Source organism: Bernardetia sp. Wsw4-3y2, assembly GCF_037126295.1.
GTDB lineage: Bacteria > Bacteroidota > Bacteroidia > Cytophagales > Bernardetiaceae > Bernardetia.
Genome location: NZ_CP147017.1, coordinates 3,397,102 through 4,319,847, shown reverse-complemented (window position 1 = coordinate 4,319,847; position 922,746 = coordinate 3,397,102). Strand labels below are relative to the sequence as shown.

The 922,746-nt window shown below is 31.5% G+C and carries 811 protein-coding genes, 20 tRNA genes, 3 other RNA genes, 1 pseudogene, 2 CRISPR repeat arrays and 1 riboswitch (2 of these 838 cut by a window edge); of the genes and pseudogenes, 386 read left to right on the top strand and 449 right to left on the bottom strand.

Annotated features, from left to right (window positions below; translation table 11 throughout):
* From V9L05_RS17945 to V9L05_RS17900, 10 genes are all read right to left on the bottom strand, one after another.
* A protein-coding gene (locus V9L05_RS17945) for a baseplate J/gp47 family protein (RefSeq protein WP_338813219.1) crosses the window boundary here: on the bottom strand, positions 1 to 1,566 show its 5' portion. The gene continues 93 nt to the left of window position 1, outside the view; 1,566 of the gene's 1,659 nt are visible here — the first part of the coding sequence; it begins with the start codon at positions 1,564 to 1,566; its stop codon lies beyond the left edge, outside the window.
* Positions 1,567 to 1,641: 75 nt separating this feature from the next.
* Positions 1,642 to 1,866: a hypothetical protein gene (locus tag V9L05_RS17940; protein ID WP_338813218.1), complete on the bottom strand. Its 225-nt coding sequence runs from the start codon at positions 1,864 to 1,866 to the stop codon at positions 1,642 to 1,644.
* Between the two features lie 7 nt (positions 1,867 to 1,873).
* Positions 1,874 to 2,269, bottom strand: a complete 396-nt coding sequence (locus V9L05_RS17935; RefSeq protein ID WP_338813217.1) for a GPW/gp25 family protein — start codon at positions 2,267 to 2,269, stop codon at positions 1,874 to 1,876.
* Positions 2,270 to 2,278: 9 nt separating this feature from the next.
* On the bottom strand, positions 2,279 to 2,944 hold the full coding sequence (locus V9L05_RS17930) for a phage baseplate assembly protein V (RefSeq protein ID WP_338813216.1): 666 nt from the start codon (positions 2,942 to 2,944) through the stop codon (positions 2,279 to 2,281).
* Between the two features lie 3 nt (positions 2,945 to 2,947).
* Complete coding sequence (locus tag V9L05_RS17925) at positions 2,948 to 4,171, bottom strand: contractile injection system protein, VgrG/Pvc8 family (RefSeq protein ID WP_338813215.1); 1,224 nt, start codon at positions 4,169 to 4,171, stop codon at positions 2,948 to 2,950.
* Position 4,172: 1 nt separating this feature from the next.
* Positions 4,173 to 4,349, bottom strand: a complete 177-nt coding sequence (locus V9L05_RS17920; RefSeq protein ID WP_338813214.1) for a hypothetical protein — start codon at positions 4,347 to 4,349, stop codon at positions 4,173 to 4,175.
* Positions 4,350 to 4,642: 293 nt separating this feature from the next.
* A CRISPR array of direct repeats spans positions 4,643 to 5,268; the repeat unit is 30 nt; unit sequence GTTTCAATACCACAATGGCTACGATTAATT.
* Positions 5,269 to 5,488: 220 nt separating this feature from the next.
* Positions 5,489 to 5,812: a hypothetical protein gene (locus V9L05_RS17915; protein WP_338813213.1), complete on the bottom strand. Its 324-nt coding sequence runs from the start codon at positions 5,810 to 5,812 to the stop codon at positions 5,489 to 5,491.
* Positions 5,813 to 5,823: 11 nt separating this feature from the next.
* Positions 5,824 to 6,306, bottom strand: coding sequence for a hypothetical protein (locus V9L05_RS17910; RefSeq protein WP_338813212.1), 483 nt, complete (start codon positions 6,304 to 6,306; stop codon positions 5,824 to 5,826).
* Positions 6,306 to 6,566: a hypothetical protein gene (locus V9L05_RS17905; protein ID WP_338813211.1), complete on the bottom strand. Its 261-nt coding sequence runs from the start codon at positions 6,564 to 6,566 to the stop codon at positions 6,306 to 6,308. Before V9L05_RS17905 ends, V9L05_RS17910 begins: the two co-directional genes overlap by 1 nt.
* A gap of 212 nt (positions 6,567 to 6,778) precedes the next feature.
* Positions 6,779 to 7,111 (bottom strand): hypothetical protein, encoded by a 333-nt coding sequence (locus V9L05_RS17900; RefSeq protein ID WP_338813210.1) that lies wholly within the window; start codon positions 7,109 to 7,111, stop codon positions 6,779 to 6,781.
* Positions 7,112 to 7,268: 157 nt separating this feature from the next.
* Here V9L05_RS17900 and V9L05_RS17895 point away from each other — a divergent pair, with 157 nt between their 5' ends.
* Both V9L05_RS17895 and V9L05_RS17890 read left to right on the top strand, forming a co-directional pair.
* A complete protein-coding gene (locus V9L05_RS17895; RefSeq protein ID WP_338813209.1) occupies positions 7,269 to 7,655 on the top strand; it encodes a hypothetical protein in 387 nt (128 codons plus the stop codon).
* A gap of 528 nt (positions 7,656 to 8,183) precedes the next feature.
* Entirely contained in the window at positions 8,184 to 11,279 is a 3,096-nt protein-coding gene (locus tag V9L05_RS17890) for an ATP-binding protein (protein ID WP_338813208.1), read from the top strand.
* Between the two features lie 9 nt (positions 11,280 to 11,288).
* On the opposite strand, the gene V9L05_RS17885 is transcribed toward V9L05_RS17890, so the two are convergent.
* The 18 genes from V9L05_RS17885 to V9L05_RS17800 all read right to left on the bottom strand — a co-directional run bounded on the left by V9L05_RS17885 (position 11,289) and on the right by V9L05_RS17800 (position 26,701).
* Positions 11,289 to 11,510, bottom strand: coding sequence for a hypothetical protein (locus tag V9L05_RS17885; protein WP_338813207.1), 222 nt, complete (start codon positions 11,508 to 11,510; stop codon positions 11,289 to 11,291).
* Between the two features lie 166 nt (positions 11,511 to 11,676).
* On the bottom strand, positions 11,677 to 14,139 hold the full coding sequence (locus V9L05_RS17880; protein WP_338813206.1) for a phage tail tape measure protein: 2,463 nt from the start codon (positions 14,137 to 14,139) through the stop codon (positions 11,677 to 11,679).
* A 180-nt stretch (positions 14,140 to 14,319) separates the two neighbouring features.
* Positions 14,320 to 14,457, bottom strand: a complete 138-nt coding sequence (locus tag V9L05_RS17875; protein WP_338813204.1) for a hypothetical protein — start codon at positions 14,455 to 14,457, stop codon at positions 14,320 to 14,322.
* A 14-nt stretch (positions 14,458 to 14,471) separates the two neighbouring features.
* On the bottom strand, positions 14,472 to 15,224 hold the full coding sequence (locus V9L05_RS17870; protein ID WP_338813202.1) for a hypothetical protein: 753 nt from the start codon (positions 15,222 to 15,224) through the stop codon (positions 14,472 to 14,474).
* 72 nt (positions 15,225 to 15,296) lie between these two features.
* Positions 15,297 to 15,746, bottom strand: a complete 450-nt coding sequence (locus tag V9L05_RS17865) for a phage tail protein (RefSeq protein WP_338813201.1) — start codon at positions 15,744 to 15,746, stop codon at positions 15,297 to 15,299.
* Positions 15,747 to 15,813: 67 nt separating this feature from the next.
* Positions 15,814 to 17,304 carry a hypothetical protein gene (locus V9L05_RS17860; protein WP_338813200.1) on the bottom strand — a complete coding sequence of 497 codons (1,491 nt, stop codon included), beginning with the start codon at positions 17,302 to 17,304 and terminating at the stop codon, positions 15,814 to 15,816.
* 52 nt (positions 17,305 to 17,356) lie between these two features.
* Positions 17,357 to 18,001, bottom strand: coding sequence for a hypothetical protein (locus tag V9L05_RS17855; RefSeq protein ID WP_338813199.1), 645 nt, complete (start codon positions 17,999 to 18,001; stop codon positions 17,357 to 17,359).
* A 2-nt stretch (positions 18,002 to 18,003) separates the two neighbouring features.
* Complete coding sequence (locus V9L05_RS17850; RefSeq protein ID WP_338813198.1) at positions 18,004 to 18,306, bottom strand: hypothetical protein; 303 nt, start codon at positions 18,304 to 18,306, stop codon at positions 18,004 to 18,006.
* Positions 18,307 to 18,341: 35 nt separating this feature from the next.
* Complete coding sequence (locus V9L05_RS17845; protein WP_338813196.1) at positions 18,342 to 18,875, bottom strand: hypothetical protein; 534 nt, start codon at positions 18,873 to 18,875, stop codon at positions 18,342 to 18,344.
* Positions 18,876 to 18,881: 6 nt separating this feature from the next.
* Positions 18,882 to 19,337 (bottom strand): hypothetical protein, encoded by a 456-nt coding sequence (locus V9L05_RS17840; protein ID WP_338813195.1) that lies wholly within the window; start codon positions 19,335 to 19,337, stop codon positions 18,882 to 18,884.
* Positions 19,338 to 19,355: 18 nt separating this feature from the next.
* A complete protein-coding gene (locus tag V9L05_RS17835) occupies positions 19,356 to 19,847 on the bottom strand; it encodes a hypothetical protein (RefSeq protein WP_338813194.1) in 492 nt (163 codons plus the stop codon).
* 6 nt (positions 19,848 to 19,853) lie between these two features.
* Positions 19,854 to 20,171 carry a hypothetical protein gene (locus V9L05_RS17830; protein WP_338813193.1) on the bottom strand — a complete coding sequence of 106 codons (318 nt, stop codon included), beginning with the start codon at positions 20,169 to 20,171 and terminating at the stop codon, positions 19,854 to 19,856.
* A 58-nt stretch (positions 20,172 to 20,229) separates the two neighbouring features.
* Positions 20,230 to 21,507: a hypothetical protein gene (locus V9L05_RS17825; RefSeq protein WP_338813191.1), complete on the bottom strand. Its 1,278-nt coding sequence runs from the start codon at positions 21,505 to 21,507 to the stop codon at positions 20,230 to 20,232.
* Positions 21,508 to 21,617: 110 nt separating this feature from the next.
* Positions 21,618 to 22,055 carry a hypothetical protein gene (locus tag V9L05_RS17820; protein ID WP_338813189.1) on the bottom strand — a complete coding sequence of 146 codons (438 nt, stop codon included), beginning with the start codon at positions 22,053 to 22,055 and terminating at the stop codon, positions 21,618 to 21,620.
* Between the two features lies 1 nt (position 22,056).
* Positions 22,057 to 23,421: a hypothetical protein gene (locus V9L05_RS17815; protein WP_338813187.1), complete on the bottom strand. Its 1,365-nt coding sequence runs from the start codon at positions 23,419 to 23,421 to the stop codon at positions 22,057 to 22,059.
* A 51-nt stretch (positions 23,422 to 23,472) separates the two neighbouring features.
* Positions 23,473 to 23,910 (bottom strand): hypothetical protein, encoded by a 438-nt coding sequence (locus tag V9L05_RS17810; protein ID WP_338813186.1) that lies wholly within the window; start codon positions 23,908 to 23,910, stop codon positions 23,473 to 23,475.
* 25 nt (positions 23,911 to 23,935) lie between these two features.
* Positions 23,936 to 26,290 (bottom strand): hypothetical protein, encoded by a 2,355-nt coding sequence (locus tag V9L05_RS17805; protein ID WP_338813185.1) that lies wholly within the window; start codon positions 26,288 to 26,290, stop codon positions 23,936 to 23,938.
* 39 nt (positions 26,291 to 26,329) lie between these two features.
* Positions 26,330 to 26,701 carry a hypothetical protein gene (locus V9L05_RS17800; protein WP_338813184.1) on the bottom strand — a complete coding sequence of 124 codons (372 nt, stop codon included), beginning with the start codon at positions 26,699 to 26,701 and terminating at the stop codon, positions 26,330 to 26,332.
* Between the two features lie 217 nt (positions 26,702 to 26,918).
* Between V9L05_RS17800 and V9L05_RS17795 the strand changes: the two genes are divergently transcribed.
* The 14 genes from V9L05_RS17795 to V9L05_RS17730 all read left to right on the top strand — a co-directional run bounded on the left by V9L05_RS17795 (position 26,919) and on the right by V9L05_RS17730 (position 29,346).
* A complete protein-coding gene (locus V9L05_RS17795; RefSeq protein WP_338813183.1) occupies positions 26,919 to 27,803 on the top strand; it encodes an N-acetylmuramoyl-L-alanine amidase in 885 nt (294 codons plus the stop codon).
* 1 nt (position 27,804) lies between these two features.
* Entirely contained in the window at positions 27,805 to 28,008 is a 204-nt protein-coding gene (locus V9L05_RS17790; protein ID WP_338813182.1) for a hypothetical protein, read from the top strand.
* 4 nt (positions 28,009 to 28,012) lie between these two features.
* Positions 28,013 to 28,237, top strand: a complete 225-nt coding sequence (locus tag V9L05_RS17785; RefSeq protein WP_338813180.1) for a hypothetical protein — start codon at positions 28,013 to 28,015, stop codon at positions 28,235 to 28,237.
* A 40-nt stretch (positions 28,238 to 28,277) separates the two neighbouring features.
* A tRNA-Ile gene (locus V9L05_RS17780) sits at positions 28,278 to 28,351 on the top strand.
* A gap of 5 nt (positions 28,352 to 28,356) precedes the next feature.
* Positions 28,357 to 28,438, top strand: a tRNA-Tyr gene (locus tag V9L05_RS17775).
* A gap of 9 nt (positions 28,439 to 28,447) precedes the next feature.
* A tRNA-Asn gene (locus V9L05_RS17770) sits at positions 28,448 to 28,540 on the top strand.
* Between the two features lie 92 nt (positions 28,541 to 28,632).
* A tRNA-Phe gene (locus V9L05_RS17765) sits at positions 28,633 to 28,726 on the top strand.
* Between the two features lie 10 nt (positions 28,727 to 28,736).
* Positions 28,737 to 28,818 (top strand) — tRNA-Met (locus V9L05_RS17760).
* A gap of 13 nt (positions 28,819 to 28,831) precedes the next feature.
* Positions 28,832 to 28,903: transfer RNA gene (locus V9L05_RS17755), tRNA-Gly, on the top strand.
* Between the two features lie 5 nt (positions 28,904 to 28,908).
* Positions 28,909 to 28,980: transfer RNA gene (locus V9L05_RS17750), tRNA-Pro, on the top strand.
* 10 nt (positions 28,981 to 28,990) lie between these two features.
* A tRNA-Ser gene (locus V9L05_RS17745) sits at positions 28,991 to 29,075 on the top strand.
* 10 nt (positions 29,076 to 29,085) lie between these two features.
* Positions 29,086 to 29,172 (top strand) — tRNA-Ser (locus V9L05_RS17740).
* Positions 29,173 to 29,180: 8 nt separating this feature from the next.
* Positions 29,181 to 29,254 (top strand) — tRNA-Leu (locus V9L05_RS17735).
* Between the two features lie 6 nt (positions 29,255 to 29,260).
* A tRNA-Leu gene (locus V9L05_RS17730) sits at positions 29,261 to 29,346 on the top strand.
* Between the two features lie 46 nt (positions 29,347 to 29,392).
* On the opposite strand, the gene V9L05_RS17725 is transcribed toward V9L05_RS17730, so the two are convergent.
* Positions 29,393 to 29,680 (bottom strand): hypothetical protein, encoded by a 288-nt coding sequence (locus tag V9L05_RS17725; protein WP_338813179.1) that lies wholly within the window; start codon positions 29,678 to 29,680, stop codon positions 29,393 to 29,395.
* Positions 29,681 to 29,871: 191 nt separating this feature from the next.
* Here V9L05_RS17725 and V9L05_RS17720 point away from each other — a divergent pair, with 191 nt between their 5' ends.
* Entirely contained in the window at positions 29,872 to 30,786 is a 915-nt protein-coding gene (locus tag V9L05_RS17720) for an amidoligase family protein (protein WP_338813177.1), read from the top strand.
* Between the two features lie 112 nt (positions 30,787 to 30,898).
* On the top strand, positions 30,899 to 31,144 hold the full coding sequence (locus tag V9L05_RS17715; RefSeq protein WP_338813176.1) for a hypothetical protein: 246 nt from the start codon (positions 30,899 to 30,901) through the stop codon (positions 31,142 to 31,144).
* Here V9L05_RS17715 and V9L05_RS17710 read toward each other — a convergent pair.
* The 6 genes from V9L05_RS17710 to V9L05_RS17685 are packed head-to-tail and all read right to left on the bottom strand — an operon-like array spanning position 31,125 to position 34,260.
* Entirely contained in the window at positions 31,125 to 32,390 is a 1,266-nt protein-coding gene (locus tag V9L05_RS17710) for a terminase large subunit (protein ID WP_338813174.1), read from the bottom strand. The genes V9L05_RS17715 and V9L05_RS17710 overlap by 20 nt on opposite strands.
* Positions 32,308 to 32,832 carry a hypothetical protein gene (locus V9L05_RS17705; protein ID WP_338813173.1) on the bottom strand — a complete coding sequence of 175 codons (525 nt, stop codon included), beginning with the start codon at positions 32,830 to 32,832 and terminating at the stop codon, positions 32,308 to 32,310. Before V9L05_RS17705 ends, V9L05_RS17710 begins: the two co-directional genes overlap by 83 nt.
* Before the next feature lie 27 nt (positions 32,833 to 32,859).
* Entirely contained in the window at positions 32,860 to 33,075 is a 216-nt protein-coding gene (locus V9L05_RS17700) for a hypothetical protein (RefSeq protein WP_338813172.1), read from the bottom strand.
* A 3-nt stretch (positions 33,076 to 33,078) separates the two neighbouring features.
* Positions 33,079 to 33,399 carry a hypothetical protein gene (locus tag V9L05_RS17695; RefSeq protein WP_338813171.1) on the bottom strand — a complete coding sequence of 107 codons (321 nt, stop codon included), beginning with the start codon at positions 33,397 to 33,399 and terminating at the stop codon, positions 33,079 to 33,081.
* 17 nt (positions 33,400 to 33,416) lie between these two features.
* The gene (locus tag V9L05_RS17690) at positions 33,417 to 33,761 is read right to left on the bottom strand and encodes a hypothetical protein (protein WP_338813169.1); all 345 of its coding nucleotides are present in this window, start codon (positions 33,759 to 33,761) and stop codon (positions 33,417 to 33,419) included.
* A 34-nt stretch (positions 33,762 to 33,795) separates the two neighbouring features.
* Complete coding sequence (locus V9L05_RS17685; RefSeq protein ID WP_338813168.1) at positions 33,796 to 34,260, bottom strand: hypothetical protein; 465 nt, start codon at positions 34,258 to 34,260, stop codon at positions 33,796 to 33,798.
* A 56-nt stretch (positions 34,261 to 34,316) separates the two neighbouring features.
* Here V9L05_RS17685 and V9L05_RS17680 point away from each other — a divergent pair, with 56 nt between their 5' ends.
* Positions 34,317 to 35,708, top strand: a complete 1,392-nt coding sequence (locus V9L05_RS17680) for a site-specific DNA-methyltransferase (protein WP_338813167.1) — start codon at positions 34,317 to 34,319, stop codon at positions 35,706 to 35,708.
* Here the strand turns inward: V9L05_RS17680 and V9L05_RS17675 are convergent.
* The 4 genes from V9L05_RS17675 to V9L05_RS17660 form a co-directional block, all read right to left on the bottom strand.
* Positions 35,705 to 35,908 (bottom strand): hypothetical protein, encoded by a 204-nt coding sequence (locus tag V9L05_RS17675; protein ID WP_338813166.1) that lies wholly within the window; start codon positions 35,906 to 35,908, stop codon positions 35,705 to 35,707. The two genes, V9L05_RS17680 and V9L05_RS17675, sit on opposite strands and share 4 nt — an antisense overlap.
* A 111-nt stretch (positions 35,909 to 36,019) precedes the next feature.
* Positions 36,020 to 37,537: a site-specific integrase gene (locus V9L05_RS17670; protein ID WP_338813165.1), complete on the bottom strand. Its 1,518-nt coding sequence runs from the start codon at positions 37,535 to 37,537 to the stop codon at positions 36,020 to 36,022.
* 150 nt (positions 37,538 to 37,687) lie between these two features.
* Positions 37,688 to 38,085: a transfer-messenger RNA gene (gene ssrA, locus V9L05_RS17665) on the bottom strand.
* A 166-nt stretch (positions 38,086 to 38,251) separates the two neighbouring features.
* Positions 38,252 to 38,605 carry a hypothetical protein gene (locus tag V9L05_RS17660; protein WP_338791916.1) on the bottom strand — a complete coding sequence of 118 codons (354 nt, stop codon included), beginning with the start codon at positions 38,603 to 38,605 and terminating at the stop codon, positions 38,252 to 38,254.
* A 185-nt stretch (positions 38,606 to 38,790) separates the two neighbouring features.
* On the opposite strand from V9L05_RS17660, the gene V9L05_RS17655 reads away from it, so the two are divergent.
* Positions 38,791 to 39,981, top strand: a complete 1,191-nt coding sequence (locus V9L05_RS17655; RefSeq protein WP_338791917.1) for a HAMP domain-containing sensor histidine kinase — start codon at positions 38,791 to 38,793, stop codon at positions 39,979 to 39,981.
* Between the two features lie 430 nt (positions 39,982 to 40,411).
* Here V9L05_RS17655 and hemL read toward each other — a convergent pair whose 3' ends face one another.
* Positions 40,412 to 41,713, bottom strand: coding sequence for a glutamate-1-semialdehyde 2,1-aminomutase (gene hemL, locus V9L05_RS17650; RefSeq protein WP_338815426.1), 1,302 nt, complete (start codon positions 41,711 to 41,713; stop codon positions 40,412 to 40,414).
* A 333-nt stretch (positions 41,714 to 42,046) separates the two neighbouring features.
* On the opposite strand from hemL, the gene V9L05_RS17645 reads away from it, so the two are divergent.
* Positions 42,047 to 42,265, top strand: a complete 219-nt coding sequence (locus V9L05_RS17645) for a PspC domain-containing protein (protein WP_338813164.1) — start codon at positions 42,047 to 42,049, stop codon at positions 42,263 to 42,265.
* Positions 42,266 to 42,888: 623 nt separating this feature from the next.
* On the top strand, positions 42,889 to 44,157 hold the full coding sequence (locus tag V9L05_RS17640; protein WP_338791919.1) for a S8 family serine peptidase: 1,269 nt from the start codon (positions 42,889 to 42,891) through the stop codon (positions 44,155 to 44,157).
* Between the two features lie 107 nt (positions 44,158 to 44,264).
* On the opposite strand, the gene V9L05_RS17635 is transcribed toward V9L05_RS17640, so the two are convergent.
* The 7 genes from V9L05_RS17635 to V9L05_RS17605 all read right to left on the bottom strand — a co-directional run bounded on the left by V9L05_RS17635 (position 44,265) and on the right by V9L05_RS17605 (position 54,120).
* Positions 44,265 to 45,227: a hypothetical protein gene (locus V9L05_RS17635; RefSeq protein WP_338813163.1), complete on the bottom strand. Its 963-nt coding sequence runs from the start codon at positions 45,225 to 45,227 to the stop codon at positions 44,265 to 44,267.
* 77 nt (positions 45,228 to 45,304) lie between these two features.
* Complete coding sequence (gene proS / locus V9L05_RS17630; RefSeq protein ID WP_338813161.1) at positions 45,305 to 46,780, bottom strand: proline--tRNA ligase; 1,476 nt, start codon at positions 46,778 to 46,780, stop codon at positions 45,305 to 45,307.
* A 446-nt stretch (positions 46,781 to 47,226) separates the two neighbouring features.
* A complete protein-coding gene (locus V9L05_RS17625) occupies positions 47,227 to 48,132 on the bottom strand; it encodes a hypothetical protein (RefSeq protein WP_338791922.1) in 906 nt (301 codons plus the stop codon).
* Between the two features lie 9 nt (positions 48,133 to 48,141).
* Entirely contained in the window at positions 48,142 to 49,038 is an 897-nt protein-coding gene (locus tag V9L05_RS17620; protein WP_338813160.1) for a hypothetical protein, read from the bottom strand.
* A gap of 146 nt (positions 49,039 to 49,184) precedes the next feature.
* Positions 49,185 to 50,360: an acetyl-CoA C-acyltransferase gene (locus V9L05_RS17615; RefSeq protein ID WP_338813158.1), complete on the bottom strand. Its 1,176-nt coding sequence runs from the start codon at positions 50,358 to 50,360 to the stop codon at positions 49,185 to 49,187.
* A gap of 204 nt (positions 50,361 to 50,564) precedes the next feature.
* On the bottom strand, positions 50,565 to 52,994 hold the full coding sequence (locus V9L05_RS17610; protein WP_338813157.1) for a 3-hydroxyacyl-CoA dehydrogenase/enoyl-CoA hydratase family protein: 2,430 nt from the start codon (positions 52,992 to 52,994) through the stop codon (positions 50,565 to 50,567).
* A gap of 571 nt (positions 52,995 to 53,565) precedes the next feature.
* Entirely contained in the window at positions 53,566 to 54,120 is a 555-nt protein-coding gene (locus V9L05_RS17605) for a hypothetical protein (protein ID WP_338791926.1), read from the bottom strand.
* A 122-nt stretch (positions 54,121 to 54,242) separates the two neighbouring features.
* Here V9L05_RS17605 and V9L05_RS17600 point away from each other — a divergent pair, with 122 nt between their 5' ends.
* The 3 genes from V9L05_RS17600 to V9L05_RS17590 are packed head-to-tail and all read left to right on the top strand — an operon-like array spanning position 54,243 to position 56,666.
* Entirely contained in the window at positions 54,243 to 55,343 is a 1,101-nt protein-coding gene (locus V9L05_RS17600; protein ID WP_338813156.1) for an endonuclease/exonuclease/phosphatase family protein, read from the top strand.
* Positions 55,344 to 55,386: 43 nt separating this feature from the next.
* A complete protein-coding gene (locus tag V9L05_RS17595; RefSeq protein ID WP_338813154.1) occupies positions 55,387 to 55,770 on the top strand; it encodes a transposase in 384 nt (127 codons plus the stop codon).
* Positions 55,771 to 55,820: 50 nt separating this feature from the next.
* Positions 55,821 to 56,666 (top strand): IS3 family transposase, encoded by an 846-nt coding sequence (locus V9L05_RS17590; protein ID WP_338811879.1) that lies wholly within the window; start codon positions 55,821 to 55,823, stop codon positions 56,664 to 56,666.
* Positions 56,667 to 56,725: 59 nt separating this feature from the next.
* Here V9L05_RS17590 and V9L05_RS17585 read toward each other — a convergent pair whose 3' ends face one another.
* Positions 56,726 to 57,685: an SUMF1/EgtB/PvdO family nonheme iron enzyme gene (locus tag V9L05_RS17585; RefSeq protein ID WP_338813153.1), complete on the bottom strand. Its 960-nt coding sequence runs from the start codon at positions 57,683 to 57,685 to the stop codon at positions 56,726 to 56,728.
* 21 nt (positions 57,686 to 57,706) lie between these two features.
* Entirely contained in the window at positions 57,707 to 58,345 is a 639-nt protein-coding gene (locus V9L05_RS17580) for a hypothetical protein (protein WP_338791929.1), read from the bottom strand.
* A gap of 224 nt (positions 58,346 to 58,569) precedes the next feature.
* On the opposite strand from V9L05_RS17580, the gene V9L05_RS17575 reads away from it, so the two are divergent.
* Together V9L05_RS17575 and V9L05_RS17570 are read left to right on the top strand one after the other, a co-directional pair.
* Entirely contained in the window at positions 58,570 to 61,152 is a 2,583-nt protein-coding gene (locus V9L05_RS17575) for a PIG-L family deacetylase (RefSeq protein ID WP_338813151.1), read from the top strand.
* Between the two features lie 149 nt (positions 61,153 to 61,301).
* Positions 61,302 to 61,934, top strand: a complete 633-nt coding sequence (locus tag V9L05_RS17570; protein WP_338813148.1) for a hypothetical protein — start codon at positions 61,302 to 61,304, stop codon at positions 61,932 to 61,934.
* A 52-nt stretch (positions 61,935 to 61,986) separates the two neighbouring features.
* Here V9L05_RS17570 and V9L05_RS17565 read toward each other — a convergent pair whose 3' ends face one another.
* From V9L05_RS17565 to V9L05_RS17555, 3 genes are all read right to left on the bottom strand, one after another.
* Complete coding sequence (locus V9L05_RS17565) at positions 61,987 to 62,490, bottom strand: dihydrofolate reductase (RefSeq protein WP_338813146.1); 504 nt, start codon at positions 62,488 to 62,490, stop codon at positions 61,987 to 61,989.
* A 155-nt stretch (positions 62,491 to 62,645) separates the two neighbouring features.
* Positions 62,646 to 63,395, bottom strand: coding sequence for a DUF1573 domain-containing protein (locus V9L05_RS17560; RefSeq protein ID WP_338791933.1), 750 nt, complete (start codon positions 63,393 to 63,395; stop codon positions 62,646 to 62,648).
* A gap of 201 nt (positions 63,396 to 63,596) precedes the next feature.
* Positions 63,597 to 64,559, bottom strand: coding sequence for a hypothetical protein (locus V9L05_RS17555; protein WP_338791934.1), 963 nt, complete (start codon positions 64,557 to 64,559; stop codon positions 63,597 to 63,599).
* A gap of 53 nt (positions 64,560 to 64,612) precedes the next feature.
* On the opposite strand from V9L05_RS17555, the gene V9L05_RS17550 reads away from it, so the two are divergent.
* The 3 genes from V9L05_RS17550 (at position 64,613) to V9L05_RS17540 (ending at position 67,958) form a co-directional block, all read left to right on the top strand.
* Complete coding sequence (locus tag V9L05_RS17550; RefSeq protein WP_338813144.1) at positions 64,613 to 66,241, top strand: SUMF1/EgtB/PvdO family nonheme iron enzyme; 1,629 nt, start codon at positions 64,613 to 64,615, stop codon at positions 66,239 to 66,241.
* Positions 66,242 to 66,439: 198 nt separating this feature from the next.
* On the top strand, positions 66,440 to 66,754 hold the full coding sequence (locus tag V9L05_RS17545) for a DUF6495 family protein (RefSeq protein ID WP_338813143.1): 315 nt from the start codon (positions 66,440 to 66,442) through the stop codon (positions 66,752 to 66,754).
* A gap of 142 nt (positions 66,755 to 66,896) precedes the next feature.
* Positions 66,897 to 67,958: a glycosyltransferase family 2 protein gene (locus tag V9L05_RS17540; protein WP_338813142.1), complete on the top strand. Its 1,062-nt coding sequence runs from the start codon at positions 66,897 to 66,899 to the stop codon at positions 67,956 to 67,958.
* On the opposite strand, the gene V9L05_RS17535 is transcribed toward V9L05_RS17540, so the two are convergent.
* The 4 genes from V9L05_RS17535 to V9L05_RS17520 all read right to left on the bottom strand — a co-directional run bounded on the left by V9L05_RS17535 (position 67,959) and on the right by V9L05_RS17520 (position 72,931).
* A complete protein-coding gene (locus V9L05_RS17535) occupies positions 67,959 to 68,900 on the bottom strand; it encodes a tetratricopeptide repeat protein (RefSeq protein WP_338813141.1) in 942 nt (313 codons plus the stop codon).
* A gap of 20 nt (positions 68,901 to 68,920) precedes the next feature.
* The gene (locus V9L05_RS17530) at positions 68,921 to 69,721 is read right to left on the bottom strand and encodes an IS5 family transposase (protein ID WP_338811837.1); all 801 of its coding nucleotides are present in this window, start codon (positions 69,719 to 69,721) and stop codon (positions 68,921 to 68,923) included.
* Positions 69,722 to 69,815: 94 nt separating this feature from the next.
* A complete protein-coding gene (locus V9L05_RS17525) occupies positions 69,816 to 70,484 on the bottom strand; it encodes a CocE/NonD family hydrolase (protein WP_338813140.1) in 669 nt (222 codons plus the stop codon).
* A 149-nt stretch (positions 70,485 to 70,633) separates the two neighbouring features.
* Positions 70,634 to 72,931: a serine hydrolase gene (locus tag V9L05_RS17520; protein ID WP_338813139.1), complete on the bottom strand. Its 2,298-nt coding sequence runs from the start codon at positions 72,929 to 72,931 to the stop codon at positions 70,634 to 70,636.
* Positions 72,932 to 73,094: 163 nt separating this feature from the next.
* Here V9L05_RS17520 and V9L05_RS17515 point away from each other — a divergent pair, with 163 nt between their 5' ends.
* A complete protein-coding gene (locus V9L05_RS17515) occupies positions 73,095 to 74,012 on the top strand; it encodes a hypothetical protein (protein ID WP_338813138.1) in 918 nt (305 codons plus the stop codon).
* A 144-nt stretch (positions 74,013 to 74,156) separates the two neighbouring features.
* Complete coding sequence (locus V9L05_RS17510; protein WP_338813137.1) at positions 74,157 to 74,399, top strand: hypothetical protein; 243 nt, start codon at positions 74,157 to 74,159, stop codon at positions 74,397 to 74,399.
* Positions 74,400 to 74,470: 71 nt separating this feature from the next.
* On the opposite strand, the gene V9L05_RS17505 is transcribed toward V9L05_RS17510, so the two are convergent.
* Both V9L05_RS17505 and V9L05_RS17500 read right to left on the bottom strand, forming a co-directional pair.
* Positions 74,471 to 75,949: an HD domain-containing protein gene (locus tag V9L05_RS17505; RefSeq protein ID WP_338813136.1), complete on the bottom strand. Its 1,479-nt coding sequence runs from the start codon at positions 75,947 to 75,949 to the stop codon at positions 74,471 to 74,473.
* Between the two features lie 225 nt (positions 75,950 to 76,174).
* Positions 76,175 to 77,335 (bottom strand): aminotransferase class V-fold PLP-dependent enzyme, encoded by a 1,161-nt coding sequence (locus V9L05_RS17500; RefSeq protein WP_338813135.1) that lies wholly within the window; start codon positions 77,333 to 77,335, stop codon positions 76,175 to 76,177.
* Between the two features lie 249 nt (positions 77,336 to 77,584).
* On the opposite strand from V9L05_RS17500, the gene metK reads away from it, so the two are divergent.
* Positions 77,585 to 78,874 carry a methionine adenosyltransferase gene (metK, locus tag V9L05_RS17495; protein WP_338791941.1) on the top strand — a complete coding sequence of 430 codons (1,290 nt, stop codon included), beginning with the start codon at positions 77,585 to 77,587 and terminating at the stop codon, positions 78,872 to 78,874.
* Between the two features lie 94 nt (positions 78,875 to 78,968).
* On the opposite strand, the gene V9L05_RS17490 is transcribed toward metK, so the two are convergent.
* The 6 genes from V9L05_RS17490 to purH form a co-directional block, all read right to left on the bottom strand.
* The gene (locus V9L05_RS17490) at positions 78,969 to 82,415 is read right to left on the bottom strand and encodes a tail fiber domain-containing protein (protein ID WP_338813134.1); all 3,447 of its coding nucleotides are present in this window, start codon (positions 82,413 to 82,415) and stop codon (positions 78,969 to 78,971) included.
* 318 nt (positions 82,416 to 82,733) lie between these two features.
* Positions 82,734 to 84,152, bottom strand: coding sequence for a tRNA lysidine(34) synthetase TilS (tilS, locus tag V9L05_RS17485; protein WP_338813133.1), 1,419 nt, complete (start codon positions 84,150 to 84,152; stop codon positions 82,734 to 82,736).
* Positions 84,153 to 84,257: 105 nt separating this feature from the next.
* A complete protein-coding gene (locus V9L05_RS17480) occupies positions 84,258 to 85,172 on the bottom strand; it encodes a hypothetical protein (RefSeq protein ID WP_338813132.1) in 915 nt (304 codons plus the stop codon).
* Between the two features lie 96 nt (positions 85,173 to 85,268).
* Positions 85,269 to 85,703, bottom strand: coding sequence for an IS200/IS605 family transposase (tnpA, locus tag V9L05_RS17475; RefSeq protein WP_338813131.1), 435 nt, complete (start codon positions 85,701 to 85,703; stop codon positions 85,269 to 85,271).
* Positions 85,704 to 85,845: 142 nt separating this feature from the next.
* Entirely contained in the window at positions 85,846 to 86,745 is a 900-nt protein-coding gene (gene rfbD, locus V9L05_RS17470) for a dTDP-4-dehydrorhamnose reductase (RefSeq protein WP_338813130.1), read from the bottom strand.
* A 69-nt stretch (positions 86,746 to 86,814) separates the two neighbouring features.
* Positions 86,815 to 88,365, bottom strand: a complete 1,551-nt coding sequence (purH, locus tag V9L05_RS17465) for a bifunctional phosphoribosylaminoimidazolecarboxamide formyltransferase/IMP cyclohydrolase (RefSeq protein ID WP_338791948.1) — start codon at positions 88,363 to 88,365, stop codon at positions 86,815 to 86,817.
* 524 nt (positions 88,366 to 88,889) lie between these two features.
* Between purH and V9L05_RS17460 the strand changes: the two genes are divergently transcribed.
* The gene (locus tag V9L05_RS17460) at positions 88,890 to 90,413 is read left to right on the top strand and encodes an AAA family ATPase (RefSeq protein WP_338813127.1); all 1,524 of its coding nucleotides are present in this window, start codon (positions 88,890 to 88,892) and stop codon (positions 90,411 to 90,413) included.
* 146 nt (positions 90,414 to 90,559) lie between these two features.
* On the opposite strand, the gene V9L05_RS17455 is transcribed toward V9L05_RS17460, so the two are convergent.
* The 13 genes from V9L05_RS17455 to V9L05_RS17395 all read right to left on the bottom strand — a co-directional run bounded on the left by V9L05_RS17455 (position 90,560) and on the right by V9L05_RS17395 (position 103,627).
* Positions 90,560 to 91,270 carry an isoprenylcysteine carboxylmethyltransferase family protein gene (locus V9L05_RS17455; RefSeq protein WP_338813126.1) on the bottom strand — a complete coding sequence of 237 codons (711 nt, stop codon included), beginning with the start codon at positions 91,268 to 91,270 and terminating at the stop codon, positions 90,560 to 90,562.
* A 7-nt stretch (positions 91,271 to 91,277) separates the two neighbouring features.
* Positions 91,278 to 91,610: a hypothetical protein gene (locus tag V9L05_RS17450; protein ID WP_338813125.1), complete on the bottom strand. Its 333-nt coding sequence runs from the start codon at positions 91,608 to 91,610 to the stop codon at positions 91,278 to 91,280.
* Between the two features lie 72 nt (positions 91,611 to 91,682).
* The gene (locus tag V9L05_RS17445; RefSeq protein WP_338812774.1) at positions 91,683 to 92,960 is read right to left on the bottom strand and encodes a hypothetical protein; all 1,278 of its coding nucleotides are present in this window, start codon (positions 92,958 to 92,960) and stop codon (positions 91,683 to 91,685) included.
* Between the two features lie 145 nt (positions 92,961 to 93,105).
* Complete coding sequence (locus tag V9L05_RS17440) at positions 93,106 to 93,483, bottom strand: methyltransferase domain-containing protein (protein ID WP_338813124.1); 378 nt, start codon at positions 93,481 to 93,483, stop codon at positions 93,106 to 93,108.
* Positions 93,484 to 93,539: 56 nt separating this feature from the next.
* On the bottom strand, positions 93,540 to 94,172 hold the full coding sequence (locus V9L05_RS17435) for a hypothetical protein (RefSeq protein WP_338813123.1): 633 nt from the start codon (positions 94,170 to 94,172) through the stop codon (positions 93,540 to 93,542).
* Positions 94,173 to 94,191: 19 nt separating this feature from the next.
* A complete protein-coding gene (locus V9L05_RS17430) occupies positions 94,192 to 94,479 on the bottom strand; it encodes an acyl carrier protein (RefSeq protein ID WP_338813122.1) in 288 nt (95 codons plus the stop codon).
* A 36-nt stretch (positions 94,480 to 94,515) separates the two neighbouring features.
* Positions 94,516 to 97,647 (bottom strand): efflux RND transporter permease subunit, encoded by a 3,132-nt coding sequence (locus V9L05_RS17425; protein WP_338813121.1) that lies wholly within the window; start codon positions 97,645 to 97,647, stop codon positions 94,516 to 94,518.
* Positions 97,648 to 97,751: 104 nt separating this feature from the next.
* Positions 97,752 to 98,891 carry an efflux RND transporter periplasmic adaptor subunit gene (locus V9L05_RS17420; RefSeq protein ID WP_338813120.1) on the bottom strand — a complete coding sequence of 380 codons (1,140 nt, stop codon included), beginning with the start codon at positions 98,889 to 98,891 and terminating at the stop codon, positions 97,752 to 97,754.
* A 128-nt stretch (positions 98,892 to 99,019) separates the two neighbouring features.
* Positions 99,020 to 100,381 carry a TolC family protein gene (locus V9L05_RS17415; protein WP_338813119.1) on the bottom strand — a complete coding sequence of 454 codons (1,362 nt, stop codon included), beginning with the start codon at positions 100,379 to 100,381 and terminating at the stop codon, positions 99,020 to 99,022.
* A gap of 39 nt (positions 100,382 to 100,420) precedes the next feature.
* Positions 100,421 to 100,837: a hypothetical protein gene (locus V9L05_RS17410; RefSeq protein WP_338813118.1), complete on the bottom strand. Its 417-nt coding sequence runs from the start codon at positions 100,835 to 100,837 to the stop codon at positions 100,421 to 100,423.
* Between the two features lie 117 nt (positions 100,838 to 100,954).
* A complete protein-coding gene (locus V9L05_RS17405; RefSeq protein WP_338813117.1) occupies positions 100,955 to 101,758 on the bottom strand; it encodes a LytTR family DNA-binding domain-containing protein in 804 nt (267 codons plus the stop codon).
* Between the two features lie 13 nt (positions 101,759 to 101,771).
* Positions 101,772 to 102,776 carry a histidine kinase gene (locus V9L05_RS17400; RefSeq protein ID WP_338813116.1) on the bottom strand — a complete coding sequence of 335 codons (1,005 nt, stop codon included), beginning with the start codon at positions 102,774 to 102,776 and terminating at the stop codon, positions 101,772 to 101,774.
* Between the two features lie 455 nt (positions 102,777 to 103,231).
* Positions 103,232 to 103,627, bottom strand: coding sequence for a DUF2721 domain-containing protein (locus V9L05_RS17395; protein ID WP_338791950.1), 396 nt, complete (start codon positions 103,625 to 103,627; stop codon positions 103,232 to 103,234).
* A gap of 168 nt (positions 103,628 to 103,795) precedes the next feature.
* Between V9L05_RS17395 and V9L05_RS17390 the strand changes: the two genes are divergently transcribed.
* The 3 genes from V9L05_RS17390 (at position 103,796) to V9L05_RS17380 (ending at position 110,118) form a co-directional block, all read left to right on the top strand.
* The gene (locus tag V9L05_RS17390; protein WP_338813113.1) at positions 103,796 to 105,082 is read left to right on the top strand and encodes a WG repeat-containing protein; all 1,287 of its coding nucleotides are present in this window, start codon (positions 103,796 to 103,798) and stop codon (positions 105,080 to 105,082) included.
* A 94-nt stretch (positions 105,083 to 105,176) separates the two neighbouring features.
* Complete coding sequence (locus V9L05_RS17385; RefSeq protein ID WP_338813112.1) at positions 105,177 to 105,893, top strand: hypothetical protein; 717 nt, start codon at positions 105,177 to 105,179, stop codon at positions 105,891 to 105,893.
* Between the two features lie 205 nt (positions 105,894 to 106,098).
* On the top strand, positions 106,099 to 110,118 hold the full coding sequence (locus V9L05_RS17380) for a PAS domain-containing protein (RefSeq protein ID WP_338813111.1): 4,020 nt from the start codon (positions 106,099 to 106,101) through the stop codon (positions 110,116 to 110,118).
* A gap of 131 nt (positions 110,119 to 110,249) precedes the next feature.
* Here V9L05_RS17380 and V9L05_RS17375 read toward each other — a convergent pair whose 3' ends face one another.
* The 7 genes from V9L05_RS17375 to V9L05_RS17345 form a co-directional block, all read right to left on the bottom strand.
* Positions 110,250 to 112,883 carry a M14 family metallopeptidase gene (locus V9L05_RS17375; protein WP_338813109.1) on the bottom strand — a complete coding sequence of 878 codons (2,634 nt, stop codon included), beginning with the start codon at positions 112,881 to 112,883 and terminating at the stop codon, positions 110,250 to 110,252.
* Between the two features lie 270 nt (positions 112,884 to 113,153).
* Positions 113,154 to 113,360: a transposase gene (locus tag V9L05_RS17370; RefSeq protein WP_338813108.1), complete on the bottom strand. Its 207-nt coding sequence runs from the start codon at positions 113,358 to 113,360 to the stop codon at positions 113,154 to 113,156.
* Between the two features lie 117 nt (positions 113,361 to 113,477).
* The gene (locus V9L05_RS17365) at positions 113,478 to 114,080 is read right to left on the bottom strand and encodes an ISAs1 family transposase (RefSeq protein ID WP_338813107.1); all 603 of its coding nucleotides are present in this window, start codon (positions 114,078 to 114,080) and stop codon (positions 113,478 to 113,480) included.
* 32 nt (positions 114,081 to 114,112) lie between these two features.
* The gene (locus V9L05_RS17360) at positions 114,113 to 114,577 is read right to left on the bottom strand and encodes a hypothetical protein (protein ID WP_338813106.1); all 465 of its coding nucleotides are present in this window, start codon (positions 114,575 to 114,577) and stop codon (positions 114,113 to 114,115) included.
* 225 nt (positions 114,578 to 114,802) lie between these two features.
* Complete coding sequence (locus V9L05_RS17355) at positions 114,803 to 115,426, bottom strand: RHS repeat-associated core domain-containing protein (protein WP_338813105.1); 624 nt, start codon at positions 115,424 to 115,426, stop codon at positions 114,803 to 114,805.
* Between the two features lie 8 nt (positions 115,427 to 115,434).
* Positions 115,435 to 115,827 (bottom strand): hypothetical protein, encoded by a 393-nt coding sequence (locus tag V9L05_RS17350; RefSeq protein WP_338813104.1) that lies wholly within the window; start codon positions 115,825 to 115,827, stop codon positions 115,435 to 115,437.
* A 113-nt stretch (positions 115,828 to 115,940) separates the two neighbouring features.
* The gene (locus V9L05_RS17345; protein ID WP_338791961.1) at positions 115,941 to 116,585 is read right to left on the bottom strand and encodes a MarC family protein; all 645 of its coding nucleotides are present in this window, start codon (positions 116,583 to 116,585) and stop codon (positions 115,941 to 115,943) included.
* 565 nt (positions 116,586 to 117,150) lie between these two features.
* Between V9L05_RS17345 and V9L05_RS17340 the strand changes: the two genes are divergently transcribed.
* Together V9L05_RS17340 and V9L05_RS17335 are read left to right on the top strand one after the other, a co-directional pair.
* Complete coding sequence (locus V9L05_RS17340) at positions 117,151 to 117,744, top strand: SiaB family protein kinase (protein WP_338791962.1); 594 nt, start codon at positions 117,151 to 117,153, stop codon at positions 117,742 to 117,744.
* Between the two features lie 96 nt (positions 117,745 to 117,840).
* On the top strand, positions 117,841 to 118,233 hold the full coding sequence (locus V9L05_RS17335) for a DUF1987 domain-containing protein (RefSeq protein ID WP_338791963.1): 393 nt from the start codon (positions 117,841 to 117,843) through the stop codon (positions 118,231 to 118,233).
* Between the two features lie 87 nt (positions 118,234 to 118,320).
* Here the strand turns inward: V9L05_RS17335 and V9L05_RS17330 are convergent, their stop codons facing one another.
* The 3 genes from V9L05_RS17330 to V9L05_RS17320 form a co-directional block, all read right to left on the bottom strand.
* Complete coding sequence (locus V9L05_RS17330; protein ID WP_338813103.1) at positions 118,321 to 119,355, bottom strand: lytic transglycosylase domain-containing protein; 1,035 nt, start codon at positions 119,353 to 119,355, stop codon at positions 118,321 to 118,323.
* Positions 119,356 to 119,737: 382 nt separating this feature from the next.
* Positions 119,738 to 121,165 (bottom strand): RtcB family protein, encoded by a 1,428-nt coding sequence (locus V9L05_RS17325; protein WP_338813102.1) that lies wholly within the window; start codon positions 121,163 to 121,165, stop codon positions 119,738 to 119,740.
* A 164-nt stretch (positions 121,166 to 121,329) separates the two neighbouring features.
* Positions 121,330 to 121,731 (bottom strand): phosphoribosylpyrophosphate synthetase, encoded by a 402-nt coding sequence (locus tag V9L05_RS17320; RefSeq protein ID WP_338791966.1) that lies wholly within the window; start codon positions 121,729 to 121,731, stop codon positions 121,330 to 121,332.
* A 238-nt stretch (positions 121,732 to 121,969) separates the two neighbouring features.
* Here V9L05_RS17320 and V9L05_RS17315 point away from each other — a divergent pair, with 238 nt between their 5' ends.
* From V9L05_RS17315 to V9L05_RS17260, 12 genes are all read left to right on the top strand, one after another.
* The gene (locus V9L05_RS17315) at positions 121,970 to 122,506 is read left to right on the top strand and encodes an RNA methyltransferase (protein WP_338791967.1); all 537 of its coding nucleotides are present in this window, start codon (positions 121,970 to 121,972) and stop codon (positions 122,504 to 122,506) included.
* Between the two features lie 63 nt (positions 122,507 to 122,569).
* Positions 122,570 to 124,636, top strand: coding sequence for a response regulator (locus V9L05_RS17310; protein ID WP_338791968.1), 2,067 nt, complete (start codon positions 122,570 to 122,572; stop codon positions 124,634 to 124,636).
* A 1,012-nt stretch (positions 124,637 to 125,648) separates the two neighbouring features.
* Positions 125,649 to 130,451: a hypothetical protein gene (locus V9L05_RS17305; RefSeq protein ID WP_338813101.1), complete on the top strand. Its 4,803-nt coding sequence runs from the start codon at positions 125,649 to 125,651 to the stop codon at positions 130,449 to 130,451.
* A gap of 58 nt (positions 130,452 to 130,509) precedes the next feature.
* Entirely contained in the window at positions 130,510 to 135,162 is a 4,653-nt protein-coding gene (locus V9L05_RS17300) for a DUF6443 domain-containing protein (RefSeq protein WP_338813100.1), read from the top strand.
* A 3-nt stretch (positions 135,163 to 135,165) separates the two neighbouring features.
* Complete coding sequence (locus V9L05_RS17295; protein WP_338813099.1) at positions 135,166 to 136,302, top strand: hypothetical protein; 1,137 nt, start codon at positions 135,166 to 135,168, stop codon at positions 136,300 to 136,302.
* Positions 136,303 to 136,866: 564 nt separating this feature from the next.
* A complete protein-coding gene (locus V9L05_RS17290) occupies positions 136,867 to 138,867 on the top strand; it encodes an RHS repeat-associated core domain-containing protein (protein ID WP_338813098.1) in 2,001 nt (666 codons plus the stop codon).
* 2 nt (positions 138,868 to 138,869) lie between these two features.
* Positions 138,870 to 139,220: a hypothetical protein gene (locus tag V9L05_RS17285; protein WP_338813096.1), complete on the top strand. Its 351-nt coding sequence runs from the start codon at positions 138,870 to 138,872 to the stop codon at positions 139,218 to 139,220.
* Between the two features lie 55 nt (positions 139,221 to 139,275).
* Positions 139,276 to 139,623, top strand: a complete 348-nt coding sequence (locus V9L05_RS17280; RefSeq protein ID WP_338813095.1) for a hypothetical protein — start codon at positions 139,276 to 139,278, stop codon at positions 139,621 to 139,623.
* Between the two features lie 313 nt (positions 139,624 to 139,936).
* On the top strand, positions 139,937 to 140,410 hold the full coding sequence (locus V9L05_RS17275; RefSeq protein WP_338813092.1) for a hypothetical protein: 474 nt from the start codon (positions 139,937 to 139,939) through the stop codon (positions 140,408 to 140,410).
* On the top strand, positions 140,385 to 141,983 hold the full coding sequence (locus V9L05_RS17270) for an RHS repeat-associated core domain-containing protein (protein WP_338813090.1): 1,599 nt from the start codon (positions 140,385 to 140,387) through the stop codon (positions 141,981 to 141,983). The genes V9L05_RS17275 and V9L05_RS17270 overlap by 26 nt, the downstream gene beginning before the upstream one ends.
* A gap of 10 nt (positions 141,984 to 141,993) precedes the next feature.
* Positions 141,994 to 142,551, top strand: a complete 558-nt coding sequence (locus tag V9L05_RS17265) for a hypothetical protein (RefSeq protein WP_338813089.1) — start codon at positions 141,994 to 141,996, stop codon at positions 142,549 to 142,551.
* A 7-nt stretch (positions 142,552 to 142,558) separates the two neighbouring features.
* Positions 142,559 to 142,765: a hypothetical protein gene (locus V9L05_RS17260; protein ID WP_338813087.1), complete on the top strand. Its 207-nt coding sequence runs from the start codon at positions 142,559 to 142,561 to the stop codon at positions 142,763 to 142,765.
* Positions 142,766 to 143,069: 304 nt separating this feature from the next.
* Here V9L05_RS17260 and V9L05_RS17255 read toward each other — a convergent pair whose 3' ends face one another.
* Positions 143,070 to 143,870, bottom strand: coding sequence for an IS5 family transposase (locus V9L05_RS17255; RefSeq protein ID WP_338811837.1), 801 nt, complete (start codon positions 143,868 to 143,870; stop codon positions 143,070 to 143,072).
* Between the two features lie 455 nt (positions 143,871 to 144,325).
* On the opposite strand from V9L05_RS17255, the gene V9L05_RS17250 reads away from it, so the two are divergent.
* Positions 144,326 to 144,919 carry a DUF6695 family protein gene (locus V9L05_RS17250; RefSeq protein WP_338813086.1) on the top strand — a complete coding sequence of 198 codons (594 nt, stop codon included), beginning with the start codon at positions 144,326 to 144,328 and terminating at the stop codon, positions 144,917 to 144,919.
* Here the strand turns inward: V9L05_RS17250 and V9L05_RS17245 are convergent.
* Positions 144,878 to 145,678 (bottom strand): IS5 family transposase, encoded by an 801-nt coding sequence (locus V9L05_RS17245; protein WP_338811837.1) that lies wholly within the window; start codon positions 145,676 to 145,678, stop codon positions 144,878 to 144,880. The two genes, V9L05_RS17250 and V9L05_RS17245, sit on opposite strands and share 42 nt — an antisense overlap.
* A 146-nt stretch (positions 145,679 to 145,824) precedes the next feature.
* Between V9L05_RS17245 and V9L05_RS17240 the strand changes: the two genes are divergently transcribed.
* The 3 genes from V9L05_RS17240 to V9L05_RS17230 all read left to right on the top strand — a co-directional run bounded on the left by V9L05_RS17240 (position 145,825) and on the right by V9L05_RS17230 (position 147,526).
* Positions 145,825 to 146,106: a hypothetical protein gene (locus V9L05_RS17240; RefSeq protein ID WP_338813085.1), complete on the top strand. Its 282-nt coding sequence runs from the start codon at positions 145,825 to 145,827 to the stop codon at positions 146,104 to 146,106.
* Between the two features lie 6 nt (positions 146,107 to 146,112).
* Positions 146,113 to 146,568 carry a hypothetical protein gene (locus tag V9L05_RS17235; RefSeq protein ID WP_338813083.1) on the top strand — a complete coding sequence of 152 codons (456 nt, stop codon included), beginning with the start codon at positions 146,113 to 146,115 and terminating at the stop codon, positions 146,566 to 146,568.
* A gap of 403 nt (positions 146,569 to 146,971) precedes the next feature.
* Positions 146,972 to 147,526: a hypothetical protein gene (locus V9L05_RS17230; RefSeq protein WP_338813082.1), complete on the top strand. Its 555-nt coding sequence runs from the start codon at positions 146,972 to 146,974 to the stop codon at positions 147,524 to 147,526.
* Here the strand turns inward: V9L05_RS17230 and V9L05_RS17225 are convergent.
* Positions 147,484 to 148,266: pseudogene (locus V9L05_RS17225) on the bottom strand (ISAs1 family transposase); the annotation flags it as partial. The gene V9L05_RS17230 and the pseudogene V9L05_RS17225 overlap by 43 nt on opposite strands.
* A 24-nt stretch (positions 148,267 to 148,290) precedes the next feature.
* On the bottom strand, positions 148,291 to 148,614 hold the full coding sequence (locus tag V9L05_RS17220) for a hypothetical protein (protein ID WP_338813081.1): 324 nt from the start codon (positions 148,612 to 148,614) through the stop codon (positions 148,291 to 148,293).
* Positions 148,615 to 148,977: 363 nt separating this feature from the next.
* Here V9L05_RS17220 and thiM point away from each other — a divergent pair, with 363 nt between their 5' ends.
* The 5 genes from thiM (at position 148,978) to V9L05_RS17195 (ending at position 152,693) form a co-directional block, all read left to right on the top strand.
* Positions 148,978 to 149,790: a hydroxyethylthiazole kinase gene (thiM, locus tag V9L05_RS17215; RefSeq protein ID WP_338813080.1), complete on the top strand. Its 813-nt coding sequence runs from the start codon at positions 148,978 to 148,980 to the stop codon at positions 149,788 to 149,790.
* Positions 149,790 to 150,428 (top strand): thiamine phosphate synthase, encoded by a 639-nt coding sequence (thiE, locus tag V9L05_RS17210; RefSeq protein WP_338813079.1) that lies wholly within the window; start codon positions 149,790 to 149,792, stop codon positions 150,426 to 150,428. The genes thiM and thiE overlap by 1 nt, the downstream gene beginning before the upstream one ends.
* Positions 150,404 to 151,057, top strand: a complete 654-nt coding sequence (gene tenA, locus V9L05_RS17205; protein WP_338813078.1) for a thiaminase II — start codon at positions 150,404 to 150,406, stop codon at positions 151,055 to 151,057. The genes thiE and tenA overlap by 25 nt, the downstream gene beginning before the upstream one ends.
* Entirely contained in the window at positions 151,045 to 151,860 is an 816-nt protein-coding gene (gene thiD / locus V9L05_RS17200; RefSeq protein ID WP_338813077.1) for a bifunctional hydroxymethylpyrimidine kinase/phosphomethylpyrimidine kinase, read from the top strand. Before tenA ends, thiD begins: the two co-directional genes overlap by 13 nt.
* A 434-nt stretch (positions 151,861 to 152,294) precedes the next feature.
* The gene (locus tag V9L05_RS17195; protein WP_338791982.1) at positions 152,295 to 152,693 is read left to right on the top strand and encodes a hypothetical protein; all 399 of its coding nucleotides are present in this window, start codon (positions 152,295 to 152,297) and stop codon (positions 152,691 to 152,693) included.
* 16 nt (positions 152,694 to 152,709) lie between these two features.
* Here the strand turns inward: V9L05_RS17195 and V9L05_RS17190 are convergent, their stop codons facing one another.
* On the bottom strand, positions 152,710 to 154,821 hold the full coding sequence (locus V9L05_RS17190) for a BatA domain-containing protein (RefSeq protein WP_338813075.1): 2,112 nt from the start codon (positions 154,819 to 154,821) through the stop codon (positions 152,710 to 152,712).
* A gap of 438 nt (positions 154,822 to 155,259) precedes the next feature.
* On the opposite strand from V9L05_RS17190, the gene V9L05_RS17185 reads away from it, so the two are divergent.
* From V9L05_RS17185 to V9L05_RS17165, 5 genes are all read left to right on the top strand, one after another.
* A complete protein-coding gene (locus tag V9L05_RS17185) occupies positions 155,260 to 155,946 on the top strand; it encodes a hypothetical protein (RefSeq protein ID WP_338813074.1) in 687 nt (228 codons plus the stop codon).
* Positions 155,947 to 156,255: 309 nt separating this feature from the next.
* Positions 156,256 to 156,945, top strand: coding sequence for a hypothetical protein (locus V9L05_RS17180; RefSeq protein ID WP_338813073.1), 690 nt, complete (start codon positions 156,256 to 156,258; stop codon positions 156,943 to 156,945).
* 64 nt (positions 156,946 to 157,009) lie between these two features.
* Positions 157,010 to 157,675: a hypothetical protein gene (locus tag V9L05_RS17175; protein ID WP_338813071.1), complete on the top strand. Its 666-nt coding sequence runs from the start codon at positions 157,010 to 157,012 to the stop codon at positions 157,673 to 157,675.
* A gap of 89 nt (positions 157,676 to 157,764) precedes the next feature.
* On the top strand, positions 157,765 to 158,790 hold the full coding sequence (locus V9L05_RS17170) for a hypothetical protein (protein WP_338791989.1): 1,026 nt from the start codon (positions 157,765 to 157,767) through the stop codon (positions 158,788 to 158,790).
* Positions 158,791 to 158,972: 182 nt separating this feature from the next.
* The gene (locus V9L05_RS17165) at positions 158,973 to 159,197 is read left to right on the top strand and encodes a hypothetical protein (RefSeq protein WP_338813069.1); all 225 of its coding nucleotides are present in this window, start codon (positions 158,973 to 158,975) and stop codon (positions 159,195 to 159,197) included.
* Between the two features lie 49 nt (positions 159,198 to 159,246).
* Here the strand turns inward: V9L05_RS17165 and V9L05_RS17160 are convergent, their stop codons facing one another.
* The 8 genes from V9L05_RS17160 to V9L05_RS17125 form a co-directional block, all read right to left on the bottom strand.
* Positions 159,247 to 159,927 (bottom strand): response regulator transcription factor, encoded by a 681-nt coding sequence (locus V9L05_RS17160; RefSeq protein WP_338813068.1) that lies wholly within the window; start codon positions 159,925 to 159,927, stop codon positions 159,247 to 159,249.
* Positions 159,920 to 160,672 (bottom strand): ATP-binding protein, encoded by a 753-nt coding sequence (locus V9L05_RS17155; RefSeq protein WP_338791992.1) that lies wholly within the window; start codon positions 160,670 to 160,672, stop codon positions 159,920 to 159,922. The genes V9L05_RS17160 and V9L05_RS17155 overlap by 8 nt, the downstream gene beginning before the upstream one ends.
* Positions 160,632 to 160,985, bottom strand: coding sequence for a hypothetical protein (locus tag V9L05_RS17150; protein ID WP_338791993.1), 354 nt, complete (start codon positions 160,983 to 160,985; stop codon positions 160,632 to 160,634). Before V9L05_RS17150 ends, V9L05_RS17155 begins: the two co-directional genes overlap by 41 nt.
* Positions 160,986 to 161,367: 382 nt before the next feature.
* Positions 161,368 to 162,072 carry a hypothetical protein gene (locus V9L05_RS17145; protein WP_338813067.1) on the bottom strand — a complete coding sequence of 235 codons (705 nt, stop codon included), beginning with the start codon at positions 162,070 to 162,072 and terminating at the stop codon, positions 161,368 to 161,370.
* Positions 162,073 to 162,318: 246 nt separating this feature from the next.
* A complete protein-coding gene (locus tag V9L05_RS17140; protein WP_338813066.1) occupies positions 162,319 to 162,618 on the bottom strand; it encodes a hypothetical protein in 300 nt (99 codons plus the stop codon).
* Positions 162,619 to 163,044: 426 nt separating this feature from the next.
* Positions 163,045 to 163,139: signal recognition particle sRNA small type (gene ffs / locus V9L05_RS17135), an RNA gene on the bottom strand.
* 230 nt (positions 163,140 to 163,369) lie between these two features.
* Positions 163,370 to 163,464: signal recognition particle sRNA small type (gene ffs, locus V9L05_RS17130), an RNA gene on the bottom strand.
* 164 nt (positions 163,465 to 163,628) lie between these two features.
* Complete coding sequence (locus tag V9L05_RS17125) at positions 163,629 to 164,981, bottom strand: metallophosphoesterase (RefSeq protein WP_338813064.1); 1,353 nt, start codon at positions 164,979 to 164,981, stop codon at positions 163,629 to 163,631.
* Between the two features lie 465 nt (positions 164,982 to 165,446).
* Here V9L05_RS17125 and V9L05_RS17120 point away from each other — a divergent pair, with 465 nt between their 5' ends.
* Positions 165,447 to 167,663, top strand: a complete 2,217-nt coding sequence (locus V9L05_RS17120) for a tetratricopeptide repeat protein (protein WP_338813063.1) — start codon at positions 165,447 to 165,449, stop codon at positions 167,661 to 167,663.
* A 240-nt stretch (positions 167,664 to 167,903) separates the two neighbouring features.
* On the opposite strand, the gene V9L05_RS17115 is transcribed toward V9L05_RS17120, so the two are convergent.
* From V9L05_RS17115 to V9L05_RS17100, 4 genes are all read right to left on the bottom strand, one after another.
* Positions 167,904 to 168,923 carry an aldo/keto reductase gene (locus V9L05_RS17115; protein ID WP_338813062.1) on the bottom strand — a complete coding sequence of 340 codons (1,020 nt, stop codon included), beginning with the start codon at positions 168,921 to 168,923 and terminating at the stop codon, positions 167,904 to 167,906.
* 56 nt (positions 168,924 to 168,979) lie between these two features.
* The gene (locus tag V9L05_RS17110) at positions 168,980 to 170,500 is read right to left on the bottom strand and encodes an AAA family ATPase (RefSeq protein ID WP_338813061.1); all 1,521 of its coding nucleotides are present in this window, start codon (positions 170,498 to 170,500) and stop codon (positions 168,980 to 168,982) included.
* Positions 170,501 to 170,703: 203 nt separating this feature from the next.
* Positions 170,704 to 171,552 carry a hypothetical protein gene (locus V9L05_RS17105; protein ID WP_338813060.1) on the bottom strand — a complete coding sequence of 283 codons (849 nt, stop codon included), beginning with the start codon at positions 171,550 to 171,552 and terminating at the stop codon, positions 170,704 to 170,706.
* A gap of 520 nt (positions 171,553 to 172,072) precedes the next feature.
* Positions 172,073 to 174,112: a SpoIIE family protein phosphatase gene (locus V9L05_RS17100; protein ID WP_338792001.1), complete on the bottom strand. Its 2,040-nt coding sequence runs from the start codon at positions 174,110 to 174,112 to the stop codon at positions 172,073 to 172,075.
* Between the two features lie 399 nt (positions 174,113 to 174,511).
* Between V9L05_RS17100 and V9L05_RS17095 the strand changes: the two genes are divergently transcribed.
* On the top strand, positions 174,512 to 175,234 hold the full coding sequence (locus V9L05_RS17095) for a M24 family metallopeptidase (RefSeq protein WP_338813058.1): 723 nt from the start codon (positions 174,512 to 174,514) through the stop codon (positions 175,232 to 175,234).
* 192 nt (positions 175,235 to 175,426) lie between these two features.
* Here V9L05_RS17095 and V9L05_RS17090 read toward each other — a convergent pair whose 3' ends face one another.
* The 5 genes from V9L05_RS17090 to V9L05_RS17070 form a co-directional block, all read right to left on the bottom strand.
* Positions 175,427 to 175,576, bottom strand: coding sequence for a hypothetical protein (locus V9L05_RS17090; protein ID WP_338792003.1), 150 nt, complete (start codon positions 175,574 to 175,576; stop codon positions 175,427 to 175,429).
* Positions 175,577 to 175,633: 57 nt separating this feature from the next.
* Positions 175,634 to 176,704 carry a glycosyltransferase family protein gene (locus V9L05_RS17085; protein WP_338813056.1) on the bottom strand — a complete coding sequence of 357 codons (1,071 nt, stop codon included), beginning with the start codon at positions 176,702 to 176,704 and terminating at the stop codon, positions 175,634 to 175,636.
* Positions 176,705 to 176,761: 57 nt separating this feature from the next.
* A complete protein-coding gene (locus V9L05_RS17080; RefSeq protein WP_338813054.1) occupies positions 176,762 to 177,592 on the bottom strand; it encodes a UDP-2,3-diacylglucosamine diphosphatase in 831 nt (276 codons plus the stop codon).
* Between the two features lie 235 nt (positions 177,593 to 177,827).
* Entirely contained in the window at positions 177,828 to 178,358 is a 531-nt protein-coding gene (locus V9L05_RS17075) for a hypothetical protein (protein WP_338792006.1), read from the bottom strand.
* An 86-nt stretch (positions 178,359 to 178,444) separates the two neighbouring features.
* Positions 178,445 to 179,617 (bottom strand): aspartyl protease family protein, encoded by a 1,173-nt coding sequence (locus V9L05_RS17070; protein ID WP_338792007.1) that lies wholly within the window; start codon positions 179,615 to 179,617, stop codon positions 178,445 to 178,447.
* A gap of 574 nt (positions 179,618 to 180,191) precedes the next feature.
* Between V9L05_RS17070 and V9L05_RS17065 the strand changes: the two genes are divergently transcribed.
* The gene (locus V9L05_RS17065) at positions 180,192 to 181,013 is read left to right on the top strand and encodes a hypothetical protein (RefSeq protein WP_338813053.1); all 822 of its coding nucleotides are present in this window, start codon (positions 180,192 to 180,194) and stop codon (positions 181,011 to 181,013) included.
* A 69-nt stretch (positions 181,014 to 181,082) separates the two neighbouring features.
* On the opposite strand, the gene V9L05_RS17060 is transcribed toward V9L05_RS17065, so the two are convergent.
* Entirely contained in the window at positions 181,083 to 181,949 is an 867-nt protein-coding gene (locus V9L05_RS17060; RefSeq protein ID WP_338813052.1) for a DUF3108 domain-containing protein, read from the bottom strand.
* Positions 181,950 to 182,130: 181 nt separating this feature from the next.
* The gene (locus V9L05_RS17055; RefSeq protein ID WP_338792010.1) at positions 182,131 to 182,832 is read right to left on the bottom strand and encodes a hypothetical protein; all 702 of its coding nucleotides are present in this window, start codon (positions 182,830 to 182,832) and stop codon (positions 182,131 to 182,133) included.
* A 330-nt stretch (positions 182,833 to 183,162) separates the two neighbouring features.
* Here V9L05_RS17055 and murG point away from each other — a divergent pair, with 330 nt between their 5' ends.
* The 6 genes from murG (at position 183,163) to V9L05_RS17025 (ending at position 188,884) form a co-directional block, all read left to right on the top strand.
* A complete protein-coding gene (gene murG / locus V9L05_RS17050; RefSeq protein WP_338813051.1) occupies positions 183,163 to 184,281 on the top strand; it encodes an undecaprenyldiphospho-muramoylpentapeptide beta-N-acetylglucosaminyltransferase in 1,119 nt (372 codons plus the stop codon).
* Positions 184,282 to 184,285: 4 nt separating this feature from the next.
* Entirely contained in the window at positions 184,286 to 184,519 is a 234-nt protein-coding gene (locus V9L05_RS17045; RefSeq protein ID WP_338813050.1) for a hypothetical protein, read from the top strand.
* Positions 184,520 to 184,637: 118 nt separating this feature from the next.
* Positions 184,638 to 185,312 carry a response regulator transcription factor gene (locus V9L05_RS17040; RefSeq protein ID WP_338792015.1) on the top strand — a complete coding sequence of 225 codons (675 nt, stop codon included), beginning with the start codon at positions 184,638 to 184,640 and terminating at the stop codon, positions 185,310 to 185,312.
* Positions 185,309 to 186,598, top strand: coding sequence for a HAMP domain-containing sensor histidine kinase (locus V9L05_RS17035; RefSeq protein WP_338813049.1), 1,290 nt, complete (start codon positions 185,309 to 185,311; stop codon positions 186,596 to 186,598). Before V9L05_RS17040 ends, V9L05_RS17035 begins: the two co-directional genes overlap by 4 nt.
* Before the next feature lie 86 nt (positions 186,599 to 186,684).
* Positions 186,685 to 188,124 (top strand): DUF5982 domain-containing protein, encoded by a 1,440-nt coding sequence (locus V9L05_RS17030; protein WP_338813047.1) that lies wholly within the window; start codon positions 186,685 to 186,687, stop codon positions 188,122 to 188,124.
* Between the two features lie 31 nt (positions 188,125 to 188,155).
* Positions 188,156 to 188,884, top strand: coding sequence for a phosphatase PAP2 family protein (locus tag V9L05_RS17025; RefSeq protein WP_338813045.1), 729 nt, complete (start codon positions 188,156 to 188,158; stop codon positions 188,882 to 188,884).
* A gap of 186 nt (positions 188,885 to 189,070) precedes the next feature.
* Here the strand turns inward: V9L05_RS17025 and V9L05_RS17020 are convergent, their stop codons facing one another.
* Entirely contained in the window at positions 189,071 to 189,529 is a 459-nt protein-coding gene (locus tag V9L05_RS17020; RefSeq protein WP_338792019.1) for a peroxiredoxin, read from the bottom strand.
* Between the two features lie 420 nt (positions 189,530 to 189,949).
* Here V9L05_RS17020 and V9L05_RS17015 point away from each other — a divergent pair, with 420 nt between their 5' ends.
* Positions 189,950 to 190,579: a peroxiredoxin gene (locus tag V9L05_RS17015; protein ID WP_338792020.1), complete on the top strand. Its 630-nt coding sequence runs from the start codon at positions 189,950 to 189,952 to the stop codon at positions 190,577 to 190,579.
* 165 nt (positions 190,580 to 190,744) lie between these two features.
* Here the strand turns inward: V9L05_RS17015 and V9L05_RS17010 are convergent, their stop codons facing one another.
* Together V9L05_RS17010 and V9L05_RS17005 are read right to left on the bottom strand one after the other, a co-directional pair.
* The gene (locus tag V9L05_RS17010) at positions 190,745 to 191,041 is read right to left on the bottom strand and encodes a hypothetical protein (protein ID WP_338792021.1); all 297 of its coding nucleotides are present in this window, start codon (positions 191,039 to 191,041) and stop codon (positions 190,745 to 190,747) included.
* A gap of 99 nt (positions 191,042 to 191,140) precedes the next feature.
* Positions 191,141 to 191,863 (bottom strand): sigma-70 family RNA polymerase sigma factor, encoded by a 723-nt coding sequence (locus V9L05_RS17005; protein WP_338813043.1) that lies wholly within the window; start codon positions 191,861 to 191,863, stop codon positions 191,141 to 191,143.
* A 336-nt stretch (positions 191,864 to 192,199) separates the two neighbouring features.
* Between V9L05_RS17005 and V9L05_RS17000 the strand changes: the two genes are divergently transcribed.
* Entirely contained in the window at positions 192,200 to 192,658 is a 459-nt protein-coding gene (locus V9L05_RS17000; protein ID WP_338813042.1) for a nucleoside deaminase, read from the top strand.
* 307 nt (positions 192,659 to 192,965) lie between these two features.
* Here V9L05_RS17000 and V9L05_RS16995 read toward each other — a convergent pair whose 3' ends face one another.
* Together V9L05_RS16995 and V9L05_RS16990 are read right to left on the bottom strand one after the other, a co-directional pair.
* Positions 192,966 to 193,850, bottom strand: a complete 885-nt coding sequence (locus tag V9L05_RS16995) for an alpha/beta hydrolase-fold protein (RefSeq protein WP_338813040.1) — start codon at positions 193,848 to 193,850, stop codon at positions 192,966 to 192,968.
* Between the two features lie 40 nt (positions 193,851 to 193,890).
* The gene (locus V9L05_RS16990) at positions 193,891 to 195,258 is read right to left on the bottom strand and encodes a hypothetical protein (protein WP_338813038.1); all 1,368 of its coding nucleotides are present in this window, start codon (positions 195,256 to 195,258) and stop codon (positions 193,891 to 193,893) included.
* A gap of 377 nt (positions 195,259 to 195,635) precedes the next feature.
* On the opposite strand from V9L05_RS16990, the gene V9L05_RS16985 reads away from it, so the two are divergent.
* From V9L05_RS16985 to V9L05_RS16975, 3 genes are all read left to right on the top strand, one after another.
* Positions 195,636 to 197,114, top strand: a complete 1,479-nt coding sequence (locus V9L05_RS16985; protein WP_338813036.1) for a hypothetical protein — start codon at positions 195,636 to 195,638, stop codon at positions 197,112 to 197,114.
* A 94-nt stretch (positions 197,115 to 197,208) separates the two neighbouring features.
* Positions 197,209 to 197,730: a 2-amino-4-hydroxy-6-hydroxymethyldihydropteridine diphosphokinase gene (gene folK, locus V9L05_RS16980; protein WP_338792027.1), complete on the top strand. Its 522-nt coding sequence runs from the start codon at positions 197,209 to 197,211 to the stop codon at positions 197,728 to 197,730.
* A gap of 313 nt (positions 197,731 to 198,043) precedes the next feature.
* On the top strand, positions 198,044 to 201,988 hold the full coding sequence (locus V9L05_RS16975) for a tail fiber domain-containing protein (RefSeq protein WP_338813034.1): 3,945 nt from the start codon (positions 198,044 to 198,046) through the stop codon (positions 201,986 to 201,988).
* A gap of 108 nt (positions 201,989 to 202,096) precedes the next feature.
* Here V9L05_RS16975 and V9L05_RS16970 read toward each other — a convergent pair whose 3' ends face one another.
* Positions 202,097 to 205,501, bottom strand: coding sequence for a two-component regulator propeller domain-containing protein (locus V9L05_RS16970; protein WP_338813033.1), 3,405 nt, complete (start codon positions 205,499 to 205,501; stop codon positions 202,097 to 202,099).
* 294 nt (positions 205,502 to 205,795) lie between these two features.
* Between V9L05_RS16970 and V9L05_RS16965 the strand changes: the two genes are divergently transcribed.
* The 6 genes from V9L05_RS16965 to V9L05_RS16940 all read left to right on the top strand — a co-directional run bounded on the left by V9L05_RS16965 (position 205,796) and on the right by V9L05_RS16940 (position 212,414).
* A complete protein-coding gene (locus V9L05_RS16965) occupies positions 205,796 to 206,425 on the top strand; it encodes a LysE family translocator (protein WP_338813031.1) in 630 nt (209 codons plus the stop codon).
* A gap of 91 nt (positions 206,426 to 206,516) precedes the next feature.
* Positions 206,517 to 208,058, top strand: coding sequence for a hypothetical protein (locus V9L05_RS16960; protein ID WP_338792031.1), 1,542 nt, complete (start codon positions 206,517 to 206,519; stop codon positions 208,056 to 208,058).
* 83 nt (positions 208,059 to 208,141) lie between these two features.
* Positions 208,142 to 210,202 carry a tetratricopeptide repeat protein gene (locus V9L05_RS16955; RefSeq protein WP_338813030.1) on the top strand — a complete coding sequence of 687 codons (2,061 nt, stop codon included), beginning with the start codon at positions 208,142 to 208,144 and terminating at the stop codon, positions 210,200 to 210,202.
* Between the two features lie 157 nt (positions 210,203 to 210,359).
* Positions 210,360 to 211,055, top strand: coding sequence for a guanitoxin biosynthesis heme-dependent pre-guanitoxin N-hydroxylase GntA (gene gntA / locus V9L05_RS16950; RefSeq protein WP_338813029.1), 696 nt, complete (start codon positions 210,360 to 210,362; stop codon positions 211,053 to 211,055).
* A gap of 128 nt (positions 211,056 to 211,183) precedes the next feature.
* Positions 211,184 to 211,765, top strand: coding sequence for an urea carboxylase-associated family protein (locus tag V9L05_RS16945; RefSeq protein WP_338813028.1), 582 nt, complete (start codon positions 211,184 to 211,186; stop codon positions 211,763 to 211,765).
* 124 nt (positions 211,766 to 211,889) lie between these two features.
* Complete coding sequence (locus V9L05_RS16940) at positions 211,890 to 212,414, top strand: YetF domain-containing protein (RefSeq protein WP_338813026.1); 525 nt, start codon at positions 211,890 to 211,892, stop codon at positions 212,412 to 212,414.
* A 24-nt stretch (positions 212,415 to 212,438) separates the two neighbouring features.
* Here V9L05_RS16940 and V9L05_RS16935 read toward each other — a convergent pair whose 3' ends face one another.
* The 7 genes from V9L05_RS16935 to V9L05_RS16905 all read right to left on the bottom strand — a co-directional run bounded on the left by V9L05_RS16935 (position 212,439) and on the right by V9L05_RS16905 (position 220,891).
* The gene (locus V9L05_RS16935; RefSeq protein WP_338813025.1) at positions 212,439 to 214,373 is read right to left on the bottom strand and encodes a TonB-dependent receptor plug domain-containing protein; all 1,935 of its coding nucleotides are present in this window, start codon (positions 214,371 to 214,373) and stop codon (positions 212,439 to 212,441) included.
* 141 nt (positions 214,374 to 214,514) lie between these two features.
* Positions 214,515 to 215,318, bottom strand: coding sequence for an indole-3-glycerol phosphate synthase TrpC (gene trpC, locus V9L05_RS16930; protein WP_338813024.1), 804 nt, complete (start codon positions 215,316 to 215,318; stop codon positions 214,515 to 214,517).
* 129 nt (positions 215,319 to 215,447) lie between these two features.
* Positions 215,448 to 216,467, bottom strand: a complete 1,020-nt coding sequence (trpD, locus tag V9L05_RS16925; RefSeq protein ID WP_338813022.1) for an anthranilate phosphoribosyltransferase — start codon at positions 216,465 to 216,467, stop codon at positions 215,448 to 215,450.
* Positions 216,468 to 216,574: 107 nt separating this feature from the next.
* Complete coding sequence (locus tag V9L05_RS16920) at positions 216,575 to 217,201, bottom strand: aminodeoxychorismate/anthranilate synthase component II (RefSeq protein WP_338813021.1); 627 nt, start codon at positions 217,199 to 217,201, stop codon at positions 216,575 to 216,577.
* Positions 217,202 to 217,323: 122 nt separating this feature from the next.
* Complete coding sequence (locus tag V9L05_RS16915) at positions 217,324 to 218,736, bottom strand: chorismate-binding protein (protein WP_338813020.1); 1,413 nt, start codon at positions 218,734 to 218,736, stop codon at positions 217,324 to 217,326.
* A gap of 466 nt (positions 218,737 to 219,202) precedes the next feature.
* Entirely contained in the window at positions 219,203 to 220,240 is a 1,038-nt protein-coding gene (locus tag V9L05_RS16910; RefSeq protein ID WP_338813019.1) for a bestrophin family ion channel, read from the bottom strand.
* Positions 220,241 to 220,249: 9 nt separating this feature from the next.
* Positions 220,250 to 220,891, bottom strand: a complete 642-nt coding sequence (locus V9L05_RS16905) for a carbonic anhydrase (protein ID WP_338813018.1) — start codon at positions 220,889 to 220,891, stop codon at positions 220,250 to 220,252.
* A 271-nt stretch (positions 220,892 to 221,162) separates the two neighbouring features.
* Between V9L05_RS16905 and V9L05_RS16900 the strand changes: the two genes are divergently transcribed.
* Positions 221,163 to 222,599, top strand: coding sequence for an alpha/beta fold hydrolase (locus V9L05_RS16900; RefSeq protein WP_338813016.1), 1,437 nt, complete (start codon positions 221,163 to 221,165; stop codon positions 222,597 to 222,599).
* Between the two features lie 67 nt (positions 222,600 to 222,666).
* Here the strand turns inward: V9L05_RS16900 and hemH are convergent, their stop codons facing one another.
* The 5 genes from hemH to V9L05_RS16875 all read right to left on the bottom strand — a co-directional run bounded on the left by hemH (position 222,667) and on the right by V9L05_RS16875 (position 227,345).
* Positions 222,667 to 223,761: a ferrochelatase gene (gene hemH, locus V9L05_RS16895; protein WP_338813015.1), complete on the bottom strand. Its 1,095-nt coding sequence runs from the start codon at positions 223,759 to 223,761 to the stop codon at positions 222,667 to 222,669.
* A gap of 121 nt (positions 223,762 to 223,882) precedes the next feature.
* Positions 223,883 to 224,578, bottom strand: a complete 696-nt coding sequence (gene deoC / locus V9L05_RS16890) for a deoxyribose-phosphate aldolase (protein WP_338813014.1) — start codon at positions 224,576 to 224,578, stop codon at positions 223,883 to 223,885.
* A 171-nt stretch (positions 224,579 to 224,749) separates the two neighbouring features.
* Complete coding sequence (locus V9L05_RS16885; RefSeq protein ID WP_338813013.1) at positions 224,750 to 225,175, bottom strand: 6-carboxytetrahydropterin synthase; 426 nt, start codon at positions 225,173 to 225,175, stop codon at positions 224,750 to 224,752.
* A 116-nt stretch (positions 225,176 to 225,291) separates the two neighbouring features.
* The gene (locus tag V9L05_RS16880) at positions 225,292 to 226,065 is read right to left on the bottom strand and encodes a lysophospholipid acyltransferase family protein (RefSeq protein ID WP_338813011.1); all 774 of its coding nucleotides are present in this window, start codon (positions 226,063 to 226,065) and stop codon (positions 225,292 to 225,294) included.
* Positions 226,066 to 226,241: 176 nt separating this feature from the next.
* Positions 226,242 to 227,345, bottom strand: coding sequence for an imelysin family protein (locus tag V9L05_RS16875; RefSeq protein WP_338813010.1), 1,104 nt, complete (start codon positions 227,343 to 227,345; stop codon positions 226,242 to 226,244).
* A gap of 235 nt (positions 227,346 to 227,580) precedes the next feature.
* On the opposite strand from V9L05_RS16875, the gene V9L05_RS16870 reads away from it, so the two are divergent.
* The 15 genes from V9L05_RS16870 (at position 227,581) to V9L05_RS16800 (ending at position 241,165) form a co-directional block, all read left to right on the top strand.
* Entirely contained in the window at positions 227,581 to 228,408 is an 828-nt protein-coding gene (locus V9L05_RS16870; protein WP_338813009.1) for a hypothetical protein, read from the top strand.
* A gap of 35 nt (positions 228,409 to 228,443) precedes the next feature.
* Positions 228,444 to 229,241 carry a hypothetical protein gene (locus V9L05_RS16865; RefSeq protein WP_338813007.1) on the top strand — a complete coding sequence of 266 codons (798 nt, stop codon included), beginning with the start codon at positions 228,444 to 228,446 and terminating at the stop codon, positions 229,239 to 229,241.
* Positions 229,242 to 229,271: 30 nt separating this feature from the next.
* The gene (locus V9L05_RS16860) at positions 229,272 to 230,156 is read left to right on the top strand and encodes a hypothetical protein (protein ID WP_338813005.1); all 885 of its coding nucleotides are present in this window, start codon (positions 229,272 to 229,274) and stop codon (positions 230,154 to 230,156) included.
* 27 nt (positions 230,157 to 230,183) lie between these two features.
* On the top strand, positions 230,184 to 230,996 hold the full coding sequence (locus tag V9L05_RS16855; protein WP_338813004.1) for a hypothetical protein: 813 nt from the start codon (positions 230,184 to 230,186) through the stop codon (positions 230,994 to 230,996).
* Positions 230,997 to 231,037: 41 nt separating this feature from the next.
* Positions 231,038 to 231,874, top strand: coding sequence for a hypothetical protein (locus tag V9L05_RS16850; RefSeq protein WP_338813003.1), 837 nt, complete (start codon positions 231,038 to 231,040; stop codon positions 231,872 to 231,874).
* Between the two features lie 28 nt (positions 231,875 to 231,902).
* Positions 231,903 to 232,697 carry a hypothetical protein gene (locus tag V9L05_RS16845; protein ID WP_338813000.1) on the top strand — a complete coding sequence of 265 codons (795 nt, stop codon included), beginning with the start codon at positions 231,903 to 231,905 and terminating at the stop codon, positions 232,695 to 232,697.
* A gap of 242 nt (positions 232,698 to 232,939) precedes the next feature.
* Positions 232,940 to 234,157, top strand: coding sequence for an ABC transporter permease (locus V9L05_RS16840; protein ID WP_338812998.1), 1,218 nt, complete (start codon positions 232,940 to 232,942; stop codon positions 234,155 to 234,157).
* 392 nt (positions 234,158 to 234,549) lie between these two features.
* Positions 234,550 to 234,957 (top strand): hypothetical protein, encoded by a 408-nt coding sequence (locus V9L05_RS16835; protein WP_338812997.1) that lies wholly within the window; start codon positions 234,550 to 234,552, stop codon positions 234,955 to 234,957.
* Complete coding sequence (locus V9L05_RS16830) at positions 234,947 to 235,363, top strand: HNH endonuclease (protein ID WP_338812995.1); 417 nt, start codon at positions 234,947 to 234,949, stop codon at positions 235,361 to 235,363. The genes V9L05_RS16835 and V9L05_RS16830 overlap by 11 nt, the downstream gene beginning before the upstream one ends.
* 30 nt (positions 235,364 to 235,393) lie before the next feature.
* On the top strand, positions 235,394 to 239,026 hold the full coding sequence (locus V9L05_RS16825; RefSeq protein WP_338812994.1) for a helicase-related protein: 3,633 nt from the start codon (positions 235,394 to 235,396) through the stop codon (positions 239,024 to 239,026).
* A 33-nt stretch (positions 239,027 to 239,059) separates the two neighbouring features.
* A complete protein-coding gene (locus V9L05_RS16820; protein ID WP_338812993.1) occupies positions 239,060 to 239,479 on the top strand; it encodes a hypothetical protein in 420 nt (139 codons plus the stop codon).
* Between the two features lie 3 nt (positions 239,480 to 239,482).
* A complete protein-coding gene (locus V9L05_RS16815) occupies positions 239,483 to 239,893 on the top strand; it encodes a hypothetical protein (RefSeq protein WP_338812992.1) in 411 nt (136 codons plus the stop codon).
* A gap of 3 nt (positions 239,894 to 239,896) precedes the next feature.
* Entirely contained in the window at positions 239,897 to 240,313 is a 417-nt protein-coding gene (locus tag V9L05_RS16810; protein ID WP_338812991.1) for a hypothetical protein, read from the top strand.
* Between the two features lies 1 nt (position 240,314).
* A complete protein-coding gene (locus V9L05_RS16805) occupies positions 240,315 to 240,722 on the top strand; it encodes a hypothetical protein (protein WP_338812990.1) in 408 nt (135 codons plus the stop codon).
* A gap of 11 nt (positions 240,723 to 240,733) precedes the next feature.
* Entirely contained in the window at positions 240,734 to 241,165 is a 432-nt protein-coding gene (locus V9L05_RS16800; RefSeq protein WP_338812988.1) for a cyclic nucleotide-binding domain-containing protein, read from the top strand.
* Here V9L05_RS16800 and V9L05_RS16795 read toward each other — a convergent pair.
* Positions 241,162 to 241,986: an IS5 family transposase gene (locus V9L05_RS16795; protein WP_338812825.1), complete on the bottom strand. Its 825-nt coding sequence runs from the start codon at positions 241,984 to 241,986 to the stop codon at positions 241,162 to 241,164. The genes V9L05_RS16800 and V9L05_RS16795 overlap by 4 nt on opposite strands.
* 338 nt (positions 241,987 to 242,324) lie before the next feature.
* Between V9L05_RS16795 and V9L05_RS16790 the strand changes: the two genes are divergently transcribed.
* A complete protein-coding gene (locus V9L05_RS16790; protein WP_338812987.1) occupies positions 242,325 to 243,092 on the top strand; it encodes an MBL fold metallo-hydrolase in 768 nt (255 codons plus the stop codon).
* Between the two features lie 52 nt (positions 243,093 to 243,144).
* Here V9L05_RS16790 and V9L05_RS16785 read toward each other — a convergent pair whose 3' ends face one another.
* The 4 genes from V9L05_RS16785 to V9L05_RS16770 all read right to left on the bottom strand — a co-directional run bounded on the left by V9L05_RS16785 (position 243,145) and on the right by V9L05_RS16770 (position 247,042).
* Entirely contained in the window at positions 243,145 to 243,558 is a 414-nt protein-coding gene (locus V9L05_RS16785) for a hypothetical protein (RefSeq protein ID WP_338812985.1), read from the bottom strand.
* Positions 243,559 to 243,610: 52 nt separating this feature from the next.
* On the bottom strand, positions 243,611 to 243,877 hold the full coding sequence (locus V9L05_RS16780) for a tetratricopeptide repeat protein (protein WP_338812984.1): 267 nt from the start codon (positions 243,875 to 243,877) through the stop codon (positions 243,611 to 243,613).
* Between the two features lie 13 nt (positions 243,878 to 243,890).
* Complete coding sequence (locus V9L05_RS16775; RefSeq protein ID WP_338792066.1) at positions 243,891 to 244,391, bottom strand: hypothetical protein; 501 nt, start codon at positions 244,389 to 244,391, stop codon at positions 243,891 to 243,893.
* 284 nt (positions 244,392 to 244,675) lie between these two features.
* A complete protein-coding gene (locus tag V9L05_RS16770; RefSeq protein WP_338812983.1) occupies positions 244,676 to 247,042 on the bottom strand; it encodes a TonB-dependent receptor in 2,367 nt (788 codons plus the stop codon).
* Between the two features lie 170 nt (positions 247,043 to 247,212).
* On the opposite strand from V9L05_RS16770, the gene V9L05_RS16765 reads away from it, so the two are divergent.
* The 4 genes from V9L05_RS16765 to V9L05_RS16750 all read left to right on the top strand — a co-directional run bounded on the left by V9L05_RS16765 (position 247,213) and on the right by V9L05_RS16750 (position 250,967).
* Positions 247,213 to 247,647, top strand: a complete 435-nt coding sequence (locus tag V9L05_RS16765) for a MarR family transcriptional regulator (RefSeq protein WP_338812981.1) — start codon at positions 247,213 to 247,215, stop codon at positions 247,645 to 247,647.
* A gap of 24 nt (positions 247,648 to 247,671) precedes the next feature.
* Complete coding sequence (locus tag V9L05_RS16760) at positions 247,672 to 248,679, top strand: S41 family peptidase (RefSeq protein ID WP_338812980.1); 1,008 nt, start codon at positions 247,672 to 247,674, stop codon at positions 248,677 to 248,679.
* A gap of 156 nt (positions 248,680 to 248,835) precedes the next feature.
* On the top strand, positions 248,836 to 249,174 hold the full coding sequence (locus V9L05_RS16755; RefSeq protein ID WP_338812979.1) for a hypothetical protein: 339 nt from the start codon (positions 248,836 to 248,838) through the stop codon (positions 249,172 to 249,174).
* Positions 249,175 to 249,443: 269 nt separating this feature from the next.
* The gene (locus V9L05_RS16750; protein ID WP_338812978.1) at positions 249,444 to 250,967 is read left to right on the top strand and encodes a hypothetical protein; all 1,524 of its coding nucleotides are present in this window, start codon (positions 249,444 to 249,446) and stop codon (positions 250,965 to 250,967) included.
* A 397-nt stretch (positions 250,968 to 251,364) separates the two neighbouring features.
* On the opposite strand, the gene V9L05_RS16745 is transcribed toward V9L05_RS16750, so the two are convergent.
* A complete protein-coding gene (locus tag V9L05_RS16745) occupies positions 251,365 to 252,315 on the bottom strand; it encodes a hypothetical protein (protein ID WP_338812976.1) in 951 nt (316 codons plus the stop codon).
* A 673-nt stretch (positions 252,316 to 252,988) separates the two neighbouring features.
* On the opposite strand from V9L05_RS16745, the gene V9L05_RS16740 reads away from it, so the two are divergent.
* Positions 252,989 to 254,257 carry an ABC transporter permease gene (locus V9L05_RS16740; RefSeq protein WP_338792073.1) on the top strand — a complete coding sequence of 423 codons (1,269 nt, stop codon included), beginning with the start codon at positions 252,989 to 252,991 and terminating at the stop codon, positions 254,255 to 254,257.
* A 62-nt stretch (positions 254,258 to 254,319) separates the two neighbouring features.
* Here the strand turns inward: V9L05_RS16740 and obgE are convergent, their stop codons facing one another.
* From obgE to V9L05_RS16725, 3 genes are all read right to left on the bottom strand, one after another.
* Positions 254,320 to 255,312 carry a GTPase ObgE gene (gene obgE / locus V9L05_RS16735; protein WP_338792074.1) on the bottom strand — a complete coding sequence of 331 codons (993 nt, stop codon included), beginning with the start codon at positions 255,310 to 255,312 and terminating at the stop codon, positions 254,320 to 254,322.
* Between the two features lie 203 nt (positions 255,313 to 255,515).
* On the bottom strand, positions 255,516 to 256,178 hold the full coding sequence (locus V9L05_RS16730) for a response regulator transcription factor (RefSeq protein WP_338812974.1): 663 nt from the start codon (positions 256,176 to 256,178) through the stop codon (positions 255,516 to 255,518).
* Between the two features lie 78 nt (positions 256,179 to 256,256).
* Complete coding sequence (locus V9L05_RS16725) at positions 256,257 to 258,122, bottom strand: tetratricopeptide repeat protein (protein ID WP_338812973.1); 1,866 nt, start codon at positions 258,120 to 258,122, stop codon at positions 256,257 to 256,259.
* 248 nt (positions 258,123 to 258,370) lie between these two features.
* On the opposite strand from V9L05_RS16725, the gene V9L05_RS16720 reads away from it, so the two are divergent.
* The gene (locus V9L05_RS16720; protein WP_338812972.1) at positions 258,371 to 262,471 is read left to right on the top strand and encodes a SpoIIE family protein phosphatase; all 4,101 of its coding nucleotides are present in this window, start codon (positions 258,371 to 258,373) and stop codon (positions 262,469 to 262,471) included.
* A gap of 91 nt (positions 262,472 to 262,562) precedes the next feature.
* Here the strand turns inward: V9L05_RS16720 and V9L05_RS16715 are convergent, their stop codons facing one another.
* Genes V9L05_RS16715 through V9L05_RS16705 form a run of 3 tightly spaced genes read right to left on the bottom strand, consistent with a single transcriptional unit; the run spans position 262,563 to position 264,573 of the window.
* Complete coding sequence (locus tag V9L05_RS16715) at positions 262,563 to 262,868, bottom strand: hypothetical protein (protein WP_338812971.1); 306 nt, start codon at positions 262,866 to 262,868, stop codon at positions 262,563 to 262,565.
* 33 nt (positions 262,869 to 262,901) lie between these two features.
* Positions 262,902 to 264,200 (bottom strand): hypothetical protein, encoded by a 1,299-nt coding sequence (locus V9L05_RS16710; RefSeq protein ID WP_338812970.1) that lies wholly within the window; start codon positions 264,198 to 264,200, stop codon positions 262,902 to 262,904.
* 37 nt (positions 264,201 to 264,237) lie between these two features.
* Complete coding sequence (locus V9L05_RS16705; protein ID WP_338792080.1) at positions 264,238 to 264,573, bottom strand: hypothetical protein; 336 nt, start codon at positions 264,571 to 264,573, stop codon at positions 264,238 to 264,240.
* 319 nt (positions 264,574 to 264,892) lie between these two features.
* Here V9L05_RS16705 and murA point away from each other — a divergent pair, with 319 nt between their 5' ends.
* Both murA and V9L05_RS16695 read left to right on the top strand, forming a co-directional pair.
* Positions 264,893 to 266,221: a UDP-N-acetylglucosamine 1-carboxyvinyltransferase gene (gene murA, locus V9L05_RS16700; RefSeq protein WP_338792081.1), complete on the top strand. Its 1,329-nt coding sequence runs from the start codon at positions 264,893 to 264,895 to the stop codon at positions 266,219 to 266,221.
* 37 nt (positions 266,222 to 266,258) lie between these two features.
* Positions 266,259 to 267,692, top strand: coding sequence for a DUF6056 family protein (locus V9L05_RS16695; RefSeq protein ID WP_338812968.1), 1,434 nt, complete (start codon positions 266,259 to 266,261; stop codon positions 267,690 to 267,692).
* A 45-nt stretch (positions 267,693 to 267,737) separates the two neighbouring features.
* Here V9L05_RS16695 and V9L05_RS16690 read toward each other — a convergent pair whose 3' ends face one another.
* The 3 genes from V9L05_RS16690 to V9L05_RS16680 form a co-directional block, all read right to left on the bottom strand.
* Positions 267,738 to 268,490 carry a tRNA(His) guanylyltransferase Thg1 family protein gene (locus V9L05_RS16690; protein ID WP_338812967.1) on the bottom strand — a complete coding sequence of 251 codons (753 nt, stop codon included), beginning with the start codon at positions 268,488 to 268,490 and terminating at the stop codon, positions 267,738 to 267,740.
* Positions 268,480 to 268,926 carry an AAA family ATPase gene (locus V9L05_RS16685; protein ID WP_338812966.1) on the bottom strand — a complete coding sequence of 149 codons (447 nt, stop codon included), beginning with the start codon at positions 268,924 to 268,926 and terminating at the stop codon, positions 268,480 to 268,482. Before V9L05_RS16685 ends, V9L05_RS16690 begins: the two co-directional genes overlap by 11 nt.
* A gap of 64 nt (positions 268,927 to 268,990) precedes the next feature.
* A complete protein-coding gene (locus V9L05_RS16680; protein ID WP_338812965.1) occupies positions 268,991 to 269,338 on the bottom strand; it encodes a 4Fe-4S dicluster domain-containing protein in 348 nt (115 codons plus the stop codon).
* A gap of 389 nt (positions 269,339 to 269,727) precedes the next feature.
* Here V9L05_RS16680 and V9L05_RS16675 point away from each other — a divergent pair, with 389 nt between their 5' ends.
* Positions 269,728 to 270,273 (top strand): GNAT family N-acetyltransferase, encoded by a 546-nt coding sequence (locus tag V9L05_RS16675; protein WP_338812964.1) that lies wholly within the window; start codon positions 269,728 to 269,730, stop codon positions 270,271 to 270,273.
* Between the two features lie 56 nt (positions 270,274 to 270,329).
* On the opposite strand, the gene V9L05_RS16670 is transcribed toward V9L05_RS16675, so the two are convergent.
* Together V9L05_RS16670 and V9L05_RS16665 are read right to left on the bottom strand one after the other, a co-directional pair.
* Complete coding sequence (locus V9L05_RS16670) at positions 270,330 to 270,749, bottom strand: copper-binding protein (protein ID WP_338792086.1); 420 nt, start codon at positions 270,747 to 270,749, stop codon at positions 270,330 to 270,332.
* Between the two features lie 92 nt (positions 270,750 to 270,841).
* A complete protein-coding gene (locus V9L05_RS16665; protein ID WP_338812963.1) occupies positions 270,842 to 271,720 on the bottom strand; it encodes a 5'-methylthioadenosine/adenosylhomocysteine nucleosidase in 879 nt (292 codons plus the stop codon).
* 557 nt (positions 271,721 to 272,277) lie between these two features.
* Between V9L05_RS16665 and V9L05_RS16660 the strand changes: the two genes are divergently transcribed.
* From V9L05_RS16660 to V9L05_RS16645, 4 genes are all read left to right on the top strand, one after another.
* Positions 272,278 to 274,680 carry a TonB-dependent receptor gene (locus V9L05_RS16660; protein ID WP_338812962.1) on the top strand — a complete coding sequence of 801 codons (2,403 nt, stop codon included), beginning with the start codon at positions 272,278 to 272,280 and terminating at the stop codon, positions 274,678 to 274,680.
* A 53-nt stretch (positions 274,681 to 274,733) separates the two neighbouring features.
* Positions 274,734 to 275,573 carry a DUF4249 domain-containing protein gene (locus tag V9L05_RS16655; protein WP_338792089.1) on the top strand — a complete coding sequence of 280 codons (840 nt, stop codon included), beginning with the start codon at positions 274,734 to 274,736 and terminating at the stop codon, positions 275,571 to 275,573.
* A gap of 354 nt (positions 275,574 to 275,927) precedes the next feature.
* Positions 275,928 to 276,581 (top strand): polysaccharide deacetylase family protein, encoded by a 654-nt coding sequence (locus V9L05_RS16650; protein WP_338792090.1) that lies wholly within the window; start codon positions 275,928 to 275,930, stop codon positions 276,579 to 276,581.
* Positions 276,582 to 276,724: 143 nt separating this feature from the next.
* Positions 276,725 to 277,303: a hypothetical protein gene (locus V9L05_RS16645; protein WP_338812961.1), complete on the top strand. Its 579-nt coding sequence runs from the start codon at positions 276,725 to 276,727 to the stop codon at positions 277,301 to 277,303.
* A gap of 114 nt (positions 277,304 to 277,417) precedes the next feature.
* On the opposite strand, the gene rpsC is transcribed toward V9L05_RS16645, so the two are convergent.
* The 7 genes from rpsC to rplC all read right to left on the bottom strand — a co-directional run bounded on the left by rpsC (position 277,418) and on the right by rplC (position 282,324).
* Positions 277,418 to 278,305 carry a 30S ribosomal protein S3 gene (rpsC, locus tag V9L05_RS16640; protein WP_338812960.1) on the bottom strand — a complete coding sequence of 296 codons (888 nt, stop codon included), beginning with the start codon at positions 278,303 to 278,305 and terminating at the stop codon, positions 277,418 to 277,420.
* An 11-nt stretch (positions 278,306 to 278,316) separates the two neighbouring features.
* Positions 278,317 to 278,763, bottom strand: a complete 447-nt coding sequence (rplV, locus tag V9L05_RS16635) for a 50S ribosomal protein L22 (RefSeq protein WP_338792093.1) — start codon at positions 278,761 to 278,763, stop codon at positions 278,317 to 278,319.
* A 47-nt stretch (positions 278,764 to 278,810) separates the two neighbouring features.
* On the bottom strand, positions 278,811 to 279,092 hold the full coding sequence (rpsS, locus tag V9L05_RS16630) for a 30S ribosomal protein S19 (protein ID WP_338764302.1): 282 nt from the start codon (positions 279,090 to 279,092) through the stop codon (positions 278,811 to 278,813).
* A 2-nt stretch (positions 279,093 to 279,094) separates the two neighbouring features.
* Complete coding sequence (gene rplB / locus V9L05_RS16625) at positions 279,095 to 279,928, bottom strand: 50S ribosomal protein L2 (RefSeq protein WP_338812959.1); 834 nt, start codon at positions 279,926 to 279,928, stop codon at positions 279,095 to 279,097.
* Positions 279,929 to 280,373: 445 nt separating this feature from the next.
* Positions 280,374 to 280,679 (bottom strand): 50S ribosomal protein L23, encoded by a 306-nt coding sequence (rplW, locus tag V9L05_RS16620; protein WP_338812958.1) that lies wholly within the window; start codon positions 280,677 to 280,679, stop codon positions 280,374 to 280,376.
* A 229-nt stretch (positions 280,680 to 280,908) separates the two neighbouring features.
* Positions 280,909 to 281,535, bottom strand: a complete 627-nt coding sequence (rplD, locus tag V9L05_RS16615) for a 50S ribosomal protein L4 (protein WP_338812957.1) — start codon at positions 281,533 to 281,535, stop codon at positions 280,909 to 280,911.
* Between the two features lie 153 nt (positions 281,536 to 281,688).
* Positions 281,689 to 282,324, bottom strand: coding sequence for a 50S ribosomal protein L3 (gene rplC / locus V9L05_RS16610; RefSeq protein ID WP_338792097.1), 636 nt, complete (start codon positions 282,322 to 282,324; stop codon positions 281,689 to 281,691).
* Between the two features lie 906 nt (positions 282,325 to 283,230).
* Here rplC and V9L05_RS16605 point away from each other — a divergent pair.
* A complete protein-coding gene (locus tag V9L05_RS16605) occupies positions 283,231 to 287,370 on the top strand; it encodes a LamG-like jellyroll fold domain-containing protein (RefSeq protein WP_338812956.1) in 4,140 nt (1,379 codons plus the stop codon).
* A gap of 56 nt (positions 287,371 to 287,426) precedes the next feature.
* Here the strand turns inward: V9L05_RS16605 and V9L05_RS16600 are convergent, their stop codons facing one another.
* From V9L05_RS16600 to V9L05_RS16590, 3 genes are all read right to left on the bottom strand, one after another.
* Positions 287,427 to 289,097, bottom strand: a complete 1,671-nt coding sequence (locus tag V9L05_RS16600) for an IS1182 family transposase (protein WP_338812234.1) — start codon at positions 289,095 to 289,097, stop codon at positions 287,427 to 287,429.
* A gap of 123 nt (positions 289,098 to 289,220) precedes the next feature.
* Entirely contained in the window at positions 289,221 to 289,895 is a 675-nt protein-coding gene (locus V9L05_RS16595) for a metal-dependent transcriptional regulator (RefSeq protein ID WP_338792099.1), read from the bottom strand.
* Between the two features lie 51 nt (positions 289,896 to 289,946).
* Positions 289,947 to 290,870: an alpha/beta fold hydrolase gene (locus V9L05_RS16590; protein ID WP_338812955.1), complete on the bottom strand. Its 924-nt coding sequence runs from the start codon at positions 290,868 to 290,870 to the stop codon at positions 289,947 to 289,949.
* 198 nt (positions 290,871 to 291,068) lie between these two features.
* Between V9L05_RS16590 and V9L05_RS16585 the strand changes: the two genes are divergently transcribed.
* Positions 291,069 to 291,887: a M48 family metallopeptidase gene (locus V9L05_RS16585; RefSeq protein WP_338812954.1), complete on the top strand. Its 819-nt coding sequence runs from the start codon at positions 291,069 to 291,071 to the stop codon at positions 291,885 to 291,887.
* A 92-nt stretch (positions 291,888 to 291,979) separates the two neighbouring features.
* Here V9L05_RS16585 and V9L05_RS16580 read toward each other — a convergent pair whose 3' ends face one another.
* The 4 genes from V9L05_RS16580 to V9L05_RS16565 form a co-directional block, all read right to left on the bottom strand.
* Positions 291,980 to 293,221, bottom strand: coding sequence for an ABC transporter permease (locus V9L05_RS16580; protein WP_338792102.1), 1,242 nt, complete (start codon positions 293,219 to 293,221; stop codon positions 291,980 to 291,982).
* 186 nt (positions 293,222 to 293,407) lie between these two features.
* Complete coding sequence (locus V9L05_RS16575; RefSeq protein WP_338812952.1) at positions 293,408 to 294,598, bottom strand: glycosyltransferase; 1,191 nt, start codon at positions 294,596 to 294,598, stop codon at positions 293,408 to 293,410.
* 109 nt (positions 294,599 to 294,707) lie between these two features.
* Positions 294,708 to 294,911, bottom strand: a complete 204-nt coding sequence (locus V9L05_RS16570; RefSeq protein ID WP_338812951.1) for a hypothetical protein — start codon at positions 294,909 to 294,911, stop codon at positions 294,708 to 294,710.
* Positions 294,912 to 294,998: 87 nt separating this feature from the next.
* Positions 294,999 to 296,543: an MBOAT family O-acyltransferase gene (locus V9L05_RS16565; RefSeq protein ID WP_338812950.1), complete on the bottom strand. Its 1,545-nt coding sequence runs from the start codon at positions 296,541 to 296,543 to the stop codon at positions 294,999 to 295,001.
* Between the two features lie 249 nt (positions 296,544 to 296,792).
* Between V9L05_RS16565 and V9L05_RS16560 the strand changes: the two genes are divergently transcribed.
* The 4 genes from V9L05_RS16560 to V9L05_RS16545 all read left to right on the top strand — a co-directional run bounded on the left by V9L05_RS16560 (position 296,793) and on the right by V9L05_RS16545 (position 299,756).
* Entirely contained in the window at positions 296,793 to 297,221 is a 429-nt protein-coding gene (locus tag V9L05_RS16560; protein ID WP_338792106.1) for an STAS/SEC14 domain-containing protein, read from the top strand.
* Positions 297,222 to 297,422: 201 nt separating this feature from the next.
* Positions 297,423 to 298,247, top strand: a complete 825-nt coding sequence (locus V9L05_RS16555; RefSeq protein WP_338812949.1) for a hypothetical protein — start codon at positions 297,423 to 297,425, stop codon at positions 298,245 to 298,247.
* A 554-nt stretch (positions 298,248 to 298,801) separates the two neighbouring features.
* Positions 298,802 to 299,284 carry a polymer-forming cytoskeletal protein gene (locus tag V9L05_RS16550; protein ID WP_338792108.1) on the top strand — a complete coding sequence of 161 codons (483 nt, stop codon included), beginning with the start codon at positions 298,802 to 298,804 and terminating at the stop codon, positions 299,282 to 299,284.
* Positions 299,232 to 299,756, top strand: coding sequence for an AtpZ/AtpI family protein (locus tag V9L05_RS16545; RefSeq protein WP_338812948.1), 525 nt, complete (start codon positions 299,232 to 299,234; stop codon positions 299,754 to 299,756). Before V9L05_RS16550 ends, V9L05_RS16545 begins: the two co-directional genes overlap by 53 nt.
* A gap of 49 nt (positions 299,757 to 299,805) precedes the next feature.
* Here the strand turns inward: V9L05_RS16545 and V9L05_RS16540 are convergent, their stop codons facing one another.
* Both V9L05_RS16540 and V9L05_RS16535 read right to left on the bottom strand, forming a co-directional pair.
* The gene (locus V9L05_RS16540; protein WP_338792110.1) at positions 299,806 to 300,366 is read right to left on the bottom strand and encodes a redoxin domain-containing protein; all 561 of its coding nucleotides are present in this window, start codon (positions 300,364 to 300,366) and stop codon (positions 299,806 to 299,808) included.
* A 102-nt stretch (positions 300,367 to 300,468) separates the two neighbouring features.
* Positions 300,469 to 301,011, bottom strand: coding sequence for a redoxin domain-containing protein (locus tag V9L05_RS16535; protein WP_338812947.1), 543 nt, complete (start codon positions 301,009 to 301,011; stop codon positions 300,469 to 300,471).
* Between the two features lie 278 nt (positions 301,012 to 301,289).
* On the opposite strand from V9L05_RS16535, the gene V9L05_RS16530 reads away from it, so the two are divergent.
* Both V9L05_RS16530 and V9L05_RS16525 read left to right on the top strand, forming a co-directional pair.
* Positions 301,290 to 301,661 carry a hypothetical protein gene (locus V9L05_RS16530; RefSeq protein WP_338812946.1) on the top strand — a complete coding sequence of 124 codons (372 nt, stop codon included), beginning with the start codon at positions 301,290 to 301,292 and terminating at the stop codon, positions 301,659 to 301,661.
* A 113-nt stretch (positions 301,662 to 301,774) separates the two neighbouring features.
* Positions 301,775 to 303,595, top strand: coding sequence for a caspase family protein (locus V9L05_RS16525; RefSeq protein ID WP_338812945.1), 1,821 nt, complete (start codon positions 301,775 to 301,777; stop codon positions 303,593 to 303,595).
* Between the two features lie 79 nt (positions 303,596 to 303,674).
* Here V9L05_RS16525 and V9L05_RS16520 read toward each other — a convergent pair whose 3' ends face one another.
* The 4 genes from V9L05_RS16520 to V9L05_RS16505 all read right to left on the bottom strand — a co-directional run bounded on the left by V9L05_RS16520 (position 303,675) and on the right by V9L05_RS16505 (position 307,244).
* Complete coding sequence (locus V9L05_RS16520; RefSeq protein ID WP_338812944.1) at positions 303,675 to 304,661, bottom strand: hypothetical protein; 987 nt, start codon at positions 304,659 to 304,661, stop codon at positions 303,675 to 303,677.
* Between the two features lie 170 nt (positions 304,662 to 304,831).
* Positions 304,832 to 305,500: a hypothetical protein gene (locus V9L05_RS16515; RefSeq protein WP_338812943.1), complete on the bottom strand. Its 669-nt coding sequence runs from the start codon at positions 305,498 to 305,500 to the stop codon at positions 304,832 to 304,834.
* Between the two features lie 181 nt (positions 305,501 to 305,681).
* Complete coding sequence (locus V9L05_RS16510; protein WP_338812942.1) at positions 305,682 to 306,338, bottom strand: hypothetical protein; 657 nt, start codon at positions 306,336 to 306,338, stop codon at positions 305,682 to 305,684.
* Positions 306,339 to 306,470: 132 nt separating this feature from the next.
* The gene (locus V9L05_RS16505; protein WP_338794224.1) at positions 306,471 to 307,244 is read right to left on the bottom strand and encodes an AMP nucleosidase; all 774 of its coding nucleotides are present in this window, start codon (positions 307,242 to 307,244) and stop codon (positions 306,471 to 306,473) included.
* Between the two features lie 206 nt (positions 307,245 to 307,450).
* Between V9L05_RS16505 and V9L05_RS16500 the strand changes: the two genes are divergently transcribed.
* The 3 genes from V9L05_RS16500 to V9L05_RS16490 all read left to right on the top strand — a co-directional run bounded on the left by V9L05_RS16500 (position 307,451) and on the right by V9L05_RS16490 (position 309,660).
* Complete coding sequence (locus V9L05_RS16500; protein WP_338812940.1) at positions 307,451 to 307,924, top strand: type I restriction enzyme HsdR N-terminal domain-containing protein; 474 nt, start codon at positions 307,451 to 307,453, stop codon at positions 307,922 to 307,924.
* A 36-nt stretch (positions 307,925 to 307,960) separates the two neighbouring features.
* Complete coding sequence (locus tag V9L05_RS16495; protein WP_338812939.1) at positions 307,961 to 308,716, top strand: hypothetical protein; 756 nt, start codon at positions 307,961 to 307,963, stop codon at positions 308,714 to 308,716.
* A gap of 98 nt (positions 308,717 to 308,814) precedes the next feature.
* Complete coding sequence (locus tag V9L05_RS16490) at positions 308,815 to 309,660, top strand: class I SAM-dependent methyltransferase (protein ID WP_338792119.1); 846 nt, start codon at positions 308,815 to 308,817, stop codon at positions 309,658 to 309,660.
* Positions 309,661 to 309,739: 79 nt separating this feature from the next.
* On the opposite strand, the gene V9L05_RS16485 is transcribed toward V9L05_RS16490, so the two are convergent.
* Complete coding sequence (locus tag V9L05_RS16485; protein ID WP_338812938.1) at positions 309,740 to 310,516, bottom strand: OmpA family protein; 777 nt, start codon at positions 310,514 to 310,516, stop codon at positions 309,740 to 309,742.
* A gap of 230 nt (positions 310,517 to 310,746) precedes the next feature.
* Between V9L05_RS16485 and sdaAA the strand changes: the two genes are divergently transcribed.
* The 5 genes from sdaAA (at position 310,747) to V9L05_RS16460 (ending at position 314,023) form a co-directional block, all read left to right on the top strand.
* Complete coding sequence (gene sdaAA, locus V9L05_RS16480; protein WP_338812937.1) at positions 310,747 to 311,655, top strand: L-serine ammonia-lyase, iron-sulfur-dependent, subunit alpha; 909 nt, start codon at positions 310,747 to 310,749, stop codon at positions 311,653 to 311,655.
* Between the two features lie 101 nt (positions 311,656 to 311,756).
* A complete protein-coding gene (locus V9L05_RS16475; RefSeq protein ID WP_338812936.1) occupies positions 311,757 to 312,332 on the top strand; it encodes a DUF6702 family protein in 576 nt (191 codons plus the stop codon).
* 141 nt (positions 312,333 to 312,473) lie between these two features.
* Positions 312,474 to 313,082, top strand: coding sequence for a DUF4231 domain-containing protein (locus V9L05_RS16470; protein WP_338812935.1), 609 nt, complete (start codon positions 312,474 to 312,476; stop codon positions 313,080 to 313,082).
* A gap of 36 nt (positions 313,083 to 313,118) precedes the next feature.
* On the top strand, positions 313,119 to 313,544 hold the full coding sequence (locus tag V9L05_RS16465) for a nucleoside 2-deoxyribosyltransferase domain-containing protein (RefSeq protein WP_338812934.1): 426 nt from the start codon (positions 313,119 to 313,121) through the stop codon (positions 313,542 to 313,544).
* An 8-nt stretch (positions 313,545 to 313,552) separates the two neighbouring features.
* Positions 313,553 to 314,023 (top strand): DUF5362 family protein, encoded by a 471-nt coding sequence (locus V9L05_RS16460; RefSeq protein ID WP_338792126.1) that lies wholly within the window; start codon positions 313,553 to 313,555, stop codon positions 314,021 to 314,023.
* 8 nt (positions 314,024 to 314,031) lie between these two features.
* On the opposite strand, the gene V9L05_RS16455 is transcribed toward V9L05_RS16460, so the two are convergent.
* The 6 genes from V9L05_RS16455 to V9L05_RS16430 form a co-directional block, all read right to left on the bottom strand.
* Positions 314,032 to 314,721 carry a hypothetical protein gene (locus V9L05_RS16455; protein WP_338812933.1) on the bottom strand — a complete coding sequence of 230 codons (690 nt, stop codon included), beginning with the start codon at positions 314,719 to 314,721 and terminating at the stop codon, positions 314,032 to 314,034.
* A 66-nt stretch (positions 314,722 to 314,787) separates the two neighbouring features.
* On the bottom strand, positions 314,788 to 315,852 hold the full coding sequence (locus V9L05_RS16450) for an AI-2E family transporter (protein ID WP_338812932.1): 1,065 nt from the start codon (positions 315,850 to 315,852) through the stop codon (positions 314,788 to 314,790).
* A 141-nt stretch (positions 315,853 to 315,993) separates the two neighbouring features.
* The gene (locus V9L05_RS16445) at positions 315,994 to 316,809 is read right to left on the bottom strand and encodes a patatin-like phospholipase family protein (RefSeq protein ID WP_338792129.1); all 816 of its coding nucleotides are present in this window, start codon (positions 316,807 to 316,809) and stop codon (positions 315,994 to 315,996) included.
* Between the two features lie 159 nt (positions 316,810 to 316,968).
* The gene (locus tag V9L05_RS16440) at positions 316,969 to 317,838 is read right to left on the bottom strand and encodes a universal stress protein (protein ID WP_338812931.1); all 870 of its coding nucleotides are present in this window, start codon (positions 317,836 to 317,838) and stop codon (positions 316,969 to 316,971) included.
* A gap of 315 nt (positions 317,839 to 318,153) precedes the next feature.
* Positions 318,154 to 319,569, bottom strand: coding sequence for a dihydrolipoyl dehydrogenase (gene lpdA / locus V9L05_RS16435; RefSeq protein ID WP_338812929.1), 1,416 nt, complete (start codon positions 319,567 to 319,569; stop codon positions 318,154 to 318,156).
* Between the two features lie 185 nt (positions 319,570 to 319,754).
* Entirely contained in the window at positions 319,755 to 319,949 is a 195-nt protein-coding gene (locus V9L05_RS16430) for a hypothetical protein (RefSeq protein WP_338812928.1), read from the bottom strand.
* 479 nt (positions 319,950 to 320,428) lie between these two features.
* Here V9L05_RS16430 and V9L05_RS16425 point away from each other — a divergent pair, with 479 nt between their 5' ends.
* From V9L05_RS16425 to V9L05_RS16400, 6 genes are all read left to right on the top strand, one after another.
* Positions 320,429 to 321,718 (top strand): aspartate kinase, encoded by a 1,290-nt coding sequence (locus V9L05_RS16425; RefSeq protein ID WP_338812927.1) that lies wholly within the window; start codon positions 320,429 to 320,431, stop codon positions 321,716 to 321,718.
* A gap of 128 nt (positions 321,719 to 321,846) precedes the next feature.
* Positions 321,847 to 322,581 carry a tetratricopeptide repeat protein gene (locus V9L05_RS16420; protein ID WP_338792136.1) on the top strand — a complete coding sequence of 245 codons (735 nt, stop codon included), beginning with the start codon at positions 321,847 to 321,849 and terminating at the stop codon, positions 322,579 to 322,581.
* A gap of 170 nt (positions 322,582 to 322,751) precedes the next feature.
* The gene (locus tag V9L05_RS16415; RefSeq protein ID WP_338792137.1) at positions 322,752 to 323,087 is read left to right on the top strand and encodes a hypothetical protein; all 336 of its coding nucleotides are present in this window, start codon (positions 322,752 to 322,754) and stop codon (positions 323,085 to 323,087) included.
* 502 nt (positions 323,088 to 323,589) lie between these two features.
* Positions 323,590 to 324,735 (top strand): DUF6089 family protein, encoded by a 1,146-nt coding sequence (locus tag V9L05_RS16410; protein ID WP_338792139.1) that lies wholly within the window; start codon positions 323,590 to 323,592, stop codon positions 324,733 to 324,735.
* Between the two features lie 184 nt (positions 324,736 to 324,919).
* Positions 324,920 to 325,630, top strand: coding sequence for a DUF6089 family protein (locus V9L05_RS16405; RefSeq protein WP_338812926.1), 711 nt, complete (start codon positions 324,920 to 324,922; stop codon positions 325,628 to 325,630).
* Positions 325,631 to 325,861: 231 nt separating this feature from the next.
* Complete coding sequence (locus V9L05_RS16400; protein WP_338792141.1) at positions 325,862 to 326,788, top strand: ribose-phosphate pyrophosphokinase; 927 nt, start codon at positions 325,862 to 325,864, stop codon at positions 326,786 to 326,788.
* A gap of 61 nt (positions 326,789 to 326,849) precedes the next feature.
* On the opposite strand, the gene V9L05_RS16395 is transcribed toward V9L05_RS16400, so the two are convergent.
* Both V9L05_RS16395 and V9L05_RS16390 read right to left on the bottom strand, forming a co-directional pair.
* Positions 326,850 to 327,377: a hypothetical protein gene (locus V9L05_RS16395; protein WP_338792142.1), complete on the bottom strand. Its 528-nt coding sequence runs from the start codon at positions 327,375 to 327,377 to the stop codon at positions 326,850 to 326,852.
* 63 nt (positions 327,378 to 327,440) lie between these two features.
* Positions 327,441 to 328,064: a hypothetical protein gene (locus V9L05_RS16390; protein ID WP_338812925.1), complete on the bottom strand. Its 624-nt coding sequence runs from the start codon at positions 328,062 to 328,064 to the stop codon at positions 327,441 to 327,443.
* A gap of 318 nt (positions 328,065 to 328,382) precedes the next feature.
* Between V9L05_RS16390 and V9L05_RS16385 the strand changes: the two genes are divergently transcribed.
* From V9L05_RS16385 to mltG, 5 genes are all read left to right on the top strand, one after another.
* Complete coding sequence (locus tag V9L05_RS16385; protein ID WP_338812924.1) at positions 328,383 to 328,970, top strand: RNA polymerase sigma factor; 588 nt, start codon at positions 328,383 to 328,385, stop codon at positions 328,968 to 328,970.
* 65 nt (positions 328,971 to 329,035) lie between these two features.
* On the top strand, positions 329,036 to 329,557 hold the full coding sequence (locus V9L05_RS16380) for a hypothetical protein (RefSeq protein ID WP_338812923.1): 522 nt from the start codon (positions 329,036 to 329,038) through the stop codon (positions 329,555 to 329,557).
* 53 nt (positions 329,558 to 329,610) lie between these two features.
* Positions 329,611 to 330,090, top strand: a complete 480-nt coding sequence (locus V9L05_RS16375; protein WP_338792146.1) for a hypothetical protein — start codon at positions 329,611 to 329,613, stop codon at positions 330,088 to 330,090.
* A 379-nt stretch (positions 330,091 to 330,469) separates the two neighbouring features.
* Positions 330,470 to 330,961, top strand: coding sequence for a YcxB family protein (locus tag V9L05_RS16370; RefSeq protein WP_338812922.1), 492 nt, complete (start codon positions 330,470 to 330,472; stop codon positions 330,959 to 330,961).
* A 60-nt stretch (positions 330,962 to 331,021) separates the two neighbouring features.
* Complete coding sequence (gene mltG / locus V9L05_RS16365) at positions 331,022 to 332,101, top strand: endolytic transglycosylase MltG (protein WP_338812921.1); 1,080 nt, start codon at positions 331,022 to 331,024, stop codon at positions 332,099 to 332,101.
* Positions 332,102 to 332,209: 108 nt separating this feature from the next.
* On the opposite strand, the gene V9L05_RS16360 is transcribed toward mltG, so the two are convergent.
* The 3 genes from V9L05_RS16360 to pruA form a co-directional block, all read right to left on the bottom strand.
* Positions 332,210 to 333,076 (bottom strand): hypothetical protein, encoded by an 867-nt coding sequence (locus V9L05_RS16360; protein WP_338792149.1) that lies wholly within the window; start codon positions 333,074 to 333,076, stop codon positions 332,210 to 332,212.
* A gap of 282 nt (positions 333,077 to 333,358) precedes the next feature.
* The gene (gene bamD / locus V9L05_RS16355) at positions 333,359 to 335,635 is read right to left on the bottom strand and encodes an outer membrane protein assembly factor BamD (protein ID WP_338812920.1); all 2,277 of its coding nucleotides are present in this window, start codon (positions 335,633 to 335,635) and stop codon (positions 333,359 to 333,361) included.
* Positions 335,636 to 336,052: 417 nt separating this feature from the next.
* Positions 336,053 to 337,756, bottom strand: coding sequence for an L-glutamate gamma-semialdehyde dehydrogenase (pruA, locus tag V9L05_RS16350; RefSeq protein WP_338812919.1), 1,704 nt, complete (start codon positions 337,754 to 337,756; stop codon positions 336,053 to 336,055).
* Positions 337,757 to 338,332: 576 nt separating this feature from the next.
* On the opposite strand from pruA, the gene V9L05_RS16345 reads away from it, so the two are divergent.
* Positions 338,333 to 347,779, top strand: coding sequence for a BspA family leucine-rich repeat surface protein (locus tag V9L05_RS16345; protein WP_338812918.1), 9,447 nt, complete (start codon positions 338,333 to 338,335; stop codon positions 347,777 to 347,779).
* 69 nt (positions 347,780 to 347,848) lie between these two features.
* On the opposite strand, the gene V9L05_RS16340 is transcribed toward V9L05_RS16345, so the two are convergent.
* From V9L05_RS16340 to V9L05_RS16300, 9 genes are all read right to left on the bottom strand, one after another.
* Positions 347,849 to 348,694 (bottom strand): IS3 family transposase, encoded by an 846-nt coding sequence (locus V9L05_RS16340; RefSeq protein ID WP_338811879.1) that lies wholly within the window; start codon positions 348,692 to 348,694, stop codon positions 347,849 to 347,851.
* A 50-nt stretch (positions 348,695 to 348,744) separates the two neighbouring features.
* On the bottom strand, positions 348,745 to 349,128 hold the full coding sequence (locus V9L05_RS16335) for a transposase (RefSeq protein ID WP_338811880.1): 384 nt from the start codon (positions 349,126 to 349,128) through the stop codon (positions 348,745 to 348,747).
* 115 nt (positions 349,129 to 349,243) lie between these two features.
* Positions 349,244 to 349,924 carry an RNA-binding domain-containing protein gene (locus tag V9L05_RS16330; RefSeq protein WP_338792153.1) on the bottom strand — a complete coding sequence of 227 codons (681 nt, stop codon included), beginning with the start codon at positions 349,922 to 349,924 and terminating at the stop codon, positions 349,244 to 349,246.
* 210 nt (positions 349,925 to 350,134) lie between these two features.
* Entirely contained in the window at positions 350,135 to 350,695 is a 561-nt protein-coding gene (gene hpt / locus V9L05_RS16325; protein ID WP_338792154.1) for a hypoxanthine phosphoribosyltransferase, read from the bottom strand.
* A 193-nt stretch (positions 350,696 to 350,888) separates the two neighbouring features.
* Positions 350,889 to 351,326, bottom strand: coding sequence for a hypothetical protein (locus V9L05_RS16320; RefSeq protein ID WP_338792155.1), 438 nt, complete (start codon positions 351,324 to 351,326; stop codon positions 350,889 to 350,891).
* A gap of 533 nt (positions 351,327 to 351,859) precedes the next feature.
* A complete protein-coding gene (gene cysQ, locus V9L05_RS16315) occupies positions 351,860 to 352,687 on the bottom strand; it encodes a 3'(2'),5'-bisphosphate nucleotidase CysQ (protein ID WP_338792156.1) in 828 nt (275 codons plus the stop codon).
* Between the two features lie 109 nt (positions 352,688 to 352,796).
* Entirely contained in the window at positions 352,797 to 353,504 is a 708-nt protein-coding gene (gene pcm, locus V9L05_RS16310; RefSeq protein ID WP_338812917.1) for a protein-L-isoaspartate O-methyltransferase, read from the bottom strand.
* A 135-nt stretch (positions 353,505 to 353,639) separates the two neighbouring features.
* Positions 353,640 to 354,575 (bottom strand): ATP-binding cassette domain-containing protein, encoded by a 936-nt coding sequence (locus V9L05_RS16305; RefSeq protein ID WP_338812916.1) that lies wholly within the window; start codon positions 354,573 to 354,575, stop codon positions 353,640 to 353,642.
* A gap of 283 nt (positions 354,576 to 354,858) precedes the next feature.
* Positions 354,859 to 355,461, bottom strand: coding sequence for a nitroreductase (locus tag V9L05_RS16300; RefSeq protein ID WP_338812915.1), 603 nt, complete (start codon positions 355,459 to 355,461; stop codon positions 354,859 to 354,861).
* A gap of 406 nt (positions 355,462 to 355,867) precedes the next feature.
* Here V9L05_RS16300 and trxA point away from each other — a divergent pair, with 406 nt between their 5' ends.
* Positions 355,868 to 356,185: a thioredoxin gene (gene trxA, locus V9L05_RS16295; RefSeq protein WP_338792160.1), complete on the top strand. Its 318-nt coding sequence runs from the start codon at positions 355,868 to 355,870 to the stop codon at positions 356,183 to 356,185.
* A gap of 114 nt (positions 356,186 to 356,299) precedes the next feature.
* Here the strand turns inward: trxA and V9L05_RS16290 are convergent, their stop codons facing one another.
* The gene (locus V9L05_RS16290) at positions 356,300 to 356,551 is read right to left on the bottom strand and encodes a VF530 family protein (RefSeq protein WP_338792161.1); all 252 of its coding nucleotides are present in this window, start codon (positions 356,549 to 356,551) and stop codon (positions 356,300 to 356,302) included.
* A gap of 322 nt (positions 356,552 to 356,873) precedes the next feature.
* On the bottom strand, positions 356,874 to 359,330 hold the full coding sequence (locus V9L05_RS16285; protein WP_338812914.1) for a glycosyl hydrolase family 8: 2,457 nt from the start codon (positions 359,328 to 359,330) through the stop codon (positions 356,874 to 356,876).
* A gap of 620 nt (positions 359,331 to 359,950) precedes the next feature.
* On the opposite strand from V9L05_RS16285, the gene V9L05_RS16280 reads away from it, so the two are divergent.
* The 3 genes from V9L05_RS16280 to V9L05_RS16270 all read left to right on the top strand — a co-directional run bounded on the left by V9L05_RS16280 (position 359,951) and on the right by V9L05_RS16270 (position 363,778).
* Complete coding sequence (locus V9L05_RS16280; protein WP_338792163.1) at positions 359,951 to 360,268, top strand: YtxH domain-containing protein; 318 nt, start codon at positions 359,951 to 359,953, stop codon at positions 360,266 to 360,268.
* A gap of 186 nt (positions 360,269 to 360,454) precedes the next feature.
* Positions 360,455 to 362,380 (top strand): M1 family metallopeptidase, encoded by a 1,926-nt coding sequence (locus V9L05_RS16275; protein WP_338812913.1) that lies wholly within the window; start codon positions 360,455 to 360,457, stop codon positions 362,378 to 362,380.
* 66 nt (positions 362,381 to 362,446) lie between these two features.
* Complete coding sequence (locus V9L05_RS16270) at positions 362,447 to 363,778, top strand: leucine-rich repeat domain-containing protein (RefSeq protein ID WP_338812912.1); 1,332 nt, start codon at positions 362,447 to 362,449, stop codon at positions 363,776 to 363,778.
* Between the two features lie 15 nt (positions 363,779 to 363,793).
* On the opposite strand, the gene V9L05_RS16265 is transcribed toward V9L05_RS16270, so the two are convergent.
* The 4 genes from V9L05_RS16265 to V9L05_RS16250 form a co-directional block, all read right to left on the bottom strand.
* Positions 363,794 to 364,141 carry a metalloregulator ArsR/SmtB family transcription factor gene (locus tag V9L05_RS16265; protein ID WP_338812911.1) on the bottom strand — a complete coding sequence of 116 codons (348 nt, stop codon included), beginning with the start codon at positions 364,139 to 364,141 and terminating at the stop codon, positions 363,794 to 363,796.
* A 155-nt stretch (positions 364,142 to 364,296) separates the two neighbouring features.
* Positions 364,297 to 364,716 carry a hypothetical protein gene (locus V9L05_RS16260; RefSeq protein ID WP_338792166.1) on the bottom strand — a complete coding sequence of 140 codons (420 nt, stop codon included), beginning with the start codon at positions 364,714 to 364,716 and terminating at the stop codon, positions 364,297 to 364,299.
* A 12-nt stretch (positions 364,717 to 364,728) separates the two neighbouring features.
* Positions 364,729 to 365,148, bottom strand: coding sequence for a hypothetical protein (locus V9L05_RS16255; protein ID WP_338792167.1), 420 nt, complete (start codon positions 365,146 to 365,148; stop codon positions 364,729 to 364,731).
* 45 nt (positions 365,149 to 365,193) lie between these two features.
* Entirely contained in the window at positions 365,194 to 365,463 is a 270-nt protein-coding gene (locus tag V9L05_RS16250; protein ID WP_338792168.1) for a hypothetical protein, read from the bottom strand.
* 369 nt (positions 365,464 to 365,832) lie between these two features.
* Here V9L05_RS16250 and V9L05_RS16245 point away from each other — a divergent pair, with 369 nt between their 5' ends.
* On the top strand, positions 365,833 to 371,829 hold the full coding sequence (locus tag V9L05_RS16245; protein ID WP_338812910.1) for a gliding motility-associated C-terminal domain-containing protein: 5,997 nt from the start codon (positions 365,833 to 365,835) through the stop codon (positions 371,827 to 371,829).
* A gap of 210 nt (positions 371,830 to 372,039) precedes the next feature.
* On the opposite strand, the gene V9L05_RS16240 is transcribed toward V9L05_RS16245, so the two are convergent.
* From V9L05_RS16240 to V9L05_RS16225, 4 genes are all read right to left on the bottom strand, one after another.
* Positions 372,040 to 372,252 carry a hypothetical protein gene (locus V9L05_RS16240; protein WP_338792170.1) on the bottom strand — a complete coding sequence of 71 codons (213 nt, stop codon included), beginning with the start codon at positions 372,250 to 372,252 and terminating at the stop codon, positions 372,040 to 372,042.
* Positions 372,253 to 372,389: 137 nt separating this feature from the next.
* Complete coding sequence (locus V9L05_RS16235) at positions 372,390 to 373,064, bottom strand: DUF4159 domain-containing protein (protein WP_338812908.1); 675 nt, start codon at positions 373,062 to 373,064, stop codon at positions 372,390 to 372,392.
* Positions 373,065 to 373,189: 125 nt separating this feature from the next.
* A complete protein-coding gene (locus tag V9L05_RS16230; RefSeq protein WP_338792172.1) occupies positions 373,190 to 373,939 on the bottom strand; it encodes an RsmE family RNA methyltransferase in 750 nt (249 codons plus the stop codon).
* Between the two features lie 127 nt (positions 373,940 to 374,066).
* Positions 374,067 to 374,657 (bottom strand): hypothetical protein, encoded by a 591-nt coding sequence (locus V9L05_RS16225; protein WP_338812907.1) that lies wholly within the window; start codon positions 374,655 to 374,657, stop codon positions 374,067 to 374,069.
* 405 nt (positions 374,658 to 375,062) lie between these two features.
* On the opposite strand from V9L05_RS16225, the gene V9L05_RS16220 reads away from it, so the two are divergent.
* The 4 genes from V9L05_RS16220 (at position 375,063) to V9L05_RS16205 (ending at position 377,089) form a co-directional block, all read left to right on the top strand.
* A complete protein-coding gene (locus tag V9L05_RS16220; RefSeq protein WP_338812906.1) occupies positions 375,063 to 375,341 on the top strand; it encodes a hypothetical protein in 279 nt (92 codons plus the stop codon).
* On the top strand, positions 375,311 to 375,469 hold the full coding sequence (locus V9L05_RS16215) for a hypothetical protein (protein ID WP_338812904.1): 159 nt from the start codon (positions 375,311 to 375,313) through the stop codon (positions 375,467 to 375,469). The genes V9L05_RS16220 and V9L05_RS16215 overlap by 31 nt, the downstream gene beginning before the upstream one ends.
* A 123-nt stretch (positions 375,470 to 375,592) precedes the next feature.
* Positions 375,593 to 376,198: a hypothetical protein gene (locus V9L05_RS16210; RefSeq protein ID WP_338812902.1), complete on the top strand. Its 606-nt coding sequence runs from the start codon at positions 375,593 to 375,595 to the stop codon at positions 376,196 to 376,198.
* Positions 376,199 to 376,456: 258 nt separating this feature from the next.
* Positions 376,457 to 377,089 (top strand): OmpH family outer membrane protein, encoded by a 633-nt coding sequence (locus tag V9L05_RS16205; protein WP_338812900.1) that lies wholly within the window; start codon positions 376,457 to 376,459, stop codon positions 377,087 to 377,089.
* A gap of 83 nt (positions 377,090 to 377,172) precedes the next feature.
* Here V9L05_RS16205 and V9L05_RS16200 read toward each other — a convergent pair whose 3' ends face one another.
* The 4 genes from V9L05_RS16200 to V9L05_RS16185 all read right to left on the bottom strand — a co-directional run bounded on the left by V9L05_RS16200 (position 377,173) and on the right by V9L05_RS16185 (position 383,068).
* A complete protein-coding gene (locus V9L05_RS16200) occupies positions 377,173 to 377,793 on the bottom strand; it encodes a hypothetical protein (RefSeq protein ID WP_338812898.1) in 621 nt (206 codons plus the stop codon).
* Between the two features lie 126 nt (positions 377,794 to 377,919).
* On the bottom strand, positions 377,920 to 380,115 hold the full coding sequence (locus V9L05_RS16195; RefSeq protein ID WP_338792178.1) for a DUF349 domain-containing protein: 2,196 nt from the start codon (positions 380,113 to 380,115) through the stop codon (positions 377,920 to 377,922).
* A gap of 254 nt (positions 380,116 to 380,369) precedes the next feature.
* On the bottom strand, positions 380,370 to 380,927 hold the full coding sequence (locus V9L05_RS16190; protein ID WP_338792179.1) for an NUDIX hydrolase: 558 nt from the start codon (positions 380,925 to 380,927) through the stop codon (positions 380,370 to 380,372).
* 275 nt (positions 380,928 to 381,202) lie between these two features.
* Entirely contained in the window at positions 381,203 to 383,068 is a 1,866-nt protein-coding gene (locus V9L05_RS16185; protein ID WP_338812895.1) for an LptF/LptG family permease, read from the bottom strand.
* 201 nt (positions 383,069 to 383,269) lie between these two features.
* On the opposite strand from V9L05_RS16185, the gene V9L05_RS16180 reads away from it, so the two are divergent.
* From V9L05_RS16180 to V9L05_RS16160, 5 genes are all read left to right on the top strand, one after another.
* Positions 383,270 to 384,355: a methyltransferase domain-containing protein gene (locus V9L05_RS16180; RefSeq protein WP_338812893.1), complete on the top strand. Its 1,086-nt coding sequence runs from the start codon at positions 383,270 to 383,272 to the stop codon at positions 384,353 to 384,355.
* A 20-nt stretch (positions 384,356 to 384,375) separates the two neighbouring features.
* On the top strand, positions 384,376 to 384,726 hold the full coding sequence (locus V9L05_RS16175; protein WP_338812891.1) for a hypothetical protein: 351 nt from the start codon (positions 384,376 to 384,378) through the stop codon (positions 384,724 to 384,726).
* Between the two features lie 43 nt (positions 384,727 to 384,769).
* Positions 384,770 to 385,579 carry a universal stress protein gene (locus tag V9L05_RS16170; RefSeq protein WP_338792183.1) on the top strand — a complete coding sequence of 270 codons (810 nt, stop codon included), beginning with the start codon at positions 384,770 to 384,772 and terminating at the stop codon, positions 385,577 to 385,579.
* Positions 385,580 to 385,718: 139 nt separating this feature from the next.
* Positions 385,719 to 388,184 (top strand): tetratricopeptide repeat protein, encoded by a 2,466-nt coding sequence (locus tag V9L05_RS16165; RefSeq protein ID WP_338812890.1) that lies wholly within the window; start codon positions 385,719 to 385,721, stop codon positions 388,182 to 388,184.
* Between the two features lie 228 nt (positions 388,185 to 388,412).
* Entirely contained in the window at positions 388,413 to 389,381 is a 969-nt protein-coding gene (locus V9L05_RS16160; protein ID WP_338792185.1) for a KpsF/GutQ family sugar-phosphate isomerase, read from the top strand.
* Positions 389,382 to 389,419: 38 nt separating this feature from the next.
* Here V9L05_RS16160 and V9L05_RS16155 read toward each other — a convergent pair whose 3' ends face one another.
* The 3 genes from V9L05_RS16155 to V9L05_RS16145 all read right to left on the bottom strand — a co-directional run bounded on the left by V9L05_RS16155 (position 389,420) and on the right by V9L05_RS16145 (position 391,017).
* Positions 389,420 to 389,674, bottom strand: a complete 255-nt coding sequence (locus V9L05_RS16155; protein WP_338792186.1) for a Rho termination factor N-terminal domain-containing protein — start codon at positions 389,672 to 389,674, stop codon at positions 389,420 to 389,422.
* A 36-nt stretch (positions 389,675 to 389,710) separates the two neighbouring features.
* A complete protein-coding gene (locus tag V9L05_RS16150) occupies positions 389,711 to 390,106 on the bottom strand; it encodes a Rho termination factor N-terminal domain-containing protein (protein WP_338812888.1) in 396 nt (131 codons plus the stop codon).
* 224 nt (positions 390,107 to 390,330) lie between these two features.
* The gene (locus V9L05_RS16145) at positions 390,331 to 391,017 is read right to left on the bottom strand and encodes an N-acetylmuramoyl-L-alanine amidase (protein ID WP_338792188.1); all 687 of its coding nucleotides are present in this window, start codon (positions 391,015 to 391,017) and stop codon (positions 390,331 to 390,333) included.
* A 524-nt stretch (positions 391,018 to 391,541) separates the two neighbouring features.
* On the opposite strand from V9L05_RS16145, the gene V9L05_RS16140 reads away from it, so the two are divergent.
* The 4 genes from V9L05_RS16140 to V9L05_RS16125 all read left to right on the top strand — a co-directional run bounded on the left by V9L05_RS16140 (position 391,542) and on the right by V9L05_RS16125 (position 396,720).
* The gene (locus tag V9L05_RS16140) at positions 391,542 to 392,144 is read left to right on the top strand and encodes a nucleotide exchange factor GrpE (protein WP_338792189.1); all 603 of its coding nucleotides are present in this window, start codon (positions 391,542 to 391,544) and stop codon (positions 392,142 to 392,144) included.
* A 120-nt stretch (positions 392,145 to 392,264) separates the two neighbouring features.
* Entirely contained in the window at positions 392,265 to 393,416 is a 1,152-nt protein-coding gene (dnaJ, locus tag V9L05_RS16135) for a molecular chaperone DnaJ (protein ID WP_338812887.1), read from the top strand.
* 484 nt (positions 393,417 to 393,900) lie between these two features.
* Positions 393,901 to 396,030: an amino acid carrier protein gene (locus V9L05_RS16130; RefSeq protein WP_338812886.1), complete on the top strand. Its 2,130-nt coding sequence runs from the start codon at positions 393,901 to 393,903 to the stop codon at positions 396,028 to 396,030.
* A 225-nt stretch (positions 396,031 to 396,255) separates the two neighbouring features.
* Entirely contained in the window at positions 396,256 to 396,720 is a 465-nt protein-coding gene (locus tag V9L05_RS16125; RefSeq protein ID WP_338812885.1) for a lipocalin family protein, read from the top strand.
* Positions 396,721 to 396,865: 145 nt separating this feature from the next.
* On the opposite strand, the gene V9L05_RS16120 is transcribed toward V9L05_RS16125, so the two are convergent.
* The 3 genes from V9L05_RS16120 to V9L05_RS16110 form a co-directional block, all read right to left on the bottom strand.
* The gene (locus tag V9L05_RS16120; protein ID WP_338812884.1) at positions 396,866 to 397,732 is read right to left on the bottom strand and encodes a lysophospholipid acyltransferase family protein; all 867 of its coding nucleotides are present in this window, start codon (positions 397,730 to 397,732) and stop codon (positions 396,866 to 396,868) included.
* 366 nt (positions 397,733 to 398,098) lie between these two features.
* Positions 398,099 to 398,647: a 30S ribosomal protein S16 gene (locus V9L05_RS16115; RefSeq protein ID WP_338792193.1), complete on the bottom strand. Its 549-nt coding sequence runs from the start codon at positions 398,645 to 398,647 to the stop codon at positions 398,099 to 398,101.
* A gap of 135 nt (positions 398,648 to 398,782) precedes the next feature.
* On the bottom strand, positions 398,783 to 399,415 hold the full coding sequence (locus V9L05_RS16110; protein WP_338812883.1) for a hypothetical protein: 633 nt from the start codon (positions 399,413 to 399,415) through the stop codon (positions 398,783 to 398,785).
* A gap of 216 nt (positions 399,416 to 399,631) precedes the next feature.
* Between V9L05_RS16110 and V9L05_RS16105 the strand changes: the two genes are divergently transcribed.
* Positions 399,632 to 400,987 (top strand): hypothetical protein, encoded by a 1,356-nt coding sequence (locus V9L05_RS16105; protein ID WP_338812882.1) that lies wholly within the window; start codon positions 399,632 to 399,634, stop codon positions 400,985 to 400,987.
* A gap of 59 nt (positions 400,988 to 401,046) precedes the next feature.
* Here V9L05_RS16105 and purE read toward each other — a convergent pair whose 3' ends face one another.
* Together purE and V9L05_RS16095 are read right to left on the bottom strand one after the other, a co-directional pair.
* Positions 401,047 to 401,547, bottom strand: a complete 501-nt coding sequence (gene purE / locus V9L05_RS16100; protein WP_338812880.1) for a 5-(carboxyamino)imidazole ribonucleotide mutase — start codon at positions 401,545 to 401,547, stop codon at positions 401,047 to 401,049.
* A gap of 175 nt (positions 401,548 to 401,722) precedes the next feature.
* Positions 401,723 to 402,247 carry a thioredoxin family protein gene (locus tag V9L05_RS16095; protein ID WP_338812879.1) on the bottom strand — a complete coding sequence of 175 codons (525 nt, stop codon included), beginning with the start codon at positions 402,245 to 402,247 and terminating at the stop codon, positions 401,723 to 401,725.
* Between the two features lie 538 nt (positions 402,248 to 402,785).
* Here V9L05_RS16095 and V9L05_RS16090 point away from each other — a divergent pair.
* Positions 402,786 to 403,562, top strand: a complete 777-nt coding sequence (locus tag V9L05_RS16090) for a phosphosulfolactate synthase (RefSeq protein WP_338812878.1) — start codon at positions 402,786 to 402,788, stop codon at positions 403,560 to 403,562.
* Positions 403,563 to 403,641: 79 nt separating this feature from the next.
* Here the strand turns inward: V9L05_RS16090 and V9L05_RS16085 are convergent, their stop codons facing one another.
* From V9L05_RS16085 to V9L05_RS16065, 5 genes are all read right to left on the bottom strand, one after another.
* Complete coding sequence (locus tag V9L05_RS16085; protein WP_338812877.1) at positions 403,642 to 405,624, bottom strand: OmpA family protein; 1,983 nt, start codon at positions 405,622 to 405,624, stop codon at positions 403,642 to 403,644.
* 364 nt (positions 405,625 to 405,988) lie between these two features.
* Complete coding sequence (locus V9L05_RS16080) at positions 405,989 to 407,218, bottom strand: glycosyltransferase (RefSeq protein WP_338812876.1); 1,230 nt, start codon at positions 407,216 to 407,218, stop codon at positions 405,989 to 405,991.
* A gap of 43 nt (positions 407,219 to 407,261) precedes the next feature.
* Positions 407,262 to 408,674 carry a hypothetical protein gene (locus tag V9L05_RS16075; protein ID WP_338812874.1) on the bottom strand — a complete coding sequence of 471 codons (1,413 nt, stop codon included), beginning with the start codon at positions 408,672 to 408,674 and terminating at the stop codon, positions 407,262 to 407,264.
* A gap of 50 nt (positions 408,675 to 408,724) precedes the next feature.
* A complete protein-coding gene (mrdA, locus tag V9L05_RS16070) occupies positions 408,725 to 410,728 on the bottom strand; it encodes a penicillin-binding protein 2 (RefSeq protein ID WP_338792202.1) in 2,004 nt (667 codons plus the stop codon).
* Between the two features lie 322 nt (positions 410,729 to 411,050).
* Complete coding sequence (locus V9L05_RS16065) at positions 411,051 to 411,611, bottom strand: Crp/Fnr family transcriptional regulator (RefSeq protein WP_338812872.1); 561 nt, start codon at positions 411,609 to 411,611, stop codon at positions 411,051 to 411,053.
* A 99-nt stretch (positions 411,612 to 411,710) separates the two neighbouring features.
* Here V9L05_RS16065 and V9L05_RS16060 point away from each other — a divergent pair, with 99 nt between their 5' ends.
* Both V9L05_RS16060 and V9L05_RS16055 read left to right on the top strand, forming a co-directional pair.
* Positions 411,711 to 412,301 (top strand): HD domain-containing protein, encoded by a 591-nt coding sequence (locus V9L05_RS16060; protein WP_338812870.1) that lies wholly within the window; start codon positions 411,711 to 411,713, stop codon positions 412,299 to 412,301.
* Positions 412,294 to 413,454 carry an MFS transporter gene (locus tag V9L05_RS16055; protein WP_338812869.1) on the top strand — a complete coding sequence of 387 codons (1,161 nt, stop codon included), beginning with the start codon at positions 412,294 to 412,296 and terminating at the stop codon, positions 413,452 to 413,454. The genes V9L05_RS16060 and V9L05_RS16055 overlap by 8 nt, the downstream gene beginning before the upstream one ends.
* 50 nt (positions 413,455 to 413,504) lie before the next feature.
* Here the strand turns inward: V9L05_RS16055 and V9L05_RS16050 are convergent, their stop codons facing one another.
* From V9L05_RS16050 to V9L05_RS16030, 5 genes are all read right to left on the bottom strand, one after another.
* Entirely contained in the window at positions 413,505 to 414,368 is an 864-nt protein-coding gene (locus tag V9L05_RS16050; protein ID WP_338812868.1) for a nucleotidyl transferase AbiEii/AbiGii toxin family protein, read from the bottom strand.
* 3 nt (positions 414,369 to 414,371) lie between these two features.
* Positions 414,372 to 415,889, bottom strand: a complete 1,518-nt coding sequence (locus V9L05_RS16045; protein WP_338812867.1) for a retron St85 family RNA-directed DNA polymerase — start codon at positions 415,887 to 415,889, stop codon at positions 414,372 to 414,374.
* A 173-nt stretch (positions 415,890 to 416,062) separates the two neighbouring features.
* Positions 416,063 to 416,338 carry a hypothetical protein gene (locus tag V9L05_RS16040; RefSeq protein WP_338812865.1) on the bottom strand — a complete coding sequence of 92 codons (276 nt, stop codon included), beginning with the start codon at positions 416,336 to 416,338 and terminating at the stop codon, positions 416,063 to 416,065.
* An 82-nt stretch (positions 416,339 to 416,420) separates the two neighbouring features.
* On the bottom strand, positions 416,421 to 416,810 hold the full coding sequence (locus tag V9L05_RS16035; RefSeq protein WP_338812864.1) for a hypothetical protein: 390 nt from the start codon (positions 416,808 to 416,810) through the stop codon (positions 416,421 to 416,423).
* A gap of 24 nt (positions 416,811 to 416,834) precedes the next feature.
* Positions 416,835 to 417,473, bottom strand: a complete 639-nt coding sequence (locus tag V9L05_RS16030; RefSeq protein WP_338812862.1) for an MBL fold metallo-hydrolase — start codon at positions 417,471 to 417,473, stop codon at positions 416,835 to 416,837.
* A gap of 247 nt (positions 417,474 to 417,720) precedes the next feature.
* On the opposite strand from V9L05_RS16030, the gene V9L05_RS16025 reads away from it, so the two are divergent.
* Positions 417,721 to 418,257: a lipocalin-like domain-containing protein gene (locus V9L05_RS16025; protein ID WP_338812860.1), complete on the top strand. Its 537-nt coding sequence runs from the start codon at positions 417,721 to 417,723 to the stop codon at positions 418,255 to 418,257.
* 83 nt (positions 418,258 to 418,340) lie between these two features.
* On the opposite strand, the gene bcp is transcribed toward V9L05_RS16025, so the two are convergent.
* Positions 418,341 to 418,790, bottom strand: a complete 450-nt coding sequence (gene bcp, locus V9L05_RS16020) for a thioredoxin-dependent thiol peroxidase (protein WP_338792210.1) — start codon at positions 418,788 to 418,790, stop codon at positions 418,341 to 418,343.
* Positions 418,791 to 419,044: 254 nt separating this feature from the next.
* Between bcp and V9L05_RS16015 the strand changes: the two genes are divergently transcribed.
* From V9L05_RS16015 to secDF, 4 genes are all read left to right on the top strand, one after another.
* Positions 419,045 to 419,118: transfer RNA gene (locus tag V9L05_RS16015), tRNA-Met, on the top strand.
* 130 nt (positions 419,119 to 419,248) lie between these two features.
* The gene (locus tag V9L05_RS16010) at positions 419,249 to 420,295 is read left to right on the top strand and encodes an acyltransferase (protein ID WP_338792211.1); all 1,047 of its coding nucleotides are present in this window, start codon (positions 419,249 to 419,251) and stop codon (positions 420,293 to 420,295) included.
* A gap of 99 nt (positions 420,296 to 420,394) precedes the next feature.
* A complete protein-coding gene (locus V9L05_RS16005; RefSeq protein WP_338792212.1) occupies positions 420,395 to 420,850 on the top strand; it encodes a hypothetical protein in 456 nt (151 codons plus the stop codon).
* Positions 420,851 to 421,059: 209 nt separating this feature from the next.
* Positions 421,060 to 424,197, top strand: a complete 3,138-nt coding sequence (gene secDF / locus V9L05_RS16000) for a protein translocase subunit SecDF (RefSeq protein ID WP_338812859.1) — start codon at positions 421,060 to 421,062, stop codon at positions 424,195 to 424,197.
* A gap of 114 nt (positions 424,198 to 424,311) precedes the next feature.
* Here secDF and V9L05_RS15995 read toward each other — a convergent pair whose 3' ends face one another.
* The 3 genes from V9L05_RS15995 to V9L05_RS15985 form a co-directional block, all read right to left on the bottom strand.
* Positions 424,312 to 424,971, bottom strand: a complete 660-nt coding sequence (locus V9L05_RS15995; protein ID WP_338792214.1) for a hypothetical protein — start codon at positions 424,969 to 424,971, stop codon at positions 424,312 to 424,314.
* A 285-nt stretch (positions 424,972 to 425,256) separates the two neighbouring features.
* On the bottom strand, positions 425,257 to 426,057 hold the full coding sequence (locus V9L05_RS15990) for a hypothetical protein (protein WP_338812858.1): 801 nt from the start codon (positions 426,055 to 426,057) through the stop codon (positions 425,257 to 425,259).
* 25 nt (positions 426,058 to 426,082) lie between these two features.
* Positions 426,083 to 426,925 (bottom strand): DUF3050 domain-containing protein, encoded by an 843-nt coding sequence (locus V9L05_RS15985; RefSeq protein ID WP_338812857.1) that lies wholly within the window; start codon positions 426,923 to 426,925, stop codon positions 426,083 to 426,085.
* A 271-nt stretch (positions 426,926 to 427,196) separates the two neighbouring features.
* Here V9L05_RS15985 and V9L05_RS15980 point away from each other — a divergent pair, with 271 nt between their 5' ends.
* On the top strand, positions 427,197 to 428,609 hold the full coding sequence (locus tag V9L05_RS15980; RefSeq protein ID WP_338812855.1) for a VWA domain-containing protein: 1,413 nt from the start codon (positions 427,197 to 427,199) through the stop codon (positions 428,607 to 428,609).
* A 57-nt stretch (positions 428,610 to 428,666) separates the two neighbouring features.
* Here V9L05_RS15980 and V9L05_RS15975 read toward each other — a convergent pair whose 3' ends face one another.
* The gene (locus tag V9L05_RS15975) at positions 428,667 to 430,481 is read right to left on the bottom strand and encodes an OmpA family protein (RefSeq protein ID WP_338812853.1); all 1,815 of its coding nucleotides are present in this window, start codon (positions 430,479 to 430,481) and stop codon (positions 428,667 to 428,669) included.
* Between the two features lie 19 nt (positions 430,482 to 430,500).
* Positions 430,501 to 431,088, bottom strand: coding sequence for a sigma-70 family RNA polymerase sigma factor (locus tag V9L05_RS15970; RefSeq protein ID WP_338812852.1), 588 nt, complete (start codon positions 431,086 to 431,088; stop codon positions 430,501 to 430,503).
* 231 nt (positions 431,089 to 431,319) lie between these two features.
* On the opposite strand from V9L05_RS15970, the gene V9L05_RS15965 reads away from it, so the two are divergent.
* On the top strand, positions 431,320 to 432,228 hold the full coding sequence (locus V9L05_RS15965) for a hypothetical protein (protein WP_338812851.1): 909 nt from the start codon (positions 431,320 to 431,322) through the stop codon (positions 432,226 to 432,228).
* 29 nt (positions 432,229 to 432,257) lie between these two features.
* Here the strand turns inward: V9L05_RS15965 and V9L05_RS15960 are convergent, their stop codons facing one another.
* Both V9L05_RS15960 and V9L05_RS15955 read right to left on the bottom strand, forming a co-directional pair.
* Positions 432,258 to 434,093: an ABC transporter substrate-binding protein gene (locus V9L05_RS15960; protein ID WP_338812850.1), complete on the bottom strand. Its 1,836-nt coding sequence runs from the start codon at positions 434,091 to 434,093 to the stop codon at positions 432,258 to 432,260.
* A gap of 210 nt (positions 434,094 to 434,303) precedes the next feature.
* On the bottom strand, positions 434,304 to 434,963 hold the full coding sequence (locus V9L05_RS15955) for a CoA pyrophosphatase (protein ID WP_338812848.1): 660 nt from the start codon (positions 434,961 to 434,963) through the stop codon (positions 434,304 to 434,306).
* A 445-nt stretch (positions 434,964 to 435,408) separates the two neighbouring features.
* Between V9L05_RS15955 and V9L05_RS15950 the strand changes: the two genes are divergently transcribed.
* The 4 genes from V9L05_RS15950 (at position 435,409) to V9L05_RS15935 (ending at position 438,410) form a co-directional block, all read left to right on the top strand.
* On the top strand, positions 435,409 to 436,323 hold the full coding sequence (locus V9L05_RS15950) for a carbon-nitrogen hydrolase (RefSeq protein ID WP_338812847.1): 915 nt from the start codon (positions 435,409 to 435,411) through the stop codon (positions 436,321 to 436,323).
* Between the two features lie 145 nt (positions 436,324 to 436,468).
* A complete protein-coding gene (locus tag V9L05_RS15945) occupies positions 436,469 to 437,536 on the top strand; it encodes a sodium-dependent bicarbonate transport family permease (protein WP_338812846.1) in 1,068 nt (355 codons plus the stop codon).
* Positions 437,537 to 437,606: 70 nt separating this feature from the next.
* Entirely contained in the window at positions 437,607 to 437,924 is a 318-nt protein-coding gene (locus V9L05_RS15940; RefSeq protein ID WP_338812845.1) for a hypothetical protein, read from the top strand.
* A 3-nt stretch (positions 437,925 to 437,927) separates the two neighbouring features.
* Positions 437,928 to 438,410 (top strand): hypothetical protein, encoded by a 483-nt coding sequence (locus tag V9L05_RS15935; protein ID WP_338812844.1) that lies wholly within the window; start codon positions 437,928 to 437,930, stop codon positions 438,408 to 438,410.
* Positions 438,411 to 438,503: 93 nt separating this feature from the next.
* Here the strand turns inward: V9L05_RS15935 and V9L05_RS15930 are convergent, their stop codons facing one another.
* On the bottom strand, positions 438,504 to 439,058 hold the full coding sequence (locus V9L05_RS15930) for an HAD hydrolase family protein (RefSeq protein ID WP_338812843.1): 555 nt from the start codon (positions 439,056 to 439,058) through the stop codon (positions 438,504 to 438,506).
* Positions 439,059 to 439,142: 84 nt separating this feature from the next.
* The gene (locus V9L05_RS15925) at positions 439,143 to 439,340 is read right to left on the bottom strand and encodes a hypothetical protein (protein WP_338792225.1); all 198 of its coding nucleotides are present in this window, start codon (positions 439,338 to 439,340) and stop codon (positions 439,143 to 439,145) included.
* A 393-nt stretch (positions 439,341 to 439,733) separates the two neighbouring features.
* On the opposite strand from V9L05_RS15925, the gene V9L05_RS15920 reads away from it, so the two are divergent.
* On the top strand, positions 439,734 to 441,851 hold the full coding sequence (locus V9L05_RS15920) for a SurA N-terminal domain-containing protein (protein WP_338812842.1): 2,118 nt from the start codon (positions 439,734 to 439,736) through the stop codon (positions 441,849 to 441,851).
* A 447-nt stretch (positions 441,852 to 442,298) separates the two neighbouring features.
* Here the strand turns inward: V9L05_RS15920 and V9L05_RS15915 are convergent, their stop codons facing one another.
* Positions 442,299 to 443,852, bottom strand: coding sequence for a hydroxymethylglutaryl-CoA reductase (locus V9L05_RS15915; protein ID WP_338792227.1), 1,554 nt, complete (start codon positions 443,850 to 443,852; stop codon positions 442,299 to 442,301).
* A 346-nt stretch (positions 443,853 to 444,198) separates the two neighbouring features.
* Here V9L05_RS15915 and V9L05_RS15910 point away from each other — a divergent pair, with 346 nt between their 5' ends.
* From V9L05_RS15910 to rplQ, 11 genes are all read left to right on the top strand, one after another.
* Complete coding sequence (locus V9L05_RS15910; RefSeq protein WP_338792228.1) at positions 444,199 to 444,747, top strand: hypothetical protein; 549 nt, start codon at positions 444,199 to 444,201, stop codon at positions 444,745 to 444,747.
* A gap of 12 nt (positions 444,748 to 444,759) precedes the next feature.
* Positions 444,760 to 445,587 carry an AraC family transcriptional regulator gene (locus V9L05_RS15905; protein WP_338812841.1) on the top strand — a complete coding sequence of 276 codons (828 nt, stop codon included), beginning with the start codon at positions 444,760 to 444,762 and terminating at the stop codon, positions 445,585 to 445,587.
* Between the two features lie 79 nt (positions 445,588 to 445,666).
* Positions 445,667 to 446,893: a serine hydrolase domain-containing protein gene (locus V9L05_RS15900; RefSeq protein WP_338812839.1), complete on the top strand. Its 1,227-nt coding sequence runs from the start codon at positions 445,667 to 445,669 to the stop codon at positions 446,891 to 446,893.
* A 95-nt stretch (positions 446,894 to 446,988) separates the two neighbouring features.
* Positions 446,989 to 447,906, top strand: a complete 918-nt coding sequence (locus V9L05_RS15895; RefSeq protein ID WP_338812837.1) for a hypothetical protein — start codon at positions 446,989 to 446,991, stop codon at positions 447,904 to 447,906.
* A 617-nt stretch (positions 447,907 to 448,523) separates the two neighbouring features.
* Positions 448,524 to 448,742 (top strand): translation initiation factor IF-1, encoded by a 219-nt coding sequence (gene infA, locus V9L05_RS15890; protein ID WP_014798808.1) that lies wholly within the window; start codon positions 448,524 to 448,526, stop codon positions 448,740 to 448,742.
* 115 nt (positions 448,743 to 448,857) lie between these two features.
* Positions 448,858 to 448,974 (top strand): type B 50S ribosomal protein L36, encoded by a 117-nt coding sequence (ykgO, locus tag V9L05_RS15885; RefSeq protein WP_014798809.1) that lies wholly within the window; start codon positions 448,858 to 448,860, stop codon positions 448,972 to 448,974.
* A gap of 174 nt (positions 448,975 to 449,148) precedes the next feature.
* Complete coding sequence (gene rpsM, locus V9L05_RS15880; protein ID WP_338792233.1) at positions 449,149 to 449,517, top strand: 30S ribosomal protein S13; 369 nt, start codon at positions 449,149 to 449,151, stop codon at positions 449,515 to 449,517.
* Positions 449,518 to 449,632: 115 nt separating this feature from the next.
* Positions 449,633 to 450,025, top strand: coding sequence for a 30S ribosomal protein S11 (gene rpsK, locus V9L05_RS15875; RefSeq protein WP_338792234.1), 393 nt, complete (start codon positions 449,633 to 449,635; stop codon positions 450,023 to 450,025).
* 576 nt (positions 450,026 to 450,601) lie between these two features.
* Entirely contained in the window at positions 450,602 to 451,207 is a 606-nt protein-coding gene (gene rpsD, locus V9L05_RS15870) for a 30S ribosomal protein S4 (protein WP_338792235.1), read from the top strand.
* Positions 451,208 to 451,324: 117 nt separating this feature from the next.
* Positions 451,325 to 452,317: a DNA-directed RNA polymerase subunit alpha gene (locus tag V9L05_RS15865; RefSeq protein ID WP_338792236.1), complete on the top strand. Its 993-nt coding sequence runs from the start codon at positions 451,325 to 451,327 to the stop codon at positions 452,315 to 452,317.
* A 251-nt stretch (positions 452,318 to 452,568) separates the two neighbouring features.
* On the top strand, positions 452,569 to 453,087 hold the full coding sequence (gene rplQ / locus V9L05_RS15860; protein WP_338792237.1) for a 50S ribosomal protein L17: 519 nt from the start codon (positions 452,569 to 452,571) through the stop codon (positions 453,085 to 453,087).
* Between the two features lie 84 nt (positions 453,088 to 453,171).
* Here the strand turns inward: rplQ and V9L05_RS15855 are convergent, their stop codons facing one another.
* Complete coding sequence (locus tag V9L05_RS15855; RefSeq protein ID WP_338812834.1) at positions 453,172 to 453,786, bottom strand: hypothetical protein; 615 nt, start codon at positions 453,784 to 453,786, stop codon at positions 453,172 to 453,174.
* A 250-nt stretch (positions 453,787 to 454,036) separates the two neighbouring features.
* Between V9L05_RS15855 and V9L05_RS15850 the strand changes: the two genes are divergently transcribed.
* The 9 genes from V9L05_RS15850 (at position 454,037) to V9L05_RS15810 (ending at position 461,886) form a co-directional block, all read left to right on the top strand.
* The gene (locus V9L05_RS15850; RefSeq protein ID WP_338812833.1) at positions 454,037 to 454,645 is read left to right on the top strand and encodes a hypothetical protein; all 609 of its coding nucleotides are present in this window, start codon (positions 454,037 to 454,039) and stop codon (positions 454,643 to 454,645) included.
* Between the two features lie 181 nt (positions 454,646 to 454,826).
* Positions 454,827 to 456,992: a M3 family metallopeptidase gene (locus tag V9L05_RS15845; protein ID WP_338812832.1), complete on the top strand. Its 2,166-nt coding sequence runs from the start codon at positions 454,827 to 454,829 to the stop codon at positions 456,990 to 456,992.
* 126 nt (positions 456,993 to 457,118) lie between these two features.
* A complete protein-coding gene (locus tag V9L05_RS15840; protein WP_338812830.1) occupies positions 457,119 to 457,499 on the top strand; it encodes a hypothetical protein in 381 nt (126 codons plus the stop codon).
* Positions 457,483 to 457,728, top strand: a complete 246-nt coding sequence (locus V9L05_RS15835; RefSeq protein ID WP_338812828.1) for a hypothetical protein — start codon at positions 457,483 to 457,485, stop codon at positions 457,726 to 457,728. Before V9L05_RS15840 ends, V9L05_RS15835 begins: the two co-directional genes overlap by 17 nt.
* A 101-nt stretch (positions 457,729 to 457,829) precedes the next feature.
* A complete protein-coding gene (locus V9L05_RS15830; protein ID WP_338812827.1) occupies positions 457,830 to 458,306 on the top strand; it encodes a hypothetical protein in 477 nt (158 codons plus the stop codon).
* An 85-nt stretch (positions 458,307 to 458,391) separates the two neighbouring features.
* The gene (locus V9L05_RS15825; RefSeq protein ID WP_338812825.1) at positions 458,392 to 459,216 is read left to right on the top strand and encodes an IS5 family transposase; all 825 of its coding nucleotides are present in this window, start codon (positions 458,392 to 458,394) and stop codon (positions 459,214 to 459,216) included.
* Between the two features lie 191 nt (positions 459,217 to 459,407).
* On the top strand, positions 459,408 to 459,596 hold the full coding sequence (locus V9L05_RS15820) for a hypothetical protein (protein WP_338812823.1): 189 nt from the start codon (positions 459,408 to 459,410) through the stop codon (positions 459,594 to 459,596).
* Between the two features lie 77 nt (positions 459,597 to 459,673).
* Positions 459,674 to 460,123, top strand: coding sequence for a hypothetical protein (locus tag V9L05_RS15815; protein ID WP_338812821.1), 450 nt, complete (start codon positions 459,674 to 459,676; stop codon positions 460,121 to 460,123).
* A 92-nt stretch (positions 460,124 to 460,215) separates the two neighbouring features.
* Complete coding sequence (locus V9L05_RS15810; RefSeq protein ID WP_338812820.1) at positions 460,216 to 461,886, top strand: IS1182 family transposase; 1,671 nt, start codon at positions 460,216 to 460,218, stop codon at positions 461,884 to 461,886.
* A 217-nt stretch (positions 461,887 to 462,103) separates the two neighbouring features.
* Here V9L05_RS15810 and V9L05_RS15805 read toward each other — a convergent pair whose 3' ends face one another.
* Positions 462,104 to 463,333, bottom strand: a complete 1,230-nt coding sequence (locus tag V9L05_RS15805) for a nucleoside recognition domain-containing protein (protein ID WP_338812819.1) — start codon at positions 463,331 to 463,333, stop codon at positions 462,104 to 462,106.
* 492 nt (positions 463,334 to 463,825) lie between these two features.
* Between V9L05_RS15805 and V9L05_RS15800 the strand changes: the two genes are divergently transcribed.
* Positions 463,826 to 465,787, top strand: coding sequence for a M3 family metallopeptidase (locus V9L05_RS15800; RefSeq protein ID WP_338812818.1), 1,962 nt, complete (start codon positions 463,826 to 463,828; stop codon positions 465,785 to 465,787).
* Positions 465,788 to 466,739: 952 nt separating this feature from the next.
* Here V9L05_RS15800 and V9L05_RS15795 read toward each other — a convergent pair.
* From V9L05_RS15795 to V9L05_RS15785, 3 genes are all read right to left on the bottom strand, one after another.
* A complete protein-coding gene (locus V9L05_RS15795) occupies positions 466,740 to 467,504 on the bottom strand; it encodes a class I SAM-dependent methyltransferase (protein ID WP_338812816.1) in 765 nt (254 codons plus the stop codon).
* Positions 467,505 to 467,590: 86 nt separating this feature from the next.
* Positions 467,591 to 469,474, bottom strand: coding sequence for a serine hydrolase (locus V9L05_RS15790; RefSeq protein ID WP_338812815.1), 1,884 nt, complete (start codon positions 469,472 to 469,474; stop codon positions 467,591 to 467,593).
* Positions 469,475 to 469,763: 289 nt separating this feature from the next.
* A complete protein-coding gene (locus V9L05_RS15785) occupies positions 469,764 to 470,231 on the bottom strand; it encodes a peptidylprolyl isomerase (RefSeq protein WP_338812814.1) in 468 nt (155 codons plus the stop codon).
* Between the two features lie 210 nt (positions 470,232 to 470,441).
* Here V9L05_RS15785 and V9L05_RS15780 point away from each other — a divergent pair, with 210 nt between their 5' ends.
* Both V9L05_RS15780 and V9L05_RS15775 read left to right on the top strand, forming a co-directional pair.
* On the top strand, positions 470,442 to 470,729 hold the full coding sequence (locus tag V9L05_RS15780) for a hypothetical protein (protein ID WP_338792255.1): 288 nt from the start codon (positions 470,442 to 470,444) through the stop codon (positions 470,727 to 470,729).
* A gap of 32 nt (positions 470,730 to 470,761) precedes the next feature.
* Positions 470,762 to 471,094 carry a tRNA-binding protein gene (locus V9L05_RS15775; RefSeq protein ID WP_338812812.1) on the top strand — a complete coding sequence of 111 codons (333 nt, stop codon included), beginning with the start codon at positions 470,762 to 470,764 and terminating at the stop codon, positions 471,092 to 471,094.
* A 180-nt stretch (positions 471,095 to 471,274) separates the two neighbouring features.
* Here the strand turns inward: V9L05_RS15775 and V9L05_RS15770 are convergent, their stop codons facing one another.
* On the bottom strand, positions 471,275 to 473,644 hold the full coding sequence (locus V9L05_RS15770; protein ID WP_338812811.1) for a reverse transcriptase domain-containing protein: 2,370 nt from the start codon (positions 473,642 to 473,644) through the stop codon (positions 471,275 to 471,277).
* A gap of 147 nt (positions 473,645 to 473,791) precedes the next feature.
* Here V9L05_RS15770 and V9L05_RS15765 point away from each other — a divergent pair, with 147 nt between their 5' ends.
* Positions 473,792 to 475,027, top strand: coding sequence for a hypothetical protein (locus V9L05_RS15765; RefSeq protein ID WP_338812810.1), 1,236 nt, complete (start codon positions 473,792 to 473,794; stop codon positions 475,025 to 475,027).
* Between the two features lie 91 nt (positions 475,028 to 475,118).
* Here the strand turns inward: V9L05_RS15765 and V9L05_RS15760 are convergent, their stop codons facing one another.
* Together V9L05_RS15760 and pafA are read right to left on the bottom strand one after the other, a co-directional pair.
* Positions 475,119 to 480,560, bottom strand: coding sequence for a choice-of-anchor J domain-containing protein (locus tag V9L05_RS15760; protein WP_338812809.1), 5,442 nt, complete (start codon positions 480,558 to 480,560; stop codon positions 475,119 to 475,121).
* 260 nt (positions 480,561 to 480,820) lie between these two features.
* Positions 480,821 to 482,530 carry an alkaline phosphatase PafA gene (gene pafA, locus V9L05_RS15755; RefSeq protein WP_338812807.1) on the bottom strand — a complete coding sequence of 570 codons (1,710 nt, stop codon included), beginning with the start codon at positions 482,528 to 482,530 and terminating at the stop codon, positions 480,821 to 480,823.
* 283 nt (positions 482,531 to 482,813) lie between these two features.
* On the opposite strand from pafA, the gene V9L05_RS15750 reads away from it, so the two are divergent.
* The 3 genes from V9L05_RS15750 (at position 482,814) to V9L05_RS15740 (ending at position 486,515) form a co-directional block, all read left to right on the top strand.
* On the top strand, positions 482,814 to 483,191 hold the full coding sequence (locus V9L05_RS15750; RefSeq protein ID WP_338812806.1) for a hypothetical protein: 378 nt from the start codon (positions 482,814 to 482,816) through the stop codon (positions 483,189 to 483,191).
* A 179-nt stretch (positions 483,192 to 483,370) separates the two neighbouring features.
* Positions 483,371 to 484,327, top strand: coding sequence for a hypothetical protein (locus tag V9L05_RS15745; protein WP_338812805.1), 957 nt, complete (start codon positions 483,371 to 483,373; stop codon positions 484,325 to 484,327).
* 220 nt (positions 484,328 to 484,547) lie between these two features.
* Positions 484,548 to 486,515, top strand: coding sequence for a hypothetical protein (locus V9L05_RS15740; RefSeq protein WP_338812803.1), 1,968 nt, complete (start codon positions 484,548 to 484,550; stop codon positions 486,513 to 486,515).
* Positions 486,516 to 486,603: 88 nt separating this feature from the next.
* Here the strand turns inward: V9L05_RS15740 and V9L05_RS15735 are convergent, their stop codons facing one another.
* The 5 genes from V9L05_RS15735 to V9L05_RS15715 all read right to left on the bottom strand — a co-directional run bounded on the left by V9L05_RS15735 (position 486,604) and on the right by V9L05_RS15715 (position 491,021).
* Complete coding sequence (locus V9L05_RS15735; protein ID WP_338812801.1) at positions 486,604 to 489,006, bottom strand: hypothetical protein; 2,403 nt, start codon at positions 489,004 to 489,006, stop codon at positions 486,604 to 486,606.
* A gap of 245 nt (positions 489,007 to 489,251) precedes the next feature.
* A tRNA-OTHER gene (locus tag V9L05_RS15730) sits at positions 489,252 to 489,376 on the bottom strand.
* 222 nt (positions 489,377 to 489,598) lie between these two features.
* Positions 489,599 to 489,727, bottom strand: a tRNA-OTHER gene (locus tag V9L05_RS15725).
* A 144-nt stretch (positions 489,728 to 489,871) separates the two neighbouring features.
* Positions 489,872 to 489,979, bottom strand: a tRNA-OTHER gene (locus V9L05_RS15720).
* Positions 489,980 to 490,106: 127 nt separating this feature from the next.
* Complete coding sequence (locus V9L05_RS15715) at positions 490,107 to 491,021, bottom strand: DMT family transporter (RefSeq protein WP_338812799.1); 915 nt, start codon at positions 491,019 to 491,021, stop codon at positions 490,107 to 490,109.
* A gap of 278 nt (positions 491,022 to 491,299) precedes the next feature.
* Here V9L05_RS15715 and rpoN point away from each other — a divergent pair, with 278 nt between their 5' ends.
* A complete protein-coding gene (rpoN, locus tag V9L05_RS15710) occupies positions 491,300 to 492,814 on the top strand; it encodes an RNA polymerase factor sigma-54 (protein ID WP_338812797.1) in 1,515 nt (504 codons plus the stop codon).
* A gap of 182 nt (positions 492,815 to 492,996) precedes the next feature.
* Here the strand turns inward: rpoN and V9L05_RS15705 are convergent, their stop codons facing one another.
* The 8 genes from V9L05_RS15705 to V9L05_RS15670 form a co-directional block, all read right to left on the bottom strand.
* Entirely contained in the window at positions 492,997 to 496,113 is a 3,117-nt protein-coding gene (locus V9L05_RS15705; RefSeq protein ID WP_338812796.1) for a lantibiotic dehydratase, read from the bottom strand.
* 94 nt (positions 496,114 to 496,207) lie between these two features.
* On the bottom strand, positions 496,208 to 497,359 hold the full coding sequence (locus V9L05_RS15700; RefSeq protein WP_338812795.1) for a lanthionine synthetase LanC family protein: 1,152 nt from the start codon (positions 497,357 to 497,359) through the stop codon (positions 496,208 to 496,210).
* The gene (locus V9L05_RS15695) at positions 497,343 to 498,236 is read right to left on the bottom strand and encodes an LLM class flavin-dependent oxidoreductase (RefSeq protein WP_338812794.1); all 894 of its coding nucleotides are present in this window, start codon (positions 498,234 to 498,236) and stop codon (positions 497,343 to 497,345) included. Before V9L05_RS15695 ends, V9L05_RS15700 begins: the two co-directional genes overlap by 17 nt.
* Position 498,237: 1 nt before the next feature.
* The gene (locus V9L05_RS15690) at positions 498,238 to 499,395 is read right to left on the bottom strand and encodes an erythromycin esterase family protein (protein WP_338812793.1); all 1,158 of its coding nucleotides are present in this window, start codon (positions 499,393 to 499,395) and stop codon (positions 498,238 to 498,240) included.
* 517 nt (positions 499,396 to 499,912) lie between these two features.
* Positions 499,913 to 500,089: a class I lanthipeptide gene (locus tag V9L05_RS15685; RefSeq protein WP_338792333.1), complete on the bottom strand. Its 177-nt coding sequence runs from the start codon at positions 500,087 to 500,089 to the stop codon at positions 499,913 to 499,915.
* A 493-nt stretch (positions 500,090 to 500,582) separates the two neighbouring features.
* A complete protein-coding gene (locus V9L05_RS15680; protein ID WP_338812792.1) occupies positions 500,583 to 500,945 on the bottom strand; it encodes a hypothetical protein in 363 nt (120 codons plus the stop codon).
* 10 nt (positions 500,946 to 500,955) lie between these two features.
* Positions 500,956 to 501,105, bottom strand: coding sequence for a DUF5989 family protein (locus V9L05_RS15675; protein ID WP_338767018.1), 150 nt, complete (start codon positions 501,103 to 501,105; stop codon positions 500,956 to 500,958).
* Positions 501,106 to 501,194: 89 nt separating this feature from the next.
* Positions 501,195 to 503,057 carry a carbamoyltransferase gene (locus tag V9L05_RS15670; protein WP_338812791.1) on the bottom strand — a complete coding sequence of 621 codons (1,863 nt, stop codon included), beginning with the start codon at positions 503,055 to 503,057 and terminating at the stop codon, positions 501,195 to 501,197.
* A 123-nt stretch (positions 503,058 to 503,180) separates the two neighbouring features.
* Here V9L05_RS15670 and V9L05_RS15665 point away from each other — a divergent pair, with 123 nt between their 5' ends.
* The 5 genes from V9L05_RS15665 to guaA all read left to right on the top strand — a co-directional run bounded on the left by V9L05_RS15665 (position 503,181) and on the right by guaA (position 510,684).
* The gene (locus V9L05_RS15665) at positions 503,181 to 504,554 is read left to right on the top strand and encodes a hypothetical protein (protein WP_338812790.1); all 1,374 of its coding nucleotides are present in this window, start codon (positions 503,181 to 503,183) and stop codon (positions 504,552 to 504,554) included.
* A 332-nt stretch (positions 504,555 to 504,886) separates the two neighbouring features.
* Entirely contained in the window at positions 504,887 to 506,008 is a 1,122-nt protein-coding gene (locus tag V9L05_RS15660) for a helix-turn-helix domain-containing protein (protein ID WP_338812789.1), read from the top strand.
* 140 nt (positions 506,009 to 506,148) lie between these two features.
* Entirely contained in the window at positions 506,149 to 507,285 is a 1,137-nt protein-coding gene (locus tag V9L05_RS15655; RefSeq protein WP_338812788.1) for a nuclear transport factor 2 family protein, read from the top strand.
* A gap of 54 nt (positions 507,286 to 507,339) precedes the next feature.
* Positions 507,340 to 509,109, top strand: coding sequence for a serine hydrolase (locus V9L05_RS15650; protein ID WP_338812786.1), 1,770 nt, complete (start codon positions 507,340 to 507,342; stop codon positions 509,107 to 509,109).
* A gap of 36 nt (positions 509,110 to 509,145) precedes the next feature.
* On the top strand, positions 509,146 to 510,684 hold the full coding sequence (gene guaA / locus V9L05_RS15645; protein ID WP_338812785.1) for a glutamine-hydrolyzing GMP synthase: 1,539 nt from the start codon (positions 509,146 to 509,148) through the stop codon (positions 510,682 to 510,684).
* 232 nt (positions 510,685 to 510,916) lie between these two features.
* Here guaA and V9L05_RS15640 read toward each other — a convergent pair whose 3' ends face one another.
* Together V9L05_RS15640 and purB are read right to left on the bottom strand one after the other, a co-directional pair.
* Complete coding sequence (locus V9L05_RS15640; RefSeq protein ID WP_338792341.1) at positions 510,917 to 512,182, bottom strand: DnaJ domain-containing protein; 1,266 nt, start codon at positions 512,180 to 512,182, stop codon at positions 510,917 to 510,919.
* A gap of 252 nt (positions 512,183 to 512,434) precedes the next feature.
* Positions 512,435 to 513,469: a CRISPR direct-repeat array (repeat unit 31 nt; unit sequence GTTTCAATCCCACTTGGGTTCGATTAATTTC).
* Between the two features lie 470 nt (positions 513,470 to 513,939).
* Positions 513,940 to 515,283, bottom strand: coding sequence for an adenylosuccinate lyase (gene purB, locus V9L05_RS15635; RefSeq protein WP_338812783.1), 1,344 nt, complete (start codon positions 515,281 to 515,283; stop codon positions 513,940 to 513,942).
* A 653-nt stretch (positions 515,284 to 515,936) separates the two neighbouring features.
* Here purB and V9L05_RS15630 point away from each other — a divergent pair.
* The 5 genes from V9L05_RS15630 to V9L05_RS15610 all read left to right on the top strand — a co-directional run bounded on the left by V9L05_RS15630 (position 515,937) and on the right by V9L05_RS15610 (position 520,587).
* On the top strand, positions 515,937 to 516,539 hold the full coding sequence (locus V9L05_RS15630; protein ID WP_338812782.1) for a DUF502 domain-containing protein: 603 nt from the start codon (positions 515,937 to 515,939) through the stop codon (positions 516,537 to 516,539).
* A gap of 93 nt (positions 516,540 to 516,632) precedes the next feature.
* Complete coding sequence (locus V9L05_RS15625) at positions 516,633 to 517,208, top strand: MarC family protein (RefSeq protein ID WP_338812781.1); 576 nt, start codon at positions 516,633 to 516,635, stop codon at positions 517,206 to 517,208.
* Between the two features lie 21 nt (positions 517,209 to 517,229).
* The gene (locus V9L05_RS15620; RefSeq protein ID WP_338812780.1) at positions 517,230 to 517,844 is read left to right on the top strand and encodes a DUF3575 domain-containing protein; all 615 of its coding nucleotides are present in this window, start codon (positions 517,230 to 517,232) and stop codon (positions 517,842 to 517,844) included.
* A gap of 351 nt (positions 517,845 to 518,195) precedes the next feature.
* Positions 518,196 to 518,819, top strand: coding sequence for a hypothetical protein (locus V9L05_RS15615; RefSeq protein WP_338812779.1), 624 nt, complete (start codon positions 518,196 to 518,198; stop codon positions 518,817 to 518,819).
* 115 nt (positions 518,820 to 518,934) lie between these two features.
* On the top strand, positions 518,935 to 520,587 hold the full coding sequence (locus V9L05_RS15610; protein WP_338812778.1) for a hypothetical protein: 1,653 nt from the start codon (positions 518,935 to 518,937) through the stop codon (positions 520,585 to 520,587).
* A gap of 51 nt (positions 520,588 to 520,638) precedes the next feature.
* Here V9L05_RS15610 and V9L05_RS15605 read toward each other — a convergent pair whose 3' ends face one another.
* From V9L05_RS15605 to V9L05_RS15595, 3 genes are all read right to left on the bottom strand, one after another.
* Entirely contained in the window at positions 520,639 to 522,309 is a 1,671-nt protein-coding gene (locus tag V9L05_RS15605) for an IS1182 family transposase (RefSeq protein WP_338812234.1), read from the bottom strand.
* A 120-nt stretch (positions 522,310 to 522,429) separates the two neighbouring features.
* The gene (locus tag V9L05_RS15600) at positions 522,430 to 522,831 is read right to left on the bottom strand and encodes a thioredoxin family protein (RefSeq protein WP_338792348.1); all 402 of its coding nucleotides are present in this window, start codon (positions 522,829 to 522,831) and stop codon (positions 522,430 to 522,432) included.
* 131 nt (positions 522,832 to 522,962) lie between these two features.
* Positions 522,963 to 523,616, bottom strand: coding sequence for a phosphoribosylanthranilate isomerase (locus V9L05_RS15595; protein ID WP_338792349.1), 654 nt, complete (start codon positions 523,614 to 523,616; stop codon positions 522,963 to 522,965).
* Positions 523,617 to 523,856: 240 nt separating this feature from the next.
* A riboswitch (TPP riboswitch) is annotated at positions 523,857 to 523,985 on the top strand.
* A gap of 111 nt (positions 523,986 to 524,096) precedes the next feature.
* Between V9L05_RS15595 and V9L05_RS15590 the strand changes: the two genes are divergently transcribed.
* The 5 genes from V9L05_RS15590 (at position 524,097) to V9L05_RS15570 (ending at position 529,990) form a co-directional block, all read left to right on the top strand.
* Positions 524,097 to 526,526, top strand: coding sequence for a TonB-dependent receptor (locus V9L05_RS15590; protein WP_338812777.1), 2,430 nt, complete (start codon positions 524,097 to 524,099; stop codon positions 526,524 to 526,526).
* Between the two features lie 247 nt (positions 526,527 to 526,773).
* Positions 526,774 to 527,298 (top strand): hypothetical protein, encoded by a 525-nt coding sequence (locus tag V9L05_RS15585; protein ID WP_338812776.1) that lies wholly within the window; start codon positions 526,774 to 526,776, stop codon positions 527,296 to 527,298.
* 15 nt (positions 527,299 to 527,313) lie between these two features.
* Positions 527,314 to 528,051 (top strand): metallophosphoesterase family protein, encoded by a 738-nt coding sequence (locus tag V9L05_RS15580; RefSeq protein ID WP_338812775.1) that lies wholly within the window; start codon positions 527,314 to 527,316, stop codon positions 528,049 to 528,051.
* Between the two features lie 159 nt (positions 528,052 to 528,210).
* On the top strand, positions 528,211 to 529,488 hold the full coding sequence (locus tag V9L05_RS15575) for a hypothetical protein (RefSeq protein ID WP_338812774.1): 1,278 nt from the start codon (positions 528,211 to 528,213) through the stop codon (positions 529,486 to 529,488).
* Positions 529,489 to 529,534: 46 nt separating this feature from the next.
* A complete protein-coding gene (locus V9L05_RS15570) occupies positions 529,535 to 529,990 on the top strand; it encodes a GNAT family N-acetyltransferase (protein WP_338812773.1) in 456 nt (151 codons plus the stop codon).
* 2 nt (positions 529,991 to 529,992) lie between these two features.
* Here V9L05_RS15570 and V9L05_RS15565 read toward each other — a convergent pair whose 3' ends face one another.
* The gene (locus V9L05_RS15565; protein WP_338812772.1) at positions 529,993 to 531,051 is read right to left on the bottom strand and encodes a glycosyltransferase family 2 protein; all 1,059 of its coding nucleotides are present in this window, start codon (positions 531,049 to 531,051) and stop codon (positions 529,993 to 529,995) included.
* A gap of 175 nt (positions 531,052 to 531,226) precedes the next feature.
* Between V9L05_RS15565 and V9L05_RS15560 the strand changes: the two genes are divergently transcribed.
* The 3 genes from V9L05_RS15560 to V9L05_RS15550 all read left to right on the top strand — a co-directional run bounded on the left by V9L05_RS15560 (position 531,227) and on the right by V9L05_RS15550 (position 536,191).
* Positions 531,227 to 533,125, top strand: coding sequence for a tetratricopeptide repeat protein (locus V9L05_RS15560; RefSeq protein WP_338812771.1), 1,899 nt, complete (start codon positions 531,227 to 531,229; stop codon positions 533,123 to 533,125).
* Between the two features lie 73 nt (positions 533,126 to 533,198).
* On the top strand, positions 533,199 to 534,533 hold the full coding sequence (locus V9L05_RS15555) for a DUF58 domain-containing protein (protein WP_338812770.1): 1,335 nt from the start codon (positions 533,199 to 533,201) through the stop codon (positions 534,531 to 534,533).
* 203 nt (positions 534,534 to 534,736) lie between these two features.
* Positions 534,737 to 536,191 carry a sodium:solute symporter family protein gene (locus V9L05_RS15550; RefSeq protein WP_338812769.1) on the top strand — a complete coding sequence of 485 codons (1,455 nt, stop codon included), beginning with the start codon at positions 534,737 to 534,739 and terminating at the stop codon, positions 536,189 to 536,191.
* A gap of 65 nt (positions 536,192 to 536,256) precedes the next feature.
* On the opposite strand, the gene V9L05_RS15545 is transcribed toward V9L05_RS15550, so the two are convergent.
* The 8 genes from V9L05_RS15545 to V9L05_RS15510 form a co-directional block, all read right to left on the bottom strand.
* Entirely contained in the window at positions 536,257 to 536,673 is a 417-nt protein-coding gene (locus V9L05_RS15545; protein WP_338792358.1) for a hypothetical protein, read from the bottom strand.
* Between the two features lie 29 nt (positions 536,674 to 536,702).
* Entirely contained in the window at positions 536,703 to 537,221 is a 519-nt protein-coding gene (locus tag V9L05_RS15540; protein ID WP_338812768.1) for a hypothetical protein, read from the bottom strand.
* Between the two features lie 12 nt (positions 537,222 to 537,233).
* Entirely contained in the window at positions 537,234 to 537,731 is a 498-nt protein-coding gene (locus V9L05_RS15535) for a hypothetical protein (protein ID WP_338812767.1), read from the bottom strand.
* 156 nt (positions 537,732 to 537,887) lie between these two features.
* Positions 537,888 to 540,347 (bottom strand): thiamine pyrophosphate-dependent enzyme, encoded by a 2,460-nt coding sequence (locus V9L05_RS15530; protein WP_338812766.1) that lies wholly within the window; start codon positions 540,345 to 540,347, stop codon positions 537,888 to 537,890.
* Positions 540,348 to 540,980: 633 nt separating this feature from the next.
* On the bottom strand, positions 540,981 to 543,002 hold the full coding sequence (locus V9L05_RS15525; RefSeq protein ID WP_338812765.1) for a DUF3857 domain-containing protein: 2,022 nt from the start codon (positions 543,000 to 543,002) through the stop codon (positions 540,981 to 540,983).
* Between the two features lie 155 nt (positions 543,003 to 543,157).
* Positions 543,158 to 543,856: a CBS domain-containing protein gene (locus tag V9L05_RS15520; protein WP_338812764.1), complete on the bottom strand. Its 699-nt coding sequence runs from the start codon at positions 543,854 to 543,856 to the stop codon at positions 543,158 to 543,160.
* 310 nt (positions 543,857 to 544,166) lie between these two features.
* On the bottom strand, positions 544,167 to 544,949 hold the full coding sequence (locus V9L05_RS15515; RefSeq protein ID WP_338794181.1) for an alpha/beta hydrolase: 783 nt from the start codon (positions 544,947 to 544,949) through the stop codon (positions 544,167 to 544,169).
* Positions 544,950 to 545,163: 214 nt separating this feature from the next.
* Entirely contained in the window at positions 545,164 to 545,850 is a 687-nt protein-coding gene (locus V9L05_RS15510) for a zinc metallopeptidase (RefSeq protein ID WP_338792364.1), read from the bottom strand.
* 314 nt (positions 545,851 to 546,164) lie between these two features.
* On the opposite strand from V9L05_RS15510, the gene kbl reads away from it, so the two are divergent.
* From kbl to V9L05_RS15450, 12 genes are all read left to right on the top strand, one after another.
* Positions 546,165 to 547,361: a glycine C-acetyltransferase gene (gene kbl / locus V9L05_RS15505; RefSeq protein ID WP_338812763.1), complete on the top strand. Its 1,197-nt coding sequence runs from the start codon at positions 546,165 to 546,167 to the stop codon at positions 547,359 to 547,361.
* Positions 547,362 to 547,847: 486 nt separating this feature from the next.
* The gene (locus V9L05_RS15500) at positions 547,848 to 550,721 is read left to right on the top strand and encodes a COR domain-containing protein (protein ID WP_338812762.1); all 2,874 of its coding nucleotides are present in this window, start codon (positions 547,848 to 547,850) and stop codon (positions 550,719 to 550,721) included.
* Between the two features lie 568 nt (positions 550,722 to 551,289).
* Positions 551,290 to 553,143 (top strand): fasciclin domain-containing protein, encoded by a 1,854-nt coding sequence (locus V9L05_RS15495; protein ID WP_338812761.1) that lies wholly within the window; start codon positions 551,290 to 551,292, stop codon positions 553,141 to 553,143.
* A 195-nt stretch (positions 553,144 to 553,338) separates the two neighbouring features.
* Positions 553,339 to 554,370: a DNA cytosine methyltransferase gene (locus tag V9L05_RS15490; protein WP_338812760.1), complete on the top strand. Its 1,032-nt coding sequence runs from the start codon at positions 553,339 to 553,341 to the stop codon at positions 554,368 to 554,370.
* Positions 554,367 to 554,570 (top strand): NgoPII family restriction endonuclease, encoded by a 204-nt coding sequence (locus tag V9L05_RS15485; RefSeq protein WP_338812759.1) that lies wholly within the window; start codon positions 554,367 to 554,369, stop codon positions 554,568 to 554,570. Before V9L05_RS15490 ends, V9L05_RS15485 begins: the two co-directional genes overlap by 4 nt.
* 104 nt (positions 554,571 to 554,674) lie before the next feature.
* The gene (locus V9L05_RS15480; protein WP_338812758.1) at positions 554,675 to 555,583 is read left to right on the top strand and encodes an IS982 family transposase; all 909 of its coding nucleotides are present in this window, start codon (positions 554,675 to 554,677) and stop codon (positions 555,581 to 555,583) included.
* Between the two features lie 67 nt (positions 555,584 to 555,650).
* Positions 555,651 to 556,265, top strand: a complete 615-nt coding sequence (locus tag V9L05_RS15475) for an NgoPII family restriction endonuclease (RefSeq protein WP_338812757.1) — start codon at positions 555,651 to 555,653, stop codon at positions 556,263 to 556,265.
* 237 nt (positions 556,266 to 556,502) lie between these two features.
* Positions 556,503 to 557,618 carry a DUF4837 family protein gene (locus V9L05_RS15470; RefSeq protein WP_338792370.1) on the top strand — a complete coding sequence of 372 codons (1,116 nt, stop codon included), beginning with the start codon at positions 556,503 to 556,505 and terminating at the stop codon, positions 557,616 to 557,618.
* Positions 557,619 to 558,140: 522 nt separating this feature from the next.
* Complete coding sequence (locus V9L05_RS15465; protein ID WP_338812756.1) at positions 558,141 to 558,893, top strand: DUF434 domain-containing protein; 753 nt, start codon at positions 558,141 to 558,143, stop codon at positions 558,891 to 558,893.
* Positions 558,894 to 559,147: 254 nt separating this feature from the next.
* Positions 559,148 to 560,431 (top strand): GlmU family protein, encoded by a 1,284-nt coding sequence (locus V9L05_RS15460; protein WP_338792372.1) that lies wholly within the window; start codon positions 559,148 to 559,150, stop codon positions 560,429 to 560,431.
* A gap of 103 nt (positions 560,432 to 560,534) precedes the next feature.
* Positions 560,535 to 561,845 (top strand): DEAD/DEAH box helicase, encoded by a 1,311-nt coding sequence (locus V9L05_RS15455; RefSeq protein WP_338812755.1) that lies wholly within the window; start codon positions 560,535 to 560,537, stop codon positions 561,843 to 561,845.
* 372 nt (positions 561,846 to 562,217) lie between these two features.
* The gene (locus tag V9L05_RS15450) at positions 562,218 to 563,792 is read left to right on the top strand and encodes a PglZ domain-containing protein (protein WP_338792374.1); all 1,575 of its coding nucleotides are present in this window, start codon (positions 562,218 to 562,220) and stop codon (positions 563,790 to 563,792) included.
* Between the two features lie 266 nt (positions 563,793 to 564,058).
* On the opposite strand, the gene V9L05_RS15445 is transcribed toward V9L05_RS15450, so the two are convergent.
* Positions 564,059 to 564,131 (bottom strand) — tRNA-Gly (locus tag V9L05_RS15445).
* 225 nt (positions 564,132 to 564,356) lie between these two features.
* On the opposite strand from V9L05_RS15445, the gene V9L05_RS15440 reads away from it, so the two are divergent.
* Positions 564,357 to 564,977 carry a hypothetical protein gene (locus V9L05_RS15440; protein ID WP_338792375.1) on the top strand — a complete coding sequence of 207 codons (621 nt, stop codon included), beginning with the start codon at positions 564,357 to 564,359 and terminating at the stop codon, positions 564,975 to 564,977.
* Positions 564,978 to 564,987: 10 nt separating this feature from the next.
* On the opposite strand, the gene V9L05_RS15435 is transcribed toward V9L05_RS15440, so the two are convergent.
* The 6 genes from V9L05_RS15435 to pyrH all read right to left on the bottom strand — a co-directional run bounded on the left by V9L05_RS15435 (position 564,988) and on the right by pyrH (position 569,076).
* Positions 564,988 to 565,494, bottom strand: coding sequence for a GNAT family N-acetyltransferase (locus V9L05_RS15435; protein WP_338812754.1), 507 nt, complete (start codon positions 565,492 to 565,494; stop codon positions 564,988 to 564,990).
* Between the two features lie 100 nt (positions 565,495 to 565,594).
* Positions 565,595 to 566,335 (bottom strand): protein-tyrosine-phosphatase, encoded by a 741-nt coding sequence (locus V9L05_RS15430; RefSeq protein WP_338812753.1) that lies wholly within the window; start codon positions 566,333 to 566,335, stop codon positions 565,595 to 565,597.
* A gap of 88 nt (positions 566,336 to 566,423) precedes the next feature.
* Positions 566,424 to 567,335, bottom strand: coding sequence for an arsenite methyltransferase (locus V9L05_RS15425; protein WP_338812752.1), 912 nt, complete (start codon positions 567,333 to 567,335; stop codon positions 566,424 to 566,426).
* Between the two features lie 101 nt (positions 567,336 to 567,436).
* Positions 567,437 to 567,775 (bottom strand): metalloregulator ArsR/SmtB family transcription factor, encoded by a 339-nt coding sequence (locus tag V9L05_RS15420; RefSeq protein WP_338792379.1) that lies wholly within the window; start codon positions 567,773 to 567,775, stop codon positions 567,437 to 567,439.
* A gap of 104 nt (positions 567,776 to 567,879) precedes the next feature.
* Positions 567,880 to 568,236, bottom strand: a complete 357-nt coding sequence (locus V9L05_RS15415) for a hypothetical protein (protein ID WP_338812751.1) — start codon at positions 568,234 to 568,236, stop codon at positions 567,880 to 567,882.
* A 102-nt stretch (positions 568,237 to 568,338) separates the two neighbouring features.
* The gene (gene pyrH / locus V9L05_RS15410) at positions 568,339 to 569,076 is read right to left on the bottom strand and encodes a UMP kinase (protein WP_338812750.1); all 738 of its coding nucleotides are present in this window, start codon (positions 569,074 to 569,076) and stop codon (positions 568,339 to 568,341) included.
* Positions 569,077 to 569,518: 442 nt separating this feature from the next.
* Here pyrH and V9L05_RS15405 point away from each other — a divergent pair, with 442 nt between their 5' ends.
* Together V9L05_RS15405 and V9L05_RS15400 are read left to right on the top strand one after the other, a co-directional pair.
* Entirely contained in the window at positions 569,519 to 570,154 is a 636-nt protein-coding gene (locus tag V9L05_RS15405) for a methyltransferase domain-containing protein (RefSeq protein ID WP_338792382.1), read from the top strand.
* Positions 570,155 to 570,284: 130 nt separating this feature from the next.
* Complete coding sequence (locus V9L05_RS15400) at positions 570,285 to 570,446, top strand: hypothetical protein (RefSeq protein ID WP_338812749.1); 162 nt, start codon at positions 570,285 to 570,287, stop codon at positions 570,444 to 570,446.
* 239 nt (positions 570,447 to 570,685) lie between these two features.
* On the opposite strand, the gene V9L05_RS15395 is transcribed toward V9L05_RS15400, so the two are convergent.
* Both V9L05_RS15395 and V9L05_RS15390 read right to left on the bottom strand, forming a co-directional pair.
* A complete protein-coding gene (locus tag V9L05_RS15395) occupies positions 570,686 to 571,627 on the bottom strand; it encodes a DUF368 domain-containing protein (protein ID WP_338812748.1) in 942 nt (313 codons plus the stop codon).
* Between the two features lie 217 nt (positions 571,628 to 571,844).
* Positions 571,845 to 573,041, bottom strand: coding sequence for a peptidoglycan DD-metalloendopeptidase family protein (locus V9L05_RS15390; protein ID WP_338792386.1), 1,197 nt, complete (start codon positions 573,039 to 573,041; stop codon positions 571,845 to 571,847).
* A gap of 691 nt (positions 573,042 to 573,732) precedes the next feature.
* On the opposite strand from V9L05_RS15390, the gene V9L05_RS15385 reads away from it, so the two are divergent.
* Positions 573,733 to 575,109, top strand: a complete 1,377-nt coding sequence (locus V9L05_RS15385) for a tetratricopeptide repeat protein (protein WP_338812747.1) — start codon at positions 573,733 to 573,735, stop codon at positions 575,107 to 575,109.
* Between the two features lie 112 nt (positions 575,110 to 575,221).
* On the opposite strand, the gene V9L05_RS15380 is transcribed toward V9L05_RS15385, so the two are convergent.
* Together V9L05_RS15380 and V9L05_RS15375 are read right to left on the bottom strand one after the other, a co-directional pair.
* A complete protein-coding gene (locus V9L05_RS15380; protein ID WP_338812746.1) occupies positions 575,222 to 575,830 on the bottom strand; it encodes a GNAT family N-acetyltransferase in 609 nt (202 codons plus the stop codon).
* 131 nt (positions 575,831 to 575,961) lie between these two features.
* The gene (locus tag V9L05_RS15375; protein WP_338792389.1) at positions 575,962 to 576,378 is read right to left on the bottom strand and encodes a response regulator; all 417 of its coding nucleotides are present in this window, start codon (positions 576,376 to 576,378) and stop codon (positions 575,962 to 575,964) included.
* 459 nt (positions 576,379 to 576,837) lie between these two features.
* Here V9L05_RS15375 and V9L05_RS15370 point away from each other — a divergent pair.
* A tRNA-Ile gene (locus tag V9L05_RS15370) sits at positions 576,838 to 576,911 on the top strand.
* Between the two features lie 220 nt (positions 576,912 to 577,131).
* Positions 577,132 to 578,307, top strand: a complete 1,176-nt coding sequence (locus V9L05_RS15365; RefSeq protein WP_338812745.1) for a site-specific integrase — start codon at positions 577,132 to 577,134, stop codon at positions 578,305 to 578,307.
* A 265-nt stretch (positions 578,308 to 578,572) separates the two neighbouring features.
* On the opposite strand, the gene V9L05_RS15360 is transcribed toward V9L05_RS15365, so the two are convergent.
* The 32 genes from V9L05_RS15360 to V9L05_RS15205 all read right to left on the bottom strand — a co-directional run bounded on the left by V9L05_RS15360 (position 578,573) and on the right by V9L05_RS15205 (position 606,076).
* Complete coding sequence (locus V9L05_RS15360) at positions 578,573 to 578,998, bottom strand: hypothetical protein (RefSeq protein ID WP_338812744.1); 426 nt, start codon at positions 578,996 to 578,998, stop codon at positions 578,573 to 578,575.
* A gap of 2 nt (positions 578,999 to 579,000) precedes the next feature.
* Positions 579,001 to 580,833 (bottom strand): hypothetical protein, encoded by a 1,833-nt coding sequence (locus V9L05_RS15355; RefSeq protein WP_338812743.1) that lies wholly within the window; start codon positions 580,831 to 580,833, stop codon positions 579,001 to 579,003.
* Positions 580,834 to 580,839: 6 nt separating this feature from the next.
* Positions 580,840 to 581,304, bottom strand: a complete 465-nt coding sequence (locus V9L05_RS15350; RefSeq protein ID WP_338812742.1) for a hypothetical protein — start codon at positions 581,302 to 581,304, stop codon at positions 580,840 to 580,842.
* Complete coding sequence (locus tag V9L05_RS15345) at positions 581,301 to 583,610, bottom strand: hypothetical protein (RefSeq protein ID WP_338812741.1); 2,310 nt, start codon at positions 583,608 to 583,610, stop codon at positions 581,301 to 581,303. The genes V9L05_RS15350 and V9L05_RS15345 overlap by 4 nt, the downstream gene beginning before the upstream one ends.
* A gap of 1 nt (position 583,611) precedes the next feature.
* Complete coding sequence (locus tag V9L05_RS15340; RefSeq protein WP_338812740.1) at positions 583,612 to 587,382, bottom strand: phage tail tape measure protein; 3,771 nt, start codon at positions 587,380 to 587,382, stop codon at positions 583,612 to 583,614.
* Complete coding sequence (locus tag V9L05_RS15335) at positions 587,382 to 587,762, bottom strand: hypothetical protein (RefSeq protein ID WP_338812739.1); 381 nt, start codon at positions 587,760 to 587,762, stop codon at positions 587,382 to 587,384. The genes V9L05_RS15340 and V9L05_RS15335 overlap by 1 nt, the downstream gene beginning before the upstream one ends.
* 11 nt (positions 587,763 to 587,773) lie before the next feature.
* Positions 587,774 to 588,625 carry a hypothetical protein gene (locus tag V9L05_RS15330; RefSeq protein WP_338812738.1) on the bottom strand — a complete coding sequence of 284 codons (852 nt, stop codon included), beginning with the start codon at positions 588,623 to 588,625 and terminating at the stop codon, positions 587,774 to 587,776.
* Positions 588,616 to 589,134, bottom strand: a complete 519-nt coding sequence (locus V9L05_RS15325) for a hypothetical protein (protein WP_338812737.1) — start codon at positions 589,132 to 589,134, stop codon at positions 588,616 to 588,618. The genes V9L05_RS15330 and V9L05_RS15325 overlap by 10 nt, the downstream gene beginning before the upstream one ends.
* Positions 589,135 to 589,929 (bottom strand): hypothetical protein, encoded by a 795-nt coding sequence (locus tag V9L05_RS15320; RefSeq protein ID WP_338812736.1) that lies wholly within the window; start codon positions 589,927 to 589,929, stop codon positions 589,135 to 589,137. It abuts the gene before it with no gap.
* A 2-nt stretch (positions 589,930 to 589,931) separates the two neighbouring features.
* Positions 589,932 to 590,306 (bottom strand): hypothetical protein, encoded by a 375-nt coding sequence (locus V9L05_RS15315; protein ID WP_338812735.1) that lies wholly within the window; start codon positions 590,304 to 590,306, stop codon positions 589,932 to 589,934.
* A 131-nt stretch (positions 590,307 to 590,437) separates the two neighbouring features.
* The gene (locus V9L05_RS15310; protein ID WP_338812734.1) at positions 590,438 to 590,638 is read right to left on the bottom strand and encodes a hypothetical protein; all 201 of its coding nucleotides are present in this window, start codon (positions 590,636 to 590,638) and stop codon (positions 590,438 to 590,440) included.
* A gap of 98 nt (positions 590,639 to 590,736) precedes the next feature.
* The gene (locus V9L05_RS15305) at positions 590,737 to 590,949 is read right to left on the bottom strand and encodes a hypothetical protein (protein ID WP_338812733.1); all 213 of its coding nucleotides are present in this window, start codon (positions 590,947 to 590,949) and stop codon (positions 590,737 to 590,739) included.
* 21 nt (positions 590,950 to 590,970) lie between these two features.
* Complete coding sequence (locus tag V9L05_RS15300) at positions 590,971 to 591,981, bottom strand: DUF6712 family protein (RefSeq protein WP_338812732.1); 1,011 nt, start codon at positions 591,979 to 591,981, stop codon at positions 590,971 to 590,973.
* On the bottom strand, positions 591,978 to 592,868 hold the full coding sequence (locus tag V9L05_RS15295) for an N-acetylmuramoyl-L-alanine amidase (protein ID WP_338812731.1): 891 nt from the start codon (positions 592,866 to 592,868) through the stop codon (positions 591,978 to 591,980). The genes V9L05_RS15300 and V9L05_RS15295 overlap by 4 nt, the downstream gene beginning before the upstream one ends.
* Positions 592,869 to 592,920: 52 nt before the next feature.
* The gene (locus tag V9L05_RS15290) at positions 592,921 to 594,285 is read right to left on the bottom strand and encodes a hypothetical protein (RefSeq protein WP_338812730.1); all 1,365 of its coding nucleotides are present in this window, start codon (positions 594,283 to 594,285) and stop codon (positions 592,921 to 592,923) included.
* The gene (locus V9L05_RS15285; RefSeq protein WP_338812729.1) at positions 594,285 to 594,602 is read right to left on the bottom strand and encodes a hypothetical protein; all 318 of its coding nucleotides are present in this window, start codon (positions 594,600 to 594,602) and stop codon (positions 594,285 to 594,287) included. The genes V9L05_RS15290 and V9L05_RS15285 overlap by 1 nt, the downstream gene beginning before the upstream one ends.
* Positions 594,599 to 594,928, bottom strand: coding sequence for a hypothetical protein (locus V9L05_RS15280; RefSeq protein WP_338812728.1), 330 nt, complete (start codon positions 594,926 to 594,928; stop codon positions 594,599 to 594,601). The genes V9L05_RS15285 and V9L05_RS15280 overlap by 4 nt, the downstream gene beginning before the upstream one ends.
* 327 nt (positions 594,929 to 595,255) lie before the next feature.
* Positions 595,256 to 595,456, bottom strand: a complete 201-nt coding sequence (locus V9L05_RS15275) for a hypothetical protein (protein ID WP_338812727.1) — start codon at positions 595,454 to 595,456, stop codon at positions 595,256 to 595,258.
* Entirely contained in the window at positions 595,453 to 595,869 is a 417-nt protein-coding gene (locus V9L05_RS15270; protein WP_338812726.1) for an ArdC-like ssDNA-binding domain-containing protein, read from the bottom strand. The genes V9L05_RS15275 and V9L05_RS15270 overlap by 4 nt, the downstream gene beginning before the upstream one ends.
* A gap of 77 nt (positions 595,870 to 595,946) precedes the next feature.
* The gene (locus tag V9L05_RS15265; RefSeq protein ID WP_338812725.1) at positions 595,947 to 596,942 is read right to left on the bottom strand and encodes a hypothetical protein; all 996 of its coding nucleotides are present in this window, start codon (positions 596,940 to 596,942) and stop codon (positions 595,947 to 595,949) included.
* A gap of 98 nt (positions 596,943 to 597,040) precedes the next feature.
* The gene (locus V9L05_RS15260) at positions 597,041 to 597,733 is read right to left on the bottom strand and encodes a hypothetical protein (protein ID WP_338812724.1); all 693 of its coding nucleotides are present in this window, start codon (positions 597,731 to 597,733) and stop codon (positions 597,041 to 597,043) included.
* Between the two features lie 570 nt (positions 597,734 to 598,303).
* Entirely contained in the window at positions 598,304 to 599,941 is a 1,638-nt protein-coding gene (locus V9L05_RS15255) for a hypothetical protein (RefSeq protein ID WP_338812723.1), read from the bottom strand.
* Positions 599,934 to 600,497, bottom strand: coding sequence for a hypothetical protein (locus V9L05_RS15250; RefSeq protein WP_338812722.1), 564 nt, complete (start codon positions 600,495 to 600,497; stop codon positions 599,934 to 599,936). The genes V9L05_RS15255 and V9L05_RS15250 overlap by 8 nt, the downstream gene beginning before the upstream one ends.
* Position 600,498: 1 nt before the next feature.
* Positions 600,499 to 600,774 (bottom strand): hypothetical protein, encoded by a 276-nt coding sequence (locus V9L05_RS15245; RefSeq protein WP_338812721.1) that lies wholly within the window; start codon positions 600,772 to 600,774, stop codon positions 600,499 to 600,501.
* 6 nt (positions 600,775 to 600,780) lie between these two features.
* Entirely contained in the window at positions 600,781 to 601,341 is a 561-nt protein-coding gene (locus tag V9L05_RS15240) for a hypothetical protein (RefSeq protein WP_338812720.1), read from the bottom strand.
* Positions 601,331 to 601,957, bottom strand: a complete 627-nt coding sequence (locus V9L05_RS15235) for a hypothetical protein (RefSeq protein ID WP_338812719.1) — start codon at positions 601,955 to 601,957, stop codon at positions 601,331 to 601,333. Before V9L05_RS15235 ends, V9L05_RS15240 begins: the two co-directional genes overlap by 11 nt.
* Complete coding sequence (locus tag V9L05_RS15230) at positions 601,957 to 602,214, bottom strand: hypothetical protein (RefSeq protein WP_338812718.1); 258 nt, start codon at positions 602,212 to 602,214, stop codon at positions 601,957 to 601,959. Before V9L05_RS15230 ends, V9L05_RS15235 begins: the two co-directional genes overlap by 1 nt.
* A 33-nt stretch (positions 602,215 to 602,247) precedes the next feature.
* Entirely contained in the window at positions 602,248 to 602,781 is a 534-nt protein-coding gene (locus V9L05_RS15225) for a hypothetical protein (protein ID WP_338812717.1), read from the bottom strand.
* A 68-nt stretch (positions 602,782 to 602,849) separates the two neighbouring features.
* On the bottom strand, positions 602,850 to 603,179 hold the full coding sequence (locus tag V9L05_RS15220; protein ID WP_338812716.1) for a hypothetical protein: 330 nt from the start codon (positions 603,177 to 603,179) through the stop codon (positions 602,850 to 602,852).
* A 59-nt stretch (positions 603,180 to 603,238) separates the two neighbouring features.
* Entirely contained in the window at positions 603,239 to 604,204 is a 966-nt protein-coding gene (locus tag V9L05_RS15215; protein ID WP_338812715.1) for a hypothetical protein, read from the bottom strand.
* 63 nt (positions 604,205 to 604,267) lie between these two features.
* Entirely contained in the window at positions 604,268 to 605,506 is a 1,239-nt protein-coding gene (locus tag V9L05_RS15210; RefSeq protein ID WP_338812714.1) for a S49 family peptidase, read from the bottom strand.
* Positions 605,507 to 605,575: 69 nt separating this feature from the next.
* The gene (locus V9L05_RS15205; protein WP_338812713.1) at positions 605,576 to 606,076 is read right to left on the bottom strand and encodes a hypothetical protein; all 501 of its coding nucleotides are present in this window, start codon (positions 606,074 to 606,076) and stop codon (positions 605,576 to 605,578) included.
* A 258-nt stretch (positions 606,077 to 606,334) separates the two neighbouring features.
* Between V9L05_RS15205 and V9L05_RS15200 the strand changes: the two genes are divergently transcribed.
* The 3 genes from V9L05_RS15200 to V9L05_RS15190 are packed head-to-tail and all read left to right on the top strand — an operon-like array spanning position 606,335 to position 611,329.
* Complete coding sequence (locus V9L05_RS15200) at positions 606,335 to 607,648, top strand: hypothetical protein (RefSeq protein WP_338812712.1); 1,314 nt, start codon at positions 606,335 to 606,337, stop codon at positions 607,646 to 607,648.
* Position 607,649: 1 nt separating this feature from the next.
* Positions 607,650 to 610,514, top strand: coding sequence for an ATP-dependent DNA helicase (locus V9L05_RS15195; RefSeq protein ID WP_338812711.1), 2,865 nt, complete (start codon positions 607,650 to 607,652; stop codon positions 610,512 to 610,514).
* Complete coding sequence (locus V9L05_RS15190) at positions 610,514 to 611,329, top strand: hypothetical protein (protein ID WP_338812709.1); 816 nt, start codon at positions 610,514 to 610,516, stop codon at positions 611,327 to 611,329. Before V9L05_RS15195 ends, V9L05_RS15190 begins: the two co-directional genes overlap by 1 nt.
* A gap of 205 nt (positions 611,330 to 611,534) precedes the next feature.
* On the opposite strand, the gene V9L05_RS15185 is transcribed toward V9L05_RS15190, so the two are convergent.
* From V9L05_RS15185 to V9L05_RS15130, 12 genes are all read right to left on the bottom strand, one after another.
* Entirely contained in the window at positions 611,535 to 611,792 is a 258-nt protein-coding gene (locus tag V9L05_RS15185) for a hypothetical protein (RefSeq protein WP_338812708.1), read from the bottom strand.
* Positions 611,793 to 611,818: 26 nt separating this feature from the next.
* Positions 611,819 to 613,135 carry a hypothetical protein gene (locus V9L05_RS15180; protein WP_338812707.1) on the bottom strand — a complete coding sequence of 439 codons (1,317 nt, stop codon included), beginning with the start codon at positions 613,133 to 613,135 and terminating at the stop codon, positions 611,819 to 611,821.
* Positions 613,136 to 613,586: 451 nt separating this feature from the next.
* The gene (locus V9L05_RS15175; protein WP_338812706.1) at positions 613,587 to 614,090 is read right to left on the bottom strand and encodes a hypothetical protein; all 504 of its coding nucleotides are present in this window, start codon (positions 614,088 to 614,090) and stop codon (positions 613,587 to 613,589) included.
* Positions 614,083 to 614,721, bottom strand: a complete 639-nt coding sequence (locus tag V9L05_RS15170; RefSeq protein ID WP_338812705.1) for a hypothetical protein — start codon at positions 614,719 to 614,721, stop codon at positions 614,083 to 614,085. Before V9L05_RS15170 ends, V9L05_RS15175 begins: the two co-directional genes overlap by 8 nt.
* The gene (locus tag V9L05_RS15165) at positions 614,711 to 614,971 is read right to left on the bottom strand and encodes a hypothetical protein (RefSeq protein WP_338812704.1); all 261 of its coding nucleotides are present in this window, start codon (positions 614,969 to 614,971) and stop codon (positions 614,711 to 614,713) included. The genes V9L05_RS15170 and V9L05_RS15165 overlap by 11 nt, the downstream gene beginning before the upstream one ends.
* 16 nt (positions 614,972 to 614,987) lie before the next feature.
* Positions 614,988 to 615,938: a hypothetical protein gene (locus V9L05_RS15160; protein ID WP_338812703.1), complete on the bottom strand. Its 951-nt coding sequence runs from the start codon at positions 615,936 to 615,938 to the stop codon at positions 614,988 to 614,990.
* Positions 615,938 to 616,168 carry a hypothetical protein gene (locus V9L05_RS15155; RefSeq protein ID WP_338812702.1) on the bottom strand — a complete coding sequence of 77 codons (231 nt, stop codon included), beginning with the start codon at positions 616,166 to 616,168 and terminating at the stop codon, positions 615,938 to 615,940. The genes V9L05_RS15160 and V9L05_RS15155 overlap by 1 nt, the downstream gene beginning before the upstream one ends.
* An 88-nt stretch (positions 616,169 to 616,256) precedes the next feature.
* Positions 616,257 to 616,421 (bottom strand): hypothetical protein, encoded by a 165-nt coding sequence (locus tag V9L05_RS15150; protein ID WP_338812701.1) that lies wholly within the window; start codon positions 616,419 to 616,421, stop codon positions 616,257 to 616,259.
* Positions 616,418 to 616,819, bottom strand: a complete 402-nt coding sequence (locus tag V9L05_RS15145) for a hypothetical protein (RefSeq protein ID WP_338812700.1) — start codon at positions 616,817 to 616,819, stop codon at positions 616,418 to 616,420. Before V9L05_RS15145 ends, V9L05_RS15150 begins: the two co-directional genes overlap by 4 nt.
* A 76-nt stretch (positions 616,820 to 616,895) precedes the next feature.
* Positions 616,896 to 616,969 (bottom strand) — tRNA-OTHER (locus tag V9L05_RS15140).
* Positions 616,970 to 617,340: 371 nt separating this feature from the next.
* Complete coding sequence (locus V9L05_RS15135) at positions 617,341 to 617,496, bottom strand: hypothetical protein (protein ID WP_338812699.1); 156 nt, start codon at positions 617,494 to 617,496, stop codon at positions 617,341 to 617,343.
* Positions 617,497 to 617,643: 147 nt separating this feature from the next.
* Positions 617,644 to 617,979 (bottom strand): hypothetical protein, encoded by a 336-nt coding sequence (locus V9L05_RS15130; RefSeq protein ID WP_338812698.1) that lies wholly within the window; start codon positions 617,977 to 617,979, stop codon positions 617,644 to 617,646.
* A gap of 118 nt (positions 617,980 to 618,097) precedes the next feature.
* On the opposite strand from V9L05_RS15130, the gene V9L05_RS15125 reads away from it, so the two are divergent.
* Positions 618,098 to 618,553 (top strand): helix-turn-helix domain-containing protein, encoded by a 456-nt coding sequence (locus V9L05_RS15125; RefSeq protein ID WP_338812697.1) that lies wholly within the window; start codon positions 618,098 to 618,100, stop codon positions 618,551 to 618,553.
* Positions 618,554 to 618,762: 209 nt separating this feature from the next.
* Here V9L05_RS15125 and V9L05_RS15120 read toward each other — a convergent pair whose 3' ends face one another.
* Positions 618,763 to 619,725 (bottom strand): hypothetical protein, encoded by a 963-nt coding sequence (locus V9L05_RS15120; RefSeq protein WP_338812696.1) that lies wholly within the window; start codon positions 619,723 to 619,725, stop codon positions 618,763 to 618,765.
* A 163-nt stretch (positions 619,726 to 619,888) separates the two neighbouring features.
* Positions 619,889 to 621,214, bottom strand: a complete 1,326-nt coding sequence (gene aroA, locus V9L05_RS15115) for a 3-phosphoshikimate 1-carboxyvinyltransferase (protein ID WP_338792391.1) — start codon at positions 621,212 to 621,214, stop codon at positions 619,889 to 619,891.
* A gap of 454 nt (positions 621,215 to 621,668) precedes the next feature.
* Here aroA and V9L05_RS15110 point away from each other — a divergent pair, with 454 nt between their 5' ends.
* The 4 genes from V9L05_RS15110 (at position 621,669) to V9L05_RS15095 (ending at position 626,994) form a co-directional block, all read left to right on the top strand.
* Positions 621,669 to 622,358 (top strand): OmpA family protein, encoded by a 690-nt coding sequence (locus V9L05_RS15110; RefSeq protein WP_338812695.1) that lies wholly within the window; start codon positions 621,669 to 621,671, stop codon positions 622,356 to 622,358.
* A gap of 258 nt (positions 622,359 to 622,616) precedes the next feature.
* Positions 622,617 to 623,165, top strand: coding sequence for a hypothetical protein (locus tag V9L05_RS15105; RefSeq protein WP_338812694.1), 549 nt, complete (start codon positions 622,617 to 622,619; stop codon positions 623,163 to 623,165).
* 344 nt (positions 623,166 to 623,509) lie between these two features.
* Complete coding sequence (locus V9L05_RS15100; RefSeq protein ID WP_338812693.1) at positions 623,510 to 625,936, top strand: TonB-dependent receptor; 2,427 nt, start codon at positions 623,510 to 623,512, stop codon at positions 625,934 to 625,936.
* 278 nt (positions 625,937 to 626,214) lie between these two features.
* Positions 626,215 to 626,994, top strand: a complete 780-nt coding sequence (locus V9L05_RS15095; protein ID WP_338812692.1) for a thymidylate synthase — start codon at positions 626,215 to 626,217, stop codon at positions 626,992 to 626,994.
* Between the two features lie 74 nt (positions 626,995 to 627,068).
* Here V9L05_RS15095 and V9L05_RS15090 read toward each other — a convergent pair whose 3' ends face one another.
* Both V9L05_RS15090 and V9L05_RS15085 read right to left on the bottom strand, forming a co-directional pair.
* On the bottom strand, positions 627,069 to 629,207 hold the full coding sequence (locus tag V9L05_RS15090; protein WP_338812690.1) for a P-loop NTPase fold protein: 2,139 nt from the start codon (positions 629,205 to 629,207) through the stop codon (positions 627,069 to 627,071).
* Positions 629,208 to 629,323: 116 nt separating this feature from the next.
* On the bottom strand, positions 629,324 to 630,718 hold the full coding sequence (locus V9L05_RS15085) for a saccharopine dehydrogenase C-terminal domain-containing protein (RefSeq protein ID WP_338812689.1): 1,395 nt from the start codon (positions 630,716 to 630,718) through the stop codon (positions 629,324 to 629,326).
* A gap of 223 nt (positions 630,719 to 630,941) precedes the next feature.
* On the opposite strand from V9L05_RS15085, the gene gldG reads away from it, so the two are divergent.
* A complete protein-coding gene (gldG, locus tag V9L05_RS15080) occupies positions 630,942 to 632,705 on the top strand; it encodes a gliding motility-associated ABC transporter substrate-binding protein GldG (protein ID WP_338812687.1) in 1,764 nt (587 codons plus the stop codon).
* Positions 632,706 to 632,728: 23 nt separating this feature from the next.
* Here gldG and V9L05_RS15075 read toward each other — a convergent pair whose 3' ends face one another.
* From V9L05_RS15075 to V9L05_RS15055, 5 genes are all read right to left on the bottom strand, one after another.
* A complete protein-coding gene (locus V9L05_RS15075) occupies positions 632,729 to 633,172 on the bottom strand; it encodes a hypothetical protein (RefSeq protein WP_338812686.1) in 444 nt (147 codons plus the stop codon).
* Positions 633,173 to 633,192: 20 nt separating this feature from the next.
* The gene (locus V9L05_RS15070; RefSeq protein ID WP_338812685.1) at positions 633,193 to 633,618 is read right to left on the bottom strand and encodes a hypothetical protein; all 426 of its coding nucleotides are present in this window, start codon (positions 633,616 to 633,618) and stop codon (positions 633,193 to 633,195) included.
* A 10-nt stretch (positions 633,619 to 633,628) separates the two neighbouring features.
* Positions 633,629 to 633,925 (bottom strand): hypothetical protein, encoded by a 297-nt coding sequence (locus V9L05_RS15065; RefSeq protein ID WP_338812684.1) that lies wholly within the window; start codon positions 633,923 to 633,925, stop codon positions 633,629 to 633,631.
* Between the two features lie 249 nt (positions 633,926 to 634,174).
* A complete protein-coding gene (locus V9L05_RS15060) occupies positions 634,175 to 635,482 on the bottom strand; it encodes a glycerol acyltransferase (protein ID WP_338812683.1) in 1,308 nt (435 codons plus the stop codon).
* A gap of 126 nt (positions 635,483 to 635,608) precedes the next feature.
* Positions 635,609 to 636,322 carry a hypothetical protein gene (locus V9L05_RS15055; protein ID WP_338812682.1) on the bottom strand — a complete coding sequence of 238 codons (714 nt, stop codon included), beginning with the start codon at positions 636,320 to 636,322 and terminating at the stop codon, positions 635,609 to 635,611.
* Positions 636,323 to 636,716: 394 nt separating this feature from the next.
* On the opposite strand from V9L05_RS15055, the gene V9L05_RS15050 reads away from it, so the two are divergent.
* From V9L05_RS15050 to V9L05_RS15025, 6 genes are all read left to right on the top strand, one after another.
* Entirely contained in the window at positions 636,717 to 637,058 is a 342-nt protein-coding gene (locus tag V9L05_RS15050; RefSeq protein ID WP_338812681.1) for a hypothetical protein, read from the top strand.
* A gap of 68 nt (positions 637,059 to 637,126) precedes the next feature.
* A complete protein-coding gene (locus V9L05_RS15045) occupies positions 637,127 to 637,600 on the top strand; it encodes a hypothetical protein (protein WP_338812680.1) in 474 nt (157 codons plus the stop codon).
* Between the two features lie 153 nt (positions 637,601 to 637,753).
* Positions 637,754 to 639,028, top strand: coding sequence for a serine--tRNA ligase (gene serS / locus V9L05_RS15040; RefSeq protein WP_338812679.1), 1,275 nt, complete (start codon positions 637,754 to 637,756; stop codon positions 639,026 to 639,028).
* A gap of 399 nt (positions 639,029 to 639,427) precedes the next feature.
* Positions 639,428 to 640,207, top strand: coding sequence for a DUF4292 domain-containing protein (locus tag V9L05_RS15035; RefSeq protein ID WP_338792410.1), 780 nt, complete (start codon positions 639,428 to 639,430; stop codon positions 640,205 to 640,207).
* A 151-nt stretch (positions 640,208 to 640,358) separates the two neighbouring features.
* A complete protein-coding gene (gene ribH / locus V9L05_RS15030; RefSeq protein WP_338792411.1) occupies positions 640,359 to 640,877 on the top strand; it encodes a 6,7-dimethyl-8-ribityllumazine synthase in 519 nt (172 codons plus the stop codon).
* A gap of 189 nt (positions 640,878 to 641,066) precedes the next feature.
* Positions 641,067 to 643,373: an MMPL family transporter gene (locus tag V9L05_RS15025; protein WP_338812678.1), complete on the top strand. Its 2,307-nt coding sequence runs from the start codon at positions 641,067 to 641,069 to the stop codon at positions 643,371 to 643,373.
* A 118-nt stretch (positions 643,374 to 643,491) separates the two neighbouring features.
* Here the strand turns inward: V9L05_RS15025 and V9L05_RS15020 are convergent, their stop codons facing one another.
* Positions 643,492 to 643,872: a hypothetical protein gene (locus V9L05_RS15020; RefSeq protein ID WP_338812677.1), complete on the bottom strand. Its 381-nt coding sequence runs from the start codon at positions 643,870 to 643,872 to the stop codon at positions 643,492 to 643,494.
* A 20-nt stretch (positions 643,873 to 643,892) separates the two neighbouring features.
* Positions 643,893 to 644,240: a hypothetical protein gene (locus tag V9L05_RS15015; protein WP_338812676.1), complete on the bottom strand. Its 348-nt coding sequence runs from the start codon at positions 644,238 to 644,240 to the stop codon at positions 643,893 to 643,895.
* A gap of 542 nt (positions 644,241 to 644,782) precedes the next feature.
* Here V9L05_RS15015 and V9L05_RS15010 point away from each other — a divergent pair.
* A complete protein-coding gene (locus tag V9L05_RS15010; protein ID WP_338812675.1) occupies positions 644,783 to 650,128 on the top strand; it encodes an AAA family ATPase in 5,346 nt (1,781 codons plus the stop codon).
* Between the two features lie 87 nt (positions 650,129 to 650,215).
* Here V9L05_RS15010 and V9L05_RS15005 read toward each other — a convergent pair whose 3' ends face one another.
* Complete coding sequence (locus V9L05_RS15005) at positions 650,216 to 651,040, bottom strand: IS5 family transposase (protein ID WP_338812611.1); 825 nt, start codon at positions 651,038 to 651,040, stop codon at positions 650,216 to 650,218.
* 256 nt (positions 651,041 to 651,296) lie between these two features.
* On the opposite strand from V9L05_RS15005, the gene V9L05_RS15000 reads away from it, so the two are divergent.
* The gene (locus V9L05_RS15000; RefSeq protein WP_338792416.1) at positions 651,297 to 653,135 is read left to right on the top strand and encodes a sodium:proton antiporter; all 1,839 of its coding nucleotides are present in this window, start codon (positions 651,297 to 651,299) and stop codon (positions 653,133 to 653,135) included.
* Positions 653,136 to 653,526: 391 nt separating this feature from the next.
* Here the strand turns inward: V9L05_RS15000 and V9L05_RS14995 are convergent, their stop codons facing one another.
* On the bottom strand, positions 653,527 to 654,984 hold the full coding sequence (locus V9L05_RS14995) for a leucyl aminopeptidase family protein (protein WP_338812674.1): 1,458 nt from the start codon (positions 654,982 to 654,984) through the stop codon (positions 653,527 to 653,529).
* A 111-nt stretch (positions 654,985 to 655,095) separates the two neighbouring features.
* Positions 655,096 to 655,524 (bottom strand): ribose 5-phosphate isomerase B, encoded by a 429-nt coding sequence (gene rpiB, locus V9L05_RS14990; RefSeq protein WP_338812673.1) that lies wholly within the window; start codon positions 655,522 to 655,524, stop codon positions 655,096 to 655,098.
* A 220-nt stretch (positions 655,525 to 655,744) separates the two neighbouring features.
* On the opposite strand from rpiB, the gene V9L05_RS14985 reads away from it, so the two are divergent.
* The 3 genes from V9L05_RS14985 (at position 655,745) to V9L05_RS14975 (ending at position 658,814) form a co-directional block, all read left to right on the top strand.
* Entirely contained in the window at positions 655,745 to 656,977 is a 1,233-nt protein-coding gene (locus V9L05_RS14985; protein WP_338812672.1) for a M48 family metallopeptidase, read from the top strand.
* Positions 656,978 to 657,329: 352 nt separating this feature from the next.
* Entirely contained in the window at positions 657,330 to 657,875 is a 546-nt protein-coding gene (locus tag V9L05_RS14980) for a hypothetical protein (protein ID WP_338812671.1), read from the top strand.
* Positions 657,876 to 658,037: 162 nt separating this feature from the next.
* Positions 658,038 to 658,814, top strand: coding sequence for an enoyl-CoA hydratase-related protein (locus tag V9L05_RS14975; RefSeq protein ID WP_338792423.1), 777 nt, complete (start codon positions 658,038 to 658,040; stop codon positions 658,812 to 658,814).
* 85 nt (positions 658,815 to 658,899) lie between these two features.
* Here V9L05_RS14975 and V9L05_RS14970 read toward each other — a convergent pair whose 3' ends face one another.
* Positions 658,900 to 659,532 (bottom strand): thioredoxin family protein, encoded by a 633-nt coding sequence (locus V9L05_RS14970; RefSeq protein WP_338792424.1) that lies wholly within the window; start codon positions 659,530 to 659,532, stop codon positions 658,900 to 658,902.
* A gap of 171 nt (positions 659,533 to 659,703) precedes the next feature.
* Between V9L05_RS14970 and V9L05_RS14965 the strand changes: the two genes are divergently transcribed.
* The 4 genes from V9L05_RS14965 (at position 659,704) to V9L05_RS14950 (ending at position 665,350) form a co-directional block, all read left to right on the top strand.
* Positions 659,704 to 660,177, top strand: coding sequence for a winged helix-turn-helix domain-containing protein (locus tag V9L05_RS14965; protein ID WP_338812670.1), 474 nt, complete (start codon positions 659,704 to 659,706; stop codon positions 660,175 to 660,177).
* Between the two features lie 57 nt (positions 660,178 to 660,234).
* Positions 660,235 to 660,774, top strand: coding sequence for a WG repeat-containing protein (locus V9L05_RS14960; RefSeq protein ID WP_338812669.1), 540 nt, complete (start codon positions 660,235 to 660,237; stop codon positions 660,772 to 660,774).
* Positions 660,775 to 661,060: 286 nt separating this feature from the next.
* Positions 661,061 to 664,486, top strand: a complete 3,426-nt coding sequence (porU, locus tag V9L05_RS14955) for a type IX secretion system sortase PorU (RefSeq protein WP_338812668.1) — start codon at positions 661,061 to 661,063, stop codon at positions 664,484 to 664,486.
* A gap of 117 nt (positions 664,487 to 664,603) precedes the next feature.
* The gene (locus V9L05_RS14950) at positions 664,604 to 665,350 is read left to right on the top strand and encodes a hypothetical protein (RefSeq protein WP_338792429.1); all 747 of its coding nucleotides are present in this window, start codon (positions 664,604 to 664,606) and stop codon (positions 665,348 to 665,350) included.
* Positions 665,351 to 665,492: 142 nt separating this feature from the next.
* Here the strand turns inward: V9L05_RS14950 and V9L05_RS14945 are convergent, their stop codons facing one another.
* The 5 genes from V9L05_RS14945 to ruvB all read right to left on the bottom strand — a co-directional run bounded on the left by V9L05_RS14945 (position 665,493) and on the right by ruvB (position 669,505).
* Positions 665,493 to 666,815: a replication-associated recombination protein A gene (locus tag V9L05_RS14945; RefSeq protein ID WP_338812667.1), complete on the bottom strand. Its 1,323-nt coding sequence runs from the start codon at positions 666,813 to 666,815 to the stop codon at positions 665,493 to 665,495.
* Positions 666,816 to 666,923: 108 nt separating this feature from the next.
* Positions 666,924 to 667,259: a n-acetylglutamate synthase gene (locus tag V9L05_RS14940; RefSeq protein ID WP_338792433.1), complete on the bottom strand. Its 336-nt coding sequence runs from the start codon at positions 667,257 to 667,259 to the stop codon at positions 666,924 to 666,926.
* Between the two features lie 5 nt (positions 667,260 to 667,264).
* Positions 667,265 to 667,546, bottom strand: a complete 282-nt coding sequence (locus V9L05_RS14935; protein ID WP_338812666.1) for a hypothetical protein — start codon at positions 667,544 to 667,546, stop codon at positions 667,265 to 667,267.
* Between the two features lie 3 nt (positions 667,547 to 667,549).
* Positions 667,550 to 668,455 carry an Rpn family recombination-promoting nuclease/putative transposase gene (locus tag V9L05_RS14930; RefSeq protein WP_338812665.1) on the bottom strand — a complete coding sequence of 302 codons (906 nt, stop codon included), beginning with the start codon at positions 668,453 to 668,455 and terminating at the stop codon, positions 667,550 to 667,552.
* Positions 668,456 to 668,476: 21 nt separating this feature from the next.
* A complete protein-coding gene (gene ruvB / locus V9L05_RS14925; RefSeq protein WP_338812664.1) occupies positions 668,477 to 669,505 on the bottom strand; it encodes a Holliday junction branch migration DNA helicase RuvB in 1,029 nt (342 codons plus the stop codon).
* Between the two features lie 352 nt (positions 669,506 to 669,857).
* Between ruvB and V9L05_RS14920 the strand changes: the two genes are divergently transcribed.
* A complete protein-coding gene (locus tag V9L05_RS14920) occupies positions 669,858 to 670,772 on the top strand; it encodes a universal stress protein (protein WP_338812662.1) in 915 nt (304 codons plus the stop codon).
* An 11-nt stretch (positions 670,773 to 670,783) separates the two neighbouring features.
* On the opposite strand, the gene V9L05_RS14915 is transcribed toward V9L05_RS14920, so the two are convergent.
* Complete coding sequence (locus V9L05_RS14915; RefSeq protein WP_338812661.1) at positions 670,784 to 671,620, bottom strand: energy transducer TonB; 837 nt, start codon at positions 671,618 to 671,620, stop codon at positions 670,784 to 670,786.
* Between the two features lie 101 nt (positions 671,621 to 671,721).
* Positions 671,722 to 672,375: an energy transducer TonB gene (locus tag V9L05_RS14910; protein ID WP_338812659.1), complete on the bottom strand. Its 654-nt coding sequence runs from the start codon at positions 672,373 to 672,375 to the stop codon at positions 671,722 to 671,724.
* A gap of 210 nt (positions 672,376 to 672,585) precedes the next feature.
* On the opposite strand from V9L05_RS14910, the gene V9L05_RS14905 reads away from it, so the two are divergent.
* Entirely contained in the window at positions 672,586 to 673,386 is an 801-nt protein-coding gene (locus V9L05_RS14905; protein ID WP_338811837.1) for an IS5 family transposase, read from the top strand.
* Positions 673,387 to 673,592: 206 nt separating this feature from the next.
* On the opposite strand, the gene V9L05_RS14900 is transcribed toward V9L05_RS14905, so the two are convergent.
* Positions 673,593 to 674,411 (bottom strand): TonB family protein, encoded by an 819-nt coding sequence (locus V9L05_RS14900; protein WP_338812658.1) that lies wholly within the window; start codon positions 674,409 to 674,411, stop codon positions 673,593 to 673,595.
* A 337-nt stretch (positions 674,412 to 674,748) separates the two neighbouring features.
* On the opposite strand from V9L05_RS14900, the gene tgt reads away from it, so the two are divergent.
* On the top strand, positions 674,749 to 675,879 hold the full coding sequence (gene tgt, locus V9L05_RS14895; protein WP_338812657.1) for a tRNA guanosine(34) transglycosylase Tgt: 1,131 nt from the start codon (positions 674,749 to 674,751) through the stop codon (positions 675,877 to 675,879).
* Between the two features lie 87 nt (positions 675,880 to 675,966).
* On the opposite strand, the gene V9L05_RS14890 is transcribed toward tgt, so the two are convergent.
* Positions 675,967 to 676,479, bottom strand: coding sequence for a DUF5362 family protein (locus tag V9L05_RS14890; protein WP_338812655.1), 513 nt, complete (start codon positions 676,477 to 676,479; stop codon positions 675,967 to 675,969).
* 165 nt (positions 676,480 to 676,644) lie between these two features.
* On the bottom strand, positions 676,645 to 677,109 hold the full coding sequence (locus V9L05_RS14885; protein WP_338812653.1) for a DUF4440 domain-containing protein: 465 nt from the start codon (positions 677,107 to 677,109) through the stop codon (positions 676,645 to 676,647).
* Positions 677,110 to 677,265: 156 nt separating this feature from the next.
* Here V9L05_RS14885 and V9L05_RS14880 point away from each other — a divergent pair, with 156 nt between their 5' ends.
* The 3 genes from V9L05_RS14880 to V9L05_RS14870 all read left to right on the top strand — a co-directional run bounded on the left by V9L05_RS14880 (position 677,266) and on the right by V9L05_RS14870 (position 682,042).
* Positions 677,266 to 677,655 carry a hypothetical protein gene (locus V9L05_RS14880; protein WP_338812651.1) on the top strand — a complete coding sequence of 130 codons (390 nt, stop codon included), beginning with the start codon at positions 677,266 to 677,268 and terminating at the stop codon, positions 677,653 to 677,655.
* Between the two features lie 22 nt (positions 677,656 to 677,677).
* Positions 677,678 to 678,511: a hypothetical protein gene (locus V9L05_RS14875; protein WP_338812650.1), complete on the top strand. Its 834-nt coding sequence runs from the start codon at positions 677,678 to 677,680 to the stop codon at positions 678,509 to 678,511.
* A gap of 144 nt (positions 678,512 to 678,655) precedes the next feature.
* Positions 678,656 to 682,042 (top strand): AAA domain-containing protein, encoded by a 3,387-nt coding sequence (locus V9L05_RS14870; protein ID WP_338812649.1) that lies wholly within the window; start codon positions 678,656 to 678,658, stop codon positions 682,040 to 682,042.
* A gap of 49 nt (positions 682,043 to 682,091) precedes the next feature.
* Here the strand turns inward: V9L05_RS14870 and V9L05_RS14865 are convergent, their stop codons facing one another.
* Together V9L05_RS14865 and V9L05_RS14860 are read right to left on the bottom strand one after the other, a co-directional pair.
* Positions 682,092 to 682,532 (bottom strand): hypothetical protein, encoded by a 441-nt coding sequence (locus V9L05_RS14865; protein ID WP_338812648.1) that lies wholly within the window; start codon positions 682,530 to 682,532, stop codon positions 682,092 to 682,094.
* Between the two features lie 23 nt (positions 682,533 to 682,555).
* Complete coding sequence (locus V9L05_RS14860; protein WP_338812611.1) at positions 682,556 to 683,380, bottom strand: IS5 family transposase; 825 nt, start codon at positions 683,378 to 683,380, stop codon at positions 682,556 to 682,558.
* Positions 683,381 to 683,551: 171 nt separating this feature from the next.
* Here V9L05_RS14860 and V9L05_RS14855 point away from each other — a divergent pair, with 171 nt between their 5' ends.
* Positions 683,552 to 684,007: a DUF4348 domain-containing protein gene (locus V9L05_RS14855; RefSeq protein ID WP_338812646.1), complete on the top strand. Its 456-nt coding sequence runs from the start codon at positions 683,552 to 683,554 to the stop codon at positions 684,005 to 684,007.
* A gap of 71 nt (positions 684,008 to 684,078) precedes the next feature.
* On the opposite strand, the gene V9L05_RS14850 is transcribed toward V9L05_RS14855, so the two are convergent.
* Together V9L05_RS14850 and V9L05_RS14845 are read right to left on the bottom strand one after the other, a co-directional pair.
* Positions 684,079 to 686,148: a T9SS type A sorting domain-containing protein gene (locus tag V9L05_RS14850; RefSeq protein ID WP_338812644.1), complete on the bottom strand. Its 2,070-nt coding sequence runs from the start codon at positions 686,146 to 686,148 to the stop codon at positions 684,079 to 684,081.
* Positions 686,149 to 686,487: 339 nt separating this feature from the next.
* A complete protein-coding gene (locus V9L05_RS14845; protein WP_338812643.1) occupies positions 686,488 to 687,369 on the bottom strand; it encodes a DUF2167 domain-containing protein in 882 nt (293 codons plus the stop codon).
* A 303-nt stretch (positions 687,370 to 687,672) separates the two neighbouring features.
* Between V9L05_RS14845 and V9L05_RS14840 the strand changes: the two genes are divergently transcribed.
* Both V9L05_RS14840 and V9L05_RS14835 read left to right on the top strand, forming a co-directional pair.
* Positions 687,673 to 688,311 (top strand): vWA domain-containing protein, encoded by a 639-nt coding sequence (locus tag V9L05_RS14840; RefSeq protein WP_338792448.1) that lies wholly within the window; start codon positions 687,673 to 687,675, stop codon positions 688,309 to 688,311.
* Between the two features lie 318 nt (positions 688,312 to 688,629).
* A complete protein-coding gene (locus V9L05_RS14835) occupies positions 688,630 to 689,640 on the top strand; it encodes an IS110 family transposase (protein ID WP_338789949.1) in 1,011 nt (336 codons plus the stop codon).
* A 146-nt stretch (positions 689,641 to 689,786) separates the two neighbouring features.
* Here the strand turns inward: V9L05_RS14835 and kynU are convergent, their stop codons facing one another.
* The 4 genes from kynU to pckA all read right to left on the bottom strand — a co-directional run bounded on the left by kynU (position 689,787) and on the right by pckA (position 695,128).
* Positions 689,787 to 691,088, bottom strand: coding sequence for a kynureninase (kynU, locus tag V9L05_RS14830; RefSeq protein ID WP_338792449.1), 1,302 nt, complete (start codon positions 691,086 to 691,088; stop codon positions 689,787 to 689,789).
* Positions 691,089 to 691,127: 39 nt separating this feature from the next.
* Positions 691,128 to 691,943: a polysaccharide biosynthesis/export family protein gene (locus tag V9L05_RS14825; RefSeq protein WP_338792450.1), complete on the bottom strand. Its 816-nt coding sequence runs from the start codon at positions 691,941 to 691,943 to the stop codon at positions 691,128 to 691,130.
* A gap of 93 nt (positions 691,944 to 692,036) precedes the next feature.
* Positions 692,037 to 692,855, bottom strand: coding sequence for a glycosyltransferase family 2 protein (locus tag V9L05_RS14820; protein WP_338792451.1), 819 nt, complete (start codon positions 692,853 to 692,855; stop codon positions 692,037 to 692,039).
* A gap of 659 nt (positions 692,856 to 693,514) precedes the next feature.
* Positions 693,515 to 695,128: a phosphoenolpyruvate carboxykinase (ATP) gene (gene pckA, locus V9L05_RS14815; RefSeq protein WP_338812639.1), complete on the bottom strand. Its 1,614-nt coding sequence runs from the start codon at positions 695,126 to 695,128 to the stop codon at positions 693,515 to 693,517.
* A gap of 663 nt (positions 695,129 to 695,791) precedes the next feature.
* Here pckA and V9L05_RS14810 point away from each other — a divergent pair.
* The 10 genes from V9L05_RS14810 (at position 695,792) to V9L05_RS14765 (ending at position 706,032) form a co-directional block, all read left to right on the top strand.
* Positions 695,792 to 696,280 carry a YHS domain-containing (seleno)protein gene (locus tag V9L05_RS14810; protein WP_338812638.1) on the top strand — a complete coding sequence of 163 codons (489 nt, stop codon included), beginning with the start codon at positions 695,792 to 695,794 and terminating at the stop codon, positions 696,278 to 696,280.
* A 34-nt stretch (positions 696,281 to 696,314) separates the two neighbouring features.
* The gene (locus V9L05_RS14805) at positions 696,315 to 697,283 is read left to right on the top strand and encodes a LytTR family transcriptional regulator DNA-binding domain-containing protein (RefSeq protein ID WP_338812637.1); all 969 of its coding nucleotides are present in this window, start codon (positions 696,315 to 696,317) and stop codon (positions 697,281 to 697,283) included.
* A 180-nt stretch (positions 697,284 to 697,463) separates the two neighbouring features.
* Positions 697,464 to 698,213, top strand: a complete 750-nt coding sequence (locus tag V9L05_RS14800) for an AraC family transcriptional regulator (protein ID WP_338812636.1) — start codon at positions 697,464 to 697,466, stop codon at positions 698,211 to 698,213.
* 76 nt (positions 698,214 to 698,289) lie between these two features.
* Entirely contained in the window at positions 698,290 to 699,795 is a 1,506-nt protein-coding gene (locus V9L05_RS14795) for a serine hydrolase (RefSeq protein WP_338812635.1), read from the top strand.
* A 218-nt stretch (positions 699,796 to 700,013) separates the two neighbouring features.
* Positions 700,014 to 701,330, top strand: a complete 1,317-nt coding sequence (locus V9L05_RS14790; protein WP_338812634.1) for a hypothetical protein — start codon at positions 700,014 to 700,016, stop codon at positions 701,328 to 701,330.
* A gap of 33 nt (positions 701,331 to 701,363) precedes the next feature.
* The gene (locus tag V9L05_RS14785; protein WP_338812633.1) at positions 701,364 to 702,041 is read left to right on the top strand and encodes a hypothetical protein; all 678 of its coding nucleotides are present in this window, start codon (positions 701,364 to 701,366) and stop codon (positions 702,039 to 702,041) included.
* A gap of 70 nt (positions 702,042 to 702,111) precedes the next feature.
* Positions 702,112 to 702,852: a hypothetical protein gene (locus tag V9L05_RS14780; protein ID WP_338812632.1), complete on the top strand. Its 741-nt coding sequence runs from the start codon at positions 702,112 to 702,114 to the stop codon at positions 702,850 to 702,852.
* Between the two features lie 21 nt (positions 702,853 to 702,873).
* On the top strand, positions 702,874 to 704,028 hold the full coding sequence (locus V9L05_RS14775) for a pepsin/retropepsin-like aspartic protease family protein (protein ID WP_338812631.1): 1,155 nt from the start codon (positions 702,874 to 702,876) through the stop codon (positions 704,026 to 704,028).
* Between the two features lie 17 nt (positions 704,029 to 704,045).
* On the top strand, positions 704,046 to 705,275 hold the full coding sequence (locus V9L05_RS14770) for a serine hydrolase domain-containing protein (RefSeq protein WP_338812630.1): 1,230 nt from the start codon (positions 704,046 to 704,048) through the stop codon (positions 705,273 to 705,275).
* Positions 705,276 to 705,354: 79 nt separating this feature from the next.
* Positions 705,355 to 706,032: a DUF1684 domain-containing protein gene (locus V9L05_RS14765; protein WP_338812629.1), complete on the top strand. Its 678-nt coding sequence runs from the start codon at positions 705,355 to 705,357 to the stop codon at positions 706,030 to 706,032.
* A gap of 143 nt (positions 706,033 to 706,175) precedes the next feature.
* On the opposite strand, the gene V9L05_RS14760 is transcribed toward V9L05_RS14765, so the two are convergent.
* Positions 706,176 to 707,459, bottom strand: a complete 1,284-nt coding sequence (locus V9L05_RS14760) for a CAP domain-containing protein (RefSeq protein WP_338812627.1) — start codon at positions 707,457 to 707,459, stop codon at positions 706,176 to 706,178.
* 246 nt (positions 707,460 to 707,705) lie between these two features.
* On the opposite strand from V9L05_RS14760, the gene tyrS reads away from it, so the two are divergent.
* On the top strand, positions 707,706 to 709,031 hold the full coding sequence (gene tyrS / locus V9L05_RS14755) for a tyrosine--tRNA ligase (protein WP_338812626.1): 1,326 nt from the start codon (positions 707,706 to 707,708) through the stop codon (positions 709,029 to 709,031).
* A gap of 159 nt (positions 709,032 to 709,190) precedes the next feature.
* Positions 709,191 to 710,291, top strand: coding sequence for a TIR domain-containing protein (locus V9L05_RS14750; RefSeq protein WP_338812625.1), 1,101 nt, complete (start codon positions 709,191 to 709,193; stop codon positions 710,289 to 710,291).
* 184 nt (positions 710,292 to 710,475) lie between these two features.
* Here the strand turns inward: V9L05_RS14750 and V9L05_RS14745 are convergent, their stop codons facing one another.
* From V9L05_RS14745 to V9L05_RS14730, 4 genes are all read right to left on the bottom strand, one after another.
* Complete coding sequence (locus V9L05_RS14745; RefSeq protein ID WP_338812624.1) at positions 710,476 to 711,828, bottom strand: peptidylprolyl isomerase; 1,353 nt, start codon at positions 711,826 to 711,828, stop codon at positions 710,476 to 710,478.
* A 180-nt stretch (positions 711,829 to 712,008) separates the two neighbouring features.
* A complete protein-coding gene (locus V9L05_RS14740) occupies positions 712,009 to 712,917 on the bottom strand; it encodes a peptidyl-prolyl cis-trans isomerase (RefSeq protein ID WP_338812623.1) in 909 nt (302 codons plus the stop codon).
* A 143-nt stretch (positions 712,918 to 713,060) separates the two neighbouring features.
* The gene (locus tag V9L05_RS14735) at positions 713,061 to 713,831 is read right to left on the bottom strand and encodes a VWA domain-containing protein (RefSeq protein WP_338812622.1); all 771 of its coding nucleotides are present in this window, start codon (positions 713,829 to 713,831) and stop codon (positions 713,061 to 713,063) included.
* Between the two features lie 188 nt (positions 713,832 to 714,019).
* A complete protein-coding gene (locus tag V9L05_RS14730) occupies positions 714,020 to 714,178 on the bottom strand; it encodes a hypothetical protein (protein WP_338792470.1) in 159 nt (52 codons plus the stop codon).
* 166 nt (positions 714,179 to 714,344) lie between these two features.
* Between V9L05_RS14730 and V9L05_RS14725 the strand changes: the two genes are divergently transcribed.
* Both V9L05_RS14725 and V9L05_RS14720 read left to right on the top strand, forming a co-directional pair.
* Positions 714,345 to 715,445 (top strand): AI-2E family transporter, encoded by a 1,101-nt coding sequence (locus V9L05_RS14725; RefSeq protein WP_338792471.1) that lies wholly within the window; start codon positions 714,345 to 714,347, stop codon positions 715,443 to 715,445.
* A 268-nt stretch (positions 715,446 to 715,713) separates the two neighbouring features.
* Positions 715,714 to 716,967 (top strand): proline dehydrogenase family protein, encoded by a 1,254-nt coding sequence (locus V9L05_RS14720; protein WP_338812621.1) that lies wholly within the window; start codon positions 715,714 to 715,716, stop codon positions 716,965 to 716,967.
* A 100-nt stretch (positions 716,968 to 717,067) separates the two neighbouring features.
* On the opposite strand, the gene V9L05_RS14715 is transcribed toward V9L05_RS14720, so the two are convergent.
* Together V9L05_RS14715 and V9L05_RS14710 are read right to left on the bottom strand one after the other, a co-directional pair.
* Entirely contained in the window at positions 717,068 to 717,934 is an 867-nt protein-coding gene (locus V9L05_RS14715) for a hypothetical protein (RefSeq protein WP_338812620.1), read from the bottom strand.
* 228 nt (positions 717,935 to 718,162) lie between these two features.
* Positions 718,163 to 718,363 carry a KTSC domain-containing protein gene (locus V9L05_RS14710; RefSeq protein ID WP_338792474.1) on the bottom strand — a complete coding sequence of 67 codons (201 nt, stop codon included), beginning with the start codon at positions 718,361 to 718,363 and terminating at the stop codon, positions 718,163 to 718,165.
* A 293-nt stretch (positions 718,364 to 718,656) separates the two neighbouring features.
* On the opposite strand from V9L05_RS14710, the gene V9L05_RS14705 reads away from it, so the two are divergent.
* Positions 718,657 to 720,882, top strand: a complete 2,226-nt coding sequence (locus tag V9L05_RS14705; protein WP_338792475.1) for a S9 family peptidase — start codon at positions 718,657 to 718,659, stop codon at positions 720,880 to 720,882.
* A 69-nt stretch (positions 720,883 to 720,951) separates the two neighbouring features.
* Here V9L05_RS14705 and ruvX read toward each other — a convergent pair whose 3' ends face one another.
* Positions 720,952 to 721,371, bottom strand: a complete 420-nt coding sequence (gene ruvX, locus V9L05_RS14700; RefSeq protein WP_338812619.1) for a Holliday junction resolvase RuvX — start codon at positions 721,369 to 721,371, stop codon at positions 720,952 to 720,954.
* A gap of 133 nt (positions 721,372 to 721,504) precedes the next feature.
* Here ruvX and V9L05_RS14695 point away from each other — a divergent pair, with 133 nt between their 5' ends.
* Positions 721,505 to 722,044 carry a hypothetical protein gene (locus V9L05_RS14695; protein WP_338812618.1) on the top strand — a complete coding sequence of 180 codons (540 nt, stop codon included), beginning with the start codon at positions 721,505 to 721,507 and terminating at the stop codon, positions 722,042 to 722,044.
* 54 nt (positions 722,045 to 722,098) lie between these two features.
* Here the strand turns inward: V9L05_RS14695 and V9L05_RS14690 are convergent, their stop codons facing one another.
* A complete protein-coding gene (locus tag V9L05_RS14690) occupies positions 722,099 to 722,665 on the bottom strand; it encodes a biopolymer transporter ExbD (RefSeq protein WP_338812617.1) in 567 nt (188 codons plus the stop codon).
* A 311-nt stretch (positions 722,666 to 722,976) separates the two neighbouring features.
* On the opposite strand from V9L05_RS14690, the gene V9L05_RS14685 reads away from it, so the two are divergent.
* The 3 genes from V9L05_RS14685 to V9L05_RS14675 all read left to right on the top strand — a co-directional run bounded on the left by V9L05_RS14685 (position 722,977) and on the right by V9L05_RS14675 (position 725,845).
* Positions 722,977 to 724,065 carry a hypothetical protein gene (locus V9L05_RS14685; RefSeq protein ID WP_338812616.1) on the top strand — a complete coding sequence of 363 codons (1,089 nt, stop codon included), beginning with the start codon at positions 722,977 to 722,979 and terminating at the stop codon, positions 724,063 to 724,065.
* A 186-nt stretch (positions 724,066 to 724,251) separates the two neighbouring features.
* On the top strand, positions 724,252 to 725,154 hold the full coding sequence (locus V9L05_RS14680) for a hypothetical protein (RefSeq protein WP_338812615.1): 903 nt from the start codon (positions 724,252 to 724,254) through the stop codon (positions 725,152 to 725,154).
* 52 nt (positions 725,155 to 725,206) lie between these two features.
* Positions 725,207 to 725,845 (top strand): hypothetical protein, encoded by a 639-nt coding sequence (locus V9L05_RS14675; RefSeq protein WP_338812614.1) that lies wholly within the window; start codon positions 725,207 to 725,209, stop codon positions 725,843 to 725,845.
* Here V9L05_RS14675 and V9L05_RS14670 read toward each other — a convergent pair.
* A complete protein-coding gene (locus V9L05_RS14670; protein ID WP_338812613.1) occupies positions 725,785 to 726,654 on the bottom strand; it encodes a glycosyltransferase in 870 nt (289 codons plus the stop codon). The genes V9L05_RS14675 and V9L05_RS14670 overlap by 61 nt on opposite strands.
* Before the next feature lie 94 nt (positions 726,655 to 726,748).
* Positions 726,749 to 728,701, bottom strand: a complete 1,953-nt coding sequence (locus V9L05_RS14665; RefSeq protein WP_338812612.1) for a T9SS type A sorting domain-containing protein — start codon at positions 728,699 to 728,701, stop codon at positions 726,749 to 726,751.
* Positions 728,702 to 729,438: 737 nt separating this feature from the next.
* Here V9L05_RS14665 and V9L05_RS14660 point away from each other — a divergent pair.
* Positions 729,439 to 730,263, top strand: coding sequence for an IS5 family transposase (locus tag V9L05_RS14660; RefSeq protein ID WP_338812611.1), 825 nt, complete (start codon positions 729,439 to 729,441; stop codon positions 730,261 to 730,263).
* 10 nt (positions 730,264 to 730,273) lie between these two features.
* Here the strand turns inward: V9L05_RS14660 and V9L05_RS14655 are convergent, their stop codons facing one another.
* Positions 730,274 to 731,401: an AI-2E family transporter gene (locus V9L05_RS14655; RefSeq protein ID WP_338812610.1), complete on the bottom strand. Its 1,128-nt coding sequence runs from the start codon at positions 731,399 to 731,401 to the stop codon at positions 730,274 to 730,276.
* Positions 731,402 to 731,551: 150 nt separating this feature from the next.
* Positions 731,552 to 732,187, bottom strand: a complete 636-nt coding sequence (locus V9L05_RS14650; RefSeq protein WP_338792485.1) for a rhomboid family intramembrane serine protease — start codon at positions 732,185 to 732,187, stop codon at positions 731,552 to 731,554.
* Positions 732,188 to 732,525: 338 nt separating this feature from the next.
* Between V9L05_RS14650 and V9L05_RS14645 the strand changes: the two genes are divergently transcribed.
* A complete protein-coding gene (locus tag V9L05_RS14645) occupies positions 732,526 to 732,978 on the top strand; it encodes a DUF2061 domain-containing protein (protein ID WP_338812609.1) in 453 nt (150 codons plus the stop codon).
* A gap of 151 nt (positions 732,979 to 733,129) precedes the next feature.
* Here V9L05_RS14645 and gpmI read toward each other — a convergent pair whose 3' ends face one another.
* Both gpmI and V9L05_RS14635 read right to left on the bottom strand, forming a co-directional pair.
* Positions 733,130 to 734,695 (bottom strand): 2,3-bisphosphoglycerate-independent phosphoglycerate mutase, encoded by a 1,566-nt coding sequence (gene gpmI, locus V9L05_RS14640; RefSeq protein WP_338812608.1) that lies wholly within the window; start codon positions 734,693 to 734,695, stop codon positions 733,130 to 733,132.
* A gap of 116 nt (positions 734,696 to 734,811) precedes the next feature.
* A complete protein-coding gene (locus V9L05_RS14635) occupies positions 734,812 to 735,390 on the bottom strand; it encodes a DUF1569 domain-containing protein (RefSeq protein ID WP_338792488.1) in 579 nt (192 codons plus the stop codon).
* Between the two features lie 126 nt (positions 735,391 to 735,516).
* Here V9L05_RS14635 and V9L05_RS14630 point away from each other — a divergent pair, with 126 nt between their 5' ends.
* The 7 genes from V9L05_RS14630 (at position 735,517) to V9L05_RS14600 (ending at position 742,668) form a co-directional block, all read left to right on the top strand.
* Positions 735,517 to 736,422 carry a hypothetical protein gene (locus tag V9L05_RS14630; RefSeq protein ID WP_338812607.1) on the top strand — a complete coding sequence of 302 codons (906 nt, stop codon included), beginning with the start codon at positions 735,517 to 735,519 and terminating at the stop codon, positions 736,420 to 736,422.
* Between the two features lie 435 nt (positions 736,423 to 736,857).
* Positions 736,858 to 738,312 (top strand): UDP-N-acetylmuramate--L-alanine ligase, encoded by a 1,455-nt coding sequence (gene murC, locus V9L05_RS14625; protein ID WP_338812606.1) that lies wholly within the window; start codon positions 736,858 to 736,860, stop codon positions 738,310 to 738,312.
* Between the two features lie 111 nt (positions 738,313 to 738,423).
* A complete protein-coding gene (locus V9L05_RS14620) occupies positions 738,424 to 738,975 on the top strand; it encodes a YtxH domain-containing protein (RefSeq protein ID WP_338792493.1) in 552 nt (183 codons plus the stop codon).
* 256 nt (positions 738,976 to 739,231) lie between these two features.
* The gene (locus V9L05_RS14615; protein ID WP_338792494.1) at positions 739,232 to 739,735 is read left to right on the top strand and encodes a hypothetical protein; all 504 of its coding nucleotides are present in this window, start codon (positions 739,232 to 739,234) and stop codon (positions 739,733 to 739,735) included.
* Positions 739,736 to 739,805: 70 nt separating this feature from the next.
* Positions 739,806 to 741,335: a BCCT family transporter gene (locus V9L05_RS14610; protein ID WP_338812605.1), complete on the top strand. Its 1,530-nt coding sequence runs from the start codon at positions 739,806 to 739,808 to the stop codon at positions 741,333 to 741,335.
* Positions 741,336 to 741,652: 317 nt separating this feature from the next.
* The gene (locus V9L05_RS14605; RefSeq protein ID WP_338812604.1) at positions 741,653 to 742,153 is read left to right on the top strand and encodes a hypothetical protein; all 501 of its coding nucleotides are present in this window, start codon (positions 741,653 to 741,655) and stop codon (positions 742,151 to 742,153) included.
* On the top strand, positions 742,150 to 742,668 hold the full coding sequence (locus V9L05_RS14600; protein ID WP_338812603.1) for a hypothetical protein: 519 nt from the start codon (positions 742,150 to 742,152) through the stop codon (positions 742,666 to 742,668). The genes V9L05_RS14605 and V9L05_RS14600 overlap by 4 nt, the downstream gene beginning before the upstream one ends.
* A 44-nt stretch (positions 742,669 to 742,712) precedes the next feature.
* Here V9L05_RS14600 and V9L05_RS14595 read toward each other — a convergent pair whose 3' ends face one another.
* Positions 742,713 to 743,969, bottom strand: coding sequence for a pitrilysin family protein (locus V9L05_RS14595; RefSeq protein ID WP_338812602.1), 1,257 nt, complete (start codon positions 743,967 to 743,969; stop codon positions 742,713 to 742,715).
* Between the two features lie 60 nt (positions 743,970 to 744,029).
* Entirely contained in the window at positions 744,030 to 744,305 is a 276-nt protein-coding gene (locus V9L05_RS14590; RefSeq protein ID WP_338792499.1) for a hypothetical protein, read from the bottom strand.
* Between the two features lie 246 nt (positions 744,306 to 744,551).
* On the opposite strand from V9L05_RS14590, the gene V9L05_RS14585 reads away from it, so the two are divergent.
* From V9L05_RS14585 to V9L05_RS14575, 3 genes are all read left to right on the top strand, one after another.
* On the top strand, positions 744,552 to 745,436 hold the full coding sequence (locus V9L05_RS14585) for an alpha/beta hydrolase (RefSeq protein WP_338812600.1): 885 nt from the start codon (positions 744,552 to 744,554) through the stop codon (positions 745,434 to 745,436).
* A 23-nt stretch (positions 745,437 to 745,459) separates the two neighbouring features.
* Positions 745,460 to 746,032, top strand: coding sequence for a Crp/Fnr family transcriptional regulator (locus V9L05_RS14580; protein WP_338812599.1), 573 nt, complete (start codon positions 745,460 to 745,462; stop codon positions 746,030 to 746,032).
* Between the two features lie 96 nt (positions 746,033 to 746,128).
* Entirely contained in the window at positions 746,129 to 746,953 is an 825-nt protein-coding gene (locus tag V9L05_RS14575; protein WP_338792502.1) for a DJ-1/PfpI family protein, read from the top strand.
* 45 nt (positions 746,954 to 746,998) lie between these two features.
* Here the strand turns inward: V9L05_RS14575 and thrC are convergent, their stop codons facing one another.
* Positions 746,999 to 748,306 (bottom strand): threonine synthase, encoded by a 1,308-nt coding sequence (gene thrC, locus V9L05_RS14570; RefSeq protein WP_338812598.1) that lies wholly within the window; start codon positions 748,304 to 748,306, stop codon positions 746,999 to 747,001.
* Positions 748,307 to 748,385: 79 nt separating this feature from the next.
* Between thrC and V9L05_RS14565 the strand changes: the two genes are divergently transcribed.
* Positions 748,386 to 748,847, top strand: a complete 462-nt coding sequence (locus V9L05_RS14565; RefSeq protein ID WP_338812597.1) for a hypothetical protein — start codon at positions 748,386 to 748,388, stop codon at positions 748,845 to 748,847.
* 14 nt (positions 748,848 to 748,861) lie between these two features.
* The gene (locus tag V9L05_RS14560; RefSeq protein ID WP_338812596.1) at positions 748,862 to 749,347 is read left to right on the top strand and encodes a GNAT family protein; all 486 of its coding nucleotides are present in this window, start codon (positions 748,862 to 748,864) and stop codon (positions 749,345 to 749,347) included.
* Positions 749,348 to 749,398: 51 nt separating this feature from the next.
* Here V9L05_RS14560 and V9L05_RS14555 read toward each other — a convergent pair whose 3' ends face one another.
* Complete coding sequence (locus tag V9L05_RS14555) at positions 749,399 to 749,713, bottom strand: YbjQ family protein (protein ID WP_338792506.1); 315 nt, start codon at positions 749,711 to 749,713, stop codon at positions 749,399 to 749,401.
* Between the two features lie 149 nt (positions 749,714 to 749,862).
* Between V9L05_RS14555 and V9L05_RS14550 the strand changes: the two genes are divergently transcribed.
* Together V9L05_RS14550 and V9L05_RS14545 are read left to right on the top strand one after the other, a co-directional pair.
* Positions 749,863 to 750,708 (top strand): hypothetical protein, encoded by an 846-nt coding sequence (locus V9L05_RS14550; protein ID WP_338812595.1) that lies wholly within the window; start codon positions 749,863 to 749,865, stop codon positions 750,706 to 750,708.
* Entirely contained in the window at positions 750,698 to 751,465 is a 768-nt protein-coding gene (locus V9L05_RS14545; RefSeq protein ID WP_338812594.1) for a hypothetical protein, read from the top strand. The genes V9L05_RS14550 and V9L05_RS14545 overlap by 11 nt, the downstream gene beginning before the upstream one ends.
* A 32-nt stretch (positions 751,466 to 751,497) precedes the next feature.
* Here the strand turns inward: V9L05_RS14545 and V9L05_RS14540 are convergent, their stop codons facing one another.
* The 3 genes from V9L05_RS14540 to bshB1 all read right to left on the bottom strand — a co-directional run bounded on the left by V9L05_RS14540 (position 751,498) and on the right by bshB1 (position 757,108).
* Complete coding sequence (locus V9L05_RS14540; protein WP_338812593.1) at positions 751,498 to 753,921, bottom strand: carboxypeptidase-like regulatory domain-containing protein; 2,424 nt, start codon at positions 753,919 to 753,921, stop codon at positions 751,498 to 751,500.
* A 115-nt stretch (positions 753,922 to 754,036) separates the two neighbouring features.
* Positions 754,037 to 756,067 carry an excinuclease ABC subunit UvrB gene (uvrB, locus tag V9L05_RS14535; RefSeq protein ID WP_338812592.1) on the bottom strand — a complete coding sequence of 677 codons (2,031 nt, stop codon included), beginning with the start codon at positions 756,065 to 756,067 and terminating at the stop codon, positions 754,037 to 754,039.
* A gap of 279 nt (positions 756,068 to 756,346) precedes the next feature.
* Positions 756,347 to 757,108, bottom strand: coding sequence for a bacillithiol biosynthesis deacetylase BshB1 (gene bshB1 / locus V9L05_RS14530; RefSeq protein ID WP_338812591.1), 762 nt, complete (start codon positions 757,106 to 757,108; stop codon positions 756,347 to 756,349).
* Positions 757,109 to 757,462: 354 nt separating this feature from the next.
* Here bshB1 and V9L05_RS14525 point away from each other — a divergent pair, with 354 nt between their 5' ends.
* The 7 genes from V9L05_RS14525 (at position 757,463) to V9L05_RS14495 (ending at position 766,289) form a co-directional block, all read left to right on the top strand.
* A complete protein-coding gene (locus V9L05_RS14525) occupies positions 757,463 to 758,626 on the top strand; it encodes a hypothetical protein (RefSeq protein WP_338812590.1) in 1,164 nt (387 codons plus the stop codon).
* Between the two features lie 584 nt (positions 758,627 to 759,210).
* Positions 759,211 to 760,065, top strand: a complete 855-nt coding sequence (locus V9L05_RS14520) for a glycogen/starch synthase (protein ID WP_338812589.1) — start codon at positions 759,211 to 759,213, stop codon at positions 760,063 to 760,065.
* A 247-nt stretch (positions 760,066 to 760,312) separates the two neighbouring features.
* Positions 760,313 to 761,680 (top strand): hypothetical protein, encoded by a 1,368-nt coding sequence (locus tag V9L05_RS14515; protein ID WP_338812588.1) that lies wholly within the window; start codon positions 760,313 to 760,315, stop codon positions 761,678 to 761,680.
* A 154-nt stretch (positions 761,681 to 761,834) separates the two neighbouring features.
* Positions 761,835 to 763,676 (top strand): glutamine--fructose-6-phosphate transaminase (isomerizing), encoded by a 1,842-nt coding sequence (gene glmS / locus V9L05_RS14510; protein WP_338792514.1) that lies wholly within the window; start codon positions 761,835 to 761,837, stop codon positions 763,674 to 763,676.
* Positions 763,677 to 763,999: 323 nt separating this feature from the next.
* On the top strand, positions 764,000 to 764,779 hold the full coding sequence (locus tag V9L05_RS14505) for an arylamine N-acetyltransferase (protein WP_338792515.1): 780 nt from the start codon (positions 764,000 to 764,002) through the stop codon (positions 764,777 to 764,779).
* A 140-nt stretch (positions 764,780 to 764,919) separates the two neighbouring features.
* Entirely contained in the window at positions 764,920 to 765,480 is a 561-nt protein-coding gene (locus V9L05_RS14500; RefSeq protein WP_338812587.1) for a Crp/Fnr family transcriptional regulator, read from the top strand.
* Between the two features lie 116 nt (positions 765,481 to 765,596).
* Entirely contained in the window at positions 765,597 to 766,289 is a 693-nt protein-coding gene (locus V9L05_RS14495) for a type 1 glutamine amidotransferase domain-containing protein (protein ID WP_338812586.1), read from the top strand.
* 63 nt (positions 766,290 to 766,352) lie between these two features.
* Here the strand turns inward: V9L05_RS14495 and V9L05_RS14490 are convergent, their stop codons facing one another.
* Together V9L05_RS14490 and rsmI are read right to left on the bottom strand one after the other, a co-directional pair.
* The gene (locus V9L05_RS14490) at positions 766,353 to 767,240 is read right to left on the bottom strand and encodes an alpha/beta hydrolase-fold protein (protein ID WP_338812585.1); all 888 of its coding nucleotides are present in this window, start codon (positions 767,238 to 767,240) and stop codon (positions 766,353 to 766,355) included.
* A gap of 45 nt (positions 767,241 to 767,285) precedes the next feature.
* Entirely contained in the window at positions 767,286 to 768,020 is a 735-nt protein-coding gene (gene rsmI, locus V9L05_RS14485) for a 16S rRNA (cytidine(1402)-2'-O)-methyltransferase (protein WP_338792519.1), read from the bottom strand.
* A 254-nt stretch (positions 768,021 to 768,274) separates the two neighbouring features.
* Between rsmI and V9L05_RS14480 the strand changes: the two genes are divergently transcribed.
* Positions 768,275 to 770,008, top strand: a complete 1,734-nt coding sequence (locus tag V9L05_RS14480) for an amidohydrolase (RefSeq protein ID WP_338812584.1) — start codon at positions 768,275 to 768,277, stop codon at positions 770,006 to 770,008.
* 164 nt (positions 770,009 to 770,172) lie between these two features.
* Here the strand turns inward: V9L05_RS14480 and V9L05_RS14475 are convergent, their stop codons facing one another.
* Complete coding sequence (locus V9L05_RS14475; RefSeq protein WP_338812583.1) at positions 770,173 to 771,066, bottom strand: N-acetylglucosamine kinase; 894 nt, start codon at positions 771,064 to 771,066, stop codon at positions 770,173 to 770,175.
* Positions 771,067 to 771,202: 136 nt separating this feature from the next.
* On the opposite strand from V9L05_RS14475, the gene V9L05_RS14470 reads away from it, so the two are divergent.
* The 4 genes from V9L05_RS14470 (at position 771,203) to V9L05_RS14455 (ending at position 776,451) form a co-directional block, all read left to right on the top strand.
* Complete coding sequence (locus V9L05_RS14470) at positions 771,203 to 773,785, top strand: AAA family ATPase (protein ID WP_338812582.1); 2,583 nt, start codon at positions 771,203 to 771,205, stop codon at positions 773,783 to 773,785.
* A gap of 71 nt (positions 773,786 to 773,856) precedes the next feature.
* Positions 773,857 to 774,918, top strand: a complete 1,062-nt coding sequence (gene mcrC, locus V9L05_RS14465; RefSeq protein WP_338812581.1) for a 5-methylcytosine-specific restriction endonuclease system specificity protein McrC — start codon at positions 773,857 to 773,859, stop codon at positions 774,916 to 774,918.
* 19 nt (positions 774,919 to 774,937) lie between these two features.
* Entirely contained in the window at positions 774,938 to 775,696 is a 759-nt protein-coding gene (locus tag V9L05_RS14460) for a hypothetical protein (protein WP_338812580.1), read from the top strand.
* A 17-nt stretch (positions 775,697 to 775,713) separates the two neighbouring features.
* A complete protein-coding gene (locus V9L05_RS14455; RefSeq protein WP_338812579.1) occupies positions 775,714 to 776,451 on the top strand; it encodes a protein phosphatase 2C domain-containing protein in 738 nt (245 codons plus the stop codon).
* Positions 776,452 to 776,460: 9 nt separating this feature from the next.
* On the opposite strand, the gene V9L05_RS14450 is transcribed toward V9L05_RS14455, so the two are convergent.
* Positions 776,461 to 776,829, bottom strand: a complete 369-nt coding sequence (locus tag V9L05_RS14450; protein ID WP_338812578.1) for a hypothetical protein — start codon at positions 776,827 to 776,829, stop codon at positions 776,461 to 776,463.
* Between the two features lie 237 nt (positions 776,830 to 777,066).
* Here V9L05_RS14450 and V9L05_RS14445 point away from each other — a divergent pair, with 237 nt between their 5' ends.
* Together V9L05_RS14445 and V9L05_RS14440 are read left to right on the top strand one after the other, a co-directional pair.
* Positions 777,067 to 777,558 carry a hypothetical protein gene (locus V9L05_RS14445; RefSeq protein WP_338812577.1) on the top strand — a complete coding sequence of 164 codons (492 nt, stop codon included), beginning with the start codon at positions 777,067 to 777,069 and terminating at the stop codon, positions 777,556 to 777,558.
* A gap of 36 nt (positions 777,559 to 777,594) precedes the next feature.
* A complete protein-coding gene (locus V9L05_RS14440; protein WP_338812576.1) occupies positions 777,595 to 778,002 on the top strand; it encodes a hypothetical protein in 408 nt (135 codons plus the stop codon).
* A 1-nt stretch (position 778,003) separates the two neighbouring features.
* Here V9L05_RS14440 and V9L05_RS14435 read toward each other — a convergent pair whose 3' ends face one another.
* From V9L05_RS14435 to V9L05_RS14420, 4 genes are all read right to left on the bottom strand, one after another.
* A complete protein-coding gene (locus V9L05_RS14435; protein WP_338812575.1) occupies positions 778,004 to 778,426 on the bottom strand; it encodes a hypothetical protein in 423 nt (140 codons plus the stop codon).
* Between the two features lie 5 nt (positions 778,427 to 778,431).
* Positions 778,432 to 779,076, bottom strand: coding sequence for a hypothetical protein (locus V9L05_RS14430; protein ID WP_338812574.1), 645 nt, complete (start codon positions 779,074 to 779,076; stop codon positions 778,432 to 778,434).
* Between the two features lie 19 nt (positions 779,077 to 779,095).
* The gene (locus V9L05_RS14425; RefSeq protein WP_338812573.1) at positions 779,096 to 780,133 is read right to left on the bottom strand and encodes a quinone-dependent dihydroorotate dehydrogenase; all 1,038 of its coding nucleotides are present in this window, start codon (positions 780,131 to 780,133) and stop codon (positions 779,096 to 779,098) included.
* 189 nt (positions 780,134 to 780,322) lie between these two features.
* Positions 780,323 to 780,937 carry a hypothetical protein gene (locus V9L05_RS14420; protein WP_338812572.1) on the bottom strand — a complete coding sequence of 205 codons (615 nt, stop codon included), beginning with the start codon at positions 780,935 to 780,937 and terminating at the stop codon, positions 780,323 to 780,325.
* 343 nt (positions 780,938 to 781,280) lie between these two features.
* Between V9L05_RS14420 and V9L05_RS14415 the strand changes: the two genes are divergently transcribed.
* Together V9L05_RS14415 and folE are read left to right on the top strand one after the other, a co-directional pair.
* Complete coding sequence (locus V9L05_RS14415; RefSeq protein WP_338792534.1) at positions 781,281 to 781,688, top strand: 6-carboxytetrahydropterin synthase; 408 nt, start codon at positions 781,281 to 781,283, stop codon at positions 781,686 to 781,688.
* The gene (gene folE / locus V9L05_RS14410; protein ID WP_338812571.1) at positions 781,651 to 782,451 is read left to right on the top strand and encodes a GTP cyclohydrolase I FolE; all 801 of its coding nucleotides are present in this window, start codon (positions 781,651 to 781,653) and stop codon (positions 782,449 to 782,451) included. The genes V9L05_RS14415 and folE overlap by 38 nt, the downstream gene beginning before the upstream one ends.
* A gap of 119 nt (positions 782,452 to 782,570) precedes the next feature.
* Here the strand turns inward: folE and V9L05_RS14405 are convergent, their stop codons facing one another.
* Positions 782,571 to 783,155 carry a T9SS type A sorting domain-containing protein gene (locus V9L05_RS14405; RefSeq protein WP_338812570.1) on the bottom strand — a complete coding sequence of 195 codons (585 nt, stop codon included), beginning with the start codon at positions 783,153 to 783,155 and terminating at the stop codon, positions 782,571 to 782,573.
* 497 nt (positions 783,156 to 783,652) lie between these two features.
* A complete protein-coding gene (gene crcB, locus V9L05_RS14400) occupies positions 783,653 to 784,042 on the bottom strand; it encodes a fluoride efflux transporter CrcB (RefSeq protein ID WP_338792537.1) in 390 nt (129 codons plus the stop codon).
* Between the two features lie 139 nt (positions 784,043 to 784,181).
* Here crcB and V9L05_RS14395 point away from each other — a divergent pair, with 139 nt between their 5' ends.
* Complete coding sequence (locus tag V9L05_RS14395) at positions 784,182 to 784,757, top strand: hypothetical protein (RefSeq protein ID WP_338792538.1); 576 nt, start codon at positions 784,182 to 784,184, stop codon at positions 784,755 to 784,757.
* Positions 784,758 to 784,854: 97 nt separating this feature from the next.
* Here V9L05_RS14395 and atpG read toward each other — a convergent pair whose 3' ends face one another.
* From atpG to V9L05_RS14360, 7 genes are all read right to left on the bottom strand, one after another.
* On the bottom strand, positions 784,855 to 785,790 hold the full coding sequence (gene atpG / locus V9L05_RS14390) for an ATP synthase F1 subunit gamma (protein ID WP_338812569.1): 936 nt from the start codon (positions 785,788 to 785,790) through the stop codon (positions 784,855 to 784,857).
* Positions 785,791 to 785,937: 147 nt separating this feature from the next.
* Positions 785,938 to 787,533, bottom strand: coding sequence for a F0F1 ATP synthase subunit alpha (gene atpA / locus V9L05_RS14385; protein ID WP_338812568.1), 1,596 nt, complete (start codon positions 787,531 to 787,533; stop codon positions 785,938 to 785,940).
* Positions 787,534 to 787,667: 134 nt separating this feature from the next.
* Positions 787,668 to 788,204 (bottom strand): ATP synthase F1 subunit delta, encoded by a 537-nt coding sequence (gene atpH, locus V9L05_RS14380; RefSeq protein ID WP_338792541.1) that lies wholly within the window; start codon positions 788,202 to 788,204, stop codon positions 787,668 to 787,670.
* Positions 788,205 to 788,329: 125 nt separating this feature from the next.
* A complete protein-coding gene (gene atpF, locus V9L05_RS14375) occupies positions 788,330 to 788,839 on the bottom strand; it encodes a F0F1 ATP synthase subunit B (protein WP_338812567.1) in 510 nt (169 codons plus the stop codon).
* 214 nt (positions 788,840 to 789,053) lie between these two features.
* A complete protein-coding gene (gene atpE / locus V9L05_RS14370) occupies positions 789,054 to 789,320 on the bottom strand; it encodes an ATP synthase F0 subunit C (protein WP_291725959.1) in 267 nt (88 codons plus the stop codon).
* Positions 789,321 to 789,611: 291 nt separating this feature from the next.
* Positions 789,612 to 790,799 (bottom strand): F0F1 ATP synthase subunit A, encoded by a 1,188-nt coding sequence (gene atpB, locus V9L05_RS14365; protein WP_338812566.1) that lies wholly within the window; start codon positions 790,797 to 790,799, stop codon positions 789,612 to 789,614.
* Positions 790,800 to 790,899: 100 nt separating this feature from the next.
* Positions 790,900 to 791,328: a hypothetical protein gene (locus tag V9L05_RS14360; RefSeq protein WP_338792544.1), complete on the bottom strand. Its 429-nt coding sequence runs from the start codon at positions 791,326 to 791,328 to the stop codon at positions 790,900 to 790,902.
* 241 nt (positions 791,329 to 791,569) lie between these two features.
* Between V9L05_RS14360 and V9L05_RS14355 the strand changes: the two genes are divergently transcribed.
* The 6 genes from V9L05_RS14355 to V9L05_RS14330 all read left to right on the top strand — a co-directional run bounded on the left by V9L05_RS14355 (position 791,570) and on the right by V9L05_RS14330 (position 797,423).
* Positions 791,570 to 792,481 carry a TIGR01777 family oxidoreductase gene (locus V9L05_RS14355; RefSeq protein WP_338812565.1) on the top strand — a complete coding sequence of 304 codons (912 nt, stop codon included), beginning with the start codon at positions 791,570 to 791,572 and terminating at the stop codon, positions 792,479 to 792,481.
* Positions 792,482 to 792,611: 130 nt separating this feature from the next.
* A complete protein-coding gene (locus V9L05_RS14350) occupies positions 792,612 to 793,583 on the top strand; it encodes a hypothetical protein (protein ID WP_338812564.1) in 972 nt (323 codons plus the stop codon).
* A gap of 18 nt (positions 793,584 to 793,601) precedes the next feature.
* Positions 793,602 to 794,456: a hypothetical protein gene (locus V9L05_RS14345; protein WP_338812563.1), complete on the top strand. Its 855-nt coding sequence runs from the start codon at positions 793,602 to 793,604 to the stop codon at positions 794,454 to 794,456.
* 15 nt (positions 794,457 to 794,471) lie between these two features.
* Positions 794,472 to 795,359 carry a hypothetical protein gene (locus V9L05_RS14340; RefSeq protein WP_338812562.1) on the top strand — a complete coding sequence of 296 codons (888 nt, stop codon included), beginning with the start codon at positions 794,472 to 794,474 and terminating at the stop codon, positions 795,357 to 795,359.
* Positions 795,349 to 796,230 (top strand): hypothetical protein, encoded by an 882-nt coding sequence (locus V9L05_RS14335; protein WP_338812561.1) that lies wholly within the window; start codon positions 795,349 to 795,351, stop codon positions 796,228 to 796,230. The genes V9L05_RS14340 and V9L05_RS14335 overlap by 11 nt, the downstream gene beginning before the upstream one ends.
* Before the next feature lie 128 nt (positions 796,231 to 796,358).
* Entirely contained in the window at positions 796,359 to 797,423 is a 1,065-nt protein-coding gene (locus V9L05_RS14330; RefSeq protein WP_338812560.1) for a DUF5074 domain-containing protein, read from the top strand.
* 1 nt (position 797,424) lies between these two features.
* On the opposite strand, the gene V9L05_RS14325 is transcribed toward V9L05_RS14330, so the two are convergent.
* From V9L05_RS14325 to V9L05_RS14295, 7 genes are all read right to left on the bottom strand, one after another.
* Entirely contained in the window at positions 797,425 to 797,883 is a 459-nt protein-coding gene (locus tag V9L05_RS14325) for a hypothetical protein (protein ID WP_338812559.1), read from the bottom strand.
* Between the two features lie 112 nt (positions 797,884 to 797,995).
* On the bottom strand, positions 797,996 to 798,283 hold the full coding sequence (locus V9L05_RS14320; RefSeq protein ID WP_338812558.1) for a hypothetical protein: 288 nt from the start codon (positions 798,281 to 798,283) through the stop codon (positions 797,996 to 797,998).
* A 145-nt stretch (positions 798,284 to 798,428) separates the two neighbouring features.
* Positions 798,429 to 798,764, bottom strand: a complete 336-nt coding sequence (locus V9L05_RS14315; protein WP_338812557.1) for a hypothetical protein — start codon at positions 798,762 to 798,764, stop codon at positions 798,429 to 798,431.
* Positions 798,765 to 799,050: 286 nt separating this feature from the next.
* Entirely contained in the window at positions 799,051 to 799,914 is an 864-nt protein-coding gene (locus V9L05_RS14310; RefSeq protein WP_338815411.1) for an IS3 family transposase, read from the bottom strand.
* Between the two features lie 32 nt (positions 799,915 to 799,946).
* Positions 799,947 to 800,330, bottom strand: coding sequence for a transposase (locus V9L05_RS14305; RefSeq protein WP_338811880.1), 384 nt, complete (start codon positions 800,328 to 800,330; stop codon positions 799,947 to 799,949).
* 110 nt (positions 800,331 to 800,440) lie between these two features.
* A tRNA-Gln gene (locus tag V9L05_RS14300) sits at positions 800,441 to 800,512 on the bottom strand.
* A 98-nt stretch (positions 800,513 to 800,610) separates the two neighbouring features.
* Positions 800,611 to 800,682: transfer RNA gene (locus tag V9L05_RS14295), tRNA-Gln, on the bottom strand.
* A gap of 279 nt (positions 800,683 to 800,961) precedes the next feature.
* Between V9L05_RS14295 and V9L05_RS14290 the strand changes: the two genes are divergently transcribed.
* From V9L05_RS14290 to V9L05_RS14270, 5 genes are all read left to right on the top strand, one after another.
* Positions 800,962 to 801,399, top strand: coding sequence for an STAS/SEC14 domain-containing protein (locus V9L05_RS14290; protein WP_338812556.1), 438 nt, complete (start codon positions 800,962 to 800,964; stop codon positions 801,397 to 801,399).
* Positions 801,400 to 801,452: 53 nt separating this feature from the next.
* Positions 801,453 to 802,448 carry a porphobilinogen synthase gene (gene hemB, locus V9L05_RS14285; RefSeq protein WP_338812555.1) on the top strand — a complete coding sequence of 332 codons (996 nt, stop codon included), beginning with the start codon at positions 801,453 to 801,455 and terminating at the stop codon, positions 802,446 to 802,448.
* Between the two features lie 53 nt (positions 802,449 to 802,501).
* Complete coding sequence (locus V9L05_RS14280; protein WP_338812554.1) at positions 802,502 to 803,122, top strand: sigma-70 family RNA polymerase sigma factor; 621 nt, start codon at positions 802,502 to 802,504, stop codon at positions 803,120 to 803,122.
* Positions 803,123 to 803,318: 196 nt separating this feature from the next.
* Positions 803,319 to 807,125, top strand: coding sequence for a SpoIIE family protein phosphatase (locus V9L05_RS14275; RefSeq protein WP_338812553.1), 3,807 nt, complete (start codon positions 803,319 to 803,321; stop codon positions 807,123 to 807,125).
* 222 nt (positions 807,126 to 807,347) lie between these two features.
* Positions 807,348 to 809,312: a PAS domain-containing protein gene (locus V9L05_RS14270; protein WP_338812552.1), complete on the top strand. Its 1,965-nt coding sequence runs from the start codon at positions 807,348 to 807,350 to the stop codon at positions 809,310 to 809,312.
* Positions 809,313 to 809,385: 73 nt separating this feature from the next.
* On the opposite strand, the gene V9L05_RS14265 is transcribed toward V9L05_RS14270, so the two are convergent.
* The 3 genes from V9L05_RS14265 to ftsZ form a co-directional block, all read right to left on the bottom strand.
* Positions 809,386 to 810,096 (bottom strand): response regulator transcription factor, encoded by a 711-nt coding sequence (locus V9L05_RS14265; protein ID WP_338792560.1) that lies wholly within the window; start codon positions 810,094 to 810,096, stop codon positions 809,386 to 809,388.
* Positions 810,097 to 810,288: 192 nt separating this feature from the next.
* Complete coding sequence (locus V9L05_RS14260) at positions 810,289 to 811,089, bottom strand: hypothetical protein (protein WP_338812551.1); 801 nt, start codon at positions 811,087 to 811,089, stop codon at positions 810,289 to 810,291.
* 85 nt (positions 811,090 to 811,174) lie between these two features.
* On the bottom strand, positions 811,175 to 812,830 hold the full coding sequence (ftsZ, locus tag V9L05_RS14255) for a cell division protein FtsZ (protein ID WP_338812550.1): 1,656 nt from the start codon (positions 812,828 to 812,830) through the stop codon (positions 811,175 to 811,177).
* Positions 812,831 to 813,360: 530 nt separating this feature from the next.
* Here ftsZ and V9L05_RS14250 point away from each other — a divergent pair.
* The gene (locus V9L05_RS14250; RefSeq protein ID WP_338812549.1) at positions 813,361 to 814,218 is read left to right on the top strand and encodes a hypothetical protein; all 858 of its coding nucleotides are present in this window, start codon (positions 813,361 to 813,363) and stop codon (positions 814,216 to 814,218) included.
* 90 nt (positions 814,219 to 814,308) lie between these two features.
* Positions 814,309 to 814,779, top strand: a complete 471-nt coding sequence (locus V9L05_RS14245) for a hypothetical protein (protein WP_338812548.1) — start codon at positions 814,309 to 814,311, stop codon at positions 814,777 to 814,779.
* Between the two features lie 243 nt (positions 814,780 to 815,022).
* Here the strand turns inward: V9L05_RS14245 and V9L05_RS14240 are convergent, their stop codons facing one another.
* Positions 815,023 to 816,855, bottom strand: coding sequence for a DEAD/DEAH box helicase (locus V9L05_RS14240; protein ID WP_338812547.1), 1,833 nt, complete (start codon positions 816,853 to 816,855; stop codon positions 815,023 to 815,025).
* Positions 816,856 to 817,749: 894 nt separating this feature from the next.
* Between V9L05_RS14240 and rlmD the strand changes: the two genes are divergently transcribed.
* Complete coding sequence (rlmD, locus tag V9L05_RS14235; protein ID WP_338812546.1) at positions 817,750 to 819,165, top strand: 23S rRNA (uracil(1939)-C(5))-methyltransferase RlmD; 1,416 nt, start codon at positions 817,750 to 817,752, stop codon at positions 819,163 to 819,165.
* A 194-nt stretch (positions 819,166 to 819,359) separates the two neighbouring features.
* Here rlmD and V9L05_RS14230 read toward each other — a convergent pair whose 3' ends face one another.
* The 4 genes from V9L05_RS14230 to V9L05_RS14215 are packed head-to-tail and all read right to left on the bottom strand — an operon-like array spanning position 819,360 to position 822,337.
* Positions 819,360 to 819,956 carry a GNAT family N-acetyltransferase gene (locus V9L05_RS14230; RefSeq protein ID WP_338812545.1) on the bottom strand — a complete coding sequence of 199 codons (597 nt, stop codon included), beginning with the start codon at positions 819,954 to 819,956 and terminating at the stop codon, positions 819,360 to 819,362.
* Positions 819,957 to 819,995: 39 nt separating this feature from the next.
* Entirely contained in the window at positions 819,996 to 820,502 is a 507-nt protein-coding gene (locus tag V9L05_RS14225; RefSeq protein ID WP_338812544.1) for a hypothetical protein, read from the bottom strand.
* Between the two features lie 30 nt (positions 820,503 to 820,532).
* Positions 820,533 to 821,726: an ISL3 family transposase gene (locus V9L05_RS14220; RefSeq protein ID WP_338812543.1), complete on the bottom strand. Its 1,194-nt coding sequence runs from the start codon at positions 821,724 to 821,726 to the stop codon at positions 820,533 to 820,535.
* Positions 821,727 to 821,728: 2 nt separating this feature from the next.
* Positions 821,729 to 822,337, bottom strand: coding sequence for a hypothetical protein (locus V9L05_RS14215; protein WP_338812542.1), 609 nt, complete (start codon positions 822,335 to 822,337; stop codon positions 821,729 to 821,731).
* 84 nt (positions 822,338 to 822,421) lie between these two features.
* Between V9L05_RS14215 and V9L05_RS14210 the strand changes: the two genes are divergently transcribed.
* Entirely contained in the window at positions 822,422 to 823,108 is a 687-nt protein-coding gene (locus tag V9L05_RS14210) for an ABC transporter ATP-binding protein (RefSeq protein ID WP_338792569.1), read from the top strand.
* 54 nt (positions 823,109 to 823,162) lie between these two features.
* Here V9L05_RS14210 and V9L05_RS14205 read toward each other — a convergent pair whose 3' ends face one another.
* Entirely contained in the window at positions 823,163 to 823,717 is a 555-nt protein-coding gene (locus V9L05_RS14205; protein ID WP_338812541.1) for a DUF4199 domain-containing protein, read from the bottom strand.
* Positions 823,718 to 823,890: 173 nt separating this feature from the next.
* On the opposite strand from V9L05_RS14205, the gene V9L05_RS14200 reads away from it, so the two are divergent.
* The 4 genes from V9L05_RS14200 to V9L05_RS14185 all read left to right on the top strand — a co-directional run bounded on the left by V9L05_RS14200 (position 823,891) and on the right by V9L05_RS14185 (position 827,351).
* Complete coding sequence (locus V9L05_RS14200) at positions 823,891 to 824,874, top strand: 2-oxoglutarate and iron-dependent oxygenase domain-containing protein (RefSeq protein WP_338812540.1); 984 nt, start codon at positions 823,891 to 823,893, stop codon at positions 824,872 to 824,874.
* Positions 824,875 to 825,064: 190 nt separating this feature from the next.
* The gene (locus tag V9L05_RS14195) at positions 825,065 to 825,610 is read left to right on the top strand and encodes a hypothetical protein (RefSeq protein WP_338812539.1); all 546 of its coding nucleotides are present in this window, start codon (positions 825,065 to 825,067) and stop codon (positions 825,608 to 825,610) included.
* 133 nt (positions 825,611 to 825,743) lie between these two features.
* Positions 825,744 to 826,262, top strand: a complete 519-nt coding sequence (locus V9L05_RS14190; protein WP_338812538.1) for a DUF2947 family protein — start codon at positions 825,744 to 825,746, stop codon at positions 826,260 to 826,262.
* 240 nt (positions 826,263 to 826,502) lie between these two features.
* Positions 826,503 to 827,351, top strand: coding sequence for an Rpn family recombination-promoting nuclease/putative transposase (locus V9L05_RS14185; protein WP_338812536.1), 849 nt, complete (start codon positions 826,503 to 826,505; stop codon positions 827,349 to 827,351).
* Between the two features lie 285 nt (positions 827,352 to 827,636).
* Here the strand turns inward: V9L05_RS14185 and V9L05_RS14180 are convergent, their stop codons facing one another.
* Both V9L05_RS14180 and V9L05_RS14175 read right to left on the bottom strand, forming a co-directional pair.
* On the bottom strand, positions 827,637 to 828,275 hold the full coding sequence (locus V9L05_RS14180; protein ID WP_338812535.1) for a TetR family transcriptional regulator C-terminal domain-containing protein: 639 nt from the start codon (positions 828,273 to 828,275) through the stop codon (positions 827,637 to 827,639).
* A gap of 101 nt (positions 828,276 to 828,376) precedes the next feature.
* Entirely contained in the window at positions 828,377 to 829,378 is a 1,002-nt protein-coding gene (locus V9L05_RS14175) for a hypothetical protein (RefSeq protein ID WP_338812534.1), read from the bottom strand.
* A 347-nt stretch (positions 829,379 to 829,725) separates the two neighbouring features.
* On the opposite strand from V9L05_RS14175, the gene V9L05_RS14170 reads away from it, so the two are divergent.
* Positions 829,726 to 830,664 carry an FkbM family methyltransferase gene (locus tag V9L05_RS14170; RefSeq protein WP_338812533.1) on the top strand — a complete coding sequence of 313 codons (939 nt, stop codon included), beginning with the start codon at positions 829,726 to 829,728 and terminating at the stop codon, positions 830,662 to 830,664.
* Between the two features lie 8 nt (positions 830,665 to 830,672).
* Here V9L05_RS14170 and V9L05_RS14165 read toward each other — a convergent pair whose 3' ends face one another.
* Positions 830,673 to 831,839 (bottom strand): glycosyltransferase, encoded by a 1,167-nt coding sequence (locus V9L05_RS14165; protein ID WP_338812532.1) that lies wholly within the window; start codon positions 831,837 to 831,839, stop codon positions 830,673 to 830,675.
* Between the two features lie 289 nt (positions 831,840 to 832,128).
* Here V9L05_RS14165 and V9L05_RS14160 point away from each other — a divergent pair, with 289 nt between their 5' ends.
* The 14 genes from V9L05_RS14160 to V9L05_RS14095 all read left to right on the top strand — a co-directional run bounded on the left by V9L05_RS14160 (position 832,129) and on the right by V9L05_RS14095 (position 849,652).
* Positions 832,129 to 832,509, top strand: a complete 381-nt coding sequence (locus tag V9L05_RS14160) for a hypothetical protein (RefSeq protein ID WP_338812531.1) — start codon at positions 832,129 to 832,131, stop codon at positions 832,507 to 832,509.
* A gap of 72 nt (positions 832,510 to 832,581) precedes the next feature.
* Positions 832,582 to 833,511 (top strand): ion transporter, encoded by a 930-nt coding sequence (locus tag V9L05_RS14155; RefSeq protein WP_338812530.1) that lies wholly within the window; start codon positions 832,582 to 832,584, stop codon positions 833,509 to 833,511.
* Between the two features lie 439 nt (positions 833,512 to 833,950).
* Positions 833,951 to 834,787, top strand: a complete 837-nt coding sequence (locus tag V9L05_RS14150) for a protein-glutamate O-methyltransferase CheR (RefSeq protein WP_338792593.1) — start codon at positions 833,951 to 833,953, stop codon at positions 834,785 to 834,787.
* A gap of 108 nt (positions 834,788 to 834,895) precedes the next feature.
* Positions 834,896 to 835,495: a chemotaxis protein CheB gene (locus V9L05_RS14145; RefSeq protein WP_338792594.1), complete on the top strand. Its 600-nt coding sequence runs from the start codon at positions 834,896 to 834,898 to the stop codon at positions 835,493 to 835,495.
* A gap of 60 nt (positions 835,496 to 835,555) precedes the next feature.
* On the top strand, positions 835,556 to 836,344 hold the full coding sequence (locus tag V9L05_RS14140) for a GAF domain-containing protein (RefSeq protein ID WP_338812528.1): 789 nt from the start codon (positions 835,556 to 835,558) through the stop codon (positions 836,342 to 836,344).
* Positions 836,345 to 836,425: 81 nt separating this feature from the next.
* A complete protein-coding gene (locus V9L05_RS14135; RefSeq protein WP_338812527.1) occupies positions 836,426 to 839,893 on the top strand; it encodes a PAS domain S-box protein in 3,468 nt (1,155 codons plus the stop codon).
* A gap of 364 nt (positions 839,894 to 840,257) precedes the next feature.
* Complete coding sequence (locus V9L05_RS14130; protein WP_338792597.1) at positions 840,258 to 840,839, top strand: SiaB family protein kinase; 582 nt, start codon at positions 840,258 to 840,260, stop codon at positions 840,837 to 840,839.
* 115 nt (positions 840,840 to 840,954) lie between these two features.
* A complete protein-coding gene (locus V9L05_RS14125) occupies positions 840,955 to 841,317 on the top strand; it encodes a DUF1987 domain-containing protein (RefSeq protein ID WP_014798847.1) in 363 nt (120 codons plus the stop codon).
* 385 nt (positions 841,318 to 841,702) lie between these two features.
* Positions 841,703 to 845,011, top strand: coding sequence for an ATP-binding cassette domain-containing protein (locus V9L05_RS14120; RefSeq protein WP_338792598.1), 3,309 nt, complete (start codon positions 841,703 to 841,705; stop codon positions 845,009 to 845,011).
* Positions 845,012 to 845,178: 167 nt separating this feature from the next.
* A complete protein-coding gene (locus tag V9L05_RS14115; RefSeq protein WP_338792599.1) occupies positions 845,179 to 846,162 on the top strand; it encodes a hypothetical protein in 984 nt (327 codons plus the stop codon).
* 413 nt (positions 846,163 to 846,575) lie between these two features.
* Positions 846,576 to 847,007 carry a hypothetical protein gene (locus V9L05_RS14110; protein ID WP_338768239.1) on the top strand — a complete coding sequence of 144 codons (432 nt, stop codon included), beginning with the start codon at positions 846,576 to 846,578 and terminating at the stop codon, positions 847,005 to 847,007.
* Between the two features lie 110 nt (positions 847,008 to 847,117).
* Complete coding sequence (locus V9L05_RS14105; RefSeq protein ID WP_338812526.1) at positions 847,118 to 847,789, top strand: alpha/beta hydrolase; 672 nt, start codon at positions 847,118 to 847,120, stop codon at positions 847,787 to 847,789.
* Positions 847,790 to 847,848: 59 nt separating this feature from the next.
* Positions 847,849 to 848,367 (top strand): YkvA family protein, encoded by a 519-nt coding sequence (locus tag V9L05_RS14100; protein WP_338792601.1) that lies wholly within the window; start codon positions 847,849 to 847,851, stop codon positions 848,365 to 848,367.
* Between the two features lie 469 nt (positions 848,368 to 848,836).
* Positions 848,837 to 849,652, top strand: coding sequence for a leucine-rich repeat domain-containing protein (locus V9L05_RS14095; RefSeq protein WP_338792602.1), 816 nt, complete (start codon positions 848,837 to 848,839; stop codon positions 849,650 to 849,652).
* A gap of 116 nt (positions 849,653 to 849,768) precedes the next feature.
* Here the strand turns inward: V9L05_RS14095 and V9L05_RS14090 are convergent, their stop codons facing one another.
* Together V9L05_RS14090 and V9L05_RS14085 are read right to left on the bottom strand one after the other, a co-directional pair.
* Positions 849,769 to 850,029 (bottom strand): thiamine-binding protein, encoded by a 261-nt coding sequence (locus V9L05_RS14090; RefSeq protein ID WP_338812525.1) that lies wholly within the window; start codon positions 850,027 to 850,029, stop codon positions 849,769 to 849,771.
* A 51-nt stretch (positions 850,030 to 850,080) separates the two neighbouring features.
* On the bottom strand, positions 850,081 to 850,368 hold the full coding sequence (locus V9L05_RS14085) for a hypothetical protein (RefSeq protein ID WP_338812524.1): 288 nt from the start codon (positions 850,366 to 850,368) through the stop codon (positions 850,081 to 850,083).
* Positions 850,369 to 851,046: 678 nt separating this feature from the next.
* On the opposite strand from V9L05_RS14085, the gene V9L05_RS14080 reads away from it, so the two are divergent.
* Both V9L05_RS14080 and V9L05_RS14075 read left to right on the top strand, forming a co-directional pair.
* Positions 851,047 to 851,847, top strand: a complete 801-nt coding sequence (locus V9L05_RS14080) for an IS5 family transposase (protein ID WP_338811837.1) — start codon at positions 851,047 to 851,049, stop codon at positions 851,845 to 851,847.
* 142 nt (positions 851,848 to 851,989) lie between these two features.
* The gene (locus tag V9L05_RS14075; protein ID WP_338812523.1) at positions 851,990 to 853,336 is read left to right on the top strand and encodes a serine hydrolase; all 1,347 of its coding nucleotides are present in this window, start codon (positions 851,990 to 851,992) and stop codon (positions 853,334 to 853,336) included.
* 98 nt (positions 853,337 to 853,434) lie between these two features.
* Here V9L05_RS14075 and V9L05_RS14070 read toward each other — a convergent pair whose 3' ends face one another.
* From V9L05_RS14070 to V9L05_RS14035, 8 genes are all read right to left on the bottom strand, one after another.
* Positions 853,435 to 853,896, bottom strand: a complete 462-nt coding sequence (locus V9L05_RS14070; protein ID WP_338812522.1) for a PA2169 family four-helix-bundle protein — start codon at positions 853,894 to 853,896, stop codon at positions 853,435 to 853,437.
* A 222-nt stretch (positions 853,897 to 854,118) separates the two neighbouring features.
* Positions 854,119 to 854,568 carry a CHRD domain-containing protein gene (locus tag V9L05_RS14065; protein ID WP_338812521.1) on the bottom strand — a complete coding sequence of 150 codons (450 nt, stop codon included), beginning with the start codon at positions 854,566 to 854,568 and terminating at the stop codon, positions 854,119 to 854,121.
* Positions 854,569 to 854,957: 389 nt separating this feature from the next.
* Positions 854,958 to 856,415, bottom strand: coding sequence for a Fe-S cluster assembly protein SufB (sufB, locus tag V9L05_RS14060; protein WP_338812520.1), 1,458 nt, complete (start codon positions 856,413 to 856,415; stop codon positions 854,958 to 854,960).
* Positions 856,416 to 856,943: 528 nt separating this feature from the next.
* Positions 856,944 to 857,294 (bottom strand): DUF721 domain-containing protein, encoded by a 351-nt coding sequence (locus tag V9L05_RS14055; protein WP_338792609.1) that lies wholly within the window; start codon positions 857,292 to 857,294, stop codon positions 856,944 to 856,946.
* 114 nt (positions 857,295 to 857,408) lie between these two features.
* Entirely contained in the window at positions 857,409 to 858,581 is a 1,173-nt protein-coding gene (locus V9L05_RS14050; protein ID WP_338812519.1) for a formimidoylglutamase, read from the bottom strand.
* A 91-nt stretch (positions 858,582 to 858,672) separates the two neighbouring features.
* Positions 858,673 to 859,581 (bottom strand): pirin family protein, encoded by a 909-nt coding sequence (locus V9L05_RS14045; RefSeq protein WP_338812518.1) that lies wholly within the window; start codon positions 859,579 to 859,581, stop codon positions 858,673 to 858,675.
* Between the two features lie 7 nt (positions 859,582 to 859,588).
* Positions 859,589 to 859,762, bottom strand: a complete 174-nt coding sequence (locus V9L05_RS14040) for a (4Fe-4S)-binding protein (RefSeq protein WP_338815425.1) — start codon at positions 859,760 to 859,762, stop codon at positions 859,589 to 859,591.
* 144 nt (positions 859,763 to 859,906) lie between these two features.
* The gene (locus V9L05_RS14035; RefSeq protein ID WP_338792613.1) at positions 859,907 to 860,374 is read right to left on the bottom strand and encodes a CBS domain-containing protein; all 468 of its coding nucleotides are present in this window, start codon (positions 860,372 to 860,374) and stop codon (positions 859,907 to 859,909) included.
* A 471-nt stretch (positions 860,375 to 860,845) separates the two neighbouring features.
* Between V9L05_RS14035 and V9L05_RS14030 the strand changes: the two genes are divergently transcribed.
* Both V9L05_RS14030 and V9L05_RS14025 read left to right on the top strand, forming a co-directional pair.
* Positions 860,846 to 862,240, top strand: coding sequence for an HlyD family efflux transporter periplasmic adaptor subunit (locus tag V9L05_RS14030; RefSeq protein WP_338792614.1), 1,395 nt, complete (start codon positions 860,846 to 860,848; stop codon positions 862,238 to 862,240).
* Between the two features lie 301 nt (positions 862,241 to 862,541).
* Complete coding sequence (locus tag V9L05_RS14025) at positions 862,542 to 863,699, top strand: acyl-CoA dehydrogenase family protein (RefSeq protein ID WP_338812517.1); 1,158 nt, start codon at positions 862,542 to 862,544, stop codon at positions 863,697 to 863,699.
* A 160-nt stretch (positions 863,700 to 863,859) separates the two neighbouring features.
* On the opposite strand, the gene V9L05_RS14020 is transcribed toward V9L05_RS14025, so the two are convergent.
* A complete protein-coding gene (locus V9L05_RS14020; protein WP_338812516.1) occupies positions 863,860 to 865,608 on the bottom strand; it encodes a CocE/NonD family hydrolase in 1,749 nt (582 codons plus the stop codon).
* Between the two features lie 153 nt (positions 865,609 to 865,761).
* On the opposite strand from V9L05_RS14020, the gene V9L05_RS14015 reads away from it, so the two are divergent.
* Both V9L05_RS14015 and V9L05_RS14010 read left to right on the top strand, forming a co-directional pair.
* Positions 865,762 to 866,850 (top strand): IS4 family transposase, encoded by a 1,089-nt coding sequence (locus tag V9L05_RS14015; RefSeq protein WP_338812515.1) that lies wholly within the window; start codon positions 865,762 to 865,764, stop codon positions 866,848 to 866,850.
* 181 nt (positions 866,851 to 867,031) lie between these two features.
* The gene (locus V9L05_RS14010) at positions 867,032 to 867,880 is read left to right on the top strand and encodes a DUF5694 domain-containing protein (RefSeq protein WP_338812514.1); all 849 of its coding nucleotides are present in this window, start codon (positions 867,032 to 867,034) and stop codon (positions 867,878 to 867,880) included.
* A 71-nt stretch (positions 867,881 to 867,951) separates the two neighbouring features.
* Here the strand turns inward: V9L05_RS14010 and V9L05_RS14005 are convergent, their stop codons facing one another.
* Positions 867,952 to 868,860, bottom strand: a complete 909-nt coding sequence (locus tag V9L05_RS14005) for an NAD(P)/FAD-dependent oxidoreductase (protein WP_338812513.1) — start codon at positions 868,858 to 868,860, stop codon at positions 867,952 to 867,954.
* A gap of 244 nt (positions 868,861 to 869,104) precedes the next feature.
* On the opposite strand from V9L05_RS14005, the gene ruvA reads away from it, so the two are divergent.
* The 4 genes from ruvA to V9L05_RS13985 all read left to right on the top strand — a co-directional run bounded on the left by ruvA (position 869,105) and on the right by V9L05_RS13985 (position 874,537).
* Positions 869,105 to 869,689 carry a Holliday junction branch migration protein RuvA gene (gene ruvA, locus V9L05_RS14000; RefSeq protein ID WP_338792620.1) on the top strand — a complete coding sequence of 195 codons (585 nt, stop codon included), beginning with the start codon at positions 869,105 to 869,107 and terminating at the stop codon, positions 869,687 to 869,689.
* A 159-nt stretch (positions 869,690 to 869,848) separates the two neighbouring features.
* Entirely contained in the window at positions 869,849 to 870,838 is a 990-nt protein-coding gene (locus tag V9L05_RS13995) for a LysM peptidoglycan-binding domain-containing protein (protein WP_338812512.1), read from the top strand.
* Between the two features lie 139 nt (positions 870,839 to 870,977).
* Positions 870,978 to 872,318, top strand: a complete 1,341-nt coding sequence (locus V9L05_RS13990) for a pitrilysin family protein (protein WP_338812511.1) — start codon at positions 870,978 to 870,980, stop codon at positions 872,316 to 872,318.
* Positions 872,319 to 872,464: 146 nt separating this feature from the next.
* Entirely contained in the window at positions 872,465 to 874,537 is a 2,073-nt protein-coding gene (locus tag V9L05_RS13985; RefSeq protein WP_338812510.1) for an insulinase family protein, read from the top strand.
* A gap of 84 nt (positions 874,538 to 874,621) precedes the next feature.
* On the opposite strand, the gene V9L05_RS13980 is transcribed toward V9L05_RS13985, so the two are convergent.
* Both V9L05_RS13980 and V9L05_RS13975 read right to left on the bottom strand, forming a co-directional pair.
* The gene (locus V9L05_RS13980; RefSeq protein ID WP_338812509.1) at positions 874,622 to 875,728 is read right to left on the bottom strand and encodes a chorismate mutase; all 1,107 of its coding nucleotides are present in this window, start codon (positions 875,726 to 875,728) and stop codon (positions 874,622 to 874,624) included.
* A gap of 130 nt (positions 875,729 to 875,858) precedes the next feature.
* Positions 875,859 to 876,221, bottom strand: a complete 363-nt coding sequence (locus tag V9L05_RS13975; protein WP_338812508.1) for a hypothetical protein — start codon at positions 876,219 to 876,221, stop codon at positions 875,859 to 875,861.
* Positions 876,222 to 876,362: 141 nt separating this feature from the next.
* Between V9L05_RS13975 and V9L05_RS13970 the strand changes: the two genes are divergently transcribed.
* On the top strand, positions 876,363 to 876,545 hold the full coding sequence (locus V9L05_RS13970; protein ID WP_338792626.1) for a hypothetical protein: 183 nt from the start codon (positions 876,363 to 876,365) through the stop codon (positions 876,543 to 876,545).
* Between the two features lie 208 nt (positions 876,546 to 876,753).
* Positions 876,754 to 877,563 carry an SGNH/GDSL hydrolase family protein gene (locus V9L05_RS13965; RefSeq protein ID WP_338812507.1) on the top strand — a complete coding sequence of 270 codons (810 nt, stop codon included), beginning with the start codon at positions 876,754 to 876,756 and terminating at the stop codon, positions 877,561 to 877,563.
* Between the two features lies 1 nt (position 877,564).
* On the opposite strand, the gene V9L05_RS13960 is transcribed toward V9L05_RS13965, so the two are convergent.
* From V9L05_RS13960 to V9L05_RS13935, 6 genes are all read right to left on the bottom strand, one after another.
* Positions 877,565 to 877,939 (bottom strand): hypothetical protein, encoded by a 375-nt coding sequence (locus V9L05_RS13960; protein WP_338812506.1) that lies wholly within the window; start codon positions 877,937 to 877,939, stop codon positions 877,565 to 877,567.
* A 2-nt stretch (positions 877,940 to 877,941) separates the two neighbouring features.
* The gene (locus V9L05_RS13955; protein WP_338812505.1) at positions 877,942 to 878,562 is read right to left on the bottom strand and encodes a hypothetical protein; all 621 of its coding nucleotides are present in this window, start codon (positions 878,560 to 878,562) and stop codon (positions 877,942 to 877,944) included.
* 39 nt (positions 878,563 to 878,601) lie between these two features.
* The gene (locus V9L05_RS13950) at positions 878,602 to 879,183 is read right to left on the bottom strand and encodes a tRNA-(ms[2]io[6]A)-hydroxylase (RefSeq protein ID WP_338812504.1); all 582 of its coding nucleotides are present in this window, start codon (positions 879,181 to 879,183) and stop codon (positions 878,602 to 878,604) included.
* A 98-nt stretch (positions 879,184 to 879,281) separates the two neighbouring features.
* On the bottom strand, positions 879,282 to 879,734 hold the full coding sequence (locus V9L05_RS13945; RefSeq protein WP_338812503.1) for a hypothetical protein: 453 nt from the start codon (positions 879,732 to 879,734) through the stop codon (positions 879,282 to 879,284).
* 81 nt (positions 879,735 to 879,815) lie between these two features.
* The gene (locus tag V9L05_RS13940; RefSeq protein WP_338792634.1) at positions 879,816 to 880,382 is read right to left on the bottom strand and encodes a Crp/Fnr family transcriptional regulator; all 567 of its coding nucleotides are present in this window, start codon (positions 880,380 to 880,382) and stop codon (positions 879,816 to 879,818) included.
* Between the two features lie 12 nt (positions 880,383 to 880,394).
* Positions 880,395 to 882,224: a tetratricopeptide repeat protein gene (locus tag V9L05_RS13935; protein WP_338812502.1), complete on the bottom strand. Its 1,830-nt coding sequence runs from the start codon at positions 882,222 to 882,224 to the stop codon at positions 880,395 to 880,397.
* 308 nt (positions 882,225 to 882,532) lie between these two features.
* Between V9L05_RS13935 and V9L05_RS13930 the strand changes: the two genes are divergently transcribed.
* Positions 882,533 to 883,081: an acyl-CoA thioesterase gene (locus V9L05_RS13930; RefSeq protein ID WP_338812501.1), complete on the top strand. Its 549-nt coding sequence runs from the start codon at positions 882,533 to 882,535 to the stop codon at positions 883,079 to 883,081.
* 107 nt (positions 883,082 to 883,188) lie between these two features.
* On the opposite strand, the gene V9L05_RS13925 is transcribed toward V9L05_RS13930, so the two are convergent.
* From V9L05_RS13925 to V9L05_RS13910, 4 genes are all read right to left on the bottom strand, one after another.
* The gene (locus V9L05_RS13925; RefSeq protein WP_338792638.1) at positions 883,189 to 883,959 is read right to left on the bottom strand and encodes a succinate dehydrogenase/fumarate reductase iron-sulfur subunit; all 771 of its coding nucleotides are present in this window, start codon (positions 883,957 to 883,959) and stop codon (positions 883,189 to 883,191) included.
* 86 nt (positions 883,960 to 884,045) lie between these two features.
* Entirely contained in the window at positions 884,046 to 885,980 is a 1,935-nt protein-coding gene (locus V9L05_RS13920; RefSeq protein WP_338812500.1) for a fumarate reductase/succinate dehydrogenase flavoprotein subunit, read from the bottom strand.
* A 212-nt stretch (positions 885,981 to 886,192) separates the two neighbouring features.
* Positions 886,193 to 887,026: a succinate dehydrogenase cytochrome b subunit gene (locus V9L05_RS13915; protein WP_338812499.1), complete on the bottom strand. Its 834-nt coding sequence runs from the start codon at positions 887,024 to 887,026 to the stop codon at positions 886,193 to 886,195.
* Between the two features lie 368 nt (positions 887,027 to 887,394).
* Complete coding sequence (locus tag V9L05_RS13910; RefSeq protein ID WP_338812498.1) at positions 887,395 to 887,979, bottom strand: GNAT family N-acetyltransferase; 585 nt, start codon at positions 887,977 to 887,979, stop codon at positions 887,395 to 887,397.
* Between the two features lie 257 nt (positions 887,980 to 888,236).
* On the opposite strand from V9L05_RS13910, the gene V9L05_RS13905 reads away from it, so the two are divergent.
* Positions 888,237 to 888,560, top strand: coding sequence for a hypothetical protein (locus V9L05_RS13905; protein WP_338792642.1), 324 nt, complete (start codon positions 888,237 to 888,239; stop codon positions 888,558 to 888,560).
* 79 nt (positions 888,561 to 888,639) lie between these two features.
* Here V9L05_RS13905 and V9L05_RS13900 read toward each other — a convergent pair whose 3' ends face one another.
* Together V9L05_RS13900 and V9L05_RS13895 are read right to left on the bottom strand one after the other, a co-directional pair.
* Positions 888,640 to 890,382 carry a sodium:solute symporter gene (locus V9L05_RS13900; protein WP_338812497.1) on the bottom strand — a complete coding sequence of 581 codons (1,743 nt, stop codon included), beginning with the start codon at positions 890,380 to 890,382 and terminating at the stop codon, positions 888,640 to 888,642.
* A 167-nt stretch (positions 890,383 to 890,549) separates the two neighbouring features.
* Entirely contained in the window at positions 890,550 to 890,711 is a 162-nt protein-coding gene (locus V9L05_RS13895) for a hypothetical protein (RefSeq protein ID WP_338812496.1), read from the bottom strand.
* A 198-nt stretch (positions 890,712 to 890,909) separates the two neighbouring features.
* On the opposite strand from V9L05_RS13895, the gene V9L05_RS13890 reads away from it, so the two are divergent.
* The 6 genes from V9L05_RS13890 (at position 890,910) to V9L05_RS13865 (ending at position 896,789) form a co-directional block, all read left to right on the top strand.
* On the top strand, positions 890,910 to 891,365 hold the full coding sequence (locus tag V9L05_RS13890) for a hypothetical protein (RefSeq protein ID WP_338812495.1): 456 nt from the start codon (positions 890,910 to 890,912) through the stop codon (positions 891,363 to 891,365).
* Positions 891,366 to 891,496: 131 nt separating this feature from the next.
* Positions 891,497 to 891,979, top strand: coding sequence for a hypothetical protein (locus tag V9L05_RS13885; protein WP_338792649.1), 483 nt, complete (start codon positions 891,497 to 891,499; stop codon positions 891,977 to 891,979).
* 79 nt (positions 891,980 to 892,058) lie between these two features.
* Positions 892,059 to 892,364 carry a hypothetical protein gene (locus V9L05_RS13880; RefSeq protein ID WP_338792650.1) on the top strand — a complete coding sequence of 102 codons (306 nt, stop codon included), beginning with the start codon at positions 892,059 to 892,061 and terminating at the stop codon, positions 892,362 to 892,364.
* Between the two features lie 561 nt (positions 892,365 to 892,925).
* Positions 892,926 to 894,887 carry a transcription termination factor Rho gene (rho, locus tag V9L05_RS13875; RefSeq protein ID WP_338792651.1) on the top strand — a complete coding sequence of 654 codons (1,962 nt, stop codon included), beginning with the start codon at positions 892,926 to 892,928 and terminating at the stop codon, positions 894,885 to 894,887.
* 284 nt (positions 894,888 to 895,171) lie between these two features.
* Positions 895,172 to 895,807, top strand: coding sequence for a TetR/AcrR family transcriptional regulator (locus V9L05_RS13870; protein ID WP_338792652.1), 636 nt, complete (start codon positions 895,172 to 895,174; stop codon positions 895,805 to 895,807).
* A 109-nt stretch (positions 895,808 to 895,916) separates the two neighbouring features.
* The gene (locus V9L05_RS13865) at positions 895,917 to 896,789 is read left to right on the top strand and encodes an alpha/beta fold hydrolase (protein ID WP_338792653.1); all 873 of its coding nucleotides are present in this window, start codon (positions 895,917 to 895,919) and stop codon (positions 896,787 to 896,789) included.
* Positions 896,790 to 896,902: 113 nt separating this feature from the next.
* Here V9L05_RS13865 and V9L05_RS13860 read toward each other — a convergent pair whose 3' ends face one another.
* Positions 896,903 to 899,365, bottom strand: coding sequence for a Tex family protein (locus tag V9L05_RS13860; protein WP_338812494.1), 2,463 nt, complete (start codon positions 899,363 to 899,365; stop codon positions 896,903 to 896,905).
* Positions 899,366 to 899,638: 273 nt separating this feature from the next.
* Here V9L05_RS13860 and V9L05_RS13855 point away from each other — a divergent pair, with 273 nt between their 5' ends.
* From V9L05_RS13855 to V9L05_RS13840, 4 genes are all read left to right on the top strand, one after another.
* Complete coding sequence (locus V9L05_RS13855) at positions 899,639 to 900,148, top strand: hypothetical protein (protein ID WP_338812493.1); 510 nt, start codon at positions 899,639 to 899,641, stop codon at positions 900,146 to 900,148.
* An 87-nt stretch (positions 900,149 to 900,235) separates the two neighbouring features.
* Positions 900,236 to 901,276: a DUF262 domain-containing protein gene (locus tag V9L05_RS13850; protein ID WP_338812492.1), complete on the top strand. Its 1,041-nt coding sequence runs from the start codon at positions 900,236 to 900,238 to the stop codon at positions 901,274 to 901,276.
* A 3-nt stretch (positions 901,277 to 901,279) separates the two neighbouring features.
* Complete coding sequence (locus tag V9L05_RS13845) at positions 901,280 to 902,065, top strand: MAE_28990/MAE_18760 family HEPN-like nuclease (protein ID WP_338812491.1); 786 nt, start codon at positions 901,280 to 901,282, stop codon at positions 902,063 to 902,065.
* Positions 902,066 to 902,191: 126 nt separating this feature from the next.
* Entirely contained in the window at positions 902,192 to 904,807 is a 2,616-nt protein-coding gene (locus tag V9L05_RS13840; RefSeq protein ID WP_338812490.1) for a TonB-dependent receptor, read from the top strand.
* 53 nt (positions 904,808 to 904,860) lie between these two features.
* On the opposite strand, the gene V9L05_RS13835 is transcribed toward V9L05_RS13840, so the two are convergent.
* From V9L05_RS13835 to V9L05_RS13825, 3 genes are all read right to left on the bottom strand, one after another.
* A complete protein-coding gene (locus tag V9L05_RS13835) occupies positions 904,861 to 905,100 on the bottom strand; it encodes a hypothetical protein (protein WP_338812488.1) in 240 nt (79 codons plus the stop codon).
* A 176-nt stretch (positions 905,101 to 905,276) separates the two neighbouring features.
* Positions 905,277 to 905,726 carry a hypothetical protein gene (locus V9L05_RS13830; protein ID WP_338812487.1) on the bottom strand — a complete coding sequence of 150 codons (450 nt, stop codon included), beginning with the start codon at positions 905,724 to 905,726 and terminating at the stop codon, positions 905,277 to 905,279.
* 122 nt (positions 905,727 to 905,848) lie between these two features.
* Positions 905,849 to 906,424 (bottom strand): hypothetical protein, encoded by a 576-nt coding sequence (locus tag V9L05_RS13825; RefSeq protein ID WP_338812485.1) that lies wholly within the window; start codon positions 906,422 to 906,424, stop codon positions 905,849 to 905,851.
* 163 nt (positions 906,425 to 906,587) lie between these two features.
* Between V9L05_RS13825 and V9L05_RS13820 the strand changes: the two genes are divergently transcribed.
* Entirely contained in the window at positions 906,588 to 907,193 is a 606-nt protein-coding gene (locus V9L05_RS13820) for a hypothetical protein (protein WP_338792664.1), read from the top strand.
* A 75-nt stretch (positions 907,194 to 907,268) separates the two neighbouring features.
* On the opposite strand, the gene V9L05_RS13815 is transcribed toward V9L05_RS13820, so the two are convergent.
* From V9L05_RS13815 to V9L05_RS13780, 8 genes are all read right to left on the bottom strand, one after another.
* The gene (locus V9L05_RS13815; RefSeq protein ID WP_338790439.1) at positions 907,269 to 907,487 is read right to left on the bottom strand and encodes a hypothetical protein; all 219 of its coding nucleotides are present in this window, start codon (positions 907,485 to 907,487) and stop codon (positions 907,269 to 907,271) included.
* A gap of 89 nt (positions 907,488 to 907,576) precedes the next feature.
* On the bottom strand, positions 907,577 to 914,770 hold the full coding sequence (locus tag V9L05_RS13810; RefSeq protein ID WP_338812484.1) for a choice-of-anchor D domain-containing protein: 7,194 nt from the start codon (positions 914,768 to 914,770) through the stop codon (positions 907,577 to 907,579).
* 294 nt (positions 914,771 to 915,064) lie between these two features.
* Complete coding sequence (locus tag V9L05_RS13805) at positions 915,065 to 916,279, bottom strand: pyridoxal phosphate-dependent aminotransferase (RefSeq protein WP_338812483.1); 1,215 nt, start codon at positions 916,277 to 916,279, stop codon at positions 915,065 to 915,067.
* A 118-nt stretch (positions 916,280 to 916,397) separates the two neighbouring features.
* The gene (locus V9L05_RS13800; RefSeq protein ID WP_338812482.1) at positions 916,398 to 917,222 is read right to left on the bottom strand and encodes an IS5 family transposase; all 825 of its coding nucleotides are present in this window, start codon (positions 917,220 to 917,222) and stop codon (positions 916,398 to 916,400) included.
* An 88-nt stretch (positions 917,223 to 917,310) separates the two neighbouring features.
* Positions 917,311 to 918,399 carry an IS4 family transposase gene (locus V9L05_RS13795; protein WP_338812481.1) on the bottom strand — a complete coding sequence of 363 codons (1,089 nt, stop codon included), beginning with the start codon at positions 918,397 to 918,399 and terminating at the stop codon, positions 917,311 to 917,313.
* A 141-nt stretch (positions 918,400 to 918,540) separates the two neighbouring features.
* Positions 918,541 to 919,347 carry a DUF1963 domain-containing protein gene (locus V9L05_RS13790; protein WP_338812480.1) on the bottom strand — a complete coding sequence of 269 codons (807 nt, stop codon included), beginning with the start codon at positions 919,345 to 919,347 and terminating at the stop codon, positions 918,541 to 918,543.
* A gap of 93 nt (positions 919,348 to 919,440) precedes the next feature.
* Positions 919,441 to 921,126 (bottom strand): Zn-dependent hydrolase, encoded by a 1,686-nt coding sequence (locus V9L05_RS13785; protein ID WP_338812479.1) that lies wholly within the window; start codon positions 921,124 to 921,126, stop codon positions 919,441 to 919,443.
* A gap of 129 nt (positions 921,127 to 921,255) precedes the next feature.
* Positions 921,256 to 922,206: an FKBP-type peptidyl-prolyl cis-trans isomerase gene (locus tag V9L05_RS13780; RefSeq protein ID WP_338812478.1), complete on the bottom strand. Its 951-nt coding sequence runs from the start codon at positions 922,204 to 922,206 to the stop codon at positions 921,256 to 921,258.
* 428 nt (positions 922,207 to 922,634) lie between these two features.
* Between V9L05_RS13780 and V9L05_RS13775 the strand changes: the two genes are divergently transcribed.
* A protein-coding gene (locus tag V9L05_RS13775) for an OmpA family protein (RefSeq protein ID WP_338792672.1) crosses the window boundary here: on the top strand, positions 922,635 to 922,746 show its beginning. 581 nt of this gene lie beyond the right edge of the window; only the first 112 of its 693 coding nucleotides appear in the window; its start codon is at positions 922,635 to 922,637; its stop codon lies off the right edge, out of view.

Genomic DNA, 922,746 nt, shown 5'->3' with positions numbered 1-922,746 from the left:
GGTATAGAATTCCCAAGTTTTGCCAAGGGCGTAATCGACACTTGGTAAAAGGGTAAAGTTAATCTCTGGTTGTGAAATAAGCTGACCTACAGTAGCAGTTCCCAACGAAACGCCATTTTTTGATACCCTAAAGGAAGTAGCCGAAACAAAGGTAATTTTCCATTTTATAGTAGTTGTGGAAGCAGGAAGTAGAGATTTACTCCAAACTAACTCCGTCGTATTTTCAAGCACAGGGCGAGCAAACGGTTCAATGTAAAAGTAGATTGTATCCGAACTGTCCACGCCTTCTGTTGTTTCTACCACTTCTACCAAGTCATTGATTTTCACTTTTCCTCCAATCGTTTGATTTTCAGCAGAAAGGAAATTCAAAATGTTTTGTTTTACAGCAGCAACCACAGCAGCACGAACAAAATTGGAACGCACTTGAATAGCAAATTTTACTTTTGCTTGTAAAACTCCTGCACTTCGAACAGTGATATTTGTTGTTATCATTCTTCTGCTTTCCAAAAAAGAAGTGACATTATCCAATAGTGTTTGTGTAGCCGTTCCACCACCCAAAGGAGAAACATAAATATCTACATATTTCCCACAATCAAAAAAATGTCCTGCGCTTCCCACTCCAGCAGCCAACAAAGGAACATCACTATAATCACTTGGCGTTACCATGTTGTCTTGGGTGCGAATGAAAATAGGAATTTTGCGCTGCAAATCCTCTAAGGTTTCAATATCTGCGCCTCCTGAAGCTCTATCAGGATTCGTTACTTTCAAAACAAACCCACTCGGAACAGTTACCGAACTAATAAGGTCTGTGATAGAGTTTTCAGAAACATTACCTCTACTTCCTTCAGATACAGCATAGTTGGCAGTAATGTCAGTTCCAACTTGTGGAATTTCTCCTTTTATTCCATCGCCAAAAACAATTTCCATTTTACGAGTTTGTCCAACTCCTGCCACAAAATCTCTATTGAGTTGAAACGATTTTAAGAAAGAATCTTTTGAGTTCCAACCGACATTATTAACCAAAACAGAAACCGAATTATCTACAATTTCTTCTATGAGTTCAAAAGTTTGTGAAGCCGAGCCGTTAGAAGTTCCGACAGAAATATTGGTAAATGAAATTTGCTGAACGGCATCGACAAAACCTTCTGTTTGTCCTGCTAAAATAGTTAGATTGTCAGAAGTGGTGTAGATAATTTCGTCAGCTGTTTGAGCTTCTGTTCCGATGGGAATCAAAACATCAGAAGGTAACGGACTTTCAAAATAAAAACGAAGTTCTACCGAAGCAGGTACAACGCCTTTGACTCGGTAGCCTACCATTTTAGCAAACTTGACAGCATTTTTATAGCGAGTAGTTGTTACTAAAAAACTCTCTCGTGCCTGTTCATCAATATAATACCCAAGCATTTCGGCAATGCCTCCCCAAACAAAAAGCAACATATAAAGAGGCTCTGTTGGAGAGTGATCGGTGTGTCTCGGTAATTTTGTTGGCAGCTTAGGCAAAACAGAATTTAGTATCTGTTCTTGACTTCGGTCTGCGTAGCCTATCCATTCGTTTTCTGAACTCATCTTATTATTATTCTATCGTTTTATCGTATCAAAAATTCTTGTTTTCTAATTCCATCGAATTCGATGGAATTAGAATTACTCTTTTATTTTATCAATGCCTTCTTTTTCCTTTCTCTCAACTAAACCTTTTATTTGATATTCACTGTTCTTTTTTAGCGTATTTATTAAAGCTGCATCTATTTCAAGGTAGGTAATTTTATGATTATTCTTTTCGCAAAACTCGCCTATTACTTTAATAAATAAACCTTCTAATTGTAGAATATTGTTTTCTACTTCGATGACTTCGGTTGATATTGACATAGCTTTATTAAATATTTAATTCTCTATAAAATGGAAAAACATAAGTCCCCTCTGTGCTACTTCCTACGATTTGATAGCTAATTATGCACTTAATCGCATTCTCTGGCAGCTCTTCAGTTTCAAAGGTTACATTTTTTACTTTTATTCTTTTCTCCCAAACTTCAATCGCTTCTACAATAAATTCATATAAAAGAGATTGTAAAATAGCATCGTTTGGCTCGTATCTGAAACGCTCTATCTGCACTCCAAATTCAGGCGCAAAAGGACGTTCTTTTGTCGGCTGCAAAAGAATAATAGCCAAAGATTGATTAATGAGTTCTTGATCAGAGGCATAGATGGAACGCCCTGCCGAATCTACTCGCAAGGGAAATGCTAATCCAATACCTGTAATTTTACTACTCATTTTGATTGTTTATTTTAATAATTGCCCAACTTTAACAAACCAAGTATTTACTTTTAAAATCGTATCAGGAGTTAAAGTATTACTAATTGGAGTTCCATTTAATGCTACTTTTAAGGTCAATAAAATTGTTTTCAATTCACTAAATAATCCATTCAGATTTTGAGAAGTGTTTTTCAAATCTATTTTCCCACTTTGTGCATTTACTGTAATATCAGCATTTGCAGTAATATCAATTTTTTCATTTGCAATAATTTCTATATTTCCATCTTCGAAAAACTCAATGCTTGCTTTTTTTGATTGTATAAAAATTCTATCGTTTTTCAATGTAATTCCATCTAAATAACGCTCTTTGAACTCCTTTGGAATTTCTTTATCTGAAAACCATCCCATTTCCCAAATTGGCATCGTTGGATCGCCATTGATAAACGTTATCCAAACACCACTACCCACAGAAGGAATTGCCCAAATGCCAATAGTATTGCCATTAAAAATAGATTTTCCATAAATCCATTTTTCAAAAACTTGATTTGCCAAAACAGAAGGAATTTTAACCTTCAGACGACCACGCTTTTCGGGGTCCTCATTTTCAATGACAATACCTTGGTACAAACCGTAAAATCGTCCTGTCTGCTCTAAGCCTTGCTCTTGAATGGCATTTTTGAACTTTCTATCCATCACTTATTTACTTTTTATTCTCTTTCCATTTTGGTCAAACATAACTACTTCACTTTGCGCTGCATTGATTTGTGTGCTTCCTTGACTATCGTTTACAGGCTGGCTTTTCGTACTTGCTTTATCAGGCTGCGTATTGGTAACCGACTTGTTTGTTGCATTTCGTTTCAATTCGCAAGTTGTTTTGTAATACGAACCTGCTGTAACATCACTTTTGACAGTTATAATTTTCCAATTTCCTTCGTGTTTTTTTGCCACTCCTGCAATCGTCAAGACCTGACCAGCTTTCAAAATTGGATTACCAACTACTACCAAAGTAGCTGTAATATTTGAAAGCGATTTATCTTCTTGAATTTTGTTTACAAGTCCGTCATTTTCTGTTTTATCGACAGAGCCTTGCACCAACTTTCCATCTTCTGACTTTTCGGTTTCTGCTCTTTTGGTAGGAAATACTTTTGTGCCATTTTCAGAATTTATGTCAAATTTTATATCATACTCGCCTAGCTTTTCTTTGTCTTTATCATCACTCTTAGCTTCACTTTTTTGGATAGCATTGGTTTGAGGATTGACTGAAAGAGCCGTAACTTTTTGAGAAGAACTATCTTGTTTTGAATACTTAATTTTTGGGTGGAACGAAATAATATCTTTTCCCCACGTATAAGTTTTGATAGATTCTTTTAGTAAATCTCGTTTCTCTAAAATGAGAGTTTCGCCAGTTACTCTAAAAACTAAATTTTCTCTTTTCGCCAGTTGAGTAAGAAAATCAAAATCACTTTTTTGAGCTTGTGGCAAGTACGAATACTTTTTTTTCGTTTCAATACGCTCTGCTTTTAGAGAGTATTTATCGGCTATTTCTTCTACCAGTTCTGAAAGCGTTTTTTCATTATGAATTTTATTAGAAAACTCTTCTTTCATAAATTGCCCTATATCGGTAGCATCAATTTTCAATTTAATGACATCTCCATAAAGCGTATCGACATCTGAAATTTTGGCTACTTTTATTTCTGTTTGAAGCCCTCCGATATAGCCAAAAAAGAAGTTTAACTTTTCGCCAATGGCTACCCAGTCCTCATCAATTTCAAAAACATTTTTTAGCGTTACCGAAATGCGAATTAAATCATCTTTTTCTAGCGTATCTTCATAGCTAAAACTATCCACAAAAGTAGTGATGTCCTGACTTGTGGAAGCTATAAAGACTTTGTAAAAAGGAGAACCTACTTGAAATTCCATTTTAATCTAATGCTTTTGATAGTTCTTTTAAAAAATCTGTAATTGCATCAGCAATTTTTAGAGATGAAGTATGAGTTATTTCAAGCATTGAGTTATTCAATTCTTCCCTTTTCAAACTCCCGTCATTGTGAATCCAAACGCAAGTGATAGTTTTACCATCTGTTTTTTCGATGGTCATAGCACGTTCTGGATTACTTTTTAGACACACTAAATCACCAATATTCATCTAGTTGATTATTAATTACTTAAAATAGTTATATTTATTTTACTAATTTAGCAAAATTAGAGCTATTTTATTGCAATATTTATAATTTAATTATTTTTTTTGCTAAATTTGAAGTGTTGATGATTACAACGCTTAGATGTTTGGTGCGTTTAACGTTTGTTTTTTCGTTTTTTGTTTGTAAGTAGTTACAGGAATTTGGTAAAAAAAAAGCTCTCATACTTTGAGAGTTTTTTTTGTGTTTGCTTTTTTCAATACCACAATGGCTACGATTAATTTTCTAATAGCACGCTGCCACAAGAAAACGACCCTCTGTTTCAATACCACAATGCCTACGATTAATTTGAATGTACACCTAAGTTACACCCTACTTTGTTAGTGTTTCAATACCACAATGGCTACGATTAATTTGGATTGGTTCGTAATTATGCAAATGTACTTGATTAGTTTCAATACCACAATGGCTACGATTAATTTTTGTAGGTCTTAAATTCAAAACTTACGACGACGAGTTTCAATACCACAATGGCTACGATTAATTAACAACGCTAAATAGTTTACTTGTTTTTACTTCTCTTTGTTTCAATACCACAATGGCTACGATTAATTAGCAATGTAATTGAGTGCGTTTAAATCCTTAATTCCAGTTTCAATACCACAATGGCTACGATTAATTTTTCAATCTTTGCAGTATCACTAACAAACGTTTCAAGTTTCAATACCACAATGGCTACGATTAATTCATAGTTTCCACTTCACTTGTATTAAGTTCGTTATAGTTTCAATACCACAATGGCTACGATTAATTTACACCTGTTTCGTAAGGCAATGGCATGTTTCTTGTGTTTCAATACCACAATGGCTACGATTAATTCCGTTACAAATTCAGAAAAAAAATGGATTTCTGCAACAAAAATGGACTTTTTATTTTAAAAAAATGACAGTTTTGTCGTCGTAGTCCAGTAGTAAGAAAACCCCTAGGGTACGACGACAACCTTAAATACCTGATAATAAATAGTTTATGATTTATTTTTGATTTCTTTACTGTTTGAGAAATAGATTTTAGAGACTTGGACGACATTAGGCATTAAAGTTTAACCCAACTTCCACTGCAAAACATCAGGAATAATAATTTCAATTCCAATATATTCACTAAGCAGCCAAGGCTTTTCGATATTATTTGCATCAGCGATAACGTGCCAATAGTTTTTTGCTTTCGGAACTAAAGAGCCATAATGCCTATGCGCCAAAACAGTCAAATCATCTCCTGCGACTACTAAGTGCATTTGAAAATTTAGATTTTTTGTAGGCTTTCTTTCCTTGACTTCTAAAATTCGTCTGCCATCATCGAAGATAGTCAGACTTCCTCCTGCGTAAAGATTGGATTCGTGTAATCGGATGGGTTTTTCTGTTGCCATTATTCTGCTGATTAAAACTGTCTTATATCTGAAATACTTCTATTGTTATCCATATCTAAGGCAAAGGAAATAGTTACTTCGGCTCTTCTGCTGCTCCAACCTTTATCGTTTATGAAATCAGTCAGTTTTGAACTTACACTCTTTACGATATAGGACTTGTTATTAAAAATCTTCCCAAAAATGACTTTTACTCGTCGTGTAGGCGCATTGTAAGAATCATTGCCCATCAATCCTTCTAACCAATTTACATCTCTATTGACTGTATCTACTCCACTTCCATCGTAAAGAAATTGACAAGACATAGAAAAAGTATCGCTACCTCCTGTGTAATGGTGTAGTGGATTATTTCGTCCAGGCACGTTGATTTCGGCATAGTTTCCTGTGCGCTGTTTAGTGATTTCTTTTGGAGCTTCTTGTAATTCTAATCGCCCGAAAGGTTCTGCTAATTCCAAGATGTAGATTGAGCCGTCTATGGCTGAGAGTTGATGCTGCATTATTTTTTTTGTTTCCTATATAAGAGATAAACCAAAGAAGCTATCATCATAAAAATCATAGCATACTGATAAACATTGAGAGACTGTATCAAAGGAATTTTCACAAGCCCCAAAACAACAATCACAGTCAAGTGAATATCTGAAGCAGTATCACTTATTAATTCTACTTTTTTTATCTGATAATAAATCAAGTTGAAGAAGTATAATGCTGATAAAATTCCACTTATCCAGTTGATTGCGTTTATGCTAAATTCTATCATCTCGTTTTATTTTAATAATTAATCTTTACTCATTACTTGTATAACAATCCACACACACGCTAGAAATAACATCACAATCAACTTCGAAAAGAAAATAGCTAACATATAATTCTTCTCATAGAAACAAGAGATTACCGAGCTAACCAACATTTGAATAACTATAATAATTAGAGTTATAAGAGTAAATCCTACTGCTTTGAAAAACATTTTATTCATTTGCTGATTCCAACTTTTTTTGGCTTATTTTCTAATTTCTCAAGTGTTTCGTCAAGTCCACCAACTTCAATGATTTTTAGAATTACATTTTTGAAATTCTCCCACCCTCCAAGAGCTTGAATAAAAGTAATCAAACCGACAATTTTATTAGCAATTTCTAAAATACGCTTTACTTTTTTCCCTGCGAAGAATTTTAACCATTTTACAGTTTTGCTTTCTAAAATTTCTTGTAAATCCTCATACCAAAGATTCGCTTCATTTTCTTTTATAACTTCTACTTTTTCTAAGCTATCAACTAATCTCTCTTTTTCAATTTTTGCAAGTGCCATCTTATTGTAATTTTATAGTTATCAATGACTTATTTTGTCAAATTTACAAAAATATTAGCTTTTTATTGAAAATTTCATAAATAAACCAATCAATATTTTTATATTTGATTTTAGTTAATGATAGATAGTTTTAATACAAACCCCAAATTTACTGAGTATGAAAAGTTATAGATTTTTGCTCTTTGCGATGCTTATTATTTTTATTATTCCTGCCTTTGCAGCGACAGTTTTTGACGATGATTTGCCTGATGATGATTCACCGAAAATTGTCTTTGTAGTTGAGCAAGAGAAAACTCAAAATGAATATTTTACGAATATTTCGGAGTATCTTTCTCCTATTTCCTACTCGTATGTAGAGAGGAATGAACCAAAGATTTACAATGATGCTGTGGACTTGAATAGTCAATATCATCTAGCAAACCCTACAAAAGCAATCACCGTCAAGGATATGTCACGAATAAAAAATCCATTTCGGTTTTCACTTAAATCTAATAAGAAATTACTCGCTTCGAACTTGCAGCCCGATAGCAGGGATAAAGCATAGTAATTTTGCTAAACTTCTTCTATGGCTAGATGGACTCTAAATCCAGTAAGTTTTCGAAGTGATAATAAGAAATATGGCTAAATAGCCTCTAAAACAAAAACGCATCTAACTTCTACAGCTAGATGCGTTTTTTTTTGCAGGACTATTTATTTTAAAGTCATCTATTTAGTATAAAAACAATTCACTATCTAAATCACTTATTTTAACCAAAAATATTAATTGAAGAACTATTTTAATTTCGTTAACAAAAATCAATTCTTAGACCATTTTTCTACAGAAAAAAATGAAGCTCTTTACATAGCATAATTAGTTAATAAAATATAAATACTGGTTAAACAAAGAATTTGTTTTTCTAAACTACCAAATGCTAATTATACAGAAGTCTATTTTATTTATAATGGTATTGTTTTAGATGTGTAAATACTTAAGCTCAATACAATTAAAAAAAATGGCACCTTTTTATAAAATACAAATTGTGTTATATGACTCTATGCTGTCTAATTTATCATCTGATTATTTTTTAAATTTATGCACTTTATAAAAAAACTCCTCAATTTAGGGTTACAATACGCCAATACTTCTCAGCAAAAAAGAACTGTTAAGATTGTAAATATCATTAGTTTATTGATGCTTTGTGTTTGCATTCTTTATATTGTTTTGTTAACAACTTCTATTCTTTCTATCGAAACAAGCAAAACCTTTTTTATCCTAGGATTTGTAGTTCTACAAGCACTAACTTCTCTCTTTGCTAATTATTATGGAAAGTTACTTTTTGCTAAGCTATTTTTCTTTTTGGTTATAAATAGTATTATTTTCTATAGGGTAAATTCATCAGACGTAGCTGCATTCAACGCTTTAAGTTTTGTAATGGGAATACCTATTGCAGGACTTTTCTTCACTAATAAAGAAAAAATATGGAAAACAATATTTTTTATTTTGCCTTTTATACTCTATATCATTTCAGAAAGTTCAGACTATAGTATTTTTGAAACAATTAATGTTAATTCAGAAGAGCTTAAAATTGGAAGAATAGTTTATATTTTATTCAATATGGTTATTTTATGGGCGATTATTCATTCTTTTACAGCTGATATGGAAAAAAATGAAACTCAACTGCACCATACTATAGAAGAACTCAAGATAACTAGAGCAAGTTTAGAGGTGCAAGAAGAACTTGTTGAATCTCAAAAAGAAATAAAGACTAAAAATGAAGAGTTACAAGCAACAGAAGAAGAGCTTCGCCAAAATTTAGAAGAACTTAATGCTACACAGGAACAACTCCAAGAAGTTTTTCTAATAAATCAATATCAATTAGAAGCAATTAATACTAACTTTGGGTATGTAGAATTCAAATTAGATCGAACAATTACTAATGTAAATAGTAGATTTGCTGCTTGGACAGAATTTAAACCAACAGAGTTAATTGGACTTTCTCACAAGCAACTTCTTCATCAAGATGAAAATACTGAATATTATTTTGAAAATTTATGGAAAGATTTAGAAACAGGAAAAACTGTAAGTGGTATTTTTAAAAGAAAAACCAAATCCAATAAAAATTTATGGGTTTTTGGAGCATATTGTCCAGTAAAGAATCAAAAAGGAGAAATCATCCGTATAATCAAAATAGTTAGTAATTACAATACACAAAAAGAAACCGAATTAGAAGTTCAGAGCCAAAAAGAAGAACTTTTGGCAACAGAAGAAGAACTCCGTCAAAATTTAGAAGAACTCAATGCTACACAAGAACACTTATTAGATGCAAAACAAGAACAAGATAAATTTGTCGATTTAGTAGAACAGGCTGATGCTGCAATTGCTATTGCAACTTTGGATGGAAAGGTAGTTTATCTTAATAAAAAAGGACAAGATATTTCGGGGTTTGGAAAGCAAGAATATCAAAAAACTATCACCACAGATTATTATCCAGAATATGAAAAGCCTAAATCAAAACAAGAGGTATTACCTGCCATCGAAACACAAGGATATTGGAGAGGTGAAAGAGATCTAATAAATCATAAAACAGGACAGATTTACCATACAGATGCAAATGCTTTTTTACTCAAAGATAAATCTACTGAAGAAGTCATTGGTTTGGCTACTGTTCAGATTGATATCACATCTCAAAAAAATCTACAAAAGGAGCTTAAAAATAAACAAAACGTATTAGATGAGGCAGAGAAAATAGCCAAACTAGGAAGTTTTGAAATAGATTTAGCTACACAAAATGTAATACACTCTAAAAATTTATTAGCACTCTACCAATTAGACAAGTTAGAATCAATGGCTGAGCTTATTCCACTAATGCATTCTCAAGATCAAAATCTTATCATTGAAACGCTCACGAGTGCTGCTCAAGGTCAGTTAGATGAATTTGATGTAGCTTATCGTTTAAAAACTAAAAATTTTACAGAGTATCGCTATTATAGAGCTATTGGAAAAGTTCTCAAAAAGGATGATATTCCTAGCACTGTGATTGGATCAGTGCAAGATATACACGAACAAAAACTTAGAGAGATTGAAATTTCTGAAGCCTATAAAAAAGTTCAAGTCTCTGAAGAAGAATTACGTCAAAACTTAGAAGAACTTCAAACTACTCAAGAACTTTTAGAGGAACAAAAAAATGAAATAGAAACAGCTTATCAGGAACTTCAGTCTACTCAAAAGCAACTTATTCAATCTGAAAAAATGGCAAGTTTAGGGCAATTAGTAGCTAATATTGCTCACGAGATCAATACACCTTTAGGAGCTATTCGCTCTTCTAATGAAAATATATCTGATAATCTAGAAAACAACCTATTACAATTAGCTTTAATTTCAAAAGACTGTACACAAGAAGAACTAGAGAATTTTATGGTTTTTTTAAGAAAATCTATTTCCAAACCTGATACACTTACCACTAGAGAAAAAAGAAAGATACGTCGTGTCTTACTAGAAAAACTAGAACAGAATGAAATAGAAGATGCAGAAACATATTCAGAAATACTAGTGGATATGAATATGCAAACGGAGGAGGAATTATTTAGTTTATTAGTTAATAATAAAAATGGTGAAGGACTTATCAATATAGCTTATCAGTTATCAAATATTATAAAAAGTAATCAAACCATCCAAATGGCAACTGATAGAGTTTCTAAAATCGTATTAGCTCTTAAAACGTTTGCACGTCAAGACCAAACAGAAGAGAAATCTGCTGTAAATATTAATGAGAGTCTTAACACAACCCTAACGCTCTATCATAATAAAATTAAACATGGTATTGATGTGAGTCGTGATTTTACAGAAATTCCAATATTTATGGGTTATCCAGATGAATTAATACAAGTTTGGACAAATATTCTTCATAATGCTATCCAAGCTATGAATGGAAAAGGTAGACTAGAAATTAAGACTAAAGTAAAGGATCAAAAAGCTATAATTTCTATCCAAGATACAGGTGGAGGTATTCCTAAAGAAATAAAAGATAAAGTTTTTGATCCTTTTTTTACCACCAAACAGGCAGGAGAAGGAAGTGGTTTAGGGTTAGATATTACAAAAAAAATAATTGAAAAACACAATGGGGAAATTTGGTTTGAAATTGAAGAAGGAGTTGGAACTATTTTTTTTGTAGGAATACCTATTAATTAATACCTAATGTTAGCAATAGATAAAAATTTTGAGTAATCCATACTGAGTTTGCTTCATAAAATCTTTCCCAAGTGGGCAGTTTGGAAGCTCATATTCCCTTGCAGCTTCGTTATATTTTTTGCTCATTTCTTCTGTTTTGATAAGTAAAAAATGAGCTTTATTTGGATTAGAAATGATGATTTCAAAAATTTCTTCTTTTGTCATTGTGGTGGTATCAAGTCTTTGTAGCATAGTTTTTATCTTAGTTTAATTAGTTAGTATTTAAATTACACTACTCTACACGATAACGTGCCTTAATGGTTATCAATTTGGGAAAGAAAAAGCCATCTAAACCTATCTTTTTTCAGAAAATTTAGACGGCTTTTAGACTATATTTAGACCGACTTTAGAGCAACAATTAGCTTCTTGCATCATCTAATTCATTTATTTCACGTATTACAGCAGCTACATCACGATCTCCAATCTGAACATTAAATTTAGGTTGTAAATTGACTTGTGTGTTTTGTTGTCCTGTATTAGCAATTCCTGCACTGCTTAATTCCTTCATTGCTACTGATGTTTCCCTAGTTTGTTGTGCTTTAGTTACCGAAGCATTATTAATGTTATCCACTTTTTTAGAAAAAGAAGAACTCGCTTGTGATGGCGCAATTTCAGTGTCTGAAACGCCACTTCCTGCTAATCCTGTTTGATTTACAGCAGCTTGTTTTGCTTGACCTTCTGCTGTGTCTCCACCAATTCCAAAATAGGAAGCGACAGCCTCGCCCCCTGGTAACGCCTTCAAAGAATTGACTAAGAAACTGGTTATAGATGACCAACCTGCTTGAATTCCTTCTAGTAGATTTCTAGTTATAGCCATTCCTATTTTACCGAAAAGCTCAGGAAGGGAAATAAAACCTTCTTTAAAATCCGTAATATGAGCATTGATTTCATTAAAGGTATTTGTAACGAAGTTATAGAATATCATAAACCCTTCTAAAGCAAGAGTTACATAGTTGGCTGTAATTTCTAAAGCAACAGCAATTCCACGAATACCCAAAGTAAGAGCGTCAAAAGCATACCCTCCAAGCTGTGAAAATATACTTACATCTCCTCCTAACTTATCAATCGTAAAACCTGCTTTTGCCAATAAATCTATAATTGGACTGAATGCTGTGCCTATTCTACCAAAGGCTTCCCAAACTGAACCGAATACGTTTTTAAGGTTTTCAAAACGCTCTACAGCTCCTCCAAAGAATGCTTTTATACGAACAATCCAAGTTCCAATGTTTAGAGCAAACTCTCCCAAACCAATTGAATTAAGAGCCTCATATAATTTTCCACTAAGCGTAAACCCTTCATTTGTGGCAGATTTCCAAATGGCTATAACTGCGTGGATAGCTCCTCCAATTTTTTGCATAAATCCTAAAAAACCATTGGCAGGAGCAGCATTCCCATTCAAGACATCTGTAAAGCTTTGGTAGGCTTTTATCATTCCATAAATTGCACCTGCAACAGCTACACCAACAGCAATATAAGGAAGCAAAGGAACTAATGTAGATGCAAACGCTCCTTTTAGCATTACCAAAACAGGTTGTATTGCCATCATAGCAAACTTTACAGTATGAAAAGCTGATACAAAACCTCCTAAAGCCACTAAACCAACTCCAATACTAGCAGCTAATTTTATAACGAACTGTCCAAATCCTGTATCTGAAAACGCAGCAAGAGATTGTACAACAGATGTGACTCTTTCAGCAAAAGATTTTAAAATAGGCAAGAAGTTACTACCTATTTTTATCATAAATGTTTCAAGATTGGATTTTAGAATAGTTACTGCTCCATTAAAGTTATTTAGCTTTTCTTCTGCTACTTTCGCAGCAGTAAAAGTAGCCATTTGAGCTTTCATTTTTTCTATTCCTTGTGCGCCCTCTTTTGCTAATGCTAAGGCTGCACGGACACCATCAGAACCAAATAAACGACGAAATATTTCAGAACTTTGTTCTTCGGTTTTGCCTTTAACAGCATCTTGTAGTTGTTGTGCTATTTGGTCTATTCCCTTTATTTTACCATCTTTAAAGAATTGATTTTGACCATTTATAGTAAGCTTTAATTTTTCAAATTCTGCTTGAGCAGCTTTGGTTTGAGGTTGTAAACTAGCTAACATTGTCTTGAAAGAAGTACCAGCATCTCCACCAACTAAAAAATTGTTTGCCATTACAGATAATGCTGAAATAGTATCATTAAACCCTAAACCTGCTGCTGAAGCTATACCACCTGACTGTGTTAATGCTTGACCTAACTGAGCAACACTCGTAGCAGCCGAGTTCGCTCCTCCAACTAAAGTATCAGCTACAATAGTTACATTTAGAGTTTCTTTACTAAATGCATTAATAGCTCCTCCTGCTAAAATTGCAGAATCAGCAACACTTATATTTCCTGCTGTGGCTAAGTTCAAGGCACTTGTAAGACCTCCAGTCATTATTAAATTTGCTTTTACACCTGCTTTTGCTAGTTCTTCATATCCTTGGGCAGCTTCCAAGGCAGAGAATTTTGTTTCTTGCCCTGCTTTCATAATAACTTCTTTAATATCCACCATTTGGTTGGCAGAAGAAGCTGTGGCAGCTTTCACACTTGACATCTGTTCTTCAAACTTAGCTGCTGTATTTACAGCAACTGCAAAAGGAGTTAAGATGGCAGCCCCTGCACCCATCAACTTAAAACCAGACCCAATACCTTTGAGTGAAGATTCCATTTTTGCAGCCGTTTCTGAAGACACATAGTCTAATTGCTTAAACTTTTGTGTCATAGCACTTGCTGCATTTGAAACCTCGTCTTTTAATGTAAAGACTAAACCTATTCCTAAAACTGAAGCTGCATTCATTATTGTATCATTTTATCGTATCAAAATTATTCTATCGCTATTCACTATGTTGCCGACATTGGTGTCGCTACCATCTTTTTTATTCTATCACATCACCACTATCACATAAAAAATGGCTATGCGATGCTACAAACGAATATTTTATTAAATTTATCGTCATACAATCACATAGCCCTCACATTAACTTTTTGAATCTGCTAACTCTTTTGCTTTTTGATTATTGAGCCAAGCCAAAATACGTGTCATTCGCTTGAACTCTAGACTATAAAATTCTGTAAAAGTGATACCAAGACCTGCATAGTGTATAGTACACCACATCTCATCCAATTCTTCTACAGAGAAGGGAACAAAAAACCAATAGAATTTACAATATCGACAGTTTGTTTTGGCAGGAAAGAAAGCTCTTCAATTGGATGCGTAAACTCATGGGATGTATTTATCTTTCCTTCTTTGAGATTGACTTGTTTTTGTAGGAAAGACAAATCTCTTGCGATGAGTTTTTTGAGGTCACACTTCATTTCTCTATCCACTTCTTTACCATCAGCATTGGTATCTTTTGTGATGATGACAGGTTTTCTCCATTCCAAAAGAGTGTTCAAATGAACATCTTGAAGGTTTACTGTTCCTCCCAATTTATCCAAATCGCCTTGTGTCAAAATTCTCAAACGCACTTTTTGCTTAGAAACTGGAAGCTCAATATCATACTTATATTCTAGCTCATCATAAGAAGCTACTTGTTTTTCAGGAGCTTGTTTCTCAAAAAAGTCTTCTGTAAGCTCAATAGAATGTTCGTGTTTGAATTTGTTTTTTTGTTGATTTTCCCATTCTAACACAAACCCAATTTCTGGGTCATAACAATCTTGGCGAAGCTGAATCATCAAATCCGTTACGTCATTGATAGGCATCTTTTCAATATCTGCGAGTTTGACATTCGTATTGTCGCCTATTCGTTTTACAAGGGCAAGTAACATTTTTGTTTTGTTGTTCTTTGTGCCTTGCTTAGAGAAAATCTCCAAATGATTTCCTGTGATAAACTCTGATTCTACTTCTACACCTGACTGGAGTTTATATACTTTTGTGTTCATTGTTTTTATGAATTATAATTTCTATTCTATCAATTATTTTAAATGAGTAATTAGAGTAATTCCAATAATTATTTACGCTGACAATACCTTCAAACGACTTACCGACCACTCTATCGTTTCATAGAATAATTCAGAAGCATTACGAACAAGACCATCAGGCGAAATTTTGACTGGAAAAATCTCTCCTAAATCATACGTTTTCACAGGTGTTTTTCCATCAGGAGCTAACTGTACAAGCACAGCAAAACGAGCGTATTCTTGTCTTGGTAGCGTCAAAACATCATCATGCCATTTGTCAATATAATTATCAGGTAGTGCAATAGGAACGAGTTTTTTGGTAGTCATTCTACCGATTTTCTTTTTTGTCGGTATTTCCATTTCGTACCCATTTATTGAACCTTGTATTTTTACTGCTTCGATCTCTCGCTCTGGTAGTTGTACTTCTTGAATTAAAAACTCATCTACACCTGTTATTTCAAGTCTGAATTTTGCTTTGTTTAAAACATTTCCATTTGATTCCATGATACTTTTATTTTATAGTTATCGTATTTTTATTCTATCAAAAATTAAAACTTTCAAAAACTTCTTTTTACAAAAGAACAGCAGAGGCAGCACTTGCGCCTTGGGTATTGACTGTTTCGATACCAATTTGCTCTAAAGAACCGATTGGCGTTACATAAAACTCAATTTTGTATTCTCCTAACTGAACTTTTACTTTATCATTCAATACCAAATCATCAAGCGTAGTTGCTTCTTGGTCACCTACCCAAACATAGTCTTCTGTAATGGCTCTACGTGCAATCAAATCATTGATGGTTTCCAAGGCTTCTCTATAGATTTCTCTAAAGGTTGGAATGTCAGAAGGTTTGCTAATATATTTATTACCAAGCCTTTCTGTCCAACGAAGATTGTAAATTGTCAAATCGCCAATATTTCTTTTACTAGCGAGTTGAGACTTATCTCTCCAAAGGGAATTGTTTCCATTCAATTTTACACCCAGCCCAGAAACACGAGATACAAAATTGATTCCTGCATCATAGAGTTGATCCAGTTCAGAATTGGTAAACTTACGAGCATTCAATACATCGCCATCCAACCTACCAAACTCAGCAGTCGATGCGCTGAGCCACTGACCGATAGCATCTTTTTTAGTAATGGCAGCCATAACCTCAGCCATTGGATGTAAATCCATGATTTGAGTTGGGTCCTGAATACTTCTCACTTCAATCTGACCCATCCAATATTCTGCAAACATTGAATTAATTGGTTGATGCATAAAAGAGCCTGTTCCCTCTCGTTGTGCAATGGCATCGACAGCCGAAACATTTAAAGGTAAAGGCAAATGAGCAGAGAGTTTGTTGGCTTCTGCCAAGGCAACAAAAGCAGCATCTACTTCAACATCAGCATAGAAAAGGTTGACGATATGGAAAATATCTCCAAAATCAAAGTCTTCAAAAGCTGCATTGAGAGCTGCAATAATATCAGCAGGAAGTAATGTACTAGCATCTTTTGCACCTGATGCAAGTGTGCCTGTAAGTGTATTTGCAAGAGTAAGCGTGTCTGAAATAGACAAAGAAACATTGAGTAGTTTCTTATTGATGGCAATAACTACTGAAGCTGTAAAAGAAACAGGAATGTCATAGACAGTTTCTGAAAACTCACTTCCTTTTGAAATAGTCAAATCTACAACATCAGCTTTTCGGCTTCTTGGAGATGAAGTTTTTACAATAATTCCGTTGTATCCTTCGCCAACTTCGTTTGCTGTAACAGTCAACGTTTCTGCGCCAACTGTAATTTCTACACTTGCTTTTGTTCCTGTAGTTGAGCCAGTAGTAAACTTATGCAAAGGATTGACAATAAGAATTGCTCCTTTTCGCAAGGCACGAACGGCTTCTTCGGCTGTGGGATGTGTAATTTTTCCAAAATATTGGATAAATTCTCTTTCCGTTCTGACTTCTTTAGGTTGGTTTGCAACACCACGCTCAGTTACGACTTGCACAGCAAATTTTGCAACACCTAAACTAAAGGTGGATTGGGTATCTTCTCTAAAAGAAACGGTGGTTTGTGGTCTTCCTGCCATTTTATTGTATCGTTTAAAATTATCAAATCAATTTTTATTCTATCAAAAATCTTTATTCGTTGTCTTGAATGTTTTTTGCTTCTATGGTTATCTCGTTCAAAATTCCTATCTCATCACTTATCAATGTGTCTGGTGTTATGAATACATTTTGAACGCTGTATCTAAATATTCTCTCAAAATAATCTCCGTCCGAGTTGTCTTTGAAATCTACTTGCTTATAATCAAAGTAGTTTTCTGTTTTTGAAAAGTCTTCTTTGATACCATTTTTGCAGCCCATTGTACCGAAAACCCATAAAACCATATTCAAAAGTCTTCTATCTTCTACCGTGCTATCGGTAACATATCCAATTTGATAGATCAGATTATATGTTCCTGCTGGACGCTGATACTTATTGTACGCTGTTTCAGCTTCGTTTTTTTGATAATGAACAGTTGCCCAAGCTCCAATATCAGCAGGGCTTATGTCAATTCTATCAATAGTAATTTTATTTACTTCGACAGCTCCTCTATCCTTTACATTTCCAACTCCAAAAATCTCAACTACTTTTGAATTTGGACTGTCAATCATTGCCTTAAGTTGAAGTAAAAAATCAGCTTTTGAAAGAATAGAAATATCAGGTAATAGATTATTTCTAACTAATTCCCTTCGCAAATAATCGTAAAAGGCTCGGTCTATTTCTTGGAGTTCGAAGTGCATTATTAATTAGAGTTATTTAGATTCTCCTCGTCAACTAATTCTTCTCGCCAACTAATTTTCGTAAGATTTAATGTATGAGTCTTTCCATTTTCATCTTTACAGGTTTGATTTTTAAGAAAAACTACTTTATATTTTTGTCTTTTAAGAAGCTCTTCTGTATCATCTTGTAGTTGAAAAGGAACATGTGTATAACAAGCAGATTCTTCAGAAACAGCTTTTTGTATATATTTTTTTATTTTATCTACTTGATGTTTGAAAGTCTCTTCTCTAGTTTTTTTTGCGCTTTGTATTAAATCTCCGTCCATATTTTCTTTACTTTTAAAATTTTGAATAAATAATTTTACATTCCTCTCAACAAAGCTCCTTTCATTTCCTTTGGAATTTCAGGCGAAGTAAGAATATAGTTTTCCATTTGATTCTTCACCACCATCCAAACAGGACGAGCAGGAATATTTTTTTTGGTAGAACCGTATTCATGAACAGTTGCTATTTTAGCTACGCTTTCGCCATTGTCATATCTTGCATTTTTAGGAACTCCTGCATAAGCAACTAATGAAGAGCTTACATTGGATGTAATAGAGTTGATATAGGTAGAAGAAGCTATCAAAATCTTTTCAGACTTATTTTTAAATCTTCTATCCTTTTTACCATCTTTTCTAAGCCTTCCACCAGCAATTCCTAGCTTACGTTTTAGATAAGCAGGACTGAGTCTTTTCCATTCTGAAGGTTGCGACTTTATCCTATCAACAGCTAATTGTTCGGCTTTCAAGGCTACTTTAGCTAGAATATTCTTTTCTGCTTTCGTTACATTTTCAACAAAGTTGCTCAATAGTTTATTTGCTTTTCCAAAATCTCCAGTTCGTTTGACAGGCATAGTTTTTTATCTTTTTGGTCTTATATTGTCTCTATAAACGACTTTTACATACGTTTTTAGCGTTGCTAAATCAGGTACTTGAGTAACTGAGGTAACTTCATATCGCTCTCCACGCAACGTCATATAATCGGCATTTGCTTGTAGTAAAATTTCTCTATTTGCATCTACCAAGCCGTTTGCTTCTAATTGTGCAAAATTGATAAGCACGTAATGTTCTGACATATCTGTTCTTCCCATTTGAGAAAATTTGACTGCTGCATCTTGTTTTGAATCACTATCTACAATCAATCCTTTAAGAGGAATATCTCTAAATGCTTGATCGTCATTACTTTCCATAAAACGGTCATAAATCTGACCTGCTTGGTGGTAGATAATATCATTTTTCAAAAAGGTATCTGGAATATCTTCTTGAAAAGCTTTATTGATTTGATTCAAATCGCTTGTGCTGAATAAATTAGCCATATCACTTTCAAGTTTTGGTTACCATTTATTGACACGAAAAGCAAAAGGTGGATTCTTACTACAAGTATCACAAATCACTAGAGAAATACCCAAAAGTGCAGCCGTATCACAGATTTCATCTTTTAGTAAATCAAGCAATGTTCCTGTATCTAATTGAATAGAAGAGCCATCGCTTGCTTTACTAGTATGAAATTCAGCTTCTACCACATCAGCTTTTGCCTTTTTCAAGGTTTTGGTAGACGCTTCTTCAGAAGTTTCAGCATCTCCTGCCAGTGTTGTAATTACCTTTCTAAAAAGAGCTAAGTATGCCGAATAAACACCAATCAATATTATTTCTTGTTGGTTATAATTTAATTCAATTTCTACATCGGCATCTTCCTTTTTTAAAGGCTTTTGCAATGTCCATTGAACTTCCATTATAATTTTATCCAAACGAGAAGCAATTGCCGTATTTGTAAAATCTACAAATGGTAATCTATTCTGAATAATATCTGCGATGGTTAATGGCATACTATTTTACTTTTTAGCGGTACTTGTTTTGGTAGCAGGTTTTTTATCCTCTGCTTTTGGTGTTTCAGGAGTTTTATCAACTTCCTCTTTTGGAATTTCCTCTTCTGAAGTTTGCTCACTCAGCTTGTCTATTTTAGCAGCTTCTTGTCTATCAAATTCTCCTTTTGAAGACTTTGATAAAGCACCACTGGCAATTCCTTGTTGAATAGCTGCTGTATGTTGAACTTCAAAAATTCCTTTGCCAACAAGCATTTTTTGTTTCTTGTTGCTTGGGTCCCAAAACTGATTGCCTTGAGGCGAAATGGTGACGAATATAGTTTCCATACTGAATAATTAGTTTTGTGTGATTATAAAAAAGAAAATAGCACCAACTAGACAAAGTCTAGTCAGTGTAAAATTCTGATAAAAGAGCATCCACATCCATGTAAGACGGAAATTTATCATCTGCAAAAGGAATCGTTTTATCCAAAACAACCCTTCCATTACGACGAGCAATGGCAAAACCAAGATTCATAGATACCATTCCCATTACTGTTTGATTGACAATGTTTTTATCTTGTTCAATCATAATTCCTGTTTCCTCTAATTTTATCATCGTTTTACGAGGATCAAGTAAAAGAACTTGATTATCAGAAGGCATCGTGAAAATCTCACGAGTAAAATCTTGAGGAACACCCAATGGAGGTAAACGGAATTGTTTCGTTTCACCACTATATCCTTTGAATTCAGGTAAATCATCGATGTCCATTCCTGTGTCTAGACCTGTAATCATTCGGCTTGATGAATAAGAAAGACGAGCCATTTGAGCAATTACTCGTTTGATGTCTTTTGATTTAAACTCTCCTGTTGTACCTACTCCAACAATAGGTGCAGATTCGCTATTATCAGCCATATCTCCACTAATCAAGACTTTCATTGCCATCGCATCGGCTTTCATTGCCATTTGCTCTCCGATATACGATAAAGCATCAGCCAAATTGATAAGGGTGGTACTTCTCAATACCTCGTAGGTCATCTTAATTCCACCCATCAATTTGGTAGTTTTTGGACGCTTCTGACCTACTTCGATGTCTGTAAATTTAGCATCTGCACCCTCTGCTGTTTTGCCAACAGCTCCATTTCCCATAATAATATAAGGGAAGGTTGCACGGTCTTGACCATTGGTACTTTGAGTCCTGATAATCCAATTGAGGTGCATTCCTGAAGTGGTATATCCCAAATAAATGGCATCCAAAATAACTTGAGGTAGCAAAAAGGAAAACTCAGGACTGTAATCCCCTCGTTGTACTCCATACATCGTATGAAAACTTTGTGCTGTCAGCATATCCATCACTTGAGATGGATTTAGCGTAAAACTCTCTTTATCTGTCAGTTTGCGAGCCATTCCTTCCAACGTATCCGTTTCAGGATTTACACCAAAGAGTTTTAAGAATTCATAAGTAGATTCAGCACCATAAAAAGCTTTTAAAGCAGCATCAGTAGAAAGGTTAACAGGAGGGTATTTCTCATTTTTATCATTTGTCCAGCCACTACGAATCTTATAGACAAAGTCTGCAAACTCGGAGAAGCTTTTACGAGCAGCATCTCCTGCTTCAGCTACAGCCTCTTTAGAGAGTTCGCCTTTGTTTTCTCGCTTTTTAGCGAAGAATTGATGGGTCATTTCACACCCAATTACTTTTTTCTTATTCTTATCCATATCCAATTAAAATTATCTTGAACTTTTTTATAAATTATTTTTAATACTATTACGAGCTATAAAATCTGCTTGAACTAAGCGTAAGTAGAAATTCTAGGCGTGTATAAAATACCCAAACGAGTATTTGCTCCATCAGAATTATCTAGTATGACAGCCAAATAATCTTCTGTGCCATTAGCAATCGTATATACAGGATTCTTATTAAAGACATCTCCTGTTGGGCGAACACCAATACCATTTCCTCCTAGCGTACCTGTTCCATCAGCTGTAGTGCCATACGTTTCACAGAGAAAAATAGTACGAATGCCAATTTTTCCCTCTTTAGGAAGTGAGTCTACAATGCCTACAAAATTGTCAGCATTTGCTGCGCTCCGAGCTGCTACCGTATTAGCAGCACTTAAAACGACTTCTTGCCCTTTCACTAAAGTAGAGTCAATAGCACAATTAAAAGTCATTACTATACCTACACCTGCGTAGGTTGGTTTTTTGGTTGGTTGAATATCTCCTGTCATCTTATTTTAGATTTTGGGTTAAATAAAAATTATCTAGCGCATCATTTGAATTTGCCTTTTCAGCTTTATGCTCATCAGGCAAATCACTATGCTGAGAGTTGCGAATGGTAAAGTCTTTTCCTCCACACGCTGAACATTTAGGTTCTCCATAAATTGTCATGGCTTTGCCACCGAATGTTGTAATCAAATCATCAAGCGTATCAAAATCAGCTTTCATGATTATGTTTTCAATATTCGCAGAAAGTTCTTTTCCTTGTTTTGCATATACCTCTTTGGTGTAATTGCGTTTTTTCTCTAACAGACTCTTTGAAAGAGTGGCAAACTCTTCACTTGCTTTTAGCTTTTTATTGGCTACTTCAAGCTGAGTTGTGAGTTTAACGACTTCATTTTTCTCTTCTTCTAGTGATATTTGAAGTTGAAGGATTTTTGATTCTTTCGCCTTCAATTCTTCTTGGAATTTTTCTTGGCTAGTATCTGATTTTTCTTCCTCTTGAGGTTCTGTTTTAGTTTCTTCTTTTTTAGATTTACCAATAACATTTTTCAGTTCTTTCTCGTGATCATCAAATGTTTTACCTAGTCCTTCACCGAAAGTATCGTCTAAAGGTTTGTTTGGATTACCAAAAGTTAACTTCGCAAGCTTAGCGACTCCTTTAGGATACTCTTTTTTGAATTCCGTTTTGAATTGAGATTTATTTTCTGTTTTGGTTTTGAGTTCATCCATACGAGCTTCATTCAAGATTCTATTCTCTTTGAGGTACTTGAAAACAACATCATCTCCCTCCATTCCAAGCATCACAGCACAAGGATCTGCACCATCCCAAACGGCAGACTGTTCAATCACTTCTGTAATTTTTGTTACTATGAAATGACAAAACTCTCCATTGATTATATTGCCGATGTTATACCAAGATTCCCATTCTTCATCAAACTCATGAGAATACTTAAATTCAAACTGAACCCCTGCGCTAGTTGCACGAATACCAGCAGGGTCAGAAGTGAGTAGCTCCACTTCTTTGGAAAACTCTTCACGACTTACTCTAAAGAAACCATTCACTCCAGCAGGAATAGTCACTCCATCTTGAATAAAGCCCTCATCAAACCAAACTTCAACGATGTTTCCGATGATGTTCTTGGTAGATAGACTGTGATCAACTCGTAAAACTTGTCCTTCCCACATCTGAGCTGCTTCTTGCAGCACTTTTTTAGGAAAAAAGGAACAGTTCCAACCTCCTGCGCCAATAATAGAATCAGCAGAAAGCAATCTAAAAGGAATATAAGCGTACTTGGTATCAAAGTTTTTGATTTGTGGAATCCCATTACCGATGATTTGTATCGCATAAGGGCGGGTCGTTTTATTCTTATCCATATCGTTTTATAAAATTAAAATTATCATTTTAGCGTATCTATTTTGTAAAATTTACTTGCCTACTTGTCCTCGTATATCACGAATATCCAACTGAATACCTTCTATGTGTCCATTAATATGCTTCATAGTTGTATTGAGTTCTGTAGCAATAGATTGAAATTTTTGTGTTGTTTCAATAAATTTATCATACATCTCATTTTGCTTACTGACTAAAGAATTAGAGTCTTTCTCAACTTGTGTCACACGAGCTTCATATTTTATTCTTTGCTCTCTTTCAGCAGTAAGTTTGTCGCTTAGAGCCTGCTTTTCAACACCAAGTTGCTTTTCAACAAGGAGAATATCTTCTCCGTTTTTTAAAACAATCTTGTCAAGCTCTACTACTCTTTCAGAGCTTTTCATAATGCGATAAATCCAAATTCCTATTCCTGTATTGGCAAGAAAAAGTAATACGATTACTATTGCACCTACTATTTTTAATTCTGCATCCATTCTATTATTCTATCAAATATTAAAACTATATATCTGCGACAATTCTTCCACGGCATTTCGGATGCACAGCTTGCGCTCCAAATCCTTCTGCTTGTCTTTCTGCTGCACTCATATTTTTAAAGCTATCCAAATCCATTGCTGTAGCGAAAGGCGAAATACTTACAATATCTTCAGGACTTGAAGAAACGAATGTTTCGGCTTTTCTTATTTCAGTTGCTACTTCGTAAATATCTCCGTCCATTGCCTGGCAATATGCACAAGTCAATCTATCTCCTATTTCTACCCTTCTAAATCTTTTTATTTCTGCTTGATGTAAATACTTTATGTTGGCAAAATTACGTGCGTTGGTCATTGTTGTTTCTATAATCCGACGGATTTGAAACAATTCTATATCCATTTGCACTTCCATTAATTCAGCAAACTCACCCAGTGTTTGGCTATTACCTATTTCACCATCATTTGCTACATAAAAATCAAGTAACATTTGAGTAATACGACGTTTTGCAGCTTCATCGGTAACGAATTTACCTAAATAAAAGCTATCAGTTTCTGCCAAATACTCAATCAAACGAGTATCTAAAAAGTCTTCTATTACTTCTGGAGGAGAAACAAAACGGGTTGTTATAGCTTTCGAATTTTCTGTTTTTGTTTCCTCTTCTTTGGGGAAAATAGATTTGTCTTTACGATACTTTTTATACACCTTTTGTGTATAGTTTTCAATGTTTTGTTGGATATTTTCTACAAAGAGAGTATCCCAATTTTGCTCAATGACTAGAAAAAAAATAGTTACTAAATCATTTTCATTTTCTAATCCGAAATCTTTTATCGTATCAGCTACTAATTCAATTACTTTTTTACAAGCTGATTTATATTTTTTACTTACAATTTTGTAATAATTATCTGTATTTTTAGTCAGATAATCATCTTTGAAGTCGGTTTCTTCAAAATTTCTTTTTGCACTCAATCCCACATTTGTTTCTTTGTCAGGATTGGTAGTATTATCAGGCTCAACTGCCACTTTTGTAGTAGCTGCTGGATTTTCTTTTTTGATTCCAGATGCTTTTTCATAACCTAATTCTTGTGCTGCCATATCATTATCAATATAACCTGCATCTTCTTTTGCTTTTGCATTGGCGATATTAACAGATTCAGTTTGCGCTTCTTTGAGAGAATCTCCAATCAATGGCTTTTCAAAAACAACATTGATCCAATCTAATTTGGTAAAACCTTGTAATCTCAAATGAAGTAGAAAAACTCCACTCAAAACAGAAGCAACTGTTTTCTGAACACTATCAATGTTACCAATCAAAACCTGCAAAAGAACTCGTGCAAAAGTTTCAGAGGTATTATTATTTTGATTCATAAATACACCATCGGTATTCAATCCATTATTCAAAAGGCGATTGATAATTTCAAAGGCTTTTTCTGCTCCTCCGAAATTTATATTGGTCGCATTCATTTTGAAACTTGCCGATCCTTCATAACCTATTGCATAGCCATTCGATAGTCCTTTTTCAATTTCATTGCTATATTCAACGATATGAGTTTCGCATCTACTGTAGAAAGCCTCATCACTCTCTCCTCTATTTTGTTTGGGTATAGTAACGAGAACTTCCAAGAAGCCCATCATTCCCAATTTTTTAATGATAATTTTAAAATTATCTAGCATCTCCTTTTGAGTGGCTATATCTTCCATGGCTGCCAAGAGCGCAGGAACTGGATACGGATTTTCTTCTAACTGATTGACACATTCGTAAAAGAAAGTTTCTTTGCGAAGAATAATTTCAGATTTACCGACTACGTTTACATTGACCTGCTTGGCAATAAACTCGTCTTTTTCTGAATTGTAATTGAAACGAATATTTGCAAGATCCATAATCGCTAAACGCTTAACAGCACTTGGATACGGATTGAGAAATAAAATCGCATCAACAGCCAGTCCACCTGAATAGGTTACTGTACGAAGAGCATTTCTTGTAAAGGAGTCTATCTTTGAATCCTTCTCAAAAATGCGAATCGTTTCCATGATTCTTTTTCTATCTCTTTTAGATAGATTATCAGGAAGTTCAATCTCATAAGACGTTTGAGCTAAAGCAACACTATTATTTACAGCTCGCCCTACATTTCTATCAAAAACAGAATAGTGGCGTAAAATACTAATCCACTCTAAAGAAAACTCTGGAAAGATTTCTCTTTCTTTATCTTTTCCTATCAATGAATTTTTAGCAGAAACAGAAGAGCCTCTAGCACCGCCACTTATTGGATACTTGTAAGAAGTTATTTTATTTTCGTCTGATTTCGGCTCGTGTTTATACTCGTCATTGCCTTTTGCTTTAACTCCTTTTGCCCAAGAAAATAGTTTATCCAGTCCTAGAAACATCTTCTGTTTTTACTTAAAATTATCTTTTACTTTTTTTGATTATGCTGCTTTCTTCTTTCTCAAATTCACTCCCTTCTGACCAACACTAACTAGTTTGTCAAGGGCTTCTAAGGCTTCTTCTACAAATTCTTCTACTTCGTCATTTTCGATGTCAAAATCTTTTTTGAAGAAATCCACAAGCTCTTGACGTTTTGCAGGGTTTGTTAAAAGTTTTCGCTGCTCAATCGCTTGTGGAACACCGACTAACTTTGTGGATTTCATAAGAAGACCAAAACCTTCTTTGGTTACTTCTTCTTTTTCTGTCTTGCCATCTTCTCGAATTCTAGCCACAGCTTCACCTGTGTCGCACAAGAAAGAAACTACATCTTTCAATTCTTCTATACTTTCGTTGTGTACTTTTTGCTCTGCCATTTTTGTAACAAATTAAATGATTGATTATGAAATTATTAACGTTTTTACTATGTAATTGTAAAAATGATAAAAATATTTGAATTATTTTGCAAATTTCATAATAAAAAGCGTTTATTTTTTTAATTTTATCAAAAATAGTGCTTATAAATTGTGATTTTTGTAAAAAACAACTGATTTGTTATAAATTGTTTAAAAGGAGAGTATAAATTTTACGAATATGATTTGGAGAAGTATAAAGTCGATTTTATTTTGGTTGGGAATTTTGGAGAATAAAAATAAAGATGTAATAATTGATGATGAGATAATTATCGAAGTTCCTATTGTTATTGAGGAAGATAAGCCTAAAGAGAAAGAACCGATTGAGGTTTTGATTGAGGAAATAGAAAAAGAGCAGAACGATGAGAAAGAAATTGTAAAAAACAATCCTAATAAAAACAATCTTGTCATTTTCAGAATTGGACATGGTCTTAATACATCTGGCAAAGAAACTCCTATGCAAGATGATGGAACGATTATCAAAGAATACCAACTGAATAAATGGATTGTTGAAAAAGCAATACCAATGTTAGAGAGTTTGGGTTACGAATGTATAATCGCCAATCCTTACGATTATGAAAACGCAGATGCAAAAAAAGCATTAAATATAGTAGTTGGTCATGTAAACAGAATTACTAAAGAAGCTTGGGGACAACATAAAAACGTAATTTGTCTTGATGTTCATTGTAATGCTCATCAAATTGATGAAAATAAAATAGAATTCACAAGTGCGAGTGGTACAGCTTCATTTTATTGGGAAGTGAAAAATAAAGAAGGAGAGGTAATTAAATATAGCAAAAAAGGTAAAAAACTGGCTATCGCTATACACGAACAAATGGTAAAACGAACAGGGCTACCAGACCGAGTTTGGAGTTTTAATAGAGGAAAAGCTATTGGTTGGAATTATCAAATGGTTAGAGATACAATTTGTCCGACTGTAACGATTGAGTGTGCATTTATGACAAATCGTGGTGATTTGGAGTACTTAAAAAGTGAAGAAGGACAAAAAACTATTGCAACAGCTATTGCGATAGGAGTGGATAATTATTTTAATAAAAATAAATAAAATGACATACACACTATTTACTCTTTCAGAACGAGAGGCTTTAGGATATTTAATCGCATATTTATTAAGAGAAGACCATCCTATTTTGGAAATCAAAAAAGAGAATGGTCTTTTTAAGGTAAAAGCTGAGGGCTGTATCTATGATGTTTATCCTACTTTTATTGAACAAAGTGAAAATTATGATTATGAAATAATTGAAAGTTAATTTCATGAATGATATAGCAAAATGTGCAGGATTAGACTGCGCAATCAAAGAAACTTGTAAACGTTTTACTATTTCTGTAGGTGAAAATGAAGGTTATTTTGATGTAGAAGATAGTGCGTATTGGGTTTATCCTGATAATAAAGTTTCTGTTGTAGAAAAGAATAGAGATTGCGATTTTTTTTATCCAAATCCTCCTGTTCCTCCCAAACCTAGAAAAGAAAGATGGTAGATGGAACTTTCTAAATTTAATAAGGGTTGATACTGAAAATTAGGCTATAGCTCAGTTGGTTAGAGTATTTCACTGATACTGAAAAAGTCATAGGTTCGATTCCTATTAGCCTAACAAAAGGGAAGTTTGTAGATATGGCAATCTGCACCAGACTGTAAATCTGGAGCTTCGGCTTTCTAGGTTCGAATCCTAGCCTTCCCACTAAAAAACGAGAGTGTAGCTCAGTGGTAGAGCAATCGGCTGTTAACCGATAGGTCGTAGGTTCGAAATAAGTATTCAGCGAAGCTAAACCTACCTTTCTCGCAAAAAATAAATCTTGCCTTGTGGTGTAATGGGTAACACATCAGATTTTGAGTCTGATTCTTCAAGTTCGAATCTTGACGAGGTAGCAAAATGGAAAAGTAACTCAGTTGGTAGAGTGTCGGTTTGAAGAACCGATGGTCATTGGTTCGAAATAAGTATTCAGCGAAGCTAATCCAATCTTTTCCACAAATTATAATGCGAGTTCGAGAAGTGGTTTCTCACCAGTCTCATAAGCTGGGGTCATGCGACATACGTTGGTTCGAATCCAACACTCGCATCTATTTCAAAAAAGCGAAATTAGCTCAAAGGCAGAGCATCAGTTTTCCAAACTGAGGGTTGAGATTTCGAAATTCTCATTTCGCTCATATATAGCAGGATAACGGTGGTAGTTTACTTCATTTGGAATGAAGAGGTCGCAAGTTCGAATCTTGCCTGTTATACAAATAAAAAAGAGAGTTGGCAGAGAGGCTTATTGCGTTTGTCTTGAAAACAAAATATCGTAACAGATACAAGGGTTCGAATCCCTTACTCTCTTCAAGAAATATAGATAGTTGGTAGAGTGGTTTATTACGATGGGTTGCTAACTCATTTTACGTTCATTCGTAACACAGGTTCGAATCCTGTACTATCTGCGAAAAATAGCGATATGACGGAACTGGCATACGTATTAGTTTTAGAAACTAAGTTTTGAGAGTTCGAATCTCTCTATCGCTACAAAATGCTGAATTGACGAAATTGGCAGACGTGACAGGTTTAAGCCCTGTTTTGCAGAAATGTAAGTGTGGGTTCGAGTCCCTCATTCAGCACAAAAAAGCCTTTCAAATTAGTTTTTGAAAGGCTTTTTCATTCGATTTAGTATAAAGTAAACTCTAAATCAAATGCGAATTCAGTCTTATTATCTGCCACATCAAATAATTCACTTGCTTGGTATTCGCTTTCGTTAAAAAATAAATCCTTATCTGCTATGCTGTAATTGTTTTGGTATAAAAACATAACTACATCTACTAAAGTCGGTGCTTTATTTTTATCTAAATTACAATGTAGATTCATCATAAGCTCATCATAAGACTCTGTATGTTCTACTAAAATAGATTCGTATTGTAAGTCTTCGTGTATAAAAGTGATGGCAGTTGTGTTCATTTTTTATAATGGTCAGTTCGTGTTTTAATTACACTTACAATAACGACAACATTAAACAATGGTTACAATAATATACATATATTTTAATTATTTTATTTATAGTAAATACTATTTATTTTATTATTTTTTTTCGTAACCATTACCCAAACGTGTCGTGTACAGTGTGTAATTAAACCACTAAAAACGACAGTATGACAACTCAAATTTTAGCTTCCAACACGACCAAGACAAACAAAATAAAACAACTCTTAGAGTTAGGATTCACAAGAAAACAGGTAGCCGAGCTGATGGGAGTAGGCTACGGATTTGTACAAAACGTCTACGCTAAACATTTCTCCACCCAAACAAATGCTAGAGGGAATGCTAAATTTAAACCCACAATTTTCAATAGACAATTTGGAGTAGAAATAGAAGCCTACAACGTAACGAAAGCAAAGTTGAAAAAAGAACTGGTAAAATTAGGAATTAGAGTTGAGATTGAGAGATACAATCACACCACCAAAACGCATTGGAAAATAATAACAGATTCTAGCATCAGAGGATCAAACGGATTTGAAATTGTCAGTCCAATTTTGAAAGGGCAAAATGGATTAGAACAACTTGAAAAAGTATGCAAGGCTTTAAAAAATTGCAATGCCTATATCAATAAAAGCTGTGGTTTGCATATCCATTTTGATGCAAGCAAATTCAAACTAAAACAATTCAAAAACTTGATTTTAAATTATGCTGATATGGAAAGCGTAATTGATACATTTTTACCCAACAGCAGGAGAGCAAGTAATAATACCTACTGCAAATCCATAATCAATCACAAGTCAGCCATAAAAAATGCCTCAACAATCAATGAATTAACAGATTCTGTTCCTTATCGCCACAGCAAACTAAATACAAAATCGTATGTAAAATATAAAACGATAGAATTTAGACACCACTCAGGAACAGTAGAATTTGATAAAATTCAGAACTGGATTTTATTTTTACATAACTTAGTGGAATACTCAAGTGATAAAAGAGTAAGTCAAGTAAATTTTGAAACCCTCAAAACATTTAATCAGCCAAAAGTGTATGCTTACCTAAACAATCGCAAAGAAGAATTGGCAGCTTAAAAGCTAAGTCATAGCTAGGTATGACCTAGCTTAACCTTGCTGCGACCTAGCTCTAACCAAGTTAAGACCTATCTAAACCAACTTTATACCTAGCTCAAACTAACCAAAAACTATGAAAACCTACAAAACTAGCGACGAACAAATCATAAAAGCCTCTTCTAATTTAGAAATTGTAAATCAACTCAAAAATGGAGGTAGATTTACAGCCGACGAAACTCCAAAACAATATATAAAAGGGTTTGCACAGCGATTCAAAGAATACGAAGGAACACAAATCCGTTTTGATTCGGTAGATAATTTTGTTGAGGATTTATTAAAAATTGAATACTTGACTGAAATTAGCGACCCCCAAAAATAGGCATTGCCTTTGTTTTCGGCATCCTTCCTAATTCTTCAAACTTTCTATACGCAAGAGCAAGCGCACAAACGGTATCATCGTGCAACCCAGTAGGAGCAGAGTAGCGAGTAGCTGTCCGAGTATGTTCGTATTCAAAACTATCCAATTCATCTTTTAATATATTGTCAATGAAAGCGATAGCTTGCTGTTGGATAGCTACAGCCAAGCCCTCCATAAGTTGTTGCTTGCTCCGACTTGAAAAGTGGAAGCCTTCAGCAAGGTCCTGCGTTTCTTGAACTAGCTCCACGATAGGGTCGCCTACTCCTGTGCTATCTAAGAGCATAGGTAAATTTTCAAGACCTTGCAAAATCCTTACTGTTTCCAACCACGAACTTTGCCATCTTTTGAAGTAAGCAAGGTGTCCATCTTCGTCTAATCCGATGACTACGGTGTAATCTTGGGACTTGGCAAGGTCAATTCCGTAGCATACGACAGGTTTTTGAGAAATATGAGGCACAAGACAGGCAGCAATGTGAGCAAGCCCAAAAGGGTTTCCACCATCGTCAGGAGGTTCTACCAAATACAAAGCTCTAAATTCATTTTCAGGTAAAAACTGTTTTGCTTGTTCTACTTCTGCTAAATCCAATATACCAGCGTTCACAGCATCATAAGCTGTAATTTTGAAATATTCATACTCAGGATTTTCAAGGTTTTTATCTTTATTTTCCTTCGTGTAAACTTTTGCTTTTGTAATTAATTTTCCGTGCCAAGACTTAGTTCCGACACAGTTTCCAATAAATTTAATTTTTCCTTTTGTCTTGGTTACAACGGAACGAATAGCTATAAAAGAAGCCTCCTTGGCTCTCGTAAACTCATCAAAGACAACAGCTTGCACATCATCACCATATAGCGAATCAGGATTATCAGCAGACTTAAACCAGATATGTGTACCATTGGGTAAGGTAAGTTTGAGTTTGGAGATATTGACTTTGAAAAAATTAGGCAAAGAAACTTGGTTCTTCATCCGATTAAAAGCAATCTCAGCTTGAGAAAACACAGGTGCAACCCACCAAAAGTTATCTCCTTTCTTGCCTTTTAATGCTTGTTCGAAAAGCCAAATAATATGCGAGGCTGTTTTACCTGCCTTGGTAGAAGCTTCTGTTACCGTATAACGAGCAGGAGAATCAAGAATCGCCTTCTGATAACTCGTTATCGGAGGACGGTAGTAGTTGAATTGTACGTTCTTTGATTTGTTCTTGCTGCTCACTATCTCCTAAGTTTAGCGTAAAATTATAACTTTCAGTATGCTCACTTTCTATTTTTATTGTTTCTTTATACATTCCTTCTAATCTAGCTACATCTTGCAAAATGGTTAAGGCTGTTGAATACCTATCCTTTGCTTTTAATGCTTTATCTTCTAGAACATCTTTATACATCTTCATTCTTGCTGCAATATGTACAGCTCTGCGTTGTTCTATTTTTTCTTGGATAGACTTTTCGAACCACTCCAATGCCCAATTTATATACGTATAAGGTTGGCGTGAGCTTAGATTCCACATTGATTGGATTTGATAAATAATATCTTGGCTATTATGTCCATCCATCATCCACTCACAAACTTGGCGAATACGAGTTATCTTTTGGACTTTATCTAATCTCCTTTTTTCTTGATCCTGTCGCTTTTCTTCTTCGGTCTTTTTCTTTGCCATCTTTTATTCATTCTATTTTTATCATTTCTAATCATCCAACAAAATGGTTTCATTACTTATTTCTATAATTTCACTGAGCAGAAGAATTTGACTTTGAATCATATCTCTTTTCCGTACATAATAAATTAGTTCTTCTTCTGGAATGGAAGGACGCATAGGGTATTTAGCCAACTCATTTTCTAAACCTTTCAATTTGGTTTGCATTAAATTCATAATGCGTTTACCTTTCTTTGACTGGCTCATAGTTTAGTTAGTTATTAAATACAAAAACTCAAAACTATCTCTTGGTAAATCCCTTTTTGCTTCTTCTAATTCTTTTTTATTTATAATATTTTCCTTAACTGCATCGTAAGCCGTAATTTTAAAATATTCATACTCAGGATTTTCAATATTTTTATCTTTATTTTCCTTCGTGTAAATTTTAGCTTTTGTAATCAGTTTACCTTGCCAAGACAATTTATCCATAACATTTCCTATGAATTTTGCTTTACAATTTTGATTACTTATAATTTCATTTATTGCTTTTTTAATGCCATCAGCGTAAAATCTACCAAACTCATCAAACACAACTGCTCGTACATCATCTATGTATAAAGCGTTTGGCTCATCAGCTGATTTAAACCAAATATGAGTACCATTCGGTAAGGTAAGTCTAAGTTTGGAAAGAGATTCATTAAAAAAAGTTGAGGATAAGACACTTGCGCTTTCATACGACTGAACGCAATATTAGCTAGTGGAAAATTAGGAGTTACAAACAAAAAATTATCTCCCTTCTTGCCTTTTAATGCTTGCTCAAATAGCCAAATAATATGCGAGGTTGTTTTTCCTACTTTTACACTAGATTCACTTACAGTGCAACATGCTAGAGAATCTACAATTGCTTTTTGGTAATTTGTTATTGGAGGACGTGTATAATTAAAATTATTCATTATCAAATATTTATTTATGTTATTATTTTTAATTTCATCTAATATCTACAATACAACTCTCAGTTACTTTCAATATCCTTTCTAATAGATTGCATTGCGCTTCTAACAATTCTCTTCTGCTCAAGTAATCTTCTTTCTCTTGTGGGCTATACATACTTGGTACTGGCAATGGCAAATTACGCCAAGATGTTTCTACAGTTTCAAATTCTATTTTTAGATAGCCAATAACTTGCTTATGACTTCCTTCTTTCATAGAATGCTTGATGGTCTTCTTTATCCTAGAAAGCAAATCAAACTGAACGAACCAAAACTTTGATTTTCTTATCAACATTTGCCTTTCTTCCTTTTTATAAAGCGTTGGTATTTCAACAGGATAGTTTCTACAGTTGTCCTCAAGTATGTTCAGCTCTATTCCCAAATAAGCCTCTAATCTTCGGTCTTGCTCTGGAATTATTTTCAAATCATTAGACATCTTTATATTATTATGTATAATTTTCAATAAATTAGCGTTTTATTTACAAATTTATTAAAATATAAGCAATTTATTTAAAAATTATGCAAAAAGGATTGAATAAAACGAAAGGGATAACGAATAGAGTTTTGGGATTAGAAAATATTAACTGGCAAGAATTAGAATTTGTACAGCAGGAAGAGTTTAAAGAATTGCCCAAAATAGAAAGGCAAAAACTAAAGGCTAGTTTTGTGGAAAATAATTTTGCAGACCCTTTTAAAGTATGGGAGGACGAAAAGGGCAAACGATTTTGTTTGGATGGAAAACATAGAACATTATTATTGAAAGAATTAATTGAAGAGGGTGTAGATGTTCCTTTGTTACTTCCTGCGATTTTTATGGAGTGTAAGGACAAAAAAGAGGCTGCTCGTTTAGTTCTGGTGTATTCTTCTTCGTATGCGAGTATTACGCAAGAAGGAATGGGTATATTCATCAAAAATTATGACTTACCATTAAATGAAATTAAAGATTATATTAATTTGCCAAAATTTTCTTTTGATAAATTAGAGCAAAAAATTGACTTCCATAATCTGAAAGGCATCAATGATGAAGAAACAGATAAGAAAGATTCAGAATTAGCACAAAAAGTAGAAGCTCTATCAGATTTAGATATTTGGGTGAAGGCTGGCGATATATATCAACTTGGAAAGCATAGAATCTATTGTGGGTCTTTTAAGGATAGAGAACAAGTGGCTATTTTAATGAATGGCAAAAAAGCTAGAACTACCTTTACTGACCCTCCTTATAATCTGCCTTCTAATTTTTTTAGTGGAAAAGGAAAAAGCACGCATGCAAATTTTGCTGAAGGAGCAGGAGAAATGAGTGACGAGCAATTTGCTTTATTTATTCAACAAATTTTTGAAGTTGCCTCTGAAAACTCTGTCGATGGTGCTATCATTTATTTATGTATGGATTTTAGACACGTTTGGCATGTCTGTGAGGGGGCAAAAGCAGTCTTTGGAACAGTTAAGCCAAAGCAAGTCTGTGTTTGGAATAAATCACAAGCTGGAAATGGTAGTTTTTATAGAGCCAAGCATGAATTTATTTTAATCTTCAAAAAAGGAGAAGCAAAACATACCTCTCATTTAGCATTAGCAGATCGTTACCGTTCTAATATTTGGGAATATGCCACAGCAAGTAGTTTTTCTAATCCAGACCGTGATATACTTTCGCATCATCCAACACCAAAACCAGTCGATATGGTAGCCGATGTCTGTCTTGACGTTTCTGACGATCAGGATATTATTATTGATTTATTTATGGGCAGTGGAACGACTATTATGGGAGCTGAAGCAACAGGGCGAATTGCCTACGGAACGGAGATTGAACCCAAATATGTACAACTTATTCTGAATCGTTACCATAAAAAATACCCTGAACAAGAAATTAAATGCTTGAACAGGGCAAATGTAAAAATGGAATGGATGACGCTTTAAGAAGGTTGGTTTTTAATTTGTTCTTTTAGTTGAGCTACTTCTGTTTTTAATTCTTCAATTAATCTAAAGGCTTCAAATAAGCTAAAATGATTTTCTTTATTTTCTTTTTTAGAATAGTTATTTTGAACTTGATGAATATTTCGATTGCCATTTGATTTTGTAATGACATTAGTATTATTGTTATATGTTTTCTTTCCCATTGGGTATTAATAAATAAAGGCTATAAAATTATTTTTTCATTGGCAAAGATAAATAAAAAAAAGGCTTAGAAATTCGTTTCTAAGCCTTTTTTGCAGTTGATTGTGGTGATTTTACCACGATATGATGTGGTATAAATTTTCTAATTTTTGTATTGGAGTAGTATTTTTAATTTTAAAACCCATTTTTTCTAGTTTACCTAACGTAGAAGATTGTAATTCTTCAAAGACGTGTAATTCAGTTTTTTGTACCTCAACAGCACTTTTGATATCAGATTTGAGTCTTTCAAATTGATCATTATTTTGAATCACTGTTTCTTTAGTTTTTTCGATAACAATCTCTTCTTTTTCTTCCTGCTTCTCCTCTGTATTCCAAGCTTTTAGAAGTTGATCATGTTGAAAAGATTCTACTACTTTAGCATATATCATTGTTTCTTCAAGTCTTCTGTGACCTAATATTTTTTGAAGTACAGTTATTGGCATACCTCGTTGTAAACTTAGAGTAGCAAAAGTATGTCTTGCTTTGTGAAAAGTGAGAAGTTCATACTTAGGAACAATGACTTTTGTAGCTTCTCCTTTTTGATATACTAATTTTTCTACTGGAATATCAATTTCTGCTAATCGTCCTAATTCCTTCAAGTATAAGTTAAGTTTTTGATTTGTAATGATAGGTAAAAAATACTTATTACGTTGAGACATTATTACGTTATTCTTATACTTGTTCATAATTTCTACAGCCTTATCTGAAAGAGCTACTGACACCTTTTTATCTGTTTTTTCCTGTATGATTTCTAATATATAATTATCCTCAATTAGGTGTATATGATCTAAAGTAAGTTTTTCTATATCTGAATATCGCAATCCTGTGTAACAGGAAAAAAGAAAGCAATCTTTTGTTTTCTCTAAATAAGAATCTACTTGAGCTTCTTCTATTTTATTAAGCTCTTTTTCAGTAAGAAAAATCATCTCTGTATCTACCTTTCTTATTTTTATGGCTTTATAAAAAGGGTGTACAGTTGCTCCATTTCGCTCACAGAAAGAAAAAAATGCTTTTATAAATCCATTTCTTTTACTGACAGTACTAGGAACATTATCTAATTCATAGATACACCAGTTGGTAAATTTAGCATGGTCAATTTCATCAAATGAATCTAACCTTATTTTTATTTTTTTCTGTTTTTCATACCGACTAAACATGCGTTGCAATGTTCTGTATTTGTACTTTGTAGAACGTGAGCGTCTCTGCGAAATTAAATGTCTTTCAAACAGATCAAAGTAATCAGCCATTGAATGACTGTTTTTTTCTATTTCATCTTTTGCTTTTGGCTTTACTATTTCTCGGAGTTCTTTAGTAGAAGGTAAAACTCCTTTTGCAATACTCTTCTTATAAGCTAACACAACTTCAGTACAAAACCTATCAAGTATCATATTTATCTCTACATGAAAAGGTTGTTTTCTATTCACTCTTTGCCGTGCTTTATCAAAATGCTCTGGTAATACACGTTCTCCTGTATCTAACCTAAGTCGCTTCCCTTTATAAAAGAAAGACATAACAAGTTTACACCTTCCATCTTTCAATGGTTGGCTTTCAAGAATATTGATTTTTGCCTCATTAACATTAATATTTGCCATAGGTGTCGGTGCGCTATAATAAGTGTCGGAATAAGTGTCGAAATCTAAGGTTTTATACCCTTTTTTATACCTTTAGATTATAGACAAATATAACAAAAACCTCATTTAAAGCCAAAAAAAAGGCATATACTGTTGTATATGCCTTTAGTCTTGTGGAGCTGGTGGGAGTCGAACCCACGTCCAGATACGGCGTTCGTCGTGGTTTCTACATGTTTAGTTATCCTATTAATTGTCGGGAAAGAACTAGGCGATAACGTCCAAGGTTTTTCCTTATCAACTAAGTTTTCGTCGCAGATGCCGTTGCACTCATCATTGCTTAACTCTTACGGGGGTTGATGTCTATGTGTTTACGTGGTAAACGGATGTTAGTGTCGGAAGAGTAAAGACACTAAGCAAAGACAATGGTTACTTAACTCCTAGAGTTAGGCAGCCATGGCGTAATTAGATTCGCCGATTGTTGTTTTGAGAAATCGATATAAGGCTAGTTTTCTCATTAGCCTACATGCTTATACACGCAAAGACTCGTCCTGTCGAAACCAGTCAGCCCCATATAGTTTGTTTTAACTAATTCATCGTCACTTTTGAAAATGAATTGGGATGCAAATATACAACTACAACTGAGAAGAACAAAGAAAAGTTCAAAATAAAAAAAGTTTGATGTTGTTGGTGTAGTTATATAAAAACACCAACAACGATTTATAACTTTACAATTATTTAGTCATTCTTATCTATCATGCTTTTATAGAGCTTATCTTCAATATCTTTGAGTTCATTTCTAACTTTTCCAATGACTGTAAGAAGTTGTTTTCTTTCTTTTACTTTTTCATCCCATTCTGGCATATCTAAAAAGTCTTTTAATTTATCTTCATTGAAAAACATGGCACAAAGATGTAAAAATGACATTTTATTCTGAATTTTTGGATGTGAAATGGTTTCGTGAGTAGCATTTCTCATCAAATCATTTACTCGCATTCCCAAAAAATCAAATTCATAATCTAACTTTTTGTCTATTTTTTTAGCCAATTTTTCACGTTTTTTCTCTAGTTTTTTTTGCTTATTTTTTTTCATCGTATTTTTGGGGTAAAAAGTGGATTCAATAATGACAAATTAATTCCAAGCAATTAGGTCTTGCTTAAACTCTATTTTTGCTAAATAAGTTCGTTTTATATGTTATCATAAAATAAATAACCAATCTTTATGGTGTATTTTTTATAAATTTGACTGCAAAATTACTCAAAAATTAGTCATAAACTATGCTTTCTCTCAATCAATCTCCTTCCAAACTCAAATGGATTGTTATTCTTTTTGCCTCTCTTATTGGTTTGGCTTCTCTTTATTATACTAATGAACTTGTAGATAGTTTGGCTCAGCGTGAACAAGAACAGATTGATTTGGTAGCAAAAGCACAGGAGCTAGTAGTGCAAGTGGAAGACAGTCTAATGCTTAACTTTCTAGTAACCAGTATTTTACAAGGCAATCAATCTATTCCTATGATTATTGCAGATGGGGAAGGCAATCCAAGTGAATCAAGAAATATTGATTTTAAGAAAAATGCTACAGAAGAAGAAAAAAATAAAATTTTAAGACTACATTTGACTTCCATGAAAGAATCTCATCCCCCTATCGAAGTAAAAGTTTCGGAAGAGTGGAAATATTATATCTTCTATGAAAATTCAACCCTTCTGACTCAGCTCAAATATTTTCCATACGCTCAACTTTCCCTTATTACAGCTTTTTTGATTTTTGCCTATTTTTTATTTAGCTCTTCTAGACGAGCTGAGCAAAATCGGGTTTGGGTAGGTCTTGCCAAAGAAACTGCACACCAGCTTGGTACTCCACTTTCTGCACTCATGGCGTGGGTAGAATATTTTAGAGCAGACCAAAGTGTAGAAGAAGATATTTTACAGGAAATAGAAAAAGATATTGCAAGACTTACTATGATAACAGGGCGTTTTTCAAGCATTGGTTCTATACCAGATTTAAGCTCTGAAAATGTATTAGAAGTAGTTGAAGGAGTGACTGAATATCTCAAAAAAAGAATATCTAACAAAGTAAAGCTAACAATCAGAGCCAACAAAGATGCAAAACTATACGCTCAAATCAATAAACCTCTTTTTGAATGGGTCATTGAAAATATTTGTAAAAATGCTGTGGATGCTATGACTGAAAAAGGAGGAAAAGGAAGCATCACTTTATTTTTCTCTTCAAACAGAAGCCAAAAGCAACTTATTTTAGATATAACAGATACAGGAAAAGGAATTCCACAAAGCCAAATCAAAACAGTTTTTAGACCTGGATTTACTACCAAAAAAAGAGGTTGGGGCTTAGGACTCACATTAGCACGAAGAATTGTAGAACAATATCATAACGGAAAAATAAGCGTCTTAAAGTCAGAAGTGGGGAAAGGAACAACTTTCAGGATTATTTTAAGAACAAGTGATTAAATATACCTTCAAAAATTTGCAATTTGCTAATAAAATGGTAAATTACAGACGTTTGTCAAAAATAGACAAAAAAAATAAGTCAGCAATAAATTTGCTGACTTATTTCAATCAATCCTATCCTAAAAACTAAGCATCTTTTTAAGAAATTTTGAACTAAAAAACTGATTTCTGAAAAGGTGCTTTTGTGATTTACATCTTAAAAGTCTTTTCTTATCAATTTAGTTTCAATGTCTTTCTTAGAATTTCCTCAAAGTTTTTATAATTAAGTCAAATCTTTCAAATCAAATTTGGTTTCTTTGTCTTAATCGTTACGCTAATATACGGTAAGAATTGATACAAGATTTGTTTCTTCGATATAAACAAATAAGAGGTCGGTTAAAAGCTAAATTTGTTCGGTAAAAAATAAAGTCTGATTTTAAGCTATTTCAATTTAGGCGTGAATCTCTCTCAAAGCATCTTCATTTGCTTCAATAATTCTATTTACATCTTCATCAGAAAGAGCATTTGATAAAAACCAACTCTCAAACTGAGCAGGCGCAATATAAACCCCACGATTGAGCATAGCATGAAAGTATTTTCCAAAAAGAGCTGTGTCACAAGTAAGCGCATCTTCAAAATTTTCTACTTTTTTATCTGTAAAGAAAATATTTGTCATTGAGCCAATTTGATTTACTGTATAATTGAAACCTTGCTCTTTGATAGATTTACGCATTGCCTGAGCTATTTTTGTTGTCTTCTGCTCCAAATTCTGATAAATTTGAGGATTATTGTTTAAGATATTTAGAAGTGCCAAACCTGCTGCCATTGCCACAGGATTTCCAGAAAGCGTTCCTGCTTGATAGACTTTACCAAGAGGTGAAACACAATCCATAATTTCTTTTTTTCCTCCATATGCTCCCACAGGCATTCCACCACCAATAATTTTTCCTAAAGTAGTCATATCAGGTGTAACTCCATATACTTCTTGCGCTCCACCTTTTGCAAGCCTAAAACCTGTCATTACTTCGTCAAAAATGAGTACAATTCCATTTTTATCACAGATTTTTCGTAGCCCTTGCAAGTAACCTTCTTTTGGCAACACACAACCCATATTTCCAGCTACAGGTTCAATAATAATAGCTGCAATTTCATTTGGATTTGCATCTACTAAATATTGAATAGCATCTAAGTCATTGTGAGGAGCTAATAATGTATCTTTTGCAGTTCCCTTTGTTACCCCAGGGCTGTTTGGCGTTCCCATTGTTGCTGCTCCACTTCCTGCTGCAATCAAAAATGAATCGCCATGACCGTGATAACAACCAATTGTTTTTATGAATTTTTCTCTCCCTGTATAACCACGAGCCACACGAACAGCAGACATAGTGGCTTCTGTTCCAGAGTTTACCATTCTTACTTTTTCTATCGATGGAACCATCTGACAAATTAGTTCTGCAATTGTTACTTCTCTACGTGTTGGTGCGCCAAAAGAAGATGAGCCATGAACAGCCTCAATAATTGCTTGTGTAACTTCTTCATGTCCATGTCCTAAAATCATTGGTCCCCAAGAGCCAATTAAATCAATGTATTTATTGCTATCTTCATCAAAAAGATAAGCTCCTTTTGCCGATTTCATAAAAACAGGAGTTCCCCCAACAGCTTGAAAGGCACGAACAGGAGAATTTACACCACCTGGTATATGATGTTGAGCCTCTGAAAAAAGAGATTGACTATTTGTTAGTGTTACTGGATGCATCATTTTTTAGTATTGAATGAATTAAGGTAATTTTTGATAATTACAAAAATAGGAATTTAATTGTTTTCATGTTAATTATGTATCGTTGGTGAGACACTGACAACAGCAAAAAAGAATCTTTTAATACTGAGTTTACAATTAAAATGCTCTCTTTTAATCAAATAGAAGTTGAACCCATTGATAGATTCTTAAACAACTTCATAACAAACTTTAGGTAGTAAGAATAATAAAACAATTTTTGTTAAATTACACTTATGATTTTGATAATCTCTATAAATTGTTCTGAGTCAGAATATAAATCTAGAATAACTTTACTTAAAACTTAATATAATAATGAAAAAAATACTTTATTTCTTTGAAAAAAATGCTTTTGGCGTTTGTGCCAAAATAGGTGAACGTTTAGGAATTTCTTCTGAAAGTATTCGTCTCTCTTTTATATATGTTTCATTTATTACTTTTGGCTCTCCCATTTTTATTTATTTAGTGCTTGCTTTTTGGATGAAAATGAAAGCCCATTTAAGAAGATACAGACAAATTATTAGAGGATTATAAAATATAACAATTATTTTTTTGCCTTTAATTTTAAATCAAAAATGTTGTGAACCCAGTGTTTTTGATGTTAATTATGAAAAGCACAAAAATGCAAGTTGTTTTAACAAGTTGGACAGTATTAACATTTTTTACTGAAAATAGGATTTTTTAAAGGATTAAAAAGAGCGTATTGCAGGAAAAAATATTTTATTTTTTTTGATTAAAAATAAAAAACAGTGTTTAAATCTTTTTTAAGCACTATTTTTTTGATTAAAACCAAAAGTAGTTAACCAAGTTAACAAAAAAAGTGTTTCATTTTTCTAATTTTAAATCTATTATAAAAAAAATTTTATTTTTTTTTAGCATTAATTATCAAATCTTTAAATTCTTATATTCATAATTTTTTTTATTTAAAATTCTGCAATTAAACAATAATTCAGAATAAAAAACTGAAATAAATCAATAATTCAGAATTTTATATTATAAAGACATAACTTCTAATTGTATTTTTTATTGTTAGAATAATGCAATAGTTAGAAAAACATTATGTAATATTTGGAATTGTCCAACAGAATTATCTACTTGCAAATGTTTTAGACGCAAAACATAACACAAGTCTAATCCCCTTTACAACTAATATTATTATGTCAAAATTTAATTTGTCAAGCAAATTTATCCTCGGCTTAGGCCTTGCAGGTTCATTAACGTTTTTTGGATGTGAAACAGCCGAAAAACAAGCGATTGTAGAATTAGAACAAACAACAGATAAAGTAAGCTCAGAAGAGTTTATTAAACATCAGTTTATTGTAGTTCTTAAAGACGGTACTTTCGGACAAAAGTTAGGAAAAGTAGCTGTTGCTCCAGTATCAAGTAGAGAAACAAATCTCAAAAACTTTGAAGCAAAACAAGAAGCTCTTACAGCATCTGTAAACGAAATGGTAGCTCAATTTGGTGTAGAGCCAGAAGCTATTGAGTTTGTGTATGGTGACGCTCTTTTAGGCTTCGCTGGTACATTTACAGATGATCAAATTAAAGCTATTGGAAATGATTCTCGTGTAGAATATGTAGAACAAGATCAAGTAATGCGTATTTCAGACGGATTTGCAGATGATGGCAAAAGTGGAACAAATACAGTTTCAAGAACAGAAGCACAATCTACTCCTTGGGGAATCTCTCGTGTAGGATACGGAAACTATGCAGGTGGTGCTCGTTGGGCGTGGGTTATCGATTCTGGAATTGATGGTTCTCACCCTGATTTGACAGTTGATACACAGTTCAGTCGTTCTTTTGTAAGTGGATACTCTGGTACTCAAGATGGAAATGGACACGGAACACACGTAGGTGGTACAATTGCAGCTAAGAATAATTCTATCGGAGTTGTTGGTGTAGCAGCAGGTGCAACACTTGTTTCTTGTCGTGTATTTGCTGGAAATAGTGGATCTAACTCAGCAGTTATTTCAGCAGTAAATTATGTAAAAGCAAATGCTTATGCTGATGATGTTGCAAATATGAGTCTTGGTGGTGGTCGTTCTACTACATTAGATAACGCTATATCAAGTGCAGCTAATGCAGGTGTTTATTTTGCTTTAGCAGCAGGTAACGAAGCTCAAAATGCTAATAACGTTTCTCCTGCTCGTGTTAATGGTAATCGTATCTTAACTGTTTCTGCAATGGACATTAATAGTCGTTATGCTAGTTTCTCTAACTATGCTAATCCTCCAATTGATGTTTGTGCTCCAGGTGTAAGTATCAACTCTACTTGGACTGGTGGAGGATACCGTTCAATCAGTGGTACTTCAATGGCAACTCCTCACGTAGCTGGTATCTTACTTATCAATGGTGGTACAGTTAATACACAAGGAAATGTTCAGAATGACCCAGACGGAAATGCTGATCCAATTGCTAAAAAGTAATTAAAAAGCAAAAGAAGTCAAGTAAAATATCTTGATTGAATAGATAGAAGATTAAAAAACCTATTTCTTAATTGAAATAGGTTTTTTTTGTACTACTATTTTTTTTTCTATAAAAATAAAAAACCTCTTCCACGAATACCAACTAGCCAAACTGATGAGGAAATAGGTCTTGGACTAGATAAGTCATCAAAGAAATATTCTCTTGCTACAAAAAACTCAGCCTTTCCTTTAAGTCCTCTAAAATCAAATCCTGATTCTATTCTATAATTAAATTTGAAGTTTTCTCCTCCTTTTTCTTTTACTTTGTTAGAGAAAATGGCTGTATTGACCCAAGAACGATTATAAAAACCCCAAGCATTTTTTTGTTTTTTACTGAGCTTAATATCAATTCTGCCACCCAATAGAACCATTCCACTCATATAATCCCAACTTTGTTGTTCTGTAAAACGAGGAAACCGAGAATCTTCTGAAACAGTGTAATATTCTGCTCGTCCCCAAATATTTGTTGTGATTTTAGGAGAAAGGTTTATTTTATCGCTTGTAGCTTCTACGTGTAAGCCATTCAAAATAGCTACCCTTGAGGTAGGTTGATAACCAATTCTTGAAGTAGTATCATTGGGAGGCGAGTCACTATCTATTTCGTGTCTTGATTTGTGAGTAAAGCCAATATTCCAAGTAAAATTTTTCTTTTTATTGAAATAAGCAAAACTTTCTTGTAAAATAATTCCACGAGGGTTAAAAGCAATATTATTGTAAATATTTGCATTTACTTCAATGGAGGATAAAAAAACAATTGAATGCAAACCAACATCATTCTTTTTAGATTTCCAACGCACAATATCCAACAGTCCACAAACCTGAGCATTCCAACCTTGAGAGTTTTCAGTAGAACTAAAACCCCGAGAATTATGTCCTGCAAAATTAGTAACTGCAAAATATGTTTTTTCAGTAGAATGAGTTGCTGTTGTATCTAGAAAGGGTAAAGCCTGAAAGTTTCGCATTACATGGGCTTGTGAAAATGCGAAAAATGGCAACAGAATAAAATAGAAAAGGAAAAGATATTTTTTCATAGTTGTTGAAATAGAAAACCCTAAGAATCTTAAAGACTCTTAGGATTTAGACTAAAGTTTGAATAAAAATCAAATTATTAATAAGCTCTAGCAAACAAAACACGTTCTTTTGAAGGTTTTCCAGTCAAAATACATGTTCCATCTTCTTGTGGATTGTTTAAAGGAATGCAACGAATGGTTGCCTTTGTTTTGTCTTTAATTTGTTCTTCTGTTTCAGCAGTTCCGTCCCAGTGTGCAGAAACAAAACCACCAGCATCAAGAGCTTTTTCAAATTCTTCCCAAGTATTTACATAGGTTGTATTTGAAGTTCTGAACATTAAAGCTTTGTCATGAATATTTTGCTGAATATCTTTCAAAAGTTGCTCTATTTTTTCGCCTACATTTTCTAGCTCCCAAGACATTTTTTCTTTTGTATCTCTACGAGCAACTTCTATTGTACCATTTTCTACATCACGCATTCCAATCGCCAAACGAACAGGCACACCTTTCAATTCCCATTCTGCAAACTTAAATCCTGGACGGAAAGAATCTCTATCATCCAACTTTAAAGAAATATTTGCAGCTTTTAGGTCGTGCATAAGAGGAATTAAAGATCTTTTTATTTCCTTTAAATCATCTTCATTTTTATAAATAGGAACAATAACAACCTGAATAGGAGCTAATTTTGGAGGTAGAACCAAACCTTCATCATCGGAGTGAGCCATAATAAGCGCACCCATAAGACGAGTAGAAACTCCCCAAGAAGTTCCCCAAACATAATCTAATTTATTGTCTTTTGCAGCAAATTTCACATCAAATGCTTTTGCAAAATTTTGTCCCAAAAAGTGAGACGTTCCTGCTTGAAGTGCCTTTCCATCTTGCATCAAGGCTTCAATACAATAAGTTTCTTCTGCACCTGCAAAACGTTCTGATTCTGTTTTTAAACCTTTAACAACAGGCATTGCCATATAATTCTCTGCAAAGTCAGCATATACATTTACCATTTGCTCTGTTTCTTCGATAGCTTCTTGACGGGTAGCATGTGCCGTGTGTCCTTCTTGCCACAAAAATTCGGCAGTACGCAAAAACAAGCGAGTACGCATTTCCCAACGTACAACATTTGCCCATTGATTAATCAAAAGAGGTAAATCTCTATAAGACTGAATCCATCCTTTATAAGTATTCCAAATAACAGCTTCACTTGTCGGACGAACGATGAGTTCTTCTTCTAACTTTGCATCTGGGTCTACCATTAATTTTCCTGCTTTGTCAGGGTCATTTTTTAGACGATAATGCGTAACGATAGCACATTCTTTGGCAAAACCTTCAGCATTTTTTTCTTCGGCTTCAAACAAACTTTTGGGAACAAAAAGAGGAAAGTATGCATTGCTATGTCCTGTTTCTTTAAATTTATCATCTAAAATACGTTGCATTTTTTCCCAAATAGCAAAACCATAGGGTTTGATAACCATACAACCACGAACGGCTGAATGTTCTGCTAAATCTGCTTGTTTTACGAGTTCGTTGTACCACGCTGAATAATCTTCTTTACGTGTAGGAAGTCCTTTTGCCATAAGAAAAAGTAATAAATAGTTATCTTAATTTGTTTAATTTCTGTTTAATTCACAAAGGTAAAATTTTTGAGCATAAAATAATACTTGAATAGCTATTCATAAGAATATAAATCCTTTTTTTAATAAAAAATATAAATCTTATTATTTTTTTTGAGACAAAATTGACACTCTATTAATGTGATTCTAGAAAATTAAAATTATTAATATAATAAACCTTATCACAATTTGTATTAAAGTAGTTTATACTTCTAGTTTGAACATCAAAAACAGTATTTTATTAAATTCAACAGTCTGGAAGACTGTTATACAAAAATAAACGTGATAATCTTTAATATATACTCAGATATATCTTCAGTAAAATATCGACAACGATAAAAACGATAAAAGAAATAGAGAATAATAGTAAAAATAGGGTCAGATAAAAACAACTTCATTTTTGATAAAAATTATACCCTTTCAATTTCCAATTTTTCAAGATGAAAATTCCTGTTTCCTTCAACGATAAGTCTTTGAATATGTGATGTCATACTTCTAGATTTACTTTTGACATGGATAGGAAGCTGAGTCGAACCAGTTGCTAATTTTAATGAATCAACAAGTGAAGTCAGATTTTGAAAAATTTCTTGTGGAAAACTAAAGTGTAGTTTTCTTTCTTTTTCTTCTACTTTATAATAAATTGAGCAGGATATAAATTCCATATTCCCCCATTCATTTAAGTCAATTCTATTTATATTTTCTAGTGGTAATGTATAATAATTTGTTCCATAGCTTTCCGAAAAGCCAACTGACTTATTAGTAATATAAAATGTATTACTTTTAAAATATTTATAAACAGATTTTGAACGTTTTCCAAAATACCAATTATGCAGCATTTCAAAAATTTGTAAAACGAAAGTAAATAAAAACGCAAAAATTACTAGAGGAGATTGATACATAAAAAAGAAAATTATTCCGATTGTCCAAGCCATTACTTTAAGAGAAGTAACCAAAGGATGATGAAAGAAATTTTGAATCTTTGATATTTCATTTTGCTTATGAACCCAAGGCTTTTCCTTTACATATTTAGGAATTCTGGACTGACTTTCAGGAGAATGTGGAAGAGCCTGATAAAACAAAATATGCTCTTCTGCTTTCAAATTCATAACAGATGAAGAAGGAAATTTTTCTAACGTTTCAGACTGTTCACAATGTTTACCCTCTAAATAAAGCCATGTATCAACTAAGAAAACAGATTTACAACTTACACAAAAAACAACCTCATCATTTTCTCTAATCAAATCTCCTGTAATTGGGTCTTTTCTATTTTGAGATAAAAACTCTTTGTGTTTATCTTCTATTTTATGAATGTGCATACCGTGCTTTTAGGATATAAGTATAAAATTTGCTTTTCGTTTCTCTATCATTTCTTTTGCTTGATTTATATGTTTTTGTTTGTATAATTTTAATTCTATTGGTTTGGAAAGATGAAAAGCTAAATATTGAAAAGCATTAAGAAAATTTAATCTATTATCAAAAACAGATGATAGAGCTACAGATATTACTTGTTTTTGATTTTCTTTTGAATAAAAAATAGAGATAGAATCTTTTGCTAAGAAGTGAGGAGCTTCTCTAAAAATAATTTTATCTATATTTTTGTAAGGAAAAGTATATTCTACTGTACCATATTTTTCACTAAAACCGATTGTTTGATGAGTAATAAAAAAAGTTTCTCTTTTGAAAAATTTATGAGCTGTTTTTAATCTTTTTCCATAATAATTGTCACGTAAATAAGGCATCGAAACACTCAAAAAAACACTCAAAAGACTTATAAGTGCAATAATGATATAACCATTAAAAGCAGAAGCTACCATCAAACCGAAAAAAAACAGTTGTAAAATTAATATGACTAAACTAAACTTTTCTGAATGAAAAGAAGATAATTTTCTTGATTTATACTTCCATTGTAAAGTTACTTGTAGAGGGATTTTTGGAGTAGGATTTGATTTTATTAATGAATCAGAATTTTCTAAGAAATTATAAAACAAAATCTCATCTCTTAAAATTAGAGTAGATGAAGAAGGAAATTTTTCTAATGTTTCAAACTGCTCACAATGTTTACCCTCTAAATAAAGCCATGTATCAACTAAGAAAACAGATTTACAACTTACACAAAAAACAACCTCATCGTTTTCTCTAATCAAATCTCCTGTAATTGGGTCTTTTCTTTCTTCTGATAAAAACTCTTTGTGTTTATTGCTTTCTATTTTATGAATGTGCATAGGATATTTTTATTGATTTTTCATAATTAGAACGAAAAATAGTAACAAAGAGTTAAAAAAAATTCCCTATCCAAAATTAATTGAATAGGGAACTTTTGAAATACTATATTTTACAAATACAACGAAGGCTAAAGCCTGCACTACATTTAGTTTACACGCTCAAAAATACCTGCAATACCTTGACCACCACCAATACAAGCAGTAACCATTCCGTATTTTTTGTCTTGTGCTTCCATCTCGTTCATAAGTTGGATAGTAAGTTTTGCGCCAGTACAACCGAGTGGGTGTCCTAATGCAATTGCTCCACCATTTGGATTTACTTTAGACTCATCTAGCTTCAAATCACGAATTACAGCTAAAGATTGTGCTGCAAATGCTTCATTAAGTTCGATTACATCAATATCTTCCAATTTCAAACCTGCTTGTTTTAATGCTTTTGGCACAGCAGCTACAGGACCAATTCCCATAATACGTGGATCGACACCAGCAGAAGTATAAGCCAACATTTTCAAACGAGGTTTCAAGCCTAATTCTTCAACCATTTTCTCAGACATAACGATTACAAAAGCTGCACCGTCTGAAGTTTGAGAAGAATTACCAGCCGTAACCGTTCCATCGCTTGCAAAAGCAGGACGAAGACCACCCAAACCTTCCATAGAAGTGTCTGCACGAGGTCCTTCATCTGTATCAACTGTATATTTACGAGTTTTTTTCTGTCCGTCTTCGTAATAATTTTCTTCTACTTCAACAGGAACAATTTGACTTTTGAATTTTCCTTCTGCAATTGCTTTCAATGCTTTTTTGTGAGAATTTACAGAAAAAGCATCTTGGTCTTCACGAGTAATTTTGTAATCACGAACAATTTCCTCTGCTGTAAGTCCCATAGAAAGCATGTATTCTGGGTGTTCGCTTACGATATTCCAGTTTAGAGCTGGTTTGTAACCCATCATTGGAAGAGCAGACATAGATTCTGTTCCACCTGCAATGATACAATCTGCTGTTCCTGCCTGAATACGTGCAGAAGCGAGTCCAATTGCTTCCAAACCTGAACCACAATAACGGTTCAGTACCATTCCTGGCACATTAATCGGTAAAGAAAGAAGAGAAATAAGTCTTCCCATTTGCATTCCTTGCTCTCCCTCTGGGATTGCATTACCAACAATAACATCATCGATGCGTGTTGGGTCAAGATTAGGAATAGATTTTACAAGATGTTTAATTACATCAGCTGCCAAATCATCTGAACGATAGTTTTTAAAACCACCTTTTTTAGCTTTGCCTACTGCGCTGCGAAAGCCTGTTACTATATATGCTGTATTCATGTCAGTTATCAGTAAATAGTTACCAGTAATCAGTTAAAACCAAATAGCTAACAGTTTTCAACTGTTAAAATAAATTACTGGTAACTTATGTTATTTTATATTTTATTAAAAAAAATGTCAATGATTGAAATATAAAATTAGAGTTATAAAAAAAATAGTATTTCATAATTCGTAATTTTTAATTCGTAATTCGTAATTGAATTATTAGTTTCTAAGTGGTTTACCTTTGAATAAAATGCTATTGATTCTATCCAATGTTTTTTGCTCACCACAAAGAGATAAAAATGCTTCTCTTTCTAAGTCTAAAAGATACTGTTCAGAAACTTGTGCTGCACCTGAAAGATCACCACCAGCAATCACATACGCTAATTTTTTAGCAATTTTGATGTCGTGAGGAGTTGCATAATGTCCGTAAAGCATACCAACTGCACCAGCTGTAAAGGTTGCTAAAGCAGTTTTTCCTTCTACATCAATATTTTGTTGTTGAACAGGTTGAGTATATCCAGAAGCTACCATTTCCATTGCTTTGCGTTTTGCATCAGCTAATAAACGAGAACGATTTAATGTATAATCATCATGTCCACGTAAGAATCCCATTTCTAATGCTTCTTGTGCTGAAGTAGCCACTTTTGCAGTCGCAATATTTAAGAATACATCTTGTAAACGGTTTACTCTAGGGTCGCCAGTTGTGAATGTATTTGCAGTACGACGAATCATTTCTTTCGTTCCTCCCCCAGCAGGGATAAGACCAACACCTACTTCTACAAGTCCCATATAGGTTTCTGTATGTGCCTGAACGTGGTCAGCGTGTAAACAAAGTTCGCAACCACCACCTAAAGCTAATCCAGAAGTTGCAGCAACAACAGGAATAGCCGAATATTTAACACGCATCATTGTGTTTTGGAACTGACGAATCATCATTTCTACTTCGTCAAATTCTTGCTCTAATGAATACATATAAAGCATTGCTAAGTTTGCACCTGCAGAGAAGTTTGGCGCATCATTACCAATTACTAAACTTGTATATTCTTTTTCTGCCAAAGAAATAGCTGTATTGATTCCTTCAATGATTTCGCTACCAATAGCATTCATTTTAGTATGGAATTCTAAACCTAAAACGCCATTTCCTAAATCAAAAATTGTTGTTCCATCATTACCCCAAACTTTGTTTGTTCCACGAATAGCATCTAAAACAATAAATTCTTCCGTTCCTGGAATTACTTTATATGATTTTGATTCGATATCAAAATACATTTTTTTACCGTTTTCAGTTTTGAAGAATGAATCTACATTTTTAACCCAGTCAGCTACTTTGTAGCCAGCTTCTTCCATTTTAGCAATAGTTTCTTTTACACCAAGGGCATCCCAAGTAGCAAAAGGACCCATTTCCCAACCAAAACCAGCAGAAACAGCATTATCGATTTGGTAAGTATGGTCTGCAATTTCAGGAATACGGTTAGAAACATAAGCGAATACATCATAGAATGTAGTACGGAAAAATTCGCCATATTTAGAATCATCATTTAAGAAGATAGCAAAACGTTTGCTCAAATCATCTTCGTCTTTTGCTTTTCCATAGACTTTGATGTTTGGTTTTTCAGTTTCTTTATATTCGTAATCATTTAAGTCTAATTCAAGAATCACAGTTTTTCCTTTTTCGTCTTTAGTTTTCTTGAAATATCCTTGTTTGGTTTTGTCTCCGTACCATTTGCGTTTATCCAATTCTTTTACAATGTTTGGCAATTCAAACATTTCTTTACGCTCATCATTTGGTACGTTTTGAGCTACACCATTTGCTACTTTGATAGTTGTATCTAATCCAACTACATCAAGAGTACGGAAAGTTGCTGATTTTGCACGTCCGATGATTGGACCTGTAAGTCTATCTACTTCACCAACAGTAAGACCATATTTTTCTACTGCGTGAAGTCCTGACATAATTGCAAAAACACCCACACGGTTAGCAATAAATGCAGGAGTATCTTTACAAAGAACTGTTTCTTTACCTAAATAAAGGTCGCCATATTGTAAAAGAAAATCTACAATTTCTTGTTTTGTGTCTTTACAAGGAATGATTTCCAAAAGACGCATATAACGTGGAGGATTGAAAAAGTGCATTCCACAGAAATTTTCTTTAAAACCTTGGCTTCTTCCTTCAATAAGCATGTGCATTGGAATACCTGATGTATTTGATGCAATAATTGCATCTTCTCTACGGTATTTTTCTACTCTTTCAAAAAGTTGTTGCTTAATATCAAGTCTTTCAATAACAGCTTCTAAAATCAAGTCACAATCAGCAATCCAATCAAGGTTATCAGTAAGGTTTCCTGTTTTGATACGGCTTGCAAAACTATTGCTATAAAAAGGAGCTGGTTTTGATTTAGTAGCTTCTACTAAAAATTTATTTACCAAACTATTTCTCCAAAGAAGACTCTTTTCTTGTTTTTCGTCTTTTGGAGCTTCTAAAGGAACGATGTCTAATAAGACAACTTCACAACCGATATTAGCAAAATGGGCAGCAATACGAGAACCCATTACACCAGAACCTAAAATTGCCACTTTGCGAATGTGGCGTTCTGCTGTTTTTTTTGCGCTTTTGCTTTGTTGAGCAGGAGCTTGAGCAACTTGAGTCATAAAATATATAGTTTTGGAGTTAATATAAAATCAATTTCTCTGTTTAAGCAAGTTATACAATTATTTATTGACTAAAAATTTATTATCAAAAAAATAATCTTTTGCATAGCTTACCAAAAACCAAAGATAATAAAAAAAGGTATGCGTGCATAATTTTTTTAAAAAAATTAACTAGCTATTTTATTCTTGTCCTGTCCTCTTTAAACTCTCTATAACTTTGAGAAACAAAACTCTAAAGAGTATTTTTATTTTCTAAGGAATGATAATAAAAGAAAACTGTTAAAAGTAGGCTAAAAGACAATTGAAAAAGGGATTCGTAAATTGAAAGACCTTGAGTTTTATGCTCAAATCCCTATTTTCTGATTATAAACTTGTAAAAGAACTTATAAAAAAAACATCTACCGATTCTGGACTAGAAGTAATGGTCAGATTAAATCTATAAAGAATATCAAACAGGAATTTGTAGTGATAAAAACAAATTGACCAAAAAGGTATTCTAAAACCTCGTAGCATTCCTGAATTATCTTATAGAATGAGAGCAGAAAAAATAGTAGCTTATTTTAAAAATTTATCATTCAAAAGGAATCAAATCTACTTCGATGTTGACACCCTTAAATTTTTTTTGACCAAGTAAATTATACGAATACTCTGGAACAGCTTTATAAATAATTTCACTTTTGGCTACTACAGTAAGAAAATGGTCGTAGGCTTGAATGTCAAAAGAATCTCCTAAAATATTATTAAAAACATTCGAACTGCTCAAAACACCAGCTTCAATATGATTTTCTTGTGAATAATCATACAAATCCATTGAAGTAAGAATAGATTCTTTTTCATTGGCGTAATATTTTGCGTGTAATTTGGATTCAATCCGAAGTTCAATGTTAGTAAACTGCTTAAAAAACTCTACATCTTTTACAGCAATATTTTTTATAGGATTTGCTCCACTTTTGGCAAAAAGAACAATTATTTCAAGATTTGGATTGATTAGTTTTACTTGCAAAAGTTTTTTGTAATAAGAATGCAAACGAATATAAGGCGAAATTAGAATTAATCTCTTTTCAGCTTTTTCGATAATTTCTCCTACCTTATGATTGAGGGCATTCCCTGTTAAGAATTTTGGCATACTTCAAAAGTACAAATTTTTATAAACTATGAACCGTTTTTTTAGTTGAATAAGTATAGAAATTTTGCCTAAACATAAACTTTAAATTTCTTTATTTTTTAACCTTCTTTTTTCTTCATTATATGACTGATTTCTTACTCTCATTATTAAAATGGTTTCTGATTACTCCTGCACTTTTCTGTATAGTTGGAACGGTTTGTAGTTTTATTAAATATGAGGCTTGGTGGGTACGTGGTTTTGACTTTCCTCGTATTCAAATGCTTGTTCTCATCCTCTTTTCAGCTTGCTTAGTATATTTTTTTAATGAATATCCAATTGTTCGTTACGTTTTGTGGGCAAGTCTTTTTATTGCTCTTTGTTTTCATTGCTGGGTAATATTTCCTTATTCTCCAATAGCTTCAAAAAACGTAAAAAATGCAGAAAATGTAACAGAAAAAACACTCAAAGTAAGTATTTTGGTTTCCAATGTATTGATGTATAATAGAGAAACAAACAAACTAAAAGTTCTTATAGAAAGAGAAAATCCAGATATTGTTTTTATGGTAGAAACTGACCATTGGTGGGCAGACCAAATGGAATATTTGAAAAAAGAATATCCTTATCATCTCTTAAAACCTATTGATAATACCTATGGACTTTTATTTTATTCTAAAAAAGAACCTACCAAATTAAATTTTAATTATTATGTTCAAGATGATGTCCCTTCTATTGTGGCGACTTTTAAATTAGATAAGAACAGCGAAGAAACTTTTGATTTTTATGGAATTCATCCACGTCCTCCAGCACCAAAAGAAGCAAAGACATCTATTCCTCGTGATGCAGAACTAGTTATGGTAGGAAAAGAAATTGAGAAAAAAGACAACCCTACCATTGTAGCAGGAGATTTTAATGATGTAGCTTGGTCGCATACCTCACGTCTTTTTAGAAGATTAGGAAATTTACTTGACCCACGAATTGGAAGAGGAATGTATAGCACTTTTCATGCTGATTACGCTATCTTGCGTTGGCCTCTTGACCATGTTTTTCATTCTGATGAGTTTCAAATTATTGAAATAAAAAAACTAGAACATGTTGGTTCTGATCATTTTCCTATTTTTATAAATCTAGCCTACATTCCACAAGAAAAACATACCCAAGAAGAACCAGAAGTAGAAAAAGACGATGAAGAAGAAGCAAAAAAAAAGCTCGAAAAGGCGCATTTAGATGATACAAGTTCTTTATAAACTTTGTCTCGTCCTAACATAGTGTTACACAACCAATTTTATTATGGAACGTACCTATGTAAAACGTACACAGAAAGACTATACCATGCAGTTCAAACTTCAAGTAGTTAAGGAAATAGAACAAGGTCTTTTTACAATAACTCAAGCACAACGGAATTATGGTATTCAATGTCGTCATACTGTTGTGAACTGGTTAAAAAAATACGGTAATTTTGATCATTCTTATAAAGTAATTCGTCCTATGAAAACAGCAGAACAACGTTTAATGGAACAAGAGCAGGAAATTCGTCTTCTTAAAAAACAAAATGCCACTCTACAAGAAGAATTATCTATCTTAGATAAGAAAGCCATTTTGTTTGACATGATGATTGACTTAGCCGAAAAAGAATATAAAATTTCTATACGAAAAAACTCCAACCCCAAGTAGTTAGTTCATTTAGTGAACAGCATGCAACCAGTATTGAAAAGACCTGTAAATTGCTTGGGATATCTAGACGGGTATATTATTATTCTTTATTTCGGACAGATAAATACAAAGAATTAGCTCAAAAAGTAGTTGATTTAGTCAAAGAAGTTAGACATCGAATGCCACGAGTGGGTACTCGTAAACTTTACCACATTTTAAAAATTCCTTTAAAGGCTTTAAAAGTGGGACGAGATAAACTATTTCGTATTTTGGAAGCTAATCATCTTCTTATTTTACCTAAACGGAGGTATCATGTTACTACAGACTCCTTTCATCGTTTCAAAAAGCATAAAAATTTAATTGCAAACTTGAAGGTAGATGGAGCAGAACAAGTTTGGGTAAGTGATATTACCTATATTGGAACACGAGAAAATCCGATGTATTTGGCATTGGTTACTGATGCGTATTCAAAGAAAATAGTTGGTTTTGATGTTTCTAATAGCTTAGAGACTGTTGGTTGTTCAAATGCTTTAAAAATGGCATTGAAAAACAGAAATTATCCGTTACGAGAATTGATTCATCATTCAGATAGAGGTGTCCAATATTGTAGTGATGAATATCAGACGATTTTAACTAAAAATCGTATTCGTTGTAGTATGACAGAATGTTATGACCCTTACGAAAATGCAGTAGCAGAACGTGTCAATGGTATTCTCAAACAAGAGTTTTTACTAGAAACTCAACAATCGTATTTGACTTGGATGAAACAATTAGTACAACAAAGTGTACAAATATATAATCAAGAAAGACCTCATTTTTCTTTATATATGCAAACACCAGAGCAAACACATCAAAAGGAAAATATTGAAATAAGAACCTATAAAAAAGAAAAATCAGACAATCTTAAGACTGCCTGATATATATTTAATCTATCTAAAAAACTGTAACACTATTTCAGGACTAGACACTTAATTATTTAATTCTCAATTTCTTTTACTTCACAAATACATCTAAAACCTAACCAAGAAGTAGGATAACGATAACGAATGCGCTCATTAATTGTACTTTGAAGAGGCACATGAATCCAAGAACCACCTTTTGCAATACCTTCTTCTTCTATCATTTCAGCTACATTTCCAATCGTGTGATGAAGCCCTAGAAGTGTCGTAGGTTCTGCATAAGCATAAGCAGTTGGAGGAATTTGAGTAGAATCTCCTCTTTTTTTATTGAGAACTTGACTCAAATTGAAGATAGAAGGAGAAATAATGGAAGTATCAAATCCATATTTCAAATTTTCTTGATTCAATGTATCAATAAAAGATAAAGCAGATTTTTCCCATTCTTTTTCAGTAGGCAAACGGTATTCAAAACGATATTTTTTTTCTCTTGTACTCACAAAATTCTGTGTTGCTATTTCACTTCTCCACTTACAATAATTTTTAGCTTGCTGATGCGAAACTCCCACAACAGGCAAAAAACGATACCCTTCATATTCAAGATAACCCAGTGAAAGCGAAAGTTTGACAGAGTCTAAAAAAGGAACTTCTTTATCCATCCAAACGCCATTAGTAGGAATCTGGTTTTGATAATATTGATAGGAAGAATCCTCTCCCATATAATGCAAGTATTCCAAATAAGACAGATTTACAACTTCCGTTTTGTCCATAAACAAATTATCAATTATCCAAACTGTGTTGGGAGGAGTGGGAAGACTTGGCTTTTCAGCAAGATGACTTTTGACTTTTTGATTCACTTGCTTTTGCCAAGCTCTATAAGGAGAAGAACAAGCAAAAACAGAAAACAGAAAAATGAATAAAGCTAGTTTTTTGATAGACATGAATCGTTTTTTATAATTTTTATAAGCTAATAAGAAATAAGAACGAAATAAAGCGTTTATAATTATCTTATTCTTGCTGTAACCAATTAAATTTTTCATCTTTCCAAAAAATCAATTCTGTCAAATTATCACAGTAGGTGTTTCTGCATTAATTATTTCTCCATTACTCAATTCTAGCTCTATGCGAAACTTGACTCCTCTGTACCACTTTTGTAAAGTAAATTTTATGTTAAACTCTAACTCCAAAGGAAAATTATTATCGATAAACCTTTCTCTAGTAACTTCTGATTGCACAAACTCTGTTTTATCCTCATCTTGAGTACGAAAAGGTAAGTCAAAATATGAATTAACTAAACTACCTGCTTCAGTATCTCTATGTAGATCATATACAGTATATATTTTAATTGATTTTGGATAAACCTCTCTTAAATATAAAGTAGACTCACTACAATCTAAAGCGTATCCATATGAGAAAAGTGAAAATGATTTATTTCTGTTTTGATAATAAGCTATTTTACGAGTTTGAAATTTTATAGTAAAACCTTTGTACTTTGTAGTTTCAATTCTAATACTATCCATAAGTTCTTTATCAAATGGAGCTTCGCTATTTCTTGCTATATGTTTTACCTCTAAAACATCAACAATAGCTACTGGACTATTTGTAGTTGGCTCACAAGTACCATAACTTATAGAACAGCTATATAAACTGAATAAAATTCCGATAAAAAAAAGCAAAAGCACTTTTGTAAAGATTCTCATTTTTTAGGTCTAATAAATTCAAAGAAAAATATAATTTTTCATAATACGGAGAAAGATTAACAAATGCGACATGTTTTTTATGATTTTTTCAAAAAAAGTAATTTTAATCTAAAAAATAATTCTTTAAACAATCTTAAAATAAAGCTCTTACTCAATCGTCTTTCTTCAAAACTCGCTTTATTTGTATAATTGTCTAAAAATAAAATTCAACTTTTTTTAAACGTATGTCAAAAATTACTTTTTATACAGCTTTTATAGCTCTGTTTTTTATATTCCACTTTTCCAATTCTATTTTTGCTCAAATAAATCCTCTTTCAGCAGGCGAAGCACTTCAAAAAATAGAACACCTTCAAACAACTGGTAGCATTCTCTATATTGCAGCCCATCCAGATGATGAAAATACACGACTTATAACTCATTTTGCACAGGAAAAAGGCTATCGAACAGCTTATCTTTCCCTCACTCGTGGTGATGGTGGACAAAATTTGATTGGCGAACAAGTAAGAGAAGGACTTGGAATTATTCGTACAAACGAGCTTTTAGCAGCCCGAAATACAGATGGAGGAACACAATTTTTTTCTCGTGCAAATGATTTTGGTTATTCCAAAACACCTGAAGAAACGTTCAATATTTGGGACAAAAAACAAGTGTTAGCAGATGCTGTTTGGGCAATTCGAAAGTTTAGACCTGATATTCTCATTACTCGTTTTTCGCCTACTTTAGGAGGAACACACGGACATCATACAGCTTCGGCACAGATTGCAATGGAGGCTTATGATGCAGCAGCAGACCCAAAACAATTTCCAGAACAGTTGAAATATGTAGAGGTTTGGCAAGCAAAACGCATTTTTTGGAATACTTCTTCTTGGTTTTTTAGTAGAAATGGAATGGAAATGAGTAAAGATAGCACAATGACTATCGAAATTGGTGGCTATGATGCTGTTTTAGGAAAATCATACAATGAAATTGCAGCGCAGAGTCGTTCACAACACAAAAGTCAAGGTTTTGGAAGTGCTGGTTTTAGAGGTCAGCAAACTGAATATTTACAGATTTTGAAGGGTGATTTACCAGAAAAAAATGCTTTTAAAGGAGTTACAACAGATTGGAGTAGAATCAAAGGAAGTGAGAAATTTGTGACTTTAATTCAAAAGTTAAAAAAAGAATACAATCCAGCAAAACCACAAAATTCATTCAATTTGGTTATCGAAGCCTATAAAGAAGTAAATAAATTAGAAAAAAATCCGATTACAGAAAATGCAAAGAAAATTCTTACAGAGCTTATTTTCACAACAGGGGGACTTTTTGCAGAAGCTATTACAGATAATTCGCAAGTAGCAAATGGAGATTCTTTGAAAATGGAATTGAATTTTATTAAACGTTTTGATGTCCCTATCGAAGTTACGACAGTAATGTTACTTACTGAAAATCTACAAGGAAAAACTGATTTACAGCCATTTCATTTTAATGCCTATAATACGTCTATCAAAACGAATGAACTCAATACTTTTTCTAAAACAATTCAAGTAGAAAATATAAAAAATTCGAATCCATATTGGCTCAATGAAAATCAAACAACAGGAATGTATTCAGTTGATAATCAAGAGTTAAGAGGTTTACCAAGCAACCCTGCAAATCTTAAATTAAGTGTTACTTTAAAAGTAGAAAATCAAGAATTGAGTTTTGATTTGCCTATTCAACATAAATATACTGACCCAGTAAAAGGAGAAAAATATGCACCTTTGTTAGTTGTACCAAAAGTTACAGCTCGTTTTTTAGATGATGTGATAATTTTTGCAGACAATAAACCTAAAAAAGTGAAGCTAGAATTACTTTCAAATACTGATAACTCTGTTTTTGGAAAAATAAATATCGTTTCAGAAAAACAAAGTCCACAAGCAGTAGAAGCAAAGCAAATTTATTTTACGCCTTCCCCTTCAAATGCAGATTTTTCTTTTACCAAAAAAGGAGAAACTAAAATCATAGAAATTGAAATTACTCCTCCTACAACAAATCAAAATAATGCGTTTTTAGTAGAATTAAATTATAATGAGGAAGAAGGAAAAATAAGTAAAACCGAATTTGCTAAATCAATGGAAAAAATTGATTATGACCATATTCCCTATCAAGCGATGTTTCCGAATGCAAAAGTTCGTTTGATGCGTGCCGAATTAGAGAAAAAAGGAGAACGAATAGGTTATATTTTAGGTGCTGGTGATTATGTACCAAAGGCATTAGAACAAATTGGTTATCAAGTAGATATTATTGAAGCCAAAAATTTGGGAACAACCGATTTATCCGTCTATGATGCTGTCTTGACAGGAATTCGTGCTTTTAATATTCAAGAAGAATTAGCTATTTATCTTCCAAAACTTCACAAATATGTAGAAGACGGAGGAAATTTGATTGTTCAATACAATACATCTCACAGATTGGTAAGCAACGAAATTGGAGTTTATCCGTTTCATATTTCTAGAGAGCGAGTAACTCAAGAAGATGCTCCAGTAGTTTTCGAACTTCCTAACCATCCCATTTTGAATACTCCAAACAAGATTACTCCTTTAGACTTTGAAGGCTGGACACAAGAACGAGGACTGTATTTTGCTGATACGTGGGACGAACATTTTGAAGCTCCTATCAGTAGCTTTGATACAGGCGAAGAAGCTCAAAAAGGAAGTATTTTGATTGCTAAATACGGAAAAGGAAATTTTGCTTATACAGGAATTTCTTGGTTCAGACAACTTCCAGAAGGCGTAACAGGTGCTTATCGTTTGCTTGTTAATCTAATTTCTTTAGAAGAAAATAAGTAATTATTGATAGTTTCTGTTGCTTCCTGCTAAGAAAAATAGTATTTTTATCAAGCATTTATCAAAAAAAATTATTTTATTGGTGGTGTCGCTATGCTAAAACAGCAACAATGGCAGTCACCACCCATAATTTTTAATTCGTAATTCTTCCTATGCGTTTATTTCTCAAAATATTTATTGCTGTTATTCTTGTCCATCTTGTATGGAATTTTCGTTCTTGTTCGTATAGCGCACTCAAGCCTATTTTTTCAGAACGTGCTAAAATGAATGCAGTTATGAAAGTAGAACGGAATTATGGAGCAGAAATAGAACGTATTTGTGAAGAATTGGAAGCTCCTTCTGAATATTTTAAGGCATTGGTTTTACTAGAATGCTCAGCCCAAAATCCTCCTCAAAGTCGTTATGAACCCAATGTTTTTGAAAAATTGAAAGCTGTAAAGGAAGGAAGAAGAAAAAAGTACGGAAATTTGACTCAACAAGATTTAGAACGTTATTCTACTCAAGAACTAACTATGTTGGCTACTTCTTGGGGAGCTTTACAAATTATGGGATACCATGTGGTAAAAGAAGGTTTGACTATTGATGATTTGAATGGAGAAAAAGGACTTCAAATTGCTATTCAATGGTGTATCGCCAATTATGGAAAATATCTTGAAAAAGGAGATTACAAAAATGCCTTTCATATTCATAACACAGGAAAAGAACATCCTATTTTTTGGCAAGCTACCACGTATGACCCACTTTATGTAGATAAAGGACTAATTTATATCGCTTCATTGGAATAAAGATATAAAAAACTAGCTCAAGCGTCGACACTTGAGCTAGTTTTTTATAATCTTATTTCTTCTCATACAAAACGAAACTATAATCATAATCATTTTTTTCTCCTGCTGTAAAATCATCTTTTCTGATGATATTCCATTCTGATTCATCAAACTCTGGAAAAAAAGTATCTCCTTCTATAACTGCATCAATTTCAGTTATGTACATGTGGGTAACAAGATTTTTATCTAATGCTTGTTTATAGATTTCTCCTCCTCCGATAATAAAAAGCTCAGTTTCATTTTTCTCTTTAGCTTTCTTGATTCCTTCTTCCAGCGTATTTATAGTTTGGTCTTCTTCGTATTTTGGCGCATAATCAGACTTTCTCGTCAAAATAAGAGAAGGACGATCTACAAGTTGAACAGTAAAACTTTCATACGTTTTTCTTCCTACCAAGACATGATGAAAAATCGTACTTTGTTTAAAAAAACGCATATCAGAAGGCATTTTCCAAGGAAGTGAACTATTTGAACCGATGACACCATTTTTTGAGCGTGCTGTGATAATACTAATTTTCATGTGACTATTTTTACTTCTATTTTATAGATTTATTTTATCCAAAATTACTATAAAATTGAGAATTTATTTGTCTTTTAAATCATTTCCACAAAAAAACCTTATTTGAAATCAATCAAATAAGGTTTTTTAGAGTTTTATAAAAATGAATTCAATTATTAGAATCCAGAATTTTCATTGCGAAGAACGCTGCTAGAGCCTTCTACTACTGTTCCTGTAAGTTTGATAGTAGTTGTTCCTTGCGCACGGCTGTTTGTATAGATTACGATATCGTCTTCAAAAGCTCCCGTTTGTGTTGGAGTAATCACGATTTCTAATTCTTGTGTTTCACCTGCATTTGCAGTAGCTCTTCCTGCTAATTTCACACAGTTACATTTGCTAGTTAGGTTATGAACTTGAAGTTGTTTTTTTCCATCGTTTTTGAAAGAAATTTTATAAGTAACAGCTTCTCCTTTTTTGATTTTACCCAAAGCTACTGTAGTACGTTCTACTGTCATTTTTGGGTCATTTGCTGGATCACTTACTACATTTCCACGAATAGTCAAAACTTTTGTAGCTTCAGTTGCATTCGAAGTAATTGTAATTGTTTTATTGAAAGCACCTGGGCGACCTGCACTATTGTAGCTTACATCAATTTTACCAGTCTGACCTGGCATAACAGGCTCACGAGTCCAGTTAGGAGTAGTACAACCACAAGAAGCACGTACATTGCTCAAAATAATTGGTTGATTTCCTGTATTTTTGAAAGTAAATGTTTTTTCAGCTTTGTCTCCTTCTTCTACTGTTGAGAAATCAAAAGATTCTACATCAAATTGAAAAACGCCTTGCGCCATTGCGCCTGCTGATAAAAATAAGAATAAACAAAAGCTAAAAGCTAAAGATGCAAAAGAGTATTTTGTGATTTTCATTGCTAATACGGTTTTTTTAATGATGAAAATTATGTTAATATAATTCTGATGAAAATTCTGATAATGGCAAATTTACAAAATTAGTAAATCAAAACAGATATTTTCTTCAAATTTAAGTGTTAATGAGATGTTAAACTACAATTTAATTATTGTAGCACTTTATAAAGAATGAAAATTTCGTGCCTATTTTTAAATTTAGTTTTAGAATCTATATTGATATGTAATTGTATTTACCCACTCTCTTGAAAGTCCATCAGGATTTGTATAACGTTTTTGCAATTGTTTTCCTAAAAGAAGTTTCAGACTTGAGCGAACTGAAAAATTATATGTTCCTCCAATAAGTCCACTCACAGCAACTCCTTTGCTATCCTCTACTTCTACTCTCTCTCCTGTTGCTGGTGATGTAATTATGTCAGGTGTAAAACGATAAATTGGCAGAATACCAACATTCATACTCCACTTTGAGAAACGAAGATTATATTCTGCTCTAAGCATAGCATCTGTTCCTCTATCTAAAAACTGTGCAACAGGATAATGATTGGCTTTTTCAGACAGTGGATGTTCTTGCCAAATGCCCCATTTAAAGCCATTATCTATTTGATTAAAAGGATGTTGAATACCTGCTGCAAATAAAAAATTTTTATTTATAAATGCAATTCCTGCAATTACATCATAAGTACCTAAGCTAGTCTGATAATACATAGGTAAAGATAAACCTGTATCATTTTTGAAATTTGCATCGTTTGTAGGTATTTTTGCACCCAAAGTAGCGTTTAATTGCCATTCTTTTTTCTGAATAAGTGTTCTTGTCAAACTCAAAGAAATATCTCCAACTCCTTGTGTGTTTGCCAAAGGACCTTGTACAAAAGTATAAGGAAGTTTAATTTGTGCTTGCCATCTGTCAGAAATTCCTACATTTGCCTCTGCAACATAAGAAAGAATTTTGTCATCAAATTTAGTAAGTCCGATATATTGTGTCAAACTAACAGAACGAAGACGAATATTGATTTTTTTGCTAAAAGGCTGGTCAGGGCGCATAGCTCCCATCGTACAAAAACCTGCATCACTACAACCTTGAGCAAAAACAGAAGTTGTTTGTAGAGAAAGCAGAAAACTTAAAACAAGAAGGCTAAATAATAAATTAGACGTACATATTTTTTTCATAATTCTTTTTAGATAACTAAGAGGTACTTTTCAAAAATTCAGATAAAACTAAAATGAAACAAGAGATTCAAAAAAGGCGATTTACAACATTTTTTTTACTAATAATTGGTAGTATTTTTTTAATACATATTCCTACAAATAGCTTTGCTAATAATGTAAAAGTAGAAAATTTATACATAACAGAAAATAACTTTTTAGAGTGTACGATAAAATGGGAAAACAGTTGGTTTTTTAACAAAGAACTTACCACAGCTTCAGAAAATTCTTCTTCTACGCAAAAAAAGGATTTCATTTTTAAAGATGGAGTTTGGTGTTTTTTAAAGATACGTACAAATGATTATACTTGGAAGCATATATATCTATCAGAAAATGATATTTTTATCAATCAGAATACAACTCAAGTTCCAGATACAGAATTAGAAACAGTAGAGGATAAAGGAGGCTTTTTTCTGAGTTCGATTATACAAGAAGAAAAAAATGGAATTTCTCAAACTTCTATTTCCATAAAATTACCTGATGAAATAAAAAATCAATTTGGGGTTTATGATATTGCACTTTATGCCGTTGAAATGGTTTGGGTAGATGAGGGAAGTTTTTTTGTAGGAGATGGTGTGAGTTCTCAAAATGCCCTTCGAAAAGCCACACAGACAAATGATAGCACAGATATAAAACCATTTTTGATACACTCTGAAAATGAAATTTTGGTAGGAACAGATCAGGGCAATTTATATGGAAATAATGGAAAAGAAGAATTTGCTAACTCCACAATTCCCACTACTTTTCCAAAGGGTTATGATGGTTTTTGGATTATGAAATATGAAATTAATCAAAATCAATATACCGACTTTCTCAATACTTTGACTTTCAAACAGCAATTAAACAGAACAGCAAACTCTCCAGAAAGTGATATTGCTACTTCTGCTTTAATAACTTCTTCAAATGCTCTTCGTAATTCTATTTTTATAAAAGAAAAAGGCAACGAAAACTTAAATATTCCTGCAATTTATGAAGTCAGAGAGGGAAAATATAGAGCTTGTAACTGGCTCAATGCAGAAGATGTAGCTGCTTTTTTAGATTGGGCAGCCTTACGACCAATTACAGAATTAGAATTTGAGAAAGCTGCACGAGGAGTAACAAATCCGATAAAAGGAGAGTTTTCTTGGGGAACACCTTATATTTTAGATGCAAATACAATTCAAAATGACGGAACAGAAAGCGAAACCGTTTCGGAACTAGCAAACGTTACAGATTCGGCAGGACTAGCAACTTACAATTCTGGAATAGAAATCAATCAACTAAATGGAGTTTTGAGAAATGGTTTTGGTGCAAAAGGTTCTGATTTTTCTACTTCTAATTTTGAGTTACGTTTACAAGCAGGTGCAAGTTTTTGGGGAGTAATGGAATTGAGTGGAAACGTTTGGGAATACTGCGTAAAAATAAATAATCAAAGTTCATTATCTTTTGAAAGAAACCACGTAGGAAATGGTTTTTTAGATGAAAATGGAAATGTTGATTTTCTTTCTTTCAATGTAATAGACGGTTTTATTGTGCGTGGTGGTGCTTGGGATAGTGTAACCTATGCAGTGGGAGATTTTAGAGATTTATCTGTTTCGGCTCGTTATTATGCTACACTCAAACACCAAAACAGACGTGGAACTACTGGAGGAAGAGGAGGAAGATAATAAGTTATCAGTTATCAGTTATCAAAAAAATGCTTTTTGAGTTGAGGGTTTAAAAACATTTTATTTCTCTTGTCAGTGTTTCACCCATGAGATGATTGAAGTTTTTGTGGTTTAGCTTGATAAACTTATTTCATACTAAATATTTTACGTACTTTTGAATTCATTTTAATTTCCTAATTATACTAAAAATTAAAAATTATGAACGGTTCTATTCGCTATCTTCAAACTCGTAAAGACAAAAGTGCTATTTTCTTTAAATGTTTGCCTGAAAAAGTAGCTACAATTATAATTAATATAAAAGCAGAAGCAAACTTTGATTTTTCTGAATCATTGCTTTCAGAAGGACTTTCAACAGAACAAGCTCCTTTTATTTTGGCAAAAAAACAAGATTTACCTTATACAGGAGAGCGAAACAAAATTATAGAAACGCTTATTCAAGATGGATTTTCTGAATCATCTGCTCAAGATTTCGAACGTGCAGAAGCAATTTATCAACAAGCTAATACAAAGTAACCAGTTATCAGTTAGAGGAAGTTTCTTTCTGTTTTAATTGTTTCAAATTTCTTTTCTTAGTGTTTCTTGCCAACTTAGTGTTAAAATTATTTGTATTCGCCTTTAATTCTACATTCTGATTTCTAAATTCTATCTTTATTAAATGCGCATTTCTATCATTACTCCCTCTTACAATCAAGCTGCTTATCTTGAAAAAACTATTCAATCTATTATTTCGCAAGGATATGATAATTTAGAATATATTTTGATTGATGGAGGAAGTAATGATGGTTCTTTGGAGATTATCAAAAAATATGACGCTCATTTTTCTTTTTGGATAAGTGAAAAAGACGAAGGGCAAAGCCACGCCATTAATAAAGGCTTTGAAAAAGCAACGGGCGACATAATTACGTGGATTAATTCGGACGACCAACTTATGCCCAATGCACTACATACTATTGCAGCCGAATTTGAGAAAGATATAAATAAAGAGATTTTTGTGGTGCATGGAAAGACAATTCTTTTCGGCGAAAATATGCTTGATAAAGAATTTGGAGCTTCTTCAACTGATTTTTTAGAACGTTCTTTGGCTGGTCTTCCTTTTCCTCAACCTTCTTCATTTTTTAGAAAAGAATTAATTGAAAAGTATGGAAACCTAAAAAAAGAATTTCATTTTGGAATGGATTATGAATTTTTTGTACCTGTCTTTCTAAATGAAAAAAGTGTTTATATAGATAGTATTTTTTCAAAATATCTCTATCATACAGAAAGTAAGAGTTTGACACAGCAAAGTGGTTTTGCTAGAGATTATGCAAAAGTTTTTAGTAAAATTTTACGCTCTTTTACAAACAGTCAGAATACTAAAAATCAAGAAATTGCAAAAAATATACTTTCAAAATTTAAAGAATTAGGTTTTTATACAGAAAATCAAAGTTCTGATGATATTTTTGAGATAACTAATTCTTTTACAGAAACTCAACTTCATTTGGCTTTTTGTTATAATCTTATGAATCAACTTATTTTTTATTACGAAGCCATCGAAACAAAAGACAAACAACAACAGGCTCAAAGTTGGAAACAAGTAAAGAAAATAACTTCTTATCTAGTCAAAAATGAACCTAATTTTGTCGCTAAAAACCCAGAAATAAAACAAGTTTATCAGCGAAGTAAATTTTTAAATCCTACTCTTATGGGATTATTAAGGAAAATGAAGAAGGTTTTATAACTACCACGTTTTATCTATATCTTTTAAATGTTCTTGAGCAGGTTTGAATCCCTTTCTTGCAGCCTTTTGCATAAGTGAAATAGCTGTATCTGGATTTCTTTCTACACCATCACCATACATATACATGACACCCAAATAGTAAGCATGTTCTGGAACATTAGGATTTATTTTATATGCTTTATTCATTAACCTAAATGCTTCATCTTTATTTTTTTTCACCCCTATACCTTGGGCATACAAAGCCCCTAAACTAAACATAGCTTCTGCGTGATTACTTTTAATAGCTTCTTTATGCCACTTTATAGCTTCTGTATAATTTTTTGTTGTTCCTTTTCCTTCTAAATACATCATTCCTACATAATACTGCGCTTCTACTACGCCTTGTTGAGCAGCTAATTTAGTCCACTTGAATCCTTCATTGTAGTTTTTATCTACTAAATAAATACTAGCTACAGCCATTTGAGCCATAGCACTTTCCTGCTTTGCTGCTTCTTTAAACCAAAATAGAGATTTCTCATTGTCTTGTTTTGTTCCTTTGCCTTCTTTATAAAGATAGCCTAAATCAAATTGCGCTCCTTCGTGTCCTTTTTTAGCAGCTTCTTCTAAATATGGAATTGCTTCTTGAAAATTCTCATCATCATAAAAAGTCTTCGCTTTTTGATATAATTGTATTCCTTCTAGAAAATTATCATCAATTACTACCTTTTCTTCTGTTGCTTCATTGCTATTCTTATTTTCTTCTCCTGCTTCAATTTTTTCTATAAATAATTCCATAGAAGGTTTCAAACTAGTAAAATGATTGCCTTTGACTTTCTCCATTTCCAATAAAGTAACTACATCAGCCTGTTCATACATCTTTTTTATGTTTGTACTCCAATAATCAAAATTATCATCTTCTCCCATATAAACAGTATGATTTCTTTGCATATAATGAAAAGTCATATAAGAGCCTGTTCGAGTTTTTATTTTTTCTTTCTTCTAGCCCCTTTATTTATGAGGTTTAAAATCATAGCTAAATACACAAATGCTTTAGCAGAATCTACAGTTTTCTCATAATCTACTTTTAGTCTTCTGTTTTGATTAAGCCAAGCAAAAGTTCTTTCTACTACCCACCTTTTGGGTTGAGGTACAAATGCTTTATCCTCTTTTTTTTCTCTTCTTGGACTATTGACAATCTCAATTTGTACTCCTGTTTGACTAAATATTTCAGCAGCCAAACTAGCACTTCTATAGCCTGCATCAGCAAGAATTTTAAAGAATTTTCTTCCTCTAAATTGAGCTAAATAAGCTAGATAAGCAAGTTGATTCACGTCAGCTTCATTGGCTGGACTAATCTCTAATTCTAGTAAATTTCCTTGCGTATCTACCAGTATATGCCGTTTACGTCCTTTTTTGAGCTTGTAACCATCTACACCTATAGCTTCCCCTCCATATACACTTTGTACACTTTGAGAGTCTATAGAACCCAAAGAGGGTTTAGCATTTCTACCTTGAGCCAACCGTTCTCTTGTGACCAACTTGTCCAAAAGTTTTTTGTACCAACCCATCTTCTGCCATTTGCTAAAGTAGTCATACAAACTACTCCAAGGAATACCATAACTACTGGGAAGTAAACGCCAACTACTGCCAGAACGAGTGATGTAAAATAGTCCTGAAAAGATATTATACAAACTGTGTTTGCGTTTTCTTTCCAAGTACGAAAAAGGTATAAATTTTTTCATATATTGCCAAAGAGCATCAGATAAATATTCATTAGTAAACATAGTCATTGATATTTTAATTAGTAACTGAAAATCAATAACTTAACTAATAAAAAAATCTGATGTTCTTTTTTATGTATCTAAACTCGAACAGGCTCTAAGGAGTTCTAAATATAGATTCTTTTTCATTTGAATAATCGAATGTTTTGACACCTTCTTTCTCAAAACTTTCTAAATCTCCAATAGTATAAAAACCAGCATTACTTGCACTCAAATTTATAGGAACATCAACTTGCAAAGAAAGCAAAGACGAAATTGTTCCTCCTATACTATGTCCAAAAACAAAAATACTATCAGCATTTGCATATTCTTGTTTTGCAATCCAATTTATAGCAGCTTTGGCATCATCAACCTCTCCCAAAAAGAACTCAAAATTTCCATCATTGCCATTTTCGCCTCTATATGTAGGAGCAAAAACAACAAAACCAGCATCTATGAATGGCTGACAATCCAAAACATCTTGATAACCTAATGCAAAACCACCATGCAAATAAACTAAAACAGGCTTTTTCTTATCTTTTTCTATGTTACTTGTTTCTACTAGTCCTTTTAATTTTTTACCCTCAGATTCATAATTTACAAGAATTATATCTTCTCTATTTTCATCAAATTTTTCATAGGGCTGAGGAGCTTTACCTTCGTTCAAAAGTTTGGTTTGAAAACCTTTTCGTTCAATTAAATACTCTAAACCTTGTGTAGTTTGAGCAAAAGAGATTGTTGAAATAATAAAAAAGGAAAGAGCAAGTAGTAAATTTTTGCAATACATATTCTAAGGTTTTTTTTGATAATTTATTTTGCTCACAAAGTTAAGTATTCTGATTATAAAAGAGATTAAACCTGTTCATAAAATAGATTTTCTTATCTGAGTCCTTTTTCAACAAAAATAGTTTTAGAAACTTATTAATGAAGTATGTTCTAATCAAATTCATTCAAGATAATTTCACTTATATCAAAACGAGGAAAATCACCTGTGTTATTGAGTAAAATAATTGTAATATCAGATTCAGGTTGCTTCAAAAACATAGTATAAAATCCAAAATCAGTTCCGGGATGATAAATTATTTTTCGGTCTTTGGAAGTCAGGAAATAATACTTATCAATCATAAAACCATATCCATAATAGGCTTCCCAGTCTATATATTCAGCTTGTGGAACAAATAACTTTTCAATTTGAGATAAAGGCATAAAGTTTTCGTTTTTACCATCTAATGCTTTACTCCATTTCAATAAATCTTCTGCCGTGGAAGTAATTCCACCTGCCCCAATACTGTTTTGAATAAAATAAAACGGCTCTTCTTTACCATATAAAAAGGCTTTTGATAGATTAGAATTTTCAGTTTTTTCTTCTCCAAAAAAAGTATTATTCATTTCTAAAGGTTCAAAAATTTGCTCTTTTAAAACAATTCCGAAATCTTGATTTGTTATTTTTTCAATGATTCTAGCCAAAATAACATAATTAGAATTTGAATAAGCAAACTTTTTACTCGGCTCAAACTCCAAACTATCACTACAAAAACGATAGACTAATTCTTCTGGTGAAAATGCCTTTGTCATTATTTGAGTAACATATTCATTCTTTTTCAGATAATCTGGAATTCCACTTTGATGGCTCAAAAGCTCTGAAATTTTGATTTGTTTGTATCTATAACTTGGTAAAAACTTACCTACTGAATCTTCAAAACTAATCTTTCCTTTATTTTCTAATTGCAAGATCAACATAGCTGTAAAAGTCTTACTCAAAGAACCAATCCGAAACTGTGAGTTTTGAGTATTTTGAGTTAATTCATTATTATAGCTTTTGTGTAAAATTGTTTTCCCATCATCAACAATAAGTGCATTTCCATTAAACAAACCTTCATTATTATAGAAAGTAAGTAGGGAATCCATTCGAATCGTTTTATCTTTTGAAAGTTTAGGTAATTTTTCCTCTATCTGAGTTTTTAGGTCGTTTGCTTTGTTGTTGGCTTCCAAAACTTTCGCAATTTCTACAAAATCATTTGAAGGCAAAACAATCGTATAATTTTTCCAAAAATCTTTATCATAAATAGAATTTTGATGTTCGATGAGCTTTCCTTTTCCTAAAATCTCCTCTTCTTCAAAAGGTGTTTTATTAGTCGTGTCAATTTCCGTAGTGAGATAATCAACTTGTGTGTCCAAATCAAAATTGAAATTCTGACGAGTAGAACTAAAATTAAGTAGCGTATTATCTGAAACATTATTCAAATAGTATGTATCTCCAACTTTTTTATATTGAATTTGATAGTGATTATCTACGACTTCGATATGAACATCAAGCAAATTCATCAATACTCGTGTTGCTGCATCGCCAAATTTGTTATATTTGACTCCTTTTTCACTCAATTTAAAATCAAAATAAAGAAAAGCAAATGTTTCTTTATCGATAAGAATATAGCCCTTGTAGCCCGATTTTTTCTCCTCTTTTTGGTCAAAAGTAATTTTGAAAGCTGCTTTTCCATCGACCATTTTATACTCTTCTAGCTCAAAAGTATGTAGTTTTAACCCTTTTTTGGTAAGTAAATCAATTCCGTTTTTATAATTTACAATATCCATTTCAAAAATTGCTTTTGGTTTTAATCCTAAATCAATTCCTTTTGAAGCCTTTTCATCTTTTATAACTCTCATTTTTTCTAGCTTAAACTGCTGATTTGGATTATCTGTTTTGGAAAGATGAAGGTCAAAAACGGCTTCTGACAAATGCACATAGTTTTTTCCTTGTTGAGCATCTTTTTGGGAAACAACTCTATAAAAACTTTTTGTTTTATGAGATTCGTTATAATAGTTTTTAGGAATATTCTCTATTGCTTTTTGGATAATAAAATCGGCTGTATAATCTTGAACAACGATTTCATTGAGCTTGGTTTGGTCAGTTTCTAAGAAAATGACAGTTTTCTTTTGAAAAATTAAATCAGAAACGGGTATTTTTTTGGTTTTATAACCGATATAAGAAATAAAAAGTGTGTCGTTTTTCTGTTTTTGAGGGACGAGAAGTCTAAATTTTCCTTCTGAATTACTGACAGTTCCTAGTTGCGTTGTTTTGAGATAGACATTACAAAAAGGCAAAACTTCTTTGGTTTCCTTGTCTTTTAAAATACCTTCCACTACGCTATTTTGGGCAATTAGAAAGGAATTTGATAGAAAAAATAAAGACAACAATAAAAAGAAATTGCTAGATTTTTTTGAGATAAAAGACATTTTGAAGTGAGTTAGGAGGTTTTTAGTAAAATACTATTTTTAGATTTCTCACTCACTACGGTAGAAATTGGGGTTTTGTTGAGATGTTTTTATTTAAACTTTTTTTGTATCTTTTACCTTAAAAAAATAAGTCATATAAAAATAGTCTCAACTCTCAAAATTAATGAATAATAAAAGACGATATACAGCATCCGTAAAAGCTGCTTTTAAAATAACATACTTTCCTAAGCTAATTCTAAATAACAGGGAAACAATAAAATATTTTCAATTTATTGATAATTTTCTATACTCTGATAATAAAACTCAGTTTGATTTCAATGATTTAATTGATAACACAGTCATTTTATTTTCTATTTTATCTCTACCTAATAAAAAAATAATATTTGCAGAATTAGAGAAAATAGTTCTTGGATATGAAGCTGAGAAAGAACACGCTGTAGAGTATGATAAAGGAGCGTTTATAGACAAAACTCCTAAAAAAATAGGTTCACATACTATTCAAAGCGAACATAAAAAAGTTGATAAGGAGCAAACATCATTGAAATTACGCTTTATTCAAAAATATAAAGAATGGTTATCAAATAATAAGATAGATTTATTAAAAGAAAACTCTCAAAGTATTCAAGAAAGTGAAGATAATAGAACAAGGGTGTTAATAGAGGAACAAACAGATAATACTAATGATATAAAACAAAAAGTATCTACAAACCCTACTATAAAACAAGCAAATACTTTATTTGAAATACTCAAAGACTATTTTGAAAAATCACAACATGAAGAATTAGGCAAATTACTTAGTACAGGGGAAAATGTAACCACAAAATTAGTCTTCAAAAGTAATGCTAATAAGTTAATGAATACTTTCAAACAACTAAAAGAAAATGAATTAATTATAGTAGAAAGTAAAAAGCAGTTAGAGCAGTGGCTTATTAATAACTTTAAATTTATTAAACAAAGTAAACCAAGTGACTTAATTAAAGATACTGTACATACCTCTATTTCAACTAACAAGCAACCTTGTAAGAACCCAATAATTCAAGTTAAAAATGGAAGTATTTTAAAGGTAATAAGAGAAAGTTAAATAAATATCTAAAAAACTTATACCCTTTTTATACCTTTTGTATTCCCTTAATTTTTAGGGTATTGTAAGGGAATAACATTGACCACTATCATTGCATAAGAAACTTACACAAAGTAAGACTGATTAATTTTAAATATCAATGATATGTATAATGAAGAAAGAAAAGTTTTTGCAGCTTTTTATGAGCAACCAAAAACGATGTTGATGGTGGCAAAAGAAACAAATATAGAAAGAGGAAATATTTGTTATTATGTGGGTAGATGGAAAAAACGCAATATGATATGGATACATGAGTATGATACTTGTCCAATCTCAAAACATGAAGGTGTTCAATTTTTAACAACCAACCCAAATAATTCAGATAATGATGATTTGACGCTATTCTAAATTGATGTATAAAACAAAACCCTAAGACTCTCTAAGAACTTAGGGTTTTATGCTTATATTTTGAGTAATCACTAAACCTGCGTCAAACCCAACTTCTTACCTTCTTTAAGCATAAAATTAAATGCTTCTTCGTATTCGTTTCTAATTTCACCTTCCAAAATAGCTTCTCGGATAGCAATTTTTATTTTTCCTACTTCTGCTGAAGGTTTGAGTCCAAACGTTTTCATAATTATTTCGCCATCAATAACAGGTTGAAAAGTTCGTAATTGGTCTTTTTCTTCTACTTCTGCCATTCGTTTTTCTACCTTATCAAAATTTTGTAGATAACGCTGCACTCGGCTATGGTCTTTTGAGGTAATATCAGCACGACAGAGCATCATAAGTGCATCTACATCTTCACCAGCTTCAAAAAGCACACGACGAATAGCCGAATCGGTAATTGTCTTTTTAACAAGAGCAATAGGACGCAAATGAAGCCTAACTAATTTTTGCACAAAACGCATATTAGAGTCTAAAGGAAGACGTAGTTTTTTGAAAATATATGGAGTCATTCGTGCGCCTTTGTCTTCATGTCCGTGGAAAGTCCATCCTACACGCTTATCAAAACGTTTTGTTGCTGGCTTTGCAATATCGTGCATAATAGCTGCCCAACGCAACCACAAATCATCCGAAACTTTGGCTACATTGTCCAAAACCTGTAATGTATGATAAAAATTATCTTTGTGTCCTTTCCCATCAATATATTCTACGCCATGCAAATCTGTCATTTCAGAGAAAATAAGCTCCAAAAGTCCACATTGAAACAACAACTTAAAACCATACGAAGGAGGATTCGAAAGTATAATTTTATTGAGTTCGGTAGTGATACGTTCTTGTGAAATAATCTTTATTCTTTCTTTTTGAGTAGAAAGAGCCTCAAAGGTATTTACTTCAATATCAAAGCCGAGTTGAGAAGCAAAACGCACAGCACGAAGCATACGCAAAGGATCGTCAGAAAATGTCTTTTCAGGAGCTAAAGGAGTACGAATTATTTTTTTACGCAAGTCTTTCAATCCATCAAAAGGATCTAAAAACTTTCCATACGTTTCTGCATTCAGACTAACAGCAAGCGCATTGATTGTAAAATCTCTACGTTTTTGGTCATCTTCTAGTGTTCCTTCTTCTACAGTTGGTTTTCTTGAATCAAAATCATAAGATTCTTTTCTTGCACCTACAAACTCAACTTCTATTTTTTGCTTAGTTTGCTCATCTTCTAGCGTAATCATTGCCGTTCCGAAACGCTTAAAAATAGAAACGTTTACAAAAACATTATTTGCTTGTCCATACGATTTAGCCACATGTTTGGCAAGTGTAATTCCACTTCCAATACAGACAATATCAATATCTTTGGTTTCTTTTTTTCTATTTAATAAAAAATCTCGCACAAATCCACCTATTACATAAGCCTCCAAACCGAGCGCATCGGCACTCTGTTTTATCCACTCAAAAATAGATGTTTCGTTTAATAATTCTGTAAGTTCTGCTGGTTGTTTTGTTTCAGTTGTCTTCATAGTGCAAAAATAACATTTTTTGTCTATAAAAGATAGCTATTATTTTCAAATCTTTAAACTATCAACCCTATAGAAAAAGAAAATCGTTAAGTTATAGGAAGAACCAAGTTATTATAATTACAGTAATAAAAATTCATTATCCTCTTTGAAAACAAATAGGAAAGGTTAAAATTAGAGTATATTTGAATTTCAAATACAAAAGTTATTTTTAGAACTTTCCGAAAGCTAAAGCGTTCGGTACTTTAAAAATTCTTTCAAAATTTTGAATTCTTCGTCAGTATGTTGTGGAAAATTAGCAATTCTGAATGTATTTTGTTTCCATTTTCCATATCCGTTCCCTAAAATTATATTATTTTCTTGTGCTTTTTGTTTTAAAAAACTAAGTTTTGGCTCATTTAGTTCTACCGCCAAAACCGTTTGTGAACGAACAGCTTTATTTTCTATCAATAATTTGTAGTTATTATTTTCTAAAAAATCATATAAATCAGTCGCTCGTTTTTCTATTAGTTGAGAAGTAAGAGAAATACTCGGAACAAACTCCATTACTTTGGAAAGCAAATATATTCCTAAAACATTGGGCGTATAAGTAGTCTGAAATTGATTTGCTTTTTCTAGTAAAAATGAAAGTTGATTGTATCTGTCGTTGGTGGGGACACCAACAACGGCTGGAGCTTTTTCATTGTTAAGAGCATCAACAACAGCAGGATTATTTTTTGAATTCTGAATTTCATTTTGATAAAAATCAATTAAGTTAGGCGAAAGAGCCATAATTCCAAGCCCAGCAGGAAGTCCAAAACATTTTTGAACAGATACAAACCATGCATCGGCATCAGAAAAGTTTAGATTTTGTCCTCCCCAAGAAGAAGTAGCATCTACAAAAATAAAATCATTTTGTCTATTGTTTCTAATTTCTGAAAGTGTTTTTTGAGAAATTTGAGTAGCATTTGATGTTTCATTCTGACAAAGACAAATTATATTCGGTAAATAATTATTTTGTAGGATTTGTTGGAAAAACTTATCCTCTAATTCTTCATTATGACCAAATTCAATCCCAAAACTCGTCTTTGGATAATTTACTTTTCTGTACTCAAACCATTTTTTACCAAAAGCACCATTATAAAAATGATAGGCATTCAATTCTGAAAAAGAATCATTGCCAAATGTATCGTTTAAAATATGCCAACATTCTGTAGCCGAAGAAGTAAAAACGATTGTATAGTCTTTGGGGATATTGTGTTTGTCTTGTAGATTTTTGACAATATTTTCATATATCTGCATAAATTTTTGGCTACGATGTTGAATGCTTAAAATGCCATCATCATAAGCCTCTTTGAGCCAATCTTTTATTTGTGGATATACTTTTGAAGGTCCTGGGTAGAAATTCATTTATTTTTTTTATTAATTATGACTTTAATCAAATTTTATAAGAAAAAACGATAAAAGAAAGTTTTGAATGACTTATATTTTTGTAATTTGGCTTTAGCTTTGTATTTTTGCTTGCTTAAAATCAATAGTAGTTATGAATTACTTTTAGCTTTATCGATATAAAATCTATTGTAAAGATGAATATTTTGATAAAACTGTTTACTGATTATAAAGAAAAAATTTTTACTTCATTTTCCTAAATTTATACGAATGGCTTATTTGTTCACTTCTGAATCTGTATCTGAAGGACATCCAGATAAAATCTCTGACCAAATCTCTGACGCTGTATTAGATGCAATGCTTTCTCAAGATCCAAAATCAAGAGTAGCTTGTGAAACACTTGTAACAACAGGACTTGTAGTAGTAGCTGGAGAAGTTACTACACAGGCGTATGTTGATATTGCAGAGGTAGCTCGCAAGACCATTAAACATATTGGTTATAATAGTGATGAGTATCGTTTTGATGCAGAATCTTGTGGTGTTATTGTTACTCTTCATAGTCAATCTCCTGATATTGCTCAAGGCGTAGATAGAGAAAATGAAGAACAAGGTGCAGGTGACCAAGGAATGATGTTTGGTTATGCAACTAAAGAAACTCCTGAATATATGCCAATGGCTCTTGCTTTTTCTCACCGAATTGTGAAAGAACTTGCCAAAATCCGTAAAGAAGAATCGCATTTAATGCCTTATTTACGTCCTGATGCAAAAGCACAAGTTACTATTCAGTATGATGATAATAACCAGCCTATTCATGTTCATACAGTTGTAGTTTCTACTCAACATGATGATTTTGATTCGGAAGCTGCTATGCTTGCAAAAATCAACGAAGATGTTAAGAAAATTGTCATTCCTCGTGTTATTACTGATAAATTAATTACAAAAGATACTGTTTTCCATATCAATCCTACTGGAAAATTTGTAATTGGAGGTCCTCATGGTGATGCTGGTCTTACAGGTCGTAAGATTATTGTTGATACATACGGTGGAAAAGGCGCACACGGTGGTGGAGCATTTTCTGGAAAAGATTCTTCCAAAGTAGATAGAAGTGCAGCGTATGCAACTCGTCATATTGCCAAAAATTTGGTAGCTGCTGGAATTGCTGATGAAGCTCTTGTTCAGGTTGCTTATGCAATTGGTGTAGCAAAGCCTGTTTCTCTTTCTGTAGATACTTATGGTACTTCTAAAGTAGATTTGACAGACGGACAGATTGCAGAAAAATTAAATGAAATCTTCGATATGCGTCCTTCAGCTATTATTAGTCGTTTAGGACTTACAAATCCTATTTTCTCTCCAACGGCTGCTTACGGACATATGGGACGTGAAACATATACAGACAAAGTAAGTTTTTCTACTATCAAATCTGAACAAAAAGGGAATGTTACTAGCCAAACTACGACAGTAGAAGAGCGTGAAGTAGAATTCTTTACTTGGGAAAAATTGGATTATGTAGATAAAATTAAAGCTGCATTCAAACATGCTTCAAAGACAGTAGAAGCATAATCAATTTCTAAATAATTAGCTAAAATAAAAAGCCTTTCAAATCTATTATTTATAGAATTGAAAGGCTTTTTTCTTTATTCATCAAGAAGAATAATTATTCTGTATCAGCTATATTTTTAACTGTAAGCACTTTGAGCATGCGCTCTAGTTCTGCTAGACGTTTTTCGGTATCTGATTGTTGATTATTCTGTGTAGCTTCATTCTTAGCATTTAATTTTTCAGAATCTATCAATTTGTTTTCAAGTTCTTCCAAACGAGTTTCTAATTCTTGAAGTTTTGTTTCTTTCTGTTCAATTATTTCTTGTTGTTCTTTAGTAGCTTGTAACAAAACGGGAACAAGACCTATATAATTTACAGATTTAAAACCATTTTCATCTGTAACTACCAAATTAGGAAATACTTCTTCTACTTCTTGAGCAATTACTCCAAATTGAAATGTATTATTCATGGCAACTGTATCCTTCCAGTAATAAGTAGTTCCACGTAAAGACAAAATATCATTGAGTGAATTATTCATTGTTTGAATATTTCTCTTATAACGAATATCACTAGGATTTGTAAAATTTCCATCCACTCTCAAATCTCCTTCTATTCTTACATCATCTTTAAAGTTTGAGTTTTCTTTTACATTGATACCCTTATCAAATTTGGCTTCTGTATCATTTACGTGAAAATGGTCTCCATAATGATCAAATTCACCATACATGTCAAATCTATCATCCAAATTACTTGCATCACCAAAAATAACATCATTACCTCCACCTACTAAGAAATCTCCATTTACAGTTAAATCTCCTGACGTAGCAGGTAAAGAACTAGCAAAAGAAGATTGATCTTCCCAATATACTGTACCACTAGCACTAGTCAAAAGCACTTTGTCATTTCCTCCACTTTGAATTTTGTTAGCACTTACTGCATTATTTGTAATTTTACTATTAGTTATAGCATCATTTGCAATTTTGTTGCTTGTAACAGCATTATTTTGAATTTTTAGCTCTGAAACTGCTCCATTCAATAATTTTATATCCGTTATAGAACCATTTTGAATTTTTTGAGACGTTACAGCTCCATCTTGAATTTTTTGAGAAGTTACAGCATAATCAGCAAGTTCAATTGAAGTGACAACATTAGCATTTAATTGTAAATTAGGATACGTACCATTTAAATCGCCACTAGCTGCTCCTAAAGAACCTGAAGTAAAGGTACTTCTATCTTCCCAAGTTACATTTCCTGAACCGTCTGTTACCATAACTGTATTACTTGTTCCACCTTGAATTTTTTGAGAAGTTACAGCATAATCAGCAAGTTCAATTGAAGTAACAGCATTAGGATTAATTTCTAAATTAGGATACATACCATTTAAATCACCACTAGCAGCTCCTAAAGAACCCGAAGTAAAGGTACTTCTGTCTTCCCAAGTTACGTTTCCTGAACCATCCGTTACCATAACTGTATTGACTGAACCTTTTTTGATTTTTGATTCTGTTACAGCTTCATTTTCTATATTACTTGTCTCAACAGCATTATCAGATAATTCAAAACTTGAAACTACGTTTTCTTTCAGTTGAAGAGCATCATAAGTGCCTTCAATGTCACCATCTGCCGAACCTAAACTGGTTGGAGTAACATCAAAATTACTTCTGTCTTCCCAAGTTACATTACCAGAACCATCAGTAACCATCACTGTATTGGCTGAACCTTTTTTGATTTTTGATTCTGTGATAGCTTCATTAGTAATATTAATCGTCTCAACTGCATTATCAGATAACTCAAAACTTGAAACTACGTTTTCTTTCAGTTGAAGGGCATCATAAGTGCCTTCAATATCACCATCTGCCGAACCTAAACTAGTTGGAGTGACATCAAAATTACTGCGATTTTCCCAAGTTACATTGCCACTGCCATCAGTTACCATCACTGTATTGGCTGAACCTTTTTTGATTTTTGATTCTGTGATAGCTTCATTAGTAATATTGATCGTCTCAACTGCATTATCAGATAATTCAAAACTTGAAACTACGTTTTCTTTCAGTTGAAGAGCATCATAAGTGCCTTCAATATCACCATCGGCTGAACCTAAACTAGTTGGAGTGACATCAAAATTACTGCGATTTTCCCAACTTACGTTTCCACTGCCATCAGTGACCATCACTGTATTGGCTGAACCTTTTTTGATTTTTGATTCTGTGATAGCTTCATTAGTAATATTAATCGTCTCAACTGCATTATCAGATAACTCAAAACTTGAAACTACATTTTCTTTTAGTTGAAGGGCATCATAAGTGCCTTCAATATCACCATCGGCTGAACCTAAACTAGTTGGAGTAACATCAAAATTACTTCTGTCTTCCCAAGTTACGTTTCCTGAACCATCCGTTACCATAACTGTATTGGCTGAACCTTTTTTGATTTTTGATTCTGTGATAGCTTCATTAGTAATATTGATCGTCTCAACTGCATTATCAGATAATTCAAAACTTGAAACTACGTTTTCTTTCAGTTGAAGAGCATCATAAGTGCCTTCAATATCACCATCGGCTGAACCTAAACTAGTTGGAGTGACATCAAAATTACTGCGATTTTCCCAACTTACGTTTCCACTGCCATCAGTGACCATCACTGTATTGGCTGAACCTTTTTTGATTTTTGATTCTGTGATAGCTTCATTAGTAATATTAATCGTCTCAACTGCATTATCAGATAACTCAAAACTTGAAACTACGTTTTCTTTTAGCTCTAAAGCTGAGTAATCACCACTTAAATCACCTCCTGCATTTCCAAGTGAACCTGAAGTAAAGGTACTTCTGTCTACCCAAATAACTTCTCCTGTTCCTGTTGTTGTAAGAACTTTATTATTTCCTCCTCCTTGAATTTTAGTTTCTGTAATTGCACCTTCTTGAATTTTATCTGTAGTTATAGCATTAGTATTAATATCTTCTGTCTCAATAGTGTTATCTGCAATTTTATTAGTGGTTATTACTCCATCATTGATTTGAAGGTTTGTATAATTGCCACTTATATCTCCACCTGCATTACCCAAAGAATTTGGATTGCTTTGTAAATCTGTTTTGTTAAGCCAAACAACTTCTCCTATCGAATTAGTAGTAAGAATTTTATTATTTCCTCCTCCCTCAATACTAGAGGGCTTGACAGAGCCAGTAGCTACACTTTTAGCCATATAGGCATAAGGTACAGAATTTAGTGAAGTAGCTATCATAGGAGCAGTATCGCCTATTTTTATTCTCAATCTCAAGTTAGGATTTTCGCTAAAAAGTGTATTTTCAATAGGATTGTTACTGCCCAAAACAACTGAATAAAGCCCTCTTTGAATAACGACTTGTTGTGTTTCAGACCATTTTACTTGGTCATTTTCAGAAATAAATTCAAATAAAATAGTCTCATTTCCTTCATAAAGTTGTCCATTTTGCATTAGCTTTCCTTGATAAGAAATACCTGATGAATAAGAGAAAATATTAGTTTGAGCGTATAGATAAAAAGGCATACAGATAAAGCATACCAATAAAAGTAAAAATGATTTCATAGCTGGGAAAAGTAAAAATGCAGATAAAAAAGAATGTTATCAACTAAAACTTTAACTAAAAATTAGATAGAGAAAATAAAAATGCTCTAACTCAATAAAGAAGTTGAATACAAAAATTTTGGAATTAAAAAATAATAACATCATCAAACCAATAAAATAAAATATTGGTGTTATATAATGTGATTGGTTTTATAACGCAAATTCTTAAATTATGTTTGTTTTTTTTTACTTTTGTTTAGGATTTATCAGTAATACTCTAAGTATAAAAGAGTTAAAGTAAACAAGTCAGGTCGTTTTTAATTAAACATTATAGTCATTTTAAAATATTTTGATGCTATTTTTTGTTGTAGTATTTAATTTAAAGTTATTATTTATTCTTAATCCGTTTACTTGATTTTCTCCAATAATTCCTACCCAAACTATATTAGTTTTGGATAACAAAACATAAACAAAATTTCTTTGATAAATCGAAATTTTGAGGTCAGTTAGAAAATCTCCTACATTCTTTTTATTTTTCATTCCTAATGGAATAAATTTATCTCCATCTTTCCATTTTCTCAATTTCAAAGGAAATTCTAATTTATCTAAATCTAAATACATAGCTTTTCCTTTGAAATTAGCATCTTTTGGGTTACATTTTTCTAAAGTTAAATTAATTTCATCTGTATTACTTTTAATAATAAAATTATCTGACTCATTAGAATTGAATAGAATTAAAAATTCTTTATCTTCCTCATCAATTTGATTTTGGTTTTGATTGACTAAAATCCATTCCTTTTTATTTGTATAGAGAATATGTGATTTTGAGATAAAAGTTTTAGTTTCTTGTTCAGAGTTCTCTAGCTGTTCTACAATTTGTTTGGCTTGTTTGTATGAAAATCCTTGTTTTTTGAGAAATTCAGAAATAATAAGTAAAGGTTCTATTAATTTCTTCAGCTCAGAAACGTATATTAAGCTACTTTTATCCTTATCTATTGAAATTGTCTTTTCAAATTCTTTTACGTGAAATTGAAGTAAGTTTTCCATACTTCGTAACCTCTCAGAAGTATTTAGAAATGTTTTTTCTATATCTGAATTTATTTCTGTGAGACGAGGAATAATTTGATGTCGTATAAAATTACGTTTGTATTTTTCAGTCTGATTGCTGGCATCTTCTCGCCACTTTAAATTATTTTCTTTGGCATAATTCAAAATTTCCTCTTTGGTAAGACAAAGCAAAGGACGAATAATTTGAGTTTGTTCTTTGGTAATTTTTCGTTTTGGCAAAATTCCTCTCAAACCTGAAATACCTGTTCCTTTACTCAAATGATAAATAGAGGTTTCTAGAGAATCCGATAAATGATGTGCTGTCGCAACAAAATCATAATTTTCTGTTTGACTAATTTTTTCAAAAAAATTATATCTCAATTCTCTAGCTATAAGTTGAATAGATTTTTGCTGCTCTTTCGCAATCTTTTTTGTATCAAATCTTATAGCATGAAAAGGAAGGTTGTTTTTTATAGCATATTCTTTTATCAGCATTTCATCTTGATCGGACTCTTTGCCTCTCAAACTAAAATTACAATGAGTAATTCCGATTTTACTTATTTTTTTATCACAATTAGAGTTTATCTTCAACAAAACGTCTATTAAAACCATTGAATCTACGCCACCACTAGTAGCCACAAGAATGGATTTATTTTCTAAGTCAAAATTATTTTTAGTACAAAAAAAATCAATTGTTTTTAAAATTGTCATTAGTTTCTTCTTTAAGATGAAGTGGTTTATAGGGTATTTTCAGTTTTGGGGATCAGAAAAAAGTTGTGTTCTTTAAAATTTGAGGTTATTTATTGGATGTGCATATTATTTTCTTGCAATAGAAATAGGATATTGGTTTTGCGTCACCTCTTGCTCTAAAACATTATAAATCAATGAATTACTATCTAGTTTAATACTGATTGAACAGACATCATTATTATTCATTCTACTTAAAGACTCTAAAAACTGCATTTTTTTGTCTTCTTTCTCTAAATAATTAGTAATCAAAAATTTTGTCTTATTTCCATGTATATCTTGAATTTTGCAATAATTAGAACCAAAAAAAGAATACGAAAAATGAAATTCTAATGACTTGATATATTGCGTTTCCAAAATATATTCTTGTGTTCCATATCTACTACTAAATCCTATTCCTGTTTTCGAAACATAAAAAACATTATCCAAAAAATATTTATGAACTGTTTTGAGTTTACTTCCTTGTTCGTTTTCTTCTTGTGATGCTATGAGAGTCACAACGATTACTAAAGCAAGAGAAATCAAGAAAGGATAAAACTCTTTTATTATCACACTAGAAATAATTCCTATCACAAATGCTAAAATAATAACACCATAAAAAACAGGGGTTAAATAAAAATCATATTCATGAGTTGCTAATTCTCCTTTCTTACTTTCCCACCCATTCAAATCTAATCTGCGTGGAATTTTACTTCCCTGCTTTGAATTTTTTGGTGGCAGTCTTTCGTAAAATAAAATATTTTCCTCTTTATTAATTGTTATGTTAGTAAAATTTGAAGGAAAATCAATCAAAGTTTCAAACTGCTCACAATGCCTATTTCCTAAATATTCCCACGTATCTTTCAAAAAAACAGATTTACAACCTGCACAAAAAACCACCTCATCACCTTCTGCAATAGAATCACCTGTAATAGGGTCTTTTCTATTTTGAGCTAGGAAGTTTTGGTGTTCTTGTGAAGTGGAATTTATTTTGTGAATGTGCATTTTATTTGGGGCATTTATCAATTGAACAGGGTTTTAACCCTGTATTCATAATAAAACAGGGTTGAAACCCCGTTCAATTGATAGAGTAAAAAAGGTCTATTCATATTTTGCAAAGCCAAATTTTCTCATCAACTGTTGTTCTTCTTGTTCAAATGTTTTTTCTTTATGATGTTCTTCTTGATTTTTGATGTAATTTCTTACTTTTTCTAGCATAGATTCTGAAACAGATACAGCATAAAATTCTTTCTGCCATCCAAATTTTCGCTCTGTAAGTTCGTTTTTATTTATCCAAAATGAAGATTCTCCCTTTAGTAATTGTGTAATTTGGGAAAGAGTCTGTTCAGCATTCATTGAAACCAAACAATGACAATGGTCTGAATATCCATTTACAAAATCTATTGCTATTCCTTTTTCATGTCCATTAAAAAATATATGCTTCCATATCTCTTTTCTAAGCGAGGGCGTATCTAAAAATTGTTCTCTATTTTTTGTACTCCAAACAAAATGAATATATACTTTTATAAATGACATATTATTTTTCAACAAATTATGAATTGAACAGGGTTAAAACCCTGTTTTATCAGCTTTCAAATTCAAATAACAGGGTTAAAACCCTGTCCAATTGAAGAATGAATGAAATCAAATTTTATCTGTATTGATACAATAGTACTATTTACATTTTATTCAAACAACGCTTCAAAGCATCTCTCCAATGAGGAATTTCGATATCAAAATTCTGTTTGATTTTAGACTTATCTAATACACTATACGAAGGACGCTCTGCTGGCGTTGGAAATTGCACTGAACGAACAGGTTGTAAATTTACTTTTTTATCTTTTGTTTGTTTTGACAATTCAAAAATCGCTTGAGCAAAATCATACCAACTCGCTACACCTTCATTTGAATAATGATATGTTCCCCACAAATGAGGCTCAACAAATTTCTTATCTTCTAAATTGAGAATAATTTGAAGAATTGTATCTGCCAAATCTCGTGCATAAGTCGGACTTCCTAGTTGGTCATAGACTACATTCAAAGGATTTTTATCAGCAAGTGAAAGCATTGTTTTGACAAAATTTTTACCAAAAGAAGAATACAGCCAAGCTGTTCTCAAAATAATAGTGTGTGGATTATACAATAACACATTTTTTTCGCCTTGCCATTTTGAAGTTCCATATACGCCCTTTGGATTAGGCGTATCATTTTCTGTATAAGGCGTATTTTTTTTACCATCAAAAACAAAATCTGTCGAAATATGAATCAAACGCACACCGTGTTTTTCACATGCTTTTGCAAGATTTGTTGTTCCCACTACATTGACTTCATAGGCTGCCAATTTATCATTTTCAGAGTTATCAACGGCTGTATAAGCTGCTGCATTGATACAATAATCAAAATGTTGAAGTTCAAATAATTCATTTACACGCTTTGGATGTGTAATGTCTAGCTTTTCAAAATCAGTAAAATGAAAATCAAAAGGATAGGCTTTTTTTAAGGCTTGAAGCTCTTGTCCTAGTTGTCCGTCTGCTCCTGTTACTAAAATCATAGGTTTATATTTATTAAGTAATAGCAAACAGTATTTGTATTTTTATCAATTGGACAGGGTTTTAGCCCTGTCCTTTAATTGTTTGCTATTGTTTTTTTAATGTTTAAAATGTCTAGTTCCTGTCAAGACCATTGCCATTCCATTTGCATCACATACATCAATCGAATCTTGGTCTTTTATCGAACCACCTGGTTGAATAACTGCGCTAATTCCTTCTTGTGCAGCAATTTCTACACAATCTGGAAAAGGAAAAAAGGCATCAGAAGCCATAACAGCTCCTTTTAAATCAAGACCAAAAACTTTAGCTTTTGCAATCGCTTGTTTGAGTGCATCGACACGAGAAGTTTGTCCAACACCACTCGCCAAAAGTTGTCCTTCTACAGCCAAAATAATTGTATTTGATTTGGTATGTTTGACAAGTTTATTTGCAAAAAGTAACGCTTCAACCTGCTCATTTGTTGGCTCTTTTTTGGTTACTGTTTTGAGGTCTTTTTTAGTTTCTCTTTTCTTATCAGCATCTTGTGAAATTACACCGTTTAATAATGTTTTGTAATGAACGTGTGGAAAATCGACCTCTTTGCGTTTTAATAGAATACGGTTTTTCTTTTGAGAAAGAATATCATACGCATCATCTGAAAAACTAGGTGCAATCAAAACTTCAAAAAACAAATCGTTCATGGCTTCAGCAGCCTCTTTATCTACTTCACTGTTTGTAATCAAAACACCTCCAAAAGCAGAAAGAGTATCGGCTGCAAAGGCTTTTTTATAGGCTTCGGCTACTGTTTTGGCAGTTGCCATTCCACAAGCGTTGGTATGTTTTAGGATAGCAAAGGCAGGAGTTTCATTTTTAGACTCTTCAAAGTCATCAATCAAAGCAACAGCTGCATCAACATCTACAAGATTATTGTAAGACAATTCTTTGCCATTTAACTGCTCAAAAAGTGCTTCCAAGTCTCCATAAAAATAGCCTCTCTGATGTGGATTTTCTCCATATCTCAAGGCTCTTCCTTCTTTAATACTTTGTTTGAAAACTAAATTCAAATCATCTCCTTGCGTATTGACTTGATTGAGGTGATTAAAAATAGCTGTGTCGTAATGCGAACTAGTATTGAATGCTTTTGTTGCAAAATTACGTCTAGTTTCTAAATTGGTACTTCCATTTTGGTCTCTCAAAATCTGATTGAGAAGTGGATAATCTTTTTTGTCAGAAATAATAACTACATCGTTGTAATTTTTGGCTGCTGCACGAATAAGAGCAATTCCACCAATATCAATTTTTTCTATAATTTCGTCTTCACTTGCTCCTGATTTTACAGTTTCCTCAAAGGGATATAAATCTACAATTACTAAGTCAATTTCAGGAATTTCATAATTTTCAGCTTCTTCTCTATCACTTTCAAGATTGCGACGATGCAAAATTCCTCCAAAAACTTTTGGGTGAAGTGTCTTTACTCGTCCTCCAAAAATGGAAGGATAAGAAGTAAGGTCTTCAACACGAGCCACAGAAATGCCTTGTTCTTCAATGAATTTTTGAGTTCCTCCTGTGGAATAAATCGTAACTCCCTGACTAGCTAGAGTTTGTAAAAGAGGTTCTAAACCATCTTTATAAAATACTGAAATAAGCGCAGATTTGATTTTCTTTTGCATAAAAAGTATGAAGTTTTGCTGTATGTTTGAATATTCTGGTTCTTGATTTATCAGAATATATTTTCGTACAATGTTTCTACAAAACTACATATAAATCTTAAAATTGAAAGAGAGAAATGTAAATCTATCCAAACTAAAATTTACATTGAGTATACCATCAATTATAAATCTTAGATGTATAACCATAAATAAACACCCAAAAATATAAAATTGCTCCTAAACTTGCCTTTTGTTTACTTTGACAAAAAATACAAGACTCTAAAATCTTAACAAAGACTGCCTGTAATCTTAACAAAGACTGCCTGTGTGAAGTTAGTCAATACATTATTTACCTAGATAATTAAAGAATACCACTAAATTTACGATAGAAAATAAAACTGAATCAATAAAAAACCTTATCACGGTTTGTATTAAGGTAGTTCAGACATCTTGTCTGAACATAAAAAGCAGTATTTTATCCTATCCAACAGTCTGGAAGACTGTTATACAAAAATAATCGTGATAACCTTTAAAGAATAAAAGCAATGATACTAACAATAAAAAATCTAGGCGCACTCAAAGAAGCAGAAATAGACCTTAACAAAGACCTTATTTTACTGTGTGGACATAATAATACTGGCAAAACGTATGTAGCTTATCTAATTTATGATATTTTACACCTAAGCTTAGGTCTTAAACTTTCTATGAGTATACAAAATTTGTTGGGTACTTCACATGAAAGAAATAATATCTCTTTGCCTTTAGTCAAAAGTGCAGAAGGCAAAGAAATTATTTTTTTTGCAAAACAACTTATAGAAAATAAAAAAATAGAAATTGATATTTCAAAATTTACAAAAAAATTAGTTTTCAATTTAAAAAATGAAATAGCTAAAAATATAATGAAGGAAATAAGCTCAGAGAATTCTTTAAATATTTTTTTTAGTAAAGAAATACTCGAAAAACTAAGCTTTGAACTTAATTATACAGAAGAATTTATTAAAAATAATTTAAGAAGTTCACCAGTCGATGAAATGATTTATTGGGATGGAGAAACAAGAAGAATAAAAGCAAAAAAAGAAAAAAACAGTTGCAAAGTGATATTTGAGCTTTTAGAAGACTTATCGTTAGACGAAGATTTATCGTTGGAATTTGTTACAATGCAAATTTATTTCTCTATACTACGTACTTGTTTAAATTTTTCTTTCAGAAGTTTTATTTTTACTTCTGAACGGGAAGCCATAGATATTTTTAGCGAAGAATTAGCACTAAACAATAATAATTTTTTTTATAAAATACTAAAAACCAATGGCGAAACCAAAACAAAATTATTAGAATTTATAGACAGCACTATAATAAACCGTTATCCAAAACCAATAGTAGATGGATTATTTACAGCACAAGATTTAATAAATCTGCAAAAGGAAAAAAGTGAATTTGAATTTCTAGCAATTGAGTTAGAAAAAACCATTTTAGAAGGAAAAATAAGTGTTGGACAGAATGAAACGTTGCAATATCAACCTAATTTTTATACTGAAAATGGAGAAAATGTAGTTTTAGAAATCTATCAGACTTCTTCTCTTGTAAAATCTCTTGCTTCTCTTGTTTTTTATTTACGTCATTCAGCAAAGAAAAATGATTGTATCATTATTGAAGAACCCGAACTAAATTTATACCCAGATAATCAGATTTTGGTAGCTCGCTTTTTGGCTCGTTTGGTCAATGAAGGTTTTAAAGTAGTGGCGACTACACATAGTGATTATATTATTAAAGAATTGAGTACTTTATTATTACTTTCTGATTCTTTCAAAGATAAAGACAGGATAATGGAAAAGTATGGATATACTCAAAATCAAATTCTGAATAAAGAAAATATTGGTGTTTATTATTTTGAAAAAGGTAAAGAAACGGCAGTTAATGTTCCCATTACAGAACGTGGAATTGAAATAGAATCTATCGACCAAACTATTTCAGATTTGAATGAGCGTTTTAATACTATTTATTATACATTTTTAGAGTCAGACGAAAAAAAAGAGGAGAAAAGAACAGAGAAAAATCTAAAATCTAACTAATGGAAGATATTAAAAAAGCACCTTTAAGCTATTATAATTAGGGATTGTGTTATCTTGTCTCACAATCTTAGTATTTTATAATACACTCAAAACCCTGTTTAGATTATCTAAGCAGGGTTTTTTGTTGTAAATTTGATTTTATGTTGTTATTTTTTCTTGATATTATTTTTTCTTTTCTTGAAATAGCGTATTGTAAAATATAATATGGTCAGAGTTGCTATTACGATAATAAAAGGAATAGAATCAGAGAAGGTGAGTGTATTAAAACTATAAAAATATTTGTTGTAAGCAAATAATAAAGTTGCTCCCAGCATCCAAATAAAAGTGGTGTTGTATTCTTTGAAAAAGACTTTTTTTGTATCAAAATCATTCTTTTTGAATGTATCTACAATCCCTTTTAATTTTGGAAACCAACGATTTACTGCTGTACAATATTCATCAAAGGCAGTTCCAAATTTATCTCTCAAAAAATTTTCTTCGGCTCGTATAATGGCTTGATAAATAAAAATAAAAAGAGGAATCATCACAGGAATAGCAAAAACAGAATTAGATAAAATACTCATTCCGATTATCATGCTTACATTTCCAACATACATAGGATTTCTAGAGTGAGAAAAAAGTCCTTCTGTTACTAACCCTTCTGCGTAAATACGTCTGTTTTTTCCTCCTCTAATAATATAAACCATTCCAATAGTGAGCATTCGGATAAGCTGACCAATAAACGTTATACCTAATCCAATACAAAAAATTAAAATATAATCTTGCGTAATTCTTGGAAAAGGAAGAAATAAAAGCACATAAAAGACAGGAAATAAAAAATTACGTGTCTTAAAAAAAAAGTTACCTATTTGTACCATAATTGAGTTATTTAACTGCGATAAGTCCTGTGAAATTATACCATTTAAAGAAAACTTCTGTATATCTAAATCCAGTTTCTAATAAAAGTGCTGTATTTTCTGAGAGTTTGTAGGGAATAAGTACATTCTCTAAGGCTTCTCTTTTTTTCGAAATTTCAATTTCATTATAGCCATTTCTTTTTTTGAAGTCATAATAATGGTCTATGAAAAGGCGATTGAAGGATGAGTTTTCGGTTAGGATTTTTTCAACAAGAATTGTTATGCCATTTTTGGGAAGTTGTTCGTAGATTTTTCGTATTACTTTTTCTCTTATTACTGGTCTTAAAAACTGTAAGGTCAAACAAAGAATTACTACAGAAGGGTTTTCTAGTTTTAAATTGTAGAGTTTGATTTTAGTTTACTATTTTGATTATCAAGTTTTTATATTGATTTGATTTTGCAAAAGGTCTAGTATTTCTTTGTTAGAGCAGAGTATCCTTTGTAAAGAAATAAATCCTTTTTGTTTAAATTGTTTACATTTTCTTCTAATAAATCGGACTATTTTTTGAACTTCAATCGCCAAAAATGCAAATTTTAAAAGTTTATTTTCAAATTCTTCTTTATTTTTTGTTCTAGGTTCACTAATTTTTAATACGTGTTTGAGTGTTTTGAAAAACTGTTCTATATAGGTTCTATTGAACCAATGTCTTCGTAATGTTTTTGCAAAAACGGTCAAATTTGGGGTATATATAACACTTACTTTTTTTGAGCCATTTAACCTAAAAAATAATAAAACAACTTCTCTTTTTTGGCATTGATAGAACGCTTTTAGACGTAAAGTAAAAGGTGTTTTTTCTTCTTCCTTGAGATGTCTTTGCGCTTCTTGATGTTTTTTTTCTTGTTCTAAAAAAACACGATCTATATATTCTTTTGAGTTTGTTTTTTTATTATTTACTATAATAATATGATTTTTTTTAGGTACACTAATATAAATCAAACTTGTTGATTGGTTGGTACATTCTTCACTCAATGAAACATCACTATAGCCACTATCACAACTAAAATGAATAGAAGGTAATACACTATTTTCTTTAGCTAATTTTTCTTGTAACTTTCCCCAACGATTCACTAATTTTTTAGCTATTTGAATAGGTTCTTTTTTATCAGCTTTTTCTTTTTTTCTAACAAAATCAAAAAATAAAGGATAAAAAACATCTTCAATATATAATCCAAAACAAACCACTTTAAAGCCTAGAGTAGTAGCACGATACTGTCCACTAAAGAAACTTCCAAAATAATCATTTTCTCTACCTAACTCAGAGAGCCATTGACGAAAAATACTGTCATCTAAAACTGCCGTAACTCTTTTTTTTGACCAAATACTACTATCTTTTGAAGCCATTTCTTTCAATAAATGAACCACTTGAGTTTTAAATACATATTCATAAAGTACACGTATTTTGTTGATTGTCAGTTTTTTATACAACTTTTTGTAATTGATGGATACTTGACTACTTGTGATACCAAATTTGACTAAAATACTTTTCAAGGTAGGCAAACCTAGTAATTGACCTAGAAAAAATACAGTTTGCATTTTTTCAAAAAGTAATGTATCAGATTCATCTACATTAGAAATATCTAATTCTGAAAAAGAGTTCTGAAAAAGAGTAGAAGTAGCTGAAAATTCCTGTTCAAAATATTTTTTTGTCAAAGAAACTATTTTTGTGGCTATTTTTTTTTATCATTGTAGTGTATTTTACAAAATCTAATTATTTATTTTGTGGTAAAAACAAATATAGGACTTTTGCAAAATATAATTGCCGTACAGAGTTGATATTCAGCAAAATACGGCAATTTTAAACTCTACAATTTAAATCAGCATCTAAATTTTGGAATTCTAGTGTTATTGTTCTTTTGGAATTTAATTTATCTATATTGCTTTGACATTTTTTGAGCATTTCTTCTGAATTATCAATACCAACAAAACTAATACTTGTATCTAATTTAGCAGTTTCTAAACTAATAAGAGTTGCCCCTGTAGAACAGCCTAAATCATAAATAGTAGAATTAGGAGTTGCATAATCTTTAGTTAGTTCAGCTATCATCCTCTGTATTTCTACATAATTTGGTACAGAACGCACCACCATATCATCAAAAACAGTTACAACAGATTTATTAAATTCAAAATCTGAAATTACTTGTTGAGGGTTGTTAAAAACAGAATCTTTAGTCATTATTTTATAAATTATTTTTAAATGAATAGTTATACAATTACAGGTATGTTGTTAAATCAAATGTGTACTTGGCTTATATCAAGAGAATGTTTTTGATATATTTTTTCTATCAAAAAAAGCACTCCTACAAACAAAATTGTATAAGCTAGTAACTCAATAGACTCTTCAGAGGCATTCTTAACGGAGCGATGATAATTTTCTCCTAAAGTAGCTGTCCAAATTTCTGTTTTGCCATAAATTCTTGAAAAAACATGAAGAATGAGATTTCCTGTAATAAAAATTCCCATCGGAAATGTTTCCCAAATACTAACTAGCTGTTTCCAAAATTCTTTTTTATGAATAAATAAATAGGGAAGGTAAAACAGAGAAACCATCAAAACGCCTATTTTCCACCAATTACCTAGATAATTATTCCATTCTCTGATAAAATAAATTAAACATAAGTAAGCCAAACTAGAGAGTAAAATTTGAAATCTAGGTAGTTTATAGGCTGCGATGCTTCCAAAAATGACTGTTAAGATGAGAATTAGTTCTTGTGCATATTCAGTCCAAGAAGATTCTCCAAATTTCTCATTTAGTGAAGAATCATGTGCATCTATCCAAGTAATCCCAGTGATTAGACAAAGACTTAACGCAAACAGTATTATTTTGATAAAAAAAGAAAATGTAATTTTTGTGTTATTTTTCATGGCTATATAAATTTTATTTTTAAGGATGGATTTTTGAATAAACAACCGTTTGCAATTCTGCTACGGTATGAATTTTTTCAGCTAAATTATCTTCTATCACAATTCCAAAGTAATGCTCTATCAAAACAATTAAGTTCATATAAGAAAGTGAATCAAAATAAAAATCTTCGTAAAAATTACGATTTTCTGAAATGTATTCTTCTTCTACATCCATACTCATCAAAATCATTTTGATTCGCTCAAAGGTGAGTTCGCTTGTCCAGTTGATAGATATTTTTTTTATTTGTTTTTTTAGATGTGTATTCATAATATTGAAATATAAAAGGTGTTTTATAGTTAGTTATTATCCATTTGCTAATTGTATTTTTTTCTCTGATTTTTTACTTTTTCTATTAGCTAGATATTCTTTTGAGTAATCTACTACTAAATACATAATTGGAACAATAAAAATCGTTAAGCACATAGAGCTAGTAAGTCCTCCCATAAGTGTCCAACCTAAACCATTTTTCCAAGATGCTCCTGCACCACTAGCAACAGCAACAGGAAACATTCCCAAAACCATTGCAATCGTTGTCATCATAATCGGACGCAAACGCTCTCTTCCCCCTTCTATAATTGCGTTTAGGCTATTCATTCCTTCTTCTTTTGCTTTATTAGCAAAATCGACAATCAAAATAGAGTTTTTACAGACTAATCCAGTCATTACAACAAGTCCCATCATTGTAAAAATACTAAGTGAACTCTTCGCAAGAGCTAAGGCTAAAAAAGCTCCAATAAGTGCCATCGGAATAGCTAACAAAACAACAATAGGATAAATGTAATTGTCATAAAGCAAAACCATAAGTAAATAAATCAAAACAATACTAAGCCCAAATGCACCACCAATTGCACCAAAAGATTCAGCTTGATCAGCTTGTTGTCCTATCCAAATAATATCCACTCCTTTGGCTTCAAAATCTGCTTTTGCAATGGCTTCATTTATTTCTTTAGATACTGCTCCAATCTGTCTTCCAATCAAACTTGCTTTTACTTTTACAGAACTCTCTCTGTCTGTCCTTTCTAATTGGGAAGGAGCTGTTCCTGCTGAAATAGTCGCAAACTGGTCTAAACGAATCAGTTTTCCTTTATTATTCACAAAAGAAAGTGATTTTACATCATCAGGATTTTTTCTATCAAAATCATTTAATTGAACAATAATATCGTATTCTGTTCCAGCTTCACTAAACTGACTATCATCGTTCCCACTATAAGCATTTGCCATTGTTGCTCCAATTGTAGTAACATTCAAACCTAAAGAAGCCATTTTTTCTTTATCTATTTTGACACGAACTTCAGGTACTCCTCCTTCAATGCTTACATTTACATTTTTTGTTCCTGCAATATTTCTAATGATTTGTTTGAGGTCTTGTCCAGCTTCCAAAACGGTTTCGAACTCGTTTCCACTGATGATAAGTTGAACAGGAGAATCATCTGCCGAACCCATAATTCCTATCAAAGCATCTTCTATCTTTACACCTGTCATTTTACCAATTTGCTTTTTGGCTTTTTCTGCAAATTCGGCATCTCCTAGTTTGGTATCTTCTTTTAGTTTTACAGTTAATTCAGATTTGTAGGGATTAAGTCCACCTGCTTCTCTTCCTCCTCCACTAATTCCGACACTAGCAATTACAGTTTGTACTTCTGGCATTGCCATAAATTCTTTTTCTACTTGTTTTGTGATTTTGTCGGTATATTCTATTGTACTTGATTTTTCAGTTTCTAAGTAAAATAATACTTCGCCCCTATCGCCTTGTTCTATAAAAGTAGAACCAATAAAACCAGTAACTACCAAAGAAATAGAACCTACAAAAAGCAAAAAAATAAGACTTAGTGTAACTATTTTGTGTGATAAAGTCCATTTCAAAATACCTACATACCATTCAATCAAATATTCGATTTGTGTTTCTATCCATTTATTAACTTTTGTCCAATAATCTTCTTTTTCTAAATCAACCAATTTAGAAAAACGAGAAGCCAAAAGAGGAGTAACTGTAAAGCAAACAAACAAACTTAAAAGTGTAGAAACTACAATTACCCAAGAAAATTGAGAGAAAATAACAGACACTATACCTGCTTTGGTAAGAGCTAGAGGAAGAAATACAACCACATCAACAAAAGTAATGGCAATAGCAGTAAAACCAATTTCGTTACGTCCATCTATAGAAGCCGTTTTTTTGTCTTTTCCCATAGCCAAATGCCTATGAATATTTTCCAAAACTACAATGCTATCATCTACCAAAATACCCACAACAAGCGTAAGGGCAAGAAGCGTAATCAAATTGAGTGTATAACCAAAAAGATAAATTGCTATAAATGTTCCTAAAAAAGAACAAGGAATGGCAAGCATTACAATTAGAGAGTCTCTAAAACTGTGTAGAAAAATCAAAATAACAAGTGCGACCAAGAAAATAGCCAACATTAAATCAAACTTTACAGCATCGGCAGCAGCAATCGTAAAATCAGTCGTGTTTACGGCTACATTCATTTGCAAATTCTGACTTGCATATTTTTCTTCTAATTTTTTTGTTTTTTCTTGAATAATGGCAGCTACATCAACGGCATTTGCATCCCCTTGTTTTACAATATTCATTCCGATAGCTGTTTCTCCATTTATTCTATTTATGGTTTCTACATCCTTTTTACTATCAATAATGGTAGCAATATCTTTTAATTTTACTTGTGTGCCACTTTGAAAACGAGCAATGACAAGTTCTTCTATTTCTTCAACAGATTGGTATTTTCCTGCTAGTTTTATCTTTAAACTAGTTGCTTGATTTTCTACTTTTCCTGTTGGAAAATCCAAATTATTCTGAGCAATCGCTTGTGTAACCATCAACAAAGAAAGATTTTGAGCTTCTAGTTTTTCTTCATCTACATAGACACGAATAGCTCGTTCTTCTCCACCAATCAAATCAATATTAGCTACACCTTTTACAGAGGATAGTTCAGGCAAAATTTTGTCTTTTACAAACTGATAAAATTCTGTATTAGAATTTATAGAAGAAGACAAACTATATTTCAAAATAGGAAAAGCATCACTAGAAACCTTCGAAACGGTAGGTGTTTTGGCATTATCTGGTAAAAGTGGTGCAACTCCGTTGAGTTTTCGTTGTGCTTCTGAAAGGGCTTCATCTACATCTGTTCCTGAATTAAGTTCGATAATAACAATACTCAAATTTTCGTAAGAAGAAGAACGAATACGCTTTATATTTTCAAGTGTAGAGATATTATCTTCTATCTTTTTTGTTACTTGACTTTCGATTTCAGAAGGAGAAGCACCAGGGTAAATAGTAGCAACTGTAAGTGTCGGAATGTTGAATTTTGGTAATAATTCATAACTTAGTGCGCTATAACTAATAATACCAAAGACAGCTATAAGTGCAAAAATCACAATGACAAACGAAGGTCGCTTTATGGAAAGTTCGGTTAATGACATAATTTTTATAATTGAGAGTTCTACAATAGATAATTTTTTAATGGGTAATGGAAAGGCGAAATACAAATGAATAAGAAAATAAATGAATAATTATATTTCCACTATCACTTTGTTATTTGTATCGTAATTCCGTCATTTAAGCTATTTATTCCTGATGTAATTATTTTGTCTCCAGCCTTTAAGCCTTCTATTATTTCTACTTTGTCTTCGATAGAAACACCCGTTTTTACATTTTTCAAGACGGCTTTTCCGTTTTCAGCGACATAAACTTGGGTTTGCCCTGCATTTCCTCTTATTACTTCGCTTGGAATAAAAATCCCTTCTACATTTTGAGTAGATTCTATAAAAACACTTCCATACATTCCTGCCTTGATTTGTTTGTCTTTATTATCATTTTTGAGTGAAATTTTCATTTTAAAATTATGACTTTGGTCGCCTCTAACCGAAATATGAGTAACTTTTCCCTCAAATTTAGTAGCCGAAAAAACATCAGCTTTTAGTTCTACTTTTTGTCCTTCTTTAAACAAAATCACTTGTTTTTCTGGAATCATAACTACCAATTCTAGTTCACTAATATCTGTAATTACTCCAAGAGGCATATTAGGAGAAACAATACTACCGACTTCAAAATTTTTGGTAGAAAAATAACCTGTAATAGGAGCTTTAATAAGTGTTTTGTCTATTTGTTGTTGTGTTGTTTGGATAGAAATTTTGGCACTTTCTACATTTGTTTTGCTTATTTCTAATCCTCCTTGTGCTTGTGTATTGCCTAATTTTTGGTTTTGATAAGTAATATCTGAAACAGCATTATCTTTTTTGAGATTTTCAAAACGTTGAATATCTGTTTGGCTTTTTTGTGCTGCTGCTTCTTGATTAGTTAGACTTACTTTGGCTACTTCAAGCTGATTTTTTTGAGCTTTTAGTTGAAGAATAAGCATACTGTCATCAATCTTTGCGATTGGATTTCCAGCTTTTAAAAATGTTCCCTCTTCTGCAAAAATCTTTGTAATTTTGCCTTGCAATTCTGCTCCAAACTGAACCTCATGAATAGGATTGAATGTTCCTGTAAATTTTAGTTCGTTTTGTTGCTTTTCCAAATTAGCTACTACAACATTGACAGGAATATTTCCTATTTCTTCTTTGTAAGATTCTGCTTCATTGATTTTGGATTTGTTTGAATAGAGTCTAAACGCAACTGCAACAACTAAAACAACTCCGATGATAATAAAAATAGTTTTTTTCATAATAATAAATACAAATGTATAATTGATAATTTTTTAATTGACAATAAGGATATAAATTGAAATACAAATGAATAATTAATAATTAAATGTGAATGCGAACTTGGGTTTAATCATCTATTACCCATTCACTAATTTTCCATTGATAAAAGGTTTCCTGTAGCTTTTTTATAATCTAATAAAGCTAAAAGAGTATTAGAAAGAGCCGTCAAGTATTGAGTTTGTGCTTGTCGCCATTCATTTTCACTTGTAATGACATCATTGAGCGAAATAATACCTTCTTGATATTGCAAAAGACTTTGCTCATAAACTTGCTTTGCTACTTGACGATTTTGTTCTCTTACTGAAATAGCTGTTATGTTTTGATTGTATTTTAGATTTGCATTTGTAATATCTGTCGCTATTTTTTGATTGAGATAATCAGCTCGTTTTTCTAATTGTAGCGTTTTGACCTTGTTTTGACGAAGTTTGTACTCATTTTTTCGTCCATCAAAAATGGGAACATTAAGTTGTACCCCTACATATTGTTGTGGGTATTTTAAGTCTGAGTTATAGAGGTTACTAAATTCTCTATTTGCCCAGTTGTAGGAATAATCATACACAATGGCTAAAGAAGGAATATAACTAGCTACAAAAGTTTGTTTTTCAGCCTGAGTAAGCTGAATTTGTTTTTGAAGGAGTTTGTAATCTGTTGTATTTTCTACTTTTTGGAATAAATCTATATTTTGTACTAGATTTTTTTGAAAATCTTGATTTCCAAAAGTATCAGTTAATTTTATTTTCGCATCTGTTGGAAGCCCCATTAATAAGCGAAGAAAGTTTTGTTGTGTTTGGATAGCTACTTCTATATTTTCAAGTTCACTTTCTAAGTTTGATTTGCTTACACTTACCTTTCCAACTTCTACTTTTGTTATTAACCCATTCTGATAATTACTTTCTACAATTTTGAGTAATTTGTCTAAACTTTCTACATTTTTTGACAGAATACTTTTCTGTTGAATAGCAAATGAAATTCCATAATAAAGTTGTGTAACTGAATAAGCCACTTCATCTTTTGTTTGTTGGATTTGTACCTCTGATAATTCAGATTGAACTCTCAAAATTTTGTTTGCTGCAAAAACGGCTTGATTATACAAGAGCCAGTTTGCACTAATTCCTACTTTACTTGTATTAGGAAGACCTAAAGCTGCGCCCACAACTTCTCCATCAGGAGCTTGAGGATTTAATAATTGAGCAGGTAAAAAAGATTGTGGCAAATCAATAAAGTGTGTGATTCCTGCACTTCCATTGATTTGTGGATAAAGAGCAGAGTTGGCTTCGCCTTTTCTAAAACGATTTAACTCTGTATCTAACTCGGCAGCTTCTACCGATTTATTGTTTTGTAAAGCTACTTTAACAGCTTCGTCTAGTGTGTAGTAAGTTGTATCTTGAGCTTTGATTTGATTAAAAAGCAAACTGCCAAAAACACAAAAAGATATAAAATAAGTTTTCATAGAAAAATAGTATGCAGATGGATAATTCTGAATTAGATTTTAATTTGTTTTTGTGAAATAAAAAGTCTTACTCATAAAGAATTTCTTTCCCACAACTTTGAGTTTTTGAGAACTAAGAAGAGTTAGGGTAGCAGCAACTTCTATATCTCCATCAGGTTTGTAGAGTGTACCTGTATAGTTTTTGTCTTTGGATTGATATTCAGCTAGAAAAATTGTTTTGCCAATCGTTTCCTTATTATCTGATTTGATAATCTTGCCTTGCCATTTTTGATTTGAGTTTTTAGAAACTTCTATAATCGAATTATCTATTTCTTTGGCAAACCATTTTCCTGTAATTTGGTCTTCTGTATAAAAATTAGGAGTAGCTTCTTCATAAGAGGACAAGGCAATAGTTAACAAGCCCAACAAAAAGAAGAGAGAGAAAATATTTAAGTTCTTTAGCATAATCCTTGGCATGGTATAAATAGATTTAGGTTGATTTATTTATACAAGATTACGGAACAAGAAGCTATTTTATAATGACCAATGTAGTGGAAAAGTCAAAATGAAGACTGAAACGGACAAAATGACAACTTAATGATTCTCAAGCCAATGGAGAAAATCGGTTACTTTAGTTTTATTTATCGTAACTCGTTCGGGAAAAGAGAAGGCAAAATTGATAAGTAATTTTCTATTGAAATATTGAGAAACATCTTTAATAGCTTTTCTATTTACTAAAAATTGTCTGTTAGCTCTATAAAATGAAAATTGATTAGAAATACATATTTCTTCTAACTGCTCTAAATTTTGACTAACAATGTGTTTTTTTTGGTCTAACGTAAACGCAAACGTATATCTATCTTCTACAAAGAAAAAAGCAACAGTTGAAATAGAAAGAGGAATAATTTTATCACCTGCTCTGACTAAAAGAGATTCAGTTCTTTTAGTCTTTTTTTGTTCTAATAACTCTAAGAGTTGAGTAAAATTAGGATTTTCTTTAATAGCTTCTTTATTTATATCTTTCGAAAATGTTCTTTTTAGTATTTGGTATTTTTGAAGAGCTTTTTCTATTATTTTTTTTCCAAAGGGTTTTAGAATATAATCTATTCCGTTTGCTTCAAATGCTTTTAGGGCATATTCATCATAAGCAGTACAAAAAATAATAGGAATAGGAACAGAAACTTGTTTAAAAATCTCAAAACTAACTCCGTCGTTGAGCTGAATATCCGAAAAAATTAAATCTATTTTTTGTTGATTTTCTTGTTTTGATAAATAAGCAATTCCTTTTACGACAGACGAAATAAACTCTACAATTTCTATTTGAGAATTGATAGATTTTAGAGTTGCTTCCAAATCTTCTGCTATAGGTGTTTCGTCTTCAATGATTAGTATTCTCATTCTATTCTGATTTTTAAGCTATTAAAACAAGGTTTACACAAAAACTTTCTTCATTATCTGTTATTTCTATTGATTTGCCTGTTAGAAGTTCGAAACGCTGATTAAGAGAAGTAAGTCCTGTTCCTGATTTTTCGGTTTGTCTTTTTAAAGATTTAGTATTCCAAACAGTAATTATATTATTTTCAAATTCATCTCTTTTACTCAAAATAGAAATTTGTAATGGATTTTCTTTGGAGAAAGTATTGTGTTTAAACGCATTTTCGACAAGCGATTGAATGGCAAAAACAGGAATTTTGTGAGATAAAAATTCTTCTGAAACGTCAATTTTACAAGTAATAGAATCTACAAAACGAATTTGTTGCATTTCTAAGTATTCAGTTGCAAATTTGAGTTCTTGTTTTAAAGTTACCGTACTTTCTTTGTGTGCTTGAATAGAAAAACGCAGAAAATCTGAAAGTTTTAGGATATATTCTTCGGCTTCATCAGCATCTTTACGAATGAGTGATTTGAGTGTACTTAGAGCATTAAACAAAAAATGAGGTTGAAACTGTTGCATCAAAAGTTCTTGTTGTGCTTCTTTATTTTTATCTTCTAGTTGAATGACTTTGTTATCTGAACTTCGTTTTCGTTCTTGAAGTACAATCGCATGGCTAATAATTAAAATAATGGTATTCATAGCAAAACTATTCAAAAAAGGATATATAAAATCACTTTTAGGAGGAATTTCAACAGCAAGTAAATACTTTATTTTATATTGAAATAAAAAATTAAAGCCTATCATCATCGTAAAAATAACACCATAACTTATCATATTTCTCTTCCAGCCTATTTCTTGAAATCTAAGAATAAGTATATTAGCTATCCAAAAACAAAAAAAAATACAAGTAAGAAACAAGCAGCCAAATAAAAAAGAATCTAAAGGAGCAAGCATAAAGATATACATAGGCGTAACTCCATAAATTCCCATAACAGGAGATGACAATAAAGCAGCTTTATAAAGTCGTTTTTGACTAGACATGGTTAGAAAAACTTCATTTAGTAAATGCAGAATTTAAATATTTTAAAAAGTTAATTGCTTCAAATTTATAAATTTTTTAAGCAATTAATCTATTTTTCATTCCTTTTTCTATCTTATAAAACCAAATTTGCTTTTAAACTTCTTAATATCAGCAATACTTACAGAAGTTCATCATCTAAAAAGAATTGAATTAGTTTTTATCTCATATTGTCTTTTTTTATTGAAAACTATGGCAAAAACAAATCTAACCTTTAGCAAAATTGTTAAAATTTATTTCATTTCTGTCGTACAAAGTTTTGTTTTTACGCAAAAAAACGTAATGAGCGATTGTGTTATCTTATCGGGTTCACAAATATTGTATTTAATACACTCAAAACCCTGTTTAGATTATCTAAGCAGGGTTTTTTGTTGTAAATTTGATTTTATGTTTATTTTATGTTTATTTTATCTTTATATTATTTCCTCTTTTCCATATTCCCAATTTGAATATTGAGAGCTTTTACAGAAATTTGTATTTCAATCACTGACAGAGAAAGTGAAAGCATAAGTAAAACTAAACTTATTCCAAAAAGCCATTGTCCAACTTCCATTTGTTTCCAAAAAAGAGCAAACATAGAAATTACACACAAAAGCAGACTAGAAACTCCCAAAAATTGCATGTTTCGAATTAAATAAACTCTTCTTTTGAGATTCTTAATTTGTTGTATCAAAATTTTATTTGGTTCGTTTTCATATTTTTCATGTAAATTTCGAATAAGTGTAGCAATTGCCAAAAAACGATTGGTATAAGCTAACAAAAGCAACGAAATAGCAGGAAAAAGTAAGGCAGGGGTAGTGAGACTGATTTCCATAAAATAATTAATTGTGGTTGATTAGCTAAATTGATTTTTCAGTTACAAATAATTGCTAAAAAGTAACACAAAGAAAAGGGAATATTATTTGCTATTCTAAATTATATCTTATAAAAAATCAAAAAAATTATACTATTACATTTTGATTTTCATTAAAAAAAATATCTAATGCATATTACTGTAACAAAAAGTATTTTCAAAAACACCTTATTTGTATTTTCTTTTTTAATAGGGTTATGTTGTATAAATCCCTCTCTTAATCTTGCACAAACTACAAATGAAGATGGATGGGAAACAGCCACAGAAGAAGATACTGCACCGAAAATAGATACCACTATTGTGGAAAGAAAAGCTCTTTTAGCCTATGGAGGAGACTCTATCAAAATTGCAAGTATTGAAGGAAAATTAGGTGTTCTCAATGATACAAATGCTACTATTGTTCCTTTTCAATATGAAAAAATAAGTTTTTTTGAAGGCGAAGATTCTACTTGTACACGTTGGCAAGGAACATTATTAGTTCAAAGTAGAGGAAAATATGGAGTTTTGGATGCAACAGGAAAACCACTTACATCACTTTACGAAAAAATAGAGTTTATGCCCGAAACCTGCCAGAGTGCAAGTGGAAAAACAAAGGTGATGTTATTTCATGATAAAGGAAAGGTAGGTTTGGCTGATGCTTATGGAAATATAGTTATTCGTCCTTCGTATGATGAAATTGAATTCATAAAATATTATATCACACGTTATGGAGATACAGCCAGAATTGAAAGAGTATTAAAACCTGAACTCATTACAGCAAAAAAAGCAGGGAAATACGGACTTTTTGACCTTCATAATAATGTCCCTCTATTGCGTTCAGAGTATAATTCTATTGATTATCTACAAGATATAAAAGTAGAAGAAAAGAAAAAGACACATTCAACTCATATCTTAAAGATAAAACAAGGAACAAATTATGGTTTTATTTTACTGCATAATCAAGCTATTTTAGCACCTCAATACCAATATTTAGGGGAATTTTCTACTGAAAAAGGTAAAACAACAGGAGCAGCAGAAAACCTAATCGCTTTAGTACAAAAAGAAGGAAAATGGGGTTGGATAAATTTGGAAGGTAAAGAAGTCATAAAAGTAAATTATGATGCTGCCGAACCTTTCCGAAAAGATATTGCTTTTGTCAGAAAAGGTAGAAACTGGACAGCTATTGATAGAAATGGAAAAAAAGCTCTTGAAGATTCGTATGAAGAAATAAAATATCTTGCTTTAGAAAGCGAACAAAATGCCTTTTTCAAAACACTTATTATTGCAAAACAAAAAGGTAAATATGGGATTCTAGATATAGAAGGAAAAACACTACTCAATTTTGAATATGATAAACTTACCTTTGTTCCTGAAAAATTTGGCTTTAATGTGGAAATAAATGGAGAAGAAAAATTTGTCAATCTAAAAAGAAAATAGTGATTAGTCAGAAATTACTTTCTGAAATAATTGTTTCAGAGTTCTTATTATCAAAAAAATAAATTCGTAATTCGTAATTCTACAAATAAATTTTATGAAAAAAAAGGTTCTTAATCTTACTTATTATTTTTGGTTTTTCTTAGTTTTATTTGCCATTCCTATTAGTTGCGCCTTATTTGCAGAAGGAATTTTAAAGCTGTTTTTTCTGAAAAATCAATATCTACTTTCACTTTTTCAAAATGGAAAGTTAGATTATAGTGTGCCTTATTATATTTCTTTAGCTTTGAGTTTAGGAGCTACTATGTTAGTTGTTATTTTTTTAAAAAGGCGTTTTATGCTTTATGATTTAGAAAAAAACAATGTTGGAACACTCTTTTGGATAGTTAATATCTGCTACTTACTTACCCAACATATTCAGATGTATTTTTTTGAAAAGTGGTGGAAGTATGACAATTATACTCGTCTTAGAAGTCTTGATATTGAGTTATTAGAAAATGCTCTGGCTGATTATAGCAATTTATATGTTTATATTTTACCTCATTTATTAAATGTTTTTTTTCTATTTTTTGCTATTCAAACATTGATTTGGATATCAGATATTGAAGAAAATTTTAAAACTGTTCGTCTTATTTTGAGAAAAGTTTTTTTTACTAAAGAAGAACTAGAAAAAATAATTGATTACAAAACAGATGTGCCAGTAGATAAAGAAATTGAATTCAAACACGAAAAAGAAGTTTTTTTGAGTCAGAAAAAATATTTTACCTATTCCGACTACAAGCATTTTATTAAAAAAGTGCAATTAGAAAATTAAATAAGACAAAACACCCCTATTTAACCTATAGATACCTAAAAAACAATCCTTTAAAGTCCTATTTTAGTATAAAAAAAAATGCTTATATTGGCTATGTATTTGTGTTTTCCCTATCTATACAGATGCAAAACTCTACTTATTCCCTTTAATCTTATTTCATATTGACTTTTCAAATAAATAAGATAGTTATTCCATACGAAAATATATGCGTTATTCTAATACAATCAAATATGCCATTGGTGGACTAGTATTTGGTTTATTCTTTCCCTTATTTGCTTGGATTCTTGATGGCTTCTTTTTCAAACAACTTGCTTTCAATTGGGCAATGATTGTAAAACTACACCAAGTCAATCCTATACATTTTGTTATTGATATTGCTCCTTTAATTTTAGGAGGTGCTTTTGCTTATATGGGTTCTTTGAGAGATAAATTGATTGCTAGTTATGAAAAGAAGGGGCTGAGTTCAGAACAGTATGCAAAAGAAAACAATGCAATTCTAAAAAAACTACGAATTGGAAATATAGCTGCTCCACTTGTTATTACAATTCTATTATTAGGAAGTTATCTAGTTGTTCAAAGTTTTATATCTGACCAGCAAAATGATGCACCTGTAATCAATACATCAGGAAGGCAGCGCATGTTGAGCCAAAAAATAGCTAAAAGTTCTTTATACATAGCTACCACACCTTCGCAAAGCGAACAGCAAGTTCCTTATATAAATGCATTAGATTTAGATATTAAAGAATTCAAAACAGCACATTTAAATTTAATAGGCAAAGAAAATACATTAAATTTTAGTAACAATCATATTAACTCTGAAGAAGTAAAATCTTTATATGATTCAATTACTCCATATTACAACGGAATTTTGGCAGGTTTAGAGGAGCTTTTAGATGCTAATCAAATAACAGATTCAGAAAGCAGCAAAAGAAGCATGCGAGATGCAATTCAGAAAATAGGGCGCAATGAAAACTCTTTCCTTCCTATAATGAACAAAATTGTTGTTATGTATGAAGCAGAGGCAGAAGAAAAACTTGCTTACTTACAAATAGTACAACTTGGAGTAATTGGCTTTTTGCTTGTTTTTATTTGGACTATTGCATTCATTGTTTTAAAACCAATGGTTCACCAAGTAAAAATGGCTTTTACAGATGTAGAAATAGCTACGAAAACTTTAGAAGAAAACAATCAAGAATTACAAGCATCAGAAGAAGAGTTAAAGCAAAGTGCTGAACAAATGAAAATAGTAAATGATAACTTAATTAATTCACAAAGAGAACTAAAAACTTATGTTAATAGAGTTTCACAAGCCAAGAAAATGGCAAAATTAGCAGCCTATGACTTGAATATCAAAACAAATGAAGTTACACATACCGAACACTTAAATTATATATTAGGTCTTGATAAAGACGTAAAAATTGACACTACATTTTTAGAAAGTGTTATTCATTCTGAAGATTATCAAATACTACTAGCAAATCAAAAAAAGGCTATAGAAAACGATGAAGACACTTTTTATCGTTTGCGTATCAAAACTGATTATTTCAAAGATTGGCATTGGTTTCAAGGAGCTACCCATTGCGTTTTTAATAAGAGAGGGAAACTAATTTATATCGTAAATAGCCTACAAGATATTACAGAAAATGTAAAAAAAGAACAAGAAATAGAAAAACTTCTTCAAGAGGTAAACTTGCAGAATCAAGAGTTGCAGGCATCAGAAGAAGAACTGCGTCAAAATACAGAGCAACTGCAAGTCATTAATGACAATCTCTTTGTAGCTCAACGAGAAGTAGAGGAAAGACAAAGGTTACTTTCTCGTGCCGAAAAAATTTCTCAAATTGGTAGTTTTGATATGGTTTTAGATAACCTATCTTTTTCTTATTCTGAAAATCTAGCTGAAATATATGGATTGGAAGCATCTGAAATGAAAGATATGAACACCCACGCAAAATATTATGACAAAGCAAGTAGAGAAAAAATTACAAATTACTTATCTGAATTATCAAAAGGAAAAATTGATACTTTTTCTATGATAGGAAATTTCAAAAATAACACTCAAAAAGAATGGAAAACATTAAAAATTGAAGCAAATTTATTAAAAGATAGCACAGGTAAACCAGAACGTGTATTGGGTGTAATTCAAGATATTACTCAAATCACATTGCAACAACTAGACTTAGAGCAATCTAAAAGACAACTAGAATCGCTTAGTAATAACCTGCAAGGAATTATGTATCGTGCCTTGATAGATAAAGATTGGACAATGAAATTTATTTCTAAAGGAGTCGAAAGAATAACAGGTTATACTGCTTCTGACTTCTTGAATAATAAAGTGCGTTCTTTTGCCAGTATTATTCATCAAGATGACAATTTTATTGATGTAGAAATCAATCAAGCTATTGAAACAAAACTCCCTTATAAAATAGAGTACCGTCTTATTCATAAAAATGGCTCTATCATTTGGGTAGAAGAATCTGGACAAGTAGTAGAAGACAATATAAATAAGGTAAATTATCTTGATGGTGTTTTGATGGACATTACACAAAGAAAACAAGCCGAACAAATCATCGAAACCCAAACAGAAAAACTTCTGATTTCTCAAAAAGAACTAGAACAACAACAACAAATGCTTACTGACGCCGAAAAAATGGCAAAAATGGGTAGTTATGTTTGGAATTTGCATACAAGACAAATCAAACACTCTGAAAATTTACCTAATATTTATGGATTAGAAAAAGATACACTCATCAATCAAATTATTTTTGATGCTATTATACATCCAGAAGAAAGAGAAGAACATCAACGAGCGATTGCAGAGGCTATGATGAGTGGAAAAAAAGAAGTATTTACTACCTATAGAGCAAAACCACCCCATTTATCAGAAGAGCATTGGAAATATTATCGTACTTATTCTATCATAAAATATAATGATGATGGAGAACCTATTACACTGATAGGCACAGCACAAGATATTAGTGAAGAAGTTGCACAACAAAAAATGCAGGAAGAACTACTAAACTATGTAAAAGAAAATAAAGAGAACCTTGAAGAATCGCAACGTCTTGCCCAAATTGTGAGTTATGATATGGATATTACTACAAAAAAAGTGAAATGGTCAGATAGTTTTGATAAAGTATTTAAAGTAGAAAATTATCAAATACCACAAGATACACAGGTTTTTCAATCTTGGATAGAAGAAGAAGATTTACCTCAACTCAATGAAGCTTGGGCTATTGCTGTGACCCAAAATGAGGATTTTAATGCTATATATCGCATTACTACTCCAAGCAAAGAAACAATTTATGTAAGAGAAAAAGGCTATCCTGTTTTTAATGAAAAAGGGATTCTGATAAAAATGAAAGGAACACTTCAAGATGTTACAAAAGCCGAATTAGCTAAAAAGAAACTTCAAGAGACCTCTTCTGAAATAGAAAAACAAAACAAAAACCTTGTTTCTAGTATCAATTATGCTCAGCGCATTCAATCAGCTATGCTAGGAGGTACACAAGATTTAAAGCAAATTTTTAAAGATGCTTTTGTTTTTTTTGAACCTAAAGATGTAGTTTCAGGAGATTTTTATTGGTATAATGAAATAGGAACACGACAAATTGCTGTTGTAGGAGATTGTACAGGACATGGAGTACCAGGAGCATTTATGTCATTACTTGGAACAACTCTTCTTAATGATGTTATTCTTCAACAACAAATTACGACACCCAGTAAAATTCTTGATTTTATGCAATCTGAAATAAGAAGAATTTTGAAACAAGACACCACAGGAAATCGTGATGGAATGGATATGGCTGTTGTGGTTGTTGATAAATCTGTTGGAATGATGGAATTTGCAGGAGCAAAAAATCCTTTAGTTTATTTACATAAAAAACGCAAAAAAGGTGGTGCAGAAGTAAATCTAACTTTTATTAAAGGAGATGTTCATCCTATTGGAGGACGAACTGAAAAATTTATGAATGAAGAATATACAAATCATATAATCGAATTAGAAGATGTAGAAGCGTTTTATATTTATTCTGATGGCTATCAAGACCAATTTGGAGGAGAAGAAGGACGAAAATTCATGTCCAATAAATTTAGACAACTTTTATATGATACTCATAGTACATCTATGCGTCATCAGCGTGTTTCTCTAAAAAGAAATCTGATGAACTGGATGGGAACAGATTATGAACAAGTTGATGATATTTGTGTAATGGGAATTAGTATATAAATTTATCAGTTATCACGAAATTACTTTTTGAATTTACTGTTTTGAAAAAAGCCATTATTCTTCTTTTTAGAAAAATAATGGCTTTTGTATTTTCAATTATTAACTCAACGACGACAAAGCCTCGTTAACGGTTAAAAGAATATTGCATTTATAAACAAACGATTTGTTCCATACCAAAATGCTCTAAAATTTGGATTATCAGCAAAAGCAACAAATTTCCCTCTTCCTATATTCTTTGAAATGATAGAAACACTGTTTTGCAACTTTTCTTTATTCAAATCTGATAAATAACCACTTACAATATTTGTTTTAGGATTTTGAGTATAAATAAGAGGCATTGTATATGGATTATCAGGATATTCTAAAAAAATACTATTGTCTTTAAAAATACGTATTGTTTCAGATTCGTAACCAAAAGCAATTGGATTGGAAAGGTCTAATTGCCCTTCTAAAATCAATCCCCCTACATAATTCGAACCTCTGTCATTATCTCTAGTTGAATACATTAAACGCTCTTTTTGTCCTGAATTATTCTGACTAGAAGATTGTTTTTGATTCAAATTGAAATAAGAACTTCCTTTCAAAAAATTAATCGAAGAACCAATAGCAATCAAAGTCCCTCCATTTTCTGTCCAACTAGAAAGTGCATTTGGATTCAAATTTTTAGGATATCCACTTGGCAAAACAATCGTTGTATAGTCGTGTAAGTCAATCAATGATAAATCACTGGCTTCAATCAAAGAAACTTTCATTCCATAACGAGCATCTAATAAATGCCAAATTTCGCCAGCCTCATACGAATCAACACCTTCTCCCACAACCACCAAAACTTTAGGTAATTTCAAGGTTTGAAAACTTGGGCTTCCCAAATCAACTCCATTATCAGTCAGTCCAGTTTCTAAAGAAGTAATTTGTATAGAATGTTCTTTGCTCATCTCTGAAAGTAACTGCACTACATTTTCAGCTTCATTTTTATTATCAGGAGCTTTTACAAAAATAGTTCCTCTACCAAACTCGGTCTTCTTGTCGTTCATTATATACGAAAACACTTCCTCACTTACTTTGACATTCAGATTATTTTCCAATAATTGATTTACTAATCTTGGTGCATAATAATTCTTCCAATCAATCAAATAGCCAATTTCACTTTTTTGCAAAGCTAAATTTTCCTTAGCAAATGAGTCAGAAAAGTAAGAAGCATTTATTTTTTCTCCTTTCAGATTTGAAACTTCACTTTGAGAAAGTATTTTTTGCTCTAATCCAAAAGAATAAGTAAACGTCCAAGCCGAAACATCATAAAAAATACTGTCTTTAAAAGTCTTTGGCGTATCAAAGATAGCTTTTACTAATCTGCCTTGGGTCTGATTTACAGGAATGACAACCGAATTTTTATCAGAAAAAATAACTGAATTCTGTCCTTGATTTTCTTTCACTTCATTTTTAGAAGTATAAAATTCAATTTGATGAGTTTCTAAGATTTTTAAAAGGACCTCAAAACGTGGAATATCATTTCTTCCTCCAATCAAATATCCTTTTTCAGTAGAATTTTTGGCAAAATCGGCAGCCGTTTTATAGAAACTTTGTTGATAATCTAACAGTTCCTTTCTAAGATTTACAGCAGCTTCCAAGGTAGATAGCGAAGTAGTAAGTTGATTGCGAATAGCAAACTCAAAGGTAATAATTCCATTTTCGCTCTCTTGTGCATGTCCTCTTGCGCTGGCTTGTTCAAAAAGGATTCCTACAGAACCATTTACATCTGGATACGTCGAACCTTTGCCATAATAAAAATCATCAAAACTTTGTTCGGTATAATACAATGAGCCAATATTATCTAAAAACTTTGCGTGAAATTTACCAATTTTAGCAGTCAGTTCTTGATTTTTTTGTGGCGTAATCGGATTTGTACGCTGTGGTACACCTGGTTGAAAAAAGAAACTGCTATTTGTTCCCATTTCGTGATGGTCTGTCAGGATATTTGGTTTCCAGTCGTGAAAACGCTTTAAACGTGCCTTACTTTCAGGCTGTTGAACAGGCAACCAATCTCTATTTAAGTCAAACCAATAATGATTGGTTCTTCCCATGGGAAAAGGTTCGTTGGTTTCTCTTCGATTTGGGTCACTTACTTGTGATTTACTTTTGTGCATATTTACCCAACTTGCAAAACGATTCAGACCGTCAGGATTGAAACTTGGGTCAAGAATAATAACTGCATTTTTGAGTTTATTTTCAATTTCATCTCCTTGAGCAGCAGCCAAATAATAAGCATATAAAAGAGCTGCATTACTTCCACTGGCTTCATTTCCATGAATACTATACCCTTGCCAAACCACCACAGGCAGACTTTCAGTAGAAACAGTTGCCGAACTAGAATTTGTCAGTTCAATATGTTTTTTACGTATTTCCTCTAAATTTGATTGATTTGCAGGATTTGTTATAATAAGTTGAATAAGTGGACGCTGTTCGTGCGTAAATCCGATAGTATCAATACTGATTCTATTAGATTGCTTTGCTAAAGTATGTAAATAAAAGAGAAGTTTGTCGTGTGAAACGTGCCAGTCACCAATTTCAAAACCTAAAACTTGTTCAGGAGTCGAAATAGCTGGGTCAAAGGTTAATTTGTCACCTTTCTTTTCATACTGTTTTTGTAGAGTTTGAAAATAATAATCTTGAATTTTTGAAGATGTAGAATTTATTTTTTGTGCAAAAATGGGATTTATGAAAAATAGAAAAACAAAAAATAGAATAGGAGATAATTTTAATTTCATTCGTTTGAGGGCTTTTTTTAATAATTGTAATAGTCTAAAAAGGAAAATTACTAAAAAAACAGTAACCAAACTTGAATTTATTAGATTGTTAAAAAAAACGCAAGTAAGTTTCTATCTAATAAATCTTATCACGATTTGTATTAATGTAGTTCAGACTGGAAGTTAAACATCAAAAACAGTATTTTATCAAATTCAACAGTCTGGAAGACTGTTATACAACAATAACCATGAGAACCTTTAATTTAAGTAATTTGACATAATTAAATATATCTAAAAAGAGCATTCAGAAAAGTTTATTTTTAGCTCTTTTCCTATAGCTTCACATATTCTATTTACACCATAAAATAAATCATTAGCAGTTGTATAATCAGATGGTTTTATCCAGCCTTCTTTTATTTCTTTCCAAAGTCTTTCAATAATATTTAAGTGTGGAGAGTAAGGTGGTAGATAAAAAATATGCAATCCCTTTGTTGCCAAATTTTCAGTAATTTTTTAGAAGTGTGAATCCTTGCATTATCTAATACAACAACTGTAAATTTAGAAATTAAAAATGATAATTTATCTAAAAATTCAATCACAAAATCAAGGGTTTTCTTATAAAAAATAGACCTCTCTAAGAAAGTTTAGTAAAGATTTAAAATCATCTTGAAATTTCTCAAGTTGTGCTACCATGTTTTTGGGCTTTAACTTATTTAAAAGTGCTAAATTGAGTGTTCTGAGTCCTGCTAAGACTTTTGAAACAGTTTTTTCTTTCGTTTTGAGTTGATCTTCTTGAAAGGTAGTATCTCTGATATTATTATTGAGTTCTATTTGCCAATGTTTTCGTATAGCTTCGAAAAGCTCTTCTCCAACTTTTGAATCTTCATTGGAGATATAAAATGAGGTTTCTTTAGTTTCTTCTTTGGTTTTAGTATTTATGCGTGTTCTTTCGACTTTAATTAAAGAACGAAAAGTTACATTTTTCCAACGTTGTTCAAAATATTCTTTGCTAATATCATATAATTCATAATGCCGATCTTCGATTCTTCCGTGTCCTTTTTCCCATTGGTCGCTTTGAGTTATCATTTTTGAAACTTGGCTACAAAATTTCATATCTTCTAATAGTAGTGCTTGATTATTCTTTAAACCAATCAAAAAAACACCTCCTGCTTCTTGAATTAACTTGCAGGTAGCTGGACACAAATAAAGTGCGTCCAAACTATTTTTTTGTGTACTAGCGTAGCTGCTTTCTAATAAATTCCGAATACAAGGTTTTCACTTTCTTTTGTTCCATTGTAATATGATTGCCCCAGAACGTGTCTATTTTCTTGATTTACTAATTGAACGAGAGCCTCACCACGTTTTTTACCTTTTTCTATACTACATCGCAATTCCTTCCCATCGCCAGCAAACCATTTTTTTTGCTCTTCATTCAAATTTACACCATACATTTCAAATAAGAGTTTTTCAAAATGATAAAGAGATACTTTTTTTAAGCAAACTAGAAGATAGGAGCATGATATAACTTTAACATCAGTAGATAACCCTAAAAAAGCACAAAGTTCATCATGTTTATTTTGCATACTACGATGAAGACTTGACAAGTTACCATCACATTTTCGTAAAAGAGCTAAACTTAACTCAAGTAAAACCAATGCTAAATCATGAAATTTGCCACGAGAATCTCGTAAATCTAATGCTGATAAATTTTGCATTTTAGCATAAAAACTGGTTTCTTTGGCATAAAAGAGTAAAATAGTATTAATGAAGTACTTGGAAATACAAAATTAATACGTTTTTACTCTTTTTATTTTTTTATAAGAAAACCCTGTATTTCCCATTATAGTGTAACCACCCCAAGGAGAATATATAAAATCTCCTCCAAAAGAATCATCATATATTCTACTTCCTATGATAGGATTTCTTTCAGCAGCAGCCCATCACTCAGGAGAAACATAAGGGTTTGGTAGTGCTGGCCCTGGTGGACTAGCACTACCTTCTCCTTCTACACCTTCTAAGCCACTAGGATCATTATAAGAAACAGGATTGTTATACCCAAACTGATAGACATTTATTCCTACAAACAAATCTGCCAATGGCTCTACTTGCCAAAAACGCCCTATTTGTGGGTCATACCCTCGGTTTGCTGTTTCGTAAAGTTCCAAACCAAAGGCTTTTTCTCGCTCTATCATTCCGTTGAACTGATATGCCAAATCATTTTCCTTCTCCAAGCCCTTCATACCCATCCCAAAAGGATAGTAATGGTGTTCTTGGACTATAAGAGGACGAATGCGCTCGGTAATGTTTATTTCTAGCGCATCAAAATAAACAGCTTCTGTGTCTTGGTTGTCTAGGAAAACAGTAAGGTTTCCATCTTCTTTAGCTGTGAAATCAGCTGTTAGCTTCTCCCACGAAACAGTAGCAGAAATAGTTATTTTTTGCCTTTTTTCTACAATCAAACTATCTGTCAAATCTCTAAGCTGCAAGACTAATTCTCCTCTAGGAACATTATAACTATCAGGGTGTAAGCCTTTTGCTTGTTTTGCCCTGTGTAGCTTTCGCAAATTACGAACTACAGGGATAAAATAAAAAACAAAAAACACTCATGTTTTGAATAAGTACCAAAATTTCGATGTTTAATTTTCTTATCAGCTAGAATTTTTTGTTGATTTCGTCTTATGTTTTGCCAAAATTGACTTATATCACCTTGTGTAAGTGTTTGTCCTAGAGTAGAAATTTTAAAAAATGTAACTGGGTCTTTTAATTGTAGGAAATCAAAACTTTTTTTGAATGTCTTATGAGCATATTCTCTTAATTCTATTTTTTGTTCAAGATTCAGATTTTCATTTTCTACAATAGAACGATAAAGACCTAAAGAATTGAAATCTGTATATTTTTTGTAATTATCAATATAAAATACATATTCTTCGACAATCATTGTATTAAACTGTCTATCTATTTTCATAATAAAATTTTAGTTTATAGTTAAATATTTAGAATACTTTGGTAAAAAACAATAAAAAAAGGTTAGAAAGTAAAAAAATCTTTCTAACCTCTGAAAACATACTCATGAACGGGTTAGTTCATGGCAGCTTTAACAATGTCTATTACAATCGGTTTTAGACCACTTCTAAAAAACTCAATTGCTACTACCATTACTATAAGTCCCATCAATCGCATCAAAATCTTATTACCTGTTTCTCCTAGCATTTTAGAGATTTTTGAAGAAGCCCAAAGTGTGAAAAAGGTAATTAAGCAAATAATAAACATAACACCTATCAAAACGGCTTTTTTATCAAAAGTACTCGCATCTTGCATCATGACAATAGAGTTTGTGATTGCACCAGGCCCACAAATCATCGGAATAGCTAATGGAGTAATAGAAATATCAGTTACATAACTTTTGACAGACTCTTCTTCCATTTTGGTACGAATAAGACGTGCTTGCAGCATATCATATCCCATCATAAAAAAAATGATTCCTCCTACTACCCGAAATGCATCAGCCGAAATACCAAAAAATTCAAAAAGTAATTGTCCTGAAAAAGCAAAAGCAATCATGGTAAAGAAAGCTGTAATGAGAGCTTTTCTAGCTGTTGCAGTACGGTCTTCATCACTAAGATCTGCTGTCATGGTCATAAATACAGGCATTACTCCCAATGGATTGATAATAGTAAAATAAGTAGTAAAACAAACCAGCCCAAACTTGATTAATTCGTCCATTTTTGGTTTTTCTTTTGAGTAAAAATAGTTTTTTGTTTGTGTCTTTTAAGGATGCAAAAGTACGAATAACAAACGAGAATTAGAATGGTTTGATAAAAACTTATCTTTAAATAAAAATTGAAGAGTTATTGTAAAAAATAGGATGTTTTTTGCTGTTATTAAATATACCAACAACGGCTATTTTTTGTCATTGTTGATGTTTCCACTAGTAATGATTTAATTCAACAGAAAGAGTATAATGAAATATCCTACTTTGTAGAACACCATCAGAATTTAAACTTCTTATTTATATCTTCTTTAGATTGAATATTTTTAAGAAAAAACAGAAAGAGTATTTGTTTTCTGAATTATATATATTAAATTGTGGATAGCTTATAATAAAATATCACTTCAAGTTGTGTTAAATATACTATTGATTATTGCTGTAATTAGAGCAATTTTATTTTTACAACTTTATATAATTATACAAAAAGTGTATATTTATTAGGCAAAAATAAGCCAAGCGAATACTCTTTTTATTCGTTGAAATTATTATTTAATTAATTCTCCTATATTTCGGCAGAATATGCACGACGATTTTCAGATTACTAAATATTACAACGAGTTTAATAAAAATGGTATTACTGCTATTTTTCAAGGTGCTTTGTCGCAATCTGTTTTATCAGAGATAGCAGAGAATCTGAAAGAAAAAATTTCGGATAGAGAAACTATAAAAAGTAAAATATTTGCTATTTTTATAGAGCTTGCCCAAAATATTTATCATCATTCAGCAGAGAAAAAACACTTCTACACGACTAATGCTCATATTGGAGTAGGAATAGTAGCTATTCGTGATTTGCCTGATTGTTACTCTTTAAGTGCTGGAAATATGGTCAGAAAACATCAACGAGAAGCCTTAGAAGAGCGTTGTGATTATATCAACGGGTTAGATAAAAAACATCTAACAGAGTATTATAGACAAGAGCGAAAAAATGCAAAAGGAAAAACAAGTACAGGCGCACATGTTGGTTTGATAGATATGGTTAGACGTTCTGGAAACCCTTTAGAGATAAATTTTGAAACTATTTCAGAAAAACTTAGCTTTTTTTCTATTACAGTAACTGTAGATAAAGATTGGCAGCCTATGAGTACAGAAGAAGAGAAAAAAGCCAAATTATAAAATTAAAGAAAATAGTAGTAAAACTATTTCCTTATTACTATTATTTCTAATAACTACTTAGAAAAGCATTAGCTATCAAAATTATAGCAAATAATTATGGAAAATTTTTTTTTAAAAGGTCAAAAATTTACCCCTACCATTGATTTTAATGGACATACAGGAGTTTTGAGCATAGAAGGACAGTCATATCCCGAACACGCAGAAGAAATATTTGCACCTGTTTTTGAGTGGTTGGATCGTTATTTAGAAACTCCAAACAGAACTATTTTACTTAACTTTCAACTTTCTTATTTTAATACAGCTACTTCAAGGCGTTTTCAAGATCTTTTAGAAACGTTGGAAATATATGAAAAAGAAAAAGGAGGAAATGTAACTATAAATTGGCATTATAGAGAAGATGATTACGATATGTTAGAAAACGGAGAAGATTATATTGAATCTATTGATCTGAACATTAATTTAGTTTCAGTAAAACATTCAGAAGAATAATTTGGATAAGATAATAAGACAAATAGTTGTTGCTAAAACAACAAAAAACTAAGTAAATTTCACTTTACTTAGTTTTTTTTATCATTTTTATTTCACATCTTGAATATCGATTACCGTATCTTCTTCGTGAAGAATAGAATCTAGCATCTTTTGCATTTGTAAAGATTCTTGAGCCAAAACATTGGAGTGAGGCATAGGTGGGTTTTGAGGAACAAGTAATATATACTCTTTTTTGTTTTTTATGTCTTTTTTATCAAAGGTAAGTTTGTTCATTAAGAGCCAAGGATTATGGTACTTTAGTGTTTTATAACTCATTCCATATTTCACAGCTAGTGCTGAAATATCATTTATAGTAGTATCAAGAGGTATTTTTCGATATTTTACAGGTGGATAACGTAATTCTTTAGGAATAACAAAACCATATTTTTCAGGATGTTGCATAATTTCTTTAAATGCTAAGGCACGGTAGATATAACGAGCTGTCTCATTGTTTAGGGCAACATCATAATAAGAAATAGCATTTTGATTGCGTAATGCTGCATTCATTCCTCCCATTCCACGATTGTAGGAAGCTGCTACGAGTGTCCAATTTCCAAATTTTTTGTAAGAGCGTTTGAGGTATTTACAGGCTGCACGAGTAGATTTTTCGATATGAAAACGCTCATCTACCTCTTTAGAAATCTCTAAGTCAAACTCTTTTGCTGTTTCTTCCATAAATTGCCAATAACCATCTGCCCCAGCAAAAGAACGTACATTTTCAAGTCCACTTTCAATAACAGCAATGTACTTCATATCTTCAGGAACTTCTTCTTCTCTCAAAATTTGCTCAATTATTGGAAAAAATTTTTCAGAACGTTTAATAATCAAACTAGTAGAAGAATGGCGAAAAACATTGATATACAATTCTTTATCAAAACTCTCTTTTACTTCTTCATCGTAGAGAGGAACTTGTTCTCCACAAAACTCAAAAGTAGTTGGTACACGAATAAGTACATTATGATAACCATCTGGCAGAGTTGTGATTTCACTTTTTAAAGTTTGTGTAAACATTTGCACCAAAATACAACCTAATAAAAAAGCAATGGTGAGTAAAATTAAACCAGTTTTTAGACGGTTACTCATAAAGAAAAAGGGAGAAGAATAAGAAGAAAATAAAATTAGGCTGCGAAAATATATTTTAATTATACTAATTTAGCAGTCTTTATGTATCCAAAAGTAACAAACTAAAGGCAATACTAAAAGTAATCTGAGTAAAGTTTTTGTAATAAAATTAGCAAATAGCTCAAAAAAAAGGTTTAAAAGTGTATAGCAAAAAAATAACCTTTGAATTATTGTCACATAATTCAAAGGTTATTTAATTGAAAAAGATCGGGTGCATAACAAATTATCATACTACACAAATAAAAACAGGGTTAAAACCCTGTCCAATTTATAATTCAGATGATTTTTTTAATTGAACAGGGGTTATGCGACAATTTGTTATGCACCCAAGGAGTCTCACAAACTATCCATTTCTATATTTCTCTCTAGAAATTTTATTTTTGGCTTTTCTTTCTTTTGCTTCACGTTTTTTTCTAGCTTTTACTTTCCAAGGTGCATCAATTTGCCAATCGCCAGCCATAATACAACCATAGGGTAAAATTTTGTCTTCTACTTCACCAAGTCCAAATTCTTTCATTTGGTCTTTTACATTTTGAGCATTTTTGTAAGCCGATGGCAATTCTGAAATATCAATATGTCCAGAGAAAAAACGAACATCTAAACCTTCTGTTTCTTCTGCAAAGATTTGTTCTTTAGTCTTATCACCTTTGCTTTTCTTATGTTGAGTACGACTAACATCTCTACCTGCGCCATGTGGTGCAAAACCAAGGTTAGAATCAGTAGTTTCACCTTTTATAATCAAAATTGGTTCGCTCATATTTAGAGGAATCAAACGTAAACCATCTTTCGAATCGGGAACAAATTTATCATCTAAAGGAGTTGCTCCTTTTGCATGATAAAATAAATCATCTTCCTTGAAAACAAAATTATGTTCGTTCCAAAACTGGTCTAATGTTTCTACTTTAAGTCTTCTTTGTGTGGTATCATGAATCAATTTATGATTTAGTTTTGTCCACTCTCTAATAATTTGAAGAGCTTCCCAATATTGGTTTCCTTCTTCTGTGTCGTAAGGAATCCAAGCATTTTTGGCTAGTGTTTTAGGTGAAATTTCTTTTCTGAAAAATTCGGCTAATTTCATCCCTGTACTATATAAATTTGCTCCAAAACCACGACTTCCATGGTGTGTAACAAGCATTGTTTCATCTGTTTTTTCAGAACGTCCTACATATAAAAAGTGATTTCCATCTCCTTGCGTTCCTAAATGTGTACGAGCAAAACTCAAACTTCTCTCAGAGTTAAGAAAACGATTCGATTTAATTTTGTCTTCTAAATCTCTAGGTAAATCAAATATATCTTTTCTTCCTCCTCCTCCAAAATGAGTAAGTGAATGAGCTTTATCCAAAACTTTTTTAGGGTCAATTTGCCCCAAATTAGTCATCATAACTGAGCAGCAAATATCTGCGCTGTGCATAGCTGGATGAATAGCATTTTTGGCAACGGCAATTCCACCCACAGGGATTTGACCTGTTCCACCTGTCGGACAAGCATCTGGCATAACTGCACCATCTACTAAAGTAGGTGTTTTCATTAGCTCTGCCATTGTTTTATGGATTTGCTCTACATTAGAAATTTCTAAATCGGATTCTGCACGAATATTTTTATGATAATCAAGCGCAACAGAAAAAGGTTCGATAATAGTTGGGCGTATTGACTCCAAATAATTTAATAATTTATCGCCTTCCAAATTATATTTATTGGCATATTCAATAGCTTCTTTAAACCATTTGTTTGGCTTAAATCCTAAATCAATAAGTGTTTTTCCTGTAATCATTGTTTTTGTTGTTTTGTCTTGATTTTTACTTTCTAAAACTACAAACCACTAGAAAGGCTAAATTAGTTCATTAGCAAAATTTATTTGTAATAAGCCAAAAAAAAATAGAGATTCTTTTTTGAAACTCTATTTTTATCTTTTTTGAATAATTTACTTAAATTATATTACTTAAACTTTTTTGCCATTTCTCCAGCCATATCATCAGCATAAACACCATACGCATTTACTAAAACACCTTTCAAATTGTGTTTATCTGATTTGATAGCATATAAAATAGATGCATCAGAAGGGTTGGTTTCTCCTTCAAAACGAAATGTATCTTCAATTTCGAATTCACTTGGATAGACATGAATTTCTTTTCCGTCTTTCTCACACACTAAACAATCTTTTTTGAGATTAAAATCAGTTGAATAGCCTTTGTTTTTTAGTGCATTCATTGTTTCACTAAGTGTATCTAATGTATGCAGAGGAGAGTTAGGTGAAGGTGTTGTATTAGTATGTTGTAATTCTTCTAATACAATTCTGTCCTCTTTCTGTTGTTTTTGAGTTTCTTTTTTATTGTCCATAATAATGAGAGTTTTTTAAAAAATTAGAGTTGAAAAAATGATAATTCTTTACTTATTAAAATAGATTTTGAGGGTTTTTGTTTAATATAAAATTGATTCAGCTCTACTTACTAAAAAAAATAAAGTTTGATATTTAGAATAGAGAGATAATCAAATAACTCATTTTGAGAGAATTTCAAGATAAAAACAAGATTTTTGTAACTTTGCAGGAAAATAAAATCAAACTTGTATTAAATTTATGAAACAACTTTCCCTAGACAATCTTAATAGAATTGGAATCGACGAATTTAAAGAACAAAAAAAGCAACCCATAGTTATTGTACTGGATAATGTTAGAAGCGCACATAATGTAGGTGCAGCTTTCAGAACATCTGATGCCTTTTCTATTGAAAAAATTGCTTTATGTGGAATTACTGCCAAACCTCCACACCGAGAAATTCAAAAAACAGCTTTAGGAGCAACCGAATCTGTAGACTGGGAATATTTTGATACGACAAATGAAGCTATTGATACTTTACGCAGCCAAGGATATTCTATTTTTGCTATAGAACAGACAACCGAAAGTCAGAAATTAAATACATTTTTCCCTAAAGAAGAAATAAAATATGCTTTTGTTTTTGGTAACGAAGCCTTTGGAGTAGATGAAGAAGTGTTGCAAAATTGTGATGCTGCGTTAGAAATTCCACAATTTGGAACAAAACATTCTCTCAATGTTTCGGTAAGTTTAGGGATAATTCTTTGGCATTGTACAGAAAAAATGAATATATTTAGTTAAAGTTTAATATATTATAATTATAAAATAATTTAAATACACCAAGTTACAGGAAACTTTTATAAAATGTCTGATACCTTTACTAATTCAAATCTGATTTCTGATACAGAAGCAATTGCAAAAACAAAGAAAATATCTTCTATTCTTTATGTAGATGATGAAGAGAGTAATTTGCGTATTTTTAAAAGCTCTTTTAGAAGACATTATACTATTTTTACGGCTATTTCTGGAAAAGAAGGATTAGAAGTTTTATCAACTAATGATATTCAACTTGTTATCTCTGACCAAAAAATGCCAGAAATGACAGGGGTAGAGTTTTTGGAACGAGTTGCTGAAAGTTTTCCAAATACAGTTCGTATTATCTTGACAGCCTATAGTGATACAGAAGACATTATGCGAGCTATCAATAAATGTGGAATTTTTAGGTATTTGGTAAAGCCTTGGAATAAAGATGAAATGCTTTTGACAATTGATAAAGCATTGGAAACTTATTCTTTGCGTACCGAAAATAGACAATTAGTAAATGCTCTTAAAAGTGCTAATGAAGATTTAGAAAGCAAAGTAAAGGAGCGTACTGCTGAGTTAATGGCAACCAATGAAGACCTAAAAAAGGCAAAAGAGCAAGCTGAAGCAGCTACAAAAACAAAAGAGCAGTTTCTCTCCACCATGAGTCATGAAATTAGAACTCCTTTAAATGCTATTATCGGAATGACACATCTTTTAAAAAATGATAGATTAGAAGGTGAAATGGCTGAAAATATAGAGATTTTGGAGTTTTCGGCTCAAAACTTACTTTCTCTTATTAATAGTGTTTTAGATATCTCAAAGATGGAAGCTGGTAAAATGGCTTTCGAACAAGCTGAATTTGACTTGCCTGCCTTAATTCAGAATACGGTGGAAATCTTTAAGGCTCGTGCTGATGAAAATAATATTCTTCTTCGTAGTAATGTAGATAAAAATATTCCCAAATCATTACTTGGAGATTCGACACGTCTGTCCCAAATATTGAACAATCTTATCGGAAATGCTATCAAATTTACTGATGAAGGAACAGTTACTATTACAGTTCGCCTTTTGCATCACAAAACCGAAAAAGTAGAATTATTATTTGCTGTTTCAGATACAGGAATTGGTATTTCACCTGAAAAAATAAATTCAATTTTTGATGACTTTTCACAAGCTGAAGAAGATACTTCTCGCAAATATGGAGGAACAGGTTTAGGACTTGCTATTACAAAACAACTTGTCGAACTTCAAGGAGGAACTATCAATGTGATGAGTACAATGATGGTAGGCTCTACTTTTAGTTTTCAACTTGGTTTTAAGATTGGAAAAATACAACCAATTACAGCAAACCTTCCTGATGCTACAAATATTAAAAATTTGAAAGGAGTAAATATTTTAATTGTAGAAGATAACAAAGTCAATCAAATTTTGGTTAGGAAGTTTTTGAATAACTGGGGGGCAAATTACCAAATAGCTGAAAATGGACAAATTGCAGTAGATTTATTTAAGAAAAATAACTTTGATGTTATTTTAATGGATTTGCAAATGCCTGTTATGGATGGCTATGAATCGGCTCGTCAGATACGACTTTTAGAGGAAAATACAGATAAGTTTACTCCTATTATTGCTCTTACTGCATCTACTCTCTTAAATGAAAGAGAGCGAATTGTACAAGTAGGAATGAATGATTTTTTGAGTAAACCATTCAATCCAAACGAGTTATATCAAAAAATTGCACAACATAGTTATACACAACTTCAAAAACAAGTTCCTCAAGAAAATGAAATTAAAGGAGGATTGAATTACTCTTATTTCAAAAATCTTGCTGGGGCAGATAAAGAATTTTATACCGAACTTCTAGAACTTAGTGAAGCAGATTTGATAGAATTTAATCGAATATTAGCCTCTACTCATTTACCTGATTATGAAACTCAACTCGCTTTAGTTCACCATAAAATACGTGCTACACTGCGTCTTTTGGAAGTAAAAGAATTAGAAGTGCAGATAAATCAACTGCGAAGAATACTTTCACAAACCAACCAAATAAGTGAAGTAACAGACAGAATACAAGCTATCCAGAAAAGTATAGAAATGGCTATTTTACAGATTCACGAAGAAAGGAAATAATTGTATTTTGTAGTTATTCTTATTTTCGACATAATTTTCCTGTTGATCCTAGTGATTTTGTTTATTTTAGTAAACATATAGCTAAAGAATGTAGTAGAAAAAATATTTGCTTATTCTGTCAATTTACAGGTAAAGATGCAGAAAACAGCTCTTATTTATCTGACACTACTGTTCAGAGTAATAATACCACATTTCCTACTGACGCAAAATTAGCAAAACAGATTATTGATGCTTGTAATCGTATCACAAAAAAAGTAAAGAGTATCTTAGAAATTGTTATAATAACCAGCATCCTAGAAGAGTTAAAAAAAGCACGTAAATAAATGAAGAAATTACCTATTATTTTACCAAACATAAAGTAGGTAAAAAGTATGAATTTGGCAATAAAATAGGTTTAAGTTTAGAAGAAGATCTGTTATTGAACCTGTAATTGGTCACTTGAAAAGTCAGTTTAGATTAGAATAGAGAAGAATTATTTACACAGAAATGCATCATAAAATAAATGCGATGCTTACAGCCACAGCTTGGAGTTTGAAAAAAGCAAAACAAAATGCCTCCCATTTTTTTGTCCTCATTTTACAAACCTTATTTTTCAATTTTACACGAAAAAAACAATTTATAAGGACGGACTATATATTGAGTCAACGAAAAAAATATATAAGAAGAATCAATATTATCTCTACTTAAGAAATAAAATTTGAAAAATAAAGAAATAAGAACAGTCTAAAACCCTTTACTGTACTGTATGCAAAATTATCATCTACTGTACTAAAAACTAGCTTTTGGTATTTTTTTTATAAAAAAGTACAAAGTAATTTTCAATAAAAAAAACACTGTTTTTTTTTGAATTAAAAAAAATAAACTTACCTTTGCACAGCTTAATTTTTAATGAAAAAGAAATTTAAAAATTAACAGCTTATAGAATTATATTACTATAACGATTTTAAGCTTCTTTTTTTACTATTTATATAATAGTAAAAGATCTACTTACACTTTTATATTTAAGGAATTTATGCAAAGGATTGTCGTTTTACTTATATTTAGTTTTTTCTCTTTCTATTCTTACAGTCAATCTGATTTTAATGGGAATGGAACTATTACTCCTTCTTCGAATTCTACAGCCTTAGCTAAATATGGAGCGAGTCCTCTGAGTGCAGCCAATGCTCTGCCTCAGATTGGTATTCCAATTTATTCCCTTTCAAGTCGCTCATTAAATACAAATATTTCTCTTTCTTATTATCCTCAAGGAAACAAAAAAGATAAAGCAAAGTCTTGGGCTGGATATGACTGGTCATTGCAGGCTGGTGGAATGATTACTCGTTTTGTAAACGGATTACCTGATGAGACACCAAATGTAGGTTATTTTGCTTCTCTAAACAGAGGACTCATAACTCCTACTCAGACTGATTTGAGCCTTCTTCCTGCTGTTGCTAAAGGAGAACTAGACACTGAAGCTGATGCTTACTATTATAATTTTGACGGCATGAGTGGCAGAATTGTGCTTGAGAAAACAACTGATGGATATGTTGCGCATACAATTCCTCAATCTGATTTAAAGATAATACCTCCTACTAACATAAACGATACATTACAAAACTGGACAATCTACACCTCAGATGGAATAATATATCGTTTTGGAGGAGTTGCCAAAACAGAGCAAACAAACGCAGAAATAAGCAAAAGCACACAAAATATTGATGCTAATGGTATTCCTAGTGGTTTTGTTCAAACTTCTCCTCTGATGATTTATGACTTTGTTTCCTCTTGGTATTTAGATAAAATAGAAGATCCTTTCGAAACAGATGCTATTGAGTTTTCCTATCGCACTCTACTATCAAATAGTACCTATCTAAATACTTCTGAGCAAGATTTTATCCCCTATAATAGTAGTATATCCAATAAAAGAGAATACAAAAAGATTAAAACAAAGATCAATCGTACACTTATTATAGATGAGATTCGTTCAGAATTAGGAACAGTCAAATTTGAAATTGGTGTTTTACTGCGTGGAATAAAAGTCAAAAATTTATCAGAAGAAATAATACATTCTTTTCAACTTGATTATAGTGGGGAGCATTATATTACTACTATAAAAGAAGAAATAAATGATTGTTTGACCTCCTTCCCTCATAGATTTGAATATTATGATGGTAATGAAGCCTACGATCCAAATTCAGGAACAGACCATTGGGGATATTATAATGGTACAAATGCACTAGATTATACAACGAGTATTCCAGTAATAAATTATGGCGATATTCAGATTGGACAAGCTGATAGAAGTATAGATGAGAACAGAGTTTTTGGAAGAACTTTAAAACGAGTTATATATCCATCAGGTGGCTGGACTAAATATGAATATGAAGCAAATCGTGCTGATTTACGTACTTTTGCAAGTCGTCCTGTGCAAGAAAATTATGCTCTTACTACCTCACCTTCTGAAATTATTAATCAAAAACGCTGGTTTGCTCTTGACCAAGCACAAAATATTACTCTAAATATCGATAATCCTGCTGGTGCAACATTATCATTAGAGATTCGTAAGAATGGTGCTATTGAATGGATACAGACCACAACAGGAACATCTCCTAGTTTTTCAGTTTCATTAGTGGGTGGTAAACATGAACTTCGTTGGAATGCTGCTCCTACAGCATTAATTTCTACTCCTAAGGTACAACTTGAATATTCAGAAAAATGGTCAGATGGAGGGGCAAATAGTTTAGTTGGAGGTATTCGACTTAAAAAAACCACTGTACATGATGGCAATGATTCAGAAAAAGACATTATTACAAACTTTGAATACGAATTGGAAAATGGTATTTCAAGTGGAAAATTACTTACTTATCCTATTTATCATTATACTATATATGAACATATAGATTGTGCTACTTCGCCACAAGTAGTGAGCTATCTAACAGCTAGTAATGTAGATAGAACTCAAAAATTTGTTTCTAATGCTCTTTATTATACCAAGATTACAAAAAAGTTTGGTGAAGTAGCAGAAAATGGATATAGTGAAAATACGTATACATTTACACCTCAAGAAGGAGGGCGACTATTTCCATTTGTACCTAGCAAAAGTTATGAGTTACAAAACGGACTTCCTTTAGAAAGTAAATTATATGATAAAGATGGAAATATTATTACCCATACCAAGAAGGAATACGAAGTGTCTTCACTTTCTCTCTCCCCTAATCATTATCAATCTTTTCCTCGCCTGATTGCTTATTTAAAAGAATTTTCAAATTGTAGTTTACCAGAGATTCAAACTCAAATAGCTCGTACCGTAGCTTATCAGTATTCTCCTATAGAATCTAAAGCTTTATTTTTGAAGAAAACAGAAGGTTATCAATACGACCAAAGCCATAGTGGAGAATCTATCTATACTACCTCTACTTATGGATATAGCCCAAACCATTTGTATCCAGTAGAAGTACGAAGCAGTGGAAATAATGGAATAGAATATATCAGTAAATCCAAATACTTGTTAGACTATGATAATATACATAACGATAATCTATTCAGTTCGCCAGACATGCATGTACAGGCTATGAAACAGCTCAAAGACAAACATATTATTGCAAATGTAATTGAAGCAGCTAGTTTTAAGAAAGAACCAAATAAATTACCTTATTTACTTGGAGCTACTATAAATACGTTCCAAGAATATGAATATCAAGTTTTTTTAAATACTCAAGGTGGAGGTGGAATAGAAAGTCATATATTTTTAGCACCTCTTGCTAACTATGCTATCGAAAGCAATCAATTTATTACTGACTTTCAGTTCTCTTCTATACAACTACTTGCTCCAACTCAACTAGTATTTGATAACCGATATAAGAAACAAATTGATTTCTTGTCGTATGATAAATATGGAAATTTGACATCAGCAAATAAAGAAGATAATGTTCCTAGTGCTACCATTTATGGATACAATGGTGCTTATCCTATTGCTAGTGTTCATGGTGCTTCTCATCGCCAAGTAGCTTATGATGGTTTTGAAAGATATGGTAACGAATATGTAGCTACAGGAATTACTACTCGTAAATCTTTCAGAGGAAATGCAAGTTATTATCCTGCAGAAGCTGCCAATTACGAACCTGATGGAGTGCTTACCTTTCGTACCCTTATTCCTCATCGTGTAGACGAGCCTATTCCAGCAGGAACATATACTATTTCTTTTTGGTCTAAAGGAGAAGGTGGAGTAAATTTGAAATCAGGGTACTCTGATACATATACTTTTACTTTTTCAGGTTCTGATCAAGAGTGGACTTACCAAGAGTTTGATTTTGATATTAATTACAATCCTGCTCTCCATAGCAATAATTTTCATCGCCTACTCTACCAAGTAGGGGCAATTACAAGTACACAAGATAATAATGTTATCTATATAGATGAACTACGTGTACATCCAAAGTCAGCACTAATGAATAATACGTTCTATCGCCCACTTATTGGAGCTACCCAGTCAGTCGATGCGAATCAACGCACCATGACAACGTATTATGATCCTTACAGAAGAGTTGAAGAAATAAGAGATCACAAGAATAATATTGTTACTTATCAAGAAAATGGATTTTTGCGTGATGGACAGATGCACTATACTTCTTCATTTGCAGGGCTTATGCGTGCTGATAAAACGGTTGCACGAAGAAACGAAACAATTATTTTTTCACTTCTAAGTCTGCAAGGACGCTGTTTTTCAGATGGTGGTTCTTATAATCATAGGTGGAGTTTTGGAGATGGTAGTGTTTCTCCAACTAGAAATGGAACGATTACTCCTGTTTCTCACTCTTACTCACAACTAGGCACATACATAACTACATTGCATATAGAAATAGTACAAGGCTATTGGGTAGAACTTCGTACAGCTGTACAAGTAAGAGGTCTAGTTGTTGATCCTACTCTCAATCTAAGAGTATCTTTAACAGGAGTAAACAACAACAATAATTGTTTTACATTTACCCCTACTGTAACAGGTGGAATGCCTCCTTATACCTACCAATGGTATTCTGGTGATGGTACATTTGACCCTAGCGAAACAAGTTCCACCTTTACTTATTGTTATACATCAATAGATAATTATACAGCACGAGTTATTGTAAAAGATGCTACTAATACAACAGCAGAAGCCACATATGATATTCTTACTGGTGGAGAGCTAAAAGCATCAATTTTGGGAAGTAATTTTCATTGTATTGGAACATGTAATGAATATACCCCTCACCTACGAGGTGGAGTAGCACCATTTACGTATGAATGGACTGTTGAGTATGAAGGAAGAGTAATACGCCAATCTACAGAAGAAAATTTTAGCTTTTCTATTCCACGTGAGCTACGTAGAGTTGGCAATATCAGAGGCAATTATATTGTAAGACTTACTGTAACAGATGCACAAGGAACAAGAGTAGATGCAGACCCACGAAAAATTGATGTTTCACAAAATTGTGGCACTAGTACACCTTATGACCCTGCTTATCTTTTTCTACTTGGTTCAGGAGCCATAGGTATACCTACACAAATACACAAACACGAAATATTAATAGATGATCAAGTTATGATCACTTTCAATAATTTCGTTCCTCTACAGCCTATGGGAAATGGAGAAAAGTTTGTATTTACCATTCTTTTAGATGGAATAGAAATAAATGAGTTTTCTGATAACTCACAACCTACATTTACTTATACTTTTAGTAATGCAGGCAGATACACAATTGTATTGCAAAAGCAATTACCACCTGAAATAGGTAATCCTGAGCCAGTTATTCTATTACTAACCACACTAGAAATAGACATTTGTCCTTCTATTCGTTAGTAGAAATAATATTGATTTTTAAAAAAATACATCTTGTATATCTTCATTTAGCTTAACTATGAGAACTTTAATTTTTGTGCTTTTATCTATCTGTACTACTTTTTTTGCAAAAGCACAGGTATCTAACTCCTCTTTTGACTCTTTATTACTTAATTCAGAAGTAGATAGTCTAACAGAAGAACAAATCAATCAAGAAGATGATCTGCCAAGTTCATATAATCTTCCTGATTATATGTTTTTACGTGTCTATACAGCCAGAACACCTATTCAGACGCAAAACGATATGCGTAATCAACCTGTCGAAAAGGTGGCAGTCGCTACAGCTTATTTCGATGGACTAGGACGAAATATACAAACCAATGTCAGAGAAGCATCTCCAACAAGAAAAGACCAAATCTCTTTTGCAGACTATGATAAGTTTGGAAGACAGACCAAACAATATCTCTCTTATACAAGCCAAAATCAGGGTAATTTTGATCAAAATCCTATAGCGAATCAGAAGGAGTTTTATCAGCAGCAAACTGGCATTGCAAATACCAATTATGCTTTGATAGAAGTAGATATAGAAGATGCACCCACAGCAAGAATAAAAGAAGTGGGAAATATTGGACAAAACTGGCAACTTGGCAACGCCACACGAAAAGGAACTACAAGAACAAATACGCTTCAAGATGATGTTAGAATGTGGGTAAGCGAATATGTTGATGCATGTCCTTTTGATTACAGTCAAAGCTATCCAGCAGGAGAACTCTATGTTTCGGAAGTAGAGGATGAGCATGGCGTTCGTATGAAAATATTTACAGACAAAACAGGAAAGATAATCCTCAAACGTATAGATGCAGGAAATAACGAGTGGGCGCAAACGTATTATGTATATAATGCTTTAGAACAGCTTAAACTTGTTATTCCCCCAGAACTTACAAAAAAATTACTCAATCAGACTACTCAAACTTTTAGTGGTTGTAATGGTAATGGTGCTTATAGTTATAACTATGATAAAAGAGGTAGATTGGTTAGAAAACATACTCCAGGACACTTAAAACATACAACAAGTGTTTATTATGATAAGTTAGATAGACCAATTTTAGTACAAACTCCAGAGCAATATACAAGAGGAGAGTTTACTTTTACTAAATATGACAATCTAGGAAGACCTATTCAAACGGGGTTATATGTTCATACAAGGAGTTACCTTCCTAGTAATGCAATTGAATTAGAAACGAACCTATTCGAAACAAGAAATGACGACCCAACAACGCATTATTATACCAACACTTCCTTTTCTTCATTAGGAGGAGAGTTTATTGTACATACTGTAAATTATTATGATGACTATGGTTTTTTGGAAATAGATGAACTATCTTTCAAAACTTCTCCTTTTGCCAACTCTCCTGAACAAGATACTCGTGTAAAAGGGATGCCAACAGGCTCAAAAGTAGCCATTTTGGACAGTCAAAACCCACATCAGCAACCGACTACTTTTTTAAAGTCAGTTGTTTATTACGATGATTATGGACGTGCTATTCAGGCACAAACTCAAAATCATAAAGAAGGAATAGATATTAGTTATACAGAATACGATTTTGAAGGAAAGGTGCTGCAAACACAAACCGAACACACTACCATAGTAACACAACAGCCTACAAATACAGGTCATCAAGTAAAGGTTAAGTATTCGTATGCCTATGACCATGTAGGTAGAACAAAAGAGGTGCGACAAAAAATAGATAATCAAGAAGAAGTTCTTCTTAGTCGTTATCAGTACAATGAGCTAGGGCAGACGAGCAAAAAACAAATTCATTCGGAAGATGGAATAGAATTTTTGCAAGATGTAGATTACCGTTACAATGAAAGAGGATGGCTTACGCATATCAATGATGCAGAACTAAGCAATGGCGATGATCTTTTTGGAATGGAAATTATGTACCAAAATGGCTATGGAGGTAGAGAATATTTGGATGGGAAAATATCTACCATACGTTGGAAAAGTGCATCTGATAATGTGCAAAGACAATATGCCTTTGATTACGATAAGATGGGAAGGCTAACAGATGCTTTTTTTGCTGCTAAAAATGAAAGCTCCAATCTATTCACAGAAGAAGTAGGTAACTATAACGTCCAAGGAATAGAATATGACTTAGATGGAAATATCTTGCACATGAAAAGACACGGCGTTATTCAGTTGGATAGAGCAGGAGGAGTACATACCTATGGCGTTATAGATGACATGAGTTATTCTTATTCTTGGATGGAAAATAGAGGGTTAATGCTTGTTGATGTCAATGATGTAGCAAGTACAAATGATTCGGATGACTTCGAAAATGGCTCTCATTCTAGTTCTACTGACTTTGAATATAACCATAGTGGCAGTCTTACTAAAAACAATGAAAAAGGCGTAGAATTCACTTATAATCATTTCGAATTGCCTACTCAAATCAATAGAATAGGCAATCCACTTGATAAAATAATTTATACCTACAATGGTGCAGGTTCGAAACTACAAAAAGTAGTAAGCGAAGATGGAGAAAAGAAAAAAATAGATTATGTAAATGGTTTCCAGTACAAAGATGATATACTAGACTTTTTCCCAATGCCAGAGGGAAGAATAGTTTATAGACAGGGAAGTTATGTAAGAGAATATCACTACAAAGACCATTTGGGCAACTTACGCCTTGCTTTTGAGAAAGAAGAACAACGTACAGGGCGTTATACCCTAACGATGGAACTAGATAGTGCAAAGAGTGAAGAAGAATCTTTTAGTCATGTAAAAGAAGCAAGAACCGATCTCAAAGAACAGCAAGGTAGTTATTCGGCACGTCTTACCAATGCTGATAAACCGATTTCTAAAACTATACAAGTAGAGAAAGGAGACAAAATTAGTGCGCTTGTCTTTGCCACTAATGACCCAGAAATAGCCCAACACGACCCTAATAAAGGAGTTAAGCAAGCTAAAAAAGATATTTTGTTGTCTTTGGGAAGTGCAGCAGCAGGAACAATAAACACCTATCCGATACAACAAGAAATAGAAATTGAAGGCGTTCCAGAAGTAAGTCCGTCCACAACTCAAACTATACAAAGTACAAAAGTACAATTAAATCTATTGGATTTTATCCCTGTAGTTCGTAATTTGCGAGAGCTAAACCGAGCCAAAAGGGCGAAAAGTTTAGAACCTGATAGTTATAATGTCCCACGAGGAGAATTAGTCTTGCAGCTTAGAGATTCTACAGATAGTTTGATTGTAGAAAAAAGGCAAAAAATAACTATTTCTGCTACTGTTTCGTGGGAGAAGCTAACAGCAGATTTTACAGCTAAAGAAGATGGAAACCTTACTGTTTTCATTGACAACCAAGACACAGAAGCTGTTTATTTTGATGCGCTAGAAATAAATATAACTGAACGCATCCGTCCTCTTATTGTCCAAGAACACCACTACTATCCTTTCGGAATGAATATGAAGGGATTGGAGAAGGAAAATGATTTGGCGTATCAGTTCAACGGAATGATAGAGCGAGAAAAAGCATTTGGTTTGGAGCTTTATGAAACAGCAAACCGAGGTTATGACCCACAAATCGGACGTTTTTGGCAGGTAGAGCCGTTGGCAGATATGTTTGTAGGAATAAATGTCTATCAGTTTGGGTATAATAATCCTGTTAGTTTTAATGATCCTAGTGGATTGTCTTCTGATGAGAAAAAGAAAGATGAGGGAGATACTAAGGTTGGTTTAACCTTTACTATACCTGCTATACCTCCTGTTGCTTATTTTGGGAATGTATTTGTTCCCACTATGAATCTACCTCCTTTATCCTTGTCTATTACTCCTCCTTTACAACAAGGCGCAACCTATATCAATGGAAATTATTTTCCATCTAGTACAGGTTTAGACTTTGGTATGTCGGTAGGAGATAGAGGTAGAGCAGCAATGGATGACAATATGCGAGCTTTAGGAGGTTCTACCAGAAAACCTATAGCAGATAGAATGACTCTTGTTTCTGGAAGAAATCAACGAGCGCAGAATGTGGTGAGTTCGGTAGGAGAGCAACAAGGAGTTAAACTAGCCATATATTCTTCAAATGGAGAACTACAGAATGGTGAGGATTCTCCAGATGCACTTGTTATGATAGCAGATAGGGTACATCGTTTATTAAAACTTAATGGTAAAAATATTTCGCAAGGTGATTTAAAGAGATATGCTGGACGCTCATACAATGAGAACACACTAGATGATGGACTAGGAGTTGCTTGGGCAATTAGAAACTACGCAAGTGAAACAGGTCTTACCTTAAACCAAATAATGAACGGAGATTATGTAGAGTGGAATGGTAAGGTTAAAAATGGAGGATATACGAGAGGTTTGAGTTTAGACAAACTTGATGTGATAGGTTTTCCAAATAAAAAAAATGCGATTGCTAATGCCTTCAAGGCTTTGCTTCGTATTGGAATTGACCCAGCAAATGGAGGAACACATTGGGATGGATATGACTTTGGAGAAGAAGGAAATAACCATCGTCGCTTTACAGATGCATTTCAAGGTTTTACTATGTCAACAGATTTTTACAATCAGTTAAAAACTGGATATCAAAAAGCAAAATTACCTTTTAATTTAATATACAATGATAAGAATAAATATGGTAACAGCTCACTTAGTAATAGAGCAACTGCTGTAATTGGCTATACTGTTTTTTGGCATCGTGAAAATTACAAAATAAAATAATATATGAAACAAATTCTTATTACTATAGTACTTTTATTTATTTCGTTTAATTTATTAGGACAAAGTAAGGTAAAAGAAAATATTTATCGATTAATTACCCCATTACCAACAGATTCGCATGCTAATGATACTACTTATCATCAAAAAAAGATAAATGAGTTGGGTTTAGTAGAATTTGAATATGTGATTTGGGCGTATGGAGGTAGAGCTAGAGAGCGTACTTTTGACACTACGTATGTTTATACTACTTATGAGGACACTTTAAAAACAAGTGAAAAAACAATATCTCATTCACATTTTCATGACATAATTGATACCACCTCTGTTTATATTACTTATGAGAATGGTTTAAAAATAAGTGAGAAAGAGATTTATAATGTAATTAGGGATGGACATAGGCTTAACCTTATTTATAATACCATCTTTACCTATCAAGATCAAAAACTTATTCAAAAGGAGGGAAGTTACAAGGATGGTTCACAAAAAGCAAAAACAACTTATGAGTATCACGAAAATGGTAAGTTAAAGAGTGAAAAATCACATGGCTTTCCTCCCTATCATAGACGTGAAGATTTTATAATTACTTACGATTCATTAGGAAATTTATTAACTGAAAGTTATACATCTAAGCCTAATTATCATCAAGTTTCTTATCAATATGATAAAGAAGGAAGAATTATTAGCTATGCAGAAAAACGCTGTCAAAAAGATGCATTAGAAGCATATTTTGTTTACGAAAAAGATCAAATTCGTAGAAGGGTGTATAAGAAAAACCCTAGTTATCCAACAAGATTTGATTTAGATGAAAATGGAGAAGAAATGAAAAATGTATTTCCTTGTGAATTTATTTTTTTTGACTCTTTAATTCAAGAATTTCAATATGATACTTTGGATAATCTTGTTTTTTCAAAGGAGATTTGTGATATATTAGGTGAAGGAGAAAACAATATTAAGGAGTGTCGCTACTACTATAATAGTAAAGGAAGAATAGAATCAGAAGAAACTCATTATGGAGGTAATCATAAGAAAATTAGAACTTATTTGTATGACAAAAAGGGTAATCTTATTAAAATAACAAAAACAATCACCTACAATAATTCTCCTAAAGAGATTTATGAAACTGTATATGAGTATTATTAGAGTTTTTGCATTTTATCCCTTGAAAACTATGGTAAAACCAAGCCTATCCTTTAGAAAAATTGTTAAAATTTATTCCCTTTCTATCGTATAAAGTTTTGTTTTTTACACAAGCAAAAATGCGCTGTTGTGCAAATGAATACTCAAATATATCATTTAGAAAATGGTTATATAATAATTAATATAGCTTTTAAATTAGAGTAAGGGTAGAATTGTACTTCTGACTATTTTTCATATACAGATTCTTTAAAACCATTTTGTTGAGTTAAGTTGTTAAGCGTTGTCTGCGACTACGATTTATCAATATGGCAAATCTTAGATTTGCGAGTATAGGTATTTTTGTGTGTAATTGTTTTTTTATTAAAAAAATGATATATATTCACTTATAATCATTTCGAATTACCTACTCAAATCAATAGAATAGGCAATCCACTTGATAAAATAATTTACACCTACAATGGCGCAGGTTCGAAACTACAAAAAGTAGTAAGCGAAGATGGAGAAAAGAAAAAAATAGATTATGTAAATGGTTTCCAGTACAAAGATGATATACTAGACTTTTTCCCAATGCCAGAGGGAAGAATAGTTTATAGACAGGGAAGTTATGTAAGAGAATATCACTACAAAGACCATTTGGGCAACTTACGCCTTGCTTTTGAGAAAGAAGAACAACGTACAGGGCGTTATACCCTAACGATGGAACTAGATAGTGCAAAGAGTGAAGAAGAATCTTTTAGTCATGTAAAAGAAGCAAGAACCGATCTCAAAGAACAGCAAGGTAGTTATTCGGCACGTCTTACCAATGCTGATAAACCGATTTCTAAAACTATACAAGTAGAGAAAGGAGACAAAATTAGTGCGCTTGTCTTTGCCACTAATGACCCAGAAATAGCCCAACACGACCCTAATAAAGGAGTTAAGCAAGCTAAAAAAGATATTTTGTTGTCTTTGGGAAGTGCAGCAGCAGGAACAATAAACACCTATCCGATACAACAAGAAATAGAAATTGAAGGCGTTCCAGAAGTAAGTCCGTCCACAACTCAAACTATACAAAGTCCAAAAGTACAATTAAATCTATTGGATTTTATCCCTGTAGTTCGTAATTTGCGAGAGCTAAACCGAGCCAAAAGGGCGAAAAGTTTAGAACCTGATAGCTATAATGTTCCTAGAGGAGAGCTAGTCTTGCAGCTTAGAGATTCGACAGATAGTTTGATTGTAGAAAAAAGGCAAAAAATTACTATTTCTGCTACTGTTTCGTGGGAAAAGCTAACAGCAGATTTCACAGCAAAAGAAAACGGAAACTTGACTGTCTTTATTGATAATCAAGACACAGAAGCCGTTTATTTTGATGCGCTAGAAATCAACATTACCGAACGCATCCGTGCTCTCATTGTCCAAGAACACCACTACTATCCTTTTGGAATGGGTATGAAGGGATTGGAGAAAGAAAACGACCTTGCTTATCAGTTCAACGGAATGATAGAGCGAGAAAAAGCCTTTGGTTTGGAGCTTTACGAAACAGCTAATAGAGGTTACGATCCACAACTAGGACGTTTTTGGCAAGTAGAACCATTAGCTGATATGTTTGTAGGAATAAATGTCTATCAGTTTGGATATAACAATCCTGTTTCTTATAATGATCCTAGTGGATTGTCTTCTGATGAGAAAAAGAAAGATGAGGGAGATACTAGTGTTGGTTTGAGTAAAAATACTTTAACTCTTCCTTATCTTCCTTCTCCTATGATGCGCCCGTCTGCTCCTCCTTTTATGCCTACGATGCATTTGCCTCCACTAAGCATTTCTCCTTCTTTATTACAACAAGGAGCAACCTATATCAATGGAAATTATTTTCCATCTAGTACAGGTTTAGACTTTGGTATGTCGGTAGGAGATAGAGGTAGAGCTGCGATGTATGCTACTAGTGGTGGTGGTTTCTCAAGAAAACCTACGGCTGATAGAATGACCCTTGTTTCTTCTCGTAATCAACGAGCTAGTAATGTGGTTAGTAGTGTGGGGGAGGGGAACTCTATAGGAAGAAATCTTTACATTGCAGCTTTCCAAGAAAATATAAAGAGTATTGGAGTATCTAATTTTTCTAATCTACAAGATGATGAAAATAAACCATATGCTATAATAGGCATACATTCTAATGTTCCAGAAGATAGTGGCATGATTGACGGTCATGCTTGGTTATCTATATCAAAGCTAGATAAAAAATTACTTAATACTTATGGTTTATGGCCAGATGATCATCCAGACATTGAATCAGACCTTTTTAAATCAGACCCTAAGGGAAAATGGACGGATGTTAGGGTAGATATGGAACTAGAAAAGATGAAAAGTCCAGAAATATATAGTTACTATATTACCATAAGCAAGAAACAGCATCAAAAATTCACGAATGCAATCGGCAAATATGATGAATGGAGCAAAACTCATACTTGTGCTGATTGGGCAAGAGATGTTTTCTATCAAGTTACAGGAATAGAATTAGATGTAGATGATTATTTCGGTTTTGAAACTCCTAGAGAATTAACTAAAGCAATTAATAAACTAAACAGTAAATAGATATGAAAATTAACTTATTACAGATTTTATTGTTATTTATTTTTATTTCTTGTAAAACAGAAGTAAGTTATAAAGAATCAAATCTAGATATTGAAAATTATAGATTTGATTCAGATACTCTTCATGTAAATTATAGTACATTATTAGAAACATACTATAGTGCATGTGGATGTGATACTACTTTACAGAATGATACTTTATACTTAGATTTTAAAAAAACAGTATTTGACAAAGTAAAAAAATGTGATGTAAAATCAGAGTATGATTCAGAATCACAAATTTATTATCTTAAAATAAAAGTAGATAATCATATAGTTGTTTCAACGCAGTCAGGTGCAGTTTTACAGAGATAATCTCAACCTCGTTAGTCGATTGTGATTAAGTTGTTAAGCGTTTTCTGCGACTGGGTTGTCTTCTGATGAGAAAAAGAAAGATGAAGGAGATACTAGGGTTGGTTTGATACACATTCCTATACCTCCTGTTGCTCGTTTTGGGAATGTATTTCTTCCCACTATGAATCTACCTCCTTTATCATTGTCTATTACTCCTTCTTTATTACAACAAGGAGCAACCTATATCAATGGAAATTACTTTCCATCTAGTACAGGTTTAGACTTTGGTATGTCGGTAGGTGATAGAGGTAGAGCTGCAATGGGTAATGATATGAGTAGTGGTAGTTTTTCAAGAAAACCTATAGCTGATAGAATGGGGAATCAACGAGCACTCTCGTTGGGCTTAGATTGTTTTTATTGTTAAGCGTTGTCTTCGACTACGATTTATCAGTATGGCAACTTTTAAGTCTGCGTAGCTAAATCTTAGATTTACGAGTGTAGGTATTTTTGTGTGTAATTGGTTTTATTCTTAAAATAATGATATAGAATTCACTTACAATCATTTCAAATTACCTACTCAAATCAATAGAATAGGTAATTCACTTGATAAAATAATTTATACCTACAATGGCGCAGGTTCGAAACTACAAAAAGTAGTTTCAGAAGATGGAGAAAAGAAAAAAATAGATTCTGTAAATGGTTTTCAGTACAAAGATGATGTATTAGACTTTTTCCCAATGCCAGAGGGAAGGATGGTTTATAGACAAGGAAGTTATGTACGAGAATACCACTACAAAGACCATTTGGGCAACTTACGCCTTGCTTTTGAGAAAGAAGAACAACGTACAGGGCGTTATACCCTAACGATGGAACTAGATAGTGCAAAGAGTGAAGAAGAAGCCTTTGCCAATGTAAAAGAAGCAAGAACCGACCTCAAAGAACAAGAAGGCAGTTATTCGGCACGCCTTACCAATGCTGATAAACCTATTTCTAAAACTATAAAAGTAGAAAAAGGAGACAAAATTAGTGCGCTTGTCTTTGCCACTAATGACCCAGAAATAGCCCAACACGACCCAAAAAAAGGAGTTAAGCAAGCTAAAAAAGATGTTTTGTTGTCTTTGGGAAGTGCAGCAACAGGAACAATAAACACGTATCCAATAAAGTCCAAAAGTACAATTCAATTTATTGGATTTTATACCAGTAGTTCGTAATTTGCGAGAGCTAAACCGAGCCAAAAGGGCGAAAAGTTTAGAACCTGATAGCTATAATGTTCCTAGAGGAGAATTAGTCTTGCAGCTTAGAGATTCTACAGATAGTTTGATTTTAGAAAAAAGGCAAAAAATAACTATTTCTGCTACTGTTTCGTGGGAAAAACTGACTAGTGAACTAAAAGTAGAACAGGATGGCAATCTTACTGTTTTTATAGACAACCAAGACACAGAAGCTGTTTATTTTGATGCCTTAGAAATAAACATAACTGAACGCATCCGTCCTCTTATTGTGCAAGAACATCATTATTATCCTTTCGGAATGGGTATGAAGGGCTTGGAGAAGGAAAACGATTTGGCTTATCAGTTCAATGGCATGATAGAGCGAGAAAAAGCCTTTGGTTTGGAGCTTTACGAAACAGCTAATAGAGGTTACGACCCACAAATAGGACGTTTTTGGCAGGTAGAGCCGTTAGCTGATTTGTTTGTAGGAATAAATGTCTATCAGTTTGGGTATAATAATCCTGTTTCTTATAATGATCCAAGTGGATTGTCTTCTGATGAGAAAAAGAAAGATGAGGGAGATACTAAGGTTGGTTTGATTAGATTTCCTGCTCCCATGATGCGCCCCTCTGCTCCTCTTTTTATGCCTACAATTCCTTTGCCTCCACTAAGCATTTCTCCTTCTTTATTACAACAAGGAGCAACCTATATCAATGGAAATTATTTTCCCTCTAGTACAGGTTTAGACTTTGGTATGTCAGTAGGTGATAGAGGTAGAGCTGCGATGTATGCTACTAGTGGTGGTGGTTTCTCAAGAAAATCTACGGCTGATAGAATGACCCTTGTTTCTTCTCGTAATCAACGTCCTCAGAATGTGGCGAGTAGCGTGGGGGATGAAGGACTAGTTGCACATCGTTATACAGTAAAAATTCCTTTTTCAGTAGAGGAAGAACAGATAGATTATTATCTTTTGTTTTTTCCTAAAAATACTGGAATTATGAAGCCTATATACTCTGGATTTATAGAAGTTAACCTTGTAAGGTATGCAGGTAATGATGGAACGCCTTGGACTCAAGATGACTATACGAAAATAGTAAATATTACTAAATTTCTTAAAAGTGAAAATGAAACAGAGATGACTTTTCAAATGCTTCCTATTTGGGGAGATGTTATGCCTATGATATCAGCTAATGGTCAAATCACTAGAGAACAAGACTTTGCAATAGATTACATCTTACAAGAACAAGGTAGTTCTGTTTCCTTAGGAAATACAGGAGGTATAACTGGTGGTGCTTCTAGTGGGGGAGTTAGTTTGGGTGGTTCATATTCTAGAACAGTAACCAATTCGACTAGTAGAGCTGGGCAACTAATGATGGGAAGGTTAAAATATAGATTATATGGCAACCATACTAGTCAAAGTCCTTTTTATAATGTAAAAGGAGTAGGGTGGGGAGTATTTGTATTTAAAACACAAAGACATAATTTCTCTATAAAACGTAGTGGTAAGAGTTATTATCAAAAGTATTCAATAACTTTTGACAGTTCAAAAATTATAACAAATTGGGGGTATTAAATAGCAGATTATGATTATTAAAAATAATATTTATTTTATTACATTCTTATTTTTTTTACTTTCTTGTCAAGAAAATTCTAAACAGAATTGTGTTAGTTACAATGGTACCCAGTCATTTAGAGATCTAGATTACGATTTTTACTATCATTTCTACCAATATTCTGAAAAGGACACTAACAAAGAAGAATTGTTATTAGATTTAATATCACTTTCTGATAGTAGAATGGCAAAAAGGATTAAGGATGAAAATGCAATAATAAATTGTGTTATCGAATATAATGTAACTTCTAAAGATGAAAAGCTTTTGGTAGTTTTAAAAGGTAGTGAGAAGTATGAGTTTATATCTGACATGAGATTGGCAGAAGAAATGGAATTGCAAGAACACTTGAATAACCTGTCTTCAAAAAAGAAAACCTCTACTTATAAACAACGAACAGGAAGATTAGTGATGAATGGACTATTATATACCTGTGTAGATCTAGTTACTTATAGAGTCTATTTACCTGAAGTTTCATTAACCTGTAGAATAGCCACTCAAGATTATGAGCAAATAGAAGAGTTAAAGTGACCAGCCTTTGGCAGATTTGTTCTTAGCTGATGCTAGTGAAAGAGGTTATATAAGGTACTTAATTAATACACAAGGAAGAGATAAATATGGTACACTAGGTGTTTTCCATAGAAGAATAACTGATAAAACCACTTTTAATATACAACGTTCAGGAAAAAGTTATTCTAGAAAATATAATGTGTCAATTGGAAATTTCACTTTCATACAAAATTAAATAAATGAAAAATATTATTTATTTGTTACTTATTTCTTTCTTAATAGGTTGTTCTAGTGAAACTACGAATACCATTCAGAGAAAAAATAATAATGTCCATAAAGACCTAAGAAGTATACTTGTTTATATACGTGATTATAATAAAGGAATTTATATCTCAACTCAACAAGAGCTACTAAGTAGCCTAAGTCAGATTTGTAAAGAAAATTCTAATTTAACTGATAAAATACTGAAAAATAATGACATATTATTTTTTAATATAAAGTACCACTCTTATAATATTTCTGAGAGCCTGTTCGAGTTTTTATTTTTTCTTTCTTCTAGCCCCTTTATTTATGAGGTTTAAAATCATAGCTAAATACACAAATGCTTTAGCAGAATCTACAGTTTTCTCATAATCTACTTTTAGTCTTCTGTTTTGATTAAGCCAAGCAAAAGTTCTTTCTACTACCCACCTTTTGGGTTGAGGTACAAATGCTTTATCCTCTTTTTTTTCTCTTCTTGGACTATTGACAATCTCAATTTGTACTCCTGTTTGACTAAATATTTCAGCAGCCAAACTAGCACTTCTATAGCCTGCATCAGCAAGAATTTTAAAGAATTTTCTTCCTCTAAATTGAGCTAAATAAGCTAGATAAGCAAGTTGATTCACGTCAGCTTCATTGGCTGGACTAATCTCTAATTCTAGTAAATTTCCTTGCGTATCTACCAGTATATGCCGTTTACGTCCTTTTTTGAGCTTGTAACCATCTACACCTATAGCTTCCCCTCCATATACACTTTGTACACTTTGAGAGTCTATAGAACCCAAAGAGGGTTTAGCATTTCTACCTTGAGCCAACCGTTCTCTTGTGACCAACTTGTCCAAAAGTTTTTTGTACCAACCCATCTTCTGCCATTTGCTAAAGTAGTCATACAAACTACTCCAAGGAATACCATAACTACTGGGAAGTAAACGCCAACTACTGCCAGAACGAGTGATGTAAAATAGTCCTGAAAAGATATTATACAAACTGTGTTTGCGTTTTCTTTCCAAGTACGAAAAAGGTATAAATTTTTTCATATATTGCCAAAGAGCATCAGATAAATATTCATTAGTAAACATAGTCATTGATATTTTAATTAGTAACTGAAAATCAATAACTTAACTAATAAAAAAATCTGATGTTCTTTTTTATGTATCTAAACTCGAACAGGCTCTGATAACTACAATCATATTATAAAAGGTAATAAGCATTATGTTTATACCTCAATTAATCAAGAACAAAATGAAAAAATAAAATTTCATTTAGATGGATTAATTTCTGGACGCTTTCAGTCTAGTGTGTATCTAAAATCTGATAAAAAAGATTATGGTTTAGTTGAAATTAACATAATAAATTTTACCCTAAAACATGGAGTAATTACAATTCAAGTTTATATTGACTCAAGCTCAAAGTGTTAAAAGAACTTTTGATACCCTCTCTCGTTGGGCTTAGATTGTTTTATTGTTAAGCGTTGTCTGTGGCTACGATTTATCAGCGTATATATTTTGTGTTTTTTATTTTATACTTAAAATAAATGACCCTTGTTTCTTCTCGTAATCAACGAGCGCAGAATGTGGTGAGTAGTGTGGGGGAGGGTGATGGAAAATTTAAAGTAGGGCATGCAGGGATTGTTATAATTGATAGTAAAGGCAAAACAAGTTATTTTGATTTTGGAAGATATACTCGTCCTGACATCAAAAGAAAAAGAGGAACTGATGAAGGTGCTGTACGTTCTAGTAAAAATTTTAGTCAATTACGTATTCCTGATTGGAATTTTAGTAAAACTGAGGAAGAAAATGTTACGGCTATTCTTACTTCTTTGCATTATTCCACTATATTTAAAGGCTATGGTACTATTATGGGAGCCTTAGCAAAAGGATTAAATTATCAACCAATGCTCAATTATGCGAGGAAAGCTGAAAGTATGGGGTATCTTCCTTTTGGAGGGTATTCTTGTGGCTATAATCTATTATCTTGTGGTTCTTACTGTGCGAAATTTGCACGAGGGGTTGGCGATGCAGGAGGGATTGATTGGGATTGGGATACCTTTACAGGAGAAGCAAATATTGAGAGCCTGTTCGAGTTTTTATTTTTTCTTTCTTCTAGCCCCTTTATTTATGAGGTTTAAAATCATAGCTAAATACACAAATGCTTTAGCAGAATCTACAGTTTTCTCATAATCTACTTTTAGTCTTCTGTTTTGATTAAGCCAAGCAAAAGTTCTTTCTACTACCCACCTTTTGGGTTGAGGTACAAATGCTTTATCCTCTTTTTTTTCTCTTCTTGGACTATTGACAATCTCAATTTGTACTCCTGTTTGACTAAATATTTCAGCAGCCAAACTAGCACTTCTATAGCCTGCATCAGCAAGAATTTTAAAGAATTTTCTTCCTCTAAATTGAGCTAAATAAGCTAGATAAGCAAGTTGATTCACGTCAGCTTCATTGGCTGGACTAATCTCTAATTCTAGTAAATTTCCTTGCGTATCTACCAGTATATGCCGTTTACGTCCTTTTTTGAGCTTGTAACCATCTACACCTATAGCTTCCCCTCCATATACACTTTGTACACTTTGAGAGTCTATAGAACCCAAAGAGGGTTTAGCATTTCTACCTTGAGCCAACCGTTCTCTTGTGACCAACTTGTCCAAAAGTTTTTTGTACCAACCCATCTTCTGCCATTTGCTAAAGTAGTCATACAAACTACTCCAAGGAATACCATAACTACTGGGAAGTAAACGCCAACTACTGCCAGAACGAGTGATGTAAAATAGTCCTGAAAAGATATTATACAAACTGTGTTTGCGTTTTCTTTCCAAGTACGAAAAAGGTATAAATTTTTTCATATATTGCCAAAGAGCATCAGATAAATATTCATTAGTAAACATAGTCATTGATATTTTAATTAGTAACTGAAAATCAATAACTTAACTAATAAAAAAATCTGATGTTCTTTTTTATGTATCTAAACTCGAACAGGCTCTGAAGATATAGCTGATGATTATGATTTTAAAATTATAACCTTACCCAATAAATGAAAAAAATAATATTACCTTACTTGTTATTAATAATAAGTTTAATTGTTTATGGATGTAGCAAACCTATAAAAAAAGATTTAAATACTTCAAGTTCATCTAGTGATGCAATTATAGTTCGCCCCACAAATGTTCCACAAGAAGCATCTTTACTAAATATTGGATTTGAGGATATGCCTGTTTATCAGTGGAGTATATTCTCAAATTATCTTAAGAAAGAGAATAAAATATATCATCATATTTATGGTTTTGATTTTTATGATATAGACGGAAAAAAATAATCTACAATGTATTATGAAAATATGCAGAGTCGTAAAGGAAAAGTTTTTGATTTAAAAAATTCTCAAATTAGTTTATATCCTGGTAACACTACTCTTCAGATTATCACTGAAAAAGATACACTTTTATTTTTTTCTGTTTTAGAGTTAAAAGAGCTTAGAAATTGGCGAGATAGTTTGGAGTATTTAAGAATCCCATCCATTTATTATAATGAAGATTCACTGTTAGTTGCAGGCGAAGACATTAGATTACATATAAGCGAAAAACAAAAAAGAGATTATATAGTGTATATAGATTATGAACATATTATTCCATATAGATTATGTTCAGATTGTAAAAGTTTACCTACAGAAATTAGTTTTTTCAATCGTGAAAATGGAAATATATATTTTATAGAACGTTCTTGCTACCTAGAACTCATTTATAAAACAGATTTAAATAAGATAATTAAAATTAATAATTAAATCCTGGTTGATATAGGAATGAATATGAGAGATTTTTATTTAGATCGTCCTTCATTCAAAAGACAAACATTGTATAGAATCTCGTTGGGCTTAGATTGTTTTTATTGTTAAGCGTTGTCTGCGACTACGATTTATCAGTATGGCAAATCTTAGATTTGCGAGTGTAGGTATTTTTGTGTGTAATTGGTTTTATTCTTAAAATAATGATATAGAATTCACTTATAATCATTTTGAATTACCTACTCAAATCAATAGAATAGGTAATGCACTTGATAAAATAATTTATACCTACAATGGTGCAGGTTCAAAACTCCAAAAAGTAGTTTCAGAAGATGGAGAAAAGAAAAAAATAGATTATGTAAATGGTTTCCAGTACAAAGATGATATACTAGACTTTTTTCCAATGCCAGAGGGAAGGATGGTTTATAGACAAGGAAGTTATGTACGAGAATACCACTACAAAGACCATTTGGGCAACTTACGCCTTGCTTTTGAGAAAGAAGAACAACGTACAGGGCGTTATACCCTAACGATGGAACTAGATAGTGCAAAGAGTGAAGAAGAATCTTTTAGTCATGTAAAAGAAGCAAGAACAGACCTCAAAGACCAGCAAGGTAGTTATTCGGCACGTCTTACCAATGCTGATAAACCTATTTCTAAAACCATAAAAGTAGAAAAGGGAGACAAAATTAGTGCGCTTGTCTTTGCCACTAATGACCCAGAAATAGCCCAACACGACCCTAATAAAGGAGTTAAGCAAGCTAAAAAAGATATTTTGTTGTCTTTGGGAAGTGCAGCAGCAGGAACAATAAACACCTATCCGATACAACAAGAAATAGAAATTGGAGGAGTTCCAGAAGTAAGTCCGTCCACAACTCAAACTATACAAAGTCCAAAAGTACAATCAGGGTTTTCTTATAAAAAATTGACTTGGTTAAGAAAGTTTAGTAGGAGTTGAAAATTATCTTGAAATTTTTTAAGTTGTGCCACCATATTGTTAGGTTTTAACTTATTCAAAAGTGCTAAACTGAGTGTTCTAAGTCCTGCTACCACTTTTGAAATAGATTTTTCTTTTGTTTTGAGTTGGTCTTCTTGAAATGTAGTATCTCTGATGTTGTTATTTACTTCTACTTGCCAATGATTTCGGACAGCTCTAAAAAGTTGTTCTCCTTCTTGTGTTTTTTCATTGGAAATATAAAATGAAGTTTCTTTACTTTCTTCTTGCGTTTTAGTATCTGTGCGTGTTCTTTCTACTTTAACTAAAGAGCAAAAATCTACTTTTCCCCAACGTGGATCAAAATATTCTTGGCTAATATCATATAATTCATACTTTCTATATTCAATTCTTCCATGTCCTTTTTCCCATTTTTTGCTTTGCAATATGGCTTTTGAAGTTTGGCTACAAAATATCCTATCTTCCAATAATACTGCTTGATTATTCTTTAAACCAATTAAAAAAATACCTCCTGCTCCATTAATTAATTCACAGGTAGATGGAGATAAATGAAGTGCATCTAAACTAATTTTTTGCCCAGTAGCTTGGGTAGTTGCTAATAAATTACGAATACAAGGCTTTTCGCTTTCTTTGTCTCCATTGTAATACGATTGTCCTAAAACCTGTCTATTTTCTTGATCTACTAATTGTACTAGCACTTCTCCACGTTTTTTACCTTTTCCTATACTTCCACGCAATCCTTTACCATCACCTGCAAACCACTTTTTTTACTCATCACTTAACTCTATTCCATAATTTTCAAATAATAGTTTTTCAAAATGAGGAAGAAATACTTTTTTTAAACAAACTGGTAAATGAGAGCGAGATATGACTTTAATAGGCTTAGATAACTCTAAAAAATCACATAACTCTTGATGTTTATTTTCCATGCTACGGTGAAGACTTGATAAACTTCCGTCACGTTTGCGTAAAAGGGCTATACTTAAACCTAGTAAAACAAAGGCTAAATTATGGATCTTTCCTCGGCAATCTCGCAAATCTAAACCTACTAAATTTTGTAATTGAACATAAAAACTACTTTCTTTGTACATATGAAGAGTAAATTAGGATTAATTTGGTACTTGGTAATACAAAATTAAACTTTTTTTACTCTTTTGTTTTTTATAAGAAAACCCTGTCAATATAAATTAACTCCGTATTTTTTAACCATTGACAGCCTTGTGAAAGGACTGTCAAAGTAAAAAAACGCTATAATTTGAGGGTTGTCAGTAGACCCAAATGACTTTCCTATGAAAAGAGAAAAATACCATCTATTAGTTCATTTCTGCATCATTTCGCTCAAAAATAAGGTTAAAAATAGCCTGCGAAAAATCTTTTTTTCAAAACAATAATTATTATTATCTTTGAAAAAATGCCCTCAAACTGGGTAAACCATTACAACCAATCACTAAAAAATGAACAACATCGGAAACGTATTAAATGCTATCAGAATTAAAAGCCCACTTATACACAACATTACTAACTATGTTGTGATGAATACTACTGCAAATGCTTTATTGGCTATAGGTGCTTCCCCTGTTATGGCACATGCCATTGAGGAAGTAGAAGAAATCACTTCTATTTCATCCTCTTTAGTAATTAATATGGGTACTCTGAGCGATAAATGGGTAGATAGTATGGTGTTGGCTGCCAAAAAAGCTAAAGAAATTAATACTCCTTTCGTTTTTGATCCTGTAGGGATAGGAGCTTCCACATATAGAACCCTAACTGCACAAAAAATTATAGAAACAGCTACTCCAAATGTAATTAGAGGCAATGCTTCTGAAATTATGGCTCTATGCAAACTAAGCAACAGTACAAAAGGAGTAGATAGTACAATGAAAACAGAAGATGCTGTTGAAGGAGCTATTAATTTATCAAAGAAACTAAATAATACTATCGTTGTAAGTGGTGCAGTAGATTATATTATCACAGGGGATGCTGTAAATAAAATCTCTAATGGAAGTGCATTAATGCCAAAAGTTACAGGTATGGGATGTACTGCAACATCTATAGTAGGAGCTTGTATTGCTGTTGAATCTGATATTCATTTAGCCTCTACTACTGCAATGGCAATTATGGGAATAGCTGGTGATATGGCGAGTAAATTATCAAAAGGAACAGGTAGTTTTCAAGTTAATTTTTTAGATAGTTTATATCTATTGTCTGATGAAATTATAAAGACAGAAATAAAATTACAAAAAGAGGAAATAAAATTAAATGTCTAATGATAGATTACTCTTTAATGTTTGTGACAGATGATAGCATTACAGATGATACTATCTTTTTCAGAGTTTTAGAAGACTCATTGAAAGGTGGAGCAACTATTATTCAACTAAGAGAAAAATCTTGTAATACAGATTCCTTTTACAAACGTGCCTTAACATCAAAGCTGCTTTGTCATTCCTACAATGTTCCATTAATTATTAATGACAGAATAGATATTGCCTTAGCAGTAGATGCAGATGGAGTACATATTGGACAAGCAGATATGCCTTATAAAATAGCCAGAAAATTAGTAGGTGATAGTAAAATAATCGGTTTATCAGTAAGCGACTCCCAACAAGCTATTGAAGCTAATAAATTGACTGTTGATTATATAGGCATATCTCCAATTTTTGATACTCACACAAAGAAAACAGATTTAGCTCCTTCTTTAGGCATTGAAGGTTTGAAAATGATTAGAAAATTATTTTCAAAACCCATTGTCTGTATTGGAGGAATAAAAAAAGAGAATGTTGTAGATATTATCAAAAATGGCTCTAACGGTATTGCAGTAGTATCTGCTATCTCTAAAGCAGAATATCCTGAACAAGAAACAAAACTATTAAAAGAAATTATATGTCAAACTGGTTTAATACAGTAAGAGAAAAAACTGACTTTATACTTGAAGAAATAAAAGCTCATCCTTTTATTATTGAATTAACAAATGGCACTCTTTCTAAAGATATATTTCAGTTTTATATCAATCAAGATTCATTGTATTTATCTGAATATAAGAAAATATTAGCCTTATTAAGTGTTAAGTGTGAAAATACAAACGACACTCAATTTTTTCTAAATTCAGCAACAGGAATTATAAACGTCGAAAATACACTACATCAAGTTTTTCTTGATAACGAACAATTGAGTAATGAACTATCTCCTAGTTGTGAATTATATACAGGATATTTAGCACGTATCGTAAATAATCATTCTTTAGAAGAAGCTCTAGCTGCTGTATTGCCCTGTTTTACAATATATAAAGAAATAGGAGACTACATACTTCATCATCAAAGCAACAAAGAAAATAATCCTTACCAAGATTGGATAAATACCTATGGAGGAGAAGATTTTGAAAACTCGGTAAATAAGGCAGTAGAAATTACGAACAGATATGCAAAAAATGCTTCCGATGAAGTATTGAGCAAAATGGAAGTAGCCTTTAAAAAAGCATCAAAATTAGAATGGATATTTTGGGATAGTGCATATAATAAAGAACAATGGAAAATATAAAAACATCTTATTGTAGCGTCCTAACCATTGCAGGAAGTGATTCTGGAGGAGGTGCAGGCATTCAGGCAGACATTAAAAGTATTAGTGCCTCTGGTGCTTATGCAGCCTCTGTAATTACAGCTACTACAGCTCAAAACACACAAGGAATATTGGATATACATCCCATACCTATTTCTCATATAGAAAAACAATTGGATGCAGTATTAAGTGATATTGAGTTTGGGGCAATAAAAATTGGAATGCTACATTCTTCTGAAGTAATTGATGCCGTTGCAAAGAAACTGAGTCATTATAAAGTTAAGAATATTGTACTAGACCCAGTAATGGTTGCTACTTCTGGAGATAAACTTATTGTCAATGATGCTATCTCTACTTTAAAAGAATTTCTCCCAAAAGCCAGTTTAATTACACCCAACATTCCTGAAGCAGAATTATTAATAGGACATTCAATTGAGTTAGATAACCTAGAAAATTCAGCTATAGAAATCGGGCAATTATACAATACATCTGTTTTATTAAAAGGGGGGCATTTAGAGTCTAAGGAAAACGAAATTACTGACATCTTATACCTACATAAAGATAAAAAAGTAATAATCATAAAAAATCCTTGGATAGATACTAAAAATACTCACGGAACAGGCTGTAGTTTGTCATCAAGTATTGCTGCTTTTTTGAGCTTGGGACATAATTTAGAAGACGCAGTAAAAAAAGGATGTCATTATATAAACCAAGCCATAGAACAAGGAAAAAACAAAACTTTAGGCAAAGGAAATGGAGCTATTAATCATTTTGGATTAAAATAATTAGGTAAACAATAGATTTGAAGAAGTTGTTCAAGAATAGGAAAAACCATGTTCAAAATACAAAATAATTATTGATAAGTAGTTGGACAAAATTAAATACAAATTACAAATGAATTAGCGAGTGATTTATATGATTAGTATGATAATTACAGGATAATACATTAATACATTTTAATTATATGTAAAAACTATATTTATATTTTTTATTTTATTTATCTTGCATTTAATCTTAAAAATCATATAAATCACTTGCTAATCAGTTATATGTATAGTTAATTTTGCTCAATTACTATCTCAAATATATATTTTTTAAAATTGCTATATTAGGATAAAAACAAAAAGACAATTTTATAAAAAAGTAAATTATCAAGTATTTTTTATACCAAAAACTTTACTCAAAAAAATTTTATCACTATCAATTAGAAACAAAAATTATGGCAAAATCAAAACCTCAAATGGGTTGGGTATACTCTCCTACAGCAACAAAAACACAGAAAACGGCTATATCAAGCCAATTTGAACCAATAATTGAAGAACTAAAAAAAAGAATCCAACCAATTCTAGAACCTCAAGAATTTAATCACTGTGTTGATATTTTCAGTAAGTGGCGAGGTAATTTTTTCTATATCATGCAAAAATATAAAACTGGAGAAAATGGTACTCAAAATTTTTTTGATATAGGATTAGCTCGTTTAGAATATTACGGAGAAAATCGCTTCAACCTTGCCTATTTTAGACATACTGGAAAATGGGAACCACTTTATATGTATGATGATATTTCGTTCGAAATTGCTACTAAAGCAATTTTAGAAGACCCTATGTTTGCAATTTAGATACACATTTATTAGTCTACTCTGAAGCCCTACTAAAAACTCTAGCCAAAACTACTTCCACAAAGACAGCAACCAAAGCAGCGATAATAAAATACCTCCACAAAGGAATATTCTCATTTTTTTCTTTAAAAGTAGTTGCAAAATCCTGAGCATCACCATCATTCAACGAAAAAACCTGAACATTTGATTTTTCTGCCCATGCTTTTGTGAGTTCTTCTTTTGTATGAAAATCTAAATACGATTCTTTTCTTGAATAATTGAAGGCAAGCAAAGTTTCTATTTTCCCTGTTTGTTTGTTTCGAAGCTGATAAACACCTGCTTTAAGCGAAGAACGAGGAATTTCGAAAATGATTTTATTACCAGAAATACGCTGAGATGGAATTATAGCCTGATTGTTTGTAGAATTTAGACTTGTAGCTTCTTGAGTAGAATTATTTTGCAAAGGAACTAACTCAAAAACACTATTTTTTTGAAGTGAATCTAAAGATAGAATAGCCGTCTGTTCTTCCAAATTATAAGCTAATAAATCAGCTTGTGATAAACTACTAAGTGCAATCTTGTACATAGTCGGAACAAAAAGAGCATGTTTTCCGAATCCACTCCAATTATTCTCTAAAGGTGCAGAACAAACAAAAACGTTTCCTTCTGCTGTCTGTTGGCGCATCAAAAAAGGTTGTCCATTTCTAAATTTTAAAATGGATTGTCCAGATGAAAGTCCAGACCAAACACTCGTTGCAACAGGCATAGACATAGAAGGTGAAATTTGCTCAAAAACGCCTTCAAAAAATGGTTCATTTTCAGATGGAGGTAAAAGTGCAAGACCAACACCTGCTTCTGCATTTATTCCACGAACAGAAATTCCTAAAGCAGAATTAAAATCTGTTGGTTTTGAGTTAGGAGCAGGAAAAACTAAAACATTTCCACCACTAGAAAGAAATTTTCTCAATGCTCGTTGCAATGCTTCATCAATAGAAGATATTCCTTCCAAAACTACCAAATCTGTATTTTGAAGTAAATTATAATCTAAGTTTTGAGTAGAAGTCGCAGAAAAAACAAAGAAATCAGCATTGGTAAAAACATTATTTGTATAAGTTTGCGCTTCACTTTGCCTTTCAAATATATTCAGAATATTTATTTTTGGTGCAATTCTGAGTGTAAAGAAATAGTCATTATCAAATAAAACGGGATAATCTTCAATGCTTATTTTGGCTGAAACTGTTCCTGTTGTTTTGGTAATTGAAAAGTTCATTTCAATTTCCTTCGAACTCTGCGCTGGTAAACTGACTACACTTGCCGAAACTTGATTATTATCAATAAATAATTGCAAACTTTTATTTTCAATAGCTTCTGTTCCCAAATTACGAACCCGAATTGTTATGTTTTGTGGTGTATTGGGCTGAACAAATGGATTATCTAACCAAACAGAATCAATTAATAAAGTAGAAACTTTAGAAGGAGAAACGGGCAAAACATAATAATTATAAGCAGAATCAAATTCTATTTCATTAAGATTTGGAAGTGTATTTTTTTGAAAATCTGAAATCCAAAATATATTTCCTCCTTTTGTGCCTTCCTGATTTGCTTCAAAAGTTTGAAGTTGTTTTTTATAAATCTCTTCAATATTGCGATTAATTCCACTAAAATCAATTGTAGAGAGTTTGTCTGTAATATTTGTTTTTGGATAGAAAAAATTTGTATTTCCTTCAAAAGAATTATCTAAAAGCTGAAAAGTAGCTGATTTTGGAAATAAATCAGGAATGGTTTGAGCATAAGTAGCACCCAAATCCAAAAGACGTTTATTATCTTGTTCATTTTGAAGGCTAAACGAATTATCCAAATAAATAGAAACTTGCTGCCTAGCCGAAATTGAAGAAGAATCTGCATTTTTAGAAGGCAAGATAGGACGAGCAAAAGCCAAGACCAGCAACCCAATAAATGCCATACGAGCAAGCATAATCAAGATATGTTTCAGACGATTTCTTGACTTAGAAGCCTGCTGAACTTGCTTTAAAAATTCGACATTAGTAAATAATACTTTTTTCGGACGTTGAAAGTTGAAAAGATGGATGATAATGGGAATAATCATCAATGACAAAGCCCAAAGAAGAGAAGGATTGAGAAATTGCATATAAAATTGTACAAGTGTTTTGTTTTTGATGTCGCTGTCGCTAAAACACCAACAACGGCAAAATTGAAAACGAAATTACATAATTCTTAACAAACTATTTCCTATAAAAACATAAAAACTATTTCTAATAGATTTATCACACCAAATTTAGGACTTCTTACTTAATTTATGCCTTTTAAAAATATCCCACAAATTTGATATTTAGGGCAATTGACTAAGATTGAGTCCTATTTTTTAGCTTGTAGTATAAAAAACATAAATATATGGACAAAAATCACGAGCAATTACTCTTTATTATAGAAAACCAGTAATGAAAATAATTACTTTAGATAGTAATTTCTCTATATTTAATAATACCGTAATTATACTATATACTTATCAATTAATAAGAAGTAAGTTTGTTTTGTTACATATTATTAATTTAACAACTCAAATATTATGGCAGGTAATTATGACAGAATATATGGATATAATCAGGTGTACAGAAATGCAGCAGGAGCACCAAATTTTTATTCCTTCAATTTTAATGCTCAGAATCGTCCAACTGCATTTATTTATCGTTTTGTAAATGTAGTAAATGGACAGGACGTATATGATCATCAAGGTCATATCGTTCCTCAGCAAATGCTCAATTTAGTATTAGATGATGTGATGGCTAATATGGCAATGGCATGTAATAACTTAACAGATGTAATACAATTTATTCAGGCTAATCAAGCTCAATCTCCTTGGTTAATGAGTGTGTGGTGTTATGCTAATGCAGCTAATATTCCTTATAACATATTGTTTGATTTTGATGAAAATGATCCTGAAGATAAATTAGGAGGTTTTTTCTCTATAATCACATGGAATCCCGTAAATATATGTAGAGCACCAACAGATGATCATCGTGGAGGAGTACCAGGTAATAATATAGACGTGCAAGTAGTTGATTACCTCACTCAAAATCCTCAAGGTGTAGATCCACAATGGATAGTAGCAGTTAATGCTTTGAATAATGGTGATATTAATACCAATCAATACATCACAGCTTGTAGTAATACTTTGGCAATGCAAGCAGTACAAGGAACTGGCTACTATGCTTTCCCTTGGAAAACACAAGAGAATGTTCTGATTCCTCAATAATTAACATTATATATTTTTGTCAAAAAACCTCACCAAATCTATTGTGAGGTTTTTTTATACCATTCATACATGAGTAGTATTTACCCCTATTTTTCACAAACACGTAATTATACTGACTTAAACCAAATTTAAAAGTAGCACCTTTACAATGTAATCAATCAGAAAGAATTTTATAACTCTAGCTGGTTTATTCTCACAGAATTTATAATTGATTACAACTTTTACTCTATTTATAACATCAACTAAAAAGTTGCTAGTTGATGTGATTAACAAATTTGCAACTTTATAATCATAAATCACTAATTTATTATGGCAAATCAAGGTCAAATTTACACGCTAACTATTATAAATAATTCTGCCAATACAGGAGATGCTTGTGTTTATCAAAAACCACCAGATGGTTCTAATCCAAATATGATGTCTCTAGCATGGCTCACAAAAAGAGCACATCCAAGTACTACAATTGAAATGGATTGGACTATAGACTACTCTTTTGTATGGTCTCAAACAGGTCTACTTAGACCTGGGGTGAAATTTACAGCAAGCCAAAATATTCCTGCAAATTTGGATACACAAAATCAGGTTAATTTCACAAAATCTGATGGAGCCTATACTTTTAAGCCAATACCACCTCAACAAGGACCTAGATCTGGTTCTCTTTATATAATGGAAGATGATACAATTCCTCTCAATGAAGCATCTGTAGGAGTAGGTATGTCTGGTAGTGGTACTTTTGCTCTGCAAGCTCAGCCTAATCTTAATCTTACTTTTACACCTCATCCTGAATACTGGATAAGTTTTGGAAACTTCACAAAAGGTACAGTACTAGATACACAGTCGATAACTGGCGCAGCAGCAGTTCAGTTTCCTTACAATGTATATGCTATGACAGCTGTTTTAGGTATAGATAATAAGTGGACAATAAAGCCAACTAGCCAAATGAACACAGAATATCTACAAGCAAGAGAGAAAAATGCTAAAGTAGCTTGGGGAGAATAGATTCAACCTTAAAACTTACCTGTATTATTTCGATATAGGTAAGTTTTTTTAATTAACCAATATAATGCATCAGTATTCTATTATAGTTATAAATAACAGTACAAACACAACAGATTTTTGTGTCTATCAAAAAAATAGTGACAAAAATTTAGAATCATTAGCTTGGCTGACAAAAAGAGCTCATCCCGATACACGTTTAGTCTTTAAATGGCAAGACACCTACTGTTTCTTTTGGTCAGAAACAGGTACTTTGTCTAGTGGTACTATATGTGTGGCAAGCCAGATATGTCCTGCTGAATTATCTACTTCAAATCAAATAAGACTTGAATATACGGACGGTGCATATCAATTTATGGATCAGCAAAAAGGTTCTACAAATCAGTATTTTTATGTTATACAGGACGATAGCATTCCTGCCAATAAGGTTTCTGTAGGAATAGGAATGTCTGAAATAGGAACTTTTATTCGTCAAGGACAACCTAATCTGACGTATGACTTTCTGCCAGAACATGAATACTGGATAACCTTTGGAAACTATACAGAAGGTCAAGTTTTAGATACTAACACTATCAATAATGCGATTCAAATTATATTTCCTACAAATGTATATTCTATGACTGTTATTTTAGAAAAAGATAATACTTGGAAAACCGAAACAACTAGTATAGTAAATGAAAAATTTCTAGCTGCTAGAAAAAGAAGTAGAGGTGCTATTTGGGGAGATATTTAATAGTACACATACAAAACACAGAATTTATGATGTTTTAACCCTACCCTTATAACTTATTGAATCTAATTGACACATAAACAATCTATATTATGAATAATCTAGTATCTATCTCTACTGAAGACTATATGTATGCTATGCAACAGAGAAACTTAGTATACAATTGTAATTTTATATATTTTAGTAACCAAAAAATAGTGGGCAACACCATTGAATATGGTATTCCAGATGGTTGGATTTATAATGGTAATAAATCTGATGGAAGTCTAGATTTTGATACGACGCAGAATCAGCTCATAATTAAAAAAGGAGCTAGTAAAGATGAAGTAACTTTGAAACAAGCTCTTGATGAGTTTCCTAGAGGAAAGAGTACACTTTTAGGAAAAACAATCACAGCAAAATTTTTCATTACTACTGATACAGAAGGAGATGTGACTTTCTCTATCTCAGATGGAGCAGACTCTTCAACTAAAGTTAGAGCAGAGAAAGGAACTAATACCATTTCGGTACAACATCAAGTCTCACAAAATACGACTAAAGTATATTTATCAATCAAAACATCTACTCCCAACATGACAATCAGGATAAATAAAATAGTAGCTAATATAGGATTAGTTGCTTTAGAAAATTTGCCTTGTATAGTAGAGGGAGTTATTGGACAACGCAAGCAGTATATAGCTACTGAAACTTCTCCCATTGGAGAACTATCACTTTGTAAAGAACCTATGGAACTATCTGAAAATTATACTCGGTTAGACTCCGTAATAAATGGGCGTTTTGGCAGAGGAGCAGGAGGACGTTCTTTTTTAATAGATATGAGAGGATATTTTAGTAGAGCTTGGAATAATGGTTCGACTATCGACCCAGATGCAAGCAAAAGAACAGCACCTAACTCAGGTACAATTACTGGTGACCATGTAAGTACTTTTGAAGAAGATATTTTTCTTAAGCATGATCATGGATTAAATTATGATATGAACACTATCATTGCGACAGGAGATAAAGGTGCAGCAATGACAGTAAATAAAACTGCTAATTCAAAAACAAATCCTACTTCAGAAGGAAAAGAAACTCGTCCTAAAAATATAGCTGAATTATATACAATAAAATGGGCTTAACTCACTAAAAATCAACCATTTGCAAAACAAATTACATATAAAGTTTTAGAGATAGAAAAAATATAGAATCCTTTTTCTGTCTCTACTGCTAGGAAAAACACCGAAATCCATAACATTCAGGTGGCGAAAGCTGAAAAGCCTATAGAGTAAGCAAGTTTTATCATCATCAAATTTTAATAATTATGCCAACTTACAGAGTTTATCTCGCTTATCCAACTACTCCAGAGCTTATTTGGAATTGGGCTGAAACTATGGTGCGAAGAGATGCACAAACTGCATTACAAGATTCTTATGATAATTGGGTAGCCTCAAATCCTAACCCATTACCTCCTCCCTTAGCTGAATGTCGTAAAAAAGTAGATCAAGTAATGCAAGAAATTCTTGAAGAACAACATGATATTCATTAATTTAAAAAAACAAACTCTATGATTAATCTAACATAGAGTTTGTTTTAATTTAATCCATCAAAAAAATTTCACTAGGGTCAATGATATGATTTTTTACGGCATATACAATCAATCCTGCTGTATTTCTGACTCCTGTTTTGAGTAAAAGGTTTGATTTGTGTGCTTCTACAGTTTTTGTAGATATAAATAGTTTGTCTCCAATTTCTTTGGCAGTAAATTGCTGACAAATAAGTTGTAAAACATCTATTTCTCTTTCAGATAAAGCATCTTTAGATTCAATATTTAATATAGGAGCTTTATTAGATACCTGCTGTCGGACAACCTCAACTTGATCAGATGTAAAGAAATGTCCCTTTTCATGAACATCAAGAATGATTTTTAGTAATTCAAATTTATCTGTTTCTTTAGGAACAAATGCATGAACTCCAATTTTGAGCATGTAGCCTAGAAAAGATGCTTTGTAATAAGACGAAAGAACAATAATCTTTAATTCAGGATAATTTTTAGTTACTTGTTCGATGACTTCTATTCCATCCCCGTCTTTCATTTTTAAATCTAAAATTACGACATGAGGTATTGAATCAGCATTTTTTAATTTTTCTATAAATTCTATACCTCCAAAAGCAGTTATAGAAACAGAAATATTATCTTGACTATCTAAAAATTCTTTTAATAAATCGACTACCAATTTATCATCATCTACCAAACTTACTGATATAATATTACTCATTAGAATTAGATTGATTATTTTTTAATAAAAGGATAAATGTAGTACCTATAGGTTTATTGGATTTCAAACGATAAGAACCTCTTAATACTTGCATACGCAATTCTATATTTTTCATTCCTAATCCTCTACCATAGGTAGTTGTAGGTATTCCTATTCCATCGTCTTGTAATAAGAAAGCAAAAGATTTTGAATTTCCTCTTAAAATAATATTGATACTATTAGCTTGAGCATGTTTAATAATATTATTAATTAATTCTTGAAAAATTCTGAATATATTTAATTTTTGCTGCTTATTTAAGTCAAAACTCAAGAGCATAGAGCAAGTTAATGTAATATTATATTTTTTTTTATAAGGTGCAATAAAATCAGCAATCAATTCTTCTAGTGAAGATTCTTCTATCAGAGGAGGTGTTAGCTCATGAGAAATATTTCTAGCTGTTGCAATCCCTTGTGCAAGAAGTCGGTTTAACTTATCATCTTTATTCATTAATTTGATACGATACAACTGTCCAATTAAATCGTCGTGCAAATCAGATGAAATACGTTCTCTCTCTCGTTCAAGAATTTGAATACTACTATTTACTAATTCTTTCTGATGAGAAATGATAAGGGAATTTTTTTCCTGAATTTCTTTTCTAATGCGATTTATATAGGTTTTACTAAGTAAGATTATAAAACCAACTAAAACAGATAATACACCAATATTAGTTGTTATCCATATAAAAGTGTGAATCGGTTTGTCCATTTTTTTGTAAATAGTAGATAAGTGAAATATAATACACCTGCAATGCTAAAGCTCTTAAAAACCAAAACCAAGCAACCAGTTCTATATTTTCACTTACCAAATAATTATTTGAAGCAGCTAATAATGTATCAAGAGCAAAAAAAACTAATATTGCATTATTTAGTAACATTCTTGACTTACTAAATTTCATTTTTCCACTTATAATAAAATAAATGTCTGTCATACTCAATAACATAACAGCAAAACTATATACAGTTCTATCATAAGAATTAAAATTTACAGCATTATAACCAAATACAAACTGTAAAATCATAGGAAAAAGCGAAAAACACAAAACAATAATAATATTTTTTATATCAAAAAGATAAAAATATTTAAAATAAAGAAAAAACAGAAATGAAAAATTTAGAAAAGAAGATAGAGAAAATAAAAATAAATTAGAACTTTTTGTCAAAATAGGGTATAATTGAGATATTAACTCCATAAGAAGTAAAAAAGAGAAATACATTATACCCCATTTGAATAATAATCGCTTGTTATAAATAATCTGTAATATTAAACCTAGAATAAGTAATAGTATAGATGTATATAAAAAATAGTCTATGAGTTGTTCTAATACCTTCAAATTCTGTAATTGTTATGGTTAAAATATCATAATCAAAATTATTTATATGTACTTCTATTTTAGAAGTTGTTTAAGCCTTTGGTACAGACTCAAACAAATTATATCCAGAAGGAGAAAAAGGAGGAATTGGTTTAGTTACATCCATAAAAAATTTAGGAGTTGCCAACTTGCCATTTACAGGAATAGGTTTATCACATAGAATTAGTTCTATGATATTTCCATAGTCTTTATCCTCTTGAATTCCGAAAAAGGAATATAATTGCTCTGACTTTGTATTGTCAAATATATTACTTAAATCTACAAATGGTACTATCATGGCTTTCAATATGCCATTTACAGTAGGCATTGATGCATATTGAGTTTGACTATTTTTAAACCATAGTTTAGAGTATAATTGCCATCTAAGCGAACGCTTCATAGCTTCAGCTTCAGGTAATTCGACAGAAGGAATAGAAACAATGTCATCAGATGGAGGACTAAAATCCAAACTAGGCACAAAACTTTTCATGAAAAGATTTTCACCTATTTCATAGTTTTCATTCTCATCAGAGACAGAATCAACTAGAAAAAAAACAAACTGCATTCCCCATATTCCTAAATAAACATGGATTGAATCAATAGTTTTTTGAGTATCCTTTTGGATTTGCAACCATTTGTTATACTCCTCTCTGCTAATTTCAAAGCCAGTACCAGAAGTAAGGTAGTCTAGTCCTAATGTCGTATTATTAATTTGTCCCCACTTAGCAATAGCCAATTTCACTTGTAATATATTCATGATTAGTACGTTGGATAATAGTATTATAATTAGATTAGACAACAAAGTTTATGCAAGTAACAAATTTATCAAATATTAACCAAGCAAGAAAAGAATATTTAATTGTAGAGAGTTTGTCTGTAATATTTGATTTTAGACAAAAAAAATATCCTTGAAAAGAATCATCTAAAATCTGAAAGTAGTCAATTTGGAAAACCAATATAAAGGATATTTTCTATTTAGTTTAAAGTAACTGAGCAAAATTATTTATATGCAAATAGAATCTTGCTCTGTATCTACATTTTCAATAGTTATAGTATTACATCTCTCAAAAGCAATCACATTTCCATATTCAGGCTTTGCATACAGACTTACAGGAGTATCTCCTAAGCCTATAATTTTGATATTTCTCACATCATGGATTAGCAATTCATAACCATCATAAACTTCTCTAAAATTATAATTTGTACTTGATTTACCTGAATTTGCTAAATCTGAAATATGAAAAGAATGTCCTTTAAGTTGAATAATTGTATTAGAACCAATTGCATTTAAAAACTCTTGCACCGTTGTAACTGTGGCTGTTTTTTGTTTTTGATTAGTTTGAGCGAGTACTCCACCTTTATTAGATACATCCTCATTTGGTTAAACTTGAGCGATTGATTGACCAGAAAATAATAAACGTTATCACGATTAATTATTCATGTGTGTTTAGTTTAGCTTCGCTGAGCACTACGTCGTTCGCAGAACTGAACAATCACGCTTCCTCAGAAGCCTGATTAAAGCACAAAATGATGCTTCTGAGGAAGCGACAAATTCGTTTGTTAGCAAACGAATGCACAAAAATAACTGTGATAACGGTTAAAAATTAAATAACAAAAAAAAGCATTTCCAAATTTAATTAGAAATGCTTTTTGTATTCAAATGAATACTAAGTAGGATAGAATTGGATAAATTCTTAAAAATAGAACTAATATCAATTCATAATGTCTTAAAAATGTAGCCGACAATACACCGCTCAACCATCTACCCTTGCTGCCTTCCGACCCTGGGGGAGTTCAACAGGAGCTAGTCACGCCGACCACGATGCAAAGGTACTACTTTTTTTTAGAGATGCAAGCAAAAGTCAGTATTTTTTTTATCTTTTTTCTTATTATTTTCAAATAACTCAATAACTACTTAAAAATCATTGAGTTACAAATAGTATTTTTTTTGAAGAAAAAAATAAGCATTAAAAAAAACTCAATAAAAAAAGGTATTTCTAAATCAGAATAAAACTGAGTTAAAAATACCTTTTCAATGTCTTCTATTTTCATAAGAAAATGTAGCCAGCAATACACCGCTCAACCATCTACCCTTGCTGCCTTCCGACCCTGGGGGAGTTCAACAGGAGCTAGTCACGCTGACTACGATGCAAAGGTACGAATCTTTTTCAGACATGCAATAGCTTCAATAAAAATTTATGAAGAAATTTGGCTAAAAACAGTCTTTAAATTTTGAATTATGATTTAAGTTACTTACTTTCAAGGTTTTGTGTAAATTAATTAATTTTCAAATTATATCTAAAAAGTATTTTTTCAAGCAGATTTAAGTTCCAAGACAGTAATTTCTGGCAAAATTCCAATTCTTCCTGGGTAACCCAAATAACCAAAACCACGATTGACATATAGATACTGGTTTTCATGCTTGTACAAATCTGCCCATTGTTCATACATATATTTCACAGGACTCCATTTGAAAACTTCTGTATCGATACCAAACTGCATTCCGTGTGTATGTCCTGCTAAAGTCAAATCAATATCTTTGAAAGCTCGTTTTTGAATATTCATTTTATCATAATAGTCTGTATAAAGTTTTGCCTTCGAACCATTTACTTGTGCGTCCCAATGACTAGGGTCATGAGAAAGTAAAATCTTTACAGGTGCATCTTCACTTCCTTTATAGGCTTTTTCCAAATCTCCATGACGAGCAAAATTTCCTTTTGCGCCCCAGTTTTCAATTCCGATAAGAGCAATTTTTTCATTATTAGTTTCTAAAAAATGGTGTTCATTCATAAGTAACTTCCAACCCATTCTACCATGGGTTGCTTTTAAATCTTCTAAGTTTTTGCGTTTCGCTGCTGGAGATTCCCATTGTACATAATCCCCGTAGTCATGATTTCCTAACGTAGAATAAACACCCATTGGAGCTTTGAGTTTACTAAAAATATCTTGATAGTCTTTCATTTCCTTTGCCATATTATTTACCAAATCACCCGTAAATAAAATAACATCAGGCTTTTGTTTCATAATCAAATCAATTCCACCCTCAACGGCTTTTTTATTAAAAAAACTTCCCGAATGAACATCTGAAATCTGAACCATTTTTATTCCATCAAAAGCCTTTGGAAGATTTGGCAAAACGATTGTCTTTTTTCTGACCGTGTAATCATGCGCCCCTGAAACAATTCCCCAACTAAGTGTAACTAAGGGAGTAGCCATTGCTACAACACCTGCTTTCATCAAAAACTCTGAACGAGGAATTTTATTTGCTCCCTCTTTAATTTCTTCTGTATTTTGAGCAGTCGTTCCTACGACATCAGAAATTTCAGGAGTAATTGACGGATTTATTTTGTAATATACCCAAGTGAAAAGACGAATTACATCATCAATTATAAGGAATAAAGCACCAAAAATTTTAGAAATATAGAGCATAAATGCCCAAGTCAGTAAAAACTGCCTAAATGTATAAGGAATTTGGTCAGCAGGAAAGAAATTATAGACTACAATTCCTCCAAGTGTCAGAGCATTTATTCCCCAATAAATAAAATGAATAGTTTTGCGAGTGCTTTCACTTGAGGAAATAGTAAGTGTTTTGACAAGTTGAAAAATATAAACATCTAATAAAAGAAGTATAACAACAAAGACAAGTGAAAATAATTGTCGGTTCATAAGAAGTAAGAGAGTGGAAAGTGAAGTATAAAAAAGGCGTTTCTTAGCTTATTTTTAGCTTGAAAATATGAATTTATCATTTATTTCGACGAGTAAATTAAAAAAGCCGATTGATAAATTCAGTTTGGTAAACGAATTGAACTTTGTTTGGTTAGTTTTAAAACGTTATTTGATAGAAATTAAACACTATTTAACTTCATTGTAAATTATCTAATTAAGATATGTTTTACCTATTAATTTATGTAGTTAATTAATTGTGATTATTTCGCTTCATTTTCTTCAAAGTTTTGTTTGAAGTTTTAGGAAAATCAATATCTATCTACTATTTTTAGGCTAGTTTGAATAAAAAAGCTGACAAAACTAAAAAATACAGATTATACCAATTCATTTAATTCAATTTTTAAATAATTGAGTTCAAATAATAAAATTTAGCATACAGACATTTAATAGCTTAATATTTTTTTGATGAAACAACGCTCTACCTTTCTTTTATCTCTTCAAAAATTCACTCGTTATTTAGGCAGAGAGTGGCTTTCTAGTCTTATCTTTCAACGTATTTTTCTAGTTGTTTTTGCTATTGGTATTTATGCCAATACATTTACACATGAGTATGCAACAGAAGGTTCTCGTTTGCTTTCTCAGAGTGATATGGCTCATAAAGGTTTGGGAGTAGATGGAATCATGAACATCTTTAAACAAGATAGTTATGCAGATGTAAATAGTTCAAAATCAAAATTTATTCCTGCCAATGAGCATTATCAGCCTGTTACACTTCTTACTTTTGCCATTGAATATACACTTTTTGGAGAAAGTCCAAACATAAGTCATGTCATAAATGTACTCTTGTATGCACTTACAGGAATGCTTTTGTTATCTGTTTTGAATCGGATTTTTTCTGGTTATTTGGAAGAGCGTCCTCGTAAAATTCTAGCCTTTGTAGCTACTCTTATTTTTATTGCACATCCTGTTCATACTGAAATTGTAGCTAGTATAAAAGGGCGAAATGAACTTCTTTCATTTTTGTGGTTACTTTTGATGACTTATTTATTGCTTCGTACGGCTTTTGCTAGAGGAGCAATTCGTTTTGTATATCTTCCCTTAGTTGCAGTTTCATTCTTTCTAGCTCTTTTGACAGAAGAGACCGCAATTTCTTTTATGTTTATTTTGCCTTTAGTTCTTTATTATTTTATTCCACTTCGCAAAGTAGATATTTTTGTTTTAGCTATTCCTATTTTATTTACAGCTTTTGGCTATTGGCAGCTACGGGACTTTTTCACAAAAGATGTAGAACAAGCACATCTGATGCACAGTATTTTGAATAATCCATTTGTATATGCTGATTTGTCTCAAAAAATAAGCACACTCATTTTTGCTTTTGCCAAATATATAGAACTTTTAATAGCTCCTATTAATCTTTCTCACGATTATTCTTTCAATCAAATTACAATCAAAGAATGGACAGATGTTCGGGTAGTGATGACATTTTTGGGAATAGTAGGTGCAGGCGTTATTTCAGTTATAAATATTAGGAAAAAAGGAATTTATACTTTTGCTTATTTTTATTTTATTGGTTATTTACTATTCATTTATGTAACTGAATTTTTAATTAACCCTGATGAATTTGTTTTTCTTTCTCCTGGAACTATTATTTCAGAAAGATTACTTTATTTGCCTTCTTTAGCTTTTTGTATTGCTACAGCGTTCGGCTTATATGATTTGTTTGGTTGGTTGGTTGCTAACAAAAAAAGGGCTGCACGATGGGTTTATACTTATACTTTTGTAGGAACTGCATTAGTATTGGTACTTTACAGCATCAAAACAGTTGTTAGAAATGAATCATGGAAAAATGACATGACACTTATGAAAGCTGATGTTGATAATTCACCTAATAGTGTACGTCTTCGTTATATGTTGGGAAGAAGTTATATTATTGAAGCTGATAGTACGGTTTCATTTAGGCAAAAAGCGAGGTATTTGGAAAAAGCAGCCGATCAGCTTCGAAAAGCCGTTACTATCTATCCAAGTTATGCTGATGCAATTGCACTTCTAGGAACTGTTTATACTGACTTAGGACAAGAAGATAAAGCAGGGCGTTATTACAAAAGAGCCATTCAAATCAATCCTCAATCTATTGTAACCCAAGAAGAATATGGAAAAATGTGTTTAGCAAATGGTGATTATCATCAAGCTGTAGAGTGTTTTAAACAGTGGGGAATTTTGGAAATGAACCCAACAGCCTTTTTATACTTAGGAAAAACTTATGAGTTTTTGGAAGAACCTGATTCTGCTACGGCTGCTTATGGACTTGTAGTTTCTTTTAAAGATTCAGACTATAATGAAGTAGTTGGAGATGCTTATTATAGAATGGCAAATATTTATGTTAGTGAAAGTTTGAATGACTCAACAACTAATAAAACCAAAGATGCAGTTGATTTGTATATGAAAGCTGTAAGTAAAAATAAGCGAAATTTAGATGCTTATCTAAAACTAAGTAGCCTTTATGAAAAAGAAGGAAAAGTAACAAAAGCCATTTACACACTTGAAGGTGCAATTATTTATTTCCCAAAATCAGAAGAGTTGTATAGAACAATAGCTAGGTTATATGGAATCGAAGAAGATGAAGAAAAACAACAACTTTATATAAACCAGGCTGATTCTGTTTCGGGATTGAATGGAGAATAAACATATTTTGTTTTACAAGTGAAATTATCTGTTATAATCTAAAAATTTAATAGAAATAATCTTTTTCCCGTTGTCAGTGTCTTCGACAACATAAATTAAAAAATCCATAGAACTGATTTATAAAATCAATTCTATGGAAAAAATAAGCTATCTATAAAAACAGGGTTTTAACCCTGTTTATTAATGCGTGAATTTTTCAAAGTATAAACTTATTCATTTTATATTCCTTAGCTAACTTTACTAGCGAATAATTTTATTTTTATTATCTCCAAACATAAGATTTTGAGCATTATCAGACTTCAAAAACTTGTGAGGAAATCCTAAATCAATTTCGCTTACTTTATGTAATTCTTCCAAATTGTCGTTGGAAAGTTCTACTTTCAAACAACCCAAAGAATCTTCTAATTGATTTACCTTTCTACTTCCAATAATTGGAATCACACTTGAATCTTGTACTTTAAGCCAAGCCAATGCAACTTGTGCAGGAGAAACACCTAAATTTTCAGCTATTTCTACCACTTTCTTAGCAATTTTCAGGTTATGTTCATTATACTTGACACTTTCAGCCGAAAGGCGACTACCTTCAATCATCTTGTCATTGTATTTTCCTGTCAGAATACCAGAACCCAATGGACTCCAAGGCGTAATGGCAAGGTCAAAATCTTTAGCCATCGGAACTAAATCACGTTCTACGGTGCGTTCTATCAAACTCCATTCAATCTGTAAACCCACAAATTGTGACCAACCTCTAAAATGAGCCAATGTATTTGCCTTTGAAACTACCCAAGCAGGCGTGTCAGAAATTCCGATATAATGAACCTTTCCACTGCTGATAAGGTCATCTAGTCCACGCATCATTTCTTCTTCCTGTGTTGTGCCATCCCACATATGCACCCAAAGCAAATCTATGTACTCTGTATTCAAACGCTTTAGACTAGCTTCCACAGAACGCATCATATTTTTACGATGATTTCCTGCTGCATTTGGGTCTTTTTTATTGTCATAAAGTGTATATTTTGTAGCCAAAACAAAATAATCTCTATCTGAATGGATAAATTCGCCTACATATTTTTCACTTGTTCCTTCAGTGTAACGATTGGCAGTATCTAAAAAATTTCCACCTTGATTAGCAAAGGTTTCAAATAGTTGCTTGCTTGTTTCTTTGTCTGCTCCATTGCCCCATTCTTCTCCAAAGGTCATTGTTCCCAAACAAAGTTCAGAAACACGTAAACCACTTTTTCCAAAAAGTTTATAATTCATAATTGTTGTGTTGTTTTAATTCAAATAAGTTTTTTATTTGGATATTATTTAGTTTCCTAATACTCATCAAACTCATCCTCATCATCTGATTCAGGCATAGAGAACATAGAACTAAATAAATCTTTGAAGACCATTCCGTTTGCCAAAATATTTTTGTTGAGAGCCGAATATTCAGCCAAACCGTGCAACAAAAATTCCATCAAAAACAGCTTTTCATCGCCTTTTGCTTTTGGATGTTTTTGAGCTACAATTTTTTCTAATAGAGGAACTTGTTTTAATTGCTTCTCATATTCTGTCTGTGAAGCATCATTCATAATATCGACGGTATTGCCGTCGCCAAACCATTTGAGCATCATATAATACAAACTATCCTCTTTGAGTTTCTTTTGTTTTTCTGGATCTGGAAAGAATTTTAAGAACTGCTCACGAATAGATTTATTTATCAAACTTTCGGCTACAATTCCTGCCCCTTCTTGTTCGCCTTCATAAACCAATTCAATTTTACCAGCAATGGCAGGAACAACGCCTCTAAAATCACTCATTCTGACAGAAGTGGTTTTTTCATTATTGATAAGCATTCTTCTTTCAGCAGCAGAAACCAAGTTTTCATACGCTGAAATAGTCAGACGAGCAGAAACTCCACTTTTTTCATCTACATATTCACTATCTCTTGCTACAAAAGAAATTTGTTCTACCAAATCAGTTGCAATTTCTCCTACTTTAATTTTCTCTTTTTGGGCTTCTGCAAGGCTAGATTCTTGATGCGTAATTTTTTTACTAATTTCTAAAGTAGTTGGATAATGTGTAATAATCTGACTTCCAATTCTATCTTTAAGAGGCGTTACGATACTTCCACGATTGGTATAATCTTCTGGATTGGCAGTAAAAACAAATTGAATATCTAAAGGCAAACGAAGTTTAAAGCCACGAATTTGAATATCTCCTTCTTGTAAAATATTAAAAAGGGCAACCTGAATTCTTGCTTGAAGGTCAGGAAGCTCATTAATTACAAAAATACAACGGTGTGAACGTGGAATAAGTCCAAAATTAATAACTCGTTCATCTGAATAATTGAGTTTTAAATTTGCTGCACGAATAGGATCAACATCACCAATCAAATCTGACACAGTAACATCAGGAGTAGCTAATTTTTCTGTGTAGCGTTCATTTCTATGTAACCATTCTATTTCTGTTGAATCTCCTTTTTCAGCTATCAAATCTTTTGCAAAGCGAGAAAGAGGACTAAGAGGGTCGTCATTGAGTTCAGAACCTTTCACAAAAGGAATATATTCATCTAAAAGACCAACCATAAGGCGAGCAATACGTGTTTTTGCCTGTCCACGAAGTCCTAAAAGATTGATGTTATGGCGAGAAAGAATAGCTCTTTCTATATCTGGAATAACTGTTTCTTCATATCCATAAATTCCTTCAAATGGATTTCCATTATTTTGTAGACTATTAATTAGGTTATCTCTTAATTCTTCTTTTATCGTTTTGGACTGATAACCTGCATTTTTGAGGTCTTGAATAGTTTTGAGTTCTAAAAGCTGATTGCTTTTGAGTTCGTTATAAGCCATAAATTTTTTATAGATTTTTGTTTAAAAAAACACCAAACTGTATTTTTTTAAATGGTATGTAAGTCTTTGCTTTAAAACTCTAAGAACTACTTGTCTTTAAAATAGTTTAGACAAAATTTTACAAAAAAAATCCTATTAAAAATTAATTTAATAGGATTTTGTATTTTATCTTATAAAAAATACCGAAATATCAGATTTGAAGATTACTTGATAAATCCACCACGGATTCCATTCAATAATGCGCCAAGTTCAGCAGCATGTTTGTCGCTCATTGTAAAAGTTGTTCCTCCAGTATTTACTACTTCAGGACCATTTTCGGTAATTACTGTTTTAGTTTCACCTGTAGTAGTTTCCTCTGTTACATTACGATATACTTTTTGTACTTCTTTAAGTTGTGCAATAAGTGTATTGAATTTAGGCTGTGTTTTGTGTGCATCTAAAGCCATCATAAGACGATCAAGAACTAATTTTTGTTCTGCTAAACGCTCTTTCAATTTAGCATTCTTGGTCTTTTTGTGCATATCAGCAAGTAAGTGAGTAGATTCTATCCAACCACCTGTTACAAACAAAACGCTCAAATGCTCACGTTTTTCAGTTTGAAGTTGCTCATTGATATCTTGCAAGTTGCGAGTTGAGCTACGAATAAGTTCTTCTAAATTATCGCTATTAGAAGTAAGTTCTTTCAATGTTTCAGCGTCAAAGAATTGTCCGATATTAAGACCATTTGCAAGTTCTTTGATAGCAGAAAGATAATCTAATACATCTTGATTTTTGTTATAAATACTTGCGAAACCTAAGTCTGTTCCATAAACACCTAAGTTGAGCGCACGCTCATAACTGTCTGTGTATTTACTAGCAGAAGAAGAGTTTGCAAGCTCACCTTTCACATATTCTGTACCTGTTTCTTTAATAAGAGTGGTAAGTTCTAATGGATTTGGAATAGATTCGATGATTGATTTAATAAAATCATCTTTTGGGCTCATATTCATTGTTGCAGCAGTGCTGAACATCAAGAAAATAACGCCTACAATACCAGCATATACTTTTGTCATAATGGCTATACAGTTTTAAAGTTTAGAATAAAGATTATTTTGGAATTAACTTGTTTTGTTTTAAAAAAAGCTAAACTAATTTAGAGTATTGAATAATATATTTTGATATATTTTAATAAATTCTTAGATTATTTAAAGAGATATATAGCTAATATACAAATACATTACCAACTTTCTGCCTTAATTGAGAAACTACTTGAAAAATATAAAAATAACTGTTTCTTTTTTAGTTTGTTTCTAGCTTTTCTTTCAACTTATTTATTAATTGCTTAATAGAATTTTATGAGTTTTGCTTAATTAAATTTTCAAAGTTATTAGCTATAATACAACTGTCTTGCCAAATAGCAAATTTATTTAAAAAGGTGTGAAATATTCTTTCTATTAAAGATGTAACAGACTTTATTGTCGACAAACTATCAGTATAGAACTATTAAACTAATAGCAAAAAATTGGCTGATGCATAGTTTTTTGACTAAAAATAAAAAACGTGAAAATCAATACTCTATTCTTTATCTATTACTTAGACAAAATCTGAAACTTTTACACCCAGTACAATAATATCATCAGTTTGTTTTTGGTCAGAAATTTTACTCCAAGCCATTACTTCTTCATCTAAAATCTCCATTTGGCGTTGCATTGGTTTTTGATGAATTTCATAAAGTAATTTCTTAAAACGTTTACTTGAAAAAACACGCCCTAGCTCTCCTCCAAATTGGTCTTTGTATCCATCAGAGAAGAGATAAAAAACATCATCTTTTTGAAGCTGAATTTCGTGAGTAGTAAGCTCTAAGTTTTGTAGTTTTCTCTTACGAATTTTACTTACACCACCCAAAGAAGCTCTATCAGCTTTTATTTCTGTAAATTCACCATTTCTAACAAAATACAAAGAACGATGTGCTCCTGAATATTTCATTTTGAGAGTATCTAAATCAACTGTACAAAAGGCGATTTCCATTCCATCTTGACTATTTTCAGAATGCTCATCTTGGTGAAGTACCTTTCTAATATCATAATCTACCTCTTCCAAAACTATAGCAGGTTCTATTTGACCTCCAATAGTTACTACAGTTGTGAGTAAATTATTTCCGAGCATAGACATAAATCCACCTGGAACTCCGTGTCCTGTACAATCTCCAACAGCAAATACCAAATAGTTTTTTCCATCTTTGGTAACTTCATCAAACCAATAAAAATCGCCTGAAACTATATCACGAGGTTTGTAAAGAACAAAAGAATGAGGAAAGTATTTATTAAAAATATTGTGTTCTGGAAGTGTCGAACGTTGAATGCGTTCGGCATAATGGATACTTGAGGTAATAGATTTATTTTGTTTCTCAATTTCTTTGAAAGCCTCTCCAAGGGCACTATTTTGCATCTCAATTTGGTCTTTTGAAAGTTCAATTTCTACTTTTTGTTCATTAATCTGTATATATTTTGATTCTATGCGCTCATTAATGGCAGCAAGTTCGATGTTAAGCTCATCTTGCTCTCTCATTTTGGCTTTGAGTTTATTTGCCATTTGTCCAAAACTTTGTGCTAGTTTTCCTATTTCATCTCGTGTTTTGATATTTGGAACAGCTTCTAAGTTTCCTTCTCCCATTTCTTTTGCTGATGCTGTTAGGCTTAGAATAGGTTTAGCAAACAGACGAGCTACTACAAAAGCTATTAACGAAGCAACCAAAATAACAAGGGCTAAAGTAACTGCAATTTGTGTACGCAAATCATAAATTGGCTCATAAACTACATCTTCAGGTAAAGCGATTAAAAGAATCCAGTTATTTCCTGCGTAACTTAAATAACCAGTTTCTAATGTATAGAAATAGATTTTATCTCCAAAAAGATGATATTTTACTTTATCATTCTCAGCAAAATAAGTAAGTTGTTTCATATCATGATACTTTTCCTTCAAAACTCCATCAGGATTAGTATTAGAGTATAAAATTGTACCTTCTTTATCTAGTAAGTTAATATCTGCATTTCTCATAAGGGAATCTGTAGCCATAGATTCTTCAAAAATACTATTGATCCAAGATAAGTCTGCACGAGTAACCACTGTACCTACACGAGTTCCGATATCACTTCTCACAACAGCTGCAAAGTGCATTACAGGAATTTGTAGTGAAACAGATGGGGAGATATCCATAGTAACCTCTTGTTGTCCTTGATCTATTTTTTCCCAGTAGGTAGTAAGGTCGTGAGTTTTTCCAACATTTAGGTTACGAGAATCAGCTAAACGAAGACGAGTAGGGTCAAAAAAGGAAATGCTTTTATACATTCCATTTTTAAGTTGTAGTTCTTTAATACGATCAGTTAGTTCTGCTTGACTAATAGACTCATCAGAAAGAATTGGGTCTTGAGAAAGTTGTTGAATATCTGTAACACGCTCATAGATAAAACGATCAATATTACTGATAGCAAAAGAGGATTGTTTTTCGATACGTGCTGTAATTTGCCTTTCTAATGTCTGTCGTGATTCATAATCTACAAAGAAGAAAACTGTTCCTCCTGTAAAAGCAACCATAAATAGACAAAGTAGTACAAGTTTTATATATATATTCATTATTCAAAAAGGCAATATAATAGCAATTTTTGGACGGATTATTCTACAATGCAAAACTGATTAACTAAAAATGAGTAGAAGTATTATTTTATGTTTTGTTCTAGCTTTACTTGAGTTAGGCAAATGACTATGCAATATGCGTATTTTTTCTTAAAAAACACAAAGAATTCCATAAAAATAGAACTTTCATAACCAATAAACAATGGATTGAGGATAAACTTTAAAGCTCTTTCAAGGAAATAGGAATGCATTGTATGTTTAGTATAGTAAAAATTCGTGCCTATTCCCTAAAAAAATATAGTTTTTATACTAAAAGGTTCTATTTTTCGCTCAATTAGCGTATTTTTAGCATTAATAAATAAGAAAATTCATTTTTGTTTCAAATAAATCATTCATTTTATGTCTTTAAATACTCAAAATTTATCTAAAACACCATTAGAATCGTTAATTGAAGCTGAAAAAAAAGCAATTCAGTTATTTTCTGAAATAGAAAAACGAAATCTCATACAAACAGGAAAATCAGAAGAGCAGCTCAGTCAAGAAATTTATGAATTGGCAAATGAAATGTTTGGAACTACTCGCCATTGGCACACACGTATTGTAAGAGCAGGAATAAATACGCTATTACCTTACTATGAAAATCCACCATTGTTGAGATTACAAGAAGATGATATTTTATTTTTAGATTTAGGTCCTATTTTTCAAGAGTGGGAAGCCGATTTAGGAAGAACCTATGTTATTGGAAATAACCCACAGAAACTCAAACTCAAAAATGATGTAGAAAGTATTTGGAATGAATGCAGAAATTGGTATTTAGATAAAATAGAAAACGAAATTCAAGTAACAGGTGCAGAGCTTTATCAAAAAGCAACAGATTTAGCCAATCAAAACGGTTGGGAGTTTGGAGGAGAAATCGCAGGGCATATTGTCGGACAGTTTCCACACGAAAAACTAGAGCAAGAAGACAAAACACTTTATATCCATCCAGAAAATCATTCTTCTATGTTAAGCAAAGACAAAGATGGAAATACTAGAAACTTTATCCTAGAAATTCATTTAGTAGATAGAGAATTAGGAATTGGTGGGTTTTATGAACAATTACTTACTGGCAATTATCAGTAGTGTACTTTACTATTTTTTTGGAACTAATTAGCGAGTAATTTTTATGATGAAACGCAGGATAATACAAAAGACAATTACGTTTTAAAATGCTCTATTTTATTAAAATAATCTGTATAATCAGTAAAATCTGTGTTCCATAAATTTTAGAAATTCGTTTGGCTTCTTTTTGATTTACTTTATCAATTAAATATTTCATTTTAGACTCACTTTTTCTTTGATTATTTTTTTGGTTTTGGTTAGAGAAAGCCAATTTTCTAACATTTGCAAACCGTATTCTGTTAGAGCAGCTTCTGGATGAAACTGAATTGCTTTTATGGGAAGTGTTATATAAGAAGATGCCATTAATTCACTATAAAAATATATTTAAGTATAACACTTATTTGTAAACATAATCTATAACTAAGACAGCTCAAAACTAGGTAAAAACAGAGGTTCTAACTTTAAAGAAGATGTTTGTTGAGTAGCATAGTAGTTTTGAATAATTGTTTGAACAAGACGGTGAGCCGAATATTCAAATTTAATTGGTTTTGGATTTTCTTTTTTGAGCCATTTTTCTACTTTATCATATTTTTTTGATTTTATATTCTTCAAAATAGTTGCTCCGAGAGCTTCCAAACCTGCTGCATTATAATGTTGTTCGTATTGATTTTTCATTGGAATAATCAATAATTTTTTACCTAAAAAAAGAGCTTCTGCTGGTGCTTCAAAACCTGCTCCACAAACAAAGCCTTTACAGGTTCTCAAACTTTCTGTAAATTTTTCCTTATTAACTGGACGAATATGAGCATTTTCATCTCTATATTCTGTATCTGTGTGTTTAGAAAAAATTTCCCAATCGATATAAAAAAAGTGTTTACAAAACTTCAAAAGCTGTTTTTGGTCGTAAGCAGGAAGATAAATCGTATAATGTTCTTTCGTTTCTGCAACTGCATTACGAATTTCGGAACGCACCAAAGGAGGAAAGACAGTATCAGCCAAAGGCAAAAAATGAAAACCATAACCTTCTGAAGTGGGAGCATAATTTTTGATTATAAAATCGCCTACTTTATCACTATGTTTTGGTTTGGGAATATTGGGTAATTTTATAGCTTCTTGGTTGCTAATTCCTATACATTTTTTTCCTTTGAGTTTGCACGCCCAAGCCGAAACAGGTTCAAAATCAGAAAGTATAATATCATATTTTTCGATGGGAAGTGACATAATTGCTTGTATGAAAGGTTTAAACTTTACTTTTTTGAAAGTATCTATAAAATCTATCCCTCCGTTTTTCCCAAAAGTAAAACTAAGACCTTTAAAATTATAATCTACATCGAAAGGTAATTTGAGTTCTGCAGAAGTTCCACTAATCAAAACATCTACATCAGCATATTTCTTAAAAATTGGAATTAGTTCGCAAGCACGGCTAATATGACCATTTCCTGTGGCTTGAAGTGCGTAAAGTAAGCGAGGTTTTGAGTGATTATTTTTCATAAATTTTGATTTAAACTCTAAATATCTTCAGAGACCACTTAGAGTTTTGTTACTCTTTTATTCAAATTCCTTCAAAAGCTGTTCAAATAAATACTCGTTTGTCAATGGATTTTCTGAAACGATTTTCAAATCTGCTTCTGTTAGATTTTCATCTATTTTATGCACATAAAGTGTCCATTTTTTATCATTGTATTCTAAGGCTGTCATATTTTCTACCCAGTCGCCCGAATTTAGATAACATACTTTTTCATTTTCTATTTCTATGTCTTTTATTATGGGCTGATGAATGTGTCCACAAATCACATAATCATATCCATTTTGAATAGCAATTTCAGCAGCCGTAGTTTCAAAATTATTTTTAGATTTAACAGCCGATTTTACGCTATTTTTAATTTGCTTAGAAAGTGAAATTTTTCCTTTTCCTACTTTTTTAAGAACAGAATTAACTGCTTTATTGAGCAGAATCAGAAAGCCATATCCATCTGCACCCATTTTGGCAATCCATTTGGAATGACGCATCGTAACATCAAATACATCTCCGTGAAAAACCCATGCTTGTTTTCCATCTAATTGTAAAACTACTTTATTGACAATTTTGGCATTCGAAACTCCAAAACCAACAAACTTTCTCATCATTTCGTCATGATTTCCAGTGATATAATAAAGCTGAGTACCTTTACTTATCCAATCCAAAATTTTTTTGACCACTTCTACATGCGAAGTAGGAAAGTATTTCCTGCTAAACTGCCATCCATCTATAATATCACCATTCAATACAACTATTTTGGGTTCTATGCTATTCAGATAATCTAAAAGAGGAAGAGCTTTTGAGCCATACGTTCCCAAATGTACATCTGAAATAATGACTACTTCTACTTTGCGTTTCATAGTATTTTTTTGATTAAATAGAATAAATCTTTTGTTTGGTTATACGATTTATCTATGTGCAAAGTATCGAAAACAAATCAACTCCACTTTATAAAAAAGTGAAGTTGTGATAAAGGTTTTAGAAAAAAAAGGCGTAAATGTGAATAAATAGTGTCTAAAAAAATGACACTCTCTCAAAATAAGAAAGTGTCATTATCAAAAATTATAATTATTTCTTCACAAAGAAATATATTTTCTAAAAATACTGCTGAATTTCTTCTTTCATAAATTGTAGAGAGGCTTCATTTTGAGATATTTCTTTTTCTCCTTGTAGTTCAAAGATACGTCTTGAGAGGTCAAAACCTGTTGCACCTTCAGGAAGCTCTCGGTAGGCTTGATTAATAACTGAAATAAACTCTTCGACAGCACTTTTTATGTATTCCCAAGCTGGTTGGCTAATATAAATTTGTTGTGCTACATTATGGTTAAACTCTTCACGGATGGTAAATAATAAAACTTGATGTAGTTCTACAGCGGACTGTCCTCCTTCTGTAAGACGAGGAATAAGATTATTGACAGAATTTCGCTCTAAAAAAATAGCCATTCTTTCGTACGCCTGTAAGCGAATAGGAAGTGCAATTTCACTATTTTTAGATTTGAGCTGAAGTAAAGATTGATTCATCTCTCGTCCTATAAACGATTTAACAACTAAAAACATGCCGTATAAAACTGCGCCTGCTGGCAGTGTAATAATTAAAAGGTCTTTGATTAAAGAGCCGTAATCCATAAAAAACGTATTGAATAGGTAATTTTTATCTTAAAAAATCTGATTGTGATTTTGTATAACTACAAAGGTAAATATTTTTTTGTTCTTTAAATAGGGTTTTCTAATCTAAATTTGACAGTCCATTCATTTAAGGCATCCCCTGCTCTTCTCAAACGTAGTTCAATTTTACGTCCTTCTTTACTTCGGAAAAGTTCATAGATTTCATGAATAGTAAACTTATTTATGTTTATTCCATTTATAGCTACTATTTGATCATCTAATTTTACATCAAGTTGAGCAACAGGCGAATCTTTTTCTATATTTGAAATCAAGTAAATAGCTGTTTCAGGAACTGGATTAGATAATTCTATTCCAGCCATATTATAGTTAAATTCTGCTTTAAAATTTCGATTAGGTCTCAAAATCATTCTGTTTTTTGAATAATCAAAAATAACGTGAAAACGTCTTAAAATCTCTGCACCCAAACTACCATTTCGCTCTCCTTGCCCTTTTACAGTTGCAATAGAAGTAGAATCTGGAAAAGCAGTTGTGACATTTTTTAATTCAATATCATTCAAGATAAGTTTTGAAGAACGCCCCAAATAGCCTGTAATATCGCCTCGCATCCCTTTTCCAAGATATGCTTCTTTATTTTTTTGTGGAATTTGTAGCCTTTCATCAGAAGAAATATCTAACCAAATCGCATGTCCTCCTCCTGTATCGATCAACAACTTTGTAGGAATTGCTGTTGTGTCATTTTGTATAGAATCATTATCATTCAAAATAACTGGATTTTGCTGTATTTTAGCCCAAATGTAAGGCTTTAGATTAATGATTTCGATAGGAATAACAATATCTTTTTTATGTGGCTTATATTGATATTTTTTTTTATTATAAAAAACAATCGTTTTGCTTTCATAGTTTACCTTCACTACAAAATCTGCAAAAATACCATACCCCATAATTCCGTGAATACGCATTCCGAAGCGAGAAGACAAATGAAAAATATCTTCTTTCAAAATTAGTAAATCTTGATGATGTCCTATAATTCCAGAGATATTAAAATTATTATTGGGAGAAGCGTAAGCAATTAATTTTTTACCTGCACCTAAACCAGAGAGTTCTATTTCTTTTATATAATCTACTTGTAATTTATCACCTACCCCCAGTTCAGTTATGAGCATATTTTGAACTCCACTATCTAAAATAAAATGAAGTGTATCTGAATCATTTATCTTAATAGGAATAATAATTAGATTATTAACTAGATTAAATTTCAAAATCAAAGCACGTTTATTAGGTCTTTTAAAACTAAACCCATTATATTTATCTCTTTGAGAGTTTTGGGAGTATTTACAAGAACTTAAGGAAAAAATAAATAAAGTAAGACAACTAAAAAACAGAATATAAAAAAAGAATTTAGAAAAACAATAAAGTATTTTTTTCTTAGATGATAAAAGTATATTTTTTCTCATAAAAAAGTATAAAGTAAGTTTGTGTGTTAAATTAAGTCAGATTTTTTAATTCAAAATACTATTTTAACCTTTAGAAACCAAAATTTAAAATTACTTTTTACTTTAATTGTGAAACTTGATAACTATGAAAGATTTGTTGTAGATGATTAATACAGTGTTTCAAAAGTTTATTTATATTTTACTGTGCATTTAGTTCCTCAGAACTGAATATTTCGCTTCCTCAGAAGCGTGATTCATTTGCTTTCTATCACGTTTCTGAGGAAGCGTTTCGTTCAACTCTGAGGAGTTTAACGGACAAAAAACATTGTGAAAATTGATAACTATAAAAGATTTGTTGTAGATGATTAATTAAACAAACTTTCTTTCAAAATCCATTGTGATGAATACAGATTACAGACTAGAATATGAAATTTTTGAAAGCCAAAATGAGAATAGAGAAAATAAAACAAAACCTCAAATTTGGTTTGCCTTTCATGGAATCGGACAAAATACAGAAGCATTTAAAAACTTTGCAATTCAAAATAATTTAAAAATTTATAGCTTTGGATTGTTTTATCATGAAAAGAATCAAACTAATTTAGAAAAGTTATCAGATAATGAGAGAAAAACTACATTAAAAAACTGGCTTGTTTTGATGCAGCAATTTTTGGAAGAAGAAAAAATAAATCTTGATTACTCTATTACTATCATTGGGTTTTCTTTGGGAGTGCGTCCTGCACTACAGTTTGTTTCTAATTTTTCAAAGTCTGTTTCTATACATCAAATTATCTTAATCGCTCCCGAAACTTTAGCAATCAGTAACTGGTACAGATTTGGAACACAAACTCTTTTTGGAAATGCTTTGCTCAAAAAAGTTGTTTCTTCTAAGGTATTTAAAGAAATAATTATTTCTACTTCGTCATTTATTTTTCCAAAAAACGCCCAAAAACTTATTCGCTATCAAGTATATCATGGCATAAATTCGCTTACTTCTGCTTGGCTGGCTTACCGTTCTTTTGAAATTTATGAAAAGCAGTGGAAAGAAATTTATGAAAATTATGAAGGCAAAATTACGATTGTGGCAAGTGAAAAAGATGCCTTCGTAAACTTGAACATCATTCGAAAATTTGTTAGAAAAAATAGCACTGATAAAGGAAAATCTATAAAATGGATTCTTTCAAAATCGCCTCACGCTCATTTACTTAGAGAATTCAGATTATAAAATTAGGACATAAAAAAAGGAAAAGGCAAGCCTTTTCCTTACAAATTATCACATTTATAATTCTATTTCTTATTTTTCATATTCAGTTACATCCACTTCAATACCACCAATAAACATATCAGCTCTAATTTTGAGTGGAATTCGATCTTCGTCGGCTGACATCCAAATTTTGATAGATTCTTTTCCACTAAAAAGACCATTTTCTGGCATAATTGGAGTCATTACAAAGGTCTCTTTTTTACCTATTTTTGTTTTGATAGTTTCTTTTCCAATATAACGCACCTTAAAATCATACACTGAATCTTCAAAGAAAGCATCCATTCTGATAATTTCATTTTTAGTCAGTTTTTCATAATCCACTCTACGCAGAAAATAATATCCACTAATCATGTCTTGTACGTTTGTAGGAATTGGATATTCTTTTTTTGTCCAACTTTTATCATCTCTTTTTTTGTACTTTACATTAGCTTGTTTTCCTGAGTGGTCAAACTCTACTGTCTCTTCTTTTCTATATTTGTTTTCTTTTATTTTTCTATAAAATTTGCGTGGAATGTGTTTTTGTCTGTCAATATAAGAACTCCATTTATCATCTACATTAGTTGTCCAACCAAAAACACCAACTGTTTTGCCTTCTACATCTACTTTATAACAACTATTTCCATTTATAGTGTGAAAGTTATTATCTACTTTAACTACAGCTTCACCAGCATTGATAAAACCATAATGCACTAAATAAGAAATTTTTTCTCCCTTAGTAAAATTAACATCAGAGAGCATAGCCACTCGGTTTCCATTTTGATAAGTCATAAATGCAGATGTAGAAAAAAGCAGAAAACTAACAGCAACTGCCAAAATGACAAATATTCGTAAAGGAGAATTTTTCAATTTACTCAAAAATGAAGAACTAGAAATTGTATAAGTATGTAATTTTTTCATAATAGGTATAATAAGGAATTTAGGAATAGATTTTAGGCTTATTTTAAAGACGTTTTGAGGTAAAAAATCCCTCATCTACATCTATAAAAATTTAGCAACTAAAATGCTTACTGATGGTAATTTTGCAATAACTATTCCTAAATTTAATTTCGATATAATAGATAAACAGTTACACATCGATTTAGTTTAAATCACCGTATTCAAACTTAGGAGCTGGTTTTATCTTTACAAATTGTTCTCCCAAAGTAGGAATTTCATCTTTTTTAACCATCAAGAGTTCATTGAGTTGGCTTGCATAATCTGTATAATTTTTACGCAATAAAAAATCTGTATTGTCTAATTCTGAAAAATAAGTAATGACAGAATAAGGAATCGGATAACGCTCAAGTTCTGGATTATTTTCCTTGATTTGTTTGATAAGAGTCTGAATTTCTACTAGTTTTTTGTCATAAGCATCCATTGTTTTTGCACTTTGCATGGTCTTATCATCATAACGTAGTTTGAGAAGAGCTTTTCTTTCTGTTTCCAATTTATCTATCAACTCTTTTCCATTAAAACCCTCTACATAACGAGCTTCACGAACAAATTTTTGTAACATGTCATCCTTTTCACGCTCAGCAGACAAAAGACGATTCCAAGTTACAACAACACTATCATTAAGCATAGTGAGTTTATCAGGTAAAGCAAGCGTATCAGCATCAGGCATATTTGAAGTAGCTTTTTCCCAAAGAGCTTCCTGTTCTGCCATCTCCTGATTTTCTTGTGAGGTGGTTTCTATATTTTCTTCTTGTGTTTTTTTATCTTTACAAGAGGATAAAAAAAACACATTACTTAAAAGTAAAGCAGTTAAGACGACAAACGAAAAATGATTTAGTTTTTTCATAGAAATTAAGTTTTTAGTTTTGTTGTTGGTTAATCACTAACAACAGTAACTATTTTTTATTAAATAGAGTTACTTTTTTTTTAATTGATACAAAGATAATCAAAGAAAAACGTTTTTTGTTTGTTCTCAAAACTGTCAAAGTCCAAAATTATTGTAGCAAAATAATAATCAATTTTAAAAACTAGCTAGATTCAATTAGAGTTTGTACTTTTACAGACTATAACTAAAATTACTTTCCCATTCTAAAGAATGAGTTACAGAATGTAGTTTCTCACGCTGAGGAGCAAACTACAGACCTACAAAATATTAAATCACAAAAATCAAATTATCGTGCGAGTAATCATAAGTGGAGGTGGAACAGGTGGACATATTTACCCAGGAATTGCTATTGCTGATGCCCTAAAAGCTATAAATCCAAATACAGAAATTTTGTTTGTGGGTGCAGAGGGAAAAATGGAAATGGAAAAAGTACCAAAGGCAGGTTATCGTGTCATTGGTCTTCCTATTCGGGGGTTACAGCGCAGTTTTTCACCCAAAAATATCTTGGAAAACTTAAAATTTCCAGTTCGCCTTTTTGGAAGTTTAAATCAAGCACGCAACGTAATAAAAGAATTTAAACCTGATGTAGTCGTCGGAACGGGTGGGTATGCAAGTGGCGCAGTTTTGCAAGTAGCTACAACAATGGGGATTCCTACACTTATACAAGAGCAAAACGGACACGCAGGACTTACCAACAAACTTCTTTCACGCCAAGTAAAAGCAATTTGTGTGGCTTATCCGAATATGGATAGTTATTTTCCAAAACAAAAAATACAGTTTACTGGAAACCCTGTTCGTTCAGATTTAAAAAACTTGCCTAATTCAACTCAATCCGATTTTGATTATTTTAATCTTATGAAAGGCAAAAAAACCATTTTGGTAATGGGTGGAAGTGGTGGCGCAAAGGTCATCAATGAAGCAATTTTGAATGGTCTAGAAACGATTTTAGAACATGATTTTCAGCTTATTTGGCAAACAGGAAAGTTTTATATTGATTCTATAAAAAAACAACTAGCTGCAAAGAATCTTCTCCATCATCCTCTTCTTTTTGTAAATGACTTTATTTACGATATGAAAAAAGCCTATCAATGTGCTGATATTGTCATTGGTCGTGCTGGTGCTTTGACAATTTCTGAACTTACTTTGGTAGAAAAACCTGCTATCTTAATTCCTTCGCCAAATGTAGCTGAAGACCACCAAACCAAAAATGCAATGGCATTAGCTAAAGAGGATGCAGCCATGCTTATAAAAGATAATGAAGCCAACGAAAGACTTATTCCGACGCTTATTTATGTTTTGAATGATGAAAACCAACAAGAAAAACTAAAGAATAATATTAGGAGTTTTGCTCGTCCTGATGCTGCAAAGGATATTGCTAGAAAAGTTATGGAGTTGGGAAGTAGATTGTAAGATTATGAGTGAAAATAGTAGGATAAAACTTTTTGGATGGGAAGAAGGTATGCAAAAGGTAAACCTAACACTTTTGCAAAGATATGAATTCAATATTCCTTTAGGAATTGCTAAACGCAATGTTGATAAATTATTAAACGACGAAGAGGTTTATTTAGAATTTTCTGATTTAGAGGAAACATTATCTTTTATTGAAAAAGCTAAAAATTTAGGAGTATCTTCCATAACTATAATGTAATTGCTTTTGGAAAATACTAGCCTTAGTGGAAGACAAAAAAGCTACTCATTTTTTGTAGAAAATGTATAAGCTGATTTAATTCAAAATAAATTCAAAATTGCTTTGTTTCTTTGTGGCTATGAAAATCCTTATTATAGAAGATGAAACTCAGCTTGCCAAAGACATTGCTAATTATCTTTCTGAAGAGAGTTATTTGTGTGAGTTTGCGACTACTTTTGGGCAAGCCATTACCAAAATAGAATCCTATCAATATGATTGTATTTTGTTAGATATTATGTTGCCTGATGGCAATGGAATGAAAATATTGGAAGAACTCAAAAGCCAAAACAAACAAGAAGGAGTAATTATTATTTCTGCCAAAAATGCTTTAGATGATAAAATAGAAGGCTTAAAACTTGGTGCAGATGATTATTTAACAAAACCCTTTCATCTTTCAGAACTAGCAGCTCGTATTTATTCGATTATTCGCAGAAAACAATTTACCAATTCGAATACCATACAGCAAAACGAATTAGAAATTGATTTACTTTCAAAAACAGTTTTAGTAAAAGACAAAACCGTCATTCTTACAAAAAAAGAATTTGACTTACTTCTTTATTTTATAGGAAATAAAAACAGAGTTATCTCAAAAAGCACTTTAGCCGAACACTTGTCTGGCGATTTTGCCGATATGCTTGATAATCATGATTTTGTCTATGCACATATCAAAAATCTGAAAAAGAAATTAACTGATGCAGGTTGTGAATTGTATCTAAAAACAGTTTATGGCACAGGTTATAAATGGGAAATATGAAAAAACTCTTAAACAAAACACTACTTTCATTTACCATTTATTCGCTTGTTGTACTTTTGGCAAGTGTACCTACTTATTTTTATTTTATTGATGCCATTTGGATTAGTGAATTAGATGAAAACAATGAATTGATAGCAGAAAAAATAGAACATGAACTTCAAAAATTAGAGTTTAATCAAACTGAATTAAATCAAAGCATTATTCTTTTAAATAAAATTCAGCCCAATACCAACTTAGAAAAAACGAATTCTGAAAACATAATTATTGACAGCACCTACACTATTTTCAGAAAAAATCCTTATCTAAACTATGAAGATATAAATCGTTTTAGAGGTTTATCAAAGACAATTAAACTCAATGAAAAAAATTATATTCTAACAGTAGAGTCTAATTTAGAAGAAAGTTCGGAAACAGTGGTGGCTATTGCTCAAATTACTTTTGTATTTCTTATCGTTTTATTAGTTGGCTTTTTGGTTTTAAATAGAGTTTTGTCAGTTCGATTATGGAAACCTTTTCGTTCTACTTTGTCCAAACTAAAGAATTTCAACTTAACTAATAATTCTGAAATTGAATTTAAAAAAACGACTACATTCGAATTTGAAGAATTGAATATAGCTTTGAGTAGGCTCATTAAACAGAATATTCAAGTCTATCAAACACAAAAAGAATTTACTGAAAATGCTTCTCACGAGCTTCAAACACCTTTAGCTATTTTGAAAGGAAAGCTAAGTTTACTTTTACAAGAAAAAGAACTCACTACAAATCAGTATCAAATTATTGAAGAAATGAATACCACACTTACACGTATTTCAAGAATCAATAAAAATTTACTTCTGCTTGCCAAAATTGAAAACAATCAATTTCAAGAAACTACAACTATTGAAATTAGTAAATTAATGAGCTATTCTTTAGAAATTTTGGAGGAGCATTTTGAACATAAAAACTTAACTATTCAAACACATATAGAACCAAATTTGAGTAAAGATGGGAATCCGACTTTAGTAGAAATTCTCATCAACAATCTACTCTTAAATGCCATTCGGCATAGCAATCAACATGAAAAAGTAAGTGTTATTCTTACCAAAGAGAAATTAAAAATTTGTAATTCGGGCAATGCTACTTTAGAGGAAAAAGATTTATTTAATCGTTTTGTAAAGGTTTCGAATAGTTCTTTGGGAAGTGGTTTGGGGTTAAATATTATAAAGCAGATTTGTAATTCGCATAAATGGAAAGTTTTGTATCAGTTTGAAAATAATTTTCATGTTTTTGTAGTAGAATTCTCATAAGAAGGTAAAAATTCAAAATTTCTTCAAAGTTGCTTACGAGTTTTGTAGCATATCATTTTAAAAACCTACAAAACAAAGAATTAACCATGAAGCAAATAATCTTATTTTTAACTCTTTTATTTTCTACTTTATTTTTTCAAAATCAATTACAAGCACAAGACCAAGTTCAGAACACTAACTCAGAAATAGATAGTCTTTCATTTATCAAATCAAGAAAAATGTCTGATGAAGATTTAGAAAAAAAGAGAGAAGCAACTTTTGTTACAGGTTTGCCTGATTTCTCTTCCGACCCTGTTACAGGTTTTGGTTTTGGTATAAATAGCAATATATATTGGAATGGAAAGCGAGAAAATCCTCTTTTTGCCTATACACCTTATCTAGCCAAATTAAAAGCAAATGCAGCTTATTATACTTCTAATGCTAGAGAAATCTCTTTGTCATTAGATGTTCCTTATTATAAAGGCACACGTTGGAGATTCAAAATTGATGTAAAAGCACAACAAAACCCAACCAATTTATATTTTGGTTTGACAGAAAAAACATTGGGAAAGTTAAGTCTTCCATCCAATTCAACTGCAACTTTTGATACCTATAAAGCATTTGATGAAGCAAGACAAATAATTCGTTTATCTGATGAAACGGAAATGAATAACAACGAAATAATTTTTGTAACTGATGCACTTTCAAATCGATTCAAAGAAACTGAATACATGCTCAATTTAAAAGCAGATTATGCTATTGGAAACGGTAAATGGAGAGCAATGGGAGGTTATGAAATTCAGCATCTTAGTTATGCAACTTTTGAAGGACTAGAAACAGATGGAAGAGTACCAATATCAAGAGAAACCTTAGTTGTACCAAATGGTTCTTCGCTTCTAAGAAGAGATTTTCAAGAAGGTACAATTTCTGGAATAAAAGGTGGTTGGGTTTCAATTATTCAGTCAGCTCTTATTTATGATACAAGAGATTTTGAACCAGATCCCACAAAAGGAGTTTATTTTGAAGTAGCTAATGAATATTCAAGTAAATTAATCGGCTCACAGTTTGATTTTGATAAATTTTTCATTCAAGGACGGGCATTTCAAAAATTACCTGTCGGAAAAAGAACTGTTTTAGCAGGACGAATAGGAATAGGAAATATTTTTGGAAATAATGCTCCTTTCTTTGAATATCAAGACCAATGGAGTCCAGATGGAAGTATAAATGCTTTAGGTGGTGGAAGTTCTTTACGAGGCTACAGACAAAATCGGTTTTTAGCTAGAGCAATGTGGTTTACAAATATAGAATTAAGAATTCGTTTGCTTGAAACAAAAATAGCTAAACAGCTTTTTGGATTTTCTTTAGCTCCTTTTGTAGATGCAGGAACAGTAAGGGATAAATGGCAAGATTTGAATTTTGAAAATATAAAAACTTCGTATGGTACAGGATTGAGAATTGCTTGGAATCAATCTACCATTCTATCACTTGATTATGGACGTTCAAAAGAGGATGCTTTACTTTATTTTGGAATAGGACAAATTTTTTAAACTTTATATCCAATAAAAACAATACGTAAAAATGAAACAAATACTAAAGGAATTTATACGAAAAATAAGAAGCATTTTATTAGGCATTTTCAATAAGGATAATCCCAACTTATCTTATATTATTACTGCTATAATAGCTTTTATTGTAGTTGTAGGTGGAATGAATGTCTTTATTGAGCTTACAGAACACATAAAGGAAGATGTATTAGCTAGTTATGACAGACAAATTGCTGATTACATTATATCTTTTCGTACTCCTTTTCTGACCCGTTATTTTACCTTTGTAACTCATGTAGGCGACCGTAATGGTTATTTAATTGCCCTTGCTGTATTTGCCATAGTTAGTTATTTAGCTTTCAAAAAATGGCGATATGTTCTTCAAACAACAGGTGTTTTATTGATTGCATCAATTTCGAATATAATGCTTAAAAGATTTATAGATAGAGCAAGACCTAGTGCAGAACATCTAGTTACGGTAACTACTCTGAGTTATCCAAGTGGACATGCAATGAGTGCAATGGCTTTCTATGGCTTTTTAGTCTATTTGTGTTACAGATTCAAAATGAATAAATTTTTAAAAATTGGTATCATTACACTCTTTGTGCTACTCATTTTGAGTATCGGAATTAGCCGTATTTATTTAGGGGTTCATTTTCCCACAGATATAGCTGGAGGTTTTATTGCTGGATTAATTTGGGTAATTTTTTGTATTTTTATAATCAATCTCGTTGAGATATATAGAAAAAAAACTGTAGAATAATTTGAACTAGAGGACACAGTTCAGCTATTAATTATGAAGTTGTTTAAGAATGCAAATTTTTCCTTAGAATTGTGCAAACCCAATTCTAAGGAAAAATAACACAGCCTTTGTAGGTGTTTTAGCATAGCGACACCAACAAATACACAAACCTATTCTTAAACAACTTCTATATAAAAATGGTGTTTTTTACTCAAATTTCTTTGTCAGATTTTCTACCACTTCTCTAATTTTGCTTTTGCCAGAAGTTAAGTCACTTTGAATATCCATAATTGTTTTATCTCCAGCCAAAACAAATGTATTTCGTTTAGGAATCGAAACAATAGGAAGTAAAGAATCATATAGTTTTGCAACTTTTCCTTTTGTGTCTGCTAAGAGTTCGAAAGGTAATTTATATTCTTCTTTAAAACGCAAATGTGTTTCAATATCATCTTTACTAATTCCGATAACTGTAACACCTAAATCTCTAAATGCCCCAAACTCATCTCTAAACGAACACGCCTGTTCAGTACAAACACTCGTAAAATCTTTTGGATAAAAATAAATAATACAAGGTTCGTTGCCTACCGAATCATAAAGAGTAAACTGTTCACCTGAAGTAGAATCTAAAGTGAAATTTGGTGCTTTTTCTCCAATTTTTAGTCCCATAAGTATATTTTTTAAATTGTAAATGAAAGTATTTAATTAATAGATTATCAAACTGGTTTGATAGTGATTAGTTTGAAAACAAGTAAATTTTAATTTGTCTAAAAAATCAAAACTATTTTTGATATAGGAGGTTTTGATATTGAAGTTGTTTAATGAATAGAAAAATTATTTTTCAATAAAGAAAGTAGGGTTTGCAAATCCTGCTTTATGGAAAAACACACAGCTTTTGTTGGTGTTTTAGCGTAACGACACCAACAAATACACAAACCTATTCTTAAACAACTTCATAGAAAATTAAGTAAGTGAGTTATTTTAGAAATCGATTTTTTTTCTTAGCTCAAAGTGCTTAATTTTGCATCTTAGTTTTCACAAAGAATAATTAATATTAATTTTCTTACCATTTTAAACAGAATCTATACTATGAATTTAGTGAATCATCCTGCGCCTCGTTTTTCTGCTCCTGCTGTAATTGAAGGCGAAGAAATCATTAACGACTTTTCATTAGACCAATATATTGGCAAAAAAAATGTAATCCTTTTCTTTTATCCAAAAGATTTTACATTTGTTTGCCCAACTGAAATTTTAGCTTTTCAAGAAAAATTAGCTCTTTTTGAATCTAAAGATACAGCTATTGTAGGCTGTTCTACTGATACAGAAGAAACTCACCTTGCTTGGCTTATGACTCCAAAAAATAAAGGTGGAATTGAAGGTGTAACTTTCCCAATGGTAGCTGATACAGCTAAAACAATCGCTACAAATTATGGCGTTTTGGGTGGAGACTACACATATGACGATAGAAACAATCTTGTTTTTGAAGGCGCACCAATTTGTCTTCGTGGAACATATTTAATCAATAAAGAAGGAATTATCAAGCATATTTCTATTAATGATTTTCCTTTGGGTCGTAACATTGACGAATATATCCGTTTAGTAGATGCTCTTCGTTATGTTGAGAAACATGGTGAGGTTTGTCCTGCAAACTGGGAAGAAGGAAAAGAAGCAATGCACGAAACTAGAGAAAGTGTAGCTAATTATTTAGGTAAAAAGTAATTTTTGCTTTCTAATTACTCAAACTTAAAAAAACAGATAATCTAAAATAAAGATTATCTGTTTTTTTGTTCGCAACTTTGTAAAGTTTCTATTTCATAAAAAAACCTTTGCCTACCCACTAAGCAAAGGTTTTATTTTATTTATGTTTTATATAAAAATGAAATTCTATTTTTTAGAATAATTCAATATATTACTTATTGTCTGATTTGATGGCTTGTGCCTTGTTTGGCAATCATCCATTTGTTTTTTCAGACTTACTATTTCATAGAAAAACTGATTTAGTTTTTCGTTAGATTGAAGTAACAACTCTACTTTTGAGTTTTCTAATGAGGAAGTCTCTTGATACACATAACGTACTACCATATTTTGAAGATACTGAAAATCAGTTTCTTTATCACTTGAGGCAGTTGTTGATGTAGAATTAATTAATGAGTTAATTTTAGATAGGATTGGATTTTTCATACGCTTTTTCGCTTATATAGATAGAATAACCTGTGTTTTTTTGAGTTGTTCTGATTCAAGCTCGTATTCAATCTTTTCAATCACTTATAATCTAACAAATTAATTAACTGATTTTCTGACATCATTATTGACATCATTGTTAATTCCTTCGCTTGCCTCCATAAGTTTTCTAAGATTGATAAGAGCATAACGCATTCTTCCTAGTGCAGTATTTATACTTACGTGTGTGGCATCTGCAATTTCTTGAAAGCTCATATTAAAATACTGACGCATAATCAATACTTCTCTTTGAGCATCAGGCAACTGACGCACATGTCTTTTCAAATTTTCACAAATCTCTTGCTCAATGTGAGCTTCTTCAGAAGATTTTTGAGTAAATTCAATTGTATTAAAAACTGTACTACCGTCTTCTACAGTAATGGTAGGATAACGTTTTTGCTTTCTAAAGTAATCTATTGCCAAGTTATGAGCAATACGTGAGAGCCAAGGTAAAAATTTTCCTTCCTCATTATATTTGCCCAAACGAATAGTATCTACTACCTTTATAAATGCTTCTTGCATCAAATCTTCAGCTATATAAGTATCTTTTACAATTGTGATAAGAATAGTAAAAATTCTATTTTTATGACGATTCAACAGAACAGCAAAGGCGTTATCATCGCCTGATTTGTAAAGTGTAATAAGCTGACTATCATTAGCTTGCAATAAGTCTTCTAAAGAAAGAGAATTCTTGTTTCTCTTAGTAGTATTAAAATTAATTTGAGTCTCAGTCTTAGACTTTATAGACTTTTTTTCTTTGCGTAAGTTACTTTTAGTTTGCATCTTCTTAACGTGGCTTAGTAGTGGGTATTGCTTTAAAAAGAAGTACGAAGTGTACTGTGTCTGTAATAATTGATTGATATATACAAATATAACAACGTTTTATTAAAAATGAAAGTTACATAGAAAATTTTTATTCGTCATACAAAAACACGCCTATCATTAACAATGCCAATTTACATAAACAACAGCATTGTATCGGCAAACAAAATAATATTTTCGACGAATGAACAAAAATCAACGATTAATTTTAATATAAATATAGATTTACAGGGCGTTATATTTGTTAAAAGTATTCAAATAACATATTATAAATTACATAGGATAAATAAACAATAAATGAGTAATTTTTTAACACCTTTTCCACACGATTTTTTTATGAAAGAAGCTCTAAAAGAAGCTCAAAAAAGTTTTGAAGCTGGAGAGATTCCTGTGGGTGCTATCATTGTCTATAACCAAAAAATCATTGCTAGAGCGCATAACATGACTGAAAAACTACAAGATATAACTGCTCACGCCGAACTGATTGCTATTACTTCTGCTGCCAATACGCTAAATTTTAAGTATTTAACAGGTTGTAAGCTCTACGTAACCCTTGAGCCTTGTGTGATGTGTGCTGGCGCATTGGCTTGGTCACAGATTTCAGAAATTTATTATGGTGCAAATGACTTTCAACGAGGTTTTTCTATTCTTACACATTCAAATTTGTTTCCAAAAAAGATAAAAATAGAAAATGAAATTTTGGCGCAAGAATGTGAAGAGTTATTAAAAAAATTCTTTAAAAAATTGCGTAGCTAATGATTTATTTTGAAAAATAGGGTTTTAGAGGTAATTACATTGGTTTGCAGATAAAGCGAAAAAAGTAAAATTATGAGTTTTTCATTTTTTTTCATTTTTTTTTCTTTCCAACTTTTTGCCTAGAAAAAATCAAAAATAGGAGATAAAAAAAAGTCAATTTAAAAGCTGTATTCTACAATTTTTAAATTAGCTCAAAATTTAACATTTATTTATTTAATATTTTTTAACTTTTAAAAAGTCTAAATTTTCAACATTCGTGCATTCAAATTTTCAAATAGTTGTTTTGTGAGCAAAAAATCAGAGTAAATCATTCAAACCGAGCTACCAAATTTGTCATTTCCAAAAAAGAAGTTGGCAATTCTTCAATGTTATTTATCAAATTGGGATGCTTGGTATTGTAAGTATGGTCGGCTTCTTCTACTAAAATCAGTTTTGCATTTTGATTTTGGCTAGTGGTAGACTGACTCCATTCAAAAATATCTTGTGCATCTTGTGGTGTCACTGACATATCTTTAGCTCCGTGAAGAATAAGCTGTGGTGTATTTGCTGTATTGAGTTTTTGAGTTGCCTCCTTTACAGAATAGTTTACAGGATTTTTCTTAAAATCTTCGTGTAAAGATTCAAATAAGGGCATTTTCTGATTTGTACGTCCGTTTTCGATGATTACCACTCCGTTTTTATGCCACTCGTTTTTATTTTTTTCATTAAAATAACGCTCCTCTAAATCACTAACTGCTGAAAGTGTAATTACTTTTTTTATACGCTTGTCTTTAGATGCATAAATAATAGCCGTACTTCCTCCTCTACTATGCCCAACAAGGCGAATATCTTCTATATTCCTTTTTGGTAAATCTGACTTTTTATTACAAATAAAATTGATTGCTGTTGCTGTATCCGAAAGTTCTTTTGTAATTGTATTTTGTCCAAAGGCTTCCAAATCTTCAAAATCAAGAGGGTTTTCGGTTGTCGTTCCATTATGAGAAAAATTGACTTTAAAAACTAAAAACCCTTTTTGTGTCCAAATTTGAGCCATTTGATTGAAAGCTCCCCAATCTTTAAAGCCTTTAAAACCATGTAGAAAAACAATAATAGGGGTTTGAGAATTTGTTCTTTGTTCTGGAAGATGATAATCTATAAGAATAGATTTCGCTGGTGCAAGTGGATTAGGTAGTTTTATTTCTATTTTTTTCATAGTTTAGAAATGGTAATTATGAAATTAACTGATAATAATTTTACTGGTTAGTAATTTTCAACTCTTTTACAAAAGAAAAATAATCAAAGGAAAATTTTGTAAAGTCTTTGTAATCAATTTTAGTTTTTTTGTCGGTAATAGTGGGATACATTTCTTCCCACGTTTCCAAAATAAAATCAATTCGTTTTATAACTAGATTCTTTTGTAAAATAATTTGGTTTTCTTTTTTTTCAGAAAAAGTATGGTTTGCTCCCAATGCTTCAAAATAATCTGGACAAATAATCTGAAAATAAAGATGTAAAAACTCTTTTGTCGGACGTGGTAATCCATAATTAAATAAACAATATCCAGCAATATATTCAAAAACAAAAGGAGTAAACTCTTGCTGTTCGTTCTTATCAAACCAAGAAGCAGCCTGCAACTGTTTTTCTATTATCTCCTTTATATCTTGTCCATAAGCAGGTTTTGAAATACCAAATGTAGCTTTAGTTTCATAAAAATTAGATACTAATTCTTTATCAGAGAGAGCGAGTAATTTTTCAAATTCTTTTATTGCATAATCATTGCGCTGCACAGGCAATCTATTTTGGTCATAAAAAACTACTTTATGAATGTCTTCTAATATAGCTGTAATTGTTCCTTCTGGAGTCAGTAAATAATCTATTCGATACAAGAGTGTCAATAACATGTATGAAATAGCAGAAGCAAGACGCTCAGTATTTAGTTTTTTTATTTCATCTAATGCTTCTTTTATCCATTTTTTCAAAAAACGAAGTTTTACTTGTTGATGTTCTTCTGATAAAAACTCAATATGCTTATCGTCAATAGATTCTAATTGATTTGTAAATTCATTTAATAATAAATCATCTTGTGCATCCGAACGAGTAGCAATTTCTCTAAGTCCATTATATAACTTACCTGCAAAACTATCCACAGTATTAGTTGTAAAACGAATCCAAATTATGCCATTTTCATCTAACGAAAATCCACTGTACAAAAGGTTATAATTCATTTCCATTAATCGTCTTCCTAAGGCAACATGCAAATCTCCTTTTACCTGAACGAGCTTTACTTCTCCTACAAACTCTTCCGAATTAGCAAAACCACGAACTATTTTTGAGCCTTGTTGTAACGTAAAATCTATTTTAAAATCTGCTACATTTCCATCTTTATTAATCTGAACTGTATCATAATTCAGATTGCTTTCGTTATCATCTAATAAGTAATTAAAAAATTCTAAATAGGCTTGCAAATAATTTTTTTCTTCGAAAAAACCTGTCGATCTTGCCCACGAATCATATTTTTCTAATGTTTTGTGTGCGTCAGAATATCTACCGAATCGTATATCAATTCCGTCATTGGTGTCTGTCTGTCCGACAAAAGCAGTTATAATTTTTTTAAAAAGCATATATCTTTTTTGAATTGGTAAAAATGCAAGTTTTCGAAATTATGTATTCTTACTTTATAAATCAAATTACAACTTTACTACGATGTAGCCAATTGATTTAGAAAGTAAAACATAAGTTTTAAAATCAATTTAAGGAAAGAATCTCAAAAATAAGTGGTATTTTTTTGAAAATACTCTTTATTGTTTGTATTTTTAATAAAAAAAGAAGTCTTAGACTTTAAAGTGCTAGTAAAACCTTAACTTTGAATCTCATTTACTGATTTTATGTAAGTAACTCAAATTGTAGGTTATAACTATTTCAGTCTTCCTAGTCTGAATAAATAGGTCTTTTTTAATAGTATTCACTATAAAGACAAGCTATACTAATTATAAAATTTATGAAATTTTTATTCTATAAATCACTCTATAAAAAATATTCATTTCTATCATTATTCTTTTTAGGATTGATAGTTGGCTTTTTTAGATGTGTTCCTATTGAAGACCTTTCTCAGCCTCTTATTGGAGAATTTGCTCTAAATAATCAGTATAATGTATCAGATACAATTTTTTTGAATACTGTTTTGTCTGATAACTTTGGAATAGATACAGTAATAATTGATATAAAACCAGCAGAAACTCTTTCTCGTCCGTGGACAAATACTAAAAAAATAAATAATGTAGGAGCAAGAGTATTAGAATTAAAAGATTCTTCTATTATCGTTCCCTCTTCTTTTTCTTTGGGCAAATACGAACTTACAATTACAACCATTGATATTAGTGGATTACAAAATACTATTTCAAGAGAATTTATTGTGGGGGCTGATGCTACAAAACCCACGTTTCCAGATGTTTTATTGCCTAATATTCAAGCTTTTGATGATGGTAGTTATCCTGCTTGTAGATTAGAAAAAGTTCCCTTAGGAGGTTTTATTACAGATAATGTTGGAATAAAGCTTATAACAGCACAGTTTGAGACAGGTACTAGGATTATTAATCGCACATTTTCTACCAATGATGTTGATTCAGTAAATTTAGCAACTGTTTTTGGTAATGAATTAGTATTTCTAGATGTACCTAATGACTCCTTGCTTACTTTAATAATAACAGCAGAAGACTTTGAAAACAACGTTAGAAGTGTTAGTATTAATTTTACAATGAATTGCGATACTCAAAGTCCAATCATTGAAAAAATTAAAGTCAACCGTCCTTTTAATGAAATAGGTGAAATAGAAGTCATACAAGGACAAAAATTATTTATTACTGGTGGAATTGTAAGGGATAGCCTTGGAACATTAAAAGATGTATATGTCTATTTTAATAATGATCCAACTCCTTTAATTAGTGGTGAAAATATTAATAACCCAATTTTTAATCTTGTGGGAAATGATTCGGTTTTTGTTCCTATTCCATCGAATGCTCAAAATCAAGATACTTATACAATTAAAGTAGAAGCGACAGATGTTGCTGGCAATGCTCCAACAACAAGAGAATTTATTATTGATATTCTACCTAATGAAGCTCCTGATATAGAACTTGGTCTTAATTATATCAATGACGAGCCAAGTATTTTTAATAGCAATCCTAATAACCCACCCACTACACTATCAGCAGGAGCTACTATTCGTACAGAAACAAAAATAATAGAAGATGTAGCTTTGGATAGTTATAATGTTAGTTGGAAGAGAAACAATATAGAAATAGATGGAGTAAATTTAGATGCAGGTGATTTAGTCAATAGATTAGTAATTAGCATAAGTAATAATAGATTTCTTGTTGATCAGAATGATCGTATAGGAACTCGTTATACTTTAACTATATCTGCAACAGACACTTTTAACCAAACCACTCAGATAACATATTATTTTATTGTTGAGTAAAAAAGCAGTAATTTTAATTAGAACAAAGCGAGGATAATTCATAAAAAAAATTATCCTCGTTTTGATTTTATATTTATTTTTGAAAGAATAAGAAATGAAGCAAAAAACAGTTTTTCTAGTATTAGGAGGAAATCTAGGAGATAGAGAACAGAATATTTTAGAAGCAAAAAAAAATATTTCTTTACAGATTGGAAAGATTGAACTAGAATCAAGCATGTATCAAACAGCTGCTTGGGGCGTAGAAAATCAGCCTTCTTTTCTGAATCAAGTTATTCAAGTCTCTTCTCTATTGTCTCCACAAGAAATATTGATTCAGATTGATGAAATAGAAAAAAAATTAGGTAGAAAACGTTATCAAAAATGGTATGCCCGAACAATTGATATAGATATTCTCTATTATGAAAATCTAGTTTTAGAAGAAAAAGAAGACACTACAAAAGAGAAAAAAGACTTGAAAATCCCTCATCCATTTTTACACCAACGTCGTTTTACGCTTGTTCCGTTGGTAGAGATTGCACCTAATTTTGTGCATCCTGTTTTTGATAAAACGAATAAGCAGCTTTTGGAAGACTGTTTAGACACCTTGCCTGTGGAAAAATTTTTCATACTTACTTAAATAACACTAAGTAACTGAGCAAACTTATTTATATGCAAATGTAATCTATCTGACACCTCAAAGGTATCTTGAGAGTTTAAACTTCCACTCTGAACATTAGAAACAGCATTTTATCAAATTCACCAGTCTGGAAGACTGCTATACAAAATAACTGTGATAACCTTTACTATTTTTAAGCAATAGATATTTTCATAAACCTTTGTTTTAGTCTGTACGTTGTTGATTTAGTTGTAAAAATTTCAACTCTAAAGAAAAATTACTAAATTAGTTTACCATTATCTAAGAATCTAATCTTATAATTCTGAAAAACATTATGAAAACAATTTATTTACCTTCTCTATCTATTAATTTTTATAAAAGAATATATTTTATTTTATTAGTAGGTTTAGTAAGCCTTTTTAGTTTTACTACTTCACTTCAAGCTCAAACATCTACTCAACAGATTACTTATCAAGGGAAATTAGTTCAGGATGGAATTCCTTTTTCAGGTTCGGTTAGTATGGTTTTCGAATTAGTTAATCCTACAACAAATACAGTTGATTGGACAGAAACACAAACTATAAATGTACAAGACGGACTTTATTCTGTTGTTTTGGGTTCTCAGACTCCATTTACTAGCAATTTTTTCTCACAACATCCTTCTTTGGGTTTGCGTGTTAGTGTCAATGGAAATGCACTTACTCCAGTTACTGTTTTGCATGCTGTTCCTTATGCTCATACTGCTAATTCAGTTTCTGATAATTCTATTACATCCCTCAAAATTGTCAATGGAACTATCCAAACAATTGATATAGCAAGTGGAGGAGCAAACAAAGTACTTGCAACTGATGCAACGGGTCAGGTAGTTTGGATTGATAGAACAGCTATCACTACAGAATCAGACCCAAAAGTAGGTTCACTTACTAATGAAACTGTTCCATTTTGGAATGGAACAACTTTAGTAGATGGTTCAATTACAGATGATGGCTCAAATGTAAATATATCTAATTCTACAAGTATAAACGAGTTACTTGTAAATGATTTATATTTAGGTGGTTTTAATGCAAACTCTCTCACTACAAATAGTGGTGGAGGTGTTACAAGTCCTTTTTCTGATAATGCTTTGGTAAGTGAACTAGCAATGACAGATTATATCGCATCACAACTTAGTGGTATTCCCACTTACACAGCTGGTGATGGTATTGATATTATAGGCAATCAAATATCAGCTAAATCTACAAATGGATTAACAACAACAGCACTTGGAATTTCTTTAGGAGGTACTTTATCAAATGCCACAACAATAGATGCTAATAGTAATAATGTCTCTTTAACAAATATCAACACATTATCGCTTTCGGGAACAACTGGTTCTAATGTAGCTATTATAGATGCAGCCTTTAGTATTACTGATGGAACAAACTCCTCTTTTTTTTCATCAGCAGCTCCTTCAAATCTATATACAACAAATGTGTATCTAAATGACATTGGGAGTAAATTTGATATTAGAGATCAAGTCTTGGGAACAAGTTTGTTTTCTATTGAAAAACTAAGCACTGAAACAAATCTTACAGTAGATAATATAAATGCCTTTGATATAAATGCAGATGGAGATATAGAACTTGATGCCGATGGAAACGTAGAAATCGATGCAGATGGAGATATACAAATGCAGTCAGCAGGTGGAAATATAGAAATAGGAGATAATACCTCTTTTGATTCTGAATTATTATTAAATGGGTGGCTCAATTTACCTAATTCTGCTCCTTCTTTTCCACTAACAAACAAATTATATTCTGATGGCTCAGGAAACTTACGTTGGGGTCTTTCTTTTATAAATACAAGTTCTAGTCCATTGACTTTTGAAAGTGGCATTACTAATGCTCTAAATACCGTTAGATTGGGAGGAGCATTGACACAAAATACTCAAATAACAACAGCTCCTACTTTCAATTTAGAAGTCAATGGAACAGGTCGTTTTGTCGCTAATGTAGGAGGAGATGTTTCTGTAGGAACAGATAGAGATGAAACAAGTGTAGTTAGTAACTATTTATATGCAACAAACCAAAATACTACAAATGATGCTGAAGTAAATGTAGTAGCTAATACACAAGGTACTGGTACAAGTATAGTTACATTATCTACTGTAACACAAGGAGGTTCAGAAGAAGGATATTTGAGACTAGAAACCAACGGTTCAGGAGCATCAAAAGCAGAATTTTATGATGTAGATGATATTACTCAAGTTAATGATGGCAGAACTAATATTACTATCAACAGTAGAAGCAATACAGAAACATCTTCTATAACACTACAAAGGTCAAGAGGAGACTTAACAAACCCAACAACTATAGCAGCAGGAGATATATTAGGTAATATAAATTTTGATGGCTTTGAGGGATCAGGTTTTTCAAATGCTGGAGGAATATCAATGACTGCAACATCTGCACCCCTTGGTTCTGGCATTCCTTCTACATTATCGTTTCACACAGGTAATCCAACTAATGGATCAGTAGAGGAAAAAATGACTATTAATTCTAGAGGAATAATAGGAATAAAAAAAGATATTATAGTAAGTGCTTTTGCAAGCAATAATGACTTTGGAAGACTTTATGTAAAAGAGTCTGACGGAGATTTGTATTATATTCCACCTTCTATTGGTACACCTTCTCCTATTAATTTATCCTCTGCTGTTAATGTTAATTATATAGATGGAGTAGAAATAAATGGTTCTAATGAAGTTCGTTTAGGAGGAAGGTTATCTAATAATGTTGTTATCGATGGAGCTGCTTCTATATCAGGTGTTCCAGGGAGTGTTTTTAATTATAATAACTTTGATTTTAATATAAATCAAATAAAAAATCTTAATCTTGGTTCTACAGATAAAACTATTTTAGAATCCAGAATAGCTTATTTTCCTCCCTCAACATTCAGATTAGCCAACTTAGAACTTACAGCATTAGACCAAACTTTTAAATTCAATACCCAAATTCAAACAGAACCTGCACCTACAACTCGTTTTAGTATAAACCCAGATAATGTAATTATATCTGATGCAAATCTGAAAGTTACAGATTCAGGCTTTCCTTTTGACATTCTTTCTTTAGATAAAAATTTAGGTGGAATATTTAATTTTACATTAAATTTAGCTTCTACACCAAACCCTTCTGGTGGTGGAATTTCAATGACAGCAGGAGAATCAACAGATCCAAGTGGACAAGGAGGAAACATGAATTTGTCAGGTGGAAATGGTACTACTATAGGAAACGTAAATATTCAACCGAGTGGTGGAAATACTTCAATAGGAGGTAACAATTCAAATACTACTATTAATGGAAATATGTTTGTAGGCAACCCCACAGGAGCGAGTGCTAAATTGCATGTTAGACCAATAAGCTCAGATGGCTTATTAGGAGCTATAAGTGCTATCAGCAATAATACTAACTCTACTCCTGTTGTTAAGACAATATCTTCAGGAGGACATATTGGATCTGCTATAGAAGCTATAGGAACGCAGGGCAAAGTAGCTAATTTTTACAGACAGGATGCAAGTTCTTCCAATCCTAACTTACCTGTATTTACAGTAGAAGAAAAAGATTTAACAGCTACTGGAACAGTATTACAAGTAATGGGAAAAAATGAAACTGACACTCTACTATCTTTGCATAATAGAAATTCAAATACAGATGCTTTAGTTATTTTGGCTAAAAATAGTGGAAACACTAACATATTTGAATTGAGAGATAATGGAAATGCATTTTTAGCGGGTGGCACTCTCATAACAAGTGACCGTCGTTATAAAAAACAAATCAATACACTAGATAATTCTCTGTCAAATATTCTTTCTCTTCGTGGAACAAATTATTATTGGAAAGACAAAAGCAAAGATGACCAATTACAGTTTGGTGTTATTGCACAAGAAATAGAAGACGTATTTCCTAATTTGGTTCATACAAACAATGAAGGTTATAAATCTGTAAATTATATAGGTCTTGTACCTGTTTTAATAGAAGCAACAAAAGAACAGCAAACTATAATAGATGAACAAAAAGAGGAAATTGAAATACAAAAAATAGAACTTGAAAATCTCAAAAAGCAGATTACAGAACTAAAAACCATTGTTGCAAGTCTTCAAGAAAACCAAAATGCTCAAGAAAATACTGATTCTGTTTTGGCTAAAAAAGTGGAAGCATTGGAAAAACAACTTACTAGTTTGGTAGAATCTTTAGGAATAAAAGAAGACAATACTACATCAACAGCTTCTTTAGAAGAAGAATAGCTTTAATAATTAATTCTTAGAAAAATAAAATTACTTAGTAAAAAAACTATTCAATTATATATATTGTATAATTGAATAGTTTTTTTATAGCTTACTAAAACTGACTTTTTATACCCGAATACCCATAATTGCAATATCATCACGTTGCTTGGTATCTCCTTGGTGTACAAGTAACATATCTGTAAGTTCTTGTTTTTGTTTTTGAGCTGGTAGAGAAGCAATATTTTTTAATACTTCTTGTAGTTGCAAACTACCAATTTTTTTACCTTTACTGTTAGGCTGATCAGCATATCCATCCGAAGTTAGATAAATCATATCTCCACTTTCAAGCTGAATTTCTGTTGTGGTAAATACTTTTTCATCTTTGTCTCTTTTTCTTCCTCCAATAGATTTTCTATCTCCTTTTATCTCTTTAAAAACGCCATCTTTTTTGGTAATATAAAGAGGTCGTTTTGCACCTGAAAACCATACTTGATGAGTCTTTAAATTAATTTTACAGAAACAAATATCCATTCCATCTGTATTTCTGTTGTCTTGTTGGGAAAGTGATGTTCTTATTTTCGTATTTAATAACTCAAGAGTTTCACAAGGTTTTAAAGTTCGGTTTTGCTGTACCATATCACTCAAAAGTGAACTACCAATCATAGACATGAATGCTCCTGGAACTCCATGTCCTGTACAATCTGCCACAGCAACATAGACAATATCACCCAAATTTTTGAACCAATAAAAATCTCCAGAAACAATATCTAAAGGTTCATAAACTGTAAATACTTCAGGCAAATGTTCTTTTAAATCAGTTTCAGTAGGTAAAATAGCTTTTTGAATGGTTTCAGCATAACGCAAACTATCTGTCATATTCTTGTTCTTTTCTTGAAGTTCTTTTGTACGTTCTGCTACTTGTGTTTCTAAGTAAAGCTGTTGATTTTTACTTCTTCTAATTTTGGCAATATAAAAAGTAGAAATAATTCCCACAATCATAAAAACACCCAATATTCTAAACCAAAGACGCTCCCAAACAGGCGTAGAAACATTGATATAAAGTGCAATTCCTTCTTCGTTCCATACTTCATCCGAATTAGAAGCCTTTACTCTAAAAACATAATTACCATAAGGTAGAGTTGGATAATTTACAAATCTACGTCCTGAATTTACATACGTCCATTCTTCATCAAGTCCTTCCATTTTGTAAGCATACATATTCTTTTTTGGGTCAGAAAAATGAAGAGCTGCAAACTCTAAAGAAAAACCTGTTTTTTCATAATCTAAAGTAAGGCTATCGGCTGTCAAGATATAACTATCTAATGGGTTTTCTACTCTAGTGATAAAGTCTATAAAAGGAAGTGATTTAGAAAAAATTTCTATTTCTGTAAAAACAAGTTGTGGAGGTAATGGATCATCTTTTATTTCTGTTGGAAAGAAAGCATTATATCCATCTTTTCCTCCAAAAAACAACTCTCCTTTTTCGCTTTCATAATATGAACCTGCTAAAAAATCTTGCCCTTGTAAACCATTTGTTTCATCATACGATTTTGCTGTTAGTGTTTTTAAAGAAAAACGAGAAATTCCTTTATTTGTAGAAAGCCAAAGATTTTTATCTTCTCCCAAAATAACCGAATAAATCATATCAGTAGGCAAACCATCTTTTCTTGAAAAATAGCTCAAAGAATCTTGTTTTGAATAATAACGAATCAAACCTTTACTAGAGCTAAACCAGACACTATTTTCACCTACTTCTTCGATAGCACTCACCCAAACTTTAAGATCCTTTCGTTTGTCTAAAATAATTTTTTCTGTTGCAACATCATATAAATACGCTCCTGTAGGCGTTCCTACCCAAATGGTGTTTTTATCTGTTGATTTTACTGAAAGCATAATTTCATTATCTGTCAGATTAGGCTCTCCTTCTATTTTCACTTCAAAATCATTAAGAGAACGATTATATTTACACAAATCGCCTTCAAAAGTAAGTACCCAAATTTCACCTTTTTTGTCTGTAAATAGTTTTGAAATTCTGCTTGAAGGCAACCCTTCCCAATGTTTTTTGTATTGAACAATTGTCAGATTTCCATTTTTATATGAAAAACGACCTACTCCTCTATCTCTTGTGCTACACCAAGTTGTTCCATACAAATCCTGTGTAATCCCTGTTACATCATCGCTTGGCATTCCATGAGAATAACGAGAATATTGTGTAAACCAACCATTTGCAATATTGGGATTATATCTAAAAATACCTGCTTTTTTTGTTCCTATCCACGTTTTTCCTTCATCATCTTTATAAAAACAAGTTATATTATTATCCTGAATTCCATTTTTACGAAGGTCATTTACTGAGCGATACAATCTAAATTTAATTTTTTCAGGGTCATATTTATTTAATCCTCCTTGTGATGTTCCAAACCAAAAAACACCTGTACGGTCTTGAAACAAAACTTTTATTCCTGTATTATCACTCAAACTAAACGGATTATAAACATCTTTTTGAAAACGAAGAAAACCTGACTTCTCATTCAAATATTTATTCAAACCTTGTGAAGCAGTTCCTACCCAAAGATTTCCACTTTTGTCTATCAAAAGACCTGTAATATGATTATCACTTATAGAATTTTCATCATTAGATTTATGAACAAAAGATGTAAATGATTTATCATTTTTTTGCTCTTGAGTTGCTTGCTGATTAGTCAAATTATCTAAATGAAGAGCTTGTAATCCTTTTTTTGTACCTATCCAAATGACATTTGCTGTTGCATCTATTGCTAATGAAGTAATATGGTTATCTAAAAGACCATCCTTTAATTCAAAATGTTTTACTTGTTCATTGGTCTGGGCTAATGCAACTCTATATAGACCTAATGAATCTGAACCTACCCACATTGTTCCTTTTGTATCTTGAGCAATAGCTGAAATAGGTAAATCTTTCAAAATAGATAATTTCTGATTGTTGGAAGCAAAATGCACCCATTCATTTTTCTTATCTTGATAAAAACTGAGTCCTTCTTGACTTCCTACCCAAATATTGTCTTTATTATCCTTAAATAAACTATTAATTTGTGTATGTGGAATAGCTCCAGTTTCGCCAAACTGAACTTGTATGAAAGCATTTTTATTTCGAATCCATTTACTAATTCCTTTTTCTGTTCCTATCCAAATATCCCCATTTTTATCTTCACAAAGTGCTGTAATAGAATTATCTATTAAAGAAGTTGAATCATTAGGAAGGTGTTTGTAGTCTATCAATGAATAACCATCATACCTATGCAAACCATCAGGAGTTCCTATCCACAAAAACCCTTGATTATCTTGGATAAGTGCTGTAATAGTATTCTGAGAAAGCCCTTCTGCCGTCGTAATCGCTGAAAAACGAACGCCTTGAGCATAGGAAGAAGAAAAATAAAATGTAGAGAAATAAACTACTAAAAGTAGTTGAAGTAAAAAGGCAGACGAGTAACCAAATAAATTATTAAAATAAAATAATCTGCTGTTCTTTTTTTGAAGGGAAAAAAAGTGCATAAATTTGCAAAAAATTAGTAGTTTCTAGGATAGAATAATATAGGATAATAGTGACCTAAAAATACGCAAATTCTATAAAGTAAAAAAATATAATTTCAATTTGGAGTCAAAACTGAGTAAACTCTTCAACAATAAGTACAACAAAATTATTTAATTGTAAATTTGTAGAAAGAAGAAGTATTTATAGGGTTGTTATATTATAAATTTTATCCTTGATAAAAATACTTATGTCGTTTTTGGTATTACCACCAACAACAATATGAAAAAAAATTTATAACACTATAAAAAACAAACATGGAATTAGGAGTAATACTATCATTTATTGGTGCATCAATAATTTTAACATTGATGCCAGGACCTGATAATTTATTTGTACTAACAGAAAGTTTAACAAAAGGACAAAAAGATGGAATTGCCATATCTCTTGGACTTTCATTAGGTGTACTTATACATACTTTGGCAGCAGCTACAGGTTTATCAATTATTATTCAAAAATCGGCTCTTGCATTTTCTATAATCAAATATTTAGGTGCTGCATATCTATTTTATTTAGCTTTTAAGGCTTTTAAAGAGAAGAAAACTGACTTAGATTTAAAATCAACTAGTCATATTGAAAAAACTAAAATTTTTCCTCTTGTAAAAAAAGGATTTTTAATGAACGTCCTAAACCCAAAAGTTTCTTTATTTTTTATTGCTTTTTTGCCTCAGTTTATAAGTCCAAATGGATATAATATAACGCTACAGATGATTATACTTGGACTTATATTTATGTCACAAGCATTTTTAATTTTTGCAACAATTGCTATTTTAGCAAGTAAATTGACTAAATATCTAAATAATCCTAAATTTTGGAAAATCACAAAATGGAGTAAAATAAGTGTATTGTCAATTTTAGGCTTAGTATTAGTTTTTTCTAGAAAGTAATTATCTTATCTTAAGCAATACCAGTGAAATTATATAATTTTAGGCTATAATTTCAAATCGTAATTTTTAATTCGTAATTCGTAATTAATACATGGATAATCTTCGTTCTATTTTAGATACTTTTTCGGAAGAGGAAAAAAAAGCTCTTCATGCTTTCGTACAGCGTCAAAAAATCCGTAAAAATAGAAAAGACCTTCAGCTTTTAGAACTTTTGCAAGAAGAAACTATCTATAATGGAAAAGAATTATTGATACGTCTTTATCCAAAAACCAAGAATAAAGTGGCTTATCATGCTCTTCGTAGAAGATTAATGCAACATTTTATAGATTTTATTACGCTTTCAAGAAGTACAGACCAGACGATTGAAGGAACAGATATTATGGGAATAATTTCACTTTCTCATTATCTTTTTGAAGTAAATTTAGAAAATATTGCTTGGAAATACCTCAAAAAAGCTCAAAACCAAGCTCAACAAAACGAACAATATCATCTTCTCAATTCAATTTATAATCTTGCTCTTGCCAATACAGATAATGAGTTTTCACCTCCCTTTGAAGAACTTTTAGAGCTACGCAATCAAAATAAAATCTTGGCAGAACAAGAAGAACGAGCGCACATTGCCAACTGCATCTTAAAAAATCAACTTGCAGAAGCAAAACGAGAAGGAAAAGTATTAGATTTTGATAAAATGATGAATCAGATTTTAGAAGAATGGGATTTGACAAAAGCAGTAAGCGAACGCCCTAGAATTCGTTTTAATTTACTTTCCATTGCTAGAAATGCCGTAGTGGCTAAAAAGGATTATTATAATTTTGAGTTTTTTTTGCGTGCAAATTATGATGAGTTATTAAAAGATATGATGATTTCTGAAAAAAATCAGTCTTACAATCAATACTACAGACTTTCATTGCTTTATATGCTGGCTCACGTTTTATATCGTAACAAAAAATTTAAAGAATCGCTATCTTACCTTGAGGAATTTAAAAGTATTTTAGATTCTTCTACCAAAAATTCAAAAAGCTATAAAACTTCTTTTTATTCAAAATTTATTCTTCTTACGGCTGCTAATCTTGCCTTTACAGAACAACGAGAAAAAGCCATTCAGTTATTAGAAAATTTGCTCAAAAAAAATAAATCTATTCTTTCTACAAATGATATTTTGAATACACATCTTAATCTTGTGTTTTATCATTTTCAAAAAAGTAATTTCAAACAAGCTCACAAAGTTTTATTAGACTTTGGTCATTCTGATACTTGGGTAGAGAAAAAAATGGGTAAAGAATGGGTAGTCAGAAAATGGCTCATTGAATCGGTTTTGCAGTTCGAACTCAAAAACGATGATATTGCAAGAAAAATTATCTCAAAAATAAAACAAAAATATGCTTCTCTTTTAGGACAATCTAATTATCAAAACAGCAGACCTTTTTTAAATCTTTTGGAAGAATATATGCGTTATCCACAGCGAGTTACACACCCTGATTTTTCAGAAAAAGTTGATAAAGTAATTACTTTTGCAGAAAGTAGTCAGCAAGAAGATTTACAAGAAATGGCTTTCTATGCGTGGCTCAAATCCAAAATGGAAAGACGAGAATATTATGAAACGCTTTTAGAAATAGCAAACAAGAGAAACTAAGATTTTACTACATAATTTGGAAATAGACAGAAATCTATGTTTCTTTAAAGTAGAATAAAATATGCTGTTCCATTATATAAAATATGTATTTACAAAAACTATATATAGTCCTATTATGTGTCTTTTTTCCTTTTACTTTATTTGCCAATACAGCAGATAGTTTACTTACTGTTTATAAAAGTATTAGCAAGCAAGAAAAAGGAAATTGGTTAAATACTCTTTTAGAATCTGAAATATCATTAGACGACAAAAGAAAGGTTTTAAATGTCATATTACAGAATGACACAAATGATAAACTACTGGAAGCAAGACTACATGCAGCATTTGGATTTTTGGAAAACCAACAAGGAAACTCTATTGAAGCCATAGAAGCCTACGAAAAAGCCTTATTTCTTCAAAAGGAAGTAAATAAAATCACTTTAGATACACTTGCCAATCACTGGAAAACTTCTTTAGCTGGCATTTTTTATACTATTGGAGATGATCAAAAGGCATATAGCCTTTTTATGGAAGTATTAAAAAATGCTGAGAAAAATAATAAAAAAGAACTTATAGCTGATGTTAGTAAACAAATTGGAGATGTACATCGAAACCTAAAAAATGAAGACAAAGCTATCGAATACTATCAAAGAGCTTTAAAATTATACCAAGAACTAGGTATAAAACGAGGAGAAGCAGCTTCAACCAATAGTTTAGGAATTCTTTATTCTGATCAAAAAAAACCTCAAAAGGCATTGGAGTTTTATCGCCGAACATTACAACTTTGTAAAGAAATAAATTTTGAACGAGGTATTGCTTTTACTCTTAATAATATTGGTTACGAACTCTTTGTTCTTTCCAATTATGATTCGGCTTACCATTATTACGAACAAGCACTTCAACTCAAAGAAAAGTTAGAAAATCTGTCTAGCATGTCAGCTACATTAGTAAATATGGGACAGGTTCGTTTAGCCCAAAAAGAATATAATGAAGCAAAAATATTGTTTGAAAAAAGTTTAGAACTAGCTATCCAAACAAGCAATAGCTCTGTAGAATTAGAAAATTATGAATTTCTGACACAACTCTATCAAAAAATAGAACAGCCTGCTAAAGCCTTAGATAACCTTCAAAAATATGTAAAGCTCAAAGAAACTCTTTTTGAAGAAAGTAAATTAGAAAAAATCAATGAACTAGAAGCTCGTTTTCAAGTAGGAAAAAAAGAACAGCAAATTGAGTTTTTGCAGCAACAATCTGAATGGGAAGAAGGAAAAACCTATTTACTTGGTGGAGTAACTTTTTTAGTCTTGTTGATTCTTGTAATGACACTCAAACGAATTAAGGATAACCAAAAGGCAAATCAGATTTTGTCACAGAAAAATAATGAGATTACCTCTGCCAATCAAAAAGTAAAAGAAAGTATTAATTATGCAAAACATATTCAAGATGCTATTCAAGTAAATGAAACTCAACTTTTTCAATACTTTCCCACTCATTTTATTCTCAATCGTCCTAAAGATATTGTAGGTGGAGACTGTCTTTGGTTTGCTCAAAAAGAAAGCACTTTTTACATAGCTTTAGCCGACTGTACAGGACATGGCGTTTCGGGTGCTTTTATGACAATTCTATGTAATTCTTTACTCAATGATATTTTTACACATCATAATTCATCTGAAAAAGAATTAAATCCAGCAGAAATGTTAGAAGAATTAGATGATTTGTTGCAAGCACATTTACATCAAAAACAAACACAAATAAAGGATGGAATGGATATCGCTATTCTCAAAATAATTCTAAAAGAAAATCAGCTTGTCTATGCAGGTGCAAAAATTCCTTTGTATTATCGCATTCCAAATCAAAAATTAAACTGTATAAAAGCCACAAGAAGACCTATTGGAGAACATCAATTTAGACACAAACGAACAAACTTTGAAAATACTTTTTTAGAACTAAAAAAAGGAATGCGTATTTATTTGACTTCTGATGGTTATCAAGATCAATTTGGAGGAAAAGAAAACAAGAAATTCTTGAGAAAGAATTTTGAAAAACTCATTTCTACTGATGCACCTCTCTCTATTCAAGAAAGCGAAGTAATTGAAAAATTAGAAAAATGGAAAGGTAATGAATCTCAAACAGATGATATTATGGTGGTGGGAATAGAGTTTTAGTAAAAATATTTAGCCATTTTTGTTTATCATTCAATAAAAAAAGAGTATTTATTATACGTTATACATAAACAAAAATTAAAGAGTAGAGTTAATAAATCACTAGGAAAAATATCTTATGATACTATTCCTCATTTTTTAATCTTTATTTTTTATGTTTATGAATAGTCAAGCACAAGCAACTGCTCAATTTAAGAATGCTAAACAAGCAAAAGCAGCTTTCGCCAAATTTATCATTGAAGCTAACCATCCATGTTTGATGGCTCAAACTGTTTTCAAAAAGAATCAGTTACGAGTTCGTACTTATTCTGATTTTGGTTCAGAGGAAACAGCTAAGAAACTTCTTACAGATTTGGAAGATTACCTAGCTAATTACGATTTTGAATCTAAAGACTTTTTTACTTTCATAGCTACCTTCAATACAACTGAAAATTATTCAGAAAAACATTTTGAAGAGTTATTATGGAAACAATTACAAAATTTACATGAACTAGATAATCAAGAATGGGATGAAACAGTAAGTAGTAATCCAGCAGACAAAGATTTTAGTTTTAGTATTGCAGGAAAAGCATTTTATATTGTAGGATTGCATCCTAATAGCTCCAGAAAAGCAAGACAAGCCCCAATGCCAGCCATTGCTTTCAATTTGCATGAACAATTTGAAAAACTCAGAGAAATGGGAGCTTATCAAAAAGTAAGAGATACCATTCGTAGCCGAGATGAAAAATTACAAGGATATATTAATCCTATGTTAGAAGATTTTGGAGAAAAAAATAGCGAAGCCAAACAATATAGTGGACGAGCTGTAGATGCTAAATGGAAATGTCCTTTTCATAGCAATTTTTCCCATAACTAAAGTTATGGGTTTCGTTCTTCTTTTTATTAAAAAAGAGAAACTAATTTTCAGAATTAAAACTAAACCCACGAATTTCTTCTTAGAAAAATAATTTTTTAGAATTTTAGAATCAAAAAACAGATTAAAAAATGGTTCATACCATCGAAAAACAAACAGGAAGTGCCTTTAAACTACAAAAAGGACAAAAACTAAAAGTTATTGACCCAAAAGGTCAGCAAGTAAGCGATATGGTTTTATTCAACGCAGAAGATAAGCGAGAAAAAATTTCTTCTGGTAAAACTCTTGATTTTGAAGAGACTATTCTCATCACAAAAGGAAATTTCATTTGGAGTAATCGTAGCCAAAAAATGATGGAAATATTGGAGGATACAAACGGAAGAAATGACTTTTTACTTGCGCCTTGTAGTCCAGAAACATTTCAGATTATGTATAAAAACCCTGAATATCATCCAAGTTGTTTTGAAAATTTATATACAAATTTGGAAAAATACGGAATCGAACCTGATGAAGTTCCAACAGCATTTAATGTTTTTATGAATGTGCAATTTGCATCAGATGGAAAGTTGAGTGTTTTGCCTCCTTTAAGTAAAGCTGGTGATTATGTTCTTTTTGAAGCTAAAATGAATTTGATTGTTGCACTTACAGCCTGTTCGGCAGAAGATAGCAATGGAGGAAGTTTCAAACCTATTCAATATCAAATTATAGACTAATTATCTATATTTCCTTCAGTAGAAAGCCTTATTTATGGTCTGATTTAGAAGAGTAAAAGAACCTCAATTAATCACTTTAAAAATCTGATTTTTTATTAAAAAAAATTATACAAAATAGAATCAAATGGAAAACATATTTTTTAATAATTGGGAAAGCATTGTAAGAGTAATCATAATGACTTTTTTGGGTTATATAGCTATGATTTTCCTGCTTCGAATCTCTGGTAAACGTACACTTTCGAAAATGAATGCTTTTGATTTTGTTATTACCGTCGTCTTCGGTTCAAGTCTGGCTGCAGTAGCTTTAAATAAAAGTATATCATTATCAGAAGGAGTGGTTTGTTTTTCTTTGCTCGTTTTCATGCAATTTGCAATTACTTGGCTTTCGGTACGCTTCAAGTTTGTGAAAAATATAGTTACTAGCAAACCCACTCTATTACTTTATAAAGGAGAGTTATACGAAAGTATTTTGAAAAAAGAACGAATTACTATTGATGAATTGTATGTAGCAGCAAGAAGGAAAGGAATTGAAGATTTGAAAAATATTGATGCAATTATTTTAGAAACAACTGGTGATATAAACATCATGGAGAAAGTAAGTAACAGAGAAGCCCAAACAATTAAAAACTTGGAAGTGAGTAATTTTTAGGATTAACTTTACAAATATTTTACTCTAAAATTTCGTTCTCAAAACAAACTCAAAACTACGTCCTACCATTGGATAAAAAGCCATAGATTGATATTGATAATTAAAAACATTCTGACAATTTAGCTCTAAAACAAACTTCACTTTTTTATAATTGATTGTTTTTCCTAGAGAGAAGTTAGCCAAAAAATAAGAAGGTAAATATTCTGTATTTGTCGTTGTGGTAAAACGTTTGCCTACAAACTGTTGTTCTATTCTCAAGAACTGACTTTTATAAGCTGCATAAACAAAACTTTTTTGCTGATGAAAAGGAGTATAAATAAGCTGTTTTCCTGCTGATTCATCCAAATCTCTAATTTTTTCTAAATTTTTTGAATTAGTATAAGTATATGAAATATTTGCTTCAAGATTGAAACTTTGAGTAGATTTTTTGAAAAAAAGATTACTTTCAATTCCCTGTGAAAAGACAGAACGCAAATTTTCTGGTCGCCAATAACCTGCCACAGCAGGAGACCACAAAATCCAATCATCAATATTAGCCCAAAAATAAAGCGAAGAGAAAGAAAATTTTGTAATGTTTTTATCACTTACTTTATTTATAAAATGATAAATTGCCGAAAATTCCCCATTCCAACCCTCTTCATTTTTCAAATCAGGGTTACCAACGGGAAACCAATATCTATCATTGAGAGTAGGCGCACGAAAATTACGAGCCACATTAGCTTTGACTTCCAAATTATTTTTAACAAAATTAACACCTAAAGAAGGTAAAAAGGCTTGAAATTCATCATCTAAAACAACTTGACGAGCTAAAAAATTAGTTTGAAAAAAGTGGGAAGGTGAATATTCTATCGAAGCAAAAATGCTTTGTTGTGCCTGTGAATGTCTTTGATTATAACCATCTACATCAGCAAAATCTTGTCTTATTCGGATTCCTGTTTGTAAAAGAATTTTTTGAGAAGGAGCATATTTCAATTCTGAAAGCAAATGATACGATTGATTTTTTGTCTTCGAAGCAATAGCCGAAGTTTCATTTCTATATTCTAAAAAATCATACAAATAACCTGCTTTTGTACTAACTTCAAAGTTTTTTTTCTTGTATTTCCATTGTAAAAGATTACGAACAGAAAAATCATCTTGCGTTTCTTCGTTTATAGGAACTGTTATAGGTGGTGGAAGTTCTCGGCTTGCATCTTGCGCCCAAAAATGAAACGAAAATTGATGATCGGAAAGTCTGGCTGTGTTTTTTGGCAGAAAATAAAATTCTTGAACAATTCCTTTTTGCTCTGTCGCTGCTCGTTTTCTAGTAAATGTTTCTCTGTTGTAATTATAGGAATAATTATTTTTGGCAGATTTATAAAAAAAACGACTTGTAGCTTTTATATGTAATCGTTTTGAATTTGAAATAGAATAGGAAGTCGTCAAAAGCTGTTTGAAAGTCTGAAAGCTCCCTATGGATTGAATCCAATTCAATGAAAAGTCTTTTTTTGTATTTTTAGGATTATGATTTAAAGAAATTCCACCTCCAAAACCTCCTTCTCCATAACGCAAACTAGCTGCTCCATAATGAACATTTACTTCGTCTAGTAATCCAATAGGAAAAAGCGAAAAATCTACCTGTCCCAAAGTAGGGGAATTAAGAGGAATTTCTTCCCAAAAAACTTGTGTATGTCCTGCACTTGTTCCACGAAAAGACGGAGAAGCCAAACCAGAGATGCTATAAAACTTCAAAAAAATAGGCGTTCGATACGATAAAAGTCTGCCCAAATCAGAAGTCTGATAACTTGCCATTGCCAAAGAGTCCAGTTTCTGAACCTCAAAACCTGCTGCTTTTTCTTCTAAAGAATTAGATTGAATTTCGACAGCATTTAATTGAATGATAGAATCTTGTTCAGAATTAGTTTGAGAAAAGGAATAAAAAAATATAAAGAAAAACAAGATAGTAAGAGCAAATTTTGACACAATTTTTATTTGTAGCGTACCTTTTAAGGTGCGAAATGTACCGAAGACTTTAGTCTTTGTAAAATAAATATACTTTCCGAAGGCTAAAGCCTACGGTACATGTTACACACGCTAAAGCGTATGCTACATGGCTACACAAAATTACAATTTTTCTATAAACTCTTTACATGCTTGTGCAGGGTTTTGTTGTTTCATAAAATATTCTCCCATCAAAAAGCCTTCAAATCCTTTTTGTTTTAATCTTAAAACAGTTTCTATATCAGACAAACCACTTTCAGAAATTAGCACAAAATCATTTTTGCTTTGATTTTCCTTCTTAATTGTTTGAATTTCATCAAAAAGTCGCATTGATTCCTCAATATCAACATCAAATGTTTTTAGATTTCTATTATTTACACCAACAGCATCAACTATGTGAGCAATTTCTTTAACCTGTTCTAGCTCTTCTTTTGCATGAATTTCTAGCAAAATTTCTAAGCCTAATTCTTTTGCTTTTTCGGCAAGCTCTAGGCATCTTTTGGGAGACAGAACAGCAGCAATAAGCAAAATTAAATCTGCCCCACTCGCTTTTGCACGATATATTTGAAATTCATCTATCATAAAATCTTTTCTCAAAATAGGAATTTCATTATATGCACGAGCAATTTCTAAATCGCTTATTTGTCCACCAAAAAATTCTGTATCTGTCAGAACGGAAAGCGCAGAAGCACCAGCAGAGGCATAACCTTGTGTGATTTCAATAACATCGACTGAATCATTAATTATTCCTTTTGATGGAGATTTTCGTTTGAATTCTGCAATAATTCCAGAACCATTTTTGATAGAATTTTTAAAAGAAATTGTTTCTCTATTAAAAAAAGGCTTTTGTTTTAGGCTTTCAATAGAAATTTCTTTTTTGAGCTGGGCAACTTCTTTTTGTTTATGAAGGATTATTTTTTCTAGCATTCTTTCAGTTATAAATTATCAGTAAACAGTTATCAAGATGAAATTTCAATTCTGTTTACCATATAGTATAAATATTTTCTAAGGGAAACATAATTCGTAATTAGCTTCGCTGCTTTGGCAGGTCGTAATTTAAACCAATTGAGGAGAAAGTTTTAATAATTTCTGTAGAGCTTCATACGCCTTTCCACTTTCTAAAGATTCTTTTGCTAGTGCTTTCGCTTCTTCAAAAGAGGTTTCTTTGTTTGTATTTCTAAAAGAAGTTTGAAGTGCAATAGCAGAATTTGTCAAAACAACTTCTTTTTGTGCTTCTGTTGCTTTGTTATTCAAAACACTTAAAAATATATCAGCAGCTTCTTTTATAGTTGTTCCTCCTTCAATTTGATTTGGCTTTAAAGTTTCTGTATGCAAATCTTTTGGAGAAAGAATAAATTCGCCTTCATTGGTAATCATTTTGAAAGGAGAAGTAAGCGAAATTTCATCATATCCAGCCAAAGAATGCACAATCGAAAACTGTGAACCTTCCTGTTTTTGATAGAGATACGCATACAAACGAGCCAATTCCAAACTAAAAACACCAATCATCTGACGTTTTACAAAAGCAGGATTTACCATAGGTCCTAGCATATTAAAGAACGTTTTTGTTCCCAAACGTAAACGAACAGGCGCAACAGCCTTTGCAGCAGGGTGAAACAAAGGCGCATGTAAAAAACAAATATTTGCTTCCTCAATTTGTCTTTGTAAAACAGATTCATCTGTCGTAAAAACTACACCCAAATGTTCCAATACATTCGACGAACCACAAGGCGAAGAAACACCATAATTTCCATGTTTGGCAACCTTCACACCTGCACCAGCAACCACAAAAGATGTAATCGTCGAAATATTAAAGGTATTTTTGCCATCGCCACCTGTTCCACATAAATCTATCGCATCATAAGCCGACAAATCTACACGCAAACACGTTTCTAGCATCGCATCACGAAAGCCCAAAAGCTCATCCACTGTAATGCTTCGCATATTAAAAACTGTCAGAAAAGATGCAACTTGAAGTTGATTATAATCGCCATTTGAGATTTGAATCAAGAGATTTTTTGCTTCTTCTCTTGTAATGGTGTGGTGTTCGTATAAGTGATTTAGTATGTTTTTCATTTTTGTATGTTTATCAACCGTCGTTGAGACTTCGCCGTCAACGAGGTTTAGATAGAAATTATAAATCCTCAACGACGCTTTTAAGCTCGTTGACGGTTAATTGAAATTTATTTATTCACAGACTGGGAAGTCTGTGGTACGTTTTCCAACCAATTTTTAATAATCATTTTTCCTTCTGGTGTAAGGATAGATTCTGGGTGGAATTGAATGCCTTTTAGTTTATATTTTTTGTGAGAAATTGCCATAATTTCGCCTTGTTCATCTACGGCAGTTATTTCAAAATCAGTTGGCAAACTGTCCTTTTGAATAACCCAAGAATGATAACGACCTACATCTATTTTGGCTGGAAGTCCTGCAAACAGACTATCTTCTGTCAAAACTTTGATAGGAGTTGCCTTTCCATGATAGACTTGAGATAAATTTTCTAGTTTTGCACCAAATACTTCCCCCAATGCTTGATGCCCCAAACAAACACCTAACATATCTTTTGTAGGTGCAAAATGACGGATAATCTCTAGTAATTTTCCTGCTTCTGACGGAATACCACCACCGGGAGAAAGCAAGATTTTATCAAATTTTTCTAGTTCTTCTAGCGTTACTTGGTCGTTTCTAAAAACGGTAATTTGTGCTTGTTGTTCTTTATTATTGGATAATTCGCTTGTTAGTTCTCTCAAATAATGAACTAAATTATAAACGAAAGAATCGTAATTATCTATGACAGCTATTTGTTTCATTTTTTCGTTTTTATAACCGTCATTGAGATTGAAATACAATTCTCAACAACGGTTGGGTTTATAAATTATTATTATATTAGTAAAGGGGGTATAGAGTAAATTAAAGGTAACTTTTCGCCACTCTACAAGACGATTTCTTCTGCTAATTTTAAGGCTTTTCGAAGGGCTGCCAATTTATTTCCTACTTCTGCAAGTTCATTTTCAGGAACAGAACTTTCTACAATTCCTGCACCTGCTTGAAAGTAAAGTGAATTTTCTTTGCTCAAAAACGAACGAATCATAATTGCATGATTATAGTCGCCATTGAAACCAATAAAACCAATCGCACCACCGTAATAACTACGATTTTCGGGTTCATATTTATGAATGAGAGAAAGAGCATTTGGTTTTGGAGAACCTGAAAGCGTACCTGCTGGGAATGTATCAGCAGCAATCTGCAAAGGAGAAACTTCAGGTAAAAGCTCGCCACTCACTTCAGAAACCAAATGAATAACGTGAGAAAAATATTGAACTTCTCTAAAAACATCAACATTTACATTTGTTCCATTTCTACTCAAATCATTTCTTGCCAAATCAACAAGCATAACATGTTCAGCATTTTCTTTTGGGTCATTTTGAAGTTGAACAGCCAAGGCAGCATCAGCAGAATCATTTCCTGTTCGTTTGAAAGTTCCTGCAATCGGATGGATAGTTGCTTTTCTATTTTTGACTACAAGTTGCGCCTCTGGCGAAGAACCCATTAACTTGAAACTTCCATAATCAAAATAAAACAAATAAGGTGAAGGATTTACGCTGCGTAAGGCACGATAAACATTAAAATCATCGCCTTCAAATTTTTGTTTGTAACGTCTTGAAAGAACAATTTGAAAGACATCGCCACGCTTGCAATGCGAAATTCCGTGATTTACATTATCCAAAAAGTCTTCATCTATCATATTTGAAGTTTCTTCTCCTTCTGTTTTAAAAGAATACGTAGGGGCATTTTTGTTTTGAAGAACATCTAATACTTTTTTGAAAGTTGGCTCATTTCCATTTTCATTTTCTAGTTGATGTTCAAAAATATGAAGTTCATTTTTGAAGTGATTAATCGCAATTACATATTTGAAAACGTGATATTGAACTAATGGAATCTTGAGTTTTTCAGTTTTGGGTTCTGGTATTTTTTCAAAATACTTAACAGCATCATACGTAGTATAACCAAAAAGTCCGTTTGTAATAAAGTTGTGTTTATTCTTTTCGGCTTTAAAACTCTTTGAAAATTTTGTGAGAGCTTCTGTTACTTCTGATGGATTTTCAATCTCTTTTTCTGTAGTGCTTCCATCTGGAAAAGATTGATAAATGGTTTCATTTTCTACCTTAAAATTCGCTATTGACTCACAACAGATATATGTAAAGGCATTTTGATTGCCATGATAATCTGAAGATTCCAACAGAAAACTCATTGGATATTTATCTCTTAGTTTTAAATAAATTCCAACAGGCGTAAGCGTATCAGCTAATATTTTTTGAGTAAAGGTTTTTAATTTGAAATTCATAGATTTTGTATTATGTGTTGTTTGTGGGGACACCAACAACGGCAAGTGTGAATATTTTTTTATTTTTAAACAAAAAAAAAGACTTATCACATTTTTGCGATAAGTCTTTTATATATAAATCAAAGATATAATTTTCTGTATTCCTTTTAATTTTTTGGAGTTCAGAATGCACACGACTTATCGCCTATATCTTTGATATAGTGCCACCACCATGCAGAATTTGCAGAAGTAGATAGATAAGTAATATTTGAAGTTGTGTTTGTCATTCTGTTTTATAGACAATCCTTTTATTTTGGTATATTTTTGATTGTCTCTACGCAAATCTACAAAAGTTTTTTGAGTTTGCAAGATTTTTTTTGGATAAACCTAATAAATTTAATTTCGTAAGTTTAGAAAGTGTCAATTCATCTAATTCAATCTATACTGTATATTTTGATTTTCAGATTCAACAAAATTAAAATAGTTTTTACATCAGAATTCCATTTTTTGGAAGTATATCTTCTGGTAAATCGGTTTCTCCTAACATTTCTCTCAAATCATTTTCAATGGTTCTACATAGGGAAAGCATCGGAATATCATTTGCCATTCCTTGAAATGGATTTTCAGAATAGTCGCCTACAATTTCCATCACGACATATACCCAACCTATCAAAATAGTAAAAGGAATAGATAACCAAACTCCCCAAGGAGCAATTTTTTCGAATTCAGAAATCATTCCGAAAGGCAACAAGAAAATAAATATTCCTATAAAAACAGCACTCATATTGGCATACTGACGAGGAAGAGGAAATTTTTTGATACGCTCACATTTTCCCTGATGGTCATAAAAATCTTGTAGTATTTGTTGGAGGGCAATGTGCCTAAAATCATTAATCAAAGATTCTTCTCTTAGTTTTGATAAGTCTTGAAATTGCTGGTCAATGATTTGGGTAGCCGTATTTTTATATTGAATACAACTTTTATACTCTTCAGGAGGCAAAAGTAATTCTAATTCTATTTTAGTTACTTCATCATCTACCATTCCTACCCCAAATTTTCTACGATAACGATGTGCAGCTTTACCAATCAAGCCACCCTGATTAGCATGTTCCCAAGAAACGACCACAAGTAATTGACTCCTCAAAGCATACAACCACGCAATATGACGATAGATCATTTTACGTTTTATGCTCAAAAGCTCATCATCTGAAAGTTTATTATCTGTAAACTGGTTGCTTACCAAACTCTTCACAGCACTTCCCCACGAACGACTACTATTGACAATTCCTCCCCATATCTTACGAGCTTCCCACATACGGTCATAAGCACTATTATTTTTGAAGCCTACATAAAAAGCAACAGCAGTACCAATAATAGAAAGAGGAAGCCAAGGAATAACGAGCCATCTTACCCCTAAATATTTATGAATTAATGCCACAACAAATACCCACAAGGAAATCCAAATCAAATGATGTCCTGTAAATTGAATTGCATTTTTAAGGCTAATATTTTTCGTAATTATCATTGCTAAAAGCTATTTATTTGTACCTAAATCATATATTTCTCTAATAGACTGTGCTATGCCTTGAACATCAATATTCAAATCTATCAATGTACCTGAATGAATATCGAAGACTAATCCATGAACAATAGGCAGATTATTACTCAAAAAACTTTTTTGCCAAACTGCTGTCTTTATAATATTGATACATTGCTCTTGTACATTCAATTCTACCAGCCTTTTATAACGATTTGTTTCGTCAGCAATGGCATTTAATTCTTCTTTGTGCAAACGATATACATCACGAATATTTCTTAACCAAGGGTTCAAAATACCCAAATCTTTGCTTTGCATCGCTGCTTTAATTCCTCCACAAAAGTAATGACCACAAACTATAATATGTTTTACCTTTAAATGAGCAATCGCATATTCGATGACAGAAGCCGAATTGTTATCATTATTAGGAACGAGATTCGCAACATTACGATGGACAAACATTTGCCCTGGTTGAACTCCCATCATATCTTCTGCTGTTACTCGGCTATCACTACAACCAATATAAAGAATGTCAGGGTTTTGTCCTTCTGATAAATCTTTGAAATAATTTTTATCGATAGCTTTTTTTTGAGTTGCCCACGTTTTATTGTTTTCAAACAACTGTTCAAATAGATTCATAGATAATATTTTTAGGTGAGAAAGAGGAAGTCATTTTAATAAAAAAGCAGATTTTTACAAAAATAGCATTAAAAATGATTTTATTTTGAAATAACTCAGAATATTCAAAATGGTCAATTCGTTTGAATTTAAAGAAGTATCTTTTTTATATTTTTGTTTTTGTATCTTACAAGTCAGTGCTTTAAAAAGTATATTCAAATTAGTTCCCACAAAACTAAGATTATAGCAGACTAAATCAATAAAAAATCATACTCCAAAAGATAAATCAAAAATGAAAACCCTATTTTTATCTCTCATTACCTTTTTATTTTCTATTTCACTTATGGCTCAAAATTTTGAAAAATCCCTTTTAGGAGACTGGAAAGGAGAATTATCTGTTTCTGGAATGAAACTACCTTTAATTTTTCATATTTCAAAAATTGAAAATGAACAAGATGAAAATACAAATATTTTTTCTGCTACAATGGATAGTCCAGCACAAGGCGCAAAAGATATTCCTGTAAGTGAAGTTAGTTTTTTAGATAATAATTTAACAATCAAAATTTCAAACTTAGGAGCTTCTTATGAAGGCAAATTAATTTCTAAAACTCAAATTGAAGGAATATTCAAACAAGCAGGACAAAGCTTCCCTATGATTTTGAATAAAATGGAAAAAGGTACACAAAAAGAAACCTTAAACCGTCCACAAGAACCCAAAGCTCCTTTTGATTATAAAACTGAAGAAGTGCAATTTCAAAACAAAAAAGCAAAAGAAGAAACCATTTTAGCAGGTACACTTACTTTACCAAAAAATGCAAATAATAAAACTCCTGTTGTGATTCTAATTTCGGGTAGTGGAGCGCAAGATCGAAATCAAGAAATTTTGGGACACAAACCTTTTTTAGTAATTGCAGATTATCTTACAAAAAATGGAATTGCTGTTTTGCGTTATGATGATAGGGGAACGGCACAGTCAACTGGCATTTTTGAAGGCTCTACATCTAAGGATTTTGCAACTGATGTAGAAGCAGCGATTGATTTTTTGAAAACTAGAAAAGATATTAATACAAAAAAAATAGGTTTAATCGGACATAGTGAAGGTGGAATGATTGCACCAATGGTCGCAGCAAATCGTCAAAAAGATGTTGCTTTTATTGTTCTTTTAGCTGGAGTTGGTGTAAATGGAAGCGAACTTTTAGTAGAGCAACAACAAGCTATCGGAAAATTAAGTGGAATGAGTCAGGAAGATTTAGTAAAATCAAAAAGAGAAAATGAAGGAGCGTTCAGAATTATAAATGAAATTACTGATGAGAAATTACTTAAAGAAAAAATGACTTTATATCTTACAGATTCAGTCAATCAAGATGATTTTCCACCTTCTATGACTAAAGAAGAGTATATAAATGCACAACTTTCTCTTATTACATCGCCTTGGATGTCTTATTTTTTGAGATACAATCCAAAAGAAAATTTATCTAAAACGGTTTGTCCTATTTTAGCAGTTAATGGAGATAAAGATGTTCAAGTAGATGCAAAAATCAATCTTACAGCCATAGAAAAGGCAACACAAGAAGCAGGAAATGCAACTATAAAATACTTTCCAAATCTAAACCATTTATTTCAAACAGCAGAAACAGGTTTACCTTCTGAGTACGGAGAAATAGAAGAAACATTTTCGCCTTTGGTTTTGAAGTTTGTAACAGATTGGATAAAAGAAGAAATAAAGTAATAGAAAAACAAAACCCTAAGGGCTGCAAAGGCTCTTAGGGTTTAAACTAATTTGTAATTGAGTTCAATTAACTTCTCTGAATTACCATATCTTCCAATGATTCTATCCAAAGTGGATGTGAATTAAGACTATCGACCATATCCCAACGCTCTCCACCAAGTTCTAAAAAGTCTTCGTGGTAGGTTTCTGCAACTTCAACTGTTGTTTCCAAACAATCAGCTACAAAAGAAGGTACAAAAACAATCAGTTTGCGATATCCTTTTTCATACATTTGCTTAATTACATCATCTGTATAAGGTGGAATCCAAGGGTCAGAACCTAAACGAGATTGAAAACAAACTGTATAATCTTTTTCTGTAATTCCTAATTCTTTTGCCAAATGACGTGAAGTTTCATAACATTGCGCTCTATAACACAAACGGTTTGTTGCATTATAAGAATTACAACACGTTCCAATTTTACAGTACGAACTTGCTTTTTTAAGTTGGCGTTGTGGCAAACCATGATATGAAAAAACGTAATGATCGTAATCATGTTTAGATAAAAGTTCTTGACCCTGTAAAGCAAATGCTTTTATCATTTTTTTATCTGTTGGATATGCATCTACAAAAGAAACTTCTGGAATAAGCTGCCATTTAGAAACGAGTTGCATTACTTTTTCCAAAACCGAGCCTGTCGAAGCTGAAGCATATTGAGGAAACATTGGTATAACAATAATTTTTTTACAATTCATTTCCTGTAACTCCGTCAAAACAGCAGAAAGTGCAGGACTTTGATAACGCATTGCCAAACGAACTACATAATTTTCTCTTTTACTTTTATCCATTTCTTTTTCTGAATGATTATCTAAAGAATGTTGTAGCTTTTCGGCTACATCTACTCCATGATACAACAGAGGAGAACCTCTATCTGTCCATAATTTTTGATATTCAGCTGCTGATTTGGGCGCACGAAAAGGAGCAATAATTCCATTTACAAGTCCATAACGAAGTGGTGCAACAATATCGATAACTCTTGCATCAAGCAAAAACTCACGTAAATATTTTCTAACATCAGGGGTGTTTGGAGAGTCTGGAGTTCCTAAATTGACTAGCAGAACACCAATAGGGGCATTTTTCATAGATTTATTTTCTATATCTTTGTTAATTCTTTGTTTCTTCATTTTTCAAAATGCTTCTCTAACTTAGCGTTAGGTAAAAGAGTTTTGAAATTATGATGCAAAAGTAGGGATTTTTTTGATAGTGTATTGGTGGTGAAAGAAGAGTGAGTAGAATAAAGTCTAATTACTTATTCATTGCAAAATACTCTTCCATAATTTCCACTCCAGATGAAGTACCAATCCGTTCTGCACCTGCTTTCACAAAATCTTGCACTTGTTGATAGGTCTTTATTCCTCCAGATGCTTTTATGCCAACCATTTCAGAAACTGTATTTCTGATAAGTTGTACCTCTTCTAATTTTGCACCTGCATAAAAATCAGTAGTATCAGATGCAAATCCAGCACTTGCAAAACCTGTAGAAGTTTTTACAAAATCTGCTCCTGCTTCCTGACAAATTAAAGCCGTTTCTTTTATTTCTTTTTGGGATAAATAAGCCGTTTCTATAATTACTTTTAGCATTTTTTCGGCTTGATGTGCAATTTCTGCCAGTCTTACAATTTCAACTTTCGCCCAAAATGGATTTGTTTTAAAGCCTGTCGTCGAAATTACTAAATCCAACTCATCTGCTCCATCTTTCAATGCCACTTCGGCTTCTGTTACCTTCGTTTCTGTACGGTTATAACCCAACGGAAAACCAATCACTGTAACTACTTTAGTATCTGTTTTGAGTAAATCTCGCTTCACTTTCTTAACCCAAAAAGGAGGAACACAAACACCTATAAATTTATATTTTAGGGTTTGTTCTATCAGTTCTTCAATTTCTTTGTCTGAAATGGTTGGTTTAAGATTGGTTTGTTCTATATATTGAGCAGGATTCATCTTTAAATTAGGGGTTATTTTGTTGTTGATGTCGCTATGCTAAAACACCAACAATGGCAAGAGATAGTTATAGAATAATTGATTTGTGTAGGTCTAATTTTAATGTTTACACCTCAGTTTGAAGAACAGAAAAGTAATACAGTTGTTTAGACAATACATTTTATCAGATTATTATTCCTCTCCAAAATACTCTACATAATTTTTTTCTGTCTCAAACAATGTAAGCGAATGCAAGACAGCATTTTTATCTGATAAATCTGAAATTTTTGGCGCAAGTATTTTCCAAAATTCCATAATTACTATTTCACAAGACGGAATTTTGCCTTTCAAAAACTCTACTTCAATGTTTAGATTTTTGTGATCGACTTTATCTATAATTTCAGTTCGGATAAGTTTTCCTAACTTTTTTAAATCTAATACACAGCCTGTATCTGGATTAATTTTTCCTTTTACTTTTACAATCAACTCAAAATTATGTCCGTGAAAATACTGATTCGAACAAATTCCAAACTCTTCTTCGTTTCTCTCATCGCTCCAAGCAGGATTAAATAATCGGTGTGAAGCACAAAAATGTTCTTTTCGGCACAAGTAAACCATCTTTTTTATCTTTTACTTATTTTATCGTCTTTATTTTATTTGAAACCACAAAATTACGCTTATTCTATCAAAATTGATAATTTTATTTATTTAGCTGACTAAAAATATATACATAATTACTTTCTATGCTTCTCTAAGCCCTCTTTAATTCTTTTTTCAGTCTCAGCAATAAGCGAAGTAGAGCTATTTCCTTCTTCTAGCCATACTTTCATATCAATTGGTTCTAATACTTTCAAGAAAAAATTAATTCCAAAAGGAATTGGTTTGAAGCTATAGCGTTGCATTTTCCAAAAATTATCTATCACCACAGGCACAACAATAGGAGGATTTTTTGCCATACTTTTAAACATCATTAGCATTCCTGCTGGTTTGAAATCCAATATATTTCCATCTCTAGAGCGTGTTCCTTCTGGAAAAATACAACCTGCATAATTATTTTCCTCTATGTACTTTGAAAATTGAGTCATGGCTGTCAGAGCCTGTTTTCTATCTTTTCTATCAATCAAAACAGAACCTCCATGACGAAGATTATAAGAAATTGCAGGCGTTCCGTATTCTAATTCTTTTTTACTCACAAATTTTGGATGGTATTTTCTGAATGTCCACAAGATGGCAGGAACATCATAAATACTCTGATGATTTGAAACAATAATAATAGGTCTATCAGTTGGAAGGCTTGGCTGTTTCATATTTGGAAGCCTTGCCCCTACTGTTCTTAAGCCTTGCATAAGCCAAAAAACCATATAATCTACACTTTTTTTGTGTCCTTTATATCCCCAAAGATTAAGAGAAATCACTTGTAAAACGTGAAAAACACAAAGTGTAAGGTAAAAAACAACTATAAAAATAGGTGTTGTAATCCAAGAAATAAGTTTGTGAAAGATATTCATTTTCTGATTGTGTGTTTTAGTAGTTTTTGATGCAAAGTTGCTTATTTTTTCTTGAAAAAACACACTTTTTTTGAAAATGAAAAAACGCTACTTCAAATGTATTGAAATAGCGTTTTTATTTTTTTGTCGTTGGTGAAGACATCAACAACGACAAGACTAGGAAATCTGTGATACAATTAATCACCATCACCACTATCATAGGTAATCGTGATTCCTAAAAGAGAAATCATTTCACTTTTGAAGAAACGAGTTAGTTTTTGCATTTCTGTCAAAAGATTATTTATAGCTGTTGGATTTGAGCTAATTTGAGTTTGTAAATCTTCATTTGGCAAAAGATTAATTGCTTTTTTTACTTCTTCTAATTGTGTTTTGGTTTCCAAAACTACAGCTTCTCCTCCTTCTACACTCATCAAATATTCTTCAAAACCAACACCATCTTGTCCATTCAATGATTTTCCGTACCATACTCTTTCGATATTCTCAAAATGAGCTTTCAAAAACAGAATTGATTCTTTGCTATAATAGGCTTCTACTAGCTTTGGGTCAGCTTGTGTTTGTCCTGCTCGTCTTCCTAATGGCAAACCTAATTTGAAATTTTTGATACTCTCAAAACTTTTATTCCATTCATTAAATAAAATAGAAACGCCACTTCCTGCGTCTGTTCCTGTGTTGTTTGTAAAAGTTTCTTTATAGCCGTTTGTCCAAGTATCACTTACTTTTTTTACTTCAGTTTGAATGTTTTGAACTACTGCCAACAAATATTCTTTTCTATTTGGGTCTGTATATTTTTCTACTACACTTGTTTTATTTTCTTTATCAAAAAGTAGATATTCTACTCCCAAAAAGCCTCTTGAATCTCTATCAAAATTATTCAAAGATGAGTTTCCAGCAGCAATATAATTTTCAATTTTGGTTTCACTTACAGGAAAAGTGCCTACATTTTCCAAAAGAGAACCAAGTGTTCCTTGTGCTGCACCAAAATTATAAACATTAGCATCTTGAAAAGACAAATAAGCTGACTTCCAAGCAGTTTGAGCAGCTTCCAGTGTAGAAACTGATGGGTTTTGTGTAAAATTTTGAGTAGCTTCTACAAGTAAATTAGTATTACTTTCTAAGTTTTGATAGGAAGGAACAATCAAATTAGTAGCTATATTTTCTAATAATTCTTTTCGGTCAAATTCCGTTTTTTTAGTTTCCGAATCACTTCCACACGACGAAAGCCAAAAAGAAGATAGAATTGTAAAGAAAATAAAATAGTATTTAAAAAAAATATTTTTCATAGATTTAGTTGTATATAAAGACAGTATAAGTTTTAAAAATTATTAAATAACAAACAACTCAAAAGGTTGTTTTTGCGTATATGATAGAATTAGCCTAATTCTTATTTGTGTTAAAATAGAAATTAAATGATTACTATTTTTGTTTAGACTAATTTTAAATAACGTTTTAATTTTCGACAAAAGTACGTTCTACGCCTTTATTTTGCAAATCTGTTTTCAATTTTCATTTTAAAATATGTCCTATTACTCCCATAAATTAAATTCAACTCACTCTCACATTATAGAAAGAACTGACCCAATTACTGGCGATGCTGTCAAAGAAAATGATAGAGTTGTTTTTTGTGCAGTCTGTAAATCTTGTTTTTTGGAGGAGAGTTGGGGTTATATGAAGAGAAGGCATTGTGAACAACATCAAACGCTTGATGCTGTTCCTGCTTTGTCGCCTACAATTCTTGTCAGAAAGCGAAGTGAAAAATTGCTTACAATACTAAAGGAAAGCTCTGTTGAAAATTCTGATTATACTGTCTTTTCCTTTATTCTCATGGCTGTCTGTCTGACTATCTTGTTTTGTATAATTTATCCCGACAAGTTTATATTTTCTGTTTTATGGGGTGGTAGTATAAGTCTTGGATTATTTTTTATTACTCACGTTTTTTTTTCAAAAGACTCCATCCATTTCTTAATGGGAAATATTAAAATAAAAGAAAATAAAAATATCTATCTTTTTGAAGATAGATTAGAGACACAAAAAGAAATCTTTTATTGGGGAGATATAAAGCAAATTAAGTTTGAACGAAAAATGAGAAATTATAGATTAAACTCATTATCTACAATTCCAACTTTGTCTCTTTATTTTAAAGATGGAGACAGACAAATTAAAACTCTTCCAACTAAAGATCATACACGCATTCATTTATTCTTACAACAACTAGCCAAAATATCAAAGTTTACAGAAGTATATTTATACAGTGAGCAATTACAAGAATATCAAACTATCAGACAAATCAAGAAAAATACGAAAGGAAATATTATTGTAGGAGAACCGTACAAACTATATAGCTAATTCGATTCTATCTATCTTCATAAATTTTAAAGAAAATGTCTTACCATTCTCACATATTAAATTCTTCAAATCACTCTCATATCATTGGCAGAACTGACCCTATTACAGGCGATTCTGTCAAGGAAAATGATAGGGTTGTTTTTTGTACTGTCTGTAAATCTTGTTTTTTGGAAGATAGTTGGGTTTATATGAATGAAAGGCATTGCGAGCAATATCAAACACTTGATTCTATTCCTACTTTGCCTTCCAAACTTGTTGCTAAAAAAAGAGTAGAACAACTTTTGTCAGAATTGAGAGATAGTAGTTCAAGTGGAATTATTAACCTACTTTCTTTTATCTTTACTTTTTTTGCTTGTGGATTGACTTTACACAAACTCATGTTTTTTCAATTAGACATAGCTATGCTTTTTGGAGGTATAGTAGGTATAATTATAGTATCCATTACTTCTCTTTTCACTTCAAGTAGGAAATTCAAACGTATTACAAGACAAGATAAAAATGATGTTCGTTTATTTTACACACATATTGAGGTAGGAAAAGATAGTTTTTCGTGGAATGATATAGAGCAAATCAAGTATCAACGAGTAATTTCTGGTGTAACTAACGCAGAATTTTCTTCTCTTCTGATTTATTTAAAAAGTGATCAATTTTTCAAAACAGATTTACCTATAAATAATACGCTTGAAGTAAGAAAATTTTTGATAGGATTTGGACAAATTCCTCGTTTTGTTGAAGTCTTTTTTTATAGTGATGATAGATATGAGCATCGTCTACTATTAGAAATACAAGAAAAAAGCGACGGAAAAATTCAAGTAGGAGAACCCAATCAATAATTGATTTCACACTAAAATTTATAAAATAGAATGTCATACCATTCCCACATATTAAATTCCTCAAGTCATTCTCATATCATTGGCAGAACTGACCCAATTACTGGCGACCTTGTCCAACAAAATGATAGTGTTGTATTTTGTGCTGTATGTAAATCTTGCTTTTTGGAAGATAGTTGGGTTTATATGAATGAAAGGCATTGCGAGCAAAACCAAACGCTTGATACTATTCCTGCTTTGACTTCCAAACTTGTAATGAAGAACAGAAGTGACGAAGTTATTGCAGAACTGAAAAATAAGGGAGTAAATTTTACTATCGTTGTTGCTGTTATAATTCTATCATTTTTACTTTCCTTTTTTGGTTTGGCTACGTCAGGCACTTTTTTCTCTTTTGATGTAAAAGCAACTTTGATTGCTTCGTTGCTTACGACAATAACTACAGGTATTTTATCTGCTATTATAACAGTAACTCACAAATTCAAAAGTTTAATTGGAAGTGATAAAAATGATATACGCCTTTTTCGAAATCGAATTGAAATAGGAAAAGATAGCTTTTCTTGGAGTGACATAAAACAAATCAAGTATCAAAGAGAAGTGTCAACATCAACCTATGAAGTACATGGATCATTAGAAACAGAAATTACCTCTTATACTCCTTACCTATTGATTTATTTCAATGAAGGGAAGTTTGTAAACTATCGTTTGCCTACTAACAGTTACAAACAGGGTAAATTATTTTTAGAAGGTTTAGCAAGAATTTCACACTTTACAGAAGTCTTTTTTTATAGTGAAAACTATACAGAATTACATACTATAAACCTAATTCAATCAAGTGGTGATGGAAATATACAAGTAGGTAAACCTAGAAAAGTAGTCAATAACAAAGGAATACCTGTATTTACTACATCAGATAGATAAAATTATTATTATTTCAAAAAATCAAAAATGTCATACCATTCCCACATATTAAATTCCTCAAGTCATTCTCATATCATTGGCAGAACCGACCCAATTACTGGCGACCTTGTCCAACAAAATGATAGTGTCGTATTTTGTGCTGTATGTAAATCTTGCTTTTTGGAAGATAGTTGGAAATATATGGAAGAAAAGCATTGTCAGCAATTCAGAACCTTAAAAATAATTCCTGTTTTACAATCTAGACTTATTATCAAGAGAGGTAAAGAAATGATTGCAGAATTGATAAGTCAAGGAGCAGATTTGCATATTGTATTTCTTACTATGTTACTCTCTTTTTTAATTTCTTTCTTTGGTTTGCTTGCCTCAGATGTAGATTATGCTTTTCTCTATGCCATATTTATTTCAGGAGTAGTAGCCGTTTTGTCTTCTTTTATTACTTCAAGAAGTTTTTTTAAAGAACTGACAGGAGAAAATAAAAGCGATGTCCGACTTTTCAAAAATCGTATTGAAATAGGAAAAGATAGTTTTTCTTGGAATGATGTAAAACAAATCAAATACCAACGAGAATCAGAAATTCATTATACAGATAATGGAATAAGATATGGATTAGGTATGCCTTCGCTACTAATTTATTTTGAAAGTGGTAAATTTTTAATCAAAGGACTTGCTACCAAAGATCATCAACGAGTAGAAGTTTTTTTAAAAGGACTTGAAAAAATATCACACTTTAAAGAAGTATTTTTTTATAGCGAAAGTTCAATCGAATTTAGGTCTATTATAAATATTCAATCACAAAGCAAAGGAAACATACAAGTAGGGGACTCTAGAAGGCTTCATTAAACAACATAAAAACACTCCAAAATTTAATCATAACTTTATCAATGTCTTACCATTCGCATACATTAAATTCAGTTTCTCATGCTCATATTATAGCACGAAAAGACCCAATTACAGGCGATTCTGTCACAGAAAACGATAGAGTTGTTTTTTGTGCTGTTTGTAAATCTTGTTTTTTAGAGGATAGTTGGATTTACATGAATGAAAGGCATTGTGAGCAAAGTAAAACACTTGAAACTGTTCCTACTTTGCCTATTAAGCTAATTTTTAAAAAGGAAACTACACAATTAATTGCAGAATTATTGAGTAGTAAAATTAATTTTCAAGTTGTGATTCCTTCTATGATTGTTACTTTTATAATTACTTTATTTTCCATTTTTGCGATAAATAGAGGTTTTAGAGTAGAACTCTCTTTTAGTATTGCATTTTGGACTGGGATTGTAGTAGCAATTTTATCTACTGTTTTGTGCTACATGCCTAGATTTAGAAATATTACAGGAAATCATAAAGACGATGTACGAATTTTTAAAAATTATATCGAATTGGGAAGGCAACGTATTTCCTCAGCAAGAATAAAACAAATAAAATATCAACGAGAAGTACGTGTCGTAAGAGTCGATATGAAAGAATTTTATAGTTCTGTTGTTCCTTGTGTTTTGATTTATTTTAATAATGGACGTTTTGTAAAGAAAGATCTCCCTACTGAAAATTACAAACAAACAGCTATTTTTTTGAAAGGCTTAGAAAGAATATCTTATTTTAAAGAGGTCTTTTTTTACAGTGAAAACAAAAATGAATACGAAATTATGCAAAATATTCAATCCAACAGTAACGGACATATCGTTGTTGGAGAACCTGCTCGCTTATTTCATAATTTCTGATAAACAACACTCATTAATTAATAAAAATATGCCCTACCACTCCCATAAACTACGCTCAATTCACTCTCATATCATTGACAGAACTGACCCAATTACAGGCGATTCTGTCAAAGAAAATGATAGTGTTGTTTTTTGTGCAGTCTGTAAATCTTGTTTTTTAGAGGAGAGTTGGAAATACATGGAAGAAAGGCATTGTGAGCAAAATCAAACGCTTGAAACTGTTCCTGTTTTGCCCTCAAAACTTATTGCTAAAAACAGAACAAATGAGCTTATTTATGAACTTAGTAATAATGATTTTGCTGGTTACTTAGCCTTCTTTTCTGCTTTGGTTTCTTTTGGTATTATCTTTCCAAATATGACAGATATACTTTATGACCTTACTATGCCTTTTGTAAGTGTAGCATCTGTATTTATTGGGTTTGTTGTTTTTCATTTTGCTTCTACTTCAGAATTTAAAAATATACTAGGAAAACATAAAGATGATATTCGCTTATTCAGAAATCGCATAGAATTAGAATTACTAGATTTTTATTTTCAAGACATCACTCAAATTAAGTTTCAGAGACAATATTCTTTACACAATCCATCTTCATCTAGTTCTATTTTGATTTATTTCAAAGATGGAGATTTTATGAAAAAAGAATTGAAGATAAGAAGTGCTAAGGAAACACAAAACTTCTTGATAGGATTAGAAAAAATATCTCACCTTGTTGAAATTTTCTTTTATAGTGAAAATAGAGATGAATATCAATTTATGCTGAACCTAGAAGCAAATAGCAATGGAAATATTCAGTTAGGAGAACCTAGAAAACTATTTTATTAGATATTTTGACAATCAAGAATAGCTCTGAATACAATTTGAAAAAATCTAATTTCCTTATCACAATTTGTATTTAGGTAGTTCAGACATCTTGTCTGAACATAAAAAAGCAGTATTTTATCCTATTCAACAGTCTAGAAGACTCTCATACAAAATAACCGTGATAATCTTTATTGCAAAACGAAAGTTAGAAATGTATATTTGTCTTTAATTTTGATAGAATATAAAAAACCAATAAAAATATAGTGAATTTTTCGCTTTTTATAGCCAAACGCATCCGAAGTCAGAAGGGAAGTAGTTTTTCAAAAGTCATTACACGCATTGCTATCGGAAGTATTGCGCTCGGAATTGCTGCTCTTATTATTTCGATGGCAATTTTTGAAGGTTTCAAACAAACTATTTTGGATAAAATAGTGAGCCAAACAGGGCATATTCAAATTCTTAAATTTGATATGAATAATTCTTTCGAAACAAGTCCACTTTCTACACAACGAGATTTTTATGAAGAATTAAAAAAACAAGATTATATTTCTCATATTCATCCTTACACACAAAAACCTGTTTTACTACGAACAGATGAAGATTTGATGGGATTAGTTTTGAAAGGAGTGGATAAGCAATATGATACAGTAAGTTTTAAGAAAAATCTTGTCGAAGGTCGTTTTATTACTTTTGATACAAGCAGTTACTCAAAGGAAATTATTATTAGTCAGGATACAAAAGACAAATTGCGCCTTAAAGTTGGTGATGATTTACTTGCTTTTTTCTTGCAAGACCCACCAAGACAGCGAAAACTAGAAGTTGTAGGCATTTATCAAACAGGAATTGAGGATTTTGATGAGCGTTTGGTGTATTGCGACCAAGGACTTTTACAACGTCTCAATGACTGGGGCGATACGCTTGTGGGAGGTTATGAGGTTTTTTTGAAGGATTTTGATAATATAGATACTCTCTATGATGAAATAGAAGCTAATAGTGATTATGATATGTATCTTCAAAAAGTAACCAATACATTTGCTCACTTTTTTGAGTGGTTTTCGATGGTCAATAAAAATGTTACTATCTTTTTGAGTGTTATTCTGTTTGTTGCTCTTTTCAATGTTGTTTCTGTGCTGCTGATTCTGATTACTGAGCGTGTTACGATGATTGGAATGCTAAAAGCACTTGGCGCAACAAGTAGTCAGATTCTGAAAATATTCTTTCAAAATGGCTTAGTTATTCTTTGGAAAGGAATTTTGATAGGAAACATAATCGGAATTTTGTTTTGTCTGATTCAAGATACTTTCAAAATTATTCCTTTAGATATTGAAACCTATTATATGAGTAGCGTTCCTGTTTCGTGGAATATTCCTTTGATTTTGATGCTCAATATCGGAATTATTGCTTTAGTGATTTTCATTCTTTGGATTCCTTCTATTTTTATTAGTAGAATAAAACCTATTCGGGCTATTCGATTTGATTAGATTTTAAATTATTTTGGAATGTTTGGCTAGAAAACAAAAAGAACTTTTGATTTTTTATAAAATGGAAACACTCCTAATTTCTTTTTTTGAAAATTAGGAGTGTTTTGCGAGCCACAGTAGGGGGAATTGCAATCCTGCTATCCCTCACAAGATAATAAAATGGCTCTCGCTTGACTCTGCCGAGTGAGCAATATGTATTCGGCATCCCTGCCGTGTCTTTTGCATTCCAAATATAAAACAAACTCTCTCGTTTTTAAAATTTTATACTATATTTGGAATACAAGACATGTTAATTACTATCTTTCATTAGATTTAAAAAGGTAATAGAAAAAACTTACTAAACGGTTATTCTATTTTTTACGTTTGGATAAAAAACACTAATTTAAAATTATATGAATACTTTATCATCTGCTGAAAATACAAACCCCTTTGAAGAACTATATCAAAAAATAGAAAAATTAAATCTTCTTGAACTAGAAAAACTGACTAATTATATTTTTGATTTAAGAAAAAACAAACTTTCTACTGTTTTATCTGAACAAGAGCAACTAATAATTGAACAAATTAATAGACCATTGCCAAAAGATATACAAGAAAGGTATAATTTTTTGAGAGATAAAAAGTCTAGTGACTCTTTAGACCAAACACAATATGACGAATTACTAACCTTAACTTCTTATATTGAATCTTATGACAATAAAAGATTAAGTTTGTTTATTGAGCTTTCCGAACTTAGAAATGAACCTTTAAACGGTATTTTAGAACAATTTGACATAAAATCAGCAGAATATGACAGCTAATGAATTGAAAGAGTTAGTCATTGAAAGGGCAAAAGGACTTTGCGAATACTGTAAAAGTCCTGCAAATATCTCTTCACAACCTTTTGTTTTAGAACATATTTTCCCAAAAAGTAAAGGAGGAAAAACAGAGGAAATGAACCTTGCTTTTTCTTGTCAAGGTTGTAACAACCATAAGTACATTAAAATAAAGAGTATTGATAACATTACAAATAAAGAAGTAGATTTATTTAATCCTCGTACAGAAAAATGGGAAAACAATTTTTCTTGGAGTTCTGATGTTCTTACTATTTTGGGAATTACGGCAACAGGGAGAGTAACAGTAGAAGAACTAAAACTTAACAGAGTTGAATTGCAAAATCTAAGAAAACTATTAGCTTCTGTAGGAAAACATCCACCTTCAAATTAAATTAAGATAATATTATCATTTTCTGCAACTATGCAAAACTATTCAGCAGGTTATACCAACACAACCAATCATTTTGTAATTCAGAATTTACCTTTTTTCTCTCAAAAAGTGGTTGAGGAAGAAAAGACTAAATTTGCTTTTTTATTGCGTTTTTTGCAGCGCAGTTTGGTAATGCCATTGCCTGAAGAATTGGCTGAGAGATTTAATGTACAAGACAATCAAGTAGAAAATTACATTCCTCTGCTTCCTTTACAAATTTCAGAAAAGAATAAATACATTCCAAAATGGAAATTTGAGCAGCAGAGTAAACAAAATAGTTCTGAAAAAGCAATGCGTTTGTTTTTGCGTGAACGCTTACAAAGTTATTTACCAGAATGGGGATTTTTAGAGTTTTTGTTTTGGTCAAATGCTTCTTTATCAGATGTTTTACAGTTAGAAATTACTCAAGATGATGTAAATACAGAATTAAAAGATACAGTTATAAATTTTTATTTGCCAATTGCAGAACTAGCCGTTTTGATTGTTGTTAGCAGTAAAGAAAGAGAAAAACAACAAAAAATTGAACAAAAACTACGTTCGAAAGGAATTTATGTCGTCAGCTTTACAGTTGAAGAGATTGTAAACGAAACTGATTTGATTCGTGAAAAAATGGAATGGATTCGCCACCAAGTAGAAAAACCTATTTTTTCAAATAAACTCAGAGAATGGAACAGAACAGCAACCAATCAGCCTAGAGAAACAATTATTACCCAAGTTTGGTGGAAAGCAGCTCTTATTCGTGTCCAGATTCTGACAGCAGAAATGCTTTTTAGAGGAGTTTGGAAACTAGATGATAAAGCATGGAAAGCTGTTTTTTTGATGCGAGAAAAAGAACAAATTCCAAAAGAAATTATAGAATTAGCTATTGAAAGCATTCAAAAATTAGTTTTGCAGTTATTTCCAGAATTACCATTTGTAGCTCCTAAAGTTTCTATCACTACTGTTTTTTCTGAATTAGAATTAAAACAAAGCGACAATAGAGAAAATAATCAAGAAATACTAAAAGTAGATTTTAGTATTCTGCATCGTTGGACAGATTCTGATAAGAATAGAAATTGGATAAAAATACGAAATGAATATGCTGAAAATTATCGTTTTTCATTTCATTCTGATGAAGGAAAACCTTTATCCAAACAGTTTCCTGTTCTTTCTCACTCTTTTTTTCAGTCTGATTTTCACAACTGGAGTTTTGATGACAATAATGATTTGAAACGCTCTGAATTTTTACTAAATCATTTTTTCAACTCAGAAACAAGCCATGTTTTAAAAGCAAATTCATCTTCTTTTATTCAAATTTTGCTTGCAAAAGCTCTTAATGGTCAGTCTGTTTTGGCAAATATTCCTTTGCAGATTGACTCTAATTTCATTTTTGGTTGGCTTTCTGTTTTACAATCTTCTCCTTCACTTCTTGTCTGTGCTTCTACTGATGTTGCTTTGGATAAAATGGAAGAGTTGGCTAAAAATGGAGTAGATAAAACTACGGTTTGGCATTCCGAAATGAGCAGTCAAGAAGTAAAACAAGCACAAGATTTAGTAAAAGAAAATAAAGTTTTCTTGCTAATTCTGACAGCCGATTTACTCAATACAAAGGAGTTTAAAAACTTTATAAGCAATGAAGGCTCTACTACTAAAAATCAAATAAACTGGGCATACTTCTTAGTTGATGAAATTCATCGTTTTTCAGAGTGGAGTTCTCAACATAAAGAAGAATATATTGCTTTAGAAAGTATTTATTACAATTATTTTGATGCAGCAAAAACACCTTTTGTATTTCTATCCCATTTTTTAGATCAATCTGCTTCAAAGTCTATTCAAAATACTTTCAAAGTAGAAGAAAATGATTTTTATGCTTCTGTAAGTGCTTCTGAATTTTTGGAAAATAAAATATCTAATTTTGAATTTATAGAAACAGAAAACACGTATTCTGCTCTTGTAAATATTCTCAAAAATATTCAAAGTGAGACAAATCAAGAAAGTATAAAAAATAAAGGAATAATTTTTACTTCGGGAGTAAATGGAAGTACAGGCTCTTATCTGCTTTCCGAACGATTAGAATTTGATTTGAAGCGAAAAGTTTATCCCTATTCTATTAAAATCCCACAAGGCTCACATGACGACAAAGAAACACATTTTATAAAACGAAATTATTTAAGAAATGCCCTCAAAACTTCTCAAGACGTACTTGTAGCTTCTACTTCTGCGCTTAACTCTGGAATTAATTTGGAGAATTTAGATTTTGTTATTCAATATGGTTTACCAAAATCTTTGACTCAACTTTTAGATATTTCGAATAGAATAAAACAGAAAAACTCAAAAACCTATATCATTTTTCAAAAAGAAAAAGATGAAAAAACACTATTAAAACTTTTTGAACCAACTACTCGCCTTTCAGATATTCGCAATATGAATAGAGATGTAAGTTGGCTGGGTGGCGATATGTATAGGCATCTGTTGGAATGGGCTTCTAAAGTTGAGCCTGTTGAGGAAGAAGTAGAGTTTATGAAGCAGTTTTATGATAAATATTGTTTAATAACAGATACAAAAAACGATGCAGAAGAACAAAAAGATAAGATTATCAAGATTTCAGAAGTAGAAATTTCAGATTTAGATTTTAGACTTTTTTCGCAGAAAGTAGATAGAAAACTGACTGTAGAAAGGACAATTATTCGTTTTCATCAAATGGGAATTTTATCTAATTGGGAATATTCGACACATATTTCGAATACAAAATTCAAGATTTGGGTACAAGCACATAATCAAAATACAGTTAGAAAATATATTTTCGATATTATTCAAACTCATCAATCTGATTTTGAAATTCATAAAGATGAAAAATATGCAGGTATTTTCTCAAGAAAAAATTATTCTATTTTAGAAAAATACTGTTTCTTGTTTCTACAATGGATTCACGAAAATAGTATTTACCATCTCAAAAACAATTTAAAGGAACTCTATCACTACGCTAAAAGCCAAGTAGAAAAAAATCAACCTATTACTTCTGTTTTTGTAGAGCCTTTTCTTCATCCTTCTTCTATCAATAGGCTACTTTATTTTATTGAAAAAGAAAATAATTTAATTCAAGAGAATAAAATATACTTATTATCCAATCAAGAAATAGATTGGATTTTTGAAGAACTTAAAAAGATGAATCAAGATGAAGATGAAAATAAACAAATTAGCTTATTTTTTATAGAAAAATGGCGAAAAAGAGTAAACCAAAATACGCATCAAAAAGTAAATCAGCATACCGTTTTAGATTTTTATAAAGCCATTTTAGAGCTTTCTTTAGGAATAAAACCAAATAATAATAAAGGGTATTTTGATATAGAAAATGCTCCCAAAACGTTATTTGGTTCAGTTGAAAAGATAATAAAAAATACAATCAATACTAACAACATTGATTATTTTATAGAAAAATATGTATCTTTTGGCATTGATTTTTCAGAAGAAGCAAAAGCATATATCTCAGAAAGTATTTTGATGAGTGAAAGTAATTTAGAAAATAAGCAGTTACGAGCTACTCAAATTTACTCGTATTTAAAAGATATGCATAGTCTTACTGTCTTGCTTCAATTAGAAGTAGAAAAAATGAAAACAATTCATCTTGAAGTACAAGGAGTTTAAGTTCATTATCTGCTAACAAATTATTGACTTATTATGCAAACTACCAAAAAACCGTACGCTATTTTTGATTATTCAGAATTTCCTTTAGTTCATATAAAATTAACTGATACTGAAATTACAGACCAAAACTTTCAAGATTATGTAGATGAAGTAGGCAAAATTTATGAAAAGGGACGTTATGCAATCCTTTTAGATGCAACAGACACAAAATATGTAGGAGCAAAACATCGTATTATGCAAGGAAATGCTCTAAAATTAAATAAAAATAATATTGCTCAATTTTCTATCGGAATGGCAATTATTGCTCCCTCGGTATTACAGAGAATGCTTTTGGAAGCTGTCTTTATAATAAAACCGTATCCAAGCGAAGTAAAAGTTTGTAAAACGAAAGAAGAAGCTACTGAATGGATAAATGAACTTTTAGAAAATGAGAATATAGAACTAGAAAAATAAAAAATGGAAAATCAATCTTTAGCAATTTTTGAATTTGAGAAGCCTATCATCTATGTGACTTTTACAGAAAATACTGCCACAGATGAAAATTTTGAAGAATATACTCTACAATCTCACAAAGCGTTTGAATGGGAACGCTATGCACTCATATACGATATTTCAAAAATGCAGTATTTGGCAGCCAAGTATCGTATTATGCAAGGAAAAGATTTAGAAAATACCAAAGACAAAATAGCTAAACAATCTATTGGACTTGCATTGATAGCTCCTTCTTTTCTTCAACGAACAATTGTACAAGCTATTTTTTTAGTAAAACCGTATCCAAGTAAAGTAAAAGTTTGTAAAACCAAAGAAGAAGCTACTGAATGGATAAATGAACTTTTAGAAAATGAGAATATAGAACTAGAAAAATAAAAAATGGAAAATCAACCCTATGCAGTTTTCGATTACTCAGAACTTCCTCTTGTGCAAGGAAAAATGACAGGGGCAGAGACTAATGATGCAAATTTTGCAGCTTACCTAGAAGAAATAAATTCTATTTCTATGAAAGCTGAACGTTATATTTCTATTTTGGATATGACAAAAGCATCTTACTTGGCTGCCAAATATAGAATTATGCAAGGAAAATATTTGGAAGAAAATAATGAACGCATTCAAAAACAAGCGATTGCTATCATTTTTATTGCTCCTTCTTTTTTGCATAGAACGTTACTAAAAGGTGTTTTTTTTATAAAACCTTATCCTAGTCCTGTTTTTATTGTGAGTAGTAAAGAAGAAGCACAAAAAAAAGCACAAGAGTTGTTGGAAGAAGAACAAACCAAACTAAATATCTAAAATGGAAAATCAACCTTATGCAGTTTTCGATTACTCAAAACTTCCTCTTATAGAAATTGAATTTACAGGAGAAAAAGCAACTGATGAAAATTTTAATGCGTATTTAAAAGAAACGGCTGATATTCCATCAAAAACAGAGCGTTATATTTCTATTATGGATACTTCAAAAGCCTCTTATTTAGCAGCTAAATATAGAATTTTGCAAGGAAAATATTTGGAAGAAAATAATGAACGCATTCAAAAACAAGCGATTGCCATCATTTTTATTGCTCCTTCTTTTTTACATAGAACAGTCTTAAAAGCTATTTTTATTATTAAATCCTATCCTAGTCCTGTTTTTATTGTGAGCAGTAAAGAAGAAGCAAACCAAAAAGCACAAGAGCTGTTGGAACAAGAAAATACAAAATGAGTAGATAAGTTATGAATCAGTTTAGAGAAGTAAGTACCTTTTTCAAAAAACAATATCCTCTCAATAAACATGGATTAGAGGAACTCTTTTCCCTATTCGAACTTAAAAAAATTGACAAAAACACTATTCTTCTTAAAGAAAATGATTTTGAAAAAGAACTTCGTTTTTTAAATAAAGGAATAATTAGGGAATATTATTCAACATCAGAAAGGGAAATCAATATAAATTTTTATACTCAACCTCAATTTATTACAGATTTGTCAGCATTTAATGGTGGAATAGCTACCAAAAAAAATCAACAAAGTCTTACCAAAGCAGAAGTATTAAGCATTGATAAAATAAAGTTTGAGCAATTATTGGAAAAATATCAATGTGGAAAAACTATTATAGAATCTTCTTTTCAAAAGCTATTAAAACACAAAGAACTTTTAGAAGTTGTTTAAGAATGTTTTTTTCTAGTTCTGGCAAATATTAAAGTAAAGGCTAAATAGTGTAAACTTTGCCACGTATGAATTTTAGTTTCGTACCTCATAATTAAGGCTTTGAAAGCATCTAACCACGCATTAGTTCTTTCAATAACGAATCTCAATTCATACATTTCTTCATCTTTAAATGGTTGATTATCAAGGTCTTTTTTATTTCTTTTATTAAAATCTATATTATCTACAATATCTAAATGATTACAAAAAGAACGAAAGGCTTGTGTATCAAAGGCTGCATCAGCATTGAGAAAAATTCCTCCTTCTCTAATTTGAGAAGCATTCAAATCATCTATCATAGATTGCATATTTTTTTCAAGTTCAAAAGCATCGTGATGATTGCCTGCTCTTGGAACAGACATCGCTACTGGAATACCATTTTTATCCGTTAGAAAAAGTGCATTGGTTGTTTTTCCTGCTTTTCTTTTGGAATATCCAATACCTTCTCCTCCTCGTTTAGCTGAAGTGTGGCTGCCGTCTAGCTGACAAATAGAAAAATCTAATTCTCCACGATAATCTTCTAAATACTTGATCCATAATTTCTTCCAACTTCCTAATTTTGACCATTTATTATAATGGTAATATACTGTATTCCAGCTAATTGATAAGTTTCCGAAAAATTGTTTCATAGGAAGTTCTCGCCATTGACTCCCTGATTTTAAGCGATACACAATGGCTTGGATAATACGCCAAAGAGCTACTTTTATACGACGACCTTTTGTAAATTGATGTAAATAAGGTAAAATATTTTCGGTTATAAATTTTTTTGATAAGTTTACGTACATAGAGGGAAAAATAGTTAGATTGAAAATGTGATGATTTACAAGTATAACTATTTTGACCTCTTTTTAAAAAAATAAATCACCATTCTTAAACAAGTTCTTAGAATATAATAGAATTACCAAAACGCCTGAAGAACTCTATCAAGAATTATTTATCTACAAAAAACATTGGTTAGAACTTATACCTCAATATCACATCGCTTCTTTTTTGAATATTAGTCCTGAAACATTAAGTCGAATTCGAAAACGCATTTCTTGACTTGAATCAACTAATTTTGTTTTTCAAAGGATTTACTTTGTAGCTTTCAAATCTTCACTTCTAATTTTTAGATTTAGTTTTTATGCTTCAAATTCATCATCTCCGAAATGCAACGTTAGTTATTGAAACCGAAAAAGATGTAATCCTTGTCGACCCTATGTTAGGGAAAAAAGGAACATTACCTACTTTCACATTTTTTCGTTTTAAGGCTCAAAAAAATCCTATTGTAGAATTACCAGATAACTCTCAAGCAATTTTAAATAAAGTCACTCATTGTTTGATTACTCACGCACACCCAGACCACCTAGATACAGCAGCAGAACAATTTTTGATTAAAAATAATATTCCTGTTACATGCAGCATTAAAGACGAAAAATTATTCAAAAAGAAAGGTTTAGATGTCGTTCAAACCATAGATTATTGGAAAAAAAGTAACTTTCTAGGAGGAACAATAGAAGGAATTCCAGCCAAACACGGCTATGGATTTATCTCAAAACCAATGGGAAATGTAATGGGATTTTATATTGAATTGTCCAATCAAAAATCAATTTATTTAAGTTCAGATACTATTTATACACCTTCTGTTGATAAGGTTTTAAAAGAGTACAAACCTGCTATAAGTGTCATCGCTTGTGGTAGCGCACAACTTGATATTTTTCAGCCTTTACTTATGAAAATGGAAGACATTCTAAAATTTGTCCAAAACTCTGATGGAATAGTGATTGCAAACCATTTGGAAGCCGTAAACCATTGTCCTACCACACGAACAGGATTACAAAAAGAATTAGAAAAAAATGGTTTATCTCATAAAGTTCATATTCCAAATGATGGAGATGTGATTATTCTTTAAATAACTTACTATCGAACGGTTCGCTTTGAGCGAACTGTTCGGTTAAATACACTTATTTCTTTTTCTTGACTTGGGTCAATTGAACATAACTACCCGTTGAAACAGGTAAATAATTAAATTCAACCATTTTGTTATCCAAAAATAGTTTTAGTGTTCTATTGTCCTTATTGTGTTCATAGTTACATTCAAAAATTATTTTTCTTTCTTTTGTAGCAGCGTTATACGATTTAGTTTTCAATTTTTCCCCAAAAGACCAAAGTGTTGTATTTTGTTGAATTAAATCTATTTCTATCTCTACCAGACGCAATCCAAGAAATTTAGATTCAAGAATGTCTGACTGAGAATTAATGACTGATGATAGCCAAACAGTTTCATTTAATTCATCAAAATATAGTCCTTTTGGAGTTTGGGCAAAGGTCGAAAAAGACCATATACTTATTGCTAATGCTAAGATTATTTTTTTCATAACTCATAGAAATATATCCAAAATCTAAATTCATTTTAAAACTACTAAATAGTTATTTTTTGTCTTTTAATTCATCTAACCTTTTCAAACTAGCTGATGTGTTTTGATAATGTGGGTGAGTTTCTCCTACTGTTTCCTTTATCATTGCTAAAGCTTTTTCATAATATATTTTTGCTTCTGCATATTTTTCTTGCGCTTCATACAATGCTCCCAAATTGTTTAAAACAATCGCAGCTTCTATATTTTTTTCATAATTAAATAGAGTGTGTAAATGGTTTACCTTCTGTTCGTATGGGAGACTAAGAACAGAAGGGGGCAATAGCCACAGAAATTTATTTTTTGTATTCCTTTCTCCTTTCCCATTGGTCTTTTATTTCGTACATCTTTATCAAATAAGGAACAAGAACAAACAATTCAAGACGAAATGTAAAACCCTTATTTATAACTAATGGAACAGCTATTACAAGAATACAAATTACGATACCAAGTATTGCATCCATCATAGCTGAGGTAACAGCCCATTTTTTCTCTGTCCACAGCCCAAAAGCAACAACTCCTTTAGATAAAAAAAGTAATGTAAGCACAACTCCTGTTACTGTAAACGTATCAAATGATTCTAGTCCGTACATAGCAAAACTAAAAGTAAGACCAAAAATCCCTGCAATAAGATATAAAGGAGAAAGACAACCGAAAATCATAAATATCCAAATAAATATTTTTATCCAAACAGGAAGTAAAGCTCTTCTTCGTCTTATTTTATTTCCCTCTCCCAAAACTTTTTCTTCTTCTTCTAGAGAAGACTTAAAATCAGAATCTAGTATATTTTCGTTCATATTGGTTAAAGTTGTTTAAAATTTTTTATAAAAAATTCTAAAAAAGTATTATTTTTAAAAAGAATAAGTTTCTGCTGTTGCTCGTAAAACACAATGACTCTCGTCCATTTTTAACGAGTAAGCAATATGTATTCGACATCTTGCTGTGTATTTGTATTTCGCTGTTTTAAAACATCAATCACAAAGCTAATAAATCAGCAAGAAAAAATATAAAATTATCCCTACATAGGCTTTTTTTCAAATTTTATACACTCCCTAATACAAAAATCAAAAACCGATTTTATTTAAAGATTAGATAATCTAACACCCACAAAAAAAGTTCTCGGTGCAGCACTTCCATAAATATAATTACTATCTCTATTTTTTCCACTATCAAAATCATTTTGATAGGCATTAAATAGGTTTTTTATTCCTCCAAAAAGCTGCAATTTTGAATTTGTTTTTTTCAAATCAAAATCATAACTCGTTTTGAAACTAAAATCTGTAAACGTATCAGAGGTTTTATATTCATCAATCGTTTGTTCGGGTGCGCCTGCAAAATGAATGATGTGCATTTTTCCTGTATAAACAACATTCATATTCATAGCAAAACGTTTGTTTGGTGTAAATGAAAATGTTGCAAAACCGTAATCATTTGGCGTTCTTAAAAACTCTCTTTTTAGTTCTAAACCTTCAATATTCTCAACTGGCTCATCGAAAAGACTTTTTTGAAGTGTAAAACCGATTTCTAATTGTACTTTTTTGTTGTAATTGGCTCGTGTTTCTAGTGTAATCCCTTGAACGGTTGCGCCATCTCCATTTCGTTTTTCAAATTTTTGTCCAAAATTATCCTCTCCATTTGGCGACAAATAAAACGCATTATCAAGTTTTGTATAAAAACCTTCTACTGTAAAACCTGCAATAAAACTTTCTGTTGATTTATCATAATTTATCGACGTACTAAAGCTATTCGAACGCTCTTGTTTCAAGTTTTCAGCAAGACTAATTCTTGAAATTCCACCTCCAGCAAAAGCAATGTGCATATCAGCATCAAAAGCCTGTGGCGCACGAAAACCTGTACTCCAAGTAGCACGAAACTGCATTTGAGATTTTATTTTGTATAAAAAAGACAAACGAGGACTAAAAATAGGGTTCTCTAAAAAATTATGCTTATCCATTCGGATTCCTGAAAGTAGATTTAATTTGTTTGTAATCTGCCAATCGCTTTGAAGAAAAACTCCTAGATTTTTTGTGGTTTGGTCAATTTTATAATTATAAGAATCAATCATATCCAAAACATCATCAGTTACATATTCAGAGCCAAAAGTCAAGATGTTACTTCCACCCAAAAAACTAGAAAGACTATGATTGATCTGAAAACCTGCTTGATACGTCGTGTTTTTTGAAGTTCCATAAGGAGGATTTTCTAAATGATTCTGAAATTCAATTACATTTTCTTCATCTGGAATTATTCCTGTATAATGTTTTCTGTCTGTATTTTGAGTAGCCAAATAAGTAATCAAAGACGAGTTTCCACCATTAAAATTGATTTGATAATCGATATTTCCTACCAAAACGTTATGCGTTCGTTCTTCGGCTTGTAGAGCTAAATGTGCCACTTTATCAGTCATTTCTCCTCCAAAACGATATTCATTGATACTACTAAAACTGACTTCTAATTTTTGATTGTCGGTAGGACGAAAAAATAGATTTGCACCAAAAGAATTATTTTCTAATTTGGGTAATTCTGAAAAATTATCTTCGTTGTGGTCGTAAAAGTCTCGCTTTCTATTATTGATAAAAAAAGAAACTCCTGCATTTTTTTTCTCTGTCAAAACGGTTGCATTTCCTGTAATAATATTGTCATTACTTTGTGAGTTTATGTTTTGATAGGTATAAGCTAGATTATAATTATTTTCTTTTGGAATCTTTGTAATAACATTCACCACGCCACCAATCGCACTAGAACCATACAAAACAGAACCACCTCCACGCACAACTTCGATGCGCTCAATCATATTTACAGGCAGTTGTTCCATTCCATACAATCCCATCAACGGACTAAAAATAGGGCGACCATTTATCAAAATCTGTGAATAGCCACCAGCAAGTCCATTCATTCGAAGTTGCGTATAATTACACGTCTGACAATCCGTTTCTACTCTCAAACCTGCTTGAAACTTCAATCCTTCCGACAAATTACAAGATTGTGTATTTATTAAAGTTTTGCTGTCAATAATATCGACCATAATGGCTGCATCGGTTTGTTTTTTTTCTGTTCGTGTTGCCGTAACTACAATTTGATTTAATTCTGAAATAGATTCTTTCAAATCAAAATTAACTTCCAAAACTGGATTTTCTTCATTCAAAATAACTGTTTTAGTTTGCGTTTCAAATCCCAAATAAGAAGCAAGTAAAGTATAAGTTCCGAAGGGAATGTTTTTTAATTCATAGTTTCCATTTTTATCGCTTGTAGTTCCGATGATTTTATCCTCATTATTAATACTAATTTTTTCTTTTATCTGAATAGTTGCAAAACTAATAATTGAACCTTCTAAGGTTATTTTTCCTTTGATTTCTCCTTGTGATTGATGTGGAAGGCTATTTTGAGAATAAGTAGAAAATGAAATAAGCACTAAAAATGCTGCAAAAAGTAAATTCTGTATTCGCATAAAAATAAGGTAATTATAAGTTTTAGCATTCTGTTTTAAAAATTTGATAGTGCAAATATATAAAGTTAGAATAATCTAACAAAATATTTAGACTTTAAACAAAAAATAGTTTCTTAACAAATTAGGTTTTAATTGATATATCAATTATATTTACATCAAATAAAAAACCTATGGAATTTAATACACCTACACAAACAGCTCTTTACTCTATCGAACAAGCAATTAAAGAGTACAGAAAATTCTGTCAAAGAAATATCTCCACTGTAGTTGATGATATTACGATTGACCAATGCCTTGTTTTGATTATTCTTGATAAACAAAATTCACTTTCTCAAAAGGAAATTGCTATTCAAATTTTTAAAGATAGTGCCTCTATTACTCGTATGATTGAATTAATGGTAAACAAGGATTATCTCACTAGGGAAATTGATAAAGAAGACCGAAGAAGATTTAACCTAAAATTGACCGAAAAAGGAAAAACTACGCTTCAGCTTCTTAATCCAGTCATTGAGCAAAACAGAAAAACGGCTTTATATGGGTTGAGTGATTTAGAAATAAATCAACTCTATTCTACACTACAAAAAATTATTTCAAACTGTCAGTAATTCATTATCTTAATTAAATCAAAAATGAAAATTACCTTACCTGTTTTGTTCCTTTTATGCTTTATATTCTTTTTTAGCTTTCAATCTTTTATAAAAAAAGAACCCACAACTAATTTATCACAAACAGAAAAACAAACTATCATTCATAAGATAGACTCTTTGCTCTCAAAAAATTATGTTTTTCCAGAAATGGCAAAAAAAATATCTGATTTGCTCTTGACCAATCTCAAAAAAGGGACTTATGATGATATAAATGAATATGTTGCTTTTAAAGAAAGAATCACAGAAGACTTACGCTCTATAAATCAAGACACACACTTGAGGCTAATTTATAGACCTGAATCTAGTAAGGAAAATATGTCAGAGCGAATTTATACCATTCAAGATTCAATAGCAGAAATAGAAGAATATAAGAATAAATTGAGAAAGCAAAATTTTGGTTTTTCCGAATTAAAAATTTTAGATGGTAATGTAGGTTATCTAAAACTCAATCATTTTCATAGTACAGCGTTTTGTGGAGAAACGGCTGTTGCAGCTATGAATTTTTTATCTAATTCTGATGCTATAATTATTGATATTAGAAATAATTATGGGGGAAGTCCTGAATTGATACAACTTCTGACTACCTATTTTTTTGAAGGTTATCCCATTCATTTGAATACTTTTATTTATAGACCAACAAATGAGCGTAATCAAACGTGGACGCTACCTTATGTTTTGGGTAAGAGAATGCCTACTGTTAAATTATATATCTTGGTAAATGAAAAAACATTCTCAGCAGCAGAAGAATTTGCATACAATTTACAGAGTTTGAAAAGAGCAACTATTATTGGTTCAAAAACAAGTGGTAGCGCACATCCAGGAGAAGAAATGAAAATCAATAATAATTTCGGTATTTTTATTCCGACAGGAAGAGTAGAAAACTCAGTTACTCATACAGATTGGGAAGGCGTAGGAATCATCCCAAATGTGGAAACAAAATCAGAAGAAGCTTTAGATACAGCCTATAAATTAGCCATTACAGAAAATTAGTGATGGAAAATTAAAACTATTCTTTAATCTTATTTTTAAGTTTGGGTTTTGGTGCGTAATTTTGACCTATTGAAAAACTATCTTTTACACAGATTGTAATAGAGTAGTCATTACATTAATAACTAACAATTAATCAGTATTAAAAAATACAGAAATATGTTAAAACAATTCAGAACAATTTTAGCTTTTGCAGCCCTTTTAGTTTTCTTTACAGCTTGTGGTGAGCATAACCAACCTGCTCCAAACAAAGGTAAAAACTTAGAAAGCGAGCGCATTTATGGTACAAGTAGAGAAGCAGAACCAAAGCAACTTCCTAATCAATATGAAGACCCAGAAGGAATCATTGACCGTTCGAAGGCAATTTATACTAAAATGTATGAGTCTAAGGAAGTAAAAAGTACAAGACAAGACTATCCTGTAAAAGTAACAGGAACAACTGAGGAAGTAAAAGCAGAAGAAACAACGACTGAAGAAACTACAACTACACAAGAGTAATTTTACTTTTTATAAAAAATTAAAAATTCCTATTTTAATTAGAACCCAAATGAGTTTTATTAAAATAGGACTTTTTTTTGCACTATTTTTATTAAAAAAGCCTTTTAACGAAAAATATGAAATAAGGTTTGTGTTTTTTGCAACCAAAATGCCATCTTGTAGGGTCATTATACTAGAAAATAGATAAATTTGTAGAACAGCTAATTATATGACTACAGTTAAAAATGAATTAAAGGTACTTCTAAAGAAGTTTTAAAGAATATTGATAAATGATTGCACACGCACCTAAACATATACTTTCTCTATTTTTTTTCTGGCTAATTTTTATAACAATTAATTTTGAAATAAAAGCACAAGATGAAACAGAGAAAACAACAATAAGTAATAATAAACAAAGTAAAAAAATAAATTCTTCAAAAAAACAAACTGAAAAATCGCCTGATGAATCAGCAACCTATTTTTCTAGTGATAGTGTAACTATTTCTCATATTCATTTAGAATGTCACAAGAAGACCAAAGACAGAATTATTTTCAGAGAACTTGCCATATATGAAGGTTATAAAATTCATAGAAAAGATATAGAAGAGATTTTAGAGCAAGAATCTAATAAAATTTTTAATACTCGTCTTTTTGTTACAGTAGATATTTTTTATGAAGAATTTAGAAAAGGAGAATTAGATGTTATAATCAGTCTCACTGAACAATGGTATATTTATCCCATTCCACTTATCGAACTTGCAGACCGAAATTTTAATGTTTGGTGGAATCAACAAGGTAGAGACTTGAGACGTTTGGAATATGGAATCAGAGTAAAACATAATAATTTTAGAGGAAGAAATGAAAATCTATCTCTTCTTCTTCAAACAGGTTTTACCAACAAATATGACCTTCGTTATTCTATTCCTTATATCAATAAAGCACAAACTTTAGGGTTAAATATTTCGGTAGGTTATGCTGAAAATACAAATTTAGGGTATATCACAGACCGTGATACGGTTCGTTTCATAGAAACTCCTGATAGAGAAATACTTAGTTCTAGATTTTATAGTGGTCTTTCTCTTACAGCTCGCAGTCGCTTTTATGACCGTCATACTTTCTTTGTAGGATACAGAAACCAAAATATTGCTGATACAGTGGCACAATTGAATGCAAACTTTTTTGGAGAAGGAAAAACAAATCAGCGTTATGTAGAATTAGAATATAATTTTTTTAGAGATTTGAGGGATAGAGCCAATTATCCATTAAAGGGTTATTATTTTTTATTTGCTGTTCAGCAGCAAGGTTTAGGAATTGAAAAAAATGACTTTAGTTTATTTATGGCTCGCACTGAATTTGCTAAATTTGTTCCTCTTTCCAAAAAATTCTTCTTTCATTCTTCTGCCAGTATGAAACTGACTTTTGCTCAAAATACGCCTTATACAAATCTGCGTGGAATTGGGTATGGACGTGATGTAATTCGTGGCTTTGAATATAATGTAGTGGAAAGTGAGCAGCATTTTATTTTGAAAAATACATTACGATTCAAACTCTTTGAAAATACATTTCGCTTTAATAAAATGCCTTCTCAATTTTCAAAAGTTCCTGTTGCTATTTATCCAAAAATTTATTTTGATACAGGATATGCACAGCTTTTAAATCCTTACCAGTCAAATTCACTTCCTAATCAATGGATGTACGGAACAGGTGCAGGAATTGATATAGTGCTTTATTTTAACATGGTTTTGAGAGCCGAATATTCATTGACAAATACAGGAGTTGCTGGGCTTCGTTTAGGTTGGAAAGCTGATTTTTAGAATGATTCAAATAACATAAATATAAAAACCACAGTTTTTTAGAATGACAAATACATATAAGTCACTTGGTAAAAGCAAGCGACGGCTATTTTTGGATGTCGTATAAGCAGTCCGTTTATATACTAATAAAAGATTATTAGTATATAATTTTTGAAATAAGGAATATAAAATGAATAAATTTACACTTTGAAAAATTCACGCATTAATAAACAGGGTTTTAACCCTGTTTTATAGATAGCTAAAAATGTAAATTTATTTTTTTAGTCTTCCTAAGTAACTAGTCAAAATAAAACCTATCGAAAAATTTAACCTGTTAAAATAGCTTTAACCTTTCAGACAGATTTCACTAATCTATAAATAATTTTGACCAGTTACTTATCACTAGAATAAAGGCATACTAAAGACTAGTTGCTGCACCAGCTGTTGCCTCAAAACGTAGAACTTTTCTACTAGAAACAGTTCCTATTTGTTGTCTTGAACCACCAACTAAACTGCTTACTGTTGGAAACCAAAAGTAGTGTCCATTAACTCTTTTTCCAAAATTAGCACCTAAATGACCAGTTAGATAGACAGGTAAAACATAACTAGCTGTTACCTCTTGCTCTCTTGCATATAAATAAAAAGTTCTTTGGCTATTAGGAGGAACATCACCACTTACAGTCACCGAGTTACTAATCGTATTTGTAACCTCACTGCCTTGAGATGCACTCAATCCTACTGCCACTTCAACCGATCCTTCTGATATTAGAGGTATTCCAACTTTACCTCCTATAGTAACACTGACAGACTGACTAATAGACCAACTTTTTGTAGTTCCAGAAGTATGAGTTCTAGTGAAACTCATATTATCTGTCTGATTAGAATAATTGCTAAGAGTAACAACAGCAATAAGATCTCTTGCTCCTATTTGTTGCCCTGTAGTTGTAACGTTTGGAGTACCCGTATTCATACGTGCTGGATGACTGTATCTATCTGTAATTGTTGGGTTTGGCGCACTAAACTTGCGCTCGCTATTAAGTGATAATCCATCTGGATTGTGACCAAATTGGTTTTTAACTAAATCTCGTAACTTCCACTCATTATAACCAAGGTTATTAAGATCCTGAAATGTTATATTGGTTGTAAGTGTATTTTGTACTTTAGCATTTTTCTTAGTTTCTTCTTCTGTTAGAGCAACACTTTCTGTTTCAACTTTAGCTAATTCATATCCATCTGCTAACATCTCAGCTAATGAATTATAGCCAGTAGTTTCCCTAATGTTTCCCTCAAAATTAATATTTTCTACAAAAATTTGATTTTCTTTCTGAATTGTTTGATTTAAAAGTTCTTCTTGCTTCTCACAAGACATAAACATAGTTGTAGATAGTAAAAGTATTACTGCTAATTTAATTTTTTCATGGTTCTAAAATTTGTATTTTTCCTACTCTATTAAAAAGACTTTTCGGACACCGTCTGTGTTAGTTACACTGGCAATATAGCTTAAAAAAATCATTTTAAGTTAATTTAATTAAAAAATCAATAGTATTGAATATACGTTGCAAATAATAGACATGTGTAATAGAACCTAAAAAATGGTCTTATTTATTAAAAACAACTATAATTACCTCAAATTCATATATTATATAAAACAATTATTTCATTTCACAATAATTATACATCAATTTAGTATATGTAAGTATCACACAAAAATAGTTTGATATTATTATCAATATTTTATAGAGTAACTATTACACATTTCAAATATCTTCGCTTTCTTAGCAATTACAGAACATTCTCGCCTGTCTCTTTTTTGTTTTATTGTTAATGCTATTCCTCTCTATTATACAAATGAAAACTTTGTGTATATTTGACATTATCTGTTTCACTCTCTACATTTATGAATTTTTATCTTTCTAAAATTCTGTTTTTTCATTAAAAATGAATAGATTTATTCATCAGAAAATACACCCTCTTTTGTTTTGTATTAATGATTCATTGTATTCATTAATAATTAATAACTAATCACTTAACTAATCACTGCTTTGTTTGACTTAGATAAATGGCAAGAAATATTTTTCACTATAAAACAGAACAAACTGCGTACTTTTCTGACAGCATTTGGTGTTTTTTGGGGTATTTTTATGCTTGTTTTTATGCTTGGTGCAGGAAGTGGACTTGAAAATGGAGTAAAACAAGAGTTTGCTGGTTTTGCTTCCAATGCGCTTTTTGTGTGGTCAAGAAAAACAACAATTCCTTATAATGGTTTACAGGCAGGGAGACGTTTTCAATATACGCTTGCTAATGTAGAAGCCCTTCAAAAGAAAGTCAAAGAAATTGAAGTGGTTGCACCTAGAATAGAAGTAGGAACTGTTCCGATGAGCTATGGAACAAAATATGCGTCCTATTCTATGCGTGGAGAAACACCAGAGCTTACTCAAATCAATGCAAAAATTATTTTGGCAGGACGTTTCTTAAATCAAATTGATATTGACCAAAAAAGAAAAGTAGCCATTTTAGGGCAATCTGTTGCAAAAGAACTTTTTGGAACAGAAACAGTAGAAAAAAATCCAGAAAAAATTGTAGGAAAATATTTTAAGGCTAGAAATGTGTTTTTTCAGATTGTAGGAGTTTGTAGAGAAGTGAGAAGTGGAAATAATGCACAAGAAGAAGAAGAAGCTGTTTTTATTCCTGTCACAACAGCACAACAAATTTTTAATATGTCAGACAAGATAGATTGGTTTGTCTGTACAATAGATCCAAAAGCTGATGCCACTGAAATAGAAAAAGAAGTAAAACTAACTTTAGGAAAATATCATTCTGTTTCTCCTGAAGATTTTTCTGCGATTGGTTCGTGGAACACAAGCAAAGAGTTTCAAAAATTTGATACTATTTTTATTGCTATTCGTGGTTTTATTTGGTTTGTAGGAGTTTTTACGCTTTTGGCTGGAATTATTGGAGTAGGTAATATTATGATAATTACGGTAAAAGAACGCACTCGTGAAATTGGTGTCCGAAAAGCTCTAGGGGCTACACCAAGTTCTATTGTTTCACTTATCTTACAAGAAGCTATTTTCCTTACAGCTCTCCCAGGTTATGTGGGTTTGGTAACAGGAACATCTGTTGTTTTTGGAGTAAATACCCTTTTAAAGACAATGAAAGCTGAAAATCAGTTTTTTGCTAATCCTTTAATTGAATGGAAAGTAGCTGTTGGAGCTTTAATTTTATTAATTATTTCAGGAACAATTGCTGGTCTTATCCCTGCAATTTTGGCAGCGAGAGTAAATCCGATTGAGGCTCTTAGAGATGAGTAAATTAGTATTAAATCCTCGTTGAGACTCAAATGAATCCATCAACGAGGATTTAATTTAATAAATTACTTATGCAAATTCTCCCAAATTTTATCTTTCAGGACATCTAAATTTGTTTGAGCGACTGCTGAGATAAAAATATGAGGAATATCTTTTGGCAAATCTGGTTCTAATAGTGTTCTAAGTTCATCATCTATCAAATCCATTTTTGAAATAGCTAAAAGACGTTTTTTGTCTAATAATTCTGGATTGTATTTTTCAAGTTCTCCAACCAAAATATCATATTCTGCTTGAATATTTTTTGTGTCTGCCGAAATGACAAACAAAAGCATGGAATTTCTTTCAATATGTCTTAAAAAACGTACACCTAAGCCTTTTCCTTCTGCTGCTCCTTCAATAATTCCAGGGATGTCAGCCATCACAAACGAACGATGATCACGATAAGGAACTACTCCCAAATTAGGAACAAGTGTAGTAAAAGCATAGTTTGCAATCTTTGGTTTGGCTGCCGAAACAACGGAAAGCAGCGTCGATTTTCCTGCATTTGGAAAACCTACCAAGCCGACATCTGCCAAAACTTTTAATTCTAGTGTAAACCAATCTTCAACACAAGGCTCACCTGGTTGAGCATATTCAGGAGCTTGATTGACAGAAGTACGAAAGTGAAAATTACCTAATCCTCCTCGTCCTCCGTTTACTAAAATCACTTCTTGTCCGTCTTCCAAAACTTCAGCTACTTTTTCCCCTGTTTCAGAATTTTTCACAACTGTTCCTAACGGAACTTCCAAAATGGTATCTTCGCCTTGTTTGCCCGAACTTTTTTGTCCACTTCCATTTCCTCCATCTTCTGCAAAGATGTGTTTTTGGTAACGCAAATGTATAAGTGTCCAAAGTTGGGAATTGGCACGAATGATAATATGACCACCTCGCCCACCATCGCCACCATCAGGACCACCCAAAGGAACATGTTTTTCTTTGCGAAAATGTCTAGAACCTGCTCCACCCTTACCAGAGCGAAGAAATAATTTAACGTAATCTATGAAGTTAGGAGAATCCAAATCTTTTTTTCAGTTATCAGTTTTTCAGTTATCAGTAAACAGTCATCAGTAACCAGTTATTTAATAACCAGTTAATTGCTATTCAATTAGATAATTGTAATAATTTTTTGAGCAAATTGAATAATTGATAAATTAATCAACTATCTATTAATCTACAAAGGTAGGAATTTTTGAGTAAGTAATTAGATTAAAATTTTCAGAAATTAAACCAACTGATTTTTAAAAGCAAATTTTATCAACCCAACCACATTTTTCACATTGATTTTCTGTAAAATATTTTTTCGGTGTGTTTCTACAGTTCTTGTACTAATAAAAAGAGTTTCTGCTATTTCTGCACTTGAATATTCTTTACAGATAAGTTGTACAATTTCAGTTTCTCGTTTGGTAAGAGAATTGGCAGGAGTTTCGTGATTTTGTTCTTTTTTCTTTTGCATAATAACCTCTAAAACTTCTGGGCTATAATGCGAACTTCCTTCTGCTACTTTTTTTATTGCTTTTATAAGTTCTTTTCTGCCAATATTCTTCAAAATATAACCTTCTGCTTCTACTGCCAAAATCTGTTCTATTAAAGCTCTTTCATCATGCATTGTCAAAACCAAAACCTTCAAATCTGGAAAACGAAGTTTGGCTAATCGTGTCAGTTCTACACCATCCATTTGAGGCATACTAATATCAGTCAATAAAACATCAATAGGAATATTATTGTCTGCTTGTTTTTGTAAAATTTCTAAAGCTGTTTTTCCATTTGTTGCCTCAGCAATAATTTCAATATCAGGTTCTCTTTTTAATAGCGAACGAATTCCATCCAAAAGCATTTGGTGGTCATCAGTAAGGAGTAATTTTATGGTTTGTTTTTCTTCCTGCATTTTTTCTGTGCCAATTAAATTAAAACGAATACTCAAGTATTCACTACATTTTCTCACGCTAAATTGTAAAGTACATTTTTATTTATAGGGGAAAGTTATGTGTATAGTCATTCCATTTTTACTCAAAATATCAATTTTTCCTTTTGCCATAGCTACTCTTGAATGAATATTCTTCCATCCCAATCCCTTACTTTCTGTAATCTGAGTGGTTTCAAATCCTTTTCCATTGTCTTTCAAAAGTAATAAAATTTCAGGATTTGCATCTTCTATTTTTTGATTTAATGTAATTTCAAACTGATTAGCTTCTGCATGTTTGAGTGAATTTCCGATTACTTCTTGTACAATTCTGAAAATAGAAACCTCTAAAGAAGAATTTAAACGCTCCTGCAACGATTCTTGATTTATGAGATTTGTTGAAAAACTGATTTTCATTTTATTGTTTTCTACCTCATTTATATTTTGTATTAAGTCTTTAATAGCTGAAACTAATCCCTGTTCAATGAGTGCATAAGGCATCATTTGATGAGAGACATTACGAATTTCTTTACAAGCTAAATCCAATGTTTGCACTGATTTTTCAAATGTCTCTTTATCTTCTTGTCTTTCTTCTTCATTTGTACCCAGTTCAATCAAAGGCTCTAAAGAAGAAACCTGCATTCTAGCCACTGCCAAAAGTTGTCCTAAACCGTCATGCAAATCAGCTGCAATGCGTTTACGTTCTTGCTCTTGAGCTTCTACAAGTGCTGCAAAATAAAAATTATCTTTTTCAGCAAGTTGTATTTTTTGTTTGTATTGATTTCTCTTCTGATTTGAAATAATTCCTACTGTTGATAGAATTAGTATGAAAATAAAACTTCCAATCTGTATTCGTTCTCTATTTTTTGCTTGTGAGAGTTCTAGACTTTTAATCTGATTTTCTTGGTTGAGTGTAATTATTTCCTGCTCTTTTTTCTCTGTTTCATATTTTTCTCGTAGTCGTGCTATTTCTTTTTGATTAGATTCATTTAAGATACTATCTTGTAAATTCTGTCTTTTTGTTCGATACTGATATGCTTCTTCAAACTGACTTTGTTTTTCATAATAATTTGCTAACGAATTATAGGTATTGCTAATAAGTGGTTTTGCATTAATCTCAAAAGCTATTTCTAAAGCTGTTTCTAAATATGGTTTTGCTTTCTTAAACTCTTTTTTCTCCATATACACTCCACCAATATTCAGACTAGAAAGAACAATTCCACCTTTGTTTTTTTGTTTTTCATCAATTTCTAAAGTCATTTTGGAATAATACAGTGAGCTGTCATAATTTTGACGCAATGCGTGCCATTCTCCTAAATTACCAAAAGCAGTAGCAAAAACACTTGAATCTTGTATAATTTTCCCTTTTTCAAGGGCAGCAAAATAATACGGTTTTGCCTCTTCATATTCTTCTAATTCTTGATGAACTACACCTATATTATTCAGAATCATTCCCGAACCTTTATGCATTTTTATTTCCTCACAAATTTTTAAAGCATCCTTATAGTAAGGCAATGCACGCTCAAAATTTCCTGTATTCTTGTATAAAAGTCCTATATCATTATTTAGACTTGCTAAACTTACTTTATTGTCAGTTTCTTTTTGTAGAGGCAAAGCCAATAAAAACACATGTAAAGCCTCTTGATAATCTCCTTCGTGCTTCAAAAACATTCCTAACAAATTCAAGGACGGGGCAAGAATATACGATTGTTTAGGAGTAGCTTCTAAGATAGCTTCTTTTACATATTTTTTTGCTTTCTGAGGCTCAGAATATCTGTAAGCATACGCCAAATTATATAGGGTATGTGCCTTTGCAGTATCTGTTTGGGTAGGCAAGATATGTTTTAAACTATCTATTCGTTTTTGTATGTTTTGTTCATTTTTTTGAGCAAAGCAAAAGGTATTGACTAAAAATAAAGTGAGTAACAAAATTGAAAAAAAAATAATTCTAGTATGCCTCATAAGATAAATGGATTAATGAATAAGACTTAATTCCAAATCTAATATAATTATTTTTTTAATTAATTTATGAAAATTATAGAGATATAATTAATATACTTAACTGCATTGATCAACAATTAGATTGTATTTCTCAGATAGATTAACTATTTTTAGTCTTAGAGAATTCCCTTATTCTCTTTCTATTAATTTTTGTTCAGATATTTTATTTTTTTCCCTTGAAAAAATTATTTTCTTCTTTTACTATAAATCACATTAAAAATAATTTTAAGTCAAAACATATTGTTTTTTCTTATTTGTTTTTTCTATGCTTTTTGATTTATATTCCTTTAAAGGCACAAGTAGGAAAACCATTTATCCATAACTATACATCAAAAGAATACAAAGCACATGTTCAGAACTGGAGCTTGACACAAGATGGTCGTGGTGTAATATATATAGGAAATGGTGATGGTGTTTTAGAGTTTGATGGAAATAATTGGCGAATAATTCCTATTACTAAGAGTAAAGGAACTTCTTTTTCAATGTTTTATCCCAACTTTGCAGAAGAACAGAAAAATAAAGTATACGTTGGCTCAACAAACGAATTTGGCTACCTCTCTTCTAATCAAGAAGGGTATTTAGAATATCAATCTTTGAGTGATTTATTAGATAGTATTCCTCAGTTTGATAGAATTTTGAAGATTGTTCAGCAAAAAACAGAAACAAGCAATGAGCTTATTTTTTATGCTCTTTCAGTGCGAAAGTTTTTTGTTTTAGAAGACAATGGAAAAAACATAAAAATAGATACTATTTCTTATAATGCCTATCAAGTTATTTTTGATGTAAATCAACGAGCTTATTTTTGGGATTTTAATAAAGGAGTTCAAAAGCTTGAAAATAAAAAGTTTTCGCCTATTTCAGCTAATTCATTTTATCAAAATCATATTGTTGATTTTGTATTAAAAGAAAATGAAAATTCCTATCTTATATATGCTAGAGAATATACTCGTGCAGAAGATAGAAGAATTACAGTTATCAACAGAAAATTATATCGTGTTTCTAGCTCTAAGTTTGATACCAGCGAACCACAAGATATTTCAGAAGAATACCCTGAATTTTTAAGTTTTTTACAAGAAACGAAATATACGTATGGAGTGTATAATAAGGTTGTTCGCTTGCCTTCCAACAAAATAGCTGTTTTAGACACACGAAGTGGAATTTATATTTTAGATGAAAAAGGCATTCTACAGCAAAAAATTGTAGAAGAAACTGGACTTCTGACAAATGCTATTTATGATATGATTGTTACAGACAAAGGAAATTTGTTTGTAGCAATGAATAAAGGAGTAGCTCATGTAGAAACAGCTTCTCCAATTTCGTTTTGGGATAAAAATTCAGGTTTAGATGGAGTTGTAGAAGCAATACATTATTTTGAGGGTAAAACTTATGTTGCAACGCATCAAGGTTTGTACTATTTAGATGGAGATAAAGCAAAAAGAATAAAAGGAGATACACCATTTGATACTCAGACTTGGGCTTTTACTCGTTTTACACCTGTTTCTAAAGATGGCATACCTCAAAAAGAACAGCTTTTAGTAAGTGATAATTATGGATTACATCAAATTACAGACTCAACTGCAAAGCGAGTATTCATAAATAGAGATAATATTTTTGATTTTTATCAATCTGAGAAAAACCCCAATCGTATTTTCTTACTTACTGGAAATGGTGTAAATGCTATACGATATGAAAATGGCAAATGGACAAATGAAGGACGAATAAAAGATTTGAATGATGATGTTCGAATGATGGCAGAAGATAAAAATGGTAATCTTTGGCTAGGAACATTTAGAAATGGTGCTATCAAAATCCCTTATTATGAAAAGCCTGAAGAAATTACGGCTGATAAAATAAAATATTACAAAGAAGAACAAGGATTTTTATCACTCAAAAACGTATTAGTTTATCCTTTCAAAGATGAAATTATTTTTGCAACAGAAACAGGATTATATAAATACGATGAAACAACTGATAAAATGATTTCTGCACCAGAGCTAGAAGGTACAACTCTTACAGATAAAAGCAGAGATATTTTTTCATTTACAGAGGCTTCTAATGGTGATTTGTGGTATGCTGGTCTTCAAAGTGCAACAGGTGCAATCGGAATAGCAAAAAAACAAGCTGATGGAAGTTATCAGTTATATGAAACTCCTTTTAAGAAAATACCTGAAATGATGGTTTTGGGTCATTATTTAGCTCCTGACGGAACCATGTGGTTTGGAGGTTCAGAGGGAGTTTTTAGATATGACCCAAAAGCAGATACTGACTATTATAAAGCAAGAAATATTTTGATTCGTAAGGTTCAAATAGGTAAAGATTCTGTTATTTATGGTGGATTTGCACAAAAGTATCTTATTAATAAAAATCCTTCCTATCAAGTTATTTCATTAGATGAAGATTTATCGTATGAATTTAATTCCCTTACTTTTGAATTTGCGTTACCTGATTTTGGAGAAGGGAAAAACAATTATCGTTATCGTTTGAAGGGATTTAATGAGCAATGGAGCGAGTGGACAACGGATAGTAAAGCCATTTATACTAATCTTTTCGAAGGAAAATATACCTTTGAAGTAGAAGGAAAAAATGGATATGAACAGGTAAGTAATATTGCTGGTTATTCTTTTGAGATAACTCCTCCTTGGTATCGCATGTGGTGGGCATATATTGTATATAGTATTTTTGCGATTGCTTTAGTTTGGCTTGTAGTAAAATGGAATACTCGTCGTTTAGAGAAAGAAAAAGCTAATTTAGAATCAATTGTGCAACAGCGAACTGCCGAAATTCAGCAACAGAAAGAAGAAATAGAACAACAAGCCAATAATGTAATGCTTGCCAATGCTGAAATAAACCAACAAAAAGAAGAGATTGAAGCACAAGCAGAAAGTTTGAGAGAAGCAAATTTATCTATTACAGAACAAAATGAAGAAATCTATCTTCAAAAAGAGGAAGTAGAAAAATCATACAAAAACATTCAAATACTTTCTGAAATTGGTCAGAAAATTACTCAAATCTTGAATCAAAAAGATTTGGTAAAAACTGTTTATAGTAATGTAAATGCACTGATGCCAGCCGAGTTTTTTGGTATTGGACTTTACAATCCACAATTACAACGTATTGAGTTCTCTGGTTTTATAGAGAATGATGAAGAAATGCCTTTTCATTATGATAGATTAGAGGAAGCTGAAAGTAAAGCTGTCATTTGCTTCACACAGCAAAAAGAACTTATCGAAAATGATTTTCTAGCACATTTACAAAAAATTCAGGAAGAAAAAGGAGAAGAGTTTATTGCTAAAGTAGGACAGATTCCTCAATCTTTTGTTTATCTTCCTTTGTTTGTAGAGCAAAAACCAGTTGGAGTAATTACGGTTCAGAGCTTAGAAAAAAATGCCTATGGCGAACAACAGCTTACCATTCTCAGAACACTTGCAGCCTACACTTCCATTGCTTTAGACAATGTTTCTGCTTATCAAATGATTGAAGAAAAGAATCGTAATATTACTGATTCTATTCGTTATGCAAATACTATTCAGGGGGCAGTTTTGCCTCATCAAAATGAATTTGCAAAATTATTTAAAGAACATTTTATACTCTACAATCCAAAAGACATTGTTTCAGGTGATTTTTATTGGCTAGCTCACAAAAAAGGAGTTACCTACTTGGCAGCTATTGATTGTACTGGACACGGAGTTCCAGGGGCATTTATGTCTATGATAGGACACTCTATTTTAACAGAAATAATTAATGAAACTCCAAATGCTAATCCTGCTCAAATTTTGGAAGACATGAATAAGCGTTTGGTAGCAGCTCTTCATCAAAATCAAGAATCAAATTCTGATGGAATGGATATGTGTTTATGTGCTTTTCATATTGCAGAATCAGAAAATAATTCAACCGTAAAAATAGAATATGCAGGAGCAAAAAGAGCTTTATATTATGCTTTACCACCATCACACTCTAGTACAGAAAAAACTGAGTTGAAAATTGTATCAGCTACCAGACGTTCTATTGGAGGAAAGCAGTATCTTGAAAAGCCATTTGAAAACAACGAGTTTCAAGTTCCAAAAGGCTCTACTTTTTATCTTACTACCGACGGTTATGTTGATCAAAATAATCCAAGTGGAGATAAAATTGGAACACTCAAGTTTTTGAATATAATGAATCAAATTTCAAATAAATCACTTGCTGAGCAACATTTATTTTTAGTAGATTATTTGGATAATTTTCAACAAACAACTAATCAGCGTGATGATATTACAATTATCGGAATTAGAGTTTAAGACATCAACTAAAATTTAAGATATAAACTGAAAAACGAGTTAGATAATCTATTATCCAACTCGTTTTTTATTGTTTCTTGCTATTTTAAAACTAACTTTCTATCCAGTTTACAAGTTCTTGTTCTATTTTTTCAACTAAACTCAAATCTGTTTTTGCAATTGTAATAAAAAACTGATTCCCTTCTATTACTCCTGTAATCTCTAAAATATCTTCTAGTTTTAATTTGAAAGAATCTTTTGCTAAAGGAGAAAATGAAGAAAAGTTTTGAATTTCTAAATAACCATAATCTTCTAATTGATGCAATAATTTTTTATCAATCAATTTAGAAAGTGTATAGCAATTTCGTATAAATCTGCGACAGTTTTTGATTTGTTTTATTTCGAAATAATTGTTCATCAAAATAATAAAACTAATTTGAGTTTGTAAGTCTTAACTTGCAATTGAGGATACTGTAATTTGGTCAAACTGACTGTGTTCTTTTACTCTGCAAATATATTTTTGGGCTTGGAACAAAGAAGGTTTTTGAATCAATTTTTTATATTCACTTTCATCTAACGTGATAAAATCTTCTGTTAGAGAGGTGTTATATACCAAATTCATAATTCCTGCTATTCCTCCAGAGGCTAAAAAAGAAATTGGTAAATCAGTATGACTATCAAAATGAGCTAGATAATTATTTGGCTCATATCCACTCACAATTTTCATTTTGAGTTTTTGGTTAGGTTCTAATTCTTCTATTTCCCAAAATCCCCAACCAAAAGCATTAACAACAGCTGTTATTCCGTGTACCCAATCGTGTTTTTTCTCAATCATTGGTTTTATCATAGCATTCCATTCTGTTGATTGCATTACGCCACCAAAGGTATTATAAGCACAAACATGTCCAGCTTCTGTGAGAAGTTCTGCTGCCAAAGGAAGACCATCTTTTCCCATTTCATCTTCAAAAAGGCGTAATAATTTATAAGAAATTAAACAATAGTAATTGGCATACATACGAGTAAGCAAAACTCCGAAAGCATCAATTAGACCTGTTTGAGAATCTCCCTGCAAGTCCATATTTGTAAGAGCTTGTCTTATTCCTTCATAATCAATGGTTGTATTTGAGGGTTGTTTGAGTTGATATGTTTGATATTTGCCTTCTTGTGGAGAAGCAACTAAATCAGTATGATTTTCATCTTCTGTATTATTTTTTCTAAAAAACACTTCAAAACTACTTTTTGTATCTCCTTGAGAAATACATTCTTTTTGTTCTGTACAAAGAGTTCCTAAGGGCAAATCAAAAATAGCTTCTGTCGCACCTGCTATATAACCAGCAGCAAAAAAAGCAACTCCTTTTTTATTCTTTTCACGAAGACCAAATTTAGTTTTCCAGCCAATTCCATAATGTTCGAAAGGAGCAATTACTTTCCCCCCTTCTTCTGTGAGATTTGTTAAATCAATTATTCCAAAGCCACAAAAACTAAAATAATCTTGACAAATATATTTTTTATCTTCTACTGATAAATCTTGGTTTTCCTTAAAAAAATTAGAAAACTGTGTATAAACAATTTCTTGTGCGCTGTCTGAAAGCATTGGATAAACATTTAAATAAGAGCTAGTATCTTCAATGACAGCTTGTAAATAAACATTGTAATGATGACAATGAAAAATCATTGGTTCACCAGCAGCGATGTAGGCATTTCTATCATATTGATAGTTTCCTCGCAAAAGTTGGGTCGTCTGTTGCATAAATTTTATAAATGAATAAAAGGGGAATAATAATTATCTATATTAAATCATCTAAATTAGTTGAATTATCTTTAAAGAGGTCTTCTTCTTGACTTTGATTTGATTTATTTTGTAAATCAGTATCAGAAGCTAAATTTATTTTTTGATTAGAATTCCTAAAAAAATCTCTTGAAAGTTCTAATTTGTAGGTATCCAAAAGAGCTTCAGATATTTTTTCTAAAAGTGTAGGCGAAAGTTTACTATCATCTTTTATAGTATGAAAAAAGAAACCTTCCTTTTTAAATTCGGGTAAGAGCTTGAATAAAATACGCTGCCAAGCAAAAGGACTAGCATTGATATTTATCCACGATTTAACAGTTGCTACTTCTTGCATAAGTCGTTTGAAAAAGGGTAGAAAATATTTTTACTGAAAAATAAATTTTAATATGCGACAAAGGGACATAAGAAATTTACAATTATAATTAACTAATTTTTAGGTTAAAAAGCAAATAATATTCTATGAAATAAGTGTTTTAAGCGACTAAAATTAGTTAACAATCTCCTTTTTTGAAAGCTATTTTTTATATATTCAGTATGATTTAGAGGTAATTCTATATTTTATCCTTTGTGACTTTGTAATTGGTAAACAAAACCCTTAAATTTCTGCTACTTTAAAAAATAATACTAAAAAACTAAAACAATAATTAGTAAATATGACAAAATTAAAAGAATCTGTAACCTTTGAAGTAGAAGGAGGAACACCACTAAAAGGAGAAATTACCCCACAAGGCGCAAAAAACGAAGCCTTACAAATTCTGTGTGCTGTCTTATTGACTGCCGAACCTGTCATAGTCAATAATATTCCCCTAATTCGTGATGTATTAAAGCTTATTGACTTGTTAGGACATTTAGGAGTAGAAACTGAAAAACTAAGTGACCATTCCTATAAATTTGAAGCAAAAAACATAGATTTAGATTTTTTATACAGTCCAGATTTTATAAAACAAGGAGGAGCTTTGCGTGGCTCTGTCATGATTATGGGACCACTTTTGGCTCGTTTTGGAAAATGTCGTTTAGGACAACCAGGGGGAGACAAAATTGGAAGGCGAAGATTAGATACCCACTTTAGAGGTTTTGAGGAGTTAGGAGCAAGATTTAGTTATGATGCTGAAAACAAATATTATAATGTTGATGCTACTGACCTAAAAGGAAAATATATTTTATTAGAAGAGGCTTCTGTAACAGGAACAGCAAATATTTTGATGGCTGCTGTGCTTGCAAAAGGAAAAACTACACTTTATAACGCAGCTTGTGAACCTTATATTCAGCAGCTTTGTGATATGCTTTGCAGAATGGGTGCAAAAATAGAAGGAATTGGCTCAAATCTTTTGACTATTGAAGGAGTTGAGAAATTAAGAGGAACAGAGCATACAATGCTTCCTGATATGATAGAAATAGGAAGTTTTATTGGACTTGCTGCCCTGACAGCATCTGAAATTCGCATCAAAAATGCTCGCATAGACAAACTGGGTTGCATTCCAAATACATTTAAAAAACTAGGAATTCATCTCATTTTTGAAAATGATGATATTATTATTCCTGCTCAAGAACATTATCATATAGATTCTTATATTGATGGCTCTATTCTGACAATTGCAGATGCACCTTGGCCTGGATTTACGCCTGATTTGATTTCGATTGTTTTGGTAGTAGCCACACAAGCACATGGAACGCTTATGATTCACCAAAAAATGTTTGAAAGCCGTTTGTTTTTTGTAGATAAACTGATTGATATGGGAGCAAAAATAATCTTGTGCGACCCACATCGTGCTACTGTTTTAGGACTTGGAAGGCAACAAGATTTGAGAGGAATTCCGATGACATCACCAGATATTCGTGCAGGTGTTTCGCTTCTTTTGGCTGCTCTTTCGGCACAAGGAAAAAGTGTTATTCATAGCGCAGAACAAATAGACAGAGGTTATCAGTTTATCGATAAGCGTTTGAATGCCTTAGGAGCAAAAATCAAACGCATTGAAGAATAATTTTTTTAAACAATTGCCTTAAAACGAACAAAGAAAAATGATTCCATTCAAAAAATCATCTGTATTAAACTTGAAAATCATTTTTCTTTTTTTGTGTATTCTACCCTTCTTTTTATTGACTTTTTTTGCACGTCCGTCGGCAGATGAATTTCCTTTTTTTACACAACTCTCTTCTATGAGTAGCCTAGAGTTTGCCTCTTCTATGTATAAAAATTGGTCTGGGCGTTATTTTTCTGTATTTTTTGTTTCCATTTTTCTAAAATTGATTGTTTATTGGAAAGGCTTTTATCCAATTTTTATTTTCTTAATTTTGGTAGCCAATTTTTTCAGTTTTTATTGGATGATTGATAAACTTAATTTTACCAATTCAAAAAAAGAAAAACTACTTTTAACAAGCAGCATTTTCATTGTATATATTTATGGAATGCCGAGCCTTGCAGAAGGCTTTTATTGGTTTATTTGTGCTTCAGGCTATATGCTAATAAACTGTTTTGTTATTTTTTGGACAGGTTTTTTGCTTGAAAGAGAATATAAAATTGATAATTCTAAGCCTATTTTTAGAGAAAATCTACTTATTATTTTTTTTACTTTTGCGCTTTGTGGAAGTATGGAAATTATATCTTCTTTTGTAGTGGGATTGATAGCTGTAGTTTGGCTTACCAAATTGATTAATACTAAAAAAGCAGATAATTTTTATAGTTTTTTATTTCTTTTTGCTTTTTTTTGTTTTTGCTTTTCTGTATTTGCAGGGGGAAATTCTATTAGGGGTACTCACTTTGAGAGTCTTTCCAATCCTCTACTTATTTTGCCCAAACTGATTCCTAATTCATTAAACTATATTTTTTATTGGTTTTTCGAAACTCCTGTGTTAGTTTTTACTTTATTTTACCTTCCTTTTGCTCAAAAAATTGTTACTCGCTCTCCTTTTGATTTTATACTTAAAGTAAATCGCTTTTGGGTTTTGCTAGTTTGGATAGGAGTTATTTTTGGAAGTTTTTCTATTGGTTATGTTTCTATTGGTGGTGAGCTTCCGATGCGTATCAATAATATTGTGTATTTTTTGTTTTTAACAGGTTGGTTTTATGTAGTGAGTGTGTTTGTTTATTTTTATATTAATGAAAACTCTAACCCAAACTACAGTTCTGATTTTTCTATATTCAAAAATGCTTCTGTTTTTACAAAATTGATTGCTCCTTTGGTTATATTTCTATTTTTATACAAAGAAAATAATCCTATTCGGGCAGCTTATGCAGATATTTTGAAGGGAAGAGCCTATAATTATGCTATGCAATTAGATGATAGAAAAACGCTATTATTAAACTGTAAATCAGACACTTGTATTGTTCCTGTTATCAAAAACCCTCCACATATAATTTACGAACCTGCACTAGATTTAACAACTGATTCAAACGATTGGAAAAATAAATCACAGGCAGTTTATTTTGGGGTAAAGGCTATAAAAGTAGAATGATTGTCAAATAGTTCACTTTGAGCAAGCTATTCGACAATCAAAATCTTACAAAAATTCTCTTATAAAATCGCTATACGCATCTTTCATTTCTAAATCCATATCAACATATAACTTTCTTCTTTCTGTCAATTTTATTTCTTTAGTAATCGGATTTATACCTCTTTTTTGATAGTCTTTCCAATAGACCCCAACTCCTCTTTTTTGCCAACTTGGTAAATCATTGAAATTTATGCCATAATTAAAGAGAAGTTCATTTTTCTCAGCCACTGAAACAGTTTCAAGGCTTTGAGTTGCTTTTTTGGCTGTAAATCCATCTTTCCTTAATGTCCAATAACAGTGAGCATTGAGCGCATTTCTGAAAGCATCTTCATTTCTCCAACGAAAATAGTCTACCACATCTTCTTTGGTAGGAAGTTGAGAAATTCGACAATCAAAAGCAGCCAAATCATTTAATAACAGAGAAAATTTAGCACTTGCTTCTCCTGCCAATATAGAATTATATTTTCTAGTTTTACGGCTAAAAGCAGTTTCATTCTGATTAAAAAGCAATGAAATTTCATCACTCTCTGTATATCCATAAATGACATTAAAGCCTACATTCATCAAGTACTTTACAGTCTCTATCATATAATCTCTAAAACGAATATCAAAAGGAGCTTCAAAATTATGCGTTTGTTTGGTAAGCCTTGTAAAATTTCTGCCATCAATTCTGGCAACCATATAAATTTTGGGAAGTACGCATATATCACAATTGGTTTCATAGATTCGCATACGTTTATCTAAATCATCAAATTTCATGTTTTTTCTTTTTAAGTTGAGAGTTTACTTCTTCTGTGTTGATTGTATATATTTCATCAAAACCCTCTTCATACGTAGGAAGTTCCATTTTTTTATACGTAGATAAAACCCCAACTTTAGCAATTTTTGCCTTGCCTTCCCTCAATTCATTTCTTTCTAAGGCTGTCTTTAATGTCGTTTCAAAATAAATTCCGATAATTTTAAATCCTCTTTTCTTTAATTTTTGAATATATTTCGAACGTTGTTCTTGTGTTGGATTTGTATTATCGATAACCAAACGCTGTTGAAACTCTAAGCAAAAATCTAATAATTTAGACTCTTTATTTCTTGTATTGAGTAAATCTAAGCTGATTCTCAAATGAGAATTAAAATATTCTTTTTTATAAAAAGTTGATTTTCCACTTCCTTGTAATCCTATAAAAAGTATTGCTTCCATTATTTTATTTTTTAAAATAGGAAAAAGAAAGACTTTTCCCTATACTTTTTTTGCACAAAAAATATCACGAATTATGCAGCCAAGCCTTTTTCAACAATAATTCTTCTTCTGTTTCGGGAAAATTCTCATCAGATACACAACAGTCAGCAGGACAAACAAAAGCACATTGAGGCTCATCATGAAAACCATTGCATTCTGTACATTTTTCAGCGACGATATAATAAATAAAGTCATCTAAAGGAGGAAACTCTGTATGTGCATCTAAAACTCTTCCATCTTCGGTCTCTACTTCTTTTAGATGTGTTCCCTCTGCAAACGACCAGTTTTGAGAACCTTCATAAATTGCATTATTTGGACATTCTATTTGGCAAGCTCCACAATTTATACACGCATCTGTTATTCTTAAAGCCATTTTGTTTTATTTACTGATATTACGGTTACGCAGTCAAAAAACGAAACCCATAAAACAAAAGGCACTGTTTCCTTCTCTAACTGTTTTACCACGATTAAAATCGTGGGTTTCGTTTATTTATACAAGAAATTTGTAGAAATTTTATTCTTGCGTAACATCATTTTTTTATAGTATTTTTGAAATATGCTTCAATTTCTGAATTATACCAAATAAATACTTTTGTAGTTTACGCTTTAGCGTGAGTGCAACTGTACTGAAAACTTTAGTTTTCGTAAACTGAACAACTACGATTTAAAGAAAAAAATAGTTTTTATTTTGGTATTATAACGAAAGCTAAAGCATTCGCTACAAAAATAGTCAAAATAGAATTCACTAAAAAACACTTTACTTTGAATAACAAATATATTTTCAAATCACAAAGATTAGGTTTTAGAAATTGGAAAGATTCTGATACAGAAAACCTCTTTGCTCTTAACTCTGATAAAGATATAATGGAATTTTTCCCTTATTTGCCTTCTTTAGAACAAACAAAGGACTTTATAGAAAGAATGACAACTCAGTTTGAAAATAATGGCTTTTGCTATTTTGCTGTTGATGAACTGGAAACAGAAGAGTTTATTGGCTTTATCGGAATTGCAGAACAAACTTTTGAAGCTGATTTTACGCCTTGTGTAGATATTGGTTGGCGATTAGATAAAAAATACTGGAACAAAGGTTATGCAAGTGAAGGCGCAAAACGCTGTTTGGAGTTTGCTTTTAATGATATAAAATTAGAATCTATAAAAGCAGTAGCACCAAAAATAAATTTAAAATCTAGAAAAGTAATGGAAAAAATCGGAATGAAATACGCAAAAGATTTCAAACACCCAGCTTTAAAAGATGATAAACGCTTAGAAAATTGTGTTCTTTATGAGATAAACAAAGAAGATTTTTAGATTTATTTTAGCTATTCGCTCAAGTTTTGACACTTGAACGAATAGCTGAAAAATTATTATTTCATTAATACAAGTTCTGTTTCTGCTGGAAGTTTAGTAACATTTCTCATTGTATAGCCTTCATCAGTTTTAACAAGTTCGAAAGAAACCTTATCATCTTTTGCTATTTCACTCAAATAAGCAACATTTGATTTGAATGCCATTTTCATAGCACCCATTACTTCAGGAATTTCTTCATGGCTAACCATAACCATAGCATTTCCTTCTGAGTCGGCTGCTGGAATTTCGACAATCATTCCACGAACTTCATAAACTGTTTCTTGAGGAGTTTCCTCCACAACAATGGTTTCTTCTGTTGGAGTTTCTTCTAAAAGTTCCATTTCTTCAACAGGAATTTCTTCAGTAGCTTCTGTTTTTTTGGTCTGACAAGCAAACATAAAAGTAGCTGCAAGAGCTACAAGTGCAATCTTTTTCATAAAAAATGAGTTTTGATAAATTTGAATAAGTAAAAGTTGTAAAATCTCAAACTAAAGTTTGAAAGCACAATTTAATCAAAATATAATTATTCTTACTTTTCCTTATTCATTTTCTTTTTATCTTCTTTCTCTAATAGAAAAATAAGCTCGCTTACCAAGTGAGCAGCATTAAAAGAAGCCACCTTCAAAAATTTCTTATATAGCTTAGCTGCATTTTCATCAGCAGTATCACTTATACTTCTAATAACTACAAATGGAACTCCTTGTTGATAACAAATTTGAGCCACTGCGCCACCTTCCATCTCAACAGCTTTAGCTTTAAATTCTTTTTCTAAACGATTTTTGAATTGTGTTGAAGCGACAAAAACATCTCCTGTTACTATTGTACCTGTGTTTACAGTTGGTTTGCGTTTGGCATCATAAGTTCTGATAAATTTTATTCTTGCTTTTTCTCCTGCTTCTTGTGTTTTGGCAATAAGCAAAGAATCACATGGGAAATACAATGGGTTTGAAGTCTCATCATAATCAAAAGTTTGCCAAACCGTAATTCCTTCCGTTGTTAGTTGCCCAAAATCATGTTGTGCTGCTCTATCTCCCACTACGATATCTCCTGGTAAAAGCAATGGGTCAATTCCTCCAGCAATTCCTGTAAAAATCACTTCTGATGGATTAAAGTGTTCCAATAAAAGAGCTGCTGTCATTGCTGAATTTACTTTACCAATTCCAGATTTTACTACCACTACATCACGAGTACGCATTTTGCCTACTGTAAAAGTAACTCCCATAATAACCGTATCTCTTTTTGGATGAACTTTAAGTTTAAATAAATCTACTTCTACTTGCATCGCTCCAATAACGGCTGTAAAAGGCTTTCTATTCGGATTTTTGAGTTCTTGTTTTTGACGAGCAGAAAGTTCATCTTTCTTACCTTCTTCTACTTTTCCTTCAATATCGGAAGCTGTTTGAGCCATAGAGGTAAAAGAAATTATACTAAAAAAACTACACAGAATAACAAAAGCTATTTTAGACAATGACAATAGAGATACTGACTTATTCATACAATTAATTAGGGTCTATTTTATAAAAAACAAAAGATGCTACAAATTAAGCAACTTTTTTATAAACATACTTAAAAATATAACTACGAACAAAAACCTAGCAAATCATAAAACTGTCATTTTATTAACCTATATATACAAGTATATATTCGACAAACGAATAAAAAAACTACATAGAGGATACAGAATATCAAAATAAGTTAAAGCAAGTTAAAGCTAATTTATTTCTGTAAACTTAATAGGGGGAAGCAAACTTATAGTTCGTCAAAGACTTAAATGAAGAGAAAAATTACTTTGTATGATTACCTTAAAATTAATTTTATTGACTTAGGTTAATAAAACAATTAGAAAAGCAACTTTTACAAACAAACATGCATCTTTTTCATTTGTAATACAGACCTTCCGAAATCAAAAAAACAGACACACTATTCACTAAATAAATTACCTTTCTCAACTTACTTTTTAATTTTATGAAACAATATACTACGCATTTTTTATGCGTTCTGTACACCGTGTTTTTAACTTTTATTTTTTCTCCTACGGCTCTTTTTGCACAACAAGACAGCCGTTATACACTAAGTGGCAAAATTAGAGATGCAGCCAATGGAGAAGAACTTATTGGAGCAACTGTTTTGGTAGAAAATATGCCAGGAACAGGTGCAGTTGCTAACGAATATGGTTTTTATTCTTTGACACTTCCAACAGCAAAATATAGAGTTTTGGTTTCTTATATTGGCTTTGAAAATCAAATTTTTGAAGTAGACTTGACCAAAGATATTACTCTGAATATAGAAATGAGTGAAGCCAAAGACCTAAAAGAAGTTGTCATCACAGGGGAGCGTGAGGCTGATGCAAATGTAACAGAGGTACAGATGAGTACACAAATATTAGAAGTAGAACAAGTCAAAAAACTTCCTGCTCTTTTAGGAGAAGTTGATGTTTTGCGTACACTTACACTTTTACCTGGAGTTCAGAGTGCTGGAGAAGGAACAGGAGGAATTTTTGTCCGTGGTGGTGCAAACGACCAAAACCTAATTCTTTTAGATGATGCGCCTGTTTATAATGCTTCTCACTTATTAGGATTTTTCTCTGTCTTTAACTCTGATGCCATAAAAAGTGTAAAACTCTACAAAGGTGGAATTCCTGCACAATATGGAGGACGTTTGTCTTCTATTATTGATATTAGAATGAAAAATGGCAATAACAAAAAATTCAATGCTTCTGGTGGAATTGGAACAGTATCTAGTCGTTTGACGGTTGAAGCACCAATTAATGAAAAAAGTTCATTTATTTTATCAGGTCGCAGAACTTACGCCGACCAATTTTTGAGATTTGCTAAAGATACAGCATTGAGAGAAAACAAATTATATTTTTATGATTTTAATGCTAAAGCAAATTATGAAATTTCGGATAAAGACCGTATTTATTTATCAGGTTATTTTGGTAGAGATGTGTTTAAGTTTGGAGAAGGTTTTGGGCTAAATTGGGGAAATGGCACAGCTACTTTGCGTTGGAATCATATTTTCAATCAAAAATTATTCTTAAATACAACTGCGATTTACAGTAATTTTAATTATGGATTTGAAGTAAATGATGGCGCACAAAACTTTACTTGGGATTCTGGAATTACGGATTATTCAGTCAAATTAGATTTTGATTATTTTATCAATCCTAAAAATACCATGACTTTCGGAACAGAAAATATTTATCATCATTTTAATCCAACGGAAATAAAACCACAAAACGATGAATCTATTTTTAATACATTCAAACTAACTGATAAATTTGCTTTCGAAAATGCTTTTTATGTAGCTAATGAACAAAAACTAGGTAGTAAATTTATACTTCAATACGGCTTACGTTTTTCTATGTTCCAAAATGTCGGAAAAACAGAAGAGTATGAATATATAGAAGGAGAACCAAAAACTGATGCCAATATTACAGATACACTTAGTTATGACAAACTTGAAGCCTATAGTTTCTATGCAGGTTTTGAGCCTCGTTTAGCTGTAAATTATAAAATCAATGAAAAATCAGCTATAAAAGCATCATATAATCGTACTCGTCAGTATCTACAAACTGTTTCTCCAAATACGGCAGCTCTTCCTTTTGACCGTTGGATTCCGACAAACAAGCACATTGACCCACAACTTTCTGACCAAGTAGCACTCGGTTTTTTCCAAAATTTTGCTGACAATAAATGGGAAGCATCAGTAGAAGGTTATTACAAATACATGCAAAATCAGATTGATGTTAGAGATGGAGAAGATTTATTATTGAACGATAATATTGAAGAAGCTCTTGCTGCAGGTGATGCATGGTCGTATGGTTTAGAGCTTTATGTAAAGAAAAATTATGGTAAAACAACAGGCTGGATTAGTTATACACTTTCTACTACTCAGCGTCAGATTGAAGAGATTAACTTAGGAAATGCTTATAGTCCTCGTTATAATCGTCCTCATAATTTAGCTGTCATTATTGCTCATCAGTTTTCACCTAGAGTTACTCTAGCAGGTAATTTCATTTTTACTTCAGGGGCTGCTGTTACTTTCCCTGTCGGAAGATATAAAGTAGGAAATAGTGTAGTAGATTATTATGAATCAGGAAAACGTAACAATAGTCGTTTGCCTGATTATCATAGAGCTGATATTTCCCTTACTATTGATGGAAAACAAAAAAGAAACTGGAAAGGAAGTTGGAATTTTTCTATCTATAATTTCTATAATCGTAAAAATGCGTTTTCTATCTACTTTAGAGAAAAACAAGATGCAAATGAAGAAGGAACAGGAGAGTATGAGGCTGTCCAAACTACCCTTTTCGGAATTATTCCTTCGATTACTTACAATTTTAAATTTTCTTTTGATAAAAAATAAACTTTAAACACCCTAAGGATTTCGAAAATCCTTAGGGTGTAAATTCATCTATTATGAAAAATATATCATTTTTAAATAAAGCATTCACTCTGCTTTTTATTTTAATTGCTTTTTCTTCGTGTGAAGAAGTAATTGACTTACCTCTCAAAGGTGCAGAATCTCCTGCTCTAATTGTTGAAGCAGAAGTTGTCGATGTAAAAGGCTATTCTTTCGTTAGATTAGGCGAAACCTTAGATTATTATGACCCAAAAGAAGAGCCAAAAGTATCAGGTGCAATCGTTTCGGTAACTGACCAAGACGGTAATAAAATGGACTTTTTGGAAAATAACGAAGAAGCTGGACTCTATTTGCCACAAGACCCAGAATATAAAGGTGTTGTAGGAAATACATATAATTTGCTCATCGAATACAAAGGAAATACATTTACTTCAGAGAGTAAAATATATCGTGTAACAGGTATAGATTCTTTACAAATTCGTTTTGTTCCTGAAAGTCGTTTCCAAGATGAAGGTTATTATCTGTATTTTTATGCCAAAGAACCACAAGATACACAAGACTATTATTTTTGGAGAAATTATAGAAATGATACGCTCAATTATGAAGATGCCGGCGACTTGATTTTTGCTAGTGACCAAGGAATTGGCGAAAATATAGATGGACTACAGTTTCCATTTATTTATGAGGCTGGAGACACAGTGCGTTTAGAGCAGTATTCGATCACAAAAGAAACCTATGATTATTATAATGACCTCACAACAGTAGTATTTAATGATGGTGGTCTTTTTAGTCCACCTCCTGTTAATCCAAGAACAAACATAAAAGGTGAAAATGTGTTAGGTGTTTTTATGACTTCCTCTATGATTTCAGAAATAATTTATGTTCCCAAGGAATAATTAAACGAAAAATAGAGAACAAGTAATAAGACAAAATAAAAAACTACTAGAACTGATTAGCAAGTATTTTTTGGCTACCAAGTCATGTTCATACAAAATGTATGTTTGTTTTAGCTTCGCTGAGGGTTACACCTTTCTCAGAAATAAACTTTTACGCTTCCTCAGAGCAATATCACGCTTCTGAGGAAGCGTTACGTTCAGTTCTAAGGAACTGAATGCACGATTTCAATCAGTTTTTATTTTCCTGAACATGCCCTGTTTTGGCTACTTAGAATAAATTAATATATTTATTTCATACTTTTGACTTTCTTTTAACTGGTTACTGATGACTAGTAACTGATAACTGATAAAAAAATGCGTTTTCAACCTTATCCTCATAAAAGTGGCAAAATTGTTCGATGGCTTTTTCCACGCCTATTATGGTTTAAGCCTTCCGAAAAACCAACTATTTACTTGACTTTCGATGATGGTCCTATTCCAGAAATTACCGAGAATGTATTAACTATTTTAGAAAAATTTGAAGCAAAAGCTACTTTTTTTTGTATTGGAGATAATGTAATCAAACACCCACATATTTTCAAAAAAATTGTAGAAGCTGGACACTCAATAGGCAATCATACTCACAATCATTTAAATGGTTGGAAGAACGAAAATGAAATTTATTATGAAAATATAAACAAATGTAAGAAGACTATCTTAGAAGAATATTCTAATTTAGAACTCTTTGAGCAAGTTTCTTTGTTTCGTCCTCCCTACGGAAAACTAACTCCTGAGCAGTTTCAAAAAATTTCCACGGAATATCAAGTCGTCATGTGGGATGTTCTGACAGGTGACTTTGATAAATTTCTTTCTCGCAAAATATGCCTTCAAAAATCTATTGAATGTACCGAATCAGGTTCTATTGTTACCTTTCATGACAGTATAAAAGCTGCAAAAAATATGCTTTATACCTTGCCTCGTTATTTAGAACATTTTTCTGAAAAAGGTTTTGTTTTTGAAAGATTGTGATGATAAAAGTATTTTAAAATGAATATTTTCTATTTTATTTAAAAAATCTAAAAAAATTATCTGATAAAGCAACTTAGTAATTAAATAATATATCTAGTATCTGAAAAAATTCACTAAAACTAAATACAATTTAATTTACATTCATGAAAAATCACTTTTTTTTCGTTTCACTTTTAATTGCTTTTAATCTTTTATCAACCCATCTGAAAGCACAAGACTCTTTACAATTCATTCCTAAAATAGAAATTGGATTAATACAAGGAATTGGATTAGGTTTTGAAATTCCATTAAGTCAAAAATCTGTATTTGAAATTGGTGCTGGTGTAGGTAGTGGCTATACCATTTTTGAAAATCAATTTGAGAATACGTGGGCGATTGCTCAACCTGCTTTTTATGCTCAAGCTAAATACAAACTTTATTACAACAGACAAAAGAGACTAGACAAAGGAAAATCTGTCTTGAATAATAGTGGTAATTATGTAGGTTTTCGCTTTAAATATGCTTCAAGAGAATTAAGTCCAAATAATTTAGATGGCTTAAATATATATCAATTTCATAAAGTTACACTTTTTGATGTTCATTGGGGAATTCAGAGGTCTATGGGAAAACGTTTTTTATTTAATCTCAATTTAGGTTTAGGATATGGATATGATTGGGATTTAGAGAATGGAATGATTTATCCTGCTGGAGATGTGCGCTTTGCTTACAAACTTTGGAAATAATAATAATCTTATACTGAAACAAAAAAATGAGATACATTTCTATAAAAGAAATATATCTCATTTTTAATATATCAGAAACTGTGTTGTTAGTTTAAGAAATCGATAAACCTAAATTTATCTTTTTCCTCCTCCTCCACCACCACGGTTATTTCCACCACCAGAGTTTCCACCACGGTTGTTTCCACCACCACGATTGTTTCCACCTCTAGAGTCTCCACCACCTTCGTTTCTGTCATTGCGATTTCCACCACGACGGTTTCCACCACGATCATTTCTGTCATTACGGTTTCCACCACGACGATTGCCACGGTCATTTCCACCACGTCCACCACTACGTTCTTGTTTTTCAGCAAGAGCAGCAGGAGATAGATCTTGCTTTCCGTAAAGCTGACCTTTATAGATCCATACTTTGATACCTATTTTTCCATAGATAGTATTTGCTTCACTGATAGCATAATCAATATCTGCACGAAGTGTGTGAAGAGGCGTGCTTCCTTCTTTATAAAGTTCTACACGAGCCATCTCAGCACCACCCAAACGACCAGCCAATTTGACTTTGATACCTTCTGCTCCAGCACGCATAGCAGCTTGAATCGCTTGTTTCATTGCACGACGGTGTGACATACGAGCTTCTAATTGTTGAGCAATATTTTCACCTACCAAACGAGCATCCATTTCAGGGCGTTTGATTTCGAAGATATTGATTTGTACTTCTTTCGAAGTCAATTTTTGAAGTTCGTTTTTGAGGTTATCAACCTCTTTACCTTCACGTCCGATTACTACCCCAGGGCGAGATGTATGAACAGTAACAGTAATGCGCTTGAGTGTACGTTCGATGATAATTTTAGAAATACCACCACGTTGAATTCTAGCACGGATATATTTACGAATTTTTTCGTCTTCTACGAGCTTGTCTGCGAAAGTTTTGCCACCGTACCAGTTTGAGTCCCAGCCTTTAACAATACCCAAGCGAAAGCCAACAGGATTTACTTTTTGTCCCATAGTGTTAGTTTTTAGTTATCTTGGTTTGATTTGTCGTTTGATTCCAAAGCCTCTGCTGCTTGCTCTGCTGCCTGATTCGCAATCGATTCAGTCATGTCTGCAAGTGAAGCACCTTCTGATGGTAATCCCACAACAAGTGTAATGTGGTTAGAACGCTTACGTACACGGTGAGCACGTCCTTGAGGAGCTGGCTGAATGCGTTTAAGCATTTTACCACCATCAACAAAAACAGTTTTTACAACTAAGCTACCAATTTCGTTAGCGAAATCTTCGTGTTTAACTTCCCAGTTGGCTACTGCCGAGAGAAGTAATTTTTCCATATAACGAGCACCTATTTTGGGCTCAAATTTTAACATATTTATTGCAGAACTTACTTTTTTCCCACGAATCATATCAGCGACTAAGCGCATCTTGCGTGGAGATGTAGGTACGTTCTGTAATTTAGCAACAGCTTCCATTAATTAGTTGTTTAGAAAGATGAAACAAAATAAAAAAAACGACTACCTTACTTCTTACCACGCTTATCTTTCTTAGCAATATGCCCACGAAAGTTACGAGTAGGTGCAAATTCACCTAATTTATGACCAACCATGTTGTCAGTTACATAAACAGGGATAAATTTGTTGCCGTTATGAACAGCGAAAGTATGTCCGATAAAGTCTGGAGAAATCATAGAACGGCGAGACCAAGTCTTTACAACGGTCTTCTTGCCAGTCTGCTCTAAAGCAGCTACTTTTTTCTCTAAGCGATAGTCTATATAGGGACCTTTTCTGAGTGAACGAGCCATAATTAAGAGTTACGAGTTTTACGACGAGTAATAATAAAGCTATTGGAGTATTTATTGACCTTGCGAGTCTTTTGTCCTTTAGCATATAAGCCATTGCGTGAGCGAGGGTGACCACCAGATGATTTACCTTCACCACCACCCATTGGGTGATCGACAGGGTTCATTGCAACACCACGAGTACGAGGGCGACGACCGTGCCAACGCTTACGACCAGCTTTACCCATAATAACGTTCATATGGTCACCATTAGATACTGTACCAACAGTAGCATAACATGTACCTAGAATCATGCGAGTTTCACCAGAAGGAAGTCTAAGAATAGCATATTTGCCATCACGAGCTACCAATTGAGCATAAGCTCCAGCACTACGAGCAAGGCTTGCACCTTGACCAGGTTTCATTTCAATACAATGTACGATTGTACCTAAAGGCATAACACCAAGAGGAAGACAGTTTCCTACATCAGGAGAAGCACCTTCTCCAGACATAACAGTCTGACCTACTTTGATTCCTTGAGGCGCAATCATATACGCTTTTGCACCGTCTGCATAAAAAAGCAGAGCGATACGAGCCGTACGGATTGGGTCATATTCAATAGTCTTAACCGTTGCAGGCACACCGTGCTTTAAACGTTTGAAGTCTATGATACGGTAGCGTTTTTTGTGTCCACCACCACGTTGACGAATTGTCATTTTCCCTGATCCGTTACGACCACCTGTCCTTTTCCAAGGAGCAAGTAAAGACTTCTCAGGAGTGCTTGTCGTAATTTCCTCAAATGTAGGAGCAATACGAAAACGCTGACCTGGAGTCATTGGTTTTAACTTTTTAACAGCCATGTTGATTTTGATTAAACGAAAAAGGCTTTGCAGCACAATAATAATCAGTTACCAGTTATCAGTAATCAGTTAAATTAACTGCTTGGCAGTTTTTGATAACTTTTTATTACTTTGAATACGAGTATTCTTGACAAATGAGTAAGCGTTTTTCTGCGCTATTACTGCTACTTTTTCGTGGTTTCTTCTATAAGAAACAGTACAACTAAAATGGAAAAAAAAGAGAATAATTAGTGATTAACTATTAATGGTTAGTGATTAATGAATTACTAATTCGTATTCAACTAATCGCTTATCACTAAAAAACTAATAACTATTTAACTTTCTCTTACAGAAAATAAAAAAGGATTTTTTATTAGGATTGAAATTATTAATGGGGAGTGATTAATTAATTACCTATTGTTCATTTGTATCTAACTAATCACTTATCATTAAAAATTAATCACTATTAATTTTCCTCAGTATCAAATATATCAATTGCGCTTCCTTCTGCAAGTTGCACAAATGCTTTTTTATAAGTCGAAGTATGACCTTTAGTAATTGCAGTTTTTAAGTAGCGAAATTTCGGCTTACCGAAAATAATTGCTGTACGTACCTTAACAACTTTAGCATCTTGGTCTTCATACATTTTCTCAACAGCAGTTTTGATTTCTGCCTTTGTAGCTTTTTTGTCTACAATGAAAACATATACACCATTTTCGTTCATTGCTGTTGCTTTCTCGGTAATTACAGGCTTCTTTAAAATAGTTTTCATATTTCTTTTCTAATTTAACTTTTTAAAAAATTGTAATAAATAATAGAATAAAAATTGTAAATTATGAATGGTGAATTGTAAATGTAATACACTACAAATAAGTAAATTACAGTTTCAAAAATAGCATTTTATTTAATTTCTATTCCAATAGAAGTGTAAATTTATTAAAATAGTAATTTATAAAATGTATTCCATTCATAATTTACCATTTATAATTCACAATTCCTCTTTAGTTAGCTTCAGCTTGAATTACTTCTAATGCACCTTCTGCAAGTACAATCACATCACTGTTCATGATATGGTAGGTATGTAATTGATTAGCTGGCAAAACTTTAGTTTTAGGCAAGTTGCGAGCCGAACGATATACTACATCGTTTTGTTCTCCTGTTACAACTAGCACTTTTTTACCTGAAAGATTCAAGTTATTAAGTAATGAAATAAACTCTTTTGTTTTTGGAGTATCCATTACTAGATTTTCCATAACAGTGATAGCTTCTGCTTTTGCTTTGTGAGAAAGAGCAGAACGACGAGCTAATTGTTTTACTTTACGGTTCAATTTGAAGCCATAATCACGTGGCTCTGGTCCAAAGATACGACCACCACCTACAAATACAGGAGACTTGATACTACCTGCACGTGCGCCTCCAGTTCCCTTTTGGCGTTTGATTTTACGAGTAGAACCTGACACTATACCTCTGTGTTTAGAAGAGTGCGTTCCCTGACGTTGGTTAGCTAAATATTGCTTAACGTCTAGGTAAATAGCATGGTCATTTGGTTCGATGGCAAATACTGCATCTGATAATGTAGCGTTTTTGCCGATTTCTTTTCCTTCTTTATTTAAGATAGGTAATTCCATAATGATATTTCGTTTTTTGTTATTGTTGGTATTAGATACCAACAACGGCAAGATTGGAATGAAAGTAATCTAAAAGTAAATTCCGAACTAATGTTCAGATAAATTCCAAGTTAAAATTAGAAGTGAATTAAGTATTAATCCAGTATCTAAAAATTAACGTTGAATAAGAATAGTAGAATTGTTTGCACCTGGAATTGCACCTGAAACGACAATAAGATTTGCCTCAGGCATAATTTTTTCTACACGCAAGTTTTTCACTTTCACACGATTACCACCCATACGCCCAGCCATACGCATACCTTTGAATACACGAGAAGGATAAGAAGAAGCACCAATTGAACCTGGAGCACGTAAACGGTTATGCTGACCGTGAGTAGCTTGACCTACACCACCGAAGTTATAACGTTTAACTACACCTTGAAAACCTTTACCTTTAGAAGTTCCAACAACATCTACAAATTGACCTTCTTCGAAAAGATCTGTAATGTTTAATTCTTGACCTACTTCGTATTTTGCTTCAGCTTCTAAGCCCATGTTGCGAAATTCTACAAGAGTACGCTTAGGAGTAGTACCTGATTTTTTGAAGTGTCCTTGAAGTGGCTTAGGAGTATTTTTTTCTTTGCGCTCTCCAAAACCCATTTGTACGGCACGATAACCGTCTGTATCTTCAGTCTTGACTTGTGTAACTACACAAGGACCAGCTTGTATTACTGTGCATGCGACACTGCGTCCATCGGCATCAAACAAACTAGTCATTCCGATTTTTTTACCAATTAAACCTATCGGCATTATACTGGAATTTAATTATTAGTCGAAGTCATAAAAGTGTAAATCATTTTTTTCAAAATTCATTTCCCAAAATTTACTTTTATACCTCTAAATTTGAATAGTTGAAGGAAAGAAGAGTCTTTTGAGTATCAGCATTTTATAAGCAAAAACACTAACTAAAAAGCATAGTCTTCCTATATTTGGGAGTGCAAAAATACTAACTCTTTAATTAACAAGCAACTAATAACCTAAAAAACATGTAAAATATTGATTTATTTTTCATAAATGACTGTGAAACAAACTAAATTATCATGATACTGATAGATTAAAGAGCATTAAAGTTAATAATTAAAACTAAAAGTCAAGAATAATATATTCAATCAGAATCGGTTCTAAATCTCAATAAGTAACTAGACGAAAACAAAACCTATCGAAGAAAAGATTTAGACAGTGAAAATTATAAACTATCAAGACACCTTTGAGATGTCAGACAGATTTCCCTAGCCTAATAAATAGTTTTATCTAGCTAATTATCTTTCATGCTCTTAGCAGTAATAGTCTCAAATTACTAGTTTGGCATTTGTATCAACAAAAAATATAATTAAAAAACTACGTAAATATTACCTAGTATATTTTTTTTAGACTAAACCTCTTTTTTTTTAGTTAAAAACCGTAAATTTGGTAATAATATTGTTGTACTTTATTAAGATTCTATTCTAGCTCAAACATCCCTTAAATACAAATTATATTCAGTAATAGTCTAACAATTAATATAGTTAAAGTCATTTTTTGCTATTAAATTATTGGATGATAATTATTCTCGACTACAATTCTCTATGTCAGTATTTTTTTGAAAGAACAGAATCTCCCTTTATTGAATACAATGCTGCTATGAAATTATTATAATTACCCTTATTTATAAAAAATATGAAAGCTCCTCCAATAGTATATAAAAATATTATTATTATTTCCTTTTTTTTACTGCTAATAAATACTTCTGTTTCACAAGCTCAAACAGATACTCGTTTTTGGTTTGCAGCTCCTGATGTTACAGCATCACATAGTGATGGTCCTATTCGTATTGTAGTGTCTGCATTTGATGTTCCTGCAGTTGTTACTGTTACTCAACCTGCAAACTTAGCATTTCCTACCTATATAGTAAATGTTGCTGCAAACTCTTCCCAATTTATAAATGTAGACCCAAGTAAAGTATTAATAGAAACACCCTACGATACACCTACTCCCGCTACTCCCTTAGTTAGTAGAACAGGACTTTTAATAGAGTCCACTACCAAAATCACAGCTTATTATGAAGTCAATTCTGATATTAATCCAGATATTTTTGCATTAAAAGGGTCAAATGCCTTAGGTAACGATTTTTATGTTCCTTTTCAAAACTCTTGGAATCATGCAAATAGAAATCCAATTGATGGTAGAAGTGGCTTTTTAGTAGTAGCTACAGAAGACAATACACTTGTCACAGTTACACCTACAAGAGCTTTAGAGGGTGGACAAGCTGCCAATGTTCCTTTTACTTTTACTCTTAACAGAGGAGAAACATACGTTGGCTCAGTAGTAGAACCATCAGCAGGAGGCTTTCCATCAGGATCACGGATTCAAGCTGATAAACCTGTTGCAGTTACTAAATTTAGTGATTCTATAAATTCAGGACAAGGAGGTTGTAATGACTTGGCTGGTGACCAACTTGTTCCTGTTGATATTATTGGAACTGAATATGTAGTTTTGAGAGGGCAATTGGGAGTGGGTAGTGGAACACCTGCTGGTAATCCTGAATTAGCTGTTGTTACAGCTACGCAAAATGGTACTACTGTTTCTGTCAATGGAGCTCTTGTTGCTACAATTAATGCAGGACAAAGTTATATACATACACTAACAACAGCAGGACAACGAGTTTTCATACAAACAAGTTTACCTGCTTATGTAGGACATTATGCAGGATATGGATGTGAAACTGGTTTTGCAATTCTTCCTCCTGTAAACTGTACTGGTTCATTAACAACACGAATTGTGCGTTCTACAGATGAAAATTTTACGATTAACTTAATGACAAGAGGAACTCCAGTAGGTAGTAATTTTGATTTTACTAATAATTTCACAATACGAGTGACTAATGGAGGTACTACAACTACGCTATTTTCGCCTACAACAACACCATTTCCAGCTACATTTACTCAAATTGGAGGAAGTAATTATTATGGAACACAATATACATTTACTACAGCACAAGTACCTGCTGGAGCAGTAGTAACAATAGAAAGCACTACTGTAACTCCTCTTACTAATGAAGCTGGTTTATTTCATTTAGGTTTTGTAAATGGAGGAGCAGGCTCAGGAACACGCTACGGATATTTTTCTGATTTTAGAACTTTAGATTTAGGAGCAGATATAAATATTAGTTACGGTACTGATGCTACAGTAACAGCAGATATACAGGCTACTAATTTTACATGGTATAGTGATGGTGTACTTGTTCAAAGTGGAGCAAGTAACAGTTATACAGTTATTGATATTCAACGTAGACAAATAATACGAGTAGAGGCTACAGTAGGAGATTGTGTTCTTAGTGATGAAATTTGTGTCGGTACACTTGAATATGTTTGGGATGGTAGAGACAACCCCACATTAGGAGTGGATCATCCACCAAACTGGAGTACTCCTTGTGGTGTTTCAGGAATACCAGACTGTACTATAGATATTATTATTCCTCCTACTCCTATTGCATTTTCTACTCTTACTGTTGGAAGCACTCAAACTTTGAATGTACGCAATATTACTATATTAGATGGTGGAAATCTAAATGTAGCTACTGGAGGACAAGTAAATGTATGCGGAAACATGATACACGATGGCAATATGAGTATGCAACCTAACTCTAATTTCAGATTTGTAGGGACAGGCAGACAAGACTACTCAAAAGCAGTTACTGGAAATGGAGAGTTTGAAAACTTATTTATTGATAATACAATCGGAACTTCTACATTCAATAATATTGCTGGCGTTACTCTACTTTCTTCTAGCGATCAAGATTTGACTGTAAGTGCTACAGGAACATTAAATTTTGTGCAAGGCTATATTATTCCTGAAGGGTTTCCAACTACTAATGGTGTAGATATTTCTCGTTCTATTATTGTAAATAATCCAAACCCAAATGCAATTACTGGATTTACTACTACTACTACAGGTACTACTCTTCCAACTGATTATTTTGTAGCAGGAAAACTAAATAGAGCCAAAAATGCAACAGGTAATTATTCTTTCCCTGTTGGATTAGTCTTGCAAGAACCTTCTACAATTTTGCCAGAGGCCAATAAAAATGGCGCAATGTCTGCTGCATTTGAAAACTCGGATTGGCAGACAGCTACGTATGGAGGAATGACTTGTAATCCAAATCCAAATGGTGTTTTAACAATGACAGAAGATATTGAATATGTAGATTTTGGAGCTAATACAGGAAATATAGGAGTGGCAGGAAATAATTCTCGTACAGTCGAAATATGGGCAAATGTGACCAATTTTAATGGTGCAGGTTTATTTCAGTTTGGAAATAGCACAGGAACTAATAATTCACAAGACTTTGCTTTAGTGACAGGAACAACCAATAACTCATGGTTTATTCGTTTAAACAACGGATTTGATTTAGAGCTTATCAATCTACCAAATAGTTTGAATAACTGGCATCACTATGCTCTGACTTACGATGAAATAAATCAACAAGTAACATTTTATTATGATGGATTACGTATTCGTACCTACGACTTACCTGCACCTTTAAATACAATTTTGACAAGTGGACTTGTAGGGCGTTGGAGTGGTAGTAATACATTAGCTCTTAGAGGACAAGTTGATGAGTTAAAAGTTTGGAGTGAAACACGTACAGAAGCACAAATACAAGCCTCATTTAATCAAGGTTGTGCTGCCAATGCGTTGCAATGCCCACAAGCAAATAACTTGAGAGCCTACTACAACTTCGAAGATGCAAATATAAATGGAGCTGCCATTAGAACAATTCAATCACGTACAATACAATGTCCAGACCCAACATTTACTTATCAAAGAGCTGATGCCAATTTCAATGTCTCCAATACAGTAGATAATGTTACAGCTTATTTTAAGCAATTTACTAATTTACCAAGTCCAGCAACAGGACAAACTAATATTTGTGGTGTTGACTTTGATACAGACCCAGCTTTGGATAATGGTTTTTGGGATTTCTCTTCTTTTGATGCTACTAATAATCCTGTTCCAGTAAATGCAGCCTATCAAATGTATTTATTTAACCGAGATTATGGAAATTTTGTAGGAGCTTCTACAACTGTTATGCAACTTGAGGAAACTGAAAACCCTTTTGCTGTAAATCCACCTTGGACTATTCCTGATGGATTATGTATAACTAATATTCCACAGTTTACTTCAAGAACTGGCTTTATAGGAAACATGGGCTTTTTTGCAACAGCTCAATCACAAGATATTACACTTCTTCCTATCGAACTTTTGTTTATATCAGCCAAACCAACCGAAAATGCTATTTTGGTAGAATGGGCAACTTTACAAGAAAAAGATAATTACGGATTTGAAGTATTTAGAGCTGAAGAAGACGGAGATTTTGTCAAAATTGGTTTTGTGGCTAGTAAAAAACAAGGACAATCAAGACAAGATTATCAATTTTTAGATGTAGAGGTAAGACCTAATGTAACCTATTATTACAAACTAAAACAGATAGATAATAATGGTAAGTTTACCTTTACAAAAATAGTTTCTGCTACACTTTCTGATAGTGATTTTACAGAACAACAAACCAATACAATTTATCCAAATCCAACTGATGATGAGTTTACGCTTTCTTTGCAAGGGAAAGAGTTTAGAAATGGAGAAGAAGTAGAAATAATACTCATCAATGCGATTGGAGAAGAACTAGAAAGAAGAACTATCAATACTCAAATTAATAACCGTCTGACATTTAGACTGGGACGTTATCCAAATGGTATGTATTTATTAAAAATAGTTAGTCAAAGCTCTTCTACTATAATGAAAGTAGTTAAGGAATAGCAACGAGACCTATTTATTATACTTAAAAGAGGCTGTCCGAAAAGGTCAGCCTCTTTTTATGCAGCTATTTTTTGTAATTCTTCTTTTTGGTTGATTTTTTTGATGATGCAAACAAATTTTGTCTTTTGGTGATTTTTTTGAGTATAAAAAAAGGTGCAAAAAGATGATTTTTTAGAATTGAAAGTATTTTTTAGCTTATCGGCAGTTTTTGCCACCATTTTTCTAAAATTATGTCCAAGAGCCATCAATAGAAACTCCATTTCTACTTTTACTAATCCCTTAAAAGTAAATCGATTAAACTTATTATTATATTTGAGATGCCCAAAAACAGCTTCTACTTCTATAGGGCGTTTACTGCGCTGCTCTAATCCTTTCTCACTAGTTAGTAAATTTCTAGCTTTCTCTTTTAGTTGGTTTAAACGATGATTCACTTGTATTATTCTATTGCCTTCAGCTTTATGACATAAATTGCGAAGAGGACAATCTTGACACCTTTTTGCTTGATAATAAGATACTTGCGATTCGTATCCATTACTTGAAGTACGTTTTCCATCTCTTATTTTCTTCATTCTTTGCCCCATCGGACAGACATAAAAATCTAATTCTTTGTTGTAAAATAAATTCTGAACTAAAAAAGGATTATTTTTCATTTTCCTTTTTTGCTCTTTATGGAAATAATTGTACTTAACGTAGGCAGTAATTTCTTTTTTTTCAAGTAATTCATAATTTTCTTCACTTCCATAACCTGCATCAGCTACTACTTCTTTACTTTGTTTATTGTACTGATTTTCAAATCCTTCTAAATGAGAGGATAAAGTGGTGGTATCTCCTGCCGTTTGATGAATAGAAACGTGGGTAATAAATTGATTTTCTGTGGACACTTGAGCATTATAAGTAGGTTTGAGTTGTCCATTTTTCATGTGATCTTCTTTCATCCGCATAAAAGTAGCATCCGTATCTGTTTTACTATACGAGTTTCTACAACCTAAAATTTTCAGAGACTCTTCATATTTACTTAATCTAGGAAGATATTCATCTTGCATTTTTTTTAGTTCTCTTGCCTGTTGTTTACTCGGTTCTTTTAGTTTTTTATTGATTTGAGCGAGTTTTTCTTTTAATAATTCTGAATCTAATGGAGTAGATACTTCTTCTTTATTTTCTTCTTGATTATCTGATTGAATACTACTTTCAATATCAGATAAAATTTTATTTACTTTAGTTTCTAACTTTTCTTTATTTTTTTCAATACTACCACGCCAAACAAAAGTATAACGATTAGAACAAGCCTCTATTTTTGTTCCATCAATATATTGAACATCAAGACTTACATAACCCATTTCAACCAACATTTTAACAACTTCTCCAAATAAACGATGAATGTGTGCCTTCAAAATTTTACCTCTAAAGTCATTAATTGTTCTAAAATCTGGTGTAGAATTGCCTGATAAATACATAAAATGAATATTCTCCCCAAGAGCTTTAGCTATTTTACGACAAGAATAAATATTGGATAAATAAGAATAGAATAGCACTTTAACGAGCATTCTTGGATGATAAGCTGAACAACCTCCACCTTTGTATTGAGAAATCAAATCGCTAATATCCAATGAATCAACCACCTTTTCAACTAAACGAACAGGATGGTGAGCTGGAATTTTGTCAAATATATTGACAGGAAAAAGTTCGGGCTGCTTACCACTTTGGTTTTTGAAAACTACTTTTGCCATAGGCTATATAACGTTAGTATAAAAGTATATATACCTCGAAAATAAAAAAAATTAACCATAAAAAAAAGGCTATCCGTACTTTTCGGACAGCCTCTTTTGAGTGTATTATAGAATGATTTTCTTTCATTTATGACACACACACAACTTTTCACAAACTATTTTACTAAGGGTTTCTTCTCTTTTTGGGTTATTATCTTCTGACAAAAGAATTTTCATTGTCCCATCATATTTTTCTATTTCTAAGACTTCCAACTCTAAACCCAAGCTAATTTTTCGGCTATTAAGAAATTGCAAAAACTCTAGTGAAGATTCAGAAACAGCTATAATTTTAACTTTATCCTTTTCCTTGCAATCACTTAACTTTAATTCTGAATTTACTCTATTTTCTATTTGTCCTTCTTTATTGGGAATAGGTGAACCGTGTGGGTCAATGTTTGGATAGCCCAAAAGCTCGTCCATTTTATCAAAGAAAATAGGTGATTTTATGTGTTCGATTTGCTCTGCAATAGCGTGAACTTTTTCCCAACCAAAACCCATTTTCTCTACTAAAAACATTTCTGTAAGTCGGTGTTTTCTGACAATAAGAGCTGCTGTAGTTTTACCTTTTTCGGTTAGTTTTATAGGTTTATACTTTTCATAAATCACAAACTCTTTTTCGTGCAAACGCTTAATCATGCTGTTTGCTGTTGGCGTACTAACAGATAATTTTTTACTCAAATCGGATAAACTTATTTCATTTTCTTGAGAAGCAAGTTTGAAAAGAGCCTTTAAGTAATTTTCTTCTGTCTGTGAATTCATTATTTCTTGATTTTGCTATTTAATTATTCAATTCAAAAATACGTATTTTTATTAGTTTATTAACCATTCCAAAATCTTTGGAAAGTGATCGTTTATTGCGTCTTTGTGTGTCAGCATGTTGTTATGGTCATAATCATGTAAATTCTGATTTGATTTTGACAACAACCAAAACTCATCTGTTGAATTATCAATCTCATCCATCAATAATTTTACATCATTTGGATTTCCCAAAATAGTATCGTTTGCTGCTGCAATATGAAGAGTAGGAGGGAAATATCGTTGTTTCTGTTTTAAATTTTGGAAGCCACTTTGGTAATCAAATTTATCTTTACAGAGCCATTTATCTTCCTTAATCCATTTATTAGATTCTGTTATAAATCCTCTGCTTTCGTCATCTGTTCCAAAGCCAATTTTTGTAGTAGGTAAATAACCTAGTGTTTTTCCAGAAACTTTACCCAAAAAATTCCATACAAAATCTATTTTTACTATTTTTTCTATTCCTTTTGTTCTGATTCTTCTTTTGCTTCCAAAAAACACCATTTTTTTTGTAGCTTCTGCTATTTGTGGAAAACGTAACATAAAAGGAGGAATCATTACTCCGCCCCAAGAATGAGCAGCCCAAAAATTAGGAAAATGACCTTTTATTTCTCTTATTTTATTAGCAAAAGTTGGCAAGTCTTCTAAAATATATTCAGTCTGTCCGAAAGTAGATTTAGAATTTACTTTTGGTTTACTTTCTCCTTTTCCCCTCAAGTCTGCAACAAAAACATCAAAACCATTTTCAGCTAAATAACTTCCAAACCCTTTTCCCTGTACAGAATAAAAGATACGACCATTTTCGACACTTCCATGAATAAGTAAAATAGTAGGTAGAGTTTGAAGATCTGAACCTTCTTTATAAATTCTTTTTAAATGTAAAATATCATTATATTCTGTTTTTAAATCAATAAAAATAGATTCGTAATTTAATGGCATTATTTTTTGATTTATCTTTTAGCTTTAGTATTCAATAATCTTTCTCAAAACTTTATACAAAAAAACGTGTTTTGAAAACAACAAACAAGTTTTATAAAACTTTCTATCTTTAAGAGTCTATTTGAAAACAAAATTTAACATTTTCATTTGACTTGTTATTACCCTATTTTCAACTCACTTTTTAAACTTTATTTTTTTATGAAAAAAATTTCTTATTTATCATTTATTGTTTTGTTTTACTTTGTAACAGCCTGTGCAACAGCACCACTTACTGGACGAAAACAACTTATTTTACTTCCTGCATCTGAAATAAATTCGATGAGCTTTCAGGCTTATAACGAAATGCTTAATGAACAACAAGTAGTGAAAGGAACAACAGATGCACAAACTATAACTAATGTAGGGCAGCGAATTCAATATGCTGTCGAAACGTATCTTAAATCGGTAAACAAAACTGATTTAATTAAAGGTTTTCAGTGGGAATATAATTTAGTACAAGAACCTTCTGCAAATGCGTCGTGTATGCCTGGGGGAAAAGTGATTTTTCATACTGGAATTATGCCTATTTGCCAAACTCCAACAGGTGTTGGTGTGGTAATGGGACACGAAGTTGCCCATGCTGTGGCTAGTCATGGTAATGAACGAATGAGCCAAGGAATGGCTGCACAAGGAGTTTTATCTTTGGGATCAGCTCTCATGAACCAAAAACCAACGCTTGGAAAACAATTAATTTTACAAGCTGCTGGATTAGGAACACAGGTAGGACTGTTGAAGTTTTCAAGAGATCAAGAATCAGAAGCCGACCATTTAGGAATTATTTTTATGGCAATGGCAGGTTATAACCCAGCCGAATCAATTGCTTTTTGGCAACGCATGTCAGCACAAGCAGCAGGACAAGCACCACCAGAATTTTTATCTACCCACCCAAGTTCTTCTACACGTATCAATAATCTCAAAAAATGGCTTCCAGAAGCAATGAAATATTATAATGCTTCTCCATATAAAGGAAAACCATAATTAACTTGCAATAAATACTTTGTAATCAAAAAAAACCTAGAACATATTATTTTGCTCTAGGTTTTTTGTTGTGCAGTATGAAGAAATACAGTTTAGCTTCTAGTATTTGGGTCATAGGCATCTCTCAGACCATTTCCTAAAAGATTAAAAGCAAGAACTAAAATACTAATACAAAGACTTGGAAAGACAATCAAATGCCAACTATTACTTGTTCCGATAACAGAATACCCTTCCGAAACCATCATTCCCCAAGAAGGTGTAGGAGGCTGAACACCCAAGCCTAAAAAGCTCAAACCTGCTTCTATCAAAATAGCTGCTGCAAAATTTGAAGTCGTAACCACTACTATTTCTCCCAACATATTAGGCAAAATATGTCTAAAAATAATTCTCCAATGACTCATTCCAAAAGCGTGTGTAGCTTCGATAAATGGTTTCCTTTTAATTGTTTTGATTTTTCCTCTTACAATACGAGCAATTTCTACCCACATCGTCAGACCAACAGCGACAAAAGCAACCCAAATTCCTTTACTTTGAAGTACAATGGTAATGGCAATTACAAGCATAATACTAGGAATAGACCACACTACTGTCATAAACCAATGAATAATACTATCTATCCAACCACCAAAATAACCAGAAATTGCGCCCAAACTCACTCCCAAAACGAGTGAAATCAAAACAGCAATTGCACCAATAGTAAGAGAAATTCGTGTTCCATACATCAAACGACTTAAAATATCTCTACCCGAACGGTCAGTTCCGAGCCAATACGTACGAGTTTCTATATTTTCTTTTTGGAATTCTTCTGCCAGCTCAAATAAAGTCGTTGTTCGTATTCTTTTCTGAATATCAACATAGCGCACTGTGTCACCTTTTATTTGATAGTTATAGTTAAGAGAATCATCTGAAAGCAGTCCTGAAACACCTGCAAAAACGGGTTTAGTAGCATAAATGAGCGAATAGGAAAGTTCTTTTTTCTCTCTTCCATAAATTTTAAAAAATACTGTATCTCCCACAATCCTAAAGGTATCTATTGGGGTAATTGTGTAGTCAGTTTCATCGCCATTATAAATACTTTCAAAAAAACCTGTATGTTCAGTAGAAATTCGTTTTCTAAACTTCAACATTTTTGTTTCAAAAATAGGCAATTCTTTACCTATCTGCACAGCTCCATCATTTGCATTTGGGGTTTTGTCAGGCATAATTGTATGACCTGCAAGGGCTACAAAAACAGCAAATAAAATGACAAAAAGCCCAAACATGGCTGGTTTGTGTTTTAATAAGCGTTTGCGTATTTGTGAAGAAGGCGATATATGCTCAAATTCTGCTGCCATTTAGAGAAATAAACGAATGCAATATTAATTGAGAATGGAAATAAAAAAATATTGGTGTTTTTTCTTTTCCATTGCTAGAAATTACTTTAAACGACTAATTTACTAAGAAAGTAACATAAAAACTATTCTTATTTAAAATAAACGATTGATAAAGTCAGATTACTTAGCATTAGTTACATTTGTTTACTATTTTGTTCTTCTACCTTTCCAATTATAGCCTTTTTTCTGTGCAGCAATTCCAAAAAATATAGCATAAAAACTATAAAACATCCACCAAAAAGGCAGTGTAAAAATTGCTTTTAGTTGTCTCAAAAAATGCAATACAGAAAACAAAAACAGAAATTCTGTACTCGTTTTAATAAAAAAAGTAAGATAAAGATACTTTCTTAGTTCTGAGTTTGTTAGATAAAAATCAGTTGTAAATATATCAAAAGCCATAAAAACAAACATTAATAAAGTAAAAACTTGAACCAAAAACACAAACATGCTAATTGCTGCATGACTTATTTTTTTATGTTGATTCCATTTACTTGCCCAACGTTTGCGCTGATTATAAAAATGATTCCAAGTTTGAGTTGCTTCTGTTTCAACGATTGCTTTATCTGATTTTAAGAAAAAAATATTCTTAGGATAAACTTTGTGAAATTTATGTAATAAAAACTCATCATCTCCAGACGAGATTTGATAACCATCTTTTATAGTATTGCTTTTCTCTTGATTTTCATATCCTCCCAGTTCTTCAAAAAGCTCCTTGGAGTATGCCATATTTGCCCCATTGCATGTAAAAGGAAAACCCAAATTGAGAGCAGCACCTCCTGAGCCAATTAATGTAGCAAATTCAGAAGCCTGTAAAGCTGCAAAAAAATCTCTTTTATAATTTAAACGAACAGCTCCAGCAATAAAAAAGGCTTTTTCATCTCTTTTTTCTTTATAATCAATGAAATTTGAAAAAGTGGAAAGCCAACTTTTTTGAACTCTACAATCTCCGTCAGTCGTAATAATATATTCAAAATTTGCCTTCGAAACACCTAAAGTAATTGCTCGTTTTTTGTGGGCAGAATTAGTAGCTGGAGTAGAAATGACAGGAATAAGCCGTAGAGAATACGGCATTTTTTGGATTAAATCGTTTACAATTTTTGCCGTTTCATCATCCGAATTATCATCTAAAACTAAAACTTCAAAATTATTAGTATCTAAATCCTGCAGAGTCAAATCATTTAATAAAGCTGCAATATTTTGAGCTTCATTTCGAACAGGAATCAAAACAGAAAAACGGATTTTGTTTTTTTCTATATAATTTTTGCCGTTGTCGGTGTACCCACCAACGACATTATTAAAAATACCTTCTTTGTACCAACCGTAAAGAACGAAAAGCAAAACGAAAATGTAGAGCCAAAAAATGAGTAGAGTGAGGTAAAAAATACACTTATTTGATTAGAGAGTGATTTTTATAATTTGTATGATGAAAGGCAGGATAAATGCTTTTTTATTTTAAATTTTCAAAATCATTACTTATCTCTAAATCTTCTTGATAAGTAGCTTTATAACCTTCTATCAACTCATTTTCTAAATCTGATTCATTTTCGACTAAAAGAATTATTCGTACTCTTTTGTTACGAATAGTTAAGGGAGTATTTAAAATTACATTTCCTTCTTCGTTTATTTGTCCATATATTTCTATTGCTTCCATATTTTTATAAATTATTTCTTACTAAACTCTTCTTTACAAATATACTGATTTATCATCAAATTATTCACAAGATTTATTTTTCAAATCTTAAAACTGAAAATAAATAAACGGCTGAATCCCTGCTGTTTTAAATTGAAATAAAACTAACAGAATAGCTACAATAATAATTGCTTTCACAACATCTGGAAGGTCTGCAAAGGCAATTCGTGTCGCTGCTTTTATATCTTCTGGCAACCAATGAACAATGAAACCTAAAAGCAAGACGGCATAAATAGTTTTATATGCTGCAATCCTCTCAAAAATCCCTGCAAATTCGAACTTATAAAAAATCTGTTCTAACATTAAATTGACTGTCGCAACATCGGCAGCACGAAAATACATCCAACAAAAACAGACAAAATGAAAGGTAATGATGAGCATTATCAAGTTATAAACCTTTGACTTTTGCCAAGATTCTGGAATATCTACAAAAGTAAGCCAAAGTTTATGAACAGCTAAAGCAACTCCATGAAGCGCACCCCAAATCACAAAACGCCAAGCATTTCCGTGCCAAAGTCCACCTAAAAGCATAGTCAGAAATAGGTTCACATACGTTCTTGCTTTGCCTTTTCTATTTCCACCTAAAGGAATATATAAATAATCACGCAGCCAAGAAGAAAGCGAAATATGCCACCTACGCCAAAAATCAGTAATACTTACAGATTTGTAAGGAGAATTGAAATTAATAGGCAAACGAAAACCTAAAAGCAAAGCTACACCAATCGCAATATCTGTATAACCCGAAAAATCGCAATAAATCTGAATCGCATAACCATAAACAGCCATCAGATTTTCAAAGCCTGTGTATTGAAATGGCTCTGCAAAAACTCTGTCGACATAATTAGCCGAAATATAATCTGAAATCAACATTTTCTTAACCAAACCATTGATAATCAGAAAAATAGCTTCATTATATTCTGTACTTGAAAGTTTGTATTTTTTATAAATCTGTGGTACAAACTCAGATGCTCTCACAATAGGTCCTGCGACAAGTTGAGGAAAAAAGCTCACATAAAACCCAAAATCTACTATATTTTTGACAGGTTCTAGCTGCCTTCTATAAATATCTATAGAATAACTTATTGTCTGAAAGGTATAAAACGAAATACCAACAGGAAGGAAAATAGAAGTGGTATCAAAATAAGGCTTTCCTACAATAAGGTTGAGGAAATAAGAAAAATAGTCTGTTTTGGCAATATCCCAAGAAGTTCCTGAAATCCATTCAGAAGTGGTATTAAGAGAATCGACAAAGAAAAAAGTATATTTAAAATAAGCTAAGACTGATAAATTAATAACTACACTAAGTGTAACAAGTAATTTCCGATGTTTTTCGTCTTCACTTTTAAAAATAGATTCCCCAATAAAATAATCTACAATAGTAGAAAAAATCAGAAGTAGAAAAAACCAACCACTTGATAAATAATAAAAATAAAGACTAAAAATAGCTAGAAAAGAAGTTCTGGCAATCTGTTTATCTTTTGCAAACTGATAAACGAAAAGTACGAGCGCAAAGAAAAACCAAAACAATACTTTCGTAAAAATCAGTGGGTCATTTTCTTTGTACAATAAAATACTTTTCCAAATACTTTCCATAGAGGCTAAAGAAATCAGTTTGTACGTTTGGTTGGATAATGGTTATTAGCAAAACAGTTTCAAAACTACTAAAAAAAAGGATTCTATTTTAGAAAAAATGGAAAAAATTAAAATTAAAATGAAAAGCACTACAAATTTGATTGTGCTTTATGTAGAAAAAACAAATTTGATTTATTTTTTTCGTATATTTTCTAACTTTAACCTAACACTATCATTTTATCTAACTTTACCCCCAAATAAAATTAAAATATGCATCTACTTTATCAAAGTGTCGATGAATGTGCTAGTTCTTATATTGATACAGAAACAAATTACTATCTTATTCGATTACAAAAAAAAGTAACCGAAGAAGATTACAAAGCTGCCTATTCTGCTATATTAGAAAGTAGTGAAACAAAACCGTATAGAAAAATTATTCTCTCTGTAGTAGACGATAAAAACTTTCCACTTTCTGTTCCTTTTTCAGCTCGCAGTTGGTTTGCTTCTTATTTTGCGCCTAAATTTTATGCGATGGCAGAGAAAGATGTAACTGTAGGAATAGTAAAGCCTAAAACAAAGTTTCAAGAAAACATGATGAATGTTATCTTAGGTGTAGTTGATAAAGCCAACATAAAAATAAATGCCGAATATTTTGAAAGTGAAGAAGAAGCTAGAGAATGGATAAAAAATGCTGCCTAACTTTATTTAAAAAACAGATTCAAATAACCACACGGTATTTTAAATCTGTTTTTTATTTCTAGGATAAGGAAAAAAAATTTTATTTTTTTAGATTTTGCCACAAAGATTGTTTAGTCTTCGTAGTTATTTAAATTTACTAAGTAATTATTTATTCTTTTAAGAAAAAATAACTTACACTACAATATTTAAATAAAAAACAATATGAATTTTATATACTTAAAATACAATTGTATTTATTTCATTTCAACTTTAACAATATTCTTTTTTTATTTTACAAATAGCTATGCTCAAGTAGATGTAATAGAAGATGAGTATGAGTACGATACAATTATTATAAAAAGAAAAGTAAAGCAACAATTTATTTATTCTAATTATAAAAAATCTGACCTAGATTTTTATCTTTCTCCTATTGCTCTTCTAGAACCTTTTGCAACAGTTTATTTTGGAACAGAATATTTTTTAGAAGATAAAGTTTCTCTTTATACAGACATAGGATATATCCTAAACTTCAGAAAAGAAAGAAATCTAGAAAATAGTGGAATTCCTTTACCTCATTCTAATTATCCTAGTTACGTTATAAAACCTGAAATACGATTTTATACAACAAACAATCCTCAAAAGGCTTCCTATCACGCCATAAAATTTATGTTTCGAAATATGAATTATAAGGAGAAACAAATAGTATATGATGAATATTTTTTTGATCCAACAACGCAAAGTTGGACAGTGGCAGGAGTTAGTTATGAATCAGATTATAGAGTCAGAAGGTGTTCTATAGGAATACAATATAGTAAAGGTTGGAAAGGAAAGTTCGTCAAGACATGGACAAGCAACTTTTATTTTGGGGTAGGTGCAAGACTTATTTCAAATAAACTCATAGATAAACGTCCAACCCCCTTTACTGATGATTGGATAGAATTGGGATTAGATTTTTTAGATTTAGAAAGACAGTACAAACTTTTTTCTATGGATATTTCGGTTGGTGTAAGAATCGGAACTAAACTCCAAGCAAGAGCAGCTAACTAAAAGCTATTCTTGTTTAGTAGTCTCAGAATACAATTTAAATAAAGTCTTTTGCGTTTTTTTGCAAAAGGCTTTTTTGCTAGACAGAATGTAGATTAATGGTAAATTGGTATAAAAAATAAAATAGCAGATAACTGGTGTTTCCCCGACGACATAGATTATTGCCAATCCCAAGTTTACTTAGAATTACTCAGAAGTAATTAGTATGCAGAGCGAATTTTGAGCATTTTTTTATAATAAATTCCTTTAATACAAGAATTATTTGTATTTTTAAAATAAAAGAGACAAATTGCCTTTCTATTTCAGTGCAGAACAGCAAATTATTCTACCACAATTTTAATAAAAAACAGTTATTTGTTTGCAAAAAATCAAATTTATATATTTTATAAAAACTCGTGTGATTTGATTACATTTGCAAAATACAAACATAGAGACTATCCTACATAAATAATAGATTATAAAAAAATTTACACAGAATTGATTTAAAGGTTAATTAAGCAAACAGAATAGCAAAAGCTATCTTGTACAAATCATTAAAATAAAAAATATTTATGGCTATGTTCCAATCGAAAAAACAAACAGTAGGCTCAACAGAGGTAGAAGCAAACAATATTATAGGTAAAGGCACTAAAATTATAGGTGACCTGATAACACAAGGAAATATTCGAATTGATGGAGAAATCAACGGAAATATCACATCCAAATCTAAAGTAGCTTTAGGAAGTGGATCAAACCTAAAGGGAAATCTTGTATCTAGTAATGCAGAAATAGAAGGCGAAGTTACAGGAAATCTTTTTATTGCTGAACTGCTTATCTTGAAAGCAAATGCTGTTATTAATGGTGATGTTTGTGCGCTGCGCATGATAACTGAACCAGGTGCTAAAATAAATGGTCAGTGCAAAGTAGGAGAAGCTCCAAAAGTAACAACCTCATTACAAAATCCAACTCTAAATAGCTCTTCTAATTCTGGAATAAACGGTAAAAAGAATGAACGACAAATCGAACAAAAATCAGAACGAGAACTTCAAACCTCAAGATAATTCAAACTCATCAGATAAATTCTCTGATTTAGAAGATAAATTTCATAGACAATTGAAAGAAACTGAAGATAAATTAGATAGGGAATTTGAAGAAGAATTGAATAAAAATTTTAATACTGATACCGATAAGATTAGCAAAACAATTTCTGTAGAAAATATAGAACCTGTTCCTACTTTTAAAAACTCTTATACAGAAAAATTAGATGTTGCTTCTAAAAAAAGAGAAGAGGCTCTAAAAAAAGGATCTAATAAATATATCAAATACTCTAGTATTGGAATGGAGATGATAGGTTCTGTAATTTTAGGAGGTTTTGGAGGAAATTGGTTAGATAAAAAATTAGAGTTTAGCTTTCCTTTCTTTACAATTACACTCATTTTACTTGGTTTAACAGCTACGTTTGCACATCTTATTATGCAACTCAATACTGACAGAAAAGCTGAGGAAGAGCAAGCTAAAAAGTCCAAAAAATAAATCAAGGAATGAGTTATTTTTTGGACTTTTTCATTTGCTTGTTTTCATATTATTTATTTCCAAAAACAAGTTCTTCTATTTGATTAAATGGCAAGTGGTCTGGAATATCTTTTCCATAATGTGCTTTTATAATATTCAGATTTTCATCTACTAAAAAGTCAGCTGGAATAGAATGAATTTGAGTTTCACCAGAATCTATTTCATAACCTTTTTCAACTAATTTGGAATGAATAGCCATTTGTTCTTTTGAATTAATGGTGGCATTAAATTTTTCAGCAGAAACTTCTGTACCATATTTTCGATAGGTTGCTCTTCCAAAGTCTGCAATAATCGGAATAGGAGAAACTCCTTGATGAAAAGAGCTACGCAAGACTATGTCTTTTTTTGCTTCCAAAAAGAAAATCATTTCCAAACTATCTTTCCATTGGTCATTTTTAGCTGTCAATTGATGAATTCGAAAATTACAAAAAGGGCAAGCTACATTTCTAAAAAAAGAAATCAATATTTTTTTGCCTTTGTTTTTATAAGCTGACAAATCGATTTCTCTATCATAAATATCAGTCAAGCAAAATAAAGGAGCTGGCTGACCAGTTTCTAAACGGTTAGACATAAGTTTTTTTTAAAGTAAAAGGAATTAAAATCTAAAGTAAATACTAAGTGAGTACGGCAATTGTTTATTCGTAAAAATAAAGACAAAAATGAGTTTAACTTTCTATAAAACAGCTTCTATTCTTTCAAAAGGCAAATGGTCGGCTGCACTAGCACCATAATAGACTTCTATGATATTTAGATTCTCATCTAATAAAAAATCAGCTGGAATAGTTCTCGTCAATTCCTCACCAGAATCTACAGCCAGCCCCATTTCTTTGGCTGTCTTGAATGTGGTTCTATGTTTTGCAGAAAGCAAAGTTCCATAAAATTTGAAAGTAGATTTTTCTATTCCATATTCTTGATAGAGAACCTTTTTTTCATCACTAATAATTGGAATAGGAGAAACATCTTGATGAAATGTGCTACGCAAAACAACATCTTTTTTAGATTCTAAGAAAAAAATCATTTCTAGCTTGTCTTTCCATTTTTCATTTTTTCTTGTCAATTGATGAATTCTAAAATTACAAAATGGGCAAGCTACATTTCTGAAAAAAGAAATCAAGATTTTTTTATTTTTGTCCTTATAGGAAGATAAATCTATTTTTCTGCCATAAATATCTTCTAAAGAAAACAAAGGTGCAGTTTGACCAGCTTTTAAACGCATAATAAATATTTTTGGAGAGTCATATCTAAACAATTCAGCAAAATAACGTATTTAGACCAGTTTTGGTTACTTGGTTAGCTGATATGTATTAATTATTCTTTTATTCTTAACAAATTATAGGTTTCGAAGTTTTTACACTTTACTCTTTTCTCAAAATAGCTTATTATTGCACTCTTTTTTTTATATATTGCGTTTTAAATCCTTTCCCTAAAGAAGAAATGGATTTATACAAGTTATTTTGTTTTTTTTATTACTTCATTTAATCTAAAATACTCTTTATGAATACTCTAAAAATCCACGTTTTGGCAGACGAAGAAAGTAGCAAAGAAGCTAAAAATCTAAAAAATTGGTTAGAAAATGATGAAGATTTGGATTATCAAAAAATAAATCAAGAACGTGCAGAACTGAAAGAAGACGAAGCAGGAGGAGCTATGGAAGCTACTTTAGCTGTTGTTTTGGGTGCACCAGCCGTGGTTCAACTTGTAAAAGCTCTACAAACTTGGTTTACACAAAAAGGACAAACCAAAAGAGGAGAAGAAATAACAGTTGAGTTTGAAAAAGCTGATGGAACAAAATTTAAAGTAAATGCAAAACAGCTTAATGACCAATCAGCAGACCTTATTAGAGAACTAGCTTCTCTTTCAAAATAATTTTTTTTATTTAAACACAGGGTTCACAGAGGAACGCAGAGAATACTTTTTTTAAATTCACTATAATTGTATTTTAATTCTGACTTCTAAATTCTAAATTCTTACTTTATTTCATGAGGTTAATAGACGCAGCAAAGACACAAGCCGTTTTGATAGGCATTAGCAGTTATATTGCTGATGAGTCGCTGCATGACCTTGCTGCTGCCAAAACCAATGTCGACAAACTTGAAAAAGTGCTTGCTTCGCCTACTGTTGGAATAAATAAGGAGAATATTACCACACTTCATAATGCAGCTCAACCTCAAGAAATTTTGCGAGTAATCAAAACAGCAGCTCAAAACGCTCAAAAAAGTTTGGTTATTTATTATTCTGGACACGGAATATTGGATGAAGAGTTTAATCTTTATTTAAGTACGAGTGAAACCAAAGTAGAAGATATTTTTTTTACAGGCGTTTCTATTGATGCCATTAATAGAGTTATTCAGAAAGAAAGATTATTGGTTGTTTTGGTGTTGGATGCATGTTTTAGTGAGAAAGCATTTGAGCAGTTTCGCAAAACTAATTTTTATGTTTTGGCTTCTTCTAAGAAAAATACTCCGTCAAAATATCCTCCAGCAGAAGAATATTCAGCTTTTACAAGTGAGTTTATAAATATTTTAGAAAATGGAATTAATATTCGCAAAACAGAACTTGCCTTGCGTGATATTTATCTTCAATTAGAAAAAAATCTGACTTCAAAAGGTTTTCCTCAACCTCGCCAAGTAAATACAAATTTGGTTCAGGAACTTATTTTTGCCAAAAATAATTCGAATACAGTTGTTCCTTCTACACAGCTTAATAGAAATATTATTTTGCCTGTTTTTTATGCTGTTGCCAAATATAGAAATCTGCAAATCGGAACAGTTGTAGAAGAAGGAGATTTAGAAATCGAAAATCCATTTGCTGATGATGAGTTGAGTTCTTATTTTGAAGATGATGAAGGCGATACAAATTACACTGAAAATCTTCAACTCACTCAACGAGCCAATCAGATTGTACGTTATTTTCCTTTATTTATAGCCGAAGAACTCAAACGACTTTTTGCGCCTTCGCCTTCCGAACAAGAGCGAAATTTAGGTAGAATAAATCAAATTTTGCGTACTTATTTTGCTACTATGCGTTATATGGCGTATCTCCTTTTGGCAGAGCTTTGGGACGAAAAAGTAAAACATTCTATTTTACTGTCTACTACTTTCAGTTCTCTTTTTAAGGAAATAGATAATCCTACACCTTCATTATATTTGCCTTTAGTAGAGGAAATTTTGGAGTTATTTTTAAAAAATAATAGAATACCTTATATTTCAGAACTTCAAGAATGGAAAAAAGAATTTGAGGAAACAAAATTTCAAGATGCCTATCATTCTTTAGAGAGTTTGTATCAAAATTGGCGTACACAAGCAGCTACATGGAATAATGAAATGATTGAAAATCAATGTTTAGATGCTGAAAATCATTTGACTATTATTTTAGAACAATTAGCTTTCCTGACTAACTACGAACTCATTTCTATCAGAAGTATTCGTGTTATTAAGCTCAAAAACAGTAAAGCTAACTTTGTTCATTCCTTGAATCATCTTTTTGCTGACACCAACCAATCTGGACAAATCAAAAAAGAACCTTTGAGTTATTATACGGATAGTCATTCGGTCTGTATTACCAAACAAACCAATCTACAAGAAGAAATACTAAACCTTTCGCCCTTATTTTTTGATAAAAATACGTACACCAATAATATTCCTAGCATTTATTTTTATGAACGAAAAGATAATATTACTGGAGGTTATTTGTATCGCCCAACTTTTTCAAGAGATGTAGCTGCCGAACCTTTGGCATCTACAAGTGGAGATATTCGTCTTTTAGAGCTGTTTGAAGCATTTAAGAAAAGTCTTTCTTGATTTTTTTGCTCTGTGTCGGCGGTGAGACACCGACAACGGCAAGTTTCAAGCGTCCGACGCTTCAAACAGCTATTATAATTTAATATTCGTTTTTATAAATTTTACCTTCAGCTTGATATTTTGCTATCAATTCTTCTTGTTTTTTGGTATTTTTATTTTTGATAGCTTCATAATAAGGTTTTATGATAGTAGCCGTTTCTGTATCTGAATAACTACTTGTAACAGTTTGATAAGCTTCTTGAAAATCTTGAGTTATTTCTTTGGTTTGATAATCAAAAAGTGGTGTGTTATCCATTCCTTCTAAAAGATAGGTTAGATATATTTTTTTAGAACCTTTCAATTCGTCCATTAATTCAGAATAAAAATCAGGATTTTCTTTTATAAAATTCTCTGCCCAAATTATACGTTCTGCCAAACGAGTAGGTGAAATAATCAAACCTCCATCACTTGCAAACATTTCTTTTGCTTCTTTATTTTTCTGAACAAGATATTTTTGTAGTGGTTCAGAAATTTTGTCATAAAAATATTCTTTTAGAAAATCTCTATTTTGAAGGATAAAAGTTGAGCCTTCTACCATTCCAATTCCGAAACCATGACTAGCAAGTTCTTTATGATAAGCCATTATTTCAGGTGAAGCATCTTTTCCATCATTATAGCCATTATATATTCCTGCAATTTGGTCATATTTATCATATTGCCCACTTTGTTCTCCATTTTTGTAGTGTTGCTCATCCAAATTATAGGCAAGAGAAGTATATAATTTATCAAAAATCAGAAAACCTTCATCAGCTTGTTCAGGTGTAGCAGAGGCATATAATTCTTGAAACTTTTCAGCAGCCTGTTTGGAAGAACTGATTTTTGTAGTGTCTAAAGCAGATACAAAAGTCTGATATTCTTCTGATGGATTAACTGTTTCAACAATTTTTTTAGTTTCTATGCTTACAGAGTCTGTTTCATTACTTTCAGTAGCTTCTTTTTGGTCAGTCCCTCCACACGAAAATAATAAACCACTTGAAAAAGTAAGTAGCAATAGAAAAAATACAGAATATAAATTGGTAGTTTTCATAAATAAAGTAGTTAGAGGAAATTATGAATTAAAAATTACGAATTTAAACTATTTATTATCAGTTAGTTCGTTGAAAACAGCAACTTATTTCATTATTATTCCTAGTTGAGAAAATCGGTATTCCTAAAGATAAAAAATAAAATTGTGAGGAAGCTGTTTGAGAGATTGTTTTATCTTTCAAAGGATTCTAGAGTATAATCGAAGCGATAAATTGCAGGATAACAAATATAATGAATCCTTCCTTCAAAATTCATCTGCTTTGGAGTAAATCTATCAATGATTATTCTCCAGTTCGCAGTTGGGTCTTGCTTAAATAATTCTCTTATTGCAAACCACTCTTGTTGAGTAAGCTGTTGTTTTTTTTCTGTAAATAAATCATTCATAACTACTTCATTGTTTTTTACTAAAATCGATGTAAATTCAATAGAATAACGAGCATCTAAAGGACAATTTTTAAGAAAATTCTTATCTGGAATTACATCTACTCGTAACCTTCTAGGAAATTTATCTTTAGTAAGAATACAATTTATTTCAGGTGCAGGAACTAGTTTTACATTATATTTTCTACTAAAAAGCTCTTTTCCATTATACAAAACTTGTAAAGTAGATTTGGCAGAATGAGGAATAAGAATAATTTTAGAAACTGAATTTATTATTATTCCTCCTCCCTTTACTTCAAAAGTAATCTTTGTAGTATCTATATCTTTTGGATAATTAATAATGACTTCATTTGCACATTTCAAATACAAACTTCTCTTTGTAGAATCTATTTGAGCAGTCACAAAATGAGAACAAACAAAATAAGAAAGGAAGAAAATAATAAAAATTTTGATATTCATTTCAAAGATTCTTTAAATGAGAAGATACAATTAGAGACATAAATTAAATAGACTGCTATTTTAAAATTATTAATTGCTTTATAATCAATAAGTTGTGATCGTAATTGACTTGTATTGTGTTTCAGTTCGTAATTTTTAATTAGCTTCGCTGCTTTAACAGGTCGTAATTCGTAATTGATACTTACCTATTCACTCTCCAAAAATAATTCAATTTCTTAAAAAAACCATCCCAGTTTCTGCCTTTGTCTTCTATAAAAAAAGTATGAATAGCATTACTTTTCATATAAATCTCTAACTGATAACGTCCTTTGACTCCATAATAAAAAAGGAGTAAACCAACAGCTCCTAATCCCATTCCAATCCAAAGATTCAAAGAACCTTTCAGACTTGCAACAATAGAAAAAGCTCCTCCAATTCCCCCCAAAAGCAAAGGAAACATCAAACGTTTGTAACGAAGTTCTATTTTTTCAACTTGAGAAAGAATAAAACGTTTTTGTTTTCCTTCTCGCTTATAAATTAGTGTTTTGTTTGTGAGTGTCCAACGAGAAATTAAATCGGTCTGAATTGTTGCCTGTTCTTGTTCTGGAAAAGCAATCCAAAAAGGACTAAAACTAGCTGTTTGTTCAAATTTGGGAATAGAAACCGTTTTTGGAGAAATCAGTTCTGAATTCAAGCTAGGAAGAGAAACAGAATAAGAAGGTTCTGAAAAATATTTTTTCACTTCCTTGTTTCGAACTAAAAAATCCTTCGAAATAGAAGAAGAATTTGCTAAAACTTCTTTATTTTCTAAAGGATTTTTCTTAGACTGTAAAAATTTAAAAAATGATAAAATACTCAAAGTAATTGTGAATGGTAAATTGTGAGGTTGTTGGTGTCGTTTCGCTAAAACACCAACAACGGCATTAAATTAAAATGATTTTTTGTGTAATTGTATTCCCAATTCCCATCCCTATTTCCTAGTCTCCAAAAATTACTCAAATCTCATGTGTTTCATCGATTCTCCTGATTTTGCAATACGTTGTAATGTTTCAATTCCAACTTGCAAATGACGTTCTGCAAATAATGATGTAACTGAGGAGTCACTTTTTGAAGTCTTTACTCCTTCTGGAATCATTGGATTATCTGATACCATAAGTAGCGCACCACGAGGAATTTCATTGACAAAACCAACTGTAAAAATGGTAGCTGTTTCCATGTCAATTGCCATTACACGCATATCTTCCAAGTATTTTTTAAAACCTGTATCGTGTTCCCAAACTCTACGGTTTGTTGTATAAACTGTTCCTGTATAGTAGTCTAATTGATGATTTCGGATAACAATAGAAGCCGATTTGTGAATACGGAAAGAAGGCAAAGCAGGAACTTCATTTGGTAAATAATCGTTACTTGTTCCTTCACCACGAATAGCAGCAATAGGCAAGACGAAACTTCCTAGTTCATTTTTTTTCTTTAAGCCTCCACATTTTCCCAAAAACAACAGGGCTTTTATCTCAATAGCAGAAAGTAAATCCATAACTGTGGCAGCCATAGCACTTCCCATTCCAAAATTGATAATCGTAATATTATCAGCCGTTGCTGTTTGCATAGGCTTATCTCTTCCATTTACTTCTACGCCAAAACGCTCAGCAAATTTTTCTACATAACCAATAAAATTGGTAAGTAAAATAAATTCACCAAAATCCTCTAACTTGCGTCCTGTATAACGTGGCAACCAATCTTTGACAATATTTTCTTTCTTAGACATGTCGTGTTGCGAGTGATCTTCTTCATACGAAGTCGTATAATTTTTTCCCAATGTAGTTGTGTGTTTAGGTAATAAATTTAGAATTTAAAATTTAGATTTTAGAAGTAAAATTTAATTTGTAGAGAAAAGGAACACCTTTTCCGTTTTTACATAAAATCGCCATTTCTTCAAAAATACATATAAATTCATATAAAATTTTATAAAGCGTGTTTCCCAAACTTAATATTCCTTCTTTTGAAGCCAAAATCAAGCTAGTAGAAAACACTACTGACAAACTTACAGACCAAAATAGTAAAAAATATCAAATTTTTGATATAATAAGAAAAAAATGGATTTTACTTACTCCTGAAGAGTGGGTTCGTCAGCATGTCATTCATTTTCTACTTTCTCAAAATTACTCTAAAAACTTAATGCAAATAGAAAGTGAACATCATTTTCAGGAGCGTAAGAAACGAACTGATATTTTGATTTTTGATAGAAATGGAAATCCTTTTTTGGTTGTGGAGTGTAAAGCTGCTCATATTTCGCTTTCTTCTAATGTTTTTTCACAAGTTGCTGTTTATAATTATTGTATTGATGCGCCTTTTGTCATGATAACCAACGGAATGCAATTAGGAGTTTTTGAAAAAACTACTGCTACAAATTCTTATAAAATGATTAAAGATTTACCTATTTTTTAGATTTACAAAAATTAATTCTTCTAAATTTTCGTTTTTATGAAAGATGCTCAAAAAACTAAAACTTCTTATTCTACTTGGATTTGGTTAGTAGCCATAATTCTATTTTGGATTGGATTAGCAAAAGGAATTCCTATTTTACTAAGTCATTTCGCTGATACAGAAGTCAAACAAATCTTATTGCCTTTTCAAAATGAATATTTTTCGTGGTGGGCATACTTTAAAACAGATTCGTATATTTTTCTCAACGCTCCTTTAGTTCGTGCAAATAGTAGTTGGCGACTATTTTTTGCATTTATTATTTGGCTTGTCTTGATGACACTTATTTATATTCCTTTTTCAGCTTTTAAGAATAATAAAGTAACTGATACTATTTTTAGAAGCATTGTTTGGATTTTATTTTTTGTAATCACTTTAGCTGTTTATTTTTTACCCTTGCGAGAAACCATCATTGACACAACTAATAAAGTCTTTTTTGTAAGAGAACAACCATTTACAAAAGCTATAAAAATCAATTTTTCGGAAATAACAGAATTACAATTTGAAACAAAACGAACTTCAACAGCAGATGAAAATTATTATCTGATTACCTTAGAAGTTTATGTTGCACAACAAAATGGAACAAAAATAAAATTAGGAGAACGTCCTTTGCAAGAAATTGATATTAGAAAAGATAACGAAAGAGAATTGTATAGAAGAGAACCTGCACCCAAAAAAACATTAGATTACATAAAAAATTTAGAGCTAAAATTGAATGAAATTGTTGGAATAAAGAAGCAAAATAACCTTTACTAATTTTTAATAAAAATGATTTAGTTATAATTCCGTATTTTTGCATAAAATTTCAATTCGTAATTTGAATACTTATTTATTCATAAAGAAAAAGCTGTTTTATGGCAATTAGCAATACAGAATTAGAGCAACAAGGAAAACATGAAGACCTTCACAAAAGAGAAGCTGATTTTCATGACGATTGGGCAACTTCCGAAGACCTTGCAGAAATAGATGTAGTAGCACTTTTTGAAGGACTTTGTGCCATCGAAAATCGTTATATGATTGAGCAAATGGGCAATCTGCAAGGTAAAAAAATACTTGATGTTGGTGCAGGATTGGGCGAAAGCTCAGTTTATTTTGCTATGCAAGGCGCAGAAGTGACCTATACAGATATTTCTCCACAAATGGGCGAACTTGCAAAAGAGTTAGCCAAACAATATGGAGTAAAAATTAATGTTGTGATTTCTCCTGCCGAAAAAATGGTTTTTGAGAAAGATTATTTTGATATTGTCTATTGTGCAAACCTAATGCACCACGTTCCTGAATCTGAACATACTATTTGGTTAGAAAATATACATCAGTTTTTACGAAAGGGTGGAAAACTCTATACGTGGGATCCAATAAAATATAATCCTGTCATTAATGTTTATCGAAAAATGGCAATGGATGTCAGAACGATTGATGAAATGCCTCTGGGTTTTGATATTCTAAAAAAATATAAAGCTACTTTTTCCAATGTTCATCACAAAGAATTTTGGCTTTCTACACTTTGGTTATTTTTATATTATTATTTGATAAAGCGTTACAATCCTAATAAAGTGCGTTATTGGAAACGCATTTATAAAGAAAATGAAAAAACAATCGGCTGGTGGTTTAAGCCTCTTTCAGCGTTAGATAATTTTTTATTAAAAATTCCTCTAATAAATAGATTAGCTTGGAATATTGTCATTGTTGCTGAAAAGTAATTTGTGGTATAACTTCACTTATTTTTTAAAGCAGAATATAATTCGATTTATGTTCTGCTTTGTTTTTTTTACTATAAAATTACTCTTCACATGTCCATTCAAGAACACAGACATAGAAATTAAAGCTCTCATCAACTTTAATTTCGTCTATATATAAACCAGCATCATCAATAGCTATATCAAAATTATATTTTTTCAAACTTTCTATCAAATTTTCATTTTCAAAGCTTTCTTTTAAATATTTAGCATCAATAAGCACATTGTTAAGATCCAAAAATCTAAAACTATATTTCAAAACCTGTTCAAGATTCGAATAATTGCCTCTAGTAGGAAAAATAATCAATTCTGTATTTTCTAAAAAATAGTATTCCGTATCCAACCTTTCCACAACTTTCAATAAGGAATCATAAGTATTTACTTTATAAAAAACATACGTTTTGTAGTTTGGAGTAATAGGAAAAGTTTCTACTCTTCTATTTATAGCTTGATTTGCTTTATTCGGAACTCCATTAATATCACTAGGTACAGTTGGTCTATTTTTTCCATAAGAATAAATGGGCATTCTACACTTCGAAATTCCTCTTTGAGATAAATAATATTGACAATTATGCGCCCTTTCCCAACCTAAGCGAATAGCATCTAAGGAATCTTTACATTCATATTTATCAGCAAAGCCACTTATTTTTATATTGACAAAAGGATGTTCTTTGAGATAAATAACTACTTTATTCAACTCTCTTTTTGCGTCTTCATTCAATTCTGTTTCGCCTGTTTTGAAATGTTGGTGGTCAATCCAAGTAGCAAAGCATAAATAACTACAAAAACAAAACAGAAAAGTCAGAATACATTTTTTCATTTTGAAGAATTTTTAATGATGAAAGCTACTTTGCAAATATAAAAAATCAAAACCAATTTCATTTTGTTATACGAATGGATAGAAATTTGGTAAATTAGCTTATTATTAAATGCTAAACCGTCGTTTAGGCTTTGCCGTCAAACGAGGATTTTGAAATTTATAAACCTCAACGACGACAACACCTCTTTGATGGTTCATCATATAGAATACACAACACAAAAAATAAAATTATGTCATTACTATTCGATTCATTTAAAGACTGGCAAAACCATTGTGAAACTAATAACGAACCTTTATATAAATCTGTTTTAGATTACGAAACTCAGCTTAGAGGAAAATCAGAAACACAGATTTTTGAAAACCTTAGTAAAGCCTTTGGTGTGATGAAGGATGCCGTCGAAACAGGTCTAAAAGAAGAAATGATTTCTCGTTCTGGAATGATAAACAATGGTGCAAAAAAAGTTTATCGCTACCCTACGCCTGTTTTATCGTTAGAATTTCAACATTTGATAGCTCGTGCGTTAGCTGCAAAAGAGGTTAATTCGTGTATGGGACGTATTGTAGCTGCACCAACAGCTGGAGCTTCAGGTATCTTACCTGGAACGCTTTACACTTTGCAGGAAATTCATGGAATAGAAGAAAGTAAAATTTTAGAAGGACTTTTGGTGGCTGCTGGAATTGCGCTTATTATCGAACAAAATGCTTCCTTAGCTGGTGCTGTTGGTGGCTGTCAAGCTGAAACAGGAAGTGCTGCTGCAATGGCTTCAGGTGCAATGGTATATTGTTTGGGAGGAGATATAAATCAAGTTTTTGGAGCTGTGGCAATTACAATTCAATGTATGCTTGGTTTGGTTTGCGACCCTGTGGCTGGTTTGGTGGAAGTTCCTTGTGTAGTCAGAAATGCAAGTGCTGCTGCTATTGCTTTTTCTTCGGCTCAAATTTCGCTGGCTAATGTAAATGCTGTTATTCCTGTTGATGAATGTGTCGCTGCGATGGGCGAAATTGGACAAAGTATGGAAGCAAGATATAAAGAAACGGCTTTGGGAGGTCTTGCAGCAACTTCTACTGGTCAGCAAATTTCAAAGCGTGTCTTGATTCATGATATTGAAATGCTTCCTGATGAGGAAGAAGAAAATTAGAAATTACGGATTACGGATTACGGATTACGGATTACGGATTACGGAAATTAGTTTTTCCTTTTAGTAGTAGCAAATTTAGTTTTATAATTTTAAATAAAAACATGTCAAAAAATCAGCATTCAAAGAAACACAGTCGTTGTTGGTGTTCTTACCAACGACATTTATACACTATTTTATTCCTAACTTTTTGTCTTTTCTCATTCGTTCCAAAACACGCTATTCATTTGAGCATTACAGAAATGGATTTTAAAGAAAAAGGTGAAAAAACAGAAATTCAAATCTCTCATAAAATTTTTATAGATGATTTGGAAAATGCACTTCGAAAGAATTATGAAATTGCTTTTCAGAAACAAAAACCAAACCTTTCTACCAAAACACAACACAAAGAAGCCAAAAAATATATTTATGAGTATCTAAAAAAGGTAGTCGATATAACTATTAATTCTCAAAAAACAGAGATAAATTATATTGGGTTAGAGTTTGAAGGAGATGTAGTTTGGATATATGGAACTTTGGAAAAAGAAAATTCAAGTGAAAAAGAATCTATTTCTATAAAAAATATGATTTTGATGGATTTATTTAATGACCAAAGAAATATGCTTTATATGACTAAAGAAAAAACGAAAGAGTTTCTAAATTTTACAAATGATGAACGTAGTCAAACAATAAAATTTTAAAATATCTGCTAAAATTTATTTTTTTTAAGTAAATAGAAATGTAAATTGGTTTTTGATTTTATTTTTTGATATATTTTGATTGTCAAAACTCACACTATGAAGTAAATAACTAACCACTTATCACTACTAACTATTTTTTTTATGGAAAATAATTCCTCTTCTACTGAAAAAAACTCTTCAAAAGCTAATTTTTCTGGACAAGCCTATAATCACAATCCATTAGAAAGAACAGTTGCTCTTATGAGTGATGAAGAGTATATCAATGAACGTTTAGTAGCTCAAATGAATTGGTATGATAGAAAAAGTAGTGATAATAAGAAAAAATATAAGCGTATAAAAAGAGCTGAAGCTATCATTGCAGCTCTTATTCCTGTCGTAATTACTTTTGGAGCATTCAAAATTGTTCAAGAAAATGATTTGGGTGTTTATTTGCAAGTGGTTGCTGCATTAGCTGGTGTTGCTTTAGTAATTATGAATAGCTTTTTAGAATTGGATGAACATCACAAACTTTGGAAAGAATACCGAGTAACGTGCGAAATGATGCGCCATGAGCGTTATATGTACATGACACGCAGTGAGCCGTATGATGAAGCTGATGCTTTTCCTCGTTTGGTAGAAAAAATTGAAGCTATTTTGAACTCTGAAACACAGCGTTGGAAACAAATAGATAAGAAAACAGATAAAAAACAAAAAAATCCTGCCTTACAAGAAGATAATGAAAACATAACTCGTGAAAAGAAATTATCTTAAATTAATTAGTAATTTATTTTTTTAAATTATAAGAAAATGCCAAAAGTATTTTTAGGAGGAACTGTAAATGGTTCGAAATGGAGAAATTATGTAATGCCTCGCCTACATATAGATTATTTTGACCCTGTGGTGGAAGAATGGAACGATGAAGCCTACCAAAAAGAGCTACACGAAAGAGAACATTGTGAATACTGTCTGTATGTACTTACTCCAATGATGAAAGGAGTTTATTCGGTGGCAGAAGTAGTAGATGACTCAAATAAGAGACCTAAAAAAACTCTTTTTTGTTTTCTGACAAAAGACGGAGATAAAGAATTTGACCCTGTACAAATAAAATCTATGAATGCTGTTACTAAAATGGTAATTGCTAATGGTGCAAAGCATTTTGAAAACTTAGATGAAGTAATTTCGTTTCTCAATACTGCACCTAGAAAAATTAGACACGCTTCTCCAACCTATTAAAAAAAAACATGCAAAACGATAATTTTTTAGATAAAGATTCTTTTTATTCAGAAACAGGATTTCAAATTACTAACCGTTCGAAAAATTTTCTTGCTACGGCAGCTTTTTGGGGAAAAATAGTAGCCATCTTGGGATTTTTGTTTACAGCTCTTATGGTTTTGATTATTGTAGCTGTTTTTTTTACAGACTCATCTGATATTAATCAAGAATTCGGAAATTTTGGACTTGTTAGTACAAAAATAGGCATCGTACTAATTTATTTTTTAACTGCCTTGGCTTATCTTATTCCATCTTTGTATCTATTTTTCTTTGCTCAGAAAACACAAGAATCGATACGTCATTCGGACAATAAAGCCTTAGAAGAAGGATTTAAAAACTTAAAATCACTTTTCAAATTTGCAGGAATCATCACACTTCTTACTTTAGTTTTGTTTGGTCTTGTTCTTGTATTTTTTATGTTTGTAGGAGCAAGCATGTAAAATTATATTTACACTTTTTTCTTATCAAAAAGATTTACTTTTCCTTTCTTGAATTGCATAGCATATAAATAACTACCTATTTCAAAAATTCCATAAAATGGAGAAGATTCTGTTTCCAAATCTGTTGGAAACCATTCTTTTTTAATTTCATTATTTGGTAGAAGAAATAATCCTTCTTGTGTTCCATTTGTACCAAAACTTTCCAAGTCTCCTTTCCAAAACTTTGAATTTAGTTCAGTTTCTAGTTTTTGGTTTACTTCTCTTATATTTTTGGTAGGCATTCCAATTTCATTTACACAAAGGATTTGAGATAAATCAAATTGTTTCTTAGCTGTTTCATTTTTTAGGTCATAACGAACAATAAACTCTGCAATATTTCCAGCACCATCATAAAAATAAATAGAATCAGCATTCCAACTCTCAAAACGTTGAATAATCCTTTTATCTTCAATTTTTATAATATCTAACCTACTACTCAACCATTTTATGGCTGCTTCCAACTGATTAGAGGGAATAAGAAAGCAATAATGATAAATATGCTTTTGTTCACTAGCTTCGAAAGTAATTTTGGTAAAACCTATCTGTAGAGTAAAATTTCTAATACTCGTTTTGCTTATTTCGAAACCAAGAGTTTTTTTATAAAAATAAAGTTGTTCTGTTAATTGGTTTGTAAATAGTGTGATTTCTTTAATTTTCATAAAATGGAGGATTTGATTGAAGCTGTTTACTAGTAAATTTCAAAATAGTTATTTTATTTAATCCAATCAATAACTTTCAATTTTCTCCTCTTTATTTTTAGCTAATAAAAATCCATACGCTTCAAGTCCGTTTATATGCGTAAAAATCACTTTTAAAACACCTGTTACAGGAAGCGCAATTACAGCACCTACTACTCCCCAAAGAGCTGAAAAAACAACTACTCCAAAAATAGTAGCAAATGGATTTAAGTCTATTTCGTCGCCAACAATCCAAGGTGTAAGAATATAGCTTTCCAATATTTGAGCTATCACAAGCACGCCCAAAACAATAAGACCAGAAGTCAGACCAGAATACAAAGAAGCTAAAACAAGAGCAGAACCACCTCCAATAATATTTCCAACATAAGGAATAATAGAGAATAAAGCTGCAAAAAGAGCCAAAAACAACGCATAAGGAACATTTCCTATCAAAAAACCAATATAATACATAACAAATAAAATTGTCATGATTTTACCTTTTCCTATTAAATAATTACTAACTGTTTCGCCTGATTCTTTAACAATTTCTCTCATGGCTGATAGTTCTGTAGAAGGAGTGAGTGTATAGAAAAAACTCTGCAACATCTTTTTTTGCATCAATAGTAGAACAATATAAATAAGAATAATAAAAGATTGAGAAAGAAGAGTCACTAAAGACTCAGCCATTTTTTTACCATAGCCTTTCAATTGATCTTTGAAGGATTCAGAATTAGAAGCCATTTTGATAGGATTGAAACCCAAATTTTGCTCAGACCAACTTTCCATTTTATCTATTTTTTGAGTAGACTTTTTTTGAATCTCTTCCCAATCTTCTGAAATATTTTCTACTCGGTTAGTCACAACTGCACTTATCGCAACACCAGTAGTTATCAATAAAATCATAGAGCAAGTAATAGCCAACCACTTTGGGAACTTCCATTTTTGCATAAAAAATTCGTTAGGCTTATCCAAAACGGCAGCCAGAATAATAGCTAGAAAAAGAGGTAACAAAACAGAAGAAGCAAAATAACAAATTGCCACAACAGCAATCGAAACAACAAGAACTTTTAAAAAATGATTTGTAGAAATAGTGAGTTTGAGAGAATTATTCATAGCAAAAAATGTTTCCTAATAAATTGTGAAAGTTAAAAAAATGGGAAGCTACACTATAAACAAACTCTAAAAAGCAATATTGTTTAGTATTTGCTTTGAAATAAAGAGTTTTAAAAAAATAAATTCTATCAAAAAGACAAATTAAATACTTTGAATATTAAATTTATTTAAATATTTAATTGTATAGTCATATCCAATTTGAAATGGTATATCTATTTTTAGATTAGAGAATTTTACATCTGCAACAGCAGCAGGTTCTAAAAATAAATCACATTTTTTTTGTTCTTCTTTCAATGTAAAAACAGCTAATGACTGAAAATATCTTTCGATGACAGAACGAGTGGAAGTAGGAATAAAATTCTCAGAAAGAGGATTCGAATGAATTCCAATTATAAAATAATCTGATTCGTTTTCCATATTATTACTTGGAAAAAAGTTTCTAATAGGCATATTCTCTAACAAACCACTATCTACATAATCGTATTTTCCAATTCTGATAGGTGCAAAAACAGCAGGAATAGACATGGTAGCCATTAGAGGAGTAATTAAATCTCCTGATTCGAAGTAATGAACTTTTGCATCTTGCAAACAAAAGGCAGAAAGCATAAAAGGAGTTTTAAGTTCTTCAAAAGTCTTGGGAAGATACTTAGTGAATAATCTCCCAAATTGTTTAATAGATACAAGTCCGTTTTCTTCCCATGTTGGTCTAACCCATTTCATAATTTTTTCTTTCTTCAAAATTTGAATAATTTCATCAGTAGAATATCCTGCTGCCCACATTGCTCCTAGTATTCCCCCCATACTAACACCACTTATTTTTTGAGGATAAATTCCTTTTTCTTCTAGTGCTTTCCAAATTCCTAAATGCACTAATGCACGTCCACCACCACCAGAAAGAACAATTCCGATAGGTTTTTGATTTGGATTGAATTGCTGTTTTGATTGATTTTCTGACATTTTAATAAAAATTTGAAGTTGATTCTTAGACGAACACTAAAGTATTTGGTACACTTTCTCACTCTAAAGGATGCGCTACATGAAAAACGCTTTACCTCTTTGAGATAAAGCGTTTTTTGATTAAAATGTTATGTTATTATTTCTATCAATAGTTTCTTTTTAATCTTGGCGAAAAACAAAAACAGGTATTTCAGAATGGTTAGCTACGTTTTCAGCAATACTTCCCATCATAAACCTAGAAAAACCTTTTCTTCCATGTGTTCCTAGCAAAATCATATCAGCTTTAGATTCTTCTGCAAAAGTCAGGATTCCTTCTTCTTCAGTATAATAATTATAAATATTAGTTGTGTAGTCTTCTGCTTCTAGTTTTGTATGCTCTGCAAATTCTTTCATTCGCTTGGTTGTTGTAGGAGTTGCTTCAAAAGTGCTTGGCGTAACAATATTTAAAAAGTGCATTGTACTTCCATATAACTTTTTAAAGACTGGGAACAACTTAGCTGCTTGCCCTCCCATTTCTGAAAAATCAGAAGCAAAAACGATATTGCGAGGATTAAAATCTCCTTCATCATCTTTAATTACCAAGACAGGACAGCTCGCATTTCTGACTACTTTTTGTGTGTTCGAACCAATAAAAACCTCTCCCAAACCAGATGCTCCACTAGAACCCATTACAATCAAATCTACATCTGTACCTTCCACCACACTATAAATCTGACGATGTACTCTATCAAAAACTACCTTTTCAACAAACGTAATTTTAGGATATTTTTCTCTTGCTTCACGAAGTTTTCTTTTTGTTTCCTTCATTGTAAAGAGAATTAAAGGCATATCTTGTTCTGTCCCTCCTTCATGATTACCAAAAGTATCTAATGCTCTGCGATATTCAGGTTGTTGAGATTCTGGAACATCAATGATATGCAAAAGCGTAATTTTTCCATCACACTGATTAGCAATATCAGCAGCAGCTTCTAAAGCAGCATTTGAACGAGGAGAAAAATCAATAGGAACGAGAATGTTTTTGAAAGACATAGTAATTTGGGTTTGAGTGAGTTGTATAAACTTTAAAATCTAAGATAATAAAATATCCGATTGCTTACTTTCTATAACGTAAAATTACTACTTTAGATACGCAAATTTATATGATTCTTACTTTGTCTTTTTATGATTTTTGTTAGGTTTTTATGGGTATGATGTCGCTTGTTGGGACATAAGCAACAATAGGTTAGTTTAACGTTTAAAACATAAATTACAACAACAAAAAAACTCCCTAAAAACGAAAGTAATTAGGGAGTTAGAATATATTTGTTTCAAGCGTCGACGCTTGAAACAAATAAAAAACACGTTTTATACGTGCATAGCACGATTTTCAGTTGCAGCCAAACACGCTTCTTTTACAGCTTCCATATAGGTTGGGTGTGCATGACTTTGTCTTGCAATATCTTCGGCTGATGCTCTGAATTCCATTGCTGTTACGCCTGTTGCAATCATATCGGCTGCTCTTGCACCTATGATGTGCATTCCAAGTATTTCGTCTGTTTTTTCGTCTGCCAAAACTTTTACAAGTCCGTCAGTGTCCATTGAAGCTCTTGCTCTTCCGAGTGCCATAAATGGAAACGAACCTGATTTGTATTTTCTACCTGATTCTTTGAGTTGTTCTTCTGTGTAACCTACACTAGCCACTTCTGGCCAAGTATAAACAACCCCTGGAATTAATAAATAATTGATATGAGGTTTTTGTCCTGCCATAAGTTCGGCAACCATAACACCTTCTTCTTCGGCTTTGTGTGCGAGCATTGCACCACGAACAACATCACCAATTGCATAAACACCTTTTACTTCTGTTTCCAAATGGTCATTTACTGCGATTGTTCCTCTTTTGTCAGTTTTGATACCAATATTTTCTAATCCTAAACCTTCTGTATAAGCCTGACGACCAACAGAAAGCAAGCAATAATCAGCTCTAAATTCTACTTCTTTGCCTTTTTTATCAACAGCTTTAATGACTACTTCGTCGCCATCTTGTTTTGCTTCCTCTACTTTGTGTTGTAAAAAGAATTTCATTTTGAGTGATTTTTTACTTACTCTTTCTAATTCTTTTCCCATTGTACTATCCATTGTTGGGATAATAGAAGGCATAAATTCGATAACAGAAACTTCTGTTCCTAAGCGAGCATACACAGACCCAAGTTCCATTCCGATTACTCCACCACCAATAACAATCATTTTCTTAGGAACTTCTTTCAATTCCAATGCTTCTGTTGAAGTGATAAAACGTTTTTTGTCATAAGGAAAGAAAGGAAAAATAGTTGGTTTTGAGCCTGTTGCAATGATAACTTTATCGGTTTCGATTTTAGTTTCCTTGCCTTTTTCTTTACTATCTGTTGCTGTAACCTTGATATTGTTTTTGTCAATGAAAGAACCTACTCCTTGATAAACATCAATTTTATTTTTTTTCATCAAATAATCAACGCCATCACAAGTTTTCTTTACAACGCCACGTTTACGCTCAATCATTTGCTCAAAATTTACTTTTGGCTCATTGATATCGATTCCGTGTTCTTTAAAGTTTTTTTGAGCAGTATGGAAATGCTCTGAAGAATCTAAAAGTGCCTTTGAAGGAATACAGCCTACATTAAGACACGTTCCACCCAAAGTAGCATATTTTTCTATAATTGCAGTTTTGAGTCCTAACTGTGCTGCACGAATGGCAGCTACATAACCACCAGGACCTGAACCAATAATTGTTACGTCGTATTTCATCTATAAAAATGGATTAAAAAATAATTCTAGTTGTCTAAATTTATATATACGTAAAATTAACTGGTTTTTGTCAGTAATTCAAATCTTAAATTTCTGAAATATTTTTTAAACATAGAGAAATTAAAATGAGAAATACATTTTGACCACAGAGAGAAAAGAGGAAAAAGAGAATTAAAAAAATAAAATCAACTCAAATTTGAGAGTATTCTATCCAAAATTATTTCAAATTCATCGTATTCATTGATTTTTGTGATATGAGAATAATGCTCTGTTTCTGTTTTAATGGTTATTAATAGAGTATCTAGATTTGTTGCTACTTTTCTTTTCTGTTCTAACAATTCCTTCTCTACTTTAGATGTCCAATTATTATCATTCTTCATCTGAGTTTCTAGTCTTTTTAAATTTAAATTCAGAAGTCTATGGCTAATCATCTTACTAAAACCAAAACAAATTATTACAGAACTAAAGTCATTGAAATTTGAATTTTCTTTCAGAACAAGATCTTCAAGTGCCGTATGTGGATAGAAAAGTTGATCACAACCTTTAGATTTTAACCATTCTAAAGTAGGAACAGTAAAATTTATTCTATGATCTGATTGATTTCGCTCTATAATTTTATCCCAAGATTCTTTTTTTTTTATGGTTCATAATTGAAGTTTTTTGAAAGTTGAAATCTAAATTTACTCAATTCTCTATACTTTCTTAAAATACTTGCCTAAGTGTTTTCTAGTTTGTTACTTTGTACTTCATTTTTATAAAAGACTAAAACCTCAAAACACATATACAGCTCATTTTAAACATTTCAATTTTTCTTATTTTATAATTTTAATAAACGCCACAAAAAAGCGTTTGTACATTTATGTTACATGTATTCAAATTTGGTGGTGCGTCTGTGAAAGATGCCCCTGCTGTCAGAAATGTAAGTAATATTTTACGTTCATTCATTGACAAAAAAGATAAACTCGTTATTGTTGTTTCTGCCATGGGCAAGACGACAAATCACTTGGAAGATATTTTTAAGGCAGCCAAATCGAAACCCAAACATGAGAAAAATGATGAATGTGAACGCATTTTAAAACAAATTGAAGACTATCATTATGCTCTTGCAGACGAACTTTTTGATGGAGAGCGTGAAAAAATTGTCTATAAAATTCTCCAAAAATATATTTTTCAGCTTTCAGCAACCTTAAAAGATGACGAACCTAATTGGGATAAACATTACGACCAAGTAATTTGTTTTGGAGAACTTATGTCTTCAGCTATCGTTTCCGAATATCTCAAAATGCAACACGATGATAAATGCCTTTGGATAGATGCTCGTCGTTTTGTACAAACCAATGAACGTTGGAGAGAAGGACAAATTGATTGGGAATGGTCAGAACAACTCATTAGAGCCGAACTTTTGCCAATGTTAGAACAGCGTTTTGTCTTGACACAAGGTTTTATTGGTGGAACAATTGGTGGAAAAACGACTACTTTAGGACGTGAAGGTTCAGATTTTACGGCTGCTGTTTTTGCCTATTGTTTGCAAGCAGATGGGGTTACAATTTGGAAAGATGTTTCTGGAATTTTGAATGCTGACCCAAAAAGAATTAAAAATACTCGCCTTTTTGAGCAGATTAATTATTCTGATGCTGCCGAAATGACGTATTATGGAGCAACAGTTATTCACCCAAAAACTATCCGTCCGTTGGCTGCAAAAGGAATTCCTTTGTATGTTCGTTCGTTTCTAAACGCAGATGTAGAAGGAACAAAGATTGGAAATTTTCCTACTCAGCCTTCTATTCCTTCAATTATTGTAAAAGGAAATCAAAGCATGTTTGTTTTTAAGGCTAAAGATTTGGCTGCCATTAATGAGCGCAATCAACTGGCTTATATTCACTCTGAACTAAACCGTTATAATATCAAAATCAATTTATTACAAGTTTCTGCTACTTCTTTTTCTGTTTGTACTGATAATGATGAGCGAAAATTAGCTTCTTTAAAAGAATCTTTAAGTAATGATTTTGAGCTAGATAATTTGGATAATTTAGAACTGATTACAGTCAAAAATTATGATACTGAAACACTTAACAACTTCACAGGACTTGGAAATGCACTTGTTGCACAGCGTTCGGAAGATGTTTTTCAAGTTGTAGTTAGTAAGTAAATTATTTTTGATTAAAAGAACAAAGTATTCTTTGCCTCAAACAAAAAGTGGTTATTGCAGAATAACCACTTTTTTTTGTTTAAATTTGCACTCCATTTGAAATTATTTATTGAATCATTATTCATTTTATGCAGCCACAAGAAATTCCAGCATCTTATAATGAGGCATGTAAAGCCTACGAAACAAGAAAATACGATATTGCCTTAGAAAAATTAGAAATTACTCTGACGGAAAGTCCAGACTTTGCACCTGCTTTTTATATAAAAGGACTTACCTATATGCAACTTCAAGATTGGAGAAATGCGTATGATAATTTTAAAGCCTATTCCCAAATTACACCTGAAAAGGGAGACACCTATTTGAATATGGGAACAGCAATGCTAAATATGAAACAGCCAAGAACAGCTGTTTCTTATTTTGATTTTGCTCTGTCTTTAAGAATGACTGAGAATCGACCAGAGAGAGCGCACTTAAATAAAGCTTTAGCATTCCGACAAATAAATGATAATGAAAAAGCTCTAGAATCATTTGAAGCTGCTCTAAAAATACATCCTCATTTTGATGATGCCTTGCTAGAAATGGCTAAGTTACAGTTAGATTTAGATAAAAATGAAGAAGCAATTATCTATTATCAAAGAGTAGTTGATTTACCAAAACAGCGTAGGAGTTTTCCTCTTTGGGAAGCTTGGGTAGGTTTGGCAATTGCACAATCTGAACTCAAACAGTTTTCAAAGGCTCTCATTTCAATAGAGGAAGCCGTTGAATTACAACCTAATACTATCGGTTTTTTCAAATCAAATGAGTCATTTAATTCACTAAGAGAAAGTGAATATAATAATGATTTTGAAAACATTCTGAGCTAGATTTATGATGCCGTAATGATAAGATAATATAAGTTAAAGGGAATGACTCAAATTTATGAAGTCATTTCCTTTTTTTGTTCACTTTTCAGTAAAAAGAATAAACAATTTTTAACTGTACTCGTTTAAAACAGCAAAGAATCACATTTTTTAATCTAACTTATTTTTATACGATGGCTCAAGATAAAGTAAAAAGCAAGAATACACTTAAAGCAATTAACTCTACTGTGAATACAATAGAATCAGTAGTGCGTTTCCTACCAGGAGATTTGCATCACCAACCCATGTATGAGGCTAGTTTTGGTGGGGTTGCTGCTGTAATAGGTGGACTTTCTATGGGAGAAGCACTTCTTCGAAAAGACGCTTTTAAACAAGGAAATCGCTTAAATACGGCTATTATTGTTACTTTAGGGATAGCCAGTGTTTTGCAAGGAATGAAAAAAATGAAACAAGCCTACGCCAAAAAAACAGGACAATATGATTTAGTGGCAGAAGAAATGGCTGATTAATTTTTATTAAAAAAGCTATAGCTAATTAAAATTCTTATTTGCTTTATTATAAAGAGCAGATAAGAATTTTTCTATATTTGAGGATTTGTAAAAATAAATTCTGCTTCCTCTAAAATTTAACATAGTATTTACCCTTATTTTTTTATTTTTGTAAGTGATAGCATAATTTTTGCGTATTTTTGTGAGAATAATAGCTTTACTACTTTTTTATATAGTTGATTTATAAAAAAATACTAATTTTAAGAAAGGAAGATAAAATTTTTTGAGTTTTTTTGAGTTTATTTAATAGGTAATCTACTTATTTCATCAAAACTCTTGGTAAAATTTTGAAAATACAGTATTGTTTTTCAACTTAGTTAATCAATAGTTATCAGACTAGTTAAATTAAACTTTGATTCCTTAATCAACTTCCATAAATTTGATATTCTAAAAATTGCTCTATACATCTGTCTTGCTTTTTAGTTAATTACTAATTTATAGCTTGCCTTAAAAACTCGTTTCTATGAAAAAAATTCTTTTTACATTATTATTTACCTTACTTGGAATAGCTTTTTTAGCAACTGAAGAAGTTCAGGCACAGGTAGGAAATAAATATTACTACAAAAAAACAACCCCTCGTAGAGGACCTCATAACCATCAATGGGTTTGGACAAAGCGTCGCCAATATGTAAGTGTTGGTTTGAATGTTAATTCAATGAATTATTTTGGTGATATTGTACCTAAGCCTAACTTTTGGAGTACAGATTTACGTTTTACTCGTCCAAATATTGGAATATTCGTTGAGAAAAAATTTCGCCCACAATTTTCAGCTCGTTTAGGACTGAATTGGGGAAGACTTTTGAGTTACGACTCAGAAACTGCTGATCCGACTGATGGACACGATTTTTTCCGTTATATTCGTAATGCTCATTTCAGAAACGATATTTTCGAACTCAATACTACTTTTCGTTGGGACTTGATGAGTAGTGAGCTTTTAAATAAAGAATTTTATCAAAGACCAAAGCAATTTGTACCTTATGTAATGGGTGGATTGGCTGTATTTTATCATGCTCCTAAAGCAAAAGCTCCTGAAACTAAAATTGGAGGAGGTTCTCCAGACTGGGGTGCAGGCGAATGGACAGACCTACAACCTCTTGGTACAGAAGGACAAGGACGTAATTATGTAAATAATAGTGGAGATACTGTTGCTTTAGGTAATAAATATTCTAAAGTTCAGATTGCCATTCCTCTTGGATTTGGTATTCGTAAAAAATTATCTAATCGTATAGACATTGCTTTTGAGTTTTCTTATCGTTTCTTACTTACAGATTATTTAGATGATGTAAGTCGTAACTATTTAGATTTAGGAGTTTTTGGAGATGATGAACTTGCAAAAGCATTTCATGACCGTTCTTTAGAAGGAGACAGAGAGGCAATATTAAAAGAGATGGCTAGTAGAGGAGAATTAGTTAGATTACTTGATCCTTACTCTTATACAGGAATAGATGGAACTCGTTATAATACTTTTGATGGTTTTGGTAGTGATCCCTACTCAACCCCAAGTATCCGTGGAAATCAAAATGATAATGATGTTTATATGCTTACAGGATTTCATTTGATTTATATCATTCCTCCTCATGGAGTGCGTTGTCCTGTTCGTTTTAAATAATGAATAAAAAAAGATAAAACATAAAAAAGAGTTTCCTCAAAAGTGTGCAAGAATTTTGTTCTTGTACGCTTTTTTTATGAGCTTTTTTAGATATTTCTAGTAAATGGCTATAAATTTGTCAATTAACTAAAAATAAAATTGTTTACAGAAACTTTGTTCTAATCAATAAAAATAAATTTTCTTTATGAAAAATATGAATTATAAATTTATTCTCTTCCTTGTCTTCTTTTCAATTCTTTCAGTTGCAGCTTCTCAAGCTCAAGACATAGAATTTGGTTTTGGAGCAGGAGTTGCAAATTATACAGGAGATATTTCTCCTTCTTACAAACTACAAAATGCCCGTCCAGCAGGAGAAATTTTTGTTCGTTATAATCCAAGTCCTGCTTTTTCTTTGCGTTTTGGCGCAATGATAGGAGTAATCAAGGCAGATGAAACTAAATCGGATGATCCTTTTTCTCAAAGAAGATTAGCTCAGTTTGTAGGAACTGTATATGAGGCATCAGCAAGAATGGAATATAATTTTAGAGATTATAGAGCAATGAGTGAACTCAACCGTCTTTCACCTTATGTATTTTTTGGGGGTTCGGTAGCACATATTGCTGTAAATAGTAATTATTTTGATAATCAACCTAATGCGTTAGAAATTGCTTTGCCTATCGGTGTAGGATTAAAATATATGTTGGCTCATAATTATAATCTAGGATTTGAGTTTGGAGCAAGACCTACTTTTACAGATGCTATTGATGGAATGCTTCAAGATGATACTATAGATAATGTTAGTAATGTAGGTAAATTTCAAATGACTAATTTGTTTACTAAAGACATGTATTACTACACAGGAATTTCTCTCAGCTTTACAATAAATAGAGTCGTTTGTCCGACAGAATTTAGATAAATTTTGCAACAAAACTTTTAAGTTTAAAAAATAAGAACTTCTGTAACACTTTCTATAAAAAGAGAGTGTTATTTTTTTTGATAAAATAAATCAGATAAAAAGCTGAAAATAAAGGTATAATACTCAAATGAAGCTAAAAATATAAAATAAAATGACTTTTGATTTGAATTTGCTAACTAGTGTAGTTATTTTTGTCTTAAATCTTTTTCTATACTTCTTGTTCCTACTTCTATGAATTCTGTCAAACTCTTTGCTGGTTCAGCTTCTCGTTATTTAGCCGAAAAAATTGCACACTCCTATGGAAAACCTTTAGGACAACACAATATTCAAATTTTTAGTGATGGCGAAATGTGTCCTAATTATAGCGAATCTATTCGTGGTGCAGATGTTTTTATTATTCAATCGACCTTTCCTCCTGCTGACAATCTGATGGAGCTTTTACTGATGATTGATGCTGCAAAGCGTGCTTCGGCTGGTTCGGTTACGGTTGTGATGCCTTATTTTGGGTATGCTCGTCAAGATAGAAAGGATAAACCTCGTGTGGCTATTGGTGCAAAACTGGTAGCCAATCTTATTTCTGCTGCTGGCGCAACTCGTATTATGACTTGTGATTTACATGCAGGACAAATTCAGGGATTTTTTGATATTCCTGTCGATCATCTATATGCAACAGCTATTTTCATTCCTTATATCGAATCTCTTAATATTGAGAATCTAGTTTTTGCTTCACCTGATGTAGGAGGAGTTGCTAGAGCTAGAAGCTATGCTTCACAATTTCATGCTGATATGGTCGTTTGTGACAAACACCGAAAAAGAGCTAATGAAATTGCTTCTATGCAAGTGATTGGAGATGTAGAGGGTGCAAATGTAATAATTGTAGATGACCTTATCGATACAGCAGGAACAATTTCAAAAGCAGCTCAAGTTTTGCTTGATAATGGTGCTGTTTCTGTACGTGCTATTGCTACACACCCTGTTTTGTCTGGAAAGGCGTATGAAAATATTAATAACTCTCCACTTTTAGAACTAGCTGTAATGGATACTATTCCATTAAAAGAAAAGTCAGATAAGATAAAAGTATTATCTGTGGCTGAACTTTTTGCGAAGGCTATTCGTAAGATTCACGATCAAGAATCTATTAGTACATTGTTTATCTAAAAAAGAAAAACCTTATTTCATTTTGTTGAAATAAGGTTTTTTTCATTAAATGCCAGTTTGCTTATAGCCCAGATGTCTGATTACCACCAGTCATTGTAGCCTGATTATAAAGCAAATCGTGGTCATAATATTTTTTGGTACGACCAATATAAGGCTCTAAATGAATATCTGGATGTTGTGTATAATATCCGTGTAATAAATATTCATAGTCCATGTGAACATCAGAACCATCATAACGAGGATAGTTTACAAATGCTTCTGCATCGATAGAATCCACGTTTACTGTTTTGGCATCATGGTTAAGTTTTGCAAGTCCAATAGGAACAAGAATATACAAGTGTGTATCTCCTTCATTGCACATACTTTGTTCTATTTCAATATCTAGATACAGAACTCTCTCTAGTTCTTTTGAGGCTATAAGTCCTCTTACTTTTCCAAGTTCTAGCCTACCATCTGCAAATACTTTCCAATCTTGTACGTTATCATAGCCGTCAGCTACTTTATAACTATCTAAATCTTCTAGACGTTCTAGAGTAATTTCTTCGTGAAAATCCGTAGTATCTACGGTAGTGTTTTTGTTGTATTCCATAATAAAAATAAAGTTTAAAAAATGAGGTAATATTTTGAAAAGCTATAATTAAGCTACTATAGCTTACTCCATAGCAATTTTCTTCATCACACTGGCTGCTTTATCAATAAAATCTTTTACATCAGCTTTTTGTTCTAATGTCAAAGTATTTGGATCAATATCTTTTGCTTCTTTCTTTAGGCTCTCATTTGTAGAACCATCAGTAAGTTGATTCAATGCTCCACTGACTTGCAAAAATGCGTTTCTGATATGATCAGCGTGATCTGTTTCTTTCCAATTTTTTTGGATTTCATCGGCTGCTGTATCTAAATTTTTATGTAAATTTTCTACATTCATTTGATCAGCCATTCCTTTTTTATTGGCCAGAGCTTCCAAAGCATCTCCCATGTGGCGAAGCGCATTTGCTGTATATTCGTGATGAATATCCATTTGTGCATCTGTGTAATCATTTTCTTCATTTGCAAACATCACAAAAGTGTTTACTTCTGCTGGAAGTGTTGTTGTCTCTGTGGTATTTTCTTCAGGAAGAATTTCGTTTTCAGGCACTTCATTAGCCACTACTTCTGTTTCTGCATTATCATCTACTCTGAATCCAAAATAAATACCTGCTCCAATTAATAAAAGTAGCAAAAGACCTAATAACCAAGGAATAATCGGGGTTTTCTTTTCAATTTTAATTTCTGCCATAATAGTGTATAGTTTAAAAAGTTTAGTTTAAAAAATGAATATCAATAGTTTGATAATCTTACTTCTATAACAAAGGCAATTATATTTTGTTTGAAAAAATATATTTTAACTTGAATTCCTTATATAATATATCTAGTTCCTAAAATAATCGGTAAAACTTCTTTATTTCAATTATTACAAATTTTTATTCAATAGAATTAAACCTTTGCTTTATTTTACGGTCTAAGTATAAAAGCCAAACACGAAATATATTGTAAAATATAACTTCGTTAGTTCATAATTCTAAATACTAATCTATTTATATTAATCTATTTTTCTTTGTCAGAAACAGCTCAACCTAGTCAGACAGAACAAGAACAAAAGTGGATTCAGCAATTACAGCATCCACAAACGACTTCGAAAGAACGCACAATTGCCTTTGATGGAATTATGCGCCTTCATCGACGAGCTATTTATTCTCATATACGAAAAATGGTTATTGATGCTGATGATACAGATGATTTGTTACAAGAAACATTTGTAAAAGTGTGGAAAAACATAGATAAATTTAAAAATGAATCTAAACTATATACTTGGATTTATAGAATAGCAACCAATGAGACATTGCGCTTTTTGGAGAGAAAAAAGAAAAAACAAGGACTTCCAATGAATGAAACATCAGAACAACTTATGCAGAACTTAGAAAGTGATGAACAGTTTTCAGGAGAAGAAGTACAGTTAATTCTTCAAAAAGCAATTCTGACTTTACCTGACAAACAGCGTTTGGTTTTTAATATGAAGTATTTTGATGAAATGAAATATGAAGATATTTCGGAAATAGTAGATACTTCTGTCGGAGCTTTGAAAGCCTCCTATCATTTGGCAACAAAAAAAATTGAAATCTATTTAAAAGAAAATTATCAGTAAGCAAATAAAATATAGAATACGCTTTAGCTTGTTTAAAAATACTCAAAATATAACCTAGCATTACAATGAAATTAGAAGACATACCCAAAAAACAGCCTTTTCAAATGCCAAATGAAGCGCATTTTGATAATATTTCTAGTAAAATTTATGCTCAGCTAGAAAAACAGGATGAAAATCAGAATTTGATTGAAATAAATAAAGAAACCAAATCAGTTTCTCTTGATTCTCAAAAAACTAAAAGTAGTAGTCTTTGGATTAAACCTCAAATTATGGGAATTGCTGCGACATTACTTTTACTGTTTGTTGCAATAGCAGGCATCTATACTTATTCTAATAAATCAAATGTAGAGAACCCTCAAACAAATTTAGCTCTAGAAAATACTCAAAATTCAGAAGTAGATTTTTCAAAAATTTCAACTGAACAAATCAATGACTTTTTATTAGATGAAGATATTTCTGAAACTGAATTGGTTAGTTTTATTCCTCAAAATTCTAGTTTAGAAATAAATAATGTTTTTAAAGACTCTGATTTGAATTCTATTGATGCTGAATCATTAGATTTGATGTTGGAAGAAGAATATCTTTAAATATAAACTATGAATTACAATCCGAAATAAAAAACCACTCAAAATCAAAATCTATGAAAAATCAATTCTATATAGCATCTCTATTTTTTCTCTTTTTATCTGTTTCAGCTTTTGCTCAAAAAGGCAGAGGTGGAGGAGATGATCAAATGAGTGAACAATTAAAAGCAATGCGAGTAGCTATGATTACTCAAAACCTTAACCTGTCTTCGGATGAAGCAGCCAAATTTTTTCCTATTTATAATGAATATTCAACCAAAAGGGAAAACATCAAAAAACAACTTAAACAAAATAGAAGAGAAAGTAAAAATCTTACAGGAGCAAAACTAGAAACCTCTTTCAAAAAGTCATTTGAGTTACGTGAACAAGAACTAGTTTTAGATAAACTCTACTTCGAAAAATTCAAAACTGTTATTCCAGTAGAAAAAATAATGGAATTATATAGAACAGAAAGGCAATTTAGAAGAATGCTTTTAAAAGAACTTTCCAAACGAGGAGGAGGACATCATCGACCTGATGACGATGATGAAAATTAGGATTTATTGTACCACTATCTATCAAAAACCACTTATTTCAAAGCATTGAGATAAGTGTTTTTTTGTTTTATAGAAAGGAGAAAATTGACAAAAATACTTTGTGGTATAGAATCATAAACAGGATGTAAATACTCTTTGATTTAGTAAAAAGAAGATTTTATTCTTCAACGAATTTACTTTTGTTGAAGTCCTAATTTATAGATTTGTTGATTTAGTTATGCTAAAACATCAGAAAAGGCTATATAATTAAATTTATTTACCTATAACTAGTTACTATTTACTGATAACTGGTAACTGATTTAGATTATTTTCCTTAATTTTGCAATCAAATTAAAATAGTAATTCAACTCACAAAAAATTCACTACGAATTCATTTTTTATGATTGTCAAAACAAAAAAATATAAAATAGATCCAGATATTTACGTTAAAATTTCATTTGTAAATGCCCTCAAACAGTGGTGGTGGGTTTGGTTTATTCCACCTGCTATTTTTCTCATCTTCCTTGCTTTTGGTTTGTGGGGTTGGGGATTAGGTGTTGCACTTGTTCTTTCGGGTTTGTATCTTCTTTTTTGGTATATCCAGTTTAAAGGACTTACGATGCACGAAAAATCCAAACCTCTCTTTGACAAATATGCGTATGACATTAATAGCCAGCGCATTATGATGATGGTGGATGCAAAAAGAGGTTCAGAAATAAAATGGGACAAAATTATTAAAGTAGAAAAGAGAGAAGACGCTTTTGTTCTTTATCTTTCAAAATATGAATTTTTGTATTTTCCTTTTACTATATTCAAATCTGAAAACGAAATAAAATTTGTAGAAACAGTTATCCGTCGCAAAGGTTATTTGAATACAGAGATTAAAAAATAATTATAGAAAAAAGCCCCTAATGGTTTCTGAAAACCCTTAGGGACTAAATTATATATCAAAATGGCTAATTCAAAAAAAGAAAATTCTAAAGGCAAAATCAGTCTGAAATATAAAATATTTTTAGGGATTTTTGCAGGCTTATCTGTCTTTGCTATTGCTACAAGTTATTATATTTATCAAATGGCTTATACACCTTCTGTACTGACACAGAAAGGAGCAGAGCAAAAATACTTATATATTCCCAAAGGAATGAGTTATGATCAGCTTGCTAAACAACTTCGTGAAGAGGGAACAATTCAGCATCCTGTTGCTTTTGGTGTCTTCTCAAAATGGCTTAATTATGTTGATAATGTAAAAGCAGGTCGTTATATTCTTACTCCAAAAATGAATACGATTGATTTTGTGCGTCAGCTTCGTTCTGGAAATCAAGCTCCTGTAAATGTTACTTTTAATGAAAACTTACGTTTTTTACCCGAGTTAGCAGGAAAAATAACAAACAATTTAGAAATTGATTCGGCAGAGTTTGCCACGTATTTACTAGATGAGAATACAGCCAAAGAATTTGGTTTTGATAAGGACAATTTCATTTCTATGTTTTTACCAAATACGTATGAAATGTATTGGACAGATTCGAAGGAAGAAGTTGTAGAAAGAATGAAAAAAGAGTATGACAAATTTTGGACAGACGAGAGAAAAGAACTAGCTAAAGCTCAAGGACTCTCTCAAAAAGAAGTTGCTATTTTGGCTTCTATTGTTGATGCAGAGACTCGTTATGCTGATGAAAAACCTCGTGTTGCTGGTGTATATCTCAATCGTTTGGAAAAAGAAATGTTACTTCAAGCTGATCCAACACTTGTTTTTGCTCACAATGATTTTACTATAAAAAGGGTTTTAAATTCTCATAAAGAAATAGAATCTCCTTTTAATACTTATAAATATGTAGGTTTGCCACCTTCTCCGATTCGTTTGCCTTCTATTGCTGGTCTGAATGCTGTTTTAAAACCTGAAAATCATGAATATATTTTCTTTTGTGCAAAAGAAGATTTATCTGGTTATCATGCCTTTGCAAAAACGAATGCAGAACATGAAGCAAATGCAAGACGTTATCATAATGCTTTGAATGCTAGAGGGATAAAATAAAGAATTTTCTTAAAAAATATTTCTATAAAAAAGCCTTTCAGAATCTATATACTATTTATATAATTCTGAAAGGTTTTTTTGATAAAACTAAATTCGAAAACAACTCGCTTATTCTGCTGCTGTTTCTGTCTCTATTTCTACTTTAGGAGTAGCAATATCTTCTTTACAGTTATCTAACATAGCTTGGAACATTCCAATAATATCAGTAAGTTCATTTAAGAAGAAACGATGTGGATGAATTTGGATAGTGTCACCCTCTAAACGTAAGAAAAGCCATTGTTCCCCTGTGGTTACACAACCATAAATAGTAGTGATGTGATTGTCTTCACGCTCGTTAAAAATATCTGCTGCAATCATTTGAGCCACACATTTTCCTAAACCTAAATCAAGATTATTTTTGTAGGCTTGAACAATTGACATTACAGGTGAAGAAATAGAGTACGATTCTGCTCCCATCGATAAAATAATATCAGAAGGACCTGCTAAACCTTCACGAGGCTCTACATTAAAATATTCTCCTGAATAAATCGTAAACATACGTTCAGTACGTTTGCGAAGTTCCAAAAGAACAGGCATTAAAATAAATTCTGTACGTGCTTTTTCTGTCTTGATTGGCAAATCTGCCGTTATTTCCATTGTTTGTTTTAACCATTCACTTGGCTCAACTGGAGTAATGCCTTCAAATAAATCTTTTTGTACTTCATTGAGATTAAAACGTCTTTTTATACGATCAAAACTAAATTTGTTATAATTCAAAAACTCTCTTTTATTATAACGAGAATAGTTATTATGTCCTCCATTGTTATTGTAATTAGAATTATGTCCATTACCAGAACGCTCATTGTGGTTAGAATTATGATTTGAGCCTTGGTAACCTCCATTATTGTTAGAGGTGCGTGAGTTGGAATATGAGGACTGTTGATGTGAATCTTCTTCTTGGTTTCTTGAACGATTTGGGTACTTAGGTGTTTTCATTATTATTTGTTCGATATAAATACTATTACTATTGAAAGTAAACTAAATTGATTAAAATTACTATATAAAATAAACTTAAATTAAGCTGATAGGCTTCTTCTTTTAACTACATGTTCTTTTTTTTAAGATAAACAGATTTTTCTCTGTTTTTTATTCTTATTTCTTATTGCATTCTATTAAATAATAGATTAAAGGTTTCCAAAAATAGCGAAAATTTATATAAAAATAAAAAATATATACAATTCTATTAAAAAGATGCTTTAATAAGACTTGTCTTTCTTATTATCCACCTATATTTTTATCTTGTTCATTATCAGGTTTTTGAACAGGGCTTTCTTTTAATTTCTTATCTGCTACTTCTAAGAGTTTTTTTGCATACTCTTGTTCTTTACTTCCTTCATATTTTGTAACGAAAGTAGTTAACTTTTCTACATAAACAGGCAAAGATTCTATATGAGAGGCACTCATAATTCGGAGTAACTCTATTTTTGCATTATAACTATTTTGAGGATATTCATTTTGAATTGTATCTAACTTTTCAATGGCTTTTTCATAATTTTTAGCCAAATAAAGCTCATAACTTTCTTTATATAAGCTAGTAACAATCGTATCATTTACGGCTGCTTCTTCTAAATAATCAGGGTCAGAAATAAGTTTTGCAAAGGTGGATTCTGGGTAATATTCTTGTAAATCCTTTTCATAACTTGCCACATCACATTTTTCTAATGTTTTATCTTCCAAACATATCTTACGCAACAAAAATAGAACTTCAGCAGTATTTGAATTAGCAGGAAAATCATTTATAAGACGTTCAAAAGTAGCTCTCGCATTACTATTTTCTTTGAGCTGATAATGATATACTTTTCCAAGTTCAAACAACGCAACTTGAACTTTTTGCTCTAAAAGGCTAATTTCTTCTATTGTTTTAGGAACTTCTTTTAATCTTTCCTCTACACCTGCAACAGTTGCATATAGATTTTCTTGGTCTGTTCTGCTATCTGCTGTTGTGGCAGTTGGATCAACAGTATTATCAATTGAACTATTTATTTTATTGCTTCTTCGCCAGTTATCTTCTAAAGGACGGTTTTTCCAAACTCTAACAAATGTATTTTTTCCTTGTCTGACAGCTTGGTCATTATAAAAATACCACGTTTGAGCAGGATTTGACGTATTTGCAAATGGATTTGTAGTTCCTTGCTTGACCAAATTTCCACTTTTGGCAGCTTTTTCTGCTGCTGCCGCTTCTTTATCTATTTGTGCTTTTTCTTCTGCAATTTGTTTTTCAAAATATTTAACTAACTCTTCCTGCGACATTTTGGAAAGGTTAATTTTTGTATCTGCTTTTTCTAAAATATCATATTGCTTAAAAAATTGACCTAAAATTTCTCCTCGTGCAGCAATTTCATCATAATTACGCATTTCTTCTGTACTAATAGAAAGGGCAGAATCATAATACGAATTTGCTTTTGCATATTTACTATCAGCATAATATAACTCACCCATTCTGACGTAAGTATAAGCTCGTTGTGCTGAGTTATCTGAAGGTTGATTTAAAGATTCTTGTAAGAGATTGATAGCTTCCTCTGTTTTTCCTCGTTTTTGAGCAAACCCAGCCATTTCATAATAAATACGGTCTTTATATTCTTCATTTTTTTGGTCTTTCAAAAGTTTTTCAAAATATTTTTGCGCTTGTTTTACATCTTCTGCACTCGTTCCTGCTACTTGAGAAGCATTCAATTGAGCATTAAAAACCATTTCATAATCGGGATGTGCCTTTATACTAGCTTGATAATTTTCGTATGATTTCCTATCATTTTTCTTTACATTTATTGTCTTATCATCAATTCCTTCTTTGGCTTTATTCTGATAAATTTGTCCCAAAATAAAATGATAACGAGCTTTTTGAGTTTTATTTTTTACGTATGGCAAAGCAAGCTCTAAATAAGCTGCTGTTTTATCAAAGTCATTGACTGTTCTGTAATAATGAGCCGAAGCCAAATAAAAATCTCTAATATTTTCTTCTGAAAATTTATCTCCTTCTTTCGAAATATAATCCATCGTAAAAGAAGCCTGATCCAAATTACCACTTTCAATAAAAGAACGCATCAGCCAAATAAGAGAAGCATGACGAATATCTAATTCATTACTATTTCCATTCAAATATTTAAAGGAATTAATAGCATTTCTATAATCTGCTTGATGTAAACGAGCTTTTCCAATGAGTAAATAACTATCATCTGTCCAATCACTTTCTGGATGACGTTGAATAGGTAAAGATGCCTTTTCAACAACATAATCCAATTCGCCTTTAAAACCTCCCATCGAAACACTATCTATTGGAGGCAAAACTGCCAATACATTATTAAAATCACTTTTTTGTTGAAGATATGTATTTTTATAAACTTCATTGAAACGCTCCTCTGCTAAAAAATAGGCATTGTAATGAGAGGCTGTATTTCTGTAAAACTGGCAAGATGTAATGCCATTAAATAAAAAAAATGCAGAAATAAAGAATACTAGACTCTTACTTATTCTTTTTTGAAATGTTGCTAAATTCATTTATTGCTTTAATTATAATTACAATTATTTTCTATCAAAATTTGTGTATAGTTTATTTCATTCATTCAAAATTACTTGACTTATTAGTGAGAGGTTTATATGATTTTTATGTAATAATAAACCTAAGGATAGAGTGTTCAGAATTTCAAAAAAAAATTCTACAAAAAATAATTATTTTAAATCATTTTCTTTAAAATTTAGCTGCGTAGCTGCGAAATATGGGTAGAAACGAAAAAATATCAAGTTCAAAAAGCTGCGTAGTTGCGAAATATTGTTGTTTGATGTTTGAAAACTGTAAAATTTCAACATTTCGCAGCTACGCAGCTAAAATACACTACATTTTTGAAAATCATAATTACAAAACTGTAGGAAAAAATAAACTAATTATTAACACCTTACCCTTAGGGCTTGGAGATTCTACTTTTTCACTTTCTCTTTTTTCTCTTTTTTTGCTTGTCCGTTCGACTCTTTAGCTTCTTTTTTCTCCTTTGGATCTAATTCTAAGAATGGATACTCATAGCTTGTTGGAGCATTAAATGTTTCCTTGATTGTACGAGGACTTACCCAACGCAAAAGATTCAAATACGAACCTGCTTTGTCGTTTGTTCCTGATGCTCTTGCACCTCCAAATGGCTGCTGACCTACAACTGCACCAGTTGGCTTGTCATTGATATAAAAATTACCTGCGGCATTTTTAAGCTTTTTGGTAGCCAATTCTACGGCTGTTCTGTCGTGTGCAAAAATAGAACCTGTCAAAGCATACGGAGAAGTTTGGTCTGTAAGCGTAAGAATATCCTCAAAGTCATTTTCTGGATATACATAAATTGTCAAAACAGGTCCAAAAATTTCTTCACACATGGTTACATATTTTGGATCGTCTACTTTCAAAACAGTAGGTTCGATGAAATAACCTTTTGATTTGTCATAATTTCCACCTGCAATAACTTTGACATTTTTGTCTTTTTTTGCGTTGTCTATATACTTAGCAATTTTATCAAATGATTTCTCATCAATAACAGCATTTATAAAATTACCATACACTTCTGGAGAACCCATTTTGATTTCCGAAAGCATATCTGTCATTCTTTCTTTTACTTCTTTCCAAATATTTTGAGAAATATAAGCTCTTGAAGCAGCCGAACATTTTTGTCCTTGGAACTCAAAAGCACCACGAACAAGTGCAGTAGCAACTTGGGCAGCATTTGCTGTATGATGAGCCACCACAAAATCTTTTCCACCTGTTTCGCCTACAATTCTTGGATAACTCTTATAGTTTTGGATATTTTTTCCAATTTCTTTCCAAATTGTTTGGAATACACCTGTACTTCCTGTAAAGTGAATACCTGCAAAATCTTTATGATTAAAAATTACATCGCCTGTTTCAGGACCATCTGTAAAAATAAGATTGATAACTCCTGCTGGCATTCCTGCTTTTTCGAAAACTTCCATAATTACGTGAGCAGAATAAATCTGTGTAAATGCTGGTTTCCAAACAATAACATTTCCCATAAGGGCAGCCGAAGCTGGAAGGTTTCCTGCAATAGCCGTAAAATTGAATGGCGTAAGGGCAAAAACAAAACCTTCTAAAGGACGATATTCTAATTTATTCCAAATTCCATCTGAAGAAACAGGTTGTTTTTCATAAATTTCTTGCATAAAGTAAGCATTGAAACGCAAGAAATCAATAAATTCACAAGCTGCATCAATTTCTGCTTGATACGCATTTTTAGACTGACCTAAAACGGTTGCTGCATTAATTTTAGCACGATATTCTCCTGCCAAAAGGTCGGCTGCCTTCAAAAAGATAGTAGCACGGTTTGTCCAAGGCAAATCTTCCCAAGCCTCTTTTGCTGCTAAAGCTGCACGGATTGCTTGTTCTACATGACCTTTATCACCGTAATGAAAATGTCCTAGTGTATGTTTGTGGTCGTGAGGAGGAGAAAGACGCATTTTTTCTTCTGTACGTACTTCTTGTCCACCAATTACCATTGGAATATCTAATTCTTGACTACGTAATTCTTTGATTGCTTTTTTGAGAGCTTCACGTTCTGGAGAGCCTGCACGATATTCTAAGACAGGTTCGTTTTTTGGAAAAGGAATAGAAAAAATGGCATTTTGCATATTAAAAATGTGCTTTAGAGTGTTATGTCGAAATAATTAAACTTTTATGATAAAGCAAAAATACAAAACGGATTTGAGAATTGGTAATTTTGCTACTTGATTTTTCTATGTCGTTGGTTAAGACAACAACAACTGTTATCGATGTCTTATTCTAACAATTTTCATTTCACTCTCAATCCTAAGTTGAAGTTAATTGAAAATGAATCATATACCTTCCCACGGTCTCAGATAGATTTTGATAACCTATTAAATAATTTTGTTCAACTTAAGCTCATAATGATAATAGGTCAATACTAGAAAGTAAAAAAATCTTTTTCCCTAATACTCCAAACTATTTTTCATTTTTCTTAAAAAAACAAAAACTTAATGTTTAACCTCACGTAATAACAAAGTGCATACCTCTCTTTATTTAGTAATAATTTTGTATTTTTGTATTGTATTTCAATACTTTAGATCTTTATAATCAACCCAAAATCAACACTTATTATTCATCTATCTATTTCTTTACTGCGTAGAAATAGGTAACTTATATTTACTAAACAATAATCTTGACTTACCCTTACCCTTCATTACTTTATGAAAAATATATTTACTACTTTTAGATTTTCTTTTTTATTACTTTCTTTTTTCTTGTTACTTTGTCTTTCTTTTACACCTTCTGTGTTAGGGCAAGACTTATACTCACTTTCTGGAGGAGATGCAACATTAACAACCACTTGGTCATTTGATAACTGTTTTTCTACACAGTCAGTAGCAGGGGTAATTCCCAGTAATTCAACTCCAGTTACCACAATATGTGCAGGAGAAGATGTATTTATTCCTATTGGAGGTTTTCTTGAGGTAATAGACTTAGAAATTTATGGAGGCTTAACACTTCAGAATAATGCTACATTGATAGTAAATGGTAATTTAACGATTCACTCTGGAGGAATACTAACTACTACTAATAATACTGGAGATAATTTTGATTTTATTTTCAGAGGTAATATCACAAACAATGCTACTTTTAGATTACGTCAGTCTTCACATACTTTATTTGAAACTACTCCACTTTCAATAACTAATAATAGTGGTAATATGCGTTTTTCAGAAAGTTTAGGTAGTGGTACTTGTCAAATCGATACTGACGTTATTATCAATAATGGAACAGGAGATGAAATACAACTTTGGGGTAATGGTGGTATAAATATAAATGGAACTCTAACAAACAATAATACTACAGGAGTATTAGCTCCTAACTTTTTGACAGGAGGAGGTTCTTTTCAAAATAATGGTAGATTGATTATGCGTTCTAATATTTTATCTGATGTAGCTAATTTCAACAGTTCTTCTATATCTACATTTGAATATAACTATGCAGGAGATGGAGATATTCGAGGAGGGGTAACTTATGGAACTTTAGAAATAACAGGAACAGGAGTAAAAACGCTTCAAGCAGGAACAACAACGATATTAGGAGATTTAGATAACAATACAGGAAATAGTTTTAATACAACTACTAACGCTACTGTAGTCATCTTTGATGGAACAACTCCACAAACCATCAGAGGAATAACGACTACATTCTATGGTTTAGAGATAAGTAATCCTGCACATGTTACATTTGATGATTTTGTTCAAGTTAATAATTCATTAGATTTAGATGATGGAAAAGTCATTCTCACTTCTGATAATTTTAGATATAATGGCACAGATGCTAACCTTACTCATACACCAAACTCTTGGATACAAGCGACAACTACTAGCAGAAAGTTTTTACGTAATTCAGGTTCTGCTACTTTTCCAGTAGGAGATGCTTCAAATAAACAAACTGTTTTTCTTTCGAATGTTAATACAGGTACAGGTGTTAGTTTTATTAACCCATCTACTATATCATCTCCTAATAACATGGGTTCTTGGCACATAGGTGCTAGTCTCACTACTGATATAGAGTTTCAAGCACCACAAGGTGCAGGGCTTACAAACAGTTCCTTGGTTCATATAGAAAGTGCAGGTAACTGGTCTCCAATAACTCCTACTAGTTTTACTTCTCCCAATTACAGAATAAATAATTATACTGGAGGTGCAGGAGAGTTTACTATTTTCACGCCACCTTCAAATGCTTTTATTACAAAATGGAAAAGTGACAATCCTTCTGGAGCAGGAACTAATAGTCAGCAAGTACGACTTCCTATTGTTGGTGGTTCTTATTTTGTCTATTGGGAAGAAGATGGTAACGCAGCCAACAACTCTGGAGGACAGTTAGGTCCTTTTAGTGGCTCTCAAATTATTGATTTTGGTACAATAGGTATATATAGAGTAGAAATATCAGGTACGTATGATAGAATAGTTTTTAATAATGGTGGAGACAGACGAAAAATTCTAACCATAGAACAATGGGGAGACAATGCATGGACAAATATGAATAATGCTTTTTATGGCTGCTCTAATCTAACTTATAATGCTACTGATGCTCCAGATTTATCATCAGTACCAATTATGAATCTAGGACTTATGTTCGCAGAATGTCCAGCTTTGGTAGGAAATTCGAGTATAAGTACTTGGGTAACTGATAATGTTACAGATATGCGATTTATGTTTTCAGGAGCAACACTGTTTAATCAAAACATCGGAAGTTGGAATGTAGGTAGTGTAACGAACATGGAAGGTATGTTTCAAGGATCTCAGAATTTTAACCAAAATTTGTCTTCATGGGTAACTACCAATGTAAATAATATGAACAGAATGTTTAATGGAGCTACTGTTTTCAATAATGGATTATCTAGTGGAGTAAGTGCAAGTTTAGTATGGAACACAAGTAATGTTGCTAATATGCAGTTTATGTTCCAAAATGCTACAGCTTTCAATCAAAATGTAAGTTCTTGGAATGTGAGTAATGTAAGTAACATGGCTAATATGTTTGCAGGAGCAAGTGCTTTTAACCAAGATATTAGAAGCTGGAATACTTCCTCAGTTGTATTTATGGGTTCGATGTTTAATAATGCAACATCTTTTAATAATGGAGAGGCAACTAATGGAAGCAACAACCCCTTGACTTGGAATACATCTTCTGTAACAGACATGAACTATATGTTTTATAATGCATCAACTTTCAATCAAGATATAGGTGTTTGGAATACACAGAATGTGCAAAACATGGCACATATGTTTGATCAAGCTGTTTTGTTTAATCAAGATATAGGTAGTTGGAATACACAAAATGTGCTAGACATGAACTCTATGTTTAGGCGTGCTGAATTATTTAATAATGGAGCTTTAAGTAATACAAATAGTACCCCTCTTCCTTGGAATACATCATCAGTATTAAATATGGATGCTATGTTTTTTAGAGCAAATAGTTTCAATCAAAATATTGGAGGGTGGAGTACAAGCAATGTTACCACTATGGAAAACATGTTTAATCTAGCTTCTGTATTTGATCAAGATTTGAGTGCTTGGGATATTAGTAGTATTACTATCCCTAATAGTATGGAGGGTATGCTCAATGGCACAATCATGTCTCAAACTAATTATGAAAATACTCTCATAGGATGGGCAACTATAGTAGGTCCTGAAACAATACCTACAGGCATTACATTAGGAGTCAATGGAAGAACTTATTGCTCTACCAATGCTATTACAGCAAGATCTGAACTAACTTCTGCTCCTAACAACTGGACTATTAATGGAGATGCTCTAGCTTCTCCTACCTGTTTACCTTCACAACCCATCGGTAACCGAGGCATGTATTTTGATGGGATAGATGATTATGTGGATGTAGGAACTGGACTAAACAGTACATTTAACTTTAGTAATTTTACAATAGAATCTTGGATAAAAATAAATTCAGCAGAAAATGGAATTGTATCTAATCGTCCTAGTAATGCCAATAATGGTGCAAGTCTGGCAGTTAATGGTGGACGAGTAAAGTTTACTTTACAAGGAATAGCAGGAGGAGATATTCAAACTTCAAATATACCTGCTGAACTCTTAGAAAATAATAAGTGGTATCATATTGCTGCTACTTACGATGGAAGTAACGCAAAGATATACGTAAATGGGGTAGAAAAAGCAAATGTATCAATTACTGGGTTTTCTTCTTCTTCCTCTTCTTTACTTATAGGTAGGACATATTTTGATAACTCTGCCTCATTTATATCCACTAGAGGTCAAATAGACGAAGTAAGAATTTTTAATTCTGTTCGTAACGCAGTACAAATTCAAGCCGATATGGGCAGTAATACACCAAATGGAGCATTAGGATATTGGAATTTTGAAAATGGAGAAAATCAAATAGCATTTAATTCAGGCTCATTATTTTCTGCTGCTGATGGACAGTTGGGTTCAGATGCTCTAGGAGATATAAATGACCCTCTTTGGGCATTACGAGTAAAAAATACAAATGATAGTGGTGCAGAGAGTTTTAGAGAAGTTATTGATGGTGATGGTGTTTCTATTGATGGAGCAAATCAACTAGCAGGGAAAAACTATATCGATTTTAGTATCCCTACTTCTGATGCTAATTATAATTCAAGTACTGGAGTATGGACAATACAATCACTAGCAGGCATTACTAATGCCATATCTGATGAAGCTCTTATTGATGGGTATTCTGCTTTTGACTCAAAAGCTGCTACAAACCTTGCTCCTGCTGATATAAAAATACAATTAGCAGCACCACCTTTACCAATAGCTTCTAGTACGCTAACTCTTTCAGGTTCGTCTTCTATTAGTGTAAAAGGCTTATCTATTCAACAAAGTGAGGGTTCTGGCTTGGCTGCTCTTTGGCTTTCTGGAACAGCAGGACACTTTATAGAAGGAAATCATATTGGTGTTGATGCAGCAGGTATTGCTTCTTACCCAGCTACACCTACTAGTGGAGCTTTAGTCATGCAGAATAGTTCTAATAATACTATTGGTGGAACAAGTCCAGCAAGTAGAAATATAATTAGTGGATCGTCTACTAATGGAGTTCGAATAGATGGTACATCTTCTAATAATACTATCTTAGGTAATTATATTGGGGTAGGTGCAGATGGAACTACTCCTCTTGCAAATGGAGGTAATGGTATTTTTATCAACACAACAGGAATAAATAATAATATTGGTAATGGAACAATAGCAGGGCAAAATATCATTGCTAATAATACTAGCTTGGGAATTAATGTGACTGGAGGAGCTACTCAAGCTACTATATCCTATAATAGTATATACCTTAATGGAAGTGGAGGAATTAATATTGCTACAGGAAGTAATGCTGACAAACAAGCTCCAGTAGTAGATACAGCTACTCCATCTCTTATTTCAGGAACGTGCGAACTTTCTACCGATATAATAGAAGTCTTTGATAACAATCCTTCTGAAACACAAGGAAGAACTTATTTAGGAAATGCTACTGTTGCTGGAACTACTTGGACTTTTTCTTCAGGAACATTTACAACAAACAACTTTATAACTGCGACAGCGACAGCTACTGATGGAACAAATGCAGGAAATACATCATCTTTTTCTAATGCTGAACCAGTAGTAAGTGCGCCAGAAATAGAAGTTAGACATGAGCTATATGCACCTGCAAACGAAATACTGTCTGGCTCTTCTGCAAGTGGTTATACGATTTATGGAGGAATGCCTATTTGTTCTGGAAATGTGCAAAAACATTTCAGAATTTATAACACAGGTACAATAGATTTAGAGGTAAGTAATATTATCTTTACTGGAGCTAATCCAACAGATTATTCTATCAGCCCCTCAACAACATCTATTACTATAACACCTGGTAGTTTTCATCAATTTTCAATTCAATTTGCTCCGACTGCTGTAGGTACTCGTACGGCAATTATAAACATATCCAATAACGATAGTGATGAAGCTACTTATACATTTGATATAGAAGGAACAGGAACAGCAGATACTACTGACCCAGTTACTCCAACTCTAACAGATATTACAGCAGAATGTAGTGCAACTCCTACAGCTCCAACTACAACTGATAATTGTGCAGGAACAATTATAGGAACAACAACAACTACTTTTCCTATTACAACACAAGGCATAACCCTAGTAACTTGGACATTTGATGATGGAAATGGAAACATCATCACAGCAGACCAAAATGTAATTATTAATGATGTAACTGCTCCAGTTCCAGATTTGACTTCACTTTCAGATGTAACAGCAGAGTGTCAAGTAACAAGTCTAGTAGCTCCAACAGCAACTGATAATTGTGCAACAACAGTAACAGTAACAAATGACGCTGCTCTTCCTATTTCTGGAGAAGGTACAAATGTAGTAGTGACTTGGACATATGATGATGGAAACGGAAATACATCCACTCAAACTCAAAATGTTATCATTGATGATGTGACGGCTCCAGTTCCAGATTTGACTTCACTTCCAGATGTAACAGCAGAATGTCAAGTAACAAGTCTAGTAGCTCCAACAGCAACTGATAATTGTGCAACAACAGTAACAGTAACAAATGACGCTGCTCTTCCTATTTCTGGAGAAGGTACAAATGTAGTAGTGACTTGGACATATGATGATGGAAACGGAAATACATCTACTCAAACTCAAAATGTAATTATTGATGATGTGACAGACCCTACAATTACAGCACCATCAAACGTAACTGTAAACACAGACGCAACACTTTGTACAGCTTCAAGTGTAAGTTTAGGAACTCCAACAGGAACTGATAACTGTGGTACAGTTACATTTTCAAATGATGCTCCTAGTGAATTTACTATTGGCTCAACAGTAGTAACTTGGACAGCAGACGATGGAAATGGAAATACAGCAATAGCAACCCAAACTATTACTGTTACAGATAATGAATTACCAATCACAACATCTATATCTAGCATAACTGTATCTCCAAACCAAGGTTGTACTTTTTATAATGAGAATAATCAGAATCCTTCTTATATTTCTGATGGAATAGCAAGTGATAATTGTGGTATTGATACAAACGGTTACGAATATAACTTGACAGGGGCAACAGTAACTACTATTCCAGTTTTTACTTTAGAAGATTTAATATTTAATGAAGGAATAACCACTGTTACTTGGAGAGCAAAAGATATAAATGGAAACTTCTCCTCACCAAGTGAGCAGTTTACAGTTACAGTTATAGATAATGCTCAACCACCTATACTGACAGCAATGCGTGATTTCACAAGAAATACAGACCTAAACAATTGTTATTATACAAATAGAACAACAACAACTTCTAATCGTATTCCTGATGGAACAGCTGCAGATAATTGTGGTGTTGCCTCATATCGTTACTTATTAAGTGGAGTAACCCTAGGAGATGTGTCTTCTTTAGAAGGTATTCGCTTTAATCAAGGAATTACAGATGTAACTTGGACAGCCACAGATAGAAATGGCAATACTTCTGCCCCTAATCAATTCACAATTACTATTATTGACAATAAAAACCCTTTTATTCAAGCTCCTCAAGATGTTACAAAACTAACCAATCTCTATGGATGTACATCTACTAGAGACAGTTTAGATATAGGTACTCCACTAGCTTCTGATAACTGCTTATTTAGAGTTTTCAATAATGCACCAGCAGAATTTCCTCTTGGAGAAACCATCGTCACTTGGACTGCCATAGATTCAGCAGGAAATACAGCTACTGATGAGCAAGTCGTTACCATTGAAGAACAATATTATGTTACTCCTAGTGATTCACTTATTTTGGTTCAGATGTATAATGAAATGGGAGGAGCATCTTGGAATAATCCTTGGGATTTGAATACACCTGTTTCTACTTGGAATGGTATAAGGGTTAGTTGTGGAGAAGTTGCTTCTATCAATTTATTTAGTAATAATCTAACAGGAACTCTTCCGTATTCTGTTCTTAATTTAGCCAGAAGAACAAACACTGATTTCTCATTAAATATCAAAGGAAATAGACTTAGTTTCGAATCAGCAGAAGATTTTGTTGGAGCTATTCCAAACTTTACCTATTCACCACAAGCTAAAATTTATGCCCCTCGTACTGAAATTGTTGGACAGACTGAGTCTATTACATTCAATTCACAAACTCAAGGAAACTTCAATACTTATCAATGGTATAAAGATGAAAATCCTATTGCTGGAGCTACAAATTGGGAATATACAATCCCAAGTGCCCTTCCATCAGATGCAGGTATTTATACGTGTAAAGTAAGCAATACAGTAGCTACTCAACTTATATTAGAAAGAAATCCAATTAACTTACAAATAGAGGGATTTGTAGAGCCTACAGATTCACTTGCTTTAGTACAGCTTTTCTTAGATACAGGAGGAGAAACTTCTTGGACACAAACTTGGGATTTGACCCAACCTGTTTCTACTTGGTCAGGAGTTACTCTTTCTGGAAGCAAAATAACAGAGTTAGATTTGTCTTCCCGTAACTTGATAGGCACATTACCAAATGTATTTGATGCAGAGTTATTCTCTGAACTGCGTTATTTAAGTTTCTTTGATAATAAATTGGAAGGACAAATTCCTGCCTCTATTGGAAATATTACTACACTAACTTATCTAGACTTAGATAAAAATAACTTTGAAGGAAGTGTTCCAGTTTCGTTTGGTAATCTTATCAATCTACAAGCTCTTTGGTTGTCTAGAAATAACTTAACTAGTATTCCAGAAGAAATTGGAAATATGAGTAATTTGAGAACACTTTATCTCAATGATAATCAGTTTGTAGAAGTTCCTCAAACAATAAAAAATCTAAGAGAATTAAATGTTTTGAATGTTAGTGATAATCAACTCAAAGAATTACCAAGTTCAATTACAAATCTCACAAAACTAATTGCATTTTATGCTAATCGAAACTACATTAGAACTATTCCAACAGATGTACAAAATCTAGTTAGTTTAGTGACATTTGAAATAAATACAAATCACCTGTCTTCTTTACCAAGTGGCTTTTTACAACTTAGTAATCTATCTGAATTGAGAGTTTCTGAAAATGAATTAGAGTTTGACGATTTATTGCCTTTCTCAAATCAAAACTATTCTACATTTGAATATGCACCACAAGCTCTCATTAATCAAGAAGAAAATATTTTGGCTATTCTTAATTCATCTCTTTCTTTTGTAGTAGAAACACAAGGAAGTGGAAATAATTATCAATGGTTTAAGAATGGAAATTCTATTGCAGCCACTCAAAATATAACTCTAAATAGAATTAGTAATAATGATGTAGGAATTTATACTGCACAAGTTACCAATTCTAGTTTACCAGATTTGACTTTACAACGTCGTTCTATTACTCTAAATGTAGAATGTCAAGCAGGACTAAATTTTGAAATTAAACAACCTATTCAAACTGTGTTTTGTGAATCTCAACCTTTTGGACTAAAGTTAGAAATTGCTACTCAATTCACAGATGCTCAAAAAATTACTTGGAGAAAAGAGGGTGTCATCTTAGCTTTTGCAAATGAAAACTCATATACTGTTACAAATGCAGGAACATATACAGCAGAAGTTTTGACAGCAAACGGTTGTACAGCACTTTCAAATTCTGTAGAAATTACTGTTCTTCCTCAACCTGAAATTAGTATTGATTTAGTCAATGAAGAAATACTGACAAGTACATTGAATAGCCTAGAAACAGTTACTTATCAATGGTTGAAAGATGGAGTTCCAATCGAAAATGCCTTTGAAAGCACCTACAAGCCAATAGAAACAGCAGAATATAGTTTGCTTGTTTCGACAGAGACAGGTTGTAGTTCAATTTCTGAAATAATTATTTTCACAAAAACAATTACAGCCATAGAAGAGCCAAAAGAGTTACGAAATTTAGAGATCTTTCCTAATCCAAATAATGGTAATTTCTTTATAGATTTTGGAACAGCTTCTCCAAATGGTGAACCTACTTTTATCTTAATTGACGCAATTGGTAGAAAAGTAGTACTCAAAACAGAACAAATTTCTTCGTCTCGTTATAAAGTCAAGACAACTAATCTTGTAGGTGGAATGTATCATCTACAAATTCAAACAAAAGATGGGCTTGCTTTCCGTAAGTTTATAATAGAAGAATAGAAAAACTATTTTATAACTCTGTCTAGTCCTGAAATAGTGTTACAGTTTTTTAGATAGATTAAATATATATCAGGCAGTCTTAAGATTGTCTGATTTTTCTTTTTTATAGGTTCTTATTTCAATATTTTCCTTTTGATGTGTTTGCTCTGGTGTTTGCATATATAAAGAAAAATGAGGTCTTTCTTGATTATATATTTGTACACTTTGTTGTACTAATTGTTTCATCCAAGTCAAATACGATTGTTGAGTTTCTAGTAAAAACTCTTGTTTGAGAATACCATTGACACGTTCTGCTACTGCATTTTCGTAAGGGTCATAACATTCTGTCATACTACAACGAATACGATTTTTAGTTAAAATCGTCTGATATTCATCACTACAATATTGGACACCTCTATCTGAATGATGAATCAATTCTCGTAACGGATAATTTCTGTTTTTCAATGCCATTTTTAAAGCATTTGAACAACCAACAGTCTCTAAGCTATTAGAAACATCAAAACCAACTATTTTCTTTGAATACGCATCAGTAACCAATGCCAAATACATCGGATTTTCTCGTGTTCCAATATAGGTAATATCACTTACCCAAACTTGTTCTGCTCCATCTACCTTCAAGTTTGCAATTAAATTTTTATGCTTTTTGAAACGATGAAAGGAGTCTGTAGTAACATGATACCTCCGTTTAGGTAAAATAAGAAGATGATTAGCTTCCAAAATACGAAATAGTTTATCTCGTCCCACTTTTAAAGCCTTTAAAGGAATTTTTAAAATGTGGTAAAGTTTACGAGTACCCACTCGTGGCATTCGATGTCTAACTTCTTTGACTAAATCAACTACTTTTTGAGCTAATTCTTTGTATTTATCTGTCCGAAATAAAGAATAATAATATACCCGTCTAGATATCCCAAGCAATTTACAGGTCTTTTCAATACTGGTTGCAGGCTGTTCACTAAATGAACTAACTACTTGGGGTTGGAGTTTTTTCGTATAGAAATTTTATATTCTTTTTCGGCTAAGTCAATCATCATGTCAAACAAAATGGCTTTCTTATCTAAGGTAGATAATTCTTCTTGTAGAGTGGCATTTTGTTTTTTAAGAAGACGAATTTCCTGCTCTTGTTCCATTAAACGTTGTTCTGCTGTTTTCATAGGACGAATTACTTTATAAGAATGATCAAAATTACCGTATTTTTTTAACCAGTTCACAACAGTATGACGACATTGAATACCATAATTCCGTTGTGCTTGAGTTATTGTAAAAAGACCTTGTTCTATTTCCTTAACTACTTGAAGTTTGAACTGCATGGTATAGTCTTTCTGTGTACGTTTTACATAGGTACGTTCCATAATAAAATTGGTTGTGTAACACTATGTTAGGACGAGACACTCTTCACGCAAAAACTCCTTTATTTTTTAAAAAATAAAGGAGTTTTTAATTTAAAGTTGAATATACTTTATTTTATTAGGCTTTAAATCCAACTCTTCCATGTACAAAAAAGTCATATCCACCTTCTTGTGGCTTTACTTCTATGATATTTGCAAGGGTCATATTTACCAAAATTGTTGAGGCTTCTTCTTGTGAAATATTGACTAAGTTAGCATATTCTTCTAAATTAATGCGCTTATGAGAACCTAAATATTGCAAAAGAGTTCTTTCATGTTGTCCATATTGTAACAAAACATCTTTTTCATTTGCTCGGGCTTTCATAATTTTACGCATTTCTTTACTTGCTTGTGCGCTTTTATCTGCAATCCGTACATATGCCTTTCCTACTCGGGTATTTTTTTTATACAATAAATAAATAGGTCGGTTTGGATGTGGCTCAAAATCAAAAACAACTACTTCGCAACCATTTGTATAAGGAACTGGAACTCTATAAATTGTATAAGTGACAGCAGGCTTACAAAAATCTTCCATTGCTTTTTCCATCATATAAATAGCTTCATCAGGATATTTTAGCCCAGGAATAAGTCCATCATCTGAAACACCAATACATAACTTTCCTCCATCAGTATTTACAAAAGCGACTACTTCACGCAATATTTTTTGAGGGTAATATACTTTTCGCTTAAACTCTATATGCAAGCCTTCTCCTTCTGCAACCAATCTTTTAAGGTCTTTGTATCTCATCGTATGTGTCATGGCAACTTGTATTTTAGTGTGGATAAAAGAATACTACAGAAAATAAAATTTGTACACAATTTTTAAATATGAATCTTTAAAAGACTAATTTTTATGTTTCAAATTAATTTTGATTGTACTATTCACTAAAAAATAAAGGGGGAAAGAACAAACAAAGTTCCTTTTGATTCTACTTTAATTGATAAAATAAAATCAGTTATTCTTTACTTCTCAATGCTCTTGGTCAATAATATAAATTCCTGCTAAATGCCGTCCATAATTATCATAGTCTAAACCATAACCAACCACAAAGTGATTAGGAATAGAGAAAGCCACATATTTAGGAGAAATATCAAATTTGAGTGCGCTAGGTTTGAAAAGACAAGTAGCAATTTCTATACTAGCAGGCTTGTGAGAAGAAAGTTCTTTCAAAAGTTTGTCCATGGTAGTACCTGTATCAACAATATCTTCCACCACAATCAAATGACGATCTTTCAATTCTTCATTTAGTCCCTGAATTCCTAGTAAGTCTTTAGCATTATTAGACGATTTATCTTTTACATAAGAAGAATATTTTAAAAAAGATACTTGGCAAACCGTATCCATCGAACGAACTAAATCGGCTGCAAAAACAAACGAACCATTCAAAATACATAACAAAAGAGGTTTTTTGTCTGCATAATCAGTTGCAATTTGTTTTCCTAATTCCTGTACACGTTGATGCATTTGCTGCTCTGACAAATAGGGTACAAAATATTTGTCTTGAATAAGTAAGCGTGGAGTAGATTTCATAGTTAATAAAACTACAAATTTTGTACATTGTTTTGAATAGTATCAGAAATTTCTCTAAGAAAAATAAGACAAAAAAAAACCGAACATTCTAATAATGTTCGGTCATCAGGTATAAATAGATGTCATATTCTTTGTAGTTATATTAATAACAGAAACTTATAAAATCAAAACTCATAAAAAGATAGAATCTTTACTAAGGATTTTGAATTGTACTACTCTTTGTGTGGTTACTTCCAGAAACACGATTTTGTTTGTTTTTAGCAGCATCTTTTGCTTTCTGACAAATCAAACGCTCTTTCTTATTTTCTTGATCACAAGTTTTCTTAGTAGTTGGTTTTGTAGAGCTAGTAGTTTCTACACCTTCTTCATTAAAATTTGCATTATTATTTTGCAATTCCATGTTTACATTCTGATTTATAATTTCAGAATCATGATGACGAATGGTTACTACTACTTCTGAGGGTTGAATTGAAGATTCATCTATCTCATTATCTGATATCTGCGTATAACTGTTTTTTGATTTTTCTGAGCTTTCCCACAAGAAATTACTTTTGGCATCTATATTGAGAAATATAGTTTGTCCAATTGCTCCAAAAACAAGCAGGAAGAGAATAAATAGTTTTAATTTCATGATTGTAAATGTATTAAATAAAAAATCCTAATTTATAGTTTTGTGTGATATAACGACCTTATTTCTACTGCTAGAATGTAAAAGTTTAACTAAAAATTAACTTTACTAAAGGCTTCCACTTATATAGACACTATTTTTTAACAAACGTTGCATCTTATTGAAAAATAATTCAAAAAAAATTTTAAGAAAACAGGAATATTTAAAATTAACAAAACCATATAAATATCTTTTTTCTTTTTTTTACAAAGTTACAACCATTTTTTCATAAAATAGGTAGCCTTTTTCATAAAAAACTTACAAATTTTAACAAAAAATTAATTAATTTTTAGTATGTCGCTTCTTTAAATTAAAGACGTAAAAAAATAATTTTCCCCCTACACTTATTTTATTGAATTATGTAAATTTAATTGTACCTACAAGAATAACGAACGATGTATAGTATATTATCTTAAAAAAGAGAAAAATGTTTAAGTTTTTATTAAAAAAACCTTAACATTTTTCAACAAAAGTAAAAATCATGCTAAAGCCTTGTTTTACAACTCTTTAAATGTCTCAAAAATAGCTGTATTCATGGCACAAAAAGGTGGATTCTCTAAATTTTCCTTATTATATTCTAAATCTGTATCTGTCTCTGCATTTAGAATGAGTCCTCCTGCTGCTTTCAAAATTGCTTCTCCTGCTGCTGTATCCCACTCCATAGTTGTTCCGTTTCTATAATATAAATCGGCAATTCCTTCGGCAACTAGACAAAATTTGACTGAACTTCCTTTCTTACGAATTTCTTTGACATTAAATCTATTCAAATAATTATTGTCTTTTGCTCCAGAATGCGAACGACTTTTAAAAGCAATTATTCCTTCTTCATTTTTACGTTTGCTCACCTTAATAGCTATTTTTTTAGCTATTTCTAGTGTATTTTCTTGATTTAGCTCTTGTTTGTATGCTTCTTTTCCAAGTTCCCCCACATACAAAATACCTGAAACTGGAACATAAATAATTCCTACAATTGGAACATTGTTTTCTATTAAAGCAATATTTACTGTAAAGTTTCCATTTCTTTTTACAAACTCTCTAGTTCCATCAAGTGGATCGACAAGCCAAAACTTGCTCCAGCTTTTGCGTTCTGAATAAGGTGTGATTTTTCCTTCTTCAGACAAAATAGGCAAACCCAAAGGTTCTAAATATTTTTCAATAATTTTGTTTGCTTCCTTATCAGCAAGTGTCAGAGGCGACTTATCAGATTTATAACTTACAATATTATCTGTTGTATAATCTGTATCATTTTCATTATCAAATTTATCATAAATTTCTTTTATGCGCTCGCCTGCTTTTACGGCTGCTTTTATCGCAATTTCTATCATAGTTAGAATTAGTTTAGAGTTAAGGACTAGAAAAAGAACTACAAACTTGTTTAAGGCTAGAGAAAAATAGTGCTGTGGTACAAAAAATTAAAACCAATTTATTGTACTTTTAAAAGCCTTTTTCTCCCAAAAGAGGCACAAAACGAAAACCTCCAAAGTTTTCTTGTTCTATAGTTTTTTCGTCTTTTTTGGTATAACGACACATAATTTGGCTTTTACGGTTTCCAACAGGAACAACTATTTGTCCTCCTATAGTCAACTGATTAAACCATTCTTTAAAGGCTTGAGGAGAATTTGGTGTGGCTGCTGTTACCAAAATCTTATCATAAGGCGCATTTTTAGAATATCCTTGTGAACCATCTCCACAAACTAAACCCACACTTTGAAAATCAAACACTTCTGAATAATGATGTAAATTCTCTAAAGTATGCTTTGCTTTTTGATATAGATTTTCATGAAATTCTATACTTGTTATTTGCGCTTTTTTATTCTTACAAAGCTGTACCAAAATAGCTGTTTGATAAGCAGAACCTGTTCCTATTTCAAGAATTTTCAGTGTTTTATTCGATTCAAATTCCTGTATGCCTAGAAGTTCACTTTGATAAGCAACAGTATAAGGTTGAGAAATAGTTTGTCCTTCTCCAATAGAAAAAGCCTTATTTTGATAAGCATGTTCTAAAAAAGCACTATCCATAAAAAAATGCCTAGGAACAGTCAAGATAGCATTCAAAACAGCATCATCTTTTATTCCCATTTGAATAATTTCGTCAACAAGCTGTCTTCTTAATCCTTGATGTTTATAAGTATCTTTTTGCATTTTTTATTATCCTATTTTATTTTTCTGATATAGAAAAGACCTGTCTTTTAATTATACCCGTCTTTCCTTATTTGATGCAACGAAATTTGTAGCCTTACCATTGTTGGTGTCTCCAGTGACGAGATAAAACAAGCTTTATTTCTCTTCAACCATTTTTATAAAAATATCATTAATGGAAGGTAGTTTTTCTTGCATAGAAATTATTTCGTAATTATCCCTAATTTTATTTGTAGTAAGTTCTTGTACTAGTGCATTTTTGGGAGCATTTTCATTTATTTTTACAGACGTAATATAGGTTTGAAAATCTGTTTGCTTACTTTTTTCCAAGATTTCAAAATACTTACCACTTTCTGTGATAGGTTTATCAGTCTGAACTTCAAAAATATGTGTTCGATGGCTCATTTTTATATCTGCCTTTTTGCCTTCAAATATTTTATGAGATTTATTAATTAGGGCTATCGTGTCACAAAGTTCCTCAACTGATTCCATTCTATGTGTCGAAAAAATAACAGTTGTACCTTTTTGTTGAAGTTTAAGAATTTCATCTTTTAAAAGATTCGCATTAACTGGGTCAAAACCAGAAAAAGGCTCATCTAAAATCAATAGTTTTGGGTCATGCAGAACGGTTGCTACAAATTGCACTTTTTGCTGCATTCCCTTCGAAAGTCCTCCTACCTCTTTGTCCCACCATTCTTTCATTTGGAAAGTAGCAAGCCAATATTTTAATTTTTTCTGAATTTCATTTCTCGGAATTCCTTTTAACCTACCTAAATAAATAAGTTGTTCGCCTACTTTCATTTTTGGATACAGTCCACGTTCTTCAGGCAAATAACCAATTTTAGAAATATGCTTTGGCGAAAGTTCTTCTCCTTCAAAAAATATTTTACCACTATCTGCACCCGTAATTTGAGTAATGATACGAATAAGCGAAGTTTTTCCTGCTCCGTTAGGCCCTAAAAGCCCATAAATACTTCCTTTCGGAATTGAGAGACTAACACCTGCAAGAGCTGTATGATTATGATATTCTTTTCGAACATCTGAAATAGTGAGAATAGTGTCGTTATTATTCAAAATTAAACTGGGTTTGTGGTTTATTTTATCAGAAAACAAAAATACGAGGAATAATTGTGAATTATAAATGGTGAATTATAAATTATGAATAGAAACTCTGACTTCTTAGGAAGACTACAAAAATAAATTTACATTTTTAGCTATCTATAAAAACAGGGTTAAAACCCTGTTTATTAATGCGTGAATTTTTCAAAGTGTAAATTTATTCATTTTATATTCCTTATTTATTGCATTCATTCACAATTAGCTTCGCTGAATAAATATTTCACCATTTATCACTATTTTATTTTATCCAAACTACTTTTTCTTGTATTGGTTTTCGTGTTGCTTCTTTTACTAAATCATCTTTTGGAACACCCAAATAAAGAAAACCAACTACTTTTTCATTGTCAGACAATCCTAATTGTGAATGAGTTTCTTCTGCATAAACGAGCGCACCAGTTCCCCAATAACTTGCCAAGCCATAAACAGTAGCAGAAAGTTGTAAGTTCTGAATTCCACAGGCAACAGCTTCTATATCTTCAATTTCTGGAATTCGTGGGTTTTGATTTGTCTTTGCAACCACTACAATAATATGAGAAGATTCACTCATTCGGTTGCGTAGTTTAGTTGCTTTTAATTCATTATAGTCTTCTTTTGGAGTTAGTTTTTTATATAATTTTATCAAAAAATCGCCTAGTTTTTCTCTTGTTTCGTCAGCAAAAACAAAAAATTGCCAAGGCTCTAGTTTTCCATGATTAGGCGACCAAGTAGCATTTTCTAAAAGTTGCCAAATTATTTTATCATCAATTTTTTCGCCTGTGCATTCATGAGGAAAAATAGTTCTTCTATTTTTGATAAGTTCGTTTATTTGCTCTGGTGTGATTGTCGTGGTTGTATTTTTCATAGCTGTTTTTTTGTATCACAGACTTGCTAATCTGTGTAAATTTTCATTTAAAGTTTTTTTAAAAAACAGACTAAAAAATCTGTTTTACTTGTCATTTTACAAAAATACTCAAAATTTTGATTCTTGTTTTAGCATTTACAAAGTCTTAACCTTTTTATATTTTTGAACAGAAAAGCTATTTTTATGTTATGATATTGGCTTTTTGCTAAAAACTATTACTTCTCAATCTAATTGTAACTACTGACTAAATGACAGTACAATTACTTTTCTGAAATAAGAAACAGCAGAAAGCATTATTTTTGTACAACCTTGAGAATACAAAACAATATATTTGGGAAAGACTAAAATCATTTTCATTTTTATAAAATTTTAATTCATTTTTTACTAAATAAAAATATTTTTTATTATGGCAGCTATTGAAGCAACACAAGCAACTTTTACAGAACTTATCTCTTCAAGCCAACCTGTTTTGGTTGATTTTTGGGCAGAATGGTGTGGACCTTGTCAAATGATGACTCCTATTGTTCATGAGCTTTCTGATGAGTATGCTGGAAAAGCAAAAATCGCAAAGGTAGACGTAGATTCTAACTCAGAACTTACTGTAAAATATGGTGTTCGTAATATTCCTACAATTCTTATCTTTAAAGATGGCGAGATTGTAGAGAAAATTGTTGGAACAACTACAAAAAAAGAACTTCAAAACCGTATCGATAAATTGGTATAAATTTATTGAAAACTCGTTTAGTTTAGAAAACTCTATTTTCTTCTTTTGAAGAGAATGGAGTTTTTTTATGTTGAACTCTGTGTCGTCGATGAGACACCGACAAGGGCAAAGATTCTACTTTTTAATGACTCTCAAATATAATTTTTCTACCTGCTCTCTAGCCCAAGGTGTTTTTCGCAAAAATGTCAGACTAGATTTAATAGAAGGGTCATTTTTGAAACAGTTAATATTTACTTCTTTAGCCATTTTTTCCCAGCCTTGTTTTTCTACTAAGGTTTCTACTATATCAGCTAATTTTACTCCGTGCAAAGGGTCATTTGATTTGTTGGGAGATTGCTCGTTGTTGGGAGTAGGTGTATTTTCCATATTTTGTTTGTTAGTATGATAGATTATATTAAACCTTATCACAGTTTGTATTAAGGTAATTCAGACTTCCAGTCTGAACATCAAAAATAGTATTTTATGAAATTCAACAGTCTGGAAGGCTGTTATACAAAAATAACTGTGATAACCTTTATTCTTTAGAGTCTTTAAAAGTAGGTAATTAAAGTCAATATCGAAATAAATTAGTCAATTCTGATATTGCAAATCTAACAGACATTCTTACAATAAAAAGTCTGACCTAAATAGATTGAACTTGATTTAGGTCAGACTAGAAATAGAACCAATATTAAAAAGAAACTAAAATTTATTCTTTAAAAATTTGTAGATGTTCAGTAGCATCCTTTCCAACTATTTTTATATAATATATTCCGTTATTCAGTTGTCTGAGGCTGATTAGATTTTTTCCTGCTGCTAAATTTAAGGTTTGAGAAATATGCAATGCTCCGTTGACATCATATATTTTTACTTCTACACTTTCTTCTTTTCCTGCTATGCGTATTTCATCTGTTGTAGGATTTGGATATAAAATGAATGCAGATTTTTTGATTAATGTACTTTCTTCATTACACGAAGGGGCAACAGAAGAATTACTAAAATAGATAGTAAAATTAGAGCTTGTAGAAACTAACACAAAATTATTTCCATCTATTGCAGCATAATATGTTCCATCAAAGCCACTAATACCTGTATTGCTTAGTGTAAGAGTAGGTTGCGAAAGATTTAACGAGTGTGTCGTTCCTTGAAGTAGATTTACCCACCAATTAGGTTGTCCATTGTTTGTACTCATAGATAATTGATACAAACCAAAATGTGAACTTTCATTTTGCCAATTAATACTAAAATTTATAATATTACTCAAGTCAGGTCCATTACCTATGACATGAAGATTTGTATAGGATTTGTTTAGATTAGGTAAACTTGTTGAGGTAGGAGTTCCAAAAGAGCAGTTTGTATTTCCACCTCCAGTATTATCTTCTACCACTACTGTGATAATCTCAGAAGTAGTGCTTGCCTCTTCGTTATCTGTTGCTTTGGCAGTAAATTGATAATTTCCGACACTAACATTATCAAAACTAAAAGCATAAGGTGAGGTTTGAGTTTCTCCAATTTTCTGATTGTTGCTATAAAATTCTACTTTTACTATTTGTCCATCGCTATCATTTGCTGTAGCTGTTAGATTAATAGATTGACCTTCTTGAAAAACAGTGTTATTAGTTGGCGAAGTAAAACTTATTGTAGGTGCTACATTTGGAATATCTATATCACCTTCAACTACTATTGTAACAATATCAGAAGTAGTGCTTGCTCCTTCATTATCTGTTGCTTTGGCAGTAAATTGATAACTTCCTATACTAGCATTATCAAAACTAAAAGTATAAGGCGACGTTTGAGTTTCTCCAATCTTCTGATTGTTGCTATAAAATTCTACTTTTACTATTTGTCCATCGCTATCATTTGCTGTAGCTGTTAAGGTAATGGATTGACCTTCTTGAAAAGTAGTGTTATTAGTTGGGGAAGTAAAACTTATTGTAGGATATAAGTTCGTTGTAGTATCTGGATTAATCTCTGGTTTCCACCAATTTCCAGAAATATAAAGCATACATAAAAGATTGATGGTTGCATCATAATAATCGTAATAACCTGTTTTCAAATGATCCCAACCATCATTTAAGAATGCTTGATGACTTATATCAACAGTACTTGCTACAATTAATGGAGCTGTAAATGCTTTTGATGTATAAGAAAATAAAGGTGTGCCACTCAATGTATAACCTGCTTTATATTGAGATGGATTATTATTAGTCGTAATTTTTGCCCAATTGACAATTTTATTTACAGTTGTTTTAGAATCTATATTTCCATAATGCCCATAATCCATTGCTACACGCCAAGGAAAACGACACGCATTCCAAGAGTAATCATCATCTGTATCTGCTTCCAAAAAATTAGGAGTAGCAGGTTGTGGAGTGCTGCCTATCACAAAATCAGGCATCAAACCTGTATTAGGTGAATAATTTTGGCGAATCTGACTCATAATATTATAGGCTACATCAATAGATTCTGTCCAAAAACTATCTCCTGTAATCTGTCCGTAGGCACGCATTTGAGCAGTCATCCAATCAGAAGAACGTGTAGTGTAAGCATTGGTATCCCAGTCACCTAACATAACTCGCTTGCTTTGTGTATTCATTGAGCCTAATTTAAGACCTTTATTAATCATATCAATAGCTTCTTGACGATAATTAATTTGTCCATCAGAACCCCATTGATAATGCGCCAAAATAAGGGAATAAGCAATATCAAAATCACCATCAGTAGCTGAATTTTCACCTCCATTTTCCGAATTTTCTACCATCCAGCTCATTAGTTCATTATTTATGGTGCTACGATGTTGGTCAAAATAGTTGTAAAGCCCATCATAGTAAGTTTTGGCATTACTATCATGACCTGCCATCAGAACGGTGATAAGCATTCCCCACCCGTGTCCTTCAGAAGTTCCTTTGGCAGGTTCGCTACAATTAGTACATCCGCCTTTTACATAATATCCACCAGTCATGGTAGTTGGTTTTAAAAAATTGTCACGCCAATCTTTGTAATAATTTGCTACATCTGTATCTAGTTGATTTTGTGAAATATGATTAGGTTTGATGCTATTTGCCCAATTTTTCTGTTGAGGAAAAGGATAGTTTTGTGCTACAAGGTTTTGAATAAAAAATAGAGACAAAATACACACACATATAAGGGTTTGTCTTGTATTCATTTTATATAACTTTATAAAGGTAGTAAATTGATTATGAAAGAGTAGTGTTTACTTAATTAGTTAGCTATAACTCTTTTACGAATTATGAGGTTCTTAAAATACACTAATCTTCTATGGATTAACCCTATAAACAAGCCTTATATTGTATTTTAAAAATTAAAAATATAATTTTTTTATTCAATCGCCAGTTGAAATAGATTTTATGTAGTTTTGGTTTGAAGCAAAATAGATATAAATATTTTAATCTTTACAAATAATGATTTCTTGTTTTATACACTAAATTATTATTTTTACAACTATTTTTATAACGTATAAGTGCTTTATTTTTTAAGGAGATTAGAGAAGAAAAATAATGAGTAATAAGTCGCTAAAAATGTATATTTTACTGAACCTTTTTTTTTTTGGTGCGTTAAGAGAATGATTTTATATAACTAGAAAAAAATAAGACAAGGAAATAACTTTTTTGTAGAAAAATAAAAGGAAATTTTACATTAATTTTGAGATTTTCTTTTTAGAAAAGTTAAATTTTTGTTAATTTGGCTTATCTTTTCAGTATTTCCGTTCAAAACGATACAGACAATTTTTTATATTATTCATCATTTTTAATCTATATTATTTTTATGGCAAATTCAGATAACGGTGGTTTAGGCGTAGTAACATTCATTGCAGGTTTAGCAGTAGGTGCATTAGTAGGCGTTTTGATGGCACCAGAAGCAGGCGACAAAACTCGTGGTCGTATTGCTCGCAAGTCAAATGACCTTTTAGAAGAGTTGGAAGGACAAGTAGAAATTACAAAGCACAAAGTAAATCAGTTCAACGAATCAATGAAAGAACGTGCTAATACGCTTGCAGCAGATGCAAAGGCAAAAGCAAATGAACTTGCTGATAAGGCAAAAAATCAAATTGAAAATGCAAAAGGAGATAGCGCAGAAGCATAACCTTTGATTTTATGTTATAATAAAAGTACACTTTTTAAAGAATCTTAATCTATCCATTTATTAGATTAAGATTCTTTTTTTTGTATTTTCGTTTTTTATTAAAATTTGATTGATAAGTAATTCATTTATCATTCATCCTGCCGTTGTTGGTGTTCTCACCAATGACACAAACACAAAAATTACTCTATGCAACATTTTTCATTACAATTAAAAACTATATTCTCTAGTTTGGTTTTATTTTCTCTTTTTACAGCTTGTAATCCAGAGAAAAAATCAATAGAAACAACTGATTCTATTACAGAAATTGATTCTACTAATCAAATGACTACTTCAACGCCCACTGATATTCATACTTTTGCTATGCCAGAAGATGCAAAAATCACACATTTAGACTTAAAATTAAATGTAGATTTTGAAAATAAAATGCTTTCAGGAATTGCTACTTATGATGTAGAAATACAAAATAATATAGACAAGATCTATTTAGATACTCGTAGCCTGACCATCGAAAATGTAGAAGTAGATGGACAAAAAGCAAACTTCGAACTTGCAACAGAAGACAAAAATTTGGGTCAAAAACTGACTATTCCAGTTACCGATGAGTCTAAAAAAGTAACCATTACTTACAAAACCTCATCAGATGCAGAGGCTCTACAATGGCTTTCTCCTTCACAAACAGCAGGAAAGAAAAGTCCATTTTTGTTTACTCAATCACAGGCTATTTTGGCTCGTACATGGGTTCCTACACAAGACAGTCCAGGTATTCGTTTTACTTATACGGCTGAGGTAACTGTTCCTAAAGACCTTATGGCAGTAATGAGTGCAGAAAATCCACAGCAAAAAAATGACTCAGGTATTTATAGTTTTAAGATGGAGCAACCAATTCCTGCTTATCTTTTAGCTCTTGCAGTTGGCGATTTACGTTTTCAGCCTATTGGTGAACGTACAGGTGTGTATGCAGAACCTTCTGTAATTAGTAAAGCTGCTTATGAGTTTGAGGAAATGGATAAAATGTTAGAAGCTGCCGAAACGCTTTATGGCAAATACGCATGGGGACGTTATGATTTGATTGTCTTACCTCCTAGTTTTCCTTTTGGAGGAATGGAAAATCCTCGTCTTACTTTTGCAACACCTACTATTTTGGCTGGCGACCGTTCGCTCACTTCTTTAGTTGCTCACGAATTAGCTCACTCTTGGTCTGGAAATTTGGTAACTAATGCGACGTGGAATGACTTTTGGCTTAACGAAGGTTTTACTGTTTATTTTGAAAACAGAATAATGGAAGAAGTCTATGGAAAAGATTATGCTGAAATGTTAGCTCTTATTTCATACCAAGATTTAAAAAGTGAAGTAGCTGCCATGACTTCAGCAGGAAGTGCAGAAGACACAAAACTCAAATTAGATCTTACAGACCGTAATCCAGATGATGGAGTAACTTCAATTGCTTACGACAAAGGTTTTTATCTCTTAAAATTAATTGAAAACACAGTAGGTCGTGAAAAATTTGATACTTTTTTAAATAAGTATTTTACTGAATATGCTTTCAAAACAACAAATACAGAAGACTTCTTAACTTATTTAGATAAAAATCTTTTGTCACAAGTAGAAGGTTCTATGGAAACTATCAATCCAAAAAAATGGATTTATGAAACAGGCATTCCTGCTAATATTCCAAAAATTGAATCTGAACGTTACGACAAATCTATTGCAGCAGCACAATCTTGGAAAGATGGAACACCAGCAGCACAATTAGACACAAAAGATTGGACATATCAACAATGGTTATTCTTCCTTCGTGCTTTACCAAATCAGCTTAGTTCACAACAAATGGATGAGTTAGACAAAAAATTTAAATTTTCAGAAACTGGAAACAATGAAGTTTTGGGAGAATGGCTTGTAAAAGTAGCTCATAACCAATATGAAAAGTCGTATCCTCAACTGCGTAAATTCTTGGTGAATGTAGGGCGAAGAAAGTTTTTAAGTCCTATCTATTCAGAACTTATCGCAAACGAAAAAACGATTCCTTTAGCAAAAGAAATTTACGAAGAAGCAAAACCAAATTATCACTTTGTAGCTTCATCTAGTATTGAAAAAATGTTGGAAGGAAAGTAATTTTTTTTAGCCTCTAAGAGTTATAAAAGTCTTAGAGGCTTTTTATTTTTTTAAACCTTAAAATTTATGCGTTATTTTATTTTCTTTATCCTTGTCTTTTTGTTTACTTCTTGTGAAATATTTCAAAGTGGAGTTTCTCCTGAGGAGTATAAGGCTTTAGTAGATTTTTATAAAGCTACTGATGGAGATAATTGGCATAGAAATAATGGATGGGATATTAATCAAGACCCAGAAAAAAATACAGTAAATAATAGATGGGCAGGAATAAATGTAAAAGGACATCATGTAGTAGAAATTAATTTTTCACAATATAATCTGAATGGAAATATTCCAGTTTCTATTCAAAATCTGCCTTACTTAGAAGCTATTTCATTAAGTATGAATTCAATAAAAGAACTTCCGAAAGAAATTGGTAGTTTGAAAAAATTGGAAATTCTTAATTTAGGTAATAATTTGTTAGAAAAGATACCTGATGAAATAGGTAATTTGACCAACCTCAGAGAACTTAATTTATCCTCAAACAAAATAAAGAAAATACCTACTCAAATTGGTAACTTAAAAAAGTTAGAAGATTTGGGTATAAGTCAAAATTCAATAGAAAATATACCTAATGAAATTGGAAATTTAGAAAGACTTATTCAATTAAGTTTTTATATGAATAAGATAAAAAAAGTACCAAGTAGTATATCAAATCTGAAAAAGCTGCGATTTTTAAACCTTGCAAATAATCTAATTGAAAATTTACCAAATGAAATTGGAGAGTGCGAAAGTTTGGAAAACTTAGATTTATACACAAATAAGTTGAAAAATTTACCAAAAAATATTTCAAAACTCAAAGAACTAGAACAATTAAATATTTCAAAAAATAATTTAGAAGGTTTACCAACCGAATTTTCTGAACTAAAAGATAATCTGCTATTTCTAAAACTATATCAAAATAATTTTGGTGGAAAAATTCCTTCTGTAATTTTTGAGTTAGACAGCCTTAGAAATTTGAATTTACGTCTAAATAAAATCACAAGTCTTCCAAAAGAGATCAGTAATCTTAAAAAATTAGAGATATTAGATTTAGGAATTAATAAGATAGAGAATATACCAAATGAAATAAGCGAACTAAAAGATTTAATGTATATTGATTTGAGTGGAAATAAATTTAAAAACTTTCCTATAGAAATTTTAGATTCAGAAAACCTACAAGTTCTCTATTTACAAAACAATAAATTACAATCTATCCCAAATAAAATTAGTAATCTAAAAAACTTAAAAACATTGTATATATCAGACAATAAAATTACAGAATTACCTACAAGCATTAATAATATCCAAACGTTGTATGGCATACAAGCAGATAGAAACCCTATAAAAAACAAAGCAGAAATAAGTCAATTAAGTAGATAAAAAAAATGATTCACACTAAAACATCACACAATCACATCCTTCCAAACACTTAAAAAGATTCAAGATATTTCGTTCTCTTAGCGAATAATAAACGTTTTTCCCTTCTCTTTTGGAAGACAAAATTCCTTTTAATTTCATATTTGAGAGATGATGAGAAGTAAGTGATTGTTCGACTTCCAAGCCTTCACAAATTTGATTTACTGACAAACGTTCTTCTTTTTCCAATAATTTCAAAATACCTAAACGAACAGGATGAGCAACAGTTTTGAGAATAAAAGCGGCTCTTTCTAGTGTTTCTACATCAATTTGCAATGTTTTTTCTTCAAGATTAGATTCTATATTATTTTTTAAATTAGATTCCATAATTGATTTTAGTTTTTAGCAAGTAATTATTTTTCCCCTTTTAAATTTTTAAGAATATATAAATTAACATTTGTTTATATGTTCATATAAGTAGATAACGAAAAAATAGAGTTTTTGGTTATTAGAATATTAGACTCTATGTCATCTATAGTAAATCAATTATTGAGATTCTTCATTGCCTTCCAATCTTGCCAAGTAATGAAAAAGTAAGCTATCAGAAAAAATGGAGGTATTGCCCAAAAAATAATAAGAGTAATTTTGTTTGTATTTGCTGGATTATCAAAAACAAGAAAAATCAGTATAAAAGTAATTAAGTAAACCACTGCACTTATAGCATGTATTTTTCGAAACCTTTCTACTTCTTTTGAATAACTCCCTTGAAGAATATGATATGTCAGCCCAACAGAATTATAAAGAGCAATAGGAATCAAACCAAAAAGACCTAAAATCACAAAATATCCATTGATACAAGATAAAAACCCAAAAATCAGAGTTAAGGCAAAGAAAAAACCTTGAATATAAAAATCAATTGTTAAGAATTTATGTTTATCAGGATTGAAAGTTGATTTTTTCATAGGTATAAAATTCTATTTAGATTTTAAATGATTGTGATTTTTTTTCATAGCTTTAAAATCTTGCCAAGTAATAAGAAAATAAGACAACAAAAAAACAAAAGGAATAGCTGAAATAACATAAAATACGAGTCCTTCATCTATTAAATTATCTTTGATATAAAATAATAGTCCCACAATAGAAGAAAAACCCAAAATAGCATGAACTATTCTGAGCAGAACTATATTTTTAGAGTAACTACCCATAAAAATATGAATCAAGAGTCCTACTGAATTATAAATTGCCACAGGAACAACCAGCCACAGACCAAAAGCCATAAAGAGAGTATCAAAAATAGATAAAATGGCAAGCACAACAGCCACTCCAGTAAAAGCAGCTTGTGCATAAAAATCAAAAGAAAGGAATGATTTTTTATTAGGATGTTTAGAAAACATAATATTCAATTTTAATTGAAGGTGGGTATAAAATATGTTTAGATATTATTTATTAGTTTGTTCTAGTATTTCCAATAAAAAATCTACTACTGTTGTGGGCGAACATTCTTGTGTAATTGTGCTAAACTGTACTATTCCTGTCTCTAATTGAAAGCATGTCTTTCCAATTTGACTATTATTCTCATCAAAAAAAGTAAGTTTAAGAAAGGTCTTGTCTATTCCATCTGTATAAACACATTGTTTCTTCCATTTCCAAAGTGGTTTTTTCCGAATAATAAGTTGTAATATTTCATGGGCTGCAATTTCTTGAGTCATAATTTCAAATAGTTTAGAAAGTGTAATTGTGTGTATTTATTATTTTTTAAGCTATTATACTCTTCTTCTTTTTAAGAAAAATTAAAAAAAAACTCTTTAGTATATGCATTATAGACTTTAATTCAGAGTGATAATTAATTCTTAAAATCTTATAATTACAATGATAATAAGTATATTTGCAACTCTTTACTCAATATAATCAAAATTTATTTTGGATTAAAGAAAAATAGTAAATAGAAAATTTTGTTCGCATGTATTCGTTTTACTATTAATTAAATTAACTATTTTTTATTAGTATATAATTTATACTATTTTATTAAATAAGTCTTCATATAAAGTTAATACTCTTATATACAATATTATCAACCAATGAAAAAACTATTTTTACTCTTACTTTTTACGTTATTTTACTCTTCTTCGTTTTCTGTTTTTGCTCAAGATCCTTGTATTCGTACTTCTGAAGGACGAGAGTTTTGGGTAGGGTATATGGAAAATGATCTTACTGCACCAGATCTAAATATACGTTTGTATGTAACCTCACGTTTTGCTGTTACAGGTAATGTCTTCGCTGATGGTGGTACTACCAACGTGGCAGCTATTAATGTAGCTGCTAATACTTCTCAATCTATAGAATTAACTCCTATTAGTACATATTCTGTTTCTAATGCTCAGACAGTACAGAATAAAGGTGTTTTTGTTTCTACTTCTGATGCTGTGAGTTTATATGCATTGAATAGAGGAAGGTTTACAGCAGATGCAGCTCTGATATTTCCATTAGAAGGGTTAGGAACAGAATATTATACGATGAGTTTTAGTCCTAATGGTCGTCAAACACAATTTTTGATAGTTGGAACAGAAGATGGTACAACTGTAAATATAACTCCTTCTGCTAATACAACTCTTGGAAGTCCTGCTGGAATTCCAATATCAATTACTCTTGATAGAGGACAAACTTATTTAGTAAAGTCAAGTTCGGATCTGACAGGAAGTTTTATACAAGGAAGTAGCCCAATTGCTGTTTTTTCTGGTAATACTCGGGTAAATATTGGTACTAGTTCATCAGACCATCTTTATGAACAAATACCATCTTCAAATACTTGGGGTAGAAATTTTGTTACGATACCCTCAGTAAGAAGCCCTGGTACTACCTTAAGAGCGTATGATTATTTCAGAGTATTAGCTCAAAAAGATGGTACAGTAGTTACTATTAGTGGAGACCCTGCTTCTCCTGTAACTTTGGACGCTGGCGAGTTCCATCAATTTAATACACAAGGTAATAACGTACCTCGTGTTATCAGTTCTACTGAGTCTGTATTAGTAGGGCAGTTTACTCTATCACAACAATTTTCAGGAGAAGATACAGACCCTTATTTTATATTACTTTCTTCAAATGAGCAAATAGTTAAAGATATCAACGTAGAAGCTATAAGTACTGCTCAAGTAAATAACTTTTTTATTAGTATAGCAACCAAAACTACAAATGTAGGAAATGTAAGACTTAATGGAGTAAATCTTACATTTACTCCTATTGCTGGTTCAAACATGTCTTACACACAACAAGCAGTAGCTGCAGGAACATACAATATTGATAATACTTTAGCTACAAATGATGGATTTATAGCTTATGTACATGGATATGGAACAACAGAATCCTATGGCTATTTAGCAGGAAGTAGTCTTGAAACAGTAGTAGACGTAGCTAATGATGTAGCCTACTGTGACGGAACAACATTAGATAGAACTTTAGAAGCTCCTGACGGATTTATTCGTTATGAATGGCGTCTTCTTCCAGACCCAACTATTATCAGCACAAGTCAAGACCTTACAGTAACTGTTTCTGGGAGTTATGAACTTACCACAGAAAATGCAGATGGATGTATAAAAACAGATGTAACAGAAGTAATTTTTAGTCCTCCAGCGATTGCAGATATCAAATATCAAGGTTCTTCTGTAGATGAAATTCGTCTTTGTGATAGCTTAGGACAACAAACTATTAGTGGTTTTGATGTTTCTCATACAACAGATAACTCATATATTTGGAGAATAGCAGGAGACCCAACAATAATAGGTACAACTGCTAATTTGATAGTAGGTAACTTTTCAGCTACTACAGTCTATGAGCTTGAAGTTGTTAATGCAGCTACTCAATGTAGTTCGGCAGGCAACGGAAGTACATTTGATGAAATAACAGTTATTTTTGATCCTACTCATGATGTAGATATTGTTTTTGATGGTGCTACTCCTGACGTAATAACTTTTTGTGACTCAGAAGGCGAACAAACTATAGAAGCATCTCTAACACCCCTTCCTAGTGATGTAACATATAAGTGGTTTAAGGATGGAGTATTAATGCCAACAGAAACTTCAAGTACACTTGTTGTAAATGAATTTTCTGCTACTACTCGTTATAGAGTGGAAGCTCTACGTCCTGATCAAACACTTTCTTGTCTTCAAACAGATGATATTGTAGTTACTTTTTATCCAGTAGCTCTCATACAACATGATGGATTAGTTAGTGATGATGAATTGTTTTTCTGTAATGCACAAGGCGCACAAACTATTCGTACAGGTATTGCAGATGATCCTCAATTAGAATATCAATGGAGAGATATTACAGACCCTGCCAATCCTGTGGATTTGGGTACAGACTTCGAATTGGTAATAGATAATTTTTCAAGCACTAGAGTTTATGAAATTACTATAACTGATTTAGAAAATGGAGCTAGTAATCCTTGTCCACTCACAGATGTAGTAACAGTTACTTTCTTTGGTAGTGAAATTAGAGAAGTAGGACAAACAAACGAACCAGATGAATTAACTTACTGTGCAGAAGATGGAATTAGAACATTAGAAGTTAATGTAACACCTAATTTACTTCCTTTTTCACAAATAAAATGGTTTGAGAAGAATGGCTCAGTTTTAACACAAGTGGGAACAGGGGCATCATTAAATGTAGATGAATTTCAACCAAATATTATAGTAACTAAAACCTATGTGGTTCAAATATCAAATCCACGAGTAGATTGTATTTCAGAAGATGAAATTATTATTAATTTTCTTCCTCCTTTAGGTCTTGGTTTAATAGGCAGCACAGATATTTGTGATGGAGACCAAACACCTATTACGTTTAGACTTAGTGGTTCTTTTCCAATGACACTTACTTATCGCAAAACTCCATTAATAGGAAGTCCTGTTATTGAACAAGTAATTGTGGGAACAGCTACAACTTCAAGTCCATTTGATTATATTGTACAATCACAAGGGGGAACATATCAAGCACTGGCACTTACAAATGACCTTTGTGAATTATCGCCAGTTCCTACCACAATAGTAGAAGTAACAGTTACTCCAAAACCAGACGTTACTATTTCTTCACCTGACACTTCCATTTGTGCTAATCAAACTACAAAATTTGTAGCAGAAGGAGCAACTAACTATGTATTCTATAAAAATGGATTGCCTATGCCAGCAGGCGCAGTTGCAAACGAATATGAACCTATTGCAGGTACTTTCCAAAATGGTGATAAAATTTGGGTCATCGGAGAAACAAATGGATGTCCTGATACAAGCCGAATCATGACAATGATTGTCTATCCTCTGCCTGTAGTAGATTTGGGAGTCGATAAATACAAATGTAAAACTGATACTGCTTTTCTTGTCGCTCCTCAAGGAGATTTTATCTATGATTGGAAAAAAATAGATACCGATGGAAATCCTATTTCAGTAGGAAATGGCAACGATACTCTTTTTGTTTTAGATACAGGAACATATTTTATTCGATTAGAAAACGCTATTACACGTTGTTCTTCCATTAGTAACCGAGTAAAAGTATTCAATTTTGATGATGAAGTAGTTGTAGATTTGGGACAAGACCGAACCATTTGTTCTCCAGCTGATTTGCCTTATAGACTTATTGGAAGCGATTTATCACATCTTGCAGGAACAACCTATCAGTGGTATGTAGCAGGACAAAATACAATAATTGGTACAGATTCAATATTTGATGTAACAGAAGAAAATACCTATAGCCTTGTTGTTCAAGACCCAAGAGGATGTCAGATTAGTGATACTGTTCGTATTAATTTTGCTCCTACTCCTGATTTTGTAATTACAGGACACGAAAATCCAAACTGTTCTACTTTTGATACCCTTCGTATTGAAAGAAGTAATGTTAAAGGAATGATTATAAATTGGTTTGGAAATGGAATTGTTTCTACTTCAGATTCTTCTAAAGTCGCTATTGTAAATGTAAGTGGAACATACACAGCCACCATAACTGATACCACAACAAGTGCAAATTGTTCTTATACTCAATCTGTGGAAGTTTTTGTTCGACCTAATATTGATTTAGGAATAACAACAACTGCCACAAGCGATACAATTCGTATTTGTGAAGGAGATTCGTTAGTTCTTGATGCCTTCCGTCCTGAACATAACAATAATTTTAATTATCAATGGAGAGTGATTGAAAGCAATACAGTAGTTTCTACAAAATCCAAAATTGCTATCAGACAGACTATGGTAGATAATTATATAGCCAATCGTTTTGAGGTAAAAGTAACTGACCCTAATCTAACTGGAGGAGGAAATTGTTCTATTTTAGATACAATTATTGTTCGTTTTGATAGAAAATCAGGTGTTCAGATTGATTCGAATTTTATCAAAACATTGTGTCTAGGTCAAACACAAACACTTTCAGCTGTTGGCGCAGATTCCTACCAATGGAGCAATGGAGAAACAACTCAAACTATTGAAGTAACACCTACTCAAGCAGGTTTTTACACATTTATTGTGAAAGGAATTTTCTCTACACCAAATCGTTGTGGAGCAAGTGCAGATACAATCAAATTTAGAGTTGTACCTGTCCCTGAGATTGATATTCCAGAAGAAGTAGTGATTTGTGAGAATGATTCGGTGGAAGTAGATGCCTTTTTGCCTTCTCATCAGCCTCGTTATGTGTATGAATGGAAAAATGAAAATACAGGAGAAATAATTGACACAACAGCTATTCATGTATTCAAACAAGACTCTTCAAATATCAATTATGAGCCTCAAACTTATAGAGTAGGCGTTTATGATACACTTGGTGGGGGACGTTGTGGGGCAGAAAGTCTGATTACTGTTACATTTAATCGTAGTGCAACTACAAAAATTATAGCTTCTGATACATTGGTTTGTGTAGGCGAACAAATTACGCTTCGTGCAACAGGAGCAACCAACTTTCTATGGAATACTGGTGAAACAACACAAGAAATAACGTTTTCTTCGGATTCAGCAGGTATTTTTAGGTATACAGTCATTGGAAGTTATGGAGATGGAACGAATACAAATGTATGCCAAAGCACAGAAAAGAGTATTTTGGTTCAATTTAAAGCTATTCCAACAGTTACATTGAATACTCCTGATAGTATCAGTATTTGTGCAGGTGAATCGGTTGAGTTTATTGCAAATGGAGGCGCAACCTATACGTGGTCGCATTCCCCAACGGCAAGTGGAGATACTGTTGTGGTTAATCCAACCAACACAACAACCTATATTGTTACTGGTTTTGATACGTTGGGTTGTTCTTCTACTGATACTACAGTCGTTTTGGTGCAACCTAAAATAGATTTAGGCGCAGATAAGCAGCTTTGTGAAGGGGATACAGCCGTTATTGGTGCAGAGCGTCCAGAAGGAGCAACGTATTTATGGAATACAGGGCAAATTTCAGATTCTATTCGTGTCAGAAAAAGTGGTTTGTATTATGTAGAAGTGAGTATTAATGAATGTAGTTATACAGATAGCATTCGTGTAGATTTCAAAGAAGCACCTATGTTGTCAGCAAAAGATACGATTTTGTGTTTTGAAGATGAAAATTCAGATCGTATTTTACATCAAATTGGTGTAACCATCAATAATTATGATTCTACAGCAACATATCGTTACCAATGGTTTGATGAAAACAATGAACTGGTAGGACAAGATTCTTTGCTTTCTACTGAATTTGGAGGAACTTATCTAGTTAGAGTAACAGCAGCCTATCCAAGTGCGTGTAATGGAATTACTAGCTTAGAAATAGAATCAAATTGCGACCCTCAAATCTTTATTCCAAGTGCATTTACGCCAAACAATGACAATCTAAATGAAGAGTGGGAAATATTTGGACGTTTTTATTCTAACCTTCGTATAAAAGTCCTTGATCGTTGGGGAATGGAAGTATATTCAGCTCTTCAAAAAAGAAGTGATGATGAAATTACATTTTGGGACGGAACATACAAAGGCAAAAAAGTACCTGCTGGAGTGTATTACTACGAAGTAACTTATACAAATCCAACTGATAAAAGCAATACTATAAAACAAACTGGAACGGTTACTATTATTTATTAGAGAATCTGTCAATAGTTTAAAAGATAGAATTTTTATAAAAAAATCAGTAATTATTTTGAGTCATCAAATAATTACTGATTTTTTTTGTAAAATACTCTGCATAAAAAGCAATTTATTGCTATTAATTTATGATAGTACTATTTATTCATAAAAAATAGGCAGCACAATAAATTTTATTGTACTGCCTAAACTATGTCTTAACTTTAAATACTAGAAACCACCATCAGAAACAAAACCACATTCAGTATAGCCATTTTGTGCAATAATCCTTTGAACCATTTCCCATGTCTGTTCTTGAACAGTAACTATTTCATATCTAGAATTACGACAAGTGACAGTAATCCAACCCCAACCACCTCTAACTTGATTAGAAACCTTGTTAGAAATAGCAAATTTTTTAAAATCTTTCTTTAAGTTGCTCATAATAAATGTATGATTTTTAGTGATATGCTAATTATTTAGCGATGCTAATATCATAATTATTATAGAAATATACAATACTTTATACACATTTTCATTTTATTAACATTCGTATAATCCTATATTTTTGCAGCAAAAAGTTACTTTAATTGCACAAAAGCAAATAAAACCAAATTAGCACCCATTTTTAGGGCAGCTTGGCGTTTCTCTTCTGGGTCGTTGTGGATAGAAGAATCTTCCCAACCATTTCCTAAGTCAGATTCATACGAATAAAAACAAACTAAACGACCTTCATAAAGCAACCCAAAACCTTGTGCAGGTTTGCCATCATGTTCGTGAATTTTTGGAAGTCCGTCTGGAAATTTATAGTTGATAGAATAGACATCATGAGAATACGGCAGTTCAATAAAATCTAATTCGGGAAATACTTTTTTCATTTCTAAGCGAACAAATTTATCCATTCCATAATTATCATCAATATGCAAAAAACCTCCTCCAATTAAGTAATTACGAAGGTTTTGAGCTTCTTGTGCCGAAAAAACCACATTTCCATGCCCTGTCATGTGTACAAAAGGATAACTAAAAAGCTCTGCACTTCCTACCTCTACGACTTCTTCCTCTTTATCAATTTGTGTTTTTAGATTCTCATTACAAAATTCTATTAAGTTAGGTAAAGACGTTTTGTTTGAATACCAATCTCCACCACCATTATATTTTAACTTAGCTATTTTATAAGTAGCTTTTGGTTTTAAAATTAATTTGTTTGGAACAAACGAAAATAAAGCTAGAGTAAGAACTATTAATATATATTTCATTTTATTTCAATTACGAATTAGAAATTACGAATACAGTTTTTGAACCACAGAGTTTAAGGAGAAAGAGGAGAAGTACAATTTCATAAGATTTGAGATTTTATTTCCTAATTCCCAATCTCCATTTTCTATTTCCTATTCAAACTATTCAAAGCCATACACGAATAAAGTGCTGCCGTTTCTGTTCGTAGCCTGTATTCTCCTAAACTAACACACTCAAAACCAGATTGTTGAGCTTGATGAACTTCTTCAGGAGAAAACCCACCTTCACTTCCTATCAAGACCAAATAATAAGCATTTTTGGTAGCACAGTTTTCTAAAACAGCATTTGTATCAGTGGGCGTATAAGCTATAAAACGCTGAATTTCTAACGTTTCTTCGCCATGTTTAGTTTGGTTCTTTCTATCAGAATGGTATTTTTTTATAAAATCTTTAAATTCTTTAGGAGGATTTATTCTTGGAAGTGTCGCTCGCAAAGATTGTTTGATTGCAGCAATACTTTTCTTAACTAATCGGTCAGATTTTAGATGATTGTATTCACTTCTACTTGTTTCGATAAATGAAATTTCATCAATGCCAATTTCAATTGCCTTTTCTAAAAACCATTCTATTCTATCCGAACTTTTAGTGGCAGCAACAGCAACATGAATGTAAAAAGGACGTTTTGCTTCCGTGCTTACAATCTGTGTAATTTCTATCAATGAATTTTTAACATTTGGCGAAAGCACTTTTCCCTTTGCTAGTATTCCTTTTCCATTTACAATATCTAAAAAATCGCCTTCTCTTACTCTAAGGGTTTTGAGGTGTTTGGCTTCCTCTTCTGGAAGTGTAATTTGTTGTCCAAGTTCTAAATCAGGATAGAAAAAATAAGTATCCATATATACAGTTATCAATAAACAGTTATCAGTTACCAGTAAATACAAAAGTGATTTTTGAAATTTAACTTATTATAAACATAGGCAAACTGGTTTTAAAAAATAATAATTTTACAAGCTATAAAAAAAATTAATCCTTCACAATCATTCCAGCACATTCTATGGCTTCATTTCCTACAAAAGATTTCCAAATTTGTTTGTGAGGATTAAAAATGATAGCGTATTGCCAATCATTGGAGAAAAAACGCTGTTGTGTTCCCATATCTGTTCCTGACATAAAAACAGAAAGATTATTAGGATGAGTATGATACCAACCAATCATTTGCCATTGTTTGTTTTCATCTTTATCCAAAATTGCATCAAACTCATCTAGCATTTCTTTCCAAACTTCATGATCCATTTCTAAATAAGCCGAACTTCCTCGGGCTTGTTTTCCTGCTAGAGCTTCCTCTACTACACCATACATAAGGTTCTTTTTCTCATCAAAAAAGACTTTTCCTAACAAAACGCCTCCTTGTTCGACAACGTTTTCAGTTGTTGTTTCTCCCCAAGAAATGTGTTCAAAAATCTGTTTTATAGCCTTTGGCTTAATGTAGAGTTTTGTGTTTTTGGCATCGTTCTTACTTTTTGAATTGAGCGAAGGTTCAATCAAAAAAGACGGCTCTATCTGATTTTCAGGCTTGTATGCTTCTGAAACAGTATTTATTTTAAATTTTGACAAAATGTAAATCGTTTTTGTTCTTTGTATAGCTGAAACTAAAAAATAACATATCTATTAACAATACAGTTAAAAGTAAGCAAATTTATTGAAAATGCCGTATGTTTGTATCAAAATTTTTAAAAAGTCTTTTGTAAGTTTTAATTTTTCAGAAAGATTCTTATATCTTTCACTTTTTTTTAGAAAATCTATATAATTTTATTTGTTGGTGTAGATAGGCTATGAGAAAGTCGTAATTACTATATTAAAGATTATCACTATCACGTTTATTTTTGTATAACAGTCTTCTAGAATGTTGAATTTGATAAAATACTATTTTTAATGTTCAGACTTCCAGTCTGAACTACCTTAATACAAACCGTGATAAGGTTTATTTTTTGATTCAAAAAAATTAATTAAGGTCAATTTATGAAATTAATATCAAAAACATGTTTTGTATTATTTCTTGTTTTTTCTATTTATGCTCTCACTTATTTTTTAACACAAGAATTACCCACTTTTTCCTCAAGAGAATTTGAAATAGATGCTAAAAAAACATTAAGAATTGAATTTGTGGCTGACACAATTTTTGAAGATGAACCAAATCAGTTACTCAATAAAAAGCCTATTACAGAGCAATTAGAGATTTATAACTTTATAAGTCAGAACCAAATTCAATGTGGAAAGGAGTTGGTTGGGATAAAGTAATAGTCTTTCAGAAAGATACGACACTAATTCTTTACACCAATGGGAAAATTATAGGAGCAAATAATAGTGGTTGGTTTTATAATTTATCTAAAAACTCTCTTCTATCAAAAAGATATATTTCAAAATAAATTTGATAAGACCCTATTTTTTTCAGAATTTTGCACTCCTAAATAATAATACAACTCTTTGATTATTATTTTTATTTCAAATAAAATATTTCATTCAAAACTCTCTAAAACGTCTCAGAATTTATGAAAAAGATTAAATCTATCTATGTATTATTTATCTTTGCTGCCTTGAGTTCGTATGGTCTTTGGGCATGTACTAATAATGGCACTTCTGAAACTACAACCGAAACAGAAGAAGTAGAAGAACCAGATACTCGTCCTGCTTCTGCTGCTGTAGACAATGATTTTTATATCAAAGCTGATATTGGAGGGAAAGAATATAACTTCAATTATTTATCTCTTGACAATGTTGCTAGATACAATTTATTGAAAAAAGATTTATTTAGAATCGAACGCTGTGCTGATGACCATTGTAAAGAAAGCATTTATTTGCAAGCTCATAACTTTGATTTGAATCAAACTCCTCCCTTTACGCTACAAGAAAGTAAAGAAGGCAAATTACGTAAAGATATTATAGTAAATTTTATACGTACAAATAACACAGGCAAATTCAAATATCAAATGCAAGACTCTTCTGAAGAACCTTTTGAAATGACTATTCAAAAAATAGAGGGAGATATCTATGAAGGAACTTTTAAAGGTTTACTAAACAATGAAAAGAAAGATTCTACACTTGTTATTAAAGGTTCTTTTCGTACAAAAATGATTGTTAGAAATCCTGCTGCATAAAGCTATTTGAAAGAAGTTATTTAATGAAAATGCTTTTTTGTTGGTCTATTATAAAACACTGATAAAGGCTGTATTTTTTTATATTCTTAAACAACTTCAAAAGATAAAAGCACAAACAACCAAACGATAAATATTTATTAGGGATTCTATTTTGAAAGATTCATTTAGAAAGTCTTAATAAATAATTTTCTATTATCTTTGTGCTTTTATTTATTTAAGGTAAAAATTAATTTAAATTTCTCAATTTCAATCTCAATAATGAAAAATACATTCACTCGTTCATTTTATTTCGCTCTTATATTAATTATTTCTTTTGTCGCTTTTACAAGTTGCCAACCAAAAGAATCTAAGACTGCAAATGCTACTAATACCACTACTAGCTCATCAAATTCTACAAACAATGGCGATATTGCTTATGTAAATCTTGATACGCTTAACACATATTATGATTATTTGGTAGACATAAAAAACAGAACAGAAAAGAAACAAACAGAAATGAGAAGACAGTTAGAGCAAAGCGAAATTCAATTACAGAGTGAAGCTGAAAGTTTTCAAAAACGTGCTTCTCAAGGTCTTTTGTCTGAAAATGCTGCAAAAAAAGAACAACAAGATCTTCAAACAAAATATCAAATGTTAGAAAGACAAAAAGGTTCTATGTCAGAAGCTCTTATGTTGCAAGGTGAAAAAGATATGAACAAAGCATACTCAGATATTGAGTCTGTTTTGGAGGAATACAAAGCTGAAAAAGGATATAAAGTTGTTTTAGGAACTCAAAAAGGCATGTCTATGATTCTTTATACAGATAAAGAATTAGATATTACAAAAACTGTTTTGGAGCGTTTAAATGCAAAATACAAAGCTGAAAAAGATAGTACAGAAACAGCTCAATAATTTGATTCAAATGTTTGGCACAAAAAAACAGTCTATAAAATGTATTTATAGGCTGTTTTTTTTGTATCTTTTTTCTTACTAACTTATTCAACTTCTATATCCTGAATTACTTTTACTTTGGTGTATTTTTTTGTTTTCGGATTATAGTATTTTCTTTCTTCATATTCTATTTTTAATTCCTTGCCTTTCAGGGACTCTGCATCTCCTTCTAATTCTTCATCATTATCAAACTCTTCTAACCAAATAAGTCTGTGTAAATTGCCTTCTGCGTCTTTCACCAAAAATATCACAAAATCATTTTCTTCGACTGCTTCGATGGTAGCTTCTATATTAAAAACATATTTTTCATCATCATCCATTTTTTTTCCTATCATATTCATAAATATTTTAGGACATTTTACGCCTACTGTTAGGGCAATATCTTTTACAAAACTTTCTATTTGTTTCTGATCTTCAAAATCCAAATCCATTGTTTTAGTAATTTTTGCCTCATTAGCTACGATTGCAGCCATTAAACATTCTGCTAACTTTTCTTCTACTGCGACTCCATTATTCAAATCTACATTAGAATCAGAGATACAATTACAAACATCTTTTGCAATTTTTTCTTTTAAAGCATCCTTTTTTTTGGTTTGTCCTAGGGCAGAAAAAGACATAGCAAATGCTAGAGTAACAAAGAATACCAGTGAAAATATTTTTTTCATTTTAATTAAATTATAAAGTAAATAACAAATTTCACACAAAAATAAAATTTTAAAAAACAAAAAAGCATTCTATCCAAAAATAAATTTGAATAGAATGCTTTTTTATAAAATCTACTAAAAATAAATTTACTTTTCAGAATTATCACTTGAAGTTTCTGCATTTGCTTCTACTTCTTGATTTACTTCTGCTGCTTTTTCTTCACTTTTCTCTTCTTTCGGAGCAGTTGTCAAGATTTTAATTTGATTTTCTATGGCTGCAATTTCAGCTTGTGCTTTTGCAATTTTTTCGTTGAATTCTTCACGAAGTTTATCAGCCGTTTTTGATTTTGCAAAAAACTCAATGTTATTTTGCCACAAATTAATCTCATTTTCTAAATCTGTGACTTTACGTTTGAGTTTGTTTTCACTTTGTTTGAAGTCGCCAGCCATTTTTGGATTTTTCTTGATAGCTTTTGCTTGTGTTTTGAAATGGAATGTCTGAGCTTCTTCACTACTCAATTCCGAATTTTTCATAAACATTGCATTTACTTCATCAAAACGGTCTTGAATTGTACGAATATTTTTGCGTGGAACAAATCCGATTTCATGAAACTTCAAATGTAGTTCTTGCAATTTCTTTGTATCGTTTGACTTTGCTTTTGCAAGTTCTTCTATTTGATTACAAATTTCTAATTTTTGTTTCAAATTTTCTTCTTGTGCAGCATCTTGTTCTTTATAACGATTACGACGACGCTCAAAGAAATAATCAGCAGCTTGTTTGAACTCTTGATAAACTGTTTCACGTTGTTTTTCTGGCACGTGTCCAATTTCTCTCCATTCGCTCTGCAATCTTTTTAGTGTATTTGCTGCGTTATCCCAATCTGTACTTTCTTTAAGTTCTTCAGCTTGTTTGATAAGTTCTTGTTTTTTAATCAAATTCTCATCTCTAGCTGCATCTAATTTCTCAAAGAATTTAGATTTATTGTTAAAGAATGTTTTGAAGTTATCCCAAAACTGCTTGTTCAAACTTTTAGCCACTTCACGAGGAGCAGGTCCGATAGCATCCCATTGTTTTTGAAGTTCAACAAGTTCTTGCGTTTTGTTATTCCACTCTCTAATTTTGTCTGTGTCATAACTTACAAACTCCTCTACTTTTAGGCAGAGGTCTTGTTTAAGTTTCATGTTTTCTTCTAACTGCGCCTTAAATTTGTCTGCATATTCTCTACGAGCATCATAAATTTTGTCAGAAGCTACCTTGAAACGCTCCCAAAGCTGCTCACGGTCTGCTCTAGGAACAGGACCAATACGCTTGTATTCTTGATGCAGACGATTGAGTTCGTTTACAGCATCATTTAATTTATCGTGATTCAAAAGTTCTTCAGCACGAGTAACAATAGAAACTTTTGCTTCCAAATTACGCTCACGGTCAAGAGCTAAAAGCTCACGTTCCTGCGATTTTTGATTGTAGAAAAGGTCTAGTAATGCTTTATAATTTCTATAAATTTCGTCAGCTTCTTGCATCGGAACATAACCAATATTTTTGAATTCTGACTGAATTGCTTTTACTCTATCAAATTCTCCTTTTCTTGAAAGTTCACTTGGTTTTGAAGTATCTGTAAGCAAACGAAGTTCTTCAATGATAGCTTGTTTTTTCTTTAGATTGCTCTGTTTTTCGCTTTCTAATTTTGCATAATGATTGCGTTTGGCTTCTTTTACTGCCTTAAAGTTTTCATAGAACATTCCAGTGAGGTCATCTTGTTGGAATGAAAAGCCTTCTTTTTCTTCATCTGTTGTTGCTGATTCTTCGTATTTCTGACGTGCTTCTTTGCGTTCTGTTTCATTAAAACCATCTATAAATTCTCTGATTTTTGAAACTTGGTCATCTAAATAACGAAAGTTAATTCTTTCTTCTGTTGCTGTTGTTGCTTGCGCTGCAAACAATGCACTTTTAGCAACTAATTCTTCTTTAGACAAAGTCGAATAATCTTCTTGTGGAAGTTCCTGTGTTTGTTGTCTTTGCTCTTTTTCAGAATTTTCATTTTCTGTATCATCTGATTTTTCATCATCAGAAGCATTTGTCTCTTCGCTTTCTTTTCTGATAGCTTCCAAATCTTCTTCAGTTACTTCTTCCTCAGCTTCTTCTGCTGATTCATCTTTTAAATCAGGTTTTTCAGTTGCTTCTATATTACTTTCAGCTTCTTGGACAATTTCTTTAGCAATAGTATTATCCATACTTACACTTGCTTCGCTTCCTACTTCAATATTTTCTGTAGAGTTTTCTACATTTTGAGTAGTGTTATTGTGTGCGTTTTCGTTCTGGTTCTCGTTTTCTTCGTTCATCATAATAGTTACAAGATAAAATCAGCAAATAATTAAAGTATTGTTTCTGATTTTTCAATCAAAACAATATACGTAAGGCATTTTATAAATTAAAAGTCATCTTTTTCATCAGAAAAGAAAAAAAGAAAAGCTATTATTCTACAGCTGTATTACAAAACACAGTCATTGGCAAAGTTAGAAAAATTAAATTAAATTGGCGATTATTATAGGACTTTTATAAAGTTTTGTTTGGATGAAAATATCAAGTATTTAGGATTCTACACTCTTTCATCTAAAATAACTTTTACTCTCAAAATACCTGCAACACTAATGGCATCAGTAATTTGCCCATTCAAAACCATTTGATAAGCGTCTCTGAAAGGCAGTTTTTTTATTGCTAGATTTTCAGTTTCTTCCCATTGCATTTCTCCTTGGTTGAGTTCTTGTGCCAAAAATACATAACCCACTTCATCACAAATTGAATTTGAAGTGTGTAATTTCATGATATTTTTCCATTTTTTGGCTCTTAGTCCTGTTTCTTCTTCTAACTCTCGCTGTGCATGCAACAAATAATCATCTGTTGGTGCGCCTCCCATAGGTAGCTCCCACGAGTATTCATTTAGTGCATAACGCCATTGTCCGACCAAATAAGTATTATTTTCTTCATCTAAAGGAACAATTCCGATAGCTGCATTTTTGAAATGAACTACACCATAAATTCCATTATTTCCACTTGGATTAATTACTTGGTTTTCTTTTACATGAATCCAGTTGTTTTCATATACCGTTTTAGTAGAACGGGTTTCCCAATCATTTTTTGAATTTTCTATATTCATTTTTTGAAGAAATAATTACGAATTAAAATTGATAATTATGAAATTTTTTAAGAAAAGGAGTAGCATTTTTGCTAGTGTCACTACACTAAAACACCGATAACGACCTTTATATTAAACATTATCACGGTTAATTTAGTAATGTTCATTTTTCCATAGCGACAGGTTTGCAAACCTGTCGCTATGGAAAAACAAGAGTGTTTTGCTTTTCTCTAACTAATTGATTATTAGAGCTATAAACAACCATGATAACGTTTATTTATAGTAGAAAAAAATTCTTATACTTTTTCATTTGTGTTTTTCTGCTTTACAAAATACTTTTTTACTTTCCCAAAAAGAACCACATACGCATCCACTTCGAAGAGCCTAGAATCTGCTCTTGCTTGTAATAAAAATATAATTCCAAAAACTAAAAGCAACATATTTGCAGCCCAAGAACCCATAAAAATAGAAATAATTTCTTCTCTTGCCCACTTATCGCCAGTAATACTCACAATATAAAATAAGATAAAAAAGATGATTGAAATAAGAACAGGAACTCCCAGTCCTCCTTTTTTTATAATTGTACCAAGTGGCGCACCTATCAAAAACATAATAAAACAAGCCACAGCAAGTGATAAGCGTTTATTTTTTTCTAATAAGGCTCTTCTTGAATCATACTCAAAACGTTCAATTCGATCACTATTTGTTTTGGCAAAAGAACGCATATTTCTAATTTTAGTTAATGCTCTATCAATTATTACCTCTTTACTTTTTTTAGAAAAATTTTGATGTGCCACTGTAATTGTATCAGGAAGATTTTTCCAATCAATTGTATCTAATCCATCTAAAGCATTAGGAATTGGTGCTAGATTATTGTTTATCTCTATTGATTCTTCCATCTCTTGCCCCCTATAAAACTTAGTTTTTATAGGATTAGAACCTCTATTGTTTGAAAAAGCTCCAGTAGAGCTAGATACTTCTGTTTCTGTATTTTTAGAATCACTTGCACTATCTAATATAGACGTATCAGGATTTTTTGGATTTAGTCTTTTAATCGAATCTAGTGCTGTTTGTTGTCTTTTATCTGTTTCTAAAGCTACATCTGAGCTATATGAATCTTCTTGAGAAGTATTTTCTTGTAATGTTGAAGAATCTTCTTTTATAAGGTTTTTATCTAAAGAATCTAGTTTTGCTTGTCTTTTTTCAGCTTGTTTTTTTTCTTGTTCAGCTCGCTGCGCTAATCGTTCTCTTTCAAATTCTACAAAAAAAGTATAATCAAAATAACTCCTTGCTCGTGTTGCATTTTCATCTTCTACTTCTCTAGCATCTTGCATAAGAGAATCGGCTTCTGCATCTAGTTGAGAAACAGTCATCATATATCGATTTTGCTGAAATAACTCTTCTGAAGTTTCACTCATTTGCAAGAAAGATAAATCAAAATTGAAGGTGGCTTGTTCGAATTTATCTCTCATAAAAGCATTTTTATCTACTCCACCACTAGTAAGCTGTTCAGAATAGCGATGACCATTTTTTACATGGAATTCTAATATTTGCTCATCTTGTTTATTTAACATCAATCCTTTATCAGCAATAATAAGATCGGTATTTCCTCTTGCGCTTCTATGGTCATAGATAATTAAATCTTTTAAGCTATCTGTTCCCTTTACTTTTTCGCCTATTCGTATACTCCAACCTGGCAAACCATTATAAAAAGAACCTTCTGGAAAGTCTAAAGTAGGTTCTTTTTGTCGGACATCATAAAGTAAACGGTATGCCTTCAAATTTACTTCTGGAACAATAGTATCATTAAAAACATAAGCCACTCCTGTCATAAAAATAGCAAAAAGTCCAACAGGCATAAGTATTCTGATAAGTGAAATCCCACATCCTTTTATTGCTGTGAGTTCATTATGCTCACCCATATTTCCAAATGCCATCAAGGAAGCCAAAAGAATAGCCAATGGCAATGCTTGTGGAACAAGAGTAAGTGAAAAGTAGAAAAAGAGTTCTGCGAAAACTTCTGCCCCCAAACCTTTACCCACCAAATCCTCAAAGTATTTGGACATAAAAACCATCAGTAGAATAAATAAAACTACCGAAAAAGTAAGAAAGAAAAGCCCAAAAAAGGAATGAGCGACCAGTTTATCTATTTTTTTAAACATATAACGCAGTTTGTCTTTTTAAAATTGTAGGACAAAAATACATGAATAGTCAGATATAAATAAAACAGAAGGCAGAAAAAAACCAATAATTCGGATTTTATAAGTTAGCTTAACAAACTTTATTCTATTTTTGTGTAAAAATTATGTATTCAGTTGCATAAAATAGAACAATCTAAAAAATTATCAATAAAATAAATTCAGTTGAAAAAATACTTAGTAACCTGTGATTATAATTTAGAAGATTTAGTCATAGAAGAGATAAAACAGAAAATACCAAAAGCCACAGAAGTAAAACAATTTGAAAACTTTTCGCATCGTGTTTGTTTTCTTGTTCCTGATTCTGATGAAAATACAAATGCTATAGTTCTGCAACAACTGCTTTCACTTAGAAGTATTCATTCTGTCATAGAATTGAAAGGTACTTTTTATTTAGAAAATCCTACTTTAGAAGCTCTAAAACAAAAAGTAATGCAAATAGATTTGCCAGAACTAAAAACAGCAAAATCGTTTCGTGCAAGTGCCGAACGTTATGGGACACATGAGTTTACATCCATGGAAATGGTAAAACATATTGGACACACCGTAATTTTGCGTTATCAAACACCTGTTTCTTTAACAGAATATGAATATAACTTGAGAGTTGATGTGATAGGAAGTTTTGTTCTTGTGGGTTATCAAATTACTGATGATACACTTGCACATCGTCAAGGAGAATATAATAAAATTGAGCGAGTATTTCATCACAGAGCTGCCACCAAACATACTTTGGCGTATCATTTACTTACTTTAGCAGGTCTTAAAGAAGGAGAATCACTTTTAGACTGTACATGTGGAGGAGGAACAATTGTTTTAGAAGCTGCCAGTATTTTTGGGAATAAAATCAAAATTTTGGCTGGAGATATGCACCAAAAAGCGATGGAAGGAACACAAGAAAATCTACGATTAAATAACTTTGACTTTATAGGGGTTAGAGAACTCAATGCACGTCATTTAGATGAAAGCCTACAAGATTATATCTTAGAAAATGGGCAAATAGATAAAATAGTTTGTAACTTACCTTTCGGAATTCAATCTGGAAAACAGGTAAATATGCGTGGCTTATATGACCAATTTTTGAGTTCGGCTGACAAAATTTTATCTAAAAATGGAAAAGTGGTCGTTCTTACAATGAGACAAGGCGTTTTTAGAGAAGTTATCTTTATGATAAAAAAATATAAAATCACAAAAGAATACGTAACTGAAGCTGGAGGTTTGTATCTTCATATCTTTGTGTTAGAAAAAATTTAATGAATCAGGTTAAACCATTTATGAAAAACAGCATCTATCAATTAAAAGAAAAATCAAGACTATTTGTATATTTTACATTTTTTGTTGTTCTGACTTCTTGCAATAATTTAGGAAAAAAAGGAGAATGGAACTTAGAATATAAAGCAAAATTTGAGTCTGACTGTAAAGTAGAAATCAAAAGTGAAAATGAAAAGTCCTTACTAAAACTAGATTCTCTAACCATTTCTAAAATTTGTGATTGTGTAGCTTCTAAAGCTGAAAAAGAATTTGCTCCTTTAGATATGGAAAAAGAGAATTCTCAATCACAAATGAAAAATATAAGTACAGATTGTGCAAGAGATATTTTGATAGAGAATTTGAATAAAAATTGATATATTTATACTTATTTGTTCTTGTTTATTTGAGTAATTAATTATGAAAACGCTACTTGTTCCAACTAATTTTTCTTTGTCGTCTGCAAAATCATTGCAGTATGCAATATTGCTTGCTAAAGAATTTGGTTCGAAAATAATCGTTCATCATACCTATCCTCAAAATAGCCCAATTCATTTGTTGTCTGATTTGGAAAATCAATTACATGTTTTTGTTAGTGAATATGATTTTGAATGTTATAAAAATTCAGAAGATTATATCAAAATAGAAACTTCTATTCAACAAGGAAGAGAAAAAGAAAATATCATCAAGATTATCAAAAAACATGATGCTGATATTTTGATTCTTTCAGCAAAAGACCGTTCACAATGGGAAGGAATACCTTTTGAAAGGCTTATTTCACAAACCTTAGAACAAACCCTTTCTTCTATTTTGATTGTGCCTTCGGAGATACAAATACAAGATAGCATTGAACATGTCGTTTTTGCACTTTCTTTGGATGAAGGAGATGCTGATATTATTGATTCTCTATTACTCTTTTGTGAGATTTTGGGAGCGCACCTGACTTGCCTTCATGTTTTTACAAATGAAGAGGAAAAAAACTTAATTGATTATCAATTAAAACCATTACAAAAAATTTACTCTTCTATTTCAAAAGAAAAAATGAGTTTTGAAATTACTTATAATAAAAGTATTCAGGAAGGAATTAGTGACTTTTTAGATGTTAAACCTGCTCAATTATTAGTTATGCTAACAAAAGAGCGTTCCTTCTTTGAAGGACTTTTTCATAGAAGTGTTTCGCAAGGAATGAGTTTTCAAAGCAAAGTACCTGTAATGATTGTGAAACTGTGATTAGCACAAAGGAACTAGAACGAGAGATTAGAAGCAAGAGAATAGAAAGTCAAAATACAATTGAATAATAAAATTTGTACTTCGTTTGTTATTGAAGTTTATATCATAATTTTTAATTTTTAATTCGTAATTGAATAAAATGCGTTTTTGGTTTGTATTTTTCTTGGTTATCGGAATTAACTTTTCTGTTTTGGCTCAAAGTAGCCAAACTGTAGAAGAGCTACTCAAATCTGCACGCCATGAGCAAAGTGAGCAAAAACTAGCAAGCGCACTCCGTTACTACCTTCAAGCTGTCAATAAATTAGAAAAACAAAACGATAAAAAAGCTCTTTTTCAAGTCTATACCGAAATTGGGATTATTTATCAAAATGGAGGTTTGCACGATAAAGCCATTGAATATTTTACTAAATCACAAGAAGTAATTGATGCAAACTCATCTACTCAAGCTGTAATTTCGATGCGCTTGGGAGAGTCCTATTTGGCTCAAAAAGACTACCCACAAGCCATTACAGCCTATAAAAATGCAAAACAAATTTATCTACCTCAGAAAAAACCGTATGCTACCATACAAGCTCTTCGCCAACTCATAACAGCCTACCAAGCCAATAAAGACTACCAAACAGCTTTAGACGCAAATCAAGAAGTATTAGAAATGGATAGAATAATTGGAGATTCGGCAGCCGTAGCAGCAACACTGAATAATATTGGCTATACCTACAAATTTTTAGGGAATTATAATAAGGCAATTACAAGTTTTGAACAAGCTAGAAAAATAGAAAAAAAATTAGGATTAGAAGAAGACCCAATTACTCTTACAAATACAGCCATTGTTTATCAAAACCTAGCTCAGTATGATAATGCGATGCGCTTTTTAAAACAATCAATAAATATAGTAGAAACAAAAAATAAACCTAGAGAGTTGGCTCGCTTATACAATATTATGGCAGCTCTGTATTATCAGTTAGGAGATTATCATAATGCTAGAGAATATAACGAACTTGCTTTAGTTTATGCTCAAAAATATAAACAGCGTGAAATAGTAAAAGATATTCACCTAACAGCTTCACAAATTAATCAAGCAAATAATAATTATGAAGATGCTCTAAAATCGTATGAAAAACATCTCAATATTCGTGATTCTTTACTTTTGGAAGAACGTTTGAAACAACAAGAACTTTTGCAACAGCAGTTTTTAATAGAAAGAACAGAAAAAGAACTACAACTATATATGGTTGATGAAGAATTAAAAACAGCACAATTAAAAGAACAAGAACTAACACTAGATAAGCAAAATCAAGAACTAGCTTTATTACAACAAAAACAAGAATTACAAGCTGAACGATTAGAAAAAGAAGCCTTAGAAAAACAGCGTACAAAACAAGAGCTACTCATTGCACAGCAAGAACTCAATGCTCAAAAAGCAGCACGTGAAGTGGAAGATTTACAACAAAAAGAACTTAATAGAAAACGAGAAGTAGAAAGATTAGAACAGCAAGCTGACCTAAACAAACAAACATTAGCTAGAGAACGAGCAGAAGCAGAAAAAAAACAAGCAGAAGCACAGGCAGAAGCCAATGTAAAAGAAGCAGAATCAGCAGCTCAGCGAAAAATATTTGCTATCGCAGCTATTTTATCGCTATTAATTTTACTCGTTATTGGTTTTGCTTTTCTAAGCTCAAAGAAAAAAAATAAAGAACTAGCACAACAAAAAGATCAAATTGAATCGAAAAATGTAGAATTAGAACAACAAACGGAAGAAATTCAGATGCAGCGTGATGCCATTGCTCACAAAAGTGAAGAATTAAATGAGCTTTATATAAAAGTTACTGATAGTGTTCGTTATGCACAGCGCATTCAAGATGCAATTTTAGTTCCTCCTGCACAGGTTTTTACAAATTTTGGAGCAAATACAGAAGGATTTGTATTGTTTAAACCTCGTGATATTGTTTCAGGGGATTTTTATTGGACAACCGAAAAAGACAATAGAGTCATATTGACAGCCATTGATTGTACAGGACATGGAGTTCCAGGGGCGTTTATGTCGCTGATAGGCAACGATTTACTTAATGAAATTGTAAATTTAAGAGGAATTACTACACCTCATGAAATTTTGAACGAGCTTCACAAAGGCGTACAAACAACACTCAAGCAACAAGAAACTGAAAATAGGGATGGAATGGATATGGCACTTTGTGTCTATGACAAAGAAAAAAATATATTAGAGTTTGCAGGAGCAAAAAATCCACTTCTTTACATAAAAAATGGAGAAATAGAAACCCTAAAAGGCGATAAAAAACCAATTGGAGGAAAAGATGTCTATAAAGAAGATTCTTTCAAAACACATATCATAGATTTGAATGAAGAGAATGCACCTACTATGTTTTATATTTTTTCAGATGGTTACCAAGACCAGTTTGGAGGTTTGGAAGGTAGAAAGTTTATGATAAAAAAACTAAGAGCATTATTACAAGAAATTCATCAAAAACCGATGGAAGAGCAGCATGAAATTTTAGATACTACGATAGTAGATTGGATGAAAAATGAAGAACAAATCGATGATATTCTTTTGATGGGTTTTAGAATAGAAACAATTACGACCTGCTAAAGTAGCGAAGCTAATTAAAAATTACGAATTCCTACCATTGTTGGTGTTTTAGCAAAGCGACACTAACAACAAAATACCTCTTAAAAGTTTAAAAAACTTCAAATCTATTAGAAATTACAATTCCGTAAAGCTATTTTTATTACTTTTGATTAATGAAAAAATCAGAATAAAACCTTGCCGTTGTTGGTGTCTCCACCAACGACTTCAACCATTCTAAAAAAAGTAATAATGCAATCCTACCTAAATTCAGCCAATGAAGTTTTTGATTTAGAAATTGATGCGCTACAAAAAGCAAAACACCAAATTGCAACTACCTTTGAAAAGGCTATTGAACTGATTTTGACTTCAAAAGGAAAAATTGTAGTTACAGGAGTAGGCAAATCTGGAATTATTGCACACAAAATTTCGGCTACTTTTGCAAGTACAGGAACGCCTTCTGTTTTTTTAAATGCTTCCGAAGCTCTTCATGGAGATTTGGGGATGGTTTCAAAAGGTGATATAGTAATTATGCTTTCTAAAAGTGGAACTACAATTGAACTTGTAAAAATGCTTCCAACACTCAGTAAAGTAGGCGCAAAAACAATAGGCATTTTTAGTAATATAGAAACTCGTCTAGCTCACAACTTAGATTTAGTTTTAGATGCAACTGTTGAGCGTGAAGCCTGTCCGTTGAATCTTGCACCAATGAGTAGCACAACGGTTTCACTTGTCATTGGTGATGCTTTGGCTGCTGCACTGATAAAAGCACGAAACTTTAAAGATAGTGATTTTGCTGTTTTTCATCCTGCTGGACAGTTAGGACGTAATCTTTTACTTACGGCTGCTGATGTAATGCACAGTAAGGAAAACTTACCAATTGTTTCTGCTCAAAACTCACTCAAAGAAGTTGTTATAGTAATGACAAAATATAATTTGGGTGCTGTTTGTGTTTGTAAAAATGAAGAAAATTCTATTAAACTAGAAGGAATAATTACAGACGGTGATGTAAGGCGTTTTCTGACTCATTCGGATACACTAACCGTAAAAGCAGAAGAAATAATGACACGAAACCCTATCTCTTTGCATCCTCAAATGCGACTCTCAGAAGTTTTGAGCGTAATGGAAAATAAAAAGCGTCAGATTTATGTCGCTCCTGTAGTAGATGAAAAAAATAACTGCTTAGGAGTTGTCAGAATGCACGATATTTTGAGTTATTGATTTTTTTATACAACACACTAGGAAGTCTGTTATACCTTTTAATTATTTCTTAGCGCATCGATAAGTTCTGATTTATTCATTTTCGAACGCCCTTCTATATCTAATTCTTTGGCTTGCTGATAGAGTTCTTTTTTAGTTCGGTCTTCGTACTCCTTTGCCTTTCCTCCTTTTTTTCCTGCTTCTGAGGCTGGGGTATTAGCGATGCGAGCTGATTTTTCTTTGCTATATCCTTCTCTGCGAAGAGCTTCATAACGTTCGTCGTCTTTGATTGAGTTTCCGTGGTCTTTTGCCATAATTTTTAAAAATTTTAAATTAGATTAAAATATAATTTATTTTTCAGAATGTTCTCTTAAAGCCTTTATTAGCTCGGCTTTATTCATTGTTGAGCGTCCCTCAAGGTCAATTTCTTGTGCTATTTTATATAGCTCTTTTTTAGTTTTGAGAGAGTAATTCATAATTTTCGCCTCTTGTTTTGGAGTTATTTTTTTAGGTTCTTCAGCTTTTGTTTCTGATTTAGGAGTTGTTCCTTTTTCTTTTTTTGTTACTTGATTATTCTCTACTTGCTCCTCTTCTAAATTTACTTGTACAGTTTTTAAAGGAGCTATTGCCTTTTTTTGTTTTTTCTTTTCAGAAAAAGGCAAATTTTCTCCTATTGTAGTACCTACTTTCTTGGCGACTAATAAAGAACTATAAAAAGCGATTTCGAACAAACTTTTGATAATCATATTTTTCTTTTTTGGTAGAGGTAGTAATTTATAGAATCCTGTATAAGGAGTAAAAATCGTCAGTAGAGATACCTACAATATTTATTTACAATGTCCAGTAATCTAAGTATTTTGATAAAATAACTCAAAAGCAAGTTAAAAGTTTTTGAATTTATTTCATAAAAAAAGGTTTGAATTTCTATTGAAACTCAAACCTTTTTCGTTCTACTCTTTTTATTTTTAGTCTAGTTAACTGTAAGACCAATTTTTTTCCAATCAAACAAACTACCTGGGTCGCTACGACGTGAAGGTGCATATTCATCGTGTCCTACAATGTGTTTACGGTCGTGGCTAATATCTGTATGACGGCTTTCAATATCATGTAAAAGACGAGCTAAAGATTTGTATTGAGCTTCTGTAAAGCCAACATCTTTTTTATTTATTTTTTGGTAAGTAGAAGTCGAAATGAATTTTGACATTTCATTTTGGGTTCCAATTGCCATCATTTCAATTCCTATAGAACGTCCATTTAAGTCATTGTGACGATGTGCTTCGTGTGAAAGTGTTCCTTTTCCTGCGTGGTGTGCAGAACGATTTTCATTTACTAAATGATGAATAACTCCTTCTCTGTCTATAATATAATGAGCAGAAACTTTATAGGTTTCAAATACATTCAAAATATCTTTTAAATTGTAAGGATTTTCTGGATTTTGAGCTGCATTACTACAAAAATGAAGCATTACGTGGGTAATAGAAGCATCTGAAGAACGAGTACGAGAACATGCATCTGATAAAAGTTTTGGAGCAACTTCTGTTTTGGGGATAAATTTTTCTTCGCCACCACCTAGAGTAGAAGTAGAAGATACAAAAGCAGAAGATATAAAAAATAAAACAAATAAAAGGCTAGTGATGGTCAGGTAGGTTTTCTTCATAATAAGCAAGTAGAAAGCAGTTAAATTAAACAAGAGTATAGAAAAGGGTAGAAATTTTTGAGTTAAGTATAAATCATAAGAAAGGGTATGATTTGTTGAAGGATAAACTCAAAACTATCTTTTTGCAAATAGTAAAACGTTTGCAACGCAATTTAATTATAATTGTTCAAAAACCAAACCAAATTCCAATTTTTATTTGGCTTTTTAAGCATATTACCAAATCTTTAAATAATTGTTAAACTAATTTATTGCTTTAAGAAAATTTATTTTTCATTTAGGTATCTGTCAAACTGACACGTGACTAAACAAATAGCACATTTGGCAAATATATTGCCTTTTTGATAGCATAATTAGAGTATAAGTTATTTAATTTATACAATAAGAGAATATTTATTCTTTACTAGTATTGAAAGTAAAATTATATTTTTTTTTGCTATAGTTTTATATAAATAATATTAAAAAAATATTCTCTCTACCTAAAAAAGACATTCTATTTCAAAATATAAAATCAAAATATAAGTAGTATGAATACTAACAATCATTCTGACAACGGTTCTACAAATAACCAAACTGAAGAAAATCTAAACTCAGAATCAAAAGCTGAATCTACTTCGGACACTTCGGCAGAAACAAATGAAGAAACAACAACAGAAACTGACAATTCAACAGAACCAAATTATCATGCCGAACTTTTAGAATTGAAAGATAAGCATTTACGTTTGTATTCTGAATTTGAAAATTTCCGTCGTCGTACTGCCAAAGAAAAAATTGAGCATACACAGCTTGCTAATAAAAACATGATGGCTGCGCTTATTCCTGTTTTAGATGACTTTCAGCGTGCTGAAGGTTCAATAAATCAAACAGAAGACCAAGACCAAAAAGCAGATATTGCTTTTGATGCTATCGGAATTTTACAAAAGCGTTTCCGTACCGTTTTAGAGCAACAAGGACTTAAAGAAATGGATTCACCTATTGGACAACCATTAGATACAGATATACATGAAGCTATCACAACTACGCCAGCACCTTCAGAAGAATTGAAAGGTAAAGTAGTTGATCAAATAGAAAAAGGATATTTTCTCAACGATAAAGTAGTTCGTTTTGCTAAAGTAGTTGTAGGTGCATAACCTAGCTAATGATTGGTTCAAGTACTTACACTTGGACCAGTTTTATTAAATTTAAAAGGAAAACAATCAAAAAATAGTGACATACTACTTTACAGAATTAGAAAAATTTAATTACCAGTTATGAGCAAGAGAGATTATTACGAAGTGTTGGGTGTTTCACGCAATTCATCAGCAGAAGAAATCAAAAAAGCCTATCGAAAGATAGCAATCAAGTTTCACCCAGACAAAAACCCAGGTGATGCAACAGCAGAAGATAAATTTAAGGAAGCTGCTGAAGCATACGATGCCTTAGGAAATCCAGAAAAAAAAGCTAAATACGACCGTTTCGGACACCAAGGAATGAATGGTGGTGGTGGTGGCTTCCAAAATGCTGACGATATTTTCTCTCATTTTGGAGATATATTCGGTGGTGGTTTTGGAGGTGGAGGTGGCTCTCCTTTCGATGATATTTTTGGTGGAGGAAGAGGAGGACAGCGTCAGAAAAAAGGTTCTTCTGTTCGTATCAAACTCAAACTTACACTTCAAGAAATTGCTCATGGTGTAGAGAAAAAAATCAAAATCAAACGCCAAGTTTTGTGTGACACTTGTGATGGTTCGGGTGCAAAAGATGCCTCTTCCAAACAAACTTGTAAGCAATGTAACGGAAACGGTCAAGTAAGACGTGTTACAAATACAATGCTTGGACAAATGGTAACTACAGCAGCCTGTCCTTCGTGTAACGGACAAGGAACAATCATTACTGACCCTTGTAAGTCGTGTAGTGGTGAAGGTGTTCAGATGAAAGAAGAAGTAACTGAAATAAAACTTCCAGCAGGAATTGAAGACGGAATGCAACTTTCTATGGCAGGAAAAGGAAACTACCCACCAAGAGGAGGCGTTGCAGGTGATTTATTGATTCTTATTGAAGAAGAAGAACACAAATACCTCAAAAGAGAAGGAAAAAATGTACATTATGATTTGTGTATCAGTTTTCCAGATGCTGTCTTGGGAACAACTGTTGAAGTTCCTACCATTGATGGCAGTGTGAAAGTGCCAATAGATGCAGGAACACAAGGAGGAAAAATATTGAGATTGCGTGGAAAAGGGATTCGTCCTTACAACACTTATGAAACAGGCGATCAGCTTATTCATGTCAATGTTTGGATTCCTCAAAAACTCACTAAAGAAGAACGCAAAGAAATGGAAAAACTAAAAACAGCAGATAACTTTGCTCCTGATTTAGACAAACAAGACCGTTCGTTTTTTGATAAAGTCAAAGAATTTTTTCATTAAATTTATGGCGTTGGTAAGACACCAACAATGATAAGATATATTTTTATAAGAAAAATCCATTTAGAAAAATTATTTTCTGAATGGATTTTTTGTGTGTACACCTCTTAATGATATATTTTGCATTCAGGTCTTTAGAATTAAACATTTTTTTCTCAGAAGTATCATGCATTAAAATATTACGCCTGTAATTAAGTTTGTGTATGAGAAATAGTAAGGTCTTTAGATAAAATAAAATCCACTCATTTATCCATATCATGCAAATAAGGACATATAAAAATTATCATTTATAAGGAATTTTAAAGCTACTTTTTAGTTAAAATCAATAGTCCCTTTCCAAAATACACCTTTTTTAGCAACTTTTATGTTATATAAAGTAAATTTTGACTTAATTTGCATATCTATTTAATTTGTGATTCTTCACAAAGATTATTTTAATTAAACTTAGTTTACCCAATAACTTATCAAAATATAATAGCATCTTCTTATGATTTATTCCGTACAAAAGCATTTCACAACAAAAAAACTATTACCAAAAAGTAGCATTTTTTTACTTACACTTCTGTTTTCTGTTTTCTTTTCTCTTACTGCTTTTTCTCAAAGTGAGCTTACAGGAAAACTAGAAACTATCAATCCATCTGGTAGTATTAATAATGGAATCGTCGTAGCAAAAGTACAAGGGGGAACACCTCCATATCGTTATTATTGGTCAAATGCAGCAACGCCTATTGTAGCTGACACATGTAAAGGAAATACAGAAGGAGCTACAGTTTCTTTGAAAGTAATTGATGCAGCAGATCAAGAGGCTGAGTTTCAGACGGTCGTAGAAGCAGAATCTGGTGGAGAAAATCTAAATGCTACTTTTACACCTCTAGTAAATGCAATGGCAACAGTTTTGTTTTTTGACCCATTTGCAGCAATAGGAATCTATGACCCAAGAATTCAAGTCAATGAAGGCAAAGTAAAAGCTCCTTTTGTAACAGACAAATCCCTCACAAAGATAACAGTAAAAAAATGGCTTGTTGAAGACAAAGCAAAAGTAAAACAAGCCGATTTGATTGCTATTGTAAGCTCAAATAAAGGAGATAGAGAAATTTATGCACAGTTTGACGGAACAATCAACATTGCACTTAAAGAAGGAATGACAGTTTATGATGTCACTCAAAATAAAGATGCTTCAGATGTTGTTCGTACAAATGGTGGTGTATTAGGAATTATAGCTTATGATAAAGAACAACCTCTTTTAAATCCGAATGGAACACCACAAACAAAATCAATCCCTTTAGTTGTTTTTTGGCTTGTTTTGGGAGCAATTTATTTTACCTTCAAAATGAATTTTATCAATTTTAGAGGTTTCAAACACGCAATTGATTTGGTAAGTGGAAAATTTGATGACCCTGAACATGATACTGGAGAGGTTTCTCACTTTCAAGCACTTACTACGGCACTTTCAGCTACTGTTGGTTTAGGAAATATTGCCAGTGTTGCTATTGCAATTTCTATTGGAGGACCAGGAGCAACTTTTTGGATGATTACGGCAGGTCTTTTAGGAATGTCTTCAAAATTTGTAGAATGTACACTGGGTGTAAAATATAGAATTATTGATAAAGAAGGGACAGTTTTTGGAGGTCCTATGTATTATTTGAGTCAAGGATTAGCTAAAAAACGTTTAGGCGTTTTGGGTAAAATTTTGGCTGTTACTTTTGCAGTGCTTTGTATTGGTGGTTCTTTTGGAGGTGGAAACATGTTCCAAGTAAACCAAGCCTTTGCGCAATTGGAAGGACAAATTCCAGCCTTAGTAGGTAATGGAGTATGGTTTGGAGTTGGTTTTGCCATTTTAGTAGGTGTCGTAATCATTGGAGGTATCAAAAGTATTGCTAAAGTAACGGATAAAATTGTTCCGTTTATGTGTGGTATTTATGTTTTGGCTGCTCTTATCGTAATTATGATAAATATTACTGCTGTTGGTGATGCAATTATGCTTATTTTTGATGGTGCTTTTAATGCTGAAGCTGCTGCTGGTGGTTTTATTGGTGTTTTGATACAAGGTTTCCGTCGTGCAGCCTTTTCTAATGAAGCTGGTGTAGGTTCGGCTTCTATTGCTCACTCAGCTGCCAAAACAGACGAGCCTGTAAGTGAAGGAATTGTGGCACTTTTAGAGCCATTTATCGATACAGTTATCGTTTGTACAATGACTGCACTTGTAATTATTTTTACAGGAGAATATGCAAATACAGAAGGTTTATCAGGTGCAATCTTGACTTCAAAAGCCTTTGGTAAATCAATTCCTTGGTTTCCTTATGTACTGACTGTTGCTATTGTTTTGTTTGCTTTCTCTACTATGATTTCTTGGTCATATTATGGTGAAAGAGCTTGGGCTTATCTTTTCGGACAAAGCAAAGTTGCGAGTTTAGTTTATAAAGCTGTTTTCTTGATTTTTGTAGTAATTGGTGCTTCTATTGAACTAGGTGCAGTAGTAGACTTTTCAGATATGATGATTTTGGGAATGGCATTTCCAAATATTTTGGGTCTGATAATCTTATCACCAGAAGTGAGGAAGGATTTAAGAGAATATTTTGGAAAAGTAAAATCAGGTGCAATAAAGAAGTTTAAATAAAACTTTGAATTAAGATACTATAAAAAAAGGCTTGAAAACTAAATTTCAAGCCTTTTTTAAAGGTGTAAGGTGTTGTGTGTAATGGATTTGTGTAAAAACACAAACTATTTATCTACTATAAAGCAGCATAATATGAAGTCTTTAGGTCTATAATATTGTAACGTTGTTACACTTCAACTTACTTTTATTTAAGATTTTAAAAAAATTCAACCAATTATTATGTTTATGAAAAAGCAATTTTTATTCGTGTTTTTAATCATTTTATCTTTTACTACTCTTTTTACTTCTTGTAAAAAAGATGATGAAGATGTTACAGAAGAAATTAAGGAATCTATCATCATAGGTCGTTGGGAAGGTGAAACTGTTACAATTTCAGTAAATCAAAATGGTGTTATTCTTCCTACTCAAACACACGATATTTCGAACACTATGATAGAATTTAATGCAGATGGCACATATAATTCTACAGGAAATGATGAAGACGGAAATTTAGTTGATAATTCAGGTACTTGGAAACTAAGTAATGGAGATAAAGAAATTATCTTTGATGCAAGTACTGAAGATGAAGATATTTATACTATTGATACACTGACTGAATCAGATTTAAAAATAAGTAGTCAAGAAGAAGAAACAATTGATCCTGATCAAGGTACTATTACAGCAAGTATCACAACAGATTTTAAGAGATAATAATTTGACTCTTTCAATAAACCTAAAAAAAGCTATAAAGAAATAATCTTTATAGCTTTTTTTTATTGAGTAATTTTACTTTAATCATACATAGAATTATCTGATCACAAACAAATTACAATTTAATAGTAGTATTTCAATTAATTTACTTTACCGTCTGCATTTCCTCTGGCAATTTAACATGTTTTTCTATAAACTTTTGAATATCCTCAATAGTATGTTCGTCTGTAAACTGAACAGGTTTTTTAAAGGTTACTTGTAAATTTGTACCCCGTTTTTTCAAAAAGAATCCTTTTTTATCAAATGCTCTTCTAAAGCCGTTTATGTAAACAGGAACTACAATAGGTTTTAGTTCGTGAATCAAATGTGCTGAGCCTTTTCTGACTGGTGCAAATGCTTTTGTTGTTCCTTGTGGAAAAGTTACTACCCATCCTTCTGCTAAGGCTTGTTTTATTTTATTGGGGGCAGATGTATCAGCTCCCCGATTAACTTCTTCTCCTTTTGCCCTCCAACTTCTTTTTATGGTTACTGCGCCTGTATAAGCCAACAATTTAGGCAGCCAGCCTCCATCTTTCATTGTTTCTTCGGCAGCTACATAAAACATTTTTGTACGTGGATTGAGCAGATAAACAGGAAAGTTTATATTTTTAAGTTTCCATTTTACGCTACAAAAAATATGATACATGACCATTACATCAGCAAAATAAGTTTGATGATTGGAAATAAACATAACTCCTTTATTAGGAAGGTTTATCAAATGCTCTGCACCTTCTACTTTTGTGTTATTCAGAATATTAAAACGTGGATAAGTAGCTGCCCCTAGAACGCCTACTAGCATTCGTTTCAAAAAAAGAAAATTTCCAAAGGGATCTTTTCTGATGAGTTTAATATCTTTTACTTGGTTTATCCAAGACATTTTCTGTTTGTCAGAACGTCTTTTATTAGTTTTTCTAAATTTTTTAGGCGATTGAATTTTATTTTTTTCTTCTTTGATAGGTGTGTGTGTGTCCATTATTTTATAAGTAAAAATGATAAAATGTGGTAGTATGAATAGTGTATTGGTTTGTTTGCTTTTTATACTAAACGAATAGCAATACACTTAGGTTTGGTTCTGAAAAGTTAAACAAATATTTTGAGAGTAAGTAGTTTTATTTTTTCTTAAATCATTTTCTATAAAAAAACTCTTTCTTATTCATCATTCTAAAAAAATAGAATAAAAATAAAAAAGAGTTTAGAAGTATTTTTATAAATAGATATAAGTTCAAATTTTTCTATATCTGTAAATAATTATGAATATAAATTAAATAAACTACTCATTCGTAATTACCTTCACTGCTTTAACAGATCATAATTTTTAATTCGTAATTATTTCTTATAATTATTCTCCTGCATTTTCTGTTGTTTCTTCCGTAGATGCTTCTGGAGCTTCTTCACTTGCTTCAGCAGCAGGCTCATTAGCTTTAGCAGCTTCTTCTTGTTTCTTACGGATAGCTTCAGTACGAGCTTCTTTTACCTTAGCTTCAGCAGCCATACGGTCTTTTGCAGCTTGTTGCTTATCACTAGAAAGTTTAGAAATACGGCTTTCAATTTTTTGATCTTTAGCTTCTCTCCAAGCTGCCATCTTTTCATCAGCAGATTCTTGAGTAATTGCTCCTTTGTTTACACCTAATTGAAGATGTTTACGGAACATTAAGCCTTTATAGTGCAACATTCTTCTTACTGTTTCTGAAGGTTGCGCTCCTACCATAAGCCATTTCATTGCTTTCTCATCGTCAATAACGATAGAAGCAGGAACAGTTTGTGGATTATAAGTCCCAATTTTTTCGATGAATTTACCATCACGTGGCGCTCGGGAGTCTGCTATCACGATTTCGAAACGTGCAGCTTTTTTGCGCCCTCTTCTTGCAAGTCTAATGCGAGTTGCCATAACTTATACAAAGTTTGAGAGGTCTGAAATAAAATAATTCTCTACAATAAAATAAAATAGAGCTTGTTATCCTTATACAGAAAACAAGACTGCAAAGGTAGAATTTTATTTTAATATTTACAATATTTTACTTCATTATTTAATTTCCAATGCTCCAATTTGATTAAAACCTTTATTTTTTGAGGTAATTGTAATGTACATTCTTTGAATTAGATATGCCCAAAATCCACAAATAAATGACATTAGAAGGGCTATTCCAAAATGAAAAAATAATCTAAAAAAAGTAATTTCTCCATATCCAATAAAATATTCTCCCAGATCAGTTCCATATTTCCATTGCATGAGTGCCAAAAAACAATGATGCCCAATAGCTAAACACGAATAAACAACCTGCATATGCCAATCTTGATAAATAATAAGAAGTGCTGCATTAGTAAAATAAAAAAAGTGCATTTCTGCCATTCCGTGAAGCTGACCTATAAATTGTAATAGAAAAATAGTATACACAACTGCAATCAAAGCCCTAGAAAGTTTACCTTCTTGCAAAACTAACCTAACTATAAGATACAACATACAGGTACAACCTGCTGTAATCCAAGTAAAAACCCACGTACTATATATAGGAGCAAGACAAACTCCAAGTAAAAAAAACAATCCGACAAACTTATCTGAAATAGAATCTACCTGCTTTTGTACCTCATTGAGATAACTTTCCTTATTGGTATATTCAACAATGGGAATCCATTTGTTAGTAAAAAATTTAGTCATATTTATAGAGTAGTTTAAAAAATAGGTAGGCAAAAAAGTAAACAGATACAGTAATTTTACAAATATAATCAGAAAAAACCATTGATTAATCAGCTTTTATTTGGAAAAGTGGAATAAAATGTAAAAATTACGTATTAGTTTATCCAATTCTATCTCTCTTGAGCGTTTTAGTAGTGTCTAAAAACGTTTTTGTCCAGAAAGCACATACAATAATTCATGAATTCATCCAATTTTAATAAATTTATAGAAGATTTTTCTTCCATTAATTCATCAGATGCAACTAATTTTGAAAGGGTTTTGAAAAAACATCCTTATTTTCAAACGGCTGCACTCTTTCTAGCTAAATCAAATCCTTTACAAAACAATACCCAAACGGCTGCATTGCGTTCGGCAGACCGTAGAGTGTTACGCACTTGGTTAGACGAAAATTATAGGAAAGAATTAGAAAAAGAAAAGCGAGAACTAGAAGCTAGACAAGCTATTTTGGAAACAGAAAATTACAAAGAAAATGAAGAATTAGATATTAATACAGAGTCTATAAATGCCTTTGACAAACTTGTGGGAACGCCAACAGTAGTACCAAAAAATAAAGAAATATCAGAAAACACATCAGAAGAAATCAATCAAAAGCTAGAAAATACTACTGAAAATAATCAAGAAATTGAAAATAAAGAAGTCATTTCTGAAAGCAATTTTTTTGATGAAATTGAAGAAAATAACTCTATAACTAAAACGACCGAAAATCAAATTGATTCTTCTAGTTTTTTTGATGACTTAGAAGATAATGAAAAATTAGAAAAAATAGACAATTCGACAATAAATTCTGATGCCAATTTCTTTGATGAAGTAGATGAAAACGAAAGTAATGAACCTATTTTCAAGGAACAATCAGATATAAATGAGCCTTTACCAACTTCAATTCCAGAAGAAAGCACTGATGCAAACTTCTTTGATGAAATAGATGAGAACGAAAGTAATGAACCTATTTTCAAAGAACAATCAGATATAAATGAGCCTTTACCAACTTCAATTCCAGAAGAAAGTACAGATGCTAATTTCTTTGATGAAATAGATGAGAACGAAAGTAATGAACCTATTTTCAAAGAACAATCAGATATAAATGCCCCTTTACCAACTTCAATTCCAGAAGAAAGTACAGATGCTAATTTCTTTGATGAAATAGATGAAAACAAAAGTAATAAACCTATTTTCAAGGAACAATCAGATATAAATGAATCTTTACCAACTTCAATTCCAGAAGAAAGTACAGATGCTAACTTCTTTGATGAAATAGATGAAAACAAAAGTAATGAACCTATTTTCAAAGAACAATCAGATATAAATGACTCATTACTAACAAATACAGTTACAGAAATTCCTCCAACGACTACAGATGCTAATTTCTTTGACGAGATAGAAAGTGATGATGAAATTTTTGGAGAAGCTCAAAAAGACTTAGATAATTATGATTTTCCAGATTTTGAAGATGAGAAAGAAGAAATAGAAAAAAATCAAAAAGTTAATGAGAACAAAAAAACAGATGAGGAAGGAAGTTTTTTTGATGATATTTAAAAAAATCCTTGTTGATACTGATTCAACAAGGATTTCTTTATAAAAATTTAAAACAGAATCTAAACCAATTCTTTCCATCCATTTTTATCAATATTTTCTACATCTGTAATTACTTTTTCTTTTAGGGCTTCTTTGAAGTGATCTAAACGAATCGCCAACTGTTCATCAGACGCACCCAAAATTTGAGCAGCCAAAATACCTGCATTCTTTGCTCCATCTAATGCCACAGTAGCCACAGGAACACCTGAAGGCATTTGTAAAATAGATAAAACAGAATCCCAACCATCAATAGAATTAGAAGACTTAACAGGAACACCAATTACAGGCAATGAAGTAAGCGAAGCTACCATCCCTGGTAAATGTGCTGCTCCTCCTGCACCTGCAATGACTACTTTAATTCCATTTTTTCTTGCATTTTTAGCAAAATCAAACAAACGCTCAGGCGTACGGTGTGCTGAGACGATTGTCAAAGAATATTCTACTTTAAGTTCGTCTAAAACTTCTGCTGCTGCACCCATTACTCGTAAATCAGAACGGCTACCCATTATTATCGAAACCATAATTTCTTTTTTGTAATTTTTATTCTACAAATTATTTAAAAATTCAGTACAATATTACAGAAAATGAGAGTAGAAAAGGAATTTTTGAAAGGTTTTATACAAAATTTTCAAACCAAAAAATCCTTATCGTTTTCAATCAACAATAAGGATTCAATAATTTTATTTTTTTGATAATTTATAATACTTCTTTCAAAACTTCTACTAACTCTTGATTTGTAATAGCTGTTTTTACTATCTCGCCTTTTGGATTGAGAAGGACGTGATAGGGAAGTCCAGAAACTTTATATTTATTGCACACAGCACTTTCCCAACCTTGTAAATCTGAAAGTTCTAACCAAGAAGAATTATTTTGAGCAATAGCTGTTTTCCAACGCTCCTTCGAATTATCTAAAGAAACAGACACAATTTCTAAATTCTTAGAATTATACTGCGAATATACTTCATTTAATACATTTCTATCTTTCATGCTTTCACTGTTCCATGAAGCCCAAAAATCTAAAAGTATCCATTTTCCTTTTAGTTTTTCATTTTTACTTAGGTTATCTAGTTCGATTTTTTCACCTTGAGGAGTTTCTAAATTTATAGTTTTTGTAGTAGAAGAGCTTTTTTTGAAAGTTGAAGGAGAAAATATATTACCACATAATCCTACAAGGAATAAGCTCATGGCAATAATAGGTAAGGCAAATAAGGAAAATTTCATATTATTATTTTGAATAAGATTGTTTAGATAGTTTTTTTATTAAGTGTAATTTTGATAGAAAGAGCTGATAGAAAAATTTATTTTTTATTTTATCATAATTTTATCTTTAATAGAGAGAAATTCAGAACAGCTAAATCAATATATTCAATCACACATACTTATATAAACAAAATTAGTGCTTAGTTTTCTTTAAAAAAATGCAACTTAATAGTAGAAGTTACGTTAGAAGTATTTCTACTAGAATAAACGGCATTTTTGTCTCAAAAACAGTGTAGAATACAGAAAAGCAGCATTTTTAATAAAATACTTAACACTTGTTTAACCTAATTAATTATTTTATTTTAGATTATTTAATAATCTAAAATTTCATCTTAACAGAATTTTCATTCAAATTCAATATCTTTGTAGCCTAATTTTGCTTTAGTTTTTGCTCTTTTTTTATAAATGATATTATCTAAGTCATATCTTAATCTATCAAAAAAGTATAGGCAAAAGAGCAATATATTCATTTTTCAAATTGCACTAGAATCAAAAAAAAATGCAAGAACAAAACTACTCACTCACTCATATTCCTAATCGTCCGTCCAAACCACGTCAATCAGGACTTACTATGGTAATGGATAAAGGGTTAAGTGTCAGAGAAATAGAAGATCTTATCAGTGTAGCAGGCGATTACATAGACATTGTAAAACTCGGTTGGGCTACCTCTTATGTCATTCAAAATTTACAAGAAAAACTAGATGTTTATAAAGCTGCTGGAATTCCTACTTACTTTGGTGGGACACTTTTTGAGGCTTTTTTGGTTAGAAATCAAGTAGATGAATATCAAAAAGTATTGGATAAATATGGAATGCAATACGCTGAAATTTCGGATGGTTCATTAGATTTAGATCACGAAGAGAAATGTAAACTTATTGAGCGTTTCTCTAAACAAGTAACCGTTCTTTCAGAAGTAGGATCAAAAGATGCTGAAAAAATAATTGCTCCTTATCAATGGATTCAGCTTATGCAAGACGAATTAGAAGCAGGAGCTTGGAAAGTAATTGGAGAAGCTAGAGAAGGTGGAAATGTAGGGCTTTTTCGTTCTACTGGTGAAGTTCGCTCAGGACTTGTACAAGAAATTTTGACCAAAATTCCTGCTGAGAAAATTATTTGGGAAGCTCCTCAAAAAGCACAACAAGTTTATTTTATCAAACTCATTGGTGCAAATGTAAACTTGGGAAATATCGCTCCTAACGAACTTGTTCCTTTAGAAACTATTCGTTTAGGGCTTCGTGGAGATACTTTTGATTTCTTTTTGAATGGAAAGAAATAATTATTTCTCATTGGTAAAAAACAAAAATAGCATAGGGTACTAATAATAATCTATGCTATTTTTTATGTCAAAAAAAACTCTACAAAATCTCAAATTCAATTCTTCTATTTTTTGCTTTATTTTCTGGCGAATTATTCTCTACTTGTGGCTTTACTTCTCCAAAACCTTTAATTACTAATTGTGTCTTCGGAATTCCTGCATTTATCAAATAGTCTACTACCGAAGTAGCACGTTTTTCAGATAGTTTTTGATTATAGGTTTTATCTCCTACGTTATCTGTATGTCCAGAAATTTGCACTTTGATTTTCGGATTTGTTTGCATATACCTTACTATTAAATCCAATTCTGTTTTTGATTCATCTTTTAAATCCCATTTGTCAGTATCAAAGAAAATATTATTCAGAACTACCTTTGAGCCTTTTTCAGCTTTCTCTAAATAAATATCTACAACTATATTTTCTTGTGTTCCTTCTGAATAATCAAAAGCAAGACTTTGAAATAAATAACCTTCTTTGTTTACATTAAGGGCATAATTTGAACCTTCATTTAAAACAAAAAGATACTTTCCATTTCGTGGGTCTGATTTTATAGAAGACTGAATAGTTTTGTTAGTCAGGTTATATAAATCTATACTTGCACCTAGTTTTTCTTTTGTCTTGGCATCATAAACAGTTCCTTTTATATATCTACTGACTATAATTTCAATTTCTTTAGGCATTTCAAATTTATAAATAAAACTATTACTCAAATCTTGACCTATTATATTATTTTGCTTATCTACTTGAAGCTCTGTTTCTCCATCTGCATAATAAGCTGTTTTTCCATCTGCTGTAACAAAGAGACTTTGTTGGTCAGTATAAGTATTTATCGGATAACCCAAATTTTGAGGTTTAGTCCAACCTTTTGCTGAGTTTTCATCTATTTCTGTTTTGAATAAATCAAATCCTCCAAAACCTAAATGAGCATCAGAAGAAAAGAATAATGTTCTGCCATTTACATGAATAAACGGACTATACTCTTCGCCTGCTGTATTTACTTGACTTCCTAAATTTTGAGGGGCTTCCCATTCTCCTTTTTCATTACGGGTAGATTTCCAAATATCTGTTTTTCCAAAACCTCCACTTCTATCAGAAATAAAATAAAGTGTTCGCCCATCTGCTGAAAGAGAGGCTTGAGACTCCCAATTACTTGTATTAATGAGATTACCCATATTTTTAGGTTCAGACCATTTATCACCTTGTTTTTCACTAATAAATAAATCACAACGTCCGTAAACTCGTCTTTCACTACCTTCGCAAATAGTAAAAATAATTGTACGTCCGTCTGCCGAAATTGTACACGTTCCTTCATTTGTTTGAGTATTTAGCTCTGTTACTTTTTCAGGAGTCTGCCATATACTATCTTTTTTTACACTTCTCAAAATATCTTCATCAGCTCTAGGATGATTACTTTCTCTTGCTGTAAAATACATTTCTTCTTCATCAGCAGTTAAGACAGCAAAATACTGTAGTTTTCTAGCATTAATCACATCAGTTACACGTTCTGGCTTTATGTCTAAAGGATTTTTAATTCCTGTTTCTGCAAATTTACAAATTGCCAAACCTCTTGTAGCACTGTTTTTTTCAGACTGAGATTTAGCATATTGATATGATTTTTGATATAATTTATTTGCTTTTTCGTATTTTCCTTCTTCCAAATAATCTCCTGCAACTACCATATACAAATTAACTCTTTTTGGGTCGTTCGGTACAATTCGTGCAGCTTCTTTAAAATGCAATTTAGATTTTGCCTTGTTACGAAGTATATGATAATAACTTCCAAGTGCATAATGTGCTTCAAAATAGTCATTATCTAACGACACAGCTTTCTCAAAAGATTGTATTCCACGATCAAAATCTCTATTTGCAATATAATCTTGTCCATTTTTATAAGCCGTTTGCGCTCTCCGATTGCTTGTTCCTTGTGAGAAGGAAGAAGATAATGTAAAGAATGATAGTACGAAAAACAGAATCGTTACTATATATTTGTTAGGATTTAATACCATTGAATACGAATTTTTCATATCTATAAATTTGGTTTGTTATTTTTTCGGTTGATAACTGTTGACAGCTTAACTCTTAATTTAGTGACAGAACGTCAATAACATTCATAAATTACTTAATTATCTTATTGATTATATTCTAAGAACCGAACCAAATTAGACAAAAATATTTTAAAGTAATTAAAAAATGAGCAAAAAAGTCGTTTTATTAAATACACAAACCCAGTCTTACTAGACTTTGTTGAAAATTTAATAAATTAAAAAAAATCCAACTTATAAATCAAATTAGCTTTGTAGCTCTTTAGGAGTAAGAATTAGATAAACTACTATTCAAAAACACATAACTAATATTGAATAGGTCGAATTCGTAGTTATTTCTTAAGTGTTATATGGTTTGGTTTGTATCTTTAATTTTTTGATACATTTCTATATATTTTTGAGCTAATTTCTGAGAAGAAAAATCATTTTGAATAATTTGAGGAGCAATTTGTCGGATTTTTTCTCTTTTTATTTTGTCATTAATAGCTATTTCTAAAGTTTGAAGTAAAGAATCTATATTATTTGTTTTACAAACCCAGCCTAAATCTTTTTCTTTTACATAATCAGCTAACCCTACCTTATCTGAAACCAAAACAGGCGTTCCTGTACTTAAACATTCTATAACTACATTGGCAAAATTTTCATTAAAGGAAGGTAGTACAAAAAGATCAGATTTTTCTAGATGTTCAAATTTTTGGTTTCCTTCTAACCAACCTATCCATTTTACTTTGTTTTCTAAATTATTTTGAATAACCAGTTTTTGTAAAGAATTTTGATACTCTATAATTTCACTTTTTCCTATCAAATCAAGTTGCAGATTTATTTTTGAATTTTCATTGTTTTGCTTCTCAAGTTGTGAAATGGCTTCAATCAAAATTTCTAGTCCTTTTTTGTGATGAATCCTAGACATAAAGACTAATTTGAAAGTATTAGTATCTTCTTTATCTTGTGTGTCTGTTTTTTCTATTTTATTTTGATTAATAGGAATAGATAATAAATTAGGCAATACAAAAACACGATTATCTTTGATATAATTTACTTCTTCTCTTTCTATTTGCGCTGTGAGATGTAAATATGATTTTTTTAGTAGCTTTTTGCCTAAAAATTTATGAAAAATACTCTTAGGAGATTTTTTTTGTGATTGCAATGTATATTCACCAAGCATTCCACGAGGAGCAACAATTACTTTTACTCCTTTCAAAATACATATCAAAACAGAAAAAATAACAACAGTATTCCACCACGAATGCACATGAATAGCATCAAAGTTTTGAGCTGTTTGGAATAGTTTTTTTAGAAGTCCGATAGAAAAGTGAGTATGGTCTTTGGTTTGTCTTTCGAAATACCAAACTTCTACACCATCTACTAAAAGAGGCTTATTACTCTCAATATCTAGTTCTTCATTTCCATTTGCTGTTGTTGTATAAACAGTAACTTTATTAGCTGATTTATTATTTTTTATAGTCTGACTATTTATAAAATGAGCTTGAGCTTCACACAATCGGCTTATCGATACAGTAGTTCCTCCATAGATATAAGCAGGTTTGTAAGAAGGGGTAATATGAAGAATATTCAATTAATTATTTTTTTAAGATTACTGAGGTAAAATATAGCTATTATTAAGACTCATAATTGGGATTCTTGACAAGTAAATCAAATCTTCTTGCTATATGAAACAATAAATACATCGTAAATACACTCCAAAATACAGAACTGACTACATATTCAAAAGCATTTCCTCTTATCAAAATATAAAATAACCCTAAAAATATACAACCTGATCCAATGGCATATCCACCAAAAAGTGATTCTGCTTTTTTAGATAAAAAAGTAACTAAAATACCTAACAAAAACAAACAAAAAAAGACACCTAGTTCTCCCCCTACAATATATGAATCTGCAATAAAAGCAGGTTTGGCTGATACTGTAGTACCTCTACCTACTGCACCTATTTTATATACTCTATCCATAATCACTTCTTCAGGAACTGGTTTGTCTGGATAAAGAATACGGGGAGGAATAGATTCTAGTGACTGAATAAAAATATCTTGTGTCATATAAGGAACTTCAACAGGTATTTTATCTACGTATACCATAAACATTTTTATCTCAGAGAGTCGATAGGTTAAAAATAGCCAATTGTCATCTAACAGACCATCAACATTTTCATTTTGTATTTTTTCTAAGGCTATAGATGCAGCCTGTGTAGATTCTACCTCACCTCCCCAGCTCAACCCTCTAACAATTCCTGTATAATAAGGAATTACAAATAAAAAGAGAAATAACATAAAAGGAGAAGCTATTAGGATTATCTTTTTGTAGTTTGACCATAAAATAGCTGCTAAAAGTAATATAGGAAGAACTGTAAATTCTTTCCAACCAGAAATTAATGCTTGAAACTCTCCATAAAAAAATAATATTCCTGTTATGAATATATATTTTTTTTCGTTCTCTAATAAAGAATATCCAAATGAAAACACAGCAAAAACAGCCATAGAAAGTTGAAATTGACTTAAAAATTGTGACCCTCCAGGTAAAAATCTAAAAGTAATGCTTCCTACAAAGAAAAATAAAGTCGCTAAAAAGAGTATTTTAGATATAGAAGTTTGAGAAGAAACTTTAATAATATATTTGGGAACTTTATATGTTGAAAATAACAGTAGTCCATGCACATAAGCAGCATGTCCTAAACAATATAAAATTTGACAATATGCAATAGTAGAAATATAAACATAGGATTCTTCTGCTTTTACTTTATCTAAATAAAAATAACCCATTGCATCTAAATAAAAGAATACAGAGGTTACAGCCATATAGCCTGAAAAAATGAGATGTACCAAAAAGAAAGGACGAAATACTTGATCTAAGATAGGACGGTCAGTTGGAAGTTCTTTAACTACTCCTGTAAAAGTAATCAGATATATCCAAAAAGAACCTCCCCAAGCTGTCCAATAAGCTAATGAATGATTTGTAGAATGAATTAAAAAAGCAAAAAAAACAGGTAAATAAAGTAGTAAATAACGTGGATTCATTTTATTTCAATACGGTTATCTTATAAAAAAAAAGAAAATTCTTTCAGATTCTATTCTTCATCTTCTCTTTTTGCTTCTGCTAATACAATATTAGATTTTTCTGTATTTTCTTTAGCAGTATTATTCTTTTGTGTAATGAGTATAGCTTGTTTTTCCTCCTTCTTTTTTTGCATTTTTTGTCTTTTTCTTTCTTCTTCTTTCTCTAATCGTATTTTTTCTTGCTCTATTAGATTTAGTTCTACAACTCTCTGTTCTTTATACTTTACATTTGCATCAGAAATGGTATCGTTAATATATTTTTCTATCATCAAACTTGCTATTGGAGCTGCCCATGTTCCTCCAAAACCTGCATTTTCTACTATAACAGCTATCGCAATTTTGGGATTATCTTTTGGTGCAAAGGCTATAAAAATAGAATGGTCTTCTCCGTGTGGATTCTGAACTGTTCCTGTTTTTCCACAAACAATAATATCATCTATTCTTGCTCTACGTGCTGTTCCTGCACGAACTACATCAGCCATAGCATCAACAACATAAGGAAAATATTTTTCATCTACTGTCGTTTTTTGCTTTGTTCTGTATTTTATATCTACCAAAGTAGTATCATTTATTGCTCTAACAACATGAGGAATGTAATAATGTCCTCTATTAGCTAGAATAGCTGCAAAATTAGCCAGTTGTAATGGAACAGCACTCATCTCTCCCTGTCCAATACTGAGGGAATATATATTTCCTAACTTCCAACCATACCCACGACGTTCAGCAATTTTATCATAATAGGCTGTTGAGGGAATAAGTCCTCTGCTTTCATAAGGTAAATCTATACCTAACTGTCTACCAAAACCAAACGATAAAGCATGGTCATGCCAACTATCCAAACCAACACGAGTATCCTCTTTATCATTTTCTGAACGATGCTGACGAATGATTCGGATAAAAGATTTATAATAAAATGGATTACAAGAGTGCTGAATAGAACCATGTATATTCAATGGCGAAGGATGATTATGACAGTTTACCAATTCTTTCGAACAGCTAAATGAAGTATGAACTGTATCTAAAACACCATCTTGCAAACCAATCAGAGCCTGTACAATCTTAAATGTAGAACCAGGGGGATAGGCTGCTTGTAAAGCACGATTATAAAGTGGTTTTGTTGGATCTTGAGAAAGCATTAAATAATTTTTGGCTACTTCTGTTCCTTCTCCTGTTAATAAATTTGGATCAAAAGTAGGTGCAGAAACCATCGATAATACTTCACCCGTTTTTGGGTCAAGGGCGACAATACTACCAATTTTGTTTTGCATCAAATACTCTCCATACGTTTGAAGTTCGGCATCTATTGTAGTTTGAAGGGTCATTCCTGCTTCTGGAAGTGTGTCATATTGTCCATCTTTGAAAGCTCCTCTAGCAATTCCCAAACGGTCATACATAACCTGCTGTACGCCTCTTTTTCCTCTTAATTCTTTTTCATAGCTTCTCTCTATTCCACTAATACCAAGCATATCTCCACGTCGGTAATAGTCTGCTGTGTCTTTAGAAAGCATTCTTTGGTCGATTTCACGCACATATCCCAAACCACCAGAGAAAGAAGAGTATGGATATTTACGAATCGTTCTTACATTTGGATAAATACCTTCATAATCAGAGAGTTCATCCTGAATTTTGGCATAATTCTCTACTGACATCTGTTTTATAAATAGATAAGGCTTATAACGCTGCAAGCCATGCTTTGCTTTCTGTAACTTATCTCTAAATTCTTCTAAGGAAATACGCAAAAGCTCACACAAACGAGTGGTATCATTAGGTTCTAATTTAAACTCTTTTGCTATAATTTCTATATCAAAAACAGGATTATTTTCAACTAATAATTTTCCATTTCTATCATAAACAAGACCACGAGGAGGGTATAAAATATTTGTTCGTGTAGAAGTATTTTGAGCTTGCTGTTGAAAATCATCGGAAATGACTTGCAACCAAAGTAGTTGGAAACCATAGATTAACAAAACTACTAAAATAGCTACTTGAATGATATATCTTCGAAGGTCGTTCAAATCTGAATATTTTTAATAGTTATTGGTAGATAAACACCAACAACGGCAGAGATTAGTTTTTGGAAGTTTTTTTGTTTTGTATCAAAAATAAAATGAGTTTTTCTTTCATTTTGATACACTTTTCTATAAGTACCACAAAGTTAAGCACTTTATCCCACTTATTTAGAATAATTACTATTATAAATAATCTAAAAATGATACCAGTCTTTATTTTTTTATCGAAGGAAAAACAGCTTATATAGAATAAATCCTATTGTTGATTTAAAAAATCATAATTCAACCAAATTAACAATTAACTCTTCACTTTATTCTTATTTTCCACCTATTTATCAATCTCTTTCAAAATTCTATTAAAGCTGCGAAGTGTAATTCCTAAGTAATTAGCAATGTCTTGTTTTGAAATAATTTTCATTAGTTGGGGAAACTGTTTTTTTAATCTCAATAAATTTGATTTAATAGAATGAGACTGATTGTGAGAATGCCTTATAGCTTTATACTTGATTTTATTAGCCATGGCTTTTACAATAAGTGCATTGAATTCTTTATCATTTTGCAAAAGTTCTGAAAAATGAATCTTAGAGATTTTATATACCACCATATCTGAAATAGATTCTATGGCACAAAAACTCAGACTTTCATTGATTATTTCTATTTCTCCGAAAAGCTCACCTTCTCCAAAAAACTCTTGTATAAAATCATTTCCTGTGTCTTCTGTAAGATAACACTTTGCAATTCCTGTTTGGATCACATAAGCATAAGGTACTTTTTGATTTTGCTCAATTAAAATGTGATTTTTTGGAATTTTTTCTTCAATAAAATAGGTTGTAGTATTTTTTATATTCCTACTTACATATTCAAGTAATTCCGAATTAGTTCTAATCATTTTTACTATTTTTTTTAGTTGGGACAAATGTCCTTTCCCTTCTACTGATTCTTGCCTTTCTTTGCACTTTATTTACACTTAAAAAAATTATTAATAGTAATGGAAACTAACAGACTCAACAGTCAAATTGAATTTATCAAAGAAATAGATAAACTAAAATACATCCAAAGAAAAACGAAACTCTTCAATAGTAACAGACACGAAAATGATGCTGAACACAGTTGGCATTTGGCAATGATGGCGATGATATTGGCAGAACATTCTAACGAAGATATAGATATTTTGAAAGTTTTGAAAATGTTATTGATTCATGATTTAGTAGAAATAGATGCAGGAGATACTTTTCTTTATGATACTACCAAAAATCATGTCAATACAGATGATGAACTAATAGCAGCAAAACGAATATTTGGACTACTTCCCGAAGACCAAACTCAAGAATACATTCAGTTGTGGCAAGAATTTGAAGATGGAAAGACAAAAGAGTCAAAATTTGCAAAGACAATGGATAGATTTGAACCCATACTTCAAAATGAATCTAATAAAGGAGGAACTTGGACAGAGTTCAAAGTCCCTTACAACAAAATTATAGAAAAAGTAAAAGGAATTAAACTTGGTTCTAGCATAATTTGGGATTACACACTATCCATTCTTGATAATTTCAGAAAAAACAAAATTATAAATGATTAAGTCAGACTCAATTTATACACTAAACTTTGGCTTAGTTTGTCTGAGCTGTTTGCTTTTTTCGGCTAGTTTTAATATGCTAATTCCAGAACTCCCAGATTATTTGAGTGAGCTTGGAGGAGGCAACTATATTGGTTTAATTATCGCATTATTTACTCTTACGGCTGGTATTTCAAGACCTTTTAGTGGAAAGCTAACTGATTCTATTGGACGAAAACCTGTTATCATAATTGGTGCTTTAGTTTGTGTACTTTGTGGTTTTTTATATCCTATTCTGACGAGTGTTGCAGGATTTTTACTTCTACGATTGGTACATGGATTTTCGACAGGATTTAGTCCTACTGCCATTGCAGCTTATGTTTCTGATATTGTTCCTTCCAAAAGATGGGGAGAAGCCTTAGGAATTCAAAGTTTATTTTTTAGTATGGGTTTGGCTTTAGGTCCTGCCATTGGAAGTTCTATCAAACTCTACTATTCTTTTGAAGTATTGTTTTACAGTTCTTCTTTTTTTGCTCTTTTATCTATCATTTTAGTTTCTAGGTTAGAAGAAACATTACCCAATAAACAGAAATTTAGCACATCTACTTTAAAATTAGGCAGAAACGATATTATAGCAAAAGAAGTGCTTTCTCCTGCTTTCGTTACACTTTTATCTTATTTATCTTTTGGTATAATTTTGACTTTAATTCCTGATTGGACACAACATTTGGGAGGAAAAAACAAAGGATTATTTTTCATTGTTTATACTGTTGCTTCTTTGCTTGTACGATTTATAGCAGGAAAATTATCGGATAAATATAGTCGAACATTAATTGTTAGTATCGGGCTTGGTTTTACAATTATTTCTTTAGTTTTAATGGGAACATTACAAACATTATCTGGACTTCTGTTTAGTGGCGTAATCTATGGAATAGGAATGGGAATTGTTTCACCTTCTCTGAGTGCTTGGACAATAGATTTGAGTAACCCAAAAACAAAAGGAAAAGCAATTGCTACTAGATTTATCGCTTTAGAAATAGGAATTGGAGTAGGAGCTTTACTTTCTGGTTGGTATTATCAAAGTGATATTACTAGAATTCCTATTGTGTTTTATATTTGTGCTGTAATGATTTTAGTTGCTTTTGTTTATGTGGTTGGATTGTATAGGAGGAGGTAAACATAGTCTTTTGACAAACTAAGATAGAAGTAATATAGCAAACTCTTATGTTATTGAGAAGGTTTCCTACTTGAGAGATAATCCTTATATATAGGTTCTAAATTTTCTTTTATGTTTTCAAGCACTTTATTCAAATCTTTATTTGTATCTAAACTGCTCTTTCTTAACCAACTTAACCACATGTTTTTTCTTTTTTCATTATAATACTCTTCCTCAAATAAAGCAGGATTTGGTATAAGTTGCGTGTTTCTTCTATCAAAAGTTTTATAAATAGCTTTTCTCAAATCCTCTAATTTATAATTTCCACTCTCAAGGAGTTCATTTACATCATATAAGTCTTTTACTCTACTACTTGCTTCTCCCAAACTTATCATAGCTTCGAATTTTTCTGCAATGACACTCTCAACAGTATATGCTTTAATGATAGGAATTCCTAAATCTTCGATATAAGTTGGATAAGATAAATCTTTAGCTTCAGGAGTAATAATATCTCCAAAACCAAACTCTAATTTCATATAATTTCGCTTTTTTTTATTAAAAATAGGCTTGACCCTTATCTGTACACCCTGATATGCACCTTGTTCATTAATACTAGAAGTTTCAATGGATGAAATATCGAAAGAAACACCATCTTCACAATCCATTTGTAGTATTTCTATTACCACCTTCTTTACCTCTTCTATCTCATTTTGGGTTTGCTCCATCAAAAAATCTATATCTTTCGTACTTCTACTTTTTTCAGGTAGTATGGCATGTAAAAATGTTCCACCTTTCAAATACACTTTATTTTTATATTCTGATATAGAAACTCTATAGAGAAATCGCTCTCTCAAAAATTTGGTAAGAACCTCATCAAAATTTTCGCCTGACTTACGAGCAATCCTTCTTAATTCGACTTCAACAGCATTAGACATATTCTAAATTAGGTTTGGTTTTAAGTAATTATATACAACATTAGATATACCCATTTTTTTAGAATACTCTATAATTTTATTCAAGTCAGTAGTATGGTTAGAAAAATAATTTTTAAATACTTCATATACAAACTGTTCTCCCCAATCCTTTTTATAAAACACTATATCACAAAGTGTTTTTTCGATATCATAAATCAAAAAATCAGATATTTTATCATTTACACCTATATCAAAAAAATAATCTTCATATATAATAGGTTGCGTTTGTGGGTAATCAGGTTTTGAAAGAGCTTTTTGATATTTTGGTATAGCAATATGTATTTTTTGTGGAATAATATCTGTTAAATCATAATAGGCAGCAGCACTTATCAAGCATATTATTCCTTTAGGATAAATTCTATTTATCAAAACAAAATCATCTAAAAATATTTCATTTTCTTGATTAAGAATTGAATTAATAGTTTCTTTTAGTTTTTCTGTATTTTTTTCTTCAATCCACTTATGCAGTAAAGAATTATACTGTTTGTATTCCTCATCATCTGGATTGATGAATAATACAAAATTTACTAAACCCAAAAGATGCTCTAAATAATTTGATTTTTTGCAGTTAATTCTCAATAAATGTTCTTGCAATCCATATTTTTGTATGTAAAACATAGCTTGTCTTATCTCACGTCTTTTCTTTTTAGGTACTTGTAGTTTTTCATTTACTACCAAACCTGTTACAATCTGTCTTTGAGAAGCAGTCATAAAAAGTGTTTTGCTCTCATTTATTTTTAAGCCCTCTTTACTTAACTCTAAACTTAACCTATGTAGTAATTCATTTTTATTAATAGACTCTCCTGAAAAAGTCAGATCATCTGAATACCGAGTATAATTCAGTTTATTTATTTTACAATATTCGACTATTCTTTTGTCAAAATCTTTTAACAAAATATTTGATAAATACGGACTTGTGGGTGCGCCTTGAGGAAGAGAGCCTTCAAGAGTACAAATTTTACTAAATAAATTAGCTAACAATTTTGAATAACCAATATCTAAAAATAACTTTTCAACTTTAGAACTAGAGAGGGAAGTAAAAAAATCTTTAATATCTACAGTTAATAGTATTTCTTTTTGAGTGTGAAATTCTGCATTATCTTTTATACTCAAATTCTTCTTATAAGCCTTTGCATAGATACTTGTTTCTATTTTTTCTAAAATATTATTTAAAATCCAAATTTGAATTTCTTTAAGACTTGGTAAAGGTTCTTTTACAATTCTAAACTTTTTAACTCCTTTATTATTTTTTTTAGCAACTTTAAAAGTTCTATAAAAAAAGGGAGTATTATTAGCTACTCTCTTTATATATTGTTTTTTATAACCTACTAATTTTGAAAAATGTGTACTATCAAAAATGATAGGCAATTTCTTAACTATCAGTTTTTCTGTATAAGCAAGAAGGTAATTTGTATATTCTTTTGAATAGTTTTTTTTGTTAGCAACCTCTTCAAACCTTCTTTTATATTCTTTATAATCCATAATTAAAAATCATAAAGGGTTTAGAAATTACTTTCTAAACCCTATGAGCAGCGATTTGGAATGGCTTTGAAGTGAGGTACGAGCGATAAAGCTATTTCAAATCGCAGGCTTGAAAGCCCATTCTCTACTAAGAAAAGCGACTCGCTTTTCAATTTTTTTGATTTACAAAATAATTAAGGTAAATATAATGTATTTTTTGAAACTTTTGAAATTTGACTTTTAACTTCCTTACTTATCCATTGTCCATTTCTTCTTTCATTTTCTAATTCCAATATTATTTTTGATTTTGAAGTTAATTCAATTTTGTCTTCTACTTTCATCAAAAGACCTTTTTCTTCTAAAAAAGTAAATAGCTTTTCTAATTCTTCTTTTGAGTAAGCTAGTTTCTCTAAAGATGAAAATCCATCTTTTGAAATTTTTTCTAGCAAATTGTGATGAGTAAGTGACATTACGATAAAGGATTAAGTCTTTTTTATTGAATAAAACGAACTTAGTGTGTAAAAAGTTTCTATTTAAAATAAGAAAAAAACACTACCTCAAATCAGTTCTATTATAATCTTTCTCAAATTCATCTACATTTTCAAAACCTAACTCTTTCAATTTTTCAAAATAAATTGAATATTCTATTTCCTTGTTATCAGGATAATCTATATCATAAATAAATTCTACTATCCATTGATACCATCTAGCAGAAGCAGGATATTTTTTTAGGTAAGCTAAACGCTCTTCAAAGTTGAACTTTTGTTCATCAAACCATTCTCCTAAAAGCATAATATGCCCTTCTCCTCCTCCCATTCTCCAACCTATACTAACTGGATGTACATCTGGATAATATATCCAAGGGGGAGGAACATCACCATATTTTTTCAAATACTTCGCTTTGTCTTCTAAATACCATTTTTCGTTTACGTATTGTCCCATTTTTATTTCTTTTTAACTTTAAGCCTATCTAATAAAATGATTATTTTTCTTCTCAAAACCAATCATAGTAGAGTTTCCATGTCCACAATAAATTTTTGTATCATCTGGTAGTTTGTACATTACATTCTGAATTGTGTCTCTCAAAACTTCCATACTTCCTCCAGGTAAATCAGTTCTTCCAATACTTTGAAGAAAAAGAACATCACCATTAATACAAAATTTTTGTTCTGCCGAATAAAAAGCCAAATGCCCTGGGGAATGTCCTGGTACGAAAAGCGTTTTTAGTGTAGAGTTACCAAAAGTAATATCTGTTTTTTCGTCTATAAAAATATCTACTGTTGTGGCATCATATCCACCAAAACCATACGAAGGAGCATATAACGGAACTTGATTGAGTTGTTCGGATTCAATTCTATGTGCTTCTAATTTTACATCATAAGTATCTTTAATAAACTTATTTCCCAAAACGTGGTCAATATGGCAATGTGTATTGATAAGACGAACTACTTTCAAGTCATTTTGCTTAACAAAAGCCTTCAAAACTTCCTTCTCTTGTGGCGAATAACATCCAGGGTCAATGATAATGGCTTCTTTTGTTTCATCAAAAAGTACAAAAGTGTTTTCTTGAAACTGATTAAATGTAAATTGTTGTATAGAAATCATATTTTTAGTGATTAGTGATTAGTGATTAGTGATTAGTGATTAGTGATTAGTGATTAGTGATTAGTGATTAGTGATTAGTGATTAGTGAGAAATTGCCTTATTACATAATTGTTTTGAATTTCTTATCCTCTAAAAAATAAATTCGTAATTCGTAATTCGTAATTCGTAATTCGTAATTCGTAATTCATTGTAACTTTATTTTTCTATCTTGTTTAAATTAATTGTTCACAAAATAAACTCTTCTACTATGAAATTCAAATTTTTACTTTCTCTTTCTGCTTTATTCTTATTTTTTCTTATCGGATTTTCTTCTTGTAAATCTACTCAAACTTCTATCAAAACAAGCAAAAAATCTGCTTTAATTGGCTCTTGGGAAATGGTAGAGGTACATTGGAAAACAAAAGATACTGTTTATTCAATTCCAAAGGCACAATATGGTCTATTTATTTTTGAAGAAAACCGCTATTCTATTATGTGGACACCAATTGATACACTCCGAACTCCTTTTATAAATCTTTCAAAGCCTACTGATGAGGAAAAAATGGCAGGATTTAGTTCTGTTGTCTTTAATGGAGGAACTTATACAATGACTGATTCTACAGTTACAACAACAGCACTTATAGCAAAAGTACCTGGCTTTGAAGGAGGAAAACAGCTTTATAGATATACTATCAAAGGCGATTTATTACGATTGGTTTTCTTTGATGAAATTTATCCAAATGGAAAAAAACCAGAATGGTACGGAAAATATGTAACTGAATTTGTGATGAGAAAAGCTAAATAAATTCAGAAGTAAGAAGTTAGATTTTAGAATTATTTGAATCAAAAGGCATTTGAATTATAACTTCTAAAATCTAACTTCTAAATTTATTTAACTATTTGCTCTGCGTGTTCTTTTGTATTTACTTTCTTGATAACTTCAGCAATTTTTCCTTCTTCATCAATTACAAAAGTAGTGCGCTGTGTTCCCATATATTTTTTACCAAACATATTTTTTTCCTTCCAAACACCATAGGCTTCGTTGATAGCATGATCTTCGTCAACTAAAAGAGGAAAAGGTAAATCATATTTTTCAACAAATTTTTTGTGAGAAGCTGCATCATCTTTGCTCACTCCTAAAACTACATAACCTTGTTTTTGGAGGTCTGTATAATTATCTCTCAAATTACAAGCCTGTGCTGTACAACCTGGTGTATCATCTTTTGGATAAAAATACAGGATTACTTTTTTGCCTTTGAGTTGGGAAAGTTTTACTTCATGACCGTTTTGGTCATGCGAAGTAAATTCGGGTGCTTTATCTCCTTTTTTGAGTTCCATAAGACTTTTATTTTTTTATTGACTAATAATTGTAAAACTACTGAACTCAAAAACACAAAATAAAGTTTTGAAAGAATAAAAGCCACAACCATAACAAACTGACTTACAAGAAATTAAAAAATGAGGTTAATTTTATTCAAAAAAAAGTGATTTTTTTTCTTTAAAATGTTGGTAAAATTAAAAAAACCTTTTACCTTTGCACTCGCAATAAGGGAAAAGAAACCCCTTAAAAAAGCAAGAAAAAACAAAAATATGGCGAGGTAGCTCAGTTGGTTAGAGCGCAGCACTCATAATGCTGAGGTCGAGAGTTCGAATCTCTCCTTCGCTACAAAGTTTCATAAAACTAAAGTCTTTATTCATTTTTTGAGTAAGGACTTTTTTTATTTATTCTCTCTTGTAGTTTCTTATTGAAATAGTATCTTTACTCTTTTAATCAAGGTCAAAGAATTTAGAACCAAATGGCAAAAATATCTCGTTATCCAAATTTAGATTTACTAAGAGCTTTAGCAGTTGCTTTTGTAGTTTTTTACCATTGTTGTAATATGTTAGGCGTATCACGTTGGTTGTGGAAATGGAGTGAGATAGTAGGAGTAAGTGGAATAGATTTATTTTGTGTATTGAGTGGTTTTTTGATAGGTAGTCTTTATTGGCACGAGCAAAAAAAATATGGAAATGTTCAAATTTGGAGATTTATTGGACGAAGAGGTTACAGAACTATTCCTATTTACTATATATTTCTTTTTGTGGCTTATTTAGGCGTATATTTTATTCGTGGAGAATCTTTTTCGTGGCAGCATTTATTTTTTTTACAAAACTACCAAGAAAGTATTTCATTCTATGCTATCAGTTGGAGTTTGTGTGTAGAAGAACATTTTTATCTTGTAATGCCTTTCTTGACTTTACTAATTCTCAAACTACCTCGCAAAATTTCTCCTCTTATTATTCTTATATTATTAGTAATCCCTCTTTTGGCTAGGATGTTATCTTATCCGACTACACCCATTTCAGGCTTCGGATATTATTTTACAGCTACTCATTTTAGATATGAAGGTTTGCTTATTGGAGTTATTATTTCTTATATAATTTCTTACAAAAAGACATTTTTCGATTTCTTGATACCTTATGCCTATCTTATCTATGCTCTTACATTCATATTAGTATCTCTTTTCTATTTTGTGGATAACACCTATAAATATTATTTTTCTATAACACTAAACTCTTATATGTATGCACTATCATTGATTGTAGCAGTGCGTAGTGCACCGATACCTATTGCTACAAGTTCTTTTGTTTATAAAGTAGCTGTTTCGTCTTATAGCACTTACCTTGTTCATTCTTTTGTTCTTCAATTTTATCTATATGTCTTTAATAAACTAGGGTTTGATTTTATTTGGTTAGAAATACCTATTGCTTTTGTCACTTCATTTATAGTTGGTTATGCAATCTATAAGCTTTTAGAAAAACCAATTATAAAGCTCAGAAATAAACATGTTCCTGCAAGATAATCTAACTAGTACTTAATTTATGATAAATCATTTTTTGGATTCTAAATTAAAAACACTACTTTTGCAATTCTATTAAGAACTGTATTTTATTAAAAGGTAATGCCTAAAACTAACTTTCAAACTTCTTCTCGTACTCTTTTCATGACTTGCTTTATGCTTGTGCTAGTTGTCTTTTCGACGACGATGCGCTTTGTGGGTGTAGATGCAAACCTAAGATTATTAGAAAATCGTTTTGAGGGTATAGAAAATACAGAAATTGATTATTCTTTAATCAATAAACTTGATAAAGAGGTAGATACAAAGAAAAATCTATCAAATTCAGATAATCAACAAGAAAAAGAACCTCTCACACTCAAAACAGCAACTTCTTCTGATGCTCTTTTGCAAGGATTTGTTACTACAGAGTTTTTTCAAAATATAATTCTTACGTCAAGTATAGAATTTGTATTTCCTTCTTTTTCTTCTCAAACTATAAATAGTGTTACGTATTACTTCTCTAGTTCTACATTCTTCAAAACATTATTTAGTTGCTTTATTTCCCCAAACGCACCGTAGTCAGTTATCAATAAAATAAACATTTACCAGTAATCAGTTAAATGCTTTTTAGGTTTCAACCTAATAATTACTTCGTAATATTGTTTATTCCAATTGCAATTTCATTTCACACATTTATACATTTCATATTTTCAATATTGAATTTAATTCTCAATTCTAATTTCTAACTTCTGAATTGGTTTTAATTTCTACCTTTTAAATTTATTCTCATGCAAAATAGAGGTTTTATTATATTCCTTGCTATTCTCTTTGCAGTCTTGTGTTTGTTCTCATTATCATTCACACTTGTATCTCGCAATGTAGAAAGCAATGCAGTAGCCTATTCAAAAGGTGATGCAGCACTTAAAAAACAGTATTTAGACTCTATGTGGTCACAGCCTGTTTATGACATCCTAATAGCTAACTTTACTTATCAAGAAGTAAAAGAAAAAGAGCTTAATCTTGGTCTTGACCTTCAAGGTGGTATGCACGTAACACTTGAAGTTTCTCCAATAGACATCTTGAAAGCACTTTCTAATGAAAGTCAAAACGAAGACTTTCAAGCTGCACTTGCAGAAGCAAACAAACAACAGGCTTCTAGTCAAGACCGTTATGTAGAACTTTTCTTTGATGCTTATCAAGCAAAAGCAGGAGAAGGCAAATTGAAAGATGTTTTTGCTACTTCTGCAAATAGTGGAAAAATCAATTTCCGTTCTTCTGACAAAGAAGTAGAAGATTTTATTCGTACAGAAGTTGATGGTTCGGTTCAAAGAGCTTTCGAAATTATCCGTACTCGTGTAGATAAATTCGGTGTAACTCAGCCAAATGTCCAGCTTATTGAAGGAACTAGCCGTATTCAAGTAGAACTTCCAGGAGTAAGTAATGCAGAGCGTGTTCGTGATTTATTACAAGGCGTTGCCAAACTAGAGTTTTGGGAAGTATATCAGCCACAAGAATACCAAGAAGTTTTGACAAAAATCAATACATTTTGGGTAGAAAATCGTATGGAAAAAGCAGAAACTGCAAATACAGACGATTTGACAATTCCTGATACAACAAATACGGTTGATGCAGGAGATGACTTGATAATGAATACAGATGATACACAGACAGATAGTTTGGGTAATGCAATTGCTAACGAAGGAGATTCTGCAAAAAAAGACGATTTATTAGCTAACGCAGATACAACTCAAAACCAGACAGTTTCTCCTCTTTTCTCAAAACTTACTCCTCTTAGTCAGAATTATTTTACATTGACCTATGAAGCCTTAGATACTTCTTCTATCAATAAAATATTGAATGACCCAATGGTAAAAAATATCATTCCTAAAGACATGAAATTCTTTTGGGGTGTAAAACCAGATGCAGAAAACGAAGGAAAAGCATTTTATACACTTCATGTTATCAAAACAGCAGCAGGTGGCAAATCTCCAATGACAGGAGATGTAGTTACTGATGCTCGTCAAGATATCAATCCAAATGGTCAAGTAGAAGTTTCTTTGGCTATGAATGGAGAAGGCGCACGTCTTTGGAAAGATCTTACAGGAAAAAATGTAGGTCGTCAGATTGCTATTGTTCTTGATGATTATGTATATTCAGCACCAAATGTAAACGAAGAAATTGGTGGTGGTCGTTCTTCTATTTCAGGTAGTTTTACAGTAGATGAAGCAAAAGACTTAGCAAATATCTTGAAAGCTGGTAAACTTCCTGCTCCTACTCGTATTGTAGAAGAAGCAGTAGTAGGACCTTCTTTGGGAGCAGTTGCACAAACACAAGGTATATTGTCTATCCTTGTTGGATTAGGCTTAGTAGTCTTGTTTATGATTGTTTATTATGCAAAAGCTGGTATTGTAGCAAACGTAGCTCTTCTTGCAAATATCTTCTTTATCTTCGGACTTTTGGCACAACTTGGAGCAGCACTTACACTTCCAGGTATTGCAGGTATCGTTCTTACAATCGGTATGTCAGTTGATGCAAACGTACTTATATTTGAAAGAATCAGAGAGGAACTTGCAATGGGTAAAGGTTTGATGGTTTCGATTGAAGACGGTTTTCAAAGAGCTTTGATTACAATTATTGATGCCAACGTAACAACACTTATCACTTCGGTTGTACTTTATGTATTGGGTGCAGGTCCTATTAAAGGTTTTGCTGTTACTTTGATGATTGGTATTGTTTGTTCATTCTTTACAGCAGTTTATGTAAGCCGTTTGATTATCTATTGGATGAGCCGTAAAGGAGACGAGAGCAATATGTCTTTCTCTACTCCATTTACTAAAAATATGTTAGCAAACACAAACTTCAATTTTATGGGCAAACGTAAAATTGGTTATATCGTTTCTGGTGTTGTGATTGCTGTTGGTATTGCTGTTTTAGTGACAAATGGCTTAAATATGGGCGTAGATTTCACAGGTGGACGTTCGTATGTAGTTGCATTTTCACAAGACGTAACTCCTTCACAAATTGAAGCAAGCATTGAACAAAAACTCAATACTTCAGTAGAGGTAAAAAGTTATGATGGAAATGATAAAGTAAAAATTACAACAAGTTACCGTTCAGAAGAAGAATCTACTGATGTAGATGAGCAAATTCAGAACGAAATTATGGCTAGTTTGGGAGAAAAATATACAGCTCTCAATCCAGAAGTAGTAAGCACTTCAAAAGTAGGTGCAACTATCGCTGACGATATTGCAGACTCAGCTCGTACGGCTGTAATTGTAGCTTTAATCTTGATGTTTGGTTATATTTCAGTTCGTTTTAGCAACTGGCGTTTTGGTGCTGGTGCTGTTGCAGCCCTTACACATGATAGTTTGATTGTACTTTCTCTTTTTGCAATTGCTTATCTTTTAGGATTTGCTGTTGAGATTGACCAAGTATTTATTGCTGCTATTCTTACTGTAATTGGTTATTCATTGAATGATACAGTGGTTGTATTTGACCGTATCCGTGAAGCTCTTAATGATAGAGTGGATGAAGACTTACAAGAAACAATCAACGGAGCTGTTAATCAAACACTTAGCAGAACATTGATTACTTCAGTTACTACACTTCTAGTAGTATTGATTTTGTTCATCTTCGGTGGTGAAGCTCTTAAAGGATTCTCTTTTGCTCTTCTTATTGGTGTGATTGTAGGTACGTATTCTTCTGTTTTTGTAGCAACTCCTTTAGTATTAGATTTGTATTCTAAGAATGCTATCGAACACGAACGTGAGTTATTAGAAAAGAAAAAAGAAAAATATGCTCAACAATATTCTGACAAAGCAGAAATGGCTGAATATATGAAAGCAATGGAAGAGGAAGCAGAAAATCCTGAGCAACAACAGGAAGCGCAACCTCTTGTAAGACCTAAGAAACCAAAGAAATATTAATCAATGATTAGTGGTTAATTATAAATGATTAATTAACTACCTATTTCTAAGGAATGAAAAATCCCTTCTGACTTTATTGTTAGAAGGGATTTTTCATTTTAAACAAAAATAAATTTATCTAGCTCTCAAATGCCAAAAATCTTCTCCTTTTTGATTGTTTCTAGATATTTTATATTTTTTTGATGATGATAATGCTGCAATAGGTAAGCTAACAATAAAACTAAATAATCCAACTCCAGCAAATTTATAATACCTGTCTTGTCTAAATTTCCCACTACCATAATTAATGCTTACCAAAGGTGCAACAATGAGAGTTGTAAAAGCAGATAGAATAGCAGCCGAATTACTTATTCCCCCCAACACTTGACGAGTAGGAGTAGAATAACTAATAGAGTTTACCTTCTGAAAAGGAATGTCTACGACTTTTATTATTTTGTTCTTATCATACTTACGAGGATTCATAACAATATGATAACCTTCATCTGAATCAAAAGAAATATATTCTTGTGAAATATTGTAAATTAAAGATGAATCTGATATACTATTTATATTTCCTGTTAATGATATTTTCATTTCTTTCATCGTCGAATCACTTTTAATTGCTTCTTGTGATAGCTCATAATTACCTGATAGTTTTATTTTTTTCTTCGGATTTAGAGAGTTTACTAAATAAAATATTTCTTTTTTGTTATTACTGTTTTGCCCAAAGCTTTTGAGAGAAAATAAACTTACTAACACAAATAAAATCAAAGAAAGTATAATGTAATTTTTCATGTTTTGAATAAATTAGAACCGTATAAAAATAGTTTTTTTTGCAAATTTAAGAATAATGAGAATATGCTTTTTAAATAAAAATTCTAGTTAATTGAAAAATTTCAAATTATATCTCCTACAAAATTATTTTACAAAGCTAATAATAAAAATGTATCTACTTTGAATCGTATACTTTCTTTGAATTTTCTACCTACTCTTCTTCTGTTGTTTAAGGAAAAAGGATATTTGCTTTATATCATTTCTAATAATCATTTTTCTAGTTCTTAAGCATAGATTTTTGTGATTTTATTCTTTAAGAACGTAACCTTCTAAATTGCGATATTCAAATACTTCAACCTTAGTAGAATTTTTATTTATTGTGGTAATAATTAAATCATAATATCCATTACTATTTATTTGAGTTGTATCAAATATAATTTCTTTACTTGTCTTTATCCATTTTTCTTTTTCACTCTCTGGATGAGAACCCAAATTATCATAATGTGTTTTTACAGTTTTTAGTTTTTCAAACTTTGACAAATCATAAATAGTAGTACAAGAATAATTTTCTCCCATATGAGTAAAACCAGCATAAAAGAAAAGAGTAATTTTTTCTTTGCCTATTTTTTTTAAAACAATAGTTTGAATCTTTCCATAAAATCCATGTGTTCCATAAAATTTATCAAATTTATTGACTTGCCATTTTTTGAGTTTTTCATCATACTCAAAAGTAGCAACTGAAATAGTAGGAGCGCAAAAATGACAATCAATCGCTCTATTTTTTTCATACATGTACGTAGCAAAAATAACAACTGCCTTCTTCGTATTTCCTTCTTGATAAAAAAATACTGTATCTAACTGTGTATAAGCAAAATCATCATCAGAAGTTATAGGTTGCTTATTCTCATAAAAATTAGGTTTCCATTTTACCTCTTCTAATTGATGTTTATTACTAATTTCTATTCCATCAAAAAGCAGCATCAAAATTTCATTTTTTTGACTTAAAAGCTGTTCTTTTTCAGTTTTAGAAATTAATGAATCAAAATTTTGAGCAAAAACAGAAAGTGAAATCAAGAAAAAAGCAGCTATTAAAAAGTATTTTTTCATTGAAATTCAATTTATAACTTATCACTTACAATTTATCACTTGTCTTACCATTCACAATTTCATTAAGTATTCCATCCCACAAATCAATTCTTTTTTGAAGGGCAATTTTACTGATGGCTATGGCATCGTTCCATTTTGCTTCATCGTCGCCACAAAGTTCTTTTATCATTTGGATAGACATGTGAGAATGATGGTCGCCATCCAATTCGATATGACGGTCAAAATAGTAAACTAGTTTTTTGATACTTTCAGCATCATGAGAAGACTTGGCTTTCATATCTCTCAAAATAGAAGTAAACATGTCAGGAATCAAATCTTCTCTTCCGAAAGTAAAAACCACAGCTATTTTATGTGCTTTTTTGGTTTCAATGACATCAAATGAAAAGGAAACAAATTCTTTTATAGATTCGGCAATATCAATTTGAGAAAGGGCTGTTCTGACACTTTTCCATTCCTTCAAAAGTTGTATCAAATAAGTGATTTTAGAAATATCAGCTTTACAGTCATTCATTGCATCAATGTAGAGTTCGAAATGACTTTTTGCGTTTCCTTCCTCGTCTTGATCGGTTTCTTCTGCCAAAACAATTTCATTGATTAAACGACGTGTAAGAGGATTTCCCTTCGGAATCCAAGGCACTTGAACACACGTAAGTTCATTTTGAAGTGATTTAAGAAGTGACATAAAATCCCAAACAGCAAAAACATGATGCTCTAAAAAAATCTTCAAATCTTCTACCGAACTTATAGTTGAATAGACTTGATGATGTAAAAGTTGCTCACGCAGAGGCTCTATCTCCGTTCTAATTTTTTGAATATATACGTTTTGTTTTTCTTCTAGTGTTTGAATATCGGTTTTGCTAGTAGTCATTATGATTGATGAACAAGGTAAAAAAGTGTTTGTTTTTAGATTAAACTGTTTTGAGATAGGGTATTGTTAGAGAAGATTTATTAAAAATGTGAATTCCATTTTTTGGAAAGATGTTTGAAACTCTCTTTCTTTATAATTTTATCTTTATCTTAGACTAAAAATCTAAGATACGTTTTTTCAGCCTAAAGTTAAGCTACATCTATTCTTCATTACAAAATTAAAAAAACTAGCTCACTTTTACTCTAATTCTTCTCCAACTATCAATATAACTATGAAATTAAACCTACGTTTTTTATTCGTTTTATTATTTATTAGTGCTTTTCCCCTAATTTTATTATCTACTTCTGCTTTTGCTCAAAAAAAACAAGTTCCTCAAACTACTCGTCTCTTATTTGTACTTGATGCAAGTGGAAGTATGAATTCGGCTTGGGAAGGCGATACACGTATCAATATTGCCCGTCAAATTTTGTCTAATATGATAGATTCGATTGCAAATGTACCTTATGTGGAGGTTGCGATGCGTGTCTATGGTCATCAATTCAATTTCAAACAAAAAAATTGTCAAGATTCTAAATTAGAAGTTGCTTTTGGCTCAAGAAACAATGACAGAATAAGAACTATGCTTGATGGATTAGAACCAAAAGGAACAACTCCCATCGCCTATTCATTAGAACAAGCCACAAAAGATTTTCCTAATGACGGAAAAGACACCAGAAATGTAATTGTAATGATAACAGACGGCATTGAAGCCTGTGATGGTGACCCTTGTGCTATCTCAAGAGGTTTGCAAGAAAAAGGAATATTCTTAAAGCCTTTTATTGTAGGAATGGGAATTGAACCCAAATATGCAAAAGGTTTTGAATGTATGGGACGTTTTTTTAATGCCAAAACATCAAGACAATTTAAAGGATTTTTGCAAGAAGTAGTCAAACAAACATTAGGAAAAACAACTGTAACAGTTGAGCTTTTAGATGAGAAAAAACAACCAAAGGAAGCTAATGTTCACATGGCTTTTATAGATCAAGTCACTCAAAAATCTCGTTATAATTTGGTTCATTTTAGAGACAAAGGAGGCAAAACAGATGAGCTTGATATTGATGCTATTCCTACTTATGACTTGATTGTTTATACTACACCACCAATTATTCAAAAAAATGTAGAAATTATTGGAGGAAGACACAATGTAATCAAGGTAATGACTCCACAAGGAAAGTTAAACATTGAACAAAAAGGCTCTTTAGATTACTCCACTGGACATAGTGCCATTGTTCAGAAAAAAGGCAGCAACGAAATTTTGGTCAATCAACAAGTCAATGAACCCCATAATTATTTGATTGGAAACTATAGAGTAGAAGTCTTGACACGCCCAACTACTGTTTTTGAAAATGTCCAAATCAATCAAGGCAGAACAACAAATCTAAAAGTAGCTTCCCCAGGGGTAGTAACCATTTTGAATAAACTATCAGGCTATGGAAGTGTCTATGTTATTAAACCAGACGGAAGCGAAGAATGGGTGATGAACCTACCAGAAAAAGGAATTCCAAGAACCAACTTTGCACTTCAACCAGGGCGTTATCGTTTTGTTTTTCGTTCTTCTGAAGCCAATGATAGTTCGTATTCAAAGAGTGCTTTTTTCGTTCTTAGTGAAGGAGGAGCATATACCTTAGATATTTTAAGAATGTAGTCATTCAACCCTAAGGGTTTTCATAATCCCTTAGGGTTTGAGTTTTCAAATCTGTTCTTAATTTACTTTTTGTATCACAAAAAACTCTACTCGTCTGTTTTTGGTTTTATTTTCTTGATTTGTATTTTCTACTTTTGGTTCTGTTTCTCCTTTCCCTAGTGGAAGAAGTCTTCTTTTATCAACTCCTTTACTTTCCAAAAACTGACAAACTGCTTTTGCACGTTTTTCGGATAAAATCTGATTGTAACTCATTTCACCTTCATTATCTGTATGAGCAATTATTTGTAAAGAAACATCAAGATTTTCATTCATAAAAAGTAAAATCCGTTCCAAACTCATTTTTCCATTTTGAGTAAGCAAAGCTGAATTCGAATCAAAGGTAAAATCATTTAGTTCAAAATCTTTTCCTGTGGAAGTTTCTATGAGTTTATTTTTTTGAGAAATCAATTTAGAATTTTCTTTTTGAGGGAAAAAACCTTGTAATTGTTTTGGAATAGGAATGCTATATACTTCACTTCCATAACAAGCAGCACAATGGTCTTGTACCCTTGAAAAATAAATCTTATTCTCTTTTGGCAGAACTGTGAAACTACTTTCTGTATTATCTGAACTAATACTTTCTATCAGTTCCATTTCCGACCATTTATTATTTTCTTGTTTTTGAATCATATAAATATCGTACAAACCTAGATTTTTCACTCCTTTTGTACGTTGTGCAGAAAATAAAAGTGTTTTTCCGTCAGGCAAAATATAAGGTGCAACATCACAACCATAATTAATATGTTTATTGTCTGAAATAGGAATCATTTGAGGTTCATTCCATTCTCCAAATTCGTTTTTAGTTGAAAAATAAATTCTTGCACAACCTACTGCATTCGGATTTCTTGAAAAGTAAATCGTATTTCCATCAGCAGAAATAGACGGAGAAAGTTCATACGATTTTGTTTTATTGAGAGCCTTTACTTCAGTTGGTTCTTGCCAAGTCAGTTTTCCGTTTTCCAAAATTCTTTCTGTTTTCCAAATATCATAATCACCTTTTTTGCTTTTCTTAGAATAAAAAAGTGTATTTCCATCAGCAGAAAGTGAAGGAGAAGAAATTTTATTTTTACTGTCTGGATTTACTATTTTTAGTTCTTCTTTTTTGATATGATAATCCCAAAACTTTGGCGTAGAAATCGTACAAGTTGCACTACTTCTAGCTTTATTCAAACTATCTGCAAAATCGTAAGAAACAGGTTTGATATAGAAAAACGAATTATCGATACAAACAATAATTTCATTAGATTCTATGCTAGTAGTGATAGAAAATTTATGATTGTAATAATAATTTCTGTTGTTTCGGTCGGCAGTATCAATAATATGTATTGCTCTAATTTTTGTTTTTTCTAAAGTAATCGGATTTACTCTATTTTTCAATGAATCAATTACAAAATTTTTATTCCAAGAAAGTCCACTTTTAGTATTCTTTTCATAAATAAAATTTTCAAGCAATGTTGGATTTTCTAAATTATTTTTTTGAACAAATTCAATTTCATTTTTGATAGAATTTTCTGAATAAATTTCATTTTTTGGATTAAATATAAAATCAGAAACAAAGTAAATTCCGATACTAGAAAACAGAAGTAGCAACGCAGATAAAAGATAAATGCGTTTTTGATAAAAATTATTTTTGATGATTCTTTGAGTATGAATCTCTTCCAGTTCCTCCAAAATTTGAAGGTTTGTAATCTCTTTTACAAGTTGTTTTTGTAAGAGAATATCTTGTTTTTCATTATTAGACAAATGATGAAAATCATTTAAAGAATCGATATTAAAATTTTCGTTCTCTAAAAGCTGTTCTATTTTTTCTATTTCTGTGAGATGTGGCGACATAGTATTCTTTATTAAAGTTTTAGAGTAGAATAGTTTGTAAATTTTCTAATTGATGTTGAGCTAATTTTTTAGCTCGCTGCAAACACTTGTATTTCTGTGCTTTAGCTGTCGAATCCGAATTATAACCCAGTTTTTCAGCTAATTCTTTCATAGAAAATTTATCTACATAATATCCTGACAATAATTTTTTACACGGCTCGCCTAGCTCTTTCAAGATTTTTCTCAAAACAGAAATGGCTTCTTCACTTTTATAAATATTTGTATCGTCTTGATTTTCAAAATCTATTTTATCAGAAAACTCTATCAAAAAATCTGTATTCAAAAATGTGTTTTTTCTGTCTTCTTTTCGTCTTTTATTTCTAAAAATATTATGACAAATTCCGAAAAGATACGTTGAAGGTTTTGCAGTCAGTTTAAAATCTAGCTTTTGTGCTTGATGATAAAAAACTAAAATTGCTTCTTGAAAAATATCTTTTGTTTCGCTTTCTTCTGCTCCTAATTTCTGCAATCCTTTACTTGTTTTTTCAAAAGATTGATAGAGGTATTCTAAGGATTTTTTTCGATGTGCTGCCTGTCTTAGAAATTGGATTAATTTTTCATTTTCCATTCTAGCTATTGAGTAAGATTTGGTTTTTACTTCTTTATGTTTGTTTTTTGAAAAGGTAAACCACTTAGGAATAATTACGAATTAAAAATTACGAATTACGAATTCAATACCTTGTAAATCAATTATTTATAATTATTATGATGCACTTGAATTAATTTCTATTCCTTCATTCCACAAAGAAAAATTATTTGATGTATTTTTGTCCAAAATTTAAACGAAATAAATTAGAAAATGAATTTTATAAAAAATATAGCTTTTACAATTTTGGGGTTGCTTGTTTTTGTTTCTTGTTCGGAAGAACATGTAATTTTAGAACAACAAACTACACCAGAAACTACCTCTTATGTTTCAGAAGAATACTATGCTAATAGAATAATTGATAGAAAAACATGGGAAATAAAATTTAATGGAGCTAGAGATTTTTTTTATCCAACGCTAGATGATGAAAAATTTCGTTTTAGCCATACTACTCACTTTGAGAAAAGATGGGTTAATAGGCTTTCACAATGGGTTCCTATTAAAATGAGGTGTAGTGGTAATTATCGTAACCTTTCTGTATTTGAAGTTTATCCAACTAGTACAGCAGTTAAATTTTTTATAGATTCGACAAAAGAGAATAAAGGATATTTGAGTTATGAAATTGAACTTCAATTTTTATTCATCAAAAATGAAAATGCTAATCCTTCTGGATTTGATATTGAGGGAATAATTAGAGATTATTACTATGATGAAAAAATTACTGATGGGTTTTATCTCCCTCATTTTCAATTAAATAATTATGATTATAGCTCTGTTGATTCTACTAGCTATGTATCTGTAAAGAAAAGGTTTAAATGTAGAAATACGAAAGAAGGTTTAGAGTTTGGAGAAACTTCTGACATAAAAGAGTCCTTAGAAGAAATTAGAGAATTAGGACACTTCTATAAGATAAAAGTTGTTGAAAATTTACCTAAAGAAGAATCTCTACCAGCAGGAAATTCTATACAGGCAGGGTATCAAAAACCAATAAAGTTTACCCCTAAAGAAAAAAGACAGAATACAAAAATAGCTGAATATGAAGAATATGATATGACTTATTATTACACTTTAAGAGAACTTGATTCTGTACTCCAATTAGAAAAAAATAAAAGCATAGAATAAAAAGCATTTTGAAATTAACTGGTAACTGATTACTGGTAACTGGTAACTGATTTTTCCTCGTACATATAATCTTCTCTTATTAACTCAACAGGTTCTAAAAATGACTTATCAAGTCTATCAAAATGATAAATTCCGAGTGCATTCGGAACAAGTTCGGCAATATAAGCACGTCTAATTTGATGCGTTTGGAGATAAAAAATTTCTATAAAAGGCGCAGAACGAATCAATTTATTTTTGAGTTGATTGGATAAAAACTCTCTCTCAATTTCATTTTTTTGCTTTAGATATTCTATAAAAAGAGAATCAAAACGAAGTTTTTTGATGGAAAACAAATCCATTTTATCAACTTTATTGATGAAACTTATTTTACTAGAATCATTCTGACTATTTGTTTGGTTTACTGTTTTAGTTTCTTCTTTCTCAAATTCTAAAAAACCTTCTTTTTCAATCAAAAATTTATCATAACTTTTTCTATCAAAATACTTCCAAAACAAAAAACTCTCATCAGCAAAAGAAGTCTTAAAAGTGGTTGCAATTAAATCAGCCTTATTTTTATTTGCTGTGTTTGACTCTGAGTCCAAATAAAGAATAGAATTTATTCCCAAGTTTTTCCATTGTTTTCGTGCTAAATTTACCCAAGCTGTATCATGTTTTTCTGCAAAAATCTTTATAATATTAGTAGAATCAAAACCTATTTTTTGTAAAATATCTCTGCTTGTTTGAGGATGGAAATAATAACCATCTGCCTTTTCTTGTGTGTTTTTTGGTAAGATATTCGGAAAAATTCCTTCGTGAGCTGGGTAAGAATAAGACGCAATCTTTTTAAATTCTTCTCTATAAATTCCCATATTCAAAGCCTGACGAAAAGATTGAATTGTAAAAAAATTCGCATTTAATTCTACATCAGAAGTATCTAAAATTTGAATTTCAAAACCTGCCGTTTGCAAAAGGGGAAAAGAATCTAGTTGAATGAGTTTTGAAACAAACCCTTTACTTTGACTTTCAGATTTATTTTCGTTTGTTTTTGAGTTGTTTTTGTTTTGCATTTCTTTTTCCTTCTGTATAATGAAGGGCAAAACGGTTTGAGTTTGCTGGGTGGAGGGAAGCCAGTCTAATTCATCATTTAAGATTTTGTAGGCAATACCTTCTGGATTTTGATAAAAAGAAACGTGTATTTCATCTAAAAGTGGAAGTGTATCTAATTTGATTGTCTTATGAAAATAATTTTGATGTTTCTTTAAAACAACTTTTTGATTATCTTCAAAATAATCAACATAAAAAGCACCCGAACCAACAGGCGAAAATTTATCTCCCAAACGACTTTTTTTACTAGGAACAATCAAAGATTCGGTACAAGAAAGCAACTGAATCAAAGGCGAAAAAGGAATTTGTAAATGTATTCTAAATTTTCGTTCATTAATTATTTCAAAGGCTTTCTCATAATCTGCTCCTATTATTTCTTTGAAAATCTGCGTTTGAATAGGTATTTTTTCATTCCTTTTAAGCTCAAATTTTGCCCAATTTGTCAGACTTTCTACGACATCTTTTGAAGTCAAAAATTCTTTTGTGGAAGTGCTATGAAGTTGAATATTCGGTTTCAAGACAAATTCCCACGTCAAGCTATCAATCTGTGTTGTAGAATCTGCTAAAGAAGGATAAAAATTTCCGTCATTTTCTAGTCGCCAAAGTCCATTAAAAATCTGATGCACAATTCTTCTCTCAGCTTCATTGGTCACAGAAAGAGGATGTAGAGTTTTTATATATTCTAATTCATTATAACGAAATATTTTTTGATTGATTTGTTCCTTTTCAGATTTGCAAGAGAAAAGTAAAAAAATAAGGGAAAAGTAAAATAGGAATTTCATTGCAGCAGATGGAATTTGAAGATTTTAGAGTAGGCTGCAAAGTTACATAATTCCCATTATCAACCTTCCGATTACAGAAGGATTGCTAAGGGAAAAATTTATTTTCACAAAAAACAGGGTTTAAACCCTGTTCAATTCATAATGATAAATATCATTTCAAGAAAACGTTGATAATGGTCAGTAATCTGACTTTAGCAAGCGTTGATATAATCACTCAATCTCCTCTATCAAATGCAAAAACTCACTCAACATCATTGCCGTTGCGCCCCAAATAGAATCCTCATTTACAGAAAAATAAGGAACATCTAAAACTATTTTATTTGGAAGAGTTACTTTTTTCTGCAAACGCAATTTTGGATTTTGAAGAGACGAAAGAGGAGCTTCAATAATTCTAGCTACTTCTTTTGGGTCTGGAATAAAATTTGGCTTTGCATCTAAAAAACCAACAAAAGGAGTTACCATAGAATCACTCGGTGGAATATATAAATCTGACAAAGAACCCAAAATATTGATTTTTGGAACAATAACGCCTATTTCTTCTTGTGTTTCTCTAATAGCAGTCATCATCAAATTTTCGTCTTGTTCTTCTCGTCCTCCTCCTGGTAAACCAATTTGTCCTCCGTGATTGTGCATACCTTCGTATTGTGGGCGCAAAACCAAAGGCATTTTCCAGTCAAACTTTTCGTTTCCATCTTCATCTTGATAAGGATACAACAACATCAAAACAGCTGCAATTCGTGTTTTTTTACGTTCTTTGTATTGAAAAGAAGTTGTTGTTTTTCGTGCTGAAGATTCCATCAATCGTTGTGCTTTTTCAGCAGGACGAAGAGGAGAGTCCAAACGGTTTTTGAGTTTTTGTATAAAATCCATTTTTTCAGTTATCAGTTTTTCAGTAAACAGTTATCAGTTAATTTCATTGTACAATAGAAAATACGCTTAATAGACTTATTTTGTTTAAAATTTAAGTGTCGTCAGTGGAGACAACATAGCCGTAAGGCTATTGAGAAATTTTGGCTTTTACTCTATTAGGAGTTTAATATTGGTAGATAAAAACAGAAAAATTAAAATTCATTTACTCCGTAGGAGTTGTATATTGGTCGCATTTTGTATTAAAAATCTTGAAATCCTACCAATATGTAGTTCCTAACGGAACAGAATATACTCTTTCTCTTATTTTTAATACCAATATAAAGTTCCTACGGAACAGAAAGACAAATAAATTTTTAACCTTACGGCTATGTTGAGGACACCGAAAACGGCAAGTAATAAAAAAATTCGTAATTTTTAATTCGTAATTCGTAATTGAATAATAAATATGAAAAATCTAAAAGTTGGTTTAGTCCAACAAACATGCAGTACAAACCGAGAAGAAAATATCAAAAAAAGTCAAGAAGGCATCAGAGAATGCGCCAAAAAGGGTGCTAATTTGGTCGTCTTGCAAGAACTTCACAACAATGTGTATTTTTGTCAGAGTGAAGATGTAAATTATTTTGACCTTGCCGAAACTATTCCAGGGTACACTTCAAATGCCATTGCCGAAACAGCAAAAGAGTGTGGTGTTGTGGTTGTGGCCTCTATTTTTGAAAGGCGAGCAGCAGGAATTTATCACAATACAGCCGTAGTTTTAGAAAGTGACGGAACAATTGCAGGAACGTACCGAAAAATGCACATTCCAGACGACCCTGCCTATTATGAAAAATTTTATTTTACCCCTGGGGATTATGAAAAAAGAAGTGTCAGTGATGAAGGAGCAGGTTTTGAGCCTATCGATACTTCTGTCGGACGTTTAGGGGTTTTGGTGTGTTGGGATCAGTGGTATCCAGAAGCAGCTCGTTTGATGGCTTTGGCTGGTGCAGAAGTTTTGATTTATCCGACAGCCATCGGATGGGAACAAGGCGACACACAAGACGAAAAAGACAGACAACGAAATGCTTGGATTATTTCACAACGAGGACACGCAGTAGCCAACGGTTTGCCAGTAATTTCTGTAAACAGAACAGGTTTTGAAAAGGATTCGACAGGTGTAACTGATGGAATTACATTTTGGGGAAACAGTTTTGTAACTGGCTCACAAGGCGAGTTTTTATTTGAAGGAACGAAAGACAAAGAAGAAAATAATGTTGTAGAAATTGATATGAAACGAAGCGAAAATGTCCGTCGTATTTGGCCTTTTCTTAGAGATAGACGAATAGATGCGTATTCGGATTTATTGAAACGTTATCGTAGTTAGAGCTTTTCCCACGGTTAAAAACCGTGGGTTTTCTTTTTGATAAGATTAATATTTATAAAACAGAACTCAAAAATCTTCACTACATTTGCCTACTCTTTCTGCATAAATAATTATTTTTTCTTTTTATTTATCAGTCCCACAACTAATGAATTTTGATTTACTGCTCTCTAATCTAACCAATCCTACACTTTTATTTTTTGTGTTAGGAGTTTTTGCTGTCAAAGTAAAAAGTGATTTAGAAATCCCTGCTGGTTCTGTCAAGTTTATTTCACTGTATCTTCTTTTCGCTATCGGTTTTAAGGGTGGACAAGAACTTTCTCACAGTCATTTTGATTTAGAGATTTTATTTTCACTTCTATTTGGAATTTTTCTCTCTGTAATTGTTCCTCTTTATACATTTTTTATCTTGAAGCGCAAACTTTCTGTTTTTGATGCTGGTGCGATTGCAGCGTCTTATGGTTCGGTAAGTGCTGTTACTTTTGTAGCTGCTGCTTCTTTTTTAGAACTTCAAAATCTTGCCTTTGGTGGACACATGGTTGCTGTTATGGCTCTTATGGAAGCTCCTGCAATTGTGGTGGGTGTAGCTTTGATTATGCTTTACAATAAAAAAGAACAAGAATCAGAAGTAAACAATGATGAAGAAATAGAAGAATATGAACCTAAAATCATTCCTACTCACGATTTTCAGATTGATGATACTTACCACGCTACTCCAAAAAATATTTCTTCTGTTAGTAAAATGAAAAACATCATCATTCACTCTTTTACAAATGGTAGTGTTTTGATGGTTTTGGGAAGTTTATTCATCGGACTTATTGCAGACGAAAAACAAGCCGAAGGGATAAAACCTTTTACAACTGATATTTTTAAAGGTTTTTTGGCTATTTTTCTTTTAGCTATGGGAATTGAAAGTGGAAAAAAACTAAGTGCATTTCTAAAATCTGGTTGGTTTGCAGCTCTTTTTGCTATTATTATTCCTATTTTTAATGGCTCTCTAACGGCTATTTTGAGTGGTTTTATTACTGATGATGTTGCTAATCGTTTTATTTTTGCGGTTTTGGCTGCTAGTGCTTCTTATATTGCTGTTCCTGCTGCAATGAAAATTGCCGTTCCACAAGCTAACTCTGGTCTTTTTATTCCGATGGCTTTAGCAGTAACCTTTCCTTTTAATATTACTGTTGGAATGCCTATTTATTTTATGTTGATTCAATAGATTAGTTTAGTTGTTGGTATTAATTATGGAAATACCGACAACTATTGAACTACTTTTAATTTTTTGAATAATGTTTTTAAAAGACCTAAATTTTCTTGGAGGAATTTATAGAGGAAATACTGAACTAAGATTTGACAAACCTCTTGAAGAACAACTCATCGAATTGACACAAGATATTTGTCAAATAGAATACAAAGAAAAAAATAGTATAATTGATGTAGGTTGGTTTCCAATAGATATGACAATAACTAATAATTCTCATTTCAAAGTATATGTTATCCAAAACTCTAACTGGGAAAATCCGATAACAGTATATTCTTGTTATGATATTGGTAATCTAAAAAATAGTATTCAAGAAGCAATTAACAACATTCAAAACTTGACATAAAATATGATTCCTAGCTTATTTTTATACAAAGAAATAGAAGATGAGTATTTATTTTATGTACTTGAATTTTCTACTTTAGATTGTGTAAAATTACTTCCACAAGATTTAGAAATTGAGATTACAGAGTTTGGTGCAACTTTGTATAAAAAGTTTGGGTTTGCTACTGAAAACAATATTCCAAAACTAAAAACCATACAAGATTTAACTACTTTTTTAGAAAAGGAAGGGGAATTAGGTTTAATTTGTTTTGAGATGATAATCAATGGTTATGGAAAATTATCTTCTTACGACGATGGAGAATGTAGTTTGAAATTAAACTCTAAATCAGAATTAATTTCAATTATCAAAAAGATTCTTCCTTTTCCACATCAAAATAAATTATTAGCTCACTTACTAAAATATCAAAATCAATATTTGAAAGCAGATGAGGCAGGAAATATTATCAACTATCCAACTTTTGATGATTATTTAAAAGCAAATAGATGAGTGTAAAAATACAAACAGTCTCTTTGCCATTATTAATGTCGCCACCAACAACAGTAAATAGAAGATATCAAACAATACACAAAAAATTTTTCCTTACAGATAATCCTTAATTAAATCTTCTAATTTTTCTTGTCCTTCCAAAATAAGTTGTGCAAATTCTCTTAAAGCTCCTTCTCCTCCTTTTCGTTGAGTAATATAATCTACTCTTTCAGTTACTTCTTTCATAGCATCTTGGGGAGCTGCACTCAATCCACATCGCATCAAAATAGGCAAATCTATCCAATCATCGCCTATGTAAGCGATATTTTCAGGGTCTACTAAATTTTCTTTCAAGATAATTTCGAAAGTTTCTAGCTTGGCATTTATACCTCCTTTTCCGTGATAGTGAAAATCAAAACCTAGTTCTTGACAGCGTTTTTTAACTACATCAGATTCTCTTCCTGTAATTACACCTACTTTAAAACCTAGTTTTTGAAGTGGTTTGATAATAAAACCATCTTTTACATTAAAATTTTTGTATTCCAAAAAATTATCATCATAAATAATTTTACTGTCTGTCAGTACACCATCTACATCAGTAAGAATGATTTTAATTTTTTGTATTTTTTCTTTTAGAGAAGCATTCATTTTTGCAAATATTTTATTCAAATTATAAAAATTAGTAATACAAGACCACAAAAAAAGCTATTGTTTCTCAAGAATAACAATAGCTTTTTGTTTTTTTAAATCATATTATTTATTGGGACAGACTTCTTCAGCAGATTTGCCACAATAGCTACATGAACCATCATCAGTTTTCAAGAATGGACTTTGACTAGCACATGTTCCTCTAAACTGTCCTTGTTTTTGAAAAAACATTCTGACTCCCATTCCTACAAAGTAAATCATAAGAACGCCTATTGCCAAAACAATTGTATATAAGATTGTCATAATTTTGAAGTATTGTTTTTTTTTGCAAAAATACAAAAAAGGTTTGAATAGTATTATTTATGTCTTCTATTTCTCTAGAATTCAAAATCTTATTGTGTATTCCTAAAATTTAGACTTTTAACGGATAAGTTGATATATAGTTTGTATAAAAATTTAAAAAATGAACTTCTTTGGAAAATCAAATTTGATATTTTAATAAAACTAGCTACCTTTGCAAACTAAAATTTTGTGAAGTGTGTCGTATCAAATCAAGTACAGAAGTCTGTTTCACAAGTTTGTCAGTACATATTTTGAGTAGATATAACACTTATTTTAAGTAAAGAGTAATTTCTATTAAAAATTTGAACTTCCTTTTCACATTAACCTTATTAAAAAAAATTACACGGATAGATTATGTCTATAATTACAGCAATTCAGAAACGCACAGGACTACTTCTCGTAGTTATTTTGGGCGCACTTGCAGCCTTCGTTCTTACTGACCTTATTGGTAACGCAGGTAGAATGGGTAGCGACCAAGTCATTGGAGAAATTGATGGAACAGAAATCAAATATCAAGATTTTAATAACCAGCTTCAAATCATGCGTGATAGAATGGAAGCTGCTAACCAAAACAAACTGAACGAGTCACAGATGCCAATGGTTCGTACTCAAACTTGGAATGAACTTGTTACACAATATGCTCTCAAACCTGAATGGGAAAAATTAGGTATAATGGTAACTCAAGAAGAAGTTATTGATATGGTACAGGGAAATAATATCTCTCCTCAAATCAAACAAGCTTTTACTGACCCTGAAACAGGTGTTTTTGATAAAGATAAAGTGATTGCCTTTATTCGTAATCTTCAAAATCAGTCACCACAAGCACAACAACAGTTTGCAGTTTTCGAACAACAGCTTCCAGAATCTCGTAGAAGTGAAAAATATGAAAACTTACTTCGCAAATCTGTTTATGTAACTACTGCTGAAGCAAAACGTCGTTATGAAGACGAAACAACAAAATTAGATTTGAAATTTTTGTATGTTCCTTATGCAAATATTGCAGACTCAACAGTAAATGTTACTCCAGACCAGATACAAGAATATTACAATAATCATAAAGAAGATTATGATGATGCAGCCTCAGTTGCAGTAGAATATATTGCTATTCCGATTGCTCCATCAAAAGCAGACAGTATGGAAGTGAAGCGTTATTTGAGCGATATCAAAAACAAATTTGCATCAGCACAAAACGATACTTCTTTTGTGGCTATCAACTCACAAATTGAAACTAACTTTGCAGAGCTTTCTAAATCTAATTTGCCTGAAGCTATCAAAAAGGAAATGGGAGAAGAAGTAACAATAGGAATGGTAAGTGAGCCTACTATTGTGAAAGGAGTATATACTATGTTCAAAGTTGTGAAAGAAGTAGGACAAGTAGTTGACTCTGTAAAAGCAAATCACATTTTATTTAGTACTCAAGGAAAATCTCCAGAGGAGAAATTAGCCATTGAAACAAAAGCTAAAGAAGTATTAGCACAAGCTAAAAACGGAGGAAATTTTTCAGCATTAGCAAAAGAATATAGCGAAGACAAATCTAATAGCGAAAAAGGGGGAGAACTAGATTGGTTTGGTCGTAATGCAATGGTAAAACCTTTTGAAGATGCTACTTTTGGAGCTACTCAAACTGGAATTTTGCCTGAATTAGTAGAAACTAATTATGGGTATCATATCATAGATGTAAAAGATTTAAAGAGAACTAACAAATACTTAGTTGCTTCAGTTGGACGTTTGTTAGAACCTAGTCAATCTACTCGTGAGACTCTTTATCGCCAAGCAGGTGATTTGGCTTCAAGTAAAAATATAACAGAGTATGAAGAACGTACTAAACAGTATAACTTATTGAGTTTGCAAGCAAATGATGTAAAACAAAATGCTCGTTCTTTAAACAATATCTATGATCCTTCTATCCGTCAAGCTATTCGTTGGGCATTTGAAGAAAATACAAGCATAGGTGATATTTCTAATGAAGTATTTGAAGTAGATAATCAATATATTGTTATGACATTGAAATCTCGTACTAAAAAAGGAATTCAACCTCTTTCTAAAGTGTATGAGCAAGTTCGTCGTAAAGTTCTTGAAGAAGCTAAGAAAAAAGAAATTTTGGCTAAATTAAAAGATAAAACAGGTACATTAGAAGAAATTGCAACAGCTTTTGGAGAACAAGCTCGTGTATTATCTCAACCTAATTATACTTATATCACAACTACTCTTAATGGAGTAGGATTTGCACCAAAAGCAGTAGGTATGGCATTTGGAATGAAAGAAGGTGAAACTTCTAAACCTATTGCTGATGAAACAGGTATTGTGATAATGAAAGTAGAAAAATATAATAATGCTGGAGAAGTAGCAGATTATGCTAAATACAAAGAACCATTGGTTCAAGATCGTCAGCAAGTATTTAATACAAACGGAATTCTTCGTGCTATCAAACAATTAACTGATACAGAAGAAAACATAGATAGTTTTTATTAATAGGAATATCATTGATGAGAAATCAATGACAATATAGTTTCTAACAAAAAAAACCTAAGTTTTAAAACTTAGGTTTTTTTTGTGGTTAAATCAGAATTTGAAATAAATATAATTGTATTTGATTCTGAATTTTTGCTGAATACATCTCATTTTGTTGCTTTTTGCAACTGTTATGGGTGTTTTAGCATAGCGACACCAACAAAAAAGTAATATTATTTTAAAATGAATAAATTTACACTTTGAAAAACTCACATCAATAAACAGGGTTAAAACCCTGTTCAATTAAAAAACTACCTTTTGTGATTTTTTACAAAGATATGTTTTCAAAAACAGGCTATGAATTATAAATTGGACAGGATTTTAACCCTGTTTTATAGATAGCTAAAAATGTAAATTTATTTTTTTAGTCTTCCTAAATTCATAATTCTAACTTGTTACTTTATTTAATTATCTGTTTCTACCATACTGCTCATGACTAGAAACCCAATCAGAAGAAGAAATAGCCGAACCAAGAGAAATTTCACCAGCAAGTACAACAGCAGCGATAATTTCAGCAAGTTTGTTTACTCTATCTCTACCAAAACAATCCATCATTTCTAGACACTCTTTTTGAGTAGCCAAACCAACACCACCACCATAAGTAGCAATAATTAGAGAAGGAATAGTAATTGAAATGTAAAGGTCTCTTTCAGGGGTAAGTTCTGAATAAAGAATACCAGCCGAAGATTCTGAAACGTTGGCTACATCTTGACCAGTAGCAATAAACATAGCTGTAATACCATTGGCAGAGTGCGCTCCATTATTGTTTGCACCTGAGAGGAATGCTCCAATAGTGGCTACCTGTCCGTGATAAGCCAAAGATTCTGGCTCTACACGCATATTCTGAATAAGTACGTCTCTAGGAATTGTACATTCTGCAACGACACGCTTACCACGAGTACGCATCACATTGATTTGAGATGCTTTTTTATCAGTTGCAAAATTAGATTCTAAATAGAAATGTTCTAGTTTGTTTTCATCATAGTTGTCCAAAATCCAGCTACACGCTGCAAAAGTAGCACGTCCAACCATATTCTGACCTGCTGCATCACCTGTTTTATAATTGAAACGTAGATAAGCAAACTTATTTGATAGATAACAATCAATATCACTAAGCTTAGCAACACTTGAAGTTGCTTCTGCTTCTTCTACAATTTTATCATAAATTTCTTTCTTCTTTGTCCAAGCTACAAAATCTCTAGCACCACGAGCATCTTTAAAAACAAAAACAGGCGCACGTTGCATAGCATCTCCAATGACCGTACACTTTACTCCACCACTAAGGTTAAGTACCTTCATACCACGATTATAAGAGGCTACTAATGTTCCTTCTGCTGTTGCCATCGGAACTAAGAAATCTCCTTTTGCATATTCTCCATCTACTGTAATAGGTCCTGCAATACCAATCGGAATTTGTGCTACACCTACAAAATGCTCACAATTTCCTGCTGCAATATGTGGGTCGAAAGAGTATTTTGTTACGTGGTCTAATTTTTTACCTGTAACTTGTTCGACAAATTCTTGTCTAGTTTTGATTGCACTTTCAGCATAATCATCATTTTTATCTCTAGGAATTTTGACTTCTTGATCATTGAAACCTGAAATAGCATCTTGTACTTTAAATTTGAGCTTTCCGAATGGATTAGCTACAAATGAGATTTGAATATCATGTTTTGCTTCTGGAAGTTTTTCAATATTAGCCAGTACATTAAAACTTTTACTCAATGGAAAATCAATAGGACTACTAGAGTCCATGGCAGAAGGCTTAATCATATTTCCGTCTCCCATATCGATTTGAATGTCACTCATCGGAACTTCTTTGCCGTTTATTTCAACGCTGACAAGCTCACTAAATTTGGCATCACTCAAACGATTTTTGATAGTAAATTGTACTCCTTTGTCTGTATTTTTTAAACTTCCTCGTGAGTAAAGTTGTTTGAGAATCAAGCTTGGTATTTGCATAAGTTTTGCAGTAAGGTGTGTGTTAAAAATTTAATTTAGTCATATATATTCTTAAAAGTTAAGCTAATATTGTAAAAAACCACTGATAATACAACTTATTTGTTAATGAATTAGCAAATTATTTGGTTTTTTTTCAAAATCCCAACAATTATATCGTCTAAAAACTAAATTTAGATACACTCACTTTATACTAACTTTTGTCTAACAAATATTAATGCTTCTAGTTTTAAAAATAAATAGTAATTTTGAAAGTGAGAGCAGTATTTTTCGAACACTATTCTAAAAAAAACGTATTTAATTTAATAAAACTGTTCATCTACGTACATTATATAGATTATAGCTTTTTATGAAAAAAAGAACTCTTTTACTTGGAGCTGCATTAGCAGCTGGTTTTACTTATTGGTGGAAAAAACCAAAAGAAATTAGTTTTGATTATACATTCAAGACCAATTTTTCACCTACCGTACTTTGGACATATATAGAAGAAGCCTTTCGAAACTCAAAAGAAAGCGAACTTTGGATTCAACATTTAGAAGAATTAGAAACAACAGGAATAGAGGCAGGAAATAAAGTAATGGCAATTTATAAAACACCTCTTTTTGCTAAAGTACATCATTATTATATTACAGAAGCAAGTTATGGAAAATATTTTGTCTATGAACCTGTTGCCGAACATCCATTAAAAGGGCGTGCAATTGTAGAGATTACACCCACAAAAAGAGGATGTAATTTGCGTTGGAGAGGAAAATATTATTTCAAGGGAATGCCACTTGCTGCAATTTATTTAGTAGGTTATTTTGAAAAGGCTTTTTTTAAAGGACTTCAAGAAAATTTATATAAAATAGAGCCTCGTATGCCTCAAAATATGCAGGTTGTTGATAGAATTTATGATTAGATGTATTGACTGATGAATATTTCAAAAATTGAACGAATTAAGTTACAGAGTTTAGACAATTTAGAATTATTTTCTACATATAACTCTAATCAAGATTTTCCTTTGCACTATCATGAAACATTTTGTATTTCTAGTATAGAAAAAGGAGCTTTTATAGAAAATGATAAAATTGCCTTGCAAAACTCGCTACTTATTTCGAATCCTTTAGAAATACATAAAAATAGTGCTTTTCAAAATCTAGATTATTCTATCAAAACGTTATATATCAGTAAGGATATTTTTAAATTTGCTTTAGGAAAAAATGAAGTAAATGATGATTTTTTATTACAAAATCTAATTACAGATACTTTTCTTTTTAATAAATTCAATCAATTATCTAATCAAATTGTAGCTTATAAAAAGAATGATTTTGGTGATAGTTTTGAAAACCAATTTATAAGATTTATTCAAGAAATTGGACAGTACGAATCTTCTAAAAAAAATAAAACAATTGCTACCAATATAACCCAAACACCTACTTGGTTAAATGACACAAAGCAGTATTTAATTGCTAATTTAGACCAAAAAATAAGTTTGGAGGCTCTAGCCAATCAGACAAAACTAGATAAATTTCAATTTATTAGAGCTTTTAAAAAATATGTTGGTCTTACCCCCTTTCAGTACATTCTTTTGAGCAGAATATCGCTTACCAAACAATTACTTCAAGAAGGAAATTCTATCACCGAAACAGCTTTAGATGCTGGATTTTATGACCAAAGTAATTTTGCAAATTACTTCAAAAACTATGTTGGTGTAACACCTAGAAATTATCAACAGAGCTTCAATATTTTACAAGATTAAGGAAAAGAGGTGTTTTATCTTTGAGGAAATTATTTTTTAACTCTAATTTTTAGATTTTCTCACCAAAACACTATCATCTATGAAAGATTCTCTTAAAACTTTCTTGTTAATTCTCTTATCTTCTCTCACTATTAGCTGCTCAAAAGAAGTTTTGCCTCAAATCAATACTGCCCAAGAACTAGACATTTCTCTTCAAAAAAGCTATGAAAAATCTAATTTTGGAGGTTTTTCAGTTGCTGTCATCAAAAATGGAGAAGTAGCTTTTCAGAAAAGTTATGGTAAAGCTAACATTGAAAAAAATATTGATTTGACCAATGAAACATCAATGAATATTGCTTCGATTAGTAAGGTTTTTATAGGTATTTCACTTGTTAAAGCAATTGAAGATGGATATTTTACACTAGAAACTCCTATTAATTCTATTTTACCTTTTAAGGTAAATAATCCCAATTCGACTGAACCTATTCTCATTAAACATTTAGTTACTCATACTTCAGGAATAAAAGATAGTGAGTCTGTTTATTTTCAAAATTACAGTATTTTGGAAGGGGAAGATATTTCTACAAAAGGAGCGCAAAGAATGATAAATGAATTAGGAATCAAGACAGATGGAAATACGCTACCTCTTAAAGATTTTATGAAGTCTTATCTTTCCACAACAGGAACTCTTTATAATTCGGATAATTTTTTAAATGCTCCTACAGGAACAGAATATTATTATAGCAATATCGGCTCTGCTTTAGCTGCTTATCTCATCGAAATTGTCACTCAAACTCCTTTTGATGTCTATTCAAAACAAGTTATTTTTGAGCCTTTGCAAATGAGTCATACAGCTTGGAAAAAGTCAGAATTAAATGCCGAATTAGTTTCTACACAGTTTTTTGATGCAGAAACTCCTCTTCCTGCTTACACAATGGCAACTTATCCAGATGGTGCTTTACTCACTTCTATTGAAGATATGACAATTTTCATGCAAGAAATGATAAAAGCAAAAACTGGACAGTCCTCTTTACTACTCTCAAAAGAATCCTATCAACTTCTCTTTGATAAGAAACTAGAAACAATCCCAAAACAAATGCCTGAGAGAGAAGATAATTATGGTGTTTTTTGGCTTTGGTCTACAAATGGTCGAATCGGACACACAGGAGGAGACATTGGAACAACTACTTTTTTAGGATTTGATCCAAATACACAATCAGGCTCAATAGTTTTGATAAATTCTAATGTAGAAGAAGCTGGCGAGTTAGCTCTTGAAATATTGAGTGAAATTGTAAGAGCTTATAAGTCTTTTGAAGCTGCAAAATAATATCTATTGTTTATTAAAATCCTTTTTACTTCAAAACAGTAAGAAGGATTTTTGCGTAAACAAGTGAATACATTTTCTATTCTCACTTTCAATTTATGCACATTCACAAAATCCACAGACAAAAACATTTTGACTTTTTAAATGAAAACCGTCAAGACCCAATTACAGGAGATTTAATTGTAGCAGGAAATGAAGTTGTTTTTTGTGATGAATGTAAGTCAGCTTTTCTAAAAGAGACGTGGGAATATTTGGGTGGAAAACATTGTGATTCTTCTAAAACACTTATTGATTTTCCTATTCAAAAAACATTAGAACTTCGTGTTTTACAAGATGTAAATTCCTTACTTTTTCCTATAAAAGGGTCAGAAAACGAGAGTTTTGAGAGTTTTGGATATAAATTAGATGACTATTTTTGGAAGAAAATCAAAGTAAATTTACGTATTGATGCTCAAATTCAAAAAAATATTGACTCAAACCTTAGCTTGTCTATACCTGTTTTAGAAAAGAACTCTCTTTATATACTTATGGGATTTGTTGTCTTTATCTGCCTTATTTTAGGGCTTGTAATAGATTTTTCTACAACAGGATATATATTTTTGATAGCAATAGCTTTAGGAGCTATATTTTTACCACTTACTTTTACAGAATATGATACTAGAGGAATGGAAGGCTATGAACTTTTTTCTTTTTTGGATAAAAAAAGGGCATTACTTCATTTTAAAGAAGATGCCGTTTTAGTGTATTTTAATGAGTCAAAAAGTGCCTATAGTATTGAATATACAGATATTACTCAAATTGTTTTTTCAAATCAAAATATTACTATTTGTACTACAAATGCACATCAAAATACATTTCGTTTAGTTGAAATTTCATCAGAACAAATTGAAAAGATTATTCATTGTGTCTATAAACTCTCTTCTTCTACTTTGATGATATTTAAAAATCAGCATCCAATTATAAAAAAACTTGTGAAGAGTTTAGAGACAGAATATAAGAGTATTTGGATAAAATAATGTAATTTATTTCTCTAAGGTATTCACAAATAAAACTCTAATCGCCATTTTAAGTATCCCCAGTTACAATTTAATGTATAAATTTATCGATAGTTCTGTTTAGGATAGTTCAAAATTTGGTGGTATACAAAGTATATTTTTTTTAAAGCGTTTTAGAATAGCAAAATTATGCAACTAAAAATTGCCCAAAATACCGTTGTTGATGTTTTAGAGAAGCGACACCAACAACCAAATAACTTACCATACTTTTTACAATACCACCTTAAATTCAATAAAAAAGCTATGTGAATTATGGTATTTCCAGCTCAAAAAAGAATGAAGAACTCTAAACAAAATATTTATTTATACAAATTTTGTATAATTCAAAAATAAATATTAACTTTGCAGTTCGTTAAAAAGCGGGTAGATAACAAAAATTTAGACTTTTTAGAACAAAATAAGAACTAAAATAAGCTCTGAATTTAGAAAAAATAATCCCTATTTGATAGTTTATCCTATTAAATAGCGTTGTTCTGCCTCTACATAGAATAAAAATAAGTGTTTTGAACGATTAATTTTTCATTCTATTTTTATCTAAATTCTAAACTTATTAAAATCTAAAATCTAAATTTAATTTTATGGCTAAACAAGACAGCATCGAACAAGACGGAACAGTATCAGAAGCATTATCAAATGCTATGTTTCGTGTTTCTCTACAAAACGGACACGAAGTAACTGCTCATATTTCTGGAAAAATGCGTATGAATTATATCAAAATTCTTCCAGGAGATAAAGTAAAGTTAGAAATGTCGCCGTATGATTTGACTAAAGCCCGTATTGTATATCGCTACAAATAAAAATGTAGGTCGTATTTAGATTCTTTACTTAATTGTTGCTGATTAAAAAGAAATTAGAAACGGCGTTCTTTTTTTTCTTTATATAAATAAACTTTTCACATTAATTTTCAAAACTATGAAAGTTAGAGCTTCCGTAAAAAAGCGTAGCGTAGATTGTAAAATCGTACGTCGCAATGGAAAAGTTTACGTTATCAACAAGAAAAACCCTCGCTTTAAGCAGCGTCAAGGTTAATTTTGTTTTTTTTGATGTAATTTGATTTTTATTAATTAATCTACAGTCAAAAAATGCGTAACCTTTTTATATTAGGAAATAGAAATTAAGTAAAAAACGGATTTTATTCGTATTTTTTAATTTTTAATTCGTAATTGTTTTTAATAAATCATCACTTAGAATTAATCAGCTAATATGGCAAGGATTCAAGGTGTCGATATTCCAGATAATAAGCGTGGAGTCATTAGTTTGACATACATCTTTGGTATTGGAAACACTCGTGCAGCTCAAATTTTAGATGCAGCAGGAGTTGACCAAAACACAAAAGCTAAAGATTGGTCTGACGATGAAGCTAAAGCTATTCGTGAATATATCGGCGAAAACTTCAAAGTAGAAGGTGAACTAAAATCCGAAGTACAACTAAACATCAAACGTTTGATGGATATTGGTTGTTATCGTGGTTTACGCCATCGTAAAGGACTTCCTGTAAGAGGACAACGTACACAAACAAATGCACGTACTCGTAAAGGAAAGCCAAAAACGGTTGCAAACAAAAAGAAATAATAATTCTCATTCTTATTTTAATAAGAAAAAGTCTAGTAGAGGAAAATATAAGTTCATTCAAATCAATTTTGATACAATTTTATTTTCTAATGCAGCTTAAACGTTTAAAAAACTTATGGCACAAAAGCGTAAAGACAAAGCCAAAAAACGAGTAGTGAAAGTTGCTGCTGTGGGTCAGGCTCACATTAAAGCATCTTTTAACAACGTTATTATTTCTATGACTAACGAAGCAGGTCAAGTTATCACTTGGGCAACAGCAGGTAAAATGGGTTTCAGAGGTTCTAAAAAGAACACTCCGTATGCAGCTCAAACAGCAGCTCGTGATTGCGCTCAACGTGCTTACGACTTAGGTCTTCGTAAAGTAGAAGTATTTGTCAAAGGACCAGGTTCTGGTCGTGAGGCAGCTATTCGTACAATCCATAGTGTTGGTATTGATATTACATCTATCAAAGATGTAACTCCTCTTCCTCACAACGGTTGTCGTCCTCCAAAACGTCGTAGAGTATAATTTTAATTGTCAAGACATTTTGAAATGTCAGACAATTTTAGTTTAACAAAACGATAAAAGAAGGAAAAATAGCAACTTGTTATTTTCACTCTTAAAATGTAGCTTAGACTTTAGTCTGAGCGAACAGGCTAAGAAAATTTGGATAGAATCTTCTATCTCGCTTCTTTCCAATTCTAGCGTAAAAAGAATAGTGAGTTGAAACGTTTAGGAGTTATTCTCCCTTGTTGCGTGCTTTAGATAGAATTTAGATATAGTTTTTATAGTTATAGATATTTTAAATCGACTGGCTCGGCAACTCTTATTTTTTTGGAAACGGATTAGTTATAACCTTTCTAATCGTCTGTTTTCTAAGAGATTTAATTAAGTTTGACAGTAATTATCACTCTTAATTTATACAATCATATAAAAATAAGTAACGTAGAGAAGGACTAGAATACCCCGTTTAGCTCACGACTGTATAGATCCGAAAAAATGTAAATTTCGTTTTCTAGAAAACAATTTGTTTACAAAGCATCAATGATTTATACTTTTAGAATTTATTTTTAATTTTCGTAAAACACGAAAAATACAAACAGTATGGCACGTTATACAGGACCTACGGCAAAAATTGCAAGACGTTTCGGAGAGGCAATCTTCGGCCCGAGCAAAGCCCTAAAGAAAAAAGCTTATCCGCCGGGTCAGCACGGAAAAGGTCGTCGTCGTAAAGTATCAGATTATGCAGTCCAGTTAATGGAAAAGCAAAAAGCTAAACATACTTACGGTGTACTTGAGCGTCAATTTTCAAATGTATTTAAGCACGCAGTAAGAGCGCAAGGCTCAACAGGTGAGAATCTTTTGAAATTCTTAGAAACTCGTTTAGATAATGTTGTGTATCGTTTAGGTATTGCACCTACTCGTAGAGCTGCTCGTCAGCTTGTTTCTCACAAACACATTACAGTAAACGGAGAAATCGTAAACATTGCTTCTTATTCATTACGCCCTGGCGATATCGTTGGAGTACGTGAAAAGTCAAAATCTTTGCAAATTATTACTGATGCTTTGAGTGGAAGAGCAAATGCTCGTTACTCTTGGTTAGAATGGGATAATACAGAGCTTCAAGGCAGATTTATGATGCTTCCAGAGCGTGAGGAAATTCCAGAGAACATTCAAGAACGTTTAATCGTTGAGTTGTACTCTAAATAATCCTAGCTTATACAACCTATTTATTCAGGTTACAATTATTAGACAGTTACAAACTGTTTATTACCTGTTAGGTTATCAATTCTTTAAAAAAACACTTCAAAATATACAGTAAGTTCTATGGCAGTATTAGCGTTTCAAATGCCCGACAAAGTGGTAATGGAGAAAGCCGATGATTTTCACGGTATTTTCGAATTCAAACCATTAGAACCAGGTTATGGTGTAACTGTTGGTAACGCACTTCGTCGTGTATTGCTTTCTTCATTAGAAGGATATGCAATTATCGGTATCAAAATGGGTTCAGTTTTACATGAGTTTTCTACCGTCGAAGGCGTTGTAGAAGATGTAAGTGAAATTATTTTGAATTTAAAGATGTTGCGTCTTAAAAAATTAGTAGAAGATGAATCTAGTCAGAGGATTACAATTCAACTTTCTGGAAAATCTGAACTAACTGGAAAAGACATCACAGATGCTACTAATGAATTTGAGGTGTTGAATCCAGAATTGGTAATCTGTCACATGGACGAATCAGTAGAACTCGAACTTGAACTTTTCTTAGACAAAGGACGTGGATACGTTCCTGCTGAGGAAAACCGTCAAGCAGAAAATTCTGCAAGCTATATTCCAATAGATGCTATCTATACGCCAATTAAAAACGTAACTTATAGCATCGAAAACACTCGTGTTGAGCAAAAAACGGATTATGAGAAGTTAGTTATGGATATCCAAACTGACGGTTCTATTCATCCTGAAGATGCTCTTAAAGGTGCAGCTCATTTACTTATGCGTCATTTGGCTCTAATTTCTGACCAAAACATTACGCTTGATTATTTAGAAACACAACAAGAGGAGGAAGTAGATGAAGAATTTGTAAGAATGCGTAAGCAACTCAAAACAGCTCTTTCAGAAATGGATTTGTCTGTTCGTGCTTATAACTGTCTTAAAGCAGCAAACATTCGTACACTTGGCGACCTTGTAAGTTTGGAAATTTCTGATATGATGAAATTCCGTAACTTTGGTAAGAAATCACTTACTGAATTGGAACAACTTGTATCTGATTTGGGACTTACTTTTGGATTAGACATCGTTAAGTACAAATTAGACGAAGATTAATTTTGAAATCAATTACGAATTAAAAATTATGACCTGCTAAAGCAGCGAAACTAATTACGAATGTAACGTATTAAACATAAATACTTTATGATTCATAATTTGATTAATTTTTATTCCTAATTATTTTATAATTTTTCTTTTCAAATGTATTTAATAGGGTCTGATTTAATGTTCTACTACTGGCATTTTATACAGAAATTCAGGCAAAGTTTAGTTTTTTATAAAATAAACTTGTCCAAACTTATACGAAAATGAGACACGGAAAAAAATTCAATCATTTAGGGCGTACATCATCTCACCGTAAGGCGATGCTCTCTAACATGGCGGCTTCTCTCATATTACACAAACGAATTCAAACAACTACTGCCAAAGCAAAAGCATTGCGCAAATATGTAGAGCCTTTGATTACTCGTTCGAAGGGTGGAACTCAAAACGACCAACGTGTTGTTTTCTCTTACCTTCAAAATAAAGAAGCTACCAAAGAGCTTTTCAATGAAGTAGCTCGTAAAGTGGGTGAGCGTCCAGGAGGATACACACGCATTATCAAACTTAGTTTGTCTCGTGCAGGCGATAACTCTGATGTTTGCTTTATTGAACTTGTAGATTATAACGAGCTTATGCTACAAGAATCAAGCACTTCAGGACGTACTCGTCGTGGTCGTCGTAAGAAGAAAAAATCTTCTGACACAGCAACAGCTTCTTCTGAAGCAACTGCAGAGCAAACAGAAGAAAAGAAAGCTGATGATGCTTCTTCTAGCGAAGAAGAGTAATCAAAACTTGATTTTCTCAAAATATAAAAAACACCTTTTTAATCTTTATAGAATTAAAAAGGTGTTTTTTTGTTCTGCATTATTCTAAAAAGTATAAGTAACTCTCATTTGATTTGGAGCAAGTGACAGAGAAACAGGAATATCATACAAAATTTTTGATTGTCTTTTATTAAGAAAGTAAGCCGTCAGATCAAAAACAAATAAAAATCCTCCTTGTAAAATGAGTGATTTTCCATAACCTAAAAAACGGTTTGTATTTTTTATAGTTGTTTCAGTTTTTGCTCGTTCCCTCAAATATAATCCTGCTGCCATATATCCCACATCAATCCCTGTGTTGAGCAAAAAAAGAGATTCTGTCGAATGATAGGCTTTTAGAGTTTCTGCATAATTCAAATCTGTATCTTTTTTTGCAAATAAAAGACTGCTTCCTGCCAAAGCAAAATTGACAGTATTCCAATAGATATTAAACTGATGAAAATATTTGTCTTCTCCATTATTTACTCCTGCTGCTAGGGTTGCTCCACTATATGCAAAATTAGCAACCGACCAACCTCCCAAAACATACATAGAGTTTTTTTGAAGTGAAAGACGTTCTTTATTTATTTGAGGCAAATCAATTTTATTTTCTTGAGCAAAAGAATAGTTAATAAATAAAGCAAAGAAAAATACAGATAGAAAGGCAGATTTTTTTGTAAACATAATAACATCAAGTTTAAAAAATAGAAGAATTAAAATCATTATGCTAACATTTTTAAATTAGATTTGGTTTGTTTTTTTGTCTTTTGACTTTTTCTTGAGAAGAATTTATTGTTCTATTTTTTATTCCTATATTTTAAAGTAAAAAAGCTTAATAAATTCATTCTAAAAATGTTATTGTCCTAATTTTATCAAAAGTATAGCTAAATTTAAAGTTGTAAGAAAAATAAATCAAATTAATTTATTGTTAGAAATGAAGATATTAAAATGGATACTAATAATTGTAGGAGGAGGATTTGCCTTATATATCGTTGGTGCGATAGTAGCTCTAATAGTTCTGTTTGCTCAATTTGATTCTTCAAGCTATGAAGAATTAGTTGCAAATTATGAGGAGAAATCAAAAGAGATTCGTGAAGTTGAACAGTTTATTAATTCTAGGCTTCCCAAAAATAAAGTTGTAGAAATTGAATTTGAAAATTACTCCATAAGTAGATTTTACGTAAGAACTGACGGGAAGTATGATCCTTCTTTAGATATTAGTGGTACAAAGTCAGTAAAGGAAGAGGATTTATTAAAAGATTTAAATTGGAGCTATAAAACTACTGATTCTTTAAAGCGAAAATTAGATAAAGCAGGTTGTATTTCTGTTCAAAGTGGTACACCTTGTCAGATTGGATTTCAAAGACATGGAATGGGAATGTATTTTTATAATTTATTTGATGAACCAGTTCCAGATAGTTTGACTAACAATTATAATGATAGTTGTAGGTATATTTTGTATAAAAAAGATGTCGCTTTAGAATGGCTTGGTGGTGCTATTGGTGTTCAATGTTTTCCTGAATTTAATAGAAAAAGAAGGTAGGTAATTAAGCCTATTTATAAAATAATTATTTTCTAAATTAGAAGTCATTCCATTTCTACATTCACAAAAAAACCTAATAAATCCATTTTAAATAGCCTATTGTCCTAATTTTATCAAAAGTATAACTAAATTTAAAGTTGTAAGAAAAAATTCAATTTTATTAAACCTATAATATACAAACATGATAAAACAGACAACAACACAATTTTTATTTTTACTACTCACTTTCTTTGCATTTTCAGCGTGTAAACAAGAAGTAAAAAAAGAAGATACAGAAATAAAAGAAGAAGCGACAACAGAAAATCTATTATTACAAGAATGGACAGGCGATTATGGTGGTGTTCCTGCTTTTGATAAAATGAAGCTGGAAGACATTAAGCCTGCTATGATTAAGGGAATGGAAATGAATTTGGCTGATATTGAAAAAATAGCCAACAATCCAGAACCTGCTACTTTCGAAAATACGATTGAAGAAATGGAACGTGCAGGAAAAGAACTAGATAGAGCTTTCAATTATTATGGAATTTGGAGTAGCAACATGTCTTCACCAGAATTTAGAGCAATTGATGAAGAATTATCACCTAAGTTTTCAGAGTTTAGTTCTAAAATCTCTCAAAACGAAAAATTATTTCAACGCATCAAAACAGTTTACGATAATTCTCAAACTACTCCTTTAGAAGCAGACAAACAACGAGTTTTAGAGCTAACTTATAAAGGTTTTGAAATGAATGGAGCAGAACTTAGTCCAGAGAAAAAAGAAAGATATGCAGCTATTGACAAAGAACTTTCTACACTTTACACTAAGTTTTCGAATAATGTTTTGCACGATGAAGAAGGTTATATTACTTATTTAGACGAAAATCAATTGGGAGGTTTATCAGAAGGTTTTATCAAATCGGCTGCAAAAATTGCTGCTGATAATGGACAAGAAGGTAAATATGCCATCACAAATACTCGCTCTTCCATGGATCCTTTTTTGACATATTCTACTGAAAGAGATTTGCGTGAAAAAGTTTGGAAAAATTATTACTCAAGAGGAGATAATGCAGATGAATACGACAACAACAAAATCATTGCAGAAATCTTGAAATTACGTAGAGAGCGTGTTGAGCTTTTGGGATATAAAAATTATGCAGAATGGCGTTTGCAAGACCGTATGGCAAAAACTCCTGAAAATGCAATGAATTTGATGGAAACAGTTTGGAAGGCATCTATTGCTAGAGTGGATGAAGAAGTAAAAGATATGCAAGCTGTAGCCAATAAAAACGGAGACAAAATTACTATTGAACCTTGGGATTATCGTTATTATGCTGAAAAAGTAAGACAAGATAAATATAATTTGGATTCAGACGAAGTAAAACAATATTTGCAACTTGACAAACTTACTGAAGCGATGCACTATGTAGCAGGTCGTTTGTTTAATTTTAAATTTACGCCAGTTCCTGAAGGTTCTGTTCCTGTTTTTCATGAAGATGTAAAAGTTTGGGAAGTAACCGACAAAGACACAGGCGAGAATATCGGACTTTGGTATCTTGATCCGTATGCTAGACAAGGAAAGCGTTCGGGAGCATGGGCAACAAGTTATAGAAGTCATACAACTTTTGATGGAAATAAAAATGTTTTGGCTTCTAATAATTCAAATTTTGTAAAACCTGCACCAAATCAACCTCTTTTAGTTTCTTGGGATGATGCAAATACATTTTTTCATGAGTTTGGTCATGCACTTCATGCTCTTTCTTCAAATGTAAAATATCCAACTTTGAATGGTGGTGTGAGAGATTATACAGAATTTCAATCGCAGCTTTTAGAGCGTTGGTTATCTACTGACGAAGTTATTAATAACTATTTGGTTCATAATAAAACTGGTCAGCCAATGCCAAAAGAGTTAGTTGCCAAAATCAAGAAAGCATCTACTTTCAATCAAGGTTTTTCTACAACTGAATATTTGGCTTCTGCTATCATGGATATGAAATTCCACCTTGCAGATCCAGAGAATATTGATGTAGATAAGTTTGAAAAAGAAACATTGGACGAATTAGGAATGCCAAAACAATTAGTGATGCGCCACAGAACGCCACATTTTGGACACGTTTTTTCAGGAGAAGGCTATGCGACAGCGTATTACGGTTATATGTGGGCTGATGTTTTGACGGCTGATGCAGCCGAAGCATTTGCAGAAGCTCCAGACGGTTTTTATGACAAAGAAATGGCTGATAAATTAGTAAAATATCTATTTGCACCGAGAAATGCCATAGACCCAGCCGAAGCCTATAAATCATTTAGAGGACGTGAAGCAAATATGGAAGCTCTGATGAGAGATAGAGGTTTTCCTGTTCCGAAGAAGTAAAAAGCAGTAAAATCAAAAAAAATAGAATTGTCAGACAGTTTAGAATTTGAAACCACCTTTGAAACTTTTCTGTTTTGGAGGTGGTTTGTTCTTTTGATTACCAAACTTTAATCATAATTATTTGTAATGCAAAGAATCAGCGAACATATTGAACAAAAATTTTACGAAGTCTTGAAGTATAAAGTTAGTATTCAAAATTTTGAACAATGGGTTTATAATACAAAGGAATTAGAAATAGAATTACCTCCTGATGCGTATCTAGAGCTAATTTCATTGAACTTTAAGGGAAAATATATTTACCTTGAATTGGAAAAAGTAATTAGTCAGTTTGTGGATAATGGTAAATTTGAAATAAAACGACTGCAAAATCATTTAAAATCAATAATTTATAGAGATGAAAAATGTGCTGAATCTATTGAAATGACTTATGACTTATATTGTGCTGGATACAATTTTTTAAGAAGACTTGGGTTAAATTATGGACTTGTAGTTGCTGCCAATAGATGATTATACCAAAACTTGGAACGAAATAAGTAGAATTGAACAACAAGAATTACTCAATAAGTTCTATCCTAAAATTATTGTAGATGCACAAAATGCTCTCAATTGGATTGAAAACGGAAAAATTATAATTAAAAATAGCATCAATGAATATGATAACTACGAATATGAGGATTTAAGAAACAAAGAAGAAATAGAGCAAGGTGAAATTGAAGTAAACTTTGATGGAAATTAATCACAACCACCTTTGAAAATATTTTTGTTTTTGGAGGTGGTTTTTTCTAAAAATAAAATTTTAGCAGTAAATTGATGTTTTCTAAAACTCCAAAACAGACTATGAAAAGATTTATTCAATTACTTGTTCGCTTCATTTTTTATAGAACTTATCGTAATATTGAAAAGACGATTACTTCAATGATTGATAATTCAGAAGGAATACTAGAAGATATTAAAGTAGATGAAACAGTAAAGTTTAAGAGAAAATGGGAATCACACCTTTTTAATATTTATGATAATCCACAAAAATGTCCTGTTTCTATAAAAGAAAAATTAGATAAATATACCTCTGGTCAGAATTGGGAATATGCTTGGACAAAGGCTACTTTCAAATTAATGGAATTAACTGAACTGAAAAATCATGTTGATAGCTTAAAAAATATCATTGATGAACATCACATTTGGTATTCAGTAGAGGCGATAAAAGTGCTAACTAAATACACAGATTTTTTTAATAGTGAAGAAAATATTGCCTTTATAGAAAAAGCTATTGAGAAAAAAGGGTATTTTTCAAATACTATTTATGAACTTGTTTAAGAATGGTGATTTATTTTTTTAAAAAGAGGTCAAAATAGTTATACTTGTAAATCATCACATTTTCAATCTAACTATTTTTCCCTCTATGTACGTAAACTTATCAAAAAAATTTATAACCGAAAATATTTTACCTTATTTACATCAATTTACAAAAGGTCGTCGTATAAAAGTAGCTCTTTGGCGTATTATCCAAGCCATTGTGTATCGCTTAAAATCAGGGAGTCAATGGCGAGAACTTCCTATGAAACAATTTTTCGGAAACTTATCAATTAGCTGGAATACAGTATATTACCATTATAATAAATGGTCAAAATTAGGAAGTTGGAAGAAATTATGGATCAAGTATTTAGAAGATTATCGTGGAGAATTAGATTTTTCTATTTGTCAGCTAGACGGCAGCCACACTTCAGCTAAACGAGGAGGAGAAGGTATTGGATATTCCAAAAGAAAAGCAGGAAAAACAACCAATGCACTTTTTCTAACGGATAAAAATGGTATTCCAGTAGCGATGTCTGTTCCAAGAGCAGGCAATCATCACGATGCTTTTGAACTTGAAAAAAATATGCAATCTATGATAGATGATTTGAATGCTTCTCAAATTAGAGAAGGAGGAATTTTTCTCAATGCTGATGCAGCCTTTGATACACAAGCCTTTCGTTCTTTTTGTAATCATTTAGATATTGTAGATAATATAGATTTTAATAAAAGAAATAAAAAAGACCTTGATAATCAACCATTTAAAGATGAAGAAATGTATGAATTGAGATTCGTTATTGAAAGAACTAATGCGTGGTTAGATGCTTTCAAAGCCTTAATTATGAGGTACGAAACTAAAATTCATACGTGGCAAAGTTTACACTATTTAGCCTTTACTTTAATATTTGCCAGAACTAGAAAAAAACATTCTTAAACAACTTCTATATCAACTCACTATCAGAAGTAAAAAATAAACCTTTATTAACCAAATTAATATCTAGCTTAATTACTCGTATTTTAGTAAAAAGAACCTTTTTTTCTTATCTAAAAAGTTGGTATCTCATTGAGAATCTATATGAGCATAATAATCCCTTAATTAATAATTACTGTTACTATTTGCTTGATGTGGCTATTTCAGAAAAGCGAGTTGAGGAAGGAAAATATTCTAAAGATTTTAATTTTGAAAAGTCATTGAAAGCTCAATCTCTCAAAATGTATTTAGAAATAAAGCCAAATGATGCTTTTGCAATTAATGAATTGGAGGAATGGAAAGCAAGAGAAACAGATGAAGAAATTTTGAAAATATTGAATTGATTTAATTTTGAACCTTTCCCACCAAAAAAACAGTTTCCTCACTACAATCATTTTCTATAAAAAAAAGCAAACTATCAATGAGTTGGAAAATTGTAGAACGAAAAATAGGAAAAGCAGGAAATCTCAAACAAAGACAAAAAAGACAGAGAGAATGGGATAAAAAGTATGGTGATAATTGGCTTATCGGTTATGTAATTGATGGCGAATTTGTTTCACAGGAAGATGCGCTAGAAAGTATCTATTATAAAAGTTATGAATTGCATTTTGAAAATAACCCTGCTGATTTGGAGGAACTGATACAAACTGCTAAGTTTTTAGAAAATCCACATGCAAAAGCTACTGGAGGAGTAGATTTACAAGTTCCTGCTATTATGAGTTATTTGGATAGAAATAATTTGGAGTTAAAAGGAAATGAAGTAGTAGATATTGGAACTTTTGGAGAATCTTCTCACAAAATAAGTGTTCGTTTGAGTCCACTGACCATAAAAGTAGTTTTGAATCCTAAAATGACTTTAGAGAAATTTTGAGGCTGTCCGAAAAGTACGGATAGCCTTTTTTTTATGGTTAATTTTTTTTATTTTCGAGGTATATATACTTTTATACTAACGTTATATAGCCTATGGCAAAAGTAGTTTTCAAAAACCAAAGTGGTAAGCAGCCCGAACTTTTTCCTGTCAATATATTTGACAAAATTCCAGCTCACCATCCTGTTCGTTTAGTTGAAAAGGTGGTTGATTCATTGGATATTAGCGATTTGATTTCTCAATACAAAGGTGGAGGTTGTTCAGCTTATCATCCAAGAATGCTCGTTAAAGTGCTATTCTATTCTTATTTATCCAATATTTATTCTTGTCGTAAAATAGCTAAAGCTCTTGGGGAGAATATTCATTTTATGTATTTATCAGGCAATTCTACACCAGATTTTAGAACAATTAATGACTTTAGAGGTAAAATTTTGAAGGCACACATTCATCGTTTATTTGGAGAAGTTGTTAAAATGTTGGTTGAAATGGGTTATGTAAGTCTTGATGTTCAATATATTGATGGAACAAAAATAGAGGCTTGTTCTAATCGTTATACTTTTGTTTGGCGTGGTAGTATTGAAAAAAATAAAGAAAAGTTAGAAACTAAAGTAAATAAAATTTTATCTGATATTGAAAGTAGTATTCAATCAGATAATCAAGAAGAAAATAAAGAAGAAGTATCTACTCCATTAGATTCAGAATTATTAAAAGAAAAACTCGCTCAAATCAATAAAAAACTAAAAGAACCGAGTAAACAACAGGCAAGAGAACTAAAAAAAATGCAAGATGAATATCTTCCTAGATTAAGTAAATATGAAGAGTCTCTGAAAATTTTAGGTTGTAGAAACTCGTATAGTAAAACAGATACGGATGCTACTTTTATGCGGATGAAAGAAGATCACATGAAAAATGGACAACTCAAACCTACTTATAATGCTCAAGTGTCCACAGAAAATCAATTTATTACCCACGTTTCTATTCATCAAACGGCAGGAGATACCACCACTTTATCCTCTCATTTAGAAGGATTTGAAAATCAGTACAATAAACAAAGTAAAGAAGTAGTAGCTGATGCAGGTTATGGAAGTGAAGAAAATTATGAATTACTTGAAAAAAAAGAAATTACTGCCTACGTTAAGTACAATTATTTCCATAAAGAGCAAAAAAGGAAAATGAAAAATAATCCTTTTTTAGTTCAGAATTTATTTTACAACAAAGAATTAGATTTTTATGTCTGTCCGATGGGGCAAAGAATGAAGAAAATAAGAGATGGAAAACGTACTTCAAGTAATGGATACGAATCGCAAGTATCTTATTATCAAGCAAAAAGGTGTCAAGATTGTCCTCTTCGCAATTTATGTCATAAAGCTGAAGGCAATAGAATAATACAAGTGAATCATCGTTTAAACCAACTAAAAGAGAAAGCTAGAAATTTACTAACTAGTGAGAAAGGATTAGAGCAGCGCAGTAAACGCCCTATAGAAGTAGAAGCTGTTTTTGGGCATCTCAAATATAATAATAAGTTTAATCGATTTACTTTTAAGGGATTAGCAAAAGTAGAAATGGAGTTTCTATTGATGGCTCTTGGGCATAATTTTAGAAAAATGGTGGCAAAAACTGCCGATAAGCTAAAAAATACTTTCAATTCTAAAAAATCATCTTTTTGCACCTTTTTTTATACTCAAAAAAATCACCAAAAGACAAAATTTGTTTGCATCATCAAAAAAATCAACCAAAAAGAAGAATTACAAAAAATAGCTGCATAAAAAGAGGCTGACCTTTTCGGACAGCCTCGTTTGGGAAGATGAAGAATAAGTATATTGGCTTTTCTAAATCATAAGACTTAAACGACAAATGATTTGCACAAGAAAAACTCAAATTTGATTTTTAAATTCTATCAAAATAAATACAAATTTATCTGAATCATGCTCTAAGGAAATGTTTTATTAAGTTTTGAAAAACTGAATATGCAGCTAAACTTTGCTAAGCAAAAAACAAATAACTAAGCAGAATAGCAGCAATTATTCCCACCCCATCGGCAATCAGACCACAACTAACAGCATATCTTGTATTTTTGATATTGACAGCACCAAAATAAACTGCCAAAACATAAAATGTAGTATCTGTTGAGCCTTGAAGTGTTGCAGCTACTTTTCCAACAAAAGAATCTACTCCGTAAGTAGTAAAAGCATCAATCATGAGTCCTCTTGCACCACTTCCACTAAGAGGCTTCATAATAGCAACAGGAAGAGCTTTTACAAATTGTGTATCAAAACCAAAAAGAGAAATAAACCAACTTACAGCAGAAATTAGCATGTCCATTGCACCCGAAGCACGAAAAACGCCAATAGCCACAAGCATAGCAACTAAATAAGGAATTACTTTTATGGCAATCGAAAAACCTTCTTTTGCGCCTTCAATAAAAGTTTCATAAACGTTTACTTTCTTAAAAGCAGCCCAAGCAATAAAACTGACCATTACACCAAATAAAATAAAATTACTTGCAACAGAAGAATACAGACTAATTTTTTCTTGTGGCAATGTGCTAAAAAACCAAGTGATGATTGAAATGAAAGCAGTAAGTCCTCCCAAATAAGCAATAACGACAGGGTGTAAGAGATTGAGTTTCTGTTTAATTCCGACAGCCAAAATACCAGCTAATGTAGCAAAAAAAGTGGCTATCAATATAGGAACAAATATTTCAGCAGGATTAACTGCACCTGCCTGCGCTCTATATACCATAACAGAAACAGGAATAATAGTCAGTCCAGAAGTATTCAACACCAAAAACATAATTTGTGCATTACTAGCCGTTTCAGGTTTTGGATTGAGAGATTGTAGTTCTTCCATTGCTTTTAATCCTAGAGGTGTAGCTGCATTATCCAAGCCTAACATATTAGCTGAAAAATTCATTAACATTGCGCCCACAGCATCATGATTTTTGGGAACTTCTGGAAAAAGATGTTTGAAAAGTGGACTAACCAATTTTGCCAATACTTCAATTGCTCCAGCTTGCTCACCTATTTTCATAATTCCTAACCAAAGAGCCATTGCCCCTGTCAGATAAAGAGAAATTTCGAAACCAGTTTTTGCACTTTCAAACGTGCTATTGGTAATCTTAGAGAAAACTTCTATATCTCCATTAAAAAGCTGAAAGATTGCAAAGATAAAAGCAATGAGAAAAAAACCTATCCAAATTCGATTAAGAGCCATCTGTGTTTTTTATGAGTTTTAAGAAAATAAAAAGTATAATGTAATAACTGAGTGATTTTTAATCGCCATACAACAAAAAAACAACGGTTTAAAGACGATAAATATAAAAATAAATTACAAATGTGTGTTTTATTGGTTAATCAGTATACTAAATTAATTTTTTTGGCGTACTTTTACTAGACAATTCATTTAAGTAGTGTTTTTAAATAAAAAGAAAGAATAAATGAGTTATGAGTTTAAAATATGAATAATTGTATATTAACGTTCAAAGATTTAACCCAAAAAACACACTATCTACAAGCAAAATCATTGAAAAATGGTTTTTAATATAGGATTTTTTAAATTAAAAATTAACTATAAAATTAATTAAAAACATACTTACTTATAAAAATGTTAAATAGTGGCACAAAATTATTTAATCAGTTTACTAAACACTGCTACATAATTTGAAAATATTATTAAAACAAACTATTTCAATTACAACAATCTTCTATGGAGTCTTATTTTGAGTTTTTTTATTCTTCCCCCAATTTTGAAGAAATTGATGCCAAAAGCATTCGATATATTACTGACAAAATCATTCGCAAATCTGATGCTACCTTAGCTGTTATTTTGGGAGGCGATACTCAGACTTTCGAAATGAAAATGGAAAAATGGGATGAACTAACCCACAAATTAAGCAGTATTTCAGGAATTATTTTTCTTTTAGCACATACTTCTTCTGATGAAAAGGTATATAAACAAGCCAATCAGAGCGTACAAGTATTGCAAAGATACGGAAACAGTCTTTCCCTTAATGAAGAATTATATAAAGCTATCAAAAAATATAGTCAATCTGATGATGCTCGTTGGCTAAAAGGATATAAAAAGAAGTTTATAAAAGAAACCGTTGGAGAATTCGAACGCAATGGTTTTGCGCTTGTCCAACAAGATAGAGATATATTACGAACCATGAAAGACCAGTTATCTGACCTTTCTAATGAGTTTTCAAGAAATATTGCAGAGCATCAAGATCAGATTATTATTTCAGAAGATGATATAGAAGGGCTTCCAGAAGACTACAAAAATCGTCATAGAATGGAAAATGGAATGTATAAAATTACATTAGACTCTCCTTCTTATCGTCCATTTATGCGCTATGCAAAAAATGAAAAATATCGTAAAGAACTATATATAAAATATCTGAATAGAGGAAATCCAAAAAATACAGGAGTTCTTATCAAAACAATAGCTCTACGTAAGCAAATGGCAAATCTATTGGGCTACAAAACCTATGCTCAATATGTCATTGAAGAAAGAATGGCAAAAACACCTGATACTGTTTGGAGTTTTGAAGAAGAACTAACAAAAAAAGTAAAACCTAAAGCAGAAAAAGATTACAAAGAACTTCTGAGTATAACAGAAGGAAAAGAAGAGTTACAAGGCTGGGAAACAGGTTATTATAACAATATTCTTTTGGAGAAAAACTACAATCTCAATTCAGAAGAAGTCAAACAATATTTTGAGTTAAATAATGTTTTTAAAGGAATTTTTAATATTTGTAAAAATCTTTTTGGAATTGATTTTATCAAAATGTATCATCATTCTGTTTGGCATGAAGATGTAATTGTATATGAAGTGCGAAAAAAGAATAAAGTTGTAGGAAAAATGTATTTGGATTTGTATCCAAGACCTAATAAATACAGTCATGCAGCTTGTTTTGGTTTGGTTTCAGGTAGAGAGACTGAGAGAGGATACCAAACTCCTCATACAGCATTAGTTTGTAATTTTCCTCCTTCTACGTCTGATTCTCCTTCGCTTCTTTCACACGACCAAGTAACAACTGTTTTTCATGAGTTTGGTCATGGTTTGCATCAGCTTCTTACACAATCTCCTTTAGCAGCATTTGCAGGAACAAATGTAGCGAGAGATTTTGTAGAAGTTCCTTCACAACTTTTCGAAAACTGGGCGTGGGATTATGACATTTTGAAAGAATTTGCACTTCATCACAAAACAGGAGAAGTGTTGCCAAAAGAACTCTTCGATAAGATGGTGGCTGCAAAAAATGTAGGTTCGGGTTTGTTTACTCTTCAACAAATTTTATATGGAACATTTGATCTTACTTTACACGATACGTATGATCCCCTTGTAGATGCATCTCCAAACGAATTATTCAATACACTTCAACGACAAATTACACTTACTCCACCAGTAGAAGAAACTGATTTTCCTTCAGGCTTTGGTCATTTAATGGGCTATGCAGCAGGATATTATGGCTATCTATGGGCAAAAGTATATGCTGAAGACATGTTTTCTGTATTTGAAAAGGCAGGATTATTAAATCCAAAAGTAGGTAAAATGTATGTAGATAAAGTCCTTTCTAAAGGTGGAAGTGAAGATGAAATGAGCCAAATTAAGAGTTTTCTAAAAAGAGAGCCAAAACAAGAAGCCTTTCTAAAATCACTCGGTTTATAGACAAATTAAAGGTTTCAAAACACTTATTTTGATTTTTTCAGGAAAAAACATAGCTTTGTGCAACCCTTTTATGATTCGTTGGGTCTTAATAGTGTAAGGCAAACTTGCCATTTCGTCGGAAATGTGAATGTAATTGTAGTTTTATCTTTTCAGTTTGTAATTTTTAATTATCTATTGACTTATCAATTTTTTGCGCCAACTACAGTTTTGTTTCATTTTCGCTTATCATAAATTAAAATACCATTTCTTGTTTGTATAAGAAATGGTTTTTTTATGGGCTTATCTTAACTGGCTCAAATACCAATAATTTAAACATAAAAAAACTACTTCAAAAATTGTAAAAATCTAAGAAGTAGTTAGTTATTTGATTCAATATGTAGAGGCAATACGCATAAAATTTGTTTCATAAATTGTATGGTAGTTTAGAAGGTTTAGAATCTATAAGGCTTTTTGTATTTTTATAAAAAAACCAAATGATTCGCTAAGTAATTATGGCTTTACCCAAGTTAAGATTGTGGTTGTCATGATAAGTAGAATTTAATAGTTGTATTTTTTAAGAATAAGTAAGTGAACTGTGTTATAGTCCTTATAATTAGAAGACTCAAAAAGTTATGTTTTGGTTGCATTTAGCATTTCCTTTATTTTTTTTGTCATCTATATATAAGACGCTAAAAACTCAAAAAATGCACATGAAAAACTCAAAATTTAACATTTTTTTTGATATTTTTCTTCATTTACTTTCAAGTGTTCTATAATTACACCAAAAACGGCTTTTTATTAGACTAAAAATTAAAAGTTTATTGTAATTTTTTAATACTAGAATTAATCTATTTTTAAAATTTCTGCTGTAATTATGCAATCTCAACCCTTTTAGCCTCTCTTAAAGTTCCCTTTTTGATTATAAATCATTGATTATTTATGACAAAAATGTAAGCATCTGACTTTTAAGCAGTTATTTATTTGTAATTGTGCCTATTCTCAATAATATTGGAAATTTCACTGTTCTGACTTCTTTACCTTTCCATGCATTTTCTAAATCTTGATAAATTATTTCTATGGCATCATTCTTTAAATTACTTGAATTTTGATTGTTATAATGTTTTACAGCCGACCATGTATTCAGATATCCTATTAAGTTTTCTAATGTCCATTCTAGCTCATTAAATAATTTCTTATTTTTTTTCTGCTCTACTTCTTTAAAAGGAAAAGGAATTGTTTGATAATTTTCATCAATGTATTTTCTTTCTTTATCCCAGTATTTACCCAAAATATCATAATACAATTTGTTAATGATGGCATCAATTTTTTCATTAACTTCTAACTTGCCATATCCTAAAACTACAAAAACTCCTTCTTTTTTGAGTGTTCTGCTTACTTCTTGATAAAATTTATTAAAATCAAACCAATGAATAGCCTGTGCTACAATAATTAAATCAAAAAAATCAGATTTAAAAGAAGAGTTTTCTGCCTGTTCGATGGAATAAACTATGTTTTCTTTTTGAACAGCATTTTTGATTTGATTCTGACTTATATCTGTAGCAAACACCTTTTCAAAATCTTGTGCCAACTTATCAGCTACCTGTCCATTTCCAGTCCCACAATCCCAAGCATTTTGTTTTTTATCCAAATAAGAATAGATAATTTCAAAAACTTCTTTGGGATAAGAAGGACGATAAATAGAGTAACTTTTAGAGTGCTGAGAAAAGTTATCTTTCATAGAATTATGATTTGATATAAAATTATAAATAACTCAAATTATGTACAAGAGAATTGCTCGTATTTAGAAAAGAGTTTTTTTACTTCCTAATTTTTCATTGCATCATAAATCACTTGTTGTATTCTCGTTCTAGTATTAAGGTTCATGAGCATTTTACTTTCTCTTGTGGGATAAACTCTATTAGACAGAAAAACAAAAATCATTTCAGTTGCAGGATCAACCCACACCATTGTTCCTGTAAAACCAAAATGCCCATAACTCAGCGCAGAGGCATCTTTTGCTGTATTTCCATTCGGACTCCATTCTAAAAGTGGTTTATCAAAACCTAATCCTCTTCGGTTTCCATCCTCACAAAACTGACAACGTGTAAACTCTGCAATTGTAGTTGGCTTAAAAAAAGTAGTTTCTCCGTAACTTCCTCCATTCAAAAATAGCTGTAAAATTTTAGCTACATCATTGGCATTTCCAAAAAGTCCTGCATGACCTGAAACACCTCCACGCATAGCAGCAGCTTCGTCATGAACATTTCCCCAAACCAATGTATTTCTAAAAAGAGAATCTCTTTCTGTCGGAACAATTCGGCTTCTTGAGAATTTTTCTAGTGGATTGAAAGTAAGTGTAGGAGCAGATAAAGGTTTATAGAAATGTGTTTGAAGGAAATTACTAAACTCTTGTTGTACAAGTCTTTCTATAATTTCAGGAGTTAAAATGAACCCCAAATCGCTGTATTTATATTCTTTTGTAGATAACAGCTTCGAATCTCCAATAATTTTGAGCATATTCTCTTTGTAATAATCTGCCTTTATAAAAAGATTATCTGATAATTGCGTTTCGAATCCTTTTTCTTTTTGAGTTCTAAAAATTTCTCTTGGATAAACTTTATGATTTCGTGTTTCTTTATGTCCAAAATCAATGAAAGGTGTAAGCTGTGCTTGGTGTGTCAGAATATCTTTCAAAACTAATGTATCTTTATTTGTTCCTTCAAAAAACGGCAAAAAATACGATAAAGTAGAATCTAAAGGCAAACGATTTTGATCGTAAATAGCCATATAAGCAGCCGTTGAAGCCAAAATTTTGGTGACAGAAGCCAAATCATAAATATCACTTTTTTCGGCTTTTGTAACAGAATCGTAGGTATGAAAACCATAAGCTTTTTGATAAATAACATTTCCTTTTACAGCGACTAAAACTTGTGCGCTTGGCATTGCTTTGGCATTCATTGCCTCCAAAACTAGCGTATCTATAAGCTGCAAATCCTGCGATTTTATTCCTACTTCTTCTGGAATTGTATATTTTAGTCTATTTTTTTTTGTAAAAATTCCTGTTTCTTCTTTAAAATTTGGCAGAATTTCATTTTCCAAAATTCCTCTTGCAGCTACTCCACCACAAATAAGCTGAGCTGATAATTCTTCCGAAATTGAATTATAAACAGGGCAAAAAAGAAGTGCATTTGTAATTAAGAGTTCATTTTGATTTCTTTCTATAAAATTTCTGTTCTCAAAAACAACCACAGAAACAGGTTTTGCAGAAGCTAAAACAGCAATTTGACGAGCTATAAAACTAGAGATAGAATCTTGTTTTTCATTTTTTCCTATCAAAAAAACAATTTCATTAAAATTATCCAAACTCTGAAAATCGGCAGCCAATTTTAAAGAATCCTCAGAAGGAGCAATATGAACAGTCGTAAAATCTGCATACAAATTTATGGTTGATTCAAAAACAGAAAATGATTTTTTTACAATGCTTACAACTGCTTTTCTATCTTTAGAAAGATTTTGCAGAGGAATGTAATTATTTTTATTATGAAGCAAAACCAAACTAGATTCTATCAACTTTCGTTTTTGAAGCATTGTTTTGGGAGCATTCCAGTCTTGCCACCAGCTTACACAACCTGTAGTAAAAAAAGTAATAGACAGAATGACAATAATTGAAAAAGAGAATAGAGACGTTTTTTTTGTAGATTTTTTCATAGAAATAGCTAAAATTGCACAAAATTATATTTTTTATGAATTTACGATAAATACAGATTTAATCTATATCAAATTCATTTTTTTTCTAGCCAAAAACAAAAATCATACTTTTCTAAAATTTATTTTCTTGACTTTACTATTTTCCTGTCGTTCTATTTCACTAGCTTTTTTTAGCTTTTAATCAGCAAGAAGCTAAAAATTGAAAACTAGATAAATTTCATAAAAAAATGCCATTCCTATAATTTAAGATAGAAATAGCATTTTTATTTATTTTGAAATGGATTTGCTATTAGTCAGCAAGCGTTCCACCTTCTACTTTTGATGGATTGATTCCAACAAGTTCTAATTCAAAAACTAAAGTTTTTCCAGCCATTGGGTGATTTGCATCCAAAACAACACCTTCTTCATTTGCTTCAATAACTACAACAGGAATTTGCTCACCATTTTGTCCTTGAAGAGCAAGCTGATCACCTGCTTTTGGATTCATTTCTGGTGGCAATTTATCTTTAGGAAAAGAAACAATATTTTCTGGATTTGACTCTCCATACGCTTCAGTTGGTGCTAAAGTAATTGTTTTTGATTCGCTAAGTGTCATTCCTTCTACTGCAGCATCAAAACCTTTTATCATTTGTCCTGCTCCTACTTGAAATTCGATTGGCTCTTTTCTCTCTCTTGAAGAATCAAAAACATTTCCGTCTTCGAATTTACCTACATAATGTACCTGTACTAAATCGCCTTTTTTTGCGCTGTTTGACATGCTCTAAAATTAATTTGATTATAAAAAAAATAGCTTCTCTATTCTTGTAGGATAATTTTTTTAATAAATTATGCTCTAAAAAATAAAAAAGACTGTTTTGTAATTTTGTGCAAGGTACGATTTTTTAATCTAAAAATAAATTTGCTGTTTAAAAAGCCTTCAATAATTGTATATTTTTGTATAAATTTGTCTTAAATCATTGAAAAGTATATGAAAAACTATTTTATCTATATCATTTCCTTTTGGTTATTTCTCTTGGTGGGAATAACTTTACTAGTTTCTTATAAATTTATAAGAAAAGATGAAGCTGCAACTTATTATGCTAACCAAAGGCAAATTTCAAAATCTTTTTTATTGACTGATTTTTGTTTTTCAACAGAATCACGTCACGTTCGTCATCTTTCTATGCCTGAATGGATTGCTCCTTTTCAAGATTTCCCTGCCTATCACGAACATTTTCCGTCTTCATCTTTTTTTAAGCCTCTAATTACTGAATAATTTTAAAATTTCTAACCTTTATAATATAATAAATGCTCTCTTATTCAGACTTCGAAAAAGTAGAAATGCGTATCGGAACAATTTTGGAAGCTAAAGTTTTCGAAAAAGCACACAAACCAGCCTATCAATTACAAATTGATTTTGGAGATTTTGGAATTAAAAAATCAAGCGCACAAATCACAGAAAAATATCCAAATCCAGAAGTTTTGGTAGGAAAACAAATTATTGCAGTTACTAATTTCCCACCCAAACAAATAGCTAATTTTATGTCCGAGTGTTTGGTTTTGGGAGTCATTGGAGATGAAAATGGTGTTACTCTTCTTACAACTGATAAACCTGTTGAGAATGGTCTTTTGATTAGTTAAATCAAGTTGTGTATAACAGACTTCCTAGTCTGTTGTGAAAGTAAAACAATTTTTAATTGACTAAAAAATCTTTTATTCAGACTAGGAAGTCTGAAATACTTATAATCTAAAACTTGAGTTAGTTGAATAAAAAATTGTAAGGAAAAGATTTGCCTTTTCCTTACAAAAGGAATTAAAAAATTAAATTTCCGATTCAGAATTTGGAGAAAGACGATTAAAAATAGTTTCTAAAGGCACGAGTTCGGTTAGCAAAAAACGAAATGTTCCAAAACTATCTAATAATTGATAACCATACGTGTATAAAAGCCATTGCCAATAAATCCCTAAACCATTCTGTTTTTTGCCACTTACTTCTGTTCCTCTATCAATAAAATCATTCATAAGTCCTTGCATGACAGGCGTAGATTTGGGAGCAACAGGCGAAAGTTGGCTATTTTTATAAAAAACAAATACATCTTTCAGTTTTGTCTCAATTTGTTTTTTATCTAATCCTTCAAAATTATTTTTGGGTACATCAATCAGATTTTTATAACTCTCAGCAATCGAAACGATATGACAAAAAGGATTTTGTAGCGCAAAACCACCAGCAGTAAGCGACCAATAATACCACGCTTCAGGAAGGTTTTGAATTGCTTCTTCCATCTGTGGAAACTTTGTTATTAGGCGTTTTTTCAGAACTTCAAATATACTTTCTTGATTATCTAAAAGCTGTTTTCCAAACTTGGCAACCGTTTGATTAATTTCTTTAATATGCTCTTTTCCAAGTGGATAACCAATAGCAAAACTTTTGAGCAAAAATGAAATATGTGTATTATAGACATTACACAAATCAAAAATAGAAGAAGTATGATTCAATTGCTTAGATAGCGTGTGTGCAAATTTTCCTACTGCATCTTGATTAATTTTCCAATTACCTTCTTGATTTAGAGAAAGAAACATCCAGTTAGGTAATTGCAATTCTGTATTTAATTCTTTGCTTATTTGTTCTATAAAACTGCTTTCCTTTTTTGCTTCCTTTGGGTTTGGATTTCCAATTCTAACCACACCTATTTTTTCTTTATTGAGCTGCAAACCTGTTATTTTATAAAAATCTTGTAGCGTTTGCCAAGCTGTTTTTGCATCGTCTTCTGAATCACAAAAAATATACATATCATCCATATAACGATAGGTCGAAATTCCGTCTTGTGTCCATAATGCCTTATCTAAAAATAATAATAAAACATCTGCAAGTAAAGAAGAAAATAAATGAGAAAGAGAAATTCCTTGTTGAGTTGTATGAATTTGATTTTGATACAAATAAGGAACTTCAAAATACGACTTAAAAAAGGCTAACCATTTTTGACTAATGCCTAACTCTTCCAAAACAATCAGTAAAGTTTGATGAGGCAAAGTCAGAAAATAGTTTTTGAGGTCAGTTTGAATAACATAACTGGTTGCAGCTTGATTAAGCTGTTTTTGTCTAGTTTTCAAAACTTCTAATTGAGCATTTATTCCTTGAAAAAGTTTAAAATAAGTATCTTCATTGCTGATTACATTGATAATACTGCCATCATATCCACTATACGAATCTTCAAAAGTAACTTGAGAATAATTAATATAAGAAGGGAATTCTTTAAAAGTGATTTCATTTCTAAGCTGTTTTTGCCAATATTTAATGTGATTGTATTCTGCTTCTTTTCCCCAAAAATCTTTTTCCAATAAACTCTCTCTAAAAGCACGACCAAAACGCATTCCTATAATTTCTAAAAGCAAAGATTCTAACAAATCGGTATTCATATACGGTCGCCATTTGTGTTTTGTCCAAAGCACATTGAGTTCTACCCCCTTTTCTGTCCATTTCCAATTTTCAAAATTATTTAGCAAAACTGTAATTGTTCCTGCCAACTCATTTACTAAAGCCTCTTTATTTAAAATCGAAGAAATTTCTGCTTTGAGTTTTGTATGATGATAGGGATGCGCTTTCATGTGATGCAACATATAAGCAGTTTCTTCTTTGGTTACAGGTTGCAACAGTTTTTCATCTACAAATTTTTGATTTTTTTCTTTGATTTTTTCCAAATCGTTACTATAAACAGTTATCCATTCTCTCAATTTAGTTTCATTTTCTGAACTAAAATCCGTTACTTTTTCATTAATTAATTCAATAAATTCTTTCTCAAAACCTTTTTTTTCTTGATTGACAGATTTTGTTGTATGCCAAGTATCTTCTAGTGCAAGCCCGAAAACCAAACCTGCTTCTAATCTTAATTTTCCTTGCTCAATTTCATTTCGAAGGCGATTTACCCAACTTTTCAAAAGAGAATCTGAAACTGTATTTGTTTCTAATTGAGATTGAAGAACACTCAAATTTTCTACGTCTGGATGAAGTTGTTTTTGAGCAAAGGTAATTTTACAAAGTCCATCATAAAGAAATTGAAATTTATCTTTTAATTCTGAACTTGTATCTACTTTTTCAATAATGGCATTGTATTGAATATGAAGTTGATGATACTGACGATTGAGTTCGTCCAGTTTTATGCGAGTTACTTGTTGGGAAGTGAGAGTTTGCATAGATAAATTTGGTTTAAAGTAGAATTGAAATAAATTAAAATCGGTAATTTTGATTACTTGATAACCTATAACAAATGTAACTCAGCAGACCTCAACTGATGTGAGAGGTAATTTTTTATCTAAAAAAAGAAGCATAAAAGGACAAAAATGACAGAATTTCAGAGTGATAAAAATACAAAAATAGAAAAACTAAAAACCGAAAAAATAGCAATTCTTTCAGTTTTGAAACCTGTCGATGATGTTCGTGCATATCAAAAAATAGCAAAATTAATTTCACATAATTCAGAAAATTCTAAAAAAACAACTCTAATAGGTTTTGAAGCTGCTAATGATTTTGACCAGAAAAACACTGATTCAAACATTAATTTTATAGAATTATTTACATCTAAAAAGAATAAAAACCGTTTAGGACTTTGGCGTTTTTTTGCTGGCTTTAGAGTTTTTAATCAGCTTTTAAAACTCAAACCTAATACGATTATTGTTTGTGCAGTAGAACTTACACCTTTTACTTTGTTTTTCAAATTTTTATTTAATTCAAAATCAAGTAAGATAAAATTAGTTTATGATTTACAAGAAAATTATGTTTTTAATATTCTGTATCAAGACAATTACCCTCATTTTTTAAAAAAATCAATTGCTTTTTTGATTCGGAGTTTTGAGAAATTTTCGTCTTCTTTTGTTGATTTATATCTTTTGGCAGAACGCTGTTATTTAGAAGAAATATCTTTTTTGAGAAAGACAAATTATATTTTTTTGGAAAATAAATTTTTGAAAGAAAATTTGATTGATGCTAATTTTATCAATTCTGATTATTTTAAAACAAAAGAAATTAAGTTTCTTATTTATGGCTCATTTTCAAAAACCTATGGAACTTTAGAAGGCATTTTATTTTTCAAAAAGCTAGAAAAAGAATTACAAAGACAAGGTTTTTCTGCCACTTTAATTTTGGCTGGCTATTGTTCGGATACAATATATTCTCAAAAAATTATAGAGATTATAAAAAATCAATCTTCTATTTTGTTGATAAATACTTCTATTGACAAACCTGTTTCTCATGAAATTTTATTACAACAACTTCAAAAAAGTGATTTTGTAATCTTACCTTATTTATTCAATAAAAGCACTCAAAACTGCATTCCTACCAAGTTTTATGAGTGTTTGGCTTATAAAAAACCAATGCTTATTTCTAAAAATCAAAAATGGAAAAACTTTATAAAGCCTTTAGAAGCTGGAATTTTTATTGATTTTGAAGATAATAAGTTAAAAATAGAAAAAGAAATAAAAAATAGTATAGAGAAAATACTGTCGCAGTCATTTTACACAAAGTCTATTGATGAAGAAATATGGAAATTTGATGAGAAAATTTTGAGAAAAGTAATTTGATTTTTCTTACTCTATAAATTATAAAACAAAAAAAGCAACCCTATTTCTAAGGTTGCTTTTTTTTATATAAAACTCTATTTACCTAAAATTATTATTTTTCAATAACAATTTTACGAGTAATTATACCTTTTTCAGATTTGAATTGAAGTGTATAAAGAGCTGAAGCATATTTACTCAAATCTAATTGATATGAATTTGCTTCTAAAGGTAGAGCAATTGTTTCCAAAGTTCTTCCTAATTGGTCTGTCAAAATAAGAGTAACAACTTCTGTATTCTGTCCTAAATCAATTTGGAATATTCCACTTGAACTAGGGTTTGGATAAATACGTAGAGCTTTGATGAACTCTTCTTCTTCACCTGTAACCACCTCTGGAATATTGAAAGATGCAGTACGAGTCTGGAAAGTACAACCTGTTGAATATGTAACAAGAGCAGAATAAGTTCCACTTTCTGTTGGTGTAATTGTCTCACCACTCAAACTAGCACTTTCTTCTCCATTGAAGAACCAAACTACACTACTAATTTCAGTAGATTCGTCTGCTGGCTCTAAGAAAAGAGTAGTTTCTGTATTACGAAGATAAGTTGTGCTGATGTTTAAACGCTCAATGCTTACTGAGGCAGAAGAAGCACTTGTACAACCGTTTTGAGAAATAGTAACACTATATGATCCACTTGAACTAGCTGTAATAGAATTACCTACATTACTACGGAATACAACTCCATTTCTGCTCCAGTTGTAAGTAACACCACTAACTGAATCAGCTGTAAGAGTTACTTGTTCACCTAAACAGAATACAGAATCAGAAGCAGTAAATGATATAGGAGCTAAAGAAGTAACTTCAACTTCAATGCTATCACTAGCAGTACAACCATCTTCAGTAACTGTAAGTATATATTGTCCTGATTGAGAAACTGAAACTTCTCTTTCTGTGCCAACAACTACATTATCAAGAGTCCAAGAATAAGCAACATTAGCAGATTCAGTTGCTCTAAGCGTTCCATTATCACAGAAACGAGCTAAAGTACCATTAGTAATTTCAGCAATAGGAGCATAATTAAGAATAACACGACTTCTACTTGAAGTAGTTGTACACGTTTCTCTCATAATACGTACTTGGTAACTTCCACTACCAGTAACTGTATAAGAACTTGAATTACTATCAGTAAGTTCAACTCCATTCTTTAGCCATACATAAGTTGCTCCTGCTACTTCATTAGCAGTCAAGGTAGCACTTGCACCACAACTACGAACAGAAGTACCTTCTGAAATAGTTGCTTCAAATGGTGTATTTACTACAACATCTACTTGGGTACGAGTCTGACTTTCTTTTCCATAAACACCAATCATACTAATATAATAAGTTGTGTTTTCAGAAATAGTAAGCGTTGAATAGTTGTTATTATCAGTCTGATCAACTGCTGTTCCACCTGTTTCTGTTGTATAAACATTAAATATTGCTCCACTTCCACTAAGAACAACACCTGCTGAACCTGTTCCACAACTTGGTGTGGTAGAAATAACAGTAGGAGCATTAGGGAAAGTAGCATCATTTGTTTGAGCTGCTCGTGAAGAACGAACAGAACCATTGAGAGCAAACAATCTATAAGCGTGATAGGTATCTGCTTCTAAATCTGTATGTTCGTAGCTATCAGTAGCACCTGAATTAATAGTAGCAAGAAGTGTGTTTCCTTCATAAAGAAGATAACCTGTTGCACCACCAACAGCAGTCCAACTCAAATCAATTTGTGAAGTAGAAACTCCAGTAGCTACAAAACGAGTAGGAACACCTACAGTTACAGGTGGCGAACCTCCTCCTGGAGTAATTCCACAAGCAGCAGGAGCTGTGATTAAACCTGTTGCAGTAAAAGTACAACCAGCAGAGAAAGATGCTGTTACATCTAGTGCATTTCCATCAGCAACTAAGTTCGTAAGAGTTACTGTTTGTGGACTAGCAGTTGCTGTAAATGTTCGTCCATTTACTACTAGATTTCCTGCTGGATTAGAGTAAGTAACTGTAACAGTAGCAGAATATCTATCATTAAAACAAGCACTCTGACCTACATAGCTAATAGCTGTAATACTACATGGAAGTGGATTACCAATAGCTAAACCACCTGAAGCATTTCCATTACCAAAACCATTATTAATAGTTGCACTAACAGCATGTTCAGTAGTCAAATAAGAAGATGTTGTGATATTATGCTCTGTATTTGTTGCACCATTTGCTGTCGGTGTAGCAGGAGTAATATTACTAATAGCCCCTCCAGTACGTTGCATTTTTGCATCAGTTGTCCAAGAACGTCCTGTTGCCGTTTCCCAACCTGTTTTTTCAGCATCTGTATAATAAATAGTAACACCTATATTTTCAGTAGAAGGATTAGTAGGTGTAACCAATAAAGACTTCTCAGTAAGTCCATTTGCATCTCCTAATGTATTGTAAGTTGCTTGTCCTGTTCCTGCTCTATCAATGGCAACTGTAGTACAACCATAATCATGAGTTGTATTATTTTCTAGTTTAGCCATTACTTTGTCATTAGAGCTAATAACATAAACAGTACTATTTGGTCCTAAATAAACCTGTTTAGAAGTAACCGTATTTTCTACATCATATTCTAATAAACGCTGTCCTGTCAATACAATATTATCTATTGTAAAAGGAGGATTACTACCCAATGAACCATCATTATCCCATCTCCAAACTAAATACAGAGTAGCTTGGTTTTGACAAGCAGCAGGAAGAGTAACATTATAAGCAGTTAAAGCTGGCTTTCCGAAGAAAGGAACAGCATTAGTAAGATTTCCAGTTCCTACGCCATCAGCAGGTCCTGTAATATTTGTATATGGACCAGTTGGAGAAGTAGAGTACATAAGACGACCATAATCCCAAACACTTGTTGTACCACTTTCTCCATTTGACTTATAGTCAAAATTAAGTTGAAGATTTGTAGCTCCTACTGTATTTATAGCTGGAGAAACCAAACGAGTTCTTGAAGTACTAGTATTTGTATATGCCAAAGGACGACTTGTAGTATTATTAGTGATATAAGCACTATTATTTCCAGTCATTCCTCCATTTTCGCCAAATACCCACACATTTGAACCTGCTGTGGCATTTGTTACTGTCCATCCACCTGAAACAGCTCCAACAGTTTGTGCTTCAAAATCTTCTGTAAAGATAGTTTGAGTTACATTTTGTGTAACATCGTCATTATCATTTACATTTAATGTATGAACGGTATTTGTTCCTAAGATAGCATCTGTACCTACTACTGATAAGGTCAGTTGTAAATTTTCTGCTACTTCAAGCGCATTATCATTAAATACTCTTACCACTACATTTTGTGCTGTTGTTGCTCCAGAAGCAAAAGTAAGTGTTGGAATTTGAAGTGTATAATCTTGTGTGTTTGTCATTGTTCCACCCGTTACAGCTACATTTACTGTAACTGCAGAAGGAGGTGCAAGGCTAATATTAACAGGAATATTGAGGTCTTGATATCCTCTACAATCAACTGTACCAGTAGTAGAATTTTCTGTAATGGTAGTTGCAGTAGTTGCAAACTGAATTTCAGGACGAGCATCATAGATTCTTACATTATCTATCCAAAGGTTATTTCCATTTGCATTAGTAGTAACAAATCTTATTTTGATACTTTGTCCTAGATAAGCATTTAAAGAAGCAGCCTCTCTACGCCATTGGTTTGCTGCAGTTGGAATAAAAGCAGTCGTTGAGCTAGGAGTTACTGTAGCTAATGCATCACCAGTTTTACTATAAATAGATGTTGGTTGCCAAGTAGCTCCACAATCTGTTGAAACATCAATACGTAGTGTTTCACTTACAGTTCCATTTCTTCTACGATAAGCTAAGTCAAATTCTATTCCTGCACTTGCTAGACCTGCACTTGTTAAGTCAATAGAAGGAGAAATTAAAATATCTTCTTGTCCAGAACCCGTATAGGTATGATGTCTTACCAAACCTGCTTTAGTACGAGCACCATTCGAACCTACCAAAGTAGGAGAAGCATCAGTTACCCATAAATTACAATCATTTCCAGGATTTTGGCGTTCCCAAGAAGTTGGAGGAAACGATGCTCCTTCAAAATCAGCTACAATAGGCAATGTTCCATTTCCTAATGTAAAAGTAGAGTTTGATAAATCTGAATCTGTGAAAGGATCTACAAGACCATTTGGAAGAATAGAACGAGCTTCAAAAGTATGATTTCCTAAAGCAACACCTGTGATGTTATTTAAAACAAGATCTACAGTACCATTTGTAGCTACATTTAGTCCTGTAAAGGCTTGACTTGTAAAAGCTGCTCCATCAATACGATACTCAATAGTTACACTTGTTAGTGGATTAGTACCATAGTTTTTCACACGAATAGAGGGAGTAACTGTAGAGCTACAAGCATCTCCCATAGGTTTTAAAACTGCTAATACACCAGCATCATCTGTGTTAGGTGGAATAGCTGCCACTGAATTAATAAGTGAGAAACGAGAAGTTTCTAAGATAGTACGCATACGAATTTTTTGATCATTTGTAAAGATATTCATACAAGCATCATCAGAATAATCCATATAGTTTTCTACCATATCACGTCTATCTACTGGAGTGTCTGTACAAGAATTTGCTGTAGTAGCACATCCAAAGTTAGAGCCACTAGCAGTAGGTGTATCCGCACAAAAATCATCTACTCCACAGCCACCATCTCCCCAGATATGACGAAGACCTAACCAGTGTCCAATCTCATGAGTTGCTGTTCTACCTAAGTTGTAAGGTGCAGCTGAACTAGGACCAGGAACAGTTTCCCCACCTACTGCGCCACTAGTCTGAACAACTCCATCAGTAACTGTATTAACAGCATTACAATCCATTCCACTCAAAGTAGTTTGTGGGAATTGTGCATATCCTAAAACGCCACCACTAAGAGGCGCACACCAAAAACTCATATATACACTTCCATCATATCCTTGTGTGGTTGTAGTGTAAGGTTTAATAGTTGCATCTACATAAGCAGTAGAATAAGGAGGAGCTGTAAACCCTGCAACATTTCTATCAATACGATTGACTCCTATCTCAGCACCAAAACCTGTTCCATCAGGCTTACGTTGTGCTAAACGGAATTCAATTTGTGTATCAGCCCCAACAGGATCTGTATTAAATCCATTTGTACCTGCACGACGACGAAAGTCATCATTAAGTGTTTCAATTTGAGATTGAATACGATCATAAGCAATATTATTTCCTGTACCAATAGCTTCTCCATTATGAATTACATGGACAATAACAGGAATAATATAAACTCCATTTACAATATGCTGATTTGCTCCACCTTCTTTTTTCTCTTTGATGATTGGAGCTAACATATTCTCCATATCTTCTAGTGTTCCTAATTCGGGGTTATTGGCTCTTAGAATTGCATCTTGCTCCATAGTAGCACAACGAATGACTCCGTTCTGTTGAGCAAAAGAATTACTCATAGCAAAGAATGTAAGCCAAATTACTCCTAATATAGGTAGTAGTAATTTCTTCATAAACTTATTTTGATTAATTAAATTAATTGAATTGAGAATTAAAATTTAGAAGTTTGCCAGTATGATTAACTAAATTAATCACATATCTAAACTTCATTAACAAAAATATAATAAATTTTGGCTTATTCATAATATTATTTTTAGAATGTTCGGTAAAATTCAAATTTCACCCTACTTTTTCAAGTATTTTAAACAAAAAAGCAAATCCTCAGTAAGAATTTGCTTTTTTGTTTTTACAGAAAAATAGTATTATTTAATAATTACTCAAAAATTTCTATAATTGGGTTTCCTATACAACCACTTGGTTGTTGAAGATGTAGTAAAGATGCTAATGTGGCTGCAATATCTGTAATTTCTACTCTACGGTGAGTATTTCCTTTACTAATGTTTTTACCAAAAAATAAGAGTGGAACTTGTGTATCATATGTATAAGGGGTTCCATGTGCAGTACCTCCTTTTTTATAATAAGAATCCATATAACCTGATTGAAAAAGAAAAGCTACATCAGGTGAAAGTTTAGGATTAAATCCATTTTGAACGAGCTGCATAAATCCAGTTCTCTGAATTTGTTTACTTAGTTCAGTTGATGTTATGGCTTGGCTAATTCCTTTTTGAGTAAGTAAAAAATCTCTTGTTTTTTGTTGTATCTCTTCTAAAGAAATCTTTTTTTGAATAATTAATTCTCTATTTAAAAACACATCTTGATCGCTTAGATAGGTTACAAACTCACCTTTTCCATAATTTTCTTCTAAAAAAGTGTTTAATTCTACTTTCATAGAATCCCATTCAAAATAATCAGCATCAAATTGTAAATCGTGTAAATGAGAAGGTGTTGGTGCGCCTGCATGGTCTGCTGTCAAGAAAAGCGTATATTCTCCCTCCCCTATAGTGGTATCTAAAAACTCAAAAAAAGCAGCTAGTTCTCTATCTAATCTTAAATAAGTATCCTGAACTTCTACTGAATAAATTCCGTAACGATGTCCCACATAATCTGTAGCTGAAAAACTAAGTGTCAAGAAATCAGTAACCTCATCTTTTCCTAATTCTTCTTTCAAAATAGCCTCTTGTGCAAAGTCCTTTAAAAAACTATTTGCAAGTGCAGTATAAGGAAACTGTCTATATTTTTTTGCTCCATCATATTTATCTATAAAATAAGGAAAAGTAGCTTTTTTATCTTTTGTAGGCATTGCTTCGTAGTTATTCTCATCTGGAAGACTAGCTGTATAAGATGCTAAAGGTAAAAGTAATTCCCAACCTTTTTTTATATACGTATCAGGTAGCTTTTTATCATTAAAATCATTTACCCACTGAGGAAGTTTATCAAAATAATAAGTGCTACTAATCATTTTTCCTGAGCTTGCATCATGCCAATATGCTCCATTTGGAATATGTCCTGCTGGTAAGATTGCACTTCTATCTTTAATAGAAATACCAATTACTTTAGCTTTTTGGTTTGTTGCTAAACGAAGTTCATCCGTAATTGTACTTGTTTTGAGATTACGAGGCGACATTTTTCCATTTTTATCTTCTGGATTTCCTGTTCCAAGCCCTTGTACAGTCTTGTCTTCTGTACAATAAAAAATTCTGTTTTCAGCTCTACTATACCAATTATTATTTATTATTCCGTGATTGGTTGGAGTAGTTCCTGTAAAAATAGAAGCATGCCCTGGGGCTGTATTGGTAGGTGTATAATTATAGTGTGTATTTTCACACGAAAATCCATCATTCAGAAGTCTTTTGAAACCATTTTCAGAATATTGATTATAAAATCGATATAAATAATCATAACGCATTTGGTCTACCACAATTCCGATAACAAGTTTGGGACGTGAATCTATTGGATGTTGGTTACTATTAGTATCTGTTTTAGGCTGTGTTTGGGTTTCTGTCTGACTAAATACATTGTTTGTAAATGTCACGACTGTAAAGATACAACAGATTATTGCTGTTGTTTTTTTTATAAAACTCATGGTGCTGGTTGAAATAAATTGAGGGAAATTTTTCAATGCGTATTGAAAAATAAATAATTAAATGCAAAATTGCTCAAAAGTAATTATAAAGACAAAACAAAAACGAGAGTTTCACATATTAGTAAAACTAATTATGTTATATTCCCTAATATTGCAGGAATAAATTTATAAATTAAAATTCTTCTTTAATAGAATATATAATTTTTAAGTAATTTTGTTCTTATTCTAAAAGTATTTATTACAGATTTTATGGTCTGTATAAATTACAATAACTATCAAAAAAATGTCATCTAAAATTAAAAACATCTTATTTCTAGCTTTATTCTTAGCTAGTTGTAGTAACTCAAATAATACACAGAGTACTGAAAAACAAGATTCACAAACAGTTGAAAATCAAACTAAGGAAGAAGAAACTGTTTCTAGTAAAACAGACTGTTTTAGAAAGGAAACTCTCTTTGCTGATGGTTCGGGAATGAAAGATATAGAAGAATTAAATCTAACCATAGAAAACCAAAAAGTAACAGGTATTTACAACTGGTTGCCTGCTGAAAAAGACCAACGAAAGGGAACTTTTGAAGGAACACTAGAAGACAACCTATACGTTTATGCAAGAAGGAAATACAGAAACTACTTCTATAATTCTTGTTTTAGAAGACAATAAAGTGACAATTAGTAGCTCAGATGAATCGCTAGGAATAAACACCACACTTGAAAAAGTAGAGTGTCAAAATTAATCTTTTAACCAAGTTTAGTAATAGCAAAATACTTAAAAGACAAAAGATTGCTTTTAGTATATTTGTAAAAAATATCCTTTTTATAGAATAGCAAAAAAATACATCTATGAGTAAAAATTCATCTCTAAGTTCGAATACAGGTTTTTCTCTCAAGTTACAACTACTTGCACTTTTAGCCGTCGTGTTATTGTTGGGTATTTTTTTTGCAATTCCTTCTCAAAGCTCTTCCTCTGATAAATCTATCATTAATGAGACAAAATATGCTTTAGAAGATACAACAGGAATTACAAAACTTGTTTTGGGAGAACAAATACTTACTCAAAGTACAGCCAATTCAAGCCAATGGCTAATGAATAATGAGTTTGTTGTTGATGAAGAAATGATAGCTTCTCTTTGGGCAATTATGCAACGCATTGAAGTCAAAAAACCTGTTTCAGAAAGTATAAAAGATGATGTTATTAATAGCTTTCTTTTGAATGGAATTAATGTAGAAGTTTTTAAGGGTGAAAATCAAATCCGAAATTATAAAGTTTGTACTCACGAAGGCGAAACGTATGCTATGTTAGCAGAATCAACTTCTCCTTATTCGATTTATATACCTGGATATTATTTACAGATTAGAGATATTTTCGATATTCGTCCTTATGAATGGCAAGACCGAACACTTTTGGCTACTACACCAAATACATTTCGTTCGCTTTCCGTTTCTTATCCACAAAATCAAGAAGAGAGTTTTACAGTAGATTTTACAGGAAAAACATTTAAAATAAGAGAACTAGCAGAAGCAGACACCAATAGAATTTACGAATATCTGCCTTATTTTAGTCAAGTTATGGGCGAACAGTATGTCAAAAATGATAATCTTCAAGATTCTTTAAAAAATATTTCGCCAATCGCTATTTTTTCATTGAATGATATTAGAAGCGAAGAACCTCAAAAATTAGAAATCTATACAGCTAGAGGAAAATATTTTGTTTTGTTTAAGAATCAATTATTACTTTTTTCTCCTCAACTGGCTGATATTATCTTAAAAACAAAATCTGATTTTAGTAAATCAGAATAGATTTTAATGCTATTTGACAGAAATAAAAAACAAATCTTTCCTACTAAAACTCAAATCATACATCAACCTAAATGACGATAAGATTACACTTATCATCATTTAGGTTTCTTTTTTTTACAAAAAATTTATACTTTTTTTCAAATCTTCCGTTACTTATTAAAATAATATGTTTGTACAATGTTATCCTTACTATCACTAACTACTCCAATTCTGTATACTTATGAAACCTAAGCCCCAAAGTAAACCTTCTTTAAAGAATCAAAATTATTTTTACCTTGTTTTTTCTGTTCTACTTTTAGTCAGTTTTTCTAGCTGTCAGACACAACAAAACGAAAAGTCAAACGAGGATTCTTCTGAAACAGCAAACACACTTCGCCCAAATTTAGATAATGAAGATGAGCGAACAGCATTACTAGAAAATGATGCTTTAAATTCTTCAACTAATTTTGCTCAAAATAAAAATAAGGATGAGAGTAAAAGAACGTTTTCAGATGATGAATTAGATTCTTTTTCTTCTGCTGATTCGGCTACCTTTTTTAGTCGTTTTGCTCCCAAAACTCAAACTTTCAAAATCATTAATAATGGAGAGCAAGATATTTTTTGTGATTTAGGAACTTATATTCATATTGATTCTGGTTCTTTTCATTTCAAAGATGGTTCGCCTATTACAGAGCCTATTATTTTTGAGGTAAAAGAATTTTATAACAAATCAACAGTTTTGCTTTCTGGACTTACCACCAATACAAAAGGTGGTTTTTTGGAAAGTGGTGGAATGCTTCACTTAAAGGCTACTTCTGATGGAAAAGAAGTTCATTTAAAAAATAAGATTGATATAGAAATGCCTAGCATTAATACTCAAAAAAGAAATAAAAATGGAATGAGTGTTTATTTGACTTCTTCCACTAACGCTACTGCAAACTCTGTTTCCAATCCTCCTTCCCAATGGTCTGATACAAAAGAAAAAATTAAATTACAAAGCATTCCTAGAAAAAGAGATTTTTATAAAACTGTTTTTCTTTTTAACAAAGAACTTCCTGATTACGAACTAAGTGGTGTAAAGGATTGTGAATGTGGAGATGTACAGATAGTTTCTGAAACGGTAGAAGCCCTTTCTGAAAATTTGGATGTAACAACGAGTAAAGAACATGAAAGTAGCTTTAGAAAAGTAAATCACAGAAAAGTAACAACTAAAAATAAAGTGCTAAAAAACAGTTACTACTACAATAAAAAACAATTTTTGAGCAAAGATACGAGCTTCCTAGAATTGTATTCAAAAGTCTCAAGAGAAATTTATCCAAATAATGAAGGTGAAGAAAGGTATGTTTATGATACTATTCAATTAGCTGTTGAACTTGGAAAAAAAGGAACAGCATTGATTATAGATGAGTTGTATCAAACAAACCATTCTCTTTCTCAAACTTCTTTTATTCGCACTGTAAACTCGGGTTCAGGACTTCGTTTTACTACACAATTATCTTCAATAAGAAGTTGTAGCCAAGATAAAAGAAATTTCTATGTTCAGTCTTTGGATATTTGGAAAGAGATATTAGAACAAGGAGAAAACGAATTTAGAAACTGGAAAAAAACACAACGAGATAGCGAAGAAAATTATACTATTTCCTACAAAAAACGCAAAAATCCTATTTTGGTTTGGACAGCCATCGTAAAAACGACAGCAAAACCATTTAAGGAGGATATTCAAGTTGTCAGAAGAAGAGAGTTTTTTTATAAAAAACCATTAGAAGAAAAACAAGCAAGATATAACGAATTTAGACAATCCATCATAGACAGATATAACGCAATAGCTGCAAAAAATTTAAATAATGTATCAACAGCTACACTTGAAACATACATTATGCGTGTCAGTGATATGGGTTGGATAAACTGTGATAGATTTTATAGTGTTCCTGATGATGAAAAAGTTGATTTACTTGTTAATTCATCTAGTCCTGTTAGAATTATATTCAATAACATTAATTCAGTCATGAAAGGAGATAACAGGGAAGGAAAAAATACCTTTGCATCTATTCCAAAAGATGAATCTATTACTGTTTTCGGTATTCGTAAAAAAGAGGATAAACTGTTTATGGCTCTCAAAAACACAAAAGTTTCTACTGACCCAATAGACTTAGAATATAAAGAAGTTACTTTTGAAGAAATGCAAAAAGCTCTTACTTATTTGAATTAATAAAATTTGTGATTTTAAAACAATGAAAGACCTTTTACTTAGCAAAAAGCTAAATAAAAGGTCTTTTTCATTTATATAAAAATCTAAATTAATCCACCAATAATTGGGTAACGGCTGCTGTATTCATTGCCCATTCTCTTGAATAGATTTCATCAGCAGGGTTTTCAGTACCATTAGTTTCTACGATTTCTAAGTTTTGTGCTTCGGCTTTCAACAGTAATAGATTTCCGATGCTCAGTTTTGCGTTTAGCTTTTCTAAAAGAGCTTCTACACCTTTTGTATTAAGCTGCCCTACTACTTGTCCGTGAAATGAAAGTTCTAACCAAACAATTTCATTTGCATCGATATCCAAAACTCCAAAAACTAACCCTTTTGTTAGTGTTTGTTGAATTCTGACTTGATGTTGAACACACGAAGGGTCATACGCAACACCTGTTTTTGCAGAAATTTTAATTGGATATTTACTGTTCATCCAACCCACAACCAAATTTGGCGTAATTGCTCCGTTTGAATACGCATTACAAGTAAATGTAACGTATTTCGCACCTCTTTTTCGTAAGGTTGCTACATTGATATCGATATATTCTGCTGTTCCAACTTTTTCTGGAATAGAACGAATATCGCCACTATGCTTACAACCATCAATAACCAAATTGCTATACGAACAAATTTCATAAAAACCTCCGTATTGATTATAGTCTTTTTGTGAATTGTTAGCATTAGCTTTGTAAGCTACATGACAGCTCAAGTCCATATCCAAATGTTGAGCTTTCAAGCCTTCACCCCATTGCATAAACAAACGAACGGTATCTCCTTCAATATCAAAACGAGTTCCCATAAGCGCAGAAGGCATATCTTGAACAGTTTCGCTTCTATCTCCAATTGAAACTGGAATTTTGAAAAGCATTGGGTCAATAAAAATCGTTTTATTTTCGTTTGTTTGACCAGCAAAACGTTTTTTCATTGCCAAAATACACATTTCTTCAATTCCTTTTTTCATCGATTTCAATCCTTCTTCATCATACAAAGAAAGTAATTGATTTTTAGGAATATTTTTGTTTGTTCCACCTAAAGGCTTAACGGCACGAGTTCCACCTTTTGTGAAATACGTTTCTGCATACGTATTGAGCGTAAAGACAAGACGAGCAGGAACTTTATCAATTACTTCTGAAAAAGCCTCCAAAACATCATCTTTACCAAACCAAAGCATATTTGCAAACAAAGACCTAGCAAAAAGCCCAGGGCGTTGCTTCAAAAGTTGCATTGTTTTTTCTACATCAGTTCTCAATCTGTAAGCATCTACTTTTGATTGCCACCCTTGATAATCTTCGTTGTAGAATTTATCCAAAACAGTCTTTAACTTCTCAAAACCTGCTTTTTTGCTGTATTCTGCTAGACGCAAAGCACGAATAAAACGAACCCACATTTCACGTTTTGGGTGCATTGCTTCACACATTGTATCAACATTCATTTCTAAATTATTGAGCCAAGAAGCCACCATAAAACATTCTTTTCTTGAATATTTTAGCTTTAATTCATTTTTTGCTGCTAGTTTTGCAACTGCGCTTTTATCCAAATCTGGCACAATGACACTTGCAATATGTTTGTTATTCTTTGCTTTTCGTTTTGCAATTACTTTTGGCTTTACAATTTGTAAAAAACCAGTGTGTTTGTACCACAAATAACGCATCACATCGACAGGCGATTTGAAATAAATTTGAGCCTTTTCTGCCTTACCAAGTTCTACTAAATGAGAAATAACAACCATCAAGGTTTCCTTCATTTTGATTTCAGACTTTGGCAATTCTTCGTCTTTGTATGCCTCAATCATTTTTTGTAAGCTATCGACTTGCGTTGCATCAAGAGCCGTTTGAGAAGTCAATAAGTCTTCAAAATAGGCTTTTGCTTCCTTATCTGTCCACAAAGAAAGAATTTTGAGTTTGCTTCCTTGTCCAAAATTAGCATCTTCTAGCTCTCCAAATTCAAAAGGAGTTCCACAGAAAGGACAACCATTATAACGCTCCAAAGGAAACGTATTTGCAGGAATTGTATGCCCACAGGCTAAAGTAGTTCCTCTGTTTTTACCATTCTTATCTGCAAATAAATTCACAAACCAAGTAATCAAATGGTCAGTAATATCTTCACCTGTTGGCGTATCCCAACCTTTGACTAAAGGAGTCCAATTTTTATTTGCACCCATTATTGTTTTAAACTTATCAGCAATCATAAGCTGATAATTGGTTGGCAAATTATTGAGAGCCGTCAAAAGTTTTTCATCTACGCCATAACCTAATTTAGCCAAATTAGCTACCAAAACAGACGTAGTTTGTCTTAGTTTTTTGTCTTCTGTGTTACTGATTTTATCGCCTAATTTATCATTAACCTTATCATTGATTTGGGCAAAATCAGTCATTACATAAATTGCTTCGTTACGCACAGCAACAGAAGAAATATGTGAGAATTTTGTAGTTGTTGGAAGTGTTGTTTCCATAAGTTGTAATTATTTAAAATTTAAAAATAGGTAATCCTAGAACTGGTAATCATTAAAGGTGATTTGCCTTTTGGGCAAAAGAAGTAAGTCCTAGTTGACCTGAAATTTATTTCTGAAAGACAGATAAAAATCAAAAAGTTAATCTCAAAACTGTGAATTGCCTCTGCAATTCGACTTTTAAGCGAAAAGAAGTAAGTTTTGATTGAACTATTTTTTCTTCGATTTTATTGTATCTATTTTTCTTGCCAAGTGGGTAGGATTCGAACCTACGACCTTCGTGTTGGAATTTTAGAAGTAAGCCTAATTTGACCTTTTACAAGATAATTTTTAAGCTAAAAGACCGATGCTCTAACCACTGAGCTACCACTTGGATATTTTTCTAAAAAACTAAATAAAAATTAGGTAATCTGACAACTTGTTTTTTTTCGTAAAAAATAAGACGTAAGTTATCATTGACCTGAATATTTTAAAACATCTTTACAAAATCAATTAAAGAAAAAAAGGTAATCATACGACTGATTTCAACCAAAGAATTTAGAAGTAAGTCGTATTTGACCTTTAGATTTTAAATATATCCAAAAAACAAAATTTGGAGAGCAGGTAGGATTCGAACCTACGACCCACGGCACCCAAAGCGTAGAAGTAAATTTTATTTGACCGATTTCAAATAAAAACGATAATTATAAAATTAACGTTGCTCTACCAACTGAGCTACTGCTCTCATATATCATAAAAAAATACAGATAATTTTCAGACAGTAAGGACTCGAACCTAAACCCTCCGATGGGAGAGTCTAACCAATAGAAGTATATCTGAATTGACCTAGTATTTTTTTGATTGTAATAACTTTTTAATTACAAAAAAGTGGGTCAGACAGGAATCGAACCTGTGTACATAAGTGCAGTAAACTTTATTTGACCGATAAAGCGATAATTATAAAACTTCTATTGCCTATCCTCTTGGCTACTGACCCTTTTTTAATTTATAGAAACACTACGCATAAAAAATGAAAATAGTTTCCTTGAAGTAGAAAAAATAAAAAAACCTACTCTATTCTTGTATAGAGCAGGTGTTATAAGTTGCAATATATGTTTGCAGTTTTACTTTCTACTTACCAAAAAAACCCCAAAAAATATACACGCTGCCCAAATGAGCTTTGTAGTGGTAAGAGAATCTTTATCTAAAGCTATCGCTATAAAAGTAGCTAAAACAGGCTGTAAGTAAATATAAATTCCGACTACACTAGAGGAAACACTTCGCAATGCCCACGCATTTAATAGATAAGCCAAAAAAGTAGTAAAAAGTACAATATAGCCTAAACCTACATAAATCATTGGTGGCATTTCTGTAAAATTAGTTGTTCCCAAATCGGAAAAACCAAAAGGCAAAACAAAGGGCAAAGCAAGTGTAAACATCCATTTACTAATTGAGAGTGCAGAATATTTCTTCAAAAGTGGCTTTGCAATCACTAAATAAACGGCATAAGAAGTGGCGTTGAGAAGAATAAATAAATCACCCAAATTAAAGTCAAAAGCAAGTGCAAAAGGAAGTGTAGAATCAGAAACTGTTTTACTACTAATCAGCATAGCAGCTCCTAAAAGTCCCAAAGCCACTCCCAAACCTTTCAGAAAAGTAAATTTTTCACCTCCACTTATTGCCGAGACTACCAAAACCAGTAAAGGTGTAGTGGTCATAATTAAGGCTGCATTAATAGGTGTAGTTCGTGCTAATCCTTCAAAAAATAAAAGTTGATTTACGACCACTCCAAAAATAGCACTCAAAAGTAAAATGATTTTTTCCTTTCTATTAGATAGAATAAGTTTTTTTCCTCCTACCAAAATCCAAAATAAAAAAGCTGCTCCCAAAACACGCATTAAAATAGTAGCCGAAGGAGAAATATAAAGAGGCATTACTTCTTTTGCAATGGTATAATTTGCACCATAAATCAGTGCAACACCAAAGAGAGCCAAATGAACAAGGATAGTTTTATCTATCTTGGGGAGTTGTATTTTCATACGACAAAAGTAGTAAATTGTAATCTAGCTTTTGAGAAAGTGATTATGAAATAACCTATTTTTTACTTTAAAAAATCAAAAAACACCATAAAATCCGTTCCAATTTTGAAAAAAAGCGAAAAATTTTTAAATTTATCTAAACGACTTTGTCTTTTTTTCGTTTATAGAATATATAAAGTAGAATTGAATTCCGAATTTTACATAAAAAGACTTTTAATTATTTGAATATACTTTGAATAATGACTTAATACACTCACTTTTTCAACTTTTCTATCCCTATGCAAAAATTAACAGTAAAACAATCACTTAGTCAGAAATTATCGCCTCAACAGATACAGTTTATAAAATTATTACAAATTCCGACAGCAGAATTAGACTCAAGAGTGGAGGAGGAGCTAGAAAGCAATCCTGCTTTAGAAGAAGGTAGAGAAAAAGAGAAAGAAAAAGAAGACGATAATAGCGATGATTATGATGAAATGGATTATTCAGAAACTTCTTTGGAGTCTCTTAAAGATTCGACGACAGATATAAATATCAATGATTATTTAAGTCAGGATGATGTAGCAGGTTATAAAATGCAAGGTGACGGAAACTATCAAGAAGAAGATAGAGATATGCCTATTTCTTCTATGACTTCGCTCATTGATGAACTTACTCGCCAACTTGGATATTTGCGCCTAGATGAGCGTATGCACACTATCGGAATGCAACTCATTGGCAGTATTGATGATGATGGTTATATTCGAAGAGATGTAGATGCAATTGTTAATGATCTTGCTTTTATACAAAATATTCAAACAGACAGACCAGAAGTAGAAAAGCTATTGCGCAGAATTCAGCAATTTGACCCCGCAGGAATAGGAGCTAGAGATTTACAAGAATGTTTATTAATTCAGCTAAAAAGACAAGAAAGAGTAAAAAAAGAAGACGAACCACTAACAGACGAAAACAAAGGAGAGTTTAAGATTTTAGAAGATGCTATTCATATTATTTCGATGTGTTTTGAAGAATTTAAGAAAAAACATTTTAAGAAAATTCAGCGCAAACTCAATCTTTCAGAAGATGAGTTAAGAGCTGCAATGAATGTTGTATTAAAATTAAACCCAAAACCAGGTGGTTCAGGTTCTGGAATGGTAAAAGTGCAATATGTAATTCCAGATTTTACGATAAAATATAATAATGGAGACTTAGAACTTTCACTCAACTCTAGAAATGCGCCACAGCTTCACGTTAGTAGAAATTATACTAATATGCTAGAAGGTTATGATAAAAGTGATAAGAAAGATAAAAAACTAAAACAAGAAGTTTCTTTCGTAAAACAAAAATTGGATGCTGCAAAATGGTTTATTGATGCTATCAAACAACGTCAGCATACATTATTAAAAACAATGAGTGCCATTATGGAATATCAAAGAGAATTCTTTTTGGAAGGAGAAGATTCAAAACTCCGTCCAATGATTTTGAAAGATATTGCAAATGAAATTGGTATGGATATTTCAACAGTTTCTAGGGTTGCAAACAGTAAAGCTGTCCAGACTGACTTTGGAGTTTTTCCATTAAAATATTTCTTTTCTGAAAGTATTCAGACCGATTCGGGTGAAGACGTAAGTAGCAAAGAAGTGAAAGCTATTTTGAAAGAACTTATTGAGGATGAAAGCAAGCGCAAACCCTATTCAGATGACAAATTAGAAAAATTATTGCGTGCTAGAGGGTATCAAATTGCAAGAAGAACAGTTGCCAAATACAGAGAACAACTTAATATTCCAGTTGCTAGACTTAGAAAAGAGGTTTAACATCTGATGGTTGTCTGTGAGGACACCGACAACGGCTATAACTTGCTGTTGTTGGTGTCCCATCAACGACATAGTACAAAAATTGTCAGAGAACCATAAAAATTTTATCAGTAGTTTTTGGTAATCCAAAATAACTCTGACAATAGTTTAATAGAAATGCTTCTTTGCTTATTTCCCTTACCTTAACCTTCCAAAACAGCCTCTTTAAGCACTTTTTTTGCTTCACGAGCCTCAATAGAACGGTAATGTTGATGAAGCATATAATAAATCATACACTCGTGTTTTCTCTGACTTGCTCTAAAAAATCTATTCAAAAACATGTGGATATAACTGGCTATCAAATCCTCTAAAGGTAATTGTAGTTCTGAATTTTTACGTAATTCTTTAATTGCCAAAATTACATTTTTTATACTTTCACTCCTTTGCTCATAAATCTGAGTATATAGAGTAGAAGTATTTTTATCTAAAATACTTTCAATTGCCTTTCTATTATCTCTATATTTTTTGGCAAGTAGTTTTATTTTTGAAGAACCTTCAATAGCAAATTCTTTTAAAAATGCGACAGATAAAAATTCCATAATTGATTTTTTCTGACTAACTATAAGTCCAAAATCATTTAACAGAAAATCAACGCCTTGCATTCCTACTTTCCAACGCAAATTATCATCATTGATAGTATTCAAAATCTTAGAAATAGCTACGCTATCTCTAAAAAATAACTGCTCACTATTGATAATATTTTTAGTTCCGTATCTTTCTATCTCACGTTGATAGGTGTCAATCTGAACTTTCCAAACCAATTCATTTTTGATGTAAGCATCCAAATTTTGATACATCGTGCTTATCAAACTTTCATAGAAATTACCTGTACCTTTAAATCGTACTCGTAGATGATGTTCAGGGTCAGCATATCTGATAAAGAACCATTCTTTTATTTTTCCTTCTTGTACTAGTTTTTCTGATAGAGGATAAATAATAGTTGTCAAAATTTCCTCAGCTGTTTTTACTCCTGTATAGATTTTGAAATACAACCATTCTGAACCTACATAAAAATCTCTTTGTACATCAGAACTTTCGTTAGTTTTACTTATAACTAGATTCGTACTTTCTGCTACTTTTTTATTTTCAATTTCATTCTCAAATGGAATAATAAATTCATTAGTATAACCATTTCCTTTTTCGTCTTTGATAAACAAATTATCTGAAGTATAGAGCATTTCCTCTACCGTGACTTCTGTTTTTTTTCTTAATTCTTGCCAAAAAACAGCTATATTTTCATCGTTTTCTGTAAAGAGTGGCAAAATATTATCTCCATCACCAAAAGTTAGGAGTTGAGGAATTTGTTTATCTTTAAAATAATCTCGCAATTTTAAGACAGCTTCTTCAACAGAACTTTTCTTACTCAAACCAACGTGTTTCAAATTGATTTTCCATTGAGCAGAACAAAGTATGACCTTTCCAAATTCTACTCTAGGCAAATAGGATTCTGAGGCTAATTCTCCCCAATCAAAAGTCAAATCATTGGTTGTTCCCTGCGCCTGCAAATCACACAAAAAACGATAAACAGGAACTTCTCCAAAACTATAATTATGAGCATTTGCCATTCTAGGCTCTATTTCTTTATTGTATTTTTTCGAACGAAGTTTTATTTTCTCTTCTGAAATAGAAACTAAAATATCATTTAAATAAATAGGAATTGCCTTTTCAGATGGTAAAACGCCAATCGGAATTTCATAGTTTCGCAGTTGAGGACGAGCAATAATATTTCCTGTACGAGATTCAGGCAAATGAATTATCTCGGCAAGAATTTTATCTTTTACTAATTCTTGTTCTCTTTTTGCTATCTCTAAAACTTGCTTTTCTGTATTTTCATCAGCATAACAAAAACGTCCTAACAAATTTATGGCAGAAGAACCCGAAGTAGCTACATGTTTTATTTTGTACTCTCCATCTTCTATTTCCTTCTGAGAAGAAGCGAGTATATTTACTAATGAGGAATAAGTCAGAGGTCTATTATTTGCTTTTTCATTGGTATCAATTCCCAGTATTTTTAAGTCACTATTTTGTATTTGAATAGAATCACTTTTATTCTTGAGAGCTTCAATAAATTTCTTCCTTAATACAGCAGACCATTTATCATTTTTATTTTCTTGATTTACAACTGTCATTCTGCGCAAAGGCATTCCTTCCAGTAAAGGTGCAGTATCATTTTGAGATTGTGTTCTGACAGGATAACCCAAGCCATTTTCTGGGTCCAGTACCTGCATCAAAGGAACTTCTCTTTCTTCATATCTTTGTAAAAAAGCACCTTTAAAACTCTCTAAAAGTTGTTGCTCTTTAAAAATTTCTACTTTACTTAAAAGATATGTAGCTTTTGCAACCTCTCTTTTTATAGAATAATTTAATTTAGACTCTTGAATAGCCAAAACAGTATCTACTTGAAATAAAGTATTAATTTCAAATGGAATTTCTAATGCTTTTACTCTTTTTGAAAAAGCTACTAAATCTTTAGGTTCAAGTTTATTTTCTTTATAATAGCTATTCAAATCTATCAGTAAAGATTCGGATTGTCTTAAAAACTCTATTTCTTTCAGATATGGATGTAAAGAAAAAAGATGTGTAAGACTAGTTCTGATGATTTTTTCAAAAGGATCTCCTGTAACTTTCAAATCTAGCTCAGTAATCAAAATTTGTTCTCTTACTAATTCTTGAATAAATTCTGTAGATTCTTCTAAAGTAATATCAAACTCCAAAAGCATTTCAGCAATTTGATGTATTTGCTTTCCTTCTTCACAGAAATTGATTATTTTATCTAAAAACTCATCCCATTCTACTTTTGTAATGGCATATTTTCTATGAGTTGAATTTGTTTTATAATGCTCTATAAATCTAAAATCTTCGGCTTGTCGGTATAATGTCGTGTTTGGATATAATTTTAATAGTGCAACTAATTCAGGAATTTGATGTAGTTTTTCCACCCAGTTTGACAATACAGACATATCCAAAGAAATATGATATTTTTTCACTCCTTGATAAACAAAATTTCCTGTTTTGTCACTCAATTCTCCTGCGTGTATTCCTGAAAAAGCACCAAAAGGCGTACAACGAAAACGAGAACGCAAATCATATTTGGTTTTAGAAATTTGATATTTTTCTAGTTTATCTTTTTTTATATTTCCCTTTTTATATTCTTGAATAGTAGAATGAAATTCTGGAGAAGACAAAAATATAGCTTTCTCATCGGCTTCTTGTTTACTAAATAAAGGATTGAGAGGGGAACGTAAAAAATAATAATTCATTTTGACTATTTTATAAAACTAAGTTATTTTATTTAAGTATCAAGAATTGTGTTTTGTAGAAATAAGTATTTCTTGAAACAGACTAGGAAGTATGTTATACATTTGGAAAATCAGTTAAGAAAAGACTATCCCAACCTTTTTGTATTTTATTGTCAAGATGCACTAACAGAACACCAGAAAGTCCTTCTAAAAGAGAAAAATCACTTTGCCAAACTATTTCATTTTCTTGATTAGGAATAGGTAGTTTTGTATCAAATTTATCCTTCTCTAAAACTTTGGTAATTTCATTTTCAAGTCTTTTTATTTCAGTTTGTAATTCTTTTTTAGGAAATACTTCATTGATTCTTTTAAAAATCAGACAATTTCCAGCCAAGCCATGGCACAAACCCAAATCAAAAGTAATATTATGTGTATCTGTATTATTGACTAGATAATTTCTTTGATTGTCTTTCAAATTTATGGCATTATCTAACGTCTCTGAAAGTTTTTTCCTTACTTTTTCATTTTGAGGAAATACCAACATAACCCAAGTCAGCGCAATAGAAACAGATAAATCTCCATAACACCAAGCTAATCTACTATATTCTTGTTCTGTATTCATGGGAAAACAGTAGTGATTATTTTCTAATTCATGGGTCAATACATGTTCAGTCAATAAAGCAATAGTAGTTTCAATTTCTTCTTTTTCTTTTATCTTTAGAGAATCTTTAAGATGAAGAAAACCCTTACAAAGTCCTGCAATAATTCCACAAATTCCATGTGCTAAACCAAAGTCATTTAATTTATCATTTTGATAAAGTTGTAAGGAAATAGTTTGAAGTAAAAGTAAAGTTTGATGTGTTTTTTGTTTTTGTTCAGAAGCAATAAAAAAATTGAGAACTGAAACAAGACCTTCAAATGTATCATAATTTAGCTCTTTACTCATTTGAAGTGCATTATCATAAATATCATCAGCAAAATCAGCTACAAACTCTGTTTTGTGAGAATTGAAAACAGATGGGTTTACTTTATCCAAATAAGTGAGCAAAAGTCCAATTCCAGAGAGTCCATAGATATTTGAAGGAACAAAAGATGCGTTTTGTACTTCTACATAAAATTTTTCTAATAACTCCTCTGTTTTTGTTGAATCTATATTTGAGAGAAGATATAAACTGCCTAGATTTCCTATAAGACTTGTGTTTTGAAAAAAAACCTCACTTTGAATATCAAAATAATTTAAAATATCATTATTATCCATATACTTCATTTTCTATTAATTTGCTTAAATGATGTAGATTTTCTTCTTTCAAAGAAGCATGTGATAAATCACAGAACACAAAATTTTCTACTCCAGAATCTTTAGTTATTTTTTCAAATTCTTCATGACACTTTTCATAAGAGCCTGTAATATTTGGTTTCCAAGTTGAGCCATTACCTAAAAAATTATTCAATTTCAATTCTGCATTTTCATTTGTATCACTACAAACTCCTGCACATGCAATAACTACATTAGGAATACGCTCATTTTTTTCATAAAAAACGTCTCTAAATTTTTTGATAGCCTCTGCTAATTCTTGACTCCACTCATTTCCATGAAATAAAGAGATACAATAATCAAGATTATGTTTGATGGCACTTTCCATTCCTCCAGTGCCACTACTTAATGTCCACAGTGCAGGGTTTTGAGTTCCATAGGGAGGAACTGGGATTTGTGTATGTTGATTTCGTGCAAACAATATCAAATCTTCATATTTTTTTTCTAAATCAACATCTTTAATATCTATATCTAATAAATGCTTGGCATAAGTTTCTGTAACCGAACCTCTTGCTAATCCTAATTCTATTCTATCACTATAAAGAGCAGAAGCCAAACGAAAATTACTTGCAACTCTATACGAATTATTGACAGATATAATAACACCTGCCGAACCTACTTTTATTTTTTCTGTAAAGCCAGCAGCCATAGCGACCATTAAATCGGTATTTCTCCAAGCTGTATCAGGCGCATGATGCTCAGCTAACCAATACCTCTCAAAACCTAATTCTTCAGCAAGTTGAACAGCAGAAAAAGTATTATTCAATACATCAGCAGAACTTTCTGTTTCTAGTGAAATGAGTCCTAAATCAAGAATTCCTAGTTTCATATTATTTTGCTTTATATTTTGTATAAGGTTGGCAATTATTGAGAAAAATAACAGCATCACATACTTCTTGTATCTCCATTTCTGTATCTTGATGTCCAAGTATCCTTGAGTTAATTTTATCTTTCTGCTCTGACTGAGGAATATCAAGTTGCGAAGAAAAATTCATTAAATAGGATTCTGCTTTTCCCTCCTTACTTTTTTGTAATGCTACATATTCTAATGTATTTTCTTTGGGAGCATCAATCTTTGCATTTCCTATACCTACATATCTTTTTCCAGAAAAAGCTGCATAAGCTACAAAAAAATATTTTTCTTTGTATCTTTCTTTAAGTCTATTTCCAATAATAACTAACTTCTCATCTTTAAAGAAATCAGTATTTACTTTTGAAGGCTCTTTCAAAAAATGTCCCGAAGCTCCCCACAAAATCATTTTTTGATTAGGATATTCTTTTCTAAGAAACTCTATATTATTTAGCATATAATAATCTCTTCTATTCCAAAAACTCATGCTATTCTTATCTTCTCTATTATCACGTAACTGAATAATATTCTGTAGTTGTTGTTGTAAAAATTGTTCGTTTTGAGTCTTATTTCCTTTTTTTTCTAGTGAACTTAATATTTTTTTTGTGGGAGGAATAAGTTCAGCTACAATTCTACCTCTATTCATAAACAAAACTTTCAAATTAACAATATTTGATTTTTTTAGATTCGTATAATATTCTTTTTGTTCTTTCTTTGACAACAATTTCTTATCTATAAGATAGTTATCTAAAGCTGGAAAAAGATATTCCATTGTTGTTTTTCCTGAATAATTACTATCAAACCCTGCAATACTAATAGAATCTCCTTTTTTATTTTGCTCCTCTACAAAATCAAATAATTCTACCAATTCTTGACATTTGAAATTTGCATACATACCATTAAATAAATCTTGAGGATCTTTCGATTTTAAAAACCTTTTATAAGAATGATACATGCCAAATGTATTGGATTCAAAGACAATGACTTTAAAGTCTTTTTTCTTAACTAATTCTTTTATCAAATCTATACGATGTGTATTGATAGTTCCCTCATAATGATTAGGATCACCTAATGCTACTATTTCAATTTCTTCACTAAGATTATCTGCAATTTTTTCATTTATTTGAGCTTGGCTCATTTGGTTATATAATAATAAATTCAATACTAACAATACCAGTATTTTATACCACATAAAAATTATTTTGATTCTATACTAAAAATTTAATTCAAAAAAGAAGATAAATTTCTTGTCTAGCTTCTTTTTTTTATTCCGACTAAACAGGAGTGCAAAGAACAAATTTACATGAATTTAAAGAAAGCACTCGCCCTCATTTCTAGAACCACAAACTAATTAAATTAAATAACTTCCTCTTAAAGTTAATTCTTCTCCACTATTTAACAGATACTTTACTTATTTTTCGCCTGTCAAAACAAGATTTTTTTATTTAAAATAAAATAAACAGTAAGGCAACCGCACCAAAATTAACAAAGGCTCTTTAATGAAAATAGAAAAACTTTCATATATAATAATATAATAAAGATAAATTACTTTTTAAAGTTAAAACTTCATTTAAAGCTCAATAACAAGGGGGAGAAAATTTTGGTACAGTTGTCTTAAATTTAGAGAAGCCAAATGAGAATCAGCTTCTATCAGATTACAAAGGAATACAAACAATTGCTTTACATGAATGAGAGCAAACTTTTCTAGATCCACAATGGATTAAACGACTTCCTGTCAAAGCTAATTCTGCAGGTGCTTGTCCACCGTTGATAGATGCTTGTTGCTCGTCTGTCAAAACAACAATTTTTTCTTTTTTTAATTTCAACTTCATCTTTAAATAGATTAATAAGGTTAGTTAATTTTCCTACTCTTTTAAAGGCTTTTCGGATTTCGCCATTCATCAAAATTAAATAAATTATATTTCTGATATGGCAAATGTAAAAATCATTTTCTTAAAACACAAATAAAATACTATTTATTTTAATAAAAAATCACTTGAAAAATAAATTAATCATAGTTCAGTCACTACAGTTATTTTAGTATTTTATATCTTTTTTTAACAAAAAAACACTCTTTTATTAGTTAATCAGTCAAAAAATCCGTTTTATTTATAAAAAATGTAAATTATCACTGTTAATTATCACTCTTTTTTACGTTAAAAATAAATCAAATATTTCACGACTAGTTTAAAAATCAAATTCTACTTATACAAAAAACACAATTAATTTATATCAAAAATATTATATTTATTTTTCTTGTAAAGAAGGTCAAAAAAAAAGCCTATACTTTTGCATAGACTGTTTTTTGAACTGTATGTATTTTTTTTAGAAAATATTTTCTAAATCTTCTTTTTTATATTTTAGATTTCTTTCTACAAAGACAGAATCCTGATCTTCTTTTTTGAGTTGCAACATATTCTTAGAAAAAAGCCTATTCATAAAGGCGATTGGAGTAAGGAAGATAAAAAAGACAATAGAAAGTAAAATCTTTCCATTTATCACTCCTAAAACACCTGCAAACTTGAGCCAGACCCAAGCTATTTTTTCAGCAAGCCAATTCCAAAAGAGAGCAATCACTCCAATTCCAAAAGAAATATATAACAAAATATCTATCTTAAAGACAAAATAAAATACCATAAAACCAACCATAATGGCTAATAAGGCTTCGACTACTTTTACTCTTTGCATAATTTAATTTTTAAAATAAGGTATAAATAAAAGGAGCAATAGCAGAACCACCACCAATAACAATAAGAACGCCCAAAAGCATCAAAATAATAATCATTGGAGCAAGCCAAAACTTTTTACGTTGCATCATAAATGCCCATAAATCTTTTAAAAAATCCATATTCTTTCTATTTTTTAATGAGTTTATTTTTAGTGTAAATCAAATTTTCAGTACAAAACACTCTAAAGAGTATTTTACAGAAATTATAATTAGTCTAATGCAAATTCTGTACGCCAATCATCTTTTTCAGCCCATTCAGGTTGAAGTTTTTTATCAAAAATAAAATCTCCAATTACTAAATAATCCATTTCTGTACGCATCAAACATTTATAAGCATCTTCTGGTGTACAAACGATAGGCTCTCCACGTACATTAAAACTTGTATTGACTACCAAAGCATATCCTGTTTGCTCTTCAAAAGCACTAATGAGTTTCCAGTATCTTGGGTTTGTTTCCTTATGAACAGTCTGAATACGAGCCGAATAATCAATGTGGGTAATAGAAGGCAAATCACTTCTGAGAAAATACAACTTTTCCATTAAAGGCAATGAATTGTAATTATCTGGAAATTTATTTTGACGAGATTCTTTGACAGGCTGCACCAAAAGCATATATGGAGAAGGTGTTGTTTGCTCAAAATACTCTTCTACTTTTTCAGCCAAAACTGAAGGTGCAAAAGGTCTAAACCCCTCTCTATATTTAATTTTCAAGTTTAATTTTTTCTGCATTTCTGGGTTACGTGCATCTCCTAAGATACTTCTACCTCCCAAAGCTCTAGGACCAAACTCCATTCTTCCTTGAAACCAACCAATTACATTTCCTTCTGCTAAAAGAGAAGCTGTTTTTCTAGCTAAATCATCAAAATTAGCATACTTTTCTGAAACAGCATTGTATTTTTTGCCCATCTTCTGAATATCTAATTCTGAATATTGAGGCCCTAAATAACTACCCTGCATTTGGTCTAAAGTATCAGTAATCTCTCTTTCTTGTCCGAAATAAATATGATAAGCTGCTTGTGCTGCACCCAAAGCACCACCAGCATCACCTGCTGCTGGCTGAATAAAAATATTCTCAAAAATATTCTCTTTTTCTAGTTTTCCATTTGCAACACAGTTGAGAGCAACACCACCAGCCATACAAAGATTTTTTGAACCTGTCAGGCGTTTTGCTTCATGTGCCATCAAAATAACTACTTCTTCTGTCACTTGCTGAATAGCCAAAGCCAAATCACAATGCACTTGATCGATTGGAGTTTCTGACTTTCTTGTGGGCACACCAAAAAGCTGTTCCCATTTTTTTTCTTGAATCATGCGTAATCCTGTCGCATAATTGAAATATGATTGGTCTAACCAAATAGAACCATCGGGATAAATATGACAAAGAGTTTCTTTTATTTTTCTTACAAATTCTTTGGTTTGGTCTGCTTCTGGATTTCCATAAGGAGCAAGTCCCATCAATTTATATTCTCCTGAATTTACTTTAAAACCTGTATAATAGGTAAAAGCAGAGTACAAAAGACCTAAAGAATGAGGAAATTGTAGTTCTTTCAGAATTGTAATATCTTTTCCTTTTCCATGACAAATCGAAACAGTTGCCCATTCTCCTACACCGTCAATTGTAAGAATGGCTGCATCTTCATAATTTGAAGGATAGAAAGCACTTGCAGCATGTGATAAGTGATGTTCGGGAAAGAGAAGTTTAAAACTTTTTTTGTCGTAGTCTTCTATTTCTTTTAGCTCTTGATAAATCATGCGTTTCAAAAACATTTTTTCTTTTAGCCAAACAGGAATTGCCGTCAAAAAAGAAAGTAAGCCTTTTGGAGAAAAAGCATAATAGGTTTCTAAAAGGCGTTCAAATTTGAGAAGAGGTTTGTCATAAAAAACAATTGCATCTAGTTTATCAAGTGTAAGTCCAGATTCTTCCAAACAGTATTTTATAGCCTGTGTAGGAAAATTTGGGTCATGTTTTATTCGTGTAAAACGTTCTTCTTGAGCTGCTGCAATTATTTTTCCGTCTTGGAGAAGTGCTGCTGCCGAATCGTGATAAAATGCTGAAATGCCGAGAATATTCATTTGCTAATAGTAATGTAGAAATGTATGAACTACAAAATTAGGATTTATTATTAGAACTACATACTTTTGAAAGGAGTTTTTACTACAAAAACAAATTTCTACTGAAAAAACTAAATCTATAAAATGTTTAAAAAATTAAATCCTAGTCTTTCCTTTTTACTTATTGCAGTGTTTCTTTGGCTCTTACAATATGGATTTGACATAAGTGTTGGAGATGGTGACGGGAAAATCATATTTTGGGGTACTTATGTTTTTGTAGGTTTCATGCAGGTATTTTTGATTCTCTCAGCATTGCTTTGGTTACCCGAAGTAATACGAAGGCTGAAAGGAAATTTTGCGCCTACGTCTAAAGATTTTTTGAAACGAAATGCAGGAAGTGTATTTATTTGTTTTATTCTGTTTTTTGTAATTCTGATAGATTTTTTTGGTTTTGCTTTTTTCAATGAAAAAGAAGTAGAAAGAATCTATAAAGCAAGTTATTACAGAACACCACATCCTTGTTTTCATCATGGTCTAGTGCAAAATATGGCAGTAGAAGGAGTTTGGGGAGATATTAAATATCCTCTTTACACAAATTCTTTTGCCTTTAAAGACTCTTCTGTTTTTGAAGCAAAACAGAATTTGGATAAAAAACAAGTTGTCTTTATTGGAGATTCTTTTACAGAAGGAGTAGGAGTAATTTATCAAAATACTTTTTTTGGACGAATGAGACAAGAGTTTTCAACCAATAATCAAATAGAACTTTGGAACGCTGGCTGTATTTCTTATTCTCCTCTTGTTTACTACAACAAAATAAAATATTATACCGAAGTAGAAAACTTTAAGATTGATTATTTATGGGTTTTCATAGATGGCTCAGATATTCAAGATGAAATAAATTATAAAGACTTTGAACCTAATTGCAATGAAAAATTTGTCCCTCAAGCAGGAACAATAGACTATTATCGTTATAATAAAAAAGATGACAACTCTCTTTTGGATATTTATAAAAATCACTCATTATTGGTGAGATTAGTTTCTAATACTTATAATAAGTTTTTTGCTGACCCAGAAGCAGATGAAAAAATAAAGTATATAAGCAATAGACTATCTTGGATAGATAATGATGCTGTTTATCAAGAATGGGGAAAAGAAGGAATTAAGCTTGCTGAAAACCACATGCAAAAACTAGTAGAACTCTGTAAAGAAAAAAACATCAAACTTACTATTGCTGTTTATCCGTGGGCTACTATGATAAATAATCATAAAAGACAGTTAGAAACATGGGAAAGGTTTACACAGAAAAATAACATTCATTTCATCAATTTATTTCCAGTTTTTGAAGAAAAGGTAAAAGAAACTTCTTTTGAACAGGTAAATAAAAAATATTTCATACAAGGAGACGGACATTGGAATGCAGAAGGACACAAATTAGTAAAAGAAGCCATAAAAAATCCTTTTGAAAAAATCGTTTTAGGAATAGAAGAGATTGATAGCTTAAGTACAATTACGAATTAAAAATTACGAATTACGACCTGTCAAAGCAGCAAAGCTAATTTAAACTACTGATTATTAGTTGATTAAAAAACAGTATTTAATTTCAATCCCTTAGAAAGTGTAATACAATAGAAATTCTTATTTTTTATTTTGATTTAATTTTCATTTGGTAGGTTTTTGATTCAATTAAAGTTTTTAGAAAAAAAGGCTTTTCTTACCTTTGCGTATGCAAGAAAAAATTATTATCCTAGATTTTGGTTCGCAATATGCACTTTAGGATGCCCAATAAATAGTAATCACTTGCTAGTAAGCAATGACTGTGAAAATATACTTTTTGAATTTATCTAAATAATATGGGCTTAGAAAAACAAATTTTATTCTTCTTTAGTGCTTTAGGAGCTTTCAATGGGTTTTTGTTAGCAGCTTATTTTGTTTTTTTTTCCAAGAAAAAAAATTCTGATTATTTTTTAGGAGGTCTTCTTTTTGTTATCAGTGTTCGGATTACTAAATCCATATTTTTATTCTTTAATGATAAAATTTTTGATATTTTTATACAGATTGGGCTTTCGGCTTGTCTTTTAATTGGTGTTTTTCTTGACTTTTATATAAAGGCAAGTAGTGATAGTGATTCAGAAAAAGCAGAAAATAAAAATAAATCAACTTATTGGTGGATTCACGTATTGCTTTGGCTTATTTGCATCTCTATTTTCAATTATTTCTATTCCTACTCCGAAAACCGTTTGCTTTGGAATTATTTTGTCAAAATGATTTACCTACAATGGTTTGTTTATATTTTGCTTAGTGCTTGGGAGTTGAGAAATGAGCTTAAAAAATTATTTACAAAAAACACAAAACTTAGTGAAAGCCAAATTTGGCAAGTAAATATTTTCTTTGGGGTGTTGTGTATTTGGACTGCTTATGTTTTTGGTTCGTATGCCTCTTATATTGTAGGAGCTTTATCTTTTTCTTTTGTTTTTTATATTTTAGGACTGTTTTGGTTTTTAAAACGCTCTAATTCAACAGAAGTAAAAAATAAAATCAGTAAAGACCAACAATTACATAATTTAGAAAGTAACAAAGAAAAAGCTGCTCCAAAACCTATTGAAAAATATGCGAATAAAAAAATAGATGAGCAAGAAGCAAATCAACTGAAAACAAGGATAGAAAGAATAATTGCAGAAGAAGAGCTATTCAGAGATCCAAACCTCAAGCTCCCTGATTTAGCCGAAAAAATCAACGTCTTGCCTCATTATTTATCACAATTTCTGAATGATAATCTAAACAAAAGTTTTCCTCTTTACATAAATGAACATCGAATTGAGGCTGCAAAAAAGCTTTTACTCTTAAATGATTCATATACACTAGAAGCCATTGGCTACGAATGTGGATTTAATTCAAAATCTACGTTCTTCTCTACTTTCAAAAAGATAACTAACTACACACCAGCTAGTTACAAGAAAAAGTATAAAAAATAATTCTCCTTTTCTTCCTATCAAAATGTCCTAATTTATAAACTCGTACTACAGATTTATAAACTAAAACCTATGTCTGATTTTTAATTTCTATTCTTGTGTCAAATCTAATTTAAGAATCTAAAAATTAAACTTTTGACATTATGAGTACAGTAAAATTTGTATTATTCGTCTTGCTATGCTTCAAACTGACTAGCACTTTTGCACAGCAAAAAATTCTCTTTGTTACTTCAAATCAACATTATTATGGAGATACAAATATCAAAACTTCCAATCATTTTGGAGAAATCGTCGTTCCTTACGATATATTTACAAAAGCAGGTTTTATGATTGATTTTGTTAGTCCTGAAGGAGGAGCTATTCCTATAGGTTATATCAACACATCTGATAGTATTCAGGAAAAATATTTGTATGATGGTTTTTTTATGAATAAACTCAAAAACACGGTAACACCAAATGAAATTAGGACTGAGGACTATGTAGCCATTTTTTATAGTGGAGGAGGAGCAGCGATGTATGGCGTGGCAGAAAATAAAACTCTGCAGAACATTGCCCAAGAAATCTATACTAATAATGGAATCATCTCAACAATATGTCATGGAAGTGCAGGCATTGCTTATTTAAAAGATAAAAACGGCAAATCACTTTATGCAGGAAGAAAAATAACAGGTTATCCAGATAGTTTTGAGAAAAAAGAAAAGGAGTATTACAAAACTTTTCCTTTTGCCATAGATGAAGCTATAAAAAACAATGAAGGAGTTTTTATTTATTCTGATAAAGGAAATGATGAGTTTTATAGTGTTGATGAAAGATTTGTAACAGGGCAAGACCCAAGTTCAGCTACAAAAATCGCAGAAGAAGTGATAAAACTAATAAACCAAAACTTCAAAAACAAGAATAGAATAGTGCAAAAGAGTGAGCTAGAGCAAATTAGAGCCACCTTAATAGATTATATCGAAGGAACAGGAAACGGAGAACCAGAAAGACTTCGAAGAGCATTCCATCCAGACTTTAATCTCTATACAGTAGCTGAAGATACTTTATGGATTCGCTCGGGAGAAAAATATATTTCTGCAATAAAAGAGGGCAAAAAAACGAGTCGAATAGGACGTATTATTTCCGTCGATATAGAGAAAGATGCTGCCATAGCGAAAGCCGAAATAGTAATTCCAAACTGGAGAATTTTTACTGACTACTTTCTACTACTCAAATATGAAGGTACTTGGAAAATTGTACATAAGAGTTACTCTTGGCAAGAAATAGTTGAAAAAGAAAATTAATATACTATTCAAATATAATTCAAAACCATTAGTTTCAATTAAATTAAAAAAACTATGAAATATTTATCATTTTTTATTCTTCTCGTTATCTGTAATAATAAATTATTTGCTCAAACAGAATCAAAACTTGAAACTCAAATAGATTCTCTTTTTTCAGAATATAGTGGAAATACAGCAGGTGTAGCAGTAGCTGTTGTACAAGATGGAAAAACAATTTTTCAGAAGGGATATGGTTTAGCCAATCTTGAATACAATCTTCCAATCAACACAACCACTTCTTTTAATGTTGGTTCGGTTTCAAAACAGTTTACTGCCTTTGCTATTTATTTACTTCAAGAAGAAGGTAAAATTTCTTTAGAAGACGATGTAATAAAATATATTCCAGAACTTCCTCAATATGATAAAATAATCAAAATAAAACACCTCTTGGCACATACGAGTGGACTAAGAGACCAATGGGCTTTGCTTACCTTAGCAGGCTGGAGACTGGATGATGTAATTACAGAAAATCAGATTTTGAAACTTGTCAGTAAACAGAAGAAACTCAATTTTGAAACTGGAACTCAATTTATGTACAGCAATACAGGTTATACACTTGCAGCAGTAATAATAGAACGAGTTTCAGGGAAGAGTTTTGCACAGTATTGCCAAGAAAATATTTTTAATCCTTTAAAAATGACCAATACCCTATTTTATGATGATTATAATAAATTAATAAAAAATAGAGCTTATTCCTATGAAAAAGTAGAGGGGAATTTTAATAAGCGTACACTCAGTTATACTACAGTCGGTGCAACCAGTCTTTTTACAACAGTTGAGGATTTAGCTAAATGGGTTTCGAATTTTCATAACCCTCTAGTAGGAAATGCGAAGTTAATAAAAAAATTTAATGAAATATCTTATCTTGATGACAATAGTCCTGTTATTTGGGCGCACACACCAGAACAAGATTTGTATTATGCTAAAGGTCAGTTAAGTTATGAGTATAAAGGTCTGAAAGTTCTTAGCCATGGAGGACATGATGCAGGCTTTAGAGCAGTACTGACGAGGTTTCCAAAAAAAGAATTTGCAGTCATTACGCTGAGCAATAATGAACATTATACTACGATAGAAAAGAGTTATCCTTTAGCTGAAATATTTTTAAAAGATTACCTCAAAGAAACAAAAAAAGATACTTCTAAGACAAATCCAGATAATACAGAAGAGAAGCCCTACTCTAATCAACTCAATTCTTATGAAGGAATTTATTATAACGAAGAATTAGCTACTCAATATCAAGTCAAACTAAAAGATGGACAGTTAGTAATGACGCACCCAAGATTAGATGATATTTCATTAACAGAAACAGGAAAAAATAAATTTGATGGAATAAATAGTTTTGCTTTTGAACTTGAATTTTTTGAAGCAAATGATAAAATAGAAGGCTTCTATATTTCTAATTTTGGGGCAAAAAATATGCAATTTGACAAAGTAAAACCTACAATTAAAGAAGTAACTAGTATTGATCAGCAACTAAAAGCATATAACAACAGAGATATAAATGCTTTTTTAGATACTTACCACGAAGATATTGCCATTTATAACTTTCCAAATCAATTATTAGGAAAAGGAAAAGAGTTTTTAAGAACTACCTACCAAGATTTATTTCAAAAATCTCCTAATTTGAATTGCCTAGTTACAAGTAGAGAAGTGCTAGGAAATACTATCATTGACCAAGAATTAGTTACTGGTTTTTATGGAGACCAATCATTAGAAGCTATTGCTATTTATAAAATGAAGGAAGGAAAAATAGCAGAAGTCTATTTTATTAAAAAGGAAGAATAAAGTTTTCAGAAAAAAACGCTTTTCTTACCTTTGCGTATGCAAGAAAAAATTATTATCCTAGATTTTGGTTCACAATATACACAGCTTATTGCTCGTCGTGTTCGTGAACTCAACGTATTTTGTGAAATACACCCTTTTAATAACATCCCTCAACTTGACCTTTCATCTGGTGAAATTAAAGGAATTATTCTTTCAGGGAGTCCGTATTCGGTGCATCAAGAAGATTCGCCTAGAGTACCACAAATTTCAGAATGGCGCAAAAAACTACCTATTTTAGCTGTTTGTTATGGCGCACAACTTTTAGCTCATACCCACGAAGGCGAAGTCAAACGCTCAGAAACTCGTGAATATGGCAGAGCAAAACTAATTCCTGTTACAGAAAATCCACTTTTGGAAGGAATCACAGCCGATTCTCAAATTTGGATGTCTCATGGAGATAGTATTTATTCTCTTCCAAATTCTATTGAAGTGATTGCCAAAACAGCGAGTATTCCTGTGGCAGCCTATCATTTTAAAGGCGAACCTACGTATGGTTTGCAATTCCACCCAGAAGTAACTCATTCGACAGACGGCAAAAAAATTGTAGAAAATTTCTTAGTCAATATTTGTAAATGTTCGCAAGACTGGACTCCTGCTGCTTTTGTAGAGGATACTATTCAATCTTTGAAAGAGAAATTAGGTAATGATAAAGTTGTTTTGGCTCTTTCGGGTGGCGTAGATTCTACAGTTGCTGCTGTTCTTTTACATAAAGCAATTGGAAAAAATCTATATGGAATTTTTGTAGATAATGGTCTTTTGAGAAAAGGAGAATTCGAACAAGTTTTGGAAACCTATCACAAAATGGGCTTAAATGTAACTGGCGTAGATTCAAAAGAACGTTTTTATCACAAGCTAAAAGACAAAACCGACCCAGAAGACAAGCGTAAAGCAATTGGTTTTACATTTATTGAAGTTTTTGATGAAGAAGCAAAACGAATTCAAGATGTAAAATGGCTCGGACAAGGAACAATTTATCCAGATGTAATCGAATCTGTTTCTGTAAAAGGTCCTTCTGCTACTATCAAATCGCATCACAATGTGGGTGGACTTCCTGAAAAGATGAATCTCAAAATTGTAGAGCCTTTACGTGATTTGTTTAAAGATGAAGTTAGAAGAGTAGGCGCAGAGCTTGGCATCGATAATTTTATCTTACAACGCCATCCTTTCCCAGGACCTGGATTAGCTATTCGTATTTTAGGAGCAGTTTCAGTAGATAGAGTAGATATTTTGCAAGAAGTAGATGCTATTTTTATCAATGGACTCAGAGATGCAGGTTTGTATGATGAGGTTTGGCAAGCTGGTTCTATTCTTTTGCCTGTCAATTCGGTTGGTGTAATGGGAGATGAACGTACCTACGAAAATGTAGTGGCTTTGCGTGCCGTTACAAGTTTGGACGGAATGACAGCCGATTGGTGTCATTTGCCTTATGAATTTTTAGCTGATATTTCCAACAAAATTATCAATAATGTAAGAGGTGTAAACAGAGTAGTTTATGATATTAGCTCAAAACCTCCTGCTACTATTGAATGGGAATAGTTTTGAATTAATTAGCGAGTGATTTGTATGATTTGGCTTCGCCGAGCTATCGGTTTTAAAATGAAACACAAGATAAATACAACTGAAAGTCAGTGAAGCTAAATAATAATAATAATTTTTTAATATTTATTTTATTTTTATTGTATTATCCTGTAATTATCATAGTAATCATACAAATCACTTGCTAATAATTTTTTACTCCCTAAACAAATGGTATTTTTATAAGGTAAAACTAATTTACATCTAATTCATCAAAACAGAAAAAATCTAGTGTCGTATTCTTGATAGTGTTTCCTAATTCTCTCGCTTTTTTCCAATCTTTACAGGCTTTATCAGGTTGTTGAAGGTCTAAAAGCAGTTTAGCTCGTTGCACATAATATTCTTTTTTACCATCATTGTAAAGAATAGCTAAGTTTAAGTTTTCCATTCCTTTGTCCTGATTATTTAACTTAAAAAATAAATTAGAACGAGTATAATGAAAATCTGATTCTGTTGGATTTTCATTGATTAGAATGAAGTTATTTTTTAAAGCTAAAACATAATTTTTGACTTCATTTTCTAGTTTTGCTATTATTTCAACTCGTTTTTGGTTTGGATTATCATTCCTCTGGATTATTGTTTCAAAATCTTTTTGTGCCAAATTATCATTTTGAAGATTTGCATAAGCCAAAGCTCGCTGCTCATAATAGACAGGTTTTGTAGAATCTTGTTTTATCAGAGTAGTATAAATTTCAATAGCTAATTCGTATTCTTTGAGACTATTATAATATTCATCAGCTATTTCTTGAGCTGTTTTTTGTTCGTATTTGCTTAGGTCAAGAGCTGTAGAAAAATCTGTAATTGCACCCTCTTTTTCATTAATTTGACCATAAGCAATTCCTCTTTCCAAATAAAAATCACTTTCCTGAATGAGTGCATTTTCAATTGCCTTTGTATAATCTTTCAAAGCTCCATTCGGAAAACGAAAATGCTCACTATATAACTTCGCTCGCAAAAAATAAGCTGTTGCAAAAGAATTATCATAGCCTATGGAATAACTAAGTTCATCTATTGCTTTATCATACTCTTTAATTTCGATACTTTGAAGAGCTTGATAATAATGAAACCGACTCATAAAATTATGAATAGAATTGACTAGCAAAAACATATAAGCTATAAGTCCGATAGAAATTAAAGTAGAATAAAGATTGGTGTTTTTGGGGTCTTTTTGGCGTTCTGTGTGATAACGTTGAAAATTTTGCTCAGCTTCTTGGGGACGATGATTGACATAATAACTATATGAATAAGCAAAGCGAAGTGTTGTATCATATTGCTGTTTCATAACTGGATTAGACAAAACTTGATAGGCTTCATTAATCCTTTTGAAAAGCTCTTCTGCAATTGGGTTATCAGGGTTTTTATCTGGATGATATTCGACTGCCAAGCGTTTAAAGGCTACTTTAGCTTGCTCTTGAGAAGCAAGTTCTGGAATTCCCAAAGTAGTATAATGATTTTGCATTGCTCGTTTATCGCTTTTTTATTCTTTTTATATTTTTCTTTTATAATTTTTTTTCTGCTCTTTTTTAGTCATAACTCATTAATAATCATTATGTTTACTGTTTTTTTTAGGGCAGTTTATTTAATTCACATTACGGATATAAAAGATACGAAAATTTTGATAATTGTACTACTTATTTTATCTTTTTAACGCTAGAGAACGATTACAAATTACGGCTATACTTTTTTATTTCTAAATCTATCTATGATAAATATTTCAATCCCACTTGGGTTCGATTAATTTATGTTTACACTCCACTCCATAACAAGAGCTTTTTAGTTTCAATCCCACTTGGATTCGATTAATTTCTTGTGGGAAATGGTTTTTTAAGTATTTAATTTATGGTTTCAATCCCACTTGGATTCGATTAATTTATTAGTAGAGGTATTCAAGCTCGTGTCAATCCAAAGTTTCAATCCCACTTGGATTCGATTAATTTTAGCGTAATTCGCATCTATAAATTCAGATAGAACTTGGTTTCAATCCCACTTGGGTTCGATTAATTTCGAAGCGACATAAGGCATAACCTCCTGTCTAACTTTCGTTTCAATCCCACTTGGGTTCGATTAATTTCGGTTTGAGGACGTGGCAAATGCTAGTAAAGCAGCGTTGTTTCAATCCCACTTGGGTTCGATTAATTTCTCCTCAAGACTTCCCTTAAATTGCCTAACAAATGTTGTTTCAATCCCACTTGGGTTCGATTAATTTCTTAAAGCTCTGTTACGACAAAACAGGGATAAATTTGTTTCAATCCCACTTGGGTTCGATTAATTTCGGGCGTTTTTTTTTATAAACTAAACAATCACATCATCGTTTCAATCCCACTTGGGTTCGATTAATTTCCCACGGCACAACGAATACTTACAATACGTCTTATTCGTTTCAATCCCACTTGGGTTCGATTAATTTCTAGGACCATCTATACCTACAAATTTGTTTTCTTCCCTGTTTCAATCCCACTTGGGTTCGATTAATTTCCCATTTCTAAATGGCATTATTGAGCATGTGATGGGACGTTTCAATCCCACTTGGGTTCGATTAATTTCTAGGAATGCAAGCTAAACCATTCCCTTCGAAAGCGAGTTTCAATCCCACTTGGGTTCGATTAATTTCAAAAAGAAATAAAAAGGCAAAAAGATTTAGGAATTTAGTTTCAATCCCACTTGGGTTCGATTAATTTCCAAAAGGGACAGACAATGCCCCAAAAGCATTGGAAAGTTTCAATCCCACTTGGGTTCGATTAATTTCACGTTACAATTTCAGAAAAAAAGTTGATTTCTGCAATAGAAACCTAATTTTTATTTTAAAAAAATACCAAGTTTGTCGTCGCAGTCCAGTAGTAAGAAAACCCCTAGAGTACGACGACACACATAAACCATTGATAATCAGCAAATTAGCAATTAAAAATATTTTTTCACCTGTCAAAGAACAATTTTTAAAGACTTAGACGACCCTATAGCCTTCTATCGCTCAAAATAGCACTTTTTCTCTTCTGCAAAATTCTAGTTATAGATTACGTATTTCAGACTAGATAAATAAGTTGGTGATATGAAATTGAGCTAAATTATTTACAGCTTATTTATTAAGCATCTTTTTTAGAATGAAACCCATAACTTTAGTTATGGGATAGTTAGAGGGTGTTTTCTGCTTTTTTTCCCACGATTAAAATCGTGGGTTTTGTTATATGTAATTCTGCCCAATTACTTATGAAATTGGAGTTAGTTATAACCCGTAAAATTAAAAGGTGTAATCTCTAAAAGTTCATTTTTTATAGCATCAGAAACATTTAAAGTCTTTATAAACTCATGAATTGTTTCCTCATTCATTGTTTTTCCTGTGCGTGTGAGTGCTTTTAAGGCTTCATAAGGCTTTGGATAACTTTCTCTTCTCAAAACTGTCTGTATAGCTTCTGCCACAACAGCCCAATTGTTTTCTAAATCAGCTTTTATTTTGGCTTCATTTATCTCTAATTTAGAAATACCTTTTTGAAGAGACTTGAGAGCAATCAGAAAATGCCCAAACGGAACACCCAAGTTTCTCAAAACGGTTGAGTCTGTCAAATCACGCTGTAACCTAGAAATAGGAAGTTTGGTAGATAAATGTTCGAAAAGAGCTGTCGAAATTCCTAAATTTCCCTCTGCATTTTCAAAATCTATTGGATTTACTTTATGAGGCATTGCCGAAGAACCCACCTCATTCGGATTTATTTTTTGCTTGAAATATCCCATCGAAACATACGCCCAAATATCTCTACTAAAATCTATCAAAATAGTATTGATTCGCTTATAAGCATCTAGTCGTGCAGCCAAAAAATCATAATTATCAATTTGTGTAGTCCATTCTTGGCGTTCCAAACCCAAATGCACAGCTAAAAAATTCTTTCCAAAACTTCTCCAATCTGTTTTTGGATAAGCTACTTTGTGGGCATTAAAATTTCCAGTCGCTCCTCCAAATTTACCTGTATGAGGAAGTGTTTTGAGGCTTTCAAACTGTTTTTCCAAACGATAAGCAAAAACCTTTATTTCTTTTCCCAAATGAGTAGGCGATGCAGGCTGTCCGTGTGTATGAGCCAACAACGGAATTGATTTCCATTCTGCTGAAATAGAATTTAATAATTCTATACTCGTATTTATCTCTTCAAAAAGAACTTTTTCTTCAGCTTCTTTTAGTAAAATGGGATTGGCTGTATTGTTTATATCTTGTGAGGTTAGACCAAAATGCACAAATTCATTATAAATTCCTAAATCTAGCTTTTCTAACTCTTCTTTTACAAAATACTCAACTGCCTTTACATCATGATTAGTAACTTTTTCAGTTTCTTTTATTTTTTGAGCATTCTCTAAAGAAAATTCGGTATAGATTTTTCTTAGGTAAATAAGCTGTGTTTCGGAAAGCTCTGGAAGTTGTGATAATTCTGTTTTAGGAACTTTACAAAGCGCAATAAAATATTCAATTTCTACTTGTACACGAGCTTTGATAAGCGCATATTCTGAAAAATAATTTTGTAACGATTTTGTATGACGTTGGTAACGTCCATCAATGGGAGAAATGGCTGTAAGCATGAACCAATTTAGAGTTTAGAATTTAGAATTCAGAAATAATACAAATGCAAAATTTCTTGATACTAATACCGTGTAACAAAAGTTTATTTATATTTTACTATCGTCGGTAGCGACCGATAATGGCAGAATTATAAATTGAACAGGGTTTTAACCCTGTTTTACACATGCAAGGAAATGCAAATAATTTTTATTATACGGTACTAACACACTGTTTCAAAAGTTTTATTGCCTTTTGTTGTGCATTCAGTTCCTCAGAACTGAATGTTTCGCTTCCTCAGAAGCGTGATTTATTTGCTTGAATCACGCTTCTGAGGAAGCATTTCGTTCAACTCTAGGGAGTTGAACACAAAAAAAACATTGTAAAACTTTTGAAACAGTGTACTAATTTAAAAGCTAAAACTAAAAATAAGCATAGTTAATTCTAAAATCTGAATTACCTTCGCTGATTTGAGAGGTCTAGCTTCTAAATTTATTTACTACAAATATAAAACTTCTGACCTCCAAAATCTAAATTTATTTTACTTCTAGGTTTTGGCTTGGCTGTTTATTCTAAATTCTAAGCTATAAACCCTAAATTTATTAAGGTTTTATGGTTAAAAATATCGACCTTTGTAAGATTTTAAAACTAAAAAAACATAAACCATCAAAAAACTATGAAGGTTACTTTTTCAACAATTGCTACCTATTTTTTTCGTGGTCTGCTTATTACAGTTCCTCTAGCAGGAACAATATATGTCGTAATTTCTTTTTTAGAGTGGGTAGATTCTCTACTCACTTTTAGTACTTGGGGAGTGGGTATTATAGTTATTTTAGTAACTCTTACTTTTATTGGTTACCTGACCTCTCTTTTTATAGCAAAATCATTTTTTGAGTGGTTCGAAAGAATACTTTTGCGCCTTCCTATGGTTGGACTTATTTATACTTCTATTAAAGATTTGATGGCTGCCTTTGTAGGAGAAGAGAAAAAATTTAGTAAATCAGTATTAGTAAAGCTCAATGCTGAAAATGAAATTTATAGACTTGGTTTTATTACAGCAGAAGATTTATCACTACTCAAAATCAATGATTTAATTGGTGTTTATTTTCCTCACTCTTATAATATTTCAGGTAATTTGTATTTGGTAGCTGCTAAAAACATTACTCCTATTGATTATGATAATTCGGCTGACTTAATGAAATTTATTGCTTCTGGTGGTGTTTCAGAGCTTGCAATAACAGAAAACAACGATAAAGAATTTGGAGAAGACCTACTGTAGAACTATAACTTGTCAGTTATGAATTAACTAAATTTTGTTCTTCTTTATCACTACTACTACTTATTTATTTCTCAATTTTCATTTCCCAAAAATATGGAATTCAATTTTAAAGACATTGCTTCTGTATCTCTTATTTTATTTTCAGTCATCGATATTTTAGGTTCAATTCCTATTATTATTGATTTACGTCAGAAAAACGGTGGAGAACTAAGAGCCTTACAAGCAACAGTGGTTTCAGGTATTTTGATGGTTGCTTTTTTGTTTGTTGGACAAGAAATTTTACAACTTTTTGGTCTTGATGTGGCATCTTTTGCTATTGCAGGTGGTCTAATCATGTTTCTAATTGGTTTGGAAATGGTATTAGGAGTTGATTTTTTTAAAACTGACCCAGAAGTAAGTCATTCTACTGTTGTTCCATTGGCTTTTCCACTTATTGCAGGTGCAGGAACAATGACAACATTAATTTCACTACGTGCCGAATACTCACAAGCAAGTGTTTTGATTAGTATTATGATTAATCTGATTGTTATTTATGTTGTTTTACGTGGCTCTAAATGGATTGATAAAAAGTTAGGGGCAACAGGAAAAGCAGTTTTGCGAAAAGTTTTTGGCATTATTCTTCTAGCTATTGCGATAAAACTTATCAAAACTAACATTGTAATTGGATAATTACATTCTAAAACAAATAATATGAAAAAACTATTTTTTCTAACTCTGCTTTGCTTTTCATTTTTTGAAATGAGCTTTGCACAACAAGCTATCATAAAGACAAATCCATTTAATCCCATTTTGGGACGTTATACGCTGGGTTTAGAAGTAGCTATTACAGAACACTCTTCGTTGAGTTTGTTGGTAAGTCGTTCGAATCTAAGTTTTAATAAATTTAAATATGAGACAAGCAATGGTTCGGAAGTAGGAGGAGATTTAGAACTTACAAGTTGGGGATTTATGCCTGAATATAGATATTATTTTAGTGAGCAAGCATTAAAGGGATTCTATGTAGGTTCGTATGCTAATTATGCTCGTATGAATTTGGATATTTCAGTCAATGGTGGCACAGCAGAAACAAGTGGAAGTGCCAATGGAAAATTTAATAATTATGGCTTGGGGATTATGACAGGCTATAATTTTTTGATAAAAGACCGTTTTTCAATTGATGTTTTTGGTGGTTTGGGAGGCTTTTGGTATAACCTAAGTAAAATCAATATACGATATCAAAATGATGATGTAGTAGAAGAAAAAATACCTGTTCCTATTGCTGGACTTTTTCCACGTATAGGTGTGAATTTGGGTTATGCTTTCTAAATCTATCTACTTCACTACTTTAATAGATTAATTAATAATCAGACTATCTTCTTCTTTTTTAACAAAAGTTATTGTTTTTTTTCGTAATTTTCGGCTGTTATTAAGTTTTTTCTCAAAAAACTACTAAGTAATAAATCATTATAAAGCCAAATCTTTTAATTCAGAATCAAGCAATAAAACACATAGGAATAATGAAGACCTGTTAAAGCAGCGAAGCTAATTAAAAATTATAACTATCATTGCAATTTATTAGCTATCAATAAATTGCAAATTTGAAAGTAGTAGTTTATTTAATTTCTATTCCATATCTTTTCAAAAATTAATTTACCCTCAAACGAAATTCCCTATTTTATGAAATTAAATTCTTTATACTCGTATTTTCTTGTTTTTTCTCTACTTTTATCTATCGGAATGTTTTCTTCTTGTGCTAGTACAGAAACTACGACAGAAGAAAATACCGAAGAAACTACTACTGATGAAACAGTAAACACTGACCAAGAATCTCCAACAAAATTTGCTAATCTTGATGAAATGATTATGGATTTAGGAGACTATAGTACAGACAATAATACTTACGAGAAAATGTCGGATACACAAATTCGTATTTCTCCTGCAGTTCCTGCCAGTGCTGATGATGCTCAGATTCAAGATATTGTAAAAGCAAGTATGGTTTCTATGGCAATGCGTGCTTTCATCCACACTGATGTAACAGAAGTAAGTATTAAAGTTGTTCCTCAAAAAGCATCTATGAATCCTGAAGATGCAAAAATGATGGAAAAATATATGCAAGAAGGTACTATCACTCGCAAAAAAGCAGAAGAAGTAGCCAAACAATATGCAGGAACAGACCTAAACTCTCTTGTAGGTAATAAAATTGGAGACCTTTTTCGTGCTGATATGCCGAATGATAATTTAGAGAAATTGAGAGGAAGTGAAAACTTAAATGCTGTATTTTCGGCTCTTACAGGAAAATAAAGCATAAAATAAGTTATAATTTTTTAGCTTATTGAATTAGAGACTATTTTAGTAAAATTTAAAAAGCATATTCTATCAAAGGAATATGCTTTTTTGATATACATTTTTTATTTTGATGAATAATTACAAAACTCATTTTTGGCTCATTGCTGCCTTTATTTTTCTATTCTTGCTTCGTTTTTTTCGGTTGTCAGAATTAGGCTTACATGATTATGATGCTGTAACTAATTTTTTAGCTGCAAAACAACTAGTAGAAGGTGATTTTTCGATGCTCTTTCATCACGCAGCACCCTTTTTACACATTTTTGACGCATTCTTTTACTTTGTATTTCAAAACAACTCAACTTCTTTTATTTTTATAGTTTATGGAGAAGCAATTTTACAAATTAGTGCGATTCTGTTTTTGTGTTTGATACTAAAAAAAGACTGGAAATTTTCAGCTACGGCTGCATTTTTCTTAGCTATTTTTGTAGGAAGTTCGCCTTTATTGGTTTACTCTGGTCGTTGTTTGACAATCGATAATGGAAGTTTATTTTTTTTGGTTCTCACTTTGAATCAACTTCAAAAACTTATCTTTAAAGAAGTAACTAATCAGAACTACAAAAAACTAATTCATTTGAGTATTTATTTTGCTATTGCTTTCGGTTTTAATTACAAGTCTATTTTGATTCTGCCTTTCATTTTTGGTTATTTATTCTATCAAAACTCTATTCTTAATTTCATAAAAAAAATAATTGTTTTTGGCGTAATAAATATTCTTTTTGTAGGTTTTTGGACTTTAATTGGACAACTTCTTTTAGGAAAATGGACAGCTTATCTAGGAAACTTATATTACTTAATTTTTGAAGCACACCAACGAGAAGTTACAGGCGAATCTTGGGTAGAATTTGATTTACTTTACTATTTCAAATATACTTTCTTTTTTGAAAATCCTTTAATTTGGATAGGAATAGGAATGGTTATTTTTTCTGTCATCAAGAAATTTTTGAAACGAAAAGAAAGCATAACCAAAGAAAACACCAATGCTCTTTCCTTTGATTGGAAAGAATTAATCAATCAAAAAATTATTTTTTGGCTTTTATTTTTGGCTTCTATTGCCCTTCCAACACTATTTTTAGAAAAAGCTCCTCGTATCTGGATTTTGGTTTTGCTGCTTGCTTATGCTCTTTCTGCTTGGGCATTTTTGTTTGGCGAACTTCTCAATAAATCTGGTAAATGGTTCCTTTTTTTAGGGATATTTTATAACTGTTGGCTCGTAATGGCTCATATTTACTCCTATTCTGCAACTTCTTATAATGAAGCAACAATGTATATAAAAGAAAATTTGGTTACCAATGAGTTAGATAAAACAGAAAAAATCTACTTAAAAGGAACACTGCAACCTATCCCATTTTTAGAGAAAGCGAAGATTAATTATTTTATCTTACCTCAAGATTTTGATACAGATTCTACCATTAACAATAAAAATATATTAAATAGTATAGATTCTATTTTTTATATCTTGACAGATGATTATTGTGTTTTGGCTAATAATTGTTTGGAAGCAGAAAGCATAATGAAAGATAAAAAAATCAAATATTCAATCAGAAATCAGTATGCTCAAAAATATCAACTTTTAAAAGAATGGAAAGAACCTACACTTTCAGAACCTTTTTTATACGTCGAACATAGTCAGTATCTAGGTTTGAATTTTTCTGAAAGTTATGATTTGTGGCAAAAACAAGCACAAGACACTACTACCATTCGATTGTATAAAATCTTTAGATAGATTTTTCAATTTGCATAAAAAAAGAGGCTGTCCGAAAAGGTCAGCCTCTTTTTATGCAGCTATTTTTTGTAATTCTTCTTTTTGGTTGATTTTTTTGATGATGCAAACAAATTTTGTCTTTTGGTGATTTTTTTGAGTATAAAAAAAGGTGCAAAAAGATGATTTTTTAGAATTGAAAGTATTTTTTAGCTTATCGGCAGTTTTTGCCACCATTTTTCTAAAATTATGTCCAAGAGCCATCAATAGAAACTCCATTTCTACTTTTACTAATCCCTTAAAAGTAAATCGATTAAACTTATTATTATATTTGAGATGCCCAAAAACAGCTTCTACTTCTATAGGGCGTTTACTGCGCTGCTCTAATCCTTTCTCACTAGTTAGTAAATTTCTAGCTTTCTCTTTTAGTTGGTTTAAACGATGATTCACTTGTATTATTCTATTGCCTTCAGCTTTATGACATAAATTGCGAAGAGGACAATCTTGACACCTTTTTGCTTGATAATAAGATACTTGCGATTCGTATCCATTACTTGAAGTACGTTTTCCATCTCTTATTTTCTTCATTCTTTGCCCCATCGGACAGACATAAAAATCTAATTCTTTGTTGTAAAATAAATTCTGAACTAAAAAAGGATTATTTTTCATTTTCCTTTTTTGCTCTTTATGGAAATAATTGTACTTAACGTAGGCAGTAATTTCTTTTTTTTCAAGTAATTCATAATTTTCTTCACTTCCATAACCTGCATCAGCTACTACTTCTTTACTTTGTTTATTGTACTGATTTTCAAATCCTTCTAAATGAGAGGATAAAGTGGTGGTATCTCCTGCCGTTTGATGAATAGAAACGTGGGTAATAAATTGATTTTCTGTGGACACTTGAGCATTATAAGTAGGTTTGAGTTGTCCATTTTTCATGTGATCTTCTTTCATCCGCATAAAAGTAGCATCCGTATCTGTTTTACTATACGAGTTTCTACAACCTAAAATTTTCAGAGACTCTTCATATTTACTTAATCTAGGAAGATATTCATCTTGCATTTTTTTTAGTTCTCTTGCCTGTTGTTTACTCGGTTCTTTTAGTTTTTTATTGATTTGAGCGAGTTTTTCTTTTAATAATTCTGAATCTAATGGAGTAGATACTTCTTCTTTATTTTCTTCTTGATTATCTGATTGAATACTACTTTCAATATCAGATAAAATTTTATTTACTTTAGTTTCTAACTTTTCTTTATTTTTTTCAATACTACCACGCCAAACAAAAGTATAACGATTAGAACAAGCCTCTATTTTTGTTCCATCAATATATTGAACATCAAGACTTACATAACCCATTTCAACCAACATTTTAACAACTTCTCCAAATAAACGATGAATGTGTGCCTTCAAAATTTTACCTCTAAAGTCATTAATTGTTCTAAAATCTGGTGTAGAATTGCCTGATAAATACATAAAATGAATATTCTCCCCAAGAGCTTTAGCTATTTTACGACAAGAATAAATATTGGATAAATAAGAATAGAATAGCACTTTAACGAGCATTCTTGGATGATAAGCTGAACAACCTCCACCTTTGTATTGAGAAATCAAATCGCTAATATCCAATGAATCAACCACCTTTTCAACTAAACGAACAGGATGGTGAGCTGGAATTTTGTCAAATATATTGACAGGAAAAAGTTCGGGCTGCTTACCACTTTGGTTTTTGAAAACTACTTTTGCCATAGGCTATATAACGTTAGTATAAAAGTATATATACCTCGAAAATAAAAAAAATTAACCATAAAAAAAAGGCTATCCGTACTTTTCGGACAGCCTCTTTTAGTAAGGAGAATAGATTTTTTTTTAGTTTAGATATTTTTCAAAAGAAGCTTTTATTTCTTCTTCGCTATCTTTTCCACTAATTTTAACTAATTCTTCTTTTGTTTCAGCATCAATTAATACTAAAAAGCCTGTGCCTTTATTTTTTTCTAATACAGATTTTACTTCTTTTTCAACTGCAAAAGCTTCAGTAGCTTTTTTAGTTTCTTTGTCTGTAAAATCAAATTCAATAAATTCTACATTTGACAAATCTACATCACCTTTTATACTTTCTATTTTATCAGAAAGCTTGACACAATACGGACACCAATCAGCATGAAATACAACAGCAATTACTTTTTTAGATGAGGCTGCTTCTGTACTTTGAGCATTAGCCAAAAAAGTTACAAAAAATAAAGCGATAAGGGTTAAAAAATACTTTTTCATAGTTGGTTTGAAATTTAAATAAATAATTAGAACACATTGATTATCTATTTATACCCAAATCAAAAAAATATCACCCAAGTATTTCTTATTTATTTATTAAAAAACATTAATTAAAATTTGTTCTGTAAAATCTACTTTCTCATTGAGGTTATAAACTCTTCCAATAAAGCAGCATTCTTTTGAGCAGGAGCAGTTTCGAACTTACTATTTACATCAAAACCAATACATTTATGATGAATATATCCTTTTAGTTTTTCGACATCTTGTAGAGAAATTCCACCACTAAGCATAAAAGGAGTTTCTAAGTCATACATTTTGAGCGCATCCCAGTCAAATTTATGTCCACTTCCACCATAATTTGGCGTTTGAGTATCAAATAAAAAATAATCTACAAATTCTTCATACAGACTCATATAAGCCAGCGAAATTCCTTCTTTTCCTACTGAAAAAACTTTAATAATTTTGAATCCTTTTTCTTTTAATTTTTGACAAAAAGCAGGAGATTCATTTCCATGGAGTTGTACAAAATCTAATTTCCAATTCTGAGCAATTCTTTCAACTTCAGCATCAGGAGACTCAACAAAAACACCTACTCGTTTGATAGAAGTAGGTAAATTTTTTGGAAGTAATTTATCTACTTGTTCTGTACTCAAATCTGATTGACGTACGTAACGCTTCGAACGAGGATAAAAAATGAATCCTAAAAAATCAGGACAAAGAGAAGCTATTTGCTCAATATTTTGAGCATCACGCATTCCACAAACTTTTATGAGAGGAAAAGACATTTTTTAATAATTAAAACTGTATAGTGTGAGTAGGCAATTTTTTATTTTGTTAGACAAACTAACAGCGTATTTTGTTTGACTAGTATTGGAAAAATGCTATAAAAAAATTACATACTACTAAACTACAAATTTTTGATGGAAAAATAAAATATTTTCTATAAGCTAACCCATTATAAAATAACATACAAGAGACTCTACAAGTATTTTATTTGCAATACTAAAAAAAAATCGCTTACCTTTGCGCTGCGAAAGGGGTGCTAACAATTTTTCCAAAATAAAAATTAGAAGCTGAGATTATACCCTATACAAAATTTTGTAGATGAACCTGAACTTGGTAATGCAAGCGTAGGGATTCGCTCCTCCATTTTATATTTTGGTCTTCGAAACCCTAAGGGTCTTTGAAGTCCCTTAGGGTTTATTCTCCTATCTCCTTTCCGTTTTAATTTTTCTACCAAAAAACACTAAAACAAAACGGAAATTATGAAAAATCTATATTTGATTTTTTCTCTTCTCATTTCTTTATCACTTTCTAATTTTTCTTTTGGTCAATCTGCTAAAAATACAGATACATATTCTATTACAGGAACTGTAAAAGATACAAAAGGAGAAAATCTTATTGGTGCAACTGTATTATTAAATTTCAATAATGGAAGTTTCAGCAAAGGAACAATTACCAATCTGAATGGAGAGTTTATTCTTACAAACCTGTCTTCTGAAATAGGAGAATACACATTAAAAGTTTCTTATATCGGTTATCAAACCATAGAAAAAACAATTGACCTCAATGCAAATACAGTGTTTGATATTGTCTTACTAGATGGAAACACACTTTCCCAAATCATCATTAAATCCTACAGAGAATACCCTGTAACACTTACAGAACTTAATGAAGAACAATTAGAAAAACGTAATTTAGGACAAGACTTGCCAATTTTATTACAATATACACCTTCGGTTGTCAGTACGTCTGATGCTGGTGCAGGTGTGGGGTATACAGGAATGCGAGTTCGTGGAAGTGATGCCACTCGTACGAACGTAACTGTAAACGGAATTCCTTTGAATGATGCAGAATCACAAGGAACTTTTTGGGTAAATATGCCTGATTTTGCTAGTTCTGCTAGTTCAGTTCAGATTCAAAGAGGTGTCGGAACTTCTGTAAATGGCGCAGGTGCTTTTGGTGCATCTGTAAATATTGCAACACAAGAACCACAAGACGAAGCAGGAGCAGAAATTAGTAATTCTTTCGGTTCTTTTAATACTTTTCGTCATAATGTTCAGTTTCACACAGGACTTTTAAAAGACAGAATCAAATTTTCGGGTCGTCTTTCAAAAATTACTTCTGATGGATTTATCGATAAAGCATTTTCAGATTTGAAATCATTTTTTGTTTCTGGTGTCTATCAAAATAAAGTTGGAACAAGTATTAAACTCAATATTTTTGGAGGAAGAGAACAAACTTTTCAAGCATGGAATGGCGTTCCTCAAGAAATTTTAGAAGAAGGAAATCGTACTTACAATGAATTGGCTGGTTATGATAACGAAACGGATAATTATGGACAAGATCATTATCAATTTATTTTTGACCAAAAAATTAATAAAAATTTGACGGCAAATGTAGCACTTCACTACACTAAAGGAAAAGGATATTATGAACAATTCAAGTCCAATGAAGATTTTTCTGATTATGGTTTAGAAGAGATTGTAATTAATGATTCTGTTACAATAAATACTACGGATTTGATTCGTCGTCGTTGGTTAGATAACGATTTTTATGGAACTGTTTTCAATCTAAACTATGAAAGTAGTGCTACAAAGGGCAACGAATCTGTCTTGACTGCCATTGTTGGAGGTGGATATAATGTATATGAAGGTGGGCATTTTGGAGAAATTATTTGGGCAAAATATGCTTCAAATAGCAGTATTAGAGATAGATATTATGAAAATGATGCTACTAAAAAAGACTTTAATTTATTCGGAAAAATAAATTATCAAGCAGTAGAAAATCTTTTTGTTTTTGCTGACCTTCAGATCAGAACTATTGATTACGACTTTTTAGGTTTTGATAATGATTTGAGTAATGTAGAACAAAATGCTAATCTTTCGTTTTTCAATCCAAAGTTTGGCTTGACTTACAAACTAGACAATCATCGTTTTTATGGTTCTTGGGCAAGGGCTAATCGTGAGCCAAATCGTGATGATTTTACAGAATCTACGCCTGCTACTCGTCCGAAAGCTGAGCGTTTGGATAATATAGAAATTGGTTGGAATGGTCGTTTTGAGAAACTTTCTTTGTCAGCTAATTATTATTTGATGAACTATACTGACCAACTGATCTTAACTGGTCAAGTAAATGATGTCGGTTCTTATACTCGTCAAAATGTAGATAAGAGTTATCGTACAGGAGTGGAAATTGTGGCAGATTATCAGTTTAGTCAAAAATTTTCTTGGTCTGCAAATGCTACTTTTAGTCAAAATAAAATCAAGGATTTTACAGAATATTTAGATGATTATGATAATGGAGGACAGCAAGAAAACAAGTATGGAGAAACAGATATTGCTTTTTCGCCTTCAGTTATTGCTGCAAATACATTGTCTTTCCGTCCTTCTACTGGTTTTTCTATCAACCTTCTGTCAAAATATGTAGGTGAGCAATTTTTGGATAACACAAGTACAGACACAAGAAAACTAGATGCTTATTTTGTAAATGATTTACAACTGGTTTATAATTTTTCTTATAAATTCTTCAAAAATATAGAATTGAATTTACTTGTAAATAATATTTTGAGTGAAGAATACGAAAGCAATGGCTATACGTTTGGGTACATTGCAGGAGGAGAAACTACTCGTCAGAATTATTTCTATCCACAAGCTGGACGTAATTTCTTGGTGGGCTTGAAACTTAATTTCTAAATAAGTCATTGTTTTTTGTCGTTGGTGAGATACCGACAAAGGCAGAGGTACAAGCAGTTTAGGAAATACGGTTTGTTCGATTTTTTGGTCGGATAAATCGTATTTTTGTTTTTATTCAACTTTTTTCCCTCAAAGACGGTGAAACCTCGTTGACGGTTGAAAAATAGAACAAAATAAACCGTCGTTGAGACTCAAATGAAATCGTCAACGAGGGTTTATAAAATTGTTTTCATATTAAAACCAAAACATGAAAAACCAAATTCTAGCATTTTGTATACTTTTTCTATTTGTTTCTTGCACTGAAAAGTCACAAGAAAGTCAATCTGAAGTGAGTTTGACAGACATAAATCAAGTAAAAAACGAGGAAGAAAAATCTGACTCGCTCAGTTTGACAGGAATAAAAGAGATTCCTATTGAAGTTTTTGAAAAAACTTGGCTCACTTATCTGTCTGTTATTGGACAAGATTGTTGTTTAGCAGGAGTTGAATGTCTAGCTATTAGAGAAATTCCAAAAGAAATTGAAAATTTAAAAAACTTAGAAACTCTATCATTAACTTTGAATTATATTAGAGAACTTCCAACAGAAATTTTAGAACTAAAAAGCCTTAAAACTCTTGATTTAACAGATAATACTAATTTTTCTGATATAGAAACAGTTAGTAAAATGAAATGGCTAGAAGAATTTTACTGTTATGGTTGTCATCTTTCTAAAGAGGAAGTTGAATATCTAAAAGAACAACTTCCTAATTGTAAAATTGGAGCTAATTATTAGAACTACATTCAAAATATGCCACTATTCCCAATAAAAATATTCAACAATACAAATCAAACTAAAGGAAGAAGATTAGTCATTCCAGATATTCATGGTTGTTCTCTTACTTTTAGAGCTTTACTTCAAAAAATCAATCTTACAAAGGATGATTTGTTGTTTTTCTTGGGAGATTATATCGATAAAGGAATTGACAGTAAGGGAGTGATTGATGAAATTTTGCGCCTTCAATCTGAGAACTATCAAGTTTTTGCGCTTAGAGGAAACCACGAACAAACACTTTTAGAAAGTATAGAAGAATATCCTGAAAACCCTCTTCTTTTTCATAAAGCCTATAAACTAGAAAACTTATTGAATGAAAATGGAAATATAGAAGGCAACTATCATACTTTTCTCAAAAATTTATTTTATTATTTTGAGCTAGAAGATTATTTTTTGGTTCATGCAGGTTTTGATTTTAATGCAGAAAAGCCTTTTCAAGATTTTGATTCTATGCTCTGGATGCGTGATGTATTTTATGATAAAGAAGTAGCAAAGTCTAAAACTATCATATTCGGACACCAACCCACACCACTCATTGACATTCATTATTCTATTCAAAATAATTCTCCTTTAATTTGTCTTGATAATGGAGCAGTATTTTATGATTTCAAAAATCAAGGTTTTGGCAAGTTAATCTGTTTTGATTTGGACACAAAAAAACTTATCATTCAGAAAAATTTAGAGCAAAAAAGATTAGAATCTAATTTGATTTAAATTGTAGAGTTTAAAATTGCCGTATTTTGCTGAATATCAACTCTGTACGGCAATTATATTTTGCAAAAGTCCTATATTTGTTTTTACCACAAAATAAATAATTAGATTTTGTAAAATACACTACAATGATAAAAAAAAATAGCCACAAAAATAGTTTCTTTGACAAAAAAATATTTTGAACAGGAATTTTCAGCTACTTCTACTCTTTTTCAGAACTCTTTTTCAGAATTAGATATTTCTAATGTAGATGAATCTGATACATTACTTTTTGAAAAAATGCAAACTGTATTTTTTCTAGGTCAATTACTAGGTTTGCCTACCTTGAAAAGTATTTTAGTCAAATTTGGTATCACAAGTAGTCAAGTATCCATCAATTACAAAAAGTTGTATAAAAAACTGACAATCAACAAAATACGTGTACTTTATGAATATGTATTTAAAACTCAAGTGGTTCATTTATTGAAAGAAATGGCTTCAAAAGATAGTAGTATTTGGTCAAAAAAAAGAGTTACGGCAGTTTTAGATGACAGTATTTTTCGTCAATGGCTCTCTGAGTTAGGTAGAGAAAATGATTATTTTGGAAGTTTCTTTAGTGGACAGTATCGTGCTACTACTCTAGGCTTTAAAGTGGTTTGTTTTGGATTATATATTGAAGATGTTTTTTATCCTTTATTTTTTGATTTTGTTAGAAAAAAAGAAAAAGCTGATAAAAAAGAACCTATTCAAATAGCTAAAAAATTAGTGAATCGTTGGGGAAAGTTACAAGAAAAATTAGCTAAAGAAAATAGTGTATTACCTTCTATTCATTTTAGTTGTGATAGTGGCTATAGTGATGTTTCATTGAGTGAAGAATGTACCAACCAATCAACAAGTTTGATTTATATTAGTGTACCTAAAAAAAATCATATTATTATAGTAAATAATAAAAAAACAAACTCAAAAGAATATATAGATCGTGTTTTTTTAGAACAAGAAAAAAAACATCAAGAAGCGCAAAGACATCTCAAGGAAGAAGAAAAAACACCTTTTACTTTACGTCTAAAAGCGTTCTATCAATGCCAAAAAAGAGAAGTTGTTTTATTATTTTTTAGGTTAAATGGCTCAAAAAAAGTAAGTGTTATATATACCCCAAATTTGACCGTTTTTGCAAAAACATTACGAAGACATTGGTTCAATAGAACCTATATAGAACAGTTTTTCAAAACACTCAAACACGTATTAAAAATTAGTGAACCTAGAACAAAAAATAAAGAAGAATTTGAAAATAAACTTTTAAAATTTGCATTTTTGGCGATTGAAGTTCAAAAAATAGTCCGATTTATTAGAAGAAAATGTAAACAATTTAAACAAAAAGGATTTATTTCTTTACAAAGGATACTCTGCTCTAACAAAGAAATACTAGACCTTTTGCAAAATCAAATCAATATAAAAACTTGATAATCAAAATAGTAAACTAAAATCAAACTCTACAATTTAAAAAACTATGATTACTATAAAAAAAGCTACTCTCAATGATTTAGAAAACCTAAATCTACTTTTTGATGCCTACCGAGTCTTCTATAAAAAAGAATCTGACTTAGAAGCATCAAAGGAATTTTTGAGAAAAAGAATCCAAAATAATGAATCGGAAATTTTTGTTGCTCAATTTTCTGAAAATAACTCTGAAAAACTTGTTGGTTTTGTACAGCTCTTTCCTATTTTTTCTTCTACTCGTTTAAAACGTTTTTGGCTTTTAAATGATTTGTTTGTAGATATAAACTTTAGAGGAAGAGGAATTTCTATTTTATTAATTGAGGAAGCAAAAAAAATAGCTGTTCAGACAGAGTCAGCAGGTTTGATGTTAGAAACTGACAAAAATAATATAGAAGGAAATCAACTTTATCCTAAAACTGGTTTTGAGTTAGACACAGAACATAATTTTTATTATTGGAGTGAGTAAAATCATAGTAGTTTCTTAAATTTCCAACCCAACTTCCCAAACGAAGACAATGAATTATATTTACTTGTCTGATACATAGAATCCAAATTCATAGATTTATAGAAATTAGGATATTTTTTCTGCAAAGCATCACAATACAAAACAACAGTTTCATACTCTTTAGCTTCAAACAAAACAGGAATTTTTCTATATAAAAACATCTGAATTATTCTGTCTAAATTTATTTTACTAACTATCTGATTAGCAAAATTATAGATTCCATTTGATTCTGAATTTTCTTTAGATTCAATGCCTAATTCTTTTAAAAACTCTATTCCTTCTCTAGCTTCTTTTTTTGTATTGAGTGTATTGAGTAATCTCAAAAAAACACTGTCTTTTTCTACTTCAAATTTACTCCAATCACTAACCGTTTTGCTGGCTGGGTGCAAGCGATAAGCAGAAAAAAGCTCATCTACTTTCAGAATTTCATAATTTAATGCTGTTCGTAATAATAAGTCATAATCCATACAATAATGTAAAGATTCATCTACCAAATTCTTTTGAGCTATACCTTGATTATCTACAATGTAACTTTGGTTTTCAAATATCTCTCGTTTAAAAAAACTGGATGGCTGAGGAAAAGCCATGTGGGTAAAATAATCGATGTCCAAATCGGAATGAAACCCTGCTGTTATTTTGTCATCATATCCTTCTCCAAATGTTTTTGTTTTTCCATGAATAAGTGAAACAGTTGGATTTTCTAAAAAATGATTGGCTGCTGTTTCTAAAGAATTTTCTAACAATAAATCATCACTACAAATCCAAGTCAGAATATCTCCTGTTGCTCTTCGCATTCCTTTATTTATCGCTTCACTTTGTCCTTTATCTTTTTCTGATTCCCAGTAAGTAATATATTTTTCATGTTTTTTTATAATTTCTACAGTATTATCTGTACTTTTTCCATCTATAATAATGTATTCTAAATTCGGATAATTTTGTGATAAGATAGAATTTATTGTTTCTTCTATAAAACTTCCTTGATTAAAAGAAGGCGTAATTATCGTAATTTTGGGTAAACTCATCGTTTTCTTATTCTTTTTATGCTAAAAAAAGTTGTTTAAGAATCAAAATTACGTAAATTTAGGTAGTTATACTTAAAAAAATAATTTCAAAAAAAATCATAAAAAACAGTTAAAATCATATTCAGAATTTATTCCAACTCGTACACCTATAAATTCACGATTATAAATTTAGCAAATGAAAAAAATAGACCAACTATATATTGAATTAGCGACTACTAAAGAACCTGAGCAAATTGTTAAATTGGCTGTTAGTTTTGTAGAAGAATTATTTTTTAGAGGAAAGATAGATGAATCTTTTGAAGCTGGTAAACTAATTGAAGAAAATATAGAAAAAGTACAGGATGAGAAAGAGAATTATCAAGTAAAAGGTATCGGATATTCAAGTATAGGTTTTCTTCAAAGTTCTATTGGAGATAGCAAAAAAGCAATAGAATATTTAACCAAAGCAAAACATTATTTAGAAACTATTCAAAGTAACTATTTAGCTGACCTTTATATGCGTTTGGGCAGTACTTATTGGAATATAGGAAACTACGATGAGGGCTTAAAACTTACTAGAGAAGGGTTTTTATTAGCCCAAAAATTCGAAATGGATAGAACAGTTGGTTTTAGTGCGTATCTTTTAGGAGGTTTTTTTATTGATTTGAAAGATTATGAACAAGCTGAAAAGTATTATAATCGTGCTTATATAGCTTTCGAAAAAATAGAGGAAAATAATGGAAAAGGAAGAATTATAAATGGACTTGCCAATGTACACTACCTTAAAGGAGAGTATGAATTAGCTTTAGAAAAGGCTCATAAAGCATTAGAATTGCATATAGAAGAAAACAATCAAAGTAGTATTTCTAGAGATTATAATGATTTAGGAAAAATCTATGCTGCTAAAAAAGACTATAAAAAAGCATTTAATTACTATGGAGAAGCTCTCAAAATACGACTAGACAATAACTTTTATACGGCTGCTGTTACCACTCTTTCCGAAATTGGAAGTCTGCACTTAGAACTAAGTAATACAAAAGAAGCTATCACTTTTCTCAAAAAAGCAATTGAAGAAGCTGAAAAGCTAGATGCTAAAGCAAAATTATTCCGAATTCATTTGCTAATTAGTAATGCCTATAAAGAAAATAAAAACTACGAAAAAGCTTTTTTTCATTTAGAAAAATACAATGAAATAAAAGAACTTGCTTTAGGAGATGAAAATTCAGTTCGTATAAGAAATTTAGAAACTCAGTTTGAAGCCGAAAAAGCACAACAAGAATCAGAAATCTATCGATTAAAAAATGTAGAACTAAAAGAAGCCTACGACCTTATCGAAGAAAAAAATAAAGACATTACGGCAAGTATAAATTATGCACAACGCATTCAGAATGCTTTTTCCAGTAAAGAATATTTCAATGAGATGTTTCCAGAATCATTTATCATTTACATGCCTCGTGATATTGTGAGTGGAGATTTTATGTGGACAACAAAAATTGAGAATAAAAAAATAGTGGTTGTTGCTGATTGTACAGGGCACGGTGTACCAGGAGCAATTATGACTGTTTTGGGACGTACACTTTTGAATACCATTGTAGAAGATCAGAAACTAACTGAGCCGTCTCAAATTTTGTATGCTTTGGATAAGAGTGTCAGAGAATCGTTGCATCAAGAAACTTCAAATACCAATGATGGAATGGATGCAACTATTTTAGTAATTGATGAAGAAAACAAAAAAATAGAATTTTCGGGTGCAAAACTGCCTTTAGTTTTCGTAAGAAATGGAAAAGCAGAGCGTATAAAAGGTTCTTCTTCTGCTATTGGAGGGAAAACCTATAAAAAAGAAAAACAATTTCAAACACATTATTTAGACTTTCAAGAAAAAGACCGTTTCTTTTTGTTTTCTGATGGCTATCAAGACCAATTTGGAGGAGAAAACAATCGTAAGTTTATGTCAAAAAATCTGATTGCTCATATTGAAGAGAGTTCAAAACTATGTTGCTCTGAACAATATGACTTTTTGAAAAATAATTTCTTAAATTGGAAAGGAGAAAACAAACAAACTGATGATGTAATTTTGGTTACAATAGAATTATAAAAATAATAAGTATTTCTAGTTGAAGCGTCGACGTTTGAACTAGAAAAGAAAAATAACAAAACCCTATTCAAAAATGTGGTCAATCATAAAAAACACCTTTCTTACTAATCGCTTTTTTTATGCCATTACGGCTTGTATTTGTCTTTTTATTAGTGCTTTTTGGTTTCCTCCTTTGTTATGGATTGCCAAAATTGCGTTAGCAGCCTTGGCTGTCTTGGCAACTGCTGAAGGAATTATGCTTTTTCATCCAAAAATGAAACTAAAAGCCGAACGCCTTTTGAATCCAAAACTTTCTTTAGGAGATGCAAATCCTGTTCGTTTAATTGTAAAAAGTGAATATCCTTTGCCTGTTGAGATAGAAATTTATGATGAATTGCCTTTTCAGCTTCAAGTACGAGATTTTGGTATTACGACAAAGCTACAACAAGAAAAGCCAGAGGAAATATTATATCACGTAAAACCCACTGAAAGAGGAATTTTTAATTTTGGAGATATAAATCTCATTGCCAAAACTCAAATTGGACTTTTAAAACGACGTGTCCAAGTTCCTGCTCAATACGATACGGCTGTTTATCCGTCGGTTATGCAGATGAAAAAATATGAATTGATGATGTTTTCGAATCTAAGTATGCAAAATGGAGTTCGCAAACTTCGCAGAATTGGACATAGTTATGAGTTTGACCAAGTAAAAAATTATGTTCGTGGCGATGACTTTAGAAGTATCAACTGGAAAGCAACAAGTCGTAGAAATGAACTGATGGTAAATCAATATGAAGACGAACGCTCACAACCTATTTATTTGATTTTGGATAAAAGTCGTGTTATGAAAATGCCTTTTGAAGAAATGACTTTGTTAGATTATGCCATTAATTCTACGTTAGTAATGTCAAATATTATCCTTCAAAAAGGAGATAGAGTAGGATTGATTAGTTTTTCGAATACACTAGATTCAAGGATAAAAGCAGAACAGCGTTCGGGACAGCTAGGTAAAATAATGGAATCCTTATATCGTCAAAAAACGGAATTTTTAGAAGCTGATTATGACTTGATGTATGATGGAGTTCGTCGTCTGACAAATGGTAGAAGTCTCTTGATTTTCTTTACCAACTTTGAGAGTATGAGCGCACTCAAACGCAACTTACCAACACTTAGAAGACTTAATAAACTACACCTTTTAGTGGTTGTCTTTTTCCAAAACACCGAACTTACTGATTATTCAAACCTTCCCACAACTGATTTAGAAGATATTTATAGCCAAACTCTAGCACAAAAATTCTTAGTAGAAAAACGTAGAATGGTAGATGAACTCAAAAAATATGGTATTCAGTCGGTTCTCACTCGTCCAGAAGATTTATCGGTCAATACAGTGAATAAATATATGGAATTGAAGGCTAGAGGGATGATTTAGAATGAGTTTATCTTACAAGTTTTGAGTATCATAGATATATAGACTTTGTAAGAAGTATAGTATGAAAAATAAAAGAGCTAAATAGTTATTCAAAAGATAGTTATATAAGCTATCTATCCAAATCTTCTAAAACTAGCATTTCCCTTCTATTTTTGTTATCTTTAAAATTTTGCATTTTACAGACTTATCAAAAACAGGTTTTAATGGATTTACATTGGATAGATATTAGTATTTTTATTGTTTATTTTATTGCTCTTTTAGCTATTGGTTTCTATTTTTATCGTACCAACAAATCAGACGAAGATTATTATGTAGGTGGGCGAGGACTTTCAGCAGGACATATTGGACTTTCCGTAGTAGCAACAGATGTAGGTGGAGGTTTTTCGATAGGACTAGGTGGACTAGGTTTTTCGATAGGAATTGCAGGAAGTTGGATGTTATTTACAGGTCTTTTGGGGGCATGGTTAAGTGCTGTTTATTTAATTCCCAAAATTTATCCCATTGCTAGAAAGAAAAAACTGCTTAGTTTTCCACAAGCTGTCGAACATTATTATACAAGAGATGTAGCACTTGCTGCAGGAATTATCTCTCTTATTGGTTATGTAGGTTTTTCTAGTAGTCAGATTTTGGCTGGTGCAAAACTGGCTTCAGCTACTTTTCCAAAAGCTATCACACTAGAACAAGCTGTTTGGGCAATGGGCGTTGTGGCTGTTCTTTATACAGTATTTGGAGGAATAAAAGCTGTTATTTATACCGATACAGTGCAATGGATTATCTTACTTACTGGACTTGTCGGAATTGGTCTTCCAATGGGTTATTTTTTCGTTGGTGGAATGGAAGGAATAAGAGAATATTTACCTGCTCAAATGTTATCTTTCGGAAATATTACGGTTTCTCAAGTCATAAATTGGCTTATTACGATTGTACCGATTTGGTTTGTCGGAATGACACTGTATCAACGAATTTATGCAGCAAAAGACGAAAAAACAGCGATTCGTGCTTGGCGAATTGCAGGTATTTTCGAATATCCGTTTATGGCTTTTATGGGTGTTTTGTTAGGAATGTTTGCTAAAGTAGCTTATTTACAAGGAGCTTTTGCTGAGGCAGGTTTTTCGGTGGCGACGGCTGCAACTAATCCTTTAGATGCCGAAATGGGATTGCCTCTTTTACTTCGCACCATGCTTCCTGTTGGTTTGATGGGACTTATGCTTTCAGCTTATTTTTCTGCCATTATGTCGACGGCAGATAGCTGTTTGATGGCTGCTTCTGGAAACTTAATGACAGATATTATTGGTCGTTTCAAAAAGAAAATGGCAAGTAATTTAGTTCTTTCTCAACTTCTTACTTTTGTAATTGGTGCTTTTGCAATTGTACTTGCATTGCACATGCAAAACGTTTTAGAATTGATGCTTTATTCGTATGCTTTTATGGTTTCAGGTTTGTTTGTGCCTGTTTTGGCTATGCTTTTTATCAAAAATCCAAGTCCTACTGCTGCCTTAGTAGCAATGATTGGAGGAGGAACAACTACCCTAATTTTGATTTTAATGCAGAAGTTAGAAAACTTGAAATTACCTTATGATTTGGATGCAAATCTTTTTGGAATAACTGTTTCTATTATACTTTTTGCAATTGTTCATATATCAGTTTCTAAGAAGTAGAACGTATTTTTTCTAGTTCAAGTTTCAATGCTTGAACTAGAAAAATAGTATGAGTATACAAATTATTAAGCATTCATATTTTTCCATTCCAAAAAACGCATATCTAGTATTTTGGCTACTTTTTCATAATTTTGCCACGTGTCTTCTACTAGATACATGCAATCGTGTTGAGGAAAAATTTTTCTATAATCTTCAATATATTTTCCAGTTGCATAATAGGCATCCGTAAATTTTTTGGCTTTTGGATTGAGCATATCATCAGAAATAACACCATCCCAAAGTTCACTAAAAATACAGCAAGAAATAGTACGTTGCATAAGATGTCTGATTTGCAAACCTGCTTCATCTTCAAAATCTTCACTGGCAAGGTCATTTTGAACTATCCATCCTAAAAACATGCCGATGTGTGTATGTGCATGAGTAAGAGAAAGATCCATAAATTCTTCTTTCTTTTGGTGGTCGTTGGCTTTATCGTATAGCATTTTTTTTATTTTTACTTTGATTTATTTTTTTATAAATACATATCGTAGTATTTTATGAATAACTCTTCGATTACTTCTTGTAAGTTTTCATATTCCTCTGAGTTCTGTTTGTTTAATAAAAGATAAGCACTATTCTTTTCATACTCTTTATGTTCAAAAAGTTTTGGAGAAAACAAATTGAGCATTATTTTAACGTATAACTTAAATCTTTTAGTGTTTCCTATTTCTTCACCTTCTGAATTTGCACCTATAAAACCAAAAGAAGATAGATTATCTTTTTTATAAAGCCAAATCATGGCTTCAACACTTGTGGCTATTACACGAGTAGCATCATTTAATCCACTTAATAATTGATATTTCTTTTCTGATTGTTCATGGTTTTTTAAGTAAAATTTAATGACAAAAACTTTATGTTCATATTCCTCCACTCTTATAATATACCTATGATTAAATCTACATTTAAAGGAAAATTTGTGAAGTTTTAGATAAGGCTCTGTTGGCGTTTTGGTATGACCTTGATAATTAAATTTGTAAGCATTATCAAACATAGTTTCTATTTTTTAGAGTTTATATTGATATGCTTTTGTTCTTCTTTCCCATAACTCCTCTTCTGAAATTGACCTAAATAAAGAATCTTTTTTATTTGGAGAATCTAGTTTTTCAAATTCTTTTTTTACCTCTCTACAATACCACTCAGCAGGTAAATATATTATTCTTACAGGGTAAAAAATAAAATACCATATTTTATCTTTTTCTTTTAATTTTTTAAATAGAGTAGTGTTTTCTGTAGCAACTGGTAATACCAAATCATAAACAATTCTACTTTGTCTATACTCTTTAGCATTTGTGAAATTGATTTCCTTAGAAAGGATTTTATATGTTATGCAATAAATAATTAAAGCAATCATCCAAGAAGCCAAATATAAAATAGGGAAAAATAAGACAACTAACAGAACTACCAAAGTATCTTTAAAGTATTTTGATATATTATTTTCTATAAACAATGACTCAATAGTTTGTAATAAACTATGCGATAATTCTAATGGTGCAGTATTCATGAGGTATAAGTTTATTTAAAATCTATAACCCTAACCATAATTAAAAAATTAAAGTTTTGCAGTTCAACCTTTGAAAAAATAAGTAGCTCATAAATTTATATAAGCTACTTAGTTTTAAAATTAAAATACACAAAAATCAATCTAAAAAATTAATTCTTAATACAATTCAGGAAACTGTTCTGGATTAAACTCATGCATCAAATTATAAGCAGCTTCTGTAATGTCTTCTGGATTAGGTTTAGAGAAATAATCTCCATCTGTTGCATACGCAGGACGGTGGTCACGAGCTGATATACAAACTGGCTTAGAATCTAAGAAACGATACGCATTTTGTTCATCTAAAACTTTTTGCATCATATAAGCTGTCCCTCCACCTGATACATCTTCATCTGCAAAAATAACACGATTGGTCTTTTTGATAGATTCCAAAATGGCATGATGACGATCAAAAGGAAGTAAAGTCTGAACATCAATAACTTCAATATTAATTCCTAATTTTTCTAACTGCTCGGCTGCTTCCATCACAATTCTACACATAGAACCATACGTAACCACAGTAACATCTTTTCCTTCTCTCAAAATCTCTGGAACTCCTAAAGGAACAGTAAATTCTCCTACATTATCAGGTGTTTTTTCCTTCAAACGGTAGCCATTCAGACATTCAATGATAAGTGCTGGGTCATCAGATTTGAGCATCGTGTTATAAAAACCTGCTGCTTGTGTCATATCACGAGGAACTAAAACATAAATTCCACGCAATGCACCCAAGATAGTTCCGATAGGCGAACCTGCGTGCCAAACACCTTCTAAACGATGTCCACGAGTACGAATAATCAATGGAGCTTTTTGTCCTGCTTTTGTACGGTAACGCAAACACGCCAAATCATCAGATAAAATTTGTAAGCCGTACAGCAAGTAATCTAAATACTGAATTTCTGCAATCGGACGCAATCCACGCATTGCCATTCCAATTCCTTGTCCCATAATAGTAGCTTCACGAATACCTGTATCAGTAATTCTGCTTTCTCCAAACTGCTCTTGCAGACCTGCAAAGGCTTGATTTACATCACCAATTCTTCCTACATCTTCTCCAAAAGCAACAACTAAAGGATTGTTTTCAAAAGCATTGATAAAACAAGATTGTAAAACTTCTCTTCCATCAACTATTGGACTCTCATCGCTATATGTTGGCTTTATTTCTTCTACTTTTAAAGCTGAAAGTTCAGTTTCAGAATGCAAATGAGAATTATAACGGTCGTAATTTTCTTCTTTTGTTCTGTCTAAAAATAATTTTAAATCTACACGAATTGGATTTTCTAATTCATTTTTCAATGTTCTCAAAGCTGCTTTTACGGCTTTGATTGTATCCAAACGCATGGCATTAAGCGTAGTTTTTAATGTCGAATGAATTTCTAGTAATTCATTTTTGACAGCATTATTTGAAGACTGATTTGCGCCTTTTTCTAATAAATTTAATGCTTCATCTTGGTCTGCTTTCATAGCTTCATTGAAGGCTTTCCAAGCATAATTTCTTGCATCTCTAGCTCTAGCAAATGATGTTTTTTCTATTTCATCTAATTCTTCTTCGTTTGCAATGCCTTCTTCTAAAATCCATTTACGCATTTGCACCAAACAATCAAATTCTTTTTCAAACTCTAAGCGTTCTTTTGGCTTATAACGAGTATGCGAACCCGAAGTAGAGTGTCCTTGTGGTTGTGTAACTTCTTCTACATGAATCAAAACAGGCTGATGTTCAGTTCGACAAAGATGAGCTGCTTTTGCATAAACTCTACACAATTCTGCATAATCCCACGCTTTTACTTTAATAATTTCGTAACCTTTGTTATTTTCATCTCTTTGAAAACCTGCCAAGACATCCGAAATACTTTCCTTTGTAGTTTGATATTTTTTAGGAACAGAAATTCCATATCCGTCATCCCAAACAGACATTAAAACAGGAACTTGCAAAACACCCATTGCATTAATAGCTTCCCAAAAAAGACCTTCTGAGGTAGAAGCATCGCCAATTGTTCCAAAGGCAATTTCATTTCCATTTTTAGAGAAGTTTGTATATTCTGATAAAATATCAGCATTTTGACGATATGTTTTTGAAGCCAAAGCCAAACCAACCAAACGAGGCATTTGTCCTGCTGTTGGAGAAATATCTGCACTAGAGTTGTATTGCTCAGTTAAGTTTTTCCAATTACCATTTTCATCTATTGAACGAGTAGCAAAGTGTCCGTTCATTTGTCTTCCTGCTGATGCAGGCTCTACTTCTAGGTCTGTGTGAGCATAAAGCTGTGCAAAATATTGCTCTAAAGTAATTTCTTCTAATGCCAACATAAAGGTTTGGTCACGGTAATATCCCGAACGAAAATCTCCTTTTTGAAACGCTTTTGCCATTGCAATCTGTGGAACTTCTTTTCCATCTCCAAAAATTCCGAACTTGGCTTTTCCTGCAAAAACTTCCTTTCGTCCTAATAAACTGGCATTTCGGCTTTCCCACCCAATTCGATAATATTTTAAAACATCGTTAGGGTCAAAACTTGTATTTTGGTTTGTAGACGAGTTTGTATTTTTAGGAGTCGATTCTTTCAGCGTTTCTTTTGTTTGCATAACTTTAGGTGGCTTATTTTTTATAGATTTTATATGTGTGTTTATTTTTTTGTATTCTTATCTTAACCGTCGTTGAGTTTCAAATGAAACCGTCAACGAGGAAAATAGTATTTTGTGTTCTTACAAATTTAACAAACCAAACGCAGATTTGGAAATTTGAGAATTTAATAAAATTAAGAGTTCATAAGACATTCATTTTGAGGTATTTATATTTTACAATAGCTTTTATAAGCTCTTAATGCTATTTTCTTCGTTTTTGTTTTGGAGAATTTGGAAAATTCAGAAGAGATTTTAGAAATTTTAGAAATTATAAAAAAGATAAAATTTATTTTACTTTAAATTTACAATACTACATATAGACATCATTAGGAAGTGATTTAGCTTCGCTGAGGGTTACACCGTTCTCAAAAACGAACGAAACGCTTCCTCAGAAGCGTGATTTAAGCAATATCACGCTTCTGAGGAAGCGTTTCGTTCAACTCTAGGGAGTTGAACACACTATGTTTCGCTAAAAAGTCGGAAGAGCCATATATTTTATAAATTGCATCAAAAAAGCCTTCATTTCTATAAATTAGAAACGAAGGCTTTTGCTTTTTTGGATTCAACTGATAAATCACAACGTTTAGGAAATACTTATGCTTTCTCTAAAACCAATACAATTTTATTAAAATCGGCTGCTGCATTGATTACTTTTCTATAATCTTCAAAGTCCTCTAAAGGAAGATAAATTTCATAATAGTATTCAAAAATATCAACTGTTATGGTATTTCCTTCTTGTTTGTAATTAGAAATAAAACCACAGTTTTTCTTATCTCCTTCTTGATTTGGCTTATCAAAAACAACGTTTAACTTCAAATCATCTATATTTTTGACTTTGTAACCTTCTGGAACTTCAAAAGTTAGTTTTCTTTTGTAGATTCTGTTGTGTCCATTTTCTACAGCTAGTTTTCTTTCTTTTTCTTGATAAAGTTCTGATTGAGGTCCTATACATTTTCCAATGGTGAAAAGATATTTATTACCTGCTTTTTCTATCCATGATTTAGACGAAAAATTGGTTTTGATAGCAAACTCGTTTTCTAAAAGGTCTGTATTCATTAATTCATTTTCTAATTTAATATCTTCAAACTCTGCATCTGCTGAAAGCCCTCTCAAAACATTTTCTATCATTTCAGTACGTTTTTCTTCTGATAGATAAGGAATAATTGGTTGAAGCCCCACAGCCGAAAGTCCACCAAACCCATATTTAAGTTCAGCTTCTACGGCATCCATATCTTCATTAAATTTCATTTTAAGATTGATATTACTGAAATTTTGGTCGCCTTCTAGGGGTTCTATTTCTCTGACTGTTCCCAATCCAAATACTTCATCTCCTACTTTCATTTTACGAATAAAAAGTCCGTCAGTAGCTGTCCATGTATCAGGTACAATTCCATAACGATATAAAGGAACAGCAGGTACAAGGTATTTTTTTGTATTTGGAAAATAAATCAAAAACTCTCGCATATTTCCCCAATAATCAAAATCGCCATCAAATCTGACTTCACTTCTATCAGAAGTCAAAACAAGTTCATAAGGCACTTCAGCCAATTCTAACATTGTAGTAAAAAGACGAACTAAACCTCGTTCATTAGCAATTTTTGTTTTCTCAATTTCTTCTATATTCGAAAAATCAGCAGCAGGAGATTCTGTTCCTTGAATCTTTACTTTCAAGTAATTTTCAATCTTGCGAATACGTGTTTCTTCTGTATCTTTATCCTTTATTTCTACTTCTTTGTAGATTTTTTTGAGTGATTTTAGTTCTTTTTTATCTCTTGTTTGACAAAAGACACTATAAATTTGTCTAGCTGCGTCCGTAAAAGTATAAAAGCGTTGGCGAGAACTAGTAGCCAAATTATAAGCTAATTTATAATCTACTCTCATTTTATTTGGATCTGCATACGCAAAAGGTTCTCCATTCAGAGGTGCAATGCTATCTACTTCTATACGTTGAATTCGCTTTTCATTTTTGGTATCTTCTATAAGTTCTGCATCAGCTAAACCGTTATAGCTTTTTACTTCAAAATCTAAAAAAGAAGGACTGATAAGTTCAAAAGAAATATTTTTAGTAGGTGTACTACTTTGCATATATTCTCTTCCTTCTTGATTTCCACCAAAAATCGGTTCTTTAGTTGTATAAAAATATTCAATTTCACTTCCCTTTTCTATTCCTTCGATGGCAAACATTTTATAACCACGCCCAGATTCTTCATCTTTTATTTCTTTCAAATTATTTTGGTCAGAAATAACTACTTTACCATCTGGAGAAATAGAACGCACTTTTAGTTTTTCTAGTGTTCCTTCTCCCAAGGGAATGAAGATAGCATTATAACGTTCAACAGCATCTGTACTTCCGAGCCAACGAATTACGTGATGTGTTTTATACAGAATTACTTTTTCTTCGTCTGCTAAATAAAAATATTCTATCATATTTTTATCTAAAAAAACAACTGAACCTCCGTTTTCTAAGTGTGAAGGAACTTCATTTCTTTTTCTGTTTTCTTCCCAGTCATAATCTGCGTATTGGTGTTTGTCATTGTCTGCAAAAACTGACAAAGTAGAAAAAAAAGTAAAGGTAAATAAGACTACAAAGAGTAGATTTGATTTAATTAAATTCATAGAATAAATAAAGGAATGATTGGTATAATGAATAATTCAGTACAGTTTTTTAAAACAAGAAAAGCATTTTTCTTTTTTCGAAAAATGCTTTTTATAATTAAAACAATAAACCTATAAGGTTTTCAGAAACCTTATAGGTTTTATAGCTTTGAAAATTAAATATCAAAATATCTAAAGAACATATCTAAACGTTCTTTTTGAATATCTGCATCTGGATTTTCTTGGAACTTAGCAATAACACGATATTCGAAACGCTCTAAAGTTGCTAAAATAGGTGTAAGCTCCGTTTTATCTAATTTTAGAGTAAGTTTGATAAGGTTGGTATCATAGGGATCTGTGTCTACATAACTACTCAAAATTTTGGTGTTATTTTCTTCTATCAATCGACTAATATGCGCCAAAGAATAATCTCTGTAATTCATTGACATAACAAGTATTGCACCTGCACTTTGGTTAGCAAAAGTACGTGCAAAGGCTGCTAGGGTATCTCTTACCGTAATCACACCTACAAAAATGTTACTTAAGTCTACAACAGCAATAATGCGTAAATTATGGTCAGTTGCTAGTCGCATAACATCATAAAAATGTTGGTCTTCTCCTACAAAAACATCTTCATATAAAGGTTCGATAGCATCAATAGTTGCATCTGGATTGTTGATTTCGTAGAGCATATCTTCTGTAATAATGCCTTTATAAACATTATTTTCAACGATAGGTAGCTGCGTAATTCTGAACGCATCCATCCAATTAAGAGCCTTTTTGACACTGTCCTGACTTTTTAATGGAGGAATCATTTCATTTATAAGGTCAGCAGCGACCATAATAGAAGTAGTAGTATTATATGTATCGGTCATAGTGGTTGTTTTTTGAATAAGGCAATACTAGCAAAAATGGCTTTTTATTAATTTTACTTCAATTTATTTGGAAATTGAAAGTTTATAAAAAACAAAACACAACTATTTTGCTACTATATAGAATAACAATTTGTATGCTAATTTATTTAGAAAAGCTATTATTTTTAGTTAAATAGCTTATTCAAATTATTTTTAGTAAAAAAATGTTCACTTTTTATGTTTCGTTTTATATTGATTTTTATTTTTTAGTCTATTTCAAATCCATCCACTATTTTTATTCTTAACTCTATGCAATTATTTTAACGAAAAATTAAACTAATGTAGCTGTTTTTTCTAATGGATTTTTTCTTAAAAACTCATCAAAATACGCATTGAAAATAGCTGAATGTTCCATCATAGGTGCATGTCCACATTTATCAATAAAACGAAGTTCACTATTTCTTAAAAGCCTATGAAATTCATGAGCTACTAAAGGTGGTGTAATTGTATCATTGAGTCCCCAAACCAAAAGAGTAGGAATATTTATTTGTGGAATTTCTTTAGCCATGTTGTTGCGCTGTGCTGAGCGAGCAATCGTAATCATTCGTAAGCATTTTGCATTATTGTTTGTTACTTCAAATACGTCATCTACTAGCTCTTTCGTTGCAACTTTTGGGTCATGGAAGGTATATTGTACTTTTTCTTTGATATACTCGTAGCTTCCACGCTTAGGAAAAGAGCCTCCCATACCATTTTCAAAAAGTCCTGAACTACCTGTCAAGACCATTCTTTTAGATATTTCTTTGTTGCGAAGCATAAAAATAAGAGCCAAATGTCCTCCTAAAGAATTTCCTACCAAAGTCATATCTTTTAAGTCTTCCATTTGTACAAAACCTTCTACAAAATCTATAAGTCCTTCTAAATGCGCCTTTCGCAAAGAAATAGTATAAATAGGCATCATCGGAATCAAGACTCTGTAATTTTTGGAAAAATGAGCTACTACGCCCTCCCAATTACTCATCTCACCAAAAAGTCCATGTAGAAGCAAAAGCACTTCTCCTTCTCCTTCATCTATATATTGATAGCCTCCTTTTTCTTTTATCGTCATGCCTATGAAATTAAATGTATAATGAGTTTAGATATATTGTTAAACGACAAATTTACAAAAATTATATATTCTAAAAGTCGCTATCTACAAACATAGCATAATTCTATTCATTATTCAACCTGTTTTTTTTTGTTTAGTTAGAATTTTTGAAAAAACAAAACCCTAAGAATCATTGAGAAATTTAGGGCTTTAAATAATGATTAAAGTAGTGTAAACCAAATTAGTCTCTTCTTCCCATCAGCATTGAACCATAATAAAGTAATGTTGCTAAAGAACTTAGTGCAGCTACTACATACGTCATGGCAGCCCAAGAGAGTGCGCCTTTTGCCATCGAATATTCTTGTGGATTGACTATATTTTCATCTTTTATCCATTTTAAAGCTCTTCTACTAGCATCAAATTCAACTGGTAAAGTAATAAAACTAAAAAGTGTAGAAACAGCTAAAGCTAAAACACCAGCAGCCAAAACATAGGGGATATTAGCAAAAAATAAAAGACCAATTCCAATCATTAATAAAAAAGGAGTAAACCGATTTGTTATATTCAGAACTGGAACCATCGCCGAACGAAAACCTAAAAAAGCATACGCTTTTGCATCCTGAACAGCATGTCCACATTCGTGAGCAGCTACAGCAACAGCAGCAGCATTACGACCATGATAAACAGCTTCACTTAAATTTACTGTTTTATCACTTGGATTATAGTGGTCAGTAAGTCTGCCAGCTACAGAAAGAATTTTTACGCCTCTTATTCCATTGTCGTTTAGCATTCTTTGAGCTACTTCTGCTCCACTCATATTGGAAGCTAAAGGAGTTTGAGAATATTTTTTAAAGCGATTTCTAAACATATATTGTACGCCCATGCTTATCAGACCTACAACAATTATTAATATATAACCTCCAGTCATTTTATCTAAAATATTTAGTTTAAAAAATAATGTATAACAGACATCCCTGTCTGTTGCATTGTAAAATACTGTTTTTTAACAGACTAGGAAGTCTGTTATACTTTCTAACCTTAAACGAAAATAAGGAAAAGTTGTTTCTCTTTTTATAAAAAATATAATTTGAAAATTGATACACAAAAAAACTCCAAAAATCACTAAATTTGAATCAAAAGTAGCTGACAGCTTCCAAAGTATCATAAAAAAAATTCAATAAATTATTTTCTTACAATACTTAGAAAGTATTAGCTACTTCACTTTAACCCAACTAAAAACTCATGTACGACACACTTCAACCTTTTTTAGAAAAGGAATTACAAGAAATAAAAGATGCAGGACTTTATAAAAAAGAACGTATCATCACAACGCCACAATCAGCAGCCATCAAAACGCAAAGCACTGGTGAGGTAATCAATTTTTGTGCAAATAATTATTTAGGTCTTTCTTCGAACCCTCGTGTTTTGGAAGCTGCAAAAAAAGCTATTGATACACATGGCTTTGGACTTTCATCGGTTCGTTTTATTTGTGGAACACAAGATTTACACAAAGAATTAGAACGCAAAACAGCCGAATTTTTAGGAATGGAAGACTGCATTTTGTATGCAGCAGCTTTTGACGCAAACGGTGGAGTTTTCGAACCTCTTTTGGGAGCAGACGATGCCATTATTTCGGATGCTTTGAATCATGCTTCTATTATTGATGGCGTTCGTTTGTGTAAGGCAAAGCGTTTTCGTTACGAACATAATAACATGGCAGACCTTGAAAAACAACTTCAAGATGCCGATGCAGCAGGCGCAGTTCATAAAATGATTGTTACAGATGGTGTTTTTTCAATGGACGGAACAATTGCACAACTAGATAAAATCTGTGATTTGGCTGATAAATATAAGGCTCTCGTTATGGTAGATGAGTGTCATTCGTCTGGTTTTATTGGAAAAACAGGGCGAGGAACACACGAATACAGAAATGTAATGGGCAAAATTGACATCATTACAGGAACGTATGGAAAAGCTCTTGGTGGTGCTTCAGGTGGATTTACGGCAGCCAAAAAGGAAATTGTAGAAATGCTTCGTCAGCGTTCTCGTCCTTATTTATTTTCAAATACGGTTGCACCACCAATTGTGGGTGCTTCTATTGAAGTTTTGAATGTCTTGATGGAATCTACGCAGCTTAGAGATAAGCTAGAAGAAAGTACAAAATATTTTAGAGAAAAAATGAGTGCAGCAGGTTTTGATATTGTAAAAGGCGAACATCCAATTGTTCCTGTGATGCTTTATGATGCGCCACTTTCTCAAAAATTTGCTGACCGACTTTTGGAAGAAGGAATTTATGTAATTGGTTTTTATTATCCTGTTGTTCCTAAAGGAAAAGCTCGTATTCGTGTCCAGATTTCGGCTTTACACGAGCGTGAACATTTGGATAAAGCCATTGCAGCTTTTACTAAAGTGGGGAAAGAATTAGATGTGATTTCGTAAAGCAGAATTACGGATTAAAAATTACGAACGGTTTGCTTTTATGTAAGCCGTTCGTTTTTTTTATTAAATCCTCGTTGAGGACTTCATTTGATCCTCAACGACGGTTTATTTTACTCTCCCTCCAATCATCAACGAGCTTAAAAGCGTCGTTGAGGATAAGAGTTTTTGATAGAGTATAGAGAGCGATTTTGATGGTTTATTATCGGTGTGTGCTTGTTTTTGTCGTCGGTGGGGACACCGACAACGGCAGATGGTTATTATAAAACGTATTTTTATATTCTACAAAATATTTGTTTCTCCATTATGACAAAAGAGAAAGCTAAAAAATAACTACACTCGTTTTTCCCTTACTATTTGCGATGTCTTCACAACCCAGCCGTTGTCGGTGTCCCCACCGACGACATCATGAAAACATTTCCTTTTTCCATTACAAAAAAGAAAAATAACTATATTCGTTTTTACTGAACTACTTAAAAAAATAAGAAAATGAGTGAATTAGCAGAAAGGCTTATTGAAGAAAATATAAGAACTAAAAATCCTTATCTTGATTTAGGGAATTGTGGACTTGATGGTACAGAAGATGAATTATACAGGAAACTTATTTTCGCAAAACATATAAAAATACTGACATTTTCTCATGAACGTATGCGATATGATTTTACAAAAAGTGATTGGATTTATTATGAATCTAGTAACCAATTTGAACTTAATCAATTACAAGTTATACCTAAATATCTACCACCTAATTTAGAAGAATTAACTTTAGCAGGTATATTTTTATCTAAACAACAACAGAAAGGTGTACCAATATCTAATATAGAAAATCTAAAAAAATTAAATAAACTTAGAGTATTAGATATACACCAAAACAAAATTAAAGATATTTCTACTTTAGAATATCTTTTAAACATTGAAGAACTGTATATAGGAGATAATTATATACAAGATATTAAGTCTTTGCAGAATCTCAAAAAGTTAAAAGTTCTTGATATGGCTTCTGCTGGATATATAAATTCTTTCTCTCCTTTAGAGAATTTGGAAGAGCTTTGTGTACTAGATGCTAGCTTATTAGATGTACAAGATTTATTTCCATTGAGTAATTTGAAAAAGTTAGAAGAGTTATACTTATCAGAAAATGAAATACAGAATATTTCACCTTTAAAAAACCTTACAAAATTAAAAACTCTTGATTTAAATTACAACAATATAAAAAAACTTGGTTGTATAAAAGGAATGATAAATTTAAAGACATTATTGCTTGAGGGCAATGAAATATCTATTATAAAGGATATTAAATATTTAAATCAAATATCACATTTGAGTTTAAGTTATAATAAGATAAAGAATATAACAGATATACAAAATTTACTTGAGCTTAAAGTATTAAAATTAAGAGAAAATAAGATTATTGAAGCGAGTAAATTACAAAACTTGAAAAATTTAGAGTTTATAGATTTATCTCATAATTATATCAAAGATATTTCATTCATCAATAATTTACTTAAAATAAGAAAAATTGATGTTAGTTGTAATAAAATAAATTCCATTTCTTTTACGAATATTTCGCACATTAAAAGTGATGCTAGTCTTGAAATAAGGGGTAATCCAATAATGAATATACCAAAGAATATACTTGATGATTATGGAAATGTCTTAGAAGCAGTAAAAAATCATCTAAAATCCATACAAAAAGAAGAAGACCGAAAAGAACTCAATGAAGCCAAACTAATTTTTGTAGGAGTAGGAGAATTAGGAAAAACAGAGCTTTCAGAAGCATTGAGTGAAGCAGAATATAAATTTGAAGGTGGTAGAAAATTCACAAAAGGAATTCGTATAAAACCTTGGCAGTTAGTAGATTGTAAGCGAGAAGAACAAAAAACAGATTTTATAGCTCATATTTGGGATTTTGCAGGACAGGAAATAAACTATGGTACACATCAGTTTTTTCTGACTAAAAATTCAATTTATGTTTTTGTGTGGGAAACTCGTAAGGGAGAGGATAAGTCAAAGTTTGCGTATTGGCTGCGTATTGTGTCGCTACTTTCCAAAAATGCACCTGTTTTGATTGTCCAAAATAAAATAGATGAGATAGAAAGTGAAGTAAATCAAAAACAATGGAAAGAACAATTTCCTAATATTGTCGATTTTTATAAAACGTCTTGTAAAGAAGGAACAGGAATTGATGCGCTGCGAACAGAGATACAAAACCAACTTTTAGAACTTCCACATACTAGAGAAATTTGGAATAAATACAGAGTGGCTGTGCGTGATGAGCTTATAGAAAGCAGCAAAAACATCGATTATATTAGTTATAAAGACTATTTGAAAGTCTGTGAAAAACATACAGTTTCAAAAGAAGATGCGTCATTTTTGAGCGACCAACTTCATAACATTGGTTCTGTACTTCATTTCTCGGAAGAAGCAAGATTAAAAAATACAGTTGTTCTCAATTCAGAATGGATAACTGATGCAGCTTATTTGCTTTTGGATACAAAAAAAGTAGAAAGAGGACGTTTTCATTTTTCAGATTTGGATAAAATATGGGAAGATGAACGTTTTGATGAAAAGCACGAGTTTTTGATAAATCTTATAGAGAAGTTCGAACTTATTTTTCAGTTTCAAGATAGCGATTTATATATCGTTCCCGAAGGTTTGCCAGTAGAAGAACCAACAGGTGTAGCAGAAATAAAACCTACTTTTGAGAGTAAAAAAACTAAATATTTGCGTTTTGAATATCATTATCCTTTTATGCCAAAGGGAATTTTGAGCCGTTTTATTTGTCGTCTGCACGAAAATATTTTTGAAGAATATTTTTGGAAAAATGGCGTTGTGCTTGTTTTGGAAGCTAAGGAAAAAGAAACGTTTGCAAAAGTAATTTTGAATGAAGTAGAAAATCCAAAAACAATAAAAATAGAAGTTTGGGGAAAACAAGCTGACAAACTTTTAGCTATCATTCGAAGAAATATAGACCATATTCATAGCAAATTTGAAGAATTAGAGATTTTTCAGAAAATTCCTTGTGTTTGTGTGGATTGTAAAGGTTCTTTAAAACCTTATTTACATGATTATAATACTTTGAAACGCTTTCAAGAAAAAGGAAAAACTACAAGAGAATGTGCTATCGGTGCAGAAGATGTAGAAATTGCTACACTTTTAGAAGGAATTTTGGATACGAAAACGATACGAGGAAATAGACTAATAGAATTAATCGAAAGAAATAATGTATCTGATTTTTTTGCTGAATTAGATAGAATGGGAATCAGAGGAAATCAAATTGCACGTTTGAAGGCTGAGTTTATAAGTGGAACAAATGATTTTCAGTTTCCTAATAGATTAATTACTTTGGTTTCTAAATTCTAATAATTGATTTTAAAAATTTAAAGAAGTTTTTCGGTAATCCGAAATAACTCTGACAATAGTTTTGAAAATGCCTACTCAAACCTATTGAGATGTAAAATTGATAAATGAGCAAAGTTAAAATTCAACTTATCAATAAACCTTCAACATCTGACAACTTAATATATAGACTTCTAAAACTGATTCTGATTGACTGATTTCTTATGTTATTTCATTTGTAGTATATTTTTCCTAATTATTTTCTTTGTTAGACCAAATATCATTTTTTGATTATCAAAACAAAAGATTTCAACAAAATTTCCTTGTCTTTGTGACAGAATTTTTTCTTGAGTAATTACACTAACAACAACCTAGCAAAATTTAACAAAATAAAGAAAACAATTAAATTAATATACTGTTAGTAATAGTGAATTTTATAAATTATATACTTCCGAATGTTATAATTAATTAATTTAAATATTTATTTTATATGTTTTCTTATAAATAATTATCTACAGACAATATAATTATTTATAAATTTTATTGCAACTAAGTTGCATAAACAAAACATTTATTTTTTAAACCTTATTTTATGAAAAAGTCAATTTTAAACTCGTTTAATGACACTTTTCGTATTTTTATTTTGTGCTTGACAATTGGATTGTCATTTAGCATTGTACTTAGTTCTTGTTCTGACGATGATGACGATCCTGAGCCTGATCCTACTCCAACTAATACCATTGCTCAAGTGGTAGCTGCTGAGTCCGATTTCTCTTCACTTTTAGCAGCTCTTCAAAAAGCTGAACTTGTATCTACTTTTGAAGGAACAACAGAATATACTGTTTTTGCTCCTACAAATACAGCCTTTAGTGCTTTTCTTGTTGAGCAAGGAGTTACTTTAGAAGAACTGACAAAAGAGCAACTAACTGAAATTTTGACCTATCATGTTGTATCAGGCGATAGAAAGAGCAGTACTTTTACAGATGGTGCTACTATTCCAACTCTAAATTCAGGTGAATCACTAAGTATTTCGGTAAATGGAAATGCTATTATGGTAAATGATGCCAACGTGACTGCTGCTGATACTGATACAAAAAACGGTGTTATTCATACGATTGATAAAGTTCTTGTTCCTAGTGATTTTACTTTAGAACCTGAAACACCTTCTATTGTAGGAATTGCTACTGAAAATCCAGATTTTAGTATTTTGGTAGAAGCTCTTCAAAAAGCAGATTTGGTTTCTACGTTAGACGGAACAACAGCATATACTGTTTTTGCGCCTACTAATGCTGCTTTTGAAGCTCTTTTTACTGAACTTGGTGTGGATGGAATTGCTGATATTGATGTAGCAACCCTAACTCCTATTTTGCTTTATCATGTAGCAAATGGAACACTTACATCTTCACAAATCAATGCTGGCACGTTAGCTACTCTTAATACAGATGCTTCTATTGAAGTAACTGTAGATGGAAGTACGATTACATTGAATGAAGATACACAGGTTACACAAGCTGACATTTCGGCTTCAAATGGAGTAGTTCATGTAATCAATAAAGTTTTAGTTCCTCCAACTGAAGAAACTAATACAATTGCTGACATTGTAACAGCAGATACAAACTTTAGTATTTTGTTGCAGGCTTTACAAGCTGCCAATCTTACGAGCGCAGTAGCTAATGCAGATGCAAATCTTACTGTTTTTGCGCCTACTAATGCTGCTTTTGAGGCTTTTATTGCTGCAAATGCTGATATTAATTCGACAGAAGATTTATTGAATAGCCCTAATCTTTCAAATATATTGTTGTATCACGTACTTGGAACTAAACAAATGGCTGCTGATTTATCTCAAAGTCCTTTTTATGTTTCTACATTAAGTCCTGCAACTTTTGAGGGAAGAACTGATGAAACAGTTTCTTTGCTTGTAGATGGAACAGATGGTGTGAAACTAAATGGAACTCAAAATATTAGTGTTACACAAGCTGATATGGATGCTGATAATGGTGTTATTCACGTTATTGATAATGTACTTATGCCTCCAAATGTAGTAGAATTAGCTCAACAAAATGGTGGATTTACCGAATTGGTAGCTGCTGTTTTGCGTGCAGATTTGGCGACAACTGTAGCAACAGCTAATCCAATTACTGTTTTTGCACCGACTAACGCAGCTTTTGATTCTTTATACATTGCTTTGGGTATAAATGGAATAGATGAGATTGATGTGCCGACCCTTACAGGTATATTACAACATCATGTAGTTAGTGAAAACTTAGCTGCAAGTGATTTATCAGACGCACAAACTATTACTACACTGAATGGTGACGTAGAAGTAAGTATTGCTGAGGGAGTAGTAACTTTAGTGGGAGCAAATTCTTCTGCCAAAGTTGTTCTGACTGATGTACAAGGTACAAATGGTATCGTTCACGTTATAGATATGGTACTGCTTCCGTAAGTTATTTTTTTTAGTTAATGAAAAAAGCTTTTTCTTCTTTTTTAGAGGAAAATGCTTTTTTTTATGGTCAGAGTTACTAGTTTGATATATTGAGAATGGGAAAGAGTAAAAATTGTCTTTAATTTCCCTCACAAAAATCTTATATTTGTATAAAAATTACTTTTTATTAGTTTAGATAAAGAAAAATAATATACAATGAAAATAGTTTCATTTTTTGCAGGTGCAGGAGGGTTAGATTTAGGGTTTCAAAAAGCAGGTTTTGATGTAATTTGGGCAAATGAATATGATAAAGAAATTTGGGAAACCTATCAAAAAAATCATTCTAACACTTTTCTTGACAAGAGAAGTATTGTAGATATTCCTGCTAATGAAGTTCCTGATTGTGATGGGATTATTGGAGGACCTCCTTGTCAGAGTTGGAGTGAAGCAGGAAAAGCAAGAGGAATAAAAGATAAAAGAGGACAATTATTTTATGATTTTATCCAAATATTAGAAGAAAAGCAACCCAAGTTTTTCTTAGCTGAAAATGTTAGTGGAATGCTTATTTCAAAACATAACCAAGCCTTAGAAGGAATTAAAGAATTATTTAGAAATGCTGGTTTGGGTTATGAGTTATCTTTCAAAATGCTCAACGCTTCTGATTATAATGTTCCACAGGATAGAAAACGAGTTTTTTTTATTGGTATAAGAAAAGACTTAAATTTTAAGTATAAATTTCCGAATGAAAATTTTGAAAAAGTAACTTTAGAAACGGCTATTTCAGATTTGCAAAGCAATGTTTTACCAGCTTTAGAGTTCAATAATACAAATGGTGATAGCTGCAAAATTCCGAACCACGAATATATGATAGGAGGCTTTTCAACTATGTTTATGTCAAGAAACCGAGTGCGAGATTGGAGTGAACAATCTTTTACCATTCAAGCAGGAGGACGACATGCGCCTATTCACCCACAAGCTCCAAAAATGGAATTGGTAGAAAAAGATGTGCGTATTTTTGTTCCCAACTACGAACATTTATACAGAAGATTAAGTGTTAGAGAATGTGCAAGAATTCAGACCTTTCCAGATGATTTTGTCTTTTATTATAAAAAAGTAGCAGCAGGTTATAAAATGATTGGAAATGCTGTTCCTGTGAATTTAGCTTATTTTTTGGCTAAGAGCATAAAAGAACAAATACTGAATAATCAGAAAAATAATTTTATTCAACAAGAAAAACTAACAGCATGACAAATATTTTAGAGGCAATTTATACTATTGTTCAAAACCCTATTTTTGAAATCAAATCATTTTATACAGGTAGAAACAGAGCAAATAGTGTAGGAGATGCTTTGGAAAACTATATCAAAGATGCGTTTGCAAACTCTTTTCATATAAATGATGAAAAAGAGCGAATGAAATTATTTAACGTGAACTCGGGTTTTAACTAATTGACTTTCAGTGTTTTATTTACTTATTTCAGTTATTTTTGTCAAAAAAGGCTAAAAAAGGTTATTTTTGAATAGCTCTACTCAACTTTAACCTCTTTAGCCTTATGTTTGACAAAACTATAAAATTCGACGAAGACCACCTAATTGGTATTTTTTATTTAGTAGATGAGTTCTGTTTACAAGCTCAATCTTATGTATCTAGTAAATGGGTGGGAACAAAAAGCAGTTCCACTTTCACCCCTTCTCCTACTCGTGTTCCCCAGTTATCAGCTAGTGAAATAATGACTATTTTAGTATATTATAATTACTCAGGTTATAAGAATTTTCAATACTATTATCAACGTTTTGTGTGTAACGATTTAGTCCCTTATTTTCCTAAACTTTGCTCCTATAACCGATTTTTAGAATTAATAGAAAGGGTAAGTTTACCTATGTATGTACTCGCCAAACTCCTGTGTGCTAAAAGTGAAGAAACAGGTACTTACTTCATTGATTCTAAGAAAATAGTTGTTTCTGATAATCGTCGTATTCACTCTCATAAAGTGTTCAAAGACATTGCAAAACGAGGAAAAGGGTCAATGGGGTGGTTTTTTGGATTTAAACTTCACTTAGTCATCAATCATTTAGGAGAAGTAATGGCTTTTGAAATTACAGCAGCAAATAAGGCTGATAATAACCACGATCTACTCAAAAATTTATTAAAAAATTTGAAAGGAAATTGCTTTGGTGATAAAGGGTATTTGACAAAACTTTGGGAACAACTCTATGAAAAGGGACTTAAAATGATAACTAAAACAAAAAAAAATATGAAGAATCAACTCATCACATTGAAAGAAAAATACACACTTAGAAAAAGAGCCATTATTGAATCTGTAAATGATATTTTAATTTCCGTTTTTGACGTAGAACATTCTAGACATAGGAAGCCTATAAACGCATTTACGCATATGGCAGCTACAATAGTAGCTTATCATTTCTACCCAGAAAAACCTAGAATATTTGTACCTAAATAATACCGAGTTCACGTTATTTAATGAAAAATTTTCATGGCTTGGTAGTCAAAATAATCCACCTGATATTATGATAAAAGGAGGAGATGCCATTGAAGTTAAGAAAACACAAAGCGCAAATAGTGATTTGGCTTTAAATAGTTCTTATCCAAAGTCAAATATTAATTCTTTAAGTCCAATGATTACACAAAATTGCAAAAACTGTGAAGACTGGACTGAAAAAGATTTAATTTATTGTGTTGGACATACAACAGATACCACTTTAAAATCTCTCTGGTTTGTTTATGGAAATATTTATGCAGCAAGTCACGAAACGTATCAGAGAATAAAAAATACGATTTCGGCAGGAATAGGCACGATTCCCAATGTAGAGTTTGCAGAAACTAAAGAATTGGGAAGGGTAAATAAAGTAGATTCTTTAGGGATTACAAATTTGAGAATTAGAGGAATGTGGCAGATTCAAAATCCTAGAAAGGTATTTAGTTACTTACATATTCCAACCCAAAAAGAATTTGAATTAGTTTGTATTATGCCAACAGAAAAGTATAATTCTTTTAATGAATCTAGTAGAACAAAAATTGAATCAATTAATAAGATAGAATTTAGCATTGAAAATCAGCAAGTACAAGACCCAAATAACCCTGCAAAATTGATTGATTGTAAATTGATAAAATACATAGTTTAATAAAATGCAAAAAAAGCTTTATTGATTATTACTGGCACTTTAACACAACCACAAAATCAACATATTCCACCAAATTCAAAAAACACAAAACCTCTACTTCACTTCTGATGTTAATTTGTCTGAAAACTCTCTATATTTTTGTTACTTTCGTGGTATAATAGTGTTTCCTTTAAACAAACCATTAGGTGTTTGACAAAGAACAAAATCAAGACTTTAAAAATCAATTCAATATATTCAATGAAATTTCAGACGATAACCAAATTTGCCTTTTTAGCCTTTTTTCTACTGACAGGAGTTTTTTTATTTTCCTGTTCAAGTGATAATAAAGATGAAAAAGTATTTTCATATAAAGATTTTTTACCTCCTTCAAAGGGTGGACGTGGCGAAATATTGCTTCAAATGGATTCTAGTAAATGGGAAGGAGATTTAGGTGCTGCTGTTCGTGAACTTTATATGGCACCCATGCCAGGTTTTCCACAACCTGCCGAACCAATTTTCAAAATCTATCATGCTGCACCAAAGAAAGTAAATGATTTGTTGGAAGAATATCATTCTATTTTTGTGGTTTTGTCGTTGGACAGCAAATCAACAGATAGCGACCTTTTACGCAAAAAATTTGCAAAAGAAAGTTTGGACAGAATAGAAGCCGATACAACGCCCTATTTGATTGTAAAACAAAACGAACATGCAAAAGACCAGCAAGTTGTTTATCTGATTGGTAAAAATGACGAGCAACTTATCAAACACATGAAGGCAAATGAAGAAAAATTGCGTGAGATTTTTTATAAAACAGAGCGTGAACGTTCTCGTTTAGTAGCCTTTAGAGGTGGAACACAAACAGGGAAAATGGAACGCTACAAAAAAGAACATGGTTTCATGATAGGAATTCCAGATGGTTATCAAGAAGCAAAAGATATAAATGAACAAGATTCAGGTTTTGTATTCATGCGTTTGATAGATAATGCCAACGGAAGAGATAGAAATGTTTTTGTGGCTTACAAACCTTATTCCTCACAAGGACAATTAAATGCAGACAGTGTTTTGGCTTGGCGAAGAGAGCTAGGAGAAAAGTATATGAAAGACCCAGATAGAGGCTCGTATGTAACAGATCAAACTGATGTAGTTCCTTATTTTTCACAAGAAATTAATTTTAAAGGTCATTATGCAATTGAAATTCGTGCGCTTTGGAAACTCACTTCACTTACGTCTGGAGGTCCTTTCTTAGGATATTTGATTGTTGATGAAGAGAAAAATAGATTATATTATATTGAAGGATTTATTTTTGCACCTACTTCAAAAAAGCGTGATTATATTCGTGAAGTAGAAAGCATTTTATGGACATTTGAACCGTAGGTTTTGGAATGATAAATTATTAATGGTAAGTGGTAAATGAAAGTATATTAAGAAATTGTTTAAGAATAGTAAAATTCTGTTCTGTGTGCCACAGAACAGGGATAAAAGTTTTATTTTTCCATAAAGTAGGATTTGCAACCCTAGTTTATATAAAAATTATTGTTTTTGTTGGTGTTTTAGCGTAGCGACACCAACAAAAACACACAAATCTATTCTTAAACAACTTCTAAGTATAATTCAAGTTGTGAGTAATCAATAGACTTCCTATTACACAAGTTGACTTATTATAAGGATAGATTAAATAAATTAGAATCATTATCTATATGTATTCATTGAAGTTGTTTAAGAATACTCATTTTTCCTTAGAACTGAGTTTGCAAACCTAGTTCTAAGGAAAAATAATAAAGCCTTTGTTGGTGTTTTAGCGTAGCGACACCAACAAATATATCCACAAATCCCATTCTTAAACAACTTCATTGTTACTGTATTGTATTTACCATTTATAATTCACATTTTTTTTAAATGCCCAACTCACAAAAACACAGAGGAGCAAATCCAAAAGATTATGCTGCTTTTACCGACAAAAATATTGATAATCTAAAACAAGCTGTTTCTGATTTGTCTTGGCTTTTATCAAATGGCTATGCACAAAAAGCATCTCTAAAAATTGTAGGTGATAAGTTTTCACTTACAGACCGACAACGAAAAGCCATAAATGCTGCCAGCGCAGAAAGAGAAAGTTTAGAATTAAGAAAAAAAAATGAAATTAGCATTGATTTAGATATTCATTCTGACTTCAAAAAACTAAATTCTACCTTAGTTATTGATGGTTATAATCTGCTTATTACAACGGAATGTGCATTGTCGAATGCCCCTCTTTTTATTGGTTTAGATGGTTGTATGCGTGATATTGCCAGTATTCATTCAGCCTATCGAAAAGTAGAAGAAACAATTCCTGCTTTAGAACTTATTGGAAACGTAATTGAAGAACTTGAAATAAAAGAAACCATTTGGGTCTTGGATTCGCCCATTTCAAATAGTGGAAGGCTAAAAAAAATTATGGAAGATTTGGCAGAACAAAAGAAATGGAATTGGAATATTCTTTTAGAAAAACATGCTGATAAATCTATTGTAGAATTAAGTCAAAATGAAAATCACATTGTTGCTTCTTGTGATGCTTGGATTACTATAAATGCTTCAAAATGGGTAAATCTATGTAGTTTTATTGTGAAAAATTATGTTCCTTCAGCTTGGATTTTGGACTTTAGGAAATAGAATTATCACGATACTTTAGAGTGTCAGAGAATTAAACAGGAAAAAAATAACAATTCTAACTCACTTTTACGTAAATTTGCAGTATTAAACCTTATCACGGTTTGCATTTATGGTAGTTCAGGCATCTTGTCTGAACATAAAAAGAAGCCTGTTATCCTATTCAAGAGTCTAGAAGATAGTTATATAAAAATAATCGTGATAACCTTTATTAAAATAATTCAAATTTATATCCATTTTTCTTGTCATTTTCATTCATGAACATCATTTTTTTCGATTCTCCTTCACTTCGCACTCATTTGTTGCCTTTTACTTTTACTCGCCCTGTGGCTGACCTGCGTGTCGGAATTCTGACCATAAAGGAAAAATTCGAAACATATTTCAATGACTTTCTAAAAAATACAGGTCATTTACAAACTGAGAATCATCATTTTTCATTTCTGACACAAGATTATTTACAAGAAAAATTTCCTATTCATTTCCAAGAGAATGAAACTGTAAATCTATATATAAACGGTGCAGTTTTGCCAACTTTAGAGGTTTTTGAAAAACTAGTTTCTCTTCCATTAGAAACAGCTATTTTTTCAGAAACTGGAAACCAACTCATTGCTTTCAAAACATTTACGCAGTTCAAAAGTGTAGATAAATTTTATGATTTTGCTTTAAAGGTAGCCAAACAGAAAACAGAGAAAATAAATATCCAATTCTTACAAAGAACTTGGGATATTTTCCGTTCAAACAAACAAGAAATTGAACGAGATTTTGATTTGATTACAACAGGACGTAAAAGTGAAGTTGTTACAGACAAACATACAGTTTTATATAATGAAGAACGCATTTTTATAGAAGAAGGAGTAACTATAAAAGCTGCCATTTTAAATGCAGAAAAAGGCTCAATTTATATTGGAAAAAATGCAAGTATCGAAGAAGGTGCAATCATTCGTGGTTCTTTTGCTTTGGGAGAAGGTTCAGTAATCAATACGGGTTCAAATATGCGAGGCGATACAACAATCGGAAAGTTCTGTAAAGTGGGTGGCGAAGTGAGTAACTGTGTATTTTTTGGTTATTCTAATAAAGGACACGACGGATTTTTAGGAAATGCAGTTATTGGCGAATGGTGTAATTTGGGTGCAGCTACCAACTGTTCCAACCTAAAAAATAACTACGGAACGGTCAGAATTTGGAATTATGCAGAAGAAAATTATGAAAAAACAGAATTGCAATTTTGTGGACTTTTAATGGGCGACCATAGCAAATCTGGAATTTGTACGATGTTTAACACAGCAACTGTTGTAGGAACAGGCGCAAACGTTTTTGGAGAAGGTTTTCCACCGAAATTTATTCCTTCTTTTGCGTGGGGAAATGGCAATCACCAAACTAAATTTGTATCGACACACTTAGACGCTCTTTTCAAAACAGCAGAGCGCATGATGAGTCGTAGAGATGTCGCATTTACAGAAACCGAGCGCAAAATAATGAAACACGTTTTTGAAGATACCGATAATTATAGATTTTGGGAATCGAATCCAATGTTTAGTTGATATTGGGGATTAGGGAATGGAGATTGGGAATTACAAATACAAATTAAACACCTCGTTGACGGCTGCATTTGAGCCTCAATGATGGTTAAATAAAGAATAAAAAATGAGTTTTGAAGATTTTAAATTAAACCGTCAATTATTAAATGCCATTGAAGAAGCTGGATATGAAAAACCGAGTCCGATTCAAGAACAGGCAATTCCGTTGCTTTTGGCAGGACACGATGTAATTGGTGTAGCACAAACAGGAACAGGAAAAACGGCTGCTTTTATGTTGCCTCTTTTGATGAAACTAAAATATGCACAAGGCGAAAATCCTCGTGCTTTGATTCTTGCGCCTACTCGTGAGTTGGTTATTCAAATTCATGAACATTTTGAGGTACTTGGTAAATATACTGATTTGCGTGCCGTTGCTTTGTATGGTGGAAGTGGAAGTATAAAAAGACAGCTTGAACAAGTGAGAGAAGGAATGGATTTGATTATCGCAACACCAGGACGATTATTGGATATTTATGAGCGAAATGAATTGAATTTACGTCAAATCAAAACGATGATAATGGATGAAGCAGACCGTATTTTGGATATGGGTTTTATGCCACAAATCAATCGTTTGTTAGAAATTATTTCTAGCAAAAAACGTCAGAATGCCCTTTTTTCTGCTACAATGCCAGAGAAAGTTGTAAAATTGACAGAGGATTTTTTAGAATCCCCAGAGGAAATAAATATTTCGGCTATTTCGGTTACAGCCGAAACAGTTGAGCAAAAATATTATGAAGTTCCTAATTTCAGAACTAAGATTAATTTATTAGATTATTTACTCAAGGATAAAGAGAAATTTAATAAAGTAATCGTCTTTACAAGAACAAAAGATGTTGCAAATAATGTCTATAAATTTTTGGGTAGAAAGGTAGATGATAGTGTAAGGGTAATTCATAGTAACAAAGATCAAAATACACGAAGTAATGCTTTTAGTGATTTTAAAAATGGAGATATTCGAATACTTGTAGCGACAGATGTAGCTGCACGAGGATTAGATGTAAGTGATGTAAGTCACGTTATTAATTTTGAAGTTCCGAAACAGTACGATGATTATGTACACAGAATTGGGCGTACAGGACGAGCAGAAAAAGAAGGCATTGCCATTACTTTTGCCAATGTTTTGGATGTTCATCATATCAAAAGAATTGAAAAACTGATTGGAAAAAAAATCCCAAATGAAAGAATTCCAACAGAAGTAGAGATTACACAAACACCTTTCGAAGAAAATCAGAAACTAATAAAGGCATTAGATTTTATCAAACAGAGAGAAGATCCAACCTATAAAGGAGCTTTTCATCATAAAAAACGCTATCTAAATCCAAAAGATATAGGTAAAAAGAAAAATAGAAGTACATCAAAGAGAAAACCTAAGAAATAATTACGAATTACAAAATTTATTTTTAAAAAAAAGCTCTCCTTTATTTTAATAAATGAGAGCTTTTGATTTAATAGCAAACTGAAAAGTATTTATTTTTTTATCTAGTGCAGAAACTAAAAACCTATTTTAGAGTTCTTTAAATTGTTCTCACTTCAAAAAAGTGTATATTTGTGAGATTTTATAGGAATATAATTGAATAAACAAAACCAGATTATAACGATACGATAAATTTTTACTAGAAAATAAGTCTTATTCTAGTGCAAGTTTCTATCTTGTACTAATGACTTTGCAAGCATACGCTTGCTCAAAAGAGCGTCCAAGCAAATGCTTGAACAAGAAATAATGTAAATTAAGATCCTTAAACCCTCCTTTATGCAACGATATTCCATTCTTTGGGCAGATGACGAAATTGAATTTCTCAAACCTCATATTTTATTTTTAGAGAAAAAAGGCTACGATGTAAAAGCTGTAAATAGTGGTGCAGATGCCCTTGAAGCCGTTGAAGAACATAATTTTGATATTGTATTTTTAGATGAAAATATGCCAGGAATGTCTGGTTTAGAAACACTTACAGCTATAAAATCTGTTCGTCCTTCTTTGCCTGCCATTATGATAACTAAGAGTGAAGAAGAGCATATTATGGAAGATGCCATCGGTGCAAAAATTGCTGATTATTTGATAAAACCTGTCAATCCGAATCAGATTCTTCTTTCTATCAAAAAGATTTTAGACCAAAAAAGATTGGTTACAGAAAAGACAAATTTGAATTATCAGCAAGATTTTAGAAACCTTTCAATGATTTTTCAAGATGATTTAGATTTTGAACAATGGATAGAAGCCTATAAAAAACTAATTTATTGGGAACTTGAAATTGAAGATACTGAAAATCAAAGTATGCAAGAGATTTTAGAATCTCAAAAAGAAGAAGCTAATATTAGCTTTGCCAAATTTATTCAAAATAACTATGAATATTGGTTGAATGATGCAGGTGATGATGAATATCCGATGATGTCGCACGATATTATGGGAGAATGGGTTTTTCCTCTTTTAGAAGATAAAAAACTAAATGAAGAACGCCCTTTATTTTTTATTTTGATAGATAATTTGCGTTATGATCAATGGAAAGTTGTCGAATCACTTTTAGCAGAATACTTTACAGTTAAAGAAGAAAAGGTATATTGTTCTATTTTACCAACTACTACAGCGTATGCTCGTAATGCTATTTTTTCTGGACTTTTGCCTTCTGAAATGGCAGAAGAACACCCAGATCTTTGGGTAGATGACCAAGATGAAGGAGGAAAAAATAATTTTGAAGATGAATTTTTACGTAGACAGATGAAAGAATTTGGTTTTGGAAATACAAAAACAACATACAATAAAATTCTTCGCAATCATCAAGGTAAACAATTAGTAGAGAATTTTAGTAATCTACAACAAAACGAGTTTAACGTTATCGTTTATAATTTTGTAGATATGCTTTCTCATGCTCGTACGGATACAGCTGTTGTTCGTGAACTTGCACCTGATGAAGCTGCCTATCGCTCAGTAACTAAATCTTGGTTTTTACACTCTCCTTTGTGGGATATGTTGAAGAAAATTGCAGAAGTAAATGGTCGTTTGATTATCACCACTGACCACGGAACAATTCGTACAAAACGTCCTTATAAAATTATAGGTGACCGAAATACCAATACAAATTTGCGTTACAAACAAGGAAAAAATTTAAATTATAATCCTAAAAATGTTTTAGTAGCTAAAGACCCTGCAAAATTCTTTTTACCTCGTCAGAATGTTTCAACTACTTTTGTATTTACAACAGAAGACTACTTTTTTGCTTATCCAAATAATTACAATCACTATGTAAAATATTATAAGGATACATTTCAGCACGGAGGAATTTCAATGGAGGAAATGATAATTCCTTTCATTGAATTAGAAGCAAAATAGCAATTTTTAGTTATCTTATTCAAATACTTAAATTAGTTAGATATAAGCTCAGATAGTTATTAAACTGTCTGAGTTTTTTGTTTTTCAGGATAGAATAAGAATGCTCATAAATTCAATAAACTGTACAAAAAAAGTCATACAATTTTAAATAATTGTATGACTTTTTTGATTCTAAAAGAATATTTTCGATTCAAATAGATATTTTATATCGCTTTTTTACGAATGACTTAAAAGAATTACTTCTCCATGTGAAGTCCGTAAACTTGAGCGAAAGACGAGGCTCGAACTCGCGACCTCAACCTTGGCAAGGTTGCGCTCTACCAACTGAGCTACTTTCGCATTTTTTAACTTTAGGTAAGCTAATATTTAGATTTTACCTCTTTATTTAAGATATAAATCACAGACCTTCCGTCTTTGTGATGACAAAGGTAATACTTTTTTTAAAAAAACCAAAACTTATTGATAGATTTTAATAAAAAAATAATTTCAAAGTAATAAATAGGAAAATTCGATTACTTACTCTACAATGTATCATTAATAAAATTATAATCTCAAGATAAATCTATGCAATCAGAACCCAATTCAGAATCTCATATTGAAGTCCAAACTCACAATGAGGGCTTAATTAAAGATAAATATGAGGCTTTATTGAAGGAGGCTCAAAGTATTATTTCCATCTTTTATATTCTTGCTGTGGCTATTGGAATGCTTTTTAATTACCAAAAATATTCTGAGTTTGGAATCAATATCTTTGATTATGCTGATATATTTGAGTTTTTAGTAGCTCCTTTTTCTGATATAACTATTTTATTTTTCACTTTTGGCTCTTGTTTAATCGCTTATTTTATTTATAGATTTGATTTATTTATTGAAAAAAAATATCCAAAAATTTACCTCCAACTTGTCTTTGGATTAAACAAAAAGTCATATTATAATCTATATCGTTATCTTTCGTTTATTTTTTTATTTCTCTATTACCTCTATGGTTCAGCAGATTTTTATGGCGAATTAGCAGCAGAAAAAACAAAAGAACAAACTCCTATTTCATTACGGTTTGTAGATAATGAAGTAAAAAAAGGAATTATTATAGGCAATACAAAACAAGTAATATTTTTTTTAGAGGGTAAAAAAGTAAAAGCAATTCCATTTACAGCACTTGTAAAAGAGTTTGAAATCAAAAAATAGACTTCATTGTTTAAAAAATTAACCTATATGTTTCTAACTGAATTTGGTAATCAGTATTAAAATCAGTTTTCAAAAAGTGAAATTCTAACTTTTTAAGTAAAGTTTGTGAAGCGATATTACCTTCCATTATTAACCCAAAAATTTGTTGATGTTTCAGTTTATTTTTGACAAAATCAATGACTGTTTTACCTAATTCGGTAGCAAATCCTTTTCCTTGAAAGTCTTTTGAAATACGGAAACCAATATGAAAAGCAGAATCAGAACCCAAATAAGGCATTACTCCCATTGTTCCAATGTATTTTTGAGTCTCTTTTTCTCTGACAACCCAATAGTAAAGATGTTGATTCTCAGAAAGTATTCTTTTGTTTTCTAAAAAATCTGTGTATTCACTATTTGATAAATTTTGAAGGTGTTTTATATATTTTACAGCGTTTTCTTCTCTAAAAGAGGCAATAAGTTCTTTAAAATCTTTTTTCTGAATTAAATTTAATTCTGTTCTTTCTGTGGTAAGTTTCATTATTTGAAATTGATTGTGGTAGTAAAAATATTATTTCATAAAAAAAGCATTTTGCTTTCTAAAAAACAAAATGCTTTCCTAATAATGCTAAAATAAAATATTACTTTCTATTCAATTTGGTTTTGACATAATCCATCACAAAGAAAAACTCTGTTCCTATTTGTTGGCATCTCTCATTATAGACTTGCTCTTCGCTAGGTGTATTATCAGAGTTTTTTGGGTCTTCAAATGGAATTGCAAAGCGAGCATCTGCTCCCATAACTAAAGGACAGTTTTTGTCAGCATCACTACAAACCATAATCGCAGCAAAGCCATTTTGAGGATTCTGTTTGTGTGTATATTTCTTTGAAAACATGATTGTTTTTGAATAATTTTTACCTACTGACATAGAATAAACAGGATTTTCTTCTCCTTCAAAAGCAGTTGTTTTTTCTAGTTTTACACCTACTCTTTCTAATGCTGCAATGGCTCTAGAATTAAAGGCTGTTGCTTCTGTTCCTCCTGAAAAAGTATTTATTCCTTCTACTCCATAATAATAAGCAGCAACTTGTAACCAAATTTGTCCAAAATGACTTCTACGTGAATTATGGGTGCAGATTACAGTAACATCTACTTTTTCTGATGATTCTTTTTGCTTAATTATGTAATCTCCAATTTCTTGTAATTTTAATTTACGTTCCTCATCAATAGTTTCAAAATTAGAAGCTAAGTTTTCAGAGTAAATTTGAAGTTTAGGATACAACTTATTTTTTCCCATTTTAGATAAAGAAGTAAAAGATGAAAAATTAAAAATCAAGAAAGGAATAATACATAAAGAAAGAAATACATTTGAAGTTTTCATTTTTGTAATGTTTAATGAAAAGTGATTAAAATAAATATTTAAAGCTTTGAAAAACGAAACCCATAACTTTAGTTATGGGTAAAAAAAATTAACAACAGCCACTATTTGGGCTACACACATTTTTTTGTTCTTGAATAATTTCTTTTTTTATAGACTCAGAAGAAGGATTTTTTTGAGCAAAAACAGTAATACTAAAAATTCCTGTACTTCCATTTCTAAATTCTTTTATTTCGCCTTCAGAAAGGTATTTTTGAAGAATATCATCAGGAATAAAAATGGCTTTTTCCTTTTGTAAAGTAATATTCTCAAAACCAACTTCTTTGATAAAATTGAGATAATCTTCTTTCTGAATTGCTCCTGAAACACACCCTGCATACACTTCTGCATCTTCTTGTAAAGCTTTTGGAAGACTACCCAAAAGCACAATATCAGAAATGCTAAAATGTCCATCATCTTTCAAAGTTCTGTACATTTCTGCAAAAACAGCTTTTTTATTGGGTACAAGATTTAATACACAATTACTAACAATTACATCCACAGAATTATCAGAAATAGGCATTGTTTCGATATCTCCTTCTCTAAATTCAACATTATTGTAGCCTAATTTATCAGCATTCTGACGAGCTTTTTTGAGCATTGTAGGAGAAAAATCTATTCCAATTACTTTTCCTGTTTCGCCTGTTTCTGCTCGTGCTACAAAACAATCATTTCCTGCTCCTGAACCCAAATCAAGCACTACATCACCCTTTGTGATTTGAGCAAATTGTGTAGGAAGTCCACAACCTAAGCCCAAATCTGCATCAGAATTATAGCCATTTAGATTATCATATTTTTCTGACATAATATTGTAAACTTCTGTTGAAGAATCTGTAGTTCCACAACAAGAAGAAGCATTAAGAGCTTTGTCTTGTAAAGCTACTTTTTCGTAACGCTCACGAACCATATCTTTGATTTGTTGTTCAGTTTTGTTTTCGGTTTGATTTAGATTTTGAGTTTTCATTTGTTTATTGCAATTTAACGATGAATAATGATTTAAAAATAACAATGAACGAAGGCTGAAGCCTACGCTACAGTTTTTCTCACGCTAAAGCGTAAGCTACATTAACAGCACGAATCAGAATCAATTTTTGAAGTAAAATCAGTAAAGAAAGTATCAAAAAGAGCTTGTATAGTTTTCCAATTTTCAGGGTCAATACAATAACAAACACTTGTTCCTTCTATAGTTCCTTGTATAATTCCTACTTTTTTGAGTTCTCTAAGATGTTGTGAAATAGTGGGTTGTGCCAATCCAATTTCGTTTACCAAATCTCCCCCAATACATGCATTTACTTTTATCAAGTGTTGCAAAATTGCTATTCGTGCAGGATGTCCCAATACTTTTGCAAGGTTTGCAAGTTCGTTTTGTTTTTCAGTAAAAATATCAGATTTGGTAAGTCCCATTTTGAGTAAAATTGATTTTTGGCTAATCTTTATATTGCAATATTACGATAAATAAATTTATTAGTTTGGCTAGATTATTTTATTTAACCTTTTTTAAAATAAATTCATACAAATAATTTTGGTCTAAGGTAAACTGAGGCTTCCCAAAGCATAACTGAAAACACAATCAGAACAAAAGCATTATTTCCTAGAGAAAATTGAGTTGATCCAAAACGCAAACAACCATATACTTTTTGTATGCCATTAACACAATAGATTTGAAAAATGGCTAGTAAAGTTATGAAGATAGTTATTATAAAAAACTGTAGCTTTCCTTTTTTGAAATCTTCAAATATTCGTAAATTAAAAAGAAAAGGCAAGAAAATAAATAATGCACCTGCTGAAATATAAACAAGTAAATAAGCAAAAAAACCATTATAAAAATAGCTGTTTAAACGAGAGTTAATGTTTGGTGAATTCATATTTCATCAAATTACGAATTACGATTTTAGTAACAAACTATTTTTTCGTAATTCGTAATTTTTAATTAGCTACACTTATTTGGCAGGTCGTAATTAAAATTTCTAATATTCTGTTATCAATGTTCCAATTTCGTCTCCGTGTAATACTTTCAATAAATTCCCTTCTTCATTCATATCAAAAACTATAATTGGTAAATTATTTTCTCTACAAAGCGTAAATGCTGTCATATCCATAATATTTAAACCTTTATTATATACTTCTTGGAATGAAAGATTTGAATAACGAACTGCATCTGGATTTTTTTCTGGGTCTTCTGAATAAACTCCATCTACTCGTGTTCCTTTCAAAACTACATCAGCACCAATTTCAATGGCACGAAGTGAAGCAGCCGAATCTGTTGTGAAATAAGGACTTCCCAAACCTGCAACAAAAATAACTACACGTCCTTTTTCCAAATGTCGGATAGCACGACGACGCACATAAGGCTCACAGATTTGTTCCATTTTTATACCTGAAAGCAAGCGAGTATAAACCCCAACTTGTTCAAGAGCAGATTGTAAAGCCATTCCATTGATAGAAGTGGCAAGCATTCCCATATAATCGCCCTGTACTCTGTCAATTCCAATTTTAGGAGACTGCATTCCTCTAAAGATATTTCCTCCTCCAATTACGATAGCTACTTGCAGACCTTCATCAACTGCTTTTTTGACTTCTAGTGCATATTGTTCTAATCTTTCGGCATCAATTCCGAACTGTTGTTTTCCCATAAGAGCCTCGCCACTTAGTTTTAATAAAATGCGACGATAACGATAATTTGAAGCGTTGTTTGAGTTATACATAAGGATTTATAATATGAATTTGGAGAATTAAAATCTATAAAATTATTGGGTAATTGTATTTTTTGCGTTTTTTAAGAGTTTTATTTTGATAATTTGAAAAAACACCAAATCAAATTCCATAAAAAAACCGTTTATCTTTAAAAAAGTAAACGGTTAGTAAATATTTCTAGTGAAAATAGAAAAAGTAGAAACTACAAAAGTTTCATATTTTAATGTTTTGTGCTTTAAGCTAATTAGATGTGTTTTTGAAATTTTCATAAACGACAATTTATTAGGGTTGTTTTTTTTTAGGTGCATTGCTACAAAAATACGATATTTTTGTCAGAATTCTATAATTTAAAAATGGAAAGTTGTAATTATTCTACTGCGCATAAAATCTGTGCTACTTTTCACTGATAAATTTGTAATTTTGCATCACAAACACACAAATAATTTTCATTTTATGAATACTTCTTCTACTTCTTTTGACACTGCTTATTGGCAAAATCGTTACAAAGATTCAGATACGCCTTGGGATATTGGTTATGCTAGTCCTCCTTTGGTAGCTTATTTTGACAAATTACTTGAAAAGTCAGAAGAAAATAAAAATTTAAGAATTCTTATTCCTGGTGGTGGGAGTAGCCATGAAGCTGAATATTTACATAAAAAAGGTTTTTCTAATGTTTTTGTAATTGACTTGGCTGCTGCACCTTTAGAGAAATTTTCACAACGCTGTCCTGATTTCCCAAAAGAACATCTGATTCAAGATGATTTTTTTAAATTTGAAGGAGAAAACTCTGAATACTTTAATTTCTTTGATGTAATTGTCGAACAAACTTTTTTTTGTGCTTTAGACCCACGTTTAAGAACAGATTACGCAAAAAAAATGAATGAGCTTCTGAAAAAAGACGGAAAATTAATCGGACTTTTATTTGATTTTCCAATTAGAGAAGAACAAGATAGCCCACCTTTTGGAGGGAATGCAAACGAGTACAGAGAAATTTTTGAACCTTATTTTGAAATAAAGAACTTAAAAAGATGTTACAATAGCATCAAACCAAGACAAGGAACAGAACTCTTCTTTGAAATGATTAAGTAGGGATAAGTTGTAAGTGATAAATGGTAAGAGAAATACCATTTGAATAATTAGTTACAAAACTATTTTACATAACAATCACTTAAAATCTTATTGTATTTCACTAATAATTTACCATTAAAAAAATATAGTTATGAGCAGCAAAATGGCATTAATCGTATTTATCCTAGTAATGTCTGTGCTTTTCCCAGCAGCAGGTTATTTTATGGATTATATGCGCCACCGAAAATACAGAACACTTGACAAAGATGATATAAGAAATAATTTTGTTAGTAGTGATGCTGATAAAAAATAGTAAATACAAAAACCGTTTTTAGATTTCTATTCTAGAAACGTTTTTTTATATAGAAGTTGTTTAAGAATAGATTTTGAGTGTATATTTGTTGGTGTCGCTACGCTAAAACACCAACAAAGGCTATGTTCTTTTTCCTTAGCACTAGGTTTGCAAACCTAGTGCTAAGGAAAAAGAGTATTCTTAAACAACTTCATAATAAAGCGACAAAACTTAAACTTACTATTGTAATAAATTAATCTCTACCTCAATTCTTTATTGCCAAAATATTCGATAGAAGCTACCAAGATAGCACCAATAAGCATAAGTCCAAGAGCCATAAAGAAATGTGTATCTATTTCTGGAATGTAGCGCATTGTTTCCAACACTTTTTCTTTTCCATGTATTATTTCACTTCTCAAAACCTTTTTCCAAGGATAAATAATTGAAAGCGAACCCAAAACAAAGCCTGTCAAAATAGCTAAAAGAGAATTTTCATAATTATCAAAAAGCCAAGAAAGCACTTTTGCAAAAGTCAGAATCCCAGTAATAGCACCTAATGCAAAAGGAACAATTATCCAAAGACCTGCAATAATTCCATCTACATCAAAAGCTATAATAGCAGAAGGTAAATCGCTAATAGCACCAATAACAAGCGCATAATTTCCTAAAAGAAGAAGCACAAAAGAACCCGAAACTCCAGGCAAAATCATACTACAAATAGCAATAAAACCACACAGAAATAAATAAAAAGGATTAGAGCTCCCTTCTACCTGTCCACTAAAAGATATTCCGATTGCCAAAGCTGCGCCAATCAAAAACCAAATAATAGCTGAAATATTCCATTCTTTTATTCTTCTTCCAACTACCCAAACAGTTGCTATGATAAGTCCAAAGAAAAACGACATTGTCAGTATTTCATAATTGGCTAATAAATATTTGAATAATTTAGCAAAACTAATAATGCTGGTTGCTATTCCTGCAAAAAGACAAATCAAAAAAACTAAATCTGTTTGCTGTGCAAACTCTTTAAATTTTCCTTTAAAAAGTAAACGCAAAGTAGGAATAGAAAAACTCCCAATCGCTTCCAAAAGGCGTTCATAAATCCCCATCAAAAAAGCAATTGTTCCACCAGAAACTCCTGGAACTACATCGGCTGCACCCATTGCCATTCCTTTCAAATACCATAAAATTGGATTTTTCATAAATCAGTTATCAGTAAGTAGTTACCAGTAATCAGTTAAATTCAATTTCACTTTACAAAAAAAGTAATTTTATTCTCTGTGTTATCTGTAACTCTGTGTTTTAAAAAATAAAATTAGAAGTTAGATTTTAGATATTAGAAATAGAACAAAAATTACAAACATTGCAATTCTAAATTAGCTTCGCTGCTTTTGCAGGTCAGAATCCTAAAATCTAAATTTATTTACTAATCCATTGTTCAGGATTGAGCTTTTCTTGATGTCTCCAAATTTGAAATTCAATTTCATAGGTATCATCTTTATAACTTCCAGCTGTGCCTATTGGCTGTTTTGCACTTATTTTATCGCCATTTTTTATTTTGACAGACTTCAAACGAGAATAAACTGTAAAATAATCTCCATGTTGGATAATAACTAAGTAACCTCGCCCAGCAATTTCACTTACATCAACTACTTTTCCTGCAAAAACAGAACGTACAGGTTCGTTGGGTTGTGTTTGAATATCAATTCCTAGTTTTTCTATTTTCACGATAGGCTTTCCTTGTTCTTCTGGTAAATAGGGCTGAATGCCAAAATGAGCTGAAATAAAGCCATTTTTGACAGGCCAAACGATTCTTCCTTTAGATTTAGCAAAAGAAGTAGAAGTCATTTTCTCACTTGATGAAAGACTCGCCGAAAATTCAGAATTATTGATAGTTTTACTAATCAAATTATCAACTTCTTTTAATATTTTTCGTTCTTTGCTCAAATCTGCTAATAGTTTAGATTCTTTTACTTTAAAGGTAGTAAGAATTTGCTTTTGCTTCTCTTTTAAAGTTGCGAGTTCTTTTTCTTCTTTTGTTTGAACTTTTAAAAGTGATTGTTTTTCTGTTTTGTTTTCTTGAAGCTGAGAAGTTCGTTTACTCAAATTTTGTCTAACATATTCTATCTGTTTTATTTGTTCTCTGCGAAGTAAATTATATTTTTGAAAATAACGCAAACGAGCTAAGAGTTCATTAATAGAATTAGAAGCTAAAAGAAGAGAAAGTTTTTCGTAACGACTATTATTTTTATATGCTAAATAAAGCATAATGCCGTATTCGTGCTTTAGTTCTGCTAAATCTTTTTCTAATGATTCTACAATATTTTGATTTTCTCTTATTGACTCATCTAATAGTTTGAGTTCTTTTCCAATAACACGAACAAGTTGTTTACGCTGATTTATTTGTCCATTTATTGCAGAAAGTGAACTAATAGTAGTTTTCTTTTCTTTTTGTGTCCTTTTTAAGATTCGATTTGTATTAGTAATTCGATTCAAAATAGTAGAACGTTCCTTTTCAAGTTGCTTTTTGCGTTGAGAAAAACTCTCATTGATATTCACAAACAACAGAAATAAAGAAAATAGGGCTACAAAAAATGGTTTGAGTAAATTTGTCAAGTTAAAAAGGTATTTATTATATAATGAATGAGCTTATACACTTGTCAGTGTTTTATTTTTACAGAACCAACTAAAGGTTTAGACAAATATGTTTTAGTACAAAAAGTCTTGTTTATGATAAAATTTTATTAACTTTACTACAAAGTTACACATTTTTCTGTTTGGACAATTGCATTTGCTTGAGTTTTAATTTCAAAGAGCAATTTGTTTGAATTTTATTCATTTCTTAAATAAGAAAAACAGAAGTATGTCGTTTTAATAGAAGACCAATCTTATAAAGCCAATAGAATTTTATAATCTTTTTGTATATAGTTGAATTATACACTATTATAACTTTCATGGCACATGGTTTGCAAAACATTATTTGACTAGGTAATATTAGTAAAATTATGTTAGTTTCTAAGAAACTTTAATTTTTAGTCTTTTATTCTAGCAATAATGTTGTGTTCAAAAAATAATTATTAAATAATTTTCAAATAAAAGGTTTTGTATTTGTCTAATTTACAACCCTTTACTATATTGGTAAGAAATTTAATCACTTTGAAATAAGTCAATATAAGTTTTAATTCTTATTTGTATTTAATTAATAACTAGTTATTTTTTGTAAAAATACAAAAGAATATTATCTGATTTATTAATTTTATTAAAAAAATCTTACCTATTCTATTTCGTTACATAAAACGGTATCAATATGAAATTTAAATTACTCTTAATTCCTATCTTTTGTATAGGTTTATTATTTACAAATGGTGTTCAGGCGCAAGCGCAGCCAACTGGTGAGGCACTAGATGCTTTTGTGAAAGGCGAAAACTTTCGAAAGCAAAAACAATGGAAAACTGCCCTTGAGCAGTTTGATATTGCAGTAACAAAAGACCCTACTGTTTATAAATATCATTACAACAAAGCACTTTGTCATTTAGTGCTTCGTGAAGCTGACCCTGCAATTGCTTCTTTAGAAAAAACTGTTTCTATCAAGAAAGACTTTGTAGATGCTCATGAACGTTTAGCTCGTCTTTACAAAATTACAGGCAAGTATGATCAATCGATAGCTTCTTATCAAAATGCGTTCAAATATGATACTGATGCAAAAAGAAAAACAGATTATAAACTTAATATTGTTTTGATTTTAGACAGAACAAAGCGTTTGGAAGAAGCTGGAGCGCATATTGCAGACCTCAAAAAACTTGCTCCAGATGATTTGAATGTTCTTTACTACGAAGCAAAATATAGCAATTCAGTAGGAAAATATGAACAAGCAAAAACAGCTATGTTAAAAGCTACTGAAATGCTTGCGACTGATAATCCAAAAGAAATTGCTCGTTATTATTTTGAACTTGGTTTTGCTTATCATAATCTAAAAATGTATGATGAGAAAGAAAAAGCTCTTAATAATGCTAAAGTAGGTCCTTTTATGGCTCGTATAACTAAACTAATGCCTCAGTATTATCACGCAATTGCTCTTTCTTATTTCAAAGTATATGACTTAGAAAAAAGTAAAGAATTAGTAGAAAAAGCGTTAGAAATGCGTAAGGATTTTCCTCAAGCACATGACCTTTTGGTAAAAATTGCTGCTTCTGCGACAGATAAATCGGCTGTTATCGAACACCAATCATCTTCTATTCAGACAGAACCTAATGCAGTAAAACGTTCTCAGAAATTTGCAGATCTTGCAGAACTTCAATTAGAATCTCGTAAGTATGAAGATGCTATTAAATCTGCTGACGAATGTTTGGCTTCTCAACCAAAAAATTATGCTGTTGTATTTATCAAAGCTATTTCACAGCATAAAATGGGAAGTACACAGGATGCTATCAAAACATTAGAAGATTTACTTCAATTTCCAGGCATAGATGCAGAAACGAAAGCACAATATAACTTTGCTCTTGGTATGTTTTACCAAAAGTTAGATCAAGCAGAAGCTGCTGCTGGTGCTTTTACTCGTGCAAAATATGGTTCTTATAAGTATGCTGCTTATGAAGAACTAGAAAAATTCAAGAAAAATGACGAGGAAGTAGAAGAAGAAAAATTAGAAGATGTTGTAGAAGGTGCAGACACTGATGGAGAATAGTTTCTCTTAACATCTAATTATTCTAGTACAATAATAAAAAGAAAACCCTTTCTAAAATATTTTTTAGAAAGGGTTTTTGAATACTATAAGTTTTTATGCTTATTCTCTTAACTTACTTGTCCCACTCTCTTAGCCAAAATGTTAAGTTATGAAACTCTTCTTGTTCTGTTTCTATGTCCTTCCAAGCAATTTGAGTTTGTAAGTTTGGTTGTTTCTCATACTTCCTATGTTTCCAAAATTCTTCTAAGGTTTGGTAATTTTTAGGACGTAAAGGATGGTCATCTGGACGATTAATTCCACAAAAAGTAGTAAATCTTCCTTCAATTATATTCTTCTTTTTGAAGTAATTAGCAGCCCACTTTTCTCGTTCTTCAAAAAAACGAACTCCTATTCCTTGATTTCTGTATTTTTTTTGTAGGACAGATTCTTCAAAATAAACTCCTTTACTTATATCATAACCTTTTGCAATGAAAGGAAACTGAATAAATGTATCTGATTCTTCTAAAGCAATACAGGTAGAAGCTCCAACAACCTCTTTTCCATCAAAAGCTAACACTACAGCTGCATGCTTTGCATGAATATAAGAATATAAATATACTTGTTCGTAATCAAAATCGCCATCGTATAAATAAGGATATTCTTTAAATATTTCGATTCTAAGTCCTGCTAAATTTCGAATATAGGGTTGTATAGCATCTCCTGTGAATAATTGTATATGCATGAAAAAAGTAGGAAGATTTATTGTTTGATGAACATAGATAAATAACAAAAACTGTTTTTTTAATTACATTTTCATATAATTAAAAAAACAGTTTATTGAATCAATGAAATAATTTGAGTAGTCTTATTAGATTATACTTCTAATTCTCTCAATGTTTCGTGTGTTAAAGGTTTATTGATGTACTTACGTACAAAATTATAATTTTTCGCCTTGCTCATATCTTTCGGATTGATAGAAGAAGTAAGCATTACAATTTTACAATAATTTTGAGTAAAATCAGAAAGTGTATTGAATTGATCTAAAAACTGAAATCCATCCATAAGAGGCATATCAATATCTAAGAATATAATTTGTGGAAGAACCTTATTATTAGGCATGTCTTGTGCAATCTTTTCTACATTACGTAAAAATTCGATCGCACTTTTTGCACCTGAATGTGTGTAAATTTTATCACAAATTTCTGCTGTCTGAATCATTTTTTGATTAATAAGATTGTCGATTTCATTATCGTCAATCAGCATTACTGCATAATATTTTTTATCTGCCATACGAATAAATTTAATTCTGAGTTAAAGTGCAAACTAATTAAATGAGCAAAAATGACTATTAAATAAATTGAATAAGTTCTGCTCGCTAAATAATGATGTGTAAAAATAAATTAACTTAAATAATAATTGATAATAGATTATTCAATAAGTTGATTTACAATAAATTTTATTTCCTGTATTGAAATTTCTTAATAGAATAGAAGCGATAAACATAAGCATTTATCATACAATCTATATAAATTTACTCAAAGAAAAAAATAATCTTTTGTTATAGCAAATCTATACGCAAAATAGATTCTATTTTCTACAGCAATTTTTCTCTAATTTGATATTTTTATAAAAAAACCCTTTTTTGAACTATTTTTTTATCTTTTTACTTGTAGATATACAAATCTTTTCTTAGATTTGCATTCCCTTTCAGACAAAGGGAGTTCTTTTATTTAAAAATAAATAGAGAATGGGTCTATAGCTCAGTTGGTTAGAGCACCTGACTCATAATCAGGTGGTCCCAGGTTCGAGCCCTGGTGGACCCACAACAAAACGTTTTTAAGAAGTAAAAACGCATATTTTAAAATCAGACTTTGAAAAAAGTATGTATTGCAGCGATAAAAACGATGTAAAAAGCCGAAAGTAGAAATATTTTTGGCTTTTTTTATATCAAGTAACTCATAAGGTATCTCAAATTCTTCAGAGTAACTCATATCATTTTTTTAAAAATGGACACAAATGTATGTTTCATTTAAATACGAAAAAATGATTAAATCTTTTAATCGCTTGGATTTACATTTCTTTTCACAAAAATTATCATCTGGTCGTTATTCGATTCGTGCAAGAATTACAATTGATGGCAAAAAAGAACCTATCTCTACAGGTGTTGTTTTGGATAGTCCAAAACAATGGAAAAACCCTATTGTCGTTGCTCACAAACAAGCAAAACAATTCAATGATAGACTTACTTTAGTCAAGTCAAACTTAATAGAGTGTTATAATCGTTTAGACAGCTTGGGAGAGTATCCGACAGCTCACCTTGTAAAGTCTATATACATAGATAAAAGGAAACCTCCTTTGACAGTTTTAGAAGCTGTACGAAAATATGTAGGACATAAAGCAAGTGAAGGTTGGGAAGCTGTGAGTGTAGGCAAACACGATGTTGCTTGTAGGCATTTTGAGCGTTTTTTGAAAGCAAACAAATTACTTCATCTACCTGCGAATGATTTTAAAAAACATCATGCTGAAGGTTTTTTTGAATTTTGCAAAACTAAATTAGAAAAACCTAATTCGGGACGTGTTGCAAGAAGGAAAGTAGGAGCTATCAAATCAGCTTTAGATTTAGCTTTAGATAGAGAAGAAATACAAAAAAATGTTGTTTCAAATCTTAATCTGAAAGTCAAGAATGAAAAAAAAGAAATTGTCTTTTTATATCCTTTTGAGCTTGAAATACTAGAAAATAAAGTATTTCATCTTGAAAGACTTAATGATGAAAAAGATGTGTTTCTATTTCAATGTTATACTGGTCTAGCTCATTGTGATGTACTAGAATTTAATGATAACCCTAAAAAAAATCTAGTTGAAGTCCGTGGCGAAACTTGGATAAAATTTAAAAGAAAAAAGACGGGTACTACAATAGAAGTTCCTTTATTTAGTAAAGCAAAGTCTTTATTAGAGAAATATGACTATGATTTACCCACAAAAGGAAATGGAAAGAGAAACGAATATTTAAAAGAAATAGCCGTTTTATGTGAATTTTCAATTAATCTAACTACGCACGTAGCTAGAAAAACGTTTGGTATGATACTTTTAAATTTTGAGAATGTCCCTTTAGAAATTGTTTCTAAATTACTTTCTCATTCTAGTATTGTAACAACCCTTAGACATTATGCTAAAGTACTTCCTGAAACTATTCAAAGAAGTGTAGCGCATTTGTTATGATAGATTAAATCCAACTTAGGACTTATTTATCCTCTTATTATGAATTTTAGTTATTATTCCTCATATCCGAAATAAGAAAATATTTTGTTTGTAAAATGGCATAGCCCAAGCCAAAAAAATACAAAAAATAAACAAACAAACAGCCCTTGTCCTAAATAAGATAAAACGCTATGCTCAAATATTTGTAAATGTTTAAATTCAATCAACCAGGTAACTAAAATAGCTATTGGTATAAAAATATATGCTCTTGTTTTTTTATTTGGTATCATAATCCTTGTAGTTTTCCGTGTTGTTTAGGGTCAATCAAAAAAACAAACCTTGTAACATAAAAAAAATATTGTGATTCTATTTTTAAATTAAACAGTTCAAGTATGTTGTTTCTAGTTTGCAGTATGATTTTGTGTTCTTGTTTGTCCTGGTTTAAAAATACACAATCACTAAGAAAATTAGGATGTGATTTTAACTGTTCAGTTGTAATACAAAAAGATATTCCAAATAAATGATACGATTCATTAAAATCTATCTCTATTGGTATAAGTACTGTTCTAGTATCAGAAACTTTAGCTTTTGCTGCTTTATGAAAAGAAAAATCAAATGTATCATAATTATACTCTTTTCCTTTTGTTATAATTTTGATTTTGGTATCGCTAGGATGTTTTTGTTTAATTAGATTCTCTACTAATGCATTCATCTCTAAATAGTTTTAATTAAATTTACTTTCGCTAATATACGAAATTGTTCGTTATTCGTAAGTGTATATTCTAACTCTTTGATATAATAGTTAGAATATTCTAATCGTATGCGCTGCAATAAATCTAAACTTTGCAATTCTGAAAAAGTAAAAATAATTTCTCTTTCTACTTCGCTTTTGTCTAAGAGTTCAAGATAATTTTTCCAAAATTGATTGTATAGGACCTCCCATAACAACGAATAGTTATCTGTTTGAAATTTGGCTTGTCTGTCTATATAAGACATAAAATTGATTGATTTTACTACACCTTCTTTGAGCCAAAATTGTTTAGTTATATCTAACTCAAATCCAGAAACATAACCAAATTTTGCAAAACTACAAGGCATTTTCAAACCTCCGACTAAAAAAGGAAAAGCAAAAACAGAAGGTATCGCCTGATATAAAGGCAAAAAAGGAAAATTTGAAATTATCTCTTTTTTTCCATTCCCTGTGGTTTTAGAAGTTAGAAAACCTGTACTTATCTCTAAGTCAGTTTCAATGTCAGGCATATTATATTTTAGTGTATAGCCTGTTTGTTTATCTTTATCCTTCTCTGAAAAGAAGGGCGTACACTCATACTCTTTTGCAAATTTCTTTGAAATAATAGAGTTTGCTGTATCTATTTTTAAAATTTTACGAGTATGATCGTAATTTACATTAAGACAAAATTGCTGTTGTATTTCTGTAACTAATTCGGCGAGACTAAGATCAGGTAAACAATCAGACCAAAAGAACTGTAAATACTGTTGAATATCCCAAGTTGATGTTTTATAAGCAACTGAATAAGGATTTAAAAGAAATAATTTTTCTATCTCTATATCTTTTAAAAAATCGCTTTCTAGTGTCCAACCTTCTAAACTCAAAACTTTTTCAAGAACTGCTGTAATACGAAAATTTGGCAAAAATACGGCATCGTTGTAGGCTTCATATTCTGCTGTGCTTTGGTCTACTGCATTTATGACAACAAAAGGGAACTCTAAAGAACCTGAACTTGAAGTTTCCATTTCTGCTAAAAACATTGGAAAGCAATAAGGACTATCTCTAAAATCTGCTAAAGCATGAGTTGCATTTGCATGTGTTTTTGCTAGAGTTTTATTAGAAAAAGAATTAACTGGATATGGAATAAATGCTAAAACAGATAGATTAGTAGAATTTGTAGTTTTTGTATTATCAGGATAAGCATAGAAAGGTAAATTGGTGTCAAACCGTTCTATCTTAATTCTAGTTAGTCCGTCCACGGTTGCAATAGCATTGCTATTAGTATCTGCATTTATAGCATTTGCTAAATCTGAAAGAAGATTATCCCAAGTGTTCGATACGGTGTAGGATATTCCTGTTACGATTGCAGTTATTGAACCTGTGTAACTATCCCAAAAAGGGGTAGTAACAATGCTACGCAACGTTAAATCTACAAAATGATTATCTTCTGTAACAAAAAACGTCCCTAATTCATCAAAAAGAGTATTGAGTTTACGATTAAATAAATCGACTTTTTTGTTTAATTGTAGTGCAACTTCATAGCCTGTATTTTTACGTTCTGTAATTCTCAAATCGGCTTTAAACAAACGAACACCATTTGCACGCAAAATTGCTTGTAAAGTTTCTGTTTTTTGTTCTTCTAAATTGTTAGAAATAACACTGTTATTTATACGAGAACGAGGAAGTGTAAAAGGATATGAATACGACTGTTTGTCCTCTTTTTTTATTATAGAAAAAAGAGGATTTTGTTGTTTTATCGTAATTTTCGCATCGTTTTGTAAGTCTAACGATGCGTTTTTTGCACTTATTTCTAACATAATTGTTTAGTCGTTTACAATTTCATCAGGTTCACATCCTAATATCTCAAACACTTCAGTTACAAAGTCTGGAACTTGCTTTGCATCAGTCCAGCCAATTTTTTCTAGTTCTACTGGAGAAATATAATAGCAAACCCAGTCTTTTTTTTCTTGCTGTTCTGCTGTTTTATCTATTAGTTCTTGTCCTTCATATTCTTCTAAATTATAATACCTACTTGGGTGAAATTCTGCGTAGGAATAGCCCCAATTTTCAGGATTTTCTACTTTAAAATTGTAAGCCCCTTTCACTATTTTGTCATCAACAACAGAAAAAATAGTTTCTGCATCAGAGATTGGAAAAACAGCTAAAGCAAGTGTAGCTTCGTTTGAAAATTCTACACCTTGGTAAATCTTTTTAGAAATTTCATCTCGCATGTTATCTAATATGCGTACTTTTTCTAAAGCAGAATCTTGTTTAAAAATTAGTTTCATAGTACGCTGTACTTTTGTTTAAGTTTTTCTGTGATTATATTATTCTCTTCTGTTGTAATACTATCTTTTATTTGTAGTATTCTATATATATCTGTCGCTCCACCTCCTCCTATTGTAATGCCTTGAAGTGGGAAGAAATCTTTTATATGAGAATGATGCGAATGACTAAAATACTCTCCATTAACAAAGGCATTCATACTGCCAAATTGATAAGCAGAACCTCTTAAATCCCTAAATAAAAAGGGCATATTCAAGTAATTAAAAAAGCTAGGTATTAGATTTGAAGGTCCTCCTCCTCCTGCGTTATATGCAGTAAAGAGTTTCCCACTTCCATATGCTAATCTGGCAGAACCGTATAAGTAATTGCTACTATTGTCCCAAAACTCAAGTATGTTTGCATTAGCTAATTGCGTAGCTTTTCCTACAAAAAACATACTTAAAGTAGTTACACTTGTTCCTGCTAAAGAAGGTATAGAAGGATAAGTAATTTGATATTTTTGATTTGCAGAAAGATTTATATAATTGCTTTGTTTTGTTCCTCGTAGAGTCGGAGTAGATTGTGTTACACTTGGAATTCTATTAATTCTGTCTTTTATTGTTACAACTGGTGAACCATCACTTACATCACTTACACAATAAGGATCTTCAAAATTGTAGTCTAAGAGTAATTCTAACTCTCTAAACTTTATCTCTGCAAAATAATCGTTGTTTGGCATTGGCAAAGTAATGCGTCTTGCTCTTTCAACTCCATCTTGATCTGGAATAGCTACAACCGTACTTCCTGCTTGTACGATACTATCAAAAGTAGCGTTTACAATACGAGCAGGAAAAGAATAATTTGGATAAGAAATATCTATTGTAGAAGCATCTAAGAAACCTAAATCTAGGTCTACAATTCCCCAAGTGACTGTAATAGACACATTTTCGCCTATTTCTATACTTTCTTCAGAATTTGGGGCAACATCTACAACTTCAGCATCATATTCTACTCTTACATAAGAATTTGCAGCTCCTGTATTACGAATTGTAAATTTTGGTAAAGTAGGAGGTGTAGGCACTTCTCCTAGAACTGGTCTAAATATCTTATTTGTATAGTGTTTAACATTGTGAGCGTGGACATATTCGAAAGACAAACCAATAAGGTTATTATTTTTAACAGAATAAATATGTTTTATTTTTTCTGCAATAATAGGAATAAATCCTGTTTCAGCTTGCAAAAGCATTTCTCTAGAAAGTACAAAATCTTGTTTTACAACCGACTGTAAACGAGTAAGAAAAGCCGTGTTTGCTGTTCCTCCACGAGTTCCTTTTTGAGAAATGATAAATTTTTGTGCATCTGTGAGCGCATAGTTAGCAAAGTCTCTTTTGCTTGCTGTTTCATTTTCGACTTCTAAAAATTCTTCATAATCACCCTGACAAACGAGTGTATCAAATACTCCAAAACTATTTTTACTCAAAAAATATTTTGCTTCTCGGTTTGGTTGATCTGCAATTTCATACCTGAAATATTGAGATAGCAGGAACGAATTATATGCAGCATATACACTCCAAGCAATTATATTTTTTAAAGGTTGTGTAGATTTAGCTTTAATTATATCGTAACGAGTTGGAATACACTGAATATGATAACCAGGTAAGTAGTCAAAAAGTCTTACAGTTTCTTCTGTATCATCATCGTAATAGATAACACAATCTACTGTTAGATCTCTATTTGGTTGTGAGCCAAACCAATAAAGAAACTCATTTGCAAATTTTGTGGTAGATTTTGGATCTTCTACGCTTGTTAAAAATCTTCTATCTCCATCTTCTATATTCCCAAAAATCCAGTCGTCTTGCTGCTGATATGAAAAAGATTCTCTATCTAAAGCTGCATCTATTGCATCTACTAAATAGAATCTGTTTCCGAGAGAGCCTGACATTCCTTGTAGCTCTATTTGTGTTTTTACATTATCAACAACTTCAAAAATTTTTATGTAAAATGTGGGGGTTGTATGTTGTACAATCTGTGTAGCATTAAAATCAGGCGCAGGAATATTTATTCCTTCATAGTCCTGCATTTTTTGCTGTATCTCAAATTGCACAACTCCTTCAGAACTTGGCTCTTCGATTAGAGTTTCGCCTAATTTCGTAAAACTTAGCTGATTTATGTCAAAAACACCAATTTCTAGCTCTAGAAAATAAGAATTATTTAGATGCCAGTTTGCATCTGCTTGTAAGTTTACAAACACAATATTTCTAGCCCAAGATAAACGAGGTACTACACCTGATACTCTTAGAAAAGATGCGCTATTTAGAGTTACTGCCATATTATTGTCCTTGGTAATTTTTTATAGAATTCATTCTATCATCTACATCTTTAAATTCAGAGTAAACAACATAAGATTTAGATTCTCTTTTCATATTTTCAAATGCTTCTCTATTCATTCTAGTTTCTGCTATCAATCGCATCAAAAGTTCGTCTGAATTACTATTTTGATTTGTAGTATTATTAATAGTTGTGTTACTTGTTCGGATAGCCTGTTGCATTCCTGAAAAATTTGGCTGAACGGCTGCTCCGTTTGTCTGTGAACTTTGCAAAAGTGCGTTTATTAAAGGAGAATTATTTCTAGTCGTATCTTTAGAAAGAAGTAAATAAGATTCTCCTCCTTCCATTTCACCAACTTTTGCACCTGCTTTATTTATCATGGCAATTCCTCCATTTGCATGACTATCTCCAGTAATATTTATTTTTCCTCCTTTTGAGAATTTTGGAGCTTTTGGAGTTTCGGCTGTGGAAAGAACTTGTTTTGCTTTTGCTATATTTCCAATCACAACGGCAATTCCAGAAGCTATTTTTATAGCCATGTCGATTGGAGTAAGTGAAGTAGCTGCACTTTTGGACGTAATAGAAGAAATTGCACTTGCTGTATCGATTGCGATTTGAGCAAGAGTTATCATTTTTTGAAACTCTAAATAACCTGCGCTTTGCTCTCCCATCAAATTGTTCGTTGCTGTGAACAAATCTGTAAGCGTGTTTGCAAATTGGAAAGTCGCTTGTCTTTGTTTTTCGTTTTCTTCTATTGTTTTTGCAGTCTGTGATTCAGTTTGTTTGTTGTAAATCGCATCTATAGCATCAGCTTTAGCCTGTTCTAGTGCAGTTATTTCTAAGCCATGTTCTTGGGCTAATCGAATAAGTTCGTTGTACTTATTCTCAACTGCCAAGATTTCACTATCAAATTCATCTAATTGAGATTCATCGATAGTTCTTTTAGCTTCTTCTTTGGCTTGTGCTTCTTGCTCTCTGTATTTTTGTTCAATAACAGCTCTTTCTTGAGCGAACATTTCAGTCAGCTCATTTGATTTAGCTAACTTTTCAGATTCAGAAAGTTTGAATTTATCTAATTCGTCAAGCATAGCATTATACTTGTCAGCGACTGCCGAAATTTCTTTTTCTTCTTCCGAAAGCGTACTTTCAAAATTTTGTTTCTTATAATCTTGAATTTTCTTATTGAAGTCTTCGTAATCTTTTACTAATTTCTCGTAGTCTTTATTCGATTTTTTACCTGCTGCTTTATTATTTGAGGCAAAAAGTCTTTGATTATTTACTTTTATAAGTTCGTTTACTTTTGCTTCTATTAATTTTCTTTGTTCTTCTGTAGAAGTAGAGTAAAAATCTAATTCGGTCAAAATCGGATCTTTATCAGATTTGGACACTTTTTTAAGCCCTTGCACTTTAGCGATTAAGTCAGCTTGTTTTTTTGTAAAGTCTTCTAATTGTTTTGCAGCTTCTTCAGTAGAAAGTTTGGGTTTTATTTCTATTTTATCTGCTCCTTTTATGTATCCTTCTGCGAATTTTTCGCCTACTTTGACAGCATTTCCATAAGCCAAATCTTTTAGAACCTCCCAAGTTTTTGACAATGCAGATTCAAACATTTTCAAATCTCCTGTTCCAATCGCAATTAGCAAATCTTTAATAGCCATAAAGCCATCCCCAACTGTTTTAAAAAAGTTTTGAAACACTTGTTTTACGGCTGCAACTGAACCTGTTACAATTCTGCGAAATGTTTCAGATTCGTTATAAAACTCTATAAAATCTTTCTTTGCTTCTTTAATTTTTTGAGCAACATAATTAAACTGAAAAGCTAAAATTTCGACAACTGCTGCTAAAATTTTGATAGAAGATCTCCATAAATCACTCTCTCCATCAAAAATACCAAAAGCATTTATTAAGTTCCAAACTGCACCAAAAATAGTCTTTAAGCTATCCCAAAGTCTTGCAAAGACTTTTATTAAGGGCTGCAAAGATTCAGGAGCTTTCTCCGTTTTAGAAAAAAGTTTAGTGAATAATTGAAGTGCAACCTGCATAATAGGCTGAAAAGTTGAGCCAATTCCTGCAACGAATGAATTCCATGCTTTGCCTGCTTTTTCTAAAGTAGCTGCAAAATTTTGGTTTTTTATATCAAATTCTTTTTGCAACGATGTGTTTTTCTCAAATTCATCTGCTGCTAGAGCTTGTTTTTCTCTTACCAAGTCTGTATTTACTGCGAGTTGCTCCATAACTTTAACAGACTCTTGAGATTCAACTTTTAAGTTCCCTAAAACTTTGATAATCTGATCGTTATCAAGTCCTTGCATTGAATCAGCCAAACGCAGTAACATTTCGTTTGGATCATTATTAAGTAAGTTCTTAAATTCTTTTGTCGTAATTCCAATTTGTGAAGCATAGGCATCAAGATTTTTACCTGCATTCATAATAATATTTGTAATACCTCCTGATGAGACTTCAGACGTTAATGTTAGCTGACTTAGAGCAGTTCCTAAACCCATAACCTCTGAAATCTGAGGTGCTAGATTGCCTAATGTGCCAATTCTTTTCGTAAAATCAGCAATTTCAGGAGCTGCTGCATTTCCTGATGATGCTAAAGCATTAATTGATGAGCCAATTCTACTCATTGCGTCATCTGCTTTCATCTCTTTAGTTTCCTTAAATGCTTTTTGAATTCCTCCAAGAGTTTTTGTGATTTCCACAACACCTCCACTAAAATCATCTCCCAAAGCAATATTCATTTTATCGACTTGCTCTGTAAATCCTTTTATTTCTTCTTTTGGAATTCCTAATCGTCCAGCTTCTTTTGCAATATCTCGTAAAGATGATGTAGAGCTTCTAGTATCTATTTTAGAAAGTTCTGAATTTAGATTTTTCACTTCTTCAGCCGACATTCCAGTAGTTTTTTCAATATCTGAAAGAGAATCAGATATTTTTGCTGCTCCTGTGGCTATTCCAATTACAAAAGAAGTTATCCATTGAAACGCCTGCATTACTATTTCGCCTCCAATTACTCCAGCAGCCATTAAACCAAAAGATTTAAACGAGCCTGTAAATTTTTTCCAGCCTGTTTCTGTAGAATTTAGTGCAGTTCTTTGATTATTGATTTCAGAGTTTAATTCTCTAAAACGATTCGATAATTCTGTATGTTTTGCTGTTCCTTTAACTTGATTTTCAAGTTGTTTATTAACGATAGCAAGTTCTTTTTTCATTTGAGTCATCGTCATTTCAGTAGCTTTTAATGAGCTACGGTATTCGTCGACTGCTTTTGCTGCGTTCTCTGTTTTTTGGGCTGTTTGGTTAAATTGTTCTACACTTAATTCTAGTTTTTTTACTTCTGCGTTTGTTTCTGCGAATTTTTGAGCAGCAAAAGCATTACTTTTTATTTCTTTGTTTGCAGCTTTTAACCTTGTTTTATAGTTTTCTATAGAAGTAGAAAGAGCATCTACTTTAGCCTTTGCTTTTCCGTATTCTTCTGTTCCTGCTGTTGTTCCTTTTAAAGTTTGATTTGCAGACTTTAAAAGAGTATCGTATCTGCTTATAAAGATATTTAATTTATTTACTTCTTTTTGTGCAGCTTCAAATTTCTTTGCTCCTAATTCGTATTTAGCTAGTTTTTTTACTTCATTTTCGTATTTACGTACTTCTCCAGCAAGATTTTTCAATTCTCCACGCACATCAGCATGAGCCATCTCCAATTCACCTAACTTATTGATAGCTTGGTTATTGTCGATAGTTATTGTAGCCTGTATTTTGTCTTGAAAAACTGCCATTATGCGTTTACTTTTGTTTTAATTACTTTTTCTACTAAATCAAATCCGATTGCTGCGTATAATTTGGAAACTCTACCAAACCAAACTGGAGAATACCAACGTTTATCATTTTTTTGTTTTTTATTTTTACTTCCTAAAATCTCGCTTACTAGTTTTTCTCTAGTCTGTTTTTTTGATTTAATTCCTATATCCACATACCTACCGTATTTTTTAAATCGTAATTCTATAATCGTTTTATTTGCTTCTTGCTTTACGATAGAATTAAGACCTTCTCGCAGTGCTTCTGTATCTTTCACGTCAAGCCTATCAATTTCTTGACGTAAAATTTCTTCTGTTCTTGTTGCCCATTTTTGAGCAAATCGCAACATTTCTACATTCATACTTTTTTAAATTACACTTCTGGAATACAAGGAGGGTGTACACCTACATCATTAGTAGGTTTCGTATCCCTACGTCCATTCATTTTCTCTACTATTACTGTAAAATAATCTCCGTTTGTAGTAAATGTGTAAAAATTATCATCTGACGGCTGTACAATTCTATCATCTATTATTTGAGAATTTGAATTATACCTTATTATTATTCTAGTTGCCAAGTCTAAAGAATAGGATAGTTTGTATTGCCCAATTCTATTAAAACGTCCAAAACTATATGATTTTCGTCTTCCAATCGGATATGTTCTGTTGTGAGAAAAACCTTCTCCACCGTCAAAACATCCAGAAGGAACTATAATTTCTTCTTCTCGTTTTTCAAACTCTAAAAAGGGTGATAAATAGCGACTTACACAATTTATTTCGATAATGTACACATTTGGATCAGCAGGCTTTCCACCTGTTTTTTGTGACACCGAAAAACTCGCCCAATCTTCTTCTGTACCAATTGCTTTCCAAGCTTCATTTCCATTTTTTACTAAAATGGCTACTGGCTCGTCTTGAAGTTGTGTAATTTCTTTTAGAATATTTGGTCTGTCCTTGGGAACGGAAAATTGAAAATTTTGAGTGTAATAAGAGCCAAACTCATTTGAATTTGTCGGTTGCTCATAATCGCCTAATAAGGGCGTATGATAACAAATAGGGAATACATTTTCTAGAGTATCATTTGCAGAAATATTAATAGTTCCTTCTCCACGATAACGAGCATAAAGGACCTGGTTAATCTCAAAATTGCTTCTTTTTAGAATGCGTATTTGACAAAAACCTCCTTTGTTGTCTTCTGCTCTATCGTATCTAGTAATTAAGTCCATTTCGAAGGATTATATTTTAATAAACTATTTGCATCACTTTTTATATCAAATTCTACAAACCAACCATAAGCATTATCACCCAAACGCCCTATGTAGGGGGCTTTTACAGTATTAAGGTCAAAGTCTGAAATAAAAGCAGGACATAATTCGCCTGTGTCATGCATTTCTCTATCGTATAAGATTTTTGAAAGAATGTCTGCACAAATTTCAAAAAGCGCATCACTTTTTCGGTCTTGCTCTCTAAAATCATTTTCTTTCACATTCTGAATTACTGCAAATCCTGCTTGCATATTCAGAGTTTTTGCTTCATCAGGAGCTTCTTCAAAACCTGCTTCAAAATTATAGAGAATTAAACAAGGCTCTTTTGTGTCTAATTTTGAGCGAAGTCCTCCCAAAAGTTCGTCGATGTTGCCCGTAACAAAACGAGTTCGTTTTTCTTCAGGATTATGAGAAATAGCTTTTAGATTTCTTGCAATCCACTCAAAATAATTTATGTATTCTTCTACCATTTACGTATTGTTTTTTTCATATTCTCTTTCCAATTCTTCGTTACGAATAATTTTTTTATTTAGAGAAAAAAGAACAGTATGTAATTCTATTTCTGCTACTTCCTCCATTTTTGTAATGTCAGAAGACAAATCATCTAAAATTCCTGCCCAACCAAAATCTTGTTTGTTTCCTGCTCCTTTGCCTCCTGAAAAAACAGAAGAGTACATTTTCACAAGTCTTTCACGATTACCCATGTACCAAAGTAGAAATAGCTGCTTTTTCTCAAAAGTTAGCTTTTCAAAACACTTACTTTCTTTTTCTATTTCTCCTGCATCAAACTTGAAAATAATTTTGCCCTTTTCTTTTTGAGGCTTTAGATAAAAACAAGCAAGCATTTTATTCAAATATTTTTCTTCGGTTGTTTTTTGTAAAAGAAGAAAATTACTATCTGCTGTCGCCCATTGCCAAAATTGAGATTCATCAAAATTTTTACAAACTCTATTATTTATTTTTGTCAAAAATAATTTTGTAGGCAAATCTTCCTTTTTGAAGAGAAATTCAGTAAGAGCAATAATTTTCCACAAATCTTTTTTTTGCAATTGTTTTAGATAAGCCAAAAATTTGTAGTCAGATGGTTTATAAAATTTCAGATTAAAAAGCTCTTTCACTACTCTAAAACGCAAAGAAATACAGTCTTGAAAACGAAGCAATTTGATTAATACAAGTGCTTGTTTTAAGGAAAAAAGCTCATCCCATTTTGCAGGAATGAGCTTTTGTAAACTTCTTTTGTCGCTATGTAATTGTAGTTTGTTCAACTTTAGTTTTCTCTAATTTCTTTGTACAAGACAGCAAGTTCAATAGCTTCTTCTACTACATCACTTGCTTTTTTGATTAATTCTAAAGATTTTTCAACTAAACTCTCTACTTTGTCATTTTTGAGATCTAAGTCTTTTTTGACAAACTCAATAAGCTCTTGACGTTTAAGTGGATTTTTGAGGTGCTTAGTTTGCTGTGCAGCAGCTTTCACATTTTTGAGTTTTGAGAGTTTTCCTACTAAAATCATTGTTTCAGAAAAAGTCTCTTGTGTTTCTACTTTTTTGTCTTCCAAGACACGTTCAGCAGATTCAGCAGCATCAATAGTAAAAGACACGACATTTTTTAAGTCGTCTATATTTTCAACTTGGTTGTTCATTTTATATAAAATTGAGATTAATAAAAACAGTTCTGTTAATTGAAAGCTCAATTTCCTTATATCTTGTACCTAAAAAAACCCCCCGTAAATTAGTTTTTTGAGATTTTTTGAGAATAAAAAAGCCTTTCAAATTAGATTTTGAAAGGTTTATCTTTGTATTCTTTTTTGAATTTTTCGTACAACTCTTGGCTTAATAGAATCTTATTGCCTATTTTTAAGCAGTTTACTATTTCTCCTGTGTATTCTCTAAACTCTCTTTTAGTTTGTATATCACAAAAACTAATAAATTTTTCAAATGGTAAATGTGGAGAGATTTCTATTTTATAACTCATATTTGTATTTCGTTATCCATTTTTTGTTTAATTTACATAAAGTAAATATACCTAAAAAAGCCTTTCAAATTAACTTTAAAAGGCTTTTTTCGATGATTCTAAGCAAATTTTGTATCTCCATCTGCTTTTATTGCTGTAAGCAGTGTAATTAGATTTGTGAATTTTGTTTGTTCATAATTTTCGATTCTCAAATCAAGACCTTCCAAATCTTTGATTTTGTAGTCTTTGTTTTCTAAATCGAAAGTAACATTGACACTTATTTTGTCATCTCCTGTTCCTTGTTCATATTTTGCAAAGTGTGTAGTGTCCATAATGGTAAATTTGGTAATTGGTTATAAAAAAAGAATTTTTCTATCTTTCTGACAATCACAAACTGTTTTGTGTCTGTGGCATTTTTCGCAACACTCTATTTTTTTTGGTTCTTCAGGATATTGCTCTTCAACTTCAACAAAACTTCTTCGATTTTCTTTTAGATAATATACAAGTTCTTGAAGTTCTAAATCTCCTTGTTCCTCGTAGCTCATACGAGCTTGTGCATAAATATTTGGTTCTGATGCGATCTTGCCGTTGATGGTTTGTGTATTGTTTGTTGCTGTCGTCGTAATCCCATCTTCATCTATGATAATCGTTTTGACTTTCATGAACTCAGACATAGTAAGTTTTGCTAGAGCTGTTCTTGCTTTCTCTAAAACTTCTATATTTTTTTCAGAAACGTCATTTTTTTGAGTTTGAAGAAGAATTTTTTCAAATAACTTTTCGCATTGTGTAAAAATGCGAGTTCTTTGAATACGTTTCAAATGTGGCTTTAATTCGGTAAATAAAAGCCTGTTTTCGTGGATAAAAACATATTCATTGAATGTTTTTGCATTATTTATTAAACACTCGGTTGCTTCTGTAAATGCTTCTGATTGATGCCAAATAGGAAAATTTTTAAAGTTTTCGGTTAGAAATTCCAAACATTCCTCTATGGCATCGTAAGCATTTTTAGTATAATGCCTTTGTAGGTTCTGAATTTGCCAAGGGAAAGCTGTTTTTTTGTTTTCTGTTGAAACGATATGAATACCTGCATCTGAGATTTGTACTTGAAGTTCTGGCAGTTTGTGAGCAAATGCAAAATTAGCTACAATTCTTTTGCAATGGTCTAAAAGTTCTATATCTAGCTCTTTAAGTTTTTCAGCTTCTAATTTTTTGATTAGGTCCTTGTATTGTTTTTTAGAAATTGCACGAAATAGATGTTTTCTTGTAACTACTCGCAACGATTCTTTTATATTTAGAAAGTCGCAGCTTATATTTACAGAAATGTATTCTTGTACTTCTTCTATATTTTTGAAAAGTAGTTTCATTTATTTTGAGCAATAAAATAGTTATTAATTCCAGTCGTAATAGCTTTAGCACATAATCTTTTTCCTCCTGAACTCATTAGGAATCCTAAATCTTTACGATTAGTCATAAATGCACATTCAACGGTTACAGATGGGCAAAGTGTCTTTCTCAAAACCATGTAATTCCAACCTACAGCTTTACTTCTGTCAAAACTCCAAGCTCTATCTGGCAAACCTGTGACCTCTACCATTTCCTTATGTATAGCAATAGCCAGTTTTTCACCTTCCTTACTATATTGAATTTTTTGCTCGCCATTTTTGTCTGTTACTATTCTTTTCCAAAAAAAGCTAACAGTACCACTCGCATTTGTAAACTCTATTTTCTTTGGATTTGGCTGATGAGCATTACAATGAACATCTATACAAATTACTTTTTTTCCTTTTGCTTGAGCTTCAAGAGTAATTCGGTTTATATGTCCAATTACTACATTTAAAGCTTTAATTTCGTCTATTCCTTCATAATCGTATGGATTGGCTATGACAGATTCATAACCTAAATCTTCTACCATTGGTATTGCTTTTTCAACAATCCATTTGTTAAGTTGATACTCTTTTACTATCGTACCATCATCTAACTTAGGAGTTTCTTTTCCAATAGTGTCAAGTCCGTGTCCAATTCTGAAAATAACAAGATTTTTTTTGTTAAGATTATCTTTTATGTCTACTTTTTCGCATTGCTCCTTTTCAATTTCTTCAGTCAAAACTTCAATAGGCTCTTTGTCCTCATATTTATCTGTATCAACAGTAATAGGAATATTTATGATTATTTCATCATCTATGATTTCTTCTTTTTTTTCTTTCCAAATTTTCAGAAAAACCAATAACGGTTTTATAATTCTCCAAATCATATAATTAAAAATTTTGCGCTCAGTTTACTAAAAAAATAATTGAATTTGTTTTTTACTCTGCTATAGTTTCTCGTTTTTTTGGAGCAACTTCATCCTTCGTTTGAAGGAAAGCCTTTTTAAAACGAAACTCTAATACTTGTCCATACTTTGCATTCCAGCCATTGTATTCCGAAATAAATTGTAGGGGTTCTAATATTAGTTTTTCGTAAGGATGATTAAGAATAAGGTAGAAGTTTGCTAGTTCACGCACGTCAGAGCCTGAACCAGAGCCTTGTCCAGATTTGCCTGGTGCGTTGCCTAATAGTTGTGCAGGGGTTTGTAAAGCATATAAAATGTGACTAGATGCTTCTTGTGAATCCTCTATATAAGTACCATCCTTTAACTTATTATCGATGGGTACAATCTCCCAAGATGGATATTCTTTTTTTGTAGCCTCATCAAACTTAAAATCAACCATGATTGATTTTCCTGCGTTTTCATTTCCTGACAGAAAATTTTCAAATTGTTCTAAGGCTTCTTTTTTAAGTTTTATCTTATCGTCATTACTGAAAGAATCCCAACCTTTAGAATCTTTATTCTTTGGATAACGCCATTTCCAATAGTACTCAGGTACTTTAATTAAGTACTTGGCTGTAATTTGATTTTTCATAAGGGCTTTTTTGAATGCAGGAATTGCTTTTGCAACATCTAACCAACCACTTTTTATGATTGAATACCAGGGTGCTGTTTGGTAATATATTTTACCTGTAGGAATTGATAAAGGAAAAATATATTTGTGTGATTTCCCTTGTCTTATTTCTTCTGTGTTGTGTGTATAAATATCAATAACAGGAACTGTTATCGCACCTGAAATGTCTGAAGGTTTATCTTTCCAATTTGTTTTTATAAAACAATTCTTGATAAAGCCTTTTCTATCTTGTTTTTCCCATCTACAGAAGTTGGCTTCCTGCGCTAAAATTGAGATTACTTTTTTCTTATCTACACTAAGTACAAATTCAGGAAATACATTATTAAACTTATATAAATCATCAGCTGCTTTGAGGGTATAGCGATTTACATTTGATTTCCAAAGAAATTTTTGAATTTCTGAGTCTATAATAGGTGTAAATACCTCTTCTCTATCAATAATTTCCCGATAGCCATATTCAATACCTATTCCGTTGAGCATTCTAGCTTTAAAATCTAATGTAGAAGGAATAATACTACTCCCTTCAATTTCTTTATTTAGCGTATCAGGAAAGTCGTTGTTCTGTCCCCAATAAGCAACTTCAGATTTTGAATAGTTTTCATCTTGCCTTCTTTCGATTGGATTCGTAGGCATTGGAGAAGAAGTCGTTTTTGCATAGAAAATAAAATCACTTCCATCTGAGTGTAAAACGCTTGCATCTGGATTCGCTATGTAGTTAGATTTTGACATTAAATTACGACTTCTTGACCGTTAAATTTTATAATTAAATGGATATGAATTTTGCGAGTTTGTCCGTTTGGAAGCAGAAGGTTGCGAGTAGCATTTTCTTTTTCGTTTGGAGGAGTTGATATTGATTCTTTACTTTTTGTTTTTTTTGATTTTTGCCTTGAAATTTTATGAAGTCTAACGTTATGTAGAGTAAGAAATTCACCTCCTTTATCCCTTTCTAAATCGCACGTAATTACGGTACAAGAAAAAGTTCTACCTTCTTTTGTAACTGGATCAACCGTTTCAATTTCTTCTAAGACTTTTGATAATGAAATCATTTTAAAATTGATACTGCTATTGAAATAATGCCAAGAACCATTGCTAAAAAACCAATAAATTTATTTATGCCTACGAGTTGTTGATTTTTATCGCTTAATCCTTTTACAACAGATTCTAGTATTTTTACCCTAGTTTTTAGTCCACCATCTCCATCATCTTTAGCTCCATAAATTTCTACATTGAGCGTATTTACGATTTTTAATTCTGCTTTAATTTCTTTGTAGTATTCTTCAGAAGTTGAAACTTGACTTTTTACAACTCCTAAATCACTACTAATTTGATGAAGAAAAGCACCAATAGTTTTCTCAGTAACTTCGTTAATCATTTTAAATTTCAGTTTATTTATTCACGAAGGAACTTATATTTTTTAGCGTAAAAAACCCCCCGTAATTTAGGTTTTTGAGATTTTTGAATAAAAATTGCTCTAACCTAAAAAAAAGAAACTGTCAAAAAGGCTTCGCCCCAAGCGAATGTTTTTTTGACAGTTTCTTTTTTTGCCGTCAAAATCCTTGAAAACCCCTAAAAACTGGTTGCAACGCTTCCTTTTTTTAGGGGTTTTCAAGGATTTTGAGTATGCCCTCGCCCAAACGCACAAAATCTACCCCCAAAAATGACTTTTGAGAGTAGAAAAAATTTTAAAAAATGATGTTGATTAAATATATTTTAATTCCCACTTACCTTTTATTTCTTGCTCTTCGCATGTGTCAGAGTAATAAATAAATGAGCCTTTAAAAAAATTATTTAATTTTTGCTCTGTTATTTGAGTTAGTGCAAAATCTTCTAAAATTTCGCTTAAAAATTGAGAAGGTTTTTTTATATCAAACTCAAAAGTTACTAAAATTTGCTTTTTCATAATTCAATAGGTTCGACTTGTAGATTGGAAAACAAATAAGAAAGATAATATTTTGCTTTTTCGTTTTTTGTGTCTTCTTTTTGTTCTTGCTCTTCCTGTACCTTCTCTTTTTTCTTTGGTTTTGACCAAAACAAAAAGCCTTTTGAACCTTTTTTCACTTTAAAACCCTCTTCTTTCCAGCCTTTGAAAGTATTAAATTTTTCTACTCCGTATTTTTTTGAGTAGTATTTTTTAAGGATATCGTTCATTTTCTCACAATCTTCGAAATATTTTGCTGTTTGATAGTCCATTTCTATAGCAAATTCTAAATCTCTGCAAAGACTAGAGAGAAAAAAATATTTTTCCTTTCGTGTAGTGCCGTATTCTTCAGCATGTTCGTTTTGAACTTCGGTTTTTTCTTGTATATTTGTCATGTGATATTTAGTTTGATTGCAAAATTAAATTGAATATATAACCCTTGAAAGTTTGCCGACTGACAAGGGTTTTTTTGTTAAAATATTGGAGGGGTTTCCATTCTGGTAATTATAAAAGCATCTTGCAAATGATGTGTTTCTATTTTAAAAACATCACCTTTGTAAACAGCATCAGTAATTTCTAAGATTGGTACTTTTGCGTAGTATTTCCCATAACTTAAATATGTAACGGTTTTTTGATTTACGCTTTTTACTTTTCTCCAAACTCCTCGACTTTTTATATAGAAAGCATTTTTCAATGTTTTTTTATCAAAGACTTTGACACCATTTTCAATTAATTCATTCAGTTTAACTAATAAAAAAGCCTTTTCTTGGTTTTTGCGTTTTAGGGAATCAAAGAAAAATTCTAGTCTAAGCAATTTTTTTTCTTTTTGCTCTTCTTCTTCTATTTTATTTATAGTTTCGGATGCCTTCGGTAGATACTTCTCTAAATCTTTAATTTCTTTATCTACTTTTATTAGTTGTCTTTGTATATAAATAGGGTCTAAGTATTGATTTTGTTGTGCTGTTTCTTGACTTGTTGCTGCTCTATCTAAGAAATAATCACTTTTTTTGTATTCTTCAAATCCTTTATCATACCTTCGCATGACTCCTTCTTTGTGATTGCGAAAACTTCGTCCTCCTGAAGTATTCATGTACGGTTGTGTAAGCCATGACCAATCTTTTCTATATTTATTAAAATCGCTTTGCAAAATTTCAGCTCTTTTAGTTGCATTTTTTGCATATTGCTCAAAACGTTCGACTCTGTTTTCAGCTCGTTCGATTTTTTTCTCTAAACTCTCTTCAAAAGTCCTTACTTCTTCTTTGCCTTTAAACTCAAAATTGAATTTTTTAATAACTTCTTGCACTGAATAATTTATATACTTGCCTTTTGAAACCCAAGCTTTTGACCATCTCGAAAAAAGGAAGTATTTTTTTATTTCCTGCTTTTCCTCTCTTGATAAATTAGTATAATCAGATTTATCAAAATTCAAAACTGCCTTGCTGTCGGCATTTATTGTGTATGTTCTCATCTGTGATATTTAGTTTTGATTGAAATTTTATTTAAAAGCCTTGTAAATTGCCGTTTACAAGGCTTTTGCAAAGTGTTGTCAAATTGATAACACTAGTTTTAAATTTGGTAAGATAAAAGTTCTTGTTCTGTTTCTGAAATAGTATTTTGCATATAATTATGAGTTATATCTGTAAGTTTGCTAACTATTTCATTTTTAGCCAATTCAAATTTAGAACCATTTGAGGAAACAAATATAATTTTGAATTGCTCTTGTTCATCCCCTGTAGTTGCTTTTTGAAATTCGTTAAAAAGTTGTTTTCTTCTTTCTAACATTATACTAATATCATTAGCTTTTTTTAAGCGATTTAATTTTTCTTCGGCTGTTGCGTGTGTGGGTTTTTGTGCTTTTTGTAGCTCGGTTTTGAGAAGTTCAGCATTTTTCTTTTGTTCAGCTGCCTGTTTTTTGATTTTCTCGTTTTCCTCCTTCAAAGTCTTAATTTCTAAGATTTCAAGTTTTAATTTTTCAGCTTCTGCTTTTGTCGCTTCTAATTCCTTTTTGATGTCTTGGTCTGCGTGTTTTGCGTTTGCTCGAAGAGTGGCGTTTTCAAGTTCAACATTTTCAAGCTGTGCTTTTGTTTCTTCGAGTTCTTTTTCGGCTGCCAAAACCTCATAAATCATATCTCCATCTTTGACAGATTCTAATTTTAGAGTTTTTAAAGTGTCTTCTTTTTCAGAGATAAAAGGCTTTTTAGTAGTTGATTTTGAGGCGTTCTTTTTAGCCGCTACTGTAGCGTTTTTTGAATTTAACATGGTTGTGATATTTAGTTTTATTAAAAAATAATTAATTGGTAAATACTTATAAATTGCCGTTTACAAGATTTATATAAAATAGAAATAAGGCTTTTTACTACCTCTCTTTCTATACTACTAAGATACAACTTTTTAAGTTAAAAACCTATTAATATACACAAATAATTCATTTATTTTATTACTTTTTTATTGTTTTATGTATTTAAATTTCAACATAGACACGTTAAAATACTTGTTTTGTGGGTTTCTGTGCGTTCTGCTGCATTTTCTATGTATAAAATAAAAAAAAAGCAAACTTGCACACACAAAACACCCCGACACACGCTGTGGAGTTTGGCAGTTGCCAAAAGCAAAAATTACCGATATATGATTTAATTATTTTGAAATAATGGTCTTTAGTGGCTTGTTTGTTTGGTTTGTTTTTATGTGTATCGTTCGAACAACTTTGACAAGATATAAGAGAATAAAATACATAAAATAGAAATGCGCCCATACTAAGATGCGCCTACCTTTTTTGCTTAGGCAGACGAACCAATTTTATAGGCGCATTCCTTATTTTGATTTTTGGATTTATGTACCGACTGGAGCATCGAAACTTCCTATACTATCTCTCAAACGATGAGCGAATTTAGAGTACAACAAACAATCACCAGCATCAGAAAGGTGAGTTGCTTTCTCTTGTGGTATATTTTTATTTTTTTCTGGACGTTTGTCTTTCTTTGTTTCTCCTTTTTCTGTTATTGTTCCTGCATTGTTTAAAGATTCTATATAAGATTCTGCATTGATGGAGTGTATCGTAACACGAGGTAGTAAAGGATTATCTTCTTTAAACAAAGTAGTAAAGAAGATATGTCTTGAGGCATGTGAACTAGCCTGTCCTACATCAATAGGCTCTACTACCCAACCGTTGTCTTCAAGAGTTCCAATAACTACATCCTTAAAATCTAAATCATTTATAGGGCTTCTTCCTACAGCAGTGTGGTCATAGTAGTAGTTTACTTTTTTTTCTTTGTGATACTTGTAGTAATCACACCATTTCTGAACTACATGCTTTAGTTGTTCAGGGTACTTTACAAAGAAAGAAGATAGTATTCTATACAAGCTAGGGTTCTCCTCTTGACCACATACAAGAGAATTGATACCTGCATTATAATCTAATGCAATATCTAATTCTTTATTTTTATCCAATTCAGAATCCCAACGACAGTCTTTTTCTATATTACGATAATCTAAATAAAGTCCATCTATATAAGAGTAATTTGGAGCTGTATAAGTATGGTATTCATCATCAAAATTCACATAAAATTTCGTATCAGCTTGCGTAATACGCATATTTAGAATACTTGTCCGAAAGTCTAAATCAGATAAATCACGTTTTTGGTCTTTAATATAACCTAAACTTAGTACATCTATATTGTCAATAGCATTTGCATAATCGACATATACACTTCCTTTTCTAGCTTCATTGAGATGAATTTCTATTTTTTTTATCTCTTTTTGTATTCTTTTTATTATTGTAGGCTGCTTTTCGGTAAGCAACTTATATTTTAAGTCCTCTAAGTATATAGCGACTTTCATTATACTATCGATATGCTCTCTATCAACGAGCTGTTCTTTATCTAAAATCCATTGTCCAGAAGGATTTTTAGGCATATCTGTGGTAAACATCTTAGAGCGATGGTTATATAATTTTCCAAAATAAAGATGGTTTCCACGAAGGGTTGGGTTTACTTCTTCATCTAGTCTGTCTTTTTTTAATAGCTTTGCTTCATCTCCCATAATCCAGTCGACAGATAAACCATTTGAAGAACCCGAGCGATCCAAACTGACTAAATATATTCCAGAGCCATTAAAAAAATGAATATAATAATCAGGTTTATCAGGTGTTATGTACGCTTTATCCCATTTCCATTTTTTAGGTGCAAATTTTCTTATAAAGAAATGTACATTTTCTTTGAAACCTTCCATTTCCCAACCAGCCTTTAGAGGAGCTAAGGTTCTAAGTAAAATTTGTTCATACGTAGCTCCTAACAAAATGCCATTGCTTTTTGGCATTGTTAAAATATTTCGCAAAGAAAAAGGAGCTAAAGCTCCTGTACTCTTACCCGTTCCTCTTGCCCAAATACAATATGTTTCCTGTGCAGCAACCAAACGAGTACGTAACTGAGGCTCATTATAATGTATTTGTTTACTAGGGTTGTTACTCATTTTCTTTACGTTTTTCGTCTATAATTTCTACATCTTGATACATTTCCTTTTTGCGTTTTGGACGTGTAAGTATTTCTAACTCTTTTTCTATACTCTCTCTATCTAATTTTTCAAATCCAAAAAGAGATGGATTATACTGTACAATTACTGTTGGAAGTTGTATATCACTAAAATCAGGTGTCTCTGTATCACCATAAAAATCTTTAATTAGGGACAACAAGTTTTTATTTGATTGAGCCATTACCTTTAAATCACTTGCTTTTTCGGCTAATCTTGTCGTTTTTCGTATATCCTTAATTGCTATTTTGAGAAGAAAATCTCTAGTAAGTTTTGTATCATCTCCATAGATTATGACGGCTTCTTGATAATATCTTTTTACTTGCTTATCAGAAAGTTTAAAATCAGTTATAGCCATTTGAATTGCTTCATCTTCATCAAAATCTACAATCCATTTCGCTATTTGCTTACACCTATCTAATTTTACTTTTTCAGTATCCGTCAATATATAGCCTTCTTTACCCTGTAAATACCCTATTGCTTTTTCAGTAAATTCCATATTATTTTAAGTCTTCCAAACGTGTATTTTTTATGATGCTTAGGAATTGAGCCTGTGCAGGACTGCTTCCATTTTTTGCATCTTGGAGTACCGTTTTCCGTAATGCAAACTCACTTTTTAGCCTTCCCCTCATTACAGAATTGTAAAAATTATTTCCTTTTTTTCTAAAAAGGAGCTTCAATTCTGAAACTTCTTTTCCTAAAAAAATGGCAATCTGTTCAATTGAAAAATGCAATTCTGCAAAGTCTTCAACTGTTTTTAATTCTTCTTCAGTCATTTTCTGTCATTCTTGTATTGATGAGTTTAAAACATTTTTAAAAAATTCATGAGTCTTTGAATCAGTTAAAATCATCCCTGTTTCCAAAGTCCGATTCTTAGAAAAATTAGCAGACATTACAACTGAAATAGTCCATTTCTCATTCTTAAGCAATATCATCTTAGAGTGAGATGTAATAAAAATGAGTTCTCCTGTGCGTTCTAAAATACTTTTTGCTTTTGTATATTCTTTGATGCGATTATCCAAAAAACAAGTAAGATTTGTAATTAAACCCTGCTCTTTGAGTGCTTGAACAGTCTTTGCAGCCTGCTCTGAAAATGCCCAACTTGCTAGAATACACTCACAACTCCCTATCTGCCTTACGAGATATTCTAGCAAGTGATGCGCCGACCAAGCTCCCCTCGTTGCAAAAGCAAGAGACTGATTTTTTTGAATGTGCGAAATAGCATTTTCTAACTCACTTTTTTGCATCCCAATTTCAAGACTAGAAACAACATGGCTTTTTTGTCCAAATCCTTTACTCTTATCTTGTTTACCTACCTGTATTTCATCTAAATTAAAAAGCATCTAGTTTTTGTTTTACTCTTTCTAATCGTTGTTTCCAATAAGCTACCTTTTCAAGTTTAGTATTACGCTCCTTAATACGTTGTGGAGATAAATAACTTTCTAAGTTCTTTTTCTCTTTATACAAATCAATTTGAGTAGTAGGTAAAGGCTTTTCTTTAAAACCCTTTTTCTTAGGAGTTAAATCAATTATTTCAGCTTCATTTTCTACTAAACGCCCTGTGCGCTCCCAAAAACGAATAATATTCATATACTCGTTTATCTGCTTTACCGTCGAAAGAATAGTAAAAGCTAGTACTTTTCTTTCCTTCACACTTTCCGAAACTTTTATTCGTGCATGTGAAGTACGAAGTAAATCATAACAATCTTGAACTCGTTTTCTGTAATCCTCAATTTTTTTAGGTTTCACAAAAAAAACTTTTTGTTCTTCAGGTGCGACTTCTGCGAAACTATCCAAAATACGCTGCAAAAGTTCTTTTAGCTTTCTGTCTGCATACTCTTTGTTCGTCTCATTTTCAAGCTCTTGCGCCCAAAACTCACTCCCTCCAGCTTTACGATAAATACACAAACCCTCTATAAAATTAAATTTTTCAAGGATTTGTGTAATTTCATTTTTCATTACTTCTTCGGTTTTGAAGGATTTTTTTGTTCTTCTGTTAGAGATTGTAATTCTGCTTTTGATGTTTCGATGCGCTCTAAAAACTTAAAGCCATCTTTAACGAGCTGTTCGGCTTTTTCAACAGAAATTCTTTTCAAATCAAAATTATCTCTCCGACCAAATCCCATTCTTGCAGGGGCTTCTTCTGTAATCTTTAAATTTACAGTTTTGAACTTTCCAGCAATAATAAGGACACCATTTTCAATTCTATTTTTCATAATCGCTTTTGAATTAATTAGGAGTAAATAAAATTATGCTTGAGGAGTTTCTTGTCTTACGCCTGTATAAACTGGTGCCATCCCTTCACTTGAAAATACAATAGTATTGCCTTTTGCATCACTTCTTGTCTTTCCTGTTGTTCCTTCTGCTGTATCCATTTTGCAGGGCCAACAAGAGTCTCCCATCAGTCTCCAGTTTCCACACGTTTCACGAACAAGGAAAACAAAGTCTTGATTTTTATTGGCATCTATCCAACCTAAAATTTGTGCTGATTGACCAGGTACATAAATTTCAAGCATTGATGTAATTGATTTAGAATCATCTTCACCTTCCATAGAGTATCTAATCTCTCCTTTTTCTCGTGTAGAATAGAGTTTGTAAAATCTACCCCCTGTTTTGAACACTATATCACCTGATATAGTAGCCAATCCTTCAGCAGTTACACCATCTCTATCTGGAATTGATTCTATTTCTTCTCTATGAGCATACAAAAGCTCAACAGATATACCTTTTTTAGAATCATCCCCTAGTGTTGTTTTTGTTACGTCTACAAGTCCTAATGACATAATTGATGTTTTTTTATAAGTACTTAATTATATAAATAATGTCGTGTATTTTACTAGAAAAGAACTTTCTAAATAGGACGAATAAGACCAGAACCTTTTTTGATGAGTTCTTGGACAACTTTTAGATTCTCTAATTCCCCTAGTTCTTCTTTTGTTAGCTCTCGTTTGTCTTTGAGACCTCCAATCATACAGCCTGCAAGAACTTCATATTTTTGTTCTTCAATTTCTACAATTACCTTTTTAGTAATTGTGGATTCTAAGGCTAATTTTTCACGTCTTTTCAAGTCTTCGTTACGCTCTAAAATTGCAGCGTTCTGTTCTTGAGCTTCTTTTAGTTTTGCTTCTAATTCTGCGATTTTGTCGACTCGTTCGACTTTTTTGTCTTTTTCTTCTGCCATGATGTTTTGAAAATAAATTGAATGATAAAATGAATAAAAAAGATACTTGTATAGCTAGACTATACAAGTTCTAAATCGTTTGTAAATACCAGTTCAGGTACTTCAAAACCAGGTGCTTTCCAATAATCGAAAAGAACTGAAACCTCTCTTTTAGCCGTTTCAAGTTGTGGATCTTTCTTCTTAATATCTTTTTCAAGCAAAAGCATATTCTCTTTAAAAGACATCCAAATCTTGTCATCCCCTGACATTGATTCAAGTCCTACGACTGTGATATTTGTCTTTGGAATCTTTGCAAGGTTTGATTCTTTGTTATAATAAAGATTCAAATCATCCATTCCACGCATATAGCGAAGTGAATTTTCGTCTGACATCTGTACAGTAAAAGGATTGTTACGATACTTTGAAGGAAGCATATCTGCAAACTGAATCATATACTTAACAAAATCTGCATTTGAGGCAGGAATAGCACCCAAGGCAAAAGGAGTAATTCGTCCAGAAGTAATATGATCGTTAATTACTTTTCTGATACCGTTCACAACTTCGTTGGGTTGATTTGGCGTGCCAGGAGTAGGAGCAGCGAATACTCCTTTATAGACAGCTTCTAGTTCCCACTCTTCTTCCCATCCTGCCAAAATATGATCTTCAACTAACCACCTAATAAATGGATAATTGATAGGCTTCAAATCCTTTCCTTTTAAGAAGTCTAGCCAAGATTTTTCAAGGTCATCTGGAAAGACATCCAAATCAAATTTTAAGTGTCCTAAAGGAATTGTATGAGGAATAAATTCAATAGTTGTTGGATGAGGTGTCCACGTTTTTTGAAATGTTTGCAAACGTTTACCCATGTACTTCGACAAAGTAGTCTGATAAACAGTAGCTTCTGTCGTTTTATATGAAAAAAGTTTGTCTGTTTTACTTTGAAAGTAAGCTAAGGTATGAAGGCGTTTCATATTTTCGGAGTTTCCCAAATAATATGCGCCAAACTCGGCTTTAATTGCTGCCAAACTTATTGTAGCTGCTGCCATATTTTTATATTAGTAAATGTAAATTCGGTGTATAATTTTGTTTTTTTACTGAAGAGCTTTTGACTATTCCCCTAGCTTTTCCTGAGCATACTTCGTATAAGGTGAATTTTGCATAATGTCATCGCTAGTAGGCTCTGTTTGCAAATCAGGAGTTCGCTCAATTTCTTTCTGAACAGGCTTTGTGTGTGCAGCTCCTGCAATTTCGCTGTAACCTGCATTCTCTTTTGCAAGAGCTTCGTTTTGCGCTGTAAGTGTTGAAACTTGGGTTTCAAGCTGCGTAATTTTGGCTTGCTGTGCTGTGCTTTCTGCTTTGTACTTGTCTTTTTCTGCAAGTAGAGAAGTGTACATTTGACTAGATTGTATTTCAGCTTCAAATTGTTTTTGAGCTTCTTGTTCCGTTTTTGCATTCGGAAATAGTTTTTGCCAAAGATTCATATTATTTTGAGGTTGATTTGATGATGATTTTAATGATTTTACTTTACTGGATAGATGATTTATTGCATCTTCATAGCTTCCTATTTGGTCAATTAAACCTATTTTGATGGCTTCACTTGCCATAAATATTTCTCCTGTTAATGCTTTTTCTGAAATGTTAGGGCGTTGAGATTTAATAGCATTGATAAATTCTTCATTCATTGGATCAAGCATTTTAGATACTATTTTTTTATAGTTTCCTTCGCTTGCTTCCTTATACATTTTGTTTTTGTCTGTGCTTTTTGTTGCGTAGATGTCGTGGATTTTGACACCTTCATTTTCGTACATCTTTTCTAGATTGTAGATAGTTATCATTGTACCGATTGAGCCTACTCTATCAGTATTTTTCGATGCCCAAATCTCATCACAACCAGCAGCAATTTCATAAGCAGCAGACGCACAAAGCCCATCATCGACGAATGCCAATGTGGGCTTTGTACAGTTTTTTAAAGTTTCGTGAAGGGCTTGAGTGCCGTCGACCATTCCACCAGGTGAATCAATTTTCAGAAAAATTGAATTTACTTTGTCATCAGCTTCTAGTGCTTTTATTTTTTTAGCGATTGATTGTGTGCCAAGCGAACACCAACCATCATTTTTCATTATCACACCTGAAATGTGAACTACTGCTGTTACGCTTTCTTCTTCGTATGCTCCAGAAGTATTATAGTCTTCGTCATCATCATAAAAGTTTTGAAACGCTTGATGATTACCTTCTAAAAAAGATTTTACAAAAGGGTAATACTTTCTAGCTGCTGTTTGCTCAATTGCAAAAGCTCCATTAGAAAGTGCATTAAAAAGATTACGATAGGCGAGTTGCTGCTTGTTCATTTTGGGAAATTGAATATTTCAGTTTCCCAAAAATAGATTAGTGTAGCAACCTAAAAAACCCCCCGTAAATTAGGTTTTTGAGATTTTTGAATTTTCTCGGTATTTTGTTTTGTAGAAATCATCTAGATAATTTCTCAAAGACAGTTCGTCTTCTTCGATTTGAAAATACTTAAAAATCTCTTGACAGGCTTTTGTTTTTGTAGGATAGTTTTTGAAATTAAATTCTACTACAGCTCGTAGTATTTCTTTGGCTTGTTTGTTTAGTATTGTAGCCAAAGAATGAGCAATATCTTCTTTTCTGTATAGAGAAAGCAAATGAATAGTATATCCTGGTATTTTAGTTTGAACTTCTAACATATCTATTGGAGTAATATTATTAGAAGAGATAGGGATATTTGCATTTTTTGTCTTTGAAACCTGAAATATAGGCGCAGACAAATTACCTACTGCAATAAAAAAATCATACTGAAGATGATTTTTAGAGAGTGTGTCTCCAAAATGTTTTTGGAGTATTTTTTTAGCATACGCATAAACAGGTACGCTGATAGTGTAGTCTTGTTTTTTCTGCATTTTATTAAGAATAAGTAAGTAATAAAAAAACGCAGATAGGGGTATTACAAAAATACGAATATTTTAGAATATGTTGGCAAAAAGTATTATATTGCTAACAAAATTAGAAAGTATTTAAGAGTACCTCTAATGTTATTATTTAGAGGTAAATTATTTAATAAAAAAAATAATATTTATTAAATAATTTTAGTTTAAGAAATTTTTGAAAAATAAATAGCCTTTTAAAATTATAAATATTATTTTAAAAATCGAAATTGAATGGATCAAGATATAAAAAAAAATATTCTATCAATAAGTACAGATACATTAAATGGAAAGTATCATATAAAGAATGATTTTGCTAGAAGTATTTTAAATTATCCAGCAATGATGGTACCTTCTGTTCAAGAGCCAATTATAGAATATTTATCGATGGCTCTTAATAACAATGTTTCTTTGCTCGACCCTTTTGTAGGAGCTTCTAATACTCTCGTTACAGGAATGAAATATGGAATGAATGTGTGTGGGCAAGATATTAATCCATTATCAATTCTAATTAGTCAAGTCAAAACCAGTTATTATTCTATTGAAGAGCTTATTGATGCACAAAAACGATTAATTGATACTATTAAAAATGATAATTTAAACTCTATTGAAATTGATTTCTTCAATATTGATAAGTGGTTTACTAAAAACTCTCAAGTTGAATTATCAAAAATATATAGAGCTGTTAATAAAGAGGCTTCTTTGAAGATTAGGAAATTTTTTTGGGTAGTTATTGCTGAAACTATAAGACTTACAAGTAATGATAGAACATCTACATTTAAAATGCATATACGTTCAATAGAAGAAATTAATCAAAGATTTGTATCTCCAATAAAAACTTTTATAAAAGTCTCACATAATAGTATAGAAAGTCTTACTAAATATATACATGTCATAAATGAAAATGGATATCTTCAAAAAGGTAAATATAGTAAAAATATAGACATTATTTGGGGAGATACTAACTTAGGTATTAATACAAAAAAAACATTTAACTTACTTGTTACATCTCCACCATATGGTGATAATCATACAACAGTTACCTATGGTCAGTTTTCATATCTACCTTTACAATGGATTCCTTCAGAAGATATTGATAATAATATTACAATAGACTATCTTAGGACTATACAAGAAATAGACTCAAAAAGTTTAGGAGGAAAGTCAAAAATAAATACTAAAGAAATTGAAGAACAAATTTTCTGTAAATCCAACACTTTAAAGGACTTTATAAGTCAGTTTAAGAACGAAGAAAGAGAAAAAACTAAAAAAGTATCTCGTTTTGTATATGACCTAGATAAAAGTATTGATAATATACTACTAAAAATGCGAAAAAACTCTTTTTTAGTTTGGACTATTGGAAACAGAAATGTTAATAAAAAGATAGTCCGAAATGATTTAATTCTTAATGAACTTTTTAAATTCAAAAAAATTGATTTATTTACAGATTTAGAAAGAGAAATTATGAGCAAGAGAATGCCTCGTCGTAATAATTTTTCAAGTATGATGAATAAGGAAAAGATATTAATCTATAAAAAAACACAATAGAATGATTGATTTGAATGACTTTTCAAAAAACCAACAAGAAGCTATCACTACAAATGATAAACATTTAAGAATAATTGCTTGTGCTGGTTCAGGAAAAACAACAACAGTAGCAGGTAAAGTAGCTTATTTGCTTGATTCTGACAATGGATTTGATATTCAGCCTGAAAATATTATTGCATTTACATATACTGAAAAGGCTGCAGGAGAACTAAAGAATAAAATACTAAACAATGTAGGAAAACTTAGAGGTATGGCTAATATGTATACAGGAACAATACATGGTTGGTGTTTAAAGTCATTACATGAAAATGAATATAAGTATCAAAGTTATTCTGTCTTAGATGATATTAAATTAAAATTATTTGTTGATAAGTATTATGATTCCATTGGAATGAAAAAGGTCACAAAGCTTACTAATCCATCAGCTTGTTTGCGTAGGTTTGTAGACACTTCTCTATTCATAAGAATAATGGATATAGTAAGAGAGTCAGAAGTTAAGACTGGAGTCAAATTTCCTAATAATATTTTAGCCGCAAAAAAAGATTATGAAACAACTTTAAATGAAAAAAAATACTTCGATTTTGCAATGATTATGGAGAAGGCATTAGAAAGCCTTAGAAATGATACCAACCTTACAAATTATATTAGACAAAACTTAAAATATTTAATTGTAGATGAGTATCAAGATGTTAATCCTATTCAACAAAAATTAATAAACAGGCTTCAAGAAATAAGTAACTGCAAATTAATTGTAGTTGGTGATGATGACCAAAATATTTATCAATGGCGAGGTAGTAATAATAAATATATTATAGAATTTGAAAAACAGTTTAATGTTGAAGATGTCAAAACCATACCTCTTTCACTTAACTATCGCAGCTCTGAAGGGGTAACTAAATTAGCAGAAACATTGATATCTAACAATGTGGAGAGAATTCCTAATAAAAAAATGGAATCATATAAATCTCAAGATTTTAACAGAAATAAGGATATCCTTTATAACAGATATCAAGATGTAGAAAAAGAAAACGAGGGAATAGCAAAATATATTAATGATATATTAGGGGTTAGTTTTGTAGAGCGTAATGAAGAACCTAGAGGAATTACGTACTCGGATATTGCAATCCTACTTAGAACATGGAATAAGGCAAACTCTATAGTAGAAGCACTTGAGCAACATAATATTCCATATATTACTGCTGGAGTAAATCAATTATTTGATACAGAAGAAGTCAATGCAGCATTGTCAATTTTTAAATTTTTATATGATGACATTACTCCAATTGAACTTAAAAAGAAATGGTTGCAGATTCCTAACATTAAAACTTCATCCTCTAAAATTGAGAATGCAATAACTAATTTGTCTCAAAGAAAACCAAATCTTGAAAAAGTTAGAAATAATTGGGAGTATTCATTACAGGATATTTTTTGGAGTTTCTTAAATGATGCTGAAATATATGAAGAAAACTTTGTAAATAGTGATACATCAGATTTGGAACTTAAAACAAAAGAAAGAGCAGAAATAATATTTTTTAATCTTGGAAAATTTAGTCAAGTAATAAATGATTTTGAAAGTATTAACTTTAACAGTACAAAGCCCTCCTTTCATCTCTTTAGTTTTTTAAGTTTTATTACTTATGTCGCAAAAGACTACTATCCAGAAGGGTGGTTAAACAACCCTTATAGAACTCCAAATGCTGTTCAAATCATGACAATTCATCAATCAAAAGGATTAGAATTTCCTTGTGTTATATTACCAGGCTTAAATCAGAATTACCTACCCTCAAAAAAACCTGGTGGACTAAGTGTATGGCACTTTTTAGATAGAGATTTGGTTAGTGAGCAATCACGTTACGAAGGAGATAAAAAAAGAGAGGATGAAAGACGTTTACTATATGTAGCCTTAACAAGAAGTCAAAAATACTTATTACTAACACAAGCTCCTGATTTAAGTAATAGACTTTATAAAAAAGAATCACAATTTGTCACAGAGCTCCACGAAGCAAAATTAAATTCTCACTCTATCATGACAACTAACATAAGGCACGACTTTTCATATGCTGATAAAATACGACAAAAGCCAAAGGAAAAAACGCAAAATATTTCTATTGATTTCTCAAGTTTAAAAGATATTTTCCAATGTCCTTATCGCTTTAAACTAGTTTCTGTATTTGGTTTTTGTTATCCACTAAACCAAAGAATGGGAGTAGGACGGTCTTTTCATAACTGTCTAATGGAAATCCATAAAGAAGCAAAAAAAGGAGAAATTCTAAGCCAAAATGAATTATCAGAGTTAATTAAAAGACAAACTCACTTTCCATATTTAAACCCAAAATCAGAAAAATTGGAGATACTACATGATAAAGTTGAAGACAGTGTTAAAAAATATCATGATAAAAATAAGATGGACTTTAAATATATCGAATTCGTAGAGCAAGAGATACAATATAAAATCAATAAGAATATTCTTGTTGTCGGAAGAATTGATTTAATAAAAAAAATAAAAGATTCAGGTGATTATGAAACAACTATCGTTGAGTTTAAAAGTGATGAAGCAGATGCTGACTCACCTATTACAAAAGACCAATTAAAATTATACGCTTTAGGACATAGAGAGTTGACAGGACAAATAGCAGACTATATAATGACATATGTAATTGGTGTTAGAGGTAATAAATTAAAATCCCCTGAACAAATCAACGAAGTGGATCTTGAAGAAATAGAGCAAAAAATAAAAGATGCTGTAGCTAACATAAGGACTGAAAGTTTTTCTAAAACAGATGAAAAGAGGATATGTGATGAAAACTGTTTTCAAATTAGATTATGTAATCATAGAGTTAAATATAATATAAAACCTAGAAGATAATGGGAGTTTGGAAAAATAGAAAAATATCTTTTGAGACCCTTAACCAAATAACTAGGGAGCATAGTCAAGTATTATGTATTCACTACTCATACAGTAATACATACGATGATGAATATGGAGATATCTCACCAATAATCACTACTATTGTTATACAGTCATTAGATGAACAGATATATAAGCAATTTGCGATTCATCTTGAAGCTAACAAAGCAGGAATTACTAAAGATCAAATACAAGATTCTTATATGGATCTTGAATTACGTGTTTTAACTCAATACAATAATTTTGTAAAAAGAAACAAAGCCTGTTATTGGATTCATTGGGATATGAAAGATATGTCTTTTGGCTTTGAAGCAATTAAACATAGGTATGAAAAATTATTTGAGAATCTTAGTGAGTATTGTGAAATTCCAGTTAATAATTGCAAAAATCTTAGTAAGATTATCGAGGGAAGTTATGGAGAAAATTTCGCAGAAGGACCAGATACTCTAAAATCTTTGATGTTAGAAAACTCTAAAAATATAGATTGTAACAAATATCTTGGGCTACGTGAAGAATCAATAGAGTTTGAAAAGAAAAACTTTACTACTGTAGCTGACTCAGTAGACTTAAAGGTAAAGTTTATGAGCATAGCTCTTAATAGATTAAAAGACAAAAAATTAGTTATACCAAACAAGAATTATTACGCACGCTTTGAAGACTTTGTAACCCACCCTGTCTTTACATTTATAGCAGGAGGAGCTTCTATATACGGCTTAATTTCTTTTAGTAGTATTTTTTCATTTATTAAATCACTTTTTAAACTATTATTTTGAGATTTATACTATCGTTTTTTTGTATTAAAAGAGTTGGTCTAGAAAAGAGGTTATCTAAAAAACATTTTTTAGATAACCTCTTTTCTTGTAAGTAAAAATATAATATAAGAAGTTATACCATTGATTAACTATAGATTTGAACAGATATAGTTTAGTATGACAACTAAAGTTAACTCAATTTTTTGAATAGGGCTGCTGAATAATTTTATATCAAAATACAATCAATTATATCATCGATATCCTGTGAGTAGTGTATAAACTCACCTTTCCAAAGAATCCAAAATTGATATTTTTCAATATCGTATCTAAGTTCAAATTCTTTTTTTTTGTGCATAATCAAAACTTTGTCTTGAGTTTTTTCGATATTTACTCCTCGTTCTTCAAAGTCTGCTTTGATAGAAACAAATACTTTTTCAGGTACTGGAATAACAGTTTCCTGAATCCATTTTTTCATGTATTTCATAGTTATTGTGATTTTAATTTTCAGCTCTAAGATACTTTCAATTCACTAGGCGAAAAATATTCATCCTCTCGCAAGTGAATTTTAAAGTTTCCTCCCCCAAATTTAGCTTTAAATAAAAGTCTAAAATGAGTGTTGAATAATTCGCCATTAATTAATTTTTCAATTAATTTTTGATGAGGAAGAGTAAAAACAACTAATTTTTTAGTTACAAGTTCTTTATCTAACTCTAATTCGGTAAATTCTAGCTTATCAGTCCCATGTTTTACCATCTCTCTTTTAAAGTCTAAGAAGGTTCTTTCAATATTTCTGAAAGCAAAAGCATTTATTTCTGTTTCGTCTTGTTTCGGTACTGTTTCATTGATTTTAGATACATTTTCAGGTGTGGTTATAGACTTTTTAAGCAAATATTCTAATTTGGGTGTTTCGCTTATTTGCTGGAAGTGTTTCAGTAAATTTGTCCTGATGTCCAGTATGGTATTTTCGGTTTCAAGCGTTTCAAAGTGTTCTTTGCTTTCTACAAATACTTTTAACCTTCCATCAACGTATCCTGCAAACTCCAGTAGAGCTGCACACCTAGCAGCTTCATTTTCTCCTTGAGCTTGTAAAGCCATTCGTACATCCTCTCTAAATTTGAAGAATAAAGTTTGTGCATCGACATTATTTTTTGGCTCGGTTTGACTGTTTGCTAGTACTTTGGGAGTAGCTACCCACTCATCATCTGAATACTGCTCATAGGTTGGGAAGTCTTCAAATTTTTTGAAGTGCTTTACAATTCTATCAAACTGTTTTCTAACCTCTCCTACACTTTGAATATTAAAGTTTTTTGAAGGATATTCAAATACACACTCGTCAGAATGTCTGTCGAATATCATCGCTTTACGCAACTTTTGATTTGGATAAATCTTGGCTAAATCAGATTCAGGGTCAATTCTCTTAAATATTTCTGTTAGAAAATAATTGACAACAAGAAAAGTATTATCATCACCAAAACTGTAATAGAGTGGATGATTTTTACCTGACTTATAGTAGATTTTTAGTTCCCAACGGCAAGGGGTGTCTGTTCGCTGAAGAACTCCTTGTTTGTAGTCTGCTTTTATTCCTTTTGTTGTTTTCTTCATTTTGGCTCTAAAAGCCCCCTCAAAATGAATTTCTTTCCTAGAAAGCCAGAACATCCGTTTAGCGTGGCAATGCTGTGTATCACGATAAAAAGGTTCATTAACCACAAGAAAGTCTGGGTATATTTGGTTTCTCCAAAACGTTCGTCCTTCAGCTCTATACGCAATGGGAATTATTCTGTCTTGATATTTGAAGTTCTCTAGCTTTTCTACTTGCATTGTAAGCATATTTTTAGTATGTTTGTGGTGTTAGTGCGACTTAGCATTGTCAAAATCTAACCTCCGAATTGCAGATTTATTTATAAGAAATTATTGAATCCTTTGAGTCTCTCCCTCAAAGGATTTTTTTTTGCCCCGCCCCCAAGTTCTCTCTATCAGCTTTATTCTTTTTTTTGATTTTAAACAGATTGCTTTTCAAAACAAAGTTTTTAATCTGCAATCGGTTGAAAAAAAATGCTTCTAACAGTAGAATCTAAATAGCTATTTATTAGCTTTCTTCGAAAGCATCTAAATAGCTATTTAGATAGCTAATAGATATATGCCTATTAGATGCTGGTAGAAGGGGGGGCATTATGTCCCTTATGCCCTTAAATGAAGGGCATAGTAAAGCATCTCCTTTTTTGAGTTGTTAGACTTTTGGAGGTGCTTTTTAGTATCTTTTTTTCAAAAAAAGTCTTACCTATTCTTCTTCCAAATCGCTAGAGCCTGTAACTACTAGTAAGTCTGGATTCAATAATAAAGTAAGTCCGTAACAGCTTTTTTCTAGCACTTCCAAAAGTACAGGAGGTGTTACGTCAGCTCGTTTAGCTGCTTCTCCTGTAAGTATCCTAAGCTGTCTTTGAATGGTCTTAGGATGGCATTGAAAGTGTGTAGCAAGGCTCTTCTCTTTAGTTATGAAGGCAATAGTTCTCTCCTCTATTAGCTCTCCATCATCATTTTTTCGCTTTCGTGTTATAACCTTTACATTTCGGCTCTTGTAGGTGTTGTGTTGAGCAATGCAAAGTCTGTAAATGCGTAGTAATAGAGGTACTCTATTCAGTCTAATTTTGAATTTTGAGTTTTTATCCTCGTTGTACGCTCTTAGGTATTCCTCTACTTTGGTTTGTGATTTAGAACTATCAAAGTAGATTCTTTTCTTCTTTTCAGGCTTCTGCTCCTGTGGAGCTGGTGCAGCTTCATTCATCTTGCTGCTCCTTTCTATTTAAGCTGTTTGCATATTGAGTTACCTGGAAGAATAAATCATCCCTCGTTTCAGCTTGAAATTTTTTAATTTCTTCTTTGTTGTAATTGACAGAGAAATAATAATTTTTCGTCCCTCCAAGATCTTCTCTACAATAGTTAGCTCTTTTTGGAGAACATTGAATCAAAAGGCACAAATGTTCTTTCTCATCGTCTTCTAACTTGTCTAAGGCTAATGCTCTTTGAGCTGCATGTATTTTTGCTTGTATAGAAATCGCAACATTGTTTCGCATATCTTCTGAAATAGCTTGAATATCTGCTGTTGCTTTTTCGATATTGGCTTGCCTTTTCTTATACTCTTGTACAGTTTCTACTTCTAGTTTGGGCAAGCCAGTTGATGTTTGTCCAACTTGCTTTTTTATGGTAACAGAAAGCAAAGTTTGTGTATGGCAGTGGGTTTGATAGATTGACCAAGCTCCAGAAAAAGCATACTCTCCAGTTTCTTTTTCTCTCTCTGGTAAATAGAGATAATATTCTGCATTTGGAAGTTCTTTTTTTGTCTTAAAGAGTGCCATTAGATGTCCTCCTTGAACAATAACTTTTGTGAAATAGCCATTTAGGATATTACTCATCATTCCCCCCTTTCTCAAAGCGAAGTGTAAGACTCCAGTAATTTTTTTCTTTTTTATTTTCCTGCTGCTCCTGCTGTGCTATAATGGGCTGTGTAGCTAGGATTTGTTGCTCTTGTGCGTGCAGCTCTCTAACATTACCTAAATAGGTAAAGACTAATTGAGCTACAAAACAGAAAGAAAGAGCAAACACTATAAGAACTAATCCTGCGAATTTCTTCGCTGTTTCATTCCAATTTTCATAGTTTTTAAACATAGTTTTATGGTGTAAATTATTGGAAAAATTCAGGTTTTAATTTGTGTCCATTTGGTTCAGATTCAGATTCTACTTTCATAGAACCATTTGGATAAACACTCCAAGAAGTTTTATTTTTTGCTTCTTCAGCTTCTATTATTGCGACAATCGCACTATAATAGTCTTCCCAAACTTCTGCATTTCGGGCATTTCTGTACTCGCCATTTTCTAAAAATTTTCGTTTTTTACTGGCGTGCGCACGTACATTTCCTTTAAATCCTTCTATATTTTTAGGCAATTCTCCGTTTATAGAGAATTTATTTTCGCCCGTTTTTTCGATTTTATTTGGAAGCTCTAAATCTTCAATTTTTCCTTGTGTATCTTCTTCGTATTCTTGCGAAACATTGTTTTCGCTATGTTTCGGGTGTGTTTCGCTGTTTCGTGTTTCGCTTGTTTCATTGTTTCGGTTTTCTTTGGAAGTTAAAGTAAATATCATATAAGCTCCTCCCTCCGTAAATAAAAATGCCAAAATTGCAGAAGTAAAGAAGATAGCATTTAAGGAATATCTTAGATATTTTACATTATCTAATTCTGCATCAGAAATATTTATAGGATAAATTAAATCTGTGAAGTCGTATAGTTTCCAACAGATGAAGGCTAATCCGAATAAGGATATGCCAAAAAATGTTCTAGCATAGAGCATTACTTTTGAGTTATAAAACTTTGCAGCCATTAGAGCTGATAAAGTAAATCCTATATCGGCAAAAAACACAAGTGCAACTATTCCACCACCCAACCAAGGGTAATCTTCCCAAAATTCTTTTATTACTAAACTGGCTACAATAAAAAACAAGATTAACCTAATTGTAAAGCCTAGCAAAACTGAATTTGTACCGACATGACTAGATATTGAATCTATCCACCTATTCAAAAAACTTTCTTTAAGTTCTATTTTTGGGGCTTCTGGTTGATTATTTATAGGATTCATTATTTTTTACCTCCCTTCAGCTTTGGTTTTGGTGTAGATTTTTTGATGCGTTTTTTCGGTACAATGACATAAGCAAGCCATTGACGAAATGAAATTCTTTTATACTTTACATTTTTTGGAGCTGTTATTTTCATAGCTATTTGCTCCAGATGGTAGTAGCTGTATGAAATAATCCACAAAAAAGCGTGGATATAACCTACTGCTAGTAGTATTTTATTGATAATTTGCATAGTTTTGCTCTTGGGTTTTTAAGTTAAAAATCTGATAAACGTCCCTTGAGCCGTCAAACTTCAAAGGGGCGTTTTTTTTATTATCAGTTTATCGATTTCTTCGAATCGCTCTGATAATAAGAACTACCATATACAAGCAGAAGAATAAAAAAACTGCTTCTGGTATAGATAGACCAAAGACGAAAGGCATTTGAAAATGGTGTAATACTTCTAGTATTTCATACCAAATTTTCGCCATAAGTAGTGTATTCATAAAAAGGATAGTTGTCCTTTATTTCTTCCTGTTTTTTGGATAGAAGTAAAGGAGCGTTCGATAATGTGCAAAAGTGTATGTAAATCTTCTTCTTTATTAAGAAGCATTTCCTTTGTTTCAAGGCGTTGCTCAAGCGATGCTCTTTCGTAATTCTGTTGCTTAGCAAGCAATAGACTACGCACAATTTCAATTTCGTTGCGTTGTTCAGCTTTCGTATCTAGTAAAATAGCATGGTCGCAAAAAGAGACAAGCAATTTCACTTCATTTAGGTACAATTCTAAAACTGGTACAAACTCACCTTTTATAATTTGGTCTTTGTACTCCCAGTCGGCTGCATAAGTCGAGAACCTTGCTCTCAACTCATTGCGTTTTGTAGTATCTTGAATGGATAATCTCATAATTTTGATTTTTAGAAAAAAAAGGCAAGTAGACACCTACCTTTTTTAAACCCTACCTACTTCCTTAAATTGTTTGAGCAGCAAGTGGGATTCGAACCCACAACCTCCAGTTTAAAAACTGACGTTCTACACCGTGTGAACTATTGCTACTTGTAGTCCAAGTAGTTACGTACTTGGACTGTAGAGTTTTACTTCTCTTCTTAAATTTCGTGGAATTACAAAAGGATGACTCTACCAACCTTTAAACCACTCATAATTTTCTTTTTTAAGTGTGAAGTGAGTAGGACCTAAAAGCTCCTACTCATCTTTCACAACTTAACTACCGTCGAAAGACAGTATCTTGATTACTACTCATAACAGCCTTTTGAGCTACTATTTTCATATTGATTTGATAAATCCACTTTTGGATTATAGATTTTCTTTCTCGTTTGGACTCTCTAAGCATATTGTTGTAAACATTATTAATGCTTTCCAGAAGTTCGATTTTTTTGAGACCTGTCGGATTTGATTTAGAAATGATGTTAGTTTTCATATTTCTTCAGCTCCTCCTGCGCTTTTTTCAAATCATCTTCAGCTCGTTGAAGAGCTTTTTGGTAGTCTTCTATTTTTCTTTTGCTGTTTTTGATTCGAAACTTATATATATCAAGCATATAAGTTATATACTCTTTGTTTGTCATGATGTGTTCTGTTCTCATAACCCTTTCAGCTCCTTCCTTAGCACTTTTATTTTTTCAGTTACTTCGGATGCACAATCGGCAAAGAATTTTTTATCTTTTTCTTCTTTTGCTCGGTGCTTGTTTAGGTAATAATCTTGGCGTTCAGATTCAAGATCCTGAATCCTCGCTTTGATGATGATTTTTCTGTCTTTGAACATAATTTTGATTGTTAGTTGTGATTGATAATCTACCTTGTAGTAGTGCATAATCATACCCTTCATCTTTACAGATGAGTTTCAAAAAAGACTCAAGCAAAACATTATAGTCTAAACCATTTTTTCGAATTACTTTACGAGCTTTTTCATAAATAGAAAGATTGACCAAAAAATTACGCTGCTTTATCTCATCTTCTGTCTCTGCTTGCAAGTCAGTAGCACTAGAAGTAGTTACAGAAGCCTGCAATATTTCATTTTTTACTACTGATGTATCTTTTTTTGTGTCCATACCGTTAATTTTAGTATCTTTGAGTATTAATTAATACTACTTTGTAGTAGTTGGTATTTCAAAGGTAGCAAATTATTTACTACTTGCAAATTATTTACAACAAAAAAGATGATATTTTATGGAAATTCATAAGAGATTTAAAATTGCTAGAGAAAAAATTGGATACACACAAGAAGATATAGCAAATTTAATAGGTGTAAAAACTGGTTCTATGTCAAAAATAGAAAATGGACATGGAAAAATGCCTCATTGGGAATACTTAGGTGTGTTAAAAGAACAAGGAATAAGTTCAAATTGGCTACTCTTTGAACAAGGGGAGATGATGGAAAATGATAATAAAGAATATCCATCTGATTATGAAGAAATAAAAAAAGAAAATTCTTATCTAAAAGATAAGATTCAAAACATTGAAAAAATTTTTGAACAGAAACTTGAAAAGCAACGGCTAGAGTTTTTAGAGATAATAAATAAAATATCGGGAAAGCAATCGGAGCATAAGCAAGCAGCTCACCCAAACGGAAAGAGAAATAACTCTGTTCCTTCTGGGTGGACTTGTGTTCCTGCATCTGTTTAGTCAGATGTGCTGCAATACATTAAGTAACTTATAAAGTAACTCGGTTTTAAAATGTCTGTTTTTGATACTAAAAACGTAATAGTTCGAGCCCTGGTGGACCCACAACCTAAGTCGTAACAGGCAAAATAAGAAGGCAATTTCTAAAGTAATTTGGAAATTGCCTTTTTTTATTTGTTTTATTTTGTCAGATTTATTTGTTGAAGGTAATATTATTTGATTTTCACTTCAAGTCCCCTAAGTCCCATATCAATAACTTGTTCAGTGACTTGACTTCCTACATTAATATCCCACTTCCCATTTGAGTTAGTATCTTTCCATTCAAAACTATCTTGGATAGAAAAAGAGAGTACAACTGTAATATCTTCCGTTTCTTTTCCAGTAATAGTCAAAGGAGTTGAAAAAGAACCTGTAATTACACACGAGCCAGCAGGAACAGGGGAAGTAGCAGCTAAAGGATTGACAACAGTAGTGCCAGCAGACTGTCCAGTAGTTACTTCATTTGCTGTATAATTATATTGAGGAATAGAAATGGTAGTTTCAAAAGCCCAAAACCCTTGTTTTTTGTCATCATTAACAGAGATAGTTTTGTTTTTGACTGTAAAATCTTCAATTCTTGTATTGTAGCCAATAAAACCTGCAATTGTTCCTTCTTGATTTGGTAAATTTATATTTTCACTTCCAACTTGAATATTATTCAAATCATACTTGATAGATAAATTTTGATACGCCACCGAAGCACGTATCCATTCATATTTTCCTGCTGCAATATCTTTTATTGGCACTTCTAAAAATACTGTACCTTTTGGACTTACAATAGCCTTCGAAAAATCAATAGCTGTATTGAATCCATTTTTGCTTGAATTTACTTCTTCATTCTTATATAAAATTTCTCCTTCTCCAAGCTGTGTAAATGCAGAAGGAGCAAACTCAATATAATGAACACTCATAGAGTTAAAAGTAGGTGTTTGGGCTGCATTTCCTGCTGCTATTCCTATAGGTTGAGCTAAATTATTAAGTCGTTGCTGATTGGGGTCAAAATCAAACTCAAAGCGAATTTTTGCTCTACTTTCAGATGGATTTGTCTCTTCTACTTTTGTTTGACAAGAGGAAAAAACACCTATTTTTACTAAAAATAAGAGAATAATTAATTTATTTTGTGATAGATAATTCATAGGAAAAAATTTGATTTGTATGTAGTTGGTGAAAAAACAACAAGATTTAAACAAAGTAGTTAATCACATTATCTAATACAAATTTCTAACCTAAGTTAATCTGGCTTATCAAATCACAACTTGAAAATTAATTAGCTTTAAAAATCTAATTTGCAATATTTTTTTATTTTACTCTAAACCCCATCTTTTGCATATCTTCCCAAAAGCTAGGATATGATTTTTGTACGACTTCTGGACTTTCAATCGTAATGGGAAAAAGTAACGCCAAAGGAGCAAATGCCATCGCCATACGGTGGTCATGGTAAGTTTTTAGAGACTCAGTAGGAGCATGAAGTTCACAAACAGGAATATGAAGTTCATTATCATTGATAATTTCTATTTCTGCACCAAATTTAGCAAGTTCTATCTTGAGAGCTGTAAGTCTGTCAGTTTCTTTTATTTTTAAGCTATGTAATCCTGTCATGTGTGCTTCTACTCCTAAAGCTGCACACAAAACAGCCATTGTTTGTGCCAAATCTGGACAAGGTGTAAAATCATATTTGAAAGGAGAACGCCTAGACGAAGTTTTTTGCAAACGAACACCGTCTTTTTCGTAATGTGTTCTGATTCCTAAACCTTTCATCATCTTTACAATTCGGTTATCTCCCTGCCACGATTTTTCTCTAAGTCCTTTCAAAAACAATTCAGATTTAGAGCAAATAGCAGCCATACTGTACCAATAACTTGCAGCTGACCAATCTGATTCAATTTTATATTGATTTGCGCTATATTGTTGATGAGGAATAATAATTCGGTTTTCTGTCCAAGAATGTAAAATACCAAAATGTTGCATCAACTCTAAAGTCATTTTGATATAGGGTTCAGAAGAAACAGGAGGAATAATTTCTAATAAAATTCCTTTAGGTAGAAGAGGGGCAATCATCAAGATAGCCGAAATATACTGACTACTTATATTTCCTTGAATAGAAATAGTTTGTTTTTGTGATTCAGGACTAAAGCCGTGTATAAAAAGTGGCGGAAATCCATCTTCTTTTTCATAAGTGATTTGTGCGCCTAGTTCACGAAGTGCCAACACTAATTCTTTTATTGGACGCTGGTGCATTCTATCTGTTCCCTTCAAAAGTGTAGGATGATTTTTTATTGTACAAAAAGCTGTCAGGAATCGCATTGTTGTTCCTGCATCTTGAACATCTAACACCAAATCTAAAGAAACATCATCAGCACTTCTTCCCTTTGCACGGCTTCGAATATCTTCTTCTTGTTCTTCGATATCTCTAAATTGAGCTAATAAGCCTTGTAAAATTTTGGTATCTCTAGCTGCTGAAAGATTGACTAAATTACATTTTTTTTCACAAAGAGCCTCTATAATTAAGGCACGATTACTTTCACTTTTAGAAGAAGGCAAAAATATGTCTCCTTCAAGATTAATTTTGGGAGAAGAAATATGTAAAGAAGGCAAAACAAGAAAAGGAGAGGGAGAAACAGACATAGAAGTAATGATTGTTTTTGTATAAGCAAGTCAATTTATTTATTTTGATGATAGTATAATTGTATTTTGGAGTAATATGTTGCCAGAATTTGCTACAATAATTCATTCTCTTTTATACGAATATCAATTATAAAATCGTTTTTAGTGGTTTGGACTAGGATGTTTTTGTATTACTATACAAATAAAGTTCCTAAATTTTAGAGAAACAAGAACTCTTATTTTTTTACTTGATTTTAATGTAAAAATTAAACTAAGATTTGCCTTATATTTTTTATTTTTAACAAAATTTTCATTCCTATTTCAATCTATTTTCAAACAACTTGGCTCGTTTTGTGTTTTGTAAGAATATGATTTTAATCAAAAAACGAATGACTACTTTTTAGTGTCATTGTTTTAGAACTTAGAAATCATCACTTTTTTAAACTATTTTTTTCTAAACCTCATTTTTATTATTATGAAAAATATTCAAACAAAATTTCAAACTCTTTTAGTTTATACTCTCGTTTTAGCTATTGCTTCATTTGCACTTCCTTCTTGTGCTTCTTGGAGTAATGCAGGTAAAGGTGCAGCTATTGGTGGTGCAGCTGGTGGTACAATTGGTGGCGTAGCTTCTAAAAAGAATCCTGTAGCAGGTGGTATTATTGGCGCAGTAGTAGGTGGTGCAGCTGGTGCAGCTATTGGAGCATATATGGACAAGCAAGCAAAAGACATTGAAGAAGAAGTAGAAGACGCAAAAGTAGTACGTGTAGAAGAGGGCATTAATCTTACTTTTGATTCAGGTATTTTATTTGGTTTTGATAAATCGGATTTAAACAGCAGTTCAAGAGAAAGTATCGCTAAATTAGGCAGAATTTTAAATGAATATCCTGATACTCGCCTTACCATTCAAGGACATACAGACGATAAAGGTGATGATAACTATAATAGACAACTTTCTGCTAAAAGAGCTGATGCAGTACGTGATTACTTAATTGCTAATGGCGTAAAAGGTGGTAGATTAAACACAGTTGCTTATGGAGAAACTGCTCCTGTGGCAAGTAATAGTACTGAAGCGGGAAGAGCGCAGAACCGTCGTGTTGAAGTGATAATTGTAGCTAATGACGAGTTGAAACGCAAAGCAGAAAAAGGAGAATTGAAAAACTAATTTTAAAATCTTTTTTAAGATACAAAGACCATTCTATCAAAATAATATTGAATAGAATGGTTTTTTATGATTTTTGATTTAATTTATGAGTATGGAATTTCATTGAAATAGAAGATGACTAATTTTTGAAATTTAAGATAAAGATAGTTTGAATATCTTTTTTCACGTTAAAATCCATAAAAAGATTTCTAAATCCTGTTTTTTATAACGAAATTTGTATTAAAATCAGTTCAAATCAAAAATCAGCACCACTAGCCTTTGAAAAAACTTCTACCTTTTTTTATTCTTGTCATGGTATCGCTTATATTTTTCAATCAATTAGGATATTGGTTGGCTTTTGAAGCTATGCACACACAAATAAAAAGAGAAGTTAGACAACACTTAAAAGACAAAAGTAAATTAGAGTCTATAATAGTTCCTACAAAGTGGGTTTCGTCCAACAATAACACTGAAAATTTCATTTGGGTAAAACCTCAGAAAGAATTCAAATATAAAGGAAGTTTGTATGATGTTTCTTCTTCCTATCAAAAAGCTGATAGTACATATTTTAGGGTTTATAATGATAAATATGAAAAACAGCTTTATCAAACTTTTGCCTTTCAACTCAAGGAAAATCAAAATCCGTTTCATCAGAATAAAGCTTCTTATCCTCTCAAGAATTTTATAAAAGAAGCCCTTATCTTATCAGAGAATAAATTTTCTAGTAATTCTATAAGTAATTTTATTTCTATTTCTCCAAAAAGCAAATGGCATTTTTCTATTAAAGAATTTATTTTTGCACCAAACTCTCCTCCTCCAATAATTTAGTTTTCAATTAGTATAAAATCTATCACACATTTTTGGTCTTACCTATGGTACTGACCTTTCTTTAAGTGCATTGATAGTAAAATCAAAATATTCTTTCGCTGTTGTCGGTATGCCTACCATAGCCGTAAGGTTAAAAATTTATTTGTCTTTCTGTTCCGTTAGGAACTATATATTGGTAGTTTCTTAATACAAAATGCGACCAATATACAACTCCTATGGAGTAAATGAATTTTAATTTTTCTGTTTTTATCTACCAATAGGAAACTCCTAATGGAGTAAAAGGCAAAATTTCTCAATAGCCTTACGGACATGGTGTCCCTATCGACGACATTACTACATAAAAAATGAAAACAAATTATTTCAAAATCATATTTGTGCTATTTTTAGGTGCTTTTTATTTTACTCAAAATCACGCTTATTCTCAATTTATAGAAGTTTTAGATGCTTCTAATCTTCAACCTTTAGAAGGAGTTTCTATTTATAATAAAAAAGAACAATCTGTTATTACCAATTCTCGTGGTAAGGCAAATTTGGATATTTTTGCAGATAATGACACCCTTTATTTTCGTTATTATGGGTATGACGATAAAAAAATAGCCAAAGCTGAAGCTGCTGAAATGATTCTTTTATCTGAAAAGGTTTTCGAAACTGAGCAAGTTGTTGTTTCGGCAAATAAATGGGAACAAGATAAAAAAGAAATTCCTAACGAGATTGTCAAAATTTCTCAAAAGGAAATTGCTTTTAATAATCCTCAAAATTCAGCTGATTTGTTAGGACAAACAGGACAAGTTTATATACAAAAAAGCCAAATGGGTGGAGGAAGCCCCATGTTTAGAGGTTTTAATGCAAATTCGGTTTTGATTGTTGTTGATGGTGTTCGTATGAATAATGCCATTTATCGCTCTGGAAACCTTCAAAATGTAATCAATCTTGATGCAAGTGCAATGGAAGAAGTTGAAGTCATTTTTGGACCTGGTTCGGTGATGTATGGAAGTGATGCACTTGGTGGCGTAATGGATTTTCACACCAAAAAAGCACGTTTTGCAACTGAAGAAAATTTGCTTGTTGGTGGAAGTGGTTTTGTCCGTTACGGTTCTGCCAATCAAGAGAAAACAGCAAATTTAACACTAAATATTGCAGGAAAACGACTAGCAAGTTTGACTACTTTTACGTATTCAGACTTTGATAATTTGCGTGTTGGGGGAGTTCGCCCAAGTGGAGAAGCCTATCAAGATTGGGGCAAACGCAATGAATATGTAGAAAGAGTAAATGGAAAAGATAGTATTCTGACAAATTCAAATCCACTTATTCAGAAACAATCAGGCTATTCTCAATGGAATTTAATGCAAAAATTTACGTATCAAATTTCGGATAATCTACAGGCAGAATATGCACTTCATTATACTTCTTCGTCTGATATTCCTCGTTACGATCGTTTGATACAAAAACGTGATGGCAAATTACGCTATGCAGAGTGGTATTATGGTCGTCAGCTTTGGGCAATGAATTATGGAAAACTGACTTGGTATGCTAAAAACAAAGTATTTGATGCAATGCGTGTCATTGTTTCAAATCAGAAAGTAGAAGAATCTCGTCATAACAGAACAAGAGGCAAAGATTGGCGTGGTGACCGAACTGAAAATGTCAGTATGTCTTCTTTTAGTATTGATTTCGATAAAGATTTGAAAGATGACAAAAAACATCAAATTTTTTATGGTCTTGATTTTAATTATAATGTAGTACAGTCAAGAGCTGTAGAAACAAATATAACTAATGATTTAGAGCGTCCTTTAGATACTCGCTATCCAGATGGAGGAAGTACAATGGCAATGGCAGCAGCTTATTTCAATTATAAATGGAATATTTCTGAGAAAATGACGGCTACAGCAGGCGCACGTTATACACAAATTTGGACAGAAGCAAAATTTGATAGTAAAGAGTTTTTTGATTTTCCTTTTGATGAAGCTAAAGTCAATACAGGTGCATTTAATGGAAGTTTAGGGCTTACTTTCCGTCCTGCTGATTCTTGGCAGCTCAACGCAAATCTTTCATCAGGTTTCCGTGCGCCAAACGTAGATGATTTGGGAAAAGTATTTGATTCTCAACCAGGGAGTGTGGTTGTACCTAATCCAAATCTTGCACCAGCTTATACGTATAATGCCGAAATTGGAATCTCAAAAACATTTATAGATCGTGTTCGTGTTTCTGCTACAGGCTATTACACTATTTTGAATGATGCTATGGTTTTGCGTAATTCTACATTTAACGGTCAAGATTCGATTGTTTATGATGGTGTTCTTAGTCAGGTTGTTTCATATCAAAATACAGATATTGGCTATATTTACGGAGTCAGTTCACAAATTGAAGCAGCCATTACAGATAAATTCAAATTTAAAACGACTTTTAATTATGTCTATGGATTTGATGATAAAGCTGAAATCAGACTTCCTGATACGCCTCCAGCTTTTGGTTTGATTTCACTAAAATATCACAACAAACGTTTTAGAGTAGAAGGTTTTGTAAACTATCAATTCAAAAGTGTTGATTTTGATGAAATGTCACCAGAAGACCAAGGAGATACTATTTTTTATCCTGAAAATTTTATTCCTTCGTGGTGGACTTTGAACCTTCGTTCTAGTTATCAAATCAATAAAACATTTAGTGCCAATCTAAGTGCAGAAAATATTTTAGACCATTATTATCAATCGTACGGTTCTGGAATTGGTGGAGCAGGACGTAATTTTATTTTAGCTTTGAGAGCTAATTTTTAATTGATTTTTTTTAAGTTTGTACATACCTAGTTCAAGCGAGGACGCTTAAACTAAGTACAGCGTTTTATAAGCATCTGCTATTTTATTTTTGTTCCTCTGACGGTTCAAAAATAAGGCAAACCAACCGTCTTTGAGGCTTTGCCGTCAACGAGGTTTAAAAAAACTTTTGAAACGGTGTACGATATAATAAGAAATAAAATTTAGTCTTTTATACTAAATTCATATATAACCAAAAAACTGGTTCAAGCGTCCTCGCTTGAACCTAATTTTTTTAAATAATGCAAAATTACCATACACTCTTAAATACAATTTTAGAAGAAGGAGCAGACAAATCTGACCGAACAGGAACAGGAACACGTTCTATTTTTGGCTATCAAATGCGCTTTAATCTTCAAAAAGGGTTTCCATTACTGACAACAAAAAAAGTCCATTTTAAAAGTATTGTTCATGAACTTATTTGGTTTTTGAAAGGCGATACAAATATTAAATATTTGAAGGATAATGGCGTTTCGATTTGGGACGAATGGGCAGATGAAAATGGAAATTTAGGAAGAGTTTATGGCGCACAATGGAGAAATTTTGGTGGCATAGACCAAATAAATGACCTTCTAAATTCTCTAAAAAATAATCCAGATTCTCGTCGCATGATTGTTTCGGCTTGGAATCCTGTCGATGTGCCTTCTATGGCTTTACCTCCTTGTCATACACTTTGGCAATGTTATGTAGCTGATGGAAAACTGTCTTTACAACTTTATCAACGCAGCGCAGATGTATTTTTGGGTTTGCCATTTAATATCGCTTCGTATGCACTTCTGACGCACATGTTGGCACAAGTAAGTGGTTTAGAAGTAGGCGATTTGATTATGACTTTGGGAGATGCACATTTGTATAAAAATCACTTCGAACAAGCAAATCTACAACTGACAAGAGAAGAAAGAGAACTTCCAACTTTAGAACTAAATAAAGGAATAAAATCTATTTTTGATTTTAAATATGAAGATATTGTAGTCAAAAATTATAATCCACATGCTGCTATAAAAGCTCCTGTGGCTGTTTAAAAAATTAAATTTCTAGGAAGAAACTATATTTTCTACTCTCAAAATTACTTTTGTAGTTTTGGGAGTAGTTTTATTTATCTACCTCGTCTGAAATGTTCTGAAACATCTGTACCTGTTTCAAAATCATAATATTTATTTTCATCAAAGTTATTTTCATAAGCCATATAAAAGACTTTGATAAGGTTTTGCTCTTCTAAAGTTAGATTTTCTTTATCTAAATTATCCAATCTATCTTTTACATAATCACTTTCTAGCCAGTAAGGAAAGAGAGATTTTATTATTCTAAAACTATGTCTTTCTGAAATTTGTGAGTAATTAGATGCTTGCATTAGTTTCATGGTATTATCTAATACAAATAATAAATCTTTATCTTCTAATAAATTCCCTAACTCAATAAATTTTGCCTTTAATTTTTTAGAATGCTCTTCCACTTCGTAAATTGTATAAAAAATAAAGTGTTTGAACTCTATTTTATATAACATCTCATGATTTTTGATAACTTTTTGTAAGATAGAATTAGCTGTATCATTATACACTTTTCTTAATTCAATTATAAATCCTTCTAATTGCTCATCTTTTCTAAGTAAAAAGTAGTAGTTATCTGATTTTTTCTCTCTGTAATTATATAAAATATCACTACAAATCTTTAAATGATAATTATTGAATGGATTTGTATTTAGAATCTCTAACAAAAAAGGTCTTGCTTCTTCTGACCCTATTCTTTTTAGTAAATCCCATAAATCATAATTAATAGTAATATCTTTATTACTTGGTTGATTATAATTACTCATAAAAGTGAATATGATAAAACAAGTTTCTTTTATGTCTTTGATAGATTTTAATCTCCTTTTTAGGAACATCATATAATTGAACAAAGAATAATTAGAATTTACTTCTTCTAGTATCTTAACTTTATTCTCTGATATAAAATAGTCTTTGTAATACTTCTCTGGTATGTCATTTATCGATAAATTCAAAGAAAAATATCTTGCAAAATAAGGTTTATCTCCTATACCTTTCATTCTTCCTCTAAATGCTCCATAATCGTAAATTACAGTTGATGTATCTAAGTAAAAACATCTTTTAATTATTTTGATAGATTTTTGAGATGCCTGTTCTAACTCACTAATATTTAAAATTCTGTCTTTTCTTTCTTGTAAAGATTCTTGGTAATTTCTTATTAATATATCACTACTGTTTAAAACAAACTGATAAGCCTTCTTGTCAAAAATCCTCAATGTTTCAATGAGTAAAAAGTCTCCTACATTTAATTCTTCATGAATAAATTCTAGTCTTAGTTTAACAGCATTTAAGAAGCGATACATATCTCTAAGTGTAGAGAAAAATGGAAGAATTAATTCATCTTTTTCTACAAATTCCTTCAATTCCTTATTTAATCCTTTATTTTCAAATAGTTTTCCTATTTCCTCTACAAATAACTCTTTGATTTTGTCTTTCGAAATGTGAGGAAGTGTATAATCTACTTGTACTATTTTTTCTAAATATTTCTCTCCATTTTCTCCAAATTTATTTTTCAACGCACTTATAACAACATCATAATCGTAACAAAGAAGAAAAACAGTATTGGCAAAGTTTGCATTCAGTTTTACCATTTGTAGAATTTCTGTTATTTCAGTTGGACTTAATCGGTCTATATCATCAACAGTAATATAGATTTTTAATTTTGCTTCTATTATACTTTTATCTATACTCTCTTTTAATTTGTGTATATCTTCTACCTTATTTGCTCCATCAACAGTTTTTTTAGCCGCATCTACAATGCGACTTGATGTAGGAACTAAAGCAGGATTAGTTATTAATACCATAGAGTTAACAAGTAATCCCAAACCATCCATAACAGGAGCTAGTTTTTTAGCATGTTTCTTCAAAAATCCTAAATCTCTTTTCATTACAAAATACATTTCTCTCAAAAAAATAGTTTGCAATTCCTTTTGTCCAGAAAACATCCAAGGATTGAAACGAATAATTACAGGTTTATCCTCTCCATCATCTTTTGTTAGATTATCTATTTCTTGAATAACAAAATTTACAAGTGTAGATTTTCCAGAACCCCACTCACCATTTATTCCTATCACAATACTTTCATGATTATTTGCAAAAGATTTTACTAAGCCATTTGCAATCTGAACAGCAAACTCTTTGCGTCCTAATTTATCATCATTTACATCTGTTAGTGCTGAATCAAAGTGCATAGGTATTTTTTTAATCTTGAAAAATAATGTAGTAAGGACAAGAAAAATCTCATCCCTACAAACAAAACGGTAATTGCAATTAACTGGTTACTACTTACTGATAACTGTTTACTGATTTAACTATAAAGTTCACTTTTATCAATTTCAGTAATTTCTTCTTTAAAGATAATTCCATGGTTTTCTAGTTCTGCCAAAACAGGCTCATAAATTTCTCTATGAATTGGAATCTGAACGCCTTTTAAATGTAAATTTCCTGTCAAATATAATTTTGCTGCAATGGCTAAAGGAAGTCCTACAGTTTTCGCCATCGCTGTGTGCTGACTATCATCTCCAAAAACGACTAGCGAAGAAGTAAGTTCTTTTGCTTTTCCTTGATAGGTATATTTAATTCTGTGCTGCATCAAAATCATATCTTTGTCTTGTGGGTCTAACGTCCATTTTTCCTCTAAAAGATGTTGCAAGATTTGAGCAGGAGAAGCATTTTGAAGTGTTATTTTTTTGTCTTCAAAGAATCCTAAATATTCCCATTGTTTGAGCTTTGCATCAGAAAAATTATAGATTGTTTTTAGTTTTTCTTCCAAAGATAAAAAAGGATCATACTTAAAAAACATATTTGCAAACTGTCTGTAAGTCAGTTTATCCGAATTTTCAATTTTATAAGAATCATCTGTCATTCCCAACTGTACAAATGTATCCCAAGAATTACAAAAACCATTTCTTCGGATTGTTCCTCTAAGCATTGTCGGAATAGTATCCAAACCATAGACAGAGCGATATTGCAATGAATCTCTATTGGGATAACCTTCAAATTTATAATCATCGTCATACTCATTTATTTGAGCAAATTCTTTTGATTCAATCGGTTCACAATAGGAAAACAAGCGATGATAAGGAGCATATTTATATTGATGATTTTGGATAAACTTTGCTGTTCCTTGTCCTGCCAAAACTACATTTCTAGGATTCCAAGTAAACTTATAATTCCAAGGATTATTGTCAGATTCGGGAGCTAAAAGACCTCCAGTAAAGGAACGAAAAGCTGTAATTTCTGCTTTTTCATTATCTGAACTATTATGCTCACGTATTTTGTCCAACACTTGCATTGCTGAAAGATGGTCAATTCCAGGGTCAAGACCAATTTCATTGAGTAGTAAAAGTCCTTTTTGTTTTGCTTCTTTGTCTAGCTTTTCCATTTGAGGAGAAACATAGGAAGCTGTAAAAATAGAGGTAGATTCTTGAACACAAATTTCTGCCACAGGAGCATGTAAAAATGCAGGTAAAAGCGAAATTACTAAATCAGCACGTTGTGCAATCTTTCTGCAATCTTCCAAATTGGAAACATCAAATTGAAAAGCTTTAGCTCTTTCGTGGTGTTTTGTTTTATTTTGAGCCAGCGAAATATCCAAATCTCCTACTTCAATTTGCCAGTCGTTTTCTTTGCTATGTTCTAATAAATAATCGATAAGTGCATAGGAAGAGCGTCCTGCACCAAGTACCACCACGTTTTTCATTATTTTTTTGTTTATTGTGTGTTATTGATTTTTGAAACGAATTTCAGAAAGACAAAGTAAACATAGTTTGAATTCTCTTGCAAAAAAAGTCTGAAAATGTTTTGATAGTTTTTGTATAAAAAAGCAAGTTACCAAACCAAAGAAATAACTAAATTTGTAATTCGTTAGATAAAATATACTTTAGCCTATTCAGAAAAGCATACAGAAATTTTTATTATAAAAAATGCCTACTCCAAATAATTCAACGTCTTCTTCAAAATTTCAAATCAACACTAGAAAGTGGGAAAATATTATGCAATTAGTCGTCCTTTTTTTGGGACTAATTTTGATTAATATTTTGGCTCAAAACTATTTTTTTCGTCTTGATTTGACTGCTGAAAAGCGTTATACCATTACAGAATCTTCAAAAACCATTTTGGAAAATTTAGAAGAGCCTGTTTATATAGAAATTTATTTGGAAGGCGAACTCAATTCTTCTTTCAAAAGATTGCAAAAATCAGTCAAAGAAACGCTAGAAGAATTTTCGATGTATGCAGGAAAAAATATTCAGTTTACGTTTATTAATCCAGAGCAAGTTTCTAGCAATCCAGAAGAACAAAATCGTTATTACAAGCAGCTTTCTGACCGTGGAGTTCAGCCTACAACTGTTTTTGAAACTGTACAAGGTAAAAAAGTACAGAAATTAATTTTTCCTTCGGCGATTGTTTCCTATAAAAATAAAGAAAAACCAGTTTTACTTTTGAAGGGAAATCGTACAGCTTCGCCACAAGAACAGCTCAATCAATCTATTGAAAATATTGAATATGAGCTTATTTCTGCCATTCAAAAACTGAGTAAAAAACAAAAAAGTAGTGTTGCTTTCATTGAAGGACATGGCGAGCTTTCTAATGATAGACTTATTTCTCTGACACAGACTTTAAGTGAAAATTATATTATAGAACGATTAAATCTAAATGAAAATCTGAGTAACTCTTTTAAATCAGATAATAAAGGAAATAAAAATCCTATTCAGAATTTGCTGCAATATGATGCCATTGTGATTGCAAAACCAACACTTTCTTATACCGATAATGACCGTTATCAGCTTGACCAATATTTGATGAATGGAGGAAAATTATTATTTTTTATTGACCAAGTTCAGATGAAATTGGATAGTATTGCACAAGGTGGAACGTATGCTTTTGCCTATAATTTGGGTTTGAATGAAATGATTTTTCGCTATGGTGTTCGTGTCAATCAAGACCTTTTACAAGACACACAATCAGGACAAATTTTGGTAAATGTGGGTCAGATGGGAGATAAAGCCAATGTTCAGCCGATTCCATTTCCGTATTATACCACAACAGCTAGTTTTTCGACACATCCAATCACTAAAAATATGGATGCTCTGATGTTTAAATTTGTCAGTACATTGGATTCTGTGAAGGCTGATGGAATTGTTCAAACACCTTTAGTTTTTTCTTCTCAATATTCACGTATCAAAAAAGTGCCTACACTTATTTCACTAGATGAGTTAAAATTAGACCTAAATCCAAAACTTTATCAGACTTCAAATCTTCCAGTTGCTTATCTTTTGGAAGGAGAATTTAGTTCTGCTTTTAAAGGACGTTTTCCTCCGAGTGGTTTTTCGGAAAATGACTTTATCCAAAAAGGAAAAGATTCGAAAGTTTTAGTGGTAGGAGATGGCGATTTGCTTTCCAATGATTTTGACAGACGAACTCGCCAGCCGTTGCCAATTGGTTATGATGAAATAAGTAAAAATACCTATTCCAATCAAGAATTTCTCCTCAATACACTTTCTTATATGCTTGATGAAGGTGGAATTATTACTTCCAGAACAAAAGAGTTTGAAATCCGTCCGTTAGATACTTTCAAGATACAAGAAGAAAAAAGCTATTGGCAGTTTCTAAATTTAGTCGTTCCGAATGTTATTATTTTAGTCTTTGGCTTGGGTTGGTATTTTTGGAGAAAGAAGAAGTATTCTTAAAATCAAATTTTAGTAATTAGATTTTATAATGGCAAAACTCTAATCGTTTGTTTCAAAACAGATGATACTTCAATTCTTACTTTCTGCCCTCTTTTAAACTTTTCATAATCTTCTTTTGATACTGTAAATTTTTCCTCTTTCATGAAAAAGTGGTAGCTTGTTGCATTATCCTGACTTTCTACTACTTTTTTAGATGTGATATGACCTACAAAAACCAATTTATATCCTGAGTAAAATTCAGTTTTTGAAGAAATGAACATTCCAGCACCTACAATTCCTACAAGAACCAACAAAGATAAATCAATAAGATAAGACCTTCCATAATTATCAAAGTGACTTTCTCTAAAATAATAAATATAATAACCCAAAAGTTGTAAGCCAACCAAAAAGATGAGAAAGTGAGAGGAATTAATACCTTTTTGCTTCAAAATAATTTTGTCTTCTTTTGTTAATGCCTCTTTTTTCATCTGTTAGATATTTTTAAACTCTATATTACTGTAATTCTAATTGTACTTTTAGTAATTGCAGTTTGTTCTACTTTTACTTTCTGACCTACTTTATATGTATCAAAATCTTCTTTAGAAACTATAATAGCTCTTTCATTTACTTTGAAATACAAATATTTATTCTCCATATCTTTATATTCATCTTTTTCCTGTATTATGCCTTCCATAACCCATTTATAGTGTTGCCACTCTTCCAAAGAATGAATTACCCAAGCTATAAACATAATTAAACTAGAAATTACTAGATAAAAAATACTACCAGTCGTATATTTTTCATCAGCATAATATTGGTAAATTCCCCAACCAATAAAACCTAATATAAAAACAGTCAAGTACATAGCACCCATATCTTTACTCTTGGCTCTCATTTCCTTTCTATCTTGAAGAGTTAGGTATTCTTTTTTCATTTTTTTCTTCTTATTTCCTATGAGAAGTTAAAATATTCAATAGTGAATCAGAATAATAACTCATTTTTTTAGTTTCCATATTCAGTAGAATCGTATCTTTTCTATTTCTTCCATCAGAAAAAAAACACCTAAAAATGCTATCATTGATTTTATTAAATTGACCTTTTTCGTAATAAAGATTAGTAGATGAAAAGCCTTTATGTACTTCATTTCCATTATTATCCATTTGAAATAATTGAACAGAGGCATTTGTAGCAGCATTTCCATGGAAAGCAACTAAAGAATAATTTTGATTTTGATAAGACAAATCAAATAGTTTTACTTTTTGAGGTTCATCAAATAAAGAGAAAGAAGCAAGAAATATACTCCTCCAAAGATAAAGACCAATAAAAAAAATAATATCCAGCTAGACGTTTTCATTAATTTCATTTTCAAAATTTAATTTATTCTATCTATTATTTTTTTCTCAAGACGCTTTTAAGCTCGTTGACGGTTGGAAAGCAAATAAACCGTCGTTGAGGCTCAAATGAAGCCGTCAAACGAGGATTTTGAAATTCTAATCTCTAAATTTATTAATTTCCCTCCAAATCGTAGGCAACCAACCCACGACAGGCACATACATCAACAAAACTTCTGGATTTTCTATTACCAAATCAACGGTTTCTTTTACCATATCAAAAACATCTTTATCTTCTTCTCTTTGTTCTTCGGCTTCACTTATTTGTGCAATTTGTTGGGCTTGAGTTACTTTTTGGTCTAATGAAGGAGCAATATTTGAAAAATTATTAAGTTCAAATAATCGTCTTTGAAACTGTTTTTCGTGGTCAATAAAACGAAATCCCCACGTAAAAGGCAAGTATTCAGGTAGTTTTTTCCATTTCCAAAGTGCTGTTAATAAAAACTCTTGCCAGTTGTACGGACTTTCGCCATATTTTTCTACAGCTTCATTGAGTTCTCGCTGCATAATGGCGTGAATAGCATCACGAAGTGCAAAAATTTCTTCTTCTGTGGCATCTTCAACTGGTTTTCCTAAAATTTTGTAGGGTTTTATGCGTCTTCCACGCACAAAAATCAATTTTGCAGGAAGCGCAAAATAAAATAACCAAGGTTGCAAAGGAATCAAAACAGTCATAAATCCCACAGGCAAAAATGGAATACCTAACTTCTGAACCAAATTATCCAAAATTTCTATGCTATAACTAAACGGATTTATATATTCTGCATTAACAGTTGCAAAAGGAATAATATCAGCTTTGTGTTTCAAACTCATTCGCAGAGTTGAAGTAGAAAGACGTTGCAATTCATATTTTTTATCAAACCCTTTTCCAATTCCTCCCACGCCTTCAGGATAAATCAAAACATTGAATTTTCCTTGTTCCATCATCGTTTCAAAATTGAGGGAAGTGGCATCTACTCCACCTGCACGTTTCCAAAAATTCTCTATCGCAAACGGACTCATCAAATTACTCTGTGAGAGCATTGGTGCAGTCAGTGGACGAGCAACTTTTGTCATGTCGTAATTATGCAACTTTAAAAGCATCGAAGAGAAAATAATTGCATCCCACGGAAAAGCCATTCCAGAGTGATTACTTGCAAAAATTAAAGGTGCATTAGTTTTACGTTCAGGATAATCTTCTCCCTCAAAACCTATAAATTCGGTTCTGAAATAATACAAACTAAGTGGCTCTAAAATCTTTTTAATCAAACTTGCTGCATAACGAGGGTCAAAAGGTGCATTGATTTTTATTCCGTTGGCTTCAATTATTTTTTTATACGTTTCTAGTTTTTGAGCTATCGTTTGATTTTTAGTAGGTATGTTGTTGGTCGGAACACCAATAATGGCAGAAGAATTGTGATTTTCCATAATTGCAGTATATTTTTTTAGTTTTGATTCTTTATAGAATGGAGAAACTATATTTGACTACAAAATACGTAAAAATTCAGATTCTTTTAAATTATTTAATTTGGTTTTTGCCATTTATCAAAAATGCTAATGTATCTTATCAAATAGGTTTCTCCAAAACCCTTTTTTCTTAAACTCTCCTTCGTAAAATTGATTTCTCAAATAATGATTTTTATATTTTGTTTTTACCAACTCAGCTATAAGAGCCTGTGCAGGCTCATAAGTATGAAAAACACCTACTAACCAAGCTGCTTGTTCAGCAATATTATAATTCTTATCCTTCAAAAAATCTAGCAGTGTTTCTAATTTTGAAGGAGGCGTTAAATACAATATAGTTTGAAAAATAAGTTCTCTATGTGATTCTGATATAAATTTATTTTGATGAATCAATTGCCACAACTCAGACAAGATAGTTTCCTCTATGTGAGATTCATTTTTAATAGGATAATCAAAAGCATAATCAGGCAAATTATGCCAATCTCCATTTACTGAATTAATTTTTGATATGAAAGATTCTAAGTTTTCAAATCTTGGCATAAAATAGCCTTCCCCATGATTGAGAATAAAAACTTTGCCTTTCAAAATTCCGTCAGCAAAAACACAAATAGCATCACTTTCATTGTTTGTAAAGACAGGAATAATAGTACAACCTAAAGAATAATTTTGTAGCCATTCTTTAATTCCTCTATATTCTTCTTCAGATAATATCTCCACTTCTCTTGTTTCTTTGGCTTTAAATTGAGATAAAACAGAATAATCTAATTTATTTTGCTTGAATATTTCTTTTAAATACATTTTCATTGAATATATTGATAGAGTTAATCACATAAATATAACTTTCATAAATTACTTTTTAATAAAAATATGACAAATTCAATTACAATTCTTTCAAATAGCCCTATTTTACAAGAAAACCGTCTAGACCCAATTACTGGAGATTTGATAAAAGAAAGAGACCAATATTTGTGCAAGTTGTAAGTCTGCTTTTTTAGAAGGAAGTTGGAAGTATTTAGGAGAAAAACACTGTAATCAAACTGAAACATTAAGTCAAATTCCTGCTAAACAGGATTTTAAGTTTATCAAAAGATTAAAGAAACTAGAACAAGTTATTTTTTCAGTTGAAAGTTATGGAGGAAATACAGCTTTAATTGTAGCCGTTCCGACAGGAATTATCAGTTTTATTATTTCTATTTTATTGATTCTTAATGTTACAGATTTAGTATGGTTTTGGGGAGTTGTGGCAGGACTTACTAGTATTCCTTTTACTTTTAATGCTTTCCAAACAAAGGGAATTGAAGTAAAAGAAACAGCTATTTATATCAAAAAGGGGGTTAAGAAAAAATTTTTAAAGAAAAAAATGAGCAAAACAAGTATTTTGGTTCAGATATTTGTTTTTGTTCTAGCTATTTTAATTTTTGTTGTTTTATCTTTTCTAAACTTAGAGGAAGAAACAATGGATAAATGGATGACTTATTCACTTATAGGTTTGACTGCAATAGAAGCAGGTATATTTTTTTATGAAAGGAATCATAGATAATTGTCTTTAAAGTCGATATTCTAAAATCAAATTTCAGGTTTAATAAACCTTCCTAAAATAATAACTAAATGTTACAAACAATTTTCAACAACCGAAAAAATCAAAAGTGGATATTTGCTTCCTTACTTTTAATTTCAATCGGATTTTATTTTTTTGGTGTTTTAGATCATGATCAAATTGTTTTATTTATTGCATCCGAAAACACTCCTCCTACAAGGTTTGATATTGCTTTTTGTGAAACTTTCAAAGTCAATCGGAAAATGCCCGATTCATTAAAATCTATTGATTATAATGATCGTTGTGTAGATGCAATCAATGAAGGTGATTTTTTTGAGGGAGGTGATTTTGCTTCTGATAATATTTATATTGTTACTTTTGATGTTATAGGGCTTAAAAAAGCTGGAAATTTTTATTATCCTCTTCTAAAAGTAAAAAACCATAGAAAAATAAATATATTTCTTGTACAGCTTTATTTCATTCTGCTTCTTATTATTATTGGAAATACGGTTTATAATGCTATAAATTGCTTGAAGGAAGAGTAATGAATTCTTTTAAAAATCAAATCTCAATTCGAACTTGATTTTTAACTGAATTTATCGGACTTTTGTGAGTATTTTATTTTTCAAAAAGAAATTCAAAACTGATTACTGGTAACTGATTACTGGTAACTGAAACAACTGATAACTGATTAATTAATGTTACAAATTGCACACATACAGGCGAACAAAGAAGAAGTCATTGCAGCACTTCAAAAACGCCATTTTAGCAGAGCTACTGAGCTTGTCGAAAAAGCTATTTCTATCGATAATGAAAGAAGAACGACACAGTCCTCACTCAACGAATTACAAGCTGGTGCAAATGAAGTAGCAAAATCTATCGGTGCTTTGATGCAACAAGGCAAAAAAGAAGAAGCTAATCAAGCAAAAGAAAAAGCTGCTCAAAACAAACAATCTATAAAAGATTTAGAAGACAAATTAAAGGAATTGGAAAATGATTTGACAAACTGTTTGTATGAAATTCCGAATACACCTTATAAAGATGTTGTTGCAGGAAAATCTTCTGAAGACAATCAAACTATCGAAGAATGGGGAACTATTCCAACACTTGCAGACGATGCCGTTCCACATTGGGAGCTTATCAAAAAATATGATATTATAGATTTTGAATTGGGAAATAAAATCACAGGTGCAGGTTTTCCAGTTTATAAAGGCAAAGGTGCAAGATTGCAACGTGCTTTAATCAATTATTTTTTAGATGAAGCCATTGCAGCAGGTTACAAAGAAGTTCAGCCTCCAATTTTGATAAATGAAGCATCAGGATATGGCACAGGACAACTTCCAGACAAAGAGGGACAAATGTATGAAGCAACTGCTGACAATCTTTTCTTGATTCCGACAGCAGAAGTTCCGATTACAAATTTATACAGAGATGAAATTGTAAAAGAAAGCGATTTTCCTATCAAAATGACAGGTCATACGCCTTGTTTTCGTCGTGAAGCAGGTTCTTGGGGCGCAGATGTGCGTGGTCTGAATCGTTTGCATCAATTTGATAAAGTAGAGTTGGTAGTGATAGAACACCCAGAAAAATCATATCAACGACTTGAAAATATGCTTTCTCATGTAAAAGGGCTTTTGGAAGCATTAGAATTGCCGTACAGAGTTTTACGTTTGTGTGGTGGCGATATGGGTTTCACTTCTGCTATGACATATGATTTAGAAGTTTATTCGGCTGCACAAGGTCGTTGGTTGGAAGTAAGCTCAGTTAGTAACTTTGAAACTTTCCAGTCTAATCGTTTGAAACTTAGGTTTGAAGATAAAGATAGGAAAAAACACTTAGCACATACCTTAAATGGTAGCGCACTTGCTTTGCCACGTATTGTAGCTACTCTTTTAGAAAACAATCAGACAACAGAGGGAATCAAAATCCCTAAAGTATTGCAAGATTATTGTAGGTTTGAAAAGATTGATTAGTTGTTTTTGTAGCTTACCTTTTAAAGCAATACACTATTCAGCTAAAAAATTCTGTTCTGTAAGAACTCTATATTGATAGAAAAAATCAAATAAAAAGTCGTTTGTTCCGTTAGGAACTTCATATTGGTAGCATTTTGAGTAAATCATAGAAAAATCTACTAATATATAACTCCTACGGAGTAAATGAAGAATCTATTTTACTCTTTCTACCAATATGCAACTCCTATGGAGTAGAATTACAAATCCTTAGCTTAACAGCATTGACCTAAAGGGTATGCTACAATTTAAAATTAAACAATCATTTAAAAATAGAGTTTATCAACTGTGTTTTATTATTTCATTACTGATTAAACTACTAATTGTTCTTTAGTCATTAATCACATTTTTTTCAACTTTTTTATGAAAGAAACTTCATTTTTTCGCCTTTCTTTAGTGTTTATTTGTTCTATTTTTCTTCTTTCAGCTTGTAAAAAAGGAGTTTCTACTCCTGCTGAACTTACCAAAAAATATGGTGTTGAGGCTTTTGATTTTACTTTTTTAAGTACAAAATCTCATCTTTCTTTTCAAAATCAAAAACAAGAATTAGGTAGTGCTGTTGATATTCGTATTGCAAAAGATAGTCTGATTTGGCTTTCTGCTCGTCCTGTTTTCGGAATTGAAGCTGCTCGTATGCTTATCCGTACTGATTCAGCTTTTTTGGTCAATCGCTTAGAAAAAAGTTATTCGGCTGTAGATATTCGTTCGCTTAGTAAGCAAGTAAACTTTGATGGAGATTTCAAAACTCTTCAAGCTCTATTTTTAGGAAATGTTCCTCCATTAGACCAAAGTATTACGCCAGAAAAAAAAGATAACTATTTTGTTTTAGAGCAAATCTATGAACTTTTCAAAACATCTATGTATGTAAGTAGAGAAAATAAAAAACTTTCTAAAGTTGCTGTTCAAGAGAATGATGGAATGAATAGTCTTTTTATAGATTATAGTAACTTCCAAAATTTAGACGGACAAAAAATCCCTTTTAAAGTAAATGCTGTAGCCAACTTTTTTAATAAAAAAGAAAATAAAACGGATCAAACCAAAATTGAAATCGAACATAAAAGAGTCAATTTTGAAAAATCAGATCTTTCTTTTCCTTTTTCTATTCCCGATAGCTATGATAAAAAGGAATTAGGAAAAAAATAAATTTATGTCGTTGGTGGGGACACCAACAACGGCGAGGAAAAAATAATCAATTCAATTACGAATTACGAATTATGAATTACGGTTGAAATGAAGAAATACATCGTAACTAAATTTTCGTAATTCGTAATTTTTAATTCGTAATTTAAAAATTATGTCATCAAAAGATAAAAATCTAAGCTTACATTCTGAAAAATCTATTCAAGAAATAGGAAAAAAACGATTTGCTATTGTGGTAGCAGAGTGGAATGAAGAAGTAACAGAAGCATTGTATAAAGGTGCTTATGAAAAATTAATGGAATATGGCGCAAAGGAAGAAAATATCTATCGCTATGATGTCCCAGGGAGTTTTGAGCTTACTTTAGCAGCACAATGGGCAGCTCAAAAACCAGAAATTGATGCAATTATTTGTTTAGGCTGTGTAATTCAAGGCGAAACTCGTCATTTTGACTTTATTTGTGATGCTGTAGCACACGGAATTACGAACGTAAATTTAAGACATAACAAACCTGTCATTTTTGGAGTTCTGACACCTGAAAATCAACAACAAGCTCTTGACCGTGCAGGAGGAAAACACGGAAATAAAGGCGATGAAGCAGCTATTACAGCAATAAAAATGCTTGGTGTTCATACGGCTATAATGAAAAAATCAAAAAGTGGTATAGGTTTTTAAAACCAATTTAGATTTTAGAAGGTAGAAGGTAGAATTCAATATAAATTATAATATTTTTATTTTACCATTTACCATTCATAATTCACAATTCATAATTCTAAATTCGTATTTATGTGGCTAAACATAGCTAATTTTATTTTAAAAAACAGACTGTGGCTTTTGCTTGTTGTTTTTGCTTTGACAATTTTCATGGCTTTTCAAGGTCAGAAAGCAGAACTTTCTTATACTTTTTCTAAAGTTGTTCCTGACTCTGATGAAGATATTATCTTTTTCAATAAGTTTAAAGAACTTTTTGGGCAAGATGATAATGTAGTCGTTTTGGGAGTTGAAGATGAGAAACTATTTGAGTTAGAAAATTTCCAGAAGTGGCAAAAACTATTATACGATTTAGAAAAAATAAAATTCGAAAATAAGGAAAATTTAAAAGGGTTAGGAGATAGTGTAAATGCTGTTAGTGGCGTAGTAGGGCTTGGAAAACTACCTTATATTTATAAAAACGAAGAAATTAAAAAATTTGAGCCAAAATCAATTTTCCCAAAACAAGTACAGACACAACTAGAGTTAGACAGTCTTTTAGATTTTACCTACAAAATAAAATTCTACGAAAATCAACTCATTAATCCAAAAAACAAGGCTTCTTTAGTTCTTGTTACGCTTCCTCCAAAAATTACTAGTACAATTTATAACCACGAAACGGTTATGCGAATTAGTGAACTGGGTAACAAATTTTCAGAAGAAACAGGCATCGAAATCCATTATGTAGGTCTTCCATTTCTACGTGTAGCTATTTCGAACAAGGTCAAAAGTGAAATGATTATTTTTCTATCCTTGTCCATTGCTATTACAGCCATTTTTATATTTTTATTTTTCCGTTCTTTCACCCCTGTTTTCGTTTCGCTAAGTCTGATTACGATTGTTATTATTTGGACTATCGGAATTTTAGGAACTTTAGGCTACAAAATAACTATTCTTACAGCTCTTCTTCCTCCTATTTTAGTAGTTATTGGTATTCCAAACTGTGTTTATTTTATTACAAAATACCATCAAGAATGCAATAACAAAAAGAATAAATTGGATGCCATAATATATGTAGTCAAAAAAATTGGTATTGTTACCCTTATTACAAATACTACTACTGCTATTGGTTTTTTAGTTTTGGTAAGCACAGGAATAGGTATTTTGAGTGAATTTGGACTGGCAGCAGGTATTACTATTTTTGCAACTTTCTTTATTTCGCTACTCCTTTTACCAATTGTTTTTTCTTATCTACCAATGCCAGAAGGAAGACGAACTAAACATTTGAATAGAGGATTGATAAATAAAATATTAGTTAGATTTGACTTTCTAATAGAAAATTATAGACCCATAATCTATTTATTTACCGTTTTGATTGTAGTTTGCTCTGCAGTTGGACTTAGTAAGATAAAAGCAAATTCCTATATGGTAGACGATTTGCCAAATAATACGAAAGAGAAAAAAGATATTGCTTTTATCGAAGCTAACTTTAAAGGAACAATGCCTTTAGAAATAGTAATTGATACAGGAAAACCAAAGTCTTATCGTAGACCTCAAACATTGGAAAGAATAGAGCAAATTGAAAACTATGTAGATAGTTCTGCACATCTTTCTACTCCTATTTCTCTAGTTACTTTTATAAAAGCTGCAAATCAAGCCTATTTTAATCAAAGCGAACAATCTTATAACTTGCCTGATAAGCGTACAGGAGCATACGTATTACGTTATTTGAAAGGACAAAACGATCCCACAGCTATTTCTGCATCTTTCGTAGATAGCACCGAACAGATTTTGAGAGTATCTTTGAAAGTAGCTGATATTGGTTCTTTACGTTTGGATTCTTTAGTCAGAATGAGCTTACAACCCAAACTAGATAGTATTTTTGCTGACTCAGTTGGTTCTACCAAAATGAGCGCACGAGTAACAGGAACAACCCCTATTTTCTTGAAGGGAAATAGTTATTTAATAAATAACCTCAAATGGAGTTTGCTTTTAGCTTGTATTTTGGTAGCTATAATAATTGGTGCGCTCTTCCAAAATGTCAGAGTAATGCTTATTGCCATTATTCCAAACCTTATTCCTCTTTTAGTTACAGCAGGAATTATGGGATTTTTTAATATTGCTCTCAAACCAAGTACAGCTCTTGTCTTCAGTATCGCTTTCGGTATTGCTGTTGATGACTCACTTCACTTTTTGGCTCGTTTTCGTCAAGAACTTTTAGCTTTTGATTTTGATAGACACAAAGCCATTGATATTTCGCTTCGTGAAACAGGAAAAAGTATGATTTATACTTCTATTATTCTGTTTGCAGGATTTATAATTTTTGCTTTTTCTTCTTTCGGAGGAACAGTTGCTTTAGGACTTTTGACTTCAATTACGCTGTTAGTTGCAATGTTTACAAATTTGATTTTGCTTCCTTCTTTGCTTCTTACATTTAATGCAAATATTCGTCGTTCAAATCATCCTCCTATTGAGGAATAAAAACGAATATAATAAATCATACTATTCAATTAAAAACTGCTAAGATATATTTTTATCTTAGCTTTTTTCTTTTAATTGTATAGCTCACTTTTAAGTAACTGAGCAAAATAAAACATATCTAAGAAAAAAATAGAAAGTAGACGTTTAAACGATCAAGATTATAGATTGAGTATAGAGCAATACTAATTCCATACAAAACTAAACCTATTAATACCATTACAAGCCATTTTTTCCAGTAGGTTGTTGATAAAAACAACGAGACAAACAATAAAACGAGATTGCAAATCAACATCAAAGAAGAAAGACAATCAATAAAAAAACTAATTTTTATTAAAAAATTAAAATCAGTTAATATTAATGAAGAGGAAGAAAAAAAGGAATAAACTCTTTGAATACTCATCAATACAAGTATTCCATTAGCAGCCAAAACAACACGCCAAGAGTTTTTCCAAACATTTGTTTGTTTTTTCTTTTCTTCTCGGTCTAATATTTTATCCATGCTTAATGTTATAATTTTGTCTAGTTTATTATTTTATCAAAATCAAGTATAAATTGTATAATCAATGCACAAATAAATAAAATCAGACAATAAGCTACCATTATCAACCATTTTTTCCAATAGGTTTTAGATATAAATAAAGAAATGAGTATACATAAAATATTTATGCCTGCTGTAAAAATGGAAACTATACTAAATGTACTAACAATGATATTTTCTACTGGAAAAGTAGCATCTTCCATTTCTATAAAAAACATATAATAACTCCATAAAAGAAGAAGAAATACACTTATTCCATTTGTAATTAAAACAAGTTTCCAAGAATTCTTTGCTTGAGGGTTGTTTTGTCTATCTAATATGCGTTCCATCGAATTTGCAAGGTGTAAAATTGAATAAATGAATAATAAAGCAATTTTTTAAATTATTCTACCGTTGTAGTATAAAATTGCGAAATATTTTGTATCTTATTATACCTATAATATAGAGTAATTCTTTTTAGGTAAATTCATATTAATGTAATAATGTAATTTTTTCTTTGAATTTTAACAAAAAAATCTTTCTTAGCCTAAAAGAAAATTAAGATTTGTTTTTTCAGAGTTTGCACACTGTTTAATACTTATTTAGTCAGAATAAATTGCATATATTGCTTATCACTCACAATAAGTAACTAAAAACACTTACAACTTATATTTTTATTGGTTTTTTACTGTAAAAGAATACCTCTCAAGAATTCAAATATATCAACATATTGTTTGGAATTGTTAGCAACAATTCCTTAATTTAGAAAAAATTAGAATTAATTACACGAGTATAAAAACTTGTAAAAACTAAAATAAAGACAAAAAATCAGAAAAAGTTAAAAAATACTATCCAAAACACGCATCAACTCACACAAATACACTAAAAATCTATGTCTGTGGCTACGTCGCTTCCAAAAATTTTGTTTGAGGGAGTAAATTCAATCATTTATTACCGAGATACTAGCGAGTGGAATACACCCGTCATTATCAAGGTTATCAAAAATGATTTCCCGACTCCTACGCAGCTTATTCAGTTTAATAATGAGTATGAATTTACGAAAGACCTCAAAATAGAGGGAATCAGAAAAGCATACAAAAAAGATAAACTAGAGGGTAAGTCTGCACTTGTATTGGAATATTTTCCTGGAATTACATTCAAAAAAAGCTTTTTTGAAAATTCTTGGACGTACAAAGATTTTTTGAAAGTAGCTATAAATGTTGCTGAAGCACTCGGACAGATTCATCAAAATCATATTATCCATAAAGATATTAATAGTAATAACGTTTTGGTCGATTTGGTAACACATCGCATCAAAATTATTGATTTTGGTATTTCTTCACGTATAGATACTCGTGTGCAAGACCTTCGTAATCCTGATGCATTGGAAGGTACACTCGCTTATATTTCGCCTGAACAGACAGGTAGAATGAATCGTGCTGTTGATTATCGTTCCGATTTGTATTCCTTAGGTGTTGCTTTTTATGAAATTCTGACTAATAAACTACCTTTTACGGCTGCTGATTCTATTGAGCTAGTTCATTGTCATTTAGCACAAAAACCTCAACCTCCTCACCAAGTAAATCCAACTGTTCCTCGTGTTTTGTCCGAAATTGTGATGAAACTTTTGGAAAAAAATGCAGAAGATCGTTATCAATCTGCCTTTGGTCTCAAGAATGATTTAGAACTTTGTTTAAAGGGATTTATTGCAAATGGAAACGGTAAAATTGATTACTTTAATTTAGGACAAGAAGATTATTCAGATCGTTTTTCTATTCCTCAAAAACTCTATGGCAGAGAAGATGAAGTAAAATTATTACTCAATTCTTTTGAAAGAGTTTCGAATGGTGCAACCGAACTTGTTTTGGTAGAAGGGTATTCTGGAGTTGGAAAAACATCATTAGTAAGTGAAACTCATCGTTCCATTACTGAAAAACGAGGTTATTTTATAAAAGGAAAATTTGATCAATATCAAAAAAATGTTCCTTATTCTGCTATCATTCAAGCTCTTAATGAATTTATAGAGTATTTACTTACTGAAAATAAAGATTCTTTAGCAGACTGGAAACGAAAAATAAATAAAGTATTAGGTGAAAATGGTCAAATATTATTAGATGTTTTACCAAACCTAGAAATGATTATTGGAGAGCAAGAGCATGTTCAAGATCTTCCTCCTAACGAAGCCAAAAATCGCTTCAATTATGTATTTAAGTCTTTTATTCGTGTAATTAGTCAGAAAAAACATCCTATTGTTCTCTTTATCGATGATATGCAATGGGCAGATGGAGCTTCTTTAAATTTACTTAAAGTTTTAATGACAGATAGCGAAAACCGTTATTTACTTGTCATTGGGGCGTATCGTGATAATGAAGTTACCTCAGCACATCCTCTGATGATAATGGTAAAGAGCTTACAGGAACAAAATGCACCAATCAGTTCGATAGTATTAGACAATTTGGGCTATGAAGATATTGAAAAACTAATTACAGAATCTCTGAAAGCTCAGATACTTCAGGTAAAACAGCTTTCTTATCTAATTTATAGAAAAACACATGGTAACGCTTTCTTTGCAACTCAATTTTTAGAATCGCTATACGAAGAAGGTTTATTACATTTTGATTTACAGTCTAAACAATGGCAATGGGATATTGTCAAGATTGAAGAGAAGAAAACTACCGATAATGTAGTTGAACTCATGACTGCTAAAATCGAAAAATTGCCAGTAGAAACACAAGAAATACTAAAGTTTGCTGCCTGTGTTGGTGATAAGTTTGATTTGCAGATGCTTCGTAGTGTTAGTAATTTTTCATTAAAAGATATTTTTGATAGAGTATGGGTCGCAATTGAAGAAGGAATGATACTTCCTTTAGATGATAATTACAAACGTATTGCAATCCTTAGTGAAGACCCTGCCTTGGAGCAGCGATTAAATGCTCGTTTTAAGTTCTTACATGATAGAGTTCAGCAAGCTGTTTATTCTCTTATTCCTGATAGTCGTCGTTTTGAAATGCACTATAAGGTGGGCAAAATAATCAAAGAAAACACACCTGATGGACAGTTAGAAAGCAAAATATTTGATATTGTCAATCAACTCAATGTTGGAGTGGCTCTTTTAGAAGACCAACAAGAACGTTATGAATTGGCTCGTCTGAACCTGATTGCAGGAAGAAAAGCAAAAGCCTCAGCAGCTTACGAACCTGCTTATGATTATTTTTATGCTGGAGTTGCTCTTTTAGATATTATTGGTTGGAAAGATGAATATATCCTTGCTTTACGTCTTCACAATGAGGCTGCTGAAGCTGCATATTTAAGTGGAAATGGAAGTGGAATGGAACAGTTTGTAAATGGTGTACTTACCAATGCAAATGGTTTTTTAGATAAAGTAGCTGTTTTTGATACCAAAATTCAATTTCTTATTTCTAAAGGAAAAATGAATGAGGCAATCAGCCTAGCTGTTAGTACACTTAAAAAGTTAAAAGTAGGTTTTCCAAGAAATGTAACTAAACTTCACTTACTTCGTGAAATATTCCGTATTAAAGGAATGATGACAGGGAAAAAAGTATTTGACTTGGCAAATCTTCCACAGATGGAAAACAAGAAAAAACTAGCTGCCATGAAAATTTTATCAGGCATTAGTTTGGCTGCTTATGTAAGTGGTTCGCCATTGTATCCAATGATTATTTTCAGACAAGTTCAGTTATCTATCAAATATGGGAATGCACTTGTTTCTACATACGCTTATTCTTCCTACGGAATCATTTTGTGTGGAGTGCTTGGAAACTTAGATTCTGGATATCGTTTTGGAGAATTGGCTATCAAACTTTTAGACAAACATGACTCTGAACGTTTTAAGGCAAGAACCTATATGGTTGCAAATGTTATGATTCGTCATTGGAAAGAACCTTTAGAAAATTCATTAAAACCTTTAGTAAAGTCATATAGAAAAGGAATTGATACAGGTTTTTTTGAATATGCAGCATTTTCTATATTTATTTATGTGTATTATCGTTTTGCAACAGGTAAAGAACTCAACGAAGTAGAAAAAGAAGCCAATATGTATATTGGTGCAACTTATGATTTAAGACAGTTTAATCCCTATCACAACATCAAGTTACTTCGTCAGACCTTCCTAAATTATTTGGGTAAATCTGAAAATCCTGCCGTTTTAGAAGGGGAAGAATATCCATTAGAGCTGCAGAAGGAAATTTTGGAAGGAGGAAATTCGGCTTCTATCTGTTTACATTTCTTTATGAAAGCTTGTTTGAGCTATAATTTTGGCGACATTGAAAAAGCATATAGCTATGTTGTTCTGACAGAAAAATACTTAAAAGGAATCATATCAACAGCAGGTGTACCTGTTTATCACATGTACGATTCACTTATTCATATTGCTATTTATCCAAGTTCATCATTATGGGATAGACAACGAATTTTAAGACGTATTGCAAAAAATCAAGCTAAGCTTTATAAATTTGCCAAATTTTCACCTTCTACTAATCTACACAAATATTATTTGGTAGAGGCAGAACTTGCACGAGCAAAAAATGACTATATAGAAACAGAAAAGAACTTTAGATTAGCTTTAGAAGCTGTTGCAAAGACTAATTTTATTCAAGAAGAGGCACTAATTAAGGAACGTTTTGGATACTATTGGCTACAAAGAAAACAAGAAGATATTGCTATGATGTTTTTGCGTAAAGCCTATTATGATTATCGTATTTGGGGTGCAAAAGGCAAATTAGAACAAATGCATGAAGTATATTCGCATTATGTTAAGCAAGATGCCATAACTGAAATAGGGCAAACGACAACTTCGCCTTCTCATACGTTGCATACACATAATACAAATGAAAATGCAGCTTCAACAACTATGATGACTACTAGCAAAATATCTTCTAGTGGCTCAAAAAGTGGTACAAGTTTCTTGGATTTCGAAACGCTCATTAAATCTACCCAAACACTTTCACAAGAAGTCAATTTTGAGGAACTAATGCCTAAGATGATGCGTGTAGTAATGGAAAATGCAGGTGCAGAAAAAGCATTTTTGATTCAAAATTATGATGGAGAATTTTTTATAGAAGCAAAAGGAGATTTGACACAAACACAATCGACACAGTTTTTGCATCAATCTGTTGAAGAAGATAGTGATTTAGTTCCTAGAACAATTATTAATTATGTAGTCCGAACAATGCAACCTCTTGTTTTGGATAATGCTTCAGAAGATGAAAAATATGCCAATGACACATACATGAAAGCATACAAGCCGAAATCGGTACTTTGTTTTCCTGTGATGCGTAAAAATGAATTGTTGTGTATATTTTACTTAGAAAATAATCTAACAACAGGAGCATTTACACCAGATAGATTACAAACTCTACAAATGCTTTCTACACAAGTGAGTATTTCTTTAGAAAATGCTCAACTTTACCAAAACTTAGAAGGAAAAGTAAAAGAACGAACAATAGAACTGCAGGAAAAAAACAAACGTATAACAGATTCAATTCGTTATGCTCAAACTATTCAGGATGCTATTCTACCAGCCAAAAAGACTTTAAGAGAATTATTTACAGAGCATTTTGTTATTTATCGCCCTAAGGATATTGTTTCAGGAGATTTTTATTGGGTAACTCATGTAGAAAATTACACATTTGCTGCTGCTGTAGATTGCACAGGTCATGGTGTTCCAGGGGCATTTATGTCAATGGTGGGAAATACCCTTCTAACAGATATTGTAGGCGTAAAACGAGTTTTTGACCCTGCAAAAATATTGGAAATGCTCCATGAAGGAGTTCGGGCAGCTTTACATCAAAAAGATTCTGATAATACAGATGGAATGGATGTAGCACTTTGTAGGATAGAAAGACAAGAAAACTGGGTTGAAGTCACTTATGCAGGAGCAAAACGTCCTCTTTACTATACTTCGAATGGAGAAATAGAAAAATTAAAAGGAGATAATCTAAGTATTGGTGGAGTAGTGAAGAAAAAAGAGTATGTATTTACAAATCAAAAAGCTGTTTTATTGGCTGAAGATGTTATTTACTTGACTTCTGATGGTCTTATAGACCAAGCAAATCCAGATAAGAAAAAATTTGGCTCTACAAAATTTGAATCTTTACTTAAGCAATTTCATGAAAGACCTTTTAAAGAGCAAAAAGAAATTTTATCTAACCAATTAGATCAACACCAACTTGATGCAGAGCAGAGAGATGATATTACAGTTTTGGCGTTGCGATTATAGAATAATTCGAAATTATATTCACACAAAAAACTATTAAATCTTAGGGTTTACTAGTTTTTTTTTGTCCTAATTTTTTAAAGAAGTTGTTTAAGAATGTTTTTTTCTAGTTCTGGCAAATATTAAAGTAAAGGCTAAATAGTGTAAACTTTGCCACGTATGAATTTTAGTTTCGTACCTCATAATTAAGGCTTTGAAAGCATCTAACCACGCATTAGTTCTTTCAATAACGAATCTCAATTCATACATTTCTTCATCTTTAAATGGTTGATTATCAAGGTCTTTTTTATTTCTTTTATTAAAATCTATATTATCTACAATATCTAAATGATTACAAAAAGAACGAAAGGCTTGTGTATCAAAGGCTGCATCAGCATTGAGAAAAATTCCTCCTTCTCTAATTTGAGAAGCATTCAAATCATCTATCATAGATTGCATATTTTTTTCAAGTTCAAAAGCATCGTGATGATTGCCTGCTCTTGGAACAGACATCGCTACTGGAATACCATTTTTATCCGTTAGAAAAAGTGCATTGGTTGTTTTTCCTGCTTTTCTTTTGGAATATCCAATACCTTCTCCTCCTCGTTTAGCTGAAGTGTGGCTGCCGTCTAGCTGACAAATAGAAAAATCTAATTCTCCACGATAATCTTCTAAATACTTGATCCATAATTTCTTCCAACTTCCTAATTTTGACCATTTATTATAATGGTAATATACTGTATTCCAGATAATTGATAAGTTTCCGAAAAATTGTTTCATAGGAAGTTCTCGCCATTGACTCCCTGATTTTAAGCGATACACAATGGCTTGGATAATACGCCAAAGAGCTACTTTTATACGACGACCTTTTGTAAATTGATGTAAATAAGGTAAAATATTTTCGGTTATAAATTTTTTTGATAAGTTTACGTACATAGAGGGAAAAATAGTTAGATTGAAAATGTGATGATTTACAAGTATAACTATTTTGACCTCTTTTTAAAAAAATAAATCACCATTCTTAAACAAGTTCAAAGATTTTTTTGTATTGTTTTTAGTTTAGGCTAACAAAATTCAACTAAAAATAGAATTTTTAATAAAAAAAAAGTATCAATAGATAATTTCTCTTTATCCTTCATATATTTTTAGTATTTTTATTCTTTATTCGAATCTAACACTATTAAAATAATATATGCTTGAACTTGCAGGGCTTCTCGTGCTTGGTTTTTTTGCTCAATGGTTGTCATGGCGTATCAAAGTACCAGCTATTCTTCCACTTATTATTATCGGACTTTTAGTAGGTCCTGTTTCTACACTTTTTACAGGTGATGAAGGATATTTAGTTTCAAAAGGCCCTAAACTTATTGATGGAGATTCTATTTTTCAAGGACAAGTTCTCTTTGATGTAGTTTCTTTAGCTGTTGGACTCATTCTTTTTGAAGGAGGATTAACACTTAAGCTATCTGAAGTAAAAGTATTAGGAAAGGCTGTTCGCAATATAATTGTCATTGGCTCAGTCATTACGATGGCTGGTGGAACAGTTGCTGCAATGCTAATTATGGACTTTTCTGTTCAAACGGCACTGCTTTTTGGCTCTCTTATTATCGTTACTGGCCCTACTGTTATTGGACCTATTCTTAGAAATGTCAAACCCAACTTTAATATTACTACCATTTTGAAGTGGGAAGGTATCTTGATTGACCCTGTGGGAGCATTAATAGCTATCTTAACCTATGAATTTATCATTTCAGGAACAGCAGGCTCACAAATTGGCTTTATTGCCCTTAAAACATTTGCCATTACTATTGCTGTCGGAATTGCGATAGGTTGGGTCTCAGCTTGGTTAGGTAATATATTAATTAGTAAAGAATTAGTCCCTAAATACCTTCAGAATATTGTTATGTTGGGCTTAGTTATTTCTTCTTTTGCCTTGTCTAACTCTATTCAGCACGAATCAGGCTTACTTGCAGTTACAATTATGGGAATGGCTTTAGTTAATATGAAAACTTCAAACTTAAAAGAAATAATCTCTTTTAATGAAGATTTAGTGATTATTCTAATTTCATTTTTGTTTGTTTTACTTTCTTCAAGAATTGATATTGTAGATATAGAATTAGTCTTAACAACAAACAGCTTTATTCTATTTGCTGTTGTCGTCTTTATTTTACGTCCATTATCTGTATTTTTAAGCACTTGGGGAACAAACTTAACTTTAAACGAAAAAATATTTCTATCCTATATTTGTCCTCGTGGAATTGTTACGGCCGCTGTGGCTTCTATTTTTTCTATTTCCCTATTTCAAAGCAAAGACTACATTATTCCTTTAGATGAAGCGGCAATGCTTTTACCGTTGGTATTTTTAGTTATTGTAGGAACGGTTGTTTTGCAAGGACTTACTGCCAAACCAATAGCCAAGCTACTAGGAGTTACACGTAAAGAACCAAATGGAGTAGCCTTTTTGAGTGCTGATGAATCTGCTCGTTTTATTGCCAAAATTCTTCAAAAATATAATATTCCTGTTTTACTTGCAGATACCTCAAAAGCAAATACAAGAGAGGCATCTATGCAACAAATTCCTATTTATGAAGGAAGTATTTTGAATGAAGAAGCATGGGAAGAATTAGATTTTGCTCAGTATGGACAGCTTTGGGCAATGACTCCTAATGCAGAAATAAATGCTTTAGCCTGTAGAATTTTAGGTGAAGAATTGGTCAAAGACAAAGTATTTCGTTTTATATCAAATCGTGAACAAGAAACTCTCAATAAAGAAGACTATCCAAAAAATATACTTTTTGATGGAAGAGCAGATTTTATTTCTTTTTCTCATTTTATTCGTAAAGACCCAGAAATAAAAGAAATAAAAGTAAATAGTCGTGAAGATGTATTGAATACATTAGAGACAAAAGAAAATAAAGGAAAAGTAATTCCTCTATTTGTAATCAACGATAAAAATTTTGTAGAACCTGCTTTAGCTCTTACACCCTTAGAAATAGGAAAAGAAACTAAATTTATATATCTAAAAATCAAATAAGTTTAGATAAATATAACAACAAAAAATCTTTTTACTCATTAAAGCTACTATTTTTTATTTTTTCAGTAAAAAATAAAAATAGTTTATCAGCTCAAAAAAAAATAAAAAACACTTGTTAAACTATTTTTTTTTTGCACCTTTGTAGTAGTTATGAAAAACAAATTTAATTTGTTTTTCTGCTTTGCTTAGAATCAAATGGAAAGCAAAAGATATTTAATTAGAAGATTCGGTTTAATCACTCAATTTACAATTTTTCTTTGTTAATTGTTTTATCAATTTTAGCGCACGCCAATCATTTAATTTTTATCTAAGCCTCCAAAGCTGATAAAACAGAAAAGGCTATCTTCTTACGAAGAATAGCCTTTTTTTATGCTTTTATTTTTTTTCTATTTTAAGAAAATTGCTCTATTAAGAAATGATACAGGAGGCGTACACCTGTTCCTGTTCCATTTTTACCTCTATAACTAGACGATTTCATAAGATAAGCTGGCGCAGCTATATCCATGTGAATCCAATCGTAATCTACAAAATGTTCTAAAAACTTTCCTGCAACGATTGCTCCTGCAAAACTTCCTCCCACATTTTTAATATCAGCTACATCAGATTTTAAATAATCTTTGTACTCGTTCCATAAAGGAAATTCTACCAAACGCTCGTAAGTTTCTCTTCCACTTTTTTCTAAAGCTCTTTTCAATACTTCATCTGTATTACCCATAAAAACAGTACCTTCTTCACCTATCGCACGCACTGCACTTCCTGTAAGAGTTGCTAAGTCAATAACTAACTCTGGAGCTAATTCTTTTGCATAATCTAAAGCGTCAGCCATAATGAGTCTTCCTTCTCCGTCTGTGTTGGTGATTTCTACAGTTGCGCCACTTCGCATCGTAATTACATCTCCTGGAACTAATCCTTGATTACTAATTGAATTATCTGTAATAGGCAAAAGTCCGACAACATATAATGGAATATTATTTTTAGCAAGTGCATAAATAAGTCCTACCACACTGGCAGAACCTCCCATGTCTGACTTCATAATTTCTAAGGCAGCCGTTGAAGTTTTAATATTTGCACCTCCAATATCAAAAGTTACTCCTTTTCCCACCAAAACAATAGGCGTATCATTGGTAGCATCTTTTGGAGAATAAATGAGTTTGGCAAAAATGGCATCTTCATGACTAGCTTGCGAAACACCCAAAATACCTCCCATTTTTTCAGCTTCTATACGCTCTTTATTCCAAATTTCGGTTTCAAAACCTGCTTCTTTTCCTAATTCTTCTATTTTTTGTCCGTATATAGAGGGTTTCTTAAAATTTGGAGGGTCGTTTACCAAATCTCTTGTTAGCCAAACAGCATCACAAAGTGTGGTCAGTTTTTCTAACTCTTCTTGTTCGATAGTTTCTGTTTCACTTGAGAAAACTACTTCTACCTGCAAAGTATCTCTAAAATAGTCCTCTGAATTTCCTTTTTTCTCATAATTATAACTTCCTAAATTCAAACCTTCTAAAAAGCAGAGAATACTTTCTTTACTCAAAATAGCATCAGCAAAAACTTGTAACTTATTAATAGAATGAGTTTTGATAAGCTGTGCCACTAAATGCCCTTGATTACGCATTTTTTCTTTATGAACATAATTTTCCTGTATTGGGGCAAGATAAGGAACTGCAAAAACTACTTGATTATCTAAGAAAACAGTAGTTGGGATTTGCTCCTTTTCAAAATAATTTACTAATGAAGAAATAGGAAAATTATCTGAAAATGTAGAAGGAAGATTGTCAAAATTTTCTCCTAGTAAATAAATACAAGGAGTAGATTCTGAAAGATGCTCACGAACAGTAAAAAAAATTTGCATAAAATAAAGTAATGAAAAAATGTGTGTTGCTTAAGACAAATGAAAACAACTTACAATTAAAAGTTTTTTTAAGTTGCACAGACTTTATAGCCTATATGATTATACTAGAAATTAACAAGAAATTTTTTCTACTCTTGTTTGATGTCTCCCTCCTTCAAATTCTGTTTTTAAGAAGGTTTCAACCATTTTTTGAGCTAATTCTTGCGTTACAAAACGAGCAGGAATACAAATTACATTTGCATTATTATGCTGACGAGCAAGAGCTGCTAATTCTTCATTCCAACAAATGGCAGCACGAATATCAGCATGTTTATTGGCACTCATAGCAATTCCGTTTCCACTCCCACAAATCAAAATCCCTAATTCAGTTTCGTTACTAGTTACAGAGTTTGCTAATGGGTGTGCAAAATCAGGATAATCTACTGAATCTGAACTATCTGTTCCAAAATTTTTGACCTCATGACCTAAATTAGTCAGATAGTTCTGTAAGAATTTTTTGTATTCAGTTCCTGCGTGGTCGTTGGCAATTGAAATTTTCATTGAAAAAGGGTAATCTTTTATAAGAGTTTTTAGTATAAAGCACAAATAAATATATAATTCTCAAAAATACGGATTTTTAAATAAGTAGAAACTATCCAAAATTATATTTTTCTATAAAAAGATAAAAAATTATTTATTTTAAACCATAAAATCGTTTTGAAGTTATAATAAATAGAATGAATCAGTAAAACATTTTAAGAATAATAAAAACGATAATTTAATGAATGCATCTCAAATCCTAATTCTTATCATTGCTATTTTAGTAGGCGATTTTTTATTAGAAAATTTTTTAGAATGGCTTAATTCTCAAAATCAACCTGCTCATTTGCCCAATCAGTTTGCAGATATTTACACGGAAGATGAGTATCAAAAATCAAAAGCCTATAAGAAAGCAAATACAGCCTTTTCTTTGATTAGTAACTCTATGAGCTTTATTCTTACACTTATATTTTTAATTACTGGTTCTTTTGGGTGGTTGAGCGAACTTTTAGGAGTTTATTTTCAAAATCCTATTTGGCACGCTCTTGCTTTTTTTGCAGTAGTTACGATAGCTTCTTCTCTTTTAGGATTACCTTTTTCATTGTATCAAACTTTTGTTATTGAGGAGAAATTTGGATTTAACAAAACGACCAAAAAATTATTTATTACAGATAAATTAAAAGGACTTTTGCTTGGTGCAATAGTAGGAGGAATTATAGGTTATGTTCTTTTATATCTTGTTTTAGAAATTGGCAAAAACTTTTGGATTTACTTTTGGGTAATAATTACCGTTTTTTCTATTGGAATGCAGTTTTTTTATGCTTCCTTAATAATGCCACTCTTCAACAAACTAACCCCTTTAGAAGATGGACAACTTAGAGAATCTATTGAAGAATATGCAGGGAGTGTTTATTTTCCGCTTCAAAATATTTTCGTAATTGATGGCTCAAAACGCTCTACAAAAGCAAATGCCTTTTTTATGGGATTTGGAAAGCAGAAAAAAGTTGTTTTTTATGATACCATTTTAGAAAAACACAGTACAGAAGAACTAGTAGCTATTTTTGCTCACGAAGTAGGACATTATAAAAAGAATCATATTCCTCAAACTATGGCAATATCTATTGCACAAACAGGACTTACGCTTTTTATCTTGGCACAAATTATTTTTAGTAAGGAAATTTCTCTTGCCTTAGGTGCAAACGAATGGCAAATTCACTTAAATATGATTGCATTTGGTTTTCTTTATTCGCCTATTTCTACGATTACAAGTGTTTTATTTAATATTTTCTCTCGTAAAAACGAATATGAAGCTGATAATTATGCCAAAGAAACATATGGTAGCAAACCTCTTGCAACAGCACTCAAAAAGCTTTCTGCTGACTCACTTTCCAATCTTACGCCACACCCTTGGTACGTATTTTTTAAATATTCACATCCACCACTTAGTGAGCGTTTGAAGGCAATGGGAGAGTAAAGTAAAGTCAGAAATCAGATTTTAGAAGGAGGTATGAGTTCAGTTCCCCAAAACTGAATAGGCGTATTTGATAGCACTAAATATACTGTTTCAAAAATTTTACAATGTTTTTTGTGTGTTCAACTCCCCAGAGTTGAACGAAACGCTTCCTCAGAAGCGTGATTCAAGCAAATAAATCACGCTTCTGAGGAAGCTAAACATTCAGTTCTGAGGAACTGAATGCACAACAAAATGCAATAAAACTTTTGAAACAGTGTACTAAATCAACACAAAATTATAATTGGTCTAAAAATCAGTTTGCAAAAGACCTAACACTCTAAAATCATAATAAATTTATTTTAAAAATTCTATAATGAAAAAATACGTTTTACTTTTTCTCTTTTTGATATTTAGCTATTCACTTCTAAAAGCACAAGTTCCACAAAACAATACTTTCAAAACAAAGGAAGATTATTATGAGCATCAACTTCAAGTAAAAAAAGGATTACAAAATTGGTTTAATTACAATCCTTTGGAAGAAGATAATACCACTTTACAACTAAAACTTTTGTTAGAATCCTATTTAATGGAGTGGATAAATGGCGCACCTCATATTAATTTAGTTATAGATGGTAAAATAGAAGGAGAAATGCTCTCAGATAAAAAATTTGAATATTCAAAAGAATTATTATTGTCTATGATGTTTTCAAAAGTTACTTATTTATTGGAAAATAAAGAAGCAGAAAGTACAGATTTTGAGACAAATTTAGCTGGTGTAAAAGCAATGATTTTGACTTATAAAAAGATAAAATCTCAAACAAAAAACAAGAAAAAATACAGAACTGATTCTATGGAAGAGTATTTAGACTGGGAAAAAGATGGAAAACTAGAAGAAGAAATAGAAAAAATTCTAAATTAAATAATTGATAAACTATAAATATAAAGTCAAAAAACAAAATCGATTAAACTAATTAATTGTGAATCCGTGTCAAACTTCTTACCTTTGACCCTAACTAATCTCACTAGAAATCACAATAAAATTGAATAGTTGAATTTATAAAACTATTTGAAAAATAATTATATGGAATACAAAAACTTACTTTTGACGCTCTCTGATGGAATTTTGAAAATTACTATAAATAGAGAAAGTAAATTAAATGCTCTCAACATCGAAACGATGGAGGAAATTGATAAAGCATTTACTCGTGCCTACGATGACAAAGAAGTAAAATCAGTTTTGATAACAGGAGCAGGCAATAAAGCATTTGTAGCAGGAGCTGATATTTCAGAAATTGCTGAAATCAATGAAATGAATGCTCGTAAATTTGCTGAGCGTGGACAAGAAATATTCTTAAAAATAGAAAACTGTCCTAAGCCTGTTGTAGCAGCAGTTAATGGTTTTGCTCTTGGTGGAGGTTGTGAACTTGCTATGGCTTGTCATATCCGTATCGCTTCAGAAAATGCTAAGTTTGGACAACCTGAAATCAACTTAGGAATTATCCCTGGTTATGGAGGAACGCAGCGTTTGCCTATCTACATTGGTCGTTCTAAAGCAATGGAACTTCTCATGACAGGTGATATGATTGATGCAAAAATGTCTCTTTCTCTCGGACTTGTAAATCATGTAGTTGCTTCTCACGAAGTAGTAGAAAAAGCTGAAGAGCTACTTCAAAAATTAAATAAAAAAGCTCCTATTGCTTTAGGACAAATTATTGAGAGCGTAAATTCGGTGTATCGTCCAGAAGATGGTTACCAAACAGAAGCAAATGCCTTTGCTAATTGTTGTCGTTCAGAAGATTTTAAAGAAGGAACAAGTGCATTTTTAGAGAAAAGAAAAGCGAACTTTGAAGGAAAATAATCTTTATTGATTCCTCAAACTATAAAAATTTTCTTCGGTCTATGTTTTGCATCTGACCGAAGAAAATTAATTAAACCTACATTTTTTATTTTTTGTTTAATAGCTCTGCTAGTTCATTTTGTGTATGCTGTGTTTTGTCTTTTGCATACCAACCGTGAAGAGATTCTGCAAAACCCTTAAAATCCTCTAGTTTTGGATTTTGTCTTACTCTTTCTTTATATTCTACGACTAACTTTTGAGCTTCGGCTGGTCTTGCTCCCCACGAATTGAGAATTTTCAATTGTTTGTTTTTTTCTTCTTTGACAAAAATAAGTTTTGGAATTGCTCTTCCACCACCTGTCAGAAACTCATCTATCAAATCAGGGTTTTCATCTCTTAAAAGAAAACGAATTTCTAGTTTTTCGCCTGCTTCTTCTGCAATTTTATTCATAACAGGTACAATTTGAGCAGCATCTCCACACCAACTCTCTGTCAAAACGATCCAATAATATTTTTCATTTGATGAAATAGTAGCTAAAGCATTCTTGACATTTTCATTTACTTTTGTTGTCTTGTCAAGCCTGTTCATACGATACATATTTGTATTTGTATATTCCAAAATTTCTGGACGATTATCTCCATTTGTGGTGGTTGCTTTTTCTAAAAGCTCTTGTCCAAGTGTTCTGTACTCTTGGTAGGAAAGAGATTTTTCTAAATAGTCTTTATCTAAATAGTCCATAATGAGTAACGAATTTTTATTTTATATGAATAAATGTTGATATGTTTGTATATGAAGTAATACGGAAAAACAGTGTATTTTGTTTTGATAAATTTTACTGTCTTTTTTTCAGCAAAAGGGAATTATTTTGTACCTTATACCAAAACAATTACTATATTTCACTAAAAAGATATGCCAAAAATTTTAGATTATAGCAGTTTGATCGTAGAAAGCCTTCCTTATCTTTTGGCTTTAGAAAAATCTCACCAAAAAAGTTATCTACGAGATAGAGTTCGTTTTTTGCGTGTACTCAAAGCAGGTAATGTAAAGAGCCAAGCTGCTGCTGGTAATATTATTGGTTTGAGTTCTCGTCAGAGTAAAAATTTGTGGTTAAAGTATCAACAAGAAGGTATTGATTATTTTATAAAAGCTCGTATCAATCAAAACTGGGGTAAGCTCTCTTCTCTTCAGATAAGTGAACTACTTCAAGAGTTAGATCAAGACAACACCCTAACTCAAAAGGAAGTACAACAGTATGTAAAAGATACCTTTGGAGAAGATTTTAGCCAACCTGGTATTCATTATTTGTTCAAACGCTTGAAAGTAAAGCTAAAAACAGGTCGCCCTAGTAACATACGCAAAGATGAATTGGCAGGGGAAGAATAGAAGTTATTTTGGTATAAGTAACTCCATCAAAGCGTAAATAGTAGAAATCCTCTCTCAATGCCAGTCATATCAAAAGTATTGTTTACTATATATGCTTTCTTATGTCTTATAGCTATTCAGTTGATATACAATTATTTAAATATACAAGAACAGAAAAAAGTATCTGTTAATGAAAAGGCAATTATGGATTCATTACAAAAAGCTCAAAACATTGACACCCTATATAAATTCGAAAAAAATGGCAAATATGGTTTAATTAATCAGAATAACAAGGTAAAGTTAGAACCGATATACGATGAAATAAATGATTTCAAAGAAGGCATAGCATGGTTAAGAATAGATAAAAAATATGGTTATGTTGATAGAGTAGGAAATATAGTTATTCCATTACTATACAATAATGCATCTTCATTTTCTGATAGTTTAGCAGGAGTTACTTTAGGAAGCAAATTAGGATTTATAAATCATAATGGAGATATAATAATACAACCAAAGTATGAAGATGCTTGGGCTTTTGAGAATGGAATCTCAAAAGTAAAAGAAAATGGCAAGTGGTATTATATAAATAAGAACGGAAAGTGTATAAAAGATTGTTAATCAAAAATCCTCAACGACGGCAACGCCTCATTGACGGTTGCTCTAAAAAGTAAAATAGTCCCTTTTCAACCGTCGTTGAGGTTCAAATGAAACCCTCAACGAGGATAAAAAAAAGACACTCCGAAAAAATTGAAGTGTCTTTTTGTTTTTCCAAATTTTTAAGAAAAGAAGTATTCCAAAAAATCGTAACTTTACAAACTATTTTATCAATCAAAAACTTGATAATCAGTATCATATAGCTCAAAATACTTCCAGCTCTACTAATTTATATAAAAAAATAAGTTCTATGAATCTTCATACATCAAAATATATTCAGTATTCCTTTTTTCTTCTTCTTACTTTTTTCTTTGCTTTTAGTGGTTTCGCTCAAAATTCAGTTCTTTCAGAGGGACAAATTTTGAAGCTAAAAGTAGAAAAAAATGGAGTACATAAAGTTACTTTTCAAGACCTTCAAACAGCAGGTCTGAATCCTTCTACTATCAATCCAACCAACATTCAAGTTTTTGGAAATGGTGGTGGAATGCTCCCACAAGCCAATTCAGTTTCACGTATTTCAGATTTGAAGGAAAATGCCATTTTTATAGAACTAGGAAGTGATAATGTTTTTAATGCAGGAGATTATATTTTGTTTTATGCACAAGCAGCCGATATTCATACTTACGATGCACAAGCAAATGATGCTTTGAAATTTAGTTTTGAGAAAAATCTGTATGATGATTTTAATTATTATTACCTGAAAGTTGGAAATCAAACAGGAAAAAGAATCCAAACAGCCGAAAACCTAAGTGGAGGAACAAGAATCACAACCTACAATGAAATAGCACATCACGAATTAGACGAGGTAAACATAATTGGTGATTTAGCAAACTCTGGTGGTGGAGGTTCTGGCAGAATGTGGTTTGGAGAACGTTTTGACTTTATTACAGAAGTAACTATCAATTTTGAATCTGAAGGGTTGGTTACTTCTAATCCTGTTTTGTTGCGTGTTTCAGCAACGGCATATTCGTCTCGTGCTAGTGATTATACTTTTTCTGTTGTAGGTCAGGATTTTGGAAAACTTCCTATTGCAGCATCTCAAATCTCTACCTATTCTAAAAAAGGAGATATAAATACAGCTACTTTTTCATCAAACCTTAGCTCTTCGCCTGCTTCTCTTCCTGTAAAGGTTACCTACAACAAAACAGATAATACAGCTTTCGGAAATTTAGATTTTCTTACCATAGGATTTACTCGTACTCTATCATTTTACAAACAAAATACACATTTTCGTTCGGTAGCTTCTTCTCAAAGTGAGATTGCTAATTTCGAATTTTCTCAAAAACCTGCTTCTATGCGTGTTTGGAATGTGAGTAATTTGTTTGATATTCAAGAAATCCCTGTCAATTCTTCAAACCCAAATGCTTTCGTCGTGCGAACAAATAGAAGTTTACAAGAATTAGTTGCCTTTGATGTAAATGCAGAATTGCCAGCACCAGTAGAAATAACAACTTTAAACAATCAAAATTTACACGCTCTTTCTACGCCTGATTTTTTGATTGTTACACACGAAGACTTTTTAGAAGCAGCTCAAAAACTAGCTGCTTTTCATAGTGAAAAAGATGATATGGAAGTTTTGGTAGTAACAGTTAGTCAAATTTGGAATGAGTTTTCATCTGGAAGACAAGATGTTTCTGCTATTCGTGATTTTGTTCGTTTTTTATATAAAAAACAAAATGATAAGTTGCGTTATTTACTTCTTTTTGGAGATACAAGTTATGATTATAAAGATAGAGTACAGGCAAATAATAATTTTGTTCCTGTTTATCAGTCTAGGCAATCACTAGAACCCGTCGAAACATTTTCATCAGAAGATTTTTACGGACTTTTAGAAGATGATGAAGGAGAATGGTCTGAAAGTTTTCAAGTAGAACAAGAAGATTTAGATATCGGAATTGGAAGGATTCCTGTCAGAAACGCAAATCAAGCAAGTTTAGTGGTTGATAAAATTATTGGTTACTCTCTTCCTCAAACACTAGGAAAATGGAGAAATAAAGTCGTTTTTGTAGCTGATGATGGTGATGGAAATATTCATTTAAGAGATTCTGAACAGCTTATTGATATTGTTGAAAGTTATAAGGGTTATCAGGCTGAAAAATTATATGTTGATGCTTTTCCTCAAATTTCGACTTCAAATGGAAAATTTTCTTTTAAAGTACGTGAGAAACTAAATGATGATGTTAATGATGGTTCTTTGCTTGTCAATTATATGGGACACGGCTCAGAATCTAGTTTGGCTACAGAAGCTGTTGTAGATTTAGCTTCGGTTTCAAATTGGAAAAACCTCAATAATCTGCCTATGTTTGTTACGGCTACTTGTGAGTTTGGTCGTTATGACAATCCACAAGTTTTTTCGGTAGGAGAAAGACTCATGACAAATGAAGATGGTGGAGGAATTGCACTTGTAACCACAACACGCCCAGTAACAGCTTCGACAAATTTTATTTTGGCAAAGGCATTTTATAATAATGTTTTCAAACGTTTGCCAAACGGAGAAATGCCAAGACTAGGAGATATTATCAGAAAAACAAAGAATGAAAGTCTTTCAAGACAAAACAGAAACTTTACACTTTTGGGTGACCCTGCACTTCGTCTCAATTATCCCAAAGAAGAAGCTATTATTACAGAAGTAAAAGCAAATGGCGTAATTTCAGAATCTGTAAAAGCATTAGATAAGGTTACTTTATTTGGACAAATTGCAAATAATGATATTTTAAGTTCAGATTTTACTGGCACTTTGGATATTACTATCTATGACAAACCTGCTGAACTTAGAACATTAGGAGACGAGTCTCAACCTACCTATTATACAAATTGGCAAAACATTTTATACAAAGGAAAAGCAAAAATTAATCAAGGTAAATTTGAAGTTACTTTTATAGTTTCGAAAGATATAAATTACAATTTGGCTAGTGGGCGAGTAGCTATGTATGCTCAACACGAAACTCAAAACCGAGATGCAAATGGCTTTTATGGCATTCAGGTTGGAGCAAGCAACAACAATGCACCAAACGACAATACAGCACCAACAGCACAAATTTGGATAGAAGATAAGACCTTTGTTTCAGGTGCAAAAGTTCCTTCAAACACAACTCTTTTAGCAGAAATTAGCGATGAAAACGGAATTAATCTGACAGGTTATGGAGTAGGAAGGGAAATAATGGCAGTTTTGGATGGAGAAGCAACTCAAACTTTTATTCTGAACGATTATTTTGAGTATGAAGAAGGAAGCTATCAGAACGGAACAATTGCTTTTCCTTTGCAAGATTTAAAGGTGGGAAAACATACTCTTACTTTTACTGTTTGGGATAATTATTCCAATCCTACCACAATTGAAGTAGAATTTTATGTAGAAAATAAGCCTATCGAAATTACAGAAATTACACCTTTTCCAAATCCTTTTTGGAATAGTGTAGATTTTAATGTCACTCATAGTCGTACAGGTGATGACATTGAGGTAGCTATAGTTGTTTATGATGTTTTGGGAAGAGCTGTCAGGACAATTCGTCAGAATTATCTGAATAATAACGGTAATTTTACAAATATCTCATGGAATGGAAGAGACAACACAGGCTCACTTGTAAAAAATGGAATGTATATCTGTAAAATCTATATTCATTCGCTTCAAGACGATGCTGTGGGAACTAATACAGTAAAAGTTATTTTGAATAGGTAACTCAAGTTGTGAATTATTAAGTATTTCAGACTTCCTAGTCTGAATCAGTAACATTTTTTATTCAAAAACTCTTTTTCACTTTTGCACAGACTAGGAAGTCTGTGATAAACACACAAAATGAATTATTCCGATTCAATAGATTTAATAGAAAGACTAGCCTCTTTAGATTCTGACAATCAAACAGATTCAGAGGAGGCTATTTTGTGGGATTCTGATCCTAAAAAAGGGATCCTTTATGGCACAAATAAAGAAGGAGAGAAGATTCTTGATTTTCGTGTTCCGATTACTTTCCCAACACTTCCAACAAGAGAAGATGAGCAAAGAACACTTTGTCTTTCAGATTATTCTGAACAACTTCCTTTTTTACCAAAACCGTATTTACTTATTCTGATTCAAGCAGGAGCAGCTTCTTTGGGTTATTTTGAAGAGGGAGAACTTATTTATCACAAAGTAATTACAGCTTATATGGTCAGAAAAAAACAAGGAAAAGCACAAATAAAACACCTCAACTCAAAAGGAAAATCTCGCTTGGGTTCTCGTATTCGCTTACAAAATACAGTTTGGTTTTTCGAACAAATCAACTTGAAATTAAAAGAGTGGCACAAAAAATCAGCTATTTTTGATAAGGTAGAACGTATCGGACAAAGTGGTTCGCCTGACTTATGGCACTTACTTTACACCTCAAAAGAAGAAGCTCCATTTCAAAAAAACGATTCTCGTCTTCGCAAAATTCCTCTAACAGTCCATACTCCAAACTTTGAAGAATTACAAAGAATAAATAGTTGGGTCAATCATGGAAAAATAACAACTTACAAAGACAATTTGCCATTTTTGAATAATTTGGGAGATGTTATAGAATGGTAATTTCAGTTATCAGTTATCAGTTATCAGTTATCAGTTATCAGTGCAAAACTGCGTTTCTCTGATACTTATTGTAAATGAAAGTTTTTTAATGAGAAAAATTCGTAATTCGTAATTCGTAATTCGTAATTCGTAATTCGTAATTCTAATAATTATACTTGTCTTTCCAACGTTCTTTCAAAAACTGTCGTATTCCATTTTCTCTTGCATTATTTGCAGGCTCATAGAGTTTTGTATTGGCAAGTTCCTTTGGAAAATATTCTTGTTCTGCAAAATTATTAGCATTATTGTGGGAATAGTTATAATTCTTTCCATAGCCTTGTTGCTTCATCAGTTTTGTTGGTGCATTTCTAAGATGCAACGGAACAGGCAAATCTCCTTGCTCTTGAACTATTTTTCTAGCTGTTTTAATTGCCATATAGGAAGCATTGCTTTTTGGAGAAGTAGCCAAATAAGTAACACATTGAGCCAAAACAATTTGTGCTTCTGGAAAACCTATTTGAATAGCAGCTTGAAAGGTTGTTGTTGCCAAAACTAAAGCTGTCGGATTTGCATTTCCAATGTCTTCAGAAGCTGAAATAACCAAACGACGAGCAATAAACTTAACATCTTCGCCTCCTTCAATCATTCTAGCTAACCAATAAATGGCAGCGTTTGGGTCACTTCCACGAATAGATTTTATCAAAGCCGAAACAATATCATAATGATTTTCGCCACTTTTATCATAAGAAGAAATGCGTTGTTGTGCCGACTGCATTACTTTTTCATCTGTAACTTCAATCTTATTTTTGATTGTATTTCCTTCTTCGTCTTCCTTGTTTGGAAGATTAAAATTAGGTTCAGATTCTACAACCAATTCGAAAAGATTCAATAGTTTTCGTGCATCTCCTCCCGAAATTCTAAAAAGTGCTTCATACGATTTTATCTCAATGTTTTTCTTTTTTAATTTAAAATCTTTATCCATTGCTTGCTGCAAAAGTTGTTTCAATTCTTCTTCTGATAAAGGATTGAGAATATAAACTTGACAACGAGAAAGCAAAGCCGAATTTATTTCAAAAGAAGGATTTTCAGTTGTCGCTCCAATAAGCGTAATCGTTCCACGCTCAACAGCTCCCAAAAGTGCATCTTGTTGAGATTTACTAAAACGATGAATTTCATCGATAAAAAGAATAGCTCTAGTTTGTCTTTTTGCTGTTTCAATCACTTCTCTAACATCTTTTACACCTGCTGAAATAGCACTCAACGTATGAAAAGGACGTTTCAGAGCTTTAGCAATAAGTAAAGCAAGCGTAGTTTTTCCAATCCCAGGTGCGCCCCAAAGAATCATGGAAGGAACTGCACCCGAAGAAATGACACGAGCAATTACACCATTTTGCCCAATTAAATGTTTTTGTCCGATGACTTCCTCTAAAGAAGTTGGACGCATTCGTTCTGCTAAAGGTGGGTTTTGAGAAGTTTGAGAGAGCATAGTTTTATTATATTTTTCTCGTTCAAGCATCTGCTTGGACGTACTATTTTACAAGCATTATGCTTGCGAAAAGTTTAACACAAGATAAAATCTTGCGCTAGATTATGATTATATTTCTTCTAAAATAGAATTTCCTTCCGAATTATCGCCTGCTGTCCATTGCCATTTTTCGTAAAGACGAATTTTCCCATTTTCTAGTAGTTTAGGTATAGATTTACAAATTCCTGTCATGAGTTCGCCTTTTTCATTGACTTGATGATAACGCATATCTATATTTCCATTTTCATCAACAAGACCAATCAAATGACCTTGAATTATTTTTCCTCCACTATATGTTGAAGTCAAGATATTGCCTTCTTGTTTGTATTCAAAAATAGTTTCGCTAGATGTTTCTCCATTTTCTGTATTGGAAACTGGACGAAATTTTTTGTTATTGTAATTCATGTTTTTTACTTCTTTAATGAATTAATTATTTCTTGAATTCCCTCTATTGAAAGTTTAGTTATTTTAGCTATTATTTCCATTGAAAGACCTTCTGAAAGACTATTTTTTATAACTTCTGTTTGGTTTAACAATTTCCCTCTTTCCTCTGCTGTATTTTCTACATTTCGTATATCTCTATAATATTTCAAACTATCTTCATACGCCATTCTTTCTTCTAGACTTAGTATAGTCAATTCATTTTCATTCAAAATAATAAATTTATTTAGATATTTTTCTTGTGTGGGCATAACTTATTCTTTTAATGAATTGGCTATATTTTCCACTTCTTGTATTGATAGTTTAGTTATTTTACAAACGAAATTAACAGAAGCTCCTTCTGCAAGAGCTTGTTTGGCAATTTCTATTGTTCTTTCTTTTTTACCTTCTATTTTCCCCTCTTCTTTTCCTCTTTCTTCTGCTGTATTTTCTACATTTCTAATGTCTCTATAGTATTTCAAACTGTCCTCATACGCCATTCTTTGCTTTTTATCAAATTTTGCTAGTTCGGCTGTTTTGAAAAGTTTGTCAAAAATACGCTCTTGTAAGGCTTCAGGTCTATTTTGAAAACGTTGTAAATTTTGAATGACATAAAACCATTTGTCTTCAAAGGTTTCTAATTCGCTTTCCTTTTTGTTGAAAAGAGGAATATGAATTTGTACATAAGTCAGTTTATCATAAAAAATTTCTTTTGTATCAATATTCATTAGTTTGGCTATTGTCTTGACAGATGCTTTTTCACCTCTCTTTTTCTGTTTGGCTGCATAAGAATTATCATCTATCAGAAAATTAAGAATCGAAACAGAATAAACAGCATTCAATCCAAAATCCCAATCTCCTTGTTTTGATTGTTCTTGAATAGGAAAAGTAGAATAAAAAATAGTGCGTTCTTTAAAATATTTCTGTCTAGCTTTTTGTAATTCGACAATAAACTTTTCTCCTTTTTCATTTTCACAATACAAATCATAAATCACTTTTCTATCCATTGCTGAATGACCGACATGTTCATTTTTAAGATACGTAAGAGTAGAAATTGTTACATTATCTGGTAAAACAGAATTGAGAAAATGAATCAATAAATCTTTATTGACTTCTGTACCAAAAAGTTTTTTGAAACCAAAATCTGTAAACGGATTTAAGTATTTTTCTTGTGTGGACATAATTATAAAGTTAAAATCAATTTAAAATAATCTAGCCTGTTCGTGAGGTGGCAACATATCAAAATGACGATACGCAAGTGCAGTAACTTCTCGCCCTCGTGGTGTACGCTTCAAAAATCCTTCTTTTATCAAAAATGGCTCATAGACTTCTTCTATTGTTTCTGCTTCTTCGGCACATGCTGTCGCAATGGTTGTAAGTCCCACAGGACCTCCACCAAATTTATCAATAATCGTTAGTAAAATTCTGTTATCCATTTCATCCAATCCATTTTCATCTACTTCTAAGGCTTTAAGGGAAATTTGAGCAATTTTGAAATCAATCGTTCCGTCGCCTTTTACTTGTGCAAAATCTCGTGTTCTACGCAAAAGATTATTCGAAATACGAGGTGTTCCTCTACTTCTCCTTGCAATCTCAAAGGCTGCTTCTTTTTCAATTGGAGTATTCAAAATAGCTGCCGAACGCTGAATAATAGTTGTCAAAAGTTCTGCATCATAATATTCTAAACGCAGATTAATTCCAAATCTAGCACGTAATGGCGAGGTAAGAAGTCCAGAGCGAGTAGTCGCCCCAATGAGCGTAAAAGGCTTTAATTTTATCTGAACCGAACGAGCATTAGGTCCTGTATCCAACATAATATCGATACGATAATCTTCCATAGCCGAATACAAATATTCCTCAACAACAGGATTAAGACGATGAATTTCATCAATAAAAAGAACATCACCAGCTTTTAGATTGGTCAAAAGTCCTGCTAAATCACTTGGTTTGTCTAAAACAGGTCCTGAAGTAGTTTTTATATTTGCATTTAGTTCGTTCGAAATGATATGCGAAAGCGTAGTTTTTCCCAAACCAGGAGGACCATGTAAAAGTACATGGTCTAATGGTTCACCTCTATTAGTGGCAGCTTTTACAAAAACTTGTAAATTTTCTAATATTTTCTCCTGTCCTGTAAAATCTTGAAACGACAAAGGACGCAAAGCACGTTCGATGTCAGCTTCCGTTGTAGTATTTTCAGGCTTTATGTTTGGGTCTATGTAATCTTGACGCATAGTTTTTTATAGTATTACAGTCTTCTATTTCATTTATTCAACGACAGACTAGGAAGTCTGTTTTACTTTTGTTATCCAAATTTACCAAAAAAATTAGCAATTTCCATTTATTTTTCAGTTCTAAAAACTTTACTAATTATTTTTCACTTCCAATAAATAGTAGATGCTTGTTTTATTATACAGCAATTTGATTTTTTTAGAAAAAAATTGTATTTTTCATTAAAAAACTTATTCTGTTCTGAAATTTGTTAGTATCCACTCACTAATTTTATTTTTTGCTGTTGGCAGATAAAATAAGAATTTTTCTATTTCATTTTGAGAAAAACAAAGAAATTATTATTTTGAAAAAAGTATGGTTTTATCCGAATCTCTTCAAAAAGAACAACACACACAAAACACTATCCTAATTCCTAAAAAAAATATGGAGCATATCCTCGTTCCCATTAATTTTACGCCAGCTACCGATATTTCATTAGCACATGCTGTTGGAATTGCACAAGCCTCTCATAAGGTAGTTATTATGTGTCATTTTGTTACTTCTACTGTCCCAGCAGGAGCAAATATGACTTTACACAAAAGAGAAATTAAGGAAAAACATGATAAAGCACACATGGAAATGCGTGTTTTGCTTACTCAATATGCAAATGATACTTACAATGGAACAGGACAGCCTGTTATGATAGAGCCTTTAGTCATGGAGGGACACCCAGATGACGCAACAGAAAGAATTATGCAAGATAATGCTATTGCCATGATAGTTTTGTCGCACAAAGATAGTAATGAAATTAAGGATTTATTTTTAAATAATAAAGTAGTCAGAGAAGCAAATTGTCCTATCTTGACTATTCCAGAAGATGCTATTTATCAGCCACTACAATATGTTGTGTATGCTGCCAACTTTGACGGAAATGATGCAAAAAGAATTCGTGATTTGATAGAACTAACAAGTAATTTTGATGCAAAACTAGATTGTTTGCATGTATGTACAGATGGAAAAAAATTACGAGAAGAGAACGAAAAAATGCAAGAACTACAAGCTGAGTTTGATGTTGTTTTGTTTAGCAAACTCAGCTTTAAAGTAATTCGTGATTCGAAGAGTGTAACCAATGGTCTTGAAAGCTATCTATATAATCATCAGCCTGATATGCTTGTGATGCTAAAAGCTGAAAAAACATTCTTTAAGAAGCTATTTGGTAGTAAAGAAAGTATCCGAAAAATGGCTCTTGATAATGGAATGCCAATAATGATTTATAGAGAACCCAAATAAACTTATTTTGATTAATCCAATTTAAACATAATTGGAATAGACATACGTACTTTTACAATTTTGCCACGCTGACGAGCAGGTTTCCAGTTGGGACACTCTCTCAAAACTCGTTTTGCTTCTTCATCTAGTCCAAAACCTAAGCCTTTAGCTACTTTTATATCAGTTATGCTTCCATCTTTATCTATAACAAACTGAAAAAATATCTTGCCTTCTATTCCTTGTCTTCTTGCTTGTTTGGGATAATTTAGACTTTTGGCAACATATTTATAAAAAGCATCCATTCCTCCCTCAAAAATAGCAGGGTCTTCTACGATGTAAAATATTTCATCTACCTTTTCAGTCTGAAAGTTATTTTGGTCAATATTTGATACATCCGTTACTATTTCACTAATATCAATTTGAGGATCTTCAATATTAATTTCAATAGGATTTTGATCAAAATCAACTTTATCTACTTCTACTATTTCAGTTGGATTGATAGGTTGAATCTTTGGAGGTGGAGGTGGTAGAACATCTGTAATAGGAGGTAAATCAAATATCTCATCTTCCATAATTGGTTTTTCATAACTTATCAGATTTTGCTGCTCTTCGCTCTGCCAAGTAAAAGCAAACAAAACCAAAGCAGAACTAACCATCAGACCAAACCCAAAAAGCATTTTTGAATAATTATGAATAGAAGTTGCATAAAAACTTTTGGGAATTTTATCTATATTGTTTTTTTCATTTTTGTAAGCTGAATCGTATTTCAAAGCATTGCTTTGTTGATAATTTAGCCACAATCGAAGAAAAGACACACCAGCCAAAACAGAAAAACATAAAATAGCACTAAGAGAAATAAGTAGTTGCATAATTGTATATATTTAAATAAAAAAAATAATTTTAGTTATTATAATTTCTTACTTTATACAATCAATTAATTTTAAAAAAGTAACATTAAAAAATTATTATTTTACTCTTTTTCCAGTTTAAAAACAATTGGAATTGTTAATCTTGTTTTTACGCTTTTCCCACGCTGCTTGGCAGGATTCCATTTAGAAGAATTTCTGATTATTCGCTCAGCTTCTTCTTTACAACCTCCACCAATATCATTCTTTGCTTTTACATCTGTAATTTCTCCATTTTTATCAACTACAAAACTTACCATCACCTTTCCTTCTATATTTTTTTCTCTTGCTCTTATAGGATATTTTATATTTTTACTTATGTAGTCATAAAAAGATTGTATTCCTTTTTCTGGTTCGGCTTCCTTCATATAAAAAATTATACAACCAATCCCCTCTTCCTCTTGACAAGGATCAGAAATAGCTGTAACATCTGTAACAATATTGTCTATAAAAATTTCCTCTATATAATTTATCAAAACAGGCTCTAACTTTTTTGTTTTTTCATTTTCTATAACAACTTGTAAACAAGGTGCTTTTTTACTTTGATTTTCAGAATCATTTTTAATATATAAATCTAATTTCGCATTTAGATTTTTTAATTCAGAATTTTGTTTATTCTGATTTTGCTCTTGTTTAAAGATATAGAAAAGTAAAATAGAATTTGAAAAAAGTAAAATTGCTAAAGCAGTTTTGAGAAAATTAATTGAATTGGTGGTCATTGTGATATAATTTTGAATATACTTATGCTATTTGAACATTAGATTTAGAAAATATATTTGTCAGAATACCTTCAGGTTGTCAGACAATTTACTTTTTAACTGTACTGACACTTTAGAGCCTGTTCGAGTTTAGATACATAAAAAAGAACATCAGATTTTTTTATTAGTTAAGTTATTGATTTTCAGTTACTAATTAAAATATCAATGACTATGTTTACTAATGAATATTTATCTGATGCTCTTTGGCAATATATGAAAAAATTTATACCTTTTTCGTACTTGGAAAGAAAACGCAAACACAGTTTGTATAATATCTTTTCAGGACTATTTTACATCACTCGTTCTGGCAGTAGTTGGCGTTTACTTCCCAGTAGTTATGGTATTCCTTGGAGTAGTTTGTATGACTACTTTAGCAAATGGCAGAAGATGGGTTGGTACAAAAAACTTTTGGACAAGTTGGTCACAAGAGAACGGTTGGCTCAAGGTAGAAATGCTAAACCCTCTTTGGGTTCTATAGACTCTCAAAGTGTACAAAGTGTATATGGAGGGGAAGCTATAGGTGTAGATGGTTACAAGCTCAAAAAAGGACGTAAACGGCATATACTGGTAGATACGCAAGGAAATTTACTAGAATTAGAGATTAGTCCAGCCAATGAAGCTGACGTGAATCAACTTGCTTATCTAGCTTATTTAGCTCAATTTAGAGGAAGAAAATTCTTTAAAATTCTTGCTGATGCAGGCTATAGAAGTGCTAGTTTGGCTGCTGAAATATTTAGTCAAACAGGAGTACAAATTGAGATTGTCAATAGTCCAAGAAGAGAAAAAAAAGAGGATAAAGCATTTGTACCTCAACCCAAAAGGTGGGTAGTAGAAAGAACTTTTGCTTGGCTTAATCAAAACAGAAGACTAAAAGTAGATTATGAGAAAACTGTAGATTCTGCTAAAGCATTTGTGTATTTAGCTATGATTTTAAACCTCATAAATAAAGGGGCTAGAAGAAAGAAAAAATAAAAACTCGAACAGGCTCTTAAAGTGTCTGACAGTTGTATCTATAAAACTACTTTTTATATATTCTATTACAATTCAAAAAACATCAAAAAGTAACAATTTTTATTTATTAAACACAAAAAAACCTATTCAAATAAATGAATAGGTTTTTGTTTATTTTTATATCTGTTTTCACTTTCTAAGTAAAATTTATTTTACCTAGTTTATTTTTAATTATCCAATTTGAAAACGATAGGAATATTCATACGAACTTTTACAGTTTTACCACGCTGTTTGGCTGGAGCCCATCTAACAGATTCTCTAAGTACACGTTCGGCTTCTTCATCACAGCCTCCACCGATACCTTTTACAGTTTTTACATCTGTAAGTTTACCCGTTTTATCTACAACGAACTGAACAAATACTCTCCCTTGAATACCCATACGTTTTGCTTGTTTTGGATAGTTCAATTCTTTTGATACATATTTGTAAAAAGCATCCATTCCACCTGGATAGACAGCACTTTGCTCAACAATAGTAAATACTTGTTCTACTTCTTCTTCTTGACGAGGAGCTTCAATAGCTGTTACATCAGTTACGATATTATCAATTTCAATTTCTACATCTTCGATTTTGATTTCGATGTTTTCATCAAGTTCAATATCGTTTTCTACTTCCACAATCTCCTCTGGAGTTACTACCTGTACTCTTGGTGGTGGTGGTGGTGGAATGTTTGTAAGAGGAACATCAATGATTTCTTCTGTTTCTGCAACAGGAGCAACATATTCAGCCAAATCTTCTGTGTCTTCAAATTTCCAAGTGAAAGCCACAAGCATCATTCCTACACTTATTACAAGACCAATACTAAAGAAAAGTCCTGAATAATAATTAGCATCTACATCGTAAAATTTACGAAGGATACCTACTTCAGGCTGCTTTATTTCGCCTGCTAATATTTTTTTGCCGTTACTATCTAAAACGCCTTTGAAAAGAAAGATTAAACCAATTGAGATGGCAAGTAATCCTCCTATAAGTATTAAACCTAACATATATTTTTTTAGTTTTGAAGTGAAAAACAGTAAATCAAAAGTAAAAAGACTATTATAAAGTTCCTAATTTGAAAAGAGTTTTTTTATAAAAAAGTCAATATTTTTTTCAAATTTTCTAAAGGAAATCTATTTTTAAGTGCCTTTCTATCTTTACAATCCAAAAGAAACGGAAAAGTAACAGACTTTTTGAAAAAAATTTGAGAAATTTATTTCTAACTCAAAAAAGTAGTTTTATCATTTAGATAAAATAGAATTTGATACAAACTTGATTTTTACCGAACTTGCACGACTAAAAAACAAAAAGACTTTTCTATCAGACTTATATAAGCTAGATTCAATGAAATTCGAACTCCATACCACCGACGCAGCTACATCTGCAAGAGCAGGAACAATCACAACAGCACACGGACAAATCCAAACACCTATTTTTATGCCTGTTGGCACATTAGGAACTGTAAAAGGTGTTCCACCAGAAGCATTAAAAGACCAAGTAAAGGCTCAAATTATTTTAGGAAATACCTATCATTTATATCTGAGACCAAATACAGAAGTTTTGGAAGCAGCAGGTGGTTTGCATAAATTTATGAACTGGGACAGACCTATTTTGACAGATAGTGGTGGTTATCAGGTTTATTCATTAGGACAGATTCGTAAAATAAAAGAAGAAGGCGTAGTTTTTAGTTCGCATATAGATGGCTCAAAACTCAACTTTACACCAGAATATGTAATGGATATTCAGCGCAGCATTGGTGCAGATATTATTATGGCTTTTGATGAGTGTCCTCCTTATCCTTCCGATTATGAGTATGCCAAAAAATCAATGGAAATGACACATCGTTGGCTGACACGTTGTATCAATCGTTTTGATTCGACAGAAGGAAAATATGGATACAAACAAACACTTTTTCCTATTGTGCAAGGAAGTACCTATAAAGATTTGCGTAGAGCTTCTGCCGAATTTGTAGCCGAGCAAAACCGAGATGGAAATGCCATTGGTGGACTTTCTGTAGGTGAGCCAGCCGAAAAAATGTATGAATTTACTGAGCTTGTTTGTGATATTTTACCAAAAGCCAAACCTCGTTATTTGATGGGTGTAGGAACTCCAGCTAATATTTTGGAAGGAATTGCGCTTGGTGTAGATATGTTTGATTGTGTAATGCCTACCCGAAATGCACGAAATGGAATGCTTTTTACCACAAAAGGTATTATTAATATCAAAAATAAGAAATGGGAAAAAGATTTTAGTGTTTTGGATGATGGTTTTGATTGCCATGTCAGTAACACATATTCAAAATCATATTTAAGACATTTGAATAAAGCCAATGAACTTTTGGGTGCGTATATCGCCTCTACTCATAATTTGGCTTTTTATCTTCATTTGGTAGGAGAAGCCAGAAAACATATTTTGGCTGGCGATTTTGCAAGTTGGAAAAAAGAACAAGTAGAGGTTTTGATGCAGAGGTTGTAATTTGATGATTTTCTTTAAAATTATCTTAAAAAAGCACAAGAGGATATGGTCTTGTGCTTTTTTAAGTAACAACAAAACCTATTTAATTTACATCATTTGCGAACCAAAAAACATTCCTCCAATCACTCCTACAACAGCTAAAATAATATACACTACAAAAGTAATAATGATAAACATTCCCAAAAATTTGTAGTGGGATTTGAGGTGAGACATTGATTTTTCTAAACTAATTTCATTTCCTGTACGGATAGCAGCACTAGCATTTGAGCCAAAACGAAATAGATGTGTGATAGGAAATAGATAAATAATTCCTATGAGAATATAAATAATTCCCATTACCAAAGGTAAATAACTATAAGCTCCTGTACTGAGGCTAGAAATATCAAAACCTGCTTGATTCATCTGGTCAGTTGGCAGATTTGGATTTTGTAAAAGCAAACCAAGGTAAGGTAAAAAAGTCCCAAAAGACATCAAACCAACAGCTATTGTAAAGACAAAAAAGACATTTATAAAACCTAAAACAGCTAAAAATTTTGCCCAAGAAGAAGCTGATTTAAGCATCGTTTGAGCTTGTGCAGAAAAAGTAAGATTGTGATTCATAGTTGTGAGTAATTTGATGATAAATAATTCTGTCTTATTTTGTTAAACAACTAAACTACACAAAAAAGCTCACTTTTGAATTATGTATTGCAAACTATACTGTAGTGAAGAACCTTAGGTAATTTAAAAGAAAACCTATAAATACTGCAATAACTCTCAGATTTTTTAATCTCTAGCAACTCGTGTAGAGTGTAGCATTTGTAATTTCCACCCTTGTTTGGTTTTTATGGCTACAGCACTTTCCAACCATTGTAAATCCATTATTTTTTTACCATCTATACTAAGAGTTGCATAGTTTTGATAGGCAAACCAAATTGAATTTTTAGATTTTACAAATCTGATAAACTCAAAACTGTTTGTTCTTTTAGGTAATTTTTCTGCTGTACGAGCCTTAGCAATATAGCAGCTTTTTATGGTATCATTTGTCCATATTTCACCGTGTTCTAAAAGCAAAAAATCATCAGTATGATATTTTTCTATTTTAGTAGAATCTAATTCTCCCCAAACATCATCAAAAGCACTTTGTATAAGCTGTTTTATAGATTGTTTTTCTTCTGGTTTTACATTTTGTGCTTGAAGGGAATAAACGGAAAAGAATATAAAAATGAATAGGGTTATTTTCTTTGTCATGATGAAAGTTTGAATTTGATGAGGTTATTGAATAAACACAAAAATACGAGACTTTTAGGACTTGGAAATATATTTTTAGATTTTAGTTGTCGTAATAACATTGGGGAACTTGAAAGATTCAAAAAAATGTAATTCAAAACAACTAGAATTATTTCAATGAAAAAATTTCTAACACGAGCTAAAAAACTGGCTCTATCTAATTATGGTAGATATTCTACTTGGTTAGTGGAAAAAGATGGAGAAGCAATAGCAAAATTAAGTGATGCTAATTTTGAAGGTATGTTTTGGTTTTCTTATAAAATTACTTTTTTGAGTAAAGAAAACATTATTTCCTCAAATCCCCAATCTTGGTGGGAAGATGATTTCAAATTTAAGAATGAATACCTGTCTGAATATGCTGAAAATGCTTTTTCTAATGAAATGTTAATCAATGGAAGGGTAAAAATGAGAGCTTTGTATATAAAACCAAAAAATAAACTGGAAACATTTATAGCTTCTATTATTTACTGGTATTCACAATTTATGAAGAGAAAAAAGAATAATTAAAAAAACATCAATACTGTAAATTATGAAAAATTTAATCTTTGTTATTTCATTGTATTTAATTTCATTTAGTCTATTTTCTCAAGACTATTATTCAGATTATAATTTGGAAAATGAAGCACTAATTCATGGCAATATTTACAAATTAGATACACTAAAGGGAATTTATTATTTAAACAAAGACAGTATTTATGGATATGAGCCTTATGAAAAATATTTTTTCAATGGCATGAGTTTGAAAGAGTTTGAAAAACAGCAGGTAGAAATGTCTAACCTTATAAATTCCTTCGCTTCAGATACTCCTATCAAAACAACAGGACTACCTCGTGTTAGAATGAACTATCAATCTTTTATTGATTCAATTAATATAAGCTATGAAAAACTTGATATTTTTTTTGTATTATCAAAAGGGGAAATATATAAAGCCGTAACTTACAGCAATATAATAGATGATGCTATTTTTCATAATATGTACTCTGATAGTACAAATAACACCTATTATGCTAGAAAAATGAATTTGTACCAAATACCAGATATAGCTAAACAATACAAAATCAAGTTTGATAGCATATTCAATCAATATTGTATTCAAAAACCCGACGCTTATGAAGTACAGGCAGGTACAACTAAATATTTAGCTGATAAAATTGGAAATATATCTATGAATTATAAAATAGATGGAACACGAGTGCGACAAGTTCTCATTAATTTTTATCAAACATGTCCTATTAAATCATATTGGTTGGAGAAAAATAAATTGATGACAGTTTCATCTGAACATATTTCTGAATTTGCATTTTGTATAATTATTTTTCCAAATTTAGGTACTCCAGAAATTATTGGATTTCCTACAAAGTAAATTAGATTTGCTCAAATTTTTTGCAAAAAACTAAAAAATAGAGTAACTTCGATACTAATTGTATAACAGACTTCCAGTCTGTTGTTTTAAAAAACTTATAGTCATTTTGTTCAGACAGGGATGTCCGAACTACAGGAAAACATTATGCGAAAAACCATTCTCAACGCACTAGAAACGCAATACTATTACGACCAACTTCAACATTTATCTACAAAAGGCGAAGAAACTCCAAAACAGCGTTTGCAGCGTTTGTATGTTGCTTTTTTGAGTCTTTTGAATAATCTGACAGAAGATAGAGAGCAGCAAATTTTTACAGGTTGGTATGCAAAACTGCATTTTGTGTGTCAAGCGTATGGCTTGGGAAGTGAGTGGGAAAGTGAATTGCAAGGACTTCGACGACTTTTGAGAAAGAACAGTTTGCAAGTTTTTTTTAATCCTTCAGAGGTTCAATTTCTGACGGCTTTGTCGCTACTTACTCGTTTGGTTCAGATTTTTGCAACAGAAGATGCCCCAAAATTATTAAAAGAAAAGTATGAAAATGAAGAACTAATTAGTCTAGCTTTTAAAGAAGAAGCAGAGCAAAAAGTGGGTAGAATTTTCGGAACAGTTCAAGACAAAGACACAGAAATTATTTATGATGATAAAGGACGTGGAACAGCTTCTTTCCAACTTTTCACAGAAGAACATGGAATGATTAGCATTTCGGTTGCTGATGTTCATTATTATTCAAAGAAAAATACTATTTTCCATCAGCATAATTTGAGTAGAGAAATTCCTCGTTTGATGCCCTATCAGCCTGTCAGCATTACAAATTTGGAATTGGTAGGAGAAAATCAGTTTGTCAGTACAGATAAATCACTCATTATTCTCAATCCAGATTATTTGGTTGATGCTTCTGCCATTGCAAAATGTAAAACCTTTAAAGGTCAAACACCTTATTTATATCTGCTTTCTAAACTAGAATTTTTTGCAGGAAATGAAGGAACTTTTAGAGGAAAAGTAATCAACGAACTTTTAGATAAATTAGTAGAAAATCCAGAGATTACCTTTCAAGAAGCCTATAAAGATGCTTTTATAGAAAATAGTATTGATGCTGCTTTTATTGATAAAGAAAAATTAAAGGAAATTAGCCGACAGCTAAAAGAACATTTTTTTGTAGTTCAGAAACATGTAAGTCCCTATTTTGAGAATTTACTAACGACAGAACCGACTTTTATTTCTAGCAAATATGGTTTGCAAGGACGTATAGATTTGCTTGTCGAACACAATGAACCTGAACTAAGAGAACGAAAAGACATTATAGAATTAAAAAGTTCGAAAGCTCCTGAAATGCAAATTTCGAACGGTTGGAAAAACGATTTGATACAAGTGGCTTGTTATAACCTTTTGATTGATAGCACTTTTGAGAAACGAACAGGAATTAGTGCGCTTTTGTATTCTAGTGATTCTCAAAATGGTTTGCGAGATTGTGGAAGTTTGGATTTTGATAAGCAGACGGCTATGGAAATCAGAAACCGAATTGTAGCAATGGACATGTGGATTGCCAACGGAAGCGTAAAGGTTTTTGATAATTTATTGAAATCTGTCGAAATGTCGAATCCTGCTTTTTTTGATATGGATAAGGCAAAAGATTTTAATGACAAATGGCAAAAAGCAAGTCCGTTGGATAGAGCTTATTTTATCGAATTTATTGCCCTTGTGATGCGTGAAGCGATGTTTGCAAAAGTAGGAGGAATGGCAGGAACAGAACCCGTTCAAGGTTTTGCAAGTCTTTGGCGAAATACACAAACTGAAAAAAGTGATAATTTTTCACTTCTAAATGAACTTACTTTTGAAGAGTGGGACAAAAAAGAAACTTTACTAACTCTAAAACGTCCAGAAAATCAATCTATTACTTCTTTCCGAACAGGTGATATTATTGTTGTTTATCCAATAGAAGAAGAGCAGGAAGGAAAGGCACACTCGCCACTTCGCTATCAGATTTTGAAGGGAAATATTGAAGAAATTTCGTCCGAAAAAGTAACTGTCAAAATTTGGAGTAAGCATATCAATCAAGCATTTTTTGAATTGTATCCAAAATGGGGAATAGAACCTAATTTGATGGAACGTACTTTTAATGACCTTAGCGCATCTTTAGCTGAGTTTTTGGGTGCTGATAATCATAAAAAAGGAATTATTTACGGAAAACAAGAACCTCGTTTTGATGAGAATTTTAAGATTGATTATACACTCAAAGGACAAAATAAAGGGTTAAGCGAAGAACAAAACGAAATCTTTAATCGTGCGCTTTCTGCAAAAGATTATTTCCTCTTACAAGGTCCTCCCGGAACTGGAAAAACTTCGGCAATGCTCAAAAATATGGTTGATTACCTCTACAACGAAACTGACCAAATTGTTGTTCTTTTAGCTTTTACCAACCGAGCAACAGACGAAATTTGTCAAAAAGTAAAACTCGTTTGTGGAGATGATTTTGTTCGTTTGGGAAATGTAAAAGAAGACAGCGTTTTCTATCCAAATAGCCTAAAAGCCTCAAAAAGTTTGGATGAACTAAAAGCCAAAATTCATACTTCAAGAGTTTTTGTTTCGACGGTTTCTTCCTTTTATTCTAATCTTCGTATTCTGAATAGAGATGACCCAAATGGAGGAAAACTAACTTTTGACACACTTATCGTTGATGAAGCTTCTCAACTTTTAGAGCCTCATTTGTGTGGAATTTTGCCAAAATTCAAGCGTTTTATTTTGATTGGCGATGAAAAACAACTTCCTGCCGTTGTTACGCAGCCTTCAAAACTCTGTAAAGCAAAAAGTCCGTTATTGCACGAAATCGGAATTGAAGATTTGAGCCAATCTGTTTTTGAGCGTTTGGTAGAAAATGCCGAAAAACGAAATTGGAATAAATGTGTAGCTATGCTTTCGACGCAGTACCGAACGCATCAAGATATAGCCGAATTTATCAGTACAGAATTTTATAAAACGTTGAAAGCAGGAAGTGAAAGACAGTTTGAGAAAATGGCATATTATAACTCAAATTCGGAAGACGAATTAGAAAAATTCTTAGCTCAAAAAAGAGTTTTATTTATTCCTACCAAATCAGAAAAAGGAACAAAATTTCATAGCGACGAAGCCGACAGAGTAGTAGAGATTTTACGCAGTATTCATAGAATTTTCGGAGATGATTTTGATGAAGAAACTGTCGGAGTAATTACGCCATATAGAGCGCAAATTGCACAAATTTATCAACGATTAGATGAAAATCTAAGAAAAGTAATTACGGTAGATACCGTAGAACGCTATCAAGGAAGTGAGCGAAAAATCATTATTTTATCGATGGCAACCAATCACGCTGCACAAATGCGCTTTTTGGAATCATTGAATGCAAAACAAACCGTCGATAAAAAACTAAATGTTGCTCTTAGTCGTGCCAAAGAACAGTTGATTTTATTAGGCAATCCAGCAGTTTTGAAGACTGGGAAGTTTTATGGGAAGTTTTTGGAGTGGGTGGAAAAGGAGAATGTAGAAATAACAAATTAAACTGTCAAGACACTTTATAAAGTGTCAGACAGTTTTTGGAAATACTTCTTTATCTATAAGCAATGATTTTTATAGAGTTCTCATCTGTTTCTAGCAAAAATTGCCCTATTGAATTGATTACTTCTTTAATTTTTTCTAAATCTTGATAATGAACTTTACTTTTTTCATCTAAAAATTCTTTTGGGAAATTTAAATATTCAATTTCTTTCCAAATAATCCATCCTCCTAGAGAATTATTTCCTTCAATACCATTTCTCCAATAATCGAACCCGTACATAGTAGTTTCATCAAATCTGAGTATTCCTACTTCTTTACTTTGGACTTTCTTGAATTGAATATGATTAAATAAATGGATATTTTCAACTAAGTTGTGCATTAGTCGAAGCCATTTAGCATTCGACATAAAACTATCCGAAAAATTATTTTTTATAGCTTTGTCAATATTTCTATCAAGTTGCTTCCAATACCTTTCTTGTCTTTTGGTTGCCATTTCATTTTTTGTTTAGAAGTTGTTTAAGAATGTTTTTTTCTAGTTCTGGCAAATATTAAAGTAAAGGCTAAATAGTGTAAACTTTGCCACGTATGAATTTTAGTTTCGTACCTCATAATTAAGGCTTTGAAAGCATCTAACCACGCATTAGTTCTTTCAATAACGAATCTCAATTCATACATTTCTTCATCTTTAAATGGTTGATTATCAAGGTCTTTTTTATTTCTTTTATTAAAATCTATATTATCTACAATATCTAAATGATTACAAAAAGAACGAAAGGCTTGTGTATCAAAGGCTGCATCAGCATTGAGAAAAATTCCTCCTTCTCTAATTTGAGAAGCATTCAAATCATCTATCATAGATTGCATATTTTTTTCAAGTTCAAAAGCATCGTGATGATTGCCTGCTCTTGGAACAGACATCGCTACTGGAATACCATTTTTATCCGTTAGAAAAAGTGCATTGGTTGTTTTTCCTGCTTTTCTTTTGGAATATCCAATACCTTCTCCTCCTCGTTTAGCTGAAGTGTGGCTGCCGTCTAGCTGACAAATAGAAAAATCTAATTCTCCACGATAATCTTCTAAATACTTGATCCATAATTTCTTCCAACTTCCTAATTTTGACCATTTATTATAATGGTAATATACTGTATTCCAGATAATTGATAAGTTTCCGAAAAATTGTTTCATAGGAAGTTCTCGCCATTGACTCCCTGATTTTAAGCGATACACAATGGCTTGGATAATACGCCAAAGAGCTACTTTTATACGACGACCTTTTGTAAATTGATGTAAATAAGGTAAAATATTTTCGGTTATAAATTTTTTTGATAAGTTTACGTACATAGAGGGAAAAATAGTTAGATTGAAAATGTGATGATTTACAAGTATAACTATTTTGACCTCTTTTTAAAAAAATAAATCACCATTCTTAAACAAGTTCTTAGAAAAAAATAAATGAAAGTATCATTTAAAATAATAAAACTACTATTCCTAACTCAAAGTTCAAATATCGAAATGAAAAATTTTACTTACTTAATCCTTCTCATCTTTATAGGGTTATTTTCTTGTCAAAATAACAATTCCAAAAGTAAAGAAATCACAGATTCAACTCCAGAAAACTCTATCAAAAAAGAAGAAATTGAAGAAACCAATTTTGATAAATTCTTTCAAAAATACCGTTCTGATTCAGTTTTTCAAGTCAATCATACAAAATTTCCTCTCAAATGTGTCCATATAGAATTGGAAGAAATTACAACTACTTTTACCAAAAAAAATGATTGGAAATTCAATAATTTTGAAGATAATCGTAAAACCGAATATGACCAATACGAATATGTAAAGGAAATCGGTAATGCAAATCTAGTTTTGTATGAAATGAGAGGAATTGATAACGGTATTTTGGTTATCTATAAATTTATGTTCAATAATCAAAAATGGATGTTGGAAGAGATAGAAAATGCTTCTAATTAAAAATAAAAACACTCCTTCACAGTTAAGTAAAGGAGTGTTTTTGAATAAAAAGCAAAATTTATATGCTTGAATTACTCAACAATTAATTTTGAGATATACTGTTTTTTGTTTTGAGATATAACTTCTACAATATAAAAACCTACACTCAATTTTGAAATATCTATAGTCTTAGTCACTTCTGACACATTTTTGTACGATTTAACTAACATACCTCTAGCATCTTTGATTGTGATATATTCTATAACTTCATTTTCAAAAAGCTTGATAGTCGCTTGGTTTTTAGCTGGATTTGGATAGATAACAGAATCATCAATAGAATTGATAGAATTATTTTCTGTTTTGAATAATACTTCTTTATTACACTCTTTCAGTCCAATTAATACGTTTTCTTCAACAGAACAGCCACTTGCATCTGTTATACGTACTGTAAAGCTGCCTGATATACCTGTTATGCTTGCTCCTGTTGCAAATAAATTTCCACCTTGAAACCATTCTATTGTAGTTCCTTGTGGATATGAATTTGTTACTTTTCCCCAAGTAGTTTGTTCAGGACAAAGAAAACGATGACCTATTTGTACTACTGGTTTCGCTGGAGCACACAATATATTAAAAACACCAGACTGAGACACTAGTTGTTGTCCATTACAAAGTGTTGCTTCTATTTTTATACGATATCTGTTATCACAAGCATTTCCTCCACATTGAATATCACAAATTGTTGTCAAATCAAGCGTTCTTGCAGTACCTTGATATACACAAGGAGTTTGAAATGGTTTTTCAACTGTAATTGTATAGTTACTGATACTTGTCGGAAAGCTAAGAATAGCATCACTTTTACACACATTACCTGTTAGATGAGATACATCTGGCAGAGTATAATTAGAACTAATTACTTCTCCATCTACTTGGTCAGGAAGTATATATACTCCATAATCATTTATGTTTTGATAATCAATAACAGTAGCACCTGTTTTATCATAAGGAAAATAATCTGTGCTGTTTGGAAGAGTTGTTATACTTAATGCACTAATATCTAATAGTGAGTTTGCATTGACTGCATAACATCTGCCATTACCAGCTCTTTCAATATGAGATTTTACAAATCCTGATGTATTGGCTAATTGAGTCAGAGAGTAGTTTATAAAATTAAAGTTATAAATTCCATCTTTAGCTGTATCTGTTCCAAATGTATTAAAACCTACAAACAGAAAAAAGTTTCCTACACCTTCTCCTACAAATTCAATTCCTGATGCTTTAGGAATATTTGGATTAAACGAAGAGGTAGGAATGTCTTGTTTTGTAAAAACTCCGTTCATATTTCTATCTCCATTACTATCTAATGCCATTACAGCAAAGTCATAATTTACATCATTTGCTCTATCTGTCCAAGCTAAAAAATTTTGGTTAGGAGACAATTCTAATTCCACTATATTCATAATATGGTTTTCAGCATGAATAACATTTGAAACACTAATAATATTTGAATACGATTGAGTAAAATCGATTTTACATTTCACAATATCTCTTTCTGCATTAGTATATAGCCAACGTGTTCCATCTGGTCTTGGTTTTCCAACTGCTTGTGCCTTGCTAGGACAATCTCTATCTAAATTAGGTACTTGATAGGAAGGACTAACTGTATTTGTACCCAAATCTATTACTGTATATACTAACCTAGACCAACAAGGAGCCATAACTTTTTCTGTTTTTCCAAGTTTTTGAACCGTATAAGGAGCAGAGTAAATCAATAAGTATTTATTAGGAGCATTACATCCAAAAGGTATCATAGACATTTCAGCACTATTATCAGGTGTTTCAGTTAATGTTCCTATAATAGCTCCTTGTCCATTGATTACTCGGTACTCTAAAAAACTTCCATTTGATTGTGCAGCTGTATAGAATAGAATATTTCCATTGTCATCATAGTGTCCATGTGAATTTCTTGCAAACCCATTTGAAGATGTTCCTCCAAATACAATAGGATACGTTTGAGGTAAACTATTCACTTGAGGTAATGTAGTAGAAAAATCAACTTCAAATTGATTTAGATACCATTTTTTTAATTGTGGAGATTGTGCTTGTAGCTGAGAAATACAGAAAAAAGCAATCAGTAATGAGAAAAAATAACTAGTGGTTTTCATAATAAGTTTATGATTAGATATTAAAATTTGGATAAATAATTTAACTATTTAGGTTAAAATAATTATTCAAAAGTAAGTATTAAAGCAACTACCTAGATATGGTTTTTCATAAACATCAAGTTTGACTTCATAGATAGTGCAATTTTTTACATAAGCGTTCTATTTATCATTTTTTGTAAAAAATCAGTTAGAAAACAACTCTATCATAATCCTTCAAACTTAGTTTTATCCTCAAATTGTCAGTAGCAAAAATAGAAATACCTCTAATTAGGATGTAATCGTAAAAAAAGCCTAACCATTGTATAAATGATTAGGCTTTGTTGTCTTTGTCTAATACTATTAATCTTCCTTCTTGCGTCCTTTCAAGAATTTCCAAAGTGTGGTTGCTCCACCTCCAATGGCTACTGCAATAATTTTCCAAAACTTAAGAAGCACAACAAAGAAACCTGTTTTAGCAAGTACTTTTCCTGCTACTAATCCTCCAATTGTCCAAGCAGCTACGTTATCTACATCAGGAATAAAATCAGCATATTTGTGTCCTTCTTTAAATTCCACACTTCCAATAACATTGTCGATATTTGCTTTTACTTCTGGAAGTTGTTTCATAGAAGCCACAGCATTTAACATAAATACTCCTTTACGTCCCAAAACACGTAAGTTATAATTTAATGTATTTTCTAGATTTTCGCCAAATTTTACTTCTTTAGCCCAGTGTAGGATTTTTTTATTTTTGTCATAATAAGGTTTTGATGCCCAACCTACAAAATCAATCGTTTCATATCCCAAACTCTTTCTTTCAGTATTTGAATCTTTTGTTTCTTCCTTCAACTGTTCTAAAAGTTCATCATAATCAATATCATCAGCATCTTCATCTTCTACATAGCCCATTTCTTCAAAGCTAATTACAAAAACCCAACTATTATCAGCTAAAACACCTTTATTAGAAGGAACAAGAAGCCCCAAAATAGTTTCATCTTTTGGATTACCCCATAAATCGCTCAAAACATAATTAGCTTGTTCTTTATTGAGATAACCGAATCCTTCAGGAACAGTTAGTGTTGCATTTCCTGTTTCAAGTTCAATACTACCTGTTTGATAATCAAGTGACTTTTCTATGTTATTGATTAAAATTTGTGTGCTATCTTCTACTACTTGAGCATAAGTAGTCAAACTAAAAAAGGTCATAAAAAGAGCCAAGAAACTAAATACTATTTTTTTCATGTTATAATTTTTGTTTAAATTGAGTAATGTAAATAAGTGTTATGTGAGAAAATTAGGTGCATTGCTTGTGGTATATTTTATTTTTTTATGAAATATCAAATCAAAATTTGATGTAACAAACAATCGATAAAAAGAATAAAGATGTAAATGTAAGCATAAATTTATTCAAAAGAATAATTGTCTTGTAATAATTTTGTGTCATTTATTATCTGCATAGGCTCTCAACATATTTCTAGTTACATAAAGTTCAATAACATTTATTTATTTTCTTATTTATTTCAATCAAATCCAAATTACCTATTTATGTTAAATTCAAATCAGAAAACACACAAAGTATTCAATCTTATTATTCTTGATGAGAGTGGTTCGATGAATTCTATCAAAGAAACTATTATTAGTGGTTTTAATGAAGTTGTCCAGACTGTAAAAGGAGTTGCTGAGCAGTATCCAGAGCAAGGTCATTTTATTAGTCTTGTTACCTTCAATTCTTTGCATACAAAAACACTTTTAGAAAATGAAAGTGTAGAAAAACTAAATGAAATTGACAAGACAAAATACAACCCAACAGCAGGAACGCCCCTTTTTGATGCTATGGGAAACAGTATTTCGCAGCTTCGAAAAATAACTCAAACACATTCAGAGTATAATGTTTTGGTTACAATCTTGACAGACGGAGAAGAAAATTCATCAAAAGAATTCAATGGAGCAACCATCAAAAAAATGGTTGAGGAGTTAAAACAAGAAAACTGGACATTTACCTATATTGGAGCAAATCATGATGTAGAGGCATTTGCAGCTACAATTTCTATTACTAATACAATGAAATTTGAGGCAAATACGCAAGACATTAAAAAAATGTTTAGCAAAGAAAAAGCATCACGTATGAAATATAGTGCAAAGATTAGAAATAACGAAGATACAAAAGATGATTTTTATAGTTAATTCTATACCTGTTTTGTTGTTGGTGTCACTGTCGCTAAAACACCAACCTTTAGGTTTGCACTAGATAAATAGAATGAAATACTTATCTTGTATTTAAGTATTCATCAAGTAGGTAGAGAACCTGTAACACCAACAAGAACATAGATTCTATCCGTTGAATTAGCCTCTACCTACATTTATTCAATCGCATACTTATATAGAATTCGGAGAACTTTTATTACTCTAAATAATAAAAATTACCTCATTAGATAAGGTTTTAAGTTTGATTGACTAATTGATGAACTACTCTATTAAATAATCACTTAAAATTAACTTTTTATGCAAACTTATCAAACTTTTTTAGGAATCGATGTAAGTCGCAATCATTTAGATTGTACTTTATTGAAAGATGGTGTTATAGTAAGCCAAAAGCAAATTAAAAATAACTTAGCTTCAATAGAGAGTTACTTAGCAAAATTAGAAACTCAAATAGATATTTCTTTTTTATTAGTTTGTTTAGAGCCTACAGGCGTATATATAAATTTTTTATTGACTGCACTACTAGACAAAAAAATGAATGTTTGGGTAGAGAATGCCCTTCAAATAAAACAATCTATGGGCTTTACTAGAGAAAAAAATGACAAAGAAGATGCCTATAGAATAGCTTTGTATGCTTTTCGTTTTCAAGACCGTTGCAAACTGTATACCCCTGTAAGTCAGTCTATTAAGACCTTAAAAACATTGCAATTAGTTCGTAAAAATTTAATCAAATGCAAAAAACAACTGGAAACATTTTGGAAAGAATCTCAAAAATTTGAAACAGAACAACAAAATGAATACTTAACAGAACATCTACAAAAGCCAGTAGAGCAGATAAAAGAACAAATTATAGCAGTAGAAAAAAGCATGAAAAATGTAATTAGAAATGATGAGAAATTAAAAGAACTCTATCGACTCACTACTTCTGTTGTTGGAGTAGGAGATGTAACAGCTATAAAATTACTTGTTGTTACACAAGGTTTTACAAAGTTTAAATCTGCTAAACAACTAGCTTGTTATGCTGGTGTTGTTCCCTTTGAAAAATCATCAGGTAACCACAAAGGAAAGCCAAGGGTATCAAAAATAGCTGATAAATCACTTAAAACATTGTTACATATGTGTGCTTTAGCTGCTATAAAAGTAAAAGGGGGAGAATTAAGTGAATTTTATGAACGTAAAATAAAAGAAGGCAAAAATAAAATGAGTGTTTTGAATGCTTTACGAAATAAAATACTTCAACGTGTAGTAGCTTGTGTACAAAATAACAAAATCTATGAAAGACAAGGAGTAGGATTTCAAAATGCAGCATAAATTTATCCTAAATTTCTAAAGATTAGGCTTGACTTTGTCATAGAATTCAAAGGCAGGAAAGTTAATTCTATATGATACTAAAATAGCGTTACAGACTTTTATAAAAAAATAAATAGTTCTGTAACGCTATATTAAAATAAAAAAATCTACAAAGCAATTTCTTTCAAAATTTCATAAAAACGGTAACAATCCATAAAAGAATTATACAAAGGTATAGGTGCAATTCGAATAACATTAGGTTCTCTCCAATCTGAAATAACTCCTTTTTGAGTCAAGATTTCATGATATTTTTTACCTTCTTTATCAAAAACTAAAGACAACTGACAACCTCTTTCGTTTTTATTTTTTGGAGTAATAATTTGAATTTTGATTTTAGATTGTTCTTTATTAAAACTTTCTATCAAAAATTCCATATAAGCTGTTAGTTGTTCACTTTTTTCTCTTAGGTTTTCAAAACCTGCTTCCTGAAAAATATCTAAAGAGGCTTTGTGTGCTGCCATTGGCAAAATCTGTGCATTACTTAGCTGCCAACCTTCTGCACCACGCATCGGAATAAATCCTTTTTTCATCTGAAAACGAACTTTTTCATCGTGTCCCCACCAACCTGCAAAACGTGGAAGCGAATCATCATCAGCATATTTTTCATTTACAAATACTCCAGAAGTTCCACCAGCACCTGAGTTGAGGTATTTGTAGCTACACCATGTGGCAAAATCTACATTCCAATCACTTAGTTTTAAAGGAACATTTCCTGCTGCATGAGCCAAATCAAATCCTGCTGTTGCACCTACTTTATGGGCTGCTTTTGTAATTTTTTCTAAGTCAAAAAATTGTCCTGTGTAATAATTTACACCACCAAACATAACTAGAGCCAATTCATCTCCTAATTCTTCTATTTTTTTTGTAATATCTTCTGTTCTTAGTGTTTCTTCATTTTCTCTAGGAATCATTTCTACAATGGCATCGTATGGCGAAAATCCGTGAAATTTAACTTGAGATTCGACAGCATACTGGTCAGAAGGAAAAGCTCCACCTTCCATCAATATTTTGAAACGCTTTTGAGTGGGACGATAAAAAGAAACCATCAATAAATGCAAATTGACAGTAAGGTTATTCATAACCACTACCTCAATTGGTTTTGCACCTACAATTTTGGCTGTTTGATTTGTAAGGAGTTTATGATAGGAGAGCCATGGATTTTTTCCATGAAAATGCCCCTCTACACCCAAATTTTTCCAATCTTCTAATTCTTGTTCAATATAGGCTTTAGTAGTTTTGGGTTGAAGCCCCAAAGAATTTCCACAAAAATAAACTACCTCTTTAGTATCAGAATTAGTTGTACCTAAAACTGATTTCATTGTAGGAATCCAAAATTTATCTCTAAAATGAGCTAGAGAATCATTATTGTCTAATTGTGCTGCAAAGTCTTTAGTGGTTTCAAAGTTCATTTTTGGTAATTTTGTTTGCGTGATTTTTTATAAATTATTTTAGCGATTTATTATGAAGAAAAAGTTAGTTATGAAAAAAGCAAAGTTCATAATTGTTCCTACAATTCCAATCAGAGACGTATTTGTTTGTAGTGCTTTATTTCCTTTCAATGGTTCTACATAAATAATATCCCCAGGTTGGACATAAAAAAGAGGAGAAGTAAGAATATCATCTTGAGTAAGATCTACATAATAGCTTTCTAATGTAGCTCCTTTTCGTCTCATAATCCTTACTTTTTGTCTGTTGGCTGTAACTAAAGGCTCACCTGCCAAAGCCATTACATCTAAAATGGTAGTCATACGCATATTGTAGATTGTAATCTGTCCTGGTGCAGTTACTTCTCCAAGCATAGTAACTTGAAAAGTAAGCAATTGCACTTTTACTATTACTTCTGTAAATCGCTCTTCTACTTCAGCTTTTATTTTACTAGCTGCTTCATCTACTGTAAGTCCAGCTACCTGTACACTTCCAACTAGAGGAACTTGCACAAAGCCACTATCACTAATTGTATACCCTGATAAAAGAGCATTCCCATTTTGTCCACTTCCTCCTCCTTGTTTAGATTGTATATTACTAGCCTCTGTTGTACCCAAATCATATTTTGAAGGCACAATACTTTGTACGTTAATACCTAAAATATCGTAAGACTGTAATCTATATGAAGTAAAATCTAAAGAATAACTTGAAGGGGTGGTGCTTCCTATATTTGGATTTTCTTGTTGTTTTCCTTTTAAATAAGTGAGGTTACGAGTAGGAACACAACTAAAAAAAGATAAAATAGATAAGAGAAGTAAAAGTAAAGTAATATTTTTCATAATAGCATTTAATAATAAAATAACCTTCAATTCTGTTTTCTCAGAGTTGAAGGTAAAATAAAATACAAATTTGTGGCACAATCTTTTTATGGTTTATACTTCCACTTCATTATTTGAATATGAGTTAGAAGCTGCATAAACAAGTTCTAATTTTTCTTGAGTAATACCATGGAAATACTGAGGTATTTTCGACAAAGGCTTCATAAAACGAGTATAAAACTTAGGTTGTAAGTCATTGATTTTCCAAGCTTTATAGTCTTCTATATTTGCCATCAAACGATTTCTCAAGCTACTATTGCTTTTTCCTCCTGTACGCATACTAGCCATTACCATAGGTATATAAGTTGCTGATATTTTATTTTTCAAAAGCATACGCAAAGTAAGTTCATAATCGGCAGCACTTTTAAATCGGGTATCATACACTCCATATTTTTGATAGCATTCTTTTTTTATAAAAAGAGCAGGATGAGGAGGCATCCAGCCTTTATAAAAACTATCACAGTCAAATTCTCCAGATTGCCAATATCTAATTACTTTTTGAGTATCTTCTTTATCTACATAGAGCAAATCGCCATATACAGCATCGGTATTTTTTTCTTCAAAAGCTTTCACAAAAGAAGAAACTACTTTATTATTTGGATAAAAATCATCAGAATGAAGTAACCCTATAATATCTCCACTACACATACGAATTCCTTTGTTGATAGCATCATAAAGCCCTTCATCTTTCTCTGAAATAAAACGAGTAATACGATTTTGATACATACGTATCAATTCGGTAGTTCCGTCTGTTGAGGCTCCGTCAATAAGAATATATTCTAAGTCAGGATAATCTTGATTTAAAACAGATTCAATAGCGTCTGCTACCATTGATACGTTGTTATAAACTACAGTTACAATGGAAACTTTCAATTTTTTTTAGGTTAAGTTAAATGTCTAGTTGTTCTATTTCTATCTCATGTATAGAAACAACTTGTTATATTTGTAATAGATAGTTTTTACTATTTTAGGTAGAAAAAACTACATTCAAACTTATTAAGATTTAGAATTGATAAATCAGTAAAGCTAAAATTAAACTTATCAGTATACTCAATGGTATCAGATAATTCACTTTTTAACTATACTTATACCTTTAAGGTATCTGAATGTTTAAATATACACTTCTAAAACTAATTTTGATTGAATATACTATTACATAGTAAAAAATAAAATTATTTTTGTTCAGAATAATTTCACACAAAATTGCAAATTTTTATACAAAAATCAACTATTATTTCGATATATTTTTTATTTTTTGTTGTCTTTCATCACTAATTTAGCAAAGAATAAATTGTGATATACTATTTTAATAGGCTTTACACATTTGCTTGTTAATTTCACTATGCTGAAATACTTATAAAGACTGTGTTTTTTACTGTATTCTATGACACACAAAATACGATTGTTCTATTTTAAACACTTCAGAAAAAGCTCTCTTAACAAACAAGTTCTCATAAAAATAAGAAGTCTTATTCTAAAACAGTAGAATAAGACTCCTTAAAATTATAATTTGAAATTATCTTGAAATAAGATTACGAATTTGCCATTGCTTTAGGTGCTCCAGCCATAATCTCATCATTTGCATACTCTGCATATTTTTCGAAGTTAGTTACAAATGCAGTCGCTAATTTATTAGCAGTAGCATCATATTCTTCTTTATTTTCCCATGTATTTTTAGGATTCAAGATTTCAGTAGGAACATTTGGACATTCACTAGGAATTTTTACTCCAAAAATTGGTTGTTCCTCAAAGTTTACATTATCTAATTTTCCTTCTAAAGCAGCCGTAATCATAGCACGAGTATAAGAAAGTTTCATTCTTGAACCTACACCATATCCACCACCAGACCATCCAGTATTGATAAGCCAAACGTTTACATTTGATTCTTCCATTTTCTTACCCAACATTTCTGCATATTTAGTAGGGTGCAAAGGTAAAAAGGCAGCACCAAAACAAGCCGAGAAAGTACGTTGTGGTTCTGTAATACCTACTTCTGTTCCTGCAACCTTGGCAGTATAACCCGAAATAAAGTGATACATAGCTTGTCCTTTTTCTAATTTAGAAATTGGAGGCAATACACCATACGCATCACAAGTAAGGAAGAAAATATTTTTTGGAACACCACCAACAGAAGGCTCAACAGCATTATCAATATGATAAATTGGATAAGCTACACGAGTATTTTCAGTAACTGAAGAGTTGAGATAATCTACTTTTCTAGTTCCTTCATGGAAGCGAGTATTTTCTAATAATGCACCAAACTTAACAGCATTAAAGATTTGAGGCTCTTTCTCTTCTGTAAGGTCAATTACTTTTGCATAACAACCACCTTCAAAATTGAAAACCGAATCAGAAGTCCAGCCATGCTCATCATCTCCAATAAGAGGACGGTTAGGGTCTGCTGAAAGTGTAGTTTTTCCTGTTCCAGAAAGACCAAAGAAAATAGCTGTATCACCATCTTGTCCAATATTTGCAGAGCAGTGCATCGACAATACTTTGTGTTTGTGAGGAAGCAAATAATTCAAGACAGAGAAAATTCCTTTTTTCATTTCTCCTGTGTAACCTGTTCCACCAATCAAAATCATTTTTTTAGTGAAATTGATAATAGCAAAGTTAGCTTGGCGAGTACCATCTACTTCTGGATCAGCTTCGTATTCTGGAACTTGAAGAATAGTGAAAGTAGGATTAAAAGATTCAAATTCTGTTTGTTCTGGACGAATAAACATGTTATGACAAAAAAGATTCGAACAAGCATTTGTATTAATAACACGTAGCTTAAGTTGATAATTTGTATCTGCACCTGCATACGCATCACGCACATAAAGATCTTTTCCTTCTAATGATGCAATCATTTTTTCCATTAGAGCATCAAATTTTTCTGGAGAGAAGGCAATGTTTATATCTCCCCACCATACTGAATTTTCAGTTTCTGCATCTTTTACAATAAATCTATCTTTAGGAGAACGCCCTGTAAATTTGCCTGTATCAAACATTAAAGCTCCTGTATTGTTCAAAACACCTTCTTTTTTATCTAGTGCATGTTCAATAAGCTCTGCTGCTGGCAAGTTCCAATATACGTTCGCTGCATGTTTTATTCCTAGCTCCTCAATTCCTGATTGGTTAGACTTGACTCCGTGTTGTTGCATAATTAAATGTCAGTATAAAATTGGTAAAATCAAAAAAGCCAATCTATTTTCCATACCTAATGAAAAACAAATTGGCAAAATATCAAAATGAGTATATAATTTTTTTAGTAGAAGTAATTTTTCTATTTTTTTCAGTCGTATTCTCTTTTATAACTAAAAGTAAAGACAAAAGAAAACTGCATTTTTCAGCACTCAAAAACATTCCCTTATTAATTTTGGACAGAAGAAGAATCAAATCAGAAAAAATGTTTTCTTGAGATGATTTTTCAAACATTATTTTTAATAAGTTTGATTGTATTTTTAAAAAAAGAGGCTTCAAAAGCAATAGACGCATAAACAGTTATTTGCTGACAAATACAAATTAGTCCCTACACAAATGTAAATTGTAATTATTGCACACAAAGATACAATTATTTTTATGATGTAACGCAAAATTCACACCGAAAAAATGAAATAAATACCCTTGTTTGCCATTGTAAAAGGTTATAGGTGATTTTTAAGTAGCTCATTCTATTAAAATTCAAAAAAAATTATTAATTTAAAAGATTAAGAACTTTAAAAGTCGGCTAAAAAAGCAATATTTTTCAACAAAAGTCTTTATAATCAAGTAATATAATCACTACCTTGATTTGTTGGTTTTGGATATAAAAAACTTCTTTAATTATGAAAAACAAAAAAACACATAGCCTTTACATATTTCTATTTTTAGTGTTTAACGTCCTAATCATAGGAGGCTCACAGGCTCAACAACTAACAGAAAAACACTGTATTACGCATTTTAATCTTGATAAAGGAGTAGCCATTGAGGGGTATGATGTGGTTTCTTATTTTGTAGAAGACAAACCACAAAAAGGAAAAGCATCTATTTCTGCAAAATACTTAGGTGTAATTTATAGATTTTCTACTAAAGAACACCGAGATTTATTTGTCAAAAACCCTCAAAAATATATGCCTCAATATGGTGGCTGGTGTGCTTATGCAATGGGTGCAAAGGATGAAAAAGTGGATATGAATCCAGAAAACTATAAGATTATAGATGGAAAACTCTATCTTTTTTATAAAAATTTCTTCACAGATACATTAGATGATTGGAATGAAGATGAAGAAAATCTAAAGCAAAAAGCTGATAAAAACTGGTCAGAAGTGAAATAATACTGTCTTTTTGCTTTGTAAAAATAGTTTTCAAATGAATATTTTACAGTTACTCAAAAAACCTCATCCTTTTATTTTTAATATAGGAAGTATTTTAGTTCCTGCCTTAATTACTTTTTTAGTGATTTTGGTTTTTGCTCCTTTCGGTTTAGTTCAGTCTGATGTGTTGAACCGTTTTAGCTATGCTATTTTTTTTAGTGCAGTAGTTGCTTTTTGTATTTGGGTAGGTGTAAGAGGACTACAAAAAGTATTCTCTAACTCTTTTGAAGAAGAAAACTGGACAGTAGGAAAAGAAATAAGCCTAGTTTTTACGATTCTAACATTTATTATTTTTGTAACCTTCTTTATTTTTGCTTTTCTGAAAGGTTTTGAAAACTTAGGAGCTTTGTTTCAAATCATGTTCGTTCGGACACTTCTCATTTCGTTTTTTCCAATCTTGATAATGATTCTTTACGAGCAGTATTATCATCAAAAACAAAAGTGGAAAGAAGCAGAATCGCTCAATCAAAGACTTCAAGAAAAACAGACTGAATTACAGGAAACACAAATTAAACTCAAAGCAGAATTTGAGAACAAACTTCAAAATCAAGTAGAGGAAAAAATAGAAGAGCAAGTCAGAACAAAAGTAGAGGAAATAGAAAACACTATTTCTCAAAAAAAAATCATTTTAGAAGCCGAAAATGGAAAAATTGCTTTGCAATTAGAAAGCAAACAAATTTTTTATCTGCAATCAGAAGGAAATTATATTGAAGTTTTTTATAAATCAGACAATTCTATTCAAAAAGAATTAATCCGAAATAGCTTAAAAAAGCTAGAAGAAAAATTACCTCCAAAAGATTTTTTTAGGTGTCATAAAAGTTATATCATCAACCTTTCAAAGATTCAGAAAGTAGAAGGAAATGCACGAAATTTAGAATTGGTTTTGCAAAATATCAATACAAAAATTCCTGTTTCACGCTCCAAATCAAAAGAACTTTCAGAACTTCTCAAAGCAAATTCTTAGTATTTCTTGTTTACTTTTAATTTGCTTTTTCTACTTTATACCACCCTTTTCCCATTCTTACCAAATAGAGATAAATGATATAGCTATTGCTTTATTATTATTTATTTTTGAGATATGTCGTGGAATTCTGCAACAGTTTTCAAAAACTTTTGTCTTTACAGATAAAAATAAATCTCTCTTATGCTTACTGACCAAAAAATATATTATCAAGATAGCTCTATTCAAATAGCAAGAAATCATTATGCTAAAACTAAATCAGATATGCCTTTGCATAGTCATGATTTTCTTACCATTAGTTTATTGTTGAATGGAAATATAGCAGAAAAAACTTCTCAAGACCAAATTCATAAAGCAGGTGCAGGGCATGTTTCCATAAAACCACCTCAAGTGATTCATAGTGATTCTTTTGCAGAAAATAGCTCACTTTTATCGCTCAAAATATATGATTGGGAGTATTACGACTTAGATTTTAAAGAATGGAGTTGGATTGCAGAACAGACACTTATACCTTACTTTTTGCCTCTCATTCAACAAAAAAATAAAAAAGAAGCTATAAAACAACTCAAAAAAACATTGGCTATTTGCTTACAGCAACAATCTACACACATCCCTACTTGGCTTTCAGAAATTGCTACTTATATTAATAATAATCACGAAAAAAATATTGTAATAACAGAGATAGCTCAAGATATAAATAAGCATCCTTTTCATGTAGGTCATTTTTTCAAAAAATTTTATGGTATGGATATAAAAACATATCAACAAAACTTGAGAATACGAAATAGCTTTGCTCAAGTAATAGAACAAAATGAAAGTCTAACAGAAATTGCGTATAAAAATGGTTTTTCAGACCAAAGTCATTTTTGCCGAACCTTCAAAAAAATTACTCACTTTACGCCACGAAAAGCTCTAAATTTAATCGATGTTTGATTCGTTCTATTTTTTGGTAAAATACAAAACTACTTTTGTAAAAATATTTTATCAACCACTAAAAACGAATTTGAAAATGATAAGAAAAACTATCTTAGTTGCACTACTTATTTCTATTACTCACTTTAATTTTGCTCAGAAAATAGAAAAAAATCAGAAACTCACTCAATTTATTGAAAAAATTCAGACAGAACTAGAAATGATTCCTGCTATTAGTGTTGCAGTTTCTCATCTTGATGATAAAAAAAACACAAAATCTTTTGCATACACCACAGGCTACACAAATATAGAAACCAAGCAAAAAGCTACTAATTCTACTGGTTTTTATATTGCTTCTACTACTAAATCTTTTGTTGGGCTTTTAGCTAGTGTTTTGGAATATGAAGGAAAAATTGACCTCCAAAAACAAATCATAGAATACAAACCGTTTAGTAATTTCAAAGAAAAAGCAAAATTTGAAGGAATTACGATTAATGATTTGTTGTCGCACCAAATTGGAGTTGATAATGAATATTTATCTATGCGTTTGGCTTATACAGGCGAATATACAGAGGAAGATATTTTGAGAATTATAGAACAAGAAAGTGAAGCCTTAGAAACTGGAAAGCAGTTTATGTATTCTAATTATGGCTATTACCTTTTTTCTATGATTTTGAAAGCAGAACTAGGAAAAACATGGCAGGATTTGCTTCAAGAAAAGGTTTTTACGCCTTTAGGAATGAAAAACACATCTGCAAAAGTTTCTGATTTTGATGAAAATAAATTAGCCAAACCTCATCATAGTACCTTTGGAAAAGATGTTCAGAAATCAGATTTTTTTAAAATAGATAAAACCATGCACGCAGCAGGAGGAATAATTACTTCGGCAGAAGACATGGCAAACTTTCTAGAATTTCAAATCAATAAAGGAACTCTACATGGCAAAACAATTTATCCAAGTGCCGTTATAGAAAAAAATCAAGAAAAGTTAGTTTCTGCTGCTCATGAATATATAACTATTTTTGAGGGAAATGGCTATGCTAGAGGTTGGAGAATAGGCGATTTTGAAGGAAAGAAAGTAATTTATCATTTTGGAGGTTATCATGGTTTTGCTTCTCATCTTTCTTTTTTACCAAATGAAAAAATAGGTGTCAGTGTAAGTATTAATCACTCATTAGGTTTGGATATCGGAAATTTGATTGCTAAATATGCCTATTATTTACATTTAGGAGATGAAAAAGCAGTCAAAAAACTAGAGAAAAAGGGCATTAAATCACTTCAAAAGAAATTCAAACGCTACAATAAATCAGAAGTAAAATATGCCGAAAAATTAGCCAAACGTGAATGGATGCTTTCTCTTCCAAAAGAACAATATGTAGGCAGTTACAAAAGTAAAAATATCGGAACAGTAAATGTCAGTTATGAAGATGGTAAACTGTTATTCACTACTGGAAATGTAAAAAGCATAGCAACAGCTTATGAGTTAAAAGAATGTATGCGAATCGAACTTGCCCCTGGGAGTGGCATCGTGATTCGCTTTCAAATTGAAGACGGAAAGCCAGTTAGTTTTTCTTTTGGAGAAGATGTATTTGAGAAAATATAAGCTAATTCAAAACGGTCTTGAACAAAAAACAAGACCGTTTTTTTATGTTTATTTTTTGAGTTTTGATTAAAAAATACGATAAAGATTCAAATCATCTCCCACTTATCCCAAACTCTGCCACTTCCTACCAAAACCATTTTAAAAGGCTGTAAAACTACATTTTATCCCTCATATTTGTCGTATAAGTTTTTAAAAAATCACTAAAAACAAATACACCAATGACAAAATATAGACTATCAGTTTCACTTATTTTTCTGCTTATTTTCACACTTGTTTTTTCACTTGTTTTTTCACTTTCTAGTAATGCACAAGTTTATATAGAAAAAAAATCTCAACATCGTTTTGCTCAATCCTACTTTGGATTTAACACACAAATTGTTCCTGCATCGGGTAGCTTAATTTGGCAAGGTCAAGAACAAGAATTTCCTACTGCTATTATGCCTCATCTTACTCTTGGAGGACTGCATTTTTGGGGAAAGTTAGATTTTAATATGACACTTTACTTGACCAATTTAGGAAGTACAAAACTTCAAAATAACGGAGAGGTAGAGTACCGTTCGGCAGGAAGTCTAAGTGCAAAATATTATCCTTGGCGAATGGAATTTAAAAAACTTCGTCCCTATATGGGGGTTTGCCTAGATTTTTCTTCACTAGGTTTGGGAAATGATACCCAAGGAAAACGTTACGATGGTTTTATTACACCGATGCCATTAGGAGGGTTTTCTTTTGCTCTAAAAGGTTGGCAAATCAATGCCGAAGCAATGTTTCTAGCCAACAACAAGAAGACTTTTTATAGTAGTGAAACTCAAAGAAACACCTTCGAACTTCCCAAAACTTATTTGTCTTTAGGTGTAGTGAGATATTTTGATACTACAATTAAAGAAGAAAAGCCAACAGAATCGGGAAAAATGGAAGAAGTTACGGCAAGTTTGGCAGCCAAACGAAAACTAAATAGCTTTTCGATAGGAATTGCGCCTAGCTCGGCTTTCTTTCTACAATCACCTAAATTTTCAGAAGAATTAGAATCTTTACCTCTTCATAAAGCAAGTTTTAATTTAGACATCGGAGTAGGCTATTTTTTCTACAAAGCTAAATTACACACAGGTTTTAGTTATCGCAATTATTCTTCAAAAGCCATTAGTTATAGCTTAGAACATATTATCAGAAGACAATCCATTGCCTTCGAAACCTACAAATTTTTGTTTGACTACAACGGATTTGTTCCTTTTGTTGGGGCAAGTATTAGTTCCGAAAAATGGGCTACTGGACTTTTTAGAAACAACACACAACAAGGTGAAATAGCAAGAACAGAAATGTTTTCTCCTGGAATTATCTTCGGTTGGGACATTGTGCCTTCACCTTTAGATACTTGGGTGTTGCGTACTAATCTGCGCTATTATCCTTTTCAAGAAATTAATGATGTGGGAGGGAAAAAATCAAGAGTGGATCAGTTTGAGTTTAATTTTATTCAGTTTGTCATCTATCCCAATCGCATTATCAATTTTAGAAAAGCGAAGAAAGGTTTTTATAAATAGCTCAGAAAATTCTTATACAAAAATCAAAAAATTATGAAAGACTTCGTTCAATACACACTTTTTTTTCACGTCTTGGTGGGAAGCATTTCTCTAATCAGTGGCGCAGTTGCTATTTTGTCTAAAAAGGGCAAAAAGTGGCACAAATACTCGGGTAAAATTTATTTCTGGGCAATGACTTTAGTTTTCTTTACTGGAATTATCGTAGCTGGTTATCGTTTTAATCGCTTCTTGTTTTTGATAGCTTTTTTGAGTTATTACAGCGTTTTTTCTGGTGTTCGCTTTCTTAGTTTAAAGAAATTACACAAAGACCAAAACCCAAAATGGTACGACTGGGCAGCAGGAATTATCAATGGACTTGCTAATATTATTTTTATCGGAATAGGTTTGTATTACCTTTTGAGAGAAAATCATAATCTAGCTGGGGCATTGCTTTCTATGGGTTTTGGGATTGGTGGTTTTATGATTTCTTATACCAATTTGAAGTCTTTTATTATCCGTCCCAAAGAGCATTATCATTGGTACACAGCCCATATCGGAAATATGATGGGAGGTTATATTGCTACGTTTACGGCTTTTTCAGCGACAGTAGTTTCTCGCTTCGATTTGATGAATCCTTTTGTAGCCTTTGCTTTGCCTCCTCTTATTGGTGTTCCTATCCTAATTTATTGGACAAGCCAAGTAGAGAAAAAATTTCAAAAACCTACTATCTAATCTAAGTTTCTTATTCTCACTTTATACATTTAAAATTATTTATTAATTCAACTCAAAAACTCAGTTTTCAATGAAATATATTCTTTCTTTTATTTTGGTTTTTCTCTGTTTGAATCCACTTAAAGCACAAATAGATACTGTAAATACACAATCTGATGTGTTAGAAATTAAGCAACTTCAAGAAAATCAAACTTCTTATATCTTCTATATTCAAGACTCTATTTATAAATCAAACTTTGAAATTTGGGACAGAACAATTTCCAAAAATGAAAATACCTATCAACTTCACTGGACAAGACATTCTAATAATAAAAATAATTTCCATAAGTATCTCATTACATTTGATAAAAAGCTACGTACTTTGAGTGAAAAAGTCTTTCATCAAGATGTGAGTGAAGAAAAGACACTTATCGAAAAAAAGCATTTTATCTACGAAGAAAATAAAATGTACTCAGATTCTGATACCACACAACATAATGTTTTGCCTTTTGAAATAAATGATTTGGAATATTCATTCAATTGGGAACTAGATTTAGAAGTTTTGTCTACATTGCCGTTGGAAGAGGATAAGCAATTTGCGATTAGTTTTTATCATCCTGCCTCAAAAACGCCTCCTAAATATTACAAATATTGGGTAGATAGAAGTGAGGAAATTTCATTGAATAATAACTCAATGGATTGTTGGGTAGTAAAAGTAATTTATTCAGAATATCAATCAAGTGAATTTTGGATTGATAAATCTACACACCGTGTGCTTCAAATGAAGGAAGGCTTTTTTGGGAAATACCGATTTAAGAAATTGATACTCTAACCTAAATCTAATTAAAAAACAATGATAAATTACAAATATACTTTACTTTTAATATTGCTTGTCTTTGCTACTTCTTGTTCCTACATTAAAAACGTAGGATTACTTTCAGGAGGAGAATTGAAAGCCAAAAACTTTGTTCAAGAAGTACCTTTCGAACTCAAAAAAGACTTGATTGTCGTAAAAGCCAAGCTAAATGCTGATACTGTTTTGCGTGAATTTATTTTTGATACAGGAGCGTTTAATAGTAAAGTAGAAAATAACTTAGCAACAGATTTAGGTTTAGAAACAGTTACTACCAAATCAAATTCGACAGCACAAGGTATTTCTAATGAAATTGAAGTTACTCGTTTGGATTCAATAACTTTTGGAGAAACTTCTTTTTATAAAATTGGAGCAGGAAAGGTCATCTATTCTGAAAAATCGGCTAGTCCTTGTATTGCCAAATACGGAATTATTGGAGCAAATCTAATGAAACTGGCGCATTGGAAAATTGATTATCAAAATCAAAAACTTTATTTTTCAGATACGCCTTTTTCTATAAATGGAGAACATTATACCTTACCTTTTGACAGTCCTACTTTGTCTGGAACACCAAAAATTAATCTAAAACTAGGCGATAAAACCGTCGAAAACGTACTTTTTGATGTTGGTTTTAATAGTAGTTTGGTTTTGCCGTTGTCTTTAGCACAGCATTTTGAAACAGCCGAAACACAAATTATTTTGGATAAATCTACTTCTGGAATTTATGGTTCAAATACAGATTCAATTATTGTAAAGAAATTAAAAGTAGAAATAGGAGGTTATCAGACAGAAATGTTGGTAGAGTTTTCGGCTATCGGAAAAGCACTTTTAGGAAACGAGTTTTTGAAGCATTTTACAGTTTGTATTGATTATGATAAGGATAAAATTTTACTCCAACCTCAACAAGAAGTAAAAATCGAAGCTCCAACAAAATTTTTGCTAGGAATACTCAATGATTCGCTTTGGGTTGTCAATCGTACCAATTCAGAATTAGATTTACAGTTGGGCGATACTGTCCTTTCCGTTAATAATCGTAAGCCAAAAGATTTGTTTTCTTCGCATTGTGATTACATAATGAATGCTAAAAAAATGTTTGAAGCCGATACTTTAGTTTTAGAACTCAAAAATGACAATAAAATAAATTTATTTCCTTAATCTTCAATTAATTAAAAATGAAAAAACACAATTTATTTACCCTACTTACTTTCTTTTCTCTAATTGTATTTGGCTGCACAGAAGATGAAACTATCACTCCTATTACTTCAAATGAAGAGCTTACAGAATACTTACAAGAAGTCTATAATGAATCTCAACTTCCTGCTTTTTCTTTAGCAATTGTGAAGAATGGAGAACTTGCTTATCAAAATTCTTTTGGGCATAAAAACATCGAAAACAATGAATTTTATACCAATCAAACATTACAACCCATTGCCTCAATTAGTAAAACTGTTTTGGGTGTAGCTACCGTCAAAGCAATAGAATTAGGTTATTTTGATTTGGAAACAGATATTAATAGCATTCTAACAAATCCAATTATAAATCCTAATAACCCAAATGATATTATCAAAATTCGTCATTTGGTAACTCATACTTCTTCATTATTGGATGTTTCAGAAGCCTATTTTGATGCGTATTATATTCAAAATGGCGAAAATATAAACACAGAAGGAGCAGTCTTGTTGCAAAATTTTATGGGAATTGAACAGCGAAATAAAAAGTCTTTAGAAAGTTTGATTTCAAATTATTTTTATCCAAGTGGTATCAACTATTCTCTTGACGCATTTTCAAATTCTAAAGCTGGAGAAAAATGGGCATATTCTAACCTTGCTTCTTCTTTGATGGCATACTTAATTGAAATAAAAGCAAATCAGCCTTATCATCAATTTTTAGAAGAACAGATTTTTGAACCATTAGAGATGAATAAAAGCACTTATTTTCCTTCTTTGTCAGAAACTCAGTTGGCTACTTTATATTTTGATAAAAATACACCTTTGCCTAGATATGGAAATGATTCTTATCCAGACGGTTCTGTATTTACCTCAAATGAGGAGCTTAGTTTATTTTTAGTGGCAATGATAAAAGGCTTTCATTTTTCAGAAGCATCTATAATTTCATCAGAAGGATTTGAAACTTTATTTTCCCCTCTTTTAGCAGAAGAAAAACTAATTTTACAAGCTCACAACAACCACGGAGTTTTTTGGGTACACAATAATAATACCTTGCAGCATAGTGGAAGCGACCCTGGTACGACTTGTTTATTAGAATTTTCAAAAGAAAAACCAGAGGGTTTTTTATTACTGACTAATAGTGATGCTTCCGTTGAAGAAACGCAAACAGTATATAATCAATCGGCTAGACAAATAAAATCGGCTATATCTTCTTACTTATCGTCCTCTGAATAATTTTTTATTATTTGAAGTTCGAATAAAATAGATATTTTTGTAGAATATGTCTTTCACTAAAATCTATAAAAATATTATAATGAAAAAGATAATTTCGTCTTCCTTTACTTCATTACTCTTGGCTTTATTTATTATTTCATCTTGTCAAAGTTCCAAAACTGCAATTACAAGTGATAATTCTAAAGAAATGAGTTATGTTTCTCAAATAAAACTGTTTCAGGAAGAAATGAATATAAGCTACAAAGATTCTAAAGAATCACCTTTAGAAGCAAGTAAGCGCAAGAAATTCAAATCCTTACCTTTTTTCAAAATTGATGAAAGCTATAAAGTAGAAGCTGATTTTGTTAGAACAACTGATGGCAAGCCTTTCGAAATGCAAACGACGACAGATAGGAAACCAATTTATCAAAAATTTGGAGAAGTTAGTTTTGAGTTGCATGGAAAAAGACATACACTAAATGTCTATCAAAGTGAAAGTTTGACACAACAAGAAGAGTACGAAGATTATTTATTCTTGCCTTTTACAGATTTGAGCAACGGACAAGAATCGTATTATGGGGGGCGTTACATTGATTTAAAAATTCCAGAAAGAGAAGCAGCAGACGGACAAGAACTAGATAAAATTACAATTGATTTTAATAAAGCCTATAATCCGTATTGTGCTTATAATAAGAAATACTCTTGTCCAATTCCACCAAAGGAAAATCATTTGGATGTGAAGGTTTTGGCTGGTGTGAGTTATGAAAATCACGACTGATTTTAAACACAGAGAATGCAAAGGGACATAGCGAGTGCAAAATACACTTGAACCACAGAGAAATGAAGAGTTTAGAGAGAATACAAATACAATTTGTACTAAAAGTATAATTTTTTTAAACTAGAACTTTCCTTAATCTCTAGTTATCTCCCAAAGTCTAAAACACTATTAAAACGATAGGTTTTGTGAGGTTGCACCGAAACACCTAATGTTTTGTAACTTCCACTCAAGCAAATTTTTCTATGTCCCAAACTCGGCACACCTGAATCGACGAGTAATTGCATTACAATTTCAAGTGCATCAAATTGTCCATACGAGCAACATTCGCCAGCAAATTTTGATTTGCAACCCGAGTTTGGAAGACGTGTATGTCCAACATATCCTTTTTTTCCTGAAGAAATGGCGTGACATCTTGCACTTTCAAATAAATCTTTTTGAGGAGAAAGTACGCCCACAGGTTTCATGTTTTTCATTGTTTTGTAAAGTGACCCTGTATAATAATCTGATAAACTCAAATTTTCATACGAGTTCCACTTTTTATATTTCACCAAAAAAGTTTCTGCAAAAAGAGGAGGATTAAGACGAGCTAAATTGAGATAATAATAAACTAACTTTTCATTTTCGGTTAGATAATCTGTACTTTGAGCTGTGTAGGCTATAGTATACTTTGCATTTTTCCATTCTGGGACTACTTCTTGAAACTCTTTTTGGTAAGGTTTTATTCCTAGAGTCTCATTTGATTCATTTACATTTTCTGTGTAATCTTCTATAATTTCATCGCCACTTTGATTTTCTTTTATTTCTAATACTTTTTTATCAAATTTTGTCAAACGAGCAGAAGTTTCACCTTTTTTTAGTGTAGGAAGAATAGAAATTCCAAAATAATCTGTTTTATTAGAAAGTAAAATCTGTTTTGCTTGACTATTGGACTGAGATTTCAAAATTGACATCAACAATCGCATTCCTGTATTTTCATAATACATAGAAGAAGAAGTTCCACTTACTTGGAAGTTTTCACATTTTTCCTCTTTATTATAACATGCCGCCAAAATACATTCTTCTCTCATCGGAGAAATAACAGGAAGTGGACGCAATCTTTTGAGTTCACTAGCCAATGTCTTTGTATCTTTTCCAAACATTACTACATAACCGAGTGAGTTTGTGCTATTCCAATCTGTACATTTGTCTAAAAAAGTTTCAGCAAAAAGTGGTGGATTTAGACGCATCAGATTCAAAAAATAATAAAACTGTTTTTCTTCATCGTTCAAGTAATCTGCATATTGTGCTGTATTGGCTGAACTGTATTTTTGCTCTTTCCATTCAGGAATCCATTTTTTGAACTCGTCACATTGGGCAAAAGAATTTTTAGCAATCCCAAAAAATCCTATAAAAAACACAAATACTACAAATAAAAATGGTTTTCTCATAATTGAATTATTTTTTTGATGTATTTATCTACTTTTCAATTTTATTGCCAAAGAAAAGCTGATTTTAGAATTGAAGTTATTTAAAAATTAGTTTGCATGTATTTGTTGGTGTCGCTACGCTAAAACACCAACAAAGGCTGAAGTGAAAATTGTTTTTAAGACACAAAAAAGTTTACTCAAAAAATTATTTCTTATTCTTTTTCAAAAAAATAGGAACTTAATTAAACGAATTTCTATTTTTGTACTATGGAAAAACAAATACCCAACCTTATAGAAGAACTTCGCTGGCGTGGCATGTTACAAGACAGCACCCCAGACACAGAAAAACATTTGCTTGAAAACAAAATTTCAGGCTACATTGGTTTTGACCCTACTGCTGATTCGTTGCATATCGGAAACTTAGCAACAATAATGCTTTTGGTTCACTTACAACGTGCAGGACATACACCTTATGCGCTCGTTGGTGGGGCAACAGGAATGGTAGGCGACCCTTCAGGAAAATCTGCTGAACGTAATCTTTTAGATGAAAAAACACTTCGTCATAATGAAAAATGTATTGGCGAACAACTTCAAAAATTCTTAGATTTTGAAGGAGAAAATGCAGCCGTTTTAGTAAATAATTACGACTGGTTTAAAAACTTTAGCTTTTTAGAGGTTTTGAGAGATGTCGGAAAGCATTTGTCGGTCAATTATATGATGGCAAAAGATTCTGTCAAAACACGCCTTGAAACAGGAATTTCATTTACAGAATTTTCTTACCAATTACTCCAAGCCTACGACTTTTATCATTTGTATAAAAACCATGGTGTCAAACTTCAAATGGGAGGTTCTGACCAATGGGGAAATATTACTTCAGGAACAGAATTAATCAGAAGAATAAGTAATGCCGAAAGTGATAATAATGACGATACTAGAGAACATGCCTTTGCAGTTACTTGTCCCTTAGTTACAAAAGCAGATGGAACAAAATTTGGGAAGTCTGAAAGTGGAAATGTTTGGCTTGATCCAAATCTTACTTCACCTTACAAATTTTACCAGTTTTGGCTCAATGCAGATGATGATGTTGCACCTCGTTTGATTCGTGTCTTTACTCTTTTAGATAAAGAAACTATTGAAAGTCTAGAAATCGAACATAATAAAGATAAAGGACAAAGAATTCTTCAAAAAGCTCTTGCTGAAGATGTAACTGTACGAGTTCACGGTCAAGAAGCCTATGAAAATGCTGTTGAGGCATCAGGAATTTTGTTTTCAAAAGATGTTCTAAAAAAGTTGCAACAAACTGATGAAAAAACACTTTTAGAAATATTTGAAGATGTACCACAAATTCATATTTCTTTAGATGAATATCATCAAGCTGAAAATGTAACTGAACTTTTATCAACTATTGCGAAAGATGAAATTTTTGCATCAAAAAGTGAAGCAAAGAAAATGATAAAAGGAGGAGGAGTAAGCATTAATAAAGCCAAAATTGCTGACCCAGTAATGGAAGTTAATTTTGCTCTCTTACAAGATAAATACTTACTTGTTCAGCGAGGAAAGAAAAATTATTATTTGATTTGTGTAAATAAGTAAATTCTGAATAAGTAATAAAGTAAAAACGGTTTCAAGTTATAGTATAATTTGAAACCGTTTTTTTATGGCTTTTTTAAAAGAAAATGAGTATTTTTCTTAAATTTCTTTCTAAAAACCCACATGATTTGTAATACTCATCAATGTAAAGTTCCAACACCTATGTCAGAAAAAATAACACAACTAAAAAAACAAGTTGAAGCAGGAAAGTTTCAAGAATTATTTGATTATTTGAATTTGTATTTTGAAGAAAATCCGTATAATCAATATTCTACTATCAAAATGAATATTTTGCATCAAATAAATATGGGATTTGCGCCTAATCCTATGCAAGTTCAAGGATTACAAATATTTTTAAATAGCTCTAAAATTAAAGAAGTTGTTCCAATTATTGAACAAAATCATAAAACTACACCTCAAAAAACTACTGAAACTATGGCTTATGGAACAGAAAAAGAAATTGAAGGAATCAGAAAAGCGATTGATTTAATTTTAGAAAAAAAGGAATTTTTACAAGAAGAATTAGGAATAGCAAGTGGAAATCAAAAATTTGCATTAAAAAAGCAATTACAAAAAGAGGAAATAGATTTAGAAAATTATCGTCAGAAAATCCAAAAATTAAGAGAAGAGAATCCTTCTAATTCAGAATTGAACGATTTAGATGCAAAAACTCAAAAAGCACAAGAGGAAATGAAAGATAGTTTGAAGGAAGAAAAGAAAACCTCTGTCTTTATTTCCTACAATCACAAAGACAAGGAATTAGCCAATAGAGTAAAAGACTTTTTGAGAAAACAAGAAATTGATGTTACCATAGATTCAGAAGCAATGAAATCAGGTGAAGACATAAAAACATTTATTGAAAAATGTGTGCGAGAAAATGATATTACGCTTTCTTTGGTTTCAGAAAATAGCTTACTTTCTGCGTGGGTAGCGATGGAAAGTGTGCTTACTTTTGCAGGAGAAAAATTAGCTGATAAAAAATTTATTGCTGTTTATGAAGATGATTCTTTCTTCGGACATTCGTTTGTTAGAGAAAGTATGAAAGTAGTTAGAAAAGAACTACAAGAAATTGATGAAGAGATTGACGAATGTAGAAAAGAAAATATTGGAATCGAACATTTGCAAGATAAGCGTACTCGTTATAGAAAGCTAGAAACTAATTTAGCTGAAATAGTAGGACGTTTAAAAAATTCTCTTTGTAGAAAAATAAGTATGAATAATTTTGAAACAGGAATGCAGAAAGTTTGTGATGATATAAAGTAATATTCGAAATCCTCAACGACGGCAACACCTTGTTGACGGTTGAAATAGTAAAGTAAACCGTCGTTGAGGCTCAAATGCAGCCGTCAACGAGGATAAAAAACTGGTTTCAAGCAAAATACTTGAAACCATTTTTTATCACTTACAATTTAGCCGTTTTCGGTGTCTCTACCAACGACTTCAAAAATTAAATTCCCTCTATAAGATTACATTTATTGTAATCTTCATCAATATCAATATAAAGTTCTTTTATGGCTGTAAAGAACCACTCGTCAAGCATTTTTGCTCTTTCGTCATTTAAAGCTGCTTGATAGATTTTTTCATAATCATCATTCAAATTTGCTTGGTGAGGTTTTGTTTTGTCTATGAAATACAAAAGACGAACAGCTTCTTTTCCATCAGGACTTCTAAATGGTAAAGGCTGACTAACTGATTTTAATTTCATTGTATCTAAAATCAAATATGTATTATAATCAAAATCTTCGGCTACTAGCTTCGAACTTCCTGTTTGCTGACTCAAAATACGTCCACCATTATTTTTCGAACTTCTATCAGCTGAATGCTCAAATACAGCTTTTGCAAATGTCAAACTATCTTTTATAATCAAATTACGAAGGCTATCAACAAAATGATTGGTATAAACCATATCTTCAGCACTCGGTTTTGGGCGAATGAGAATATGACGAGTATTAATCAAATTTCCACGTCTTTCTAAAAGCTGAATCAAGTGAAAACCATATTCTGATTCAATTGGTTCTGAAATCTCCATTGGTTTAAGAGCAAAAGAAGCTGCTTCATATTCAGGAACAAGTTCTCCACGTTCTCTATAGCCTAAGTTTCCACCTTGAGCAGCCGAACCCAAATCGGCAGAAAATTCTTTAGCTAGAGCTGCAAAATCTTCTCCTGCCTTGATACGTGTACGAATATCTAAAAGCTGTTTTCTTACTCTGTCTTTTTCTTGCTTACTTACCTTTGCATAAACTAGCATTTGAGCTACTTCATATTCTGCTGGCAAAAATGGCAAGCTATCTTGAGGGATAGATTTATAAAATTTGCGAACCTGTGAAGGGGTTACTTTTGCATCTGTTGTTATTTCAGAGCGCATTTTTTGAATAGTTAGCTGTTCTTTGATAGGTTCTAAAAGCTCTTCTTTTATATCAGCTAAAGATTTGCCTAGATATTCCTCTAGTTTTTTCTCATCACCACCTGCACGTTCGACCATCATAGAAAGACGATTTGACGCTTCACTTTCTACTTGTGCATCTAAGACAATAACAGAATCTATTTCTGCTTTAGCATACATTACTTTATTAAAAAGAAGTTGACGCAAGATTTCGCATTTTGCATTTGGGTCTTGTTTTCCATCTTGAGAACTTAAATAGTTTTGATACGAAAGTTCTAATTCTGATTTCAGAATGATATAATTATCTACCTTAACGATAATTTTGTCTGCTACTTGTTGTGAAAAACTAGTTGTAGAAATCAGACAAAATCCTAGTAAGAGTAAAAAAGTAGAAAATTTGATTTTGAAATTGTTCATATATAAAATTAGTGAATTGATGTTTAGTTTTTATTGTGTATTTGTTGGCTTGGCTACGCTAAAATACCAACAAAAGCAAATTTTAATATTTATCCTAAGTTCAATGAAAGTAAAGTTTCATTGAGGGCTTAACCAAAGGGAGTACGTAAAACAAGGCGTTTTTGTAGCAAAAAAATAATTTTATTCTACCACAAAAATTTTATAGTCCTGATTTTCTTTTGCTCTGTCCATTACTTTTGTTTCAAGTTCCTTTTGTAACTCTACTTTTCTTTTGTTCAGAATTACACTAATAATTTGACTTTTGACATAGTCTAATGGAGAAACTTGGTCTTGAATTTTGAAATCGTTTATCTTTAAGAAATAATAATATGCTGCGTCTTCACTTTCTACAAATTTATTTTTTTGAAGTAATAAATTTCTATCAAAAGGCGTATTGGCAACAAGTTCTGAAATAGGTAACCATTTATCGTCTTGCAGAAAATAACTTGCTGCAAAACCATAGCTATATGATTTTAATTTCTCAGTTTCGTCTGAGCTAGGTTCTAAATCAGAACGCATCCATTTACGGAGATCATCTAATTGAGTTTGAGGTGTATTTAATTTTACTTTTACAAAATAAGCTTTTACAATAGGCTGTTTCAATTCAAAATTTGCTTTGTTTTCTTCATAATATGTGCTTATTTGAGGCTCTGTAACAAGTGTATCCAAATATTCATTGACATAGTTTTGTTTGTAAGCATGAACCAAGAGTTGATATTTATAATCTTCTAATCGTTCTTCTAATTCTTTTTGGTCAATGCCACTTTTAGATTCTGCTTCTTTGAGTAAAAGTTTTCTTTCTATCCAATTATCAACATATCTTTTTACAATATTTGTGCTGTCTTCTTGGCTATAATTAGGAGGTAAAAGTTCTGTTATTTCTTCTTGAAATAGATAACTCTCTCCTACTTGTGCCACAGGAGTTCCTGTTATTTCTTCTTTTGTTTCTGCTTCTTGACAAGAAAAAATAAAACTTGTCAAAAATAAAAATATAATTAAAAAATTATTTCCTTTCATAGAGAAAATAACTCTACATCTATTATCACTCATAATTTGCTATTTGTTGTACTCAACTCAAAACCCTAAGAATCTTTAAAGACCCTTAGGGTTTAAAATATAAGAATGCAAAATTACGAAAAATAAATTTGATTCGTGACAAATTTCTTCAAACAGTCAAGAAGTCCATCCTAGCTCTATTTAGAATTAAGAAGAAGAGATATTTCTTCAGCTATCTTACTCATCTCTTCAAAACTTTCTGCGTGATAATATTTTCCATTTGTAAAAATACTAATTTGCTTCAAAGACTCATCATTATAAGGACTTTTGATAGTAATATGCTCTTGATCAGGCGTAGTAATGGCAGCTTCTCCTCCACCTCCAACACCAATTGCATACACTTCTACGTCACGCTTACTAGCCAAAAGTAAAGCACGTTTGAAAATATTGTCACTTTCAGAAGTTGCACCATCACTAAAGATAATAATTTTTCTATCTGTAGAACCTACACGCTCAAACTCTTTGATTGAAGTATCAAGAGCTTCTCCAAGTACTGTTCCTGTTCCATCTACCAAATCAGTCGTAATTTGCTCTAAAAGTTGATACAAATCGACTTCTTGATCACCCAAGCGAGCATAAATCATAGATTCTCCAGCAAAAAGCACAATACCATAACGTGCTGTTGCATGTACACTCATCAGTTGTTGTGCTGCCGATTTTACAGCTTCTAGTCGGGTTGGTGTTACGTCCTCTACTTTCATAGATGAAGAAACATCAATCGCCAAAATAATATCCATGTGTTCTTCTAAAACAATTTCTTCTTTTACTTCTTCTGTTAAAACACTATCTGTTGGTGCTTCATCTTGTGCATAAGAATGAGTTATAAAAGAGAATAAAAAGCAAATGGCTAAAAAAGAAGAGACAACCAATTGTTGTATGAATTTTTGTAAAGAATTAGAATATGTCATTGAATAGTTTTTTTTAGTAGTAAACTAGGAATAGATTAGGAAGAAATGAATTGTCAAATTTATAAAATATTTAAATAAAATTAGGATTTTACAAATAAAAAATTGACTTAAATTAGTGATACTTTAATTCAAAAATCAATCCGAAGTAGTCATAACTAGTCTTAGTTTTCTCAAATCATTAAATTAATTTACATTTTCAATAGACCTTCCAATGCATCTTTCCAGTTTACTTCAAAGCCTCCCAAAATAAGAACTGTTCCAGCAGTAAGTAAAGCCACAAAAAGTAAAGCTAATGTCCGAATTGTTTTTTGGGATAGAATAAAAGGTCGTTGTTTATTATTTTTCATAACTAATAAAACTTTAAGCACATAATAATTTTCTACAAATTAGCTAAAAAACACTCAAATTAGAAAAAGTTAGTATTTTGTATCTGATTTTTTCAAAGATTTTTTTATTAATAGTAAATTAGCGTTGATTTAATCTGTATTTTTGTAAAAAAAACGCAATCAAAAAATGATAAGACGCTTAGTTATTTTTTACCTAATAGTTCTTCCAATTTTAGTTCTTCTAGGTATTTTTAGTTGGTTCTTTTCTACTATTGTAGGATATTTCGTAGTTGCCATGGTTTTTAGTGCTGTTCTTCAAACTCCCACCAACTATATTAGTCAGATTCAGATTGCAGGGATTCAATTGCCTCGTGCTTTTGCTGTGATGCTTTCCTTTTCTATTTTTGCTGGCATTATTGCTCTTTTTGTTCTGCTTTTTATTCCACTAGTTTCTGAGCAAATAGAATTTATTTCAGCTCTAGATTACAACTCCCTTTTTGAAAATATTGTTTCTCCTATTGATTATATAGAGAATTTTTTAATAGAAAGAAGATGGGTAAAAGAAGAAAAAGGTTTTTTGATGAATGGAATTCAAGACTATTTTTTCTCTTTTTTTGTAGAAATGAAAATTGGAAATGTTATCAATGAGATTCTCTCAACGACAAGTAATATTTTTATAGGAACAATTTCAGTACTTTTTATTTCTTTCTTTTTGCTCTACGAAAAAGGACTTTTTAGAAGAAATGTAATTGCACTGATTCCAAATGCTTATTTTGAAGTTTCGATAAGTGCTATTTATAAAATTGAAAAACTACTTTCCAATTACCTTTTCGGACTGCTAATTCAGATGTTCTCTATCTTTACTTTGGTTTCGATTGGACTTATTGTTTCAGAAGTAAAATATGCTGTTACAATTGCTATTTTTGCAGCCATTGCCAATCTAATTCCTTATATAGGCCCTATTTTGGGAGCTTCTTTTGGTCTTATTGTTTCGCTTTCTACTCAACTTCAACAAACTCAAGATACTGCATTTTCTATTTTAGCAATCAAAGTAATTATTGTATTTTTGATAGTCCAACTTTCTGATAACCTTTTGCTTCAACCCATCATTTTTTCAAGAAGTATAAAAGCACATCCTTTAGAAATATTTAGTGTTGTTTTTATGGGAGCAGCTTTGGCTGGTGCTGTGGGAATGATTTTCGCTATTCCTGTCTATACTATTTTAAGAGTTATGGCTTTAGAATTTTGGAAAGGATATAAAGAATATAGAATTTTCGGAAGAAGTTAGAAATAAACTGTAAAGGATAGATAGTAAATAATCAAAATCATACTTCTGAGTTATTTTACAGACCTGAAGAGTAACAAAACTAATGGCTTTGTGCATTTATTTAGTGGTGTCACTTCGCTAAAATACCAACAAAAGTTAGTGTTTTTTAGGAAATCAAAAGTTAGTTTTCCTAGATAAATTTTGAATTTAAAAATTACATATCATAAAAAAATAATTTGACGATTTGCTAGTCTGCTTACTAGCAATTCTTCACTGAGAACTGACCAAAATGGATACACAACCTAATACAAACTTGTCTGATTTGTCTGCTTTAGAGATTATTCAGATGGCAAAACAGCACGTTTCTTTTGATGACACAGAAACAGCTTTTGCTACTCGTTCAGATTTTGATTTAAAAAAGATGAATCTTCTTTTTTGGACAATGAATAACCCTACACTTGTAGGGTCGGGAACGCCTCTCTTAAAATTGGCTTTCAAGATTAAAATGCCGTTTGTAAAACCTGTTGTAAAAAATACTCTTTTCGAACATTTTTGTGGTGGAGAAACTATTGAAGACAGCGAACGAACCGTTATCCAGCTTTCTCAAGCAGGAATTGGGACAATTCTAGATTATTCAGTAGAAGGTGAAAAATCTGTAACAGGTTTTGAGAAAACAAAAAATGAAATTATCAGAACCATAGAAAGAGCAAAAGGAGACACAAATATTCCTTTTTGTGTTTTTAAAATTACAGGTATTGGACATTCCAAAATTTTGGAAAAAATACAAGCAAAAGAGCCTTTGAATAATGAAGAGCAAATCAATTGGGAAAATTTGAATAAACGACTCAACGAAATTTGTGAAACAGCTTATCAAAATAATGTTCGTCTTTTTATAGATGGAGAGGAAACTTGGTTTCAAGAAACTATAGACGATTTGACGTATCAAATGATGCAAAAATACAATAAGGAAGAAGCTCTCATTTATAATACCTATCAAATGTATACAGTTGATAGACTTGAAAAATTAAAAACAGCTTATCACAATGCAGTTGAGGGAAATTATTATGTAGGAGCAAAACTTGTTCGTGGTGCATATATGGAAAAAGAACGCAAACGAGCACAAGAAAAAGGCTATCCAGATCCCATCCAACCCGATAAATTAAGTACAGATAGAGATTTTGATGCAGGAATGGAATTTTGTGTAGAAAATAGAGATCGTATGGCTCTTTGTGCAGGAACTCATAATGAACTGAGTTGTTATTCACTTGTTGTTTTGATGGATTCTCACAATATTGAAAAAAATGACCCTAGTTTTTACTTTGCACAACTTTATGGAATGAGTGATAATATGTCAAATAATTTGGCAGCAGCAGGATATAATGTAGCAAAATATGTTCCTTATGGTGCAGTAAAAGATGTTATGCCCTACTTAATGCGAAGAGCTGACGAAAATACAGCCATTGCAGGACAAACCAGTAGAGAATATTTATTGATACAGAAAGAAATAGAACGAAGAAAACAAGTAAGACAAATCAAATCATAAAAATAGATAAGTTAAGTATAAACAGAGTTAAAACTCTGTTCAATTAAAAAAAATTGTCCGAATTATAAATTGAATAGGGTTTTAACTTGTCGTTTATTCATCAATACAAAAGTACGTTTTCATTTTCTGTTTCCCACTTTCGTAGTTTTACACGGTCGTTATAAGGCAGATTTCTAACAAAAATATTGACTTTTTCATCAAACTGAACCAAACTATGAAGCAGTTGATTAATTTGTGTAACAGTATTTAGTGAAGTTGAAAAATCATAGATTTTATTTCCTTTCTTCACAACTTGTAAACTATACGAGCTACTAGAATAAATTAAATTAATTGCCAAAATAGACTTCAAAATAATCCTAACGTCTTTTTTTGTATCCTTGAATCGAATTGAAATATGTTTTGAATGAATTTCTATACTTTCAATTTCTTTTTTCTTTTTAGAGGGAGCAAATAGTTTTTTGTCTTTAAAAAACATGGATTTTATTCCTATGGTCATAATTGCCACAAATGTAATTCCTATTGAAAGTGGTGCAACTCCTTTAATCATTGTCAGAAGAATCAAAACAGCAGAAATACAAATTACCCAAATAGAAAAAGTGTTTTTTTGATAAAATGAACGCTCATCAACAACTACTGGCTGATTCATAAAATGATTATCTGTTTCATTTGAAAACTCATTCGTATAAGAACTAGAAATTTTGTCATTACATTGAATCACATACAAAGGAGGACGAGTAACTCCACTAATTTCTAGTTTTTCACTTGAAGGAAATTTTCCTAATGTTTCGCTTTGATTGCAATGTGTCTTAGCTAAATAAAGCCACGTATCTTTTAAAAAAGCAGATTTACAAACAGCACAAAACACAATTTCATCGCCTTCTTTTATATCGTCGCCAGTAATTGGGTCACTTCTATTTTCATCAAGAAATGCCTTATGTCTAGGATTTTGTATTATATGAGTGTGCATAAATCTATATTTTTACTTTATTTATTCTGAATTGACTAACAAACAGACATTTGTTAGCTATTGCATTTTCGAAAATACAAAAAAGTAAGTAAATTTTACATTTTATGATTATTTATCTTGTCTTAATTGCTGTATAAAAAAGAAGGTCAAATAAAAAAAGTCTTTACTAGATTATTTCTAATAAAGACTTTTCTGTTTTTAAAATTATCAATCAAAATTAATAGTATATTATTCTGCGCTTAATTCTTTGCTAAACTTTGAAAGCAACTTTTCACAAAGCGAACGATTCATCAAATGTGTATAAATCTGTGGTGTAATATCACGAAGACGTTTAGAAGAACCGTCTTTAAACTCAATTTCAAGAGTTTTTTCTGCTAAATTATAAACAGCAGAACGAATTGTTTGATAAGAAAATGGGAAATGTCTCATGGTTGTGTGATTTTAGAGTAAAGGATAAAGAAATTATTTTTCCTAATGGCTAAGTTCCGAGTTAAAGCAAAATACTACTTTAATGGTCTATTAATATAAGTATTTTTTTTGAGAAATCATTCCATTTTCATATTTTTTTTTCAACAAAAAATAGTTAAAATTCTATATGTTATTTTTTCTTATAGTTGAGAAAAAGAAAGGCTTTTTTACTTCAATTAATTGCATATTTTGAATAATTAGTCAAAATTTGCGAACTTGATAGTTTATATCCAAAATCAATTATAATCTCTACTATGTTAAAGAAAAATTACTTTTTATCCCTCTTTTTAGGGATTTTTGCTTTCTCTAGTGTCTATTTGTCCTCAGAGGCAATAGCACAAGATGATAAAAAAACAAAAATTAGTGTTACAGACATTTATTCGAATGGAACACTTTACGCAAAAAATCTACAAGGCGTAGATTGGACAAACAATGGTCAGTTTTATACTCGTATGGATGGTAATTCTATTGTTCGTTATGATATAAAAACCAATGAAGCTGTCGAAACTATTTTTGATGGTGATGCTTCCGACCCAAAAATTACCATTGCAGAATATTCTTTTTCAGATAAAGAGGACAAAATTTTGATTCAAACGAACCGTCAGTCTATTTATCGTCGTTCGTATGTAGCTGAATATTATGTAGTTGACACAAAAGATAAATCAGTAAAGAAATTATCAGAGAAAGGTCGTTCTGCATACTCTACTTTTTCTCCTGATGGCTCAAAAGTAGCTTTTTTTAGAGATAATAACCTCTTCTATACAATTTTATCAGACATGACAGAAGTTCAGATTACAGATGATGGACTTTTCAATAAAATCATAAATGGTGCAGGAGATTGGGTTTATGAAGAAGAATTTAGCCTTACAAAAGCCTTTGATTGGTCACCTGATGGAAAAAATTTGGCTTTTGTTCAGTTTGATGAGAGCAAAGTAATGGAATATAATATGCAATATTGGGCTGATAAATCTCAATTATATCCTATTGATTACAAATTCAAGTATCCAAAAGCAGGTGCAGATAATTCTACACTCAAAGTTTTTGTTTATAACTTGGATTCTAAAGAAAAAAAAGAAATTGATTTAGGAGAAGAAAAAGATATTTATGTTCCTCGTTTGCAGTTTACAAATGATGCTGATATTTTGGCAATTCGTAGAATGAACCGTCTGCAAAACAAAATTGACCTTATTCATGCTGATATAAAAACAGGTAAAACTAAAGTAGTTTATTCTGATGAAGATAAAGATGGTTACGTTGATTTTGAATATACTCAAGATTTGATTTATCTTGAAGATGGTAAGCATTTTATTGTTTCTAGTGAGCGTACAGGATACAAGCATTTGTATCTTTATACAATGGATGGAAAGCAAGTCAGTCAAATTACAAATGGAGATTGGGAAGTCATTGAGCTTTTAGGAGTAGAAGAAAAAGGATTAAAAGTACCAATGTTGTATTATATTTCTACACAAGATTCTCCTTTAGAGCGTCATTTGTACATGGTAGATTTGAAAGGTAAAAAAACTCGTAAACTAACAGACAGACACGGAACAAACTCTGTTGATATGAGTAAAGATTTTGCTTTCTATATCCTTACCCATGAAAGTACAGAAATGCCTGTCAATTATCGTTTGTATCAAACAAAAGGAAATCTGTTATTGAGCAAAATTCAAGATAACGATGGACTTATTCAAACATTCAAAGAAAATGACTTGCCTCAAAAAGAGATTTCTTCTTTTAAAAATAGAAATGGTGAAACCCTGAATTATCAAATTTTTAAGCCAGTAGATTTTGATAAGAATAAAAAATATCCTGTTTTGATGCACGTCTATGGAGGACCAGGTTCTCAACTTGTAACTGATTCTTGGGCAGGTGGAACAAACGACCTTTGGCACGGAATGCTAACTCAAAAAGGCTATATTGTAGTTACTGTAGATAATCGTGGTACACAAGGACGTGGCGAAGCATTCAAAAAGGCAACTTATAAAAACCTTGGAAAGCTAGAAGTAGAAGATCAAATTGACGGAGCAAAATTTCTTGGTGATTTGCCTTATGTAGATAAAGACAGAATTGGTATTTGGGGCTGGAGTTATGGTGGTTATATGTCTTCGCTTTTAATGACACTTGGAGCTGATTATTTTAAAGCTGGAATTGCTGTTGCTCCTGTTACTTCGTGGAGATATTATGATACAATTTATACAGAACGTTTCTTGCAACGTCCACAAGATAATCCTAGTGGTTATGATGATTTTTCGCCAATTACACACGCTGCAAAACTAAAAGGAGAGTTTCTTTTGGTTCATGGAACAGGTGATGATAATGTGCATGTTCAGAATGCTATTGCTCTTCAAAATGCTCTTGTAAATGCAAATCGCCCTTTTGAAATGTTCTATTATCCAGATAGAAATCACGGAATTTATGGTGGAATGACACGAATTCACTTATATAATATGATGACAAAATTTGTAGAAGATAATTTATAGAATCTATATTTTTCTGTCAGTTAAAATCCTCTCTGTTAGATTAATTCTAATGGAGAGGATTTTTTACTTTTATTGATTACTTTTTCTTTCCATATAGGTTTGTAAAATCAAAACAGCACTTATTTTGTCTACATTAGATTTATTACGACGGTTTTTCTTGCTCATTCCACCACTAATCATGGCATCTAAGGCAAGCGAAGAAGTAAAACGCTCATCTTCCAATGCAATCGGAATATCTGGGAAAAGAGTTTCTAGTTTTTTTTGAAATTTTACTACGGCTGCTGCATTACTAGAAGGTGAATTATCTAATTTTTTAGGCATTCCTAATACAAAAACTTCTACAGGTTCGGTTTCTATATAATTTTTAAGATACTCCAAAACTTCTTTTTCGGCAACAGTTTCTAAAGCTGTCGCAATTATTTTTTCAGAATCTGTAACGGCTAAACCTACTCTTTTTTGTCCGTAATCAATGGCTAATAATCTTCCCATACTATATTTTTCTTTATACAAATTTTAAATTTTACTCAAAAATACACTAAAACAAATCCATTTTTGTTAAAAACTCTGATTTTATACTTAAATTTCACTTTTAAAATAAATTTGTTATCAAAATTTCAAAAAAATGATAAAGCAATTATCTTCAAAACTACTTATTGCAGGAATCTTATGTGCATTTTATGCGTGTGGAACTCCAAACAATACAGAAAGCACAACAGAAGCTGACTCAAATACAGAAATTCAGCAAGCTGTAAATGCAGAAGCAAATACAGAACAAGAAAATTTGGAATATGCTGAAAAAGCAGAAGCAACTGAGCAAGCTATTTCTTTTTATGAAGCATTAAAAAATGGTTTGTACGAAAACACTACTGTAATGGTAGAACAGAATATGTACACCAATTTTTCAGAAACTACTTGGTTAGAAATGCTTAAAAAAGAGGCAGAAACAAACGGACAAGTAGAAAAATATGCTCTACAAGCCTCTAAATATGAAAAGGTAGAAGGTACTAATAGTGGACACAAAGTAGAGTTTACTTTTGAAGTAACACGAAACGGAAAAAAATATATAGAAGAAATGGACTGGTATAAAACTGATGGTCAGCCTTTTTTACTAACAGAAATAGAGTACAAAAAAGAAAATAGTACAGAAGAAGATGATGACTAATTTTTATCAAACCTAAACCTATAAGATTTTTAGAAACCTTATAGGTTTTTTTGTTTAATTAGAATTATTTTGTTCCAAAATATTGACTGGAAACTCTTTTTGCAAGAGCTGATACATTTCTTTTTCTTCTAATGTTTTTTGCTGTGCAAAATCTATAATTTCTATTGCATTATATTTCACACCCATTTTTTTAGTCAAAAAATCTGCCTTCGAATCATTATATCCTGCTTTGATTTGATCTAAAACTTCAATATAAAAATTATAATCAGTTTGTCGTTGGCTACTCAAAACGACAACTGCCTTTTGTGGATTTTGTGAATAATTGTCCTCTTTTCCATAATTCATCAAATGCGTTTTGACAAGTTTTTTTATCTCAGAAATTGTTGCATTTCTATCAGACTCAATCAAAATTTTGTTTTCAGAATTGATACTAACTCTCAAAACATCTCTATCTAAAGCTGGTGTAGGCTCTACTTTTTGTTCTTGTTTTGGTGGTAAAGACATTGCAAATCCTTTTTCAGATGCTATTCGTGTACTGACTAAAAAAAAGATAAGTAATAAAAAGGCAATATCTGCCATCGAACTAGCATTAACAGTAGCTTTTTCTCGTTTAAGATTCATAAAATTGAACGTTTAAATAATTAAAAAATGAGACCTAATTAGTAATTAATAAGCTGTTTTATATTTATTTTGAAGTAAAATCTAAAAGCTCGCTTTATTTTTGAATCCTTTTTTATCAAATTAGTAACAATTCTATTTTTAAAATCTTAAATACTATAAGCAACGTAACTTAAAAAAACTGCGTTTATAGATAAAATCTTGAATTGTACTAAACTAAAAAATTACACCTATTATTTTGCTGTTGTTGGTGTCTTACTGATGACTGACAAATAAAATATCTACCTATTCTATATAAAAAGAACAAGAAAATTATGAAAAGTCATATCAAAATTTTGTGGATTTATATTCTATCCTTATTTATAACTATTTTTATCACAAATGACTCTCTTGCTCAAAATGCAAATCAAGCCAATACTGAAAATTCAGTTTCAGACAAACCTTTTGTAGATTACAAACCCGTCTATAAAAAATGGCAAAAAAATTATATTTTAGATAAAATTGATTATACAAAAGACCGTACTATTTTTCATTTTCGTTATGTTTCACATTATGAACAAGGCACAGCAACCTACTATGGTCCTGGGGAAGATTTAGCATGGTTTCTAAAAAATGATGAAAATCCAGCAGAGGTTTTCAAAATGATAGAAATAAAAAATATTGCTCGCAACGGAAAAGTAGAAATTCCTATACTCAATACTAAAAATCCTGTTCAACTTATCACACATGACAATGATGTTTTTACCTGTGAAGTTCATTTTCAAAGACTTCCAAATAATGTAAAAGTAGCTGATTTTATTGAGGGGATTGGGGCAGAACTAAAGACCAATCACTTCAACTGTCTTGATGTACAAATGAAAACTTTTGATAGTAAAGATTTGGGTTCACAGCAAGATATGATAACTAATATCACAGATTTTCAGAAACAAGAAGGTGTAACCAACAATCCCATTCCAGAAATAATTGATGAGTCTACAACAGATGAACGCATAGAAGACGAACAAAAAGTAGATGGCGTTTTTGCACAACGCTTTTTAGAACTCACTAACGAACTCAGAACTAAGGGTTGTCATTGTGGAGGTGGTTATTTTCCTCCTGTGCCAGAGGTTGCTTGGAGCGATACAGTAGCTTATGCAACAAAAGAATTAGTAGTAAACCTTTGGAAAACAAAAGGAATGACAACTGATATTGGTGGAAAAAATACCGTTCAACGACTCTCAGAAGTAGGAATAAAAACAGAAAAAGCGTATGAAAACATGTCGTATAGTTTTACAGAAATCGAACAGGCTTTTCGTGGTTGGAAGCTCACACCTCCACAATGCAAACGCTTAATGGATGCACGAGTAAAACGAATTGGTGCTGCAAGAAAAGATAAATATTGGTCAATGATTTTGATTTATTAAAAGTTCAATTACGAATTAAGTAACTGAGCAAAATAAAACATATCTAAAAAAGAATTAGAAAGTGGAAATTTAAACTGTCAAGTCACCTTTGAGGTGTTAGGCATATTTCGTTAAAAATAGCTTATATTTATTCTATACTTTGTACTATCACAGTTATTTTCTCCTCAAGTAAAATTATTTGTTTAATTGAATACATATAAAGTAAATTCTACCTCTCATTCAGATTTTTTGAATGAAAGTCGACAAGATCCAATTACAGGTGATTTGATTGTAGAAGGCGATGAAATCGTTTTTTGCAAGGAATGTAAATCGGCTTTTTTAAAAAGCTCGTGGGAATATCTAAACGAAAAACATTGTAATCAGAACAGAACTTTAGTCACTTTTCCAGTAAAGAAAACGCTCAATTTAAAATCAAAAAAACAGTATTTTAAAGCCTATTTGCACAGCATTTCAGATTGGAAACAGTTTGATACTCAACTCAAAACTTTGCCTTGGGTGCTTTCTAGTTTGGATATGCAGGAGTATAAAAGAGAGGAAAAGAGTAATAAAGGATTTACTTTAAGGAAATTCATTGCAGTTTCATTTTTACTCTCTTTGGTGTGGTTATTTGCTTTTTTATTCAATCTAATTTCTAGTCATCTATTTTTTATATCTATTCCGATTGGTATTTTATCATTTATAGCAATACTTGCAGGTTGGTCAAAAAGGATTTTAGAAGATGCTCGTTTCGTAGTTGATAAAAGTAATCCAACCCTAAGCATAGAAAAAGAGCAAATTATTGTTTTTATGCCTTATAAAGAGCAAAAAGTAACTCTAGCAAAACACAAAATCGAAGAAATTGAGCTTATTCCGAAAGAAGACAATAATTACAAATTACGTGTTTCATACAAAACAGGAACTATGTTTTTCTCCATGAATCTAAATCATTTAAAGTTTGAAACTTTGATAGAAACACTTTATGATTGGTCAAATACTATAAAAATTGATTTGACAAAAGTAAAATTTGCAGTAAGTGGAATGAGAGATTATAGCTATTTGTATGCTTCCTTGGATGAAGAAGAAGAAAATCCGAATTTGCTTTTGCCCTAATTTTTTAAACTTTGAATGTAAATAACAAAAATTTAACTAAAACAATTTAATTTTGGAAAAAATACTCACTTCAAAGCATAAAGAACACTATTTCAAAACCCATTTGATTAACCTTTCAGATTGGAAACAATTTGAATTACAACTCAAAACATTGCCATGGGAAGTTTCTAGTTTGGACATGAAAGAGTTTAAAGAGAAACCTAAACATTCAGTTGCACGCTTAGGCATATTTATAAGCTCATTATTATTATTTTCTCTTTTGATTTATCTAATTTCCATTATCACTCATTCCTATCTAATACTCTTTTTATTTATAACAGGAATTATGCTTATTGGAATGTTTTTAAGTGAAGGTTTGAAGATGATAGATAAGCTAAAAAAACCAATCATAAGCATAGAACAAGACCAAATCATTGTATTTATGCCCTATAAAGAACAAAAAGTAATTTTGGAAAAACATAAAATTGAAGAAATTAAACTGATTCCAAAAGAGGAGAATAATTATCAATTACAGATTTCATTCAAAGAAGAAGTATTGTTCTTTTCAATGAATCTAAATGAAGATATGCTCAATAATTTAATAAAAATACTTACAGATTGGTCAGATACAGTAAAAATTGATTTATCAAATTATAATAATTTCAAAATCAACTTACTTAATAACCAAAAAAATCCCTTTGCAGCTTTATAGTTCTTATATTTTAATGATTCTTTGAAATGATATAGTACAGAAATAGAGAGTGATTTATATTCTTCTTTATTTCGACACAAATAAAATCCTTTTTGACAGACTTTAAAAGTAGAATAAAGATGAGGGTTATTTTTTTTCTTAAATGTAGAGGAATGAGAATGATTTGTCTTTCTATAAAAAGTCAGATTTTCATTAAGGAAAATATATTTCCACTTTCTACTACTTCGCACCCAAAAGTCATAATCTTCATACGAAAGTGATTCATCATAACCTCCTAATTCTTCCAAAACCTCTCTTTTAATTAGCATTGTAGGCGAACAAATCATTCCTCCTGCTCTGATTAGTTCTTTAAAAATAAAACCATCTTTTGGTAGTTTTTTGTACCAATCAAAATAATAGTTTCCTAGTTTGTTGCTTTTTTCATCAACTTCTTCATTTATTAGGGTAGCATTTGTAAAACAAACTCCTGTCTGATTATCAGCACTTTCTAAAATCTTGACTTGTTTCTCTAGTTTATCAATTTCAAATTTGTCATCGGCTGCCAAATCTATGATATACTTTCCTTTCGAAATTCTAAAACCTTCATTAAAAGCTGCACAGTTTCCTTTATTATGTTCTAAATGAATAGTTTGAAGATTTTGAAGAGGATTATTTTTTACAATTTTATCTATAATTTCTTTGCTGTTATCCGTACTGGCATCATTTACGATAATCAATTCCCAATTTTTATAGGTCTGATTAAAGATAGAATACAAAGCCTCTTCAATAAACTCTGCGTGATTATAGCATAAACAAATGACTGAAACCATTTTTTAATAATGAGGTAGTGTATTTTTCAACTATTGACAGCCTTCTGAAAGGACTGTCAAAGTTTGAAATGAAGAACTAACAAGAGCTTAAAAATTACTTCTGAATAACTAACTTCTTAACAGTAGTAAAATTTTTGTACTGACATCTAACTAAATACATTCCATTTTTCATAAAAGCAGGAAGTTTTATTTCTTTATCAGTAGCAAAAGAAGAATATGGATTTAATGAATACTCCCCTAAAACTTTTCCCGTTAAATCTATAATTTGAACAGTCTCAACTTTGCCATTCAAATTTATTTTATCTTGTGCAGGATTAGGATATAACACTAAATTTTGTTGCCACAGCTCATATCCATTATTTTCTGTAACATCTTCAATTGCTGTAACCACATCTTCTTTTGAAAAAACAGGACGCAACATCAGACTTCCGTCAACAAATTCGTTTTGCTCCCAATAATTTCGAACATTAAAAAACATTTTGCTTTTAGAATCTGTCTGCAAATCCAATCCGATAGGCAACATATTTTCACCTAATTGTTGAATTCCTATATAAATAGTATCTGAAACATCAATAGAGCGAGAAAGAGCAATGCGTTTAAATTCATTTATGTTATCAGAATATCTAAGAATGGTATTTTGAGTAAGCATTACAGAATCTTTGATTTCAGTTTTTGAAAAATCAATTTTTTTCCAAACTTTAATATTAAAAGTTTGATTTTCTACACTTGCTCCAATTCTTGCAAAATAAACATCTATATGAGTCAGCACATCAGGTTGTGAGACATAATACTGATAGGCAAGTTGCCCAAATTTTTGATTAATTCCTGCTGCATATTCTGCTGTTCCGTCATCGTAAGCATAATAATCTTTAAATACAGAAGTTTGGCTAATTGTATCATTGCTTCTAGTATAAACTCCTCCAAAATTCTCATCTGGTTCTCTTGTATTTACTTGAAACTGATGCGTAATGGTCATCGAATCCTGTCCTTGTGGTAATAGATTGGCATAGGGAATAGCTACAATTTTTTTGTTTCTCTCAAAACCTTCAATTAATGTAGAAGAAGAAGCTCTCTCATCATCCAAACCATACCAATAACCTAAAATATCTTTTGTTTCTTCGTTTCTGACTTCACACAAATAAGAAATTACATTGAATGTTTGATCTAAATTATTTACAGTAGAAAAAATAGAATCTGTTAAAAATTGTGTTGTATCACTCCAAAAATGATCATAAGGAACAGCCGAATAAGGTTTGATAAAATGAGTAGGAGATTGGCTTGTGGCTACATCTAAGAAGACAGTATCAGTCGGATTTCTATTTGTATTAAAATAAATATAATCTACATTCCAAACATCAAATGCTCCTGAGAGACGATTGTAAGAAGTAAAACGAAACTGCAAACTATCATGAAAAAACTTTTCGTCTTCTATTTTGAAGATAATATGTTCGAAGCGTTTGGTATCAATTCTGCCTCCTCTTTTTTCCCATTGTTGCTCCCAGTTTCCTTCATCATCCAAAAACTCTACTTTCAAAAAGTCTGTTGTATCAGGTGTTTCTCCATTTCCACGAGCCTGTACCATAAAAGAAAAGAAAAGTTCTTCACTTGGATCGACTAAGGTCAAATCAAAACGTTGAGAAGTAAGTGTGTCTCCCAAACCCTGACGAGTTGGAAAAAGTTGGTCATAAGGCTTTCCATTTGCTGCTACACCATCAAAAGTAGCCACATTTTTTGTTGGTGGATTCAATGGAATTCCGTTATTGATAAAAACGCCACTCCCTTTTATCCATTTAGCCGAATCAGCCATACCTACTAAAGTAGTGGAAAAATCTTCAAAGAAAGGTAATGTAAGCACAATTGTGTCTTCTTCTATACGTTGAATTTTGTTCAGACGAGGAGATAAAGAGTTCGTTTTTTTAGTGTCTTTGAGTTTTTGAGAGCTGTTTTGAGTTTGAATAGGAAAAATCAAAATTTGGGCAACAGCTTGAGTATATATTCCTGTACCTATAAAAATAAGCAGGAAAAGTGTTATTATCGTTTTGTTCATAACTACAAAAATAAGGAAAAATAGATTTTTTTATCGAATTGAATCGATTTGGAAGGTTAAAATTTAATTTTGTAGATATTTTTCCGATAAATAAAGTGGGAGTTGGGTGGATGTATTTTAGATTTATTTACAAAGATAATTGTTTGTCAATAGTTATCAAACTTATACAGAGCATGTTCTTTAAAATCTTTGTTTTTAGGGGCAACCCATATACTCTATGAAGTTGTTTAAGAATAGAAAAATTATGTTCTGTCTGCTACAAAACAGGAATAGAAGTTTTACTTTTCCACAAAGTAGAGTTTGCAAATCCTATTTTATGGAAAAGTACACAGCCTTTGATTGGTGTTTTTTAGCGTAGTGACACCAACAAATACACTTACAAAACCTATTCTTATTGTACCCTACTTTTTTTAAAAGTGTTTTTTAGTTGCAGCGCAACATTATATAATTTATAATATTCAGAAAAAAATATCAATATTGCGTTGCGCTGCAACTTTTATAACTTTATAATTTTACTTTTTTTTACAAATATTTCGTTACGCTGCAACTTGAATATCAAATCAAAAAAAAGTAGGGTACAGTAACCTATTCTTAAACAACTTCTAAAAAATAAAAATGATTTATCAAAAATCCTGACTATGAACTTGTTTAAGAATGGTGATTTATTTTTTTAAAAAGAGGTCAAAATAGTTATACTTGTAAATCATCACATTTTCAATCTAACTATTTTTCCCTCTATGTACGTAAACTTATCAAAAAAATTTATAACCGAAAATATTTTACCTTATTTACATCAATTTACAAAAGGTCGTCGTATAAAAGTAGCTCTTTGGCGTATTATCCAAGCCATTGTGTATCGCTTAAAATCAGGGAGTCAATGGCGAGAACTTCCTATGAAACAATTTTTCGGAAACTTATCAATTATCTGGAATACAGTATATTACCATTATAATAAATGGTCAAAATTAGGAAGTTGGAAGAAATTATGGATCAAGTATTTAGAAGATTATCGTGGAGAATTAGATTTTTCTATTTGTCAGCTAGACGGCAGCCACACTTCAGCTAAACGAGGAGGAGAAGGTATTGGATATTCCAAAAGAAAAGCAGGAAAAACAACCAATGCACTTTTTCTAACGGATAAAAATGGTATTCCAGTAGCGATGTCTGTTCCAAGAGCAGGCAATCATCACGATGCTTTTGAACTTGAAAAAAATATGCAATCTATGATAGATGATTTGAATGCTTCTCAAATTAGAGAAGGAGGAATTTTTCTCAATGCTGATGCAGCCTTTGATACACAAGCCTTTCGTTCTTTTTGTAATCATTTAGATATTGTAGATAATATAGATTTTAATAAAAGAAATAAAAAAGACCTTGATAATCAACCATTTAAAGATGAAGAAATGTATGAATTGAGATTCGTTATTGAAAGAACTAATGCGTGGTTAGATGCTTTCAAAGCCTTAATTATGAGGTACGAAACTAAAATTCATACGTGGCAAAGTTTACACTATTTAGCCTTTACTTTAATATTTGCCAGAACTAGAAAAAAACATTCTTAAACAACTTCTATTATTTGAATAGTTTTTTCCAAAAAGGCTTTCTAGGAGTATGCTCTTTTCCTTTTATAATTTCATCTCCTTGCGTAATTTCATCCCCCATAAGTCCAGAGATAGGTTCTAATTCTTTATAGTTCTGACACACAATCTTCAATATTGCAGCTAGAGGGATAAACAAAACCATTCCAGAGACTCCCCATACAAATCCACCAGTCACCAAAGATAAAATGGCAGCTAAGGGATTCAAACTTACTTCTCCACCAATAATTTTTGGAGTAAGAAAATTTCCTTCTACAAACTGAACAGCCCAAAAAGCAATCAAAACATATAATGCCATTGTTGGACTATGATTCATGAGGGCATACAAAGCAGGTAAAAGCGCACCAACTCCTGTTCCTACATAAGGAATGATAGCCAAACAAGCAGCCAAAAAGCCAAAAAAGAAAGGAGAATCAACACCAATAATCCAAAGTGCAATACTATCTAAAAGACCAATAATAAAAATAATTGTTATGAGTCCCCCAATATATTTTTGTCCTACTTGTTGTACGTCTGCTAACAGATGAGTAAAAGCAACACGATAATCTGTATGCACAAAACGCAACAATACTTTCCTTATTCCTGTACGATAAAGTAACAAAAGAAAAACATAAATTGGAACAAGTATTAATCCTGAAAAAAAGTTACTTGTCTGATTGAGAGTACCTGAAAGCAATGAGCTTTCTGTAAGCCAAGTTTGTGCTTTTTTGAGTAAACTCTCATCATCTAGTTTTGAGTTGGGAACAATTTTGTTATACTGTTCAATTCCTTGATGTACCAATCCTAATAATTTTCCTCTAAAATCTTCAAACTCACGCACAATACTGACTACTTGAGTAGAGAAAAAATAAAACAGACCAAACAAGCCCAATATAACAATAAAAAAACAAATGAGAATACTCAGAATACGAGGTATGCCTTTCTTTTCAAAAAATTTACACATCGGATAAAGAATAAAAGAAATTAATACCGAATAAGTAAAAGGAATTAAAAGACCTTTAGCTTCTATTATTGCAAAAACAAAAAGCACCAAAAAGGCGACAATGTAAAACGCTGTCTTGACAGAGAAAGGAAGTTTGGTAAATTGGAGATTATTTTCCATAAAAGATAAAAAAAATAGAGTTTAAAAAATGATATTCCTGAAATTTGGATTAGAAGATGCAAATTTACCTAAAAAAAGCAAAACATAATCATACAACTACATTTTGCTTTTTATGTTGAATAAAGCTAGAAAAAAATTACCTTTTTTAAACTAAAAAGGTAAACGATAATGAGAAAGTTGAACAAAAAAATCAGAAACTGCACTAGGAATAAGTATTGCACTAATCACAAAGCCAGTTACAGCTCCGTATAAGTGAGCCGAATGATTGATATTATCAGATGAGTTTTTGCTTTGATAATAAGAATAAATCACATACAGAGTACCCAAAATAAATGCAGGAATTGGAATCGGAATTAATAATAGATATAAATCACTTGTAGGTTGAAACAAAATAGAAGCAAAAACAATCGCTGAAACTCCCCCTGATGCACCTAGTGAACTATAAGCAGGCATATCTTTGTATTTAAAAAACGAAGGTAAATCAGAAAGAATAATGGCAATCAAATAAACTCCTAAAAAAATAGCTGAACCCAAAATGTCTCCATAATTATTTCTATATACCTTTTCTACCACTCCTCCAAAAAAGAAAAAAGTTAGCATATTAAATCCCAAATGTGATAGTCCATTATGAATAAACCCTGATGAAAGAAGACGGTAGTATTCCTTATTTTTATTAGCCAAAAAAGGATTATGTAATAACTTGGCTTGTAGTTCTGGATTATTAAATCCCAAAACACTAATAATAATTGTAACTACTAAAATAGCTAAAGAAACTGAAATGACCATTTTATATAAATTTTGATGTGAATTGCTCAATACAATTAGTAAGTAAATAAATAATCTAACGAAAAAATAAGTGTATTAGATAAAAATACGCTAATTTTAAATAATTTTTTAAGGAATTTATAGAATTAAATTCCTTAAAAACAGAATTAAGTCAAATAAAACAACGTGCAAACGAAACACTATCAAAAAGAACTCGTTATGTAAATAAATTGATAGCTTTACTATTATCTTTTAAGAATAGTTTGTAGGATTTTATTTAGTTAAACAAATCTATTAAAAGATAACTTTATTTAAGTAAATCATTTCAAAAATCATCCAAAAGTAAAAAAATAAAAATTGTGAAAGAAACTATATATAGAAGCATTGTAAAAGGAATCAGTTGGCGAGTATTTGCAACCATAGATACTATTTTATTGTCATGGCTCATTACAGGTCATTTTGGAGATGCCCTAAAAATTGGTTTAGGAGAAGTTTTTACCAAAACCATTCTCTACTTTTTACATGAAAGAGCTTGGAATCGTATCAAAGAGAGTGATAATCGTTTGCTTTCTCATGGTAAAAGTTTTTTAAAAGGTGTTAGTTGGAGAATCTTTGGAACAATAGATACCTTTATGATTGCCTTCTTTTTTACAGGAACTCCTTTTGCAGCTTCACAAATCGCAGCCTTTGAGGTAATTACTAAATTATCTCTTTATTATTTCCATGAGCGTGTTTGGGAACGTGTAATATGGGGAAAAATAGACCGTACTCCTCATGCTACAACTGTTGAGGAATGTATAAATTGTCAATAAAACACGATTCAGAGATTAGCTTTCAAATTATTTATAAAAAACACGCAATAAAATAAATGAATCTATTGCGTGTTTTTTACATTAAAAAAAATGTTTTTTATTTTCTAAGCTGAAACAAAATCAACATTCAAAAATAAACGTTCTTAAACTATTAAACACGCTCCAAACTACTTTCTGTAATAATTTCACCTGTCATTTCTTTTGGAATTTCTATATTCATCAAACTCAAAATAGTAGGGGCAATGTCTCCTAGTTTGCCATCTTTGAGAGAATAATTATTCTTTATTGCTTCATTTGAAAGCAAAAACATAGGAACTTCGTTTGTGGTATGTGCTGTATTTGGCGTTCCATCTTCATTTTTCATTTTATCTGCATTTCCGTGGTCTGCAATAATGATAACTTGATAGCCATTTTTTAAAGCTGCTTGAGAAACTTCTTTTGCACAACTGTCTACCGTTTCACAGGCTTTTACGGCAGCCTCAAAAACTCCTGTATGTCCGACCATATCAGGATTGGCAAAATTTAGACACACAAAATCAGGTTTGTTTTGATTTAAATCTTGTATGACTTTATCTTTTAGTTCAAAAGCACTCATTTCAGGCTTCAAATCGTAGGTAGCTACTTTTGGAGACGCACACATGATTCTGTTTTCACCTTCAAATTGCTTTTCTCTTCCTCCTGAAAAAAAGAAAGTAACGTGAGGGTATTTTTCAGTTTCGGCTGCACGAAGTTGAGTTTTATTATTGCTCTCCAAAACTTCTCCTAGCGTATTATTCAAATTTATATCATCAAAGATGACTTTGACATTCTTAAAATTCTTATTGTAATTAGTCATTGTAACATAATATACATCTAATTTTTTCATGTCTTGCTCTTCAAAGTCTTGCTGACTCAAGGCTTGTGTTATTTCTCTACATCTATCTGTACGAAAATTGAAAGCAATTACAACATCATCTTTTTCTATTTTTGCTAAAGGTTCATTATTTTCATCTGTAATAATGATGGGTTTCAAAAACTCATCTGTTACTCCTTCTTTGTATGATTCTTTCAAAGCCAAAACTGTATTTTTCACTTTTTTGCCTTCGCCTTTTACCATTGCATCATAAGAAAGTTTTACTCTTTCCCATCGGTTATCTCTATCCATTGCATAATAACGACCAACTAAAGAAGCCATTTTTGCATTTGTAGTTTTTAAATGATTCTCCAAATCTGTCAAAAAACCTTCTCCTGAATTTGGGTCTGTATCTCTTCCATCTGTAAAACCATGAATAAAAATATTTTTCAAACCAGCTTCTGTAGCAAGTGAGGTTAGAGCTTTTAGATGAGAAGTATGAGAGTGAACTCCACCTTCTGAAATCAAACCCACAAAGTGAAGTTTTACGCCTTTTTCTTTTGTATAACTAAAGGCATTTTGTAGTATTTCATTTTTATCTAATTCATTATTTTGAATAGCAGAATTTATGCGAGCTAAGTTTTGATAAACTACTCTTCCTGCACCAATATTCATGTGTCCAACTTCTGAGTTTCCCATTTGTCCCTTTGGAAGTCCTACAAACTCACCATCAGTTCTGAGTTTTGAATTTGGATAATTAGTATATAAACTATCTACAAAAGGCGTTTTGGCTGCATCAATAGCTGAAACGGTTGCATCTTGAGCAATTCCCCAGCCGTCCAAAATCATTAAAAGGACTTTTTTAGTATTTTCTGTGTTGTTCATTTCTTGGTTATTGTATTGTTAGTGATACACCAACAAGGGCTTTATTTTTTATCAAAAACGAAGTTAAAAAAAATACTACAAAAATTAAGATTATCATCTTGACTTCTTATATAGAGCTACCCATTCAATCCTGTCAAATGGTCAGCAAGATGTAAATAATGCGCTCTTTCGTATTGTGATTTAGAAAGATTCCCATACATAAAATGAGGTTCGTAAGCCGTATTATGATTTTCAAAATCGGAAATAGACTTTCTCACTCTATCAAAAGCAGCTTGTAAGTTGCCCTCTTTTTCTATTGGCGTAGCATCTGGAATAGGGTCATTTCTATCGTGTATCATATAACCTTGTGCATCAAATTTTTCAAAAACTATCTTTCCTATAGTATTTTGAATAATTTTTGGACGATGTTTGGGAAATCCTACCAATGAGTATTCTATACTTTGAGCGCAATGAACAAGATTTTGATGCAACGACCAATCTCCGATTAACTGAATTTTTTTAGGGTCTAACAAGACTATTTTTTCTAATCTATCTAGTTCTTCTTGGGCTTCTTTTAATGACGAGAAAGAAATATTTCTCAGTATTTCTTTTTTTGTAGATAATTTGTGGTCAAGAGCAAAGCTTCCTCCTGCTGCTCCCACAAGAACAACACCTGATGTAATTGCTCCGATTTTTAAAAATTTTCGACGATTCATAAGTAAGTGTTTTTTAAATTCTGTTTATAACATATAACTCATAATTTACACAAAAAAAATGCTATTTTTCAAAACTTAGTCTATCTTTTTTTACCTTCGTAGCTGTATATACTCAAACAGCAAATTATGAAAGTTACAGAAAGCGAGCAGTTATTATTAAAACACCTTCAAGGAACAATTTCGCCTTATGAGCGAACTATTTTGATGCGTATAATTGAAGAAGGTGAGGAAGAAGAAGATGCTGAAAAGGCAGAATTACCACCTCAGAAAATTTTGGCATGGGAAGAAATTTGGCAAAGAACTAATTTAGAAACTCCAAATTTTGATACAAATAATAACTCTGATAAACAAAATAATGAGATTTTATATTTTGAAGAAATTGTAAATCAAATCAATCAGAAATTGGGTTTTGAAGATATAGAAAGTAATAAAACAGACAAATCTAAAAAAGAAAAACCAACTCAAAACTCAAGTCAAAATAGAACTGTTCCATCAGCAACAGCTCTATCAGAACGAAAAGAGTATGAAGAATTTGAAGAGTCTGAACTTAAAAAACGATTAAAAAAACGAAAATCTAAAAATTCTTGGTTTGCTTTTTCTGTTATGATTGTTTTTGCTATTGGTTTAGGCATTGGTTTGCAATATCTCAATAGTTATGTAGATAACCAACCAAAAGAATGGCGAGACAAACTACTTTCAGATAGCTCAAAAGTACGTTATACAACAGATTCTCGTTTTGTTTTTCCAACTGAATTTAGAAGCGATGAAAGAGCTGTTCAGCTTGTAGGTTTGGCAGAATTAGAAGTAAAACCAAATTTAATTTCCTTTACATTAGATGCAGGAAGTTTCAGAGTCAAAACCAAAGAAGCTACTTTTGACGTATCTAGTCAAGATAGTTTGTTTGTTTTTGTAAAAAAAGGAGAAGTTATCGTTTATACTATTTCAGATACACTAGCAAGGTTGAAAGAAAATCAATTATTGCGTTATCATCCAAAATTAAAAAAGTGGGAAGTGAAGGAAATTGAGAAGTAAATAGCTTGCTAATCTAAAAATTCTTATCGTTTTTTGTATAAAAAAGCTTTCCAAACCCTAAAGATAGGTTGTTCAGAGTTAGTTTATTTTTCCCTAGAGTTTTGTAATTATGATTTTCAAAAATGTAGTGTATTTTAGCTGCGTAGCTGCATTATGTTTGTAGATTAAAATTGAATTTCCGTATTTAGAGCTGCGTAGCTGCGAAATGTTGAAATTTTAAAGTTTGTCAAACATCAAACAACAGTATTACGCAGCTACGCAGCTTTTTGAACTTGATATTTTTTCGTTTCTACCAATATTTCGCAGCTATGCAGCTAAATTTCAAATAAAATAAAATGATTTAAAATAATCATTTTTTGTAGGATTTTTTTGAAATTCTGAACACCCTACCCTAAGGAAGTATGAAGACCCTTAGGGTTTAAAACTATAAAAATAATGAACGCTCAAAATATACAATTAGAAAACATAAAATACGTTTATTTCATCGGCATTGGTGGAATTGGAATGAGTGCCATTGCTCGTTGGTTTGCTCACAATCAAAAAACGGTGGCAGGTTACGACAAAACAAAAACACCTCTTACTCAAAACCTTGAAAATGAAGGAATCAAAATTCATTTTGAAGATAATGTCGACCAAATTCCATCAGAAGTAAGAGAATTTCCAGATGAAACGCTTATCGTAATTACACCTGCTGTTCCTAGTTCACATTCTGAACTGTTATTTTTTCAAAGAAATGGCTATACCATTCTCAAACGAGCTGCTGTTTTGGGACTTCTCACTCACTCTTTAAAAACAATTGCCGTTGCAGGAACACATGGAAAAACGACTACTTCGACAATGGTAGCACATCTTTTGAAAGAAGGAGGAATAAATTGCACTGCTTTTTTGGGTGGAATTTCAGCTAATTTTAATTCAAATTTGGTAGTCAATGATATAAATAATGCAGATGAAGTTTGGGCAGTTGTGGAAGCTGATGAATTTGACCGTTCATTTTTGCATTTGCATCCAACAATTGCCGTAGTTACTTCAACTGATGCCGACCACTTGGATATTTATGGAGAAAAAGCAGCCCTTGAAAAATCATTTGGCGATTTTGTAAGTCAGATAAAAGAAAGTGGTCTTTTATTCGCTCAAAATAATATAGCTGATTCAGTTAAAGATTCGCTACATGAAAATGTAGAATTAATAAATTACAGTTCTAGTAACAAAACTCAAATTTATGCTGAGAATATTCGTTTAGATGAACTTCAGAAAGATTCATGTCGTTTTGATTTTGTAGATACTCAAAAAAATGAAAGAATAGAAAATCTACAACTCTTTATGCCTGGATTTCATAATGTGGAAAATATGTGTGCTGCCATTGCTGTAGCTCGTGAACTTAATATTTCTACTGAAAAAATTAGAAATACAGTAGCTAGTTTTAAGGGTGTCAAAAGGCGTTTTGAGTATGTTTTTAGAAGCAAACAAATTACTTATATTGATGACTATGCACATCATCCAACCGAAATTTCGGCTTTACTTTCTTCTATCAAACATTTATATCCAAACAAAAAAGTAACTGCTATTTTTCAGCCTCATTTATTTTCACGCACTAGAGATTTTCAAGAAGGCTTTGCTGAGAGTTTGAGTTTGGAAAATCCTAATGACCAACTTATTTTACTTAATATTTATCCAGCAAGAGAATTGCCAATTGAAGGAATCACTTCAGATATTATTTTAGAGCAAACAAAAGCTAAAAATAAAATATTACTTTCTGATACCGAATTACTTACTTATATAGAAGATAAAATTAATAAAAATGAGGTAGAAATTTTGCTGACAATAGGTGCAGGAGATATAGACCGTTTTGTCAAACCACTATCTGATTTTTTACACAAAAAAATATTTTAAATTTTATCAAACCTTTTTTGGTAGTTGCCGTTAATTATACAAGCAATGACCATTAATATAAGTCATTTTTAAAATTGCTTCATTTTTTTAAACTATAATTTTTATATTCCTATGAAATTCCAAGAAAACCTTAAAGACGCTCAAAATAAAGTCAAAAATAGAGTTGATAATTTTGATTTTGATTCAGTAAAAAATGATGCTAGACATTTAGCTCATGATGTACAGGATTATGCAAAACATAAAGCAGAAGATGTAAAAGAAACATTGACTGATAGCGTAGAAAAGTTTATTCCTCTAGCTCTTGCAGCCTATGGTGGAATCAAAACTTTCTATGGTAACCAAAAAGACAAATATACAGAAAGTGATAACAGTTCAAGTGCAGCAACAAACGCTCTTCTATTTGTAGCAGGTGCAGCAATTGGTGCAACTGTTGGTATTTTATTAGCTCCAGCAAAAGGTTCTGAAACTCGTGAACGCATTTCAGGCGAAACAAAAAGAGTGGTTGCAAATGCAGAAGCAAAAGGCAAAAAACTTGCTAATGAAGCACAAGATATTATCAATAAAAATACAGAAGCTGTAAAAACGAAATTTCAAGAAGGAAAACAAAAAGCTACTACATTAGCTAACAATGCTAAAGAAAAAGCAAATTCTAGTGTAAACTAAAAAATTCTCTCTTTTTATTTTATTTATTAAGTGAAATAAAAATCAAAACCAAGATTTAGTAAAATAAATCTTGGTTTTTTTTGTGCCTAATACAGGATTCTTTCATTCTTTAGTAAAAAAGATGGTAATTTAGTATATTTAATAGTGTTAGTAGTTTATTTTTTACAATTTTTAGACGTAATAACTAAAATTATGGATTGATTTTAGTGGATTATAACTTAGAAAACATCCTATTACACACAATTAATTATAATTTATGAAAGATAAAAATTTACTCTTTTTGTTTCCCCTTTTATGTATTATTTTATCTTCATTCAATTTTTATCATTTAGAGTCAAAATCAGTAGAGAATGAAGTGTTTTTAGGCTCAATTCCTAGAAAAGACCGAGATTGTATTGTAGAAAATTATCAAAAAATAGAACTTTGTCTGATCGAAACATTTAGTAAAGAATGGTATGATGATTTGTGTGAACAAGATAAAGCAAGTAATCATCGCTTCTATTTTCATATTATTACCAATTCTCAAGGAAAAATTCTAACTATAGAAAAAGACAAACTTTTTAAGGGAATGACAGAATACGAATTCGAACAGTTTGCTCTTAGCTTTAAAAGAAATTATGATGTTTGTATCTTTCCTCCTCGTGGAAGCACTTTGCAAGAGTTTAAAGCAAAACATGGAAACCGTTTGCCTTTTACTTTTCTCTATTTTCCTAGTAAAACCCGTGCTTTTTTGGAAAACTGGAGGTTAAATAATGGGTAATTCAAAAAATAAAATAAATATATAAACGCCCTTGTAAACAAAAATCTAAGATTGACTTAGTATTTATTTTATGAAAAATATTCTTCTCACATTATCTTTAAGTATTTTACTCTTCTTTTCGATTTTTATTTTTTTTGACACGACAGGCTTTTATGAAATAGTAGAAATAACGTCTCTTTTAGTTCGTCAGTATTTTGGACGATTTTATCTTTATCTAGGTCTTTTTTGTGTCTTATTTATTTTAGGAATTGCTTTGTCTCCTCTAGGAAAACGACAATTAGGCAATTTAACAGGAAAATCAAAAAGTGATAAAAAGCTAAAACCAGAATATAGTCTTTGGGCATGGATAACAATGTTATATAGTGCAGGAATGGGAGCAGGAATTTTACTTCGTGCTGTTCAAGAACCTGTGTTTATGTCTCAAAATCCACCTCTCAAAACAGGTATTTCTGCTGATGTTTTGGCTTTAGAATATACATTTTATCAATGGGGCTTCACAGCTTGGGCTTTTTATGGACTTTTTGCCCTTCTAGTTGGATATTATTTTTTTGAAAAGAAAAAACCTATTTTAGTTAGTGCAACTTTAGGAGATTTGCCTAAAAATACGTCGTCAAAAGTAATTACTTTATTTGTCGATGTTTTAGCTATCCTGACTACCATTTTTGGTTTAGTGGGTGCGATAGCATTAGGAACAACACAAATAAATGGAGGACTAAATCATTTGTACGGAAATGGAATCACAAGTAGCTTTGGATTTGAAACTACCATTTTACTAACTGTTCTTATTTGTGGATTAGCTTTTTTATCTGTTTGGAATGGAATCGATAAAGGAATAAAGATTATTTCAAAGGCTAATATAGCTGTTACAGCTTTTTTACTTCTTTTTATAGTAGTCCAAAGTGATTTTTTAGAGGTAATGATTCTTTTTGCCAAGGCATTTTTTCACTATATTATTGATTTTATTCCTCTTAGTGTAGCTATTGGAAAATATAATGCAGGTGAAGAGTTTTTGACAGATTGGACATATTATTATTGGGCATTTTGGTTGGCTTGGAGTCCTTTTACAGGAATTTTCATTGCTCGTATTTCACAAGGCAGAACGATTAGACAAATGATTTTGGGAGTTTTAATTTTACCCTCTCTAGGTACTTTTATTTGGTTTGCTTTCTTTGCTAATTCAGCTTTTGTGTTTATTGATACATTAGAAACCTATCAAAACGAATTTGGAAATGTATTTACTTCCCTTTTTGTTTTTTTGAGTAATTATCCTCTTTCTAGTCTCACCAACTTTATTGTCGTTCTACTTCTAATTAGCTTCTTAGTTACCTCGGTAGATTCGGCTGTTTTTGTTTTGAGTATGTTTACTGATGATGGAAAATCTGAGCCTAAGCGTTCTCACCGTCTTATTTGGTCTATATTTATAGTAGTTTTTGCTATTGCTGTTTTACTTTTAGGACAAGCCAAACCAGATATTGATGTTTTGACAGCACTTCAAAAACTTCTTATTATTACCTCTCTTCCCTTTGCCTTACTGATGCCTATAATGAGTTTTATTTTTCTTAGAAATATTTATTTTGATAGAAAGAATAAAATAGAATAATTCTGACTAACTGGTGTTATTGAACATTTTTTAGCCTAGAATTACAAAAACAGAAAATTTATCAAACTATCTCATTTTTACCACCTTTCTTTATAATCTTCCCTATATTAAGTAATACCAAAAAAAAGTAAGTCAAAAATTTTGTATCTTAGTATTTCTATTACTTTCTTATCCCTTTGTATCATTTCCTTCAACTCTTTTCTGACACAAGGATAGATATATCAACAGCATGATTTCTATAAAAATCAAGAAGTTATTTTTATAGATTCACTAAAAACTACTTACTATTTTTTACTTTACTATTTTTTGAATTAAACATGCAAGAATTAGAATATCCAATCTATGTTTTTAATAGACCTGTGCGAACTCCAATAAGTAAACACAATCTTTATTTAGAACTTGAAAAACTCAAAGAAACAATGGATAAATTATCTTTCAAAAAAAAGGAGAAAGATATTATCAACTGTATTTTGGGAACCTATTTCAATGAATTAGAAAATAAATCAAAAGAATTAGAATACCAACTCATCAAACAAACTGAAACTTCTGCTTTATTTTACGTTTGGTGTGATGGAAATGGCTGTGAAGACCTTGTAGAAGCTGTCGAACATTGCAATCCTATGTTTTTGAAAGGAGGAATTGATAAGCTTCTAGAGCTTTTTAGTGATGCTTTTGATGCTGCTAAACACCCTTTTCACACACTTCCTATTGCAAATATTGTCAAACAAACATTATCTCCCATAGAAATACAAAAAGGACAGACCAACGGACAAACAGGAATGACAAAGTTTATTCATAAAATTACTATGGGCGTATGATAGAAAAAGAGTTTCCTGTTTTTGCTTTTGAAGAAATTAGGAGTTTTGGAGTTAGTATGCAAGAAAGCAAAAGTGATATTGACCCATTGGAAGAGTTTTTAGACAATCAAGGAGTAGAATACAAAGCAAAACGTTCAATTTTTAGTATTTTTGTTGAAAATCTGCATCAACAATATCGGAGAAGTACATCTTCATTTTATCAAATTATTCGATATGAAAATTATATTTTACTTGAATTTTTGATAGAATATTATGACTACGAGAATATTGATGAAATCTGTTTTAAAATAGAAAACTCTAATAAAGTATTTCTTGAAGAAGGAAGAGAAGGAATAAAGAAAATGATTAAATCAATCATAAAAGGAAAGAATAATTCATCTATTTTTTTAAAAGAATATTATACTGGATACATCATAGACTTTATGTTATTAATACATAAAAGCAAAAACCCAATCCAAGTAGAAAAAACAGACCAAGAACAAACATTGAAAATTACTTATAAAGTTGATTTATAGAAAAAGTAGGGACAATATATATCTTGTCCCTACTTTTAAATAGTTTAATTTGTAACTGTATTCAATTCTTTAGAATAATAAAGCAGCGTACTACAATTTTCTTTTCTTAATGTCTTTTTAGCCGTTTGCATCAATTCTTCTTTGGTAACTTTTGCCATTTGCTCAGCTATTGTATTTACCATTTCAACATCTCCTAAGATTGCATAATAGGCAATATTCATAGCACGATTTAGCACCTCAATTTCTGAAAAAATATGCGAGGCTTCTGCCTGATTTTTCACTTTTGTAAGTTCATCATCAGAAATTCCATTCTCTAAAAAGTCATCAATTACAGTTTGAATAGCTTCTTCGCCTTGTTCAGGTGAGTAAGCAGGATTTAGTTTTCCAGAAATAACTAATAAACCTTCATCTACCGAACCCATAATATATGCTCCAATAGAATTGAACATTTCCTTTTCTTTGACAAGTTCTTGATATAAACGAGCTGATTTATCTCTTCCCAAAACATCACTTACCAAATCAGTAGCATAATAATCATTTGCTTTCCTATGTCCCATTCTATACGCCTTATAAATAGCGTTTAAAGGAACTTTTGCCTCTACTTTTTTGTGTCTAGCTTCAGTTTGTGGTGGTTCGTTTTCTAAGTTTCTCATAGGTCGATTTCCTTTCGGAATATCTCCAAACCATTTTTTAACCATCTTTTCTACTTCGTCTTTTTCTACATTTCCTGCTACTACCAAAACGGCATTATCAGGTCTATAATGTTTGTAAAAAAAGGCTTTTACTTCCTCTAAAGTTGCATCTTCAATGTGCTTGATTTCTTTTCCAATGGTTGCCCAATTATAAGAGTGTTTTTGATAAACTAAAGGGCGTAAATGAAGCCAAATATCGCCATAAGGCTGATTCAAATAACGCTGTTTGAACTCTTCAATAACTACTTTTCTCTGAACTTCCAACGAATTATCATTAATAGAAAGCGACAACATTCTATCAGCTTCTAACCAAAGAGCCGTTTCTACATTTGGCGCAGGAACGATCGTATAATAATTGGTTACATCAGGCGAAGTATAGGCATTATTCGAACCTCCAACTTGTTGTACAATCGTATCAAAATTTGGAATATTTGCAGAGCCACTAAACATCAAATGTTCAAATAAATGAGCAAAACCTGTACGTTCGGGCGATTCATCTCTTGAACCCACATCGTACATAATATTTACTGTAGCTATTGCAACTGTTTTATCTTGGTGAATAAAAACACGTAAGCCATTATCAAGTGTGAAGTGTGAAAAGTCTATCATATAGTTAGTAAGGAATAATTAGTTTTTAGTGATTAATTAGGATTCAATTAAAACAAATAATTAATTGGGTTCATGTTTTAGAAATTTCTTGTAGTCGCTTTCTAGTTCGTCTGTCATAAAATTTTTAAATTCGATAGTTTCATCGACTTCCTTCAATATTTCTATCAAAGAATTGATTTTTCCTTCATTAGTAAACATTTTATTGACTATAATAATAGGTGTACCTTTTACCAAACAAGCACCCGAACGAAAGTTGCCTTTTTCATACCGAACTTTATATCCTCCTAATTCGAAAATGTTTTCTAGTTTTTCTAGTGTTTCTCCTGTGTATCGCATAAAATTTTATTAAGTATAACAGACTTCCCAGTCTGTTTAGAAGTATGCATTTTGTTCTGAAACAGACTGGGAAGTCTGTTATACATATTCAAAATACAAAAAAATATCACTCAAAAACAAGTCAGAAATAAGTAATGAGCTTATCATTTATTAAATCTGATAACTTTACTTTGTAGAAATGGTTAGAATTGCATCAAAAATTAACCATAAACCTTTCCCTTCTCGCTCTGAAGAGTGAGCCATATTATGAAAAACACTTTTTTAACTTTATTTTTACTCTTTTCACTTCTTACAATTACATTAATGTTTTCTAATTGTGCCTCCAAAAAATATGAAAATGTAGCTTATTTAGATAAAGCTGTTTCTGAAAAAACAGCCAAAGAACCTTTACCGACACTTAATATTTTTTCGCCTAAAAAACTCAAAAAGAATTTCAAAAAATTTGATTCTAAAAATGAAAAACTACCTGTTTTGATTTTTGTTCATGGAGGAAATTGGAATAGTGGAGATAAAGAAACCTATAATTTTTTTGGTAGAAATTTCGCTAAAAAAGGAATTGTAACTGTTGTTGTAGGTTATACATTAAGCCCAAAGGCAAATTATGACGATATGGCAAAACAAGTTTCAACAGCTATAAATTGGACAAAAGAAAATATTGCAGAATATAATGGAAACTCAGATAAAATCTTTCTGACAGGACATTCAGCAGGAGGACATTTAATTGCTCTTTCTACTATGAATCCAAAATATAACATAAAAGATAATACTGTTTCAGGTCTGATTTTGAATGATGCAGCAGGATTAGATATGTATAATTTTTTGCAAGAAGAACCACCCACAAGCAATAGCAGTTATGATACAACTTGGACAAAAGATCCAAAAATATGGAAAAAAGCATCGCCCATTTATTATATTGATGAGCAAACTCCCCCAATTATGCTTTATTTGGGTAAAAAAACCTATGAATCAATAAAGGTTTCGAATAGAGATTTTGTAGATTCTTTGCATCATTTTCAGCCAAATGTAGAGCCTATTTTACTCAACAAATCACACATTCCGATGATGGTTCAATATTTCTTTCCTTGGAGTAATCGTTATGATGAAATAATCAAATTTATAAAGGAGAATTAGAGTAAAAAATATTTCTATTCAAAATGAAAGAAGAATTATATAATCACTTTAATAAATTTATTAGCCTAGATAAAAAAGATATGCCTAAAATCCTTTCTTATTTTGAACATAAAACCTTAAAAAAGAAAGAAATTTTATTGGAAATTGGTAAAAAATGTACTTCAAATTATTTTATCGCTAAAGGTTGTATTCACATGTTTTTTGTGAATGAAAAAGGCACAGAACAAACTATTCAGTTTGCTATCGAAAACTGGTGGCTTACTGATTATTTAGCTTTTGAGCAGCAAAGCACAACTGATTTTTGCATTCAAGCCGTCGAAAATTCTGAAGTGTTGGCTATTGATTATCGAAATCAACAAGAATTATTTGCAGTTTTTCCAAAGCTAGAAACTTACTTTAGAATCGTTTATCAAAAATCTTATGGTGCTTCTTTAATGAGAGTAAAATACATGTTTGACTATTCTAAAGAAGAAATTTTCTTTGAATTTAGAAGGCAGTTTCCTGATTTTGTAAAACGAGTGCCACAGTATTTATTGGCTACTTATCTAGGCTTGACACCCGAATATTTGAGTCAGTTGATAAATAAGAGAACGTAAAAAATAGTAATTATTTTTCTTAAACCAGTTTAAGTTTTTTGTAAGAGAAAGCAAGTAGCTTTGTTAAAAATTTTAATTACATCAAAACATTAAACAATGAAACTTCTAAAAATTCTATTTGCAACTTTTATTTTATTTAGTTGTACTTCTAAAAATGCACAAAAAAATAATTTTACCCAAGCAGAATTAGATTCTATAAGATTGGATTCTTTGGCAAGTTGTAGCCCCAATGCTAAGAATAAAAATTCACAAAATGAATCTTCTTCATTAGATGAAAGTTCTAAAAATTCATTAGCTCAACATCTAAAATCATTGAATCCTGATTTGCCTATCATTGGCGTATTGATGTACGATAATGTTTTGACTACTGAACTGACTGCACCAATGGACGTTTTTACAAAACAAAGTGAAGATGGAAAACAGCTTTTTAATGTCATTACAATTGCTGAAAAATATGAAATCATTACAAGTGAAGAAGGACTAAAAATGTTTCCCGATTACATTTTAGAAAATGCACCAAAATTGGATATTCTTATTGTACCAAGTGCTTATGATATGAGCTTACAAGTAAAGAATAGGAATTTGGTAGAATTTATCAAAACGCAAAATCAAAATACAGATTATACAGTCAGTAATTGTGCTGGTGCTAGTTTGATTGGAGAATCTGGAATTGCAGACGGTAAAAAAATTGTTACTTGGATTGGTGGAGGTAAAGACTTACAGAAAAATTATCCCAATCTGAAAGTACAAGATGATGGAAAAGTGAGTTACATAGAAGACGGGAAATTTTTGTCTTCAAATGGAAATTTAGCTTCTTATATTTCTTCTTTAGAGCTTTTGGAAAAACTCAGCAGTAAAGAACACAGAAAATTTGTAGAATCGTATCTTTATTTGGATAGACTTCAAGATTGGAAAAAATAATTTCAAAACCCTAAGGGACTATGAAGCCCCTTAGGGTTTAAATGCTTAATTCAAAATAATTTCTACCAATTTATCATAATTTTTCTCAATAGAAAGTTTCTTTGCCTTCGTTAAATCTACCTTTTCGGATTCGTAACTTGGAATGGCTTTTTGTATAATTTCTGAAAATTTTTGTGGGTGTGCTGTTTCTAAAAACAAACCAATTTCATTTTCTTTTAAGCTGTTGTGCAAAGCTAATTTTCCAACTGCTCCGTGTGGGTCTAAAAGATAATTATTTTTCTCATAACAATCAGCAATTTCTTTTATAGTGGATTTATCATCAACCGTAAAAGCCGAAATATCTTTCTTAGTTGCTTCTAAATTTCCTTTGTATAAATATTCTATTCGTTCAAAATTACTAGGATTTCCTACATCCATCGCATTCGAATAGGTTAAAACGGACGACTTTTGTTCATATTTTCCTGTTTGAAGATAATTATAAAAAGTATCATTTGCATTGTGAGCAGCTATAAAACGCTCTATTGGCAAACCTATTTTTTTTGCGATTAGTCCTGCCGAAATATTTCCCAAATTTCCCGAAGGAACAGAAACAACTAGTTTTTTACCTTCTAAATTATTTTGAATTTTTAATTGTTTGTACGCCAAAAAGTAATACAACATTTGAGGCAAAAGACGAGCTACATTGATAGAATTTGCACTACTGAGTGTTACTTTTTCTCTTAATTCTGTATCATTAAAGGCTTCTTTTACAAGTTTTTGGCAATCATCAAAAGTTCCTTCTACTTCAACGGCTTGAATATTTTTGCCTAAAGTTGTCATTTGAAATTCTTGATACGGACTTACTTTTCCTTTTGGAAATAAAATCTTTACATCAATTCCTTTTACATCAAAAAAACCATTGGCTACTGCGCTTCCTGTATCACCAGAAGTAGCAACCAAAATAATTACGTTTTCAGTAGTTGAATTTTCATTTTTATAAAAATGCGACAAACACCTAGACATAAAACGTGCGCCAACATCTTTAAAAGCCTGTGTGTTACCGTGATAAAGCTCTAAAGAAAAAATATTATTTTCTACCTTCACAACAGGAATAGGAAAATTGAGCGTTTCTGCAATGATTTGTTTTAGCTGCTCATCATTCAAAGAATCTTTGACAAACGGCTTCAAAACCTCAAAAGCAATTTGATGGTCTTCTACATTTTCGATATTCTCAAAAAAAGAAGTCGGTAAAGAAGGAATATTCTCTGGAAAATAAAGACCACTATTTTTTGTAAGTCCATTGATGACAGCTTCTTTAAAAGAAACTTTTTCCTCATTGTTTGTTCCGTTTTTTCTTGTGCTAAGGTAATTCACTAGATTTGCATTTTAGAGATGATATACTTTTTGACAAATTTACTATGAAAAATTGTTTTTTAATCATAAATCGAAAAAAATGGGTTACGCAAAAGAAATAAACTGCTACAAAAAACAAGAGTTTTTGGATTTTAATGCTCTTGATTTGATTGAATTATTGCAATCTACTTCTTGGGAAGTTAAATTAGGGATTATAGATAGAGGAAATGATTTTGATTGGATTAGCTTAGAAGACAATCAAGAAGGCAGAGAAGAGTTTATAAATATCCTAAAATATAAAATTGAACATAACGAATATATAGGTTTTTCAATTTTTAATCAACAAGTAGAAAGGTTCGTACATGTGAGTTTAGAAAATATAAATAATAATCTCATTTATTTTGATTTAGATATTGGAAGAGAGGAAAATGAATCTGAATGGTTTGAATGGTATTATCAAAATCTAATTATTCCAATAGAAAAGCAAAAAACAGTTTTCTCAAAAATAGAATGGGAAACTGGATATGAATGTAAAATCTTGAAAACTTTTGAGAGAAATTAAAAACAAACACAAAAATGATAGAACTAAAACCCTTCACAAAAAATGACTTTGAAACTTTCAAAAGTTGGATTCATGACGAAGAAGGACTGATTCAATTTGGAGGAGAAATGTTTGTTTTTCCTGTTACAGATGAACAATTAGAAAATTATATCAACAAAAAAGATATACAACCTTTGAAAGTAGTTTTGCAAGAAACAGGCGAAACTATTGGACATTGCGAACTTAATTATCAAGAGGGAAACAAACGACTTTCACGTATTTTGATTGGAGAAAGTAAATGGAGAGATAAAAAAATAGGAGAACAAATTGTCTTGAAAATGGTAGAGCTTTTCTTTGAAGATGAAAACATAAAAAAGGTAGATTTGAATGTCTTTGATTGGAACAAAGGTGCAATTAAATGCTATGAAAATGTAGGCTTCCGAATCAAACATGACAAAACTACCCTTATGAAAGTAGGAAATAAAACGTGGACAAGGCTGAATATGGAATTAGAAAGATAAAGGTGTTTTGTTGGTGTCGTTACACTAAAACACCAACAAAGGCTAGGTAATTTATTTTAATTTTACAGCCGTTCCATACGCAAAAATTTCAGAAGCTCCTTGCGAAATCATAGAGCTTTCAAAACGAATATTTACGATAGCATCAGCTCCCAACTGCTCAGCATCTTTGATGACACGTTCTAATGCTTGTTCTCTTGATTGAGCTTGCAATTTTGTATATTCTTCTATTTCTCCTCCAATAAAGTTTTTTATAGAGGCTACAAAATCTCGCCCTGCATTTCTAGCCCTTACGGTACTACCTCTTACAAGTCCTAAAACTTCTGTAATTTCTTCGCCATGAATTGTTTCTGTGTTTGTAACTAACATAATTTTATGAGGTTTTGATGATAAATAATTGGTTTGCTAATATATCATTTTTAATTAAATTATTTCATTTCAATTTTACCCAAAATATATTCACTGCTTTTTGTATTTTTGGTAAAGAACAGTAGAAGTAGATATTAAGCTATATTATTATGAAATTAATTAGAAAATTAAATCCATTCAATCCCATTTTACCAGCATTTTGTTTGCTCATTGCTTTTGCTTGCATTGGATATGATAGCTTTTTTAGGGAGAAATATACGGAAGAGGAGAAAGCTGTTTCGGGTTCTGCTATTGGAGGAATTAAAAACTTAGGGCATCAATATTTGAATGATGCTGAAAAAATGAGTAGAGATTTAGATGATTATTTTACTTATGAATACTGTATGAAGGATAATTATAAAGAATTTCATTTTGTTTCTTCAGAATTAAGAACCTTAACTAGCAGACTGATTAAAGAAAATTTTATTAACACAGAAATTTCACGTAATAAAGAAATTTCTATTCAGTCAATATTTAACTCTTACATAAAAGAAGCCATACAATTAGATACACTTTTGAAAAAAAAATATCAAAATTTTGAGTTGGAAAATGGCTTATCTGATAAAGAAATTAATAAAATCTATTTTTCTCATGATAGCATACAGAGTGCATATCATTTGGCTAGATTTGAATTACAGCTATCAAAAATGTGTTATGATGATATTGAGTTATTAATCAATCATAGCATTAAAGACATAATCAAAGAAAAAATAAAAAATGCGTCTATTACTCCTTATGTAATAGATAAAACTAGCGAAATATACATAAATGAAGTTTATCCATTTGATATGCTACATACAAAAATCCTTTTTCCTAAAGAAACTGAAACACAATTTAATAAAAATGGTCATTTGATAATTCCTAAGGCACTACGTAATACAAAAGTCAAAATAGAAATTGGCATAAACTGTTCATCTGATACGATTTACTTTTATCAAACTAATTATGAAAACTAAATTATATACATCAATTTTCTTGTGGTTAGCTTTTATTATTCTGATAACTTCTTACTCTCTCAAAAATGAAGAAGAGGAATTAAATGCTATTTCAAAGACAAAAAGTAGTGTATTGAATGTACAAAAGGAATACTATGCTAAAAAATTAGATGATGCTGAAGTAAATATAACTGATACTGGAAATAATCTGAGAGATAGAAAAGTAAAGGATACATTAGAAATGGGTACAATATTGATAGATTCTCTATTTAAAGATAATGAGATAGAGGTTAATATTATTATGCCCTATCTATGCAAATACCACAGTAGTATTGAACCTCAAGATGATACAGACAAAATAAAACAGTGTTTAGAAAAATATGAGGGAAACTCAGAGATAATAAAGAGTATTGATAATCTTAGACGTTATCAATACTCTTATAAATTTTTATATGAACATTTTTATAAAATAGATTGGAAGAGTTGTAGTTTTGATAGAGTTGTGGTAATGCAATCTAGTGATACAACAATAGCATTTGATTTAATAGGAACTCCAGATTATGTAGAAGTAGCTGAAAAAACAATTCAACTTATAAATCAAAAAGATAACAAACAAAATGATTGGTCTATAAAATTTGACAAAAACTCCACAGAGCCAATCATTTTCCAAATAAACACTTATACAAAAACAGATACAACAAGAAAGCGTTATCAAATCAAACCAGCAAAAGGAAAGAAACTAAAGCCTTTTGATTATGAAGAGATAGAAATAAAATAGATTTTTAGATTCTACCCCTTCATAAAAAATTATTAAAACTCAATCTTATAGGCAATATTTGGAATAACTAAAGTTTGTTGGTCTTTATCTATTCTATTTGTTCTGAAATTATATTGATAACCATAAAATTCTTTTGCTCCAAGCGCATTCAGCACTTGTAAAGACCATATACTACGGTGTTTTGATTTGTTTTTCTGATAATTGAAAGACACATGAGTAAGGAATGGATTTGGTTTCTGTTCTTCAAAAGCACGATTTTCATCAAAAACAATTTCTTGATTCGAAATGGAAGTTGCATAATCCACAGGCATAATACGCTGTCCTCCTTGGTAGGCAATTCTCAAACTAAGCCCTAGTACATTATTATTTTTATTACCAACACTCCACTCTTTTCCAACTAAAAAATTACTAACAAACTGTTGATTAAAACGAGTATCACGCCAAACTTTATCTCCTCCTTGATAGGTAGAGTTGAATAATGAGAGTGTAAATAAATAGAAAAGACCTTTATCCAAAAACTTTTCGGCTGTAATATCTATACCATAATTTCGCCCCTTTCCTTTATTAACAAAAGCATCATTGATAAACCAACTTTGAGTTAAATTAATTAGAGAAGACGAAGTATTTGCAATCACAGGAACATTAAATAATTCTTGATAATAGGTTTCTACTTTCAAACGCAGCGTAGAAGAAAGCATTTTTTGATAACCCAAAGTAAAATGATGTGCCTTTGTAAAATTTAAATCTTTATTCAAATATTCAGAGGTATTTCTGTCTTTTACTAGGTAAATATAAAGTGGCTCAACTCGGCTATGAAGTCCATATCCAAAAGTCAGTGTTTGTTTTTTAGGTAGTCTATATTCAAAAGACAAACGAGGCTCAATACTAAACTTTTCTGTAATAGCTAAATATTGAAAATGACTTCCAATATTCATTGTAAAATTAGGACTTATGTCTATTAAAGATTGTGTATAGGCTTGAAAATGAAGAGCTTGGTCATTAGATTTTACCAATGTTTCCAAATTATCAGTTTTCTGTTTTTGCTTCAATTCTATATCATACTGCAAAAGATTGGTAATAATTCCTGTGCGATTGATATGTTTTTTTCCTAACTGAACATTTAAATAACTAGAAAAAGTATGTTTGAGAAGGTTATTTTTGATTTTATTACTAGGCTGTAAAATATCTGTTTCTATATTTAGACGACTTGTCTTGATAGAAATACCACTTCCAGAACTTGTAAAATTAGTATTCAAATAACCTATTTTTCCTAAATGAATACGATGGTTTAGTCCTACTGCACCCATATATTGCTTGTTATCGGCTTCTTCAAAATCACTTTCATACTCACGTTCTGTCGAATCTTCTTGAACAAATTGTCCTGATTTATCTAAGGCACTAATTCCCCAAATTGAAAACGTACCTGCTTTTTTGGTGGGTAAATTAATCTTAAAAGTAAAATCTTGATAGTTTGTTCCTCCTGCATTTTCGGGTAATAAAGGAGAAATCAAACCCAACATAGAATATCTATAATTAAAAATATAAGAGGCTTCTTTTCCTTGTTTGAAAGCTCCTTCTGAGGCAACATCTACACCCAAAGCACTTACTTGAAACGCATGGCTTCTTTTATCCGTTTTTCCATTTCGGATATTTATGTCAAAAACTCCTGATAAGGCATTTCCATATTCAGCAGGAAAAGCACTCAAAAGAAAATCTGAATTGGCAAGCAAATGACTACTCAAGGCTGTTAATCCCCCTCCTCCAAATGTTTCTAAATCAGCAAAATGATTAGGGTTCGGAATTTCTACACCCTCTATACGCCAAAGCATTCCCTTTGGGCTATTTCCACGCACAACTACACCATTATTGTCTATTTCGCTAGTTGCTACACCTGCAAAAGCAGAAGCCAAACGAGCAGGGTCATCAAATCCACCTGCATAACGACGGGCTTCTTCCATGCTTAGGGTTCTTCCTCCTGATAAAATCATTGCATTTTGTGGTGTTCCATGTTCTTCTTGTGCTGTAATGACGACTCCTTCCAATTCAAAACCATCATCTTTCAAACGCATTTCAACAACAGTTTCATTAACTGAATTGACAATCACTTCCATCTGACGAGTTTGAAAACTCACATAACTTACTTGCAAAATATGACGACCAATAGGAACATTTTTGATTTTGAAATTTCCTGCACTATCTGTAGTAACTCCCATTAGAGGTTCTATATCTAATATAATTACATTAGCGAAAGGTACAGGTTGTCCAGTTCCCTCTTCCAAAATTTTTCCACTGATAGTTTGTGTAAGTGTTTGGCTATTTGCCTTACCAATTAAAAATAAAGAAAAAAGAGTGAGTAGTGTAAATTTTGATAAATTGAAAAATGAATGAATTGCAGTTTTGTAAAAAGCAGCAAAATTAGTTTTCTTATTATTTGATTTATTTTGTAGTGTTTTCATTGTTGCGTTTTAAATTTGAGTGAATTAAGAAACTTTCTTTACTCAAACGACGCATACAAACCGTACTTACCCTACCTTTGTATTTATTTAAATCTTGTTAATTATTTTTATTAGCTTACTCTGCCTTCACTTTTTCCTCTCTCAAATTCTGTAATTCTTGCCATTCATCACGCAGTCTTGCAGCTTCCATAAAGTTGAGTTCTTTGGCTGCTGTTTCCATTTTCTTTTTGGTTTGATCAATCACTTTCGAAAGTTCTTTTATATTCATTCCCTTAATAACTGGGTCAATAACGATAGTCATTTTAGATTCTTCATAGAATTCTTTTGGTAATGATTTAGCATCTGCAACCGAAGTTTGTTGCATAATAGCTTCCTTAGATTTGAAAACAGTTGTTGGTGTAATTCCATTGGCTTCATTGTATTCTTGTTGGATTTTACGACGACGGTTTGTCTCATCAATCGAAAGGCGCATTGAAGGGGTAATTTTGTCAGCATACATAACCACATGACCGTTTGAGTTACGAGCAGCACGTCCGATAGTCTGAATAAGCGAACGTTCGTTTCTCAAAAATCCTTCTTTATCTGCATCTAAAATAGCCACCAAAGAAACTTCTGGCAAATCCAATCCTTCACGTAACATATTTACTCCAATCAAAACATCAATTACACCCAAACGAAGTTCACGAATAATTTCTATTCTATCCAAAATCTTTACGTCAGAGTGAATATAACGTACTTTCATTTGCAACTGTTCGAAATAACGACTTAACTCTTCTGCCATTCTTTTAGTAATTGTGGTAACCAAAGCACGTTCTCCATTTGCTATCGTTTTATCAATTTCATTCAAAAGGTCGTCGATTTGGGTGCGTGTCGGACGAACTTCGATAAGTGGGTCAAGAAGTCCAGTCGGTCGGATAATCTGTTCGACAATAACGCCTTCACTTTTTTGTAATTCGTAATCGGCAGGAGTAGCCGTAACAAAAACAGCTTGGTCAATCATCGATTCAAATTCATTGAAAGTAAGAGGACGATTATCAAGCGCAGCAGGCAAACGAAAACCGTGATCAACAAGCGAGATTTTACGAGAACGGTCGCCTCCCCACATAGCACGAATTTGTGGAACAGTAACATGACTTTCATCAATTATCATTAAAAAATCTTTCGGAAAATAATCTAATAAACAAAATGAGCGTTCTCCAGCTTTTCGATTATCAAAATAACGTGAATAATTCTCAATTCCAGAACAATAACCTAACTCTTTCATCATTTCTAAATCTGATTCGGTGCGTTCTTTTACACGAGCAGCTTCTTCAAAACGTCCGTCATTTTCATAAAAACGGATTCGGTCTTCTAAGTCAATTTCTATTTCTTCCATCGCTCTTGTAATAGTGTCTTTGCTCGTTACAAACAAACTAGCAGCAAACAAAAGCATATAATCTTCATCATTGATTTTCTTTCCCGAAACTGGATCTATGCGCTGAATTGCCTCTATTTCATCTCCCCAAAAGTAAATTCGGTATGCAATATCAGCATAAGCAGGATAAATATCGACGGTATCTCCTTTTACTCTGAATGTTCCTCGTGCAAATTCTTCTTCGCTTCGGCTATACATAATGGCTACCAAATCCAATAAAAAGGCATTGAGAGAAATTTGGTCGCCTGTGCTTATTTTCAAGCTGTTTTCTGCAAACTCATTCGGATTTCCCAAACCATAAATACAAGAAACAGAAGCAATTACAATTACATCTTTTCGTCCAGACAGAAGAGATGCTGTTGTACTCAATCTTAGTTTTTCAATATCTTGATTGATTGCTAAATCTTTTTCGATATAGGTATCTGATGCTGAAATATAGGCTTCTGGCTGATAATAATCATAATAAGAAATAAAATATTCGACAGCATTATCAGGAAAAAACTGTTTAAATTCTCCGTAAAGCTGAGCTGCCAAGGTTTTATTATGACTAATAATCAGTGTCGGACGATTTAGTTTCTCAATGACATTTGCCATCGTAAATGTTTTACCTGAGCCTGTTACACCCAAAAGCACTTGAAAGTCTTCACCTTCTTCGATGCCTTTTACTAAAGCAGCAATGGCTTTTGGTTGATCGCCTGTTGGTTTGTAGGGAGAATCTATACGGAAATTCATATTTGAGTCTTCAGTTATCAGTAAACAGTTATCAGTAAATTTCTTTTTTTGTTTCTTCGAAACTCTCTAAAATTTCTGATTAATCTAAACAAAGATAACTAACTAATACGAAAATGTTTTTTGAATTTTGGAGAAATTATTTTGAAAGGTAAGACAAATGCACAAAATTTTTCTGTGTCTATTTAATTAAAGCAAATCATACTAGTTATTCACTTTGTAAATTGATATTACTCTGACAAATAAAATTTCGTGCATTTGACCTAGTAGAAATTCACAAAACTATATTAAATCTGTAATGTCTTTTACTCCAAGTTGTGCCGTTTTGATAAAACCTTCGCCATAATTTACTTGAATAGCTTGTCCAAACTCTTTTGCTCGTGCTTCCAAAAACTGCACAAAACGAGGCGAAGAAATAAATGTTTCTTCTTCATCAGATTGATAATTTGGATTATGAAATTGTGACTCAAAAGCTAAAATAGATTTCATTTTTTGTTCCCAAAACGGAGTTACATCCACTACAAAATCAGGTACAAGCATATTGCTTTGAATATAATGATAGACGTGTTTTGGTCGCCAATGTTCTTGTTTTTCACCTTCCCACTGAGTTTCTATTTTGATAAGTCCACTCAAAAAACATGACGTTTTGGAAAGTTCTGCACCTTTTCCGTGGTCGGGATGTCTGTCAGAGGGTGCATTTATCAAAACTATTTCAGGTCTAAATCTTCGGATAGCTTGAATTACTTTTAATCTATGTTCATTATCATCATAAAAAAAACCATCTTTAAAAGCTAAATTTTCTCTTACTGAAAGTCCTAAAATTTCACCTGAGTTTTTGGCTTCCTTATCACGAATTTCTGCGCTTCCTCTTGAGCCTAATTCTCCTCGTGTAAAATCTATAATTCCTATTTTTTTTCCTTTGGCTGCTGCTGCTAAAAGTGTTCCCGAACAGCTAAGTTCTACATCATCTGGATGTGCAGCAAGTGCTAAAATATCTAATTTTATAGCTGACTTTGAGTTTTGATTGTCGTTTTGACTGGTCATAAAATAACTTGAATTTATTTTTTCTGTTTTGTTTATTTTTATTTCTAATGATTTGCAAAGATATGAATTTGAAAACTATTTGTAGGTACAATTATCTAGTAAAATCAGCTAAGGTTTATTGCTACTTTATTAATTTGAAAGATTTTAACATAAATATTTGCTATCTTCTGCAACTTATTGCCCAACTTTCGCATCTAATAAGTAACAGAAGCATCATTTTTGAGTTAATAAAATATAGAAACTAGTCAAAAACTAGATATTTGACTCTTATTTGATAGCTTCATCAAAGTAAATCAAGCCAACAATTAGTAAATTACTAAATCAAAAATACATTCAAACTATACCTATATTATTATGAAAAATACAAGCAAAAATAAAACAAAATCGCACCATATCATTGGTTCGATTATCGGTTCGCCTCCTTCTATATCATCTATAATAGGAGTTTTGGTAGCTTTCTTTATCTTCTCTGCAAACTCTTTTGCACAAGATTCAAATTATGATTATGATGATGTTTACGGTTCTAAAAAAGACCGTGTTGCCTTATCTAATAAAAAAGCAAAAGAAGAAGCATTAGCACAACAGCGTGCTGATGAAGCTCGTGCAAGAGCAGAAGCAGAATATGCACAACAAGCCGAAATAAGAGCAAAATTAGATGCTCAAGAAGCACAAGCAAATCAATTTACACCAACCTATACGCCGTATCAACAAAACTGTAACGAATGTGGACAGTTTAATCAATTTAGATCTCCTTGTGGGTTCAATAACCCTTGTGGAAATACGGGCTTTAATAATCCTTGTAACAACCCTTGTGGAAATCCGTGTGGCTCACCTTGTGGTGGTGGTTATGGTTATAACAATTGGAACAATGGTTGGGGAAACAACTGGAATAGTGGCTGGAATTCAGGCTGGTCAATAGGTTGGTCTTCTCGCAGAGGTTGGAACTCAGGTTGGTCGTATGGATATGGTTACAACAACTGGAACAGATGGAATGACCCTTACTGGAATAGAGGTTGGGGAAATAGCTATTATGGATACGGAAATTCTTGGAATAGAGGATGGGGAAATAACTATTATTATGGAAACAATTGGAATAGTTATGATAGAATTTATAGAGGAGACACTCGCAGTCAAAGTGTAACAGCAGCACGTCAGCGTAGAGGTGGTAATATTGTTATTCCTACCAGAACAGACAATACAAATAACAACAACACTCGCACACAAGGAAATACAAACAATAACCGTTTTTCAAATACTAGAAATAGTAATAACGGAAATTATAATAATTCTAATCAACGAGGAAATAATAGTAATACCAGAACAAATACTCGCACTAATACAAACTCAAATCGTAGAAACAATACAGGAACAAGTACAAGTGGAAGCTCAAATACTCGTTCCAACAATAGAAGTGGAAGTTCTACTCGTAGCTCTGGAGGAAGCTCAAGAAGTAAGTCTGGAGGAAGTCGTAGTGGTGGTGGAAGTAGCCGTTCACGCAGAGGTGGAGGAGGAGAATAATTTTTTCTCTTTAATCTAATTAAAATACAAAAAAAAGGCTTTTTACAGAAAATGTAGAAAGCTTTTTTTAGTATATGTTCGAAATCATCACTTGAGAATAAGAAACAAAAGGCAAAAACAAAAAGACTACAAAAAAGATATTTTTCATTGAATAAAAGTAGGACTAAAAGATAAAATTAGATAAACTAGACATTGATTTTCTAACGTCGTCTAACTTTTTTTAGTTTACAATGAACAAGTAAGTAGATAATAAATTGCACTTATTAAAGAATGAAATTAGGGAGTCAATTTTAATATCGAATCTGAGTATTCGAAAGAGCATAAGTAGTGCAAATTGGAGTTTGAAAAGCAATAATACAAGTTATTTTTGACAAACCTATTGTTTTCTGAAAAAAAATCCGTATTTTTGTAAAACATTTTGAATTACTATAAAGAAATTGTAAAACAAATTTTAAAAGAAATACACAAAAGTAGATTTATTATTTAAATTTAATGAATTGCTTTTTTAGTGTTAAGTGAATATGTAATTCAAGAGGAAAAATAAAGAAAATTTTTAAAGAATATTTTACCAAACTTTTTATACTATGTCGGAGAGCCTACGCATACTTTATGTAACGAGCGAGATTACACCATTTTTGAATAAGTTAGGAGTTGGAGATTATGTACGTCCGTTGCCAGAAGCAATGCAGAATAAAGACATCGAAATCCGTATTATCGTACCACGTTGGGGAGTTATTAATGAGCGTAAAAATCGTCTTCATGAAGTAGTCAGACTTTCTGGAATTAATATTACAGTTGGAGAAGAAGATAAGCCACTTACTATCAAAGTTGCTTCTATTCCACAAGCCAAAATGCAGGTGTATTTTATAGATAATGAAGATTATTTTCACCGTAAAAAATTATATAAAGACAAAGCAGAAAATCTTTTTGAAGATAATGATGAGCGTGCTATCTTCTTCTGTAAAGGTGTTGCCGAAACAGTAAAAAAACTAGGTTGGGCACCTGATATTGTACATTGTAATGATTGGTTTACAGGTCTTTTACCTTTATATCTTCGCACAACTTATCAAAACGAACCACTTTTTAAAGAGTCTAAAATTGTCTCTACAGTGTATGATAACCTTTTTGAGCAAAACTTTGATGTCGCTACACTGGCTGATAAGGTAGCCTTAGACGATATTACTGAAGAAATGTTAGCTTCTCTTATCGCAAATCCAACACCACAAGGATTTATGGAAATGGGTGCAAAATATTCTGATTGTGTAGTAAATGCACAAGATTCAGGTAAAACTAATGATATTATTGCAGCTTCTTTATCTGAAAATGTAAGTACGATTGTAGGAGATAAAGATGCAATTTGTGATGGGTATTATGATATTTACAAAACACTTTTAGGAGATAGAATGGCAGAACTAGTTGAAGAGGAAAAAGCAGTTTAATTTGATATACTTTTTATAAAAAACAGACAGAATAAAATTATTCTGTCTGTTTTTTGTTTGTAAAAAAGTTTCTATTTTCTCAAACCTGACAAATATTCCAATATATCCATATAATTCGTACTTTTGCAAAAGCATTTCAAAAAAGGGTATTTCTAAAGCCTTCTTTGCAACAAAGTAAGACAGTTAATTCGTACTGTTTTCATCTAGCTTCAAAAACCACTAAAACAGTTGTCATAAATTTAATTTAATGAAAAAGAATAATTTTTTATCTCGCCTTTTGATAATATCCTCAAAAAAACTTCCTTTGATTCGTTCTTCTTTCTTTGGTATCATTTCTCTATTTTTCTTTATCACTTTGACCAGTTGTGAGAAAGAACCTGAGCCGATTGATATTGGAGAAGAGCAATTTATAAATACTTTTTATACAGATACACTAACAGTAAACGTAAAAGTTTTTCAAAGTGATAGTGTAAATACAACTAGCAGAACTGGAAACTCTCGCCTTTTGATGGGTTCATTGTCTGATGAATATGTAGGTAGATATTCAGCACAAGGTTTTGGAAACATTGGACTTACCACACTTACAGAAGACCTAAAAAATGATGCAGGAGAAGTAGCAATTTATGATTCATTAGTTGGTTTTTTCCAAACAAATTATGTATACGGAGATACAACAGGACAAAGTACAATACAATTATATGAAGTTTCAGAGCTTTTTGAAAGTAAAAATTATTATCAGTTTGATACACTTCAAACTTCAAATGCAGTTGTAGGCAGTGCTGTTTATCCCAATGCTTTAGATAGTAATAAAGTATTGCGAGTTTCTCTTTCAGAGACACTTGGAAGAAGATTGTTTAATTATGGAGTAGAAAATAAATTTGCAAATGACTCTTTATTCCAACTTTTTTCCAAAGGGCTTGCCTTTAGAAACACTTCTCCTAATACGTCCATCATAGGAATAAATCCACTAGCACCTGCTACCAACCTTACTTTATATTTTCATTACCCAAGTGATACCGTTTCATCTTCTTACAAATTTGATATGCCTGTGAGCTTTTCAAATATAGAAAGTGATTTATCTAATTCGGCTTTAGCACCTTTAACTACACAAAATTTTGTTTCTTCTGAAAACACAAACAACCTTGCTGCCATACAAGCAGGAACAGGAATTGGTGTAAAATTAGAATTCCCTTATTTAAGTGACTTTGTAAATAGGCAAAGTATGGTTATTCAGCGTGTTGAATTAGATATTCCTACGTTAGAAACTGCCATGAGTTCTACTATTACAGCACCAAACCAGCTTTTGTTTTTATTTGGAGATGGAGATGGTTTTTATTACACTTCAACTGGTGCAATTGAGTTTTTGCCAGCTGAATCAGGAGGTAATACAGGACTTACTATGGGCTATTCTATACAAGGAAAATCATATAGTTATGCGACGATTACAAGTTATATCAATCAACTAGCAAAAGGGTTAATTGTGGATAGTGATGGTTTGATTATACAACCTTCTGAAAATAATATTAGTCTAAATAGACTTATTTTTTCTACTCAAAAGAATACTAATAACCTTCCTGCTATCAGATTACGTATGTATTATAGCATTGCAGAATAAAAGGTAAAAAGAGAGGAAATAAAATGAGAAATACTTATTTTTTTATAAATCTCTTTTCAAATCAAAAGTGAATTAAAATTATTCTGTAATTTGCTAATAGTAAAGAGTTTAAATTTTTCAAAGAACTCACTAAATCATTAAAAAATACGAATTTATGTGTGGAATTGTAGGTTATATCGGACAACGTGAAGCGTATCCCATCCTTATAAAAGGATTAAAAAGATTAGAGTATCGTGGTTATGATAGCTCTGGAGTAGCATTAATGGATTCTGGTATCAATATTTATAAGAAAAAAGGAAAAGTAGCCGAACTAGAAAGTTTTATACAAAATAAGAGTAAAGAAGGCAAAGTAGGAATTGGACATACTCGTTGGGCAACTCATGGAGAACCTAATGATGTCAATGCACACCCTCATTATTCAGGTTCTAGTCGGTTGGCAATTATTCATAACGGAATTATCGAAAACTATTCCGTCTTAAAACAAGATTTAATCAATAAAGGACATACTTTCAAATCAGACACAGATTCAGAAGTATTTATTCATTTTATCGAAGAAATTCAAGACCAACACAAATGTAGCTTAGAAGAAGCCGTTCGTTTGGCTCTTCATAAAGTGGTAGGAGCGTATGCCATTATTATTATGTCAGAAGATAGTCCTCATCAACTGATTGCAGCACGAAAAGGAAGTCCTTTGGTTATCGGAATTGGAAAAGACCAAGATGAGTTTTTTATTGCTTCTGATGCTACTCCTATTATAGAATATACAAAAGAAGTAGTTTATCTAAATGATGGCGAAATAGCACTTCTGACAAATGACTCACTTACTATCAGAAACATTGAAGATATTCCAACCACTCCTTATATTCATACTTTGGATATGGAATTAGAATCTATCGAAAAAGGGGGTTATGACTATTTTATGTTAAAAGAAATTTTTGAACAACCAAAATCTATTCGTGACGCTCTTCGTGGAAGGCTTATTGCAGCCAACGGACACGTAAATTTGGGTGGAATTCATAAATATTTAGATAATCTTGTTAATGCAAAACGTATTGTCATTGTAGCCTGTGGAACTTCATGGCATGCTGGTTTAGTGGCTGAATATATCATTGAAGAATTTGCACGTATTCCTGTTGAAGTAGAATATGCTTCTGAATTTCGTTATAGAAATCCAATCATAGAAGAGGGTGATGTAATGATTGCTATTTCACAATCAGGAGAAACAGCTGATACACTAGCAGCGATTGAATTAGCAAAAAGTAGAGGAGCAATTATTTTTGGAGTCTGTAATGTAGTTGGTTCTTCTATTGCACGAGCAACCCACGAAGGCGCATATATTCATGCAGGACCTGAAATAGGTGTGGCTAGTACAAAAGCATTTACAGGACAAGTAACCGTTTTGGCTCTTCTTGGACTTATGCTTGCTAAAGAAAGAAAAACACTTTCTGAAAATCAATTAAAAGACCTTTTACGTCAATTAGAACGTATTCCTCAAAAAGTAGAACAAGCTCTAAAACTAAATACGCAAATAGAAAAAATAGCAAAAGACTTTGTCAATGCTCGTAATTTCTTATATTTAGGACGTGGATATAATTTCCCAGTTGCTTTAGAAGGAGCTTTAAAACTCAAGGAAATATCTTATATACACGCAGAAGGTTATCCTGCTGCCGAAATGAAGCATGGCCCTATTGCTCTCATTGATGAAGAAATGCCAGTAGTGGTAATTGCAACTCGTGATAACTCGTATGATAAAATTTTATCAAATATCGAAGAAGTAAAAGCAAGACGAGGAAAAGTAATTGCTGTTGTGACAGAAGGAGATGCTGCTATTCCAAAAAAGGTGGATTATGTTATCGAAGTACCAAGTACACATGATGCATTTATGCCTTTAGTTTCAGTTATTCCTCTTCAACTTTTATCGTACCATGTTGCTTTGATGCGTGGTTGTAATGTTGATCAGCCTAGAAATTTGGCTAAATCCGTTACCGTGGAATAAATAAAATTATCCATTATAAAGTAAAATTCAAACAAGAACTCTTTTATTAGAAATAATGAAAGAGTTTTTTATTTTTGAAATTGTGTCTTAATCAGGATGTCAAGCTAAAGGCAGTTTGAGAAAATATAAATCTTGAATGGATTTTTTATTTCCTTAAAGTAAGTTATAGAATTGAAATAACATATAGAATTTGATTACTTTTACACTAGCTTTTTAATAGTAAAAATCGAAGAAAAAGAAGTTTACTTAAGACTAACTAGTTAAAAACAAACAAGTTATTTTCAATAGCAACAACAACCAATAAACACACAAATAATTAAGAAATGAAGTTAGACAATTATCTACGTCGAATAGATTATCGGCAAACCCCACAAAACAACCTACAAACGCTAAACGAGCTACACAAAAAACATGTCTTTGCAATTCCTTTTGAAGATTTGGATATACATTTAAAGAAACCTCTACGTATTGATATAGCTTCTTTGTATCAAAAAATAGTTGTAGAAAAAAGAGGTGGTTTTTGTTATGAACTCAATTTTTTGTTTTATAACCTTCTCAAAGAACTTGGATTTGATGTTCAGATTATCTCAGCAAGAATATATGAAAAGAGAGAAAAATTAGGAGTAGAATTTGACCATTTAGCTATAATTGTGCAGCTAGAAGAAAAGTGGCTTTTAGACGTAGGATTTGGAAATCTTTTTACAGAACCTATGAAAATCCCTTCAAAAATTGATAATTATGTTTATAAAGAAAGAGATTCAATTTACAAAATAAATCAATTGAGCGAATCTAATTATATTTTATCAGAATCTAAAAAGGGCTATAAATTCAAAAAAATCTATGCCCTTGATACAACTCCTAGAAAGATTGAAGAATTTTATGAGCAAATAGACTTCAAACAATATTCAGAAGAGTCTTATTTTGTGAAAAATAAAATTTGTACGATTCCCACAGAACAAGGAAGAATCACCTTGTTCAATAATAAATTTATCAAAACAATGGGCGCAGAGAAACAAGAACGTACAATACAAAATGATGAAGAATTTTACCAAATTTTGAAAGAAGAATTTGATATACATATTTTGGAAGAAAAAGTCTGTTAGTATATAAAAGGAATTTCAAACTAGATTTGGAATTCCTTTTTTTTGTTTGAAGAAATCAAAACTATAGAAGATGTAGACAAAATAGTTTACCTTAGAATTTACAAACTCTATTTTACAAATCTGTTTAGCTTTTTGATTCAATGAACCAACATCCTTTATACCATCATATTAATGAAATAGTTGATTTAGAAGAAGAAGACTTTCAAGATATTATAAACTATTTCAAGCCTATATATCGCAAAAAACATCAATTTATTATTGAAGCAGGAAACGATGTAAATTTTGAGTTTTTTGTAATAAAAGGTTGTCTCAAATCCTCAGTTTTTGATGAAGGTGGCAAAGAACATATTATTCAATTTGCCATGGAAAACTGGTGGATTACAGATTATAACGCTTTTCTTCATCAAGAAAAAGCAAAGCTAAATATTGATTGTCTTGAAGATTGCCATTTGCTTGCTATATCCTATCAGCAAAAAGAAGAAATCAGTATTAATAACCCTAAGATGGAGCGTTTTTGGTCAAAAAAGACAAAAACAGGACATGCAGCTCTACAAAACAGAATTCTTTCTCTCATTAAAGATTCTGCCAAAGAACGCTATGAAAGTCTTACCGAAAGTTATCCAGAGCTAATTCAGCGAGTTCCTAAAAAATATATTGCTTCTTTTCTTGGTGTATCAAGAGAAACACTGAGTCGATTATAGTAGATTATAAGTGACATACATCACACTAATTTGGTGACATACATCCTTTGTAAAGGCTACTAATTATCTGACCTTTGTATCAAATAAATTAGAGTAACCAAAAAAATACTATCAAAATGAGCAACACAAAAAATATATTATTTGTCCTTACCTCTCACGACGAATTAGGAAACACAGGAGAAAAAACAGGTTTTTGGATTGAAGAATTTGCAGCACCTTATTACTATTTAGTGGATAAAGGTATAAATGTAGATATTGTAACTCCAAAAGGAGGACAAGCACCAATAGACCCAAAAAGCAATGAGCCTGATTTTCAAACGGAAGCTACAAAACGATATTTTGAAGACGAAAAAACTAAAAATGCAATCGCTAACACAGCTAAACTTTCTGACGTAAATCAAGAAAAATATGATGCTGTATTTTATCCTGGTGGTCATGGCCCTCTTTGGGATTTGGCAGAAGATGCTCAATCTATTAGTTTGTTAGAGTCATTTTATGCAAAAAATAAGCCTTTAGGTCTTGTATGTCATGCTCCTGCTGCTCTTAAACATGTAAAAAATACAGAGGGTGAGCCATTAGTAAAAGGAAAAAAAGTAACAGGTTTTTCAAACACAGAAGAAGAAGCTGTGCAACTTACAAATGTAGTTCCTTTCCTAGTTGAAGATATGATGAAAGAAAAAGGAGCACATTATGAAAAAGCTGGCGATTGGTCAGAATTTGCTATCGAAGACGGACTTTTAATTACTGGTCAGAATCCACAATCTTCTAACTTAGTAGCTGAAAAATTATACACAAAATTGTATTCTTAGATTTATAAAGAATCAATTAAAAGGAATTTCAAAGCTAGTTTGAAATTCCTTTTTTTATACCACTTATTTCTTTTTTTCTTCTTCTTTCTTATAAAACTTTTCAAAGGCTTTATAAACAGCTAAATGTAAAATAGTAGCATGATTTTGGTCTAAAATTGGTTCATAAAAAAGGGTAATTGTTCCATTTTTAGTTTCCTCTAGTTTCTTAATTGAATCAACCAGCTTATCAGCCACTTTGTGCATAGTAGGATGCTCTTCGCCTAAAGAAACAAAAATTCGTTTTTTATACTTTGTATTTTCTGCTTTATTTTCAGCAATATTTTTTGATAGATTTTTCAGAAAAGAATTTGAATCTTTAACCATTTTTTGATTATCCCACCAAAGCGACGGACTTACAATTATGTAATCATCAAACAAATAAGGTTTTTTGAATAGAATTTCTGTTGCTAAAAGTCCTCCTAACGATTGTCCAATAATAGTTTTATGAGAATCTGTTTTGTAGTTTTTTTCTATTAAAGGCATCACTTCGTTTTCTAAATAGGCTATAAATTTTTCAGAACCTCCATTATTTGGAATTGCTTTCAAGTCCTGTTTGTCATCACTTGGATACGTAAAATCTCTATATCTTGATTTTCCTAAATTTGAAATTCCGACTACAATAGATTTAGGCAAAATTTCATACATATTCATAAACTGAGTTAATCCTGCAATGTGTGGAAAATCCTCATATTGAGAACCATCAAGCACATAAATAACTGGATAAACGATTGCTGAATCTGGATGATAACCTTGTGGTAAATAAATATTCAGAGTTCTTTTTTCTGATAGTTCTTTTGATTCAATTTCTTCAATTACACCAAAAGGAAATACTTGTTTTTCTTGCGCAAAAGATTGAGAAATTATAAATTGAGTGATTAGGATAAAAATTAATGATAAACTGTGCTTTTTCATTTTAGTTGATTGATAAAGTTAAAAATCTTGAGTATACAAAAAGTGTTACTTTTTAATCATAACCGATTTACTTGGTTTGGTCTGTCCTTCTACCACAATTACAAATTCGCCTTTTATTGTTCCTTCATTAGAAAAATAACTTATTATTTCTTCTAAAGTTCCATTCTTGGTTTCTTCATACACTTTTGTAAGTTCACGAGAAACAGACGCATTTCTATCAGTTCCACAAACTTCGGCAAGTTGTGTAAGTGTTTTGATAAGTCGGTGAGGAGATTCGTATAAAATAAAAGTTCGTTTTTCTTCTGCTAGAGCATCCAAATGAGTTTTTCTTCCTTTTTTGTGTGGCAAAAATCCTTCAAAACAAAAACGCTCACTTGGCAGTCCTGATTTTACAAGAGCAGGTACAAAAGCCGTTGCACCTGTCAAACATTCTATATTTAGATTTGCTTTCAAGGCTTCACGAACAAGCAAAAATCCAGGGTCAGAAATGGCTGGCGTTCCTGCATCTGAAACAAGCGCAAAAACACTTCCTTGTTGCATTTGTTCTATCCATTTCTGAACAGTATGATGTTCATTATGAGCATGATAACTCTGTAAAGGTTGTTTTATCTCATAATGTTTTAACAAAACACCTGTCTTGCGTGTATCTTCTGCTAAAATTAAATCTACTTTTTTGAGTGTTTCTAAGGCTCTGAGTGTAATATCTGCCAAATTTCCGATTGGTGTCGGAACAAGGTAAAGCGAAGTCTGATTTTCTATATTTTTTTCTGTATTTTCCATATCACAAAGGTAGAAATAAAGTTAGAAGTATGAAGGCAGAATTTAGAAATCAAATAAAAATCTATACTCATTTGGTAAGAAACTAAAATTTAGTAGAGTCAAAAGATATTGCTTTTGCTAAAAAGCATATTCAAGTTTAAAAAAAGAAAGAGAAACGATTAAAATTAACTAATTTTGATGCTTATCTAAGTTAAATAAAATTTTATTTAGTTTTCATTTAGTTTCTCGTTCTATTTTCAAAGAAAAATCAAATTATGAAACTACCTTTACTTCAATTATCTTTTTTTTCTAATCTTTTCGTTTTAGTCCTTTTTATAGTTATGTCTAGTACGCTCTCATCTTGTTCTTCTAAAGAAGCCGTTGATTTAATTGTTCATAATGCAAAAGTTTATACTGTTGATAGCACTTTTTCGCAGCAAGAAGCCTTTGCTATCCGTGATGGAAAATTTGTAGAAATAGGTAAAAGTAGAGAAATTTTAAAAAAATATACAAGTGCAAGAATTGTTGATGCTCAAAAAAACTATATCCTCCCAGGTATTATTGATGCACATGCTCATTTGTATTGGCTCGGACAAAAACTAGAAGAAGCAGACGTAAGCAAAGCCAAATCAGTAGAAGAAGTAATTACTATTTTACAACAATATAGAGAAGCAAATCCAAATAAAAAATGGATAAAAGGCTATGGATGGAATCAAAACAATTGGAGTCCTGCTATTTTACCTACAAAAGAAAAATTAGATGAGGCTTTTCCAGACATTCCTGTTTTTTTGAAACGAATAGATGAACATGTCGCTTTAGTCAATCAGAAAGCATTATCAGAAGCTCATATCAATCAATATTCCAAAATACCAAAAGGGGGAACTTTAGGAGTTTATGAAACCAAGGGCGAAAAAGGAAAGCTCAATAAAGAACAAGGATTAAAAGGACTAAACGGACTTTTGTACGAAACAGCCATAAACTTAGCAACTGATAAAATGCCTCCATTGACAGAGGAAGAAATGAAAAGAGCCTTTCAAGGAGCTGAAAAAGTTTGTTTTCAGAATGGTGTAACTTCGGTAGGAGATGCACTTATGGATAAGAAAATGTTTGAGCTTTTAGATAGCATGCACAGAGAAAAGTCTCTAAAACTGCGTATCTATGCAATGATTGACCCCACAGAAGAAAATCAAGACTATTTTTTAGATAAAGGAACTATCAAAACAGATCGTTTGCATGCAGGTGCTTTAAAACTTTTTGCTGATGGAACGTTGGGTTCGTATGGTGCTGCAATGTTGGAAGCCTATTCAGATAGTGCATCTATGTATGGTGCAATGTGGAGAAGTACAGACGAATATAGACAATTAATCAAAAAATTTGCTGATAAAGGCTTTCAAGTCAATACACATTGTATTGGAGATTCGGCAAATCGTATATTTTTAGATTTATATGGCGAATTTTTGGGAACAGAAGAAAACAAAAATAAAGATTTGCGTTGGCGTATCGAACATGCTCAAGTAGTTCATCATGACGATTTAAAAAAATTCAAGAAATTCAAAATTATTCCTTCTGTTCAGCCTACACATGCTATTTCGGATATGCCTTGGGTAGAAACTCGTTTAGGAAGAGTTCGTATGGGTCATGCCTATGCATATCGTGAGCTTTATGAACAAAATAATAGGATTGCTTTTGGAACAGATTTTCCAATAGAGGCTGTCAATCCATTTGCTACTTTTCATGCAGCCGTTGCAAGACAAGATGGTTTGGGAAATCCAAAAGAAGGTTTTCAAATAGAAAATGCTGTTACTCGTGAAGTAGCATTGAAAGCCATGACAATTTGGGCAGCTCATGCAGCTTTTGAGGAAAATGAAAAAGGAAGTATTGAAGCTGGTAAATTTGCTGATTTTATCCTTATTGATACCGATATTATGAAAACAGATAACAGACTTTTACGAAATACACATGTTTTGCAGACCTATGTAAATGGCGAAATGGTTTATATTAGTAACTAAATTAGCTTATAGATAAATTTATAATTTAGAGCATAAAAATAGCCTTTTAAATCAGTTTTGAATTGATTTAAAAGGCTTTGTAATTTCTTAGTTTCTTTTATTTTTTGAAATATACTGATAAGTTTAGTTTTTCCAAATCTCAATACATTTGAGTATAATAAATTCTAACTTTTCCCTACCAATCCTTCAATCGGACTTTTAACGACTCTTACTAAATTTCCTTTGCGCTTAGCAATTCGTTCTTTCAAAATCTCTTCAAAAAAATAAGCTACTGAACCCACAGCATAAAAATTGAGATTCAAATCTTTAAATTCTTCTTCTATCCTATTCAAAAATTCGTCAAAAGTAGTAGCTATTAAGTTTCGCACAAAAGAATCATCTTTATATTTGTAAAGAAAAGGAACAAAAGAAGCAAAAAACTCATTTGGTTTTGGTTCTTGATAGGCTCTTTTCAAAACTATTTCTCTATTTAATTTATACTTTTGATAAAACAAATAATGAATTTCTTTAGACAAACGGTTATACAAAAAATCAATGACTAATTTTTTCCCTAAAAAACCTCCACTTCCTTCATCTCCCAACCAAAAGCCTAAATTTGTGAGTTCCTGAGTTATTTTATTTCCATTGTAAAGACATGCATTTGAGCCTGTTCCCAAAATAAGAACAATGCCTTTTTGATTTTCTGAATCATTATAAGCTGAATGAGCAGCTCCCAAAAGATCGTGAGCAACTTCTATTTTTTTAGCTTGTGGAAAAAGCGTTTTGAGAGCAGCATAAACAATTTGTCTATTTTCTTCTGTCGAACAACCAGCACCATAAAACTGAATTTGAGTTACTTTATATAAATGTTCTTCCAAATAACCCTCAGAATCTTGATGAGATTCATTTTGATGTTCAAGATAAGATGTATTGATAAAATCCTTGCCTTCTTCTATCATTTGCTGTGTAGAAAGAAAGTAAGGATTCCAACCTCCACTTTTCCAAGTCAGTATTTTTCCATCTTCGGTTTTTAATGCCCAGTCTGTTTTGGTTGAGCCACTATCTGCGTAAAGAATCATTTTTTGGGTTTCGTTTTACTATTTTTTGTAAGTTTATAGCATCAAATTTAGATAAATTATACTATAAAACCTTTTCGTACACTAAAGTGTACGGTACATTTTCGCACCTTAAAAGGTACGCTACAAAAGTACGCTTATGCAGAAACAGTTTGACTATATTGTAAATCTTGCCAAAGAATATCATAATTACAAAGAGGATTCTGATGCCTTGTTTTTGGCTCTCAATAATTTATCTGCAAATGAATTAGAAGATATTCATAAAGAATATGCAGATCCAGAACGCAGCTTTCAACCTGTAACTCTGCTTCGTGCAGAAGTTGCTCGTTTGCTTTTGGAAGGAAAAAAAGTAAATCAAGAATTGGTTGAAGTGATAAAGGAGAAAATACGAAATAAGGATAAAACCTATTTTAGTAGTTATAAGGAGAATTTTGTGTTAGAAATGGAAAATTATGGATTTGCAAAACGTGATATTTTTGCAAACTGGCAAAATGCTTGGACGGTCTTTCATTGCTTCTTTTATCGTCAAACTGTAAAAGAAAATGTGCAGAATTACTTAGAGCAGATTGCAAAAGATTTACTAGCTAAACTTAATGTAAAAGATTATAAATTTCATGCCGTAGATTTTCAAGGTTCAGCTAATTTTGGAAGTGATTTTTGTTGGCTTGGTCTGTATCCTATCACAAAAGAATCGCATAAAGATGCGTATCAATTTTTTGTGGAGTTCAAAGCCAAACCACAAGCAGGAAAAATGACAGGAAGTGATTTAAAAAAACCTCATAAAAATAATTTAAAGCCTATATCCTCTTATAACGAAGTTGTTGAATGCTTGACTGAATTAAAAAATGAAATTGTAAAATTAAATGATAAAGATAGAAATTATTTCAAGTTTGCTGTTAAAACTAATGAAGAGTGGAAGTATTATCGCCAAGGCTATATAAGTATGAATTATGAGTTTTTGGGAGAAGAGCTTCCTAATTATGATTCTCTTGGTGAAATAATGAATGATAAAAGTAGGTTTGATGAAAAAACTCATAATAAAAGGTGGAATTTATGGCTATTTCAAACAGCTAAAATAGGAGATATTGTATTTGCAGCTAGAGGAGTAAATACATGTCTAGGAATAGGAATTATTGAAAGTGAAATACTTGATAAAACTAAAGGAATGATGTTTAGTAATCCTAATATACTACACAGAAACGTAAAATGGATAACTAATGAAGTATATAATCATCAGAATAACACCAACACAACTCGTTTATTTCGAAATGATTCTTTCAGCCCAACTAGAAAATACAAACTGATTTTAGAAGAGTATATAAGAAAATATCCAACACTTGCATCAACTTTTGAAGAGTATAACCTTCCTATTGAAATAGATATTGTAGAAGAATTAAATCAAACTAAGTATTCAGAAATAAAAATTAATACTGCTGAACCTACGAAAAATAAAAAAAATAAAGGAGCTAGATTTCTGAGATTTATAAATCCACTGCTTAAAGCTCTTAATAATAATGGAGGAGAAGGCAAATCATCAGATATTGTAAATCAAGTAATTCAAAATATGGAAATTCCTTTACAAGAGTTGGAAAAAAAACTAAAAAGTGGGCAGCCTAAAGTAAAAAACAATATAGCTTGGGCAAGAAATTATTTAAGAGAAGGTGGTTATCTTTCAAGTGAAAAACATGGTGTTTGGACATTAACTGATTTAGGTAAAAACAAACAACTTACAGATAAAGAAATACTAACTTTATTCAAAACAGTTCAAGCAAAATATTTAAAGAATAAAAATCAAGAAGTAACAGCAGGACAATTACAAGAAGAAATAAAGCTAGAAAATAAAAATGAAGCCTATAATTTCTCAGAAGACAAAGACAAACCCTTCATAAGCGAAGAGCAATTCCTTCAAACTGTAGAAATTCTGAAAAGAAAGAAAAATATCATTCTTCAAGGTGCAGCAGGAGTAGGCAAAACGTTTATTGCTCGCAAACTTGCCTATCAGATTATGGGACAAACCAATAATCTCAATATCGAAATGGTACAGTTTCATCAATCGTATTCTTATGAAGATTTTATACAAGGCTTGCGACCTACTAAAACAGGAGGTTTTGAAGTGCAAAATGGTGTTTTTTATGATTTTTGTAAGAAGGCATTAGCACATCCCGAACGTCATTTTTTCTTTATTATCGATGAAATAAATAGAGGAAATTTGAGTAAAATTTTTGGCGAACTCATGATGCTCATCGAAGCCGACAAAAGAGATGAAAAATTTTCGTTAAAACTCACTTATTCCGAAGAGGAAGAAGACCGTTTTTATATTCCTAAAAATCTCTATCTTATTGGTACGATGAATACGGCTGACCGTTCGCTGGCTATGGTGGATTATGCGCTCAGAAGGCGTTTTGCTTTTGTGAGTTTGAAACCTGACTTTGGAGAAAATTTTAAAAACTTTCTTTCTCAAAAAGAGATTTCACAAACTCTTATAAATCATATTTCGAATTCTATTCAAAAAGTAAATCAAGAGATAGCTAAAGATATAAATTTGGGCGAAGGTTTTCAGATTGGACACAGTTATTTTTGTGATTATGAAAAAGATAAAATGGAAGAAAAAGAATGGTTTAATCAAGTAATTCAATTTGAAATACAACCTCTTTTAGAAGAAATTTGGTTTGATGATAGTGAAAAGGTAAGGGAAATGATGAAGATTTTATGGATTAACTAATGATTTAATAGCTAGAGCTAGTTAAAATGAAATTCATTTCGTAATTCGTAATTTTTAATTCGTAATTCTCTATGGCAATCCCAATAAAAAACATTTATTATCTACTTTGTTATGCGTGGAACAAACTAGATGAAAGTCAGCGCATCAACGTTTCGATAGATGACAAAACCGAGCTTTTAGATTTGTTTGCAAAAGTATTGATTACTGCTACAAAAGTGCTTTTAAAGCGTGGAATTGATAGAGATTATATCGAAAATGTACAGGAAATAAATGCTGTAAAAGGAAAGTTACAAGTCAGTCAGACACTCAAACAAAATCTTTTATCAAGACAAAAAACGCTTTGTAGTTTTGATGATTTTTCGTTTAATATTCTTCAAAATCAAATTCTTCTTTCAACTATTCAACGGCTCATCAAGACAAAGAATGTAGATAGAAAACTGAAAACAGAACTCATTTTCTTGCAAAAAAAACTTCCCCAAACGATAGAAAAGATTGAACTCAAAAACTCTCTTTTCTCTCAAGTCAAGATTCATAGAAATAACCGTTTTTATGGTTTTGTAATGAATGTTTGTTACATTATTTTTGAAAATACATTGCCTTCTGAAAGTGAAAAAGATAATGAGAAAAGGGATAAAGGAAGTTATATATTTTCAGATTTTACAAGAGATGAACGGAAAATGAATCAGCTTTTTGAAGCATTTATACGAAATTTTTATAAAATTGAACAAACAAAATTTATAACTGTAAAAAAAGAAATCATAAAATGGGATTTTGAAAATGATTTGGAAAGCGACACGTATTTACCAAGAATGGAAACAGATATTTCGCTAGAAAATGAAACCGAAAAAATAATTATTGATGCCAAATACTATCAAGAAACAATGAAGAAAAATTATGGCAAAGACAAAATACAATCCACTAATTTATATCAATTATTCAGTTACTTGCTCAATCAAGAGGACGGAAGCGAAAGGACACAAAATGCAAAAGGGATTTTGATTTACCCAACCATAGAAAAAGAATATAACTTGAGTTATCAATTCAAAAATCATCAAATCCAAATAAAAACACTAAATTTGAATGCTGATTGGAGAGAAATTGAAAAACGTTTGAAGGAAATTATCGAAGTTTGATTATAACTAGAAATCTAAAATGAAAATTACATTATTTGCCTTACTAATTTTATTATTTTTCATATCCTGTAGTTCTGAAAAAGAAACTCAATCTAATACAGATGCAATCCAGATAAGTAATAGTAAGAATCAAGAAACAAGAAATAATTTTGTTGAAATAAATCAAAAACAGGTAAATCTACAAAAGAAAAAGATTAAAAAAAGAATTGAAAAGGATTCTATTTTTATTGTAAAGTTTGAGAAATTAAATATCAAATTTGTTTCTTCTGATATTGAAAACGGAAGAGAAGAGTTTGAAAAATTTTATAAAGATTCTATTAAAATTAATTCAGGACTTGGAGAAAATTTTGAAAATAAATCATTTGAAATTATTCAAAAAGATTCTTCTATTGCAAATGTAGAAGTATTTGAGAGTTACCAAACTAGTTTAGGGGTTTCTGATGAAGGAGCGCATCTTGATTTATTGAACTGGAAGCATTTTAACTCAGAATGGCAGAAATTAAGTGTAAAAAAGAATTCATTTATTTCTAAAGAATATTCTAAAAAGGAGTCTGAATTATTTCCGAAAGTAAGTACAAAACAGATTTTAGAAGCTGTTAGTATTGAATATGGAGGCGAAGAAAATAAATTTACAGAACGAGCTAAAAATTGTAAAAATGCAAATGATTATCCTTGTTCTGTTATGATTAATCGATTTAATTTTAAAATTGTTGTAACAGATAAAGATGGAAGCAAAACGAATTATTTTATATTGATAAATTTGCCAATGGGTTGTTAGGAAATAAAATAATAGAAATGAAAATATACACCACCTTACAAATTGGAGAGTTTCATACCAACTACTGCGAAGATTTTTTGATAAAAGAACAACTTGCTTCTAATCAAATCTTAATTGCCGTTTTAGATGGTTGTACGATGGGAACAGAGTCTGTTTTTGCTTCCATTTTATATGGAAAAATTCTTAGAAAAATAGCTAAGAATACATTTTATGAAGAGTTCATTTCAAAGAAAAATCAAGAAATAGATTTGCATTCAAAACTCAAAACTATCCTTCAAGAACTTATAGACGACACAAAGGAAATAAAGAATAAATTAGGTTTAGAAACAAATGAACTACTTTCTACGCTTATTTTGGGAATTATTGATACAAAAAATTACAACGCTGAACTAATAACAATAGGCGACGGACTCATTTGTGTAGATGCAAAACTCACAGAATACGAACAAAACAACACGCCAGATTATTTAGGGTATCATTTGACTGAAAATTTTGAAGAGTTTTATAAAAAACAACATCAAAAACTATCTATTTCTAATTTTTCAGACTTATCAATTTCTACAGATGGAATATTTACGTTCAAGAATTTAAAAAATCAAAATCAGCAGAAAAGTGAATCTGAAATAATTGATTATCTTTTAGTAGATTATCAAGAATCCGAATTTGATAATTTTTTAGATAGAAAAATCAGGAATTTAAAGAAAATAAATCACCTAGTTACAGATGATTTGGCTATTATTCGCATCAAAAAATAATTACTACTTTCATTTTTTAACTGAATCTTTAGTGCTATTTTCTTCAATTCTTCCTTTTGTTTCAGCTATTTTTTCTATCAAATACTTTTTTGTTTCAGCATCAGTAACATTATTTAAAGCCATGTCATAGAGTGTTTGAGCTTGTTTGAAGTTACTGGCAAAATAGAAACTATCTGCTTTTTTGATAAGCAGACCTTCAAGTTTGTTTTTATTGCGTTTTTGTGGATTTTGAGCTTCTTCTTTATGTATCTGCACACCCAAAACCTCTTTATCTATTGTATTTTTAACTTGATTTTTAGAGGTACAAGCAGCACAAAGAACAACAAAGAAAATAGAAAAGGAATTTAATACCCTTTTTTGAAGTAAAAAAAAATTCATAAATTATATTGTGAAAGTAAAATCAGAAAAATAAAAGAATAAAAAGTTAAATGCTTTTACAAAATTGCAATCTAATGAGGAAATTTAGTAAATTATTGCTGTTTTATAAAATTTATAATTACATTGTTTAAGTGCAAGTTTGATTGGTTTTGATATGCTAGAATATCAATAAAGAGGTTGCTATTTCCGTGACATAATTAAGTTAATCTGAATTATTATTTTTTAAATTTGAATAAAATGCAATCTATCAATGCTTTTTTTTATGGTGTAATTACTTTCATTTTGCTAATAGCTGTTGGCGTTATCTACTTTTTTGGAAACAAATTTTTAGAGGATGAAAATGATTTAGTTGGATATTGGAAAATAGAAAACGTCAATTCAACTCCTATTCCAAATAAAAAGTATTATTCCAAAGAACAAGAAAGAATTCTTTTGCAACGAGATTCTATTCTAAATTTAAAAAAAGATTCCCTATTCTTAGAGTTTACAACCAGTACATTTGTTGTTAGAAATACAAATAATGGAAAATTAGAAACTAATTTCTTTGAAACAGAGAAACCTATTTCTTGGCATTATTTGAAGGACAGAAATCAAATTGCCTTATACAGAAAAAAAGAACCTGATGTTTTTTGGGAAATAAAAAAACTTTCAAACTCTACTTTGATTATCAAAACTATTTATGGAGTTAGTGAATGGGAAATAGAATTTTCTAAAAGAATGAGAATGTAAAACTCACAATCTCAAATAGTTAAATTAAAAACACTTATGAAAAACAATATATCTTTAGGCAAACGTATTATGAACCTTGCCAATCAACTCAATGATAAAATTTATGACCTTTTGTACAAAACTGAAAGCAGCACAACCGAAATACACGCAAAATTACAAAAATGGTTTGATGAGTATGTCACCCAATTTGTAGAAATGGGAAAAGAAAAAGAAGCTTTATCTAAAAAAGAGCGTGAAAAAGTAGATAATGATATTATGCAAGAGTATTTTAAATTAGACCAAGAAAGGCATAATGCTATTTACATAAAAAAACATGAAGAACTTAATGAAAAAAGTGAAGATACAGCTAATCTTCTTTTGAAATTTAATATTATTACACAATACAGTGATTTTACATTACTCAAAAAACAAAACCCAGAAGAAGCCGAACGATTGGGTTTATAGATTACGAAACATAACATTCCAATTCCTTCAAAGCTGTCCAAAGTCCTAGTTTTTTGGTTTTGTCAGAATGAAGAGCTACAAAATTATGTGAAATAATCCACGTAATGGCTTTTACCTTAGTAGGTTTATAAAGTTCAAATTCATGAGGAACACCTAAGTTTTTTGTATCAACACCAAAAGCAAGAATATAAATAGGTCTTGCTTGTTTACAAATTTCCAAGAATGAAAAACCCTCTTGTTCTGTATTTACTACCATTACATCATCTAGTGAAAGCAAACCTGCCTTCAAAATATTTTTTAATAGAGTGAGATTATTTTCTTCTAGTATTTCCTCATTTTTCTGACTTACAACAATCAAAAAACTTCTCCTATTCTTTCCTAAATAAGAAATATAATCATCATATTTTTTAGTTTTCTTATTCATAAGTTTTAGGAAACATAACACTCCAATTCCTTCAAAGCTGTCCAAAGTCCTAGTTTTTTGGTTTTGTCAGAATGAAGAGCTACAAAATTATGTGCAATAATCCACGTAATGGCTTTTATCTTAGTAGGTTTGTAAAGTTCAAATTCATGGGGAACACCTAAGTTTTTTGTATCAACGCCAAAACTTACTACTGAAGTAGGTTTTAGTTTTTTATACATATCCAAAAAAGTAGCCTTTGTTTTTGCCATATTTACAATAGCTACATCATTGAGAGAAAGCTGTCCTGCTGCCAAAATACCTGTCAGGAGTTTACTATCTGTTTCTTTTAAGTTTTCTTGCTCTGTTTCTTTTATCAAAATCAAGAAGTTTTTACGGTTCTTTCCAAAATAAGAAAAATCTATATCAGAATTTTCTTGATTTGATTTACTTATAACCTTTTCACTTTGCAAATCAGAGTTTTTTGATTTAATTTCTTGTATTTCTTGTTTTAGAGTTTTTGTTTCTGTAGCTTGATTTTGAGAAACTTGGTTTGTTGGTTCTTGATTTGCACTTGCTTCAATTTCCCATTCTGATTTTACGCCATCGATATAATAGATATTTTCTGTAAAAACGTAGGGCAAAAAATCGTATTCTTGTTCTTGATTGTCCATAATTGTAACCTTTAAACCCTTAGGATTTGGTGTCTAGAATTTCTTTATTTATTTTACTAATCAGCTCCCAACCTTCATAAACAAAACCTGTATAGAGTTGTATCAAACTTGCACCTGCATTTAGTTTGTCTAGTGCATCTTTTGGGCTATGAATTCCTCCCACTCCAATAATTGGAAAGGCTGCATTTGATTTCTGATGAAGATAAGCAATTACTTCTGTACTTCTGTCTTTCAATGGCTTTCCACTTAGTCCACCATTTCCCAAATTTTCTACTTTTTGAGATTCTGTTTTTAAGTTTTCTCTACTGATGGTTGTGTTTGTTGCAATTATTCCTGCTAGTTTTGTTTCTTTAGCTATTTCTATAATATCATCAAGTTGAGAATCTGTGAGGTCTGGTGCAATTTTGAGAAGTAAAGGCTTCGGAATTAAATGTTCTTTATTACGATTTTGAAGTGTTTGTAGAAGCTCTGTAAGTGGCTTTTTTTCTTGCAATTCTCTAAGATTTGGCGTATTTGGAGAACTTACATTGACCACAAAATAATCTACATAATCAAAAAGTGCATCAAAACACATCAGATAATCGTTTGTAGCTTCTTCATTTGGTGTAACTTTATTCTTTCCAATATTTCCACCAATAATAATATGTGGCTTTTTGGCTTTTATTTTTTTTAATCTTTCCACAGCAATTTCTACTCCTTCATTATTAAAACCCATTCTATTGATGAGCGCATTATCTTCTTTCAAACGAAACAAACGAGGTTTTTCATTTCCATCTTGTGGTTTTGGTGTAAGTGTTCCTATTTCTATAAATCCAAAGCCGAGATGGTCTAGCTCCTCAATCCATTTTGCATTTTTATCAAAACCTGCTGCCAAACCCACAGGGTTTTTGAATTTTAACCCAAAAACTTCCTTTTCTAATTTTTTATTTGAATTTATGGGATTTGTTACAACAGATTTACCTCCTATTTTCAGAAGTGTTTGTAATCCTGCAATAGCTGTATAATGTGCTTTTTCAGCATCAAGTTTGAAAAAGAGAGGGCGTAAAAGTGAATACATAGAATAAAATAAGAAGTTAGATTTCAGAAATAAGAAGTCTGAATGAACTTTAGAAACAAAAATTAAATAAATTACTCTTTTTAATTTTGCAATTTATTGACAATCAATCATTTGTATTCATTTACCATTCATCATTAATAATTTACCATTCCTTAGTTTTGCAAAAATACAACTTTTTACTACAAATCCTTATTTCAAAACCTTCTCTACAAGTTCCTCAAAAGGTAATGCATCAAGAAAAAGTCTATCTGAATAAATATTTGCTAAAAGACGAATAAAACTAGGTTCTCCGTCAATTTGAATATATTCTATCAATACATTTCCATAAAACTGAGGAAGTTGTCCATCTGTTTTAAGCTCATTTTTTACTTCATTACTTGTTCCATAAACAGGTTTTAGATAGTGTTTTTCTATTGTCTCTATATAATTTGTTCGCTCATAATGTGCTCGGTCAGAAGTGTAGAGCTTGTAAGGATAGGGAAGTTGTAGAACAGACTCCTTCAATTTGTCAAACAAAAAACGGAATTGCTTGCTACTCATCGCATTCGTATAAGTAATTGCAACTCCATTTGAGGCAGCCGAAGCAAACAAATGAACCTCAATATCTTTGGAAACCAATCCTTCTCTTTTAAGATGATAGGATTCATAAATCCTTGCCAACCAATACTTTGCATCAGCACTTGAACTCCAAATCTGAAATGCTAGTTCATCTTTCTCTGACCTCTTTAAATTTTCTTTTATTAAAGGAATTGTTTTATTTCGCTTGGGAAAGAGTTTTTTGAATATATCGTCGAAAAAATCCATAAATTGAAAACCTTTTAAATAAAAGTAAAGTTTGAGAATATATCTTGTTTAATATTTACCTACCATTTATTAAACAATTTGATTAAATCTGACTAAATTATAAACAAATATAATTCATCTATTGGCATACTATTTAATATCTTTGATTTATTATTTGTTCCAAGCTTTCCACTAAAATTTTTCATAAAAGTAGTTTATTTTCAAAACAAAACTTCTCACAAAGTCCTTATTGCCTTTGATAGCCAATTAATTAAATTTAGAAAAATATTTTTCTATTAGAAGAATAAATATAGAATTTTAATTTTTGTTATCCTTTTTATCTTAAAAATAGTATATAAAAATTATGCGTGTTTCCGTTTTCAGAAAAGAACATTTCAATGCAGCCCATCGTTTAAATAATCCAAACTGGTCAGCCGAAAAAAATCAAGAAATATTTGGTAAATGTAATAATGAATATTATCACGGTCATAATTACAATCTTATCGTACAAGTGACTGGTGAAATTGACCCAGAAACAGGATATGTTGTAGACATGAAATGGCTTAGTGATTTGATAAAAGAACATATTGCAGACCGTTTTGACCACAAAAATCTCAATTTAGAGATTCCAGAATTTAAAGACCTAAATCCAAGTGCTGAAAATATAGCAGTTGTGATTTATAATATCTTGCGTCCAAAACTTAATTCAAACTTAGACTTAAAAATCAAACTTTATGAAACTGAACGGAACTTCGTCGAATGCCCAGCCTAAAAAGGTAGAGGGTATTCATAATCATGACAAACAAGTGAGTCAAACTTCTACTACTTCTAACAAGAAAAAACAAGTGAAAAAAACGACAAAACAAGTACAACTTACAGAGAAAGAACAGGAAGAAAAATCGCAAATTATTGGCGAAAACCATATAGCAACATCTATAGAAACACCTTTACGAAAAGATGCTTTTGAACTTGATGATGCTACAAAAATAGAAAAAATAGCAGACCATTTTAAAGAAATAATGGATATTTTGGGACTTGATTTGACAGATGATAGTTTACAAGGAACACCAAAGCGAGTTGCTAAAATGTATGTACAAGAAATTTTCAAAGGACTTAATCCAGAGAATAAGCCAGCCACAAAAATGTTTGATAATAAGTTTGGCTATAATCAACTCTTAGTAGAAAAAAATATTAGTTTTCATTCGCATTGTGAACACCACTTTGTTCCCATTCACGGAAAAGCACACATTGCTTATATTTCAAATAATGGAGTTGTAGGTCTTTCAAAACTACACAGAATTGTAGATTATTTTGCTCGTCGTCCACAAGTACAAGAAAGACTGACAAATCAAATAGGTGAAGAATTAAAGAAAATGTTAGAAACAGAAGATATAGCTGTTGTTTTAGATGCTGCTCATATGTGCGTATCAATGAGAGGAATACAAGACCAAACTAGCACCACAATTACAAGTTTTTATAGTGGTAAATTTAATGAAGAAGCTACTCGTAGTGAATTTTTGAAGTATATTCAATAATTAGATTTCTGGTAGCATCATCAGTATGCTAAAATAGCAACAAAAGCAGTGGTATTTACAATTTTCCATAAAAAAAGCAACCTATCTCTAGGTTGCTTTTTTAACTTTATGAAGGATAATTAGTTGATAACATACGTTTCATAAAAAGCTTTATCTTGTCCAATAACTTGTAAAAAATATGTTCCTTTTTCTAAGTTATCAAGGTTAATTGTGCATTTTGCATTTTCTGATGTAACTGTTTTTTCTTGCAAAATATTTCCCTCTTCATTAGTAAGAGTTATTGTAACTGTACTTTTGTTATTTTTGATAGTTGCAATAGCTTTATTATCGCTAGTCTTTGGTGCAAAATCAGCCATAAACTCATTTGTTATGGTATTTTTAACAGTTACTTCTCTTTTTTCATTATAGGTTTCTCCTTTTAGGATTACAGTATACGTTCCATTTACTTTAAGGTCATAAGTACGCTCAATACTTTCTTTTTTTCCAAGAGATTCAGAGTACAACAAACCTAGATTTTTATCATAAATCTTTACTTCTAAGTTTTCTTGTTTAACATTTTCAAATGTTAATACAAACTTTGTCGTATTTGGAATTACTTTAATAATAGTTGCTCGGTCATTTTCTCCAAAAGGAGCATTTGCAAAAGAATTAAATGAAAGTGTAAGAGCAAAAATAACAGCGAAGATTGATTTTGATAAGTTCATAGTAATTTGTTGTGATTTGTTTGAAGAGGTAGTATAAAAGAAATACTTTTTAAAATAAAAAGTAATAAAAGCATATAAAAAAGAGTTAAAGAATAAATTATTTTTTCTGCTATTCTTTTTCGTTGCTTATAGTCTTCCTAACGGCTTCTGTTACTGTAGGTTACAGTTTTTCAATGCTCCTTCAAAAGGATTTTTTTTAACTAAAAAGTATGCAACCCCAAATATAAATCACAAAAAACAACAAAAATAAAAATATTATTTTGCATAACATCAAATATTATTCATATTATTCTACTTTTGCTATTTTTTATGTTAAAACCTGTTTTAGCTAAAAACAGTAATCATAATAAATCATAAGAACAAAATAGTCTGCAACCCCACACTCAACACCAAATAAAATTCTTTAAAAACATATTAAACAAAATATTATACTTAAAACCAGCAGACATATCGGTTTTTAGATTTTGTATTTTTTATTTCTTAAAAATATTTAAATTCTATTTAAAAATATTTATAAGCCAAAAACCAACAGCAATTCCGATAAACCCTAGAATTACATTGGAAAAAGTATATAAAAAAGCAATTTGATAATTTTGTACTTGAATAAGTTTAAAGGTTTCTAAGTTGAGGGTAGAAAATGTACTAAAGCCACCACAAAAACCTGTCATAAATAAAGCTGCTAGGATTTTCTCACTTTCTAGTTTTGCTTCCCCTAAGTAATTAGCTAACATTCCCAAGATAATACAAGCTAAAAAATTAGTAACAAAAGTAGCCGTTGGAAAGCCTGTAGAGTGTTCCATAATCCATTTAGAAGCTAAAAAACGAACTACTGACCCTAAGCCTCCTCCAACAAAAACTGCAAATAATGACAATGTAGAAATATTCATTTTAAAAGTTTCTTTTTTATAAAATTTTGCAAAAATAGTTTAACCTTAGTGCAACGCATTAAAATTTAAAAGCGTCATTATTATAATTATAGCGCAAATTATTTTTATTTAACTCTATTTACTCTAATTTTTTTATTTTATGAAATCAAATTTTAAATTTGTCTTATTTGTTCTGTTTTTTATGAGTACAAGCATTGCTTTTGCTCAAGTAGATAGTGTTTATATTGTCAATAAAGAAGATGTCGTAACACATGACCCTCATTTCCGAGCAAATGAAATCAAAATAAATGGATTATATACTTTGCTGGGTCTTCCAGAAATCACCTATGAAAGAGTATTAAGTGATGAAACAGCAGCAGGTATTTCTTTAGCTTTAGGAGGTGGAAATACGATTAATTATAATTTTATGCTAACTCCTTACTATCGCATTTATTTTGGAAAAAAAGATAATGCTGCAGGATTTTTTATTGAAGGTAATGGTTCAGCTTTTAGTTACGAAAATTATTATTATAACAACTACAACCCTTATGGAAATGATTATAAAACTGAATTTGGTTACGGATTAGGACTTGCAATAGGAAGTAAATTTATGAGTAGAAGTCAAAAATGGTTTGGAGAAATGGTGTATGGATTAGGACGAAATTTTGCTCAAAGTGAAGAATATGGAGAAAGTATTTATCCAAGAGTAGGAATAAATATTGGTAGAAGATTCTAAAAAACTAAAATCAAAATATTTTCTATGAATCAAAAAACCGTCTGAAATAAATAAATTTCAGACGGTTTTTTTAATATTCTTGATTTAGAACTAACTATTAACTTTGCTCTAATGCTTCTGCACCACCAACAATTTCCAAAATTTCTTTTGTAATGTTAGCCTGTCTAGCTCTGTTATAACTCAATTTCAACTCTTTGAGAAGTTCTCCTGCATTTTCAGTTGCTTTATCCATAGCAGTCATACGTGCGCCTTGTTCGGCTGCATTTGATTCTACGATTTTGCTATAAAACTGTGTTTTGAGAGATTGAGGAATAAGGTCTGCTAAAATTTCTTTTTTATTTGGTTCAAAGATATAATCTACGTTTGCAGAAAATTCTTCTTTTTTAACCAAAGATGGTTTTGCTGATACTTTTTCTTCCACTTTCTCAGTAGGAGGAGCAATTGGCAAAAACTGTTCTACACGTACAATCTGTGTAGCAACATTTTTAAATTCATTATAGACAATTTCTATTTTATCGTAATTTCCTTTTGTAAACTCATCCATTGCATATTCTGCTGCTTGGCGAACATAATCAAACGTAAGTTCTTTTTGAGAGAATATTGCTGAATAATCATTTACAGATTTCAAATTGCGACGACGAACATAATCCAAAGCACGCTTTCCAATAGGCATAACTGTTACGTTTCCTAAAGAATTCTGACGGCTATAATTACGATTAATCAAACTTTGCATGGCACGAAGTACATACGTATTGAAAGCTCCACAAAGACCTTTATCTGATGTAATAGTTACAATCAAGATTTTTTCTTCTGCACGAACTTCACTGTACTTGCTTTCAAAATCATCTCCAACAAGAGAAGCCGTTACATTTTGCAAAATTTGACTCAATTTTTGAGCGTATGGACGCATTTGCATCATACGATTTTGAGCTCGGCGCAGCTTTGCAGCAGCTACCATTTTCATTGCTTTTGTAATTTGCTGGGTGGATTTTACAGATACAATCCTTCCACGAACTTCTTTTAAATTTGCCATAGTATATTTTGAAGGCTTTTGTAGCACAGACTTTAGTCTGTGTAAATCTATATGTTTTGAATAACCGTGTTTCATTTTAAAAATAAAACACGGAAATTAAATTTGACTATTTAAAACAGACTAAAAAGTCTATTATACAGAATTAAATTATGCTTTTGCAGTTGCAACATTATACGTTTTAGCTACATCTTTAGCTACTTTAGCAAGAACGTCAGTTTGTTCTGGCGTATATTTCCCTGCACGAAGTTCGTCTAATGTTTTTCTATGATTCTGCTCCAAAATGCTTAGATAATTTGCTTCATAATCTTTCATTTTTTCAGTAGGAACATTATCAGTAATACCATTTGTAGTAGCATAAATGATAGCAACTTGCTTCTCTACTTCTACTGGAGAGAATTGTTTTTGCTTCAACATTTCTGTATTTCTACGTCCACGTTCAATAACAAGTTTAGTAGCTGCATCAAGGTCTGAACCAAATTTTGCAAATGCTTCTAGTTCTCTAAATTGTGCTTGGTCTAGTTTCAAAGTACCAGATACTTTTTTCATAGACTTAATCTGAGCCGAACCCCCTACACGAGATACCGAAATACCTACGTTAATTGCTGGACGGATACCAGAGTTAAATAAGTTAGTTTCTAAGAATATCTGACCATCTGTAATCGAAATTACGTTAGTTGGGATATATGCCGAAACGTCACCTGCTTGTGTCTCAATGATTGGAAGTGCTGTTAGTGAACCTCCACCTCTTACGATACCTGCTTTTTGCAAAGATTCAGGAATATCATTCATACCTTGTGCAATTTTATCATCATTGATAACTTTTGCAGCACGCTCCAAAAGACGAGAGTGAAGATAAAATACATCACCTGGATATGCTTCACGCCCTGGAGGACGACGAAGAAGAAGAGAAACCTCACGGTAAGCAACAGCTTGTTTTGAAAGATCATCATAAACTACAAGAGCAGGACGACCAGTATCACGGAAAAACTCTCCGATTGCAGCACCAGCAAATGGCGCAAAAAATTGCATTGGAGCAGGGTCAGCAGCCGAAGCTGAAACAATAACTGTATAAGCCATAGCTCCGTAACGCTCTAATGAAGCAACGATACCAGCCACCGTAGAGGCTTTTTGTCCTATAGCTACATAGATACAGAAAACTGGCTCTCCTTTGTCATAAAATTCTTTTTGATTGATAATTGCATCAATCGCTACAGCAGTTTTACCTGTCTGACGGTCACCAATGATAAGCTCACGCTGACCACGACCGATTGGAATCATTGCATCAATCGCCTTGATACCTGTTTGAAGAGGTTCTGTTACAGGCTCACGATAAATTACACCTGGTGCTTTACGCTCAAGTGGCATTTCATAAAGGTCTCCTGCAATAGGACCTTTACCATCAATAGGATTTCCAAGTGTATCAACTACACGTCCTACCATACCATCACCTACTTTAAGTGATGCAATACGTCCAGTAGTTTTGACAGAATCGCCTTCACCTACGTTAGTATAATCTCCAAAGAGTACAGCTCCTACATTATCTTCTTCAAGGTTCAAGACCATTCCAGTCAAGCCGTTGTTGAATTCGATAAGCTCACCAGCACGAGCGTTTGTAAGTCCGTAGATACGAGCAACGCCATCACCTACTTGAAGTACAGTTCCTACTTCTTCGAGTTGAGCGTCTGTTTTTGCATTAGAGAGTTGTTCTCTTAGAATTGCTGAAACTTCATCAGGTCTGACCATTTATTCGTGAATTTAACAGTTACGATTGAATTTTTATTTTTTTTGAATAGATTGCAAAGGTACAAAATATTTCTTAATGACAACCATTGACAAGGTCAAGACCATTGTCAAGGTAATTTTAATTTACGATTTTTCTATTTACCTAACGACTGTTCTATTTTTTGAAGGCGAGTTTTGACAGAATCATCAATCTGCTTTCCTTCAATATTCAAAATAAAACCTCCGATAAGACTTTTATCTATTGTCTCTTTTAATTCTACTCCTTGTTGTCCAGAAAGCTGACGTATTTTCTCTTTAAAAGAGTTACGCAAATCATCTGTAAGTTCAAAAGGAGTAATTACTTCTGCCATTTCAACTCCCTTTTGAGAATTGTAAAGCAAATGAAATTGTTTGGCAGTTTCAAAAAGGTCTGCTTCACGTCCTTTTTTTACTACAAGCGTAAAAAATTTCTTTGTCAAATCATTACTACTTCCAAAAAGAGCATTTAAGATAGATAGTTTTTTAGAAGGATTGACAATAGGGCTTTTCAAAAGCACCTCTAATTCTCTGCTTCCTTCAACTGTTTCTTTGATATTTACCATATCATTATGCACTTCTTCCAAAGTAGAGTGTTCATTGGCTAAATCAAAAACTGATTTGGCATATCTAGAAGCAACACGAATATCTGACATAATTTTTTATAATTGAGAATTGATAATGGAAAATTGATAAGTTAGTTATGCTAAATTTCAGTTGAAAATTTCAAGAAACAAAAAATAAATTTTATGTTATTTAATTATCAACTGTCAATTATCAATTAATTTACTTTAATATCATTCAAATAATTTTCTACCAATTGTTTTTGAGCAGAATCAGAAGCTAATTGTTCTTTTACTAATTTCTCAGCAATTTGTAAAGAAAGAGTTGCAACTTGCTTTCTTACATCAGCCATAGCATTTTGTTTCTGTGAGTCGATTTCACGTTTTGCATCTTCCAAAATACGATTGTATTCTTTTGTTGCACGTTCACGAGCATCTTCTTCCATTTTAGAAGCAACTACACGAGTTTCTTTCATCATTTGCTCACGCTCAATACGTCCTTCTTGACGGATTTTTTCAATTTCATTTTCTAAATCTGCCTTTGCCATACGAGCAGCTTCAGCAGCTTTAAGAGCTTCTTCGATAGAACGCTCACGAGTTTCTAATGCTTTTGTGATAGAAGGCCAAACAAATTTGCCTAAAACAACAACAAGCAAGATAAAGATAAGTCCTGTCCAAAAAATAAGACCAACATTAGGCGTAATAAGTGGATTGAGTTGGAGAAGCATAATGATTAAATATATAGGTATTAAATTAAATTCTTTTTTAGTTGTTATTTATGCAAAACATAAAATAACGGAATATTTTTTTTATCTTTTATTTACCTGACACTTTGAAGTATCTGACAAGTATAAGGATAGTTTTCTTTTTATAAAATTAGATAGAACTAGTTAAAAACGAAGTAGCAATAACTAATTTATTACTACTTCATTTTTGTATGTCTTACTTCCAGCCACCGATAAGGAATGAAACTACGATAGCAAAAAGAGCTGCACCTTCAATAAGGGCTGCTGCGATAATCATTGCAGTTTGGATTTGACCTAATTTTTCAGGTTGGCGAGCCATAGCTTCCATAGCACGACCACCTACTTGACCGATACCAAGACCAGCACCCAAAACAGCTAAACCAGCACCAAGACCACCACCGATAGCAGCATAAGCAGAATAATCAGCAACAGCTTGTAATAACATAGCAATAAATGCGAACATAATATCTAAATTTAAAGAGTATAAAAAGAAAATGAATTGATATATATAATGAATACTGACATTTTAATAAAAACCTACCGTTTTTAATTAAAATAAGACTAAAATAAGTGTCTTGTATTCTGAAATTTATCCGAAAATAAAGGTAGAAGTTAGAAATTAGATTTTAGAAGTAATACAAAAATACTAATGAGTAATTATATTTTCTTATTCTAATCTTTTCCTTCTAAAATAACTAGTTTTTCAGTAATTGCATTTAACTGGTAACTACATTACTGATAACTGGTTACTGATTTAGTGATGGTCGTCTGCAATAGCTTGACCAATAAATAATGCTGTAAGAAGAGTAAAGATATATGCTTGTAAAAGGGCAACAAATAACTCTAAACACATCATCAAAAACACAAAAGGAACAATAGGCACACCCAAAATATAGTTTTTGAATATAAAGATAATTCCAATCAAGGCTAAAATAATTGTGTGTCCTGCTGTTATGTTAGCAAAAAGACGAATCATAAGAGCTATTGGCTTAGTAAAAATACCAATAATCTCTACAGGAATCATAATCAACAAAAGTGGAATTGGCACACCTGGCATTGCAAAGACGTGTTTCCAATAATGTTTGTTTGCTGAAACATTTGTAATAATAAGAGTAAGAGCTGCTAAAGTCATTGTAAAGGCAATGTTTCCTGAAGTGTTTGCGCCAGAAGGAAGCAAACCTAAAAGGTTATTAAACCAAATAAAGAAAAACAAAGTCAATAGATACGGAAAATATTTTTTGTATTTGTGTTCGCCAATGTTTGGAATAGCCAAATCATCACGAAGATAAACAATAATAGGCTCAAAGAAAGATTGCATTCCTTTTGGTGCTTGTCCTTCACGTTTTTTGTATGCTCCTGCAATGCTAAATCCAATTACTAAAAGTAAAAGTGAAGCAATCATCATAGAGGCTACATTTTTTGTAATTGATAAATCAAGAGGATGAATATCTTCAATTAGCTTTCCATTATTATCTACCACTTTTACGTGTTCGTGGTCTAAGATATAGTTGTATTGTCCTTTTGTGAGAACGGCACGAGTATTATCGTGTCCTGCTGTTACTTTTTCATTTGGAATCTCAACAGTTTTGATAGGCGCATGATGAAATTCACTAGACATAAATACATCAAACTGTCCATTTGTATAAACAATCAGAGGCAATGGAATAGAGTAATGATGTTCTTCTTTGTTTTCATCAACAGTAGTAAAAAGATGCCATTCGTGAGAATCCAAAATATGATGATTAATCATCTCAGTAATATCAAACTTATCTTCATCGACGTGTTCAATGTCTAAATGTCCGTCTGTTTCATTACTATTAATTCCATCTTTTTGTCCATCTTGAGCAAATAGATTAGAAAAAGTAAGTAGAGAAAACAAAACACTCAAAAAAATATTTTTTGAATAGTTGAGTTTGATGAAAGGTAAAATGTTATTCTTCACTTGATTCCGTATTAGTGTAATTTATAATTTACGCTGAAAATTAATTTCTTTTTATCTAAACCTAAATTGAACTAGAAACGTATAAGGAACGTTGACTAATTTATGGTTTCTCTGAGTCTTGTTCTGAATTGCGCTGCAAGTTAGGTAACAATGCACGAATTTCAAACAATAAATAACCAAAATATAGAAAAAGCATCACAAAAGCCAAACTAATTACTCCTTCGCCACTTATCATAACATAAGCAAGCATCACAGAAGCACAAAAAAGCATTCTTACCATTTTAGAGACCATCATGGCATAACCAAAATTAGCACTCCCCAAAAAACGCAAGGTAATCATTCCTGTAATCCAGTATAAAAGTGTAATTCCAATATAAACACCCCAAACTTGAGGAATATAATATTGAGTTACAAAAAACTGAAAAGCCAACATACAAAGAAGCATCACTAATGCAAAACCTCCAAATTGAAGGTGATACGAACGAGCAATTTTTTTCTTTGCAGAATCAGACAATTGGTTCTCAGACACTTTTATAGGAGCTTTTTAGGTACTTTTTAAAGAGATTGATTTTTCAAGGCTTATCCTTAATTTGGGTGCAAAAGTACAGACTATAATTTTTAAAAGCAAGAATTATTTGAAAGTATTTTTGATATTCTTTGTTTAATCTCACTAAGAACGTTTACATAAAAACTCAAAACGTTTTCACACAAATTGAGTTAATAGAGTATTGAATTATTTTTACAACTACATTTTTTGATTTACTTTTTTTATGAAAAAGATATTAATTACAGGAGGTTCTGGACTTGTCGGAACTCGCCTTACAGAACTTTTATTGGCAAGTGGAAATTATGAAGTAATGCACCTTAGTCGTTCGGGAAGTCATATTCCTGGGGTTACAGTCTATGAGTGGGACGTAGAAGCTGGCGAAATGGAAGAAGAAGCCATCCAAAAAGCTGATTGTGTTATTCATTTGGCAGGAACTGGTATTATGGACAAAGCATGGATAGATTCTCAAAAGGAAAAAATAATGGAAAGTCGCACACTCTCAACAGCTCTTTTGGTAGAAAAACTAACGGTTTTAGACCATCATGTCAAAACCTATATTGGAGCTTCTGCTATTGGTTATTATGGTTTTGAGAAAGAACATAGTCGTAATTTACATAAAGAAGATGCTCCAGCTGGAAATGACTTTTTGGCGCAAGTTTGTGTAGAATGGGAAAAAGCGCATGCTGAAGTTCCTTCCAATATTCGTTCTACTATTATTCGTATCGGAATTGTTTTGAGTGATAAAGGTGGCGCACTGGTAGAAATGGCAAAACCTGTAAAGGCGTGGGCTGGTGCAGCTTTGGGAGATGGAAATCAAATCGTTTCTTGGATTCATATCGATGACCTTTGTAGAATTTTTATCAAGGCAATTGAAGATGATAAAATGCAAGGAACTTATAATGCCGTTGCTCCAAATCCTGTAACTAATGCAGAACTCACACGCATTATTGCAAATTCTTTAGATAAACCATTGTTTTTGCCAAATGTTCCCGAACCTGCTATGTATTTGCTTTTAGGACAACAAGCGGAATCAGTTTTGAGAAGTATAAAAGCAAGTGATGATAAGATAGTAAAAGCAGGTTTTGAATTTGATTTTGTAGATGCTCAAAAGGCTGTTGATGATTTTTATTCATAATCAATTACGAATTGTCAATTACGAATTACGAAATATTACCTTATTAGGCTTTACCGAAAAGCGAAATGATAAATCTTCAAAATCATTTCGCTTTTTTGTGTTTCGTCAGATAGTTATATATTTTTAGCCTATGAAAAAACAAACTATAAATAAATCTACCCTGCTTTTGGCTGTTTTAGCTGTGGCTTTTTGGTGTTTTTATTTTTGGCAATCGAAAGAGAATGAAAAAATAATTTATGAAACACAAGCATTAGTAAATGAGACAGTCAGAAATACCGAAAGATTAAGAGAGAAGGAAAATCAATTATTTTTGAACAAAACAGAGAGTAGTTTTTGGGATTCTGTACATTATGTAAAGAGAAGTTTTAAAGATTCTGCTAATCACGGATTTGATTATAAAAACTCAAAAAATGAAGAAGATTACTTTAGAGAAAAAATTGCTCATTTAATTCTTGATGAGAAACAGAGATATACAACATCTATTTCTAAATTTGAAGATGAAGTTTTCTTTAGAAAAAAGTGGATAAAAGATTATAAATATGATAAGTCATTCAGAAAAGTTCTTTTGGAAGATATTAAAGAAAATTTAGAAGCTATCAAAAAACAATCATTAGCCTTTAAGAAAGTAAATTTACCTATTGTGAACTGGAATGAAACAGACGATTTACTTATTTGGTTAGATTTAATAAAACAAAGTGAACAAGTTATTAACCTTAAAGATTCAATTATTACAGAAAATAAAAAGCAATTTCCAACTTCCTACACATCTGATAATTTTGAAGGATATTCTACACTTATTCCAAATTATGAAACTCAAACTATGCTCATAAAAGCATATTGGTTTCCCTCTGATACAAAATTCTACACTTCGTTATTTGATAAAAACATTGTTTATCCGTTTGCAGAAGAACAACGGTCAAATTTTTTCAAATTTAATGATTCTATTTATTGGGAAATGAAAAGTCCCATTACTTACCATGTTTTTGATAAAATAGGAGATACAGTAATTTTTCCATCTTTTACTAAAGAAAGATTGAGCAAAATGGGTAAATATGAAAGTCAAGGTTATAAAATACCATTCAAAGTTATTTCTGACAAATAAATGCAAAAATTAAAATTTATGAAGACAAAAATTATAAACAGCTTATTGGTTTTCACTTGTCTTGTCGCTTTGTTTTTTGTAGTAAAGGATTATTTTTTGATGGAAAAAGTAAAACCTTTACATCAAAAGTACAAAGAAAAGTATTTAGAAAGCTATGTAGTAGAATCAAACCAATTGAACAAAATAATAACTGAAGAAATAATAAAAGGAAATGATTTGCCAATAAATACATCTTTTATTTTTAGAGATACAATAAATTCAGAATCAGGTTATCTTAGAAATAAAGATTACAGAACGTTTCTATTATTTCGCTCTTTAGACTCGGTTCTTACACATAGTTTAGAAAAAAGAGAATGGAAGAAAAACAAGAATAAATTAAAATCTATTTTTACTTATTTAACTTTAAATTCTCGTTACGATACTTTGAAAATGAAAACAGACTATTACGATTTAGATTCTATTTTTAAGAACAAAGAAATAAATGATTATGGCTGGGCAGAAATATATTATGCTTCTAATGATTTTAAAAGTAATTTTATTTCTTCTTTTGGCTGTTTTTGTTCTGGTTTTTCACATTATGGCTTACTGCCTATTCCTTCAAAAAGTACAGTACAGGTAGGAGATACAATTTCCATAAATTGGGTAAATTTTTATTCTGACTTTTATATGATTCCAGAAACATATCGTTTTAGTTCAAATTATGATAAGTATAAATTGGTAGATAATATTTATGATGATGCAATTCTCTTACAAGAATATCAAATCCCTTTCTCAGAAATAGAAAAAGACAAAAAATGGCGAAGTGTATTTTATTTTAGAAATGACAAATTAGAACAAGATTCGGTTGTTTTGGAAAGAGAGTTGGAGTTTTGAGCAAAAAATAAGATTATGAAAAAACAAACTATAAATAAATCTACACTTCTTTTGGCTGTTTTGGCTGTGGCTTTTTGGTGTTTTTATTTTTGGCAGGAAAAAGGAAATCAAGAGTTTTTGATAGATACTCAAGGACTTATCTCTAATACCACAAATGAGGTTTTACAATTCAGACAAGAAGAGAATAACAGATTTATGCAAAAAGCTACTTATAGTTTAAAAGATAAGAATCAAGATACTAGTGATTATAATAAAAATGTTCGCAATAAAATAAAAAAGAAATTATATTATTCCATTCCAAAATCTCTTCAAGATTATTTCAGTCTTGTACATAGTTTTGAAATTACATCTATTATACAAAAATATCATGACGCTGAATATATTCTTGATGAGGAAAGAAGAAACCTAATCAAAAATGCTTCAGATTCTTTGTATAAAACTTTAGGAGTTGCAAAGTCAAGTATTCGTTCGGTAGATTGGCAACAGAATGACAAAAAAATATGGCTAGATTTAATAAAACAACGCCAACAGATTATAGATTTGACAGATTCTATTTTTGATTCGAACAAAAAGCAGTTTCCAACTTCTTATGTTTCTAATAATTTTGAAGGTTATCAAATGCTTGTTCCAGACTATCAAAATGAAATGATGTTAATCAAATCATTTGTCTTTTTTACAGATACAAAATATGGTACAGATTACTATAAATCTACAAAAACGAATGAGCCTAGAATCGATATTAATCCTTTTTTGCTAGATTCTACTTTCCATAAAACTAAAGCTTTTTATTCTTTCCAACAAGTAGGAGATACTATTTTATATCCTTTCTCTGAAAAACCTAAAGCATCAAAATTATCTATTCCAATAAAAGTAATTCCTAAAAAAACAGATTATGCAAACTAAGATTATAAATAGTAGTCTGTTGTTAATCATTTTTAGCTCTTTCTACTTCCTATTTCAAAACTACGTTTTCCGTAAAGAAATAGAGCCTTTGAATGAAGAATATTGCAAAAAGTATGTTGCCAATCAACTCAAAATTTCAAAAAGACGCAATAAATATTTTAAAGAAAGTCTAATCAGTTATGCAGAACTTAACTCTCAAAACCCTTTCTTAGAATCTGTAAATGGAGATTATGCCAAAACAGAGAAGAAACAATATGAAGTAATCAAAATTCTTTCAGTGATTGATTCTATTTATAAGATTGATACATTAGGAAAAGATTGGAACTCACACAAATTCAAGATTGCAGATGCTTTTGAAAAAGCTAGAGAAAAATATGATACTCTAAAGTGGGGAAAACATGTTTCTTATACTACTTTTGATTCTCTCTTTAAAAAAGAAAAACTAGATTATAATGAGTGGACAGAGATTATTTCTGTATCAAATAGATTTAAGGAATATGTAAGAGCCAGCACATCAGGAGGAAATATGGATTTTATATACTATAATTTGATAGGAATTCCTTCAAAAAGTATTGTGAAAATTGGAGATACAATTTCAGTTGATTGGGTTGATTATTATTCAAAAACTTCGCTTATTCCAGAAACCTATTCAAGAAAATCAAATTATGAAAATTATCTTACCCTTAGAAGTTATTATAAAATTGGATTTGGAATCAGTGGAGGAAAAGACAACGAAGCCATTTTATTAGAAGAATACCAAATCCCATTCTCAGCAATAGAAAAAAACAAAAAATGGCGAAGTGTATTTTATTTTAGAAATGATAAATTAGAACAAGATTCGGTTGTTTTGGAAAGAGAATTGGAGTTTTGAGATTTTTACGACTTCTTCTTTCATATATTTATCTAGTTTCAAAAAACTATTTTTATTTTCTACGGCAAGTTTTTTGTTTTTGTAGATTTGCGTTTTATTTTTCTTAAACAAATCCAAATTCTATTCTAATGAAAAATTTATTTTACTTATTCTGCCTTTCTTGTTTTTTTATACTTTCATCTTGTGAAATTGATGGACAATCTCCTATTGGTGTAGATGAAGGCGAACCCTCAAAAGATTATCAAAATGGCTTTTTTGTAGTCAATGAAGGAAATTTTGATTGGGGAAAAGCGACTCTTACTTTTATTCATCAAGACGGAATAGACAAAGGAAAAGTAGAAAATAATATTTTTGAAAGAGTAAATAATGAGCCTTTAGGAAATGTAGGGCAATCTATGACCATTCATAATGGAAAAGGATATATTGTAGTCAATAATTCTCAAAAAGTAGAAGTCGTAAACCCAACAACTTTAGATAGAATAGCAACTATAAAAAATCTTCATTCGCCTCGTTATTTTATTGGAATAAATGATTCAAAAGCGTATGTAAGCACTATTTATAGAGATTTGATTTATGTCATTAATTTACAAACTAATCAAATAACAAAAGAAATTCGTACTACAGAATGGACAGAAAAGATGGCAAAACTAGGCGATTATATTTGGGTTACTTCTCACGATGCTGATAAAGTTTGGGTGATTGATTCAAGAAACGATGAAATTATTCATACCATCACTACGCCAGCAGGTTCAAAAAGCATAGTTGCTGACGAAGCACAAAATAGAATTTGGATTTTGGCGACAGGTTCGGATACTGAAAGAGCTAGATTGATTACTTCTTCGCTTTCAGATGTACGTAGTAGTGAGAGTAGAGTATTTGATGAAGAAGAAAAACCTCAGTTTTTGAATATTTATAATAATGATTTGTACTGGATTTCTGATACTAATTTGTATCAACTATCTAGTTTTCAGATAGATTCTCGCCTTCCCCAAACTCCTTTTATTGAAGGATTAGGAACAGTAAATACACTGATTTATAATGCTGTTATTTCTCCTAAAAATGGGCGTTTACTTTTTGCTGATGCTTTAGATTACCAACAAGAAGGCTATATTTTTGAATATGATTTGCAGAGCAAAAGAGAAGTAGAACGCTATAAAGTAGGTGTTATTCCGAATGACATTTGTTTTAAGTAGATTATTCCAGTTTTAAATTAAACAATATCTTTTTTCCACCTCTCCAATATTTATTATTTTCTGTATAAATAATTTTATAATATTGCTCTTTACTTTTTAGATGATATTGTGGAGTTTTCCATAAAGCAAATAAGATTTTAGAAAGAGAAATTTTTATTGGTGTTCCAGTTCCAGTTGACTCTCCTTTGGTTATTGTTCTTTTTTCTTTGTCTTCGATAAATACATAACATTCACATTTATGGCAAGGAGTATCTCTAAAATACTCAATTACTAATGAATCTGTTGGTTTTATATCTTTTATCTTAATAGAAATTTCTTGAACCTCAATTATATATGTTTCTCTTATTAGATTTTTATTGTAGGAAATACGCCAGTAATCTAAAAAATCTAGTGTATCTGCTTCTGCAAAACTAGATAAACAGATAAAATACAGGAGGAGAAAAAATATTTTGTTCAGCATACATTAATATTTTACAAATTCAAATATACAAAAAACTCTTCATACGAATTTTATATAATTCTAAATGAAGAGTTTTTTGTGTTTTAAAATTTTCTGTGTTATTCTAGTTTCTCTAATTTTTTCTAATTTTTTCTTTTTCGCTTTCTGTACTTTTGTTAGCTGCCATTTCTTCGTGCAGTTTGCCTTGTATGAGTTCTTGTAAATTGAATGGTGCAGGTTGTCTTTCTATGCTTTTTTTGATGAGCGTATGAAGTTGTTTTTCATTTTCAAAGTATTCTCGGTGCCATGTTGAGGTAGCTATAAATTTCATAAATTCAGCTTCTTCTTTATGTGAAGTTTCACCGTCTAATATTAAGTATACTGTTTCTTTGAATACTGGAAGTTTATTTAATTTGCTCATAATAAATGTGGGATAAATGGGTTTTAAAAAAATGCTAATTAGTGCCTTTTTGAATGAAATTATTAGAAATTATTTTTTTCAAACACTGGCAAATAAAAAACCTCAACAGCTAACTCTAAAAGTTTGCTCTCAAGGCTACGAAATATCATATATAAATTTTTAAATTTCTTGGAAACAGAAAATCATCAGAACTATCTGTAAGCTGAGCAGGAAATATATTTTCTACTGCATCACTTTGTCTGTCTGTCCCACTCTTTGGGCTATTTTGTTCTTGTAGTTGTTCTTTTCCTTGAAAATTGTAAAATTGAGTTTGAAGAGTCTCTATCGAAAACAATACAAATAAAGTAGTTAATACATAATTAAATGAAAATATGCCAATCTGAAAAGTAGAATTAATAGAAGCTGAATTTGTAAAGTTTCCTCTACGATTCAACTCATTATGTAATCTAAAATTCAACTTGTATATTTTATAATCAATCATATTATTAATAATCTATATTTATATAAATCAATTTGTGAAGGTTTTGTTTAGAGAGTAGTCTTTTTGAAATGATTTTTTGATAACTTTAGTTAAGTATAACTCTTTCAAATTCAACTACTCAACCTATCTTTTTCAAAAATAATTCCTTATTTCTCAAAAATAAAGAATACTTTTTTCAAAACCTTTACTTTAACCAATAACTTGCTAAAATTTGGGTTTAAATTGTAGAAATATTTTGTCTAGTCCTGAAATAGTGTTACAGTTTTTTAGATAGATTAAATATATATCAGGCAGTCTTAAGATTGTCTGATTTTTCTTTTTTATAGGTTCTTATTTCAATATTTTCCTTTTGATGTGTTTGCTCTGGTGTTTGCATATATAAAGAAAAATGAGGTCTTTCTTGATTATATATTTGTACACTTTGTTGTACTAATTGTTTCATCCAAGTCAAATACGATTGTTGAGTTTCTAGTAAAAACTCTTGTTTGAGAATACCATTGACACGTTCTGCTACTGCATTTTCGTAAGGGTCATAACATTCTGTCATACTACAACGAATACGATTTTTAGTTAAAATCGTCTGATATTCATCACTACAATATTGGACACCTCTATCTGAATGATGAATCAATTCTCGTAACGGATAATTTCTGTTTTTCAATGCCATTTTTAAAGCATTTGAACAACCAACAGTCTCTAAGCTATTAGAAACATCAAAACCAACTATTTTCTTTGAATACGCATCAGTAACCAATGCCAAATACATCGGATTTTCTCGTGTTCCAATATAGGTAATATCACTTACCCAAACTTGTTCTGCTCCATCTACCTTCAAGTTTGCAATTAAATTTTTATGCTTTTTGAAACGATGAAAGGAGTCTGTAGTAACATGATACCTCCGTTTAGGTAAAATAAGAAGATGATTAGCTTCCAAAATACGAAATAGTTTATCTCGTCCCACTTTTAAAGCCTTTAAAGGAATTTTTAAAATGTGGTAAAGTTTACGAGTACCCACTCGTGGCATTCGATGTCTAACTTCTTTGACTAAATCAACTACTTTTTGAGCTAATTCTTTGTATTTATCTGTCCGAAATAAAGAATAATAATATACCCGTCTAGATATCCCAAGCAATTTACAGGTCTTTTCAATACTGGTTGCAGGCTGTTCACTAAATGAACTAACTACTTGGGGTTGGAGTTTTTTCGTATAGAAATTTTATATTCTTTTTCGGCTAAGTCAATCATCATGTCAAACAAAATGGCTTTCTTATCTAAGGTAGATAATTCTTCTTGTAGAGTGGCATTTTGTTTTTTAAGAAGACGAATTTCCTGCTCTTGTTCCATTAAACGTTGTTCTGCTGTTTTCATAGGACGAATTACTTTATAAGAATGATCAAAATTACCGTATTTTTTTAACCAGTTCACAACAGTATGACGACATTGAATACCATAATTCCGTTGTGCTTGAGTTATTGTAAAAAGACCTTGTTCTATTTCCTTAACTACTTGAAGTTTGAACTGCATGGTATAGTCTTTCTGTGTACGTTTTACATAGGTACGTTCCATAATAAAATTGGTTGTGTAACACTATGTTAGGACGAGACATTTTTTACAAAAAAAAACCTTCATTTCAAATAAATGAAATAAAGGTTTTTTTGTTGTTAACTAAATAAAAGTTGCCCCGCAAGGACTCGAACCTCAACTAACGGCACCAAAAACCGCTGTTCTGCCAATTAAACTACAGGGCAAGCTAGAAACGAAAGCTCAAATTAACTGTGATACAAAAGTATCATAAACTAAATTCTAAAACAACTATTTTTTAAAAAAAAATAGTAAAAAATAAAAGTTGCCCCGCAAGGACTCGAACCTCAACTAACGGCACCAAAAACCGCTGTTCTGCCAATTAAACTACAGGGCAAGCTGAAAACTATAACTCATCAAAACTAAGAAGAACAAAATAAATTAAATACTTTAACTCATCTCCGTTTCAAATCGGTTACAAAAGTACGATTTTTATTTTAATATCCAAATACAAAATCATTTTTTTTCAAAAAAAATAAAGAAAAACCTTATCTTCTAAAAAATTATTGTCACTTTTTGAAATTTAGAGTAGTATTTGCTTACATATCAACACCTACCCAATTAAATTAGTTTGCTTACAAAAAATATATCCTCACTGATATATCAATACTAAAATATGAATACTCTACTAGAAAAGGAATATGGAAAATTAGAATATAACGCAGAAAATCATTTTATAAAACTCACTTTGATTGGCAATATTTCTGATGAAGATTACAAATATATTTGGAATTTGAGTTTGGAAGAAGCACAAAAAGTAAATTGTGGAAATGTTCTTATTGACCAACGAAAAATTGGCTTTGTAAAAATGATGTCAAGAGCTTGGCTTATTCTCAAATGGATGCCCAAATCTAAACAAACTGCAAAAGATATAGAACAAAAACTGGCTGTTTTACCTTCCACACATATTGCACATCGAACAGGATTAACTTATTTATTAGATTCTGTTAAAAAAGTTTTGGGAAATGGCTTTAAGTTTTTTGAAAATGAAGAGGACGCAATTTCATGGCTTTCTCTAGTTAAAAAAGAACAAGAAGTTGAAAATAACGTTTAGAATGAATTAAATTAGCTTTTTATTATTGATAATTCATTTTTAATCAAAAAAATATGTCTTTCGATTTTCAATCTATGCGTTCTCGTCCTCGTCGTAATCGCCAATCTGCTGCTTTGCGTGCTATGGTAGAAGAAACTTCTCTTTCTGTTGCTGATTTTATCTTCCCTATTTTTGTCATTGAGGGAACAAACAAAAAAGAACCTATTGCTTCCATGCCTAATATTTTTCGTTATTCTTTAGACACACTCTTAGAAGAAATTGAAGAATGTTATAATTTAGGAATTCGTGCTTTTGCTCCTTTCCCAAGTCTGACAGACGAACATAAAGATTCTATGGCAACTTCTAGTCATAACCCTGAAAATATTTACTTAAAAACTATAACAACCATAAAAGAAAAGTTCCCAGATGTTTTTGTGATGACAGATGTAGCCATGGATCCTTATAGTAGTGATGGACATGATGGAATTTATAAAGATGGAAAAATAATAAATGATGAAACATTAGAGATATTGGGTAAAATGGCTGTTGCACAAGCTCGTGCAGGTGCTGATTATGTTGCTCCTTCAGATATGATGGATGGACGAGTAGGATATTTGAGACATGCTTTAGATAAAGAGGGTTTTCAAGATGTGGGAATAATTGCTTATACAGCTAAGTATGCAAGTGCTTTTTATGGTCCTTTCAGAGATGCTTTAGATTCTGCACCTCGTTTTGGAGATAAAAAAACATATCAAATGAATCCTGCTAATATCCGTGAAGCTCTTTTAGAAGCTAAATTAGACATTGAAGAGGGTGCTGATATGATTATGGTTAAGCCTGCACTTTCTTATCTTGATGTGATTAGTAGAGTAAATCAAAATTCACACGTTCCGATTGTAGCTTATAATGTAAGTGGCGAATATGCTATGATAAAAGCAGGAGCTGAAAAAGGTTGGATAGATGGAGAAAAAGTAATGCTTGAAGTTTTGTTAAGTATAAAAAGAGCAGGTGCAAAGGTTATTTTGTCTTATTTTGCGAAAGAAGTTGCCCAAATTTTGTCTAAAAAGTGATTTATGAAAATCTCAACGACGATGAAACCTCGTTGATGGTTGGTAAACAAATTATGAAAAGAACTAAAAAACAGCTTGTTTATTACGACGAACAAAAACAATTATTGACAGAGTTTTGTGAAGGAAATGAAAAAGCCTTTTCAAAACTCTATCAGTATTATTATGGCTTTGTAGAAAATTATGTTTGCAAAAACAAAGGCACAACAGAAGATGCTCAAGATATTTTTCAAGAAACATTGATTGTATTTTTAGAGAAACTCAAAAAGGAAGATTTTTACCTTACAGCTTCTCTAAAAACATATATTATTGCAATTAGTAAAAATTTATGGCTCAATGTTTTACGAAAAAACAAAAAAACGACTGTTTATTCTCTTGCTAATTCTGATGAAGACGAAAGTGAGTTTAATCAAAAAGCAATAGAGGCTATTTTATCAAATAGCTTTGATATAGAATTAGAAAACGAAAAGCCAATGATAGATAAACTTGGAGATTATTTTTCTCGCTTGACTTCGCATTGTCAGAATTTACTTTCCACTATCATAGAAGAAGAAAAAAGTACAGAGGAAATTCAAAAAGAATTTGGTTATACTACTCGTCATAATCTTCGCAACCAAAAACACAAATGTGTCAATCAGCTAAAAAAAGTAAAGGCTTTAGCAGAATCTAAAACCTAATTTTCAAATAAAAATGCTTATACGCAATTCTGAAACAAAAAGTTTTGAATCAAAATCATTTTTTTTTAGAAAAATGGATTCTTTCGCTTAGTTTTTGTTATCTGATTGTTTTAAAACTTATCTTGCCAAACAATTCGGAATTTTCTGTTTATTGTTATTTCAATAATTATTTCATTCTAGTTGCATCTTTAGCACAATGAATTCTAAAAATTACTTTTCTTATCTTTCTGCTCAATTTTTCACATCTCTTCGTAATTCTTTTACGCTTTTTATGTGTGCGCTTTTAGTTGTAATATCTTTAGGTTTTTGTTCTAAAGTAGAAGCACAAGCCATTCCAACAGCCGAACATTATACTATTTATGATTATCATGCACATCCTCAGAACTGGTCTGTGGTGCAAGATGACATTGGTAGAATCTATGTTGCCAATACAAAAGGAGTTTTAGAATACGATGGAAATACGTGGAGACTAATAGAGTTACCTAATTTGGCAAGTGTAACAGCTCTCACAAAAGGAGAAGATGGGAAAGTTTATATAGGAGCAACATCAGAAATAGGTTATTTAGATTCAGATTCATTAGGAAATAAAGTTTATATCTCTTTGCTAGATAAAATGAATGAGCAAGACAAAAAGTTTTCTACAATATGGAAAGCCTTTTCTACCTCAGATGGAATTGTATTTCAATCTTTTGAAAAAATATTTTGGTATAAAAATGGAAAATTCAAAACGATTGCTCCTAATTCAGCTTTTCATTTAGCTTTTCAGATTAAAGAAAAAGAGAATAAAGACAGCAAATTATTTGTCAGAGAATGGGGGAAAGGGTTACATCATCTTACCTCAAAAGGATTAGAATTTATTGCAGGAAGCGAAATTTTTGCAGATGAAAAAATTTATTCTATTCTATTCAAAAAGACAGACACCTATTTTATCGTAACTGAGCAAAAAGGAATTTATACCTACACCGAGAACATAGGATTTTCACCCTTTCCAACAAAATCAGACTCTTTATTCAAAAAAAGTCAAGTATATTGTGGAATTGCTCTAGCTGATGGAAATTATGCCATCGGAACACGTTTAGCAGGAATTTTAGTCTTTGATTCCAACTTTCAATTTCTTTATAAAATCTCTTCCAAAAATGGTCTGAAAGATGATAGAGTGGCTTATCTTTACGAAGATTCAAATAAACAAGTATGGGCTGCACTCAGTAATGGTATTTCTTATATTGATGTTGCTTCTTCTTTTCGTTATTTTGATAAAAATACAGACATCAACAGAAATATTTTGAGTATTTCGCCTCCTTATAATCAAAGTCTTTATATAGGAACAGTTCAAGGAATCTTTAAGTCAAATACTGATAAAGCAGAAACAATAAAAGAATTTACTCTTTTGCCTTATTCAGAGCGAGAAACATGGAAATTAGATGTCTATAAAAATATTCTTTTAGGGGCGCAAAACCCAGGTATTGCGTGGATAGAAAAAAGAGGTGTAGAAGAACTTTTGGCAGCAAGTAATCCATTTATTCAAGATTTTGCTTTAGTAAAAAATGACACTTCACATTTAATTGCAGCTTCTGTTGAAGGTCTTTTACTTTTAAGATGGCAAAACAATCATTGGGTTTTTGTCAATAAAATTGAAGGATTTACAGGTGCAGCCACCAAAATCATTCAAGATGATAAAAATGATTTTTGGGTAAGTGATTATAATAGAGGAGTTTTCAGACTTCAATTAGATGCAGATTTTTTAACTGTTACACATTCTGAATTTTTTGGAAAACTTAATGGGCTTCCTAAAAATCAGGGAAATCACGTTTTTGAGTTAGATGGAAAAGCTATATTTGGCACACTAGAGGGAATTTATGATTTTAATGAAAATACATTTGCCGCTCATCCTGTTTTTGAAAAGCTAATAGAAAAAAAGGCAATTACTATTTTTGAAAAAGATAAAAATGATAATTTATGGATAGTAACACAAAATGAACAAAATAAATTTAGTAGTTCACAAACATTGCTGGTTCAACTAAAGAAAACAGATTCTTCTTATCAACGTTATGATGCTCCTTTTTATAAAATAAAACAAATTGTTCAGGCTGTCCGTCCAATTGATGAAAATTTGGTTTTGATTGGTACAAATGAAGGTCTAATTTCTTACGACCCTCTTAATACTATCGCAGACAAACAACCTTTTTCTGCTTTTATTACACAGATAGAACATAGTGGTTCAAAGGATTCGCTACTTTTTGCAACTGATTTTATACTTAATCAAAAAAGTAATGAGCAGAATAATTTATCAGAAACGAAAAGTATAAATTTACCTTATGAACTTAATTCCCTTCGTTTTAGCTTTGGAAGCTCATTTTTTGAGCAGCGAAGTGAAGTGTATTATCAAACAAAATTAGAGCCTCTAGATAAAAACTGGTCTGCTTGGACTACCAAAACACAAGACAAATTTACTAACCTTTCAGAAGGAGATTATATATTTCATCTTAAAGCAAAAAACTTATATGGTGTAGAAAGTGAAGAGGTAACTTTCAAGTTTACTATCAAAACACCTTGGTTTAGACATCCTTTGTTTTATCTTTTTATTGTCCTTGTAATTGGATTTTTAGTTCAGTATGGAATAAAGATTTATACAAAACGACTAAAATCTGAAAAGAATTTATTAGAAAATACGGTTAGAGAACGAACAGAAGATATGCGTCAAGCCTATTTTAATACTCGTGTATTAAGTAAATTAGGTCAAGAAATTACTTCTACCCGTTCGATTGATGAAATTACAGATATGGTTTATCAGCATGTCAGCAAACTGATGGACGCTTCTGTTTTTGCTATCGGTATTCATAACGAAGAAGATGGAACATTAGAGTTTCCTGTAGCAATAGAAAATGGAGAAAAATTACCTTTTCATTTTGAAGATTTAGATGATACAGGACGTTTTGCTGTGTGGTGTTTCCTAAATGAACAAGACCTTTTCATAAATGATAGTGAAGTAGATTATGAATTGTATATGTCGCATCGCCCCAAAACAACTGTTGGAAGGGTTGCTCCTTCTCTTATTTATCTTCCTCTCAAAATAAAGAAAAAGGTAATTGGAGTAATTACAGTACAGAGCTTTGAAAAAAATGCGTATAATGATTATCATTTAAACCTACTTCGTAGCTTAGCTGTCTATACAGGAATTGCCATTGAAAATGCAAATTCATATCATCAAATCAACGAGCAAAAAGATATTATTCAAGATAAAAACAAACAACTTATTGCTAGTATCAATTATGCAAAACGTATTCAAAATGCAATTCTTCCACCTTTAGATGCAATTCAAGAAGAATTTGAAGACACTTTTGTTTTGTTTTCACCTCGTGATATTGTGAGTGGTGATTTTTACTATTTTAATAAAATAAATGGCAAATCTATAATTAGTGCCATCGATTGTACGGGTCATGGCGTACCAGGTGCATTTATGTCAATGATAGGTTACGAACTATTAAATGAAATTATTTTAGCAAAGCATATCACAAACCCAGGTAAAATATTAGACGCTCTACATGAAGGAATTTCGAAAGGACTTAGACAAGAACAGACCTTTACACAAGATGGCATGGATATGACACTCTGCACTTGGGATAAACAAACAAATATATTGGAAATTGCTGCTGCAAGAAATCAAATGTATTTGTTCAATTCGGAAGACAAAGAAAGAGTGTTTGAAATAGAAGCTGACAGACAATCCATAGGTGGAAAAATGGATGGAAATTTTGAATTCAAATCACAACAGATTCAGATTCAGAAACACGATACTGTCTACTTACTTACTGATGGTTTCCAAGACCAGTTTGGAGGACTGCAAGATAGAAAATATTTACGTCGTCGTTTGAGAGAATTTTTGCAAAACCATCAACATCTTTCTATGACTCAGCAGCGAAGAGCATTACAGCGAGAACTTACAGAATGGAAAGGAGACAGAGAGCAAGTAGATGATATTTTGATTATTGGGATACGTTTTTAGATTGATTAGTTATTTTTTTCTTACGTTGTTTGCTTTTCTAATTAATTTACTGTACTTAGTAATACACAAAATTGTAAATTTGTCTAAGTATAGATACACAAATATTTTCCTGCACTATGTCGTTGGTGGGACACTAACAACGGCAGGTTATAGCCCTTGTCAGTGTCCACACCGACGAGCATTTATTCAGAGAAAAGGAAATTAGAACTCAATGGAATAATAATGAGTAAAGCAAATAAAATAATTGATTTATTAGATTTAAAAGAGCATATATTTATAAAAATAAATAGAGAATCAGTTATTCAAAACATATTTTCTGATGAAGGAAGAATATCTTCATTTTCCAAAACTGATTTTAAGAAATTTGAGGAGTTAGGAGGTACAAAATTAGTTGATTATTTCCCCTCTGAGTTAGAACCTTATATTAATGAGTTAGTTTTCAAGACTTTTCATTCTCATATTATTTCTTCGCTTACTTTCAACCAAATTTTACATACCGAGTTGCCTTTTTCTATTAAAATGCAGGCTATGCCTTTAGAAAATTTGCAGGTAGGTATTTGGCTTTCTGTTTATAAAGAAGATTATATTTCTACAGATTTTTATGAGCGACTCCCTGTGATGTTACTTTATTTGAATGATGAGGATGAAGTAATTTGGGCAAATCAGCAATTTTATAGAAAATCTAAATTTGAAGCAGCACAATTAGTTACCGAACATGTAAGAGAGTTTTTGAAAATTAATCTCAAAATTTCTCAGCGAGATGCACTAAGAACTAAAGAAACCTCTACACGAACAGAATACAATCTTTTATGTGGAGATGGAAGTAAATTGATTGTGATTGTGTCAGCTATTAATCAATATGATGAAGAAGGAAAATTTCTATGTACTTCTGTTGTTTTGAGAGATGTTACCCAAATGAAACACACACAAATCGAACTAGAGTATCAAAAATTAGCCATTGATGAATCAGCTATTGTAGCTGCAACAGATGCAAAAGGGAATATCATTTATGCTAATGATAAATTTTGTGAGATTTCAAAGTTCTCAAGAGAAGAAGTATTAGGACAAAATCATCGTATTCTAAAATCTGACCATCATTCAGATGATTTTTTTCTTAATATGTGGAAAACTATTTCTTCTGGTAAAGTTTGGCGTGGTGAAGTGTGTAACATAAATAAAGAAGGAAATAAATATTGGGTTTATACCACAATTATTCCCTACATGAATGACAAAAACAAACCATATCGTTACCAAGCCATACGTTTTGAAATTACAGAGCGTAAAGAACTAGAAAAACAAATTGTTCGATACACACAAGGTTTAGAGAAGCTAGTAGAAGAACGTACACAAGAACTCAATCAAAAGTCAGAGTTGTTGAAGGAAGCTTACGAAGAAACTATTCAACAAAATGAAAAGCTAGAGACAAAGAATAGATATATTCAGAAAAGTATTAATTATGCAAAGCGTATTCAAGATTCTATTTTACCAAAAGAAGAATTATTACCTAATACATTAAAAGACTACTTTATTTTTTTTCGTCCAAAAGATGTTGTAAGTGGTGATTTTTATTGGTGGTATCATAATAAGAAAGAAAACTGTTGGGTCATCAGTGCAGTAGATTGTACTGGACATGGAGTTCCAGGGGCATTTATGTCTATGATTGGTAGTACTTTATTAGATGAAACTGTTAAGACAAAAAATATTACAAACCCTGCTCATATTCTTAAAGAAATGCAGGAACAAATTGCCGATATTCTTCAACAAACCATAACTCATAATAGAGATGGAATGGATATGGCTATCGTAACATTAAATAAAGAGAAACAAAAAATTTATGTTGCTGGTGCAAAAAACCCTGTTTTTATAGTACAAAATGGAAACGAATATTGGGTAAAAGGAGATAGAATGAGTATTGGTGGAAAACAACTTTTCTCTGAAGAATTTACTACTCACGAATTCGATTGGATAAGAGGAACAAAAATTTACCTTTTCTCAGATGGATACCAAGACCAATTTGGAGGAGAGAAGGGAAGTAAATTTATGCGAAAAAATTTAAGAGAACTCCTTAGTCAGAATGCACATTTGTCTATGAGAGAACAAAAACAAATTTTAGCTGATACATTAGAAAAATGGCGAAGTGGATATAACCAAATAGATGATATTTTGGTAATGGGATTTCAGTTATAAACTAAAAAAAGACTTTTCAAATAAATGAAGAGTCTTTTTTTGATTTTATATTGTTTTCTCTGATAAGAATAAATTATGAAATAGAACTCTCATCAAGTTCTACTAATTTAAATCCTGTTCCGTGAACATTCAAAATTTTGAGATGAGCATCTGCACGAAGATATTTGCGTAATTTTGTTACATAAACATCCATACTACGAGCATTAAAATAATTATCGTCGCCCCAAATTTCATTTAAGGCCTTTGAACGTTCCAAAGTTTGGTTTTTGTTCTCACAAAGCATACGTAAAAGCTCAGTTTCTTTTGAAGTGAGTTTTGTTTCTTCTCCATTGTTTGTTTTGAGAAGTTGAGCATCATAATCAAAAAGAAGTTCACCAATATTGAATTTACGAAGTGCTGGAGAGCTATCTGCAACAATAGTACGACGCAAAATAGCCTGTACACGAAGAAGTAATTCTTCCATCGAAAATGGCTTTGTCATATAATCATCTGCTCCAATTTGAAGTCCTTCTATACGGTCTTCTTTCATTCCTTTTGCAGTCAAGAATACAATAGGTGTATGCTTATCTATTTTTCTAATTTCTTTAGCTGCCGTAAAGCCATCTATATTTGGCATCATTACGTCTAAGATACAGATGTCAAAAACGTTATCTTCTTTAAAAAATGCGTCTAATGCTTCTTTTCCATCTCTGGCAAGTGTAACACCAAATCCTTTGATTTCTAAATACTCGCTTAAAATTTGACCTAAATTATGGTCGTCTTCGGCTAACAATATATTGTGCATAAATGTAATTTTAGGGTTTTAATGATGTTGATTTAACATTTAAACGAGAGAAATGTTAAAATCGCTGCATTTTGAGTGTTAAAAATTCTTAGAACTCAGTAAAATGTTCTATAATGAATGTGAAGTTAGAAAAATAGTCCTCGTTTAAGAGCAGAGAAGATAGTTTTCAAACTTATTTTTAAAATCATTTTTCTAAAATCTAAATTCTGATTTCATATTATTAAGTTCTTCAATCTCCTTATCTCCTTCAAATTTTTTAAGATAATTACCATCTTCAGGTAAATCAAAAGGATTATAACCTAAAAAATAGAGTTTTTTTTGTGCTATTTTTTTTGCTATTTTATCTATTCTGTATGGAGTTCCTTCAATAAAATCATCTTCTTGAGTAGCTGCAAAAGCCTGTAATTCTTCTTCAAAACTACGAACATATTTAACTACTGTAATATAATCTTCTTTTGTAATCTTTTCCATTGATTTGAGAGTAGGAAAAACTGTTTTTGTATATTCTTCTGAAAAGAAAAGTTCTTGATTTATATTTTTGAATTTTGCTTCTTCAATTTGTTTTTTTGCTTCTTCAACTGTTTCAAAACCATTATTTGTAGCAGCAAAAAATGTCATTATTCCTTTTATTTCCGTTTCACTAAAAATAAAAGAATTATACTGAGTTTTATCTTCTTTTTGTCTAGCCAAAATTATAGAAATAGTATTTTGATTCTCTTTACTTTCGACAAGCTCCTTTTCTATTACTTTTATTGAGTCTTTTATCCTGAATCTTACTGTATTTCTATCTTTAAATTTTTCAATATCTACTATTCCTTCAGAAATAAATAATTTCTCATCTATGCGAACTCTAGTATTCCCATTGGGTTTTTCTGGATACCATACTCCTAGAATATCTATATCTTTTTTACTTTTATTATTTTTAATACAAGTACAAGACGAGAAGTTTAAGAAGAGAATTATACAAAAGCATAAGCAAATAAAATTTTTCATAAAGTAAAATAATTGATAAATAAGGATTTTTTACATAAAAAAACGCCTTCTTTTTTTCAAAAAAGGCGTTTTATATTTTTTAAAATTAATCCACATTATCGTGTAAAAAACGATTTCCTCCCAAAAGCTCATTATCTTCATCTACTTTATAACGAGAACTAGAAGATTCTGATGAATGAGGCATTTCTTTGAGTTTAATATTTCTACGAAGATAAGCAGGAACATCTCTACGTTCTTGTAATTCTTCATCACTCAAATCAGAAAGACTTTTGGTAGGAACAGAAACTGGACGTTGTTGTTCAACTCTTTTCTCTGCTACTTGATTTTGAGTAACTGTATTTTGAGAAGCATAATTTCCATTACTCTGATTTGAATCAGAAGATGAATTTGTATTTTGCTGATTCGTATTCTGCTGACTACTAGAGTTTTGAGAATGCTGATTCATATAACCATAAGCACTTACGGCAGGCGTATTTTGTGGTGCTTGATTAGTTATTTTTTTTTTTGAATCGTCTTCATTAAAATAATCATCTTCCAAACTAAAAATTATTTTATCATTCTTCTTAGGCTCTGTATAAACAGGTTTAGTTTCTTCAACAGGCTGCTTTTGAATTGGTGTTTCTACTCGGTTTTGTTGAACTGTTTCTTGTTTTTCCCTTTCTTCAAAAAAATCTTTTTTCTCGTAGTCTTTTACTTCGATTCTATTTTTAATTCTTTTGTTACTTGTAAGGTCATATACTTTACGTTCAGGTCTTTCTGGTGGCAAATCTTCTGAATGCTCAAAACCAGTGGCAATAATAGTGACACTGATACTGTCTCCAAGGGTTTCATCAGTTGCTTGACCAAAGATAATCTCTGCATCGTCGCCAGCTTGTTCTTGTACGTAATCAGTAACTTCTTCAAGTTCATCCATTTGGAATTCTTCTTCATTTCCAATAACAATAGAAAGCAAGATATATTTTGCCCCAAAAATATTGGTATTATTAAGAAGAGGAGAAGAAATAGCTCCTTCAGCTGCACGTCTTGCTCTGTTTTCCCCTTCAGCAGTAGATGAACCCATAACAGCAGCACCTGCACCCTGCATAACAGTACGAACATCTTCAAAATCGACGTTGATTGTACCTGAAACAGTAATAATTTCAGCAATAGATTTTGCTCCTTTCAAGAGAACATTATCAGCCTGACGGAATGCTTCACGCATAGAAGCCTTTCCATATACATCTCTCAAACGATCGTTTAAGATTACTAATACAGTATCACAATGTTCACGAAGTGCATTTACACCTTCTTGCGCTCTTACTCGCTTAGGTCTGCCTTCAAAGCTAAATGGAGCAGTTACAATTCCGACAGTCAAGACACCCAAACTTTGAGCAATTTCGGCAATTACTGGAGCTGCACCTGTACCTGTACCACCACCCATTCCAGCAGTAATAAAAAGCATTTTGGTATTATCTCCTAATATTGTTTTTATATCTTCTTTACTTTCAAGAGCAGCACTTCTACCACGTTCAGGATTTGCTCCTGCGCCTAGTCCTTGTGTAAGTGTTTTTCCTATCTGTACTTTGTTTGGAACAGGACTCAAATCAAGTGCTTGTATATCTGTATTACAGATATAAAAATCTACTCCTTTTATTCCATGCAAATACATATGTGCAACAGCGTTGCCACCACCACCACCAACACCAATTACTTTGATGATTGAAGGTTCTGTTCCGAAATTATAATTTGTAACGTCTGACATCATTGAATGATTATTTCAAGGTTTTTGGTCTTGTTTTATATTTTAATTTCTATCAAAATTAATTTAACTCTAAAAAATGTGTATTTACATTCTAATAATACAATACAGTATAGAAATTAATTTGAATAGATTATTTGTAATCTTAATTTATTTAGTATCAACTACCAAAAGTTTATTTTAGTTTGTTGTGATTCTTTTTTATGGCTCTTTGTTCTTTTGGATTTACTTTGTTTAACTCATTTTTATTTTTTTGAGTTAATCATGTACAAAGAAACAAAAATTGTTTGATTAAGCTACGATAAGTTAAGCTAAATTATTTCAAATATGCAAAAAATAATTAAAAAATCTAAGATTTTGTGTATTTAATTTTAGAATACTATGTTTTCATCCCCTTTCTATAAAACGAATAACGTTTCTTAAGGTGTTTCTTTGCTCTTCATATAGACAATACAACTGTCGTTAAATATACAAAATTGATTAGATTTAATTAGGTTTGCACTAAAAATATCACGATATAAATTAAATAAATTATGAAATCAACTGCTTTTAGGAACTTAGTTTTAGGGTGTTACTTTTGTGTAGGTTGTTTGTTATTTTATATTGTTGATTTTACAGTAAAGCGACAAATCAAAAACTTCAATATAGATTTGATTAGTATAGATTTTTCTCAACACGAAATGCTATCGTTTTTTACTCTACTTCCTTTTTTTGTAGGTGTTTTGATAAGCATTTTTTATAAAAGAGCAATAATAATAAATGCTTTTTATTTCATTATCTTATTTTCTATTTGTGTGGTTTTGAAAACAAACTGGCTTAGCACACATTCTATTGTAACTCTCACTCTGTTTTTTACTATTTTTGTTTTCCTTATTTCTTTCAGTCAGCATTCCAGTTTTTCTGAACCTCGTTTATTGATACAGAATAATGACACTATTTTAGACAAATTTGAAGAAAACAATCAAGACAAAACAGAAGAAAAACCTTATTTTTTAAGAATACATAGAATCTTTTCATTTGCTTTTATAAGTATAGGAATAGGAATTATTACTCTTTCCACTCAAACAGAACTTGATGTTTCATTCAATGAAGGACTAGGACTTACTTTTTGGGGTTTTATACTACTTGGAGTTGCTGGTCTTTTATGGAAATTTCCTAGAGTAATGAGTTGGATTGTAGCTTTAGTTTGTTTGGGTTGTTTTATTTTTGGAGAATTACTTTATTTTAGCCTCAATGTATATATTGTTGCTATGACCCAAGCAGAGGGAGGCAGTATTAATTGGTTAGAAATAATTTCTATAACTATATTCGGGTTCAGTTTTCTATTTCTAGCCCTCATAATCATTTCAAAAACTGCCCAAGAAGAATGGAAGATGAACTCTAAAAAATAAATAATGTGCATAACTCTATTTTATGAAAAAATTAGCATATAATTTGAGTAAAAAAACAAGGTGCTTTAATCTTTTAATTTTATTAAATTTATGTCAAAAAACGTTTTTTCTACGGCTGTATTTTTTATACTTTCTCTGTTTGTTTTCGATGCTGCACAAGCACAAACTGATTACACTTGGGAAAGTTATGGTCTTTCTTTCACTGTTCCTGCTGGTTTTTCAGAAACTGCAAATACAGATGAAAAATTTGAAGGAAAATCTGATAACGCTCAAATTCATCTTTTTGGAATTTATCCAATTAATGATGCAAGTCTTACAGAAGACAACTTGAAAGAAGCTCTTATCGAAATGGCTGCTGCATCTGGAATGGATGTGGAAGATGCTGATGCGATTGAGTTCAATGGTTTTTCTGGTTTGTATGCAGAAGGTGAAATTGAAGGAGTGCCTACTTTTTTTGCTTGTATGTTAGACCCAAATGGCGAACTTAACTTTATTGTTACGATTGTTCATAATAATGCTGATGCAGCTCTCAATATTATGAAAAGTATTCAAGCTGAATAATTAGCCAAAGTCTATTCTATTTGAAAAAAACTTTAAATAAGTGATACATCTTTTTGTCTCACTTATTTTTTTTGTTTTACATTTAAAAAACAAAAAATCCATTTCCCTAAAAATAAATTTAGAAAAATGGATTTTTAAATATAGTATCTAAAGGAATAAGAATTAAATAAACTGCTACTTTTTATTTGTTAATTAATTAATAATTAGCAAGTTAAAACCGTAATTTTTAATTCGTAATTGTTACTAAGCTTTTTCAAACTCTACTTTTTTACCTTTGATTTTAGATTTGTTCATTACTCTGATGATGTTATCAACGTCAGATTGTGGTACTTCTACAAAAGATTCTTTTTCATTTACACGAATAGCACCGATTTTATCGCCACGCATTCCTGTTTCTCCTGCAATTGCTCCTAAGATATCGCCTTTACGTACATTTTCAGTTGCACCCAAGTCAATACGCAAACGAACCATATCAGCACGGTCGCCACGGTCTTTGTAAGAAGGACGGCTTCCTCTATCGTTACGGTCACGACTTCCACCTCTGTCATCACGACGAGAAGAATTGCGACTTCCTCTATCACGTCCACCACCTCTACGGTCGTTACGTCCACCTCTATCACGTCCACCTCTGTCATTTCTTCCACCACGTCCATCTCTTCTTCTGTCTCCACTGTCAAAAATATCAGCTTCTGAAAGACGGTCAGTAGGTTTATTTGAAATTTGAAGACTCAAAACAGCAGCAGCTACTTGTTTTGGAGTGATTCCTTCTATTTCTAGCATCTCAATAAGAGCAGTAAAGCCTTCTAATTCTTCAGCTTTTTTCTCATCATTGATAGTTGCTTTCAAGTTTTCCATAAAACGTAATTGCTTCTTAGCCAAAACTTCTTGTTGAGTAGGAATTGTTCCTTGAGAAATTTTAGACTTAGAATAACGCTCAATATCATTCAGACGGTATACTTCTCTACGACCAGAAATAAATGTAATCGAAACACCTTTATTTCCTGCACGACCTGTACGACCAATACGGTGAACATAATACTCAGGGTCTAAAGGCACATCATAATTAATAACTGCCTCTACATTATCAACATCAATTCCACGAGCAGCTACATCTGTTGCTACCAAAATCTGAACACGACCATGACGAAATTTATTCATTACCAAGTTACGTTGGTGTTGCGCTAAATCTCCGTGTAATGCCTCTGCTGCATATCCTTTTTGAATAAGTGTTTCAGCTACTTCATCTGTTCTCTGTTTTGTGTTACAGAAAATAAGCATTGATTCCCAACCATTGTAAGCCAACAAACGAACTAAAACATCAGTTTTATAATTCGGATTAATTGGTAAGAATGATTGTTCGATATTATCACTTGTCAATTCTTTGCTAATTACCTTTACAATTTCTGGATTGTTTTGGTATTTTTTAGCAATTTGAAGAATTGGTTTTGGCATTGTAGCAGAAAACAAAACTGTTTGGTGTTCAGTTGTGATTTGCTCTAAAATCAATTCAATATCTTCTTTGAATCCCATATTAAGCATCTCATCAGCTTCATCCAAAATTATGTTTGTAATTTCTTCTAGCTTTAAAGTTCCTCTTTTGATATGGTCAATTGTACGACCTGGAGTTCCTACTACGATTTGAACACCTCTTTTAAGATTACGAATTTGTTTTTCAATAGATTCGCCTCCATAAATAGCTGTTACAAAAATATCTTTACGGTATTTTGCTAATTTTTCTAATTCTCCTGCTACCTGAACAGCAAGTTCACGAGTAGGACATAAAATAATTCCTTTTGGTAATCTTGAATTTCTATCAAATTCGCTGTTTTCATTTGCTTTGATGATTCTTTCAATAAGAGGAATACCAAATGCAGCTGTTTTACCTGTTCCTGTTTGTGCTTGTCCAATTACATCTCTTCCTTCCAATAAATGAGGAATTGCTTCTGCTTGAATAGGTGATGGAGATTCAAATCCCATAGATTCAACAGCACGTTTTACTTCGTCAGACAAATTCATGTCTGTAAATTTCAATGTTACTTCTGTTGATTCAATTGTTTTTTCTGTTGTCTTTTCCATATAGAAAATATAATAAATTATATGTATAAAATAATTTTTAGAAAGCAACTTAAAAAAACGATAAGCAGACGGTCAGAGTGTGTATCAATTTGGATAAACAAAGGCTATTTGCAGAACTAATCTAATAAAAAACAAAAAGCATTGAATAAAAACTACATAGTATGTATGCAGAATTTTATTTCAAATTTGTTATAGTCTATTTTTTAGTAAATTAAACAAATACGGTATTGTATCAAGTGTTGATAAGAGCAAAAAGACGAAACCTAGATGACTTTGAGGTTTGTGCTAAGTGAGAAGCTTTTGTGGGAGGCGTTGAACGGTTTATTTTGTGATTTGAAAATCAGCCTAATTATTTACTAATTAAATTAATTTTCGCAACGCAAGCTAACTCAACAAAGACTTCTTGTGTAGTGAACAGAAAAGAGGTACATAAACAAATTAGAATTAATTCTGATTTTTTGATATGTACTTTTAAATCAAAGTTTTCTATATTTCAATAGTTAAGTTTCAAACTTTAATAATTGTATTATAAATCTTATAATATTTTTTATTAATTAAAACTTAATTAAACGCAGTAGCTTAGGCTTTTTCCTATGGCTTTCTTTAACGAGTTGCAAAGGTAAGAATTATTTTTTTACCAACCTAATTTCTTGAGACTATTTCTAGTTATTATTTTGAGAATTTATTTTTTATTGGTGTCATAAGACTAACAAAGCTAAGAAGGGAAGTAGGCTGAGTAAAATAAATTGTTTCTTGACTTTTTGAATGAAAAACTTTAATACAGCTATTTTATTTTTCCTAACTTTGTACATTGAAATTAAAAACAATCAAAATAGCAAAAATATACTGTGAGCTTTGATGCAATACAAGTAAAATATTATCAGAATAGTAAATATGGGAAGAAGAAAAAATAAAAATCGAATTATAGAAAACGTTGTCATTCTTGATGCAGGAGCAGAAGGAAAATGTATTGCAAGACCAGAAGAAGCAGAAGGAAGAGTTGTTTTTGTTACAGGAGTAGTTCCTAAAGATGTGGTGGATTTACGAATCACAAAGCAACGAAAAAGTTATTGGGAAGGTACAGTTGTAAAATTTCATTCTTATTCTGATGAAAGAGTAGAACCTTTTTGTCAGCACTTTGGGATTTGTGGAGGTTGTAAATGGCAACATTTGAGCTATGAAAGACAGCTTTTTTATAAAGAAAAACAGGTAAAAGATAATTTAGAACGTCTTGCAAAAATCGAATTACCAAAAATAACACCTATTTTAGCATCGGAAAACACTAGGTTTTATAGAAATAAATTGGAATTTACATTTTCTTCTCGTCGTTGGCTAACTAGCGAACAAATAGCAACAGGACAAGATTTTGATAATCGTGCTTTGGGTTTTCATATTCCAGGTCGTTATGACAAATTGGTAGATCTGAACGAATGTTATCTACAAGCCGAGCCTTCAAATTCTATTCGTTTGGCAGTCAATAAATATGCTAGAGAACATGATTTAGAATTTTATAATGTAATGGCTTTTGAAGGTCTGTTGAGAAATTTGATGATTCGAAATTCTCAAACAACATCAGATTTGATGGTTATGTTACAAGTTACAGCATTTAATGAAGAAGTAGAAAAGTTAATACAATTTATAAAGACCTCTTTTCCTGAGATTACATCTTTGCAATATGTTGTAAACACAAAGAGAAATGATACTTTCCAAGATTTGGATATTGTTTGTTTCGCTGGAAAAGATTATATCACTGAAACAATGGAAGGATTAGAATTCAGAATTCAAGCTAAATCATTCTATCAAACTAACTCTATTCAAGCGTATAATTTATACAAAATTACTAGAGATTTTGCACAGCTTACAGGCGATGAAGTCGTTTATGACCTTTATACAGGAACAGGAACAATAGCAAACTTTGTAGCCAAACAAGCCAAACAAGTAATTGGAGTAGAATACATTGAACCAGCCATTGAAGATGCAAAAATCAATTCTAAATTAAATGGAATTGATAATACACTTTTTTATGCAGGTGACATGAAAGATGTTTTGAATGAAGAGTTTTTGAATAAACACGCTCGTCCAGATGTAATTTTGACCGACCCACCACGAGCAGGAATGCACCCAGATGTAATCAATATGCTTTTGAGAATTGGAGCAAAACGCATTGTTTATGTGAGTTGTAATCCAGCTACACAAGCACGAGATTTGCAGCTTTTGGATGAAAAATATGCTGTAAAAGCCATTCAACCTGTTGATATGTTTCCACAGACACATCATGTGGAAAATGTGGTTTTGTTGGAATTGAAGTAAATAAGTCCTTGAACAGAATTAAATATAAGTAATAAAATGATTAGCGAGTGATTTATATGATTACTATGATAATTACAGGATAATACAAAATCATATAAATCATTTACCAATAAGTTACTGTATTTTTAGTTATATTTAATTCTACTCATTTACTTATATAACAGCATGTCTAGTTAGAGTTTAGATTCTAATTGTTACCTTTTCCTACTCATCTCAAAGTCCAATAGTTTTTTCACACCTTGCCATTCAATATTGATAATCGAAAAAACAACTGTATCTCTTAATATTCCATTTGAATCAATTTGATGATTTCTCAAAATCCCATCTTGTTTTGCGCCTAGTCTTGCTATTGCTTTTCTTGATGCTTGGTTGTGCCAACTTGTGCGAAACTCCACAGCAATACATTCTAATTTTTCAAAAGCATATTGCAACAATAAATATTTGCATTCGGTATTTATTCCTGTTCTTTGATAGCTTTTTGAGTACCACGTATAACCAATTTCTACTCTTTTATTAGATTCTACAACATTACAAAAACGAGTAGAACCAATTATTTTTCCTGTTTTTTTATCAATGATAGCAAAAGGCAAAGCTCTATTAGCTTCTTGTTCTGAAAAAGCAAAAGCCAAATAATCATCAATTCTTTCTTGAGAAGGAACACTTGTAAACCATAAATTCCATAATTCTCCATCAGATGTAGCCTCTAAAAGAGCGTTTTTATGAGAAAGTGAAAGAGGAATCAATTTTACTAAATTTCCTTCTAAAGTAACAGGAGAAAGCCATTTTTTCATTTTAGTAATTTTGTATGATTGATGATTTACAGGAACAAATTAGTCTATTTCTATTTCTTGCAAATATAATTCAGATAGAGAATCTTGTTTTATTTCAGCATCTAGTTGATTGAAAATTTCATTGTAAATTGAGTTAGGATATTTAGTTAATGCTATCCAAATGTATTTTTTATGATACTCACTTGCACTATTTGTAGCTTTTGTAAGCGTTTTTTTCAATAAATAAATAGATTCTTGATTTTGATATTGAACAATCGCTTTATACAAAACTCTGTATGTAGTATAACTAAAATCTGTTCTTTTTTTTATTTCTTCATCATGATAAGATTCTAAAAGAGGAAAAAATTCAGTATCTGGAAAATGTATTACACAACGAATACCAAAATACCTTGTTTGTTCATTATTGATAAGACTTTTTATAAGTTCTTTGTCTTGGTCTTGTTTATATTTTGATAAAGCTAAAACAGCAATAGGATTTCTTTCTACTATAGCAATTTCTCTTATTCTTTCATAATCTGTTTCATTAGGTTCTATTTGAATAAGCAATTCATTTGGTTGTCTGACAATTTTTGTGTTTTAGTTTGAAATAGCTAATGCTCTCCATCTTAGATGCTCAAAGTTAGGCATTCCGAATGCGACTCTTCTTATACTTCTAATTAGATTATTTAATCCCTCTGTTACAGCATTTGATAATGAATTTTTGACATAATTGGCTACATATTCCATTGTACTATTTAAAGTATTTGTAAACGATTTAAAGATGTTTTTCAGCTCCTCATTCATACTTCCTACCCATTCCTCTATTTTTTGTAGTACTATTTCTATTTTTTGGTTATTATCAAGAATATGATGAAACTGTTCTCTTTTCCAATAGACTTCTTTTAACAAGGGACAATCTTCAAAACAAAGTTGTAAGTTAATTAATTCCTTGTCTGATAAGTTATGATATTGTTTATATAAAATCCACTTTAAACGGCGATAATTTAGGTTATCAGTTTCTGACTTTCTGAGCAGTTTACGAAATTTATCAACACAACTATTGAGTAAGTTAGTCACATGAAATCTATCTAAAACGATAGTTGCACTAGGAAAACAGTGTTGAGCTACACTAATATAACCTCTCCAATAATCACAAGAAACATCTGTAATTTGCTCACAGAAGGAACTACCTAACGACTCAAAATGAGCAATCAAATCTTCTTTTTTGCGACTTTTTAGTATATCTACTAGTGTTCCTCTATCTAAATCTGTTAAAACACATAGATAATCTTTCTTACCTTTTCTATGGCTTTGTTCATCAATTCCTAAACGTTTTACTTGAGCATAACGTTGGGCTAAATCAACTCGTTCTTTACAAAGAGACAAAACTGTACGCTCAACCGTTTTAGGATGAACATTTAAAATGACTGCACTTTCTGAATAGCTTTGTTTCCGAGCCACCATAAACATAAAATCTTCTTGACGATGAGTATGAGATTTATTCGCATCTGCAAAATCAAGTGACTCAGTAAAATAACTAGTACAGGTTTTACAGTAAAATTGACGTATTTTTATGGATAAATAAACCTCTCTTGAAATTAAATTTAAATCACGAACAATGCGTTTATAACTCTGATGAACTTGAGAACTAACTTGACCACAAGTAGGACAAATACAAGAACTCGTTGATAATTTACAAGAAATAGTAACTTTGTCTTTTGTCAATTCAACAGCTTCTACTTTTACAGAAGACAAATTGAGTAAGTGTTCATATAATTCTAAATTTTCCATTGCTAAATATAAATACTTTTTGTGTTTCCACAAAAATTGTCAGACAACCATTCATTTTTATAGCTCATTTGGTATTTTTTGTCATATAAAGCAATTTTCTTTAGAGAATCTACTTCATTTTCTTTAATTCGCTTACTAGCAATAGAATTTTCTACAAAAAAATTTCCTATTCTATCTCTATAAATTATGCAACCCTCCTGCATAGTAACCAAATTAGTATCATAATAATGTTTTTTTAGGATAGGATAAACATCAAGCTCTTTTCTCTCTAACAAGCATAAAAAAGTATAACCTTTAACACTTGAGTTTGGATAATCCATAAGCAAAATTAATTCTTCACTACTTGCTTGTTTTTTCAACTCTTCAAAATTTTTCCATTGTTCCGAAGGTATTGCACTATATGAAATATGAGAGCTTGTAATTATATTATATGCTGTCATTTTTTGTACAATCAATCTAGTAGATTCTGATAATTTATTATCAATTAGATTTTTTGTTTCTAATTCCCAAACTGATAAAGGTCTTTTTATTTCGTGAGGTAAAGGAGGTGGCGAAGATGATTTACAGCTAAAAATCAAAAAGAAAAAAAAGAAGTATATTATTTTGTTCATGAATTAAAGAGTATTTTTGTGAGCAGCTAATTTACAATTAAAAAACATAAATTAGAACTATCACATTACAAGATAAAAATAAAAATGCTCGCTCTCCAAACCCAAAATCTCAATAAAATATTCAATAAAGGAAAAAGCAATGAATTTGTCGCTTTGTCTGATATTTCGTTGTCTATCAAAAAAGGAAGTTGTACGCTTTTGAAAGGCTCATCAGGTTCTGGAAAAACTACTCTGATTAGTATTTTGGCAGGACTTACAAAGCCTACTTCGGGGAGTTATATTTGTTTGGAGGAAAATGTTTCGCACTGGTCAGAGAAATTTTTGACGCAATTTAGAAGAGAACATATAGGAATCGTATTCCAACATTTCAATCTTATTCAAGGACTTAGCGTGGAGCAAAATATTATCCTTCCTCTGCTTCCTTTAAATTATTCTTCCAAAAAAATGGAAACAATGAGTAAAGAAGCTGCTACTTTAGCTCAAATTTCGCATAAATTAAATCAAAAAATAGATATTCTTTCAGGTGGCGAACTCCAACGCACAGCCATTGCAAGAGCATTAATCCGAAAACCTGCCATTCTTTTTGCTGACGAACCTACTTCGCATTTAGACCGAAAAAATGCAATAGAAGTTTTTGAGGTTTTTGAAAAACTAAAAGCAAACGGACAAACAATAATTCTAACCACTCATGACGAATGGCTAAAAAATCATCCAATTATTGATAATGTAATACAGTTAAATGATGGAAAACTCTTAAATGGTGAATTGTAAATTATAAGTGATAAATGAATACATAATTCTTTAAATAGTACCATTCACAATTAATCATTTACCATTCACAATTTCATTCTCTGGTTTTCTCTTCATCATAAAAAGACCAGCTACCATTACAATTACAAAACCAATAGTTCCCATTTTGAAGAATTTATCTATTGCCATTACAGCAGGTGTAATTCGCTCATTCTTTTTTGAGGCTTCTAAAAGCAACCCACTTAATTCTTCTGATTCTTCCATGTGCGCTTTTGCTCCTTCTTTTAGAGCTATATTATAAGCATCTACTTCAATTTGATGTTTTTCTAAAGCCTCAGGAACAGTACGAAGAAAACCATATAAAAGTCCACAATACAAAACAATAGCTACAAAATTAGCCAAAAGACCAAAACTAATTGCTCGCCAGCCTTCTAAATAGCCTTTCATAATTTCTCTTCTGTAACGAAACATCCCCCACACTAGAAGTCCAAAGTAAATCGGCATAAACATAAACTCAGCTTCTCTAAATGGATTTTTGCCAAGCAAATGAAGAGTAACATTAAGTAAAAGCACGCCAACAGCCATTGTTGCAGCCGTTAAAAAAGCATATTTCCAAAAAGGATTTTTCATTTTTTATATAAATACGGATGATAGATTCTGATAGAAGTTGCAAAAATACGCATCCTTTAGTTGGTTTCCTTATTTATTGAAATGTTTTTTATATTTTTTCAATTTTGAAAATGCACAAAGATTTCATTATTTTACTAAAAATTTCCTTTTAAATCAATAAACAAAAAAATACTATGAGCGATATTTTATATGATGAAGTTCCGTCGGTAGATTTGGCAGACTTTAGAGCAGGTGGAGAGCGCAAAGCAAAATTTGTACAAGAACTTGGCAAAGCGTGGGAAAATATTGGTTTTGTAGCCGTAAAAAATCACGGTTTGGCTGATAATGACAGAGATAAATTGTACAGTTCTGTACAGGATTTTTTCCAGTTAGAAGAAGATACCAAACGCAAATATGAAAATCTTGAACTTGCAGGTCAGCGTGGCTATATCAGTAAAGGAAGAGAAACTGCAAAGGGTTTCAAAACGCCTGACTTGAAAGAATTTTATCACGTCGGACAAATTTTTGAAGAAAAAGACAAAGCTACTGATTCAGCTTTGATGGAATATCCTGATAATATTTTTCCAAAAGAAACTCCTGAGTTTGAAAAATATACAACTCACGCCTATCAAACGTTAGAAAATTCGGGTAAAGAACTTTTACAAGCTGCTGCTTTGTATTTGGGTTTAGAAGAACATTATTTTGATAATAAAATTCATAATGGAAATAGTATTTTGAGAGCAATCCATTATTTTCCAATTCCGAATCCAGAAGAATTAGCTCCTGATGCTGTTCGTGCTGCTGCTCATGGCGACATCAATTTGATTACGCTGCTGATGGGTGCAAGTGCTGACGGTTTGCAAGTTTTGCGTCGTGATGATAAATGGATTCCGATTACTGCGCTTCCTGAGCAAGTAGTTGTAAATGTTGGCGATATGCTTTCTCGTTTGACAAACAACAAACTCAAATCAACTATTCACAGAGTGGTTAATCCTCCAAAAGACAAAATGAATACTTCTCGTTATTCGATTCCATTTTTTATGCACCCACGTTCAGAAATGGATTTGACGTGTTTGGATAATTGTATTGATGCTCAAAATCCAAAACAATTTGAAGACATCACAGCAGGAGAGTTTTTGAATGAGCGTTTGATAGAATTAGGTTTGAAAAAAGCGTAGTCATTTGGAACGAGGGATTAGGGGCGAGAGAAGAGAGAATGATGAATGGTAAATGAAATACATAACATAAAATTTCATTTGCCATTTATTACAAACTCTGTCAGAAAAACGTAATTTTAACTAAAAGCATTTTAAGAATGGTACTTTTTTTACTAGAAATTTGTGAAGTAACCTATACAATTAAAATATCATGATTAGAAATTTTAGCATTATTATTTTATTCTTGACTATAATTTTAGGTTGTAATGAAGTTGCAAGTGATGATAATAAATCTACATCTACTACTGAAAATAAAAAGACTGATAGCATTTCTAATTCTATCATTCAAGATAATTCTACCAGTCAAAATTTGAAGTTTATTGATAAAGTTTTTCCCAAACACCCAACAATAAACGAAGGATATAAATTTTTAGAAGTAAAAGACTCAATTAACTATTTTCTTCTCTTAGAAAGAACGAATGATAGTACTATTGTTTTTAGGACGGATAGTGATTTAAAGAATGCAGAAATGCACTATGGCATTGCGCTATTAAATCAACAAATGAATCCAAAAAAAGAAAAAAGTATATTAACAGGTAACACATATACTGCTTATGAATTTATTGAAGAGTTAGACTCTGTTACTTATCGAATTAGAGTTGGTATTGATTCTATCGGAAGTGGTGATAGAGTACTTGTTCGTCTGATAAAAAATGAAGCAAATCATATCATAACAGATGTAAATATGGCAAATTAAAAAGCATACAATTACTTGAACGCAGTTGCGTTTATTAATAAGTTAGCAGTAATCTTAGGAAAAAATGAGCTTAACGTTTGGACACAAACTTTTACGTTTAGTTATAGATAAGTAAAAGATGACATAACAACAAATGAATATAAACTTTGACAACATATTTGAACACGTAATTCCGATGGACGACTTTAGACTGAAATGGCGTTTTACAGAAGAAAAATATGACAAGTTGCCCGACCAACATCTTGACCAATTAAAGCCATTAGACAACGAAGCTGCTAAATTTTTGTGGGACTATATAGCAAAAACAAATTTGCACAATGACACACCATTTAAAAAAGACTTCTTTCGGACGATTGACAAGGCAGAAATTTTAGAAGGCAACGAAAAAGAAATTAAGAAATGGCTTTATCAAAGAGGACTTCCTTTTGATAAATACGTTTTTCTTTCTTATCAACCGACAGATGCGATTATTGTTCCTTGGAAACTTTTAATAAAATATTTTGACAGTTTTTATTACGCAGATGATTTAACAATAATTGACCAAAGTTTGACTTGGGCATTACTATTTTATCACGAGGACGAAATTTATTTTGGAACTAACAAGGACTTTAAACCAAGTGAAACATTTGCCGATAATGACTTTATTTGGTAATAATAACAACACAGTAAACAGAACCCCTGCTGTCGCTCGTAAAACCACAGGTTATCCACAGGCTATCGCTCGTTTTTAACGAGTGATTTATATGTATTCGGCTTGTAGCCGTGGTTTTTGTATTTTTTATTCAATTAGTCTTTTTTCCTATCAGATAAATAAAACTTCTCAAAGCAAGTCCTAAGAACAAGGACTTGCTTTTTTGTTTTTTGTATCTTTACAAAAAAACAAAAAACTAATATGGGCAAAAAACTAATTCGTTTTGACTGGGCAATGAAAAAACGACTTCGCCATAAAGCCAATTTTGGTATTTTGGAGGGGTTTTTATCTGAATTATTACGTTTTGATGTAACTATCGAAAGCATTTTGGAGAGTGAAGGAAATAAACAAGATGAGTACGATAAATACAACCGTGTTGGTATTTTAGTAAAATCAGATAAAAATGAGTTGATGTTAGTAGAAGTGCAAAATGATTCTGAAGTAGATTATTTCCATCGTATGTTGTATGGAGTTTCTAAATTAGTAACTGAATATATAAAAGAAGGCGAACCCTACGGAACTATCAAAAAAATCTATTCTATCAATATTGTTTATTTTGGCTTAGGGCAAGGAAAAGATTACGTCTATCAATATAAAGGGGAGTTTATTGGCTTACACAACAACGATATTTTGCTTCCAACAGCTATGCAAGTTCAAAATTACGGTGTAGCTAAAGTGTCAGATATTTTTCCAAAATATTACATTTTAAAAGTAAATAACTTTAATGATATAGCTAAGGATACACTTGATGAATGGTTTTATTTTCTCAAAAATAGTGAGGTTAAAGACGATTTTAAGGCAAAGGGTTTAGACAAGGCAAAAGAAAAGTTACAGTATGAAAGTTTGAGCGAAGAAGAAAAGAAAATGTATGACCGTTTTCAAGAAAATAGACGTATTGAAAATAGTGTAACTTATACGGCTAAACAAGAAAAAGCTATTGAGATTGCCAAAAGTTTATTCCGAACTGTGCTTTCTGACGAAGAAATAGCAAAACACACAGGCTTAACTCTTGAACAAGTGGAGGAGTTACGAAATGACACAAAAGAGTAAAAACTGTGCATAACATTTTGACAGAAACTTTTGAGAAATAAATAAACACAATCATTTTTGCAGAAAACCGAACATAATCAACAAAAAAAGGAATTTGATTTTACTCAAATTCCTTTTTTATGCAATTATATCAAATTCAAAAGACTGTATAACAGGAAAAGGCAAGGCGTTTTCCCTACAAAAAAAGGAAATTTACAATTCTCCTTTAACTCTTCAAACTCTGTGGTTAAAAAGAAATTCGTATTCCTCTGTGTTCTCTGTAACTCTGTGTTCAATAAAGTATTTTTATTTACGTTGAAACAAAAATTTCACGAAATCAAAAGCAGAATCAGCTATATTTCTGCCAATCAAATCCATTGCAAAATTGACTGTTTTTTCTACGGCTGCGTCAGTTCTTTCAAAGTTTTTGCTATCATCTTTTACCCAAAAACGAATCAAAAATTCAGTTTCTGCCCAAAGAAGTTTATCATATTTGCTTCCTACAAACATACGTTGTTCTACTTCTCCTGTATCCATTCCTTCTTCTAAAAGAACATTTATATATTCATAAAAACCATTTTTGAAGTCTGCCAAAATTTTTCTTCTAAACCCTCCATTTCTTGCGCTAAGTTCATTAGTTACAAAACTGCGATTTTCTTTCAAGACTTCTACCAACGTAAAATAAAAGGCAAGTAACTTTTCACGCACCATATATTCTGCATAAACGGATTCAGAACGCAAACGCTGAACAGTTTCTGTGAGATATTCTCCCCAAATTTCTTGTTCTATATTATTGAAGCTAGAATAATTATCATAAAAATATTTTTCATCTTCTCCTAGCTCTGCCATTAGGTTATAAGGCGTTGCAGGAGCTTTTCCATGTTGTCTGATATATTGAATAAATGCGTTTTTGATTTGCTGTTTTGCTGTGGTGGTATTTTCCATTTATAATAAACTATTTTTTTGGTTTAATTTTAAATCTAATGTAATCTAAACGAACATTGTCATAGAATGGTTTTGATAATTTTTTTGTTCTTTTTATTCAATTAAACAAATGTCCTTCTCATCAAATCTTTAAGGCTTTGATACAATCTACCTCTTGTGTACCACTTTGAAATATGAGGTATTAAAGCTGTCTTTGATTGATTATTTGTGTCTTGTGTTTTAATATTTACTGGAAATATTTCTTTTTTAATTGGATTTAAAAACCAACTGACATAGTTAACAAGTTTGTTTACAGGAAATTCAGATTTAGGCATTACATTTCCATATATTTGGATGTATATAGCATCCTCTTCTCTTGTTATGGGTGTTTCAATATAATAAATGATTCTCTTTCCTTCCTCATTAAATCTAGAAAGTCCATATCTGCTTTTCTTCTCTTCTTGTTTTTCGTTAATTTTTTCTAAAGGCAATTCTTTTTCTTTCTCAAAATTAATTAAAATAGATTGATGAATACTAGCAGAAATTTCAAACTCCTTTGCTTCAAGACCTTCATACTCTGCTACTAAAATAATACTATCTTGCTGTTGAAGAGTATCTTGAGGAATCAGAAATGAAAAAATTCCATTTTCTAAAGAAGTTGTTTTATGTTCTGTGCCTTTTATAGAAATGATAGCTTCTGATAAAACCTCATTTCCATTAACTACTTTTCCATTGATAGCAAAAGGAGGAGCTATACTTTCTAATGAATCCGTTTCAATCTTTTGATTGTATTCTACTTGTGTTGTGTCATTTTGTGATTTGGCAGTTGTAGAAGTTATAAAAAAAGCAACTGAAGCTGCTGCCAATTCTTTAAAGAAAAATCTTCGTCTTGGAGTTTCTGTTTTTTCTTTTTGAGGTTGTAATGTTCGGTTTACTTGTGTTGTAGAGAATAAACCACACGTTTTTTGACTTCCTATTTTTTTGAAATAATCAACAATTTCAGCATCTGTCATAGACGAAAAATCAATAACTACTTTCTGACAAGAACCACAAAAAAGCCCTCTTTCTGCTGGACTCATAGTATTCAAGTCTTCATGACACGGCTTTGGTATCTGTATTTTCATTTTACTTTCAGTTTTTTTGAATACACTTTAATCTTAAAACAAACGAAGAGCAAGGGATAAATGCTGCAAAAAATAATACAGACTCATTCCTCTTTATTTTATTGATGCTCAAAAGATAATTTATCCATAAAATAATCTAAGATAAGAGAAAATTATATCTAATTATATATCAAAAAAAGCAACAATTTCTTGTTACTTTTCTTGTGTTTAACATTTTTTTTCCTGTTTTAATTGGAATATTGTTAAAGCTATTTATCTTTACAAAATAATTTTTCGTGTCTAAAAAAATAAAAGAAATGACCTCAAAAGAGTTTTTAATGAAAGTAATAAGAAAATTTCCATCAAGTATGAAATTTTCTGAAAATAAAATCAAACAAATGATTTTAAAGGAGAAGTCTTTGAAAAAACTTAATTCATTTTATTCTGACTTAGATAATAACGAAAAAGAAGTATTTCACACTTCTTATGCCAAAATGTTTAGAGATAATTCTACTAGTTTATCTGAATCTTTAGATACTACTTGGTCAGTAAAGTTTGCAAATGCTACTGTAAAAGTACCTCTACAATCAAAGTCAATGTGGTTAGATTGGGACACAGCTGTTTCTATTGTTGGTCATGATATTGAAGTAAAAGAATTTTATAAAAAACTTATATTATCAGAGTACAAACCCAAACTTGTTTTTGATGTAGGTGCTAATTATGGAACCCACTCTATATTGTTTTTGGCAAACGGAATTCCTACTATTACATTTGAACCTAATCCAGCTTGTTATGATAGCTTCGACAAAATGGCAACTATCAATAATTTAAGTTATAATTTAGAAAAAGTAGCTGTAGGAGATAAAGAAAGTAGAGAAACGCTTATTTTTCCAGAAAAAGACACTTGGCTAGGAAGTATTACAAAAGAATATGCCTCTACGATTAATACTTTCGAAAAAGTAAAAAGTATTGAGATAGATGTAATTACGCTAGATAATTATACTAAATCAAAAAATAGTATACCTGATTTTATAAAGATAGATACAGAAGGTTTCGAAATAAATGTAATTGAAGGTGCAAAAAATCTATTACAAAATAATCCTATTATCATTACTTTTGAGTGTATAAAGGAAGAAGAAAAAAAACAATTGTTTGACCAATTTGATAGTATTAATTATCAAATTCATCAACTACAAAACATATCTAAAAAACCTTTAAGTAAAAATGATTTTATTCAATCAACGTATGTAAACTTTTTGGCAATTAACTCTGAACATCCAGCTTTGGAATCAAGCTTATTTGAATAATTAATTTTTCAGAATTTCCAAGCCTGCCCATTTTCACCATACAAACTTTCATAAACACGATGAGCAATTTGAAAACCTCTATATTTTTCTGCAACTCCTCTTATCTTTTGATGTAAGTCTGTTTCTTGTTTATGAATCAATAGTTCATTTATTTCTTCTGCAATTCGTAAGTATTCTTTTTCAGTAAATTCATTCATAATAGAACCAATTTTATATTTTTCTATTGTCTGCGAATCATCTGAAATATTTGGTGTAATAACAACAGGAAGCCCCATAGACCAGTATTCACCTGTTTTTATGGGTGTTCCATAGCGTTTTGAAGCAGCAGGCTTAAATGGCGTAACTCCAAAATCTCCCAAACCAATATAAGCTGGGATATGCTCATGAAAAACAAATTGTGTAGTAACGATATTTCTATCCAAACCACTCACTTTGCAATACAAATTTATTTCCTCTTCTTTGTGAGAAGTAAGGATTAATACTCTAAATTTATCTCCCCAATAATTATGACAGACTTTCCAAAAATCAAAGATTTCTTTTTCTAAGTATGAGCTTCCAAACTTTCCTGCATAGACACTTACTATTTTATCTTTCAATCCTAGCTCTTCCAAAAGTTTTGGGTCTTTTCTTTTATTAAAATCAAATAAATTCAAATCTACACAAGCAGGTTTTGACTCCAAACAACGCTTGGAAACATCCACTCCATATCTAGTTGCAGCATAGTTTTGCATTTCATTGACACAAGGAATAAAAGCAGAAGCATGTTTTGCTTCCATTTTCTCTAAGTTCCAAAGAATTTGAAAAGCACGACTATTTTTTGTCCAAGTATTACTTTCTAGCATCGTTTCTGCGTGAGGTTCAAAACTATCAATAATTAGTTTTTTTCCTGTTATTTTGGATAAAATAAACCCACCTGCTCCTGCTGTTACACAAAAAGGATGTATAAATCGTATATTTTTTGCATATATTGTTTTTACTAAGGTACTAATTATTCTTATCCAGTTGAGCATAGCACGAGTTCCGAAAGGATAATACGGAAAATCTAACAAATGAATATCAAATTCGTTTTGAAGATGTTGTTTTACGTCATTTTTTTGCTCCTCACTCATTTTGAAATGAGGTTGTTCTAATGTCATTAAATATATTTTACTATCTTTTGGTAAATATTTTTTCATAATTTTGACGTAAGGCAAGGTATAAGTTTGCATTAGTGCATCTCTAAATGAAAAAAATGTCGGTATAAGAATATGAGCAGGCTTCAAGATAATTATAAATGATTAATGGTGAATTGTTAATAGTAAACTTACACAAAAACAAAATGCTTTAATTATTCTAAATTTTTCACAATTAAATTATAAATTCGTTATTCATTCTAACTTCAAAATCTAAAATCTAATTTTTTATATGAAATTCCTCACAAAATTAAGCGTATTATTTACATTTTCCCTATTTGCTTTTTTATTAATGGCTTGCCAGACTGAAGATATTATGAAAAAAGTTGTTGGTGTTACTTGGATTCGTTCTTTCGAAGACGATAAAGATGGCACACAAGCCTACCGACCAGAAACCTATGAATTTCCTCCTGCTCGTGGGCGTGAAGGATGGAGATTTGAAGAAGATGGAACACTTACAAAACAAGCCATTGCACCAACAGATGGCTATATATCTCAACGAGGAAAATGGAACTTTTATACTCAAAAAGGCAAACCTATTTTAGATATTATCTTAGAAATTGTTCAAGAAGACATAGACAAAAAACAAGATGAAAAAGTACAAAAATTGAAGTATGAAGTTATTTCAGCTTCTGATTCTATTTTTTTTGTAAGACCAATGGACGAAAACTAAACTTATTGTATTTGCAAAATGCAGGAATAGTCTAAATTATTTCTGCATTTTACTCATTTTAGAAACTAATTTATGAATTACTCTACTTTCAGAATACGAATTTACACTATTATAGAACGTGGTGAAAAACACGATAAAAAAAGTGTTTATTTTGACTATTTCATAATTATACTAGTTCTTTTAAGTGTCATTTCTACTATTTGGGAGTCCCATTCGACAAAAATTGGAGGAAAAGATTATAAAGTCTTTTTTGATTTTTTCGAATTTTTTTCTATTGCTATTTTTACGATAGAATATTTACTTCGCCTTTGGACTGCACCTCTCAAATATCCTCACCTCTCTACTTGGAAAGCCTATCTAAAATATATTTTTTCTTTTATTGCGCTCATAGATTTACTAGCCATTCTGCCGTTTTATTTACCCTTTTTGGGAGTAGAAGACCTACGTCTTTTGAGAATGATGCGATTACTTCGACTCTTACGTGTCTTTAAACTCAACCGTTATTCTCGTGCCTTAAACCTCGTTTCAGATGTCTTAAAAGAAAAAGGGGAAGAACTTGTAACAACTGTGTTTTTTGCATTGATTTTACTTTTAGTCTCTTCAACATTGATGTATTATGTAGAACATGAAACCAACCCTGAAGGGTTTCCTAATATTATTGCTACGCTTTGGTGGGCTGTTGTTACGCTCACTACGGTAGGTTATGGCGATGTTGTCCCTGTAACGATGCTAGGGAAAATACTAAATGGAGCAACTGCTCTTATCGGAATTGGCGTGGTTGCACTTCCCACCAGTATTTTGAGTGCTGGTTTTTTAGAAAAAGTAGAAGAACGCAAAAAAGCTGAAAAAGAAGCAAAAGAACAAATCGAAAAACAGCTTTTACAAGAACTAAAAGAACGAAATGGAGAAATAGAAAAAGAAGAATCAGAAAACTCTACTACTCATTCTACACATCTTTGTTATTGTCCTCACTGTGGAGGGAAATTGCCTGAAATAAGTTGAAAATATTTCAATGGATTTTTGATATAAGTTTCACAATGAATAAAGAAGAATACAAAACAGTAAGCCAAGAAGATAAAATAAAATATTGGTCAGACACACTTACAAAAAATCAAAACACTTGAACCAAATATAGAAGAGCTACTAAAAGAAGTTATTGCAAGATACTGGAAAAATTATTGGAACAAACAAAAAATATGGAAAGCATCAGAAACCTAAATTCTCTACTTTCTCTTATCTCACTATTAAAGATTCTATCCTCTCAAAAAACTCATTCATCTAACTTAATTTACATATTATCAATAATTTACTTAGATAATTGATAAAAAATGCTAACTTAGACTTGTAAAGTTTAAAAGAAGCATGTACTTTGCCTAATAAACCTTAAAACTAGCATTAACTAGTTTTTCAAGAAATGAGATAATAACTTAAAACTTCCCTTATGTCTGCAAATATGGGCGAAATAGAAATAGCCGAACTACGCAAACTGACGACTTTCATCAAAGATAAATTTGATTATAACTTTAAAGATTATGCTATGTCGTCTTTTCGAAGACGTATTAAGCGTATGCTTGACTTGTATAAACTTCAAACTGTCGACGAACTAATTCATATTTTAAATACAAAAGAAGGATTTTTTGAGGAGTTTGTTTCTGAATTGACTGTAAATGTTACTGAAATGTTTCGTGACCCTACTTTTTGGCGTGTCTTACGTGAGCATATCATTCCTAACATTATGCTCAATCATAACAAAATAAGCATTTGGCATGCAGGCTGCTCGTCAGGAGAAGAAATTGTTTCTATGTCTATTGTTTTAGATGAGATGGGAATTTTGGATAAGGCTAAAATTGTAGCGACAGATATTGACCGTTCTATTATTGCAAAAGCAAAAGAAGGGCGTTATCCTCTAAAACACATGGAGGTAAACCGTAAGAATTATTTGCGTTATCAAGGTAAATATTCTTTAGAAAAATATTATACAGAAGTCGGTTCAGAAGCTGTAATTAATAAGTCTCTTTTAGAAAATGTATCGTATCGCAAACACGATTTGGTACAAGGAAGTGTTTTTTCAAAGTTTGATTTAGTTTTGTGTAGAAATGTAATGATTTATTTTAATCAAACTCTACAAAATCAGGTGTTACACCGTTTGCATGAGAGTTTATTCAAATATGGATATTTGGTAATTGGCTCAAAGGAATCTTTAATTTGGTGTGATATTGCACATAAATTCATTGTTGTCAATAATGAAGAGAAAATTTATAAGAAAATTAAAGATTAATCTATTTCTTTATTTTCAATAATCTGATTTCTAAATTATACATTTCATTTTGTATAAAAATATTTAACTATTCTTTTTTAAGCTACTAGCAAGCTAATTTTGAGCTAAATGGTAAAAGAAACACATATTACAAATAAGTACAAGGCAATCGTAATTGGAGGTTCAGCAGGAAGTTTTCAGCCTATGGTTCAGATTCTTTCTTCTATTCCTCGTGAGTTTCCATTGCCTATATTTCTGTGTTTGCATCGGCTCAAACATGTACGTCATGGTTTTGTAGAAGCTCTTTCTATAAAAAGTCAGAAAGAAATCATTGAACCCATGGACAAAGAAAGTATTAAAAAAGGACTTGTTTATTTAGCTCCAGCTAACTATCACATGGCAGTAGAATTAGGAAATTCTGTATCTCTAAACACAGAAGATTTAATAAACAACTCTCGTCCTGCAATAGATATTACTTTTGAGTCGGCTGCTTATGTCTATCGTGACAAACTTATAGGTATTTTACTTTCAGGAGCAAATAAAGATGGTGCAGCAGGAATGCAAAAAATAAAATATAGAAAAGGTCTTACTATTATTCAAGATATTGAAGAAAGTATGATTAATGCAATGCCATTGGCTGCAAAAAATATCGTAGATATTGATTATGAATTAAAGGTAGATGAAATTATAAGTTTTTTATTGAAACTAAATAAAATCTATCAACAATAAACACAAAAAATGTAGCATGCTCTTTAAGAGTGTAAAAGGAATTAAAATTTTTAAGAATAAATGAAAAAATTCTTTCAAAATAGCATTTGGTTTGGTTTGGCTGTAGGAATATATGCCATTGGTATTTTTGTATCTGGATTTTTATTACTTAGATTAAGTGAAACAATTTCAGGAGCAGGAATTTCAGATGAAAACAGTAACTTTTTGATGGCTTTTATCCTTTCAGAACTGTTATTAGGACTTATTCTAATGGTTGCTTTTTATGTACAATGGCAACGCAAGCAAGCACAAGGAGATATTATATATGTAGATAGATATGTAAATGAAGACACACAAGAATCAGAAATAACCACAAAAACTTCAGATTGGAATAACGAAAGAATCATTTTATCAAATATTCTCAAAAACCCTAATAAATCACAGTCTGCAAATGATATTCTTAGACATATTTGCAATGAATTAGAAGCTGTTTCAGGAGCATTTTATATAGCTCATATAGAAACAGACTCAAGAAAAATTGAACTCGTAGCTGCTTATGCCTTTGCTTTGCCTGATAGTCACACATTATTTTATGAATTTGGAGAAGGAATTGCTGGACAAGTAGCTAAAATAGCACAAAAAACATATATTAAAAATATTCCAAAAGGGTATCTAAATGTACTTTCTGGTTTAGGAGAAAGCCAACCTTCTGTTCTTTTGGCTGTTCCAATTCAACAAGACAATACAAAAAAAGACATAAAAGAAAATCCTGTAAAAGGAGTAATTGAACTCGCTTCATTCAAGGATTTTACCAACTCAGAGAAAGAATACATAGATAAAGTGGCTGATTTAGTTGCCAAACATTTATAAAATTTAAAATTATTGTTTACTTTTAAGAATAAATCTAACCTGTTAATTATTCTCTTTAATTAATCCCTTTAATTAATTTCTATGCGCAATCGATTCAGCATTCGTAACAAAATCACGACACTACTCTTGGCAGTGGTGCTTATGGCTGCATTGGTACTTAGTTTAGTTTCATACAATAGGGGTAAAGAAGCTGTCGAACAGCGTTATTGGCAAAATCTTAAAGTAATCAATACACTTAAGAGCAAAGAAATTCAAGGTGTTTTTTCCCAGATTAGTTCTCATGTTGGTTTACTTCAAGAATATTCGGCTGTCTTACAATCACTTCGTAGTGTAAATACAATTAATGAAAATAAATACACAGACACACTACAAAGTAAACTTAGAAATCAATTAGATGACTCTTTGCTTCCTTTTCAAAAGACGTATAATTACCCAAATTTAGTTTTGGTAAATAAAGATGGGCGAATAATTTATAAAACCAATCCAGCAGCTGATTATCTCATTTTTGGTAGAATATATGACCGTTATCAAGTTCTCTTAACTCATGCCAATGATGGTATTTATTTTAATGAACCAAGAATAGCAAAAGAGCTTTCAGGTACTCCTAGCAGAATGGAAGCTATTGCACCTATTTATGACCCTAAACAAAATTATTTAATTATCGGATATATCATCGCAGAACTTGATATGGACGTAGTTTATGATGTAGTGGCAGACACAACAGGATTAGGACAAACAGGAGAAATTGTTTTAGCAAGGCAAAAAAGTGCTACTACACTTACCTTTTTGAATGACTTGAAGGAACAGAGAGCCAATACACCCAAAATTATAGGAGATGGGAAAGCTGAAGGCTTAGAAAGAGCTTTAAAAGAAAAAACAACAGGATACGGATTTTCAATAGATTATAAAGGAACTGAAACTCTTGCAGCATGGAATTATATCGAACCTGTTGGTTGGGGAATAGTAACTCAAGTAGACAAAAGTGCTGTTGAAAGTGATCTGAATGGACTTGTTATCGCATTTATATTGACAGGAGCAGTTATTATTATTGTAGCTGGTGGTCTTGCTTTTGGTTTTTCTACTGTCCTTACTCGTCCTATTGAAAGGCTACAAGTAGTATTAGGAATCGTAGCAAAAGGAGAATTACCAAAAGAAATTAAGAGAGAAACCAATGATGAGATTGGTCAGATGACAGAAGCTGTCAATAATTTGGTTCAAGCTCTAAAACGAACGGCAGACTTTGCCTATCAAATTGGAAAAGGAAACTATAAAGCTTCTTTCCGTCCAATGGGAAATAATGACACCTTTGGTAATGCCTTGATTACAATGCGAGATAGCATTCAAGACGCTGATAGTAAAGACAAACAAAGAAACTGGATTGTATCAGGTGTTGCAGAAGTAGGACAAATTTTGCGTGAATATCAAACTATTGAACTTCTTTCAGAAAAAATTATAGCTTTTATCACAGAAAAAATAAATGCTGTTCAGGGTAGCTTTTATGTTGTAGAAGAAGATGAAATTACACAAGAAAATACAATTGAAGTAAGTGCAACCTATGCCTATCACAAAAGAAAATACCTTAAAAAATCATTTCGTTTTGCAGAAGGACTAGTTGGGCAAGCAGCCATTGAGCAAGATATTATCCTTCGTACAGAAATTCCTGATAACTATATGACCATTAGTTCAGGACTTTTAGGAGAACAAAAGCCTAAAGCACTCCTTATTGTCCCTCTAATTACTGATGAGAAAGTATATGGAGTGATGGAATTTGCAGGTCTTTCAAGATTTACAGATACAGAAGTAAATTTTGTTCGTGAGATTAGTATCATCATTGCAAGAACAATTTTTAATATAAAAGTAAACGATCGTACTATTTCTCTTCTTCAAGAATCTCAACAAATGAGTGAAGAACTTCAATTACAACAGGAAGTTTTGCGTCAAAATGCTGAAGAAATGGAATCGACACAAGAAGAACTCCGTAAATCCAATGCACGACTAGAAGAGCAAATTTTGGAAGTAAATCGTACTCAAAAACGTATGCAGGTACTATTAGAAAATGCCTCAGAGGTAATTACGATTTATGAAAAAAATGGAAAAGTACGTTATATAAGTCCTTCAATAGAATCTATTTTAGGTTATGAGCAGTCTGAACTTATAGGAACAAATGACGTAGATAATGTTCAAGAAGGAAGTAAGGATGCTTTTAGACAACTTTTTGAAAACCTTTTGGAACATCCAGACGAAAATATTACCATTCAATACGAATATCGTAAGAAAAATGGTGATGCTGTTTGGCTAGAAGCCACAGGAACAAACCGTTTGAGCGACCCAGCTATTAGAGGAATCGTTATAAACTCTAGAGACATTACAGAGCGAAGACGTGCCGAACAAGAATCCCGTATGCGTGGACAAATGCAAGCACTATCTGAAAACTCACCTGACCTTATCATGCGTATTAATCCAGAAGGAAAGATTTTTTACATCAATCCAACTATTAAGAACCTTACAGGTTTAGAACCTTCTACACTGACAAATAAAATGATGAGAGGTTCGGAATTACCTATTGCCATTGTTAAAAGAATAGAAGAAATTACAGAAAAAGTAAATCGAACAGGAAACAAAGTTCTTAGAGAATTAGAAATTGATTCGGTTGCAGGTGAGCGTGTCATGCAAACAACAGCCATTCCAGAATATAATGATCAAGCCTATTTAGAATCTATTTTGGTCGTTTCTCATGATATTACCGAACGCAAACGAACTGAGTTTGAGGTAAGAGAAACCAACCGTAAAATATCAGAAAGCATCAATTATGCAAGACGTATTCAAGGTGCTATCTTGCCTGAAAGTCGTCATTTGCAAAGTATTTTTCCAGATTCATTTATCTTCTACAAGCCTAGAGATATTGTAAGTGGAGATTTTCCTTGGTATGTACAAAAAGGTGATGATGTATATATTGCAGCTGTTGATTGTACAGGACATGGAGTACCAGGAGCTTTGATTTCACTTATTGGTTATTTTATTCTAAATGAAATCTTGAGTTCTAGTCAAACGGTTCTATCTCCAGCTCAAATATTAGACAGACTTAATAAAGGAGTAGCTCAAACATTAAGACAAGATACTGAAGGAAATACAAAAGATGGTATGGATATCGCTCTTTGTCGTATTAATAGAAAACAAAACAAAGTAGAATTTGCTGGAGCGCATCGTCCTTTGTATATTTTACCAAAAGAAGGAAAATTAATACAGATAAAAGGTGATAGAAAGCCAATTGGTGGAGGTGCTATTTATAGCAAGTCTGATGATTTTAATAATCATAGTCAAAAAATTTCAAAAGGAGATTCAATTTATATTTTCTCTGATGGTCTGCCTGATCAATTTGGAGGAGACGATGATAAAAAGTTTTCATCTAAGCAAATTAGAGATATTTTGGTAGAAAACAGAACACAAAATATGGAAGAAATGCACCTTACCTTCGAAACTCATTTTGAGAAGTGGATGGGTAATAGCAAACAAATCGATGATATTTTGATGATAGGTATTAAGTTTTAATAAACTTACGTTGAAGTTCATTTATATTTTTAACAAAATCAACGTCTTTTTTTAATTTATTTTAAATCAGCCTTTGTTCTTCTAATAATTTATTATAACTTAAAGGCATGTTTAAACCAAAAAGGAGGAAAGTTTAAAATACATAGTGTATAAATAATGTTGATTTTCGCTGAAAAGCCCTTTTATTTGGACAAAACCTTTGCTTAGAACATTGTTTTCTATGTACATTTGTTAAACTGACTTATTAGCAGGTTTGTCAATGCAGATATTTTGACTCAACTATTTTACTTAATTGTTTTAAATATAGACTCTAAATTTTTTAAAGATATTCTCAAGACATTTTCAAGATATTAAGCCACTAATTATGAAATATATTTATGACTTACATAAAGTTATGCTCAAACAAAGCTTGCTTTTGGTATATGAAGGCGAGTTTAGTCAAGAAATAACCAAGGCTGTTTTGGCAATGGCAGAACGTAATATGGACTCCTTTGGCGAACAGCGTAAAGTCAAGACAAAGGTTTTTAATGTCATGGTAGAAGACCTGCAAAATATCTTTAAGCATTCTCAAAGTTATCAAGAAGAAATTTATGGAAAGAATAATGCTATTTTTTCTTTAGCCAAAACAGACGACCATTATTTTGTTCTCTCTGGAAATCCTCTATTTACAAGTGAAGTAGCAGCTCTAAAAAATCGTCTTGAAGAGATTAATTTATTAGATGCAGCTGGTCTGAAAGAAGAATACAAACGTATTATCAAAAGTAAAAAAGGAGTTGGGAAAGAAGGACTTTCTGATAAAGGAGGTGCAGGACTTGGATTCATTGACATGGCTCGTAAATCAGGTAATAAAATTCGTTTTGATTTTGAAAAAATTAACGACGAACTTTCATTTTTCTCTCTTCGCATGACTATTAATCGTAATCCTGATGCAGAAGGAGATGATTAAAACAAAATAGATATTTAAAAATTGTCAATAGGGTTTGACTTTTTCAAGATTCAATATATTATTTCAACTTACAACTCATTTTAGAATTTTATACTAAAAATACTCTATAAAGAATATGGACGTAATCAACTTAGAACCAACAGAAGACACTCCAAAAGTAATCTTAGACAAAGACCGTCAGGTATTCGAAATATCTGGTCGTTCTCTTCCAGAAGATGCTGCCGAATTTTATCAACCTATCTTAGATTGGTTAGATGAATACGAAAATCAAGTAAATCCAGATACAAAATTTATGTTTAAGTTGGAATACTTCAATACAGCATCATCAAAACTTATCTTAGATATTCTTTCTAAATTGGAAGAAATTGAAGGTGCATCTGTAATATGGTATTTTCATGAAGACGATGAAGATATGGAAGAAGCAGGAGAAGAGTTTTCTGATCTTGTAGATATTCCTTTTGACTTCAAAACCTATTAAATCAACATAGCTTTTTATAAAGCTATCTTAACTATGCGTTTTTATATAAAAATAATTATTTCAAATAAATTATTATTTTTATATGAAGTTAATTTACACAAATTGTATAATCTAAATTACCTTATTATCAGTAATTTAATTATTAATTGTCAATTAGTTTTTATAGGGTAATTTCGCTTAGTCTTCTCTATTCGAAGTTTGCCCTTTTATGCCTTTTAAGTAAAACTGTTTTACTACTAAATGTATAGATATTAGATAAGGAATCTAAAAAAGCACTAATTTTGAAATTACAAATCACTAATAATCACTATTTAAATTCGTAATTTTTAATTTGTAATTAGCTTCGCTGTTTTAACAAATCGTAATTGTTTCTAAAGAATAGAATATGAGTGAAGAAATACTAAAAGCCCTAACCCAATTATTTGCAGTTGTTTCTAAACAAGACGGTGGTGTATCTGAAGCTGAGCGTAATTTTGTTATTCGATTCTTCGAACAAGAATTAGATAGAAAAAGGCTTAGTGAATATGTAGCACTCTATGATCAGTATGCAGAATCGGGAGTAGATGGAGAAGAAGGTAAAGGTGCAGAAGCAACAGCAGAAAATCCTGAGGACATAGTAATAATTAGAGAAGGAAAGACACCTGAAGAAATAGAGCAACAAGAAAAAGATAAAGCTAGAGCAATAAAGAGAGCAGCAAGAAAAGCAAAAAAAGCAGCAGAAGGAGGAAATAGTGGAAATATTCAGTTGAAAGATAGTATGCGTACTTTAAGAGTATGTAGAGATATCAATAAAACACTTGCTCAAAAGCAAAAAGTTATTGTTACTTTTAAGATTTTGGAGATGCTTGCCGTCGACAGAAATTTTAGTAGCCATAGATTAGAAATTATACAAACTGCTTCTGAAATATTTAGAATTCCAAAAGAAGAATATGAACTAATGGAAAATTTTGTCATATCGACAGATTCTCCTCAAATGTTTGATTCTCCAGATCTTTTGGTTTTTGATGAAGAAGCTCCACCAGTAGAAAGTAGAAAGAAATTTATTGATTCAGGTCTTTTAGATGGAGAAATTGTATTTATTCGTCTTAAAAGTGTTGAATTATATTTTACAAAATACAACGGAAATGACGAGATTTTCTTAAATGGTCAGCTTGTCAAAAAAGGAACAATTGTTCTCTTCTCAAATGGTAGTGTTTTCAAAACACCAAAAGGTGCGCCTCTCTATTATAGTGATTTAGTTACTCGTTATAATGATACAGCACAACAAAATCCAATTTCATTCAATGCTATTAATTTAGATTTTCGTTTTCCAGATGGAACTATCGGACTTCGCAATGTAAATATTGCAGAAGGTCCAGGAAAACTTCTTAGTATAATGGGAGCCAGTGGAGCAGGAAAAACCACACTTCTCAATGTTTTGGCTGGTTTAGAAAGCCCCTACAAAGGCGAAGTACGTATAAATGGTTTCAACCTTCATACAGAATCTGATATGGTAGAGGGCGTAATTGGTTACGTTTCTCAAGATGATTTATTGATAGAAGAACTTAGTGTTTATCAAAACTTGTATTATAATGCCAAACTTTGTTTCAAAAACCTTAGTGAAGAAGAGCTTGATGCTCGTGTTATGGAGGTTTTGGCAAGTTTAGGATTGGATAGAATAAAAGATATTACGGTTGGTAGTGTTCTTAATAAAATGATTAGTGGAGGTCAGCGTAAGCGTTTGAATATTGCTCTTGAGCTGATTCGTGAACCTGCTGTTATGTTTGTGGATGAACCCACATCTGGACTTTCTTCAAGAGATTCAGAAAATGTAATTGACCTTTTAAAAGAGCTTTCTCTCAAAGGAAAACTAATTTTTGTAGTTATTCATCAGCCTTCATCAGACATTTATAAGATGTTTGATAAAATGATTTTGCTGGATACAGGTGGTTATCCTATCTATTATGGAAATCCTGTTGAAGCGATTGCCTATTTCAAACGTGCAACTAATCAAGTAGGAAGTGATAATGGACAATGTCAGACTTGTGGAACAGTTACACCAGAACTTCTCTTCAATATTATTGAAGCACGAGTAGTTAATGAATATGGAGAATATACAGGAGTAAGAAAAATTGCACCTGCTGAATGGAATGACCTTTATAAACAAACACATTCGATTACGCCCGTAGAAACAGTTAATGAGCCACCACCAAATTCATTAAGTATTCCATCAAAGATAAAACAAGCTGCTATTTTTACTACTAGAGATTTTCTCTCTAAGATTAGTAATACGCAGTATATGATGATTAATCTGTTGGAAGCTCCTTTACTTGCTCTCTTACTTTCGGTAATTGTGCGCTTCAAAAATGCGAAGGATGCCGAAGAGTATGTATTTAGATACAATGACAACGTTCCTGCTTACATGTTAATTGCCATTATTGTTGCTCTTTTTATGGGATTGACAGTTAGTGCTGAGGAAATTATTCGGGATAGAAAAATTCAAAGGCGAGAATCCTTTTTGAATCTAAGTAGAATGAGTTACTTGACTTCAAAGGTTGGTATTTTATTTACCCTTTCAGCTATTCAAACACTTACTTTTGCACTCATTGGTAATACTATTTTAGAAATTCAGGGCATGTATTGGCAGTATTGGCTAGTTTTATTTACTATTTCTTGCTTTGCCAATGCTTTAGGACTTAATATTTCAGCTTCCTTCAATTCGGCAGTAACTGTTTATATTTTGATTCCACTGCTTTTGATTCCTCAAATGATTCTGAGTGGCGCAATATTTAGATTTGATCAGCTCAATAATTCTATTGTAGAAAAGGGTCGTATTCCACTTGTTGCAGACTTTATGGCTTCCCGTTGGGCATACGAGGCTTTAGCTGTCGAACAGTTTAAAGATAATCCTTTTGAAAGGCAGATTTTTGATGTCGAATTTGAGATTAGTCAGTATCAACACAAGGCGAATTTTTGGATTCCTAAAATGCAAGAAATTCTAGACCGTTCGGCAAATTATGCAGAAAGTGCTCAAAATGAAAATGCTGATTCTGTTATGGTATTGCTTCAAAATGATATTGCACTCCTCAAACACGAATGGGAAAGTGAAAAGGTAAATGAAATACTTGACCGTTTGAAAATTCAGTCAGAAGATTTAGAACTCTCTTCCGAAGAGCAAAAGCTATTGAATATTGATTTAGAAAAAACTCTTCAAATTATAGAATTTGATAGGGCAATGGCTGATAAACTAAAAGCTGTTTTAGAAATGATACGTTCGAAAGTATTGACTCCTAAATTTGTGATGGCTGGAGAGCGAAAAGACAGTATCATAAATGCTATGGAACAAGATCCTTCTAACAAGCTTTCAGTAGTCGAACTCAAAAATAAATACACCAATGAATATTTGGAATCACAAGTAAAAAATGAAATGATTAAGGATAAATATGTAGAAGGAAATGGATTCTTGGTACAACAAACAGACCCTATTTTTGCTGTTCGTAATCCAAACAACCTTTCTGGACCTTTAGATTATCGTACTCATTTCTTTGCCCCTGAGAAACAATTCTTGGGTAATTATTTTGATACTATGTGGTTCAATGTATTTGTAATGTGGGCAATGACAATTTTCTTACTTGTTACTCTTTATTTTGAGTTACTCAAAAAATTAATTGATGTACTTGGAAGTATTAACTTTAAGAGGAAAAAGAAAAAATAACTCAAAACAACTTTTAAAACAATTTTGATTTATTACTTGATTTTTCTAATAGATTTACTAATTTAGTTTATTATTTAATTAATTATTTCCGTTTTAGAGCTAAATCTATTTAGTTTATCGAAATTCATATTATTAAAATTATTTCAATTACGTCAATATTCTCTTATATGAAACATTTAGTTTATTCTATTCATACCAGTTCTATAATTAAGAAAAAAATGCTTTCTATGAAAAAATTACAACTTATCGCTTTTGTGCTTGCTTTTGGTCTTTTCACACTTACTTCTTGTGGAGGTGACAAACCAAAAGAAGAAACAACAGGAACAACAGAAGCTAATGCAGGAACTACTGACACAGGAACTGATGAAGATATTTTAGCTCCAGGGGTTATGAATGATATTATTCAATCCATTCCATCACCTTTAGAGGTTTCTATTCTAATAAAAGATTTGGGAACAGATTATCATAAAGATAATTTGAGCAATCCTGATTTGGTAGATAACTATACCAATAACTATAAAAAAGCTCTTAATTTAGGAGTTTATAGTACAGATTTGGGTTATGCAAATATTTATGAAAAGAATCAAGATGCCTTAAATTATCTTAATTCTGTCAAAAAACTAGCTGATGGGCTTAATATTGGGCAATTTTTCGATTACACAACTATTAAAAAACTGACTCAATCAAACAAAGATTTAGATTCTCTTTTGCAACTTACAACTCAGAATTTTGAAAAAATCAATACTGAACTTCGTAAGCAAAAACGTGAGTATTTGAGTATTCTTATTCTTACAGGTGGTTGGTTAGAAGCTAATTATATCACTTCTTTAGTTTTTAAAGAAAGTGGTAACGAAGACCTTAAAGAAAAAATAGGAGAACAAAAACTTGTTTTGAATCGCATTCTTTTAGTCTTAAATGTTTATAAAAACAAACCTAATTTTAGTGGATTTATAGCTGATTTAGAAGAACTCAAAAAAGTATATGAAAATGTAGAAATTGTAGAAAAAGATGGACAGCCAAAAATGGAAGTAGTAAATGGTGAAATTGTAATCACAGATACGAAAGAAACAGTTGTCAATATATCTGAATCTGATGTACAATCTATCAATAGTTTGGTAGCTTCTATCCGTAATAAAATTATTAGTAATTAATTTTATCCTAAATTTTTGATATAAAAATATAATCAAAAAGTCCCCTTATTATATCAAATAAGCTGATTTTAATAAGAAATCAACATAAAATTTAAGATTGGACGGTTTTTTGATTATATCACATTAAAGAAGCGTTTGTATAATAAAAATGACAATCAATAAATAGTTATTGATCGTTTGAAGATAAATTAAAGTTTATCTTTACCTTTAGAAGTCTTCTAAAATGTAACAAAACCTTTGGTATAATTTAAGTATAATTTTAGGTTGGGAGAAACGTTTCTTTATTTTTATCTATCTTTTTTACTTTTGGAAAAGTATTTGCAACATCACTCATTATTAACCTAATTGTTACATTAATTATACTATTTCCTAATTCCTAATTGAACAAGTTTTTGTCCAAATAAGCAAAACGTATGAAACATTTATTAATTCTTTTCTGTGCTTTTTTCTTTGTCGCATTTGCAGCTACTGACGCTCAAGCACAATGTAATACTGACCTTTATAACAACCTTGCGCTCAAAAAGCTCGCTCCAGGTTATACTTTCGTAAAGAGCTACCGTATTGACGGTAAAGGTGGAAGCCGTAAAAAAATCGAATATACTTGTGTATTTAGTAAAGGTACAGATTATATGATTCGTATGGCTGGTAAAGATGGAGGTCCAAATGGTCTTATCGCTACTCTTTATGACTCTCGTCGTTCACAGTTAGCAACTAGTTACCTTAATAACAAGTATTATGATGGTCTTGTTTTCAAATGTGCTTCAACAGGTATTTATTATTTGAGTTTTACCTTTAAAGATTCAAATAGTTATTGTGGAGCTGCAGTGTTAGGTTTCCGTCGTTAAAACTCACTAATTATATAGAAAAAAGTCTACTAATTATATTAGTCAACTAAAGCTTTACAGAGCAAAAGAATACATCTTTTGCTCTTTTTTATGTTTTACAAATTATAATCATGACAAAAAAAACAATCTCTTTTTCACATCAAGCTAGATATCTGACTTTTGGAAGTTTATCTAATAAGACAGAGTACATTTGGATAGTCTTTCATGGATACGGACAATTAGCTGAATATTTTATAAAAAAATTTGAAGGCTTAAATTCTAAATATAATCCTGAACAGCATTATATTATTGCACCTCAAGGACTTTCAACAGCTTATTTAGAGAGTTTTACAGGAAGAGTAGGAGCAAACTGGATGACTAAACATGATAGAGAATTAGACATAGAAAATAACTTGCATTACTTAGAGAGTTTAATGAATAGCGAATTGAATGATATTGCTAGTATTGATACAACAGAGAAAAAAATAATCGTTTTAGGATTTTCACAAGGAGCTGCTACAGCAAGTCGTTGGATTGCTCATACCAAATTTGAAATTTCTGAGTTTTTAGTATGGGGAGGAATGATAGCTCACGATATAGATTCTATTTTTTATAAAAAGATGAAAGATAAAATAACTCTTTTTTATGGAGATAAAGACGAGTTTATAAGTGAAGAAGGATTGAAAACAAGCCTTATGAAATTAGAAAATTTAGGTATTACTCCAAATTTAGTTCCTTATAAGGGTACTCATAAAATATATACAGATGTTTTAAAAAAATTTATTGAAAACTCTTTAAGGTAGTTTTGAGTTATTTAGATATATACCTTTATTTATATATTTTTTAACCTAAACTATAATATATGTCAAATACACCAAAAGAAAGTCCTACTAACTTTACAGAAGAAGATTTTATACAACAAAAAAATCCAATAGTTACTCCTAATTCTCAGATTGAAGCAGAAGAACAAGTTGAAAAATCTAAATTCTATAAAGTAGCTACTAAAAAAGCAATTAAAGTAATTGCAAGTAGAAACAAAATGTTTGCCCTAATAAATAAAGCTTATACTCATTTTAATAATAAAGAAAATGAGCGACCAATGAGTCAAGAAGTAAAAGATAAGTTCAAAACACTTTTACGTTTAATTCGTGCGCTTTATAAAAAAGAATATAAAGATTTTCCTTGGGGTTCTTTAGTAAAAGCAACAGCAACCATTATTTATTTGGTTTCTCCATTAGATTTAGTCCCTGATTTTATTCCTTTTATTGGAATGATGGACGACTTTGCACTTATTTCTTGGACAATTGGTTCTTTGAGTGACGATATTAAAAACTTTGAAGACTGGGAAGAAGCACAACAAATTGCTCGTCTGACAACATAAAAATATTACGAAGAAATTGAATTTATTTTTACATAAAAAAATTATATAGACTTTGCTAAACTAGATTGGCAAAGTCTTTTTCATTTATAATCAAACCACTTGAGATGTAGAGCAGACTTCGATTGAATACAACTTAGATAAGTGGCTAAGCAGAATTATCCCTTCCTTATGTACAGCAAAATATATTTTACTTTATCTATGACCTAATCAATTTTGTTTAATATCATAAACTCTTGAACACATTTCTTTCCAAAAAATCTTTTTGCATAATAATTGCAGACTAAGAATATAGTTGGTAGATAACTTTTTGGTTATTTATATGCTATTTTTAAATATATGAACTTTAGCATTGTCTTTGATTAAGGTTAATTAATCAATTTTCAATCGTACTATTTATATTCAAACTTATTTTGGTTGTATGTAACAACTTTATTCATTCTCTTTTAAGAATCTCAAAATGAAATTATTTATGAAAAAATTGCTTTCTCTATTTCGTATAAGCATTTTTTGTGGTGTATGTTTTCTGATGACTACACAAGCTAATGCACAACTCTCAACAAGTTGGTGGAACTCTTTAGATAAAAACTGGAAAAATGTTTTTATGACTAAATTCGGTATTAGTGCTTCTCCTTCAACTGCCGAACTAAGTAAAATTTATGCTGCCGAAAAACTTGATTGTAAAGATAGTGGATTAAGCACATTAGAACCTTTAGCAGACCTTAAGAATCTAAAAATTCTTTGGTGTGATGGAAATTCAGGAATTTCTTCTTTAGATCCATTGAGAAATATTGTAGGACTTAAAGAGTTGGACTGTTCAAGCACAGGAATAAGTGATTTAGAACCTTTACGTTCGATGACAGGACTGAGCCGTTTAGATTGTTATGAAACTCGTATTTCTAATCTTGCTCCTCTTAGTGGAATGCGTAAACTTAGAGTATTAGATTTTTCAAATACACCTGTTAGCAATATTTTTCCATTGAAATACATCAAATCTTTAGAAGTGCTTTATATGGCTCGTACAAAAGTAGCTAGTCTTGCGCCACTAAAAGACCTTACTAATTTAGGAGAGCTTACTTTTTCCGAAACAAAAGTTTCAAGTCTTGCTCCTCTTTCTAATCTTTTAAAACTTAGAGAAATAGTTTTTGCAAAAACAGAAGTTTCAGATCTTTCTCCTCTTAGCAGAGCAAGTACGCTTTCAATTGTTTATTGTGAAGATACAAAAGTGACAGAAGCTGCTGCAAATGCTTTACAGAAAAAACAGCCTGACTGTACTGTATTTTTCTAAAAAATATTTGATTCTTATTAGTAGAAAATTTAAAAGTCTTTATTCAACAAAGAATAAAGACTTTTTTAAATAGAAAGATATAGTATTTGCTCTTTAATTTTAGAAGACGGTATTACTTATCCTTTATATTTGTATTCACTTAAATCTGTTCCTAAAAACTTTATTACAACAGATGCTTTTTGAGTTTCAAAACAAGATTGAATTGCCTTTTCTAGAGTTGGCATAACTTCACTTAGCTCTCCAAAAACTTGTGTACTGATGCCATTTACTTTTATTTTTAGAGCTGAGTTTTCAGAAATTTTTCTAATAAAGCTCTTTACAGTTGGTTTATAATTTTCTGTAAGTGGATAAACACTTATTTCGACGGAAACTATCATATTTTTTTTAAAATTAGTTGAAGATAAATAGAATTTTACACAAAAATAAGACTATCTCTTCTTTATTTTATCAATTTTATCTCTTACATTTTTAGGAACTCGTTTTTTAGGAGAATTCATTTCTAAAAGTCCTCCCAAAAGCTCTGGGTCAATGCTTGTAACAATAGTTTCTAATGTTTCCATGCGCATTTCTAGTTCATGATTACGTTGTTTTAACTCTTCTACTTCCTCTTTTTCTTTATTAGCAATTGATTTAGTATTGAAAAAAGCAACTTTTGTAAGCACTCCGATAAGAAAAACTGAACAAGCAAAGGCAAAGATCATCATTAAAGCAGCCATAAAATAGTGATTAGTGTAGTGAAATAATTGATAGATAAATATGTTTTGTTTTTTAGATTCAATAACTGAAACAGATAGTGTCAATAATAAGTTTACACAAAAAAAAGTCCGATAACTTATCGGACTCTTTTCAACTTACAACTTAACCCTATTGATATGAAAACATTGAAACTATGAAAAAAGGTAAATAAGCATTTTTTTAAAACTATATATTCTCATATTATTTCCACGTTTTCAAAACTTTGAATTTCTGTTTTCCAAAGAATCCCTAAAACTATCTTTGAAAAAAATTCTTTTGACAATATAATGATAAAAAGCAAATCAAAAAAATATAACTCATTGATTATTAACTAATTAGCATCTTATTGTATTAATAGAACGGAAAACATCTTGGTTTGGTTTCTTAAAAAGGACTAATTATCTACAAATTCTGAATTTATTTTTAATTTTTAGTAAAAAATCAATAATCTTTTTAATTTTCAAACCCCTTTTAACTAATTTTAAACTTATAGAGTCCATTGGTCTTACCAATATAGTATTTCATCTCGTTTTATAAAGTGTTGATAACATATAACGTTACTAAGAGCCTGTTCGAGTTTAGATACATAAAAAAGAACATCAGATTTTTTTATTAGTTAAGTTATTGATTTTCAGTTACTAATTAAAATATCAATGACTATGTTTACTAATGAATATTTATCTGATGCTCTTTGGCAATATATGAAAAAATTTATACCTTTTTCGTACTTGGAAAGAAAACGCAAACACAGTTTGTATAATATCTTTTCAGGACTATTTTACATCACTCGTTCTGGCAGTAGTTGGCGTTTACTTCCCAGTAGTTATGGTATTCCTTGGAGTAGTTTGTATGACTACTTTAGCAAATGGCAGAAGATGGGTTGGTACAAAAAACTTTTGGACAAGTTGGTCACAAGAGAACGGTTGGCTCAAGGTAGAAATGCTAAACCCTCTTTGGGTTCTATAGACTCTCAAAGTGTACAAAGTGTATATGGAGGGGAAGCTATAGGTGTAGATGGTTACAAGCTCAAAAAAGGACGTAAACGGCATATACTGGTAGATACGCAAGGAAATTTACTAGAATTAGAGATTAGTCCAGCCAATGAAGCTGACGTGAATCAACTTGCTTATCTAGCTTATTTAGCTCAATTTAGAGGAAGAAAATTCTTTAAAATTCTTGCTGATGCAGGCTATAGAAGTGCTAGTTTGGCTGCTGAAATATTTAGTCAAACAGGAGTACAAATTGAGATTGTCAATAGTCCAAGAAGAGAAAAAAAAGAGGATAAAGCATTTGTACCTCAACCCAAAAGGTGGGTAGTAGAAAGAACTTTTGCTTGGCTTAATCAAAACAGAAGACTAAAAGTAGATTATGAGAAAACTGTAGATTCTGCTAAAGCATTTGTGTATTTAGCTATGATTTTAAACCTCATAAATAAAGGGGCTAGAAGAAAGAAAAAATAAAAACTCGAACAGGCTCTAAAGCAGCTTATAATAAAATACTTTTATACCCTTTATAATGCAATAATTACTAGTTAAAAATTTATTAGAAAAATCGTATCCAAATAAAAAATTATTTCCTATTTCGCTTAATTTTTTAAAACTTATGCAATCTATTTTTACACATATTTTTATAGTACCTATTTTATTAACTCTTTTTCTATTTAGTCCCATTGACTTTATACAAGCACAAAATTTATATTTTCCTCCCCTTGTAGAAACTGAAGATAATAACTGGGAAACAACAGCAAGCTCAGATTTAGAGTGGTGTGATGAGCGCATCGATAGCTTATACACATTTTTAGAAGAAAAAAACACAAAAGGTTTTATTGTCTTGAAGGATGGCAAAATTGTTTTAGAAAAGTATTTTGGAACATTTTCACAAGATAGTGTTTGGTATTGGGCATCGGCAGGCAAATCGATGGTAGCCACTCTTGTTGGGATTGCACAGCGTTCTAGTCTCTTAGATATTAACAAAAAAACATCAACCTATTTGGGTGAAGGTTGGACAAGTTTGACAAGAGAACAAGAAGACAAAATTACCATTCGTCATCAAATGACGATGACAACAGGACTTAATCCTCCAACTGATGCAGGAACAAATACCTGTTACTCTCCTGACTGTTTTACTTACAGATCAGAACCTGATACCTATTGGTACTATTATTCTGCTCCTTATCGTCTTTTGCAAGATGTTTTAGATAGCGCAACAGGAAAACCAATAAATCAGTATTTTGCCGAACGAGTAACTCGTAAAACAGGAATTACAGGAGCTTTTCTGAACTATATTTTGTTTTCTAAACCTCGTAGTATGGCTCGTTTTGGTCTTTTAATTCTCAATAAAGGTAAATGGGAAAATAACCCTGTTTTGAATGATGCTATGTATTTTGAACAAATGACAAATACTTCTCAACTTCTTAATCCTGCTTATGGATATTTATGGTGGCTCAATGGAAAAGATACTTATAAACTTCCTTCTTCTGATAGAGTTTTTGAAGGCTCTATTATTCCAAATGCACCTTCTGATATGATTGCAGCCTTAGGAGCAAACGATCAAAAAATTTATGTTGTGCCTAGTCAGGGTTTAGTTGTGGTACGAGTTGGAAATAGTGCAGAATCTGATCAGCTCAATGCTATTTCTTCTTTTGATAATCAGCTTTGGGGGAGAATATCTAATTTATCTTGCGATAGTCCTGTTTTAACGAATGAGGAAGAAGGAAAAGAAAATATGAAAATTTATCCAAATCCAAGTAATGAAAACTATTTCCTTAAGATTCCAAATGGTAGATATGAGGTTGCTATTCGTGATGCTTTAGGTAAAATAATTTATAAAGCAGAGGTTACTCATTCTTTTCGAATTGCTGCAAGTAAGTGGAAAAAAGGAATGTATTTTGTCGAAATCACACCTATTGGCACAAAAACCACTACTTATTTAAAAATTGTTAGAAAATAAAATCAAATTAAGTAGTGAGAAGATATATAACAAAAAGCCAATTACTCGCTAAGAATAATTGGCTTTCTTGTTTAAAAATGTTTGATAATGCTTACAAACTATGCAGTAGCAAAACGTTTTTTCAATTCTTCTAAATGCTCTAGTGAAGAGCGAATTTGCTGCAAATGCTTATGAATAACTGTTTTTGCATCCATTGGCATTTCGTCCATCTTCAAGATTTTTTCATAATCTTCGATGGCAGCTTCTTCTCCTCGCTCACATTCATTAATTACAGCTGCGACATCATGAGTAGTTACCATTGCTTTTAAGTTTATCCAAATACGGTGTAATGTACCTGTAACACTTGAGCCTTTTTCTGGAGTTCCTCCTAGTTTTGCTATTTCAGCTTTTAGTTCGTGTCCAAATTCGTAACGCTGTTGTACTGATTTCGTAAAGAAATCTTTCAGTTCGTGGTTTTCTACGTCTGTAACGGCTTCTTTATAGCCTTTTTCAGCATCATAATTTTTTTCGATAAGTTCATTTAACCCATCAACAGCTTTTTTATTTGATTCTTGACTCATAGTATTTATAGTTTAAAAAATTAGAGATTAAAAAATTGTATTTCTACTTATAGTAACTTTTAATAAAGCAAATTGTTATAGTGATTTCAAATTTTGCACTAAAAAAAGCAATCCTATTTTAGAATTTTCTATTAAAAATAAAAAACTTTAAAATAAAATTGCTCTCAAAGTAATTTGCTTTGAATGAATAATCAATTAAAATTAATTGTTATTCAGTATGTTTTATTCGTTTGAGCCGATGTTAGTATTAGCGATAATTACGTCTAAACTATCTGCACTAAGATGTACATTTACATAACCATCATAGTTAATCAATTGATCATAACTTTGAGTTACTGTACTTACACTTTTAGAATTAACAACATCAGTAAGAGCAAATGCTACTTGACCATTAGTTGTTTTTTCGCCATCATGAATATGTGCAGGGTGAACTCCACCAGCAGGAGCATTTACAAGATCAATAGTTACAGTCGTTTTTGAAGCATCCACTTCATCAAAAGTAACTGTTCCAGTTACGTTAGTTAAACCAGTAGTATCTGCACTTGCAAGTGTATAAACTTTACTTCTTAGAGCAGGAACTTCGTCCTCATCATCATCGCCACAACTAGCAGCCATAAATGTGAATAAAATAAGAGCCATGCTCCACATCGCAGTTTTCCAATAATTTTTCATAATAGGGTTTGTTTTAGTTTTAAATAATTGATTGAATTAATCAGCTGTCATAACAAGCTACTTCCTTAGATTGTTTTAATAATCCCTAAACTATTTGTTAATAATTTATAAACAATAGATTAGTTAATTAGCTTAATATAATAATAAAATAAATTATTTCAAGAGATATTCATTTCATTGAAATTATTTTCTACCTATTTATTGATATAATTATTTAAAGATATGACTAACCTTATTAAGTAAACAATTTTAAATAGTTTTGACTATTTTATCTCATAATTTATCAAAACTACAACTTCATATTATTTATCTTAATAAATTAAAAAAGCCTATTTCAAACAAAAAAATGTTTGAAATAGGCTTTTTTCTAAATCTTATTTTATTAAAAATTATCCTACACTTCCTTCTAAAGAAAGAGCAAGTAATTTTTGTGCTTCTACAGCAAATTCCATTGGTAATTTATTTAAAACTTCTTTACAGTAGCCATTTACAATAAGTGCAACAGCTTTTTCAGAATCAATTCCTCTTTGGTTACAATAGAAAATCTGATCTTCTCCAATTTTTGAAGTTGTAGCTTCATGTTCTATTTGTGCGCTACTATTTTCTGCATTGATATAAGGAAAAGTATGCGCTCCACATTGGTCACCAATCAAAAGTGAATCACACTGAGAGAAATTACGAGCATTAGTTGCTCGTTTCATAATATCTACCGAACCACGATACGAATTTTGGCTATATCCTGCCGAAATACCTTTTGAAACAATACGGCTTCTTGTATTTTTGCCGATGTGAATCATTTTTGTACCTGTATCTGCTTGTTGATAATTTTTAGTAACAGCAACAGAATAAAACTCTCCCATTGAGTTATCACCTTTCAAGATACAAGATGGATATTTCCAGGTAATTGCCGAACCAGTTTCTACCTGTGTCCAAGAAATTTTTGAATCATCGCCAAAACAAATTCCTCGTTTGGTTACAAAGTTATAAATTCCTCCTTTTCCATTTTTGTCTCCTGGATACCAGTTTTGAACCGTTGAGTATTTTACTTCTGATTTCTTGTGTGCAAAAATCTCTACTACTGCAGCATGAAGTTGGTTTTCATCTCTTTGAGGAGCAGTACAACCTTCTAAATAGCTGACATAAGAGCCTTCTTCTGCAACAATTAAAGTTCTTTCAAACTGTCCTGTATTTGCTTCATTTATTCTAAAATAGGTTGATAATTCCATTGGCGAACGAACACCTTTAGGAATATAACAAAATGAACCATCACTAAAAACAGCCGAATTGAGAGCAGAGAAATAATTATCACTCACAGGAACAACTGAACCTAAGTATTTTTTGATAAGTTCTGGGTATTCTTGCACAGCTTCACTAAACGAACAGAAAATAATTCCTAATTCTGCTAGTTTAGATTTGAAAGTAGTAGCTACTGAAACACTATCCATAACTACATCAACAGCAATTCCTGAAAGACGTTTTTGTTCTGTCAAAGAAATTCCTAATTTATCAAAGGTTGCTAAAAGTTCTGGGTCTATTTCATCAAGACTATTTACTTGTGCTTTCTTTTTAGGAGCAGCATAATAAATAATTTCTTGAAAATCTATTTCAGGAATATTTAAGTTTGCCCATTTGGGAGTTGGCATGGTTTGCCATTTTCTGAAAGCCTCCAAACGCCATTCTAAAAGCCATTCAGGTTCATTTTTCTTTTCAGAAATGAATCGAACGGTGTCCTCTGTTAGTCCTTTGATTGCTTTATCTGATTCTATATTTGAAACAAATCCGTATTTGTATTCCGAATTTGTGATGTCTTCTAAAAGTTCTTGCTCGGTTTGTTTTGCTTCTGCCATAATTTTTTTGAAGTAAGTAGCAGTTTTGATAATGCTAATTATATAATTCTAGACTCATAAGAGTTTTAAAAAAACCTTAGGGTTTTATAAAACGTCTTGTTTGTAATTAGTCTAAATAATTTTATACTGCAAAAATATAACAAAAAATTGAGATAAAGGTTTTATAAACTTTATTTTTTCTAAAAATCTTTTCTTTTGAGGTTTTTTATTCGCTTTTTATCTTTTACTAGAGGTACAAAACATGTAAAACAGGATTAAAATCCTGTTCAATTTATAATTCTGCCATTGTTGGTGTCCCTGCCATAGCGATAAGGGCATTAAGAAATTTAGCACTCTGTTTGGAGTTTCATATTGGTAGATAAAAACAGAAAAATTAAAATTCATTTACTCCGTAGGAGAAATCCTACCAATATGTAGTTCCTACGGAACAGAAAGACAAATAAATTTTAACCTTACAGCTATGTTGTCCCCACCGACGATATTAAAAATGCAAATAAACTTATTTTACAGTGTACTAAACAGTATAAATCAGAGTAGCACTACATCTTCTATCATTCTTTTTCCAAAATGAGAATTGACACGATAAATTATAGACGTTTTTTGCATCAATAATTCATATCTCAAAGTAGGTTGAGAAACACGAATAAATATTTTTTTATTTCTAATTTCTACTTTTTCAGTTTGCTGTGCTACAAACTCGCCCACAATTTTTGCCCAATCTACTTTTAATCTGTTACTTTCATATTTCACATTCCACTTCTGAGCATCTAAAAATGCTTTCAATGCATCTCCTATTGGTTTTGGATCTGGTGTTCTTCTTGAAGGAAGTTTATTATAGTCTTTATCATACATAATATTGATAAGTAAAGTAAGGAACATTTTTTTATTGAGATGACAAATTTCTATTTAATTAAGAAGAATTGTATCTCAAAAATAACCAAAAATAAAGTGATCAACAACTACTATTTTCAAGTTGTTTAGATATTCAAAAACTTAAAACAAACGATTGTACATTTTAATCCAACGTTCTGGCATTTCGCCTCTATTTGCTTGTTGATAATCATTATAACTACAGGGAATAATGGAGGGACGATGATACGGATTTTCTTCATTATTTTCTTCAAAATGAGGTGCAGGAACTTCTAGCCACCACTTATCAGTCAGCTTACTTTTGTAAAAAACCATCATAAAATCAGTTCTTCTTCCCATCGGAACAAGATATTTTATATAAAAAGGACTTCCGAAATCATATTCAGCTTGACGATTATAAAATCCTTCTACAAAATACCAAATCATTGTCGAAATAATACTTGCTGTATGTCCATACACATCCAAATCAGGATTATATTCATAAAAACCTATCGAAGTCATTTGTACATTATTTCCTGCATACCAACAAATTCGTGTTGCTTCTTCTGCTGAAAGTCCGAAAGGTTGGGCTAATTTGTTTCCTGCTGCATCTGCTGCACGAATGGCACTCAAATCAAAACTTAGTAAATCTGCTGTTCTAACAAGTGGTTCTACTTCTTCAGGTTTGTCTCTAATTTTTCCAACTCCAACAATATCAAAATTTAGTTTTTGATATAATTTTATAAAATCTAATGGAATCAAATATTCTTGACTTGCCAAATGCGTAATATTGAATAAATAATTGGGCTGTAATTTTAAGATTTTATCCATAAAACTATCTGCCAAAGAACTACTATTTGTATCCAAATCAATCTTAGCATCAACACACAAAAGCGAAAGCATTTTATCTAATGGCTTGTAGGCTTCATATTGTGCCAAAGTCAAATCATGACTTCCTCCAATGATAATTGGCAAAACATTTTTTTGTAAAAGTCTATAACAAACTTCAGCCAAACGTTCCTTTGTTTGAGTTTCATCTTCTGTCAATCTCAAATTTCCTAAATCTACAATACTATATTTATGCGCTCGTCCTTTTTGTAAACGATATAATTTTTGACGAACAGCATCAGCAGCATTAAGCATAGATTTATTTTCTGAACCCGTTGCATCATCTACTCCAATAATAGCAATTTCGGCATCTTGCCACGAAAAATTAGCCGAAAAATTACCTGTCAGAATTTCAAACCATGTATTTTTATGATTTTGTCCATCAAAATTGGATAACGAAGGTTTGTCAAAGAATAACTCTAAATTCATTTTCTGTATTATTTCAAATCTTGTTTTATATATCTAACTCAAAAATCTATTAAAGATTATATTTTTCTTTCTTCTTTACAAATACAGAATTTTATTTTTCTTCAATCAAAACTCCCATTTTTCCCATTTGATAATCTCTCATAGCTTCCATAATCTGTGTTTGGGTATTCATTACAAAAGGTCCATGTTGTGTTATTTTTTCATTTATTGGTGTGCCACACAAAACTAACAATTCTGCTTTTGCATCAATATCCATTTCTATATTTTCATTCTCTAACTCAAAAGCAATCAATTCTTTTTCCTCTACTTTTCCATATCCTTTTATTCTCATTTCTCCACTCACAACATAAATCATAGCATTCATTTGCTTTGGAATAGATATAATTTGAGAACCTTTATTTTCTGCTTTGCTCCAAAGGATAAGTAATTCGCTTTCTGTTTTTATCTTGCCTTTCAGAGTTTTCAGTTTATTCTCTTCTATAATTTCATAATTTCCTGCAATAATTTTGTTTTGAATAGCTTTATCTGATGACCAAAATAGAGGAATTTCATTTTCAGGAATATATTGATAGCTAGGAGGTTGCATTTTTTTGTTTGCAGGAGAATTTATCCAAAGCTGAATAATTTCTTGTTTACCATTTCTTTCTGCTAATTCTTTTGAAGGGCGTTCGCTGTGTACAATTCCTGCACCTGCGTGCATCCATTGCACTTCGCCTTTTTTAGCAATTTGATTATTACCACGACTGTCTCTGTGATGAACTTCGCCTTCAATAATAAATGTTACTGGACTAAAGCCTCTATGTGGGTGAGGATCAATACCTTGATGGATAGCTGGCGCATCATCACGATACTCAAAACTGGCATGATGTAATAATAAAAAAGGATCTATTTGATTGATTCTTTGAGTAGGTAAGGCTTGTTTTAAAATAATCCCTCCCATATTTATATCTACGGCAGGGATTACATATTTTACTTCTTTAATTGCTTTGGTTGTTGACATTTTAAATTTATTGATTGAGTTTATAGGTCAAAGCTCCAGACGGACATTTACTAATTTGAGCTTGTAATTCTGCTGTTGTAGCATTTTCTATAGTTATCCAAGGTTTTTCTTTTGGTTTATAAACATTGGGTAATGCTTTTACACATTCGGCAGCGTGTGTGCATTTATGAGCTTGCCAAATTATCGTCAGTTCTCCATTTGAATATTCTTTTTTATTACTTATACTACATTATTTGAGATATAAAGTTTAAAAATTGTAGCTCAAAAAACCTATTTCCAAAAAAATAAAAATAGGTTGTTTTATAAATCCATGAGTGTATTTATTTTACCACGTTGTGGATTCTATAATATCAGCAGCTCTCAAAATATCTCTACGGCTAACCTGTCCTATTACTTTTCCTTGCTTATTAAGAACTGGAAAACGACGAATAGGTGTATTCAAAAACGCTTGTGCAATATCCAAAACATCTTGATCTTCTGAAACTGTCTGTACGTTTCGTGTCATAAAGTCAGCTACTTTTCCCATACTTATAGGCTGATTATGATAGGCTGAACCAATCATAACACGCAGACAATCCTTTTCAGAGATAATTCCTACTAGCTCTTGATTTTCATTGAGTACAGGTGCACCTGAAATTTTCTTTTCTAAAAAAATATTAATTACTTCTGAAACAGGTTGCTCTGGACTAAAAGTAATTAAGTTAGTTGCCATATAACGAGTTACTGAAGGATAAGCCTTAATAGATGCTAGTTTATCTTTGTCGCTTGCTGTATTTTTTGGTGTAAAATTCATAAGTTTGATTTGATGTTTAAGTTTGTGAAAAATAAAAAATTATTGTGAAGTTAATTTGGTTATATATTTTTGTAGTGTCTTTTCTTAGTTGATTAATTCTAATTAATTAACTCTATACTTAGATTATTAATGAGTAGAGAAAAACAGCTTTTAACTTTTTCTATACCAATTTAACTTAAAAAAGTGATAATTCAAAATTTAATTTGGCTTAAATACTCAAACACACTCTTGAATTTTGATATACATCTATTTTACAAACTTTTATTTGAATTATTTTTTATAAAACACTATCGCTCTATTTGTAGTTTATACAATTACTTTAAATCATTTTTTAGAAAAATTAGGATAAAATAAACCTATTTTTCATAATTGAATGCAACAAATTAAAAGCAAAGTTATTATCTTTGATAGTAATACTTTTTATCTACATCAACAGATTCAGATTTATATAAAAACTGCACTTTAAAAACTATGTTAGGAATTTCAAAAAACACAATGCCAGAAGGCGATAGATTATTTGAAGATTTTTATGTCTTCGAACTTCTCCAAACACCTCGTTATGGAAAAATAGTTGCTTATTGGTCGTTAGGAATTTTTATGGCAGGAATAGCATTTTTGTTTCTTCCTTGGCAGCAAAACATTGCAGGTTTTGGGCAGCTTACAGCACTTCGTCCAGAAGACCGACCTCAAAAAGTATATCCTGTTGTAGGTGGACGAATAGAAGCATGGCATATTCAAGAAGGGCAGTTTGTTAATGCAGGAGATACCATAGCTAGAATTTCAGAAGTAAAAGATTATTATTTTGATCCCAATCTAACAGACAGAATGGCAAGTCAGATAGATGCACAAGGAGACGCAATCGGTTCTTTGGGAGATAAAGCAAGAGCATTAGACCAACAGATTGCAGCAGATCAAGCAGCTATGGAATTGGAAGTAAATCAGGCAAGAAACAAAGTAGAACAACTCAAATACAAAATTACGATAGATAGTGCTGATTTGGTAGCTATCGAAACACAATATCAAAATGCTATAAATCAGTATCAACGTGAACAAGAATTATTTCAAAAAGGACTTACTTCCAAAACTGATTTAGAAAACAAAGAATTAAAAGCAAAAGAAGCAACAGCAAAACTCAATTCAGCGCAAAATAAATTAGCTACCACACGTAATGAATATCTCAATACTGTTTTAGAGGTTTCATCAAAAAGAGCTTCTTATATGAGTAAAATTGCAAAAGCTATTTCAGATAAAAGTTCTACTCTTGCTTATGTAAATGAAAATGAACAAAAACTAACCAAACTTCAAAACGAACTTACGAATGTAGAGGTCAGAAAGGCTAATTATATTATTCGTGCTCCTCAGTCTGGATATGTAGTCAAGTCTTTACTAACAGGAATTGGAGAAATTGTAAAAGAAGGACAAGCTCTTGTTACAATTATGCCTGAAAACCCACAACTTGCAGTAGAACTGTATGTTTCTGCAAATGACGTTCCTCTACTTCAACGTGGAACACACGTTCGTTTGCAATTTGATGGTTGGCCTTCGCTGGTTTTTTCGGGTTGGGAATCAGCTACAGTAGGTACTTTTGGTGGAAAAATAGCTGTCATTGATTATATCAACACAAAAAATAAATATCGTGTTTTGGTTGTACCTGATACACAAGCTGAAGAAGATTGGCCTGCTGCTTTACGTGTAGGAAGTGGTGTTTATGGTTGGGCAATGCTCAATGAAGTACCAATTTGGTATGAGTTATGGCGACAACTCAATGCTTTTCCTCCTCTGCCTGTGGAGGGAAGTGATTATGGAAGTAAGGAAGATAAAGATAAAGTCGAACAGATGGAATATGATTCTAAATTAAAAAGGTAAAAATTAAAGGTTATCATGGTTATTGTTGTATAACAGTCTTCCAGACTGTTGAATTTGATAAAATACTGTTTTTGATGTTCAGACTGGAAGCCTGAACTACCTTAATACAAACTGTGATAAGGTTTATTATAAGCAAAAAAAATCAGTTGCTTAAAACAAAAAACCACATTCTTTTGTACAAGCAACAAATATTTGATAATAGAACTACATAATTTCGAATTTCACTATCAAAAAATTCGCAAAAAAATTGTAACTTGAGCCTTAAAAGAATCAATAAAAAACAACCATAAATAATAAATATATGTCAGTAGCGACACCTACACAAACAAATACAAATGAAACCCTTCAAATGATTGCCAAAATGGTACAAGATTTTGGGGAGCGTGCTATCACTCCAAACCGTAATAAATGGGACGACGACCAACATTTTCCTGTTGATGTAATGAAGGAATTAGGAAATTTGGGTCTTATGGGCGTTTTAGTTCCAGAAGAGTATGGAGGAAGTGGTTTTGGTTATCAAGAATATGTAACTGCAATTTCAGAACTTGCCGTTATCGACCCTTCAATTGGTCTTTCAATGGCTGCTCACAATTCACTTTGTACAGGTCATATTTTACAGTTTGGAAACGAAGAACAAAAAAAGCGTTGGTTGCCAAAATTAGCAACAGCAGAATGGATTGGGGCGTGGGGCTTGACAGAAGCAAACACAGGTTCGGATGCAGGAAATATGCGTACAACTGCTGTTCAAGATGGCGATTATTGGGTAATTAATGGAACAAAAAACTTTATTACTCATGGTAAAAGTGGCGATATTGCTGTTGTAATTGTTCGCACTGGAGAAATAGGCGATTCTCACGGAATGACTGCTTTTGTTATCGAAAAAACAACAGAAGGTTTTACAGGTGGACGTAAAGAAGACAAATTAGGAATGCGTCTTTCTGAAACGGCTGAACTCGTTTTTGATAATTGTAGAGTTCATAAAGATAATATTTTGGGAAAAGTAGGCGAAGGATTTGTTCAGTCTTTGAAAGTATTAGATGGTGGACGTATTTCTATTGCTGCCCTTAGTTTAGGAATTGCAAAAGGTGCTTTGCGTCATTCGATTGTTTATTCAAAAGAGCGTGAGCAGTTTAATCAACCGATTGCAAACTTCCAAGCAATTGCTTTTAAATTAGCAGAAATGGCTACAGATGTAGAAACTGCTGAACTTTTGACAAGACAAGCAGCCGACCTAAAAAACAAAGGAAAAAGTGTAAATAAAGAATCTGCGATGGCAAAATATGTAGCTTCTGAAGTGTGTGTAAAAGTAGCTTCTGAGGCTGTACAAATTTTTGGTGGTTATGGTTATACAAAAGATTTTCCAGTAGAAAAATATTATAGAGATTCTAAATTGTGTACGATTGGAGAAGGAACTTCTGAAATTCAGAAACTCGTTATTTCAAGAGCTATTTTGAAGTAATTTTTAAACTTTGATTAGAAAAGCTAAAACCCATTTTAATTTTTGATTAGAATGGGTTTTATTGTGCTTAGAAAAAGCTATTCCCTTTATTTCTTCTACATATTTTATAATCAGAAGAATATAATTTATTTTTGAATAGAATTTGAATAGAAAAAACAGATTACTCTTTCCAAATAGGAATTTCTACAAAACTATCTGTGTACCATTTTATTTTTAGTGGTTCATCTGCATCATGAATGGTTTCCTTTGTTACTTCTTTTCCTGTTCCATAATTTAATTCAGCAAAGGGATTTTTATTTACATTAATATAGACCAATAAGCGACTTCCTTTAGATAGTTTTTTGCTGACCAAATGTGTATTTGTAAAAGGTATTTTTTCTATTTCATTTGGAGTAAGCAATTTTCTTTTTGTAATGTCATTTGCATAACTAGCTCGCCCAACGATATACGACAAATGAAAATATTGCCCATTAGGCATCACTTCATATAATGTAACTCCATAATCAAAATCTTTTTTGTTTATGCTTACATTTAGTTGTCCCATAAATGAGCCATTGACAATTATATCTTCTTCAAACGGTTCAGTTATGAAATTAAATCCATTCGTTTTATCCATTTCATCTCTAATAATTGGACTCGGATAATAGTCATTATTCATAATTTCTCGGTTTGCAAAATCAACTTCTTGATAATGAAAAGTATTTTTAAGAGGTTTTTCAGAGTTTAATTCATAAAAATCTACTGCTTTTTTGTTTGTTAGATAGAATTTCAGATTCTTATTACTCATTTTCTCAATGCTAGAAGCATTTCCCCATTCATTTGCCCCCATTACTTGATAATTGATTTTATCCTTTAGCATTTTGGGTTTGTTACCATTTTTAAAGATATAATCAAACCATTGATACGTAATTTCATTGGTATCAATCAAGGCATCTTTATCAACTGTATATCCTTCAATTTCTTTTGCACCCTTTCTTTGTGCCCCAAAATGACTATAAGGCCCAATTATTAAATAATGTTCAGCGTTTGGATTGTATTTGTAATGCTCTTTTAGATAATAAAGACTTGAGTTTTGAGAATCATTATAATAACCATCTATTGATAAAACAGGAATTGTAATTTGGGCAAACTCTTCTTTGTAAGGGGACATATTTTGCCAATATTCATCATATGAAGGATGACTTATCCATCTTTGAAACAATCTATTTGGGGCATTATCAATACTATCTAGTTTGTTATAAGCTGCTCCTATTTCCCACCATTTAAACATCATATTTCTAAATCGTTGTCTATCATTTCCAGCTAGTGTATCCAAATACTTATCATTTCCAACATAAAAAGACCATTCATAATTTGGATTAACAAAAACATTATTTTCCATCGGCAAGCCCATTGCTGGTCTATTGGCAACATAAGGAACAATCGTTTTGAGAGCTGGATGTAATTTTTTAGTGGCAGCCCATTGTGTAAATCCATTATAACTTCCTCCAAACATTCCAACTTGTCCATTACTCCATTTTTGCTTGCTTATCCAATCAATTACATCATACGTATCATTTGCATCATGTTCATAAGGAAATATTTCATCAGGACTAAAACGTTTTCCTCTTGTATAAGCAATTACGCCAATATATCCTTTGTCGACGGATTGTTTTATGGTTTCAATATCTCTTCCTGTACCTTTTCCTGCATCTCTGACATAAATAGTAAATTGTAAAATGACTGTTTTTTTTGAAGTTTCACCTTTTTTTCTAGCTATCATTCCAGAAATTGTGCCTCCATCTCTTGTTTTGATTAAAATGTCTTCAATGTCATATTCGCTTTCTGAATCGCTTACTAAAATCTTCTTGTTTGACGAACAACTTAGTAAGATTAGAATCAAAATTATTAAATTAAATGCTGTTTTCATGGATAATGGAAGTTGTGTTATATGTAGATATGAAAAAACAAATAAGAATATTTTAATTTAGATCTCAGTCCTCTGACAAAAGATTTTGAAAAAAGATAAAAAAAAGCCATAATTGAGTTTCTTACAAAATTTTCTCACAAATTTTTCTCAATTATGGCAAAAGCAAAGTATGCTTCTAGTGGCAAAGTTACAAAATTAGTTACTGTTTTATCTTCTCATTTAACAGAGTTTCATTTTGCACGAGTTCAATTTATAGGTCTTTTTGTAATAGCTGTTATAAAAGTAGGCTTAGGAGGATTGATTCAAATTGCTACAGCTTTTGAACGGAATGTAGAGTGCAGCTCCTCTTTACGTCGTATTGAACGCTTTTTAAATCACTATAACCTTGATTTTAAGGCAATTACTCGTTTAATTGTTTCTTTACAAGGTATTGATAAGTGGAAGGATATTGTTTTATGTCTTGACCTTTCCAATTGGAAAGTGGGGAAAAAAAATATAAATATTTTGTTACTTTCAGCAGCTTATAAGAATGTTTCAGTGCCTCTTATTTGGTCTGTTTTTCCAAAAAAAGGAAACTCTTCTACTGAAGAACGCATCGAATTAATCGAACGTTTTTTATCTATTTTTCCTAACCTATCTATTTCTTCTATTGTAGCAGATAGAGAGTTTGTAGGTCAAAAATGGTTTACTTATTTATCAGGAAAAAACTTTGATTTTGTAATGCGACTAAAGTCTAATTTTAAAGCGACTAGAAAAGGTAAAACAAAGTCAATTGCAGCCTGGTGTAGAGGACTGGCTATTTCAGAAACGTATCATTTAGAGGGTGTTTTTATAGTCAATGGGGTGGAGGTATATTTATCTGTAAGTAGAACACAAAAAGGATATATTTATCTGGCTTCACCTGTTTTTTTAGAAAACGCTTTTGAAATTTATAAACAACGTTGGGAAATAGAGACGCTGTTTAAAGCACTAAAAACACAAGGTTTTAAGCTAGAAAATACAAAATTGACAGAACCAGAGAAAATAGCTAAATTACTTGCTCTTTGTTCTATTGCATTTGTTTGGTGTTACAAAGTAGGGGAGTGGAAACATAAAAAAATGAAAATAAGAGTCTGTTCAAATGGATACAATGAATACTCTTTTTTCCGATATGGATTACTAGAAATCAAAAAAATACTCAATAATCCAATGAGTAAAGAAACTAAATTCAATCAGAAAATTAAAGTTTTGTCAATGGAGTGAGAATTTAGATACACAACTGATTTTTAATTTTTTAGTAATCTATTTCTTTAGTATAAAAAAGGGTGTTAAGAAAACAGAAATCAAAAAAAGTAGTGCAACGTTATTCCAATTTTTAAGTCTATTATTGTGTCTTGTTCAAATCATATTTTTTATTTTACCTCTTCTATTTTTATTCTACGCTATGAAAACTACTTTTTTTGCTATTTTAGTCTACTTATTCTGTATTTCATTTTCTGCGATTGCTCAAAATACTACTCAAGAAAAACCAATAGAAGTGCTTCTTTTCGGAACATTTCATTTTAATAATCCAGGTGCTGATGTTGCCAAAACCAAAAGTTTTGATATTGAAAGCGAGAAAAGCCAAAAAGAGTTAGAAGAAATTTCTGAAAAAATCAAAGTCTATAATCCTTCAAAAATATTTGTAGAATGGGAATACAACCAACAGGAACAACTAGATTCCTTGTATACTCTGTATTTGGCAGGAACGTATTTTGATAATCCGAAACTCTCTAAATTTTATAAACAAAACGAAATTTTTCAACTTGCTTTTCGTGCAGCCAAAAAATTAGGACATAAAAAAGTATATGCAATGGATTACACAAATACAGATTTTCCTTTTGATAGTTTGATGCAAGTAGCGAAAGAAAATAATCAAACAGAGTTGCAAGAGGAAATTATGCAGGTAATTCAAGAATTTTCGACTGGTTTTGATGCTCAAATTGATGCTCAAAAACCGCTTAAAGAAATTCTCTATTACAATAATAGTCCTGCTTTACGTCAAAAAGACTTATTTCTTTATACTCAAATAATTACTAAAGTTGGAAACAAAGATAATTTTGTAGGAGCATATTTGGCTTCTGAATGGTACAGAAGAAATTTATATATGCTTTCTATTATGCAAAAACAAATTACAAAAGAAGATGAAAAAGTTATGATTTTGTTAGGCTCAAGTCATGTAGCACTTATCAATGAAATTATTTCAACTCATTCAAATTTAAAAGGAATTGAATTGCAAGAAGTTTTAGACTAAAAATAGAATTTTATCCTACTTTATCCTAAAATCCATTCAAAAAATATATTTTCTTGAATGGATTTTTTTATCTAAAAATTCTCATCTATCAATTCTCTATTTATAGCAGCTCCTGCTATTGTGCCAGAAGCTACTGCAAACGATACTGCTCTAAACATAGTTGTAGCATCTCCTATCGCAAAAATATCTTTTATAGATGTTTTTTTGAACAAATCCACTTCTACAAATCCATTCTCATCAAACTTGCAACCTATTTCTTTTGGAATATCAGAATGCTGTTCAAAATCTACACGGGCAAAAATAGCAGAAATTGGGTGTTTTGTCTTGTTTTTGAAAATAATATTTTGAATTTGTCCTTCTTGATGTTCAAATTCCGAAATTTCAGTTTCTATTATTTTGATATTTTTAGAGTGTAGTTTTTGAGTCTGTTCTTCAGTCAAAGTAGATTTTCCATTTGTGAATAAAGTTAGATTTTCACTCCAATTATAGATAAGTTTAGCCATTTCAAAAGCTATATCTCCATTTGCCAAAACTCCAAGATTTTCATGTTTTACTTCATAACCATGACAGTAAGGACAATGTAAAACTGATATTCCCCAACACTGAGCAAAGCCTATAATAGAAGGCATTATATCTTTTATTCCAGTTGCAAAAAGAATTTTTTTTCCGAAAAATGAATTTCCATTTTCTACAAAAACTTCGTATTTATCTTTTTGAGAAGAACAAGAAATTGCTTTTCCTTCAAGAAAACTAACTGTAGGATAATTTAAAACTTGTTCTTTTGCTTTTTCTGAAATTTCTTTGGGCGTATTTCCATCTTGAGTAATAAAATTATGAGAATGAGGGGTTTGTTTATTACAAGGTTTTCCACTATCTATAATTAATACTTTTCTTAAAGAACGTCCTAAAGCCATAGCAGCTGAAAGTCCTGCATAACTTCCACCAATAATAATTACATCAAAATTTGATTTATTTTTCATAAAATAAGCTTTGAAAATTTATATAATTTTATTTATGCAACACTATTGCATTTGCAAATATACAGTTTATCTTATTAAATGCAACAAAGTTGCATTTAAATGCGCTTGTTTTTTGAAAATTCTATTTTATTCTATTAAAAAATCACTTTTTTACTTATCTTTGATTAGAAAATTAGAAATAGAAAATCATACTAGCATTTTCTTTTTTCATTAATCTTAATCACTAAGAACTAATCATTATTCCATGTTTGCTTATCTCAACGGAAAAATCACAAAGCGAGAACCTTCACTAGCCGTTTTGGATATTAATGGGGTGGGTTATGAAGTCAAAATTTCACTTCAAACCTATTCTATTATTCAAGAAGGACAACCTTTCAAACTTTTCACTTATTTGAGCGTAACACAAGATTCTCAAGAGCTTTTTGGGTTTGCTACTGAAAGTGAGAAAAAAATGTTTTTGCAGCTTATTAGTGTTTCTGGAGTAGGACGAAATACTGCTTTAGTGATGCTTTCAGCAATGAACGTTTCTGAACTTGCCAATGCAATTATTAATAATCAAACATCCGTTATTCAGAAAATCAAAGGCATTGGAAAGAAAACTTCCGAACGTTTGGTTTTAGACTTGAAAGATAAGTTAGCAAAAGAAGGTTTCCAATTGGAAGATGAAAATGGAATGAGCAGCGCATTAAAAGAACAAGCATCCAATGCTCTTACCAGTCTAGGTTTATCAAAATTAGTGGCTGATAGAACCATAAATGCCATTTTGAAAAAATACGGCACAGATCTTTCTTTAGAAGAGTTGATTACATATAGTTTGCAAGAAGGCTAAAACAGTTACCAGTTAATAAATTTAGAAATTAGATTTATGAAATTAGAAGTACTACAATCAAACCTAATTAAAAAAGGAAATTTTTCATTCTCTGTTTTCTCTGTAAACTCTGTGTTTTAAAATTATATTCCTATTTTCTCATTCTCCAATCTCTACCACGTGAAATTCTTTATTCTATTTATAATTTTCTTCATTATTCATTTTTCCTCATCTTCTTTGTATGGTTTCTCTTCTTTTACATCAAAAAAAGATTCTATTGGTTTAGAACGAAGGGGAAATAATTTATATATTAAACATAGAGTTACGATTGGTGAAGATATTTATAAAATTGCTAGAAAATATGGTATAAATAAAGAAACACTCATCACGCTCAATCCAGTTGCTCGTTATCCATTGAAAATAGGTCAAATTATTTACATTCCACATGCTCAAACGACGTATAGAATTTCTCAACTTAAAGGATATAAAGTTCGTGCAAACGAAACACTTTTTTCGATTGCTTCAAAGTTTCAAACTGATGTAAAAACGCTTAAAGAACTCAATGAGCTTTATTCTACTCAAATTCAAACAGGACAAGAATTACTTATTCCTTATCCAAGCACTCATCAGGACTTATATCTCATTCCTTCAAATGCGTATAGTGTAGCCAAAGATCCTAATAAAAAAGAAGAGCTAAAACATATATATCATACAGTAGCAAATGGAGAAACTCTTTATTCTATTTCCCAAAAGTATAAAGTCAGTGTAGAAGATTTAAAAAAAATAAATGATAATCCTTCTGGACAAATAAAAGCAGGACAAAAAATTATTGTAGGCAAAGGAGAAAAAATCGAAGAAGTTTTGATTGTTGCAAGTGCAAACACTATGACTAGCCAAGCAAAAAAAGGAAAACCTCATTCTGAGTCAGGTGTTTGTAATGTAACTTTAAAAAGTGATAGACTTGTCGGAATGCACCGAACAGCTCCTAAAGGAACTCTCATAAAAGTATATAATGAAAGTGCTGGAAGAACTGTAACCGTCAAAATTATTGGTAAAATTCAGAATATTGATAGAAACAAAAATGTCGTTATTATTATTAGTCATGAAGCTGGGAGAAAGTTAGGAACAATGAGTAAAGAGTTTCCTGTTTGGTTAAAATGGGAAGAATAAATATATCTTAACTTTTACTCAAAAAAGACTTCTATAAAATTTATGTAATTTTGGGCAGTAGAAACAACTCAATGAGTAGTTTTTACTGCTTTTTTGTATCTTCCTAATTTTCTTATGCCTCATAAGCACATATATTTAAATGAAAAAATCCTTATTATCTAGTTTAGTCTTACTTATACTTTTTTTTGGAAGTTTTATTCCAAGCAATACAAAAGACACTAAAGACGGTTCTAAAATTGAGTTTACAGAATTTACGCTTAAAAATGGTTTACACGTCATTTTACATGAAGACCATTCTGTTCCTCTCGTAGCTGTTACTGTTTTATATCATGTAGGTTCAAAGAATGAAGAACCAAACCGAACAGGTTTTGCACACTTTTTCGAACATCTTTTGTTTGAAGGCTCAAAAAATATCAAGCGTGGAGAATTTGATGATTATATCGAAAACTCAGGTGGAATGAATAATGCAAATACCACTTACGACCGAACTTTTTATTATGAAGTAATGCCTTCTAATCAATTAGAATTGGCTCTTTGGTTAGAATCTGAACGCATGCTTCATGCAAGAGTAGACAGCACAGGCATCGAAACACAAAGACAAGTAGTAAAAGAAGAGCGTCGTCAGCGTATTGATAATCGTCCGTATGGTTCTATTTTAGAAGAAACATTGAAACGAGTTTATACCAAACATCCTTACAAATCTTCTGTAATTGGTTCGATGGAACATTTAGATGCAGCTGAAGAAATTGATTATAAAAGTTTTTATGAAAAATATTATGTTCCAAATAATGCTGTAGTGAGTATTGCTGGCGATATTGATGCAAAGACAGCAAAGGAATTAGTAGAAAAATATTTTGAAGGAATTCCGAAAGGTAAAAAAGTTGAACAACCTAAAATTGTTGAGCCTCCTCAAATGGCTGAAGTTCGTGATACTGTATATGATAATATTCAACTTCCTGCTGTTGTTCAAGCCTTTAAAGTTCCTGCTCGTGGACAAAGTGATTATTATGCTACCAAAATGCTATTTACATTACTTTCTGATGGACAAAGTTCAAGGCTTTCAAAGTCTGTAAAAGATGAACAACAGAAAGCTCTTTTTGTAGGTGCTTTTCCTTTAGATTTAGAGCAAAATCCTAGTGTTGCTCTTGCATTCGGAATTGCTTCTATGGGAGTAAATCCTTTAGAGTTAGAAGAAGCAATGAACAACGAATATGAAAAGGTAAAAGAAGAGTTGATTGAAGAAAGAGAATTTCAAAAGCTCAAAAATCAATTTGAAGCTAATTTTTACACTCAAAATAGCACCATTGCAGGAATTGCTGAAACGTTAGCTGATAACCATGTCTATGGTGGAAGTGCAAATCTTATCAATACTGAAATTGAAAATTATATGAAGGTAAAAAGAGAAGAAATACAAGAAGCAGCTAAAAAATATCTTGTTCCTGAAAATAGAGTTACTCTTCATTATTTACCTAAGAAATAAATTTAGAAGACAAACTTATGAAGAAATCTATAAAAGTAATGTTATTTTTTTAAAAACATAAATTTATTGATTTTACATTCTTCAGTGTTAAAAAAAATCTAACTAGCCGTTGTTAGTGTCTCAACCAACGACATAAATATAAAAAAATGAAAAATAAATTTATTTTAAGTATTGCCGTTTTAATGGCATTCTTATTTACTCAATGTACACCTGTTCCTTCTAGCTCTACTGGAAAGCTAGACCGAAGCAAAGCTCCCAAAGCTGGAGAAGCTCGCAAAGTAGAAATTGCTAAATCTCAGTCCTTTACCTTAGAAAACGGCTTACAAGTTTTTGTAGTTGAAAACCATAAACTTCCACAAGTTTCTTATTCTTTAGTTGTCAATTATAATCCAATTATGGAAGGAAAGCGTGTCGGAATGCTCAATATGTTTGGTTCTATGCTTCGTCGTGGAACAGAAAAACGCACAAAAGAAAAATTAGATGAAGAAATTGATTTTATGGGCGCAAATCTGATTACCTATTCAAGAGGTATTTATGCTTCTTCTTTAAAACGTCATTCAGATAACTTGCTTTCTATTTTTTCAGATGTTCTTTACAATCCTTCTTTTTCGAATGAAGAATTAGCAAAAGTTCGCACCGAATCTTTATCTAGCTTACAATCTTTACCTTCTAGTCCAGAGCAAATTGCAAATAATGTAGTCTCTAAGGTAAATTATGGCAATAATCATCCTTATGGAGAAGTAGAAACAGAAACTACTTTAAATGCTGTCAAAAATGAGGATTTAAAAGATTTCCATCAGACTTATTTCCGTCCAAATGTTTCTTATTTGGCTATTGTAGGAGATATTACTGTAGAAGAAGCTAAAGCTCAAGTAGAAAAATATTTTGCTCAATGGGAGAAAAAAGAAGTTCCTACTACCAAATACAATTCGCCAAAAGCTGCTGAAAAACCACAAGTGGCAATTTCAAATCGTGCTGGAGCAGTTCAGACAGTGATTAATGTTACTTATCCTGTTTATTATCCATTGAGTAGTAATGATTATGGTGCTGCAAGACTCATGAACGGAATTTTGGGAAATAGTGGTTTTGGAGCAAGACTTATTCAAAATCTTCGTGAAGATAAGGCATATACGTATGGAGCATATTCTTCATTGAGTCCTGATGAGCTTTCATCTTCTTTTACTATGTCGGCAAGTGTCAGAAATGATGTTACAGATAGCGCAGTGGTTCAATTTTTATATGAATTGAAGCGTATAAAAGATGAACCTGTTTCTAAGGCTGAATTAGAAAGAGTAAAAGCAAGTTTGATTGGTTCGTTTGTTCGCTCATTAGAAAATCCTCAAACAGTGGCAAATTTTGCGATTGATATTGCTAGATATAATTTACCTTCTGATTTTTATAGCAACTATATTCAGAAAATAAATGCTGTAACAGTAGAAGATATTCAAAATGCAGCCAAAAAATATATCAAACCTGAAAATATAACAATTGTAGCAGTAGGTGACCAAAGTATTTTGATAGAAAAATTAGCTCCCTTTGGAAATATTCAAATTTATGATGCTTTTGGAGAAATGGCAGCTCAAGCAGACCAACGCATTCTGATTGGAATGACAGCTGATAAAGTAATCCAAAACTATTTAACTAAAATTGGAGGTAAAAAATGGAATGAAGTTACTTCAATGAAAAAAGAACAAGTAATGAATGTTTCAGGAATGCAAATAGAGCAAAAATTATTCATTCAAAACCAGCAAAAACTAGCTTTAGAAGTTCCTAAAAGTGGAATAAAACAAGTCTATGATGGCAAAAAAGCCTATGTAGTAACACAAGGACAAAAACAAGAATTAACGGCTACACAAACTAATAGCATTAAAGAACAAACCTTTATTAATCCTTATGTTCAGTATGATAAATCAAATGGTTATTCTATTGAATTGGTAGGAGCGCAAGTAGTAGAAGATAAATCTGTCTTTGAAGTTAAAGTTACTCACAAAGATTACGGCGAACGTTTACAATATTTTGACCCTAAAACAGGACTTTTAATTAAAGAAGTAACTGCAGGAGGAGAAATAATGATAAAAGATTATCGTAAAGTAGGAAATACTGGTCTTTTAGTAGCTTATAAAACAGAAGTTAATTCTCCACAAGGAGCATATACAGTTGATGTACAAAAAGTAGAATTCAACTCTACTATTGATGCTAAAGTATTTATGGTAGAATAGCATTATATAAATTGAAACATAAAAAATGCGTCATTGATTAATAAAATTATATCAATGACGCATTTTTTATATAATTAGATTTTCTTAGAAATCTTCTTTTCGTTCTGTCTGGATACGTATAGATTCGTCATGAATAAGTTTGAAAATAGCTGAAACAAAATCAGGATTAATTTCCATTGTTTCTGCCCATTCAGGACGGCTTTCAAACACTTTTTGCCAACGATCTAATTGGAAAATAGGTAAATTATTCTCTCTTTTATAATCTCCAATTTGTTTAACTAATTCCAAACGAGCGACAAAGTTTTCAACAACTTCTCTATCAATTTTATCAATTTGATTACGCAAATCTTGTAATTTATCTGATAAGCCTGCTTTTTCAAGTGTTTCTAAATTTCCTGTACGGATAACTAGTTTATCCAAAATTTCGGCAAGTCGTTGAGGTGTAACTTGTTGAGAAGCATCGCTCCAAGCCTCATCAGGACTACGGTGTGTTTCTATCATCAAACCTTCATAATTCAAATCCATTGCCTTTTGAGAAAGTGGATAAATCAATTCTCGTTTTCCTCCAATATGACTAGGGTCGCAAAGAAGTGGTAAAGTAGGTAATTTACTTTTTATTTCGATAGCTAATTGCCACATCGGTTCATTACGGTATTTTGTATTTCCATAACTTGAAAAACCACGATGCAAAGCTGCCATTTTGTTTATTCCTGCTTGATGAATGCGCTCAATTCCACCCATCCAAAGTGCAACATCTGGATTAATTGGGTTCTTTACAATAACAGGAACATCAACTCCTTTCAAAGAATCAGCAATTTCTTGCATTGTAAACGGATTTACAACACTTCTTGCACCAATCCATAAAATATCTACTTCATGTTTTAGAGCTTCTTCTACATGTTTGGGTTTGGCAACTTCAGTAGTGATAAGTTTTCCAGTGGCTTTTTTGACATCTAAAAGCCATTCTAAACCAATTTTCCCGACTCCTTCAAAGTTATTTGGGCGTGTACGAGGCTTCCAAATTCCTGCTCTCAAGACTTGAACTTTGTCATTTTTAGCTATTTCTTGACAAGTTTCCATTAATTGTTCAGGCGTTTCGGCACTACAAGGACCAGCAATAAACAAGGGATGATCTGTAGTATTCCAATTAGGATTATTTGGAAACCACGATGATAAAGGGGCAAATTCCATAAATATATAAATAAAGTTGTCTGATTAAATACAAACAACAACGTAATTATTCTAAAATAAAGTTCAAAGGTAGTCAAAATGATTTTTTGAACAAAGATGAATAAGGAGAATAATTTTGTGTTAAAAAAAATTATTTTACAGGTTTATGTTCGGCTATTTTTTGCTGTAAAGCGTATAAATATTGCTGCACTTGTTGCGATTGTTCCGTACTGTTCTTGAAACGTTTTTTTATAAATGTGTCATTATTCAATTGCTCGGCTTGCAGTGTTTCTATATGTTCGAAGGGAGAAAACTCTTCTCTTTCAGCATCCAATTTTTGTTTTTGTGCTTTTTTGAATTGCTCTTTAAGCTGTTGATAAACAAGTGGTTCTACTTTTGATTCTATTTCTTTCCAAAGGGAAGCCGAAATTTGAACAAAGATAAGTTCTCCATTTTTATCAATTATTTTAGTGAGATGAGCTGTTTGAAAAGCATCGTTTTCAGAATCTTTCATTATTTAATTAAAATTAGCTACTACATAAATTAACATAATTTAAAATTTGACAAATAGGGCAATTTCTTGTTTTACTCGTCATTATATCAACTAAATTATATTCCTTCTTACTTTTTATTATTTTCAAAATCTGTTTCAATCATGCCAATAAAAATAAAGTATCTTCAGCTCATTACCAAACAATTAAGTGGACAAATTACTGAAAAAGAATCTCAAATGCTACAAAAATGGCTTTCTAAAAGTCCTTTAAATCAAGTTCTTTTTGCAGATCAAGAAAATGTTTGGCAGTCTTTTCACAATAAAAATATGAATATTTCTGCTTAGAAAGTATTTTTGTTGGTGCTTGCTACATTAAAACATCAATAAATAGAGTTACAGCAGTATTTCTATAAAAAAATATAGCTTTTTGATAAGAGAATTGATAAATTTGAACTTTCTAAGAGAATTTAGAAAACATTCAGTTTATTGATTCTCTTTTTGTTTCTTTTGAACAGACTGGGAAGTCTGTTATACTTAAATTGCTTTCATCAAATTGTCTGATTTTCTTTCCCCTTCTCCTCAAAAAAAGTCTTCTACTTCTAATCTATACAATTTATTTTCTGTGTGGTTGGTTGTTTTGTGTGTCATTTTGGGTTTGTATGCAATGGATAGCTATGAAAAACCTATAGATTTTGATTTGTCTATTAAACAACCAAATTCAAAACAGTTATTTACGCCTCCTTCGACTGATTTTTTGTATAAGCAATTAGCCAAACAAACCTTTTTTATTGTCGACTCTTTAGAGTTAGCTCGCAAAAATAGCATTGATACATCGGCACAGCGTATTTTATTGACTGGCGACTCTATGTCAGAAGGATTATATTTAGCTTTTCGAAGTTATGCAGAATATAATAATCATTATTTGAAAGGTAGAATTTGGTACAGTTCGCTCACCATTCAATGGAGTAAAACCGATAGCTTGAAGAGTTTGATAGAAATTTACAAGCCTACAATTGTGATTTTTACGCTAGGAGCAAACGAACTTTTCAGAACTGATATTTACGAACGAGAAAAAGATATTCAAGATATTATTGCACAAGCTGGCGATACGCCTTTTATTTGGGTAGGTCCTCCAAACTGGAAAGACGATACAGGAATTAATGAAATTATTGAGCGAAATATGCCTTCAAACACTTTTTTCTTATCCAAAGATTTAGAGTTTGATAGAGAAAGAGATGGCGCACACCCAACACGAGAATCATCAAGATATTGGGCTGATACGATTGCTACTTGGATTATGAATAAATCTCGGCATAAAATTTTATTAGAAAAACCTGTTTCAGAAGGTTCGGATAATAAATAGATTAAACGACTATTTCCACAAATTCATTTCCGTTTTCATCCTCTTCTAAGAAAACTTTCCAACCAATTTTTGTTGAAATAGATAACAATATATCAGTATATATCTTTTGATTGATTTCTTTACTCTTAGTACAAACGATAGAAATTAGATTGATATTTTTAGGTAATTCCCTACTTGGAGCAAATCCCCCACCTTCCACCTTACAGATAAATAAACTCATAAAAGGAATTTTTTCATTATTTATAAATGTTTGGTGGTCTTTCTCTTTGAGAAAACCTGTTTCTAAAATAATATCTATGAATTTTTTTGTATCAATATTTTGAGTAAATCTCAAATCACTCTGAATTGTGTAATAATTATATCTGTCGCTATACATTTTTAATTCTTTGATAAAACTTCATATAATTTATAGATAGAGAATATATCTGTATGAATAGTATCAAACTCTGGATATTTTTCGATCAAGAGTTTTCTTTCTTGTATAAGAGCTTTAGCTTCTAAGCGAGAATTAAATAACTCATTTTCATTTAGTAAATTTGAAAAAAGTTTTGTATGAACAAAATTTAGCAAATATTTATCTTCTATATCATCTGATAAATCTTGAATAGATTTATTAGTTGGTGTATATCCTTCAATTCTAAGTAAAGATTGAAACGCTCTATCACAAATATCATATCCTAGAAACTTGTATTGAGAATCTAGTATCGTTTCATCTTTGTCAGATACATCAATACAAGCCATCAAATAAAAATCTTTTCCAAATTTTTTATACTCTTCAACTAGGCTTTTAGCAACATCTATATCATATAAAAAGTCATTATCTTCACTCTTATCAGTAGGTAATAAATTAACGTGTTTTATAAATAGTTCAAGCTCTTCTTCGTTTTCATTTGGAATAGGATTAAATCTAAATGCATTATACCGAAAAACACCTTTATAATTACTTATAATTTTGCTAGTAGGATGGTTTTTTCCCATTAATAAATAACCTATTTCCATAATTCAAAATTTACAATTCATCATTCACAATTAAGATATTTAGTGCATTCTATCCCCACGAAGTTCTAAACTTTCCATAATTTCAGATTCATAATTCAAAAATTCTTGCCAGCGTTTATCTACTTTTTCTTTTGGTAAATATTCTTTCGCCAAACTAATAAAAACAGTATAATGACGGGCTTCTGAAACCATTAGTTCACGATAAAATTTCTTTAATTCTTCGTCTTCTATCGTATTTGAAAGCATTTTGAAACGCTCACAACTACGTGCTTCTATCAGCGCATTTACCAAAAGATTATCCAAAAGACGCATTTCTTCGCTTCCTCCTTTTACCATGAAATTGCGTAATTTGAGTGCATATTCATCTTTTCGTTTTCCTCCAAAAGTTAGGTTTCTTTTGCGAAGCTGTTCCAAAACCATTTCAAAATGTGTCCATTCTTCAGCAACGATTGGCGAGAGTGTATCGACAAGTTTTGGCAAATGATTATATGTTACAATCAAAGAAATACAAGAAGAAGCTGCTTTTTGTTCGCAATAAGCGTGGTCTGTCAAGATAGCTTCGATACTTTCTTGGGCTAATTCTGTCCAGCGTGGGTCGGTTGGGAGTTGAAGATGAAGCATTTTTTGAATGATGAATTATTAATGATGAATTGTGAATTATATTCTTGTAAAATTGTCAAAGCACTTTCAAGTGTCAGACAATTAAAAATAGTAGATAGTTAAAACCTTATAGAACTCAGATATACCCAAACAATAAATAATAACTGTAACGGAACTCTGAACCATAAATAAGATAATCCATAGCCATCAAAAGTAGCTTTTTGTAAATCAACTTGTTTGATAGCTGCATAAATATTTGCAGGAAGCAAAATTACAAAAAAGACAATAAGAATCCATGCTGAATATACTTTCCAATTAGGAACTAACAATCCAATGCCTAAAATAATTTCTACTACTCCTGTAAAATAGATTAATTCTGTTTTAAATGGAATTATAGGTGGCAGCATCATTGTCATTCCTTTTGTAAAAGCAAAATGTCCGATGGCAGTAAAGCACAACATGGCACACATGGCTATTCGTGCAGCCAAAACAACATCATATTTTTGATTAAGAAATCGTATAACAAAAATTGAAAGCACAAAAACGACAAGTAAAATTACTAATGGTTTCATAGATATAGTATTTAGATTATGATAAATGTTTAAGTTTTGACAAATATCACTATCTAAAATAGCTAAGACAATGAACCTAAGTTAAGAAATACGTTTGCGAATTCGACTGAGTGCCTGTGGCGTAATTCCGATATAAGAAGCAATATATTTTAAAGGAATAAATTGCAATAAATGAGGTTGTTCTGTAAACAGATTTAGATAACGCTGTTCTGCACTTTGATTCAGTAAGGATAATTCTCGTTTAGATTTTTTCAAAAAAAGCTCTTCACTCGCTAGTCTTCCAATTTTGTTTCCAATTTGAGTTTGCTGATAAATTTGTTGTAAATCTTGATAAGTCAAACTCCAAAGAATTGTATCTGATAGTGTTTCTAATTCATAACTAGAAACTTCTTGAGTTATAAAAGAATCATAAGCACTCACAAAGTTAGATTGGAATGCAAATCCAAATGTAAAATCTTCTGTTTCTTTTGGAATATAAAAACGGATAATTCCAGCTTCTATAAAAGAAAGATAATTTTCTATTTGTCCTACTTTGAGTAAATTAGTTTTTTTTGAAAACTCTCTTTTTATTAATTTCGAAGAAAATATTTCCCAATCTTTTTCAGAAATATCTACCTGTTTTTGAAAATATGTTTTTATCTCAATCATTTTTATTCTTTCCTAATTTATAATTTCGCCTCTCAATCTTCTGATGCGTTTTCTAGCTTCTACTACATAAACACTTCCTGCATAATCTACAAGTTGTTTTTTGTAATATTCTTCTGCTTTTTCTTGGTCTTTTAGGTTTTCTTCATAAATTTTTCCTAAAAGAAAATTTGCATCATCGCCAAAAATATCTGTTGGATTGATTTTTAAGACTGTTTTTAGTTTTTCGACTGCTTCTTCAAAACGCCCCATTTTTTGTAAAATAGTTGCTTCTTTCCAGTAAATCTCATCTGTTAAAGAATGTCCGTCAAAGTGAGAACGCAATTTTTTGTAAGCTAATAAAGCATCTTCATATTGCTGTTGAAAAATAAGCAAATCAATAGCTGCATATTCTCTCATTGCTGTTTCAGAAGAATCCAAACCTGTATTGTCTTGAATCAAAATAGACAAATCCATGGCATCGTTGGCAATTTCTCTTGAGGTAGCCAATTTTAAAATATCCAAATGTGCTTTTGCTAATTTAAAGTCTCCATTAAAGTAGGAAAGTTTAGCATTTTTGAGTTTGGCAGAGTAACCTAAAGGCGTTTCTTTTTCTGTTTTTTCTACCTGTGAATATAATAAAGTTGCTTCCCAAGGTTCATTTTTCAAAACATAAATATCTCCCAAATCCAATTTTACTTGACTTAAAAGCTGATGAGGAACACCTCTAATTTCTGTGATTTTGTTGAGCGTATTTATAGCAACATCTTTTTGATTGAGGTAAAAAGCCTGTAAAAGAGCCATGTTACGAGCCGATTTTGCTGTACTTGGATTCCAGCCTATTTCTACAAGTGTTTGTTCGTAATCATTAACCAACGATTTTATCTGTTCTTTATCGATAGGAAATTGATGTTTGATATATTCTTCCTTAGATTCCATCAAAAAATGTTTAGCTTGCGAATAAATCAATCTTCCTTTATAATTTTCTGTCAAGTGTCCAAAAATGGTCATCGCACTTTTCCATTCTTCATTATTGTAGGCAAGCATTCCGATTTCCATAATCTTTACGCCTTCTGATTTATTTCTTCTATCCAATGCCTTTGCTTGTGTAAAAGCCATCATGAAATTCTTTCTTTGAAGAAAATACCAAACGAGCATTTCACTAAAAACTTCATTGCTTGGGTATTTTTGTACAGCTTCATACAACATCGGTTCTACCATATCCCACTCTTCATCTTCCGACAAACGAGATTGTAACAGATGTTGAACATAAGGTGCATCATTCGGCTGTTTTTCTAGTAAAATCAAAAACTGTTCTACCATTTTTTTAGGTTTTCCCATCGCTAAATAGAGGAGTCCTAAATCCATATCATAATTTTCTTGCGTATTTTTTTGTGCTTGCAAATACAGTTTTTCGGCATATTGATAAAAACCTTCATGTGCCAAAACACGAGCAGCCACACGAGCCAGATGAGAATTTGATTTGATGGAGTTTATATACTCGTCGAAGTGTTTATCTGCTTTTTTATCTTCTCTTTTCTGTAAAAGAAGTTTAGCATAGTCAATATTCATTTTTGGATCTAAAGGTCTATCTTTCAAACATCTTTCAATATATTTTTCTGCATCTTTTAGCTGTTCCAAACGTAACATCGCATCCAAATAATTAGTGTAAATATAAGAAGCTGACGGATTTTTCTTAGCTATTTTTTCGTAATACTGAATCGCTTTTTCGTATTCTCCTTGTTCATAATATTCATCTGCCAATGCCAAATCTTGTGTATTTTGAGCAAAAACATTTAGAGAGAAAGAGGAAAAAGTAATTAATAATACAGATAGAAATAGTTTGATAGAATTATATTTTTTCATAGATAGAATTTTTCATTATTTCATAGACTAAAGTCTATAGTACATTTTCGCACACTAAAGTGTAAGCTACATAGGCTACATTTTATAAATTTACACAAAAACACGACTTATTTTTTAAATAAATGATTCGTTATTTAAGAATTTATTTTTTTTAACGCCTTATAACAACTATTGTTGCTTACTTTTGTAGTCACTATACTTTATTAAACACAGAGTTCACAGAAAACACAGAGAAAATACATTTTCAAATTACTTTTTATTTTGTATTGACTTCTAAAATCTAAATTCATATTTCTAAATTTATTCTTATGCCCCCTAAGTCAAAAAAAGCGAGTGAATCGTATGTTACAATGACCGAAATGGTTTTACCAAATGACACCAATCCACTAAATAATTTAATGGGTGGAAGACTTATGCATTTGATGGATATTGCAGCAGCTATTTCAGCACAAAAACATTGTAATCGTGTTGTTGTTACGGCTTCTGTTGATAATGTTTCATTTGAGGCTTCTGTTCCTTTGGGTGGTGTGGTTACATTAGAATCTCATGTCAGTCGTGCTTTTAATTCTTCGATGGAAGTATATGTAGAAGCGTATGGAGAAAATATTTTGGAAGGTTCTGGACGAAAATTAGCCTATAAAGCCTTTTTGACTTTTGTAGCTGTCGATCAAATGGGGAATCCTATCAATGTTCCTGAGCTAGAACCCGAAACAGAGAAAGAAATTATGCTTTTTGATGGTGCTTTGCGTCGTCGCCAACTTCGTTTAGTTTTGGCAGGAAGAATGAAACCAGAAGATGCAACAGAATTAAAATCACTTTTCTTTAAGATAAATCCTGAAGGCGTAGAGGAAAAGTAAATTTATACTATATAAGACAAAATCCCAATACAGTTGCTCTGTATTGGGATTTATCTTCTAATGATGTTAGCTTGCCGTTGTTGGTGTCTCCGCCAACAATAGATTTACTACTTCACAAAATCAGAAGTAACTTTTGCAGTCAAATATTCTCTATTCAGACGAGCAATATGTTCTTGTCCGATAAGTTTAGGACACTCTGCCGAACATGCACCTGTGTTTGTACAAGAGCCAAAACCTTCTTCATCCATTTGAGCAACCATATTTTCAGCACGTTTTTGAGCTTCTGCTTTTCCTTGTGGAAGAAGTGCAAGCTGTGAAACTTTAGCCGAAACAAAAAGCATTGCAGAGGCATTTTTACACGCTGCTACACAAGCACCACAACCAATACAAGCTGCTGCTTCGAATGCTTCATCTGCAATTTCTTTTGGAATAGGCATTTCATTAGCATCACGAGCATTTCCTGTATTTACAGAAATGTATCCTCCTGCTTGAATGATTCTATCAAAAGCACTTCTATTTACTGTCAAATCCTTAATAACTGGAAAAGCTGCTGCTCTCCAAGGCTCAATAGTAATGGTCGTATTGTTTGGAAAAGAACGCATATGCAACTGACACGTAGTAACACCTCTTACATTTCCGTGAGGATGTCCATTGATGTACATAGCACAAGAACCACAAATTCCTTCACGACAATCGTGATCAAAACTTACTGGGTCTTCGCCTTTTCGCACAAGCGTTTCATTGAGCATATCCATCATTTCTAAAAATGACATGTCTGTCGAAACGCCGTCTAATTTATAGTTTTTAAACTCGCCTTTCGACTTTGGATTGGCTTGTCTCCAAACTTTTATTTTATATGAATTATGTTGTTCTGCCATAATTTTATGTATTTCTATTTAATTGAAAGTTGTTACTTGTTTTCAACCGTCAACGAGACTTTGCCGTCGTTGAGGATTAAAAACTATTATTTATAACTACGTTGAGTAAGTTTGACATTTTCAAAGACTAATTCTTCCTTATGAAGAACTGGATCACCAGTCATAAATTCGCCTTTGCTATCTCTAGGAAATTCCCAAGCTGCCACATACGAATAATTTTCATCATCACGTTTTGCTTCGCCATTAATTTCGTATTCTTCTCTAAAGTGTCCACCACAAGACTCGTTTCTATCAAGGGCATCAATAATCATTAGTTCGCCAAGTTCTAAAAAGTCAGCAATACGTAGTGCTTTTTCAAGTTCTGCATTGAGTTGATTTTCAGTTCCAACTACTTTTACATCATTCCAAAACTCTTCACGTAGTTTTTGAACTTCTGTACGAGCTAATTTCAAGCCATCTGCATTTCTTGACATTCCACAATGATCCCACATGATGCGACCTAATTTTTTATGGATTTCGTCAGGCGTTTGCTTTCCGTTGATACTCATTACCTTTTTGATTCTTGCTTCTACTTCTTGTTTTGCTTGTCCGAATGCTTCGTGTGAAGTATCTTCAATTTGGTAAGGCTGTGTAGCCAAGAAATCTCCAACTGTATAAGGTGCAACAAAATATCCATCTGCCAAACCTTGCATCAATGCACTTGCTCCCAAACGGTTTGCGCCGTGATCAGAGAAATTCGCTTCTCCAAGTGCATACAATCCATCAACATTTGTCATAAGATTATAATCTACCCAAAGACCACCCATTGTATAGTGAGGTGCTGGATAAATTTTCATTGGAACTTTATACGGGTCTTCGTTTGTGATTTGCTTGTACATATCAAACAAGTTACCATATTTATCCTCTACATATTTTTGTCCGTCTCTTTTGATGGCATCTCTAAAGTCAAGATAAACAGCTTTTCCTGTTGCTCCCACTCCCAAACCTTCATCACACACATATTTTGCATTTCTTGAAGCCACATCACGAGGCACAAGATTACCAAATGTAGGATATTTTTCTTCTAAATAATAGAAACGGTCTTTTTCTGCAATTTCAGAAGGCTTTTTATTTTTGTCTTCTGGATTGCGAGGTACCCAAACACGTCCATCATTACGAAGTGATTCAGACATCAACGTAAGTTTTGATTGGTGGTCTCCCGAAACAGGAATACAAGTTGGGTGAATTTGTGTATAACAAGGATTCGCAAAGTAAGCTCCTTTTTTGTGTGCTCTCCAAGCAGCCGTTGCATTACACGCCATTGCATTTGTAGAAAGAAAAAATACATTTGAATAACCACCTGTACAAAGCAATACTGCATGTCCTGCATGTGATTCGATTTCTCCAGTTACTAAATTACGAGTAATAATTCCTCTAGCTTTTCCATCAATTTTTACGATATCAAGCATTTCTGTACGAGTGTGCATTTCTACTTTTCCTGTCGCTACTTGACGACTAAGAGCAGAATAAGCACCCAAAAGAAGCTGCTGACCTGTTTGTCCTTTTGCATAAAAAGTACGTGAAACCAAAGCTCCGCCAAAAGAACGGTTATCTAACATTCCACCATATTCACGAGCAAAAGGAACACCTTGAGCAACGCATTGGTCGATAATATTTACACTTACTTGTGCCAAACGGTGTACGTTGGCTTCTCTTGAACGATAATCGCCACCTTTTACAGTATCATAAAACAGACGATAAACACTATCGCCATCATTTTGATAATTTTTAGCTGCATTAATTCCTCCTTGTGCTGCAATAGAGTGCGCTCTTCTTGGACTATCATGGAAAGTAAATGCTTTTACATTGTAGCCAAGTTCTGCTAAAGAAGCTGCTGCTGCTGCGCCTGCAAGACCTGTTCCGACAACAATAACTGTATATTTACGTTTGTTGGCAGGATTTACGAGGCGAATATTAAATTTATGTTTGTCCCATTTTTCGCCGATTGAGCCTTCAGGGATTTTTGAATTGAGTTCTGACATAATTATTTTGTTTGTATTTTATGAGCAATACATTTTCTGTTATGAGTTTGTTCAAATAGAATTGAAACTTCTGAAATAACTCTTTAACGTTATGATACTGAATAATTTGTTTGTTCAAAAAGTTTTGAAACGCACCTTAATTTAGAATTTTTCTAAGTAAAAAACTAATTAGTTTGTCGTTGGTGAGAACACCAACAACGGCAAGGCAAAAATTATTCTGTGTCTGCTGTTGTTTCTAATTGTTCCCAAGAACGAATTCTGTCCATGTTTGACCAATCAGCTACTTTCCATTCTACACCTGCTTCAATAGACTTTTCTTTTACGTGTTGGGCAGCCGTTTCAAAATCATTTGCTATTCCAAAACGAGCCATCATATATAAAGGCATAGATGAAAAACCTACAATAAAAGCAATAGCTAAAGCTTTACTCAAAAATGAAACTAAAGAAGTATATTTTACATGATTAAGACCAAGTGTTTGAAAACCACTTTGGAAACCATGCCATAAGTGAAACCCAACAGCAAGCATAGCAATAATATAAAAAATTGAATACCACCAAACCATAAAAGAACTTGCTACAATGGCATACAGATTTTTATAAATTTCACCATCAATTTGCATTACAGGTAGCATGTTTCCGAAATGATAACGAAACCAAAAATTACCCATGTGAACAATAAGAAAAACAAAAACTACTGTTCCTAAAATACCCATATTACGAGAAGCCCAAGATTTTTCTGCACTTCCATCAATAGCATATCCTGTCGGACGAGCTTTTTTGTTTTGTAAAGTCAAAATAAGAGCAAGAAGAGCATGGAACAAGATAGAACCATATAGCAAATAGGAAGTAACTTTAATAAGAGGAAATGTCGTCATAAAAACGGCATAAATATTAAAACTTTCGGCTGCTCCTTTAATATCTGGATACAATAATTGAAAATTTCCGACCATGTGAACAATCAGAAATGTTACTAAGAATAACCCTGTTAGCGACATCAAAACTTTTTTGCCTACGCTGCTTGTCAGGGTGCGTATAATCCAATTCATAGGAAGTTGGTTAAGTTGATTAAAAAATAATTAATAAGAGTTTGAAATTTACTATTTTAAAATAACAATAAAAGAGTATCGAATAAATCTTTCGTTACTGATTTTGTTTGTTTTGCTATTTGAATAAATTTCATTTATAAACATGCTATAAATATACTGTTTAAAAGGCTATTTACATAGTTTTTGAGCAAATCAATAAAATGTATTCAAAGGTACGTTGCAAAAAATAGCATTGCAATATGTAATAGTAATTTTTGCTTATTTTGAATATTTCTAAATAAAGTCTTTATAAAATTAGCAGAATTGAAATTTTATAAAAAAAACACCTATCATTTTCAAGTACTCTTGAATCTAATAGATGTTTGAAATTATTTTTTGTAAACACTTTCTTGATATTCTTTTCTTGTTAGGCGATATTGAATTATATCTAAATATGTATCTCCCTTTTTGAAATGCTCTTTTATTTCAGCTTCTTTTATCATTTTATTTTTTATCATTACTTTGCCAGATGCAGGGTTGGTTAGAAAATGATTTGCTATAATTTTATTCAGTTCTACTGTTTCAAAACCAAATTCTAGTATTTTTTCTACTGCTTCACTCATAAAACCTTTGCTCCAAAAATGCTCTGCTATCCAATAACCTAGTTCTGCTCGGTTGTGCTTTTTGTCTACTAGAAGACCAATTCCTCCCATAAATTCTAAGTTTTTATCATCTTTAAGGCGAATAGCAAATTTGTATGCTTCTCCTGTTTTGAGGTCTTGATTGGCACTATTTATCCAAAAAATGGCATCTTGTTCAAAATAAGGAAAAGGAATATTGATTACATTCTCTGATATTTTTGGATTTACTGCATACTCAATAATTTTTGGAATGTCTTTGTAAGAAAGAGAATTTAGTAGTAACCTTTCTGATTCTAGTTGTAGGCTTTCTATATTTTGTTTTTTAGTATCCATAACGCAAAAATTTTTAATTGATAATTTATTTCAATGTATTACCTTTTTTGGATTGGAAAAAGTTCAAATTTCTTTCTAATCAAATATTCAATTTGAATTAAGTATTTTTTTAATTTTTGAAATATATTTGCAAAAATGAGAGTTTACTACTAGTTTACTTTAGTTTAAAATTAACACAAAATTTTCAAACAAGATTAAATAATTTTACGTTCTGAAAATCCAACGAATAATCATAAATTCTAATTAATCCAAAACCTATGAACAAAGCACGTGTCATTACCGATTTCGAAAAATTAAATTCTGATTTACAGGGACAGATTAAACTTGTCTACCCAGAAGGATATAGCCAACATTTAATTACATTTCAAAATAAAGATAATAAAACTGTAAGTGCTTTACGCTTCGAAACAGATGAGAAAATTTACTTGGTTAGAATGTCAGTAGCTACGGCTCTTCAGCTTATTGAAGACGATGACGATTTTGATGATGAAGGATATTTGAAAGAAAATGTCAAAAGTCAATACGAAGACGAACATGCTGATGTAGATTACCTTTCTGAAAATGAAAATTATGATGAATAGTTGATACTACCTAATTACAAAAACTCTGATACTAGACTATCAGAGTTTTTCTTTTTCATTCTAAAATATCAAAAGTAATTTACTTCACGTCCTTCTTCAAAAACATTTCAAACAAAATCCCCATAAATATTACCATCACACAACCAATTAGATTATACCAAAGGAAACCAATTTCAAAAGTTTCTTTAAAGAAGAAATAATGAATAAGAATTAAAGATTCACTTACAACAGCAGCATAAAAAACAGCATTTGATTTTACTTTTTTGATATAAAAAGCGACCAAAAATATTCCCAAAATTGTTCCATAAAAAAGTGAACCCAAAATATTTACAGCCTGTATCAGATTATCTAATTGTGTGGCAAGCATAGCAAAAAATATCGCATAAACACCCCAAAACATAGTAAAACCTTTTGATGCCTTTACATAATGTTCTTCGTCTTTATCTTTTACAAGAGAGCGTTTATAAATATCAATAACAGTCGTAGAACCGAGCGCATTGAGTTCGGAAGAAGCCGATGACATCGCAGCCGAAAGCATCACAGAAACCAAAAGACCAATCAAACCAATAGGCAAATAATCTAAAACAAAATTGATAAAAGCATAATCCAAATCATTATTACTCAATCTTTTAGCTTCTAATTTATTTCCTTTTTCAATATTATTAATAATGGCTGTTGCTTGATTTCTCAATGTATCATTTTGTACGTTGTAGGTTCTGATACGACTTGCATACATCGTATCTAATTCTACATTTTTAGCTTCTGCTTCTTTTTTTGCTTCCAAAAATTCAAAAATAACCTCTTTTTTCTCTTCAAAATTCTGAGTATATAACGTTTCTATATTCTTTAAAGAATCTGCTTTTGTTGGATTTTCTTCAATGAAAGTTATTTTTTTATTGGTATTAAAGAAAATTGGTGGTTGATAAAATTGATAGAAAGCAAAAAGAAAAATTCCTACCAAAAGAATCAAAAACTGCATCGGAATTTTCACCATTCCATTCATAAGTAATCCTACACGAGTTTGTGCGATAGATTTTCCTGTCAGATAACGCTGAACTTGCGATTGGTCAGTTCCAAAATACGACAACGCCAAAAACAAACCTCCAATAATTCCAGACCAAACATTATAACGGTTATTCAAATCAAAATCCAAATTAATCACTTCCAATCTTCCCACAGCACCAGCAACACTAAGTGCATCTGTAACCGAAACTTCTTTTGGTAAAAGTGAAACCAAAATATAACCTGCTGCTACCATTCCAATCAGAATAACCAACATTTGCTGTTTTTGGGTCTGACTAACAGCTTTTGTTCCTCCAAAAACGGTATAAGCAATCACAACAAGACCAATAATGACAATTAAATAATAAATATTCCAACCCAAAACTGTCGACAAAATAATAGCAGGTGCATAAATAGAAAGTCCTGCTGCAAGTCCACGCTGAGTCAGAAAAAGAGCAGCACCGAGCGAACGAGTTTTTAAGTCAAAACGGTTTTCAAGATACTCGTAAGCTGTATAAACATTGAGTTTGTGATAAATCGGAACAGCAGTAATTGATAAAATAACCATAGCGATAGGCAAACCAAAATAAAATTGCACAAAACCCATTCCGTTGCCAAATGCCTGTCCAGGGGTAGAGAGAAACGTAATAGCACTCGCTTGTGTCGCCATAATAGAAAGACCGATTGTAAACCAGTTCATATCTCTATCAGAAAGCAAATAGCCTTGTAAATTTTTACTTTGTTTGCGAGTTTTCCATACGCCATAAGCGATAATCAAAACTTGTGTAGCAATCAGCACAGCCCAATCTAAAGGATTCATAAGTCAGTTATCAGTTATCAGTTAAATACTTTAGTTTGTATTTTTCTGTTTTGTGTTTAATCTGTATTATTAAAATGTATTTGTATTTTCTCTCTTTCCTCTATAAACTCTGTGGTTAAAAAAGAAATTTGTATTCTCTGTATTTGTATTCCTCTGCGTTCAAAAAATCAAGCTCTAAAGTATTCTCCAAACAAATAAAAAAGAACAATCAAAAGCACTAACTCACCCAAGACGACGCTATAAAACATTTTCCATGTTCCAAAGATAGGAGGTTTTTCAAACTCATTTTGTTCATTTTGCTCGTTTTTATTTTTTGTAAATTCTTTCATAATTTTTGTAATTTGAAGTATCACAGGTTATTAATCCTAAAACTAATCAAAACTCTTTATTCAATGCCAACTTTTATGCGAACCTTTAGCATTTTTTGTGTATTTGAAAAACAGTGTTTACGAAATTTCATAAAAAATAGTATCTTGTAGAGTTCATTTATAAATCAATTTTAACTTTACACAAACTACACAAAACTTATGTTAGACGATTTATTACAACTCACACAAGGACAACTAGGAACTCAACTTCAAGAAGAAGCAGGACTAAGTTCTTCACAAGTAGGAGAAACAGTTGATGTTGCCAAAAATTCATTTCTTACTCAAATGGCAAGTGAAGCATTGAGTGGAAATTTGCCACAACTTTTAGATATTTTTAATGGAAAAGCAAGCACCACAACAGCAAATCCAATGGTTATGCGTCTTGTAAATCAATTCGGAGGCGATATGATGGAAAAAATGGGGGTTTCGAAAGAAACGGCTGCAATGGTTTCTAATATGGTCATTCCTTTTATTATGTCAAAAATTGGTTCTCCTGAGACAGGAAGTGCAGAAGATGAAGGTTCGATGATGTCAAAATTAGGACTTGATAACTTAGATAATATTGGAGGAATGCTTGGTGGATTATTTGGTGGAAAAGGTGGTTTTTTTAGCTAAAAACTTCTTTTATTGATTTTACTATTTCTCATAGTCTGATTTAGTTTATAAATTGAGGTTATGAGAAATTTTGATTTCATTTTTCTATTATTTTATCATCAACACATTCAAAAATAAATAATTAAATAATCATGACTACCAGCCCAATCGATAAAATTATCAATGATGCTAAAAATAATCTAGCAGAAAAAGTAAAAAATGAAATAAATATTTCTGAAGAAAAAACAAATCAAGTTTTTGTCCTTGCTAAAGATTCTTATATTCGTCTTTTAGAAAGTGAAGCAGGTGCAGGACATTTTGATGAGTTTTTGAAAATTTATAATGGAACAGCTACTTCACTTTCGACAGCTCAAATTACTTCTTTAATGGAATATTTTCATACCAAAAAATTAAGGGATAGTTTAAAACTCTCAGATATAGATGCTGAAAAAACAGCCAAAATAGTTTCGCCTTTTATCATAAAACAAATTAGTAACAAAAAATCTGTTTCTGCGACAGATATAAAAACTTTATGTACTCAAATAGGTTTAGAAAGTTGTATTCCAAACTTAGAAGCTCTCAAAAATAAATGGGATGATTTGTCTCCCGAAGAAAAAAAACAATTTAGCCGTTAGAATTATTTATTTCTAGTCTTAAATCTTAATTTAAAAAAATCAATTGATTCTACTTGCAAATCCTTTATTGTTCAAAATTTTGAAAAATCCACCTCGTGCAATGGCTTTATTTCCTTTTGTATTGGTAGATTCAGAAAAAGATAAATTTGATAAAGTATTAATCAATCATGAAAAAATACACCTCTATCAACAATTAGAAATGGGTATTATTCCTTTCTATCTAGTTTATTTAGGAAATTATTTTTTTCAACTTATCAAACTCAAAAGACATCATACAGCTTATATGAATATTGTCTTTGAAAAAGAAGCCTATCAGAATGAATGGAATTTAGAATATCTTAGAGACAGAAAACTCTGGGCATTTTGGAAATATTGGAACAAATAAAGTATGTTTCAAAGTGTTTTTAAAAAAAATAATGCAGAAATAGCAATATTAATCAAAAAAATTGTTATATTTACGTGTCCTTTAAAAACAGAATTATAATATTACTACTAAAGGACAAAAAAGAGGATAAATTTATAAAATGAATTCGTATTCGTTTTGACACTTGGTTTAATTAATACTTAATTGAATTTGTGTTTTGTATAGTTTCTTATAGAAATCAAAATATTTCCTCTTACCTTTTCAAAAAGCGTATTTTTACTTTTTACAACTTCCTTCCTGCTACCTATGTAAAACAACGAAGGAAATATAAGAAGAACCTACAATATGTTTTATTCAGATAAGTTTTAGTCTAATTTTCTTTTTTAGGTTTAATTTATCCTTTCAATTTTCTATTTAATAGATTAAAGCAAAATGATAGTATTATTATCATTTTATACTTAAATATTTTTTATTACAACTTCACGTTTTTTCTATATTTTTATAGATTATTCCATTACTAGAATTTTCTAAACTAATTTCTTAGAATTAAACCATTATTCCTACCAACCTATATAAGTCAATATGTATAATATTGAGGAACTCAACGTTCGCTTACTCTCCGAATTGCGTACTATCGCTACCGAAATGGGCTTGAAAAATCATAGCCGTTTACCCAAAAAAGACCTTATTTATAAAATCTTGGATCATCAAGCTAATAAAATAGAGGAAGATGAAGATAATGACAACAAACAAGAAGAAATAAAAACATCTTCTATATCTTCTAAAAAAGAAGCTATCTCTACTGAAAAAACAGCAGTCAAAGAAGAAGAAAAAAAAGAGGTGGGTTACAAACTTCCTACATTTAGCTTCTTGAAAAAAGACAAGCAAGAAGATAGTGAGCCAAAAAGTGAGGCAAAAGAAGCTAAAAAAGATGTTACAGAAACAGCAACAGCTACCAAAACCTCTACTGATGATAAAGAAGAGAAAAAAGATGACGAGAAAAAAGATGATTCAATAGAACGAATCAGAGAAACTCTCCGTGAAAGAAAACGTGCAAATCTTATTGGTAAAAGCGAAAATAAAGACAGTAAAGATACTGCTGATTCTACTTCTACGAAAGATTCTAAAGAAAGAACTGAAAGACGTTCAAGATTAGATGCTCGCAATGAAGAACGCAATGAGAGCGAGAATCTACGTCGTCGAAGCCGAGTAAACGTTAAAGAAACAGAAACAAAAGCACCTATTCAAAGAGCTTCTCAACGTTCTCAATCAGGTGAAGATGCTAATTCAAACCAAAGTAATACACAGTCTGAAAGAACAAGTCGCTCAAATGATAGAAAAGAACGTACAGACAAAACGAATGACCGAAATTCAGACAAAAAAGAACGAAATGAGCGTTCTTCCAACAAAAAATATAATATTCGTGAATTCGACGGTGTCGTAACAAGCGAAGGTGTTTTGGAAGTAATTTCTGATGGATATGGTTTTTTACGTTCTTCTGATTATAACTATTTGGCTAGTCCTGATGATGTATATATCTCACCTTCTCAAATCAAACTTTTAGGACTCAAAACTGGCGATACTGTAAAAGGACAAATCCGTCCACCAAAAGATGGAGAAAAATATTTTGCTTTACTAAGAATTGAATCTGTAAACGGAAAAACTACTGAGCAAATTAGAGACAGAGTTTCTTTCGAACACCTAACTCCACTTTTTCCTCGTGAACGTTTAAACCTTTCTACAAAAGCAAATACGTATTCAACTAGAATGTTGGATTTATTTGCTCCAATAGGAAAAGGACAGCGTGGAATGATTGTAGCCCAGCCAAAGACAGGTAAAACTGTTCTTTTGAAAGAAATTGCAAATGCTATTGCTGAAAATCATCCTGAATGTTACTTACTTGTACTTTTAATAGACGAACGTCCAGAGGAAGTAACTGATATGGAACGCAGTGTAAGAGGAGAAGTGGTTGCTTCTACCTTTGATGAGCAAGCAGACAGACACGTAAAAGTAGCAAATATGGTTTTGGAAAAAGCCAAACGCTTGGTAGAATGTGGACACGATGTAGTGATTCTTTTAGACTCAATTACTCGTTTGGCTCGTGCCTATAACACAACTGTTCCTTCTTCAGGAAAAATTCTTTCTGGTGGTGTTGATGCAAATGCACTCCACAAACCAAAACGCTTTTTTGGTGCTGCTCGTAATGTAGAAAATGGGGGTTCACTTACCATTATTGCAACAGCTCTTATTGATACAGGTTCGAAAATGGATGAAGTAATCTTTGAAGAGTTCAAAGGAACAGGTAACATGGAACTTCAACTTGATCGTAAACTTGCCAACAAACGAGTTTATCCTGCTATTGACATTCCTGCTTCTGGTACTCGTCGTGAAGATTTATTATTAGATAAAGAGACTTTACAACGTGTTTGGATTTTGCGTAGAATGATGAACGACATGCACTCTAACGAAGCAATGGATTATATGCTCAAACACATGAGAGGTACAAAATCAAATGATGAATTTTTAGCTTCTATGGATAATTAAGAATTATTTTTATAAAAAATAAAGAAAAGCTATTTCTTCTTAATAAAGGAAATAGCTTTTTTTTTACAAAAAATCAAACTTACTTAGTAGTAAGTAAAACATTTTTTCATATATTGCGTTAGTAAAATCAAAGTCAATCATTTTCTTTGGCAATAAGAATTTAGTAAATCACTAATTTTTACTTATTAATTAACTGATAATCAAACAATTAAACTCGTAATTTTTAATTAGCTTCGCTGCTTTAGCAGGTCGTAATTGTTTTTTATCTATTTCTACTATTTTTTATGTCAGACATTACCATTGCCTCTCACTCTTATTCTTTTGATTACTTGGATCATAAATTAGAAAAACTTGATACAAGAGAAAAAATAGTTTATTTGGGGGAAGCTCTTTTTCAACAGTTTGGTTATAATGGTTTTAGCTACAAACATATCTCTGAAAAATTGGGAATCAAAAATGCAGCTATTCATTATCACTTTCCGTCAAAAGAAGATTTAGGAGTTGCCATAATTACACATTCAAGAAATAGACTAGAACGTTGGAAAGAAAAAATGGACACCCTAGATATTTCTCCAACTGAAAAATTAGAACAATATATTGAGGGTATGTACGGTTGGCAAATAGAAAAAGGAAATCGTATTTGCTTAGTAGCAGCTACAGGCACAGATTTTTTTTCTATTCCTGAAAAAATGCAGCAACAAGCACAATCATTAGGTTATTTTATAAGAAAAATTTATACAGAAATCTTAGAAGAAGGGCTAGAAAAAGGCGAATTTCAATTTGTAGGAGAAACAAAGTACCAAGCATTGAATATTCTATTGACCCTTCAAGGCTCACTCATGATAGCACGATTACATGGAAAAGAAGTCTATCAAATAGCAAAACAGCAAATTTTGGCAAATCTTCTTACAAAAAAATAAATAGCTTTTCTTATTTATCAATTACAAAACTTTTATAATCACTTTATTTTGTCTTAGATTAAATTTTTACAAACAACTTACTTATTAGTAAGTATAAATCTCAACATCTATGAATATTATTTTGCAACAACTACTTAAGAAACCTTTTTTTGGTAATTTCTTTGTCAAAAACTGGAAAAATCCTTTATCAGAAACTCAGCAAAAACAATGGAAGGAAATTAGTTTTCTTAATCCAGATGGTTTTGTTTTAAAAGGTTTATTTGCTGACGCATTGACTCAGAATTCAAAAGCAAGTCTTTTACTTGTTCCTCCAATGCTTAAATCATCAAAAGGTTATTTTTTGAGCAATAATACAGCACAAAAATTAAGAGAAAATGGATATAATATTTTTATAATTGATTTAAATGGTTTTGGAGAAAGTCAGAATGGAAGTTTTGATTTTCCTGCTGATGTATTGGCAGCTTCACAAGTTTTAGAAGAACTTACACCTTCACTTCCTTTGGGTTATTTAGGTGTTTCACAAGGCGCAGCTTGGGGAATTTGTGCATTAGCAAATCCTACTCATAACTTTCAAACAGCTATTTTTGAAGCTCCTCTTACTTCTTTGCCAGAGTTTTGGAAACATTACCCTTCTTCTGCAAGAATATTAAAATTTATGCAAACTGTTGCCCCAAATTTTGAAAATAAAGTTCGCCCAATAGATAAAGTATCACAAATTAAACACTTAAAAAATATGCTTTTGATATATGGCGATGAAGATATTCATACACCAGTAGAAATGGGAGAACGTTTAAAAGCAAAATCAAATATAGAGACTGAACTTTTGGTATTTAAAAAAGCAGCTCATTTAGAACCTATCAAGAAAAATCCTGAACTCTATTTTGATACAATTATTTCTCATTTTGATTCAATCTTTAAGACTTCAACTTCTGAAAAAGCAGATTTAGAATTATTTTTTATAGACAAAGAACTTACTTATTAGTAAGTAACTCTAAACATAGGAATTAAAAAACTCCTTATCCAAAATAGAATTGAATAAGGAGTTTTGTTTTTTTGAAAATTAAATTTTGCTCAGGCTAAAGCATAAACTACATTTTATTTACCAAATTTATTTTTGAGTGCAGCCAACATATCAGCCATTGTTCCACCTGTTTCTTCTTGTGGTTTTTCTTTTGGCTTTTCCTGTCTTTTATTGAATGAATCAGCTTTTTTATAAGATGATTTTCTTACTGGACGTTCTGTACTTTTATTTTTTTCATTTTCTGATACTGAACTTCCTCTTGAGAATTTAGAATCATTTTTTCGGTCTGCACCAATTTTAGGATCTGTTTTTCTTTCTGATTTTCTTTCCGTTTTGGAGTCAGAACGAGAAGATTTAGCTTCGCCTCCAACTGGATTTGCTCCAAAAGGATCAGATTTTAGACTTAACGCAATTCTTTTTCTGCTTAAATCTATATCCATAACTGTAGCTTCTACTTTCTGATGGACTTTTACAGCTTCTGTTGGGTGTTTGATAAATTTATCTGAAAGCTGACTAATATGTGCCAGTCCGTCTTGATGAACTCCCACATCTATAAAAGCACCAAAATCTGTAATATTAGTTACAATGCCTGAAAGTTTCATTCCGACACGCAAATCTTCCATTTTTTCTACTCCTTCCACAAAAGAAAAGGCTTCAAACTGCTCACGAGGATCACGCCCTGGTTTGGCAAGTTCTGAAACAATATCTTCAAGCGTGGGAAGTCCGACTGTATCAGTAACATAATTTTTAAGATTGATTTGCTTACGAAGTTCTTCATTTTTGATAAGCTCTTCGACAGTTGTGTTCAAGTCTTTTGCCATTTTCTCCACAATTGGGTAGCTTTCTGGATGAACAGCACTTGCATCTAGTAAGTTTTTGGCATCACGAATACGAAGAAAACCTGCTGCTTGTTCGAAGGCTTTATCTCCCAAACGAGGCACTTTTTTGAGTTGCGCTCTACTTTTGAAAGCTCCATTTTCATTTCTGAATGTTACAATATTTTTTGCAAGAGAAGCTCCCAAACCAGAAACATAACTCAATAATTCTTTACTAGCTGTGTTTACTTCTACACCCACAGCATTTACACAACTCATAACTGTATCATCAAGGCTATTTTTGAGTTGTTTTTGGTCTACATCGTGCTGATACTGACCTACTCCAATAGATTTGGGATCAAGTTTTACCAATTCTGCCAACGGATCCATAAGTCTGCGACCAATAGAAACAGCACCACGAACTGTCAAGTCATAGTCTGCAAATTCTTCACGAGCAACTTCAGAAGCTGAATAAATTGATGCTCCACTTTCACTAACAACTACAATTTGAATCTTTTTAGGCAGATTTGGAATTGCTTTTATAAAACGTTCTGTTTCTCTACTTGCTGTTCCGTTTCCAATTGCAATAGCTTCTATATTATATTTTTCTGCTAAAGCTAAAATTATATTTCCTGCTTTTACAGTATCTTTTTGAGGTTCATTTGGATATATGGCATCATGATAAAGCAGTTTTCCTTGTTTGTCCAAGACAACTAATTTACAGCCTGTTCTAAAACCAGGGTCTAAAGCTAATGTATTTTTTTGTCCTAGAGGAGCAGATAATAAAAGCTGTCTAAGATTTTCTGCAAAAATAGTAATAGCTTCTTCGTCTGCTCTCTGTTTGGAAAGCATACGAATTTCTGTTTCCATAGATGGTTTCAAAAGACGTTTGTAAGCATCTTTTACAGCCATTTGTACTTGTTCAGAAGATTTTGTGTTACTATGAACAAAATTATCTTCCAATAAAGTAATTGCTCGGTCTTCATTGGGTTGTAAATCTAAGAGCAAAATACCTTCTTTTTCGGCTCTTCGAAGTGCCAAAACACGATGAGAAGGAGCTTCTATTAATGGCTCTTCCCACTCAAAATAATCTCTATATTTTTCACCTTCTTTTTCTTTTCCTGTAATTACTCTAGCCGAAATTTTGCCTTCTTTTTCAAAAACTTGGCGCATTTTTGCACGAGTTTCTGCGTGTTCATTGATGTGCTCAGCAATGATATCTCTTGCTCCTGCTAATGCTTCATCAAGTGTTTTTACACCTTTTTCTTCATCAATAAACTGTTTAGCAGTTCTTTCTAAATCCATTCTTCCTTGCTCCAAAATCTGTAAGGCTAAAGGCTCTAAACCTTTCTCCTTTGCCATAGAAGCACGAGTTTTACGTTTTGGTTTGTAAGGCAAATACAAATCCTCTAAAGCAGAAAGTGTTTGGACAGCATTTATTTTTTCTTCTAATTCAGGAGTGAGTTTTTCTTGTTCACTAATCGATTTCAAGATTGCTTCACGTCTTTTATCCAATTCACGAAGTTGTGAGAGTCTATCACGAATACTTGCTACCTGTACCTCATCAAGTGTACCTGTAACTTCTTTTCGATAGCGAGAAATAAAAGGAACAGTTGCTCCTTCATCTAAAAGTTGTGCAGTTGCTTCTACTTGTTTGACACGCACACCAAGTTCGGCAGCGATTTGAACGATATGTTGAGCATCTAAAAGAGCCTGATCCATAGTCTTATCTTATTCTTATCTTATATAAATCGAAAAAATGAAAATAGTTTGCTTATTATGTAAGCAAAAATAAGAAAAAATCATGAATTATTTTTATAAAAAAGTTCACATTATTTAAAACCACACCGTCTATATTTTTCATATTTTATTAAAATAGAATGATATTTTTAGGAATCTATGGTAGTATTATTTTTTGGATAAATTCTTTTAACTTGGTACGAGTTAAGTCCTACATATTGTTCATTTGTGAACACTAAACCATTCAGGAGATTTATGAAAAAACATACACCTTTTATTTTTGCTTTACTAATTTTGGTAAGCTGTAACTCTAAATCAGACAATAAACTAGAAAGTTTTGAAGTAGAAAGCAAAGAAAAACGTATCGAAATTTTATCAGAACAAATCAAAGAATACTCTAAAATTTTAGATACAGAGTATTCTCTTTTTAATACTAATGGTTTTGGAAATACAATCGTTTTCATTCCTGCTGCTTCCTATTCTGATTATAAAATGGCTTTAAAAGTAGATGCAACTAATGTTGATAAATGGCTTGTCGGAATGTATCAAGCAGAAAATGAGAATGCAGAAGATTCAGTTTGGATAAATTCTATTTTGGATAATTTAGATCGTACAAGAAAACAAAATTGGGTAGAAAACATGGAAAAAAGCAATCCCAAAAGATTCACTATATCAGCCACAAACGGACGAACTAAAGTGGCTATTGTTTATCAAAATGATACACTAAAAGATGCAATTATTTTTGAACGGATTATTCAAAATTGATAAAGATTTTTCATAACAAAAAAGTCATTTATTTTATATATTTTTGTCAAAACATAAAATTATCCCTCAATTTATAATTTTAAAAATATGGAAGCGATACAAACAGATAAAATAGAAGCTGAAATCAGAGAAAAACAAAAAACTGTTGATTACGATACAAAAGAATTTACTATCGAACTTCTATTGTCTAAATACACAAAAGATAAAGAAACAGACGAAAATGAAATATATGTTCCTTATTATCAACGTGCTTTTGTTTGGAATATCGAAAGACAATCTAAATTTATAGAATCTGTAATTTTAGGTTTGCCTATTCCTTATATATTTACAGCAGAAACAGAAGAGGGTAGATTAGAAATAGTGGATGGTTCACAAAGAATACGAACACTAGAAGCATTTGTAGAGAATAAGTTTAAACTTATCAAATTAGAAGTATTAGAAAGTATAAATGATTGTCGATTTGATGATTTACCTGTTGCTAGAAAACGTAAATTTCTTAATACAACATTACGAATGATTGTACTTTCAGAAAAAAGTAATGATGATGCTCGCTTTATGATGTTTGAAAGAATAAATACAGGAAGTGATTTATTGAAAGACATGGAAAAAAGGTTAGGAAGTTACCAAGGAGAATTTACAAAATTTGTAGTAGAATGTGCTAAAAATTCTTTATTCAAAGAATTAACAGGATTTACAAAAAAAGCAACTGATAGAAAAGAACCAGAAGAACTCATTTTAAGATTTTTTGCATATTCTGACGAATATTTAGAATTTAAAGGAAATGTCAATGATTTTCTAGACAACTACATGAAGCATAAAAATGATGATGGTTTTAGCAAAGAAGAATACACAGATAGATTGAACAAGGTTTTGGAATTTGTACAAAAATATTTTCCTAATGGATTGACTAAAAATGTAAATTCTAAAAAAACACCCCGTTTACGTTTTGAAGCCATAATGGTTGGAGTATATTTAGCTTTAGAAAAAAATCCTAATTTACATCCTCAAAATATGGATTGGTTAGAAAGCGATGAGTTTGAACAAGAAATAAAAGGACAAGCTAGTAATTCACCAAAACGTGTTATGAGTAGAATAGAATTTGTTAGAGATAGATTATTAAATAATTAAAACATGATTTTTTTAGCAGATTATACAAACAGAGTTCAAGAAATAAATGATTATTTTGATTTTATATTTGTCATTGATAAATCAAAAAATATAAACTTAGAAGATTCTATTTTTGAAGATGAGGAGAGATTAAATCAATTTAACCTTTCACATCTGAAAAACACTTCTAAATATCCTTTCTCAAGTGAGTTAAAGAAAACTTTAAAAGCAAATGCTTATTTGTTACTCTATAACTTAATAGAAGGTTCTGTAACAGCAGGAATTGATGCTATTTTTTTAGCGATAAATCAGTCTGACCTAAAGCTCAATAATTTAAAAAAAGAGATGAGAGAGTTATATTTACACTTTAATATGAAACCAGATAGTGAGAACCAACAACAAAGTTTAAGAATAAAAGATAGAACTCAGTTGATAAACAGATTTAACTCATTAATGGATAAAAAAGTAGAGTTTAAATCTAAAAATAAAAATAACGATATTAAAATAGGTTATCAAGCCTATTTAGAAAAAATGGGAGGAGAAATATCTGGAAATATAGATGCTAAAAAACTGGAAGAACTAGCCAAAAAATACGGATTCACTTTACCTACAACTACTATTGCTAATGAATTATTAATTATCAAAAACAAAAGAAATCAATTAGCACACGGAGAGATAACATTTTCAGAAGCTGGAAAAGATAAATCTATTGAAGAAATGATTGCTCTCAAAAATACAGTTACTCAATATTTCAATAGTTTAATGAATAATATCAAGAATTACATAGAAAACGAAGAATTTAAAGTGTAAACCTCAATTCAAAACTTCTCATCTTTATTTAGAATTATTCTAAAAAATGACAGAAGTCATTTTTTTTTATGCCTTCTGTGTCTTAATTTTGCACAAAATGAGATTGTCTATAATTAGTCTAAATAAATGAAACCTTTTTTTCAAGATTCGGTGTGTTGTGTTTGTAAAGATATTTTCACTTTTTGCTGTTGTTGCTTGATTTGCAGCTTTAGTTTTGCTCAAAATGCACAAAGTTTTGAAACTGTTGCTACAAAAACTCCTAAACTAGAAACTCAAATCCGAATAAAAGGCAATGTTTCAACATCTTCTTATTCTAGGAATGAGCCTCTCTTTGGCGCAACTATCGTAGTCCAAGAACTAAATAAATATGCTCAAAGTGATGAGAATGGAAATTTTTTAGTAGAATTTTTCACTCCTGTTTCTACTCAATCTACTTATACTTTGGTTGCTTATTTATATGGTTTCAAAACAGCTTCAAAAGAAATAGATATAAAAAATAATACTACATTAACCATAGATTTTAATTTAGAAGAATTACAAGACTCTTTAAAAACAATTGTAGTAGAAGGACAATCAGAGCTTACAAATTCCAACTTAATGGCTCGCCTAAATGCTGTCGATGGAATGGGAATTTATGAATCCAAAAAGAGTGAAGTAATCGTTTTAAGCAACACAACAGCAAATTTGGCATCCAACAATTCAAGACAAATTTATGCAAAAGTAGCAGGTCTGAATGTGTGGGAAAGTGATGGCGCAGGTATTCAATTAGGCATCGGAGCAAGAGGACTTTCGCCAAACAGAACAGCAAATTTTAATACTCGCCAAAATGGTTATGATATTTCGGCTGATGCCTTGGGTTATCCTGAAAGCTACTATACGCCACCTGTTGAGGCAGTTGAGCGCATTGAACTTGTGCGTGGTGCAGCTTCTTTGCAATACGGAACGCAGTTTGGAGGAATGTTGAATTTTGTAATGAAAGATGCACCAAAAGATGATAATTTTAAAGTCAATTTACGTCAAACCATCGGTTCTTTTGGTTTTACGAGTAGTTTTGTTGATGTTGGTGGAAATTTAGGAAAACAAAATCAAAATGCAAATTCAAAAGTAAGCTATTACGGATTTTATCAATACAAACGTGGTGACGGTTGGAGAGAAAATTCTGGTTTTGATGTCCATACAGGTTTTGCAAAACTGACATTTAGACCCACTTCAAAACTCAAAATTTCGGTAGAATATACGGGAATGAATTATTTAGCACAGCAAGCTGGAGGACTGACAGATGTTTTATTTGAGCAAAACCCACGTCAATCCATCCGAGATAGAAATTGGTTTGCTGTAAATTGGAATTTGGGAGCAGTAGTTCTAGATTATAAAATTTCTGATAAAACCAAAATCAATAGTCGTACTTTCGGACTTTTAGCAGGACGAAAAACAGTAGGAAATTTAGATAAAATATCTACCATTGACTTTGGGAAAAATAGAACCATGATTGATGGAGATTTCAAAAATTTTGGAAATGAAACTCGTCTTTTACATCGTTATTCTATCAATTTTTTAGGAGAGAAACTCAAAAAACAAACTCACGCTTTCATAACAGGTTTTAGGTATTATAATGGCTTCACAACGCAGCGACAAGGCGATGCTGATGCTACCAACAAACCTAACTTTACCTTCCTCAATTCTGAAAATTTAGAAAACTCTTCGTATGAATTTCCCAATCAAAATGCTTCTTTTTTTATAGAAAATGTATTTAATCTTTCTGATAAATGGAGTATTACCCCAGGGATTAGAGCTGAATATATCAAAACACAAGCTGACGGATTTTATAAAGAACGAGTTTTTGATTTTGCAGGAAACCTTATTTCTGAAACTAAAAATGAAGAGAGTTTGGAGCGTCCTAGAAGTTTCATTTTAGGGGGAATTGGAATTAGTTATAAACCGATTTTTAGAGAAAAATATAGCAAAAACGAATTAGAAATCTATGCAAATTTCTCACAAAATTACCGTTCGGTTACCTTTAGTGATTTGCGTATTCAGAATCCAAATTTGGTAATCAGTCCAGATATAAAAGATGAAAGTGGTTATAATGCAGATTTGGGTTTTAGAGGAAAAATAAATACACTTTTACAATTTGATGTAAGTCTTTTTTACTTGAATTATAATGACAGAATCAGCCAAGTAGAACGCAAAGGAGTTGCTCCAACGTATAATCCATATCGTTTTAGAGGGAATATTGCTCAAGCTAGAATTTATGGAATTGAATCTCTTTTAGAATTTAATATAGGAAAAATTAGTAATAATTGGATTGAGAGTATTTTACCAAAATCCTATTTAGGACTTTATTTGAATACGGCAATTTTAAAAAGTCGTTATGTAAAATCAGAAGAAACGGCTATTTTAGACAGACAAGTTGAACTTGTTCCTCCTGTTACATTGCGTACAGGTTTGCAGTTTGGTTATAAAGATTTCAAACTTTCCTATCAATATTCTTTTACAAAAGAACATTTTACAGATGCTACCAATGTTGTCCGAAGTGCAACGGCTGTTAGTGGAATTATTCCTTCTTATTATGTAATGGATTTGTCGATGAGTTATTCTTATAAGTGGCTAAAACTAGAAGGAAGTATAAATAATTTGACTAACAATTCGTATTTTACAAGACGTGCAGACGGTTATCCTGGACCAGGAATTATTCCTGCTGATGGAAGAGCCTTTTTCTTGACTTTGGGAGCTAGTTTTTAGGGGTTTGCATCACAGACTTCCCAGTCTATAGACTAATTGAATATATCGTTTTTCTACGAAACCACAATATCAAACTCAATATCATCCTTTACTAAAGGTTTAAAATAATGATTCATTCTTCCTACATGTGTGTCAATATCATATTCACCTCTAAGATTGCTTTTATTTACTCGTAATAATACTTTTTTGTCATCAGATGTATCTATTTGTATGGCTAATCCAAATAATTTTTCGAATTGTTGTGAATAGGATGTAATTGTTGAATATGCTTCTTGATTCTTGAATTGTTCCATTTCTTTTTGGGTTGATTTGTTGTAAGTTACAATTTTTCTTCTTCTTCAACATTCGTGATAAAAAAATGTTATTGTTTGCCAAAAAAAATCACAAACCAAACTAAATTGATTTGTGATTCTGAAGATTGTCAAGACACTTCAAAGTGTCAGACAATTAGAATATATTCTTATTTTTCTTAACGAAAAGAAATATTTTTCTTATTTTCGGTAGAATAATAAATAGCTACATTATTTCCTACATTAAGATTGTCATATTGACTTTTGGTAAGTTCTACACTTGTTGAAGTCAAATTATCTGTTCTTCCAATTTCTTTACCTGTGTTTTTGATTCCTTCTCCAATATCTTCCAAAACATCTTCTAAGTTTTGATTTGTTCCATTTGTATTTTTTTCTGAGCTATCTACTTCAGGAGAAGCAAAATAATATAAGACAGCAAAGTATTTCATTGTACTACCTACATTTTGTGTATATTTATTAGTAATACGAGCTTCTACAGGCACTTTATCATCAAAAATATCTGTTCCTTGTGAAACTGTTTTTTTAGCACAAGAAGAAAATAAAAGAGCGAAAGAGAATAAAAAAGCAAATAAAAATGCAGTTTTTCCTAATGATTTTTGAGTGAACATAATTCTATAAATTGAAGTTTAAAAAATAAAGTTTAAAAAAATAGATTTTTGAAAATCTGTACAATTAGAACACATTTACTTGATATATTGTTTGTGTGATTTTAATTCTTGAGTTCTATTGATTAAAATAAAGCAATTCGTTTTTCGACTTCTTTTCTCACAAATTCAAATAGTTTTCTTGGGTCTGTGGTTCGCCAGTTGTCTATTTCATCTAAAACTCCTCCCCAAATCAGATAAGAATCCAAATTATAGGTATTCATTTCTCTAAGTACAAACTCTCTAAAATTCAGTAGAACAATCCAACCATTTTCTACATCTTCAAACCATTCTTCATAATATTCATCATCTGAGCCATGAAAATTAAGGACATTTTCGCCTATCAAAATAAAATGAGTAATTCCTTCTCCAGTAAAGTAATCGATGACATTTCTTTTGAGATGCATAATATCGTTGTGTAGGGCATCATTCCATTCTCCCAAAAATTCTATAATGACAAACTTACGATGATAATCAGCCATCAAAACCTTTACATAAAGTGTTTCAGAGCCTATAAAATCCCAGTAAGGATGAATATAATATCCGTAAATTGTATTTGTATATTGATTAGTGTCGTACTCAGCTTCATAAAAAGGGGAACGCTCATCAGCATTCGAATCGTAACTAAACTCCCAACCAAAAAAAGGTTCTATATCATGCATAAAATTGTGTTTGAGTAGGCTTCTGATAGGATTTTGACTATAAAAACGTAAAATAGTCGTTTCTTGTTTAGATAAAATTAGATTTTAGACTAGATTTGAATTGTTTTTTCAGCTAAAAACTCAAGTTTGCACTACTTTATTTCTCACTTTAAAGGTAACCTACATGGAATTTCGTTTTGTTTATTTTATATTCTTGATTTTTCTATTTTCAAATTGTCAGAATAAAGAAAAAGATACTTTTTACACCACCCTCAAAGACGGACAAAAAATAGGCATTCGTTTGGTTGAACTTAATACTAAAAAAGAAAGCAAAAAACACAAACATAACTTTGTAATTCAAACTTTTTTGAAAGAAAATAATGAAATTATTTTAGATGAATGGAAATTACCTTATCCAGTTTACAACTTCAAAGTTGCTGATGCAGATAATGACGGACAAGATGATATTTGGGTAGGCGTAATTAAAGAAACTCGTTTTGATAAAAATCTAAAAAAACGACTTTTTTTATTCAAAATTATTGAGGGGAAAATACGTCCCTTATGGCTAGGTTCTCGTATGAGCAAACCTTTAGTAGATTTTGCGCCTGCTTATTTGATTGATTCTTTAGATAAAAATAACAAAAAATGTATTATCAGAACTATTGAAAAAGAAAAAAACGGAAAATTCTTAGTAGCTAATTATCAATGGCGAAAATTTGGAATAGAATTTATCAATTATGAAATCAGAGAAACAGATAGTTTGGCAGCAAAACTCTTTCTAAAAAAATAGTGAAAATAAAAAACCCTTATTTCTTGCTTTCAGAAGCAGAAAATAAGAGTTTAAAAAGTTTTGAAAAGAGGATTTTTACTTCATTTCATTTTCTTCCTCTTGATTGTCTTTATTTCTAAAATCATAGACTTTTTTAGCTCCATAAGCTGCGCCTGCTGCCAAAAGTAGTGAAAGACCTCCATCTATAGGTGCGCCTAATGCATTAGGTGGATCAATAGGAAAACCTCCACCTTGAGCAAACAAATAGTCTACAATAAAAAAGCCAATAAGGAGTAATACAATTTTTTTAAACATAATGAATACAATTTAAATGATGATGTTTTAGGTAAGATAAATAGCCGTAATAATACAATTAATACGGCTATTAGTATCAATAATAGTGCTTATTCTTTAACAATACGTACAGTAGTTGTTTTTTCAGAATCCGAAACTTGAAGTAAATACAAGCCAGAAGCCTGTTTTTCTAAATCAATTGTGCCTTCTAAAAATGCTCCTTCTTTAGATTGCTCGGCTTCAAAGATGATTCTGCCTGTGGCATCAAATAAACGAATGGTGTAATTTCCTTCTTTATTTGTTCTCAAGCTATATGAAAAACGATTTGGAGTTGGATTTGGATACACCATCAACTTTTCATTCTCAAAGAAATCTTGACTTGCTTCTGTTTTGAATAAAAGCACAAAACGTTTTACTTCATTTCCTTTTGTTGCTAAAAACTTATAATCGCCTTCTGCTTTTAAGTTATGTAACGAATCCGTCAAGGAATCATACAAATAAAGTTCGTGTTTTGAATGGAAATATTTCATACTGCGAAGCGTAATTTCATACTCTCCATCTGTCAGAATATTCATGGCTAAAGGTAAACTTTGGTCGGAATCAAAACGTCCTAATCCATTGATAGCAAAATATTCCGTTTCTGCTGTTTCTGTATTTTCATTGTATGAATAAAGGGTAGGACGGGCACTATTCATTTTGTGAAGTTTGGCTGCATCATATTTGCCATCAAAATTAGGAGTTGCCCCTGATTCAAAATAAATTGTGGTTTCATCTAAAGAAGTCCCTTTCTTGAGAGCAACTCTAATCAATCCTTCTTTTACGTTTTGGGTTTCTGTGGTTTTGTAAAAACGTGTGTCTGTTCCCAAACGAACTCCATTATTCATATTGACAGTTCCTCCACCTAGAGTTCTGACAAAGAAACCTTGCATAGAAGCAATTTCTTTTTTACCTCCATTGTTCGAAACCCCATTGACATATTCTGCAAAAATACCTTGATACTGATTAACTGGAATATCAATATAAACAGCATCTTCAACTCCTGTAGAAGCTAGCAAAACTAACTCCCAATCAATTGGAGAGGGATACGGATTTCCAACCAAATTATAACCTTCTTGGCTAAATCCTCCTCCACTATTTGTAACAACAATAGATTGACTTCCATTATTCAATGTTCCATTCAAATCTACGGTTACACCTGTGGAAATATTGGCTTGATAACCTCTAGTTACAGTCAAATTAGCTGTGGTAGGAACTTTGTAATTAGAAATAAATGGATTGAAATAAGCACTTGATGTTGCACCTGCATTACTTTCTTCATACTGGAAAAAAGTAGGGAAAGGACGAACAAAAGCAGGCTCTGGAGCTGTATTGTAAGCTGTCGTCAGAACTAGACTCATATCATCGCCAAACTGTGAAACCGTTGCATCTGAAAAAGGAGAACTAAATAAATGATATCCTCTTCCATCTGTGCCTCCTAAATCTGAAACAGCAGGTAAGTAGCGTTCCATAATGACAGTTCCTACAACTGTATTTGTAGGAGAATCATTGATTACTAAAGCCGTTTGAGTTGCAGAAGAAAGCAAGGCAAAATCAGTCGTTGAACCTGTGACTTCTACTTCGCCAGTAGATTCTAAATGTAAAACCTCTACAATACTCATATCACCTGTGATAGTCAGTTTATTTCCATTTTCTACAAGAATCTGATTGATGTTTACATTTTTATAATCTGTAAAATCAGAAGTAAAAGTGAGATTTTTATCTACGATTACATTTTCAGGATAATTTCTATTTCCTGTCGGTTTTATGGTATCATTTGCTATCGCTGCATCAACTGCTTGTTGGATAGTAGGGTAAAAAATACCTGTACGTACCAAAAGCACATCACCTCCAGAAGTATTACTTCCTTGTACTGCAAAATCATAAGCAGCTTCATCACAATCATTGTTATTTATTGTAATGGTTGCTGTTCTTGTTCCTGTTCCAGAAGGCGTAAAAGTAACATCAAAAGTAGCTGTTCCACCTGCGCCAACGGTTGCTGGAATACTACTTACTACAAAATCAGCTGTATTTGTTCCACTGGAGACAATAGAAGTAATAGTCAAAGTCTCTGTTCCAGTATTTTCAATCGTATAAGTAATGGTTCTTGATGTGGCTGTGTTTCCAAAATCTGTATCATCAGAAACATTGGGGGTTACATCGCCATCTACAATAGAAACTGCATTTCCTTGCACATCGATTTCTCTTGTGCTGTTTACAGTAACTGTTTGTGTTGCTGTTTGAGTATTTCCATTACCATCATCTGCTGTCCAAGTTACGGTTGTGTTTCCAATAGGGAAAGTAGCAGGAGCATCATTTGTGAAGGTAGGTGTTCCACAATTATCACTTCCTGTTGGTGTGCCTAAAGCAACTCCAGAAGCTGTACAAAGTCCTGTATCTGTGTTTACAGTCACATTTATTGGTGCTGTAACCGTTGGATTTGTAACATCATCAAGAATTACATTTTGGTCTGCTGTCGATGTATTTCCATTCCCATCATCAAATGTCCAAGTTACAACTGTTGTTCCTTGGGCTGTAATTGGAAATACTGTTCCTGTTGTTCCTGTAATTGTTCCAACACAGTTATCTGTTGTTGTGGGTGCAGTTGGAGTAGCCGAACATTCAGCAGTAACATCTGCTAATGTCGGCACTACTGGTGCTGTAACATCATCAAGAATTACATTTTGATCAGCTGTGACACTATTGCCATTACCATCATCAAATGTCCAAGTTACAACTGTTGTTCCTTGGGCTGTAATTGGAAATACTGTTCCTGTTGTTCCTGTAATTGTTCCTACACAGTTATCTGTAGTTGTGGGTGGAGTTGGAGTAGACGAACATTCAGCAGTAACATCTGCTAATGTCGGCACTACTGGTGCTGTAACATCATCAAGAATTACATTTTGATCAGCTGTGACACTATTGCCATTACCATCATCAAATGTCCAAGTTACAACCGTTGTTCCTTGTGCCGTGATTGGAAATACTGTTCCTGTTGTTCCTGTAATTGTTCCTACACAGTTATCTGTAGTTGTGGGTGGAGTTGGAGTAGACGAACATTCAGCAGTAACATCTGCTAATGTCGGCACTACTGGTGCTGTAACATCATCAAGAATTACATTTTGATCAGCTGTGACACTATTGCCATTACCATCATCAAATGTCCAAGTTACAACCGTTGTTCCTTGTGCCGTGATTGGAAATACTGTTCCTGTTGTTCCTGTAATTGTTCCAACACAGTTATCTGTAGTTGTGGGTGCAGTTGGAGTAGACGAACATTCAGCAGTAACATCTACTAATGTCGGCACTACTGGTGCTGTAACATCATCAAGAATTACATTTTGATCAGCTGTGACACTATTGCCATTACCATCGTTAAATGTCCAAGTTACAACCGTTGTTCCTTGGGTTGTAATTGGAAATACTGTTCCTGTTGTTCCTGTAACTGTTCCTGCACAATTATCTGTTGTTGTTGGTGCAGTTGGGGTTACACTACATTCAGCAGTAACATCTGCTAAAGTTGGAACTACAGGAGGTACATTATCTGCTGTTCCATTTCCATTGATAGCAAATGTATAAGGATTTTCATCTGCATCATCATTAGTTATTGTAACTAAAGCTACTCTATTTCCTATTGCAGAAGGATTGAAAGTAACTGTAAAAGTTTGTGTTCCTGTTGTAGCTGCTACTGTCGCAGGGAAAGCAGGAAGACCACTTAAAGTAAAATCAGCAGCATTTGCACCTGTAACTGTGATATTACTTACTGTTAGTGCTGCTCCTCCTGTATTTTGAATAGTATATGTCTTAGCAAGACTATTCGTTCCACATTCAGCTACATCTCCAAAATTAGTATCATTGGTTAGACTTGTAGTTCCTGTTCCACTTACGATATTATTGCCATTACCTTGAACATTGATTTCGGGTATTGCACTAGGAACGAAAGTAATAAGGAAGTTATCAACTGCGCCACCAGCAAAATTTATAGTAATGTCCGATTTGAATACTATTCTAAAAGCAACATCAAGAGTTCCTGCTAAACTAGAAACATCAAGCGATTTAGTAAAATAGTTTGCATTTGTAGCTGACATAAATGGAGTTCCTTGAGGACCAAATACTGTTGGGTCGGGACCAACTGCAATTACTGAATTATACCAAGCTGCTGTTGTTGTCGCAGTTCCTAGTTTTGTCCAAGATGTGCCTCTATCAGTAGAATATTCTACAATCATTCCATCATAACCTGTTTCATAAACATGTTTCGTTTGAAAAGATAAATTATATGTACCTGCTGCTGAGAAGTTAAAATTAGGTGCATAGAGGTTAGAGTGAGAATTATCTAAATAATTTCCTGTAAGACCTGTAACCCATGCATTTGCACCACTTGCTGTTCCATTCTTTCCTGCTGTAGCAGAGTTTCCACGTTCCCACATAGTTGCTCCTCCTATATTATCGGCTGCAAAGTCTAGTGGGTTAACATCAAAGTTTCCTCCATCAGTAATAGCATAAGGTACAGGTCGATCTGGTAAAACAGTTATAGTTTTGGTTGCTGTCAAGACACCACCTCCACCATTGATAGCAAGTGTAATCGTTTTTATACCTGGTGTAGTATAAGAAACTGTGTGAGGTCCAACAGTAGCTGCTGTAGCTGTACTTGCACCTGTACCAAAATTCCAGTCCCAAGAAGTAGCACCTGCAGAAGCATCCGTAAATATTACATTTTTATTCATGTAAACAATATCTTGACTTACAGCAAAATCAGCAGCAGCAGGAGAAAATACATTTGTTGTAAATACTCCTCTACCATGTGTTGCTACTGCAACTAGATTATCAGAACTGCGAATTTGGAGCATATCACAACGTGTATTGGCTAGTCCTGTACTTGATACCTCCCAAAAATCAGCAACAGTTCCAGCAGTAATATCATCTGTACTCCAAATACCTGTTTCTGTTGCAATTAGTACCTCATTCGTATTATTAGGATTAAACATTGCCCAACGTACTGGCATATCAGGTAAACCATGAGCGGTATCTTTGCTTGTCCAAGAAGTTCCTCCATTGTCTGTGTACCAAACACTTTGAACACCATAATTAGAGTAAGTAACAACCATTTGATTCTCATTTGTACCAAACTCAATAGAAGAAACTGAACCTTGTGCTTGCATAGTAGCATTTGACAATACTGTTCCTGCTTTATTTGCCCCTGCAGTATTGGCATTAGCAACTCGTACTACTTCGCCTGCATCTGTACCTACATAAAGTGTGGTAGAAGCTGCTGTAAAAGGAGAAGCCTTTAAGTGTGTAACATTTCCTGTCATACCACCTGTTACATTAAAGTTAGAACGAGTTCCACCAGGTACAGTCCATCTTGCAACATCACGATTTCCTTGGGATGAAGAATAGAGTAAATCTAAATCATCATGATAATCTGCTGGATTAATAAAATCTCCAGTACCATCTCTATCTGCATTTGCCCCTAAGTTTGAAAAACTAGTACCTCCATTAGTAGATACATAGAAAGAATTAAATACATACGAACTAATCTGAATATTTGGATTATCTTGGTCAATAAAACAGAATCCACCATCTCCTCCAGTTGGTTGTGTACTTCCACCTACTCCTGCCGAGGTAAGTTTACGTGTTCCGTTGTCTTGTGCTCCTGCTAATAAGTAATTAGAACCACTATTTGGGTTCATAGCAACAGAATAAAACTGAGTAACATTATACCCTGAATTTCTGTCAGCAAAATTAGGGGTAGCTGCTGCGATGTTTGCACTATAAGAAATCCCTCCATCACTACCTACAAGCATTTCATCAGAACTACCTGGTTTATAGGCAAAAGCATGAATATCTGCATGAACATAAGGTTTACAACCACCTGTCCAATAGGAGATAGAAGTCCAATTAGCTCCTCCATCTGTAGTACGATGCACATCAATACCACCAACTACAACATGAGCTGAATTAGTTGGGTTTACTTTTAAAATCAAATCGTACCAAGCTTGTCCACGAGTAAAGTCGATACCTGAAAGTCCACAAGGGTTTACTGCTGCTGCAGGTTGATTCAAATATTGAGGAATAGTTACATCTGTCCAAGAAGTACCTGCATTAATAGATTTTTTGAAGAATGCAATATTATCAGTGCTTGCATCATGTGCAACAGCATATAAAATATCGCTATTTGATGGTGCAGATGCTATTTCTATTCTTCGTGTGTTAGCAGAGATGCCAGCAGGTGTTACTTCTGTCCAAGCAACTCCATCACTTGCACTTGTAGATTTGTAGATAGAGCCTACAACTCCTCCAAACATTCCAGTAGTACCATAAATAGTACCATCGGCAGCTACTTCCAAATCAGCAGCACGAGTAGAAGTCTCAGGTAATGTTACTTTTGCCCAGTTAGCTCCTTCATCAGTAGAACGGAAAATTCCTCCACTGTTTGCATTATTAGAGTTGAATCCATCAGTACGACATGCTGCAAGCAATGTTCCTACAGAAGTTACTACAATTTTTTGTACGTATTGAAAGTCATCAGTTACTGTAGGTGAAGTATTGGCTAGTCTTGCCCAAGTAGTTCCTCCATCACTAGTTTTCCAAATACCTGCACCACGTTGCATTCCACCACCAAAAAACCCTTCTCCAGTAGAAACATACATGTTTTGTGTATTTGTTGGGTCATAAGCAATAGAAGAAATAGCTATATTTTCCCAAAAGTTATCAACAGCTACCCAAGTTGGACTAGCTACTGTAATATCATTGGTATACCAAAGTCCACCACCAACACCACCAGCCCAAACTTTTCTGCCAGTACCATCATTTGGGTCATACATAAGTGCACGAGTACGTCCACCTACATCATTAGGTCCACGTTCTACCCAATTTACTCCAGCAATAGCCCTTTGATTTTGAGTAAGAGCATTTAGACGTAAATCTGTAAGTTCATTTGCTTTTATGCGAGCATTTTCAGGAATATCTCCTGTATTTGGGTTTGCTGTACGCAGATAGTCTTGAAGCATTGCCCTATCAGGTTGATCTTGTTTAGGGAGCTTTTTTAATTCTTGTTTTGTCCAGCCTCTATATTTTTCATATAAGGCTTTGTAATAGGCATATTTTTCTTTGCCTTTTAGTTGTGAAGGATCTTTAATTTCTAAGTTTTCAGAAATAAGCTCCTTGTCTTTAGGAGTGTTCTCCCAAACTAAGTAACCAGTAGTGCTGATTAGAAGCAGTAAAACAAACCCAAATATATAATTGGAATAAGTGGAGAGTTTTTTCATTGATTTTATATTATATGGTAGTAGTGAAAGGAATAAGTAGAAATGAAGTTTTACTAAAAAAAGCCATACTTAAAATAAGATGACATACTATCAGCACGTAAATTAACTATTTTTTTTATAAAAAAAGCTATTTTATATTGGAAAATTAGCAAATATCAGGCTATTATTTTAACATTTAATATAAAAACGACTTTTTTTTAATTTTTAGTTTACACGTTGTTGTTTTCTCTCTAAAAAACAAAAGCAACCCTATTTACTAAGGTTGCTTTTATTTTAAAAAAAAGGTACTTTCTATTAACTCAATTTCTCAACAGCAGTTGAAATTCTTTCAATCGCTTTTTTAATAAGTTCTTCCGAAGTAGCAAAAGAAAGACGAATACAAGAAGGCGCACCAAAGGCATCTCCCATCACAACAGCTACATGAGCTGTTTCTAATAAAAACATAGAAAAATCTTCTGAATTAGCGATAGTTTTGCCTTCATATTTTTTACCATAAAAATCGCTTATATCAGGAAAAACATAAAATGCTCCTTGTGGTATATTGCATTTGAAACCTTCTACTTCATCTAAAAGAGACTTGATTAGTTTTCCTCTTTTTTCATAAGCAGTTTTCATTTCTCCTACTTCTTTTCGGCTTCCATTCAATGCAGCAACAGCAGCATATTGAGTGATTGAATTTGCACCCGAAGTAACTTGTCCTTGAATTTTATCACATGCTTTTGCAATTACAGCAGGACACGCAGCATAACCCAAACGCCAACCTGTCATAGCAAAACCTTTTGAAAGTCCATTTATAGTAACTACTCTATCTTTCAAAGACTCTACTCTTCCGATACTAAAATGAGGTTCGCCAAAATTAATATATTCATAAATTTCGTCTGCAATTACTGTAATTTGTGGATGTGGAGCGATTACTTCTGCAATTTCTCTCAATTCTTTTTCAGAAAAAACGCTTCCAGTAGGATTACAAGGCGAAGAAAAAATAACTGCTTTTGTTTTTGAAGTAATAGCAGCTTTTACATCTTGTGCCGTTGCTTTATAGTCATTTTCTAATTTTCCTTCTACAAAAACAGGTGTTCCTTGTGCTAATTGTACAATCCCAACATAAGAAACCCAGTATGGAGTAATAATAATTACCTCATCATCTTTATCAATGATAGAAAGCATTACATTTGCAATCGATTGTTTTGCACCTGTCGAAACTACAATTTGGTCAGCAGAATACGCTAACTGATTTTCTCTTTTTAACTTTTCAGCAATTGCTTGGCGAAGTGGTGCAATACCCGAAACAGGGGTGTAGTAAAAATGTCCGTCATCAATCGCTTTTTTGGCAGCTTCTTGAATGAAAAGAGGCGTTTTGAAATCAGGCTCTCCCAAATTCATATTGATAACATCAACTCCTTGTTCTTTGAGTTCACGGCTTTTACGAGCCATAGCAAGGGTTTGAGATTCTTCCATTTCGGAAATTCGACGAGCTAAAATATCGATATTCTGTGCAATAGTGGACATAAAAAGTGGGGTTAGTGTCGTTGGTGAGGACACCAACAACGGCAAATTTTGATAGAAAATTTTAATACAACAAAGCTAAAAAATTGTTTGGTAGGTAGCAATTTTTGTTTGAAGTTGTTTAAGAATGTTTTTTTCTAGTTCTGGCAAATATTAAAGTAAAGGCTAAATAGTGTAAACTTTGCCACGTATGAATTTTAGTTTCGTACCTCATAATTAAGGCTTTGAAAGCATCTAACCACACATTAGTTCTTTCAATAACGAATCTCAATTCATACATTTCTTCATCTTTAAATGGTTGATTATCAAGGTCTTTTTTATTTCTTTTATTAAAATCTATATTATCTACAATATCTAAATGATTACAAAAAGAACGAAAGGCTTGTGTATCAAAGGCTGCATCAGCATTGAGAAAAATTCCTCCTTCTCTAATTTGAGAAGCATTCAAATCATCTATCATAGATTGCATATTTTTTTCAAGTTCAAAAGCATCGTGATGATTGCCTGCTCTTGGAACAGACATCGCTACTGGAATACCATTTTTATCCGTTAGAAAAAGTGCATTGGTTGTTTTTCCTGCTTTTCTTTTGGAATATCCAATACCTTCTCCTCCTCGTTTAGCTGAAGTGTGGCTGCCGTCTAGCTGACAAATAGAAAAATCTAATTCTCCACGATAATCTTCTAAATACTTGATCCATAATTTCTTCCAACTTCCTAATTTTGACCATTTATTATAATGGTAATATACTGTATTCCAGCGAATTGATAAGTTTCCGAAAAATTGTTTCATAGGAAGTTCTCGCCATTGACTCCCTGATTTTAAGCGATACACAATGGCTTGGATAATACGCCAAAGAGCTACTTTTATACGACGACCTTTTGTAAATTGATGTAAATAAGGTAAAATATTTTCGGTTATAAATTTTTTTGATAAGTTTACGTACATAGAGGGAAAAATAGTTAGATTGAAAATGTGATGATTTACAAGTATAACTATTTTGACCTCTTTTTAAAAGAATAAATCACCATTCTTCTCACTCCATTGACAAAACTTTAATTTTCTGATTGAATTTAGTTTCTTTACTCATTGGATTATTGAGTATTTTTTTGATTTCTAGTAATCCATATCGGAAAAAAGAGTATTCATTATATCCATTTGAACAGACTCTTATTTTCGTTTTTTTATGTTTCCACTCCCCTACTTTGTAACACCAAACAAATGCAATAGAACAAAGAGCAAGTAATTTAGCTATTTTCTCTGGTTCTGTCAATTTTGTATTTTCTAGCTTAAAACCTTGTGTTTTTAGTGCTTTAAACAGCGTTTCTATTTCCCAACGTTGTTTATAAATTTCAAAAGCGTTTTCTAAAAAAACAGGTGAAGCTAGATAAATATATCCTTTTTGTGTTCTACTTACAGATAAATATACTTCTACACCATTGACTATAAAAACACCCTCTAAATGATACGTTTCTGAAATAGCCAGTCCTCTACACCAGGCTGCAATTGACTTTGTTTTACCTTTTCTAGTCGCTTTAAAATTAGACTTTAGTCGCATTACAAAATCAAAGTTTTTTCCTGATAAATAAGTAAACCATTTTTGACCTACAAACTCTCTATCTGCTACAATAGAAGAAATAGATAGGTTAGGAAAAATAGATAAAAAACGTTCTATTAATTCGATGCGTTCTTCAGTAGAAGAGTTTCCTTTTTTTGGAAAAACAGACCAAATAAGAGGCACTGAAACATTTTTATAAGCTGCTGAAAGTAACAAAATATTTATATTTTTTTTACCCACTTTCCAATTGGAACGGTCAAGACATAAAACAATATCCTTCCACTTATCAATACCTTGTAAAGAAACAATTAAAAGAGTAATTGCCTTAAAATCAAGGTTATAGTGATTTAAAAAGCGTTCAATACGACGTAAAGAGGAGCTGCACTCTACATTCCGTTCAAAAGCTGTAGCAATTTGAATCAATCCTCCTAAGCCTACTTTTATAACAGCTATTACAAAAAGACCTATAAATTGAACTCGTGCAAGATGAAACTCTGTTAAATGAGAAGATAAAACAGTAACTAATTTTGTAACTTTACCACTAGAAGCATACTTTGCTTTTGCCATAATTGAGAAAAATTTGTGAGAAAAATTTTGTAAGAAACTCAATTATGGCTTTTTTTTATCTCGTTTCAAAATCTTTTGTCAGAGGACTGAGACCATTCTTAAACAAGTTCTTTGTTAGATTTTTGTAGTTCTAAATTAAAATCAACTACAATCCCAATTAAAAATTACTTTTGAAAAATCTCTATTCACTAAATCCTCTTTTTTTATAAAAAAATTACCTATTCCAGCATCCCCCCAACAAATATCATCAAAATCTGCATCAGAATCTAGCTGAAAGAGAAGGTTATATTCCTTACCAAAATTCTCACTAAAACTTCTTGGGTCGTCTTGTGTAAAATTAGCATATCCACCAAGTTTGTGTCCTGCATTGTCAATATTTTCGTAATAAAAATCAGCTATTTCATCTTCTTTATCTTCAAAACGCTCAAAAAATCCATAAAAGGAATCTTCAAAATACTTTTCAAATTCGTAACTTGATGCTGAAACATATTCACTAGAATTCTTAAAGTACATTTTGAGAGTATTTTTATGTAAAAGAGGAGTCAAATCTTCTACTCTTTCTTTATCCAAAAAGTCAAAATTTGTTTCTACCTCTCCCCCTACAGAATCGTGAAATAAAACTCTATATCCTTCTTGAATGGTATCAAAATCTAGGTCTGCTCCATAAAGGTCTTCAAAGCCAATGAAAAACTGTAGTATTCCACTCTCTGGATAAATGTCATTCTTTGGTAATTCTGCAAAATTGATTTGAGCTAAGAACTCTAAATATTTATCGTCTTTGTCTTTTGGATAAGAGAAACCTTTAGGTAAAAATGGATAACCTCCTATTTTGCTTTCTGTAAAAGTTGTGTCTTTTACTTTTTCAGTAGTTATCTTGACAAAATTTCTTTTTGAAGATTCTAATTGAGAGCGATAACTTTCTAGCTCTAGTGGTAATTTGGTCGTCATAATTGAACTTTGTCTTGTACAACAAGATTATATGAGTAATAAAATTTTGTAGTAACTAGGGACAATATCTGCATTGTCCCTAGTATATAGATTTTACAATCCTAAAACATCAGCTCCCTGCTCAAAGATAATATCAACAGGAATATTTGCAGCCGAAAGTCTATCCAAATCTGCTTGCAAATCTGCTTTTATGATTCCCATTTCGTCAGCTAATTTTGTTACACCTTCGTAATCGCCATCACCTTGAAGTGTTAAGATTTTGGCAGAAAGTTCATTTACAGCCATCGCCATTTTATCAGGATTTACTTTGTATGTTCCGTCTGGTAATTTTTCAAAAGCTCCTTTTTCATTGAAGAAATTAAAACGAATCATATTTGCTTTTCCGTGTGCCGAAGCAGCTCCAAAACGAACTGAACGGAAAATACCAGCCAAAAATGTAGTATAATTATCCATTATTTGACCTTCTGAAAGTTCGCCCATTTCACGCAATTTGGTTACCATATACAATCCTAAAATATCAGCTTTTCCTTCTTCAAGTGCAGAAGCCATATCTTTTAACGATTCTCTAACTGTTCCTTTTTTATTGATTGTATTTTTGATTCCTAAACCATGAGCTACTTCATGAAACATGGTGTTTTCAAAGAAAGCATCAAAAGTAATGTGTTTTCTTTGTTCTGGCGTAATGAGCATTTCAGAAATTGGCATCAAAATTTGGTCAAATTTCGCTTTCATAGCATTCTTTAGCTGCGAACGACGAGTACCTTTTTTGAGTTGAACTTCTTCATCATTTGGAAGATTTACAGCAATGGTTTTGCTACCTGCGTTACAATCTCCCCCATAATAAACCACATCATAAGCATTGAGTTGAGAATCTGACCCAGGTTTTTCGGCTTTGTATTTGGCATCAACAGGCAAATCTTTTTGAAGTTGTGGTAAGAGTGCTGCATATTTTTCCAAACGCTCACTCCAAGATTTATCTTTTACCAAAACATAAGACGAATAAGCAGCTTTTTGTCCATATAAATGGTCTTCGTACGTTTCAATTGCACCAATAATAATATCAATTCCATTGGTTTTCATATCCATCCACGCCATATCACTCGCCATATACTTGTCTGTAACAAGCGCATCAGCACGAAGAGTAAGGTAATTTTTCAGACTTTTATCTTCTGCAACTTCAGCAGCTTGACGCAAATAATCAGCAGCTTTTTCTAATTCTGCTTTGTACTCTTCATTATAAGGAACTGTAATTAAATTTCCATCAGCATCTCTACGAAGAAGCGTATAAAGACTTGATTTTTCTTTGTTATCAAATGATTCATATTCTTCTTTTGTCATGTTGGTTGGGTAGAAGTTTGCGCCAAGAGGTTTTTCTCCTACACCTTCCATAAAAGGTTGATTTTCAGCCAATCTATCCCAAAGACCGTAATTTATCTGAACAAATTTTTTGGCATCAGCATTATCGATAGTAGCCATTAAGCTATCTTTATCGCCCATGTATGCCTGTTTCCAAAACAAACCATCCATTATTTTAGCAGCTTCAATAAGAAGTGGAATCATTTTTTTCTCACTTTCTGAAAGAATGCTAATATCGGTTGTTAGTTTGAAAGGAGCATAAATTTCTGGACGAACAAGCTCATTTTTAGACTCTTCTACTACTACACTTGTAGTATCAGTAGTTGTATCATCTGTTGCTTTTTTTTCTGGTGTACAGTTCCAAAAGCCTAGACAGATAGCCATTGACAGAACAGCTAATTTTGAAGTTTTTTGAATAGTCATGTTTTTTTTGAGGTTTGTGAGAGTTAAGTTAAATAATCAATACAATTTTTAAATACAGAGTCACAGAGAACACAAAGAATCAATTTTGAAATATGAGTTTTATTAAAAAAATCAATTCATAATTTACTACTATTTTTTCATTTCATTTTTTCTAACAATATCTACTACTTCAATTTCGAATCGCAGCATTGTAAAAGGAGGTATTCCTTGATGGTCTTTATTTCCAAAAGCAAAACGAGAGGGAGAAAAAAGACTGAGTTTAGAGCCTTCATTAGCAATCTGTGTGAAGGCTATTTGCCAAGCAGGCAGCACTTGTCTAGCTCCTACTACAAAACCTACTGTTTCGCCTTTTTTAGATTGATCTAATACTTGTTGAAAAGGGATAGTCCAAGTTTGATATGTAAAAGAAACACTGTCTCCTAGTTGTGCTGGCATTCCTGTTCCTTTTTCTTTGAATCTATAATAAAGTCCTAAGGGATGTTTTTTTGAGCCTTCAAAGACCAATTCTTTTTTCATATATTCTACAATTTTTTTATCTTGAATTGCTATTTGCTCTTGCGTACGCTTTTTAAGTCTCACCTCTTCATCTATATCGAAAGCAGCCTTACTCTGTGTGTTGTATAGTTTGACTACATAACGAATTTCCTTCATTTGCTCTCTTGTTTTTGCTCCAATTGGTAATTTGGTGTCTTTGATAGAATCTAAAACAACATAAAAAGTAGCACTATCTCCTACATTAAGCATTCTAAATCCTTCTTCTATTGCTCCTCGGTAAGCAGGTTTTAATAAAGGTTGTCCGACAGGCTCATTGAGTTTGTAGGTATCCGTAATTGTATCTCCATTGTCTGCTAGTAATAGGTAGTGCATTGTCATAATTTCATTATATTCAGGTTTTCTATTTTCAGGATAGTGAATATGATGAATATATTTTAGACCTGTTTCTGTAGTTTGTAGATTATCGTTACAAATTGCACCTTCTGGGCAGTTTTTATTTTCCTCACTGCCTGTACAAGAGTTAAATACAGATAAGAAAAAGATTGAAATAATAAATATAAACGGTTGAAAAGTGAATTTATTCATGTAAGAGAGTTTTATAATTTAAGAAATTAAATTCGTATTTTTATTTTTTTAGACCAGTTGAAGTTTAATAAAATAGAAAGCAAAATTACTAGATATTTTTCAGCTTCAATTATTTTTTAACAAAGTTAGTAGATTCAATAAAATTTATATGAATTAGGTATTTTTTGATGTACTTTTGAAGTAAGAAATCTAGCTTTCATTTTCTGGTTTACTCTTTTTTCAATCAAAACAGCCTATTTCATAGCGCAAATATACTTTAATTAAATTGGTATCATTTTGGCATAAATTGAAAATATACCACAAATATAACAAGACATAAATTATCATTAGATTGAAAAATCTATTAAAACAGCCTCTTTCACTTTACTATCACAGTTCTTGTAAAGTTGAGTAACTAATAAAGACTATTATATAGCACAAAAAATACAATGAAAAATAGAATAACATTTATATTACTTTCAGTTTTCCTTTTATTAGGACTAAAAAACTTGACTTTTGCACAAGTAGACTCTAATAAAGTGCTTATCAATACTACTGTCG

Bases quoted from the DNA above. Each gene is read 5' to 3' on its own strand.
- V9L05_RS17940 (WP_338813218.1), bottom strand. From the start codon at position 1,866: ATGTCAATATCAACCGAAGTCATCGAAGTAGAAAACAATATTCTACAA.
- V9L05_RS17935 (WP_338813217.1), bottom strand. From the start codon at position 2,269: ATGAGTAGTAAAATTACAGGTATTGGATTAGCATTTCCCTTGCGAGTA.
- V9L05_RS17930 (WP_338813216.1), bottom strand. From the start codon at position 2,944: ATGGATAGAAAGTTCAAAAATGCCATTCAAGAGCAAGGCTTAGAGCAG.
- V9L05_RS17925 (WP_338813215.1), bottom strand. From the start codon at position 4,171: ATGGAATTTCAAGTAGGTTCTCCTTTTTACAAAGTCTTTATAGCTTCC.
- V9L05_RS17920 (WP_338813214.1), bottom strand. From the start codon at position 4,349: ATGACCATCGAAAAAACAGATGGTAAAACTATCACTTGCGTTTGGATT.
- V9L05_RS17915 (WP_338813213.1), bottom strand. From the start codon at position 5,812: ATGGCAACAGAAAAACCCATCCGATTACACGAATCCAATCTTTACGCA.
- V9L05_RS17910 (WP_338813212.1), bottom strand. From the start codon at position 6,306: ATGCAGCATCAACTCTCAGCCATAGACGGCTCAATCTACATCTTGGAA.
- V9L05_RS17905 (WP_338813211.1), bottom strand. From the start codon at position 6,566: ATGATAGAATTTAGCATAAACGCAATCAACTGGATAAGTGGAATTTTA.
- V9L05_RS17900 (WP_338813210.1), bottom strand. From the start codon at position 7,111: ATGGCACTTGCAAAAATTGAAAAAGAGAGATTAGTTGATAGCTTAGAA.
- V9L05_RS17895 (WP_338813209.1), top strand. From the start codon at position 7,269: ATGAAAAGTTATAGATTTTTGCTCTTTGCGATGCTTATTATTTTTATT.
- V9L05_RS17890 (WP_338813208.1), top strand. From the start codon at position 8,184: ATGCACTTTATAAAAAAACTCCTCAATTTAGGGTTACAATACGCCAAT.
- V9L05_RS17885 (WP_338813207.1), bottom strand. From the start codon at position 11,510: ATGCTACAAAGACTTGATACCACCACAATGACAAAAGAAGAAATTTTT.
- V9L05_RS17880 (WP_338813206.1), bottom strand. From the start codon at position 14,139: ATGAATGCAGCTTCAGTTTTAGGAATAGGTTTAGTCTTTACATTAAAA.
- V9L05_RS17875 (WP_338813204.1), bottom strand. From the start codon at position 14,457: ATGTGGTGTACTATACACTATGCAGGTCTTGGTATCACTTTTACAGAA.
- V9L05_RS17870 (WP_338813202.1), bottom strand. From the start codon at position 15,224: ATGAACACAAAAGTATATAAACTCCAGTCAGGTGTAGAAGTAGAATCA.
- V9L05_RS17865 (WP_338813201.1), bottom strand. From the start codon at position 15,746: ATGGAATCAAATGGAAATGTTTTAAACAAAGCAAAATTCAGACTTGAA.
- V9L05_RS17860 (WP_338813200.1), bottom strand. From the start codon at position 17,304: ATGGCAGGAAGACCACAAACCACCGTTTCTTTTAGAGAAGATACCCAA.
- V9L05_RS17855 (WP_338813199.1), bottom strand. From the start codon at position 18,001: ATGCACTTCGAACTCCAAGAAATAGACCGAGCCTTTTACGATTATTTG.
- V9L05_RS17850 (WP_338813198.1), bottom strand. From the start codon at position 18,306: ATGGACGGAGATTTAATACAAAGCGCAAAAAAAACTAGAGAAGAGACT.
- V9L05_RS17845 (WP_338813196.1), bottom strand. From the start codon at position 18,875: ATGCCTGTCAAACGAACTGGAGATTTTGGAAAAGCAAATAAACTATTG.
- V9L05_RS17840 (WP_338813195.1), bottom strand. From the start codon at position 19,337: ATGGCTAATTTATTCAGCACAAGCGATTTGAATCAAATCAATAAAGCT.
- V9L05_RS17835 (WP_338813194.1), bottom strand. From the start codon at position 19,847: ATGCCATTAACCATCGCAGATATTATTCAGAATAGATTACCATTTGTA.
- V9L05_RS17830 (WP_338813193.1), bottom strand. From the start codon at position 20,171: ATGGAAACTATATTCGTCACCATTTCGCCTCAAGGCAATCAGTTTTGG.
- V9L05_RS17825 (WP_338813191.1), bottom strand. From the start codon at position 21,507: ATGACCCATCAATTCTTCGCTAAAAAGCGAGAAAACAAAGGCGAACTC.
- V9L05_RS17820 (WP_338813189.1), bottom strand. From the start codon at position 22,055: ATGACAGGAGATATTCAACCAACCAAAAAACCAACCTACGCAGGTGTA.
- V9L05_RS17815 (WP_338813187.1), bottom strand. From the start codon at position 23,421: ATGGATAAGAATAAAACGACCCGCCCTTATGCGATACAAATCATCGGT.
- V9L05_RS17810 (WP_338813186.1), bottom strand. From the start codon at position 23,910: ATGGATGCAGAATTAAAAATAGTAGGTGCAATAGTAATCGTATTACTT.
- V9L05_RS17805 (WP_338813185.1), bottom strand. From the start codon at position 26,290: ATGTTTCTAGGACTGGATAAACTATTTTCTTGGGCAAAAGGAGTTAAA.
- V9L05_RS17800 (WP_338813184.1), bottom strand. From the start codon at position 26,701: ATGGCAGAGCAAAAAGTACACAACGAAAGTATAGAAGAATTGAAAGAT.
- V9L05_RS17795 (WP_338813183.1), top strand. From the start codon at position 26,919: ATGATTTGGAGAAGTATAAAGTCGATTTTATTTTGGTTGGGAATTTTG.
- V9L05_RS17790 (WP_338813182.1), top strand. From the start codon at position 27,805: ATGACATACACACTATTTACTCTTTCAGAACGAGAGGCTTTAGGATAT.
- V9L05_RS17785 (WP_338813180.1), top strand. From the start codon at position 28,013: ATGAATGATATAGCAAAATGTGCAGGATTAGACTGCGCAATCAAAGAA.
- V9L05_RS17725 (WP_338813179.1), bottom strand. From the start codon at position 29,680: ATGAACACAACTGCCATCACTTTTATACACGAAGACTTACAATACGAA.
- V9L05_RS17720 (WP_338813177.1), top strand. From the start codon at position 29,872: ATGACAACTCAAATTTTAGCTTCCAACACGACCAAGACAAACAAAATA.
- V9L05_RS17715 (WP_338813176.1), top strand. From the start codon at position 30,899: ATGAAAACCTACAAAACTAGCGACGAACAAATCATAAAAGCCTCTTCT.
- V9L05_RS17705 (WP_338813173.1), bottom strand. From the start codon at position 32,832: ATGGCAAAGAAAAAGACCGAAGAAGAAAAGCGACAGGATCAAGAAAAA.
- V9L05_RS17700 (WP_338813172.1), bottom strand. From the start codon at position 33,075: ATGAGCCAGTCAAAGAAAGGTAAACGCATTATGAATTTAATGCAAACC.
- V9L05_RS17690 (WP_338813169.1), bottom strand. From the start codon at position 33,761: ATGAATAATTTTAATTATACACGTCCTCCAATAACAAATTACCAAAAA.
- V9L05_RS17680 (WP_338813167.1), top strand. From the start codon at position 34,317: ATGCAAAAAGGATTGAATAAAACGAAAGGGATAACGAATAGAGTTTTG.
- V9L05_RS17675 (WP_338813166.1), bottom strand. From the start codon at position 35,908: ATGGGAAAGAAAACATATAACAATAATACTAATGTCATTACAAAATCA.
- V9L05_RS17670 (WP_338813165.1), bottom strand. From the start codon at position 37,537: ATGGCAAATATTAATGTTAATGAGGCAAAAATCAATATTCTTGAAAGC.
- V9L05_RS17660 (WP_338791916.1), bottom strand. From the start codon at position 38,605: ATGAAAAAAAATAAGCAAAAAAAACTAGAGAAAAAACGTGAAAAATTG.
- V9L05_RS17655 (WP_338791917.1), top strand. From the start codon at position 38,791: ATGCTTTCTCTCAATCAATCTCCTTCCAAACTCAAATGGATTGTTATT.
- hemL (WP_338815426.1), bottom strand. From the start codon at position 41,713: ATGCATCCAGTAACACTAACAAATAGTCAATCTCTTTTTTCAGAGGCT.
- V9L05_RS17645 (WP_338813164.1), top strand. From the start codon at position 42,047: ATGAAAAAAATACTTTATTTCTTTGAAAAAAATGCTTTTGGCGTTTGT.
- V9L05_RS17640 (WP_338791919.1), top strand. From the start codon at position 42,889: ATGTCAAAATTTAATTTGTCAAGCAAATTTATCCTCGGCTTAGGCCTT.
- V9L05_RS17635 (WP_338813163.1), bottom strand. From the start codon at position 45,227: ATGAAAAAATATCTTTTCCTTTTCTATTTTATTCTGTTGCCATTTTTC.
- proS (WP_338813161.1), bottom strand. From the start codon at position 46,780: ATGGCAAAAGGACTTCCTACACGTAAAGAAGATTATTCAGCGTGGTAC.
- V9L05_RS17625 (WP_338791922.1), bottom strand. From the start codon at position 48,132: ATGCACATTCATAAAATAGAAGATAAACACAAAGAGTTTTTATCTCAA.
- V9L05_RS17620 (WP_338813160.1), bottom strand. From the start codon at position 49,038: ATGCACATTCATAAAATAGAAAGCAATAAACACAAAGAGTTTTTATCA.
- V9L05_RS17615 (WP_338813158.1), bottom strand. From the start codon at position 50,360: ATGAATACAGCATATATAGTAACAGGCTTTCGCAGCGCAGTAGGCAAA.
- V9L05_RS17610 (WP_338813157.1), bottom strand. From the start codon at position 52,994: ATGACTCAAGTTGCTCAAGCTCCTGCTCAACAAAGCAAAAGCGCAAAA.
- V9L05_RS17605 (WP_338791926.1), bottom strand. From the start codon at position 54,120: ATGCCAAAATTCTTAACAGGGAATGCCCTCAATCATAAGGTAGGAGAA.
- V9L05_RS17600 (WP_338813156.1), top strand. From the start codon at position 54,243: ATGACTGATTTCTTACTCTCATTATTAAAATGGTTTCTGATTACTCCT.
- V9L05_RS17595 (WP_338813154.1), top strand. From the start codon at position 55,387: ATGGAACGTACCTATGTAAAACGTACACAGAAAGACTATACCATGCAG.
- V9L05_RS17585 (WP_338813153.1), bottom strand. From the start codon at position 57,685: ATGAAAAATTTAATTGGTTACAGCAAGAATAAGATAATTATAAACGCT.
- V9L05_RS17580 (WP_338791929.1), bottom strand. From the start codon at position 58,345: ATGAGAATCTTTACAAAAGTGCTTTTGCTTTTTTTTATCGGAATTTTA.
- V9L05_RS17575 (WP_338813151.1), top strand. From the start codon at position 58,570: ATGTCAAAAATTACTTTTTATACAGCTTTTATAGCTCTGTTTTTTATA.
- V9L05_RS17570 (WP_338813148.1), top strand. From the start codon at position 61,302: ATGCGTTTATTTCTCAAAATATTTATTGCTGTTATTCTTGTCCATCTT.
- V9L05_RS17565 (WP_338813146.1), bottom strand. From the start codon at position 62,490: ATGAAAATTAGTATTATCACAGCACGCTCAAAAAATGGTGTCATCGGT.
- V9L05_RS17560 (WP_338791933.1), bottom strand. From the start codon at position 63,395: ATGAAAATCACAAAATACTCTTTTGCATCTTTAGCTTTTAGCTTTTGT.
- V9L05_RS17555 (WP_338791934.1), bottom strand. From the start codon at position 64,559: ATGAAAAAAATATGTACGTCTAATTTATTATTTAGCCTTCTTGTTTTA.
- V9L05_RS17550 (WP_338813144.1), top strand. From the start codon at position 64,613: ATGAAACAAGAGATTCAAAAAAGGCGATTTACAACATTTTTTTTACTA.
- V9L05_RS17545 (WP_338813143.1), top strand. From the start codon at position 66,440: ATGAACGGTTCTATTCGCTATCTTCAAACTCGTAAAGACAAAAGTGCT.
- V9L05_RS17540 (WP_338813142.1), top strand. From the start codon at position 66,897: ATGCGCATTTCTATCATTACTCCCTCTTACAATCAAGCTGCTTATCTT.
- V9L05_RS17535 (WP_338813141.1), bottom strand. From the start codon at position 68,900: ATGACTTTTCATTATATGCAAAGAAATCATACTGTTTATATGGGAGAA.
- V9L05_RS17530 (WP_338811837.1), bottom strand. From the start codon at position 69,721: ATGTTTACTAATGAATATTTATCTGATGCTCTTTGGCAATATATGAAA.
- V9L05_RS17525 (WP_338813140.1), bottom strand. From the start codon at position 70,484: ATGTATTGCAAAAATTTACTACTTGCTCTTTCCTTTTTTATTATTTCA.
- V9L05_RS17520 (WP_338813139.1), bottom strand. From the start codon at position 72,931: ATGTCTTTTATCTCAAAAAAATCTAGCAATTTCTTTTTATTGTTGTCT.
- V9L05_RS17515 (WP_338813138.1), top strand. From the start codon at position 73,095: ATGAATAATAAAAGACGATATACAGCATCCGTAAAAGCTGCTTTTAAA.
- V9L05_RS17510 (WP_338813137.1), top strand. From the start codon at position 74,157: ATGTATAATGAAGAAAGAAAAGTTTTTGCAGCTTTTTATGAGCAACCA.
- V9L05_RS17505 (WP_338813136.1), bottom strand. From the start codon at position 75,949: ATGAAGACAACTGAAACAAAACAACCAGCAGAACTTACAGAATTATTA.
- V9L05_RS17500 (WP_338813135.1), bottom strand. From the start codon at position 77,335: ATGAATTTCTACCCAGGACCTTCAAAAGTATATCCACAAATAAAAGAT.
- metK (WP_338791941.1), top strand. From the start codon at position 77,585: ATGGCTTATTTGTTCACTTCTGAATCTGTATCTGAAGGACATCCAGAT.
- V9L05_RS17490 (WP_338813134.1), bottom strand. From the start codon at position 82,415: ATGAAATCATTTTTACTTTTATTGGTATGCTTTATCTGTATGCCTTTT.
- tilS (WP_338813133.1), bottom strand. From the start codon at position 84,152: ATGACAATTTTAAAAACAATTGATTTTTTTTGTACTAAAAATAATTTT.
- V9L05_RS17480 (WP_338813132.1), bottom strand. From the start codon at position 85,172: ATGCACATTCACAAAATAAATTCCACTTCACAAGAACACCAAAACTTC.
- tnpA (WP_338813131.1), bottom strand. From the start codon at position 85,703: ATGTCATTTATAAAAGTATATATTCATTTTGTTTGGAGTACAAAAAAT.
- purH (WP_338791948.1), bottom strand. From the start codon at position 88,365: ATGCAAAAGAAAATCAAATCTGCGCTTATTTCAGTATTTTATAAAGAT.
- V9L05_RS17460 (WP_338813127.1), top strand. From the start codon at position 88,890: ATGATACTAACAATAAAAAATCTAGGCGCACTCAAAGAAGCAGAAATA.
- V9L05_RS17455 (WP_338813126.1), bottom strand. From the start codon at position 91,270: ATGGTACAAATAGGTAACTTTTTTTTTAAGACACGTAATTTTTTATTT.
- V9L05_RS17440 (WP_338813124.1), bottom strand. From the start codon at position 93,483: ATGACTAAAGATTCTGTTTTTAACAACCCTCAACAAGTAATTTCAGAT.
- V9L05_RS17435 (WP_338813123.1), bottom strand. From the start codon at position 94,172: ATGAAAAATAACACAAAAATTACATTTTCTTTTTTTATCAAAATAATA.
- V9L05_RS17430 (WP_338813122.1), bottom strand. From the start codon at position 94,479: ATGAATACACATCTAAAAAAACAAATAAAAAAAATATCTATCAACTGG.
- V9L05_RS17425 (WP_338813121.1), bottom strand. From the start codon at position 97,647: ATGTCATTAACCGAACTTTCCATAAAGCGACCTTCGTTTGTCATTGTG.
- V9L05_RS17420 (WP_338813120.1), bottom strand. From the start codon at position 98,891: ATGAAAAAAACTATTTTTATTATCATCGGAGTTGTTTTAGTTGTTGCA.
- V9L05_RS17415 (WP_338813119.1), bottom strand. From the start codon at position 100,381: ATGAAAACTTATTTTATATCTTTTTGTGTTTTTGGCAGTTTGCTTTTT.
- V9L05_RS17410 (WP_338813118.1), bottom strand. From the start codon at position 100,837: ATGCCAAGGATTATGCTAAAGAACTTAAATATTTTCTCTCTCTTCTTT.
- V9L05_RS17405 (WP_338813117.1), bottom strand. From the start codon at position 101,758: ATGAGAATACTAATCATTGAAGACGAAACACCTATAGCAGAAGATTTG.
- V9L05_RS17400 (WP_338813116.1), bottom strand. From the start codon at position 102,776: ATGTCTAGTCAAAAACGACTTTATAAAGCTGCTTTATTGTCATCTCCT.
- V9L05_RS17395 (WP_338791950.1), bottom strand. From the start codon at position 103,627: ATGGAAATCAGTCTCACTACCCCTGCCTTACTTTTTCCTGCTATTTCG.
- V9L05_RS17390 (WP_338813113.1), top strand. From the start codon at position 103,796: ATGCATATTACTGTAACAAAAAGTATTTTCAAAAACACCTTATTTGTA.
- V9L05_RS17385 (WP_338813112.1), top strand. From the start codon at position 105,177: ATGAAAAAAAAGGTTCTTAATCTTACTTATTATTTTTGGTTTTTCTTA.
- V9L05_RS17380 (WP_338813111.1), top strand. From the start codon at position 106,099: ATGCGTTATTCTAATACAATCAAATATGCCATTGGTGGACTAGTATTT.
- V9L05_RS17375 (WP_338813109.1), bottom strand. From the start codon at position 112,883: ATGAAATTAAAATTATCTCCTATTCTATTTTTTGTTTTTCTATTTTTC.
- V9L05_RS17360 (WP_338813106.1), bottom strand. From the start codon at position 114,577: ATGCAAAATTTATCAGCATTAGATTTACGAGATTCTCGTGGCAAATTT.
- V9L05_RS17350 (WP_338813104.1), bottom strand. From the start codon at position 115,827: ATGAAAATAGATAGACAGTTTAATACAATGATTGTCGAAGAATATGTA.
- V9L05_RS17345 (WP_338791961.1), bottom strand. From the start codon at position 116,585: ATGGACGAATTAATCAAGTTTGGGCTGGTTTGTTTTACTACTTATTTT.
- V9L05_RS17340 (WP_338791962.1), top strand. From the start codon at position 117,151: ATGCACGACGATTTTCAGATTACTAAATATTACAACGAGTTTAATAAA.
- V9L05_RS17335 (WP_338791963.1), top strand. From the start codon at position 117,841: ATGGAAAATTTTTTTTTAAAAGGTCAAAAATTTACCCCTACCATTGAT.
- V9L05_RS17330 (WP_338813103.1), bottom strand. From the start codon at position 119,355: ATGAGTAACCGTCTAAAAACTGGTTTAATTTTACTCACCATTGCTTTT.
- V9L05_RS17325 (WP_338813102.1), bottom strand. From the start codon at position 121,165: ATGATTACAGGAAAAACACTTATTGATTTAGGATTTAAGCCAAACAAA.
- V9L05_RS17320 (WP_338791966.1), bottom strand. From the start codon at position 121,731: ATGGACAATAAAAAAGAAACTCAAAAACAACAGAAAGAGGACAGAATT.
- V9L05_RS17315 (WP_338791967.1), top strand. From the start codon at position 121,970: ATGAAACAACTTTCCCTAGACAATCTTAATAGAATTGGAATCGACGAA.
- V9L05_RS17310 (WP_338791968.1), top strand. From the start codon at position 122,570: ATGTCTGATACCTTTACTAATTCAAATCTGATTTCTGATACAGAAGCA.
- V9L05_RS17305 (WP_338813101.1), top strand. From the start codon at position 125,649: ATGCAAAGGATTGTCGTTTTACTTATATTTAGTTTTTTCTCTTTCTAT.
- V9L05_RS17300 (WP_338813100.1), top strand. From the start codon at position 130,510: ATGAGAACTTTAATTTTTGTGCTTTTATCTATCTGTACTACTTTTTTT.
- V9L05_RS17295 (WP_338813099.1), top strand. From the start codon at position 135,166: ATGAAACAAATTCTTATTACTATAGTACTTTTATTTATTTCGTTTAAT.
- V9L05_RS17290 (WP_338813098.1), top strand. From the start codon at position 136,867: ATGCCAGAGGGAAGAATAGTTTATAGACAGGGAAGTTATGTAAGAGAA.
- V9L05_RS17285 (WP_338813096.1), top strand. From the start codon at position 138,870: ATGAAAATTAACTTATTACAGATTTTATTGTTATTTATTTTTATTTCT.
- V9L05_RS17275 (WP_338813092.1), top strand. From the start codon at position 139,937: ATGCCAGAGGGAAGGATGGTTTATAGACAAGGAAGTTATGTACGAGAA.
- V9L05_RS17265 (WP_338813089.1), top strand. From the start codon at position 141,994: ATGATTATTAAAAATAATATTTATTTTATTACATTCTTATTTTTTTTA.
- V9L05_RS17255 (WP_338811837.1), bottom strand. From the start codon at position 143,870: ATGTTTACTAATGAATATTTATCTGATGCTCTTTGGCAATATATGAAA.
- V9L05_RS17250 (WP_338813086.1), top strand. From the start codon at position 144,326: ATGACCCTTGTTTCTTCTCGTAATCAACGAGCGCAGAATGTGGTGAGT.
- V9L05_RS17245 (WP_338811837.1), bottom strand. From the start codon at position 145,678: ATGTTTACTAATGAATATTTATCTGATGCTCTTTGGCAATATATGAAA.
- V9L05_RS17240 (WP_338813085.1), top strand. From the start codon at position 145,825: ATGAAAAAAATAATATTACCTTACTTGTTATTAATAATAAGTTTAATT.
- V9L05_RS17235 (WP_338813083.1), top strand. From the start codon at position 146,113: ATGTATTATGAAAATATGCAGAGTCGTAAAGGAAAAGTTTTTGATTTA.
- V9L05_RS17230 (WP_338813082.1), top strand. From the start codon at position 146,972: ATGCCAGAGGGAAGGATGGTTTATAGACAAGGAAGTTATGTACGAGAA.
- V9L05_RS17220 (WP_338813081.1), bottom strand. From the start codon at position 148,614: ATGTACAAAGAAAGTAGTTTTTATGTTCAATTACAAAATTTAGTAGGT.
- thiM (WP_338813080.1), top strand. From the start codon at position 148,978: ATGAACAACATCGGAAACGTATTAAATGCTATCAGAATTAAAAGCCCA.
- thiE (WP_338813079.1), top strand. From the start codon at position 149,790: ATGATAGATTACTCTTTAATGTTTGTGACAGATGATAGCATTACAGAT.
- tenA (WP_338813078.1), top strand. From the start codon at position 150,404: ATGTCAAACTGGTTTAATACAGTAAGAGAAAAAACTGACTTTATACTT.
- thiD (WP_338813077.1), top strand. From the start codon at position 151,045: ATGGAAAATATAAAAACATCTTATTGTAGCGTCCTAACCATTGCAGGA.
- V9L05_RS17195 (WP_338791982.1), top strand. From the start codon at position 152,295: ATGGCAAAATCAAAACCTCAAATGGGTTGGGTATACTCTCCTACAGCA.
- V9L05_RS17190 (WP_338813075.1), bottom strand. From the start codon at position 154,821: ATGCAATTTCTCAATCCTTCTCTTCTTTGGGCTTTGTCATTGATGATT.
- V9L05_RS17185 (WP_338813074.1), top strand. From the start codon at position 155,260: ATGGCAGGTAATTATGACAGAATATATGGATATAATCAGGTGTACAGA.
- V9L05_RS17180 (WP_338813073.1), top strand. From the start codon at position 156,256: ATGGCAAATCAAGGTCAAATTTACACGCTAACTATTATAAATAATTCT.
- V9L05_RS17175 (WP_338813071.1), top strand. From the start codon at position 157,010: ATGCATCAGTATTCTATTATAGTTATAAATAACAGTACAAACACAACA.
- V9L05_RS17170 (WP_338791989.1), top strand. From the start codon at position 157,765: ATGAATAATCTAGTATCTATCTCTACTGAAGACTATATGTATGCTATG.
- V9L05_RS17165 (WP_338813069.1), top strand. From the start codon at position 158,973: ATGCCAACTTACAGAGTTTATCTCGCTTATCCAACTACTCCAGAGCTT.
- V9L05_RS17160 (WP_338813068.1), bottom strand. From the start codon at position 159,927: ATGAGTAATATTATATCAGTAAGTTTGGTAGATGATGATAAATTGGTA.
- V9L05_RS17155 (WP_338791992.1), bottom strand. From the start codon at position 160,672: ATGGACAAACCGATTCACACTTTTATATGGATAACAACTAATATTGGT.
- V9L05_RS17150 (WP_338791993.1), bottom strand. From the start codon at position 160,985: ATGATTTTACAGTTTGTATTTGGTTATAATGCTGTAAATTTTAATTCT.
- V9L05_RS17145 (WP_338813067.1), bottom strand. From the start codon at position 162,072: ATGAATATATTACAAGTGAAATTGGCTATTGCTAAGTGGGGACAAATT.
- V9L05_RS17125 (WP_338813064.1), bottom strand. From the start codon at position 164,981: ATGAACCGACAATTATTTTCACTTGTCTTTGTTGTTATACTTCTTTTA.
- V9L05_RS17120 (WP_338813063.1), top strand. From the start codon at position 165,447: ATGAAACAACGCTCTACCTTTCTTTTATCTCTTCAAAAATTCACTCGT.
- V9L05_RS17115 (WP_338813062.1), bottom strand. From the start codon at position 168,923: ATGAATTATAAACTTTTTGGAAAAAGTGGTTTACGTGTTTCTGAACTT.
- V9L05_RS17110 (WP_338813061.1), bottom strand. From the start codon at position 170,500: ATGGCTTATAACGAACTCAAAAGCAATCAGCTTTTAGAACTCAAAACT.
- V9L05_RS17105 (WP_338813060.1), bottom strand. From the start codon at position 171,552: ATGACAAAAGTATATGCTGGTATTGTAGGCGTTATTTTCTTGATGTTC.
- V9L05_RS17100 (WP_338792001.1), bottom strand. From the start codon at position 174,112: ATGAATATATATATAAAACTTGTACTACTTTGTCTATTTATGGTTGCT.
- V9L05_RS17095 (WP_338813058.1), top strand. From the start codon at position 174,512: ATGTCTTTAAATACTCAAAATTTATCTAAAACACCATTAGAATCGTTA.
- V9L05_RS17090 (WP_338792003.1), bottom strand. From the start codon at position 175,576: ATGGCATCTTCTTATATAACACTTCCCATAAAAGCAATTCAGTTTCAT.
- V9L05_RS17085 (WP_338813056.1), bottom strand. From the start codon at position 176,704: ATGAAAAATAATCACTCAAAACCTCGCTTACTTTACGCACTTCAAGCC.
- V9L05_RS17080 (WP_338813054.1), bottom strand. From the start codon at position 177,592: ATGAAACGCAAAGTAGAAGTAGTCATTATTTCAGATGTACATTTGGGA.
- V9L05_RS17075 (WP_338792006.1), bottom strand. From the start codon at position 178,358: ATGGATTACGGCTCTTTAATCAAAGACCTTTTAATTATTACACTGCCA.
- V9L05_RS17065 (WP_338813053.1), top strand. From the start codon at position 180,192: ATGAATACAGATTACAGACTAGAATATGAAATTTTTGAAAGCCAAAAT.
- V9L05_RS17060 (WP_338813052.1), bottom strand. From the start codon at position 181,949: ATGAAAAAATTACATACTTATACAATTTCTAGTTCTTCATTTTTGAGT.
- V9L05_RS17055 (WP_338792010.1), bottom strand. From the start codon at position 182,832: ATGAAAAAACTAAATCATTTTTCGTTTGTCGTCTTAACTGCTTTACTT.
- V9L05_RS17045 (WP_338813050.1), top strand. From the start codon at position 184,286: ATGAGTGAAAATAGTAGGATAAAACTTTTTGGATGGGAAGAAGGTATG.
- V9L05_RS17040 (WP_338792015.1), top strand. From the start codon at position 184,638: ATGAAAATCCTTATTATAGAAGATGAAACTCAGCTTGCCAAAGACATT.
- V9L05_RS17035 (WP_338813049.1), top strand. From the start codon at position 185,309: ATGAAAAAACTCTTAAACAAAACACTACTTTCATTTACCATTTATTCG.
- V9L05_RS17030 (WP_338813047.1), top strand. From the start codon at position 186,685: ATGAAGCAAATAATCTTATTTTTAACTCTTTTATTTTCTACTTTATTT.
- V9L05_RS17025 (WP_338813045.1), top strand. From the start codon at position 188,156: ATGAAACAAATACTAAAGGAATTTATACGAAAAATAAGAAGCATTTTA.
- V9L05_RS17020 (WP_338792019.1), bottom strand. From the start codon at position 189,529: ATGGGACTAAAAATTGGAGAAAAAGCACCAAATTTCACTTTAGATTCT.
- V9L05_RS17015 (WP_338792020.1), top strand. From the start codon at position 189,950: ATGAATTTAGTGAATCATCCTGCGCCTCGTTTTTCTGCTCCTGCTGTA.
- V9L05_RS17010 (WP_338792021.1), bottom strand. From the start codon at position 191,041: ATGAAAAATCCAATCCTATCTAAAATTAACTCATTAATTAATTCTACA.
- V9L05_RS17005 (WP_338813043.1), bottom strand. From the start codon at position 191,863: ATGCAAACTAAAAGTAACTTACGCAAAGAAAAAAAGTCTATAAAGTCT.
- V9L05_RS17000 (WP_338813042.1), top strand. From the start codon at position 192,200: ATGAGTAATTTTTTAACACCTTTTCCACACGATTTTTTTATGAAAGAA.
- V9L05_RS16995 (WP_338813040.1), bottom strand. From the start codon at position 193,850: ATGAAAAAAATAGAAATAAAACTACCTAATCCACTTGCACCAGCGAAA.
- V9L05_RS16990 (WP_338813038.1), bottom strand. From the start codon at position 195,258: ATGCTTTTTAAAAAAATTATAACTGCTTTTGTCGGACAGACAGACACC.
- V9L05_RS16985 (WP_338813036.1), top strand. From the start codon at position 195,636: ATGAAATTTTTATTCTATAAATCACTCTATAAAAAATATTCATTTCTA.
- folK (WP_338792027.1), top strand. From the start codon at position 197,209: ATGAAGCAAAAAACAGTTTTTCTAGTATTAGGAGGAAATCTAGGAGAT.
- V9L05_RS16975 (WP_338813034.1), top strand. From the start codon at position 198,044: ATGAAAACAATTTATTTACCTTCTCTATCTATTAATTTTTATAAAAGA.
- V9L05_RS16970 (WP_338813033.1), bottom strand. From the start codon at position 205,501: ATGCACTTTTTTTCCCTTCAAAAAAAGAACAGCAGATTATTTTATTTT.
- V9L05_RS16965 (WP_338813031.1), top strand. From the start codon at position 205,796: ATGGAATTAGGAGTAATACTATCATTTATTGGTGCATCAATAATTTTA.
- V9L05_RS16960 (WP_338792031.1), top strand. From the start codon at position 206,517: ATGGATAATCTTCGTTCTATTTTAGATACTTTTTCGGAAGAGGAAAAA.
- V9L05_RS16955 (WP_338813030.1), top strand. From the start codon at position 208,142: ATGTATTTACAAAAACTATATATAGTCCTATTATGTGTCTTTTTTCCT.
- gntA (WP_338813029.1), top strand. From the start codon at position 210,360: ATGAATAGTCAAGCACAAGCAACTGCTCAATTTAAGAATGCTAAACAA.
- V9L05_RS16945 (WP_338813028.1), top strand. From the start codon at position 211,184: ATGGTTCATACCATCGAAAAACAAACAGGAAGTGCCTTTAAACTACAA.
- V9L05_RS16940 (WP_338813026.1), top strand. From the start codon at position 211,890: ATGGAAAACATATTTTTTAATAATTGGGAAAGCATTGTAAGAGTAATC.
- trpC (WP_338813024.1), bottom strand. From the start codon at position 215,318: ATGCTAGAAAAAATAATCCTTCATAAACAAAAAGAAGTTGCCCAGCTC.
- trpD (WP_338813022.1), bottom strand. From the start codon at position 216,467: ATGAAAAACATACTAAATCACTTATACGAACACCACACCATTACAAGA.
- V9L05_RS16920 (WP_338813021.1), bottom strand. From the start codon at position 217,201: ATGAAACAAATAGCTGTCATAGATAATTACGATTCTTTCGTTTATAAT.
- V9L05_RS16915 (WP_338813020.1), bottom strand. From the start codon at position 218,736: ATGAATTTCAAATTAAAAACCTTTACTCAAAAAATATTAGCTGATACG.
- V9L05_RS16910 (WP_338813019.1), bottom strand. From the start codon at position 220,240: ATGATAATTACGAAAAATATTAGCCTTAAAAATGCAATTCAATTTACA.
- V9L05_RS16905 (WP_338813018.1), bottom strand. From the start codon at position 220,891: ATGAATCTATTTGAACAGTTGTTTGAAAACAATAAAACGTGGGCAACT.
- V9L05_RS16900 (WP_338813016.1), top strand. From the start codon at position 221,163: ATGAAAACCCTATTTTTATCTCTCATTACCTTTTTATTTTCTATTTCA.
- hemH (WP_338813015.1), bottom strand. From the start codon at position 223,761: ATGAAGAAACAAAGAATTAACAAAGATATAGAAAATAAATCTATGAAA.
- deoC (WP_338813014.1), bottom strand. From the start codon at position 224,578: ATGAATCCTGCTCAATATATAGAACAAACCAATCTTAAACCAACCATT.
- V9L05_RS16885 (WP_338813013.1), bottom strand. From the start codon at position 225,175: ATGGTTTACTTGTGCCGAAAAGAACATTTTTGTGCTTCACACCGATTA.
- V9L05_RS16880 (WP_338813011.1), bottom strand. From the start codon at position 226,065: ATGAATATCTTTCACAAACTTATTTCTTGGATTACAACACCTATTTTT.
- V9L05_RS16875 (WP_338813010.1), bottom strand. From the start codon at position 227,345: ATGAAAAATATTTTTTTTAAATACTATTTTATTTTCTTTACAATTCTA.
- V9L05_RS16870 (WP_338813009.1), top strand. From the start codon at position 227,581: ATGTCCTATTACTCCCATAAATTAAATTCAACTCACTCTCACATTATA.
- V9L05_RS16865 (WP_338813007.1), top strand. From the start codon at position 228,444: ATGTCTTACCATTCTCACATATTAAATTCTTCAAATCACTCTCATATC.
- V9L05_RS16860 (WP_338813005.1), top strand. From the start codon at position 229,272: ATGTCATACCATTCCCACATATTAAATTCCTCAAGTCATTCTCATATC.
- V9L05_RS16855 (WP_338813004.1), top strand. From the start codon at position 230,184: ATGTCATACCATTCCCACATATTAAATTCCTCAAGTCATTCTCATATC.
- V9L05_RS16850 (WP_338813003.1), top strand. From the start codon at position 231,038: ATGTCTTACCATTCGCATACATTAAATTCAGTTTCTCATGCTCATATT.
- V9L05_RS16845 (WP_338813000.1), top strand. From the start codon at position 231,903: ATGCCCTACCACTCCCATAAACTACGCTCAATTCACTCTCATATCATT.
- V9L05_RS16835 (WP_338812997.1), top strand. From the start codon at position 234,550: ATGAATACTTTATCATCTGCTGAAAATACAAACCCCTTTGAAGAACTA.
- V9L05_RS16830 (WP_338812995.1), top strand. From the start codon at position 234,947: ATGACAGCTAATGAATTGAAAGAGTTAGTCATTGAAAGGGCAAAAGGA.
- V9L05_RS16825 (WP_338812994.1), top strand. From the start codon at position 235,394: ATGCAAAACTATTCAGCAGGTTATACCAACACAACCAATCATTTTGTA.
- V9L05_RS16820 (WP_338812993.1), top strand. From the start codon at position 239,060: ATGCAAACTACCAAAAAACCGTACGCTATTTTTGATTATTCAGAATTT.
- V9L05_RS16815 (WP_338812992.1), top strand. From the start codon at position 239,483: ATGGAAAATCAATCTTTAGCAATTTTTGAATTTGAGAAGCCTATCATC.
- V9L05_RS16810 (WP_338812991.1), top strand. From the start codon at position 239,897: ATGGAAAATCAACCCTATGCAGTTTTCGATTACTCAGAACTTCCTCTT.
- V9L05_RS16805 (WP_338812990.1), top strand. From the start codon at position 240,315: ATGGAAAATCAACCTTATGCAGTTTTCGATTACTCAAAACTTCCTCTT.
- V9L05_RS16800 (WP_338812988.1), top strand. From the start codon at position 240,734: ATGAATCAGTTTAGAGAAGTAAGTACCTTTTTCAAAAAACAATATCCT.
- V9L05_RS16795 (WP_338812825.1), bottom strand. From the start codon at position 241,986: ATGTACGTAAACTTATCAAAAAAATTTATAACCGAAAATATTTTACCT.
- V9L05_RS16790 (WP_338812987.1), top strand. From the start codon at position 242,325: ATGCTTCAAATTCATCATCTCCGAAATGCAACGTTAGTTATTGAAACC.
- V9L05_RS16785 (WP_338812985.1), bottom strand. From the start codon at position 243,558: ATGAAAAAAATAATCTTAGCATTAGCAATAAGTATATGGTCTTTTTCG.
- V9L05_RS16775 (WP_338792066.1), bottom strand. From the start codon at position 244,391: ATGAACGAAAATATACTAGATTCTGATTTTAAGTCTTCTCTAGAAGAA.
- V9L05_RS16770 (WP_338812983.1), bottom strand. From the start codon at position 247,042: ATGCGAATACAGAATTTACTTTTTGCAGCATTTTTAGTGCTTATTTCA.
- V9L05_RS16765 (WP_338812981.1), top strand. From the start codon at position 247,213: ATGGAATTTAATACACCTACACAAACAGCTCTTTACTCTATCGAACAA.
- V9L05_RS16760 (WP_338812980.1), top strand. From the start codon at position 247,672: ATGAAAATTACCTTACCTGTTTTGTTCCTTTTATGCTTTATATTCTTT.
- V9L05_RS16755 (WP_338812979.1), top strand. From the start codon at position 248,836: ATGTTAAAACAATTCAGAACAATTTTAGCTTTTGCAGCCCTTTTAGTT.
- V9L05_RS16750 (WP_338812978.1), top strand. From the start codon at position 249,444: ATGATTGCACACGCACCTAAACATATACTTTCTCTATTTTTTTTCTGG.
- V9L05_RS16745 (WP_338812976.1), bottom strand. From the start codon at position 252,315: ATGTCTTGTGAGAAGCAAGAAGAACTTTTAAATCAAACAATTCAGAAA.
- V9L05_RS16730 (WP_338812974.1), bottom strand. From the start codon at position 256,178: ATGCAGGAAGAAAAACAAACCATAAAATTACTCCTTACTGATGACCAC.
- V9L05_RS16715 (WP_338812971.1), bottom strand. From the start codon at position 262,868: ATGAACAATTATTTCGAAATAAAACAAATCAAAAACTGTCGCAGATTT.
- V9L05_RS16710 (WP_338812970.1), bottom strand. From the start codon at position 264,200: ATGCAACAGACGACCCAACTTTTGCGAGGAAACTATCAATATGATAGA.
- V9L05_RS16705 (WP_338792080.1), bottom strand. From the start codon at position 264,573: ATGCAAGAAGTAGCAACTGTTAAATCGTGGATAAATATCAATGCTAGT.
- murA (WP_338792081.1), top strand. From the start codon at position 264,893: ATGACAAAATTAAAAGAATCTGTAACCTTTGAAGTAGAAGGAGGAACA.
- V9L05_RS16695 (WP_338812968.1), top strand. From the start codon at position 266,259: ATGATTCCATTCAAAAAATCATCTGTATTAAACTTGAAAATCATTTTT.
- V9L05_RS16690 (WP_338812967.1), bottom strand. From the start codon at position 268,490: ATGAAATTTGATGATTTAGATAAACGTATGCGAATCTATGAAACCAAT.
- V9L05_RS16685 (WP_338812966.1), bottom strand. From the start codon at position 268,926: ATGGAAGCAATACTTTTTATAGGATTACAAGGAAGTGGAAAATCAACT.
- V9L05_RS16680 (WP_338812965.1), bottom strand. From the start codon at position 269,338: ATGGCTTTAAGAATAACAGATGCGTGTATAAATTGTGGAGCTTGCCAA.
- V9L05_RS16670 (WP_338792086.1), bottom strand. From the start codon at position 270,749: ATGAAAAAGATTGCACTTGTAGCTCTTGCAGCTACTTTTATGTTTGCT.
- V9L05_RS16665 (WP_338812963.1), bottom strand. From the start codon at position 271,720: ATGGCTCAAACAGCTTCCGATATTGAAGGAAAAGTAGAAGAAGGTAAG.
- V9L05_RS16660 (WP_338812962.1), top strand. From the start codon at position 272,278: ATGAAACAATATACTACGCATTTTTTATGCGTTCTGTACACCGTGTTT.
- V9L05_RS16655 (WP_338792089.1), top strand. From the start codon at position 274,734: ATGAAAAATATATCATTTTTAAATAAAGCATTCACTCTGCTTTTTATT.
- V9L05_RS16650 (WP_338792090.1), top strand. From the start codon at position 275,928: ATGCGTTTTCAACCTTATCCTCATAAAAGTGGCAAAATTGTTCGATGG.
- V9L05_RS16645 (WP_338812961.1), top strand. From the start codon at position 276,725: ATGAAAAATCACTTTTTTTTCGTTTCACTTTTAATTGCTTTTAATCTT.
- rpsC (WP_338812960.1), bottom strand. From the start codon at position 278,305: ATGGGACAAAAAGTAAATCCTGTTGGCTTTCGCTTGGGTATTGTTAAA.
- rplV (WP_338792093.1), bottom strand. From the start codon at position 278,763: ATGGAAGCTGTTGCTAAATTACAGAACGTACCTACATCTCCACGCAAG.
- rpsS (WP_338764302.1), bottom strand. From the start codon at position 279,092: ATGGCTCGTTCACTCAGAAAAGGTCCCTATATAGACTATCGCTTAGAG.
- rplB (WP_338812959.1), bottom strand. From the start codon at position 279,928: ATGGCTGTTAAAAAGTTAAAACCAATGACTCCAGGTCAGCGTTTTCGT.
- rplW (WP_338812958.1), bottom strand. From the start codon at position 280,679: ATGAAAACTATTTTAAAGAAGCCTGTAATTACCGAGAAAGCAACAGCA.
- rplD (WP_338812957.1), bottom strand. From the start codon at position 281,535: ATGGAATTACCTATCTTAAATAAAGAAGGAAAAGAAATCGGCAAAAAC.
- rplC (WP_338792097.1), bottom strand. From the start codon at position 282,324: ATGCCGATAGGTTTAATTGGTAAAAAAATCGGAATGACTAGTTTGTTT.
- V9L05_RS16605 (WP_338812956.1), top strand. From the start codon at position 283,231: ATGAAAGCTCCTCCAATAGTATATAAAAATATTATTATTATTTCCTTT.
- V9L05_RS16600 (WP_338812234.1), bottom strand. From the start codon at position 289,097: ATGGCAAAAGTAGTTTTCAAAAACCAAAGTGGTAAGCAGCCCGAACTT.
- V9L05_RS16595 (WP_338792099.1), bottom strand. From the start codon at position 289,895: ATGAATTCACAGACAGAAGAAAATTACTTAAAGGCTCTTTTCAAACTT.
- V9L05_RS16590 (WP_338812955.1), bottom strand. From the start codon at position 290,870: ATGCCATTAAATTACGAATCTATTTTTATTGATTTAAAAACAGAATAT.
- V9L05_RS16585 (WP_338812954.1), top strand. From the start codon at position 291,069: ATGAAAAAAATTTCTTATTTATCATTTATTGTTTTGTTTTACTTTGTA.
- V9L05_RS16580 (WP_338792102.1), bottom strand. From the start codon at position 293,221: ATGGCAGCAGAATTTGAGCATATATCGCCTTCTTCACAAATACGCAAA.
- V9L05_RS16570 (WP_338812951.1), bottom strand. From the start codon at position 294,911: ATGGAAGCAATAGAAATATATGGACAAATAAACGAAGAAGGAAATGTA.
- V9L05_RS16565 (WP_338812950.1), bottom strand. From the start codon at position 296,543: ATGGAAAGTATTTGGAAAAGTATTTTATTGTACAAAGAAAATGACCCA.
- V9L05_RS16560 (WP_338792106.1), top strand. From the start codon at position 296,793: ATGCATCTACTTTATCAAAGTGTCGATGAATGTGCTAGTTCTTATATT.
- V9L05_RS16555 (WP_338812949.1), top strand. From the start codon at position 297,423: ATGAATTTTATATACTTAAAATACAATTGTATTTATTTCATTTCAACT.
- V9L05_RS16550 (WP_338792108.1), top strand. From the start codon at position 298,802: ATGTTCCAATCGAAAAAACAAACAGTAGGCTCAACAGAGGTAGAAGCA.
- V9L05_RS16545 (WP_338812948.1), top strand. From the start codon at position 299,232: ATGAACGACAAATCGAACAAAAATCAGAACGAGAACTTCAAACCTCAA.
- V9L05_RS16540 (WP_338792110.1), bottom strand. From the start codon at position 300,366: ATGTCTAACCGTTTAGAAACTGGTCAGCCAGCTCCTTTATTTTGCTTG.
- V9L05_RS16535 (WP_338812947.1), bottom strand. From the start codon at position 301,011: ATGCGTTTAAAAGCTGGTCAAACTGCACCTTTGTTTTCTTTAGAAGAT.
- V9L05_RS16530 (WP_338812946.1), top strand. From the start codon at position 301,290: ATGAATACTCTAAAAATCCACGTTTTGGCAGACGAAGAAAGTAGCAAA.
- V9L05_RS16525 (WP_338812945.1), top strand. From the start codon at position 301,775: ATGAGGTTAATAGACGCAGCAAAGACACAAGCCGTTTTGATAGGCATT.
- V9L05_RS16520 (WP_338812944.1), bottom strand. From the start codon at position 304,661: ATGAAAACTACCAATTTATATTCTGTATTTTTTCTATTGCTACTTACT.
- V9L05_RS16515 (WP_338812943.1), bottom strand. From the start codon at position 305,500: ATGAATATCAAAATTTTTATTATTTTCTTCCTTTCTTATTTTGTTTGT.
- V9L05_RS16505 (WP_338794224.1), bottom strand. From the start codon at position 307,244: ATGTCTAAGAAAGAAAATATTGTCAAAGATTGGTTGCCACGTTATACA.
- V9L05_RS16495 (WP_338812939.1), top strand. From the start codon at position 307,961: ATGAAAGATGCTCAAAAAACTAAAACTTCTTATTCTACTTGGATTTGG.
- V9L05_RS16490 (WP_338792119.1), top strand. From the start codon at position 308,815: ATGGCAATTAGCAATACAGAATTAGAGCAACAAGGAAAACATGAAGAC.
- V9L05_RS16485 (WP_338812938.1), bottom strand. From the start codon at position 310,516: ATGAAAAAATGTATTCTGACTTTTCTGTTTTGTTTTTGTAGTTATTTA.
- sdaAA (WP_338812937.1), top strand. From the start codon at position 310,747: ATGTCATTACTATTCGATTCATTTAAAGACTGGCAAAACCATTGTGAA.
- V9L05_RS16475 (WP_338812936.1), top strand. From the start codon at position 311,757: ATGTCAAAAAATCAGCATTCAAAGAAACACAGTCGTTGTTGGTGTTCT.
- V9L05_RS16470 (WP_338812935.1), top strand. From the start codon at position 312,474: ATGGAAAATAATTCCTCTTCTACTGAAAAAAACTCTTCAAAAGCTAAT.
- V9L05_RS16465 (WP_338812934.1), top strand. From the start codon at position 313,119: ATGCCAAAAGTATTTTTAGGAGGAACTGTAAATGGTTCGAAATGGAGA.
- V9L05_RS16460 (WP_338792126.1), top strand. From the start codon at position 313,553: ATGCAAAACGATAATTTTTTAGATAAAGATTCTTTTTATTCAGAAACA.
- V9L05_RS16455 (WP_338812933.1), bottom strand. From the start codon at position 314,721: ATGAAAATTAAAGAAATCACACTATTTACAAACCAATTAACAGAACAA.
- V9L05_RS16450 (WP_338812932.1), bottom strand. From the start codon at position 315,852: ATGAATAATTCTCTCAAACTCACTATTTCTACAAATCATTTTTTAAAA.
- V9L05_RS16445 (WP_338792129.1), bottom strand. From the start codon at position 316,809: ATGTCAGAAAATCAATCAAAACAGCAATTCAATCCAAATCAAAAACCT.
- V9L05_RS16440 (WP_338812931.1), bottom strand. From the start codon at position 317,838: ATGTCTTTCAAAAACATTCTCGTTCCTATTGATTTTTCTCCTCGTTCA.
- lpdA (WP_338812929.1), bottom strand. From the start codon at position 319,569: ATGAAATACGACGTAACAATTATTGGTTCAGGTCCTGGTGGTTATGTA.
- V9L05_RS16430 (WP_338812928.1), bottom strand. From the start codon at position 319,949: ATGAAGAATGATAATAATTGGACATCTAAAGTAGAGAAGGAATTGTTA.
- V9L05_RS16425 (WP_338812927.1), top strand. From the start codon at position 320,429: ATGTTACATGTATTCAAATTTGGTGGTGCGTCTGTGAAAGATGCCCCT.
- V9L05_RS16420 (WP_338792136.1), top strand. From the start codon at position 321,847: ATGCAGCCACAAGAAATTCCAGCATCTTATAATGAGGCATGTAAAGCC.
- V9L05_RS16415 (WP_338792137.1), top strand. From the start codon at position 322,752: ATGGCTCAAGATAAAGTAAAAAGCAAGAATACACTTAAAGCAATTAAC.
- V9L05_RS16410 (WP_338792139.1), top strand. From the start codon at position 323,590: ATGAAAAAAATTCTTTTTACATTATTATTTACCTTACTTGGAATAGCT.
- V9L05_RS16405 (WP_338812926.1), top strand. From the start codon at position 324,920: ATGAAAAATATGAATTATAAATTTATTCTCTTCCTTGTCTTCTTTTCA.
- V9L05_RS16400 (WP_338792141.1), top strand. From the start codon at position 325,862: ATGAATTCTGTCAAACTCTTTGCTGGTTCAGCTTCTCGTTATTTAGCC.
- V9L05_RS16395 (WP_338792142.1), bottom strand. From the start codon at position 327,377: ATGGAATACAACAAAAACACTACCGTAGATACTACGGATTTTCACGAA.
- V9L05_RS16390 (WP_338812925.1), bottom strand. From the start codon at position 328,064: ATGGCAGAAATTAAAATTGAAAAGAAAACCCCGATTATTCCTTGGTTA.
- V9L05_RS16380 (WP_338812923.1), top strand. From the start codon at position 329,036: ATGAAATTAGAAGACATACCCAAAAAACAGCCTTTTCAAATGCCAAAT.
- V9L05_RS16375 (WP_338792146.1), top strand. From the start codon at position 329,611: ATGAAAAATCAATTCTATATAGCATCTCTATTTTTTCTCTTTTTATCT.
- V9L05_RS16370 (WP_338812922.1), top strand. From the start codon at position 330,470: ATGATTGTCAAAACAAAAAAATATAAAATAGATCCAGATATTTACGTT.
- mltG (WP_338812921.1), top strand. From the start codon at position 331,022: ATGGCTAATTCAAAAAAAGAAAATTCTAAAGGCAAAATCAGTCTGAAA.
- V9L05_RS16360 (WP_338792149.1), bottom strand. From the start codon at position 333,076: ATGAAAACACCTAAGTACCCAAATCGTTCAAGAAACCAAGAAGAAGAT.
- bamD (WP_338812920.1), bottom strand. From the start codon at position 335,635: ATGAATTTAGCAACATTTCAAAAAAGAATAAGTAAGAGTCTAGTATTC.
- pruA (WP_338812919.1), bottom strand. From the start codon at position 337,756: ATGCAAAATGCCATTTTTTCTATTCCTTTTCCAAAAAACGAACCTGTC.
- V9L05_RS16345 (WP_338812918.1), top strand. From the start codon at position 338,333: ATGAAAAATATATTTACTACTTTTAGATTTTCTTTTTTATTACTTTCT.
- V9L05_RS16335 (WP_338811880.1), bottom strand. From the start codon at position 349,128: ATGGAACGTACCTATGTAAAACGTACACAGAAAGACTATACCATGCAG.
- V9L05_RS16330 (WP_338792153.1), bottom strand. From the start codon at position 349,924: ATGACACATACGATGAGATACAAAGACCTTAAAAGATTGGTTGCAGAA.
- hpt (WP_338792154.1), bottom strand. From the start codon at position 350,695: ATGAAATCTACTCCACGCTTACTTATTCAAGACAAATATTTTGTACCC.
- V9L05_RS16320 (WP_338792155.1), bottom strand. From the start codon at position 351,326: ATGAAATTAAAACTATTTATTCTCTTCCTGCTTGTTTTTGGAGCAATT.
- cysQ (WP_338792156.1), bottom strand. From the start codon at position 352,687: ATGATAGAAATTGCGATAAAAGCAGCCGTAAAAGCAGGCGAGCGCATA.
- pcm (WP_338812917.1), bottom strand. From the start codon at position 353,504: ATGCAAAAAGATACTTATAAACATCAAGGATTAAGAAGACAGCTTGTT.
- V9L05_RS16300 (WP_338812915.1), bottom strand. From the start codon at position 355,461: ATGAAAAATACAACCACGACAATCACACCAGAGCAAATAAACGAACTT.
- trxA (WP_338792160.1), top strand. From the start codon at position 355,868: ATGGCAGCTATTGAAGCAACACAAGCAACTTTTACAGAACTTATCTCT.
- V9L05_RS16290 (WP_338792161.1), bottom strand. From the start codon at position 356,551: ATGGAAAATACACCTACTCCCAACAACGAGCAATCTCCCAACAAATCA.
- V9L05_RS16285 (WP_338812914.1), bottom strand. From the start codon at position 359,330: ATGAATACAAGACAAACCCTTATATGTGTGTGTATTTTGTCTCTATTT.
- V9L05_RS16280 (WP_338792163.1), top strand. From the start codon at position 359,951: ATGGCAAATTCAGATAACGGTGGTTTAGGCGTAGTAACATTCATTGCA.
- V9L05_RS16275 (WP_338812913.1), top strand. From the start codon at position 360,455: ATGCAACATTTTTCATTACAATTAAAAACTATATTCTCTAGTTTGGTT.
- V9L05_RS16270 (WP_338812912.1), top strand. From the start codon at position 362,447: ATGCGTTATTTTATTTTCTTTATCCTTGTCTTTTTGTTTACTTCTTGT.
- V9L05_RS16265 (WP_338812911.1), bottom strand. From the start codon at position 364,141: ATGGAATCTAATTTAAAAAATAATATAGAATCTAATCTTGAAGAAAAA.
- V9L05_RS16260 (WP_338792166.1), bottom strand. From the start codon at position 364,716: ATGAAAAAATCAACTTTCAATCCTGATAAACATAAATTCTTAACAATT.
- V9L05_RS16255 (WP_338792167.1), bottom strand. From the start codon at position 365,148: ATGTTTTCTAAACATCCTAATAAAAAATCATTCCTTTCTTTTGATTTT.
- V9L05_RS16250 (WP_338792168.1), bottom strand. From the start codon at position 365,463: ATGACTCAAGAAATTGCAGCCCATGAAATATTACAACTTATTATTCGG.
- V9L05_RS16245 (WP_338812910.1), top strand. From the start codon at position 365,833: ATGAAAAAACTATTTTTACTCTTACTTTTTACGTTATTTTACTCTTCT.
- V9L05_RS16240 (WP_338792170.1), bottom strand. From the start codon at position 372,252: ATGAGCAACTTAAAGAAAGATTTTAAAAAATTTGCTATTTCTAACAAG.
- V9L05_RS16235 (WP_338812908.1), bottom strand. From the start codon at position 373,064: ATGAAATATATATTAATAGTTCTTACTCTAGCTTTATTTTCGTTTGTT.
- V9L05_RS16230 (WP_338792172.1), bottom strand. From the start codon at position 373,939: ATGGATACTTATTTTTTCTATCCTGATTTAGAACTTGGACAACAAATT.
- V9L05_RS16220 (WP_338812906.1), top strand. From the start codon at position 375,063: ATGAAATTAATATCAAAAACATGTTTTGTATTATTTCTTGTTTTTTCT.
- V9L05_RS16215 (WP_338812904.1), top strand. From the start codon at position 375,311: ATGTGGAAAGGAGTTGGTTGGGATAAAGTAATAGTCTTTCAGAAAGAT.
- V9L05_RS16210 (WP_338812902.1), top strand. From the start codon at position 375,593: ATGAAAAAGATTAAATCTATCTATGTATTATTTATCTTTGCTGCCTTG.
- V9L05_RS16205 (WP_338812900.1), top strand. From the start codon at position 376,457: ATGAAAAATACATTCACTCGTTCATTTTATTTCGCTCTTATATTAATT.
- V9L05_RS16200 (WP_338812898.1), bottom strand. From the start codon at position 377,793: ATGAAAAAAATATTTTCACTGGTATTCTTTGTTACTCTAGCATTTGCT.
- V9L05_RS16195 (WP_338792178.1), bottom strand. From the start codon at position 380,115: ATGATGAACGAAGAAAACGAGAACCAGAACGAAAACGCACACAATAAC.
- V9L05_RS16190 (WP_338792179.1), bottom strand. From the start codon at position 380,927: ATGAATATAGAAAATTCAAAAAATGATTGGGAAACCCGTTCTACTAAA.
- V9L05_RS16185 (WP_338812895.1), bottom strand. From the start codon at position 383,068: ATGTTTAAAAAAATAGATAAACTGGTCGCTCATTCCTTTTTTGGGCTT.
- V9L05_RS16175 (WP_338812891.1), top strand. From the start codon at position 384,376: ATGAAAAACAGCATCTATCAATTAAAAGAAAAATCAAGACTATTTGTA.
- V9L05_RS16170 (WP_338792183.1), top strand. From the start codon at position 384,770: ATGAAAACGCTACTTGTTCCAACTAATTTTTCTTTGTCGTCTGCAAAA.
- V9L05_RS16165 (WP_338812890.1), top strand. From the start codon at position 385,719: ATGCGTTTTTGGTTTGTATTTTTCTTGGTTATCGGAATTAACTTTTCT.
- V9L05_RS16160 (WP_338792185.1), top strand. From the start codon at position 388,413: ATGCAATCCTACCTAAATTCAGCCAATGAAGTTTTTGATTTAGAAATT.
- V9L05_RS16155 (WP_338792186.1), bottom strand. From the start codon at position 389,674: ATGGCAAAAGACCACGGAAACTCAATCAAAGACGACGAACGTTATGAA.
- V9L05_RS16150 (WP_338812888.1), bottom strand. From the start codon at position 390,106: ATGATTATCAAAAGTTTGTTCGAAATCGCTTTTTATAGTTCTTTATTA.
- V9L05_RS16145 (WP_338792188.1), bottom strand. From the start codon at position 391,017: ATGAAGAAAACCTACCTGACCATCACTAGCCTTTTATTTGTTTTATTT.
- V9L05_RS16140 (WP_338792189.1), top strand. From the start codon at position 391,542: ATGAATACTAACAATCATTCTGACAACGGTTCTACAAATAACCAAACT.
- dnaJ (WP_338812887.1), top strand. From the start codon at position 392,265: ATGAGCAAGAGAGATTATTACGAAGTGTTGGGTGTTTCACGCAATTCA.
- V9L05_RS16130 (WP_338812886.1), top strand. From the start codon at position 393,901: ATGATTTATTCCGTACAAAAGCATTTCACAACAAAAAAACTATTACCA.
- V9L05_RS16125 (WP_338812885.1), top strand. From the start codon at position 396,256: ATGAAAAAGCAATTTTTATTCGTGTTTTTAATCATTTTATCTTTTACT.
- V9L05_RS16120 (WP_338812884.1), bottom strand. From the start codon at position 397,732: ATGGACACACACACACCTATCAAAGAAGAAAAAAATAAAATTCAATCG.
- V9L05_RS16115 (WP_338792193.1), bottom strand. From the start codon at position 398,647: ATGGCAACTCGCATTAGACTTGCAAGAAGAGGGCGCAAAAAAGCTGCA.
- V9L05_RS16110 (WP_338812883.1), bottom strand. From the start codon at position 399,415: ATGACTAAATTTTTTACTAACAAATGGATTCCCATTGTTGAATATACC.
- V9L05_RS16105 (WP_338812882.1), top strand. From the start codon at position 399,632: ATGAATTCATCCAATTTTAATAAATTTATAGAAGATTTTTCTTCCATT.
- purE (WP_338812880.1), bottom strand. From the start codon at position 401,547: ATGGTTTCGATAATAATGGGTAGCCGTTCTGATTTACGAGTAATGGGT.
- V9L05_RS16095 (WP_338812879.1), bottom strand. From the start codon at position 402,247: ATGAAATTTTCCTTATTTGCCTTACCTATTATTGCCATGAGCTTATTC.
- V9L05_RS16090 (WP_338812878.1), top strand. From the start codon at position 402,786: ATGCAAGAACAAAACTACTCACTCACTCATATTCCTAATCGTCCGTCC.
- V9L05_RS16085 (WP_338812877.1), bottom strand. From the start codon at position 405,624: ATGAAAAATTCGTATTCAATGGTATTAAATCCTAACAAATATATAGTA.
- V9L05_RS16075 (WP_338812874.1), bottom strand. From the start codon at position 408,674: ATGAATCCACGTTATTTACTACTTTATTTACCTGTTTTTTTTGCTTTT.
- V9L05_RS16065 (WP_338812872.1), bottom strand. From the start codon at position 411,611: ATGATTAGAACTAATTCGGAATTACTTGAATATGTAAGTAGGAATATA.
- V9L05_RS16060 (WP_338812870.1), top strand. From the start codon at position 411,711: ATGGAAACTAACAGACTCAACAGTCAAATTGAATTTATCAAAGAAATA.
- V9L05_RS16055 (WP_338812869.1), top strand. From the start codon at position 412,294: ATGATTAAGTCAGACTCAATTTATACACTAAACTTTGGCTTAGTTTGT.
- V9L05_RS16050 (WP_338812868.1), bottom strand. From the start codon at position 414,368: ATGTCTAATGCTGTTGAAGTCGAATTAAGAAGGATTGCTCGTAAGTCA.
- V9L05_RS16045 (WP_338812867.1), bottom strand. From the start codon at position 415,889: ATGGATTATAAAGAATATAAAAGAAGGTTTGAAGAGGTTGCTAACAAA.
- V9L05_RS16040 (WP_338812865.1), bottom strand. From the start codon at position 416,338: ATGTCACTTACTCATCACAATTTGCTAGAAAAAATTTCAAAAGATGGA.
- V9L05_RS16035 (WP_338812864.1), bottom strand. From the start codon at position 416,810: ATGGGACAATACGTAAACGAAAAATGGTATTTAGAAGACAAAGCGAAG.
- V9L05_RS16030 (WP_338812862.1), bottom strand. From the start codon at position 417,473: ATGATTTCTATACAACAATTTACATTTAATCAGTTTCAAGAAAACACT.
- V9L05_RS16025 (WP_338812860.1), top strand. From the start codon at position 417,721: ATGAAATTCAAATTTTTACTTTCTCTTTCTGCTTTATTCTTATTTTTT.
- bcp (WP_338792210.1), bottom strand. From the start codon at position 418,790: ATGGAACTCAAAAAAGGAGATAAAGCACCCGAATTTACTTCGCATGAC.
- V9L05_RS16010 (WP_338792211.1), top strand. From the start codon at position 419,249: ATGGCAAAAATATCTCGTTATCCAAATTTAGATTTACTAAGAGCTTTA.
- V9L05_RS16005 (WP_338792212.1), top strand. From the start codon at position 420,395: ATGCCTAAAACTAACTTTCAAACTTCTTCTCGTACTCTTTTCATGACT.
- secDF (WP_338812859.1), top strand. From the start codon at position 421,060: ATGCAAAATAGAGGTTTTATTATATTCCTTGCTATTCTCTTTGCAGTC.
- V9L05_RS15995 (WP_338792214.1), bottom strand. From the start codon at position 424,971: ATGAAAAATTACATTATACTTTCTTTGATTTTATTTGTGTTAGTAAGT.
- V9L05_RS15990 (WP_338812858.1), bottom strand. From the start codon at position 426,057: ATGAAAAAATACTTTTTAATAGCTGCTTTTTTCTTGATTTCACTTTCT.
- V9L05_RS15985 (WP_338812857.1), bottom strand. From the start codon at position 426,925: ATGACTACTAGCAAAACCGATATTCAAACACTAGAAGAAAAACAAAAC.
- V9L05_RS15980 (WP_338812855.1), top strand. From the start codon at position 427,197: ATGAAATTAAACCTACGTTTTTTATTCGTTTTATTATTTATTAGTGCT.
- V9L05_RS15975 (WP_338812853.1), bottom strand. From the start codon at position 430,481: ATGTCGCCACATCTCACAGAAATAGAAAAAATAGAACAGCTTTTAGAG.
- V9L05_RS15970 (WP_338812852.1), bottom strand. From the start codon at position 431,088: ATGGAAAATGAAAAATTAATCCAATTTCTAAGACAGGCAGCACATCGA.
- V9L05_RS15965 (WP_338812851.1), top strand. From the start codon at position 431,320: ATGAATTTTATAAAAAATATAGCTTTTACAATTTTGGGGTTGCTTGTT.
- V9L05_RS15960 (WP_338812850.1), bottom strand. From the start codon at position 434,093: ATGAAATTCCTATTTTACTTTTCCCTTATTTTTTTACTTTTCTCTTGC.
- V9L05_RS15955 (WP_338812848.1), bottom strand. From the start codon at position 434,963: ATGGATTTTATACAAAAACTCAAAAACCGTTTGGACTCTCCTCTTCGT.
- V9L05_RS15950 (WP_338812847.1), top strand. From the start codon at position 435,409: ATGAAAAATCTAAAAGTTGGTTTAGTCCAACAAACATGCAGTACAAAC.
- V9L05_RS15945 (WP_338812846.1), top strand. From the start codon at position 436,469: ATGAATTTTGATTTACTGCTCTCTAATCTAACCAATCCTACACTTTTA.
- V9L05_RS15940 (WP_338812845.1), top strand. From the start codon at position 437,607: ATGTTTTTAAAAGACCTAAATTTTCTTGGAGGAATTTATAGAGGAAAT.
- V9L05_RS15935 (WP_338812844.1), top strand. From the start codon at position 437,928: ATGATTCCTAGCTTATTTTTATACAAAGAAATAGAAGATGAGTATTTA.
- V9L05_RS15925 (WP_338792225.1), bottom strand. From the start codon at position 439,340: ATGACAATCTTATATACAATTGTTTTGGCAATAGGCGTTCTTATGATT.
- V9L05_RS15920 (WP_338812842.1), top strand. From the start codon at position 439,734: ATGTCTATAATTACAGCAATTCAGAAACGCACAGGACTACTTCTCGTA.
- V9L05_RS15915 (WP_338792227.1), bottom strand. From the start codon at position 443,852: ATGCAAATACCAAGCTTGATTCTCAAACAACTTTACTCACGAGGAAGT.
- V9L05_RS15910 (WP_338792228.1), top strand. From the start codon at position 444,199: ATGAAAAAAAGAACTCTTTTACTTGGAGCTGCATTAGCAGCTGGTTTT.
- V9L05_RS15905 (WP_338812841.1), top strand. From the start codon at position 444,760: ATGAATATTTCAAAAATTGAACGAATTAAGTTACAGAGTTTAGACAAT.
- V9L05_RS15900 (WP_338812839.1), top strand. From the start codon at position 445,667: ATGAAAGATTCTCTTAAAACTTTCTTGTTAATTCTCTTATCTTCTCTC.
- V9L05_RS15895 (WP_338812837.1), top strand. From the start codon at position 446,989: ATGCACATTCACAAAATCCACAGACAAAAACATTTTGACTTTTTAAAT.
- infA (WP_014798808.1), top strand. From the start codon at position 448,524: ATGGCTAAACAAGACAGCATCGAACAAGACGGAACAGTATCAGAAGCA.
- ykgO (WP_014798809.1), top strand. From the start codon at position 448,858: ATGAAAGTTAGAGCTTCCGTAAAAAAGCGTAGCGTAGATTGTAAAATC.
- rpsM (WP_338792233.1), top strand. From the start codon at position 449,149: ATGGCAAGGATTCAAGGTGTCGATATTCCAGATAATAAGCGTGGAGTC.
- rpsK (WP_338792234.1), top strand. From the start codon at position 449,633: ATGGCACAAAAGCGTAAAGACAAAGCCAAAAAACGAGTAGTGAAAGTT.
- rpsD (WP_338792235.1), top strand. From the start codon at position 450,602: ATGGCACGTTATACAGGACCTACGGCAAAAATTGCAAGACGTTTCGGA.
- V9L05_RS15865 (WP_338792236.1), top strand. From the start codon at position 451,325: ATGGCAGTATTAGCGTTTCAAATGCCCGACAAAGTGGTAATGGAGAAA.
- rplQ (WP_338792237.1), top strand. From the start codon at position 452,569: ATGAGACACGGAAAAAAATTCAATCATTTAGGGCGTACATCATCTCAC.
- V9L05_RS15855 (WP_338812834.1), bottom strand. From the start codon at position 453,786: ATGTTTACAAAAAAATCTGCCTTTCTATCTGTATTTTTCTTTGCTTTA.
- V9L05_RS15850 (WP_338812833.1), top strand. From the start codon at position 454,037: ATGAAGATATTAAAATGGATACTAATAATTGTAGGAGGAGGATTTGCC.
- V9L05_RS15845 (WP_338812832.1), top strand. From the start codon at position 454,827: ATGATAAAACAGACAACAACACAATTTTTATTTTTACTACTCACTTTC.
- V9L05_RS15840 (WP_338812830.1), top strand. From the start codon at position 457,119: ATGCAAAGAATCAGCGAACATATTGAACAAAAATTTTACGAAGTCTTG.
- V9L05_RS15830 (WP_338812827.1), top strand. From the start codon at position 457,830: ATGAAAAGATTTATTCAATTACTTGTTCGCTTCATTTTTTATAGAACT.
- V9L05_RS15825 (WP_338812825.1), top strand. From the start codon at position 458,392: ATGTACGTAAACTTATCAAAAAAATTTATAACCGAAAATATTTTACCT.
- V9L05_RS15815 (WP_338812821.1), top strand. From the start codon at position 459,674: ATGAGTTGGAAAATTGTAGAACGAAAAATAGGAAAAGCAGGAAATCTC.
- V9L05_RS15810 (WP_338812820.1), top strand. From the start codon at position 460,216: ATGGCAAAAGTAGTTTTCAAAAACCAAAGTGGTAAGCAGCCCGAACTT.
- V9L05_RS15805 (WP_338812819.1), bottom strand. From the start codon at position 463,333: ATGGCTCTTAATCGAATTTGGATAGGTTTTTTTCTCATTGCTTTTATC.
- V9L05_RS15800 (WP_338812818.1), top strand. From the start codon at position 463,826: ATGGAGTCTTATTTTGAGTTTTTTTATTCTTCCCCCAATTTTGAAGAA.
- V9L05_RS15795 (WP_338812816.1), bottom strand. From the start codon at position 467,504: ATGAAAGATAACTTTTCTCAGCACTCTAAAAGTTACTCTATTTATCGT.
- V9L05_RS15790 (WP_338812815.1), bottom strand. From the start codon at position 469,474: ATGAAAAAATCTACAAAAAAAACGTCTCTATTCTCTTTTTCAATTATT.
- V9L05_RS15785 (WP_338812814.1), bottom strand. From the start codon at position 470,231: ATGTCAAACAGCGCAAAAAAAGGCGATTTAGTACAGGTACATTATGTA.
- V9L05_RS15780 (WP_338792255.1), top strand. From the start codon at position 470,442: ATGAAAAACTATTTTATCTATATCATTTCCTTTTGGTTATTTCTCTTG.
- V9L05_RS15775 (WP_338812812.1), top strand. From the start codon at position 470,762: ATGCTCTCTTATTCAGACTTCGAAAAAGTAGAAATGCGTATCGGAACA.
- V9L05_RS15770 (WP_338812811.1), bottom strand. From the start codon at position 473,644: ATGCAAACTCTCACTTCCCAACAAGTAACTCGCATAAAACTGGACGAA.
- V9L05_RS15765 (WP_338812810.1), top strand. From the start codon at position 473,792: ATGACAGAATTTCAGAGTGATAAAAATACAAAAATAGAAAAACTAAAA.
- V9L05_RS15760 (WP_338812809.1), bottom strand. From the start codon at position 480,560: ATGAAGAAATTACTACTACCTATATTAGGAGTAATTTGGCTTACATTC.
- pafA (WP_338812807.1), bottom strand. From the start codon at position 482,530: ATGAGTTTTATAAAAAAAACAACAGCAATAATCTGTTGTATCTTTACA.
- V9L05_RS15750 (WP_338812806.1), top strand. From the start codon at position 482,814: ATGTCATCTAAAATTAAAAACATCTTATTTCTAGCTTTATTCTTAGCT.
- V9L05_RS15745 (WP_338812805.1), top strand. From the start codon at position 483,371: ATGAGTAAAAATTCATCTCTAAGTTCGAATACAGGTTTTTCTCTCAAG.
- V9L05_RS15740 (WP_338812803.1), top strand. From the start codon at position 484,548: ATGAAACCTAAGCCCCAAAGTAAACCTTCTTTAAAGAATCAAAATTAT.
- V9L05_RS15735 (WP_338812801.1), bottom strand. From the start codon at position 489,006: ATGGAAACAACACTTCCAACAACTACAAAATTCTCACATATTTCTTCT.
- V9L05_RS15715 (WP_338812799.1), bottom strand. From the start codon at position 491,021: ATGAAAATACAACTCCCCAAGATAGATAAAACTATCCTTGTTCATTTG.
- rpoN (WP_338812797.1), top strand. From the start codon at position 491,300: ATGCAAAAATTAACAGTAAAACAATCACTTAGTCAGAAATTATCGCCT.
- V9L05_RS15705 (WP_338812796.1), bottom strand. From the start codon at position 496,113: ATGAATTATTATTTTTTACGTTCCCCTCTCAATCCTTTATTTAGTAAA.
- V9L05_RS15700 (WP_338812795.1), bottom strand. From the start codon at position 497,359: ATGAAGTATATGGATAATAATGATATTTTAAATTATTTTGATATTCAA.
- V9L05_RS15695 (WP_338812794.1), bottom strand. From the start codon at position 498,236: ATGAAACTAGGAATTCTTGATTTAGGACTCATTTCACTAGAAACAGAA.
- V9L05_RS15690 (WP_338812793.1), bottom strand. From the start codon at position 499,395: ATGAGCCAAGCTCAAATAAATGAAAAAATTGCAGATAATCTTAGTGAA.
- V9L05_RS15685 (WP_338792333.1), bottom strand. From the start codon at position 500,089: ATGAAGTTGAAATTAAAAAAAGAAAAAATTGTTGTTTTGACAGACGAG.
- V9L05_RS15680 (WP_338812792.1), bottom strand. From the start codon at position 500,945: ATGCAAAGAGTAAAAGTAGTCGAAGCCTTATTAGCCATTATGGTTGGT.
- V9L05_RS15675 (WP_338767018.1), bottom strand. From the start codon at position 501,105: ATGGATTTTTTAAAAGATTTATGGGCATTTATGATGCAACGTAAAAAG.
- V9L05_RS15670 (WP_338812791.1), bottom strand. From the start codon at position 503,057: ATGAATATTCTCGGCATTTCAGCATTTTATCACGATTCGGCAGCAGCA.
- V9L05_RS15665 (WP_338812790.1), top strand. From the start codon at position 503,181: ATGTTTAAAAAATTAAATCCTAGTCTTTCCTTTTTACTTATTGCAGTG.
- V9L05_RS15660 (WP_338812789.1), top strand. From the start codon at position 504,887: ATGGGCTTAGAAAAACAAATTTTATTCTTCTTTAGTGCTTTAGGAGCT.
- V9L05_RS15655 (WP_338812788.1), top strand. From the start codon at position 506,149: ATGAGTACAGTAAAATTTGTATTATTCGTCTTGCTATGCTTCAAACTG.
- V9L05_RS15650 (WP_338812786.1), top strand. From the start codon at position 507,340: ATGAAATATTTATCATTTTTTATTCTTCTCGTTATCTGTAATAATAAA.
- guaA (WP_338812785.1), top strand. From the start codon at position 509,146: ATGCAAGAAAAAATTATTATCCTAGATTTTGGTTCACAATATACACAG.
- V9L05_RS15640 (WP_338792341.1), bottom strand. From the start codon at position 512,182: ATGCAAAATCATTATACTACTTTGGGAATTCCAGAACTTGCTTCTCAA.
- purB (WP_338812783.1), bottom strand. From the start codon at position 515,283: ATGCTTACAGCCATTTCTCCCATTGATGGACGTTACCAACGTCATACA.
- V9L05_RS15630 (WP_338812782.1), top strand. From the start codon at position 515,937: ATGAAGGTTACTTTTTCAACAATTGCTACCTATTTTTTTCGTGGTCTG.
- V9L05_RS15625 (WP_338812781.1), top strand. From the start codon at position 516,633: ATGGAATTCAATTTTAAAGACATTGCTTCTGTATCTCTTATTTTATTT.
- V9L05_RS15620 (WP_338812780.1), top strand. From the start codon at position 517,230: ATGAAAAAACTATTTTTTCTAACTCTGCTTTGCTTTTCATTTTTTGAA.
- V9L05_RS15615 (WP_338812779.1), top strand. From the start codon at position 518,196: ATGAAATTAAATTCTTTATACTCGTATTTTCTTGTTTTTTCTCTACTT.
- V9L05_RS15610 (WP_338812778.1), top strand. From the start codon at position 518,935: ATGAATAATTACAAAACTCATTTTTGGCTCATTGCTGCCTTTATTTTT.
- V9L05_RS15605 (WP_338812234.1), bottom strand. From the start codon at position 522,309: ATGGCAAAAGTAGTTTTCAAAAACCAAAGTGGTAAGCAGCCCGAACTT.
- V9L05_RS15600 (WP_338792348.1), bottom strand. From the start codon at position 522,831: ATGAAAAAGTATTTTTTAACCCTTATCGCTTTATTTTTTGTAACTTTT.
- V9L05_RS15595 (WP_338792349.1), bottom strand. From the start codon at position 523,616: ATGTCTTTTCCTCTCATAAAAGTTTGTGGAATGCGTGATGCTCAAAAT.
- V9L05_RS15590 (WP_338812777.1), top strand. From the start codon at position 524,097: ATGAAAAATCTATATTTGATTTTTTCTCTTCTCATTTCTTTATCACTT.
- V9L05_RS15585 (WP_338812776.1), top strand. From the start codon at position 526,774: ATGAAAAACCAAATTCTAGCATTTTGTATACTTTTTCTATTTGTTTCT.
- V9L05_RS15580 (WP_338812775.1), top strand. From the start codon at position 527,314: ATGCCACTATTCCCAATAAAAATATTCAACAATACAAATCAAACTAAA.
- V9L05_RS15570 (WP_338812773.1), top strand. From the start codon at position 529,535: ATGATTACTATAAAAAAAGCTACTCTCAATGATTTAGAAAACCTAAAT.
- V9L05_RS15565 (WP_338812772.1), bottom strand. From the start codon at position 531,051: ATGAGTTTACCCAAAATTACGATAATTACGCCTTCTTTTAATCAAGGA.
- V9L05_RS15560 (WP_338812771.1), top strand. From the start codon at position 531,227: ATGAAAAAAATAGACCAACTATATATTGAATTAGCGACTACTAAAGAA.
- V9L05_RS15555 (WP_338812770.1), top strand. From the start codon at position 533,199: ATGTGGTCAATCATAAAAAACACCTTTCTTACTAATCGCTTTTTTTAT.
- V9L05_RS15550 (WP_338812769.1), top strand. From the start codon at position 534,737: ATGGATTTACATTGGATAGATATTAGTATTTTTATTGTTTATTTTATT.
- V9L05_RS15545 (WP_338792358.1), bottom strand. From the start codon at position 536,673: ATGCTATACGATAAAGCCAACGACCACCAAAAGAAAGAAGAATTTATG.
- V9L05_RS15540 (WP_338812768.1), bottom strand. From the start codon at position 537,221: ATGTTTGATAATGCTTACAAATTTAATTATCAAGGTCATACCAAAACG.
- V9L05_RS15535 (WP_338812767.1), bottom strand. From the start codon at position 537,731: ATGAATACTGCACCATTAGAATTATCGCATAGTTTATTACAAACTATT.
- V9L05_RS15530 (WP_338812766.1), bottom strand. From the start codon at position 540,347: ATGCAAACAAAAGAAACGCTGAAAGAATCGACTCCTAAAAATACAAAC.
- V9L05_RS15525 (WP_338812765.1), bottom strand. From the start codon at position 543,002: ATGAATTTAATTAAATCAAATCTACTCTTTGTAGTCTTATTTACCTTT.
- V9L05_RS15520 (WP_338812764.1), bottom strand. From the start codon at position 543,856: ATGACCGATACATATAATACTACTACTTCTATTATGGTCGCTGCTGAC.
- V9L05_RS15510 (WP_338792364.1), bottom strand. From the start codon at position 545,850: ATGACTGGAGGTTATATATTAATAATTGTTGTAGGTCTGATAAGCATG.
- kbl (WP_338812763.1), top strand. From the start codon at position 546,165: ATGTACGACACACTTCAACCTTTTTTAGAAAAGGAATTACAAGAAATA.
- V9L05_RS15500 (WP_338812762.1), top strand. From the start codon at position 547,848: ATGAGTGAATTAGCAGAAAGGCTTATTGAAGAAAATATAAGAACTAAA.
- V9L05_RS15495 (WP_338812761.1), top strand. From the start codon at position 551,290: ATGAAAAAGTCAATTTTAAACTCGTTTAATGACACTTTTCGTATTTTT.
- V9L05_RS15490 (WP_338812760.1), top strand. From the start codon at position 553,339: ATGAAAATAGTTTCATTTTTTGCAGGTGCAGGAGGGTTAGATTTAGGG.
- V9L05_RS15485 (WP_338812759.1), top strand. From the start codon at position 554,367: ATGACAAATATTTTAGAGGCAATTTATACTATTGTTCAAAACCCTATT.
- V9L05_RS15480 (WP_338812758.1), top strand. From the start codon at position 554,675: ATGTTTGACAAAACTATAAAATTCGACGAAGACCACCTAATTGGTATT.
- V9L05_RS15475 (WP_338812757.1), top strand. From the start codon at position 555,651: ATGATAAAAGGAGGAGATGCCATTGAAGTTAAGAAAACACAAAGCGCA.
- V9L05_RS15470 (WP_338792370.1), top strand. From the start codon at position 556,503: ATGAAATTTCAGACGATAACCAAATTTGCCTTTTTAGCCTTTTTTCTA.
- V9L05_RS15465 (WP_338812756.1), top strand. From the start codon at position 558,141: ATGCCCAACTCACAAAAACACAGAGGAGCAAATCCAAAAGATTATGCT.
- V9L05_RS15460 (WP_338792372.1), top strand. From the start codon at position 559,148: ATGAACATCATTTTTTTCGATTCTCCTTCACTTCGCACTCATTTGTTG.
- V9L05_RS15455 (WP_338812755.1), top strand. From the start codon at position 560,535: ATGAGTTTTGAAGATTTTAAATTAAACCGTCAATTATTAAATGCCATT.
- V9L05_RS15450 (WP_338792374.1), top strand. From the start codon at position 562,218: ATGCAACGATATTCCATTCTTTGGGCAGATGACGAAATTGAATTTCTC.
- V9L05_RS15440 (WP_338792375.1), top strand. From the start codon at position 564,357: ATGCAATCAGAACCCAATTCAGAATCTCATATTGAAGTCCAAACTCAC.
- V9L05_RS15435 (WP_338812754.1), bottom strand. From the start codon at position 565,494: ATGAAACTTACCACAGAAAGAACAGAATTAAATTTAATTCAGAAAAAA.
- V9L05_RS15430 (WP_338812753.1), bottom strand. From the start codon at position 566,335: ATGAAAACTTCAAATGTATTTCTTTCTTTATGTATTATTCCTTTCTTG.
- V9L05_RS15425 (WP_338812752.1), bottom strand. From the start codon at position 567,335: ATGAAAACTCAAAATCTAAATCAAACCGAAAACAAAACTGAACAACAA.
- V9L05_RS15420 (WP_338792379.1), bottom strand. From the start codon at position 567,775: ATGGGACTTACCAAATCTGATATTTTTACTGAAAAACAAAACGAACTT.
- V9L05_RS15415 (WP_338812751.1), bottom strand. From the start codon at position 568,236: ATGAATTCACCAAACATTAACTCTCGTTTAAACAGCTATTTTTATAAT.
- pyrH (WP_338812750.1), bottom strand. From the start codon at position 569,076: ATGTATAACTCAAACAACGCTTCAAATTATCGTTATCGTCGCATTTTA.
- V9L05_RS15405 (WP_338792382.1), top strand. From the start codon at position 569,519: ATGAATACTTCTTCTACTTCTTTTGACACTGCTTATTGGCAAAATCGT.
- V9L05_RS15400 (WP_338812749.1), top strand. From the start codon at position 570,285: ATGAGCAGCAAAATGGCATTAATCGTATTTATCCTAGTAATGTCTGTG.
- V9L05_RS15395 (WP_338812748.1), bottom strand. From the start codon at position 571,627: ATGAAAAATCCAATTTTATGGTATTTGAAAGGAATGGCAATGGGTGCA.
- V9L05_RS15385 (WP_338812747.1), top strand. From the start codon at position 573,733: ATGAAATTTAAATTACTCTTAATTCCTATCTTTTGTATAGGTTTATTA.
- V9L05_RS15380 (WP_338812746.1), bottom strand. From the start codon at position 575,830: ATGCATATACAATTATTCACAGGAGATGCTATACAACCCTATATTCGA.
- V9L05_RS15375 (WP_338792389.1), bottom strand. From the start codon at position 576,378: ATGGCAGATAAAAAATATTATGCAGTAATGCTGATTGACGATAATGAA.
- V9L05_RS15365 (WP_338812745.1), top strand. From the start codon at position 577,132: ATGATTAAATCTTTTAATCGCTTGGATTTACATTTCTTTTCACAAAAA.
- V9L05_RS15360 (WP_338812744.1), bottom strand. From the start codon at position 578,998: ATGAATGCATTAGTAGAGAATCTAATTAAACAAAAACATCCTAGCGAT.
- V9L05_RS15355 (WP_338812743.1), bottom strand. From the start codon at position 580,833: ATGTTAGAAATAAGTGCAAAAAACGCATCGTTAGACTTACAAAACGAT.
- V9L05_RS15350 (WP_338812742.1), bottom strand. From the start codon at position 581,304: ATGAAACTAATTTTTAAACAAGATTCTGCTTTAGAAAAAGTACGCATA.
- V9L05_RS15345 (WP_338812741.1), bottom strand. From the start codon at position 583,610: ATGGCAGTAACTCTAAATAGCGCATCTTTTCTAAGAGTATCAGGTGTA.
- V9L05_RS15340 (WP_338812740.1), bottom strand. From the start codon at position 587,382: ATGGCAGTTTTTCAAGACAAAATACAGGCTACAATAACTATCGACAAT.
- V9L05_RS15335 (WP_338812739.1), bottom strand. From the start codon at position 587,762: ATGAATGTAGAAATGTTGCGATTTGCTCAAAAATGGGCAACAAGAACA.
- V9L05_RS15330 (WP_338812738.1), bottom strand. From the start codon at position 588,625: ATGGACTTAATTACTAGATACGATAGAGCAGAAGACAACAAAGGAGGT.
- V9L05_RS15325 (WP_338812737.1), bottom strand. From the start codon at position 589,134: ATGGTAGAAGAATACATAAATTATTTTGAGTGGATTGCAAGAAATCTA.
- V9L05_RS15315 (WP_338812735.1), bottom strand. From the start codon at position 590,306: ATGAACAACCAAGTTGAAAATATAGACGACTTAAAAAATGTCGTGTCT.
- V9L05_RS15310 (WP_338812734.1), bottom strand. From the start codon at position 590,638: ATGAGTTATAAAATAGAAATCTCTCCACATTTACCATTTGAAAAATTT.
- V9L05_RS15305 (WP_338812733.1), bottom strand. From the start codon at position 590,949: ATGGACACTACACACTTTGCAAAATATGAACAAGGAACAGGAGATGAC.
- V9L05_RS15300 (WP_338812732.1), bottom strand. From the start codon at position 591,981: ATGAAACTACTTTTCAAAAATATAGAAGAAGTACAAGAATACATTTCT.
- V9L05_RS15295 (WP_338812731.1), bottom strand. From the start codon at position 592,868: ATGATTTGGAGAATTATAAAACCGTTATTGGTTTTTCTGAAAATTTGG.
- V9L05_RS15290 (WP_338812730.1), bottom strand. From the start codon at position 594,285: ATGTCAAAATCTAACTACATAGCGAATCCAGATGCAAGCGTTTTACAC.
- V9L05_RS15285 (WP_338812729.1), bottom strand. From the start codon at position 594,602: ATGATTTCATTATCAAAAGTCTTAGAAGAAATTGAAACGGTTGATCCA.
- V9L05_RS15280 (WP_338812728.1), bottom strand. From the start codon at position 594,928: ATGATTAACGAAGTTACTGAGAAAACTATTGGTGCTTTTCTTCATCAA.
- V9L05_RS15275 (WP_338812727.1), bottom strand. From the start codon at position 595,456: ATGAAAAAGCAAATTTTAGTAACTTTTGAGTTTGATATAAAAAAACCT.
- V9L05_RS15270 (WP_338812726.1), bottom strand. From the start codon at position 595,869: ATGACAAATATACAAGAAAAAACCGAAGTTCAAAACGAACATGCTGAA.
- V9L05_RS15265 (WP_338812725.1), bottom strand. From the start codon at position 596,942: ATGAGAACATACACAATAAATGCCGACAGCAAGGCAGTTTTGAATTTT.
- V9L05_RS15260 (WP_338812724.1), bottom strand. From the start codon at position 597,733: ATGTTAAATTCAAAAAACGCTACAGTAGCGGCTAAAAAGAACGCCTCA.
- V9L05_RS15255 (WP_338812723.1), bottom strand. From the start codon at position 599,941: ATGAGTAACAACCCTAGTAAACAAATACATTATAATGAGCCTCAGTTA.
- V9L05_RS15250 (WP_338812722.1), bottom strand. From the start codon at position 600,497: ATGGAATTTACTGAAAAAGCAATAGGGTATTTACAGGGTAAAGAAGGC.
- V9L05_RS15245 (WP_338812721.1), bottom strand. From the start codon at position 600,774: ATGACTGAAGAAGAATTAAAAACAGTTGAAGACTTTGCAGAATTGCAT.
- V9L05_RS15240 (WP_338812720.1), bottom strand. From the start codon at position 601,341: ATGCTTTTTAATTTAGATGAAATACAGGTAGGTAAACAAGATAAGAGT.
- V9L05_RS15235 (WP_338812719.1), bottom strand. From the start codon at position 601,957: ATGAAAAATGAAATTACACAAATCCTTGAAAAATTTAATTTTATAGAG.
- V9L05_RS15230 (WP_338812718.1), bottom strand. From the start codon at position 602,214: ATGAAAAATAGAATTGAAAATGGTGTCCTTATTATTGCTGGAAAGTTC.
- V9L05_RS15225 (WP_338812717.1), bottom strand. From the start codon at position 602,781: ATGTCATTAGGACTTGTAGACGTAACAAAAACAACACTAGGGGATGAT.
- V9L05_RS15220 (WP_338812716.1), bottom strand. From the start codon at position 603,179: ATGGCAGAAGAAAAAGACAAAAAAGTCGAACGAGTCGACAAAATCGCA.
- V9L05_RS15215 (WP_338812715.1), bottom strand. From the start codon at position 604,204: ATGGCAGCAGCTACAATAAGTTTGGCAGCAATTAAAGCCGAGTTTGGC.
- V9L05_RS15210 (WP_338812714.1), bottom strand. From the start codon at position 605,506: ATGAACAAGCAGCAACTCGCCTATCGTAATCTTTTTAATGCACTTTCT.
- V9L05_RS15205 (WP_338812713.1), bottom strand. From the start codon at position 606,076: ATGCAGAAAAAACAAGACTACACTATCAGCGTACCTGTTTATGCGTAT.
- V9L05_RS15200 (WP_338812712.1), top strand. From the start codon at position 606,335: ATGGATCAAGATATAAAAAAAAATATTCTATCAATAAGTACAGATACA.
- V9L05_RS15195 (WP_338812711.1), top strand. From the start codon at position 607,650: ATGATTGATTTGAATGACTTTTCAAAAAACCAACAAGAAGCTATCACT.
- V9L05_RS15190 (WP_338812709.1), top strand. From the start codon at position 610,514: ATGGGAGTTTGGAAAAATAGAAAAATATCTTTTGAGACCCTTAACCAA.
- V9L05_RS15185 (WP_338812708.1), bottom strand. From the start codon at position 611,792: ATGAAATACATGAAAAAATGGATTCAGGAAACTGTTATTCCAGTACCT.
- V9L05_RS15180 (WP_338812707.1), bottom strand. From the start codon at position 613,135: ATGCTTACAATGCAAGTAGAAAAGCTAGAGAACTTCAAATATCAAGAC.
- V9L05_RS15175 (WP_338812706.1), bottom strand. From the start codon at position 614,090: ATGAATGAAGCTGCACCAGCTCCACAGGAGCAGAAGCCTGAAAAGAAG.
- V9L05_RS15170 (WP_338812705.1), bottom strand. From the start codon at position 614,721: ATGATGAGTAATATCCTAAATGGCTATTTCACAAAAGTTATTGTTCAA.
- V9L05_RS15165 (WP_338812704.1), bottom strand. From the start codon at position 614,971: ATGTTTAAAAACTATGAAAATTGGAATGAAACAGCGAAGAAATTCGCA.
- V9L05_RS15160 (WP_338812703.1), bottom strand. From the start codon at position 615,938: ATGAATCCTATAAATAATCAACCAGAAGCCCCAAAAATAGAACTTAAA.
- V9L05_RS15155 (WP_338812702.1), bottom strand. From the start codon at position 616,168: ATGCAAATTATCAATAAAATACTACTAGCAGTAGGTTATATCCACGCT.
- V9L05_RS15150 (WP_338812701.1), bottom strand. From the start codon at position 616,421: ATGAATACACTACTTATGGCGAAAATTTGGTATGAAATACTAGAAGTA.
- V9L05_RS15145 (WP_338812700.1), bottom strand. From the start codon at position 616,819: ATGAGATTATCCATTCAAGATACTACAAAACGCAATGAGTTGAGAGCA.
- V9L05_RS15135 (WP_338812699.1), bottom strand. From the start codon at position 617,496: ATGACAAACAAAGAGTATATAACTTATATGCTTGATATATATAAGTTT.
- V9L05_RS15130 (WP_338812698.1), bottom strand. From the start codon at position 617,979: ATGGACACAAAAAAAGATACATCAGTAGTAAAAAATGAAATATTGCAG.
- V9L05_RS15125 (WP_338812697.1), top strand. From the start codon at position 618,098: ATGGAAATTCATAAGAGATTTAAAATTGCTAGAGAAAAAATTGGATAC.
- V9L05_RS15120 (WP_338812696.1), bottom strand. From the start codon at position 619,725: ATGAATTATCTATCACAAAATAAATTAATTATTCTCTTATTTTTAGTA.
- aroA (WP_338792391.1), bottom strand. From the start codon at position 621,214: ATGTCTGTTTCTCCCTCTCCTTTTCTTGTTTTGCCTTCTTTACATATT.
- V9L05_RS15110 (WP_338812695.1), top strand. From the start codon at position 621,669: ATGAAAAATATTCAAACAAAATTTCAAACTCTTTTAGTTTATACTCTC.
- V9L05_RS15100 (WP_338812693.1), top strand. From the start codon at position 623,510: ATGAAAACAAATTATTTCAAAATCATATTTGTGCTATTTTTAGGTGCT.
- V9L05_RS15095 (WP_338812692.1), top strand. From the start codon at position 626,215: ATGCAAAATTACCATACACTCTTAAATACAATTTTAGAAGAAGGAGCA.
- V9L05_RS15090 (WP_338812690.1), bottom strand. From the start codon at position 629,207: ATGCACTTTGATTCAGCACTAACAGATGTAAATGATGATAAATTAGGA.
- V9L05_RS15085 (WP_338812689.1), bottom strand. From the start codon at position 630,718: ATGAAAAACGTGGTGGTACTTGGTGCAGGACGCTCTTCCTATGCACTT.
- gldG (WP_338812687.1), top strand. From the start codon at position 630,942: ATGCCTACTCCAAATAATTCAACGTCTTCTTCAAAATTTCAAATCAAC.
- V9L05_RS15075 (WP_338812686.1), bottom strand. From the start codon at position 633,172: ATGAAAAAAGAGGCATTAACAAAAGAAGACAAAATTATTTTGAAGCAA.
- V9L05_RS15070 (WP_338812685.1), bottom strand. From the start codon at position 633,618: ATGAAAAAAGAATACCTAACTCTTCAAGATAGAAAGGAAATGAGAGCC.
- V9L05_RS15060 (WP_338812683.1), bottom strand. From the start codon at position 635,482: ATGGAAAATCACAATTCTTCTGCCATTATTGGTGTTCCGACCAACAAC.
- V9L05_RS15055 (WP_338812682.1), bottom strand. From the start codon at position 636,322: ATGAAAATGTATTTAAAAGAAATATTCAAGCAAAATAAATTAGATTAT.
- V9L05_RS15045 (WP_338812680.1), top strand. From the start codon at position 637,127: ATGTTACAAACAATTTTCAACAACCGAAAAAATCAAAAGTGGATATTT.
- serS (WP_338812679.1), top strand. From the start codon at position 637,754: ATGTTACAAATTGCACACATACAGGCGAACAAAGAAGAAGTCATTGCA.
- V9L05_RS15035 (WP_338792410.1), top strand. From the start codon at position 639,428: ATGAAAGAAACTTCATTTTTTCGCCTTTCTTTAGTGTTTATTTGTTCT.
- ribH (WP_338792411.1), top strand. From the start codon at position 640,359: ATGTCATCAAAAGATAAAAATCTAAGCTTACATTCTGAAAAATCTATT.
- V9L05_RS15025 (WP_338812678.1), top strand. From the start codon at position 641,067: ATGGCTTTTCAAGGTCAGAAAGCAGAACTTTCTTATACTTTTTCTAAA.
- V9L05_RS15020 (WP_338812677.1), bottom strand. From the start codon at position 643,872: ATGGATAAAATATTAGACCGAGAAGAAAAGAAAAAACAAACAAATGTT.
- V9L05_RS15015 (WP_338812676.1), bottom strand. From the start codon at position 644,240: ATGGAACGCATATTAGATAGACAAAACAACCCTCAAGCAAAGAATTCT.
- V9L05_RS15010 (WP_338812675.1), top strand. From the start codon at position 644,783: ATGTCTGTGGCTACGTCGCTTCCAAAAATTTTGTTTGAGGGAGTAAAT.
- V9L05_RS15005 (WP_338812611.1), bottom strand. From the start codon at position 651,040: ATGTACGTAAACTTATCAAAAAAATTTATAACCGAAAATATTTTACCT.
- V9L05_RS15000 (WP_338792416.1), top strand. From the start codon at position 651,297: ATGCTTGAACTTGCAGGGCTTCTCGTGCTTGGTTTTTTTGCTCAATGG.
- V9L05_RS14995 (WP_338812674.1), bottom strand. From the start codon at position 654,984: ATGCAAATTTTTTTTACTGTTCGTGAGCATCTTTCAGAATCTACTCCT.
- rpiB (WP_338812673.1), bottom strand. From the start codon at position 655,524: ATGAAAATTTCAATTGCCAACGACCACGCAGGAACTGAATACAAAAAA.
- V9L05_RS14985 (WP_338812672.1), top strand. From the start codon at position 655,745: ATGAATGCATCTCAAATCCTAATTCTTATCATTGCTATTTTAGTAGGC.
- V9L05_RS14980 (WP_338812671.1), top strand. From the start codon at position 657,330: ATGAAAAAATACGTTTTACTTTTTCTCTTTTTGATATTTAGCTATTCA.
- V9L05_RS14975 (WP_338792423.1), top strand. From the start codon at position 658,038: ATGGAATACAAAAACTTACTTTTGACGCTCTCTGATGGAATTTTGAAA.
- V9L05_RS14970 (WP_338792424.1), bottom strand. From the start codon at position 659,532: ATGGACTATTTAGATAAAGACTATTTAGAAAAATCTCTTTCCTACCAA.
- V9L05_RS14965 (WP_338812670.1), top strand. From the start codon at position 659,704: ATGCCAAAAATTTTAGATTATAGCAGTTTGATCGTAGAAAGCCTTCCT.
- V9L05_RS14960 (WP_338812669.1), top strand. From the start codon at position 660,235: ATGCCAGTCATATCAAAAGTATTGTTTACTATATATGCTTTCTTATGT.
- porU (WP_338812668.1), top strand. From the start codon at position 661,061: ATGAATCTTCATACATCAAAATATATTCAGTATTCCTTTTTTCTTCTT.
- V9L05_RS14950 (WP_338792429.1), top strand. From the start codon at position 664,604: ATGAATTATTCCGATTCAATAGATTTAATAGAAAGACTAGCCTCTTTA.
- V9L05_RS14945 (WP_338812667.1), bottom strand. From the start codon at position 666,815: ATGCTCTCTCAAACTTCTCAAAACCCACCTTTAGCAGAACGAATGCGT.
- V9L05_RS14940 (WP_338792433.1), bottom strand. From the start codon at position 667,259: ATGAATTACAATAACAAAAAATTTCGTCCAGTTTCCAATACAGAAAAT.
- V9L05_RS14935 (WP_338812666.1), bottom strand. From the start codon at position 667,546: ATGCCCACACAAGAAAAATATCTAAATAAATTTATTATTTTGAATGAA.
- V9L05_RS14930 (WP_338812665.1), bottom strand. From the start codon at position 668,455: ATGTCCACACAAGAAAAATACTTAAATCCGTTTACAGATTTTGGTTTC.
- ruvB (WP_338812664.1), bottom strand. From the start codon at position 669,505: ATGCGTCAAGATTACATAGACCCAAACATAAAGCCTGAAAATACTACA.
- V9L05_RS14920 (WP_338812662.1), top strand. From the start codon at position 669,858: ATGGTTTTATCCGAATCTCTTCAAAAAGAACAACACACACAAAACACT.
- V9L05_RS14915 (WP_338812661.1), bottom strand. From the start codon at position 671,620: ATGCAACTACTTATTTCTCTTAGTGCTATTTTATGTTTTTCTGTTTTG.
- V9L05_RS14910 (WP_338812659.1), bottom strand. From the start codon at position 672,375: ATGACCACCAATTCAATTAATTTTCTCAAAACTGCTTTAGCAATTTTA.
- V9L05_RS14905 (WP_338811837.1), top strand. From the start codon at position 672,586: ATGTTTACTAATGAATATTTATCTGATGCTCTTTGGCAATATATGAAA.
- V9L05_RS14900 (WP_338812658.1), bottom strand. From the start codon at position 674,411: ATGTTAGGTTTAATACTTATAGGAGGATTACTTGCCATCTCAATTGGT.
- tgt (WP_338812657.1), top strand. From the start codon at position 674,749: ATGAAATTCGAACTCCATACCACCGACGCAGCTACATCTGCAAGAGCA.
- V9L05_RS14890 (WP_338812655.1), bottom strand. From the start codon at position 676,479: ATGAATCACAATCTTACTTTTTCTGCACAAGCTCAAACGATGCTTAAA.
- V9L05_RS14885 (WP_338812653.1), bottom strand. From the start codon at position 677,109: ATGACAAAGAAAATAACCCTATTCATTTTTATATTCTTTTCCGTTTAT.
- V9L05_RS14880 (WP_338812651.1), top strand. From the start codon at position 677,266: ATGAAAAAATTTCTAACACGAGCTAAAAAACTGGCTCTATCTAATTAT.
- V9L05_RS14875 (WP_338812650.1), top strand. From the start codon at position 677,678: ATGAAAAATTTAATCTTTGTTATTTCATTGTATTTAATTTCATTTAGT.
- V9L05_RS14870 (WP_338812649.1), top strand. From the start codon at position 678,656: ATGCGAAAAACCATTCTCAACGCACTAGAAACGCAATACTATTACGAC.
- V9L05_RS14865 (WP_338812648.1), bottom strand. From the start codon at position 682,532: ATGGCAACCAAAAGACAAGAAAGGTATTGGAAGCAACTTGATAGAAAT.
- V9L05_RS14860 (WP_338812611.1), bottom strand. From the start codon at position 683,380: ATGTACGTAAACTTATCAAAAAAATTTATAACCGAAAATATTTTACCT.
- V9L05_RS14855 (WP_338812646.1), top strand. From the start codon at position 683,552: ATGAAAAATTTTACTTACTTAATCCTTCTCATCTTTATAGGGTTATTT.
- V9L05_RS14850 (WP_338812644.1), bottom strand. From the start codon at position 686,148: ATGAAAACCACTAGTTATTTTTTCTCATTACTGATTGCTTTTTTCTGT.
- V9L05_RS14845 (WP_338812643.1), bottom strand. From the start codon at position 687,369: ATGAAAAAAATAGTATTTAGTTTCTTGGCTCTTTTTATGACCTTTTTT.
- V9L05_RS14840 (WP_338792448.1), top strand. From the start codon at position 687,673: ATGTTAAATTCAAATCAGAAAACACACAAAGTATTCAATCTTATTATT.
- V9L05_RS14835 (WP_338789949.1), top strand. From the start codon at position 688,630: ATGCAAACTTATCAAACTTTTTTAGGAATCGATGTAAGTCGCAATCAT.
- kynU (WP_338792449.1), bottom strand. From the start codon at position 691,088: ATGAACTTTGAAACCACTAAAGACTTTGCAGCACAATTAGACAATAAT.
- V9L05_RS14825 (WP_338792450.1), bottom strand. From the start codon at position 691,943: ATGAAAAATATTACTTTACTTTTACTTCTCTTATCTATTTTATCTTTT.
- pckA (WP_338812639.1), bottom strand. From the start codon at position 695,128: ATGCAACAACACGGAGTCAAGTCTAACCAATCAGGAATTGAGGAGCTA.
- V9L05_RS14810 (WP_338812638.1), top strand. From the start codon at position 695,792: ATGAAAAACAAAAAAACACATAGCCTTTACATATTTCTATTTTTAGTG.
- V9L05_RS14805 (WP_338812637.1), top strand. From the start codon at position 696,315: ATGAATATTTTACAGTTACTCAAAAAACCTCATCCTTTTATTTTTAAT.
- V9L05_RS14800 (WP_338812636.1), top strand. From the start codon at position 697,464: ATGCTTACTGACCAAAAAATATATTATCAAGATAGCTCTATTCAAATA.
- V9L05_RS14795 (WP_338812635.1), top strand. From the start codon at position 698,290: ATGATAAGAAAAACTATCTTAGTTGCACTACTTATTTCTATTACTCAC.
- V9L05_RS14790 (WP_338812634.1), top strand. From the start codon at position 700,014: ATGACAAAATATAGACTATCAGTTTCACTTATTTTTCTGCTTATTTTC.
- V9L05_RS14785 (WP_338812633.1), top strand. From the start codon at position 701,364: ATGAAAGACTTCGTTCAATACACACTTTTTTTTCACGTCTTGGTGGGA.
- V9L05_RS14780 (WP_338812632.1), top strand. From the start codon at position 702,112: ATGAAATATATTCTTTCTTTTATTTTGGTTTTTCTCTGTTTGAATCCA.
- V9L05_RS14775 (WP_338812631.1), top strand. From the start codon at position 702,874: ATGATAAATTACAAATATACTTTACTTTTAATATTGCTTGTCTTTGCT.
- V9L05_RS14770 (WP_338812630.1), top strand. From the start codon at position 704,046: ATGAAAAAACACAATTTATTTACCCTACTTACTTTCTTTTCTCTAATT.
- V9L05_RS14765 (WP_338812629.1), top strand. From the start codon at position 705,355: ATGAAAAAGATAATTTCGTCTTCCTTTACTTCATTACTCTTGGCTTTA.
- V9L05_RS14760 (WP_338812627.1), bottom strand. From the start codon at position 707,459: ATGAGAAAACCATTTTTATTTGTAGTATTTGTGTTTTTTATAGGATTT.
- tyrS (WP_338812626.1), top strand. From the start codon at position 707,706: ATGGAAAAACAAATACCCAACCTTATAGAAGAACTTCGCTGGCGTGGC.
- V9L05_RS14750 (WP_338812625.1), top strand. From the start codon at position 709,191: ATGTCAGAAAAAATAACACAACTAAAAAAACAAGTTGAAGCAGGAAAG.
- V9L05_RS14745 (WP_338812624.1), bottom strand. From the start codon at position 711,828: ATGAACAATTTCAAAATCAAATTTTCTACTTTTTTACTCTTACTAGGA.
- V9L05_RS14740 (WP_338812623.1), bottom strand. From the start codon at position 712,917: ATGAGTGATAATAGATGTAGAGTTATTTTCTCTATGAAAGGAAATAAT.
- V9L05_RS14735 (WP_338812622.1), bottom strand. From the start codon at position 713,831: ATGACATATTCTAATTCTTTACAAAAATTCATACAACAATTGGTTGTC.
- V9L05_RS14730 (WP_338792470.1), bottom strand. From the start codon at position 714,178: ATGAAAAATAATAAACAACGACCTTTTATTCTATCCCAAAAAACAATT.
- V9L05_RS14725 (WP_338792471.1), top strand. From the start codon at position 714,345: ATGATAAGACGCTTAGTTATTTTTTACCTAATAGTTCTTCCAATTTTA.
- V9L05_RS14720 (WP_338812621.1), top strand. From the start codon at position 715,714: ATGGATACACAACCTAATACAAACTTGTCTGATTTGTCTGCTTTAGAG.
- V9L05_RS14715 (WP_338812620.1), bottom strand. From the start codon at position 717,934: ATGCACACTCATATAATACAAAATCCTAGACATAAGGCATTTCTTGAT.
- V9L05_RS14710 (WP_338792474.1), bottom strand. From the start codon at position 718,363: ATGAGACATTTCCCATTTTCTTATCAAACAATTCGTTCTGCTGTTTAT.
- V9L05_RS14705 (WP_338792475.1), top strand. From the start codon at position 718,657: ATGTTAAAGAAAAATTACTTTTTATCCCTCTTTTTAGGGATTTTTGCT.
- ruvX (WP_338812619.1), bottom strand. From the start codon at position 721,371: ATGGGAAGATTATTAGCCATTGATTACGGACAAAAAAGAGTAGGTTTA.
- V9L05_RS14695 (WP_338812618.1), top strand. From the start codon at position 721,505: ATGATAAAGCAATTATCTTCAAAACTACTTATTGCAGGAATCTTATGT.
- V9L05_RS14690 (WP_338812617.1), bottom strand. From the start codon at position 722,665: ATGAATCTTAAACGAGAAAAAGCTACTGTTAATGCTAGTTCGATGGCA.
- V9L05_RS14685 (WP_338812616.1), top strand. From the start codon at position 722,977: ATGAAAAGTCATATCAAAATTTTGTGGATTTATATTCTATCCTTATTT.
- V9L05_RS14670 (WP_338812613.1), bottom strand. From the start codon at position 726,654: ATGGTTTCAGTCATTTGTTTATGCTATAATCACGCAGAGTTTATTGAA.
- V9L05_RS14665 (WP_338812612.1), bottom strand. From the start codon at position 728,701: ATGAACAAAACGATAATAACACTTTTCCTGCTTATTTTTATAGGTACA.
- V9L05_RS14660 (WP_338812611.1), top strand. From the start codon at position 729,439: ATGTACGTAAACTTATCAAAAAAATTTATAACCGAAAATATTTTACCT.
- V9L05_RS14655 (WP_338812610.1), bottom strand. From the start codon at position 731,401: ATGGAAAATAATCTCCAATTTACCAAACTTCCTTTCTCTGTCAAGACA.
- V9L05_RS14650 (WP_338792485.1), bottom strand. From the start codon at position 732,187: ATGGTCATTTCAGTTTCTTTAGCTATTTTAGTAGTTACAATTATTATT.
- gpmI (WP_338812608.1), bottom strand. From the start codon at position 734,695: ATGAACAACACAGAAAATACTAAAAAAGTCCTTTTAATGATTTTGGAC.
- V9L05_RS14635 (WP_338792488.1), bottom strand. From the start codon at position 735,390: ATGAATCGTCGAAAATTTTTAAAAATCGGAGCAATTACATCAGGTGTT.
- V9L05_RS14630 (WP_338812607.1), top strand. From the start codon at position 735,517: ATGAAAGTTACAGAAAGCGAGCAGTTATTATTAAAACACCTTCAAGGA.
- murC (WP_338812606.1), top strand. From the start codon at position 736,858: ATGAACGCTCAAAATATACAATTAGAAAACATAAAATACGTTTATTTC.
- V9L05_RS14620 (WP_338792493.1), top strand. From the start codon at position 738,424: ATGAAATTCCAAGAAAACCTTAAAGACGCTCAAAATAAAGTCAAAAAT.
- V9L05_RS14615 (WP_338792494.1), top strand. From the start codon at position 739,232: ATGAAAGATAAAAATTTACTCTTTTTGTTTCCCCTTTTATGTATTATT.
- V9L05_RS14610 (WP_338812605.1), top strand. From the start codon at position 739,806: ATGAAAAATATTCTTCTCACATTATCTTTAAGTATTTTACTCTTCTTT.
- V9L05_RS14605 (WP_338812604.1), top strand. From the start codon at position 741,653: ATGCAAGAATTAGAATATCCAATCTATGTTTTTAATAGACCTGTGCGA.
- V9L05_RS14600 (WP_338812603.1), top strand. From the start codon at position 742,150: ATGATAGAAAAAGAGTTTCCTGTTTTTGCTTTTGAAGAAATTAGGAGT.
- V9L05_RS14595 (WP_338812602.1), bottom strand. From the start codon at position 743,969: ATGATAGACTTTTCACACTTCACACTTGATAATGGCTTACGTGTTTTT.
- V9L05_RS14590 (WP_338792499.1), bottom strand. From the start codon at position 744,305: ATGCGATACACAGGAGAAACACTAGAAAAACTAGAAAACATTTTCGAA.
- V9L05_RS14585 (WP_338812600.1), top strand. From the start codon at position 744,552: ATGAAAAACACTTTTTTAACTTTATTTTTACTCTTTTCACTTCTTACA.
- V9L05_RS14580 (WP_338812599.1), top strand. From the start codon at position 745,460: ATGAAAGAAGAATTATATAATCACTTTAATAAATTTATTAGCCTAGAT.
- V9L05_RS14575 (WP_338792502.1), top strand. From the start codon at position 746,129: ATGAAACTTCTAAAAATTCTATTTGCAACTTTTATTTTATTTAGTTGT.
- V9L05_RS14565 (WP_338812597.1), top strand. From the start codon at position 748,386: ATGGGTTACGCAAAAGAAATAAACTGCTACAAAAAACAAGAGTTTTTG.
- V9L05_RS14560 (WP_338812596.1), top strand. From the start codon at position 748,862: ATGATAGAACTAAAACCCTTCACAAAAAATGACTTTGAAACTTTCAAA.
- V9L05_RS14555 (WP_338792506.1), bottom strand. From the start codon at position 749,713: ATGTTAGTTACAAACACAGAAACAATTCATGGCGAAGAAATTACAGAA.
- V9L05_RS14550 (WP_338812595.1), top strand. From the start codon at position 749,863: ATGAAATTAATTAGAAAATTAAATCCATTCAATCCCATTTTACCAGCA.
- V9L05_RS14545 (WP_338812594.1), top strand. From the start codon at position 750,698: ATGAAAACTAAATTATATACATCAATTTTCTTGTGGTTAGCTTTTATT.
- V9L05_RS14540 (WP_338812593.1), bottom strand. From the start codon at position 753,921: ATGAAAACACTACAAAATAAATCAAATAATAAGAAAACTAATTTTGCT.
- uvrB (WP_338812592.1), bottom strand. From the start codon at position 756,067: ATGAATTTCCGTATAGATTCTCCCTACAAACCAACAGGCGATCAACCA.
- bshB1 (WP_338812591.1), bottom strand. From the start codon at position 757,108: ATGACCAGTCAAAACGACAATCAAAACTCAAAGTCAGCTATAAAATTA.
- V9L05_RS14525 (WP_338812590.1), top strand. From the start codon at position 757,463: ATGAAAAATACAAGCAAAAATAAAACAAAATCGCACCATATCATTGGT.
- V9L05_RS14520 (WP_338812589.1), top strand. From the start codon at position 759,211: ATGTCGGAGAGCCTACGCATACTTTATGTAACGAGCGAGATTACACCA.
- V9L05_RS14515 (WP_338812588.1), top strand. From the start codon at position 760,313: ATGAAAAAGAATAATTTTTTATCTCGCCTTTTGATAATATCCTCAAAA.
- glmS (WP_338792514.1), top strand. From the start codon at position 761,835: ATGTGTGGAATTGTAGGTTATATCGGACAACGTGAAGCGTATCCCATC.
- V9L05_RS14505 (WP_338792515.1), top strand. From the start codon at position 764,000: ATGAAGTTAGACAATTATCTACGTCGAATAGATTATCGGCAAACCCCA.
- V9L05_RS14500 (WP_338812587.1), top strand. From the start codon at position 764,920: ATGAACCAACATCCTTTATACCATCATATTAATGAAATAGTTGATTTA.
- V9L05_RS14495 (WP_338812586.1), top strand. From the start codon at position 765,597: ATGAGCAACACAAAAAATATATTATTTGTCCTTACCTCTCACGACGAA.
- V9L05_RS14490 (WP_338812585.1), bottom strand. From the start codon at position 767,240: ATGAAAAAGCACAGTTTATCATTAATTTTTATCCTAATCACTCAATTT.
- rsmI (WP_338792519.1), bottom strand. From the start codon at position 768,020: ATGGAAAATACAGAAAAAAATATAGAAAATCAGACTTCGCTTTACCTT.
- V9L05_RS14480 (WP_338812584.1), top strand. From the start codon at position 768,275: ATGAAACTACCTTTACTTCAATTATCTTTTTTTTCTAATCTTTTCGTT.
- V9L05_RS14475 (WP_338812583.1), bottom strand. From the start codon at position 771,066: ATGATTCTTTACGCAGATAGTGGCTCAACCAAAACAGACTGGGCATTA.
- V9L05_RS14470 (WP_338812582.1), top strand. From the start codon at position 771,203: ATGCAGAAACAGTTTGACTATATTGTAAATCTTGCCAAAGAATATCAT.
- mcrC (WP_338812581.1), top strand. From the start codon at position 773,857: ATGGCAATCCCAATAAAAAACATTTATTATCTACTTTGTTATGCGTGG.
- V9L05_RS14460 (WP_338812580.1), top strand. From the start codon at position 774,938: ATGAAAATTACATTATTTGCCTTACTAATTTTATTATTTTTCATATCC.
- V9L05_RS14455 (WP_338812579.1), top strand. From the start codon at position 775,714: ATGAAAATATACACCACCTTACAAATTGGAGAGTTTCATACCAACTAC.
- V9L05_RS14450 (WP_338812578.1), bottom strand. From the start codon at position 776,829: ATGAATTTTTTTTTACTTCAAAAAAGGGTATTAAATTCCTTTTCTATT.
- V9L05_RS14445 (WP_338812577.1), top strand. From the start codon at position 777,067: ATGCAATCTATCAATGCTTTTTTTTATGGTGTAATTACTTTCATTTTG.
- V9L05_RS14440 (WP_338812576.1), top strand. From the start codon at position 777,595: ATGAAAAACAATATATCTTTAGGCAAACGTATTATGAACCTTGCCAAT.
- V9L05_RS14435 (WP_338812575.1), bottom strand. From the start codon at position 778,426: ATGAATAAGAAAACTAAAAAATATGATGATTATATTTCTTATTTAGGA.
- V9L05_RS14430 (WP_338812574.1), bottom strand. From the start codon at position 779,076: ATGGACAATCAAGAACAAGAATACGATTTTTTGCCCTACGTTTTTACA.
- V9L05_RS14425 (WP_338812573.1), bottom strand. From the start codon at position 780,133: ATGTATTCACTTTTACGCCCTCTCTTTTTCAAACTTGATGCTGAAAAA.
- V9L05_RS14420 (WP_338812572.1), bottom strand. From the start codon at position 780,937: ATGGATTTTTTCGACGATATATTCAAAAAACTCTTTCCCAAGCGAAAT.
- V9L05_RS14415 (WP_338792534.1), top strand. From the start codon at position 781,281: ATGCGTGTTTCCGTTTTCAGAAAAGAACATTTCAATGCAGCCCATCGT.
- folE (WP_338812571.1), top strand. From the start codon at position 781,651: ATGAAACTGAACGGAACTTCGTCGAATGCCCAGCCTAAAAAGGTAGAG.
- V9L05_RS14405 (WP_338812570.1), bottom strand. From the start codon at position 783,155: ATGAACTTATCAAAATCAATCTTCGCTGTTATTTTTGCTCTTACACTT.
- crcB (WP_338792537.1), bottom strand. From the start codon at position 784,042: ATGAATATTTCTACATTGTCATTATTTGCAGTTTTTGTTGGAGGAGGC.
- V9L05_RS14395 (WP_338792538.1), top strand. From the start codon at position 784,182: ATGAAATCAAATTTTAAATTTGTCTTATTTGTTCTGTTTTTTATGAGT.
- atpG (WP_338812569.1), bottom strand. From the start codon at position 785,790: ATGGCAAATTTAAAAGAAGTTCGTGGAAGGATTGTATCTGTAAAATCC.
- atpA (WP_338812568.1), bottom strand. From the start codon at position 787,533: ATGGTCAGACCTGATGAAGTTTCAGCAATTCTAAGAGAACAACTCTCT.
- atpH (WP_338792541.1), bottom strand. From the start codon at position 788,204: ATGTCAGATATTCGTGTTGCTTCTAGATATGCCAAATCAGTTTTTGAT.
- atpF (WP_338812567.1), bottom strand. From the start codon at position 788,839: ATGCTTCTCCAACTCAATCCACTTATTACGCCTAATGTTGGTCTTATT.
- atpE (WP_291725959.1), bottom strand. From the start codon at position 789,320: ATGTTCGCATTTATTGCTATGTTATTACAAGCTGTTGCTGATTATTCT.
- V9L05_RS14355 (WP_338812565.1), top strand. From the start codon at position 791,570: ATGAAAAAGATATTAATTACAGGAGGTTCTGGACTTGTCGGAACTCGC.
- V9L05_RS14350 (WP_338812564.1), top strand. From the start codon at position 792,612: ATGAAAAAACAAACTATAAATAAATCTACCCTGCTTTTGGCTGTTTTA.
- V9L05_RS14345 (WP_338812563.1), top strand. From the start codon at position 793,602: ATGAAGACAAAAATTATAAACAGCTTATTGGTTTTCACTTGTCTTGTC.
- V9L05_RS14340 (WP_338812562.1), top strand. From the start codon at position 794,472: ATGAAAAAACAAACTATAAATAAATCTACACTTCTTTTGGCTGTTTTG.
- V9L05_RS14335 (WP_338812561.1), top strand. From the start codon at position 795,349: ATGCAAACTAAGATTATAAATAGTAGTCTGTTGTTAATCATTTTTAGC.
- V9L05_RS14330 (WP_338812560.1), top strand. From the start codon at position 796,359: ATGAAAAATTTATTTTACTTATTCTGCCTTTCTTGTTTTTTTATACTT.
- V9L05_RS14325 (WP_338812559.1), bottom strand. From the start codon at position 797,883: ATGCTGAACAAAATATTTTTTCTCCTCCTGTATTTTATCTGTTTATCT.
- V9L05_RS14320 (WP_338812558.1), bottom strand. From the start codon at position 798,283: ATGAGCAAATTAAATAAACTTCCAGTATTCAAAGAAACAGTATACTTA.
- V9L05_RS14315 (WP_338812557.1), bottom strand. From the start codon at position 798,764: ATGATTGATTATAAAATATACAAGTTGAATTTTAGATTACATAATGAG.
- V9L05_RS14305 (WP_338811880.1), bottom strand. From the start codon at position 800,330: ATGGAACGTACCTATGTAAAACGTACACAGAAAGACTATACCATGCAG.
- V9L05_RS14290 (WP_338812556.1), top strand. From the start codon at position 800,962: ATGAATACTCTACTAGAAAAGGAATATGGAAAATTAGAATATAACGCA.
- hemB (WP_338812555.1), top strand. From the start codon at position 801,453: ATGTCTTTCGATTTTCAATCTATGCGTTCTCGTCCTCGTCGTAATCGC.
- V9L05_RS14280 (WP_338812554.1), top strand. From the start codon at position 802,502: ATGAAAAGAACTAAAAAACAGCTTGTTTATTACGACGAACAAAAACAA.
- V9L05_RS14275 (WP_338812553.1), top strand. From the start codon at position 803,319: ATGAATTCTAAAAATTACTTTTCTTATCTTTCTGCTCAATTTTTCACA.
- V9L05_RS14270 (WP_338812552.1), top strand. From the start codon at position 807,348: ATGAGTAAAGCAAATAAAATAATTGATTTATTAGATTTAAAAGAGCAT.
- V9L05_RS14265 (WP_338792560.1), bottom strand. From the start codon at position 810,096: ATGCACAATATATTGTTAGCCGAAGACGACCATAATTTAGGTCAAATT.
- V9L05_RS14260 (WP_338812551.1), bottom strand. From the start codon at position 811,089: ATGAAAAATTTTATTTGCTTATGCTTTTGTATAATTCTCTTCTTAAAC.
- ftsZ (WP_338812550.1), bottom strand. From the start codon at position 812,830: ATGTCAGACGTTACAAATTATAATTTCGGAACAGAACCTTCAATCATC.
- V9L05_RS14250 (WP_338812549.1), top strand. From the start codon at position 813,361: ATGAAATCAACTGCTTTTAGGAACTTAGTTTTAGGGTGTTACTTTTGT.
- V9L05_RS14245 (WP_338812548.1), top strand. From the start codon at position 814,309: ATGTCAAAAAACGTTTTTTCTACGGCTGTATTTTTTATACTTTCTCTG.
- V9L05_RS14240 (WP_338812547.1), bottom strand. From the start codon at position 816,855: ATGGAAAAGACAACAGAAAAAACAATTGAATCAACAGAAGTAACATTG.
- rlmD (WP_338812546.1), top strand. From the start codon at position 817,750: ATGGGAAGAAGAAAAAATAAAAATCGAATTATAGAAAACGTTGTCATT.
- V9L05_RS14230 (WP_338812545.1), bottom strand. From the start codon at position 819,956: ATGAAAAAATGGCTTTCTCCTGTTACTTTAGAAGGAAATTTAGTAAAA.
- V9L05_RS14220 (WP_338812543.1), bottom strand. From the start codon at position 821,726: ATGGAAAATTTAGAATTATATGAACACTTACTCAATTTGTCTTCTGTA.
- V9L05_RS14215 (WP_338812542.1), bottom strand. From the start codon at position 822,337: ATGAACAAAATAATATACTTCTTTTTTTTCTTTTTGATTTTTAGCTGT.
- V9L05_RS14210 (WP_338792569.1), top strand. From the start codon at position 822,422: ATGCTCGCTCTCCAAACCCAAAATCTCAATAAAATATTCAATAAAGGA.
- V9L05_RS14205 (WP_338812541.1), bottom strand. From the start codon at position 823,717: ATGAAAAATCCTTTTTGGAAATATGCTTTTTTAACGGCTGCAACAATG.
- V9L05_RS14200 (WP_338812540.1), top strand. From the start codon at position 823,891: ATGAGCGATATTTTATATGATGAAGTTCCGTCGGTAGATTTGGCAGAC.
- V9L05_RS14195 (WP_338812539.1), top strand. From the start codon at position 825,065: ATGATTAGAAATTTTAGCATTATTATTTTATTCTTGACTATAATTTTA.
- V9L05_RS14190 (WP_338812538.1), top strand. From the start codon at position 825,744: ATGAATATAAACTTTGACAACATATTTGAACACGTAATTCCGATGGAC.
- V9L05_RS14185 (WP_338812536.1), top strand. From the start codon at position 826,503: ATGGGCAAAAAACTAATTCGTTTTGACTGGGCAATGAAAAAACGACTT.
- V9L05_RS14180 (WP_338812535.1), bottom strand. From the start codon at position 828,275: ATGGAAAATACCACCACAGCAAAACAGCAAATCAAAAACGCATTTATT.
- V9L05_RS14175 (WP_338812534.1), bottom strand. From the start codon at position 829,378: ATGAAAATACAGATACCAAAGCCGTGTCATGAAGACTTGAATACTATG.
- V9L05_RS14170 (WP_338812533.1), top strand. From the start codon at position 829,726: ATGAAATTTTCTGAAAATAAAATCAAACAAATGATTTTAAAGGAGAAG.
- V9L05_RS14165 (WP_338812532.1), bottom strand. From the start codon at position 831,839: ATGAAAAAATATTTACCAAAAGATAGTAAAATATATTTAATGACATTA.
- V9L05_RS14160 (WP_338812531.1), top strand. From the start codon at position 832,129: ATGGCTTGCCAGACTGAAGATATTATGAAAAAAGTTGTTGGTGTTACT.
- V9L05_RS14155 (WP_338812530.1), top strand. From the start codon at position 832,582: ATGAATTACTCTACTTTCAGAATACGAATTTACACTATTATAGAACGT.
- V9L05_RS14150 (WP_338792593.1), top strand. From the start codon at position 833,951: ATGTCTGCAAATATGGGCGAAATAGAAATAGCCGAACTACGCAAACTG.
- V9L05_RS14145 (WP_338792594.1), top strand. From the start codon at position 834,896: ATGGTAAAAGAAACACATATTACAAATAAGTACAAGGCAATCGTAATT.
- V9L05_RS14140 (WP_338812528.1), top strand. From the start codon at position 835,556: ATGAAAAAATTCTTTCAAAATAGCATTTGGTTTGGTTTGGCTGTAGGA.
- V9L05_RS14135 (WP_338812527.1), top strand. From the start codon at position 836,426: ATGCGCAATCGATTCAGCATTCGTAACAAAATCACGACACTACTCTTG.
- V9L05_RS14130 (WP_338792597.1), top strand. From the start codon at position 840,258: ATGAAATATATTTATGACTTACATAAAGTTATGCTCAAACAAAGCTTG.
- V9L05_RS14125 (WP_014798847.1), top strand. From the start codon at position 840,955: ATGGACGTAATCAACTTAGAACCAACAGAAGACACTCCAAAAGTAATC.
- V9L05_RS14120 (WP_338792598.1), top strand. From the start codon at position 841,703: ATGAGTGAAGAAATACTAAAAGCCCTAACCCAATTATTTGCAGTTGTT.
- V9L05_RS14115 (WP_338792599.1), top strand. From the start codon at position 845,179: ATGAAACATTTAGTTTATTCTATTCATACCAGTTCTATAATTAAGAAA.
- V9L05_RS14110 (WP_338768239.1), top strand. From the start codon at position 846,576: ATGAAACATTTATTAATTCTTTTCTGTGCTTTTTTCTTTGTCGCATTT.
- V9L05_RS14105 (WP_338812526.1), top strand. From the start codon at position 847,118: ATGACAAAAAAAACAATCTCTTTTTCACATCAAGCTAGATATCTGACT.
- V9L05_RS14100 (WP_338792601.1), top strand. From the start codon at position 847,849: ATGTCAAATACACCAAAAGAAAGTCCTACTAACTTTACAGAAGAAGAT.
- V9L05_RS14095 (WP_338792602.1), top strand. From the start codon at position 848,837: ATGAAAAAATTGCTTTCTCTATTTCGTATAAGCATTTTTTGTGGTGTA.
- V9L05_RS14090 (WP_338812525.1), bottom strand. From the start codon at position 850,029: ATGATAGTTTCCGTCGAAATAAGTGTTTATCCACTTACAGAAAATTAT.
- V9L05_RS14085 (WP_338812524.1), bottom strand. From the start codon at position 850,368: ATGGCTGCTTTAATGATGATCTTTGCCTTTGCTTGTTCAGTTTTTCTT.
- V9L05_RS14080 (WP_338811837.1), top strand. From the start codon at position 851,047: ATGTTTACTAATGAATATTTATCTGATGCTCTTTGGCAATATATGAAA.
- V9L05_RS14075 (WP_338812523.1), top strand. From the start codon at position 851,990: ATGCAATCTATTTTTACACATATTTTTATAGTACCTATTTTATTAACT.
- V9L05_RS14070 (WP_338812522.1), bottom strand. From the start codon at position 853,896: ATGAGTCAAGAATCAAATAAAAAAGCTGTTGATGGGTTAAATGAACTT.
- V9L05_RS14065 (WP_338812521.1), bottom strand. From the start codon at position 854,568: ATGAAAAATTATTGGAAAACTGCGATGTGGAGCATGGCTCTTATTTTA.
- sufB (WP_338812520.1), bottom strand. From the start codon at position 856,415: ATGGCAGAAGCAAAACAAACCGAGCAAGAACTTTTAGAAGACATCACA.
- V9L05_RS14055 (WP_338792609.1), bottom strand. From the start codon at position 857,294: ATGTTCCTTACTTTACTTATCAATATTATGTATGATAAAGACTATAAT.
- V9L05_RS14050 (WP_338812519.1), bottom strand. From the start codon at position 858,581: ATGAATTTAGAGTTATTCTTTGACAAACCTTCGTTATCCAATTTTGAT.
- V9L05_RS14045 (WP_338812518.1), bottom strand. From the start codon at position 859,581: ATGTCAACAACCAAAGCAATTAAAGAAGTAAAATATGTAATCCCTGCC.
- V9L05_RS14035 (WP_338792613.1), bottom strand. From the start codon at position 860,374: ATGAATTTTACACCAAAAAATACAGCAAGCGACAAAGATAAACTAGCA.
- V9L05_RS14030 (WP_338792614.1), top strand. From the start codon at position 860,846: ATGTTAGGAATTTCAAAAAACACAATGCCAGAAGGCGATAGATTATTT.
- V9L05_RS14025 (WP_338812517.1), top strand. From the start codon at position 862,542: ATGTCAGTAGCGACACCTACACAAACAAATACAAATGAAACCCTTCAA.
- V9L05_RS14020 (WP_338812516.1), bottom strand. From the start codon at position 865,608: ATGAAAACAGCATTTAATTTAATAATTTTGATTCTAATCTTACTAAGT.
- V9L05_RS14015 (WP_338812515.1), top strand. From the start codon at position 865,762: ATGGCAAAAGCAAAGTATGCTTCTAGTGGCAAAGTTACAAAATTAGTT.
- V9L05_RS14010 (WP_338812514.1), top strand. From the start codon at position 867,032: ATGAAAACTACTTTTTTTGCTATTTTAGTCTACTTATTCTGTATTTCA.
- V9L05_RS14005 (WP_338812513.1), bottom strand. From the start codon at position 868,860: ATGAAAAATAAATCAAATTTTGATGTAATTATTATTGGTGGAAGTTAT.
- ruvA (WP_338792620.1), top strand. From the start codon at position 869,105: ATGTTTGCTTATCTCAACGGAAAAATCACAAAGCGAGAACCTTCACTA.
- V9L05_RS13990 (WP_338812511.1), top strand. From the start codon at position 870,978: ATGAAAAAATCCTTATTATCTAGTTTAGTCTTACTTATACTTTTTTTT.
- V9L05_RS13985 (WP_338812510.1), top strand. From the start codon at position 872,465: ATGAAAAATAAATTTATTTTAAGTATTGCCGTTTTAATGGCATTCTTA.
- V9L05_RS13980 (WP_338812509.1), bottom strand. From the start codon at position 875,728: ATGGAATTTGCCCCTTTATCATCGTGGTTTCCAAATAATCCTAATTGG.
- V9L05_RS13975 (WP_338812508.1), bottom strand. From the start codon at position 876,221: ATGAAAGATTCTGAAAACGATGCTTTTCAAACAGCTCATCTCACTAAA.
- V9L05_RS13970 (WP_338792626.1), top strand. From the start codon at position 876,363: ATGCCAATAAAAATAAAGTATCTTCAGCTCATTACCAAACAATTAAGT.
- V9L05_RS13960 (WP_338812506.1), bottom strand. From the start codon at position 877,939: ATGTATAGCGACAGATATAATTATTACACAATTCAGAGTGATTTGAGA.
- V9L05_RS13955 (WP_338812505.1), bottom strand. From the start codon at position 878,562: ATGGAAATAGGTTATTTATTAATGGGAAAAAACCATCCTACTAGCAAA.
- V9L05_RS13950 (WP_338812504.1), bottom strand. From the start codon at position 879,183: ATGCTTCATCTTCAACTCCCAACCGACCCACGCTGGACAGAATTAGCC.
- V9L05_RS13945 (WP_338812503.1), bottom strand. From the start codon at position 879,734: ATGAAACCATTAGTAATTTTACTTGTCGTTTTTGTGCTTTCAATTTTT.
- V9L05_RS13940 (WP_338792634.1), bottom strand. From the start codon at position 880,382: ATGATTGAGATAAAAACATATTTTCAAAAACAGGTAGATATTTCTGAA.
- V9L05_RS13935 (WP_338812502.1), bottom strand. From the start codon at position 882,224: ATGAAAAAATATAATTCTATCAAACTATTTCTATCTGTATTATTAATT.
- V9L05_RS13930 (WP_338812501.1), top strand. From the start codon at position 882,533: ATGCCCCCTAAGTCAAAAAAAGCGAGTGAATCGTATGTTACAATGACC.
- V9L05_RS13925 (WP_338792638.1), bottom strand. From the start codon at position 883,959: ATGGCAGAACAACATAATTCATATAAAATAAAAGTTTGGAGACAAGCC.
- V9L05_RS13920 (WP_338812500.1), bottom strand. From the start codon at position 885,980: ATGTCAGAACTCAATTCAAAAATCCCTGAAGGCTCAATCGGCGAAAAA.
- V9L05_RS13915 (WP_338812499.1), bottom strand. From the start codon at position 887,026: ATGAATTGGATTATACGCACCCTGACAAGCAGCGTAGGCAAAAAAGTT.
- V9L05_RS13910 (WP_338812498.1), bottom strand. From the start codon at position 887,979: ATGGATACTAAAAAACAAAATATAGAAAGCCTACAACTAGAATCAGAA.
- V9L05_RS13905 (WP_338792642.1), top strand. From the start codon at position 888,237: ATGAACAAAGCACGTGTCATTACCGATTTCGAAAAATTAAATTCTGAT.
- V9L05_RS13900 (WP_338812497.1), bottom strand. From the start codon at position 890,382: ATGAATCCTTTAGATTGGGCTGTGCTGATTGCTACACAAGTTTTGATT.
- V9L05_RS13895 (WP_338812496.1), bottom strand. From the start codon at position 890,711: ATGAAAGAATTTACAAAAAATAAAAACGAGCAAAATGAACAAAATGAG.
- V9L05_RS13890 (WP_338812495.1), top strand. From the start codon at position 890,910: ATGTTAGACGATTTATTACAACTCACACAAGGACAACTAGGAACTCAA.
- V9L05_RS13885 (WP_338792649.1), top strand. From the start codon at position 891,497: ATGACTACCAGCCCAATCGATAAAATTATCAATGATGCTAAAAATAAT.
- rho (WP_338792651.1), top strand. From the start codon at position 892,926: ATGTATAATATTGAGGAACTCAACGTTCGCTTACTCTCCGAATTGCGT.
- V9L05_RS13870 (WP_338792652.1), top strand. From the start codon at position 895,172: ATGTCAGACATTACCATTGCCTCTCACTCTTATTCTTTTGATTACTTG.
- V9L05_RS13865 (WP_338792653.1), top strand. From the start codon at position 895,917: ATGAATATTATTTTGCAACAACTACTTAAGAAACCTTTTTTTGGTAAT.
- V9L05_RS13860 (WP_338812494.1), bottom strand. From the start codon at position 899,365: ATGGATCAGGCTCTTTTAGATGCTCAACATATCGTTCAAATCGCTGCC.
- V9L05_RS13855 (WP_338812493.1), top strand. From the start codon at position 899,639: ATGAAAAAACATACACCTTTTATTTTTGCTTTACTAATTTTGGTAAGC.
- V9L05_RS13850 (WP_338812492.1), top strand. From the start codon at position 900,236: ATGGAAGCGATACAAACAGATAAAATAGAAGCTGAAATCAGAGAAAAA.
- V9L05_RS13845 (WP_338812491.1), top strand. From the start codon at position 901,280: ATGATTTTTTTAGCAGATTATACAAACAGAGTTCAAGAAATAAATGAT.
- V9L05_RS13840 (WP_338812490.1), top strand. From the start codon at position 902,192: ATGAAACCTTTTTTTCAAGATTCGGTGTGTTGTGTTTGTAAAGATATT.
- V9L05_RS13835 (WP_338812488.1), bottom strand. From the start codon at position 905,100: ATGGAACAATTCAAGAATCAAGAAGCATATTCAACAATTACATCCTAT.
- V9L05_RS13830 (WP_338812487.1), bottom strand. From the start codon at position 905,726: ATGTTCACTCAAAAATCATTAGGAAAAACTGCATTTTTATTTGCTTTT.
- V9L05_RS13825 (WP_338812485.1), bottom strand. From the start codon at position 906,424: ATGCATGATATAGAACCTTTTTTTGGTTGGGAGTTTAGTTACGATTCG.
- V9L05_RS13820 (WP_338792664.1), top strand. From the start codon at position 906,588: ATGGAATTTCGTTTTGTTTATTTTATATTCTTGATTTTTCTATTTTCA.
- V9L05_RS13815 (WP_338790439.1), bottom strand. From the start codon at position 907,487: ATGTTTAAAAAAATTGTATTACTCCTTATTGGCTTTTTTATTGTAGAC.
- V9L05_RS13810 (WP_338812484.1), bottom strand. From the start codon at position 914,770: ATGAAAAAACTCTCCACTTATTCCAATTATATATTTGGGTTTGTTTTA.
- V9L05_RS13805 (WP_338812483.1), bottom strand. From the start codon at position 916,279: ATGTCCACTATTGCACAGAATATCGATATTTTAGCTCGTCGAATTTCC.
- V9L05_RS13800 (WP_338812482.1), bottom strand. From the start codon at position 917,222: ATGTACGTAAACTTATCAAAAAAATTTATAACCGAAAATATTTTACCT.
- V9L05_RS13795 (WP_338812481.1), bottom strand. From the start codon at position 918,399: ATGGCAAAAGCAAAGTATGCTTCTAGTGGTAAAGTTACAAAATTAGTT.
- V9L05_RS13790 (WP_338812480.1), bottom strand. From the start codon at position 919,347: ATGACGACCAAATTACCACTAGAGCTAGAAAGTTATCGCTCTCAATTA.
- V9L05_RS13785 (WP_338812479.1), bottom strand. From the start codon at position 921,126: ATGACTATTCAAAAAACTTCAAAATTAGCTGTTCTGTCAATGGCTATC.
- V9L05_RS13780 (WP_338812478.1), bottom strand. From the start codon at position 922,206: ATGAATAAATTCACTTTTCAACCGTTTATATTTATTATTTCAATCTTT.